This window comes from Arthrobacter sp. CJL-S3 (assembly GCF_056711635.1).
Map to the genome: position 1 here is coordinate 3,365,033 of NZ_CM160046.1, position 902,930 is coordinate 4,267,962.

A 902,930-nucleotide genomic window follows, 5' to 3' on the forward strand; every position below is an offset into this window, starting at 1 on the left:
TCACTCCATCACCTGGGCGCACCTGGATCCCGCATTCGCCAAATACCAACTGTTGGTGCTCCTTCGGGAGTGGTTCCAGCACCCAAACGGGGCGCTCCCGTCCTACGAGTGGAGCTTCGATGATGTCAATCCACCGGTCCATGCGCTGGCTGCCATCCGGGTCTTCGTCATCGACGGCGGCACCGACTTCGACTTCCTGAAACGGGTGTTCCACAAGCTGCTGCTCAATTTCACCTGGTGGCTCAACCGTCAAGACCCCGACGGGAACAACCTGTTCGGTGGCGGCTTTTTGGGTTTGGACAACATCAGCCCTATCGACCGATCCCACCTCCCGCCCGACTTCAGGCTGGACCAGGCCGACGGCACCGCGTGGATGGCGTACTATTCCGTGGCCATGCTCACCCTGGCCAACAAACTCGCCGAACACGACGAAGCCTATGACGACATGGTCGTGAAATTCCTGGAACAGACCGTGCTGATCGTCGACGCGCTGGAGGATTCCGGCTGCTTTGACACCGAGGACGGCTTCTTCTACGACCGACTCACCGACCCCTCCGGGACCAGTGTCCCGATCAAGGTGCAGACCCTCGTCGGCTTGATCCCGGCGCTGCCCGCGGTGGCGCTCCCGACCCAGAACACGGAACGGATCGGCCGGCTGCGGAAGCGGTTCGCCCGCCGGTTGGAACAGACCGGCCGGCACGAGATCCTCGACTGGCAGGTGCGGGGCACCGGGGCCTCCCGGCGGACGCTGCTGTCGGTCGTCCCGATGGACAAACTCGCCAGGCTGTTCGGCACCCTGTTCGACGAGGAGGCCTTCCTGTCGCCCCACGGCCTGCGATCGATCTCCAAGCGGCACACCACCCCGTACACGGTTCCGGGGCTGCCCACCGCGACCATCCAGTACGAACCAGCCGAATCGCGGACAGCGATGTACGGCGGCAATTCCAACTGGCGAGGACCGGTCTGGTTGCCGGTCAACTACCTCGTCATTCGCGCCCTGCTGCAATACGACCAATTCTTCGGTCCCGACTTCACCGTCGAATACCCCACCGGATCCGGTCACCACCTGACCTTGCGAGAGATTGCCGGTGACCTCGCCGACCGGCTGGTGAGCATCTGGCTCCCCGGCGCGGACGGACGCAGGCCCGTCTATGGCGGCGTGGACCTGTTGCAGCACGATCCCGCATGGAAGGACAACCTGCTGTTCTACGAGTACTTCCACGGCGACAACGGGGCCGGACTCGGCGCCATGCACCAGACCGGATGGACTGCTCTGGTCGCGGACCTCCTCATCGACCCACCCCGCCGAAGCCACCGGCTGTTGTTCGGGGACAGCCCGGAGCCCACCACGACGACAGGACCGCCGGAAACGGAACCGGGAACCCATTTCCAACAAGGCTGAGGGCCAGCTGTCCGGGAACCACGATTTGAGAGAGAGCTGTCATGGACGGAATGGTAGTGCCGGACCGACCGCCGGGCCTGACGCCACCGGCGGCCCACCCCTTTATCTACGAGATCAACACCTGGGCCTGGCTCGAATCAATCAGCGTCGAAGAAGACAAACCAATCGACCTGGGCTCCGTCCCGAAACGGCACTGGGACGAGATTGCCGGCCTGGGCTTCGATGCGGTTTGGTTGATGGGGGTTTGGCAACGCAGCCCCGCCGGGATCGCGATCGCACTGGAAAATCCGGCCCTGCGGTCCGGTTTCCAGGCCGCGCTGCCGGATTGGCAGGCCGAGGACGTCGTCGGGTCGCCGTACTGCGTCAGGGACTATGTGGTCGACGACCGCCTGGGCGGCCCTGCCGGACTTTCCGCCGCACGGGAAGCGCTGGCGGTGCGGGGTGTCCGGTTAATCCTTGACTTCGTGCCCAACCATGTCGCACCGGATCATCCGTGGACCACGGGGAAATCCGAGCTCTTCGTCCCGGGAACCGCCGCGGACCGGGACCTGGATCCGGCGTCCTTTGTCGAGGTAGGCGGACGAGTGCTCGCCAACGGGCGTGACCCCTACTTCCCTGCCTGGCCGGATGTCGTTCAGCTCAACGCCTTTGACCCGGCCCTTCGTTCGGCGGCGGTGGAGACGGTGACATCGATCGCCGATCAGTGCGACGGGGTGCGCTGCGACATGGCGATGTTGGTCATGAACGACGTTTTCGCCCGCACCTGGGGCGCCCGGGTCGGTCCTGCACCGAGCACGGAGTATTGGCCAACGGTGATCAACGCCGTCCGTGAAACCCACCCCGGATTCGTGTTCCTCGCCGAAGCCTACTGGGATCTTGAGTGGTCCCTCATGCAGCAAGGCTTCGACTACTGCTACGACAAGCGTCTGTATGACCGCCTTCTCGGTGGTAGTGCCGAGGAGGTGCGGCTACACCTGATGGCAGAGCAGACGTATCAGAATGCTCTCCTTCGGTTCGTGGAGAATCACGACGAGCCACGGGCCGCGTCGGTGTTCGGAACCGGGCGAACACAGGCGGCGGCAGTGGCGGCCCTGACCCAGACAGGGGCACGGCTCATTCACCACGGTCAGCTGTTGGGGTGGCGGGTACACCTTCCGGTGTTCCTCGGTCGCTTTCCCGCCGAGCCGATCGATGGCCAGCTCGCGGCATTCTACGACCGGCTCTTGGCGGCTGTCGCCGATCCGACCTTTCGCGACGGCAACTGGCAACTCTGTGAACGGTCGGGGTGGCCGGGCGATAACAGCTTCGAAAACCTCGTCGCTTGGAGCTGGGACGGTACCACCCGGTGGCTGATCGTGGTGAATTTGAGCGATGAGCCCGCAACAGGTCATGTGAGCGCACCGTGGCCGGACCTGCGTGGTCACCGGTGGCAACTGACCGACCCGACCCGGGACATGAGTTTCGAGCGCGCCGGAGACGATCTCGTCGACGGGCTGTTCGTCGGACTTGACGCATGGCAATGGCATTTGCTCCGCCTCGACAGATCACCAGAGCGCTAGCGCCTCAGTCTTCGTCATCGTCGTCGTCGTCGTCCTCGCTCGAATCGGTCCCCCGGACAGTCACGCTGGCGACGCCGTTCAGGTCCATCAGAGGAAGCACGAGGTTGCGCAGCGGGTGGCGGCCGAAGAACCGCACTTCCATCGAGACCATCGGCTTTTGCTCATCGCCGGTCCTGCGGGTGCGCAGGATCGAGGAACTGAACCCCATGGTGGTGGCGATTTCGAGGATCTGGCGCAACACGCCCTGGCCATCGGCGTAATCGATGTGCATGACGCGGTTTCTGTCCACGGAGGGAATCCTGCGGACCGCCGGGGCAATCACGAACAGCGTGAGGAGGTGGAAGACCGTCAGCACGGCGCCCAGGGAGACCATGCCGGCTCCGCAGGCCATGCCCACTGCGGCGGATACCCAGATGGTCGCGGCCGTCGTGAGGCCGCGGACCACGTCCCGGCCCTTGAAGATGACGCCTGCGCCCAGGAAACCGATGCCGCTGACGATCTGGGCCGCGATGCGGGACGGGTCCAGGACGGCTCCGGGCTCCATCACGAAGGCGAAGCCGTACGCGGACACGAGGGTGAAGGCGCACGAGCCGAGTCCCACCAGCACATGGGTCCGGTAGCCCGCGCTCTTCTGCCGGACCTGCCGCTCAATGCCGATCGCTGAACACAGCACGAACGTCGCGGCCAGCAGACCGGCTTCCATCAGGCTGGTGTCGGTGAAGAATGCGAACATACCGCCCACCTTCCTTGGCCCGTCACTTGGTGGCGGACCGGCCCGGATCACTCACCCTATGGCTGACTCTAGCAAGGCGGCAGTCAGCCGTCGTCGGGCATTTTTTCGGACCCGTCGTCTGATTCGTCGTCTGATTCGTCGTCGGGCTCGTCGTCGGGCTCGTCGTTGGGCCTGTTGTCGGGGGCCTCGACGCTGTAGGGCGCCCGGGGCGCCCGGGAGTACAGCTCATCGAGGCGTTCGTTCAGTGCGTGGGCGAGGATGTCCCGCTGAAGTGCCGGCAGCGCCATGGCGCCGTGGATGTAGGCCTCAATCTCGAACTGCCCGGCGTGGCCGCCCAGGGTGAAGTACCGCAGCCACAGCTCTTCAACGCTGACGTCGGCATGGCGCAGCGAGTCGGCGAATCGCTGCCGCTGTTCGCTCTCCTCGTCGCCCAAGGCCATGCCGTCGTCCTGCGCTTAATTTTCGAAGGTCCTGGCCGCAGCCAGCAGTTCCGCCGCGACGAGCGCCAGGGGTTTCCCAGTCTGCCGCGACAGCATCATCAGATCCCTGAGTGCGTCGTCATCATTGGTGCCGTTCCGGGCCATCAGCAGGCCCTTGGCCATGCTGATCGTGTCCCTCTGCGCCAGGGATTCCTGCAGTCGGTCACTCAGCGTCCGGGCAGCCTCACGGGCGTGGGAGTGGATGACAAAGAGCGTCGCCTGTTCGGCGAAGAGTTCGGCCAGACGGACCGTGCCGTTGCCGGCGAACTGTCCGCCGTCGGAGTAGATCTTCACCGCTCCGAGTGCAAGATCGCCGGACAGCAGTGGGCAGCTTATCGAGGATGAAATGCCCAGGGCCGCCGCGGCGGGAGACCAGCGCTGCCAGCGCCGGTCCGAGGCAAGGTCCTCCACCAGGACCGTTTCCCCGCTCGCCCAGGCCGTGATGCACGGGCCTTCCTCCAGCTCGTACTGCAGTGCATCGGCTTCAGCCACGACGGCGTCGGAGGCGGCAGTCGTCTGCCGCAGGCCCGAATGGTTGATCAGGGAGACTCCGGCGCCTATCGCGCCGGGAATCGCCGCCGTCGCGGCGTCGGTGATCAGCCGGAGGGCGTGGGCAACCGTCTGTTCGGTCAGCAGCAGCTTGGTGGCTCGGGCGAAAACAGCGGTGATCTCGTCAGCCAGCGGCAGTTCTACGCTCATCTTCACCTCAGAAGTCCATACCGGCGCGACGCCAGCCGGCGCGTATCGCCGCAGGAGTCAAGCATACGGCGGCTGGCCGGGGGCGCCTATATTCACCGGCCTCCGCACGGCGTAGTGTCGCTAGTAGCTGTGGCCGTGACAGGTGCAGGTATTCGCTATTTGGGTTGCGGGCGATCAAGAGTCCGCCGCCGCTGAGCCGGCTCGTCACATACGTTCAGGCGTTCGTAGGATTGAGGCCGGCATGGTTTCCGGTACCGGCGCATCTCCCACCCCCGAGCAACTTCAGGATCTCCTGCTGGAAAGTCCGGGGTTCACTGAGTTTCTCCTGGGTTTGACCACCGTCTCCGCAACGCTCCTCGGCGGTCCGGAGCCCATGCTGTGCGCCATCACGGTGGAACGGAACGGTTCCCCGGCCACGGTCGCCAGCAGCGGCGAGGAAGCGAAACGGCTGGACGAGAAGCAGTACACGTTCGACGACGGCCCCTGCCTGACGGCGTTGCGGCGGGGAATCACCGTCCTGGTTCCTGACGTGGCGGCTGACGACCGCTGGGCGCACTACGCCTCGGCGGTCTCCGGCGAGGGCATCCGGTCGGTGCTGGCCGTGCCGATCGCCACGGATCCGGGTGCAGCCGCGGCCCTGAACTGCTATGCCCGTACAAGCGGCGTTTTCAACAGCGAGACGGTCGCGGAGGTGGAGCGCCACGCCGCGTCCATCTCCCGGATATTGCGGCTGGCCCTCAAAGTCCACCCTCCGGAGACTTACCCGGAGCATCTCCGGTCCGCCCTGAAGTCCCGCGCCGTCATTGACGCCGCCGTCGCCCTCATCATGATTCAGAACAGGTGCAGCAGGGAGCAGGCCCTGGAGTTGCTCCATCTGGCCGCCAGGGCAACCGACACGAAGCTCCACACCATTGCCGCGGATATCCTGGAGGGCGCTTCGCTACCCTCAGTTGACCCTCCGCAATAGGATGGGAGAAAGCCGCCGTTTTCTCAGCGCGCGGCTGGGACTTGGGGGCGACAAATGCGTGAGGACCGTGCCGTATCGTCTACGGCGCACAACATCAGAGGCCGGGTCAGCGGCGACGCCAGCACACTGCTGGGCCTGTTGCTGGAGAGCACCCGGGCGGGGTCCGGCGTCGACGATTTCCTGGCCGATCTGGCCAGCCTTGCGGCGGCGGAACTCTCGCACCCGGGCACCGAGGTGTCCTGCGGGATCACCGTCCACCGGCGGAAACAGGCCTCCATAGATGCTGGCAGCACCAGCGAGGAGTCCGCCAGCACGCTTCGGATCCCGCTCGTGCTCGACGGCGACAGCTCCGCCGTCGTCAACTTCTACTCGCCGCGGACCGAGGCATTCTCCAGCGACGATGTCGAGCACGCACATCTGTTTGCCGTCGAAGCCTCCCGGGCCCTCCTGCTCGCCTTGCGGGTCTCGCAGCTCAGCGACTCCCGGGATGACCTTGCCGCGGCCATGCAGTCGAGGACCATCATCGACATAGCGATCGGGGCGATCATGGCCCAGAACCGCTGCGGGCGGGAAGCCGCCTTCAAGATCCTTCGGAATACTTCGAACAACAGGAACATGAAGATCCGTGACGTTGCGGCGGCCGTGGTGGCCTCCATCGCCGGCGATACCGACATGACGGCCCGGTTCGAGGAGTGATGTCACGCGAATCCGGGGAGGACGCCGCGGCGGATCCCTTCGATCTGGAACGGTTCGTTACCGCCCAGGACGCGGGCGGCACGTACCGGCACGCCCTCGAGGAACTCCGGGCGGGATCCAAGCGCACCCACTGGATGTGGTTTGTGTTCCCGCAAATCGCCGGGCTCGGGCAGAGCCCGACGGCCCGAAAGTATGCCGTGACCTCGCTCGATGAGGCGAAGGCTTATCTGGGCCACCCCGTGCTGGGTCCGCGGCTGGCCGAGTGCGCCGGGGCTGTGGCCGGTCTCGAGGGGCGCACCGCGAGGCAGATCTTCGGCGGCACCGACGAGCGGAAGCTGCACTCCTCGATGACCCTCTTCCTGCGGGCGGACCCCCGGAAGGTCGTCTTCCAGCAGGTCCTGGCGAAGTACTTCGACGGTCTGCCCGACGCCGCCACCGACCAGCTCCTCGGCGGGGATTAGGGCGCGCATCCCATGATCAGCATCGGCTCGATCGTCATCCGTGTCGATGATCTCCAGCGCCAACTGGACTTCTGGACTGCCGCCCTGGACTACGTGCCACGGCGGCCTCCCGAAGAGGACTTCGTCGTCCTCGAGCCGCGGAACGGAGGCGGCCCGAACGTCTCCCTGGACCGCGTCCCGTCGACGGTCCAGGTCCCGCCCCGAATCCACCTCGACCTCTATTCGGAACAGCAGGAGCGCGACGTCGACCGGCTCCTGCGGCTCGGCGCGAGCCGTGTGGAATGGAGCAAACGTCCGGCCGACGCAGACTACGTCATTCTGGCCGATCCCGAGGGCAACCGCTTCTGCGTGGTGGATACGGCCGGACGGTAGCAGCCGGTGCTGGACCGAGTCACGACAGCGGAGGTAGCGCGCCGTAGGACTTCGGGATCGCGTAGGGGTTGACCGGCCGGTCCTCGTCCAGGGCAGACGGCTCCCTGGTGGCGTAGGTCCGCGCGGTCTTCAGATCGCGGGAGCGGCGGTACAGTCCGACGCCGAGCAGTCCGAGGCCGCCGGCAAGTAACGCCAGCCCCAGAACAAACAGACCGGTCGCTCCCGCATCGGCACTGCCGCTGGCCACCTGGAAAAGCGGTGCCGGCAGGACAAAAACGGCCGCAGCCAGGGCCAGGCTGCCCGCCACGATCTGCCATGTTCCGTTGGACTTCATGGTTCCCCCTCCATTGTGTGTCGCTGGTTTCAGTAAAGCCGGTCCATCGCCGATCCGGAAGGGCATCCGTATTCCCCGGGATTCCCCCGGTCCGGCAAGAAGGGTATCGACGCGAGGGGGGACGGGGAGGAGGATTAAGGGGCAGTCATGATAAGGAGGTCAGTGATGTGCTACCAGTACAACAAGGAGTTCCGGCGGGACATCAAGAAGGATGAATCAAAGGACACTGAGGTGCTCCCGGAGCCCCGGGTGGAATCGCCTGGTTTCAAGTTCTGGGCTTTCCCCCGCCGCAGCAGGGAATTCACCGTCGAGGAGCCGGCCACGACTGACCGAACCCGCGAGAAGGTCTAGCTGGAAACCAAGGAAGGCTCCTCCCCGAGGGGCCTTCCGCTCCGTCACGCCCCCGCCGTGCGGGCGTTCCGGGGAACGTGCGGGAGACTGGAAGTCCCCAATACGAAGGCAGGACCGCATTGATCAATCTCCAGCAGGACGCCGAAGGCTTCATCCGCATGAAGAGGCACTTCCCCGGCAGCACCGTCATTGCCGTCACTTTCAATGATGGCTCCAGGGAGGAGTTCACCGGCCAGCGTCTCAACACCCTCTACGACGAGGCCCTGGCCGTGTACCGGGCAGAGAACCACCTGGACGCGAAGGGATACACCCGGGCGCCGAAAAGGACCGTCCAGCCCGCCAACGCGATCGAGTTCGTCGCGGTGCACCCCGGGATGGTTAAGTAGCCCACCGGCAACCCGTTGACACAGGTGAATAGGCGGATTATTCTACAACCAAATGGTTGTAGATGAGCTCAGAGACGCTGCCCTTGACCGCCTGTTCCAGGCGTTCGCCGATGCCACCCGCCGGGACATCGTCACCCGCGTGACGGCCGGCGAATATTCGGTATCGCGGCTGGCGGAGCACTACGCCATGAGTTTCGCCGCCGTGCAGAAACACGTGGCGGTGTTGGAGCGCGCCTCCCTCGTGACGAAGGAACGGCGCGGACGGGAGCAGATCGTGCGGGCCCACCACGATGGCCTACAACGCGCCCGACGGCTGCTCGATGAGTACGAAACGATCTGGCGGCAGCGGGCTGACCGGATCGCAGACATTCTCGCAGAGGGATAGGAAGAGAGTTCCGTCATGACCGTTATCAGTTCGCAGAAGAATGCCGAAGCCCTGAGCTTCACCGTCGTCGCCGAGTTCGATGCCGGCGTCGAGCGTGTCTGGCAGGTCTGGGAAGACCCGCGCAAGCTGGAACGCTGGTGGGGCCCGCCCACCTGGCCCGCGACCTTCGCCAGCCACGACTTCGTGCCCGGCGGAAAAGCCAGCTACTACATGACCGGGCCCGACGGCGAGAAGGGCCGGGGATGGTGGCGGTTCACCGCCATCGAGGCTCCGCACCGCCTGGAGTTCGACGACGGTTTCGCCGACGAGAACGGCGATCCGGACCCCTCGATGGGCACCAGCCACGCCGTCATGGAGCTTGAGGCAGTCGACAACCGCACGCGGATGACCATGGTGTCGACCTTTGACTCCGCGGAGGCGCTGGAGAAGGTTCTCGCCATGGGCATGGAAGAGGGCATGATGCAGGCCCTCGCCCAGATCGACGCCATCCTCGCCGAGACCAAAGTCAGCTGACCGGAGCCGGTCCGCGGCAAGAAACCGGATCCGCACGGGAACACCCCCGCAGACGCCTGCCGGGCAGTTGCGGGGGTGTTTTATCGGGTGGAGCGGGCCGGCCGGACTTAGCCGCCGAGGATCTTCGCCTTCTGCACCCCGAACTCCTGCTCCGTGAGAATCCCCTGCTCCTTCAGCGCCGCGAGCTCTTTGAGCTGCTGGATGGCTTCGTTAGAGATTCCGCCTGCGGCGGGCGGAGGCGGGGGCGCAGCCGGCTCCTGGTACGCAGCTTGCTGCTGCCCCATCTGCGCGTCGTAGGCCTCCTGCTGCTTCGCAGCGGTCGCGGCGTCCTTTTCGGCGAACTTCGAAGCCTGCCTGCGCTGGACGCGGCCGCTGACCGCCGATGCCGTCCCGGCAACGACCGCCGTCCGCGCCATACCCCTAAGCAGTCCCATAATCTTTCTCCTCTCGCATCGCGTCTTGGGTGTCAGCCCACGGGCGGCATGTCATCGAGCGCTTCGAGCGCTGCCATGACGTCCGGGGCGGGGATCCTTGTGCTCGCAACGAGCTCGCCCCCGCCGTCGCGGACGGCCGCCACGAAAGGTGCCGCCCAAATGTTTTCGTAGACAATCAGTGCGGCGAGGGTGCCCGGCAGAATCGCGCTTGCTGCCTCGGCGATTTCCTCCTCGCCGAGAATCCCGGAATGCGCGCCCTCGAAGTAGGCGAACGACTCCGCGGGGCCGCCAGGGTCGGTGAGTTCGAGCACCTCGACCGTGCCGTCCTCGTTCTTCATGACGACGAGGAGATCGAAGAGCCGGATCACACCCTGCTCCACGAGCCTTATGAGCTCTTCGCTCGCCCGTCCGGTCAGTCCTGCCATGGGGAACTCGAGGAGCACAAAGTCGACCGGCCCGTGGGCCTCGGTCTCCGGTGTGGTTGTCACTGGCTTTCCTCCGTTCTGATTGCAGCGCCCTGTCCGGCGCGCTCGTCTAAAGTGTGGTCGTCACCTGCCGGGGCGTCACCACCCGCATCGGGTGATCCCGGGGGCGAGGCGGCGGCCGGTCCAGCGCCGGACCGGACTCCGGTGGCTCGCATCCCTTGAAAGCTTCCAGGCTCCTACAGAACCACTACAGCGCCCGGGGCTGGGTGGCCGCATCATCCCTTTCGGGTGAGCCCGAACAAACGGGCTGCACGCCCGCAGCGAGGCAGGAGTGCGGTACGTTTCTCGGACACGACGACGGCGGGAAGAGACGTGGGGGACCAATTGGGGACAACGGACTACAACTCGCAGTACCAGCGGGCCGGCCGTTCAGGCGGGGCTGGGAAGTGGTCGCCGTTGGTGACCACACACCGGCCGGCGTACGCTCATCCGCTTGCCGTCCTCGGCTGGCTCGGGGTTGGCGCGTCCCTTGGGCCCTTGCTGTTGGTCGGGGAGACGAGGGACGGCGTCGAAGCCGCACCGTGGCATTTCCTGGCTTCGTGGCTCATCTACTGCACGCTGTGGCGGCCGTGCGTCCGCACCCTGACGGACGGTTATGAACTGGTCAATCCCCTGCGCAACCACCGGATCCCTTACCCGGCCGTCTACGACGTCCGGGTGCGCTACCCCGTTGCGATCAGGGCAGAAGGCCGACGGTTCGGCAGCTGGAGCACACCGGGGAGAACGGGCCGCGACGCCGTCGTCACCGCCTGGCACGAGGGGCGTGCTGCGGCCCTGCCCGGCCCGGCAACAGGGGTGGTCTCCACCTGGAACCGCCCGGTCCTCATCATCGGGGCCGTCACGGGCCTCTGGGCAGTTGGGACGATCCTGGTCTGAAGCGGGACCGCCCTTTCACCTCGTCATCTGCTGACTGTCGGTGCGGGAAGGACAACGCATCTCTGCACCCTGCGATGGGCTGTAAGCTCATTCGAGGTTGAGCGCCCACCGCGGAATCGGGGTGACCCGTCTAATCTGACGAGTAGGTCCATGGCGGGTGTTTTCCCTCAAAGTTGGAGGACGTATGACAAGCACGGAACACCCATCCCCCAGCAGCCTTCGGGGTCCGAATGCCCCGGAATGGGCGCGGCTGGAGGACCTGTCCAGGACCCGTCTGCTGGACACACCTTCCGAGGAGCGCTTCGACCGGATCACGCGGTTGGCGCAGAGCCTGTTCGGGGTCAGCGCAGCCAGCGTGTCGCTGATCGCCGAGAACCGCCAGTACCTGAAATCGTTTGTAGGTCCGCTGTCCCGCGAATCGGACCGGGGTGATGCGTTCTGCGCCGAGACGCTCAAGTCCTCCGAAACCTTGATCGTGGAGAACGCCCTCACCGACGATCGTTTCCGGGACAACCCGCTCGTGACCGGCGACCCCCACATTCAGTTCTATGCCGGCCACCCCCTCACCGGACCGGGCGGCACCCATGTCGGAACGTTCTGCATCATCGACCAGTCGCCCCGGTCCTTCAATGCGGAACAGCGAAAGATCCTGGAGGATCTGACCCAAATCATCCAGCGTGAGATGAACCTGTCCTGGGACATCGACCAAGGAGCCCGCACCCAAAGGGCGCTCCTGCCGGTCACTCCCCCGGCCCCGGCCGGTTACTCGCTGGGAGTCTGCTTCTATCCCGCCTTCGGGCTCAGCGGGGACTTCTACGACCTCGGCACCACAGGGGCCGGGCACTTCCGCATGACCGTCGGCGATGCCATGGGCAAGGGTGTCGGACCCGGGCTCGTGGCGGGGGCGGCGCGTTCCGCCTTCGCCGACGCCGGTTGGGACGCGGACCCGTCCCGCCTCCTCCGGGACGCAGCGGACCGCCTGGACGGGACCCTGGCCCGCGCCGGGTCCTTCGCCTCGGTCTTCCACGCCGTGATCGACCCGGCAACCGGCACCGGCCTCTATGCTGACGCCGGACAGGGCTTGACCCACATCCTGCGGGCCGACAGCACCGTCGAGCGGCTGCCGCCCACAGGCCCGCCGTTGGGGCTGGTCCCCGGCGCGACCTGGACGCAACGCCCCTTCGCGCTCTCCCCCGGAGACGCGGTCCTGATTCCGACCGACGGCCTCCTCGACCTCCACGGCGGCGACCTCGGCCTGCTCTCCACCGCCATGACGGAAAGCCGGACGCAGGACGACGCGGACACGGCCGTCAAGAAATTGTGCGACCGGCGGGGAAAATCCGTGGTTCTGGACGACATCACGGCCGTCCTCTTCCAGCGCGGCCCGGGCCGCACCTAAGCTCCGACACCGCTCCGGGGCCGCTCCGGGGCGGGCCGGCGTTCCCGCCGGAGCTTTCACCCCAAAAGCGTCGGTAGGATTCATGGGGACAAGAGCTGGGGAAGTCTAGGTATAGGGGAGTCAGTGGCGGCAACGGTAACACGGGAAGCCGTCGTGACGGGTGTGGACGAGCAACCACGGCGGCGGCACCAGATGCCCTCACTGTTGACGGGCGTGGACGAGCTGTCGCCGCTGCATAAACAGCTGCCGTTCGTGCTGTTCTTCATCGTCGCCGCGGCCATGAGCAGTGCGATCCCGACCCTGACGGTCAGCGACTGGACGGCACTGGCAGCCGGTGCAGCGCTGACGGCAGCGGCCACCGCGCTGGCCGCCCTGGCGGCCAAACCGGAGCTGGCACGCTTTGCCGTCATTGTGCCGTGCCTGGATTTCCTGGCGGCCGGAGCCTTGCGGCACGGCACGGGGGAAAGCCACTCCATCTATGCCTCGATTGTCCTCTTGCCGGTCCTCTGGTTCGCCGCCATGCAGGGCCGGCGCCACGTGGCCTACGCTGCCGCGGGCGCGACGATTGCCATCATGGTCCCGTTTGCTCTCGGGTCAAGCATCGACGCGAACCCCAATGAGCTTTTCCGCGGGCTGTTCAGCACGACGATCTTCGTCCTGGGAGCCCTTGTGGTCAACGAATTGGCGCAACGGGCACGACGCCGTCTCCACACCGCCCGCGAGCAAGCGGCCGCGGCCACTGCCGAACTCAGCCGGGCCGCCCAGATCCAGCGCTTCCTGCTGCCGAAGAACGCCGCTCCCCTCCCCGGCTACCAGACAGCCGGGGCCTGCATCCCCTCCACCGCTGTGGGAGGGGACTTCTTTGACTGGTACCTCATCGAGGAGGGGCTCGGTTTCACCCTCGGCGACGTGATGGGCAAGGGAGCCGGCGCCGGCATGATCGCCGCCACGACGCGGGCTGTCATCCGCAGTGCCCGCAACAGCCATGACCCCGCGACCGCCCTGACCCTCACGCAGGACTGCCTCGCCACCGACCTGAGCCAGGCGGGCTCCTTCGCGACACTCTTCCACGCCCGGCTCAGGGCCTCCGACGGGCGGATCCGTTACTCGGACGCCGGCCACGGCCTGACCCTGGTGGTCCGGGCGGCCGGCACCTGGGAGAGGCTCGCCTCCGACAACTTTCCGGTTGGCCTGCTCCCGGACACCCGCTGGGAATCACTGGAAACGCGGCTGGGCCCCGGGGACATGATTGTCAGCTTCAGCGACGGCGTCCTGGACCTCTATGACGGAACACTCGCCGCCGTCGACGAGATCGGCAGGCTCGCCGTCTGTGCGGGGTCCGCGGAAGAGCTCGTGGACGCCGTGCGCCGGCGGGCGCAGGGAAGCTCCAACCCCGACGACGTCACAATCCTGGCCGTCCGGCGCGATAGCCAGAGCCCGACCCCGCACGCCGGGGCAACCCGATGAGGCCCTTCTGGGTCCGGCTCGTCGTCGTCCTGACGGTGCTGACCGGGGTCAACTACATTGCCTGGCGCTGGCTGGCATCGCTGAACTGGGACGCCTGGTGGATTGCCGTGCCCCTTGTCATCGCCGAAACCTACAGCCTGATCGACGTCATGCTTTTCGGGATGACGGTCTGGCGGCTCAAGACCCGCACACCACCGGCCCCGGCCCCCGCGGACGCCACGGTCGACGTCTTCATTACGACGTACAACGAGCCGCTGGACCTGGTGATGACGACCGCGCTGGCCGCCCAGAAGATCCGGCACCCGCACAGCACGTGGATCCTTGACGATGGGGACCGGCCGGAACTCCGGGACCTGGCTGCCGCGCACGGGCTCGGGTACGTGACGCGCAGTGCGGCGTGGAGCGGGATGCCCCGGCACGCCAAAGCCGGGAACCTGAACAACGCGCTGATGATGACCGCCGGTGAGTTCCTGCTCATCCTGGACGCGGACCAGATCCCGGAACCGGACATCCTGGACAACACGCTGGGCTACTTCAACAACCGCAGAGTCGCCCTCGTCCAGACGCCCCAGTACTTCAGCAACGTTCCGGCCAGCGATCCCCTGGGCAGCCAGGCGCCGTTGTTCTACGGCCCGATCCAGCAGGGCAAGGACGGCTGGAATGCTGCCTTCTTCTGCGGCTCCAACGCCGTGCTCCGGCGGGAGGCCCTGATGCAGCTGGGGCTGGTCGGCTACGTCAAGGAAACGGAAAAGAGCATCCGGCGCGCCCTCAGCGCCTCCCAGGCCGCGATCCGCAAGGCCCGCAAGGCGGCCTCCAGCGAATCGCCACTCCTGCAGCAGACCCTCGACGAGGTCGAAGAGGCCACCCAGGAGGCCCGCCGCCGGCTCGACGCCGGCGAGTCGCTCAGCGAGATCACCTACCGGGCGCGGCGGCGGGTGGACCAGGCGGTCCAGTCGCTGGTGATGGCCGACGTGTCCGCCCTGCAGGCCGACCTCGAGGAGATCGCCGCGATGTCCCCGGTGGAAGTCGGCGACGCGGGCGTGCCCGTGGTGACCGACGACGCGGTGCAGCGGATGGCGGCCCGTGACTGGTCCCCCCTCGGTGCCATCGAATCCGTCCAGGCGGTGCTGGACGCGTTGTCGGTGGAACGCACCGACGAGGCCCAGCCGGTCATGCCGCTGGCCACCATCTCCGTGACAGAGGACATGGCCACGGCCATGCGGCTCCACGCCATGGGCTGGCAGAGCGTGTACCACCACGAGGTCCTGGCGTACGGGCTGGCACCGGAGGACATCGGCACCATGCTGACCCAGCGGCTTCGCTGGGCCCAGGGCACCATGCAGGTCTTCCTGCGGGAGAACCCGCTGGTCCAGCGGGGGCTCAAGTTCGGCCAGCGGCTGATGTACTTCGCGACCATGTGGACCTACCTCAGCGGCTTCGCCGCCGTCGTCTATTTCGCGGCACCGATCGTCTATCTGCTCTTCGGCATCCTGCCCGTCACCAGCCTGAGCACGGATTTCTTCGTCAGGTTCATCCCGTTCATGGTGGTGAACCAGCTCCTGTTCGCCATTGCCGGGAAGGGCATCCCCACCTGGCGCGGGCAGCAGTACAGCCTCGCCTTGTTCCCGACCTGGATCAAGGCGTGCACGACGGCGGCCCGGAACGTCTGGCTGGGACGCCCCCTCGGCTTCGCCGTCACCCCCAAGGACCGGCAGTCCGGCGGACCGCGGTGGAGCCTGATCCGGCCCCAGATCGCCGTGTCCGTCCTGCTGGTCATCGCGGCGGTTGTTGGGATTGGGCGGCTTGCCGCCGGAATGTCCGAACCGGTCGGCACCCTCGTCAACGTACTCTGGGTGGTGTTTGACCTCGTCGTCATGAGCATCCTGGTCCGGGCCGTCCTGTACCGCGGGTACCCGGCCGTCGAATCCGACGATGAGACCGACAGCAGCACCGAGTCATCCAAAGAAAGGGCCATCCGTGGACCTGAGCTATGAAGTGAAAGACAGCTACGCCGAGATAACGGCCGCCGGCCGGCTCAACATGGTGTCAGCGCCGAAACTGCGGGAACTGGTGGCGGAAGTCGTCGCGGCGGGTACCTCCCGGATTGTGATCAACCTGCAAGAGACTGCCTTCATGGACTCCTCCGGCCTCGGAGCCCTCATCGGATGCCTCAAGGCCGCACGGCAGGCCGGCGGCGACCTCCGGATCGCGGCAGTCCAGCCCCAGGTCCAGATGGTCCTGGGCCTGACCAGCATGGACAAGGTCCTCACGTCCTACCCCTCCGCGGCCGAAGCATTCGGCGATGACTGACGTCCTCGCCCGGCGGACGCTGCGCCAGGCGGCACTTCCGGAAGCCATCGAGGCCGTGCACACCGAGCTGGACGGGCTGTGGGAGGACGCTTCCTTCGTCCCGGACATGGACCGGATGACCTTCGCCACGGCCGTCATCGAAGCTGCCAGCAACGTGGTGCAGCATGCGGTTCCCGAATCCACGTCTCCGGTGGAACTCGGGGTCGACATCAGCGTCACGCCCCTCAGGCTGGAGGCCAGGGTGAGCGCGTTCGGCGCGGCGTGCCCCGACCCCATCGACACCGACCCCGCCATGCCCGACGGCGAGGCGGAATCCGGGCGCGGCCTCGCCCTTATCCGCGCCCTCGTCACCACCGTGACGTTCAGGCGCCAGGACGGGACGAACACCTGGATCCTGTCCAAGTCCCCGCTGAATGACTGAGCGGAATCCTTGGGCAATCCTCGGGATGTCCTGCGCCTTTTTGGCCCCTTTAGCGGGACGGCCGTAGCGGACACTGGAAGTTACGGCTTCCGGTGGGGGCCGGGTACCGTCACGACGCCCCGCCGCACCCGGCGTCCGGCCGAGGAGTTCGATTGAAGCCGATAAGAAGCCTGGCCTGCGTCCTCGCCCTTGTGGTCCTGAGCCTGTCGCTGGCAGCGGTCCCCGCGCAGGCCGCCACCGCGAACATCAGCCTCAGCCCGGCCCAGGGCCCGGCGGGAACCACGGTCACCGTCACCGGCACCGGGTTCCCGAAAAAAAGCGCCGGAACCCTCAACGCCGGCACCAGCTCCGCCGCCTTCAAGGTGAGCGCCTCCGGATACTTCACGGCCGCCGTCGTCATCCCGCAGACGACCCAACCGGTCCTTGACGTCCAGGCCACCGCCGGGACCGTCAGGGCCTCGGCGGCCTTCACCGTCGTCGCCGCCCCTGCACCGCCGCCGCCGCCGGCCATCAGCAGCTCGCCGCTGCGCTTCGGCGTCGGCACCCCGGGCGGAGCGATGGCCTCGGCGGAACTGGACCAGGCCGCGTCCCTCGCCGGCGAGGTGCCGTCCGTCATTCTGTCCTACAAGGACTTCAACCACGCCCCGCCCGTTCCGGAGCTCGACGCCGCCCGCAGCCGCGGCGCCACGACCCTGCTGACGTGGGAGCCCTGGGCCTGGGGCGGCGGAACCGAGCAGCCCGCCTACGCCCTCGACCGCATCACCGCCGGAGACTTCGACCCCTACCTGCGGCAGTGGGGCGCGGCCCTGGCGTCCTGGGGGCACCCCGTGATGCTGCGCTTCGGCCACGAGATGAACGGAAACTGGTACCCGTGGGCCGAGGGCATCAACGGGAACGGACCCGGTGACTACGCCGCCGCGTGGCGGCACGTGCACGACGTCGTCGCCGGCACCGGCGCCACCAACATCACCTGGGTCTGGAACCCCAACGTCCCCTACTGGGGGTCAACACCGCTCGACGGCCTCTACCCCGGACCCGGATACGTGGACGCAGTGGCCCTCGACGGGTACAACTGGGGCACCTCGGCGGCCTGGAGCAGCTGGATCGCCCCGGCGGAGCTCTTCGGCCCGGGGCTCGCCGAACTGAGAGGGCTCGCGCCGGGCAAGCCGGTGCTCATCGCGGAAACCTCGTCCGCGGAACAGGGCGGATCCAAGGCGGACTGGAACACGGCGCTGATCAGCTACCTCGCCGCGCAGGCCGACGTCACGGCCGTGGTCTGGTTCCACTTCAACAAGGAAACCGACTGGCGGATCAACAGCAGCACCGGCTCCGCCACGGCGCTGGCCGCTGCCCTGGCCGCGCGCCCCCGGTAACCGGAGGCCGCTTCCGGCGGGATGCTCTGCACGTTCCGCTGCGCATTCGGACGCGCGCTACGCGGATCCGGGATGCTCTGCACGTTCCGCTCCGCATCCGGACGCACGCTACGCGGATCCGGCGTGCCGCCGTCCGAATCCGCGTCCCGCGCCCGAAACAGGCGCGGAAACAGAGTCCTGGCGGGCACTCCGGTCTGAGGCAGGCAAAGAAAAAGCCTCCGGAACCTGGTGGTTCCGGAGGCTTTTCCAAGGGTGGCAGATGAGGGATTCGAACCCCCGTAGGCGTTGCCAGCTGATTTACAGTCAGCCCCCTTTGGCCGCTCGGGTAATCTGCCGAACTTCAAAAGAAGATCACTCGCGGCCTCCATCGTCAGAACGCCTGTTTCCAGTCCGTTCCGCTTCCAGTAACCGCGGGCAAGACAACTTTACAGAACTTCTGCCGAAGAATCGAATCGGCGCTTTGAGGCCCGAAAAAGCCCGGAAAATCAGGCATCACCGAGGATGCGGCCGGCGAGCTTGGACTCAAACCTCGCCGCCTGCTCCTCCGTGATCTGGTTCAGCTGGATGGCACGGGCCAGATCAGCATGGACGCCGTCCAGCCGCGACGAGGCATCCGCGGCCGGGCTGAAGATGATCGAGGCAGCCAGCGTCGCGGCCGCCACCGAGGTCGCGGCGGTGGCGATACCACCGGCTGCGGCTGCCGTGGAGCGGACGACGTACCGGACGGCTTTGTTCTGCATGAGCTGTACCCTTCGAGCGACTCTTCCAACTTCTGCAACTCTCCTCCCCGAAACTTCGTTCCCGCCCTGACTTAGCTTTGAGCGGACTGTGAACCGGACTGTGAAGGGGCCGCCGCACCGCCGGACTTCACATCAGGGGCATCCGTACTAGGCTGGATTGCAGATACAACGGCCCCTTACCGGGCACCCCCCAACCACCAGGAGGACAGTCATGGCAGGCGAATCCACATTCGACGTCGTCAGCAAGGTCGACAAGCAGGAAGTCGCCAACGCGCTGCACCAGGCGCAGAAGGAACTGGTCCAGCGCTACGACTTCAAGGGAGTCGGCGCCGAGGTCGATTTCAGCGACGAGAAGATCCTCATGAAGGCCAACTCCGAAGAGCGTGTCCTCGCGGTCCTGGACGTGCTGCAGTCCAAGCTCATCCGCCGCGGCATCTCCTTGAAGTCCCTCGAAACGGGCGAGCCCTACCCGTCCGGCAAGGAGTTCCGGCTCGAGGCCACCATCAAGGAGGGCATCGCGCAGGACCTCGCGAAGAAGATCAACAAGCTCATCCGCGACGAGGCCCCCAAGTCCGTCAAGTCGCAGATCCAGGGCGATGAGCTCCGCGTGACCTCCAAATCCCGCGACGACCTGCAGGAGACCATGAACCTGCTGAAGGGCTTCGACGAGGCCGACCTGCAGTTCGTGAACTTCCGCAGCTAGGGTCTCTCCGCGGCGCAGGTTTCCTCACGCTGCGCATATTTCCTGACGCTGCACTGAAGGGCTGGCGCGCCGGTATACCGGTGTCGACAGCCCTTTAGCGCGTCACGGGGCCACTTGCGCGTCGCAGCCCGGTTTCCGCTCCACCCACGACGCCGCATCCACTCCTGTCCGCGGACCCCTGGGACCCAGATCCAGGGCATCCGCCGCGACCGGGTCCGCGCTCCGGGGGCACATTGGCGCGGATACGCCGTCAGCTGAGGCGCCGCCGTCGAAATCCGGGCTCAAAGTGCCCCCGGACGGCTGCACCCCCGGCCGAACCCGCACGGCTACCCGAGCGGCCGGCGCGGGGATGCACCTCGGTCCAGCCCGCCTGCCAGCCGAGCGGCCCCCGGACGGATGCACCCCGGTCAATCTGCCCAGCTACCCGAGCGGCCGGCCTGCCATCCGCTCCAGCCGGCCGATCCGCTCGCCCATCGGCGGGTGCGTGGAGAACATCTTCGCGACGCCGCCAGCGCGGAACGGGTTCGCGATCATCAGGTGCGAGGCGTTGACCAGCCGCTGGTCCTGCGGCAGCGGCGCGAGCTGCACGCCCTGCTCAATCTTGCGCAGGGCCGAGGCGAGCGCCAGCGGGTCCCCCGTGAGCTTGGAACCGTCCTCGTCGGCGTCGAACTCCCGGGTTCGGGAGATGGCCATCTGGATCAGCGAGGCGGCAAACGGGGCCAGCAGCGCCATCGCGATCGCGGCGATCGGATTGGCGTTGCGCCGGTCCCCTCCGCCGCCGAAAATCAGGAACATCTGCGCCACCGACGTGATCACACCGGCGACGGCGGCGGCCACCGAGGCGGTCAGGATGTCCCGGTTGTAGACGTGCATAAGCTCGTGGCCCAGCACGCCGCGCAGTTCCCGGGCGTCGAGCATCCGGAGAATGCCCTCGGTGCAGCACACCGCGGCGTTTTGCGGGTTCCGTCCGGTGGCGAACGCGTTCGGGGCCATCGTTGGCGAGAGGTAGATCCGCGGCATCGGCTGCTGCGCCTCGGCGGAGAGCTCCCGGACAATCTGGTAGAGCTGGGGCGCCTGTGCCTCCGTCACGGGATAGGCCTGCATGGCCCGGATCGCGAGTTTGTCACTGTTCCAGTAGCCGTAGGCCGTCGTCGCGACGCCTACCAGCGCCATAATCCAGATCGGGGCGGCGCTGCGCATGCTGGAGGCCATCAGCGCGCCAAGCCCCAGCAGCACCGCCCACAGCACACCGAAAAGGGCCGCGGTCTTCAGTCCGTTGTGATGCTGATGCACGATTCCTCCCGAAGTCGTCCCAATATCGACCCGCACAAGAAAAACGTCCCGCTAGGGCACCGGGTTCCGCGCGTCGTACTTCAGGAAGCCCGACTGCCAGTGCGCCACGGCCCAGGCCACCGCGATGCACAGCAGGCCGCCCAAAAGCAGGACCCAGCCTTCACTCAAAATTTTAGTCCCACCACCGGCCAGCATGTCCCCCACCCGGGGTCCGCCGGCCACCACCACAATGAAGACGCCCTGCAGCCGGCCGCGCAGGTGGTCCGGCGTGGAGGCCTGCAGGATGGTCGTGCGGAAGACGGCGCTGACGGAGTCGGCGATGCCGGCAAGCCCGCAGCACAGGGCCGCGGGCAGCAGCCACCACGTCACGCCGCCGGCGCCGGAGTCCCCGGCGAGGACGACGACGAGGCCGAAGCCGGCAACCGAGGCGCCCCAGCCCATCACGGACCAGACGACGGCGGCCCCCTGCCGCCGCACCGCCCCGAGCGGGCCGGAGAAGAGACCGGCCAGGAACGCACCGACCGCGGTGGAGGCCAGCAGGATCCCCACCGTGGCCTCGCCGCCGCCGATCATCACGGCGCCGATCGCGGGCAGCAGCGCCCGGGGCTGCGCGAAGATCATGGCGACGAGGTCGATGATGAAGGTCATCCGCAGGTTGGGGCGGGTGCCCAGGAAACGGAAGCCCTCGACGACGGACCGCAGCCCCGCGGGCCGCGCATGCTCCCCCGGCGGCATGGCCGGCAGCCTGAACAGAGCCCACAAGGCGAAGGCGAAGGTGGCGACGTCGATCGTGTAGGTCCAGGCGAAGCCGACCGTGGCCACCAGCAGCCCGGCCAGCAGCGGCCCGGCGGTCAGGGTGAGGCCGAAACTGATCATGCTCAGCGCGTTGGCGGCCGGCAGGAGCTCCTTGCGCACCAGCAGCGGGATGATGGCGCTGCGGGCCGGCTGGTTGATGGCCTGGGCGCCGCTCTGCACCGCCACCAGGGCGTACAGCACCCAGATGTTCCCCAGCTGCAGCCAGGCCTGCAGGGCCAGGCAGGCGGTGGTCAGCCACAGCACCGAGGAGGCCAGCAGCGCCACCGTGCGGCGGTCGTGGGCGTCCGCGATCGATCCGCCCAGCAGCCCGCCGAAAACCAGCGGGACGAGGGCAAAGATGCTCAGCAGTCCCACGTAGAGGCTGTCCTGGGTGAGCCGGTAGACCTCCAGACTCACGGCCACGAGGGTCAGCTGGCTCCCGAGGGCTGCGACGGTGGATCCCAACCATAGGCGGCGGAACGCCGGACTCTCGCGCAAGGGCGTGATGTCCGCCAGATATTTCCCCACCCGGACACTCTAGTGGCGCCGGAGCGGCAGGCCGGCGCACCCGGTGCCCGACGCGCAGCCTGGCCGCCGCCGCCCCCGGAGCCCCCAGAGCCCCCGGGGCCGCCGGCGACGCCAAAGCCGGAGCGGCGTCATAGGCGCGCCTTATTATGATCGACTCATAATAGGTGCTTGAATGGGGGCATGACGGATTCGGCGGGCACCCACGAGGCATGGGCTGCCGCCCTGCGCGCCCACGGCCGCCGGGTGACCAAACAGCGGCTGGCCGTGCTCACCGCCGTCGAACACCACCCGCACTCCCCGGCCGAGCACATTCTCGCCGCCGCCCGCCAGGACCTCCCCGAGCTGACCGCACAGTCCGTCTACGTGGTCCTGGGCGACCTCACCGACCTGCAGATGCTGCGCCGCTTCGAGCCCCCGCACTCCCCCGCCCTGTACGAGACGCGGGTGGGCGACAACCACCACCACGCCGTCTGCATCAGCTGCGGCCGCGTGGAGGACGTCGAATGCGCCGTCGGGCATGCGCCGTGCCTGACGCCGAGCTGGGACGAAAACGCCAGTCCGATGACCATCCAGATCGCCGATGTGCTGTACCAGGGCATCTGCCAGGACTGCCAGCGGACCCAACAACTTCCCTCCGAACGTAAATAAGTACAACCAAGAAATAGGAGAACGATGACTCAGAACATCTCTGCGCCCGCCGTGTCCACAACACAGACCGGTGCCCCGGTCACATCCGATGCCCACTCGAAATCCGTCGGTGCTGACGGCGCGATCATCCTCACCGATCACTACCTGATCGAGAAGCTCGCGCAGTTCAACCGCGAGCGTGTGCCGGAGCGCGTGGTGCACGCCAAGGGCGGCGGCGCGTTCGGTACCTTCACCACCACCGAGGACGTCTCGAAGTACACCAAGGCCGCACTGTTCCAGCCGGGCACCGAGACCGAGATGCTCATCCGCTTCTCCTCCGTCGCCGGCGAGGCAGGCTCCCCCGACACCTGGCGCGACCCCCGCGGTTTCGCCGTGAAGTTCTACACCACCGAGGGCAACTACGACCTCGTGGGCAACAACACCCCGGTGTTCTTCATCCGCGACGGCATCAAGTTCCCGGACTTCATCCACTCGCAGAAGCGCCTCCCGGGCACCCACCTGCGCGACGCCGACATGCAGTGGGACTTCTGGACCCTCTCCCCCGAGTCCGCGCACCAGGTCACCTGGCTGATGGGCGACCGCGGCCTCCCGGCCTCCTGGCGTGAAATGCAGGGCTACGGCTCGCACACCTACCAGTGGATCAACGCCGAGGGCGAGCGCTTCTGGGTCAAGTACCACTTCCGCTCCAACCAGGGCGTCAACTCCATGACCGGGGACGCGGCCGAGGCCCTGGCCGGCGCCGACGGCGACTTCTACATCCGCGACCTGCAGGAGAACATTGCCGCCGGCAACTTCCCCTCCTGGGACCTGCACGTCCAGGTCATGCCGTACGAGGATGCCAAGACCTACCGGTTCAACCCGTTCGACCTCACCAAGGTGTGGCCGCACGCGGACTACCCGCTGATCAAGGTCGGCACCATGGAGCTGAACCGGAACCCGGAGAACTACTTCGCGCAGATCGAGCAGGCCGCCTTCGCGCCGTCGAACTTCGTGCCGGGCATCGCCGCGTCGCCGGACAAGATGCTGCAGGCCCGCATCTTCTCCTACGCCGATGCGCACCGCTACCGCGTGGGCACCAACCACGCCCAGCTGCCGGTCAACCTGCCCAAGAACCAGGTCAACAACTACAGCCAGGACGGCCAGGGCCGGTACCTCTTCAACGCCCCGTCCGTTCCGGTCTACGCACCGAACTCCCTCGGCGGCCCGGCTGCCGTGGAGCCGCTGAACCCGGCCGGCGGCTGGGAGAACGACGGTGAGCTCACGCACTCCGCGCACTCCCTGCACGCCGAGGACGGCGACTTCGGCCAGGCCGGCACGCTGTACCGCGAAGTGTTCGACGACGGCGCCAAGGCCCGCCTGCTGGACACCGTCACCGGTGCCGTCAGCGGCGTCAAGAACGCCGAGATCAAGGAACGCGCCATCCAGTACTGGACCAACGTCGACGCCGAGTTCGGCGCCAAGCTGCGCGCCAACCTGGGCGCCGGCCAGGTCGAGTCCGACGCCGAGGCCGCCAACAAGGTCTGATCGTCCCGCTCAAGGCACCAAGAAAGCACCCCGCCACGCGGACCTGAACCGGTCCGCGTGGCGGGGTGCTTTTTGTTGGTGACGTTACGGGCGTGACCGTCTAGGCGACATCCGCGCCCGAGGCGGCTGCCGGCGTCGGGCCTGCGGACGGTGTTCCCGCCGCGGCCGGGCGGTCGCCCTTCTTGGCGAGCTGGATCTGCTCGTAGACGTGGTGGCGCAGTTCGGTGAAGCGCGGCAGGGACCGGGTCTCCAGCTGGTCGCGCTCCTCGGGCAGGTCGACGGCGATGTCCTCCTGGATCACCGTCGGGGAGCTGGAGAGGATGATGACCCGCTCGCCGAGGTACACGGATTCGTCGATGTCGTGGGTGACGAACAGGATCGTGATGCCCAGCTTCTTCCACACGGTGCGGATCAGGTCCTCCAGGTCCGCCCGGGTCTGGGCGTCCACGGCCGCAAACGGCTCGTCCATCAGCAGGACCTCGGGCTGGTACGCGATGGCGCGGGCGATCGCCACGCGCTGCTGCATGCCGCCGGAGAGCTGCCACGGGTAGGACCGCGGGACGTGGGACAGGCCCACCGCTTCGAGGGCCTCATCCACGAGCCGGTCACGTTCGGCCCGCGGGACTCCCTGGTTTTTCAGCGGCAGTTCCACGTTGTCCCGGACCCGCATCCACGGGAAGAGCGAGCGTCCGTATTCCTGGAACACCACGGCCATCTTCTTCGGCGGACCGGAAACGCGCTTGCCGTTCAGGAGGACTTCGCCCTCGGTCGGGGCCATCAGCCCGGAGATGCACTTGAGCAGCGTGGTCTTCCCGGACCCGGAGGGCCCCACCAGGCACGCCAGTTCCCCCGCGCGCAGATCGAAGGTGAGGTTCCGCACGGCCTCCACGTCGCCGCCGTCGGTCTGGTACACCTTCTTCAGCCCGCGGACGGAGAGCATCGCTTCCGGGGCCGCTTGCGTTGGGTCAGGCTGCATTTTCTACCTCTTTCTGGCCGTGGTACCAGCGCAGGATGTTCCGCTCGGCCCACTGGAAGATGAATGACATGCCCACACCCAGCAGCCCGAGCACCACAATGCCGGACCACATCTCCGGGATGGAGAAGGATCGCTGGAACTGGACGATGGCGAAGCCCAGTCCCGAGGACGAGGCAAACATTTCGGAAATGACCATCAGGATCAGCCCGAGGGACATCGACTGGCGCACGCCGGCCATGATCTGCGGGCTGGCGGACGGCAGCACCAGGTAGCGGACGCGGGCCCAGCCGTCGATGCCGTAGGTGTGGGCGGAGTCGGAGAGCACCGGGTCGACGGCGCGGACGCCCTCGATGGTGTTCAGCAGCACCGGCCAGATGCAGCCGGAGATGATGACGACGACCTTCATGGTGTCGGTGATGCCCATGAGCAGCATCAGGACCGGCACCAGGACCGGAGGCGGGATGGCGCGGAAGAACTCCAGCGTCGGTTCCAGCAGCGCCCGGAGCCATCTGACCGATCCGATCAGGACGCCGCCGACGACGCCGATGACGATGGCCACGAGGACGCCCACCGCGAGCCGGCCGATGCTGGGCAGCACATCCGTGAAGATACGCTCGCCGAACCAGACCTCGGCGAAGGTTTCGACGAGGCTGGCCGGGGTGGGAACGAAGAAGTTTTCCGTCTCCAGGGTGGCGGCCCACCAGATCAGGATCAGGATCACCGGCAGGCCCAGGAGGTAGCCGAGATTCTTCAGGGTTTTCATACGAACACCTCGGAACGGACCGACGAGTGCCAGGACAGGGTCTTCTTTTCGATGAAGCGCATCAGCATGTTGATCAGCACGCCGATCAGGCCGGTGGCGAGCACCAGGGCGTACATGCCCGAGATCGCTCCGCCGGACTGGGCCAGGGCGATCTCGCGGCCGAGCCCCGGGGAGCCGATCACCAGTTCCGCGGTGATGGCCAGGACCAGCGCCACCGCGGCGGCGAGCCGCACCCCGGTCATCAGGTAGGGCAGGGTGGTGGGAAAGACGACGTAGCGGATCCGGGCCATCCTGCCCAGGCCGTACGTCCTGGCCGTGTTGTTGGCGACCATGTCGACGTCGGCCACGCCGTAGAGCACCTGGATCAGGACCTGCCAGAAGGCGGCGTACACGATCAGCAGCAGCGACGACTCGATCTTCACACCGAACATCAGCACGGCCAGCGGGATCAGCGCGACCGACGGGATCGGGCGCAGGAATTCAATCGTGGAGTTGGTGGCCTTGCGCAGGAAGTTGCTGGAGCCGATGATGAAGCCGAGCACGACGGCGGCTGCCACGGCCATCAGCAGGCCCAGGAACCAGGCCTTCATGGTCTCGCCCACGGCGACCCAGAAGGCCGTGAGCCCAAAATCGACGATCAGCGCGGCAATGACCTCGCTGGCGGGCGGCAAATAGTTGGGGTCGACGAGGCCGAGCCGGGGAATGAGTTCCCAGGTGAGCAGGAATCCGAGGATCCCCGCGAGGCCGAGCAGCTGCTTGGTTGGCATCTTGCGGACCTGCCGGTGCTGCCGCTCCACGCTGGGAGCGGCAGCACCGGAGGCCAGGGTCTTTGAACTCACGGGAGGAGTTCGTCTGCGTTCGGAGCCTTGGTCAGCGTGCCGTACTTGGCGGCGGCGTCGCCGAGGGTCTTGAACGCGTCCTGGTTGAATTCGACCCGGTACCGCGGCAGCACGATCGCGGCCCGGGCGGCCTCGTCGATCTTGGTGTAGGTGCCCACGATGGCGCGGACCTCCTCCGGGTGCTGCTGCGCGTATTCGAGCGACTTGTTCATGGCGCGGGTGAACTTCTGCGTGAGCTCGGCCTTGCCCTGGATGGTCTCCGCCTTGGTGAAGTAGCCGGCGATGTCCAGCTCCGGGTGCATCTCGACGAAGTTCCAGGACACCACCTTGCCGCCCTCAGCCACCGCCTTGGACAGGAAGGGCTCGAGGATCCAGGCGGCCTCCACCTGCTTGTTGGCCAGGGCCGCCGGGGCGTCCGGGAAGGCCACCTCAACGAACTTCACGCTGTTGGGGTCTCCGCCGTCCTTTTCGATGACGGACTTGATTGTGGTGTCGCCGATGTTGGAGAGGTTGTTCACCGAGACGGTCTTGCCGGCGAGGTCCTTCGCGGACTGGATGCTCGATCCGGCCGGGACAACGACGCCGCCGATGTCCTTGCCGATCTCACCGGTGGTGGAGGCACCGTTGGCGACGAACTTCAGGTCAAGGCCCTTGTCCTTGGCGACCATGACCGAGATGAGGTTGGAGAAGGCGAAGTCGAAGCTGCCGCTGACGATGCCGGGGACGATCGCCGCTCCGCCCGTTGCGGTCTGGATGTCCAGCTGGAGTCCCTCCTCCTTGAAGAAGCCCTGCTTGTCGCCGAGGTAGATGGGGGCGCAGTCGACGATCGGAATGACACCGACGCTGACCTTGGTCAGGCTCGAATCTCCGCCGCCGGTGGCGGCGCCGCCTCCCGTGGAACTGGGCGAGCCACTTCCGCAGGCCGACAGTCCCAGAACGGATGCGGCTGCCAAGACGGCAATAAAACGACGTTTCATGTTCACTCCTATGTGCCCATTGGCATGGGAGTGACTAGCCCCCAGCCCCAAATGTTCGCTATTCGAACAGACGTTCAAATTAAGTCTGATCTAAACCTCAGGTGAGGTCAACCACAACCGGCTCATTGTTACAGCTCTGAGACGGGTGCGTCCACGGGATGTGAGGGCGAGACCCTCGGCGCCTCACCTTTACCGCGGCGGGGTGTCCTCGACTTTCCACATATGGCTGGCGCCGCTCGCGGTGAGGCACGCCATTTCCCTAGGATGCAGACATGACCCCATTTTCAGGCATCCCGGACGCCGCCTTCGAGTTCTACGCGGAACTCGAACACAACAACAACCGTGGCTGGTGGCTGGAACACAAATCCACCTACGACTCCGCGGTCAAGGATCCCTTGACCGGGCTGCTGGAAAAGCTGGAGCCGGAGTTCGGCGAAGCCAGGCTGTTCCGGCCCCACCGGGACATCCGGTTTTCCCCGGACAAATCGCCTTACAAAACGGCCCAGGGAGCCCTTGCCGCCGTTGCCGAGGGAACGGGGTACTACATTCAACTCGACGCCGACGGCCTCCTCATTGGCGGTGGATACCACACGCACACACCTGCCCAGCTGGCCCGCTTCCGCAGTGCGGTGGACGCCCCCTCCAGCGGAGGAGTCCTGCAGCAGATCGTCGCGCACGTCGCGGCGCTGGGCTTCACCGTGGAGGGTGAGACCCTGAAGACGGTTCCGCGGGGGTTCGCCAAGGACCATCCCCGCGCGGACCTGCTGAAGCACAAGTCCCTCGCCGCCGGCATGCACGTGGGACGGCCGGACTGGATCTCAACGCCGGGCGCGGCCCGGGAGGTGGCCCGGCGCTGGGAGGACCTGCGGCCGCTGGTGGAGTGGATCGGGCGCTACGCCGCGCCCTGAGCACGTCGGACGGGGCCTGAGCGACGTCGGACGGGGCCGGATGTGCCGGTTCGGATCTGCCGTGTCGGCTGGGCCGGTCAGATGTGTTCGCCGTCGGTGGCGAGCCGCCGGTCCAGGTTGTTGAAGAAAACCAGCAGCATCAGGTCAAAGGCCTGGCTGGCTTCCTCGGGCTGGTTGTTCACGACGAAGTCGAACTGCAGCCCGTAGAACGCGGCGGTGAAGAGCCGGGCGTCGGTGTCGGCGAACTCCTCGCGGATGCCCTGGAGCATCAGCCAGTCCCGTGCTTTCTCGTGCAGCATCCTGAAATGTTCCTGCGCCGTTCCGCGGGGTTGATCCGCCACGATGTCCTGCGCGGTCGCCTCGAATTCCAGCCGGGCCAGGTGCCGGTTGCGCTGCGCCATGGTCCAGCGCCAGGACTCCAGCAGGAACGCCCGCCAGGCGTCCCGGTCGATGTCCCGCACGTCCGTGGCCCGGATGCTGTCCAGCCGGGACTCGATGGTGCGGATGATCTCGTTCACCAGCTCCTCGCGGTGGCCAAAATGGTAGACGAGCACATAGCTGCTGACCCCCAGGCCCTCGGCCAGGCTCCGGAAGGTGAGCTCCGCGAGGGTCTTGTCCATGAGGTAGTCCAGAATGGCGGCCAACAGCTCTGTTTTGCGTTCCGGTCGTGCTGGGCGGGCCATGGTTCCATCATAGGGAGCGGGCCGTTAACGCAGCAGTCGCCGGGAGTGCCCGTTCGCCGGAAGGTTCCGGCGAACGGGCACTGCTCCGGCGACTGCGCTCTATCGGGAGGGGCGACGGCTCCCTATTTTGCGCCGGCCCCGGCCTTGGCCGTGGCTTTGGCGTCGGCGACGGCAGCGCTCTTGTCGGCGGTGCCGTTGACGGAGGCCCTGGCCTCGGCGAACTTCTCGTTCAGCCGGGAGTGGCGCTGGCCGTAGGAGAAATAGATGACGACGCCGATCACGAGCCAGACGGCGAAGAAGATCCAGGTCTCCACGGCCAGGTTGGTCATGAGGTACAGGCACAGGACGGCGGAGACGATCGGGAGCACCTTGCCGAACGGCACCCGGAACGCGGGCTTGAGGTCCGGGCGCTTCTTGCGCAGCACCAGGACACCGATGCTGACGGTCACGAACGCGGAGAGCGTGCCGATGTTGATCATTTCCTCGAGCAGGTCCACGTTGGTCAGTCCGGCGACCACCGCCACGCCGGCGCCGCAGATGATCTGGAGCCGGACCGGCGTCGCACGGATGGTGCTGGTCTTGGACAGCGAGCGCGGCAGCAGTCCGTCGCGGCTCATCGCCAGCACCACGCGGGAGAGGCCCATCAGCAGCACCATGATCACGGTGGTCAGGCCCACGAGCGAGCCGAAGGCGATGACCTTGGCGGCGTCGGTGTTGCCCACCGCCTCGAACGCCGTGGTGAGGGTGGGGTTCTCGGCCTCGGCCAGCTCGGTGTAGGACACCATGCCGGTCAGCGCCAGGGACACCAGGATGTAGAGCACGGTGACGACGGCGAGGCCGCCGAAGATGCCGCGGGGCAGCGTCTTCTGCGGGTTCTTGACCTCCTCCGCGGAGGTGGCGACGACGTCGAACCCGATGAAGGCGAAGAAGACCAGGGCGGCGCCGGCGAAGATGCCCAGCGTGCCGTACTGCGCCGGGGCGGCACCGGTGAGGAAGCCGAAGAAGGACTGCTTCATGACGTCGGCGGCGCCGGTGCCGCCGGTCGGCTCGGAGGCCGGGACGAACGGGGCGTAGTTCTCGAATTTCACGTAACTGAAGCCCACCACGATGACAAAGAGCACGACGCCGATCTTGATCAGCGTGAAGATGTTGCCGACGCGGGCGGACAGCTTCGTCCCCAGCACCAGCAGCACGGTGAACACGGCGACGATCAGGAAGGCGCCCCAGTACAGGTCCACGCCGCCGAGGGAGATCGACGGCGGGATGTCGACGCCCATGAGCGCGAAGACCTTGCTGAGGTAGATGCCCCAGTACTTGGCGATCACCGCACCGGCCGTGAACAGCTCGAGGATGAGGTTCCAGCCGATGATCCAGGCCAGCAACTCACCCATGGTGGCGTAGGTGAAGACATAGGCGAAGCCGGCCACGGGGATGGCCGTGGCGAACTCGGCGTAGCACATGATGGCCAGCGCACAGGTGACGGCGGCAATGGCGAAGGAGAGGGTGACGGCCGGGCCGGCGAAGTTTGCTGCAGCCTTGGCGCCCACCGAGAAGATGCCGGCGCCGACGGCAACGGCGACACCCATGATCATCAGGTCCCAGGAGCTCAGCGAGCGCTTGAGCTGGCGTCCGGGTTCATCGGCGTCCGACATGGACTGCTCGATTGATTTGGTCCGGAAGAGGTTCATAGAAAAGTCCACAATCTCGGTAGCTTGTTTGGAAACAGACCTATTAAGAGTAGTGTCCATCCACTGGACGGCCATTTTAATCCCACATGGTGAGACGCAAAAGCGGGCCGTGCAGGTTTCCCTGCACGGCCCGCCGGCGCGTGGTGCGTACCTCTTTAGACCGGCCAGTCCATCAGTTTCGACCGGATCAGGAACCGTTTGCCCTCGGGCGCCTCGACCGAGAAGCCGCTCCCCCGGCCCGGCACCACATCCACGGTCAGGTGGGTGTGGCTCCAGTAGTTGAACTGCTCCTTCGACATCCAGAACTCAATCGTCTGCGGCTGCACACCGTCGGAAATGTCGAACAGGCCCAGCTGCACATCCGAATCCCCGGTGATGAACTCCCCCGCGGGATAGCACATCGGCGAGGACCCGTCGCAGCAGCCGCCGGACTGGTGGAACATCAGCGGCCCGTGCTGGAGCCACATCTTGCGCAGCAGTTCCACGGCCACAGGGGTGAGCGCCACCCGGGAGAAGTCCTCCCCGGGAAGGGTGACGGCGGCGTCGAGCTTTGTCGGTGGTGGCATCAGAGTCCTTTCCTGATCAGTACTTGATGACCACGCGGCCGTCGATCTTGGCGTGCTTCATCTCGTCGAGGACGGCGTTGACGTCGGAGAGCTCGCGGGTGGAGACCGTGGGGTGGATCTTGCCCTCGGCGTAGAACTCCAGCGCCTCCTGCAGGTCCTGGCGGGTTCCCACAATGGAGCCGCGGACGGTCAGGCCCTTGAGCACAATCTCGAAGATCGGTGCCGGAAAGTCTCCCGGCGGCAGGCCGTTGAACACAATCGTTCCGCCGCGGCGGGCCATCCCGATCGCCTGTCCGAACGCTGACGGGTGCACCGCCGTGACCAGGACTCCATGGCAACCTCCGGTTTCGCGCTGAATGACTTCGGCGGGATCATCGTGCAGGGCATTGACGGTCAGTTCCGCACCGTGTTTCTTGGCCAGGGCGAGCTTGTCATCGGCGATGTCCACCGCGGCAACGCGCAGGCCCATGGCAACCGCGTACTGGACGGCGATGTGGCCGAGGCCGCCGATGCCCGAAATCGTGACCCACTGGCCGGGGCGGGCCTCGGTCATTTTGAGGCCCTTGTAGACGGTCACTCCGGCGCAGAGCACCGGGGCCACCTCGACGGGGTCCGAGCCGGCCGGGATCCGGGCCGCGAAGCGCGTGTCCACCAGCATGTACTCGCCGAAGGAGCCGTCAACGCTGTAGCCGGCGTTCTGCTGCGCCTCGCACAGGGTCTCCCAGCCGGTGCGGCAGTACTGGCAGTCGCCGCAGGCGGACCAGAGCCAGGCGTTGCCGACCATGTCGCCGACGGCCAGGTCGGTGACGCCCTCACCGAGGGCCACCACTTCGCCGACGCCTTCGTGGCCCGGGATGAACGGCGGGCTCGGCTTGACCGGCCAGTCGCCTTCGGCGGCATGGAGGTCGGTGTGGCAGACGCCGGTGGTCAGCACCTTCACGAGCGCCTGGCCGCGGCCCGGCGTCGGCACGGGCACGGTCTGGATCTGCAGGTCCTTGCCGAATTCTGTTACTACTGCGGCTTGCATTGTCGTCGTCGTCGTTGTCGTCGTCATAGCGAAATCCTTGCGTCGTCAAGCGTGGGTGCAGCTAGGGGGCGTGTGCACGGCGTCCTTCCGGGTGGGTGCACACGTGGTGCGGGCGGGGCGGATCTTTCCGATCCGCCCCGCCCGGGATCGTTGCGGCTTAGAAGAAGCCGAGCTTGTTCTCGTTGTAGCTGACCAGGAGGTTCTTGGTCTGCTGGTAGTGGTCCAGCATCATCGAATGGTTCTCGCGGCCGATGCCGGAGGACTTGTAGCCGCCGAAGGCAGCGCCCGCCGGGTAGGCGTGGTAGTTGTTCACCCACACGCGTCCGGCCTGGATCTCGCGGCCGGCGCGGTAGGCGACGTTGCCGTTGCGGGACCAGACGCCGGCGCCGAGGCCGTAGAGGGTGTCGTTGGCGATGCCCATGGCGTCGTTGTAGTCGCTGAAGCGGGTCACGGACACGACCGGGCCGAAGATTTCCTCCTGGAAGATCCGCATCTTGTTGTGGCCTTCGAAGATGGTCGGCTGCACGTAGTAGCCGCTCGCCAGGTCGCCGGGCATCTCGGCCCGGGCGCCGCCGGTGAGGATCTTGGCGCCCTCCTGCTTGCCGATGTCGATGTAGGAGAGGATCTTTTCCAGCTGGTCGTTGGAGGCCTGGGCGCCGAGCTGGGTGTCGGTGTCCAGCGGGTTGCCCTGGATGATCTTCTCGACGCGCTTCACGGCGTCGGCCATGAACGAATCGTAGATGTCTTCCTGGACCAGGGCGCGGGAGGGGCAGGTGCAGACTTCGCCCTGGTTGAAGGCGAAGAGGGTGAAGCCTTCCTGTGCCTTGTCGTAGAACGCGTCGTTCGTGTCGGCCACGTCGTTGAAGAAGATGTTGGGGCTCTTGCCGCCCAGTTCCAGGGTGACCGGGATCAGGTTCTGGCTGGCGTACTGGCTGATCAGGCGGCCGGTGGAGGTCTCGCCCGTGAACGCGATCTTCCGGATCCGGGGGCTGGAGGCCAGCGGCTTGCCGGCCTCGACGCCGAAGCCGTTGACGACGTTGAGGACGCCGGCCGGGAGCAGGTCGCCGATGAGTTCCATCAGGACCAGGATCGAGGACGGGGTCTGCTCGGCCGGCTTCAGGACGACGGCGTTGCCGGCGGCGAGGGCCGGGGCGAGCTTCCAGACGGCCATCAGGATCGGGAAGTTCCAGGGGATGATCTGGCCGACGACGCCGAGCGGCTCGTGGTAGTGGTAGGCCGTGGTGTCGTCGTCGAGCTGGGACAGCCGGCCTTCCTGGGCGCGGACGGCGGAGGCGAAGTAGCGGAAGTGGTCGGCGGCGAGCGGGATGTCCGCGTTGAGGGTCTCGCGGATCGGCTTGCCGTTGTCCCAGGACTCGGCGACGGCGAGCATCTCAAGGTTCTCGTCGATCCGGTCCGCGATCTTGTTCAGGATGGCGGCGCGCTCGGCGACGGAGGTCTTGCCCCAGGAGGGCGCAATCTTGTGGGCGGCGTCCAGCGCCAGTTCAATGTCCTCGGCGGTGCCGCGGGCGACCTCACAGAAGACCTTGCCGGTGACGGGAGTGATGTTTTCGAAGTACTGGCCCTTGACCGGGGCGACCCACTCGCCGCCGATCCAGTTCTCGTAGCGGTCCTTGAAGGTGACCTTCGAGCCCTCGGTGCCGGGCTGTGCGTAAACAGTCATTGCTAGCTCCTTTGCTGTGCAAGATAGTGGCGCCCAGTTGTCGGCGCCACCGTTGTGTTCAGCGTAGGAGCAGGAAGGTTGCAGTCAGGTTGCAACCACGTGACCCGGGTCACTTCGGTGTCGGGCGCGGGCCGCGCGTCTAGCCCCCTTGCGCTATCACTTACGGCTGCTAAACCGGCCGAAACGGCCATTTCAAGGACCATATCTGATAGCTCAACCGGGGGTCAGGCGCTGAGTTCCGCCTCGAGCCGTTCCAGGTCCGCGACGATCGCGGCGCGCTTGGGTGAGCGCGGCGGCAGCAGTTTCAGCGCCGCGAGCCGGACCTCGACGTCGTCCCTCGCCTCGGGCAGCTCGGCGTACCTCAGGAGCGTCTCGGCGCTGCCGTCCGTCAGCACCGCGTCGCGGAGCAGGGAGGAGACCCGGGACCGCAGCTCGGCGATGCCGGGGGCCTCCGAGCGGGGCAGGACCGCGCCGCGGTAGATCTCCAGCGCGATCCGGTGGGCGCCGCGCTGCAGGCAGTTCAGCACCTGGCCGGAGTCCGGCACCAGGTCCAGCGGCAGCCGGTAGGGCCGTGATTCCGGAACGGCGGGCGGGTTGAGCTGCTGGAGGACCTTGCGCAGCCGGACCATCTCGGCCCGCAGGGTCATGGTGGACGCGTCCCCCGGGTACAGCAGGGCACACAGCTCCTCTGCGTTGAGCCCCTCGGGGTGGGTGCTGAGCAGCGCCAGGATTTCGCTGTGCCGGGCGGACAGCGCCACGGTGCGCCCGTCGATGCTGAGCAGCGCCTGGTCCCGGCCGAGGAGCTGGAGGCTGTTGCGGTACAGGCTGCCGGCCGAGCCGCCTGTTCCGGAGGCGCCGCTGTCCCGGCCCGTCCCGGACGTGGCGGCGCCCCGCCGTCGGGCCGGCGAGGACTGTTTGGCGGCCGCGAGCTGGAGCCGCTCGACGCGGAGGTGCGCCTGGGCGGCGGCCACCGTGGCCTCGACCAGAGACAGGGTGTGCGGCGCGACGGCGGACTCGGTGCCGGTGATGTCCACAACGCCCAGCACGGCCCCGGAATCCGGATCGTGGAACGGCACGGCCGTGCAGCTCCAAGGGTGGACGGAGCGTTTGTAGTGTTCGGCCCCGGAGATCTGGATGCCGCGGCCCAGGGCCAGGGCGGTGCCGGGGGCGCTGGTGCCCACGGTCGCCTCGGACCAGTCGGCCCCGGGAACGAACATCATGCCCTCGGCCCGGCGCCGCATTTCGGCGTCGCCTTCGACCCAGAGCAGCCGGCCCACTTCGTCGCCCACGGCCACCAGCATGCCGCTGTCGTGGCTGGGCAGAACCAGGAGTTTGTGGATGACCGGCATGATGGCGGCCAAGGGGTGCTGGCGCCGGTACTCTTCAAGTTCTTCGCTGTCCATCGCCAGCGGGGCCTCGGGGTTGTCCGGGTTGGCGTGCAACTGGGCCGAGCGCCGCCACGACTCCTGGATCAGGCTGCTGAGGCCGGGCAGCTGCAGATCGGCCGGGAATACGAGCCCCTGGGAGTCCAGCTGCTCGTGGCCGGCGCTGGCATACTGCTGGCGCAGCGCTGCGGGAACTCCGCCGGCCGGCGGGAACAGCGCTGCCGGATGGATCGGATTCCTCATTGAACTCCCACCGGACGGGCACGACGGCGTGCCGGAGGCAGCCATGTCCGGTCAAGTGTACGGGGCGCACCCCCAGCCCGCCAGAGCTCCCGCCGGCCGGGCAGGTTGGAGGGTTGGCTGCGCGGGAGCGCGCGTTCCACGCTGCGCCATCAGTTCCACGACGCGCCATCTTTTCCCCGACGCGCCTAAGCGCTGTCGACGCCGGTGCATCGGCGCGCCGGCGTTTTCGCACAGCGCCGGAATGCAGGCGCAGCGTCAGGCCGGCCTGCGGCGCCGGGCGGGAAGCCTAACCGCGGGAGATCCGCACCATGTCCTCGCGGGGAACCACCTTGATGCGTTCCCGCACGATGCCGTCGGCGTCCCCGGAGGCGGACCACTCGGCGCCGAGGGCCAGCTCGTGGGCGTCGAGCCGGTTCCAGCCCTCCCAGGTGGTGTATTCGATCCCGCGCTCCTCGAGGAGGTCGATGATCGCCTGCGGGTTCGGGTTCTGCGCCGGGGGCAGGCTCAGCCGGTCCTCGAGCAGGAAGCCGATGGTCTCCAGCGCGTCGCCCTTGGTGTGGCCGATCAGGCCGACCGGGCCGCGCTTGATCCAGCCCGTCGCGTAGATGCCGGGAACGGGGTTGCCCTCGGCGTCGAGCACCCGGCCGCCCTCGTTGGGGATGACGCCGCGGCGGGCATCGTATGCCAGTTCGTCCAGCGGCGAGCCGTGGTAGCCGATCGCGCGGTACACGGCCTGGACCGGGTAGTCGAGGTACTCCCCCGTGCCCTTGACGTTGCCGGTGCCGTCAAGCTGCATCCGCTCGAACTTGATGCCGGTGACCTTGCCGGGGTGGGCGGCGTCGCCTGCTGTTCCATAGATTTCCACCGGGTTGTGCAGGAAGTGCAGGTGCAGCCGGCGCGAGGACGGCTCCGCGGCCTCGGTGTGCTCCTCGACCAGCCAGTTCGTCAGCGTGTTGACCATGGTGCGGATCTGGTTGTTGCTGCGGATCGCCTCGTCGGAGGCCTCGTCGAACTCGAAGTCCTCCGGGTACAGGACGATGTCGACGTCCCGGGCGTGGGAGAGTTCGCGCAGTTCCAAGGGTGTGAACTTGACCTGGGCCGGTCCGCGGCGGCCGAAGACGTGGACGTCCGTGACCGGGGAGTTCTTGAGCGCTTGGTAGACGTTGTCCGGGATTTCCGTCACGAGCAGGTCGTCGGCGTGCTTGACCAGCATCCGGGCCACGTCCAGGGCCACGTTGCCGTTGCCGATCACCGCGATCTCCTTGGCCTCCAGCGGCCAGTCGCGCGGAACGTCGGGGTGCCCGTCGTACCAGGAGACGAAGTCGGCCCCGCCGAAGGACCCCTCGAGCCCGACGCCGGGAATGTCCAGGTCCGCATCCTTGATGGCGCCGGTGGAGAAGATCACGGCGTCGTAGAAGGCGCGGAAATCGTGCAGGGTCAGGTCGCGGCCGTACGTGACGTTGCCGAGGAAGCGGATGTCGCCTCGGTCCAGGACCTTGTGCAGCGCGTTCACGATCCCCTTGATCCGCGGGTGGTCCGGGGCGACGCCGTAGCGGATCAGGCCGTACGGTGCCGGGTAGGCCTCGAAGAGATCGATGCTGACCTCGAAGTCGCCGCCCTTGACCTCGTTGGACTTGGTCAGAATGTCCGCGGCGTAGACGCCGGCCGGTCCGGCGCCGACAATCGCAACGCGGAGCGGACGTTTGGACGTTCTTTTAGGCGAACTTATAGGCGAAGTTTTGGCCGAGTTGGACACCGGAAGCCCTTCTGAGTCTTAGCGACGGCGCCAGCACATGCAGCGCACAATCCCCCATTCTAAATGTCCGCAGGACAGTATGGGCGCCCCGGTGACCGACATCGCAGGGATCCGCTCCCGGCGCCGGACGCCTCCGGGCCGAAAGGCAGGAATAGGGGTCCCGCAGGTGGTGTTATTGATCTTGTGCTTACCCCCGACCGCTCCCCCTCCCCCGCCACCCTGAGCGCTCCGGGCACCGCCGCCCCCGGCGGACGCCCGTCGAAGCGACCGCCGGCGGCCCTCAAGGCCGTGGACACGGACACGACGGCGGGAATCATCTTCGGGATCGGCGCTTACGGCCTGTGGGGGCTGATGCCCCTCTACTTCTTCCTGCTGCAGCCGGCCGGCGCGGTCGAAATCGTGGCGAACCGCGTGCTCTGGTCGCTGCTGTTCTGCGCCCTGCTGATCACCATCACCCGCTCCTGGCGGGTCCTGGGCGCCGCCTTCCGGAACCGCACGCTGATTTTCCCGCTGATCATCGCCGCGGTCCTGATCGCCGTGAACTGGCTGACCTATGTGTACGGCGTAACCACCGGGCAGGCCGTGGAAGCCTCACTGGGCTATTTCATCAACCCGCTCGTCTCGGTCCTGCTGGGCGTGGTGGTGCTGAAGGAGAAACTGCGGCCGCTGCAGTGGGCCGCCGTCGGGATCGGCTTCATCGCCGTCGGTGTCCTGACGGTTTCCTACGGCAAGCTGCCGTGGATCGCCCTGACCCTGGCGCTGAGCTTCGGCCTCTACGGCTTCGTCAAGAAGCGCGTCGGCCCGCGCGCCGATGCGATCACCAGCCTCACTGTCGAGACGATCGTGCTCGCGCCGGTGGCCGCCGCCGCGATGATCGTGCTGGCACTCACCGGGGCAGCGACGCTGGCCGCCCACGGGCCCGGGCACTTCTGGCTCCTCGCCGCGTCGGGCATCATCACCGCCGTGCCGCTGCTGTTCTTCGGCGCCTCGGCCCGGCGGCTGCCGATGACCACGATCGGCCTGCTGCAGTACTTCGCCCCGGTCCTGCAGTTCATCGTGGCGTTGGCCGTGTTCCACGAGCCCATGACGACGGACCGCTGGATCGGCTTCGGCGTGGTGTGGCTGGCGCTGCTGGTGCTCACCGTGGACATGCTGCTGACCGCGCGGAAGAACTCCGTGAACCGGAAACTGGCGCGCGCCGCCGCCTGAGTCAGACTCAGTCCTGAGTCTGGCCCAGGCGGCCGGCGCGCTCCGGGGCTTGTCAGACCCCGGGGCTGACGTGCATCCGTGAGTAGTCGCGCGGGACCACCACCATGGGGACCGGCAGGGCCAGCAGCACCTTGTGGGCGGTGCTGCCGATGAAGAGCTTGTTTTTCTCCGCCAGGCGGGACGACCCGACGATCATGACCTCGCCCTCGTCCCAGTCGATGTCGTCGATCGCTTCCTCAATCGTGCGGCCATGGGCCACTTCGACGGTGACGTCGTGCCCCTCCGGGAGCCGGTGGGCGGCCGCGGTGAGGACAGTATTGGCATGGATGTGCGCCGCGTTGATGTTTTCGCCGCTGTCCCCTTCGGCGTCGAGCTCCACCAGGGACACCAGCCGCAGCGGGACCCCCCGGCGTTCCGCGGCCGTGATCGCGACGTCGATCGCCGCCTCCGCGCCGGGACGCTGGCCCACCGCGAGGGTCAGCCGGGTGATCGGCTCCGTGCGGTGGTAACCCCGTGGTGCGAGCGCCACCGGAATGGGCGAGGCGTGGAGCAGGGCATTGGCCGCGCTGCCGATGGTGTAGCGCTTGAACAGCCCGGCGCTGGCGGCACCGACGACGATCAGGCCGGCCTCGTAGTCCAGGGCCGCATCAATGAGGCCGGCGGCGTGTGAGTCGGCGTGGCGGACATGGAACTTGGCCTCCACGTCCTTGGGGATGAGTGACAGGCCCTCCCGTTCCGCGGTGAGCATCTCCTGCTCCGCGGCGCTGACACCGCTTCCCTCCGGGTGCAGGGCGACGTAGGGGGTCCGCCGGTCCACAACGTAGACCAGGTCAAGCTGCGCGCCCTGGGCCCGGGCCAGGGCGGAGGCCAGTGCAACGGCGTCGGCGCCGCGGTCACTGGGGGTATAGCCAACTACGTATCGCATGTATGAACCCCTTATGGGTCTGTGGCAGAAGCCAGCTTTGCTCCGGGGGTTCCGGGCGACGTCGGCCGGTCTGCGTTCCTGCAGTGGTAGGAACGACTCTAGCCCAGCGGGGCCCCGAATTGGCCGTGTCAGGCCGTGACTTTCGGCCCTGAGCAGGGCCATCATCCGTCCCTAGGCTGGCAGGGTCGAGGGGAGCCCGCCATGGGAGCGATAGACACCCGGAAGATCCGCGCCGCCACACGGAACACCGGGCTGGCGACGGCGGTCCTGCTGCTGGCCCTCACCGCCTGTACGCCGTCCGCACCGCAATCCGGCGGAACCAGCCCGCCCGCCGCCACGTCCACCGCTTCTCCTTCCGCCCCCGCGACCTCGACGGCGACGGCGACGGCGGCTCCGTCCGCGTCCGCCACCGTCCCGGCCGACACGGACGAAACGGCTCCGCCGCATTCGGGCGCCAGGGTGATCTCCTCCAGGATCGTCCTGGACTGGACGTGGCCCGGCCCGGGCAGCCCGTTCAAGGAGACGCATGAGAACCCGGTGCCGATCGCCCCGCCCCCGGCCGCCCCGCTGCCCGCCCTGTACGCCATCGGAGCCGGGTCGCACCCCGCGGAAACTCCGCCCTACGACCAGATGAGCTTCCGGTTCCTGGGCGGGTTCCCGAGCTACGAGATCGAGTTTGTGCCTGAACTGATCGCCGACGGCAGCGGCCTGCCGGTTGACATGCCCGGCACCGGCGCCATCCTCAAGGTGGTCTTCCGCGGCGCCCAGGCGCACACCGAGGACGGCACAGCCAGCACCATCACGCGCGAACCGGGCCCGGCGCTGGGCTACCCGGCGCTGACCAGCTACGCCGCGGCCGGGGACTTCGAGGGCGTCGTCAGCTACGGGATCGGCGTCGGCCGGCCTGGGGATCCGGTGCCGGAGACCAAGGTGCGGGTCTGGGAGGTCGAGAAAATCGAGCGCGGCCAGGTCGTCTACGTCGTCGCGGTCCAGCTCGACGCCAGTTTCTGGAAATAGCTCCCGGAAAACTACAGGGGCTTAACCCAGCAGAGCCGCGGACGGTTTGTCCGCGGCTCTGCTGGTGTCAGGCATTTGTCAGGCGTTGGCCTTGATAGCCGCGGCCAGGACCTGGAGGCCGTCCAGCAGCAGTTCGTCGCTGATGACCAGCGGCGGCAGCAGCCGGATGACGTTGCCGTAAGTGCCGCAGGTGAGGATGATGACACCCTCCTTGAGGCAGGCCGCGGCGACGGCCTTGGTCAGCTCCGGGTTCGGCTCCTTCGAGCCGGCCTGGACCAGTTCGATCGCGAGCATCGCGCCGCGGCCGCGGACGTCGCCGACCACGGGCTGCTCGGTCGCCAGTTCGTGCAGCTTGCCGAGGGCGAGCTCCTCGATGTGCTTGGCGCGGGCGTTGAGGCCGTACTGTTCCATGGAGCCGATCGACGCGAGGGCCGCGGCGCAGGCCACCGGGTTGCCGCCGTAGGTGCCGCCGAGGCCGCCCGGGTGGACGGCGTCGAGCAGGTCAGCGCGGCCGGTGATGGCCGAGAGCGGCATGCCGCCGGCGATGCCCTTGGCCATCGTGATGATGTCCGGGACGACGCCCTCGTGGTTCACGGCGAACCATTCGCCGGTGCGGCAGAAGCCGGACTGGACCTCGTCGGCGATGAAGACGACGCCCTTGTCCCTGGCCCAGGCCGCCAGCGCGGGCAGGAATCCCTCGGCGGGGACGATGAAGCCGCCCTCGCCCTGAATCGGTTCGATGATGATCGCGGCCACCTGCTCGCCGCCGATCTGCTTCTCGATCATGGTGATGGCGCGCTTGGCGGCCTCGGCACCGGTGATCGCCGGGTTTTCCTCGCGGTAGGGGTAGCTCATCGGCATGCGGTAGACCTCGGGCGCGAACGGTCCGAAGTTGGTCTTGTACGGCATGGCCTTGGCAGTCAGCGCCATGGTCAGGTTGGTGCGGCCGTGATAGGCGTGGTCGAAGGCGACGACGGCGTCCCGGCCGGTGGCCAGGCGGGCGACCTTGACGGCGTTCTCGACCGCTTCGGCGCCGGAGTTGAACAGCACGGTGCGCTTCTCGTGGTCGCCCGGGGTGAGGCGGTTCAGCTGCTCGGCGACGGCGACGTAGCCCTCGTAGGGCGTGACCATAAAGCAGGTGTGGGTGAAGTGCTCCACGGCTTCCTTGACCGCGCCGACGACGGCGGGATCGGAGGCGCCGACGCTGGTCACGGCGATGCCGGAGCCGAGGTCGATGAAGGAGTTGCCGTCGACGTCGTGGATGATGCCGCCGTCGGCGTCGGCGACGAACACCGGAACGGTGGACGCGACGCCGGCGGCGACGACGGCCTTGCGGCGCTCGGTCAGGGCAATGGACTTCGGGCCCGGGAAATCGGCCTGGACGCGGCGCTTCTGCTCAAGACGGTAGGTGATGTCATTCGCGGTGGTGGTCATGGAAAAGCCTTTCTTGCTGAATGGGGCCACGCCGGCAGGGTTCCCTGGCGGAGCGAGGTGAGGGAGCCGGTGGGACTATGCGACGGCGTTATGCATCTAATGCAGACATGACGTGCTTGATGCGGGTGTAGTCCTCCACGCCGTACATGGAGAGGTCCTTGCCGTAGCCGGACTGCTTGAACCCTCCGTGCGGCATTTCGGCGGTGAGGAGGATGTGCGTGTTGATCCAGACGGCGCCGAAGTCCAGGTCGCGGCTCAGGCGCATGGCCGTGCCGTGGTTGGTGGTCCAGACGCTGGAGGCGAGGGCGTAGTCGACGTCGTTCGCCATCTCCACGGCTTCTTCCTCGGTGCTGAACTTCTGCACCGTGATGACCGGGCCGAACGTTTCCTTCTGGACGATGTCATCGCTCTGCTTGGCGCCGGTGACGATGGTCGGCTCGAAGAAGTAGCCCTTCTCCCCCGCCCGGTGCCCGCCGGTCTCGATCTTGCAGTTCGCCGGGAGGTGCTCGACGACGGACGTGACCGCCTTGAAGTGGTTGACGTTGTTCAGCGGGCCGAAGTAGTTGTCCTCGTCGTTCTGCGAGCCCGTGTGCAGGGTCTTCGTGTGCTCGACCATGGCGGCGACGACGTCGTCGTGCACCGAGTCCTGGACCAGGACGCGGGTGATCGCGGTGCAGTCCTGGCCGGCGTTGAAGAAGGAGAACTCGGCGATGGCCGCGGCGCTCTTCTTGATGTCGGCGTCGGCGAACACAATGGCCGGCGCCTTGCCGCCGAGCTCCAGGTGCGCGCGCTTGAGGCCCTTCGCGGCACCGGAGGCGACGGCGATGCCGGCCCGGACGGAGCCTGTGATGGACACCAGTCCCGGGACCTTGTGCTCCACCATCAGGGCGCCGGTCTCGCCGGTGCCCAGGACGACGTTGAACACACCGGCCGGGAAGATCTCGCCGGCGAGGCGGGCCAGCACGAGGGTGGACTCCGGGGTGGTGTCCGAGGGCTTGAGCACCACGGTGTTGCCCGCTGCCAGGGCCGGGCCGATCTTCCAGATGGCCATCAGGAACGGATAGTTCCAGGGCGCGACCTGGGCGACGACGCCGATCGGTTCGCGCCGGACGTAGGAGGTGTGGCCCTCGAAGTATTCCCCGGCGGACTTGCCCTCCATGATGCGGGCGGCGCCGGCGAAGAAGCGCAGCTGGTCCGCGCCGGCGGCAACTTCCTCGGAGGCGATCAGGGACCGGACCTGGCCGGTGTTCCGGTGCTGGGCCTCGACGAGTTCGTCGCTGTTGGCCTCGACGGCGTCGGCGAGCTTGAGCAGCATCAGCTGGCGCTGCCCCGGCGTCGTGTGCTTCCAGCTCTTGAAGGCGTCCTTCGCGGCGGTCATGGCGGCGTCGACGTCGGCCTGACCCGAGACCGGCGACTTCGCCACGACGTCGCCGTTGGTGGGGTTGACGATGTCCAGGACCCCGGTTCCGGCCGGAGTGACAAACTCGCCGTTGATGAAGTTTTGCAAGGTTTGAACCACGGTGTACAACCTCTTTCGCGCTGAAATAGGACCCAATGAGACTGCTCCGAGCCTATGCCAGCCGGTCAACCCCGGGGAATAGTCACCTGCACACCGTTGACGCCATATTTTAGTGCGCTTGCCCAGCCCCCGGTTATCCTGAATCCATGGCCATTTCACTTGCCGCCCTGCTGGGGGTGCCGTCCCTCAAACTCGCCAAAGCCGGCCTCGCGGAGACCACTTGGCACCAGGACATCGTCTGGGTGGCCGTCACCGAACAGGAGGACCCGCAGCGGTTCCTCAACGGTGGCGAACTGGTCCTCACCACAGGCATGCGGCTCAAGAGCGCCCCGGAACAGCGCCGCTTCGTCCGCCAGGTCCAGCGCGCCGGTGCGGTGGGCATCGGTTTCGGGATCGGCCTGACGCACGACGCCGTGCCGCCGGCCCTGATTGCCGAGGCCAACCGCTGGGGGCTGCCCGTAGTGGCGGTGCCGTACGAGACGCCGTTCATCGCGATCGGCAAGCTCGTCGCCGACGCCCAGTCCGCGGACCACTTCACCAAGCTGGAGCGGCTGATCGCCGGGCACCAGATCCTCGCCCGCGCCCTGCTCACCGGCGGCGGCCTCGCCGAGCTCCTCAAGCACCTCGGGTCGATGCTGCGCACCGACATCGTGCTGACCCAGTTCACCGCCCAGCTCTACAACAGCGTGCCCGGCCATCCGGCCCCGAGCGCGGACGGCTGGGCGTCCTTCCCGATTCCCACCGGCCGCCGCGACGCGTGCACGCTGTGGGTGCGGCAGCCCTTCGAGGATTCCGGGATCGTGGGCTACGCGCAGAACCTGATCAGCGTCGAGCTCAACAACATGGTCAAACAGCGCCAGTCCCAGCGGGCCCTCGCCGGGCAGGTCCTCGAGGACGTGATCCACGGGACCCTGGAGCCGAGCGAGGCCACCCGCCGGCTCGCGGGCATCGGGGTCAACAGCACCCGCCGGAACGTCGTCCTGCTGGCGGAATCCGCCGCGCACACCAAACAGCTGGGCACCTCCTCCCTGCCGCAGCCGCTGGAAAAGGCGGTGAGCGCCGTCGTCGGCAAGGATCTGGTGGTGGTGATCCCCGACGACGGCCACGGCGCCAGTGCGCTGGCCCGGAGCCTCAGCGATCATCTGGCCGAGGCCGGGATCCACGCCACGATCGGGATCGGCGGCGCCTACACCAAGCCCAACGGGCTGCGCTGGAGCTACTTCGAGGCCCGCGACGCGGCGAGCCACGGCCTGCCCGTGAACGAACCGGAGCGGCTGAGCCTGACCTCGCTGCTGCTGGCCAGCGAGGATGTGCCGCTGGCGGACATGGCGAACGAGTCCCTCAACCCGCTCCGGAGCTTCGATGCCGCCCATGGCGCGGAGCTGATGGCGACGCTGGAGAGCTACCTGAACAACAACGGCTCGGTGGCGGCCGTGGCCGAGGAGCTCACGCTGCACCGGAACACGGTCCGCTACCGGCTGGCCCAGATCACCGAGCTCACCGGCTACGACCCGGCCCAGACCGCGGACCGCGTGCAGCTGTGGCTCGCGCTGGCCGTGCAGCGGCTGAGTGCCCGCCACCCGCGCTGACGCCAACGCTCTGCAGGACGCCGCTGAATCAGCAATGAAGTCATAGGATCTGCGGGCGGCGGGTCCAGCTACAACACCAGGAGACCGTCCGTGAGCGATGTCCTGAGCCGCTGCACTTCAACCCCCGAAGGCCACGCAGCGAAGCCGCCGTTGTCGAAGAGCAGATTCAGATACGACACAAACGACACGTCGCCCTCGGCGACGAAAACGGCGTCAGCTCCCGCATCCGGGATCCGGAATCCGTAGGGCACTCCGCCGCTCACATTGGCTTTGTGCAACCGATCAGGTGCCACCGGCAGCACGAACCCCCCGACGGCCGAGTCCTGTGCGGCCTCCTCCACCCACGCCCCATACTCGCTGACAAAAAAGTCAGAGATCGACACACCGGGATACCGGGTTCCCTCCAGTTCGATCACCAGCGGGTCCGCCCCGGACGACTCGCTCCAGTCCGGATGCGTGCCCACCAGCCACACATCGCCAACCAGTCGAAGCCAGGACGACAGAACCAGCGGGACCGGACCGAACTCAGCCTCGAGCCACTCCAACAACTGGGGAGCGGCGGCGCCTGGTGGCCGGAACGGAACGACCGGAGTTCGCTCGTCGTCGTTCGAATGGAATGTATAACCCTGCAGCTGAAGGCGCTGCACAACCAGTCGGATATTGAAACGGGCCCGCAGGGCCATTTCGTCGCACACGGCCTGCGCCTCGGGCAACACCTCCGGATCACGCACGGCCGAGCCCAGCCTGTCCATCTCCGACCAGACACGCTCGCGATCGCCTTTCCGGTAGCGCTCAACCCATCCCTCGTACCTCATGAACAACGATTATTGCGCAGGCACCGGTACGAGCACGTGAGCGCCGTCGGCTCCGGCCCGGCTGCTAGGTCCCAGCGAAGTCGTCCCCTACCTCCAATAGGGTCTTAGTGCCGTAGACCCGGGACGAAGCCGCGGTCAACACTGGGATTGGCAGCACGCTGTACGAGAGTGCCCGTGAAGAGTCTGCGCCCTTCCGCCCGTCCCGCGGACGACAGGGCTGGTCCCCTCGGATGTCGGAGTGCGGTTGCCTGATTCGCCCTAGGAAGTACCCGACTAGGAGGCCGATCGTGGGCAAAAAGAAGAAAAACAAAAACGGCACCGAGGACCCGCCCCGGACGAAGATGCCCCGCAAGGAGTACGAGGCGGAGATGGCCAAGCTGCAGGGAGAGCTGGTGGCCCTGCAGGAATGGGTGAGGTCCACCGGAGCCAAGATCTGCATCGTGTTCGAGGGCCGGGACACGGCCGGCAAGGGCGGCACGATCAAGCGCATCGTCGAGCGGGTGAGCCCTCGGGTGTTCCGGGTGGTGGCGCTCCCCACGCCGACGGACCGGGAAAAATCCCAGATGTACCTCCAGCGCTACATGGCCCATTTCCCGGCGGCCGGCGAGGTCGTCATCTTCGACCGCAGCTGGTACAACCGGGCCGGCGTCGAGCCCGTGATGGGATTCTGCACCCCGGAGCAGACGCAGAAGTTCCTCAACATGGCACCGCTGGTGGAGAAAGCGATGGTCGACTCCGGCATCATCCTGCTGAAGTACTGGCTCGAGGTCAGCGCGGACGAGCAGACCCGGCGGCTCCAGAGCCGCATGGACGATCCGCGCAAGACCTGGAAGCTCTCGCCGATGGACCTGAAGTCCTACAGCAAGTGGTACGACTACTCCCGGGCCAGGGACGCCATGTTCGCCGCGACCGACACCGCGTGGGCACCGTGGTTCGTCGCGAACAACGACGTCAAGAAGCGCGGCCGGCTCAACATCATCAGCCACCTGCTGACCCAGGTGCCCTACGAGCCGTACCCGGGGCTCGACGTCGAACTGCCGAAGCGCCAGAAGCCCGGCGACTACCAAGAGCCGACGCTCGCGGTGCGGCGCGTCCCCACCCAGTTCTGAGCCGTGCCGTGATGAGGAGGAAGTCATGAAGGACAATCCCGGAACGGCGGCAGCAGTGGCCCGGGCCGATACGGACGCCCCCTGGTACACGCTCGCCCCCGCCGAGGTGGCGGCCGAGCTGAGGGTGGACCCCGCCCGCGGATTGAGCGCCGCCGAGGCGCAGGAGCGGCTGCAGGAGTACGGCCCCAACGCCCTGGCCGCCGCGAAGCAGGAACCGGTCTGGAAACGGTTCTTCAAGCACTACCGGGACTACATGCAAATCGTGCTCGTGGTCGCCGCGCTGGTCAGCCTGCTGATCGCGGAATACGGGACCGCCATCGGGCTCGCCATCCTGACGCTGTTCAATGCGTGGCTCGGATATCACCAGGAAGGCAAGGCTGAAGAAGCCGCCGCTTCCCTGGGACAGATGATGAAGGCGATGGCCAAGGTGCGCCGCGACGGCGACATGGCCGAAATCCCCGCCGAACAAATCGTCCCCGGCGACATTGTGGTGGTCGACGCCGGTGACCGGGTCCCCGCCGACGGCCGGGTCATCCTGGCGGCGACCCTCCAGATCGAGGAGGGCGCCCTGACCGGCGAGAGCGTTGCGGTCGAGAAGGACACCGCCGTCATTGGCCGGCACGACGTCGGCATCGGGGACCGGCTCAACATGGCGTTCATGAACACCAACGTGACCCGGGGCCACGGCGAGATCCTGGTGACCACCACGGGCATGGGCTCGGAGGTCGGCCACATCGCCCACATGCTGTCGGGGCAGAAAGTGGAGAAGACCCCGCTCACCAAGCAGGTGGACCGGCTCACCATCTTCATCATCATCGCCGCCCTCTTCGCCTTCGTCGCCATCGTGGTGATGGGCCTGGCCCAGGGCGATTCCTTCGCGGTGCTCTTCGGGATCGGCGTGGCGCTGGCGGTCGGTTCCATCCCGGACGCGCTGCCCGCCGTCGTCACCACGATCCTGTCGGTGGGCTCGGTCAACATGGCCAAAAAGAACGCCATCATGAAGGTCCTTCCCGCCGTTGAGACCCTGGGCTCGACGTCGGCGATCAACTCGGACAAGACCGGCACCCTCACCCTGAACCAGATGACCGTGCGCGAGTTCGTGACCGTGCAGCACCACTACACGGTGAGCGGTGAGGGCTACAGCTTCGACGGGCAGGTCAAGCGGACCACCGGCGACGCCGAGCAGAACCTCGACTATGTGATGTTCCCGTGCGCGCTGTGCAACGACTCCGATATCCAGGACGGCGAGGTGATCGGCGACCCCACCGAGGCGGCGCTGTACGTGCTCGCGCAGAAGGGCGGCGTGGACGTCAAGGAGTTCCGCCGGAACAACCCGCGGGTCGCGTCGGTGCCCTTCGACTCCGATTACAAGTTCATGGCCACCTTCCACCGGATGCCGGGGGCCGACGGCAGGCCCGTGATCCGCGCCTACGTGAAGGGCGCGCCGGACGTCGTCCTCAACAGGTCATCGTCCGGGCGGATGCCGGGCGGCCGCGCCGAACTGCTCACCGAGGAGATGCGGGCGAAAGTGCTCGCCGCGAACGAACAGATCGCCAGCCAGGGCCGGCGCGTGCTCGCCCTCGCGCAGCGCGAGTTCGACCCGGCGACGTTCCAGCCCTCCGGCGACCTGATGGCGCTCATGCAGGACCTGGAGATTTGCGCGCTGATCGGCGAAGTGGACCCGCCGCGGGCCGAGGCCGTCGCAGCCATCGCCAAGGCCAAGCACGCCGGCATCCGGGTCCGGATGATCACCGGCGACCACGCCATCACCGCGGCCGCGATCGCCGACGAGCTGGGCATCCGGGGCCGCGCGGTCACCGGTGCCGAGTTCGCGGCGATGAGCGACACGGAGGCCGACAGCCAGGTGGACGGGATCGGGGTGATCGCCCGGGTGGCCCCCGAGCACAAGGTCCGGCTGGTCGAGGTGCTCAAGCGCAAGGGCCACATCGTCGCGATGACCGGCGACGGCGTGAACGACGCGCCCGCCATCGCCGCGGCCGACATCGGGATCGCGATGGGCATCACCGGCACCGACGTCGCCAAGGGCGCGGCCAAGATGATCCTCGCGGACGACAACTTCGCCACCATCGTGACCGCCGTCGAGCAGGGCCGGCTGGTGTACGACAACCTGCAGAAGTTCATCCGGATCCAGGTCGCCAACCTCTTTATGTTCATCCTCGCGTTCATCGGGTCTTCGGCCTTCGCAATCGCCGGCACGGCGCTGCTCAGCCCGGCCCAGGTGCTGTGGATCCACATGGCGATCGTCGCGCCGATCGGCGCGGTCATGGGCCTGGACCTCGCGACGCCGGGCATCATGGACCGCAAACCCCGGCCCTTCAACGAACCGATCATCGTCCGGTCGATGATGGTGCGGCTGTTCGTCGTCGGGCTGTTCATGGCGGCCGCGACGCTGGTCCTCGTGGAGATTGGCAAGACCTCCTACGGCTCCCTCGAGATCGGCCAGAGCATGGCCATCGTGGGCCTGGGCCTGATGAACATCGCCGTCGCCCTCAACCTCCGCTACCCCACCGAGAGCGCCTTCGGGCCCTCCACCCTCTCCAACCCGAAGCTGCTCTGGGCGTTCGCGTGGGCCTTCGTCGGCTCCATGCTCATCACCCAGATGCGGGTGCTGCAGGACCTGTTCGGCACCGTGGCGCTCAACGGCGAGCAGTGGCTGGCCTGCCTGGTTCCGGCGGTGCTGCTGCTGGTCCTGGGCGAGCTGTTCAAGCTCATCCTGCGGGCCCGGCACGCGCACTGACCCTCTGATGGCGCCCCGAGCCCGGGTCTTTGTCACCTGCCGAGATATTCGCCACTAAAGGTGACACCCCAAACGTCAAACGTCTAACCTTTAGAAATGGCTACGAGCACGGCGGCGACCGCCCTTCCCCAGACAGCACCTCCCGCCGTCACAGCACCCCCCGCCGTCGCGCGCGCACCGCGCGGCGTCGTCATCGCCGGCGTCGTTGCGATCGTCCTGATCGGGCTCAACCTGCGCGCCGGGATCACCGGCGCCGCCGCGCTGCTGCATGACCTGCAGGCGGTCCTGGGCTACGGGCCGCTGATCGCCGCCATCATCCCCTCGATTCCCACACTGTCCTTCGCGGTGGCCGGCGCCGCAACCTCGTGGCTGACCCGGGTTCTGGGGCTCGAGAAGGCGATCCTGCTCTCCCTGGTGCTGCTCGCGGCCGGGCTGCTGGTCCGCGGAATCCCCTCCACCGGCATGCTGATGGCCGGCACCGTCGTCGGGATGTCCGGGCTGGCGATCTGCAATGTGGCAATGCCGTCCTTCATCCGGGTCTATTTCGCGCACCGGACATCGCTGATGACGGCGCTGTATACCGTGACCATGACGACCGGCGCCACCGTGGTTGCCGTGCTGATCGTCCCGGTCGCGCAGCAGCTCGGCTCGCCCTCCGCCGGCGTCGGAGCGATCGGGTTCCTGGCGCTCGGCGCCTGCCTCGGCTTCCTGCCGATCGCGCTGCACGCCCACCGCAACGCACCCGCCGTCAAGGCCGGCCGGGTCTCCCCTTGGCCCCTGCTGCGGACCCGCACGGGTATGCTGATCACGCTCGGGTTCACGGTCCAGGCCCTGCTGGCCTACGCCGTGCTGAGCTGGTTCCCCTACATGCTGGTGACCCTAGGCCTGACGGCCTCCGAGGGCGGGCTGATGTTCGGCCTGATGCAGCTCGTCTCCGTCCCGGCGGGCATGGCGCTGGTCGCGATCGGCTCACGCCCCCGGCTGCAGCGCACCGCCTTCTACCTCGCCACGGTCACCATGGCCGTGGGCGTCCTGTCCATGCTCGTCCTGCCGGTCACCTGGGCGCCGCTGACCGCGGTGCTGCTGGGCTTCGGGCTGGGGATCTTCCCGCTGGTGATGGTGATGATCAGCCGCAGCGGCCGCACCACGGCCGAAACCACCGCCCTGTCCACGGTCGCGCAGTCCGCGGGCTACCTGCTGGCGACACTGGGCCCGTTCGGCATGGGGCTGCTGCACAGCGCCACCGAGTCCTGGACGCTGCCGTTGATCCTGCTGCTGGCCGTGGCCCTGGGCCAGATCGCCGTCGGGCACCTGCTGACCGCCAAGCCCAAGGTTCCCCGGCCACCGGAGCCGGCGCCTGCGGAGCTGCAGCCCGCCGGGGCGTCCACCCGGATCTCAGCCGGAAGGGCACAGTCATGACGCTCACTACATCGCACCGGCCGCCGCTGGTGGAGGAGATCACCGCCAAGCTGCGGGAGCTGATCCATTCGGGCGAATGGCCGCTGCAGCAGCGGATCCCGGCCGAACCCGAACTGATGGCCGCCCTCGGCATCTCGCGGGGCACCCTGCGCGAGGCGATCAAGGCCCTCGCGCACAGCGGCATGCTGGAGGTCCGGCGCGGGGACGGCACGTACGTCCGCGCCACGAGTGAGATCTCCGGCGCGGCCCAGCGCATGTACCGGGACCACTCGCAGGTCCATATCCTGGAGGTCCGGGTCGGCCTGGACACCCAGGCCGCCCGGCTCGCCGCCCGCCACGCCACCGCCGACGACGTCAAGGCGATGCGCGGTCTGCTGGAGGCCCGCCGGGTCGCCTGGCTGGCCGAGGACTATGCCGCCTGGGCCCGGGCGGACTGGGACTTCCATGTCCTCGTGGCGCAGGCCTCGGGCAATCCGCTGCTGCACGAGCTCTACGTCAGCTTCGGCGTCGTCTTCCACGCCGACCGGCTCCGGCAGCAGGGCCGCGCCGGCTTCAACGGCCTCCCGCACGAAGGCCATGACGAACTCGTCGATGCCATCGCCGCGCACGACGAAACGGCCGCCGTCGAGAGCGTGCACCGGAACCTGAACTCCTGCGCGGAGTGGATCCAGCAGTAGCTGCCCCGGGCAGCACAAAGGCCCCCGCACCGGAATCCAGTTCCGGCGCGGGGGCCTTGCTGTGCGGCTGACGGCGGCAGCTGGTGCCGCGCCGTGCGCTGCCGCGGCGAGCGGCGAGCGCGAATCTAGCGCGACGCTGCCCCGCTGCCCCGGATTAGCGTGCGAGGCCCGCGAAGACGTTCTTGGGACGCTGCATTTCGCCGTGCTTGGCGCCGAGCACAATCACGGTGCCGGCAAAGACCGGGATGGCCCACTGCAGGACCTTCAGCTGCTGCTGGGCGGAGCGGAGTTCCTCGGAGGCGCCGGGCTTGGGCTCGGTGGCGCCCTTGGCACCTTCGCTGGCGAGCTTGTCCACCTTGGCGCCCTGGAGCCCGGCATACAGGCTCACACCGGCACCGGCGAGGGTCACGATGGACTTGATGACGCTGAGGCGGGCGACGCCGTCCTGCTTGGCCATCCGGCCCTTGTTCTCCCACATGATCGCGAGGCCGGAGAGGAAGTGCGCGCCGAAGGCCGCCGTCTGGACCGGGGCCCATTTCTTCCAGCCCAGGCTCGAGAGCCGGGTGCGTTCGGCCGGATCCTTAGCTTCCGCCGTCGCGCCGTTCAGGCCGATGGCGCCCATCAGCGAACCGCCGAACCAGGCACCCGCCGTCAGGTCGTGGATGGATCGGGCAACAAGATTTCCTGCCATGGTGAGCTTCCTATCGTCTGCATTCGAGTCTGGAACAGTCGGGGCCCAAGAAAGGCCACGTTCCGGCTATGGTAAGCACACTTATGAAAAACTTGGTAGTTCCGGGGAGGCGCCCTGCCCTGACTAGACTCGTCGGCATGGAATCACCGGGGCCACACGGCCAGCCAGCGCCCGGCGGAGCCGTCGGCGAGACGACGGGCGAGGCCGGCGGCGAGACCCTCGGCGGAACCCGGGGCGGAGCCCTGGGCGCGGCCGCCGGCGGCGCTGCCGACGCCGCGGAGTCCGCCTCGGACAGCGCGGCGCTCGACGTCGTCGCCCGCTCCGGCTTCGCCGTGATGGCGCTGCTGCACATCGTGATCGGCGCGATTGCTGTGGCCCTGGTGCTGGGCGCCCCGGGCCAGGCCGAGCCGACCGGGGCGATCGAACAGCTCGCGGCCAACCCGTGGGGCCCGGCGGTCATGTGGGCGGGGTTCGTCGCCTGCGCCGGGCTCGCCCTGTGGCAACTGAGCGAGGCCACGCTGCGCGCCCGGCACCTCCCGCGCCGGCAGCGGCTCGGGAAGCTGGTGTCGTCCGGCTTCCTCAGCATCGCCTACGGCAGCGTGGGGCTCAGCTTCGCGGGCTTCGCGCTGGGCAACCGGGGCGATTCGGGCGACTCGACCCGGGACTTCAGCACCGCCCTGGTCCGCAGCCCCTTCGGAGTGCCGGCGCTGGTCTGCCTGGGCCTGACCATCATCGGGATCGGCGTGTACTTCATCGTCAAGGGCGCACGAAAGAAGTTCAAGGACGAGCTGCATCACTTTGAGGGGATGCGCCGGGGCCGGCTGATCAGCGGCCTGGGCGTCACCGGCCATATCGCCAAGGGTGTGGCGCTGATCCTGACGGGCCTGCTGTTTGTCATCGCCGCCGCCACCAACGATCCCGGCTCGTCCACCGGACTGGACGGCAGCCTCAAGGCCCTGCGGGACCACCCGTTCGGCCCTGTCCTGCTCCTGGCGATCGGCGCGGGCTTCATCGCCTACGGGCTGTTCGCGCTGGTCCGGGCACGCTTCGGACGGATGTAGCCTGTGCGGATGTAACCCGAGGCCGCCGTCGGCCCGCCCGACGCGCGGCGCCGCCGTCGTCCGGCCCGGCAGCTACCCCGCGGCCTTCCGCAGCGGAACGACGTCGCCCTCCTGGTAAAGCAGGGCGCGGACCTCGGATTCGGCGGAGTCCACCCGCTTCGGGTCGATGGTCTCCCCCGCGGAGAAGTGGTCCAGGACGCGCGGATCCACGTAGCTCTTCCGGGCGATCGACGGCGTGTTGCCGAGGACGTCGGACGCGTCCAGCATGGCCCGGCTCACCGCCCTCTTCCGGGCGGAGACCTTAGGCTGCGGACCGCTCTTCGCCAGGCTGGCGGCCGCGGCCACCGTCCCGCGCAGGGTGCGGAAGTCCTTGGCGGTGAAGTCCTGGCCGGTGCGTTCCTTGACGTAGTCGTTGATGTCCGAGCTGGTCACCGGGTGCCAGCGCCGGCCGTCCTTGTAGGCGAGCAGGCGGGCGTTGCCGCCGCGGCGCTTGAGCTGGCGCACGACGGCGGCCAGGTCGGCGTCGTGGATCCGCGATTCCCAGTTCTTGCCGCTCTTGGCGGGGAAGCTGAGCCGGAGCTCGTCCTTGCGCACGCCGACGTGGGCGCAGAGCAGGGTGGCGAGGCCGTGGCTGCCGTTTTCATTCGTGTAGCGCTCGGAGCCGACCCGGAGCGAGCCGCTGTCCAGCATCCTGAAGGCGGCGGCCAGCACGCGCTCCCGGGTGAGGCCCTCGGAGCGCAGGTCCATGGTGACGAGCCGGCGCGCGGCGGGCAGGGTTTCGGCGAGCTGGAGGGCGCGGTCGAACTTGAGCCGGTCCTTCTTTTCGCGCCAGCCCGGGTGGTAGATGTACTGGCGCCGGCCGACGGCGTCGACCCCGGTGGCCTGGATGTGCCCGTTGTCGTAGGGCGCGATCCAGACATCCGTCCACGCCGGCGGGATGCCGATGCTCTCCAGGCGTTCGCGCACCGGCCCGGGCGGGAGCGTGGAGCCGTCCAGGTCCTTGTAGCTGAAGCCGGTCCCGGCCGGGACCCGGCGGTAGCCGCGGCCGGACGCATTGCTGCGCCGGAGCCTCATCGCCGGATTCCTGGTGCGGGGGCGGCTGGTCGGGGCGCGCCGGGGGCGGCTGGTCCGGTGGTTCCGGGGGCTGCTGGCATGTGCTGCTCATCCATGACGGTAAGCCTACTGACTAAACCCGAATTTTCCGCCACCCATGAACAACGCGGGGTCACGTTCGGCCCATAATCCCCTCCGGGACGGGCGCGACGTGACCCCGCGTTGTTTTGCCTGCAGACCTGGGAGGAGGGCCGGATATGCGTCGCCCTCCGAACGTCAGCCGTAACAGCAGGGCATTCAGCGATTCTCCCGGTTCCCGAATTCCTCGTTCAGCTCGTAGCGGCGGAACTCCGTTTCCGGGTTCGGCTCTCCCTCGGCCACGATTTCGTGGTCGAACTGGCGCTGGACCCGGCTGTCAAGTACCTGCAGTTCCTGGTCGGACACCTTCTCCAAGTGCTCTGGAAACGATTCCCCAGGGGTCAAATGCAGATTCTCCGTAGTCATGATTTGCCTCCACCTTTCACATGAGGATCCGGGCCTTACCTGCTCCCAATCAGACAGTATAGGGCGGCCCGCCACGGCCGCCATCTCAGCGGTTCGAACACCACGGCCGGGAAGCTTTATATGCCGGATGCCACCACCAGAGGCACCGCCGGAAGCGGGAAGTTGATCATTCGTCGAAGGTGACCGCGTCCGGCAGCTCTGTCCGGCACGATCGGCGTCACCAGGTTGGCGCTTAGACCTCCGCAGCCACTCCATCGCGGGAGATCTGGACCATGTCCTCGCGAGGGACAACCTTGACGCGTTCGCGGACGACGCCGTCCGTGCCGGCGTCGGCGCTGGCCTTCTCGCCCAGGGAGCGCTCATGCGCGTCCAGGGCCAGCCAGCCTTCCCAGCTGGTGTACTGCACGCCGCGGTTCTCCAGCAGTTCGACGATCGTCTCCGGGGCGGGTGCCGAGGCCAGCGGCAGGTCCGCGCGGTCCTCGAGCAGGTAGGTCACGGTTTCCAGGGCGTCGCCCTTGGTGTGCCCGATCAGGCCGACCGGGCCGCGCTTGATCCAGCCGGTGGCGTAGATGCCCGGCACGTGGGCGCCGGACGAGTCCAGGACGCGTCCGCCGTCGTTCGGCACCACACCCTTGCTGTGGTCGAACTCGACCTCGGGCAGCGACGAGCCGAAGTAGCCGATGGCGCGGTACACGGCCTGCACCGGGTAGTCGACGATCTCGCCGGTGCCGCGGGCGCGGCCCGTGCCGTCCAGCTCGGTGCGCTCGAACTTGATGCCGGCGACGCGGCCGGGCGCACCGGCGTCGCCGGTATTGTCCCCGTACACCTCGACCGGGCTGTGCAGGAAGTGCAGGTGCAGGCGGCGGGAGGCCGTGAGCTCGGAGAGGTCCTCGGGCTGCTCGGCGATCCAGTTGGTGAGCGTGCCGACCATGGTCTTGGTCTGGTTGTTGCTCTGGATCTGCCGGTCCGATTCGGCGTCGAACTCGAAGTCCTCGGCGTACAGGATGATGTCCACGTCCTTGGAGTGGGACAGCTCTCGCAGCTCCAGCGGGGTGAATTTCACCTGGGCGGGGCCGCGGCGGCCGAAGACGTGCACGTCCGTGACCGGCGAGGACTTCAGGCCGGCGTAGACGTTGTCAGGGATTTCGGAGACCAGAAGGTCGTCGGCGTGCTTGGAGAGCATCCGGGCGACGTCGAGGGCGACGTTGCCGTTGCCGATCACGGCGATTTCCTTGGCGTCCAGGGGCCATTCGCGGGAGACGTCCGGGTGCCCGTCGTACCAGGAGACGAAGTCGGCCCCGCCGTAGGAGCCCTCAATTTCGATGCCGGGGATGTTCAGGTCCGCGTCCTTGATGGCGCCGGTCGCGAAGATGACGGCGTCGTAGTGCGTGCGGAGGTCCTCGAGGGACAGGTCCGTGCCGTAGTCGACGTTGCCGAAGAAGCGGATGTCGCCGCGGTCCAGAACCTTGTGCAGGGCGTTGACGATGCCCTTGATCCGCGGGTGGTCCGGGGCAACGCCGTAGCGGATCAGCCCGTAGGGCGCCGGGTAGCGGTCGAACAGGTCGATGCTGACCGTGAGCTCGCCGCTCTTGACGGCCTCGCTCTTGGTCAGGATGTCCGCGGCGTACACACCGGCGGGTCCGGAGCCGACGACGGCGATGCGCAGCGGGCGGGCAGCAGTTCCTACAGGGGTGTTCGTTGACACGGCTGTGTTCCTTTGTTCTTCTGCATCCGTTGCTCCACACCTGCCTTTTGGGGCCTGATAACGGCAGTTGTGGAGCAATCGACGGGGCTTTGGGGGGTCGGTATGCGGTTTAGGGGGTCAGTACGCGGGTCTTGGCGGTGCTGGTGGTCTTGCTGGTGCTGGTGGTCTCGGTCGTGCTGGTGCTGGTGGTGCGCGGGGCGTTCGGGGAGGTGGTGCTGTAGTCCGCGGTCTTGAAGTGCGACGGCGCGAACGGGCTGACGCGGACCACGTCACCGATCACGATCACGGCGGGGTTCGCGACGCCTGCGGCCTCCGCCTGGTCCGCGATGGTCCCGAGCGTTCCGATGGTCACCCGCTGGTTCGGCAAATAACCATTCTCTACGATGCCAACAGGTGTCCCCGCTGGCAAACCGGCGCGTCCCAGCGAGGCCGCGGAATCGCGCAGCTGGCCCACGCCCATGAGCAGGATCACGGTGTGGTCGGCCCGGGCGGGGACTTCGGAGAGCTCCTCGTGGCCGGTGACGACGCTGAAGCCCTTGGCCAGGCCACGGTGCGTGACTGGGATGCCGGCGGCGGCCGGCACGGAGATGGCGGAGGTGACGCCGGAGACGACTTCAACCTCGACGCCGTGCTGCCGGCAGAATTCGGCTTCCTCGCCGCCGCGGCCCAGGACGTACGGGTCGCCGCCCTTGAGCCGGACCACGCGGTGTCCCTGCAGGGCCTCGTCGACCAGGATGCGGTTGATCTCGGCCTGCGGGACGGGGTGGTGGCCGGGGGTCTTGCCGACCTCGATCACGCGGACGTCGGGGGCAAGTTCGCTGAGGAGTTCGCGCGGGCCGAGGCGGTCCGCGACGACGACGTCGGCCTGGCCCAGCAGCCGCCGGCCGCGGACGGTGATGAGCCCGGTGTCGCCCGGTCCGCCGCCGACAAGCGCGACGGATCCGGCGGACGTGGTGGCGCCTGAGCCGGAAACACGGTGCCGGCGCAGCGGCAGGTCCCCGGTTTCCAGGGCGGTGGCGACGGCGTCGCGCAGGGCCATGGCGCGGCGCGGGTCTCCCCCGGCGTTCACGGCGATCTTGATGTCATCGACCACGGCGACGGCGGGCGTCCAGGCGGCGGAGGCCTCGTGGTCGGAGGCGTTGACGCACCAGATCCGCTGCGCCTCGGCGTCGGCCGACACCTGCGCGTCCACAGCGGCATCGCCGGTCGCGGTCTGGACGAACCAGACGCCGTCGACGTCGGCCGTGCGGTAGGTGCGGGGCTCCCAGGCGAGGAGGCCGGCGTCGGCGAGGCCGGTCAGGGCCGGGCAGGCCAGGGGCGCGACGACGGTGACGCGGGCGCCGGCGTCGAGCAGTCCCTTGGCGCGGCGTGCGGCGACCGGGCCGCCGCCGACGACCAGCACGGGGCGGCCGAGGAGGCGCAGCGCCGTGGGGTAAATGTCCTGAATTGCCATGCATCGACGATAGGGCGGTGCCATGGGCCGGAACAACGGTGCGGAAACACCCGTTCACGCGGGGTAACGCCGCGTCACATAGTTGTCGCGGTCCCGGAGGCGGCCCGGGGGGCACTCTGGGCCACCCTGTCGCCGTCGCTCTCTCATTGCGGGTCGCCGTCCCGGGGCACCCCTTCGCCGTCCGGGGGCACTTTGACAGCCGGAACAGCCGTTTCGGGCTCAAGTGGCGGCCTCTCCGTGTCAATGTGCCCCCGTTCGGCAGGCGAGTTGGCAGGCGGCCGGGCGGCCATCCCCTATTTCACGGCGATGAGCTCGATCAGTTTGATGTCGGGGTCCTTGGCCAGCAGCTCGGGCCCGTGCTGGCCGAGGGCGGCGGGGATGGCGCCGTCGAGGTGGGCCTGACGGTCCTCCTCGGTGTCGAAGGTGTCGAAGATGCCGAAAGTGTTCTCGTTGACCCGGAAGGCGTACCAGGTCCGGGTGCCGGGCTCCGTCAGAACGATCTCTCGGCCCCCGTTGAGGAAGTCCCAGACGTCCTGTTCCTTCCCCGGCTTAGCTTCGACCAGTGCCAGTACTCCGTATTTTGGCGCCACGGCTGTCTCCTCAGAATTGGGCTGGATCGGCCGGAACCCGGCCTATAGCCGCGAGTGTAGGCCCGTCCCGGGGTCCGGACAAGGCGTCGCGAGGAGGGCCCCGCGCCCGGCAATAAGGCGTTGCAGATAGCGGCGCAGAACGACCCGCTCGACCAGCCAGCCCACGGGTCCAAAGGGTGCCGAGAACTCAATCCGGTCCGTCATCACCGAGCCGGCGCCGTTGGCCGCGAACTCGTGGACATGGCGGAAGGATTTGAAGGGGCCCTTCACTTGTTCGTCCACGAACGAGGCCGGGTAGTCGACGCGGGTCACCCGGCTGGTCATGGTCAGCGGGACGCCGAAGTGCCGGGCCCGCCAGGTCACTTCCTCGCCGGCGCCGATGAGTCCTGCGGTGACCCCGGCCACGGCCCGCTCCCCCGAGTCCGCCATTGTCTCCACATGCGCGTCGATGCTGCGCGCCCGGTCGAACAGCTGACCCCTCGGCAGAACCGACTCGGTGCGGCCGACGAAGCTCACGGTCATGCCGTCAGTCTGCCAGACACACCAGGCCCCGACGGCGGTAGTCGCCGTCGGGGCCCGTTGTCGGGTGGTGCCGGGGTGCCTAGCGGGTGCTGCCGGCGAGGAGGCCGCGACGGCGGAGCAGGCGCTTTTCGATCGGGGCGAAGAACAGCAGTTCGATCAGGATGCCGACGGCGAGGATCATCAGGATCGCGGCCATCACGATGGTCATGTCGGACAGGTCGCGGCCCTGGTCCAGGAGCGAGCCCAGGCCGAAGCCGATGGTGCCGCCGACGGCGATGATTTCCGCGGCCATCAGCGAGCGCCAGGAGAAGGCCCAGCCCTGCTTCAGTCCGCCCAGGTAACCCGGCAGCGCGGCCGGAAGGATGATCTGCAGCGCCAGCTGGAGCCGGGAGGCGCCCAGGACCTTCCCGACGCTGCGGTACTGCGGCGGGATCTGGTCCACACCGGAGATGAGCCCGTTGATGATCGAGGGGATGGCGCCCATGAACACCACGAAGTACACGGTGGCGTCGGTGAGGCCGAACCAGATGATGGCCGCCGGCACCCACGCCACGGAGGGCAGCACCTGCAGGCCGGAGATGAGCGGGCCGAACGCGCGGCGCAGCGGGGCGACCTGGGCGAGCAGCAGCCCGACGGGGGTCGCGATGGTCACGCTGATCAGGAACCCGACGAGTCCGCGCTGCAGCGAGGTCCACACCGCTTCCTGCAGCTTCCCGTCGGCCCACAGGGTTCCCAGCTGCCCCAGCACATCCAGCGGCCCGGGCACCAGGTCCTGCCGCTTGAAGCCCAGGGACACGTAGAGCTGCCAGATGAGGACGAGCACGGCGAGTGCGGCGACCGGCAGCAGGACCCGGCTCCAGTCGACGCGGGCCTGGCGCACGGCGTCGGACTGCAGCGAGTCCAGCCCGGCCTCGAGCTCGCGGAGGTCGGCCGGGCCGGTGGAGGACCGGGTCAGGGCCGCGGTGATGTGTTGGGTCTCGGCGGGCTCCACCAGGGACGTTGGCTTATTTGGCATGGCGGCGGATCTCCTCGCGTAGCCGGGCGGTGATTTCGCCGGTGAGCTGGCCGGCGAGTCCGGCGTCGGTGCGGTGCTCTTCGCTGACGTGCCATTCCCGCACCACACGGCCGGGCCGGGAGGAGAGCAGCAGCACGCGCTGGCCCAGCCGGACGGCCTCGCGGACGTTGTGGGTGACAAAAACGATGGTGCGGCCGGTTTCCTTCCAGATCCGCTCCAGCTCGTCGTGCAGCAGGTCGCGGGTGATCGCGTCCAGGGCGGCGAACGGCTCGTCCATCAGGAGCAGCTGCCGGTCTTGGGCGAGCGACCGGGCCAGGGCGACGCGCTGGCGCATCCCGCCGGAGAGCTCGTGCGGGCGCTTGTCCCCGGCACCGCCCAGGTGCACAAGGTCCAGCAGCTCCCCCGCCTTGACCCGGCGCTCGGCCTTCCCGACGCCGCGCAGCTTCAGGGCCAGCTCGATGTTCTCCCGCGCGTTCAGCCAGGGGAACAGCGCCGCGTCCTGGAACATAAACGCGGCGCCGTCGCTGGGCACTTCCAGGGCGCCCGACGTCGGGGCCTCCAGTCCCGCCATGATGTTCAGCAGGGTGGACTTGCCGCAGCCGGAGGCACCGAGCAGGGCGACGAACTCGCCCTGCCCGATGGTGGCGTTGACGTCGTCCAGCACCGGGGCGCCGTCGCCGAAGCGCTTGCCCAGGTTTTCCAGTACGACTGGCATGGTCACGTCCTTACTTCTGTTGGCAGGCTGGGGTAAGGACCGGCTAGTCCTTGCCCAGTCCCTGCGCTGAGATCTTCGTGCCCGTGGTGCCCTCGCCGAGGACGCTGTTCAGGGCCGTGAGGTCGAAGATGCCGGTGATGTCGGCCTGTTTGGTGGTGCCGGCGTCGACCCCGTCCTGGAGCAGCTTCGGGTACGTTCCGGCGAGCGGGTCGACGGTGAAGACGATGTTCTTGAGCGAGCGGTCGATCACGTCGGCGGGCAGGGCGGCGCCGGCGGAGTCCTTGAGCGCGGCGTTGAGGACCGTGGACTTCTCCGCCGCGGGTGCGGCGTTGAGCCAGTCCACGGATTCCACGTGGCCCTTCAGCAGCGCCTTGACCGTCTCGGGGTGCGCGGCGGCGAAGTTCTTGTTGACGATCAGGACGGTGGTGATGAACTCGCCCTGCTCCCACAGGTCCTTCTCATCGACCAGGACCTTCGCGCCAGCCTGGAGCACCAGGCGCGAGGCCCAGGGCTCTGGGAGCCACGCGCCGTCGAGCTTTCCGTCCTGGAAGAGTTTCAGGGTCTGGGCGTTTTCGGTGGGGTTGATGGCGACGTCGCCGCTGCCGTCGGTGTTGGTCTGGTAGCCCTGCGCACCGAGCCAGGCGCGGAGGGCCACGTCCTGGGTGCCGCCGAGTTGCGGGGTCGCGAGCTTCTTGCCCGCCAGGTCCGCGGCCGAGTCGATCTCGGGCTTGACGACCAGCTGCGCCCCGCCGGACGCGGCGCCGGCGATGATGCTGATCGATTCGCCCTTGCTCTTGACGTAGGAGTTGATGGCCGGGTTGGGGCCGATGTAGGTGGCGTCGATGGCGCCGGCGTTGAGGGCTTCGATCGCGGCGGGGCCGGCGTTGAAGACCTGGGTGCTGAGCGTGGTGTCGCCGAGGCTCTTCGCGATCAGGCCCTGGCTGGTGCCGATGAGGGCCGGGGCGTGGGTGATGTTGCCGAAGTAGCCGAGTTTGAGTTCGGCGGCCGGGGTGGGCGCGGGCGCCGCGGCGGCGGCGTCACTGGTGCGGTTCAGCGACGCGACGGCGGCGCCGGCGGCGATCAGCAGCACGAGGCCGACCGCCAGGCTGATCTCCAGCGTGCGCCTGCGCTTGGGCTTGGCCGATTCGCCGGCGACGATGCGGGTGGTGCCGGGGGTCTGTCCGGGGGTGTTCGTGGGTGATGACATGCGGGAGGTCCTGTTCCTGGGGGTGTGCGGGAGGCCGGGCGGGTGGTCAGCGCCGGCGACATCGCCCCCGGGGTACCCGGCCGGCGGGGCCAGGGGGAAGCAGTTCCGTGGTTGTCATTGCTTCACCATAGGGACTGCGGGGAACACGGTTCAACGGTCCGGAAACCCGGGGTCACGCGGGTTCATGCGGCGTCATATGCGGGACCGCCATCCGGGGTTTACGGCGGATTTATTGCGGATTAGTCGCCTTTAACGTTGACGAGCTGCCGGAGCTTGTGCCGGATCTTGACAAGGTCCGCGGAGTCGCGCATCACCGTGTCGATGGGTTTGTACGCCGCCGGGATCTCGTCGATGAAGGCCTTGCTGGGACGGAATTCGATGCCCTGCATGGCGGCCTTCAGCTGGGTCAGGGTGAAGGTCTTCTGCGCCGCGTGCCTGGAGTATTCGCGCCCGGCGCCGTGCGGGGAGGAGTTCAGGGACTCTTTGTTCCCCAGCCCGACGACGACGTAGGACGCGGTGCCCATGGAGCCGGGAATCAGCCCGGCGTCGCCCGCCTCGGCCCGGATCGCTCCCTTGCGCGAGACCCAGACGGACTTGCCGTAATGCCATTCCTTGGCGGTGAAGTTGTGGTGGCAGTTGATCCGTTCGGCCTCGCGGACGGAGCCGCCGGTCCAGGATTCGAACTGCCGGACCACCCGGTCCATCATCTCCTCGCGGTTCAGCAGGGCGAAGTGCTGGGCCCAGCGGAGTTCCCGGATGTACCGGTCGAATTCAGGGGTGCCCTCCCGGAGGTAGGCCAGGTCCGGGTGCGGCACGACGATCTGCCCGCTCCGGACCGCGCTGCGGGCCTCGCCGATGTGCCGCTGCGCGAGTTTGTTGCCGACGCCGCGGGAGCCGGAATGCAGGAAGAGCCAGACGGCGTCCGTCTCATCCGCGCACACCTCGATGAAGTGGTTGCCCGAGCCCAGCGACCCCAGCTGCAGCGTCCAGTTGGCGGCGTACTGGCCGGGGTCGAACCGCGCCTTCGCCGCCAGGCGCCGCAGCTGGTCAATCCGGGGTGCGGCGGTGGCGCTGATCCTGTGGTTGAAGTGGCCGGCGGAGAGCGGAACGGCGTGCTCGATGCCCTCCCGCAGCGGTTTGCGGTCCTTGGGCAGGTCCTTGACGGCGTACTGCGTGCGGACGGCGATCATGCCGCAGCCGATGTCCACGCCCACAGCCGCGGGGATGACGGCGTCGAGGGTGGGAATGACCGATCCCACGGTGGCGCCCAGGCCCAGGTGGGCGTCCGGCATGAGCGCCAGATGCGGAAAGATGATGGACAGCTGCGCCGTGGTCAGGGCCTGCTGGCGGGTCGCGTCGTCAAGGATCGAGGCCCAGCTGAACAGCTTGCTGTTGATGACTTCCAACGGAACCCCCGTCCCGGCCCGCACCCCGGAGCACCGGCCTGCGGACCCTCACTGCCAGTTCACCTCGCGAAAAGACTCGCTCATCCGCGGAATGCAGCTCCGTGGTCGCGCGCCCACGTCGCGAAGGAACGCGGCTCGCGGCCAGTCACAGCACGGACTGTGTCCGTCGGCTGCGCTATGAAGCCGCTGCGCAGCAGCGGGAACATCTGCTCGAAGTGCGCGAGGAGCCAGCCCGGGATCCCCATCTGAACGAATGTCTGCCTGGCGGCCTCGTCGGAGATAATGACGAACTCGACGGTGCGGTCCGCCACCCTCGATAGCTCCTCGGCAACCTGCTCGTAGGTGAGCGGCTCCGGCCCGCTGAGGTCGAGGATCTGGCCGTCGTAAGCGTTGGTGACCAGCGCCGCCGCTGCGACCGCTCCGGTGTCACGCGGGTCGATCATCGCGATCCGGGCCCCGCCCAGCGGTGCGAACAGCTTGCCGGTCTGACGCACCGGCTCCGCCGAGGCGAGCAGGTTGGTCATGTAGTAGTACGAGTGCAGGACCACCGACGGGATCGCGGACGCGCGAAGGTTATCCTCGATCCGTCCGTGCCAGTCGAAGGGAGGAAGCGGCGACCCTGCCTCGGCGCCGATCGTGGAGGCCTTGACGATTTGTTGAATCCCGGCCGCGCGCGCAGCTTCGATCACGGCCGTCTCGTGCGCCACCTTTTGTGGGTGGTCGGCCGACGAGAGAAACACTGCGTCCACTCCATCGAGCGCGCGGTCGATCGATGCGGCGTCCTCGAAGTTTCCCCGTGCCAGCTCGACGCTTGCCCCGAGACGCTCCCGCGCGCGCGTCTCGTCACGAACGAAGGCGCGCACCGGAACCCCCTTTGCGGTGAGCTCCGCGACGACCGCCGCGCCGACGTTCCCGGTCGCTCCCGTTACCAGGATCATGATCCCTCCGCCTCCCGCACCTTGGTGACGCGCACCAACCATGGTTCGTCCCAGGTGCCGCCCGGCTGCTTGGGGCCACCGCTGTTACGGACCCGGCAGCTTCATGCTAGGCGCCTCATCTCCGCAGTGCCATGGCCCAAGGTTCGTTCCGCGCAATTCGCAGCGCAGGGACCAAGGACACCGGCCGGTCGTGTCCTGCCGAACTGGGGCAGCGAGGGATGCGACGCCGGGCCGGCCTCAGATCGAGTAGCGCTCGTCCTCGTGGTCGCCGGGGTGGTCCTTGACGAGGCCGGCGGCGAGGGTGTTGCCGTCCTGCGGATCGATCACCAGGAACGCCCCGGTGCGGCGGTGGTGCAGGTAGTTCTCCAGCGGCAGCGGTGCGGCGAGCCGCAGCTGGGCATGTCCAATGTCGTTGAGCTCCAGTGTGCTGGTCGGCTCGAGCTGGAAGTTGGCGAGGTCCAGCTTTCCCGTCACGTTCCGGACCAGGGCCTGGACCGTGCGGGTGCCATGCTTGACCAGGACCTTGGCGCCCTCGCGGAGCGGTTTCGGCGAGAGCCAGCACAGCGCGGCGTACAGGTCGGCCGAGGCTTCCCGGATGGTGCCGGCCGCCGCGATCGTGTCCCCGCGGGCGACGTCGAACTCGTCCGCCAGGCGCAGGGCCACGGACTGCGGCGCCACGGCCTCGGTGAGCCGCCGTCCCGCGAAGTCGATGCCTGTCACCGTGGTGGTGCGCGGCGCCTGGCCCGGGGTGAGGACGCTGACCTGGTCCCCGAGTTTCACCGAGCCCTCGGTGATCTGGCCTGCGTAGGCGCGGTAGTCGCGGTAGCCCTCGACGTCGAGCCCGGCGGCGACGGCGTCGGGAGCCAGCGCCCCCTGCGGCCGGACGACCAGCTGGACCGGGAAGCGGAAGCTCTCCAGGTGGCTTTCGAGTTCGTCCGCGGCCGGCAGCGTCTCAAGGACCTCGAGCAGGGCCGGGCCATCGTACCAGGGCGTGCGGTCCGAGCGGTCCACGACGTTGTCGCCGTCGAGCGCGGACACCGGGATCACCAGCAGATCGGCGATCCCGTCCGCACCCAGGCCGAGTTCGCGGCCGACCTTCTGCACGTCCGCCTCGATCTCGCGGAACACGGACTCGCTGAAGTCCACCAGGTCGATCTTGTTCACGGCGACAATCACGTGCGCCACCCGCAGCAGCTGCAGCACGGACAGGTGCCGGCGGGTCTGCTCAAGGACACCCTTGCGGGCGTCGATGAGCACGACGACGGCGTCCGCGGTGGACGCGCCGGTCACCGTGTTCTTGGTGTACTGCACGTGCCCGGGGCAGTCCGCGAGGATGAAGCTGCGGCGGTCCGTGGCGAAGTAGCGGTAGGCGACGTCGATGGTGATGCCCTGTTCCCGCTCGGCGCGCAGGCCGTCGGTGAGCAGTGCGAGGTCGATCGCCTGAATACCGGCCGCGCCGGCGCCGCCGAAGCCGCGGTCCGCGGAGGTGCGGGCGACGGCGTCGAGCTGGTCGGCGAGGATCGCCTTGGAGTCGTGCAGGAGCCGGCCCACCAGGGTGGACTTGCCGTCGTCGACCGATCCAGCGGTCGCGAAACGGAACAGGGAAGCATGCGCCAGGGGCGCCTCGTCAAGCAGGGCGGCCGCGCGGGCGCTGTTGATTTCGGTGCTCATTAGAAATAGCCATCCTTCTTGCGGTCTTCCATGGCGGCCTCGGAGATGCGGTCATCCGCCCGGGTGGCGCCACGTTCGGTGATGGTGGAGGCGGCAACTTCGATCACGACGTCGCGCACGGTGGCGGCGGCCGATTCCACCGCGCCGGTGCAGGACATGTCGCCGACGGTCCGGTAGCGGACGGTCTTGGTAATGACCTGCTCGGTGTCGCGGGGCTGGGAGACCTCGCCGACCGCGCGCCACATGCCGTCGCGGGCAAAGACCTCACGGTCGTGGGCGTAGTAGAGGCCGGGGAGGTCGATGTTCTCGCGCTCGATGTAGCGCCAGACGTCGAGTTCGGTCCAGTTGCTGATCGGGAACGCGCGGACGTGCTGTCCCACGGTGTGCCGGCCGTTGTAGAGGTTCCACAGCTCGGGCCGCTGGTTGCGCGGGTCCCACTGGCCGAACTCGTCGCGCAGGCTGAGGATGCGTTCCTTCGCGCGGGCCTTGTCCTCGTCGCGGCGGCCGCCGCCGAAGACGGCGTCGAACTTGTTGCGCTGGATCGCGTCCAGTAACGGGACGGTCTGCAGCGGGTTGCGGGTGCCATCGGCACGCTCGGCCAGTTCTCCGGAGTCGATGAACTCCTGAACGGAGCCGACGACGAGCTTGAGCCCCAGCCGCTCGACGGTCCGGTCGCGGAACTCGATGACCTCGGGAAAGTTGTGCCCGGTGTCCACGTGCAGCACCGGGAACGGCACCTTGCCGGGCCAGAACGCCTTGGTGGCCAGGTGCAGCATCACCACGGAATCCTTGCCGCCGGAGAACAGCAACGCCGGCTTCTCGAACTCGGCGACGACCTCGCGGATGATGTGGATGGCCTCGGACTCGAGGGTGTCCAGGCTGGAGAGGCGGGCCGAGCGCGTAGCCGCAGCAGCAGATGCCGCCCCGGGAGTGGCATCGGGCCTGTCGGAGCCGCGCGCATCGTCCGAAGGACGGATGCCGCGCGGCGCAGGGGCGGGGGCGGCATCTGCTGCGGAGGCGGTGATGGGGGCGGCATCGGGGTCGACGGCCACGAAAGTCTCAACATTGCTCATACGTGTAGTCCGCATTCTGTCTTGTCGGTTCCTGCCCAGCGGCCGGCGCGGGGGTCGTCGCCGGGCGCCACCTTGCGGGTGCAGGGCTGGCAGCCAATGGACGGGTAGCCCTGTGAAAGCAGCGGGTTGACGGGGAGGAGATTGTCGTCGGAGTACTGGACCAGCTGGTCGAAGCTCCAGGCCGCCACCGGGTTGACCTTGACCAGGCCGTTGACCTCGTCCCACGTGACCAGCGGTGTGTTGGTGCGGGTGGGGGCCTCGTCGCGGCGGACGCCGGTGAACCAGAGTTCGTAGCCGGCCAGGGTGCGGCGCAGCGGGGCGACCTTGCGCAGCGCGCAGCACTGGGCGGCGTCGCGGGCGAAGAGGTCCTTGCCGAGGAGCCGGTCCTGCTGCTCCACGGTGTTCTCCGGCAGCACGTCGACGACGTTCACGCGCAGGCTCGCCGCGACCTCGTTACGCGTCGCGTAGGTTTCCGGGAAGTGGTAGCCCGTCTCCAGGAAGAGCACGTCGACGCCGGGAAGCTGGTCCGCGACGAGCGCCGGCAGGACGGCGTCGGCCATGGAGCAGGCGACGGCGACCGCGGGCAGCTCGAAATTGCGCGCCACCCAGGCGATCACCTCCCGGGCCGGGGCGTCCCAGCCGAGCTCGGCGGCGCCGGACTCGGCGATGACCTTGAGCTCGTCGTGGGTGCGGAGGGCAACGGGGCCATTGGCAGGCGATGCCGACCCCGCGGATGCCGCCCCCTGGGGAGCTGCGCCAGCTACGGGGTCAACGCCCAGTGCGTGCTTGCTCATTGCAGATCACCCTCATCGGCCGCGAAGGCCCATTCGGCGAAGGTCTGGCCTTCGGTGTGGTCGGCCACGAACTTCCGGACCACGCGCTCGACGTAGTCGGGCAGGTCCTCGGCGGTGACCTTGAGCCCGCGGACGGTGCGTCCAAGGCCCGCCTCCTCGCGGCTGTCGGAAGCCAGCCCGCCGCCGAGGTGGACCTGGAAACCCGGGGTGGGGTCGCCGTCGGGCGTGGGAAGCATCATGCCCTTGAGGCCGATGTCCGCGGTCTGAATCCGGGCGCAGGAGTTGGGGCAGCCGTTGATGTGCAACGACAGCGCCTGCGGGAGCTGCTTGGACTCGACCAGGTCGGCGAGGCGGCGTTCCAGCTCGGCGACGGCGGTGGCGGCCGTGACCTTGGTTTCGACGATGGCGAGCTTGCAGTATTCGATGCCGGTGCAGGCGATCGTGCCGCGGCGGAACACGGACGGCCGGGCGGAGAGGCCCAAGGCGTCGAGTTCGGCGACGAGCGGTTCCACCTGGTCCTTGGGCACGTCGAGGACGACGAGCTTCTGGTGCGGGGTGGTGCGCAGCCGCTGCGAGCCGCGGGCCTCCAGGGTGTCGGCGAGCTTCACGAGCTGGCCGCCGGAGAGGCGCCCGGCGAGCGGTGTGGCGCCGATGAAGAACTTGCCGTCCTTCTGCTCGTGCACGCCGATGTGGTCGCCCGGGGTGGAGGGTTTGGGCGCGGCCGGGCCGTCGTCGAGCTTGTAGCCGAGATATTCGTCCTCGAGGACCTGGCGGAACTTCACCGGTCCCCAGTCGGCCAGCAGGAACTTCAGCCGGGCCTTGGTGCGCATGCGCCTGTAGCCGTAGTCGCGGAAGATGCTGGTGACGCCGAGCCAGACGTCGGCGGCCTGGTCCGGCCGGACGAAGGCGCCGAGGCGCTTGCCCAGCATCGGGTTGGTGGAGAGCGCGCCGCCGACCCAGAGGTCGTAGCCGATGCCCAGTTCCGGGTGGACCAGGCCCACCAGCGCGACGTCGTTGATCTCGTGCACGACGTCCTGGCTGGGGTGGCCGGTGATGGCGGTCTTGAACTTGCGCGGCAGGTTGGCCAGTTCCGGGTCGCCGATGAAGCGCTCGGCCAGCTCGTGGATCAGCGGCGTCGGGTCGATGATCTCGTCCTTGGCGATGCCGGCGACCGGGGAGCCGAGGATGACGCGGGGCACGTCGCCGCAGGCTTCCGTGGTGGACAGGTCCACGGATTCGAGGCGGCGCCAGATTTCCGGGACGTCCTCGACCCGGATCCAGTGCAGCTGGATGTTCTGGCGGTCGGTGAGGTCGGCCGAGTCGCGGGCGAAGTCGACGGAGATCTGGCCGATGACGCGCAGCTGCTCGGTGGTGAGGGCGCCGCCGTCGATCCTGACCCGCAGCATGAAGTACTTGTCCTCGAGCTCGTGCGGCTCGAGCGTGGCGGTCTTGCCGCCGTCGATCCCGGGCTTGCGCTGGGTGTAGAGGCCCCACCAGCGGAAGCGGCCGTGCAGGTCTGTGCCCTCGATCGAGTCGAAGCCGTGCTTGGAGTAGACGGACTCGATACGCTCGCGGACGTTCAGGCCGTTGTCTTCCTGCTTCCAGGTTTCGTTGGCGTTCAGCGGCGCGGTGCCGTCCACTTTCCACTGCCCGTGCGGCTTTGCGGCGGGGCGGGAGGTGGGGCGCTTGGTGCGGCCTGGGGCAGCCTGGTCCGGGGACGCTCCGGCTAGAGCTGTATCAGTCATGGATCGACTGTAGGGCGGGCCGTAATGCCGTCACAAAGGTCCGGAAACGCTAAGTCACCTAGGGCAACAAATCGTCACGAAGCGTCGGCGAGCCTTGAAGTGGCGCGGGCGGTGTGCATGGGGCGGGTGCGTCAGGCGCCGGACCCCGGGCGCACGACGGCGGGCGGGTCGCCTCCGCGTCAGGCGCCGCAGTTGCGCTTGGGCCGGAGGGCGACGGCGGCGGGCCGCCCCGGGTCAGGCGCCGGCCGCGAGCGCGGCGTCGTAGCGTTCCAGTGCGATCTCGGCGAGCACCGGCGACGGCAGCAGCGCCGCCGTGACGAGGTCCGCGCCGGCCTTCTGGAGCTGGTCGTGGAAGAAGCCCGGGGCCAGAAGGTAGGCGGCGATGACCACACGTCCGCCCAGGTCCACGGCCCCGGCCGACTCCCCCGCGCCGGCGCCGCCCGCGGCCTCCTCGCGGAGCATGGCCACGGCCTCGGGCACTGACGGCTTCGCGGACGCACCGTACGCGGCCACGATCCGGTTGGACCGCAGCGCGCGCAACTGCTCCGTGAGCACCTCGACATTCTGCGCGGCGGTGGGGTCCGAGGACCCGGCAGCGGCGAGGATCACGGCGTCGTTATCGGTCACGCCGGCCTCCCGGAGCCGCTGATCCAGCAGCGCCGCGAGCCGCGGATCGGGCCCGAGCGGGGCGGCGGCGCGGGTGTTCGGGCGGCTCTTGACGGCCCGGGCGATGTCCACTTTCACGTGGTACCCGACGCTCAGCAGCAGCGGGACGACGACGGCGGTCTCCCCCGCAGGCAGGCCCGCGACGACGTCCGGCAGCTCGGGGTTCTGGACGTCGACGTAGGCCTCGCGGACGTCGAGTCCGGGCCGCAGCGCGGCGATCCCGTCGCGGAGGGCGTTGACTTCGGCGGCACCCTCGGTGCTCGAGGTGCCGTGGGCGCAGGCGATCAGGATGGGGCTATTCATAGCCGTTAGCGTAACCTTGGACCCGCCCCATCCGCCCCCTTGCTATCCCACCGGGACCCTCCATGACTTTTTCCTTCAGCGTTGTCCTGCTCTGGCTGGACCTGGCCGGGGTCTTCTTCTTCGCGGTCTCCGGGTCCCTGCTCGCGGCACGGAAGCAGTTCGACATCGTCGGCTCGGTGCTGCTGGCCTCGGTGGTGAGCCTGGGCGGCGGCGTCATCCGCGACATCATCATCAACGCCGGCCCGCCCGCGGCCTTCACCAACCCGGCCTACCTGGCGCCGCCGGTGCTGGCCGCGGTGCTTGTGTACTTCCTGTTCTCCAGTGTCCAGCGCTACACCTCCCTGCTCATCCTGTTCGACGCCGGCGGCCTGGCCCTGTTCTGCATCACCGGAACCCTCAAGGCGCTCGACGCCGGGATGAACCCGGTCGCGGCGGTGCTGCTGGGGGTCACGACGGCGGTGGGCGGAGGACTGCTGCGCGACATCACCGCCAATGAGGTGCCGCAGCTGTTCGACCCGAAGGACATCTACGCCCTCCCGGCGTTTGCGGGGGCGGTCCTGACCGTGGCCCTGTCCGTCACCGGCACATTCAACGCCTTCACCGCGGCTGCCGTGGCCGCCGTCGTTTTCGCCTTCCGCGTCACGGCCTGGCGGCGGAAGTGGTACGTTCCGCTGGCGGTCCGCGGCTGGCACCGGCTCGGCCTGAACGCGGCGGATGGCGGGTCCAAGGATTAGCTAGGATAAGAACCATGACTGACATGTTCCTCGAGAAGTTCCGCGCGCTTGTTCCGAAGTATCTCGAAGACGAATGGCAGGAAGAGGATGGCCTCGAGGCCGAGGAGCTGGACGAGGCTCTCGCCGAGCACCAGTTCCAGGTGCCGATGGTGCTGCGGGAGTTCTACCTCGCGGTCGGCGGCTGCGAGGACATCATGGAGGCGTACCACTACTTCTGGGACCCCGAAGAGCTCGAAGTTGATGACGAAGGCTTCCTCATGTTCCTCGAGGACGAGGAAGAGCAGTTCACCTGGGGTTTCCGGGTCGGCGACCTCAGCGTCCCGGACCCGATCGTGTACCGCCGCAACAACGCCCGCGGCCAGTGGAAGAGCGAAGAGGGCACGTTCTCCGAGTTCGTCTTCGACATGTTCGAGTGGGCCTTCAACGACGAGGACGAGGACTAAGCCCCCGCCTGGCCGTCGGATTCTCCCCACCTTTGACTGGCACAGTCCGCGTGTTGCCCCGAACCGCCGGGGATCCCCACCGCCGTGAAGCCAAAGGTGGGGAATCTCAGCGCACCACCCGGCCCCGCAGAACCTGCCACACTTCCCGGACGATCTTTTGCGGGTTGTAGACAACGTCGTGGTACCCGTAACGGAGTACGGCGTACCCGGTGAGTGTGCTGGCATTGTTCCTCAGCCGGTCTTTCTTGACCTGCCGGGCTTCCATGTGCGTGCTTCCATCGATCTCCACGATGAGGAAGCCTTCCAGCAGAAAATCCACGATACCGATTCCTGGCAGGTCCACCTGCGTCTGCGTGTAGATCCCTTCACTCCGGAACAGCAGCCTGGCCACGACTTCTATCGCAGAGTCCGCGGTTCCGTCGACTAGCTCCAGGACTCTGCGTGCGCCTCCGTTTCGATTTCCCGGAAGGCGTTGCCCGAGGTAGCCGAGCGTGGTGCGGCCCTGAACCAAGGCGCTTTCCACCATGACCGCGGCTTCCACAGCTGGCAGGCATCTCACGGCATGCAACAACGAGTCGGTCAGCCCGGCCACCGGGCGGGGAAACTCCGGCGGCACCACACTGCCACGATGAACCACGACGCCGGCAGCCGAGCCATGCCGGCACAGGAGGTGCAGCCGCGCCGGGGCAAAAAGTCTCCAGAGCCCGTGGTGCGGGGCCGCCGAGGCGCAGCACAGCAGACCGTTGGCCAGGACGGCGGCAACGAGGTCCGGCTGCGCACCGTGCAGCGCCACTACTCCGTGCCGCAACCGCACTGCCTGCCCGGAAGCCAGGGTGTTCCTGATGGTTCGCTCGGTGAATCCGGCCTGCAACAGCGTCGCCGTCCGGGCCACCGAGCCGGCGTATCTCAGATACTCGGTGAGGTCCATGCCTCCAGCAGACCGGGCGGTGACCACGTCGTAGAACCGGCAGTTGGACTATGTGGACAAACTCTCCGCCGAATTTCCCCACCTCTCAGACACCCCAACGGCGTGCCGAAGCGAAAGGCCCGGGGTCTGGCGATGGAAACGTTGAAACATGGGGAAAGTCCGTCAGGCGTCCCCAGACAGTCCTGTGACACTGGATTTACAGAAACCCTAGACAGCGTGACACTTCTGTCATATGCTCGTTCATGGGTTCACCAAATGCCTCCGGTGGATCTGATGCGAACGGAGAAATGGCCCCGGTTCGACGCAACGTATGACTCGAAACGTTGCAGGAACCGGGGCCATTCCGTTTAAGCCGGAGCCCGTAGGGTCAGCTGGCGCGGTCCACCACGGCCAGCGCGAAGTTGGTCAGCGAGTCCTTCACGACACCTTCGGGCAGCGGCGCGAGGGCGGCAATGGCTTCCTGGGCCCAGGCCCGGGCCACCACCCAGGATTCCGCCGTCACGGGGTGCTCGCGCAGGCCGGCGACCGCGGCGGCGAGGGCCTCGTCGGAGCTAAGGTCGCCGTCGATGAGCTTCAGGAGTTCGACGGCGGACTGGTCGCCGTTCTCGGCCTTCTTGCGCAGCAGCAGCACGGGCAGCGTCGGCACACCCTCACGCAGGTCGGTGCCCGGGGACTTGCCGGACTTGACCTTGACGCCGGTGACGTCGATGACGTCGTCGGCGAGCTGGAAGGCCACGCCCACCTTTTCTCCGTACTCGACCAGCATCGGCTCGTAGGCCTCATCGGCGCCGGAGAAGATCGCGCCGAGCTGGCCGGAGGCCGCCACGAGCGAGCCGGTCTTGTCCGCGATGACCGAGAGGTAGTGCTCCACCGGGTCCTCGTCCGGGCGCGGGCCGACGGTTTCGTGCAACTGGCCCAGGCAGAGCCGCTCAAAGGTGCGGGCCTGGATGCCGAGCGCGCGGGAACCGAGCTCGGAGACCAGGATGGAGGCGCGGGCAAAAATCAGGTCGCCGGTGAGGACCGCGACGGAGTTGCCCCAGACCTCGTGCGCCGTGGGGGCGCCGCGGCGGAACGGCGCGGAGTCCATGACGTCGTCGTGGTAGAGCGTCGCCAGGTGCGTCAGTTCGACGACGACGGCGGCCTGCACCACCGCGGGCCGGGAGGCGTCGCCCAGGTGCGCGCAGAGCAAAGTCAGCAAGGGACGGATGCGCTTGCCGCCGGCTTCCACGAGGTGGCGCGACGTCGCGTCAGCCAGCGGATCGGAGTTGGCAATGGCTTCGCGCAGCTTCTTCTCCACGCGGGCCAGGTTTGTGGTGATCGCCGGTCCCAGTTCGGGGTCCCCCGCGATCGCGGCAAAGCCGGCCGGCAGCTGCAATCCGGTGGCTATCGCTGTGGTGTTGAGGCTGGGCTCGGAGCTCGGCAGGCCGTGTCCGGCGTGCGTCCAGCTTTGGTCTGCAGAGTTGGTCACGGGTTAACCCTAACTTTTGTTGCGGAAACCGCGGAGTTGGCGCCGGTGTGGGTCGGGGTGTCGCCGTGCGCAGGGGCGTCGCCGGAGGCCGGGCCGGCCTGCGCCGGGCCCGCACTGGCAGCGCCTGCACTGGCAGCGTCCGCCCGGGACAGGCCCTGGTTGGACGTCGCCGGGACCAGCGATTCCAGCACCCGGATGACTCGGTCCTCGAAGCCCTTGGCCGCGGGATCGGTCAGGTTGGCCAGCAGCCGCACCACAAAACGCATCAGCACAGGGATGGGCATGCCCGTCCGGAGGGCCAGTTTCATTACGGCCGGCTTGCCGATCAGGGCCGCGAAAGCCCGGCCCAGGGTGAAGTGCGAACCCCACTGGTCCCGCACGTAGTCCGCGTACCGCGACAGGTGCGCATCGGCGTCGGCCGGTCCCCAGCCCGCGGAGGCCGAGCGGGCGGCGCCGTCGATGATGAACTCGGCCGCGAACCGGGCCGACTCCATGGCGTAGGAGATGCCCTCGCCGTTGAACGGGGAGACCATCCCGCCGGCGTCGCCGAGCAGCAGCAGACCGGGCGAGTAGTGCGGGGTGCGGTTGAAGCCCATTGGCAGCGCGGCGCCGCGGATCTCGCCGACCTGGTTTTCCGGAGTGAATCCCCAGTCGGCGGGCATGCCGGCGGTCCATTCGCGCAGGACCTGCTTGTAGTCCAGCTTGCCGAATTCCTTGGACGAGTTCAGGATGCCGAGGCCCACGTTGGAGGTGCCGTCGCCGACGCCGAACACCCAGCCGTAGCCGGGCAGCAGCTTGCCGTCGCGGCCGGGGAGCTCCAGCCAGCCTTCCATCCAGTCGTCGTCGTGCCGCGGCGAGGTGAAGTAGGTGCGGACGGCGACGCCGAGCGGCCGGTCGTCGCGCTTCCGGATGCCCAGCGACACAGCGGTGCGGGTGGAGTTCCCGTCCGCGGCGAGCACGACGTCGGCGCTGAAGTCGCGGGTCTCCCCGGTCTTGCGGCCGGACTCATCGAGCAGGGCGGCGCGGACGCCGGTGACGCGGCCGCCGTCGGAGCGCAGTGCCTCGGTGACGCTGTGGCGTTCCAGCACGACGGCGCCCGCGGACTGGGCGTGCCGGGCCAATTCCTCGTCGAAGCCGAGGCGGGTGCGGATCAGGCCGTACTGCGGGAAGTCGGAGACCTCGGGCCAGGGCAGTTCGATGCTGCGGCCGCCGGCCAGCAGGCGCAGGCCCTTGTTGCGGCGCCAGCCGTCGGCCTCGGGGTGCGGCAGGCCGAGCTTCTGGATCTCGCGGACGGCGCGGGGGGTGAGCCCGTCGCCGCAGACCTTTTCCCGCGGGAAGCTGGTCTTCTCCAGCACCGTGACGTCGATGCCCGCCTGCGCCAAGTAGTAGGCGGCTGTGGATCCGGCCGGACCTGCTCCGACGATCAGTACTTTCACGGCGGCGACGAACTAACGCGCGGGCCGGGCGATGTTGCGGCGCAGCTTCGCCACCGGTCCGGTGTGGGCGGCCAGCGCCGCGGCGGCCGCGGAGGGGCCGGCCTCGGCGCCGGGCTTGATGCCGCGGTGCACGGCGACGATGCCGCCGCTGAGGTTGCGGTAGGACACCTTGTCCCAGCCGGCTTCCTGCAGCCAGGCCGCCAGGTGGTCCTGGTCCGGCCAGGCGCGGATGGACTCGGCGAGGTAGACGTAGGCGTCCGGGTTGGAGGAGACCTTGACGGCGATCGCGGGCAGCGCGCGCATCAGGTATTCCGTATACATGGTCCGCCACAGCGGCACCACGGGCTGGGAGAACTCGGCGATGACCAGCTTGCCGCCGGGCTTGGTGACCCGGAGCATCTCGGCCAGGGCCTTCTTCGGCTCGTTGACGTTGCGCAGGCCGAAGGAGATGGTGCTGGCATCGAAGGTGTTGTCCGCGAAGGGCAGGCGCGTGGCGTCCCCGGCGATGAAGTCGATGTCGGGGCGGCGGCGCTTGCCGACCTTGAGCATGCCGAGGGAGAAGTCGCAGGCGATCACATCTATGCCGGCGTCGGCATACGGTTCGCTGGAGGTGCCGGTGCCGGCGGCGAGATCGAGCACCCGCTGGCCGGGCTTCACGTCCATGGCTTCGACCACAACCTTGCGCCAACGGCGCGTCTGCCCCATCGACAGGACATCGTTGACGACGTCGTATTTGGGGGCGACGTCGTCAAACATCGTGGCTACTTCGTCCGGACGCTTATCCAAGGATGCTCGGTTCACCCTTACAGTGTCTCAAATGATCAGCACACACCCTAACCACGCCTGAACTGGGGCTGAACCCGGCGCCCGTGGCGCCGTGTTGTGCCTGCGGCCGGGCCTCCGTTGTGCCTGCGGCCGGGCCTGCGCCGAGCCTGCGCCGGGCCTCCGGCGCGTCGGGAGTAGTGTGGTCTCACTATGACGAGCGCGTTCCGAACCTTGACAGTCCCCCTCGATGCAGAATCATTCCCCGGGGGGCTGCCGTCGTTTCTGGTCCGGGACGACCTCCTCTGCTGGACCCGCCGCGAAGCCGGCCTGGTCGGCTTCGGCGAGGTGGCCCGGTTCACCGCCACGGGACCCGAGCGTTTCCTCGAAGCGGACATCTGGTGGCGCCACCTGGTCATTGAGGCCGAGATCGATGACCCCGTCGACTGGCCCGGCACCGGCCCCGTCGCCTTCGGCTCGTTCGCCTTCTCCAAAGCCTCCGCACACGAATCGCGGCTGATCGTGCCGGAAATCGTCGTCGGGCTTCGTGACGGCAAGGCCTGGCTCACGCAGATGACGTTCGACGACGGCGACCTCACCGAAGCGGGCGCCCGCGCCGCCCTGGACCGCTGGCTCAGCGGCGGTGCCGGTGCCAGCGGCAGGGCTGATGCTGCCAGCATTGCGGACGGCACCCTTGTTCACGCCAACTTGGCGCAAAGCAGTCTTGTTGACGGCACCCCTGCGGACGGCACCCTGGTTGACGCCACCCTGGTGACGGGCCCGACGCCGGGAACCGGCTCCGTTATGGACGGCACCGCCGCAATCGGCACAGCCGGGGACGGCACCCCCGGGACCTCCGCCGCGCCGGCGGGCGGCGCCGTCGTGCGCCCCATGCCGCTGGCCGCCGGAGCGACGCTGCACACCGGATCGCTCAGCGAAGAAGACTGGATGGCGGCCGTGGCCGCGGGCGTGGCGGAGATCCGCACCGGGGCGCTGGAGAAGCTGGTGCTCGCCCGCGACATTGTCGCCACCGTCCCGTCCGGGGTGAACGCCGCCGAAATCCTCCGCCAGCTCGCCGTCCGCTACCGCGAATGCTGGACCTACGGCGTGGACGGGCTGGTGGGCGCGACCCCGGAGATGCTGATCCAGGTGGAGGGCCGCACCGCGCAGGCCCGCGTCCTGGCCGGCACCTTGGACCGCCGTGACGCCGACGGCATGGACGGCTCGCCGCTGGAGTTCGCCGAGCGGGTGCTGGCCGGATCCGAAAAGCAGCGGCACGAACACGACATCGCCATCCAGTCCCTGACCACGCAGCTGGCACCGTTCTCGGAGGCGATGAACGCGCACAGCGAACCCTTCATCCTGGAACTGCCCAACGTCTGGCACCTCGCTTCGGATGTAAAAGCGGAGCTCGCCGAGATCGAAGGCCATGTGCCCACCTGCCTCGCGCTGATCAACGCCCTGCATCCCACGGCCGCGGTCTGCGGCACACCCACGCAAGTCGCGGGCGCACTGATCCGCAAGCTGGAGCACCTGGACCGCGGGCCGTACGCCGGACCGGTCGGCTGGCTCGACGCGGCCGGGAACGGGGAATGGGGCATCGCGCTGCGCGGCGCCGTCATTGAGTCCCCCGAGACCGTGCGGCTCTACGCCGGCTGCGGCGTCGTCGAGGGCTCCGTGCCGGAAGCCGAACTCGCTGAAACCTGGGCGAAGTTCCGGCCGATGCTGGAGTCCCTCGGCATCAACAGCTAGAGTCCGGAATAGGAGACACCGCCGCCCCGCGGGGGCTTGCACTAGTGTCATCAATAGTTATCCAATGGTGAAACTAAGTTTCCTGTGATGCACATCTCGTATTCGGCGATACACTATAAGCCGACTAAGTCACGTCTGCTCCTGCAACAAGAGGTAAAAAACCATGCAGCTCAAGTCCCTCGCCTCGGCAAAGGTGGCCGCCAAGGCAGCCGCACTCCTGGCCGCCGGCGCCCTCACGCTCACGGCCTGCGGCGGCGGCTCGACCCCCGCAGCCACCTCCGAAGGCGGCATCCAGCTCATCAACGCCGGCAAGCTCACCGTCTGCTCGGATGTGCCCTACGAGCCGTTCGAATTCCAGAAGGACGGCAAGATCGTCGGCTTCGACATGGACATCGCGGCCGAGGTGGCCAAGGACATGAAGGCCGAACTCAGCGTCGTCGACAGCTCCTTTGAGGCCATCGAGACCGGTACTGCGCTGACCCAGTGCGACGTCTCCATCTCCTCCATCTCCATCACGGACACCCGCAAGTCGGTCATGGACTTCTCCGACCCGTACCTCGACGACGACCTGACCCTCGTGGCCTCTGGCTCTTCAGGCATCACGAACCTCGACGGCGCCAAGGGCAAGAAGGTCGGCGTCCAGCAGGCCACCACCGGCGCCCAGTACGCGAAGGATCAGGGCCTCGACGCGCAGCAGTTTGAGGACACCGGACTCCTGGTCCAGGCACTCAAGGCCGGCACTATCGACGCAGCCCTGGGCAACCAGTCCGTCCTCGGCTACGCCATCAAGGATGACTCCAATTTCAAGCGCGTGGAGAACTACGCCACCGGTGAAAAGCTGGGCATTGCCATCAAGAAGGGCAACACCGCGATGGCCACCCAGGTCAACGGCACGCTCAAGCGACTGACTGACGACGGCACCTTGGCGAAGTTCGAGACCACCTGGTTCGGCGAACCCTCCAAGTAGCACCCCGGCCTGAGACCGACACAGACGAGGCCCCGTACCGCTGTACAACAGTCCGTACGGGGCCTCAACTGCGCGAAACGAATGTGAGAACACCATGGCAATGACCGCACGTCAACGAGCCAAAGTCAGCCTGTACGTCCAGGCCGGAATCTTTGTGGTGGCCGTGATCGCCCTGATCTTGGCCACGGACTGGGAGACCATCAGCAACAGCGTCTTCAACTTCGCCAAGGTCGGCCCGATGTTCCCGGACATCATCCTTGTGGGCCTGAAGAACACCCTGATCTACACCGCCCTGGGCTTCATCGTGGGCCTGTCCGGCGGCCTGCTGCTGGCGCTGATGAAGCTCTCCTCGTTCCCGCTGTACCGCTGGATCGCCACCGGCTACATCGAGTTCTTCCGCGGTGTCCCGGCCCTGCTGGTGTTCATCGCGTTCGGCTACGGCGTGCCGCTGGCCTTCGGCGTTTCCTGGAACGTGACCGTGGTGGCCATGGTCTCGCTCGGCATGGTGGCCGCGGCCTACATCGCCGAAACCCTGCGCGCCGGCCTGCAGGCCGTGCCGAAGGGCCAGATGGAGGCGGCCCGTTCACTCGGCATGCCGCAGTGGCGGGCGATGATCTCCATCGTCATCCCGCAGGCCTTCCGGATCGTCCTGCCGCCGCTGACCAACGAGGTCATCCTGCTGACCAAGGACTCCTCGCTGATCTACGTGCTGGGCCTGACCGCCTCGCAGTACGAGCTCACGAAGTTCGGCCGCGACGGCATCTCCAGCCTCGGCGCGGGTCTGACCCCGCTCCTGATCGCCGGCGCCCTCTACCTGGTGATCACCATCCCGCTGAGCCTCTTGGCCCGGAAGTTCGAAAGCCGCTCCGCGCGGACGAAGCGATAGGCAGGACAGTCATGAACGACGTCGTACAGAACGCCCCCTCCCCCAGCGGAGCCGTCCACGCCGCCGGGGTCTCCATCAAGGACCTGCGGAAGTCCTACGGCGCCAACGAGGTGCTGAAGGGGATCGACCTCGAGGTTGCCCCCGGCGAGGTCGTCTGCCTGATCGGCCCCTCGGGCTCGGGCAAATCGACCCTGCTGCGCTGCGTGAACCTGCTCGAACAGCCGAACCAGGGCACCATCCACGTGGGCGGCTTCGAATCCACCGACCCGGATGTGGACATCGACAAGATGCGCCGCAAGGTGGGCATGGTCTTCCAGCAGTTCAACCTCTTCCCGCACCTCAGCGCGCTGCAGAACTGCACGATCGCGCAGACCAAGGTGCTCAAGCGCAGCCAGGCAGACGCCTCGGCGGCGGCCCTGAAGAACCTGGAGCGCGTCGGCCTGGGGCACCTCGCGGACCGTTTCCCGGATGAGCTCTCCGGCGGGCAACAGCAGCGGGTGGCCATCGCCCGTGCGCTGAGCATGGACCCCGAACTGATGCTCTTCGATGAGCCCACGTCGGCCCTGGACCCGGAAACCGTGGGCGACGTTCTGTCCGTCATGCGGAACCTGGCCCGGGAGGGAATGACCATGCTGGTGGTGACCCACGAGATGGGCTTCGCCCGCGAGGTCGCCGACCGGGTGGTCTTCATGGACGGCGGCGTCGTCGTGGAGGAAGGTGTGGCCGAGAAGGTCATCAGCTCCCCCGCCCACGCCCGCACCAAGGAATTCCTCCGCCGCGTCCTCGACCCGACCCACATCGACATCACGGAGTAAGTCCCCGCGGATTCCGCGCCGATTTCAGACAGCCGCTACGTGGATCCACGTGGCGGCTGTCCGTTTCCGTAGCGGATTCGCGGGACGCCTTTCTCATCGAGGAAGGCCGCGAACCTCTCCAGGCTGGCGAGCTCCCACCAGGTCCATCGGATCACCCGGCGCCCGGTGGCCCGGATCCGGTCCTCACGAGCCTTCTCCTCAACCACGACATCCGAGGGCGTCCGCCCCTTCAGATAGGCCGCTGCCCGGTATTTCACGAGGCCATCGAATTCGCCGGATAGACCATCCTCCGGCCACTCGAAGTCGGTGAAGCCGACGAGTCCCCGGGCATCCCTAATCTCGTGTTGGAGTACGGGCGCCTTGAATCCCAGCCGATGCATCATCGCCCGGCTCACCGATTCCCCCGGAGAACCCGACGCCGGGTCGCCGAACTCCAGGGCGGTGAGGATCCTCCGGGCTGCGGCGGCCGTGTAGATCCCGGTGATGCCAGCTTCGAGCAGCGCAAGGTTCAGCACCGGCGGCCCATTGCGTGTGGGCCGCAGGACATGGTCGACGGCTGCCACGGCCTGTTCAAAGGATGCGAAGGCGGCCAGGTCCAGCACCGTCCGGGCCCGGGCCGTGACCAGCAGGCCCTGGCGTTCCTCGACCTGGAGGGACTGGGGATCAGCGAAATGCCGCCGCACGCCCGCCCTTGAGCGTCCCCCGCCGGCGTCGGACGTGCACGCGTGAACAGGGTGCCTCGTTCCGACCACCGGGATGTCCGAGATGGCGGCGGCCGACTGCCAGCAGAAGACGGTCCGGCTCCGGAGGGTGGCTGCCGCGGCATGGATCAGCAGCGGATACCGTTCCCAGGGCTGCAGTGCATCCCACGCCTCGGCCCGGACATACACACCCTGGCGCAGGCGTCTGAGCTCCCCGGCCTTGGCTTGCCGGGCAAGCGCACGCGAGTCGCGGCCAAGGCGTGCCAGGTCGCTGCTGAGAATCAGGGCGGGCAGGTCCATGCATCGATACTGGCCCCCGCCTCGGAGCCCCAACAACAGCCCGGCGCCCGGATGTGGAAAACGCCGGCGGCGGCTGGCGGCGGCCAGCGGCGTTCTCGCGTCGCTTTCGGACAGCCGCGCCGAGGATCCGCACCGCCGTCGTCCGAAACCGCCGCGGAAACGTGGGAGGGGCTACTGCGCGGCGGGCGCGGCGGGGCTTACAGGTCGTCAGGAGGCGTTAGATGCGCGGTCAGAGCCGGTGGCCAGCCGCGGAGTGCGCCCAGTTCGAGGATCAGGCTAGTACTCAGGACGCCAGACGGTCGGGCCGCTGGTCCGATACGTGTTCGCTTGACCCTTGCGCAGGCGGGTTGATGGCGGACCAAACATCGTCGAGTGAGAGCCCGAGCACGGCCGCGATCGCCGCGATCGTGGAGAACGCGGGAGTGGCCACACGGCCTGTTTCGATCTTCCGCAGCGTTTCTGGCGAGATGTCTGCGGCCACCGCCACCTCGAACATGGAGCGATCTGTCCTCGCTTGGCGCAGAAGTGCGCCCAAACGTTGTCCGCGTTCGACCGCGGCAGGAGTGAGTGGGAGTCTGACCATGCCTCCAACTATAGTACCGGTATAGTCTTACCGGTATATTTATTGGGAAGCGTGAGAGGGACATCTGGTGATCGAAATATTCAGCTCTTCTGAACTACAGCGAGCGAAGGTAAGCGGAAGGTTCATCGCCACAGTGCTGCAGAGCTTGCAGGAGCGGGTTAGGGTCGGCACAAACCTTCTGGAGATCGACCAGTGGGCCGGTGAGATGATTGCTGCGGCAGGTGCCCAGTCTTGTTATCTCGATTACGCGCCCTCGTTCGGCCGCGGACCCTTTGGCCACTTCATCTGCACATCGGTCAACGACGCCGTGCTGCACGGAATGCCTCACGATTATGCCCTCCAGAATGGCGATCTCCTCACCCTTGACCTGGCTGCGTCCCTCGACGGGATCGTCACCGATGCCGCCGTCAGCTTCGTCGTCGGAGTACCGTCCAGCCCCTCGGACTCCATGTTGATCGAGACGACTCAGCGGGCACTGGAAGCCGGAATTGCGGTTGCCAACCCAGGAGCACGGATAGGGGACATCTCCCATGCAATCGGGGCCGTCCTTGCAGCCGCCGGCTACCTCATCAACACCGAGTTCGGAGGGCACGGCGTGGGGTCTACGATGCATCAGGATCCCCACATCCCCAACACGGGCCGTCCGGGCCGGGGATACCGGCTCCGCACCGGCCTGCTGCTCGCAATCGAGCCCTGGGTCATGGCGGACACCGCCGACCTCGTCACCGACCCGGACGGATGGACACTCCGAAGTGCGACAGGAACCCGCACGGCCCACAGCGAGCACACCGTAGCCATCACGGACGACGGACCTGTAATCCTCACGATCTGACCTTCGCGCACCAAACGCCAACCAAACGCAAGCAGCGCATCCGCGGCGTTTTCGGACAGACGCGCCTCGGATCCGCGCCGCCCTCGTCCGAAACCGCCGCGGAATCGCGCGGCAGGGCTACTGCGCGGCGAGGACTCCGGCCACGGCGGCGGTCACGGCGGCCCGGATGCGGACGTGCAGCTCGCGCAGGCCGCGCCTGTCCGTGTGGACCTCGATGATGCTGCGGCCCTTCCACGGTTCCGCCAGCGCCGCTGCGAGCTCCGCCGTGGTGCTGACCCAGCGGTGCGCGACGCCGTACGCCGCCGCGAGTGCCCCCAGGTCCACGCTGTGCGGGGTGCCGAAGAGGCGTTCGACGGCGGTGCCGTAGCGGCCCGCGGCCTCGACCAGGCCGTGCTCCAGCAGCCCGAAGATGGCCCCGCCGGCATCGTTGAGGACCACGATCCGCAGGTCGGGCTCCGTCTCGCCGGCACCGAGCAGCAGCCCGCCGGCGTCGTGCAGGAAGGTAATGTCGCCCAGCAGCACCGTGGTTTCCTGCCGGCCGGCCAGCGCGATCCCGGTGGCCGTAGCGAGTGTCCCGTCAATGCCGGAGAGACCGCGGTTGGCGAAGACGACGGCGGCCGGCTCAGAAGCGGGCGTTCCGGCGAGATCGACGTCGCGGATGCCGTTGGAGGAGCCGAGCACGAGCTGCCCGCGTGTGTGTTCCCAGACCAGGGCGCCGACAGCGGGTCCGGTCGCGGCCGGCCCTGTGGCGGAAGGCATTGCCGCGGCGGCAGGACCAGCCGCGCCAGGCCCGGCTGCCGCAGGACCGGTTGCGCCGGCCCCGGTCCCAGCCCCGGGCCCGGCAGAACCGGTCACCTCAGGTCCGGCCGCGCCAGTCCCGGTCGCGGCGGGCCCGGACGAAGCGGGCCCGGCCGAAGCGGGTCCGGCCCCCGAGCCAGGCCCCGTCGCGGCGGGCGAAGCGGGTCCGCCCGAAGCAGGCCCAGCACTCCCTGCCAGCACCACGTCCACCGCGTGCTGCGCGGCGGCGCCGGCCAGGAGCCAGGCATCGAGCCACGCCGCGGAGCCGCGGCCGGCGAAGTCGGCCAGGTCGCCCAGGTTGTTCAGCGGGAGTTCGGTTCGGCGGCCGGGCTCGTACCAGGCCACCGGCACCGGCTGGTAGAGCGCGGAGGGGACGTCGGCGCGGGCCAGCAGCGCGCTCACCGGCCGGGAAAGCGTGGGCCGGCCGAAGAGCACCACGCGCTCGATCGGCTGCGCGGACTCCGGGCCGAACGCATCCAGGACAATCCGGTAGGGTCCCACCGCGTTGGGCCCGAACCGGGCGTTGGAGGACGGCTCGGCCAGCAGCGGCAGGCCGTGGGCTCGGGCGAAGGCCTCGGCGACCGGGCCGGCGTCGTGCCCGGCCAGCACCACGGTGCGCCGCTCCGGCAGCCCGGGCGAGGCGGGCGGGAAATCGAGGGCCAGCGGGCCGCGCGGCGCTCGGTACACGCGGCGGCCGGACTCGGGCGGCAGCCGGTCCCCGGGCGCGGGAACGAGCGGGTCGCGGAAGGCCAAGTTGAGCTGCACAGGCCCGGGCGGGGTGTCCTCGAACGCCCCGGTCGCGGCGCTAAGCGCGGTCTCGACGGCGCGCCGCGGGTCGCTGCCGGCGGGCACATCGGCGGCGAAACGGACATGCTCCCCGAACAGGTCCAGCTGCGCCGTGGTCTGGTTGGCGCCGGTCCCGCGGAGTTCCTCGGGGCGGTCGGCCGAGATCACCACGAGCGGGACGGCGGCGTGGTTGGCCTCCATCACAGCCGGCAGCAGATTGCCGACGGCGGTCCCGGAGGTAGTCAGCACCGCCGCGGGCGCACCGGTGGCCAGAGCCAAGCCCAGGGCGGTGAAACCGGCGTCGCGCTCGTCGATCCGGACCAGTAGTTCGACCCGGCCGGCGGCGTCGGCCTCGGCCAGGGCGTAGGCCATCGGCGCGGAGCGCGAGCCCGGCGCGACCACCACGTAGCGGACCCCCTCGAGCAGCAGGGCCGCGACGGCGATCCGCGCGGCATCCAGCGCGCTCAGCTCCTCCGCGCCCAGCTCCTCCGAGCTCACATGTTCTCCGGCGTCTCGATGCCGAGCAGATCCAGGCCCTCGGACAGCCGGCGCAGCACCAGGGCGCACAGGGCGAGCCGCGACTCCCGGACCGAATCCTCGGACTTCAGCACCGGGCACTGGTCGTAGAAGGCCGTGAAGAGCTGCGCGAGTTCGAACAGGTACGTGCACAGCCGGTGCGGCTCCAGCGCCTCGCGCACCTTGTGCAGGGTCGCGCCGTACTCGAGTAGGTGCAGGGCCAGGGCGCGTTCGGCGGGTTCGACGACGGCGATCGGCGTCGCGGGAATGCCGCCGTCGCTGTCGGTCCCGGCAGTTTCGGTCCCGGCGGCGATCAGCGTCCCCGGCTGGCCGCCGTCGATCCTGGTCTCGGCGGTTGTGCCCGGCGTGCCGCCGTCGATCCTGGTCCCGGCGGTTGACCCTGGCGTGCCGCCGTCGGTCCCGGCAGCCTGAACGGCGGTGTACCGCTCCAGCACGCCGGCCTTGCGCAGGATCGAGCGGATCCGGGCGGCGGCGTACTGCACGTAGGGCCCGGTGTTGCCGCTGAGGGCCAGCATCCGGTCGAAGTCGAAGACGTACTCGGTGTCGTGCCCCACGGAGAGGTCGGCGTACTTGACAGCGCCGATGCCCACCTGCCGGGCGGTCACGGCGCGCTCCGCCTCGGTGAGCTCGGGCCGGCTGGCGTCGATGACGGCGCGGGCGCGGTCCACGGCCTCCTCCAGCAGGGCCATCAGCTTGACCGGGGCGCCGGAGCGGGACTTCAGGATCTTCCCGTCCTCCCCCAGCACGTTGCCGATCTGCACGTGCACGGCCTCCACCGTGTCCGGCAGCCACCCGGCGTCGCGGGCCGTAGCCATCACCATGCGCAGGTGCATGTTCTGCGGCGCGCCCACGACGTAGAGGACGCGGTTGGCCTCCAGTTCGCGGACCCGGTAGCGGATGGTGGCGAGGTCGGTGGTGCCGTAGCCGTAGCCGCCGTCGGACTTGCGGATGATCAGCGGCATGGGCTCGCCGTCGCGGCCGGTGAAGCCGGCCGGGAATGTGCACAGGGCGCCGTCGCTGATCCGGGCGATGCCGCGTTCCTCGAGTTCCTGGCACAGCTGTGCGAGATGGGCGTCGTAGGAGCTTTCGCCGGCGATGTGGTCGTCGGTGAGGCTGATGCCCAGCATCGCGTAGATGGCGTTGAAGTAGCGTTTGGACTGGGCCACGAGCCGCTGCCAGACGGCGAAGGTCTCCGCGTCGCCGCCCTGCAGCGCGACGACGCGTTGCCGCGCGCGGGTGGCGAAGCCGTCCTCGTCGGTGGCGGAGGCGTCGAACTTGGCGCGGGCCGCCTGGTAGAACGCGCTGGGGTCATCGACCAGCAGCGCCGCCTCCGGGGAGTCCTCGCCGATCTCCAGCCAGTGCTCGATCAGCATGCCGAACGGGGTGCCCCAGTCGCCGATGTGGTTCTGCCGGATCACGGTGTCGCCCAGCGCCTCGAACACCTTCACGAGGCTGTCGCCCACCACCGTGGTGCGCAGGTGCCCGACGTGCATTTCCTTCGCGACGTTCGGGGAGGAGTAGTCGACGACGACGCGCTGGGCTTCCGCCGCCGGCACGGCCGGGGCGCCGGGAGACGCGGCATTGAGCAGCTCCTCGATCCAGGTCCCGTCGAAGGTGAGGTTAATGAAGCCGGGTCCGGAGATCTCGACGGCGGTGCAGATCCCGTCCAGGTCCAGGGCCTCGACGATCCGGGCGGCGGCGTCCCGCGGGGCCATGCCGACCTTCTTGGCCAGTGCCATGGCGGCGTTGATCTGGATGTCCGCGAACTGCGAGGGCCGGACCACGGGATCGGTCTCGCGGTACTCTTCGCCGAACGCGCTGGCAATTGCTGCCTGGACTCTGGGGACAACCATTTCGGCCGGATTATTCACACTGTTCAAATTATCAGTTCCCCCGCACCCCGGAAGCCCCGGCGCTCCCCCGCCCGTGTCCCCCAATCACCAGACGCGGGAGCGTCCCGGGGGCTGGCGTGTCTACTCGATGACGTAGCGCTGCATCATGTCGTTGTCCTCGTGCTCGAGGATGTGGCAGTGCCACACGTACGGACCGGTGAAAGAGGTCTGGAACGCGGTCACGGAGCCGGCCGCGTTCGCGCCGAACGGTACAACGATCCGGGTGACCTCCCCCGGCATGGCTACGACGGTGTCCTTCCACCCCCGTTCGTTGGCGGGCGGTGCCTGCGGGCCGCCTCTCAGGAACGCGGCCACGGCCGGTGGCGGGAAGGAGCCGCCGTCGGGCGCCAACGGCTGCGGCCCGTAATTGGCGGCCAGGTAGCCCGCAGAGTCGAACTTCTGCCTGTTGAGCACCTGGAACTGGGTGAAGTGCAAGTGGATCGGGTGGGCGTCGACGGTGGTGTTGACCAGGTCCCACCGTTCGAGGGTGGCCGCGCCGACGGTTGTGGTCGCCCCCGAGGCCTCAAAGCTCCTGTTGTTCAGCAACGCCATCAGCGGAGAGCCCAAAGTGTTGAGGTTTTCCACCATCGTCATGGTCCGGACGGCGGCAACCGGCCGGGCCGCGGTGGCCAGCGGCGCGATCGGCACTGCGCGCAGGGTTGCCGGCAGCGGCGCTGTCCACCCGGATGCACTGGTCACCGAGAACTGCATGATCTGGGGAAGGGGCGAACCGCCGCGCCTGACTGCGCGCGCACCGTCAGGGAACGGCACACGGGCATTGTTAGTGAGAACCACCTTGGCGCCTGACGCCAGCCCGGCGAAGTCGATCACGACGTCGGCCCGTTCGCCGGGGCCGAGCAACAGGGTCGTGAGGGGAACGGGAGCGTTGAGCAGGCCGCCGTCCGAGCCGATCTGAAAGAATCCGATGGTCTGACCCGCGGACTTGAGCTTGAGATTGTAGAAACGGGCATTCGACCCGTTGTAGACCCGGAACCGGTACTTGCCCTGGGCGACGTTGAGATTTGGCCAGGCCTTGCCGTTGACCGTTGCCACATCGCCAAAGAACTCGGGCGCCCAGGGCCGTCCAGCTGTCCCGGGATTGGCGTTGGGCGGGTAGAGGAAGGTCCCGTCGGGGTTGAACATACGGTCCTGGATGACCAGCGGCACCTCGAAGGGGGCAGGCGGCAGGCCGGTGGAGCCGTCGCCGGGGTCATCGCTGTTGCGGACTAGATAGCCGCCGGCCAGTCCCGCGAACACGTTGAGCCGCGTGATGCCCAAGGCATGATCGTGATACCAGAGACCGGCAGCCTCCTGCGTGTTCCCGTAGTGGTAGGTCTTCGATGCGCCGGTCGCGAAGGTGTCGGTGGGGTCGCCGTCGTCGCCCGGGCTGGTGTTCCCGCCATGCAGGTGGACGGAGGCCCGTGGGCCGGTGGCGTCGGCGGCGACGGTGCCGGCGATGTCGTAGTCGATAGCGGAAGCCAGCGGGTGCGCGCCGAGACGATTCACCATGGTCAGGTCGAACGGGACACCCTGTTTCGCCACGATGACGGGGCCGAGGTAGTCCTGCGAAACGGTACCGCCGCGGTAGGCAAACGTCGGCGTCGCGGTCATCGCACTGTGGAATTTATGAGTTGAATTGACCATCTCGATGGTTGCGCTGCCACCGTCCGTTGCATCGATGACGCCCAGTTGCGCCAGCGTCGGCAGTTGCTCGGTGAAGGGAGTAACCCCCGTCGGAACGGCCGCAGAGGCTGTTGATGTGATGACCGGCGCGAGTAGCAATCCTGCGCCTGCCGCAGCGCCGGCCTCAAACAGAGTTCGTCGTGTGATTTCCATGTCAGACACTCACCCACCTCGTCCGCATACCCCGATGAGTCGAAGGATACGGACAGGACCGTGTCACCGCAGGAGTGGCGTCCACGCGGGTTTGGACAGACCCACACTTGGTCCGTCTTCGGAACCACCTGCGGTCAGTACTCCCCTCGTGCCCCAGAAGCAACGCGGGGTCAGACAGCGCCCATCAAGGTCCCCGGCATGGGCCGGATCTGACCCCGCGTTGCTTTAGAGAGGAAGGGGTCAGGCGTCGGTGCGGAAGACCTGGACCACCGAGGGGCGCGGGGCGCGGGCCTGGCCCCGGGCCGGCGTCGTGCCTGCCGGGACGTAGTCCGGGAAGAAGGACAGCTGCGCGTCGAAGGTGCCGTCCTCGCCCGGGTGCTGCACGGAGACGAACACGGTGCGTTCCTCGTCGCGGATGATCGGTCCGCAGGTTTCGCCGTCGCGCGGGACGGCGAGGAACTGCTCCACCCGGCCGCGCTCGGCGCCGTCGAGCGTGACCTTGAACAGCCCGTCGGCCTTGCCGATGCCGGAGGGTGCGCCGTCGGTGGAGATCCAAAGGTTCCCGACCGAGTCGAACGCGAGGTTGTCCGGGCAGGAGATGGGCGAGACCTGGTCCGCCGGAAAGCCGGAGAAATAGGTCACGTCCCCGGACGCCGGATCGCCGCAGACCATCAGCAGGTTCCAGGTGAACGCCGTGGAGGTCTGGTCACCGGTCTCGGTGATTTCCACGATGTGGCCGTCGCGGTTGGCGTTGCGGGGGTTGACCTCGGTGGCGCCTTCCTTGCCGATCTTGCCGCGGTCCGAGTTGTTGGTGCAGGCGACATAGACCTTGCCGGTGTGCAGGCTCGGCTCGACGTCCTCGCAGCGGTCCATCTTGGTCGGGCCCACCTTGTCCGCGGCCACGCGCGTGTAGACCAGCACCTCCTCGACGGACATCCCGGGCACCTGCGAGACGCCGCCGACGACGAGCGGCAGCCATTCGCCGGTGCCGTCGAAGCCGCCGTCGGACGGGACCGTGCCCGTGCCGGTGATCTCGAAGGCCGGGGAGCTGCCGGTGAAGCGGGCCACGTAGAGGTCGCCCGCGGAGAGCAGGGTCATGTTGTGCTTCCGGTCCCCCTCGACGTACTTGTCTTTCGAGACGAACTTGTAGAGGTAGTCGAAGCGCTCGTCGTCGCCCGAGTACGCCACCACGTGGCCGGAATCGGCCACGATCACGTTGGCGCCCTCGTGCTTGAAACGGCCCAGGGACGAGTGCTTCTTCGGGGTCGACGTCGGGTCGAAGGGATCGACCTCCACGATCCAGCCGAAGCGGTTGGCTTCGTTCTCGTAGCCCGGCGTGCGGGTGTCGAAGCGCGGGTCGTCGAGTTCCCACTGGCGCGCCGTGGGCTTGTTGGTGAGCCCGTAGCGCTTGTCCTCGGCGGAGAGGCCGGGCGCGACGAAGTACCCGTTGAAGTTCTCCTCGCCGGAGAGGATGGTGCCCCAGGGGGTGGTGCCGCCAGCGCAGTTGCCGAGCGTGCCTAGGATGGTGCGGCCGGTCTCGTCGTCCCTCGTGCGGACCAGGGCGGAGCCGGCCACCGGCCCGGTGAGCTCGTACGCGGTGTCGTTCAGGTAGCGGCGGTTCAGGCCGGCGCCCTTGACGTAGGACCACGGCTGGTTCTTGTTCTTCCGCTCCAGCTCGACGACGGTGAGCCCGTGCGCGGCGGCGCCGACCTTCCGGACGTCGGCGGCGGGCATCGAGGCCGGGAACATGATGGTCTCGTTGGTGTATTCGTGGTTGGCGAAGAGCACCGCGCGGCGGCCCTTGCTGCCGGGGATCTCGAGGATGTCCGTGTAGTCGTTGTTGTAGCCGAACTGCCGTGCCTGCGCCGCCGCGGTCTGGTTGCCGAGGTCGAAGTCCGGGGCGTCGTTGAAGATCGGGTCACCCCAGCGGATCACGGGCTGCCAGGTGAAGCCTTCCGGCACCGTGACGGCGTCGACGGCGGCATCCACCGGGGCGATGGCGGTGAACTTGAGCTTGGACGCGCCGTAGCCGTTCTTGGCGGCCGGGGACAGGCCGGGGCCGCCGGCCGCTGCGGCCTCGGGCGAGGCCAGGGCACCGCCGAACGCGACGGCGAGGGCACCGGCGGCGCCGAAGCCCAGGGCGGAGCGGCGGGACATGGTCGCGGAGGCGATGTCGCGGAAGTAGCTGTTGGAGCTGGTGTTGCAGACGTCGCCGCTGCAGGCGTTATCGCATTTCAGCGCGCAGGTGACGGCGCTGCGCTTGCCTTTGGTGTGGCCGAGCATGGGGAGCAGGGAGAACTTGCGTCCTGAGGATACAGACATGGAGAGACCTTCCACGGGTGGATTGGGGTGCCTCCCCACCGTTCCAGCCGCGGACTACGCGGAGCCGACTCTCACATGAAGTTCCGGTGAACTCCCGCAATCTTGAGGCATTCCCGGCGCCTGGAAGTCCTGGAGCGCGGAAGGCGCAGGGCCAGTAGAGTCTCGACCCCAAAGCGGCCGGCTACCGGGATCGCAGGAGCGGACAGGTAGTAAGTTGCCTTATGATTTGAGGTAACAGTGCCACAGTGCACCGGGAGGAACGGATATGGTGGCGGAATCGCCGGGCTCCATCAGAATTGAACTGGTCGGTGCACGTTACCGGCTTGGCGAGGTGATCGGCCGCGGGGGTATGTCGTCCGTCTACCGTGCAAGGGACGAGAATCTGGGCCGGGACGTCGCGTTGAAGCTCTTCGCACCTCAGGCGCCCGACGCGGACGAGCTCAAACGCCAGGAAGCTGAGGTTCAGCTGTTGGCGACGCTGAACCATCCCAACCTCGTGACGCTGTTCGACGCCGGCATCGACACCCGCATCCCGGACGAACCCCGCCCTTTCCTGACGATGGAACTGGTCGGCGGACAGGATCTGCGCAGCCGCATCAGGCACAGCGTTGTTCCCTTGGACGAGCTCGCTGTCATCGGAGCCGGAAGCGCCGACGCGCTGGCCTATGTCCACAACCTGGGCATCATCCACCGGGACATCAAGCCGGGCAACATCCTCTTAGTGCAGACGCGCCCCGGGGAGCCGCTCAGGGCCAAGGTCACAGACTTCGGGATTGCCCGGATCGCCGACTCAACACGCCTGACAGCCACCGGGGCGATGGTGGGAACCGCAGCGTACCTGAGCCCTGAACAAGCCATGGGCTCTCCACTCAGCCCGGCCACGGACGTGTATTCGCTGGGCCTGGTCCTGCTCGAAGGCATCAAGCAGACAATGGAGTACCCCGGCAGCGCTGTGGAATCCGCCGTGGCCAGGCTGTACCGCGCACCGAACATTCCCGAGGATCTCCCGGCGGAGTGGGCGGACCTGATCCGGTCGATGACGGCCATCGAACCGCTGGAACGCCCGAGCGCCGCCGATGTTGAGACAGCGCTGCGGCAGGCACTGGTCTCGCCGGCATCCACTCCTGGCGAACTTCCACTGGGACCCACGCCCGTTCTCCCGCTCAGGCCCGTCAGGGCCCCCTCCACCACGACAAAGTCCGCAGCCCCCAGCCCCTCCCCCGGCCCAGCCAAGGAGGACACCCACGCTCAGGATCGCAGCGGCACGGATACCGCCCCCAACGCCGCCCGGGCCTCGCCGCTCCCCGCTAACGATCAGAGCAGCAACCGCCCGGGAACGCGCCGCGCGGCGCGATCCTCCCGTGCAGGTTACAAGGGACGGCTCCCCGTGGTCGCAGTCCTGACCCTTCTTGCGCTGGGGGGCGGGGCGGTGGCGCTCACGGCGAGCATGGCGCCACCGTCCACACCCATCGTTGTGCCATACCCGACGGTCACCGGCACCCTGGGTGACAACCTCCAGCAACTTCAGAAGAGTGTGGAACCATGACGCGCTTTCAGCCCACGGGCCGGTGCACCGGCTCACGGGGAGTTGGCTTTGCCGCCGCCCTGGTGCTGGCGGCCTCGCTCGCCGGCTGCGGCCCGGCCGATACCACTCTGCCGCGCGACACGGCCCGGCAGCTTCAGGAACTCGTGCTCGGCGTGAGCCAGGCCGCGGCCGCGAACGATCATTCGGCCGCGCTCAGAACCCTTGACAGCCTGGAAGCAGACGTGACAACAGCGGCCGGCAGCGGTCGGGTTTCCGAGGAGCGGCGCCGGAGCATCATGACCAGCATCACCGCCGTCAGGGCCGACCTCACTGCCGTCATTGACGCTGCCGCAGCAGCGAAAGCGGCTGAGGAAGCAGCAGCCGCTGCTGCCGCGGCAGAAGCGGAGAAGGCCACGACCGATGCGGAAGCGGCGGCGAGAGCTGCCCAGGGATACACGGCACCGGTAGTTGCAGCCCCCATACCGGCGCCACCGCCAGAACCGGCACAGAGGAAAGGCAACGAGAGCATTGCCAACGAGGGCAGAGGCAACGAGGGCAGGGGCAAAAACAAGGGCAGCTGACCGGGACAAGGGTCACCAGCGCCCCGTCCAGTCATCCCGCGGTGCCTTGTACTCCTTTGACCTGACATCGACCGGGGACACCTCGTGCGGCGGGCCTCAGTGGTCTGGGGCAATACCCGCGCAAAACGCCCAGGCCAACGAAAACACCTTCCACTACACAAACGCGGCACCGCAGGCCGCAAAGTCCAACCAGGGCCTGAAGCTCTGGCTGGGTTTGGAGTCCTACCTGCGGGACAACGCAGCCGACAACCGCCGACGGCTTCTCGTCTTCACCGACCTCGTCTTCACCTACGATGATCCGTGTACCGGGGTGTGGGGATCCCGTTACGGTTCTTCAAAATCGCCGTTTTCCTCCACAACGCCACGTTGGCAGCAACCGGGTATCATGCCCATCGCAAAAGAACGGCCAACAACCCGCCTGGCCTCCGCCTGGCGGCGCCTCCACTCACCTGCGGACCTCGCCCTGGACTTTCAAAGGCGTGCTGCGTTTTCCTTACCAGCGCGCGGGATCGGCTGTAAAGGAGTCAGGCTTTCCGGCCCGTGCCTTCCGTATCGTCGTCAGCGGGGCCAGGAACTGCAACCTCAGCGTCCAGCGCACCGTCTCCACTGCCACCGGGGCGCCCCGTTTCGCCTTCGCCATAGTCCCCTTCGGCATATCCACCGGTTGCCGGCCCGGCCTGGTCCCCCACTGTCCCGCCTTCGCCATAGACCCCTTCGGCGTATCCTCCGGATTCCGGCCCGGACTGGTCCTCCCCAACTGTTCCGCCTTCGCCGTAATCCCCTCCGGCGTAACCTCCGGCTTCCGGCCCGGCCTGGTCCTGGCTAACCGTTCCGCCTTCGCCATAATCCCCGCCGGAATATTGGCCGACCTCCCTTTCAACGGGGGGTTTCGGGGTGCTGTTATCGTGCTGTTGGGCTGCAGATTCTGGGTTCTCGGACATGGAAAATCCTTCCTTGAAGCATCGCGGCCCGTGCGAATGCAGAGGCATCGCGGCTTCGCGACCGGCGATGGTCCGGCGGGAGAGATCTGGAGGGCAAGGGGACGTCTGCTGCTCTACCGATACCGAAACCGGCCTGCCTTTATTTTACTTCCGGGGCACCGCCGACGACGTCCCGATTGCTTCATCGCCAGGTCGACCGCGGTCGCGTGCACCAACCCCCAGGGTGCTGGCGGGAGCGTTCCATGGTCCCGGGATGCGCGGCGTCAAAGGCAGGTCGTGGCTGGTGGCGCCGACGGCGGTCCGTCGCTGGTGAGTGGCTGCTGTGGTTACCCCTGGTCGGCGGACCGCCCGACGTCCGGGAGGGCGGCCAATCCTTCGGAGCCGTCACGACGTGAACCGTCCGGCCACAGCAGGCGCAGAGTTATTGACATATGAAGGAGTAGCCGAAACCGCAAAGTGGGAGGATGACAAGATCTTACGACCGGGGTGGCTCCATTAGCAGCGGGGCGTCCCGGGAGCATATAGAACGAGCGCTCCTGGACTACAGGGCGACCGATGTTCTCTTCAGTCAACGTGGAGACCGGAGCACCATCGCGTTCAGGGGCGACGTGAGACAATTCCGTCTCGTCGTCTCAGTGCCCGCGGCGCGGACCTCATCCGGGGAAGGTGATTCCGGTGGTACTCAGCCGGGAATTTTCAGGGAATGCACCGCGCTGGAATTATCGACTTCACCAGGGACTCCGACGGACCGTCGCAGCCGGCGTCCCGGGTTACCGGCAGCCGGCGGGGTCCTCTCCGGCCGATCCGAATCGCGGTATGCGCGTCGGCAAGCCGACGGGCCCCCCGTGCCCGCACTTCGTCCGTCGGCGGCACGGTCCCGGACTCGCTGATGCAGTCCACCAGCGCTGCCGTGACCTCCGCGATGAGGTCCGGAAACGGGCTAGAACGATATGAATGGTCCTCCGCAGAATTCAGCGCCCTGGTGATGAAGACGGCGGCCTCTGTTCTGCGCGCCATGCCGAGTTTCCTCAGCACGGTCGAGGTCAAGCTCCTTACGGTCTTTTCTGCCAGGAACATTTCCTGGCTGATCTGGCGGTTGGTCAGCCCTTTCGCCAGTCCGATGGCGGCATTCATTTCCTGTCTCGTTAGGGTCCACAGTCTCTCATCGGGGCTTTGCGTCCCGCGCCGGACCAACGGGGCAACAAGCGCGGGCCGGAACCTGCCGCTGTATGCCGTATGCCCTGTCAGGGCGCGGCGGATGAGCCTGAGAAGCTCGCTGCTGTCATCCTGCTTGGACAGACACCCCCATGCGCCGGCCAGAATGGAATCGGTCAGCACGGGCTCGTCGCAGTCACCGGTCATCAGCACGCACCGGATGGCCGGGTCCGCCGCGGCGATGGCTCGGCACACCTCGGCCCCGGAACCGTCGGTGAGATCCTCATCAAGAATGGCCAGCTCCGGACGAATGGCACGAATCTGCCGGATCGCTTCGCCCGCGGACCCTGACTCCCCGGCGATGCTGAGCCCATCGGACTCCAGCAGCTGGCGCAGGCCTCGCCTGACGACCTCATGGTCGTCCAGCAAATACACGCCCCGGCCGGTCAAAGGGTGCTGCGGGCGGATTTCGGAATCAGGCGTCATCTCCATTACGTTCCTTCGTCCCTGAGACCGAAAACGTTGCTGGAAAAAACCCGACCGGTCCCCCTCCAGCGCACATGTATGCGCGCACTGGCCGACCTGTACGCCCCACGCTAAACCTGAAAAGGCGTCCAGCCAATAAGCAATGCCCGAAACAGTGCCTCCGGAGGTCTTTCTGACGTGTCCATATCCGAAGCGGGGAAACATAGCACCCCGGCGATCTCATGTAAAGAGGAGATGAGTGCTATTCCCGACTTATTCCAAGGTCCATGCTGTAGGCACCGAGCACATTTAGTGACAAGGGGGCAGTGGCATGTTCAAACCGTCAACTACTTGCCCCAGGCGGTGTAGCCCCGCCTGGCCCGTGGCACCGACCACGGGACACCCCGGGATGTGGCTGCCGTGAGCGAACAGGCACTGGTCCGGCCGAAGGTGCCTACGGCCGTGTGGATCTCCTGGATTGCCCTGGCGCTGATGACCACCAGTTCGGTGGCCAGCCTGCGAGCGGCACCTACCATGGCCGTCTACGGCCTGGCTTCCGTCTTCCTCTACCTGGTTCCCGCGATCGTCTTTTTGTTGCCCACCTCGCTTGTCGCCGCTGAATTGGCGTCCGGGTGGAAGGGCGGCATCTACAAATGGGTCGCGGCTGGCATCTCCAAGCCGATGGGCTTTTTGGCGGTGTGGTGCCAGTTCGCGATGACAATCTTCTACTATCCGACCCTGCTGGGGTTCGTCGCTAGCACCCTCGCCTATGTCTTCAACCCGGCGCTGGCCAGCAACGGCGTGTGGACAGCGTTGGTGATCGTGGTGTTCTACTGGGCCGGCGTGTACGTCTCATCCCGGGGCACGAAGGGCGTCGCGGGTTTGGCTAGCGGTGGCCTGATCATCGGAACCCTGATCCCGGGCACACTGCTCGTCGTCCTGGGCATCATGTTCCTCGGGCAGGGCAATGAATCGGCCGCCCCGATGACCGCGGCGAATTTCTTCCCGCAGTGGGCCGGGCTGGCCAGCCTGGTGCTGATCGTGAACAACTTCCTCTCCTATAGCGGCATGGAGATGAACGCGGTGCACGTGTCCTCGTTGAAGGACCCGGCCAAGGAGTTCCCCAAGGCGATGTTCCTGTCCATGGGCCTCGTGTTGCTCATCTTCATTCTGCCGGCGCTGGCAATCAGCTGGATCGTCCCGGCCGAGGAACTGTCCCTCACTGCGGGTGTGATGCAGGCCTTCGACGCGGTCTTGGCATCATTCAACCTGCAAGTGCTGACACCGATCCTCGGAATCATGCTGGTCGCCGCCGCCCTCGGCGGCATGCTGACCTGGCTGGCGGGCCCGTCGAAGGGCCTGCTCTTGATCTCCCGCGAGGAGGGCTACCTCCCGCCGTTCCTGCAAAAACTGAACAAGAACGGCGTACAGCAGAACCTCCTGGTCATCCAGGGACTCGTCACCACCGTGATCGCGCTCGGATATGCGCTGATCCCGGATGTTTCCAGCGCGTACTGGATTTTCTCCGTGATCACCACGCAGGTGTACCTGATCATGTACCTGCTGATGTTCGTGGCCGCAGTCCGGTTGCGCCGCAACGACCCGGACCATCCGCGTGGCTACCGGGCGCCGATGCTGGTCGGGCTGTGCGGCGTCGGATTCGCGGCCTCCCTTGCCGCTCTTCTCGTCGGATTCGTCCCGCCGTCGCAGTTCGGCAACGGCGATCCGATTGTCTATTTCCTGATCGTCGGCGGCGGCGCACTGGGGCTCGGTCTGCTGGTACCGTTCCTCTTTTACAAGCTGCGCAAGCCCTCCTGGAAGCTGCCTGACCAAGAGACGCAGACGGAGGTGCACGAGGCATGAGCACGCATATGGAGTCCTCCACCAAGCGCAGTCGTTCTGTCACCTACATCGTGTCCATGGTCTTGCTCGTGGTGTTCGCTGTTATCGCGCTGCTGATGTTCAAGTCGGCGAGGGACACCCAGCAGGCCCTGGAGAAAGCCGACCAGCTGATTGTGACGATCGAGGCGGCCGGGGGGACGGCCCCCCGGCGCGAACAGATCGCCCGGGTGCTGGGCGACGACGGCGGCGCGGTCTGCGCGAATCCAAACGACGCGCTGAGCCGGGCCACCTTCCTGAGCCAACTGTCGAACGGGGCCACCGGGCCTGGAAGCAGGCCGGTGATTGCGAACGCCCGAATAGCCCAAGGCCAGCTCGCGATTATCACGATCTACTGCCCGGAAGAGCTGGCCGACTTCCAGCAGTTCGTCGACGACCTCAAAACGGTCCAAACGGATGGTGCGTGAGCCGTGGACCTGCACTCCCGCATCGCCGACCTGATGCGGCCGGCACGGGACGAACTCGCCGAATTCGTGGCCATCAGGTCGGTGGCAGACCCCCGGCAGTTCCCCCCGGAGGAATGCACCAAGGCCGCCCAGTGGGTGCTCGACAAATACGCCGCGCTCGGATTTTCGGATGCCCGCCTCGAGCGGACGCCCGACGGGTCCGACGCGGTGGTCGGATCGAGACCGGGACCCGACCCGGGTGCGCCCACTGTGCTCCTCTACGCGCACTACGACGTGCAGCCACCCCTCGATGATTCAGCATGGCGGACCCCGCCCTTTGAACTCACGGAGGTGGACGGACGCTGGTACGGACGGGGCGCCGCCGACTGCAAAGGCAACATCCTCGCGCATCTGCTCGCGCTAAGAGCGCTCGGCAACGAGGTACCGGTGAACCTGAAGCTGGTCGTGGAGGGGTCGGAGGAACAAGGCACCGGCGGACTCGAGGCATTCGTCGCGAGCCACCCCGAGCTGCTCCGCGCCGACACCATCCTGGTGTGCGACACCGGCAACGCCGCCGTCGGACACCCCGCCGCGACCGTGACCCTGCGCGGAATGGTCAATGTCGTGGTGACAGTGGAGGCCATGGCATCCGAGCTCCACTCCGGCATGTTCGGCGGTGCGGCCCCCGACGCGCTCGCGGCACTGATCTCGATGCTGGCCTCGCTGCGGGACACACAAGGCAACACCACGGTCACCGGATTGGACAACACCCAGACCTGGGCCGGCGCACCCTATCCGCCCGAACAGTTCCGCTCCGACGCCGGCGTGCTCGAGGGCGTCAGTCTGCTGGGCGACGGCAGCGTCTCCGACATGCTCTGGGCGCGACCGGCCGTCACGGTCCTCGGCATCGACTGCCCGCCGGTGACGGGTTCGACGGCGGCGATCGTGCCGCGGGCGTCTGCGCGCCTCAACCTGCGTGTCCCACCGGGCATGGCCGCCGCCGACGCCCACACGGCACTGGCTGACCACCTTCGGGACGCCGCGCCATGGGGAGTCCACGTCGCAGTGGACCTGGAAGCCATCGGGTCCCCCTTCCAAGCCGCAGTCGGCGGGCCGGCCTTTGAAGCCATGGGTGCCGCAATGTTGGAGGCCTACGGGCGTCCGATGACCACGCTGGGGCAAGGCGGATCGATCCCGCTGTGCAACGTCTTCGCTGACACCTATCCGGACGCGGAGATCATCCTGCTGGGGGTCGAGGAACCCCAGGCACTCATCCACGCACCGAATGAGAGCGTCGATCCGGGCGAGATCAGCGCCATGGCCACTTCCTTGGCCCTGTTCCTCAAGAACTACGCAACCCGGTCCGGCTAGCCGCGCCCGGCGTGACCGGCGCGGCCCTAGTCCTCTTCCGGGTCCGTGGCGGCGGCCATCAGGCGCTGGCCAATGCCTTCGAGGAACTCGGCGATGTCGACGATGTTCTCCTCGGAGGAGGCCTGGAGCAGGGCCCCGGCGGCCGCGGCGAAGTGGTCGTTGGCCCACTGCATCGCTTCAGTCCCCTCCGGGCTCAGGTGCAGCAGCACGCTGCGCCGGTCCGTGGGGTTGGGCTTGCGGACCATAAAGCCCTTGGCTTCCAGGCGGTCCACCATGGCGGTGACCGAGCCGGTGGTGATGTTCAGCGTCTTGCCCAGGTCCTTGGGGGTGAGGCCATCGACCTCGCCCACAAATGCCATCGCGTTGATGTCGATCGTGCCGATCCCCAGTTTCTCGGCCAGCCGGATGCGGAGCGCGTAGGTCCCGGTATCAACCCGCCGCAGGCCCTGGACAATGCGGAGCAGCCCGGCTTGGTGGGTCGCGTTCGGGCCCTCCGCAGGCGTGGCCTTGGCCAGCTCGTCAACTTGCTGGGGTACCGGGGTGGTCATGACGAATCTTCCGTTCTAAAGCTATTTCCGGCGGCAACATCGCCGCGTCCGCAACCACTTTACCCGCACCCCCGGGCGTCAGCGGTCGGCGGCCAGCACCGCGTGGACGCGGCGCAGGCGTTCCAGCCACCACTCGCGGCGTTCCGGCGCGGCCGCGTGTTCGGCCAGCAGCCCCGGATCGGCGGCGATGTCGCGGACCCGGATGGCGCCGTCGTCGGGCACCAGGGAGTCCCGGGTGACGTCGGCGGCGAGCAGCGACACGGTCCCCAGCCCGCAGGCGTACGGCAGGTCCGGCAGCGCGGCGGCGAGCGCCAGTCCGGCGCGGATCCCCACGGAGGTGTCCAGCGCCGAGCTGACGACGGCGGGGAGCCCGGCCTGCGCCACGATGTCCAGGGCGCGCCGCACTCCCCCGAGCGGTGTCACCTTCACGACGATCAGGTCCGCGGCGCCGGCGCGGGCCACCTTGAGCGGGTCCTCCTCCTTGCGCACGCTTTCGTCCGCGGCGATCAGCACCGGGACCCCGGCGGCGCGCAGCCGACGGCGGACCTCGGCGAGGCCGGCGATGTCCGGCACGGGCTGTTCGGCGTATTCGAGCCCGACGGCGGCCAGCCGGGTCAGTGCCGCGACGGCGGTCGGGACGTCCCAGCCGCCGTTCGCGTCCACGCGGATCGCGGCGTCCGGGAGCGCGGCGCGGACCGCGGCGACCCGGGCGGCGTCGTCGTTCAGGGACTGCCCGGGCTCGGCGACCTTGATTTTGACGGCGTCCACCCGGCCGAAGCGGGCGAGGATCTCCGGGACCCGGTCCGCGGCGATCGCGGGGACCGTGGCGTTGACCGGAATCAGCTCACGGAGCGGCTCCGGGAAGCCCTGCCAGCCGGCCTCGATGGCGGCGGCGAGCCAGCGGGAGGCTTCCGGGTCGCCGTACTCCGGGAAGGGGCAGAATTCGCCCCAGCCCAGCGGCCCGTCCAGCAGCAGGGCCTCGCGCTGGAGGATGCCGCGGAACTTCACCCGCATCGGCAGGCTCACCACGTGCGCGCCGGCAAGGAGTTCCTCCAGGTCGGGGAGCTGCACTTCTCAGCCCACCGTCGCGTCGGTCAGGTTGGTGAGGTCGGCCAGCCAGGGGAAGGCAAACTCGACCAGGAGGAACAGCGCCCCCGCCAGGAGGGCGGCCGAGAGCAGGATCCGCAGCCAGAGCGGTCCGGGAAGGTGCTGAAACAGCCAAAGGTACATGGTCTAGCCTTTCCCCTGCAGAGCGGCGAGCTGTTGGGCGATGGGCGCCGGGGGCCCTGCGCTGAGCGGCTGCCAGGATTCGAAGGCCGAGTAGGCGATGATGCGCTCCTCGGACCCGAAGAGCGGATTGCAGCTGGTCAGGGTCAGGAGCCGCTGCTCCGGCACCGCCCCGGGCTGGGTCGGCACCGGCAGGATCACGTCGGTCCGGTCCGGCAGGACGATCTCCTGGTTGCGGAAGACGTAGGTGTAGAAGCCGTCGGCGGTCTGGACGTAGATTTTGTCCCCGGGCACCAGGGTGTGGATGTTGTCCAGGACCGCGCCGTGGGTCTGGCGGTGGCCTGCCATGACGAAGTTCCCGACGGCGCCGGGCATCGCCGTGCCCGCGTAGCGGCCCAGGCCCAGGGTGTCGATGACGTCGCTGCTGGTGCCCTCGATGATCGGGCGGCTGTAGTCGGCGCCGAAGCGGGGAATGTAGATGACCCCGATGGCCGTTCCGTGGGCCGGCGCCGTGCCCACCGGCGTGGCCGCGGGGTCGGCGGGGACCGCCGGGTTCGCCGGGTCCGCAGCCGACGAATCCGGGATGGGCGCCTGGTGCTCCTGGACGAACTGCTTCACGGCAGCCCCCTGCGCGGCGTCCGCCTCGACGTTGGTCCACCACAGCTGCCAGGCGACAAATAGCACGGCAATCACGCCGAGCGTGATCAGCAGCTCGCCGATCACCTGGACAACCATCAGCGAGCGCCGCGGGCGGTTGCGGCGTTTTTCCTGCGCGACGGCGGCGCGGCGGTTCAGTACGTTCGTCATGCCACTCCTGTTGATTACCGCTGGACGCTGCCGATGAAGCATCGCCCGTTCGGAAGAACCGGCAAGACTGACGTTGCCACAGTCCCGGACCGGAGCTGCGCCATCACACATTCGTTTTCGCCCAAGACCCCGACCTCGACGGCGTCCGCGGCCAGTCCGGTGGGGGTGCGGGAGGCGGACACCTCGACGGCGGCCGGGGCGAATCCCGCCGCGGAGAGGCTCTCGCGGACCTGCGCCGTGCTCGGTTGCGGGGCGGAAGCCAGCAGCGTCTGCAGCGCCGCCTCGACTGCAGCGGAAACGCCGGACGGGGCGGCCGAGGACGCACCCGTCACTCCCGGAGAGGCGGCATACGTTGCCTGTCCGGCCGCTGCCGGGGCGCTGCCGGACGGGCCGGTTGAACCAGCCGGGCTGGAAGTGATGGTGGGTGCGGGGGCCGAACACGCCGCCATCCCGATCACCAACGGCAGAACCAGAGCAACCAGCCCCGCGTGACGGCGGCCGCTGAACCGGCGGCCGCGTGAGCTGCGGAGCGGGGCGGGGGCAGGGGAGGTCACCGGAACATCCTTTCATACCGGGGCCAGCGTTCCTCTGCCGATGACGTGCTCACGCTCCTCCGTTCCCGGAGGTGGCCGCACTCAGCTCCCGGAGGTGGCCACACTCCGCTCCCGGACGCGCCCCGCAGTAGAATACGAGTGGCTATGGTGCGGGTCTGAGCGCCACCGGCCCGGCCCTTAGGACGGGACGCATCATGCTCACGACGCTGCTTTGCAAGGTGAACCTGGGGCATCACTGGTTGGCCCAAGCGGGCCCGGACGGCGCCCTGTTCCGGCACTGCACGAAATGCGGAAAATATGACCGCCGCGGCGCCAGACGGTTTCGACGCCTGGCAAAAAACGACCGACCGGCCGACGGCGGGATTGAGGGTGTGTTCCACACCAATCCGTACGTCTAGAAGACGCCTGTGGAGTTGACCGCTCTTTAGCGCATTTCACGCGCCGCGGGCCTCCACGGTGCGTGTTCAGGGCTTGGACAGGGATTCAGGAAGCAGCCCGAGTTGTCCGAGAAACTCCATCTGGTCAAAGTAGAAGTGGTGGGCTGTGATCAGGCCGTTTTCGACGTGGGCGACGTCGCAGCTCCTGACCCGGATGCTCTTTCCGGTGGGAGGCAGGCTTTCGCCGGACGGCATGATCAGCGGTCCTGTATTGGTTCCGACGACAAAGCCCTCATCGATCGCCACATTTCCGGCCTCGTACCTGTCCGCGTACTCGTAGGTGATGTCCGGGAAAGATTCCCCGAACTGTGACAGGTAGTTGCTGATGGCTTCAGGCCCAACGAGCCTGCCCTCCTCGGGCGTGAAGGCCACCGCATCAGCTGAGTAACACGCTGCCTGTGTCTCTTTGTCCTTCGCCGTCACGGCTGCGGTTAAGCGGTCCATTGCATCGCGTGCTTGTCCCATTTTTAGACCTCCATCTTTGGCGGCCTCACGGAAAGGTCAGGCCGCTCCGTGGCTTGGCCTCTGCTAATGCAGACGCCGATTCCAGTACACGCCGGGCGGGGAGGGGTGTCAACGGCTTCGGTTTTGGCCCCATTTGTGCGGGATTTCCAGCGGGATGAACACGCTCGTGGATGAAGTTATGGCAGGTCCAGGACAGTCGATCCCGTTTTGAGTCACGCTGACCCTTGTCTATGGGGACAGGTCCGCCCGGTCCGGCTGCCGGAGCTCCCAGACGTCCGCCGCGGCGCCGTGCGGCAGCTCGAGCTGCCACTCCTCGCCCGGGCCGGGGTAGGCGCGCAGCGTCGTGGGGACGGTCCCGTGGCGGTAGACCTCCACGATCGAGGCGTCGACGAAGATCCGCAGCTCATCGCCGCCGGCCACGGTGTCGGAGAACACGGTCCGCCGCTGCCCCGCCGAGACGAGGACCAGCCGGAGCGTGCCCTCTCCCCCGGCCACCCGGACCTCCGACTCCGCCGGAACAGCGAACGTGCCCGCGGCGCCGTGGCGCAGCCGGTCGCCGCGGTAGGCAAGCAGTTCGGGGGCGGGCTCGACGGCGAGGACCCCGCCGTGCACGGACAGCTGGCGCGGGAACGTCAGGATCCCGGCCCAGCCGGCGTCGTCGATCTCCGCCTGGCTGCGCCCGGGACGGTCCTCGGAGTCCTCAGCCTCCCCGGACCAGGCCCAGAGCAGCGCCCGGTCCGGCAGCGCGAGGAGCTGCGGGGCGTAGAACTCCCGCCCCAGGTCCGCTTTCCCGCCCGACGCCGGGGTGAACACCGGCAGCCCGCTGCCGTTCGCCGCCAGCGAGCCCAGGAGGTAGCCGACACCGTTGGGGTGGTCGTGCTCGTCCGAGCCGAGCCAGAGCGAGGCCATCAGCACCCAGGTTTCGGCACCGGAGGAGTCCGGGAGCCGGACCAGCTGCGGGCACTCCCAGATCTCCGCGGGCAGGTGCCGGGCCGCGAGCGGGTCCTCCGAGCTGAACCAGATCCCCTCGTACCGCCAGTTGCGGAAGTCCTCCACGCTGTACAGCAGCACCGCGGCGTGGCCGGAGGCGAGCCCGGCGCCCTGCAGGGCGAAGCGGCGTCCCTGGAAGCTGAACAGGAACGGATCGCGCACGGCGGTGACCTGCGGGTCCGGGGGCACCTCGGCCGCGACGTGCCCCTCCTGGGTCCAGCTGCGCAGCGCGGCATCCGCCCGGGCCAGGACCACGCGGGAGTGCCCGCCCACGGTGTCGACGCCGGAATACACGGCGGTGGGGACGCCGCCGTCGTCGGTCACCACACCGGACCAGCAGCCCAGCGCGTCCGGCCCGCCGGGCTGGGGCTTCAGCGCCACCGGTTCCTCGTCCCAGCGGACCAGGTCGGCCGAACTCAGGTGCCCCCAGCAGATGCCCTCGTGCCGGGCCGAGTCCGGGTTGTACTGGAAGAACACGTGGTAGCGGCCGTCCGCGTAGCTCAGGCCGTTGGGGTCGTTGATCCAGCCCTGCGCGGGCCGCGGGTGGAAGCGGGGGAAGGCTGGGTCCGGATGGTGCGCCGCGGTGTCCATGGCCAAAACACTACCCGCGCGCCGGGCGGAGGGCTGCCCGCCGGGCAGATCCGGGCGAATGCGCTCCCGGCATCCGCCCTCATCTGCCCGGCGGTGGGCCCTCAGAAAGTTCGCAGGGTTCTGTGGGAACCTGAGATCGATGATTTCTCGGCAGGAACACCCCACCATGCAGCCGGCTCCGGAGTACCTGCAGCCGCCTTCCCGCGCGCCCGAAGCACGCCAGGGCCGGGGCACCGGGTTCCTGTTCCTGCTTGCCACGCTCGTGAGCATGGCGGCGCTGGCCGGGACCTATATCTTCTTCGTCCGCACCACCACGGGCCAGTTCATCGACGAATCGGCACTCGTGGAGGCGGTCGAAACCCACGGCACCGCCGGCAAGGCCGCCACGAAGCTCCTCGACTCGCTGCCCGCGCTGTCGCTCCTGATCTCCGCGGTGGTGGTCCTAATCGTCACCGTGCTGAAGCGGCGCTGGACGGCCGCCGGGATCGCCGTGGCGGCCTGCGTGGGCGCCAACGTCGCCACCCAGATCCTCAAGGCCATCGTCCCGGACCGGCCCTACCGCGGGATCGAGACCCTGGAGCTGAACTCGCTGCCGTCCGGCCACACCACCCTGGCGGCGTCGGCCGCGGCGGCGGTGTTCCTGATGGTCTCCCCGCGCTGGCGGCCGCTCGCCGGGTTCCTGGGCGGCAGCTTCGCCGTCGCCACCGGGGTGTCCACACTGATCAACCAGTGGCACCGGCCCGCCGACGTCGTGGCGGCCTTCCTCGTCGTGGCCGTGTTTATGCTCCCGGCGGGCTGGCTGATCATCCGCAGTGGCCCGCGCTGGAACGTCTGGGACGGCTACGGCCGGCACTGGGCCTCCTCCCCGCTGTGGCTCGCGCTGCCGCTGCTGGCCGGGCTCGCCGCGGCCGCCGTGGCCGCGTTCTCGCTGCTCAGTGTCGCCGCCGGCGCGGGCCTGGCGGGCAGCACCACGCACTACTTCTGGGCCGGGACCGCGCTGATCGTCATCGCGGGCTACCTCGCCACGGTCGCCGGCGTCTGGCTGTTCGGGCATGCGGCACGACGGCGGAGCGCACCCCGGGCGCTGACCGGCGCCCGCCGCTGACCGGCGCCGCCCCGGACCCTTTTAGTAATCAGCCACCGTCGTCGCCCGCGGCACCAGGACCGGCGGGAGCAGCGTTGAACTCGCCGTCTTGCCGGCGATCCCCTGCAGCAGGGCCTCGACGCTGAGCCGGCCCATGGCCTTCAGGTCCGAACGCACTGACGTGAGCGGAACGGGCAGGTTGTCGGCCAGCAGGAGGTCGTTGTAGCCGATGAGCGCCACGTCTTCGCGCAGCCGTTTTCCGGCGGCCCGGATGGCGCCCATCGCACCCAGGGCGGTCAGGTCGTCCACGGCAAAGATCGCAGTGGGCGGCTCGGGCAGCGCCATCAGCTGCTCCCCGGCCACGCGGCCGGCAGCGGTGCCGAATCCGGTGCTCACCACATAGGGGTCCTCCACCGGATAGCCCGCGGCCTCGAACGCGCGCCGGAAGCCCTGGGACCGTTCCCGTCCGGTGCTCGCCAGCAGATCCCCGGCGATGACGCCGACCCGCTTGTGACCGAGCTCCAAAAGGTGCTGCGCGGCCAGTCGGCCGCCAAGCTCGTCATCGGTCGCCACGGACAGATGCCCCTCCAGCCGGCGCATCACGAGCACATAGGGGACGCCGCGGCTCTGCAGCTCGTACCCGGCCGTGTCGCCGATGTGCGAATCCCCAATGATCACCCCGTCCATCCGCCGGGACAGCATGGCGTCGAGCCGGGCCCGGCGGTGCCCGGGATCGTCGTAGGTGTTCGCCACCACCGTGCTGTAGCCGGCCGCCTCCGCCGTCGCGTCGATGCTCTCGTAGATCGTGGCGAGCGCCAGGTCGGTCAGACGGGGAACCAGCACGCCGATCAGCCGGGAGGTTCCGGTCCGGAGCCCGGCGGCGCCCAGATTGCGGTGGTAGCCGAGCATGGCAGCGAGCTCGCGCACCCGCCGGACGGTCTCGGTGCTGATCCCCGCGGGGTCCTCGCTGAGCGCCCGGGAGGCGGTGGAGACATGCACCTGGGCGTGGCGGGCCACCGTGGCCAGCGTGACGGGCTTGGAGCGACCGGGTGCGGGTGAGTCGGCGATGGCGGTGCCCCCTTCTGGTGTTCCCAGAAGTCTAGATCCATCCGGAGGAAATTCATGCAAAGGTTTGCGTTGTTTCCCGGCGCCGGCCGGGATCATCAAATGTTATTCGCTAAGAAACCTTGACGAAACAACAGGATTCTAGTGTGATGTACGAAACATTCCCCTCCGCATTGTCCTGCAACCGGCACAACGCAATCGATTGCACCAGACCCCGCAGGCTAAGACCGACGCTCGACGAAGGAGCCCGATGCTCGATCTCACCGATCAGAGCCAGGATGCCGCCGAACGACTCGGTGAAGGCATCCTGGAACTGGCCACGTACCGGGATGAGACCCGGCCAGGCTGGACCAGGGAAGTGTTCAGCGAGGCGTACCGGGAATCCCGGCAGTGGGTTTCCGGACGGATGGCCGCCGCAGGGCTGGAGGTCCAGGTGGACACGGCCGGCAATATCGTTGGCCGGCTCGCGGGCACCGATCCCAACGCCCCGGCGCTGGTGACCGGGTCACACACGGACACGGTCGACGGCGGCGGCCGTTTCGACGGCGTCGTCGGGGTACTCGGCGCGCTGGAGGCCGTGCAGCTGCTCCGGGAGTCCGGACAACGGCTCAGCCGCGATCTCCTGGTCGTGGACTTCCTCGGCGAGGAATCCAATGCCTTCGGCCTCAGCTGCCTGGGCAGCAGGGCCATCGCCGGCGAACTGACCCGCGCCGACCTGGACCGGCAGGATTACCGCGGCGTCAGCCTCGGGCAGGCCTACCGGGACTTCGGGCTCGATCCCGGGGCCGTGCTTCAGACACGCTGGGCCCGCTCCGCACCGCTCCATGCCTTCATCGAGCTGCACATCGAACAGGGTCCCACGCTGGAACAGCGCCAGCTGCCGCTGGGCATCGTTACCGCGATCACCGGGATCGAGCGGCTCGTCGCAACCTTCACGGGAAGCCCCGACCATGCCGGCACCCGGCCGATGAATGACCGCAAGGACGCCATGGTCGCCGCGGCCGAAGCGGTGCTCTCGGTCCGCCGCGAAGGCTGCGGAGCCCCCAACCACGGGGTCGCCACCACCACGCGGGTCGAATCCGAGTCACGGTCGCCCAACGTGGTCCCGTCCCTCGTCCGGATGATCAGCGAAGTCCGCAGCGTCGACAACGACTGGCTCAGCGGGGTCCGCGGCCGCCTGGCCGAGGAGATCCTGGCCAACGCCCGGAACCTGGGGGTCGACGTCGAGTTCGACTGGTCCACCGACAACACCGTGGTGCACGCGCACTCCGGGATCCACGACGTCGCCGCGGCGGCCGCCGATGCCATCGGCATCCCATGGATGCCCATCCCCAGCGGTGCCACCCACGACGCCGTTCACATGGCGGCGCTGGCGCCGATGGGCATGATTTTTGTCCCGTCCAGGGCCGGCAAGAGCCACTGCCCGGAGGAATGGACCGACTTCGCGGACATTGCCACCGGCGTCGGCGCCCTGGCGCAGACGCTGCCCCTGCTCGACCGCACCGAGCTGGCTCCGCAGCCCTGACCCGAACCAGCCGGACCTGCCGGCCGGCCCGACCTGAGCTTCCCCGACCCAGCAGCACGCCACTCCTTATCCGCTAGTATCCTCATCCAGCATCGGAGCATCCATGACTACTGCAGAAACTCCCGGGGCCTCCACGGACATCCTCGCGATCGCCAACATCCCCGTCCTGTGGGTGCTGGCCATCGGTGTCTTCGCCGCCATCATTCTCCAAACCGTCATCTACATGCGCGCCGCAAGGAAGGCGGGGCCGGCCGCCGACATTTCCCAGACCGAGCTGCAGCAGTCATTCCGTGCCGGGGCCGTGGCGGCGATCGGCCCGTCCCTCGCCGTCGTGCTGGTCAGCATTGCGCTGATGACACTGTTCGGGACACCCGCGGTGCTGGTCCGGATCGGCCTGGTGGGTTCCGCCGCCACAGAATCCGCGTCGGCGAGCCTCGCCGCCACCACCATGGGGGCAACGCTCGGCGGCGCCGGTTACAACCAGGGCGTCTTTGCGGTGGCGTTCATGGCAATGAGCATGTCCGGCGCCATGTGGATGATTTCCACATTGATCCTCACCCCGATCCTCCGGCGCGGTGATTCGAAACTGCGCAGGGTCAACCCGGCCCTGATGGCGATCGTTCCCGCGGCGGCCCTGATCGGCGCGTTCGCCAGCCTTGGCATCGCGGAGCTCGGCAAGACCCCCGTGCACATCATCACCGTCATCGTGTCCGCCCTGGTCATGGGCATCTGCCTCGCCCTGGCCAAGAAGTTCGACCTCGCGTGGCTCCGGGAATGGGGACTCGGGATCTCGATCCTGGTTGGCCTGTTCGTCGCCTACGCCGCCCACACGTCCGGCATGGCTGCCTAGGCAGCGATTTCCAGCGATATCCCGTCTCGAAAGGATTGATTGTCATGACTGCTCTCGCCACTGATGCCTCCCGCGCCGCGACCCTCCTCGAATTCGACCGCACCACCTCCCGCTGGGGCCAGATCACCATGGGCTCCGCGCTCATCCTCTCGCTCGCCGCCCCGCTCTACCTGGTGCTCTTCGGCGACCTGGGCATCACCTCCGGCCAGGTCTGGACGGCCTTCTTCGCCGTCGCGGCCGCGTTCTTTGTGCTGTGGTTCGTCGAACCCATCACCTACTACCCCGTCCTCGGCCCGGCCGCGATGTACCAGGCCTTTATGATCGGCAACATCGCCAACAAGCTGCTCCCGTCGGCCCTGGTGGCCCAGGCGACCGTCGGCGCCAAGGCCGGCACCAAACGCGGCGAGTTCGCGGCCCTCATGGCCATCTGCGGCGCCGCGATGGTGCACGTGTTCTCGATGCTGCTGTTCGTCGGCGTGCTCGGCACCTGGCTGGTCAGCGTCATCCCGACCGGCATCGTCGACGTCGCCCGGCTCTACATCTTCCCCAGCATCATCGGTGCCGTCCTGGTCCAGCTCGTCGTCACCATGAAGCAGCCCCGCGTGACGGTCATCGCCGTCGTCGTCGCCGTCCTGGTCCTCTTCGTCCTGGTCCCCGCCGTCCCGGCGCTCGCCAAGCCGGCCACCGGAATTGTGGTCCTGCTGACGGCGACCCTGGCGTGGTTCCTGCGGCCCCGCAAGGACGCGCCCGCCGCCGCCACCCTCGTGAACTAGCCGCACCTGCACACCTAAGCCAGGCCCACTGGACCAAGCCCCGTGGGCACCCCTTGAACCAGACACCGAAATCCTCCGGAAGGAACCCCATGACCACCAGCACTGCCTTGTTTGAACTCAGCGACACCCGCCGGGCCGAGATGCACGAGCTTTACCGCCACCTCCACACCCATCCCGAACTCTCCATGCAGGAGACCAACACGGCGGCGTTCATCCAGCAGAAGCTCGACGCGCTGGGCCTGGAGACGTTCATCTGCGGCGGCACCGGCGTCGTGGGGATCCTGCGCAACGGGACGGGACCCGTGGTGGGCTACCGGGCGGACACCGACGGCCTGCCGATGAAGGAGGACACAGGCCTGGCGTTCGCCAGCACCGCCACCGGCACCCTCGCGGACGGCACGCCCGTCCCGGTGATGCACGGCTGCGGCCACGACACCCACATGACCGTCGCCCTGACGGCCGTACAGCTGCTGAGCGAGAACCTGGACGCGTGGGCCGGAACCGTGGTCTTCATCTTCCAGCCCGGCGAGGAAACCGGCGCCGGAGCCAAGGCCATGATCGCGGACGGGCTCTGGGACAAGGCCCCGAAGCCGGAAATCATCTACGGGCAGCATGTCTGGCCGGGCCTGTCCGGGACGGTCAACATCAGCAGCGGTACGGCCATGGCCATGGCGGATTCCTGGAAGGTCACCGTCCACGGCCGCCAGGCGCACGGCTCCCAGCCGGAACAGTCCATCGACCCGATCGTCCTCGGCGCCCACATGGTGGTGCGGCTGCAGACCGTCGTCTCCCGCGAGGTCCACCCGATGAAGTCCGCCGTGGTGACCGTGGGCACCTTCCACGCCGGGCTGAAGGAAAACATCATCCCGGCCACGGCTGAGTTCTCGCTCAACGTCCGGACGTTCGACGTCGACGTCCGCACCCGGGTGCTCGATTCCCTGCGCCGCATCCTGCGCGCCGAAGCGGACGCCTCCGGGGCGCCCGCCCCCGAGATCGAGGAAATCTCCAGCTTCCCGCGGTGCTACAACGACCCCGCCTCCGCCGACGCCCTAATCAGCGAGTTCCAGGCAGCCCTCGGCGAGGACTGCGTGAACCTGGTCCCGCCGGTGATGGGCAGCGAGGACTTCGGGCTCCTCGCCGAGGTGCTGGAGGTGCCGTCCGTGTACTGGATGTTCGGCGCCTACACGCAGGAGAGGCTCGACGCCGAGACTCCCCTTCCCGGGAACCACTCCCCGTACTTCGCACCGGATATCGAGCCGACCCTGGGCACGGGCCTCCGCGCCGCCATGACCTCCCTGCTCTCCCGGGTGGGCCGGTCCGGGGCCGCGCTGTGACCGAACCGGATGTTCGGTCCGGGGCCGGCCCGGCCACACACCAGACGGCCTTTGCGGCGGCCGGCGGCATCAGCGCGCTGTCCGCCACGGAGCTGACCGCGGCCATCCGGCGTCGGGACATCTCCGCACGGGAGGCCCTCGACGCGCACTTCGCCCGGATCGATGCCGTGAACGGGCAGCTCAACGCCGTGGTGACCGAGGACCGCGAGGGTGCTGCGGCGCTGGCCGCGGCCGCCGACGCGCTCACCGCCTCCGGGGCGGAGCTCCCGCCGCTCCATGGCCTGCCCATGACGCACAAGGACACCAACAACACCAAGGGGCTGCGGACCACGCAGGGCTCGGTGATCTTCCGGGACTTCGTGCCGGACTTTGATGACCTCATCATCGCCAGGTTCAAGGCGGCCGGGGTGGTCACCACGGGCAAGACCAATGTGCCGGAGTTCGCGGCGGGCTCGCACACCTTCAACGATGTCTTCGGCACCACCGTCAACCCCTACGACACGGCCAAGAGCGCGGGCGGCAGCAGCGGCGGCGCGGCGGCGGCCATCGCGGCCCGTATCCAGCCGCTCAGCGACGGCAGCGACATGGGCGGCTCGCTGCGGATCCCGGCGTCGTTCTGCAACGTGGTGGGGTTCCGGCCGTCGGTGGGCGTGATCCCGGTGGCGCCGACCCGCAACGCGTGGGCCTGGCTCGCCCGGACCGGCACCATGGCCCGCGATGTGGAAGACATTGCCCTGGCCATGGCGGCCGTGGCCGGGCCGGACCCCGCCGTGCCCTACGCCGCTCCGGTGGCGGCCGGGCGGTTCACCGACCCGCTGCGGCGGGACCTGACCGGCCTGCGGATTGGCTGGTCGCCGGACTTCGGCCTGGGCGTGCCGGTGGAGAAGGAGGTGCTGCGCGTCCTGGAAAGCCAGCTGCGGATCTTCGAGGATCTCGGCGCCACCGTGGAGGAAGCCGCGCCGGACCTGCGGGACGCGGATGAGGTGTTCGGCACCACCCGGGCGTTCGATTTTGCCCTGGGCCTGGGTGAGCTGGTGGCCAAGCACCTGGACGTGGTCAAGCCCGAGGTGCGCTGGAACGTTGACCGGGGCCGGGCCCTCAGCGGGCAGGACCTGGTCTCCGCAGCCCTCGCCCGGACCCGGCTGGACACCAGCGTGCGGCGCTTCTTTGGCCGGTACGACGTGTTCGCCAGCCCCGCCGCGCAGGTGCTGCCCTTTGAGGCGTCCCTGCGGTACCCGACGTCGATCAACGGCGTCGAGTTCGAGACCTACCTGGACTGGATGCGCTCGGCCTGCCTGATCTCCGCGACCGGCATCCCTGCCATCTCGGTCCCGGCCGGGTTCAGCGACGGCGGCCTGCCGGTGGGGCTGCAGCTGGCCATGAACCACGGCCAGGATTTCGAGCTGCTCCAGGTGGCCTACGGCTTCGAACAGGCCACCGGCCACGCGAAGCGGGAGCCGGCGCTGGGGTGACGGGCGGCCGGTGGCCCGGCGGGCAACCGCCGGGCGCCGGATATCTTTACCCCGGTCCCGACAGTTTCTCGTCACCGGTCGGGATCCAGTTTTTGCAGAAACGAGAGCAGCTTACCGGTGACCAAGGCCGGTGTATCCTGGCTCACCAAGTGGCCCGCTCCTGGTATCACGTGTTCTTTCACGCCTTCGGCCGATGCCCACATCGGCATCGCTGTTCTGATGTTGCCGGTGCGGTCAGCGCTGCCACGCAGCAGACACAAAGGCACTGCGGTGCGGTAACCGGCGTCGGGTCGAACCAACGACACGGTCGCCCGCCAGATGTCCAGAAACTCCCGCTTGGGTACCTGCGAAAATGCCCGGGCGGCATCCGCCCGCGCAGTTTCGGTCACCGCCGACACCCGTGCCATAACTGCGGGAAGCTTCTTCGCCGGTACCAGCGCCAGTCCGGGGACGGCCAGGTGAAGGAGTACGCGTTCCAGCCGGCTCAGCGGACCGGTGTTCCACGTCGAATCCATCACCATCAGGCCCGCGTAGGATCCGGGTGAGCGCCGGACCAGTTCCTGGGCAAGATTCCCGCCGAGGGAGTGTCCGACGAGGACCGGCCGGATCAACCCGCGATGCTTGATCAGGCGTTCAATGTCGTCAACGAATTGCTCTGCCGTGAGTGGGGCCGTGTTGGGACGGGAAAAACCGTGCGCACGTAAGTCCAGCATGACCGTTCGACGGCCCACGCCAGCGACTGCGTTTGCCTGCTCAGTGAACATGACATGGTCCGCCCCTGCTCCATGGAGGAAGACGACGGCGGGTTCGGTTCCGTCCCGGTCCTCATAAGCCAGAGTGCAATCCGGCGCCTCGAGTCTCGAGGTTAGGTTCCGCATTGACCAAATGTAGCGGCCACGCCGGCAGTAGACACGCTGTGGCGGGGACGGCAGACTGAAAGCCAGCCACGGGCCCGGCAGCGTGCCGGGGCCATGGGTCCATTCGGTCAAGCCGCCACCTCTCGAGGGACTGTCATGAGCACTGATTCTCCGGTTTCACCTCACGCTTCACCGAACGTTTCACGGCGCGCCGCCACCCTCGCGTCCGTCCCGTCGCAGCAGCGGATCAACACCTTCCTCCGCGACTCCGTCTACGCCAGGCGCCAGCACGTGCCGGGGATCTGCGACCTGGCCCTGGGCAACCCGCACCAGATGCCGCCGGCCGCCTATGTCGAGGCCCTCGCGGACGCGCTGACGCCCCGGAACGAGCGGTGGTTTGCCTACAAGACCAACGAGCCGGAGGCGCAGGCCGCGGCGGCGGCGTCCCTGCAACGGCTGCTCGGGATGCCCTTCGAGCCGGCGGACATCCACCTCACCACGGGCGGCTTCACGGCGATTCCGCTGGCGCTGAAGGCCGTCGCCGACCCGGGCGACGAGGTCATCTTCACCCTGCCGCCGTGGTTCTTCTACGAGCCGCTGGTGCTCGAGGCCGGGCTGGTGCCGGTCAAGATCCGCTGCGACGCCGAGACATTCGACGTCGACCTGGCGGCTTTGGGGGCGGCCATCACGCCGCGGACCCGGGTGGTGATCGTGAACACGCCCAACAACCCGACCGGCCGGATTTACCCGCCGGAGCTGCTGAAGGACCTGGCGGACATGCTGGAGGGGGCCTCGCGCAGCAACGGGCGGCGGGTCTACCTGCTCTCCGACGAGCCGTACAACCGGATCGTCTACGACGGCGCCCGGTTCCACAGCCCCGCCGAATACTATTCGTACACGCTCCTGGCCTACTCGTACGGCAAGACCCATCTGGCGCCCGGGCAGCGGATCGGCTACCTGGCGCTGCCGCCCACCATGCCGGACCGCGGCCCGCTGCGGGAGGCGATCACCGCCCTGCAGATGGCGCTGGGCTGGATCTACCCCAACGCCCTGCTGCAGTATGCGCTGCCGCGGCTGGAGCAGTTCTCGATCGACGTCGGGCAGCTGCAGCACAAACGCGACCTGATGGTGGAGGCGCTGACCGGCATGGGCTACCAGGTCACGCGGCCGGAGGGGGCGTTCTACCTGTTCGTCCGCACCCCGGCCGACGACGACGAGCAGTTCACCGCCGCCCTCGCGGACCAGGACGTGTTCGTGCTGCCGGGCACGCTGTTCGAGACCCCGGGCTATTTCCGGATCTCGCTCACCGCCTCCGAGGACATGATCCAGCGCGCCCTGCCGGTCTTCGCCGCGGCGATCCAGCGCTCGGCTGTGTGATACTCGGCCCATGGGGACTTGGGGACCGGCAATTTTCAGCAACGACACCGCTCCGGACGTCCGCGACGACTTCCGCGACCTTGTGGCCAAGGGGACCACACCGGTTCAGGCCACGGAGCAGATCCTGGCCGAATACGGCGTCGGAATGCCCGGGGACCCCGACAACAACGACTTGTGGCTGGGCCTGGCAGCAACGCAGCACAAGACCGGCCACGTTGTGCCCGAGGTGATTGAGCGAGCCCTGGCCATCACCGAGTCGCCTCAGGAGCTTGAGCGTTGGGAGCCGGGGGACAGAAAAGCTCGACGCCAGGCGCTGACCAAACTGGGCGAGACGCTGCGGACGCCGCCTCCCCCACCCCGCAAGCTTCGACCCCGATCCGTTGCAACCACTGATCTCCTGATCGGCCAGCATCAGCTCTACAGCCACATCGAATCAGGGTCACAGTTTCTCCTGCGCGTTGTCGGCTTCCATGAGGACAAGGGCGGGAAGTCTGCCGTTTACACCGTGATCGATTGGGATGGCAGCGACTACGGCCTGGACCACCCGCAGGACATTCCGCCGCTGCGGCAGAAACCCGGCTCGCCTCACTACCTGCCCCACGTGCACTACTTCGGGCTGCTGCTGTGCTCGCCCAGGCCCCTCAAGGAGCAGCTGCGGGACCTCGGACCAAAGTTTATGGGCGAAGCTTTGCCCGTTCGGGAAAGGGGAATGACCGTCATAACCTGGGCGTCCCTCCCCAAGGTTGTGATCGCCAACGCGAATTCAGTTCCTCCCACCGTTCATACATCGAATCCCTAGCGGTTTCCTCCGCGGCGGGGGTGGTGATCTCCGAGACGCGGCCCCGGCGCACGCCACATGCGGACATCGTGGCCACCGGGGCGAACGCACTCCCCCGCCTGCCGGACGCCGCCGCCGGGCTGGACCCGGCCATCCGCCAGCTGCACAGCTCCCAGTACCGCAGCCCGGCGGACATCCCCGCAGGCGACGTGCTGGTGGTGGGCGCCGGAACCTCGGGCTCGGAGATCGCCTTAGAGCTCTCGGCCAGCCACCGGGTGTTCCTAGCGGGCCGGCCCACCCCGCACATTCCCGATCCCCTGCTGCGCTACGCCGGCGGTGCGTACTGGGGGTTCATCCACTATGTGCTGACGCTGCGCACCCCGGTCGGGCGCAAGGTCGCAGCGGGCTTCCACCAGCGCGGCGCACCCCTGATCCGGATTTCCGCGAAGGACCTGGACCGCGCCGGGGTGGTCCGGGTGGCGCGGTTCAGCGGCACCGCGGACGGCCAGCCCACGTTCGACGGCGGCAGTTACGACGGCGGCCCAGGCGACGGCGGCAGCCCCGCCGGCGTGCGAACGGTCATCTGGGCCACCGGCTACCGCCCGAACCTGGACTGGATCGAGGGTCTGCAGCTGCAGGCGTCGGGGTGGCCGGAAACGCAACGCGGCGCCGTCCTCGGGATCCCGGGCCTGTATTTCGTGGGCATGCCGTTCCAGTACGCGCTCACTTCGGGCCTGATCGGCGGGGTGGACCGGGACGCTGCGTACGTGGTCAGGCAGATCGAACGGCGAGTGCCGGATCCGTCAGTAGTTGCGCCGGCGCTTCAGCCGGGGAATGGTGGTGGCGAAGACAAGGGCGGCAGCGAAGCCCAGCACGCTGGCGGCCATGCCCGCCCCGAGCGAGGCCACGGCGGTCATGCCTGAAATAAGTACCGGGCCGCCGGTGGCCCCGGCGTCAGCTTAAGCCGGTGGCACAGGGCCCCCGGCTTCGGCTTAAGGAAGTCTCACTCCGGGCTGCATCCGGGGCAGCCTTTGCAATCGCCAGCCGCATCCTTCTTTGGAAAGAGGTTCCGCACCACGTTGCTGACTGCGATGGCAGGAAGCAACACAATGCCGGCTGCGACGGACAAGGCGGTCCAGCCCAGATCCTGGGCTGTCCGGACCGGCGGGCTGACGAGTTGGTCGGCGGTGATGGTGGGCATGGTTCCTGTCCTGGCGTCGGAGCCCTCACCGGGGCGCCGGTCAAGGCGCCGGGCTTCGGGCTGTTCTGCCTCTTCGGCAGTATTGACCGAGTGGTCGTCCACAGGATCAGTCACGTTGGTCCCCCCTGGGACTCACAGCGCAGACCGCTGCGGTGCTCGGTCGAATTGGTCTACCAGCAAGTCTAGGCGAACCCGCATAGTCGCGAGGACCAACGAGCGCCTTCCAGCGTGTTAGGTGATGAACAGCATCCGGGGGGGGTGTGAGGTGGAGGACCTAAGCGGAGACGTCGCGGAGCTTCTGGTTCCTGTCGCTGGAGACCTCGGTGAGGATGCCCTTCGCTTCCTCCTGGGAGCAGCGGTCCTGCCCTGATGACGGCGTAGGCCAGGTATGTCGGGGGTGCACTGCTCCATGGCGGATTTCAGGTCCGCACCCCGCCGACCACGACGAGCAGTTAACCGCCACCCTCGCGGACAAGGACGTCTTCGTGCCGACGGGCACCCAGTTCGAGACCCCGGACCATTTCCGTATCTCGATCACCGCCTCCGAGGACATGTTCTGCCGCCCTGCCGGTCTTCGCCGCGGCAATCCAGCGCTCGGGCGGGGTCTGCAAGCACTGAAGTGCGGCTCTAAACGCAGCCACATACGAGTGGAGGCCCTCCGCTTCCGGGATGCTGGGCGGAGGACCTCCTGGCGGAACCCCTGTTACAGGATGGCTGTCATGGGGTTCCAGCCCGGTCCGAGGTCGATGCGCTTGAACCAGTCACCTTGACCGTTGTTGGGGTAGAGCCAGAGTTCCCCGGTGGTGTCGCGGGCGATGACGTCGGGTCTGCCGTCGCCGTTCATGTCTCCGGGGGCGGTGATGGCGTTCATGGTGTTCCAGCCGGCGCCGAGGTCCACACGCTTGAACCATTCGTTCTTCCCGTTGCCCGGGTAGAGCCAGAGCTGGCCGCTGGTGTCGCGGGCGACCAGGTCCACGTTGCCGTCGGCGTTGAAGTCCCCGGGGGCGACGATGGAGCCCATGATGTTCCAACCGGCGCCCAGATCGACGCGTTTGAGCCAGTCGCCGGCGCCGTTGTTCGGATAGAGCCACAGTTCGCCGCTGCTGTCCCTGGCGATCAGGTCCGGCCGGCCGTCCGCGTTGAAGTCGCCCGGGGCGACGATGGAGGTCATGACGTTCCAGCCGCCACCCATGTTCTGGCGCTTGGACCAGCCGCCGCTGCCGGTGCCCGGGTAGAGCCACAGCTCGCCGTTCGTGTCCCGGGCGATCACGTCTGCCTTGCCGTCGCCGTTGAAGTCGCCGGCGCTGACGATCGTGGACATAACGTTCCAGCCTCCGCCGAGGTCGATCCGTTTGAGCCAGTCGCCGGTCCCCGTGCCGGGGTACAGCCACAGCTGCCCCGAGGCATCCCGGGCGATGACGTCGGTCTTGCCGTCACCGGTGAAGTCGTTCAGTCGCTTCGGCGACGCCGGATCCGTCTTGAACGTCGCGGCCCAGGAGGCGGTCGCGCCGGCAGCCAGGATGTAGTCGGTCCTGGCCTTCGCGGTCACCGTGACGGTTCCGGTCCCGGGGTAGGTTCCGGCCGGTTTGGCTGTTCCGCCGACGAGGTAGTCCACACCCGTGGTGGCCGGGACCGTGTACGTGTCAGCGGCGGTGCCGTCCTTGTCCGTGAAGGTCACCGCTGCCGGGGTCACCGCGTAAGGGGTGGCCTTGAACGTCGCGGTCCAGGAGGCTGTCGCGCCGGCAGCCAGGATGTAGTCGGTCCTGGCCTTCGCGGTCACCGTGACCGTTCCGGTCCCGGGGTAGGTTCCGGCGGGTTTGGCTGTTCCGCCGACGAGGTAGTCCACACCCGTGGTGGCCGGGACCGTGTACGTGTCAGCGGCGGTGCCGTCCTTATCCGTGAAGGTCACCGCTGCCGGGGTCACCGCGTAAGGGGTGGCCTTGAACGTCGCGGTCCAGGAGGCTGTCGCGCCCGCGGCCAGGATGTAGTCGGTCCTGGCTTTCGCGGTCACCGTGACCGTTCCGGTCCCGGGGTAGGTCCCGGCCGGCTTGACTGTTCCGCCGACGAGGTAGTCCACACCGTCCGCCACTGGGATTGTGTACGCATCGTTCGCCGATCCGTCCACATCGCTGAAGACCACAGCAGCAGGCGTGGCAACTCGGGGCAGCGTACCAACCCGAAATTCAAGCGCCTTCGTCGCGTCAACCAAACCGGCTCCGCAGCCGCCGGCGCAGTTCCCGGGCAGAGGCCGTGCGGTGTTCCTGATTCGGTCCTCGACGTCCTTAGGCGTAGCACTCACGCCCAGCTCGGCGATTATGAGCGCGGCCAACCCCGCGACGTGGGGGGCCGCGATAGACGTTCCCACGGTATATGCATAACCTTCGGCAACGGGTCCGTTGGTGCCGGTGTTCAGCGTCGAAGCGATACCGCCCTGCGCATTCGCCGATAAGTCGCCACCTGGTGCGGTCACATCCACAACAGCCCCATAATTCGAATACGGAGCGCGATCGCCGGTCCGTCCGGACGCCGCGACGGTAATCACGTTCTGGCAGTTGGCGGGGCTGACGTCGGCGGCCGGTCTGTTGGAGTTGCCTGCGGCAGTAACAACCGCGGCCCCTCGGTTGTAGGCAAAGTCAATGGCGTTCTGGTAGGTAGCCGAGCAGGCAGCAGTGCCGCCCAGGCTCATGTTGATGACACGGGCCGGGTTCTGATTAGCGGATGTTCCCGGAACACTTCCCCCGGCAGCCCAGATGATTGAATCCGCGATATCCGATGAGTAGCCTCCGCACGGGCCCAAGGCACGCACGGGCAGGACTTTCGCTCCGGGAGCAACGCCTGTGATGCCCCGTCCGTTGTTAGCGATTGCGGCAACGGCACCCGCAACACTCGTTCCGTGCCAGGAGGAGGGGCCGCCGCCTATGCCGGCGCTGCACAGGCCATCGGAAGTCCAGTCGCCCTCGTCTCGGGGGTTAGGATCACGCCCGTCCGCATCTCGAGCTTTGGCAGGGCTCGAAATCATGTCGTACCCAGGAAGAATGTTCGCATTCAAGTCGCTGTGCTCTGTGATCCCTGTATCAATCACCGCGACGACGACGCCGTCACCCTTATTAACCGACCAAGCCCCAGGCATGCGCATTCCAGCGGCTTCCTCCCACAGGTCCCATTGCAGCGGGTAGTAGGGGTCGCTGGGGTCCGCGATCATCGGGTACATCAGCGCATCAGGCTCGGCAAACTCGACGTCGGGATCCGCCCGCAGGCTCGCTAGGAAATCCTCGGCTTCAACTGCGTTGAGCGCCCTGTCGGTGCCAACGATCTGGGCGCCGTTTGCCGCGAGGCGCTTACCCTTAGCAGGCACACCAACCTCAGCTTCAGCGCGGGCATAGGACTCCTGCCGTGCAGCGGAACTCATTCCGGCGGTTTCTTTGAACTTGACGATGAATTGGTCCGTCGACGCCGCAGGGGCGGCCATTGCACTCGGCCGCGGCGCGGCGGGCAACGGGCGCTCGCCTTCTGCGGCAGCTGGAATGGCCACCAAGGTCGCGCCCACCAATGCTAGCACTCCGGCTAGTACGACACGGGAATATGGCCGAGAGACATCAATCATTCGGGCGTCCTAAGGGCGGGCGTCGACCGCTAAAGCGCCCGAACGGAGTTTCGAGACCGCGAGCTCCGCGTCCAAGTTGATGCTAACAACGAGTTGATCTGCTTTCGCCAAGGTTTTCCGAAGTTTTTCTGCTTCGGCCGCAGGCCTAGCCGAACGACATTCAGCAGTAACTCCTCTCGGCGCCTCAAGCGCCCCACCCGTACCCGCCCACGACGGCGGCGACGATCCCCCGGTTCGCGTGCCGGGTTTCTGTGCCGGCCCCTCAGTAGTTGCGCCGGTGCTTCATCCGCGGAATCGTGATGGCGAAGACCGTGGCGGCGGCGAAGCCGAGCACGCCGGTGGCGGCCACCCCGGCGCCGAGCGAGGCGACAGCGGTCACGGCAGAGAGCAGCACCGGGCCGCCGGTCGCCCCGGCGTCGGCCATGAACCGCCAGATGCCCAGGAACTGGCCGCGGCCGTTGTCGGGTGAGAAGTCAGCCCCCAGCGTCATGTTCAGTCCCGAGCTGATGCCGTTGCCGAAGCCGATCAGCAGCGCCGCGAGCAGCAGGCCCACGAAGCCGGTGCTGAGCGGGATCAGCAGCATGGCCGTGCCCATGATCAGGGTGGACGGGATGGCCACCCACTGCCGGCCCTTGCGGTCCATCAGGTTCCCGGCCGGGTAGAAGACCAGCATGTCGATGGCGCCGGAGAGCCCGTAGATCAGCGAAGCCTGCGCCGCGTCCATCCCGAGGTGCTCGGCCCAGAGCGGGATCACCACCTGCCGGGACGCGCGCAGCGCACTGAGCAGCAGCACCCCCACGCCCACGGACAGGAACACCCCGGCGTGGGAGACGGCGACGCTGCCCAGCGTCGCCTGCTGCACCGGGACGCCGTCGTCCGGCGCGGGCTTGGCGACGAGGTCCGGGATGGTCACCGACAGGGCCGCAGCGGCCGCCATGGCAACGACGCCCACCCAGTAGGCGCCGGTGATGCCGGCGAACTGCATCACGGCGGCGCCGATGAACGGGCCGATGAAGATGCCGATCCGGTTGACGCCGCCGAGCGTGGACAGCGCCCGGGCCCGGAGGATCACCGGGACCGCCTCGGTCAGGTACTTCTGCCGGGCCAGGCTGAAGACACTCGCGGCCATGCCGACGACGAGCATCGCCGCGGCGAGCAGCCAGAGCCCGTCGGGCAGCAGCGGTGCGAGGGCCGCGGCGGCGAGGGCGACGGCGCTGGCCGCCGCAGCGCCGACGATGGCCCAGCGTTCGCCGAACTTCAGGGTGATGAGCGAGGCTGGCAGGTTGAAGAACCAGGAGCCGAGGCCGATCAGGGTGACCACCAGCGCAGCGACGGCCACCGAGGCGCCGAGGCCGCGGGCGGACAGGGCCACCACGGGCAGGATGGCGCCCTCGCCGATGCTGAACAGCAGGGCCGGGCCGAACGCGGGAACGGCGATGCTGCGGAGGCTGAACGGCGCGGTCTGTGTGGTGCTCATCCCCTTCATCCTAGGACGGCCAGACCGCGGGGCCGCTCAGGCCTCGCGGTGTGCGCGGACGTCCCCGCCAGCCTACGGGCACTCGTGGTCAGCGAAAGCCTCGGCCCATCCCGATCCCTGGCGCTGGAAGATCCGTGCTGCCGGACCTAGAACTGACGGGCTAGAGCGAGGTAAACAACCGTCAGCGTCACCGCAGCGAGGACAGCCAACCCAGAAAGCTGCGCCAACCGCCAGGCCCGTCGCCGCGAGGATCGCAACTCCTCACGCGCATACATGTCGTTGAAAGTGCTCATCTGGTCTCCCCAACTCAGCGTCACAGCCGTCCCAGGCTGCGCGGGCATCTCACCCACGCGACCAAGCCTGCGAGATCGGGAAGGCGCTGCAACAGAGTGAAGAGTACTTGTCTTCGCATCACCGACTACTTGCTTCGTTTGACGACGAGCCCGAGCGGATTTCCTCGCTTCCGCGGCCGACCATTGCGTCGGCTTTTCCGGCGCCAGTCTCGGTCCCTGCATATCCTCACTGCATCACGCCTGCGCCAATGTAGAAGCCATCCTGTTGCGGCGCGTTACGCGCTCAGGCCTCGAAGTGTGTGCGGACGTTCCCGCCGGTGAGGTTCCGGAGGACCTCGGCGGCGACGTCGCGGAGCTTCTGGTTCCGGTTGCTGGAGACCTTGGTGAGGATGCCCATGGCTTCTTCCTGCGTGCAGCGGTTCTGCGCCATGATCACGCCGCAGGCCAGGTCAATCGAGGTGCGGTGCTCCATGGCGGCCTGCAGGTCCTCAGCCCGGGACTGCGCGGTGCCGATCCGGACGGCCAGGCGCAGGGAACGGCCTGCGAGATCGGCGAAGCCGGCGGCCTCGGCGATGATGCCCTCGGTAAAAATCCCGGTGCCGGGGGCGAAGAAGTTCAGGGCGGCGGTCGCGTCCGCGCCGATTTCCAGGGGCACGCCCAGGGTGCTGCGGCAGCCCTGGGCAGCGAGCTGCTGCTGGTAGGCCGGCCAGCGCGGATCGGTGTCGACATCGGCCAGCAGGACCACGGACTTGCTCCGCAGCGCCTCGATGCAGGGGCCCTCGCCGAGGCTTTGCTCGATGCGGTCCAGGATGACAGCCCGAGGGCTGCTTCCCGCCACGGTCATGGTCTTCCGCCGGCGCTGCAACGTCACGCCGCATTCGATCTCGGCGCCGGCGGCGGAGCTGAGCGTGGCCGCCGAGAATTCCGCGAGCTGGCCGAGGAAGTCCTCGACGTTCTCGGTTCCCATCAGGAGGTCCTGCAGGTGCAGAGCGGCTTCGTCCCCGGCGTTGTTGGTCATGCCTAAATCTAAGTCGGTCACCGGCGCGAAACAACTTGCCGGCCGCGAGGTAGCATAAGCCTTGCGAAGGCCCCCGCGTGATGCTGTACGGCCTCTCTAGTGTCGGTGGAGGTCTCATGACGGAACAGGTGTGGCGCGTCAGTGCCGACGTCGCCTGTGTCCAGAGTCCCGACGGCGGCCGCGTCGCCGTCCTGCATCTGGAGCAGGACGTGCCGGTCATCCTGGCGGGAACGGCCGCGTCTGTCTGGAACGGTCTGGACGGAACCCGGACCGAGACCGAGCTCATCGAAGAGCTTGCCCTCGACTACAGTATGGATGCTTCCGACATCTCCGCTGATGTGATGGCGTTGATCCACACTTTGAGCAGCAGCGGACTGATCACTCTGTCCCCCCGTGACGCGGGTGCCAGCTGATGGACGCCGCAGAGCCCCTGCACTTGGACGAGGCCGTCCTCCTGGCCACCGCCCTCGTGGACCAGGTGGCAGCATCAGCCAATCTCGCGGTGTTGTTCATTAAGGGCCCCGCGGCGACCATGATGGGGCTCCGCGAAAATCACGTCTCCGCGGACGTGGATGTCCTGGTCCGCCCGGAACAGCTGAACAAGCTGGTGGAACTACTGGGGCGGCGGGGATGGGTCGAACGGCCGCCCGGCGTGGCAGTTGTTCGGCAGTACTCGCACTCCCGGACCCTGTATCATCGGCAATGGAACTGCGATATTGACGTGCACGACAGATTTCCCGGGATGGAAGCCCCGCCCCACAGTGCCTTCGACACGCTCTGGCGCGACAGGCAATACCTTCTCATAGCCGCCAGACCCGTAGCCGTGCCCTCCATGGTTGCCGCAATAATTCTTCAGGCTTTGCACAGCCTTCGGAACCTGGGTGAGCCACGCAATAAACGCGAGTACTCAGGGCTCCTCCAACGGGTCCACGTGACCATGCATCAGGAAATTGTGGATCTCAGCGTGGAGCTGAAGGCGGCGGCGGCGTTGAAGCCGCTTTTGGACGACCTCGGCATAGCAGATCTGCCGCCCCTGGAGGAAACCGTGAGTGAGGAGTGGCGGTACCGTACTTCTAAACGAGTGCCCGGTATGGATTATCTGGTCGCGCTCATCGAAAGTCCGTGGCACGCTAAGCCGCTGGTGATCGCCCGTGCGGTCTGGCCCTCACGGCAGTCCCTACGGCGTGGCAATCTGTATTTAGACGACTCTGCTATCGGCTTGCTCAGGGTGCACATTTCGCGCTGGAGCCGCGGTCTGGCCCGCATTCCCTCATTGGCACGGATGATTAGGGCTTTACGCCGCCGCTAACCATCCTCTCCTACGCATACCCGTCCACAATGGCGGCGGCGATTTCCTTGTACGCGCGGCGGGTTTCCGGGCGCAGCACATCGAGGGTGACCAGGTCACCGTCGGCCACGCCCCGGTCGTGCGGTACAGCAATAAGCTGGCGACAGATCCCGGACAGGTGGTCCTCGATCGCGTCCTTGTCCACCCGCGAGGACACCTCGTCCTTGTCGGTGATAACCACGATGGCGTTGCGCGCCAGTTCCTCGTAGCCGTGACCGGCCAGCCACTGCAGCGTGCTGCGGGCGCGCTTCGCGCCGCTGACTGCATACCCCGCGGCGATTATGAGGTTGTCCGCGGACTGCAGGATACCGCTCATGGCGTTGTGCGTGACGCCGGTGCCGCAGTCGGTCAGGGCCACCGAGTAGTACCCGGAGATGAGCTTGCGGATCCGCAGGTATTCCTCGGCCGTGAGAGAGTCCGAAACCTCAGGGTCCTGCTCACCGGCAATCAGGTGCAACCGGCCGGCGTGGTGCATGTACCGGGCCAGGGCGGTGAGCGAATCAATGGAGTCGACGTTCTTGAGCAGGTCCGTGATGGTGCGCGGGCTCTGCTGCTGGTAGATGCCCTCGCCGAGGGCACGCTCCACGAGGTCGCCGGAGTCCGGGTTCGCGTCGATCGCACAGGGCGGGTCTCCGCGGTACTCCGCCAGGGTCAGCCCGACGCCGACCGTGGTTGAGGTCTTGCCGATGCCGCCCTTGAGACTCAGCACGGCGGTGTTGTAGCTGCCCTGAAGCTGGCGGGAGATGCGCCGGGCGAGTTCGTCTTCCTCGCGCTGCCGCGCGCTGGGGCCAAGGTTCAGCCCGCCGCCGGTCATCTTGTAGAGGGCACCGCGGAAACCGCCGACTGGGCGGGGCTTCTGCTCGCGGACAAAGAGCCCGGGCGAGCTGATGAAATCCGGGGCCGGGGCGGCGAGGGCTGATGCGCGGCTGCCAGCCCGGCTGGATCGGACCGGCATCGGCGGGACGGAGGGCGCAGTCTCGGGGGCGGCCGGCAGGTCCGTGCGCACAAGACCGGGAGCCGCCGGGACTGAGTTAAAGGGAGGACTGGTATCACCAGGCGCATGCGTCGGGGCCTGCGAACCATCCGCCGCGGCTGCGGCCTCGGCCCAGGAGGTGCTGCGGACAGTCCGCGCAGCGTCGCTGCCGACTTCGTTGGGGGTGATGATGGGCATGGTTCCTGTCCAGGCGTCGGACTCGTCGCCGCCCCGGCGGTCGCGGCGCCGGCGGAGTTCCGGCTGCTCTACGTCTAAGTCATCATTGGCTGTGTTGCTGTCCACCGGTTCGGGCATAGTTGTCCCCCTGGGACTCACAGCGCAGGCCGCTGCGGCGTTCGTTGGAATTGGTCCAACAGCAATTCTAGATGCAGACACCAGAAGTGGCGGACAAGTGGGCTTCCGCATGCGCCGGTAAGATTAGTTCAGCGCGATCAGCAGCATCTTGTTCGTGCCCGGAATGCAGGTCTGCAGGACGGCCCTTGGAAAGCCGCCGAACACGGCGGCGACGTCGTTAGTTGACCCACCTTGGAAAACCTGTCCGCGGGCCGTTGCCTTGTAAGTGCCGTAGCCGGAGAGGACCACTGTTTCGCCGACGCCGATCCCCGAGAACCGCGCCCACCCTCCGCAGAAATCGTGTTCGGTGATGAACAGCGAGTATGCATCCGTGGGGGTGAAGTGGATGGGGCCGATGCACCTGTCCACCATGGCCTGCCCGCCCGAGCCCGCCACGAAAATCGTGCGCGCGGCCTGTGCCGCCGGAGATGGCCTCGCCGGAGAAACCTTCGCAGGAGAGGCTGGAGCCACCGCTGCAGCTGCAACCGGAGGTCCTGAGAGCTTTAGCGTCTGGCCGGGCAAGATCGTGCTGTACACGCCAAGCCCGTTGGCTGCCAGCACCTCGTAGACATTCAGGCCGAAGCGAGCTGCGATGGCGCCGACAGTGTCCCCGGCAACTACCACGTACAGGTTGCTGTTGGCGACGCTGCCGACGGGCTTCTCCAGGGTGGCTGCGGGTGGGGGCTCAGCCCCCGCTGCCTCGGCGGCAGGGGGTCCGGGCGCGGCGGTGGGCGCGGGCACCGGAGCGGTCGCCGGCTCAGTGGGTAATCCGGGCGCAGCCAGGGGTGGATCTACAGCCGCGGGGCTCGCGCTGTCTGCGGGAACGGCTTGGGCGGTGGCTGGCGGCACAGCCGGGTCCGGCGGAGCAGTGGCCGTAACCGTCGAAACCTCCGGGGGCGACACCTCGGCGGCCGAAGACGTCCCGGCGGCCGTAGTCGCCGTCGTAGGGGCAGCGGGTTGTAATGTCAGGAGGGCCGCAACGGCCCAGACGATCAGAAGGACCGCGGCGGCCATCAGCGTGGCAGCGGTTCGTGGGAACAGGCGGTTTTTCGAAAGCTCGTGCTTGGGAGGCATCTGCATCAGCCCGACCTATGAATAGGCGGTTTACCAAGGGCCCAGTTTTGGTCCATGAAAGACCTCAAGGCGGCTGCACACTCCGCGAGAACGCGGTGGCAGAACTCCTGAACGGGCAGAAAACCCTGACAGGTACGCACTAATCCTGAGGTTACCGATCAGGAAGCCACTTCACACGCGTAGTTGTTGCCTGCATTTCTTGTCCCCACCACTCGGACCCTTGCAAGGCCCTAGCAGCGGGCTTCGGTTAGCGGCGTGTCAGCACCAGAACCACGACGTCGGCACTAACCAAGGTGAGGATTATCCGGCCAACGTAAGCCCACCATTTGGTCGCTCGGAGCTGAGTGCTAGCGGGATCGACCCTCGGTTGCGGATCCTCCACGGGGCTACTCGCGGGATGCCTGCGTTGTCAGTAGACGCAGCCCAGCCCACCGCGGCTCAATGGTGCGCGCGCGTCTCCTGCAGGCGCCGGATGAACCAGCGGGACTGTTCCGGCCCATAGGGCAGGATCGGGATGGCTTTGGTGGCGTCATCCGGGGTCTCCCGTGTCGCCTGGGTGGCCTGGCGCACCGCCGTGGTCATGGTGTTGGCCATAGTCTTCACGAACTGATCGCTGCACGGCTCGCCATGCCCGGGAATCAGGAATTCATACCGGTGGCGCAGGGCCGAGACGTGCCGGAGGACATCCGCCCACTCTTCGGGATAAGAATTCTCGAAGGACGGGTATGAGCCCTGTTCCACCAGGTCGCCGGCGAAGAGGGTAGTGGCCGTCCCCACCAGGAGGTCGCCGTCCGTGTGCCCGTGGCCGAGGTAAAAGAGCGTGACGGACTGGCCGCCGAGATCCACCAGCACAGGCTGGTTCTTCACGATCGCGTTCGGGACGACGAGTTCCGTGTTGCTGCCCGCACCGGCGGCCATTTCGGGCTCATCGGCCCCGAGGATGCGGCGCTGCGTGTTGCCGTTCTCGTCGATCTCGGCGGCGCAGTTCTCGTGAGCCCAGAATTCAGTGACGCCAGCATCGCCGAACACCGCGTTGCCGAAGAAATGATCGTAGTGGGCATGCGTGTTGACCACGACCAGCGGCAACTGCGTCTTTTCCCGCACGGCGTTCAGGATCTCCCGCCCCTGCCGCGGTCCGCTCCCGGTGTCGATCACCAGGGCGCGTTCGGAGCCGACCACCAGACCGGTGTTGAGCAGGGAACCTTGGGTCGTCAGGACATAATTGTCCGGGCCAACCTCGAGCCATCGTGACATTAGGAATCTCCGTATTCCGGCATTCGCCGGAGTCGTTGGTGCGATGTTCTGCCCTCGATTGTAACAACGGAGCCTAAGCGATGCTGGTAGTAAACGCCGTTGGAACCACAAGCCGGCCGGAGCCGGAAACGTCAGAGTCTACTCTTGGAACTCGACCGCACGGAGCGCGTAGAGAACGGCCAGCACAGCAGTTCAACCGTAATTGACTCCAGGTTGTCCACGCCCGCAACCAGAAGTGTGGTTTCTAACCGTTTCGACGACTCGTTGCCGTTGCCTCCGCCACCCGTGAGCATATCGGCAGCAGCTAACGGGCCTTCGCCAGTTTGACGGGGTTCCTGCACAGGCGGTCTTGACCCAGTTTTGGTGTCTGTCCGCCTGGGTCTTTGATACTCCGGGGTGGAACCCCAATCACACCCACTCGCGCGAATATGGCCATACCCAGCCACGCTGCCGGGGTCGTCTCCCACATCCCCGATAGAAAAGCTGGCGCGGACACGACGAGGAATGCACCGACGAGCAGAGCCTGATGAGAAGCAGCCCCTTTGCTTCTCCAAGCCAGCGCCGTCCACATGAGAGCTAGGAGGAGACCAGCCCCAACCACTCCGAGGCCTGTGCCGGTCTGAAGAATGAAGTTGTGGGCACCGATACCGAGGCCATTTGTCACAATGAAAGCCCCTGCCCCAATCCCGACCAAGGCATTTTCAGCCCACACCCCCCTGGCTAGCGGCCAAACGACCAACCGTCCTGACCAGTCACCAGTGACCCTGGCGCCAGTCTCAAAGGCGAGGGATGCCTGATCTGTGACTCCAGTGGTGATACAGAATGCAGCAACCAGAATAACGAACACCAGTATCCTGATTGGCGCGCGACGCGTAAACCTGCATAGAACGAGCCAACCGAGCATGGTGATCGCACCAAACTGCGCTCCTCGCGTGTCGCTTGCCATGAGGCCCACAACGGTCAGGGCCGTGGCCGCCCCTAGTACAAGGAGAGATAGCTTTGTTCGGGTCCGAGTAACCCAGAGGACCACCACCACAGCAAGCGCGGAGGCGAGTGCGTAAGCAATGTAGTTGACGTTGGTATTGCCGAGGACCGCCCTCCCGGTGGTGGTCATCGCGCCGACGTCCGCCGGAGGGAAGTAAAGGAACTTAAAAACCGTGAAGGTTGCTCCCGTGACGAAGCCAGCGGCGACGACCCGAAGCTGTGCCTTTGTCTTGATCAGGTCACAGGCGGCGATGAACATGATTAGAATCTGCGCCCAGAGGATTACGGTCGCCTTCGTGAAGTCATGATCCTGTGTCCAGATGAGAGACGTCAACGCCCACAGCACAAACAGGGTCCCAAGGACGGGCGGCGCCGCCACACTAAGTCTCGATGGACGACCCGTGAGGATCACTATGGCAGCGACCGTCGGGCCGTAGGCCAGCGTCAATGCTGGGTCGAAAGTCGAGAGGCCTGCAATCACCGCCATTGCTAGCGCCCGGATGCCCGATTTCCAATTGTCATGCACAATCGTCGCAGCAGGCGGGTCCCCCTTTAATGTCATAAGCCCAATGATAGGGGTCATGCGAGCCCGGGTGAGTGACGTCGCCTGCCTGCGTCCCCTACGAGTGGCCGAATTCCTTCGACCGTGCAAGGCTCACCCTCGCGGGTGATTGCCGTTCGCGGCGAAACGGCTTACCCCGATCCCACGCCCGCTCTCCTCCCGTGTCACCGGTTCGTGCAGCCTGCGGAACGGACGGAAGAACCGTCGGAGAGCAACCTATCCGTCTCAGCGCAGTTTCTTCCGCCGGCAGAACCGCAGAAGGGGAGGGACGGACTGGCTGGCACAAGCAGCTGGATTTTGGTGCGGAATTAGGCACGAAACAAGTTGCCAGTTCCTGCAGTTTGTTGTCTAACCGAGTGTGCTGCAGGTGCGGCCCCAACGTGCCGTGGAGCCTTCAGCAGGAAGCTGCGTCCGATAGTCCGCGGGATGGAGCGCAGCCGGCATTCACAAGTTACGATTCAAGTTGAGTGTCCACAGTCGGCCCACTAGCAAAGCGCCATAGGACAGGATGACCAGCACCTGCATGATTGAGACGAAAAAGGCGGCCTGGCGGCGATGGCGGAGGCGACTTCTCAGAACGGTAGTCTGGTGCGCCTCCACCATCCTCCTTTGGGTGGTCACCGGTCTGTTCCTTTACGTCGCACCAGCAAAAGACGCCCAGGGACACGCTGACGTACTGTTCGTGCTCGCGCCTCAGGGTGACCGTACGAAGTATGCCGAGCAGCTTATGGACCAAGGCTACGCAGGAACACTCGCCATATCCGCACCGCGGGACCAGGACGGCAGCTCCGCACTGTGTGCGGTAAAGCGTGTCTACAGGATCGTCTGTTTCCAACCCGACCCCGAGACGACTCAAGGCGAAGCCCGGGCACTGCAAAGGCTCTCGGTGGAACATGGGTGGAAGAGTGCCGCAGTCCTCACGGCACAGTTTCACGTCGCCAGAGCAAGGGTGCTCCTCAAGCGATGCTACAAAGGCGATCTGGCCATGATTGAGTACCGGCAGGAGCTGCCGTTCTTGGTGGTCCCGAATGTGTCACGGTCGTCGTGGGCTTACCACTATTTGTACGAAACCGCCGCTTTCGTTAAAGTCGCGATCAATCAAGACTGCTGACATCCCCGACCGAAAAAGGTCCTTCAGTGCCGTTCGAGTGGAATTAAGGAAGTTCTCAGTCAGACAATTAACGGTGCGCCTGACCTGGACTTGATCTCGAAGCGTGGCTGCGGTCGAGTCGATGGTCTCCTGCGGGGACGGTTCCGTGCGTACAGGAAATTCTCTTTTGCGGCGGGGCGGCACGGTTCCGAGGCGCCAAGCCTTCATGACTGCAGAGTCTTTTCTTGAAGTTGGCGGAGGCGGCGGCGGCTTCGATCAGTCTGTGGATGAACTGGCGTCTTGGTCACCTGGAGTGGCTCCCTTCCGCAGCACACCGCATCACAAGTCGACCAGCACCGACCCCGGATTCTCGATCGCGTCGGCCACGTAGCGCAGGAAGCCGCCGGCGGTTCCGCCGTCGCAGACGCGGTGGTCGAAGGTGAGTGTCAGCTCGGTGACCTTGCGGACGGCGAGTTCGCCGTTGACCACCCAGGGCTTGTCGATGATGCGCCCGACGCCGAGGATTCCGACCTCGGGGTGGTTAATGATGGCGGCGGAGCCGTCCACCCCGAAGATGCCGTAGTTGTTCAGTGTGAAGGTGCCGCTGCCCAGTTCTGCGGGGCTGGCCTTGCCGTCGCGGACGACGGCGGTGAGCCGGCGGATTTCTGCGTCCAGTTCGCGGGCGCTGAGTTTGTCCGCGTTGCGCACGGACGGAACCATCAGGCCGCGGTCGGTCTGGGCCGCGAATCCGAGGTTGACGCCGTCGAAGGCGACAATCTCCTGGGAGGCTCCGCCGGTGGTGTCCTCGGTGGTGACGATCCGGGTGTTCAGCTCCGGGAACCTCTTGAGCCCGGCGGTGACGAAGCGGGCGATGAACGCCAGCAGACCGGGGGTGTGGTGCGGATCGGTCTTCTTCAGCGCGGCACGCATCTCCACCAGGGCGGTGGCGTCCACGTCCACCCACACGGTGGCTTCCGGGATCTCGGACCGGCTGCGGGTCATGTTTGCCGCGACGGCTTTCCGGACGCCGCGGACGGCGGTCCGCCCGGTAATGCCCAGCCCGGTGCGGGCATCCGTGTCACCGGCGGTCTCGACCGGCGCGGTTTCGGCAGGCGCAAACACCGGACGCTCAACCACAGCGGGCTTGATGACCGCCTCGACGTCGCGGCGCATGATGAGCCCGCTGGCTCCGGAGCCCTGGAGCTCCCCCAGATCAACCCCGTGGTCGCGAGCCATCCGCCGGACCAGCGGGGAAATGACCGCACCGAGCTTTCCGGGCACCCGGGTCCGCAGCAGCAGCAGGTCATCGGCCGCCTTCTCGGCCGCAGGCACCTGGGCCACCGGCACGGCCACGGCTGTTCCGGCCGAAGCTTTCCGGGGCCGGGTCCTGCGGGCAACCCCGTGCCCGCCGGGAGTGCCGTACCCGATCAGGACGTTCCCCGATCCGGCCTTTTCTTCCTCGCGGTAGACCTCGGCTGCGACTTCTGCAGTTTCGGCAGGCTCAGCCGCCGTGGCAGCGGCAGGCGCAACCGGCGCACCGACCGGAGTCACGGAGATCAGCGGCTTCCCGACGTCGAGCGTCTGGCCTGGCTCGCCGTGCAGCACGGCGACGGTGCCGGCATACGGGGAGGGCACCTCGACCATGGACTTGGCGGTCTCGACCTCGGCGATGGGCTGGTCGACGCGGATTTCGTCGCCCACGGCCACGAGCCAGTTCACGAGTTCGGCTTCGGTGAGGCCCTCGCCGAGGTCCGGGAGGAGGAATACTTTCGGTTCGCTCATGGTCAGTCTTCCCACTGGAGGTCGTCAACGGCGTCGAGGATGCGGTCCACGCCGGGCAGGTAGTAGTGCTCGAGTTTCGGCGCCGGGTACGGGACATCGAAGCCCGTGACGCGGCGGATCGGGGCAGCCAGATGGTGGAAACAGCGTTCCTGGACCCGGGCGACGATCTCGGAGGACACCGAGGCGAAGCCGTGCGCCTCGGCGATGACCACGGCACGGCCGGTCTTGCGCACCGAGGCGCAGACCGTCTCGTCGTCGAACGGCACTATCGAGCGGACGTCGATCACTTCCAGCGAGCGTCCCTCCTCGGCGGCCGCGGCGGCGGCGGCGAGTGCCGTCGGGACCGAGGGCCCGTAGGCGATCAGCGTGGCGTCGGTGCCGGGGCGGGCGACGGCGGCGCGGCCTTCGGAGGAGGTCCCCCGTTCGGTGTTCTCTGTGTGCTCGGCGCGAAGGGCGTCCAGGTCCACCTGGTCCTTGGACCAGTAGAGCTTTTTGGGCTCCATGAACATCACGGGGTCGTCGGAGTCGATGGCCTCGCGGAGCATCCGGTAGCCGTCAGCGACGGTGGCCGGGGTGAAGACCTTGAGCCCGGCGGTGTGGGCGTAGTAGGCCTCGGAGGAGTCGCAGTGGTGCTCCACTCCCCCGATCCCCCCGGCGTAGGGCACCCGGATGACCATGGGCAGCTTTACCGTGCCTTTAGTGCGGTTGTGCATCTTGGCAACGTGGCTGACGATCTGTTCGAAGGCCGGGTAGGCGAATGCGTCGAACTGCATCTCGATGACCGGGCGCATGCCGTTCATCGCCATGCCCACGGCCATACCGACTATGCCGGACTCGGCGAGCGGTGTGTCGAAGCAGCGGCTCTTACCGAAGGTCTTGGTCAGCCCGTCGGTGATGCGGAAGACCCCGCCGAGCATGCCGACGTCCTCGCCGAAGACCAGGACCGAGGGGTCCGCGTGCATGGCGTCGGCCATGGCGGAGTTCAAGGCCTTGGCGAGGGTGATGTTCTGCGGGCCAGTCTGCTCGGCCGTGCCTGCCGCTTTGGCGGCAGCGCGTGCGGTGGCGGCGCTGACGTTGCCGTTCGCCTCGGAGGAGGTGGTGACGGTGGGGCTCATTTCGCGGCCTCCGTTTTCGAGGCGGCGTCGCGGGCGAGTTCGTCGGCGAGCATGGCGGACTGTTCCTTCAGCTGGGGTGTGGGGGTGGAGAAGACGTAATTGAAGAGGTCCTGCGGTTCTACCGGGACCTCCTCGCTGAGGCCCTCGCGGAGCTTGCTGGCGACGGCTTCGGCCTTTTCGGCGATACCGGCGGCGCGGTCGTCGTCGAGAAGGCCGCGGTCCGTCAGGTAGGTCTTCATCCGGCTCAGCGGGTCCTTGGCCACCCATTCGGCGACTTCGCTGTCTTGGCGGTAGCGGGTGGCGTCGTCGGCGTTGGTGTGGGCCTGCATGCGGTAGGTGTGGGCCTCCACGAGCAGGGGTCCGGAGCCTTCCCGGGCGAGCCGGACGGCGCGGCCCAGCACGGCGAGGAGGGCGACGATGTCGTTGCCGTCCACTCGTTCGCCGGCCATGCCGTAGCCCACGGCCTTGTGGGCGAGCGACGGCGCGACGGACTGGTGCGCGAGCGGCACGGAGATGGCGTACTGGTTGTTCTGGACGAAGAACACGACCGGCAGGTGGAAGACCGCGGCGAAGTTCAGCGCCTCGTGGAAGTCGCCCTCGCTGGTGGCGCCGTCGCCGCACATGGCCAGGACCACGGTGTCCTCGCCGCGGAGCTTGGCGGCGTGGGCGACGCCGACGCCGTGCAGCAACTGGGTGGTCAGAGGGGTGCACTGGATGCCGACCTTGTGCTTGGCGGGGTCGTAGCCGCCGTGCCAGTCGCCGCGGAAGAGGGTCATGGTCTGGACGGGATCCACGCCGCGGGCCATCACGGCCACGGAGTCGCGATAGGTGGGGAACATCCAGTCGCCCTCGGACAGGCAGAGGGCGGCGGCGACCTGGCAGGCCTCCTGGCCGTGGCTGGACGGGTAGACAGCCATGCGGCCCTGCCGGACGAGTGCGGAGTTCTGGTCGTTGACGCGGCGTCCGACGACCAGCTGCTCGTAGGCGGCCAGCAGTTCCTCGTCGCCGGGGAGGGTGTATTCGTGGCCAGGCTGGGTGCCCTGGTCGGTGTGCGGGGTCAGGGTGCCGTCCGGGCCCACCATCTGGATCTGGTGCCTCGCGGGAAGCATGTAGTCCTCGACAGTGATGCCGAATTTGCGGACCGCCTCGCTGGCGGCCTTTTCCGGCGCATTGCCGGGTGCGGAAGCTCCGGGTGTCTGATCCTCGGGCGCCGGGTGCTGCGCAGTGTGGTCTGCGGAGATCGTCATTGGTCCGTCCTTCTGTAGCCACTATTCGTTCTAAGTATGGCGCGGGGCGATGTTTCGTATCCAGCTCCAGCAAGAATCGTGGAGAAGTCCAGAGAATTGGCCTAGTCTGGAAGACGAATCGTAAGTGTGAGCTGGATTACCGGCAGGGGTTGTGGACGAATGGCAGAGGACGACTCGGACCAGACGGCGGTGCCGCTGGATGATGTGGACCGGAACATCATCGCGGAGCTGACCCGGGACGGCCGGATGTCCGTCACGCAGGTCGCGGAAAACGTCCACATCTCGCGGGCCCACGCGTACACGCGGATTGCTCGGCTGACCGGCGAAGGCGTACTAACCAAGTTCACTGCGCTCGTAGATCCGATCAAGGCCGGCCTGAAGTCCTCGGCCTACGTGACGCTCAAGGTGCGGCAGCATTCCTGGCGGGAACTCCGGGAGCTGCTGCGTGCCATTCCGGAGGTGCACCACATCGCGCTGGTGGGCGGGGACTTCGACGTGATTCTCCTGGTGCGCGCCGTGGATAACATCGATCTACGCCGGGTGATCTTCGATCAGCTGCAGTCCATGCCCGGAGTGCTGGATACGCAGACGTTTTTGGTGTTTGAGGATTTGGATACGCGGTAGATGTAACTCAGGTTCTTCAGGTCACGCCCTCGTACGGCTTATGCGTCTAGTTGCCTAAGAGGCCGGCCGACCCGCGTGGGGCGTGCGCCAAGTCATAACGACCCCGGTCTGGGTCGCCGCTGGCGCGTCGCCATGTGTCGCGCTGATAGACTGCCTCCATACTTGGCCTGCGCCGAATTATTCGGGGGACTACTCCTCAACTTGTAGTCTCCAAATGCTCCCGCTAGAGCATCCTAAACTTGAAGGGAGTTTGTGTCTTGGACCAGAATCAGTTCCTCTCCGTAGCTGCTGAAATATTGGAGGTCGATGTAATCGACATCACGCTCGGCAGTGACCTTGGTGAGATCGATTGGGATTCATTGGCGAACATCTCTTTTATCGCCGAGGTTGATAGCACTCTGGGGAAGTCTGTCAGCCCCGAAAAGCTCAACAAATGCGAAACGCTCGCTGACGTCTATGCCTTGATCTCGGACTAGGCACGCTGTGGGCGAGCCAGGCTTCCTAACCCTTCGGGGCCGGACAATCGTCGTCACCGGCGCTTCGTCCGGTATCGGCCGAGCAACGGCAATAGAGGCAAGCCATCGCGGGGCGACAGTAATTGCCCTGGGTCGAGATGCCAAACGACTTAAGGAAATGCAGTCGGAACTTAGCGGCACCGGCCATGAGACGTACCAGCACGACCTCTCTGACTTGGACAGCATTCCAGGCATGATTAAAGATCTGTCGGTCCGCTTTGGCAGGTTGGATGGCCTAGTACACAGTGCCGGAATTCATTCATCGGAACCACTCCGGGGGATCGATGCAGCATCTATTACCGGGATGCTGAATACTAACGTTGCAACCGGGTTGATGCTGGCGAAAGGCTTTCGTCACAAGCAGGTCCGCGGCCCGCTTCCAAGTATTGTTTTTCTCTCTTCGGCCGCTGCCTTGGTGGGGCAGGCAGGACTCAGCGTCTACTCCGCCTCCAAGGGAGCGGTCGTCTCAGCAACTCGGTCCCTGGCAGTAGAGCTCGCAAGAGAAGGCATTCGCGTCAATTGCGTGTGCCCTGGAGTCGTGATGACCCCCATGACCGACTCTCTCCGCGCCACCGTCGGCGATACAAAGTTCGCAGACATAGAAGCTTCGCATCCACTTGGTCTCGGAACACCCGACGACGTGGCCAAAGCCATAGTATTTCTCTCGTCAGATGCCGCTCGCTGGATAACTGGCACCGCACTGGCTGTAGATGGGGGCTACACGGCTTGGTGAAAAATAGACTTGTAATTGTTGGTTCTGGCGAGTTCGGAAGAGAACTCTTCGTTTGGGTTAGAACCTCCCCAACTTTTGTGGAGACCCGTCAGATCGGCGAAATAGTATTCATTGACGACGACGACGCTCAAGCGCATAATTTACCTGCACCCCTCGTTGGGCGGATTTTGACATATGCGCCTGAAGCAGGCGATATAATGCTGTGCGCCGTAGCAAGTCCGGCAAGTCGGGAAAAGATTTGCAGACACTTAGAGGCACGAGGAGCCACATTTACAACTTTCGTTCACGACAATGCCCTGATAGGTGACGGGGTTACCTTCGGGCAAGGAACGATCGTTTGCCCAGGGGTGATTATGTCTACCGACATCGAAGTGGCTGACCACGTTCACATAAACGTAGGATGCACCGTGGGCCACGACGCTCGTATAGGACCCTTCGCAACGCTTAGTTCAAGCTGCAACCTCACGGGGCATGTGTCGATTGGTTCTGGGGTATTCCTAGGGACTGCCGTCACTATCATTCCCGGCAAAAGTATTGGGAACTTCTCCCGAATCGGAGCAGGGAGCGTTGTGCTTCGAAGCCTTTCAGCCAGCGTTTCGGCCTTCGGCAACCCTTGCCGGCCTATCGGAAAGATCGAATCTTGAACGCACGTATTGCTGGCGTGGAGTATTACTTGCCCGAAGAGAGCACTACGGACGAAGCCCTGGATAAAGAATTTCCCGACTGGAACGTGAAGAAGATTTCGGCAAAGACTGGGATTCGGGCACGACGCGTTGCAAAGCCGACCGAGTTCACGTCGAATCTCTGCGTCGAGGCAGGCAGGAGGCTCTTCGACCGCAGTGGTTTTTCTCCAAGTGACGTCGATTACCTCATCGTTTGCACTCAAACCCCAGATTTTTTCTTGCCGACAACAGCTTGCCTGGTCCAGGACGCACTCGGCATTTCTACTGATTCCGGGGCGCTAGACGTCAGACTCGGATGCTCCGGGTTCGTCTACTCTCTTGGACTGGCAAAGGGGCTCATCGAAACAGGACAGGCACAAAGTGTGCTGGTAATCACCGCGGAAACACATACTAAACTCGCCAATCCCTCTGACAAGTCAACGAGACCAATATTTGGGGACGGCGCCGCGGCCACGCTTGTCGTCTATAGCGAAGCAGACTCCCTTCATAGTTTTGCTTACGGCACGGATGGCAACGGCGGCAAACACCTGGTGGTCCCTAACGGCGGTCTGCGACGCGCGAGCGATGACTACTCCCCTCGTTCGCTCCCACTAGATCGGGGACTGGACTCGAACGGCTTTGACATGTACATGGACGGGGCGGAGATTTTCAATTTTACGCTCCAGGTTGTCCCTGATTGTGTCAACGAAGTATTGGCGAGAGCTAATCTTGAATTCCACGATATTGATTTGTTTGTCTTCCATCAGGCCAATAGGTTCCTAATCGAACACCTTCGCAAGAAACTTGGAATCCCTGTCGAAAAGTTTGTTCATGCCCTAGAGAACTACGGTAATACTGGTTCATCTACTATACCAATTGCTCTGGCAGATGCCGAGTCCACCGGCCAACTAAGGCCAGGCATGCGGGTCCTGATAGTCGGGTTTGGTGTGGGGCTATCTTGGGGCGGTGCCATCCTAGAATGGTAGATCGAGTGAATTTTGCAAGAATAGTGGGGATTGACTATAGCCTTCCCAAAGGAGAGCTCACAAACACTGATTTGGCGACGCAGTTTCCGGAGTGGACTGTTGAAAAGATTGCTAAGAAAACAGGAATTAACTCCCGACGCATCGCGAGTGAAACTGAATTTGCATCCGATCTGGCTATAGCGAGTGCGGAAAAGCTACTTCAGTCTTTGGGAGTAGCCGCCGAAGATATCGACTTTCTGATTCTTTGCACCCAAAGTCCTGATTTCTATATGCCGATCACGGCAGGAATAGTTCACGGTCGTCTCGGCATGTCTACGCGCGCGGGCGCAACTGACATTAATTTGGGATGTTCGGGGTTCGTCTACGGCTTGGGTCTGGCCAAAGGGCTCATTGAATCCGGGCAAGCCGCCAATGTTTTGCTAGTGACGACTGATACTTACAGCAAATTTTTGAATCCAGCTGACAAATCCGTCCGGACGATCTTCGGTGATGGCGCAGCTAGTACTTTGATATCAGGCGGCGGCGCTTCCGAGACACTGGCAGGTTTCACGTATGGAACAGACGGGTCCGGCGGGGGTTATCTAGTTGTTCCCAATGGAGGATTGCGTTCCGGAGAAGACTTGAATCGGGAATCTTCCCCTGCGGTCAGGGGCCTGCAGCCCGGTGAATTTGACCTTTACATGAACGGTTCGGAGATATTTAACTTCACGTTGCGTGTAGTACCTGGTTCTGTAAGAACGATTCTGGATAAAACAGGCATGGGTCTTGAAGAGGTCGATTTATTTGTCTTCCATCAAGCGAACCGTTTTATGCTTGAGCATCTTCGAAACAAGTTGGGCATAGAGCCTAGCAAATTCTTTATAAGCGTCGGCGAATCTGGGAATACCGTCTCGTCGACTATTCCTATTGCCCTGTCTGAAGCTTTAAAATCAGGTGTCTTGAAAGATGGCATGAAGGTGATGCTCCTAGGCTTCGGCGTGGGCCTGTCGTGGGGTGGTCTCATATTGACTTGGAAAGGCGCGCCACTCGGAGCTAACGCGAAATAGGGGTGTCGAACTGCCGTGAGCCGGTCGATGAGGACCTCAAGCAAAGGCTACTGACCTTTGAATCCGCCTGTTGGCCAAGATGGCGTTTTGTATCGTGAGTTCCCCCAATCGAGGTCGGGTAGTCATTTTCGGGCTCCTAGCGGACTATAGGGGCCCTTCGCAGATGAGCGTGGTTAGGGCGGTCTGAGGCCGGCGCCGCGGGGTCGGCCGTTGCCGGTGCGGCGTGGTGCGGCGGGAAAGAGGTCAGGGCCTCTTTGAATTGGTAGCGACCAAGCAACCAATATCCAAAAGAGACCCTGACATGAATAACTTTATGTCTTGTTCCGATGGCCGGTGGTGCACGCGTTCGGACGCGTTGCTCGGTGTCGAAGGCGTCCACGTCAGCTCCGTCACGGCAACCGCGGCCGGTCTGGTTCTTGGCGTTGAGACCGGGGAGGACGTCACCGGTTGCCCGGACTGCGGCGTCGTTGCGGTCGGGCACGGACGCCGGCAGGTCCGGCTCCACGACATTCCCTTTCGGCAGGCCGGTGCGGCTGCTGTGGGCCAAGCGGGTCTGGCGCTGCCCGGATCCGGACTGCCCGAGAACGACGTTCACCGAGGAGCGCCCGCTGGCCGGGCCACGGGCGAAACTAACCGACCGGGCCGTGAACTGGGCAACAGATTCGCTCCAGCATTTCGACACCTCGGTCTCGGCCCTGGCCCACCAGCTCGGCGTCTCCTGGCACACCGTGTGGCGCGGGATCAGGGCAGAAGCCGCGCGGCGGATCGCCGACACAGGCCGGTTGAAGGAAGTGGATGCGCTCGGCGTCGACGAACATGTCTGGGCCCACACCGGCCCGCCCGGCACCGGGATGGTCACCGGGATCGTGGACCACACCCGCGACGCGGACGGCACCGTTCATGCCCGGTTGCTGGACCTCGTTCCGGGACGTTCCGGAAAGGCCTACGCGGACTGGCTCAAAGACCGCGGCGCCGGGTTCACGGCCGGGATCAGGACCGCCGCACTGGATCCGTTCCGCGGCTACGCCAACGCCATCCGCGACGAACTGCCCGAAGCCATCACCGTGCTGGATGCCTTCCACGTCGTGAAACTGGGTTCGGCCATGGTCGATGAAGTGCGCCGACGCGTCCAGCAGGACACCCTGGGACACCGCGGCCGGAAAGGAGATCCGCTCTACGGGATCCGCCGGACCCTGCAGATCGGCGCCGAACACCTCACCGAGAAACAGGCAACCCGGCTCGACGCGAAGCTCACCGCCGGGGACCCGGACCACGAAGTCCCCCTGGCCTGGCAGTGCTATCGGAAGCTGCGCAACATCTACCACGCCCGCCCGGAACACGGCCGGGCACTCGTCACCGAGGTGATTGCGTCGTTCCCGTCCTGCCCCATCCCGGAAGTCGCCCGCCTCGGCCGGACACTCAAATAATAGAAGTCGGCGATCCTGGCGTACTTCGACACTAACGGCGCCTCCAACGGCCCCACCGAGGCGATCAACGGCGTCATAGAAAACCACCCGCAGAATCGCCCGCGGCTTCCGCAACTTCACCAACTACCGGCTCAGATGCCTACTCGCCGCCGGCGGCCACCGCCCCTACCGGGCGAAACACAACAACCATGCCTAAATGCGAAGGGCCCGCAAACGACGACCACCCAACTCTGCAGGGGGTACTTAGGGAATACAAGCCGAAGAAGGGGGCACCGCACAATCTGCCGATGGCGGATCGAGATCGAATTCCTCACGGTAACCGGCCCCACCACCGCCAGGGTGGAAGGAAAAAACGCCAGCATTAAGCAAATCAAACGCGCCGCACGCGCCTACCGGAACCCAGCCAATTACAAATCGGCTATTCAAGAATAGTACTATCCGGACGACGACACTTCGCGAGCATCCAAGAGCGAGTCTCAATTCGCGAGCAATTTACAATCGTCTCGTCGTCACACAGGCAACTAAATGGCCCCGGCTGGACTCACCAGCGTGCGTCTATACCCCTAGCTCGGTAAAGAACGCTGAAATCCGCTTGCCCTGTGCATCTACGGATTTCTCTTGCACAACGTACTCCTGGCCACGGGAGGCTCGCCTTGTTGCGCTCCCGTAATGAGCCCGAACTGTCTCCATAGCTTGGGCTAGTGCATCAACTGAATCATCTCGAGTAACGTTGAGGTACGGAAGATAGTCGGCAGGAAGACCCGCTAATCGCGTTGTGACAACCGGGACGCCGAGTGCCATGTATTCGAGGAGTTTCGAGGGAAATGAGTAGGGAACAAACCCTTGAGCGGCCGGTCTCGGATTGACTAGAATTGATGCTCGTCCCAATCGGGGCATCAGGTCCTCATGCGGGACCAAACCTCCGTGGCTAATCCGCTCATCCACCTCGCACTGTTCCAACACCCATGTGTCTAGCGGACCTTTCCCGTAAAGAGTCAGCCGGGCGCGGGGGTCGGCCATAGACTGGAACGCTCGCACAAGATTCTCGACACCGTACTCGGCAGCGATTCCACCAGCGTACGCAATTTCGAAGCCATCCTTTGCTCTATTTTGTTCGGTTATCAGGAGAGAAAGCTCTGGGTTCGCGAATCCCTCAACAACCAGCCTCGGGACTTTGGGCGCAAAGTCGCATGCTAGAGCGGGCGTAAGACATATTACGCCGTCGAACCCTGACGCGAGGACTCTGAGAAGATGGCGATCGAGATGCTTCAGAATTCGGCCTAGTCTACTATCCCCGGCTCGCACAACTCCGGGCGGATCGGTCATAACCAAACAGATCCGCAAATTTAAAGTGTGCTTCAGAAGTCGAGCGAAGGCGAGGAATGGTGTGTGCACTCCATGAACAACCACAACATCGGGTTGGCGGGTTTTTATAAAGCGCGTTCCAGCCCTCAAGCACGAATTAAAGCGCGTAACGTGCTTGAGTATCAGTACATTGAGAAAACCCAGCGTGATGCCCTCAACCCCATCTTGCTCAACGACCGCTGAGCGTATAACTATTCCCGGAAATTCCGGATAGTTGGGTACAGGCAGCACTGACAGGAGTGACACGGACACGCCGGCCGACTTTAGAGCGCCGACCAGATTCCAGGCGAATCTATGAGTCTGCGTAGGCATTACGGCACTTTGTCCCGCGATTTCGACAAACTTCTGGTCATCGATGGTGAAGCCCAGAAGAACCACCGTCGGAAGGAGATGATTCATGATCGTCAGCTCTCTAGTAGGGTCCGGTAGACGTCCGAGAGACGCTGGGTCATGTGGCTCGTTGTGTAGGCCTTTTCGATGACCGTCCGAGCCTCCTGTCCAAGCATGAGCCGACGATGGCGGTCCACGATCAGTCCCTGCATTGCCGAAGCCAGTGCGGGCGGATCATGAGGTGGGACGAGAACTCCCCCGCCCTGGGACAGGACCTCAGTGTTTCCCCCCACTCTTGTAGCGATTACAGGAATCCCTGCGGCCATGGCCTCCAGAAGGGCATTAGACATGTTTTCGTGCCAGCTCGGGAGCAACGCGATATCTGACGCCCCTAACAGTTCGGAAACATCATGGCGGCGCCCGAGCATGTGAATCTGTACATTGGCCACGGACCGCGCCTGGGCGGCGAGTACCTCGCGATCAGGACCGTCACCCACGACAAGGAGATGAATCACTTCGGATGGGAATTCTAAGTCGAGAGAATTGAGCGCTTCAAGCAGATCGAGGCCACCCTTGTCGACTACTAACCTCGCAACCATGATTAGTACTATGTCGCTGGGACCGATCGAGAGTGTATTCCTCAATTCTGAACTGCGAATTACTGACGTGTCGATTAAGTCGACCCCATTTGGAACAACGCCAAATACTTTCCCGGAAGAGGCCTTGACAATTGGCTTGTCTAGCGCATCGTCACACACTGTGACGACATGAGTCGCCAGTCTCATGGTTAGCGGCTCAATAATCCGGCCTAGGAGCAACCGACGAAGCTTGCCTGACCGAGATTCTAAATCTCGAACGGATCCATGAACAGAAAGGAGGATCCGTGGAACACCGGCCAGTTTCGCTGCAAGGACGCCGTGAAATCCCTCATTACCAAGTCCTCGAATGTGTGCAAGGTCGGGACGGAATCTCCGCATCTCTTTCGCCATGTCTGTCACTAGCTTCAGATTGAGTCCTCCTGCCGGGTAGGGCTGGGCCACGTGTAAGAAGTCGAACGACTCGGAGATATCTGAGGCAAGGACCCGGCCAAGGGCACCAACGGGCCCACCCGAACCTGGCGAACCAAATGAATGTTGCACAATTCTTGGCTTAATCATTAAATAATGCCTCCTCGATGGGACTTAATCTGGACAAAATACGTATTTCTGCCCACCGCATTCCTAGGTACACGTAATATGCAAAGCAGATAACCCTAAGTCCGCCGACTCTGCCCCGTAAGTTCAAGCTATATATTTACCAATAAAAACTCAACAACTCCCGTATTTATTCCCGCTGACCGGATGGGCTGAATGCTCTCATTTCTCTGTTGGCGACAGCGTCTGAGCTTGGATTCGATTCGAATGAATTGCCCGCACCCCGAGTCCTAAGACTGCTCGTTAACTTCAGCACTCCCGCCTTAGTCATAGCGCAAATGACGGAGGGGGTGCCCGTGGCCGCCCTGAAAAATCCGTAAGTATTAATGCGGGACGGCTTTTGATTGCGAATAATGGGGTCACTACGACCGCAGCCTTTTCGAGCTCGCAGGTTGGCTCCCACGGCCCCGCAGTAACGAGCGAAAAGCGCTCGTTCGGCGTCCATATTGGGCGCCGGCCCGTTATGTTTGTCGCTAGAGGTCACCACTGCCATTCTGATAGAGTCCCTAAATCGTCGGCGCAAGCGGACGCTGCCACCACCGCAACCCGGCTGTAGCCAGGAGTGCACCAATGTCCGGCGTCCGAGTCGCCAATCGCGGCCCTACACCGCGGGTTCGCCACGTATGCGGCGCAGGCTGCCGAAGCACAGCCAATTCACGCCGCCACGAGTCTATATCCGAACTTGACCGGGCCCCCAATCGCTGAATGTACGGTCATGGAGGCTGGCTTGCAGTTGGATCGGTGTCCGGCTGTCCACCTCACGCTTTTCACAGATCGATCGTAGCCCTGCGGACTTGTGAGGAGCTCCGGGATAACTCGCGATTTTCGGAACTGCCAGTCACTATTGTGGTCCTTAGCGGCGCGCGCCTTCCGGTTCCGTCGTGATGCTTGCCCGCTAGCACCAGTTGACGATTTCGGTGCCCTCCGGTCGCTTCCACCGTGGCCTGCCCCAACCATCCGAGTTAAGGTTTTGGTCTGTGATGCGCTCAACGTGGAGGGTTAAAGCCAGCCCTCGGCCTTGAGCTAAACTCTAAGGCGTCAGCTTAGCTGCATATCTGAGCTCGTCTCTGTGCGACGGTGAGGTTCCAGGGTTTCCTGCGAAGCCAACCCTTACGAGACCTCGAGTACGGATAACCCGAATTGGCAATTGACGACGATCTCAAATGGGTCGGGACCATGGCGAGATTTGTAAGGGCGGCACCGGATGAACCGATCATATGAAGCCATCAAGCGAGTCTTCGACATCGTTGCTGCGACTACATGTCTAATTCTTGCGAGTCCGATAATGGCAGCAGCTGCTGTCGCCATCTGGACGCGTATGGGTCGGCCCGTCCTGTTCAATCAGGAACGGCCAGGGAAAGACGGAAGAATCTTCAGGTTATGGAAGTTTCGCACCATGCTCCATCCGGATCCGGAGAATGGGATCATCGCCGACGAACATCGGCTAACGAGGGTGGGCAGGCTATTACGATCGACAAGTGTCGATGAACTTCCATCACTAGTTAACGTATTGATCGGCGATATGAGCTTGGTCGGACCTAGACCTCTGCTCGTTGACTACCTCAAGAGGTACTCGTCAGAACAAATGAGGCGGCACGAAGTCCGGCCCGGCATTACTGGCCTCGCACAGTGTAAGGGGCGGAATGCTCTCTCATGGGATGAGAAGTTTGCCTTAGATGTCTCATATGTAGAATCTCGAAGCCTCATCCTGGACGCCAAAATCGTACTCTGGACGATAGGATCCGTGATCCGGCGCGATGGAATCTCGGCGACGCAACACGCCACGATGCCGGAGTTTATGGGGGCGCCGGTTGGATCCTCAGAGGTTGCAAAATGAAGATCGGAATAATTTCTCAGTGGTTTGCTCCCGAGGAAGCTACTCTGCCCAATTCGCTGGCGGAAGAGTCGGTCCGTTGCGGCGATGAAGTTACGGTCCTAACAGCGTTTCCAAGCTACCCTGGTGGCGTCATTTACGACGGGTACTCCCAGCAACTTAAGTTCAGTGAGCGCCTCAGCGGTGCACTGGTCCACCGTGTAACGTCCTTCCTCAGCCATGATTCAAGCGCAGTAAATCGCATCAGAACTTTTATCTCATTCTCTTGTGCCAGTGTTCGGCGAGGCCGTGTACTTGCCCACAATGACGTTAACTACGTCTACGCAACGCCCGCAACGGTCGCATGGGCTGCCTGGTGGGTCCGCGTCCGTTACGGCGTTCCTTATGTGCTTCATGTCCAGGACCTCTGGCCCGAGTCGGCAACAAACTCGGGCATGATGGGTAAGGGAGCAGCCGTCAACGTACTTGACTTTTTCATCTCCTTAATGCTGAAGCCGCTTTACGGTGCGGCGACTAATGTCGTCGCTATAGCCCCTACGATGGCGCAGACGCTAATTAAAAGAGGGGTCCCAGCGGCAAAGGTCAGCACCGTCCTGAATTGGGATGCCGGCCCACAAATTGGCGGCGCGGCCGCCCGTCCAGCCAGAGACTCGTCCCTCAGATTCATTTACGCTGGGAATCTTGGCGTCATGCAGGACGTCGAGACTATAGTGCGAGCGGCGGCTCTCGTCCAGAACTTACCTCAAATAGAGTTTCACATCTATGGCTCGGGGGTTTCTGAGAACTCCGTATCGAAGCTCATTCAAGAGTTGGGGCTCTCGAACGTGACATTTCATGGTCGGGTTTCGAAGTCGGAGATGGTGGATATCTATCGATGGTCGGATTTTCAACTTGTGACGCTCAAAGACCGTCCCCTCTTTCATATGACAATTCCGTCAAAGTTTCAAGCCTCATTGGCCAACGCAGTGCCCGTGATTACCACCGTTCAGGGTGACCTGGCAGAACTATGCCTGAAAGAAGGCGTTGGAATTTCTGCTCGGCCAGAAGACCCGGAGTCATTAGCAAGTGCCATCCGGACAGCGGTTTTCATGCCGGACCAAAAGCGCCAGGAAATGATAGAAAATTGTCGAAGTCTTTACGCGCGAGAGTTGTCCTGTGAGCGTGGCGTTGCGTCGATCAGGGCGATCTTGCAAAATGCAGTCGCTCGATAACGAGCGACTTGAATTTGCCATGGTTGGTATGCTTCGCCCGATCGAGGCGGCGGCTTCCGGCGACGAGGCGGTATCTGAGTTCATGGTTGACAGAGCTGCTGGGAATCCCTTGCGATTCTGCTTGGGGTTCGAGGGTAGTATCTGCTAGGTCCCCCCTATCCGGTGGGGTGGTCGTCCTTCCCTGGCCCTTCGCAGATGAGCGTGGTTAGGGCGGTCTGAGGCCGGCGCCGCGGGGTCGGCCGTTGCCGGTGCGGCGTGGTGCGGCGGGAAAGAGGTCAGGGCCTCTTTGAATTGGTAGCGACCAAGCAACCAATATCCAAAAGAGACCCTGACATGAATAACTTTATGTCTTGTTCCGATGGCCGGTGGTGCACGCGTTCGGACGCGTTGCTCGGTGTCGAAGGCGTCCACGTCAGCTCCGTCACGGCAACCGCGGCCGGTCTGGTTCTTGGCGTTGAGACCGGGGAGGACGTCACCGGTTGCCCGGACTGCGGCGTCGTTGCGGTCGGGCACGGACGCCGGCAGGTCCGGCTCCACGACATTCCTTTTCGGCAGGCCGGTGCGGCTGCTGTGGGCCAAGCGGGTCTGGCGCTGCCCGGATCCGGACTGCCCGAGAACGACGTTCACCGAGGAGCGCCCGCTGGCCGGGCCACGGGCGAAACTAACCGACCGGGCCGTGAACTGGGCAACAGATTCGCTCCAGCATTTCGACACCTCGGTCTCGGCCCTGGCCCACCAGCTCGGCGTCTCCTGGCACACCGTGTGGCACGGGATCAGGGCAGAAGCCGCGCGGCGGATCGCCGACACAGGCCGGTTGAAGGAAGTGGATGCGCTCGGCGTCGACGAACATGTCTGGGCCCACACCGGCCCGCCCGGCACCGGGATGGTCACCGGGATCGTGGACCACACCCGCGACGCGGACGGCACCGTTCATGCCCGGTTGCTGGACCTCGTTCCGGGACGTTCCGGAAAGGCCTACGCGGACTGGCTCAAAGACCGCGGCGCCGGGTTCACGGCCGGGATCAGGACCGCCGCACTGGATCCGTTCCGCGGCTACGCCAACGCCATCCGCGACGAACTGCCCGAAGCCATCACCGTGCTGGATGCCTTCCACGTCGTGAAACTGGGTTCGGCCATGGTCGATGAAGTGCGCCGACGCGTCCAGCAGGACACCCTGGGACACCGCGGCCGGAAAGGAGATCCGCTCTACGGGATCCGCCGGACCCTGCAGATCGGCGCCGAACACCTCACCGAGAAACAGGCAACCCGGCTCGACGCGAAGCTCACCGCCGGGGACCCGGACCACGAAGTCCCCCTGGCCTGGCAGTGCTATCGGAAGCTGCGCAACATCTACCACGCCCGCCCGGAACACGGCCGGGCACTCGTCACCGAGGTGATTGCGTCGTTCCCGTCCTGCCCCATCCCGGAAGTCGCCCGCCTTGAGGTGTGTCAAGGATGTGAGACAGCCGGTTAGTTTCTTCTTGGTCAGGCAGCCGCGGGTAGCGGCTGGTTTTTGGACTTGAAGTTGGCCATGGCTGTGGCCGGCGGCAGCCCATCATTGTTGGTGTGGGGCCGCCAGCGGTTGTAGAACACTTCGATGTAGCGCATGGTCGCCCGGCGGGCGTCCTGCCGGGTGGCGAAGTTGTGGTGGTGGTAGAACTCGTTCTTCAGGGTTGAGAATGCCGACTCGGCGACGGCATTGTCCCAGCACACCCCGGTGGCCCCCATGGACTGGCGGACACCGTTTCCGGTGCACCAGGCGACCATTTCCCGGGAGGTGTATTGGGTTCCGCGGTCGCTATGGAAGATGGCATCCGAGGCCAGGTGTCCTCGGTCCCGGGCCATCGCCAGCGCGCCTGTGACGAGGGAGGCGCGCATGTGATCAGCGATCGCCCATCCAACGATCATGCGGGTGTACAGGTCGATGACGGTGGCCAGATACAACCAGCCCTCGCCGGTACACAGGTAGGTAATATCCCCGACGAGCTTCGTGCCGGGGATCTCTGAGGTGAAGTCCCGGCCGATGAGATCGGCAAAAACCTTGTCCGGGTCAGAGGGGATGGTCGTGCGTTTGAAGGCGCGCATCCGCTTGGCCGCCCAGCCGTTCTCCGCCATGATGGCAGCGACCGTTCCCACGGAAATCTCCACACCCGTGGCGGCGAGTTTGGTGTGGACCATGCGATGGCCGAAGATCCCGTCGGAGGAATAGAACATCGCCTTGACCAGTCCGGTCAGCTCCCGGTGCCTGGCAGCCGTCGGGGCTTCTTCGTGGTCCAGCCAGCGGTAATACGAGGCCCGCGGAATGCCCAGCCGGGCGCACATCCAGGTGACAGGGAATTCGGCGTTCTTCTCCTGAACACCGGTAGAGGTCCTCTACCGTTGTTCTTTGGCGAAGAACGCCGAGACTTTTTTCAGGAAATCATTCTCCCTTTCCAGCTCCCGCAGCCGCGCCTCCATCGCCTTGTATTTCGTGGGATCCACCGGATCATCAGGCTTGCCGCCGGCCGTGGCCTCTCCTTCCCGATGCAGCTGGACCCACCGCTTCAGCGCGGTCACGGAGATCCCCAGCTCGGGGGCAACAGAGGCGGGCGAACGGCCAGAGGAAATGACGAGATTCACGGCGTCGGCCTTGAACTCATCGGAATAACTGGGACGGGAAGACCTGGGCACAATCCTTTCAAACTGTGTCTCACATCAGTAGTACACCTCACCTTGACCGGACACTCAAACAATAGAAGTCGGCGATCCTGGCGTACTTCGACACCAACGGCGCCTCCAACGGCCCCACCGAGGCGATCAACAGCGTCATAGAAAACCACCCGCAGAATGGCCCGCGGCTTCCGCAACTTCACCAACTACCGGCTCAGATGCCTACTCGCCGCCGGCGGCCACCGCCCCTACCGGGCGAAACACAACAACCATGCTTAAATGCTAAGGGCCGGATAACGGCCAACTCCGCCCGGAACAATGCCGCGGAATCGGGCCGACCCACCGGCTCCGAGAGAGTTGCCGCCGGCATCGTCGGCGTCTTCATGAACAGCTCCCGCAACCTGGGAGCAATCGCATTAAAGCTCGACAGGCATGCTGCCCGCTGATCCTTCGGTGCCCAGTTCGGCTCCAGCGCACGCTCGACCATTCCGCGGGGGACCCCCACAATCCTGCCGATCCAACGCTTCGAGTTCTTGCCAGCTGAAAATAGGTGGCGTGTTTCCGCCCAATCACCAAATTGAACACCTTCCGCAATGTGAATATTCGCGCTGTTGGGGTCCATCTGTCGTGTGATTGGGGGCCGGAGGGCAGAGCGCGCAGTAGCGGTCTTGGGTGCCGGTAGTGGCGCGCTTGGGGGCCACCCAGTTTAGGCTCCTTCCGTCGTGTGTATAGGGCGCACGGCGGAAGGAGTAATCATCAATGGTACGGAAGATCAGAGCGAAGCTCGTGCTGCAATTGCGCGCCGAGGGCCTGTCCGGGCGGACGATCGCGGCATCGCAGGGAATGTCCCGAAAGAGCATCACGGCGGTGCTGGAGGCTGCCGATGCGGCCGGTGTGGTTTGGGATGACATCGCCGACAGCACGCACCGCGAGGTGTATGCCCGGTTGTTCCCGGGCCGCGGTGAGCATCAAAGCGTGTTCGCGCAGCCGGACTGGGACCAGGTCCACCGGGAGATGGCCCGGGTCGGGGTGACGCTGAAGCTGCTGCATGGCGAGTACGCCGATTCATGCGCCGCTGCCGGTGAGCCGACGATGGGTTATGACCGGTTCTGCAGGACGTACCAGCGGCATGTGTTGGTAACGGGGGCGGCGTTGCGGGTCGGGCACAAGGCCGGGCAGACGGTGGAGGTCGACTGGTCGGGGCCGACGATGCAGTTGGCCGATCCGGTCACGGGCAAGGCCAGGACCGGTTATCTGTTCGTGGCATGCCTGCCTTTCAGCCGGTATGCGTTCGTCGAACCTGCCCTGGACATGAAGCAGGACACCTGGTTGAGGGCCCACGTGGCGATGTTCGAAGCCTTCACCGGTTCGGTGCCGCGGATCGTGCCGGACAATCTGAAGACCGGTGTCATCAGCCATCCCCGCGAGGGCGAGGTCGTGCTCAATGACGCTTACCGCGAGATGGCGGCGCACTATTCGGCGGCGGTGCTGCCCGGACGTGTCAGAGCACCGAAGGATAAGGCCAGCGTGGAAAACACGGTCGCCCACGTGGCTACCTGGATCATCGCCGGGCTGCGCCAGCGACAGTTCACCTCGTTGCCGGAGCTCAGGGCCGCCATCATCGAGCGGGAGACGGCCTACAATGCGGAGCCGTTCCAGAAGCGGCCCGGGTCCAGGGCCAGCGTGTTCGCAGCCGAGGAGCAGCCGCTGCTGACGGGGTTGCCGGCGACGGCCTACGAGATCAGCAGGTGGGCCTACGGGCGCCGGGTGGGCCGGAACGGGCACGTGGTCTGGGAAAGGAACTACTACTCGGTGCCCTTTGCCAATTTCGGCACCAAGGTGGACCTGCGGATCACCGATCGGGTGATTCAGGCCTACCGGGGCACCGAACGGCTGACCAGCCACCTGCTGCTGCCCGAGGCGCGGCCAACGAGTACCGCACCAACGACGCCGACCTGCCCGCCGGCGAGAAGTACCGGCAGTGGGACCCGGCCCGGGTGCGGGAGTGGGCCGGACGGCTCGGCCCGGCAGCGGTGACCGTGGTCAACCGGATCTTCGAGTCCGTCCCGGTCGACGAGCAGGGCCTGGACGCGGCACTGTCCGTGTTGCGGCTCTCCCGTCGTTATTCGGCTGAACGGGTCGAGGCAGCCTGCCGGCTTGCGTTGGCAGGGCGCGTGAGGTCCTCGCGGTATGCGCATCTGCAGCCGATCCTGGCCACAGAGCAGGACAAAGCCGCCGGGCTCAGGCCACCAGGGGATGAACCGGCCGAACACGGCGGATACGTGCGCGGCGCCGACTACTACGCAGGTGGTGCCAAGTGAGCGGGATCGATATCGAAACCAAGCGCAAGCTCCGTGAGATGGGCGCCGCCCCGATGCTGGAGGCGCTCGAGGCCCAGGACGAGACGCTCGTGCTCGGCATGGCCTTCGAGGAACGGCTGCGGCTGGTCGTGGACGAGGCCCACTCCGGGTTTAACCACGCCAAGGTCGAGGGACTGATCCGGCGGGCCGGGCTACGCTACCCGGGCGCGGATCTGCGCCGGCTCGACCTCGTGGACGAGCGTGGTCTGGACCGGAACGTGATCGCCCAGCTCGGCACGTGTTCGTTCATTGAACGACAGCAGAACGTCGTGTTTCAGGGATTCACCGGATCCGGGAAGTCCTACCTGGGGTGCGCGCTGACCAAGCAGGCCTGCCAGCACCGGATCCGGGCCCACTACGTCCGCATGCCCGACCTTGAGGAAGCCTGGGCAACCAAATTCCTGAACAAGTACGCGTCCTTCACCCTCCTCGTGATCGACGAATGGCTTCTCGACCAGCCCAACGAGGGCATGCGCAGCATGCTCCTTGAACTGCTGGAGCGCCGGTACGACACAGCATCAACCGTGTTCTGCACCCAGTACGCCAAGAAAGACTGGCATCAGCGGCTCGGCTCCGGGGTCCACGCCGATGCGATCATGGACCGCATCGTGCACAACACCATCTGGGTCGATACCGGCAACCACAACATGCGCCAACACGCCACCATGAAGCAGTAACAAAACGCCGGTGGCAGCCGGTGGCCCCCACCGGCAATAACAACGGCCCCGAAAGGCAATATCGAGTGGCGTCCAAACCTTCAAATACTCAGCAATGGTCGATGGCCCTAGTCTCAGTTGGCGTTTCTGGCCGTATTTTCGGCGTGCGTCGGCAAGAGCTTCTGAGCCGTCTCACAGTCGATCCGACATGGCCAGTTTGGAAACACTCTCGCAACGGCTGGCCGCAATACCACCGAGGCTAATAGCGGTCATCGAAGCAACCTTTGGGGCCTAGCGGCACCTTCCGTCGCAATTCAGCGGGACGGCGGTGCTGGGCCGCTGAGCGCACTTCCGTTCACAAGCTGCCGTGGCCGCCGAACCTACCCCCGACGTCGCTGATACCCGCCGCGACCAATACCACGGCCCGGGGGAGGACAGATGTCTGAGAGTTTCAACTAGATCTTCTCGCGTGCGCCGACGATGTTAACGGCATAACGCTCATCCGGGAATCCCGTGTTCCATAAGTCGCCTTGAGCCCTCGAACCACACTAACTACGCCCATCTGCTAAGGGCTGCCAGGGAACTGATGAGCAAGTGCCTCTGTTTGTTAATCGACTATGGATTGGCGAGGAAATCATGAATCGACACAGCGTATCGAAGCGGCGAAAATTCGCTTTGCGCGTTGGCGGCGATCATGCCGCGGTTGAACATATACGGGGCGACAAGGGACCGAGCCACCGTCGACACTAGGGACTCCAGGGTTGCGTCGTCAAGGATCCTCGAATTCGTGCCGTCCACGAGAACCTCGGCAAGGTCGCTGGTTAGATTTGCCATTACAGGCGTCCCGAGAAGCAGACTCTCGGGGACTTTAGATGGATAGCCTGCCTGGGCATACCTTTCGTCTCCCCGCTGAAGCACCGAAAAGTGACTGTCAACTACTATTTGGCGAGCGTGTGCAGAAGCTACGCGGCCATGGAACACGAGACATTCATGTTGGATGGCGGCTGCCGCCCCGGCGCCGAGTAACGCCAACGCTTCGGATTCGCTGACTCCTGCAATGTGAATGCGCAATTCCTCCGGATCACACCCGATTTCAGACGGCACCCGCACGAGGTTGTCGAGGGTACGTTTGTCTTTCTGGCCAGGGGAACCAACATAGCAGAGCGTCAAAGGCCGATTATCGACATTGTCCCGTAGCGCGCTGTCAACAGTAAACATAGGGGGCACCAGCAAGGCTGCTACCCCGCGTCCCTCAAAGTAGTCCTTAAGAAAACGGCTGATGGCAATCACTCCATTCGCCTTGGGCGCAACCGTCCGCATCGCCATACTGTTGGCCATAGCGAAGGGTCCCCATCTTCCACCAGGGAGGTGCGAAGACTCGTACCACTCGGTAGCGTCAATAATGAGGGGAATCCCCAGACGACGCGTGAGAGGGAGTAGTCGTGCCAAGTATCCGAGAGAGGTTCCGTAGACCAAAACAACGTCAGGGGCCGGGTCCATCGTCTGAATCCACTCTCGAGTAGCCGCCCCCCAAGTCAGTCCCCTGGTTATCCTTCTCAACTTCGACCACTGAGAGTCCGGAAGTTCATCGAGCCAAGTCACAACCGCTCTCGAGTCGTCGGACTTAGCAAGTTCCGTCGGCGCATGTCCCCCAGAGCCAACACTCACACGATCACCCGCAGCGATCAAAGCTTGAATTACACCCATCATCCGCTGAGCCGGCGCCGAAGACGACGGAAAGTCGACCGGACCCACATATGCCACGTGAAGTCGTTCAGGCATGCTCAAGTCCTTTCGTTTGGGATCCATCTACACCCTTTAAGGTGACCCGATAGCCAATCAAGGCTGCCGGAGTAAGGAGCGCCAAGTACGCGACGGCTCCGGCCAACGGGATGCCGGGCAGCCCGAGTAGAAAATAAAAGTACATTTTCAATGGAACCGAACAAACTAGATACAGGCTCCAGCCAATAAATTGGTATCGGAGGAGACCAACGCTATTCTGCACACTGAAAAACGGAGACGAAAAGGCCATGAGCATTGACCAGAGGACGAGGTTAAGGGCCAGGCTCCAAGATATTGTGTGACCTTCGCCTATCCAAAGCCCGGCTATCAAGTCCCGTGAAGCAACCAGTGCACATCCTCCAACCCCGACAAGCGAAACAGAAAAAATGACCATCTTGCGGGTTGTTTTTCGCACCCAAAAACTGTCCCCCCTTGCGATCGCTTCACCATTTGCTGGCCACAAGGGAAGGGCGACAAGTGTAATGGCCATCGCAAGCAACGAAAAGAGCTTGGTCGTTATTGCAAACTCACTGACCAAGCCAAGGTCGGCAACTTTTGCCACAAGCAAGTTGTCTACGTTAAGGGACAACGAAGTCAACACAGACAAAAATAGAAATGCCAGTCCCACCCGGAGCAGCGATCCAACGGCGAGAACGGAAGCCGAGCAAAAGCTAGGACGCACTTTCGGATGACGGGCATAGTAGAAGAGGTTATTGAGGAGCATCACAAAAGGACTCGAAAATACTGCGGCCGCAATGACTATGCCATAGCCCGTATCCAAAGCAGCAGCTAGGTAGACAGCGGCGATTGTAAATGCTGCACCGAAAACCTGCCAGACATTACTTTGCCAAGCATCGCCAAATGCATACTGAACGCGTTGCACCAAGGACAAAGGTATAGTCACAGCGAAAGCACCCAGACAGAGCGTAGCCACCGTCACAAAAATGGTGGTATCAAATCCGTCTTTTAGACTAAAAATGGATGCCCAATCAAGAGATGGGACTATCAGTACTATAAGTGCCAACAGGACCAGAGCCACTCCGGCCAGTGAAATGTAGGCTGTGCTGATCAATGCTTTAGCACTCAAATAGTCTCGACTAGCCACAGAAGCAGCCAATCGAGTGAGCAATCCATTCCCAAGTCCCAGATCGGCAAACATGGCCATCGCAGATATCGACACAATCATCATCCAAAACCCGAATACTTCGGGGCCCAGGTAACGCAATGTGACGGGAATAGTCAGGAGCGGTGCAGCGAGAATCAATGCCCGTGAACCGAGACCGGTCAGAATTCCTAGGACGAGCGACTTAGTCCGAGCTTCGGCCGCAGTGATCTCGCCCGATGGTGGCGCCATTTGTTCAGCCATGGGCCAAACCATCATTCCTGCTAAAGAGCCATATACCAGTCATAGACTTCCCTCAGCGCATGGACAAAGTCCGGCTGCTGCACGTCCGGCAACAACGAAGTAAGCAGGGCAGAGGACGCCTGTGAATGTTTGACATCGCCTGCACGCGGATCCTCATACCGCACCTCGATGGGTTTGGGGTGAAATTCCTGCAATATAGACACAACGGCATTGAGCGACGTGCGCGTACCGAAGGCCAGGTTCACCGGCGTCCCACTGGTAATCGTCCGAAGAGCGGACTTCGAGATGGCGTCGGTCACTGCATGGATAGACGTAAAGTCGCGAGACTGCTCTCCATCGCCGTGTATCGTCAGCGGGTCATCATTCTTGAGTGCTGCGAGGAATTTGGGGATTACAGCTGCGTAAACGTGGTCTGCCCTTTGCAGGGGTCCAAAGACGTTGAAGAAACGGAAGGCAATCGTGTTTAGACCGTAGCTGGTTGAGTATGCGTTTGTATACGCTTCAGTGGCCAATTTAGTGACCGCATAGGGGCTCAGAGGCAGAGTCGCCAGCGATTCGACTTTCGGCAGCGTGGGGTTAGCACCGTAAACCGAGGAAGAAGAAGCGACGCTGACGTGTTCCACTCCGTTAGCCCGAGCGGCTTCGAGCACATGGAGCGTCCCGTCAACATTCACAGAGTTAGTTGAGAGGGGATCCTTTATTGAGCGTGGCACCGATGGCAGCGCACCGAGGTGCACAACCGCGTCCACACCTTTGCTGGCACGCAGGACGTCGTCATAATTGCGGAGGTCGCCCTCTATTTCCTGGACGCGGGGTGACGTCACCGTCCGGCGAAGGCCCGTCACGTAGTTGTCCAATGTGCGTACACGTTGAACCTCTGGCTGTTTCAGCAAGTGGTTCACCAAGTTGGTGCCGATGAATCCGCAGCCACCAGTTATTAGAATATCCATGAGTCTCCTAGATCGAATAGCTTGACAGCTGTAGCCGGCGATGCCGCGAGAACGCGATTAAAGTGTGTGCACGTTGGTGCCGGGCAACCTGTTTTTGGTGTCGAGAACGACACCGCTGACCGCGGTAAGGAGTTCATAGGAAATTTCGTCGTGATCAGTCAGCAGTACAACGATGTCGGCTGCGTTCACTACATCTGCCGACAACTCCGACTGGACGACACCACTTGGCCAACGGTGCGACTCAACGTGGCCATCCACAGCAGATATCATCGCACCCATGCCTCGCAAGAGTTCAGCTACGCGAAGCGACGGCGCCTCACGAATATCGCCCGTATTTTTCTTGTAAGCCAGCCCCAGTAGAAGCACGCTTGATCCCTTGACAGCTTTACCCTGTTCGTTGAGCAGTTCCACCATCCGCTGCACGACATAGTTAGGCATATTGTCATTGATATCGTTCGCAAGCTCAACGAATCGGAAATTTTGGCCTAGCTTGCGACGAACCTGCCAGGACAAATAGCTTGGATCTACGGGAAGGCAGTGCCCCCCTACGCCGGGGCCCGGGGTGAACTTCATGAACCCGAACGGCTTGGTGCTTGCCGCTTCGATAGACTCCCACACGTTGACGCCAAGCTGATTCGCAAAGATGGCCAATTCGTTGACCAAAGCAATATTGACGTGCCGAAACGTGTTTTCAAGCAGCTTAGTGAGCTCCGCTTCCTTTGGAGAACTCACAGGCACGGTTTGATTCACCAAGTCATCATAGAACCGCCGCACGTGACCAAGAGAATCCGAATTAATTCCCGACACAACTTTCGGCGTCTCGACGAAACCCCATTTCTTGTTTCCCGGATCGATTCGCTCTGGGCTGTACCCGACATGGAAGTCTATGCCGGCCTTCAGCCCTGATCCGCTCTCGAGAATGGGAACCAAAAGCTCCTCTGTGGTCCCAGGATAGGTCGTGGATTCAAGGACGACTACAGCACCGGCAGTCAGATGCGCAGCCAACGAGCGGCTTGAATCCTCGATGAAAGAGAGATCCGGAAGACTTTCTCGCAGAGGGGTGGGAACCGTAATGATCGCGGTTCCAAACCCCCGAGTTTCGTCATAATCCGTTGTGGCAATATACCGACCCGAGTCTAATGCTGACTGCAGCTGCCCATTTGAAATGTCGTCCACATATGACTCTCCTAAGTTGAGCGAGTCAATGCGATTTTTGTCTAAGTCGACCCCGACCACCGTGTAGCCTACTTCAACGGCTCTCATCGCGACCGGTAGGCCCACGTAGCCCTGCCCAACAATGACTACTATTCGATCCTTGATGGCTGTTTCCTCATATCTTGCGGTTGTAAGCGAGGATTCCAAGAATCGCCCCACCAAATTCTACCAACTCCACGATCGCTTCCCAATTGAGTAGAACCGTAAATCGCGGCTTATATTTCCCCGAGGCGACTGGCATTCTGAGTGTCAAATATTGCCTCAGCTTCAGGGACTCGCACGTGCTATTGCCAGGAACGCTTACCGACGAGCGAACTTTGTCATATCACGGCCGGCCAACGGCCTATTCGGTATTTTCAATCCGCTCGGCGTGGGCCCGAGCACCCTCCGACGCCCAACCTGTCCGGCCCCCTAGGAGGCTCGGATTCCGCTTCGCTGGCGATGACTATGGGCCGTCGATCGGATGAAACTCAAAACTCGTCGAGAAGTGTCTGCCACATCATACTCCATAGGTGACACGGCCGGACCATCGGAATGGAACTCTTCCAATGCGATGCGGACACCATCAGCAATTGATTCAGTTGAAACACCTACGGTAATAATTCCTCCCGTGTCCATCGACTCCGGGCGCTCGATAAAATCACGAAGCGTGACAGCCGGGAAGCCCAAAATGGCAGATTCCTCACTGATGGTTCCGCTATCTGAAAGCACCAATTTTGCCGACTGCTGGAGACTAACGTAGTCATGGAATCCAAACGGTGGGTGAAACCGCAGACCGCTCTTTAGTCCTTCTGGCAGTTCGTCCAGTCTGTTACGGGTTCTCGGATGCGTCGAGACAAGCACGGGCAGCCCATGCGCGGTTGAGAGTCGGCTTAAGGCGTCCAGCACTGACGTCAGGCGCTGTGAACTGTCGACGTTCTCCTCTCGATGCAGGCTTACGAGAAAATAGCCTCCCGCTGTCAGGTTCTGCCGTTCCAGTACGTCACTTGCAGCGATCTTTTCCGCATTGGCATTAAGCACTTCCCGCATGGGCGAGCCAGTAAGCACAATGCGGGATGGGTGAATGCCTTCGGCGAGCAAGTTGCGCCGGGCGTGTTCCGTGTACACGAGATTGTAATCTGCAACATGGTCCACCAGACGACGGTTGACTTCCTCTGGGACGTTTTCGTCGAAACAACGGTTCCCCGCCTCCATGTGATAAACCGGGATCTTCATTCGACGGGCCATCAGAGCGGAGATACAGCTGTTAGTATCGCCCAAAACAAGCATGGCGTCGGGCTTCTCGGCCGTCAGTACCGCCTCAACTTTGGTTAGAATTGTACCCAATACTGACCCTAGGGAGCTCGTATCCGCTTCCAGGAAGTGGTCTGGCCGGCGAAGTCCGAGGTTTTGGAAGAATACTTCATTCAGTTCGTAATCATAGTTTTGGCCTGTATGTACCAGCACATGATCCACGTGCTTATCGAGGCGCTTGATTGTTGCCGCCAGACGGATAATTTCTGGCCTCGTACCAACGACTGTCAGCACCTTTAGTTTCTGGGTCATTATTTACACGGGCTCCGGTATCGTGTCAGGTGTTATTGGGTCAAAGATCTCGTTGGTCCAAAAGGAGGTGTAGAGTGTATCTGCCCCGGTGTTGGTAATCTTATGAGTCCACATCGTCGGCATGTCGACAGCGACGGGCTTTTCCCCTGTCACATGGAACTCGTAGACCTCGTCGGAGAACAGCTTCCGCAGAGAGATAGTAGCTGTCCCTGCAAGCACGGTAAAGCGCTCAATTTTTCTTCGATGGAAATGATCCCCGCGGCTTATACCTGGTTCCGTCGTTGAAAACGAAGACTGACCGGATCCGCCGTTGGTCCGTATTATTTCAAAGAACGAACCCCGGGCGTCTGCATGACGCGTCAGACCTACTGGGGCATTAGTGGGAAACGTGTAGGACCGGTAGGTGTTGAAGAGGTCACGGTCAAACTTACTGCGGATATCAGGTATGTCGCCATTGCGGTAAACAGACGCGATCGCCGTGAGTCGCTGAAGTAATCCCCGCACGGACTCGCGGACTTGTTCCGACTCGTTAGCCGCTGGCTCTACGGCGCCGATCAGGATATCTGCCGCATCCTGGACGTGTAGCAGCGTGAGATCCTTATCCTGTTCCACCATAGGCTGACCACCCTGAGATAGCAGATGACAAAACGTGGCGGTGACGGCGTTGTAGAACGGGCGACCGTGCTCTCCAAAGAGGTTGGGAAGAAGTACGTCCTCAAACCGGACCCCTGCTTTCTCCGTGGCCGCTCGCAGAATCTCCGCCGCCCTTGATTTTGCATCCCCGTAGATACTCCCATTGGTAGCCTGCGTCGAGTTTGCAAAGACGACAACTGGGGGTGGGTTCTCACATTTGACTAGGACCTCTGCGATCTGGGTAGCAAAGCGCACGTTCCCCTCAAGGACGTCTGCTTCGGTCCCCCGATTTACGCCGGCGATGTGGATGAGACGAGGCGCCCCGTCTATTGAGTCGGCGGCTGTATCAAAATCAAAGGCGTTTCCTACGGAAAAAGACCTACTAGCAGAGCTCTCGCGAAGCGCCGCACGGGTATGCCATCCGAGGAAGCCGTTCGCTCCTGTCAATGCGACAGCCGTCACTGGTCCACAAGCCTTTTCTCAGAGGAAAGTCCGGCAGCGGTGAGTTCCTGGCGTACCTCGGGCAGCGTAAGCAGGAGATCCTCCACTTCGGATACGGTCATTCTCCCGACGGTGTGAGAATCGTAATCACAGTAGTCGGCCTGAACGAGGTCGCCTTCTTCAAAGTAGATGCTGTAGTTCAGGTCCCGCTTGTCCGCCTGGATTCTGAAGTAATCCCCCATGTCGCGAGCTCGCGAAAGTTCCTCTCGCGTCGCTAGGGCTTCCGAAAGTTTCTCAGCATGCCGGGTCCCAATCACGTGAACTTTGGAGGGCGAACGAAAGAGATTCACGGTTGCCTGGGCGAGGTCCCCGACCGTGCATGCCTTTGCCTTGCGAATAAACAGGTCACCCTGTTTGGCATTATGGAAGGCGAAATCGACCAAGTCGACAGAGTCGGCAAGCGACATCATAAATCGAGTCATGTCCGGGTTTGTAACCGTCAGATCCTTGCCTGCTTTAAGCTGTTGTATGAAAAGTGGAATGACAGAACCCCGTGAATACATGACATTTCCGTAGCGCACGCAGGAAACTGTCGTGGCTGCATTGGGATTATTGAGGCCATGAGACTGCGCAACCTTTTCCATCATTGCTTTACTCATCCCCATTGCGTTTACCGGATATACCGCCTTGTCGGTACTCAAGCAAACAACAGACTGAACACCCGCGTGGTCGGAGGCCCGGACGACATTCTCACTTCCAAGGATGTTCGTCTTCATCGCTTCCATCGGAAAGAACTCGCAGGAAGGTACTTGCTTTAGAGCAGCGGCGTGAAAAACGAAATCAACATCTCGCACCGCTCGCTCAACACTTTGATAATCACGGATGTCGCCTACGTAAAAACGGAGCCGGGCGTCGCCGATCTCGTGCCGCATATGATCCTGTTTGGCTTCATCACGGCTCAGAATACGGATCTGTTCCGCACCCTGGGCCAGCAGCTTCTTCACGACTGTGTGACCGAATGAGCCGGTTCCACCTGTGACAAGAATGCGCTTACCCTCGTAGCCTCTTGATACTTCCGTCATCGGACGTTCCCTTTCGCTGTGCAAAGCTCCCCAACTAGTTCGGCTAGACGCGGAACATAAGTTAGGTATTTCTCGCAGTTAATTTCCATGTGTTCTCTGAAGATGCCTCCGGCACCTCATCCATTTTCGTTCAAGAACTTCGCCACCGTTGATCCAACTAGTTCCAAGGAAGACACTGTCATGCCTGATCCGCTTGGAAGCGTCAACCCGGTTTCGAATAGTTGCTGGGATGCACCGTTGATTAGACGCCGTGCATGACGGAATACTGGCTGAAGGTGCATAGGCTTCCACAGCGGCCGGCTCTCGATATTTTCGACGGCTAAGGCAGAACTCAAAGCCGCAGCCTCGAAACCCGCCGCCTCCGGATCCACAAGCACTGACGTAAGCCAGAAGTTGTCATCCGTGTCTGATTTTCCACCGAAAACGGATACCCCGGCGACGTCGGCGAAAAGCCGCTTGTAGTACTGGCGATGGTCTCGGCGTCTCGAAATCATCTCATCCAACCGGATGAGTTGTGCACGGCCCAGCGCAGCCAATAAATTACTCAGCCGGTAGTTGTACCCGATATCCGTGTGCTCGTAGTGGACCACCGGCTGCCGCGCCTGTGTTGCCAGATAGCGCACGCGGGACGCTAGAGACTCGTCATCGGTGAGCAACATACCACCGCCCGACGTGGTCATGATTTTGTTCCCGTTGAAGGAGAAAATTGCTGTCTCGCCCCAGGCGCCGGCAGGCTTGCCGTTGTGGAATGCGCCCAATGATTCCGCCGCGTCGGCGATCAGAGGAACTCCATAGGAGGCAGCTACTCCAGCAATAGCGGTGTAGTCGACGGCTTTGCCCAATAGATCTACAGAAACAATGGCGCCAATTCGCTCTCCAGCAACGGTCAGTGTCCTTAATGCAGACTCCAACAAATCGGGATCCATATTCCCCGAATCTGGCAAACAGTCCACGAAGAATGGTTCCGCGCCGGTGTAAATGATGGCATTGGCCGTGGCGGCAAAAGTCATGGTGGATGTTACGACCACATCCTTTGGGCCAATCCCGTGGGCTAGGAGCGCGAGATGCAGTGCAGCGGTGCCCGAGCTCAGTGCCACCGCGTGCCGGCGGCCGATACGATCAGACATTTCCTGTTCAAACTGGTCGACGTCAGGTCCCAGTGGCGCAATCCAACCCGAGCGAAGGGCTTGCAGAACGTACTTTTCCTCTAATTCCCCGACATCTGGTGAGGACATATATATACGATCACTCATAGTGGACCCCCAATGATGAAGCGAGATAGGGCTTAGGCGCATCGTGCGAGCGCCCGCTTGATTCTGCCCAGCGTTCAAGGTCAAGAGAGTCAGGGTCCAACGGGGGAACAGCGGTGTGCGTTACTTTGGGATGGAATGGCCGTTCGTCGTGTTCACTCACTCCAAATAGCTCCTCATGTAGTTTTTCACCGTCGCGAAGGCCAGTGAAAACAATTTCCGTAGGCCTGCCTGAACTGGCAATTACGCGCCTGGCAACGTCGAGAATTTTTATGGGGTGTCCCATGTCAAGAATTAGAGCTTCACCAGGTCGGCCTATGGCGCCGGCCTGGATCACAAGCTGACACGCTTCCGGAATTGTCATGAAGTATCTCGTTACCTCCGGATCGGTGACAGTAACCGGTCCCCCGGCCTCGATCTGGGCAATGAAAGTTGGGAGTACCGAGCCCCGGCTCCCTATGACATTGCCGAAACGAACCGACAGGTATGCTTCGCCCGATTGCATAGCCGCCCAAGCTGTCAATCTCTCGGCAGTCCTCTTGGAGTGGCCGAGGACGCTAATCGGATTCGCCGCCTTGTCGGTTGAAATGTTGACAAAAGTCTGCACTCCCACGCTGCGTGCCGCGGCCAAGACGTTCAGGGTCCCTAGTACGTTGGTTTTCCAAGCCTCCTCGGGATACTGCTCCAACATGGGGAGGTGCTTCAGCGCAGCGGCATGGAATACGACCTCGGGCCTCCGTTGATCGAAGATTTCCTGAAGGGCATCTTTGTCGCGGATGTCGGCCAAAACGACATCATCGCTGTTCAACAAACCATGCCCGGAAATGGAAATTTGAACTCCATGAAGACCGGTTTCGTCGCGATCCAACATAATCAATTCCTGAGGTGCGTATTTCGACAGTTGCCGGCATAGTTCAGCCCCGATGGACCCTCCGGCGCCCGTCACCAGAATGCGTTTTCCGGCTACATAGCCAGCAATCGATTCAACCTCTGTGTCGACTGGTTGTCTGCCGATGACGTCCTCAATCGCCACGTCCCGGAGGTCCGCAAGCCTCATGCCGTCTTCCAATATCTTGGAAAGAAGAGGCATAACCATCATCCGTAGGCCCGCCTTGTCAGCGCGGTCCGACATGTCTCGAATAAGGTCGGCGTCGGCCCAAGCCACGCAAAGAACCAGCGCCGTCGCTCCTGTCTTTAGCGTCAGCGCTTCCAACTCAGCACCGTTTCCCAGAACTGGAACATTGGACAGCCGAAGATGCCGTTTGTCAGGATCATCGTCGATCAACCCGACCGGCAGGTAGGGGGAGGCTGGGTCACTGAGCATTCGCTTGATGAGGTACGATCCAGTCTGGCCAGCCCCATAGATCAGCGCTCTCTCCGCCGAATCCTGAGGCCGGGCCCTGCGTTCTGAAACGAGCCGCTGCAAATGTCGGCTGCCGCCCATTAATACGAACGCAAGAGGCAAAGCCACAATGGCTGTACTCCGAGGCAGACCTACGTTGCTGAGGACGAAGAGGTTAATCCCGAACAGGACGGCTGCAACGGTAACGACCGTCGCCAGCAATGTTTGTGCCTCATGGAAGGCTCCATGCTGGTGACGCCCGCGATAGAGGGCCAGTCCCCAACCGACGACGGCCTGCATAAGGATAGCCAAAGTCGCCAAAATGCCCACGGACAGCCAGTCGACACGGTCCGTGGCGAAATCGAAGCGAAACAGGACTGCGAATGTGATTGCAATGACCCAAGCTTCGGCATCCACCGAGTACTGAAGCACCCGGGGCGCCCAACGGTCTGCGCGCCCGCCATCAACTGGTCTCTTGCGCGGCTGCATTGATACTGCCACTAAAAATATTCCCCCAATTTCCTGGCCCCGAAGCGAGGCCTTGACGGCCGGCCCTAGGTGCCCAAGACCACCTCAGAACCGAGCGCCCTCTAAATTATCGACTCGAAACAGTTCGAAGCCCACACTGAAGTCGCGAGATGCACCCCTATTAAAGCACTTCCTTGTCGTACCCAATCCCGCGTGACGGAGTGCTGGGCCATCTGCCTTGGTTCATCTGCGTTCGGCTCGGCGCAGAGCCAGCATGTTAAGCACTGTCGAGCAACACAGGGCAGCCCTCTGGCCGTGATCGTTGCCAGGCTAATTTATTCACGTATCCCGGGTAGGATGAGGACGACTTTGCCTGAAAACTTCACCCGGAAGGGGCTCTACTTTGGAGCTTAAGGATTACTTGCGCGTTCTGCGACGAAACTGGATAACGGTCGTCGCATGTGCGCTGATCGGCCTCCTGGGTGCCGGTGCGGCGTCCTTGCTCATGAAGCCAAATTACAAGTCGGAAACAAAACTCTTTGTGGCGCTCCAAAGTTCCGGATCGGTCTCGGAACTCACCCAGGGAAACGCCTTCAGCCAAGCGCGAGTGCAGTCCTACGTCGAGACAGTAACCACGCCCACAGTTTTACAGCCGGTAATCGATAGTCTCGGCCTCGAGTCCACACCCCGGTCGCTGGCGCAGAGCGTTGTCGCAACCTCGGACCTCAATACGGTTCTCATAAGCATCTCGGTGCAAAATGAGTCGCCTGTGCAGGCGGCGGCTATAGCCCAAGCTGTAAGCCGAAGTTTGATTGAGGCGGTTGACGAGCTGGAGAAGCCGTCGCAAGGTGGTTCTTCGCCCGTGAAGCTGTCAATCGTCACGCCCGCCACCGCGCCAGTGATGCCTTCCTCACCGAACGTTCAAATGAACTTGATCGTCGGTCTGCTTGTTGGTCTAGCGGCTGGCGTCGCCGTAGCAGTTCTCCGCTCGGTCATAGATAACAGAATCCGAGGCGAAGCCGACTTGCGCCGGGTGACCGATGCTGCACTGTTGGGAGGCGTTGGTTTCGATGCAGACGCCGTAAAGAAGCCTTTGCTGACGCAGACAGCCCCTCAAAATCCTCGCGCAGAATCTTTCCGCCAGCTTCGAACCAACTTGCAATTCGCCCACGTGAGCCATGAGTCCAAGACTGTCCTCGTGACGTCATCCGTTCCAGGTGAGGGCAAGAGTACGACGGCAACGAACCTAGCCATTGCCTTGGCGCAGGCGGGGCAGACGGTCGCATTAGTGGACGCGGACTTGCGAAGGCCCATGATTGCCGAGTATCTGGGATTGGAGCGAGATGCTGGACTGACCACAGCGCTCGTTGGGAGGGCCGACCTTGCCGATCTGCTGCAACAGTGGGGAAGTGACGAGCTATTCGTACTCACATCAGGTCAGATACCTCCCAACCCTAGTGAACTGCTTGGTTCGGAAAGAATGAAACAGCTGATCATCAAACTCGAAAACACATTTGACGCGGTGATAATCGACGCGCCCCCACTCCTCCCCGTCACAGACGCAGCAGTCCTTGCACAACAGGTTGGCGGAGTCGTCGTGGTTGTCGGTACACATAAAGTACGCACCACGGACCTCGAAAGATCTCTGGCCGCCTTGGAAATGGTTCAGGCAGATCTCCTCGGTGTCGTGCTCAACCGACTCCCGTCCAAGGGTCCCGATGCCTACGCTTACAGCTACTACAGCTACGCCAGTAAGCCGACCGATGTTTCAGTAACGAAGGCCACCTCGCGCCCCGGCACCGCGGTGAACGCCGCCGACCAGACCTTCGCCGATGAAATCCTTCGGGGGGCACCCCGCGAAGCGACCCGATTCAATAGCGGAAACGGCAGGGAACGCAGTGCCCGCTAGCGGGCCAACGAATGAACGGGACTTCTTGTTAACCCTTCCAACTGGGGAGAGGGAGGGCCGGCGAGCCAGGAAACGACCCCGCCTCCGACGTCGACGGATAGGTCCCCGGTTTTTCGTGTTTGCCGGTAGTTTCGCTGTGGTGGTTGCGGCCGTCGGTGGCTGGTTGACGCACCAGGCCCTCGAAGTCAAATCTGAATTAACGGCGGCCAGCCTGCTGCTTCCGGAATTCAAGACCCAGCTGATCATGAAGGACGAACGAGGGGCAGAAATCGTCCTTCAGCAACTGGAGAGTCATACCGACGCCGCCCAATCGGCTGCTAATGACCCGCTCTGGAAAGCAGCAACAGTCGTTCCATGGATCGGCCCGAACTTCTCGGCAGTCAGCGAATTAGCGCTCTCCGCGCGGGATGTTGTTCAGGGAACGGCAAAGCCGTTGCTGCTCGTGTTTCGCACCGTTAATTATGAAGACCTGACACCGGTCGCCGGCGAGATTGACGTTGCCCCCTTGGAGGCGGCGTCCCCGACCATTATTGCCGCCGCGAATACTGTGGAGCTCACGCATGCACGTTTGGCTGACCTCGATAGTTCTCGATTGTTTGCCGAAATCTCGGTGCCCCTGAATCGGTCTCTCGAAGCGCTTGATGAGTTGCGGACAACGCTAAACCTGGCGGCAGACTGCTCGAAGGTGCTTCCGAGCATGATGGGATCCAACGAAGCTCGGAACTATCTAATGCTCGTCCAGAACAATGCCGAAATCCGCACAACCGGCGGCTTGCCCGGCGTACTGGCGGTCATACGTGTTGAAAACGGCGCAATCCAACTGACAACTCAGTCCAGCGGGGCCGCGCTCGGAAAGTTTACGCCGCCCGTCGACGTCGATCCTGCCCAGAGTCTTATCTACACCGACCGACTAGGGTCTTTCATAAGCGACGTAAACCTGACGCCGGATTTCCCTACCGCAGCACAGTCCGCCAAGAGAATGTGGGAAGAGCGGTTTGGAACATCCATTGACGGCGTCATCGCCGTAGATCCTGTAGTGCTGGCGCACGTCCTCGAGGCCACAGGGCCCGTTGAGATACCGGTACCGCTAGATTCGACTAAGCCCGGCGTCTTTCCCACAGCCCTGACCGCAGACAACGTAGTCCAGACGTTACTTTCCGACGTATACCGGAGCATTGAAGGTAACAACTCGCAAGACGCTTACTTTGCTTCGGCCTCTGAACAAATATTCAAAGCTTTAGCCTCGGGCAAGGCGCCAGGAGCCAAACTCGTGCCCGCCTTGGCGAAAAGCGCAGCAGAGAACCGCATTTACTTATGGAGCGACCACAAAATAGAGCAGCAGGTCCTGAGAACACTCAGTGTTGGCGGCGCTGTTTCCGGGCCAAACGTTGGAGGATCATCCTTCGGTGTCTATTTCAACGACGGTACCGGAGCCAAGATGGACTACTACGTCAGACGGACGGTCCAGCTGGTTGCGAAATGCGAGCGTGACGGATATAGGGAGGTCAATGTGAGAATCACCAGTACCAACGCCGCCCCCGCAGACTCAGCAATGTCTCTGCCTGCCTCGATAACCGGGGGAGGCGCCTTCGGCGTACCGGCCGGCACGGTCCAGACTAATTTGGTTGCCTACGGTCCGGCGCAGGCCAACGTGGAAACAGCCATGGTGGATGGAGTAAAAACAGACTTCGCCGCCCACCGCCATGCCGATAGGCCAGTTGCGACAGTGACCGTCGCATTGGCCCCCGGGCAGAGCAGCACGGTAGAGCTAACCTTCGGCAGAATCGTCCAGCACACTGAACCGAACGTAGTTGTCACGCCCACCGTCCAGCCTGTCAGAGACGTCGTCCTAGTCACCGAGAATGCGGGATGCAATCAGTGAAAGAAAACGCCGAGTAAACGGTATGTAAAGCAACTTGATTCACTTTGGTCATAAGCGCTATAGGTGCTAGTGTCTGCATGGGCTTATCAATTGAGATTTCAACCTGCGGTCACTCGGGGGATCGGAAATCTCCACATCGCGTGACACTCGTATATATGGTCTCAGGGGGACACATGAAAAAATCACTTGCAGCGATCACACTCGCGGGCTCCATCGCACTCATCGGCGCAGTTCCGGCCATGGCAGATACATACCCGGCACCGAAGCCCAGCGCCACTGTCTCCGATGGAACAGTTGACGTGGGCGAGAATTTCGTTTTCGCTGGTAGTGGATTCGCCCCGGGCGAGACGGTCACGGTTACCGTTCGTCAGGGCCGCGGAAACGGCCCGATCGTGAGCACCTACACCGTTACCGCCGACTCCGACGGCGCATTTAGGTTGTCGCTCAACCTCGGTAAGCCCGGTGAATTCAATCTGACAGCTACCGGTGCCAGCGGCCAGACGGCCTCCGCTACCGTAAGGGCCAATCCAGTGACGGGGAATGCTAAGGGAGTCACGCTGGCCACCACCGGTGGAACCGAACTGGCCAACACGGGCGCGGATCCCAGCCTTCTCATTTGGGGCGCAGCCGGCATAGGCGCACTGGGCCTCGGCGCGGGAGGCATTATTCTCTCTCGACGCGCCCGCAGGTCAGCTACGTCTTAGTCGGAAAGCCTCAACAGCATTCTAAGGGTGGGCGTCTCCGGTATTCCGGAGTCGCCCACCCTTTGCTTTCCCGGGAGAGTTTGAATAGCGGAGGCGCCGAGGCTGACCTGACACCCGGGCAGTGCCAGGCGGGGTGTACTGATCATGAGCATGGGTCACCTGGCGACTGAAATGGAGCAAGAGTTACCGCAGCTGCTCTCTGGCCCGGGCCAGCGAGCAGGTAATCGAGCTCGTCGACGCGAGCGGGATGTCGAATCGGTTGACAAAGAATGCAATGGAGACTGCACTAGAAGCGGAGATGTACGAGCACCTCAGTTGCGGCAAACACGACGTGCAAGGCCGAATTCTGGCGCTCGGTGCTGGCAGAAATCAAGAACCGGGGTGTCGAGGACGACGATCACAAGGTCTGCGATGAACTCCAAGGCCAGCCGGAGACCACAGACACCGTGTGGGAGTTCGCTGTGGTCCACACCTGCAACACCTCCCGATATGCTGCCCGTCAGGACCGGGAAGACTCGCCCCGCTGGCTGCAGCCAGTCTAAATGAAACCGTCCGAGGCCACCGCGAACGAATCCTCCAGGCAATTTCGTGCCGTTCCCGTACTACAGTGTGGAAACCGGGAGGTCATCGGCAGCACCAACGTCTCAAGTCCAGCAATGCCAGGTACCGGCACGGGGTCTACGTGAGGGGTCATCCCCGGCAGACGGCCCTGAGATGTCTCTACGTGGCACTTCCCGGGACGGAAGCTGGGGTTCCCGGCGGTGTTGATGGGGGTCTTGCGGTCGCGGTTTTCTTGGCCAGGGCAAGGACTTCCAGTTCCGAAGTGAGGCCAGAATTTGTCATGAGCGGGCTGCCAGCTGGACCGATAGAGGCGTCGTTCGTCCGGATGATCGGCTGTTGCGGCATTCGCTCGTGCCGGATCGCGAGTTGGTGCGGTGTTGCCGGCACGTCGTGTTGTTGCGTGACTTTCGCACCGTATTTGCCAATGAGTTTATGTTGGGGCAGCAGGTAGCTGGTGAAGGTGCTGTCCAGTTCCCAGATTTCATTGAGCTTCTCCAGCCCGGCGGCTGTGTCGTAGCGGAGGTAGCCCACAAGTTCCCGGACTCGGGCCCAGTTCTTTGGCTCGACGTGGGCAGTGGCATTCTTGTTGCCGGGACCGGGTGACCGTGATCTGGTGGGCGTGGCAGTAGGCGAACAGGTGATCGTTTATGAACTCCGACTCGTTATCCGAAGCGATGCCGATCGGGAACGGGAACCCCGCGGTGACATACTCGAAAGCTTCGAGGACCCATTTGGCGGCCTCGTTTTGCACCGACCGGTTCACCGTCCAGCCTGAGGTGTACTACTGATGTGAGACACAGTTTGAAAGGATTGTGCCCAGGTCTTCCCGTCCCAGTTATTCCGATGAGTTCAAGGCCGACGCCGTGAATCTCGTCATTTCCTCTGGCCGTTCGCCCGCCTCTGTTGCCCCCGAGCTGGGGATCTCGGGACTGCCCCCGGTCTTGTTGACTCCTTGACCTAGCGACCGAGTGCTCGTGGAAGGATGTTGACCATGTCCACGGCTTATGGGCGGAGTTCCGCCAGGATGTTATTGATGTGGCCCGCAAGGGCGAAGCGCCGCTGGCGCAGATTGCCAAGGACTTCGGGCTGTCGGTCACGACCCTGAAACGGTGGATGGCCATCGCCGAACGTAAAGATTCCGGAGCCGGCCCGACATCGGCCGAGTCGGCCGAGATGCGGGAGCTGAAGAAGCGCAACCGCCTGTTGGAGCAGGAAAATGAGATTCTGCGCCGGGCTGCTACTTATCTGGCGAGGGACATCAACCCAAAATGATGTACCCGCTGGTCACGGATCTTGCCGCCGACGGCGTTCCCGTGGCGGTGGCCTGCAGGGTGTTGGGATTCAGCAAGAAAGGCTATTACCGGTCGAGATCCAGCCCGGTGACGGACCGGGACTGGGAGGATGCGCACCTGGTCAACGCCGCACTGGACATCCACGACGACGATCCCGCCTTCGGATACCGTTTCATCGCTGACGAACTCCCCGAGAAGGGCATCATGGCCGGCGAGAACAGGGTCCAGCGCTTGTGCCGGGACCACGGCATCTGGTCCGTGTTCTCCAAGAAGCGTGGCCTGAACCGCAGACCCGGGCCGCCGGTCCACGATGACCTGGTGGAGCGGGACTTCACTGCCGAGGCGCCGAACGAGCTGTGGCTGACCGACATCACCGAGCACCCCACTGCCGAGGGGAAGCTCTACCTCTGCGCGGTGAAGGACGTCTATTCCGGGAGGATCGTCGGGTACTCGATGGACTCGCGGATGAAATCCTCGCCGGCGGTGGCGGCACTGGAGAACGCGGTGCGCTCACGCCGCCCGGCCGGAACTGTGGTGCATTCGGACCGCGGCTCCCAGTTTCGGTCTCGCCGCTTCGTCGAATCGCTCCGGCACCACGGGCTGACCGGCTCGATGGGCAGGGTGGGTGCGTGCGCGGACAACGCCGCGATGGAGATGCTCCTATCAGTGTCAAGAGGGCACGGGAGTGCTTTCCAGTAGTCGGAATAGGTGGCGGGCGTAGTACCTGTTCAGGCAGCGCATGGCTTCTCGCTTGGTCTTGCCGTCCGCGATTCGGCGGGCGAGGTAGCTATGGGTTTCGGGGTGGATTTTCACCCGCGCGAGGATTGCGGTGTGGAGGGCGCGGTTGAGTTGACGGTCGCCACCGCGGGAGAGGCGATGCCGGGTCTGGTTCTGTCCCGAGGTGGCCTCCAAGGGTGCGACTCCGGCGAGACGGGCGAACGCGGCTTCGTCGCGGCAGCGGCCGGCGTGTGACCAGGAGATGATGACCTGCGCGGCGACGAGGGTGCAGACGCCGGGCTCGGCGAGCAGCGCTGGGCAGATCTCACGCACGATTGGGAGCATCGCGTCCTCGAGTTCCCGACACTCGATCGTGAGCTGCTTGACCCGTGACGCGGTGCTGCGAAGAGAGAGCTTCGTGGCGGCATGTTCAGGGTCAACTGCGGTATCCGGACGAAGATGCATGCACCGATCGACGAGCTGGCCGAGGGTGCGGCCGCGGAGTTCTTCGCGGAGATCGACGGGGGCCGTGACGACCAGTGCTTGAGAACGTTGATCGCGGCGACTCGTGCCAATTTCGCGGAATCGCGGGCCACGATGAGCGTGCGGAGACCTTCTCGCAAACCCCGCGACCGAGGCGTCGCCCACGTCTTCCGACCCAGCGTTTCACGTGCTGCCCGGACCGCGTCCAGCGAGTCAGATTTCGCGCCGTCTTTGGATGCGCGTGTTGCCGGGTGATCGAACTCGATGACGATTTCGCCTCTCTCCGCCAGCGTCGCTGCCAGGCCGGCGCCGTAGCTGCCCGTGGATTCAATCGCCCACGCTCGTCGTTCGTCGACCGTGAAGGTTTTCGCCCATCGCAATGCTTGTCCTTATCCCCGTCGTGTTGCGGGGAACGTCTTTGATGCCAGCTCGCCTTGAGTGCCGACGCTGACAACGGCGGCCGTCACGCGATCGCGGTCCGGGTCAACGCCGATCACGTGATCGACGAGTTCTGCCAGAACAACCATCTTTCTCACCTCTTCCTCGTGGTTGATTTCACCGCCAGGGGGAACGAGGCAGGACTGTGATGAGTCACCCGAAGGGACAAGCTCCTAATCAAGCCATCTGTAGTCGGCGGTGCGGTCGGCGGACATATCTCCAAATGAGGACACCGGAAGGGTCGGTCATTCTGTGGGTCACACCAACCGACACCACCTTGCCGCGCAGCATGCTGAAAGTGTCACAATCCTTCTTCTCGCTGCTGCAGAAAAACGTCCTGGACCGTCAGAGATGGCTCACACGCCAGGAGCTCCGCCTTTCGATCACCACCTGGATCGAAAGGACGTACCACCGCCGGCGACGGCAACGACGGCTGGGAAAACTCACGCCGATCGAATATGAAACAATCAACCGGACCGCGCTCTTAGCGGCCTAAGACCCTGAGTCAACAAAAGCCGGGGCAGTCCCCTCCGTGACCGCGCTGAAGCGGTGGGTCCAGCTGCATCGGGAAGGAGAGGCCACGGCCGGCGGCAAGCCTGATGATCCGGTGGATCCCACGAAATACAAGGCGATGGAGGCGCGGCTGCGGGAGCTGGAAAGGGAGAATGATTTCCTGAAAAAAGTCTCGGCGTTCTTCGCCAAAGAACAACGGTAGAGGACCTCTACCGGTGTTCAGGAGAAGAACGCCGAATTCCCTGTCACCTGGATGTGCGCCCGGCTGGGCATTCCGCGGGCCTCGTATTACCGCTGGCTGGACCACGAAGAAGCCCCGACGGCTGCCAGGCACCGGGAGCTGACCGGACTGGTCAAGGCGATGTTCTATTCCTCCGACGGGATCTTCGGCCATCGCATGGTCCACACCAAACTCGCCGCCACGGGTGTGGAGATTTCCGTGGGAACGGTCGCTGCCATCATGGCGGAGAACGGCTGGGCGGCCAAGCGGATGCGCGCCTTCAAACGCACGACCATCCCCTCTGACCCGGACAAGGTTTTTGCCGATCTCATCGGCCGGGACTTCACCTCAGAGATCCCCGGCACGAAGCTCGTCGGGGATATTACCTACCTGTGTACCGGCGAGGGCTGGTTGTATCTGGCCACCGTCATCGACCTGTACACCCGCATGATCGTTGGATGGGCGATCGCTGATCACATGCGCGCCTCCCTCGTCACAGGCGCGCTGGCGATGGCCCGGGACCGAGGACACCTGGCCTCGGATGCCATCTTCCATAGCGACCGCGGAACCCAATACACCTCCCGGGAAATGGTCGCCTGGTGCACCGGAAACGGTGTCCGCCAGTCCATGGGGGCCACCGGGGTGTGCTGGGACAATGCCGTCGCCGAGTCGGCATTCTCAACCCTGAAGAACGAGTTCTACCACCACCACAACTTCGCCACCCGGCAGGACGCCCGCCGGGCGACCATGCGCTACATCGAAGTGTTCTACAACCGCTGGCGGCCCCACACCAACAATGATGGGCTGCCGCCGGCCACAGCCATGGCCCACTTCAAGTCCAAAAACCAGCCGCTACCCGCGGCTGCCTGACCAAGAAGAAACTAACCGGCTGTCTCACATCCTTGACACACCTCAGCCGTGGCAATGTCGGTCACTGTCAGGGTGAAGCAGAACTCGCCCAGGTTGATGCCGCGCTCATGGCCGACCAGGCCGACCTCCACAAACCCCGGGACTGGGGCGTCACACGGGCCTGGCGGACCGGAATCTGGGGCTTCGGCATCGTGCCCGGGTTTGTATGGGACCGTCCCCCCGCAGGACCAGTTGCGCCCGCGCCGGCAAGTTTCCGGTTGACCGTCGCTGCGCCCATGCGGTGTACCGACTGCGCCTCTTCATCGCTGTGCATCAGCTCCCGCTCCCTCCGCAACATCGGCACCAGCATGGGCAACATCGAGGCCAGCATCTTGACTCCCGGCGCATTTAGAACGGTCCTGACCAGGACGGGCAGCGGCTCGCGCGCGCACACCCGTGTTCTGCCCGCCGAGGTCTGGCGATGCCCATTCGCCGTCCCACCACTCCAGATCTTCGGGACCAAGGCATCTCGCAGGGCAGCCCGCGCGTAGGCGCGGTGCTACCCGGTCAGCTCGACAACTTCACGAAAGGATCCAGGCCTTCCCTAACCGGGACTCTCGCTGATAGGCGAAAGCTTTCGTCTTCGTCACAGCCTGGCACTGGGCCATCATTAGCTTCATTAAACGGGCATGGCTGGCAACCGCCGCCTGCACTGTCAACCACGCCGCGACCCGAAGGTTTTCAAGTGAGGGCACGTATCGGGCCACGCAGAGGATTTCTACGACTCAATGCGGATCCGTGACAACGCGGACACCAGACACTGGACGTCTCACGCCGAGCCCGCGGGTCGTGGCGCCTGGGTCAAGAGCGGCCTGCCCGCAGGCGGCCAACACGACACTCAAACGGTGGTCGCTATCATCTGTTTCAGTTGGCGATAACCTCCAGCACCTTGGATGAGTGGAAGCGGAACTGAAACACGTAGTTGACCCCGCGTAAACAAGTATAGGTTTCTCGCGACTAAGGCTGCGGAGCCCTCTAGCCTAAGAAGCAATTGAACTGTTTAATCGGTCGGTGGCGTATTAGGCACCAGGCATCCCACTCTTTTGGTATCAGAAAAAGGTCTCTCGTCTGATCTAGAGGTTGTCTACCCGGACGATCAGGCGCGGTAAGAAATATGTGGATGAAAGGGAGCGAAAAGAAAATGCGACGAGTAAATGCTTCCCTGAGATTTTGGGGCCATTCCATCCGTGGAGAGCCAATGCCTTCTAAATCATCTAATATTGTTTCACCGGTTTCTCGACGCTTCATGCTTTCAGCATTAGGAATTGCCGTCGGGGCTGGAGCAGCAAATGTCACCTCTGCTCCCGCGGCACAGGCTGCTGATGTCATCGCGAGCACCATACCCACCGATGGACCGAAGCTGGACGCCTCTGCATCTCCGCGTGACACGAATCGAGTGAAGCTAGAACGCAAACCGATCCTGCTGGTGGACCGGGTTTCACCAAATAGCACCTGGGGCGATTTGACGCTGCTGTCTGTGGTCAACTCCAGTATGTACGCCGCAGGTGCTGACCGGACACTGCGTGTTTCCTCAGACAAGGGCGCCACTTGGTCCAGGATCGCTCAAGGCGGCGGCGGTACGTACGCCCAGTACGGTATGTTTTTCCGAACATCCACGGCCGGGACAGTCCTGACTACCTGGCAACCGGACGGCGGCAGTTCGCCGACGATCCGGCGCTCAACCAACTACGGGGCAACATTCTCTGAAGTGGTCGCGGCACAGGCCAACGTCGGTTATCTCGGCCCCACGTCCGTCTGCCAGGACTTGGTCACCGGATACCTCTACATTGCCGAGTATGTCTCCGTAGACTCGGCAACCAAGGCGACGTGGAAGATTATCCGCTCAATCGACAATGGCGCTACGTGGACAGTCTTTCACGTCTTCCAGCGCGATGCGGTTGCCTATCCCGCGTCCGCTGTCCGGCACGGACACGGTGTCCAGTGGGACCAGCACAGCAAGAAGGTATATTTCCTTACTGGGGACGCCGAGGACGCTAGTGGCATCTACTGCGTGAACGCCGCAGGAACGGACATCGAGCCGGTCCTGCTGAAAAACTCACAGACAGCCGTTGCGGCCGCTGCCACTGCCGTAGGTGTCATGTTCTTCCCGAACTACATTGCTTGGGGACAGGATCAGTCCGGCGACGCATGGCTACTGCGGATGAACCGAAACCAGATCGGACTTACGAATCCCGTCGTGGAACGGATCATGCACGTCCAGTCTTGCAGCTGGTATACATGCCGGACCAAAACGGACGGCACAGAATGGCTAATGGGCGTTTCGAACCAGCACGCCGCCGACGTTGCACCGCTAGATAACAGCATCCACCTCTACCGGGTCGCGGACGATGGGGCATCCTGCGATGAGGTCGCATCCTTGCCGGCGACGTCTCTGACTGCTACGAACTACTTCTACCCGCTGGGCTCGCCTCTCCAGAGCAACGCAGATGAATACGTGTGGATCGGGTCGAACATCTACAGTACCTACGAGACATTAGTTTCAGCCGACCCCCACGCCGGCCAGCAGCTGAAGGTGTCCCTCGGATGGGGGATGCAGTCGCTGATTCGTCCGGACGCGCAGCGCAAGGCCTATGCGGGAACGCCGCAGACGCAGAACAGCAGCAAGGTCACGCTCCTCGCATCCGGCACGCAGACGTTCGGAGCGACTCGGGTTCCGAACGGTGCCCGGAAACTCTACGTTTTTGATATCGGGGCGTGGAAGATTTCCGGGACGGGCACCGTGAAGACTCGCGTCTGGAACGCGACCTCGGCGTCGGTCGTCACCGATCCATTGGCGGGTTCCATTGAAACAACCAGCCAGTCAGTGCTCTACAACACCTCCAACAACGAGTCCGCACCCAACGTTTTCCTATCCGGGCAACTCACCGCGGGCAGCATGATCTACTTCGATCTTGTTGAGACTGGCGGCATAGCGGGGGCCGACGCAATGGGGTACGTCCAGTTTGCCTGGGGGTACTAGATGAGCACTAAGTTCCCAATGCTGGCTGTTGACCACCAGAGTGGACTTCACTAGCTCTCCGTAACCGAGCTGAGTGTTGGCGCTGGCTATCGTACTAACCTATCGCTTTAGCGAATTTCGTCGCTCCGTCCCTGCCCTGACTGTCCGGCCCGACAGGGCAGATCTCAGGGGCAGCGTCACTGAAGCTGGCTTCAGCTCCGGCCGTACCTTGTCCGAGACCGCCGAATATTCGCGGTGTCTAGGCGGATGGTCAGCGTTGCACCACTTGAGGCCTGCCCTCTCACCATGCCCAAGGTGGGTGAGCTCGGGGCTGCGGATGCGGAGCATGGCTAAGTGAGGGTTCCTGTCTGTGCGAAATTTCCGCGGGCCGCACTACCTGGCGTGGATCGCCCACGCGGCGCCTGGCGGCGATCCTTGATCTGGACACGGTCAGGTACTGAGGATCGTGGACGGCCGGGACCACAGGGCATCCGCGGCTGGCTTTACGACCGGCCGCGGATTGACACCTGAGCCACTGGATGCTGCTCCTGCGGTTCGGCGACATTCTCAGCGGCAAGCTGGCACCCCGACTGGGTGAGGTCTTCGCCGCCGACGACCATGGTGCAAGCCGTGTGGAACGTCAGTGCGCGGCTCAAGATCCCCGGCGCAAACCAACACCGGAACTGCCGAAGCCCTCGACGCCGGCATCCAGGACCTCAACCGCACTGCCCACGGCCGCCGAAAAGGCCCGCATCTACAAATTAGTTATTCTCAAGAGAAATGCTGTCCTGACTGCAGTATGACACTCATCCGAGAATTAAATTCCCCACGAACATAGCCGAGATCAACAGGCGTCATGAAACCGCCCACAAAATCGCCAGAGGATTTCACAGATCCACCAAAAACCCTCAGATGCCTGCTCAGTGCGGACACCGTCCCCACCGGAACAAACAATCCAACTGCGCCAGAAAGCGAAGCTTTCGCTAAGCAAGTGGCTTTTCGCAAAAAAGCGAGTACTTCCTACCCGGGTTGAATCCGTCTCTGCAATCTATTTTGTCTACAGGGAGATTTTCCGTCTGGGATGGACGTGCATTTGTAATGCACTTACAAGAACTCTTCGGAGCGTTCCTACTTCTGAGTGTAGTCAGAACGAACATATTCACGGTGGATGGGGGATGCTCACATGAGAAGACTAGATAGTTTCGACACGGCAAAATTGATTATGACAGGCATGACTGGGCTCCGGACATGACGACCGAGATAAGTGCTAAGGAGTCGTCCGACGATTGGAAACATGACGGAATAGGACGTCGAATGGTTATGCGGTTTGGTGCCCTGACAGCGGTCACAACCGGCACTTCCGCGTTGTCGAGTCTCACAGCCAGCCATGCGTACGCCGAAGTTCAGTCCCCCCCGCTTGGAGTCCTGACAACCCATGCGCCAGTAGCGGCAACGGACCTTTCGGCAGTCTTTGCAGAGCAGGGTGGCGCGTCCAAGACAGACGGCCAGAACGTCAAGAATCTGCGCCGCCCGGTGCTGATGGTGGACAGCATGTTCCCCAACGCCCGCATCGATCATCAGATCGTGTGGGCAGACGAGTCCATCGGACGCGCCTACTCCATCGGGGCGGACAAGGGCCTACGGTTGCAGAAATGGAACCCGGCGGCGGGTTCTGTAGACGTTGGCGCATTCAACACGCTACCTCGAGCCTTCGCTACGCCCACACAAACGTGGGCGTTCCACGGGGTGTTCTATAGGACGGCATCAGGTGCGCTCCTCATGGAGCAGGAGGAGGGCCAGGTTACCACTCTTCAGCGGTCGACCCCGGCCAGTGACGGCATCGCCTGGTCAACGGTTTGGACGGCACGAGGAGATGTAATCCCACTCGGTCCGGGCTCGCTCGTGCAGGACGCCGTTACCGGCTACTTGTACTTTGTGGAGTACAGCAGCGGGACCACACTGACCCACATCGACATCATCCGTTCCACTGACGATGGCGTGACATGGTCAGTGTTTAAGTCTATGCCCAAGACTCCCGGGGGCAATGAGACGATCCGGCACTGGCACGGCGCCCGGTACGACTCGATTTCGGAGCGGGTCTACTTCACTGCGGGGGACCAAAACGACATCGCGGGCGTATACCGTGTCAACGCGGCAGGGACAGACATCGAGCCGGTCATTCTGAACAAGCACATCAGGGCACAATTTGGCCTGGTCGCTCCCGCCCGGTCCATCGATGTGATGTTCTTCGATACACACATCGCATGGGGATGTGACGGCGCAGGAGGGCAGAACCACATCTATCGAATGGCCCGGACGGAGATCGGCAAGCCGAACCCAATTGTGGAACAGGTCGCCGCCATTGACAACACCTCATGGTGGGCGCAGAAAGTACGCAACGACGGGTCAATGTGGGTATGCAGCTCATCGTCGGAAATAGGCGGCGGGCTGCCCGACACCGACCTTTGCACAGCTCACCTGTACGTGGTCAGCAACAACGGCGACACCGTGGACGAAATCGCCGCAGTGTCAATGGAAGGCACCTACGGAGCCGGATCACTGTCTCCGCTGGCCGGACCCAGCGGCGGCGACACGTTCTGGCTCCGCGCCCACGCCTACCAGGAATTCCCGTTCCGCACGAACTCGGCCTTCCAGTTCAGGGCTCGGGTCGGCTTCGGTACAGTCCCATTCGTCAAACCGCGAAACAATAGGGCGGCGGTCTACGTGCCGGAGTCACGCAACACCGTCATGGATCTGAACGCGTCGCAGGCGAGGACGTTCGCTCATACTCGCGCACCGTTTGAACCCCGAACACTAATCATCCTGAACATGGGCGTCAAGGTCCTCACGGGTGCTGCCAACACCGTCAAGCTGCAGGTGTTCAACGTGACCACGGGCAAGGTAGTGCACGAACTCGGAGGTGCATACCAGAACTGGCGCATGTCACACGCTGCCACGCAGGAATATGCCTACAAGTATCCGCTGGCTGGAGGCGACCAGATCGAGTTCCGAGTCGTGGAGGCAGGCGCCACGCCAGCAGCTGCGACGGTGAGTGCATTCATCGAGTTCGGCTTCGGCGTCTGACAACGGGGTGCCCCTGTCTCGATGATTGGACCACCTTTCCAGATGGGCCGGTTAGCGAGGAATTGTTCCGTGTCGTGGTTGAAAGAAGGGCCCGTGGCCCCGCAGAGACGAGTGTTTCTAAACATTCAACCTAGAACCGGACCGCGAGCCTTGAATGATTTGAGCGGTACTGCTGAAATCAGATGGTTTTGAGGTTGCATGCTCATGTCAGCCCGACCAACGTGATCCGCGGAAGTCAAAGTCGATGCCGTGGATCTTGTCATTTCTTCCGGCCGACCACCGCTGCCCTGCCCCGGAGATGGGCTTCTTTTTCCACGTGCTGAAGCGTTTGGTGCAGCTGCGCCGTGATCCTGGCACCGGTGCGACGGCAGACCCGATGAGTCGGCGGATGCCGAAAGATTTTCCCAAAAAGAACTTCCGCGTTCATCGTCCAAGAACAACGGTAGAGGATCTCTACCGTCTTGTTCCAGAGAAGGAGGAGCAGTTCCATCCAGAGGAGGTGCGGCCGACTGGGCATTTCCAAGGCTTCGTATTGCCAGTGGCGTGGCGCCGAGGAGTCCCGACGGCCTCCAGCATCTGGAGCTGACAGGACAGGTGAAGACGACGTTCGATTCTTCGACGGGATTTTCGGGCGCCGGATCGTCCACACGAGGCTGGCCGCCGGCATACAGCTCTCCGTGGGCAGTCGCTGCCATCGTGGCGGCCAACGGGGTGGGCAGGGAAGCGGATTCGGGCGTTCAAACGCACCACGATCCCTTCGGATCCGGACAACGATTTCGCCGATCTCATCGGCCGGGATTCCACCTAGCGGGACCTCACCCAAGAGGTCCTGGGCCCAGCTTGTCGGGGACATACTTATCTGCAAACCGATGGGGGCTGGCTGGATCTGGCCACCGTCATCGACCTGTGCACTCGTGAGCATGGTCGCTGGCCGATGGCTGACCGTGTGCGTGCCTCCACAAGGCCGGTACGCTGAGGATGGCAGGGACCGCGGGTACCTCCAGCCCGACGCGCTCTTCCACATCGACCGCGGAAGGCAGTACATGTCCCAGGAAATGGGCGCCTCGTGCCGGAGAACACGGTCCGTCAATCGACGGGCGTGTGCCGAGACAGTGCGGTGGCGGAATCGCTGCTCTCGCCCGGAGGAACGATTTCTACGATGGCCGGCTTCAAGACCGGCATCAGCCGATCTCCGGCCGATGCGTAAGTCCGAAAGAACCAACCCACTCTCTCATATCCTTCACACACCTCAGTTTCGGCCGGCCGGCCATGGGCACCTTTGATGTGAGGGAAAGGGCCACACCCAAGGTATGGCGCAATATGCTGGGAGGTTTTCTGGCCTTTCTGGCGCTTGTTGGCTTCTGGCCGAGCCCGGTGGATAGGCCGGTGCAGGGACAGATCGCTGTATTCCTATTTTTGATCCACGCCCTCGGAGTGCCGGCGGTGATTGGCTACGGGTTCGTCGATGCCTCCGCCAATGTGGCGCTCTTTGTGCCTCTCGGCGTAGTCGCGGCCCTTACCTTCCCGAGGAAACCCTGGTGGAAGATCAGTGCCTTTGGGCTGCTGGTCTCCAGCTGTATGGAGCTGGGGCAGCTGCTCTTTCTTCACAGCCGCTTCCCCAGCACGCTGGATCTGGCCACCAATACCGCCGGATGCCTCCTGGGGTTCCTCCTGGTGGCGCACTTCCTTCGCCCCCGGAGCGGCGCGAGTCGCGGTGTTAGCTGACGAAGGCCTTCATCCAGGTCTTGAGCTCTTCGCCGAACTCCACCCGTTCCGAGGCGATCGAGATGACGGCCTTCAAATAGCTCAGCTTGTCGCCGGTGTCATAGCGCCTGCCCTTGAACACCACCCCGTACACACCGCTGCCCTCGCAGTCCGAGGTGGCAAGGGTCTGTAGGGCGTCGGTAAGCTGGATTTCGCTGCCGCGGCCGGGCTCGGTTTCCTCCAGGACATCGAAGACCGCCGGGTGGAGCACGTACCGTCCGATGACGGCCAGGTTCGACGGCGCGTCGGCGATCGAGGGTTTTTCCACCAGACGGTTGACGCGCACATGGCCTTCGCCGTCGACCGGCGAAATGTCGGCGCAACCATAGGCGCTGATCTCGGCGGGGTCCACTTCGATCAGGGCGATGACGGAGCCGCCTGTGCGGGCCTGCACCTCGATCATGGTGCTCAGGAGCTCGTCGCGTTCGTCGATCAGGTCATCGCCCAGCAGGACGGCGAAGGGCTCGTCTCCCACGTGCTGGCGGGCACAGAGTACGGCGTGTCCCAAGCCCTTCGGGTCGCCCTGGCGGACATAGTAGAGCGGCCCCAGTGCGGAAGCATGCTGAACGGCTTCGAGTTTATCTAGATCGCCCTTGAGTTCCAGGGTGCGTTCCAAGCTGGGCTCACGGTCAAAGTGATCCTCGAGCGCGCGCTTCTGACGGCCAGTTATCATGAGCAAATCGGTCAGGCCAGCGCGAACTGCTTCCTCGACAACGTACTGGATGGCCGGCTGATCGACCACGGGCAACATTTCCTTGGGCATCGCCTTAGTGGCTGGCAGAAAGCGTGTCCCAAGTCCCGCGGCCGGAATGACAGCTTTAGTTACTGGTTTCCCCGAAGTCATAGACGAACCCTACAAGCGCACCCGAAAAATGAGAATGGCTTCCACGAAAGACAAGTACCGGGACAGCTTTGTCCCGCGTAGTCCGTTTTCCGGCGGTGCTAGCCCTTGAAAACAGGCTTGCGCTTTTCCTGAAACGCGAGGAACCCTTCCGCGTAGTCCTCGGTCTTGGAGAGCCGGGCCTGCTCGGCGTTCTCCTCTTCCATGGACTCCCAGAGGCCCAGCCGCTGGTCGCGGATGTGCGCCACGAGTTCCTTACTGGCGTTGAACGCGCCGGTGGCGCCGGTGGCGGCCTTGGCCACGATGGCGCGGGTGTTCTCCAGCAGCTCCGCCGCGGGCATGGCCCGGCTGAACATCCCCTGAGCCACGGCGTCCGCGCCGCTCATCAGCTCGGCGGTGTAGATCAGGTCGAGGGTCCGGTGCATGCCGAGGCGCTCGGTGAAGTACCAGTGGCCGCCGGAATCGAGCGTTGCCCCCAGGTTCGCGAACGGTGAACCGAACTTGGCGTTCTCCGCCACGTACACCACGTCCGTGGCCAGCAGCAGGCCCAGCCCGACGCCCAGGCAGGCCCCTTGGGCCGCCGCGAAGGTGGGGGCCGGGAACACCGTCATCTTCTTCAGCAGAGGCTGCAGCAGTCCGCCCAGGTACGCCTGGACGTCATCGGTCTCCGGCGTGACGCCGGCGATGTCCCGTCCCGCGCAGAACGCGCGCCCCTCTCCCCGGAGCAGCAGCGCCCGCACCTCGCCGCGGGAGGCGGCGGCAGCGGCGTCGTCGTACGCCTGTGCTAAATCCTTCAGCGCCTGCCCGTCCAGCGAGTTGAGCTTGTGGGGAGCGTCGAGGACGATCTCGGCGATGCCGTCGGCGATGGAGAGGGAAATCATGGGGCTCCTGGGGTCGGGGCGGGAAGCGGGGTCTGACTGCTTAGACGTCGAAGTCGACGGTGACTTCCGGCGTCGTGGGGTGAGACTGGCAGGTAAGGACATAGCCCTTGTCCAGCTCGTCCTGCTCCAGCGCGTAGTTCTCGTCCATGGTGACGGCACCGGAGACCACCTTGGCGCGGCAGGTGCCGCAGACCCCGCCGGCGCACGCGAACGGCACGTCGGGGCGGACCCGCAGGGCCGCGTTCAGGATGGATTCGCGGGCGTGCGTGGGGCTGGCCACCTCGCCCTGGAGTCCGTCCAGCTTGAAGGTGATCTTGTACGTGGCCTGGGACTCGTCCACAATCACCGGGCGGCCGGCGTTGCCCTCGGGGCGGTCCGGTTTGCCGGTGGTGAAGAGTTCGAACCGGACGTGGTCCGGGTTGACGCCGCGCTCGGCCAGGGTGTCCCGGCAGAGCTGGACGAGTTCGAACGGGCCGCAGAGGAACCACTCGTCGACGTCGTCGGCGTGGATGGCGGTCCCCAGCAGCGCCTGCAGCTTCTCCGCGTCGATCCGGCCGCTGAGCAGCGGGGCGATCCGCTGTTCGCGGGAGAGCACATGGTGCAGGGCGAGCCGGGCCGGATACTTGTCCTTCAGGTCGGCGAGCTCCTCGAGGAACATCACGTCCATGGCGGCCTTGTTGGCGTAGACCAGGTCGAAGCGGGTCTCCGGGTGCGCAGCGAGCAGGGTGCGGGCGATCGCGATGACCGGGGTGATGCCGGAGCCGGCGGCGATCGCGACGAAGGAACCGGGCTCCCCCGCCAGTTCGCTGGCCATGGCCTCCGGATGGTTCATCGAGTTCATCAGGTTCTGCTCTTTGCCGTCCCGGCCGTGCTTGGACACGAACGCGCCCATCGGGCTCATCACGTCCAGGATGTCGCCGGCCTTGAGTTCGGCGTTCGCCCAGGTGGAGAACAGCCCGCCCAGGTCCTTCTTGATCGCGACCCGGATCTCGCTGCTGCCGTCCGCGAAGCTCTGCGGTTCGGCGCAGATGGAGTAGCTGCGCCGGATTTCCTTCGGCTCCCCGGACTCATCGGGCAGGGTAGTGCGCAGCGCGACGTACTGGCCCGGGAGGTAATCGAACTGGCCTGCGAGCTCGGCGGGAACGCCGAAGGTCACCTCGATCGCGTCATCGGTGAGCCGGCGGACCTCGTCCACCATCAGCGGGTGGAAGGACGCGCGGCGGCGGCCGGTGGCTGCAGCCGTTTCAGCGGCGGTCTGGCGGACAACAGTCATGGGTGCACCTGTTCCTTACAAAACTTTGAAGTAGTCGAACGGTTCCTTGCAGTCCTGGCAGACGTACAGCGCCTTGCAGGAGGTGGAACCGAAGCGGGTGAGCTCCTTGGTGTTCAACGATGAACACTGCGGGCACTTGACAGCGAGGGACAGGCGGACCGGCCCGGCGTGACGCACGGCGGCCGAGTGGCCGGAGGGCGGCGCTATGCCGTATTCCTGCAGCTTGGCCTTGCCGGCCTCGCTCATCCAGTCCGTGGTCCACGCCGGGGAAAGGACCATTTCCACGTTGACGCTGGGGTAGCCCTCGCAGCGGAAGGCCGCCTTGAGGTCGTCGCGGATGGCGTCCATGGCCGGGCAGCCCGAATACGTCGGGGTGATCGTGACCTGCACAGCGGGGACCATGCCGCCGTCGTCGTAGAGCTGGACGTTGCGCAGGATCCCCAGGTCCTCGATGGTGAGGACCGGGATTTCCGGGTCGCAGACGGTGGCAGCAAGGTCCCAGGCCTTCTGCTCGGGGGTCTGCTGCTCCGCCGGGCGGCCGTCCGCGGCCGTGGGGTGGCTGACGTACATGTCCATGGTGGTTACCAGCTGGCTCCGGGGTACTCGCGGGCGAGCACCTGCATTTCGGCGAGGAGGTAGCCGAGGTGTTCGGAGTGCAGTCCCTTGCGTCCGCCGCCGGGGGCGGGCTGGACCTTGGGGACGTCCAGTTCGGCGGCGGCGAGGACCTCGCCGGTGAGCCGGTCGAAGTCGGCGCGCAGGCTGGACGGCTCGACGGCGGCGCCGCTCGCGCTGAGGCGGTCGGTGAGTTCGTCGTCGCGGAACAACTCGTCGACGTAGGGCCAGATGACCTTGAAGGCGTGGATCATCTTCTCGCGGGACTCGTCCGTGCCCTGGGCCAGGCGCAGCACCCACTGGGCGCTGTGGTCGCGGTGGTAGTCCACTTCCTTGACGGCTTTGGCGGCGATGCCGGCCAGGGTGGCGTCGGTGGACTGGGTCAGCCGGCGGTAGAGCTCGAACTGGTAGTAGCTGACGACGAACTGCCGGGCGATGGTGACGGCGAAGTCGCCGTTCGGGAGTTCGAAGATCTCCACGGAGCGGAACTCGGGCTCGCGGCGGAAGTACGCGAGGTCATCCTCGCTCCGGCCGTCGAGTCCGCCGGCGTAGCTGAGGAAGGACCGGGCGTGGCCCAGCTGGTCCAGGGCGATGTTGCCGAGGGCGATGTCCTCCTCAAGCTCCGGGGCGCGGGAGATCCAGTGGCCCAGGCGCTGGGCGAGGACCAGGGCGTCATCGCCCAGACGCAGGGCGAACTCGGCGACGTCCTCGCTGGGCTTGGCGGTGCCGCGGCTGACGGCGAGGGCGATGTCCTCCGGGCGGAGGGCGTTGCCGGGGGTGATGCGGGTGGCGCTGGCCGTGGCCTCGCCGCTGTTGCCCGATCCCTTGACGCCGACGGAGATGTCGCCATGGCCGCCGGTTGCTGTTTCTGCGGGGACCGCAGCAGCCGCAGTTTCAGGTGAGGTGCTCACAGGTGCTTCACGCCCTCGCTCTTGGTGTAGTACGTGGCGTGCCGGTAGTCCTTGCCCTGGGGCGACTCGAAGAACGAGCCCTTGGCGTCCGGATCGCTGGAGGCGATGGCGTCAGCCGGGACAACCCAGATGGACACGCCCTCGTTGCGGCGGGTGTAGAGGTCACGGGCATTGCGCAGGGCCATGGCGGCGTCCGGCGCGTGCAGGGAGCCGGCGTGGACGTGGGAGAGGCCGCGGCTGGAGCGGACAAAGACTTCCCAGATGGGCCAGACGTTACCTGCGTGCGGTTCGGGGGTGGTCATGCTGCGGATTCCTTCTCTGCTAGCTTGCGGCTCTGTTTTTCCGCGTAGGCGGCGGCGGCTTCGCGGACCCAGGTGCCTTCGTTGTGGGCTTCGCGGCGCCGTTCCAGGCGCTGGGCGTTGCAGGGGCCGCGGCCGGCGAGGACTTCGTGGAATTCATCCCAGTCCAGCGGGCCGTGCTCCCATTTCTTGGTGTCCTCGTTAAAGCGAATGTCCTTGTCCGGGAGGGTGAGCTCCAGGACCTTGACCTGCTCCATCATCATGCCGACGAAGCGGTTGCGCAGTTCGTCGTTGCTGAAGCGCTTGATGTTCCAGGCCATGGACTGCTTGGAGTTGGGCGAGTCGTCATCCGGCGGGCCGAACATCATCAGGGCGGGGGCGTACCAGCGGTTCACCGCCTCCTGGGCCATCTGCTTCTGCTCCGGCGTGCCGTGGGAGAGTTCCAGCAGGATCTCGAAGCCCTGGCGCTGGTGGAAGGATTCTTCCTTGCAGACGCGGACCATGGCGCGGCCGTAGGGGCCGAAGGAGGCGCGGCAGAGCGGCACCTGGTTGGCGATGGCTGCGCCGTCGACCATCCAGCCGATGGCACCCATGTCGGCCCAGGTGCGGGCGGGGTAGTTGAAGATGGAGGAGTACTTGGCTTTGCCGTCCATCAGGTCCTGCATCATCTGATCGCGCGGCTGGCCGAGGGTCTCGGCGGCGGAGTACAGGTACAGTCCGTGGCCGGCCTCGTCCTGGACCTTGGCCATGAGGATGGCCTTGCGTTTGAGGCTGGGGGCGCGGGAGATCCAGTTGGCTTCCGGCTGCATGCCGATGATTTCCGAGTGCGCGTGCTGGGAGATCTGGCGCAGCAGGGTCTTGCGGTATGCCGGAGGCATCCAGTCGCGGGGTTCGATCCGCGAGTCTTCCGCCATGACTTTGTCGAAGTATGCCTGGCCTTCAGCCTCGCGCCGGGCCACATCTTCAAGGCTCTGTTCGTGCCGTGCCGCTGTTGGCTCTCCGGGCACTGACTGCAGGGTCTGCGATGCCATGGTTGCTCCTATGCATTTCCGATAAATAATTACCGACCGTTCGTTCAGGATATGCGGAAGGCGGGAGATGCGTCAAGCACCGGGGCGATCTGCGGCACGCGGGCGCAGATCGCCGGTGGTAGCTTGAACTCGTGAATATCGGCGCCGGCAAGAAGCTCCCCCTCTGGGCCTCCGTGGCCCGGAACATGCTGATCGCCCTGGTGGCCGTCTCCCTGGTCCAGGGGTTCCTGGTGAAGGCGTACCGGATCCCGTCCGGATCGATGGAGCCGACGCTACAGGGATCCGCGGACGGCGGGGACAGGATCCTCGTGAACCGGCTTGCCTATGCGGGCTCCGAACCGCATGTCGGGGACATCGTGGTGTTCACCCGGCCGGACAGCTGGCAGGCGGAATCCGCCGTGCCACGCAGCGGAGGGGTCGCGGGGTTCGCGCGTTCGTTCGGTGATGTGACTGGGATCGGCCCCTCCAACGAGCAGTTCCTGGTGAAGCGGGTGGTTGCGACCGGTGGCCAGACCGTCAGCTGCTGCGGAGACGACGGTCAACTGCGCATCGACGGCCAGCCGCTTGACGAGCCCTACATTTTCAAGGATCTGCCGTTTGAGGCGGGCAGCCTCGACTGCCAGACCAGTCCCCTATCCCTCCGGTGCGTTCCCCCGTTTACCGTCCCCGAAGGCGAACTGGTGGTACTGGGTGACCACCGTTCCAACTCAGTAGATTCAGCCATCGCTTGCCGTAAGCCGGCTGATGTCGCTGGCGACTGCGTCAGGACGATCCCGTCCTCGGCCGTCGTCGGGCATGTGGCGGTCAGGTTCTGGCCGCTGAACCGTGCTGGCGGAGTCGGCTGACCTTATCGACAAACGAAAATCCCCTCGGAACAAGTTGCTCCGAGGGGATTTTTCACTGCTCAATCAAATGATGTCCGGCTTCGCGCCGGCAGCCGCGTCGCCGGCCGCGCAGGCAATTCAGCGCTTTGGTCGTAGACGGGCGCGGGTTCCAGGTGGTCCCGCTGGGATCCGACAGACACGGGCTCCGGCTGGGTTTCATGGGACTGATAGGCGGTGTAGTACCGGTACGAACCTGCACCGGTAGTGGGCACACAGTTGAGGATGGTGCCGAGGACGTTGCCGTTCACCCGGTTGAGGTTGCCGAGAGACTTGCCCAGCTCCTCATCGGTGGTCTTTCCGGCCCTGATGACAACAATCGCCCCGTCGGCGATGCGCGTGAGGACGGCGGCGTCCGTAACAGGTAGCAAGGGCGGAGCGTCGACCAGCACGATGGCGTCCTGGGCGAGGGTCTTGAGCAGGGTCTTCATGGCCTGCGACCCCAAAAGCTCGCTGGGGTTCGGCGGGATCCGGCCGGATCCGAGCACGCGCAGGTTGGGCATCGCGCTCCATTCCTGCAGCACGTCCTCCAGCTCGGCATGGCCGCTGAGGACGTCGGTTACACCGACTCCGGGAACGAGATTGAAGACATCGACCAGGGTGGGGCGGCGAAGATCGCCGTCGACGACAACGACGTTTTCGCCGGCGGCAGCCATGGTGACCGCCAGGTTGGCCGTCACAGTCGACTTGCCCTCGGCCGGGACGGAGCTCGTCACTACGATGATCCGCGGGGGATTATCGACGTCGACGTACTGAAGATTAGTCCGCAGCTCCCGCAACGCTTCAGTGATGGCATGCGAGCCTTCGCCTGCCGCGATCGGACTGAACCCGTCGTCCAGCACTTTACTCTTGCCGTCCAGACGGTGGTCCACGGGGAGCGTCCCCAGCACCGGAATTCCGAACCGGCGTTCGATCGCAGTAGCACTGCTGAGGCGGCGGTCCAAGCGGTGGCGAATCAAGGCATAGGCGAGACCAAACGCCAATCCCGCCAGAGCCCCGATGCCCAGCGACAACTTCACGTTGGGGGAAGTTGGGGCGGTCGGCAGGACGGCTTGACCCAGCGGAACCACCCGGATCACCGGAACCTGCACGACATCTGAACCCTCGACAGCCGGGATGCTCTCGAGCTCTTTGACTTGCTCAGCCAGGCCCCGGACCCAGGCGTCCGCGACACGCTGAGCCATCGCGGGGTCAGTGGACGTAGCAGTGACGGCAAGCTGAGCACTTTCCTTCGGCACGGTCACGGAGACGGATCCCTGCAGGGCGTCCGGCGAAGTATTCAGGCCAAGCTCCGTAACGACGCGCTCGGCCACCAGCCTGGACTTAGCCACGGATTCGTACTTGGTTGCCTTGGTCTGGGCCAAGTTCTCGCTCATGAGCGAAAGGCTGAGGTTGTCCGAACCGCCTGCCACCACAAGCCCGGTGGACTGTGCGGCGTAGATCTTCGGCTGCAAGAGGGTCCAGCAGAAGGCGAGCACGGTCAGTGCCAGCGTGAAAGCGAGGATGCCTTTCCAGCGTGCTCGGGCGATGCGCAGGTAGTCCTCCAGCGCAAGTCCGGCCGCAGTCTTCGCATTGTCTTCGGCCGCTTCAAAACCAGTCACGCTTAGGTCCTCTCCCCCGTGCCTGGCCCCAACGACCCACACGAAAATTTACTGTACGGTACGCCGACCGCGTTGGTGTGCATATTAACCGCGCAGGAGCAGTCCCTGCGTGACTAGTCCGTCCACGGCCGCATCCAGCAGCGCTTCATAGCCTTGGGGCAGCCCATGCACGGCCTCAATCCGCTCCGCCAAAGTCTGCATCGAGACAGGACGTCGGGCGGACTTCCATATGACGGGTCCGATGCCGCTGAGCTTGGTGAGTTCGGCTTCCGTCAGGATCAACAAGTCCTCGCCTATCTCGACAGCGTCAACTGCGTGCGCGGCCTGCAGCCAGCCTGCGGGAATTGAACCTGACGGTCGTGAGCCCGCTCCCCGAGCTGCTGGCCACGGCTCTGGCTCCAACAGCACCGGAGCCCATTCCCTGCTGGTTCCCTGCGGTCTGACGGGAGCCCTTTGAAAGAGCGGCGCGACGCTTTCCGCCAGGTCGGCCGCTTCCGAATAGCGGAGGCGAAACACTCCGCCGACGCTTTCAATGAGTCGGCAGAGTGATTGAAGCGGCTCGACCAGGGCGGCCTGGGATGATGTGTCGGGAATGAGCGCCAGCACTGCCTCGACCAGAGGGACGGGCTCGATGACAGGAAGCTGGTAGTCCGCCCCGGTAACTCTGTCGAGCAGCGCGATGGCTCGGAGTCGGGGTTTTTCCGGGGCGACTTTCAAGCCCAGCTCGTCCGGGCCTACCTGCAATTTGGCGGCGCCCCGCGCTGCCTGCTTAAAGGACAGCGGCTTCGGGTATGGCACAACCGTCCCATCGACCCGAATCGCCAGAGTTTCGTCAGTTATATAGCCAAGTGACCGGGCAAGTTGCGACGAGGCCGTCGTCTTGCCGGTGCCTGACTTTGCGACAAGTGCAATAACAGCGCCGCTGGGATCCGCGACACCGCAGGCGTGGAGCATGGTGAGCTCGCCTGCGCTTTCGAGGATGGCAGCGACTGTAATTTCGGAGGTCACGGCTTCAGCCAAGCCCTCAAAGGTCTCCGAACCGAGGTGCCTGACGCCCCCGCCTGGAACCCGGGAGTCAAAATAGACAGATGCAGTAAACGGCAAACTTGCAGTGCCGGGAACAGCCTCCAGGGCAATGAGGTTCCTGGGCTCACTGAGGCAGCGGCTCCACGCCTTGACCATTGATTGCCGCTGACTAGTTGTGACTCGTGCACCCCAGCTGACGGTGAATGGAGTCTTCAGCACCTCGACATGCAAGTCAATGGAATCCTTCACCGGATTTCACCAATTAGAAACACTGAGCCGTTCCGAATAGGCGATCTGTCACTGCATGGCGGGTCGAAAGGGCTGGACAAGACCTCAGCTATCAAACACCCACGCCGCTGGGCCCATTCCGACATGGTTCCTCCAAAGTGTTCCCAGAAATCTGCTAATGGCTATTAGACCACTCAGGGAACGCTCGGCGGACACTCACCCGGGCGGCGGCGGAGCATTCGCCCCTACGCGTTCAGGTTGAGAGTGGAAGAGGCTTCAAGCTGGTTGCCTGGGATGGAGAAAGTGACCTTGAAGGTGTAGCTGTACGCGGCGTTGTCGTTACCGGCGGCCTCATGGGAGAAGCCGCTGAAGGTAAAGAGCTGGTTAGCACCTCCCGCGATGGAAGCCAATGTTTGAAAGTAAATTGTGTAAGCTCCGGCTGCGTAAGCCCCGGCAGTCGTCACGCTTCCCCCCGACATTGCGGTGAGACTGACTTGCGGCGCACCCGTGATAGTTACCTTAACAATGATTCCTGCGGGAATTGCGGCACCGGGCGTGTTACTGATTGTGAAACCCGTAGAGACCGTTGCGGTGCGGTTTGCTTTTCCTTTGAACGACACACCCTGTGTCCGCGCGGCAAGGGCCATGGTCGCGGTCTTCGGCGACGCCGCAGCGGCCGGAGCCGCAATAGCTGCCGCGATAACGGGCACGCTCCAGGCCGCGCCCTTCACAACGGAACGGCGGTCGAAACTAGCTTTCGGTGCGGTCAGGCTCTTGATCTCCGACATCTTTACCCCAAGTTCTTGTGCTGTGGAGAACCCCCGTCGGGCAAGCTCCTGCCGAGCGTTTCGGCGTTCTTGAACGACTGTACGCAGAAAAGCGTGAATCTTCAATATCAAGATGCTTTATTTTCAAGAACGACAGAAAGCGGCCCTATCTCCCAAAGGCGGGACGGTAGAGCCCGGCGCGGCTAGACTCGAAAGCCACGCCACCGGCACGAGTCTCGCGAATGGAAGTTGGGAAAACCTTGGAAGCCCCCCACCCCGTCCGGATCCTGACGGTCTGCACCGGCAACATCTGCCGTTCGCCGGTTGCCGAGCGCCTGCTGCAGACCGGCTTGGACCAGGTGCAGCCCGGCGCTTTTCTGGTGAGCAGCGCCGGCACGCGCGCCATGGTGGGCGATCCGATCCAGCCGCTCTCGGCCGACATCATCAGGACGTACGGCGGGACCCCGGATGATTTTGCGGCACGGCTGCTGACGCCCAAGATCCTCAGGGAGTCCGACCTGGTGCTGGCGATGACCGCCAAACACCGCGGCGCCGTGATGCAGATGGACGCCTCGCTGCTGAAGCGGACCTTCACCATCCGCGAATTTGCCCGGATGCTGCAGGTCCTCGAACAGCGCGACGCGCCTTCCGCCGTCGTCGACCTTCCCGCGTTCTGGCGGGAACTCCCGGCCCGGGCCGCCTCCGTGCGGCACCTGGCGTTGGCGGCGGAGGCCGCCGACAACGACGTGGTGGACCCCTACCGGCGCGGCCAGGAACTGTACAACCAGATGGAGGACGAGCTGGCCCCGGCCATCCTCGCCATCCTGCGGTTCGCCCGCCAGCACAGCTGATCGATTTTGCCTCTGCGCCGCCGGCATCTTTTGGCGGAGCGCGGTGGTAGTGTCCGGCCATGGGAACGTCGCCGGAACCAGTAGCAGCCGCAGGCTCAGCCGCGGCCCCGGGCGGCACGCACCGCCGCCGCACCCTTGCCATCGTCATCATCGCCGGGCTGCTGGTCCTCGCCGTCGCCGCCGCCGCGTTCCTGCTGAACCGGCCGCGCGCCGAAACCGCGGCCCCGGCGCAGACCTCCGCCCCGGCCCCGGAGACAACCCCGCCCTCTCCCACCCCGGAACCCACGCCCACCCGGACCCCTGATCCGCCGCCCGCTGCGCTCAACATCCTGCTGGTGGGCAGTGACAGCCGGGTCAATGAGCGGGCCGTCGCAGCCTCCGGCGCCACCTCGGACCAGCGCGGGGACGCCCTGGTCCTGCTCCATCTCCCGGCGGACCGGCAGGCCATCTACGGGATCTCGATCATGCGCGACCTGTGGGTGGACGTCCCCGGCTACGGTGCGGCCAAGGTCAACGCCGGGCTGGAACTGGGCGGAGTGCCGCTCATGACGCAGACCGTGGAGGCCCTGCTGGGCCAGCCCATCAACCACACCGTGATGGCGGACTTCCAGGGCTTCGCCGCCATGACCGATGCGCTCGGCGGGGTGGATGTCAACATCACGCAGCCCTTCACCAGCACCGTCGACGACATCTTCTACTTCCCGCCGGGGGTGAACAGGCTCACCGGGGCGCAGGCGCTGGCCTTCGTCCGCGAGCGCCACGCCTTCTCCGACGGCGACTACCAGCGCGTCCGGAACCAGCAGACCTTCCTCAAGGCCATGATGGCCAAAATGGCCGCCGAGGGCGGGCTGACAGACCGGAACACCATCAAGCAGCTGGTGTCAACCGTCCTCCCCCACGTCACGGTCACCCCCGGGCTCACGGTGGAAACGCTGGAACAGCTCGCCTTCAGCCTCCGCGCCACACCGCCGGGCAACGGCCTGTTCTTCACCCTCCCGACGGCCGGCGTGGGGTTCAGCCGAGACGGCCAGTCGATCGTCCGGCAGGACCCGGCCGCGACCGCCGCCGTGGCCGCCGCGCTGGCGTCCGGGACCCTGGGCGAGTACATCGCCGCGAACGGGCTGCAGAACGGGAACTGAGGCGCCGCCGTCGCCGGCGGGAAGACCTGACCTCAGGGTTCCCGCCGGCGTCCCGAACGGTGCGCTACCCCGGTAGCGAACGCCTACGCCAGGGGTGACCGTGGCTCTATATATTGGGTCCATGACCCAGACTCCCGTGCAGCCGTCCCCGCAGCCCCCGGTTGCCAAGAAGATCCCCGCCCTCCGCACGCACCACGGTGATGCCTTCGAGGACAACTACGAGTGGCTGCGGGACAAGGAATCCGCCGAGGTCGTGGAGCTGCTCAAGGCCGAGAACGCCTACCAGGAGGCCGTGACCGCGCACCAGGAGCCGCTGCGCGAGGCCATCTTCCAGGAGATCAAGGGCCGCACCCAGGAGACGGACCTCTCCGTGCCCCACCGCAAGGACGGCTGGTGGTACTACACCCGCTCGGTGGAGGGCAAGGAATACGGCATCCAGTGCCGCGTCCGCGCCCAGGACACCGGGGACCGGGTCGCCGACTGGACGCCCCCCGCCGTCGAGGTCGGCGTCGAGGTTCCGGGCGAGGAAATCCTGCTGGACTGCAACGTCGAGGCCGAGGGCAAGCCGTTCTTCGCCGTCGGCGGCGCCGCCGTGACCATCGACGGGCACCTCTACGCCTACGCCGTGGACAACGCCGGCGACGAGCGGTTCACGCTGCGCTTCAAGGACCTGCGGACCGGGGAACTCCTGCCCGACGTGATCGAGAACATTTTCTACGGCGTCTCCTTCTCCCCCGACGGCACCCGGATCTTCTACACCGTGGTGGACGACTCCTGGCGGCCGTACCAGGTGAAGTCGCACGTGCTGGGCACGCCCGTCGAGGGCGACGAGGTCATCTACCAGGAGGACGACGTCGCCATGTGGCTGGGCTTCGAGCTCTCCGCCGACCGGCGCCACCTGGTGCTGAGCATCGGCTGCTCCGAGTTCAGCGAGACCCGGCTGCTGCGCTTCGACGCGCTTGACGCCGGGCTGACCACCGTGGTCTCCCGGGACGAGCGCATCCTCTACGAGGCCGAACCATTCCTGCTGGCGGACGCGTCGGGGACACAGTCCGAGGCCATCGTCCTGACCCACAACAGGGACGCCATCAACTCCATGGTTTCGCTGCTGGACCCGGCCGAGCTCAACAAGCCGGTCGCGGAGCAGCACTGGACCACCGTCGTCGAGCACTCCGACCAGGTGCGCGTGAACGGCGCCGGCGTCACCTCCACACACCTGGTGGTCTCCGTCCGCAAGGACACGATCGAGCGCGTGCAGGTCCTGCCGCTGGCCGGGCTGGGCACCCCGGAGCAGGGCGCGCCGGTGGAGCCGGCCTTCGAGGAGGAGCTCTACACCGCCGGGGTGGCCGGTTCCGACTATGAGGCCCCCGTGATCCGGATGGGCTACACCTCCTACTTCACCCCGTCCCGGGTCTACGACTTTGTGCTGCCCACCGCGGAACAGCCCGCCGGCGAGCTGCTGCTGCGCAAGGAAAGCCCGGTGCTGGGCGGCTACTCCGCCGCCGACTACGTCGCCACCCGCGAGTGGGCGGAGGCCTCCGACGGGACCCGGATCCCGCTGTCCGTGCTGCGGCACGCCTCGGTGCAGCGGGACTCGACGGCGGCCGGGCTGGTGTACGGGTACGGCTCCTACGAGATGAGCATGGACCCCAGCTTCGGGATCCCGCGGCTGTCCCTGCTGGACCGGGGCATCGTGTTTGTGATCGCGCACATCCGCGGCGGCGGGGAACTGGGCCGGCACTGGTACGACACCGGCAAGAAGCTGCAGAAGAAGAACACCTTCACGGACTTCATCGCGGCCACCGACTGGCTGGCGGAGTCCGGCTGGGTGGACCCAGCCCGGATCGCGGCCATGGGCGGCTCGGCCGGCGGCCTGCTGATGGGCGCCGTCGCGAACCTGGCGCCGGAGAAGTACGCGGCGATCGTGGCCGCCGTCCCGTTCGTGGACGCGCTGACCACCATCCTGGATCCGGAGCTGCCGCTCTCCGCGCTGGAGTGGGAGGAGTGGGGCAACCCGATCACCGACCGCGCCGTGTACGAGTACATGAAGTCCTACACCCCGTACGAGAACGTCCGCGCTGTGGCGTACCCGAAGATCGCGGCGGTCACCTCGTTTAATGACACCCGGGTGCTGTACGTGGAGCCCGCCAAGTGGGTGCAGCGGCTGCGCGAAGTCAACACCGGCAGCGAGCCGATCGTGATGAAGATCGAGATGGAGGGTGGCCATGGCGGCGCCTCGGGCCGCTACGTGCAGTGGAAGGAACGGGCCTGGGACTACGCCTTCGTCGCCGATTCCCTCGGCGCGACGGAGCTGCTGCCGGGCGCCGGGCTGAAGTAGCCCCCCCTCCCCCTCCCCCCATCGAGTGCTCCGCAACGGCCCTTTTGGGACCCCATAAGGGCCGTTGCGGAGCACTGGATGGTCCGGGCTGGCTCGTCCTCGCAGGGCGTTCGCCCATTCGCCACAAATGGCTGCCATGGGCGTGTGGCGTACGAAGCCAGGTCAAGGCCAGCGTGGAGGTTGCGACGGATGCGTGCACTTCATATTCCGAAGCTTGGTGTGTATTCTCGGCCATAGTAAACGGACGTATCCAGTCTGGTGGTCCTCAGAGACCTTATTCCGCGCAGCGACTCGGAGCATTGCTTCGCCAGTCGTAGAAGGCCGCACCGTGGAACCGTTCACGAATTCAAACATTCCCCCTCTGTCCATCGCCCAGGTCGATTGGACCCTGGACGGAGAACACGAGCTTGCGCCATCCACAAGGGCGGCCGCTGGCCTGGTGGCCCTCCAAGAGACGCAGCTGGCTGCCTTGATCACCCGCGTCGGCGAGGTCGAGGCCGCTGAATGGGCCCTTGACCAGGCTAGAGCCGCGTGCGACGTGCAGATTGCTGCTGCCCTGGCCGCTGGCGTGCCGTCTGAAAAGGTCGTCGAGGTGGCAGGCGAACTGGTCCCGACCCTGACTAAGTCGTCGAAGTCAGGGAATCCGCGACTGCCAACGACGGATTCCCCCTTGCTCTAGCGGTTGCTCTTCCAAGCCCGGACTCCTGCAAGGCGGATTCGAGAGAAAGACCGACGCTAGCGCTGGCGCTGCCTACGAACTGCGCTGCGGGCAAATTTCCCGCAACATCCCGATTCCACACGGGCTCGAAGTCAGCCCTGAGCACGACTACCGGGGCGGAAGTATGCAGGGGACGGATTATCGATCCCAGCTCGGCATCGCCTCGGTATTTGACTACCGAGGATCTGACCCCGCCCGGGCACTGGGTTTATCGATGTGGGGCCTGAGAGCCAACAAGTGCTTGGCCAGCGCGACTTCCGGTTGACCAGGATGCGCTTCCACGTATGCCTTAAGTTGTTCCCGTTCACACGCACTCTCCGGATCGGACAGTGCCATCAAGGCCTCGATAGCGGCTATGGCCTGCCGTCGAATGTCCGGCATCTTCTTGCTACGGGGAGCTTCAACTCTGCTGAACGATATTAGGCGAGGACGCGGAGGCGGAGTTCCGCCCAGGCTGCGTTCCGGAAATGAAAACGGGCTGGTCGACATCTGATGTCCCTTATTCCTGTTCCAGTTGAACCTGAAACGGATCCACGGCCATACGCGCTCCCAGGAGCGGGTGCTCGACGCGGAGGACTATAGCATTAGTCTACGCCCGGAGCACAAGGGCTGCTCCTGACGCGTCTGGGCGACGACCGCAACTGAGACCGGGGCACGGATTTCCGGGAGCCGCCTACCGAATAAATGCTCATCATGCTTACTATTGACTCGCATCAGGCACGTCGGTCTGGAAACTGCTCACTGGGGGCAGCAGGAACCGTGCCGGAACTGGAGTTTCTTGTGAGCACCGAACAGGCCATGACCCCGCTGAGCGACGATGAACTGATGGCCGAGGCAGGCACCGCGCTTCCGGACAAGGAAGTGGCCTCCGTCCTGGACCTCAACGCGGACCTGGACCTCGGCCTTAACGCCGCCGCTCCGATCGACCTCGCCGTCGCGGCCAACGCCAACGTCGCCGCCCCGATCGACGCCGCAGCCTCGGCGAACATCCTGTCCTACGGCTCGGACGCCCAGGCGCTCTCCGACCAGGGCGTCATCATCAACCAGGGCATCGCGGCCGACGCCACGGCCGAGTCCACGCAGGACAGCACCATAGAACAGGAAGCCGGCAGCACCGACGGCAGCGACACCGGCGCAACCGAGACCACCGCCGAGGAAGGCGCCCTGCCGACCGACGTCGCCGGCGCCCTGAATTCGAACCTGCTCAACGTGAACGTGGACCTGGACGCGTCCGCCGACATCGCAGCCCCGATCAACGGTGCCGTGGCCGCCAACGCCAGCGTCGCCGCCCCGATCGACGCCGCCGTCGCCGCCAACATCGGCTCGATCGACAGCAACGCCTACGCCGTCTCGCAGCAGGACGCAATCATCAACCAGAACATCGAGGGCGAAGCCACGGCCTCGGCCGACCAGCAGTCCGACCTCCGGCAGTAGTCCCCCGGATGAGTTCACCGCACGGCGGGCCGTCCAGCACGGACGGCCCGCCGGACTTCTCCGCGCCGTCTCCATCCGCGCCGTCGTCAGCGACGCCGGCTCCAACTGCGGCTTCTGCCCCCGCCGCCGGGACCGCCACCCTGCCGGTTCCGGTCCGGGCCGACGGCGTCCAGCTCCTCGGGGAGACCCAGGGCTCCGGCTACCGCGAGGCACCCTCCCTGGTCCGGCGTGCCGACGGCCAGACGCTGCAGCTCACCCGGCTGCTGTACCTGATCCTCGAGGCGATCGACGGTGCCCGCGGTCCCGAGGACATCGCCAGCCACGCCAGCGCCGGATTCGGCCGGCTGGTCAGCGCCGACAACGTCCGGACCTTGATCGACTCCCAGCTCCTGCCCCTGGGCCTGCTGCAGCTGGCCGACGGCTCCCAGCCCGAGGTCCGCAAGGCCGACCCGCTGCTTGGGATGAAGTTCCGTTACACCGTCACCGACCCGGAGCGCACTCGCCGGATCACGGCCCCCTTCGCCGCGCTCTTCAACCCGCTAATCGTCGTTTTGGTGACCGCGGCCTTCCTCGCCGCCTGCTGGTGGGTGTTCATGGTCAAGGGCCTGGCCTCCGCCACGCATGAGGCCTTCGCCAACCCGGGCCTGGTGCTGCTGATCCTCGCCGTGACCATACTGTCCGCCGGGTTCCACGAGTTCGGGCACGCGGCGGCCGCCCGCCGCGGCGGCGCCACCCCCGGGGCCATGGGCACCGGCCTCTACCTGATCTGGCCCGCATTCTTCACCGACGTCACGGATTCCTACCGGCTGGGCCGCGGCGGCCGCCTCCGGACCGACCTCGGCGGGCTGTACTTCAACGCGATCGTCGCCGTCGCCATCATGGGCCTCTGGTGGGCCACCGGCTTCGACGCGCTGCTGCTCGTGGTGGTGACCCAGGTCCTGCAGATGGTCCGGCAGCTGCTGCCGCTGGTCCGCTTCGACGGGTACCACATCCTCGCCGACGCCACCGGGGTCCCGGACCTGTTCCAGCGGATCAAGCCCACCCTGCTGAGCCTGCTGCCCTGGCGCCGGAAGGACCCGGAAGCGCAGCTCCTCAAGCCGTGGGCCCGCGCCGTGGTCACCGCTTGGGTGCTCATCACCGTCCCGCTGCTGCTCTTCAGCCTGGTCCTGATGGTGCTGTCCCTCCCCCGGCTCCTCGGCACCGCCTGGGACAGCGGGCAGAAGCAGTACGCCATGTTCAACAGCGCCCTCGCCGGCGGGGACATCGTCGACGCCGCCGTGCGGATCCTGGCGATCGCCGCCGTCGCGCTTCCCGTCCTGGGGATCCTCTACATCCTGTTCCGGCTGGTCCGGCAGCTCGTCACGGCCCTGTGGCAGAAGACCCGCGGCAGGGCCCTTCAGCGCGGGACGGCCCTCGCCGTGATCGCGGTTGTAACAGCCGGCGTCGCCTGGGCCTGGTGGCCCGGCGGCGAGAGCTACCGGCCGGTCCAGCCCTACGAGCGCGGAACCCTGGCCGACGCCACCACCGCGATCTTCCCGGCCGGCTCCACCACGGGCCTGCGGGAAGGCCGGGCCGGCCGGACCGTGGCGCTCTGGCCCGCCGGCGCGGAGAAGCCCACCCGGGAGGACCCGCAGCTGAGCATGGTCCTGGTCCCGCGCGACGCCGGAACCGCCGGCACGGCGGCGCCCGCCTGGGTGTTCCCGTTCGACCAGCCGGCCGCACCCGAGGAGGACGGCAACCAGTCGCTCGCCGTCAACACCACCGACGGATCCGTGGTCTACGACGTCGCCTTCGCGCTGGTCTGGGCCGACGACGGCGAGGACGTCACCACCCGCAACGAGGCCTACGCCTTCGCCAGCTGCGCGGACTGCGCCGCCGTCGCCGTGGGCTTCCAGGTGGTGCTGATCGTGGGCCAGACCGACGTGATCGTCCCGGAGAACCTCTCCGCCGCCGCGAACTACGACTGCGTACGGTGCCTGACCTACGCCCTGGCCAGCCAGCTGGTCCTGACCCTGGACGGGCCGCTGAGCACCGAGGGCATGACGAAGCTCAACGAGCTCTGGCAGCAGATCGCGGAATACGGCCGGACCCTTGAGGATGTGCCGCTCTCGGAGATCCAGGGGCGCCTGGACGCGTTCAAGGCCCAGATCATGGAGGTCATCCAGTCCGACCCCAGCGCCACGCCGCGGGTTCCGTCCGGCACGGCTCCTGCCACGCCGGGGACTTCGCCGAGCCCTTCGGCCACGTCCTCGGGCACCACGGGGGCAACACCCGGCGCGACTCCCGGTGCGACGGGGACCGCGCCCGCGGCCACGTCCACGGCCACGGCACCCGCGGGTGCGCAGCCCACGCAGCCCGCGGGAACGGCCACCGCACCGGCTACCGTCACGCCGTCGCCCTCTCAATCGGCCACGGCCCCGCCGGCGCCGTAAGCCGGAAGGCCCGGAGCCGGTGGGCCCTCGGCGGCCGGGAGGCCCGGAGACTGGGTGCGCCGGGCTGACGTAGCGCTCCCCCTGCCCATCGATTGCTCCGTAACCGCCCTTTTGGACCCCCATAAGGGCCGTTGGGGAGCAATCGATGGGGGGAGCCGGTGCTCTTCCCCGGCGGCCGGCCCGCTTGTAGGCTGTGGATCGGAGAGCCGGGAAGCCTGGTCGGCCCGCTGGCGGTGCGCCTGCGGAACGCCCTGGCGGCCGCCTCGGTCGTTAGGCCGGACCGAGGGAAGGACCCCGATGACCTCTGCAGCAGATCCCGTCATTGAAGCCACGATGCTCGGAAAGACGTTTGGCCCCACGCGGGCGCTGGACGGCCTGGACCTCAGCGTCGCCGCGGGTGAGGTCCACGGCTTCCTGGGCCCCAACGGTGCCGGCAAATCTACGACCCTCCGCGTCCTCCTGGGACTCATCCGCCCGACGTCGGGCACGGTCCGTGTCTTCGGGCTGGATCCGTGGCGCGACCCGGTCAGTGTCCACCGGGACGTCGCCTACGTCCCGGGCGACGTGAGCCTGTGGCCGAACCTGACCGGCGGCGAGGTCATTGATCTGCTGACGGGCCTGCGCGGCGGCGCCGATGAACGGCTGCGGCGGACGCTGATCGAGGACTTTGACTTTGACCCGAAGCGGAAGGCCCGCGCCTATTCCAAGGGCAACCGGCAGAAGGCGGCACTGATCGCCGCGTTCGCCCGCCCGGCGCGGCTGTATCTGCTGGACGAGCCGAGCGCCGGCCTGGATCCGGTGATGGACACCGTGTTCCGCAGCCAGATCCGGCGGGTCCGCGACGACGGGGCGACCGTGCTGCTCTCCAGCCACATTCTCAGCGAGGTCGAGCAGCTCTGTGACCGGGTGACGATCATCCGCTCCGGCCGGGCCGTCGAAACGGGAACCCTGACCGAGCTCCGGCACCTGAAACGGACCCACTTCAGGATCGAGGGCGGCGCCGACCCGGTCATGCTGGCGGCCATTCCGGGCGTGCAGGGCGTCCGCGCGAACGGTACGGCCGTGGAGTTCGACGCTGACGCCGCGGACCTGGCACCCGTTCTCGCCGCCGTCGCCGCCGGCGGCGTCAGCGGCCTGACCGTGTCCCCGCCGTCGCTGGAGTCGCTGTTCCTCCGGCACTACAGCGACCGGGACGGGCAGGCGCGCTGATGTCCGGCGTCGTGCGGCTGGCACTGGCCCAGGCGCGCCGGGACCGAGTGCTCCTTCCGGTCTGGATCCTGGGCATAGCACTGCTGGGGTTCGTCACGGCCACCGCGGTGGCCACGGAATTCGATGCAGAATCCGAGCGCGCGGCCATCATCGGCGTCGCCGTGGTCAGCCCGGCGTTCCTGTTCCTGCGGGGCCTGCCGGACGGGACGGGCATCGGAGCGGTGGTGTTTTTCCAGGGCTACGCGTTCACGGCCGTGCTCGCGGGACTGATGAGCACCTTCCTGGTCATCCGGCATACCCGGGCCGACGAGGAGCTGGGACGCGAGGAGATCCTCGGGTCGCTTCCGGTCCCCCGCGCCGCGTCCCTGGCGGCGACGCTGCTGCTGGGTGCGGCCGCGAACCTGGTGCTGGCCGGGTGTGTGGCCGCGGGCTTCGCTGCCGCCGGGCTGCCCGGCACCGGCGCGGTCACTGCCGGCGCGGCCGTTGGTGCGGTGGGGGTTTTCTTTGTCGCCGTCGCCGCGGCGGTCGCCCAGGTTATGCCGTCGGGACGCAGCGCGAACGGTGCAGCCGCGGGCATGGTCGGCGCCGCGTATCTGCTCCGCGGCATCGGCGACGCCTTCGGCACCCCGAATGCCGATCTGACCCAGGTCACGAGCGGCTGGGCCTCGCTGTTCTCGCCGATCGGCTGGGGCCAGCGCTCCCGGCCCTTTTCGAACCCCGACCCGGTGCCGCTGCTGGTCCTGACGGCGGCGGCCGCCCTCGTGGCCGTTGTTGTCCTGGTGGTCCGGAGCCGACGGGATCTGGGCGGGAGTCTGCTGCCCGAGCGGGCCGGCCGGGAGCGCGCCGGTGCCGGCGGGACCTCGTTCCTGGGCCTGGCCTGGCGGCTTCAGCTGTCCACGCTGACCGGCTGGTGCGTAGGCGCCGCTGTCCTGGGGGCCCTGGCGGGCGGCCTCGGGCCCGTGGTGACCGATGCGGTGGCCGGGAACGAGTCGCTGAAGGAACTCATCGGCCGGCTCGTGCCGGGCAGCCGTGCCGAGATCATCGATGTGTTCACCGCCGCGCTGCTGGGCATCGCCGGGGTCTTTGCCGCGGCCGCAGGCGTCCAGGCGGTGCTGCGGCTCCGTGCGGAGGAGGTCGAGGGCCGGGCCGAACTCCTGCTGGCCGTCCCGAGGTCCCGGGCGCGCTGGCTCGTCGCCAACCTCGTCCTGGGCGCCGCCTCGGTGACCGTAGTGGCCGCCGTCGCTGGCACCGCGGCCGCCGTCGGGCTGTCCCTCTCCGGCACGGGCAACCCGCCGGGGGCGCTGTTGATCGGTGCCGCGCTGGCGCATGTCCCCGCGGCCGCGGTGTTCCTCTCGGCCACGGCGGTGGTCTTCGCGGCGGCACCCCGTCTGTGCATTCCAGTGGGCTGGGGGCTGCTGGCCGGCGGCCTGGTCCTGGGTCAGTTCGGGGAACTGCTGCGGCTGCCGTCCTGGGTGCAGGATCTGAGCCCGTTCCGCCACTCCGCGGCCATGCCGGTTGAACCGTTCGACCCGGCGGCGGCCCTGGCCCTGACCGCCGTCGCGCTGCTGGGGGCCGGGATTGCTGCCTACCTGATCCGGCGTCGTGATCTTGCCGGCTGACGCTGCGTCAGTGCTCGGCCGGTTACGGGCATTCTCGCGCTTATAGCGGTTATTGCGGTTATGTACATTTCGGCAATGACTGGATAAAATTCAGTTATGAGCGAGATGTCTGTGACTGACGCGCGAAGCCGTCTTTCCGAGGCGGTCGACACTGCCCGGGTGAACCATGAACCGGTGTACCTGCTGCGTCGCGGACGCCGCGTGGCAGCATTGATAGATGCCGAGGACCTTGCGAAACTGATCGAGGCGGCCGAAGATCTAGATGATCTCCGGGCGGCGAACGCAGCGCGGACAGAAATGGCCGACACCGGCGAAGGCCCTGTGCCCTGGGAGCAAGTCAAGGCGGAACTGGGCCTGGCGTGAGCTACGCCGTGCAGGTTGCTCCGGCCGCCGTCCGGCAGTTGCGCAAACTCCCTCCCGACGCCCGCCGACGCATCCAGGCCGCAATCGAACTACTTGCCGAAACACCGCGGCCGCCCGGCGCCAAGAAACTCTCCGGCAGCAGCGGCGACTGGCGTGTCCGCACCGGGGACTACCGGATCATCTACGAGATCCGGGACGCCCAGCTCATCGTCCTGGTCGTCGCCATGGGCCATCGTCGAGAAATTTACCAGCGCTAGGGCCGGGGATCCGCCGCACGGCCCTAAATCTCTGGACAGCCGGGCAGAGCCGGTTAGGGCTCCATTTTCGCCCCAACCTTGCCGGGGACTTCAGTCCGGAAGCCGATCAGCTTGTGGGTGCCGTCGCAGAAGGGCTTGATCGCAGAGGCGCCGCAGCGGCACAGGGCGACGGTTTTGCGCTGCCGGGGCACGGGTTCCCCGGACGGCGTGACGATCTCGAAGTCGCCGCGCACGAGGATCGGTCCGTCGGGGCAGACGACGATGGAGTTCTCGGCGGAGGATTCAGGCGGGTTCTGGTTCATCGGTGCTCACTGTCTGGGGTTTGAAGGGGCCGGGCGTCAGGCCGTGGTTCAGGCCGCGGCGGGGGTGGCCGCGCGAAGCGAGGACTCGCCGTCGTCCCAGGCCCCCATGATGTGCTGCGTGAGGCGGGCGTCGATGGCCATCACCGCCGTCGCGCCGAACAGGACGTCCCGGAAGAGGTCCGGTTCCGACTCCACGAGGCCGCCGGCGAGATCCCGGCCCGCGATCTGTTCATGGACGGCGTCGGCCTCGACGTGCTCGTCGAAGTACGCGGTCACCGCGGCCCCGAATCCGAGGCGCCGGAACCCGTTGCCGTACAGCTGGTTCGGCCGGGACGAGGTCATCTCATAGATCGCCAGGTGACCCGCGACGGCTCCGCGGAGCCGGCGGTTCAGCCCGAAGAGGGACATGACGTTGACCGAGGCGAGGGCGATAGGCGGAACGGCGTCAGCATAGGCGCCGTAGCGGTCGTCCAGCCCCAGCCCGCGCATGGTCCGGGCGAAGAGGGTGCTGTGCATGCGGTCCGGGCGGCCGCCGCCGTACTCGTCCGCCTGGATCTCCACCAGCGCGGCCTTGGCCCGGCCGTGCAGCCGCGGGATCGCCCACGTGTGCGGGTCGGCTTCCTTGAGCTGATAGATCGATTTGTGGATCAGGAACTCGCGGAGCTGCTCCAGGGTCGCCTTCTTGGCCACGTGGCGGGACATCCCCGGTCCGCCCTCCTGGGCCGCGATCGCGAACAGGATGCTTGCCACTGCGTCGCTGTCCAGGCCCGCGGCGGAATCAGGCTGGTCAGGGCCGGCGGGGTCTGCACTTGCGTGGTCTGCACCGGCGTAGGGGCGGGCCGCATCGCGCAGCGCCCGCTCGAAGGGTTCCTCGAGCAGCTGCCTCAGCGCGATCAGACCGGGGTGCCATTCCCAGTGGTCGGTCACGCCGTCGAGGCCTCCGTAATGGAGTTCGTACAGGCAGAAGAGGCTCAGCTGCACGTCGCCGTCGTCGATGATGTCATCAGTGAGCGGAAGCTGTGCCGCGGCGAGATCCTGCAGGGCGGCCATCGCCGCGGGATCGTCTCCAGGGCTGCCGGCGAGGAGCCGGAACAGTCCGTCGCTGATGGGTCCGCGCGCGTGAGGGATGGTCATACGTTGAGAAGTTGCCAAGGCTGGTTCGCTTCCTTGCGGTGCATGTGTGCCGCCGCGTGGCTACAGCAGCTGGGCTTCGAGGCCGTGCACGCGGCGTTGAAGCGGGATCCCGGGTGGCTGCGTCACCGCAGATCCGGGAAAAGCGTAGTCGGGATGGATGTCCGGATTCCGAGGAAGGCCGTCCACGCATTTTGTCTACAATGTAGACTCTAAGCGTAGACTACTTCATAAGCAAACTGTCTTTTGTGCCGTTGTCTTTCGACTCTAACCGCGTCCTGACGGCTGGAGTACGGTGACGTGGATGTGGTCCAGTTCGAAGGGCAGCAGGCCATGAATGTCTCCCGAGATCCCCGCCCGGTCACGGTTCGCCCGCGCGCGGAGGCTGTCGATAGATTCCTCCTGACCGCCGGAATCCTCGCCGTGGCCGTCTACGGCATGGGTGACCTCGTCTCCGGCCTGCTGTACAGCGGGTACAGCGGGTACAGCGGGTACAGCTTCAGGGACCAGGCGATCAGCGAGCTCAGCGCCTTCGGCTCGCCGGTGCGCCCGCTGATGGTCACGGTCATCCTCATTCACGCCCTGCTGATGACGGCCTTCGGCGTGGGGATCTGGCGAACGGCTGATCGCAGGAGTCTGCGCTGGGTTGGCGTATGCCTGGTTGCCACCGGACTCATCGGGTTTCCGAACCATACCGTTTTCGCGATGAGCTCCCGGTGGCTCCCAGGCGGCTTCAACGACGTCATGCATATTGTCTTGACGTCTGTTTTCGGCCTCTTTGTCTTCGCGGCTCTCGTCCTTTCCGCGATCGCCTACCCGGGATGGTTCCGGTGGTTCGCGATCGCGACGCTGCTGGTCATCGTGGGCTTCGGGGCCGCGTCGTCGCTTGCCATGCAGGGCCTCGCCCGGAATGAGACGCCCTGGGTCGGGGGCTTCGAGCGGATCAATGCCTACGCGTACTTCGCCTGGATCGTCGTGCTGGCGGTGGTTACACTGCGACGGGTTTCCGCCGCTCCGCCAGATCCCGGCAGGAGCCTGGCGGCTGACGCTGGCTGAACCCCTTTACTCCGGGTTTTCGAGATCCTGGACGGATCGGGACAACAGGCAGAACTCGTTACCCTCGGGGTCACCCAGGACCACCCAGCTGACGTCCAGGCCCTGGCCCACGTCCACGCGCCGCGCGCCGAGGGCGAGCAGGCGGTCGAGCTCCGCGGCGGTGGACACGCCGTCGGCCCGCAGGTCGAAATGCAGCCGGTTCTTGACGGTCTTGCCCTCGGGCACCGCAATCACATCGATGGTGGGCCAGCTTTGATCCTGCGGCGCGATGCTGATGATGCCGCTGTCTTCTTCGACGATGCGCCAGCCGAGGACGGCGCACCAGAAGTCGGCCACCACCCGCGGCCGGATCGCGTCGATGGCAATGACAGCTAATTTGCTTGACATGGCACCACGATAGCCCTCCCCTTCGTTTTGGTGCCTTACTCGCGAAATCCGCCGCGGTTACGGACTGGTGACGCGCGAACGGACCAGCGCTACGGGTATAACGCGGCGCTGAGCCGTTGGCGCGTCATGGGAAGTTTTCCGCAGCGGAAATGGCCGTGGGAGGACTGAGGCAGGGCGTTTCCGTGGGCAGTCAGTCGCTACGTTCAGCACTGCTTCCCGGGCTGGCTTCGTCGCTGCTTCCCGGGCTGGCGACGCTCCTGCCCAGTTACCCGGAACCGCACCCCGCCTCCGCCCCGCAGATCCGCGGGATTGCGTGGGCGAAAGGGGGTGCGGCCGGAAGTAACTGGGCGGGAGCGTCGCGGCGCCGGCGGGAGGGCTGCACTTCAGCCGCCCGCCGGCCCGAAGCAGCGCTTAGCCTGCGTGGTCCTGGAGCTCGGCGGCGCGCTTGCCGGCCTGCAGCAGCGGTGCGAAGAACGCGCCAAGTTCGGCCGTCGCCGTCAGGGGCAGGACGTTGGCCACGTACTGGTCGGGGCGCACCACCACCACCACGCCGCCGCGGTCGAGGCCGCGCAGCTCGAAGATGTCCGCCGACGGATCGGTGGCGTAGACCTTCTCGTAGTCCGTGAGCTGGAACGGACCCACCGAGGGCTTGAACACGGCCGGCACGGCGCCGATGTCGATGCTCGTGTGCTCCTGCTGGTAGATCACCTTCACATCGAACCACGCGTCGCGGTCGGCCCCCTCAGGGGTTGCGGCGAGCGGCGAGTCCGGCGCGTTCGCGATCCACTCGGCGAAGTCGGCAACGGCCGAGCCCGCACCCGGCTGCCCCGAGACCTGGGCAACGGGCACCGCGGCGTCGGCGAAGACATAAATCCGCCAGCGCCCGTCCGCCGTGGCGTGGTGGCCCAGGTGCATCGGGTTGGTGTCGCCGACCCGGACCACGGGTGCGGACTTGAAGCGCTTGCCGACGGGGAAGCCGGTGGCCAGGTCCTGGTGCGTGGCCTCACCGATAAGCATCGAGGGGGTGTACTGGGTCATAAATCCGGCCGGGAACTCGGCGGTGCTCACGTAGAAGTCCTCGAGCTCGGAGGGGCTGTTGAACTCCTCGGGCTTCTTCGCCATCAGCGTCGACCACTCCTTGTCGAAGTCGATGAGGTTCTTTGCGATGACCTGGCGCTCGGCCGAATACGTGGACAGCAGGCTCTCCGGGCTGCGGCCCTCGAGCACGTGCCCGAGCTTCCAGCCCAGGTTGAAGCCGTCCTGCATGGAGACGTTCATGCCCTGGCCGGCCTTGGCGCTGTGGGTGTGGCACGCGTCGCCGGTGATGAACACACGCGGCGCGCGGGTGCCCTGCTGCTCCGGCAGAACGTCGTCGAACCGGTCCGTGAGGCGGTGCGCGACCTCGTACACGCTGTTCCAGGCGACGTTGCGGACGTCGAGCGTGTAGGGGTGCAGGATCTCGTTGGCCTGGGCGATGATCTGCTCGATGGTGGTGCTGCGCACTGCGCCCTTGTCCTCCTTGTCGACCTCGCCGAGGTCGACGTACATCCGGAAGAGGTGGCCGCCTTCACGCGGGATCAGCAGGATGCTGCCGCCGGTGCCGGACTGGATCGCGCACTTGGTGCGGATGTCCGGGAAGTCGGTGACGGCGAGGACGTCCATGACGCCCCATGCGTGGTTGGCTTGGTCGCCGGCGAGGGTGCAGCCGATCGCGTCCCGGACCTTGCTCCTGGCGCCGTCCGCGCCGACGACGTACTTGGCCCGCACGGTGCGCTCCCGGCCGGCGTCGGGCCGGCGGTGTGCAGGAGGGTGACGGTGACGGGGTACTCCGCGCCGTCGTCGACCTCGAGGCTCCGGAACTCAAAGCCGTAGTCGGGGGCCATGCGGGTGGGCGCGTTCGCCATGAACTCGGCGAAGTAATCCAGGACGCGGGCCTGGTTGACGATGAGGTGGGGGAACTCGCTGATGCCCGTGGTGTCGTCCTTGGCGCGTGCGGAACGGACGATTTTGGACGGGTCCGCCGGGTCCGGCTTCCAGAAGGCCATCTCGGTGATCCGGTACGCCTCGGCGATGATCCGCTCGGCGAAACCGAAGGCCTGGAAGGTCTCGACGCTGCGGGCCTGGATGCCGTCGGCCTGGCCGATGGGCAGGCGCCCGCCGCGGCGCTCCACGATCCGGGTGGTGACGCCCGGGAACTGGGACAGCTGGGCGGCGGCGACGATGCCCGCGGGGCCGGTGCCCACAATGAGCACGTCGACCTCGTCGGGAAGGTCTGTGGGCCGGTTGATGCCGACGCCGGCGGCGGGCTGGATTCGCGGGTCACCGGATACGTAACCGTGGTGGTGGAACTGCACGGGCTTTCCTCACTTCTTTGTGGGCACTGCGCGGGGTGGCACTTCGCCGGGCGGCTTCTGCAGCCGTCGCTCTGTGTTCGATAATAGAACTGGACGTTCAATAATAGAATTTCTTTCTCATCCAAAACTGTACGCAGATATGACGTGGGTTACAAGCGCTCTACGAATCCGCCGGGTCCGGGGGTTGACGATCCGCGGTTCCTGGGCAATAGTCTTCGTATACGATTTCGTACTCGATGAGGAGTCATTCTTGGAACAGGTCACCGACCACACCCTGGCAGCGGCCCGCAAGGTCATCGCGGTGCATATCAACTACCCCAGCCGGGCAGCCCAGCGCGGCCGCACCCCCGAACAGCCCTCGTACTTCCTGAAGCCCTCCTCGTCCCTGGCCCTCAGCGGCTCAACCGTGGAACGTCCGGCCGGCTGCGAACTCCTTGGCTACGAGGGCGAGATCGCGCTGATCATCGGCAAGCCCGCCCGCCGCGTGGCCGTCGAGGATGCCTGGAACCACGTCGAGTGGGTCACGGCGTCCAACGACCTCGGCGTCTACGACCTCCGCTGGGCCGACAAGGGCTCCAACCTCCGCTCCAAGGGCGGCGACGGCTTCACCCCCGTGGGCCCGGGACTGATCGCCGCGGACGCCGTGGACCCCGCCGGCCTGCGCATCCGCACCTGGCACAACGGCGAACTGGTCCAGGACGACACCACCGGTGATCTGCTCTTCCCCTTCGCCCGCCTGGTCGCCGACCTGTCCCAGCTGCTCACGCTCGAGGAGGGCGACATCATCCTCACCGGCACCCCCGCCGGCGCATCGGTGGCCAAACCGGGCGACGTCGTCGAGGTCGAGGTCAGTGCCGCAGGTTTCAGCACCGGCGGCGTCAGCACTGAGGGCACGACGGCGGGTGGCGGCGCTGCCGGCGGCCTCACCACGGGCGGCCTCACCACGGGCCGGCTGGTCACCCTGGTGGCGGAGGGCACGACGCCGTTCGGTGACTTCGGCGCGCAGCCCCGGACCGATGACCTGCAGCGGGAGGAGGCCTTCGGCTCCCGCGCGGCGGCCGGGCTTCCCGCGGCTGAGCATGTCCCCTCGGCGGAGGCGCCGGCAACGGAGGAGCCGGCAGCCGCCGTCGTGCCTGTCCTGACCCCGGAGCTGAAGGCGAAGCTGGAAAGCGTCTGCACGGCCACCCTCTCCTCCCAGCTGCGCAAGCGCGGCCTGAACAATGTCAGCATCGACGGGCTCACCTCCACCCGTCCGGAGAAGCGGATCGTGGGCCTGGCGCGGACCCTGCGCTATGTGCCCAACCGCGAGGACCTCTTCAAGACCCACGGCGGCGGCTTCAACGCCCAGAAGAAGGCCATCGACTCCGTCAACCCGGGCGAGATCCTGGTCATGGAGGCGCGCGGCGAAAAGGGCACCGGCACGATCGGCGACATCCTGGCCCTCCGCGCGCAGGTCCGCGGCGCTGCGGCTATCATCACCGACGGCGGCGTCCGGGACTTCTCCGCCGTCGCCGCGATGGACATGCCCACGTACTACGCCAACCCGCACCCCGCCGTCCTGGGGCGCCGGCACATCCCGTGGGACACCGACATCACGATCGCCTGCGGCGGCACCACCGTGCAGCCCGGGGACATCATCGTCGCCGACGCGGACGGCATCCTGGTGATCCCGCCGGCGCTGGCCGCGGAGCTCGCGGACGATTCCATCGCCCAGGAACGCGAGGAGGCCTTCATCACCGAGATGGTGCAGCAGGGCCACAGCGTGGACGGGCTCTACCCGCTGAACGCCGAGTGGCGCGCCCGGTACGTGAACTGGGAAGCCGGCAAAGCCAATGAATGACACCGCGCCCGCCATGGGCACCCACACTGCCACCCAGGCCGCCCCTCGCGCCGTCTCGCCCGCCCCGGCCACGCACACCGCCAGCAAGTCCGAGCAGGCGTACGCGGCCGTCAAGGCCCGGATCGTGGATGGGAGCTACTCCCCCGGCTACCGGCTGGTGCTGGCCAAGATCGCCGAGGACCTGGGCGTCAGTGTGGTGCCGGTCCGCGAGGCCATCCGCCGGCTCGAGGCCGAGGGCCTGGTGAAGTTCGAGCGGAACGTCGGAGCCACCGTCGCCGGGATCGACCCCACCGAGTACCTCTACACGATGCAGACCCTCAGCATCGTCGAGGGCGCAGCCACGGCCCTGTCCGCTCCCCTGATCGGGCCGGCCGACGTGGCCCGGGCCCGGGCCGTCAACGCCGAGATGCGCGAATGCCTGGAGCACTTCGACCCGGTCCGGTTCACCCGGCTGAACCAGGACTTCCACAGCATCCTGTTCGAGCACTGCCCCAACCCGCACATCCTGGACCTGGTCCACCGGGGTTGGAACCGGCTGGCGTCGCTGCGGTCCTCCACGTTCCGCTTCGTCCCCCGCCGCGCCCACGAATCGGTGGACGAACACGAGGCCCTGCTGCGGCTCATCGAGTCCGCCGCCGACGCCGACGTGATCGAAAAAGCCGCCCGCCTGCACCGCTCCGCCACCCTGGACGCCTACCTCGCCCAAAGCAACGCAGGGTCGGTCAGCGCCCATTAAGGGCCGCCGCACCGGCCGTACGTGACCCCGCGCTGCAGTAATCAGCGCCGCCATATCCGTTCAGAAGTTCAGTAGTTCAGTAAGGAAAACAATGACGTTCACTGCCCCTGAAACCACCACCCACTACGTCCCGCAGGACCTCACCACGCACATCCAGCACTACATCAACGGCGAATTCGTCGACTCGGTCAGCGGCAAGACCTTCGACGTCCTGGACCCGGTCTCCAACACCAACTACGCCACCGCCGCGGCCGGCCAGAAAGAGGACATCGACCTCGCCGTCGCCGCCGCCCGCGAAGCGTTCACCAACGGGCCGTGGCCGAAGATGAAGCCGCGGGAACGCGCCCGCGTCCTGAACAAGATCGCCGACGCCGTCGAAGCCCAGGAGGCCCGGCTCGCCGAACTCGAAACCTTCGACACCGGCCTGCCGATCACCCAGGCCAAGGGCCAGGCCCTCCGCGCGGCGGAGAACTTCCGCTTCTTCGCAGACCTCATCGTGGCCCAGTTCGACGACGCCATGAAGGTCCCCGGCGCCCAGATCAACTACGTCAACCGCAAACCGATCGGCGTCGCGGGCCTCATCACGCCCTGGAACACCCCCTTCATGCTCGAGTCCTGGAAGCTGGCCCCGGCGCTGGCCACCGGAAACACCGTGGTGCTCAAGCCGGCCGAGTTCACGCCGCTCTCCGCGTCCCTGTGGGCGCAGATTTTCAAGGACGCCGGCCTGCCCGATGGCGTGTTCAACCTGGTCAACGGCCTCGGCGAGGAAGCCGGCGACGCCCTGGTCAAGCACCCGGACGTACCGCTGATCTCCTTCACCGGCGAGACCACCACCGGGCAGACCATCTTCCGCAACGCTGCAGAGAACCTCAAGGGCCTGTCGATGGAGCTCGGCGGCAAGTCCCCGTGCGTGGTGTTCGCCGACGCCGACCTGGACGCCGCGATCGACTCGGCCCTGTTCGGGGTCTTCTCGCTCAACGGCGAGCGCTGCACCGCCGGGTCCCGGATCCTGGTGGAGCGCGCCGTGTACGAGGAATTCTGCGACAAGTACGCCGCCCGCGCCAAGAACATCGTGGTCGGTGACCCGCACGATCCGAAGACCGAGGTCGGCGCCCTGGTCCACCCGGAGCACTACGCCAAGGTCGCCTCCTATGTGGAGATCGGCAAGTCCGAGGGCCGGCTGCTGGCCGGCGGCGGGCGGCCGGAGCACCTGCCCGAGGGCAACTACATCGCGCCCACCGTGTTCGCCGACGTCGCCCCGGACGCGCGGATCTTCCAGGAGGAGATCTTCGGTCCGGTCGTCGCGATCACCCCGTTCGACAGCGACGAGGAAGCCCTCGCCCTGGCGAACAACACGAAGTACGGGCTCGCGGCCTACATCTGGACCCAGAACCTGACCCGGGCGCACAACTTCTCGCAGAACGTAGAGGCCGGCATGGTCTGGCTCAACAGCCACAACGTCCGCGACCTGCGCACGCCCTTCGGCGGGGTCAAGTCCTCCGGGCTGGGCCACGAGGGCGGCTACCGCTCCATCGACTTCTACACCGACCAGCAGGCCGTCCACATCACCCTCGGCACCGTCCACACCCCGAAATTCGGCGCCTAGCCCAACTGGCTCGCACTTGCGGCCGTTATGAGGTTCCAAAACGGCACCTACTGCGAGTCAGTTGGGTGGCGACGCAGCCGCCCCAGCCGGCCCGCCGTCGTCGTACCTTAACCACTGCCCCTCCTCGACGAAGAGAGAACACCATGAGCAACATCATCCCCAAGCCCTCGGTCCCCGCCCCGGATATTGTCCGCTGCGCCTACATGGAGATTGTGGTTACCGACCTGGCCAAGTCCCGCGAGTTCTACGTGGACCTGCTCGGCCTGCACGTGACCGAGGAGGACGAGAACAACATCTACCTGCGCTCCCTGGAGGAGTTCATCCACCACAACCTGGTGCTGCGCAAGGGACCCATCGCCGCCGTCGCCGCGTTCGCGTACCGGGTGAAGTCCCCCGCCGAGGTCGACGCCGCCGAGGCCTACTACAAGGAACTCGGCTGCCGCACGGAACGCCGCAAGGGCGGTTTCACCAAGGGCATCGGCGACTCCGTCCGCGTCGAGGACCCGCTGGGATTCCCCTACGAGTTCTTCTATGACGTGGAGCACGTCGAACGCCTCACCCAGCGCTATGACCTGTACTCCGCCGGCGAACTCGTCCGGCTGGACCACTTCAACCAGGTCACCCCGGACGTCCCGCGCGGGCGGAAGTACCTCGAGGACCTCGGCTTCCGGGTCTCGGAGGACATCCAGGATTCCGACGGCGTCACGTACGCGGTCTGGATGCACCGCAAGCAGACCGTGCACGACACCGCCCTGACCGGCGGGAACGGCCCGCGCATGCACCACGTCGCGTTCGCCACCCACGAGAAGCACAACATCATCCAGATCTGCGACAAGATGGGCGCGCTGCGGATCTCGGACCGGATCGAGCGCGGCCCGGGACGCCACGGCGTGTCCAACGCCTTCTACCTTTACATCCTCGACCCGGACGGCCACCGCATCGAGATCTACACCCAGGACTACTACACCGGCGACCCGGACAACCCGGTCATCACCTGGGACGTCCACGACAACCAGCGCCGCGACTGGTGGGGCAACCCCGTCGTACCGTCCTGGTACACCGAGGCCTCCCTGGTCCTGGACCTCGACGGGAACCCGCAGCCCGTCGTCGTGCGTGAGGAAAAGAGCGAGATGGCCGTGACCGTGGGCGCGGACGGGTTCTCCTACACCCGCAAGGACGGCTCCCCCGACGGCGACCGGACCGGGTTCAAGCTCGGGGCGCAGCTGTAGCCATGCTGGATGCCCAGACGATTGAGGCCATCGCCGATGAGCTGCTGGAGGCCGGCCGGACCCGGACTCCGGTCCCGCTGCTGACCGCGCGTTATCCGGGGATGACGGTCGAGGACTCCTACGCCGTCCAGCAGCTGTGGCGGCGCCGGAACGAGGACGCGGGGCGGAAGCTGGTGGGCCGCAAGATCGGCCTCACCTCCAAGGCCATGCAGGCCGCCACCGGCATCACCGAACCCGACTACGGCGCCATCTTCGATGACATGGTGCTGGAGACGGGCTGCTCCGTGGCCTGGGACCAGTACAGCCATCCCCGGGTGGAGGTGGAGCTGGCGTTCGTGCTGAAGAAGGACCTCGCCGGCCCCGGCTGCACGATCTTCGATGTCCTGAACGCCACGGACTACGTCATTCCGGCCCTGGAGATCCTCGATTCCCGGATCGAGATGGAGGGCCGGACCATCGTGGACACCATCTCGGACAACGCCGCGATGGGGGCCATGGTGGTCGGCGGGAACCCGGTCCGGCCGGATGCCGTGGACCTGCGCTGGGTCTCGGCCATCCTCTACAAGAACCAGACCGTGGAGGAAACCGGTGTCGCCGCCGGCGTCCTGGACCACCCCGCCAACGGCGTGCACTGGCTGGCCAACAAGATCGCCGCCCACGGGGACGGCATGAAGGCCGGGGACATCATCCTCGCCGGCTCCTTCACCCGGCCGATGTGGGCCTATAAGGGTGATACCGTCCATGCCGACTACGGACCCCTGGGGGTTGTCACATGCCGCTTCGAGTAGAACCCTTCCTTACCTTCCGGGACGCCCTGGCCGCCCAAACCGGCGCTGCCGGCCGGCCGCTGGCCGGGATGTGGGTCTGTTCCGGCAGCCCCCTGGTGGCTGAGCTCTGCGCCGGCTCCGGCCTGGACTGGCTGCTGGTCGACGCCGAACACAGCCCCAACGGGCTCGAATCCATCCTCGCCCAGCTGCAGGCCGTCAACGGCTACCCGGTCCATGTTTTGGTGCGGCCGCCGGTGAACGACACCGTGGTGATCAAGCAGTACCTGGACCTGGGTGTCCAGAACCTGCTGATCCCGATGGTGAACTCGGCAGCCGAGGCGGAGGCCGCCGTGGCCGCCACCCGGTACCCGCCGCACGGGGTCCGCGGCGTCGGGTCCGCCCTGGCGCGCGCGGCACGCTGGAACCGGGTCCCCGACTACCTCGCCCGCGCCTCCGAGACGATTAGCGTCACCGTGCAGATCGAGTCCACGGCGGCGGTCGCCGTCGTGGAGAACATCCTCGCGGTCGACGGCGTGGACGGCATCTTCCTGGGGCCCTCCGACCTCGCCGCTTCCATGGGGCTGCTGGGCCAGCAGGAACATCCCGAGGTGCGTGCCGCCGTCGAGCACTGCCTGGCCGCCGCCGCAGCGGCCGGCAAACCTGCCGGGGTGAACGCCTTCAACCCCGCCACCGCGCACCACTACCTGGCCTCCGGGGCCTCGTTTGTCCTGGTGGGCGCTGATGTGGCGCTTCTGGCCCGCGGCTCCGAGGCACTCGCCGCCGCGTTTATCCGGCCCGACGGCGGCGACACCCCCGCCAGCTACTGACTTGTTCCTGCAGCAATCTGACGCAAGTGGCCGCTATGGGACCCTTGGGTTCTAGCGGTCGCGGCCATTCGTGTCAGATGGGTGCCTGGGGGCGGCGCTCTTCATCAGTTCGTCACAAGTGGTCGCTATACCCGCCCGTTTAGCGGCCATTCGTGTCAGATAGGTGGCCGGGCGCCTCCGGTAGCGACCATTCGTGTCAGATAGGTGGCCGGGCGCCTCCGGTAGCGACCATTCGTGTCAGATAGGTGGCCGGGCGCCGACAGTAGCGACCATTCGTGTCAGATGGATGGCCGGGCGGGCCGCGGTCTTCATCGATTCGTCACAAGTGGTCGCTATACGCGCCCGTTTAGCGGCCATTCGTGTCAGATAGTTGGCCCAGCGCGGGGCGCAACGGCCATTCGCGTCAACTCGGTGTGCCCGGCAGCGCCCTACGCGGGGTGCCGGGACTTCCATTCGTGGTCGAGGATGGCGTAGACGACTTCGGTGGCCCACTGACCCTTGTAGTGCCACTTGTCGACCTGGGTGGATTCCCGCCGCATGCCGAGGCGTTCGCACAGCGCCGCCGACGCCGTGTTCAGGGCATCGAGCTTCGCGTCGATCCGGTGGAAGTGCAGTACCTCAAAGCCGAGTTTCAGCAGGGCTTCGGCGGCCTCGGTAGCAATGCCCTTCCCACGGGCTTCCGGGGCGAGGCTCCAGCCGATCTCGGCCTGGCCGCAGCCCGGCATCCACTTCAGCACGACCTCGCCGAGCAGGCCCGGCGAATCCGCGGCCTCGATGGCCAGGCAGATCCAGTCACCCTCCTTCTCGAAGATGAAGTTGGCGTACTTGCCCACGGACTCCATGGACTTGGTGTAGCTCTTCGCCTCCCCGGGCAGGAACCGGGCGGTCTCGGGCAGCGAATGGTAGGCGTGGTACGCGTCCAGATCGCCGGCCACGAAGCGGCGCAGCACCAGCCGTTTGGTTCGGATCGGCAGCGGGAGGGGCTTGGGTTCCGTCATGCCCCCAACGCTACCCATCGATTGCTCCACAGGTGCCCTTTTGAGCCCCGAAAAGGGCGGCTACGGAGCAACCGATGAGAGGGCGCCCCATCGACTGCTCCGCAGGTGCCGTTATGAGCCCCGAAAAGGGCGGTTACGGAGCAACGGATGAATGGGCGTCCCATCGATTGCTCCACAGGTGCCGTTATGAGCCGCCAAAGGGCGGTTACGGAGCAACGGATGAGGCGAACCTCCGGAGAATGACAGCGTCGATAACCTCTGCGACGGTGCCCGCGGAGAGGTCCGGGGCAGCCATCTCACCGGGCCATTCTTTGCCGCGGGAGACCCAACCCGTCTTCAGTCCGGCCGCGCGGCCACCGGCGATGTCCGCAGTCGGGTGATCACCAATCATCCAGCCCCCGGCAAACCCGACGCCGAGGCGTTCCGCGGCGTTATGGAATATTGCCGGGTCCGGCTTCTTTATCCGTTCTGCCTCGGAAATGACGACGGCATCCACATGCGGCCCCAGCCCGACGGTTTGGATCTTGAGGGTCTGCTGCGCCGTTGTCCCGTTGGTGACGACACCAATGCGCCAGCCGGAGTTGCGGGCCCTCCGGAGAGCGCCCGTCGTCGCAGGGTCCATGGTCATCAGGCCTACATGGTCGTAGAGGAGTGTCTCAACGAGGGCATTGATGCTCAGGTCAGTGCCGAACCGTTCTTTGATGGCGCGGGCCAGGGATTCCCGCGGTTCGTAACCGTCACGGTCCGCCTCAATAAGCCATCCGGCCTCCGAATCGGATCCTCCAAGCGACCGCACAAAGTCATTGGCCCAGAGATTGAACGCGGACGCCCTGTCGACCAAGGTGTTGTCCAAGTCCACGAGCAGCAGCATTCCCTCACACTACGTGCTCGAGGCAGCGCGTTGCCGTCCTAAACGCTGACCGTAGGCAAGGCTGGACGATCAGCGGTGGCCAGACCCGGCGCAACCTGAAGGATCCGCCGGTCGACCGGATTCCTTTCCATATAGCCCACAAAGAGCGCTCGTCACCGGAAGTCACCAGCTCATCGTGCCGCCTTCTGCACAGTACTCGGGGATGAAAATGCAGAGCGGGGTACTTTTCGTTTGCGGCCGGCTAGGGGTCCGAAGGATTTCCGTCGCGAAATCATTCGAGGGCTAGGCTTCGGACATGCCAAATTCCCTGGAAGAGTCTGTTGAGGCTGCGGAACTGGCTGTATTCGCTCGCAAGAAACTTTCGCTTAATGCGGCGGCAGACGCGAGGTTTCCGGGCAGGTTTGAATCGTTCGGCGACGGCGGCTTGCGGGCAAGCGTGGCAACTGGAGATCAATACGACTTCCTCAACACCATCGAAGGCATAAACGATCATTCGGCCACGGCCCTGCCCGACATCATCAAGAGATTCCCGAATCCATGCCGGATAACCTTCGTCGCAACTCTCCCGTCACAGAACCTCATCGACTGGTTTCGAGGCGAGGGTTAAGAACCGGCACCCGTGCGACCAATCGCCTTCCGGCACTTGAGCGCTGATCTCAGCCGGAACCGAACGGCCGCTGAGCCGTGGCGGATACGTGAAGTCGTGACCCAGGATGAGGTGGCACTCTTCCTGGATCTTCTTGGCGAGGGCTACCCGGCGTCGAGCGAAGTAAGGGCTTTGATCCGGACCGAGCACGCTCACCCGGCCATTCGTGGTTTCATCGCTTCGCGCAACGATCAGCTTCTTCTCGCCGCAGCAGCGATGTCCCTTCACGCCACGGTCGCGGTACTCGGCGGCGCTTCCACGCTTCCGGAAGCCCGAGGCACTGGGGCTCAAACCGCGCTCCTGGCTTACCGGCTCCTACTCGCGACAGACCTGGGCGTCTCCTTGGCCGCGGCCACCGCAGCTCCAGGATCACCCAGCATCAGCAACCTTAGGAAATTAGGATTCACCATCGTTGAGCGGACAGCCTGGCGTCTTCCAACCGGATGAACCGCGCAGTCGGCTGCTCCGTAGGTGCCCTTTTGAGCTCCGAAAAGGGCAGTTACGGAGCAACCGATGAAGGGGGTGTCCATCGACTGCTCCGTAGGTGCCGTTATGAGCCCCGAAAAGGGCGGTTACGGAGCAACCGATGAAGGGGGTCTCCATCGACTGCTCCGTAAGTGCCGTTATGAGCCACCAAAAGGGCGGTTAAGGAGCAACTGATGTGGGGTGGGCGACGACGGCGGCGGTGGCCTCGGCGATCGCCCGCTCCTCGTCGGTGGGGACCACGAGCACCGGGATGGCCGAGGACGGGGTGGAGATCACGCGGGGTTCCTTGGAGCGTTCGCGGTTCAGGCCGTCGTCGAGCAGCACACCCAGGGCGCCCAGCCGCTCCGCCACCAGGGCGCGGAACTGGTGCGAGTTCTCTCCGATCCCGGCCGTGAAGACCAGGGCCTTCGCCCCGCCGACGGCCACGTGGTAGCCGCCGATATACTTAGCGAGCCGGTAGGAGGCGACGGCGAGCGCCATGGCCGCCCGGGCGTCGCCGGCTTCCGAAGCCTCCACCACGGAGCGCATGTCGTTGTTGCCGGCCAGGCCTTTGAGCCCGGACTGGCGGTTGAGCATGGCGTCGAGGTCTTCCGGGGACCAGCCGGCGCGGCCGAGGAAGACGAGGATGGACGGGTCCAGGTCGCCGGAGCGGGTGCCCATCACCAGGCCCTCCAGCGGGGTGAAGCCCATCGAGGTGTCCACGGACTGGCCGCCGCGGATTGCGGTGACCGAGGCGCCGTTGCCGAGGTGGGCGATGACGGCGTCGAACTCCTCCAGCGGGACATCCAGCAGCGCGGCCGCCCGGTGCGCGACGTATTCGTGCGAGGTGCCGTGGAAGCCGTAGCGGCGGATCCCGTGGTTGGCGTAGAGCTCCTCGGGCACCGCGTAGCGCCAGGCATGCTCGGGCAGGGTGCGGTGGAAGGCGGTGTCGAACACGGCGACCTGCGGCATGTCCGGCCACTTCTTGGAGATCGCGCGGATCCCGAGCACGTTCGCCGGGTTGTGCAGCGGCGCCAGCGGGTTGAGCCGCTCGATGGCGCGGGTGATCTCGTTGTTGATCAGGACCGGCTCGGCGAAGCGCTCCCCGCCGTGCACCACCCGGTGCCCGACGGCGTCGAGCTCCCGGTCGCCCAGGGCCGCGTGGATCTCGGCGTCCACCTGTTCCAGCGCCTCGGCGTGGTCGCGGGGGCCCTCGATCTCGCCGTCGCCCTCACCGCCGGTGCCCATGCCGATCTTCTCGACGAGCCCTTCGGCGAGCACACTGCCGGCCTCGACGTCGCGGACCTGGTACTTGAGCGAGGACGAGCCTGAGTTGATAACGAGCACGAGCATGGGGCCTCCTACGCCTTGGCTGCTGCGCTGACCCCTGCGGGCGCGCCGGGACGGGCAACACGGAAGAGCCTGGCGGAGCGCTCCGTGGGACCCACTATAAATTGCCGGACTATCTTTTGCCGGAGCGGCGGGCGCGCCGATTCGTTGCGTAAGCCGCGGCGGGCGCCTAGAGTCGGCGGAGCAACTGGACCACTCACGAAGGGACTTCCATGACCGACGACGCAACGCAGCAAGACAGCACGCAGCCCGAGGGCACCGAGCCGGCCAGCACCAAGCCGGACGGCACGGGGCCGGAGAGCGGTTCCGGCAAGCAGGATCCCACCGGCGTCGAGGGCGCGAACCCCGCCCTGGATGACACCGGGGAGCTCAAGGCCGCCGAGACCGGAGAAGCCCCAGAAGCCCCGAAGAACCTGGAGGACCTGGACCTCACGCCGTCGGGCCTGGCCAATGAGGCCGCCAGCCAAAAAGATCCCGACAGCACGGCGGAGCCGGAAAACACCGACTAGGCATGGGCGGCCGCGGGCGCCGGCTCGGCGGCGGGCTCCGCGGACTGCGCCTGGATAGCGGTGATGGCCACCGTGTTGACGATGTCCTCCACGGTGCAGCCGCGCGAGAGGTCGTTGACCGGCTTGCGCAGGCCCTGCAGCACGGGCCCGACGGCGACCGCCCCGGAGGACTGCTGGACCGCCTTGTACGTGTTGTTGCCGGTGTTGAGGTCCGGGAAGATGAAAACAGTCGCCTGCCCGGCCACGGACGAGCCCGGCATCTTCGATTCGGCGATGGCGGCGTCGACGGCGGCGTCGTACTGGATCGGCCCTTCCACGGCGAGGTCCGGACGGCGTTCGCGCACCAGCTCGGTGGCCTGGCGGACCGCGTCCACGGCCTCCCCGGCGCCCGATCCGCCGGTGGAGTAGGACAGCATGGCCACCCGCGGCTCCACGCCGAACTGGGCCGCGGTTTCCGCCGAGGCCACCGCGATGTCCGCGAGCTGCTGCACGTTGGGCTCCGGGTTCACCGCGCAGTCGCCGTAGACCAGCACCCGGTCCGGCATCAGCATCAGGAACACGGACGAGACGATCTTGACGCCGTCGCGCGTTTTGACGAATTCCAGCGCCGGCCGGATGGTGTGCGCGGTGGTGTGCGCGGCGCCGGAGACCATCCCGTCCACCACCCCGAGCTGGACCATCATGGTGCCGAAGTAGCTCCCGTCCAGCATGACCTCGAGGGCCTTGGCCAGGTCCACGCCCTTGTGCGCGCGCAGCTCCGCGTACTTCTCCGCGAACCCCTGGCGCAGCTCCGAGGTGGCGGGATCGATGATGTGGATGCCGGAGAGGTCAATGCCCTGGGTGGAGGCGAGCTCGCGGACATCGGATTCGCGGCCCAGCACGGTCAGCTCGCAGACGTCGCGGCGGTGCAGGATTTCCGCGGCACGCAGGATGCGGACATCCGTGCCTTCCGGCAGCACGATGTGGCGGCGCTCGGAGCGGGCCCGCTCGATCAGGTCGTGCAGGAAGCGCAGCGGCGTCATCCGCTCCAGCCGCGGCAGGTGCAGGCGCTCCAGCAGCTCCGCCTCGTCGACCCGGCGGGCCCAGAGGCCCAGGGCGGAGGCGACCTTGCGGCGGTGCCCGGACCAGATCTCGCTGCGCACCTCGGAGACGCGCTTCGCGGTCACATAGGTGTCGTCCGGGGCGGCGAAGATCGGGAACGGGGCCTGCGCCAGCAGTGAGTAGATGGTGGGGTCCGGGGCCAGGCCGCCGGTGAGGATCAGGGCCGAGGGCACCGGGAACTCCGGCGAGAACGAGGACGCCAGGCAGGCGACGAGCACGTCGGCGCGGTCACCGGGGACGATCACCAGCGCGCCGTCGTCGAGCACGTGCAGGAAGTTGGCCACGCTCATGGCCGCCACCTTGACCGAGCGGACGTCGCGTTCCAGGTCCGCGAGGCCGGCCACCTGGCCGACCCCCATGGCGGCCGCGACCTCGCCGGTGGTGGGCCGGGCGATCTCCTCCAGCTCGGGCAGGACGTACACGGGACGGCCGGAGGCGCCCGGGCGGACCGCGGCGGCGATGGCCTCCAGGTCCTCCGGATCGGCGCGGTTGACCATGATGGCCAGCAGTGTGCACCGCTCGGCGACGAGCTCCTTGCGGGCCACCTCGACGGCGTCGACCGTCTCCGCGACGGTGCGGCCCTTGGCACCGACGACGGCGACGACCGGGGCGGCGAGGTTGTTCGCCAGCCGGGCGTTGAGGTCGAACTCGACGGCGGCGTCCTGGCCGGTCAGGTCGGTGCCCTCGACGATCACCACGTCGCAGTGCCGGGCCATCTCGGCGAAGATCTCCACGCAACGGGAGTCGATCTCCTCGCGTTTGCCCTCGGCGAGGAGGCTGCGGACCTCGGGGAAGGTGAGCCCGCCGCGGCAGCGTTCGTCGTCGAGGTCGAACCGGGCCTTCATCAGCGCCACCATCGGGTCCGAGGTGACGTCGTGGCCGTTGACCACGGGTTTGAAGAAGCCGATCCGGTCCGCGTGCCGGTGCAGGGTGTCCGCCAGCCCGAGGGCTATGAGCGACTTCCCGGAGCCCGGGGTGGTCGCGCTGACGTAGATGCCTTTGGCCATGGTTCGCCCTTTGCTGTGAAGTGGTGCTGCTTCCCTCCCAGCCTACTTTCTCTGGCCGGGAGCCGGGGGCCGGGTGGCGCTTCGGGCGAGTTCCGCTTGGTTCCCGTTCGGTTTTCGGCCGCTTTCCGGCCCGTTTCCGCACCATTCGCCGTGTCCGCCGAGGGCTTCATATGCCCGCCAGCTCTTGACAGAGGAGGCCATAATGGGATTACCTAATGAACATTCGGTAAATAAAGCTGGAGGCAATGACGCATGGCTGGACTGACGGTTTCCGGTGACACCCACCCCATCCTTAAAGACGACTACGCGTCGGAGTGGATGGGCATCGAAGTAGTGGCGCTGGACGACGGACATGCAACGATCCGCATGCCGCTCCGGCAGGAAATGCTGAACGGCTTTGGCATGGCCCACGGCGGAATGATCTTCGCCTTCGGCGACACCGCCTTTGCGCTGGCCTGCAACCCGGCCAACCCGGACCCTGCGGACGAAGGCAACATCACCGTGGCGTCCGGCGTCGATATCAACTTCCTCAAGCCGGCGTTCCGCGGCCAGGTGCTGACCGCCGTCGCCAACCGCCGCGCCAGCACCGGACGCAGCGGCCTCTACGACATCCAGATCTACGCCGCCGATCCGGTCGCGGGCACCGCAGCGGACACAGCGCCCTCCCCCGCCGCCACGGCGCATGCCGCCACGGTTCCGGGCGAACTCCCCACCGACATCCTCCCGGGCGAACTCGTCGCCGAGTTCCGCGGCCGCAGCCGCACCATCTCCAAGAAATAGAAACAGGGAACCCCAGATGACCCAAGAAACTGTCGCACCCACCAGTGATGCTGTCCTGGACCGCGAAGAAACCATCTCCCGCGACGAGCTCGAGGCCTTGCAGCTGAGCCGCCTGCAGCACACCGTGGCCTACGCCTACGACCGTGTGCCCCTGTACAAGCGCAAGTTCGACGAGGCCGGCGTCCACCCCACGGACCTCCACGAGCTCTCCGACCTGGGCAAGTTCCCCTTCACCACCAAGGAAGACCTCCGCCTGGAGTACCCCTTCGGCATGTTCGCCGTCCCGCAGCACGAGGTGGCCCGCATCCACGCGAGCTCCGGCACCACCGGCCGCGCCACCGTCGTCGGCTACACCAAGAAGGACCTCGCCGACTGGGCCAAGCTCGTCGCACGCTCGCTGCGCGCCTCCGGCGTCCGGCCCGGCATGAAGGTCCACAACGCCTACGGCTACGGCCTGTTCACCGGCGGCATGGGCGCCCACGCCGGCGCCGAGGCCCTCGGCTGCACGGTCATCCCGATCTCGGGCGGCCAGACCGAACGCCAAATCACCCTCATCCAGGACTTCAAGCCCGACGCGATCCTGGCCACCCCGACCTACCTGCTGACCATCGCCGACGCGATGATGAAGCAGGGCATCGACCCGGCCTCCACCTCGCTCAAGTACGCCGTGCTAGGTGCCGAGCCGTGGACCGAGGAAATGCGCCGCGAGCTCGAAGTGACCATGAACATCAAGGCCTGCGACATCTACGGGCTCTCCGAGGTCATGGGCCCGGGCGTTGCCGGCGAGGCCGTGGAAACCCAGGACGGCAGCCACATCTGGGAGGACCACTTCCGCCCCGAAATCATCGACGCCTTCGACCCCTCCGTGGTGCTGGGCGACGGCGAACACGGCGAGCTGGTCTTCACCTCGCTCACCAAGGAAGCGCTGCCGATCATCCGGTACCGCACCAAGGACCTCACCCGCCTGCTGCCCGGCACGGCCCGCCCGGCGCACCGCCGCATGGGCCGCATCACCGGCCGCAGCGACGACATGATCATCCTGCGCGGCGTGAACTTGTTCCCCTCGCAGATCGAGGAGATCGCCCTGCGCGTCCCGGAGCTCAGCGCGCACTTCCAGCTCGTGCTCACCAGGCCTGAGGGCCACCGGATGGACCAGATGACCGTCAAGATTGAACGCCGCGAGTCCGTCACGATCGAGAGCGCCGCGGCCGCCGCCAAGGTCCTGCAGCAGCAGATCAAGATCCACGTCGGCTCCTCCTGCGCCGTCGACGTCGTCGAGCCCGGCTCCCTGGAGCGGTCCAGCGGCAAGCTCCGCCGGATCTACGACATGCGTCCCAAGGCCTGACCACATGAAGTCCAGCCCGCCGGCCGGCCCACCCGGACCGCCCCGGCGGGCTGACTGATCTCCTGATCGTGAGAAACTAGCGACTATGCCCACAACAGCAACCAACACCAAACGCGGCCGCCCCGGTTATGACCAGCAGTCGGTACTGGTGATCGCTGTGGACGTCTTCAACCGCCACGGCTACGACGCCACGTCCATGGGCATCCTCGCTGAAAACCTGGGCATCTCGAAGTCCGCCATCTACCACCACGTGCCGTCCAAGGGCGACCTCCTGAAGCTCGCGCTGGACCACGCCCTGGGTGGTCTCGAAGCCATCCTGGACCAGCCGCAGGCCCAGACCGGCTCCGCCGAGGCCCGGCTGGAGTTCGTCCTGCGCGAGACCATCTCGGTGCTGGTGGAGCGGCTTCCGTTTGTCACCCTGCTGCTGCGCCTGCGCGGCAACACCGAGATCGAACGCGACGCCATGGAACGCCGGCGCACCTTCGACCACAAGGTCGCGGCCCTGATTTCCGCCGCCCGCGACGAGGGATCCCTCCGCCAGGACATCGATCCCCGCACCGTCACCCGGCTGCTCTTCGGCACGATCAACTCCATCGTCGAGTGGTACAAACCCGGCGGCTCCCTCTCCCCCGAGAAGCTGGCCGACGACGTCATCACCATGGCCTTCCACGGCCTCCACGTCCCGCAGTAGTCCAGGGGCTGGCAGAGGGCCCGGCGACACCTCCGCCCAACTCACGGCCACCACACTGGTGAAGTCCGGTCCCCATTGACGGCGTCCGGCGCCGGGGCCACGCTGGGGGAATGGCCACGAGACTATCCACGGTGCTCCTGGGCGCCTTCCCCGAGCTGCGGTACGAACCCACAGGCAAAAGGGTCCGCGCGAGCCTCGACGGGACCGCCGTCGTCGACACCGTGCAGGCCTACCTGATCTGGGAACCGCGGCGGATCACCCCCATCTACGCCGTGCCGGAGCAGGAAATGCTGGCGGAGCTCACGTCACCGGCCCTTCCGGCGGCGTCGGTCGAGGAACACCCCGTCGCCATCCGGAAAGGCGCTGCCCCGACGTCGCTCGACCCCTCCACATCGTTTGGCAAGCACACCACCGCCGGCGGGGAGCTCGACGTCGTGACGGCAACGGCGACGGCTCCCCGGGCCGCCTTCCGCCCCGAGGACCCCGACCTGGCCGGCTACGTCATCCTGGATTTCAAGGCCTTCGACTGGCTCGAGGACGACGAGGAGATCATCGGCCACCCCCGTGATCCGTTCCACCGCGTGGACATCCGCGCGTCGTCCGTGGACGTCCAGGTTGCGCTCGACGGCGTGACGCTGGCCAGCACGAACAGCGCGCAGTTGCTCTACGAGACGCTTCTGCCGGTGCGCTACTACATGCCGCCGGCGGATGTGCGGCTGGACCTGCTGGAGGAGAGTCCAAAGCGGACGGTCTGCCCGTACAAGGGCCAGGCGAGCTACTGGAGCTACCCGGTTTCCGCCGAGGGCAGGAACCTCGCGTGGAGCTACGACCGGAGGTACCTCGACGCCGCCCAGATCCACGGGCTCATCAGCTTCTACAACGAGCGGGTGGACCTGACGGTCGACGGCGTGCTCCAGCCGCGCCCGGTGACGCCGTGGTCCCGCCCCAGCGGTCCGGGGACACCCTGACGGCTGCGGCGCGCGTCCGGCTTGAGCGGTCCGGGGGCGCTTTGACGGCCGCAGCGCGGATTTCGGCCTTTTTCCCGGTGGATCCGGGTCAATGTGCCCCCGGACGGCAGCCCGGAACTCCCCGCAGCACGGAAAAGCGCCCCGGCGCGGGCCGGGGCGCTATTCCTTGGGGCGCTATTCCGCAGAGTGCCTTCCTCAGAATTCAGGGCCGGTTAGAGCTGGTAATCCACCGGTGAGGTGAGGTTCTCGTGGACGCAGAGGATGTTGTGCTCGGTGTCCATGAACCAGGCGCACTTCTCGGAATCTGTTGTACAGATGTGGTTCTCTGTCTTGAGATCCGGCAGGTCATAGTCCTGGAACTGGACGCCCTTGGCTTCCATCTCCTGGACGGTCCGCTCGATCTCGGAGACTTCAAAGCTCAGGGCCGTGTGCTCGGAATGCTTTCCGTCCCTGACGGGCATCAACTGCAGCCCGGGGCCGCCTTCGCTGCCATATAGTTCGCTTCCGTCGTCTGCCTTGCCGCGGAGCGGGAGGCCCAGGGTTTCCGCATAGAAGCGGTGGGCGCGCTCTAGATCATCGACCGGCAGGACTGTTGTGGCTTTGTTCAAAACTAGGGTCATTTCGCCACCTCCTACGTTGAAAATTTTACGCCGGAGCGGGCCCGAAAGAGCCTGCCAATCTACGCGCCGAGGTGAGACTTCGCGCCCATGTCCAAGCGGACAATGGGCGCGTAATCTCACCTCGGCGGGAGCGTCGGCACCGGAACCGCCACACGTGCGGGAGCGTCGGGGGTGGTTATTTCTCCACGAGGGTGAGGACGTCGTAGGTGGCCACGATCTCGTCGTTCTGGTTGGTCAGGACGGCGTCCCAGGCCACCTCGCCGTATTCGTCGGTCTCCCGCGGGGTGATCTTCTTCGCGGTCAGGGTGACCCGGATGGAGTCGCCCGCGGCCACCGGAGTGATGAAGCGCAGGCTCTCCAGGCCGTAGTTGGCCAGCACGGGGCCCGGTGCGGGCTCCACGAACAGCCCGGCGCCCCAGGCCAGCAGCAGGTAGCCGTGCGCGACGATGCCCGGGAAGAACGGGTTCGCCTCGGCGGCCTCCTGGTTGGTGTGGGCGTAGAAGGTGTCGCCGGTGGTGTTGGCGAACTTCGTGATCTCGTCCAAGGTCACTTCGCGCAGCTCGGAGCGGATCGCGTCCCCGATGTGCAGGGTGCTCAGGTGCTTCCGGAACGGGTGCTGGCCCTCGGTCTCGAGCGTGAAGTTGCGGTCGGCGCCAGTGTGCCAGACTCCGGTGACCGCGGTCAGCATGTTCGGTGAGCCCTGGATGGCGGTGCGCTGCATGTGGTGCAGCACGGAGCGGATGCCGCCGAGCTCCTCGCCGCCGCCGGCGCGGCCCGGGCCGCCGTGGACCAGGTGCGGGACCGGCGAGCCGTGGCCGGTGGAGCTGCGGGCGTCCTCGCGGTTGAGCATGTGCACGCGGCCGTGGTGGGCGGCGATGCCGGTGACGAGTTCGCGGGCGACGTCGGGGTCGTTGGTGCAGACCGAGGCGACGAGCGAGCCGCCACCGCGGGCGGCGAGGCGGACGGCGTCGGCCAGGTCCGTGTAGCCGATCACCGAGGAGACCGGGCCGAAGGCTTCGAGCGAGTGGACCTCGTCGGCCTCCGGATCGGCCCAGCTCAGCAGCACCGGGGACATAAACGCGCCGTCGTCGACGACGCCGACCGTGCCGTCCGCGCTGGTGACCTTCGGCGAATCGAGCGTGCCGTACGCGAGTTCGCCGCCGGCGTCGAGCATGGACTGGACGGCTGCACGCACATCGGCGAGCTGCTCCAGGGACGCCAGAGCGCCCATGTTGACGCCCTCGGCGCGCGGGTCACCGAGGACCACGCGCTGCTGGATCCGCTCCCCGACGGCGGTGATGACGTCCTGCACGAGTTCCTGCGGCACGATGGCCCGGCGGATCGAGGTGCACTTCTGGCCGGCCTTGGCGGTCATCTCGGTGACGAGGGACTTGATGAAGGCGTCGAATTCCGGGGTGCCCTTGACGGCGTCCGGGCCCAGGATCGAGGCGTTCAGGGAGTCGGTTTCCGAGGTAAAGCGGACCCCGCCCTTGACCACGTTGACGTGGGACTTGAGCGTGTTGGCGGTCGACGCGGAGCCGGTGAAGGCCACGATGTCGCGGTAGTCGAGGTGGTCCAGCATGGTGCGGACCGAGCCGGAAATCAGCTGCAGGGACCCCTTGGGCAGGATGCCGGATTCGATCATTGCCCGGACCACGGCGGCGGTGACGTAGCCGGTGGGGGTGGCGGGCTTGACGATCGTGGGCACGCCGGCGATGAACGCGGGGGCCAGCTTCTCGAGCATGCCCCAGACCGGGAAGTTGAAGGCGTTGATCTGCACGGCGACGCCGGGGATGCGGGTGTAGATGTGCTCGCCGGCGAAGGAACCGTCCTTGGACAGCACCTCCATGGGCCCGTCCACGATCACCTGGGAGTTGGGCAGTTCGCGCCGGCCCTTGGAGCCGAAGGTGAAGAGCACGCCGATGCCGCCGTCGATGTCGACCATCGAGTCGATCTTGGTGGCGCCGGTCTGGGCGGAGAGCGCGTAGAACTCCTCGCGGCGGCCGTTCAGGTACTGCGCGAGCTCCTTGAGCTTGAGCGCGCGCTGGTGGAAGGTCAGTTTGCCGAGTTCCGCCTGGCCGGTGGTGCGTCCGTAATCCACGACGGCGGCGAGGTCGAGTCCCTCGGTACTCACCTTGGCGAGGAGTTCACCCGTGCTCGCGTCCAGGACGGAGGCGGCGCCGGCCGCGGAGCCGGCGGCGGGGGTCCACCAGGAATCCCTGATGAAGCTGGGAACGATCTCGACAGTGTCTACTGTGGGTTCCGGAGCAGTTGCAGTGGTGGTCATCGTTGACGGGTCCTTCCAACAGGGGCAAGATCAACACGGCCAGCATTACTGACCGTCCGTTCGGTAATATGTCTACAGTACATGAATGAGGCCTGCCGCACACTAGCTGCGGCGGCACTGACCCGCCGGGACCCCTGGATTTCCGGCCACAGAGGAGACGCTATGACGCTCGAGCCCCGCAGTACCGAGCTGTGGAAGATCACCCTCGGCGAGCTCGACGAGAAAATGGGCGTCAAGATCGTTGAGGAATCGGTCGAACGGGTCGTCGCCACCATGCCGGTGGAGGGCAACCGGCAGTCCTTCGGGCTGCTGCATGGCGGCGCCTCGCTGGCGGTCGGGGAGGCGGTGGGCTCCTGGGCCGCGGTCATCCACGCCAGCACCCTGGGCAAGACCGCCGTCGGCGTGGACGTCTCCGCCACCCACCACAAGTCCGCCCGCGAGGGGCTCATCACCATCACCGCGACCCCGATCCACCTCGGCGGCACTCTCACCACCCACGAGGTGCTGATCAGCAACGCCGCGGGCGAACGGCTCTGCACGCTGCGCATCACGAACCTGCTGCTGGACCGCAAGGGCTGACCGGGCGACGGCGGCGGACCGGGCTGAGGGGGCTGGGGCCGGGATGCAAAAGCAAAATCCCGCCGGCTGCATCCAAACAGCGCCCCCGGCCGGTAGTAACGGTGTAAGCAAATCACCGCCCGGATCCGGGCAACTCAACGAGGAGTTTGAAATGCGCAAAACCGTTTATGCCGCCGGGGCCGTGTCCATGGTGGCGGCACTCGCCTTCGCCGCCCCCGCCCAGGCCGGCGGGAAGGACGACGGCGGCAGGCACCACAGCGACGATGCCCTCCTGTCCGTCCTGCACGGCGTCCCTGGCCTGACCGTGGATGTGTGGGTGGACGGCAAGCTCACCCTGGACGACTTCGAGCCCGGCGATCTCGCGGGTCCGCTGGAGCTCAACGGCGGCAGCTACAAGATCGCGATCACGGCCTCCGACGCCACCAGCGCCGACAACCCGGTGATCGGCCCGGTCAAGGTCTACCTCAAGGAGGGCCGGAACTACACCGCCGTCGCGCACCTGGATGCCGACGGGGACCCCACCGCCACCCTGTTCAAGAACAGCACCCGGCCCAGTCCCAAGGGCGAGGGCAAGCTGACCGTCCGGCACGTAGCCGCGGCGCCCGCCGTCGACGTCCTTGCCGGCGACACCGCGGTGATCGAGAACCTGGAGAACCCCGAGCAGGAGGTGCTGACGCTGGAGGCCGGAACGGTGTCCGCGTCGGTTGCGGCCGCCGGCACCACCGAGGCCCTGATCGGCCCGGCGGATGTTCCGGTCGAGGAGGGCAAGAACACGATTGTGTACGCCTGGGGCAGCCTTGAGGACGACACGCTCGGCGTGGCGGTCCAGGTGGTCGACTCGGCCAAAGGGCGCGGCCACGACCGCCGCTGAGCCGCTGATGGCCGTTGATGGCCGTTGATGGCGCCCTTGAGCCGATAATGACCGCCGAGCCGTCGGCCCGGCCCTGACGAGCTGACCAGCAGCGCATCCCGCAGGGGTGCGCTGCTGGTCGTGTCTACACCCATCCCGCCGGTCACTGTAGGGCCGATGGACCCGGAAGGCCCCGGACCCGGACTGTTAGCTTGGAAGGGCTGATTCACCCGACACCGCTGGGTATAACCGGTCGCACCGGAAGGGATCCACCATGCTCTCAGACACCTCACTTCCCGTCATCAAGGCAACGCTGCCCGTCGTCGGCGAGCACATCGAGGAGATCGCCAAGCGCTTCTACAAACACATGTTCGAAGCGCGGCCGGACCTCCTGGACGGGCTCTTCAACCGGGGGAACCAGGCGGACGGCCGCCAGCAGCAGGCCCTCGCCGGGTCCATCGCGGCGTTCGCCGGCCTGCTCGTGGACAACGTGGACCAGATCCCGGACCACCTCCTCTCCCGCGTCGCGCACAAGCACGTCTCGCTGGGGCTGAGCCCGGACCAGTACCAGGTCGTCCACGACCACCTGATGTGGGCCATCGTGGATGTGCTGGGCGACGCCGTAACGCCCGACGTCGCCGCGGCCTGGGACGAGGTCTACTGGCTGATGGCGAACATGCTGATCAACAAGGAACGCGGGCTGTACAACGCGGTCCACCTCACCCCGGACACGATCTGGCGGACCTGGCGGGTGGTCGAGCGGATCCAGGAGACGGACGACGTGGTCCGGTTCGTCGTCGAGCGGGTCGACGAGCGCGAGGTCAAGCCGTCCCTGCCGGGGCAGTACGTCACGATCAAGATGCGCATGCACGACGGCGTCCACCAGCCCAGGCAGTACAGCCTGACGAAGGCCGACGACGGGCAGCACCGCCAGTTCGCGGTGAAGCGGGTCCACGGACTCGGGACCCCCGACGGCGAGATGTCCAACCTGCTGCACAACGAGGTCCAGGTGGGCGACGAGGTGGTCCTCTCGGCACCGTTCGGCGACGTGGTGATGGAGTACACGGACCGGCCCCTGGTGCTGGCCAGCGCGGGGATCGGGATCACCCCGATGGCCGGCATGCTCTCGCACCTCGTCAAGTCCGGCTCCCAGCGCCAGGTGATGCTGCTGCACGCCGATGACAGCGAGAAGTCCTTCCCGCTCCGGGGGCAGGTCCGGGAGGATCTGGCCGCCCTGCCGGACGGGACGCTGAAGACCTGGTTCCTGAACACCACCGTGGGCGGAACGGCGTCCGGATCCGAATTCTCCGGCTTTATGGACGTCGGAGCGGTGGACCTCCCCGACGACGCCGAGTACTACCTCTGCGGTCCCCTGCCGTTCCTGAAGTCCGTCCGCAGCGCGCTGGTGGCCGGCGGCGTTCCGGCCAAGGACATCCAGTACGAGGTGTTCGGCCCGGACCTCTGGCTGGCCGACTTCCAGTAGCGGCCGTCGTTAGCGGGCCGTCCGGCGTCGTGTGGCGGCCAAGAGGACGCCGCCCAGCAGGATCGCACCGCCGGCAAGTCCCGCCGTCGGGAGCAGGGAAGCGGCGCCGGTGTCCGGCAGCTGGCCGGAGGCGGCCGGAAGGACCGGGTTCACGGCCTCCGCAGGATCCGCCGGGGCCGCCGGTGCTGCCGGTGCCGCCGGTGCCGCCGGCGGGACAACGATCCCGGCCGGCACAACTGGCTCGACCGGGACCACAGGTTCTGTCGGCACGAAGGGCTCGACCGGCACAACAGGCTCCACCGGCACAACGGGCTCGACCGGCACAACAGGCTCCACCGGCACGACGGGCTCCACCGGCACAACGACCGGAGCCTCAATGGTGAAGGTCCGGCTGACCGAGGGGCTGTCGACCTTGCCCGGGGAGGTCTGGACGGCGCTGATGCTGAACCGGCCGGGTTCGGTGTCCTCGACGGGGATGGTCCATTGGCCGTCCGCCGCAACGACTGCTGAACCGGTGATGTCGCCGGTGAGCTTCACCGTGAGCCCGGGGGTTCCGGTGCCGTCGATGCGGGTAACGCTCTCCAGCGCCGCGCCCTCGGCCGGCGTGGTGATCTCCGGGGCGTCCAGGTCTGTGATCTCGACCGCCAGGGAAACTTTGCCGGAGCGGCTGAAGCCGTTCACCGTTTCCGCCGCGAATTTCAGCTTGCCGTTGCTCCCCGGTGCGGGGAAGGACCAGTTGCCGGCAGCGTCGACCGGCACGTCCAGCGTTTCTTGGTCAGCTGGCTCATCGAAGGTGATGCGGACCTGCGAGTTGGCGGCAACCGCCGACGCCGGGGCCGCGGGGACCCGGCCCGTGATGGGCTGGCCAGCCAGAACGGTCAGGTCTTCAGGTGCCGCGAGCTCCGGCTTGTTCAGGAACAGCTGGAGCTGCACGGGGGTCGGGAACTTGGTGAGGGCGTCCTCAAGGCTCGTGGCGATGGCGAAGTTCTCCCCGGACGTCTCGCCGGCCGAATGGGTGCCGACGGCGAAGTTGCCGCTGATCCAGGGTCCGCCGGAGTCTCCCCCGCGGGACTGGACGTTCCTGGACAGGAAACCGCGGAAGGCCCGGAGGTCCGCGGATGCGGTGGTTCGTCCGCCCACCACGTAGATGCCGGTTTCCTCCACCTGGCCGCAGGACCAACCCGCGGTCCGTCCGGAGCGGCACACTTCCTGGCCCTCGAACGGGGCCATCATTCCGATGATCTTCACGGCGGTGGCGCCCGGGTTCGCGGCGTCGGCCCAGGTGGTCGCGGCCGGCTGCAGGTTGATGCGGCCGTCGAGATCCTCGATGACGGCGATGTCGGTGCCCACGTTGCCAGGAATGTCTTCGGTGCCGGTGATCCAGGAGTTCAGCGGTCCGCCGAACTGGCTGAAGCCGAAACTGCCGAGCGGGGCGAGCATGCCCGCCCGGGGCGCCGACCCGCCCGCCGTGGCGGAGGTCGGCGGCTCAAGCTCCGCGATCAGTGCCGCGCCGTCCTCGGCGCAGTGCCCCGCCGTCAGCACCACCGGAAGTCCCGTCGCGCTGAACGCGCCAAAACCCGTCGAGCAGATGGTCCGCCGGTCTATGGCGATTCCCTCCCCGCCAAAAACATCCGCTTCGGTGGTGACCGGGGAGCCCAGCTCGAGCTGGACGTTGCCGTAGCGGGCCACGAAGTCAGCCGGGGAAATCTTCCCGGCTACTGCGGAAGTGGCCGCGGGCTCGGACGCCGTGGCAGTTTGCTCGGGTGCGGTTGCCGGGGCGGTCTGCTGGTCCGGGACCTGCGTCGGGCCGGCTTCGGCCGCGTTCGTGCCGCCGGTGCGGATGACGAAGTTGCCCCCGGAGTAGGCCACGGCCTGCAGTCCGGCCGGCCCGACGTCGCGGACATAGGCCTGAAACAGCTGCTCGGTGCTGGACGCGAGCAGCTCCGCAGGCGTTGGAACGGCGGAGGAGGCGGCCGACGGGGCGGCGGAGGAGGCGGCCGACGGGGCGGCGGAGGAGGCGGCCGACGGAACGGTGGAGGAGGCGGCCGGCGGGGCGTCCGAGGCCTCATCCGGGGCGTCCGACGGGACGGCCGAGGGCTCATCCGCCGGAGCAGCCGAGGAGTCAACGGCCGCGGTGGTGGGTGCCTCGACAGCCGGTGCGACGAGGACGAACACTGCCGCGCTTCCGGGCCCGTTCAGTTCATCCACCCGGGCCTGCAGTTCGGCGCCGCTGCCTTCGACGAGAATTTTGCCGTCCCGCAGGCTAATGCCCAGGTAGCCGGGAAGCTCCTGCAGGGACGGAAGGGTGTCGGCGGCGGTCCGGCCCAGCTGGCCCGCGGCGTTGAACTCCTCAAGCGTCATGCCGAGGTCGCGCCGGAGGGCTTCGGCCAGCCCGGCGTCGCTGATGTTCGGGGCCGCTGCCGGCACCGTCGCAGGAACCGGCCCACCCGTCGTCGGCCCATCCGGCGCCGCCACACTGGAGTCCGCCGCCGACGGCGACGCCGTCGAAACGGGTTCCGGTACCCCACCTTCGGCCAGCGCGGGCAGGGCGTGGAACGAGCCGGCGAGCGCGAGGGCGGCAGCCGCCACCGCCCGCACAGTCAGCTGAAACTTCGGTGTCATCACCCGGGTTACTCTAGCGCCCCAATTTGGCCAGAATGGCAGACACCTCCGGGTCCGTTACCCCATTGTGGCGAAGGAACTCCCCGGTCCTCACATGGCGCACAAACCGCAGCAGGCTTTCCCGCCGTGTTTCGAGCAGCGGCGCGAGGACCTCCTCGGGCAGATAGCGCTCGTGCGGATGCGGGACCGCCGACACCCGGTGGTGTTCGTTGATGCCCCGCACGGCCCGCTCGTAGCCCCGGGCAATGGCGTCCTCACCGGCCCCGGCGAGGTCCTGGAGCATCGCCGCGATCATCCCGCTGCGGTCCCGGCCGGCCGAGCAGTGGATCACGACGCCGCCGCGCGCCTGCGCCACGGCTTTGAAGACCCCGGCGAGCTTGTCCGGGAAGATCCGGGCATTGTCCGCGTACGACGCCGGATCGTTCAGGTACGGGACGCAGAGCTCACGGAATTCGCTGTTGCCGGGGTCCTCGGTGGGGGCGTGCACGACGTCGAACGCCGCCAGGGTCCCGGCGCTGACCCGGGGATCCGTCTCGCGTCGGCGGATCTCGTCCGGGTTGCGGAGGTCGATCACCGTCCGGATGCCGCCGTCGTACGCCTGCTGCCACCCGGCGTCGGTGAGCCACTCGCGGCGTCCCATCCGGAACACGCTGCCGGCGACGTGCCAGGCGTTGACCGCCCCGTCCCAGTCCATGGCTCCGGGCCGCGCACTCCCCCGAGCTGGGCCACCGGGCACGGCAGGAATCGTCATGCTGACAGCTAAGCACACGCGCCGGCGCCAATCCACGGGCAGAATTCTCCGAAAGTTCGCCCCGGCGGGGCCCTGGGGCATGGTGCCGGGTTCAGGCGCGCGAGTAAGGTGGCGGTGAACCCGGTAGCCGCCGGGCTCTTTTTTCAGCTCGCCGGCCGCCGGGACTGACTCCTCATCACGGCACGGGGCGCTGAACCAGCGTGCTACTGAGGGGAAACACCATGGGAACTCTGAAACTTCGACGCCGGCGAACGGCTTTGGGAGCCGGTCTCGCCACCCTGGCCATGGCGGCCGGACTGGCGGCGGTCCCGGCGCAGGCCGTGGACAAGACGACGTACGTGGCGCTCGGCGACTCCTACGCCGCCGGACAGGGCGCGGGACCGTACCTGGACAGCTGTTACCGCAGTGATAACACCTATTCCGAGCTCGCGGCCGACACCAAGGCCGTCAAGCTGGTCAAGAACGCGGCCTGCAGCGGCAAAACCACCCAGGAAGTCGTGAGCACCCAGCTGGGTCGGCTGAACAAAAGCACCGAGCTGGTGACCATCACGGCCGGCGGCAACAACCTCGGGTTCGGCGCTATCGTCACGGCCTGCGGCGCGGTCATGGTCAATCCCACCGAAGCGGCGGCCGCAGCGTGCGATAAAGCCAGCGCTGACGCGGCGGTCATGATCGGCAGCGGCCAGCTGGCCGCGGAGGTGGCCTCGATGATCCAGAGCGTGAAGGCCGCCGCGCCCAACGCCGAGATTGTCGTGACCGGCTACCCCTACCTCTACGATCCGGTACCCCTCAACACGGCCGATCCGATGTCCGTGTTCATCTCCCAGGCCACACAGCTCGCTGACGGGCTGAACGCCTCCATCGCCGGCGCCGCCCTGGCCACCGGTGCGGAGTACGTTGACGTCAGGGCCGTTTTCGCCGGCCACGGCATCAACTCGGCGACACTGGACCCGTGGATCAACCTCGACTACGCCAACCTGGGCAGTCCCGACAACTTCCACCCGAACGATGAAGGCTACAAGGCGTACTACGCGTCGATGAGCGCCGCCGGGGCCTACTCGGTTCGCTAAGGCACGCTGGTCCAGGCTGGCCGGGCTATTACCGCCGGGCCAGCCTGGACTCCAGGGCGTTCCGGACCATGGGCCACTCGTGTTCCAGGATGGAAAACACCACGGTGTCCCGCAGCGCGCCGTCACTGCTGCGGGTGTGGCTGCGGAGCACACCGTCCTGTTTGGCGCCCAGCCGCTCGATCGCCTCGCGGGACTGGTGGTTGAGCCAGTGCGTCCGGAACTCGACGGCGGGGCAGCCCAGCGTTTCGAAGGCGTGCCGCAGCAGCAGCAACTTGGAGTCCGGGTTGCTGCCGCTTCCGTGCGTGGACGCCGCATTCCAGGTCGAGCCGATCTCCACCCGGGGCGTGGCGGCGTCGATGTTCATGTAGGTCGTCATGCCGATCACGCGGCCCGGTCCGCCGGTCGCGGGGTCCATCAGGCGCGTCGTGAAGGGCAGCATGGAGCCGCTGTCCTGCAGGGCCAGCCGCCGCTCAATCTCCGCGGCCATCTGCTCCGGGCCGGGCACGGACGTGTACCAGAGGCGCCACAGTTCGCCGTCGCGGGCCGCCTCGACGAGGCCGTCGTGGTGGTCCGGACTCAGCGGCTCAAGGACGACGAATTTGCCGGTCAGGGTGATGGGGGCGATGGCGGGCCGGTCCAAGGAAGTCACCGCACCATCCTAGATGGCAGAGGTTCTGGTTAGGCTGGGGCCATGATCACAGTTACCGGCACCGTCCATACCGCCCTTGAGCCCGCCCGGGCCTTCGACTACCTGTCAGCGTTCGAGCACACCCCGGAGTGGGACCCCGGGACCCCCGTGGTGGACAAGCTCTCCGAGGGGCCGGTCGCCGTCGGGCACCGCTACCACGCGGAGGCAGAGTTCCGCGGCAAGCGCCAGGCGCTGACCTACGAGGTGACCGAGCTGACGGCTAACCGCATCACGCTGCGCGGCGAGAACAAATCAGTCATCTCCGTGGACACCATCGACGTGGCGCCGGCGGGGACGGGCTCCGAGGTGAAGTACACGGCGGAGTTCCAGCTCAAGGGCTTGCTCAAGGTCGCCGAGCCCTTCGTCCGGCCCGCGTTCCGCTCCCTGGCCGGCCCCGCCATGGACGGCATGAAGAAGACCCTCGACTCGCTGGCATCGCAGCAGCTGCGCGGTGGGGAATAGGAGCACACCATGACATCCCAGAATCCGGACCCCGCTGACAACAACCTCACCGGCCTTGAGCCGGGCGGCGGCGTTCCGCCCGGTGAGACACCACCGGGGGAAGGAACCTCGGTGGGACCGCAGGGACCGCGGATCCCCGAGGACCGCGGTTACGCGCAATACCTTTGGATCATCATGATCGCCGTGGTGGTGCTGTTCGTGCTGCTCTTCTTTGTCGGCTACATCGTCGGGATCCTCGACTGACCCCGCCGGACTCAATCGGTCCAGTCGAAGAAGCCCTTGCCGGACTTGCGTCCGAGTTCGCCGCGGGCCACCTTGTCGCGCAGGATCTGCGGCGGGGCGAAGCGCTCGCCCAGGGTGGAGGCGAGGTATTCGGCGATGCCGAGACGGACGTCCAGGCCCACGATGTCCGTGGTCCGCAGGGGTCCGGTGGGGTGCTTGTAGCCCAGGACCATGGCGTTGTCGATGTCCTCGGCGGACGCCACACCCTCCTCCACCATGCGCATCGCCTCGAGCGCAATCGCGACGCCCAGCCGTGAGGACGCGAAGCCGGGGGCATCATTGACGACGACGGCGGTCTTGCCCAGCACCTCGACCCAGCCGCGGGCCGCCTGGGCCAGCGGCTCGGAAGTGTGCTCGCCGAGGACGACCTCGATCAGGGTGGACGCCGGCACCGGGTTGAAAAAGTGCAGGCCCAGGAAGTTCTGCGGGCGCTGCAGCTCACGGGCCAGCGCGTTGACCGAGATGGAGGACGTGTTGGAGGCGAGGTAGGCGTCGTCGTCGAGCCGTTCCTCGATCCCGCGCAGCGAGGCGACCTTCAGGTCCCAGTCCTCCGGGACGGCCTCGATGACCAGCTGGCGGTCCTTGAAGTCGTCGTAGTCGACCGTGACCGCGAGCCGGGAGACCATCTCGTCGAGGTTGGCGTCGGTGGCGCCGCGCTCGATGCTCTTGGCCGCGGCGGATTCCACCCGCTCGCGGGCCGCCTCGGCCGCTTGCTCATCGCGCTCGACGACGAGGACGTTGGCGCCGTTGATCAGGAAGGCGTGCGCGATGCCGGCGCCCATCCGGCCGCCGCCCAGCACTCCAACAAAGTTGGGGAGGCTGCCGGCGGGAAGGTTCGCGGGAAGTACGGAGTTGCTCATCTTCAGTTCTTCTTCCGGTCTGGATCCTGCTCGGACTTCTTGGCTGACTTCTTTTCGGACTTTCGGTCGAGGAAAGCCTGCATGCGGTCGAACTTGGCCTGGGATTCGAAGAGGATCCCCTGGGCCAGCTGGTCGATCAGGGGGTGCGCCTCGGCGGGGGCGTGGAACACCGACTTGGTGATCCGGACCGCGAGGGGATCCTGCGCGGCGATCCGGTCGGCCAGGGCGTGGGCGGCCGCCATCAGCTCGGGGGCCTCGTGGATCTCGGTGATGAGGTTGACGGCGAGGGCCCGCTCGGCGCGCAGCACGGTGCCGGCGAGCAGGATTTCCTTGGCCACCGGCTCCCCCACGAGTTCCTTCAGCCGCCAGCTCGCCCCGGCGGCGGCGAGGATGCCCAGGCCGGTCTCCGGGTTGCCGATCCGCACCGAGGGTGTGCCGATCCGGAAGTCCGCGGCGTACGCCAGCTCGGCGCCGCCGCCCAGGCAGAAGCCGTCCAGGGCCGCGATGACGGGCATCGGCAGCTTCGCGATGCGCACGAAAATGGTGGAGTTGATGCCCTGCAGGGCGTCGTCGCGGCGGCGTTCGCGCAGCTGCCCGATGTCCGCCCCGGAGGCGAAGACGCCCTCCGTGCCGGCGATGATGAGCACCTTCGGGGTCTGCTCCAGCGCGGCGCAGACGGCGTGCAGCTCATCGACCATCTGCTGGTCGATCGCGTTGCGGACCTCGGGCCGGTTGAGGAGCACCACGAGCCGGTCCTCGCGCTCGTCGACCAGCAGGGTGCGGAAATCGTGCGGGTTCAGGCCCGTCGCGGCGGCGGCCACTACACCCGCTCCAGCAGCATCGCGGTGCCCTGGCCGACGCCGATGCACATGGTGGCGAGGCCGATCCGGGCGTCCTCGCGCTCCATCCGGCCCAGCAGGGTGATCGCGAGCCGGGAGCCGGACGACCCCAGCGGGTGCCCCAGGGAGATCGCGCCGCCGTCGCGGTTGACGATCTCGGGGTCCAGGCCGAGCCGGCGCATGGTGGCGAGCGACTGGGTGGCGAAGGCTTCGTTGAGTTCGACGGCGCCGAGGTCGCCGACGCTGAGGCCGGTCCGGGCGAGCACCTTCCGGGTGGCCGGGACGGGGCCGATGCCCATGATTTCGGGTTCGCAGCCGGCAGAGGCGCCGTCGATGATCCGGGCGCGCGGGGTGAGGCCGAGCCGTTCGATCGCGGCCTCGGAGGCGACGATGATGGCGGAGGCGCCGTCGTTGAGGGTCGAGGAGTTGCCGGCCGTGACGACCGAGCCGCCGGCGACGACGGGGCGGAGGGCCGCGAGGACGTCCATGGTGGTGCCGGCGCGCGGGCCCTCGTCGGTGTCGACGATCGTTTCGCCCTTGCGCCCCTTGACCGTGACCGGGACGATCTCGTCGGCGAAGCGGCCGGCGGCGATGGCCGCGAGGGAGCGCTCGTGCGAGCGGACGGCGAAGGCGTCGGCGTCCTCGCGGGTGATGCCGTCCACGCGGGCGACTTCCTCTGCCGTTTCCGGCATGGAGTAGGTCATCTTGCCGCCGCGGGAGAGCTCGCCCTTCCGGAACAGCGGGTTCACGAAGCGCCAGCCGATGGAGGTGTCGAAGATTTCGCCGGGTTTGGCGAAGGCCGTCCGGGGCTTCTCCTGGACCCAGGGGGCGCGGCTCATGGATTCCACACCGCCGGCGATCACGATGTCCGCGGCGCCGGACTTGATCATGTGGCTGGCCATGATGATGGCGCTCAGGCCGGAGGAGCAGAGCCGGTTCACGGTGATGCCGGGGATGTGCAGCGGCAGGCCGGCCAGGATGGTGGCCATCCGGGCGACGTTGCGGTTTTCCTCACCGGCGCCGTTGGCGTTGCCGAGGATGACCTCGTCGATGCTCTCGGGGTCCAGCCCGGCCCGGGCCACGGCCTCGCGGACCACCAGGGCGGCCAGGTCATCGGGGCGGACCGCGGAGAGTGCCCCGCCGTACCGGCCCACCGCAGTGCGGGCGCCGCCTACGAGAAATGCCTGTGGTCCTGCTGCTGCTGATGCCATGGGTACACCCTTCACGCGATAAACGTCTCTGTCATCGAATCTGCCATCGAAAGAACTCCTGGCGGCGGCGTCCGCGTTCGACCCCGGCGCGCCAATTTACTGACCGTTCGTTCTATAAAGATTACACGGCGCGGCAAGGGGGTCAATCAAACCCCCGCCGGATTACGCGGGAACTGACTCGGGAACTTACGCGACGACGACGCCGAGGTGGCTCGCCATGAGCGGGGCGAGCAGGCCGAGCTGGTAGTCGTCGATCACGAGGCCGGCGAGGCTTTCCAGCCCGCTGATGGTGCGGATGTCGGTGCCGCGGATGTCAAAGTCCTTGAGCCGGGCGCCCGCGACGTCGAGGGTGCCGATGGTGCAGTTCTTCAGCGCCACCCGGGTCGCGGCGCAGGAACCGAGGTCCAGTTCGGCGATGATGCAGTCGCTGATCTGCACGTCCGTGAGCTTGGAGCCGCGGAGATTCACGTAGTCGAGTTTGCCGCCGTCGATCCTCACGGACTGCCAGCCGCTTTCGTAGAGCTCCGCGGAACCCCAGCGCGGGTTGCCGATCTCGACGTCGCGCAGCGTGCTCCGGGCCGCCATGAACACGGGGGCGTACAGCTCCGCCAGAATGCAGTCACGGAAGGTGGCGCCGCGCAGCTGGGTCTCATTGAAGGACACGCCCTGGAAGTCGCACTCCGCGAAGTCGGTGCCTGCCAGTTCCAGCCCGTCGGCGGAGGCCCTGCTGTACCGGACGCCGTCGTACCTCTCGCCGGACTGGAACTCCGGGGACGGGTCGTCCCGCAGCTCGGCCAGCCGGACCGGGCTGAGCCGCGGCGCGGTGACCTTCGGCGCCTTGGCCGCGGTGCCCCTGGCCACTAGAGCGACTCGGCCTTCGCCGCGATTTCCGCCAGGTCCTTGGCGAGGGCCTTGCGGGTGATGCGCATGCCCAATTTTCCGAAGACGGCCATTGCCAGCGTGTGCATCCGGGAGGGATTCTGGAGCTCGGCGCCGAACGTCATGGTCAGGTCCGTGCCGCCGTCGCGATCGGCCAGCGTCATGCGCGAGGTGTAGTCCGCCCCGCCCTGCAGCGCTTTCACCGTGGTGCTCCGCGGCGGATCGGCCTGGGACACCCACATCTCCACGGTTTCCGACCGCCCCATCATTTTGCGGGTCTCCTTCCAGCGCGTGCCCTCGCCGTAGGGACCGTCGCTGAGCATCTGGATCGAGTCGATGCCGGAGAGGGTCGCGGCCGAACCGGGAATGTCGGAGATGACCGCCCAGACCTTATCGGCCGGGGCGTTGACGTGCTGGGTCAGGCTGATCTTGTGGTCCATGGCATCGAGCCTAGCCCGGCTCCGGCGCAGATATCATCCCGCGGCGCGGACACCCCCGTGATGCCCCCTTGATTTAGTGCGGCGCGGACACCCCCGCGATCCCCTCTTGATGCCCTCTTGATTTAGTAAGCATGCTTTGTGTTAGTGTGAAGGGACGTTGAATTTCAACCGGAAACGAAAGGTGTTTGCACCATGGGTATCGGAGACAAGATTCAGAACGAAGCAGAGCACCTCGGCGGCAAGGCCAAGGAAGCTACTGGCAATGCCACGAACAACGACCAGTTGCGCGCCGAGGGCCAGAAGGACCAGGTCGTCGCAGACGCCAAGAAGGTCGGCGAGAACACCAAGGACGCCTTCAAGAAGGATTAGTCCTCACAAAAAGCGGCGGCGGTCATTCCTTTGGGGGATGCCCGCCGCCGCTTTTGTATGCCCGGGGGTTGGTGCCGCGTGGGCGGCTGCGCGCCGGGGCACCGATTCGCCACGAACGGCCGCTAAAGCACCCCGAATAGCCGCCATTCCCGTCAGATGGGTGAGGCGTAGGCGCGACCACCGCCCCAGCGGGAAGCCCGACCCCATCGATTTGCCACGAATGGCGGCCACCCACCTGACCCGCGGCGCACCCCCACCCATTCGCCACAAATGGTCGCTAAACCGTCCCGAATAGCGACCATTCTCGTCAGATGGGTGAGGCGTGGGGGGCGACCACCCGCCCAGCAGGACGCCCGACACCGTCGATTTGCCACAAATGGCGGCTATCCCACCCTAGATAGCCGCCATTCCCGTCAGATGGGTGAGGCGTAGGCGCGACCACCGCCCCAGAGGGAAGCCCGATCCCATCGATTTGCCACAAATGGCGGCTAAACCACCCTGACCCGTGGCGCATTCTCACCCATTCGCCACAAATGGCCGCTAAACCGCCCCTAATAGCCGCCATTCTCGTCAGATGGGTGAGGCGTAGGCGCGACCACCGCCCAGCAGGACGCCCGACACCATCGATTTGCCACAAATGGCGGCTAAACCACCCTGACCCGCGGCGCACCCCACGCATTCGCCACGAATGGCGGCTAAACCGCCCCGGATAGCCGCCATTCCCGTCAGATGGGTGATGCGTAGGCGCAGGGCCCTTGCCCGCTACGTGGGCGCGGCCGAGCCCCCGCGGCCTTACGCGAGGCCCCCTGAATCAACAACGGGGGGTTAAGCCAACAACGGCGGGCCCCGCACTGGGGGCCCGCCGTCGTCGTCCGCTTAGATGGTGCCTGTAGCGGTTAGTTGAAGAGTGCGTTCTTCGGTTCGTTGTTCTTGACCTTCTGCCAGCCAAGCCACAGCAGGAGCGAGAAGAACGGGATGGTCGCCAGGGTCCATAGGCCCAGGTGGAAGACCTCGCCGGTCTTGCTGGTCATGGTGTCGAAGCCGATCAGCACCGTGATGAGCAGCAGGGCAATCAGGCCGGCCCAGCTGGCCCAGACTCCGCCGGGTGCGGGCAGGGATGAGACCTTGCCCTTGGTCTTGCGCAGCGCGATCTGGCTGGCGAAGATGGCGCCCCAGGTGAAGATCACGCCGATCGACGCGGAGTTCAGCGCCAGGTCGAAGGCGTGCGAGCCGCCGAGCCAGATGTTGAGGAGGATGCCGACGAGGTAGACGCCGCCGATGGCCAGGATGGCCGCGTACGGCACGTGGCTCTTGGACATCTTGGTCAGCCACTCGGGAGCATGTCCGTTGTTGGCCATGGTGCGGAAGACGCGGCCGATCGAGTACAGGCCCGAGTTGCAGGAGGACAGCGCGGCGGTGATGACGATCATGTTCATAACATCGCCCATCCAGCCGAGGCCCATCTGGCCGAACACGGTGACGAACGGCGAGGTGCCGGCGACGTACTGGTCCGAGGGCAGGAGCATGGCCAGCAGGGTCACGGAGCCGACGTAGAACACGATGATGCGGAAGACAACCGCGCGGATGGCCTTGGGCACTTCCTTGGCCGGATCCTGCATTTCGCCGGCGGTGATGCCGACGAGCTCAATGCCGTTGTAGGCGAAGATGACGGCGTTCAGGACCAGGATCATGACCAGGGCACCCTTGGGGAACATGCCCCCTTCAGCGGCGAAGAGGTTGTTGACCGAGGCGTTGCCGTCGCCGACCTGGGCGTTGGTGATGACCATGAAGGTGCCCACGGCCAGGAAGATGAGGATGGCGCCGACCTTGAGGCAGGAGGCCCAGAACTCGAATTCGCCGAACGCCTTGACGCTCATGAGGTTCACGCCCACGAGCAGCAGCAGTGCCGCGATCGCGGACAGCTCGACCGGCACATTGGGGAAGAAGAACTGGAAGTACAGTCCGATGGCGATGAGCTCGGCGATGCCGGTCATGGCCCAGTTGATGAAGTACATCCAGCCGGACACATAGGCGCCCTTTTTGCCGAACATTTCGCCGGCGTAGCTGACGAAGGAGCCGGAGGTCTGGCGGTACATGATGAGTTCGCCCAGGGCGCGCATCAGCAGGTAGGCGATGACGCCGGCGATGGCGTAGGAGAAGATGAGTGCGGGGCCGGTGGAGGCCAGTCGTCCGCCGGCACCCATGAAGAGGCCGACGCCGATGGCGCCGCCCATGGCGATCATGGTGACCTGGCGGCCGCTCAGGGATTTTGCGTAGCCCTCGGCGCTGAGGGTCGAGTCGACGACGGCGGGTTGCGCCGTGGTGCTCTTAAGTTCTGTGGGCGTAGGTGATGGCACAGCTGTTCCTTGTAGGTCGGGGTAGGGCCGGGAAGTGACCGTGGATTCAAGTACACAGAATTCGGCCCGGAGCCCCTTGTGGGGGCCCAGACATGTACCGAACCTCACAAGGGTCGAAGCTCGCGCGGCTCATCCATCGTACTAGCCTTTGCGGCCTGTTCGTGACGCGGGATACACCCTGCGGGTACTTTGGCCAATTTATGGTGCACCTTGGGCTAAGTTTCCGAATTATGTTCGATTTCAGCATGGCTAGTCCCGACCTACCCGTCAGTTAGGACGTTGCCAGGTTTTCCGCCGCCGAATTAGGCCGCCGTCAGGCCAGGGCGCCGTCCCGCATCGCATAGCGGAGCCAGGTCCCGGTCCCGGCGCCGTGCCCGGCGCGGTTCGCCGTGCGGTTCCCGGCGTTGTTTTCGCGGGCGCACCTATCGAACCATTCCCCCAGCGCGCGATCGTGGCTGACCATGACCAGCGTCCCGGCGAAGTCCGAGAGGGCCGACTCCAGCTGTTCCACCAGGACGGGGGCCAAGTGGTTGGTGGGCTCATCGACGAGCATTGTCCCGTAGCCGCCCAGCAGGAGCCGGGCCAGCGCCAGCCGGCGCTGTTGCCCTGCGGAGAGGCCTCCCACCGGGACGTGGAATTCGCTGGTCCGGAAGAGCCCGAGCCGCAGCAGCGCCTCCGCGTGCTCGTCGATGTTGCCGCCCAGGCCCGCGGCGAAAGCCGGCAGCAGACGCAGCCCCGGGCGCTGCGGGAGCTCCAACTCCTGCTGCAGGTAGCCGATCCGGCCATGCCTCACCACGGTGCCCTGCGCCGGTTCCAGCGTGCCCGCCAGGACGGAGAGCAGCGTGGACTTGCCGGCACCGTTGGGGCCGGTGATGAGGATCTTCTGGCCCGCCACCACCCGGATGTCCGTCGGTTCCAGCCGGCCGGGGACCGTCACGCCCCGGGCTTCCAGCGCCGGCCCCGCAGCAACGTCCGCCCGGAGGTCCGTCTCCAGCTTCAGCGGCACCGGCGGACGGTCGATGGGGTTTTCCTCCAGCCGGCGGAGGCGCTCCTGGGCATTGCGGACCTTGCTGGAGGCCGCCTTCTGCCAGGTGCCGGCCTTGAAGTCGAAGCCCATTTTGTCGTTGTCGCGCTGGCGGGCGTAGCCCATCTTCCCCGCGACCGTGTCCGCCTGGAGCCGTTCGGCCGCCATCGCGTCCAGCCACCCGGTGTACTGCTGCGCCCAGCGCTGGCGTTCGGCGGCCTTCTCGTGCAGGTAGCCTTCGTAGCCGTTGCCGTAGCGGTTGACCGTCCGGCGTTCGGCGTCCACTTCGATCACGGTGGAGGCGACTTTGCGCAGCAGGACGCGGTCGTGGGAGACCACCACGACGGTTCCGCGGTGCGCCGCGAGCCGCGCCTCCAGCCAGGCCGTCCCGCTGGCATCAAGGTGGTTGGTGGGTTCGTCCAGGAGGAGGATGTCCGCGGGGTCGGCCATCACGCAGGCCAGTGCCACGCGTTCCTGTTCTCCGCCGGAGAGCGAGCCCAGTGTCCTCATCCGGTCCAGCCCGCCCAGGCCCAGCCGGTCAAGCGCCGCTTCCACCCGGGATTCCGCGGCGTAGCCTTCCCTGAGCTGGTACTGGGTCTGCAGGTTGCCGTAGCGCTCCAGGTCGTCCGCCTCGGCGTCGGCGAGCCCGTCCTCCAGGCGGTCCAGCTCGGCCTCCAGTTCGCGGAGGGATCCCAGGGCGGCGTCGATCGCGTTGCTCACGGTGAACGCGTCCGGCAGGCCCAGGGTCTGGGCAAGGTAGCCGACGCGGCCCCGGCGGACGGCGGTGCCCTCGTCCGGGGTCTCGAGCCCGGCCAGGATCCGGAGCAGCGTGGATTTGCCCGCGCCGTTCTCGCCGACGATCGCCACATGTTCCCCGGCGGTGATGGCCAGTTCGACGTCGGCAAACAGCTGGCGGTCCCCGTAGCCGTGGGATACGCCCGAAAGGCGGAGATGTTCGCTCAAGGAGTCCTCGCAGGTAGGTGGCGAGCCGGCCCGGCGGCGGCTTGCGTCGTCAAGTATGACACCGCAGGCTGTGACTGACCCGGCTGCCGCCGTCGGGCGCGGGTCTAAGACTGACCCGACTGCCGCCAGGGGGCAGGTCTGAGACTGACCCGGCTGCCGCCGTCGGCAGCCGCTCGCGCGGGCGCTCGCACAGGGCGTGCGGCGGCGCGGCGCCGTCGGGTCAGCTGGGCCCTGTCAGGCGGCGAGCGCGGCCGCTTTCCGGCGCCGGGCCATCGCCAGCCGCGTGCCGATGAGCCCCTGCCGCGGGCTGAACAGGTAGACGGCGGCGAACGCGGCCCCCTGCGTCAGGACCACCATGGCGCCGGAGGCGGTGTCGAGGTAGTAGCTGAAGTAGATGCCGGCGATGGAGCACACCGCCGAAATGACCGGGGCGATCACGAGCATGCGGGAGAACCGGTCCGTCAGCAGGTAGGCCGTGGCCCCGGGAATGATCAGCATGGCCACCACCAGCACCACGCCCACGGTCTGCAGCGCCACCACGGACGTCAGCGCCAGCAGGCCGAGCAGCAGGGCCCCGAGGCGCTTCGGGGACAGCCCGATCGCGTGGGCGTGCGTGGGGTCGAAGGCGTAGAGCGTCAGGTCCCGGCGCTTGAGGACCAGGATCGCGAACGTGACAACACCCAGCACCAGGACCTGGATGAGGTCCGGGACGCTGACGCCGAGCAGGTTGCCGAAGATGATGTGGTTGAGGTCCGTCTGGCTGGGCGTGACCGAGATAAGCACCAGGCCGAGCGCGAACAGGGAGGTGAACACGATCCCGATCGCCGCGTCCTCCTTCACCCGGCTCGTGTTGCGGACCACCCCGATCAGGGTCACCGCGATCAGCGCGAACACCAGTGCGCCCAGCGCGAAGGGGGCCCCGACGATGTAGGCGAGCACCACCCCGGGCAGCACGGCGTGGGAGACCGCGTCGCCCATCAGTGACCAGCCGATCAGCACCAGCCAGCAGCTCAGCACCGCGCAGACGATGGCTGCGAGCGCCGTGGTGACGATGGCACGGACCATGAAGTCATAGCTCAGCGGTTCCAGCAGGAGGTCGAAGAAATCCATGGCTCAGTTCCTGCCCGGCTGGTTGGCGACGTCCGGCTGGTTGGCGACGTCCGGCTGCTCGGGAAGGTCGCGGTTGAGGACGTCGAGGCCGAAGGCCATGGCCAGGTGCTCCGGCTGCAGCACCACCTCGGGCGGGCCGTGCATCAGGACCTTGCGCATCAGCAGCACGGCCTCGTCGCAGAGCTGGGGCAGCGCGTGCAGGTCATGGGTCGAGATGAGGATGGTGCAGCCGTCCGCGGCAAGTTCCTTCAGCAGGCGCGTCATCGTCGCCTCGGAGCGCTTGTCCACCCCGGCGAAGGGCTCGTCCAGGAGCATCATGGTGGCGCCCTGGGCGATCCCGCGGGCCACGAAGGCGCGCTTCTTCTGCCCGCCGGAGAGCTGGCCGATCTGCCGGCCGGCGAACTCGGAGAGTTCCACCCGGTCCAGGGCGAGGTCGACGGCGTCGCGGTCCGCCTTGGACGCACGGCGGGTGAAGCCCTGGTGCCCGTAGCGGCCCATCATCACCACGTCGCGCACGGACAGCGGGAACTGCCAGTCCACGTCCTCGCTCTGCGGGACGTAGCCGATGCCGCCCTTCTTCCGCGCCTTGGCCGGTGATTCGCCGTTGATCAGGACGCGGCCGGCGTCGGGCTTGACCATGCCCATGATCGCCTTGAACAGCGTGGACTTGCCGGAGCCGTTCATGCCCACCAGCCCGCAGATCCGGGCCGCCTCCACGGTGAGCGAGGCGGCGTCGAGCGCCAGGACCTCCCCGTAGTGGACGGTGACGTTTTCCACCAGAATGGCCGGATTGCTCATGATGCCGCTCCCGTCAGGCCTTCGGTGATGAGCTTGGAATCGTGCCGGATCAGGTCCAGGTACGTGGGCACGGGGCCGTCCGCTTCGGATAGCGAGTCCACGTACAGCACCCCGCCGAAAGTGGAGCCGGTCGCCCCGACCACCTGGCGCATCGGGGCGTCCGAGACCGTGGATTCGCAGAAGACCGCCGGGACCTTGTTGGCCTTGACGAATTCGATGGCCTTGGTGATCTGCTGCGGGGTGGCCTGCTGCTCGGCGTTGACGGCCCAGATGTAGACCTCGCGGAGGCCGGCGTCGCGCGCCAGGTACGAGAAGGCGCCCTCGCACGTCACCAGCGCCCGCTGCGCCTCGGGGACGGCGGCGATCTTCTGGACCATTTCATCCTGCACGGACTGCAGCTGGGCCTTGTACGCCGCACCGTTCGCCTCGAAGGCCGCCGCGTTCTCCGGATCCAGCTTCGAGAACGCCTTCACCATGTTGTCCACGTAGATCTGGACGTTGACCGGCGACATCCAGGCGTGCGGGTTCGGTTTGCCCTGGTAGGAGTCCTCACCGATGGAGAGCACCTCCACGCCCTCGCTCACCACGGCGTGCGGAACGTCCAGACCCTCCACAAACTGGGCGAACCAGGCTTCCAGGTTCAGCCCGTTGTCCAGGATCAGGTCGGCCTTGGACGCCTTGCGGATGTCACCGGGCGTGGGCTCGTAGCCGTGGATTTCGGCGCCGGCCTTGGTGATGGATTCGACCTGCAGCTTGTCCCCCGCCACGTTCTGCGCGACGTCGGCCAGCACGGTGAAGGTGGTCAGCACCACGGGCTTCTCGTCCGCGGAGCCCGGCCCCTGCCCCGGGATGGCAGCCCCGCAGGCAGCCAGGGACAGTCCGAGCAGAACGGCGGCGACGGCGGCTCCGGCAGTACGACGGCGACGTGTTCGGCCGACAACTTTGGCGGACCGAAACAAATTATTAGGCATACCGAATATTATACGGGACCCGGCCGTCCGGCCGCGGCGCTAGGCTGGTGACATGGGCACTGTTCTCCGCACACCACCGGCACCGCGGCCGGAACTTTACCGGTTCTCGCGGCTCGATTACATCACCGCGGGCCTGTACGTGGCGGTGGCCGCGTTCTTCGCCGTGGCCGGCGGACTGCTGGTCCCGCTGCTGCTCGAACTGTCCCCGAACCCGGCGGTCGCGACCTACGGCGTCAACCTGGTCTTCTACGGCATCATCGGCATCCTGGCCCTGGCCGCCGCCCGGCACGTCGCCGCCCGGGACCTCAGGGTGCTCGCCACCAGGCCCTGGTTCACCGTGCTGATGGTCCCCGTCGCCGTCGTGGCCATGATGATCCTCACCGCGGTCCTGGTCGCCATCACCGGGCCGCCGGCGACCTCCGCCAACCAGGCCGGCCTGCAGGCGCTGATGCAGCAGGTGCCGGCCTGGCTGATGGTGCCGCTGCTGGTGATTGTGGGGCCCTTCGTGGAGGAGTACATCTTCCGCCACCTGCTGATCGGCAAACTCAGCCGGCGGGTCAACATCTGGCTGTGCTGCTCACTGTCCGTGGTGCTGTTCGCGGCCCTGCACATCGTGGGCCAGGAGGACCTGAGCCTGCCGGTGCTGATGCCGTACCTCGCCATGGGCGCCGTGCTGGTGTTCGTCTACGTCTGGACCGGCAGGAACGTTATGTTCGCCTACTTCGTCCACGCCTCCAAGAACCTGCTGGCGGTCATCTTCATCTACGCCATCCCGCCGGAACTGATGGAGCAGCTCCAGCAGATGCAGGGCTGACCCAGGGGCGGGAAGTTCCGTGGGGACCTTCCGCGGCGCGCGCCGACGTCGTAGTTTCTATCCATGACACTGAACATCCAGATCGCCGTCGACTGCCGGGACCCGCATGCGCTTGCCGACTGGTGGGCCGAAACCCTCGAGTGGGCCGTGGAGCCGCAGGACGAGTCCTTCATCCGTTCGATGATCGCGCAGGGCTTCGCCACGGAGGCAGAAACCACGACGCACCACGGCAGGCTCGTCTGGGGCGCCGGGGCCGCCATCCGCCCGCCCGAGGAACTCGACGCCACGCCGCCCGCCCGCCGCATCCTCTTCCAGACGGTCCCGGAGGAAAAGACCATCAAGAACCGGATCCACTGGGACGTCAACCTGGCCGGCGCGGACAAGGACGCGGCGCGCGCCGCCCTCGAGGCCCGCGGCGCCACGTTCCTCTGGACCGCCAGCCAGGGCCCGCATTCCTGGCACACCATGGCGGACCCGGAAGGCAACGAGTTCTGCATCAGCTGAGGCGATTACTAGACTCGGTCTGTGAGCAACGAAATCCCCGCCAAGGTGTCCGACGTCTTTGACCCCACCCGCTGGCGCACAGTGTCCGGCTTCGACGACTTCCAGGACATGACCTACCACCGGCAGGTGGAGCGTTCCGAGGACGGCAGCGTGGTCAAAGACCTCCCGACCGTCCGCATCGCATTCAACCGGCCCGAGGTGCGCAACGCCTTCCGCCCCGGCACCGTGGACGAGCTGTACCGCGCCATGGACCACGCCCGGATGAGCCCGGACGTGGCCACCGTGCTGCTCACCGGCAACGGCCCCTCCGCCAAGGACGGCGGCCACTCGTTCTGCTCCGGCGGGGACCAGCGGATCCGCGGCCGCGACGGGTACCGGTATGCAGAAGGGGAGACGAAAGAAAGCATCGACCCAGCCCGCGCCGGCCGGCTCCACATCCTGGAAGTCCAGCGGCTGATGCGCACCATGCCCAAGGTGGTTATCGCCGTCGTGAACGGCTGGGCCGCCGGCGGCGGGCACTCGCTGCACGTCGTCTCGGACCTGACCATCGCGTCCCGCCAGCACGGCAAGTTCAAGCAGACCGACGCCACGGTCGGCAGCTTCGACGCCGGCTATGGCTCCGCGCTGCTGGCCCGCCAGATCGGCCAGAAGGCAGCCCGCGAGATCTTCTTCCTGGCCCGCGAATATTCCGCCGAGGACATGGTCCGGATGGGGGCCGTGAACGAGGCCGTGGACCACGCCCGGCTCGAGGACGTGGCGCTGGAATACGCCGCCGACATCGCCCGGCAGTCCCCGCAGGCCCTCCGGATGCTCAAGTTCGCCTTCAACCTCGCCGACGACGGCCTGGCCGGCCAGCAGGTCTTCGCCGGCGAGGCCACCCGGCTGGCATACATGACGGACGAGGCCGTGGAGGGCAAGGAAGCCTTCCTGGAGAAGCGCGATCCGGACTGGTCCAGCTTCCCGTACTACTTCTAAGGCGGCCCTCATGACTTCCGGAGCAGCGACTTCCCAGCCCCCGAACATCGAGCCCGCGCTCAAGGCCCTGGCGGATGCCCTCCACGGTGAGGGCCCCGCCGTCGAACTCTCCGCCGACGAGGACGGGAACGTGGTGGTTACCGCCGTGGACACGCCGGGCTATGAGGACGCCGCCGTGGTGGTCCGGACCTCCGGCTCCACCGGCACGTCCAAGGCGACGGTCCTGACCGTGGATGCGCTGGCGGCGTCCTCGGTGGCGACGGCGTTCGCGCTCAAGGGCGAGGGCCAGTGGCTGCTCGCGCTGCCCGTGCAGTATGTCGCCGGCGTCCAGGTCCTGGTGCGCTCGCTGTTCGCCGGCACCCGGCCGTGGGCGATGGACATGTCCAGCGGATTCACCCCGGAGGCGTTCACCGCCGCGGCCCTGGAGCTCACGGACAAGATCCGCTTCACGTCGCTGGTGCCCACCCAGCTGCAGCGGCTGCTGGACGCGCCGGCGGCCGACACGCTGGCCGTGCTGCGCCGCTTCAACGGCATCCTGCTCGGCGGCGGCCCCGCCTCGCCCGAACTGCTCGCCGCGGCGCGGGACGCCGGCGCCCGCGTGATCACCACCTATGGCTCGGCCGAGACCTGCGGCGGCTGCGTGTACGACGGGTTCCCGCTCGAGGACGTGCTGGCCCGGGTGGAGGGCGACGGCCGGATCCTGCTCGGCGGCGCCACCCTCGCGGCCGGCTACCTCGGCGACCCCGGGCTCACCGCCGGCGCCTTCTTCGAGGAGGATGGCGTCCGCTGGTACCGCACCAGCGACCTCGGCACCATCGACGCCACCGGGAAGCTGACCGTGCTGGGCAGGGCCGACGACGTCGTCATCACCGGCGGCGTGAAGGTCTCCGCCGCGCACGTGCAGGCGGAGCTGGAGAAGCTCGACGGCGTGCGGGCCGCCTTTGTCGCCGGGGTCCCCTCGGCCGAATGGGGCCAGGCCCTCGCCGCCTACGTGGCGCTCGCCGACAGCTCCCCGGACAGCCTCCGGGACTTCACCGCGGGCGCGGCCTGGGCGCCGGCGCTGGGCACGCTGGCCCCGAAGACCGTGCTGGCCGCCGGTGACCTGCTGATGCTGCCGAACGGGAAACCGGACCGCCTGGCGATGACGGTTCGGCTCACCGAGCTGCATCAGGGAAAATAGACAGTCCGGGCACTCCCGGTTTCGCTAAACCAACACGAGGTACTGACCGTGGCAACAGCCGCTCAATGGATCCAAGGCGCCCGACTGCGCACCCTGCCGGCCGCGATCGCGCCTGTCCTGATCGGCACCGCGGCCGCGTACGAGCTGGACGCCTTCCTGCCGCTCCACGCCGTGCTGGCCGCGCTGGTGGCCCTGCTGCTGCAGGTCGGCGTGAACTACGCCAACGACTACTCCGACGGCATCCGCGGCACCGACGAGGACCGGGTGGGCCCGCTCCGGCTGGTGGGCTCCGGCGCCGCGAAGCCCGAGCACGTCAAGTACGCCGCGTTTGCCGCGTTCGGGCTGGCGATGGTGTTCGGCCTGGCCCTGGTCATCCTCTCGCAGACCTGGTGGCTGATCCTGGTGGGCCTGGGCTGCGTCCTCGCGGCCTGGGGCTACACGGGCGGGAAGAACCCCTACGGCTACATGGGCCTGGGCGATTTGTTCGTCTTTGTGTTCTTCGGTCTGGTCGCCACGCTCGGCACCACCTACACGCAGGCCGGCCAGATCAGCCTCCCGGCCGTCATCGGCGCCATCGGCACCGGCCTGATCGCCTGCGCGCTGCTCATGGCCAACAACGTCCGCGACATCCCCACCGACCGGAAGGCCGGGAAGAAGACGCTGGCCGTGCGGCTCGGCGACAAGCATGCCCGGGAAGCCTACGTGCTGATGCTCGCCGTCGCGATCCTGCTGCCGATTGTGCTGGCTCCGACCCGGCCGTGGATGCTGATTGTGCTGCTGCTGATCCCGGCCAGCCTGATGCCGTCCTGGCTGATGATCTCCGGGCGGCGCCGCAAGAGCCTGATTCCGGTGCTCAAGCAGACGGGGCTGATCAACCTCGGCTACGCGGTGCTGTTCTCACTGGGCCTGGTCCTGAGCCACGGGTTCTAGGGGCGCAAATACGCGTTGCCTCCCAGGGGGACCGTGTGACAGCCTCGAAGTGATCCCGTCGCCGGGACGACGACGGGCGGCACAGGAAAGAGCACGGCATGGGACTCATCCATATCGACCTGTTCACCACGCTCGACGGCGTCGCGCAGGCACCCGGCGGGCCGACCGAGGACACTGACGGCGGCTTCGCGTTTGGCGGCTGGCAGGCGCCGCTCCTGGACGAGGTCGTCGGCGGGCAGATCGACTCCGGGATGGCCGGGATGGACGCGCTGCTGTTGGGCCGCCGGACCTACGACATTTTCGCCGGGTACTGGCCGAACGCGCACGGGGACATCGCGCGGCTGTTCAACCGCCTCCCCAAATATGTGGCCTCGCACCAGACGCCGGCCCTCGAGTGGGCCAACTCCACGCTGCTCGGTCCTGATGTCGTGGCCGCCGTGCGGGAACTGCGCGACCGGCACGAGAACATCCACGTCATCGGCAGCCTCAACTTCGTGCAGACCCTGTTCGCCGAGCGGCTCTTCGACCGGCTCAACCTCTGGGTGTACCCGATCCTCCTCGGCGGCGGAAAGAAGGTCTTCGCCGGCGGGGTGGTGCCGACGAACCTCAGGCTCATCGAACCGGTCGTCGCCTCACCGAAGGGTGCGGTGCTGCAGCGCTACGCGCTCGCCGAGGGCACGCCCGGAGTCGGCGACATGTCCGCCGTCGACCAGGGGAGCTAGGGGCAGGGGCCGCAGTTCGGTGGTTGCTACTTGTCCGGCGGTCACGCGTGCGGAGGGGAGCTAGGCGTCCTTCGGGCGGTTGTCCTTGTTGACGGTAATGTCCGGGTGCGCGTCGACCAGGCGGTCCTCGGCGTCGGCGTCGTCCATTTCCCCGGCGCTGCGCAGCGGCTTGGCCTTGCCGGAGAATCGCTGGTGGAGCGAGGCGGCGGCGGCGTTGCGCTGCTCCTGGAAGAAGAGGAAGCTGATCGCGAAGGCCATCATTCCCGCGCAAAGGACGGCCAGGAGCCATCCGAGCTCGAGGTAAACGAACAGTGCGAACAACGGCACGAAGAGCGCCAGCCGGATCAGGGAGTATTTCAGGAAAGCCACGCTCCCAGTTTAGCCGCCGGCGGCACCCCGGCCCACCGGGGCCGTGCTCCGGCGCTTCCGCCGGGGCACGCGCGGCACTGGAGCTTGGGCCGCGACCGGGTTCGTCAGGGTTGCCTTGGAGTTCCCCCAGAGCCATCGATCAGTAGAAGCCGGACACTCCCCCGGAGGCTAGACTAATTACATGCTCCGAGTAGTGGTTGTTGTCGCCGTTCTGGTCGTGTTTGTCTACGGACTCGTCGACGTGATCCGCACTGATCCTCGCCAGACCAAAGGCATCTCGAAGCCGGCCTGGATTGTGGTGCAGATCGTCCTTCCGGTGATCGGCGCCATCCTGTGGTTCCTGATTGGCCGGCCGCGCGGGACCGCACCGGTACGCACCAATTACAGCCACCCCATCGCGCCCGACGACGACCCGGACTTCCTGCGCAACCTCGAACTCCGCCGCCGCAAGCAGGCCGAAGCCGACCGGCTCAAGAAGCTCAAGGACGAGCTGGACGCCAAGGAGCGCAAGGCCGCCGACGACAAGGGCAACCAGGACACCGACGACACCGAGTCCGGCGACGCCCGCGGCAGCGGCGACACGCAGGGCACCGACGAGGTCAAGTAGTACCGGTCCGCCCCTGCGCCACTCCGGGAACTTTTCGGGAAGAGTGGCGATTTATCACGGCCTCCACTGGACGTCGTCGTTCCGCCGGAAGGCTGAACCGCCCCGCGAGCCCGGATCGATATAGTTGCGGCATGCCCGACCTGATCGCACCCACCGAACGGCTGCATAATGCCTGGCTCCAGGCACATGCCGAGTGGGGCGACGGCCTCCATGAGGATGGGTTCGGTCTGTTGCCGACCGATGAGGTCATCTCAGAAGCCGGGTTCGCCGTTTGGCTGGCGCGGGTGGCCGAAGACTCCACACATTGCACCTACCGGTGGATCATCGAAGGCAACCGCGTGCTTGGCGGGATCGCACTGCGGTACGAGTTCAGCGACTTCGTGCAGCGGGCCGGGCACATCGGCTACGGTATCCGTCCCTCCGCGCGCCGACGCGGGCTGGCCACTTGGGCTCTCGGTCGGATGGTGAACGAGGCGCGGGTGCGCGGCATGGACCGGCTGCTCCTTGTCTGCGAGGCAGGCAATGGGGCCTCCGCAAAGACGATCGAGCGGCAAGGCGGCATCCTCGAGGATCATGGCGACGGCGACAACGGCGCCGCGTGGCGCTACTGGATCTGCACCACTGAGCCGGGCAAATAATTCGCTGGCAGCCCCGTGCCTCGCGAACACCTCGACCGCCGCGTTGATCCGGCACCCGACTCTTCTGCTTTGCCTTTAGTGCTTGCGATCTACTACCGCGCGGAATACCGTCTCGACCAGCGGTGCGAACCACAAGCGGGAGGCGTTTCATGCTGAAGCAGGTCGCTGAGGGCGTTCTCGTTCACGAGAGCGAGTTCATCCAGAGCAACTCCATTGTCGTGCAGGGCCGGACCGGTGTGTTGCTCATCGACCCAGGTATAACGAGCGGCGAAATGGCCGACCTCGCGAACGACCTTGGCGAGTTGGGCCAGCCGGTCGTGGCAGGATTCTCGACGCATCCTGACTGGGACCACGTGCTCTGGCACGCGGCCTTCGGCGACGTGCCCCGGTTCGGTACAGCCCGCTGCGCGGCCTCCACCCACGATCTGCTGTCGCACACGGACTGGAAGGCCCGCATAGCCGGGGTGCTCCCGCCGGAGTTCGCCGAGGAGATCCCGATGGATCTGCTCGGTCTCATTACCGAGCTGCCCGACGACGCCGCGCAGATTCCCTGGGATGGCCCGAAAGTCCGGATCATCGAGCATCAGGCCCATGCCCCCGGCCACGCGGCGCTGCTGATCGAGGACCGCGGTGTCCTCGTCGCCGGCGACATGCTCTCCGACATCCTGATGCCGTTCCTCGATCTCGAGGCCGCGAATCCGATCGAGGACTACCTCGCCGCGCTGCTGCTGTTCGACGGCGTGGCCGACGATGTTGTTGCCGTCATCCCCGGCCACGGCTCAGTCGGCGGGGCTGAGCAGCTACGAGCACGGATCAAACAGGATCGCGCGTACGCGGAGGCCCTGCGCGACGGCGGTGTTCCCGACGACGCGCGGGTCGGCCCATCGGCTCCGCTGGATTGGCTGCCCGACGTGCACAGATGGCAAGTACAGCGGCTCGCCCAAAGAGAGCATGAAGAGACGCCGGAATAGCTTCCCCCTTGAGGACACAGCACCCCAAGACCACTTCTCCTCCACACTGTGGATAACCTCCGAGCCGCTGCCTGACGGGAGCAGAATGCTCGTATGCACCTGCCCAGCGAGCTTCCCCCGCAGCTTCGAAACCAGCCTTTCACCGTGGCCGAGGCCCGTGCCGCGGGGCTGAGCCGGAGACGGACCCGGGCTCGCGATCTCGTCAAGCCCTGCCACGGAGTGCGCGCCTCGGCGACCACCGAGAACAGTCTGCTGGAACGTTTGCGCGCCCTGACCGCCGTGACCGGCGCTGTTGTGAGTCACCTGTCCGCGGCAGTGCTGTGGGGCTTCCCCCTGCCGCTTGCACTAGCGAACCTGGATGTGGTCCATCTGACGGGCGTTCCGGGCAGGCGGGCCGTGCGATACAAGAATGTCGTGGGCCACCAGCAGTCACTGGAACCGGACGAGATCGTGGCCGGGGCCTGGGTGAGCTGCACGTCCCCGCTGCGGACGTGGTTCGACCTCGCCGTCTTACTGAGCCTCGATGATTTGGTGATTGCCGGCGACTTTCTGCTGCGCCGGCGGAACCCGCCGACCACCGTCGATGCCCTGGATGCATTCCTTGCCGGGAAACAGGGCAGGACAGGCTACCGGCGTGCCATGCGTGCCCGGGCTTTGCTTCGGGCCAACACGGACTCCCCTAAAGAGACCGAGCTCCGGCTGCTCTTGATTCGCCATGGCCTGCCGGAGCCCGGAATCAACGTCCCGATTTTCGACGAGACCGGCGTGTGGATCCAGGACCCGGATCTGTCCTATGAGCGGGAGAAGATCGCGATCCAGTACGACGGCGCGCATCACGCCAATCCGGCGCAACGTCGCAGCGACATCTTTCGAGATGAGAACGCCAGGGATGGCGGATGGCGCGTTGTCGTGTTGACGCAGACAGACTTGGAACCGCTGGCACCCGGCATGGATCCGACTGCCGTGACCCGCGTGCGGGCGGCGCTCACGGAGCGCGGCTGGACCCCCGGACCGGGCAGGAGTCCAAAGCGGGCCGCCCCCCGCCTGCGATCTGACACGAATGGTCGCTAAGAGTGCTGGTATGGCGACCATTTGTGGCAAATCGATGAAGAGCACTGGCACACCCGTCACCCATCTGACACGAATGGCCGCCACGCAGGGCGCCGGCCCCATCCATCTGACACGAATGGCTGCCACGAGGGTCGGAATAGCAGCCACTTGTGGCGAACCGATGAAGAGCACTGGCACACCCGTCATCCATCTGACGCAAATGGCCGCCACGCATGACGCCAGCCCCACCCATCTGACACGAATGGCCGCTACGAGGGTCGGAATAGCAGCCATTCGTGGCGAACCGATGAAAAGCACCGGCACACCGGCCACCCATCTGACACGAATGGCCGCAAAGCGGGGTGGCTTAGCGGCCATTCGTGACAGGTGGGTGCGCTAAGCGCGGAGGCTCAAGGGCCCCGGGTTACAGCCCCGAGTAGGAGTGCAGGCCGTTGAAGAACTGGTTCACGATGGTGAAGTTGAAGACCACGCAGAGGTAGCCGACGATCGAGAGCCAGGCCGCGCGGGTTCCGGTCCAGCCGCGGGTGGCGCGGGCGTGCAGGTAGCCGGCGTAGACCACCCAGATCACGAAGGTCCACACTTCCTTGGTGTCCCAGCCCCAGAACCGGCCCCAGGCCTTCTCGGCCCAGATGGCGCCGAACATCAGCGTGAAGGTCCAGCCGACGAACGCGATGGCGTTGATCCGGTAGGAGAGGTTCTCCAGGCTCAGCGCGGACGGCACCAGGCGCATGAAGCCCAGCTTGTCGGCGCCCCCGGCCGCGATGGTCTTCTGCCGGTGAGTCTGGACCAGCTGCAGCGCCGACATCGCGAAGGTCAGGGTGAACAGCGCCGAGGACAGCACGGCGATCGAGACGTGGATGATCAGCCAGTAGCTCTGCAGCGCGGGAACGAGGTGCCCCACCGGCGTCCAGTACGCCACGGAGGCAGCCACGAGCATGATGATCGCCAGGCCCACCACGAAGGTGCCGAGGAAGCGCAGGTCGCGCCGGACCAGGACAAGCAGGAAGACGGCCACGGCCACGAACGCGCCGGTGGTGAGGAACTCGTACATGTTGCCCCACGGCACCCGGCCCGCGCCGATGGCCCGGGTGATGACGCCGGCCGCGTGGATGGCGGCACCCAGCACGGTCAGGGCGACGGCGACCCGGGCGGGGGCGCGGCGCTCGGCGGAGTAGCGCATGGCGCCGTCGGCGGTCTGGCCGATGCCGGCGGCGTTCCCGGCGGAACCACCCGACACGGACGACGTCGGACGCTCGGCCCGCCCGACAGGCCCGGCCACGTCCCCGTCGGCGCGGTCAACAGCAGCTGAGGAGGAGGACGAAGAGGAGGCCCCGACGCCGGCGGCCACCGGAACGCGGGCGGCCGCGGCACCGGAGAGCTCGGCGGCCTTGAGGTCCACCGCGCGCAGCGTTTTGCTGCTCTTGGCCAGGTCCCACGCAAAGGCGATGAACGCCACCGTGTAGGTGCCGGCCGCGAGGAGCATAAACAACTCGCTGTACTGGCCCATGGTTTCGTTGATGGGGAGCATTACTGTTCCTTCTTTGACTCGGAAGAGCCTGCTGTTGACTGGATGAAGTCTGCTGCGGGGTGGTCCGGGGAGTCCTGCTCGGCACCGGCCTCGGCACCGGCACCGGCACCGGCACCGGGCTGCACGGTGTCCGCCCGGTCATTATCCGCTCCCCCGCTGGGAGCCGACTGGGAGCCGCCGTCGTCGAGATCCCAGGCCCCGGCGAGCAGCCTGCGGATCGCCACTGCCTCGCCGGCCAGCCGGTGGTCCTCGCCGCGGGCCAGGAGCCCGTATTCGACCATGGTGCGGCCGTCCGCGTGCGTTCCGGTGCGGACCCAGACGCGGCGGCGGTTCACGTACAGCGAGGTGACCAGACCGGCCACCGCCAGCAGCGCGAAGATCAGGGCGTAGAGCTGGCCCGGGTTGTGGTGGATGTCGACGCCGATGTAGCGCTTGACGCCGTCGAAGCTGATGGTGCCCTTGCCGTCGGGGAGGGTGTAAGTAGCGCCCGGGGCGAGGGTGATGCCGCCGGCGTCGAGGTTCCGGGCGTTGAGCGGCGTGAGCTTCTTGACGTCGAGCTCGAAGACGTTCTGCGGGGCCCCGTCGTCCAGGCCGAGGTCGCCGTAGTACGAGTTCAGGGTCAGCTGCGGATTGAACAGCTCCGGATCGCCGCTGAAGGACACGCCTTCCTCGGTGACAAACGCGGTGGGCAGGAAGAAGCCGGCGAAGGCGAGCTGCTCCGGCTTGGCGTCGGGGACCTTGATGACCGCGGAGGAGTAGTAGTTGTCGCCCTGCAGCTTGGCCACAACCGGACCCTGCATGGCGATGTTGCCGTCGCCGTCGCGGATGGTGACGACCGGGGCGTAACCGTTGCCGGTGAGGTACATGCTGGTGCCGCCGAGGGTGAGCGGGTCGTTGACCTTCAGCACCTCTTTCTGGGCCGGCGCGTCCGGGGATTCCCGGGTGGTGACGTCGGCCTGGAAGTCGATGGGCTGGCCGATCTTGCCCTGGGACTCCCGGTCGAACGTGATCTGGAACTTGTCCAGCTGGACGGAGTACGGCTCCAGCTGGCTGCTCTGGAAGTTGGTGCCCGGGGTGAACTGGTCGTAGCCGACGAGCGTATTCACGAAGGTATCGCCCTCGACGAGGATCCGCTGGCCGCTGTAGCCGAACAGCCCGCCGATCGCGACCGAGACGAGCACCCCGATCAGCGACGTGTGGAAGACCAGGTTCCCGACCTCGCGCAGGAAGCCGCGCTCCGCACCGATCGAGGGCCGGGCGCCGTCGCGGTCGCGGACGTCGACGCGGTAGCCGCGCTTCTTCAGCAGCCCGGCGGCGTCGTCGATGGCGCGCGACGCCGGGATCCCGGCTCCGGCGGGAATGACCAGGGTGCCGTATTCGGGCAGCCGGGACAGCCGCGCGGGCGTCCGCGGCGGCTGGGAGCGCATGGCCTTGTAGTGCGCGATGGCGCGCGGGACCACACAGCCGATCAGCGAGATGAACAGCAGGATGTAGATCGCCGAGAACCACGCCGAGGAGTACACGTCGTAGAGCTGGAGGGAGTCAAGGATTTTGCCGTAGTCCGGGTTGTCCTTGATGTACTGCGTGACGATCGAGGGGTTGGCGGGCCGCTGCGGGAACAGCGAACCGGGCACCGCACCGACCGCCAGCATCAGCAGCAGGAACAGCGCGGTGCGCATGCTGGTCAGCTGGGTCCAGGCCCAGCGGAGCATGCCCAGCGGCCCGAGGGTGGGAAGGACAGCTTCAGCCTTGGCGGCGACCACAGGGCTGCCGCCGGACTTGCCGGGGCGCTTCGTGCCGTCGGCTGGGAGATTCTTCTCTTCGTTCACTCGCTCGCTCATCAGATCGGCAGTTTCACATCGGTTTGGAACCAGTACTGCAACTCGGACACCCAGGTTCCCCAGACGCCGCTGGCCATCAGCAGGCCCAGCCCCACCAGGATGCCGCCGCCGATGCGCTGGATGGCGAGCCGGTGCTTGCGGAAGAAGGACATCACGCCGATGCCGCGGCGCACGGCCAGGGCGATCAGCAGGAACGGGATGCCCAGGCCCAGGCTGTAGACGAACGCCAGGAACGCGCCCTTGGCGGCCGAGGACCCGCCGGAGAGGCTCAGCAGCTGGACCGCGGAATAGGTCGGGCCGATGCAGGGTGCCCAGCCGAGGCCGAAGGTGATGCCCAGCAGCGGCGCGCCCCACAGCCCGGCCGGCGGCTTCGACTGGATCTTGGCGTCGCGCTGGAGCCAGCCGAAACCGCCCATGAACACAACGCCCATGACGATCACGAGGAGGCCCAGGACCTGGGTGATCCAGGCGTTCTGCGAGCCGGTGATCAGGGTCCCCAGCTGCCCGAACGCCCCGCCGAGCAGCACAAAGATCACCGAGAACCCGAGGACAAAGAGCCCGATGCCGGCCAGCATGCGGCCGCGCTTCTGCTTCTGGAGGTCGACGCCGGTCAGTCCCGTGACGTAGCCCAGGTAGCCCGGCACGAGGGGCAGTACGCAGGGCGACAGGAAGGAAACGAAGCCGGCGAGCAGTGCCACGGGGATGGCAAGCAGCAGCGATCCGCTCAGGATGGCTTCGGCGAAGGGACTGTTCACGGCGGCTGGCCCGTCCGCTACTCGGCCACGGCGGCGGCGATGAGGGACTTCAGGGTCCCTCGTTGGATCTCGCCGAGGACACGGGAGGCCACGCGTCCCTGCTTGTCGAGCACGAGCGTGGTGGGCACGGCGCCCGGGGGAACCAGCCCGGACACCGCCAGCAGCACGGCGCCGTCCTTGTCGTTGAAGCTCGGGTAGGTCAGGTTGAAGCTCTTGTCGAACGCTTCCGCCGTGGCCTTCTCGTCGCGGAGGTTGACCCCGAAGAACTGCACACCCTGGCTCTTGAACTCCTGGTGCAGGGCCTCCAGCTCGGGCGCCTCCACCCGGCAGGGCGCGCAGGCCGCGAACCAGAAGTTGAGCACGGTCACCTGGCCCTGGAAGGCCTCGGGCGTCACCGCGGTGCCGTCAAACAGCGTCCCCTTGATGGCAATGGCGCTCTTGCGGTCCGCGGCGGCGAATTCCGTCACCGAACCGTCGCCGGCCACGTAGTTCTTGTTGTCGCCGGCCTTGGCCTGCTGCGCCAGCGCGTCCTCCTGGGCGCAGCCGGAGAGGCCCAGCACGACGGCGAGGGCGGCACCGCCCGCCGTCAGGACGCTGCGGCGGGACACGGGGGACGAGTTGCCGTGGTTTCCGGTCATGCTCAGGCTCCGGGGGTGCTGGAGGCACCGGGGAGAAGGGCGGCAGCAGGCTCGCTGTACTCGACGCGCAGGAGGTTCCCGTCGTCGTCGAACACCAGGGAAGTGACCGAGGTGAGGGTGCATTCGCGCTTGCGCGGATCGTGCCACAGCGGCCGGCCCTCGGCGCTGAGCCGGGTGGCCCAGATGGGCAGCTGATGGCTGACGAGGATGGCCTCGGCGCCCTCGCCGCCGAGCTCGATGGCGCGCAGCCGGGCGTCCTGCACCGCGGCGATGACCCGGGCGGCCTGGTCCTTGTAGGGCTCGCCCCAGGACGGCCGGAACGGGTTGCGCAGCATGGGCCAGTGCTTGGGCCGGAAGATCTCGCCCTTGTTGACGTGCAGGCCCTCGAAGTAGTTGGCCGCCTCGATGATCCGGTCCTCGGTGGTGATCCCGAGATTGAGCGCCTCCGCGATGGGCTGCGCCGTTTCCTGCGCGCGGGTCAGCGGCGAGGCGACGAGGTGGACGATGTTGGCCCCCTGCGCGGCCCTCGCACTGAAGTGCTCCGCGAGCATCCGGGCCATCTCCTGGCCGAGCTCGGAGAGATGGAACTCGGGCAGCCTGCCGTACAGGACGCCGTCGGGGTTGTAGACCTCGCCGTGGCGGAGCAAATGAACAGTGGCTTGGGGCATGTGTACCAGTTTCTCAAAGGGCAGGGGCAATGACGAAATCTTCTACATGAAGTAGAACTCAAGAGTTTTGCGAAATGTTCCCCGGAGTTGGAATAAAAGATGCAAATGCATGTTTATACTGGGTGAAGCAGTTAGTTGAGACTTCAACAAATGATGCTTCAACTGACGATCAGACCACCCGCACGACCCACCCGACTCAAGGAGCAACACCATGGCACTTCCCGCTAACGTCACCACCGGCACCTGGACCCTCGACAACTCGCACAGCGAAATCGCCTTCACCGTCCGCCACGCGGGCATCAGCAAGGTCCGCGGCCAGTTCAAGGATGCGGAGGCCACCCTTGACCTCGCCGAGAACGTGGCCGACTCCAAGGTCAGCGCCACGATCCAGACCGCGAGCTTCGACTCCGGCGACGTCAACCGCGACGGCCACGTCCGCGGCGAAGACTTCTTCGACGTCGAGAAGTTCCCGGAAATCTCCTTCGTCTCCCACAGCATCGTCCCCAAGGGTGACAGCTACGAACTCCAGGGCGAGCTGACCATCAAGGGTGTTACCCGCCCGGTGGCCCTCGAGACCGAGTTCAACGGCGTCGCCGTGGACCCGTTCGGCATGACCCGCGCCGGCCTGTCCGCCGAGACCACGATCAGCCGCAAGGACTTCGGCCTGACCTGGAACGCCGTCCTCGAAGCCGGCGGCGTGCTCGTCAGCGACAAGGTTGCCGTCAACCTCGAACTGGCCTTCATCGCTCCCGCAGCCTAGTCACCCAACGCTTGACCGGCCGGTCCCCCAGGGACACGGCCGGACCCGCGGCCTCGAGCCGCCGCCACCCCGCTCCGTCCCCGTGACGGAGCGGGGTGTTGTGCTTAACCCGGGGGTTACCCCGGCGTCTCCGGCGTCCCGGCGCCGGGGCGCCGCCGTCTCCGGAAATGCGCGTCCCGCGGACGGCTGACGGGCCGCGGCCGGCGGTGCCCCGACATGCCCCGCAACATGCCGGAGGTCCCTCGATACCGGCCTGTCCGCGGACTAAAGTGAGATCCATGAGCAACCCCAACGAGGTACCTCAGCCGCAGCAGCCGGGCAACCCGACTCCGGGACAGCCGACACCAGGCAAACAGTCCTCGAACCGGCCTGCGGGCCAAACGCCTCGCGGATTCCGCTTTGAGATGCCGACGGACCGGCCCCGGAACTTCAACGATGTAATGCCCCACGGCGGATTCTCCGGCATGTTCACGGTCACCTGGCTGCCAATCGAGCTCAAAGTCGCCTACTGGATCTGGCTCATCAGCGGACTGCTGGGCCTGCTGGGCGGGGTCGTCGGCCTCTTCGGGGCGTTCGTGCTCCTGGCCGTCGTTCCGGGCCTGGGCTTCCTGGTGCTCCTGCTGGTGCTGGTGGCACTGGCCCTTTCGTGGGCACAGGTCATCCTGTCCATGAAGATGAAGGAAGGCCACGAGTGGGCCCGCTTCGCCCTCACGATCGTCGCCGGCATCTCCCTGCTGCTGGCCATCCTCAACACCAGCGCCGCGGACGGCCGTGGCGCCGGCAGCTGGCCCAGCTTCACCATCAGCCTGGTGGCCGCCGTGCTGATGTGGCTGCCCAACTCCCAGGCCTGGTTCGCTTCCCTGCGCGGCCGGGCCTGACCTGCGCCTGACCCGGACCTGACCTGCGCCTTAGCAGCGTCCGGGCACATCCCGCTACCCGCGGAACCGGCGCCTTGACTGGCGCCCAGGCACCCGGCGAGAATACCTCTCCGGAATGATCCGCGCGGGCGCCGGACCGCGGTACGGTGGACCTAAACCATGCTGGGGGCAGGGCAGGAAGCTGTTTCCGGTATCCGAATCAGACCGCCACGCAAAGGAACGCCCATGAGCATCCCGCCAGTCCCGCCGTCGAACCCGGACTCCCCGGAGCCGGGCGAAAAGCCGGCCCCCCGCTACGGCCAGAACGCACCCCAGCACGGCGAGCAGCCGCCGTCGGCGCCGCAGTACGGCCAGAACGCGCCGCAGTACGGCCAGACCCCGCCGTCCGCGCCCCAGTACGGCCAGACCCCGCCGTCCGCGCCCCAGTACGGTCAGGCCCCGTCCGCGCCGCCGTACGGGCAGCAGCCCCAGTACGGGCAGAACGCCCCGCAGCAGCCGCAGTACGGGCAGAACCCGCCGCAGTACAACCAGCCCCAGTACAACCAGCCCCAGTACAGCCAGCAGCCCCCGCAGTACGGCCAGTCCCCCTACGCCCAGTTCCCCTCCGAGCAGCCGCAGGCCACGGCCGGCCCGGCGGGCATCCCCAAGCTGGTCAACACGGCCTTCTGGCTCATCGTCGCTGCCGGCGTGGTCTGGGTCCTGTCGCTCCTGATGGCGATGGGCATGATCGACTCCCCCGAAATGCGGGCCCAGTTCGAGGAGCAGATGGCCGGGAGCGGCGCTGAGATCAGGTTCGAAGACATCAGGGGATTCCTGGTCGGCAGCATCGTGGCTTTCGCCGTGATCGGCGCCGGGCTCTACGCGCTCGTGGCCTTCAACATCCGCAAAGGCAAGAACTGGGCGCGGATCCTCGGGACGGTCTTCGCAGCCCTGTCCATCCTCAGCATCTTCCCGCTGAGCCTCGCCACGCTGTCAATCCTCCTCGGCATCGCAGGCATTGTGATGCTGTACCTGCCGGCCACGTCGCCGTACTTCGCCAAGCGGCAGCCGTTTGCCAACCCTTACGGGCAGCCGGGCGGACCGTACTAAGCGGACCTTACCAAGAGAACCGCACTAAGCGGCCGTACTAGGCCGCAGGCACCAGCGCAACGGGCGCGGGAGCCGGATGGGGCCGACTGAACCTAGTCGGCATCCTCCGGGTCCTGCGCCCTTTGTGCGTGATAGGCGAGAATCTGGAGTTCGGTGGCCATGTCCACCTTGCGCAGGTTGACCCCGGGCGGCACCTGCAGCATCACCGGGGCGAAGCTGAGGATGCTCCGCACACCGGCGGCAATGACCCGGTCGCAGACGTCCTGCGCCACGGCGGCCGGCAGGGCCAGCACCACCATGTTGGCGCCGGTCCGCTGCAGCACCGGCTCGAGGTCGGCGGCGTCGCTGACACGCAGCCAGCCCACCTCGCTGCCCACCACCATCTGGTCCGCATCGAAGATCGCCACAATTTCGAAGCCCCGGGATTCGAATCCGCCGTACCGGGCCAGCGCCTTGCCCAGGTTGCCGGCACCGACGATGGCGACCTTCCAGTCGCGCGTCAGTCCCAGCGCCGCGGCAATATTCCGGTTGAGGTACTGAACCTCGTAGCCGACGCCGCGGGTCCCGTAGGAGCCGACGTAGGACAGGTCCTTGCGGAGGGTGGAGGAGCTGACCCCGGAGGCCTCGGCAAGGGATTCGGACGAGACCCGGTCAATGCCCTCGGCAAGCAGGGTGGTGAGGGCGCGCAGATAAATGGTCAGCCGGGCAACGGCCGCGGGCGGAATCTGCTTGGCGGCAGTCCCTGCTCCCCCGGGCATCGCGTCAGGGGATGAATCAAGCGAAGTCACTATCAGCTCCATTGAGTCGCGTTGTGAGTTCCACTCTAGAGCCCCCGCAGTTCAGCGAACAAAGCAGCCGTCCCCGGCGCTTCTCCGCGCCTCAGGCCTCTTGTCCCAGCGCCCGGCGCAGCGTGCGCTCCAGCCGGACTTCGTCAATCTTCCAGAAGTCCCGCTGGACGCCGTCCACCAGCACCACGGGGATCTCCTCCGCAAAACGTTCGCGCAGCTCGGCGTCGTCCTCTATGGACTGCTCGCGCCAGCCGATCCCGAGACCCTGGGTGACGCGCTCGACGGCGGCGCGCGCCGCAGAGCACAGATGGCAGTCAGCTTTGGTGATGAGGACGACGTCGGGGCTTGGCATGGCTCCACGGTAGCCCGGCGGCCGCTCCCGCGTCGACGCGCCCGACACGTCCGCCGCCGACACGGGCCGTGCCACGTGTCCGTCGCCGCCGCGGGCCGTGCCGACATGTCCGCGCCGCGGGCTGCGCGGGTGCGGTGCCGCGGGCCGAGCCCGACATGTCCGTCGCCGCCGCGGGCTGCGCGACGGGAACCGGCCCCGGTGTTGACTAGACTCGTGGCATGCCCGAAGAGAAGTACGCCGTTGTGGTCACCGAGCCTGCTGCTGCACAGCCTGTTGCAGCAGCGCAGCACGGCGAAGCCGCGTTCTTCGATGTCGACAACACCCTCATGCGCGGGGCCAGCCTGTTCCACGTGGCCCGCAAGATGCACCAGCGCGGGGCCTTCACGATTCCGCAGGCGCTCGGCATTGCCTGGAAGCAGTTCATGTTCGTGGTGCGCGGCGAGAAGATGGATGACGTCCATGCCGTCCGCGACACCGCCCTGGGCCTGGCCGCCGGCTTCACCGTGGAGGACATTGGGGTCCTCGGCGAAGAGGTTTATGACGAAATGATCGAATCCCGCATCTGGCCCGGGGCCAAGGCACTGGCCGAGCAGCACCTCCGGGTGGGCCGCAGGGTGTGGCTCGTGACCGCGACGCCGATCGAGGTGGCCACGGTGATCTCCACCAGGCTGGGCCTCACCGGCGCGCTCGGCACGGTGGGCGAAATCCGGGACGGTTCCTACACCGGCCGGCTGGTCGGCGACATCCTGCACGGCCCCGCCAAGGCGGTGGCCGTCCAGGCAATGGCCGAGGCCGAGGGGCTGGACCTGGCCCGGTGCTGGGCGTACAGCGATTCGCGCAACGACATCCCGCTGCTGAGCATGGTGGGGCACCCCGTGGCCATCAACCCGGATTCCGGGCTCCGCCGCCACGCCCGCGACAACAACTGGCCCGTCTACGACTTCCGTGCCGGACGCCGCGCGGCCACCCTGGGGCTCAAGGCCGCGACCGTCGGAGGGGCCATCTACGGCCTCTGGCGGGGGTTCTCCCGCTTCCGCGGCCCCACCGTCTAAGCCCCGCGCGATTTCTTCGCTGCGCCTCCCGCTCAGCGCTACGCTTCCGGTTCGGCGCTGCACTTTCCGCTCCGCGCTGCGCTTCCTGCTCCGCGCTACGCGGATCCGCGTAGCGCCCGTCCCAACCCGCGTCGACTGTCCGAAAGCGCGTCCCCCGCTACGCGCCACCACCCGCACTGCCGGCCCAGAAGCGCGTCGACGGTCCGAACCAGGCGCGGAAATGCCAAAGAAAATGCCCGCTGCCGGGAAGGCAACGGGCATTCACATGATGCGAAGTATCTCTACTTCTTATTGCGACGCTGGTGGCGCGTCTTGCGAAGCAGCTTGCGGTGCTTCTTCTTGGCCATACGCTTGCGACGCTTCTTAATAACTGAACCCACGAAAGTTCCTTACCGGCTAGATGCAGTACCTGCCTGTTGGAAAGGGTCCGCGGGCTAAGCAGCAGACTGTACAACGGACAGGTTCTTACAATGACGTAAAACGTTCCTTAACAGGGTACCGCCTATCGGGGGCACACCACGACCGCAGGCCCATAGGGGCCCGCAGATCCTTATTCCGGCCGCAGAAGACGGCGGATGCTCAGCCTGTTTCCGTGTTCCCGTCGACGACAGCACCCTTGAGGTACTGCTCAACAGCGGCTTCCGGCACCCGGTAGGAGCGCCCGAAACGGACAGCCGGCATTTCGCCGGAATGAACAAGCCGGTACACGGTCATTTTCGACACGCGCATCACATCCGCGACTTCGGCCACGGTCAAGAAGCGCGCATTGGAGAAGTTAGCCTCCGAAGACATTTCCTTATTCCTTTGCTCAAGCAAACGGCAGCCCCATCTGAACGACATGGCGGTGTGCCGATGCTGAGCCATCAAACAACCATGTGTTAGATACTCTAGGGGCTGATGGTGCCAATGTGAAAGAGTTGCGCGGATCTCCAGGGCCCCGACGCGCGGAATCTCTGGCGTGGCGGACCGCTGCACTGCCCAGCATCGGTCGGCGGTCGCGGGGGCTCGAGCCGGAGGAGGCGCGGACCGCCCCGCCCAGTCCCCTGCCCGCCCGCGGATCGGCGGTGTAGCGGCCCGCAATACCGCCTATCCCCGGGTCCGGCGGACGCGCGCGGAGGCCGCCAGTTGCGCCAGGACCGAGGCCGTGACTTCCCACTCCATGCAGGCGTCCGTGACGCTCTGGCCGTAGACCAGATCATCGGTTCCGGCGGCGTGCTCGGCGACGTCGAGGTTCTGCGCCCCGCCGACGAGGAAACTCTCCAGCATGACGCCGGCGATGGCACCTGCCGAGGCACCCCCGTTCTCCAGCTGCGCGCCGATTTCGAGGGCGACTTCAGCCTGGCGGTGATGGTTCTTGCCGCTGTTGGCGTGGCTCGCGTCAACGATCAGCCGCGGGTTGAGCTGCTTGGCGGCCAGTTTGGCGGAGGTGGCCTCCACGTCGGGGGCGGAGTAGTTCGGTCCCTTGCGTCCGCCGCGCAGGATGATGTGCGTGTCGGGGTTGCCGGCGGTGGAGACCAGGGCGGCCCGGCCCTCGCCGTCGATGCCGAGGAACGCCTGGGCTGCCCCGGCGGCGCTGCACGCGTCGAGCGCGACCTGCAGGTCGCCGTCGGTCCCGTTCTTGAACCCGATCGGCATGGACAGCCCGGACGCCAGCTGGCGGTGGATCTGGCTTTCGGTGGTCCGGGCACCGATGGCGCCCCAGGAGACGAGGTCCGCCATGTACTGCGGGCTGATCGGTTCGAGGAACTCGGTGCCGGCCGGCAGCCCGAGGGCGGTGACTTGCTGCAGGAAGCGGCGCGCGGCGCGCAGCCCGGCGGCGATGTCGTGGCTGCCGTCGAGCCGGGGGTCGTTGATCAGGCCCTTCCAGCCCACCGTGGTGCGGGGCTTCTCGAAGTAGGCCCGCATCAGGATCAGCAGGTCTTCCTTGTGCTTCTCGGCCTGGCTGACCAGCCGGCGGGCGTATTCGAGGCCGGCCTTGGGATCGTGGATGGAGCAGGGGCCCACGATGACGAGCAGGCGGTCATCGACGCCGTCCATGATCGCGCGGACCTCGTCCCGGCCCCGGGCCACGGTCTCGGCCAGGCGGGTGTCCAGCGGCAGCTCCGCGACGATCTCCTGCGGGGTGGGCAGCGGGGTGAACTCGCTGACGCGCAGGTTGGATGTTGACTGCTGGGATTCGGGGGCTGCTTCGATGCTCATGGGGGTCCTGTTCCGGGGGTGCGGAGCGGGCCCTGATCAGAACCCGCCGGGAAATGGCGAAGGGCAGAGAATGATCTCTGCCCTGTTGGCTCTGAAGGAAGGTTGGATGCGTGTCAGCTAGACGCGGGCCCCTCCAGAGCCAACGAAAAATACGCATACCAACGGTTAGTCATAAGCACACCGTAACCGCACGCTGCCGCCGTCGCAAAATCGCGGCGGTCACAGAGTGTCCTGATCAGGGTGTCCCAGCGGGCCAAGGAGCGCGTGCTGCGGGCTGTTGCTGAGCTGGCTTTGTCCCCAACGACGCCGGCCAGCTCCGGGCGCGCCACAGCAGGACCACAGGACTGATTGTGCTCGACGCCGGTGGTTACCTTTCCTCTTGCCAGTTCGTCCCGACGGTGGGACTCTGCTGGAAGGAGCGAGAGGTCCGTGAGTCCCATGGCACAAGGCACGGAGATCGACGCCGTAGCTGTCGATGAATTACAGACATCCTTTCGGGGCGAACTCGTCCGCCCGGACGATGCTGGATACGAGGAACACCGCAAGGTGTGGAACGGGTCGATTGACCGCCGTCCCGCCCTCATAGCCCGCTGCACCGGCGTCGCAGACGTGCGCGCTGCCATCCGGCTGGCCCGATCGCAGGACCTGCTGGCTGCCGTGCGCGGAGGCGGCCACAGTTTCCCGGGGCTGTCGGTCTGCGACGGCGGCATGCTGATCGATCTGGGCCCGATGAAGGGCGTCCGCGTGGACCCTGAGGCGCGGACGGTCCGTGTCCAGGCAGGCGCGCTGCTTGGCGAACTCGATCGCGAGACACAGGAGTTCGGTCTCGCCGTTCCTTCGGGAATCGTTACCCATACCGGCGTGGCCGGTCTGACGCTGGGCGGGGGTATCGGGTGGGTCATGCGCAAATACGGGCTCACGATAGATCAGCTGCGGTCCGTGGATGTGGTCACCGCCGACGGCGACCTGGTCAGGGCGAGCGAGAACGAGAACGCGGACCTCTTCTGGGGCGTGCGGGGCGGTGGCGGGAACTTCGGCGTCGTCACCGACTTCGAGTTCCGGCTGAATCCCGTGGGCCCGTACGTCACTGCGGGTCCCGTCTTCTGGGCGATGGAAGATGCCCGGGAAGTGCTCCGCTTTTACCGGGACTGGATCGCGGACTGCCCCGACGAGCTCATGACCATCGCCGTGCAACGGCGGGCCCCGGCGTTGCCCATCGTCCCGCCAGACCTGGTGGGCAAGCTCGTCATTGCGGTCACCGCCTGCTACGCGGGACCGGTCGAGGAGGGCGAACGAGTCCTGCGGCCACTCAAGGAATTCGGTTCGCCCGTGCTCGATTTTTGCCGGCCCAAGCCGTTCCTGGAGCACCAGAAGACGTTTGATCCGTCGTTCCCGCACGGCTGGCACTACTACGTCAGGTCCTGTGACGTCGCAGCTCTCAGCGACGAGGTCATCGACACCGTGGTGGAGCACGGCATGCGCATCACCTCGCCTGTAACCAGCGTCGCCCTATGGCAGATGGGCGGAGCGGTGGCAAGGATCGACGACGACGCTACCGCATTCAACGGCCGCCAGGCCGGGTTCACGTTCAACATCAACGGCAACAGCAAGACTGCCGAAGGCTTCGACGCCGAGCGCCAGTGGGCCCGCGACTATTGGTCCGCCCTGGCCCCCCACCACACCAGCGTCTACGTGAACTTCCTCATGGAAGAGGGCGAGGAGCGTGTCAGGCTCGCGTACGGTGCCGCGAAATACGACCGGCTAAAGGCCCTCAAGCGCACGTACGACCCCGCGAACTTCTTCAGGCTCAATCAGAACATCAGGCCTGACTGATGACCCTGTAATTGGAGCGGAGATCACTGCCGCGGAATGCCATCTCGACGGCGGATCACGTCCCGGACCCCAGCCCGGCCTCCGCGTAGTAGCCCTCGATGTGGTCCGCCACCAGCTGCGCCGCACGGCCGCCGTCGTGGTTGGAGATGGCCGCCAGGATGCCCCGGTGTTCAGCCCGGAGCCGTGCAGCCGTGGCATCCCAGTCCGGGAGGTGTCCGGTCAGCCGTCCGGCATAGTCCTGGATGGCTTCGCGGAGGGAGCCCATCATGGCGCTGACGACGGCGTTGCCCGCGGCATCCGCGAGGGCCAGGTGGAAGCGGACATCCAGGGCCAGGAACGCCTCCGTCTCGGCGCAGCTGTCCATCTGCTCCAGCAGCCGGGCCGCCTCGGCCAGCGCGGGCGACTCCGGGCGCGCCCGGGAAGCGGCCCAGGACTCGAGCAGTACGCGCGTCTCCACAATGTCCTTGACCGGCAGGTGCGAAGTGGCGACGTGCAGCCGGAGCGCCGAGCCCAGCGCCGCCGTCGGGTCGGCGATCACGACCGTCCCCGCCTCCGGGCCCGACCCCACGCCGGCCCGGAGCACCCCCATGGCCTCCAGGACGCGGATGGCCTCGCGGACCGAGGTGCGCGAGACCTGAAGCTGCTCGGCGAGGGAACGCTCGGCCGGAAGCCGTCCGCCCAAAGCCAGCTGACCGCTGGAGAGCTGGCCCTCAATCCACTGCAGGACAAGCTGGTGGGTACGCATGGGCCCATCCTACTTGATGTGGTTGGACCACACGCCTAGACTGTGGTTGGACCACACTCCCCCGGTGGCTGGGTTTTAGTTTTTAGTCCGGCGGGGATCCCGACATCCAGGAACACGAGACCTGCCCGGAGGCAGCAATGACGCAGACCATCGAGCCCGGCAACCCCGAGGCGCCCACCCAGCCCGAAGACACCGGCGCGGGCACCCGCCCCGCCGCGGCCACCCCGGTGATCATTCCGGCGGCCCTCAAGCGCCGCGTGCCGAAGTACTCGGACCTCGCCCCGCTGATGCAGTTCAAGAAGCCCGAGTTCAGCCGCGCCGCCCGGCTGCGGCGTGCCAGCACCATCTGGGACCTCCGCGACCAGGCCAAGCGCCGCACCCCGCAGGCCCCGTTCGACTACACCGACGGGGCGGCCGAAGCGGAGATCACCCTGCGCCGCGCCCGCGAGGCGTTCCTGGACATCGAGTTCCGGCCCGGCATCCTCCGTAATGTCTCCAAAATAGACCTGACCACCGACATCCTCGGCAAGTCGTCCCGGCTGCCGGTCGGCATCGCGCCCACCGGCTTCACCCGGATGATGCAGTCCGAGGGCGAGTACGCCGGTTCGCAGGCCGCCGCGGCCGCCGGCATCCCGTACACGCTCTCCACCATGGGCACGGCATCCATCGAGGACGTGGCCGCCGCCGCCCCGGACGGCCGGAACTGGTTCCAGCTCTACCTGTGGACCGACCGCGACCGTTCGCTGGAGCTGATCGAGCGCGCGGCCAAGGCCGGCAACGACACCCTGATGGTCACCGTGGACACCGCCGTTGCCGGGGCCCGGCTGCGCGACGTCCGCAACGGCATGACCATCCCGCCGGCGCTGACGATTAAGACCGTGCTGGACGCCTCCTACCGGCCGGCGTGGTGGTTCAACTTCCTCACCCACGAGCCGCTGACCTTCGCGTCGCTGTCCCGCTACACCGGCACCGTCGCGGACCTGATCAACTCGATGTTCGACCCCACCCTGACGTTCGATGACCTCGACTGGCTGCGCGAAACCTGGAAGGGCAAGCTGGTCGTCAAGGGTATCCAGACCGTCGAGGACGCCCGACGGGTCGTGGACCACGGGGCCGACGGTGTGGTGCTCTCCAACCACGGCGGGCGCCAGCTGGACCGCGCCCCGATCCCGTTCCACCTGCTCCCGGACGTGAAGGCGGCGTTCGAGGCGGACAACAGCGACGCGGCGATCATCCTGGACACCGGCATCATGAGCGGCGCGGACATCATCGCCGCGCTGGCCCTGGGCGCCGACTTCACGATGATCGGCCGTGCCTACCTCTACGGCCTGATGGCCGGCGGAAGGGCCGGCGTTGACCGGGCCATCGAGATTCTGGAGAAGGACATGCTCCGCACCATGGCGCTGCTGGGTGTCAGCCGGATCTCGGAGCTGACCCCGGACCACGTGCGGCTGCTCTCCAAGTAGCCTGCGCGGGCACAACAAAGGCGGCCGTGTTCTGGAGAACGCGGCCCCCTTTGTTGAGTCCGGGGTCCTAGATGAGCCCCTGGGCGAGCATCGCGTCGGCCACCTTCACGAAGCCGCCGATGTTCGCGCCCAGCACGTAGTTCCCCGGATCCCCGTATTCGTCCGCGGTGGCCGCGCAGCGGTCGTGGATCCCGACCATGATCTTGGTGAGCCGGTCCTCGGTGTGCGCGAACGACCAGGAATCGCGGCTGGCGTTCTGCTGCATCTCCAGCGCGGACGTGGCCACGCCGCCCGCGTTGGCGGCCTTGCCCGGGCCGAACAGGATGCCGGCGTCCTGGAACACCGCGACGGCCTCACGGGTCGAGGGCATGTTCGCGCCCTCCGCCACCGCGAGCAGTCCGTTGCGCACCAGCCGGGCCGCGGCGTCGCCGTCGAGCTCGTTCTGCGTGGCGCACGGCAGCGCGACGGTCGCGTCGAGGTCCCAGACGGAGCCGCCGTCCACATAGTCGACGGCGGAGCGCCGGGCCTCGTAGTCCTTCAGCCGTCCGCGCTCGACCTCCTTGATCTGGCGCAGCAGCGCGACGTCGATCCCGGCCTCGTCCACGACGTACCCGGAGGAATCCGAGCACGCCACGACGGTGGCGCCGAGCGACTGGGCCTTGGCGATGGCGTTGATGGCGACGTTGCCGGAGCCGGAGACCACCACGCGCTGCCCGTCGAAGGACTGGCCGCGCGTTTTGAGCATCTCCTCGGCGAAGATCACCGTTCCGTAGCCGGTCGCCTCGGGCCGCACCAGCGAGCCGCCCCAGGAAATGCCCTTGCCGGTGAGGACGCCGGATTCGTAGCGGTTGGTGATCCGCTTGTACTGCCCGAAAAGGTAGCCGATTTCGCGGCCGCCGACGCCGATGTCCCCGGCCGGGACGTCGGTGTACTCACCGATGTGGCGGTAGAGCTCGGTCATAAAGGCCTGGCAGAAGCGCATGATCTCGGCGTCCGAGCGTCCGCGCGGGTCGAAGTCGGAGCCGCCCTTGCCGCCGCCGATGGGCATGCCGGTCAGGGCATTCTTGAAGATCTGCTCGAAGCCGAGGAACTTCACGATGCCCAGGTTCACCGAGGGGTGGAACCGCAGGCCGCCCTTGAAGGGGCCCAGCGCCGAGTTGAACTCCACCCGGAAGCCGCGGTTGATCTGGAAGCGGCCGGCGTCGTCGGCCCAGGGGACGCGGAAGATGATCTGCCGTTCGGGTTCGCAGAGCCGTTCGAGGACGGCGCCTTCGAGGAACTCGGGGTGGCGGTCGTGGACCGGGCCGAGGCTTTCGAAGACCTCGGTGACCGCCTGGTGGAATTCCCCTTCGCCGGGGTTCCGTGCCAGCACCGTGTCCCGGATGGCTTCAAGCCGTGCGTCCATTGCAACTCCCTAACCCTGGCGCCCCTCATCGGGCGCGACCAACAAACCCTTCCATGGTGGCACCGGACGGGCGGGGATCTCCATTCGGGGACCGGAGGGCACCGCGTGTGACTAAAACGGGGTGGCGCGGGACACACGCGGGCGGGGCAGGCAACGGCGCGGCGGGCCGAACCGGCCGCGGCGGGCGGAACCGGGCTGGCTACTTCTTGCGGCCGAACTTCGGCAGGCTGGCCAGGAGGTCGGCGGCACGGGTGGCGGCCCGGCCAACGGTCCGGCCGATCTGCTGCGGCATTTTGTCCTCGCCTGCCGTGCCGACCGGAAGAACGACGGCGGGGCTCAGCGGGCTTCCCGCGGGCCGTCCGGCGAGTGCCGCGGCGGGCTCCGACGCCGGGGCGGCGGGCTGCGACGCCGGGGCGGCGGGCTGCGATGCCGGTGTGGCGGGCGGGGTGGCGGTGACGGCTGCGGCGAGGGAGTCCGGCACGGGGACGGGCTGAAGCCGGGGTTCGGCCGCCCGCGCCGGCGACGGCGACGGCGTGGCGGCAGCGCCGACGTCGAACGTCTCCAGCCAGCTGGCGATCCCGGCCAGCGGCTTGGGATTGAGTGTGTAGTAGCGCTTCTGGCCCTGGGCGCGCATGCTCACCAGGTCCGCTTCGCGGAGGACTTTCAGATGCTTGGAAATGGTGGGCTGGCTGGCCTCGAGCTCCTGGACCAGCTCCCCCACTGCTTTGTCCCCTTTGCGGAGGGACACCAGAATGTCACGCCGGGTTGCCTCAGCAATGACGGCAAATACGTCGTCTGTCACCATGCCCTCAACACTAGCGACATATACGCCGGATGGCATCCACTAATTGCGGCCCCGGGCTGTAGCCGCGGGGCATTGCCCCGTCCCGGGCGCGGTGCTAGAACGGACGCACCGCCTTCCCGGCAGGTGAGGCCGCAGCCTACCGACGCAGAGGAGTGGACCACCATGGGGGATTTCTTCCGGAATCAGCTGTTCAACATCATCGCAGCCGTGTTCCTGGCCCTGTTCGTGATCGTCTGGGGCAACGTGCTCTTCCAGGTCTGGGTGTTCGTCCCGGAGGTTCCGGGCACCCCGCCCCGGCTGAACGGCGCCGTCGTCTGCGCCGCCGGGGCGCTGTCCACCTCGCTGAGTTCACTGACCGCCTCCGCCCTGGGTTTCACCATGGCCGAGGTCCGCCGGGAGGAGCAGAGCGGGAGCGGGAAGGCCGCCAGCCAGGCCCAGGTCGGTGTCTTCGAGGCCGGCGGGATCACCACGAAGCTCTCCGGCCGGGTCATCGCGGCGTTGATGGTGTACCTCGTGGTCGGGCTGCTGGTGCTCGGCGTGTGGCTGGTGAAAGGCACCGCCTCCACCGACCTGATCGGGGCGTTCTCGCTCTCGCTGCTGGGCTGGATCATCGGCGCGGCCGGGGTGGTGTTCCAGACCGAGAAGCCCAGCCCGCAGGCCTCCGAGGCAAGTTAGCCGGAGACCCATCTACCTCACAGCAGGGGCCGTTTTCAGGGCTCATAACGGCCGCAACTGCCAGCTACTTAGTCGAACCAGGGGTCCAGCCCGTAGAGCGGGAAGATTTCCTTGCGGGTGGCCATGACGGTCCGGTCCACCTCGTCGTTCGGGTCGAAGCCGACCTCCCAGGAGCGCCACCAGAGGTCGACGTCGTCGCCCATCATTTCCGGCGCGGCGACTCCGTACTTGTCCCCGTACTTTTCCTTCACGTAACTGCGCCAGTCCTCCGGCACCGGGGTGCGCAGCGGGACGGGCCGCCCGGCCGCGATCGCGATGAGGTGGCTCCAGGCCCGCGGCACCACGGTGATGACGTTGTAGCCCCCGCCGCCGGTGGAGATCCAGCGGTTCTCGCAGTAGCGGGCCGCGAGGTTGCCGATCGCGGTGGCGGCCTCGCGCTGGGCGTCGACGCTGATGTTGAGGTGGGTGAGCGGGTCCAGCCGGTGGGAGTCGCAGCCGTGCTGGCTCACGATGACCTCGGGTTCGAAGGCGCCCACGAGCTGCGGCACGACGGCGTGGAAGGCGCGGAGCCATCCGCCGTCGCCGGTGCCGGCCGGCAGGGCGACGTTCACGGCGCTGCCCTGCGCGTTGGGCCCGCCGATCTCGTTGGCGTAGCCGGTGCCCGGGAACAGGGTCAGCCCCGTCTCGTGCAGGGAGATCGTCAGCACGCGCGGGTCGTCCCAGAAGATGCTCTGGGTTCCGTCGCCGTGGTGGGCGTCGATGTCGATGTACACCACGCGCTGCAGGCCGCCGTCGAGCAGCCGCTGGATGGCGAGGGCCGCGTCGTTGTAAATACAGAACCCGCTCGCGCGCTCGCGGGCCGCGTGGTGCATGCCCCCGCCGAAGTTCACCGCCCGGACGGCGCTGCCGTCCAGGATGGCGGCGGCGGCGAGGAGGGAGCCGCCGGCCAGCCGGGCGCTGGCCTCGTGCATCCCGGCAAAGGCCGGGTCATCCTCGGTGCCGAGGCCGCGTTCCAGGTCCGGGGTGCCGGGGTCCGCGCTGACGCGCCGCACGGCGGCGACGAATTCGGGGCTGTGGACGGTGGCCAGTTCGGCGTCGCTGGCGACGTCCGGTGCCGAGACAGTGACGTGCTCCAAGTCCAGCAGACCGAGGCTTCCGGCCAGCCTGGCCGTGAGCTCCATCCGCTCCGGGGCCATCGGGTGGCTGTGGCCGAAGTTGTAGGCGGTCATGGCGGGATCCCACACCACCGTCGTTGGCAGTGCGGCCTTGGCGAGCCCGGGAAGGTATGTCATCAATCACAGGCTACCCGAGCGCGGGGCCCCGTCCCCCAGTCATTGCGGGGGGTTTAGTGGTTTACTACTGAAGGAAGCAGTTTCAAGCGAGGAAAAGCCACACATGACGCAGAGCCAGTCGAGGTCCAAGAGCCCGGCCAACTGGCAGCCCGGTACTCCGGAGCGGGAAGGCCTGTGGGTCTTCACCCGCCTCCGCGACTTCATCGACAACATTGCCAACACCACCCCCGCCCGCCTCGCGCTGACCGCGTTCGGCATGGTGGTCCTCGTCTTCACTGGCTTGTTGTCCCTTCCGGTTTCCTCCGCCACCGGTGAAATCACCCCGTTGTACCAGGCCATGTTCACCGCCGTGTCCGCCGTCTGCGTGACCGGGTTGACGGTGGTGTCCACGGCGGTGCACTGGTCCTTCTTTGGCCAGCTCGTCATACTGGTCGGCATCTTCGTGGGCGGCCTGGGCACTCTGACGCTTGCCTCGCTGCTGGCCCTTCTGGTGAGCAAGAAGCTGGGTGTCCGCGGCAAGCTGATCGCCCAGGAGGCCATGAACACCGGCCGCCTCGGTGAGGTGGGCACCCTGCTGCGGATCGTCATCGTGACCTCGGTGGTGATCGAGGCCGCCCTGGCGCTGGCGCTGATCCCCCGGTTCCTGATGCTGGGCGAGAGCTTCGGCCAGTCGGTCTGGCACGGGGTGTTCTACGCGATTTCGTCGTTCAACAACGCCGGGTTCACCCCGCACTCGGACGGCATCGTCCCGTACGAGACCGATCTGTGGATCCTCGTCCCGCTGATGCTCGGCGTCTTCCTCGGCAGCCTGGGCTTCCCCGTGGTGATGGTGCTGCAGCAGAACGGCCTGAACTGGAAGAAATGGAACCTGCACACCAAGCTGACCATCCAGGTCTCGCTGATCCTGCTGGGCGCCGGGACCGTGCTGTGGGGGCTGATGGAATGGGAAAACGTGAGGACCATCGGCGGCATGAACGACGCGGACAAGGTCATCCACTCGCTCTTCGCCTCCGTGATGACGCGTTCCGGCGGGTTCAACCTCGTGGACCAGAACCAGATGGATTCCACCACCATGCTGCTCACCGATGCCCTGATGTTCGCCGGCGGCGGTTCGGCGTCGACCGCCGGCGGCATCAAGGTGACCACCATCGCCGTGATGTTCCTGGCGATCATGGCCGAGGCCCGCGGCGACTCCGACGTCAAGGTCTACGGCCGCACCATCCCCGAAGGCACCATGCGGGTGGCCATCTCGGTCATCGTCGCCGGCGCCACCCTCGTCGCCGTGGCCGCCATGCTGCTGCTCCACATCAGCGGCGCATCCCTGGACCGGGTGCTCTTTGAAACCATTTCCGCCTTCGCCACGGTGGGACTCAGCACGAACCTCAGTGCCGAGCTGCCGCCGTCGGGCGTTTACGTCCTCACCGCCCTGATGTTCGCCGGGCGCGTCGGGACCGTTACCCTCGCCGCTGCCCTGGCCCTGCGCCAGCGCAGCCAGCTGTACCACTACCCGGAAGAGAGACCGATCATTGGCTAGTTCCTCAGGCGCCGTCAACCGTCCCGCCCACAACGCCCCGGTGCTGGTGATCGGGCTGGGCCGTTTCGGCGCCTCCACCGCAGAACAGCTGGTCAAGCAGGGCCGCGAGGTGCTGGCCATCGAACGCGACCGGAACCTGGTGCAGAAGTGGTCCAGCACCCTGACCCACGTCGTCGAAGCCGACGCCACGAACATCGATGCGCTCCGCCAGCTCGGCGCGCAGGAGTTCAGCTCCGCCGTCGTGGGGGTGGGCACCTCGATCGAATCCTCGGTGCTGATCACCGTGAACCTCGTGGACCTCGGCATCGAGCACCTCTGGGTCAAGGCGATCACGCCCTCGCACGGCAAGATCCTGACCCGGATCGGCGCCAACCACGTGATCTACCCGGAGGCCGACGCCGGTGTCCGCGCCGCGCACCTGGTCTCCGGCCGCATGCTGGACTTCATCGAGTTCGACGACGACTTCGCGATCGTGAAGATGTACCCGCCGCGCGAAACCGTGGGCTTCACCCTGGACGAATCCAAGGTCCGCTCCAAGTACGGGGTCACGATCGTGGGCGTGAAGTCCCCGGGCGAGGACTTCACCTACGCCCGTCCGGAGACGAAGGTGTCCGCACGGGACATGCTCATTGTTTCCGGGCACGTGGACCTGCTGGAAAGGTTCGCCGCCCGGCCGTAGCGGCGCGGCGCATACCGTCTGGCGAGGCGCCAAAGCGCTGGCGCCGCCGTATTCCGGCAGCGCCAGCGCTTTTGCGCATCATGAGGCGGATTGCGCGTCGCCTGAGCTACCGAACGATCACGACCCGGCGGTCTTGGCAGCCTTCGCGGCGGCCTTGGCCGACTGCTTGCTGGCCCGCACCTTGCTCAGCGACTCCGGGTCCACAATATCAGCCACGGACAGGTAGGCGTTCTCCTGACCGTAGTGGCCGGCGGCCTCGCGCCAGCCTTCCGCCTGGAGGCCACACTGCTTTCCCAGCAGCGCTAGGAAGATCTTTGCTTTCTGCTCGCCGAATCCCGGCAATGCCTTGAGCCGGCGCAGCACCTCCGGCCCGTCGGGGTCACCCTGCGTCCAGATGGCAGTCGCGTCGCCGTTCCAGTCTTTCTGCACCGTCTCGGCAAGGGACTGGACGCGGCCGGCCATTGATCCGGGGAACCGGTGGACGGCCGGCCGTTCCTTGAACATCTCGATGAACTCCTGCGGATCGTAGGCGGCGATCGCGGCCGGATCCATGGAACCGATGCGCGTCCGGATCTTTTCCGGACCGGCAAAGGCCGATTCCATGGTCACCTGTTGGTCAAGCAGCATGCCGGTGAGCAGCGCAAACGCGTCGTCGCTGAGTAGTTGGTCCGCCGCGGGATCCCCTGTGATGTGCAGTTCCATGGGTCCCATCCTGCCACCCGGTGAGGTCCGCGTCATGGGTTGCGCCTGCGTTTGCCGCTAGCCGAGCTGTTTGGTGATCTCCGCGGCGCGTTCGGCGGCGGCGCGGGCGCCGTCAGCGATGATCGAGGGCAGGCCGCGCGCGTCAAAGGTCGCGATGGCGCGCTCGGTGGTGCCGTTGGGGCTCGTGACGGCCTTGCGCAGCGCCGTCGCATCCGCGCCCGCCTCGGCCAGCATAAGGCCCGCCCCGGCGACGGTCTCCCGGGCAATCAGCAGCGACAGCTCACGGTCCAGTCCGAGTTCGACGCCGGCGTCCGCCATCGCTTCGGCCAGATAGAACGCGTACGCCGGGCCGGAGCCGCTGATCGCGGACAGCGCGTCGACCTGGTCTTCGGGGATTTCGACGACGGTGCCCGCGGAAGCCAGCAGGTCCTTGGCGAGCTGGAGCTGCTCCGGGGAGCAGTGCGTGCCCGGCGACACCGAAATGACGCCCCGGCCCAGCTGCGCCGGGGTGTTGGGCATGCTCCGGATCACGGGCTGGCCGGCCGGCAGGGCCGCTTCCAGCTGCTCCAGCGACACCGCGGCGGCGACGGAAATAACGATCGTGTCCGGTGCCAGCGAGTCGCCGATCTCCCGGGCCAGGTCCGCGATGCCCACGGGCTTGACGCCCAGGATCACGACGCCGGAGCCGGTGGCTGCCTGCTTGTTGTTCTCCGGCTCTTCGGCGCCGGCGATCGCTGTGATGCCGTGATGCCGTTTGGCCAGCTGGTCGGCGCGTTCGGCGCGGCGGACCGTGGCGACAATGTCCGCCGGGTCGGTGCCGCCGGCGATCAGGCCGCCCATGATGGCCTCGTTCATTGATCCACAGCCCAGGAATGCGATTCGGTTACTCATGCCCCCATCATTGCAGTCCGGCCCGATTCCCAGCCAGCTCCCATCTTCAGGTCAGGGTCTTCACAAACTCCCGAACTAACGTGGTGGTTACCTCATTGAGGGTGCGAGTGATGCGGCAGGCATGCGGATGTCTGCCCGGCACCGGTGGTCTGCAGCGGGTTTCCCCCCATTTTCCCGCAGCGGACCGCCGGTGCCTTCGCCGTTAACCGGCAGCTCCGCCCCGGCGGACCCGCGGCTCCACCGCGAAGCCCCGAGGCCCCCAACGCTTTCCCGCCTCAGTCCGGGTCCTGCCCCGCTGCGCGCAGCCGGGTGTCATTCAGGCGGCTCTCCAGGAAGGCCCGGTCGGCGGTGTTTCCGGTCAGCTGCAGCGCGGCGTCGTACGCGGCGGCGGCCTCAGCGTTGCGGCCCAGCCGGGCCAGGAAGTCGGCGCGGACGGCGTGGAACGGGGAGTAGCCGTCCAGCCCGAGCGCGTCGACGAGGCGCAGGGCAGGTTCCGGGCCCTCCAGCTCGGCCAGGGCGACCGCCCGGTTGAGGGCCACGACCGGTCCGGGCGCGAGTTCGAGGAGCCGGTCGTAGAGCCGGAGGATCTGGCGCCAGTCCGTGGCGCCGCCGTCGGGCGCGTCGCTGTGGACCGCGCTGACGGCGGCCTGCAGCTGGTACGGTCCGGGCTGGTTCCGCCGCAGGCACTGCCGCACCAGGTCCTGGCCCTCCGCGATCAGGGCACGGTCCCACAAACGTCGATCCTGGTCCGCCAGGAGCACGGGGCCGCTGCCGGCTTCCCGCGCGGCGCGGCGTGACTCGGTCAGCAGCATCAGGGCCAGCAGGCCCTTCACTTCTGCTTCGTCGGGCATCAGCGCGGCCAGCAGCCGGCCCAGCCTGATCGCTTCCGCGCAGAGGTCCGCCCGGATCCGCGGCCCGCCGGAGCTGGCGCTGTAGCCCTCGTTGAAGATGAGGTACACCACCGCAAGGACCGGCGGCAGGCGCGCCGGAAGGTCCGCCCCGCGCGGCACCCGGTACGGAATCCCGGCGTCCCGGATTTTCGCCTTGGCCCGGACCAGGCGCTGGGCCATGGTGGGTTCGGGCACCAGGAAGGCGTGGGCGATTTCCGCCGTCGTGAGTCCTCCCAGCAGCCGCAGCGTCAGAGCCACCTGGGCGTTGGTGGCGAGGGCCGGGTGGCAGCAGGTGAACATCAGCCGCAGCCTGTCATCGTCCACCGTGCCCTCCCTTGAGAGTTCAGTCATCACGAGTTCCTCGGGCGTCGGGGCTGCCGGGGACCGGGCGGCCTGCAGCTGCGCGGCCCGGAGCTGTTTGTCGCCGCGTCCGGCTTCCCGGCGCAGTCGGTCGGTCGCCCGGTTCCTGGCCGTGGTGATGATCCAGCCCGCGGGGCTCGGCGGGAGGCCGGTGGAGGGCCAGTGCCGGACGGCGAGGGCGAAGGCTTCCTGGACGGCGTCCTCGGCGGAGTCGATATCCCCGAGTACTCGGGTCAGGACCGCGACGGCCCGCCCGTATTCCTTCCGGAAGACTCCGGCGATGTCCGCCTCCGCCGCGGGTGCCCCGGCGGACTCGGGCGGCGGCGGGGACCCTGTTTCGCGGACCATTTCCGGGGGCGCCTAGTGCTGGACGGGTCGCACTTCGATGGGAAGGGTGGTGGCGCGGGCCAGCTTTTCGGCCCAGCCGAGGGCGGCGTCGAGGTCCGCGGCCTCGATGACGGTGAACCCGCCGAGGTGCTCCTTGGCTTCGGCGAAGGGACCGTCAGTGATGAGCACCTCGCTGCCCTGCTGCCGCACGACGGTGGCGGCCTCGGCGGGATGCAGCCCGGCCCCGAACACCCACGCGCCGGCTTCCTCCATCTCGCGGTTCAGGGCCTCGACGTCCCGCATGATCGGCTCCAGGAATTCCGGGGCCGGGGTGGGGCCATCGGGCTGGTAGACGCTGAGCAGGTACTGTGCCATGGTGCTGTCCTCCTTGACGATCCGGCCGGTCCTGTACCGGCCTCTCACCTACTAGACGAACGGGCCGCCCCCGGATCGACACATCCCTGCCGGCACTCAGGCCTGAGGGAAACCCGTCACCGGGCGCCGGTCGACTGGGATTTCGAAGCGTCCGGCGCCTCTGAATCGGGTGACTGCGGCCCCGCGGGGTGGTCCGTCTGGGTCACGTGGGGTGCCGGGTCCAGCGGGCCCTCGAACACCAGCTGATCCAGCCGGCGGAGGATCAGGCCTTCGCGGAGCGCCCAGGGGCAGATCTCCATGCTCGGAAACTCGAACATCTCCAGGGCCGCTTCCGCCACCAGGGCCCCGGCCAGGAGCTGCGGGGCGCGGGCTTCGGAGACACCGGGCAGGTTCAGCCGGTCCTCCACCTCCATCGCCGAGATGCGTTGCGCCCACAGGCCCAGGTCCGTGGCGAACAGTTCCCGCTTGACGTAGGGGCCCGCGGCGCTCGGCGCGGCACCGGCGATCCGCGCCAGCGAGCGGAAAGTCTTGGAGGTGCCCGCGACATGGTTTGCCCTGCCGAGCTTCGCGAAGTCGCGCACCACCGGCTTGAGCGTGGTCCGGATATAGCGGCGGAGTTCCTTCACGCTCTTGGCCGAGGGCGGGTCCTCCTGCAGCCAGTCCCGGGTAAGCCGGCTCGCTCCGAGCGGGACGGAGGTCGCGAGTTCGGGGAGTTCATCCTCCCCGTAGGCCATCTCGAAGGAGCCGCCGCCGATGTCAAGGTTCAGGATGGGCCCGGCGCCCCAGCCGTACCAGCGGCGGACCGCGAAGAACGTCATCGAGGCCTCTTCGCTGCCGGTCAGTTCCCGCAGCGTCACGGTGGTCTCATGCTTGACCCGTGCCAGCACCTCCGGGCCGTTGGTGGCCTCGCGGATGGCGGAGGTACAGAACGCCAGCAGGTCTTCGGCCTTGTGCTTGGCCGCGAATTCCCAGGCTTCGAGGACGAATTCGATCAGCTCATGCTGGCCGGCGTCGTTGATGCTGCCGTCGCTCTCGAGAAACTGCACGAGGGAAAGCGGGCGCTTGTGCGAGGCGAAGGGCACAGGACGCGCACCGGGGTGGGCATCCACGAGCAGGAGGTGAACGGTGTTTGATCCAATATCGAGGACGCCAAGACGCATAGTGTCATTATTGCCCCCGGGAACGCGGCCCGCCTAACGGGCCGGCCGCGCCCCGAATGTCGGCTTAGGCCTGATCGTCCGGGCCGGACACGTCTTCGGGCTCGTCGGCGGGCTTGAAGTCCCGGCGGATGTTCGCCACGCCTTCCGGATCGATTTCGAAGCCGAAGGCTGCGCCGGGGTTGATGACCATGCCGAGGTCGTCGCCGAGGTTGCCCAGAATCGCGGCGCCCTGGGTGCCGAGCACGTTGGGGGCGGCGGCCAGGTACTGCTCGGTGACGCGGCTCGGGTGGGAGAACACGGCCAGGACAGGCTTCCCGGCGGAGTTGGCGAGCACCAGCGGCTCAACCTGGGAATCGGCGCCTTCGAGCGCGTCGGAGCTGACGATGTAGACCTCGTTGTTGAGGAAGGCGAGGATGACGTCAACGGGGTTGGCGTCGGGCTCCTCCCCCTTGGCAAGCTGCTCTTCGAGGTCGTTCAGCGGCTGGAGGTCCAGGTGATCGGGCTGTTCAGTCATGTCTCTACTCGACCACGTTGCGCCCGGCTCCGCAAACGCGAAATCGCCGGAAGCGCAGGGAGCCGCCGGAAACTTCCGGCGGATACGCATGCTTCCGGCGACTTCGGCACGGTTTGGGCAGACCCCTACTTCTTGGCGGCAGCCTTGCGGGCCGGGGCCTTGCGCGCCGTCGTCGTGCGCTTGACCGGGCCCTTGGCGCGCTTCTCCGCGAGGAGTTCGACGGCCTGTTCCCGGGTGAGCTCCTCCAGCGAGGTGGAGCGCGGCACGGTGATGTTGGTGACGCCGTCGGTGATGTACGGGCCGAAGCGGCCTTCCTTCACCACGATGTTCTTCTCCGAGACCGGGTCCGGACCGAATTCGGCCAGCGGCGCGACGGCGGCGCGGGCGCCGCGCTGCTTGGGCTGGGAGTAGATCTCCAGGGCCTGCTCCAGCGTGATCGTGAAGATTTCCTCTTCCGAGCCGATGGACCGGGAGTCCGTGCCCTTCTTCAGGTACGGGCCGAAGCGGCCGTTCTGCACGGTGATCGGGTTGCCTTCGGCGTCCTGGCCGAGCACCCGGGGCAGGCTCATGAGCTGCAGGGCCTCGTCCAGGGTGATGGTGTCCACGCTCATCGAGGCGAACAGCGAGCCGGTGCGGGGTTTGGCCTTCACCGGCTTCTTCGGCGGCTTGGGCTTGCCGTTCTTGTAGTACTCGACCGGCTGGTTGGCGAGCTGTTCCTCGGTCATCTCCGGGATGACTTCGGTGACGTAGGCGCCGTAGCGGCCGTTCTTGGCGACGACGGTGTGCCCGGTGTGCGGGTCCGCGCCGAGCACCCGCTCCTCGGGGGCGGCGGTTTCCATCAGCTCGACCGCCTTGGCCGCGGTGAGCTCATCCGGGGCCAGGTCCTCGGGGACGTTGGCGCGGGCGGCCTCAACCACTTCGCCGGTCTTCGGATCGACCGTGGGGACGGAGCTCTCCAGGTACGGGCCGAACTTTCCGACCCGCAGGGTGATGCCCTCGGTGATCGGGATGGAGTTGATTTCGCGGGCGTCGATCTCACCGAGGTTGTTGACGATGCTCAGCAGCCCGGGGTTGGAGTCCTCGCCGAAGTAGAAGTGCTTGAGCCAGGCGGGCCCCTCGGCCTGGCCGTTGGCGATCTTGTCCAGGTCCGCTTCCATGTCTGCCGTGAACTCGTAGTCCACATAGTCGTGGAAGTGCTGTTCGAGCAGCCGGATCACGGAGAACGCGATCCAGCTCGGGACCAGCGCGGAGCCCTGCTTCCGGACGTAGCCGCGGTCCTGGATGGTGGAAATGGTGGAGGCATAGGTCGACGGGCGGCCGATGCCCTTCTTTTCCAGCTCGGCGGTCAGCGACGCTTCGGTGAAGCGCGGCGGCGGGGACGTCTCGTGCCCGATGGCGGCAATCTCCGAGGCGGTGAGCGCGTCGTCCTTGGCCACGTTCGGCAGCCGGCGGGCCTCGTCGGATTCGTCGTCGCCGCGGCTTTCGTCCTTGCCCTCTTCGTAGGCGGCGAGGAAGCCGGGGAAGGTGATGACGGTGCCGGAGGCAGAGAACTCGGCGTCGCGGCCGTCGGCAGCGACGGCGCCGAGGCGGATCGTGGCGGTGGAGCCCTTGGCGTCGGCCATCTGCGAGGCGACGGTGCGCTTCCAGATCAGCTCGTAAAGACGGAACTCGTCGCCGGAGAGCTGCTTGGCCACCTGGGCCGGGGTGCGGAAGGAGTCACCGGCGGGGCGGATGGCCTCGTGGGCCTCCTGCGCGTTCGCGGCCTTGCCGCTGTAGACGCGCGGGGAGGCGGGAACGTATTCCGGGCCGTACAGCTCGGAGGCCTGGCGCCGCGCGGCCGTGACGGCCTCGTTGCTCAGCGCGGAGGAGTCCGTACGCATATAGGTGATGTAGCCGTTTTCGTACAGCCGCTGTGCCACCTGCATGGTGCTCTTGGAGGAGAAGCGCAGCTTGCGGCCGGCCTCCTGCTGCAGCGTCGAGGTGGTGAACGGCGCGGCCGGGCGGCGGGTGTACGGCTTGGTGTCGACGGAGCGGACGCGGAAATCGGCGTCCTGCAGGCCGGCGGCGAGGGAGGTGGCGAGGTCCTGGTTGAGGTGCACGGCGTTGCGGGAGGTGAGCTCGCCGCTGTCGTTGAAGTCGCGGCCGCTGGCGACCTTGGCGCCGTCGACCATTGCCAGCTTCGCTTTGAACGAGCCGGACCCCGCGCCGAACTGGCCGGTGAGGTCCCAGTAGGAAGCCGACTTGAAGGCCATCCGCTCACGCTCGCGGTCCACGACCATGCGGGTCACGACGGACTGCACGCGGCCGGCGGAGAGGCCCCGGGCCACCTTGCGCCACAGCACCGGGGAGATCTCGTAGCCGTAGAGGCGGTCCAGCACGCGCCGGGTTTCCTGCGCGTCCACCAGGTCCTGGTCGACGTCGCGCAGGTTGTCCATGGCGCGGTGGATGGCTTCCTTGGTGATTTCACCGAAGGTCATCCGGTAGACCGGCACCTTGGGCTTGAGCACTTCCAGCAGGTGCCACGCGATGGCCTCGCCCTCGCGGTCCCCATCGGTTGCGAGATAGAGAGCGTCAGCGTCTTTGAGCTGGGCCTTGAGCTCGGCAACCTTTTTCTTCTTGTCCGGGGACACCACGTAGTACGGCTTGAAGTCGTTATCAACGTCGACGGCGAACTTGCCCACCGAGGTTTTCTTCAACTCCGCCGGCAGTTCCGACGGCTGCGGGAGGTCGCGGATGTGACCAATGGAGGCCTCAACGATGAAGCCCTCGCCGAGGTACTTGGCGATGGTCTTGCTCTTGGCGGGAGACTCCACAATCACGAGTTTCTTACCGGTTTTGGCCTTGCTTGGCACGGTGCTCCTACAGAAAAAGGTTGCTCGGGCAGATGCGCCCATACCCGCCTAGTTCACCATATTTTGCGGATTCCCGCGCATCCAGCCCCAAACGGAGGGGCCCCGGGCGCGACTTCCGGACGTAATGAACCCCCGCCAGGCAGGCCTTCGCCGGGCCCGGCCGGGGCGGCCCGACCAGCTGTCAGGCGGGGCTGCCGGAAGGCTTCGCCGGAGGCTTTCCGCGGTCATCCGGGATCATCGACCACAGGGTCGCCATCCGCTCGGCCCCGTCGGGGACCTGGTCCGGATCCTCCAGCTCGTAGTCCCGCAAAAGCTCGAAGAGCCGATTGTTCAGCTCCTCCCGCTGCTCCGGGGTCAGATAGAGCAGGTTGCTGGCCAGCACCACGGAGGAGGGCCCGTCCACGGCCTCGCCGCGCTGGCGCTGCTCGTCGCGGGTCTTGGCGTAGGCGCTGACGCGCCGGCGGTAGGCGTCCAGTTCAAGGTCCAGCACGGCGAATTCGGGGCTCGCCACGCCGCCGCCCGAGTTGATGGTGAAGTCGGTGCCCGCCGCTTTCCAGCGGCGCTCCCGCGCGTCGCCGGCGGTGGCGGCCGGGACCACAATGCCCCACTTCTGCAGCGCGCGCAGGTGGTAGCTCATGGCGCTCGGGGTGAGGCCGGTCTGCGCGGCGAGTTCGGTGGCGGTCCGGCTCACCTGGGTTGAATACAGTTCGGAGATGACTTCCAGCCGGGCGGCGTGGGCCAGCGCCCGGATCGCTTTCGGGTCGGTGATCTCCACTTTCTTCTCCGGGCGCTGCCGGCGTGTGGACGCCGGAGGGACCGGTGACTCCGCCATTGGGGTTTCTGCATTCACAGCACCAGTCTACCGAGCTTCGCCAAACTATGAAAGAAATGCTTGACACCAAAATGTACCGCAGAGTAGCTTGCTATCTATGAAACAGGCATTTCATACGGCGCCGGGTGACGCCCCGCCCGCGCAGCCCCTCTGGCGCAACGGGGACTTCGTCCTGGCCAGCAGTGCCCGCTTCATCGCCACGGCCGGCATGGGGGCCGTCATCATCAGCGTCATGCTACACCTCCAGAACCTCGCCGCCGCCGGCCAGACGGCCATCGCCGGACCCTGGCTCGTGGCGGCCTATCTGCTCTGCTCGGCGCTCCCCCTGGTGCTGCTGGCGCCGTGGGCGGGCCGGCTGGCCGACACCCGGGATTCCAGGACGCTGGCGACGGCGTCCTCCGTGGTCAGTGCCGCCGCGGTCGCCGGGATGGGGCTGGGCATGCAGTATCTGGACAACTATCTACCGGTGCTGTTCGCCATGACGTTCCTCCTCGACACCGCCCAGGCGGTGGCCGGTCCGACCTGGCAGGCCCTGCTGCCCCGGATCGTGGGCGAGGAACGGACCCCGCAGGCGCTGGGCACCATGCAGGCCACCATCATGATCGCCAGCATGGTTGGACCGGCGGCCGGGGGGCTGCTCAGCGGCTGGGGCGGATCCGGCCTGGTGTTTGCGGTGGCCAGCGGCTGCTACCTGGCGATGGGCGCGGCCGCCATGCTGATCCGGACCCGCCGCGGCACGGCCGCCGAACGGGTCGGCAAAGAGCCTCCGGCCCTGCTGGACGGGCTGCGCCTGATCCGGCGTGACGGCCTGGTCTGGGCTCTGGTCCTCGGCGCGCTGTTCTTCATCACCGTCGGCGAGGCGACCAACGTCCTTGAGGTGTTCCTGGCCCGGGACGAACTCGGCGCCACGGAGACGCAGTACGGGCTGCTGGCCGCGTCGTTCGGCCTCGGGATGGCGTCCGGGGCGGGGCTGGCCAGCCGGATCACGACCCACCACACCCGGCTGCGCGCGCTGCTGGTCTCGATGGCCCTGACCTCGGCCTTCCTGGGGATCATTTCCCTGGTGCCGAACATGGAACTGTTGTTCATCGCTTACACCGCCATGGGGGCCAGTTGCGGGATGCTGAATGCGTGCTTCGGGGCGATTGCGATCATGCGGATCCCGGAAAGCGGCCGCGGCCAGGCCATGGCGATCATCGGCGGCATGACCCGTGCGGTCGCCATCGGGGCGCTCGCGCTGGGCGGGCTGCTCGGTGCCCTGCTCCCCATCCGGGTGAGCTTCCTGGTCGCCGGGGTGGGCGGGGTCCTGGCGGCCCTGGCCGTCACCGCGTACGTCCTGCCGCGCTACGGCCGTGAGGGCACGGCAGGCCCCGCGGTTCCCGCCGCCGGGACTGAACCGGCGGCGGCGTCAGGCGGGCAGCAGGAAGCCGTCGCGGACCAGGTTCCCCACCTCGGTGAGGACGCCGGCGCGGAAGGTCCCGGCGTCCCAGTCCTCGCCCCCGCCCAGGAGCGCCTCAAGGGCGCCGATGATCTGCCCGACGGACAGGTCGCCGTCGCACGCTGAGACGAAGCCGGCCAGCTCGGTGCTGAGCAGGTTGGTGCGGCGCAGTCCGGCGCCCTGGCGCAGCAGGATGACGCCGGGGTGTTCGGCTCCGGGGCGCTGGTGCCGCTCCTCGGTGACGTCCTCGGCCACGAGCAGGTGCGCCGCCGCCAGATCATGGGCGGCCAGCCAGTCGGCGCGTTCCACGGCGGCACCCAGGTGCGGGCCGACGGGCTGCTCGATCGGATAGGTGATCTCCTCGAAGCGCCGCAGCGCCGGGGTGGCGCCGTCGGCGGGCCGCCGCAGCCAGATCATCCCGAAGCCGATGGCCTCGACGCTGCGGGAGGCGAAATCGTCCAGGTACGCGGCGTACGAGTCCTGGTAGAGCCGCCTGTCGCGGGCCTCGGAGGCGTCCTGCAGCCAGGTTTCGGCGTACTGTTCCGGGCTGACCTGCTCGCGCTGGATGAACCAGGCGTCCGCGTTCGGGCCGGCCCAGCGTTGGGGCCGCTCGTCCCAGGCCGCGCCCGCCGGGATTTCCCAGTTGCCCAGGAGCTGGGCTGTTCCGCCGGGGGTCAGGACCGAAGGGAGGTCGCGGACCAGCGCGGCGACGATGTCGTCGCCCGGCAGACCGCCGTCGCGGTAGGTGAACTGGTCGCCGGCGGCCTCCCCCAGGCCGCGCGGCGTGATCACGAACGGCGGGTTGGAGACCACCAGCTCAAACTCCTCGCCCGCCACCGGATCGAGCAGGGAGCCACGGCGCAGGCTCACCCGGGCTTCCGGATCGGAGGGGTCCAGGTGCAGCTGGCCGGCGTTGAGGAGCAGGTTGAAGCGGGTGAACGCGAGGGCGCGGTCGGAGATGTCGGTGGCCGTCACGTGCTCGGCGTGGTGGAGCAGGTGGAAGGTCTGGATGCCGCAGCCGGTGCCGAGGTCCAGGGCCCGGGCCACGTGCCGGCGCGCGGTGACCTGCACCAGGGTGGTGGAGGCCTGCCCGATCCCGAGGACGTGGTCGTGGCGCAGCACCCCGGGGCGCTGGTGGGCGGCGAGGTCGCTGGCCACCCAGAGCTCGGCGCCGCCGCTGCTGACAGTGCTTTCCCTCCGGGCGTCTTCCCCCTGAGTGCCTTCCCCCTGGGTGTCTTCCCCCTGAGCGTCTTCCCCGGCGATTCCGTCCCAGCCGTAGGGCCGCAGGTCCACCTTCGCCTGGATCAGGCCGTCGGCGGACGGCTCCACGAGGCCCAGTTCGCGCAGGCCCGTCGTGCGGATGCCGGGCAGGGCGGCGTCGAGGGTGGCCGCGGGCTGCGGTTCGGCCAGCAGCCAGAAGCGGACGACGGCGGCGAGCGCCGCCGTCGTCGGCTCCCCGTGGCGGGCCGTCTCGGTGACGATCAGCGCGGGAACCAGCTGGTCCCGGCCCAGAGCGCTGTGCGCGGCCGCGCCGAGCAGTGCGGCGACGCCGTCAACGGTGTAGCCGATACCGCGCAGGTCCGTGGCCAGGGCCTCGAGCAGGCCGGGGAGGTCGCTGCGCGGGGCGTCGGGGGTGTTGCCGGCCGTGAAATGCGTTGAGGGAGTCACCGGACAAGTTTAGTCCAGGCCCCCGGAGCCGGAACCGGGGGTTGCCGGTCCCGTGGCGCGAGGGCGCGGGGGCTGCGGGTCAGAGGTGCTTCGCGGCGTAGATCCGGAGGGCGTCGCGGACGAACGCGGCCCCGGCTTCCCCGCCGTAGTTCGCGGCAAACCGCGGATCGGCAACGTACATCTCGCCGAGGCCGGTGACGTAGCCCTTCAGGTCGCCCTCACGGCCGGTGGCGGAGGCGGGCGTGCCGGGTATGCCGGTGAGCCATTCGACCTGCCGCCGGGCCAGATCCTGCGCCTCGGCGCTGTCCGCGGCGGCACCGGACTCCGCCGCCGCGATCCAGTCGCTGCCCAGCTGCCGGGAGCGCTGCTTCCAGGCGTCCTTTTCGGCCGGGCCCATCCCCCGCCACCAGGAATCGCCCTGCGCGTACGCGTCCTTGCCCCAGCGCTCCTCGACCTCGTCCTTGTACTGCGTGTGGTCGAAGCCGTCGAACATCTTCTCCGCCATGATCTGTTCTCCTTCTCTCAGTGCTTCAATCGTCTGCCGGACCGAGTCGACCTGCCGTGCCAGCCGGTCCTGTTCCTGCCGGAGCCAGTCCAGGTGCCGGCCCAGGGCCCTGACGGCGTCGGGCTCGTGGCCGAGGACCTCGGCGATGGCCGGGAGGCCCAGCCCCAGGTCCCGCAGGAGCAGGATGCGCTGCAGCCGCACGAGCGAGGCCTGGTCGTAGAACCGGTAGCCGTTGTCGCCGGTCCGGCTGGGTTTGAGCAGCCCGACGTCGTCGTAGTGGCGCAGTGTCCGGCTCGTGGTCCCGGCGATCCTGGCGATCTGCTGCACGGACCATTCCATGTGGCTGCCCCCTTTCGTTCCGGAACCCGCCCCAGCCGGGCCGGTAACCCGATGCTAAAGCTTGACGCTACGTCAAGGTCAAGGCCCTGGCCTGGGCCCGGGATGCCCGCGGGCTGGCGTACCATTGGCGGTATGCACACGCAGCAGCGATTTATCAGCCCTCGGCCGCTTCCCGGCCGCACGGGCTTCTTGTCGCGCGCATAACTGCAGCCGCCGGGGTCCGTCCGGTGCAGCGGCCGAGGGTGAAGTTCCCCTCCCGCACTCCAGACCAAGGACCCCCTCATGAAGACGTATTTGACCCCGGCTGACCTGCAATCAGCCCTCTCGCTCCGCGATTTGTCCGATCCAGCCCAGGGTCCGCACGCGATGTCCCTGCTGCTGGCGGACGTCACCGCGGCGCTGGAAAACCTCTGGGGCATCGGAGTTGAGACGCACCGGCTCAGCCCCCTCGTCGCCACCGCCGACAACTACGACCGCCTGGGCTACTCCCCCGACGACGTCACGCGCGATTCACGCTACTCCCGCCATGTCAGCCCCACGGTGATGCTGCGGAGCCACACCTCGGCCGGCGTTCCGGCCCTGCTGGACTCGCTGCGCCAGGAAATGGGCCACTACGACCGGCTGCATGCGCTGCCCGGCCTGGTGTACCGGCGGGACTCGATCGACCGCACCCACGTGGGCGCCCCGCACCAGATGGATCTGTGGCGGCTCAAAGCGCGCGGCCTGCTGGGTCCGGCCGAGCTGGACCGGATGATGGCGGCCGTCGTGGAGGCCGTGCTGCCGGCCGCCCTGCACCCGGAGGTCCAGTGGCGCGCGACCCCGGCGAACCACCCCTACACGGACACCGGCAGGCAGCTCGACGTGCTCGTCGGCCAGCCGGACGGCAGCCGGGAGTGGCTCGAACTGGCCGAATGCGGCCTCGTCGCCGCGCAGGTTCTCCGCGGCTCCGGACTGGATCCCCGCCGCTGGGCCGGTCTCGCCCTGGGACTGGGGCTGGACCGTGCCCTGATGCTGCGCAAGGGGATCCGGGACATCCGGCTCCTGCGCGCGGAGAATCCCGAGATCCAGGCCCAGCTGCTGGACCTGCACCCCTACCGGCCGGTGTCGGTCATGCCGGAGGTCCGGCGCGATCTGTCCCTGGTGCTCGGCTCCGCGGCGGACGCCGACGTCGAACTGCTGGGTGACCGTGCACGGACGGCCCTCGGGGCGGAATCCGAGATGCTGGCCGCGCTGGAGATCCGGGCCGTCACCCCGGCGTCGGGGCTTCCGCCGGCGGCCGTCGAACGGCTCCGGCTCGCCCCGGGCCAGGTGAACGTGCTGCTGCGGCTGGTGCTGCAGCCGCTGGACCGGACGCTGACGGACGGGGAGGCCAACCTCCTGCGCGACCGCGTGTACCTTGCCCTGCACCGGGGCCAGGTACTCGAGCTGATCGCCGGGTAGGGCCGCGGGGCCACTGTGGGCCGGCAGCCGGGAAATCAGCTGCCGGCCGCAACGGCGGTAAGTTGGAGGCATGCTCTTCCTTTCCCCCGGCCCCCGGCGTGCCCGGACCGTCCGGCGCGCCACCCGGCCCTTCCGTCACCCGGCCCGGCCCGTCGGACGTGCCGTGCGCGGCCTCACGGCGGGCGCCGCCGTCGTCCTGGCCGCAGCAGCGTGCTCCCCGGTCGTTTCCATTGAGTCGGCCGATGTGCCGGCGTGGAAGGCGACGGCGCTTCCCTCCGTCGCGGGGGTCGTGGTCGAGGATGCCGGAAAGATCCTCAACCGGGATCCGATCGTCAAGACCGCACCCGGGATCGCAGCGGGCAGCTATGTCCTGACCATCACCTGCGAGGGCGGCGGCAAAGCCTTCTTCGACGTCTCCCTGGACGGCACCAGGCTGACCGAGGTCGGCGCGGCCTGCAACGGCAGCCGCGAGAGGGCGCGAATCAAAGTCCCCGCCGCGGGCGCCCTCCAGATCAGCGCCTCCAGCGTGGATGCCCCGCTCATTTACGCCTACCACCTGGCGCCTGCGGCCTAGCAGCCTGTATCCGACACGGCAGAGCGCCGGGACTTGTGTTCGATGCCCCCGCCGCTAGGCTCGGTGCATGTCTGCTACTGGGGGTATGCAGCGGCCGGTCCGGGCCGCACTCTTGCTGGCGGTGGCCGCCGCTGCCGCGGGACTGACCGGATGTGAAGTCGCCGACGACGTCGGACTCTCACCGGGCGCGGCCGGGCCGTCCGCCCGCTCGGACCCTGCCAGGGCACCGCTGCCCACCCGGGACCCGGAACTCGTTGCCGCCGAGGTCCGCAACCTGTCGGAGCTCGAGGCAATGCTCGGCATACCGGAGGCACTGGTGTTCGGCGGATCGGGCGGGCTCGGCGGCACCAGCAGCGGAGGACACGCTACGTCGGGCACTATCACCCGGGCCGGCCAGTACAAGGTCACCGCGGCGTGCGTCGGGGCACCGGATGCGCACCTTTCCGTCATCCAGGGCGCGCGCCAGGGCGGCACACTCCTGGAGCGCAACCTCGACTGCGGCAGCGTGGCGGAAGCGCTGGTGGACCTGGTCCCCGGGACTGTGTCGGCTCACCTCATCCGGTACGGCGCCGGTGCCGGGCCCGGCACCGGCGCCGTCGCAGGCGTCCGGATCAGCTTCGACAGCCCGGGGCAGTAGGCACCGGCGCGACGCTTCCGTCGTGCGCCGGTGGACTCTGGCGCCCGGGCAGGGGCGGGGTTAAAGTCGGGATATGCCCACTGTTCCGGTGTCGAGCGTGGCCCGGAATCGCACGGCCACCGCCGTGGGACTCTCCTGGATGCTGGCCATGGCGATGGCACTGGCCGGGTGCGCGTACGAATACGACGACGGTTTTGCCAGCGGGACGGAGTCCCCATCCGCCCCGGCGTTCACCGATGCGGCGCTGCCGCGGGACCCGTCGACGCGGTGGCCCGTCTCCGGGGCAGAGCTGGATGCGTGGCTGGCGCAGGTACTCCCCGCCACTGAAGGCCAGGTGTTCCATATCGGATACGGCACCCTTGAGGCAGACGAGGTACGGGAGGAGTCCACGGCCCCGCTGCCCAGTGGGAGCTACTCGGTGACCCTTGCCTGCCGCAGCCCGCGGCGGGTCTCCTTCACCGTCGCTCACGAGAACAAGGAGCTGGTGGACCTGGAACTGCGTTGCAGAACCTCACGCGTGAACGTGGTGTATCTTCCCGCGGGCTCCGTGCTCACCATCAAGGTCGAAGCCAACGCCGGAGCCAACTTCGCCTTCCGGGTCAGCCGCATCTGAGGCCCCAGGTCGGCAGACCCAGCCGGCAGGGCCTCAGTCCGCGGGGGCTGCAGGGCCGCAGGGCGTTAGGCCGCGCACCCGTCCGGGCAGCGCAACGTCTCCGGGCTGGCGGCACAGTCCGAGCAGTAGAGCGTGAGCGTACGGCAGGACGAGTTGGAGCAGTTCTCGAATTTGCTCGTCGGCGCCGCGCAGCGGACGCATGCGCCGATCGTCTTCGCGTCCTCGCTGAATTCAAGGTGCATGCGCTTGTCGAACACGTAGAGGGAGCCCTCCCAGAGGCCCTGGTCCTTGAAGGTTTCGCCGTAGCGGACGATCCCGCCGTCGAGCTGGTAGACCTCCTTGAAGCCGCGGTTCACCATCAGGCTGGACAGCACCTCGCAGCGGATGCCGCCGGTGCAGTATGTGACGACCGGTTTGTCCTTGAGCGCGTCGTACTTGCCGGAGTCGAGTTCCTTGATGAAGTCGTGGGTGGTGGCCACGTCCGGGACGACCGCGTCCTTGAATTTGCCGATCTGGGCCTCGAAGCCGTTGCGGCCGTCGAAGAACACGACTTCCTCGCCGGCCTCCTTCCGCGCCGCCACGAGCTCGTGCAGTTCCTCGGGCAAAAGGTGCGTGCCGCCGCCGACGACGCCGCCGGCATCGACCCTGAGCTCTCCGGGGGCGCCGAAGGACACGATCTCGTCGCGGACTTTGACGCTCAGCCGGGGGAAGTCCGCGGCGCCGCCGTCGGACCACTTCACGTCGATACCGTGGAAGCCCTTGTATTCGCGGGTGGTCTTCACGTACTGCTTGACCGCGTTCAGCTCACCGCCGACGGTCGCATTGATGCCGTCCTTGGAGATGATGATGCGGCCGGTGAGGCCGAGTTTCTCGCAGAGCGCACGCTGCCAGAGCCGGACGGCGTCCGGGTCCGGGAGGGGGGTAAAGCCGTAAAAGAGCACAATTCTGTTCAAAGCCACGTTTTAAGGGTACCGGGTGGACTGAAAGCCCCGGGCAGCGGGCCGGGGCGCAGGGAAGCCCGTTTTGTGCGGACCCGGGCAGCGGTCCAGGCGCCCGCCCCGCCGGCACCGGGGCCGCGGTCCGGTCACAATTACGTAAGCAAGACCTGTTCCCGGACCCGGCCCCTGTTGCTTGCGGCGGGGCTGGAATACGCTCATCACATGAGTCTTGAGGCCATGGTTGAAGACACCACTCATCTCCTGGAAATCTGGGTCACCGGCTGGGCCGGCTGCCGGGGATATGAGACACGCAGGGAGGGCCGCTTCCCGGCGGCTTTCAGGGCGGACACCACCCACGAGTGGGAATACTTCGCCCATGATCCCTCCGATGCGGAGTTCGCGGCGCTGGCCGCTGCCACCGTGGAGGTCCCCGCCCGGATCCTCACGGTCCTGACGAATGACGTGGCGCGGTACCACTTCCTGGCCCAGCAGCAAGGGCTCAACGTCACGTCCGCCTCGCAGACGATGATGATCGTGGACATGGAGACCCAGGACGCCGAGGATCCCTGGCTTCCGGATGATGATCTCCGGTGGGTTCCGTCCCGGATCGACGGGGTCCACCATGCCGTGGTCTATGCCGGGGAAGAGGTGGCGGCCAGCGGCCGCATGTTCGTGGTGGGCCACACCGCAATCTTCGACAAGATCGTCACCGAGCCCGGGTATCAGCGCCGGGGCCTGGGCAGCTTCGTCATGCGCGCCCTCGCCGCCCAGGCGTTCGAGCACGACGTCGAAACCGGGCTGCTGCTCGCCTCACTCGACGGGCAGAAGCTCTATTCGCACCTCGGCTGGACCACGGTCAGCCACGTGCTGATGCTCTCCGCCTCGGACGAGGGCTCGGACCTGTCCGTGGGCTGAGGCTCTGGGCCGGCGGGTCACGCGCCCCGGACGATTTGAGGCCGGGTGAAAGAATGTACGAGTGAACCCACATGAGTCCCTGATTCCGTTGCTGGGCCGCGGCCCGGACCCGGAACAGCTCCGTCATGTGCGCACCATTCCCGCCCGCCGGGCCGTGCACGCGCCCTGGCCCGCGTGGACCCATCCCGATCTGGTGGACGCTTATGGTTCGCTGGGCATCCACGAGCCCTACCGCCACCAGATCCAGGCCGCCGACCTCGCCCACGCCGGCGAGCACGTGGTGATCGCCACCGGCACCGCCTCCGGCAAGTCGCTGGCCTACCAGCTGCCGGCGCTGGACGCGATCCACCGCTCCGAACTGCGGGTCCTCGCCGATCCCGGCAAAATCCACGACGACGGCGCCGTCACCCTGTATCTCTCTCCCACCAAAGCCCTGGCAGCCGACCAGCTCGCCGCGATCCGGGCGCTGAAGCTCCCCACCGTCCGGGCCGAAACCTACGACGGCGACACCGACCCCGCGTCCCGCCGCTGGATCCGGGACCACGCGAACTTCATCCTGGCCAACCCCGACATGCTGCACTTCGGGATCCTCCCCAACCACGCCTGGTGGGCGCGGTTCTTCCGCCGGCTGCGCTACGTCGTCGTGGACGAGGCCCACAGCTACCGCGGCGTCTTCGGATCCCACGTGGCCAACCTGATGCGCCGGCTGCGCCGCATCTGCGCCTACTACAGCCCCGACGGGTCCGGGCCGGTCTTCATCGCCGCCTCCGCCACGGCGTCCGAGCCCGGCACCTCCTTCGGCCGGCTCATCGGCGCTCCGGTCCGGGCCGTGTCCGAGGACTCCTCGCCCCACGGCTCCACGACCGTGGCGTTCTGGGAGCCTGCCCTGACCGAGCTCCGCGGCGAGAACGGCGCCAAAGAGCGGCGCACGGCCGTCGCGGAAACCGCGGACCTGCTGGCCAATCTGGTCTCCTCGCGGGTGCGGACCATTGCGTTCATCAAGTCCCGGCGCGGGGCCGAAACCATTGCCTCCATCACCAAACGCCTCCTCGACGAGGTCGATCCCAGCCTGCCGCAGCGGGTCGCGGCCTACCGCTCGGGCTACCTGCCGGAGGAGCGCCGGGCCCTGGAGAAGTCGCTGCGCTCCGGCGAGCTGCTGGGCGTCTCCAGCACCTCGGCCCTGGAGCTGGGGATCGACATCTCCGGCCTCGACGCCGTGCTCGTCGCCGGCTGGCCGGGAACCCGGGCGTCGTTGTTCCAGCAGATCGGCCGGGCCGGCCGGGCCGGGCAGGATGCCATTGCCGCCTTCGTCGCCAGCGATGACCCGCTGGACACGTACCTGGTGAACCATCCCGAGGCGATCTTCGACGTCTCGGTGGAGGCCACCGTTTTTGATCCGTCCAATCCCTATGTGCTCGGCCCCCACCTGTGCGCCGCCGCCGCAGAACTGCCGCTGGGTTCTGCGGAGCTGGACCTGTTCGGTGCCACGTCCGAGAAGTTGCTGGACCAGCTGGTGGCCCAGGGCTACCTGCGCCGGCGTCCCGCGGGATGGTTCTGGACCCACCCGCAAAGCGCCGCGGCCATGGTGAACCTGAGGGCCGACGGCGGCGGCCCGGTGAGCATCGTGGACGCCGACACGGGATCCCTGCTCGGGACCATGGATTCCCCGCAGACGCATTACCAGGCCCACACGGGAGCGATCTACGTCCACCAGGGCGAGAGCTACGTGGTGGAGGACCTGAACGAGGACGATCACTGCGTGATGGTGCGCCGGGCGAACCCGGACTATTACACCACCGCCCGGGACGTGACCCAGATCGAGGTGCTCGAAACGCAGCGCACCACCCAGTGGGGCGACGTGGCCGTGCACTTCGGGGACGTGAAAGTCACAACGCAGGTGGTCTCCTTCCAGCGCAAGGCGCTGATTTCCAATGAGATCCTCGGCGAGGAACCGCTGCAGCTGGGCGCCCGGGACCTGTTCACCAAGGCGGTGTGGTTTGTCATGGACAACCGCTCGCTGACCGGGGCGGGGCTGATCGAGGCGCAGTTCCCGGGCGCCCTGCACGCCGCGGAGCACGCGGCCATCGGGCTTCTGCCGCTGGTGGCCTCCAGCGACCGCTGGGACATCGGCGGGGTGTCCACCGCCATTCACGCCGACACCGGGGTGCCGACCATCTTTGTGTACGACGGCCACCCCGGCGGGGCAGGCTTCGCCGAACGCGGCTACGACAAGGCCCGGGTCTGGCTTGCCGCCACCCGCGACGCGATCAAGGCCTGCGAATGCGAGTCCGGCTGCCCGTCCTGCGTGCAGTCGCCCAAGTGCGGCAACAAGAACAATCCCCTCGACAAGGACGCCGCCGTGACCCTCATCGACGTGCTGCTCCAGGACGCGACAGACCAGATGCGCACCGGGCAGCCGGACTCCGCCGCGGCACCGCTGCAGGCGTAGCCGCGGCTGCGTCCACGGCCATGGCCACCCGCTCACGGCGGCGGCCCGGCCCTGGCCACACCGGTGGCCGCACCCACGGGCGTGCGGATAACGAGTTCAGTCCGGACCTGGACCGTGAACCCGGCGCCCATCACGCAGCTCAGCACCCGTGAGCCGTTCCGGTGTGCCACCTCCACGGCGACGGCGCACGGCTCCCCCGGAGCGATTCCGCGGGCGGCATCCGCGGCGGCGAGGGCCGCCAAGTCCGCGGCGGCCGCCGCCCGGGACGCCATCGCGGCCGCCTGGGCCAGCAGTGCGAGCAGAACCGCGGCGAGCACGACCAGCAGCCCCAGTCCCAGCGCCAGCACGGTGCCGGCGCCCCGTTCCCCGGATTCCCCGGTCTGGTGTGTGCTGCGGCGGTGAGGCCGGCTCATGCGGCCAGACCCTGCAGCTGGTGGCGCCAGGCCGGGGGGACGCGGGCCGCGGCCGAAGGCCCGGAGGTTTCGCCCCGGGTCCAGGCGCGGGCCGTGAGGGTCCAGGGAAGGAGCGAGCCAACGGCGCCCGGAACCTTGCCGGACACTGTGACGCTGAGCCATCCGCCGTCGGACGCTACCGCCGACGCCGCTGAGGCACCCGCGAGCCGGCGGACGATCACGTCCACGGCGGCGGCATCCTCGCCCCGGGCCAGGGCACGGGCACCGGCCCTAGCCGCTTCCTCCAGCCGCAGCTGGGTGACTCCTGCCGCTGAGCCGGCCAGCAGCAGCGCGAGCAGGATCAGGACGGCCGGCAACGCCACCGCGAATTCTGCAGTTACGACGCCGCGGCACGTGTCGCAGCCCGCGTCCTGCCGCCACCGGGGGCGCCGTGCGGCTGACGGTGACGGCGCTGCCCCGTTCACTCTCCCGGCCGCCCATCGGCAGCTCATGGCAAGGCGAGCGCCGTACGGATGAGGTTCAACAGGAATCCCCGGACTTCGTCGCTGCGCATGATGAACACGAGGATGCCGGCAAACCCCACGGCGGCGAGCGTGGCAATGGCATATTCGGCCGTCGCCATTCCTGCCTCCGAGCCAAACAGTCTCCTCGGCCATCGGGGCCTTCTCGACGTTCGCACTCTGAGGGCGCCGGCGGCGCTGGCTCCCGGATAGATTTCACGGATCTCAGCCTCCTCCGGCTCTGGATGGCTTTTCAGCGCCTCGCGGGTTCCGGCGGTCGCAGCGGGATGGCGTGACATGGTTTTTCCTTTCCTTGGGTTCCGGCGGGACCGCCGGCTGTTCCTAGACTCTTCCGGCTGGGACCTTGCCGTAAGACGTCCCTCCAGCCAAGTGGAAAACCGACGCCCCACGCGGGCTGTGGAGGAAGGGCGCCGCCGCCATCGACTTGCCCGGCACCGGGCTCAGCCCGGTAGCAGCGCCAGCAGCACCGGCAAGATGCCCAGGCAGATGAACGCCGGCAGCGAACACAAGCCGAGCGGCACCACGAGCCTCACGCCCAGGGCTGCGGCCTGTTTCTCCGCGGTCCGGAACCGCTCGCGCCGCAGGCGGGCGGCCTGGGCGTAAAGGATTGCCGACGAGGGGGCGCCGGTGAGCGCGGCAAACCCCAGCGCATCGCGCACGGCAAGGAGTTCCGGCGTCCGGACGTCGGAGCTGCCCCAGGCGGTGTCCCAATCGGCGCCAACGGCCAGTGCCGCGACGACCGGCCGCAGCGGGCCCCGGATTTCGGGCGCCGCCAGCTCTGCGACGAGCGCCAGGGCACGGCCGAGCCCGGCCCCCGCCTCGAGCATCGCGCCGATCAGTTCCAGCAGCATTGCCGTATCGCCCAGACCGTGTCCGCCGGCTTCCCCGGCCCGCTCACGGGTGCGTGCTGAACCGTTTCCGGCGTCCGGGGCGGTCAGCGTCTGGCGCCGGAGTCTCCGCCTGGCCATGCCGCGGTCCGAAAACGCGGTCACGGCCGCGGCTGCCAGCACCGCCAGCACCGCAAGACCCGCGGCGTCCGCTGTCATGGCCGGGACCCCTCAGCCGTCCGGACGAGCCGTGACGACCAGATCCGGCCTGCCGCGGTGAGGGCGAGGCCCGCCGCGAGCGCCGCCCCGCCCGCCGGGGTTCCCAGCAGGACCGCGACAGGGTCCACGCCCAGCAGCACGCCGAGGCCCACACCCAGGAACGGAAGCCACGTCAGCAGCCGGACGGTCGCGCGGGGCCCGGCCAACGCCGTCTGCCGGGCGGCCTCGGCGTCGTCCTCGGCCTCAAGCTGGGCGGCGAAGCGCGTCAGTACCTCCGCCAGCGGGCAGCCGCTGGCCTCGGCAACGTCAATGCACGCGGCGAGCTGGAACCAGACGCGGCGCGCCCGGACGCGCTCGCCGGCACCGCTTCCCCAGGCCTTCCCGGACTCCGTTCCGCCGGTCATGGCCGCGGCGGACCGGATCGCCGCTCCGACCGGTGACCCGCGCACTGCGGCGGCGCGGGCCGCCGCAAGTATCCGCCCGGATCCCGGGGCGAGCACCAGGCTCCGGCCGGCACCTCCTGTCCCGGCCCCGGCCGCGGGCGCGGACACGCATGCGGACACGGACACGGTTACGGCGGGGTCGCCACCATGCAGGAGCCACAGTTCATCCCACAACCGCGCGGGAGCACGGCCGCCCCTGAGCAAAGCCGCCATCTGCTGCACCAGCAGGGTCATCGAAACCGCCGGGGCGCCCCGTCTGCGCCACCCCGCCACCCCGCCCACACGCGCAGGAGAGCCTGCCGGACTGCCCCGTGCCCCGGCGAGCGCCGCGCGAAGCCGGTGACGGGGGGCTCCCGCTGGGGAGAGCGCCAGGATCATGGCGAGCGCCAGCACTCCGGCAAGCAGGGCGGTCATGCCGGCTTCACCAGGGACGGGTCGACGCCAAGGCGGAGCGCCAGCCGCGGCCACGCCGGCCCGCCGCGGACAGCACCGGCGCCAATATCCAGCGCGGAGCCGACCACCAGGCCCGCCGGGGTGCCTTCGAGCACGCCGATGCAGGCCACGGTCCGCCCCTTGTTGTTCCTCCGCTCCACATGGACCACGGCGTCGAGGGCACTGGCGGCCTGCAGCCGGACGGCGTCCTGCCCCATCCCGGCCAGCGCACCCAGCGCGGTCAGCCGTGCCGGCACATCCGCCGCGGTGTTGGCATGGATGGTCCCGCCGCCCCCGCTGTGTCCGGTGTTCATGGCAGCCAGCAGTTCACGCACCTCGGCACCCCTGCACTCCCCCACGACCAGCCGGTCCGGCCGCATCCGCAGGGACTGCCGCACGAGCTCGCCCAAATCCACCGCGCCGCCGCCTTCGAGGTTGCCGTGCCGCGCCTCCAGCGAGACGACGTGCGGGTGGACCGGGTTCAGTTCCGCGGCGTCCTCTATCAGGACCAGCCGCTCGCGCGACGGACACAAGCCGAGGAGCGTGGCGAGCAGTGTTGTTTTCCCCGACCCGGTGGCGCCGCTGATCAAGAAACTCAGGCGCCGTTCCACCATCCGCTCCAGCACGGTCTGCACCACGGCCCCGAACATTCCGTTCCGCCGCAGCTCGTCCATCGAGAACACCCGTTCGCGCCGGATCCTGATGCTCAGGAGCGTCCCCGCTGTGGAGATCGGCGGAAGGACGGCATGGACCCGAAACCCTCCGTCGAGCCTGACATCAACGCAGGGGGACCCGTCGTCCAGGCGCCGCCCGCCGGCCGACACGAGCCGGGCTGCCAGCGCCCGGACCTGCGGTTCACCGGAGAACGCCACCGGCGCCCTTTCGAGTCCGCCGCCGCGGTCCAGCCAGACGGAGCCCGGTCCGTTGACGAAGATGTCCGTCACGGCCGGGTCCCGGACCAGGACCTGCAGGGGCCCGAGGCCGTTCAGTTCCGCGCTGATCCCCTCAACCGCGGCCAGGGCTCCGGCGGTCCCCAGCAGGCGTCCGCTCGCCTGCACGGCAGCCGCCACCCGGGAAGGGGTCACCGGCCCGGCGTCGGACATCACGGATTCGCGGACGGACTCCAGCAGCCGCGCGTCCACGGAGGCCCGGCCCGGCGGCCGGTAGCGCGGGCCGCCCGTGCCGGCACCGGAGTCCGGGGGACCCGGCGCCGAGTGGGCGCTCATCCGGTGGCTCCGGCGCCGAAGTCAAGAACCGTGCCGGCGAACCGCCGGACATTGCGCTGCCGCCCGGTGTCCAGCAGGCGCCCGAGTTCCGTGGCGGCCGCCGCGCGCCTGACATCCGGCATGATCCCGGCCAGGGGCAGCCCGACGGACTCGGCAATCAGCTCTGCATCCAGCGAGGCCCCGGGTCTGCCGCGCACCACCAGCACCGTCTCCACCGCGGGGAGGTCCTGCAGGAGCCGGGCCGTGGCCACGGCCGCCCGCAGCAGCGCGGGCGCAACGACAATCATCCGGTCGCAGTCCCACGCGAAAGTCTGCAGCGCTTCCGGACCCCGGCCGATGTCCACTAGGACCAGCTCGAAGCCGCGCCGGGCGGCGTCAAGCACCCCGGCCACGACGGCCTGCCCCACGCCGCTGTGGCGCTCCTTGTTCCCGGGCCACGACAGGAAGGGGAATCCCCCGGCCAGGGGCAGCGAGTCGGCGAGCTGGCGGGGATCGATCGTGCCGCTGGCATCCGCCAGATCCGGCCAGCGGAGACCGGGCGTTTCCTCCGCTGCGAGCGCCAGCTCCAGGCCCCCACCCCACGGGTCACCGTCCACCAGCAGGACACGCAGACCCTCCCGGGCGGCCGCATGGGCCAGCCAGACAGCTGCCGTGCTGGCTCCGGCGCCGCCGCAACCGCCGACAATCCCCAGGACGAATCCGCCGGATTCGGGAGCACGGGAGCGGCTGAGGTATTCGGCGAGCCAGGACGCGGCCTCGGGCAGCACGGCGACACGTTCGGCGCCGATGGCGGCGGCCAGGTGCCAGAGGCTGTCGCCATCCCCGGTGAGGCCAACGAGCACAGCCGGTGAACGTCCCCGCGGCGGCAACTCGCGGATGTCGCTGCCGAGCAGCACCGCCGCGGCAGTGTCCCAGAACGGCGCCGCTTCCCTGATGTCCGCCACCGTGCGCAGCTGGCCGCCGGACGCCGCCACGACGCGTTCCACTTCGCCGCGCAGCACCTCAAGCCCCGTCACGAGCAACGTCTCCGCCGACCCGTCCGGCACCCACGGCGCAGCACCGGAAGCAGCACCCGCCGCCGTGCGGAACGCAGTGCCCGGCCCGGCCCCGGTGCCCGGCGGACGGCCTGCCCCGTCACCAGTTCCGGACCCGGGACCGGAGGTTGCCAGCTCGTGCCTGCTCATGCGCCCACTCTTCCCGACCCCGGAACCGGCCATAACCCGTGCCGGCCGCTATGTGGACAAGCCAGGCGACCAGTGCGGGTCACCCGGGGAGGTCCCCAGGGCAGGTGCACGGGGCACTCCGCACCGCAGGGCAGAATTGACCCTATGTACCTGCTGCTCGCCGCCCACGCCGACGGCGCAGCCCTGCAGGAACTCACCGCGGAGGGCGCCCCGCACCCGGCCACACCGGAACCGCGGACCGTGAGCGCCGCCGAGCTGGCCGGCGTCGTGCGTGACCTCGAACAGCGGAGGCCGCGCTGGATCTGGCACCGCACCCAGGACTGGTACCCCGCCCTGCTCGCCGCCGGGGTCGAGCTGGAACGCTGCTACGACCTCACGTTGTGCGGCGCGATCCTGGCCCACTCGGAGTTCACCGCCCACACCGCATATGCGCAGGACGCGGAGAAACTGGTCCAGGACGATGAGCTCCAGCCGCCGCCACGGGCGCTGCAGCCGCCTCCCCCGCCGGCTGACCAGGGTGCCCTGTTCGATGATCCCGGCCTGCGCAGAACACCCCGCCACAGCCCCGAGGACCTCCGCACCGAATACGCCGCCCAGCAGGCGGCGCTCGGTCAGGCGGGCGGGGCCGGCGTCGAACGCCAGAGCGACAACCGCAAGCAGCGCCTCCAGCTGTTGCTCGCCGCCGAGTCCGCCGGCGCCATGATCGCGGCGGAGATGCAGCACACCGGGGTGCCGTGGCGGGAGGAACTGCATGAGCGGATTCTGGCGGACTACCTGGGCCCCCGGCCTCCGGCGGGCCACCGTCCGGCCAAGCTGGAGGCTCTCACCGCCGAGCTGCGGCAGCTGCTGAATTCCCCCTCGCTGAACCCGGACTCCCCGCAGGAGCTGATGCGGGCCCTGCACCGGAACGGCATCGAAGTGAAGACCACCCGGCAGTGGGAACTGAAGGAATCCAGCCACCCGGCGATCGAGCCGCTGCTGGCCTTCAAGAAGCTCTCCCGCCTGCACGCCGCCAACGGCTGGGCCTGGCTGGATGCCTGGGTGAAGGACGGCCGGTTCCAGCCGGAGTACGTGGTCGGCGGCGTCGTTTCCGGGCGCTGGGCCTCCCGCGGCGGCGGGGCGCTGCAGATTCCGCGCCAGATCCGGGGCGCCGTCCACGCCGACCCCGGCCACAAGCTGATCGTCGCCGACGCCTCCCAGCTCGAGCCCCGGGTGCTCGTGGCGCTCGCGCAGGACTCCAAGATGGCCGAGGCCGCGCGGGACAAGGACCTGTACGCCGGCATCGCCGCGCAGGGCTTCGGCGGCGACCGCGCCAAGGCCAAGATAGCGCTGCTCGGCGCGATCTACGGGGCCACCACCGGCGAGTCAGGGCGCCTGATGCCGCAGCTGACCCGCACCTACCCGCGTGCCGTGGGCTTTGTGGAGCACGCGGCCCGCGAGGGCGAGGCCGGCAGGACGGTCACCTCCCGGCTGGGCCGCAGCAGCCCGCCGCCGTCCGGGCGCTGGCTGCAGAGCCAGCAGTCGACCAGCGCCGAGGAACAGCGCCGGGCGGATTCGATCGCCCGTTCGCGGGGCCGGTTCACTCGCAACTTTGTTGTCCAGGGATCCGCGGCGGACTGGGCGGCCTGCTGGCTCGCCGAACTGCGACGCCGGCTCCGCGCCATGCGCGCGGCCGGCGGCCCCGCCGGGGAACTGGTCTTCTTCCTGCACGACGAGGTCATGGTCCACTGCCCCGAGGCCGCGGTCGCCGACTGCATCCGGGCCATCGAGGAAGCCGCGAACGCCGCCAAGGAACTGCTGTTCGGCAGGATCCCGGTGGAATTCCCCGTCAGCGTCGCGGTCGTGGACTCCTACGACAACGCCAAATAATCAGCCGGGGTAGCCCGCCGTAACGTACCCGCCGGTAGCGTTGAGAACAGTGCCTGACGCCAGTTACCCTCGATAGGGCCGGTCATTGATCCGACAATCCCGGCCATGCAACGACGCATAGTTTTTTGGGGAGGCAGCAGATTGGCTGGCATTTTTGAGATCGCCGAAGCCGGCGGGAAGAAGTACTTCTTCAAGCTCACGGCACCCGACGGCACGGTGGTCGCCGTTTCACCACTGTTCAACACGATCAAGGGCGCAGCCGCGGGCATCACCGCCGTGCGGGAGAACGCCGCCACCGGGCTGATCGTCGACAAGTCCCAGGCGCGCAGCAAGTCCGGACCCCCCAAGGTCGCCACGGGGCCCGGCGCCAGACTGGCCTGCAGCTAAATCCCGCCTCAGCCGTCGAGCCTGCTCCACGTGTCGACGTCGAGCAGGCTCGTGCGGTCCCAGGGCACCGCCCACCCCAGCTGGTCGAAGAGCTGGTTGAGGATCATCCCGGTAAAGCCCCAGACCACCACGTCGTTGACCGTAAAGGCGGGGCTCTGGAACGTCTGCCCCACACGGGTCACCGTCGCCATCACGCGGTTGTCAGGATCCAGCAGGTCCCGGACGGGAACGCGGAACACCTGGGCGGATTCGCCGTAGTCCACCACCCGCACGGGCGACTGGGAGGCCCACCAGCCCAGGACCGGGGTCACCAGGAAGTTCCCGCGGGGAAGGGCCAGTTCCGGCATCACGCCGAGGACCTCGACGCCAGCCGGATCCAGCCCGGTTTCCTCTTCCGCTTCGCGCAGGGCGGCGCCGATCACGGATTCACCCGGGTCGATGCCGCCGCCGGGGAACGCAACCTGGCCCGGATGGTCATCCAGGGTCTGGGCGCGCTGCAGCAGCAGGACATCGAGATCGGCCGGGGCGAGCTGCTTGACCGAGGCCGCCGGGACGTCATCGAGGGAGCCGAAGAGCATCAGCACCGCCGCCCGGCGGACCCGCTGGCCGGGCTCGACGACGAGTTCCCGCCAGCGCGGGTCGGCGGACGGCGCGGTGCCGGCCTCCACCGCGGCGACCAGATCGATCAGGTCCTGGCGGGCCGTCACAGCGGCCTCCTCTGGGATTCCATCCGGATTTCCGCGGCACGGTGGGTCTCCGCGAGGAGCTTGGACAGCAGCTCCTCCTGCCCCGGGGCCAGCTCATACTTCAGCAGCTTCTTCGCCTTCTCCGGGTCCGTCTCCCCCATCCCGTAGCTCGGGCACCAGTTCGCCACGGCACAGGCGCCGCAGGCCGGCCTGCGGGAATGGCACACGCGCCGGCCGTGGAACACCACCCGGTGCGAGAGCATGGTCCAGTCCCGGGGCTCGAAGAGTTCCGCGACGTCGGACTCGATCCGCACCGGGTCATCGGACTCGGTCCAGCCGAAACGCCGGGCGAGCCGGCCGAAATGGGTGTCCACGGTGATCCCGGGGACGCCGAACGCGTTGCCGAGCACCACGTTCGCGGTTTTCCGCCCGACGCCGGGAAGCGTCACCAGGTCATCCAGACGGCCCGGCACCTCGCCGTCGTACTCATCCACGAGCCGGTTGCACAGCGCCATCAGGTTCCGGGTCTTCGCGCGGAAGAACCCGGTCGGCTTGATGATGGCCTCCAGCTCGGCGGGGTCCGCCTCCGCCATGCTCCGCGCGTCGGGGTACCGGGCGAACAGCAGCGGCGTGATCTGGTTGACCGTCACATCCGTCGTCTGCGCCGACAGCACCGTGGCCACCACCAGCTCGAACGGGCTGCGGAAGTCGAGTTCGGCATGGGCGTAGGGATACTGTTCCGCGAGCGCCTTGTTGATCCGGCGGGCGCGCCGCTTCAAGCCCAGCAGTGATTCCCCCGCAGCCCGGGCGGCTGCGCTCTTCGGGCGCCGGTCCTTGGGGCCGGCGCCTTCCGTGCCCGCGCCTGTGCCCGCGCCCTTGGTGCCGGGACGTTGCGGTCCCGCGGTGGCGGGGTCTGCCGCGGCGCTGCCGGGGACTGGAAGGCTGGACTCGCTGGCCACGGGGACTGGCTAGCCGCGTTCGATGTTGCTGAGGTCGCGGAGCACGCCCACGCGGCCGTCGGTGTGCTGGACCAGGAATTCGTGGCCCCGGTCCTCCAGGGCGAGCACCCAGCCGCCGGGTTCGATCACGAAGGCTGCGACGCCGCTGTGCTCCTCGACGGCGGTGCGGGGCTGGGCGACGGCGAACCAGAAGGCCTCGTGGACGACGTGGACCTCATGTTCCTCGGGGCGGCTTGCCGGGTCGACGGTGGCGCCGATCGGTTCCTGCTGGCGCACCTGCGGGTTCACCGTGGTGGGGGCACTGTGGCCTGACGTGACGGGAACCTCGGTGGCCCGGGTCTCCTCAGCCGCCGAAGCGGCCCGGACATCCTTGGGCTGTCCGTCGGCAGGGGCCGCGGCGCCGGGGGTCACGACGGCGGCCTGGGTCTGCTCGGCCGCGGACGGCTTCGGTGCGGCCGCGGCGGGCACGATTCCCGCGACCTGGGTTTCCGGGGAACTAACGGCCGGGGCGGGCGCGGAGCCAACGACCGGGGTGGGCGCGGAGGCCCGGGCCGGTGCTTCCTGGGCCGGGGCCGGTGTTGCGGCCGCGGGGCGAACCGCCGATGCGCCGGCTGCCGCGTCTGAAGTTGCGGGGCGCGAAGTTGCCGGGCCGGCTGCTGCGGCTGCTCCCGCAGCGCCGGCAGTAGCTGCGCCTGAGGCCCCTGCGGCGCCGGACTTTCCGCCCGGCGTCATCCGCTTCGCCCAGCCGGCGACGGCGCTGGTGCCGGCGGCCTTCGGTGCGGTCTCGTTCTCGTCCTTGGCCTCTTTCGGCGCCTTGGGGGCGCGCGGCTTGCGGACGGGGACCGCCGACTCGCGGGCCACAATGTGGGCGGGGACTTCTGCTCGGTCCAGGAAGTCCCCGGCGAAGAAGGGAATCAGGCGTCCCAGCACGGTGGCCGCGAGGAGCCCGAGGGCGCCGACGAGGGCCAGCAGCATGCTGGGGACATAGGCGCCGGCGACGGCCAGGAAGAAGAACGCGACAGCGAAGGAGGCGACCACGGAGGCGAACTGGTCCACCGACAGGGAGCCGATGCGGACCTTCGTTCCGGGGCTGACGCGGCGCGCCACGAACAGGGCGGTCACAACCACCGGCAGCAGGATCCCGAGGCCCAGGAAGAACAGGCTGCCCAGGTTCCACAGGTTGTAGCGGACGGCAAACATCGGGATCAGCGAGGCCACGAAGAGAATCAGTGTCGAGCCGAACACCGTGAGGTCACGGATGGTGAACGGGCCGAGGACCGCCTGGTTCTTCTTGCCGGCCGTCTTCCCGCTCGCCTTGTCCACCGTGAAACGGGGTGCTTCCCCGAAGCCGCCGGACCGGTCCGCGCCGCCGTTGCTCTGGCTTTGGGCGGGCGGCTTAAGCTGCCCGTTTGTTTGCTCGTTCATTCGGTTCTCCTTAGCATGGCGGCACTCTGGACAGCGCCGTCTAACGGCAGGCCAAGCCGGGACCGCGAGCGGTCCCGTCGCCTCCATCGGATGTCACAATTCCATCTCAGCCTAGTCAAGTGGCCCGCCGATCACTAGCTGACAAGCCGTGGACGGCGGTACGGAACCGGGCTGCGCCAGCGCCGCCGCAGGCCGCCGAACCGCCATTCGTCGCTTAACAAACACCGCTCACGGTTCACTGTGTGACGCGGCCCACGTTGGGGACGGCTCAGGCGTTAGTGTGTATTTCGGAACAGCTCTTTGCGGTACGCCCGTGACCAGCCGACGCCCGATGACGCGCAAGCGGCGCGGCGCTGCGGCGGAACGGGTGTCCCCGCGCAGCACGGATCGATGAATGATGAGGTTCACCATGTCCCAGCAGACCCCCGGCTCCACGACGACGCAGGCTCCCCAGCGCGATGCCTTCGAAAACCTGTCGCAGGAGAACCGCAAGTTCGCCCCCTCCCCCGAGTTCGCCGCCAACGCGGTGGTCACCGCCGCGGATTATGCCGAGGCCGACGCCGACCGGCCCGCCTTCTGGGCGAAGCAGGCCCGCGAGCTGCTGACCTGGAGCAAAGACTTCAGCCAGGCCCTGGACTGGTCCACGCCGCCGTTCGCCAAATGGTTCGTCGGGGGCGAGATCAACGCCGCCTACAACGCGCTGGACCGCCACGTCGAGGCCGGGAACGGTGACCGCGTCGCCATCTACTTCGAGGGCGAACCAGGCGATACCCGCACCTACACGTACGCGCAGCTCACCGACGAGGTCAAGCGGGCCGCCAACGCCTTCGAGTCCCTCGGCGTCGCCAAGGGCGACCGCGTGGCCGTGTACCTGCCGATGATTCCCGAGGCCGTCATCACACTGCTGGCCTGCGCCCGGATCGGCGCCATCCACTCCGTGGTGTTCGGCGGTTTCTCCGCCGAGGCGCTCCGCTCCCGGATCGACGACGCCGAGGCCAAGCTTGTCGTCACCGCGGACGGCACCTACCGGCGCGGCAAGCCCAGTGCGCTCAAGCCCGCCGTCGACGAGGCCCTCGCCCATGAGGGAGATGGTAGCGGGCACACCGTGCAGAACGTCGTCGTCGTCAAGCGCAACGGCCAGAACGTCGACTGGCGCGAGGGCCGGGACCACTGGTGGGACGACACGGTCGGGACCGCCTCCGCCGAGCACACCGCCGTCGGGCATGACGCGGAGCACCCGCTCTTCATCCTGTACACCTCCGGCACCACCGGCAAGCCCAAGGGCATCCTGCACACCACCGGCGGCTACCTCGCCCAGGGCGCCTACACGCACAAGGCCGTCTTCGACCTGAAGCCGGAAACGGACGTCTACTGGTGCACGGCCGACGTCGGCTGGATCACCGGGCACTCCTACGTCGCCTACGCCCCGCTCATCAACGGCGCCACCCAGGTGATCTACGAGGGCACCCCGGACTCCCCGCACCAGGGCCGCTGGTGGGAGATCGTGGAGAAGTACAAGGTCTCCATCCTCTACACCGCCCCCACCGCCATCCGCACGTTCATGAAGTGGGGCAAGGAGATCCCCGCGAAGTCGGACCTCTCCTCGATCCGCGTCCTGGGCTCCGTCGGGGAACCCATCAACCCCGAGGCGTGGATGTGGTACCGCGAGGTCATCGGCGGCAACGCCGGCAAGAACGGCGAGCGCAAGGAAAACCCGGCCCCGATCGTGGACACCTGGTGGCAGACCGAAACCGGCGCGCAGATGATCGCGCCGCTGCCCGGCGTGACGGCCACCAAGCCCGGCTCCGCCCAGGTCCCGCTGCCCGGCATCGCCGTGGACGTCGTGGACGAACTCGGCGAGTCCGTGCCCAACGGCTCCGGCGGCTACCTCGTGATCCGCGAACCGTGGCCGGCCATGCTGCGCGGCATCTGGGGCGACCCGGAGCGCTTCAAGGAAACCTACTGGTCCCGCTTCGAGACCATGTACTTCGCCGGGGACGGCGCCAAAAAGGACGAGGACGGCGACATCTGGCTGCTCGGCCGGGTCGATGACGTGATGAACATATCCGGCCACCGGCTCTCCACCGCCGAGATCGAATCGGCGCTGGTGTCCCACCCCGCGGTGGCGGAAGCCGCCGTCGTGGGCGCCGCGGACGAGACCACCGGCCAGTCGGTCGTCGCCTTCGTGATCCTGCGCGGGGATGCCGTGGACACCGGCGACGCGATCGTCCAGGAGCTCCGGAACCATGTGGCCAAGGAGATCGGGCCGATCGCCAAGCCCAAGACCATCCTCGTCGTGCCCGAACTGCCCAAGACCCGTTCGGGCAAGATCATGCGCCGGCTGCTCAAGGACGTCGCGGAAGGACGCGAAGTCGGCGACGCCACGACCCTGGCCGACAACACCGTGATGGCCAAGATCGCGCTCTCGCTGCGTAAGTGAGCGGGCACCCGGTCCGGGCCGGCCAAGGCAGGACGTTGCAGCGATGACGGATGCCTGTGACGTGCTGGTGGTCGGCGCCGGCCTGGCCGGGCTGCAGTGCGGCCGGGAGCTGCAGGCCGCCGGGCGCGAGGTGCAGGTGTGGGAGGCCTCCGACGACGTCGGAGGCCGGATCCGGACCGACCGGGTCGACGGCTTCCTGGTGGACCGCGGGTTTCAGGTGCTGAATCCCGCCTACCCCGCGGTCCGCCGCTGGGTCGACGTCGAGGCCCTGGCGCTGCAGTCCTTCGGCGCCGGCCTCCGGGTCCGCCGCCAGGACTCCCTCGCCGTCCTCGCCCACCCCGTGCGCGAGCCCGGCCTGATCCTGCAGACCCTGCGCAGCGGACTGCTGCACCCCCGCTCCGCTGCGGGCCTGCTGCGCTGGGCCGCCCCGGCGTTCGCCGGTCACCGGCGGCACCGCGGCGGCGACGTTGCGCTGCGGCATGCCCTGGACCGGGCCGGATGCACCGGCGACCTCCGCCGGGCCGTGGACCAGTTCCTCGCCGGCGTCCTGCTCGAAGACGAGGGCAGTACCTCCAACGACTTCGCGCTGCAGCTGGTGCGGGTCTTTGCGACCGGGGTACCCGGGCTGCCGCGCGACGGCATGCAGGCCCTCCCCCGGCAGCTGGCGGACACCCTCACCGCCCCCGTCCGCACCTCGACCCGGGTGGACTCGATCACCCCGGACGGGGACGCGTTCCTCGTCACCGCCGCGGATTCCCGGCTCCGGGCCCGCCACGTGGTCCTTGCCGCCGATCCGGTCAGCGCCGCCCGGCTGGCCGGCGGCGCCCTGCCGGCCATGAAGGGGGTACTGACGCACTGGTTCGCTGCCGACACGGCCCCCAGCGCGGTGGACATGCTCCACGTAGATGCCCGCGCGCAGCCGGGCGGGCCGCTGGTCAACGCGGCCGTCATCTCCAACGCGGCGCCGAGCTACGCCCCCGCCGGGCGGCACCTGATCCAGACCTCCGCGCTACTGGGCCCGGGCCGGCCGGTCCCGACCGACGACGACGTCCGCCGCCACGCCGCGGACCTCTTCGGCTCCTCCACGTCCGGCTGGGAGCAGGTGGCGCGGCATGAGGTTCCGCAGGCCCTGCCCCTGCAGACGCCGCCGCTGCGGTCCCGGCAGCCGATGGAGGGCCCGTCCGGGCTGGTCATCTGCGGGGACCACCGGGAGACGGCGTCCATTAACGGTGCGCTCGTCAGCGGCCACCGCGCCGCCCTCGCCATCTTCGGACGGCCGCGGTGACCTTTTCCGTGTCGCGCCGGATCGCCGCGCCCGCGGAGGATGTCTGGGCGCTACTCACCGACACCGGGACGTGGCCGGCCTGGGGGCCTTCGATCACCGCCGTGGAGCCGGCCGGAATCACCGCCGGGCCACCGGGCGGGCCGGCAGCCGGGACTGCCGCCGGGCCCACAGACGGAGGGCCACCAACCGGGCCCGCCGCCTGCCCTGCCGCCGGGCCCGCATCCGGAGGGCTGGCGCCGGGCAGCCGCGGCAGGGTGCGCACCGTCCTGGGCGCGGCGCTGCCGTACACCGTGACAGCGGTCGAGCCCGGACGCTACTGGTCCTGGTCCGTCGCCGGGATCCCGGCCACGGGGCACCGGGTCGTTCCGTACGACGGCGGCTGCCTCGTCACGTTCACGGTCCCGTGGTGGGCACCGGCCTACCTTCCGGTGTGCGCCCTCGCGCTGCGCCGGATCGAGCGGCTCGCGACCCGTTAGGGATTCGGGCCGCCGCCGCTCGGCCCTGGGGCCTCAGCCGCCGGAGCAGGCCGCGACCAGGACCACCTCGAAGCTCGTGGCCGCGGGGGTGGCGAACTTCGCGTTGACCAGGGCGAGAGTGTCGCCGAACAGCGCCGCCGTCGTCGGGACGTCGAAGTCCTTGCTGGTGATGACCTCCTGCACCTCGCCCTTGCCCAGCGACCCGTTCAACTCGATCCGGCTGACCTGATTGCTGAAGTTCTGGACGGCCCAGAGCGTGTCGTCACGGACGAGGATGCCGTCCACGTTCGTCACGGCGACCGGGGCCCCGGAGGAGTCCGTGACCTTGATCAGCTTGTTCGATCCGTCGTCCGGGTCCACGGTGTAAAGGGCGCCGCGGGCGAAGTGGGCGACGATCAGCCGGTCGCCGTCGTCGGCGGCGGCGATGCCGTTGAGGTTGAACCCCTCATCCACGGTCCCGGCGGGCGCCTCGAGCTCCAGGGTCCGGGCGTCGCCCGGCTTCCCGTCGCGGCTGACCGGGATCCGGTAGAGCTCACCGGCCCGGGAGTTAGTGAACCACGCGCCGTCGTCGGTCAGGGCGACGTCGTTGATGAAGCTGGCACCGGCCGGGGCCAGATCGTAGACTTTCACGGTCTTCCTCGTCTCCAGGTCATAGACATAGGCCTGACCGGTGGCTCCCCCTGCGACGAAGAGCAGGTCGTTGTCCCGGTCGACCTTCATGCCAACCGCGGCCCGGCCCTCCGGCGCCGTGATGAACAGTTTTGCGGTGCCTTTTTCGATGTCTCCCCGGAAGATGTTCCCGTTGAGCAGGTCGCCGGCGAAAAACGTGTCGCCGTCGCCCGCGGCGATGCCTTCAGCGCCGGTGGCGCCGGGGAGTCTGATGACCGGAGACCGGTCATCACGGTCCGTGCCGGAAGCCGTGGCCAGAGGCGCCGGCACGAGGAACGCCGCAAGGGCGAGGATGCCCACAGCGGCCCTGCGGATTGATTTTCCTGCATGAATGTTGCGCATGATGTGCTCCGAAATCGGGCTTTCCGCGCGAGCTGACCGGTACGGGAGCTCCGCACGGTTGTCCTTTCAGTTTAAGCAGGCGTGCCGGTGCGGACCAGCGCCGGCCGGGCTGCGGCACCCTCTCCCGGGGCGGTCATCCAGGTGCCGTTTCCGCCGCCGGCGCGGCAGCCCGCGACGCAACGCGATACATTGGCAGGCATGAGCGAAGCCACCCCCGCCGGCGCCGGCCGCGGCACCATCCTGGTCCTCAACGGACCCAACCTGAACCTGCTCGGCACCCGCGAACCCGAGAAATACGGCACCGCCACCCTGGCCGACGTCGAACAGCTCGCCAAGGACACCGGCGCGGCGCACGGACTCGACGTCGAGTGCTTCCAGTCGAACCACGAGGGTGCCCTCGTGGACGCGATCCACGCCGCCCGCGGCAGGGCCGTCGGCATCGTCATCAACGCCGGCGCCTACACGCACACCTCGGTGGCGATCCGGGACGCCATCTCCGCGGTGCAGCTACCCGCCGTCGAGGTCCACATCACGAACGTCCACGCCCGCGAGGCCTTCCGGCACCATTCCTACCTCTCGGACATCAGCAAGGCCGTGATCGCCGGGGCCGGGATCCTGGGCTACCGGTTCGCCGTCGAGTACCTCGCCGGGCTGCAGGCCAGCCGGGACTGAGCATGTCCCCCGTTGATCCCGGCAGTACCGGCTCCCGTTCCGGGGACCCGGCCGCCACGGAAACGCGCGGCGCGGAGTCCGCCACGGCGCAGTGGTACCGGCACTTCGGCACCGTCGACGCGCCCGGCAACTCCGACTGCTACGCCGCCTGGTCGGTGGGCATCGCGGAGGACCCGGAGCTGCTCCGGCGGATCGACGAGTGGCCGTACAACAAGCGCCAGCCGCTGCTGATGCTCGCGGCCGCCCGCTTCCTCGGCGCGCAAATCAGCCCCTACCCGGACTTCCGGGCGTTCCTGGACGCGCACTGGGAGGACGTGTCCCGGACCGTGCTCGCCCGCGCCACCCAGACCAACGAGGCCGGGCGCTGCGCCACGCTGCTGCCGTCCCTGGCGCAGATCGCCGCCGACGGCGGGCGTCCGCTGGCGCTCATCGAGGTCGGGGCCTCGGCCGGGCTGGCGCTGTTCCCGGACCGCTACGGCTACGAGTACGACGCCGGTCCCGGGCTCACGCGGCTGGCCCCGGCCGGCGCCGCCGCCGGCACCTACCCGGTCCTGGGCTGCACCGTCACCGGGCCGGTCCCGCTGCCGGCGGAGCTGCCGCGGGTGGTCTGGCGGGCCGGGATCGACCTCAATCCCCTCGACATCCGGAATCCCGACGACGTCGCGTGGCTGGAGGCGCTGATCTGGCCCGAGCAGGATTTCCGCCGTGAACGGCTGCGCCGGGCGATCGCGATCGCCCAGGCCGATCCGCCCCTCCTCGTGGCCGGGGACCTCAACGACCAGCTCCCCGCCCTGGCGGCGCGGGCGCCGTCGGACGCCACCCTGGTGGTCTTCCACAGCGCGGTCATGGCCTACCTCGACGCGGAGGCGCGGGACCGGTTCCGGACCACCATGGCGCGGCTCGCCGTCGACCGCGGCTGCCACTGGCTGTCCAACGAAGGACACACGGTGATCATCCAGGCGGACGGCTCCAGTGTGGTCCCCGAGATGGACGAGTCCCGGCTCCGCGGCCGCTTCCTGCTGCTGCACAACGGCAGGCCCACTGCGATCACCGGCCCGCACGGCCAGAGCCTGGAATGGCTTTAGCGGGCCGACACCCTGACGCCGGCTGCGGCCGCTGCTGCTTCCGGATGCACTGTCAGTTCTGGATGCACTGGCCCGGGGAGACGGCATCGCCCAGGCCCGCTGCCCGGGCGGCCACCGGTCCCAGATCCGTCATCGTGATGGCGTAGCCGAGCGAGGATTCCCCCGTGGCTTTCGCGAAAATCACTCCCGCCACCTGGCCGTCGGTGGTCAGCAGCGGGCCTCCCGAGTTGCCCGGCTGGACGTCCCCGGCGATCCGGTACACGTCCTCCGGCGCGGGGTTGTTGCCGTAGATGTCCGGGACCAGCACCGTCGCGATGTCCTGCACGGTGGCCGGCCGGGACTGGAAGGGCCCGCCGTGGGGGTACCCGGAGAACGCTGCCGGGCTGCCGGCCGGCAGGTCGGAGCTGAGCGGCAGCGGGGCGGAGCGCAGCCCGTCCACGGCCACCACGGCGAGGTCATGCTGGGCGTCGAAGTACACCACGCGCCCGGGCAGGGCGCCGCCGCCGGGAATCTCCACCACCGGTTCCGGCACGCCGGCGACCACGTGGGCGTTCGTGACGACCCGGCCCGGCGACACCACAAACCCGGTTCCGGTCTGGTTCTGGCCGCACTGGTAGGCGGTTCCCGCGATCTTCAGGACCGACGCCGCGGCCCGGTTCAGGGCGGGCGTGTCGGTGCTGGCGTCCGGGACCGGCACCGGCTGGCCCTGCCCGATGCCCTCGAACAGCGTCGGGATGCCGTTGCCGATCACGGCGGAGCGCAGCTGGGCCATGGAGGTTTTCAGCGGCACGGGGGTCGCGCCGTCGATGAAGCGGATCACCTTAGACTCGGCGAGCGGCTGGGACACGAAGGGCACGCCGAGCGCCCCGATGCTGAAGGCCAGCATCGACATGACCAGGGCGGAGACGACGACGTTGACGCCGCCGCCGGCCAGCCGGTCCATGGACCGGAGCGGGCGGATCCGCACGACGCTGCGGATCCGGCGTCCGATGGCGGTGCCCAGGCCGTGCCCCAGGACCATCAGCAGCACGGCGGCGGCAATGATCGCCGTGAGGCGCCAGCCGCTGTCCTCGACCAGGCCGCTGACGATGGGGACGGACACAAACGCGGCCACGGCCCCCGCGGCGAAGCCGGCGATGCCGCCGACGGTGACCAGGAAGCCGTTGCGCAGGCCGTGGAACAGGTAGGACAGCAGCGTCACGAGCAACACGAGGTCCAAGATGGTCAAGCCGAACACCAATGCTCCTTACAGGCAGGTAAGCCCCAATTCTACCGGCGCCGGCTGACAGTTTCCCGAGCGCGGGCGGCGCCCGGAGCCGGCCCCGTTCTCCCGTTTGATCCCTGCCTGTCACGTCGTTTGGCGCGTTTCGGTGCCAAGTACGTCACAGACGCGCCAAAATTCTGAAACAATGGCTGAAGCGCCCCAGCCGACACAGTTTTAGTCAGGAGATTTCATGGATATCGAGGTATTGCGCCGCGCACCCCTTTTCGCCACGCTCGACGACGAGGCGTTCCGTCTGCTGACGGACGAACTCACCGAGGTGGACCTCTCACGCGGAGCCTCGGTATTCCGGGAAGGCGACCAGGGCGACCAGCTCTATTTCATCGTCTCCGGCAAGGTCAAGCTCGGACGCACGTCCCCGGACGGCCGGGAGTCGCTGCTGGCCATCCTCGGCCCGGGCGAGCTCTTCGGCGAAATGGCACTGTTCGATCCGAGCCCGCGTACCGCCACGGCAACGGCCGTCTCGGAAACCCGCCTGGCCGGGCTGAAGAATGAGAGCCTCAACGCCCTGCTGCGCACCCGCCCGGAAGTTTCGGCGCAGCTGCTGCAGGCCCTGGCCCGCCGCCTGCGCCGCACCAACGATTCCCTGTCCGACCTGGTCTTCTCCGACGTTCCCGGCCGCGTGGCCAAGGCGCTGCTGGACCTGGCGGACCGCTTCGGCCGTCCCGCGACCGACGGCGTCCTGGTGGCCCACGAGCTCACGCAGGAGGAACTGGCCCAGCTGGTCGGAGCCTCCCGCGAAACGGTCAACAAGGCCCTCGCCGAATTCGTGCAGCGCGGCTGGCTGCGCCTGGAGGCCCGCGCCGTCGTCATCCTCGACATGCAGCGCCTCCGCCAGCGCTCCCGCTAAGCCTGTTTGGCAGCACCACGAAGGCCGGCCCGTGAAAACGGCGCCGGCCTTCGGCGTTTAAGCCTGCCGCCCGCCCCGCGGGAGGACATGCCCATTCCCGCGCTCCGGCCCCGCGGGACATGCCCAGTCCTGGCTGCAGCGGGTGGTCACAATGCCATCATGCCCACGGGACCGGCCCAGGAGGGGGCATGCCCAGTCGCGCGCGGATAGAGCGGAGGGCATGCTCATTCCTAATGTCGAGTCACGCGGGACATGTCCAGCGGCCGACGGGTAGAGCGGAGGGCATGCTCATTCCTGGCTGCGAGCCCCGCGGGACATGTTCAGCGGCCGACGGGTAGAGCGGAGGGCATGCTCATTCCTGGCTGCGAGCCCCGCGGGACATGTTCAGCGGCTGACGGGTAGAGCGGAGGGCATGCTCGTTCATAGCTTCGAGCCACGCGGGACATGCCCATTTTGCGCGGCAAAGGCTGGGCACAATGCCAGTATGTCCACGGGTTCGGCTCAGCGGAGAGCATGTCCAGCGGCGGAGCGGGATGGGCTGCGAGAGTGTCAGCGTTCGCGCTGGGGTTCGCCGGCGACGGTCTTGGCCGCCTCGACCTCGAGCATGAGCTGGCCGTCTTCCTCGACGAGTTTCGGCTGGTAGACGTGGGCCTTGCGCTTGTAGCTCAGGTAGGCGATACAGCCGTTCGCGGCGGCCATCTTCTCGAGCATGATCTCCGAGCCGGGCACCAGCAGCTGGCCGAGGGTGCGCCCGACCGTGTTCTCCTGGCCCACCTCATCGCCGAGCGCGGAGGTGTTCCGTTCCTCGATGACCCTGCGGACGCACACCCAGCGGCCCCACACACCCTTGCTGGCCAGCAGCGACGGCTGCTGGTTCATCGGGACCGTGGCCGCGAAATAGCGGGTGTTGAAGCGGCGGTGCGCGAAGTCCGGGCTGAGCCAGTTGACCAGGGGCTTGAGCAGGTCCGTCCGCACCGAGAGGCCGCGTTTGGCGAGCACGTCCGTGAAGGACTTCTCCTGGTCCGCGACCGCCACCCGGGCGCGCATCCACTCGGCGCTCGACGTTGCCTCCACCGTGGTGGACAGGTCCGGTCCGGCCAGCAGGACGCCGGTTTCCTCAAACAGCTCACGGATGGCGCCCACCACGTGGCGGCGGGCCAGGCCGATGTCGGCCGTCCCCATCTGCTCGGCCCAGTGCTGCGGCGAGGGGCCCAGCCAGCCGACGGCGTCGTCGTCGGAGGCCTCCAGCGACCCGCCCGGAAAGGCGAGCACACCCAGCGGCGAGGACCCGGGCCGGTAGCCCAGCCAGGTCTCCAGGCCCGTGGGCGAGTCGCGCAGGAGCACGACCGAGGACGCGAACCGGGCCGCGCGGGGGGTCCGTTCGCCGTGTTCAAGCCAGCTGCGGGCCGCCCCCTCAAGATCCGGGGGAAGGGCAAACAGGCGTCGGGCTAACTGGGGCACGGGAAACTGACCTGGCCTTTAGGCGAATTCGGCGATGAGTTCGACTTCAACCGGGGAGTCGAGGGGAAGTACCGCAACGCCGACGGCGGAGCGTGCGTGCTGGCCGGCGTCGCCGAGGACCCGGCCGAGCAGTTCGGACGCGCCGTTGATGACACCGGGCTGGCCGGTGAAGGACGGATCGGAGGAGACGAAGCCGACCACCTTGACGATCCGGGTGATGCGGTCCAGGTCGCCGATGACGCTCTTGACGGCGGCCAGGGCGTTGACCGCGCAGACGGCGGCGTACTGCCTGGCCGCATCCGGGGAGACCGTGGCCTCGTCCGAGGCGCCTTCGGTGCCGGAGGAGACCTTGCCCGTCGCTTCGAGCTTGCCGTTGATAAACGGCAGCTGGCCGGAGGTGTAGACGTGGTTGCCGGAAATCACAGCGGGGACGTAGGCGGCCACCGGGGCGGCGACCTCCGGCAGGGTCAGGCCGAGCTCGGCCAGGCGCTGCTCGACGGCGGACGGCGCGCCCGCCGCGGCGGTGCCGTCCGCCGGTGTTCCGGGGACGGCGGAGCCGCCCGGGGCGGCCGATGCGGGGGTGCTCATGGCTACTGCTTCTCCCGCTTCAGGTAGGCAACCAGGCCGTTTCCTTCGGGGCCGGGGACAACCTGGACAAGCTCCCAGCCGTCGTCACCCCACTGGTCCAAAATCTGCTTTGTGGCGTGGATAATGAGCGGAATCGTGGCGTACTCCCATTTGGTCATGAGCTAAAGCCTAGTCCTTGCCGGTAAAGTGGAAAACATGGCGACTGGTAAGAACCCTTTATTTGACACGGCCACCACCCTCGGAAAGATCCTTCTTTTCCTGGGCGTGAGCGCCATTTGTGGCGTCCTGGTGGCGGGACTGCTGGTCCCTGCGGCCGCCGTCACCGGCAGCTCGGCCAGCGGATCGATCAAGTTCTTCGAGACGCTGCCGGCCGAACTGCAGGTCGACCCGCCGAGCCAGTCGACGTCGATCCTGGCCTCCGACGGCAGCGTGATCGCCAACCTTTACGCCGAGAACCGCACCCGGGTCTCCCTCGACCAGATGTCGCCGTACGTCAAGGACGCCGTCATCGCGATCGAGGACAGCCGCTTCTACGAGCACGGCGGCGTCGACACCACCGGCATCATGCGCGCCCTCGTCAGCACCGCCCGCGGCAACCGCCAGGGCGCGTCGACCATCACGCAGCAGTATGTGAACAACGTCATCAACTCCTCCCTCGAGGCCGAGGGCAAGAGCGACCAAGTCCTGCTGAACGGTGTGAACAAGGGCGTCGGCGACAAGCTGCGGGAAATGAAGCTCGCCATCGCGCTGGAGAAGAAGTTCACCAAGGAGCAGATACTGGAGGGCTACCTCAACATCGTGTTCTTCAACCGCGACGCCTATGGCATCGAGGCCGCCTCCAAGTTCTTCTTCAGCACCACCGCCAAGGACCTGACCCTGCCGCAGGCCGCGCTGCTCGCTGGCCTGGTCAACAGCCCGTCGTTCTTCGACCCGATCAACAACCCGGAGAACGCCCAGGCCCGCCGCAACCTGGTGCTCGACTCCATGCTGACCCAGGGCAAGATCACGCGGGCCGACTACGACGCCGCCGTGGCCACCCCGGTGGAAACGAAGATCACCCAGCCCCGCCAGGGCTGCGCCTACTCGTCGACCGCGCCGTACTTCTGCGACTACGTGCTGCACCTGATGCTGAACAACCCGGCCTACGGCGCCGACGCCGAGGAGCGCGAGCGGAAGGTCTTCCGCGGCGGCCTGACCATCAAGACGACCCTGGACCCGAACGCCCAGGCCGTGGCGCAGGCCCAGGTTGAGGGCTCCGCCGGGGAGAACCCGGACAAGTGGGGCGCCTCGCTGGTCTCCGTGCAGCCCGGCTCCGGCAAGATCATCTCGATGGCCCAGAACACGCAGTTCCTGGAGGCCGAAGGCAAGTTCAACAACGTCATCAACTTCAACGTGGACATGCGCGACGCCCAGGGCAACGACCTCGGCGGGCTGGGCGGTTTCCAGCCCGGCTCCACGATGAAGCCGTTCACGTTCGCCGCGTGGCTCAACGAGGGCAAGTCCATGAACACGGTCCTCAACGGCGCCGTGCGTCGGTACCCGCTGAACTACCGGTGGAAGAACACCTGCCCCACCCGGGTGGACGGCGCCTACAACACGGCGGAGAAGCGCCTGGGCGCGGCCGATGACCTGCAGAACGCCGAAGAGAACTACTACAAGAACATGAGTGTCGTCGACGGGCTGGCGAACTCGATCAACACGATGACCTTCGCCACCGCGGCGCAGGTCGACCTCTGCGGGATCCAGAAGATCGTCGACGCCGCGGGCATCCACGCCGGCCAGACCAACGAGCCCGTGCCGATGACGCGCCTGTCCAACCTGATCGGCGCCACCCAGACCTCGCCGCTGACCATGGCCAGCGCGTTCGCCACCTTCGCGAACGACGGGAAGTACTGCGAGCCGATCGCCATTGAATCGGTGACGGACGCGACCGGCGCCCAGCTGCCGGCCCAGGCCACCAGCTGCCGCGACGCGATCAAACCCGAGGTTGCCCGCGGCGTGAGCTTCGCGCTGCAGGAAGTCCTCAACCGCGGCTCCGGCTCGCTGATCAAGCCGCGGATCTCCACCCGGACCAGCTTCCCGATCGCCGCCAAGACCGGCACCAACGACCCCAACAACTCCACCTGGGTTGTCGGCTACACCAGCGGCCTGGCGACGGCCTCCTGGTTCGGCGACGCGCTGGGCGGCCAGGACCGGCCGGGACGCAACCTGACCCTCAACGGCAAGTTCTACGACGCCATCGACGGCTACATGATCGCGGGCCCGCAGTTCTCGAACTACATGACCCAGGTGGCACCGGCCTACGGCACCGACCCGTTCACCACCCCGCCGTCGAACCTGGTGACCGGTCCGGCACCGACACCCCGGCCGTCCACCCAGTCGACGCCGGCCCCGTCCAGCTCAGCACCGGCCAGCCCGGCGCCGAACGAGCCCGCTCCGAGTGAGCCCGCGCCGCCGGGCCAGGACAAGAAGGAAGACGAGCCCAACCCGTGACCGGGCTTGACTCGCTGGCAAGCCGCGCCCGGAGCATCGGGCGCGGCTTTGCCGTCACCGCCGCCGCCGGGGCCGTGGCCGGTGCCGCCGCCACCGGGTACGGGCTGTGGGAGAAGAACCAGTTCGTGCTGCGCGAGGAGACCCTGCCGATCCTCCCGCCCGGTTTTGGCCCGATCCGGGTGCTGCACCTGAGCGACATCCACTTCGTGCCCGGCCAGCACCGGAAGGCCGAATGGCTCTCCTCCCTGGCGGAGCTGAAGCCGGACCTGGTGGTGAACACCGGCGACAACCTCAGCCATGTCAAGGCCGTGGAGCCCCTGCTGGAGTCGCTGCGCCCGCTGATGAAGTTCCCCGGCGTCTTCGTTCCCGGCTCCAACGACTACTTCGCGCCGCGGCTGAAGAACCCGGCGTCGTACTTCCTCGGCCCGTCCGCCAAGCCCAAGGACCCGGCCCAGCTCGACTGGCCGCGGCTCCGCTCCGGCTTCGGGATGGGCGGCTGGGTGGACCTGACCAACCGCTGCCAGTCGCTCGTGATCAAGGGCCTGCGCGTGGACTTTTCCGGCGTGGACGATCCGCACCTGGGCCTCGAACGGTACGCCGGCTGGCCCCGGGGCACCAAGGGCCAGGACGCCAGACCGCACCTGCGGGTCGCCGTCATCCATGCCCCGTACCAGCGCGTCCTGGACCGTTTCACCGAGGACGGCGCCGACCTGCTGCTCGCCGGGCACACCCACGGCGGCCAGATCTGCGTCCCGGGATTCGGGGCCCTCGTCGCCAACTGCGACCTCCCGACCTGGCGCGCCAAGGGCCTGCACGACTGGGAAAGCAAGGGACGCACGACGCCGGTGAACGTCTCCGGCGGCATCGGCACCTCACGCTTCGCCCCGGTCCGGATCGCCTGCAAACCCGAGGCTGTACTGCTCACGCTCACCGCGCATTCCTGAGCCTGCCCGGCTCCCCGGCCCCGCGGGACATGCCCTCCCTGGGCTCGAACGGATGGACATAGCGGGCCTATGTCCACTCCCCGCGGCCAAGACCGGACATGTCCCGCCAGCGTGGACCGGGCCCAGAACGGGACATGCCCTCCCCTGAGCTCCACGGCTGAACATAGTGGCCCTATGTCCACTCCCCGCGGCCTGGACTGGGCATGTCCCGCTGCGTGGGCTGGACATGTTCCGCGGCGTGGGCTGGACATGTCCCGCGGGGCACGGCGCGCCGGGGGCCCATTGCGGAATGTAATTACTGGGCGAGATCCTGATGCTGTCCATTTTCATGTGAACCCGGTCACCCGATGGCCTAGGGTAGTTGCTACAGGAAACTACATCCAGTTGCGTTAGATATCCGCACGTGCATTTGAAGAAGCAGGCATGGCCAAGCAGACCTCATTTTTCTCCTCCATCAGCCGTCTCTATCCCCACGTCAAGCCGATCATTCCGCGGCTTGTCCTGGGGCTGCTCTGCGCCCTGCTCGCCAGCGTCGTGGCCCTGACCATCCCCCAGGTGCTGCGGGTGCTGGTCAACGAGTCCCTCCAGCCCGGCGGCAGCGCGGACGCGGTCTGGATCGCCTCCCTGATCATCCTTGGCCTCGGCATCGCCGAAGCCGGACTGGTGGCGCTGCGCCGGCAGTTCGTGATCAACCCTGCCACCACGGTCGAGACACGGATGCGGGTGTCCCTCTATGACCACCTGCAGGACCTGACGGTGTCCTTCCACGACCGCTGGGGCTCCGGGCAGCTGCTCTCCCGCGCCATGACGGACCTGAACTTCCTGCGCCGCTGGATGGCCTTCGGCGCCATCATGCTGGTGGTGACCACCCTGACCGTGGTGATCGGCGTGGTGGTGATGTTCACGATGAGCTGGCAGCTGGCCCTGATCTTCCTCGCCGCCGCCGTGCCGATCATGATCTACGGCTTCCGGTTCCGCACCCGCTTCAGCAAGGTGGCCCGCCGCAGCCAGGACCAGGCCGGCGACCTCGCCACCACGGTCGAGGAATCCGTCCACGGGATCCGCGTGCTCAAGGCCTTCGGCCGCAGCCGCGAGGCGCTGGAGAACTTCAACGAACAGGCCGAGGAGCTCCGCCAGACGGAGATCGTCAAGGCCAAGCACCTCGCGACCTTCAGCCTCGTCGTCACGCTCCTGCCCGAGCTGGCCCTCGGCGCCGGTCTCGTCGTCGGCGTCATGCTGGCCTCCACCGGCGAGCTGAGCATCGGCGCGCTCGTGGCGTTCTTCGCCACCGCCGCCGTGATCGCCACCCCCGTGGAGTTCTCCGGCATGCTGCTGGCCATGGCACTCACCGCCAAGTCCGCCGTCGACCGGCACTTCGAGGTCATGGACGCGGCAAACACCATCACCAGCCCCGAACACCCCCGCCGCCCCGCCGAGCTCAAGGGCGCCCTCAGCTTCAACGGCGCCACGTTCGCCTATGAGGACGCCCCGGACAAGCCGATCCTCAAGGACATCACCCTGGACATTCGGCCCGGGGAAACCATGGCTCTGGTCGGCATCACCGGCAGCGGCAAGAGCGCGCTGCTCCAGCTGGTCCCCCGGCTTTACGACGTCACCGACGGATCCATCACCATCGACGGGGTGGACCTGCGCGAGTTCAGCGTCGAGGAGCTCCGCACGGTGGTCGCCGTCGCGTTCGAGGACACCACCCTGTTCTCCAGCTCGGTCCGCGACAATGTTCTGCTCGGCGCCCCCTCCGGCCTCCCGGCCGAGCGCCGCGAGGCCGCCCTTGAGGAGGCGCTCGACGTCGCCCAGGCCCACTTCGCCTACTCGCTCCCGGACGGCCTGGACACCCTGATCGGCGAGGAGGGGCTCAGCCTCTCCGGCGGGCAGCGGCAGCGCATCGCCCTGGCCCGGGCCATCGCCGCCCGGCCCAGGATCCTGGTCCTGGACGATCCGCTCTCCGCCCTGGACGTCCACACCGAGGAACTTGTCGAGACCAGGCTGCGGGAGGTGCTCACCGACACCACGACCCTGATCGTGGCGCACCGGCCCTCCACCGTGGCGCTGGCGGACCGGGTGGCGCTGCTGGAGGAGGGCCGGATCACCGCGGTCGGCACGCACACCGAACTGCTCGCGGAGAACCGGCACTACCGCTACGTGATCGCCAGTCTCGACCCGGAGCCGCGGGACCTGGACTCCGACCTGCTGGACTCCGAACTGTCAGGGCTCAACGCCGAGGAGGTGTCCCGATGAGCAGTGCAACCTTCGGCACCGCGAACGAGGACAACGCGCACCTGTCCAAAAGCGAAAGCAAGACCGTCCGGCGCCGATCCCTGGCCCTGCTGGGATCGCTCATCCGCCCGGTCCGCCGGCGCTTCTGGCTGACCATTGCCGCCGTCGTGCTGTCCCAGGCTGCGCGGGTCGCCGGGCCCGTGCTGATCGCCTTCGGCATCGACCGGGCCCTGCCCGCCCTGACCGCCGGCGACAGCCTCCCGCTGCTGCTGACCGGCGTCGCCTACCTGGCCGCCGCCGTCGCGACCGCGTGCCTCACCGCCCTGTACGTGACCTCGACGGCGCGGCTGAGCCAGGCAATGCTGCTGGACCTGCGCGTCCGGGTGTTCCGGCACACCCAGCGGCTCAGCCTGGAATTCCACGAAAAGTACACCTCCGGGCGCATCATCGCCCGGCAGACCTCGGACCTGGAGGCGCTGCGCGAACTCCTGGACTCCGGGATCAGCTCGCTGGCCTCGGGGATGCTGTTTATGGTGTTCACGGCCGTGACCGTGTTCGCCCTCGACTGGCGCAGCGGGCTCCTGGTGCTGGCCGCCGGCGTGCCGATGTACTTCCTGGCCCGCTGGTACCAGAAGCACTCCCAGATCGCGTTCCGCGAGTCCCGCGTCGTCTCGGCCCGGCTGATCGTGCACTTCGTCGAAACCATGACCGGCATCCGCGCGGTCAAGGCCTTCCGCAAGGAACCCGAGAACGCCGCACGCTACGCCGACCTCTCCGAGGACTACCGCAAGGTCACGGTCCGCTCCATCAACCTCAACGGCATCTTCCAGCCCGGCCTGGTGCTGATCGGCAACGTCTGCGTCGCCGTCGTCCTGCTCTTCGGCGGCTTCCGGGTGCTCAGCGGCGAGCTCGCCGTCGGTGTGCTGCTGGCCCTGATCCTGTCCACGAAACGTTTCTTCCAGCCGGTGGACCAGATGGCCATGTTCTACAACTCCTTCCAGAGCGCGCAGGCGGCACTGGAGAAGGTCTCCGGGCTGCTCGAGGAGGTCCCCACCGTCCGACCGCCCAAGAACCCGGTGGCCCTGCACGATGCCAAGGGAACCATCGACTTCAAGGGTGTGGAATTCCGTTACGGCGACGGCCCGGTCATCATCCCCACCATGGACCTGCACATCCCGGCCGGCCAGACCGTGGCGCTGGTGGGCCAGACCGGCGCCGGGAAGTCCACGTTCGCGAAGCTGATCGCCCGCTTCTACGACGTCTCCGCCGGCTCCCTCACGCTCGACGGCGTCGACCTCCGGGAGCTGGCGACGGCGGATCTGCGCCGGAACGTCGTGATGGTCACCCAGGAGGCCTTCCTGTTCAGCGGCTCCGTCGCGGACAACATCGGCCTGGGCCGGCCCGGGGCCTCCCGCGAGGAGATCGAGGCCGCCGCGAAGGCCGTGGGCGCCCATGAGTTCATCCAGGAGCTCCCGGAGGGCTATGACACGGACGTCAACAAGCGCGGCGGCCGCGTCTCCGCCGGGCAGCGCCAGCTGATCAGCTTCGCCCGCGCCTTCCTGGCCCGGCCCGCCGTGCTGATCCTGGACGAGGCCACCTCCTCGCTGGACATCCCGTCCGAGCGGCTGGTGCAGGCCGGCCTCGCCAGGCTGCTGCAGGGAATCGGCCCCGACGGCGGCCGGACCGCCCTCATCATCGCGCACCGCCTGTCGACGGTGGAGACCGCCGACCGGGTCCTCGTGGTCCACGACGGGCGGGTCGTCGAGGACGGCACTCCGGAGGAGCTGATCGGCGGCGGCGGCCGCTTCGCGCAGCTGCACGGGGCCTGGAAGGATTCGCTGGTCTGAGGCCTTTTCGGGCTGGGCGGCTTCTGAGGCGGGGGCGCCGGCCGCCCGATTTCGCATCCGGGGCCCTGATCGGATACTCTTGTGAAGTTGCTTTTGAAGTAACGGATCGGGATGTGGCGCAGCTTGGTAGCGCGCGTCGTTCGGGACGACGAGGTCGCAGGTTCAAATCCTGTCATCCCGACCAATCAAGAAGAGGGTCTTCCAGCTGGAAGGCCCTCTTCTTTTGTGCGCCCGGGGTTCGACCGGCCGCCACCAGGGTTCGAAGGGCATAAAAATAGCCCCGGGACAGGGTTTCGCACCTGTCCCGGGGCTATCAAGAAGCGACTGCTTACATCGGGTCGGGCCAGTTGCCTACGTTCTTGGAGAAAGTCATCGGGTCGGGCCAGTTGCCCACCGCCTGGGGCGCATTCATGGGATCGGGCCAGTTGCCGACAGCGGTGAGACCACTCTCGTAAGCGAGGGAACCAGCGGACAGAACGGCCGGGGCCGCAGCGGTGAATGCCAGGGCGCCCGCCAGGACGGCGCCGGCTGCAATCTTCTTCAACATAGAGTTCCTCAATATGAGTCGGGGTCCTTACCAAGTCAGCACTACCCTTGTTGACATACATTGTAAAATGGTTTCCACAGAGCCTGTCAAGCATTTAGTATAAAGAATGTCCGGAATTAGGAGGTATCCGTGGGGAACGGATTCGGGGAGAAACTCCGAGCGGAAAGGCTCGAACGCGGCCTGACGCAAGCGGAATTGGGCCGCGATCTGTACTCGCCAAGCTACATCTCCCTGCTGGAGACCGGCCGCCGTGAACCAACAGCCGATGTGATCGAGGAGCTGGCCCGCCGGCTCGAACTCGCCCCCAAGGCACTGGAAGCGTGGAGCCAGCCCGTGTCGGTCAGCGACGCCGAATACGTGCTCTCGGGGCTGTACGCCCGCCAGGCCTGGGACCTGCGGGATTACCCGCTGGCCGCGACCCACGCCGCCGCGGCAGCCCAGATCGCCCTCGAGGCCAAGAACACCAGCGCCTGGTGGAATATGACCTACATGCAGGCTGAATGCCTGATCAAGCAGGGCCTGTGGCAGGAGTGCAAGGACATCGTCCAGCGCCTCCTGGATCACCCGATGGCCGCCGAATCGGCAGGCCTGGGTGTGCGGGCACGGCAGATGCTGGCCGCAGCCTCACAGGGACAAGGGCAGCTGACATCCGCCGTCGAACACGCGCAGGAGGCCGTGCGGCTCTGCGCCGAACTTCCCAAAGGTTCCACCCTGATCATTGGTGCGCTGCGCGCCCTCATCGGCGCGCTGGCCGAAAGCGGCCGGCTGGATGAGGCCTGGGAGTACTGCCAGGCCATGAACGAGCAGATGGACGAGCATTCCATGACCCAGCTCGCCGGCGAAGTCGCCTGGGTGATCGGAAACGTGGCCTTCATGCGGCATGACTACACGGAGGGCATCAAGTACCACGAACGGGCGGCCCAGCTGCTCTCCCCCGCCAACGACATCGACCTCTGGGCGCGGTTCAACAAAGCCTCGGCCGCCGTCCGCCTGTCCTCCGGGATCGTGGAGCCTGAGACCCTGACGTCCATCGAGCGCGCCGAGCTGGCGCTCTCGATCGTCGGCGGCAACAAAACGGACCAGCTCGAGGTCGCTTTCATCCGGGCCCGCTGGCTCTACCTGACCGGGGACATCGTGGCAGCGGTGCAGAAGCTGCGCGAGATCCACGCCGGCAAGGATGTGCTCGCCAAGCACACCGCCGGCGAGGTCTCCCTGCTGCTCGGCAAGGCGCTCAAGGCCGCCGGGGAATCCGACGAGGCCCTTGTCTATCTCGACGAAGCCCAGAGGGAATTCAGTGCGGCCGGCGCCTCGGACCGGGTCCAGCAGGCGATGGACGCCGTGCTGGAAATCCGGCTCGCGCAGCGCCGCGCGCAGGCCGCGTCAACCGGAACCTAGACGGCCGGCCCCGCGCGGCGGACCGTTCCCTGCGGCGGTCTACTCCCCGCGCTGCGTCCTGTTCCCCGCAGCGTCCTACGCGAACGTCCGGCCGGTGAGCTTCTCGTAGGCCTCGACGTAGCGGCTGCGGGTGCGGGCGACGACGTCGGCCGGCAGCGCCGGCGGCGTCTCGTCCGAGGACTTGTCCCAGCCGGATTCGGCCGAGGTCAGCCAGTCACGGACGTACTGCTTGTCGTAGGACGGCTGGGCCCTTCCCGGCTCGTAGGTGGCTGCGTCCCAGAACCGTGAGGAGTCCGGGGTGAGCACCTCGTCGCCGAGCGTGATGACGCCGGTGGCGGCGTCGAAGCCGAATTCGACCTTGGTGTCGGCGAGGACGATGCCGCGGCCGCGGGCGATCCCCTCGGCCTTCGTGTAGATCGCCAGCGTCAGCTCGCGCAGCCGGGACGCGATGTCCGCGCCCACGATGTCCACGACGGCGTCATAGGTGATGTTCTCGTCGTGCTCGCCCACCTCGGCCTTCGCGGACGGGGTGAAGATGGCCTCGTCCAGCCGGGACCCGTCCACCAGACCCTCCGGCAGGGGGATGCCGCACACGGTGCGGGACTGCTTGTACTCCAGGAGCCCCGAGCCGGTGAGGTAGCCGCGGGCAATGCACTCGACCGGGAACATGTCCAGCTTTTTGCAGATCATCGCCCGGCCCTCCACCGCGGCGGGCACCCCGGCCTCGACCGTGGACGCGAGCACATGGTGCTCCACGCCGAGCTGCTCGAACCACCACAGGCTCAGCTGGGTCAGGATGCGGCCCTTGTCCGGGATCTCGCTGGCGAGGACGTGGTCATAGGCGCTGATCCGGTCGCTCGCGACGACGAGCACGCACTCCTGGCCGATGCGCTCGGTGATGGATTCGTCCGCCGGAACATAGAGGTCACGGACCTTGCCGGAGTAGATGTGCTTCCAGCCCGGCAGGTCCAGCGTCTCGGTGTCCAGGCCGCCCTTGGGCGCGGACGAGGCGGGGCCGGCGGCTTCCGGCACGGAGGGTTCGGGGGTGGTCATGCTCAGGCCTTCGCTTTCGGGACGGCGCCGGGAGTCGTCACTTTGATCTCGCCGCGGGCCGCTTTGCCTCCGATGTCGGTGCGGAACTGGCTGCCCTCCAAATGGACGAGTTCGACGCCGTCGTACGCCCGTTCCCGGGCCTCCACGAGGTCGGTGCCGAGCGCCACCACGGCCAGGACCCGTCCGCCGGCGGACACCACTTTGCCTTCGTCGTCGAGCTTGGTGCCGGCGTGGATCACGTGGACCCCTTCGACGGACTCGGCTTTCTTGAGCCCCCGGATGCGGTCGCCGGTGCGCGGCGTGTCCGGATAATTTTCGGCCGCGACGACGACGGCGACGGCTGTTTCCTTGGACCAGCGCAGCGGCTGGACCTTGTCCAGTTCGCCCTTGGCGGCTGCCATCAGCAGCCCGCCGAGGGGGGTCTTGAGGCGGGCGAGGACGGCCTGGGTTTCCGGGTCGCCGAAGCGGACGTTGAATTCGATCACGCGGGTGCCGCGTGAGGTCAGTGCCAGGCCGACGAACAGGACACCGACGAACGGGGTGCCGCGGTGCGCCATCTGGTTGACCGTGGGCTGGGCGACCCGGTCGATGACTTCCTGGACGAGGCCCTCGGGCGCCCATTCCAGCGGGGTGTAGGCGCCCATGCCGCCGGTGTTGGGGCCTTCGTCGTTGTCGAAGATCCGCTTGAAGTCCTGGGCCGGGGACAGCGCGACGGTGTTGCGGCCGTCGCAGAGGACGAAGACGGAGACCTCGGGGCCGTCGAGGAATTCCTCGATCACGACCGTTCCGCCGGCATCGAAGCAGCTCTGCGCGTGCGCCAGCGCCTCGTCCCGGTTCTTGGTGACGACCACACCCTTGCCTGCGGCGAGCCCGTCGTCCTTGACCACGTAGGGGGCGCCGAAGGTGTCGAGCGCGTCGGCGGCTTCCTCGGCGTTGCTGGCCACCCGGGCCATGGCGGTGGGGACACCGGCCTCGGCCATGACCTCCTTGGCGAAGGCTTTGGAGGCTTCGAGCTGGGCGGCGGCCTTGCTGGGGCCGAACACGGGGATGCCGGCGGCGCGGACGGCGTCGGACACTCCGGCGGCCAGCGGCGCCTCCGGGCCGACCACCACAAGATCAACCGTGAGCTTGGCGGCCAGGGCCGCGACGGCGTCGGGATCGTTCGCGTCGACGGCGTGTGTGGGGACCAGTTTGCTGATGCCGGCGTTGCCCGGGGCCGCATGGACCTCGGACACGTTCGGGTCGGCTAGCAGGGATCGGACAATGGCGTGTTCGCGGCCGCCGGGGCCGATGACAAGTACCTTCACAGTTCCCAAGAGTACTTTGTGGACCGGGCAGGCTCCTAAGCTGTGTCCACCGCTGGACATGCCCAGTCCCCGCCGCTGCCAGGTTCCAGCCCCTCGGGGGACATGCCCAGTCCTGCCCGGGGCCACGGGACATAGTGCCGAGATGTCCGTCCCTGCGCCCGTGCGGAGAGCATGTCCCACATCGCGCGCACCCTCCCCCGCGGGACATGCCCAGTCCTACCCGGGGCCACTGGACCTAATGCCAGCATGCCCATTTCTGCGCCCGAGCGGAGAGCATGTCCCACGGGGGACGCCGGCACGGCCGGCAATCCGCGGCCCGGACTGCTACGAAGACCCAGTATGGACAAGCCCAGCACGCAGACGCCCCGCGCGGAAGAACTCAGGATCGAGAAGCCCGCCCGGAAGCGGCCCGGCCAGCACCCGGCCTCGAAACGGCTGACCGGCCCCACCGTCCTTGCCGCGCTGGCCGGCGTCGCCGCGGCCGCCGTCGTGCTGTCCGTGGCGGAACTGATCGGGGCGTTCTTCACGGCACGGGCGACGCCGGTGATCGCCCTGGGCTCGACCTTCATCGACTTCACGCCGTCGTGGCTGAAGGACTTCGCGATCGCCACCTTCGGCACCAACGACAAGGTCGCCCTGTTCGTGGGCATGGCGGTGACCATCCTGCTGCTTGCCTGCGTGCTGGGCGTCGTGGCGTACCGCAAATGGCCGCTCGGCGTCGCCGGTGTGCTGCTGATGGGCGCAGTGATCGTGACCGCCGTCGTGACGCGCTCCGGGGTGAAGCCGCTGGATGCTATCCCCACGGTGATCGGCACCGTGGCCGGACTCATTGCGCTCCGCTTCCTTGTCACGAGGCTGTGGCGCATGCAGCAGTGGCCGGACCTGGACTCGGATCTGGCCGCCAAGGCTCCGGACCGTCCCGCCACGAGCCGCCGCGCCTTCTTCGCCGCGACCGGAGTCACCGCCGCGGCCTCAGCCATCGCCGCGACCGGCGGGCGCCTGCTCAGCGCGGCCCGCAGCAACGTGGCCCAGGCCCGCGAGTCCCTGCAGCTCCCGACGCCGGCGAAACCGGCCCCCGCAGTCCCCGCAGGAGTGCAGTCCAAGGCGCCCGGGGTGACGCCATGGGTCACGCCCAACAACGATTTCTACCGCATTGACACCGCCCTGAGCGTGCCCGAAATCAATGCCCAGGACTGGGAGCTGCGGGTCCACGGGCTCGTGGACCGGGAAATCCGGCTCAGTTTCCAGGACCTGCTCGACGCGAACCTGATTGAATCCCACGTTTCCCTGACCTGCGTGTCGAACCCGGTCGGCGGGAACCTGGCCGGAAACGCCAAATGGCTGGGCATGCCCATCCGCGACGTGCTCAACATGGCGGGACCCCAGGAAGGCGCGGACATGGTGCTCTCCACGTCCATCGACGGCTTCAGCGCCTCCACTCCGCTCGAGGTCCTCCGGGACGACCGGGACGCCATGCTGGCGTTCGGCATGAATGATGAAGCGCTCCCGCTCGAACACGGGTATCCGGTGCGCATGGTCGTCCCCGGACTGTACGGCTTCGTCTCGGCCACGAAGTGGGTCGTGGACCTGGAAGTCACCCGCTTCGCGGACAGCCAGGCCTACTGGACGCAGCGCGGCTGGTCCGAGCGCGGCCCCATCAAGACCATGGCCCGGGTGGAAGTCCCCAAGTCCTTCGCCAAGGTTCCGGCCGGGCGGGTCGCGATCGGCGGCACTGCCTGGGCCCAGACACGCGGCATCACCAAGGTTGAGGTGCAGATCGACAACGGGCCCTGGACCGAGGCCGTCCTGTCCACCGAGGCGTCCGTCGTGACGTGGCGCCAGTGGTCCTTCGACTGGGAGGCCACGCCGGGCCCGCACTACATCAAGGCCCGCGCCACCGACGGGACCGGCGAGGTCCAGACAGACCAGCGCGCGGATCCGGTGCCCGACGGCGCCTCAGGGTGGCAGTCGCTGATGGTGACCGTGGAATAACGGGGTATCACCGGCGGGCACCATAGACTTGCTGCATGCCCCTGAATTCTCACGCCACCTTCACCGTCGAGTCCGCCGTCGAACTGGCCGTCGTTGAACGCAGCGGCTTTGTGGAGTCCCGGCACATCGGCTCCGCCGTCCTCCTAGCCGGGGACGGCACCGTCGTTACCGAACTGGGCGACATCACCACCCCGATCTACGCCAGGTCCGCGCTCAAGCCCCTGCAGGCCCTCGCGTCCATGCAGTCCGGCGTGCCCCTGCGCGGCGCGCAGGCAGCGATCGCCTGCGGCAGCCATGTCGGCTCACTGGACCACATGGACGTCGTCGAGGGCATGCTCAAGGCCGCCGGCGTTAAGGAAGAGCAACTCCAGTGCCCGACGGCCTGGCCCGATGACGAGACCGCCCGGAACTGGCTGGTCCGCGCCGAGCGGGGCAAGTCCAAGCTCGCTTTCAATTGCTCCGGCAAGCACGCCGCGTTCCTCTGGGCCTGCACCGAAAACGGCTGGGACACGCACAGCTACCTCGAACCCAATCACCCGCTGCAGCAGCGCATCCGCTCCGTCATCGAGGAATACTGCGGCGAAAGCATCGCCCACCTCGGCATCGACGGCTGCGGCGCACCGGTGGCCGCCGTCTCCCTCACCGGACTCGCCCGGGCCTTCTCGAAGCTGGCCAAGGCCCCCGGGGACAAGCATTCGAACGCCCGCGCCGCCACGATCGCCACGTCGATGCTCGACTATCCGTGGGCCGTACAGGGCAAGGGTGAAAGCAACACAATCGTCATGGACGACCTCGGCATCCTCGCCAAGATCGGCGCCGAGGGCGTGCTGGCGATGGCCACCCCCACGGGCGCCTCGGTCGCCATCAAGATCCTCGACGGCAACATCCGGGCCACGACGCTTGTCGGACTGACCCTGCTGGCAGCCGCCGGCGCCGTCGACGTCCCGGAAGTGGCCAGTGTCCTCGACAAGGTGGTCACCCCCGTGCTCGGCGGCGGCCGGCCGGTCGGCAAAATCCGCCTGGGCAACGCCGTCTCGGCGCTGCTCGTCTAACCGACACCGCCCGACCGGACACAGCCCGTCTGACCGACTGGACGCTGCCAGTCTGGACGCTGCCAGTCTGGACGCTGCCAGTCTGGACGCTGCCCTTCCGACTGACTGGACCTGCCCGACCGGACGCTGCCCGGAACCGCCTGACGGCGGTGGTTGTCAGCTCGCGTAGGCCTGGAATTCGGCGAGCCCGACGTTTCGGGTGGTACCACTGACGGTGGTGATGGTCAGCCGGACGCTTGTGGTGGCGGTGTCGGGGAAGCTGATGCTGGTCGCCTGGCCGGCGTTGTCCAGGGCCGGCACCGCGACGGTGCTTCCGTCCGAGAAGGTCAGGATGCCTCCGGTGATCTGGTCCTTGGCGTTCGGCCGGTCATAGAGCACGACCCTGTTCAGGGTGACGGCGGACGGGAAAGCAAGATCGAGGTAGCTCCCGGCCCGGCCGCCCATGGTGACCCATTCCCGGGTCGAGTCGACCGGGTACCCCGCAATGACACCGTCAACGGCCTTCCGGGCAGTCTGTCCCGCGAGCTCGTTCTGGGAACTGGCCGTCACCGACGCCAGGGCCGCAATGTTCGCGGCGGTGATGGCCGGGGCCGTCACGCCGGGGTAGGCCTGAAGTTCGGCGAGCCCGACGTTCCTGGTGGTGCCGCTGACCGTGGTGACAGTCAGCCGCAGGCTCGTGGTGGCCCGGTCGGGGAAGCTGATGCTGGTCGCCTGGCCGGCGTTGTCCAGCGCCGGCACCGGGACGGTGGCTCCGTCGGAGAAGGTCAGGGTGCCGCCGGTGATCTGGTCTCCGGCGTTGGGCCGGTCAAAAAGCACCACCCGGTTCAGGGTGACGGCGGCCGGGAAAGCAAGATTGAGGTAGCTCCCGGCCTTGCCGCCGACGGTCGCCCACTCCCGGGTGGCGTCGACCGGATGACCGGCAACGACACCGTCAACGGCCTTCACCGCGGCCTGGCCCGACGTCGTGTTCTGGGAACTGGCCGTGACCGACGCCGAGCCCGCGACGTTGACGGGTTCCGTGACGGGGGCAGGCTCGGGCGCAACCGGCGCCGGATCCTCAATCACAGGCACAACGGGCGCCGGATCCTCAATCACAGGCACAACCGGAGCCGGATCCTCAATCACCGGCACAACCGGCGCAGGATCCTCAATCACCGGCACAACCGGCGCAGGATCCTCAGTCACGGGCACGGCCGGCGCGGGCGCCTCGGTGCCCGGGTAGGCCTGGAGTTCGGCGAGCCCGACGTTTCGGGTGGTGCCGCTGACGGTGGTGACTGTCAGCCGCACGCTGGTGGTGGCGGTGTCGGGGAAACTGACGCTGGTCGCCTGGCCGGCGTTGTCCAGGGCCGGCACCGGGACGGTGGTCCCGTCGGAGAAGGTCAGGGTGCCGCCGGTGATCTGGTCCTTGGCGTTGGGCCGGTCGTAGAGCACCACCCGGTTCAGGGTGAGGGCGGCGGGGAAGGCAAGGTCGAGGTAGCTTCCGGCGCGGCCGCCCACGGTCGCCCATTCCCGGGTCGAGTCGACCGGGTGGCCGGCAATGACGCCGTCGACGGCTTTGACGGCGGTCTGTCCCGCGGTGTCGTTCTGGGAACTGGCAGTGACCGACGCCAGGGCCGCAACATTGGTGGGGTCGCCTGCGAAGTTGATGGTTTCCGTGCCGGCCGCCGGCGCCACTGCAGGCGGCGTGACGGTGTAGGCCCGGGACAGCCAACTGCCGACCGAGTTCTGGGAACAGGCAAGGGCTGTGGTGCAGGTCTTGGAATCATGCTGGGCGTAGGCCAGGAAGGCGTCGGTCTTGGCCGTCAGATCGGGATCGACCACATTGGACGGGCGCTTTGAGATCGGGTAGCCCTCGTAGCCGGTGATCGTGTGGGGCGTGGTGTAGAGCTGATGCGCGGCGAGCACCAGGTAGGCGACGGCGTGGTGGTCGCTGTGGTCTCCGTCGCCGTACGTGCCGGCGAAGTCCAGCGTGGAGATCTGGTCCGGCTGGTAACTGTTCATCAACGCCAGCAAAGTGGCCCGGAGCTCCGGGAGCGTGTAGGAGGAGGACCGGTTGACGGCAGTGATCGCGCTGATCGCGCCGCTGTAGAGCTTCTGCAGGCTCTGGTAACCGTAGTCGGACCCGCCTCTTCCATCGCGGTATCCGTCCGGCAGCCGCATGAAGGCCAGCGAGAGCTGCGTTGCCCCGTCCAGGGTGGCCACCGGGATCGGGTGTCCGGCGATCCCGGCATCCGAAGTCGTCCAGGAGTCGCCGACCCCGGCGAGATGGGCGTAGGCAGCCTTCACGCCGCTCTCCCGCGAGCTCCAGTAGGCCTCGGAGTCGTTGGCGTCACCGGCCGTGAGGTAGACCGTGCGCACGCACAGCCCCTCGCGGATGGCCGAGAGGAGCCCGGGGCTCTGGAACAGCAGGTCATCATCCTGGTGGGCGACGATGTTAAGTGCCGTGCCCGCAGCGCACCCGGCGTCAGCCGAGGCGTCCGGTGCGGTCGCCATGCTCCCGGTGAGTGCCGCGACTAGCGCTAACGCCAACAGAACCACGGACCCTCTGCGAGGCCGGGAAATCGGCATCTGGCTCATCCTTAATGTCATGACTTTGCCTGGTCGGTCATGACACCAGGCAAGGATTCCGTTGGGGCAACCCACCAAGTAAAACTACATCTATTTTACTTAATATCCAAGCTACATGCTTTTCGACATAGTTAATCGGGGGCCGCAGGACCCGGGATACCGGGGGCGGCCGCGAAAAAGTGTGGAGGGTAGGGTGGATCCAGAGGCGGCCGGACGATCGGCTTGCCGCGAACGCTTTCGATCGGCCGGGAGGCACATAGTGGTGGTGGCCCGACGTCGTATTGCCCTCGACGAGGGGCGCGCGGCCCTCGCCGACTGGCAGGCCGCCAACGCCTCAGGGCCGGACACTGCGGACGCCGCGGACGCCGACAGCCCGGGAGCCGGCACACAGGTCTCCCGCAGCACGCTGGCGACGGCGGTGCGCTACTCCCTGGAGGAGGTCACCGCCCGGGCACCCGGGAACTCAGTGGAGGTGCGCGTCCCGCCGTTCGGCGTCACGCAATGCGTGGAGGGGCCGCGGCATACCCGCGGCACGCCCCCGAACGTCATTGAGTGCGACGCCGCCACTTGGCTGGCGATGGTCAGCGGCCAGTTGAGCTGGGCGGACGCCGTCGGCGCCGGCCGGGTGGCCGCCTCCGGGTTGCGCGCCGACCTGTCCGGCCTGCTGCCGCTCTAAGCGGACTGCACCCTGGCTACCCGCGTCCGATAAACGGCATCCCGGCGGCGGTAATCACGAGGGACCCGACGCTGGCGGAGGGCGGCATCCCGGCCATCAGCAGCACCGCACGCGCGGCGTCGTCGACCGGGAAGGTCGGCTCCACGCGGCTGCTGCCGTCGGCCTGGACGGCCCCGGAGCCGACGCCGATCGTGTCCATCAACTCCGTGGCTGTGTTGCCGATGTCGATCTGGCCGCAGCTGATACCGAAGCCGCGGCCGTCGAGTTCGATGCTCTTGGTCAGCCCGGTCATGGCGTGTTTGGTGACGGTGTAGGCGACCGTCCGGGGCCGGGGCGAGTGGGCGGCGATCGAGCCGTTGTTGATGATCCGCCCGCCCTGGGGCGACTGCGACTTCATGGCCCGGACGGCGGCAGCGGCGCACAGCATGGAGCCGGTCAGGTTCACCGCCACGGTGGCGTCCCAGTCCGCGAGGCTGATCTCGTCCACGGAGGCCGCCGGCCCGAACACTCCGGCGTTGTTGAACAGCACGTCCACGCGTCCCCACAGCCCCAGGGCGGCAGCGAAAAGCCGCTCGACGTCGTGGGGCACGGTGACATCGCAGGCGACGGCGAGCGCCTGGGCATGTCCGGCCCCGGTCTCCAGCAGCTGCGCTTCCCGCCGGCCGGCCAGCACCACCCGGTACCCGTCCGCGAGCATGAGCCGGGCGACTGCCCGGCCGATCCCTGAGCCGGCGCCGGTGACGACGGCCACTCGGCCGGGCAGGTGATGTCGTGTCATCCGGCTAGCGTATGCCGAGATCCCGCACCATGACAGTGTTCCGCGCCAACATTGCGGCGAAGTGCCGCCTGGGACGTACCGGTTCTCCCCGCATCAGCGGGGGTGCCGGCGGAGCGCCGGCCGGCGAGGACGCCGGACCAGAAGGCCAGCGTCAACAGTCCGAGACCGACCAGCACGACGCCCGCCCATTTCTCCGCGTCCATGACCAGCAGTCCCGGGGCGGCAAAGGCCTGCTGGGACAGCGGTGCATAGGCGAACCAGCCGAACTCCTCCTGCCGCACCGGCAGCGACAGGAGGACCGCCCCCGCCGCCAGCAGGACCGCGCCTATCAGCGGCACCGCGAGCCAGATCAGCCGTCTTTGCCGGGACGGCCCGGATTCCTTACCGCTGGACGGATTCATGGACACACTGTATCCGCCAGTCAAGGCGGCGGACGTGGCGTAGGTTCGCGGCCCGCAGCCGGCTCCCGGTTCAGCTAATAGTGCGTACCCGGGCGGCGAGCCGTCCGATCGCGCTGTCCACGAGGTTTTCCAGCAGCGCCCGGGGGCTGGTGTAGATCTCGACGGCACCGGCGTCGCGGAGTTCCGCTTCGCTGGTGCCGCCGCACGTCAGTCCGATGGCCGGGATGTCGAGCTTCCCGGCAGCGTAAATATCCCACACGGCGTCACCCACGTAGACGGCATCCGATGCCTGCACGTCAACGGCGTTGAGGGCGGCGACGAGGATGTCCGGTGCCGGCTTGCTCTCCTTCGCGTCGGCCGAACTCGTGGCCGCGTCAATGAAGGCGTCGGCGCCGATTGCGGCCCGCAGCACCTCAAGATCCCGCTGCCGGGCGGAGGAGGCGAGGGCGACGGCGAGCCCGCCCTCGTGGCACCGCGCCAGCAGGTCGCGGGCGCCATCCAGAGGACGCAGGGCGGGCCAGAAGGTGGCGAACACGGCCGCGTGCGAGGTCATGATGGTGCTGTCCTCGTTCCTGTCCCGGCCGTCCGGCAGCAGCCTGGCGAGGATCCTGTCCCCGCCCATGCCGACCGAGCGGTGAATGCTCGCCATCGGCACGTCATAACCGGCCTGCCGGAATGCCTGCCACCAGGCCAGGGTGTGAAGATAGGCGGAGTCGACCAGGGTGCCGTCGACGTCGAACAACACGGCCGCCCGGCGCGGGCCACGGGGCGGGACAGCGGTCATGCTGACTGCGGGGTCGCGGCGGAGACTGTCAGGACTCGCATCAGTGGTGCGCTCGTGCCCGTTTTCCGGCTGCCAGCGATCCGCCGGACAGGGAGGTTCCGCGGCCGGCGCCTCCGGCTGACCTCCTCGACACCCTGGAGAGTGGGCCCGCCGGCGCGGCCTGCCCGCCGGCGCTGCGGTCCCGGATGAGCCCGGTGCCGGCGATTTCGCGGGCCTGGGCGATACCGGCCACAGCTGCGCGCTTCGTGGGAAACGTGACTGAAATAGCCATCAGGCTTCCGGCTCCGTCAAGCATCCGAATCCGGTAGCCGCCGTCGGGCGCGTCCACGAGCTCGAAATATCCGGCCATCGCACACTCCTTAAATTCTCCACCCCACACTGGGATATTAGTAAGTATACTTATCTAAGGTCTTGAAGAAAACCTCGGCCCCGGGGAACTGAGAGCGGACTTCGGACCGCCGCCGCGCTCAGGATCAGGGCCCCGCGGACGGCGAGCCGCTGCGCCGCACACCGTCCTCGTGCAGCTCCAGGGCGCCCGTCATAAGGGCGAAACGGCTGAACGCCTGCGGCGCCCCGCCCGGGGTATCCAGCAGGGCATTGAAGCAGGCCGGCGAGTCGAAGCGAGGCAGGCGGAGCCATTCAATCGAGCCCTCGGTGCTGATCAGGGCCGCCGTATGCAGATCGCCGACCAGTGCGTAATCCTCAAGGCGAGCCATGGGACTTACAGTGCCACACCGGTTTCCCCCAGGACTAGGATCCATAGATGCTGGAACGGAACTTCGGAATAGGGTCCCCGCATGCCGGCGAACAGGCCGGGGAAGTTTAGGCATGGCCGGCCCGGAGGCCTGCCCGGAAAGGGGATGGCGGGATGGACCACGGCGCCACTCAGCATGGACCTGTGCACATCGGCACCAGCGGCTGGAGCTATGACCACTGGGAGAACGTGCTCTACCCGCCGGGGCTGCCGGCGCGGGAGCGGCTGGCGCACTACGCGGCGCGCTTCACCACGGTGGAGCTCAACGCCAGCTTCTACCGGTGGCCCCGGGACACGTCCTTCGCCAGCTGGCGCCGTCGGCTTCCGCCGGGGTTCCTGCTGTCCGTCAAGGCCCCCCGCGGGTTGACCCACGGCAAAAAGCTCTACTCCCCGGAGGTCTGGATCGAACGGATCGTCCGCTGCTGGCACGAACTCGGCGACAAACGGGCAGTGCTGCTGGTCCAACTGCCGCCGAATTTTGCCCGGGACGACGCGCGGCTGGAGTACTTCCTGGCGGCGCTGCCCGACTGGATCCGGGTCAGCGTGGAATTCCGCCACCCGAGCTGGGACGCGCCGGAGGTCTACACGCTGCTGGAACGCCATGGCGCCGCCTACTGCGTCATGAGCGGCGCCGGACTGCCGTGCATCCTCCGGGCCACCGCGGAGTTCGTCTACGTCCGGCTGCACGGTCCGGACTGGGAGTACCTCTACGGCGGCTCCTATTCGGACGACGAGCTTCGCTGGTGGGCGGACCGGATCCGTGAATGGCAGGCGGCCGGCAAGGAGGTCTTTGTGTATTTCAACAACGACGGCGGCGGGAACGCCGTGCGTAACGCCACGGTGCTGAGGGATCTGCTGGGCGTCGACTGATACGTGGCGTTTCCGGACACGGTCAGCGGCGGGACCGACCCTTGTGGGAGAGTGGAGGCATGGAATTGGCGTCACAGGAATCTTCCCGGCAGCAACCAATCACCGGCAACCGGGCGTTTCGCCTGGCGCATCTGGTCTCGGACACCGTTAACCGCGCCCGCCTGAAAGCGGCCCGGCGCTGGGACTTTGTCCCGACGACCGTTGCCTACCAAGGCTACGGATCCACCACTTGGGTCCGGGTCCTCGGCCGGGTGGTATTGACCAGCAAGCCCCACCCCGGCAGCCGGGTTGAGCAGGCAGCGCAGAACGGCAACCAGAACATCCGCGGCTGGCGGGCGTTCACGTCCGTCCCGATCCAGTACTCCGAGGTGGAGATCGAGATCGGCGGGGTGACCGCCCGGGTGCATGCGGACCGCGGCGGACTCGTGGACACCGTTGTGCAGGTGGAGCTCACCCCGGGATGGCACACAGCGGTACTGCGCGCCGAGGGGACCAAGCCGGCTTCGGCGAAGATCTTCGTCATTTCTCCCGACACCAAGCTCGGGATCGTGTCCGACATCGATGACACGATCATGGTCACGGCGCTCCCGCGGCCGTTCCTCGCGCTCTGGAATACTTTCGTGCTCAACGAGCGCGCCCGGATGGCGACGCCCGGGATGGCCGTGCTGATGGACCGGATCATGGTGGAGTACCCGGAGGCCCCGGTCATTTACCTGTCGACCGGGCCGTGGAACGCCGCCCCCACCCTGGCGCGCTTCATCACCCGCAACATGTATCCCTCCGGCGCCCTGTTGCTCACCGACTGGGGCCTCACCCACGACCGCTGGTTCCGCAGCGGCCAGGAGCACAAGCGCCGCAACCTGGACCTGCTCGCCGAGGAGTTCCCGAACATGCGCTGGTTGCTCTTCGGGGACAACGGCCAGCACGACGAAGCGATCTACTCGCACTTCGCCCAGCAGCATGGAGACCTGGTGGCCGCCATCGGCATCCGGCAGCTCTCGGCCAGCGAAGCCGTCCTGGCCGGCGGGCACTCGGAGACCGGTGACCACACAGGCTCCAACGTTCCGTGGATCTACTCCCCGGACGGCGCAGGCATGGCGAAAAGCCTGCAGGAGCTCAAGATTCTCTAAGCGCCGGCCCACGCCGGCGCGTCAGCCGGTGCCAGCGTTGCCTGCCAACACAGTTCATCATTACTGTCGTAGCCACCCGATAATCTGCGGGTATGGAAAGCACGGTGTGGAGTGCGGAGAGCAGGGCGGCCCTGGCGGCTGTCGCCGCGTCCGTGGCCGCGCTGACCGCAATCAGCGGCGCCGCGGCGGGCCATGCCGATCCGTCCGGCATTGATCCGTCCGGCGCTGATCCGTCCGGCGCCGTTCCGTTCCGGGACGCCGAGTCTGATCCGCTGTGGGCGGATCCGTTGCGGGATCGGGCGGATTCCTGCCTGGACGGTCTCTCAGGGTGGGCCGTTCTGGAAGCTAGTTCGGCCGCGCTGAAGGTGCATCTGACCGCTGATTACGCGGAGGCCACGCGGGCGATGGCGTCCCCGACCGCGTCTCTTCATGACCGCTCCGTCCAGGAGATGGCGATGGTCGCCGAGGTCGCGTGTGTCCTGACGGTGAGCGAAATCGCCGCCGGCGCCCTGCTGGATCAGAGCCAGGCCCTGACAACGCTGCTGCCGCTGACCCTGGAGGCGTTGCAGGACGGGACGATCTCCTGGGCCCACGCCCGGATCATGGTGGACGAAACCGCCGACCTGGGCCCGGAAGGGGCCGCGGCGCTGGAGGCGCACTTCCTGGACCCCGACGCGCCCAGCCCGGCCCGCGGGTGCCCGGCCGGGGAGCTCGTCCCGGGCCGGTTCCGCGCCAAATCCCGCACCTGGCGCGAACGCCACCACCCGGACAGCATCGAACAACGCCATGCCAAGTCCGCGAAGGACCGGCGGGTCGAGTTCGCCCCGGACCGCGACGGGATGGCCTGGTTCTCCGCGTATTTGCCGGCGGTAACGGCCGCGGGGATCTGGGAACGGACCACCGCCGCCGCCCGCACGCTCCAGGGCCCGGAGGAGACCCGGCCCCTGACCCAGCTCCGCGCCGACGTCGCCGCCTTCCTGCTCCTGGGCCCCGGTGGCGGCGCCGACGGCAACGGCGGCGCTGATGGCAACGGTCTAACCGGGGAGGTGCCGGTCCCGCGGGCGCAGGTCCTCATCACCGTCCCGGTCCTGTCCCTGCTCGGCGCCGGGGACGAACCGGCGATGCTGGACGGATACGGGCCGATCCCGCCGTCGATGGCCCGCCGCCTGCTCGCCGACGGCGCGGAGTCCTTCCACCGCGTCCTGACCGACCCCCGCGACGGCGCCCCGCTGGAAATCGGACGGACGAACTACCGCCCCACCAAGGCCATGCGGCTCTGGCTGCACCTCCGCGACGGCCGATGCCCGTTTCCCGGATGCAACAACCAGTCCCTGGACAACGAGGCCGACCACCTCCTGGCCTGGGCCGACGGCGGCACCACCGGAATCACCAACCTCGGCCAGCCATGTCGCAAGCACCACGGCCTCAAACACGGCTCCGGATGGACACCCTCCGGGGCCAGCAAAGACAAACCACCGGGCTGGACCTCGCCCTCCGGCCGGTACTATCCCAGCGAACAGCAGGACTGGGAACCACCCGACTGGCCACCCCACCTCCAGCCCGCCGGCGACGGCTTAGACGAAGTCCAGCCCGCGGACGAAAGACCGGACCAAACCCTGCCCCCGGATCCAGGATCTTATCCGGACCCGGATCCCGAACTGGCCCTGACGGCGTATCCAGGTTGGAATCCCGATCTGGACCTGCCCGCGGACCCGGGCTGGGATCCCGGCTGTGATCCCGACGTGGACGCGCCCCCTGACCCCGGCGGCGATCCCAACCTGGAACTGCCCCCGGACCCCTTCCCGGACTGGTCCCTATTCGCCTACGAGCCTGCAGGCTGGGGGTCGGCGGCATCGGACGCGACCGGCACAGCGTCAGACGGGACCGGCTCTGCGCCGGCACGGGCGCCGGCATCGGGGGTCTCCGGGACGGCGTCCCGGTGCCGGGCCGCGAGGACTTCCTGGAGCCAGTAGTACGAGGCCTTCTTGGTGCGCTCCTGGGTTTTGCGGTCCACGTGCAGCAGACCGAATTGCTGCTTGTAGCCGCCCGACCATTCGAAATTGTCCATCAGTGACCACACGTAGTACCCGCGAAGCTCGACCGACTCTGCAGCGCCCCCGGGTGACGCCGCTTCGATGGCGGTAGCAATATGGTCCGCCAGGTAACGCACGCGGCGTTCGTCCGGGATGATCAGCCCGCCGTCCGGGTCCCGGATCTCGAGGTCTTCGAAGCTCGCCCCACCCTCGGTGATGTAGACCGGCGGAAGGTTCGGGTAACGCTCAGCCATTTCCGCGAGCGCGACGGACATGTATTCCGGTTTGATGGGCCAGCCGTAAGCGGTGGTCTCGGTGTCCGGGAACGAGACAATGTGGAACGGGGAGCCGGGTGCGGTGCCGCTCAGGTCATCGCCCATAGCCTCGGCCATCCCCTTGGGCACGGCGCCGTCACCCGGGCCGGACGCCACACGCGTTGGCATGTAGTAATTGAGCCCGTAGAAGTCCAGCGGCTGCGAGATCAGCTTCATGTCTTCGCTGGACGGGCTGAAGGAGGAGAACAAGGTAGCCGCCCGGATTGCGTCAGGGTACTTGCCGAGCAGGACGGGGTCCGCGTAGAGCCGGTTCTGCGCCATGTCCATAAGACCGGCGCTGAGCTTGTCCAGGGGGTTGATCGAGGCCGGCACCATCGGCGAATAGACATTCGTGATCCCGATGTCGCCCGGCACATTGGCGGCCCGGAGCGCCTGCAACGACAACCCGTGGCCCAGCAGTTGGTGATGGACGCTGGGCAGGGCCTTCAGCATGAGCGCTTCACCCGGCGCGTGCATCCCCAGCATGTAGCCGTTGGTGCTGACCGTGGCGGGTTCATTGACCGTCACCCAGCGGGTCACCCGGTCTCCATATGCGGCCGCCGCGATCGCTGCGAACTCCCCCAGCCGGTAGGCGGTGTCCCGGTTCATCCAGCCGCCGGCCTCATCCAACTCCAGCGGCGTGTCCCAGTGATACAGCGTTGCCATCGGTGCGATTCCGTTAGCCAGCAGCAGGTCGATCAACCGGTCGTAGAAGTCGAGGCCCGCGGGATTGACCGGCCCGCTGCCGCCGGGCTGGATGCGTGACCAGGACAGGGAAAACCGGTAGGAGTCGACCCCGAGTTCTTTCATCAGGGCCACGTCTTCGGGCATCCGGTGGTAATGGTCGCACGCAATTGCTGGGCTGTGGTCCCCCACGATCGCACCTGGCCTGGCGGCGAAGTGGTCCCAGCCCGAGGGACCGCGTCCGTCCTCATCCAGGGCACCTTCGATCTGGAAGGCTGCGGTGGCCACGCCGAGGGTGAAACGCGGCGGCAGCAGGGCGGCCAGGTCCTTGGCTGATGCTTTCATCAGTGGATTTCCCCTATGTAGTTTCGGGCAGTTGACTGATTTTAGGCCGCGGCGCATCCCCGCGCCACGACCGGCGCCCGCGTGCCGATCGCCTCGCCGTCCGGAACAGCTCCCGCGGAACCTTAGTACGCGGCGGCCTCAGGCCCGAACAGGAATTCCTTGGCGTGCGCCACGGCCTTTTTGAACGCGTCGTTCCGCAGCGCCAGAAGCTGTTCCGTTTCGTCCGCGGAAGGCTCCAGATAACTCGTGTACCCCGGCCGCAGCACCCAGATATCCCCGGTCGGCGGCAGGTAAAAGACGCCGAAGGAGCGGTGCTGGCTGTCATCGGCGGTCCAGATCGGGACCACCGCGAGCGCGGCCCCGGTGTCGATGTTGATCCACTGGGCCCGCGGAAGCGGCGCTTCGTGGGCCTCCGGGTCAAGGAAAGGGGCTGTCCCTTTGCCCCAACGCGCCTCGAAACGCTCGTGGAAGACCGGCATCAGATGCGAATCGTAGCGGCGCCATGTGGTCATGGCCGCCCTCCTTCTATAGTGCCTATTGTGCTCCTTGACCGGGTGCCGGCGGCCCGGTCACTTGAGGTTGTTGGCCGGGTGCCGGCGGCCCGGTCACGTGGGGTTCTCGGCTCACTTGGGGTTCTTGGCCGGGTGCCGACGGCCGGATCACAGCGGACCGCGCTCCCACCGCACCGGGGTAACCCGCAGGACCGGGCGCTCCTGTCGGTGGTGGCGCACCGGAATCTCCCGGCCTCCGGGGGTAGTGCCGCCGGTCCCGGCAGACGGTGCCGCTGCCGCTGCCGCTGCCGCTGCCGCTGCCGCTGCCGCCGGATCATACTCCGCCCTGGATTTGGGATCCCGCAGGACCGCAAAGGACTCCAGGATGCGCCGCGCTTCGTCGCCGTCGCCGTCCCCGTCTCCGGATCCAGCGCCGGTTCCGCCACTGGCGCCGGCACGGGTGGCCGCTTCGACGTCGGGGTGGCGGAGGCGCATCAGCGCCCGGAAGGCGTGCTGGATCTCGGCCGTCGTCGCATCCGGCGTCACGTGCAAGGCAGCGTAGTAGCCACGGGGGTCGCGATTCATCAGTTCACCGCCCTCTGGACGGACCGGGCGGGGACCAGACGGTGCCGGCTGCTGCCGGCGCCCTCTGGTCCCCGCGCTAATCGACGGCTCGACGGTGTGCGTCCGCCGCCGCAGCTACTTCCCGATCTCGTGCATCTTGTCCTGTGTGTGCGTGATTTCAATCTTCCGCGGCTTGGCCTGCTCCAGAACCGGAATGCGGAGCGTCAGGACGCCGTCGGCGTAGGACGCCTTGACCTTCTCGGTGTCCAGGGTGTCGCCAAGGATGAGCTGGCGGCTGAAGACGCCGCGTGGGCGCTCCGAGGCAATCAGCTCAACGTTAGGCTGGGTCGGGTCGCGCCGTTCAGCCCGGACGGTCAGGACGTTGCGCTCAATGTCGAGGTCCACCGAGTCAACGTTGACGCCGGGCAGATCGAAGGCGACGACGAATTCGCCGTCTTCCTGCCATGCGTCCATCGGCATGGCAGCGGGCCGTGCCGCCGTTCCGAAAACCTGCTGGGTCAGCCGGTCCAGTTCACGGAACGGGTCCGTACGCATCAACATCATTTCCCACTCCTTCATGCGAGAGTTCTATCCTTTGATGTATCCAGCCAACCGAATTATCTGTGGTGGTGGATATAGATTTTTTATAACACCGGTGCGACACTGATGCAAGAGGAAAAGTTTTGGCACGCCGGAACCGGCGGCTGGAGACTGCAAAGGAGCACCGTGACGGAACGTGGTCAGGAGCTGGGCGTCTACGCGATCTCCGTGGTGGCGCAATTGGTCGGGACCGGGCAGCAGAACATCAGGCTCTATGAGCGGAAGGGTCTGCTGACGCCGGACCGCACCGCCGGAGGAACGCGGCAGTACAGCAACGCGGACCTGGCAGTACTGCGGCGGATCAGCGAACTCCTGGAGGAGGGGCTGAACCTTGCCGGGGTGGCCAAGGTGCTGGAACTGGAGGCGGTCAACGCCCGGCTGCAGGGTGAGCTGAACCGCCTCCGCTCGCGCCGGAGCTAGCGGTCCGGCGACGCTGTCGCGCCCATTACGCCCGGGGCTTCCGGCCCCCGGCAAGGCGGTGGGATTCCTCGAGAAGTTCGCCCAGTTCCCCGGTATCGATCCGGTCGAGACGGACCAGCACGAGCTGCGGTGAACGCTCGTGGTGCGGGGTCCAGAAGAACGTGTCCGGGTCCGTTCCCGCCAGGGCTTCGCGTTCCTCGGTCTTGACCGTGAGCACCCCGTCTTCCCAGATCCGGGCCATCAGCGTGGCCGCGAACCAGGTCGGCTGGCCCCAGCTGGACCGTTCGACCACGCCCGGCAGTGCCAGGGCAGCACGGCGGACATCATCTTCGGTGGCCATGGACCCACTGTGGCACCGGCGCCGGGGCGGGACAAGAGGCGGCCGGGGAGTTAGGGCTGGCTCGTGTCGGCCTTCGAGAGCGTTCCGGTGATCTGCTCACCGCGGATTCGGGCCGTCCGCCAGGTGTCCAGGGCGATCACGCCCCCGAGGATCACGAACGAGATGGACAGCGAGGCGAACGCGTCGGTCAGCCAGTGGTAGCCCAGGTAGAGCCGGCTCACGGCGGCGAAGAAGATCCCCACGCCGGCCAGCAGGAAACCCGCGACGGCGGCCAGCCGGTTGTGGTGGCGGGAGAAGACCAGGAAGGCACTGACCAGCAGGAAGTCGCAGGCGCCCAGGACGTGGCCGGATGGGAAGGAGAAGGTGTAGTCCGCGCCGAAAAGCATCAGATCCACGGGCGGGCGCTGGCGCCCGATGGTGCGCCCGATGATCTGGGCCAGGATCACGCCGGTGAGCATGGCGCCGGCCAGGAGCATCGGCCGCCAGGCGTGCTTGGCCAGCAGGCCCCAGGCAACCGTCACCACAAGGATGATGATCGGCAAGGCAACGGGTCCGAAAACGATCGCGAGGATGATCATGCTCGTCGTCAGCGGTTCGGAGCGGAGGGTCAGGAGCCAGGAACGTACCGGTTCGTCGCCCGCAGCGAGGCCGTTCTGCTGTAGGACACCGGCAAGGATCGAGAAGAACAGCACCGCGCCGAGAATCATGAGGCCGACGGCGATCCGGTACAGGTTCTTCCGGTCCCCCTCACTCATATATCGTTCCTCCACGACGAACTTGTCGTGGAACACCCGCCACCGGCCGGGCGATTTCCCGGTGTTTTCCTCTGCCATTCCCGTCTCCGCTTCTGCGCCGTGTGGTCACTTCCTTCGTGAAGAATATCCCGGTTCCGGTGCCGCAGGGGCTGGCGGTTCCCCGGCCCGCCCCGTGGCGCGCGCCCGGGTAGCCTGAAGCCATGGGCGTTATGAATGAACTCATCAACCCGGGCGTGGTCCGCTCGCTGGAGCGGATCCTCGCCGCGGCCGCACCGGGACACAGCTTGACCCGACTCGCTGCAACGGCCGGAGCGCTCGACGAACTGAGCCTGCGGGAACGCACCGACCTCCTGAGCCGCGCCCTCCTGGCTGACCTGCCGGGAAACTACTCCGGCGCCGCAGCCATCTTCCGGCGGGCGCTGGATGATCCGGACTTCACCGGCTGGATGATCTGGCCCGTGACCGAGACGGCGGCCACCCTCGCCCTGGCCCGCAAGGAAACCGGCGATTTCGAGGACTGCCTGGCGCTCCTCGCCGAGCTGACGCCGCGGCTCACCTCGGAATTCGCAATCCGGCGGCTCCTCGCGGCCGACCTGGACCGGGCACTGGCCGTCATCCAGGGCTGGACCTCCCATCCGGACTGGCAGGTCCGCCGGCTCGCCAGCGAGGGCACCCGGGCCTACCTGCCGTGGGCGATCCGCGTCCCGGAGATCACGGACCGGCCCGCCGCGACCCTGCCGATCCTCGATGCCCTGTACCGGGACCCGGTCGAAGATGTCCGGCGCTCGGTGGCCAACCACCTCAACGATCTGGCCCGCCACGCCCCCGACGAGGTCGTCGCCACGGCGGCCCGATGGCTGGCCGCCCCGGATGCGAACACGCCCAGGGTGGTCCGGCACGGGCTACGGACGCTGCTCAAGAAGGCCCACCCCGGCGCGCTGGAGCTGCTGGGGTTCCCGCCGGCGTCGCTCGCGGTGACGCCGCCCCGGCTGGACCGCACCGTCGTCGAGCTTCCCGGAGAGCTTGCCTTCGACTTCGAGGTGTCCAATATCGGGCCCGCGGAGGCCCGGCTCGCCGTCGACTATGTGGTGCACTATGCGAAGGCGAACGGCAGCCAGGCGGAGAAGGTTTTCAAGCTCGGAACGTCCGTCCTCGGACCGGGCGAGTCGGCGAAATTCTCGAAGCGCCATGCGTTCCGCCAGATGACCACGCGGCGCCATCATCCGGGCGCGCATGTACTGGAACTGCAGGTCAACGGCGTGCGGTACGCGCCGACCGAATTCTTGGTGCGGACCGACACCGGTGAGGGCCGGGACGGTGATTTGACGGGCCGATAAATATGACGTTATTGTCGCTTCAATCATTGGGGCCGACGAGTAAAACCCAAGAAGGACGAAGCCATGACCACAGCAACCGAGTGCATTGAGATCCAGGTCGACAGCCGTCAGGTCCTTGACGAACGGCTCGACGACGCCGTCCGCGGCCTCCAGCAGATCGCCATGGAAACCGGGACGCAGGGCATCCTGCTCACCCGGCACAAGGCCGGCCACTACACGGCGGCGCTGTCCGACCAGGTGCCCTTCGGCATGACCCGGGAACTCATCAACTGAACCCGGCAGAGCCTCAGTGACTGACGTAGGCGACTGACTGCAGCGCAAAAGCCAGGTCCCGGGCGGCGGAGCATCGACTCCCGCCCGGGACCTTTTTTGTGCCAACCGCCTTGGCAGGAACTGTCAGGACGGAACCGTCACCAGTCGTGGACCGTTCCGTCGACGAGGCGGTTGTAGGGCAGGTAGGCCTGCTGGTAGGGGTAGCTGTTGGCGGCTTCCTCGTTGAATTCCACCCCGATGCCGGGCGCCTCGCCCGGGTGGAGGTAGCCGTCGACGAACGTCATGGACTGTTCGAACACCGTGTTCGTCGCGTCCGAGTGCGGCATGTATTCCTGGATCCCGTAGTTGTGGATCGCCAGGCCCACGTGCAGCTGCGCGGCGAACCCGACCGGGGAAATGTCGGTCGGTCCGTGGAAGCCGGACTTGATCTGGTACTGCGCGGCGTAGTCCATCACCTTCTTCAGCGGCGAGATCCCGCCGAAGTGCGTCGACGCGGCCCGGACATAGTCGATCAGCTGTTCCTTGATCAGGCTCTGGAAGTCATAGACGGTGTTGAAGATCTCCCCGATCGCCAGCGGGGTCGTGGTGTGCTGGCGGACCAGGCGCAGCGCCTCCTGGTTCTCCGCCGGGGTGCAGTCCTCGAGCCAGAACAGGTCGTACGGTTCCAGCGCCTTGCCCAGCTTCGCGGCCTGGATCGGGGTCATCCGGTGGTGCCCGTCGTGAAGCAGCGGCAGCTCCGGGCCGAACTCGTTCCGCACCGCCTCGAACACCGAAGGCAGGTGCCGCAGGTACGCCCGGGTGTCCCAGTCCTCCTCCGCCGGGAACGCCCCGCGGCCGGCGGGCTCGTAGTCGTACCGCTCCCCCGAGGCCTGGGCCTGCGCCGCGACCCCGTACACGGCCTTGATCCCGGGCACCGCGGTCTGGATCCGCACCGACTTGTACCCCAGCTCCAGGTGCTCCCGGACCGAATCGAACAACGAGGGAAGGTCCGCGCCCGAGGCGTGGCCGTAGGCCCGCAGCCCGCTCCGCGACGCCCCGCCCAACAGCTGGTACACCGGCATCCCGGCCATCTTGCCCTTGATGTCCCACAACGCCATGTCCACCGCCGCGATCGCGGCCATCGTCACCGGACCCCGCCGCCAGTACGAGGACCGGTACAGGAACTGCCACGTGTCCTCGATCCGGTGCGGATCCTTCCCGATCAGCAGCTGCGCGACGTGTTCCTTCAAATACGCCGCCACCGCAAGCTCACGCCCGTTCAGCGTCGCATCCCCGATCCCGGTCACCCCGTCCTCGGTGGTGATCCGCAGGGTCACGAAGTTACGGGACGGACTGGTCACAAAGACTTCCGCGGCAATGATTTTCACTTTTGGTCCAGGCTTTCCGTGTTGGGGCTAAATTCAGTTAAAGTTCGGTCGGGACGGCCGACGGCGGCCGACGGCTGCCGTGGGCGGCCGGACGGGGCGCTAGCGCTGGGTGGTTCCGCTGGGCGTGGCCCCGAGGAGGGCGAGCTCGGCCCGGCGGGGCAGGCCTTCCCAGTCCCCGGCGGTACTGACGGCGAAGGCTCCCGCGAGGGCGCCGCGCTGCAGGCGGCCGGCGACGTCCTCGCCGTCGAGCAGGGCGGAGAGGTAGCCGGCGGTGAAGGCATCGCCGGCGCCGACGGTGTCGATGCTGGTGACGGGCACGGCGGGGGTTTCCCACCGGCCGGAGGCGGTGTGGACGCCGGCGCCGGCAGCGCCGCGCTTGACCACGACTTCCCGGACCCCCCGGTCCAGGAGTTCGGCGGCCATGGCCGTTTCGGCGTCGCCGGCCGGTCCCGCCCCGGCAGAACCGGCCGCGGAGCCGGCAGCGCCGCCGGCAGCGACCAGGCAGAGTTCGTCGTCGGAGGCGATCAGGATGCTGGCATGCCGCGCCAGCGGGGTGAGGACGGCACGCGCCTCGTCCCGGGACCAGAGCTTGCTGCGGTAGTTGACGTCGAGGGAAACCTCCAGGCCCTCCCCGGCCGCGCGGGCGGCCGCATACTCGACGGCCCGCCGCGCCTCCTGGCTGAGGGCTGCGGTGATCCCGGTGAGGTGCAGGACGCGGGCGCCGTTCCGGAAGGCCCGGTCGACGTCGTCCCGGTCCAGGGTGGATCCGGCGGACCCGGCGCGGTAGTAGAAGGCGCGGGTGACGTCGGCGGTGCGCTGCTCGAGGAACATCACGCCGGTGCCGCGGCCGGCATCCTCACGGTGGTGCACGGCGATACCCTCGCCGCGCAGCTGCCGCAGGATGAACTCGCCGTGCGGGTCGGCACCCACGACGCCGGCCCAGCCCACCCGGTGGCCGAGCCGTGCCACGCCGACGGCCACGTTCGACTCCGCCCCGGCCACATGCATGCCCAGGGAGCCTCCGGCGGACAGCGGCCCGGCGGAGCGCAGCGAGACCATCGATTCCCCGAAGGTCAGGAGCTCAGGAATCCCCGGGTCGGGAAGCACAGGGTCGGGAGTCACTGCCGGCGCTCCGCGGCGAGCCGGCGGTCGAAGTCCGCGGCGAGCGCCACGAACCCGCGGGCGCGCTCCCGCACCGGGTCCAGGTCGCCGCCGGAGCCGGCGTCCCCGAAGAGCGGTCCGCCCAGGCCGACGGCGACGGCCCCCGCCTGCCAGTACCCGGCCGCCTCGTCGAGCCCGACGCCGCCGACGGCGATGAAGGGGATCCCGGGGAACGGGTCGCGCAGCGCCTTGAGGTACCCCGGTCCGCCGATGGACGCGGGGAAGAGCTTGACCGCGGTGGCGCCGCGGGTCATGGCCTCGTAGGCCTCGGTGGGGGTCATCGCCCCGGCCAGGACCGGGATGCCGCGCACCGCGGAGGCCTCGATCGATTCGGCCAGCGCCGGCGTGACCATGAACTGGCCGCCGGCCTCGGCCACGTGCTCGACGTCCTGCGCGGTGAGCACGGTCCCGGCCCCGACGAAACAGCCGGCCGGGGCGGCCGCGCGGACGTCGCGGATCGCCGCGAGGGCATCGGGGGTGGTCAGCGCGATTTCGACGTAGCGGAAGCCCTCCTCCATGGCCGCGAGGGCCGCCTTCGCGGCGGCGCCGCCGTCGGTGCCGCGCACAATGGCGACCAGCCGTGTCTCCCGGATTCCGGCCAGCAGGGCCTCCGGCGTCAGGTCTGTGGTCAGCTCGTCGGTCATGTCATTCACCATTCTGCGAAGGCTCCGTCGGGGTGCCGCCAGACGGGCCCGCGCCAGGCGTGGCCGCGCTTGTCCGCGGCGCGGACCACGGCCTCGTCGATTTCGATGCCGAGACCCGGGCCGGTCAGGCGTTCGATGTGGCCGTCCACGAACTTCAGCGGGGACTTGTCCACCACGTAGTCCAGGACTTCGGCGCCCTGGTTGTAGTGGATGCCGATGCTTTGCTCCTGGATCAGGAAGTTCGGCGTCGCGAAGCCGACCTGCAGGCAGGCGGCCAGGGCCAGCGGTCCCAGCGGGCAGTGCGGGGCGAGCTGGACCTCGTAGATTTCGGCGAGCGAGGCGATCTTGCGGACCTCGGTGATGCCGCCGGCGTGCGAGAGGTCCGGCTGGGCCACGGCGATGCCGGCCTGCAGCGCGGGCAGGAATTCCTGCCGGCTGTAGAGCCGCTCACCGGTGGAGACCGGCGTCGTGGTGGAGGACGTGAATTCGCGCAGCAGGTGGGTGTTTTCCGGGACCACGGGTTCTTCCAGGAAGAGGGGCCGGTACGGTTCCAGCAGCGGCGCCACGCGCCGGGCGTTGGCCAGGCTGAAGCGGCCGTGGAAATCGACCGCGACGTCGCGGTGGTCCCCGAGGACCTCGCGGGCGGCGGCGACGCGGCGGACGACGCCGTCGAGCTCCGCCACGGTGCCGAGGGGGCTCATCCGGCCGCTGGCGTTCATCTTGACGGCGGTGAGCCCGACCTCGAGCTGGGCGCTGATCTGGTCGGCGACCTCGTTGGGCTCGTCTCCGCCCACCCAGCCGTACATCCGGATCCGGTCCCGGACGTGGCCGCCCAGGAGCTGGTGCACGGGGGTGTTGAAGTGCTTGCCGGCGATGTCCCAGAGGGCCTGGTCGAGCCCGGACACGGCGCTGGCCAGGATGGGCCCGCCGCGGTAGAAGGAGCCCTTGGTCATCACCTGCCAGTGGTCCTCGATCCGGAGCGCATCGTTGCCGATGAGCAGCTCGGAGAGCTGGTCGACGGCGGTGCGGACCGTTTCGCTGCGGCCCTCGCAGCTGGCCTCGCCCCAGCCGACGATCCCGCTCTCGGTCTCGACCCGGACGAAGAGCCAGCGCGGGGCGACGAGGAAGGTTTCAATCCTGCTGATCAGTGTCATCGGTGGCCTAGCCCTTGGTCGCGCCGGCGGTCATGCCGGAGACGATGTACTTCTGCGTGAAGAGCGCAATGATCATGATCGGGATGGTGACCACGGTGGCGGCCGCCATCAGTCCGCCCCAGTCGATGCTGGCGTAGGAGACGAAGTCGAAGATCGCGACCGGGAGGGTCTTGGTCTTGGAGCCGGAGAGCACCAGGGCGAACATGAAGTTGTTCCACGAGAAGATGAAGGACAGGATGCCCGCGGTGGCCATGCCGGCCACGGAGAGCGGCAGGGTGATGCGGCGGAAGGCGCCGATCGGGGTGAGCCCGTCCACCTGCGCGGACTCCTCCAGCTCCAGCGGCAGCGAGTCGAAGTAGCTCATCATGATGTAGACGATCAGCGGCAGCGAGACGAACATGTGGCTGAGGATCAGCACCTCGAAACCGCCCACCATCTTCAGGTTGGAGAAGACGTAGTACCAGGGCACCAGCAGGGAGACGCCCGGGATGACGCGCGCCATGAGGACCACGAGGGCCGAGCGGTGCATCGTGAAGCGGCTCATCGCGTAGGCCGCCGGAACGCCGAGGACCAGGGACAGGGCCGTGGAGACGAAGGCGACCCAGAAGCTGTTGAGGATGAAGACGAAGTAGTTGTTGCGCTGCAGCACGTTCGCGTAGTTCTCGCCCGTGGGGGTGAAGAAGAACGATTTGCCGGAGTCGTAGATGTCCACGTTGGTCTTGAAGGATGCCAGCAGCATCCAGAACAGCGGGGCCACCAGGAAGATGACGACGGCGATCAGCGCGGCGACGCGGAACGCCTTGTAGGCGCGGACGCCCAGGGGCTTGCTGCGGCGCGGGGCCGGCGCGGGCCGGCCGGTGGCGGCGGTTTCGGGTGCAGTTTCGGTGTTATTGGACAGTACGGTCATTTGCTTACCGCTTTCTTGCGCATGGTCAGCAGCCACATGGAGCCGATGATGATCATGAAGAACAGGATCAGCACCGCGGAGGACAGCCCGTACTGGTTGTAGTCGAAGCTCAGGCCGTAGGCGTAGACGTTGAGGGTCTCCACCTCGTGGAAGGATCCGCCGCCCTTGCCCTTGGTGGCGTAGAGGATGTCGAAGGTCTTGAGGGCATCGATGCCGCGGAGCAGGATGGCCACGATCACGGTCGGCATCATGAGCGGCAGCGTGATGAGGAAGAAGCGCTGGAAGGCGTTGGCGCCGTCCATCCGGGCGGCCTCGTCGGGCTCCTCGGACAGCGAGGTCAGGCCGGCGAGCAGGATCAGCACCACCATCGGGGTCCACTGCCACACGTCCATGAAGATCGTGGTGCCCAGCGCGGTGTCCTGGCCGGAGAGCCACGGCTGCGGCGGAATGCCGACCATGCCGAGCAGCTGGTTGACGAAGCCGATGTTCGGGTCGAAGATCAGCCGCCACATCATGCCCACGGCCACCGGGGTGGCGACGAGCGGCAGGAGGATGGCCACGCGGACCCACTTCTCGCCGCGGAACGGGCGCCACAGCAGCAGCGCGATGCACATGCCCAGCACGACCTCGCAGACCAGGGCGACGCCGGTGAAGGACAGCGTGCGTCCGACGGCGGGCCAGAAGCGTTCCACGTCGGACAGGACCGTGAGGTAGTTTTCCAGGCCGACGAACTCGGAGGCGGCCCGGACGGAGCCCTGCGAATCGGTCAGGCTCAGGTACAGGGTCCAGGCCAGCGGGAAGATGATGAGCACGCCGACGAAGATCATCGCGGGGGCGGCGAACAGCCACTTGCGGTGCCGGTTGGCCCAGGCGGAGAAGTTCTCACGGGCGCCGGGGGCGCGGCCGGCGTTGCGGCCGGACGGCGGCTCGGACTGCGCGCTGCGGGGAGGGGTCAATACAGACATGGTTCACCTAAGGAGTCGGGGGTGAAGTGAAGAGCTGGCCGGGCGGGGCGACGGCCGGGCCGCCGCCCCACCGGGCGGTTGAGTACTCAGGCGCAGGATGCGCCGGGCGTGCTACTTCTTTTCGCTGTCCAGGAACTTCTGGAAGGCCTCGTGGGCCGTGTCGGCGGCGGAGGAAGCGTCCTCGCCCGTGATGGTGGCAACGATCGGGGCACCCACGATTTCGCGGGCCTTGCCGACCGTGACAACCTCGGGACGGTCGTGGCCGACGCCGTTCTTGGCGCTGGCGGCGATGGCCTCGGCCAGGTCCGCCGGGTAGGTGGAGGTGCCGGCGGGGTCAGACCAGACGGAGGCGCGGGGTCCGGGGACGCCGGCCTTCTGGGCTTCCAGGGTGCGCTCCTTGCTGGTGGCCCACTGGATGAACTTCCAGGCGTTGTCCTGGTTGCCGGAGGCCTCGTTGACGGCCAGGCCCCACGACGGGATGTTGTACGGCTTGGAACCGGCCGGTCCGGCGGGCAGGGCGGCGAAGCCGACGGTGTCGGCGACCTTGGACTTGGCCGGGTCGGTGGCGTTCTTGTAGAGCGAGTCGGCCTCGGTGTAGAAGGCGGCCTTGCCCTGGGTGAAGATTGCCATCGCCTCGGGCCAGCTCATGTCGGTGCTGACGTTCGCCGGGCCGTAGTTCCGGATCAGGCCGCCGTAGTAGGCGTAGGCCTCCTTGGCCGCGTCGGAGTTGACGGCGGACTTGCCGCTGGCATCCGTGAAGTCGCCGCCGAAGCTGTACAGGAAACTGGAGAACTGGGTGACGGCGGCGGACTTGCCGGTGCGGGCCACGAAGCCTGCGGTGTCCGGCGAGGATTCCTTGATGGCCTTGGCTGCCGCTTCGAGCTCTTCCATGGTCTTGGGGACCTCGAGGCCGGCGGCCTTCAGCAGGTCCTTGCGGTAGTAGAGCACCTCGCGTTCGGTGATGATCGGGACGCCGACCACCTTGCCGTCGGCCGTGGTGGCCTTGACCGGGCCCTCCTGGTAGTCCTTCCAGTCCCAGCCGGAGTCCGAGGAGACCTTGGACGTCAGGTCGGCGAGGTAGCCGTTCTTGGCGAAGGCTTTGCCTTCCTGCAGCGGGCGGTACATCATGACGTCGATCTCGTCGCTGCCGGCGTTGAGCTTGACGTTGTACTGGTCCGAGAGCTGGTCTTCGCCGAGCTGGGTCAGTTCGACCTTGAGACCGCTGGACTTCTCGAATTCCGGAATGGCGGCCTTGATGCCTTCGGTCCAGACGTGGTTGGCGAGGGTGACCCGGACGGTGCCGGCGGCTTTGGCGTCGCTGCTGCCGCTGGCGCCGCCGCAGGCGGTAAGGCCCAGCGACAGAACCGCGGCGACCGCCGCGTACTGCATGATCGAACGTCGCTTCATTACGACTCCCTTGGTTTCTTTAAGGGGCTGGGCACACTGTCCAGCCGGCCGCAAATGCATCTTTACATCTGCTCTGGAAGCGATCTTAGATAAATAAAGCAGACTTAAACAACCCCTTGCGCCCCACACGTATGATTTATTTATGAAAACCCCAAAGGCGGAGTCCGCAGTCGACCTGCATTCCGTGCTGGTCGACAACCTGGGACTCGCCATTGCCGAGGGGACCCTGGCACCGGACTCGATCCTGCGCCTGGATGAACTTGAGGCCCGGCACGGGGTGTCCCGCTCGGTGGTCCGCGAAGCCACGCGGGTGCTGTCCTCCAAGGGCATGCTGGAATCACGGCGCCGGCTCGGCACGGTGGTGCAGCCGGCGGAGTCCTGGAACGCCTACGACCCGCAGGTCATCCGCTGGCGGCTCGCCTCCTCCAGGCGGCTCGAGCAGCTGCAGGCGCTCAACGAACTCCGCGGCGCGATCGAACCGCAGGCCGCCCGCCTCGCCGCCGGGCGCGCCTCCTTGGACGCCGGCAGCGATATCGTCTCCCGGGCCGCGCGGCTCTGGGCGGCGGGCCAGCGCGGGGAGCACGACGAATTCCTCCAGCTGGACATCCAGTTCCACGCCGCCGTGCTCAGGGCCTCCGGAAATCCCATGTTTGCCCAGCTGCACAACCTCGTCACCGAGGTCCTGACCGGGCGCACCGAGCACGGCCTGATGCCGCACCTGCCGGACCACGAGGCACTCCAACTGCACGTGGACGTGGCCAGTGCCATCCAGCGCGGCGAGGCGAACGCGGCACACGCCGCGATGAGCCGGATCGTGGAGCAGTCCACCGAGGAAATGGGCGACATCTGGTCCCGCCACCAGCGGCCCGCGCCCGTCCCCGCGCCCGTCCCCGCGCCCGTCCCCGCGCCCGTCCCCGAACCCGCAGCCGCGCCAGCCCCCCGGCCTTCCCTCGGGCCCGTGACACAACGCGGGGTCACATCGCGCTCATCCCCGGCGGTGGGACCGGCGTGAAGTGACCCCGCGTGGTGGAGTTAGCGGCCGCCGGCGATCTTCCGGCTCCGCTGCTCCTGCGCCATCGGCCCGTACGGGTAGGCCCCGACGCGCGGCCGGCTCACCTCGCTCAGCCGCAGCAGCTCCCCCTCGGTCAGCGCGAGGTCCGCTGCCGCGAGGTTGTCGGCGAGCTGGTCCGTGCTGCGCACGCCTAGGATCACCGAGGTCACGGCCGGCTGTGCCGCCAGCCAGGCCAGGGCGACCTGGGCGGCGCTGGCCTCGTGCCGTCCGGCGATCTCGTGCACAGCCTCTACGATTTCCCAGGTCCTCGGGTCCGCGTTCCTGGCCTTCCACGCCTCCATGCCGCGCTCCGGGTTTTCGCCCAGCCGGGTGGCGCCTGCCGGAGCCTGGTCCCGCTTGTACTTTCCGGAGAGCCAGCCCCCGCCCAGCGGCGACCAGGGCAGCAGCCCGATTCCGGCGTCGAGCGACGCCGGAACGATCTCGGACTCGATCTCGCGGACCAGCAGGCTGTACTGCGGCTGCAGTGTCACGAGCCCGTTCCAGCCGTGGGCACGCGCCAGGTGGACGGCTTTCGTCAGCTGCCAGCCCAGGAAGTTCGAGAAGCCGTAGTACGCGATTTTTCCGCTGCAGACGGCGTCGTGCAGGAACCGCAGGGATTCCTCCAGTGGCGTGATCGGATCCCAGGCGTGCAGCTGGTACAGGTCGATCTGTTCCACGCCGAGGCGGCGCAGCGAGTCATCCAGCGCGCGGTTCAGGTGCCGGCGGGAGGTGCCGACGTCGTTCGGGGCCTCGCCGGTCGGGAAGCGGCCCTTGGTGGCGAGCACCACGCGGTCCCGTGCCTCCGGGCGAGCGGCGAGCCAGCGGCCGATGATTTCCTCCGAGACCCCCGCGGCATAGACATCGGCGGTGTCGATGAAGTTGCCGCCCGCGGCGAGGTAGTCATCGAGGACGGCGTGGGACTGTTCCTCGGTGGCTTCGGCGCCGAAGGTCATGGTGCCCAGCGCGTAGCTGGAGACGACGGCGCCGCTGGTGCCCAGGGTGCGGTATTGCATGGGACTCCTCTTCAGTCTTCGGTGGGAGTGGTGCGCAGCGGGTGGTAGTTCCGCCAGCTGTGCTCGGGCGCGTAGCCCAGCAGCCGTTTGGCCTTATCGATCGAGAGCAGTGTTTCGTGCTCGCCGAGCTCCTTGACCACGGGCGCGTTGGGGAACACCTCGGCTGCGAGGCTGGCGCTGGAGCGGCTCATCACCGTGTCCGCGTTGGCGATGATGAACGCCTCGAACCCCGGGGCGCCGTGCTCGAGGGCGCGGGCCACGGCCTGCGCGCCGTCGCGGCCGTCGATGTAGCCCCAGAGGTTCCACTTGCGCAGCATCGCGTCGGCGTCGAAGCCGGGGAACTCCTCATAGTCCTCCGGGTCCATCACGTTGGAGAAGCGCAGGCCGCTGATGCTCAGCTCGGGATCCCAGCGGGTGAGCTGGATCGCCATCTGTTCCTCGAGGTGCTTCACCAGGGAGTAAGTGCTTTCCGGCCGGGCCGGGTATTCCTCGTCCACCGGGATATAGGGAGGGTCGACGTCGAACGGCAGTCCCAGCACCGTCTCGCTGGACGCGTAGACAATCTTCTTGATCCCGGCGCGGCGGGCCGCCTGGAACACGTTGTAGGTGGCCTGCATGTTGTTCTCGAAGGTTGCAGCATCCGGGGCGTGGCCTGGCGCAGGGATCGCGGCCAGGTGCACCACCGCGTCGAATCCCGAGTGCCGGTCCTCGAGGCCCAGGAGCACGTCCACGACCTGGCCGTAGTCGCGCAGGTCCACCTCGGTAAAACCGCGCCCGCGCGTGCCGGTGCGGTCCAGATTCGTGACCTCGTGCCCGTCCTCGCCCAGCCGCCGGACGACGCTCCGGCCCAGCTTTCCGCTTCCTCCGGTAACAGCAACTCTCATCAGTACTCCTCGCATCGTGGGTCGTGTGGGGCTTGTCCCACCCTAGAGGGGGCCGGAGACTGTGCACACCCCCTGGCCGGCCCGGCCGCAAAACCGGGCCCCCAGGGCAGGGTTGCCCGTCGGCGGCGAGTCGAGCTGGGGTCTACGCCGCGCGTGACTTTTGGCCCTAGGCGCGGCCGGGCGGACCGGTCAGGCTGGGGCCATGAACGCTGATCAGCGGATAGTCGTGGGCGTGGACGGTTCGGATTTCTCGACGAAGGCGCTCCGGCTCGCCGGGCGCATGGCGCGCAGCCTGGACGCTCCCCTGGAAGTCATCACCTGTCTGGGCACCTCGGACCTCTTCCTGGCCTCGCACCTGCCCGAAGAGAGCAGCCCCACCACCACCCAGCTGGAGGAGACGGCGAAACGGCTCGTCGACGAATCCCTGGAACGTGCCTTCGGCGGCGACGTCCCGGCAGGCCTGACCCGGACCGTGAAGTTCGGCCCGCCGGCCAAGGTCCTGGTCGAGGCGAGCCGGGATGCCCAGCTCCTGGTGGTCGGCCGGCGCGGCCGCGGCGGCTTCCTCGCCCAGATCATGGGATCGGTGAGCGGGGCCTGCGCGGCCCATGCCCACTGCCCCGTCCTGGTGGTCGGCGACGACGAGGAAAAACGCCAGGCGGCGGAATGAACCGCAGCCGGTGGCCGGTGCGGGTCCTCTGGATCATCACCGGTGTGCTGACCGTCCCCGCGGCGGTGACGGGGCTGCTTTTCCCGGAGATCTACCGGGCCGTCGTGGCAGCCGAGCTCGTGCCCGGCGCGGTGTCCCAGGACCTGATGTCCGCCGTTGCCGGCGTCGCCCTTCCGGTCCTGGCCTTCGCCGACCGGCGGGGGCGCCCAAAGGTCCAGCTCGTGGCGCTGGGAATCCTGGGCTACCTGTTTTACGCCTACGGCATCTACTCCATCGAGCGGACCTACAACGGCTTCTACCTCGTCTACCTTGCCGTTTTTGCCCTGTCCTTCTGGGGCATGGTCTACACGGCCCTGGAGCTCCGGGCTGACGGGCCGAGGCGGGCGCGGCTGCCGAAGGGCATCCGGGTCCTGTCCGCCTCGGGCGCGCTCCTGCAGCCGCTCATCTTTTATCCGCTGTGGATCGCCATGCTGCTGCCGCTGATGCGGACCGGCGATCAGATCGATTCGCTCTACTCCGTCTTCGTCCTTGACCTGTGCTTCATCATGCCGGCGTTCCTCATCCTCGCCGTCCTGACGTTCCGGGGCCGCTGGCCCGGTCTGGTGTTCATGCCCGCGCTGTATCTGCTCGGCTTCACACTGATCTTTTCCCTGGCCCTGGGGGAACTGTTCAAGCCGCTGTTCGATGTCCCTGTGTCCGCGGTGTCCCTGTGGTCATCGGTGCTGCTCTCGGCCTTCTTCCTGGTGCTGGGCGGGCTGCACCTCTGGAAGCTGGACCTGAATCCCGGCGGCGGCGCGGCGCGCCGCACCCGGGCTCCGCTGCCCCAAGCGGCGGATGCCGGCGCCGGACCCGGCCCGGGTCCGGGCTCCGGCGACGGCTCCGGCGCCGGCGCGGCCGCGGGTCCCGGTCCCGGCGCGGGGGCGGGGGCGGGCGCGGAAGGAAGCCGTATCCAGTGAACCGCTCCCCTGCCTCCCTCCGGCTCCGCGGGCCGCTGGCCGCCCTCGGGGCGGCAGCGGTCGCCGCCGGCTACGTCCTCGCCGTCCGGCCCCGGATGCTGCACTGGGGTGCGACCGCCCAGGAGACCGCCGCCCCGCTTCCGGGCGATGAGCTCGTGCGGACTCCCCGGATGCAGAGCACACGGGCCGTCACCATCAACGCGCCGCCCGCGAGCGTCTGGCCCTGGCTTCTCCAGCTGGGGGCCGGACGCGGCGGGATGTACAGCTACGACCTGCTGGAGAACGCCGCAGGCCTCGGGATGCACAGCGCGGACAGGATCCTTCCCGAATACCAGCAGCTCGGCGTCGGCGATGTCGTCCCGCTGGTGCCCGGGAAGGGCCCGGACGTGGGGATTCCGGTCCGGCGCGCGGAGGCAGGCTCGGTGCTGGGTCTGGGCGGCACGCTGGATCCGCGCACCGGGCAGATCAGGCCGTCCGGCGGTGCTCCCGCGGGGCCGCGGGTGGAGCTCGGCTGGACGTTTGTGCTGCAGCCTGTCAACGGGCGCAGCACGCGGCTGCTGTCCCGGACGCGCTACGACTATGCCCCGCTGCAAGTGGGGTTGATTCTCCGGCCGGTGCTGGAACCCCTGCAGTTCATCCTGGAGCGGCGCATGCTCCTCGGCATCAAAGCCCGGGCGGAGGGCCGTGGCCGGTAGCCGGGCGCCAGCCGGTCGGCCCGGGACCTCCGTGACCTTGTGCCCTACGCCGGCTGCCGGCCCGGGCATAGCCTGAGAATTCAGGGACGGCGCGCGTCCGCCCGCCGGGTTCCGGGAGGCAAACGGTGAAATCGGCACATACCAGCATCATCGCCGGCATCGCATTGATGGCGGCCGGAGTCCTGCTGCTGCTGGATCTGCTCGGGATCCTGGACAGCGCGGCCATCGTCTGGCCGCTGATTTTCGCTGCGGCCGGGACCGCCTTCGTGGTCCTGTTCGTCCGCAGCCGCGACAACTGGTGGGCCGCCATCCCCGGCTCCGTGTTCCTGGGCCTCGCGGCGGTCATCCTGATCACCCAGCTCTGGCCCGGGCCGGCGGCGTACGGGGCCGGCGCCTTCCTGTTTCTGTTCATGGCCGGTGGCTTCGGTGCGGTGTATGTGCGCGAACGCTCCAACTGGTGGGCGTTGATCCCCTGCGGGGTGATGCTGACGCTGGCCCTGGTGGTGGCCCTCCCGCCGGCCTGGGAAGGAATGCCCGTGGCTGCCGTGCTGTTCCTGGGCCTGGCTGCCACGTTCGCAGTGCTTTCCCTGGTTCCGGTCCCGCCCGAACACCGCCCCGGCCAGCCTGCCGCCGTCGCGGGCCAGCCCGAACCCCGCCCCGGCCAGCCTGCCGCCGTCGCCGGCGAGCCAGGGGAAGCGGAACCGGCCAGGATGAAGTGGCCCCTGATTCCGGCCGCGGTACTGGCCATGCTGGGGCTGATTTTCGCCGTTCAGGCCACGGCTTTGATCACCGCGAGCGAGTACTTCGTCCCGGTGCTCCTGGTCCTCGCCGGCGTGGCGCTACTGGTCTACGCCTACCGCCACCGCACCGGCGGCCACCACAAGGTGCACGGGGCCTGACGGATCAGCTGTCCCCGCCCAGTTCTGCCATGGCCGCCCGCAGGCGCGTTCCGGCGTCGTCCGCCACTTCGCGGACAGCGGGGTTACCGCTGAGCTGCACCATGGTCTGCGGGTCGATGGCCTGGACCGTCGTCGCGGTGGCGTCGGTTCCGCGGCGCACCACCACGTTGCAGGGCAGGAGCGCCCCCATTTCCGGTTCGGCGGCGAGCGCCCGGCTCGCGAGCATCGGATTGCAGGCACCGAGGATGACGTAGTCCCCCAGTGCTTCCGCGGCGTCATCGCCGAGTTTGGCGGCAAAGGTGGCGCGCACATCGATTTCCGAGAGGATCCCGAAGCCCTGGGTCGCGAGAGCGGCACGCGTCTTTTCGACGGCGTCCTCCCAGCTCAGCGGGACGACGGCCGTGTAGGTGTAGCTCATGCTGTTGCTCCTGGAGTGGTCTTGGCCGGCAGAAGGTAGTCGACAAACCAGTCCCTGGCGAGGATGGCTGCCGCGGCCAGCGTACCCGGTTCCTCGAAGAGATGCGTGGCGCCCTGGACCACGGCCAGCTGGTTGGGGCAGCGCATCATGGACTTCGCCTTGCGGTTGAGCTCCAGCACCTCGTGGTCGTAGCTGCCCACGATGAGGAGGGTGGGCGCGCGGACGGCGCCCAGCCGGGGGCCGGCCAGGTCGGGGCGGCCGCCGCGGGAGACGACGGCGTCGATCCTGGCGGTTGGTTCGGAGGCGGCCCAGAGCGCGGCGCCGGCACCGGTGCTGGCGCCGAAGTAACCGATCGTGCAGGCGGCCGTGTCTTGGCGCGTGGCGAGCCAGTCGGTGGCCGCGGACAGCCGGGCGGGCCAGCAGTTCGATGTCGAAGACGTTGGCGCGGTTCCGCTCCTCCGCCGGGGTCAGCAGGTCCAGCAGCAGGGTGCCCAGACCGGCCTGCTGGAGCACTCCGGCCACGTACCGGTTCCGGGGGCTGTGCCGGCTGCTGCCGCTGCCGTGCGCAAACAGCACCACGCCGCGGGCCGGGACCGGCAGGTGCAGCTGGCCCTGGAGCCGGACTCCGCGCGACGGGATCTCGACCTCCTCATCGAGGTCCGAGGCGTCCGGTGCGCTGGCCGTGGCAGGCTTCCGGGAAGCCGGCTGCGAGTTCTGGAGGCGCTTGGCCGCCGCGTCGAGCAGCTGCACCACCTCGTCGTCTTCGGTGGGCGAGAAATCGCGGTAGTGGTAGCCGACCGCGGAGAACTGGTGCGGGGTGGCGAGGCAGACCACCTCGTCGGGTTCGGTCAGGCTCCTGAGCGTGTCGGCGGGAGCGACCGGGACGGCCAGGATGACCCTGGCGGCACCGAGCTTCCGGGCGATCCGGCAGGCGACCCGGGCGGTGGATCCGGTGGCGATCCCGTCGTCGACAATGACGGCGATGCGCCCGGTGAGGTCCTGCCGGGTCCGGCCCTTCCGGAACCGGACCACGCGGTTTTCCAGGACGGCGCGTTCGTGGTCTTCGACGGCCTGCAGCTCGGCGTCGCTGACCCGGGCATGGGCCAGTACATGTGATTCCAGCACGCGGGCGCCGCCCTCCCCAATCGCTCCCATGGCGAGCTCCGGCTGGTAGGGAAGGCCGAGCTTCCGCACCACGATCACATCCAGCGGCGCGTCCAGGGCGGCGGCGACTTCGAAGGCCACGGGGACTCCGCCGCGGGGCAGCCCCAGGACCACGATGTCCTGACCCCGCAACTCCGCGAGCCGCCTTCCCAGCTGCCGGCCGGCGTCGACCCTGTCTTCGAAAATGGTCATCGGTATGGCTTTCCAATCGGGATGTCGGCCGTGACCTCATCCAGGCGTGCGCTCCGCAGGCTGGGAAATTGACCACTTGGCCGCTCTCTCCCACTATCTGTCAGGAGGCCCTGGGATGTGAGGGCCTTTGTGCCCGGATTGGCCGGCACCCCGCCCGGTGCCCGGCAGCGCCGTCCCCCGAGCCTCCGCGGCGCTCCGCCCGGACCCGGAAATCGGCGCGAGGTCCCGCCGCAACAGGCCCTGCGGTGGCGGTTCCGGGCCGGTGCCCGGTGCGTCGTTGGAGGCGGGAAGATGCTGTATATAATTTCTCCGTACGGTTTTGCAGCGAGCCGTTGGATTGTTCTTCGATCCGGCCGCCCGCCGTCCGCCACTGCCGCCCCGCCGCGGGTGGGCCGCCCGTCCGGATCGTTTTGACCTGAGCGAAACGGCACGACGAGACAGTGGTTAGCGAACCCATCGCAGCTTCCCCAGACGCAACTTCAACCAACCAGCACCTGCATGAACTGGTGCTCAACAGCTCCGACGTTGAGGAGTTCCTGCGCGAACTGGCGCGGGTTTCCGCACGCAGCCTCTCCGAGCCCGGCGACGAGATCCTGTGCGGGATCACGCTTTTTCGGCACCGGAAGGCCGCGACGGTGGCCAGCAGCAGTGCGGCCGCCCAGTCCATGGACGAAATCCAGTACACCTTCGGCGACGGTCCGTGCGTGACAGCGTCCCGGGAACAGGAAACCGTCCACATCCGGGACCTCGGGGACTGCCGGCGCTGGCCGCAGTACGCCGCCACCGTCCGCGGCCTCGGCGTCCGCTCGATCCTGGCCCTGCCGTTCCTGCTCGACGGCGACACCCGTGCCGCCCTGAACCTGTACTCGCACCGGGCCGGCCGGTTTGATGGCAGGGCGATGGACCTGGCCCGGAATTTTGTGAGCCAGGCATCCCTGGCGCTGCGGCTGGCGGTGCGCTTTGCGCACTACAGCGACACGGCCGCGAACCTCCGGGCGACCCTGGAGACCCGGACCGGCATCGACGTCGCGGTCGGCATCATCATGGCGCAGAACCGCTGCAGCCAGACCGAGGCCTTCGAACTCCTCAAGGCCGCTTCCAGCGCCCGCAACATCAAGCTGCACGCCGTGGCGGCCGGCGTCGTGGAGTCTCTCGGCAAGGGGCCGGCCCGGACGCATTTCGACGCCTAGGCCCCACTCCGGATTTCCCGGACCAGCCAATCAACGATCATCCGGCTGGCGCCGGAACTGCTGTCGGCCCGGTGCTGCTGGGCGTGCCAGTGGTGGACGTCCTCCTGTCTCCCGCCGCGGGAGTCCAGGTATCCCGTGAAGGGGCAGTCCTCGACAGCGTGCGGATGCGGGGATCCGAGGCGAAGGAACTTCCAGTGGAAGGCCAGTGCGCCGAGGGCCGTCCGGACCTGGCGGGCGCATACCCGTGATTCGAAATCCGCCGTCCAGCCCGGGACCTCGGCGGCCGGCATCGGACGGGCGAGGTGGTAGCCCTGGCCGTACCGGGCGCCCAGGACGGCCACGGCTTCGGTCATGCCAAGGTCCTCCAGGCCTTCGGCCACGACCGTCAGGTCAAAATCCCGGCCGATCTGCACGAGGGTGGCGATCAGGCTCAGTGTTTCCAGCGGACTGGTGCGGAGACCGGTGAGCATGTCCCGGTCGATCTTCACCGCCGTGAAGGGCAGCATCGACAGCCGTTTGAGGCTGCTGTATCCCGCGCCGAGGTCGTCCATGGCCAGGCCCACCCCCAGCGTGACCAGCCGGTCCAGCGGGGCGCGGAGCAGGTCCCAATCCGCGATCTCGGTTTCCAGCAGTTCCAACACCAGCCGCTGCGGCGCGATCGAGTGCCGCCGGAGGGCCTCTTCAACGAAGGGCAGGCAGCCCGGGTCCGTCAGGGTGGACGGGGCAATGTTGACGGAGACCCTGGCGGAGAGCCCCAGCCCGTCCCAGGCCGCGAGGTACGCCAATGTCTGGTCCAGTCCCGCCCGGAACAGCCTCGCGGTCTCGGCCGTGCTGAGGTGCTGGAGGAACGCTGCCGGCGGCACGAGGCTCCCATCCCCCAGCCGCAGCCGGGCCAGGGACTCGAAGAGGTAGATGCCGCCGGAATCGAAGTCCACCGCCGGCTGCATGTACATCTCCAGCCCGCCGCCAAACAGTCGCTCCTTGCACAAGGCGGCGGAACCGCCGGCGGCATCCGCCTCCGCGGGCGCCAGGCCGGGGGGTTCGAGGGCTACCGGGGGTCCGGCAGCCGCGCTGGCGCCCGCCACCGGCCCGGCCAGCTCCCACCATCCCCGCGTTCGGCCCCCGCGGGCTTTGGCCACCTTGAGTGCGGCGTCGGCGGCACGCAGCAGCGTGCGCATTTCGATGCCGTCGCGGGGCGAGCAGGCCAGCCCCGCGCTCATGGTCAGGGAAATCAATTCCCCGGACACATCGAAGGGCTCATCCATGCTGCGGCCGAGCCGCTGGAGCACAACGCCCAGCGCCGCGGCGTCGCCGCCGGCCGCGCCGGCCACCACGAGCACGAATTCGTCGCCGCCCATCCGGGCGAGGAACTCCGACGGCTGGAGCCGGGCCTGCATCCGGGCGGCCCAGCTTTTCAGGATGACGTCACCGGCCTCGTGGCCGAGGGCGTTGTTCACTTCCTTGAACCGGTCCAGGTCAATCAGTCCGACGACGACGGCGGGCCGGGAGCCGCCGTCGGAATCCAGCACCTTCGCGAGGTGGCCGTCCAGGGCGGCGCGGTTGGGCAGGCCGGTCAGCTGATCGTGGGCGGCCTGGAACCGGAGCTGTTCGTGCAGCGCCACCCGGGCGTTGATGTCCCGCTGCACGCTGACGAAGTGGGTCACCTGACCGTGTTCGTCCCGGAGCGGGGTGATGGTCAGGGCGTTCCAGAACGGCGACCCGTCCTTGCGGTAATTGAGGATTTCGCCGCGGAACTGCTCCCCGCGGGCCAACGCGTCACGGATGGCCCCGGCGGCCTCCGGCCCGGTACCCGCCCCCTGGAGGATCCGGCAGTTGGCGCCCAGGACCTCTGCTTCCGTGTAGCCGGTGATGGCGCTGAAGGATCGGCTGGCGTGCAGGATGTTCTGTGCAGCGTCGGTGATGAGGGAGATTTCGGACGTGGCTTCGAGGGCACGGACAAGGAGCTCCGGGGGAACGCCGTCGGCCACGTGGGGCGACGCCCCGGCCGCGGGTGGTGGCCGGCGAAGAGACATGCTGAACCCTCGAAAGGTCAGTCCGGGAACCGGACATTGATTCGTTCACTGCCAGACTAGCCGTCGCGGGGCCGGAGCGGGCGACTATTGGCGCGGGGGCTCCGCCGCCACGTCCAGGATGGTGCGGATCGTGTCCTCGTGGGCCAGGATCCGGAAGTGGCCGGCGGTCTCGAGCCGGATGTTCCGGGCGCCGGGGAGCATGCTCCCTTCGGGGATGTGCGGGTCAAAGAGCCCGTAGACCGAGGTGATGCGCTCGTTGACGCGCTCTTCACGGGAGAGCTGCATGGTCACGGCACTCCGGGGCGAGAAGGCGCGCAGGCTCGGCAGCAGCATGAACGAGGCATAACGTGAGCCGGAGAACGGTGAGCAGACCGCCACCATGCCGGCGATGCGGCGATCCGGGTCCAGCTGCATCATCACGAATTTGCCGATCAGTCCGCCTTTGCTGTGGGCGACGATCATCGCGTCCGAGAGGTCACGGTCCCGGATGTAGCCGGCAATCAGGTCCGCGGCTTTGGGCACCGCGAGCCGGTTCCGGTGCAGCAGGGTCAGCACGTGCACCGGATGGCCGGCCGCATGAAGCCGTTTAACCAGCGGCAGCATAAAGCGCCAATCCTCGTAAACCCCGGGAATCACCACCACGGGCCGTCCGGTCCCGCCGAGGAAATCCTCCGGCTTGGTCCGGGACACGGCGCTGAGGACCTGCCGGCCGGCGGCATAGAGGTAGTCCTGGGCCCACCAGCGGGCGGCCTGCAGGACCCCGCTCATACCGGGCGCCCCTGGGGAGCCTCTCCGGCCGTCCGGCGGAGTCCGGCGAAGTCCAGGATGGCGCCTGCCACTTCCTCGGAGCGGTTGTGCTGCACCACGTGTCCGGTGCCTTCGATTTCCAGCAGTTGGCCCTGGGCCGCGTGGGCGGCCAGCCGGCGGCACCAGTCAACGGAGGCCACGGGGTCCTCGGCGCCCCGCACCACAAGGACCGGGGCAGACACCCCGGTGATCTTCTGCTCCGTGGGGTAGCCCATCATGACGCGCAGGGTCTTCAGGTACCAGATGGGCCCGCAGCGGAAATAGTCCGTGAAGACGAGGGCGTTCGAGGACGGGCTTTCGAAGAAGATGCTGTCCCGGCCCAGCGCCAGGGCCTGCTGCACCACGGTGCGGCGCTTCTCGTCGACCACCGGTCCCATCAGGACGAGCTGGGAGATCCGGCCAGGCTGCTGCAACGCCGCTTCGATCGCGAACTGGGTGCCCATCGAGTGCCCGACCAGCACGAACTCCAGGACCCCCAACTGTTCCAGGGCGCCGAGGATGTAGGTGGCGTGGTCGGCGATCGTGAGGGTTTGCTCGGGGCGGGGCGTGGCGCCGAAGCCGGGCAGGTCGATTGAGTAGGTGTCAACGGATTCCGCCAGCAGCCCGTGGAGCCGGCTGAGATAGCGGTGCGAGACGCCGATCCCGTGGATCAGCACGACGGCCGGACGCGTCTCCCCGGCGCCGGCTGGTCCGGCGGGCCGTGCGGAGACGAACACATGGCCCAGATGGCCTGCGGCCTCGATCTCGAAGCGTTCGGGCCTGCTCATGGTGGGCTCATTTCTATTCGGCGCTTCTGGTCAGCGCCACTCGTCAGCGTCTAGTAAGCATACTGACAGAACCCGCCGGTCAGTCATTCCGCTTGTCGCGCTCGCTGAACTCCTCATCGAGGTCGTAGTGCCTGAACTCCGTTTCCGGGTTCGGTTCGCCGTCCGCCACGTATTCGTGGTCCAACTGCCGCTGGACCTGGCTGTCCAGGACCTGAAGATCCTTGTCCGCCACCGTGGTGAGGTCCTCCGGGAATTCATCCTCCGGCGTGAGGTGCAACTTCTCGGTCATGTCAATGCCTCTCTGGGCAGGGGAAGTGGACTCGAATTTCTGCGTCCCGGCCGACTTTAGAATAGCCGTGGCCACCGAAGAGTGGAATACGACGGCGGGCTGCGGTGTATCTTGGGCAGTCAGGGCCCGCAGCCGGGCCAGTCAAATCGGACCGGAGTAGCCGGAGCGGGGAGGACCCGATGGGCAGCGAACGCAAGGACCCAGAGGACATCGTCAAGGACGGCGTTGAGGACGGAAACCAGGCGGGTGCAGCGCCGGTGGCCCGCGAGGAGGGGCAGGATGTGAGCCCGGCGGGGTCAGGCTTCACCGAGGCCCAGGCAGCAGCCGGCGCCCGGGACGGCAACAAGGCCACCGGCCCGGCGGAGGACCAGGACGAGCAGTCCGGCGACGACCGCGGGCTCACCACGGATTCCAGCCCGGACTAGGACTTCGTCTGCCCCTAGCCGCCCGGCCCGGCAAATGCCAGGCCCGATCAGCCGGGCGGCCGGGCAGAGGGTGGCCGCAGTGCGAAGCCGGAGCCCTGCCTACGCGGGTCCGACTACTCGGGGCCGACGTTGACCAGCCAGTCGGTCCCGAACCGGTCCGTGCACATGCCGAAGACGTCTCCCCAGGGTGCTTTCTCCATGGGGACGGTCACTTGTCCGCCGTCGGCGAGCTTGTCGAAGTAGCCGCGCAGTTCGGCCTCGTCGGAGCCGCTCAGCGACACCGAAATGCTGCTGCCGGGCTTGTAGTCCATGCCGTTGGGCGTGTCCGCACCCATCAGCACCATTCCCTTGGCCGTGCTCAGCATGGCGTGCATGATCTTGTCCTGCTCGGCAGGATCTTCGCTGGCGTGGTATTCGCCGAAGGTGCTCATGGTCAGTTCTCCGCCGAATACCGACTGGTAGAACGTCATGGCTTCCTTCGCGTTGTCGCGGAAACTCAGGTAGGGGTTGAGCGTGGTCATATCCGGGACTCCTTGCAGCTGGGGTGCCAGCCAGGGCGCCGTGTGGCGGCCGCGGCGGTGCACGTTACAGGGCATATCCTGCCCCAGATCACCCCCGGAGGGTAGGTGCCGCCGGGCGCCCCGCCCCAGGGGCGCGCCGCTTAGGCCGTCTGGCCGGCGTGCTCGCCCTCCTCGATTTCCTCCAGCAGCTTGTTGTTGAAGGCGGGAAGGTCGCGCGGGGTCCGGCTGGTCACGAGGCCCTGGTCGACCACGACCTCCTGGTCGCTCCAGTTGGCCCCGGCGTTCCTCAGGTCGGTCTGGAGCGTGTGGTAGGAGGTGACATTCCGGCCGCTGATGACGCCTGCGTCGATGAGCAGCCAGGGGCCGTGGCAAATCGAGGCCACCGGCTTGTGCTGCTCAAAGAAGGCCCGGGTGAAGGCCTGGGCGCCCTTGTCGGCCCGGAGATGGTCCGCGTTGACGACGCCGCCGGGGATCACCAGCGCATGGAAATCGGAGGCGTTCGCCTCGGCGACCGTGAGGTCGACGTCGAACTTCTGCCCCTTCTCGGTGCCGTCGTAGCCCTGGAGTTTGCCGCCCTTGGGGGCCACCAGTGTGGGCTCGCCGCCGGCCTCCTTCACTGCGTTCCAGGGGCTGGTCAGTTCCACCTGCTCCACACCGTCCGTGAGCAGGAAGGCGACTTTCTTACCGGCAATGTTGTGCTCTGACATGGGTCCTCCTCTGGGGCCGGGGAGGTTCACGCGGCCGGTGGCCGGCCGGAAACTTCCGCACGGAGAGATTGATGCCTTACAGGATCAACTTTAGGAAGCGAAAAACTGATAAGCAAGCTGATTATGTTGCCGTTGTGGTCCTCACCGAAGGCGGGGTGTTTGTCGCCCACGTCTCCCGCGCTTCGTCTGAACTGAGAGCATCCTCCGGTCAATGGTCCTCTGGCCAGTGCATCACGGCCTCGCTAGTCTGGCGGAAGGACTGCTACCCGAGAGAAGGCCGTCATGGACGAACGACACATCCTCGAACGCATTTCAGCGCTGGTCGAAGAAGAACAGGCGCTCCGCGAGAAGGCCCCGTCCTCCTCGCCGGACTACGAGCACAGCCCCGAGCACACCCGGCTGAAGCGCATCGAGGAGGACCTGGACCAGTGCTGGGACCTCCTGCGGCAGCGCCGGGCCAAGCTGCAGTACGGCGAAAATCCTGACGAGGCGGAGCCCCGGCCCGTCAAACAGGTGGAAAACTACGAGTCGTGACCCCGGGCGGGTGTGCGATGTTGATAGGGCTGCTGGGCGACGTCATGCTGGGCAGGCTCGTGAACGAGCGGCTGAGACGCGTCGGCGCCGGTTACCCCTGGGGAGACACGGACTCCGTGCTGCGCCAGGCCGACCTGACGATCGCCAACCTCGAATGCGTCCTGGCAGCCGGCGGGGAGCCGGAGGCCGGGAAGGTCTTCCATTTCCGTTCCGACCCGAAGAACGTGGCGAGCCTCCGTTCCGCCGGGATCGGGATGGTGTCGCTGGCCAACAACCACGTCTTGGACTACGGGGCCGGCGCCTTCGGCGAAATGCTGCCGGCGCTCGACGGGGCCGGGGTCCTGCATGCCGGTGCCGGCTTGGACCGGGACGCCGCCCGCCGGCCTGCGGTGCGCCGCGTGGCGGGGACCGCCGTCGGCCTCATTGCCTTCACCGACAACCAGCCAGACTGGGAAGCCGACGTCGGGCCCGGGGTCTTTTACGTGCCGGTCGTGGGCAGCGACCGCAGGGTTGAGGATCTGCTGGCCCTGGTCCGGCGAACAAAGGCCCGCGTCGAGCTTCTGGTCGTCTCCGCCCACTGGGGGCCGAATTGGGGCTCCCGGGCACCGTCCGAGCACCGCGAGCTGGCCCGGGCACTTATCGAGGCCGGCGCCGACGTCGTCTTCGGGCATTCGCCGCACATCTTCCGTGGCATCGAGGTGTTCCGGAACCGGCCGATCATCTACAGCGCCGGGGACTTTGTGGACGACTACGCTGTGGATCCGCTGGAGAGGAACGACCAGTCGTTCATCTTCCTGCTCGCCACGGACGGCGGCACACCGCTGGGTCTGCGCCTGTACCCGACGCTGATCACCGATTTCCAGGCACGGCTGGCGGGCCGGAGTTCCCGGCAGATCGCGGAACGGATGCAGCGGCTCAGCCGGCACCTCGGGACGGCCAGCAGCTGGGACTCCGCCGGCGGGTTCCTGGAAATTCCCCTGGCCGCCGCGGGCTGAGGCGCCGCCCCAACGAGGTTGCTGGTCCACTGTTACCCGCCGCTTACCCGCAGCACAGCGGAGCGGGTTATGCTTGAGGTGGACCGCCGTTCAAGGCGTCCCGGCTCAGCAGGGGGCATACGCAGGGCGATACTGCCCTCACGCCATAAGGCCCGCAAGTGCACAACCAGCCATTCAATCCGCTCCCCCTCGATGAACTCACCGCTGTCTTCGCGCGCATCAAAGGCCTGCTCCTGACCGAGGACAAGGTGGACCGTGCGCTGCAACTGCTCGTCCAGGCCGTCCGGGATGCCATCCCAGGATCAGCCGGGGCCGGAATCTCACTGTTCGACGAGCAAGGGCGCGGAACCAGCACCGCGGCGACAGCACAACTCGTGGGGCAGGCTGACGCCGCCCAGCACGACCTGGGTCAGGGACCGTGCATCGAGGCCTGGACGGCGGGGATAACAATGCTGGTCCACGACACTGCAGCGGATGACCGGTGGCCGCTCTGGAGCGAGGCTGTCGCCTCGATGCCCATCCGCTCCGTCGTCAGCACGCCGCTGGCCGCCGCCGGCGGGCCCATCGGAACGCTGAAGATCTACGCCGCCCTGCCGGCCGCCTACACAGTCGCCACCGGGCTACTGCTTGAGAAATTCGCGGTGCCCGCGGCGACCCTCCTCGCCCATGTCCAGGGCTCTGAAACACCCCGGCACCTGAGCGGCCCGCTCAAGGGCGCACTCGCCGGCCGGGACAACACCAACCGCGCGTGCGGGATCCTGATGGAACGCCACGGGCTGTCGGCGGAGCAGGCCCTGAGGGAGTTGCTGCGCCGTGCCCGGACTGACGGTGCACCGCTGTCCGTGGTCTGCTCCGGGCTCATCGATGGTTCTCAGTTGCCTGCCGGCAACTAAGAACCCGGCGCCGGGCGCGAGCCCGGCCGGTGTCAGGGCTTTTTTGTCATTTCCCCGCTGACGGTCAACTGCTCCGCGACCTCGCGAAGCTTGATATTCAGCTCTGAGCTAGCCCGCGACAGCAGCAGGAACGCCTGCTGGGCGGTGATCTTGTACCGCTCCATCAGGATTCCCTTGGCCTGACCGATCAGGTCCCGGGTATCCAGGGCCAGGGTGAGCTGGCTGACCTGCTGGCTGCCGGCGACGGCGACGGCAGCGTGGGCAGCCACCAGCGCCCCGATCCGCTCCGATTCGGCGTCGAAGACGCCCACGTCATTCCCGAAGAGATTCAAGGCTCCGAGGTGGTCCCCATTCACAAAGAGCTGGAAGGAGAGCATGCTCCGCGCTCCGAGTTCGAAGGCCTGCCGCGAGAAATCCGGCCAACGCCTATCCGTGCTGAGGTCGGGAACACTCACAACCCGCTTTTCATAGGAGGCGTCAAGGCACGGGCCTTGCCCGGTGTCGCTTTGCAGGGCATCCACCCGGCGCGGCAGATCGCTGGAAGCGGCACGCGATTCAATCGTTCGGCGGCCCGTGACCAGGCTGACTGAGGCCTCGGCAGCGTGTGGCACTAGTTCCAACGCGGCGTGCACGATGCCTGACAGCATGGATTCAGGGTCCTCCTTATGCTGGAGCTCCCGGGCGATGTCGCCGAGTCGAATGGCAAGGGCGTCCGCGCCGATCGGTTCGGTGTCCTGCAGACCCGGCGCCCGCTCACCCGTTTCCGCTGAATTTGGCACCATCACGGCGCCCCCCTTCTTGCGTTGTTGTATCGCTGCTCTCATTCGAAATATACCCCTGCGAACGCCGCCGGAACCGGGCCGGAGACAAAAATCTAACGGGGCGGTCCCCCGGTAACAACGGAGCCGTGTGAGACTGGGGCATCGGACTCAATCGAGACTGGCACCTCCTGCACAGCAGACCCTCCAAGGAGCAGCAGACATGAACAGTCCAGAGCAGAATTCCCCCGGCCCCCGCCAAATCCACGAGGAAAGCCAGGGCCGGCCCGACCTGAGCAGCCTGCACGTCCGGGAGGACGTGGCCATCACCGGACTGTGCGGCAACGTCCACCTGCCCACCGGCCGGACCTGTGATGTCCACGAGCCGCACGAGGGCTCCTGCCGCTTCGTCGGTCCCGAGGACGCGGAAAACCTGGCGGTGCACTAAACGCCGGAGCGGCCGCGCATGCGGGGGGTGGTTGCCGCCAAGCACCGCGCGTACGCTCGCGGTGTGGACATTGTCGATTTCCTGTCCGAGCGGATCACCGAGGACGAGGCCGTGGCGCGGACCCTCCTCGGCGACCGGACCGTCTCGCAATCCGGCGCCTGGTACGAACAGCGCCTGCTACTCGAATGCGAGGCCAAGCGGCGCCTGATCCGCATTGTGGAATCCGCCCGGCAGGCGGCCCTCGCGTCACTGGTCAGCGACACGGGCCAGGACGCCGGCTGGATCCCGCAATCGCTGGTTTGGCTTGAGCAGTCGCTGAACGCCCTGGCCCTGCCCTATTACGACCACCCGGACTTCGATCAGGACTGGCTCCGCACCTAGGGACCTGTCGCTGCCCTTTTCCAAGTAATGCCAAAGGTCCGTGTGCAAGAGACAGTTCCGGGCCTAAGCTATGACCGGGGGGCGTTCAGTAGCGTAGACGCTTAAGGGAGGCCACTATGTTCAGCCACGTCCGCCGTCCAGGATCATCACGGGAACCAGTGCGTGCAGCCGCGGGGGCACACCGGAATGCCGGAACCGCCGCGCCACCGCCGAAAATGACGTCAAGGTTCCGGCGAATCATGGGCGGCCTCGCAGCGCTGAGCCTGGCCGTGGCCGGAGGCCTTGTCGCCGCCGCCCCTTCAGCAAGCGCCGAGAAGGAGCAACGCTACATTGTGGTGCTGAAGGACGGAGCTGTTGACGCCGGCACAGCGGCCGCGGCCCAGCGGGGCAGTTACGGCCTTTCCGTTTCCACCGTCTACCGGGCTGCCGTGAGCGGGTACGCCGCCACGATGACGGCCTCCGTCGCGGCCCGCCTCGCTGCCGACCCGGGCGTTGACTTCGTCACCCTGGCCCGGGAGTTCGAGGAGCCCCAGGCCCCCGAGCCGACGACCCAGGTGGAGCCGCTCTGGTGGCTGAGAATCGGCGGCACCGCCTCCGATGACACAGAGCCCGACGGCGAAAAGGACGCCGCCGGCGTCAACGTGGCCGTGATCGACAGCGGTATCGACGGAAACCATCCGGACCTCAACGTGCGCGGCGGTGTCGACTGCTCCACCGGGTCGCCGGTCGAGGTGGAGCCCACGGATGACGTCGGACACGGGACCTTCGTGGCCGGGGTCATCGGCGCAAGGGACAACAACGAGGGCGTCATCGGGGCGGCACCGGGAACCCCGCTGTGGTCCGTTCGCGTGGTCAATGACGCCGGGGTGATCACGGAGGAAATGCTCATCTGCGCCATCGACTGGGTGACGGCAACGCGCAAGGACGACGACGCGAAGAACGACATCGAGGTGGCCAACATCAGCATCGGCGGCCCCGGCACTGAAACCGCCGACTGCGGCAAGGGCACGGATCCGATGCACTACGCCATCTGTCGCTCGATCAAGGCCGGAGTCGTGTACGCCGTCGCGGCCGGAAACTCCGGCCAGGACATCGCCGGCACCGTTCCTGCCACGTACGACGAGGTCCTGACCGCCACGGCGATGGCGGACTTCGACGGCAAGCCTGATGGCCTGGAGGCCCCGGTTTGCGGGGCCGAGGACTGGTCTGCGGTGGGGCAGTTGGATGACCGTCCGGCGTTCTTCTCCAATTACGCCAGCGAGTCCGAGGACCAGGCCCATACCATCGCGGGCCCGGGGGTCTGCGTGACCTCCACGGCGCCGGGCGGCTATTCCGTGGCCCACGGAACCAGCTTCGCCAGCCCTGCCGTCGCCGGCTCCGTGGCGCTGTGCATCGGCGCCGGGGCATGTGAGGGTTCGGGTAAGGAGGTGATGTCGCAGTTCCTGGACATCACCGCCGCGTACAACGAGGAAAACCGCGAGTTCGGCTTCGAGGGCGACCCGCTCCGCCCGGTGGACGGGCAGTACTACGGTTATCTGACCCAGATTGCGCGGTACGGAACCGAGTAGGGGCCAAGGCCCAGCTTCCCGCTAGGAGCCGGGCCGGATCCGCCGCCACCACCGGCGACGGATCTGGCCCGGTTCCTTCCTTGCTTCCAGTTCAGCGACGACGGCGGCGCGGGCCGCGCGGCGTTCGGCCCAGCGCCGCACCTCGGACTCGATGTCCCGGGTCTTGGTCACGACCGGCGGCCCGCCCTGCAGTTGCCGTCTGGCATCAATCACGCGGGCGTTGAAATCCTCCAGGAGCTGCCGGACCTGCGTTTCGGAGTGCTGCTCATCGATCCGGGCATCGAGCCCGGCGTCCTCGGTGCGGAGCAGGATGGCTTTGGGGCCCATCCCGGTGATGTTTTCGCGCTGGATCAGGCCCTTGACCCACCAGTCGGGGTCGTACTTCTCCCCCAGCCCGGGGATGGGTTTTCCGGCGTATTTGAGGTGGTCGAATTTGCCCTGCGCCATGGCATCGCGGATCAGGTATTCGGCCCTGGCGGCGTCGTCGAATTTGGCGCGCAGCTGCCGTTCCTTCTCTTCGGCAGCGGCCAGCTCTTCCTCTTCCTGGACCGTCATTCCGCTGATCCGGAGGGAGCGGAGTTCCGCTGCGCGCTCCACCCGTCGCCGGAACGATCCGCCTGATCCGCCGCTCATGGCTCCCGCCCTTTCTGGCTGCGCCGCTATGCACCCTCCTTCCAGTATGCGAAGCAACGTCCCGGCGGCCAAGGACGAAGGCCGGGGCGTCATTCGGGAACGCTGACCGGTTGCGGGCTCGGGGGCCCGGCCGGGCCGGAGCAGCGGCCCCGAACAGGGCCATTGGACCCCCGGCCGCCCGGCCGCCCGCTCCAGTACACTCGTGCAATGAGGCTTCTGTACATCACAGAAAGTGTGCCAAACCGGGACCCCGCGTTCGGTGACGGCAGCTCGATGATTCCGCATGAGATCCTGCGGAATCTGCCCGCCGACGTGGATGTGACCCTGCTGACGTTCGCCGGCCCGGTCGGGATTCCGGACGAGGTGCGCAGCCGCTGCGCCGCGGTGCACGTGCTGACGCCGCGGGGCCGCAAGGCGGCGCTTGTGCGGTCCCTCGCGGGCCTGAACGGCGTCGGAAAACACGAGCGTGACACGGCGGAGGCCGTCTCGACGTCAGCCAGCCTTTCGGCCCACAATGATGCCACCCTGATCCACGGGCCCCACGCCCTCTTTCTGGCCCGCCATGTACAGGGACCGGTTGTCCTGCAGACAGTGGACCCCTGGTCGATCAGGGCCGGGATGGATACTGCCATTGCGCCCCGTTTCTTGCGGCCGGCGTACCGGGCGAGGGAGCTGCAGTGGTTGCGGGCCGAGCGCCGCCTGCCCGCGCGGGCACGGCTCCTCACTGTCGGGTCCCGGGACGCCCGTGAATGGGCTGAACGCCTGGGGCGGCCGGTGCGGAGCATCCCGAACGGCGCCGAAGCGGCCGTCCGCCCTGACGCCACACAGACCGTCCCCGTGGTCTGCTTTGTCGGCAGCCTGAACTACGGGCCCAACATTGACAGCGCGACGGTGCTGATAGGGAAGATCGCTCCGCTGGTGTGGGAGCGCGTGCCTGACGCCAGATTCGTCCTTGCGGGCCGCCGCCCCGAGCCGGAGGTCCTCGCCCTGGCCGGTCCCCGGGTGGAGGTCCTCGCCAATGTTCCGTCCGTCCTCGACGTCTTCCAGGCCTCCGATGTGGCGGCCTTTCCCGATGAACATGGCGTCGGCATCCGGAACTCGGTCCGCGAAGCCCTCGCTGCCGGGCTCCCCGTCGTAGCGACGCCGGTCGCCGCCCGCGAACAGGACCCGCATCCCTTGCTCACCGTCGCGCCGGACACCGGGAGCTTTGTTGATCTCATCGTTCAACGGCTGACAGGTCAGCGGCCGCAGGACCTGGCGAGTGACGCCGTCGCCGTCCGGACCTGGCAGGTGGTCACGCAGGAGTACCTGGCGGAGCTGCGCAGCGCGATCCAACCCGGCAGCGCCGATCTGCCGCTGGGAAGCTCACCGGCATGACGTACGCTCCCGGGGAACTGGCCCGGACCGGGGTCCGGGGCGCCATCTGGCAGGGGCTGGCGTTTGCCAGCGGGAGAATCATCGTCCTGGTCACGACCATCGTGCTGGCGCGGCTGCTTTCCCCCGAGGAGTACGGCCTGGTGGCGCTGGCCCTGGTCCTGATGGCCTACGCGGAGACCGTGGCCGACGCCGGTGTGGCCCAGGCGCTGGTCTACCTGCCACGCACCGGGGTTATCGCCCGATCCGCGCTGCTGATCTCCGTGGTGCTCGGCACGCTCCTGGGTCTGGGCGCCTACCTGGCCGCACCCCTGATTGCGGAGCTGTTCAGCCTTCCCGAGGTGGAACCCCTGGTCCAGGTCCTGGGCATCTCAGTGGTGGCCACCTCGCTCGGCGCCGTCCCCGAGGCGCTGCTGCGGCGGGACCTGAAATTCAAGAAGCTCACGGCGGCCCCGGTCATCCGTGCCGCCACGATGGGCACCGTGACTTTGGCCCTTGCCTTCTCCGGCCACGGGGCCTGGTCCCTGGCCGTCGGCACCGCAGCCGGCTCCGTGGCGTACGCAGCGACGTGCTGGTTCCTGCTCGGCAAGGGCGGACCGTGGCAAATCTGGCGGGTGCGCAAAGATGCCCTCAAAGCCAACATCACCTACGGCGCACCGGTCGCCGGCAGCAGCCTCCTGGCGCGGCTGATCTTTGACATCGACTACCTCATCATCGGCCTGTTCCTCGGGGCGCAGGCACTGGGTTATTACACGCTGGCCTTCCGCCTCCCCGAGGTGCTGATCCTCAACGTCTTCTTTGTGCTGTCGACCGTCCTGTTCCCCCTGTACACGCAGGTCCGCAGCGAGCCCGAACGGCTCCGCTCCGGCTACCTGACCAGCGTGCGGATCCAGTCCCTCTACGGCGTCACCACCGGCGTGGGGCTGGCCGTTGTTGCCCCGTTGCTGGTGCCGCTCGTCTTCGGCGAGAAGTGGATGGACGCCGTCGTGCCGCTCGTATTCCTCGCCCTCTACGCCGCGGCCCGCTCCCTGGGTGCCGGCGCCAACGACGTCTACAAGGCCATCGGCCGTCCGGGCCTGTCCATCCGGGTATCCCTGGTGCGGCTCGCCATCCTGCTCCCGGTCCTGCTGTTTGCCACCCAGTGGGGCATCGTGGGCATCGCCTGCGCACAGTTCGTCGTCGCGGTGCTGTTCGCCTGCGGCATGCAGCTCGTGGCCGCCAGAGTCATCCAGCTGCGGGCACGCGAACTGCTCCGTGCGGTCGCGCCCGGACTGGTCTGCGGGGCTGCCGTGGCGGTGGCAGGCCTCGGTGTCCTGGCGGCGCCGGTCCTGGGCGGATTGACCACGCTCCTCCTGGTTGTCCCGACGGCCGTTGCGGTGGTCTACACGATCCTTCGCTTCGGGTTCAGGCCCTTGCACGATGAGCTGGTGCAGCTATTCCGGCGCACCTGAGTCCGGCGTAAGTGAGACCGGCGTAAGTGAGACCGGCCGGCGGCCGGTCACGGTCCCTTCCGGGACGGCCACGTCGAACACCCTCAGCGCCAGGGCAAGCCGGGCCAGGACCGCCTTGGCCAGTCCGAAGCGGATTCCCTTGTGCAGCGACAATGTGTCCTTGACCGCGGTCGCCGACGCCACGGGAACCAGGCGGCCCGGGCTGTCCAGGTTGGTCGCGTGCCAGTAGACGCTGACGTCTTCGAACCCGTACCGCTGGAAGGTCCGCTTCCACCCCGCCAGGGTGCGCGGGCCCGAGCGCCGCAGCGGCGAGCGTTTCACCTGGGCGCATATCCAGCCTCCGGGCTGCACCTCCGCCGCCGCCTGCCGGAAAAGCTGCAGCTCTGGCTCCCTGAGCAGCACAACCTCGAACCCATCGGCCTGGATGCCGCCGCGGCTGGACCGGATGCCGGACCGGATGCGGGTGGCGGCCGGGTCCAGGAGCCGCAGCGCGGCCAGCAGCTCCGGGCCCACGGCACCGCCGTAGCCCACGCTGCGGGGCTGCAACACGGGCACCAGGAAGCGCCAGTCGAGCAGCCGCCACAGGTGCAGGGAGAGGGCAGTTGCATCCTCCGCGGCGGTCCCGGAAGTCCCTGCCGCCGTGGCGGAACTTCCCGGTCCGCCGGGGCTGCCCTGTTCTCCGGGACACACGCTGCGCCAGACCGTCTTCGTGGCCAGCCGCTGGACCGTGTGCCGGGGCTGGGCGGCATCAAGGATCCGGGATCCCGGCAGCCGATCGGCCAGCGTCAGATAGGACTGCCGCCATTTCTCCAGTATGTCCGCCGTGTGTTCACCCTTCCGGGAGAACATCACCTCCCCGGGCACGTCGAGGACCAGCAGGAGGTCAGGAGCCGCGCCCAGCCACACGGCGAGGGCGTTGGACATGCCGACGGGTTTGTTGCCCGAGGAATTGTTGCCCGGGGAATTGTTGCCTGAGGAATTGCTGCCGGCTGCGGAGGGCAGCAGGGCATCGTAGGCAACGCGGTCCATCAGCACCACGCGGCCGCGGGCCCGGTGGTATCTGGCCGCCATCCCTCCCTTGAGGACCCGGTACATTTTCTTTGCGGTTCGTCCCCCGGGGACCCGGTGCAGCCAGCCGTCCCAGGGGCCGGCGCCCCACATTCCCATGTAGACATAGGCCGTGGGGATGGGAAAATCCGCACGCAGGCCGTGGAGGAGCGTGGTCTTGCCGGCGCCGTCGGGGGCCATGACCCCCACGACCAGTCCCCGGCCCGGAAGCCGGGGTTTGAGCTGGCGCAGGGCACGGTTCGTCAGGGCGAGTGACCGGGTGCGCAGGGGCGACCCGTTTGTCCAGACGGACCGCAGCCGCGCGGCCATGGCGGAGGCCTCGCCGAAGCTGCCCGAACGGACCAGGTCCAGCAGTTGCGCGGCGGTGCCGGCCCCGCTGCGCTGGTCCACGTACCCGGCGATGCGGTCCCCGGGGGACGCGACGGCGGCGGCAGCCAGGGCGGTCCCCTCCCGTTGCGGCCGGATCTCCCCCTTGTCCAGGACGAGGTGGAGGAGCTGCAGCCAGGCCTGGTCGGCCGGGGCGGGCATCCACAACCCGCCTGTCCGGACGCGCCGCTCGAGGCAGCCCGGCGCCAGCGGGGTCCGCCACTGCTGGAACGGGCCGAAGGAGATGTCCGAGACGATGTCCAGCTTCAGCCACAGCTCACCGGAGTCCGCATAGCCGAAGTAGAAGCGGTGGCTGCCGTGTCCCGTGGCGCGCACCCGGCACAGTCCGATTCCGTTCATCAGCTCGTCCAGGCCCGGCAGCAGCTCATCTGACACCAGGATGTCCACATCGCCGGCGGGCGCGGCGAGGTCATCCTCGCCGCGGAGCAGCACCCAGGGCAGGCCTGTGTCGTCCAGGGCGCCGAACGCTTTGGCGACCGCCGGGTGCACGGCCGGAAGGCTGGTTTGCGGGTCCGCAGTCATGCGCGCCGCCGTCGTGCGTGTCCTGGCGGCAGCCGCACCGGGACGTCGCTTCGGACCTCGTGGAGCATAAGCGTGAGACCTCCTTGACCGGGTGCGGCTGCCGCGTGAGCCGTTCCGCAGCTTCCCTCACCCGCTTCCGTCGCCGGAAGACACCAGCGACGAGGACGCCGCTGGATTCTTTGATATGAAGCCTACGATCCGCACCCGGGGGTGTCACCAGTAGCGGTTTCGGGCCCCGGCCGCACGGACCTACTTGAGCAGTGCGCCCGTTCCACGTGGGCCTACTCGCTCCGGCGCCCCGGGAAGGTCAGAGCGTCGGCAGCACCTGCTCGCGCACCTGTTTGCGCAGGATCTTGCCGAGCATGGAGCGCGGCAGGTCAGGGACGGCCACGATGCGCTTGGGGACCTTGTAGCCGGCCAGGTGCTCGCGGCAGTGCCGGCGGAGGGCCTCCTCGTCCAGCGTGGCGTCCGGTTCCAGCTCGACGGCGGCCACCACCAGCTCGCCGCCCCGCTCGAGCGGCTTGCCGACGACGGCGGCGTCCCTGACGTCCGGGTGCAGGCGCAGCACCGACTCCACTTCGGTGGGTGAGACGTTGAAACCGCCGGTGATGATGAGCTCCTTGGCCCGGTCAACGATCGTGGTGAAACCGTCCCCGTCCACGGTCACAACGTCGCCGGTCCGCAGCCAGCCGTCGGGGGTGAGGGTCTTCGCGGTTTCCTCCGGGTTGTTCCAGTAGCCCTGGAACACTTGCGGGCCCTTGAGCAGCAACTCCCCCGGCTGCCCCGGCGGCACTTCCACGGCGGGGTCGTCCAGGTCGACGACCTTCATCAGGGTCGAGGGGAACGGCACGCCGATCGTGCCGTTGCGGCGCGTGGGGTGGAAGGGGTTGCCCAGCGCGACCGGGGAGGACTCGGTCATGCCGTAGCCTTCCACCAGCAGCCCGCCGGAGACCGATTCCCACAGTTCCACCACGTGGTCCGGCAGGTTCATGGCCCCGGAGATGCAGTATTTGCAGGACCGGAGCGAGATGCCCCTCTCCTTCGCGGCCATCGCGGTGCGCTCGTAGATCGGCGGAACCGCGCAGTAGACCGTGGCGGGCGACTTCTTCATGGCGTCCAGCACCAGGTCCGGGTCGAACTTGGGGAAAAGCACCAGCAGGCCCTGCTTGCGGATGCCGTAGGTGAGGTAAAGCGTCAGGCCGAAGGCATGGAACATGGGCAGGATCGCGTAGAAGATCTCCTTGCGGTACTCGGCCCCCTGCATCCAGGCCTCACCCTGCAGGGCGTTGGAGTAGAGGTTGAAGTGGGTAAGCATGGCGCCTTTGGGACGGCCGGTCGTGCCCGAGGTGTACTGGATCGCGGCGAGGTCAGACACCGAGGGGCGGGGGTGTTCCGGATCGATGCGCCCGTGGCTGAGGAGGTCCTTCCACGGCGAGGTGCCCGGCGCCGGTGCCGTCAGCGCCTCGCGGGACTCACGCAGTTTTTTCACGGGCAGGCGCAGGGCCAGTCGCTTGACGGCAGGGAACGCCGCCAGGAGGTTGACCGACACGACATGGTCGATCTCGATGTCCGCCGGGAAGTCACGGACGGCTGCCGCGGCCTTGTCCCAGGTGATGACGACCCTGGCCTGGTGGTCCTCGAACTGGTGGCGGAGTTCCCGGGAGGTGTACAGCGGGTTGTGCTCGACGACGACGGCGCCGAGGCGCAGCACCGCGTAGAACGCGACGACGTGCTGCGGGCAGTTCGGCAGGATCAACGCCACCCGGTCGCCGGCGCGGACACCGAGCCGGCGCAGGCCCTCTGCTGCCCGGTCGACCTGTTCGCCGAGTTCGGTGTAGCTGGTGCGGCGGCCGAAGAACTCCAGCGCGGGGGCCGCGCCGGCCTCGGCCACGGACCGCTCCAGCATCGCCACCAGCGACTCCGTCGGCAGTTCGATCTCCGCCGGGACACCCGGCTGGTAGTTCTTCACCCAGGGCTGCTGGTCAGTGTGCTCCATGCTCACATCTTGCCGTGAACCCCTGGCCGGGGCGAATCGCGGTGGGGCCGCCCGGGCTGCGCAGCACCGCCCGTCCCCGGACCCGTCATGTGGGCCGCCGGGGCTGCTCCTGCCTCATTCGCCAGGCAAAGATGAGCAGCCAGACGCTCCAGACCGCGGTCAGGACAATCCCGGACAGCGTCGGTACCGTATTGGCAGCCGAGAACCCTTCCGCCCCGATCACCCAGCCCTGGGCGACATAGGCCAGCCCGGAGAGCCCCATCAGGACACCGATCCCCCGGGGGATCCCCCGGGCCAGCACGATGACAAGGCCGGCCAGGATCAGCGCCGCGCCCAGCACGAAGCTCTGGTAGCTGCGCATTCCCCACTCCAGCCAGCGAATCCCTTCGGCGGTGGCGAAGCGCATGGACTTTTCGGGCCCGGCTGCGACCGCCCATGCGTCAACCGCGTGCTTGAGCGCGACGCCGTCGACGGCCTGGAGCGCAGCGTAGAGGGCAAGGGCAGCAGCCGCCAACACCGCGCCGATGCGGCCCGCCCACGCCGCTGCCCCCTCGTCCACCTTCAGGGCGGACAGCAGCACCAGGAGCCCTGTCACCAGCAACGCCATCCCCACAAACTGGCCCAGGTGGACCACGGTCCAGATGCCGCTGGCGGCGTAGGCGGCGAATGCGGCCGGATGGTCGTTCGCGCTGGCTGAGTCGGCGTGCAGTGACCCGGCCAGGAGGGAAACCACGACGCCGGAGAAGAGAACCGTTGCGGCGAGACGCAGCTGGCTGCGCGGATCCCGGCCCTTCCACCGACGCTGCACCTTAGTTCAGCCCGGAGGCCACGACGTGCCGCCACAGCCAAAAATCCCGGTCCTCCAGCACGGCCGTCCTTAGCTGGGCGGACCCGGGCCCCGGAACATCCTCGGTGGCGAGGCGGTAGGCCAGCGTGGACGCAGAGCGCGCCCAGGTCGCAATGACCAGCAACGGGAGCAGCTCCGGGTCAACGTTCCTCAGCACCAGATGCCCGCGAAGTGGCTCCAGCGCCCACCCCCCGGGTCCGAAGGCCTTGTCGAACGCCGCCAGCTGGGCAACCCGCGTAAACGCCTGGTCGGACGATTCACTGAGATATTGCAGGTAAAAGACGAGGTCGTGGCCGGGCATGCCGTACAGCGACGACCGTTCCCAGTCCATGACCTGGAGCCGGCCGCCGGTCTGCACAAGAAGGTTAGGGTGGCTCAGGTCCGCGTGTTCGAAGACGGCGGGCAGGGCGCTGCCGCGCAGGGGACCCAGCAGCTCGTGGGTGCGGTGGACCAGGGCAGACACCTCGGCGTCCCCGGGCAGCAGCGAGAGAAGCCCCTCCAGCGGGCGCTCGACCGTCCGCTCGTACCAGTCCGTGTTGTCCGGTCCCGGCCGGGTGCAGGGCAGTGCCCCCACGAAGTCCACCCCGACGGCGATCGCGCCGGGCAGATCCCCGGCGACCCGGTAGGGGTCCAGCGGAGCCCCGGTCAAGGCAGTCTCCACCAGCACCGTGTGGTCCCCGACGCCCAGCGTGGCCACAATGTGGGGGATGCCTTCCACCCGCCCGCCGCTGAGGGTGCTGAGCTGACGGAGCATGTCCGCCTCCCGCTGGACTCCTTCGTTGTCGCCCGGGCACCGCGGCACTTTGACGACCAGGCTGGGATGGCGGGCACCTTCCGGGAAGATCAGGCCCACAACGTGCCGGGAGGTGGTGAACTGCGGCGTAACCAGGAGGGTGGTCCACTCCGCGCCCAGCCCGAAGCCCCCCAGATCCCACTCGTTGCAGTGCTCGCGAAGCACCGAGTCGATGAAGTTCACGGCTGGCCTCCGGCGTCGGGCTCCTGCGACTCGGACCGGCCGGGCCGGCCGGGCTGGCCGGGCTGGCCGGGTGCGGCCGGGCCCGGGGTGGAACCCGCCACGTGCCCCCAGACGATCCCGGTGGCAACCCTCTGGAGGAGCGGCTGGGGCTGGGCCGCGTCAACCACCCAGGTGTTCGGGAGCCGCCGCGCCGTCTCCAGCTGGGCCCGTCGCCACTGTTCCAGGACCTCGGGCGGGTGTCCGCCGCTCCCGGCGAACATGACCTCTCCGGGAGCGTCGAGCACCAGCAGCACGTCGGGTTCGGGCGCCAGCGCCACCGTGAGGGCCGCCTCCGACCGGGCGGTCTCCGTCGGACCACCGGCCCTGGTCCCGGCCTCATCCGGCAGCAAGGTGTCGTAGGCCGGCCGGTCCACAAGAACCAGCCGGCCCCGGCGGTAGTGGTATCTGGCCGCCACTGCGCCGTGGAGCTGCCCGATCACATGCCGGCCGGGCCGCCCGCCGGGAATCCGAGTGAACCAGACGTCCCAGCGCCCGGGTCCGGCCTTGCCCAGGGACACGTAGCGGCTGGGAACGGGAAAGTTTTCGCCGAGCCGGCGCAGCAAGGTCGTCTTGACCGCACCCGCCGGGCCCAGCACACCAACGACCAGCCCGCGGCTGAAACGCCCCGGGAAGGTCGGGCTGATCAGCCGGAACACCCTGTTTTTCACTGCGGTCAACCGGGTGCGCAATGGCGCGTTCCGGGTCAGCGCTGATGCCATGCGGCGGGCCGGGCCGCGGAAATCGTCGACGCTGCCGGACCGGACGAGCTTCAGCAGCTGGGCGGCGGTTCCGGGTCCCACTTGCCGGTCGACATAGGCCGCGATGACGTCGTCGGTCGAGGCCAGGGCGCCGGCGACCCGGACGGTTTCCATCCGCCCCTGCCTGACGGCACCGCCTTTGTCCAGCATGATGTGCAGAAGCTGGAGCCAGGCCTGCTCGGTTGTTGCCGGGAGCCAGAGCAGCCCGTTGCGGATGCGCCGCTGGAGGCACCCCGCGGCAAGCAGCGTGTGCCACTGCTGAAACGGGCCAAAGGAGATCTCGGAGACGATGTCCAGCTTGAGCCATAGGTCCTCCGCGGCGTCATAGCTGAAATAGAACCGGTGGCTTCCGTGCCCGGGGGCCACGACCCGGCGGAACCCTGCACCCGCCAGCAGCGCGTCCAGCCGCGGGAGCCGGCCGTGGGCCACGAGAATATCCACATCGCCCTGGGGGCGCACCAGGTCATCTTCGCCGCGCAACAGCACCCAGGGAAGACCCAACCCGTCCAGCGCCCGGAACGCGCTTGCGATCGACGGGTGCATGTCTGGTTGCTCGCCGGTCCACTCGCCCGGGTCGGGCTGGCCGTTCATAGGGGCTTCCATCTGTTCCTCCGCCGTAACCCTGGAGATCATGCCTGACCAATCCTTCCGGTAATACGCGGGCGGTCAGGGCTAGGGCGCATAGGCATACTGCACGACCCAGTCGACTTCCAGATGTCCGGAGGTTTCAGGCTTGGGAGACGACGAATCCGCCCCATCCTTGGTCTCCGCCTGCAGGGTCATCCGCATATTCGTGGTTGGAACACCCTGGGGCATAGTCGTTTCACCGACGAGTTGCCCGTCCCAAAACCACTTGACTTTGCCGGGGGTCCATTCCGTCGTCGCAACATGCCAGTCGGTCGCATCGGTCGGAGAGTAATACCGGGTGGAGGGGTCGAAGCGGGCCGGTCCTTTGAGGGGCGAGTCCTTGATGGCTGAAACGCCGTACATCTTCCCGTCGAGTTCGCCCTCCGGCCAGTCGATCTCGCCCTCGAGCCAATCGTCGCTGGTGGGCCAGAGCAGGAAGGCAATTTTGTAGCCCGGCAGGGAATCCGACCGGAACCGGACGGAGTAGCGGCCATAAGTCTGGCCGGCGTAGCCGAACGGAACGACACTCGCCACCCGCGGCGTCCCGCCCTTCGTGTGCAGATAGTAGTCCAGCTTCCCGTCCTTGACCGAGAGCACAGAATCCGGCGTGTAGATTCCCTCACCGGAGGTGTCCTCAAAATCGTGATACCCGCGCATATCCGGGCCGTAGACCTCGCCCACGCGGCCACGCTTGGCAGGGGTGGTGAAGTCCTGGGCGCCTGTCTGCTTCCAGCCGGGGAGGTCCCCGACCGGCATTTCCGTCGGAGTGGGTTGCCTCAAGAAGAAGACCAGCGCGATCAGCAGCGCGGCTGCCGCAACTAACGCGACGACCTTTGCGAGGATGGCGCCGCCTCCGCCCAATCTAAAGGGTCTTCTTGATTTGGTAAATTCGGACGGCTCCGTTGTCAAATACATGATCGGCCTTATCCCCTCCGGCTATCTCCCTCTCTAGAGCGGGGAGCATGTCGGCATCGAATAGTTGGTCCTTGATCGCCTGCGCAAGCTGTGAGTCCGAGAAGACGACGAAGATGCGCTGAGGTTTCCAGTTGTTGTTCGCGTAGCGCTCCACATCCTCCGTCAGCACGTTTCCGTTCGATTTCTGAAGGAACTTGGTCAGCGACGTGACCCTGCCCCACTCCAGGTAGCTCGGGTAGCTGGGGCCGATCAGGAGCGGGAAAAAGGCGTTGGTTTCAAAGATGACGTCCTTCTCCCCTACCCGGGCGTCCAGCCATTGCGCCGCCACCACATCTTCCTTGGGGACCCGGAACTTCCCTTCGGCCTGGAAGTACACAATCGTAAACAGCATGGCCATGATCGTCAGCGAGGCGGTAGCGCCCATGACAGTGCGGCGGGTGCGGACCGGCCCGGACCAGAACAGCCACGCCGCTCCAACCGCCAGCCACGGGAGGGCGAACATAAAGACGCGGAACTTCGCCTCCCCGCCATAGGACTGGGCCAGGAGCCAGAACAGTGGCGCGACGGCCAGCCAGCCGACGACCAGCGTTTGCCGGACGTTGCCGCGGAGCAGATGGCGGACGAAGCCGGCCACGCCGAGCACCCCGATGAAGACCGACAGGGCATCCGGAGCGCGGGCCATCCAGCGGGATGCGTCATTGATATTGCCCACCTGCGGCGGGGAATAGCTGGCGTTCTTGAGGATGTCGAACCCGCTGAACAGGCCATATTTGTTGTCCACATATTCCAGATTCGGCAGAAAGTATGCGATCGCCATCACCACGAGCGCGGGACCAAGCCATTTGGGCCGGAAATAGCCGAAGACAAAAAGCGGGAACAGCGCCAGGATGGCCATGTACGGCGTCAGTTGATGACTCGCGACAGTCACCGCATGCAGCAGGAGAAATGCCACCGTCGCAGGCATGACCATGGCGCGGCTGGGGTGGACCGCTTCAGCCTCCCGAGCGGCAGGAAGCCCCTTCCTGAACCGCCCCTGCAGCCCTTTCAGCCGGTCCTCCGCAAATGTGGCTATCCTGACCGGCGTGCTGCGGAGGAAGGTCAGGGCGATGAGGCACATCGTCAGGTAGAGGGTGTAGGAGAACGCCTGCGGTGAGTAGTAGTTCTGGTTCACCCAGTTGGTGAGGGCAAAGACCAAGGTCGCACTCCAGTAAATCCTCGGGTTGGCGCTCAGGGTCCGCGCGATGGCGAGGATGATGACGACGTCCAGCAGGGCGAACCCGAACTCTGCCAGCGCCGCGTAGTCCACGGCGTCGCGATAGCCGACGACCTCGCCGAGAAAGGCGCTGACCGCGAAGAACCCCGGCCACCGCTGGTAGATGTCGATCGAAGGGTCCACCTGGCCCGCCGCGCCGATGTAGTTCGTCACGGCGATGTGCTTGTAGGACCAGGGCAAGCGCGGGACGCTAACCACCATGGGGGCTGAGGCGTAGAGCATGGCGACGAGCCCGGTGAAGGAGGCTGCCAGGAAGGCGCTGGACGCCATCCTTCGCGCCGCGACGGCCCAGATGCAGAGCGCCACAACGGCGGCCACGGAGACGTACCAGATCATGGGGAACGTCGTCAGCAGCCCTCTGTCGCCGACAAGTTCTTCCCCCGTCATGGCCAGGGCCACGCCCCACACCACCATCGCGACACCGAGGATGGCCCACGGCGCGTAGGTCGTCAGGCTTCGGCCCCGCAAGGCGCTAGGGCTCCACAGGGCGCGCCAGTCCACCGGGCGCCTGTTGACCGGATGCCCGTAAATCGCGTGCCGGCCGGTCCGGGTCCCGGGCGGAAAGAGTGCGATCAGGGTCGACGCCACCACCAGGATGGCGGCCGTCACAGGACGGGGATGCCACACCTGGGCCCACGCCATAAGGAGAGCCGGAATCGTATAGATGGCGGCACTGATCACGACGGTCCAGACCACCCGTGCCGCCGGATCGCCGTCGGGAATCCGCCGTACCAGGACCCACCCGGGCAGCATCAGGCACCCGAAGATCGTGACCGGCGCGAGCACCGGGCCGCCCAGGTCGAACAGGATGAGGACGGCGAGGATGAGGCCGGCCAGAGCCAGTCCAAAGTCCAAAGGCCTACTTGCCCACAACGCCGCAACCGTTGGCTTCGGCGCTTTGGGGGCCGGTGTTTCGTCTTGGAGTAAGAGACTCATGTCGCTGATACTTCCTTGATCGATGTGCGGGGACTGTGCTCCCGGGAAGTCAACGTCCCCTTGCGAAGCGTTGTCCCAGGGACTGTGTGTGCCGTAGTTCGTGCCGGCGGCCGTAAGGTGTCTAGGTCCTTCCCGACCGGCGTTCCAGAAGGTAGTTCAGTGGTCCTCGCGCCACTGAGATGAGTTCGGTCCGCAGGGCCTTTGCGATGCGCGGGTCCCGCGGCGCCGGGGCCGCGGTCGTAGCCTCGGCCGCTTTTTGCCCCAGCGAATTGTTTCGTGCATTTCTCAGGAAGTGCAGCGCGCCTTGCGGGCTTCGGGCGATCGCCAGACGGGCCGTTTGCGGGTCCAGGAGTATCTTGGTCAGCCACGATCCGAGGCCCTTTCCGTACCCCCGGGCCTGAACGATCAGGTCCTCCAGCTCCGCCCGGTGGCGGTGCCAGACGATCGCGGAGGGCTGGACGACCAGCGAGTGCCCTCCGAGGATCACCCGGGTAAACATGTCGATGTCCTCGCCGCCGCACGTCCGCGTCCCGACACCGAGGGCGGGATCAAAGGCCCCCAGTGCCAGGGCAGTGCGGCGGTCCAGGGCAAAGTTCGCGCCGGTGCCGAAGGCACCCACGCAGAACGGGAATGTCGGCAGATCGGCCGGAGGATCCGCCATGGAAAAGACCTTCGGTGCGACGATCTTGGACCAGCTGACGCGTTCATCGAAGTAGCCCTGGGCGGCCGAGCGCAGTTCACCGGCCGGCACCAGTCCTGTCACGCAGGCAACATCGGGGGCCTGCTCAAAGCCGGCTGCGATCCCCCGCAGCCAGAACTCATCCACGACGACGTCGTCATCCGTGAACGCGACGATGTCGCCGCGCGCACGGCGCAGGCCGGCATTGCGTGCCTTTGACAAGCCCGGCCTGGGCTCGGAGATCAGGGTCAACCGGGGGTCGCTGAACTCATCACGGACCATGTCCCGGGTTTCAGCAGTGCTTGCCCCGTTGTCCACGACGATGACATCGAAGTTCGGATAGTCGAGTCGCAGGATCGCGAGGATGGCCCCACGCAGCAGCGACGCCCGATCCCGTGTGCACACAATCACGGTGATCGACGGCGTCGACGATGCCTGGGTTGCCACGGCCGCGGGCAGTGCCGCCGCTGCGGACTCAAGAACGCCGCAGTCAAGGATGCCCCCTGGAGCGTCGACGTCGATGAACCCGCGGACGGACGGTCCGCTGCGCACCAGCAGGCGCGCACGGTGATAGCCCATCGAGTCCTGGAGCCTCAGGTGCGTGTAACCGGCGAGGGAATCGAGATCGACTGCTCCCACCCACAGCGCTCCGGGCCAGTCGGGCACGACCTCGGTCCCCATCGAAGGTGCAATATCCAGGCCTGCGTCCTCAGGTGCCACCACTAACTCATTTCCAACTTCGATCACGTGGCTTCCCTCCGGGGAAGACTGCGATGGGGGACGGGTGCTGAACCGGTCAGGACTGATCCGGAGCCTTGGGCGAGCCGGCGGCCTCGGACGTATCCTGCTGCTGTAAAGGCCAGAACGGCGACGTAGGCCCCCGCCCGGCGCCAGCCCTCAGGGTCGGCACCCCTGCTCCAGTCCACCAGAGCTGAAAAGAACGCCCGCGGCAGGACGCTGCGCACGTAGCGCCGCTCGGGGCCCAGCGCCCTTTTGTGGCCCACTATGTGGCTGACCTGGGCTTTGGAAATACCCTCCGACCAGGAACGCTCCAGCATGTAGCGGAATGTTCCCCGCTGGACCGGAACGTGGTGCCGCACCAGGGCTGCCGGCTCGTACACGATGCGCGACCCGGGGGATCCAATGGCGGCCCGGATGCAGATTTCGGTTTCTTCGCATCCCAGCGGCTTCGTCCCCTGGCGGCCCAGGGAGAGGTTGAAGCCGCCCACCTGCTGGAGCACTTGTAGCCGGAAGGACATGTTGGCGCCGATGACATTCCGTACTTCGGAGGCCACCTTCGGCAGGCCCCGGTGGCTGCAGCCGACAATCCAGTCCAGCTCCGGGCCGAAGTGACCCGGACGGCCGCCTTGCCACACGGGTTCAACCTTGCCGCCGACTGCCAGGACATCGGAATCGTCGTAGAGGGCCGTGAGCTTTTCCAGCCAATCGGGAGCTGCGACGGCGTCGTCGTCCAGGAACGCCACAATGTCCGCCGTGGAAAGCCCAACACCGGTGTTGCGGGCTCCGGAGAGCCCCTGCAGCCCGGTGCTCTCCACCAGGGTGATGTCCTGAACGGCCGCAACCAGCCGCTTATAGAGGTCCTCGTTGTGGTCAACCACAACGATCACTTGCTTCGGCTGGAGCGTCTGGGCGTGGACCGAGTCAATAACGTCCATCAGCAGATCCCAGCGCTGCTCCGTATAGGAGCAGATGACCACCGAAGCGGAGGGCCGGAAATTGAAGTCGAGCACCTTAGGCTCCTTCCGCCACGGTGAGAACGCTTTGCGGATCCGTGGGTGTGCGGGCAAACCGGACATTCGGATAGGTGTATTTCACCCGCCGCAGGGCTTCAGGTCTTGCCCCCGCGGTTGGTGCTTCCCATGTCGTGCATTCCCGGGCCAGGGTGCGGAGGACCCGCCATCCGTCGCGGAAGGTCTGCAGGTTGGAAACGCCGGAGATGCGGTCGAGTTCGAAACTCGGCACCTCCGCGATGCGGAGACCTGCGCGGGCGGCCCTGACTATCAGTTCGGTCTCAATCTCAAAGCCGTCCGACTCCAGCTCGAGGACCTCGAGGCATTCCCGCCGGAGTGCGATATAGCCGTAGCAGAGGTCGGAATAGTTGCTCCTCAGCACCGTGTTCGCCAACCCTGTCAGCACGCGGTTGCCGGCGTTCCGCAACCAGGTCAGGTCCTCTGACCCGCCTCCGGTGACATAGCGCGAGCCCTTGACGAAGTCGTAATCATGCTGGAGGGGAGAAACGAACCAACCGATTTCCTGCGGATCCATGCTCCCGTCCGCGTCAAGCATGACAATGATGTCGCCCGACGCCGCCGCGAATCCGGCGCGGACAGCGATGCCCTTGCCCTTGCGCGGCTCGGCCACCACCACGACGTCGACCCTGAGCGCCCGTGCGACGTCGATGGTGTGGTCGTGCGAGCGACCGTCCACGATGACAACTTCATCCACATACGAAGGCATTCGCCGCAGTACCCAGGGCAAATTCATTTCTTCATTAAGCGTCGGAATTACAACGCTGACCGACGCCCTGGGTGACGCCGCATTATGCTCGGACGGCGAATCAGGGACTAAATTTGGAATAGACAAATGCCTCACCACTCCACGACATTTCCGGCGCCGGCGGCATAACCATCAGCGAATGAGAACCTAGAGGACGAATTCACTGGAATCCGTCGAAAATTGTGTACAACCCCCATGCCCCAGCTGCCACTGGATGGTGGCCCTACTCAGAGCCTAAAGTTCACCCAAAGTTGTGTCACGAGTGGCTATTACTTGGTTGTTTGTTCCGGCCCCTGCGCTACTCCCGCGCCTCTACTTGGGTCTTCGGAGCGGTCTACTCGGGAACCTCGAGTCATTCCGGAACGGTGTACTCGGTCAGCACCCAAACGGCCATTTTTCGTTGAGTTTCAGGCCTTTTGTCTTGATACTGGAACGGTACGCCGGCGCGGGGGAGAGGTCCAGAGCCAGCGTGCGCAGCAGGCACATCTGAGTTTCCAGATGTGGCTGGGGGGTCGGGGGGAACGGGATTGAGGGTGCGGTTCAACTGCCGCCCGGGGGGATATCGCGTATTCCATGTCAGTTCTTTCTCCGCCAGGAAAGACAGAAGAAAACTCAAAAAAAGAAAAGTACCCCTTTTCACTTCCGGAAAGAGTGGCTAGCATCACCCTCGTCGGGAAGCATCTGCAAAACTCACCATGGAAACGGCGATCAAACGCATGAAAGAATCGGCGATGAAGATGAAACGTACCGCAAGCTGGCTCAGTAAAGTCGTAGTAATAGCATTAGTTGCGGCCGGGGGGCTGCTGGGAATTTCAACCAGCGCTACCGCGGCCACGAACTACGGCTATCCGGGCAACAGCTACACGGGCGTGAGCAATCCGCCAACCTCGGACAAACCGCAGAGCAAGCTCTGGTGGCACGACGGATCCTGGTGGGCCGACATGTGGACCTCCGGCACCGGCTGGCAGATCTACCGGCTGGACGTCGCATCAAAGACCTGGGTCAGCACGGGCCTCACCAACGACACCCGCGCCAACACGCTGGCGGACGCCCTGTGGGACGGCACCCACCTCTACATCGCCTCACACGTCGTTACGGTCTCGGGGGACACAACGCCCAGGGCGTCGGTTTCGGGCCAGCCGGCCAAGCTGTACCGCTACAGCTATTCCGGGGGGACGTTCACCCTGGACAGCGGCTTCCCGACCACGATCATGAACAACAGCAGTGAATCCATGACGATCGACCAGGACAGCACCGGAGCCATCTGGGCCACCTGGACACAGGTGTCCGGCAGTTCGACCAGCGGCTTCACCAACACCGTCTACGTCAACCGCTCCGCACCCGGCGGAACCAGCTGGAACTCCCCGTTCGTCATCCCCGTCACCAACCCCAACCCCGCGCCGGATGACATTTCGGCGGTCGTGGCCTACGGCGGTAACAAAATCGGGGTCATGTGGAGCGACCAGCGCACCGGCGCCGTGCGCTGGGCAACCCGCACCGACGGGACCAGCCCCACGGCGACGTCATCCTGGAGAGTCCAGGACGCAATCAAGGGCAACAATCTCGCCGACGACCACCTCAACGTCAAGACGCTGCAGTCCGACAGCGCCGGCCGGGTGTTCGCCGCGATCAAGACCGGCCTGAACGAGGGCTCGACCAACCAGAGCCTGGCGCAGTTGGTGCTGCTGGTCTTCAAACCCGGAACGGGCTCCTTCTCGCAGTCAACGATCGCCACGGTCGGGGACTGCGTGTCCCGGCCGCAGATCGTCCTGGATACGCAGAACAACACGGTGCATGCCTTCCATACGGCGCCCGGCACCGATGTCAGCGGCTGCGCGTTCTCCGGCACCCCCGGCGCCATCTATGAGAAGACAGCGTCCATGGACAACCCGGTCTTCCCGTCCGGACGCGGCACGCCGATCATCCAGGACGGCGCGTCCGCGAACATGAACGACGTGACCACCAGCAAGCAGAGCGTCAACAGCACCACCGGCCTTGTCGTGCTGGCCAGCAACAACGTGACCAAGCGCTACTGGTTCTCCTACCGGACCCTGGGGGGCACACCTCCTCCGGCAGCGCCGGTGGCCTCGTTCACCGCGTCGCCGACATCCGGCACGGCACCCTTGAACGTGGCCTTCACGGACACGTCCACGGGGTCGCCGACCTCCTGGGCCTGGGCCTTCGGGGACGGCGGGACCTCCACCACCCGGAATCCGTCCTACACCTACTCCACCGCGGGCACCTTCACCGCGACGTTGACCGCCACCAATGCCGGCGGTTCGACGTCGGCCAGCCGGACGATCACAGTCAGCGGCGGCACCACACCGCCGCCGTCGACGTCGGGGATCACCCTCGGCGCGTCCACCACCACCAACAACACCACCGCCACCACGACCGTCACGCTGACCAAACCCGCCGGCACCGCGGCCGGTGACGTCCTGGTCGCCTCATTCACGGCGGACAAGAACCCCACCGCCACCACCCCCTCGGGCTGGACCCCGATTGTGAACACCCTCAATGTCGGCAGCGGTGCGCGGGTGTTCGCGTACTACCGGGTGGTGGGTGCCTCCGACCCGGGAACGTACAGCTGGACCCTCAACACCGCGGTGAAGTGGGGCGGCGGAGTCACCGCCTACAAGGGCGTGAACAACACGACGCCACTGGACAGCAGCGTTGCCACGGCGGCGAACACGAGCTACACGGCCAGCAGCATTGCGGGTCCCAGCGTCACCACGGCCAGCAACAATGCGATGCTGATCGGCGGCGTCGGCTTCGACAGCTCGACTCCGGGCGCCACCGCCCCGACCGGGTGGACCGAACGCTGGGAATCCGCTGACGGCCAGATCGCTGAACAGGCCGACCGGGTCCAGGCGACCGCGGGTGCCAGCGGCACGGCAACCTGGACCTTCAACACCGCCAAGGCCGTCGCCGTCTGGCGGACCGCACTGAAGCCGGGCAGCGGGGGCTCGACCACTCCCCCGCCCTCGCCGACGGCGCCGGTGGCCTCGTTCACCGCGTCGCCGACATCGGGTACGGCCCCGTTGAACGTGGCCTTCACGGACACGTCCACGGGTTCGCCGACCTCCTGGGCCTGGGCCTTCGGGGACGGCGGGACCTCCACCACCCAGAATCCGTCACACACGTACGCCACCGCGGGGACGTTCACCGCGACGCTGACCGCCACCAACGCCGGCGGTTCAACCTCGGCCAACCGGACCATCACGGTCAGCGGCGGCACCACACCGCCGCCGTCGACGTCGGGGATCACCCTCGGCGCCTCCACCACCACCAACAACCCGACGGCCACCACCACCGTCACTCTGACCAAACCCGCCGGCACGGCCGCCGGTGACGTCCTGGTCGCGTCCTTCACGGCGGACAAGAACCCGACGGTTTCCGCTGTTCCGTCGGGCTGGACAGCCATCGTCAACAACCTGTCCGTCGGCAGCGGCGCCCGGGTGTTCGCGTACTACCGGGTGGTGGGTGCCTCCGACCCGGGAACGTACGGCTGGACCCTCAGCACCACGGCCAAGTGGGGCGGCGGAATCACCGCCTACAAGGGCGTGAACAACACCACGCCGCTGGACAGCAGCGTTGTCACGGCCGCGGACACCACCTACCTGGCCAGCAGCATTGCAGCCCCCAGCGTCACCACGGCGAGCAACAATGCGATGCTGATCGGCGGCGTCGGCTTCGACAGCTCAACCCCGGGCGCCTCCGCCCCGACCGGCTGGACCGAACGCTGGGAATCCGCTGACGGGCAGATCGCCCAGCAAGCGGACCGGGTCCAGGCGACCGCCGGAGCCAGCGGCACAGCCACCTGGACCTTCAACGTCGCGAAGGCCGTCGCGGTCTGGCGGACGGCGCTGAAACCGGCCTAGAGGATCCATCGGGCAGCCCGCTGCCGCTCAGCAGGGGCAACGCGGGAGGACGACGGCGGGGAGCTCCCCGCCGCCGTCCTCTTGCGTGTGCCGGACTGGCTCAGACCGCGGACCACCCGCCGTCGGAGGCCAGGATGGCGCCGTTGATGTTCGTTCCGTCGTCGCTGAGCAGGAACGTGATCGAGGCCGCCAGCTGGGCCGCGGTGGCGGGGGCCGGGATGTTCGCCCCCATCAGCGGGCCGAGGCGCTCGGCGGCGAGCTGGGAACCCCACGTGGCCTCGATGTTGGTGATGGTGGCCCCGGGGGCCACGGCGTTGAAGCGAAGGCCCCTGGGTCCGTACATCACCGAGGAGTTCTTGGTGAGGCCGACGACGGCGTGCTTGGACGCGGTGTACGCGGCGCCAGCGGCGGAACCGCGGAGGCCGGCCTCCGAGGCGACGTTGACTACGGAGCCGGAACCCGCCTCGAGCATCAGCGGCACCACGGCGCGGGTCAGGCGCATCAGGGCGGTGACGTTGATCCTGAACACCCTGTCCCAGGTGTCGTCGTCGACCTCGTGGATCGGGGCGAAGTGGTCCATGATGCCGGCGACGTTCGCGAGCGCATCCACCCTGCCGTCCGCGGCGGCGACGACGGCGGCGATCGTGTCTTCGTCGGAGATGTCACCGGCCACGGGAACCACGTCCAGGCCGCTGTTCCCGGCAACCAGCGCGTCCAGCCGCTCGGGGCTGATGTCGGCGGCGATGACCCGGCCGCCTTCCTTGGCAACGCGCAGGGCCGTGGCCAGGCCGATGCCCGAACCGGCACCCGTGACGATAACGGTTTTGCCGGCGAAGCGGCCCGCCGTGATGGATTCCTGCCATGAAGCTTCGTTGCCCATGATGCCCTTCCGAACGTTTCCAGTGCTGACGCCTTCCACCTTATGACACCCTGTGTCATTATGAAAGGGTGAATACTGGTGGGATGCCCCAGCAAGACCCCAGACCCTCCGGCATACGCTCCGCCGGGCGTCCGGTGACCATCGATCCGGACGCCATCGCCAGCCTCGCGCTGCGGCTCTTCGCCGAGCACGGGTACGAACGGACCTCGATGGAGGACATCGCCCGCGGGGCCGGCATCGGGCGCAAGAGCCTGTACCGGTATTTCTCCAGCAAGGCCGACCTCATCTGGGGCGGCATGGAACCGGTGATCGCGGCCTCGGGGCTGGTCCTCGAGGTGGCCCGCGACGCTCGGGAAGACAGCGAGGACCTCCTGGCGGGGCTGCGCGCCGCGGCCGTCGCCGGAGTGGCGGTCATTCCCGATCTTTCGGTGTCGCGGGGGCGGCTGCGGCTGATCGCCGAGCATCCCGAGCTCGCCAGCCGGAGCTACGAGTCCCTGGCACCCCAGCGCGAGCGCGCCCGGCGGCACCTGATCGGCCTGGGCGTTCCCGAGGAAACAGCCGGCTACCTGAGCGCGGCCTATCTGGCCGCGACCTTCGAAGCGTGGATGCGGTGGGCTGCCGGCACGGACCCGGATCCGGTGCCGTATCTGCTGGCAGCCGTCGAGGTGCTGCGGGTGCCGGGGGCGTGAGCGGCTCCGCAGACCGACTCTTCCCGACTTACGGCCGCCGCGGTTTGACGTACGCACCCCCTGTTGTCCACAGTAAGTGCGTGCCTGCCAACGCTGAACGAAGTCTGCCGCGCCCCGTGCTGACGGTCGGTCGCTCCTGGCGGCGGCAGGCCGCGGCACTGACCGGCTTTCTCGCGGCGTCGTGGATCGTGTCGCTGCTGGGCTCTTTGCCGATCCGGCTGAACGCCGCTTGGTACGCCCTGGCCGATAAGGCACCATGGACACCGCCGGGGTGGATCTTCGGCTCCGTATGGCTCGTGCTCTACGCCGCCCTGGCCGTCGCCGCGTGGCTGGTATGGCGGCAGAGGCACCTCCCGCGCAGGGCTGCGTTCACGGTCTACGGCGCGCTCCTGATGCTGAACCTGGCGTGGCCGCTGATGTTCTTCGGCCTGTACCCGATGATGGGGGCCGCCGCCCTGTGGCTGGCGCTGCTCCTTATTGCCGCCCACGCCGTGGTGGCGACGCTGACCGTGCTGTTCTTCGGGCCCATCAGCAGGACTGCCGGGTTGCTGATGCTGCCCTACGTTTCGTGGCTCGTGTTCTCGGCGAGCCTGAACCTGCACGCCGCCGTGAACAACTGACAGGTGCCGGGCGGCGAGTGGGGAATTGTGCCGTGGGGTGGCATCCTGAGAGCATCATGACCGCACACGAAGAGCCACACGATTCCTCCCAGGCCTCCTCCGAGGCGCGGGGCCGCCGCGGGCTTTCGGCCTGGGCACTGGGCGGCGGGACCGAACCGGATGCCCGGTTCACGCTGGCCAACGAGCGCACGTTCCTGGCCTGGATCCGCACCTCCCTGGCGATGGTGGCCGGCGGCATCGCCGTCGAGGCCTTCACCTCGGAGCTCTTCGCCCCCGAATTCCGCAAGACCGTGGCCGTGCTCCTGCTCCTGCTGGGTCTGGTGACCGCGGGCGGCTCGTTCTTCCGCTGGCTCAATGTGGAACGGGCCATGCGGCACCAGGCTCCACTTCCGGTGCCCCTGATCGCGCCGATCCTGGCAGCCGGGGGCGCCATCGTCGCGGCCGTGCTGATCGTCTTCGTGATCGGACGGCCGGCCTAGCCGTGGCAAAGACCAGGGCCGCGGCGGTCCACAACGACCCCGGGCTCCAGCCCGAACGCACGGACCTCGCCTGGCGCCGGACCGCCCTGACGCTGATCACGGCGGCCTGTATCTTCCTGCGCTGGATGCCCCACTACGGCTGGTTTGTCGGCACCTTGGTGGCGGGTTCACTGCTGGTCGCCCTCGGGATCGCCCTCACCCAGCGGCGCCGCTACCACCGCGCCGCCAGCGGCATCGGCGGCGCGGCCATGACCGCGAACATCCGGGCGACGGCGGCCATCGCCGGTAGCGTCGTGGTGCTGGCCGGACTGGGCATCTACACGGTGCTGCTCCTGCCGCTGCAGCGCTAGCGCAGCGGCGGGGCAGGAGCGGAGGTCAGCCCGGAATGACAGGTGGATATCGTCGGTGCGTTGTCCGGCTCCGGCAGCTGACGCGAACCAAGTAATCCGAGGGGCCGCTCCGAGAGCAGGACGCCAAATAGACAAGTGGCCGGTACTGCTGACCTGCCGCAGAAGGGCTTATAACGTGAACCGAGAGACGCGGATCAAGCTGCCTGCCGAATTCGTTATGGAGGGACAACGTGCAACCAGCCCTCGCAGCGTCCGGTGCCACGGGGTGGGCACCGCACGACAGAGGACCACAGCATCGGCAGCATACTGGCCCTGCCCCGGGGCGTCGTTCTCCCACGAGGGGCCACTCAACGCACTGGCTGTGCTGCCTGCTCATCCTGACCGGGTTGTCAGGGAGCGCAACTCAGGTTGCATTCCCCATTGCGCGGCCACCTGCTGACGCTGGAAACACGGCACCAGAATCTGCCGCCGTCGATCCAGCGGCCTCCAGCGCCTTCGGAGCTGACATGCCGGTAGAGCCGCCACCTTCCGATGGCGGGGCCGGCATCCCAACGGAAGCGCCTCCTCCTGACAATGGTGCAGACACCTCCGCCGAAGCAGAAACCGGCAATCCCGCTGGCGCTGATCTGCTGACAGTCGCACCGGTCCTGGACACAACGCATCGGGTTCCGCTCGGCGTTGGCGGCCCGTGGAATCTGGTCTTCGACGACGAGTTCGACACCCTGGACACAACATTCTGGACTCCCTACTGGTTCAATGACTGCAACCCCAAATCGGTGATGAACAACGTCAAGACCTGTTCGAGCAACGTACAGGTTGTCAACGGCGAAGCAGTTCTCCAGCTCACCGACTCCGAGTCCGGCGCACTCCTCTCCACCAATCCCAAAGACGGCGTACCCGGCCACTCGGGCTTCGAGTTCACCAGCGGCTTCGTCGAAGCGCGGATCTACTTCCCTGGAACCTGCAGCAGCAGGATCCCCAACTGGCCGGCGTGGTGGACAGTGGGGCAGCGGTTTCCCCAAACCGGAGAAATCGACATAGCGGAGGCCCTCGCCGGTGATATGTGGAGCGTCTATCACTCGGCGGAGGGTTCGAAAAAGCGGCTGAACTCCGACTGCTTGGCCGGGGCATACCACACGTACGGTTTACACCGGAAGGCCGGAGCCAACGACATCTACTATGACGGCCGGCGCGTTCACTCCTATGCCACGAGCGACGGCAACAGCCCCCACTATCTACTCCTCAATGTGGGCGTTGCGGAGGGTTCGCAGATGTTCGGCAAGCGGGGCAGCATGAGGGTGGACTACGTGCGGGCGTGGCAGTAGCCGGTCCCGGCATAGCGGCGGGGCGTCGGCGGCGGCCCGGTACGTGAGCTCATGAGCGCAGCGACAAACGAGCCAGATAACTCTGTGAGCCCCCCATCGACTGCTCCACAACGGCCGTTTTGGGGGTTCAAAAGGGCCGCTGTGGAGCAGTCGATGGGTGCGATGGGTGGGATGGGTGGGGGCGGGGTCAGGCGGCGGTGACCTTCAGGAGCAGGGCGTGCTCCGGGTTGAGGCCGGGCATCGGCAGGCCCACCTCGGCCAGGAACCGGCCGCTGGCCGTGGCTCCGGATTCCAGCCACGCCGGCGGCTGGACCTGGGTGAACGTGTGGGCGTAGTCGGCGTCGCCCGGGGCGGGGAAGACCGCCTCCACCCGGTAGGCCGCATCGGCGGCGAGGCCCGGGATCGCGATCCGGCCGGGCTGCTCGGCGGCTGAGGTCCGGGTGCTGACCAGGGTGAACAGCGCCGCCGTCGAGCCCGCCACGGCGGGCCCGCCGTCGCCAGCCACCACACCGTGCAGCATCAGGGACGCGTCGGCCAGGTCCGCGCGGACCATCCGGCCGGAGTGGATGAGGCCGCGGTGCTCCTTGTAGAGGCCGATGAAGCGCTTGAGCTCCGCACGCTCCGCCCCCTGGACCTGCCGGACGTCCCATTCCATCCCGAAGTGCCCGAACAGGGCGGTGAGGGCGCGGAACGAGAGGTCGTGCGTGCGGGCCGTGGTGTGCGAGGTGGTGGGGCCGACGTGGCCGCCGACGAGCTCCGGCGGGACCACCAGGCCGGTCCAGCGCTGGATGGTCTGCCGTTCAAGGGCGTCGTTGCAGTCCGAGGCCCAGATCCGGTCGGTCCGCTCCAGGATGCCGAGGTCCACGCGGGCCCCGCCGGAGGAGCAGCTTTCAATCTCGACGCCGGGGTGCGCGGCCTTGAGCGCGTCGAAGAGCCGGTAGGCGGCGAGGGTCTGTTCGTGCACCGAGGCGCGGCCGGCGTGGCCGTGCTCCAGCTGGTCCCGGTTCTGGTCCCACTTGAGATAGCTGATGTTGTTCTCGCGCAGCAGCGCATCCACGCGGTCGTAGATGTACTGCCAGGCGTCCGGGTTGACCAGGTCGATGACGTGCTGGTGGCGCCACTCCAGCGGCAGCCGCCCGCCGTCCTTGTAACTCTGCACCGAGGGGCCGACAATCCACTCCGGGTGGGCCCGGACGACGTCGGAGTCCAGGTTGACCATTTCCGGCTCCACCCACAGCCCGAATTCCATCCCGCGGGAGGTGACGGCGTCGATCAGCGGGGTGAGCCCGGCCGGCCAGAGGGTCTCGTCGACGTACCAGTCGCCGAGCCCGGCGGTGTCGTCTCGGCGGCCACGGAACCAGCCGTCGTCGAGCACGAACCGCTCGACGCCGAGCTCCGCGGCGGAGCCCGCGAGCTCGATCAGGGTGGTGAGGTCGTGGTCGAAGTACACGGCCTCCCAGGTGTTCAGCACCACCGGGCGCGGCTTCCCGGCGCCGGCGCGGTGTCCGGCAGCGGCCGCGGAGGGCAGCACGTGGTGCGGCCGGTTCCGGAACCAGGCGTAGAAGGCCTCGCTGATGCCGTCCAGGCCGCGGTCCGAGTAGGCGGCGAACAGCGCGGGCGTCGTGTAGCTGCCGCCGGGGCCCAGGATGACCTCGGCCGCTCCGAGCAGTTCGGAGCCGCCGATCATGGTCCGCCCGTCCCCGATCGTGTCGGCGAACTGTTCGTGGTTGCCGCTCCAGGCGAGGTGGGTGGCCCAGACCCTGCCGTGGCGGTTGCCGAAGCCGGCGGTTCCGGCGGCGAAGAGTAGCGAGGAATCGTGGCCGGTGCGGCCGTGCCGGCCGGTTCGCACCCAGGTGCCCTGCTCAATGGCGCGGCGCTGCGGGTGGCGTTCCCGGCACCAGCGCCCGGTCAGGTCCAGGAGTTCGACGGCGTCCGGCGCCACCGGGAGGACCGTGGCCAGTTCGTCGAGCTGGTACGGCGAGGTGCCGGTGTTGGTGACGGTGTGGCGCAGTTCCAGCAGGCCGCCGTCGTGCAGGGTGAGGACGGACGCGACGCGGATCCCGGCGTCGGCGTCGGCCTGGATGATGACGACGGCGCCGGCGCCGTCCGGGGTTACCTCCGCCACCCGGAGGCGGGCGGAGAAGTCGTAGCCGGGAACGCCGTCGGCGATCCGGTGCCCGCGCAGGGCGGGGCGGCCGCGCCAGCTGGAGGAGGCCTGCGGGAGGAGCCCGGCGGGGACGGCGGCGTCGACCGCCGAGTTGGAAACGGAGGCACCGAGGACGGCCAGGTCGGGCAGGGAGTCGCCCAGGTCGGCACCCCAGTGGATGACCTCGGCCTCCCCGCTGTCGAAGCTGATCACCAGGCTGGTGCTGGCGGAGCGGAGGTACAGGGGTTCCATGGCGGGTCTCTTTCGGTGGTTCGGGGCGCGTCCGGGACGCGGGGCAAGTGCTGGGGGTTCAAAAGGGGTGGTGCAAAAGGGAAAGACCGGATGCCGCCGCCGCGAGGAGGTGGCGGCGGCATCCGGGGCGGGTGGGCCCTACTTGAAGAGGGCGTTGACCTGGTTGTTGGCTTCCGTGAGGGAGCTGGCCGGCTTCTTGCCGGCGAGGACGGCGTCCATGGCCGGCTTCATGATGCCGTCCACCTTGGCTGCCTTGTCCGCGATCGGGAAGAGGAACGTGGTGCCGTCCTTGATGTGGGTGGTGAAGGCGGAAACGTCGGTGCCCTTGGCGGCGAAGGCCTTGGCGGCGATCTCGGAGGAGCTGGTGATGGCCGGGAAGACCACGGCCTTACCGGCGACGACGTCCTGGCAGGCGGTGGAGCCGAGGTATTCGACCCACTTCACCGCGCCGGCCGGGTTCTTGGTGCCGGCCCAGACGGAGTCGGCCAGGCCGTTGAACATGCTGGCGCGCTTGCCTTCGGGCCCCTTGGGGGTGGGTGCGAATGCGGTTTCCACGCCCTTGTAGCTCTGGTACTGGCCGATCAGCCAGTCGCCGGTGGTGTTGATCGCGGCCTTGCCGGCGCCGAAGTTGTCCGCGAGGCTGGCGCCGACGGTGGTTTCCAGCTTGGGCATGTAGCCCTTCTCGATCAGGCCGGCCCACCAGGCGATGGTCTCCTGGAAGCGGGGGTCGTCGTAGTTGAACTCGGTGCCCCACGGGTTCTTGTCGGTGTGGGTCCAGCCGGTGGTCGCGGTCAGGAAGCTCCACTCGGTCTGGCCCTGGCCGGAGCCGCCGCCGGCGAGGCCGAGGCCGTAGACCGCGACGTTGTTCTTGTCGAAGCCGGCCTCGTCGCCGCGCACGCCGTTCTTGTCCACGGTCAGGTGCGCGATCGCCTTCTCGTAGCTGCCGCCGTCCTGCGGGTTCCAGTCCAGGTTGGCCATCTGCTCGGCGCTGAGGCCGGCGGTGTCGGCCATGGCCTTGTTGTAGAACAGGCCTACGGTGTCCCAGTCCTTGGGCAGGCCGTAGCGTTTGCCGTCCTGGCCGACCCACAGCTCGGGCAGGCCCTTGGTGTAGTTCTCCAGCTTGATGCCGTCCTTCGCGACGGCGTCGTCCAGGGAGAGCAGCTGCTTCTTCGCGGCGTACTCGGGGTACTTGGAGAGGTGGTTCGTGAAGACGTCCGGGGCCGTGCCGGCGACGAAGCCGTTGGTGAGGGTGGTCCAGTAGTCGTCCCAGCCGCGCTGGGTGATCTTGACCGTGATGTCCGGGTTGGCCTTGGTGAAATCGTCCGCGCACTGCTGGTAGGCGGGGAGCTGGTTGGCGTCCCAGAGCCAGTAGTTGATTTCACCCTTGGCCTCGGCCGAGGGTGCGGAACCGCCGCAGGCGGACAGGGAGAGGGCGATGGCTGCGGCGGCAGCGACGGCGCCGAGGGTCTTCTTCATGGTGAACCTTTCAGGGATGTGCACAGTGGTGGGGAGGTGCGTGGGGCAGGGGGTTTTGTGGGTTCGGGGGTGCGGGGGTTACTTGATGCCGGAGAAGCCGATGGAGTTGACCACCCGCTTGCCGAAGGCGATGAAGAGCAGGAGCACCGGCAGCGCGGCGATCAGCGTCGCGGCCATCAGGCCGGACCAGTCGGGGGCGCCCTGCGGGGACTGGGATTTGAAGACGCCCAGGCCCACGGTGAGGACGCGGACGCTTTCGTTCTGGCCCACCAGCAGCGGCCAGAAGTATTCGTTCCACTGGCCGATGAAGGTCAGCAGGGCCAGGGTCGCCAGCGGGGCGGCGGCGTTGGGCAACACGATCTGGAAGAAGATCCGGACGTGCTTGGCGCCGTCGAGCATGGCCGCTTCCTCCACCTCGCGGGACATGGAGAGGAAGAACTGGCGCAGGAAGAAGATGGCGAAGGGGGTCATGAACAGGAACGGCAGGGCCAGGCCGGCGAAGGTGTTGAGCAGGCCGAGGTTCTTGATCATGAGGAAGTTGGGCAGTGCGGTGAAGATCGGCGGGACCATCATGGTGGCGAGGAACAGTCCGAAGACCACGTTGCGGCCGGGCCAGCGGAGCCGGGAGAAGGCGTAGGCGGCCATCGCGCTGAAGAACACCTGCCCGGCGGTGGTGACGGTGGCGAAGATGACGGAGTTCCGCAGGTACAGCCAGAAGTTGATGGCGGCGCCGGAGCCGCCTTCGGCGATGGCCTCCTCCGCGGTCTGCAGGCCGAGGACCCGCTTGAAGGCGCCAAGGCTGAAGTCCGCCGGCAGCAGGTTGCTGGCGTTGGAGGCGAGCGATGCATTGCTGGAAAGCGCGGTGCGGAGCATCCAGAGGAACGGTGCCACCGTCACGACGACGGCGACGGCGACGAGGGTCCAGGCGGCGGCACGGCGCCAGTTGAAGGGCTTCTTGCCGGCGGGCCGGAGGCCGGGCTTGCTGGAGGGCGTCTTGCGGGAGAGTGCTGAGGTTGTCATGGCGTGGTTTCCTTAGTCCAGATCCGATTCGTTGCCCTTGAGGAACTTCATCTGGATGAAGGCCACGAGGGCGAGAATGACGAAGAGAATGACGGACAGGGCCGAGGCGTAGCCGAAATCGGATTCACCGAAGGCCTTCTGGTAGATGTACATCTGGATGACGCGGGAGGCGTTGATGGGGCCGCCGCCGGTGGTGACGGCCACGGTGTCGAAGACCTGGAAGGACCCGATCACGGTAACCACCAGGACCAGCACCAGCACGGGGCGCAGGAGCGGCATGGTGATGCTCCAGAAGGTCCGGGTGGGCGAGGCGCCGTCCAGGGAGGCGACCTCATAGACGTGGTTGGGGATGGACTGCAGCCCGGCGAAGATCAGCAGCGCGGTGTAGCCCATGTGCCGCCAGACGTTGACGCCGGCGATGGTGGGGATGGCCCACTGCTCGCTGCCGAAGAAGGCGATGCGGGGCAGGCCGAACCAGTTGATGATCTCGTTGACGATGCCGATCTGGTAGTCCAGCATCCAGAACCACAGCAGCGCGACGATCACGTTGGCGACCAGGAACGGCAGCAGCAGGGCGCCGCGGATGAGCGTGGATTTCGCCACCCGGTGCATCAGGAGCGCCAGTCCGAGGGCGATGACGGTCTGGAATCCGATGTTCAGGCCGACGTACTGGAGCGTGACGGCCATGGCGTTCCAGAACAGCTCGTCGGCGAAGATCGCGGTGTAGTTCTTCGTGCCGATCCAGGTGGGATCCCCCAGGACGCTGTACTCGGTGAAGCTGAGGTAGACGCCGCGGATCGTGGGGACCAGGTAGAAGGCAACGAAGCCGATCATGGCCGGGAGGATGAACAGCAGCGCGATCCGCAGGTCGCCGAGGCGGCGGCCCCGGCCGGGCCGGGAAGCCTTGCCGCGGTGCGAGGGCTTGGATCCGCCAGCCACGGGATCCGGAAGTTTGGTGATGGTAGTCATCGTTGACTCTTCCTGGTGGTGTGATGTGGGTAACAACTGGAATTGAATCTACACGAGTAGATTTGAGCTGGCAAGCAATATTTACCGTAAATGTTTGGTTTTTCTTGTACCCGCCGGTAACCGTTGACTCGAGTAGATTGGCGTGCGACACTGTCGGAAACGTGCATATCGAGAGGTTCCCCTTGAGCGATCGGCCCTGTGACTAGCATGGAAGCCATGACGACACCGGTAGTGCCCAACCACCGCAGCCCGGTGACCCGCAAGGACGTGGCACGCTATGCCGGCGTCAGCACCGCCGTCGTGAGCTATGTGGTGAACGGCGGACCGAAAAAGGTGGCGCCGGGCACCGAGGCGAAGGTGCAGGATGCCATCCGGATCCTCGGCTACCGGCCCAATGCGGCCGCGCGGGCGCTGAAACTGGGCTCCAGCGAGACCATCGGCCTGGTCATCCCGGACAACACCAACCCGTTCTTCTCGCTGCTGGCCCACGCCGTGGAGGACGCCGCCGCCGAGCTAGGCTACGCGCTGCTGCTGACTAACTCCGACGGCAACCTGACGAAGGAGCGCCGCAACATCCGCAACCTCGCCTCGCGCCAGGTCGACGGTGTGGTGCTCGCCAGCGTGCTCTTCGAACCGGACCTCGAGGCTCTCGAATCGGCCGACATCCCCGCGGTGCTCCTGAACCACGGCCGCCAGGCGCCCGGCTTCAACAGCGTGGGCGTCGATCTCGCCGCCGGCGCCCGGATGGCCGTGGAGCACCTGATCGGGCACGGGCACTCGAACATCGCCCTCGCCATGGGCACCAATACCGCAGGAGACTACGACCTCCGCGAGGAGGGCTGGCTGCAGGCGCTGGCCGCGGCCGGGCTGCCGGAAGGCCCCATCGTCCGCGGTCCGTTCAGCCGGGAGGGCGGCTACGCCGTCGGCCGCAGGCTGCTCGCCGCGGCGAACCGGCCCACCGCCGTCTTCGCCAGCTCCGACATGCAGGCAATCGGCATCCTGCGCGCCATCCACGAAGCCGGGCTCACGGTGCCCGGCGATATCGCCCTGACCTCCTTCGACGGCTCGGCCGAGGCCGAATACAGCTGGCCCGCCCTCACCACCGTGGAACAGCCGGTCCGGGTGATGGCGGAAGCGGCCGTCGAGGCCCTGGTGGGCGCCAGCCGGGGCCAGCCGTCCGGGCACCGCACGTTCCCGACCAAGCTGCGGATCAGGCAGTCCTGCGGCTGCGCCGCGACGGCCTAGCCCCCATCGACTGCTCCGCAACCGCCGTTTTGAGGGGTCAAAAGGGCGGTTGCGGAGCAATGGACGTCATGAGGAGCAATGGACGTCAGGAGAGGCGCTCGGCGCCGGCGGCCGGGGTGACGGTGAAGATGTCCGGTGCCGTGAACCCGGCCTCCGCGAAGGCGCGGACGACGGCGTCGCGCACCCGTTGCTCGTCCCGCACCGGGGTCAGGGCGATGGCCGAGCCGCCGAAGCCGCCGCCGGTCATCCGGGCGCCGATGGCGCCGTGGCCGCGGGCGGTGTCCACGGCCAGGTCCAGCTCGGGGCAGGAAATCTCAAAGTCGTCGCGCATGGAGGCGTGGCTGGCATCGAGCAGGGGCCCGATGCGGGCCGGGCCGTGGGACCGGAGCGTGTCCACCGCCTGCAGCACCCGGTCGTTTTCGGTGATGACATGCCGGACCCGCCGGAAGGTCACCGGGTCGAGCCGCCCGCCGGCCGCCTCGAGGTCCGCGACGGCGACATCCCGCAGCGCCGCGACGCCGAGGACCCCGGCGCCGAGCTCGCAGGATGCGCGGCGGGAGGCATAGCCGCCGTCGGCGTGGGAGTGCGAGACCTTGGTGTCGATGACCAGCAGCACGAGTCCGGCCTCCCGCGCCTGGAACGGCACTAGCTGCGCGGACTGGTCCCGGCAGTCGAGGAAGACGGCGTGCCCGCCGGCCCCGCGCAGCGAGGCCGACTGGTCCATGATGCCGGTCGGTGCGCCGACGAAGGCGTTTTCCGCGTGCTGGGTGAGCGTGACCATCTCCTCGGCGGTCAGTCCGGCGCCGGTGAGCTCGTTGAGGGCTGTCACGACGGCGCATTCGATGGCGTGCGAGGAGGACAGCCCCGCGCCGAGCGGGACGTCGGAGTCGAGGAGGAGATCGAAGCCGGGGACCTTGATGCCGCGCTGCTGCAGCGCCCAGACCACACCCAGCGGGTATTTGGCCCAGCCGGTGACGGCGCCGGGGACCAGCGCGCCGGTGTCGGCCGCCACGATGCCCTCGCCGCCGGCGGTGGAGAGCAGCCGGATGGTGGAGTCCCCGCGGGGCCGGACCGCCGTCGTCGCCCGCTTGTCGATGGCGAAGGGCAGGACGAAGCCCTCGTTGTAGTCGGTGTGCTCGCCGATCAGGTTCACCCGGCCGGGGGCGGCCCAGACGCCGGCCGGGGCCGCGCCGAACGTGGCCTCGAAGCGGCTGGCCAGGTCCACCAGGCCGCCGGCCCCGGCGTCGGTGCGGGTGCCGGGGTTCATGCGGGGGCGCCTTCCGGAGTCAGGGCGGCGCGGGTGCCGGCGCCGGCCGGTGCACTGGCGCGGTCGTTGGCGCCTGCACCGGCCACTTCGCGCAGCCGGGCGGCGACGGATTCGGGGGTGGTGTCGTTGATGAACGCGCCCATGGCCGCCTCGGAGCCGGCCAGGTATTTGAGCTTGTCCGCGGCGCGGCGGGGTGAGGTCAGCTGCAGGTGCAGGTGGCCAGCCCGGCGCAGGGCCGGCTCCAGCGGTGCCTGGTGCCAGGCCGCGATGTAGGGGGTCGGCGTCGGGTACAGGGCGTCGAAGCGCTTCAGCAGTTCCGGGTAGAGCTGCGCCAGTTCGTCGCGCTCGGCCCCGTCCAGGGCGGCGAGGTCCGGGACCTGGCGGTGCGGGACGAGGTGGACTTCCAGCGGCCAGCGGGACGCGAAGGGGACGTAGGCGCTGAAGTGTTCGCCCTCGAGCACCATGCGGCTGCCGTCGCCGCGCTCGGCCCGGAGCAGGGAGGACGTCAGGCTCGCCGTGCCGTCCGAGGTCTCGAAATAGTCGCCGGCCGCGGCGGCCAGGACCGCGGCGCGGGGCGTGACGTACGGGTAGGCGTAGATCTGGCCGTGCGGGTGGTGCAGGGTGACGCCGATGTCCGCGCCCCGGTTTTCGAACGGGAAGACCTGCTGGATGCCGGGCAGCGCGCTGAGCGCCTCCGTGCGGTGGGCCCAGGCGTCGATCACCGTGCGGGTGCGGCGCCAGCCCAGTTCGGCGAAGGATCCGGTGTGCTGCGGGGTGAAGGCGACCACCTCGCAGCGGCCGACGGCGGGCGCGGTGGTTCCCCAGGCCGGCGCCGCGGGGACCGCGTGCGTGTCCGGGCCGAGGGAAGGGAAGCGGTTCTCGAAGACGGCGACGTCGTAGTCCGGCGCCGGGATCTCGGTCTCGTTGGCCGGCGTCGTCGGGCAGATCGGGCACTGGTCCGCCGGCGGCAGATGGGTCCGGGACTGCCGGTGCGCCGCGACAGCCACCCATTCGCGGCTGAGCGCATCGAAGCGCAGCTGGCCCGGTTCCGGGCGGGCGGGCAGCTCGCGGTGGTCCACGAGGGATGCGGCGGGCCGCTCGGCGGAGCCGGCGTCGTCAAAGTAGAGGATCTCGCGGCCGTCGGCCAGCCGGGTCATCGTGGTTCGCGTCATGCTTACATTTGTACACGACAAAACATTTTCAAACAATAGAGAACAAAATGAAGCAGAAAGTGTGGGCTTTTGGCGTGCGTGGAAGTTAGGATGTGGAGGAGGAAGCCTGCGCAGCCGCCGCCGTCCACTTCCCCGTTTTCCCCTGCCTGGCACACCCCGAAGGATGCAGAATGCTAGCCGCAGCCCGCCACTCCGCCATCATCGCGGAGGTCCAGCGCGAGCGGATTGTCCGCGTCGCGGATCTCGCACAGCTGCTGGGTGTGTCCCTCATGACCGTCCGGCGGGATATCGAGGCGCTGGATGCGGCGGGTGCCGTGGAGAAGATCCACGGCGGCGCCAAGCTGCCCGGCGGCGTGAGCACGCACGAGCCCGGCTTTGAGCTGAAGGTGACCCAGCTGCAGGACGAGAAGATGGCGATCGCCCACGAGGCCGCCGCCCAGGTGCGCGAGGGCATGGCGGTGGGACTCAGCGCGGGCACCACCACCTGGGCGCTGGCGCAGCTGCTGTCCGCCGGGCCCCGGATCACCGTGGTGACCAACTCGGTGCGCGTTGCCGACGTCTTCCACCAGAGCTCGTCCCCGTCCACCGTGATCCTGACCGGCGGCGAGCGCACGCCCTCGGATGCCCTGGTGGGTCCGCTGGCCACCGCTGCCCTGAAACAGCTGCACCTGGACGTCCTGTTCCTGGGCGTCCACGGCGTCGATGCCGACGCGGGGTTCACCACCCCCAACGTGCTGGAGGCCGAGACGGACCGCGCCTTCGTGGCCGCCGCCCGCCGGGTGGTGGTGCTGGCCGACCACACGAAGTGGGGCACCTTTGGCATCAGCACCATCGCCGGCCTGGAGGAGGCGGATGAGCTCATCAGCGACGAGGGCCTGCCCGGCGAGGCCCGGCGGATCCTGGGTGAGCGGGTGGGCCGGCTGCGGCTGGCGGGCGGCGGGGCCCGGGGCGATTCAAAGCAGCCGGGCCGTTAGGACTGAACCGGGCCACCGACTAGGCTGGCAGCATGACGTTGGGGGACGCTATGAACAAACCGCTGCCCGAGGCACCTAAGCCCGATCACCAGGCCGCGAAGCCGCCCTCCGGCGCCGGCCGCACAGCAGCAGCGGTACTGAACCCGCTGGTGCTGCACACCCTGATCGAACACGTGGGGAGTACTGCCGCCGCCAGGTTCGCGCGTGATTTCCTCAACCTGCTCGAGCGCCGCCTCACCCAGGTGGACGCAGCGCTGGCACTGGCAGACCCGGTGTCCGCCCTGGACGCCGTCCTGAACCTCAAGGCAAGCTCGGCCATGCTCGGAGCGGAGCAGGTGACCCTCTATTGCGAAGGTCTTGAAGTGGAACTCCGCGGACACCGGATTCCCCGTGCCGGCGCACTCCCCCGGCTCGCAGCCGATTTCACCTCGGCCCTGGCGGGCGCCGTCGCAGCCGCTTTTCCCGATGACGCCAAGAGCCCGGCGCCTGCCCCCTGAGCCGGACTGAGGCGCCGCCCGCAGCTCTGGCCTCTTGCCTGCGGCAGTGCCAGTATGTTGGGCATCAGGCTCAAGGAAGGAGCCCCGCCTCGCCTCCCGGTTGCCCTATCACTCCTGGTTGCTAAAACCCGCGGATGGGCACCAAAAGTGATAGGGCATCAGGCCCAAGGGAGGCGCCCCGGCTCCGGGCCGAAGGAGGCACTGTCATGACCTACATCAACAACCTCGGCGATGTGGGACCAGGCGACGTCGCCCTGGCCGGCGGCAAGGGGGTCGGACTGGGCGGGCTCATCCAGGCCGGGCTGCCGGTCCCGCCAGGGTTCGTGCTGACCACCGCAGCCTACGCGGACTTTGTGGAAGCCAATCACCTCGGGGCCGGCATCCAGGAGCTGGCCGCGCTGTCACCGGACGCGGCACCGCAGGACTACGAGGAGGCCGCGACGCGGATCCGCGCCCTCTTCGCCGGCGGAACCATGCCGGCCGCCATCGCGGCGGAACTCGGCACCGCCTACGGGCTGCTCGGCCACGGGGATCCAGCCGTGGCGGTCCGCTCCTCCGCCACGGCCGAGGACCTCCCCTCGGCCAGCTTCGCCGGGCAACAGGAAACCTACCTCAACGTCGCCGGGATGGAGGCCCTGGCCGCGGCCGTGACAGAGTGCTGGGCCTCGCTGTGGACGGCGCGTGCCATGGCCTACCGGGCCCGTGAAGGCATCGGGCCCGGCACGGTCCGCCTCGCCGTCGTGGTCCAGCGGATGATCGGGGCCGAGGCGGCCGGGGTGATGTTCACCGCCAACCCGGCCAACGGGCGCCGCGACCAGCTCGTGATCAGTGCCGCGTGGGGCCTGGGCGAGTCCGTGGTCAGCGGAACGGTCAGCACGGATGACGTCGTCGTCGAAGCCGGGACGGGGCGGGTGATCTCCCGCCGGACAGCGGACAAGCAGGTCATGACGGTCTACGCGGAGCACGGCACGCGGGAGGAGCCGGTGCCGGCGGAGCGCCGCCCTCAGCCCGTGTTGGACGACGGTGCGGCCGCGGAGCTGGCCGGCTATGGAACCCGGATCATGGAGCATTTCGGGGTGCCGCAGGACATCGAATGGGCCGGGCCGGCGGGGAGTTCTTCATCCTGCAGTCCCGGCCCATCACCGCCCTGCCGGAACCGGCGGCCGACACCCCGGATACGTGGCCGGTGCCCTACCCGAAGGGGCTCTACTTCCGGGCGAGCATCGTGGAACAGCTGCCCGATCCGCTCTCGCCGCTGTTCGCCGACCTGATCGACGGCTCGGTGTCACGGTCCCTGCGGGCGCTGCTGGCCGGGGCCGTCGGCAAGAACATCCTCGGCGCGGAGGACGTTGGGCTGCCCACGATCAACGGCTACGCCTATTACTACTACCGCACCTCGGCGATGTGGCGGGTGACGGCCAAAACGGTGACCGCGGCACGGGCCCTGATCCGCGGCAAGGCGCACATGGGAGTGGCCGGGTGGCGGGAATTCTCGCATCCCCGCTACGAGCGGGTGATCCAGGACTGGTCGGCGACACCCGTCGGGGAGCTCTCCGGCGAGGAACTGCTGGCGGGTGTGCAGGCGCTGCTGGACGCCGGCGCCGTCTACTACACGGCCGTGCAGTCCATCATTCCGGTCGCCGCCACCAGCGAAATGTCCTTCCGGGCGTATTACGACAAGTTGGTGCGGCGCGACGGGGATCCCCCCGCCCAGACATTCCTGCTCGGCTACGACAGCGAACCCATCCGGGCGGAAAAGTCGCTGTACGACCTGGCAGCCTGGGCCCGGGGCGTGCCGGGACTGGCCACGGCAATCCTTGATGCGCCGACGACGGCACTGGCCGAGGCGCAGCGCACCGGGAACGCGCCCGCCGGCGTCGACCCGGCACTCTGGCAGCAGTGGCATCCCCGCTTCCAGGACCACCTCGGGCGGTTCGGCCATGCGGTCTACAACCTGGACTTCGTCACCCCGGTGCCGGCCGACGATCCCGCGCCGCTGCTGGAAACGGTGAAGTTTTACCTCCGGGGACAGGGCAGCGACCCGCATGAGCGTCAGCGCCTGTCGGCCGCCCGCCGGGAGGATCTGACCAGCCGGGCAGTCGAACGGCTCGGGCCGCGCCGCCGGGCTCTGTTCCTCCGGCTGCTGCGCTGGGCACAAAACGCCAACCCGATCCGCGAGGACGCCCTGGCCGACGTCGGCCTGGCCTGGCCGCTGCTGCGGCGGATGCTGTTCGAGCTCGGCCGGCGGCTGGTCGGCTCCGGTGTCATCGCCGAACCTGCCGACGTGTTCTGGCTGCGCCACCGGGAGCTTCGCAGCGCCGTCGAGTTCGGTCTTGCCGGGCCGGGCGCGGTGGCCATTACCGGAGCAGAGCGGCCCGTCCGCGCCGGGGCCGTCGAGGAGCGCAAGATGCTGTGGCGGGGCCAGGCCCGGGCTGCCGCCCCGCAGCTTCTCCCGGAGAGCCGGTGGATGGAGCGGGCCTTCGGGGCCATGATGCCGGCAGGCCCGCAGGACCAGCCCAGTGACATCATCAAGGGCGCCGGCGCCAGTTCAGGCCGGGTCAGTGCCCCCGCCCGCGTCCTGAGCGGCCCCCAGGATTTCGCCCAGATGGTGCCCGGAGACGTCCTGGTCGCCCGCATCACCACGCCCGCCTGGACCTCGCTGTTCGCGATGGCCTCCGCCGTGGTCACCGACGTCGGCGGCCCGCTGAGCCACAGCTCCATCGTGGCCCGCGAGTACGGGATCCCGGCGGTGCTGGGCACCGGGGTGGCCACCCAGCGGCTCACAAGCGGCCAGCGGATCCGCGTCGACGGCGACGCCGGCACGGTCACGATCGAGCGGGGGCCCGGTCCGGCCGCGGGCGGATCCGTTTAGAATCAGCGCATGGCTCGCGTTTTTATCACCGGTTCGACCGACGGGCTCGGCCTCGCCAACGCCCGGACGCTGCTAGAGGAGGGCCACGAGGTCCTGCTGCACGCCCGCACCAGGGAACGTTCGGCCTCGCTCGCTGAACTCGCCCCGCAGGCGGCCGGCATCGTGATTGGTGACCTCAGCAGCGCCGCCGAAACCCGGGACCTCGCCGGGCAGGTCAACGCGCACGGGCGGATGGACGCCGTCATCCATAACGCCGGCGTCTACCTCTCGCCGGGGCGCGTCGCGACCACGGAGGGGCATTCCCGCACCCTGGCCGTCAATGTTCTCGCCCCGTACATCCTCACCGCACTGATCGAGCGGCCCGGCCGGCTGATCTACCTCAGTAGCGGCATGCACCGCGGCGCCGGCGGCAATCTGGACGACATCGATTGGACCGGACGGCGCTGGAACGCCAGCGCGGCCTACTCCGAGAGCAAGCTCCACGTGACCGCGCTCTCCGCAGCCGTCGCCCGACACTGGCCCGACGTGCTCAGCAACTCCGTTGACCCCGGCTGGGTGCCCACCAGGATGGGCGGCGCCGGCGCCCCTGACGACCTCGACCTGGGCGGGGACACCCAGACCTGGCTCGCCGTCAGCAACGACCCCGCAGCCCTGGTCTCCGGCAAGTACTGGCACCACCGCCGGCCGCAGAAGCCGGCCCCGGCGGTCACCGACACCAGCTTTCAGGACAGGCTCACCGACATCCTCGCCGGGCTCACCGGCGCCACGCTGTTCTGAGGGTGCACGGCCGGGGGCGACCGGCGGGAGGCCTCCGGTTACAGCGGGCCTGTTCCGTCCGGCAGGCTGCCGTCGACCGGGAAGGTCATGAACGCCGGCGTCTCGTAAGGATGCGCGGACAGTGCGGCGCCGACGACGGCGTCGCGGCGGGAGCGCGGGTAGATTGCCTCGATCCGGGTTTCCGGCACCTCCGCGGGGGAACTGATGGTGCCTATAGCCGGGTTTGCACCCTCCAACGGGGTGAAGCGTCCGGTCCCTTCGGCGCTGAACGAGCAGTGCGAGTAGTTGCCCAGCCTGCCCGCCCCGGCGTCGCCGATGGCCTGCCGGACGGCGTGCGCCGCTGCGGTGGGAACGTAGATGACCAGACAATCCATGGGCTCCATGGCCGAATTCTGCCACGGACCACCGGTGGATGGCGGGTGCTAACGCCTGAGCGCGGCCGAACCCACCGCGGGTTCCCGCGCGTGCACCGTCAGGGAAGCGGTTCCAGATCAGCGGTGACGATGATGTTGGTTCCCCGGAGGTCAGCGGTGTAGCAGCTGACCAGAATGAGCCGGTTGGGGATCCTGTCCCAGATGCGGCTGTCTTTGAGCGTGTTCTTGTCTTCTGTGGTGATCGTCTTGACGGTGTAGGTTGCCGGTCCGGCCGCAGTCGTGACGGTCAGCCGGTTTCCCGGCTTTGCCCGGCTGCTGAGGTGGTTGAAGGCCGAGTCGCGGCCCTCCCAGCTGTGGCCGATGATGTACGTGGTGTCGGTGGAGCCCGGGCTGCCGTAAGGGGTGAGCCAGTACGCGTCCGCCGTCAGCGGGGGAACGATTGTCGCCTGCGGTCCCAGGTCTTGCGGTGTCAGCGGCAACACGTCCTGGTCCATACCGATGACCGGATACGTGATGTGCAGCGGCGCGGATCCCTGGGGTGCCGGGGTGCTCGCCTCCGCAGTCAGCGGGGCGTCGGCGGGTGCGAGCGGTGCCGTCACCGGGGCGGGTCCCGCCGCGGGCGGGGGCGAAGCCGGCCCGGCCGTGAGGTAGACCGCGGCGGCCAGCGCAGCCGCTGTCAGCGCCCCAGCGAATATCATCCCGGTTCGTGGCCGGCGGCGGACGGAGGCCATGCCCGACGCGCCTTCGGCCGCGGTCTGGTCACCCACCGGCCGCGTCACCCGTCGCCACCGCGGTGGCGCGCGCGTGCTTTCGCTGCGGCGTCACTTGTTCCGTCGGAACAGGCGCCTTCCCTGGGTCAGCACCCACACCCCGATGAGCCCCGCGGCTGCCGCGCCGAAAACCATCCCTGCGTTGGAGGCAGGGGTTTCTGCCGCGGTATCAATATTCACGCCACGGCCCGTTCTTGTACCCGTTCCGGCGTCTGTTCCGGTACCCGGGCCGGCGTTCATCGCCCCAGCGGCGGGAGCGGGCGACGCCGAAGGTGTCGGGGCCGACGCTGCCGTGGCGGCTGCGGAGGGCACCGACGATGCTGCCGGCGTCGCTGAGGCCGAGGGCGAAGCCGTGGCGCAGCCGGGCATGGTGAAGACGTTTGTATCCAGCGCCACTTGCCCGTTCCGGGCCAGTGCCCTGCCCTGGACGGTGGTGCCGGTGGTGGCCGTGATGGAGGTCAGGGCCAGAATGTTGCCGTTGAACGTAGACGCTGTGCCCAGCGTTGCGGAGCTACCGACCTGCCAGTAGATATTGCAGGCCTGGGCACTGTTGGTCAGTACGATGCTGCTTGCCGTGGCGGTCGTCAGGGTTGAGGCGACCTGGAATATGAACACCGAGTTCGGGTTCCCCTGGCCGTTCAGGGTCAGCGCGCCGCTGACGGAGAGCGGGCCGGTGGATTTGTAGACGCCCGGGGTCAGGGTTTTCCCGACCAGGTCACCGGCCACACTGGCGGTCATGGCCCGGCCTGCTGCGTCGTCGTAGGCGGTGGTCAGGTCGGACTGGGCCTGGAGGGCGTGCGCGTCGGCCGCGTGGGTGGCGCCGGCTACGAGGCCCGGCTTAAAGCCCGTGATCGCACTGCCAGGGTTCACCCCGAGGTCTCCCGCCAGGGTCGTGGGTCCGGAGTTGGTGACTGTTGTTCCGCCCAGGACGGAGTACCCGGCTGCCGTCCCCAGTCCGACCGGGGCGTCAGCGGCGTACGCCGGAGACTGCCCCACCAGTGCCAATGCCAGCAGCGCAGATGCACCCATGGCGGCCCCCACCGCGGTCCGGCGTCGCCGGCGGAGTCGCTGCTGGCCGGATCCATCACCGGACTCGATTCGAGCATGGCTGTGGGCAGAAGATTTCGAAAGCAAAGTGGGGTCCCTTGTTGATCGGCGGCCCGGCCGACCGCGAGGGTCCCGTAGCTTTGCGTCGCGGATTCGCACCCGGTTTGCCCTTGTCGATGAGCGGATGCTCGCTCGGTCTTCGGCAACCCTAACAGCCCGTCACCACTGCGGAGGAGTTGACGCGTTGTGCCGACGGATTAGATGTTCAGTCCCGCCGGCCGCGACTCTACATGAGAACAATTCTTATTAGCAAGGCGATGCGGACCTCTTTCGACATGATTGCTATTGATAATCATTTGCATCTAGGCTGACCGGCGGACGACAGTCAGTTGGCGAGGGAAGAGGAACGGCAGATGGTTTGGCGCAGGGTAAGAATGTTGAGCGCGGCGGCAGCCGCCGTCGCGGTGATGGCGGCATGCGCCGGGGAAGGCGCCCCAAGCAGCCACGCAGCACAGCGGCCGCTGAAGGTCGTGGGACAGTTCGAGCTGCACAGCCTGGACCCCTCCACCAGCGGCGGGTTTTTCACCCGCCTGCAGGTCGCCGAAACCTTGGTCGACGCCGACCTCCGCGGCGCACTGCAGCCGGGACTGGCCACCGGTTGGGAGGTGTCCCCCGACGGACTCTCCTGGCGTTTCTCGCTGCGCCCCGAAGCCATGTTCCATGACGGAACGCCGGTGACCGCTGGCTCCGTCGCCGCCGCGCTGGAGACCGCCCGGACAAAGGCCGGAACCCCGCTGGCGACGGTTCCTGTCGCGGCAATAACCGCCGACGGCGGGGATGTGCGGGTAACGCTGTCGCAGCAGTTCGCCCCGCTGGCGGCCGTGCTGGCGCACACCAGCACGCAGATTCTCGCCCCGAGCTCCTACGGCCCGGATCGGGCCGTGACCAAGGTCGTCGGTTCCGGCCCCTACCGGGTCGAGCGGCTGGAGCAGCCGTCCACCATTGAATTGACGGCGTTCGAGCACTGGCAGGGCAGGAAGCCGGCCATCGCCGAGGTGGCTTACCAGGCCGCCGGACGATCGGAAAGCCGGGCGCTGATGGCCGAGAGCGGCCAGGCCGATGTCACTTTCGGCATGGACCCGACCAGCCTGCAGCGCCTCAAACAGGCCGGCAAGCTGACCATCGCCGATGTCACCCTGCCCCGCACGATCCTGCTCAAGGTCAACGCAGGCCACACGATCCTCGGTGACGTGCGGGTCCGGCGCGCCCTGAGCATGGCGCTGGACCGGGAGTCGATGGCGACTGCGCTGCTCCGGGACCCGGAGATGGCCGCCACCCAGCTCTTCCCGCCCTCCCTCCCGGAGTGGCACCGGGATTCCATCACACCCCTGGCCCACGACCCGTCCGGTGCGCGGGAGCTTCTGGCCGGGGCCGGCTGGCAGCCCGGCGGCGACGGCATCCTGGAGCGGAACGGCGAAAAGTTCGCTGTCACGCTGCGCACCTTCCCGGACCGCCCGGAACTGCCGATCATTGCTACCGCCATCCAGGCGAAGCTGAAGGACCTGGGAATTGCCCTCGACGTGAAGGTCGGCAACTCCAGCGAGATCCCGGCCGGGCACCAGGACGGCTCTCTCGAACTGGGACTGTATGCCCGCAACTACGCCCTCGTCCCCGACGCCCTGGTGACTCTGGCCGACGATTTCGGACCCACCGGTGCCGACTACGGCGCCATGGGCTGGGACAACGCCACCCTGACGTCAACGCTGAACGCCATGGCCCGCGGCACCGACCCCGAGGGACTGGAGGACGGGCGGCGGCAGGCGACGGACATCCTGCAGAGCGAACTGCCCATCATCCCGGTGGCCTGGTACCGGCAGAGCGCTGTGGTGAGCCACCGCGTGGAGGGCCTCGCCCTAGACCCGTTCGAGCGGTCCTGGCGGCTCACCGAGCTGACCTGGGCAAAGTAGGCAGGGATGAAACTTATGAACTTCTCACCACCCACACCCCGAGCCCCCGCGGGCCCAGCCCTGCGCGTGATGCGGCAACGCGCCATCCAGGCGGCGACGGTGGTCCTGCTCGTCTCCACGGCCTGCTTCGCCATCATCCAAAGCCTCCCCGGCGACATCGCCTTCCGCATCGCCGCGGGGCGCTACGGCTACGACCAGGCGACCGCTGCCTCGGCGGACACGGTCCGCGCGGAACTGGGGCTGGACCGCCCGGCCTGGCAGCAGCTCCTCGGCTGGCTTGGTGACCTGCTCACCCTGGATCTGGGCACCTCGCTGGTCACCGGCGCCAGCGTCGCCGGCGAACTCGGCCTGTATCTTTCCAGCAGCCTCCAGCTCGCCGCCGCCGCGCTGGCCATCGCGCTGACTGCCGGCGCCACAGCCGGCGCGCTGGCTGCGTCCCGTCCCGGCGGGATCCTGGACCGGCTCACGACCCTGTGGGTCTCCGGCGCGCGGTCGCTGCCGCCCTTTTTGCTCGGGCTGGTCCTGATCCTGGTGTTCTCGGTCCACCTCGGGGTGCTTCCCGCCGCGGGGCACGGCGACGCCGGGAACATCGTGCTCCCGGCGGTGACACTCGCCGTCGGACTCTCCGGGCTGTTTGCCCGCGTGACCCGCGACACCGTCGCCCAGATCCGGCAATCGGACTACGTCCGGTTCGCCGCGACCAAGGGCCTGGGCGGCCGGCTGGTGTTCCTGCGCCACGTGCTCCGGAACGCCAGCGTGACCCTGCTGCCCTATGTCGGGGTGCAGCTGCTGGTCCTCATCGAGGGCGTCGTCGTCGTCGAAAGCCTCTTCGCCTGGCCCGGGCTGGGCCACGCCCTCGTGCACGCGATCTTCTGGCGGGACCTGCCCATGATCCAGGCGACCGCCCTTGCCCTTGCCCTCCTCGTGGTCGCCCTGAACACCGTCGTGGACCTGGGCACTCTCGCCCTGGATCCCCGTCCCCGCCGCAGGGAGCTGGTTCTGTGATCACGCCCGCTCAGCGCGCGGCCGCTGCCCTGCTGGTTCTGCTGGGGCTTTTCGCAGCCGCGGGGCCGCTGGCCTGGCCGGACCACGCAGCGCAGGACCTGTCGCGCTTCCTGGAACCGCCCAGCCTGGCGGATCCGCTCGGCCGCGACCATCTGGGCCGGAGCGTCGTCGCCCGGCTGGCCCACGCCACGCAGCTGTCCCTGCTGATGGCCGTTCTGTGCGTCGCCACCGCCCTCCTGGTCGGATCCCTCGCCGGCATCATCGCGGCCTGGCGCGGCGGCTGGATCGACACCGTCCTGCACGGCCTGTCCGAAGCCTTCATTGCGCTTCCGGCCCTCCTGGTGGTCCTTATCTTCTCGGCCGTCGCGAACGGTGACCTGTGGACGCTCTACGTCGGGCTCGCCCTGGCGCAATGGGTGGAGTATTTCCGCATGGTCCGTTCCCGCAGCGGGCTCGTCCTCGCCGGCCCGGCCGTCGAGGCCGCCGGGATGCTCCGGCTGGGACCCGCCCACCTCATCCGCCGCCACCTCTGGCCCGAGCTGCGGCCGCTGCTGACCACCATGGCAACGTTCGGCATCGGATCCTCCATCCTGGCCTTGTCCACCCTCGGGTTCGTCGGCATCGGGATCCGGCCGCCCACCCCGGAACTGGGGCTGATGGTCACCGAGGCGTTCCCCTACTACCACGAGGCCCCTTGGATGTCCCTGGCCCCGGTCCTGGTTCTCGCCACCATCCTGATCGGGCTGCTGAGCCTGCGAAACAAGGAGGCCCGCCCGTGAGCATGCGCCTGAACGATCTGACAGTCACCCATGCCGGCACGGTCCTGGTCGACGTCGCCGGACTGGACTTCGAACCGGGGATGCCGGTGACGATCGTCGGCGAAAGCGGCTCCGGGAAGTCGCTGCTGGCCCACGCGATCATGGGAACCCTCCCCGCCAACCTCCTGGCGCGGGGCGACCTGTCCGTCGACGGCCGCAGCTACGACCTCGCCGACCGGGCAAACCGGCGCCCCCTCTGGGGACCGGTGATGGCCCTGTTGCCGCAGGAACCCGGGCTCGCCCTCGACCCCACCATGCGCACCCGGGAGCAGGTCGCCGAAGGTGCGGCCACGTTCGCCACGGACAAGCGCAGCGGGCGGCGTGCCGCCGGAACCCTGCTCGCCTCCCTCGGACTCGGACACGCCGCGGCGGCGTTTCCGCACACCCTCTCCGGCGGCATGGCCCAACGGGTCGCGTTCGCCGCCGCCACGATCGGCGGCGCCCCCGTACTGATCGCGGACGAACCCTCCAAGGGCCTGGACCTGCAGTCCCGCACTGAACTGGCGGAACTCCTCAAACGGCACCTTGGCGGGGGCGGCATGCTGCTCACCATCACCCACGATCTGGACCTGGCCCGCGAACTCGGCGGCGAGGTACTGGTGATGAAGGACGCCCACATCCTGGAACACGGCCCGGCCGGGCATGTGCTGGCGGACCCCGCGCACCCCTACACCCGGCGGCTGCTGGCGGCCGAACCTGCTCACTGGAGGCACTCGTGGAAACGTGCCGAGCCGCCCGCAGAGGCACCTGGTCGGCCGCTCATTGCCGGGACAGGGCTGGGCAAGGCCTTCGCCGGACAGCAGCTCTTCGCGGACCTGTCCGTCGCCGTCGGCGCCGGCGAACGGGTCTCGCTCAGCGGTGCCAGCGGGAGCGGTAAGACCACCCTGGGCAATGTATTGCTCCGTCTGCTGCCGCCGGACACCGGCCGCGTGGACCACGGCCCCGCGCTTCGCGGGGGCCGCCTGCAGAAGCTCTACCAGGACCCTGCCGCGGCCTTCGCGTCGCGGGTCCCGCTCCGGGATTCCTTCGGCGACGTCCTCCGCCGCCACGGGCTGACAACGGGCCGCCTCGACGAGCTCATGGCCTCGCTCCGCCTCGCCCCGGCACTGCTGCAGCGCAGGCCCGGGCAGGTTTCCGGAGGGGAGCTGCAGCGCCTGGCGATCATCCGGTCCATGCTGCTGGACCCTGCCCTGGTCTTCGCCGACGAGCCGACCTCGCGCCTTGACCTCATCACCCAGGAGGAAACCATCAGCTGCCTCATGGACCAGGTGGACCGCACCGGCGCCGCACTGCTGCTGGTCACCCACGACGTGGCCCTGGCCGACGCCGTCACACACCGCCGGATACCGCTCGGGCTGAAACAGGGTGCGGCCGCGGGGGTGACAACCTCTTCGTGAAAGGGCCGTGTCACCAGCCATTGACGGTTGCAGCCGCCCTGAGGAGTATTTGTTGCATCGGGCCGGCCAGTCCAACCCGCTTGAATGGTTGGCCGGACCCAAGGACAAGCTAAGGATCTGATGCCATGTCCTGTGGATGGGTGCGCGCGTCCTGGTCCATGTGGGCCGGCGTTATTGCGGCGGTCCTGGCAGCGTCGACGGGATGCACTCCGGCGCCCCAGCCCACCGGTCCACCATCCCCCACCACCCTCAACGTCACGACCTCTCTTGATGAGTTTGCCAACAAGATGCGCGACGCCGGAGCGCCCGCGGTTCTGGTTCAGGCGAAGATGCGCGGCGAAGAATGGTCGAAGGCCTACGGTGTGCGGAGTTTGGAAAGCGAGGAGCCTGCCCGGATTAGCGACCGGGTATGGGTGGGTAGCGTGACCAAGAGCTTCGTGGCCGTCTCGGTCCTCAAGCTGGTTGCGGAGGGACGGCTGGGGCTTGAGGACCACGTCAGCCAGATCCTTCCCGAGGTCGGGAGCCTGTTGCGCCCACCCGAGCAGGTCACCGTGAGGCAGTTGCTGCAGCACCGGTCGGGCATGCCGGACTATGTGATCCCGATGCTGCAGCAAGGCAGCCTGCGCGAGGTGTTTGATACCCCGCTGAGCCACACGGAGCGGCTCGCCCTGGCGGGAACCCAGAAGTGGGAACGGAAACTTGCCCAGGGCTTTGAGTACTCAAATTCAAACTACATCGCCCTGGGAATGATCGTGGAGCGGCTTCGCGCCCGGCCCATCGGCGATGTCCTGCGGACCGACATCGTGGAGCCGCTGAATCTGAAGGGAACTGCCATGACCCAGTCCGGTCCAGCTCCGGGCGACATGGTCCGCGGCTACATCACCGTCTTCGGCGAGCGCAGGGACGTCAGCAGTATCGAGATGCTCGTCGGGTCGCCCGACGGCGGGCTGATCTCCACCGTGGGCGATCTGAACACGTTTTATTCGGCGCTGCTGCGGGGACAGCTGCTGCCGTTGGCCCTGGTGGCCGAAATGCAAAGCCCGCTCTATGCGCGTTATGGTCTGGGCATTGGCCGCTGGAACGACACGTGCACCAACAATTTCTATTACGGCCACGGAGGGGATCTGCCGGGGTACGGAACCTTCTCGGTCTCCAGCGCGGACGGTTCGCGACAGGTTTCCATGTCATTTACGCATCCACCCGGCCCCTTCGGTGTCAGGGACAACGGATTCGTGGACGAGATGGCCGAGACCGTGGTGGAAGCGCTGAATGCCGCCTGCTGACGGCGCCATTGTGGAGCCTTGCGTTCCTCTGCCCGTCACGTGGCGTAGCGTGTCCTTCAATTACTGTTCGGGTCTTGGGGGGACACAGTGAACTGGCCGATTGCAGATGCGCCGCGCTTCAGGCGCCGCCTCGAGCTGACCACCTGGCGGAAGGTCTTCGCGGCCGCGATCTTTGCGGTCAACGTCTACGTGATTGTGCGGATCCTCTGGCGGTACTGGGGCCCGGGAGCAATCCTGCCCAGCCTGCTGGTCGCGGCCGTCATGACCGCCCTGATTGTCTGCGCGCAGTTCCTGGCGCTGCCGGCCCTTCGGAGGCGGCTGACGCCGCTGCCCGTCGCCCAGCTCCTTGGCCAGGGCAGCGCCCCCGCGGCCGGGCTGCCCGCGCCCGGCGGAATCTCCGCGGACGGCCACCGACCAGCGCCCGTTTCGGGGACCACGCTCCCGCGCGGCGACGAGGAACGCCGTCGCCCGCTGCTCGTCACCTTGCAGGCGCGGCTCCGACGCTCAGCACCGTCGGCCCCGGGGGAACCGGGAACCAAGACCGGGGAGCTTGAGGCACTTCTTGATCAGGAACCTCTCGCGGTACTCGAGGCGCTGACGGCGAATCTGCGGCCCGATGATGACTTGGCGTTCTTCCTCCACACGTGGGCCGCCGTCCCCAGCAGCTTCAAGCTCGATTTCCTGACCTTCAGGAACGTCTTCGACGCCGAACGGCTGGACGCGACGAGCGGAACCACGGCCGGGGCGGCCGCAGCGGTGCTGCGCAGTGTCCACGCCGCAATTCGCGTCTGGCCCGGGTCGAGCCTCGCCGTCGAGGGGGTGAGGTACTACTCGGAGGAGGGAATCACTGAGCTGCTCAAGGTGGCCTACGGGTCCTACCTGCGTCTGGCGCGGACGCTCTGGGGCATGATGTCCAATGCCCAGCGGCGTGCCGTCGCCACCCGGGTCGTTTACTCCCAGGCCGCGTCCATGAGCATGACAGGACCGCTGGCAGCTGTCGTCCTCGGCCACACGGGAAAGTCTGCGGCGATCCTGGCGTACATGGAGCGTCGCGACGTCCACCCCTACAAGGTCAACGTGGCCGGTCTTGTGAGCCACCTTGCCAAGCAGGCTGCCTGACCCGGGCTGGCGTCATCCCATCGCCAGGATCAAATAGAGGGCCGCGAGGACGAGCGCGGTGGGCGTCATAACAAAGCGTTCCGGTTTGCTCCGGGATATCCCGTTCATGATCACACCGAGCGCGAAGTACCCCGTCAGCACCCAGATCGAGATCGAAGCGACACTCTCATTGACCAGGGGCAGCACCAGGCCCGCTTTGGCCGCCGCGGCGTAGCCGAACACGGCGTAGAGGACTATTGACAGTGCACTGCCGAACCTCAGCCCGGTCGGCAGGACCTCGTGTTGTCCGCCCCACGCCAGCCGGCCCAGCGGCGCTCCGCCGATCAGGGCGCACTGAAAGACGGCCAGGCAGGCCAGCACCGAGCAGGCGGCCAACGCGGCAAATTCGTCCGGCGTCATCACGATCCCCATCTTTCGTTCCCGTCAGTATCTCCCTTGGCTGGGAACAGGCTACGCCGTGGATTGCTCGCTAGGTTTTCTCCACCCACTGGGCGCGCCAGGCCGGCGCTTCGAAGGCCTCACTCCAGTACGCCGTTTCTTTGGCAATCTTGCCGTCCCGGAACTCGAAGATGAAGACCGTTTCGTACTTCGGGCCGCCATAATCCAAGGACGCCTCGGCGACCACCAGGTTCCCGCCACTGACCAGTCTGCGGGGCGTGATGGTCGGCAACTGCGGGAAGGCGCTGTAGATTCCCCTCCGGCTCTCGGCGCCGCGCACCAGTTCCCCGGACTGCGGCCAGTGCATAACCGCGTCGTCATGAAACAGCTCGTCCATGATTTCAACCCGACGGTCGTTGATGCAGGCGATCAGTCGGTTGACCACTTTTTCGTTTGCCTTGGATTGATCCACAGTCGTTGGCTCCATGCCATGCATTGTGCTCCCGCAGGGTGGTTTCCGCCACAGCCGTCGCCTGGCCGCCTGGCGTTGCCCATGGTGTTGCGGGCGGACTGTATCGGCCATATTGTTGGGCAACAGGCGGACCCAGCGCCTAACCTTCGTTCCGGAACCCACGCTGCCGGCTCACAGAAGGCAAAGGAGGTCAGGCCTCCGGGTAGGATGATCGGTTCCTTTCGACGGTGCCAGCCGGTGCGGAAGTGCGTGGGACTCCCTGCATTGGCTGTGATCGAAAGCGAGCGGCATGGTCCAGAACAAACGCTTCAAAGCCCGGATCCGGGGACGTATGGCCAAGACCGGCGAAAGCTACACGGCTGCCCGCCGTCAGCTGCTCGCCTCATCGGCGCCGGCCCCGGCCCCGGCTGCCGGGCTGCTACCCGGATACCGGCCCCAGGCCACTGCCACCCAGCGTGACGCCGGGTTGTGGTCACGGGTCCTGGCCCACGCCGGAGTCGCCGATCCGCTGACCGGGGAGCCGTTCAGCGAGGCGATGCTGGCCGGGCTGGCCGGCGGTATCGGCTTTATGATGTTCACCTTCGAGTATCAGGAGGTGACGACGGCGACGGTGGTCACCCGGTTCCACCCTGGCCCCTACGTGGGAAATCTGATCGCCCGGTCGGGGGCCGCCATCGAGCAGCAAACCACCGGCAGTCCCGCGGTGGCAAGGACCCGGCTCGAGTCCGCTCTCGACACCGGGGCCGCCGTCGTGGTTCGGCTGACTCCGGGCAGGCTGACCGGGACCATATCCGAATATGAAGAATCGGCGGATGTTGTGGTGGCCGGACGCAGCGAGGGCACGTATCTCATCGACGACGGCGGCGGCCGGGTGGAGGCCCGCGGCCCGGCGGAACTGGCCGCCGCCAGGGCAGGCCGGAAGACCGACAAGCACTGGCAGGCCCACGTGACCGGGAGTGGAACGCAGAATCCTGACGTTCACGAAGCACATGTCCGGTCCGCGATCCGGGACACGGCAGAAGCGCTGCTCAGCACCCACGGCCAGGCCGGGATCCCCGAGCGTTTCAGCAGGAACTTCGGCATCAGCGGAATCCGGACCTGGGCGGACCGCTTGCGCGACACCCGCACAAGGAAAGGGTGGCCAGCCATGTTCGCCGACGACCAGCGGCGGTCCCAGGCGCTCACCCAGGTCCAGGGATTCCTGGCCGGCGATGAATGGTCCGGGCCCGGTGCGCTCCGGCCGCTGTACGCCCGTTTCCTGGAGGAGGCCGCAGGACTTGATGGCCTCGCTGCCCTGCGGGATGTGGCTGCGCAGTACGACGCGCTGGGAACTAGATGGGACGGGCTGGCGGACATGATCGATCCGGGCTGCCCGGCCGGGGACCGCGCGGCGCATTTCGCTGACCTGGCCGCAACCCTGGAATCCCTGGCGCTCGACGAGGAAACGGCGGCCAACGCCCTCCTCGGGGCCGCCACCTGACAGTCGCCGTTCGGGTCCGGTCCGAGCTGCGGCCAAGGGATGCTGGTCGGCCGCCGGACCGGTGCCTAACCCGTCAGCTCGGCGGCGGCGAAGGAAACAGCGAAACGCGCGCACCAGATACTTACCGAGCTGTAGTCGGCCAGGTTCGCTGCAGGCGAGATCTCGTAGTTCTGATCGCCCTTGTTGGCCTTGAGCGCACCCAGATCGAGGTAGGCCCCGTCGTCGAAGACATGCCAGCCCGCCGGTCCCGGGATCACCGGGGCGTCGCTGAGCCACACCCGAAGGTCCGGGCCGTCCGAGGTATCGAGGCCTTCAAGCCGCAGAATCCGGCGCCCGTCGGGAAGTTCGAGGATTTTCACGGTTCCGGAGCTGGCATGTTCGTGGCTGATCAGTCCGCCCGTCACGAGTTCACGCGGCCCGGTCGCGGTGGGCTCAGCCGATGGCGCCGCGGCCTGGCTGGCGGCCTGGCTGGTCGGCGCAACGGCCGGAATGCCCTCGGTCACGGTGGAACTGGTGAAGATCCGCCACGGCTGGAACAGATACAGCCCGACCGCGACCGCGACGGCGGTCAGGAGGACCGCGACGGGCATGGCAAGGCGCCTGTTCATGCCTTTCCAACGGCCGGACCGGCAGCGGGGTTCCGGACGACAGTGCGGGACCGGACCGCCAGTCTGTCGACGGCGCGCGGATGTGCCGGGCGTTGCCAGGGAGGGTAGTTTGAGGGCATGACGGCCAGCTACAGGTACGACGTCGAGATCGTGCACCTCCTCGTGTCCCCGGCACACGCATACTTCGGCCGCGCCCGCGAGGGCGCAGCGGACGTCCCGACCACGGACGCCGAGCGGGTGCAGCTGGTGGCGGGCAAGGGCATCGTCGGCGACCGGTTCTTCGGCAAGGCCGCACACATGGACGCCGCTGTCACGCTGATCGCGGTCGAGGCCCTCGAGGCGATGGCCGCGGAACTCGGAGCCGGACCGTTCGACCCGCTCCTGACCCGCCGCAATGTGGTCATCAGAGGCGCCCAGCTGGCTCCCCTTATCGGCGGAGACTTCGCGCTCGAGTCACGCGGGGAACTGGTGCGGCTCCGGGCCGGCCGTCCGGCCCATCCCTGCGCCTGGATGGACCAGATGCTCGCCCCGGGGGCGCACGCGGCCATGCGCGGGCGGGGCGGGGTGCGCTGCCAGTCGCTCTCGGACGGCCTGCTGTACCGCGGTCCGGCCGTGCTGATCAGCCCCGTACCGCTGGATCCCGAGCAGGCCGGCACGCCAACTCTGCTGCGGCCGTCCCGGCTGCCGTAGAGCCCTCCTTTTGACTTATCCACAGCCCGGATGAGCATAATGCAAGAGGACCGCCGACCTTATTGGATCGTAGGCGGACCGCTCGGAACAGTCGTGCAGGACCATTTTCCTGCCGACAGCAAACACCCGTGGCCCTTTCTCCCGTTGCAGGCACAGGCCGGCAGGGATTGATTATCGAGGCCCGGCGCGCAGCCGCGCCGGCAGTGTCATTGAAGAAGCCGTTATCCGCCGTGCGCCTTTGCGCCGTCTGCGGTGCGGCCGGTGTGCCTCGCAGCCACCGCATGCCTTCCGAGCGTCGAATCTGATGGAGAAGATCCAACGAACAGGAGTAGGCATGTCAATGCGAGTCGGAATTATCGGGGCTGGCCCCAGCGGTATGGCACAGCTACGGGCGTTTGAGTCGGCACGGCAGGCAGGAGCCAGCGTCCCGGACATCATGTGCTTTGAAAAGCAGGGCGACTGGGGCGGGCAGTGGAACAACAGCTGGCGGATCGGCCTGGATGCCTTCAGCGAACCCGTGCACAGCAGCATGTACCGGCATCTGTGGTCCAACGGCCCGAAGGAGTGCCTGGAGTTCGCCGACTACACTTTCGATGAGCATTTCGGCCGGGCAATCTCGTCCTATCCCCCGCGCGAGGTCCTCTTCGATTACATCAAGGGCCGGGTGGAAAAATCCGATGTGCGCAAGTACGTACGTTTCAATACGGTGGCCCGCTGGGTTTCCTATGACGAACAGGCCCAGGAATTTACCGTCACCGTCGAGGACCTGGCCACCGAGACCACCGAGACCCACGTCTTCGACAAGCTCGTGGTCTCCACCGGCCACTTCTCCTTCCCGCATGTCCCCGAGTTCGAGGGCATCGGCGACTTCCCGGGCGAGGTGCTGCATGCCCACGATTTCCGCGGCGCCGAACGGTTCGCCGGCCAGAACATCCTGCTGATCGGCAGCAGCTACTCCGCCGAGGACATCGGCATGCAGACCCATAAAATGGGTGCGAAGTCCGTGACGTTCAGTTACCGCAGCGCCCCGATGGGCTTCGATTGGCCCGAGAACGCGACGGAACGCCCCCTGGTGACACGGTTCGAGGGGAGCACGGCGCACTTCAGCGACGGCACCACCGGTGACTTCGACGCCGTCGTCCTCTGCACCGGTTACCAGCACAAGTACCCGTTCCTGCCCAGCGGACTGTCGCTGAAGTCGCGCAACGTGCTCTACCCGGACCACCTCTACAAAGGCGTGGTCTGGCAGGACAACACCAACCTCTTCTACCTCGGCGCGCAGGACCAGTACTACACCTTCAACATGTTCGACGCGCAGGCGTGGTTCGCCCGCGATGTGATGCTTGGCCGCATCGAGCTGCCGGACGCCGCGGAGCGGGCAGCCGACATCACGGTCTGGCTGGAGCGGCAGGCTGCCCTGGCGAGCCACGATGCCGAGGCGGATTACCAGACGGACTATCTGCGCGACCTCATCGCGCTGACGGACTACCCGGAGTTCGATCTGAACACCGTTTCCGCGCTGTTCAAGCAGTGGATGCACGACAAGGAAGACAACATCCTCGGATACCGGGACAACGTGCACCGTTCGGTGATGACCGGCACGATGGCTGCGCGGCACCACACACGCTGGATCAACGCCATGGATGACAGCCTGGCGCGCTACCTGCAGGGCCCGTCGGAGAATGCGGACACCGGCGCCCTCGCGGCCCTCACCGCGGCGGCCCCCACGGGACAGCACGGGTAGCTTCGGACTCCAGTACGGTGAATTCGGTCAAGGCGTGGTCGGTGGGGATGCGGCGCGGCGCGGTCCCAGCGAAGAAGATCCACACGCCGCCGCCGCCGTCGACGGTCACTTCATCGACGATACCTATGCCCAAGTCCTGGTCGCCGACCCGGACGTGGACCTCCTGCCCGCGCCTCAGCTCACTCCCGTGAACATTCCTCCCGGACTTTCCTTCGAAGCTCATGGCGGCGCCTTCCCGTGATCGGAGATGGGTCCTCTCCAGCGTAGGCGCGCCCGATTAACGGCCGGTTAACGCACCTGCACGGGGAACGTCTGCCCAGCACGGGAAGTCAGCCCGGGGCAACCCCGGCCACCGCCCACGCGCGGCAAAAGTTGCTTGACGCCGAAATCGGCCCTGAATCACAATGAAAAAGTGAGCGACGCCGAGAGGGAACCGACCATCCGCAAGGTTGCGGACCGCCTCGCCCCCCGCTTCCCCGCGACGCCACGGCACCGCATTGAAGGAATCGTCGCGGAGGAATACGACGCGCTGGAAACCGGACGGATCAGAATCTACATCCCGACGCTGATCGAAAACAGCGCCCGCACCCGGCTCCACCGTGAGCTCAATAATTAGGCAGCCGAAAACCCAGTCCGGGTACCCTCGTGGACAACATCGTTCTGGGTAGGTTGCTGATGCCTGGGCTGGCCTAGGCTGGAGCGACGGAAAAGTTTTCTGATTGGGGACCAGATATGAACCGACTTACTTTGGGTACTGCCACAGCCATCATCGCTGTCTCCTTGGTGTCATGTTCCACTTCCGATGTCACGCCACCGCCGGCGGACGGTGGGACATTCGAGACGATTGAAGATTTGAAGGATGCTGTGGAATCCGCTGGCCTGCGATGCCCGGAGTTGGTCTTGAACACACCACCTGCCAAGTACGCCTCCTCCTCGGGAAGCTGTGGCGAGTTCTTATTCCTTGCTACCTACAGCAGCGACATGTACTTGGAGCAGCAGCTTGATTTCGCGAAGTCGGCTGGGCAGAATGCGATCAACGTCGGCAAAAACTGGACCGTAGTAAGCGAAGACCCGAAACTCATCCAGAAGAACCTAGGCGGCACCATCCTCCACACAGGGCCGTAGCTCCCTTTCTACCCTAGGGACTTTGGGCACAGGCCCGGGCAGGACCAACCCGCCTAAAATTGAGCATGGCCAGTTCCGCCACGCCCACAGTGGACCGCGACGGCGACGCACGGAAGTAAGAACTCGTGTCCAATGCGGAGATCGAAGACCTGCGCGCATTGCTTGAAGAAGTCATCAGGCTCCGGCGCAGCATCAAGCACGCCGAAACACGCAGCGGCGGCCGGATCGACGCCGTAAGACCCCGGCACCGCGAGAGTGCCCTCAACCTCGTTCACTACACCGAGCTGCGCCGCCACGACATCCGCGATCTCCAAGTACGGCTCTCCAAGTACGGCCTGTCCTCGCTCGGACGCACTGAATCACACGTGCTTCCCAGCATCGAGACGCTGATCTGGACCCTGACCCGGCTGGTCAACCCTGATGCCGAGCACCCTGCGGCCCCTTCCGGTTTTCCGGATGGCGGCGAGATGCTCGCCCGGAATGCTGTCAACCTCCTCGGACCCAGGCCGGAAGACCGGTCCACGCGCATCATGGTCACTCTGCCGAGCGGGGCGGCGACGGACGCATCGCTGGTGCGCGGCATGGTCGAGCGGGGGATGGATCTGGCCCGCATCAACTGCGCCCACGACGGGCCCCAGGCGTGGCGGCACATGGTCGACCATATCCGGACCGCAGAAAACGGCACCGGGAAGCGGTGCCTTATCGCGATGGACCTCGCGGGCCCCAAACTGCGCACCGGCCCGGTCCGCCCTGGCCCCCGGGTGCTCCGGGTCAAGCCGGTCCGCAGCAAGACGGGCACGGTCCTGGAACCGGGACGCGTGTGGCTCGGCGCCGCACCTGAAACAGCGCCCGGCCCGGAGTTGCCGGTGATTCCGCTGGAGAACAACGCGTGGGCCGGTTCCCGGAGGCGAGGCCAGAAAATCAAACTAGATGATGCCCGCGGAGCCCGCCGCACCCTCGTGGTCGAGCACACGACCCCCACCGGGTGCCTCGTAACGCTGGCCAAGACGGCCTACTTCACACCCGGGACGAAACTCACCGCTGTCCTGGACCCGGCGGCCGGCAAGAAGGGCCGCCACGATTCGGGGCGCCGGTCCGTCAAGGTTGGGGAACTCCCGGCCGTGGAGGAAGGCCTGCTGATCCAGCAGGGTGACAGCCTTGTGCTGAGCAGCAACCTGGACCCTGCAGACAGCACGTCCACGGACAACCACCGCATCGGGTGCACGCTCGCCAGCGCGCTGGCGGATGCCCGCGCGGGGGAACGGATCTGGTTCGACGACGGAAAGATCGGCGGAGTGATCACCGCCGTCGGGCCGGGAGAGCTCACGGTCAGGATCACGTCCGCCGCGCCGCAGGGCAGGCGGCTCCGCGCAGGCAAGGGCATCAACCTCCCGGACTCGCGGCTCACCGTCTCGGCCCTGACCGAGCAGGACGCCGCCGATCTGGAGCACGTCAGGGAACTGGCCGACATCGTCAGCATGTCCTTTGTCCGAAGAGCCACGGACGTGCGGGAACTCCTGGCCCACCTCGACCCGGAGCGGGACCGGAACCTGGACATTTTGCTCAAAATCGAGACCGTCGCGGCTTTCAAAGCACTGCCGGACATCCTGCTTGAACTCATGAAGTGGGCCGATGTCGGCGTCATGATCGCGCGCGGCGACCTCGCCGTGGAAGCCGGCTTCGAACGGCTCGCAGAGGTCCAGGAGGAAATCCTGTGGCTCTGCGAGGCTGCCCACGTCCCGGTCGTCTGGGCCACCCAGGTGCTCGACACCCTCGCCCGGACCGGCATGCCGTCCCGGGCCGAAGTGACGGACGCCGCCATGGCCCAGCGCGCCGAGTGCGTCATGCTCAACAAAGGACCCTTCATCAACGAGGCCATCAGCATGCTCGCGGACATCCTCGGCCGGATGCAGGACCATACGCAGAAAAAAAGCAGCCTCCTCAGACGGCTCCGCGCCTGGGACCAGAACGGCACCGGCGCCCTTGAAGCGGGGCCGGACGCGCGGCCGGATGCAGGGGCGGACGCAGGCCCGGAAGCAGGCCAGGAACCGGACACGGCAGCGGGCGCGGGCGCGGGCGCGGGTCCATCATGGAGCTGACGGCCATAGTCCTGATCACTGCCCTCCTGTTCGCGTGGGCACTGGTTTCGGAGCGGCTGCAGCAGGCGGACCTGACCGCTCCGATTGTGTTCACCGCCGTGGGAGCGGCCTTGGCCTGGTCGGGGCTGGTCGACGGCTCCTCGCCCCCGGAGGGTCTCACCCCGATGCTCGAGCTCACGCTGGTCTGGGTGCTCTTCTCCGACGCCGCCCGCCTGCCCCTCCAGCAGCTGCGCCGGGACGTGGGCCGGTACGTGCGGCTGCTGGGAGTCGGCCTGCCGCTGACAATCGTGTTCGGGTGGGTCCTGGCCATCTGGTTCTTCCCCCAGTTCGGGCTGTGGCTGGCCCTCCTCGTCGGCGCGTCGCTGGCCCCCACCGACGCTGCCCTCGGGGTCCCCGTGGTGACGAATCCGGCGGTGCCGTCGCGGATCCGCCAGCTGATCACGGTCGAAAGCGGCCTCAACGACGGCATCGCCACCCCGGTCGTGATGGTCGCGATCGCCGGCGCCGCCGCCGCGGCAGGCCTGGAGGGCGCCGCCGGCCCCGGCAGCGCCGCCGTCGAACTGCTCATCGGTGCCGGCGTCGGCGCGGCGGTCGGCGCCCTGGGCGGGTGGCTGCTGCAGCTGGCCCGCCAGCGCGGGACCGCCGTCGAGGACTTCGCCGGCATCGGAGTCCTCGCCCTGAGCCTGCTCGCCTACTCCGCTGCCCTCGCCGTGGGCGGCAACGGGTTCGTGGCCGCGTTCTGCGGCGGGCTGGCGTTCGGCACGTGCGCCGGTCAGCGGGGTCCGGCCGAACTGGTCTTCGTCGAGCAGATGAGCGGACTGGTCTCACTGCTCGTGTGGCTGGCTTTCGGAGCCATCGCCGTTCCGACGATGCTGGCGAACTATGTCCCCCTGACGCTCGTGTACGCCGTCCTCAGCCTTACGGTGGTGCGCATGCTGCCGGTGGCACTGGCCACGATAGGCGCCGGCCTCGACCGTTCCACCGTCCTGTTTGTGGGGTGGTTCGGTCCGCGCGGTCTGGCATCGCTTGTGTTCGCGCTGCTGGCGCTGGAAGCCCTCGGGGCCGTGTCCGACGGGGCGGTGGCCGTCATCGCGGCCACCGTCCTGCTCAGCGTCCTGGCCCACGGCCTCAGTGCCGCTCCGCTGGCCGCCCGCTACGGACGGGCCGCTGCCGCAGCGGGGCCGGAGCCCGGCGGCCCGGTGCCGGTCACGCCCGCGCCCGCCCGGGGGCTGAGCCGACAGCACATACCCCTCCCCCGTTTCCGGCCCAAGCGGGCCCGACCGTAGCCCGTCAGGCGGCAGGCACGGAGCCGCGGTCTCCCCGGCCCAGCCGGCCGGGAAGGGACGCGGCGAGTTCGGGGACCGGCGGCTAGGTCAGGGTCAGGTGTCCCGCCGGAGCGTCCAGCACGACAAGCGGGAGCTCGCGGTGGACAAGGTAGTCGCAGGCAGCCGGGCCGGCCATCCTCAGGCCGGGGCACCTGCTTCCATGGTGTTCAGCGCCTATGTTGGCAGCGCGCAGTCCGGCCCTGAACGCCCTGGTGCGAATGGGTGTCAGACCTTCAAGCCCGCACCAGCTCAGGTACAGACCATACAGTTCTTCCATGCTGAGCCCGTCCCCGTCCGGATCTGGGGCGACGCACTCATTGAGGAAATCTTCCAGTGGTGTCTTCGTCATCGTGGCCTCCTGCATCCTGGCGGCAGAGCCGCCCAACTGCCGGCCGCCCGGCGCGTGAGCGCAGGACGGCCGGCCGGGTGCCAGCGGGATCAGGCCTGCTGGACGTTGTCCTTGGCCGTGGCGGTGCGGTCCTTGACGTCGGCAACGGCGCCCTGGCCCTCGGCCTTGACGTGCTCGGTCGCGTCAGCGGCGGTGGCCTTGACGTTCTCCATCGCGGCCTGGGCGGGTTCCTTGAGCCCCTCAGCGACGTGTTTGGCGGCCTCGGTGAGTTCCGTGGTGAGCGGTTCGGCCGCGGTCTTCAGGGCATCGGCGGCTTCGCGTTCCTTCTGGCTGGCCGGGATCAGGGAGGAGACCAGCAGGCCGGCCCCGAAGGCGATCAGGCCTGCCGCGAGCGGGTTGCCCCGGGTCTTGGTCCTGACCTGTGCGGGGGCGTCCCCGATGGCCGCGCCGGCATCTCCCAGGTGCGCCCCGGCGGTCCCGGTGGCGGAGTGGACATTGCCGGCGGTGTGGTCGGCAGCTCCCATGACTTTCTCCTTCACTCCAAAGACGGCGTCCTTGACGTTTTCCTTCACCTTGTCGGTCTGGCGCTGGACGATGTTGGACGGGGTGACCTTGTCCGCGACGGCATCGACATTGGTGCCCAGCCGTGCGCGGGTTGCTTCGATATCTGCTCGGATGACATCCGGGTTTTCACTCATCGTGGTTCCTCGCTGTGTTTAGGTGGTGGGCTTGAGCGTGGGCGGGATTTCCTGCAGCGTCTCGGCGGTCTGGGGCATGCCCTTGATCGCGTTGAGTTCCTTGCGGCCCCTGGCTGCCAGGACCGCGGCGACGACTCCCCAGATGAGGGCCACGACGACACCGGACCAGCCCAGGCCCATGACGGTCCCGAGCGCCCACCAGAGCGCCAGGGACAGGAACAACAGGACAAAGTGACCGGCGACGCCGGCGCCGGCCAGCATCCCGGCGCCCTTGCCGGCACGGGTCGCGGACTGCCTGAGCTCGACCTTCGCCAGCTCCACTTCCTGCCGCATCAGGGTGGACATGTCCCGCGTGACCTCGCCCAGCAGATCACCCAGCGACGTCGTTTCAGCCTTGGCATGCGCCGCGGTCGGAGGTACCTCTGGCATCTCGTGGCTCACAGCTGGCCCCCTTCCCGGCGAGGAAAGGGAACTTCGTCCCGGAGCGTCGTATCGGCTGCCGTACCGGACGGCAAAGTCTGGGTCGAAACGGGACCGGCCGTGCCGGGAAGGTCCGGCCCGTCAAAGAACCGGTCCCCGGATCCAGCGGCAATAACCGTCTCCTGGTGTGCGGGAACCGCCACCCGAGGCGACGGCTGCGCGGGCTTCGAGGGCCGGGCCTGCGTGCCCGGCGCGCCGGCCTGCAGGCTTCGTCCCAGACGGCCGGCGAGCAGCCCGGCGCCGGCTGCGACCATCAGGAATGTTCCCGGGCGCTGGCGGGCAAAGGACTTCACTTCCTCCAACAGGGATCCCGGATCCCGGTTCTCAAGCCAGGTGGCCACGGACCGGGACCGCTCGGCTGCCTGCCGGACAAGGTCAGTTGCGACGCCGGGCTGGTCGGAGGCATCGGCCATGGTGCTCAGCTGCGAGGAAATTGAGCGGATCCCTTCCGCGGCTCGCTGCTGCTGCGTGCCCGCCTGGTCCGTGAGGTCGGTTCTTGCCTGCTGCAGCAGGCCGAGTGCACTCGTTTTTGCCTCGGTCGCGACGTTAGCAACCTCTGCCTTGGCAGTGCCGGCCACGTTTTTCACATCCGCTGCGGCGTGCCCGGCGACGGCCGCCGCTTCGTCTTTCGCCGTTCCTGTCGTGGACGCGGAGCCGGCAGTTCCGGTGGTGGACGCGGAGCCCGCCGCACCGCCGGAGGGCACTGTGCCCGTGGTCGGGTAGGCGTCCGCGGAGCCTACTGGGGTCGTCTGGGGCCACTGGTTCTCTGTCATCGTTGCTCTCTTTCAGGAAGGGCCCGGAGGTGAGTCTTGAACCCGCGGTGCCGGTGAATTAGTAAGCACGGTTACTAATTAAATAGTAAGCACACTTCCTGATTGTTTCGCAAGACTTCCGGTCATATTCAAAAACTGCATAGAGCTCGCGCGTTCCGGCGGCCGGCGTCGCCCGTGGTGAAAAATTGGTAAGTAGGCTTGCCAAGTACTTACTAAGCATGCTTATGGTGGTTATGCAGCAATCCCCACGGATTCGCTGCAGCCCAAGCTGCACGACAGATCCAAGGAGGCATCATGCTCGCCAGGGAACATATTGATGACTTGCTTCAGCGCAACGGGAACGTCCTGACGAATGATGGGGACAAGATCGGATCCATCGGCCAGGTATACGCGGATGATGAGAACGGCCAGCCAACCTGGGTCACGGCCAAGACCGGGCTCTTCGGCATGTCGGAATCCTTCGTCCCGCTGGAAGGAGCCCGCGTCGAGGGGGGCGACATCCTTGTGCCGTACACGAAGGAGCAGGTGAAGGACGCTCCCCGGGTGGACACCGATGGGCGCCTTGAGCCCGACGAGGAGGACCGGCTCTACGCCCACTATGGTCTGAGCGGGGGAGGTCGGACCTACACCGAGGCGACAGCCGGCCTGGACGCAGACCGCCGCGAAGGGGTGCTGCTGCGCAAGTACGTCACCACGGAACCCATGACCGACGACGTACCCGTCGATGAGGAAGTACGCAAGGAACACATCAGAACGGACGGCGACCACAACACGCGCCGATAGCGGCGGGGGCGGGTCAGGGTTCCGGCCAAGGCCGGAGCCCGACCTGCTTTCCCTGTTTGAGCCTTTCCCCAAGTAAGGAAGGCCGTCATCTGTTCCGCTCAAGGAAGGCCGTCACCGATGCCCCTCGATCCGCAGGACCACGTCCGGGACGGCTATCTGCTTCTGACCACGGCTGCCCGCCTTGTCCAGCGCCGCTTTGACGAGGCCCTGGCACCGCTGGGCCTGACCCGGGCAGCAGTCATCGCACTCAAGGCCATGTCACACCGACCCATGAACCAGGAACAACTCGCCGCAGTCGTCCACGTGCAAAGCCAGACCCTGGGCCGGGTCCTGACGCGCCTGGAGGCGGAAGGCATGGTCACGAGGACCCGAGACCCCCATGACCGCCGCCAGTTCCAGGTAGAGATAACCGACGCCGGGGAAACGGCCCTCAGAGCGGCCCGTGACGCTGAGAGCGCCGCCCTCCCCTCAGACTTTGACGGATGGGAAATCCTCCGGGAGCAACTCTCCCGGTTTGTGCATTCCTTCCCGGATCCCCGACAGGCGCGGGATTCAACCCGCAACTGATCCACCGGCATACCGGATTCGCCCTGCCCGCCTGTGATGAGTCTCACGGGCAACAATGCGCAATCAGCTTGAGGCGGCAGCGCCGCGCTGTGCACTATGGAAAGGCAGGCGGGGACGGATAATTCCCGGCCTGGACAGCTTTACCCATCCTGGTGGACGCAATGAGGCCAAACCGGTGAGCTCGCAGAGCCGCCAGCGGTCTCGGAGCGTTCCCGGTTTGGCCCTACGGCGGCTCCGCATCGGTGCGGCGGCCGGACACCCGGATCACGAATGGAAGCACTGAACAATGACGTTTGAAACTGCCACCTCTGTCACCCACAAGCTTTGGGACCGCTCCACAATGCACCACGAACTGGACTCCCTGATCCACGACCTCTCGGTCCGGCACAACACCCCGAAGAGCAACATCGCGGTCCACGCCAGCGGCCCTGGCACATTCACGCTGAGCCTGAACCACGGCGCCGCCACCCTCGAGTCCGTCTCCTCCTAGCACCCCATTCACCACGTAACGCCACGACGACGGCGGGAGTCTCCCGCCGTCGTCGTCCCGGCTTAACCGCGCGTCGTCTCCGATGTCACAACACGCACCCAGCCCGCGGGCGCGGACCCCGGGCGGCTACTCGCTGTGCCCCTGATCGCGGCTCATCTGGTCCTCGGCCGGAGGGGTCTCTCCCGGCGGCACTCCCCCGCCAGGCTCCAACCCGGTGACCTTGCCCTCGAGCGGATCGGGGTTGGCCGAGGCCCCCGCATCGGTGTCACCCGACGCGGCCGGATCCGGGATCGAGTATTCGGGCACGCCCGGATTCTTTCCGCCGTCCGCCCGCGGCGGGTCGGGGTTGGCGGGATCATTTTCGGGATGATACGTACTCATGGTTATGCCTTTCACTGCTCTCGGTTGGACCTGGACAGACAGGCTGCTGCGCGGCCCCGTTCAGGGCTTTAGGATCACCTTGATGCAGCCGTCTTCTTTCTTCTGGAAAATTTCGTAGGCGGCCGCGGCGCCGTCCAGGGAAACCTCGTGGGTCTTGAGGTCCATCACGCCCAGCGGGTCGCTCGGGTCTTCCACGAGGGGGATGAGGTCGTCTGTCCAGTTCCGGACGTTGCACTGGCCCATCCGGAACTGAATCTGCTTGTCGAACATGGTGAGCAGGGGCATCGGGCTTGCCGTGCCTCCGTAGACTCCGCTGAGCGAGATGGTGCCGCCGCGCCGCACAGCGTCCACGGCTGAGTGGAGGACGGTCATGCGGTCCACACCGGCCGTTTCCATGGCCTTTTTTGCCAGCGCGTCGGGCAAGAGCCCCACTGCATGCTGGGCGAACGCGCCGACGGGGGAATTATGCGCTTCCATCCCGACGGCGTCGAGCACCGCATCGGGGCCACGCCCCCCGGTCATCTCGCGCAGCTGGTCGCCGATGTCGTCCGTGAAATCCATGGTTTCCACTCCGTGCCGTTCTGCCATGCGGCGGCGTTCCGGAACCGGTTCTATCGCAATGACCCGCTGGCCGAGGTGGCGGCCGATTCGGCTGGCGAACTGCCCCACCGGACCGAGGCCGAAGACTGCCAACGTGCCGCCCTCGGGGACGTCGGCGTAGGTCACCCCCTGCCAGGCAGTGGGCAGGATATCGGAGAGGTAGAGATAGCGTTCATCAGGCAGCTCATGGCCCACCTTGATCGGCCCGTAGTCTGCATGCGGCACCCTCAGGTATTCCGCCTGGCCGCCCGGGACGGACCCGTAGAGCTCGGAGAATCCGAAGAGGCTCGCACCGCTGTTGTGGTCATGAACCTGCGTGGTCTCACACTGGGATTGCAGCCCCTGCCTGCACATCCAGCAGTGTCCGCAGGAGATGTTGAACGGGATGACCACGCGGTCCCCGGGCACAAGATTCGTAACAGCGGACCCCACTTCCTGGACTATGCCCATGGGTTCGTGTCCCAGAATGTCCCCGGACTTCATATACGGCCCGAGCACCTCGTACAGGTGCAGGTCGGAACCGCAGATCGCCGAGGACGTGATCTTCACAATGGCGTCCGTGGGCTCCTGGATCACTGGATCCGGAACCACCTCGACGCTGACCGACCGCTTTCCCTGCCAGGTAAGTGCTCTCATGCCGTACTCCGTTCAGATAGCAATAATAAGTATGCTGAGCAATTGATTATTGCTCGTCACCGCGTCGATGAAAAGCTCCCTGCGCGCCGAGGACGGTGAGAGCCTCGGCCCGCAGGCGTGAACAGGAGGAGGTTTCGGGGGGAACTCTTCACTTGCGCGTAGACTGAGAAAGCAAAGCATGCTTACTACTTGGCCTGCCCGGCCCCTAACCGGCGAACTCCCTGAAAGGCACCAGCCATGCTTCTCCTCTTCGGCCTCAAGACCGTACTGAACAACCTCCCCGGACGGCCGGCAACCTGCCAGTACTGCGGCCGGTTCGTTCACCACCACCTCCAGGAACGCGCCACCAAGTTCACGCTGTTTTTCATCCCGGTCCTCACCACGTCCCGGACCTACCGGATCTCCTGCACGAACTGCGGCCAGACTTCCGCCATCAATGCCCGGCAGAAGAAGGCGGTGGCCTGGTGAAAGCCTGCGGCGCCCAATCCTGTTTTGCTCAGCAGTAACGCATGGCATGAGAATCTCCTTAAGCGGTGCGGCCGGCCAGACTCTCGCTGCCGCCTTCAAAGCCCTGAAGGCCGTGCGCCCCAATCGACCCATCCACCCCACGGGCGTGGCCCTCACCGGAACCATCGAACGGTGGCCCGGCTGCGGGGAAAGCGGAATCCTGTGGATAGACTCCCCCGGCACTGCTGCGGTGAGCGCCCGGTTATCGCGGTCGATCGGCATGCCCCCGGGCTGGCCTGACGTCCTCGGCCTGGCGCTGCGGATTACCACGGAGTCAGGTCCGGCGGACATTTTATTGGCATCAACGGCCATGTCCTGGCCTGGACGACTTATGCTCACCGCTCACCGCTATGCCAGTAACAGCAAGCTGACGTCACTCATGCCCTACAAGGGATCGACGGGGCCGGTTCTGCTGGCAGCCCGCCCGGAGTCGACCGGAAGGGGCCTTCCGGCCACCCCGGCGTCATTCCGCGAGTCACTGGCCGCCAACACCTGGACTTTGGGCCTCTACCATGCCCGGCCCACCGGGCCCTGGACCCGATTCGGCACTCTCCTGCTGACCCTCGACCCGGAACAGGCAGACCTCAACACGAGGTTCGACCCGCTGAGGCGCCCCCTGCCCGGTGCGGGAACCTACGGATGGGCGGGCCAACTACGGAAGCCGTCCTACGAGGCCGCCCGTCAACCGCGCCCGTAGCCGCAGCGCCAGGGTGCCTCCGGACGTTCGGGGCAGAAGAGAAACACAAGGGGTCAAATCTGGCCTGTCCGGCCATCCTGCTGGCACACTGAGCCGATGAGTGATCCTCTCCAGCGGTCCGCGCGGCCCGGCGTCCGCGCCGCGATGTTCGTTGATTTCGACAACGTCTACACCGGCCTGATGGCCTTGGACCCGGCCGCCGCCAAACGGTTCGCCGAGGATCCCAAGCACTGGACGGAGGCGCTGGCCGACGGCGGTGCCGGCGGGGAATCCCGGCGCTTCCTGATCCGCAACTGCTATCTCAACCCCGTGGTGTACTCGAAGTACCGGACCTATTGGACCCGGGCGGGGTTCCGCGTGATCGACTGCCCGTCGCTGACTCAGCGGGGCAAGAGCAGCACAGACATCAACCTGGTGCTGGAAGCCATGGACGCGCTGTCCGGCAGCGGCGGCATCGACGAGTTCTTCATCGCCTCGGCCGACGCCGACTTCACGTCCCTGATCCAGCGGTTCCGCGCCGCCGACCGGATGACCACCGTCATCGCCGCCGGCGCCGTGGCCTTCGCCTACCGGGAGATGGCGGACCATGTGGTGGAATCCCACGACTTCGTCGCCATCCTCAACGGCACCACGGTGGAGCCGGTTCACGCGGTGGCATCCCCGAAGCAGCAGCACGCCCCGGCCGCGGCGACGCCGAAAACCAAGGCGGCCTCGCCCGCGGTCCGTGACGTCCTGGAGTTCGTCCGCACCGCTCCGGGACCGGTGGTCGGCGCGATGGTGGCCCACCGCGCGCTCACCGCAGACCCGTCCCTGAAGACGGACTGGGGCGGCTTCGGCAAATTCGGGACCTGGGTGGCCCAGATCGGCCAAAGCATCGAATACTCGCCGGCACAGGGCGGGTGGGTGTGGGACGCCAAGCGGTTTTCGAGCGAGGACCTTCCCGCCCCGGCGGACCTGCAGCCCGGCATCGAGGAGCAGGTCACCCGGGTGACGGATGTTCCAGCACTGTCCGAGGCCCAGTTCCGGCAGGTGTTCCTGGCCATGGCGGCGAGGCTTCGTGAGCATCCGCTCAACCGCACCGAATTGTCCCGGCTGGTCCGGGATGACTGCGTCAGCGCGGGCCAGCCGGTCTCCCGGAACGCGGTGAACTTTGTCCTGCAGGGCCTCGCCTACGCCAATTTCCAGCTCAACGACCAGGCGACGGCCGCAGATCTGGCAGCGGCCTGGACCGCGAACGTGGAGGAACTCTGCCGCGTTGCGCTGCTGGAGTTCGACGCCGCCGAGAAGTCCGCGGTGCGCCGCTGGGCCAGCGGCGGTCTGCTGGAGTCCACGGAGACCGGCGACTCCCGTGACTAGCAATGTTTCCGACGCCAAGGCGGCGACGGCCGTTGTGCTAGATTTCGGCCCATGATCCCGCACCTGCCAAGCCACCATGCCGACGCTCCCGCGGCCGCCGCCATCGGGCTCCTGGCGAGGCAGGGCTATGACGCAACCTCTGTTGACGACCTTGCGGACGCCGCCGGCATGAGCCGCAGCACGTTCTTCCGCAAGTTCGGGTCAAAGGAGGACGTCGTCTTCGCTGACCACGAGCGGATCCTCCGGCAGGTCACCGACCGTCTGGCGGAAACGATCCAGGAACCGCTCGCAGCGATCGAGGATGCGGCGCTGCTGGTTTTCAATCACCACCTGCGGAACCAGGAAACGTCCCGCGCGCGTTATGAGCTCATGCAGGCCGTGCCGGCACTCCGGGACCGCGAACTGGTCACGTCCTACCGGTACGAGAGGGCCTTCGTGCAGCACCTGCTGGATAGACTGCCCGACATCGAACATCGTGAATACAAGGCAGTCTCCTTCGCCGCAGCGGCGGTCGCCGTGCACAACGCCTTCCTTCGGGGGTGGCTACGCACTGCAGCCTCCAGCCCGGAAGCAGTGACGGCTGACCGGGACAGGTCTGCCGCACTCGCGAATGAACTTCGGGCCCTCTCGGAGATCTTCCGGCCAGCGCTGCTCGGCCCCGGCACGCCAGCGCAGCCGTCCCCGTCCGTCGTCGTGACCGTCCTTGCCGCGGGCGCCGACAAGGACGCGATAGTGCAGGCGGTCCGCGAAGCGCTGCACTGACGTCGATCCGCCGTGAAACTGAGTTTCTTGACGTGGAACCGCGTTTCAATGCATCCTTAGTCGATGTGGTGTGAGCCACAGCACGCGGGCGACCAGGTCCCGGCGCCGAGACAGAGGACAAACACATGACGACGACGTCGCCCGTAGAATCCGGCTTGAACCAGAACGCCAATATCCCCGTCATCCTCAGCGGCGCCCGAACCCCCTTCGGCCGTTTCCGCGGCGGCCTCACACCCTTCTCCTCCAGCGACCTTGGCGCCCACGCCATCCGCGCCGCCCTTGACCGCGCCGGGGTCGCCCCCGAACAAATCGGAGCAGTCATCGTCGGCCAGGTCATCCAGGCCGGGGCCGGCCAGGGTCCGGCGCGGCAGGCGAGTCTAGCCGCCGGAATCGGCTGGGACGTGCCCACCGTGACGGTCAACAAGCTCTGCCTCTCCGGCCTGACAGCCGTGATTGACGCCGCACGGATGATCCGGGCGGGGGAAGCGGACTTCATCGTTGCAGCCGGCCAGGAATCCATGACGAACGCACCCCACCTCGTGCCCGGGCTCCGCGCCGGCGTCGTCATCGGGGAAGCCCCGATGCTGGATTCGCTGAACAAGGACGGGCTGCAGGATCCGGTCAGCGGCCTGCTGATGGGCACGGCCACGGACGCCGGGAACGCCGAACGCGGTATCACCCGCGCCGAGCAGGACGCCGTCGCAGCGCGGTCGCACCAGCGGGCCGAGGCAGCACGCGCCGCCGGCGTGTACGCCGAGGAAATCGCCCCGATCGACCTTCCCCAACGCAAGGGGCCCGCGGTGACCCTCGAGCACGATGAGGGCATCCGCCCGGAGACCACGGCCGAATCCCTGGCACAGCTCCGTCCCGCGTTCTCGAACGACGAAACGGCGACCATCACCGCAGGATCCTCCTCCCCGCTCTCGGATGGTGCCGCCGCCCTGGTGATCGCCAGCAAGGCCGCAGCCGAAGCGGCCGGGCTCGAGTGGATTGCCGAAATCGGCGCGCACGGCCAGACGGCGGGACCGGACGGATCCCTGCACTCCCAACCTGCCCGCGCCATTGAACTCGCCCTCAAACGGGAGGGCCTCACCGCGCAGGAGCTCGATCTTGTCGAGATCAACGAAGCCTTCGCTTCCGTGCTCATCCAGTCCGCCAGGGACCTGGGCCTCGATCCGGAGGAAATCAACGCAGAGGGAGGCGCCATCGCGCTCGGGCATCCGGTCGGGGCTTCGGGCGCCCGTCTGGTCCTGCACCAGGCGCTGGCGCTGAAGCGCCGAGGCGGAGGCACCGGCGTCGTCGCACTCTGCGGCGGCGGAGGCCAGGGCGACGCCCTGATCCTGAAGGCATGACCATCCCTACGAAGAAGCAGGCCATGAACCCCACCAATCCCGAAGAGGGCTTCGGAACCACCTCCGTCGCAGCCATCCTGGCCGAGTCCGCTCGAAGGACCCCGCACCGCACCGCACTGATCGTCGGTGAGGACGAAACCAGCTACGGCGACCTCTGGAGTGAGACCCGCGCCTACGCCGGGGCACTGCGGGCCCGCGGCATCGGCCCCGGGGACGCCGTCGCCGTGCTGATCCCCAACGTCGCGGACTTCGCCCGGGTGTACTACGCCATCCTGTCGCTCGGCGCCATTGTGGTTCCGGTGCACGCACTGCTCAAGGCACGGGAAATCGAATACGTGCTCCAGGACAGCGGCGCCAGGATGCTGATCTGCGCCGCCCCGCTCCTGAAGGAAGGCGCAGCCGGTGCCGCCAGCACCGGGACCGATCTCCTGACCGTGATGGCGCCCGACGACGGCGGGCTGCCGCGGCTCGAAGCCGAGGCCGCCGCGGCCGAGCCGATCCGCAGTTACGTCCCCTGCAGGCCCTCGGACACCGCCACAATCCTGTACACCTCCGGCACCACCGGCAAACCGAAGGGAGCCCTCGGCACCCACTTCGCCCTGGTGGAACAGACTTCCGTCATACTGACGTCCGTCATGGACTTCAAGCCGGGCGATGTCCTCTTCGGGGGGTTGCCGCTCTTCCACACGTTCGGCCAGACAGTAGTTCTCAACGCGGGGCTGCGGGCGGGCGCCACCATCGTCATGATGCCCCGGTTCAGCGGCGAAGGCGCCATCAAGCTGATGGCCCGGCACAACGTCAACATCTTCCTGGGAGTGCCGACCATGTATGTGGGGCTCCTCGAAGCGGCCAAGGCCACGGATGTCCGCCCGGCTGCCCTCCGCTACGGCATCTCCGGCGGCGCCTCCCTCCCGCTCACCGTCATGGACAAATTCCGCGATGTCTTCGGCGTGGAAATCCACGAAGGCTACGGTCTGACCGAAACATCCCCCGTCGCCGCGTTCAACCATGTCGGGACCCCACCCCGGCCCGGCACCATCGGGGTGGCCATTTGGGGAGTCGACATCGAAATCGCCCGCGCCGAAACGGTCGAAAGCATCGAGCTGCTGCCCGCGGGCGAACTCGGCGAACTCGTCATCCGCGGGCATCTGCTGATGAAGGGCTACCTCAACCGGCCCGATGCCACCGCCGAGGCGATCGTCGACGGCTGGTTCCGCACCGGCGACCTTGGGACGAAGGACGACGACGGCTACCTGACCATCGTCGACCGCAAAAAGGACATGATCATCCGCAACGGCTACAACGTCTACCCCCGCGAGGTGGAGGAAATCCTCCTGACCCACCCGGAGGTCGTCAGCGCCGCGGTCTACGGAATCCCGCACGACGTCCACGGCCAGGAAATTGCAGCCGCGATCGTGCTCGACGCGGGAGCCGCCGCCACCGAAACAGACCTAATGGAATTCGCAAGCGCCCAGCTCGCCGCGTACAAGTATCCGCGCGTCATCAGGCTGCTCACGGAGCTCCCTCTCGGCCCCAGCGGAAAAATCCTCAAGCGAAACCTGGTGACCGGGCCCGTCGGGTCCTAGAAGGCAGTGCGCCCCAGCAGATGGGACCCGGGAAATCCCGGAAACTCAAAACACCCCCGCCTGACAGGCAGCGTCACAAGGTGGCGGCTTCTTCCTGCGCCAGTCTGACCAGCCGAAGTTCGTCCTCCACCGCGCGGGCCGGCCAATAGTCCTTCGCCAGCTCCCCCGCCCGGGTCCGGTCTGCGTCCGGGAAGAGCTTGCCGAACAGCCCGGCGGCGTGAAGCAGGGCGATCAGCGCCGTGATCCTGGGATCGGGCGCCTTGGCAACGGGGGCCTTGGAAACGGGGGCGGCACCGGGCGCCGCGGACTCAGGTGCGGCACCAGGCGCCGCGGCCCCTGGCTCGGCAGCGGGCGCATCGGCAGCGGGCGTGGTCTCGGGCGTCTCGGCATCGGCCGTTGTCTCGGGCGCTTTGGCATCGGCCCTTGCGGGTGCCGGCGGCGCACCGCTGAGTGCCGCCTCTATTCCCTGCAGGAGCGCAGCTTCCGGACCGTGATCCGTTTCCGGGTACCGCGTGGACCTGAACCGACCAAGGCGTTTTTCGCCGGCGGGTTTCAGGATGCCCAGTGACGCCATCGTCTCGTAGACGCGCTGCACTTCGGCCCGGCCCTCCAGCATGGAGACCCAGCTCTTGGGAGTGTGGGGCCGGGATTTGCCCCGGATAAGCTCCAGCTCGTGCTGGAAGTCCGTTTTCGGTACGGCGCCGGTCGCCCTGACGTGCTTGCCCTGCAGCTCGATGGCACCGAGCAGGTCCAGCTCGGCCAGTATTGCCCCGGCCAGGGTGGTCCTGAGTGCAAACACCGGCACTTCAGGTGAGCCGTCCTTGTCGTTCGTTGCCAGCAGCAGGAAGGCCTGGGGAAGGCTCAGTTCCGCCGCCGTGGGTGTTTCAGGTGTTTGAGCGTCCATACGCTCATGGTGGCGCAGTTGCGCCGCCCCCACAATGAGGATTTGTACCCCTCTACGGAGCAGATCAGGCGTGCTGATCGACGCGTGGATGACGCCGTTGGCCTGCAGCCGACGACGGTTGGCTAGGTTACGGCTTCTACCTCCGCCAGTCTGATCATGCGCAGTTCGTCCACCACCGCATGGGAGGGCCAGTGTCCATTCGCCAGCTCCCTCACCCGGCTCTGATCTGCTGCCGGGAAGAGCTTACCGAGCAGCCCGGCCGCGTCAAGCAGGGCGATCAGCGCCGCGGTTCGGGCATCGGGCGCTTTGGGCGAAGGCTTGGCATCGGGGGCTGTGGAACCAGGTTCGCCACCGGGCGCCTCGGCACGGGGCGCCCCGGTTTCAGGCTTGGTTTCGGGCACCGTGGCGTCGGCCTTCACGGGTTCCGGCGGCGCAACGATGAGTGCCGCTTCGATCTGTTGCAGGAGCGCAGCTTCCGGACCGTGGTCCTTTTCCGGGTACCGCATGGACTTGAACAGACCAAGGTGTTTCTCGCCGACCGGTTCCACGATGCCCCGTGAGGCCATCTGCTCGTAGACACGCTGCACCTCGGCGCGGCCCTCCAGCATGGCGACCCACCGCTTGGGAGTGTGGGGCCGGGATTTGCCCCGGATGAGCTCCAGCTCGCGCTGGAAGTCCGTGTGCGGGGCGGTGCCGGTCGCCTTGACGTGCTTGCCCTGCAGCTCGATGGCGCCGAGGAGGTCCAGCTCGGCCAGTATTGCCCCGGCCAACGTGGTCCTGAGTGCGTATACCGGCACGGCAGGTTTGCCGTCGCTGTCGTTGGTTGCCAGCAGGAGGAAAGCCTGGGGAAGACTGAGCTCCCCCGCCTTGGGTGTTTGAGCGTCCATACGATCATGGTGGCTCAGTTGCGCCGCCACCACAACGAGTATTTACAAGCCGGAAACCAAAAAGTCTGTTCGCAAACGAAATTGCAGAGTACATTTGATGCAATCAGGCTTGCAGAGTGATGTGCGTTACAGAAGAGGTCCGGACTTGAAAACCAATGCGGCAGATCTTGAAGCCGGCGCGGCAGGCGTCAACGGTGCCGGGAACGATTTCCATGCCTGGCTCGGTGACGCGCTTCCGCGCGTTCCGCTGTCCAAGGCCCAGACCCGGGTGGTCGATGTCATCGCCCGCAATCCGCAACTCTCCTCCTACGCCGACATCGCCGAGATTGCCCAGCGTGCCGACGTCAACAACTCCACCGTGGTCCGCGCGGCCCAGCATCTGGGCTACCGGGGCTGGCCCGATCTCCAGCGGGAGCTGCGCTCCCGCTACCTCGTGATGATCTCCACCGAGGACACCCTGACCGAGCACGGCGAACACCGCAGTCCGCTCCACGACGCGCTCAACCACGACATCGAGAACCTGCGCCTGACGCTGGAGTCGAATACGGCCGACGACGCCGAGGCCGCCATCGCGGCCATGGCCGCCGCCCGGTCCATCACCGTCGTCGGGCTCGGCTCCTTCGCCGGCCCCGCCAGCGTGATGGCGCACCTGGGCTCCACCATGGGCTACCCCATCACCCTGGAGAACCGCGGCGGCGTCCACCTCGCTTCCAGCACCAACACGCTGGGTGAGGGGGACGTCCTGGTGGTCATCAACATGTGGCGCTCCATCCGGCAGATCATCGTCACCGCCGAAGCCGCCAAGCAGGCAGGCGCCACGGTCATTGCCGTCAGCGACATGCGCCGCGGCCGCCTGGCAGCTGCGGCTGACCATCTTCTCGTGGTGGCCTCGGAAGGCATTTCCTTCTTCCAGTCCGTCACGGCCGCAAACTCGGTGATCTACGGCCTGCTCGCGGGCATGGAGGCGGCGCATCCCGAACGCAGCCGCGCCGCCATCCGCCGCACCCAGCAGCTGTGGAAAGACCTGGACATCTATCTCGACTGACCCCTCCAACCCTGACACGTCCCCGACCCGCACACTTCAGGAGCAGTTCATGAACACCAGCACCGACCGCCGCATCGCCGTCATAGGCCTCGGAGCCATGGGCGGCGCGATGGCCGCCACCCTCCACGAGTCCGGCTGGGATGTCACCGGCTTCGACCCCTCCGAGGCGGCCCGGGCCTCCGCCGCGCATACTGGAATTCCCACCACCTCCACCCTCGGGGATCTCGCCGGGACCCCGTACGCGGTGCTCTCCCTGCCCGCAGCCAGCATCGTGGAAACCACCGTGCCCCAGCTCCTGGCGGCCCCGGGAACCGTCGCGATCATTGATACCACCACCTCCGAACCGGCCACCAGCAAGCTCATGGCCTCCCTCGCCGAAGCACAGGGGGCAGCGTTCGTGGACGCGCCGGTTTCCGGCGGCCGCGACGGGGCAGCAACGGGATCCCTGAGCGCCTTCGTCGGCGCAACCGATGCGGCCCTAGCCGCGGCGGAGCCGGTCCTGCTCGCCCTCACCGGCGGCAAGTACCGCCACATCGGGGGCCCCGGCAGCGGCAACGTCGTCAAGCTCCTCAACAACGTCCTGGCAGCGGCGAACCTGGTCTCCGTGGGCGAGGCCCTCGGCGTCGCCAAGGCCTACGGCATCGATCCTGCCACGGCCGCGGCCAGCATCAGCGAGGCCTCCGGCGGCAGCAAGGTCTCCGCGAACATGTACCCGAACTGGGTGATCAGCGGCAGCCACGACTCAGGCTTCTCCCTGGGCCTCATGGCCCGGGACGCCGCCCTCGCCGTGGAGGTCGCCGCCCAAATCGGCGAACGCCCGGCCCTGCTGGCAGCCGTGGCGGGCCAGTGGCAGGACGCCCTGGCCGTCCTCGGACCGAGGGCCGACTTCACCGAAATCGCCAGGACCGTCGCCCCGGCGATCACGCCCGCCGGCGCACCCGGCACCACCAACGGCACCAACGCCGTCGCCTAAGCCTCCAGCCACGAAGGAACACCACCTTGAGCCCCACCACAGCACCCACCACCTCCTCAGCATCCACGGCCCGCGCAGTCCTGGACGCGGCCTTCCCCACCGGCCTCGGCGCCTTCCTTGACGGCCGGACAGTTCCCGGCAGCGGCGAGAGCATCACGCTCACCGCAGCGGCCACCGGGGAGCCCTTTGCCACCTATGCCGACCCAGGAACCGACGGCGCCAGCGCCATCCTGGAAAGCTCGACGGCGGGCGCAACGGTCTGGGGCGGAATGAACGGATTCGAGCGGGCCGCCATCCTGCGCAGCGTCAGCCGCGTCGTGGAAGCCCACGCGGAGGAACTGGCCATCCTGGAGTCCGCCACCACGGGAAAGCCCATCCGCGACGCCCGCGTCGAAGCCGCCAAAGTAGCCGAAATGTTCGGCTACTACGCCGGGTGGGCCGACAAGCTGACGGGCCTGACCATTCCCGTTCCCGGGCCCTGGCACACCTACACCGAACGTGTCCCGTGGGGCGTCGTCGTCGCCATCACCCCCTGGAACGCCCCGCTGTTCACGGCCGGCTGGAACTCCGCCGCCCCGCTGGCCGCCGGCAACGCCGTCATCATCAAGCCCAGCGAATTCACTCCGGCCTCCTCGGTCCGGCTCGCCCAGCTGGCCCACGAAGCGGGGCTGCCGGCCGGCGTGTTCAACGTCGCAACGGGACTGGGCCAGACCGTCGGCGCCGCCCTCACCACCGACCGTCGCGTCGGCAAAATCAGCTTCATCGGCTCCGTCCCCACCGGACGGCGGGTGGCCGTCGCGGCCGCGCAGGCCGGGATTCCCGCCCTGCTGGAACTCGGCGGCAAAAGCGCCAACATTGTCTTCGCCGACGCCGACCTGGACCGGGCCGCCGACGGCGCCATCTCGGCGATCTTTTCCGGCGCGGGCCAGTCCTGCGTCGCGGGATCACGGCTTCTGGTGGAACGCAGCGTGCACGCACACTTCGTCGAGCTGGTCGCCGACAAGGCCGCGCGGCTGCGCGTCGGCGACCCGCTGGACGCGGCCACCGAGGTGGGCCCGATCATCACGCCCCAGCAGTTCGCGACCGTCACCTCCCTCATCGAGGCAGGACTGAGCGACGGCGGACGCCGGGTCACCGGAGCGGCGCTCCCGGAGGCATTCGCCGGCTCCCCGCTGGCCGGCGGGCGCTGGGTGATGCCGACCCTGCTCGACGGGGTGACGCCCGCGAACCGCCTCGAAACCACGGAGGTTTTCGGCCCCGTGGTCGGCGCGGACGCTTTCGACACGGAAGCGGAGGCAATTGCCCGCGCCAACAACACCAACTTCGGCCTCGCCGGGGCCGTGTGGACCTCCGATGTCTCCCGCGCGCACCACATTGCCCGGGACGTGCGGGCGGGCACATTCTGGATCAACTCCTACAAGACCATCCACGTGGCGGTTCCGTTCGGCGGCTTCGGCGATTCGGGCCACGGCCGCTCCTCCGGTCCCGGCGTCCTGGACGAGTACACGCAGACAAAGGCCATCTGGGTGCCCACGCGCGCAGCCGGCTCCCCCTTCCCGTCGCTGTCCTACTAGAACAGGCAGAAACTCATGGAACTGACAGACACAACCCCCGCCATGGCGACCCTCCGCACCGCCCTGGCCGACGGCGTCGAGGACTGGAGGCCCCGGGTCCAGGCCATGGCGCGGGAAATCCATGCCCACAAGGAGGTCTCCTTCGAGGAGGTCCGCTCGGCCGAAGCGGCAGCGGCACTGCTGGCCGAGGGCGGGTTCGAGGTGGAACGCGGCACCGGCGGCCTGCCCACAGCGTTCACCGCGAGCGCCGGCAGCGGCGAACTGACGGTGGCCCTGTGCGTGGAATACGATGCGCTCCCGAACATCGGACACGCCTGCGGGCACAATCTGATCGCGGGAGCCTCCGTCGCTGCCGCCCTTGCCCTGCGGCCCTATGTGGACGAGCTGGGCATCACGCTGAAGGCGATCGGAACGCCCGCCGAGGAGCACGGCGGCGGCAAGGCCCTCCTGCTGGAACGCGGGGCGTTCGACGGCGTCGGCCTGGCCCTGATGGTCCATCCCGTCCAGGACGGCCTGACCTATAACCCGGCAGGCACGAGCGCCCAGGCCGTGGGCCGGTACAAGGCGACGTTCACCGGAAAGGCCGCCCACGCGGCGGCAGCCCCGCATCTCGGGGTGAACGCCGCGGACGCCGCCGTACTGAGCCAGGTCGCCATCGGTCTGCTGCGCCAGCAGATCCCCGCGGACCACCGCATCGCCTGCTTCGTGGCCGAAGCCGGGCACGTCACGAACATCATTCCGGAACGGGCGGTGGTCCAGTTCGAATGCCGGGCCTTCACCATGACGGAATATGAGGCGCTGCTCGACCGTGTCCGGCGCTGTTTCGAGGGGGCCGCGGTGGCCACCGGAACCACCCTGGCCATCGAGGCGGCAGAGCCCCTCTACGAACCCCTGCTGCAGGACAACGCCCTGGCCGCGCACTGGACCGGGGCGATGGCGGAGTTCGGCAAGGACATCTCCCCCTCCGCCGGCCTCAGCGGCGGTTCCACCGACATGGGCAACATCTCCCAGGTCATCCCGTCGCTGCATCCGTGGCTCAGCATTCCCGGCGCGGACGTCCCGATCCATTCCCACGCGTTCGCCGCACTGGCCGACTCCCCGGAGGCTTACGGCGTGATGTTCGAGGCCGCCACCGCGCTGGCCTGGACCGTCGCCGCCGCGGCCTCAACCCCCGCCGAACGAGCACGCTTCACCCAAGCGGCATACCGCCGTCGTACTTTCACCCAGGAAGGCACCTCATGAGCACCCCCACCAAGGCAGCCCGGATAGATACGGCCGGCCCCAAACTGACCATCCCGATTGCCGCTCTGGCCCTGGTCATCGCTGTTGCGGTCCAGTTCATCGGCCAGGCCAAGATTGACCTTGGAATCGGCGCCATCATCATCTTCCCCATGGTCTGGGGGCTCATTCTGGGCCTTCTGGTCTCCGTCCAGAAGTTCAAGCCGCTGGGCCTGGACCTCCAGCGGGTGGCGGCCGCCCTGGTGGGTGTCGCCGTCCTGCTCCTGGTCGCCCGGCTGGCCTTCAACATCGGCCCCAGCCTTCCCAGCCTGATCAAGGCCGGGCCGGCGCTGCTCCTTCAGGAGGTCGGCCACCTGCTGGGCACGATCATGCTGGCGCTCCCCCTGGCCGTCCTGCTCCGGATGGGCAAGGCAACGGTGGGCGCCACGTTCTCCCTGGACCGGGAACCGTCGTTCGCCATGGTCTCGGAAAAGTACGGACCCGATTCGGACCAGTACCGCGGTGTGCTGGCCATGTACGTCTTCGGAACGCTGTTCGGCGCCGTGTTCATCACCCTCCTCACGTCGCTCGTGGCCAACTGGAAGATCTTCGATCCGCTGGCCCTGGCCATGGGCGCCGGCGTGGGGTCCGGCTCCATGATGGCGGCCTCGGCGGCCAGCATCGTCGCCGCCTACCCGGCCGACCAGGAAGCCATCCTCGGTATGGCAGCCGTGTCCAACCTCATCACCACGGTCCTGGGCGTCTACGTCGGCATCTACATTGCGCTGCCGCTGGCCGACCGCTTTTACAAGGCACTCACCCGCAAACAGGCGACCCGCGAGGCCGTGGCCGTCGCGGCGGACGCCGCCCAGGTCCGCAGCGCCGCCGACATCGACCGGGACGAGGCCCAGGCCGAGGAGAACCGCCGGTTCCGCGAACAGGTCGCCGAATCCTCGGCAGCCATCAAGCTCCCGCTCTGGCTGTCCCTGTCCGTCCTCACGGTCCTGGGCATCGGCACCGCATCGGTGGCGGCCAAGGGATTCAGCCTGTCGATCGTCGCCGGGTACGGAATCATGCTCGCGCTGGTCCTGGTCAGCATCGGGCTGTCGAAGGTCACCCGGAAGATTTCGGCCATCGTCTACATCACCACCATCGGCGCGTACGTTTCCAGCCCCTGGTTCTTCGGTGCCGCAGCGCTCACCGCGGCCATCAAGACGGTCGACTTCCTGTCCATCGCCACCGTCATGCTGACACTCGCCGGCCTGTCGCTGGGCAAGGACATCCCCCTGCTGAAGACCATCGGCTGGAAGATCATTCCCGTGGGCCTGGTCGCGATCACCGCGTCCTTCCTGCTCTCCACCGTGATCGCCGAGTTCGCCCTGGGGCTCTGGCACTAACACGCAGCACCGGACTTCGGAACAGAAAAGAGCGGACGACGGCGGGACTCCCCGCCGTCGTCCGCTCACGTTTCGCGCCGTGCGTGCAGGGCAGTCAGCCTGGCGGGCCCCGCAGATCAGACGTGCTGGTCGACGAGCACCGGGTTGCCGTCCGGGTCCAGGACGACAAAGCTCGACGGCCCCGTTGACCCCTCGTCTGCCTCGGAAACGAACTCCATGCCCTTGGCCTTCAGTTCCCGCTGGAGTTCGCGGACATCGGTGAACGGGTCCACCGCCTCCGCGTTCTGGTTCCAGCCCGGGTTGAAGGTGAGCATGTTCTTCTCAAACATGCCCTGGAAGAGGCCGATGACCGTCTCGCCGTTCTTCAGGATGAGCCAGTTCTGGGTGATGTCGCCCCCGAATCTGCTGAAACCGAGTTTTTCGTAGAACGCGGCCGACGCCGCGATGTCCTTGACGGCGAGGCTGACGGAAAAGGCGCCGAGCTGCATGTGGTGCTCCACTCTCCAGGGGGACGGGTCTTTCCGATGATACGCGCGGCCATCCCGGGCGAAGGCCCGGACCGGCCCGGCCCGCGGGTGGCGTTGGGTGGACGACGGCGGGAGGTTGCGCCGTCGTCCCACCTCAATACCACCCGGGGTATACATGAATACCCATGGGGGTATACAGTGATTATCACCACAGTGGTTAAACGAAGACATCGGGGTCCGGCTGCAGGCAACGAGGCCGCAACTGCCGGCTCCGAAGATCTTCCCGGCCCGATCTATCCCCACATGTCAGGCGTCCGCGCTGAGGCGACGCCGGACTTCCAGAGAGGCGTCTTATCCATGACTATGCACCACGAGATCCTGATCATCGGCGGCGGCAACGCGGGGCTGAGTGTTGCCGCCCGGCTCCGCAATGCAGGGCGCACTGATGTCGGCGTGATCGAGCCGAGCGAGCAGCACTATTACCAGCCGCTGTGGACCCTGGTCGGGGCAGGCGTCGCCAGCCAAAAGGAAACGATCCGTCCCCAGGCGTCCGTGATGCCCCAGGGGGTTGCCTGGATCAAGGACGCCGCGGCGGACATTGACCCTGACCGCCGCACTGTCGCCCTCACCTCCGGAGGTTCTGTCACGTACGAACATCTGGTGGTCTGTCCGGGCATCCAGCTGGACTGGGACAAGACCCCGGGCATGGCCCAAGCCATGGAATCCCCGGCCGCATCCAGCAACTACCGCTACGACCTGGCACCCAAGACCTGGGACATGATCCAGAACCTGAAGTCCGGGACGGCCGTTTTCACCCAGCCCGCAGGCCCGATCAAGTGTGCCGGCGCCCCGCAGAAAATCGCCTACCTGGCAGCCGACTACTGGCGCAAGCAGGGGGTGCTGGACGACATCCGGGTCGTTATGGTTCTGCCGACGCCGGGTATGTTCGGAATCAAGGTGTTCGCCGATGAGCTTGAGCGGGTAGTGGAAAAGTACGGCATCGAAGTCCGCTTCAACAGCGAGATGACCGCGGTGGACCCGGCGGCCGGTGTGGCGGTGATCAGGGACAACGCGGCGGGCTCCGAGGAGTCACTGCACTACGACCTGCTCCATGCTGTGCCGCCGCAGTCGGCCCCGGACTGGCTCAAGCGCACACCGCTAGCGGATCCGGCCAACCCCGCCGGCTACGTGGACGTCGACAAGCACACCATGCGGCACAAGCGCTACCCGGAAATTTTTGCCCTGGGCGACGCCGGGTCCACGCCGAACTCGAAGACCGGAGCGGCGATCCGCAAGCAGGCCCCGGTGCTGGTGGAGAACCTGCTGGCCGCCCTTGAAGGCGGAACCCCGTCGGCCCAGTACGGCGGGTACGCCTCCTGCCCGCTGACCACGGCGCGGGGGAAGATGCTGCTGGCGGAGTTCGATTACACCCTCCAGCCCGCTCCCAGCATCCCCTTCATCGACACCACCAAGGAACGCAGCGACATGTGGCTGCTCAAGCGCTACGGGCTGCCGTTTATGTACTGGAACCTGATCCTCAAGGGCCGCGTCTAAGGCCGCCTCGCAACGCCGGCGCCGCGATTCAGGGGAGAATGGAACGCATGACCCTTACGACGTTCGCCCTTGTCCGCCACGGCCAGACGGACTGGAACGCCCAGCGCCGGCTGCAGGGGTCCACCGACATTCCCCTGAACGACGTCGGCCGCGGCCAGGCGCGCGGCGCCGTCGCCGTCCTGTCCGGCTACGAGTGGGACACGATCGTGTCGTCGCCGCTGAGCCGTGCCGCGGAAACCGCAGACCTCATTGCGGCTGGGCTGGGACTGGGCCCAGCCCGCCGCGTACCGGAGCTCACCGAACGTAGCTTCGGACCCGCCGAGGGCCTGCAGGACGGCCCCGAACTGGACGCGCTGCGCATCCCCGACGGATTCCGCGGCGCGGAAAGCCAGGACGGGGCAGCCCGCCGCGGGCTGGCCGCGCTGGAAACCCTCGCGGAGGAGTTCCGCGGCCGCCGCGTCCTCGTGGTCGCCCACGGCTCCCTGATCCGTGTGAGCCTCAGCCGTGCGATCGGGCGCACCCTGCACAGCATCGAAAACGCCGCGCTCAACCTGGCCCACCACCATCCCGTTGACGGCTGGCAGCTCGAGTACTACAACGGCGAGCGGGTTGTCGCCGGCGTTCCGGCCTGACGCAGCGCCGGAACAGCGCCGGCCGGAATCCGGCTGCCGCGTCGCATCACGCGACGTCGTCGACCGTGACGACAATCTTGCCGCGGGTGTGCCCTTCCATATTGAGCCGGAAGGCGTCGGCGGCCTCCGGCAAGGGAAATGCGCGGGCCACCTCGACGCGCATGTTGTGCCGGTCCACCAGGTCGGCGAGCGCCTGCAGCTCGGCGCCGACGGGGTTGACCCACATCCAGGTGCCGCCGTGCTGCTCGACGTCGCTGTCCGCGATGGAGGCGTGGCGGCCTCCGTCGGCCAGGACAGCCAGGGTGGACTCAAGGTTCCCGCCCACGAAGTCCGCGACGACGTCAACGCCGTCGGGCCGCAGGGCGCGCACCCGGTCCGCGAGTCCTTCGCCGTAGCTGACGGGCTCCGCCCCGAGCGAGCGCAGGAAGTCGTAATTCCTTTCCGAGGCGGTCGCGATGACGCTGGCGCCCAGCGCCGCGGCGATCTGGATACCCAGGGACCCGACACCGCCGGCGCCGCCGTGGATCAGCACGGTCTCGCCCGCCTTGAGGCCCAGACGGGTAAGGACCTGATATGCCGTCAAACCCGCCAGAGGAAGACCGGCGGACTCGTTCCACCCCAGCGATGCCGGCTTGCGGGCGAGGAGCCGTTCCGGCAGGGCTATGTATTCGGCGAAGCTGCCGCCGTGGACGTAGTCCTTGCGGCCGTAGGAAATCACTTCATCGCCGGGCCGGAACTGCGGCGCGTCGATGCCCACTGACTCGACGACGCCAGCCATATCCCACCCGGGAATGGCCGGGAACTGCAGGTCCATGACTGCGTCCAGGTAGCCGGCCATAATCTTCCAGTCGACCGGGTTCACAGCTGCCGCCTTGACTTTGACCAGGACCATCCCGGGCCCGACCTTCGGCATCGGCTGCTCGGTCAGTTCAAGGACGCCGGGGTTTCCGTATTCGCTGTAAGTAATTGCCTTCATGCAAGGCTGAACAGCCGCTCCCGAGGCACTATTCCGCACCCGTGCGGTGAGTGCGGCATCCCTGGTTGATCGATCAATCCAGATTGATATAATTTAAGGGTGAGCTACACCCCATCCGCCACGCTTCACGCGGATCCACCGGGAATCCTACGCCTGGCCGGGCACCCAGTGCGGTGGCAGCTGCTGGCCGAGCTGGCACGCAGCGACCGGCAGGTGCGCGAGCTGACGGCGCTGGTGGGCCAGCGGCAGAGCCTGACGTCCTACCACCTCGCTCAACTGCGCACGGGCGGGCTGGTGACCATGCGGCGCAGCTCGGCTGACGGGCGTGACATCTACTGCAGCCTCAACATGTCGGCGTTTCGCGAACAGCTCACCGAAGCCGGCGGGGCCCTTCACCCGGGCCTGCGGCTCGTCCGAGCCGAGCAATCACCGTCGGCGGGCGGTTCTGGCGAAGCAACCAGTCAGTCGCCCGCGCAGCCACCCGTTCGGGTGCTGTTCCTGTGCACGGGCAACAGCGCCCGGTCCCAGATGGCTGAGGCGATGCTCGCGCACCTGGGTGGCTCCCGGATCGAAACCGCCAGCGCGGGCAGCCACCCCAAGGACCTGCACCCCGACGCCGTGCGCGTGATGCGTGAGCGGGGCATAGACATCAGCGGCGCCCGCCCCAAGCACCTCCGCGAGTTCGCAGAGCAGCGGTTCGACTTTGTGATCAGCCTTTGTGACCGGGTGAGGGAAGTCTGCCCGGAATTCCCGGGCCCACCGGCGATGGTGCACTGGAGCATTCCCGATCCGGCAGCCGAAACAACAGCTAACCAGGACGACCATTCGACGTTCGTCCGCACGGCAGACGACCTGAACACGCGGATCCAGTTCCTGCTGTCCGCCATCGAGTACACCCCAACGAATTAGCAAGGAGCCAGCAATGCCCAGCGACCCAACGGACATGGTCAGCGTCCGGTACATGGTTGACGACGTGGAAGCGGCGACCGACTTCTACACCAAACACCTCGGATTCACCCTCCGCACGAGCGCCGCACCGGCGTTCGCCGACGTCACAAGAGGCCGGCTACGGCTTCTGCTGAGCGGGCCCGGCAGCTCGGCCGGCCGGCCGATGCCGGACGGCACGGTGCCGGCCCCGGGCGGGTGGAACCGCATCCACCTAATAGTGGGCGATATCGCGGCCGAGGTTGAACGGCTGCGTGCCGCGGGTCTCGCCTTCCGCAACGACATTGTCACCGGCCCGGGCGGCCAGCAGATTCTGCTGGAGGACCCGTCCGGCAACGTTGTCGAGTTGTTCCAGCCGGCCGGCGCCTAGCGACATACTGCCCAACCGCCTTGACGGGCTTTGTGACAGGTGTCATAGTCTTTACATGAACCTGTTGGACAGCTGGACAGCTGCACAAGATCGAGTGGTACGCGTTGGCGCGGCTGAGGCGGTGTTCGCATCCCTCCGGGGCGCTATCGAAGGCGGGAAGATCCCTGTCGGCACCCGTCTCGACTCGGAGGCATCGTTGGCCAAGCAGTACGGCGTCAGCCGGACGATGGTCAGGGAGGCGCTGCGTTCATGCACCGCACTGGGACTCACGGCCACCCACACGGGCAAGGGCACCTTCGTCATCGCTGACAAAGTCGCCCAGGACCTCAAACTCGGCAAATATTCGGCCAGCGCCCTCGTCGAAGCCCGGCCCCATGTGGAAGTGCCTGCCGCGGGCCTCGCTGCCCAACGCCGTAGCAGCGAAGACGTGGAGGCCCTCCGGGAAATCCTTCGGGAAATGTCCGAGGAAGACGATATCCAGCAGTGGGTGCTTCTGAACACGGAGTTCCACGTGACGATCGCCCGGTGCAGCGGCAATGGCGTATTCGAATCGTTCCTGTCCGACATCTGCGACGCCATGGCCAACCAATCAAACACGCTTAACCTCGTGGCTGACCGGCGCAAGGAATCCGGTGAAGAGCACGCCCGCATTTTCGCTGCCATCGAGCGCGGGTCGGCCGAGGAAGCATCCCAGGCCATGAGAATGCATCTGCACGGCGTCGAATGCGCCCTCGGCACGATCGTCCCCGGAAGCGGAAATTCCCGGACCACCCATCCCCGCTAGAGCCTAACCCCGAACTTTCACGAACCGCCCTGCCTGCCGCGATTGCCACAAGGCCCTCTCGGTCCCCTTGCTGTGGCATAACCATGTCCGCCCTGCTGGGCTGCACCGTTCAGGCCTGCCCGCTCCCCTTTCCGTCCACGCCCGTCAACGAAGCCCCGTGAGGACCCCTATGACCATCGCCCGCACCACCCAAGACACCCGTTCCGAACACGACCTGCTGGGCGACCGGGAGGTTCCCGCCGACGCCTACTGGGGTGTCCACACCCTCCGGGCCGTGGAGAACTTCCCGATCACGGGCCAGCCGCTCGCCTCCAACATGCACCTGGTCCGCGGGCTGGCCGCCGTCAAACTGGCCGCCGCCCGCACCAACCACGAGCTCGGGCTGCTCGACGCCGGCCGCGCCCGGGCCATCGAGGAAGCCTGCACCGACGTCATGAACGGCAAGCTCAGCGAGCAGTTCGTGGTGGACGTGATCCAGGGCGGCGCCGGGACGTCGTCGAACATGAACGCCAATGAGGTGATCGCCAACCGTGCCCTCGAAATCCTCGGACACCCCAAAGGCGACTACGCGCGGCTGCATCCCAACGACCACGTCAACCTCAGCCAGTCCACCAACGACGTCTACCCCACCGCCGTCAAGCTCGGCACAATCTTCGCCGCCCGGGAGCTGCTCGAAGCCCTCACCGAACTCGAAGAGGCCTTCGCCGCCAAGGCCCGGGAATTCCGCACCGTGGTGAAGATGGGCCGCACGCAGCTGCAGGACGCCGTCCCCATGACGCTCGGCCAGGAGTTTGGCACCTACGCCGTCACCATCGGCGAGGACCGGCTCCGCTTGGCCGAAGCCGATCTGCTGATCCACGAAATCAACCTCGGCGCCACCGCGATCGGCACCGGCCTCAACGCACCGGCCGGGTACGCCGAGGCCGCCTGCCGGCATCTGGCCGACATCACCGGCCTGCCGCTCGTCACGGCGGTGGACCTGATCGAGGCCACCCAGGACGTCGGCGCCTTCGTGCACCTCTCAGGCGTGCTCAAGCGCGTCGCGGTGAAACTGTCCAAAATCTGCAACGACCTGCGGCTGCTTTCCTCCGGCCCGCGCGCCGGCTTCGGCGAAATCAACCTCCCCGCCGTGCAGTCCGGCTCCTCGATCATGCCCGGCAAGATCAACCCCGTCATCCCGGAAGTGGTCAGTCAGGTGGCCTACGAGGTCATCGGCAACGACGTCACCATCACCATGGCCGCGGAGGCCGGCCAGCTCCAGCTCAACGCCTTCGAACCGATCATCGTCCACAGCCTCCACAAGAGCATCTCCCACCTCGAAGCCGCCTGCCGCACCCTCACGGCACGCTGCGTCCGGGGTATCACCGCCAACACCGAACACCTCCGCCTCACGGTGGAACAGTCAATCGGACTGGTCACCGCACTCAACCCGCACCTGGGCTACGCCACGGCCACGGCCATCGCGCAGGAAGCCCTCGCCACCGGTAAGGGCGTCGCGGAACTCGTCCTCGAACACGGGCTACTCACCGCCGAGCAGCTCACCGACCTCCTCAGCCCGCAGCGCCTCGCCAACCTGAGCAGATAGTCAGCAACCGCTCCCTAACCTCGCAAGCCCGGCACGGTGACCCTGCGGTTGTGGGCCCACGCGCACACTTTTGACCCCGCCCCACCAAAGGAGCTGGGGCAAGCCGTCGTGCCCAAATATCCGCCCGGTTTCAGCGAGCCTACCCTCACACCCAATGAAAGGCCTTGGACAATGACCGCCGATTTTGAAGTCGAACGCCCGATGGACATGCACCGCGTTGAGCGGACTGAACGGGCGAGAAGCGCACCGATCAGATCACAAATCATCAACTACCTGGCCAGCCATGGTGCTAGCAAGGTGGCCGACATCAGTAACGGCATCGCATCCTCGCGGGGCTCGGTCAGATACCACCTGGCAGCCCTCGAGAGCGCTGCGATCGTTCGCTCCAACATTTCCCCGGGGGCCCGAGGCCGGTTCACGCCCTTCTACGGTCTCGCCCCGGGAGAATTGGAGTAGAGCGATACCGCACGCAGTCCCGTCAGCTCCAACTCCCCGGAGCAACCGGCGCCGGCTAGGGCTGCGTCCGTTCGGGGAGGAACATTGCCTTCTCCAGCGGGGTGACAGTGAGTGATTTGAGCTGGGCGGTCCCGCCTTCCGCGAAGAGGGCCATCTTGTCGGCCCCGGCATTGGGGAATACCTGGTCGGTGATGGTCCGGAGACCGTCCTGAGCGAATACCTCTACCGATGAGCGGTCGAGGTAGATCCTCATCGTGATGTTCCCCTCCGCGTCGAGGGTGATGGGGGCGTCCTCGATTGAAGCGAAGGCCGGGTGGAAGCCGGTGTTGCCGGAGTTGGTGCGGTCAACGAACATCGTCCCGGCCGTGGCGTCGTAGCCGACGACGGTGGATGAAGTTCCCTCGCCGAGCACGGTGATGCCGGATTTCTTGGCCGTGCCCGGAGCGAAAGTGATGTCGACGCGTTGAACCTGACCGGAGGCGGCCGGTAGCGGCGTAGTTCCCTCCGCTATCGCGGTGCCTTTTTTGGTTGAGTAGCTTGGCTTTATGGCCAGCTTGTCGACCTGCTTTACGGCGCTTTGGGCGAGCCGGGGACCTTCAGGTGTCTGCGTCAGTTTCACTTCACGCGGCAGGGACATGGCGCTGCGCCACGGGTTCGTGGGGATGTCGTTGGCGTAGTCCCAGTTGTTCATCCAGCCCAGCATGACCCTATTGTCTGAGGCCATGTTGGCGAAGGACACGGCAGCGTAGTAGTCACGGCCGTAGTCCAGCCAGTCATAGGACTGCAGTCGGGTTGTCGCTGGTGCGGAGCTTGCCATGAACTCGTCAGCGAGGATGTGTCCCCAGCCGAACCGGTTGTTGTCGACGACTTTGATGTGCGCCTCCTGACCAACGAATTCCTTGACATCCCATGATGCCCAGTCGAGCGTTTCACTTTCGTTTCCCGTGGCCGTGCGCACCACCTCTCCATTGATGACCAGGTTCACGGTTTCTTCATCGGACCTGGGAACAGCGGCGGTGTCGGTGAGCATGACGTGGTCGAGGGTCAGGTGTCCCCACCCGCCGGTGGCTTGGTCAACGACCCGCAACTGTGCGTTCTGTCCCGCGAATTCGGAGACGTCCCAGCCTTTCCAGTTCAGGATTCCGGCATTGTCTCCCGCCAGCGAGCGGACCACGCTGCCGTTGATGAGCAATTGGACGGCAAGGATCTGGCCGGAGTCCGCGGAGCGGTTGCCGCTGCCGACCAGCATGCTCATGAAATTCTTGGTGATGGGGAATGCCGGGGATGTCAGGGTGCCCTGCCGGTCATCGCCCGGTGCCGTCCCGGTGTCGAAGGTGTTGACCCGCTTGGCCCCGATGTAGAAGTCCCCGCCACTGGCGGAGGGCTGGAAATTGGGGGTGAGGTCGCCGGTTCCGGTCCAGTCGGCGTCGGCCAGTGTGGTCCCTGGGGGAACCTCGAAGCCGTTGAACTTGAGCTCGCCCTCGGGTGGGGTGTTGTCCAGCTTGTCCGAGACCCGCGGGTGCTTGCCGCCGCCCACGAGGAAGTTCAAATAGTCATCGGACACCGTAAAGGTTGGTGACTGCATGGACCCCAGCGGCCAGTCGCCGTCGTTGAAGGAATTGATCAGGCCGGTGGCGCCGAATCCGGTCACCGGGCTCTGGCCGGGAAGAGCACCGGCAGCGGGGGCGTCACCGAAAGGGCCGTTCTTCCAGTTGCCCGGCTCATTGTTCACAGTCCAGCCGTTGTAGGTTCCGTCGTTGAACCCGGCCAGGACCGTACCGGGAGGAAGCGCTGCGGCCGGCTTGGTGGTCTCGGAGGTAAAGGTTGTGCCATCGAAGTCTCCGACAAAGTACTGTCCGGCGGATCCGCCGGCGACGCCGCCGGGATTGATGTTGACGACCATGACCCATTTGATGTTGTCCATGTCGCCGTCCACGGCGAGCGGGAACAGGTCCGGGCATTCCCACAGTCCCCCGGTGGCGTTGGCCGGCCCGAATTCGCTCAGCGCCGTCCAGTCCTTGAGGTTGGTCGACTTGTACAGGACAACCTTGTGTTCGGTTGCCTCCACCGCCGTCATCACCCAGTAACCGCCGCCGCCGCCGGGTTGGTCGTACCAGAAGACCTTGGGGTCGCGGAAGTTCGCCGAGTTGCGGTCCAGAACCGGGTTCTGATCGTGCTGCGTCCAGGTCTGCCCGTCGTCCAGGCTGTAGGCCAGCGACTGCGCCTGCAGGCCCCGATGCGGAGAAGCGTCCTTGTACGCGCTGGTAAAGACAGCGATCAGGGGCGGGTTCTCCGTTGTTCCGAAACCGGAGGTGTTGTCTTTGTCCACCACAACGCTTCCCGAGAAGATGTCCTGCTGGGCGTCGGTGGAGATCGCCAGGGGCTGCTCCTCCCAGTGGACCAGGTCCTTGGACGTGGCATGACCCCAGGACATGTTCCCCCACGTGTTTCCGGAAGGATTGTGCTGGTAGTACAGGTGGTAGACGCCCTTGTGGAAGACCATCCCGTTCGGATCGTTCATCCAGTTTTTTTCGGGCGTGAAGTGGAAGGCCGGCCGGTAGGGTTCGTCCCCGAGGGTTGTGGCAGCCGACGCCGGCAGGGAACCTGCCAGTGCCGCGGCCAGTGTCAGTCCCGCGAGCGTCAGTGCAGAGACGGCATGCGTCCTGCGGGTGGTGATTCTCTTCATCTGCTTTTGTCGCCCTTCGTCGCGCGCGTTGCCGGTAGACAACGTTGTCAGTGGGAAGGACGCTAAGTGATGTCCGTCAGACATGTCAACGGCTTTGGCGACTCGAGTCAACGGCTTTGGCGACTCAAGTCAACGGTTTGGCGACTCGGGTCAATGGTTTGGCGAATCGGTCAACGCTGGATGGCGGAGACTCGGCTGAAGACTATTCCAGGGGCAGGAGCCAGGTCAGCGCCGACCCCTCGCCCTCGATGTGGCGAGCCAGTTCCGCATTGAATCGGGCGCCGTAGTCGGCCCCGATGTGTTCCTGAAACGCGGCCTCATCGCGATAGACCTCGAAGACAAAGTAGTCCCTGGGGTTCTGCTGCCCGGTGTGCGGAAGGAAGAGAACGTTGCCCGGTTCCTGGCGGACCTTCTGGGTCAGTTCAAGCATCATTTCGGCCACGCGGACCTCACTGCCGGGCTTGACGGTGAATTCGGCATAGAGGGTCTTGGTCATGGGTATCCCTTTCAAATCGATCGGCTGTTCAGCCAGAGTCGGCCTCATGATGGAGGACGGATTTCGCCGGAGCCTCGTTGAATCAGCTCCGAGGGAACAACATACGTGCGCGCAGGCTGCTTGTCGCCATCAATTCTGGCCAGCAGCCTCTCCGCTGCCAGCCTGCCGATCCGCTCGGGATGCTGGGCGATGACGGTCACGGCGGGCTCCATCATGTCGGCCAGCGTGAAGTCATCGAACCCTATCAAGGCCACGCGTTTGCTTAATCCGAGCTCTTTCAGGGCACGCATGGCCCCGAAAGTGACGAGGTTCTGGCTGGAGAAGATGGCCGTAGGCGGGTCCTCGGCCGTGAGCAGTTCAAGCGCGGCCAGCCGTGCCGACTCCTCATCGTGGAGTCCGTCGCGGACCGGAACCGTGGAGGTGGCAAGGCCCGCCCGGCCTAGTTCCTCGATGAAGCCGCGGCGCCGCTCCCGGGCGGTCTGGATGTCCGTGCGGTCACCCAGGAAGGCAATCTTGGTATGGCCGTGCGCCAGGAAATGGGCGGCTGCCCTGGCGGCCCCGACGGCGTTGTCCGTCACCACGGCGTCCGCGTCGATGCCCACGGGTTCGCGGTCGATGAACACCATGGGCAGATCGCGGGAGTGTTCCGGAATGACGTAGGACTGGCTCCGCGCAATGGGAGTCAGGACCAGGCCATCAACCCGCCGGCCAAGGAAAGCGGCCACCAAAGTCTTTTCCCTTTCGGGGTCGTCATCGAGGCTGGCGGAAAAGACGGCGATGCCGCGGGCCGCCAGAGCATCTTCCAGGGCCCGGTGGATCTCGCTGCTGAACGGGTTGGCCACGCTGGGCAGCAAAAGTCCGATCGAAAGCGTCTGCCGGCCGGTCCGCCGGAGACTTCCCGCCGCCATGTCCAGCTGGTAGTTGAGCTGCTGGGACGCATCCAGCACGCGCTGGCGGGTGGCTTCGGAGACGCCTGGTTCGTCGTTCATCACGCGGGACACCGTCTTGATGCCTACTCCGGCCAGGGCTGCGACGTGACGCATGGTGGGGCGATTCTTCGCGGGGTCCGCTTGGTAACGATTAGACATCGTTGTCACAACATCGTCCTTCATCTTCGAATTTTCATTGACTCTACCTTGTGACGCTGATTACATGAGGCCTGACATCGTTGTCAGGCATCGGAAGTGCCCCGAAAACAGGAGATTCAATGTTGAGTTCCAAAGCCCCGCGCACCATGACCCACCGCCTGCTCGCCATGGGCGCCGTACTGACCCTCGGCACCCTCAGTCTCACCGCCTGCGGCGGAACCTCCACCGCCACCCCCGGAAGCGCGTCCGCCGAAAAGGTCGGAGTGTCCCTGATCGTCAAGACCACCACCAACCCGTTCTTCGTCTCCATGCAGGACGGCGCGAAGAAGGCAGCCGCTGCCGAGGGCGTGGACCTGAAGCTCGCAGCCGGCAAGGCCGACGGGGACGAGGACACCCAGATCCAGGCCATCGAGAACGCCATCTCCAAGGGCGACAAGGGCATCCTGATCACGCCCAACGGCCCCTCCGTTGTGGACGCCCTGAAGAAGGCGAGGGACGCGGGACTGTTCGTCATCGCCCTGGACACGCCGCCCGACCCGGCAGACGCAGCAGACATCACGTTCGCCACCGACAACTTCGCCGCCGGCGAGCTGATCGGAAAGTGGACCGCAGCCCAGCTGGGTGGGGAAAAGGCAACCATTGCCCTCGTCGATCTCTTTGACGACAAGGTCGTCTCGGTTGACTACAACCGGGACCAGGGCTTCCTCACGGGCCTCGGAATCGACACCGTCGACGCCAAGAAGAACGGCGACGAAGCCAAGACCGGCACGTACACCGGCGGCAAAGGAGGCGACTACGAGATCGTCGGCAGCCAGGCCTCGCAGGGCGCCGAGGACGGCGGCCGCACCGCCATGGAAACCCTGCTCGCCAAGAACCCGGACATCAACGTCGTCTACACCATCAACGAACCTGCGGCAGCGGGTGCTTTCGAGGCACTGAAGGCGGCCGGCAAAGAGAAGGACGTCCTCGTGGTCTCGGTGGACGGCGGATGCACCGGCGTCAACAACATCAAGTCCGGCGTCATCGGTGCCACAGCCCAGCAGTACCCGGTCAAGATGGCCGAACTGGGCGTCAAGGCAATCGTTGAACTCGCCAAGACAGGCAAGAAGCCAGCCAACTCCGCAGGATTGGACTTCTACAACACTGGCGTCGAGCTCGTCACGGACAAGCCGGCTGACGGCATCAAGAGCATCACCACCACGGAAGCCTCCGACATCTGCTGGGGAAAGTAGCCCACCCAGTTCATTGCTGGGGAGGCCGGCGCCCGCTGCCGGCCTCCCCGCACTGCACCCATCAAGCTAGGCCCGCCCCAGCAAACCCCACCGAAGATCAGGATCAACCGTGACCCAGCAACAGACCGCCGGCCCGGCTAGCACAGGGCCCGCCGACCTGGCGGAGGAATTCCTTGACCGACAGACGCCGCTCAGCCGGATACGCAATGTCCTCCACCGCTACCCCGCCGTCAGCCCCGCCCTTGTGCTTCTCATCGCAGTGGTCGTGTTCGGCCTCCTCAACGACAGGTTCCTGCGGGTTGAAAACCTCTCCCTGATTACCCAGCAGGTCTCCGTCGTCGGCACCTTGGCCATCGCCCAGACCCTCATCATCCTCACCGCAGGCATCGACCTTTCCGTCGGAGCCGTCATGATCCTTTCATCGATGGTCACGGCCCAGCTCGCCGTCAACAATGGACTGCCCGCACCCGTCGCGCTCCTCGCCGGCCTGATCGTCGGACTCGCAGCCGGAGCCCTCAACGGATTCCTGGTCACCCGGTTCCGGCTCCCGCCGTTCATCGTCACCCTCGGCACGCTGAATATCTTCATCGCCCTGACACTGCTCTACTCGAACGGCGCGACAGTACGCGGCTCGGCCATGCCTGACCTGCTCACCTGGACCGGAACCACATTCCCGGTCGGCCCGGTCAGGATCTCCACCGGAGTCGTCGTCATGCTCCTGCTCTACATCGCCATCGCGTTCATCCTCGGCAAGACCGCGTGGGGCAGGCACGTCTACGCCGTGGGCGATGACAAGGAAGCCGCCCGCCTGGCCGGCATCGCCGTCAACAAAGTCCTCATGAGCGTCTACCTCGCCGCCGGCGCTGTCCTGGCTGTCGGCGCCTGGATACAGATCGGCCGCACCAACGCAGCCAGCCCCAACGCCGGCGTCGACCTGAATCTGGACTCCATCACCGCCGTGGTCATTGGCGGAACCAGCCTCTTCGGCGGACGCGGGTCCGTCTGGGGCACCCTCCTGGGCGCCCTGATCGTGGGCGTCTTCCGCAACGGGCTCTCCCTCGCAGGCCTTGACGTGCTCTACCAGACCCTCGCCGTGGGCGTCCTCATCATCCTCGCTGTGTCCATCGACCAGTGGATCCGAAAGGTGAAATCATGACCGCCACCCACATGGAGCCGGCCGGAACCCAAGTACGCCAGCCCATCCTGCAGGCCCGGAACCTCGTCAAGACCTTCGGCCGCGTCGTCGGCCTGGACGGCGTCAGCCTGGACCTGTACCCGGGTGAAGTCCTGGCCATCATCGGCGACAACGGCGCAGGAAAGTCCACGCTGATCAAGTGCCTCACCGGTGCCGAGATTCCGGATACCGGCGAGCTGATGGTGTCCGGGCAACCGGTCCACTTCAAACGCCCCCAGGACGCGCGCGCCCACGGCATCGAAACGGTGTACCAGAACCTTGCCGTCTCGCCGGCCCTGGACGTCGCCTCCAACCTGTTCCTTGGCCGGGAAGAACGGCGTGCAGGAATCCTCGGCAGCGTGTTCCGGATGCTTGACACCAAAGGCATGCGCACGAAGGCCAAACAGGAGTTGACCCGGCTGGGCATCTCCACCCTCCAGGACGTCACAGTGCCGGTGGAGAACCTCTCCGGCGGCCAGCGCCAGGCTGTCGCCGTGGCCCGCGCCGCGGCGTTCGGGTCAAAGGTGGTCGTGCTGGACGAGCCGACGGCGGCACTCGGCGTCCGGGAATCGAACCAGGTCCTGCAGTTGGTCCGGGACCTCCGGGACCGCGGCCTGCCAGTCATCCTGATCAGTCACAACATGCCCCACGTGTTTGACGTAGCGGACCGGATCCACGTCCAGCGCCTGGGCAAATGCGCTGCCACCATCACTCCGCAATCACACACCATGACCGATGCAGTTGCGATCATGACCGGTGCGGCCAGCGCCTGAACAACGGCTCCCGCCATTTTCAGTCCGCGGACCGGGCCGCTTCAGTCCGCGGACTGAAGCGGCCCGGACGCGCCCCGCCATCAGCTTCCAACGAGAGACAGACCATGGATTACTTCAAGACAGCCCGGCACGACCCTCGCCAGACGCTCGACGTCATGGTGGTAGGCGAAGCGCTGATCGACGTGGTCACAACGTCACAGGATCAGGTGGAACACCCGGGCGGCTCGCCGGCCAATGTCGCCTACGGACTTGGCCGCCTCGGCGTAACGACCGGTCTGCTCACGGCCATCGCCCCCGACGCGCGGGGAAACTCCATCGAAAGCCATCTCCGCAGCGCAGGAGTCATGCTTCTGCCCGGGTCACGGTCCCTGGCCCGGACCGCATCGGCAACGGCCACCCTTGAACCGGACGGCTCCGCCACGTACGACTTCGACATCTCCTGGGACCTTTCCCCGTCAGCCCCTGCCTGTTTCCCAAGAATCCTGCACACCGGATCAATCGCCACGTTCCTTAGTCCCGGTGCCGGCGCCGTGAAATTGCTGCTCGAACAAGCCCACAGACACTGCATGATCACTTACGACCCGAATATCCGGCCAGCCCTGCTCGGCAGCCACTGGGAGGCGAAAGCCATCTTCGAAGAGCTCGTGCCCCTAACCGACGTCGTCAAACTCAGCGACGAGGACGCCCAGTGGCTGTACCCCCAGAAAAGCCTGGACGAAGCCGCAGCCCACATTCTCGGTTTGGGCGCGGAACTCACCGTCGTCACCAGGGGTGCGCAAGGCTCACAATTCACGACCGCCGGCGCTAACGTCAGCATTCCCGCCGTGAAATCCAAGGTTTCCGACACCATAGGCGCCGGGGACTCCTTCATGTCCGCCCTCATCCTGGGCTTTCTCACCCGGGGAACCGAAGGCTTCGCACCAGCCGTCCTGGAACAGCTCGGACACACCGCAGCCGCGGCCGCGGCCATCACCGTACAGCGCCCGGGAGCGAACCCCCCGACCCTGGAAGAACTCAACCTGGCCCTCGGCGCCCGGTCCGCCGCCCAATACGCGGGCTCCTGAAGCACAATCCCCGCCGGGATAACTCCCGTCAGGGCTGGCCGGACAGCCTGGCCACGGCGGCAATATCCTGCGGGGTGGTTCGGCAGCACCCGCCCACGAGCCGGGCACCAAGTTCACGCCAGATGGGCGTTCCCTCCGCAAGGCTTAGGGGCGTTTTTCCGTTTGGGCCCGCAGGGCTGTCCCCGGCAGCCGCGGGCCCCCACCTTTTGGTGACTGCGTCATATGTTTCTCCCGAATTGGGGTAGGCGATCAGTGGCGTTTCGGTGGCGTCGCCCAAGGCCTCCAGGGCCGGGGAGACCAGCTCCACCGGCACGCAGTTGACGCCGATTGCCACCGCGAGCGGCTGCTTCCTGCAGAGCTCTGCCACCTGGGCCAGCGGCGTGCCGTCACTGATGTGGCCGCCATCCCTCAGTGTGAAGGATAGCCAGGCTTCGACGTCGAACTCCTCAAGGAGCGCCAGCAGGGCCTGGGCCTCCGGCAATGACGGCAGCGTCTCACACGCCAGAAAGTCCGCTCCGGCATCCACCAGCGCCGAGATGCGAGGCCGATGGAATTCCCGGAAATCGTCTGGGCTGAGCCGGTAGTCGCCCCTGTATTCCGATCCGTCCGCGAGGTACGCGCCGTAGGGTCCGACCGATCCTGCAACGAGCAGGGGGCCCGCACCCGGGTTCTCGACCAAATACTCGCGGCGCGCCTCGTCGGCCAGGCGCACACTCAGTGCCACCCGGTCCAGGGCCTCTTCCTTGCTGAGGCCGCGCCGGGCAAATCCCAGGGTCGTGGCCTGATAGCTCGCCGTGATGGCCACCGCGGCTCCGGCGCGGAAGTAATCGCGGTGCACGCGCTTGACGAGGTGCGGCTGTTCCAGAAGGACTTTGGCCGACCACAGCGGGTCTTCCAGATCGCAGCCGTGCGCTTCGAGCTCGGTGGCAAGTGCGCCGTCAACGGTCAGGTTCGCTCCGTCGGCGAGCATGCGGGAGAGCTTAGTGTTACTGGGCATCGTTATTGGACTCCAAGCGGTTCGGTCCCTGCCTTCTAGGGAACGTGCGGTGTGGCGTGCCTGGCTGACCCGCTTGATTCGCGCGGTATGAGCGTGGGCATGGATTTCCGGATTCTGGGTTCCTTGCCGGGGTTCACAATGAGGTCGATGGCGTTGCCGGCGATCTGGTCCAGGGGCACCCGCACGGACGAGAGCGGGGTGGACAGGCGAGATGAGAGGGGTATGTCGTTGTAGCCAACCAGGGCCAGGTCTTCTCCGACGGTGACATGGAAACGGTGGGCGGCCGCGATGATCCCCATGGCCAGGTTGTCGTTGGCCGCGAACACGGCACTGGGGCGTTTTCCGCCATTGCCGACCAGCAGGGACTCCCCGGCGGAGAACCCGTTTTCAATGCCGTAGCCGGCGGCCATCAGCCATTCTTCCGGCGTCTCGATGCCCGCTTCGTCCAGGGCCCTGCGGGCGCCGGCAAGCCGGGCTACCCCGGTGGAGGTGAAGGACGGCCCGGTCACAACGGCAATGTCACGGTGCCCGAGATCAACAAGGTGCCGGACCGCCAGGTATCCGCCCACCTCATCGTCGCCGAGTGCTGAGGGACTGACCCCGTCGGTACGCAGCACCAGCGCGTGCGCCACACCCCGTTCGCGCAGGTGCCGGGGCAGTTCGTCGTCGAGCCGGGCAGTGGCGAGGATCAGCCCGTCGACATTGCGGTCGAGCAGGGTTTCCGCGGCGCGGCGTTCATCGTCGGGATCATCGCCGCTGGTGGCCACCATCGCGAAGTAGCCGCGGTCCGACGCCGCCCGCTCGAGTTCTTCGAACATGAGGGCCATCACGGTGTCACTGAGCCGCGGCACGAGCACCCCGAGCGTCCGGGTCTCGCCCCTGCGGAGGTTGGATGCGAAGGAGTTCCGGCGGTAGCCCAGTTCCTCGGCCACCTTCCGGACGTGCGCTGCCGCAGCCGACTTCGACGCGGTCCCCCGCTCATCCAGGGCACGGCTGGCCGTGGAGAGACTGACGCCGCTGGCCGCGGCAACGTCCCTGAGCGTAACGGTCGTCCCTGGGCTGGCCGGTTCCATGTACGTTCTCCTCTTCACTGTGGTCTTGGTAGACACTCTATTTTCCCCCAATTGAAATCCACCCCTTGACAGTGAGGTGCAACACACGTCATGATGAAAACGTTCCCGCAAACGTTCTCACAGCATAGCGGGACTTCGACCAACAAGACAGAGGAAGCTCTCATGACCATCGATCTCCGGGGACTTGTTCCCGCACCTGTAACCCCGTTCAACCGCGACGGCAGCGCCGACGTTGACGCGATCCACCGCCTGGGCGGCTGGCTGGCCAGCGTCGAAGGCGTCAAGGGCCTCGTCGTTCTCGGCCACGCCGGGGAAGGCACGTTCCTGACCCAGGACGAGCAGGCGCTGGTCATCCGCGAATTCAAGAACGCCGTCAAGGGCCAGATCCCGATCATCGCCGGCATCACCGGCGAGGGCAACATGGTCGCTGCCCTGGAGGCCAAGCGCGCGGTCGAGGCCGGCGCCGCTGCCGGCCTCGTCTACCCGTCCCACGGCTGGCTTCGCTTCGGCTACCAGAAGGGCGCACCGCAGACCCGATACAAGGAAATCTACGAAACCTCCGGCCTGCCCCTGATCCTCTTCCAGTACCCGGACGCCACCAAGGCCACCTACGACCTGGAAACCCAGCTCGAGATCGCCGGCATGGAAGGCGTGTTCGCGACCAAGAACGGGGTACGGAACATGAAGCGCTGGGACACCGAGATCCCGGTCCTGCGGGCCACTTACCCGGACCTGCAGATCCTGACCTGCCACGACGAGTACCTGCTGCACACCATGTTCGACGTCGACGGCGCCCTCGTCGGCTACGGCGGACTCGCCCCCGAGCCGCTGGTGGAGCTCATCGCCGCCGGCAAGGCCCAGGACTACGCCGCGGCGCGCGCCATCCACGACCGTCTCCTGCCCGTGACGAAGAACGTCTACCACCGCGGATCGCACATGGAAGGCACCGTCGCCCTCAAGGAAGGCCTCGTCGCCCGCGGCATTCTCGAGCACGCCACGGTCCGCCCGCCGCTGCTCCCCCTGGCCGAAGGCGCCGGCGAGGAAATCGCTCAGGCACTGAAGTCCGCCAACCTGGGCAGCGTCACCGTTCCCGTCTGATCTCCGGATCCCGGCAGGTGGCGGGCCCGACCCGCCACCTGCATCCCATGCCTTATTCTCCAATTGGGTCAACGACGACCACAGCAGCAGTGTCGCTGTAGAAGGAGGACTCGCAATGAGCGAGCCAAAGAACACCATTGCCTCCCCGCACGCTCACCGAGGACACATGGCCACCACACCCGACCACCGCCCGGCCCCGGAAGCCCGGCCCAAACGGCGGACATTCCTGGGCTACCTCGCCCTCATGGGCCCCGCCTTCGTTGTCGGCGCCTGGCAATTCGGACCCGGCAACCTCACCACCGCCGTGCAGGCCGGCAGCCGCTATGACTACACCCTGATCTGGGTCATCGCCGTTTCCACGATCCTCATGATCTTCTTCACCGACATGAGCGTCCGGCTCGGCATCGCCGCACCCGGTTCCCTGATCACCGCCATCAAGCACCATCTCGGCAAGTGGGTCGGCGTACTGGCCGGCTGCGGTGTCTTCGGAATCACCCTCATGTTCTCTGTCGGCAACGCCGTCGGCTCCGGGCTCGGTCTCTCACTGGTCTTCGGCGGTTCCCCCGTCCTCTGGACGGTCGTCTGCACAGCAGCCGTCGGCTTCGTCCTGGCCTTCCGCAACGTCTACGGAATCGTGGAAAAGGCGCTCCTGGTCATCGTCCTGCTCATGGGAATCGCGTTCATCGCCAGCACCATCGTCGCCCAACCGGACTGGTACCGGGCCATGGAAGGCATGACCCCGAGCCTTCCGGCGGGAAGCGAGATCCTCATCGTGGCCCTGGTCGGCACCAACTTCTCCATCAATGCCGCCTTCTACACCTCCTACGGCATCAAGGAAAACGGCCGCACCCGCGCCGACTACCGAGACATCACCCTGGTCGACACCATTCCCGGAATCGTCGCCCCCGGCATCATGACTGCGCTGGTCATCATGGTCTCCGCTGCCGTGCTGGGCAAGACCGGAGCCGAAGCGGGAACCATCAACGCCTTGGCCTCCATCTTCACCCCGCTGGCCGGGCCCGTCGGAGCCACGGTCTTCGCCCTCGGACTCTCCGGGGCCGCTTTTTCCTCCATGATCGCCAACGCCACCGCCGGCGGCACCATGTTCTCCGACGCCCTCGGCCGCGGCGCCAAAGCCGGATCCCCCACGGCCCGCATTTTCACCGGTGTCATTCTGGCCTTCGGACTCGTCATCACACTGTCCTTCCAGTCCTCACCTGTCGGACTGATCGTCATCGCCCAGTCCCTCACCGTGCTCATCGCACCCATGCTCGGCGTCCTCATCGTCATCATGGCCAATAAGAAATCCGTCATCGGGGACCTGCGCAACAAATGGTGGCAGAACCTGTTCGGCGCCATCGGCCTCATCGCCATCGTCGCCTCGTCCCTGCGGCTCATCACCACACTGATCGGCTAAACGGACCGGCACCGAAGCGCAACCCACGAGGAGTGCCCCCCGCCATCGCGGGGGGCACTTCTGTCTGTGGAACGCTATCCGGCGGCCTAGTCCGGCGACCGGTGCAGGACAAAGATGCCGCCGTACGCGGGCTGGTCCGGCCGCTGCCGGTCACTGTCGGTGTATTCGCTCAGCACAGCGTGGATGCGCGTGGTGAGGTCCTCGGCGTCTGCCTCGGAGAGGTGCAGCACGAAGCGGGAGAGGCTGGCGAGCGCATCCGGCCCTGCCTCCGCCAGCTCTTCCCGAAACGCCTCGACCGGTGCCAGCGGACCGTCCGGACCGGCGTCACGCAGTGCGGTGTCCAGGTGCCAGGACCGCCCCGTGGAACGGTACGGCTTCTCCAGCGCGCCGCTCTCCCCCGTGCGGACCTCGGCGGGTTCCAGGAACCCGGTGGAGAGCAACTGCCGCACGTGATAGAGCATCGTCCCCGGATCCTGGCCCAGCCGGTCGGCGAGTTGCTTGTTGGTCAGTTCGTGCAGCCCGCACAGGCGCAGGATCCGCAGGCGCAGCGGATGGGCCAGCGCCTTGATTTCGCGGGCGCTGGCGGCGGGTTTCTGCTCCGCGCCTGCCGGTTCCGCGTCCATGCACCCATCCTACAAACTGATGTACGAAATTCAATCCCCTTGAATTTTCTCAATCAATAGGGAAGGGTGCACCCATGACCAATTACGCCCCGCAGCTGAAAGAACTGGGCCGTGCGCCGCTGGGGGCGTCCTACTGGAAACTGTGGACCTCATCCGGGCTGTCCAACCTCGCGGACGGCGTCTTCAAGATCGCGCTGCCGCTGCTGGCCGTTCAGCTCACCCAGTCACCCACACTGGTTGCCGGGCTGACCGTCGCGGCAACGCTTCCCTGGCTTCTCTTCGCCCTGACGGCCGGAGCACTGGCCGACCGGCTGGACCGGCGCAAGCTCATGCTGTGGGCCAACCTCAGCCGCGCGCTGCTGCCCGCCGTGCTGGCCGCAGTGATCCTGCTGGATCTGGGCTCCATATGGGCGCTGTATGTGGTCGCCTTGATGGTGGGTGTGGCCGAGACGCTCTACGACACCTCCGCGCAGTCGATCCTGCCCCAGGTGGTGCACCGGGACCAGCTGTCGCGCGCCAACGGCCGGCTCTACGCCGTCGAGCTCACCGCCAACCAGTTCGTGGGTCCGCCGCTGGGCGGGCTGCTGGTGGCCGTCGGCGTCGTGGCGGGCCTTGCCGTGCCGGCGGCACTGTGGCTTGCCGCCGTCGGCGGCCTGCTCCTGGTCCCGGGAACTTTCCGCATCGAGCGGGAGCAGAAAACGACCCTGCGGTTCGACATCGGCGAGGGTTTGCGGTTCCTCTGGAACCAGAAGATCCTGCGCACGCTCGCGGTGATGACCGGGGTGTTCAACTTCGCCTCCAGCGCCGCCTTCGCGGTCCTCGTGCTGTTCGCCGTCGGCCCGGCGTCGGAAATGAACCTGTCCGAAGCGGGGTTCGGCCTGCTGTTGACGACCTCCGCCCTGGGCGCCTTCGTTGGCTCCTTCATCGCCGAATGGGCGGAGGCGAAGCTGGGCCGGTCGAAGTCCCTGGCGCTCACGATCCTCGGGAGCGCGCTGCTGGTAGGTGCGCCCGCCGTGACCGACAACCCGTACATTCTTGGCGCACTCCTCTTTGTGGGCGGCATGCTGATCATGCTGTGGAACATCATCACCGTGTCCCTGCGCCAGCGCATTGCTCCGGCCCGCTTGCTGGGCCGGGTCAACAGCGCCTACCGGCTGCTCGCGTGGGGCACCATGCCGCTCGGTGCGGCGGCGGGCGGCCTGCTGGCCCAGTGGCTGGGGCTGCAGGCCATGTTCGGCATCATGGGAGTGCTGACCCTCGCGCTGCTCGGGATGATGCCCATCCTCACGGACAAGGCAATTACCGCGGCCGACGTCGAAGCCTAGGTTGCGCTGGCCCGTTCCCCGTTGGCGCGTGCTGCAGCTCAGGGCACATCCGAGACGCCCGTGTAGGTCGCGTAGGTGGCGAGTCCGGCCCGTTCGTAGACCTGGAGGGTGAGTCCGCCGGGGGTGCTCTGGCTGCTGACGAGGCGCAGCCCCGCGGACGGGCCGCGGTCGGGGAACAGGCGGCGGCCGAGACCGACGATGACGGGGGCGACCACGAGCCGGAACTCATCAATCAGGTCCGCGGCCAGCAGGGACTGGACGAGCCGGGCGCTTCCGTGGACCTGGAGTTCCCGTCCGGGCTGCTGTTTGAGGTCCGCGACCTGGGCCTCGACGTCGGCGGAGAGGACCGTGGTCGGATTCCAGGAGCCGGTGGTCAGGGTGTGCGAGGCGACGTATTTCGGCAGGCTGTTCATGAGCACGGTGAAGGGATCATTCGGATCCGTGATCTGCGGCCAGTCCCGCGCGAAGGCGTCGTAGGTGCGCCGGCCGAGCAGGAGTGCGTCGGCCTGGCCGAGCCATTCCGCGGCCTGGCGGATGAACGCCTGGTCCATGTAGGGGACCAGCCATCCGCCCCGGGTAAACCCGTCGCTCGTGTCTTCCTCTGGCGATCCCGGGCCCTGCGATACGCCGTCGAGGCTCACGAATTCGGTCACTGTCAGTTTCATGGTCTTCTCCCTGCTCGGCACGGTCAGGCTATGCGTCGCAGACGCCAAGGGCAATGGCTGTGCGTTGGGTCAGAATGGCAGCATGAGCTTTTCATCCTTCGGCCGCGTCCACACCCCCGTGCTGGACGTCGGCTACGAGTCCGCGGGTGATCCGGGCGGGACCCCGGTCATCCTCCTGCACGGGTTCCCGTACGACGTCCGGGCCTTCGAGGACGTCGCGCCGGTCCTCGCCGGCCAGGGCGCCTTCGTGCTCGCGCCGTACCTTCGCGGCTTCGGCCCGACGCGCTTCCTCGATCCGACGACGATCCGCTCGGGACAGCAAGCCGCCCTCGCGCAGGATCTCCTCGACTTCATGGACGCCCTCAGCATTGACCAGGCCGTCGTGGCGGGCTACGACTGGGGCGGCCGGGCGGCGTGCATCGTGGCGGCACTGGACCCCGGACGCATCGCCGGCCTGGTCACCGTCGGCGGCTATAACATGCACAACCTCGCGCGTTCCGGCGAACCAGCCACCCCGGAGTGGGAGCTGAGCTACTGGTACCAGTACTACTTCCACTCGGAGCGAGGCCGCCGCGGGCTGGAGCTGAACCGCGACGAACTCTGCGAGCTGCTCTGGCGCACCTGGTCGCCCGCCTGGGCTGGCGCGCGCGAGGCGTTTCCCGCCAGCGCCCCGAGCCTGCACAACCCCGATTTCGTCGACGTCGTCATCCACTCCTACCGCCACCGGTACGGACTGGCCGACGGCGACCCCCGGTACCAGCGGTTCGAGGACCTGATCGCCCGGGAGCCGCGCATCACCGTCCCGACGGTGGTGCTCGAAAGCGGGGACGACGGCGTCGGCGGCCCCGCAGCGACGGCCGGCAGAGACTACTTCACCGGCCCCTACAGCCAACGCGTCCTTCCCGGAATTGGACACAACGTTCCGCAGGAGGACCCGGAGGCGTTCGCGCAGGCCGTGCTGAGCCTGTTCGACTAGGCGCTTCGGCGCGGGCCCCTGGAGAGTCGATGGGTTGGGTCGATGCGCGGTGGACGGCTTCTGAGAGGATGAGTGGGTTGCAGTGACCCCCACCACATGGAGAGAAGTCATGAAGTACAACCCGGCTACCGAACCAAGCCCATTGCCGTACTCGCCCTTCAAAAGCTGCACAATTCCCCGTCCCATCGGCTGGCTCTCCAGTGTCAGCGCCACCGGCGTGGAAAACATCGCCCCTTACAGCCAGTGGCAGAACCTGATGTCCGACCCGCCCATGGTGATGTTTTCAGCCACCCAGTACCCCGACGGGCGCCGGAAAGACACCGTGATCAACGCCGAGGCCACCGGCTGGTTCGTGTGGAACATGGCGACCTATCCACTACGGGAATCCGTTAACAGGAGCGCGATGGCGCTGGGTCCGGAGGAGAGCGAATTCGATCATCTGGGGCTCACACGAAGCTATGCCGATAATTACCCGATCCCCATGGTGCAACAGAGCCCCGTGAAGTTCGAGTGCAAGTACCATTCCACCCACCGGATTCCGGGGGCCACCCCCGCCGGGACGGTCGACGTGATCTTCGCAACCGTTGAAACCATCCACATCGACGATGCGGTCATCACCGTCGACGGCCGTCTGGACATCGAGAAAATCGAACCAATCGCCCGCCTGGGCTACTTTGACTACACCGTGGTGCGTGAGACCTTCGAAATGCGGGTCCCCAGCACGGAACAGGACGCCCTGAAGAGTGGGGAAGGACGAGCAGCATGAGCAGGCCATTGCGCTGTGCCGTCGTCGGCGGCGGCATCATCGGCGTCGCCGTTGCACGGGAGCTGATCAACCAACTGGACGGTGCATCGGTCACGGTCTACGAGAAGGAGGAGAAACTCGCCTATCACCAGACGGGCCACAACTCCGGAGTGGTGCATGCGGGCCTCTACTACGAACCCGGCGGCCTGAAGGCCACGCTATGCCGCCGGGGAGTCGATCTGCTGAAGGAATACTGCGCCGCCAAGAAGCTCCCCTACGATCAGTGCGGAAAGCTGGTCATCGCTCAGACGGCCGAAGAAAGCCGGCGGCTCGACGACATCTTTGTCCGGGCACAGGCCAACCGCGTGCCCGGAGCCGCGATGCTCAGCAGCGACGAGATCAAGGACGTGGAGCCGAATGCTGTCGGGGTCTCGGCACTGCACTCGCCGGAAACGGCCATCGTTGACTACGCCGCTGTCACCCATGCCCTGGCCGACGACGTCCGCCGGGGAGGCGGGCAGATCAGGCTGGGACAGGAAGTCAGCTCTCTGGAGCAGCAGGGGCAGGGCGTTGTGGTGTACACCAAAGACGGCGGTGAACACTACGACCTTGTGGTGGCGTGTACCGGGCTGCAGTCCGACCGGCTGGCGGCGTCGACGGGGGAACCCTCCACCCCCCGCATCGTGCCGTTCTTCGGGCAGTACTTCCTCCTCGGCCCGGAGGCACGCAACCAGGTCAAGGGCCTGATCTATCCGGTCCCTGATCCGCGGCATCCGTTTCTTGGAGTGCACCTCACCAAGCGCATCGACGGCGAAATGATGCTGGGCCCCAACGCCTTCATCTCGTTCGGACGGGAGTCCTACTCCTGGAAGGACGTCAATGTGCGGGATGTCCTGGACTACGCGCTGTTCCCCGGCTTCTGGAACTTCGCCCGCAAAAACCTGCCCTCGGCAGCGCGCGAGTTCCAGACGGTCATCAGCAAGCGCAAGTTCATCAGCGAGGCCGTGCGCTTCGTCCCCTCGCTCGAGGGTGCGTCCATCGTTCCCGGCACGCGGGGCGTACGGGCCCAGGCGATGAACGGGGACGGGTCGCTGGTGGATGACTTTGTGATTGCCCGCCGCCAGGATCTGGTCCTCGTCCGCAACGCACCCTCCCCCGGTGCCACGTCCTCCCTGGCCATCGCCGAGTACATCGTTAACCAGGCGCTCGAAGGGCGTGACGTCCGGCGGGGTCCCCTCAGCGAAAAGCCGGAATCCCGGTGATGTGGTTGCCCAGGATCAGCGTGTGCACCTCGTCCGTCCCCTCGTAGGTGCGCACACTTTCGAGATTGTTGGCGTGGCGCAGCGGGGAATAGTCCAGGGTGATGCCGTTGCCGCCGAGCATGGCGCGGGCATCGCGGCAGATCTTGATCGCTTCGCGGCAGTTGTTCAGCTTGCCCACGGAGATCTGGTGCGGCTGGAGGACTCCGGCGTCCTTCAGCCGGCCCAACTGCAGGGCCAGCAGCGTGCCCTTGTTAATCTCCAGTGCCATGTTGACCAGCTTCTCCTGTGTCAGCTGGTAGCCGGCGAGCGGCTTGCCGAACTGCATGCGCTCCTGCGAGTAATCCCGCGCCGTGAGGAAGCTGTCGCGTGCCGCGCCCATGGCACCCCAGATGATGCCGTACCGGGCTTCGTTGAGGCACTCGAACGGGCCGCGGAGTCCCTTGGCGTTGGGAAGCATGGCACTGGCCGGCAACCGGATGTCCGTCAGCTCAATATCGCACTGAATGGAGGCGCGCATGGAGAGCTTCTGCTCAATGGGGGTGGCCTTGAAGCCGGGAGTCCCGGTGGGGACGACGAAGCCGCGGACGCCGTCGTCGGTCATTGCCCAGATGATGGCCACCTGTGCCACCGAGGCCAGCCCGATCCAGCGCTTGCTGCCGTTGAGGATCCAGTCGTCGCCGTCGCGCTTTGCGAAGGTCAGCATATTTCCGGGGTCGGATCCGGCGGACGGCTCGGTGAGGCCGAAGCAGCCGATGGCAGTTCCGGCGGCCATGCGCGGAAGCCACTCGAGTTTCTGCTCTTCCGATCCGTGTTTGGCGATGGCGCTCATGGCCAGCGAACCCTGGACGCTGACAAACGTCCGCAGACCCGAGTCGCCGGCCTCCAGCTCCAGGGCGGCCAGACCGTACTCCACCGAGCTCCGGCCGGGGCAGCCGTAGCCCTTGATGTGCATGCCGAGCAGGCCCAGTTCCGCCATACGCGGGACAATCTCCAGCGGGAACTCCGCGCGCTCGTACCAGCCGGCGATATTCGGTTTGATGTCGGAGTCCACGAACCCGCGGACTTTCTCCCGCACGGCGAGTTCCTCCGGCGTGAGCAGTGTGTCGATGCCGATGAGGTCTGAAGTGTCAGTCATGGTTCTACTTTCCGGTGGTGGATGTGGGGAGGAGGGCGGCCGGTTTGTTCTGCTCCGCGAAAGTCGCGCCGCTGTGTTCGCCGAGTAGCGGCGGCAGCCGCCGGTAGGAGGCGGGTGTTTCCGAGAGCCGGATGGGGTTGGCCACTTGTCGGGAGGCCCGGGGGCTGGACCCGTCCGCGATCTCCACCACCGGCTCCAGCCCGAGGTCGGCGGCCAGCTGGATCGCTTCGACGATGGAGTTGACCTTGCCGGCGGGTACGCCCGCCTCGCTCAGGAGTCCCGACCATTCCACCGCCGGCTTTTTCCGAAGCTGCTCCTCAAGCAGGGTCTTCAGCTCGACCCGGTGGGCCACCCTGTTCGAGTTCCCGCGGAACCTGCTGTCCTCCGACAGTTCGGGAACGCCCAGCACGCGTGTCAGGGAGGCGAACTGCTTGTCCGTTCCGACGGCCAGGGCGAGGGGCGCGTCTGCGGTTCGCAGCGTCTCGTACGGCGCGATGCTGGGGTGGGCGTTGCCCATGCGCTGCGGGGATTCGCCGGTGGCGAGGGTGCTGGACGCCTGGTTGACGAGCCCGGCGAGCAGCGAGGACAGCAGGTTGACGTCGACCCGCTGGCCCCTGCCGGTCTGGTCGCGGCTTCGCAGCGCGGCCAGGATGCCCACGACTGCGTTCTGGCCGGTCACCACGTCCACCAGTGCCACCCCCACCTTGCTCGGTTCCGATTCCGGGGAACCGGTGACGCTCATGAGTCCCCCCACGGCCTGGACCAGGAGGTCGTATCCGGGCAGGTGCGCCCCGCCCTTGCTTCCAAATCCGGTGATGGAGCAGTAGACCAGGTCCGGGCGCTCCGCCCGGAGGGTCTCATAGTCCAGGCCGAACCGCTGCATAACGCCCGGCCGGAAATTCTCAACAACGACGTCGGCGGCCAGCGCAATGTCCCGCGCCTGCGCGAGCCCTTCCTCGGTGCGCAGGTCGCACACGACCGAGCGCTTGTTCCGGTTGACGCTGGAGAAGTAGGTGCCCGCGCCGTGTTCGTCCACGGGAGGCACCCAGGCCCGGGTGTCGTCGCCGGCCGGGCTCTCGACCTTGATCACGTCGGCGCCGAAATCAGCGAGCATCATGGTGGCGAAGGGTCCGGCAAGGACCCGGGAGAAATCCGCCACCTTGATTCCGGCCAGCGGTGCGGCGGAGGGAGGGCCATCAGGGACAAGTTGTGCGCTGTTCAACGAGCGTCAGCTCCTTCGGTGGTGGTGCTGGGGTCTCCGCTGGAGGCGGTCACGGGATTGCGGAGGGTTCCAAGCCCCGTCACGCGGCATTCGGCGACGTCCCCCGGTTCGATGTGGACTGCTCCGGGCGTTCCTGTGGAGATGATGTCACCGGGGAAGAGCGGCATGACCTTGCTGTGGAAACTGATTAGGTAGGCCGGGTCGTAGCGCATGTGCGACACCGTATTGCTGCGGCGCACCTCCCCGTTGACCACGGTGGATACCGTGACTTCGGCCAGGGAGCCGGCGGCAGCCTCCACCTCGGCGAGGGGCACGATCCGGGGGCCGAAGGAAAAGAATCCCGGAAAGTTCTTGGAGCGGGTGAGGAACCGCGGATTGCGCTGCAGGATGTCCTCCGCCGTCTGGTCCAGTACCGGTACGACGCCGGCCAGATAGGACAGCGCATCCTCCGGCTCGACATTGCGGCAGTACCGGCCGATCACGACGGCGATTTCCGCTTCGGTGGTGGTGCGCTGGCTTTGGTCCGGGATCGGGATGTTCTCGCCCGGGCCGATGACCGTGTGGTCGCCTTTGATGAACGAGGCCGGCTCGTCGGGCACCGCCTCGGTGAGGTCGGAGGCGTGCTCCACATAGTTCAGTCCGATCCCCCACAGCATGCGCGGGTGACGGTACGGGGCACCATAGGTGAGATGTTCCGGATCGCGGAAGACGGCATCGTCAGCCTTGGCTGCGGCTGCTTCGAGATCCCCGAGCAGGTCTCCGGTGAGGACGTCGAGGATGTCGCCGGTAAAGCCCGGGAGCAGGTCGCGGACCAGCGCGGCTCCCCGTTGCGGGTGGACGACGGCGGCCTCCTCGCGGGCCTGCCCGGGGTTGGCGGTGTCGGCGGCGGACCCGTCGCGGATCGCGCAGAGGTGAAGGATGCGGGATGTCATGGCCTTGTTCTTTCGATTAGTAGGAACGGACGAGTCCGCCGTCGCAGCGGATCTGTTCCCCGGTCACGTAGGATGCAGGTCCGCTCGCCAGGAAGGCCACGACGGCGGCGAATTCCTCAGGTCTGCCGTACCGGCCGGCAGGGATCGATGCTTCCGAGGCCGCCCTCGTCTCCTCCGGCGAGCGGCCGGTGCGTTTGGCCGCCGCAGCGTCCAGTGAGCCAACACGGTCGGTGTCGATGCGGCCCGGGAGCACCATGTTGACGGTCACACCGTCCTTGGCCACCTCCGCCGCCAGGGTCTTGAGGTAACCGGCGAGCCCGGCCCGGCCGATGTTGGACAGCGCCAGGTTGGGCAGCGGCTGCTGCACCCCGCTGGAGCCCACTGCCACGACGCGCCCCCACCCGCGCTCCCGCATGCCGGGAAGCACAAGGGAGGTGAGCCGCATGTGCTGCAGCAGGAGCTGGTGCACGGCGGCCAGGGCCTGTTCGTCGGAGACGTCCGCGGCGCCGCCGGGAGGCGGTCCGCCGCTGTTGAGGATGAGCACATCAACGGGGCCAAAGGCGCCCACCGCGGCGTCCACCAGGGCCGACGGCGCGCCGCCGTCGGTGAGGTCGATGCCGATCCCGACGGCGGACTCCAGTCGCGCGGCTTCCGCCCGGGCCAGGTCCCCGCGCCGGGCAGCCAAGACCACGTTGGCGCCTTCGGCAGCCAACGCCCGGGCGATGGCGAGGCCTATCCCCGAACTTGCGCCCGGAACCAGGACGTTCTTTCCCCTCAGACCGGTCTCCATCAGCCGGTCACCACCCGGACAGCTTCGAGGTGGGCATCGATCAGGTCCGCCAGCGCCGGCGGCAGTTTCGGGGCGGGCGGCCGCACGGTGGATTCCGAGATGATGCCGCGGCGGCGCAGGACTTCCTTGCGCAGGGCCAGTCCGACGCCGGGCTGGGCCTCGAAATTCACCAGGGGCAGCCACGGGGCAAATGCCTCGCGGGCGGCTTGGAAGCCGCCGTCGGCCCAGGCTGTCAGCGCGGCCTGGAGACCCTCGGGGTGGGAGAAGCCGGTCATGGCGCCGGCCGCGCCGGCGGCGAGTTCATCCAGCAGTCCCACTCCGCCCAGTCCGCCGTAGACGGGCACGGATGTGCCGCGCGTCAGCGTGGCAATGGCGGAGGCGGTGGGCGGTGCTTCCGACTTGACGGCCACGATGAACGGGCACTGCGCCAGGACTTCAAGGATCTGCGCCGCACTGATGGTGACGCCGGACGCCACGGGGTAGTCCTGCAGCACGATGCCCGCGCCCGTGGCCCGGTGCACGGCGGTCAGGTGGGCCGAAAGCACCTCTGGATCGGAGCTGTTGGCCTGCACCATCAGTGCTGCAAGGTTGCTGCCGGCCGCACTGACCGCGGTATGGGCTTGCTCCAGCGCCACTGCCGTTGAGCGGGCTGAAAGGCCCACCACGAGAGGCGCGTCCTTCCCCGCCTCGGCGACGGTGCGCACCACCAGGGCCTGCTCCCCGGCGTCCAGGGATGCTCCCTCGCCGAAGACGCCCAGCACCACCATTCCGGTGGCCGGTAGTGCGGTGTACAGCTGCACTTCGCGGCGCAGGGACTCGGTGTCCACGGCGAACTGCGGTCCGCTGAAGGGTGTTGCCAGGACTCCCCAGAGCCCTGGGGCGAGGTGCGGGATTGGTGTCGTCATAGTGATGCGTAGTCCTTTCGGCCATGGGCCATCGAAACTGTGGGATCGGCGCTGGCCAGCGCCGGCGCCGCGGCCGGCGTCCGGGCATTCCGGACGCCGGATCAAACGCCTGTGGAGGTCACGTCCGCTCGGGCTTTGCCTCCCGGGACGAGGACACGGCGGCGGCGCCGCCCGGTTCGTCCCGGCGATGCCGGCGCAGCCCGAGGATATGGACCAGGACGCCCACGGCAATGATGGCCGCCCCGATGCCGATGTAGAGGGGCTCCATAACGAGCATGGGCAGTGACCCGACGCCCAGCAGAATCCTTTCGGGCCAGCGGGCCGGGCCGAGGAGCCAGGCTCCGGTTGCCACGGCAAGGGAGGCCACAGCCAGGAGCGAGACGACGAACGCCAGCGCAACCGTCCCCGGACCGCCCTGCAGCAGCAGCCCGACGCCGTCGTCGGACAGCACAAAGATGAACGGGACCAGGAACGCCGACAGCGTGTACCGCCAGGTCAGCCACATCGTCTTGATGGGTTTTCCGCCGGTAATGGCGGACGCCGCGAACGGCGACAGTGCCGTCGGCGGTGACACCTCGCTGAGCACCGAGTAATAGAAGATGAACATCGCGGCCGCGAAGGCCGGCACCCCGACGTCCTGCAGGGCGGGTCCGATGATCACCCACGAAATGATGAAGCTGGCCGTGACCGGCACCGCAAGTCCCAGGAGGGTGACGGAGATCGCGGAGAAGATGGCGGTCAGGAGCAGGCTGCCGCCGGCAAAGTCCACGATGATATTCGCGAGCTTCAGGCCGAGGCCGGTGAGGGTCATGATGCCGACGATCAGGCCGGCGGCCGCCATAACGGGGATCACGGAGAGGGCGCCCATGGCGCCGAGGGCGAGCGCGTCGTAGATGCGCTTGGGCGTTAGCCAGGACTGGCGGTCCAGGAAGCTGAGGATAAATGCGAGACCCGTGGCGTAGACCACGGCCCGGAAGGGTGTCATGCCCATGGACATGAACAGCACGATCGCGATCAGGGAACTGAAGTGGTATCCGAACCGCAGCAGCAGTTTGCCGACCGGCTTGACGTCCAGCTCGACCGCCCGGGTCTTGAACCGCCGGGCGTCCATTTCGATGGCGAGGATGATGCCGAAGTAATAAAGGACCGTGGGAATGGTGGCCCAGATGAGTACCTGGAGGTATGAGACTCCCAGCAGCGCGGCGATGATGAAGGCTGCGGCGCCGAGGGTGGGCGGGGACAAGATGGCGCCGATACCGGCAGCCGCCAGGATGGCGCCGCCGTGTTCCTTCGGGTAGCCGGCTTTGCGCAGCAGCGGCCAGGAGATGCCGCCGAGGGTCACGGTGGTGGCGACGCCGGAACCCGACACGGTGCCGAGCAGGAAGCCGGCCAGGGTCACGGTCCGGCCAGGGCCCGACTTCGACTGCCCGAAAGCGGAGAACGAGAGGTCGATGAAGAATTTGGTGGCGCCCGAGGCGCCCAGAACGGCGCCGTAGATGGTGAAAAGAATGATGTAGGACGCCGCGACGTCGGTGGGAACCCCGAACAGCCCTTGCGTCCCCATGACATTGTGGCCGACGAGGCGGATCCAGTTGAAGGACGCCGTGTTGAACGGTGCAGGGACGAAGGAACCGAGCGCCGCATAGACGAAGAAGCCCATCACGACGAGCGGGACGAGGATGCCCACGGTCCGGCGGGCTGCCTCCAGCGTGACCAGGATCGCGATCACGCCCATGGCCAGGTCCAGGTAGGTCGGGGTGATTGCGCGGCGGAAAAAGCCGTCCCAGTCCGAGATGATGTAGGCGAACGGCACCACGGCAATTACGGCGAGCAGCCAGTCCAGGATGGGCGGGTTGTCGGAACGTCCGGCCTCCTTGGCCGCAGCCGAGCGGCCCCACCCGCGGTAGACCAGGAAGGTCAGGGGCAGCCCGAACATCAGGAACGCGGGCAGGTAGAACTGGGTGGGCATCGGGTTGAAGACCCAATACAGCACAAACAGGGACATTGCCACACAAAGGGTTTTCACCACGATGGCGGGGATCCCGCTCAAGTGGCGTGCGGGTTTCTCCGCCTCAAACTCCGCGATCAGCGCCTCTTCATCAATCGCCCCGTCCCTCGCCAGGTCCATGGGGTTGACGTCGGCGTCCTTGTCCGCGTCCGCCCGCCCGGTGGTTCCCTTCGGCACGGTGCTCCCCGCCCGCTCGGTACTCCCCTTCCGCACGGTACTCCCCGGGGGTTCAGGCGAGGTGCGTGCATCAACGGCTCCGTTGCCGTTGGGTGTCTCGGTCATGGGGTCTCCTTGAGGGATAGCACAACGAACGGGTCGCTGTCTTCGACTAACTTCCATAGTTCAAGCGGCGGGGCACCCGGGACGTGTACGGTGCGCCGGCCCAGGTCCGTTGCTGCGAGCGACAGCCGGCTGAACTCCGCGGGGTGCCCCGGGTCGGGGTCGGTCACCCATTCCCGGCGGTCGGTGTCCCCGGCCGCAGACGGCGCTCCGGGGACGGCGTAATACTCTTCAAGCACCGCCAGCTGGTCGGCGGCCAGCTGCGCCAGGCGGTAGCTTCCGTCCTCCTGCACGGTGTACCGCTCTTCAGCGACGGTGCCGTAGATGGAATTGCGGTAGCTCACCGCGAACGTGTCCCCGGAAAGGGGAATGCTGGCCAGCACGCCGCCGTCGTTGCTGATCACCAGGGCGCGGGAACCGCGGGATTCAGCCGGCGCGCCGGCCACGGCAATCCCACCCGCTCCCAGCATGCCGAGGCAAACGAGGCCGACGACGGCGGCGGCTGGCTTAGGCATGGGGTCCTAGCTTCCGGCCTTGTCGAAGTAGGCCTTCGAACCCGGGCAGGTCTCCACGAAGGCGACCTTCCCCGCGGTGGCCGGATCCATCTCGGCGGCTGCGGGATGGACCTTGACCAGCGCCTCCTTGTTGTCAAAGAGGGCGGTGGTGATGTCCTGCTGAAGCTTCTGGTCCATTTTCTTGCTGGCAACCAGGATGTTCGGCGAAGCGATCGCCGGGACGGCCTCGGTCTGCCCCTCGTAGGTGTTGGCCGGGATGTCCTGCTTCACGTAGTAGGCGCCGTATTTCTGCGCGAGCGGGTCCGCGTACTCCCCGATCGGCACCAGCTTCATGTCGCCGTCGCCGGCCAGGTCAATCAGCGCGCCGGTGGGCAGCCCGCCGGACCAGAATCCGGCGTCGATCGTTCCGTCGCGGAGCGCAGCGACAGTCTCCGCCGCTCCGAGCTGGCGGCGCTGGATGCCCGACGTCGGATCGATTCCGGCGGCCTCGAGGATGCGCAGCGCCCCTACCTCCGTGGCGGAGCTGGGCGCGCCGACCGAGACGACTTTGCCCGCCATGTCCTTTACGTTCTGGATCCCTTTGTCGTTGACAGTGACGGCCTGCATGAAATTGTTGTAGATGTTGCCAAGGGAGCAGACCTCCTGCGGCTTTCCCTTGAATTCGCCCTCGCCTTTGACGGCATCGGAAACCACGTCGCCCACCGAGAAGGCGAGCTGCGCCGACCCATTCTCGATCAGCAGCATGTTGTCCACGGAAGCGTTCGTTTCCTGGACGGTGGCGTTATAGCCCTCGACTTTGTCCCCGATGACGGTGGCGAAGCCACCGCCCAGCGGATAGTAGACGCCGCCGGTGCCGCCCGTAGCGATGGACAAGGTGCCGCCCTGGCCCGACGCACCCCCGGCTCCGCCACCGCCGCTGGGAGCGGGGCTGCCGCACGCGGTCAGGAAAACTGCCGGAACAAGGGCTGCTGCCGCCCACAGACGCTGCATGCGCCTCCGGGCAGGGATGGTCATTGCGGTCATGGTTTTTCTCCCTGGGTAGTGATGGTGTTGATTGAATGAGTGTCAGCCGGTCCTGTGCGCAGTCCTCCGGTAGCGGCCGGCGGAAGGGGAACGTCTCCGGCGGCGAGGATGCCAGCCAGCAGGCGGTAGTACCCCACCAGCACCGAAATCTCCGTAATGCCACCGTGTCCGAAGTGTTCAAGGGCGGCCGCATGTACTTCCGGGCCGACGGTTGTGCCGCGGAGCAGGGCACGCGTCAGGCCCAGCGCCGAGCTTTCGTCCGCGGTCAGCGTGTCCGGGGATTCGCCGTCGTGAAGCTTCTTCAGCTCTGCGCCGCTGACGCCCACGCTCGTGGCGACCTGGCTGTGCGCGTACCACTCGTAGGCGGACTCCAGTTCCGCGGCGACGGCGCAGATGACCAGTTCCCGCGTGCGGTCCGGCAGTGATCCTCCAAAGCGCAGGACGGCACCCAGCGCCTGTACCGCGTCTCCGATGGCGGGCGAGTGCAGCAGCGCGTTAAAGGGGCCGGTGAGGCAACCGGCTTCGTCGGCAAGGGAAAATGGCCCGTTGCCCCTCGGCGGGCCGGCGATGGCGTCATAGAGATCGCGCTGCTGGTCCGAGAGTTCGTGAGGGGCAAGGAGGGGAAAGCGCCCGCCCTGGCGTGGCCCGGAAACGGCGGACACGGCTTCCCCGCGGACCGATTTAGACAAGGGTCCTGCCCCCGTCCACGTACAGGACATGACCGGTGACGAACGCCGCCTGGCGGGAAGCCAGATAAAGAACGGGACCGGTGAGGTCGTTGACCGTACCGAGCCGGCCGGCCGGGACCATCGAGGTGTAGTGCTCGCGCACCCCGGGGCGGTCCAGATGCGCCTTGGTAAGTTCCGTGTCCACGTAGCCGGGGGCGATCGCGTTTACCGTTACTCCGCGGGAGGCCCACTCGCGGGCCATGACCCGGACCAGCTGATTGATGCCGCCTTTGCTGGCTGCGTAGGGACCGTGGTCGGGGTGCGCCAGGATGCTGGAGACCGACGAGCAGTAGATCTGGCGCCCGAAGCCGGCCTCGACCATGACGCGGCCGGCCGCGCGGCCCAGCCGGAAGGCGCTGGTGAGGTTGAGCTCCAGGATGCGGTTCCAGTCCTCATCCGCGGTTTCGAGAATCGGCACCCGGTGGTTGACACCGATGGCGTGCACCAGAACGTCCAGGCCGCCGAGCCGTTCCTGGGCTGCGGCAACGGCATCCTCACAGCCCTGCGTGGTCGTGAGGTCGACCCGCTCGGTGGCCGGGCCCTGACCCAGGGCAGCCAGCCGGGAGTCATCGCGGTCAACCGCGAGCACGCTCGCCCCGGCTGCTATGAATTCCCCGATGCAGGCGCTCCCGATTCCTCCGGCTCCGGCAACCAGTACCCGCGCCCCGCCCAGCCCGAGCCAGTCGTTCACGGACGCCACGACGTTCCGGCGGGCGGCTGCGCCGTGCCTGCATTGGAAGCCGCATCATTGCGGGTTGCTCGAAAGACCATTTGGATAATGTATCCAATTTTGTAATCAGATGTAACCCATGTCACACAATCTTTTTTGTTCCTTGGGTGCTCGGGACTTCCAGAAAGGTGCGGAGGGCATCCACTGCGTGCTCCCGGTGCTCGTCCATCAGCTCGACGAGCAGCTCGGCGTCGCCCTCCGCGTATGCCTGGACGATGCGCGCATGTTCGCGCTCTACTCTGGCCCGGTTGCTTTCCGCCCCGTAGTACACGAACCGGTACGCCTCAGTCGCGTCCCACAGGACCTGAACGATCCGTTCCAGACGCGGCATGCGGGCCGCTGCCAACAGTTCGAAGTGGAACCGCCGGTTCGCCTCGGTCATCTTGAGCAGGTCACCGGCGGCGCTGGCCAGTTCAACGTCCCTGGCGGCCGCCCTCATCGCGGCGAGCACGCTGTCGCTCCGGTTCGCTACGGCAACCCGGGCGGCCTCGGATTCCAGCAGCTGCCTGAGCCGGTAGACCTCCAGGAGGTCCGTGAGCGATAGGCTGGCGACTTTATGGCCGCGGTGAGGCTCGTAGACCACCTGGCCCTCGCTTTCGAGGACCTTGAAAGCTTCGCGGACCGGAACACGGCTGACACCGAATCGCTCGGCGAGAGTGTTCTGACGAAGCGGCTGTCCCGGCAGGAACTCCCCGGCGATGATCGCGCGCCTCAGCTCGGAAAGGACGAAAGCCTGGGCGGTGGGAGGGCGCTTAACCTCTTTGGCGGCGTCCTCGCTCATGCCGCCACCGCCAACACATCTGCTTTCACACCTGAATCCTAGCTGGCGGGTATCCGTGGCCGTTAGTCCCGCCGGACACAACCTGCTCCGGACAACATCGTCTGAGTGCCACGTCAGCACCGGGTCAATGGCCGGGTCCGGTGATGATCTTGTTGCGTTCGGATTCGTGCGCGCCGCCCTTCTTCGCCAGCGTGGAGCACGCCTCTTCGATGTCCCGGGCGAGCGTGTCGACGTGCTCGCGGCTCATCGTCTGCTTGACCAGGGCCCGCATGATCGTCACGTTTTGGGCGTTCGGGGGCAGGGTATATGCCGGCACCATCCAGCCGCGCTCGGCCGAGAGCTGCCAGGCGATGTCGAACTCGTCGTAGCCGGTTTCGGCGGCAAGCCGGAACGCGACGAGGGGAAGTTGCTCCTCGTCGGGGCCGATGATCTCGAATCGGCCCATGGCTTCCAACTTCTCAGCGAGGACGCGGGCGTTGGTCTGCATGTTCTTCATGATGTAGGTGTAGCCGGTGCGGCCATAGCGCACGAGGTTGTAGTACTGGGCGATAACCATCGACGAGCCGGTGGAGAAGTTCAAGGTGAAGGTCGAGTCGGTCTTGCCGAGGTAGTTCTCCTCGAAGACCAGTTCCTTGGCCAGGTCGGCCTTCTCCCGGAAGATCAGCCAGCCGATGCCGGGGTAGACCAGTCCGAACTTGTGCCCGGAGACATTGATCGAACGGACCTGCTCGAGCCGGAAGTCCCACTTGGAGTCCGGGTAGAGGAAGGGCCAGACGAACCCCCCGCTGGCCCCGTCCACGTGCAACGGCACATCAAGGCCCCGCTCGCGCTTGATCCGCAGCAGCAGGTCGTTGATGCCGACTATGTCATCCTTGTGCCCGGTGAACGTCGTACCCAGCACGGCTGCGACGCCGATGGTGTTCTCATCGACATGCGCCTGCACGTCTTCCGGGCCGATCGTGTACTTCCCGGGCTGCAGCGGCACGATCCGCGGCTCGACGTCGAAGTAGCGGCAGAACTTCTCCCACACGACGTGCACGTCGCCGCCGAACACCAGGTTCGGGCTCGACGTCGACTCCCCGGCGGTCTCGCGACGCTTCCGCCAGTTCCACTTCAGGGACAGACCGCCGAGCATGATCGCCTCGGACGATCCCTGGGTTCGGGCGCCCGTCGTCTCGCCCGGCGCGTGGAAGAGGTCGGCGAGCATCCGGATGCAGCGCTGCTCAATCTCGGCCGTGCGGGGATATTCGGCGTGGTCGATAAAATTCCGGTGCAGGTTCGCGGCGATGATCTGCTGGGCCTGCGGCTCCATCCACGTCGTCACGAAGGTCGCCAGGTTCCGGGCCGGATCACCCTCCAGCGCCAGATCCTCCGCCACCAGCCGCAAAGCGTCCTGGGCAGGAATGCCGGTCTCCGGGAACTCCCGGCTCGGAACCTCCTGGGTGACGAATCGGTTGCCAAACAGGGCCACGTCGGCATCCGCCGGCTGGAAATCTCGTGACATCACTTCTCCTTCAGGGACTGTTGAAAAGGGGTTCCGGATGAGGTCCCCGATACGCGGGAACCGAGGCGGCGGTGGACCGGACCCAGCATCAGGATCGCGCCGGCGAGGAAGCACAGGGCTCCCACGAGCGTGCCGAGATTGGACAGCTCGGCATTCAAGACATTGCCGCTCGACGGGATGACAAAGGCCGCGACAGCCGAGATGCCGAACGCAACAGAGCCGGCCAAATTGATCACGCCGATCTTCCACGACCGGGGCTTGGGCCGGCCGGCAATCACGCCGCGACCGGCCTCCCGCAACGCCACACCGCTGGCAATGAGGAACGCGATGGAACCCAGGGCGTCGGGTCGCCATACCCGCTGCTCGGTCAGCGCAGCGCTGAGATTGTCCCGCAGGGCGTTTCCCGTGCTCCAGTTGAACCACAGCGTGCCCGCAAGTTGAACAGCGGCAGCGAGCCACACGAGATTCCGCGGCGCCCACACCCAGAACGAATGGCGACGCGTGGCACCCGCGGCCGGGAGCGCGTCAACGCCCTCCCGGTACTGCAGGAACGCCGCACAGGTGAAGAACAGCGAACCGACGAAGAATGTGGCTGCGCACCAGCGCAATCCCACGGCCTCGACGTAGAACGGCACCGCCCCCAAGGCGAACAGACTCGAGCCAATGATGAACAGCCAGGCGATCCACCGGTCCCGTGCGGTCGACGGGCCCGCGCTCGCGTTCTCAGTTGTCTGGCCGGCCGTCGAGGCACCCCGATGTTGGACGCCGCCGACGCCGTCAGGCGCCCCGGACGCCGTCGGGCCCGGGACCGGGAGCAGATTGGTGATCACGAAGGCCACCGCCACAGCCACCACCACCTGGGGTGTTACCGCCAAACCGTCCACCCCCAGCAGCAGCGTGGCCAGCAGCGTCGAGGTCAACGGCAGCCGCAGCATGGCCGCGCACATCGCTCCCATGCCCATGCCGATCCCGGCCGCGAGATTCATTCCGGGCAACCCACTCGCGGCAATACCGAGCGCCGCACCGATGAACATCGACGGGAACACCGGACCACCACGAAATGCGCTCAGCGATAGCCCGTAGACCAGGGTCTTACAAGCGATCAGCAGGACCAGCACCGCAAGCGAGTAGTCCGCGGCATTTTCGACCAGCTCCGGCAGTGCGTCCTGCCCCGAGAACAACACCTGCGTGAAGCTGCGCCCGGAGATCAACTGGTACGCCATCGCGGTAAGACCGATCAGCAGGCCGAGCGCGGACGTCACCAACACCCGGTTCAGATGCACGACCGTGCGAAGCGACAGCGCGACTGAGCGGATCAGCCATCCCAGCAGCGCGCCGACCGCACCCATAACCACCGCCCAGCCCATCGTCGCCAACGTCGGCGGCACGGCGGGCGGCACCACGGGCAGCGCCAGCGAGAAGCTGCCCAGCCCGGTCCAGCCGTCCAGGCCGACGAACACCAGGGCCCCGACGCCGGAGGCAATCAGGCCGGGCAGAGCCACGAGGCTCAGCGTCATTCCGCCGATCCCGGCGGCCTCCATGATCAGGAAGGCGCCGAGCACGGGAGACCCCAGCAGGGTACTGATCGCTGCGAAGCTGCCGGCCGACGCCATGATCGTCAGGGACATCGGCGGAGCGTCCTTCTTCACCAGGCGCACCGCCAGCGCCCCGAGGCCGCCACCGATCGCGATCAGCGGCCCTTCGGGCCCGAGCACCGCACCCAGGCTGAGCGTGGTCAGTGCCGCGAGAACGATGCCCACGAGCTCCCGGCCGCTGGGCGGACCGCCGCCCGTCTTGAACCCGAAAGCGGGAGAGTGGCCCCCGGTTCCCGGCAGATAGCGGATGGTCAACGCCGTCAACAGCCCACACAGCACCAACCACGGAACCGGCCACCACGCAGGAGCAGAACCCCCGAAGACCTGATTCGGCAGCCCGACGAAGACGAACCGCTGGAGCGCCGCGACAAAGGCGAGAAAACCGTACGCAATGACCGAGATGGGAACGCCCAGGACCGCTGCCAGCACGAGCGCGGCGATGTACGGCCTGGAACGAATCACGGCGACCGGATCGATACCGGGCGGCGGCGCGGCAGGCTGGCTCATTCCCGTCCACCCCGGGAGTCACCGACGATCAACGAGCAGAACATCGCGCGGGGAACAGGTTGGGTGCGCCCGTGGTAACCGTTGAGCATCCCTCTCCTTCCGCTGGCCGTCCGCCAGACGGCGGGAGCCTTCAGTGGGGTTTCACAAGGAGTTGAGACCGGTCAATCACACGTTCGCAAATTTAGCGCTCCAAGCGGGGGCAGTCATCACCCAAAGCGGGTGAAAGGGAACCAAGAGTCTCATGTGATGTGTCTCACAAACGGCTGGTGGCGTCCGGCACTCTCGGTACGCTGAAAGGAGGTCAAGCAAGCGGCCGTCAGTGCTTCGTAGAGGAACTTTCCCTATGACCACCAAGCTCGCCGTCACCGTTGCCGTCGACATGGACGCAACGACCGTCACTCTTAGACCTGCCGGAAGACTCACCCCCGACAACGTCCGCGGCCTCCTCGCAGTAGTGGGGCGCGCCGGCCGAGTCCTGCCCGGATTTGCCGTTCAGTTGGACCTGGACCTCCTGCATACCAACTCCCCGGAGGCGCTTCGGACACTCACGGAGTCCGGAGCTAAAACCCTTCCCACACATCCGTTGGACGCCCGCCACGGACACCGCCGCCCGCACCTTACAGCGAGGCGGGCCGCGTGACCGCGGCAGGGACCGGCTAAAGCAGCTCATCCCCGGAAATGGGGCGAGGGGCGAGGTTGGTGCTGGCAGGACCCTGAATGACCGTGCCGTCGGTGGCAAACCGCGAACCGTGGCAGGGGCAGTCCCAGGTCTTATCGGTGACATTGAACTCGACAGTGCAGCCCAAATGCGTGCAGGTCGCCGAGACCGACCGCACTCTACCGGCCGGATCAGTATAGACAGCGATCTTTTCGCCTCCCCGGTCGATGACTGCGCCTTCCCCCGGGGCAGGAACTACGGGAGCACCCTTGTCTTCCTGATCCGGCGCCACATGCTGTGGCCCGGGCGGGGTCGAAACGCTCGGGAGTGCAGGCGCCGTGGCCTCGGCCCGTGGCGTCCGGGTGCTGTCGAACATCCGCGCCCAAGGATTCGCCCGGCCGCACAGGCTGTCGGCCAGAATCAGGGCCGCCGCGGAGCCGTTCGTCAGGCCCCACTTCCGCAACCCGGTGATCACATGGATGTGGGTGGAGTCCGGGGACATGAGGCCCACATACGGGAGGCCATCTACGGAAATGCTGTCCTGGGTGGACCAGCGGAATGCGGGCTCATGGGTGCCGAGACGGTCACGGCTGAAAGCTGCCAGCCGGCGATACCGCTCTGCGGTGTCGTCGGAGTCTTCGGGCCGGTGGCCTTCGCCGCCGGCGAGCACGTAGCTGGCGCCATCGATCTCGACGCCCAGAATCGATCGCATCGGCTCGTCGACACTGATGTAGGTCCCCTCCAGTTGAGGGGACCCCGCCCGGCTGGCGACGACGTAGGAACGGTGCAGGAAGGACTTCTCGGCAAAACTTCCATGGTCACCGAAGGGCACATTGGTGGCCACGATTACATCCCGCGCGCGGAGCGAACCCCGCTCTGTCCCCACGACAACCGGCGATCCGTCCCGGAGCGAAAGGGCCCTGGACTCCTCAAACGCAAAACTGCCACCGCCGTCGACCGCGCGGGCCAGGCCCTGCACGTATCTCACGGCGTGGATCTGCACCTGATTGTCAAAGCGGACGGCTCCCTTGACGGCGAAAGGCAGGGGCACATCCGCGGTAAAGACGGAAGGAAGGCCGAGCCTGGCGGCCAGCGCCGCCTCATCCCGGACGAGGCTCAGGGCCTCGTCTGTTTCCGCATAAGTGAAGTTAGGTACGCGGCGGAAACCGCAGTCAATGCCCTCGTCCGAGACGACGCGGGCGATGTGCTCGACGGCCGCCTGGTTCGCCTCCCCGTAGCGGCGCGCCGTGTCAGGGCCGTGGCGCCCGGCAAGCTCGGTGTACACCAAGCGATGCAGGGAGGTGACCTTGCCGGTGGTGTGGCCGGTGACGCCTGTACCGACGCGCGCCGCCTCGATGACCGCGACCGATTGACCAGCGCGCTTCAAGGCCAGCGCTGCCGTCAGACCGGCAACGCCACCGCCGATTACCGCGACGTCGACGTCGAGGTCGGTACTGAGCGAGGGATAGCCCGTGCCGGCAGCGGTGGCAAGCCATAGGGAAATGGCTTGCCCTTGCAGCATCCCACTCATAACAGCCCCCTTCTAGGAGCACACCATACTGCTGCGGGCAGCGCGCTGTCCCGCGGTCCCATCGGAGCAGGCGGCATCAGGTGAAGAATGTCGACAAGACCCCGCTGAGCACGGCGTCAGGCACGTCATGCCCGTAGCCAGCCAGAATCCGTGACTCGCCCTTCGGCGCTGCTTCTGCGATGTCGTTCGCTACGTTCACCGCCCAGGGCCCTCGATCACCGGCGATGGCCAGGAGGGGAACCAGGACCTTGGCCAGCTGGTCTTGTGGGATGCGGCCGTCGTTGCACAGCCTGACGTCGATGGGAAGAGTTGCCGCATAGGATTCCATCTGGCGCCAGCCCGGTCCCTGCTTCATGCCCTCGATGGCTTCCGGGGGAATTCCCATCAGCTTCAGGAAACGCTCCACTGCCTCGCTCCGGTCGCCGGACGCGACCAATGCCGCAAGTTGATCCGCGAATTCGAAGCTGGGACCTTGGGTGAACGGCACCTCGTGGGTGGCGATCTTTCGAACTTCGACCCCAGCGGCTGCTGCCGCGATGGCAATGGCGCCCCCTGAGGAGTCACCGAAGACGAATGGCTCCTCCCCTGTCTGCGCGACGACGGCGGCGAAGTCCTCGATCTCGCGTTCGACCGTGACATCACCGACCGGTCCGCTGTCACCTCGGCCTCGGCGGTCGTACTGGAAGACCGTGTACCGGTCCGCGAGAGCTGTGGCCAGCGAATTCTTCGAGTGACGATCGCAGAAGGCCCCCACCACCACAATAAGTGCCGGCCCGGTTCCCGTTCTGTCGACGGCAATGATCGTCCCGTCCGCTGATTTGACGCTGTTCATGTCGTCCTCCAGGTGTAGCCGGTGACGGTAATCAGAGAGTTTGTCGAGTGTAGTCCCGAATCCCGTTCCGGTGCGGCCATGGATCGGCAGGCATAAGCTAATACCAGAACGTCTTTTCCAGCGCCGGGAAGGTCATCATGGACTCTGAAACCGCCGATGTAATCGATCATGATGTCACCACCATCACCTGCGTGTGCGGCAATACCGTCAGCAAGGACGGGCTGATTCAGGCCAACGTCCAAGGTGTTCCCGTCCACATCGGAGACAGCACCCCGGTTCCCGCCGGGCTGGCGGAATGGCCGGCGGATGAGGATCTCTACACCCTGTGTCCCTCCTGCGGCCGTGTCTACCGTGACTCGGTCATCGAAGAGACGGGGACCGCGCCCGTTGCTTTCCGGGTCGACGTCACCGCCGGCCCAATTGCTGAGGCCATCCGAATCCATTGGAACCTCAGCGCGCAGGAATGAACCTGCTGAGCGGGACAAGCTAACAGCCGGCGCAGCTTTCGAACCTTTCATTGGGCGGGGAGGCGCCGCATGATAGGCGCATGAGTGAATTCGCTTCAGCCGGCGATTCCGCTGTTGCCAAGGCTCAACACGAGCTCCAAGAGGCCGGCGTCCGCACCGTGATCGGCACCGTGGTGAACGCTTCGGGCATCACACTGGCCAAGAGCGTCCCGGTAGCGCGGCTCAAGATCTTCCAGCAGTCCGGGATGGGTGCTGCCCCCGTCTGGCATGTGTTCACCATCGACGGCGGGATAGCTTTCACGGACAGCATCACCACCGTCGGCGATATGCGCCTCAAGATCGATATCGCGGGACTCCGTGTCCTGCAGGGTGGCCGGGCCTGGGCGCCGGGCAGCCTGTTCGAACAGGACGGAGCCGCGTCTCCGGCCTGTGCCCGCGGCCTTCTGGCCACTGTGAACGGTAGCCTGGACGAGGCCGGATACCAGGCATCCGTGGGCCACGAACTTGAATTCTTCCTCGTCGCCCCGGACGGTTCAGCGCTGGAAAACACACCCTGGGTTCCGTACGGGGCAACCGGCCTTCTGGACCGGTCGGAATTTCTCGATGACCTGTTGTCATTGCTGAACCATGCCGGCATTCCGATGGAGCAGATCCACGCCGAGTACGGCAGAAACCAGTTCGAGTTTTCCCTTCCCCCTGCTTCGCCGGTTCAGGCCGCGGACAGCGTGGTCCTTTCCAAGATCATCGTTGGCATCGTCGCCCGCGCCCACGGCATGCAGGCCTCATTCTCCCCGCTGCCCTTTGCCGGCACCGTCGGAAACGGCGCCCACCAGCACTTGTCGCTCCACAGGAACGGCCTGCCGCTGCTCTCCGGGGGCAGCGGACCGCACGGCATCTCCGCCGAGGGAGGCGCGGCCATGGCAGGAATCATCGCCGGACTCCCCGAGATCCAGGGATTCCTCACGGGATCAGTCTTATCCGGAAGCCGCCTGGCACCCGGCACGTGGTCGGGCGCCTGGTTGTGCTGGGGCCTGGAAAACCGGGAAGCCTCGGTCCGCTTCTTGAACGAGGGCGAGAGCAATCCGCACGGAGCCAACATCGAGGTGAAAATCATCGACCCGTCGGCCAACGTCTATCTGGCGTCCGCAGCCATCCTTGCGCTCGCCCTTGACGGCATCCGCGGCGGGCGCAGGCTTCCGGCAGAGATCCCGGGTGACCCCGGACGGCTTTCGGAGGACGAGCGGCGTCGGGCCAACGTCCGGCTGCTCTCGGACTCCCCCGCCGCCATCATCGACACGCTGGACAAGTCACGCCTCGCACGCGGGCTTCTGGGAGATGCCATCGTCGATGCCACGGTGGCCGTCCGGCGCTACGAACAGCGGATCTCCGCGGAACTCACGCCGGACGAGCTTTCTGAACGCTTTCGACTGGCCTGGTCGATCTGATGGCGGGCGGTTCCTTCCCGGACTTCGTCGAGCACGTCGGCCTGATTGATCACCACGTGCATGGCGCGTTTCACGCCGACGGTGATGAGGCACGCTTCCAGAACTCGCTCAACGAAGGAAACACCGAACCACTCGCCAACCCCGAGGACACCTACACCACCCAAATCGGGCTCGCCATCCGGCGCTGGTGCAGCGGCATCCTTGATCTGCCCCGGCACGCCTCACCGGAGGACTACTGGAGCCGGCGCTCCGAGCTTGGGGAACTCGAGGTGTGCCGGCGCATGACCCGCGCTGCCGGCGTGAGCGACTGGCTGATCGATACCGGCCTGGATGCCGCTGACTACCTCGGCACGGCCGGCATGGCCGGGGTCTCCGGCGGGCGAACCCACGAGATCGTCCGGCTGGAGCTGGTCGCCGAGTCGCTGATCCGGGAGATTCCGAACCCGGCAGATTACGCCGACGAGTTCGGCCAGCGGCTTCGAGAACTCGCCCTCGGCGCGGTCGGCGTCAAAACAGTTCTCGCCTACCGCGCGGGTTTCGACCGGAATCTCAGCCGGCCTTCGCCGGCCGCAGTCGTCGAAGCAGCCCGCCGCTGGCGGGAGAACCTGTCCCCCGGCACCAACGCGAAGCTCACCGATGTGACACTCATTGCCCACGGGATCCACACGGCGGTGTCGATGAAGCTCCCGCTGCAATTCCATGTGGGATTCGGTGACCGCGACCTGGACCTCCACAGGACCAACCCGCTGTACCTCTTGGATTTTCTGCGGACCCCCGAAGTCCGGGACACACCCATCATGCTGCTGCACTGCTACCCGTTCGAGCGTGAGGCGGGCTATCTGGCCCACGCCTTCGAAAACGTCTACATCGATGTGGGCCTCGCCGTGAACTTCACCGGGTCACGGAGCCGGGACCTGGTGGCCCGCTCGTTCGAGCTGGCTCCCTTCACGAAAGTTCTTTACTCCTCCGACGCCTTCGGCCCGGCCGAACTCCACTACCTCGGAGCGAGGCTGTGGCGCAACGCCATCACCAAGGTTGTCGGCGGCTGGATCGACGACGACGACTGCTCCGAGGCGGACGCCCGCAGGATCGTGCAACTCGTCGCACGCGACAACGCCCGCCGCGTATACGGGCTCCCCTGAGCGCCGACCCGAGGTCCCGGGCAACCAGACCGCCCAAGACTCAACCCGCCCCTCGAGCCCGCCTTACTGCTGCGCCATCAGTCGGGCTATAGCGGCGTCGCTGTCGCCGATCAGCTCGCCCGACACCTCGACGGTGACCGAGTGGATCGTGCCCGTGAACGTGAACGGCGGCTTGTAGCTCCCGGCGGCCGGGGCGCCAAAGTCGTAGCCACAGCTGAGGCCCTCGAGCTCGAATACGTGCGGCGTGGTGTAGGGGAAGTCTGCGTTTCCAACGAGTTTGCCGTCGATGTAGAGCTGGGCGCGTCCGGGCGTTCCTTTGCCGACCTTGAAGTCAGGCTGACCGGTGGGCTCGAATTCGTAGCGGACGGAGTGCCGTCCCGGAAGGAGCGGTTCGGACGAGGAAACCTCGAACTGTTCGCGTCCGACGTAGTTGTACAGGTACCGCAGGCGTCCGTCTTCCACGAAGAAGGTGTAGCCGCCGGCATCTCCACCCTGCGCGATGAGCACGCCACTTGCGCCGTCGGCCGGGATCTCGACGTCGGCCTCGATGGAGTGGGGCCGGTTGTGGATCGGTGGCGCCGCGAAGGCCGGGACCGAGGAGGTGTGCGGGCGATAGATGAACCGGGTGCGGGGCCTCGATGTCTGCGGACGCTCCGTTGCCAGACGTGCCTGTAGCGAGCCGTCCAGCGGCAGAACTTTGTGCTTCTCGGCTTCCTCCCACCAGAGGGCAATCAGCTCGCGCAGCTGCTCGGGGTGCCCGGCGGCGACATTGGATGCCTCCGTGGGATCCTCGTTGATGTCGTAGAGCTCCCATCCGCTCGCGTCGAGCTGCTCGAGGACCTCCGGTGTGATCGGCGCACCCACCCGGCGGCCCATGACTGCGGCCTCCGTGTAATTCGGCCCCGGCCAGGGACACACGGCCCGCCACCCGTTGTGGTAGATGGCCCGGTGACCGAACATCTCGAAGTACTGCGTCGTGTGGCCGGTCGGCGCGTCCGCTGCGTCGAAGGATCCGGCGAAGCTGACCCCTTCGAGCGGTGCCTGGGTGACTCCACGCACAGCGGCCGGCGGCTGAACACCGAGGGCGTCGAGAACGGTCGGCACCAGGTCGATCGCGTGGGCGTACTGTCCGCGGACTTCGCCGCGGGCCGTGATCCTCGCCGGCCAGGCGACGACGAACGGGTCGGTCGCCCCGCCGCGGTACGTCTCGCCCTTCCAGCGGCGGAACGGCGTGTTGCCCGCCCAGGTCCAGCCCCACGGGTAGTGGTTGTACGTCCGCGGACCGCCCAGCTCGTCGATCATGGCAAGATTGTCGTCGAAGTTCACGGGGACCTGATTGAAGAACAGCATCTCGTTGAAGGAGCCCGACACGCCGCCTTCGGCCGAGGCGCCGTTGTCTGAGATGACCATGACCAGGGTGTTCTCGAGCTCGCCGATCTGCTCGAGCGTGTCCAGCACGCGTCCGAGGTGGTGGTCCGCGTGCGAGACGAATCCGGCGTAGACCTCCATCATGCGGGCATACAGCCGGCGCTCGTCGTCGCTCAGCGACTTCCACTCCGGGACATCGGGGTCACGTGGCGATAGTTTGGCGTCGCCCGGGAACAGGCCGATCTTCTTTTGCCGGGCGAACACCGTTTCGCGGTACGAGTCCCAACCTTCATCGAACCTGCCGCGGTAGCGGTCCGCCCAGTCCTTCGGCACGTGGTGCGGGGCGTGCCCCGCCCCGGTGGCGTAGTACAGAAAGAACGGCTTCTCCGGCGCGTTGGCTTCGCTGTCCAGGATCATCTTGATCGCCTGGTCCGCCAGATCTTCGCTCAGGTGGTATCCGTCCTCCGGCAGCCGCGGCTGCCGCACCGATGCGTTGTCCTGGATGAGGTCGGGATACCAGTGGTTGGTCTCTCCGCCAAGGAACCCGTAGTAGCGCTCGAATCCGCGCCCGAGGGGCCGGCGGTGGAACGGACCGGCCGGGGAGTTGTCCTCCGACGGCGACAAATGCCACTTGCCCACGCAGAACGTGTTGTAGCCGTGGTCGATCAACATCTCGGGCAGCAGGCCGTTCTCGAACGGCATCCGCCCGTCGTAACCGGGGAAGCCGGTTGCCAGCTCCATGACGCAGGCGACACCGTTGGAATGATGGTTGCGGCCGGTCAGGATGCACGACCGGCTCGGTGAACATAACGCGGGCGTGTGCATGTTCGCGTACCGCAGGCCCATCGCTGCGACACGGTCGATGTTCGGTGTCTCAACAAGTCCACCGAAGCAGGAGAGCTGTCCGTAGCCCACGTCGTCGAGCACGACAAGCAGCACGTTCGGTGCACCTTCCGGGGCCCGTTGCGGAGCGGGCCAGGCCGGCTCCGACTCCAAGACCGTCCGCCCGGCCACGCCGGGGAACCGGTCACCTGGTGTGTACTCCGTGATTGACATGGGACTCCCCTGGGTTGTTGTTTTGCTGGTTTGCCACCTACTCTGCGCCGCCCCGTCGGCCTCCGCCTCACCCGCCAGGAATGAACCTGTTGGCCGGGACGCGCAGGATAGGCTTCCGCGCCCGCTTCACCATCCCTTTATGCTTCCGACGGCGTCTGGAACCCTGGCGCGATAGCAAGTAGCATCAGCTCAAGCCATGGCGCGCCGGCAGCGTCCGGTCCCCACCGGACGGAGCAGCTGGCGCATGCGGAACGGGAAGGACAACGCCCGGCATGCCTGAAACGCCGACGATGCTGCATATTCCGGCCGGTGAGTTCCTGATGGGATCGGACGCCTTCTACCCCGACGAGGGACCCGCGCACCGCGTCCGCGTACCGGCCTTCGAGCTCGATGAGCGTCCGGTCACCAACGCGGAATTCGCCGTTTTTGTTGCGGCCACGGGTTACCTGACAGTGGCCGAGAGGCCGCTGGACCCGACGGAATTTCCCGACCTGTCACCCCGGGACCTGGCTCCGGGCGGTTTGGTTTTCACGCCTTCACCCGGGCCGGTGGACCTGAGCGACTGGAGACAGTGGTGGCGCTGGGTTCCGGGCGCGTGCTGGCAGCAGCCACTGGGCCCCGGGTCCTCAATCGAAGGCAGGGATGACCACCCCGCCGTGCAGGTGTCCTTCGCGGACGCCGGTGCTTATGCGGCCTGGGCCGGCAAACGGCTGCCGGACGAAGCCGAGTGGGAATTTGCGGCCAGGGGCGGACTATCCGACGCGTTCACCTATGCGTGGGGAGACGAGGCCAGCCCGGACGGTGTGCTGATGGCCAACACGTGGCAGGGGCGTTTCCCGTACGTCCAGACGGGCGCGAACGGGTGGAAGGGAACGTCCCCGGTCGGGACGTTCCCACCAAACGGGTACGGGCTCTCCGACATGATCGGCAACGTTTGGGAATGGACGAGAAGCTACTATTCGGCCCGCCACGACCCCGTCGCAGGGGCAGGGGCTCACGACCGGGTAAGCGGGTGCGCCTGCACCCCGCAGCGGGATGAGGCCGCCGAAAGCGTGGAGCCCGGGTCCGGCATCCCGCGCCGCGTACTCAAGGGAGGCTCACACCTGTGCGCTCCGGAGTACTGCCTGCGTTACCGCCCGGCAGCGCGTTCCCCGCAGGCCGAGGACACGGCAACCTCTCATATCGGCTTCCGGTGCGCGCGATCCCTGGATCCGGATCCGTAGGGGCGGGGTGCCGGAAGAATCGCCACCGCGGCAATATTCCGGCGTGACTATGGGCCGACGTTCACTGGGTTGGCCCGGCCAGCAGCTTTCTGATCTCGGCAAGCTTCGCTTCGGACTCTTCGAGGCTCAGGCGGAGACCTTCAACCGTCGCGGTCCCCGAGCCGGCCTCAGCGACGGGCGGTGCGGAGGACTTCTTCTTGGGAGACAGGAAGAAATTGGCCAGGTAGCCGGTGAACGTACCGAAGATGCCGACACCGACGACGATGATGCCTGTCCCGATCAGGCGGCCCGCATCGGTGACCGGATACTGGTCACCGTATCCAACTGTCGAGATCGTGACGATCGTGTACCAGAGGGCGTCCGAGGCGGTCGTGATGTTGGCCCCCGGGGCGCCCTGCTCGACGCCGAGGATCGTGAGGCTTCCGAATTCCAGCACGAAAATGCCCATGAGCAGCAGCACGTAGAGGGAGCTGCCGGCGCGGTCTTTGACGAGAGCGCGGCCGACCCTGCGGACGCCGACACCGCGGAGCAGGCGGTACACCCTGACCAGCCGGAAGACCCGCAGGATCTTGAACTGCGCCAAAGGCACACTGGCCAACAGGTCGGCCCAGCCGAAGTGCCTGAAGAAATAGGCGCCCGCCGATGGTGCGGTGACAATCCGGTAGAGAAAGTCGAGGACGAAGATCACGCTGAAAAGGGCGTTCATCACCGTCAGCACGGTGTCGAGCGACGCCTCCTGCACAACATTCAAGAGCACGAGATTGACGATCGACAGGATCGAAAGGATACCGATGAAGATCTCGTATCCTATGCTCTTCAGTTCACTGCGTTCGTTGGTCATGTGAGGATTCTGGCACGCAAGCAGCGGCATGGCCGACACCTTTTTTCACCCGGGCCGACGGGACCTTGATTCGCGAACGAAGCGTAATCGGGCGCCGTGCCCATGGCGCCGGCTCCGGCTTACGATGGGGTCAAGGACCCAAAAAATTAAGCGGGGCAGCTTGGCATGACCAGCGAACGCGACGAGGCGCCGGGAAACGTGGCGCTTGTGACCGGGGCGAGCCGAGGGGTGGGCCGGGGCATCGCGCTCGGCCTCCTGGCCGCGGGGTTTCGGGTGTACGGCACGGGCCGTTCGATCGACCAGGCGGATCTGCCGCCGGAGATACGGCGGCTGCGCTGCGACCATCTCAACGACGAAGAGACGGCGCGGGTGTTTGACGTGATCCGGTCCGAGGGCGGCCGCCTCGATCTCCTCGTCAATTGCGCCTGGGGAGGCTACGAGAAGATGGTCGAAGGCGGCGCGTTCACGTGGCCTGCGCCGTTTTGGGAGCAGCCGATGCACCGCTGGACCGGCATGATGGACGCCGGCGTCCGCGCCGCCTTTGTCTGTTCGGCGCACGCGGCGCGCCTGATGACGCCGCGGCGCCGCGGCTTGATCGTCGACATCAGCTTCTGGGCCGCGCAGCGTCACCTCGGCAACACGATCTACGGCATCGCCAAAGCGGCGACGGACAAGATGACGTCCGACATGGCCGTCGAGCTGAAACCGTTCGACATCCCGGTGATCTCGCTCTACCCGGGCCTGGTGCGAACCGAGACGGTGCTGGCGGCGGCGAAGAGCGGCGCGTTCGATGTCTCGACCAGCGAGAGCCCCGAGTTCATCGGCCGCGTGATCAACGCGCTGTTCCACGATCCGGCCCTGATGTCCCGCACCGGCCAGGTGCTCGTCGCCGCCGCGGTCGCGAAGGAGTTCGGCGTGCTGGACATCGACGGAAAGTCCCCGCCGTCCCTGACCCTGGCAGACATCTAGATACAAACTTCCCTAGGCGTCGACCCGAGATCCCGAGCCGGGTGCGGAACAACCAAGGCGCCGGGTCAGAACGTCTCGATGAGTTTGAGAAGCCTGAGGACGGCCGGGTTGGCTGTTTCCTCGTTCCATGCCATCTCCAGATCCACGCGGTTCAGCTCCTGGATGCCACGGCGTCCGTCAATTTCGTGGAATTCCACGCCTGCGGGAGCGAACGCCATGGCCGAAGCAGGGACCAGCGTCACCCCCAAGCCCGCCTGCACGAAGGCCAGGAGAGCCGGGACCTGGCTCGCGTACTGGGTAACGTTCGCGTGCGCACCGGCACTGGCGAAGAGCCGGAGCACTAGATCATGGAAGTATCGCGCCTCCTTGGTGGAGTACATCAACAAGGGCAGCCTGTCGAGGGATCCAAGCGGCAGCGGCCCGCCCCGCGGCGCTGCCATGTTGCCCAGCAGGGAACTGCCCTCGGGCAGCGCCACCACCATACGGTCCTGCATCAGCGGCCGGGACACGATGCCGGGCCGAGCCACGATGGGGCGCAGCAGTCCGATGTCCACGCTGCCCTTCACGAGCCCGTCCATCTGGTCCGTCGAGACCAGTTCCCGAAGCACAAAGGACACTCCCGGCATCCCCTCCGCGGCCCGCCGCAACATTAGCGGCAACGCACTTTGCCCGGCTATGGCCGTGTACCCCACGGTGATGGCGCCTGCCTCGCCGGAGGAGACGCGTCGGACATCCAGGTCCGTCTTGATACACATGTCCAGAATCTGCCGCGCCCTCGGAAGAAGAGTGGCGCCTGCGGCGGTCAGCTCCACTTTTCTGCTGGAGCGGCTGAAGAGTTGCGTTCCCAGCTTCTTTTCCAGCACCTGAATCTGGCGGCTCAGGGGCGGCTGCGTCATGTTGAGCCGCTCAGCGGCGGCTCCGAAGTGGAGCTCTTCCGCGACGGCCACGAAAGCTTCTAACTGGGGCAGGGAAAACATTCATACCTTTACTGGATTGTTGAGTGCGCAGATTAGCTTGGACTTGGATCGATAGCTCCCCTTATGGTCGGTGAACCGAAGAGGTAAAGCAACACCGAGCCAACCCAAGGAGCACAGCGTAGTGGACCAGGCACACGATCGCCCCGAGCATGTCAATCAGGCCAGGATCACAGGCGTCTCCATCACACCGGTCGCCTTCAAGGACCCTCCGCTCCTGAACACAGTTGGCGTTCACGAACCATTTGCGCTGCGGGCCATCGTGGAGGTCCTGACGGACGCGGGAGTATCAGGCTTCGGGGAAACCTACGGCGACGCCGGCCACCTCGCCCGGCTCCGGCTCGCGGCTGCGGCCCTGAACGGTACAGACATATTCAACATCAACGAGCTGCGCAGCCGGATTGCCCGGGCACTGCAGCAGGACACCATCCAGGGCGGCCACGGCATGAGCGGCATGGTGACCGGCTCCAGCACGGTTGACCGCGTCCTGTCCGCATTCGACGTCGCTGCCTTGGATATCCAAGGCAAGCTGCTCGGCCGGCCGGTCAGCGACCTCCTTGGAGGCGCCGTGCGTGAGTCTGTGCAGTTCAGCGGGTACCTTTTCTACAAGTGGGCGGGTCACCCCGGCCAGGAGGACGACGCCTGGGGGGCGGCCCTGGACCCTGCCGGGATAGTGAAACAGGCCCGAACCATGGTGGACCACTACGGCTTCAGCGCACTCAAACTGAAAGCCGGGGTCTTTGCGCCAGAAGAGGAGATCGCGGCCATCCTGGCCCTCCGCAACGAATTTCCCGACCTCCCGCTCCGCATCGACCCCAACGGCGCCTGGACGGTGGAAACCTCCATCCGGGTGGGCAAGGAATTGCAGGGGGTCTTGGAGTACCTCGAGGATCCCACACCCGGCATCGAAGGCATGGCGGCCGTGCGTCGCGAAGTGGACATGCCGCTGGCCACGAACATGTGCGTGGTCAGCTTCGCCGATGTGGCGCCGTCCCTCGCGGCCGGCTCCGTTGATGTCATTCTCTCGGATCACCATTTCTGGGGCGGACTCCGCCGGACCCAGTTCCTGGCCGGCATCACCGAGACCTTCGGACTGGGGCTGTCGATGCACTCGAATTCCCACCTGGGCATCAGCCTCGCCGCCATGGTCCATCTGGCGGCAGCCACCCCCAACCTCGACTACGCCTGCGACACCCACTGGCCGTGGAAAGACCCGTCGGAGGACGTCATCACCGGCGGCGTGTTCACGTTCAAGGACGGCGCCGTGAAGGTCCCGACCGGCCCCGGCCTCGGCGTCGAGGTGGACCGAAACGCCCTGGCCCGCCTGCACCGCCAGTACCTGGACTCCGGGATCAGGAGCCGGGACGACACCGGCTACATGAAGCGGATCCACCCCTCATACGAACTTCAGAGCCCCCGGTGGTGAACGACGCCCCGAGCGTGCCGGGCGTGCCGGAACGCATCGAATCCCTCAGGATCGTGGTCACGGACCCGATCATCAGCCGGTTCGAGGACAAGTTAAGGGCCGACGGCGGAGCTCACCAATGGGACATGGCGGCGGCCTGGACGCCGGACCGCCGGCTGGAAGCGTTGGCCGGCGCCGACGTCGTCGTATGTTCCTCCCTCGGACCGGCGGAAGCGAAGGCCGCAAGCCGGGCGCGGCTGATCCATGTCACCGGTGCGGGCTGCGACAAGATTTCCTTTCCGCATCTGGTGCCGTCAGCTTCGGTGGCCAACACCTTCCACCATGCCCGGCCCATCGCCGAACACGTCCTGATGGTCACCTTGATGCTGGTCCGCAATGTTCAGGCCGCCGACCGTGCGGTCCGGCAGGGGCAATGGCGGACCATTGCCACGGCCGACGACGTTCCCTTCCACCCGGTCCTCGCCGACCTGACTCTGGGGCTGGTGGGGTTGGGGTCCATCGGCGCCGAGGTGGCCCGCATTGGCGGAACACTGGGCATGAAAGTCCGCGCCGTGCGGCGCAACCCGTCGGCCCCTCAGCCGCAGGGAGTCCAGCTGGACTGGGTGGGCGGAAACCACGAGCTCCACGAGCTCTTGGCGACGTCCGACGTCGTGGTTGTGACCGTGCCGCTGGATGCCGGCACACGGGGAATGATCGGGGCGGCGGAACTGTCCGCCATGAAACCGTCAGCTTTCTTAGTTAACGTTGCCCGGGGTCCCGTCGTCGATGAGGCCGCGCTGTATGCGGCTTTGAAGGAGCGGCGCATCGCGGGGGCGGGCCTGGATGTCTGGTGGGGGTCGCCGGTGGACGGTGTCGTGCCGCCTGCGGATCTGCCTTTCGCGTCCCTGAAGAACACCGTCCTGACCCCGCATCATTCCGGTCATGCCCGCAGCACCTTTGAAGAGCGGGCCGCAGATATTGCCGCCAACATCCGCTTACTCGCCCGCGGCCGTGAGCTCGTGAACGTCGTGCCATGGCCCGCTCCGGCCTCCGGTACCCTACCTCTTACCTAGCCGCCAGGACGAGCTGCCCCACCAACATGGCACTTCCCAGCGCCGACGCCCCGAGGGCCAGAGCCCGGAGGCGTGCTGCGTTGAGGAAGCGATTGACGAACCGGGACGCGGCGTAGCCGCCAACAGCGGCCGGGACCATCCAAAGCGCCAGGGTCAGCATCTCCGCGGTGACCGCGCCGGCCGTCCACAGCATCACCATCGAAATCGATGATCCGACCATAAAGAAAGCGCTCATGGTGCCGCGCAGCCGGGGGCCCTGGTGTCCCTGCCAGACCAGTGCCATCGGCGGGCCGCCGATGGAGGTGGCGGTACCCATGATGCCGGAGGCAGCGCCTGCGGCGATCAGGGTGAGCCGGACGGGCCGGGGGGCCCAACCGCGGCCTGCCATCACCAGGCCGGTCAGCACCACGGCCACCACCACCCATGCCAGGCCTTCCCTGGACAGGGCCGTCACCAGCCAGGCGCCGATGAAACTTCCGGGAATCCGGCCCAGCAACGCCCAGCCGGTGCCTCGCAGGTCCAGGCTCTGCCGCTCCCGCACGGTCACCATGATGGTGACCAGCAGCGCCAGGAGGATCAGGGTGGCCGGCAGCAGCGCCGGATCCACGATAGCTATCACCGGCGCCGCGAGCATCCCCATGCCGAAGCCGCTGGATGCCTGCAGGCACGCGGCCAGGAAGATTACGACTGCGATGGCGGCATACTCGGCGCCGGTCACCGGGCTGAGGCAGTGGCGGCCGCGGTGGCAGTTGCCGTCGCGCCGGACAGGCCCTTCAGGGAATCAAGCGGGAAATGGCATTCTGCTATGTGCTTCGTCCCATCGGGAGCCGCGAGGACCAATGGTTCCGGCGACTTGTCGGCGCAGATGTCCTGCGCTTTCCAGCACCGCGTCCGGAAACGGCAGCCCGACGGCGGATCCAGCGGAGAGGGCAGCTCGCCCTGGAGGACAATCCTGTCCCTTTTTGAACCGCTGACGTCCAGCTTGGGGGACGCCGACATCAGGGCGGCCGTGTAGGGGTGCCGGGGATGGTCAAAGACTTCCTCGGTGGTCCCAGTCTCAATGATCCTGCCGAGGTACATCACCGCAACCCTGTCTGCCACGTGGCGGACCACCGTCAGGTCGTGCGAGATGAAGATGTAGGAGACACCAAGTTCTTGCTGGAGCTCATTGAGCAGGTTCAGAACCTGTGCCTGGACGGAGAGGTCCAAGGCAGAGACCGGCTCGTCGAGGATGATGACGTCAGGGTTTAGCGCGAGGGCACGGGCAATGCCGATGCGTTGGCGCTGGCCGCCGGAGAATTCCTGCGGGGCCTTGCGTGCATCGGACGGACGCAGCCCCACCATGTGCAGCAGCTCGCGGATCCTGGCCTCCCGTTCCCGGGACGTCGGGTAGAGGCCGCGGTGGGTGGCCCACGGTTCGGCGATGATGTCGCCCGCGTTCATCCGGGCATTCAGGGAGGCAAACGGGTCCTGGAAGACCATCTGCACGCGGCGCCGCCAGCTCAGCAGTTCCTTGCCGCGAAGCCCGAAGGGGTTGGTTCCCTCAAAGCTCACGGTCCCTTCATCCGGTGTTTCCAACAACATCAGTGTCCGTGCCAAAGTGGACTTGCCGCAGCCGGACTCGCCCACGAGCCCAAGGGTTTCCCCCCGGCCGACGGTCAGGCTGATCCCGTCCAGAGCCTTGAGCTGTGTATTGCCGCTGGCGCTCTTGGCCACGTGGAACGTTTTGGTCAGGCCGGCAATTTCCAGAAGCGGCTCAGACATTGTTGATCTCCTCGCTGAAGTGGCAGGCTGCGGTGCGGCCAGGCCGCGGCTCCTGGCCGGAAGGGCCGGTCACCAGGGCGTCGGTCACGGGGGTGTGGGTGACGTTGTTGCCGGCGGAAGGGTTGCCGGCGATGGGGCGGAGTGCGGGTCGCTCGGCCAAACAGATCTCCTGCACCAGCGGGCAGCGGGACTGGTAGACGCAGCCGGTTGGGATGTCGTGGAGCTCAGGGGGGCTGCCGGCAATGGACTTGAGCTGGGCGCCCCGCTCAAGGTGCACGGGCACTGATTCCAGCAGACCTTTGGTGTACGGATGGCGCGGATCGGAGAACACCTGGGAGACCGGTCCGCTCTCCACCACATTGCCGGCGTACATCACAGCCACGGTGTCCGCTTCCTCGGCCACCACAGCGAGGTCGTGCGTAATGAGGATGACAGCCATTTGGCCCTCCTCACGGAGCTTCCGCAAAAGCTGCATGATCTGTGCCTGGACGGTGACGTCCAGGGCGGTGGTGGGTTCATCAGCGATCAGCAAGCGCGGGTTGAGTGCCACGGCCATGGCAATGAGGATGCGCTGGCGCATGCCCCCGGAGAACTGGTGGGGGTATGAATTGACCCTGGACTCCGGTTCGGGGATCCCGACGCGCTTCATCAGGTCAATTGCCTCGGCGCGCGCTTCCTTGGCATTGAGACCGCGGTGAATGCGGAAGGCCTCGCCTAGTTGCACGCCCACCGTGTAGACGGGATTCAGGGCCGTCAGCGCGTCCTGGAAGACGATGCCCAGCTCAGGTCCGGCAAATTTCAGCCGTTCCTTGGGACTGAGTGAGGCGAGGTCGGTACCGTTGAGGATGATTTGACCGTCAGCAAGGTCGCAAACGGGATCCATGATCCCGGCGAGCGCTTTGGCTGTCATGGACTTTCCGCAGCCTGATTCCCCGAGCAAGGCCAGTGTTTCCCCGGCACGGGCCTCGAAAGCCACGCTGTTGACGGCGCGCACTGTACCGCGGTGAGTGCGGATGTCTACGGCGAGGTCTCGGACCTGCAGGACAACATCATGCGCCTTCGCCTGACGTGTTGCCGTGCCTGCGGCCGCGGCTGTGGAACGCGAGCGTTCGGCGGGCGTTTGTTCAGTAGCTGTCTTCACGGCTGTGCCTCCTTGGCCGGGATACGGGTGATGAGCCGTTTGCGGGGTAGTGCCAGGCGCCAGCGCTGGGCCGGATCGGTGGCGATCCGCAGCCAGGCGGCGAGGACGTTAGCGGCAATCGTAGTGACCACGATTGCAACGCCGGGGAAGATCGACAGCCACCATGCGGTCTGCAGGTACTGCCGGCCCTGGGCCACCATCAGGCCCCAGCTGACGTCCGGTGGCTGGATGCCGATGCCTAGGAAGCTCAGCGAGGACTCAGCCAGCATCACGTAGCAAAACTCGAGGGTGGCCAGCGTCAGGATAGTCGGCAGCACCACGGGTATGACGTGCCGGACGATGATCGCGTTGGGTTTGGCCCCGAACGTGCGCGCCGCGTCCACGAACGTCCGGCTCTGGAGCTCCGCCGCCTCTGCGCGTGCGGTGCGCAGGTAGATAGGAATGCGGGTGAGGGCGAGGATGAGCACGATGTTTCCTGCGCTCGGGCTGAAGACATAGAGCACCACGACGGCGAGCAACAGGGATGGAAAGCTCATGATCACGTCGGCGATGCGCATGGACAGATTCTCACGCCATCCGCGATGGTAGCCGGCCCAAACGCCCCAGAGGGAGCCGAAGACCAGGGCGACAGCCACCGCCGGCAAGGCAACCGAGAAGGTGGTTCTGCTGGCCACCACCAACCGGGCCAGCATGCTGCGGCCCAGGGAATCGCTGCCGAGGAAGTACTCCCAGCCGTGCGCGAAGGTAAAAGGTGCCTTGTTGGCGAACAACAGGTTCTGTTTTGTGGCCAGGTCTCCCATCAGCGCGGGGCCGACGAGGGCCGTGAGCCCGATGAGGACCAGGAGCAGTGCCGAGACGGTGGCGAAACGGTCCTTGAGCAGGAGGCGGAAAAGGCTGAGGCTGCCGTCCTGCTTGCTGTCCCGTTTAACGTTCTTCTGCTGGTGGGCCGCGGGCAGTTGTTCCGGTGCCACAGCCTCAGGGATTGAACTCTTCATGGCTACTCCTAAGCCTTAACTGTGACCGGACGGACCCGCGCGTCCAGCAGGGCATAGCCCATGTCGATGAGGATGTTCAGGGCGAAGATCGCGACTGCGGTAAGCAGCACGGCTGCCTGCAGGACAGCGAAATCCCGCTGCAGGATCGAATCGATCATCAGCTTTCCGATGCCCGGCCAGCCGAAGATGGTCTCCACCACCACTGCGCCGTTGACCAGGCCGACCGTCAGGTCCCCGGCCACTGTCAGCGCGGGGGCTGCCGCGTTGCGTAGCGCGTGATGCGTCACCACCCGGAGTTCTCCTGCTCCACGGCTGCGGGCCAGTTTGATATAGGGCTCCGAAAGCGCGGAGACCATGGAGCCGCGGACTATCTGGACCAGCACCCCGAACGGCCGCAGGAGCAGCGTGGCGATGGGGAGCACCCAGGCGCCGGCTCCCGACACACCTGATGTCGGGAGCCAGCCCAGGGTGATGGCGAAGACCCAGATTCCCACGATTGCCAGCCAGAAATCCGGGATCGAAGCAGCAGCCATTGAGATGAAACTTGAGATGCGGTCCGCGATGCCGTTCGGCTTCAGCGCAGCCCAGCAACCGACCACCAGTGCCAGCACGATCGCCAGCACCATGGTGGTGGCGGCCAACTGCAAGGTGGCGGGAAAAGCTCGCAGGGCCATGGCCGCGGCGTCCTGTCCCGTGCGCAGCGACTGCCCGAAATCGAGCTGGAGCACTCCTCCGAAGTAATCGGCCATCTGCACGAGCAGGGGCTGGTCCAAGCCGTTGCGCTCAGTGAAGGCGTCGCGCATCTGTTGCGTGGCATTCAGCGGCAGGTAAAGGCTGGCCGGGTTGCCGGTCATCCTGGCCAGCGCAAACACACCGACGATCACCACCACCAGCGGCAATGCGCTGGAGACAATCCGCTTTCTCAAGTAAATCAGCATGGCTGTCCTTCCGTCCCGGAGCTTCGGGCTAGCTTGCCGGGGTCATTTCCGAAACACGCAGCTCATCGCCACTGGACGAGTTGGGCGTGTAGGTCACGGATTTGGCCTTGCCGATGATGCCGGTCTGGTGCGAGATGTGGGCGAACTGGACAACTTTGTCGTTCTGGTAGGCGAAGATCTCCTCGAAGTCCTTCTTCCGTTCGTCGCCCGATGCCGCGTCCGCCTTCTTGATCAGGGCGTCGAACTCGGGGGTGCCGAAGTAGCTCTGGGCTCCCGTGGACAGCATGTACTGGTCCACGGTGAAGGCCGCATCGCCAGCCTGGTTTCCGTGCTGGGTCATCAGTGCCACGGCACCTTCGTCTTCGGCGAAGGGACGGACCTGGTAGGTCAGGTGCTGGCTGGTTTCAAGCATCTTGAGTTTTACGTTGAGTCCGGCCTGGCTCAGTTGTTCCTGCAGGACCTGGGCCAGTTCCGTGATCTTGGGGAACTGGGCGTTGCGGACCACCAGCGAGATCTGCGCAGACGTGTCAACGCCGCCGGCCTTGGCTTCAGCAACGAGGGACTTGGCCTTGTCCAGGTCGAACGGCCAGCCCTTCAGGGTGTCGTTGTGCCCCACGATGCCTTCAGGCACCAATTGGGCTGCCACCTGGTGCTTACCCTGGTAGAGCGAGTTGACGATCCCTTCCTTATCGATGGCGTAGTTGATGGCCTGACGGACGCGGATGTCATTCAGTGGTGCTTCGTTGGCGTCGAGCCGCAGGGCCACAGTCTCGTTGTTGGGGTAGTCGACGCCGAGGTCACCGATGTTGTCGTCCGGGCTAAGCCCCATCGCAAGGTCGGCCTCGCCGCTGGTGATCATGGCGGCCCGTACCGAGCTTTCGGAACGCCACTGGTATTCGGCCTTGGCATAGGCGGGCTTATCCCCCCAGTAGCCGTCCCAGCTGGAAAGCGTGATTTTCTGGCCGGCATCCCACTTCTCAATTTTGTAGGGGCCGGTGCCGATCGGCTCACGGACTTTCTCCGTGGCGCTGGTGGACGTCGGGACCACCTCGAGGAACGAAAGGCGAAGCGGCAGGATGGGGTCCGGTTCCGGTGTGGTCACGGTCAGCGTGGTGGCGTCCACGGCCTTCACGGCGAGATCCGCATCGCCGAAGACATAGCCCTCCACGTTGCAGCCGAGCTTGGAATTGACGGCCCTTTCGATGGTGAAGGCGGCAGCTTCGGCATTGAACGGCGTTCCGTCCTGGAAGGTCACACCTTCGCGCAACTTCAGCGTCCATTCCTTATCGGTGGTGGCTTTCCATTCGGTGGCGAGCTTTGGCTCGAGCTCGCCGCTCTGGGGATTGCGTTCGATCAGCGGCTCGGTCACGTTCGAGCGCACCACAACACCCGTCGAGGTCAGGTTTGATTCGCAGGCTTCGAGGGTGGGTGGTTCCTGGCCGAGGACCACGCGCACCGTGCTGGATGGGGCAGCGCCGGCGTCGGAATTGGCGACCGAGCAGCCGCTCAGGCCCAGCACCGCGACGGACAGCAGGGCCGGCCACTTGGGCAGGGCCGCGGCACGGTAGAGCTTTGAAGAAGACGTCATTGGATTCCTCCGGATCGGGATACTTGCGGCAGCGGGGTGCTCTCGTGGCAGTGGACAAGGCCTCAGGAACAGTGCTTTCGGGCCGCGCTGGACTCAAGCTAGTTCAGGCGCAAAAGCCCCCACAAGGCTTTGGCACTCCCCCGGGTCTCCCCGGTAGCGCCTTTTTGCCGCCCTCACGGTCTGTGACGAGCACCACTCCGCCCGATAATCCGCGCAGTTCCGCAGGAGAAGTTTGATCAATACACTTCGGGAATCGATCCATGCCATTTACATGTTGGACGCGTATGGATCGAAATCCTAGTGTTCAGTTATGAAGAACATCGCTGTCCTCCAGGTAGGGCCCCTCATGCCGAGCGTTCAAGAACCCATCACCAGGGACTACAGCGCCGTGCGGCTGCCCGATTCCCCCTCAGAGCGGGACGAGTTCCTGCGGCTGCACGGCACATCTTTCGAAGTGGCCGTGACGTCCGGGAAGCTCGGAGTCGGAACGGAATTGATGCGCTCCCTCCCCAACCTTCGTGCGGTCATAAACTTCGGCGTCGGATATGACACCACGGACATTGCCCAGGCTGTCCAGCGCGGCATCACCGTCAGCAATACGCCCGACGTCCTCAATGACTGCGTGGCGGACACCGCCGTCGCGCTGTATTTGGACGTCCTGCGCCGTGTGAGTGCGGCGGACCGCTTCGTCCGCCGCGGTGACTGGCTGAGCAAAGGCAACTTTCCGCTGGCCACCAAAGCCAGCGGAAAGAGGGTCGGTATTCTCGGGCTGGGCAGGATCGGACGGGTCATCGCCCGCAGGCTGGAAGGTTTCGACTGCGAAATCAGCTACCACAGCCGCAGTCCGGTGGACGGCGTCAGCTACGAGTACAAGGCCTCGCCGCGCGAGCTTGCTGCGGGTTGCGACGTGCTCATCGTCGCTGCCGCCGGCGGTCCCGGTTCGGTAAGACTCGTGGACGCCGATGTTCTCCATGCGATCGGGCCCGACGGTTACCTGATCAACGTCGCGCGGGGATCCGTGGTGGATGAGGAGGCCCTGGTGGCTGCCCTGACGGCCGGGCGGCTGGCCGGGGCCGGGCTGGATGTTTTTGCGGAGGAACCTAAAGTCCCCGAAGACCTCCTCGCCCTCGACAATGTTGTCCTGCTGCCGCATCTGGGTAGTGGGACGCATGAAACGAGGGCGGCGATGGCGGAACTTACGCTCGCGAACCTGCGGCAGTTCGTGGCCACGGGCTCGGTCCTCACGGCGGTGCAGGCATGAGCGTGGCCGTGGGATACGCAGCGAGCCAAGAAGGCCGCTCCGCCTTGAGTGCGGCAATTAGTGAGGCGCTGTTACGAAAGACCGCCCTGCAGATAATGGGTCCTGCTGTAGGCGAAAGTTCAGCCGACTCCGAGTCGGACATCCGCGACGCCATCGCCACCGCCGCGGCGGCGGGCGTAACGGCCACCCTTCGCCTCAACGAAGGGGCTGACGCCGCCGATCACATCATCGATGCCTCTTATGAGGAGGATATTGAACTGATTGTGATCGGCGTCCGGCGGCGCTCCCCGGTGGGGAAGCTGTTCCTCGGCAGTACCGCCCAACGGGTCATCCTCGAAGCCGGCTGCCCTGTGACTGCAGTCAAAGTAGACGTCGGTCCGCGGACCTGAGCGGGCATTCGCCCACCACGGCGGCGCCCGGGTCCCGGTCTCGGGCGCCGAGTCGCGGCCGTCGATGCGGCCGGCCAGCTTCCGCTTTGCGAGGGGCCGAAGTGTCGATTTCCCCGCTACCGCCGCATTCGGGGCCGTGGTACGTTCAGCGTGATCAGGACGTCCGGACGCGGCCCCTTGACCGGCCCGGCTCCTGGCACCACCCCGGAAAGCGGAGGCAACGATGCCAACATTGATGGTCTTCCACGAAGTCGACGACGTTGAGCACTGGCTCCGCTCACCAAAAAGGGAAGAGGTATTCGGGCCGCTGGGCATCACTTTTCGACCGTTTATCGACCCGGCAAAAAGCCACCGGGTTGGTTTGATCGTCCAGGTCCCCGACATGGAAGCGTTCCAGCGGATCATGGAGTCCCCGGAGACAGCCGAAGCGATGAAATTCGACGGTGTCCGCCCGGAAACAATCCTGATCCTCGTTGAGCCGTGAGCGGACGACGGCGGGACCTCCCGCCGTCGTCCGCTTCCGTCGGGTGCCTACTGGCTGAAGGGGACCTTTTCCCAGGCCAGAACGTCCGCACCTGCGGCACTGTTGCCGGCGACGGTGAACCTGACGTAGTTGGTGGCGTTGGCGGACCCTTCCACGGTGATGCGCTGCAGGTCATCGGCGGCGGGCTGGCCGTAGATGTCCAGCCAGGGTGAGCCCTCCGCGAGCGGCTGGTTCTCGGCGAAGACGTGGCTGTCGCCGTTGATGAGGTAAACCGGGGCGTCGAAGCTGTTGGTTTCCTCGATGATGGCCCGCACGATTTCGCGGAAACCGGACATGGTGTCCGGGTTGGCGGTCGCGGCGGCGAGCAGGGACGGGTCGAACATGTCGGCCTGGGTCATCAGGACCACGGCACGGTCGTTGCGGCGTTCGGCGTCGGCGAAGGTGTTGCGGATCTGGGCCAGGACGGCGTCCGTGCGGAACTCGACTTCGTCCAACTGCCCGGGCGTGGCCGTGGTTTCGCCCAGGCCGGTCCACGGCTGCAGCGAGTTGTTGCTGCCCTGGATATTCAGCACGGAAAACGCCACCCGGTTCTGCGTGAAGCGGACGTTTTCCGGCACACCGAGATCCGCCTGGGTCTTGACAGGCATGGTGGCGCCCAGGGTCTTGCCGGGCTCGTCGAAGAAGATATCCCGCAGCTTGTCGAGCCGTTCCAGCGGGTTGTAGGCGCCGTTGTTGGTGCGGTGGCAGTCCACCCATTCGTTGTCGCCCGGGGTGAAGACCAGCGGGTGCTCGAAGGTGTCGAACTGCGTGCGGATGTTCTCGAAGTACCCGTCCGAGCAGACCGAGGAGCCGTTCTTGATGTCGCCCACGTGAGTGACGAACTTGAGCGCGCTGTCGGCGTTGATGTCCTGGATGCGGGCGGAAAACTTTGCGATTTCGGCCTCGCCGTAGGGGATGTCGCCGATCACGCCGAACGTGAACGCCTGGCTGTCGGCGGTGTTGTCGGCGGCGGTCGCGGGCTGGGACGCAAGGAGGCCGAGCGCCAGGACGGCTACCGCCGCCGTCGTCGTTTTGATGGTCTTTGAAGGCATGACGGTGTTCCTCTTCTTTGCGGGGTAGGGGCTTGAGGTGCGCGGCTTAGGCCCCGCGGGCGGTCAGGAACTGCCGCAGGGCGGCGAGGTCGTCGGTGTTGATGTGGTCCACGCCGGCGTCGAAGAGTTCATTCCAGATGGCTTCGCGTGCGGTGCCGGGCGTGTCCGGGGTGGCCCAGAAGCGGACGCGGTAGCCATTGGCGTGCGCCTCGGCAACGTAGGCGCGCAGTTTGGCGCGCTCGGCCTCCGGCATCGGGCCCACGCCCTGCCAGCTGAAGAGCTTGGTCCAGTTGTCGCTGACCAGCGGCATCAGGCCGGCAGGCTTTCCGGAGGTGAGGTCTGCGGAGCGGCCATCGTAGAAGCTGAAGCGCTTCTCCTGTGCCTGCATGGTGGCCAGCGGGCGGTTTCCGCTGATGACCGCGGTGACCGGGCCGGTCTTGGTGGCGCCGTGGCTGTAGCGGCTCATGATGTCGCGGTGCTCGGCCAGTTCCTGCTCGATTGCGGCGTAGGTGGATTCGCCGTCGCTCTTGATGTCGATCAGAAGCTGGAGGCTGCCGTCCCAGTCCGGGTAGACGCTGTGGCCCTGGCCGCGGACCAGGTCCTGGAGCGGATCGAGGTAGAGGCTCTCGAGCGTAACGCCGGGCTGGACTTCCTCCAGGTCGTGGGCCACCAGCAGTTCGCCGTCCACCAGCCACACGTCCGCTTCCACGCTGGTGAAGCCGTGCTCCAGCGCATCGAACAGGGGACGGTCGTGCTCGTAGTCGTTGTGCGCATGCGCCTGGGCGAGCGGCTGGCCGACGACGACGGGAGCCGGCTTGGTCGCCTCTGCCTGGGCAGGGGCTGCTACTGTCCCGGCCAGGGAGGCAAGGACGGCGACGGCGGCGAGGGTGCTTTTCACGAACAAGGAGTACTCCTTAGATTCAGGGGATTCTCCGCCCGGCACACGGGGACGTGCCGGGCAAAAGGGTGCGTGAAAAGACTGCTGGTCGCGGGAGAACGCTGGAGGGCGTGTTGGTTGCTGGCGGGTGAACTGGGAAGGATCATTGGCGTGGTGGGGCTGTATGAGGCCCTGCCGGTGTTTCCCTAGGTCAGCCTGCCAGGACCTGCCTGAACCCGAACTCCCCCACGGCGAACATCCGCGGGTTGTCGTCGGAGTTGCTCAGCAGGGCGGTGGACAGGTTGAGAGCCCAGCCCCGGGCCCTCAACCAGGTGTCCCCATCCACTGCGGGGCCAAAAGCGTCCATAAAGCGGTGGCGGGTGCCGGCGTCGAACATCAGCCATCCCACCGCAAGATCGACGGCCGGGTCCCCTGCCCCGACGTCGCCGAAATCGATGACGCCGGCCAGCGAGCCGTCCTCCGTCAGCAGGACATTGCCCGGGTGAAGGTCCCCGTGGAGCATCACCGGCGGACGGTCCCAGGCTGTAGCGGCACAGGCCTGCTCCCACACGGCTCTCAGCGCTGCTGCCTGCGGGTAGCGTTCGCGGTCCCCGAGCCGTTCCCCGACCGCAGAGTCACGCTCCGGCAGCGGCACGCCGCGGAAAGGATTCACCGGGACGCCGGTTTCGGCGGGCAGGTGCAGGGAGAGGAGGAAATCGGCCAGACCTTCAGCGGCCGGCCCACGGCCGGCGGGGCCGACGTCGTCCGCGCCGGCTCCGGGGACCCACCGCACGATGCTCCACGGGTAGGGAAAGTCCGACGTCGGCCGGCCGGCATGGACGGGGACAGGAACCGCCACCGGGGAGCGGCGGGCTATGCCGGGAAGGTAGCGCTGCTCATGAAGTATCAGCGGCACGGCCTCCGCCCTGCGCGGCAGCCGGACGGCCAGGTCGTCGCCGAGCCGGAAGGTCGCGTTGTCCCAGCCATTCGCGACCCGGACCAGAGGACCATCGGCGAGATCGGGCCGCTGCTGCAGGACGAGGCCCCGGACGACGGCATCACTGACTTCCATCGTGGCTGGTGGCATTCCCGCCATTCAGAGCTCCGCCTTCCGTGTCCGGCAATACAATCCGGCCCTCGAATGGCAACTCTACTGGGCCCAATCGGCGTCGTCGTAGGGGCGGCCGCGGAAGTGGGCGCGGAGGTACTCCCCCACCACGGCGGCACCCAGGTCCCCGGCCTCGGGCGCGACGACGCGGCCGTCGATCCGGCGGGCCATCTTCTGCACGAACCGTTCCAGGCCCGGGTCATCGCCGAGCCGGAAGAACGTCGCCTGCGTCCTGGCCCGCCCGAGCCGGTCCAGCTCGGCCACCGTGACGCGGATGGTCTCCGCGGCCGGCGGATACCCGAACCATGACTCGCCGTCGGCCAGCAGGTGCGCGGTGGGTTCGCCGTCGGTCACCACCAGCAGGACGGGCTGCATCGAGGGGTGCTGGCGGAAAAACCGGCCGGCCAGCAGCAGGCCGTGGTGCAGGTTGGTGCCCTGCTCCCGCAGGGCCGGCAGGGCCGTGAGCTCGCCGATGTCCATGGACTGCGCGTAGCGGCCGAACGTGATCAGCTGCAGCCGGTCGCCGCGGAACCGTGTCGACACGAGGTGGTGCACGGCGAGCGCGGTGCGTTTCATCGGCACCCAGCGCCCCTCGGCGGCCATCGAGAAGGACACATCGACCAGCAGGACGACGGCGGCCTGCGTCCGCGCCTCCGTCTCCGTCACCTCGATGTCCCCCACGTCCAGCCGCAGGCCGCGGCGCGGATCGCCGCCGTCGGCAATCGTCCGGCGGATCGCGTTGGTGATGGTCCGGGTGACGTCCCACGGTTCGGCGTCCCCGAACTCCCACTGGCGGCTGGAGCCGGTCTGCTCCCCCGCCGCCCCGGCCACCCGCGTGTCCCGGCGCCCCTGCCGGCCGGAGAGCTGTTTGGCGGTGTCCCGCAGCAGCGACCTGCCCAGCCTGCGCATGGCCTGCGGTGAGAGCCGGAGATCGCGGTCGGCACCGCGCCGGAGGAAGCCGCCGTCGTGCATGGCCCGCTCGATTTCCGCGAGGGTGCGGGCGGTCACGGCGGCGTCCCGTCCGAGCTGGCGGGCGAGGGCGTCCAGGTCCAGGTCATCGAGGCGTGAGCCGTTGTAGGACTGGGAGAGCTGTTCGGCCAGCTCGTCGAGTTCCGCGAGGTCCTGCAGCACGCCGGTACCGTCGCCGAGCCCGAGCCCCTCCTCCCCCTCGAAGCGTTCCGAGCCGGTCCAGTCCTCGCCGGGGCGCAGGGCGCGCAGGCTGTCGTCGAGCTGGCCGAGCTGGGCCATAAGCTCGGGTGAGCCGAACGCCTGGGCGGAGAGCTGCATCAGCTCCTCGCGCTGCTCCGGGGACATGGAACGCAGGAGCCGCTGGGCGGCGGCGGCGCGCTGGGCCAGCGCGTCGATCAGCTCCTCGACGGACTGCGGGTTCTCCGGGAAGAAGTCGCCGTGCCGGGCCATGAACTCCCGGAAATCCGCGTCGGTGTCCTCGCCGCGCCGGTGCTTGCCGAGGAGCTCGTTGAGGTCCTGCAGCATCTCGCTCACGGCCGCGCGGTCCTCATCCGTGGCGCTCTCGAGGGCCTGCTTCATGCCGGCGAACCGCTGGTCCAGGAGTTCGCGGCCCAGCAGGTCCTTGATCCGCTCGTAGGCTTCCTTGGCGGTGCTGGACTGCCAGTCGTAGGAGGCGAGTTCGTTGACCGCCGCGGCCGTGGATTTGGGCAGGTTCTGCAGCTGCATCTCCCGGAAGGCGCGGTCGGTGTTGTCCATCATCGCGTCCCGGGCTAGTTGCTTGCGCTCCTCCAGCACCGCGGTGTCGAGCAGCTTCTGGACCTCGTTGAGGGTGCCGTCCAGCCGGTGGCGGCCCAGCAGGTCGCTGCGCCGCTGCTGGACGCGGCCGGCGAGGTCGTCGAGCCCTTCCCGGCTGCGGCCGCCGCGGCGCAGGTACTCCTGCAGGGCGTGGCGGGGCGAGTAGCCGGCCATGACGTCCTCGGCGATGGCGTCCAGCGCCTCCGCCAGGTCCACCGGCGGGGCGAGCGGGTCCGGTCCTCCCGTGTACCGGCCGTACCGGGACCGGTGGTGAGCGCTCATGGGCCCTCCTTTAGTTGGCCTGCTTAGCCGTAGACCGTCGTCTCGTCGTCGGACTCCTTGGAGATCCGCCGGGCGAGGTAGAGACCTTCCAGTGCCAGTTCGACGGCGGCGGCGCGCTGCCCGTCGTTCGTCGCGCCCAGCCGCTCGGTGATCTGGTCGTAGAGGCGCGATCCGTTGAGGGGCGGGAGGTTTTCGAGGAACTCCCGCGCGGTGACCAGTTCCCCGGTGGTCACCGAGGTGTGGCCGTCCAGCGCCGCCACGAGGGCGCCCATGTCGATGCCGTGGAAGTGTGCCCGCACGGCTTCCGCGGTGGCCATGCGCAGGAGGTGGTCCAGGATGTCCTGCTCGCGCCCTTCCTCGCCCGATTCGAACTCGATCTTCCCGGCGAGGACTTCCACGGCGGCGTCCAGGTCGATGATCCGGGCCACCGCTTCGTCCTCCCCGCGCACGCTGGCCCGGCGCAGGGCCGCCGCCGCGACGGTTTCGGCGCCGGCGATGGCGAACCGCGCGGACACCCCCGAGGTCTGGTTGACCGCCGGTGACTGCCGCAGCGCGCGGGTGTAGCGGGCCAGGATCTCCAGGATGACGGGCGGGACGCCGGCCACCAGGTGACCCTCCTGGCGGATGACGGCGACCTCGTCGTCGAGCTCGATCGGGTAGTGGGTGCGGATCTCGGCGCCGAAGCGGTCCCGCAGCGGCGTGATGATCCGGCCGCGGTTCGTGTAGTCCTCCGGGTTGGCGGACGCGACGACGAGGACGTCGAGCGGCAGCCGCAGCACGTAGCCGCGGATCTGGATGTCGCGTTCCTCCATCACGTTGAGCATCGAGACCTGGATCCGCTCGGCGAGGTCGGGCAGTTCGTTGATGGCGATGATCCCGCGGTTGGAGCGCGGGACCAGGCCGTAGTGGATGGTCTCCGGGTCGCCCAGGCGGCGGCCCTCGGCCACCCGCATCGGGTCGACGTCGCCGATCAGGTCCGCGACGGAGGTGTCCGGCGTCGCGAGCTTCTCGACGTACCGTTCCGAGCGGTGCCGCCACGCCACCCGCAGCCGGTCCCCCTCGGTGAGGACCAGGGCGCGGGAGTGCTCCGTGATGGGTTCGTACGGGTGTTCATTCAGTTCCGAGTCCTCGATCACCGGCGACCACTCGTCCAGCAGCCCGGCCAGGGTGCGCAGGAGCCGGGTCTTGCCCTGACCGCGTTCGCCGAGCAGGACGACGTCGTGGCCGGCGAGCAGGGCCCGCTCAAGCTGGGGCAGAACGGTCCGGCTGAAACCGAACATACCGGGCCACGGGTCGCGGCCGGCGGAGAGCGCGGCGAGCAGGTTGTCGCGGATTTCGCGGCGCAGGTCCTTGTGCACGTGGCCGGAGGCACGCAGTTCACCAACAGTGAAGATATCGGGGCGATCACTCACCCCTCTAAGGTAGTCCTCGGCTGTGCAGGTAATCGAGGAATTTCTTCAGATTCCTTGCGCATTGGGCTGGCGTGCGGAATACGCTGGATGCTGATGACTGCAGCAACGCCGCCGGCACCGCCGGCACCCGGAACCTCACCTGAGCGGCAGGGCACGCTCCTGCTTCTGGTGCGCCACGGGGAGACGCCGACGACGGGCACGGTGCTGCCGGGGCGGGCGCCGGGACTGCATCTTTCCGACCGCGGCCGGGCCCAGGCCGAACGGGTCGCGGAACGGCTCTCCGGCCTGCCGGTGGATGCCCTCTATTCCTCGCCGCTGGAGCGCGCCTGCGAGACGGCGGAGCCGACGGCGGCCCGCACGGGACTGGCCGTGAAGCACGACGACGGTCTGCTCGAGTGCGAGTTCGGCAAGTGGACCGGCGCCGCGATTGCCGAGCTGGCGGGCCTTCCGGAATGGCAGACCGTGCAGCACAGCCCGTCTGAGTTCCGCTTCCCGAACGGGGAGAGCTTTCCGGAGATGCAGGCACGGATTGTCGGGTCGCTGGAGGCGCTGTGCGCCGCCCACACCGGCGGCGTCATTGTGTGCTTTTCCCACGCCGATCCCATCAAGGCCGCCGTCGCGCATGCCCTGGGCACGCCCCTGGACCTGTTCCAGCGCATCGTCGTCAGCCCGGGCTCGGTGTCTGCCGTTTCGTTTGTGGAAGGCCAGGACCCGGCCGTGCTGATGGTGAATTCGACGTCGGAACCGCTGAGCGGGCTGAGGGCGCCGTGACATGGGGCAGCCGGTGTCAGGCCGCGAACTGACCCTGCTCACCGAGGGTCAGGTTGAACTGCTCGGACGCATCCCCCGCAGCAGCAACGAGACGTTCTTCGTCCAGGTCTCCTGCGGCGACGACTCCGCGTATGCCGTCTACAAGCCGGAGGCCGGGGAACGGCCACTGTCCGATTTCGAGCCCGGCCTCTTCCGGCGGGAACGCGCCGCCTACCTGTTGAGCGAGTCCCTGGGCTGGGGGCTCGTGCCTTTGACAGTCATTCGCGATGATGCCCCTTTGGGGATCGGGTCGCTGCAATGGTTCATCGAGAGCGACTTCCAGGAGCACTACTTCACCCTGTACGAGGACGCGCCCGAGACCCACCGCGAGCTGGCGCGGATGGCACTGTTCGACTACGTCGCCAACAACACCGACCGCAAAAGCGGCCACGTGCTGCGCGGCGATGACGGACGGGTGTGGGGCATCGACCACGGGCTGTGCTTCTCGGCAACTTTCAAGCTGCGCACCGTCATATGGGACTTCGCCGGCGATCCCATCCCCGAGGGCCTGCTCCAGGACATCGCCCCGCTCGCAGAGGCCGTACCTGTCGAGGTGGCCGAGCTGCTCGACGACGACGAAGTCGCCTCCCTGCAGCACCGCGTCCAGCGTCTGCTCGGCGCGAGGGTCCTGCCGGTCGACCGCACGGGTAGGCGTTACCCGTGGCCGCTGGTGTAGGAGACATTTTTTTCTCTCCTGCACCGAGGACCAGCCGACCACGATGTTGGTGAGGGTAGGGCGGCTCAGCCCGACGGGGGCGTGAACTGGCTGGCCGTAAACTCCGCCCCCTGGGGGTCCCGGATCAGTGCCGTGCGCGTCCACTCGGTGTCGTCCTGCCCAAGGACCTGGGCGCCGAGTCTCTTAGCATCAGCCACCGTCCGGTCCCGGTCAGCCACGGTGAACGAGACGTGCCAGCGCGGCGGTTCGCCGGGGGCGTTGGTCGCGATCCAGGCGATCGCATCCTCGAACCCAATTGGGGCGGCCAGCACCGACTGCCGTGCCCGGATGCCCGGATCGACTGTCGCCTCAAGGTGGTCGCCATAACCGGGCCTGCGGACCAACATCGCGAAGCCGAGATCGTCGACCTGCCAACCGAACGCGTCCTCGTAGAACCTAATGGCCGCGCCGGGGTCAGCCGTGTGAAGATCGCTGAAGTTCCACGTCCCTGGCTGATTGGCCACCTGTGCCCCCAGTCGTCGCCTGGCCTGCCAGATGCGGAACTCGACACCCGCCGGATCGGTTAGCGCCGCGCTGCGGCCGCCCTCTCCCGCGTCGGCAGGCGCCGAACGCATCGCAGCGCCAGCAGCGATCAGTCGTTGCACTGCGACATCCGCGTCCTCGACGGCGATATAGGTATTCCACGCCGCCGCACGCTGCGTGCTGGCCATCCCAGCGACGTCCTGACCGTCGAGCTTTGCTATCAAGTAACGGCCCGGTGCTCCCGGCGGCATGGCGTCCTCGAACGTCCAGCCAAAAATTCCGGTGTAGAACTCGGCGGCCGACTCGACGTCAGGCTGTTCGGTATCGATCCAACAAGGGACGCCCTGCGGGTACGTCCGTTGGGTCATTCCTCGCTCCCCGTCCATGGACAAAGCCTAACGAGCCAAGGTCCGGCCGGGTACCCCAACCAGGTGAACGGGCTATAGCTGGCTGTGCGCGGCAACGGCAGGATCGGCGCCGGCGCGGGCGCCTGACTCCAGCGCCGATATTTCCCCTACTTCGGCCGGGGTGAGCGCGAGCGTCGCAGCCCCCAGGTTTTCCCGCATTCGCGCGCCATCGGCAGACTTCGGGATGACGATCGTTCCTTGGGCGAGGTGCCAGGCGAGCACAACCTGGGCGGGTGTTGCGCCGTGCCGGGCTGCCAGGGATTGCACTGCCGCCGCACCGAGGTCGGCGCCCTGTCCCAAGGGACTGTACGCCTCGACGGCAATGCCCAGCGACCGGCTCCTGGCCGCCAGGTCTCGCTGCTGGAAGGTGGGATGGATTTCGATTTGGTTGACCGCCGGGACGATGTCTGAGGCCTGGAGAAGCGTATCCAGATGCTCGGAGAGGAAGTTTGAGACTCCGATGGCGCGGACCTCGTCCCCGGCATAAAGCTCTTCCATGACTTTCCACGCCGCGGTGAAAAGTCCCTGGGACGGCACGGGCCAGTGGATCAGGTACAGATCCACGTAGTCGACGCCGAGGGCCCTGCGGCTGTTCCGGAACGCCTCGAGCGCTGCGCCCTGTTCGCCGTTGCGAAGTTTGGTGGTGATGAAGATGTCCTCACGCGGAATTCCGGACGCGGCAATGGCCGCGCCGACGCCGGACTCATTCCGGTAAGCGGCGGCGGTGTCGATGTGCCGATATCCGGCTTCCAGGGCATCCTCCACGATGCGCTGAGTCTCCTCCGCCGGGACCTGGAAAACGCCGAAGCCGAGTTGAGGGATCTGCACGCCGTTGTTGAGGGTCACGGTGGGGATGGGGGTTTCACGAATGTCGGACATCGTCAGTTCTTCCTTGTGGGGTTTCCTGGAGGGACGGAATGCACAGGCGGATCGTTCTGGGCCCGTTTCTTCAGGCTAGGCCGAAATAGTTTCGGGGGCGCCGCGGCCCGCCGATGGCGGCGGTCAACGGCGGGCTGTCCCACTGGCCGCCGGCGGGGTGCCGCGTTGAAGCGCTGGTCCCTGCACGAAGTTGAAGTTAACTCACCCGGCGAGGACGGCGGGATTCTCAGTCGTCAGCCGGCGCCTTGGCCCTCGCGGGCCACTTCCTCCAGAGTCCTGGCTGTCGGCGATGCGGACACCAACTGCCCTATCACCTCCGGTTTGTCCCACACTTGGCTGCGTAGCCGTTCCAGAAAGACGGTCGCAGCGTCCTTGGTGTCGAAGTCCAGGAGCACGGCCACGCTGTTCTGGTCCTCCGCATCCCGGAATACCCGGACGGACCGGGCGCCCGACGCGGCGCGGCCTGCGGGATCGCTGTCGAAGACCTTCTTCCATGCCCCGTAGTCCCGGACCTGATAGCCAATCTGCAGGGTGAACATCGTCATTCCTTTCCTCGGGCTGTGCCAGGATCACGATAGGCCGTCCAGAGTCATCCCGGTAGGGCAGGAGGGCGGCCTTGCCCGCCACGGCGCGGCCTGCGGCCACCACCCCGGGACGCTCCGGGCGACGGGCGTGGCGTAGGCCGGAGAAAATGCCTGGTTGGCCCAGACACCTTTTCCTCCAACTGAGACAATGTCCCAATGGAAATCGCGCTGGGACTCCTGGTTCTCGTCGCTGTGGTCTGCGCCGGCAGCGCGCTGGGCAGGAAACTCAACATTTCAGTTCCACTGCTGCTGGTGTTGGCCGGCGTGGCGGGGTCCTTCCTCCCCTTCGTTCCGCCCATTGAGCTGAACCCTGAAGTGGTCCTTGTGGGACTGTTGCCGCCACTGCTGTACGCCGCGGCGCTGCGGACGTCGCTCTTCGATTTCAGCTCCAACCGCCGCGCCATTGGACTGCTCTCGGTGGGCTATGTCATCTTCGGAACCTTCGCCGTGGGCTTTGTGGTCTGGTGGTTGTTCCCGGAAATCCCGCTGGCTGCCGCGATCGCTCTCGGGGCGGTCGTGGCGCCCCCGGATGCTGTGGCGGCGACCGCCATCGCGAGGAAGGTGAGGATGCCCCGCAGGATCGTCACCATCCTGGAGGGCGAATCCTTGGTCAACGACGCCACCGCCCTGATCTGCCTTCGCGCTGCCATCGCCGCCATCTCGGGGTCAGTGTCCGTGACGGGGATCGCCGCGGACTTCCTGCTCGCGGCCGGGGGCGGGGTGGTGGTGGGCATGGCAGCCGCCTACGTGCTGACCGAGCTCCGCAAGCGGACCCGGAACGTCGCCATTAACACGTCGACGTCGTTGATAGCCCCGCTCGTCGCATACCTTCCCGCGGAGGCGATCCACGCGTCCGGCGTCCTCGCCGTCGTCGTCACCGGGCTGATAATGGGCACCAAGGCGCCCTCCATGCCCAACGGCGCCGCCCGGCTGAGCCAGCGCAGCAACTGGAACACTGTGCAGTTTCTGCTGGAAAACGCGGTATTCCTGCTGATCGGGCTGCAGGTGCGGACCATCATCGACGGCGTCCAAGACGACTCCCTGGGCGCCGGGCGGATCTGGGCCGGCTGCGCCCTGATCCTGCTGGCGGTGCTGGTGCTCCGGCCGGTGTGGGTTTTCCCGGCCACGTACCTGCCCCGCCTGATTCCGGCCGTGCGGCGGAATGACCCGGCGCCGCCGTGGCAATACGCGGCGATTGTCTCCTGGGCGGGGATGCGAGGAGTGGTCACCCTGGCGGCGGTGCTGGTGCTGCCCACAGACCTGGAGCACCGTTCGGTGCTGATTCTGGCCGCCCTGGTGGTGGTGGGCGGCACGCTGACGCTGCAGGGGTTCACTCTTCCGTGGCTGGTCCGGCGCCTGAAGGTGCAAGGCCCAGACCCGCGCGAAGACGCGCTGAACCAGGCTTCGCTGGTGCAGCTGGCCACGGTTGCGGGCGTGGCACGCCTGCAGGAGCTGCGGACGGAGAACGATCCGCCGGAGGTGGTGGCCATGCTGAAACGGCGCACCCAGGAGCGCGGGCTGGCCGCGTGGGAACGCCTCGGCCGCCCGTTGGCCGAAACGGCGACCCCCAGCGCGCGTTACGCCTGGCTGCGGCTGGCCATGCTGGAAGCGGAACGGGCCAAGGTACTGGAACTGAGGCGAGGCGGCGAGTACGCGCACGAGGTCATCAGCGGTGTGCTGGACCAGCTGGATGTTGAGGAATCCATGCTGGACATGGCTTTGGACGAGGTGGACACGTCCGGCGAGGGCGGCGGGGAAGGGATCGCGCGGCCGGGCGGGGTATGTGCCCACCTCGAGTCGGCCCGGTCTCCGGAGGTGCCCGGGGACCCCTTCTGCGCGAACTGCCGGAGGGAAGGCACGACGACGGTGCACCTGCGGATGTGCCTGGCGTGCGGCAAAGTGGGGTGCTGTGATTCCTCACCCGGAAGCCACGCCTCGAAGCACTTCGAAGCCACCGGGCACCCGGTCATGCGGAGCATCGAGCCGGGCGAAGAATGGCGCTGGTGCTATCAGGACGATCTGCTGGGATGACGGCAGGAGTGCTGGAGTCCGCGCACTGCTTCGGCTCCGAACCCGTGGTCTTCCTCCGTGGCGCACAACTGCCCGTTTCAGAGCTCTCGATAGTAGTACAGCATTGGGTCTGTCTGGTTGGGTTCGGTGTTGGTGAACCCGTGCGCTTCATAGAAACGACGCGCATCGGTGTCCTCCCCGTCAACGTTGATCTCGATGAGCGCACCGCCCCGGTCGCGCACCAGATCCAATGCCGCGTCCAGGAGTGCGCTGCCGAGGCGGCGACCGCGCAGATCTGGACGGACGTATAGCTCATCGAGGATCGCGACCGGCCCTCGGTACCAGACGTTGGGCCGGAAACTCAGCACGGCAACACCGCTCGCCAGCTCACCGATCAGCAGGACCACCACGTCGTCCCCCGCCAGGAGATGCGTCAACCGCGATTGAAGCTCGCGAACGTCCGGGGTCGGCGTCGAGAACTCAGTGTTGAAATCATGAAGCAGCTGGGCAACGACCGCGGCGTCGGCCGTCGTCGCCCGCCGCGGCGTCAGGTCGCCCGCCGCATCATCGGAAGTCATGGTTTCCGCAAATCCGTCCGGATGGAAATGAGCTCGTAGACGACGACCGAGCCCGTGGCCGGACCTCGGCAGGTCAGCTGACCAGGCGGCGTGCGGCTGGACTGCAGTTCGACGTCGATATGCGCAGGGTGAGGCGCGCGGCCGGTGAGGTGGATCCGCCACTGGTCACCGTCACGCCACGTCTCGGCGACCTGATAATCATGCCGGCCAGCGGGGCCGAATAGTTTGAGCGCGGCCGCGACGGCGGTCTGTTGTGGCGGGAAGAGGTCCGTATATCCGCGCAGATAATCTGCGCGGATACGGCCGGCGAGGTGGTCCTCGATCGTTGTGACGGCGGACTGGGCGTCGAGTCCGCCGTAGTACACGCCGTCGGGGGCAACGACGGCGTTGGCTGCGAATCTGTCCCCGCCGACGTGGCTGCACTCCCAGACCAGCTCAGGCCAGTGCTGACTCAGTGCACGTCCCACGGGCCGTCCCCACACGGCGCAGCAAGGGTCGTGCGGACCGTGAGTGCAGACCAGGATGACTGGTGGAAGGCCGGGCTTTCCGGGGGAGATAAGAGCGGTGGCAATTTCCGCGAGGTCCTCATCATGGCTCCATGTTCCCCATTGTTGAAGATAGGCACCGGACTTTTGATGGCTCAGTACGGCCCAGCGGCTGGGGCCCTCGCGCCGGCGGCGGCCGGGCCGCTCCACCAGCAGCACCCGCGCGCGGGCGGTTTGCGCGGCCGAGAGAACCAAGGCTTTGGTCTCAGGGTCAATATCAAGGCCGTCGAAGCCGTTGGGCGGCCACCCTCCCCGGTACTCGATGAGGACCCAAACCAAGCCGTGCGAGGCTGTCCCTGCCATCGAGTCGCCGCGAAGCTGGGCGCGTTCTGCGCAGAAGAAACGTTCCGTGGCGGCCATGGCGGCGAGGTTACTGGTCAACGGGAACGAGAACCCCGGCGCGCATCAGTCTGTCGACGAGTTCGACGCCGAGATCGGTCGCGGTGTGAACAGCTCCGTCGAGCAGGCGCGTTACAGAGGGTAAATCTGTTTCGGGGAAGTCGAGCCAACCCACGCGGGTGATCAGGCGCGAGCCATCGAGCCGCGCGTCCAGTGCACCCCGAAGTTTCACCAGCGACTGGGGTCCGAGGCCATCGACGGCCGCGAGCTGGGCCACCGGCCCCAGCGGTGCCGGGCGTCCCTGTCCCCGCGCGGCGCGGCGGAACACAGACGTGGGGTCACTCTCCGAGACGGCGGCGGCCAGACGCTCGCGGATGGTGGCGATTTCCCCATCCAGCCCGTCTACGCCCAGTGGCAAGGTGCGGCGCATCTCGGGATCGTCGCAGAGCTTTGCCAGCGCGGTCTGCGCGAGGTGTTCGGCCAACGCGTAGCGGGTCCAGTTGTGAATGCCTAACGTGAGGTGGATGGAGACTTTGCCCTGCGCCTCAGCGGCGTGCAACCAGCCACGCGGCAGGTAAAGGGAATCGCCGGGCTCGAGCACAGTGTCGATATAGGCCTTGTCCTTCGCTGCCTCGGCGACGGCGGAGCGACGGTCGGTCCAGGGCTGATTGCGCAACGGGTCCACATGGACGGGTTCGTGGATGATCCAGCGCTTGGTTCCCTCGATCTGCAGCACGAAGACGTCGTGGACATCATAGTGATCATCGAAACCACGGTTCTGCGGCGGGGTGATGTAGGCATTGGCCTGTACCGGATGTCCGAGTTCGGTGCTGAGCCTGGTGCTGAAGTCCGAAATCGGCTCCCAGGTGCGGTGCAGCGCTTGCAGGACCAGCGTGGCCCCGTCAGCGAATTTGCGCCAAAGCTCGGTGTCGTCGAGCTGGTCCGAGATGCCGGCGCCTGCGCCGGCCGGGGAGGTGAAGGAAGAGTCGGGCAAGGTGGCGCCGCCCTTGGCGACGCGCAAGAAAGGTGTGCGCAGTCCGCGGCGCGAGATCAGTTCGTCGACCGCCTCGGCTGAGAACAGGTCCGAGAAGTCGCTAACACGACGCGTGAGCAGCGCGGTGTTCCCCCAGACGTCGCTGGCGAACCTCTCGCGGCCTATGTCGATCAGGCGAGTTTCCAGAACCCCGGTGCCACCCACGGCATCGGGGCACTGAAAGTCGTCGCTAGAAGTGCTCAAACTCAGCTGCCTGGTTGCTCGGCACCGCCGTCGGCACCACCGTCAGCACCACCATCGGCACCGCCATCAGCGCCGCCATCGGCACCACCGTCAGCACCACCATCGGCACCACCGTCAGCGCCGCCATCAGCACCGCCATCGGCGCCGCCGTCGGCACCACCATCGGCACCGCCATCGGCGCCGCCGTCGGCACCACCATCGGCACCACCGTCGTGGGCGCCGGGGATGCCGGCCGCGCCGCCGTCGGCCGGGCCTTCCTGGCTTGGATCCTGCTCTGGATTAGTCGTCATGCTTCCTCCCGAGAATCGAATGGCATGATCAGCCCCCTTATCGGTGCCTGACCCCAACCGGGCGATTTTTTCATGACACCGCCCGAGATCACCCTATCGAGATAGGTCAGCGCTGGGAACGGCCTGCATTGACTGAGGCAGGGGCCCGCCCGGACGCCGCGGCGCGACGGCAGAGATGCACCGTTCGTCAGCGAAGTTCACACCGGGATGCTGGTGGACGTGTCGGTGCGCTCGCTCCGGGTCAGTCGCACGATCCCGCTACTGACATGGTGCCGGCTGGAAGTAATGATCGTTGAGCCACAACGCCACCTCGTTGCCGAGCTCGGCGCCCTGTACGTCGGCAGTGCGGAAGTGGATGCCGCCCCAGACGCGAGCATCAATGATCTCCCGTATCGCCGCTGAGAATCCGTCGAAGTGCCGTGGCTCGCCGGGGAAGCGACCGGAGCTCACGTCGAAGGCGACATCGTCCGTGCCGAAGAACTCCTGCGCCGCGTAGAGAGCAGCGCCGCTGACGCAGCCGTGACCGGACGGATGCTCCGGGAACGGCGGCGTGCCGAGCGGAGGGGCGGTCGCCGTCGATGGATCGAAGAGCGGTTTCCATGTCGGATCGGCTTCCGTCTCCGGATTGTTGTCGGTGTCGGCTTCGCGGATCGCCGCCATCGGACGCCAGAAGTTCCAGTAGGACTTGTCGCTCCAGCAAGCGACCGCGCCATCAGCGGCGGCGAGGTTTGTCATCGCGAAGAGCCGAGCCGAGTCGGCCACGTCAAGTCCGTGTTCTACGGCGAGGCTGCGGAACACTCCGTTCCAGAGTGCCACCGGCGTAGCTTGCCAGAAGATGGCCGCAGTGGTCTGGTCGACGGTTCGAGTGGTGCTCGCGAGCGCCCCGATCTCCTTGACCTCGTTGAAGTCAGCTGCATACTCATCACTCGTCAGCGGATTGGGTCCCTCCGAGCGGAATTGGTCGGGACTCTCGAGGATGAACGGTCGGAGATTGGCCACCCAGGCGTCCGGATCCAGCGCGCCGGGCGTGACGGGCCGCCAGTCACCAGGATCGGGTCCGATGTCGAACTCGAACGGGGCCATGAACCCATCATCGGTGCGCGCGAGGATCATCGCCGCCGCGGCGGCCTCACCGGCGGCGACGCCTTCGTCCTTGTTCGGGCCGTCAGTGACGCCCGCGAGCGTTGCTTCGTATGCATCGTCGAGCCTACCTACTTGGTCCGACTGGACCAGGGTGACGAGTACGTGGTGTGCGGCGGTCGAGATCGCCGCATCGAATGATGCCTCCGGCCCGACGCCGACCGAGTCGACGTCGAGCAGATACGGCTGGTACCCGCGGTCGATGGCGTTCACTGCGTCGTACACCGCGCCTTGAACCATCGCCATACCGCGGAGCTGGCCGTGAGCCGTGGGACGCAGTGGGATGACGTGGTCTTGGGCGATGGTGCTCCACTCGATGAGGACGTCCGTGTTCGTTGGCCCCGCGTTCCGAGCGTTGGAGGCCCCGGCGCTCGACACTCCTGGCACAAATAGTGCGACGGTCAGTGCCGGGATCAAGCAGAGCGCCCACCGGCGCGCACCGTTTCTCGAATTCCGCGATGGTCGCCTGTAATGGTCGTTCGTCATGTCGCCGGTCCTCCAATCGTCACGGAGCCATGTTCAAGCGAACCCGAGGGAGTCGACATCTCATGGGTGCCCGACACCGGGGGCACGCGACCGTTCGAGGTGATGTGCGCCGTCGGCGGTTACTTTAAGGTTGAGCCTCTGCCAGCGCGTTGTCCAGTGCGACTGAACACTTCATCTGTGCCGAAATCGGCGGTTAGGTGGCCGCGGGTGACCTTGTAAACCTGCTAGGAATTCGTACCGGTACCGCAGGGACGACGCCCCTGGATCCAAAGATGGATTGAGGCCGCCGCGGCTGTCGATGAGTGCCGCGACGCCGACCCGTCGTGGCGCAGCATAGATTGGGCCACCGACCCCAGCTGGGCCAACCACACTCCGCGGCCAGTCAGGAACTCGGCCGGCGGGACTGGGTTCTGGCACGACCGATGGTCAGTGCTTCTTGAAAGCGTCCTTGACCTTTTCGCCAGCCTGCTTAAGGTTCGCCTTGACCTGGTCTCCCCTGCCTTCGTTCTTGAGGCGGTTGTCACCCGTTGCCTTGCCTGTGGCTTCTTTAGCCTTGCCGGTCAACTTTGTCGACGCATTCCGAATCTTGTCACCCAGACCCATCGTTTTCCTCCTCGGGATACCACCCGGCGGGCTGCCGGGGGATCACATTTCATGCTATCCGCCGCCCGCCGCGGCGGCCATCCTCACCCCGCAGCGCCCTGACGGCCGGGCATCACTGCCCGGTTCAGAGCTCTCGGTAGTAGTACAGCATTGGGTCTGTCTGGTTGGGTTCGGTGTTGGTGAACCAGTGCGCTTCATAGAAACGGCGCGCATCCGTGTCCTCGCCATCGACGTTGATCTCAATGAGTGCACCGCCCCGTCGCGTACCAAGTCCAGTGCCGCGTCCAGGAGTGTACTGCCGAGGCGGTGACCGCGCAGCTCTGGACGGACGTAGAGCGGTGTCCACCCTGACCTTAAGGGACGCGTGATTCAGGAGCGGATCACGGCGAACCGCTGATCACCCGGTCACGTCCAACCAGCAGACCGGTCACGGCGAGAACCGCCATGAGGCCCGCGGTGACGAGGAGCGGAAGCGTCCAGCCTCCGCTCACGTCGCGAAGCCCGCCGAACATTACCGGCCCCGCCGCGGCCAGACCGTAGCCGACAGATTGCGCCATGCCGGACAAGGACGCTGCCTGCGGGTAATTCACGGTCCGGAGGCTGAACAGCGACAGGGCGATGACAATGAGGCTCCCGCACCCGATTGCCCCAAGAATGACCCACAGCAAGATGAGGTCGGGCGCAAGTGCCAGCCCGAGAAACGTCACGAACGTGAGCCCGCCGCTCGTGAAGGAGACAAGCCGCTGGTCCGAACCGCGGTGCAGGATTCCCCCTGTGGCAAGGCTGGCGAACACGCTGATGAGCAGGAAGACGGACAGATGGACGCCCGCCACAGTGGCGGGAACCCCCTGGCTTTGTTCGATGGTGGGCAGCCATGCCATCAGGACGTAGAAGGCGATCGACTGCAGTCCCATGAAGATCGTCACCTGCCAGCCCAAGGCTGAGGTCCAGGGCGACCGGAAGGAAACCTCCGGCCTGGTGGCATGCGAGCTCCCTGACCTGTGCCGGCGCAGCCACGGCAGGAGCACCGCCATGGCGATGAGGGCCAGTCCCACCCAGATTCCGAGGGCAAGCCGCCATCCCGCCGGGGACGTTTGTGCCACGGGAACGACGACGGCTGCCCCGATCGCGGCGAAGGCGGCCTGTGTGGCGGTGTAGCCTCCGGTGACCTGACTAACCCTCATCGGAAAGTCCCGCTTTACAAGGGAGGGCACTAGGACATTGAGAAACGCGATAGCCAAGCCGATCAGTGCGGTGCCAGCCCAGATAATGCCCGGCAAGGGTAGGGAGCGAAGCACAATGCCCGACGCGAGGATCAGCAGTGACACCCACAGTGCCCGGTCGAGACCCAGACGGGAAGCGAAGCCGGGTGCCAGCGGGGAGAAGACTGCGAAAGCAATGAGTGGAAGACCTGTGAGGAGCCCTGCTGCGGCACTAGATAACTCAAGATCGCTGCTGATGTTCCCGAGTACCGGCCCCACACTGACGAAGGACACACGAAGGTTAACTGCGATGAGCAGAAGGCCGATGAAAGCGACGCCGAACCTGGCAGTGCGGTCCGGCGCGGTCCGGGTGGCAGCGGGCATTGTGCGTTCTTCCATCCTTCGAGAGGTGAGGAGCGGTCTCGCGCCTCCTGCCTACCTTATGCCGGGCCGGTTGCCATCGCTTGCGTCCCGCCTTGGTGGCAGCAGGCTGCCGCCGGGCACGTCACGTGCGCCTCATCGAGCAGTGAGGCGCACCCCATTTCGGTTTATCCAATCGCCGGATTTTATTTGCCGAATCTCTGGACTTGCGGGCGGGTCTCTGCCTAGTGTGGTCGGACTGGCCGTTTTGCTGATCCGGGGGGAGGCGTTTCGCATGGACCAACCACGTCCCATGTGGAGCCGCCTGCGTCCCGTGTTATTCGCGGCCGCGGCAGCGACCTCTTGGATAGCTCTTTCGGCTTCGGCTGCTAGCGCCGACTCAGCTGCTGACTCGGGCTCACTCCTGACGAGCATCAGCTCCTCGGTCGGAGCAGCCTCCGCTTCTGTCACGGATCCAGCCCGGAATGTTCTTTTACCTTCCAAAACAGAAGAGCAGCAGGAAGCGGAAGCGAACAGCGCCTCCTCCTACCTGCCCGACGCGCTGCCAAAACTGCAGCCTAGCGTCCACGTCGTGACGACAGCCGCGGACGGCCTAGTGAGCAGTATCCCCGCCGTAAACGCGCTGGTCACCCCAGAACCTGTAACGACTCTGACGGCCCCCGTCCTCGGGCTGACTGACTCTGTAGTCGGTGCCGCAGCGGAGGCCATGCTTCCCCCGGCCGGTGCCGTTGCTGAGGTCCTCGACCCGATTGCTGAAGCCACTATTGATTCTGAGCTCCCTGTTTCATCACCCGTCCCTGTCGACGTGATCGAGGAGTCAACAGGCGGCAGCCCGGGCCTCCTAGCTGCGACCCCGGCAGATCCTGCCAGCGCCAGTGACCCCATTGCGACACCCACGATGACCCCGGCCGATGCCGCCACCGGCTTGCAGCCGTCCCGGCACCGCTCTACGTCTGGTCTGGGTCAAGCCGACGCGTCCGCGACGTGCAGCCAATTCTTGACACCGGCACTGACTGCGACTCTGGCTCTCCCCGAGGGGCCCGCACAAGCTCCCCTGGACTCACAGGCAGATCCTCTGACCGGCGTCTCCGGTTCGGCCGGAAGTGCTTTTTCTGGCGGTAACTCCCCGTCTCCGGCTTGGCTGTCAGCCCAGCACTTTGAAAGTCTGCGCCTGTCCCCCTTCCCCGCACGAGGCGACCTGATGCGGGCACCCTCACCGACTTCATTCGGCCCGGGGTCTTCTCCTGATTAGTTGAGCCCTCTTCCGCGCCACGGCGCGGACAACGGCCACACGGGCTGCAATTGCGCCCGCCACCAACTTTTCATTCAGGAGATTTATCATGCATCAAAACATCCGACGAGGGCTGCTCGGCACCCTCTTTGCCGGAGGGCTCCTGGCCCTTGGAAGTACCGCTGCCAGTGCAGCCGACACCACCAGCGGTGCCGACGGAGTGCTCTCCGGCACCCAGGTCATCGCACCAGTGACAGCACCGGTGACTCTCGGCGCAACCTCGGTGGGTCTGCTCGGCGATTCAGCCGCCCAAACCGGCGGAACGACCGGCACCACGGGCCACCCCGCCCCGACCACCGGGACCGGCGGGACCACCAGCGGTGCTGACGGAGTGCTCTCCGGCACCCAGGTCATCGCACCAGTGACAGCACCGGTGACTCTCGGCGCAACCTCGGTGGGTCTGCTCGGCGATTCAGCCGCCCAAACCGGCGGAACAACCGGCACCACCGGCCACCCCGCCCCGACCACCGGGACCGGCGGGACCACCAGCGGTGCCGACGGAGTGCTCTCCGGCACCCAGATCATCGCACCAGTGACAGCACCGGTGACTCTCGGCGCAACCTCGGTGGGCGTGCTCGGCGATTCAGCCGCCCAAACCGGCGGAACAACCGGGACCGGCCACCCCGCCCCGACCACCGGGACCGGCGGGACCACCAGCGGTGCCGACGGAGTGCTCTCCGGCACCCAGATCATCGCACCAGTGACAGCACCGGTGACTCTCGGCGCAACCTCGGTGGGCGTGCTCGGCGATTCAGCCGCCCAAACCGGCGGAACGACCGGCACCACGGGCCACCCCGCCCCGACCACCGGGACCGGCGGGACCACCAGCGGTGCTGACGGACTGCTCTCGGGCACCCAGGTCATCGCACCAGTGACAGCACCGGTGAATCTCGGCGCAACCTCGGTGGGCGTGCTCGGCGATTCAGCCGCCCAAACTGGCGGAACGACCGGCACCACCGGCCACCCCGCCCCGACCACCGGGACCACCAGCGGTGCCGACGGAGTCCTCTCCGGCACCCAGATCATCGCACCAGTAACAGCACCGGTGACTCTCGGCGCAACCTCGGTGGGTCTGCTCGGCGATTCAGCCGCCCAGACCGGCGGAACAACCGGGACCACCGTCGTGAACCCTCCCGCAGTCAACCCGTCCGTCGTGAACCCGCCCGCAGTCAACCCGTCCGTCGTGAACCCGTCCGTCGTGAACCCGCCGGTCGTGACCCCGCCCGTGGTGAATCCTCCGGTCGTCAACCGTCCGGTCGTGAACCCGCCGACGGCGGTTCGTGCAGGGGCTGAGTCCGCGGCGGCGGCGCCGGCGACGGCTTGGCTGGGGGCAGCGACCCTCGCCAACACGGGAGCCAACACAGATTTGTTGTGGCTTGCGCTCGTGTTCCTTGGCGTAGGTCTGTTCCTGATGGTTGGCGTTCGCGTAAGGAAGGCCTAGGCCCAACAGGTGCCGGCGGGAGCGGACTTCCCTCCCGCCGGCACCATTGGCGTGTCTCGCAGAGCCCTGTGGGCAAGTTCGGCAAGCCCTGGCGGACTCACTGGTCCTGGTCCCCGCTACGGTCGGCCAGGGCACTCAAAGCTTGAGGCTGTGTGGTCACAGGTCAGCGATCCCGCCGCCAATCAGGGCTGCGGCAATGATCAGCAGAACCACGCTCATGATCACGGCGTTATGACGGACCAGGACGGTTCGTGCGGATTCCAGCGGGCCGGCCATGCGTTCACCGGCCAGCAGGAACGCGACAACCGGAGTCCCCACACTCAAACATGCGATCAAGGTGAAGATGAGGACGGTCACCATGGTGGCCCCAAGCGGGAGCCCGGCGCTACCGACGGCGAACCCCGCGCCGATACCGAGCAGCAACTCTTTCGGGTTCGCGACGGAGAGCAGGAAAGCGAGCCGGAAGCCCCTCGCCGCGGTGCTGTCCTCAATCGAACTCATCCACCCCGGCAATTCCGGCTCCTCTTCCGGTCCCGGCCGACGGCTCCACTTGCGAACAGCCAGGAACGCGAGCGCAGCGCCCACGACGATCCGCGCCGCGGCAACAACCGGCGAGGGACCACCGGAGGATCTTTCGACGACGTCGGACATCGCAGCGAACAGGCCGACAACAAGCGTGACACCCGCAAGCCGGCCCGCCAGAAACGCCGGTCCCGCCCCGCTGTTGGGCGAGACCAGCAGCAGCACGACGGCGAGGATGGGCAACGGACTCAGCGCGATACCCACTGCCAGGGGCAGCGTCTCTCCCAGGACGTCTAGCACGCGCGCACACCGTCGTCGAGGCCAGTACCAGCGTCATGTGATGCCATAGCAGGCACACTATCTGCCGACACCGGCGAAGTCAGTGACCTCACGTCACACAACGCGACGGCCTCCGCATCCGGACAAGCAACGCCCTACCCTTGACACGTGACTTTGACTAAGATCTGCACCGCCGCCGCGAGCACCCTCGCCGCCGCCGGTCTCCTGCTTACCCTCGCAGCCTGTTCCACGCCGGCCGCCACCCAGCCAACCACCTCTGCCCCGGCGTCCACGGCAGCAGCTTCATCCAATGCCGCCTCCGAGCCGTGCGCCGGTGTGAAGGTCATCGTCGATTCGGGCTCCCTGAAGCAGGCCGCGGCTGACTCCTCCGTTTGCGTGACCGTGGACGGGCCAACGCCCGCCTCCAAGGTGCTCGACGAGGCAAAGGTGAAAACCGAGGGCACCGCCGAATACCCCAACGAACTCGTGTGCCGCGTGAACGGTGTGCCCGCCGCGGACCTCGACATCGCCCACAAGGGCGGCACGTACCGGGAAGAATGCAGCAAGATGCCCGCCGCCTTCGCCTACTGGGCGCTCTGGGTTAACCCGGCCTCCGGTGACTGGGCGTACGCGCAGGAAGGCCTGGCCACCCTGCAGGTGAGCCCGGGCGAGAGCCTGGAACTGCTCTACACGGTCGACGGCGAACCGGCCGCCCCCGCGGCATGACCTTTCGACCTGCGCCGTTACGCGCGGCGGCGGTCCTCGCCGTCGTCTTCATCGCGGCGCGGGTCATCTACCGCATCCTCTTCAACGGGGCGGGCATTGGCGAACCGGTGCTGCTCGACCTGCCGGCGATCCGGCTGCCTGCCCCGTACGCCCATGTGGTCCTCCTGGGTCCGGTTACGGCGCCCGGGCTGTGGGCGGCGGTCCTGTCCGCCCTGCCGATTGCCGCGATGTTCCTCGCCTTCGGCCTGCTCAACGCCTGGGTGGATGTGGCCCGCGGCTTCGTGCACCTGGCCCGCGGCGGCCCCATGCAGGGCCTGGCCCGGACGCTCGTGGTGGCGTGGGCGGCGCTTCCGGCGCTTGCCGACGCCGTGGCCTCCGTCCGCCTTGCGTTCCGGTTGCGGGGCGAACGCTTCGGACCCCGCGCGCTGGTGCCGGTGCTCGAGCGCACCCTTGAGCACGCGGGCAGGGTTGCCGCGGCCCTGGAGCTGCGCGGCTTCGGAAGCCGGGCAGCACACCAGCCCGGCCAAGGCACCGAACCACCGGTTCTCGTCCGGGACGCACACTTCCGCATCGGCGACGCGCAGGTCCGCGTCGCCGGATTCACGCCGCCGAACGGGTCCATCACTGTCATTACCGGCCCGACGGGCTCCGGAAAATCCACCATCCTGCGGGGTATCGCCGGCCTCCTGTCCCACGTGGACGGTGGCGAAATTTCCGGCACCGTCCGCGTCGCCGGCACGGACCGTGCCGCCACGCCGCCCCGCGACACCGCCCTCCTCGTCGGCGTCGTCTTGCAGAATCCCCGCGCCGCTTTCGCCACCACCCGGGTCCGGGACGAAATCTCCCTCGCACTTGAGCTGCGCGGCATGGCCTCCGGGACCGCCAAGGTCCGGGTGCTGGAGGTCGCGGAGCGCATCGGGGTGTCGGCGCTGCTGGACCGGAATGTCAGCACCCTCTCGGCGGGTGAGGCAACGCTCGTCGCCATCGCCGCCGCGATGGTGGAGCATCCGGCCCTGCTGCTGGTGGACGAGCCCCTGGCGGACCTCGACACCGCAGCCCGGCGGCACGTCATCGCCGTCCTCAACGATCTCGCCCGCGCTGGCGGTGTCTGCGTCATCGTGGCGGAGCACCGGGCCGCGCAGCTCGTACCCGTTGCCGATTCGTGGTGGACCATCGACGACGGCGCCCTGGTGCCGGGTGCCGCGCCGTCCGCGTTTGCATCCCCTGCTGTTGCCCGTCCGACGCCGGCGGAGCCAGCGAAGCGGGCGCCCGTGCTGACTGCGGCAAATCTCGCGGTGCACCGCAAGGGCAGGCCACTCGTGCGGGAGGCATCCCTGACCCTGCACCGCGGTGAGGTGGTGGCCCTGGTGGGTCCGAACGGCGCCGGGAAGTCGTCCCTCCTGGTGGCGCTTGCCCTTGGTGAAGGAACCATCAACGGCCGCACGGTCGACGGCGGCCGGGTCGCCCTTGTGCCGGACTCCTCGGACGACCTCTTCACGAGGGATACGGTGGCGGGAGAGCTCCGCGCGGCCGAGCGGCGCCAGGCGCGTGCCGGGCGCCGCTCAGACGGGCGCAATGACCAGCTTTCCCCGATGCCTGCGGCGTCACACCTGGCCCGTCTGCGCGGCGAGGTCAGCATTCCCATCGGGCACGAGCATCCCCGGGACCTCTCGGCGGGAGAGCGCAGGATCCTTGCCATCGCGCTGCAGACCCTGGATGACCCCCAGGTACTCCTGATCGATGAGCCCACCCGGGGACTCGATCCTGCGGCGCGCGCAGCAGTTTCGGCGGTGCTGCGGGCGGCGGCGGACTCCGGCGCGGCGGTCCTGATCGCCACGCACGATCTCGACTTTGCCCAGGGCCTCGGCGCCCGGATCCTCCCGATGCGTGACGGCGTCGCGCCTTCCTCCGTGGCGGCCCATACGCCGGAGCCAGAACTCCCGCCTGCCCGGCAGGCAAATGCCGGGCCGAGGCCACGGGTCATTGAACAAACAGACACCCGGCGCCCGTCCAGGCAGCACCGCATCCGGATGCCGCGTGGCGTCGAGCTCGCAGTTCTCGCGGCGGCAAACGTTCTGGCCCTCGCAGCGTTCTGCTGGCCGCTGCTCGCCGCGGCTTTCCCGGAGGATGCCGCCGCGGCCCTCCCCTTCGCGGCGCTGGCCATTGCGCCGCTCGCCGCCATCGCCGTCGTCGTGGCAATGGATGGCTCGGTCCGCTCCGCACACACGGTGGCGTTGCTCGGCGTCCTGGCCGCGGTGGGTTCCGCGGTGCGGGTGGCGAGCACCGGCGTCGGGGGCGTGGAGGCAGTGTTTATCCTGCTGATCCTGTCCGGCCGGGCCTACGGCCCCCGCTTCGGCATGCTTCTCGGCGCCGCAACCATCGCCCTCTCGAGCGCTTTGTGGGGTGGCATCGGGCCGTGGACGCCGTTCCAGATCTTCGCCTGTGCGTGGGTGGGTGGGGGGGCCGGCATGCTCCCCCGCGGGGTGCGGGGCAAAGCCGAGCTGTGGATGCTGGGCGGCTACGGCGTCCTGGCGTCCTACCTGTTCGGCCTGCTGACCAATCTGTGGTTCTGGCCCTTCGCGGTGGGCGCCGGCACCGGCATCTCCTATGTGCCGGGCGCGCCGCTGGGCATGAACCTCAGCAGCTTCCTGCTCTACTCGCTGGTGACGTCGACGGCGGGCTGGGACACGCTGCGTGCCGTCACGACGGTCATCGGCATCGCGGTGGTAGGCCGCGCCATTCTCGCCGCACTCCGGCGGGTGAAGCCGGTCTCCGGCCCTGGCGGAAGCGTGGGCGGGCACGCCGCGCAGGCCCAACCCGTCCAGGACAGGGACCGGCTTCGAATCGGGGTTTGAGGTTACCCGACACCCGGGCCGCACACCGTCCCTGACCCATCGACGGAACCTCTAGGCGCTCCTCGCGAACTTCGATCTCGGGGGGCTGCGACCCACTTTGCCAACTGATGCCGCCGTCGAGCGCTGAAATCCGGCACTGCCTCACGGTTAGTACTTGACGCCTTCGCGGGAAAGGTGGCGGAATGCGGCGGTCACGGCGTCGGCGAGATCGAAGTCCAGGGTGACTAGCCATTGGGCGTGGAGCCCGTCCCAAATTGTGGCTGTCTCGCGGCTGGACCGGTCGGGGTCGACGTCGGGATGGGCTAGGCCGTTTTCCTGGCGGCTGTGCAGCAGCCCGGCTGCGTGGGCCAGGGGCAGGCGGTAGTGAAGGTCATAGTGGGAGGATCCCTAGGATTCTCTATAGAATCTGGGACAGGAAATCACCCTACGCGAGGGTCAGTGAGAATGTGATCGAAGCAGTTGCTGCGGTAATCGGCCGGAACAATGTCACCATACTCGGCCGGGATGATGGGCCTGTGATGATGTTCGCCCACGGTTTTGGCTGCGATCAGGCTATGTGGCGGAAGCTGCTGCCCTATTTCGTTGATGATTACCGGCTGGTGCTTTTTGATCATGTTGGTGCAGGGCACTCCGACATCAGCGCCTATGACTGGGAGAAGTACGGGTCCCTAAATGGGTACGCGTCGGATCTGCTGGAGATTTGCGCCGCCCTTGAACTTCAGGACGTCATCCTGGTGGGCCACAGTGTCAGCACGATGATCGCCGTGATCGCCGCAGTGCAGGACCCCAACCGTTTCTCCCACCTGGTCCTGCTTGCTCCTTCGCCCCGACATACGGATGACCCCTACGACGGCTACGTGGGCGGGTTTTCACGGGAAGACATCGAGGGCCTGCTGGCAGCTCTGGACAGCAACTATTTCGCTTGGGCCGCGGCCGTGGCGCCCATGGTTATGGGCAATCCGCAGGAGCCGGAATTAGCGGAGGACCTGCGTGTCAGCTTCTGCCGGACAAATCCGACCATCGCACGGCACTTCGCCGGGGTGACTTTCTTTTCCGACACCCGCCCTGAACTGAAAAAGTTGCGCACCGGCTGCCTGATTCTGCAGTGCTCCGACGATCGGCTCGCCCCGCCGGAAGTGGGCGCCTACCTGCACAAGAATCTGGAACACAGCACCCTGGTGCAGCTTCAGGCCACCGGGCACTGCCCCCACGTCAGCGCTCCGGAGGAAACGGCCGGGGCGATTCTGGCCTACCTCGACAACCGCTCGTGACAGGCGCCGCCGGCACCGGTGTTCCAAAAGCCCTCGTTACCCGTGAATAACGGCCACGCCGTCGTCGTCGGCGGTGATGAGATCGCCTTGATTGACAACGACTCCCCCGCAGGCGATGGGGCCAGCGACCGCCCTGCCGCGTGTCATTCCGCCCAGGGCGTTTAAACCTGACACGTGGCAGCATTACGTTCGCCCAGAATTTGGGCGTCAAGACATTGGCCGATTCAGACCGCAACTCACACCTTGAAGTACTTCGCCTCCGGGTGGTGGAACACGAACGCGTCGGTGGACTGCTCGGGGTGCAGCATCAGCTCATCGCTCAGGACCACGCCCATCCGCTCGGGCTTCAGCAGTTCCGTCACCTTGCGGCGGTCCTCCATGTCCGGGCACGCCGGGTATCCGAGCGAGAACCGCGCACCGCGGTAGTCGAGCTTGAACAGCCCGGCTTTGTCCTTCGGCTCCTCGGAAGCGAAACCCAACTCTGAGCGGATGCGGGCATGCCAGAACTCCGCCAGCGCCTCGGTGAGCTGCATGACCAGGCCGTTGAGTTCGTAGTAGTCGCGGTAGTGGTTGCCCTTGAACAGCTCGGACGTCACCTCGTCGATCTTCGAGCCAGCGGTGACCAGCTGCACCGGCAGGACGTCGATCTGCCCCGATTCGCGCGAGCGGACGAAGTCGGCGAGGCACAGGTGCCGGTCGCGGCGCTGGCGCGGGAAGTCGAAGCGCAGCCGCTCGGTGCCGATCGGGCCGCCGGAGCCGCCGTCGGGGGCGAGCAGTCCCGCGGTGCCGAGGACGCCGTCGCGGTCCTCCCCGTGGTGCAGCACCACCACCTGCTCCCCCTCGGAGACCACCGGGAAGTAGCCGTAGGCGACGGACGCGTCCAGCATTCCCTCGCCGAGGATGCGGTCCAGCCAGTACCGCAGCCGCGGCCGGCCTTCGCGTTCCACCAGCTCCTCGTAGGAGGCGCCGTCCTCGCCGCGTCCGGGCTTGAGCCCCCACTGCCCCATGAAGGTGGCGCGTTCGTCGAGGAAGGTGGCGTAGTCGTGGAGCGCGACGCCGCGCACGATGCGCGTGCCCCAGAACGGCGGCGACGGCACGTGGTTGTCGGAGGCGACGTCGGACCGGCCGGGCATCGCCTCCGGCTCGGTCACCGTGAACTTCGGTCCGCCTTTATGGATCCGCTTCTTCAGCGGCGGAAGGCCGACGGCGGCCGGGTCGGCGCCGCGGGCCACCTGCACCAGCGGTTCCATCAGGGCCAGGCCCTCAAAGGCGTCCTTGGCGTACCTGACGGTCCCTTCAAACTGCTCCGCCAGGTCCTGCTCCACGTAGGCACGGGTCAGGGCTGCGCCGCCGAGGATGATCGGCCACTTTTTCGCCAGGCCGCGGGACTGCAGTTCGGCGAGGTTCTCCTTCATCACCACGGTGGACTTTACGAGCAGGCCGGACATGCCGATCACGTCCGCGTCGTGCTCCTCGGCTGCGGCCATGATCTCGGCAATCCCCTGCTTGATGCCGATGTTGATCACTTTGTAGCCGTTGTTGGTGAGGATGATGTCCACCAGGTTCTTGCCGATGTCGTGCACGTCGCCGCGCACGGTGGCGATCACCATGGTGCCCTTGCCCGAGGAATCCGACTTCTCCATGTGCGGCTCAAGCAGAGCCACCGCGGTCTTCATCACCTCGGCGGACTGCAGCACGAACGGCAGCTGCATCTCGCCGGCGCCGAAACGCTCGCCCACCACCTTCATGCCCTCGAGCAGCTGGTCGTTGATGATCGCGAGCGGGCTCATGCCCTCGGCGCGGGCCAGGTCGAGGTCCTCTTCCAGGCCCTTGCCCTCGCCGTCGATGATGCGCCGCGCCAGGCGTTCGCCGGTGGGCAGCGCCGCCAGTTCCGCCGCGCGCTGGTCCTTCAGCGCTGCGGTGTCGACGCCGGCGAACAGGTCCAGCATGCTGTTCAGGGGGTCGTACGTAACGTTGCCGTCGGCGTCGTATTCGCGGCGGTCCCAGACGAGGTCCAGGGCCACCTTGCGCTGCTCCTCCGGCAGGGAGGCGAGCGGCACGATCTTGGCCGCGTCGATGATGCCGCTGGACAGGCCCGCCTGCACGGCCTCGTGCAGGAACACCGAGTTCAGGGCCATCCGCGCCGCCGGGTTCAGGCCGAAGGACACGTTGGAGACGCCGAGCGTGGTGTGGATGCCAGGGTACTTCGCTGTGATCTGGCGGATGGCCTCGATCGTTTCGATGCCGTCCCGGCGGGTTTCTTCCTGGCCGGTGGCGATGGGGAAAGTCAGGCAGTCAACGATGATGTCCTCCACGCGCATCCCCCATTCACCCACCAGGGCATCGATCAGGCGCGAGGCGATGGAAACCTTGCCCTCGGTGGTGCGTGCCTGGCCCTGTTCGTCGATGGTCAGGGCGATCACGGCGGTGCCGTGTTCCTTCACGAGCGGCATGATGCGCCCGAAGCGGCTGTCCGGGCCGTCGCCGTCCTCATAGTTGACGGAGTTGATCACGGGGCGCCCGCCGATGTGTTCGAGCCCGGCCTCCAGCACCTGCGGTTCGGTGGAGTCGATGACGAGCGGGAGCGTGGAGGCCGACGCGAACCGCGAGACGATCTCCTTCATGTCCGCGACGCCGTCGCGCCCCACGTAATCAATGCAGACGTCGAGCAGGTGCGCGCCGACGCGGACCTGCCCGCGGGCGATGTCGACGCAGTCGTCCCAGCGCTCCTCCAGCATCGCCTGGCGGAACGCCTTCGAACCGTTCGCGTTGGTGCGCTCGCCAATGGCGAGGTACGCCGACTCCTGGTCGAAATTCACGTGATGGTAGAGGGAAGCGATGCCGGCTTCACGCTCGGTGGGAACGCGGGCACCGTCGGCGCCCCTCCCGCCGCTGGTGACGGCAACGCTGGCGCGCAAGGGCGCAAGACGCTCGACGACGGCGGCCATGTGCGCCGGCGTCGTACCGCAACAGCCGCCCACCAGGCCCAGACCGAATTCGCGCACGAACTGCTCGTGCGCGGTGGCGAGCTGGCTGGGCGAAAGCGGATAGTGCGCGCCGTTGGCACCAAGGACAGGAAGGCCGGCGTTGGGCATGCAGGCGATCGCCACCGAGGACTGCTTGGCCAGGTGGCGCAGGTGCTCGCTCATCTCATCCGGCCCGGTGGCGCAGTTCAGGCCGATGGCGTCGACGCCGAGCGGCTCGAGCGCGGTGAGCGCGGCGCCGATCTCGGAGCCCATCAGCATGGTTCCGGTGGTCTCGACGGTCACCTCGACGAAGATGGGGAGCCGGACGCCGCGGGCCACGATGGCCTGCTTGCAGCCGTTGACCGCGGCTTTGGTCTGCAGGAGATCCTGGCTGGTCTCGATGAGGAAGGCGTCCGCTCCCCCGTCGATGAGGCCCCCGGCCTGCAGGGCGAAGGTCTGCTTGAGGTAGTCGTAGCTGGTGTGCCCGAGGCTGGGTAGCTTGGTGCCCGGCCCCATCGAGCCCAGGACCCAGCGCATCCGTCCGTCTGTTTTTTCTGCCGCTTCGGCTCGCTCGCGGGCGATCTCCGCGCCCTTCCGGGCGAGCTCCTCAATCCGGTCGTCGATGCCGTAGTCGGAGAGGTTTGACCAGTTCGCACCGAAGGTGTTGGTTTCGACAGCATCGACTCCCACCGCGAAGTACGCGTCGTGGATGTCCGCGAGGACATCCGGACGCGTGGCATTGAGGATCTCGTTACAGCCCTCCAGGCCCAGGAAATCGTCCTCGAGGGACAGCTCCCGGTCCTGCAGCATGGTGCCCATCGCCCCGTCGGCAATGACGACCCGATGGTTCACCGCATCCAGCAGTTCCTGCGAACGGACGGGACGGGGGACGGAGTCAATATCAAGCGCAAAACGAGGCATCCGACCAGCCTACGGGCGGGGGCCTTTGCGGTGCGCTGTGTTTCGTCTGTACTACGACGGCGGTGTGCGTCTTCATAAGGCATTCGTCTGGCTCACTCGTGGATTCTGGCCCCTATAACTCATTTCTGGTTCTGGCCTCGGGTACGAGTCTTGTGCCAGACATGTCAAGAACGACTAGTTGCCGGTGACCAGCGGGATCAGCGCGACGGGCTTGCTGGAGGTGATGATGACCATCGTAGGTGAACCGCTTTCCCTTTGCCTGCATGGTGGCCATCGGGCAGGTGCCCATATGGCCGTGCGACGAAGCCTTTTTGTTGCTGGCGATGGTGTAGCGGCCACAATGTCCTGGTGCTCGGCCGGTTCCCGCTCCATGGCGGCGCAGCGGCATCTTTGTCGCCCTTGACGTCCCAAGACAATGCATCCAGCGCTCGGGTTTTGGCTTGCGGGTGAAAGCATCGGTCTGACTCTAGTTGAGATGTCCATATAGACTACTTTCGTCAATGCCCCGGGGGGCGCAACGCGGGCTGTCTCCCCCTACTGACGTTGCGGTCTCATCTATGAAAAAGACGAAAATGGAGTGTGCATGCGTGGGAGCCGGATCACAAGAAGCCTCATCATTGATCTGTTCAGCCTTATTGCATCACGCCAGACATGCGGTCTCCGTTCCTGACAATTACTTAAAGGCATACCTTCCTGCCCACCTCGCGCAATCTAAAGGCTGGGAACAGCTACAGGACAGCGACGACGAACTAATAGACGCCTTAGACCTTGACGCCTTCGTCTCGGAATCCTTCCGGGCTTGGCTACCGGGAGCTATGCAGCCCCCTATCGCCTTGGCAACGACGCTCGCGCACCCATATCCGAAACACAGTGACGTTATCCAGCGTCGACTCTCCCGAGCGATCGCCGCTCACCTCCTAGGAATGGTTCCGCCAGAACTGGGCCACGGCGAGCTCGTTACGGCCCGCCTTCAGCGAAGGGTGCTATCCAGAACCCTCACAGGACACGGCGGCCAAGTTACAGGGGTGTGCGCCTTTCCTGGCCCAGACGGCACTAGCCTGATCGCCACCACCGGGCGGGACAGCACTTTGCGGATCTGGGACCCGGCCACAGGCACCCAAACCCGTGAACCACTCATTGGCCACCGAGGTTGGGTAAACGGGCTGTGTTCCTTCACTACTCGCGAAGGAACCGTCCTAATTGCCACCTCCGGTGAGGACGGCACCGTGCGGATCTGGGATCCACTCACCGGCATGCAGAGCCGGGACCCACTCATGGGCCACACGAGTCGAGTGAACGGCGTCTGTGCCGTCCCTGGCTCCGACGCAACCACCCTGATCGCCGCATCCGGACGTGACGGCACCATCCGAATCTGGGACCCGGTAACCGGCCTCCAAACCATAAGCCCACTTACCGGCCATATTGGGCGGGTAACCGATGTATGCGCCTTCACCGGGCCAGAAGGGACATCACTGCTAGCCAGCACCGGCCAAGACGGCACCATCCGAATCTGGGACCCGATAACCGGCCTCCAAACCAGAGACCCACTAGCCGGCCACACTGGCAGGGTGACAAGCCTGTGTGCTTTCACTACCGCTACGGGGACAGCCCTGCTCGCCAGCACCGGCCAGGACGGCACTATCCGGATTTGGGACCCGCTCACCGGCCTTCAAGCCAGAGAACCGCTCAAGGGTCACGTGGGTCGTGTAAACGACATATGCGCCTTCATCGGGCCAGAAGGGGCCACCCTCCTCGCCAGCGCCGGAGTGGAAGGGACCGTACGGATCTGGGATCCCACCAAGGGTACCGAAACCAGGGACGCGCTCACCGGCCATAACGAAGTTGTAACCGGGGTGTGCCCCTTCACCGGACCGGAAGGGACCGGTCTGCTCGCCACCACAGGCAGGGACGGGACTTTGCGGATCTGGGGACCCGCCACCGGTACCCCAACCCGGGAATCTCACACGGGCCACAACGGTCCGGTGAACGCGGCGTGCGCCTTTAACGGCCTCGAGGGGGCCTCTCTGCTTGCCACCGTGGGAATCGATGGGTCCGTGTTGATCTGGGATGCCAACACCGGTACCCAAACTCGGGAACCCTTCTCCGGCCACACAGGCAGGGTAACAAGCCTGTGCGCTTTCCCAAGCACTTCGGGAACGACCCTGCTCGCCATTGCCGGGGGCGACGGCACTGGGGGTGAGGGTACGGTTCGGATATGGGACCCCAACACCGGCATGCAAACGCGGGAGCCCTTCACCGGCCACGACGGTCGGATAAATGGAATATGCACATTCACTGATCCCGACGGGACCACCCTCCTTGCCACCTCCGGATCGGATGGCACCGTCCGAATTTGGGACCCCACTACTGGCACCCAAACCCAGAAACCCCTCACCGGCCATAACGGCCGTGTAAGTGGAATATGCACATTCGCCGACCCCGACGGGACCACTCTCCTCGCGACCACCGGACGGGACGGCACCCTACGAATTTGGGACCCCACCACGGGCGCCCAAGCTCGCGCACCCCTCACCGGCCACACGAGCCAAACGATATTAATATGCGCCTTATCCGGCCCCGACGGAACCACTTTGCTTGCCACGACTGGAGGCAACCGCACCATACGGATCTGGGACCCGATCGCCGGCACCCGTTCGCAGGACCCCGCCACGGGCCATCAAGGTGATGTCACAGGTCTGTGCGCAATTCAAAGCGCCAACGGAAGCATGCTACTCTCCACCACCGGACGAGACGGGACTGTCAGGATCTGGGACCCCGCTACCTCGAAGTGCCTGGCCGTCCGGGATCTGTCGCCGCTGACGCCAACATCAGTGACCGCACTCGGTGACGTGCTTGTCATCGGCTGTGACCGCGGCTTCCTTTGGCTGCGCATATCGACGATGGCACCTGCCGCTTCACCCGCGGAGGCAACGTTCCATGCTTGATGCGATCATCGTGGTGCCAGGAATCATGGGCTCTGAATTGGAGGACTCCGAAGGACGTTTGGTGTGGGGCGTGAATCCCTCCGTGCTGAGCAACGCGTGGATGAAGGGAACCATGTCGGGGCTACAGGTCACCCCGGACGAACTTGAGCAAGGGTCTCGCCTCACTGCCAGGCGACTCCTCCAGGCGCCCGCGTGGGCGCCGTTTCTGCATGGATTCCTGCCGTACGCGAGACTTGTGAATAAGCTAAGAGGCCTGTGTGGCAATGACGTCCGCGCGGTTCGCTCGTTTCCGTACGACTGGCGCATGGCCATTGATACACATACTGCCGCCCTGCTAGACGCCTGCCACCAGCATCTCAAAGCATGGAGAAATGTGGTTCGCAAGGATGGACTCGGGGACCCCGACGAGGTCCGCTTGGTCATCGTGGCCCATTCCATGGGAGGCCTCCTCGCCCGCCTCGCCTTGGCAGATTCCTCCCTTGCTGCTGAAGTACGCTTATTGATCACCCTAGGCACGCCCTACTTCGGCTCCATCAACGCCCTCGAGATGCTCGCGACCGGCAACGGCGACCTCCCTGTACCTGAAAAAGCGGCCCAAAGGTTGGCCCGATCCTGCCCCGGCGTCTACGACCTGCTCCCCCGCTACAAGTGCGTGGAAACTGCGCCTCTGGAGTACCGGAAGTTGACCACTAGCGACATCTCGGAGATCGGCGACGTCGACCTCGCCCGCGCCGCCCAACAGCGTTGGGAGAGCCTCGAACTCCTCACCAAGGACTTCTCGCCGACTCCTTTCCTGCACGTACCGGTAGCCGGAGCAAACCAGCCTACGGCTGCATCCATCAGCCTAAACGGCGGTGTTGTGGATACCAGCCCCAGCCTTAACGGCTCGGTTGACTACGGGGACTCGACTGTTTGGCGTAAGGCAGCAGCACCTTTGGGGTCGAACGCCCATTTGATCACGCAGAAGCACATGGCTTTGGCAGTCACCGCTCAAGCCCTTGACCTCATCGAGGACAAGGTCTTGAATAGAGACTCCGGGCCGCCGCTGGGCACTCGCCCGGTGGGTGTCCAACTGCCCGACATCGCGACCGCCGGTCATGAGATCTCCCTAACGGTCATAGAGCAACCCGGCAACACTGGTTCACAGCCAGGTAACCCTATTGGAATAACGGCAACAAGCAAGGAACTTACGTACGGAAAGGTAAGTCACTGGGGGCCCGGCCGAGGCCGGGACGGAACTGTTGTCCTCACCCATCCTGGCCTTCCCCCGGGCCTGCATCAAGTCTCCGTCAAGGCCGGAGGCTTTGAACCAGTCACTGAGATCGTCCTAGTCAGGGGCCCCGGGTGAACGCCGATCCGTACCCCGGAGTTCTTGGTGTGGAGCTGGTCATCGTAGGCATCGCCGACTACCCCAATCATCACGATTTAGATGTCCCTGACGCAACTCAATGCTGCACCTTAGTCAGAGAGGCGCTCACGGCCCACGGCGTTAAAACGGAGGACTGGTCCACCGAAGCCACAGTGCAAGAAGCCAAAAGTGCTATCGAAACCAAGCTCGGGCAATGGGCCCAAAAGCGCGGCGTAGGGAGCATCATCTACTGGGTGGGGCACGGCGAGCAGGACGGGAACGCTTATCACGCCCTGCTCGGAAATGCCACGGGGATGGTCCTGCCCAGCCACTACCTAAGCCACTCCGACTTCGCCAGTTATCTGAAGCTCCGGATGGCCAGCAACTACGCCCACCCAGATGACTGGGTGCTTCTCATACTTGACACTTGTGTCTCAGGGATGGGTGCCTGGGAAATCTACAGGATGATCGGAAACCTCGACACGCCTCCTAAGAACGTCGGTATCGTCGGCACATCCAATGGTGCTGCTCCGGTCAGGGCCGGCCACTTCGCTGATCTCTTCCGGAAGAAGATCGAGGGGTTCACCCCCAGTGACGCCCACATCAGCGTCCGCGAGCTCATGCGACGCCTTCAGGACGCTTACGACGTTAACGTCGATGAAAAAAATCGGATCCATTTCGACTTCACCACGGACGCCCGGATACCTCATCCAAAGGGAGGCACCGGCATCCACGCGCCGCAAGCTGACTACGCGGAACTTGAACGTGTTCTAGGCGACGCACCGGAAACCTTCCGCAACCATTTCTATGCCAAAGCCCAAGGCACTGAAGTTGGCCAGTTCGATTGGCATTTCAGTGGCCGATCGCTGGAACGCAAACAAATCGTCGCGTGGCTCAGAGACGTCAGCTCTGGAATGTTTATCCTTACTGGGTCCCCAGGATCAGGGAAGTCAGCCGTCTTGGGCATGGTGCTCGCCGCATCCGATCCGGCTCTCCTCCAAGCCCTGGAACACCTCGGGAATCCGCCCATCCTAGATGCACTCTGCCCCAAGCCCCGAACTTTTACGGCCGTCACGCACTTGAGCGGGCGAACCATCGACGAGACCGTCACGAACCTCGCCGTCCAGCTCGGTCAGATCCCGACCACGAATCCGGAAGACCTCCTGGAGAGCCTCAGCGCCACCACGCCAATCGCCATACTCGCTGACGCCCTCGACGAAGCCCGCGATCCCTACCCCATCGCAAACCTGCTGCGACGCCTCGCGCTATTGCAGAACGTAAAAATTATCGTCGGCACCCGCCAGTCCCTGAATGAGGCCCCGGACCACCACACACCCCCGGGTGGGGCTCTGCTTGACGCCCTCGGTGCCCATGGCAACCCGGGAGCCGCAATCCTCCAACTCGATAGAGATTCCGAGGCCATCAATCTCTACGTCCATAGGCGACTGACGCAGCACCTCCCATCCGCACTGCCCAACAGGAACGCCACCATAAGCCGACTGACGAAAGCCATTACCGACCGAGACCAGCCCTTTCTCTTCGCCCGCCTCGCCGCCTACGAGGTAATCGCCGACTCCACATGGCAGAACCCCGCCGCAAACCTTGACGTGCTTCTGTCCCACGGCCACACCGGCATCTTTGACCGCGCCGTCGCCCGAATCCGCACCGCTAACCCCCGCGTCGAGGCCCTTTTGCACTCCCTCGCTTACGCACAGGGCAACGGATACCCCCGTACAGGCGGAATCTGGGCCATCGCTGCCAATGCGCTCTTGGATGACACGATAAGGGACGACGACATCGACCAGGCCCTTCTAATGGCCGCCCCATACATCATGCTCGACTCCGAATTCGGCCTCAGCACCTACCGCCTTGCACACCGCACATATACCGAGCGCTATATCCAACTTGACCAAGAAGGAACGGGACTGCCCGGGGATTTGCGTGACTTCTGATTTGTGAACTTCCCCGTAGCAAGGAAGTTCAAAGGCCGAAGCCGTTCCGCGCTGAGTTCCGCCGCGATTTTGTCGCGGTTGCACGGAAGCCTTAAGCCCTGATCTCGCAGATCGCCAAGGACCTCCTGATCTCCGAAGCAAAACCTGCACGACTGGCTCAAGAAATCCGACATCGAGAACGGCGCCCGTCCCGGCAATGGCATTCATCGCCCGGAACTGCCCTCAAAAGAATGAAGTTCCCGCTGGTCCTTGACCTCGGCGCGGACGGTATCCCAGTCGCGGTGGCCAGCCGGGTGCTGGGTCTCCAAGCAGGCCTTTTACGCCTGGAAGGCTGCGCCGGTCACAGAGCGCGACTGGTCCGATGCGCACCTGATCAACGCCCCCATCGACGTCCACCGTGCTCCGGCGTTCGGGTACCGTTTCATAGCCGACGAGCTCGAAGATCAGGGCTTCAGTGCCGGAAAGAACCGGGGGCCCGGCTGTGCAGCAGCCAACGGATATGGTCCGTGTTCGCCAAGAAGCGCGGTCTGACTCGCAAGGCGGGCCCGCAAGGACAAGATGACCACGTCAGGGGGACTTCACCGCAACGGCACCTGACCAGCAGTGGCCCGCAGACATCACCGAACACCGGACCGACGAGGGCAAGCTCTACCTGTGCGCAATCAACGATTTCTACTCCAACCGGATCGTGGGCTACTCCATCGATTCCGGGATGAAAGCATCTCTGACCGTCTCGGCACTCCACATTACGAAAGCACTCAGGGATCCCGCAGCACCCGTGATTCACAGCGACCGCGAATCCCAAGTCCGCTCAGACGCCTTCGTCAAGGCGCTTAAGGGCGAAAAGTGTCGATCGCGACGGGTCGACGCGTGTGCCGATAATGACGCCATGGAGCCGTTCTTCTCACTCCTGCAGAAGAACGTTCTGGATCGCCAGCGATGGTCCACCAAGGCGGATCTTCGCCTGGTCGTCGTGACCTGGATCGAGGAGACGTACCACCGAAAATGCCGTCAGCCGCTCCTTGGTCGGCTCACCCCGGTCGGTTTTGGGCCGTCCCGACTTCGTACCGGCAAGGCTCGCCGTCCCTTAGAAATAGACGCAAGTCAAGGGTTAGACCCAAATTCACGTGGATCGGATGTGCAACAATCAGTCAGACAACTCCACCTACGACCCTAAGTCAAGAAACGCTAGCGGTCCCGACCAGAGGGGATAACCATGGCTCGCGTGAAGCCAGGCCTAAGTGTTATTGATTTAGCTGATACAGAGGTAGCGTCTTCGAATCACTTCTGGTCGGGACGAGCTCAAGTGTTCGTTAAGGCGGAACGAACGACCGGGTTGCGGCTCGTAGTCCACGAGTACCTTGCCGCCCGACTGGCTAATTCGGTGGGCATCCCAGTCCCCTTTGGTGAAGTTGCCGGCATTCACGACAGCCGAGAAGCGTGGGTGAGTGCCATCGCCGGCCGGGACGGCAAGTTGTATCCTCCGCCCAAGCTAGAGGACGTACTAGCGAATGAACGCCACATCTTGGCTGGCATCGCCGTGTTCGATGCGTGGATTTTCAACCCCGACAGGGCGGAACAGAACCTCGTTTGGTCTGAAGACATAGGGGTGTGGGCAATCGACCATGAAATGGCATTCTGTGGCAACAACGACGACGGTACCGGGTGGATGGACGCGAACCCATCCTTGTCTTTCAACCCGGGCAAGCTGGCCAAACTGGGCTTAGTCCCATCTGACACAAAGCCGTGGACAGACCTGATAAAAAGCCACGGGCCTCGTATGAGCCGAGCGGCGGTGGACTCGGCGCAACGACGCGGCCTACTTACAGTTGAAGAAGCAGCCCGATACCAGCGATTCCTCCGTCGGCGGGCCACAACGATTCAGGAACTTGTGTTTGACTCATTGAACTTCAAAGAAGCCCCAGGGATCGACCCCGATCTTCGCACAACTACCCAGCCCTTCCTGACATAATCGAATGAACGTTCGAGTACCTCACTTCCGGCGCATCGACACACACAAGAGGAGTGCACCGTGGCTGCCCCTTGGTTTCTAGTTCAGTACACCCATGAGATCCGGCGTCATGAGCCCAGAAATGTTGGCGTTGCCCTCCAAGATCCAACCGGGCAATGGCACCTGCGCTTTTTGGGCGAAACTGCCGGTCAAGGCGTAGACGGAAACAAGCTCCGCTCACTGAAACTGAACAAGGGGCTATTCGAATCTTGGATAGACTTCTACCGCCGGAAGGCTGCAGGCGACGAATGGGACGAAGTTCTGGCTTTTCAGGCTGAGAAACCGACGAATCTCACCGTGCGGAGTGCCGGTGTCCACCTCAAAGACGAACACGACTGGGATGGTTTTACTCAGCAGCTATTTGCTGAGCTGGTCGATGAGCGACACCGCGAGCCTAACGACATGGACGCCAAGATTCGTCGCTTGCTAAAACGTGCAGGAGTGGTTCCCGTTGAGCGGATTCCCTTGAGGGGCAAATGGGATGCAAAAGGAGCCGAACAAGAGATTCTCTTCGACTTCGCCATCCCTAATAGCCCTGATCCTCAGGTGATGGCGCGAGTTTCGTTTCAATCATCGTCTGTCCACGCGTTCAAGGGGCGCGTTGATGCAGTTCATCGCGTGACGCCGCGCGCTCAGTTCGTCGCTTTCACCTCATTTTCCGGCCATAGCGAAGACAAGATGGATGAGCTTCTGATGCCGCTGGAGGCTGGCGCCCACCCGATTGATGTTGATGATGACCAAGCCGCCAATGAATTGCAGAATTTCTTCCATCTCACTGCGACGTAGATTCATTGCTGCCGACGCTGCCCGAAAATATGATCTGTCACGACTTGCCTGAATGAAGATGCGGGATACATGAAGCGAGAAGATGAACCAGCGGAATTCGAAATACCAGAGAAATACTTTGCGGAAATCCGTTCTTGGCTGATATTTCGCGATTCTCACGGCCCTTGGGTTGCCTCAGCGGGGAGCAGGATGGCCACCGATGACGAGCAATCCAGCCCGCACAACGTGTCCCACAACATCGCGAACGCCGTTGTCAGTGCCGTCGACCATTTGCACACCCTCGACAGCGTCATGATCGGAGCTGGCGCCTCCCACGCTCTCGCGCCATTTTCACTGATCCGAGGGGCCGTGGAATCAGCAGCGCAAGCAGCTTGAATAGCCGCGCCGGACGATCGGAGAGAAAGAATCGCCCGTTCGATCGCGCTCTCACTGAAAGTGGCGAAAGACCGCGATTCGGCATACAGAGAATTGAACAGACAGCATCCTCAACCCAATGCCACCCTTCCTAATTTTGAGGAAGATAAGGTCGAATTTCAGGAGATATTAGACAGGTGCAGTAGCGCTTCTAAATTGGCACTTCCGACCAGTACAGAAATCGTCAAAGACGTTCGTGAACTGGTCCCCACCACTTCGGTGCTATCAATATGGCAGCTGTGCTCAGGTTTCGCACATGGCCGGCGTTGGGCGTCCGACGCAGTTCTGAAGCCTGTCCAGAAGCTGTCGCTCCCGGGTGGGGCGACTGTGATTGAGAACCATCCCACTATGAGACTCACAGTTTGGGCAATGACGGCTGCAATGGATCTCACGCGGTATAGCATCAACCGATACTCTGAGCTGTCCAAGTAAGAGACCCAAGGCGTGAAGCAGTCTGCATCAGGTACTCCTCCGCTGGAAGTTCTTATCCGAGTCCATTGCCTCACCCGCTGGGTCGGGCGCCGCGCCGTTAGTGTCTGAGCCGCCAGATCAGCTCCCATCGCCGACACCAGCGCAACCCGCTGGATGAGTGGGGTTACCCAGTGCAGTCGCTCCCCGTCGGATTGTCGACTTGTCGATCACCGTTAGCCGCCCAGCACAGCATGTGAGATTAAACCTCCGCCACCGGGGCCGCGAACTGGGCCTCATACAGCGCGGCGTACACCGCTCCGGCCTCCAGCAGCGAGGCATGCGTCCCCTGCTCCACGATCTGCCCGGCCTCCATCACCAGGATGAGGTCGGCGTCGCGGATGGTGGAGAGCCGGTGCGCGATCACAAAGCTCGTCCGGTCCGATCGCAGCGCGCTCATCGCCTTCTGCACCAGCACCTCGGTCCGGGTATCCACGGAAGAAGTCGCCTCGTCCAGGATCAGCACGGACGGGCGGGCCAGGAACGCCCGGGCGATCGTGAGCAGCTGCTTCTCGCCAGCGGAGACGTTGGAGCCCTCGTCGTCGAGCACGGTGTCGTAGCCCTCCGGCAGCGAGCGGACAAACCGGTCCACATACGTCGCCTTCGCCGCCTCCAGGATCTCCGCCTCGGTGGCACCGGGCCGGCCGTACGCGATGTTGTCCCGGATGGTCCCGCCGAACAGCCAGGTGTCCTGCAGCACCATGCCCATCCGCGAGCGCAGCTCGTGCCGGGTCATCGCGGTGACGTCCACGCCGTCGAGCGTGATCCGGCCGGCGTCGAGCTCGTAGAAGCGCATCATCAGGTTCACCAGCGTGGTCTTGCCGGCCCCGGTGGGGCCCACAATGGCCACGGTCTGCCCCGGCTCGGCCACCAGGCTCAGGTCCGAGATCAGCGGCTTGTCCGGGGAGTAGGCAAAGGACACGTTCTCGAACACCAGCCGCCCCCGCGTCGCCGCGGGCGCCACCCCGGGCGAGGGATCCGGGGACTGCTCCTCGGTGTCCAGCAGCTCGAACACCCGCTCGGCCGAGGCCACCCCGGACTGCAGCAGGTTCGCCATCGACCCCAGCTGGGCCAGCGGCTGGGTGAACTGCCGCGAGTACTGGATGAACGCCTGCACGTCGCCCAGCTGCATCGCCCCGGCCGCCACCTGCAGCCCGCCCACCACCGCGATCCCCACATAGACCAGGTTCCCGATGAACGTCATGGCGGGCATGATCAGCCCGGAGACGAACTGCGCGCCGAAGCTGGCCTCATACAGCTCCGCGTTCTTCTGCCGGAACCGCTCCTCCACCTCCCGCTGCCGGCCGAAGACCTTCACCAGGGCGTGCCCGGTGTAGGTCTCCTCGATCTGCCCGTTCAGCTCCCCGGTGTGCTTCCACTGCGCCACGAACAGCTTCTGCGATCTCTTGGCGATCATCGCCGTCGTCACCAGCGTCAGCGGCACGGTGACCAGCGCAATCAGGGCGAGGGTGGGCGAGAGAATGAACATCATGACCAGCACACCGAGCACGGTCAGCAGCGAGGTGACCGCCTGGCTGATGGACTGCTGCAGGCTCTGCGAAATGTTGTCCACGTCGTTGGTGACCCGGCTGAGCAGCTCCCCGCGCTGGACCGTGTCGAAGTAGCGCAGCGGCAGCCGGTTGATCTTGGCCTCGATCCGCTCGCGCAGCCGGAACATGGTCCGCTGCACCACGCCGTTGAGGATATAGGCCTGCATCCACATGAACCCCGAGGCCAGCACGTACAGCACCAGCGCCCAGAGCAGCACGGTGGCCAGCGCGGCGAAGTCGATCCCCTCACCGGGCGTCAGGGTCATGGCGCTGAGCATGTCCGCCTGCTGGGTTTCGCCCGCGGCGCGCAGCTGGGCGATCAGCTGCTCCTGGCTCACCCCGGCCGGCAGCTGTTTGGACACGACGCCGGCGAAGATCAGGTTGGTGCCCTCCCCCAGCAGCCGGGGCCCGATCACCGAGAACGCCACACTCACCACCGCGAGCATCAGCACCAGCACCAGCCAGAGCCGCTCGGGCCTTAGCTGGCCGAGCAGCCGTTTGGCGGAGGGGCCGAAGTTCATCGCCTTCTCCGCTGGCACGTTCATCCCGGCGAACGGCCCGCCGTGGCCGGGGCCGCCGCGCGGACGGGGGATGCGTTCGACGGCGGGAGCGGCGCCGGGTGCCCCGGCTCCCCCGCCGTGCCCCGGCCCGCCGGTGGACGTCGCCGGCCCGGTGCGGTCCGTGGCGCTCATGCCGCCTCCTCCGCCGCGAGCTGGGAGTTCACGATCTCCTGATAGGTGTCCGAAGTCTCCAGCAGCTCCTCGTGCGTGCCGTGCGCGACAAGCCTGCCGTCGTCGAGCACCAGGATCTGGTCCGCGTCCATGATGCTGGAGACCCGCTGGGCGATGATCACCAGGGTGGCGCCGGCGGTGTGCTGCCGCAGCGCCTGCCGCAGCCGGGCGTCGGTGGCGGTGTCCAGCGAGGAGAACGAGTCGTCAAAAATATAGAGTTCGGGCCGTTTCACCAGCGCCCGGGCGATCGCGATCCGCTGCCGCTGCCCGCCGGAGACGTTGGTGCCGCCCTGCGAGATCGGCGCGTCCAGCCCGCCCTCCATCTCCCGGACGAAGTCCTCCGCCTGCGCGATGGACAGCGCCTGCCAGAGTTCGTCCTCGGTGGCGTCGGGTTTGCCGTAGAGCAGGTTGCTGCGCACGGTGCCGGAGAACAGGTACGGCTTCTGCGGGACCAGGCCGATGTGCCCCCAGAGCAGGTCCGGGTGCAGCTCGCGGACGTCCACGCCGTCGATCCGGACCGAGCCGGCCGTGGCGTCGAAGAGCCGCGGCATCAGGTTCACCAGGGTGGTCTTGCCGGAGCCGGTGGCGCCGATGATCGCCGTCGTCTGCCCCGCTTTGGCGGTGAAGCTGATCCCGGACAGGACCGGCTGCTCGGCACCCGGGTAGGCGAACCCGACGTCGCGCATCTCCAGCTCGCCGCGGCCGATGCGGCCGGAGAAGTCCAGCGGGTGTTCCGGCGGCCGGACGCTGGACTCGGTGCCCAGCACCTGGCCGATCCGGTCCGCGGACACCGCCGCGCGCGGGATCATGATCGCCATGAACGTGGCCATCATGACGGACATCAGGATCTGCATGAGGTAGCTCAGGAACGCGATCATGGTGCCCACCTGCATGGAGCCGTCCTGGATCCGGAACGCGCCGAACCAGATCACGGCCACACTCGAGACGTTCAGCACCAGCATCACGGTGGGGAATGCGAGCGCCATCAGCCGGCCGGCGCGGAGGGCGGTGTCCGTGACGTCCTCGTTGGCCCGGGCGAAGCGGGCGGTCTCCACGTCCTCGCGGACGAAGGCGCGGACCACGCGGATGCCGGTGAGCTGTTCGCGCAGCACCCGGTTCACGGTGTCGATCCGGGTTTGCATGAGACGGAACAGCGGCACCATCCGGGTGATGATCAGCCCCACCGCACCCAGCAGCACCGGCACGCTCACCGCGATCAGCCAGGACAGCTGCACGTCCTGCCGGATCGCCATGATCACCCCGCCGATGCTGAGCATGGGCGCGGCCACCATCAGGGTGGCGGAGACCAGCACCAGCTGCTGGACCTGCTGGACGTCGTTGGTGGAGCGGGTGATCAGGCTCGGCGCGCCGAAGCGGGTGACCTCCTGTTCGGAGAAGGCCGCCACCCGGCCGAAGATCGCCCCGCGCACGTCCCGGCCCATCGCCATCGCCGCCTTCGCCCCGAAGTACACAGCCGCGATGGCGCAGGCGATCTGCAGCAGGGTCACCAGCAGCATCACGCCGCCGACGCGCAGGATGTAGTCGGTATCGCCCTTCGCCACGCCCTGGTCGATGATGTCGGCGTTCAGGGTGGGCAGGTACAGCGAGGCGATGGACTGCGCAAGCTGGAAGACGACGACGGCGAGCAGCAGCCTGCGTTGCGGTGCCAGGTATTCAACGAGCAGTTTCCAGAGCATCCGTACTCCCAGCCGTGCGTTCCGCCGAGTGATCCGAAGGTCAGTTTACGTCCGGAGGCCGGAAGCGGAACGGGTTCCTCTGAGGGCGGAGCGGGCGCGTTTGCCGTCGGGGCTACGGGTGCTGGGAGCGGGCGCCAGCGGCGCCGCAGGTTATTGCCGTCCCGGGCTAGTTACTGCCGCCCGCCTTCCGGGACGCAGGCTTCTGCAGCCCCAGGATGAGAAACGTGATGCCCATGGAGAAGAAGGCGATCCACGCGCTGGTGCCCAGAAAATCATGGCGACCGCAACGGCGAGGAAGACGATCCCGATGGGCACGAAAGCCCCGGCCCCGCTTCCCTTCGACCGGCTGCCTGGCTCTGTCCCGGATTTGCCTGCAGCACTCATGCTGCCGAGGCTACGTCTGTAGACGGATCCCGGCAAACGCGCCACGCAGGGAACCAGCGGCACCTCACTTGAGGTTGGCCGTTCCGTAGGCAGCCCGGGCCAGGTAGTCGTAGACAATAACGCTGCCGATGGCCGGCGTGTCGGCCCACTGCTTGCTGCTGCTTTCATACTGCTGGTTTCCCTGGAAGCTCTTCAGCTCGCCCAGCTCATGCATCACCGTCGAAGTCAGCCCGAGTTCGCCGTTCTCGCCGGGACTCAGAGTTCCGGGACTGAGGTACACCCGAAGATCTTCGCTGTTTTCAGTGGCAAAGTCCTTCAGTTCCAGAACTGCTCCGGAATCCGTCACACGTAGCGTGGTCGTTCCAGCAACCGTTGCCCAATTAGTGAATGGTGATTTACTAATTACGTGAGTAGACCCTTGCGATCATCCAACGCCAAATTGCTGGACCTCATCGACGCGGCGGTCACCGAGCGAAGCTCGTCAGCACCGTGGAGTCTCAAGGATGTCGCGCCGGCGGCAGGGATGAGTCCGGCGGGTCTGGTCAAGCGCTTTGGTTCCAAAGAGGGCCTGCTCCTTGCCCTCACACAGCGGTGGGTCGACCAAGTGCCTACCCGGCCGCTTGGCGCCGTCGAGCCGGTCGTCGAGCTGCGTGGGTACATCGAAGATAACTTCAACGCGACCTCGTCGTCGGCCGCCATTTTTGGTCTCGGCGAGCTCATGCGCGACCTTTCGTCGCCGACCGCTGCCACAATGCTTCGCGGCGGGTGGGGCAAGCAGGCAAACTACTTCGCCGCACTCCTTGCGCGCTTACCGCTGCGAGCCGACATTGACCTTGATACGGCGTCCCTGACGCTCCTCGATGCACTTCACGGGAGCCTCTTCCGGCGAGCCGTGGGTTTGGACCCCACGGCACCAGCAGACACACTCGACAACTTCCTGAAAGGCTGGACATGACTGACGAGCGCAACTGGCAGGGGTGCGTCTTCATCGGCGCAAGCTTGGACGGTTACATTGCCAAACCTGACGGCGACCTCGCCTGGCTCACCGATCCCATCCCGAGGCCGCATGTGACCGGTTCGACGCCGCACCCCGCACTGGTCTGGGAGACGTTCTTTCCCGGCATCGATACGCTCGTCATGGGGCGTTCCACCTACGAAACCGTCTTGGGCTTCGACGCTTGGCCTTTCGACGGCAAGCGCGTTATCGTGCTCAGCACGACGCTGGGCGGCCACGAGCGAGTGGAAGTCGCCCGCTCAGTGGAGCAGGCGACTGCGCTCCTCGGCGAGGGAGGCGCCGGCCGCGCCTATATTGACGGGGGCAGGACAATCCAGGCGTTCCTCACCGCGGGCCTCGTCGACGAAATCACCGTTTCAATCGCGCCGGTTCTTCTCGGCCGAGGAAGCCGGCTCTTCGGTGACCTGGACCGTGACGTCTTGCTGACCCTGCGAGGCCACCACTCAACTCCGGACGACGGACTCGTGCGAGCGACCTATGCCGTGGAGCCCAGATAACGCACTGTTGTCGGGTCGGCGGCTGCCATGAGGGCGAAGTAGCCCGGCACCCGTTGGGGGTGCCCGGCGGGGTTCATGGGGACAACCTCGATGTTGACCGGCCCGTCGGCGACGACGCGCCAGTCCGTTTCGGGGAAGACCCCCTGCCGTTCCCGGGCGCCGAAGCGTCCTGGGCGGGGCAGGTTTTCCAGCGCCCGCTGCAGCTGGCCGGGCACGTGGTCACCGGTCGCACCAAGTTCCGCCAGGTACTCCAGGCTGTTTCCGGGGAAGTTTGTTTCTGCCAGAAACACACGCCCCGTCTTTCCGGCTACTGTCTTGAGGTTTTCCGCCAGCGCTGCCTGTTTGTTTGGCTTCAGGACGTGAAACACCCCTCGGACGAAGACGTTCGCGGGTCCGCACCTTTCCAGGAGGAGGTCCCCGGCGCCCTCCTGCGTGGCGTCCAGTACCGAGAAGGAGCAATTGGCGGTATCGCGGGCTTCCCGTGTGGCCCTCGCAACGGCGCCAGCGGAGACGTCGACGCCGATAACCTTTGGAAACAGCGTGGCAAGCCACCGGGTGTAGGTGCCGTTGCCGCAGCCGATGTCGATGACGGGAAGGGCCGGATCAAAGTGCGCAAGGACCAGGTCTGTGTACTGCTGGCGCTCGGCCGGGGAGTCTGAGTCCCAGAGGACGTCACCGTCGTGACCGGTGGTTTGTATGCCGGTCCAGTATTGTTCCCAGGCCGTATGCGGGTTTCGGGGGGCGCGGGAGGCCAAGCGCACCACCGTGGGGACGAGCAGCATCCGGTCCCAGAGTTTCGACATGAAACCACCTTACATTTGGGGCTCCGAATGGCTGATTCGAGGAAGGATCTCCGCGGCGGGAACGGGGCGTCCGAAGTAGTAGCCCTGCCCGTACAGGCAGCCCATAGCTTGTAGCGAGGCGGCCTGTCCGGGGGTTTCGATGCCTTCGACGATCGCTTCGAGTTCTGCTGCTGATATGAGCTGCAGGATGGCAGCGACGAACTTCTGCTGGCGGTGGTCGGTTTCGAGGTTGTTGATCAGGGAACGGTCGACTTTGACGGTGTCAGCGGGGAGGTCCCGAAGATAGCTGATGGATGAGTAGCCGGTGCCGAAGTCGTCGATCTGCAGTCCGACGCCGACGGCGCGGAGCTTCTCCAGTACCTGTTGTTCCACCGTCCGCCGGGACATCAGGACGCTCTCGGTGATCTCCAGGACCAGGCGGGAGGGCTCAATCTCGTTGTTGGCCAGGGTCTCGGTGACGTCTGCGACCAGGTCGCTGCGAAGAAGCTCGGCAGCAGACAGGTTGATGTGCAGGCGGAAGTCCGTCAACTGGGGGGCCTGCTGTTTCCACCGGCCCAGCTGGGCTATCCCCTCATGCAGGACCCAGCGCCCCAGTTCCAGGATCAAGCCGGTCTCTTCCGCGATGCTGATGAAGTTGTCCGGCATGATGGTTCCGTGGACGGGGTGGTGCCACCGGATGAGGGCTTCGACGCCGGTGACCTTTCCCGAGGCCAGTTCAATCACGGGCTGGTAGAGCAGCGCCAGTTGGCCCCCGTCGGCTGCCGTCCGCAGTTCAGCGGTGATCCGGGATCTTTCCTGAACGGCGTTGAGCATGTCCGGGTGGAAAAGCTGGACCTTGTTCCGGCCCTGGGCTTTGGCCTGGTACATGGCAATGTCGGCATCCCGCATGAGTTCCTCTGCCGAGTATTCACCGTCGCGGAGGCATATTCCGATGCTGGCGGTGGGCCATACTGTTTCCGTTCCGATATCGATGCTCTCCTGCATGGCTTCCCACGCCCGGTGGGCGATGAGCATGACGTCGTCCGCGCTCGCTCCGGTGATAAGCGCTGCGAATTCATCGCCTCCAAGCCGGGCTACCGTGTCCGAGGCCCGGACGACTGAGCGAAGGCGGCGGGAAATCTCGATCAGAACTGCATCGCCGGCACTGTGGCCCAGAGTGTCGTTGATGGCTTTGAAGGAATCAAGGTCCAGGACAAGAACAGCCGGTGCGCCACCGCTGCCAGCGCCGGTCAGGATGGCCTCCTGAATGCGCTCATTGAGCAGGGTCCTGTTGGCCAGGCCGGTGAGAGCGTCGGTCTTCGCCATGTGCTCCAGCTCCACCTGCGTCCGGCGCAGCATGGCCGTCCGGGCGGCCACGCGTTCTTCCAGCTCTGTATAGATATGCCCGAGTTCCTCTGCCAGGAGGTTGACTCCGGTAATGACCGCGTCAATGGCGTCTCCCCGTTCCGAGGGCTCGATGCGCGCGTCCAGCTCTCCGGCGGCAAGCCGGACAATGCCGTCAACCAGGTGCTCCAGGCGGGGGTCTTCAGAGCCTTCTACTGGTTTCATGCGTCCCGCAACGCGGGCTGGCGCGGAAGGGTCCGGCGTATCGCAGCCTGCGGCCCCCCGGACTGATTCTCGCGTCTACCGGACGGCATTGAGCCAGTCCGTTGCCTCGCTGCGGGAGTTGAAGAACCGGGTGGGGCAGGGAGGTATGTGGACACCGAGAAAGAAGTTCGCCAATACCCGGTCTACGGGGGATCGGCCCAGCAGGGCGATGCGGGAGGCATCGCAGGGAATGGACCAGATGCCCCTGGCTTCCCGGCTGACGGAAGCAACAGCTGCCATGTCGACCAGCATCGGGCGTGGCACGCCTTGGCAGACCTCATTGACTTTCGCCATTGCGGCCTTGGCGTCCTCGACCTCAATGCTGATCCCGGACAACCACTGCAAGTGGACGACGCCGTCGTCGCGCAGCTCGACGCTGCCTTTTCCGCCGTCCACGGTCTGCGCTGCTGCGGCCATGTCGCCTCCTGAATGGGCTGCCGACCTATTCGGCAACGTCTCAACGGTACCCCTCCTGCGGGTGGGGTTAGGGTGCGCCCGAGTGTTCGGTGTTGGCCCAGTATCGCCGCTTGCCGTTGCGGGAGTCCTCATAGACGCCGCCATTCTTTTCGATAGTCGCCCGGGAGCCGAGGTTGTCCTCATCGCAGGTGATCAGAACCCGGGAAATACCGAGTTCCTTGGCCAGCGGCAGGGCATCAGCCAGCGCCGTTGACGCGTGTCCGCGGCGCCGGTCCGCCGGCCTCACGCTGTAGCCGATGTGCCCACCCTCGTTGAGGAGGAAGTCGTTCAACTGGTGTCTGATGGCCAGCGAGCCCAGGAACGTGCCGCCGTCCACGATCCACAGGTACGTGCAAGGAACGTGCCCCGGTTTCCGGGGGGTCTCAGGCAACGCATCGTCGAGAAGGAAAGCGACGAAGCGGCGGAATGATTCGAGGTTCCTGAGTTCTTCCAGGGGCCAGCCTTCGCCGCCCCCGCCGCCCCTGTGGGCGCCGTCGAACTCTTCAGATCCCTCCAGCCAGGATGAGTGGTAACTTGCGTCCGGAGCGATAAGGCGAGCCATTCCACGATCGTAGCGCTGACGCTCGCCGTTTCCTCTCCATCTGAAAGGCGTCCCCGCGACTGACCAGTTGTCGCGGTGGCGTTCGTACAACCTGCGGTTGTCAGCTGCCCTGATTCTCAGATGAGCCTCGGTGCACCTCTGGCAGGGACCAGGATTGACCCTGGCCGCATGAGGGCCAGTTCCCCCGCCGAGTGATCCGAAGGTCAGTTTACGTCCGGGGGCTTGGGGTGGGACTGATTCCTCTGACGGCGGATCGGGGTGCCTGCGGGAGGCGACCCCCTATCCTGACCACAACGATTAAGGAACAGTGAACCTATGGCTATTAAACGACCCATCGAAGAGTTGACCATTGCCCAGGTGCACTCGGCGTTCCTCAGCGGTGAATTCACCGCCGAGGACCTTGTCAGCGCCTACTTGGACCGCATCGAGCTAATCGACCGGTCCGGGCCGGAGCTCAATTCACTGATTGCCATCTCACAGACCGCTTTGGAAGAGGCACGCCGGCTCGACCGGGAACTCTCCGAAACAGGCCAGCTGGCGGGCCCGCTTCATGGCGTACCGATTGTCGTTAAGGACCAGATTGAGACCGCCGGCCTGCCCACGACATTCGGCAGCATCGCCTCCGGTGGTTACCAGCCCGAACAGGACGCGACCGCCGTTACTAAACTCCGTGAGGCCGGCGCGATCATCCTCGGCAAGACCACGCTCCCCGACTTCGCAACGTCCTGGTTCTCGACCTCCTCCCGCAGCGGGGTGACCAAAAACCCCTACGACCTTGCTCGAGATCCCGGTGGATCCTCGAGCGGAACCGCCGCAGCCGTAGCCGCGAATCTCTCACTCGTCGGAATCGGAGAGGACACTGGGGGTTCGATCCGCTTGCCCGCGTCCTTCTGCGGCCTCGTCGGGCTTCGTGTTACCCCCGGGCTCATCAGCCGCGCCGGGATGTCCTCGCTCGTAAAGCCCCAGGACACCGCCGGGCCGATGACCCGGACAGTCGAAGACGCCGTCCGGCTTCTCGACGTCATGGTCGGCTACGACGAACGCGACGATTTCACCGCCGCAGCGGTCATCGCAGGCCGCGGCAAGCCCTATGCGGATGCACTTCAGGACGCGACCCTCACCGGCAAGCGCATCGGGATACTCCGCCAAGCCTTCGGCGACGACGCCGACCCGGACGGCGCCCAGGTCAACACAACCATCGAAGCCGCGCTTTCGGCTCTGCGCGACGCCGGCGCCGAGCTCATCGACATCACCATCGACAACCTCGATGATCAGGTCGGCTTCACATCGCTCTACACGACACGCTCGCAGTCGGACATGAACGAATTCGTGGCCGCCCGGCCTGCCGCCGGAATCCCCTCCATGCGGCACCTGATCGACACCAAGCAGTACCACGAAAAACTCGACCTGCTCGAAGCGATTGTGGCCGGCCCGGACCAACCCACCGATGATCCCCACTATGTTGAACGCCTGCTCGCCCAGGCCGCGTTCCAGCGACAGGTCATCGGAATCATCGCGCAGAACCGGCTCGACGCCATCGCCTTCCCGGACGCCAAACTCCCGGCCCCGACGCGCGAAGACATCTTCGCTGACCGCTGGACCTGCCTGACCTACCCGACGAACACCGTCATCGCATCCCAACTCCTCTTCCCCGCGATCACCGTCCCGGCCGGACAAACACCCGACGGGCTGCCCGTCGGCTTGGAGTTCATGGCCGTTCCGTACAGCGAGCGGTCCCTCCTGGCACTCGCAGCCGCATCTGAAGCCACCCTGCAAGGACGAACAGCACCAGCCCTCTAGGACGCCATGACTCCCAACATCACGATCAACTCCGATCTCGGTGAGGACATCGGGATCCACTCGTCACCCGTGGCGACCGGAAGCTGATCGCACACCGGCAGTCGGCCGACCATCAGTGCTCGCCCGAACTTGCCTCTGCCGGCGGGTGCGAGCTAGGAGGCGGGACCGGCGTCGTGCTTCTCCGGCCGATGGCCGTCGACGGCGGCGCGGTCGTCGCCCGCTTCATGCCCGCCCTTTGCGTGGCCGCCCTTCTTCTTGCCGAACGGCAGCACTTTGAGCAGCGGGACCAGGATCGCCATAACGAGGAGGCCCCAGGCGAGACCGAGCACGGCCGAGCACAGGGTGTTCACGAGCCAGGCCAGGAAGCCGCCCGCCACCGCGATCCCGGCGAAAGGAGCCTCCAGGACGTGGACCAGGTCATACGGCAGGTGCCAGCCGAGGTCGTAGGCCCCCTGCAGCATGATGTGACCGCCCACCCACAGCATGGCGACGGTCCCGATAACGGTGATCGTGGTCAGCACTGCGGGCATCCCCTTGACGAGCATCTCGCCGAAGCGCTGGGCGCCCGCGGAGTCCTTGGCTGCCAGGTGCAGGCCGATGTCGTCCATCTTCACAATGAGCGCGACGGCGCCGTACACGGCCACCGTGATCGCGAGCGCCACGACCACCAGGATGGCCGCCCGGGCCCAAATGGACTCGGCGGAGATCTCGTTCATCGCGATGACCATGATTTCGCAGGAAAGGATGAAGTCGGTGGTGATGGCGCCCTTGGTGACCTTGGCCTCCGCCTCCGGGCCCCGGTCCACCGCCGGGGTGTCTTCCTCGGCCTCGTGGTGGCCGAAGAACTTGTGCCAGACCTTCTCGGCACCCTCGTAGCAGAGGTACGTGCCGCCCAGCATGAGGATGAACGGAATGACGCCCGGGATAAAGGCGCTGATGAGCAGCAGCGCCGGCAGGATGATCAGCAGCTTGTTCCGGAGCGAGCCCCAGAAGATCTTCTTGATCATCGGCAGTTCGCGGGACGGGTCCGCCCCTGACACGTACTGCGGGGTGACGGCGGCGTCGTCAATGACGACGCCGGCGGCCTTGGCCCCCGCCTTGGCGGCTCCGGCCGCGACGTCGTCCACCGAGGCGGCCGCTATGCGGGCCAGGGCGGCGATGTCGTCCAGCAGGGCGACGAGACCGCCGCTCACAGCACGCTTCCGTTCGGCTTGAGGGCGGACGGCTGGACGGGGTTGCCTCGGTCAAGGCGCGATATTGGCATTCTCGAATTATATGGTGGCGGGCGGCCCGGTGGCGGGACTGGCCCGGTTTTTAGCCGCCCAGCACCACGTTCACCGGCGGTTCGCCGGCCAGCATGAGTTCGATCTGCCGCTGGACCAGCTTTCCCATCCGCGGGCGCATTGCCGAGCTGGCCCCGCCGACGTGCGGGCTGATGATGACGCCGGGGGTCCGCCACAGCGGGTGGTCCTGCGGCAGCGGCTCGGGGTCGGTGACGTCGAGGGCGGCGCGGATCCGGCCGGAGCCGGTGTGCCGGACCAGGGCGTCGGTGTCCGCGACCGGGCCGCGGGCCACGTTGACGAGTAGGGCGCCGTCGAGCATGGCCGCGAGGAAGGCGTCGTCGATGAGGTGGCGGGTGGCGTCGCTGAGCGGAACGCCCACGATCACGATGTCGTGCTCCGGCAGCAGGGTGTGCAGCTCGTCGATGCCGTGGACGTGGCCGCGCGGGTCCGTCCGTTCCCTGCTGGCCACTTTGGTCACGGTGGTTTCGAAGGGCAGGAGGCGGTCCTCGATCGCCTTGCCCACGCCGCCGTAGCCGACGATCAGGACCCGCCGGTCCGCGAGGCTGGCGGTGGGCCGGGTCTCCCAGCGGCCCTCCTGCTGGTTCTGCAGCAGCCGCGGGAACTCGCGCTGGCTGGCCAGGATCAGGGCCAGGGTCAGTTCTGCGGTGGAGGTCTCGTGGACGCCGGCGGCGTTGGCGAACACCCGCCCCGCGGGCAGCGACTCCGCGACGCCGTCGTACCCGATCGACGTGCTCTGCACGAGCCCGGTCTCCACCGCTTCCAGGCCGCGCAGGACCTCCGCGCTGCCCATATAGGGCTGGACCACGATGTCGAGGCGCGGCCGGGGCGGTTCCCCGGTCAGGTCCCATTCGAGGACGGTGACGTCGGGGTGGGGCTTGAGGTACTCGCGCAGAGTCGGGTCCGGCAGGCTAACGGTTATTTTCCTCGGCATAGCTGCCAGCCTAATGGTGCAGGGGCCCTTGGACGGTGCTTCCGCCGTGGGCCGTGTCACACAGCCGACCCCGTCCCCGGAGGGAGTTTGCCGTCACCTTCGCGCCGCCCCGCGCGGCATTTGGACATGCCCATTCCCCGGGCATACATTGCAGGAAACCCCTCTCCCTAACTGACCTGGAAGGTCCTGCACCATGAACACCTCGGGACCCTCCCGTCCGGCCGCCAAGTCCCTCACTGCCCGGACGAAGCTGCTTCTGGTCTGGGCGGCCACGGCCCTGCTGCTGGTGGGCATGGTGACCCTCGGCGCCGTCCGCACCGGACCGGTTCCCGGGACGGACTTCGTCGCCGGCCCGAGGACCTGTGGCAGGACCAGTGGGAGGAACAGCCCGCGGCCGAGGCCCCGGCGGCGGAAGCCCCGCAGGCCGCCGTCGACCTCGATGCCCTCGACGCCGAGGTGCGGCGGGTCCTGGCCGAAAACCCCGGCTACCGGATCGGCGTCGTCCTCGCGGACACCCACGGCGGGGAGCCGCGCGGCTACGGCGACGGAACCGAGTTTGTGGCCGCCAGCACCGCCAAAATCATCACGGCGGCCGCCTACTACCACCTGGTGGAGACCGGCGAGAAGTCGCTGGACGTGCCGCTGGGCAGCTACGACGCCGCGTTCCAGATCCAGGCGATGGTCAACGCGAGCAGCAACGACGCCTGGCTGCTGCTGATGCAGGACATCGGCTACCCCCGGCTGATCGAGTACGCCGCGTCGATCGGGATCAGCTACGACCCGGAGCAGAACCTGCTGACCCCGGCCGAGATGGCGGACCTGCTCAAACAGCTGTCCACGGGCCAGCTGATCAACGCGGAGCACACGCAGGAACTGCTCGGCTACATGCAGAAGACGAACAACGAACGGCTCATTCCCGCTGCGGTCGGCCCGGGCATCACGGTGCAGCACAAGTACGGCGCGCTGGGGGGCTACCTCCACGACGCGGCCATCCTGAGCTCCGGCGACCGGTCCTACGCGCTGACCATCTACAGCTGGGGCGAGGACGGCGGGAGCGAGAAGCGCCTGGCCATGATCCACGACCTGACGGGCGTGGTGACGAAGGCGCTGCTGGAGTAGGGCGGCGACTGGCGGGCGTCTGCGCGGAGGGCGTTAGCCCGGGCTGTTAACGCGCGGAGCCCCGCCGCACGGTGTGCAACGGGGCCCTGCGATCTGGAGAACCGGTTTTAGCGGCCGAAGAGCTTGGCGAAGAAGCCGGTCTTGGTGCTGACTTCACCCTCGTGACCCTTGCAGCGGTCAGCGCTCTTGACGCCCCGCATGACCGAGTCAACGTGCTGGCCGCAGCCGGCCCAAGTGGTCTTACCGCACTTCTTGCATGCAACCTGTCGGCACATCTGGTTCTCCTTGTTGGTAGGTCTGTTGTCACAACTATACCCCCTGGGGTATTCGACTCAAAACGCGCGTCGCCGGGATCCCGCGGGAACACCCTGCTGCCTGCCGGCGTTGGTTCCGTACAGTGGCACCAGCGCTGCGCCGCTCCTGCACGAACTGACTTCCGAACCGTACCGAGAGGACCGCTGACATGGCTTACATCAAGGTTGGAACCGAGAACAGCACCGACATCGAGCTCTACTACGAAGACCACGGCAGCGGGCAGCCGGTGGTCCTGATCCACGGCTACCCCCTGGACGGATCGTCCTGGGAGAGGCAGACCACGGCCCTGCTGGGCGCCGGCTACCGGGTCCTCACCTACGACCGCCGCGGCTTCGGCCAGTCCAGCAAGCCCACCGACGGCTACGACTACGACACCTTAGCCGCCGACCTCAACACCCTGCTCACCGACCTGGATCTGAACGACGTCGTGCTGGTGGGCTTCTCGATGGGAACCGGCGAAGTGGGCCGGTACCTCGGCACCTACGGTTCGGCCCGGGTGGCGAAGGCCGTGTTCCTCGGCTCGCTGGAGCCCTACCTCCTGCAGGCGGAGGACAACCCGGACGGCGTCCCGCAGTCCGTGTTCGACGGCCTGATGGAGGCTGTCACCACCGACCGCTACGCCTACTTCACCGAGTTCTTCAAGAACTTCTACAACAGCGACACGTTCCTCGGCACGCCCCGGCTCAGCGAGGAGGTCATGCGGGCGGGCTGGAACCTGGCGACGTCGGGCGGGCCCACCGCTTCGGCAGCCGCGCAACCCACCTGGCTCACGGACTTCCGCGCCGACATCCCCAAGATCGACGTGCCCACACTGATCGTCCACGGCACCGCGGACAGGATCCTGCCGATCGACGCCACGGGCCGGATGTTCACCAAGGCCCTGCCGAGCGCCGAGTACGTGGAGATCGAGGGCGCCCCGCACGGCATGCTCTGGACCCACGCCGCCGAGGTCAACGAGCTGCTGCTGGGGTTCCTGGGGAAGCCGCGGGCGTAGCCTGGGCCGGCCCGGGCCATCTCGGCTCACTCCCGAGCCGGTTCGCGCGGGCCCGGGCCCTTCGACGCGAAACGCCGGACCGGCGTCGGCCATTTCGACGCCGGTCCGGCGTGTGATTGGATTGCGCAGCTACCTACCTAGTGACACTATCTAGTTGTGGAGGACATCGACTTTGATCAGGAGCTGACGCGTGCGGCGCTGCCGCAGGCAGTGCTCGCGGTGCTCAGCCACGGTGATAGTCACGGCTATGCCATCGCCGAGGTCCTCCGGGAGCACGGCTTCACCCGCATCAAGGGCGGAACCTTGTACCCCCTCCTGAAGAGACTGGAGGACCAGGGCCTCGTGGAGCACACGTGGGAGCATAGCCAGGCAGGCCCGGGTCGCAAGCAGTTCACACTCACCGAGCAGGGCCGCCATGAGCTGGAGCGCTCGGCAGCGGCCTGGCGCCGGATGGGCCAGGCCCTCACCAATATCCGGGCGACCTAACGGGGACAGCCATGAACTACGAGCGAAAACTGACTTTCAACCTCAGACTGCGTGGGCTGTCCGAACCCGAGATCGCCGACGTCATCGACGAGATGCGGGGGCACCAGGCCTCCGCCGGGACTCCCGCGGAGGCCGAATTCGGTACCGCCGAGGAGTACGCGCAGCAGTTCCCCAAGAAGAAGAGGCGGACACGGGGACACACCATCACGATGATCGGGGCCGCAATGGCGATCGCCTACGCCCTTTTGGCGGTCCTCCTGGCACTCATCTTCAGGGTCGACGTCCGCGAGTACGTCGGCCCCATCACGCTCCTGCCAGGGCTCGTGGTTCTTTTGGCCAGCATCGTGGCCGGGTTCCTGACCGACTACCTCCAGCCAGCGCAGAGCTCCCGCGTCGCCCGCTGAGGTGCCCTTTCAGCGAGCACTCAGATTCACGGGCCCGGCCCAAAGTGCCCCCGGACCGCCGGAGAAGAACCGCTGGTCAGCCCGGAATGCGCCTCTATTGATCAAGGGCCGCGAGCGGCGGAGGATTAAGGCACCGGGCCACTCATCCTACGAGCGGACGCCGGCTCGCCTCCCCGGCCGATCACGGGCGAGCTGATTGAAATTGGAACGGAGGGCCGCCGCCTGATTTGCAGCGCTACCGCGGTGTGATCACGGCGGGCAGACGCCGTCCAAAGCTAAAGATTCGCATCATCAGGCAGAAGAACCAAGACAATGTCCATCACTACCTCACCAAGAAAGTCCCGCTCCCGGGCGGCAAGGATCGCACTGATCCCGGCCGTCGCCCTGGGGCTCATCGGGGGACCTGTTGCCGCGGCCGGGCCGGCCGTTGCATCAACCTCCGAACGCGGCTGCACAGTCGATCCGCTCAAGCCCGTCAAGCACGACAACAAAGACAGAAGCAAAGTCAGAGTGGACTTCCGGATCTACGTGGACTGCAACGGCAACAAGAAAGTGGAGATCCGCCAGCTGCGCTTCGAAGACGACCGCGGCCGGAATGACGATTTCCTGGGGAAGTCCACGTTCTGGAAGTCCTTCGATCGCCGTGACGACGCCGTGACGATTCACAGCTACGACCGCGTGCCGAACCTGGACCGCCGGGGCAGCGAAGAGGTCTACCAACTCGTTTCCTTCCGCGTCCGCAGCGGCAACAGTGACAACTGGTCCGACTGGACCCGCTGGGAAAAGAGCGACGTGGCCAGGCTCCACCGCTGATCGCCCAGCAGCCCACGCGACTGCGCACCGAGAGCCAGGGGACCTGTCCCCTGGCTCACTTTTTGCCCGAAATCCTGGCGGGCCGCCCGGCGCCGGGGTGCCGTCCGGCCCTGTCCCCTGCCGCCGGGTTCGCTCCCTGCCATCCGGGGGCGCTTTGATACGAAGCGCCGTGCCGCCGTCGGCCAGTTCGACGACGGCGGGCCGCAAAGTGCCCCCGGACCGCCGGGCGAAGTAGAACCTTGAGGCCCAGCCACGCGAGCTTTGCCGGTCTATGAACCAGCGTCACCCGACCGGCAGGGCCTGGAGTTTAGGTTTCGTCGTCCCACATGCCGGTGTCCGCGGCGTCCTCCGGTTTGTCCTCCGCCTCCGGGTCACCGGACCCGACGTACGCGGCGGGTACCGTTCCCGCGGCCTGGGTCAGCTGTTCCTCGCGGATGTTGCCGCTCTGGCCGGGTTCGGCATGCGGCCGGCGGACTTCGACGGCTTCTCGGGACTCGACGGCGTCCGGGTCGCCGGGGCCCCGCAGGCCGGCCGGATCGTTGCTCGGTTCGTTCGGATCACTCATGACACTGCCTTTCATCCGCGGATCAACTCCTTCCCACACTAACGTGGGGAGCAGATTCGCGGCCGGAGCACTGCGCTTGGATCTGTGGGGCTCCGGATCCTTTCCGCCGTCAACCGCCGACCCCGAAGTTGACACCGGCAGGCGGGTGCGGTTCACTTTTTGCATATGCTGAAATAAGAGTTCCATGATGCGGAATGACTTGTCCGCATAGCCCTACACCGTGGATGCCAGCATCACAACGCGAGGACCTGCCTCATGCACCTTGAACAGTTCAACGCGGCCAGCCGCACCGAGGCCGCCGATGCCCTGCGGCCCTGCCTGGACATCCAGCGCTGGATCGACGACCTGGCGGACGCGCGGCCCTATTCCAGCCTCGAAGCACTTCTGGAGGCAGGCCGCTCCACGGCCGACCCGTTCACCCCGGCCGAGATCCAAGCAGCCCTCGCCCACCACCCGCGGATCGGCGAGCGGGCCCGGGGAAACAGCACTGAGGCCAGGCTCTCCCAGTCGGAACAGGCCGGACTCGGCGAGGCCGACGCCGCGGTCGCGGAAGCCCTGGCCGAAGGCAACCGGGCCTACGAGGAGAAGTTCGGGCAGGTATTCCTGATCCGCGCAGCCGGCCGCAGCCGCCAAGAGATCCTGGCCGCACTCACCACCAGGCTCGGCCACACCCCCGAAGAAGAACAGGCAATTATTGGCGAGCAGCTGCGGGAAATCGCGGTGCTCCGGCTCAAAGGACTGATGGAAGAATGAGCATGTCCCACGTCACCACCCATGTACTCGACACCGGTTCCGGCAAGCCTGCGGCGGACGTCCCGGTCACCCTCCACATGCTCGACGGCGAACGCTGGGTCCAGATCGCCGAGGGCGCCACGGACGCGGACGGGCGCATCAAGCAACTGGGGCCGGACCGGCTGCCGACGGGGACCTACCGCCTGGCCTTCGACACGGGAAAGTACTTCGCCGCCAGCGGCACCGACACGTTCTTCCCCGAAGTGACCCTGACGTTCGGGGTGGTGGAGTCGGAGGCGCACTACCATGTGCCGCTGCTGCTGAGCCCGTTCGCCTATTCCACCTACCGGGGCAGCTGAACACCCGAAACCTGCACCACGCCTGGAGCGCACCGAACCCGGGCAAAGAAGGCCCGCGGCGTCACCGCGGGCCTTCTTTATGCTCACCGGCCGGCCCCTCGCCCCTCCCCCGACCCACGGCAGGACCAGACGGCGCCGGCGGTCACAATCGGTTATTTGGCCCGGGTGGGCCACAACCGAAACAAATTCCTTGACAGTGGCCCCCGTCACTTCTAATCTAAATTTTGGGATCCCAAATTGGGATCCCAAAAGATCGCGCTACGGATCCCGGGCTTTCAGTCATTGCCCGGCGCTTCCGGATTTGGACCCAGGACGCCCCACCAGTGCCCCTGCCCCGCGAACACCCAAGTCTTTCCCCGTCTGCAATTTTCCTCTCTGTAAAGGAGAAGTTGTGTCTGTTCAAAACACTGAAACCGCAGTACCGCTCCCCGACGACAAAACCGGCAAGGACGGCGTGCAGCGTCGCACCAACGTCCGCTGGAAAATGTTCCTGCTCCTGCTGGTCCTCGTCGCCGTCAACTACATCGACAGGGGCTCCATCTCGGTGGCCCTCCCGATCATCCAGAAGGAATTCAACCTGCCCCCGGAGCTGGTGGGCCTGCTGCTCTCCGCCTTCTTCTGGACCTACGCGCTGATGCAGGTCCCGGTGGGACTGCTGATCGACAAGTTCGGCCCCCGCAAGGTCATGACGGCGTCCTGCGTCGGCTGGGGCGCGGCCACGGCAGCCTCCGGACTGGCCGGCGGCTTCCTCAGCATGTTCATCGCCCGGCTGGGCATCGGCGTCACCGAAGCCGGCGTTATGCCGGCCGGCGGCAAGCTCAACGCGATCTGGATGCACAAGTCAGAGCGCGGCCGCGGCGCCACCATCCTTGATGCCGGCGCACCCCTCGGCGCAGGCCTGGGCGGCATCCTGATCGCCGGCCTGATCGCATCCACCGGGAGCTGGCGCACCGCCTTCATCATCGCCGGCGCCGCCACCGTCCTGATGGGCCTGGCCGTCTGGTGGTACGTCCGCGACCACCCCCGCGAGCACCGCGGAGTCAACGACGCCGAGGCCGAATACATCGAGGCCTCCCACGCGGCCGAGGACGCTGCCGCCGAACTCGACGGCAGCAAGGGCAAACGCGCACTCCTGCCCTACCTGAAATTCCGCTCCTTCTGGGCCATGTGCTTCGGCTGGCTGGGATTCAACGGCGTCTTCTACGGACTGCTGACGTGGGGACCGCTCTACCTGGCCCAGGACAAGGGCTTCGACCTCAAGACCATCGGCTGGTCCACGTTTGTGATCTTCGGCGCCGGCTTCGTCGGCGAGATCCTCGGCGGCGCCATCGCCGACAAGTGGCAGTCCACCGGCGCCTCGGCCAACCGTGTGATGCGCACGCTCCTCGGCACCTCCAGTGTGGTCGTGATCGGCGGCCTGATCGGCGTCACCGTCGTGTCCGACCCCACCACCGCCGTCGTCCTCCTCTCCGTGGTCATGTTCTTCCTCCGCTGGGTGGGCCTGTTCTGGAGCATCCCCTCCATCCTGGGCGGCCGGACCAACGCCGGCGTCCTGGGCGGCGCGATGAACTTCAGCGGCAACATCTCCGGCTTCGTGACCCCGATTGCGGTGGGCCTGATCGTGGGCGCCACCGGCTCCTACACCTGGGCCCTGCTGTACTTCGTGGGATCCGCGATCATCATGGGCGTATCCGTCCTGACCCTGAACTACAACAAGCGGCTACCTGTCTAAGCTAGCCACACGCACCCTGCTCCTGACGCCGGGAACGCAATGCCGGACAAGAACCGAAAGTGGAGAACCATGCATACCGCAGAAGAGACCCAGGACAAGGAACGCCCCCTCCGGGAGGCTGTCCGGGACACCCTCCGCAACAGGATCTTTGAAGGGCATTACGTTCCCGGCACCAGGCTGGTGGAACGCGACCTCGCCGCCGAATTCAACGTGTCCCGCCTCCCCGTCCGCGAGGCCCTCCGCATGCTGCGCCAGGAAGGGCTCGTCAGCGACCGGGGCGCCCGCGGGGCCGAGGTCAGCACCCTGAGCCCCAAGGACGTCGAGGACCTGTTCGACGTCCGGCAGTCCCTCGAAGTCCTGGCCTGCCGTCTGGCCGCCACCCGCGCCACCGCCGAAGACCTCAGCGCCCTCGAGGGCCTGCTGGATGAAGCCGACCGCTGCCTGGCCAAGGGCGCCATCATGGAAGCCCACCGCGCCAACAGCGAATTCCACGATGCAATCACCCGGATCGCGGACAACGGCTTCCTCAAATCGGCACTGGAACCGCTCCAGGGCCGCATGCACTGGCTCTTCCGCCACGTCAGCGACCTGCCGGAACTCATCGAGGAACACCGCACCCTCTACGCCGCCATCGCCAGCGGCGACCCGGACCGGGCAGCCGCCCAGTCGGCGTCGCACATCGGCAAATACCGTGACCAGTTTCCGGAGGATCTCAGCCGGACCGAACCCTCCCTTCATCGGAAGAACCCATGAAACTTCTTGTCATCAACCCCAACATCAGCGACGACGTCACCGCCCTGATCGAAGCGGAGGCCCTGCGCTCCGCCTCCCCCGGAACCGAACTGCTGGTCCGGACCGCCGGGTACGGCGTCGAATACATCGAAACCCGCTTTGAGTCCCTGATCGCGGCGGGAGCCGTCGCCGAAATCATCGCCGAGTACACCCGCGACGGCGCCTGCGTCGACGGCGGCAGCTTCGACGGCGTCGTAGTGGCCGCCTTCGGCGACCCCGGGATGCCGGCGCTGAAGGAACTCGCCGACGTCCCCGTCATCGGCATCACCGAGGCGGCACTCTGCGCCGCCGCCCTGCAGGGGCACCGGTTCTCCATCATCGCCATTTCCGACCGGATCAGGCCCTGGTACCAGGACTGCGTGGAACGCTTCGGGCTCGGCGGCCGGCTGGCGTCGATCCGCTCCATCAACGAAGCCCTCCACGGCATCGCCTCGGTGCAGCAGGACTTCAAGGCAACCCTGCTCGCCCTCAGCCGCCAGGCCGTCACCGAGGACGGGGCCGACGTCGTGATCCTCGCCGGGGCGCCGCTCGCCGGACTGGCCCGCGAACTCCGCGGCCAGATCGGGGTCCCCGTGGTGGACGGCATCTCCGCAGGCATCCGGATGGCGGAGGCCGTCGTCGGCCTCGATTCCGGCCCGCACCGCGCGGGCGCCTTCGCCCCTCCCCCGGCGAAGGCCCGACGCGGCCTCACGGAGAACCTCGACGCCGCCCTCGCCACGGCACAGAACGCGGCAGCGCACGACGCCGTCCGCAGCGCCGCCGCCCGGCCGGCCGCGCCCGCACCGGCCAACTAGCTACTTCTACCTAGGAGGACACCGATGTCCGATACCCCAGAACTCGTCATCGCCCACGGAACCGTGGTCAACAGCTTCGGACGCCAGCACGCCCACGTGGTGGTCCGGGACGGCCGCGTCGACCGGCTCGTGGACGCGGCCGAACCCGTCCCCGCCGCTGTCCGCGTCATCGATGCCGCCAGCCGGCTCGTCATCCCTGGCGGCGTGGACGGGCACTGCCACGTGGCCCAGATAACCGGGCGGTTCCGCACCCTCGATGACTACCGGACGACGTCGACGGCCGCTTTGTGGGGCGGCACCACCACCATCATCGACTTCGGCATCCCCCGGGATTCCCGGGAAACGCCGCTCGCCGCCGTCCTGCACAAGAAGGAACTGGCCCGCGAGTCCCGGTGCGACGTCGCCCTGCACGGCTCCGTGGTCAGCTGGGACGAAACCGTGCCGTGGCAGCTCGAGCAGCTCGCCGCCGAGGGCGTCCGGTCCGTGAAGATGTACACCACCAACCGGGGCACCACGATGGCGGACGGGGACACCATCCTGAAGGTCATGCGCGAAATGGTCCGCCTGGACGGCCTCACCTACATCCATGCCGAGCACGACCCCATCATCGCGGACTGCACCCAGCAGCACGCGGACGACGGCCGGATCGGCATCGACCACCTGCACCGCACCCGCCCGGAACTGGCCGAAGAGGTCTCGGTCAAGGAAACCCTGGCCATGGCCGAATACACCGGCGCCCCCATCTACTTTGTACACCAGTCCACTCCCGGCGCCGTGGACCTGGTCAGCGAGGCCCGCCGCCGCGGGCAGGAGGCATTCTCCGAGACCTGCCCGCACTACCTCACCCTGGACGACAGTGTCTACGGCTCGGTGATGCCGGAGTGGTTCGCCTGCTGCCCGCCCATGCGCAGCCCCCGGACCGTCGCCGCGCTCCGTGAACGCCTGGCCGACGGCGCCATCCACACCGTCGCCTCCGACCACTCCTGCTACGACCTCACGCAAAAGCGGGAGCGCACGGACGACATCCGCGAGATGCCGCACGGCCTCCCGGGCGTCGAAACCCGGATGCCCGTCACCTTCACGGCCCTGATGCAGGCCGCCCGCGACGGCGCAGGGCGGGTGGAGGACTTCGTCGAGGTCTTCGCCGCAGGCCCGGCCCGCATCAATGCCCTGCCCCGCAAGGGCACCATCGCGCCCGGCTTCGACGCCGACCTGGTCATCTTCGACCCGGCAGAGGAACGCGCTGTCGACGGCGGCGCCCTGCACATGGGCACCGATTTCTCCCCGTTCGACGGCCGGACGCTCACAGGCTGGCCCGCCGTCGTCGTCTCGGCCGGACGCGTGGTGCTGGACAGCGACGGGTTCCACGACCCCGGTCCCGTGGGCCGGTTCGTGGCCCGCGACGGCTTCCGCGAGCACCAGTCTTCGCTGTCCGTCACCACTCCCGCCGCTGCGGCCGCCGCCGCGCCGGCCGTCCGGGCCACCCGCTAGGAGCCCGCATGCCTACCGCAACCCGCGCCACCCGCATCGGCATGATCGTGCCGTCCTCCAACACCTGCCTCGAGCCGCAGAGCTACCGGATCCTGGGCGGCCGCGACGACGTCACCATCCACTTCGCCCGGATCCCGGTCACCCGGATTGCCCTGGACAAATCCTCGGACAAACAGTTCGACGCCGCCGTCATGCGGTCGGCCGCCGAGCTCCTCGCCACCGCCGACGTGGACGTCATCGCCTGGAACGGCACCTCCGGCTCCTGGCTGGGCGCCGACCACGACCGCCGGATCGTGGCGGACATCACGGACGCCACGGGCATCCCGGCCACCACGTCCACGCTGGCCTACATGGAGGCGTTCCGGACCTTCGGCACCGGGCGCATCGGGCTGTTCACCCCGTACACCGGGGACGTCAACGAACAGATCGTGGCGTCCTACGAACGGGACGGCATCAAGACCCTGGACCACCGGTTCCTGGGCCTGAGCGACAACGAATCGTTCGCCCGCGTGGCCGACGAGGAGATGCGCCCGGGCTCGCTGGAGCTGGCCGCGGCCCGGCCGGACGCCATCATCTACCTCTGCACCAACCTCTACGGCGCCAACATCACCGCCGAAATCGAGGCCGAAACGGGCGTTCCCGTGCTCGACTCGGTGGCCGTCACGCTCTGGCACTGCCTCAGGATGGCGGGCGCCCCGCTGCTGGACCCTCGCTGGGGCAGGCTCCTGGCGAACTGAGACGCCCCGGGAACCTGATCCAGACCTCAAGAAGGAAATAACCGCATGAAATTTGCACGCCTCGGCGCCGTCGGTGCCGAAACTCCCGCCATCGTCGACGGTGAAACGTTCTATTCCCTGGCCGGACTCACCCCGGACCTTGACGCGGACTTCTGGTCCTCAGGCGGTCCCGCCCGCGCAGCAGCCGCCCTGGCTGCCGGGGAACTGCCGGAAATGGATGCCGCGAACCTCCGCATCGGGGCACCCATCACCCGGCCGTCTTCTGTGTTCGGCATCGGCTTGAACTACGCCGCACACGCCGCCGAATCGGGTTCCGAACCACCCACGGCACCGGTCCTGTTCCAGAAGGCTGCCAACACTGTCGTAGGACCCAACGACGCCGTCGCCATCCCGCGCGGCTCCACCAAAACGGACTGGGAAGTCGAATTGGGCGTAGTCATCGGCACCCGCGCCTCCTACCTCGAGTCGCCGTCGGATGCGTTCAGCCACATCGCCGGCTTCGTCACCGTCAACGACCTGTCCGAGCGGACCTTCCAGCTGGAAGGTCCCGGCGGTCAGTGGTCCAAGGGCAAGAGCTGCGCCGGGTTCTGCCCCACCGGCCCGTACCTGGTCACTCCTGAGGACGTGGACCCGGGCCACCTCCGGCTGCGCAGCTGGGTCAACGGCGAACCGCGCCAGGACTCCACCACGCAGGACCTGATCTTCGATGTGGCCACCATCATCCATAACCTCAGCCAGTACCTCGTCCTCGAACCGGGCGACCTGATCTGCACCGGCACTCCGCAGGGCGTGGCCCTGTCCGGGCGCTTCCCTTATCTAAAAGCCGGGGACGTCGTGGAGATTGAGGTGTCCGGCCTTGGACGCCAACGCCAGGAATTCGTCCAGGCCTGAATTGGGACATGCAGGCACGGTTGGCATGGCCTTCCGCGGCGTCCGGTGCGCAGTCACAATCCGCCCACAGCCTCTCGGCAGGCCGTGCCGGCGACTGGAGGCCGGCCTGTTTTGACTGCCTGCAATCGCCTGCGTATTCTCGAATTGCAAGAAAGTTTTCTCACACAATGAAAACTTGAGCCGACCATTCAATGACGAAAAGAGGTTGGACGTGGCTGCAGGAGAAGAGACCTCCCATATCCTCAGCGGGTTGACTAACCAGCTGCCTGATCGTGATCCGGAAGAGACCGCCGAGTGGCTGGAGTCCCTGGACACGCTGATTCAGGAACAGGGCACCGAGCGTGCCCAGTACATAATGCGCAGCCTGCTCCAGCGGGCCGGCGCGCAGTCCGTGGGTGTTCCGATGGTCACGACCACGGACTACGTCAACACGATCCCGGTGGACCAGGAAGCGGAGTTCCCCGGGGACGAGGAAATCGAGCGGAAATACCGGGCGTGGCTGCGGTGGAACGCCGCGGTCATGGTGCACCGGGCGCAGCGGGCCGATATCGGCGTCGGCGGCCACATCTCGACCTATGCCGGGGCCGCGACCCTCTACGAGGTCGGGTTCAACCACTTCTTCCGCGGCAAGGACCACCCCGGCGGCGGGGACCAGGTCTTCTTCCAGGGCCACGCCTCCCCCGGCATGTACGCCCGGGCCTTCATGGAGGGCCGGCTCTCCGAGGAGGACCTGGACGGGTTCCGGCAGGAGAAGTCCAAGGAAGGCCATGCCCTCTCCTCGTACCCGCACCCGCGGCTGATGCCGGAGTTCTGGGAGTTCCCCACGGTCTCGATGGGCATCGGGCCGATGAACGCGATCTACCAGGCCCAGTCCAACCGGTACCTGCAGAACCGCGGCATCAAGGACACCTCGGACCAGCAGGTCTGGGCGTTCCTGGGCGACGGGGAAATGGACGAGCCCGAGTCCCGCGGCCTGCTCCAGCTCGCCGCGAACGACAAGCTCGACAACCTGAACTTCGTGATCAACTGCAACCTCCAGCGCCTCGACGGTCCCGTGCGCGGCAACGGCAAGATCATGCAGGAACTCGAGGCGTTCTTCCGCGGCGCGGGCTGGAACGTCATCAAGGTCGTCTGGGGCCGGGAATGGGATGACCTGCTGGCCAAGGACGAGGACGGCTCGCTCGTGAAGATCATGAACGAAACCGTCGACGGGGACTACCAGACCTACAAGGCCGAGTCCGGCGCGTTCGTCCGCGAGCACTTCTTCGGGCAGACCCCGCAGACCAAGGAAATGGTCCAGGACCTGACCGATGACCAGATCTGGAACCTCAAGCGCGGCGGCCACGACTACAACAAGGTCTACGCCGCGTACAAGGCCGCGACGGAATTCAAGGGCAAACCCACCGTCATCCTGGCCCACACGGTCAAGGGCTACGGCCTGGGCACCCACTTCGAGGGCCGCAACGCCACGCACCAGATGAAGAAGCTCACCCTCGCGGACCTGAAAGCCTTCCGCGACCACCTGCGCATCCCCATCACCGACGACCAGCTCGAAATGGACCTCTACCGGCCCCCGTACTACCACCCCGGCATGGACTCCCCCGAGATCCAGTACCTCATGGAACGCCGCCGCGCCCTCGGCGGCTTCGTCCCCGAACGCCGGCCGGACCACGCGCCCGTAGCGCTGCCCGACCCGAAAACCTATGAGGTTGCCAAGCGCGGCTCCGGGAAACAGCGTGCCGCCACCACCATGACGTTCGTGCGCCTGCTCAAGGATCTGCTCCGGGACAAGAAGTTCGGGCACCGCATTGTCCCGATCGTTCCGGATGAATCCCGCACCTTCGGCATGGACGCGTTCTTCCCCTCCGCGAAGATCTACAACCCGGACGGCCAGGGCTATCTCTCCGTGGACCGCGACCTGGTCCTCGCCTACAAGGAATCCGCCCAGGGCCAGCTGATCCACCCGGGCATCAACGAGGCCGGCGCCGTGGCGGCGTTCACCGCCGCGGGCACGTCCTACTCCACGCACGGCGAACCGCTGATCCCGATCTACGTCTTCTACTCGATGTTCGGCTTCCAGCGCACCGGAGATTCCTTCTGGGCCGCCGCGGACCAGATGACCCGCGGGTTCATCATCGGCGCCACCGCCGGCCGCACCACCCTGACCGGCGAGGGCCTGCAGCACGCCGACGGGCACTCCCCGATCCTGGCCTCAACCAACCCGGCCGTCCTGACGTACGATCCCGCGTTCGGGTACGAAATGGGCCACATCATCCGGGACGGCCTGGAGCGGATGTACGGCCCGGAGTCCAAGGACCGGAACCTGATGTACTACCTCACGGTCTACAACGAGCCGATCTTCCAGCCCGCCGAACCCGAGAACCTCGATGTTAACGGTGTGCTGAAAGGTATCCACCGGGTGTCGGCGTCGGACCTGGAAGGGCCCAAGAGCCAGATCCTGGCCTCCGGCGTCTCGGTGCCGTGGGCCCTGGAGGCGCAGCGGCTCCTCGCCGAGGACTGGGGTGTTTCCGCCGATGTCTGGTCGGTGACGTCCTGGAATGAACTGCGCCGCGACGGGCTCGCGGCCGAGGAAGAGGCCTTCCTCAACCCCGGCCAGCCGGCCCGCGTCCCGTTCGTCACCGAGCAGCTCGCCGGCGCGACCGGTCCGATCGTGGCCGTCACCGACTACATGAAGGCCGTCCCGGACCAGATCCGCCAGTTCCTGCCGCACCAGTTCGCCTCGCTCGGCGCCGACGGCTTCGGCTTCTCCGACACCCGCGCCGCGGCCCGCCGCTTCTTCAAGAACGACACCCACTCGATTGTGGTGAAGACCCTGCAGCTGCTGGCCGCGCGCGGGGAGGTCGACGGCGGCGTGCCCGCCTACGCGATGGACCGCTACAAGCTCCTGGACGTCAACGCCGGGACCACCGGTGGAACCGGGGGCGAGGCCTGACCCGCGGCGTTAGGGTGGGCAGATGAACGACAGCGGAGCACCGGACCACAGCCGGGCAGCAGGCACGACGGCGGTGCTGCTCGCCGCCGGCGCCGGGACCCGGCTGGGGCTCGGGCCCAAGGCACTGCTGCCGTTCCGCGGGCGCACGCTCGTGGAAGTGCTGGCGGATGTGCTGGTCGCGGGCGGCTGCCGGGAAGTCGTGGCGGTGCTCGGCGCGGACGCGGCAGCCGTCCGTGCCGGCACCGACCTCCGCCGGCACCGGGTCATCGACAACCCGGACTGGGCCGGCGGGATGGGCAGCTCCTTCCGGCTCGGCGTCGCCGCGGCCGCCCCGGACGACCATGTGCTCATCGCGCTGGTGGACCAGCCCGGGCTGACGGCTGCGACCGTCGCCCGGCTGCTGGCATCGCACCGGCCGGGCCGGGTGACGGCGGCCGGCTACCGCTCTGCGGAGGGGAAGCTGCGGCGGGGACATCCGCTGCTTCTGGATGCAGGCCTCCGCGCTGAGGCGGTGGAAACGGCAGCGGGCGACGCCGGCGCACGCTTTTTCCTCCAGGCCCACCCGGAGCTCATCGACCTCGTGGACTGCAGCGACCTCTCCGGCGGCGCGGACCTCGACACCCCCGACCAGCTGCACCTCCTCGACTAGGGCCAACCGAAGCCGGGACCGCGTTAGCGGGCGGGGACGAACAGCTCTTCCAGCCCCCGTTTGAATCCGGACCGGCCGCCGTGGGCGGGATGCCTGATTTTCGGCACGTCCAGGCCGCTCCGCTGCAGGCTGCGGTGCGCCACGTTCCCCACGGCCACGACCGTTTCGATAGGAAAAATCTCGGTCAGCGCCTGCCAGAACGGGGTTCCCCGTGCGGCCTCGGAGGCCGTCGGGGTGCGGTTGGACAGCGGCTTCCCCGGCACGTGGGTATGCCACGGGCAGGCACTCCAGAGCAGGGGCAGGAATTCCAGCTCGGCCAGCACCTGCCACATCACCGTGGCCGTCGGCTCCGCCGCCACAGCCGCAGCTTCCGCCGGAAGCACGTAGCCCTTCCCGGGCCCGAACAGCCCAAACGCGTTGGCGGGACCCTCGAACATGGTGCGGTTGGTGAAGGGGACGCCGGTGATCCTCATGCCCCTGAAGCCGGGCGCTTCCCCGACCAGCAGCACCTTCGGGGAGCGGTCCTGCATTTCCCGCAGGTAGATCGCCAGGTTCCGGCGGCGCTGGGCATTTCCCGGCACGGTGTGGTCGAAGAAGTTGTTGCACCCCGGCCCCGTCGGCACGGCAGCGAGCCGGTCAACGAAGCCGTCGATGGAGGATGAAGTCATTCCGGGCCCGTTCCCTTGGCAGCTTGTCGGGTCATCAGACTATCCCGGCCGCTCCGCCGCCGGCACGGGCTTCCCGGCCGTCCTAGCATGGGGGCATGACGGACATGACCATCTTCACGGTGGGGCACTCCACGCACCCCATCGACGAATTCATCGGCATCCTGAAGGCACACGGCGTCAGGAAGCTGATCGATGTGCGCACCGTCCCGAAGTCGCGGCACAACCCGCAGTTCAACGCGGACGCCCTCGCGGCGAGCGTGCGGGCGTCCGGGATCACCTACCGGCGGATGGATTCCCTCGGCGGCCTGCGGCATCCCCGCAAGGACAGCCCCAACGGCGCCTGGCGGAACGCGTCGTTCCGGGGGTACGCCGACTATATGCAGACCGAGGAATTTTCCACCGCCATCGGCCAGCTGCTGGAACGCGGGCGGACCAACAATGTGGCGATCATGTGTGCTGAAGCGGTCCCGTGGCGCTGCCACCGCTCGCTGATCGGTGACGCGCTCCTGGTCCGCAATGTCGAGGTGCTGGACATCATGTCGGAAAAGTCCGCCAAACCCCACACCCTGACCTCCTTCGCGCGAGTGGACGGAGAACGGGTCTGGTATCCGGCGGACTGACCGGATACGCCGGCGACGGCTGCTACCAGCGCGGGTGGATCGATTCGCGGAAGTACTTGTCGTAGATTTCCCGGACGCCGACGTCGAACGTGGCGTCGATCCCGCTGACCCCGGCCGCTTCGGCGTTGGCGCGGGCCTGGTCCACGTTCCGCGCGCCGGGGATCACGGTGCTGACGCCGTCCTGTGCCGCGATCCAGGCGATGGCCGCCTGGGCGGTGCTGACGCCGTCGGGCACCAGTTCCTCGAACTCGGCCACCGCCTTCAGGCCCTGCCCGAAGTCCACGCCGGAGAAGGTCTCCCCGACGTCGAACGACGAGCCGGTGCGGTTGTAGTTCCGGTGGTCGTCGGCCGCGAAGGACGTGTCCGCGGTGTATTTGCCCGAGAGCAGCCCCGAGGCGAGGGGCACGCGGGCGATGATGCCGACGCCGGCCGCCTCCGCAGCGGGCAGCACCTCGTCCAGCGGCTTGAGCCGGAAGGCGTTGAGGATGATCTGCACGGTGGCCGTGCCCTCGTGCCGGATGGCCTCAAGGGCCTCGTCGGTCCGCTCCACGCTGACGCCGTAGTTCCGGATGGCACCTTCGGCAACCAGGGTGTCCAGCGCGTCATAGACCTCGGCGTTGCTGTACACGGCGGTGGGCGGGCAGTGCAGCTGGACCAGGTCCAGCTGCTCCATGCCCAGGTTGCGCCGGGACCGGTCCGTCCACTCCCGGAAGTTGGCGAGGTTGTAGTTCTCCGGCAGCTGCTCCGCCCGGCGGCCCATCTTTGTGGCCACCGTGATCTCCAGGCCCGGGTTCTCGGCCAGGAACTTGCCGATGGCCTGCTCGCTGCGGCCGTCGCCGTACACGTCCGCGGTGTCGAAGAAAGTGACCCCGGCTTCCGCGGAGGCGGCCAGGATCGCCTGCGCCTGCGCGGGGTCCACGTTCCCCCAGTCCGCACCAAGCTGCCAGGTCCCCAGTCCAACAATGGAGACGTTCCGTCCGGTCTTGCCCAAGATTCGCTTTTCCATCATCCGACTATAGGCCGGAACCGCAGCGCGGGGTCAGCGAGCGGCCTGCGTGGCGGCGGCCGCGAACGGCCAGCCGGTGACGGTCTTGGGCCGCGGGCTGGCGTAGGTCCGGACTTTTGACGTGCTCAGCCGCAGCCGGACCAGGGATTCGGCGATGGTGACGGCTGCCGCCACCCCGTCCACCACGGGAACGCCGGCGCGCTGCCGGATCTCCTCGTCCAGACCTGCCATGCCGCCGCACCCGAGGACAATGACTTCCGCCTTGTCCTCGCGGACAGCCAGCAGCGCCTGCTCGATGATGGCCTCCACGGCGCGCTCCGGATCCTCCTCCAGTTCCAGGACCGCCAGCCCGCTGGCCCGGACCGACGCGCAGCGGGCATCGAGCCCGGCCAGTTTCAGCCGGTCCTCGATCAGCGGAACGGTCCGGTCCAGGGTGGTGACCACGGAGTACTTGTGGCCCAGGAACATCGCAGTGCTCGCGGCCGCTTCTGTGATGTCCACGACCGGGACGTCGAGGAGCTCCTGGAGCCCCTCCCGGCCGTGCTCGCCGTAGCCGGCCTGGATCACGGCGTCGAACGGCTCCGGATAGGACAGCACCCGGTCCATCACGGCGATCGCCGCCAGGTAACTCTCAAAGTTGCCCTCGCAGGAGTCCGCGCCGAAGCGGGGGGTGAGCCCCACGATTTCCGTGTCCGGAAGCGCCACCTGGCGTGCCTGCGCGGCGATGGAGTCGGTCATGGACTGCGTGGTGTTGACGTTGGCGACAAGGATGCGCATGGTGCTGTTCTCCTTCAGGAGGGCTGGTCAGTGGGTGCTGGCGATGGCAATTGGCTCGCCGTCGACGTCGTCGAGCCGCTGGGAGCGGTCCGAGATGACGTAGTAGACCACCGCGGCGATACCGGCCGCGACGAACCACGCGAACGGGGCCGCGGCTTCCAGCGCCGGAACAAACGCGATGAGGAGCGCAAGGCAGGCGGCGGGCACCATGGCGATGATCGCGCGGGGGTTGAAGCCCTTCTTGTAGTAGTAGGCCCCCGCCGGGTCCTCACTGTAGAGCTCGATAACGTTGACCCGGCCGCGGCGCAGCAGCCAGTAATCGGCCATCACGACGCCGAACAGCGGGCCGAGCAGCGCTCCGAGTCCGCCGAGGAAGTACACGATCACGAGCGGGTTGTTGTACAGGTTCCACGGCAGGATGATCAGGCCGATCGTGCCGCTGACCCAGGCCGCCCGGCGGAAGTTCAGGTGCTTCGGGAAGAGGTTGGTGAGGGCGTAGACGGGGGCCACGAAGTTGGCCATCAGATTGACGGCGATGGTCAGGATCAGCAGCGCGAGGCAGGCCAGGACCAGGAACAGCGTGTTGGGGATGGTCTGAACGATGTCCGACGGGCTCTCGATGATGGTGCCGTTGATCTTGAACTGTCCGCCGGCCATGACCACCACGATCGCGCCGAACAGGAGCATGTTGATCGGGATGCCCCAGAAGTTGCCGCGGACCACAGCCTGCTTGGAGACGGCGGACCGGGTGAAGTCACAGAAGTTCAGGACAAAGGTCCCGTAAATGGCCACCCAGAGTGCACCGCCGGCAAAGATGGTGCGCCACATTTCGGCGCCTTCGAGGGCATTGTCCGCGGCCCAGGCGATGGACCCGCCGGCCTCCACAAAGATCCAGACGGCGATGGCAGCCATCGTTACCAGGATGATGGGACCGGCGAAGGCCTCGTACTTGCGGATCATTTCCATGCCGAAACTGACGATGACCAGCTGGACGATCCAGAGGAACACGAACGATGCCCAGCCCAGCGTGGACAGGCCGAGGATGGAGTTGGCGTCCAGCTCCCGCAGCGAGGGCAGCATGGCCACCAGCATGACGCGGAGAACCACGGACGCCAGGTAGGTCTGGATGCCGAACCATGCCACGGCCACGGCCCCGCGCAGGAGGCTGGCGATCTGGGCTCCCCGGATGCCGAAGCTGATCCGGCTCATGACGGGGAACGGGACACCGGTCTTGACGCCCATGAAGCCGGAGAAGCTGAGCAGCGCAAACAGGAGAACGGCTCCGACGCCCAGGGCGAGAAGGATCTGCCAGCCGCCCAGGCCGAGGGCGAAGAGCCCGATGGCAAAGGCGTAGTTTCCAAGGCTGTGGACGTCGTTGGCCCAGAGGGTGAAGATGCTGTAGCTGGTCCAGCGGCGGCCCTCCCGCTTGGTCGGGGCAAGGTCGATGTTGTACAGGGTGGGACTGATCGTCCGGCCGGAGGCTGCGCTGGCGGCATCGCAAAGCGCGTCGACACCCATGGAAGGGTGGGATGCTTTGTTCAGGCCAGCAGCGGTCTCGGGATCCGGCTCGACGCCGGTCAACGGGGTCGTCTGCATCGTGATCTCACTTCTTGAAGATGTCTTCCATCCATTCCGCACCGGGATCTGTGTCGGAAACCACCGGCAGGAGCGTCATTGCTTATATTCCACAATGCGGAAGATGGGTATCGAGTAGTGAAATAACGGTATGACCTGGGTCACGCCGGCGTCAAGGGCCACCGGAATCCGGCCGGTCACAAACGGTTGGCTGGGGACCGGAGGCACCTACCGGGAGGACGTTGCCAGCCCCGCTTCCTTCAGGCCGAGGTAGATTTTGTCCCGGGCGATCGGCAGCTCAGCGAACCGGACCCCGGTGGCGTTCCGGATGGCGTTGGCCAGCGCCGGCGCCACAGGATTGAACGGGCTCTCGCTCATGGATTTTGCGCCCAGCGGGCCCAGCTTGTCGGAGGTGTCGGCGAAGTACACCTCGCTGCGCGGCACGTCGGCGAAGGACGGGATGTGGTACTGCCGGAGGATGTCCGTGGTGACCCGTCCGGCGTCGTCCACCCTGACCTCCTCGTACAGCGCGGCGCCGAGGGCCTGCGCGATGCCGCCCTCGATCTGCCCGCGGCACTGCCGCGGGTTGACCACGACGCCGGCGTCGGCGGCCTGGACGCTCTGCAGGATCCGCAGCTCCCCCGTCCCGGTGTTCACCGCCACCCGGAACCCGTGGACGTTGAACGCCACCGACCGCGGCGTCCCGCCCCAGTGCCCCTCGCCGGAGAGTTCGACGCCGGCCGCAACGGCGGCGTCGAACAACTCCGCCAGCGGCACCCGGGTTCCCTCGCAGAGGACCGCGTCCCCCTCCAGCACGCACCCGGAGGCCTGGACCTGCCGGAGGCCGGCGGCGAAGGCGCGGATCCGCACCGCCAGTTCCTCGGCCGCGGCCAGGGTGGCCTTCCCGGCCACCACCGTCCCGGCCGAGCCGAAGGCGCCGGAATCGTGGTCGACCAGGTCGGTGTCCGACTGCCGGACCGTGATCCGGCCCGCGGTGGTGGACAGGGCGGTGGCGGCGAGCTGGGCGTGCACGGTGGTGGTTCCGTTGCCGAACTCCGCGGTCCCCACGTCCACCTGGTAGCTCCCGTCAGGCAGCAGCCGGATCCGGGAGTGCGCGAAGTGGCCCCGCGGCGGGACAGTGTCGATCATGGACAGCGCCGTGCCCTCCCCGGTGACCCAGTCCGGGCCGAGGTCCTCGAGCCCGGCCTCCCGGTAGCGTTCCCGGCCGCGGGCCAGGGCGTCCTGCACCAGCCGCGTGCACTGGTCGAGCCCGTAGCTGCCGTAGAGGACGTCCTCTTCCGGGTCGGGGTGGGTGGAGAGCATGTCGTCGCCCTCGCGGACCATGTTGCGGCGGCGGAACTCCATCGGGTCCATGCCGATCCCGGCGGCGAGCTCGTCGACCGCGGATTCGATCGCGAAGGCCGTCTGGCTCAGCCCGTAGCCGCGGAACGCGCCGGAGGGCACGGTGTTGGTGTACACCGCCTGCGCGTCGACCTTCTTGTTGGCGCAGTTGTACACGGCCAGGGATTCGCCGCAGCCGTGGAACATCACGCCCACCGAATGGTTGCCGTAGGCGCCGGCGTTGGTCAGCACGTCCAGCTGCAGGGCGGTCAGTCTGCCCCCTGCGCTGGCGGCGGCCTTGAGCCGGATGGTGAACGGGTGGCGGGTGGTGGCTGCCGTGAACTGCTCGGTGCGGGTGAATTCGAGCTGCACCGGGCGCCGCAGTTTCAGCGCTGCGAGCGCCACGATGTCCTCGGTGAGGACCTCCTGCTTGCCGCCGAAGCCGCCGCCGACCCGTCCCGCGACCACCCGGATCCGGTCCTCCGGCAGGCCGAACACCCGGCCCAGGGTGCGCCGGACCAGGAACGGCACCTGGCTGGACGTGCGGACCTGGAGCCGGCCTTCGTCGTCGATCGAGGCGATGGCGGCGTGGGTCTCCAGCGCGGTGTGCTGCACCCGCTGGGTGCGGTAGGTCTGCTCGTGGATGAAGTCCGCGGCGGCAAAGGCCGCCGCGACGTCGCCGAGTTCGGAGTGCAGCTCGGCGACGACGTTGCGTTCCGGCCGCCCGATGCGGGCTGTGGCGGCGTCCTTGTCCCCGTGGATCGCCGGGGCGCCGGGGCGCAGCGCGTCCTGCGGGGTGAACACCGCGTCCAGCACCTGGTACTCCACCTTCAGCGCCCGGACGCCGGCCTCCGCCGCGGCGACGGTCTCGGCGACGACGGCGGCGATCCGCTGCCCGACGAACCGGACCACGTCATCGAGCACCCGGGTGTCGTCCGGATCGTCGGTGTACAGCTCGTGCTGCGCGGTGGAAAACAGCTGGGCGGGCGCGTCCTCGTGGGTGAAGACCGCCTCGACGCCGGGAATTGCCAGCGCGTCCGCGGCGTCGATGGATAGCACGCGGGCGTGGGCGTGCGGCGAGCGCAGGAGCTTCACGTGCAGCAGCCCCGGAAGCTCTGATGCCGGCACATCCAGCGTGTAGCGCGCGGTGCCGGTGACGATCGCCCGGCCGGCGGGGGCCGGGACGTCGTCGCCGAGCTGGCCGGGCTGCGGCTCGGGCTGGCTCTCGCCGGGTATCCCGGAGCCGGGTCCCGCGGGGCCGGGGTGGCTCGATGCGCCGTGCGCGGCCTCACCGCAGACGGCGTCGCCGATGGCCCGGTAGCCGGTGCAGCGGCACAGGTTCCCCTTCAGGTTCCGCGGCAGGTCGGCCTTCTGTTCGTCGTCGAAGGTGGCCGCCGTCATCACCATGCCGGCGGTGCAGAACCCGCACTGGAAGCCCTGCCGTTCCAGGAACTGCTGCTGCATCGGGTGCAGGGCGGTGCCGGGCGCAGTCCCGGTCGCGGCGCCCGCATCGGACGCAGTCCCGGTCGCGGCGCCCGCATCGGACGCAGTCCCGGTCGCGCCGCCGGCGCCGGACGCAGTCCCGGCCGTGTCGGTCCCCTCGGACGGTCCGCAGGTGCGGGCGAGCCCCTCGATGGTGGTGACGGTGCGGCCCTCGGCGCGGACGGCCGGGTAGATGCAGCTGTGCACGGGGGTGCCGTCCACATGGACGGTGCAGGCGCCGCAGTCGCCGCCGTCGCAGCCCTTCTTGACGCCGAAGTTGCCCTGCTCGCGCAGGAACGTCCGCAGGCACTGCCCGGGACGGGGTTCGGCCTGCGCCGGGGTCCCGTTGATCTCGATAGCCATGCTCAGGCCCTTTCCTGCTGCGGCGAAACCGTGTGCCGTGAAGAAACTGTGTGCTGTGAAGGGGGCGCGTCGCCCCTCGGAGGCCAGAAGTCCCCCGAGACGCGGACCGGCGGAACCCCTGCCGGGGCGGCCAGCTCTGCCCGGATCTCCTCGGCCAGCCGGTAGGTCATGTCCTTGCGCCAGGCCGGCAGGCCGTGGATGTCATCGTGGTAGAGCCCGTCCGGGATGGCGTCGAGCGCTTCGGCCAGGGCCGCCGGCGACGTCGGGGCGCCGGGAGCCGCCGCGAGGCGCAGCTGCACGGGGCGCTTGGTGGCGGCGGTGACCGTGAGGACCAGGCTGCCGTCGGCGTCGAGCCTGCCGATCAGCAGCACCCCCGACCGTCCCAGGTTGCTGAGCGACAGCCGGCGGAACGCCACCCGGGAGGCAAGGGCCGACGCCGGCAGCTGGACTTTGCGGAGCAGCTCGCCGGGTGCCAGGCAGTTGCGTGCGTCCCCGGTCACGAATTCCGCCACCGGGACGGTGCGGCTGGACCCGCCCGGGCCGAGCACCGTGGCCACGCCGTCCAGGGCCGCGCAGAGCGAGATCATGGGTCCGGCCGGCAGGGAGGTGCAGAGGTTGCCGCCCACGGTGGACATGTTCCAGACCTTGAAGGACGCCACGAAGGAATCGCAGCACGGCCGGATCAGCTCCAGCGCGGGCCAGATCCCGGCGTGCGTCCGGCCCGCTTCGCCGGCGGGCAGCGCGTAGAGCTCCGCGATGGTGCAGGTGGCCGCGAGTTCGATCCCGGCGTCGGACACCGTGATCGCCGGCCAGCCGGTGGAGCCGAGGTCCAGGAGCCGCCGGAGCGGTTCCTTGCCGAACGCGTAGCTGCCGTAGGAGAACAGCACGGTGCCGCCGGCCAGCCAGGCGTCGCCGGCCTGCCAGTCGGCCGGATCCGCGGTGCGGACCACGGCCTCGATGGTGTTCATGTCCATGGCATCTCCTGGTGTTGCGGGGTGTTGACGAAGTGGTGGATCGGTCCGGTCCCGTGTTTCAGGGACAGCCCGCGGGCGGCCCGGCTCCGGCCGGCGACCAGCTCCGCGGTGATGGAGACGGCCACCTCCGCCGGGGTTACGGCGCCCAGGTCCAGTCCGATCGGGGAATGCAGCCGCTCGGCCTTCTCGGGCGCCACCCCGGCGGCGAGCAGCGATGCCATCCGCTGGGCGTGGCTCCGCCGCGATCCCATGGCCCCGACGTAGGCCAGGTCCAGGCCAAGCGCGGCCTGCAGCAGCGGGATGTCGAACTTGGGATCGTGCGTGAGGACGCAGACCACGGTCCGGGCATCGAGCCGGCCGGCCGCGGCTTCGGCGGCCAGGTACCGGTGCGGCCAGTCCGTGACCACCTGGTCCGCCGCCGCGAACCTGTCCTGCCCCGCGAACGCCGGCCGGGCGTCGCACAGGGTGACGTGGTAGCCGAGCAGCCGGGCGGCCGGCACCAGGGCCGCGCCGAAATCGTTGGCGCCGAACACCAGCATCCGGGCCGGCGGCAGCCTGCTCTCCACGAGCAGGGTGACGGGCTCGGCGGCGGGCCCCGCCGCGGCGTCGCCGTAGCAGCCGGATTCCGCCGCCAGCCGCACCACCCCGGTGGTCCCGTTTCTCAGCAGGGGTTCGAGCTGCGCGGCGGCCGCCTGCAGCAGGGAGCGGTCCCCGCCGTCGACTCCCAGCAGGGCGGCCACGGCGTCGGACTCTGCAACCCGGTAGCTGGCCGGATCCGGGATGACAACCGCCCCGGCGCCTCGCGGATATCCGGCACCGTCCGGGCCGTGCGCATCGATCCGGCGGATGAGCGCCAGGCCCGCTGCGGGATCGTGGGCGTCCAGGGCGGTCAGGCCCTCCGGCCGGAGGCCCCCGAGGGTGTCCGCCAACAGTTCGATGTGGACGTCCAGCTCGCCCCCGCAGGTGAGCCCGACGGCGAATGCGTCCTCGTTGCTGTAGCCGAAGAACTCGCGGCGCGTGCCGCCGTCGGCCATCACTTCCAGGGCCGCCGCGACGACGGCGCCCTCAACGCAGCCGCCGGAGAGGCTGCCGAGGACATCGCCGGACTCGGAGACCAGCATGGAGGTTCCCACCGGGCGCGGCACGGAACCGCCGGTCCCCACCACTGTGGCCACGGCGCAGCGCCGGCCGGACGCAGCAGGCCACCATTCGCCCAGTGACGGCATCAGATCCAACATGGCTGCACTCTCTTTTCCTGTGCGGCGATCGTGTGCATATTCTCGTTCCAATCGGTGTCCGGGGACAGCACCGCCGCGGCGGCGTGGCCCAGAAGCGCTGCGCTTCCGGAATTTCGCGCCGGGGATCCCCGGTGCGGCGGTCCGAAAGCGCAGCGCAAGTCCGGATGTCAGGCGCCCAGCAGCGCGTTGATGGGGCCGCGGGCGAAGTAGACCAGGAATCCGGCCGTCACAACCCACATGAGCGGATGGATCTTCTTGGCCTTCCCGGACGCTGCCCCGATGATGGCCCACGAGATGAAGCCGACGCCGATGCCGTTGGCGATCGAGTAGCTCAGCGGCATCGTGACGATGGTCAGGAACGCCGGGAGAGCCACCGCGAATTTGGTGAACTTGATCTCGCGGATCTGGGCCATCATCATGGCGCCCACCACCACCAGGGCGGCGGCGGCCACCTCCAGCGGAACCACGCTGGTGAGCGGCGTGAGGAACATGGAGCCAAGGAACAGGACACCGGTGACCACGGAGGCCAGCCCGGTCCGGGCGCCTTCGCCGATGCCCGCGGCGGAATCGATGTAGACGGTGTTCGAGGATCCCGAGGTCGCGCCGCCGGCAACGGCACCGATGCCTTCAACGATGAAGGCCGACTTGAGCCGCGGGAACGTGCCGTCCTTGTGGGCGACACCGGCGCTCTTGGCGAGTCCGGTCATGGTGCCCATGGCATCAAAGAAGTTGGTGAAGACCAGCGTGAAGACCAGCATGGTGGCGGCAAGCCCGCCGATCCGGCCGAAGGCACCGAACATATCGAACTGTCCCACGAGGCCCAGGTCGGGCGCCGACACCAGCTGGCCGGAGAGCACCGGGGTGTTCAGGTGCCAGCCGCCGGGGTTTGTGGCGCTGCCGGGGCCGATGCGCAGAACGGCCTCGACGATTGCTGCGAGCACCGTGGTGGCGACGATCCCGATCAGCAGTCCGCCCTGGACCTTGCGGGCCACGAGGATGCCCATGACGAGGAGTCCGACGACGAAGACGAGGGTGGGAACTGAGGTGATGGAGCCGTTGTCGCCCAGCTGCACCGGGGGCCCGGCCGTCGTCGCCCGGACGAAGCCCGAGTCGACGAAGCCGATGAACGCGATGAAGAGGCCGATGCCGACGGTGATGGCTGCCTTCAGTTCCTTGGGGACGGCCCGGAAGATGGCCGTCCGGGCGCCGGTGACGCCGAAGAGGACGATCAGGATGCCGTTGAGGACCACCAGGCCCATGGCCTCGGGCCACGTGACGTCGTTGATCACCGAGACCGCGAGGAAGGAGTTGATGCCCAGTCCCGCGGCCAGGCCGAACGGCAGATTGGCTACGAGCCCGAACAGAATGGTCATCACACCGGCGGTGAGTCCGGTGACGGCGCCGACCTGCGCGGCGGACAGCCAGCCGCCGGCCACGTCGGTGGGTGCATTGCCGGCGCTGAAGCCGCCAAGGATCAGCGGATTCAGGATCACAATGTAGGCCATCGTGAAGAACGTGACCAGGCCGCCGCGGAACTCGCGGGCAAGCGTCGAGCCGCGCTCGGTGATGTGGAAGAAGCGGTCCAGGAAAGCGTTCGACGCCGGCGGCCGGGTGTTGCGGGCCTGCCGCTTGGTCTCGGCTGCGGCTTTGGGGGCCGGCGTTGTTGCCGGCTGCGGGCCTTCGTGGGACTGATCGAGGATTGTCATGTCAGCCGCCGGCCCTAGTAGTCAATCCTGGAGCCGAGCGTGTTCCAGGTGTTGAACGGTTCCAGCACCGCAGGGGCCTGGGGATCACCCAGTTCCAGCTTGGACACCGGCATGAGGGCATCCCGGTTCTCGTTCTCGAAGTACTCGTAGAAGACGGCGTCGTCGAAGCCGACGGAGGCGGCGTCGTGCCGGTCCGCCGCGAAGACCACGCGCTCCACCCGCGCCCACAGCGCGGAGGCCAGGCACATCGGGCAGGGCTCGCAGCTCGTGTAGAGGGTGGCTCCCCGCAGGTCGAACGTGCCCAGTTCGCTGCAGGCCCGCCGGATGGCCGTGACTTCGGCGTGGGCGGTGGGATCGTTGGTGGCGGTGACGCGGTTGACGCCGTCGAACGCTTGACCGCCCGCGGTGACGATGACGGCGCCGAAGGGCCCGCCGCTGTTTAGGACGTTGGCCGTGGCCAGCTGGATGGATCTGGCCAGAAAATGTTCGGCCGTGACGGTGCTGCTCATGATGCGACTCCCTTTGCTGGGAAGCCGGTATACCGAGGTGAGACGGAAGGGCCAGATGCGACGGTTACCAGGCTTCAGCATGTGCTTTGAAGGTTAAGTTGCGCCTGGTAGATAGCTTCCCCGGAGTCCGGGTGCCCGCCTTTGGCAAGATCGAGATTAGCACCGGAACGTGAGCTGCGCCATAGATTTCTGGAAACTTAATTTCGGGATGTGAAATTCATGTTTCCGCGGGCTCACCTCCCCCTGTCACATGCGGCGCCGTTGACGGGCGGCTTACGGCGGCCATACGCTGGTCCCCAGCCGGCGCCTCTCCGCCGGCCACCTGGATCAGCAGACAGGGCATCACTGAGCTGGAATTGCACGCACCGGCAACCACCAGACAAGGATCCCCCATGACCCTCCCCCGCCATTCAGGCACGCCACATCCCGCTCCCGGCACGCGGCTCTGGATCAAGAACCCGCTCGGCGCCTTCACGGCCAACAGCCTCGACGCCTCCGGCGGAATCGTGGTGAGCGGCGGCATCATCGTTGAAGTTCTGGCCGCCGGGCAGCTGCCCGCGGCGCCCTGCCAGGAAACGTTCGACGCCGGCAGCCACGTGCTGCTGCCGGGGCTCATCAACACGCACCACCACTTCTACCAGACCCTCACGCGGGCCTGGGGTCCGGTGGCCAACGCGCCGCTCTTCCCCTGGCTGCAGAACCTGTACCCGGTCTGGGCGCGCCTCACCCCCCGCGACCTGGAACTGGCCACCACGGTGGCCCTCGCCGAACTGCTGCTCTCCGGCTGCACCACGGCGGCGGATCATCACTACCTGTTCCCGGACGGCTTGGAGGACGCCATCGACATCGAGGTCCGGGCCGTGCGCGAACTCGGCATGCGCGCCACGCTCACCCGGGGCTCCATGAGCCTCGGAACGGACGACGGCGGCCTGCCGCCGCAGTCCACGGTGCAGTCACCGGACGTCATCCTGGCCGACAGTGAACGGCTCATCGGCGAGTACCACCAGCGCGGCGACGGCGCGACTGTCCAGATTGCGCTGGCGCCGTGCTCGCCGTTTTCGGTCACCCGGGAGGTCATGGCGGAGAGCGCGGTCCTGGCAGAGCGGCACGATGTCCGGCTGCACACGCACCTTGCCGAGACCCTGGACGAGGAGGACTTCTGCCGGGAGATGTTCGGCCTGCGGACCGTGGACTACCTCGACAGCGTGGGCTGGCTGAGCGACCGGACCTGGCTGGGCCACGGCATCCACTTCACCGACGGCGAGATCGCCGCGCTCGGGGCCGCCGGCACCGCCGTCGCGCACTGCCCCACGTCCAACATGCGGCTGGCCTCCGGCACGGCCAGGGTGCTGGAACTGGAGGACGCGGGCGTCCCGGTGGGACTGGGCGTGGACGGTTCAGCCTCGAACGATGCGTCCAACATGATCCTGGAGGCGCGGCAAGCCCTGTACCTGCAGCGGCTGCGCTACGGCGCGCAGGTCCCGGTGGAACGGGCGCTGGGCTGGGCGACGCGGGGCTCCGCCGCCGTCCTGGGCCGGCCGGACCTGGGCCAGCTGGCCCCCGGGATGCAGGCGGACCTGGCCCTCTTCAAACTCGACGAACTGCGCTTCTCCGGCAGCCATGACCCCGTCGCTGCCCTGTTGCTGTGCGCGGCCGACCGGGCGGACCGCGTCATGGTGGGCGGGCAGTGGCGCGTGGTGGACGGCAACATTCCGGGACTGGACATCGCCGGGCTCACTGCGGAGCACTCGGCTGCGGCGCGGAAGCTGGTGGCCGGCTAGACCTGGCAACGCGCAGTCTGTTGATCCAGCGTGAGACCCGGCCGGGCCGGTGCCCCCGGTCGGCCGGGAAGTGGAAGTCCGGATCGGTGCCGCCGCGGGGGAGGTAGAGCTCGGCGGGCGGTGCCGGGGGCTCCGCGGCCGTGGCGGCTGGTTGGTGCTGCTGCATTTTGTTGCTCCCTGTTCTGGTCTTGTTTTCTCGTGGTCTATTTTCGCTATACGAAACTTAGTTCTTGCTATACGGAAACGATAAGACTGCGGCCCGGAGCGGTCAAGGGCCTGCGACCGCCGTCACGCAGCGCCGTCGGTCACAATCGGAAATTTCAGATTGTGATGTACACCACGGCCGGACTGGGCTAGCCTTGAAGGTAATTCGTGGCGTAGGTCACGTAACCTGGGAGCAGCAGGCAGGGTTGTAATGAGCTGGCGTCAACTGACGTCGGCTCTTTTTTATGGGTCGGCGGAGAAAGAAACGAACGCGAAATGCGTCGGAAATTTCTATGTGGGAGTTTGATTCCACATACCGGAAGTTGGGAACCCCTCCATGAACAACAAAATCGTCCTCGGACAGAACCAGTACGGTAAGGCCGAAGTCCGCGTCGTCAAGATCACCCGCGACACGGAGCGCCACGAGATCGAAGACCTCAACGTCACCTCGCAGCTCCGCGGCGACTTCGCCGCGGCCCACCTGGAAGGCGACAACAGCCACGTGGTGGCCACGGACACGCAGAAGAACACCATCTACGCCTTCGCCCGGGAGGGCATTGGCTCCCCGGAGGCCTTCCTGCTCCGCCTCGGCGACCACTTCACCTCGAGCTTCGACTGGGTGACCGGCGGCCGCTGGGAGGCCGAGTCCTACAGCTGGGACCGCATCCAGGCCCACGGCGCGGCCCACGACCACTCCTTCGTGCGCAACGGCCAGGAAGTCCGGACCGCCGTGCTGGTCCGCGACGGCGCCGACCGGCACCTGATCTCGGGGCTCAAGGACCTGACGGTTCTCAAGTCCACGCAGTCGGGCTTCGTCGGCTACCCGCGGGACAAGTACACCACCCTGCCGGAAACCACTGACCGGATCCTCGCGACGGATGTTTCCGCCCGCTGGCGCTACAACCCCGGCACGGACTTCGGCTCCCTCGACTTCAACAAGAGCTACGAGGACGTCAAGGCCCTCCTGCTGGAGGGTTTCACCGAAAAGTACTCCCACGCCCTGCAGCAGACCCTGTTCGACATGGGCACCAAAGTTCTCGAGGCACACAGCGAGATTGACGAGATCAAGTTCTCGATGCCCAACAAGCACCACTTCCTGGTGGACCTCTCGCCGTTTGGCCTCGACAACCCCAACGAGGTGTTCTTCGCCGCCGACCGGCCGTACGGCCTGATCGAGGCGACGGTCCAGCGCGAGGACGCAGCACCGGCCGATGCCGCGTGGTCCGGCATCGCCGGATTCTGCTAAGGAACTTCGGCCCGCCGGCCCAGAAACCCGGCTTGGCTGCCTGTTCCGGGGCCAGCACCCGTGCCGGCCCCGGAACAGGCAGCCGGAAGAGCAAGCAGCACACCATAAGCCACATCTGTTAGCCAGACACCGTTAGCCAGACAAAGACGTCTGCCATGAACCAAGAAAGTCTGCCATGAACATGAAAAAGAAGCCGTCAGCGGTTAAGTCCCGCGCCGGCCGCACACCGTCCGACCGGCCCGAGGACGAACGGCTTCCGATCGGAAGCACCTTCGCCTACGGCCTCCAGCACGTCCTGACGATGTACGGCGGCATCATCGCGCCGCCGCTGATCATCGGCGCGGCCGCCGGAATGCCGTCGCAGGAAATCGGCCTCCTGATTGCGGCCTGCCTCTTTGTGGGCGGCCTGGCCACCATCCTCCAGACCATCGGCATCCCGTTCTTCGGTTCCCGGCTTCCGCTGGTCCAGGGCGTCTCGTTCGCGGGCGTTTCCACGATGGTGGCGATCGTCGACGAAGGCGGCGGAATCCAGTCCGTGTTCGGCTCGGTGATTGCCGCCTCCCTGATCGGCCTGCTCATCACGCCGCTGTTCTCCAAGATCATCCGCTTCTTCCCGCCGGTGGTCACCGGAACGGTCATCACCGTCATCGGGCTGACCCTGATGCCGGTGGCCGCGAACTGGGCCATGGGCGGCAACAAGGCGGCGCCCAACTACGGCTCCATGGCCAACATCGGGCTGGCGGCGGCCACCATGGCGATCGTGCTGCTGCTGAGCAAGGTCGGCAGCGCCACCATCTCGCGGCTGTCCATCCTCCTGGCCATGGTGCTGGGCACGGTCATCGCCTTCATCGCCGGAATGACCGACTTCTCCAAGGTCGGCCAGGGCGACATGGTCGCGTTCCCCACCCCGTTCGCCTTCGGGCCGCCCACGTTCCACGTGGCGGCGATCATCTCGATGCTGATCGTGATCCTGGTGACACTGACGGAGACGTCCGCGGACATCATCGCCGTCGGCGAGATCGTGGGCACCAAGGTGGACTCCAAGCGCATCGGCGACGGGCTGCGGGCGGACATGCTCTCCAGCGCCATCTCGCCGCTGTTCAACTCCTTCACCCAAAGCGCCTTCGCCCAGAACGTGGGACTGGTCGCCATCACGGGCGTCAAGAGCCGCTTCGTGGTCAGCGCCGGCGGCGCCATCCTGGTGATCCTGGGCCTGCTTCCGGTCCTGGGCCGGGTGGTGGCCGCGGTGCCGACCCCGGTGCTGGGCGGCGCCGGCGTCGTGCTGTTCGGCACGGTGGCGGCCAGCGGCATCCGGACCCTGGCCAAGGTGGAGTACAAGAACAACATGAACCTGATCATCGTGGCCGCCTCGATCGGCTTCGGCATGATCCCGATTGCCGCCCCGGCCTTCTACGACCAGTTCCCGTCCTGGTTCGCCACGATCTTCCACTCCGGCATCAGCTCGGCCGCCGTGATGGCCATCCTGCTGAACCTGCTGTTCAACCACTTCAAGGCGGGCAACTCGGAGAACCAGTCGGTGTTTGTGGCCGGCACCGAACGGATCGTGCGGGAACAGGACCTCAAGTGCCTGGCCGACGGCGACCGCTTCGAAGGCGGCAAGCTGATCGACTGCGACGGCAAGGAAGTGGCCGTCGAGTCGGCGTCGAAAACCGAGCACTGACCGACGGCGACACCACCGAAATGGCAAGTGCGGCCCCGTTCCCGGAAGGGAAAGGGGCCGCACTGTGGCCTCGCCGGCTGCGGCGCCGGCTGCTGTACAGCCGGGGTTCAGCTCTTGTTGAGGTCCTGGGAAATCGCCAGGGCCGCCTCACGCAGCAGCGGGACCGCCCGGTCCGCGAAGGACTTGTCCACCCGCGAAACAGGGCCGGAGACCGAAATCGCCGCGGGAGTCGGCGCGTTGGGGATGGCGATAGCGAAGCAGCGGACACCGATCTCCTGCTCCTCCTCGTCGATGGAGTAGCCGCGGTCCCGGATCAGCTTCAGGTCCGCGAACAGGGCCTCGACGTCGCCGATGCTCTTCGGGGTGGGGGTGGGCATGCCCTTCCGGGCGACGATGCCGCGCACCGTCTCGTCGTCGAGCTGGGCCAGGATCGCTTTGCCCATGCCGGTCGCGTGCATGTAGCCGCGGCGGCCCACCTCGGTGATCATCCGCATGGAGTGCAGGGACGGGACCTGGGCCACGTACATGACCATGTCCGAATCGAGCACCGCCATGTTGGCGGTTTCCCCGAGCCGCTCCACGAGCGACTGGAGCTGCGGCCGGGCGAGCGCGCCGAGCTGCTTGTTCGCCGCCTCGCCCAGGCGGATCAGGCGCGGGCCCAGGGCGTAGCGGCGGTTCGGCAGCTGCCGGATGTATCCCAGGGTGACCAGCGTGCGGAGCAGCCGGTGGATCGTGGGCAGCGGCAGGTCGGTGGAGGACGACAGTTCACTGAGGGTGACGTCCCCGCCGGCATCAGTGATCAGCTCCAGAAGTTCGAAAACGCGCTCAACGGACTGCACGCCTCCGGGGGCTTTTTCCGCCATAACTTGGGTCTCCTGAGGGATCGGCTTGCGACAACTTTTATCCACATCGTGAAAAAAGTGCTTAGTAGACCCAAGATACAGCACGTCCGGCGCGCCGTCGAAGCGGCGTCCACGCCGCGTCGCTGCGGCGGCGACACACCGGAAACGCCACCCCGCGGGGCTTGTGTTTCCACAAAGTAGATAATAATATCCATAATACGAAATAAGTGAGAACAGCGAACGCCCGTCCGCGGGCCGACCAGGAGGAAATTCAATGGCGAATCCGAGCCCCGGAAATTCGATCACCCTGCGCGTGGAGGCACCGTCCAGCTTCACGGCCACCAGCGAACTGGCCGCCGCCGTCGGTGCCGCCGGCGCCGCGATCACCGCCTTGGACGTCACCGAGTCCCACCACGAGACCCTCGTCGTCGACGTCACCTGCAACACCACGGATGACGACCACGCCGCCCGCGTCAAGGACGCGCTGAACGCGCTCGACGGCGTCACCGTCCGCAACGTCTCGGACCGCACCTTCCTGATGCACCTCGGCGGCAAGCTCGAGGTCGTCCCGAAGGTCGCGCTGCGCAACCGCGACGATCTCTCCCGGGCCTACACTCCCGGCGTCGCGCGTGTCTGCATGGCCATCGCGGAGAACCCCGAGGCCGCCCGGAACCTGACCATCAAACGCAACACCATCGCCGTCGTCACCGACGGCTCCGCCGTCCTGGGCCTGGGCAACATCGGCCCGGCCGCCGCGCTGCCGGTGATGGAGGGTAAGGCTGCGCTGTTCAAGCAGTTCGCCAACGTCGACGCCTGGCCGGTGTGCCTGGACACGCAGGACACCGAGGAAATCATCAAAATCGTCAAGGCACTCGCCCCGGTCTACGGCGGCGTCAACCTCGAGGACATCGCCGCGCCGCGCTGCTTCGAGATCGAAACCCGGCTCCGCGAGGAACTCGACATCCCGGTCTTCCATGACGACCAGCACGGCACCGCCATCGTCACCCTCGCGGCCCTGACCAACGCCCTGCGCGTGGTGGGCAAGAAGCTCCCCGACGTCCGGATCGTAGTGTCCGGCGTCGGGGCGGCCGGTTCCGCCATCATCCAGCTGCTCAAGGCCCAGGGGGCGCGGAACATCATCGCCGCCGGCCGCGCGGGCGCGATCCACTTCGGCGAACAGTACAGCGACGAGCACCGCACCTGGATTGCCGAGAACACCAACGAACAGGGATTCTCCGGCACCCTGCACGAAGCCCTCAAGGGAGCCGACGTCTTCATCGGCGTCAGCGCACCGCACGTGATCGGCGAAGAGCAGGTGGCATCCATGGCCAGGGACGCTATTGTGTTCGCCATGGCCAACCCCACGCCGGAAATCGATCCGGTCATCGCGTCGCGGCACGCCGCCGTGGTGGCGACCGGCCGCAGCGATTTCCCCAACCAGATCAACAACGTCCTGGCCTTCCCCGGGTTCTTCCGCGGTCTGCTGGACGCGGGTGCAGCGGACATCACCCCCGAGATGCTCGTGGCCGCCGCAAGGGCGATCGCGAACCGGGTGGCTGACGATGAGCTCAATGCCAGCTACATCATTCCCAGCGTCTTCGACCCCCATGTGGCCGCCGACGTCGCCGCCGCCGTTGCCGCGGCGGCCCATGCGGCGGCCCCCGCCGCCGCGCACGCCCACGCCTGAACCGCATTTGCAGCCCTGATTCACCGAACAGGAAGGACCACAATGGCTCTCACCATTTCAGCCCACCGCCCCGTTGACCGTGCGGAGGAGATCCTCACGCCCGAGGCCCTGGCCTTCATCGAGGAACTGCACCAGCGCTTTGCCGCCACCCGCGGGGATCTGCTCAAGGCCCGCGCCGTCAAACGCGAGGAGGTGGCCCGCACCGGCCGGCTCGACTTCCTGCCGGAGACCCGCGACGTCCGCGAGGGCGACTGGACCGTTGCGCCCGCCCCGGCAGCCCTGCAGGACCGCCGCGTGGAAATGACCGGCCCGGCCGCGCCGGCCAAGATGGCCATCAACGCCCTGAACTCCGGCGCCAAGGTCTGGCTCGCCGACCTTGAGGACGCCAGCACGCCCACCTGGTCCAACGTGATCGAATCGATCCTGAACCTCCGCGACGCGGCGGCGGGCACCCTGGCCTACACCTCCCCGGAAGGGAAGGAGTACAAGCTGCGGACCGACGGTCCGCTGGCCGTCGTCGTGGCGCGCCCGCGCGGCTGGCACATGAGCGAGCGCCACCTGCTGATCGGCGGCGAGCACACCGTGGGCGCCCTGGTGGACTTCGGCCTGCACTTCTTCCACACCGCCAAGCAGCTGCTGGAGAACGGCCAGGGACCCTACTACTACCTGCCCAAAATGGAGAGCCATCTCGAGGCCCGCCTCTGGAACGAGATCTTCGTCTTCGCGCAGGACTACCTCGGGATCCCGCAGGGCACCATCCGCGCCACCGTCCTGATCGAGACCATCCCGGCGGCCTTCGAGATGGACGAGATCCTCTACGAACTCCGCGACCACGCCTCCGGCCTGAACGCCGGGCGCTGGGACTACCTGTTCAGCATCATCAAGTACTTCCGCGACGCCGGCCCGCGCTTTGTGCTCCCGGACCGCGCCACCGTGGCCATGACCGCGCCGTTCATGCGCGCCTACACCGAGCTGCTGGTCAAGACCTGCCACCACCGCGGCGCCTTCGCGATGGGCGGCATGGCGGCCGTGATCCCCAACCGCCGCGAGCCCGACGTGACGGCCCAGGCATTCGAGAAGGTCCGGGCGGACAAGACCCGCGAGGCGAACGACGGCTTTGACGGATCCTGGGTGGCCCACCCGGACCTGGTCCCGGTCTGCCGCGACGTCTTCGACGCCGTCCTCGGCGAACGGCCGAACCAGCTGGACAAGCAGCGCCCGGAAGTTTCCGTCACCGCGGACCAGCTGCTGGACATCGCCTCCGCGGACGGCACGGTCACCGAGGCGGGCCTGCGCCTGAACCTCTACGTCGCCGTCGCCTACACCGCGGTCTGGATCTCGGGCAACGGCGCCGTCGCCATCCACAACCTGATGGAGGACGCCGCGACGGCGGAAATCTCCCGCTCGCAGGTCTGGCAGCAGATCCGCAACCAGGTGGTCCTCGCCGACACCGGCCGGACCGTAACCCGCGAGCTGGTGGCCGGAATCCTGGCCGAGGAGACCGAGAAGCTCCGCGGCGAGGTGGGCGAGGACGCCTTCGCGAAGCACTACCTGCCCGCGAGCAAGCTCATCGGCGACATCTGCCTCTCCGAGGACTACACGGACTTCCTCACCACCCCGGCCTACGAACTGGTGGGCTGAGCCATGGCTGCGACTCCATCCGGGCCTCCCTCCGGGCCGCGCTCTGTGACTCCCTCCGTGACTCCCTCCGGGGCACTCTCCGGCTCCGATCTGGGCCGGATCGATGCCCTGCTGGCGGCGACGGATGAGCTGCTGGAACGGAACTACCCGGGCGACGACGGCACCCGCCAGCCGGTCCACACCGTCTACATCCCGGCCGACCGCTTCACCCCCGGGTTCGCGGCCGGCTGGGGCGCCCAGGCGCTGGCCGCGGCCGAAGCCCACGGCGGGCTGGAACGGCTCGGAACCCTGCTCGGCCAGGACCCCGAACTGGCCGCCGCCGTCGCAGCCCGGGTGGCCGCGAAGCTCGGCAGCGAACCGATCGAGGACCTCCGGCTGGACTTCGAGGACGGCTACGGGGACCGCGGTGACGACGCCGAGGACGCCGACGCCGTCGCTGCCGCCGCCGCCGTGGCCGCCGCGGTGGCGGACGGCACCGCCCCGCCGTTCATCGGGATCCGGTTCAAATGCTTCGAGGCGCCCACCCGCGCCCGCGGGCTGCGCACCCTGGACCTGTTCGTGTCCGGCCTGGCCGCCGCCGGCGAGCTCCCGGACGGGCTCATCCTCACCCTGCCCAAGGTCACCACCGTGGCCCAGGTGCAGGCCATGGACTATGCCGTGTCCCGGCTGGAGGAAGCCCACTCGCTGCCCGCCGGCCGGTTGCGGTTCGAGGTCCAGGTGGAAACGCCGCAGCTGATCCTGGGCCCGGACGGCACCTCCCCCGTGGCGCAGCTGCCGCACGCCGTCCCCGGCCGGATCAGCGCCCTGCACTACGGCACGTACGACTATTCAGCCTCGCTGCAGATCTCCGCGGAATACCAGTCGATGGAACACCCGGTGGCGGACTTCGCCAAAGAGGTCATGCAGCTGGCCGTCGCCGGAACCGGCATCCGGCTCTCCGACGGATCCACCAACGTCATTCCGGTCGGCGACGGGGTGCAGGACGCCTGGCGGCTCCACGGCCGGCTGGTCCGCCGCTCGCTGGAACGCGGCTACTACCAGGGCTGGGACCTCCACCCCGCCCAGCTGCCGAGCCGCTTCGCCGCCACCTACGCGTTCTACCGGCAGGGCCTGCCCGCCGCCGCCGCGCGGCTCCGCAACTATGTGGAGCGCACCGAGGGCGGCGTCATGGACGAACCCGCCACTGCCAGGGCCCTCGCGGCCTTCGTGCTGCGCGGCATCCAGTGCGGTGCCGCCGGCGCCGAGGAAGTCCGCGGGCTGACGGGCCTGGGACTGCCCCAGCTGACCGTCCTGGCCCACCCCCGGCTGGCACAGCCGGCAGCCGCCCCCAACCACTGACCCCCGTCACTGACCCTTACGCAAGGAGTGCACCCATGAGCAACTACTTTTCCCCCGAAGGCGGCCTGCCGCCGCAAACCCAGCTCCTCACCGACCGCGCCGTGGTCAAAGAGGCCTACACGGTCATCCCCAAAGGGGTGCTGCGCGACATCGTCACGTCCAACCTCCCCGGCTGGACCAAGACCCGCGCCTGGATCATCGCCCGGCCCATCGCCGGCTTCGCCACCACGTTCTCGCAGCTGATCGTGGAAGTGGCACCGGGCGGCGGCAGCGACAAGCCCGAGGCGGAAGCCGGCGTCGAAGGCGTCATCTTCCTCACCAAGGGCGAACTGACGCTGACGCTCGACGGCGAGATCCACCACCTGGAGACCGGCGGCTACGCCTATCTCGCCGCGGGTTCGGACTGGAAGGTCTCCAACGACGGCGCCGCGGACGCTGCCAGTTTCCAGTGGATCCGCAAGGCCTATGAGCCGCTGGCCGGCTACACCGCGAAGTCCTTCGTGACCCGCGACCAGGATGTCGAGCCGCGGCCCATGCCGGGCACGAACGGCGCCTGGGCGACCACGCGTTTCGTGGATCCGGACGATCTGGCCCACGACATGCACGTCAACATCGTCACGTTCCAGCCCGGCGGCTCCATCCCGTTCGCCGAAACCCATGTGATGGAACACGGCCTCTTTGTCCTCGAGGGCAAAGCCGTCTACCGGCTCAACGACGACTGGGTGGAGGTCGAGGCCGGCGACTTCATGTGGCTCCGCGCCTTCTGCCCGCAGGCCTGCTACGCCGGCGGGCCGGGCCCGTTCCGCTACCTGCTGTACAAGGACGTCAACCGGCAGATCCGCCTTACCTAGGCCGGCCGCAACACCGGGCCCGCCCCGCCTGACGGGGCGGGCCCGTTCTCTTTGCGCCCCCGGCGCCTCCGTGGCGGCCTGTGGGGCTTGGCGGCGCTTGCTAGCCTGAGCCTGTGAAGTACGAATCCCTGTGGATAGGAATGCTCCTGGGCGCTGCCCTGGGCTTCGCCATCGGCGTGGCCACCGTCGACAAGCCGTTCACGGGCCTGCTGATCGGCGTGGCCGTCGGCGCGCTGGTGGGCCTGGCCTCCCGGAAAGACCCCACGAAGGGGTAGCAAAACCCCCGCCCTGCCCGCCAGGAATCCGCCGGGCCCTGATGCCCGGCCCCCGAGGCACGCCCTCAGGCTGCGCCCGGAAACTGCGCCCGCAGACGACCCGGTCCGCCTGAGGATCCGGCAGCTGGGCCCCTCTTCCCTTTACCCCTTGACGCACCCGCCCCACTTTCCCTACACTTTTCATAAAGCAGAATCTTTATTCCACAAAGTGGAAGTTGAGAGTGGCAAGGAAGCCACTCCTCCAGCTTCCGCCCGCACCGGAAAGAACACACCATGACGTACACCGTGAACTGCTCCATCCTGCTGACCGAACTGCCCCTCCTCGAGCGGCCCGCCGCGGCCAAGGCCGCCGGCTTCGACGCCGTCGAGTTCTGGTGGCCCTTCGCGGCGTCGGTGCCCGCCGATGCCGAGGTCACCCGCTTCGAGCGGGCCATCACCGACGCCGGGGTCCAGCTCACCGGCCTCAACTTCAACGCCGGCGACATGCCGGGCGGCGACCGCGGCCTCGTGTCCTGGGTCGGCCGCAGCTCCGAGTTCAAGGACAACATCGATGTGGTCTCCGGCATCGGCGGACGGCTCGGCTGCACGTCCTTCAACGCCCTCTACGGCAACCGGCAGGACGGGCACACCCCGGAAGCCCAGGACGAACTGGCGGTCGAGAACCTCGCGGCCGCGGCCGCTGGCGTGGCGCGGATCGGCGGCACGGTGCTGCTCGAACCGGTCAGCGGCGCCCCCCGGTACCCGCTCCTCACCGCAGACGACGCCCTCCGGGTCATCGCCCGCGTGGAGCAGGAAACCGGTGCGGGGAACATCAGTCTCCTCGCCGATTTCTACCACCTCTCGGTCAACGGGGACGACGTCGCCGCCGTCATCGAAAAACACGCCAAAGACTTCGGCCACATCCAGATCGCCGACAACCCCGGCCGCGGGGCTCCCGGAACCGGTGAGCTTCCCCTCGGCGAATGGATCGCCCGCAGCCGCCAACTCGGCTACGAGGGCTACATCGGCCTCGAGTACAAGGAACCGGCGGAAACCGCCTTCGCCTGGGCCATCCGCCAGCGCGTCGCCCGGTAGTCCCCACCCGCACCCCGCACCCGCCGCGGCACAACAGCACACCCGCGCTAAAAAGACTTCAGTAAAGGAACCATCATGAGCAACGTTGCAGTCATCGGACTCGGAATCATGGGCCTGCCCATGGCCATCAACCTGGTCAAGGCCGGCCACACCGTCACCGGCTTCAACCGCAGCCAGGACAAGATCGACAAGCTGGCCTCCGAAGGCGGCCGCGGCGCCGCCAGCATCGCCGACGCGGTCAAGGACGCCGACGTCGTTCTCACCATGGTGCCGGACTCCCCCGACGTCGAGGGTGTCGTCAGCGGCCCCGACGGGGTGTTCGCCCACGCCAGGCCGGGCACCCTGTGGATCGATGCCAGCAGCATCCGCCCGGACGTCGCCAAGCGCCTCGCCGACGACGCGAAGGCTGCCGGCCTCCGCGCCCTGGACGCCCCGGTGTCCGGCGGCGAGCAGGGCGCCATCGACGCCGCGCTGTCCATCATGGTGGGCGGCGAAGCGGCGGATTTCGAGGCCGCCCAGGATGTCCTCACCGCGGTGGGCAAAACCATCGTCCACGTCGGCCCGTCCGGCTCCGGCCAGACCGTCAAGGCAGCCAACCAGCTGATCGTCGCCGTCAACATCGAGGTCCTGGCCGAGGCCATCGCCTTCCTCGAGGCCTACGGCGTCGACACGGACGCGGCCCTCAAGGTCCTCGGCGGGGGCCTGGCCGGCTCCAAGGTCCTGGACCAGAAGGGCCAGAAGATGCTCGACCGCAACTTCGACCCCGGCTTCCGCCTGGCCCTGCACCACAAGGACCTGGGCATCGTCACCTCGGCCGCCCGAGAAGCCAACGTCGCCGTCCCCCTGGGCGCCGTCGTCGCGCAGCTCGTCGCGGCCAGCGTCAACCAGGGCGACGGCGGACTGGACCACTCCGGACTCTTCAAGCAGGTCCTGCAGCTCAGCGGCCGCCACTAGCCCGGCCGCAGCCCGGCCGCCCTTCCGGGGGCACTTCGACACGGACACGCCGGCCGCCGTCGTTAATTACGACGCCGACTCCCTGCCCCACAAAAAAAGATGCCCGCGACGGTTCGCCGGGACTTCCTTCAGCACACCCAAAAACAGACTTCCAAGGAGTACACCATGACTAAGATGCGCACCGTAGACGCTGCCGTCGCCATCCTGGAAAAGGAGGGCGCCACCGAGGCGTTCGGCCTGCCGGGCGCGGCCATCAACCCGTTCTACTCCGCCATGCGGAACCACGGCGGGATCCGCCACACCCTGGCCCGCCACGTAGAAGGCGCCAGCCACATGGCCGACGGTTACAGCCGGGCCAAGGACGGCAACATCGGCATCTGCATCGGCACCTCCGGGCCCGCCGGCACGGACATGATCACCGGGCTGTACGCCGCCTGGGCCGATTCCATCCCCATGCTCTGCATCACCGGCCAGGCCCCGGTGGCCAAACTGCACAAGGAGGACTTCCAGGCCGTGGACATCGAGTCCATCGCCAAGCCGGTCACCAAGATGGCCATGACCGTCCGGGAACCGGGCCAGGTGCCGGGTGCATTCCAGAAGGCCTTCCAGCTCATGCGCTCCGGCCGCCCGGGTCCGGTGCTGCTGGACCTGCCCATTGACGTGCAGCTGGCCGAGATCGAATTCGACATCGACGCCTACGAACCCCTGGCCGTTGAGAAGCCGCGGGCCAGCCGCCGGCAGCTGGAAAAGGCACTGGACATGCTCACGGCGGCGCAGCACCCGCTGATCGTGGCTGGCGGCGGCATCATCAACGCCGGCGCGTCCGCGGAACTGGTGGAGCTGGCCGAACTGCTCGGCGTTCCGGTCATCCCCACCCTGATGGGCTGGGGCGCGATCGCCGACGACCACCCGCTGATGGCCGGGATGGTGGGCCTGCAGACCTCGCACCGCTACGGCAACGAGACCATGCTGGCGTCCGACTTCGTCATCGGCATCGGCAACCGCTGGGCCAACCGCCACACCGGCGGACTGGACACCTACACGTCCGGACGGACGTTCGTGCACATCGACATCGAGCCCACCCAGATCGGCCGCGTGTTCTCCCCGGACCTGGGCATCGCCTCCGACGCCGGCGCGGCCATCACGGGCCTGATCGGGCTGGCCCGCGAACGCAAGGCTGCGGGCACCCTGCCGGACTATTCCGGCTGGGCCGCCGAATGCGCGGAGCGCAAGGCCACCCTGCACCGCAAGACGCACTTCGAGAACATCCCCATCAAGCCGCAGCGCGTCTACGAGGAGATGAACAAGGCGTTCGGCAAGGACACCACCTACGTGTCCACGATCGGCCTGTCCCAGATCGCCGGCGCCCAGATGCTGCACGTGTTCGGACCGCGCAGGTGGATCAACGCCGGGCAGGCCGGCCCGCTGGGCTGGACCGCCCCGGCCGCCCTCGGCGTGGTGCGCGCCAAGCCGGAGGAGACCGTCGTCGCCCTGTCCGGTGACTACGATTTTCAGTTCATGATCGAGGAGCTGGCCGTCGGCGCGCAGTTCAACCTCCCCTACATCCACGTGGTGGTCAACAACTCCTACCTGGGCCTGATCCGCCAGTCCCAGCGCGGGTTCAACATGGAGCAGAACGTGTCCCTGGCGTTCGAGAACATCAACTCCACGGATCTCTCGGCGACCGCCAGCGGCTACGGCGTGGACCACGTCAAGGTGGCCGAGGGCCTGGGCTGCAAGGCCATCCGGGTGGAGGACCCCAGCGACCTGGCGTCCGCCTTCGAGAAGGCCCAGGCCCTGATGGGCGAGTTCCGGGTTCCCGTGGTGGTTGAAGTGATCCTGGAGAAGCTCACCAACATCTCCATGGGCACCGAAATCAACGCGGTGAACGAGTTCGAAGCGCTGGCCGAAACCCGCGCGGACGCCCCCACCGCCATCCTGGCCCTGCAGGCGTAAGACATGCGCGTTGTCATAGCTCCGGATAAGTTCAAGGGCTCGCTCTCCGCCCCGGACGTCGCCCGGCACCTGGCGGCGGGACTGCAGGCGGCCACCGGTTCCAACCTGGACATCCTCCTGATTCCGGTGGCCGACGGCGGCGAAGGCACCCTGGACGCCGCCGTCGGCTCCGGTTTCTCCCGCCGCAGCGCCGTCGTGACCGGACCCACCGGGGAACCGCTGACCGCCGACTTCGCGGTCCGCGGCCGGGAGGCGGTCATCGAGATGGCGGCCGCGTCCGGGCTCGCGGTCCTGCCCGGCGGCGGCCCGGACTCGGCCAGCGCCACCGGCGCCACGAGCCTGGGCACCGGAGAGCTGGTCCGCGCGGCCCTGGATGCCGGCTGCCGGCAGATCATCCTCGGCGTGGGCGGCAGCGCTAACACCGACGGCGGCGCCGGCCTCCTGCAGGGCCTCGGCGCCCGCTTCCTCGACGGCGCGGACAGCGAGCTGCCGCCCGGCGGCGCCGCACTCGCCCGGCTGGACCGGATCGACTTCACCGGCTTCGACCCTCGGCTGGACGAGACTCGCTTTGTGCTCGCCAGCGACGTCGACAACCCGCTGCTCGGCGCCGAGGGTGCCGCGGCGGTCTTCGGACCGCAGAAGGGCGCCAGCCCGGCGGACGTGGCCGCACTCGACGCCGCGCTGGCGCATTTCGTGGAGGTGCTGGCGCGGGAGCTCGGGCCGCGGGCGGTCAAGGCCGCGCAGGCCCCGGGCGCCGGGGCGGCCGGCGGGGTGGGCTACGCCGCGATCGCGGCCCTGGCGGCCACGCGCCGGCCGGGCATCGACGTCGTCCTCGAGTTCACTGAGCTGGAGGCGCGCCTGGCCGGTGCCGATCTGGTGATCACCGGCGAAGGCAGCCTGGACGAACAAAGCCTGCTGGGCAAAACCCCGCTGGGGGTTGCGCGGGCGGCGGCGCGCGCCGGCATTCCGGTCATCGCCGTCTGCGGACGCACCACGCTGGGCCCGGAGCAGCTCACGGCTTCCGGGCTCCGCCAGGTCCATGCTTTGACGGAGCTCGAAAGCAATGTAGACACATGTATAACGGAGGCGGCAGCGCTGCTGGAACGCCTCGGACGGAACATCGGCCTGCAGCTGGCGGCGCCGGCCGCCGGCCAAACGGCCACGAGCAAGGAGAGCCTGAATGTCTGAAGAAACCTTCGACCTCGTCATCCGGGGCCAGCGCGTCCTGACGACGGCGGGCATCGCGCCGCGCGAAGTGGGCGTGCGCGGCGGCAAGATCGTGGCGATCGAGCCGCTCGGCAACGGGCTGTCCGGTACGGCCGTCATTGAGCTCGCGGAGGACGAAACCCTGCTGCCGGGCCTCGTGGACACGCACGTCCACGTCAACGAGCCGGGCCGCACCGAGTGGGAGGGCTTTGCCTCCGCCACCCGGGCCGCGGCGGCTGGCGGCGTGACCACCATCATCGACATGCCGCTCAACAGCATCCCGCCCACCACCACGGTGGACGGCCTCAAACTCAAGCGCGAGGTGGCCGAGGACCAGGCGTTCGTCGACGTCGGATTCTGGGGCGGCGCGGTTCCCGGCAACAAAGCGGACCTCCGGCCGCTGCACGACGAGGGCGTCTTCGGCTTCAAGTGCTTCCTGCTGCACTCCGGCGTGGACGAGTTCCCCCACCTGGACGCCGAGGAGCTGGAAGAGGACCTGGCCGAGCTCAAGTCCTTCGACTCCCTCATGATCGTCCATGCCGAGGACTCCCACGCGATCGACCGTGCACCGCACCCGGGCGGCGACCAGTACGCGACGTTCCTCGCGTCCCGGCCCCGCGGCGCGGAGAACAAGGCCATCGCCGAGGTGATTGAACGCGCCCGCTGGACCGGCGCCCGCGCCCACATCCTGCACCTGTCCTCCTCCGATGCCCTCCCGATGATTGCCAGCGCCAAGCGCGACGGCGTCCACCTCACGGTGGAGACCTGCCCGCACTACCTCACCCTGATGGCCGAGGAAATCCCCAACGGGGCCACCGCGTACAAGTGCTGCCCGCCGATCCGCGAGGCCTCGAACCGGGAACTGCTCTGGAAAGGCCTGCAGGACGGCACCATCGACTGCATCGTCTCCGACCACTCCCCCAGCACGCTGGACCTCAAGGACCTGGAAAACGGCGACTTCGCCGTGGCCTGGGGCGGGGTTTCCTCGCTGCAGCTGGGCCTGTCGCTGATCTGGACCGAGGCCCGGCACCGCGGCATCCCGCTGGAACAGGTGGTGTCCTGGATGGCCCGGAAGCCCGCCGAACTGGCGAGGCTGAACACCAAGGGCCAGCTGGCCCTGGGGTACGACGCCGATTTCTCCATCTTCGCGCCCGACGAGGCCTTCGTAGTGGACGTCTCGAAGCTCAAGCACAAGAACCCCATCACCCCGTACGACGGCAAGGCACTGTCCGGAGTGGTCCGCAGGACCTTCCTGCGCGGCCATGAAATCGACGGCCGCACCCCCAGCGGACAGCTGCTGCGCCGCGGCGGAGTCTGACGGTTTCCATGGCAACCGAAGCCCATTCCCCACGAGGCATATATACGCGCCGGGAGCAGGGTCCGGCGTCCGGCCCGCGGCTGCTGGCGCACGGCCTGGCCGTCTGGGTGACACCGGGCGAGGGCCGGGATCTCGATGACGCCGGAATGGCGCGGGCCGCGCAACTGCTGCTGGCGCACGCCCTGAAGATTGCCCCGGGGGCGGACGTCCAGGTCTGGCCCGTCCCCGGGGCTGCTACCACCGCCGACGGCGGGACCCCGGTGCCGGCGCCGTCCGTGCCGTCGCCGTCCGCTGCGGAGGACTCCCCGCAGGAGGACGACGGCGGCGCCGCCCACGTGACGCCGATGCGCGGGCCCGGCAGCCTGGTGTCCGTGGACCTTGCCGCGAGCGAGGTGCGGCTGGACGGGCAGCGGGTGCCGCTGACCGGCGTCGAGTTCAAGCTGCTGCGGTACCTGGTGGAGAACTGCTCGCACACCGTGAGCCGGGAAGAGCTGCGGCTGTTCCTCGAATCGTTCGATTCCCCCGCGGCGGCGTCCCGGTCCATCGATGTGTACGTGGGCCGGGTGCGGCGCAAGCTGCGGGGCGGACGGCACGCGATCGCCACGGTCCGCGGCGGCGGCTACCGGTTTATGCCCGGACCCCACACCAAGGTGCGCGGGCCGGCGGAATACAGCATCTGAACCCGTGGTTGTGCATCGGCAGACCGCTTTTTGTCCGCAGACCTCCGCGGACGAACCCCTCACAGACCCCGAAGGAACCCCCATGAGCCCCCAGCTGACCATCAAACTCCAGCCCGGAACCCCCGCCCCGGACTTCACGCTGCCGGACGCCGCGGGAGAGAAGGTCGCGCTGGCCGACTACCGCGGCAAGAACGTGATCGTGTACTTCTACCCGAAGGCCGCCACCCCGGGCTGCACCACCGAGGCCTGCGATTTCCGCGACAACCTGGCGTCCCTGCAGGGCTCCGGCTATGAAGTGCTGGGCATCTCCCCCGACGCACCCGAGGAACTGGCGCACTTCACCGGCGACTTCGCCCTGACCTTCCCGCTGCTCGCCGACGAGGACCACGCCGTGGCCCTGGCGTACGGCGCCTGGGGCGAGAAGCTGGTCAACGGCGAGGTCACCGAAGGGATCGTCCGCTCCACCGTGGTGCTCGACCCCGAGGGCAACGTGACGCTGGCGCAGTACCAGGTCAAGGCCCAGGGCCACGTCGCGGCACTGAAGGAAGAGCTCGGCATCTAGGATTGCGCGGCGCTTTCGGACGCGCGCACCCCGGATCCGCGCCGCGCCCGTCCAAAAGCGCCGCGGAAACCGGCTAGGGCCGCGTCCCCGCCACGATCGTGGCCGAGGAGCGGAGCCGGATGGCGCCGTCGTGCTCGTAGCGGCCCAGCAGCTGGAAGACGTCAGAGCGGATCAGCTCCCGGGATTCCGCGTCCGACCTGGCCAGGCCCATCGCCACGGTGGTCGCGATGTCGGTCATGAACTCCCAGTAGCGTTCCGGCGATTCGTGCACCAGATCCGTACTGACTTTCCGTTCGCTGACGTCGACTAGGCCGGCCTCGCGGAACATGCGGGACATCAGGCCTGCCGCGGAATACCGGAACAACCCCGGTATCCCAGGCGGCGGCGGCGGGAGTTCCGTGTGACGGGCCAGCGTGCCCAGGATCAAACTGGCCCACGGGTTCTCCGCGGCACGGCCCCACACTGCAGCCGTTATCCGCGCCCCGGGCCTGGCCGTCCGGACCATCTCCCGGAGCGCGGGCGAGATCGAGGGAAAGAACATGAACCCGAAGCGGCACAGCACCGCGTCGAAGGATTCGTCTTCCAGCGGCAGGGCGGCGGCATCGCAGACCTCGAAGCGCACGTTGTGAAGGCCCCTGGCCGTCGCCTTCAGCTCGGCGACCTTGAGCATGCCGGGTGAAATGTCGGTCAAAACCACCTGGCCGTCCGGCACCAGCGCCGCCGCCGTAAGCCCCGGCTCCCCCGTCCCTGACGCAACGTCCAGCACCGAGGCACCCGGATGCAGCCGCGCCTCCTCAATCAGGGCGTCGCCGAACGGGCCGTGCCAGCCGAGAAGTTCGGCGTCCCATTTCTGCCAGCCCGCCGCGAATTGGTCCCAGATGGTGCGCTGCTGGTCACGGATGCTGTCCGCTGTGACTGACATGGTGCGACTCCTTACGCCCGGACCGCACCCTCCCCCACCCCCTAGTGTGCCCCCGCCGCCCCGGCCGGAGCAATGGCTGGCGGGGCAGTAGGCTTAACGGCATGTCTACCCCCGAAAACCCCGGCACCGCAGGCGAGCAGCACCTCCCCGAACGGCGCGAAGTCACCGTCCGCCGGGCGCCGAAGTACGTGCCGTTCCTGGTCCTGGGCGGGCTCCTGGGCTTCGGCGTGGCCGCCTTCCTCGCCTACGGACTCCCGGGCGATGAAGCCTACGACGCCGGCGCCGTCTTCGGATTCTTTATGGTCCTGTGCGGCGCGGGCGGCGTCATCCTCGGCGGCGCCGCGGCGCTCATCCTGGACCGCCTGAGCGTCCGCAGGGCCAAGCGCGCCGTCGTCGAATCCGTCCCCGATTCCGTGCCCGATACCGGGGACCAGCCGGGGGCCTGACCGGCCGGAGGCCAACCCCAGCAGGTCATAAACCGGTCGCCGGGAAAGACCCACCGCACAACGTGAGATAATCGACCAGTGGCACGCGGCGATGGAAAACTTTCTCATGATCTCCTCCCTGGCGAAAAAGGCCCTCAGGACGCATGCGGCGTCTTTGGGGTCTGGGCTCCCGGCGAAGAGGTTGCAAAACTCACCTATTACGGGCTGTATGCACTACAGCACCGCGGTCAGGAGTCGGCTGGCATAGCAACCAGCGACGGCAAGCGGATCAACGTCTACAAGGACATGGGCCTCGTTTCCCAGGTCTTCGACGAGACCACGCTGAACACCCTGACCGGGCACCTGGCCGTCGGCCACTGCCGTTACTCCACCACCGGTGCCAGCCACTGGGCCAATGCGCAGCCCACCCTGGGCGCCACCGCCACGGGCACCGTGGCCCTGGCCCACAACGGCAACCTCACGAACACCGCCGAGCTCAAGGCCCTGATCGAGGGCCGCAACGGCGGCCAGCTCAGCGGCGAAATGAAGCAGGGCAACACCTCGGACACGGCCCTGGTCACCGCGCTCCTGGAGGGCGAAGAGGGCAAGTCGCTCGAACAGACCGCCATGGAGCTGCTGCCCAAGATCAAGGGCGGCTTCTGCTTTGTCTTCATGGACGAAGGCACCCTCTACGCGGCCCGGGACACGTACGGCGTCCGCCCGCTCTGCCTGGGCCGGCTGGAGCGCGGCTGGGTGGTCGCCTCCGAGCAGTCCGCCCTCGCCACCGTCGGCGCCAGCTTCATCCGCGAAATCGAGCCCGGCGAGTTCATCGCGATCGACGAGGACGGCGTCCGCTCGCAGCGCTTCGCCGAGGCGACGCCGGCCGGCTGCGTCTTCGAATACGTCTACCTCGCCCGCCCGGACGCCTCCATCGCAGGCCGGTCGGTGTACGAGTCCCGCGTGGAAATGGGCCGCCAGCTGGCCCGCGAGAACACGCAGGAAGCCGACATCGTCATCCCGGTGCCGGAATCCGGCACGCCCGCCGCCGTCGGCTACGCCGAGGAATCCGGCATCCCGTTCGCGCACGGCTTCGTCAAGAACTCCTACGTCGGCCGCACCTTCATCCAGCCCTCGCAGACGCTGCGCCAGCTGGGCATCCGGCTCAAGCTCAATGCGCTGGAATCCGTGATCCGCGGCAAGCGCGTTGTGGTGGTGGATGACTCGATTGTCCGCGGCAACACGCAGCGCGCGATCGTCCGGATGCTCCGCGAGGCCGGCGCCGCCAGCGTCCACATCAAGATTTCCTCCCCGCCGGTGAAGTGGCCGTGCTTCTACGGCATCGACTTCGCCTCCCGGGCGGAGCTGATCGCCAACGGCGCCACCGTCGAGGAGATCACCCAGGCCATCGGCGCCGACTCCCTGGCCTACATCTCGGAAGACGGCATGATCGGCGCCACGCAGCAGCCGCGCGAACGCCTGTGCACCGCCTGCTTCACCGGCAACTACCCGATCGAACTCCCGGGCGCCGACAAGCTGGGCAAGAACCTGCTCGAACGCACCGACCTCGGCGGCCTCCCCGCTGCTGCCGGAGACGCCGCCCTCGGCGCCGCCGCGTCGGAAACCGCCGCCGAAGCGGCCGCCGGGATCAGCGCCGACGAGGATCCGGCCGAGAAGTCCGGAGCCACCGGCTGCGACCCGGGCCCGGACGCCGAATTCGAAGAACTGCTCACCGATGCCGATCGCATTGATCGAACCATTGCTGCCGACAAGAAAGAGCCCGTATGACTTCCGCCTCCCCGGCCGCTGACATGAACGCCGCCCAGAACGCCGTCGGCATCACCTACGCCTCCGCCGGCGTCGACGTCGAAGCGGGCGACCGCGCCGTCGAACTGATGAAGGGCGCCATCAAGGCGACCCACAACGCCTCGGTGATCGGCGGCGTCGGCGGCTTCGCCGGCCTGTACGACGTTTCCCGGCTGCTGACCTACAAGCGCCCGCTGCTGGCCACCTCCACCGACGGCGTCGGCACCAAGGTCGCCATCGCCCAGGCCATGGACATCCACGACACCATCGGCTTCGACCTCGTCGGCATGGTGGTCGATGACATCGTCGTGGTGGGCGCCGAGCCGCTGTACATGACCGACTACATCGCCTGCGGCAAGGTGGTCCCGGAGCGCATCGCGGACATCGTCCGCGGCATCGCGGCCGCCTGCTCCGTCGCCGGCACCGCCCTGGTGGGCGGCGAAACCGCCGAGCACCCGGGCCTGCTGGGCGAGCACGAGTACGACGTCGCCGGTGCCGCCACCGGTGTGGTCGAAGCCGCCGACCTGCTGGGCCCGGACCGCGTCCGCGCCGGCGACGTCGTGATCGGCATGGCCTCCTCCGGGCTGCACTCCAACGGCTACTCCCTGGTCCGCCGCGTCATCAACCACGCCGGCTGGGCCTTGGACCGCCACGTCTCCGAATTCAGCCGCACCCTCGGCGAGGAACTCCTGGAACCGACCCGCGTCTACGCCGCCGACTGCCTGGACCTGGCCCGCGCCTTCCCGGTGAACGGCTCCGCCGCCGGCCAGGCCGTGCACGGCTTCAGCCACGTCACCGGCGGCGGCCTCGCCGCCAACCTGGCCCGTGTCCTGCCGCAGGGCCTGCTGGCCACCGTGGACCGCGGCACCTGGCAGCTTCCGGCCATATTCCGGCTGGTCGCCGAGCTGGGCAACGTCCCGCTGGCCGACCTGGAGCGCACCCTGAACCTGGGCGTGGGCATGGTGGCGATCGTCTCCCCCGAGGCCGCCGACGCCGCCGTGAACCGGCTCAACGAACGCGGGCTGCCGGCCTGGGTCATGGGCACCGTAGAGGAAAACTCGGACTCGATCGTCAAGACCGGACCGGATTACGTCCAGGGCGCCAAGGGCGTCGACGGCGGCGCCGTCCGGCTGGTCAACACCTACGCCTAACCCCCCAACTAAGCCCCACCTAAACCCCCACCTAAACCCCCATCGAGTGCTCCACAACCGCCGTTTAGCAGGTCCAAAACGGCAGTTGTGGAGCACTCGATCTGGTTTAAGGCGGGTCAGACCTCCAGCACGCTGAACACGCCGCCCTGCGGGTCCTCGAGGGTGGCGATGGTGCCGGCTTCCTCGTCCTCGTCCGGGGCGATCAGGACGGTGCCGCCGGCAGCCTCGGCCGCCGCAACTGCCTCCGCGACGCTGGAGACCCCGAAGTACACCTGCCACCCCGGCTCGAGCGTGCCCTCGGCATCCGCAGGGACCGCGGCGATGCCGGCCACCTCCGCGCCGTTGACCACCAGCGTGCTGTACTTGCCGCCGTCGTCCTGCGGGTACTCCGTCACGTCCTGGCCGAACAGCTGCTGGAAGAAGCCGACGGCGGACTGCGGCTCGGGCGTCAACAGTTCGGCCCAGGCCAGGGCGCCGGGCTCTCCGCTGCGGACGGTGCCGAAGTGGCTGCCAGCCTGCCAGGCGCCGGTGGTGCCGCCGCCGGGCGGGGCGAAGAAAACCATGACGCCGGTGCCGCCCACCTCCTCGGGGCCAAACTCCAGGGTTCCGCCGGCGTGGACCAGACCGTTGGCGAGCTCCCGGGCGTCGGAGGAGGCGAAGTAGACGTTCCACTGGGCGGGCGCCCCGGCGGCCTGCTGCTGTGGATTCTGCGGTGCGATCACGGTGACCAGGTCCTCGCCCAGGAATGCCTGGGCGTAGCTGCGCCCGTCCGGGGTGGGCAGGTCCTCAAAGCGCCAGCCGAAGACCGCGGCGTAAAACGCCTTGGCCGCCGCGACGTCGCTGGTCTGGAGATCCGTCCAGCAGACTTCCCCCTCGGTGAAACCCGTGCGAATGGTCATGGCGGTCCTTTCGGGTAGCAGAAAACCCGCCGTCCGCTCCCATTGCTGGAAGTGGCCGGCGGGCCTGAAATCATGTGGTCGGCAATCCGCTAGCGGAGGTGCATGCCGGAAAGAAGTGTCGACTAACCTATCCGACGGGAATCAACCTCGTCGTCGTCCTCTTCCACATCGTCCGCGTACTTATCCACATAGGCCGAATAATCCGGCTCTACAGGCTCACTCGAGAAACGACTCGGCGCACGGACCTCAGAGCTCTTGAGCTCACGCTGAAGAGCAGTGTAGTCAGTGTTCGGGGAGTAGTACTTGATGTCCCGAGCCTGCTTGGTAGCTTTTGCCTTTTGACGGCCGCGCCCCATGGCGTGACCCCCTTTTGTACTCGGACCGGAGGTGGTCACCATTGGCATTAGTGAGGCCCCGGAATGTTTGGTCAATTTGTCGTACACCTAGATTACATGCTTTCAGCGGTAACTGCTCCCCGGGACGGACGCTCCGGGCGGTATCGGGCGGACCGCTGCTCCCGGCGGCGCCCCGGCGGCATGCGGGGCGCCCGGCATCTTCGGTAGAGTTCCGTAGTGGACTTCCGGAAACGGGTCCCCCGCCCGGCGTCCCGCCGCGGCCCAGATGCACGGAAGTGGTGAATTCTCAGTGACCGAAGAGAACGAAAGGCCCGGCAACGCCGGCACGCCTGGGGTTCCACCGGCCGGCGCACCCGGCGCGCGGTCCGTGCCTGCCGCACCGTCTGCCGTGCCTCCGAAACCGTCCGCGCCGCCCACGTCCGCAACACCCGTTGTGCCGCCAGCGACCCCGCAGTCTGTCCCGCCTGCGACGCCGCCGGCTGCTCCGCCCACGCCGCTTCCCACCCGCCCTTCCGCACCGCCGGTCAACGGGCCCGACGCCGGGCAGCCCCGCCCCCGCCGCGCCGGGCGCGCCCCGGGTACTCCTAACGCCAGCGCTGCGAAAGCGCGGGCCGCCGGGACCGCTGCCGCCACCGCCGCGAAAGCTCGCACCGCAGGCACCGCTGCCGCCGCCTCCAAGGCTTTGGCCGGGGCCGGAAAGGTCGCCTCGGACAAAACGTCACAGCTGGGCGGCTGGGTACGCCGCCAGAGTTCCGCGCGGATCGGCGCCGCCGTGGCCGCAGTCGTCGTCATGGGTCTGCTGATCTGGGGCGTGACCTCGCTGGGCGGCAGCCCGAAGCAGCCCGCGGCGGACGTTGCCCCCGCTGCCGCCGCCGCGACGTCGGCCGCGCCCGCGAGCCGCGGACCGCTGCCGCTGGAAGGGGTCGGTCCGCTGGACTTCCAGCCCGGCGACTGTTTCAAGGATTTCGATCCGGAGGCGCCGCAGTCCACCATTGTGGACTGCGCCACGGGGCACTCGGCCCAGCTGATCGCGGTCCACCACTACCCGGCGTCGGAGGCCTATCCCGGCCTGGACGCGCTGAAGGACAAGGGCCGCGAGACGTGCCGCAGTGCGCAGTTGGCCGCTGCCGCCACCACCTACAACCTGCTGCAGCGCAACGCCTACCCGAGCTCGTCGAGCTGGAACAACGGCGACCGCCGCGTGGACTGCTACGTGACCGCCGATGCCGGGAACGTCATTATGGAATCGCTGGTCCCCTAGAGGTTTTCCGCCGGTCCCTCACCGGGGTCCAGCTGAGAGACCGGCCGGCTTAAGGACCCGCCGGCCGGAGCATGCTCCGGCCGGCGGGTCTTTGCTTAATTCCGCGTTACTCCTTGCGGCGGACGGAGAGCCCGCTGCCGGTGGAGGCGCCGCCGTCGGGCCGGTCCGAGGCCTCGACACCGCCCACGGTCAGCTCCGTGAGGTCTGGCGCGGTGTCCACCAGCACGGTGTCGCCGTCCATGATGTCGCCGGCCAGGATGGCTTTGGCCAGCCGGTCGCCGATTTCGCGCTGCACCAGGCGGCGCAGCGGCCGCGCGCCGTAGGCCGGGTCGAAGCCGGTGACCGCAAGCCAGGCGCGGGCCCCCTCGGTCACTTCCAGGTTGAGCCGGCGGCCCTTGAGGCGTTCGCCCAGTTCCTTGACCTGCAGCTCCACGATCCGGGAGAGCTCCTCGACGCTCAGCGGGTCGAACAGCACCACTTCATCGAGCCGGTTCAGGAACTCGGGCTTGAAGGAGGAGTGCACGGTGGCCATCACGGCCCGGCGCTTGGCGTCTGCGTCTAGGGCCGGGTCGACCAGGAACTGGCTGCCGAGGTTGGACGTGAGCACCAGGATCACGTTGCGGAAGTCCACGGTGCGGCCCTGGCCGTCGGTGAGCCGGCCGTCGTCGAGCACCTGCAGGAGGATGTCGAACACCTCGGGGTGGGCCTTCTCCACCTCGTCCAGCAGCAGCACGGAGTATGGCCGGCGGCGGACGGCCTCGGTGAGCTGGCCGCCTTCCTCGTAGCCCACATAGCCGGGGGGCGCCCCGACGAGCCGGGCCACGGAGTGCTTCTCGGAGTATTCGGACATGTCGATCCGCACCATGGCGCGTTCGTCGTCGAACAGGAAGTCGGCCAGGGCCTTCGCCAGCTCGGTCTTGCCGACGCCCGTGGGGCCGAGGAACAGGAAGGAGCCGGTGGGCCGGTTGGGGTCGCTGATGCCGGCCCGGGCCCGGCGGACGGCGTCCGAGACCGCGGTGACGGCCTTGGTCTGGCCGATGAGCCGCTGGCCGAGCATGTGTTCCATCTCCAGCAGCTTCTGGCTCTCGCCCTGCAGCATGCGGCCGGCGGGGATGCCGGTCCAGGCGGAAATCACCTCGGCGATGTCGTCGGCGGTGACCTCCTCCGCCACCATGAGTTCCTGTTTGGCCCCGCCGCCGGCCACCCGGGCCGACTCCGCCTCGGCGGCTTCGTTGAGTTCCCGCTCCAGGGCGGGGAGTTCGCCGTACAGGATCCGGGAGGCGGCCTCGAGGTCGCCCTCGCGCTGGAATTTCTCCGCGGCGGAGCGCAGTTCGTCGATCCGGGCCTTGAGGTCGCCGACGCGGTTCAGGCCCGCCTTCTCGGCCTCCCAGCGGGCGTTGAGCCCGGCCAGTTCCTCTTTTTTGTCCGCCATGTCCGCCCGGATCGCGGCCAGCCGCTCCACCGACGCCGGGTCGGTCTCGTTGGCCAGGGCCAGTTCCTCCATGGTCAGGCGATCCACGGAACGGCGCAACTGGTCAATCTCCTCCGGGGCGGAATCGATTTCCATCCGCAGCCGGGACGCGGCCTCATCGACGAGGTCGATCGCCTTGTCCGGGAGCTGCCGGCCGGAGATGTAGCGGTTGGAGAGGGTGGCGGCGGCGACGAGGGCGGAGTCCGCGATGGCGACCTTGTGGTGCGCCTCGTAGCGCTCCTTGAGTCCGCGCAGGATGCCGATGGTGTCCTCCACACTCGGCTCGCCGACGAAGACCTGCTGGAAACGGCGTTCCAGCGCGGCGTCCTTCTCGATGTTTTCGCGGTACTCGTCCAGCGTGGTGGCGCCGATGAGGCGCAGCTCGCCGCGGGCCAGCATGGGCTTGAGCATGTTCCCGGCGTCCATGGAGCTGTCCCCGGTGGCGCCGGCCCCCACCACGGTGTGGATCTCGTCGATGAAGGTGACGATCTGGCCCTCGGAGCTCTTGATTTCCTCCAGGACGGCCTTGAGCCGTTCCTCGAATTCGCCGCGGTACTTCGCGCCGGCCACCATGGACGCGAGGTCCAGGGCGATGAGGGTCTTCCCGCGCAGGCTTTCGGGCACGTCGCCGGCGACGATCCGCTGGGCGAGGCCTTCGACGACGGCGGTCTTGCCGACGCCGGGTTCGCCGATGATGACGGGGTTGTTCTTGGTCCGGCGGCTGAGCACCTGGATGATGCGGCGGATCTCGGCGTCGCGGCCGATCACCGGGTCGAGCTTGCCGGAGCGGGCAATCGCGGTGAGGTCGGTGCCGTACTTCTCCAGGGCCTGGAAGGTGTTTTCGGGGTCGGCGGTGTCCACCTTGCGGTCGCCGCGGACACCCGGGAGGGCCGCGAGCAGGGCCTCGTGGGAGGCGCCGGCGTCGCGCATCAGCTTGCCGACGGCGTCACTTCCGGACGCGAGTCCCAGCAGCAGGTGCTCGGTGGAGACGAAGGTGTCCCCGAGCCGCTCGGCCTCGTTCTGGGCGTTCTTGATGGCCTGCAGGGCGGTGCGGGACAGCTGGGGCTGCTGCACCGAGCTGCCGGAGGTGGAGGGAAGGGCCTTGATCGCGGTGCTGGCCTGGACGCTGACGGAATCCGGGTCCGTGCCGGTGGCGCGGAGGAGGGCCACGGCCACACCCTCGCGCTGGTCCATCAGCGCCTTGAGCAGGTGGGCGGGTTCGAGCTGGGGGTTGCCAGCCGTCGAGGCGTTCATGGCGGCTGCCGCAAGAGCCTCCTGGCTCTTGGTGGTGAATTTGGCGTCCAAAGAGAGCTCCTTCCGGGAACATGCTGCTATTAAAGTTGAGTCTACTCCGCTCAACTTTGCGCAGGGTCCGTTTGGCTCCATGTTTGCCGACGGCGAAACTGCTGTCTAGGGCCGGAGTCCCCCGGAGCCGCACATTACTCCCCGGGGGGACATGCCCTCCGGACCCGCGGGCCCTTGGACATAATCCTGATGTGCCCACTCCCCGGGCCCAAGACTGGACATGTCCCCAAGGGCTGAAGCGCAGGGAGGGACATGCCCGCTCATGCGCAAGCGAGGATCCGGTTCCGGGAAGGGACATGCCCTCCACGCAGGCGGGCCCCAGGACATAGTCCTGATATGCCCACTCCCCGGGCCCAAGACTGGACATGTCCCCAAGGACTGGGGCGCAGGGATGGGCATGCACGCTCGTGTGCAGGCGCGGGTCCGGTTCCGGGAAGGGACATGCCCTCCGTGCGGGCGGGCTGCTGGACATAGCCCTAATATGCCCCCTCCCCGGGCCCGGGGCTGGACATGTCCCCCGGCGCCAGGAGATCTAAGCCCCGTTAAACCACTCGACGGTCGGCTCCCCCAAGGAGCCGACCGTCGTTGGATGGGGGCTGGCCCGATGTCGGCGGGCCAGCTCCGTGGGGCGGTCGAGGGAACCGCTCCCCGCAGGGGATTTAGTTGTTCAGGTATCTTGTCACACTTATGACAAATCTGTCACGTCCCTGTTTTGAGTTTTCCGTGGGTAGTCTTTTGACCATGGATGAGAAAGCGGCAGCGCAGCACCACACCACGGGGTCCATCTTTCTGGATAAGGAGCACCCGGCCGCCTGGCGGGCCCTCAACGGGCTGGGCCTGAAAGCCAAGGAGGCCGCGGATGAGGCCGGCCTGGACCGGACGCTGATCGAGCTGCTGAATGTCCGCATCTCGCAGATCAACGGCTGCGCCTACTGCCTGGACCTGCACGTGGGCGACGCCCTGAAAAACGGCGAATCCGCCCAGCGCCTCGCCGTCCTGCCGGCCTGGCGGGACACGGACCTCTTCACCGAGACGGAACGCGCCGCCCTGACCCTGGCCGAGGCGATCACCAACATCTCGGACGCCCGGGCGCGCGAGCACGAGGGCGCCGCCGCCCGGAAACACCTCACCGACGGGCAGTTCTCCGCCATCAGCTGGCTGGTGATCGCCATGAACGCCTTCAACCGGGTCTCGATCGTCAGCCAGCACCCTGTCCGCAAGGACCGCGGGGAGCCCGGCGCCTCCGGCCGCCGTCAGGCCGGGTAGATCGACACCACCGCCGCCTTGACCACGAAATAGACCTCAAGGCCCGGCGCCAGCCCGAGGTCCGCGGACGCGGCCGGGGTCACGTCCGCGGACAGCTCGCCGGCGCGGACCCGGATCTGGTCCCCGTGCGGCTCCAGGTCCGTGACCGTGACGCGGAACGAGTTCCGCGGGCTGCCGTGCGCCTCGCTCAGGAACACCGACACGGCCGACGGCGGGAACGCCGCCACACCGGCCTGCCCGGGAACCAGTGGGGCATCGTGCTGGCCCGCGAACTCCAGGCCCTCGGCGGACCGGATCCCGGCGGGCGTCACGGTTCCGGACACCAGGTTCAGCCCGGCCAGCCCCGCGGCGAAGCGGCTGCGCGGCCGGCGGAGGACCTCACGGGTGGGCCCGTCCTCGGTGATCCGGCCTTCCTCCATGACAATCACCCGGTCCGCGAGCATGTAGGCATCCAGGACATCGTGGGTGACGATGATGGCGCGCCGCCCGGCGAGCACGCGCTTGAGCAGCCGGCGCAGCAGCGGAGCCGCATGGATGTCCAGGGCGGAGAGGGGCTCGTCCAGCAGCAGGATCTCGGGGTTCACGGCCAGGGCGCGGGCCGCCGCCACGCGCTGCGCCTGCCCGCCGGACAGCTCCCCGGCCGGCGGCCGGCGAGGTCGGCGGCGTCGACCTCGGCCAGCCAGTGCCGGGCGGTCTCCCGGGCCTCCCGCCTGGGAATCCCCGCGCTCCGCGGCCCGAAGGCGACGTTTTCGAGGGCGCTCAGGTGCGGAAACAGCAGCGGGTCCTGGGCCAGCAGGGCGGTTCCGCGGCGGTGCGGCGCCGTCCAGGTGTGCACGCCCGGGCCGAGGTCGAACAGCACCCGGCCGTTCACTTCGGCCCGGCCGGTGTCGGGGCGAAGCAGCCCGGCGACGACGGAGAGCAGGGTGGATTTGCCGGCCCCGTTCGGGCCGAGCACGGCCACCGTCTCCCCCGGCGCCAGGCTCAGCGAGACCTCAAAGCGGCGGGCGGCGAGGGCGGCGTCGAGCGTGAACGTCATGCCGCCCGCCCGGGGGTGCCGGGGCGGGCCGTCCGGCTGCCGGAGCCGGCGGGTGCGGGCCCCCGGTAGGAGAGCCCGACGACGACGACCGCCACGATGACCAGCAGCAGGGACAGCGCGACGGCGGCGTCGGCGTCGGTCTCCCGCTGCAGGTAGATTTCCAGCGGCAGCGTGCGGGTGACACCCTGGAGGCTGCCGGCGAAGGTGAGCGTGGCGCCGAATTCGCCCAGGCTCCGGGCAAAGGAGAGCACGGCCCCGGACGCGAGCCCGGGCAGGACCAGCGGCAGGGTGACCCGGCGCAGCACGGTGGTGGGGCGCGCGCCGAGGGTCGCGGCGACGGCCTCGTACCGGCTGCCGGCGGACCGGAGGGCGCCCTCGAGGCTGACAACGAGGAACGGCAGGGCCACGAAGGTCTGGGCGAGCACCACCGCCGTCGTCGTGAATGCGATCTGGATGCCGGCGATTTCGAGGCTCTGCCCCAGCAGGCCCTGGCGTCCGAAGGCGTACAGCAGCGCGATGCCGCCCACCACCGGGGGCAGCACGAGCGGCAGCAGGACGAAGGACCGCAGCAGCCGCTGGCCCGGGAAGTCGCCGCGGGCCAGCACCAGCGCCAGCGGCACCCCGAACAGCACACACAGCACCGTGCTCGCGGCGGCCGTGCGGAGGCTCAGCCCCAGCGCGGTGAGCGAGGATTCCGAGGTGATCAGCGGGATGAACTGCGGCCAGTTGACCCGGCCCAGCATGGCCGCGAGCGGCAGCAGTACAAGCAGCGACCCGACGGCGGCCACGGCCATGACCCAGCGCGGAATCCCGTTGTAGGCGCTGTCCCTCCGGCGTCGCATGCGCACCTAAGGGGTTCCGAAGCCGGCGCCGCGGAGGAGCTGCTGGCCGTCCGTGCCCAGAACGGCGTCAATGAATGCCGCCGCGAGTTCCTTGTGCTTGCCGGTCCGCACCGCCGCGATCGGATAGGTGTTCACCGCCTGCTCCGCTTCGGGGAAGGGGACCTCCTGCGCCTTGTCCCGGGCGGCCATCACGTCCGTGACGTAGACCAGCCCGGCGTCGGCCTCCCCCGAGATGACCTTGCCCAGGACGTCGGTCACGGACGATTCCTCGCTGACCGGTGTCAGCGTGACGCCGGTGTCCTGCTCGACCGCCTTCGCGGCCGCGCCGCACGGGACCTGCGCCGCGCAGATGACCGTCCTGACGCCGGGACGGGCGAGATCGGCGAAGGAGGCGATGGACGCGGGGTTCCCCGGGGGCACGGCGATGGTCAGCACATTGCTCGCGAAGTCCCGGGGCGATCCCTCCACCAGTCCCGCGCCGCTCAGCCTGGCCATGGTGTCGGCGTCGGCGGAGGCGAAGACATCCGCCGGGGCGCCCTGGCTGATCTGGGTGGCGAGGTCGGAGGACCCGGCGAAGCTGAGGGTCACGGTGGTTCCGGGGTGCGCGGCCTCGAACTGCTCGGCGAGCGCCGTGAAGGGGGCCTTGAGGGAGGCCGCGGCGAAAACGGTGACGGTCTTCCCTGCGTCCCCGTTGTCCCCGGCCGGCGCGGCGCAGCCCGCCAGGCCGGCGGCAACCACTCCTGCCGCCACCGCGGCGCCGGCCCTGGCGCCGGCCCTGGGTCTGAGGGCGGGCCTCATATGACGCCCTTGCCTTTGGGCGTTTCGATGATCACCGTGGTGGCCTTGACGACGGCGGTCGCGACCGAGCCGAGCTCCAGGCCGAGTTCCCGCACGGCCTCGCTGCTCATCAGGGAGACCACCCGGAACGGCCCGCACTGCAGTTCCACCTGGGCCATGACGGTGTCGGCGGTGATGGCCGTGACGAGGCCGGTGAAGCGGTTGCGGGCGGAGCTGCCGGCCTTGGCGGGGTCCTCCGGAAGCTGGGCCTGCTCCCGGGCAAGCTGCGCGAGTTCCAGCCCGTCGACGGCGAGCCGTCCGGCGTCGTCCTTGAGCGGGGTCAGGCTTCCGTTCTCGGTCCAGCGCCGGATGGTGTCATCGCTGACACCCAGCAGCCGGGCCGCCTCGGAAACGCGAATATTAGGCATAAGGCCACTCTAACCCGCATTTGCGGACTGGAAACGGTTCCGGGCCCGCAAAATCGGACCACCCGGCCCGCGTCGGCTCCGGCCGGCCCTAAGCGCGGACTCTAGCCCCGGCGCCGTCACCGGACCTAAAATTTCCGCGAGGGGTGGGAGCCGCGGTCGCCGAGGAGCACCGCCGTGAAGTGGATTACACCTGCTGACCCGGGCTACGACGAGTCCCGGACGCTGTTCAATGCCATGATCGACCGCCGCCCGGCGGTGATCGCCCCCTGCAGCACCCCGGCCGACGTCGCCGAGGCGCTGAACTACGCCAGAGACCACAACCTCGCCGTCGCGGTCCGCGCCGGCGGCCATTCCGTGGCCGGCATGTCACTGAACGACGGCGGCCTGGTGATCGACGTGCGGCCGATGAAGTCCGTCAGCGTAGACCCGGACGCCTGCACGGTCACTGCCGGCGCCGGACTGACGTGCGGGGAATTCGACCGGGCCACCCAGCAGCACGGCCTCGCCCTGACCGGCGGCCGGGTCTCCACCACGGGCCTGGCCGGATTCACCCTCGGCGGCGGCTCCGGCTGGCTGGAGCGGGCCTTCGGCTTTGCCTGCGACGACCTCGTCTCCGTGGACCTGGTCACCGCCTCCGGGGAAAAGGTCACCGCGAGCGCGGCGGAGAACCCCGAGCTGTTCTGGGCCCTGCACGGCGGCGGCGGGAACTTCGGCGTCGCCACGTCGTTCACCTTCGGGCTGCACCGGCTCGGCCCGACGGTCCACGCCGGGCTGATGCTGTGGCCCGGCGATGCGGCGGATGACATCAGCCGGGGCTACCGGGAACTGGCCCTCGCGGCACCGAACGAGGAATCCGCGACCATCCTCTATGTCACCGTCCCGGACGAGCCCGGCACGCCTCCGGACCTGGTCGGGAAGATGGCGGTCGCCGTCGTCTACCTCTACGCCGGGAACGCGGCGGAAGGCGCCGAACACGCCAAACCCTACCGGGACCTGAAGCCTGCCGTGGACCTGGTGGTGGACACCGGCTACGCCGACTTCCAGTGCTCGCTGGACGACCCGCCGGGCAAGTACAACTACTGGAGCGCGGACTACCATGAGGAACTTTCCGATGCCGCCCTGGACGTCATTATCGATTCCGCCCGCCACCTGCCGGGACCGAGCTCGCAGCAGATGGTGGCGCACTGGGGCGGCGCCGTGGGAGGCGCCGGAGCGGCTGCCACCCCGCTGCTGAACCGGAACGCCAACTGGGTGACCCACCCCTTCGGCCTGGGCGACACCCCGCAGGGCGGCCAGGAGGCGAAGGCCTGGGTCAAGAGGTTCCGCCAGGACATTGCACCCTATGCAACCGGGGGCGTCTGGCTGAACTTCATCGGCGACGAGGGCCAGGAACGGGTCCGGGCGGCCTTCGGGGACGAGAACTACGCCCGGCTGGCCCGCGTGAAACGGGAGTTCGATCCGGAGAACACCTTCCGCGGCAACCAGAACATCCGGCCCGCCACTTCCACATAAACGGGCCAGTCCCCGCGGGCTGGGGCCTCCGATTGTGAGACGGTTGGTAAGTAACATGACCATCCGATAGTGGGAGACAGAGCAGCATGGGCAGCCCGGACAAGACAACCCCCTGGAACGACAGCCTGGGCCGCGCCAGCATCAGGACCGCGCAGGTCCTCCTGCTGCTGGTTCTGACCGTGGTCGTGGTGTACGCCCTGATCCAGGTGCGGCTCGTGGTGATCCCGGCGCTGCTGGCGCTGATCCTTGCCGCCGCGATCGCCCCCTTCGTCCACTGGCTGCGCCGCCGCGGCTGGCCCAGCACCGCCGCCACCACTCTGTCGTTCGTGGCGCTCCTGCTCGCGTTCGGCGCCGTCATCACCGGGATCGTCTTCGCTGTCATGAGCCAGGCGGACGAGCTGGCCGACAAGGCCACGCAGGGCTTCGACCGTGTCTACGACTTCATTCGCACCGGCCCCATCCCCATTGATGACGAACAGATCCAGCAGGCGCGGGACGCCGCGATCGACTTCGCCACCAGCAGCACCGTCGGCGCGGGCGCCATCTCCGGGCTCAGCGCGGCCGGCAACTTCATCACCGGGGCCGTGCTCATGGCGGTGATCCTGTTCTTCTTCCTGAAGGACGGCGAAAGCATCTGGGCCTTCATGCTGCGGGCGTTCAAGGGCGAGAAGCTGGTCAGGGCACGCCGCGCCGGGGAGCGGAGCCTCAACGTGCTCGGCGGCTATGTGCGCGGAACCTCCATCGTGGCCTTCGTGGACGCGTTCTTCATTGGCCTGGCGCTGGTGATCATGGGGGTGCCGCTCGCGCTGCCGCTCGCCGCACTGACGTTCATCGGAGCCTTCATCCCGCTGATCGGCGCCACCCTGGCCGGCATCCTCGCGGCGCTCGTCGCACTGGTCGCCAACGGCCCGCTCGCGGCGCTGGTCGTCATCATTGTCGTGATCGTCGTCAACCAGCTGGAGGGCAACTTCCTGCAGCCCGTGGTGATGGGCCAGGCGCTCAACGTCCACGCCCTCGTCATCCTGCTGGCCCTCACGGCCGGCACCATCCTCGCCGGCATCATCGGCGCCATCCTGGCCGTCCCCCTCGTGGCGGTGGCCTGGGCCGCGATCAAGGCCTGGAACTCAGGAGGCGACATCACGCCCGCGGAGATCGCCGAAGCCGAGCATGAGACCCAGCTGAATGAAAAGGGCGAAGGCGTGCGCTCCAAGCCGGTCCGTGCGCAGACCCAGGCGGAGCAGTCCTCGGACACCGCCGCCGCCGACGCCAGCCAGGGCTGATCCGCGGCCGGATTAGACTTTCCCCATGGCCATTTACCTGGACCCTCCGCTCTGGCCGGCGCACGGAACACACTTCTCGCACCTGATCTCGGACACCTCGCTGGAGGAACTGCACGCCTTCGCGGGGGCAGCCGGCATCCCTGACAGGGCGTTCGACGGCGACCATTACGACGTCGCCGAGGCCCGGTACGGAGCCCTCGTGGCCGCGGGGGCCGTTCCGGTGGAGGGGCGGGTCCTGGTCCGCAAACTGATCGACAGCGGGCTGCGGATCCCGGCCCGGCGGCGCAGCGGCTCGCTCAAGCTCCCCCTGCTGACGCGCTGGAACACCGTGCTGCCCGGCCACGACGCGCTTTTCCTGGACCTGCTGGACCGCTGGGGCGAGGAGCACCGGAAATACCACGGCCGCACGCACCTGCTGGCGGTCCTGGAGGCCCTGGACCTCCTCACCGAGCCCGCCGATCCGCCCCGCGCCGTGCTGCTCGCCGCCTGGTTCCACGACGCCGTCTACCGCGGCATCGCGGGCCAGGACGAGGAGGAGTCGGCCCGGCTCGCCGAGGACCGGCTGGCCCACGCCGGCCTTCCCGCGGCCGAGGTGGACGAGGTGGCCCGTCTGGTGCGGATGACGGCCGACCACCAGCCGGAGCCCGGCGACGGGGCCGCCGCCCTGCTCAGCGACGCCGACCTCTCCGTGCTCGGCGGGGAGCCGGCAGCCTACGCCCGGTACCTCGCCGCCGTCCGGCAGGACTTTGCGCACATCGGCGACGACGACTTCGCCGCCGGACGCGCCGCCGTCGTCCGCCAGCTCATGGCGCTGGATCCGCTCTTCCACACACCGCGCGGCCGGGCCCTGTGGCTGGACGCCGCCCGGAAGAACCTGCAGGCCGAGCTCGGGTAGGCGCCGGGCGGAGGCCCAGCGAAGAACACACTCCTCCGCGACGGGCCTAGCCATCCTCGTCCTAGATTGCTAGCATCCTAGCTATGGTCGAGAAAACGCAGTTCAACGTGTATCTGCCGGCGCCTCTGGTGAAGCGGGTCAAACATGCCGCCATCGAAGAGGGGCTCTCCCTCTCCGCCTATGTCGAACAAGCTCTGATGCAAGTCCTCAACAGCAAGGAAGGCTCGGAATCATGAGAATCACGCCGATCCGCTACGTGCGGGATATCGAGAAGTCCAACCGGTTCTACGCCATGCTTGGCCTCACGGAGCAGGCCGCGGCCACCAGCGGCACCTGGGCCGAACTGCATGGCGGGGGCGGCGGGCTGGGACTCCATATCGCCGCAACGCCCAGCACCCACCTCGATGCGGGCGCGGTGTCGTTGCAGTTCACCAGTGACGAGAAGCTCGATCCTCTGGCCGAACGCCTGGCAGCGGCAGGCTTCGAGCCGTCCGCCATCATTGATGAAACCTTCGGCCGGTACTTCACTGTCGCGGATCCCGACGGCTACGTGCTCCAGGTCAACGAGGCGGACGAGGAGCTCCGGAACATCAGCTACGAAACCCTCGAATCCGCGGCCCTGAAGCCGTAGGCGGCACGCAACCCGCATTGACCTGGCAGGTCAGGGGCTGCGGCGGAGGTGGTCGGCGAGCCGCTCGAAGGACTCGCGCCAGCCGACGCCCTGGCCGTCGCGGTTGTCGATCGTGTCGAAGGGGCCCTGGAAAAACGTCATCCGCGTGCCGCCGTCGATCTCCTCCAGCTGGAAGGTCACCTCGGTCTCAAAGCCCCGGGTGCCGTCCGGCTTGTCCCAGGCGTGGGTGAAGATGAACAGGTTGGGCGGTTCGATGTCCGTGTGGACCCCGCTCCACCAGTGTTCCTCCCCGGTGCTGTCCTGGACCATGCAGGCCCGGTACAGGCCGCCGATCTCCAGGTCCGCGTCGATGCTCTCGCGGGGTACGTGGAACCCGCGCGGACCCCACCAGGCCGCCGCCTGTTCCGGATCCGTGAGGGCGGACCACACCCGGGCGATGGGGGCCTGGAATTCGCGGGTGATGACCAGCATGAGGTCCTCGGGCGGGGCTGCGGGCCCGTCCTGGCCGGACGCTGCGGGAACGGCGGTGACATGCTCGGACATTGCGGGACTTCTCCTCTACAACGGTTAGCGGTAGGCCTTGCTGTACGTCGTCACAAAGGGCCTGTCGGTCGGGACAATCTGCTTGCCCAGCGGCATGAGCGAGACCGGGATGAGCTTGAGGTTGGCGATGGCCAGCGGGATGCCGATGATGGTGATGGCCATCGCGAACGCGGTGATCACGTGGCCGATCGCGATCCAGATCCCGGCGACGAGCAGCCAGATGACGTTCCCGAGCAGGGAGAACACCCCGGTGCCGCCCGGCCGGTCCACCACGGTGCGCCCGAACGGCCAGAGCGCATAGTTGGCGATCCGGAACGACGCCAGCCCCCAGGGGATGGTGACCACCAGCAGACAGCAGATGATGCCGGCCACGAAGTAGCCGAGCGCGAGCCAGAGCCCGCCAAAGAGCAGCCAGATGATGTTGAGCAGTGTCTTCATGGCTCCATTCTCCCCCGTCGGAGGCCGATCCGGCCTAGGGGTTCACCCTGAACAATTCCTGAAATGTGTCCCGTGACGCGGGCGTCGGGCCGGGCGCTTTGCGAACGCACGAAAGGGCACAATACTGGGAACATGCCTGCACTCCTGAAGATTGCCCTGATCGTTGCCGTCGTCCTGCTGGTCGTCGGGTTTGTTGTGGAGGCCGTGCAGTTCCTGCTTTACGTGGGCCTCCTGGTCCTGGTGGGCGCCGGCATCATGTTCTTCCTGCGCCGCTCGCGCGTCACCCGCTGACGCCGCCCGCCCGGGACGCGCGCAGATGACAAGCCTCGGGGACCTGCTGGGCCCCATCCTCGAAGTCATGACCTGGGTGGGTTTCGTGCTGGGCCTGCCGCTGCTGGTGTGGGGCTGGATTTTGCGCCGGCGCCATTGCCAGTGGGCCGGCACGACCGGCAAAGTCATCAGCGCCGGCGGGTTCACGGGTTACAGCTGGACGGACCACCACGACGCCGACCACCGGTCGCTGCTGCCGGCGGCCGAGTCCCAGGGGCTGGTGGTCGGGTCCGACGTCGACCTCTTCTACGACGTGTGCCACCCGTCCCGCTGGGGGCTCACGCCGCCGAAGCAGGACAACGCCGCCTGGACCATTGGCTGGATCCTCACCGGGGTGGGGATCGTTTCCACGGTCGGCGGCTTCGTCCTGCTGCTGTTCTAAACGTTGACCCGGCTGCCGGCTAGGCCTGCTTCACCATGGCCGCCTCGACACTGATCTTGACCTTGTCGCTGACCAGCAGCCCACCTGCCTCGAGCGCGGCGTTCCAGGTCAGGCCGAATTCCTTGCGGCTGATGTCCGCCTCCGCGCTGAAACCCGCGCGGGTGGCGCCGAACGGGTCCACCGCGACGCCGGTGAACTCGACCTCCAGGTCCACCGGCTTGGTGACGTCGCGGATCGTGAGGTCGCCGGTCAGCACATAGTCCTCGCCGTCGCCCCTGATGCCCGTGGCGCGGAAGGTCATCTCCGGGTACTCCTCGACGTCGAAGAAGTCAGCGCCGCGGACGTGGGCGTCCCGGTTGGCGTCGCCGGAGTCGAAGCTGGCGGTCTTGATGCTGGCATGGAGGCTGGAGTCGGCCAGGGAATCGCCGACCCGGGCCTCCGCCATGGCCTCGTTGAAGCGGCCGCGGACCTTGCTGATGCCGGCGTGGCGGACGCTGAAGCCGACTTCGCTGTGGGACATGTCCAGCGTCCAGACGCCGGGGGTCAAACCTTCGGGCAGGGTCACAACGGTCTCCTTCGCGGGTGGCGGGCCGGGCCCGCCGGGTCATCGGGGTACTCCCCCAAAGAGCCATGCTAGCCACGGCGCCCCGGCCCGGCTAGCCTTCCGCCGGAACCGGAGGGGTCGCTCCTGGGCAGAATCCTTTGAACGGTGCGCCACCTGTCCCAGGCAACAGGAGCCTCCCCCTGCCCGGTTCAGCAGAGTAGGCCAAAAGTCCTTAGTTCGCAGCGTGGGCGCCGTCTAGCCTTGAGGTGTCTTCACCTTGGGATCGCGCGTCCCTTCCCACCCGGCGTCTCTCCGGGGCTTCACGGTATTCATCAGTCACCTGACCGGCACGATTTCGGCGTTCCTCCTTCACTTGGGCCGCGGCGAGCCCACGACCCGTCAGCGGTATCGCGGCCCTGGCCGCCATCTTCCTGGTGACTGCCGCCTTCATTGGCCGGAAGGCGACGCTAAGCAGTACCGCCCACGGGGACGCCACGAACGTTGGCGGGCCGCGAAACAACGTTGCCGCTCAAAGGAGCCCCGATGGCCATCTACGAGTACCTCTGTTCCGACAGCACACGCTTTGAAGCATCCCACCCAATCGGAGACGCCCCGGACACTCTGCCCTGCCCCTCATGCGGGGAACCATCCCGCAGGCTGATCAGCGTGCCGCACCTGTCCAAGACCGGCTCTCCGGCCTTCCGCCTGATCGACTCCACGCAACGCAGTGCCGCTGAGCCCGAAGTTGTAACCTCACAGATTCCCGGCACCCCCAGGCGCGTCCAGCAATATTCATCCAACCCGCTACATCGGAAATTGCCGCGCCCCTAACCGACAAGAAGCGGCGCCATTCATGGCGCCATTCATAAGGAGATGAAATGCCAGCGAAAATATTCACACTGGACTCCAGCAAGAAATTCGAGGATCAGGAAAAAATCGGTCACAACCGATGGCACCCCGACATTCCGCCGGTCGCGACGATCAAACCGGGAGATTCGTTCCGCGTGGACTGCCGGGAATGGTTCGACGGAGCGATCGTCAACGACGACTCCGCCGAAGATATTCTCAACGCCCCGCTGTTGACCGTGCACAAGCTCAGCGGACCCTTCGCCGTCGAAGGCGCCAAGGCCGGCGACCTGCTTGTCGTCGATATCCTGGACGTCGGCCCGATCCCCCAGGAAGATTCCGGCCCGCTCGCCGGGCAGGGCTGGGGATACACCGGCATTTTCGCCACCAGCAACGGCGGAGGCTTCCTCACCGAGCAGTTCCCTGACGCCTACAAGGCCATCTGGGACTTCACAGGGCAAGTCGCAACATCGCGCCATGTGCCGGGCGTTTCATTCACCGGACTTATCCACCCGGGGTTGATGGGGACGGCCCCCTCGGCCCAGCTCCTCGCGAAATGGAACAAACGCGAGGGCGACCTGATCGCCACGAATCCGACCAGGGTGCCGCCGCTGGCTCTACCGCCCGAGGCCGGACATGCAGTCCTCGGACACCTTCCGGCTGCGGACTTTGACAGGGTGGCCGCGGAAGCAGCCAGGACCGCGCCTCCGCGTGAGAACGGCGGAAACCAAGACATCAAGAACATGTCCAAGGGCACCCGCATCTTCTACCCGGTTTTCGTGGACGGGGCCAACCTCTCCATGGGCGATCTCCACTTCTCGCAAGGCGACGGCGAGATCACGTTCTGCGGCGCCATCGAGATGGGCGGTTTCATGGACCTCAGGGTGGAGATTATCAAGGGCGGTATGGAAACCTACGGGGTGAGCGAAAACGCCATCTTCATGCCCGGCAACGTCGAGCCCCAGTTCAGTCAATGGCTGGCATTTTCCGGGACATCCGTGACGTTGGACGGTGAACAGCGCTACCTTGACTCGCACCTTTCCTACCAGCGAGCCTGCCTCCACGCCATCGATTACCTCAGCAAGTTCGGCTACAGCAGGGAGCAGGCCTACATCATCCTGGGTGCAGTCCCCATCGAAGGGCGCCTGTCCGGAGTAGTGGACATCCCGAATTCGTGCTCCACGGTATACATTCCAGCGGCTGTATTCGACTTCGATGTGCGACCATCCGCCGCGGGCCCCCACCAGATTGCTCCAGGCATCGGAGTGCCGAAGGCAAGCAACAGATAGGCCACCCTCTGCCGCAGATTCGTTCCAAAGCCTTCCAAAGACCCACACGGAGGAACGTGATGCAAAGTACGGATACGACGGACATCCCGGCGTCGGTCTCCGACGCCGGACGGTCAACGGCGCGGGGAGCCGTCCTCGGCAAGCTCCTGCGCAAAAGCACACCCCGCAGGAGTCACAGCGAATGGTCCGCTCCCCCGGACCGGGTGAACCCGCTGGACATCCTTCGCGCGCAGGAAGAGACCCGCGTTCCCGAGCTCATTCCGCTCCGACACGAGCGGATGGCCGCGTCCCCATTCGCATTCTTCCGCGGCGGAGCAGCCATTATGGCTGCGGATCTCCGGCACACCCCAAGCACCGGGCTGACCGTCCAGCTCTGCGGAGACGCCCACATCGGCAACTTCGGCGGCTTTGCTTCCCCGGAACGACGCCTCGTATTCGACATCAACGACTTCGACGAGACGCTCCCGGGGCCGTGGGAATGGGACGTCAAGAGGCTAGTGGCGAGCGTTGAGATCTCAGCCCGGGACCGCGGCTTTGACGGGGAGGAACGGCTGGACGCTGTCCTTGAGGCCGCCAAAGCCTACCGCGAAGCCATGAGATCCTTCTCGGAGATGACCCCGCTGGAGATCTGGTATGCGTCGTTCGATGTTCAATCCCTGCTCCCGGCCATCAGGAGTGACCTCGGCGGTCAGGCTCTGAAGGATGCGGAACGCGAAGTCGCCCGGGCACTGGGCAAGGACAGTGCCCGAGCCGCCCGCAAGCTGACGCAGGTGGTCGACGGACGTCCGAGGATCATCAGCGATCCGCCCCTGGTGGTCCCGCTCCGCCAGCTGTTGCCCGGCCTCGAGGCGCAGCAACTTGAGAAGGGGATTCGCGGAGTGCTGGCCGACTACCGGCTCACCCTCCCCCACGATCGGCAATCCCTGCTCGATCACTACGAGTTTGAAGACATCGCCCGCAAGGTCGTGGGCGTCGGCAGTGTCGGCACGCTCAGCTGGATCGTGCTGCTGGTCGGTCGAGAGCACTCCGATCCCCTGGTGCTGCAGCTGAAACAGGCCGAGGCCTCCGCGTTGGAGGCCTATCTCGGCGCCAGCCACTACCCAAACCACGGCGAACGGGTCATCCAAGGTCAGCGCCTGATCCAGGCCTCCAGCGACGTGCTGCTCGGCTGGCTACGGACCAAGGGCCTCGACGGTGTCGAGCGCGACTTCTACGTCCGTCAGCTCTGGGACTGGAAAACCTCCGCCGACCTTGCAACCGTTTCCGCGCCGCGGCTCACAGCCCATGCCCGCCTCTGTGCCTGGACGCTCGCCCGGGCCCACGCCCGCACCGGCAGCCCCATCGCGATCGCCGCCTATCTGGGATCCGGAGGAGCCTTCGACCGCGCCCTCACAGCGTTTGCCGCCGCCTATGCCGACCAGAACGAGACCGACTTCAACGAGTTCACCAAAGCCCGGCGCGACGGCCTCGACAGCCAGGGCCCCTAAAGCATCTTCAGGGTTTCGCGGCCAGGGACTTCGCCGCCGCCACGAAGTCCCGGATTTTGGCCAGGTCCTTCACCCCGCGGGAGGATTCGACGCCGGAGGAGACGTCCACACCCCAGGCGCCGGCCTGCGCGGCGGCGCCAGCGACGTTGGCGGGATCGAGCCCGCCGGCCAGCAGCCAGCTGCGCCCCGCCAGCCCCTTGGCGCGGACCGAGGCGTAGTCCCAGGCCTCCCCGGAGCCGGGGACGGCGGCGTCGATCAGGAGCAGTTCCTCGCCCCAGTCCGCGAACGTCTCGGGCGCGGCGGCCATGGTGACGGCCCGGATGAGCTTGAGTCCGGCGTCGTGCACCGTGCGCACGTCCACCGGGGTGCGGTCGCCGTGCAGCTGGACCCAGTCCAGACCGGCCTCACGGGCGCGTGCGGCGGCGTCCGCCGCGGCCTCGTGCCGGAAGACGCCGACGGCGGGGAGGCCGGCCGGGACGTGGGCCAGGAGTTCCCGTGCCTGCGCCGGCGTCACTTCGCGGGGGCTGCGGGTCAGGACGAAGCCGACGGCGTCCGCCCCGGCCTTCGCCGCGGCCCGGACCGACTCGGGGGTGCTGAGCCCGCATACCTTGACGAACAATTCGGCTCCTTCTTCGGTGTTTACCTTGTCTCTGCCTCCGACGGTAGCAAGGACGGCAGCAAGACGACGCCTCACCGGCCCCCGAGGTGAGATTTGGCGCCCATGTTAGTCCAGAACATGGGCGCCAAATCTCACCTCGGGGCTGGTGGCAGCGGCCCCGGCCCCGGCCCCGGCCCCGCGATGACGTTACCGGCCGGCCGATAGGGTGGAGGGATGCAGATCATCCGCTATGCCGAGCTGAAAGCCCACCCCTGGCGCAACGGCGGCGGGGTGACCCGCGAACTGGCCAGCCACCCCGCGGCCGCCCCCGCACAGGCCGCCCCCGCGCAGGACGGCGGCCCCGCGGCTGCCGACTGGGACTGGCGGGTGAGCATCGCCGAGGTGTCCAAGGCCGGCGACTTCTCGGCGTACCCCGGCATGGACCGCGTCCTCACCGTGGTGGAGGGGGAACTGCTGCTGCTCAGCGTCGACGGCGCCGAGCACCCGCTCGAGAAGTACCGCCCGTTCCGTTTTTCCGGCGACGCCGCCGCGACCGGGGCACTGCCTACGGGCGATATCCGCGACCTGAACGTCATCACCCGCCAGGGCGTCTTTAAGGGCTACACGTCCATCATCGAACTTTCCAAGAAGCGGGCGCATCCGGTGTTCGAGGGCCAGCTCGGGATCCTGCTCCAGGGCCAGGCTGCCGTCACTCCCGGCACCGCCGGCACCGGGCCGGGCGCGCCGTCGGGCGCCGATTCGGCAGCAGGCACGGGCGCCGGGCCGGGCACACCGTCCGGCACCGGATCCGGCACCGGGCCGGACGCGGTCACAACCGCGGGCTCCCCCGGGACGCAGGCGGCCGAGCCGACGACGCTCGACCGCTATGACGCCGTCGTCGGTTCCGACACCGACACCCCCGAGATCCTGGGCCGCGGCTTCCTGGCCGTCGTGTCGATCGACCGGGTCGCGGACTAACCCTCCGTCACCTTCACCCGGGTGGCGCCGATCCCCACTGAGTCCTGGGACAGCCGCTGCGCGAGCCAGATCGGCACGATCGAGACGACGATCAGGACGACGGCCACGACGTTGACCACCGGCGCCTGGTTGGGGCGGAAGAGGTTCTGCAGGATCCAGATCGGCAGGGTGGTGTCCCCGGCGCCGATGGTGAAGGTGGTAACGATGATCTCGTCGAAGCTCAGCGCGAAGGCCAGCAGGCCGCCGGCCAGCAGGGCGGAGCGGAGCTGCGGGAAGGTGACCAGCCGGAACGTGGTGAACACGCCGGCGCCCAGATCCGCGGACGCCTCCTCCAGCCCGCCGCTCATCCGGCGCAGCCGCGCGATGACGTTGTTGAACACGGTCACCATGCAGAAGGTGGCGTGCGCGATCACGACGGTCCACATGCTCAGCGAGACACCCAGGATGGTGGTGAACATGTTGTTCAGGGCGATGCCGGTCACGATGCCGGGCAGCGCGATCGGCAGGATCACGAGCAGGCTGATGACGTCCCGGCCGAAGAACTTGTAGCGCAGCAGGGCCAGCGCCAGGAGCGTCCCCAGCACCAGCGAAATAAGGGTCGAGACCGCCGCCACCCAGAGCGAGGACACCACGGCCTCGCGGACGCCGGGGGAATCGAAGGCCCGCCCCCACCACTCCAGCGTGAACCCCTGCGGCGGCCAGCCGAACGTCCGGTCCGCGTTGAAGGAGTTCACCACCACCAGCAGCAGCGGCAGATAGATGAAAAGGAACACCAGCGCGGTGACGACGCCGAGGATGACTTTGGCGCTTCGGGAAAGTCTCATGGTGCTCCTGCCGGCTGCCCGTCGGTCACAGGCTGTTGAGGGCGCCGGAGCGCCGGACGATGAAGAGGTACAGCGTGATGATCGCGATCGGCACCAGCGAGACGGCGGCGGCGAAGGGCAGGTTGTTCGCGGCCCCGACGTTCGCGTAGACCACGGTGCCGAGCATCTGGGTGGTGCCGCCGACGATCTGGGCCGTGATGTAGTCCCCCAGTGAGAGTGAGAACGTGAAGATTGTCCCGGCGATGATCGAGGGGACCAGCAGCGGGAACATGACCAGGCGCATCGTGGTCAGCGGTTTCGCGCCCAGGTCCCCGGAGGCCTCCAGCAGCGAATCGGGGACCCGGTCGAAACCCGCGTAGATCGGCAGGATCATGAACGGCAGCCAGATGTAGGCCAGCGTCAGGATCACGGCGGTTTCGCCGTACCCCGGGGATTCCAGCCCGATCGGCGTCCCCAGCCACTCCAGCAGCCCGCCGTCGGCGAGCACGTTCCGCCAGGCGTAGGCCTTGACCAGGTAGCTGGCCCACAGCGGCATCAGCACGGCCACCACCAGCAGCTTCTGCCAGCGCGGGCTGGCCACCTTGGCGATGAAAAACGCCATGGGCAGCGCCAGGACCAGGTCGATCAGGGTCACGGCGATGGCGATCCACAGGGTCCGCAGGGTGATCCGCTGGTAGACCGGATCGGTCAGGACCGTCACCACGTTCTCGGTGGTCCATTCCGTGGACACCTTGCCGGTGAAGGTGTCCACGGTCCAGAACGCGGTGATCAGCAGCGCCGCCAGGGCGGCGATGTAGACGAGCACCAGCCAGCCGGCGGGGGCCGTCACCAGCCCCGCGAGCCGCAGGTTCGGCGAGCGGTGGAGCAGCGCCGAGAACCTGTGGGCCTTGGGCCGGGGCACGGCGGCGGCTGCCGGCGGCGCCCCGGGGACCGGGTGATGCGTCTTCAGCGTCATCTCAGCCCTTGATCTCCGTCCAGGCCTTCGTCCACTCCGAGTAATCCGTGCACTTGACGTCCGTGCGGCCGTCCAGGCAGTCGGCCACCGGGGTGGTCCAGTACCAGATCTGCTGTGCGTAGGCCTCGTCACCGGAGTGGAAGGTCTCGCAGTGCGCCTTGTCCTTGGTCAGCTCGCAGGCCTTGGGGTTGGCCGGCGATTCGCCGAAGTACTCCGCCACCGCCGCATTGGCCGCGGGGCTGGCGATGTAGTCGAGCCAAAGGTAGGCGCAGTTCTTGTTCTTGGACTGCGAGCCGATCATCCAGGTGTCCGACCAGCCGGTGGCGCCCTCCTCGGGGAGCAGGGTCTTCACATTGGTCCCGTTCGCGGTGGCGATGTTGGCGCCGACCTGCCAGGTGGTGCCGACCACCGTGCTGCCGCTGGCGAAGGCCTGGACCTCCTTGACGACGTCGCTCCAGTACTCGCCGATGTGCTGGCGCTGCTGCTTCAGCAGGTCCACGGATGCCGCCAGCTGGTCCTTGTCCAGCGCGTAGGGGTTCTTGATCCCGAGTTCCGGCTTGTGGGCCATCAGGTACACGGCGGCGTCGGCGATGTAGATCGGCGAGTCGTAGGCGGTGACCTTGCCGCTGTGCTGGGCGGCGTCGTCGAACACGGCGCGCCAGGAGGTGGGCGCCGGGGTGACGGTGTCCACGGAGTACATCAGCAGGTTGGCCCCCCAGCCGTGGGGCATCCCGTAGTTCTGTCCGTCCACGGTGTTCCAGGCCTTGTCCTTCAGGAACGGGTAGACGTCGGCGTAGTTCTTCAGCAGGTCCATGTTGACCGGCTCCACGTCGTTGCCGGCGACCAGCCGCAGGGAGGCGTCACCGGAGGCCGAGACGACGTCGTACTGGCCGGTGCGCATCAGGGTCACGGCTTCGTCCGAGGTGCCGAAGGGCTTGAAGCTCACCTTGCACCCGGTCTCGGTCTCGAAAGGGGTCACCCAGTCGACGGCGGGGTCGTTGCTGCCGTCCTCGACGTAGCCCGGCCACCCCAGGATGGTGAGCTGCCCTTCGCCCTGGCCGATTTCCGTTTTGACCGGCTGCGGGGTCGGGGTGGCCGATCCCCCGCCGGTGGTGCCGCAGCCCGCCAAGGCGAGCGCTGCCGCCGCGGCCGCCCCAACCACGAGGGAGGCCCGATTCCTTGATGCCATGATCCTTACCTTTCGTTGTGGGGTGAATCAGAAGCAGACTCCGCCGGCGGCTGCCCGGCGGACGTGTCAGGAGCCGCCGGACGGCAGCCAGACGGCGGCGTCGTCGTCCCAGCTCACCGTGACGCGGCGGTCCAGCAGTTCCGCGTCGCCGCCGGGCAGCGTCTCCGGGGCGAGAACGACGACGGCGGGACCGTCGTCGAGCTGCACCCGCACCTGGGTGGCGTGCCCCACGTAGACGAGGGCGGTGACGGTTCCGGGGCGGGAGGTGACTCCGGTGCGCGGTTCCGGCGCCGCCGTCCAGGACAGGCGCAGCCGTTCGGGCCGGATGCAGACCTGCTCCGCGCGGCCGTAGAGTTTCTGGGCCTGGGCGGCGTCGAAGATATTGGAGGTGCCGACGAAATTGGCCACGAACGCACCGCCCGGGCGCTCGTAGATCTCGTGCGCCGTGCCGATCTGTTCCAGGCTCCCGTTGTTGAAGACCCCGATCCGGTCGCTCATGGTCAGGGCCTCCTCCTGGTCATGGGTGACGAAGATGAAGGTGATGCCGAGCGAGCGCTGCAGTTCCTTGAGTTCCACCTGCATCTGCTGCCGGAGCTTGAGGTCCAGGGCGCCGAGCGGCTCATCCAGCAGCAGGACCTTCGGCTGCACCACCAGCGCCCGGGCCAGGGCCACCCGCTGGCGCTGGCCGCCGGAGAGCTGGGCGGGTTTGCGTCCGACGAACTTCCCCAGCTGCACGCGTTCCAGGGCTTCGCGGGCGCGCGCCTGGCGCTCCTTCCGGGACATGCCCCGCACGCGCAGGCCGTACGCGACGTTGTCGACGAGGGACATGTGCGGGAACAGGGCATAGTCCTGGAAGACGGTGTTGAGGTCCCGTTCGAAGGGCGCCATGCCGGTGACGTCCTTGCCCTCGAGCTCGATGCTCCCGGAGGTGGGCAGCTCGAAGCCGGCGATCAGGCGCAGGACGGTGGTTTTGCCGGAGCCCGAGGGTCCGAGCATGGAGAAGAACTCGCCCTGGCGGATATCCAGGTCCAGGTTGTTGACGGCGACGGTGTCCCCGAAGACTTTGGTGAGTTTCCGCATGCGGATCGCCGGAACCGCGTCCGTTTCCGCCTGTCTTCCGGCGGCGAGCGTCTCGGTCATGGGGTGCGCCTAACTCCGTTGCCGGATCGTCTTAGATGCGACACAGCGGGGTGTGATCCAGGCCACAACAGGCTGATGGGCCAAATACTATTACTCCATAGGTTTTGTGTATAGACCCCCACGAAAGCCCGGATTAGGATGGATCAACCGGGCGCCGGAAGCCCCCAGCGCACCGGCTCTTGGTGCCAGGACCAGGCGCCAGGGACACGACGCCAGAAACTGCCAGGGAGGCCCGGATGCTGCTGACACCGCAGAGCGCCTCCCGCAGCCTGGCGGCCGTGTTCACCCCGATCAAGTCCCGGGGCCTGGTGGACGAGGTGTGCGGCCGGATTGAACAGGCGGTGGAAACCGGCTTGCTCACCAGCGGCCAGCGGCTGCCCAACGAGACCGAACTCGCCGCCGCCCTGGGCGTCTCCGCGGTGACCGCGCGCGAGGCCCTGTCCCAGCTGCGGAGCGCGGGCATCATCCGCACGGCCCGGGGACGCAGCGGGGGAAGCTTCATCGCCGACGACGTCCTGCCCTCCCGGGAACGGGCCCTCGACCAGCTGCGGGACCTGACCCGGCTCCAGATCAGCGATCTGGGGCTGCACTACCAGGCGATCGCCGCGGCCTGCGCCAGCGTCGCGGCCCGGCGCTCCGACGCCGCGGACGTCGCGACCCTGCGTGCCTTCATCCCGACGGCGGAGGCGGATCCGCTGCACTGGCGGCTGGCGCTCTCCGAGTTCCTGCTCGAGGTTGCCGCCATCGCCCGCTCGGCCAGGCTGGCCAGAGAACTGATCCGGCTGCAGGCCGACCTGGGCACCCTCACGCTGCTGCCCTGCGCCGACGCCGGCTACCGCTCGACGACCACCGGACTCCTCCGGGAGGTCGCGGCCGCCATCGAGGCCCGCGAGCCGGCCGCCGCGGAAACCGCCGTGAAAGCCCTGGTGTCCGCCACCACGGACTGGCTGCTGGCCGAGCAGTCCAAACGCTACTGAGCACCCCGGTTCCTTCGAGCTAAGGCAGAGACCCGATGTCGGAAACCACCGCCTCCATTGACACCATCACCCTGCTCGCCGGGGAACTGGACGCCGCCATCACCGGGATCGAGGACCGGCTCGCGGCGTGGGCGGCGGACACGGGAACCGCCCTCGCCGCGCTCTCCGGCAGGGTCACCGGCACCGCCGTGGACAAACTCATCCGGCCGGTGGTCGAGGAACTGGTCCGGACTCCCGGCGGATACGCGGCCGGCGCTGGATTCCTTGCCAACGCCGGGCTACTGGGGCCCGAGCGCAGCTACATCGCCTGGTGGCAGGGTGAGGAAATGGAGCACGTGGACGCCCTCGCCAACTTCAGCCCCAACTCCATCAGCCGCTACGTCAAGTCCGAGTGGTTCCGCGTCCCGGTGGAGACCGGGCAGGCCCATGTGACCGGGCCGTACGTGGACTTCCTCTGCACGGACGAATACGTCCTGACCTTCACGCACCCGGTCTTCTGCCGCGCGGACGGTCCGGTGGTGGGCATTGTGGGGATGGACGTCACCGTGCAGCGGCTGGAGCGCGGGGCCATGGCTGCCCTGCGCCGGATCGGGGAACGGGCCGCCCTGGTCAACCCGGACGGCCGCGCCATCGTCTCGGCCGCCCCGGACATCGCCGCCGGGGACCTCGCCGCCGCGGCGGAGGGCTGCAGTGTCCATCCCGTGGGCAGAAAGTTCCGGATCTGGAGCGAAGCCACGGCTCTCTGACCCGGCCCCGTCCCATCGAGTGCTCCGCAACCGCCGTTATGGACCCTCAAAAGGGCGGTCCTGGAGCACTCGACGGTGGGTTGGGCGAGGGAGCCGGGGCGGAGCGCTCGATGGCGGGTCCTGCGCCGCGTTGCCGCGGGTTCGCCTCTCCGCGGGGGTGTTGCTAGGCTGGAATCAAGACCCCGCGTAAGGGGCCTCCGGACGACGGTTCAGTACCCGGCACGCGACAAGACTGGCCACAGGAGCTGTCATGTCGTGGTTAATTCTCATCCTTTCCGGGTCGCTGGAAGCCGTCTGGGCCGCGGCCCTGCACCGGACCGCGCAGGCCACGGGCCGCCGCCGGATCGCACCGGCCGCCGTCTTCCTCGTCTCCGTCCTGGCCAGCACCGGCGGTCTGGCGGTCGCCATGCAGTCCATCCCGACCGGCACCGCCTACGCCGTCTGGGTGGGCGTCGGCGTGGTGCTGACCTCCGCCTACGCCATGATCGCCAAGGTTGAGCCGACGACGGCAGCGCGGATCCTGCTGCTCGGCGGGATCGTCGCGTGCGTGGCCGGCCTGAAGCTGGTGGCGTGATGATGGCCGCGAACCGCACACCGAAGCCGGTCACCAAGGCGCCCGCCGCCACGGCGGCCTGGCTCATCCTGCTCGCCTCCGCCGTGCTGGAGGCGGTCTGGGCCACGGCCCTGGGCCTGTCCGACGGTTTCACCCGCCCGCTGCCGACCCTCGTGTTCGCGATCACCGCGGCGCTGAGCATGGCCGGCCTGGGCCTGGCGGTCAAAAGCATCCCGCTCGGCACGGCCTACGCCGTCTGGGTCGGGATCGGCGCGGCCCTGACGGTCGGCTGGGCGATGGCGACCGGCGTCGAACCGGCCAGCCCGCTGAAACTGCTGTTCATCGCGGGGATTGTGGGCTGCGCGGCCGGGCTGAAGCTCCTGCCGGCGGCGAAATCCGCGGCTAGCCCGGCGCTCCCGCCCAGTTAGCGCGCGGCCGGAGGCGTGATCCGGGGCGACACGCCGTGGCTGCGGCCCGACTCCCGTCAGTAACTGGGCGGGAGCGCAGGAATACTCCGGAGCGGCCCCGGGTTGGGCGTAGAAACAGCAAAAGAGAGGCCCCAATGAAGGCAGCAACAGTCATGCTCGGCGACGGTTTGATGGTCAGTCCCCTGGGATTCGGCGGCATGGCCCTGACCCCGGTGTACGGGGAGGTGGATCCGGCCGAGGCCCTGCGGACCCTGCACCATGCGGTGGATGCCGGGGTCAGCTTCATCGACACGGCGGACATTTACGGCGGCGGCAGCAACGAGGAGCTGATCGCGCGGCTCCTCAAGGAACGCCGCAGCGAGGTGCAGCTGGCCACGAAGTTTGGCCTGGTGGGCACCCCGTCCGCCGGCTACTCCGATATCCGCGGTGACGCCGCGTATGTGCGACAGGCCGTGGACCGCAGCCTGCAACGGCTGGGCACCGACACCATCGACCTGTACTACATGCACCGCCGCGACCTCCGCGTTCCGATAGTGGAAACCGTGGAGGCCATGGCGGGGCTGGTGCAGGCCGGCAAGGTGCGGCATCTGGGCCTGTCCGAGGTGACGGCCGAGGAGCTGCGTGAAGCCAGCAGCGTCCACCGGATCGCCGCGGTCCAGAGCGAGTGGTCCATCTGGAGCCGCGATGTGGAACAAAACGTTGTTCCTGCCGCGGCCGAGCTGGGGGTGGGGTTTGTGCCTTATTCGCCGCTGGGCCGGGGATTCCTCACCGGCACCGTCGACGCATCTACGCTGGGCAGCAACGACTTCCGCCGCAACATCCCGCGCTTCGCCGAGGCGGCGCTGGACGCCAACCAGGGTGTGGTCGCGGCCGTGCAGTCCGTCGCGGCTGAACTTGCCGCCGCCGGGCAGGCTGCAACTCCTGCCCAGGTGGCGCTGGCCTGGCTGCTCGCGCAGGGCCGGAAGCTGGGGCTGCCCGTGGTCCCCATCCCCGGCACCCGCAGGGCCGACCGGATCGACGAAAACCAGGGAGCACTGGCGTTGGCGCTCGACTTCACCCCAGCGCAACTCGAGAAGCTCGACGCCGCCGCGGACGCCGTCGTCGGCTCCCGCTCCGCGGACCCCAACTGGGTGTCCCAGGGCCGTGAATAGCGCCTCCGTAGACTGAAGCCCATGGACTCGCTCATTCACTCGTTACGTGACATCACCATCCGCCGCATTTCGGTCAGCGAGATGGACAACAACGTGTATCTGCTCACCAGCAAGGCGTCGGGCGCGCAGCTCCTGATCGATGCGGCCGATGATCTGGCCGCCATCCAGAGGCTGCTTGCCGACGCCGCCGCGGATACCTCCGCGGCGCCGAAGCTGGCGCTGGTCGCCACCACCCATCAGCACTGGGACCATGTCCGTGCGCTGCCGGGCCTGGTGGCGGCCACCGGGGTGAAGACGGCGGCCGGGACGGATGACGCCCCGGAGCTGCCGGTCCCGGTGGATGTGCTGCTGGATCACGGGGACGTCGGCAACTTCGACGGCTTCGACGTGACGGCAGTGCACCTGCGCGGCCATACCCCAGGGTCGATCGCGCTCGTGTACCAGGACCCGGAGGGCCCGGCGCACATTTTCTCCGGCGACTCGCTGTTCCCGGGAGGTGTGGGCAACACGCAAAACGATCCGGACCGGTTCGCCCAGCTGATCAGCGATGTCAGTGAGCGGCTGTTCGGGGCGTATCCGGATGACACCGTGGTGCATCCGGGCCACGGGAAGCCCACCACCCTGGGTGCGGAACGCCCGCACCTGAAGGAGTGGCGCGCCCGCGGCTGGTAGGCCAAAACCTCATCGAGTGCTCCAGAACTGCCGTTATGAACCCTCTAAACGGCAGTTACGGAGCACTCGATGGTGGTTAAGCTGGGGCCACGACCGCCGCGTTCCCTGACCGAGCTTGCGAGGTTAGGGAGCGGTTGGGGATTAGCGGCTGCGGCGTTCGTTCGACGCCGGGGCGGACGCGCGGCGGGGGCCGCCGCTGCGTGCCGGACGGCCTTCGCCGGAGCGGCCGTTGCCGCCGCCTGCGTAGGATCCGCCCGAGGTGCCGCCGGTGTTGGAGGACCAGACCGCCGAGTTCCCGCCCGCGCTGCTGCCGCCGGTCTTGGCGCCGGAAGCTGCACGCTGGCCCGTTGCCGGACGCCCGCCGCGCTGGCCGCCGGTGGCGCCGCCCGGGCGGGGAGCCCCGCTGCGCGGTGCGCCGCTCCGGGGTGCGCCGGTGCGGGGAGCCGAAGCGCCCCGGGCGTCGCTGCGCCCTTCTGCGGCTCGGCCGTCGGAACCGCGGCCGGCCGAGGCGCGGCCGCCGGCAGCCGGAACATCGTTCCGGTGGGTGCCATAGGAGGTGGAGCGGGCACGGACGCTGCGGCGCTCGGCGCGCTCGGCATCCTGCCGGTCCTCGTTGCGCTCAATCACGCGGTCTGCTGCGTTGCGCGCGGCGGCCTGGCCTTCGTAGGCCACAGCACGGCGCTCGGCGCGGGGCAGATCGGTGCGGGCAGCCTCGGTGCCGACGCGTCCGCGTCCGCCACGTCCACCACGGCCACCCGCGGTGGGAGCGGCCTGGGTGGTGCGGCGGGCGCGCTTGCGCTCGGCGTTGGCGCCGGTGGAGCTGCCGCCGCCCTGGTTGGACTTGGCGGCCAGCAGTGCGGCGCGGGTGCGCGGGTCGATCTTGTCGGCCATTTCGCCGACCAGTTGAGCAACCAGCGGCGAGTTGGCAGTGACGCGCTCGAAGTTAACCTCGACGCCGGCAGCCTTCATCAGCTTCTTGACGTCGGACTGCTGCTCCGGCAGGGTCAGCGTGACGACGGTGCCGTCGGAGCCGGCGCGGGCGGTACGGCCTGAGCGGTGCAGGTAGGCCTTGTGCTCCGTGGGCGGATCCACGTGGATGACCAGCTCGACGTCGTCGACGTGGACACCGCGGGCGGCGACGTCGGTGGCGACCAGGACGCGGACTTCACCGGAGGAGAACTCGGCCAGGTTCCGGTCACGGGCGTTCTGCGAGAGGTTGCCGTGCAGGTCGACGGCGGGGATACCGGCGTCGGTCAGGGTCTTGGCGAGCTTGCGGGCGTGGTGCTTGGTGCGCAGGAAGAGCACCCGGCGGCCGGCGCCCGAGGCGAGCTCGACGATCAGCTGCTTCTTGACGGTCTGGTCGTTGACGACGAGCACGTGGTGCTCCATCGTGGTGACCGCTGCCTGTGATTCATCCACGGCGTGGGTCAGCGGGTTGGACAGGTAGCGCTGGACGATCTTGTCCACGCCGTTGTCCAGCGTGGCGGAGAACAGCATGCGCTGGCCCTGGCTGGGGGTCATGTCCATGAGCTTCTTGACGACGGGGAGGAAGCCGAGGTCGGCCATGTGGTCGGCCTCGTCCAGCACGGTGATCTCGACGCCTTCGAGGGTCAGGACACGCTGGCGGATCAGGTCCTCCAGGCGGCCCGGGCAGGCGATGACGATGTCGACGCCGGCGCGCAGCGCCTTTTCCTGGCGGGCCTGGGAAATGCCGCCATAAATAACGGTCGTGTTCAGGCCCATGGCCTTGGCCATCGGCTCGATGGTCGCGTTCAGCTGGGTGGCCAGCTCGCGGGTCGGCGCGAGGACCAGGCCCATCGGGCGGCCGGGCTTGCGGAAGTGCTTGGCTTCCCGCTCAGCGAGTCGTGCTACAAGCGGGATGGCGAAGGCAATGGTCTTGCCCGAGCCGGTGCGGCCGCGGCCCAGGACGTCGCGTCCGGCCAGGGTGTCCGGCAGGGTCTTGACCTGGATGGGGAACGGCTCAACGATTCCCTGCGCGGTAAGGGTGTCGGCGAGAGCCTTGGGCGTGCCGAGGGCAGCGAAAGTAGTCATATGTTTCAAAGGTCTTTCAGGCGGTATCCGTGCGGATATCGGCCCCCGGTGCCGGTTGGCCCAGGGGTTCGCCGAAGAAAAGTCAGGTGATCAACCGGCCAGCTGCCAGTTAGGGCGGCGGCCGGGACCAAATAGAACGCGTTCATCGACGCAGGATGTGCCTCTCACATGAAAAAGTCCCACTCCCTGAAGGAATCCGAAAGGAATCCGCAGGGGAACCGGTTGATGAACCGGACCGATCATTCAAGACCAAAGTGGGCATCACTGCACATCAAGTTCCCTCAGTCTATCATCCGGCGAGGCCAGGACTGTTTTATCCCCTCAGCCCGCCAGGCTGGGGGCCTGGAACAGCGGCACGTGCGACGCCGGCACGACGGGCGCCGGGGCCTCCGACGCCGGCCGTCCGGACGCCCTGCCCGTGGCCGTCGCACGGTCCGTGGCCGATGAGCGATCCGCGGCCGTCGCCGTCGCCGTCGGACGGTCCGTGGCCGTTGAACCGTACCTGGCTGCCGGGACCGCCACCCGCCGGACCACCAGCACCTCGGCGTCGATCAGCCGCCGGGTTCCGGTCCGCTCGTCGAGGATCCAGAAAAGGTCCGTGGCCGCCACCGTCCGGATTACCTCGCCCCGGTGGAAGAGCTTGCCGTTGTGCCACGCTTCAATCTGGTCCCCCACCGACAGCTCCCCACACGATGTCACCTGCTGCGCAACGTCTACAGTCATGGCCTGTTCCTTCCTCAGATCCGGATGCGCCCCAGCATCGTTCCGTCTTCCGGCTCCAGCCTCCACCACCGAGGTTTCGCGGGCGTTTCCGGGCGGTGATCTTCGTGTGTCGATTTTGGGGTGCGGCCGATTTTCGGGTGTCGCCCGGAGCCTTCCCCTGCCATGATGTGGGAAACGGCCCCACACCCCGACACCCCCAGACCGGCGAGGACAACAATGACGGAACACAAGCACCCCGAGCACTCCGAGCACGACAGCACTGTCAGTGCGGCCCAAGTGTGGGACGAAAAGTACCGCAGCCGGGCCAAAATCTGGAGCGGCGAGCCGAACCCGCAGCTGATCGCCGAGGCCGCGCATCTGCCTCCCGGGACGGCCCTTGACCTGGGCTGCGGCGAGGGCGCGGACGCCATCTGGCTCGCCAGCCGCGGCTGGAAGGTCACCGCCGTCGACGTCTCCGCCGTCGCGCTGGAGCGGGCCAAAGCGCACGCGCAGGAACGCGGCCAGAGCGGGAACATCACCTGGGTACGGCAGGATCTGGCCACGTGGGTACCCGGGGAGCTCTTCGACCTGGTCACGGCCCAGTTCCTGCACTCCACCGTGATGCCCTGGCAGCAGGCCCTGCAGCTGGCCGCGGCGGCGGTGCGGACCGGCGGCACGCTCCTGATCGTGGGGCACCACCCCGACGGTCTGCCGCCGTGGGGGCAGCACCATGATCATGCCGCGGAGCGGTTTTACACGGCGGAGCAGCTGGCCCGCGAGCTGGGCATCGAGGCACCCCAGTGGCGGCTCGACGTCGTGGACACCCGGCACCGCAGCGCCACCGGGCCCGACGGCGAGGCTGCCGCGCTGACGGACGCCGTGCTGCGCGCCACCCGGCTGGTGGCGCACTAGCCCGACGCCGGCTCCGCCCCGCGGCAGCCCCGGCGCCTTGGTTCGGGGTGCTGCCGGGATTGTGACCCAGAACACGGGGCGACAACCGAGGCGAGCTTTCTCGACAAACGTCGACCCGGGGAAAGCTGGAGGAGGCACGTCGCACGCCCCGCCCGGGGCGGCCGTGGTGCCGTCCGGCGGTTGCCGAAAAATTGCCGTTCCCGCAGGAAGGGCCGGGCGGGAAGCCGCGCGGCGGGACCTTCCGCGGTCCGGTGGAAACCGCTCGGGTGCCCAGGGCGGTTCGCTGGCGCCTGCCGGGCAGCGCCGTCGTCCGGGCCGCCGCGCCGGCCCCGCGCGGCCCCTACGCTTAATCCACACGACAAAGTGTTACCTCCATCACACATCAGATGGATCCGTGCGCGCCTCCTGCGGAACGTCCTCCGCCCCGGCGCGCCCGTACTAGGAAGAAGCTCAATGTCTGAACGCACCACAACGGCCGGTCCGAAGCCCGCCCTCAATTCCTCCAGCAGCCACGGGCAGGAACCGCACCTCGCCCGAGCCCTGGGCAACCGCCATATCCAGCTGCTGGCCATCGGCGGCGCTATCGGCACCGGACTGTTTATGGGCTCCGGGAAGACCATTTCGCTGGCCGGCCCGTCGGTCATCTTCGTCTACATGATCATCGGCTTCATGCTGTTCTTCGTCATGCGTGCCATGGGCGAGATCCTGCTCTCAAACCTGAACTACAAGTCCTTCAGCGACTTCGCCGGCGACCTTCTGGGACCCTGGGCCGGCTTCTTCACCGGCTGGTCCTACTGGTTCTTCTGGGTGGTGACCGGCGTGGCCGACATCGTGGCGATCGCGGGGTACGTGGACAAGCTCGCCCCGGGCACCCCGCTTTGGATCCCGGCTCTGATCACCCCGGTGGTGCTAATCGTGCTGAACCTCCCCAGCGTCAAGGCTTTTGGTGAGGCGGAATTCTGGTTCGCCATCATCAAGGTGGTGGCAATCCTTGCCCTCATTGGCACGGGCATCGTCATGATCGCCACCCACTTCACCTCCCCCGACGGGGCTGTGGCGAGCCTGTCCAACCTCTGGAATGACGGCGGCATGTTCCCGCACGGCATGTTCGGCTTTGTCCTGGGGTTCCAGATCGCGATCTTCGCGTTCGCCGGCATCGAACTTGTGGGCACGGCGGCCGCCGAAACGAGGGACCCCGAAAAGAACCTGCCGCGCGCCATCAACTCCATCCCCATCCGGGTCCTGCTCTTCTACGTGGGCGCCCTCGTCGTCATCATGGCCGTCAACCCGTGGCGGAACATCGACGCTGCCAGCAGCCCCTTCATCGGGATGTTCACGCTGGCCGGGCTGGGCATCGCCGCGGTGGTCATCAACCTGGTGGTCCTCACGTCAGCTGCGTCCAGTGCCAACTCCGGGATCTACTCCACCTCCCGCATGGTTTACGGCCTCGCTCAGGACGGCAACGCCCCCAAAGCGTTCGGAAAGCTCAGCCCGCGCAAGGTTCCGCAGAACGCCCTGCTGTTCTCCTGCATCTTCCTGCTGGCCGGGCTGATCCTGCTGTACTCCGGCGACTCGGTCATCGGAGCCTTCACCATCGTCACTTCGGTGGCGTCCGTGCTGACCATGTTCGTCTGGTCAATGATCCTCATCAGCTACATTGTGTTCCGCCGCCGTAGGCCCGCCCTGCACGCCGCTTCCACGTTCAAGATGCCGGGCTCGGGCTTCATGCCGTACGTCGTGCTCGCCTTCTTCGGCTTCATGCTGGTGGCACTGGGCCAGGCTGACGATACCCGGCTCGCACTCTTCGTTACCCCGGTTTGGTTCCTGCTCCTCGGCGCGGCCTGGTACCTCAACCGCCAGACGCCGCTGCAGCAGGCTCGGATCGCCGAGTGGAAAGCTGTCCGCGGGGCCGAGATGGTGACCGCAGGCGCCTAAGCCTGCCCTGCCCGGGAATCCGGCAGCCAGGCCCCACCCGGAAGCCCTCAGGGGAAGCTCCGGCCGGATCCACCGGCCGGAGCTTCCCGTGTTAACGGAGTTCCCCTTGTCAACGGTCCTTGGCGGCTACCCGCGTCATGGCACGCTTCAGCGCCCGGCGACGCGCGCGGCGACGACGACCGCGGCGACGCCGATCACCGCCGTCAGGGCGAAGACGCCGCCGAAGGACGCCGCCGCCGTCGGGAACGCGGCAAAGATGATGCCCGTGGTGGCAAGGGACAGCGCCCCGCCCAGCGAGTCGGAGATGGACATCGCCGAACTATTGAAGCCCTCGTTTTGTTTGCTGGACAGGGCCAGAGTCATCACGCTCAGGCGCGCATACATCAGCCCCATGCCGGCTCCGGCGAACACCCAGGCTGCGATCGCGACGGCGGCCGGCCAGTTCAGGACCGTGGTCACCAGCACCAGGACAACGGCGCCGAGAACGAGGGCCGCGCCGATCCGGACCGCGCGGCGGTGGTCCAGGCGCGACCCGAGCCGGCCCTGGACCGCGGAACCCGCGGCCCAGGAGACGGCCCCGCCGGTGAGCGCCAGCCCGGCGAAGGTGGGCGAGAAATCGTAGCGTTCCACCAGCAGGTACGGCAGGTACACCTCGGCGCCGAAGAACGCGGCAGAGGCCAGTCCGCGGGTGAGGATGACGCTGGGCAGGCCGCGGCGGGCCGTCAGGGTTCCCCGCGGCACCAGCGGGCGGACGGCGATGAGGGCCACGGCGACGGCCGCCACCGCCGCGATCCCGCCGGCCACCGGCAGCCGGGCGGAGAGGTTCAGAGCGAGCACGGCCAGGGCCGCGAGCGCGGCCCAGGCCAGCCGGCCGGAGCCCGAGGACTTCCGCGGGGCCTCAGTGGACATGTCCCCCGGCGCGGCGGGCTTCGGGGTTCCGGCGTCGGGCGTGCCGTGCAGCCCGCGCAGGGCTGGCACGACCATCAGCAGGGCCGGCACCACGAGCCCCACCACGCCGAGGAACACCCAGTGCCAGCTGACCAGCTGCGCCACGAGGCCGGCGGCGAAGGGACCGACCAGCGAGGGAATGACCCAGGCTGCGGAAAAAGCGGCGAAGATCTTCGGGTGCAGCACGGGCGGATAGACCCGGGCGATCACCACATACAGCGCCACGGTCATCGCACCGCCGCCCAGGCCCTGGACCAGGCGGCCGGCCACCAGGGCAGGCATGGTCGCCGCCGTTCCGGCGATCAGCAGGCCCAGCACAAACAGAGCCACGGAGGCATACAGCGGCCCCACCGGACCGCGCCGGTCCGACCAGTTGCCGGCGGCCACCATACCAATAACGCCGGTGGCGAGCGGACCGGCGAACGCCAGGGCGTAAAGGGCAGCCCCGTCCAGCTCCCGGCTGACCAGCGGCATGATCGTGGTCACGGCCAGCGATTCGAACGCGACCAGGAACACGAGGGCGCAGGCGCCCAGCGTCACCAGCACATAGTCGCGGTGGAAGATGCCGGCTGAATCCAGGCTCGGAGCGGGGGCGGTACGGGGCAAGATGGCGGCCTGATCGATAGTTGTGGACGGAACTGGGGAACCTCAGCCGGCGGTGAGGCCCGGGCCTCTGGCCGGTCTGCGGTTCCTGGCGGGGCGGGGAAGTTGGCTCAAGGGGAAGCATGCCACAGCCGGCGGGCGGGGCGCACCATGCCCTGCGGTTCTATACTCCTCACCGACAAGTATCTGCTGGTCCGGCGCCCGTAGGGCTCCGGACTCAGTCGCGCCCTGGTGGTCAGCCGCCGATGAAGCGGTTCCGCCCGGCGCGGTAGCCGAACACGGCGGCCAGCGATCCGACCACCAGGAACAGGACCCCCGCCGCCGCGAACGAGCCCGTGGCCTGGTGCAGCTGGCCGACCATCAGGGTGCCGGTGGAACCCACGCCGTAGCCGACGCCCTGCATCATCCCGGACAGGTGCGCGGCGGTGTGGCCGTCGCGGGTGCGGACCATGATCATGGTCAGTGCGACGGCGGTCAGGCTGCCCTGGCCCAGACCCAGCAGCCCGGTCCAGAGCCAGATCAGCTCCAGCGGGCCGAAGATGCTCAGCGCGAAGCCGCCGCCGGTCATGAGCGCCACCACGGTGTTGATCGCGCGCTGGTCCCGGAACCTGGTGGCGAGCGCCGGGGCGAACAGGGACCCCAGCATCTGCAGCAGGATCGAGACGGAGACGATCACCCCGGCGGTGCCGCCGTCCACTCCGCGTTCGCGCAGGATCGGGGCCAGCCAGGCGAACACGCTGAAGGACATCATCGCCTGCAGCACCATGAACATCGTCACCTGCCAGGCGACCGCCGACCGCCACACGTTCACTCCGCCGTGCGCGGCCTGGTGCCGGCCGTGGCGCTGCCGGATGGCCAGCGGCAGGAAGAGCAGAAGAACGACGCCGGCGGGCAGCGCCCAGAACCGCAGCGCCGCGGTCCAGTCCCCCGTCGCGCTGAAGACCGGGTAGGTGAACCCGGCGCCGAGGGCTGCGGAGGCGCAGATGGCGGTGGTGTAGAGCCCGCCCATGAGGCCGAGCCGGTGCGGGAAGTCACGCTTCACGAGTCCGGGCAGCAGCACGTTGCAGAGCGAGATCGCGGCGCCGCAGGCCGCGGTCCCGGCCAGCAGGGCGGGCAGGTGCCCGGCGTCTCCGGCGTCGAGCGGCCGCAGCAGCAGGCCGGCCGTGAGCACCGCCATCGCGCCCAGCAGCACGCGCTCGGCCCCGAAGCGGCGGGCCAGGACGGGTGCGAGCGGGGCGAACACCCCGAGCAGGGTGACCGGGACCGTGGTGAGGACGACGACCGCCCAGCCCGGCAGCCCGGCGTCGGCCGTCACCTCGGGCAGGACCGCGGAGAAGCTGGAGAAGACGGTGCGGAGGTTCAGCCCGATCAAAACCAGGCAGACGCCCAGGTAGGCAAGGGTGCGGCGGCTGCCGACCCGCGTGGGCTCAGCCGCGGGGACGTCGTCGATTTCGGCGTCCACCAGCAGGCCCAGGCGGTCCACGACCTCGATGCCGCTGGCGGTGGAGTCCTGGGAACTTTTCGGTATGGTCACGGACCCCATTCTGGCAGGCCCCGTGCAGGCGGCGGTGCCACCATCGTCGCTGTCGACGGTTCCGTCAGCTCGGGCTCAGGATCAGGTAGCGTTCGTCGTCGATTTCCTTGCCCCACAGCGCCGGGTCTGCCAGCGCCACGACCTCGGCGTGGTGGCGGTGCCGGAGCACCAGTTCACGGCATTCCGCCGAGGGTATGCCGGCGCCTGTTCCCCACAGCCCTTCCACGAGTAGCAATGTCCCTGGCTCCCGCAACAGCCTCGTCCACTGGCCGAGGGCGGCATCCGGATCGGGGAGTGCCCAGAGGACGTGGCGGGCCAGCACGACATCGCAGCTCGCCGGAAGGTATGGCGGTTCCGAGGCATCACCCTGCAAGAACTCCGCGGCCGCGGGCATCCCGGCGGCGGCGGCCGCGGCAGCCTTGGTCCGGGCCGCTTCCACCATGCGGCCGGACAGGTCCAGACCCCGGACTTGATGGCCCTCCTCCGCCAGCAGTAACGACAGGCTGCCGGTCCCGCAGCCCAGATCAGCGACGTCGCTGCCGGGCAGGGGAATAAGGGGCAGAATCAGCTCCGTCCAGGCTTGGCGGACACCGGGGTCGAGCAGACCATGGTCCGCTTCCCGGTCGAAATCGGCTGCCTGCCCGTCCCAGTATTCGCGTGTTGCGTCATCCATGCGGACAGTCTGCCACGGGCCCCCGACGGGAAAGCTGACGCCTGCCCGCCCGGGCGGACGCCGGGACTCCACTATTCTGGAAGGGATGAGTGAATCCCCAGAATCCCCCGAAACGCCGCAGCCTTCACGCCCAGTGACCCCCGGCACCCAGGCCTCCTTCGGCACCTATGGAGGCCGTCCGGTCAGCTTCGTGCGCCGCGGCACCCGCCTGCACGGCCGCCGGCAGGTGGCCTGGGACGAACACTCTGACCGCTGGGCCGTCGAGGTGCCCCGCCACATCGCCAACACCTCCGTGCACCCGGACTACGTCTTCGACGCCGAAGCCGAATTCGGCCGGAAGGCCCCGCTGATCGTGGAGATCGGTTCCGGGCTCGGCGACGCCGTGTGCCACGCCGCCGAGGAGAACCCGGACACGGACTTCCTCGCCGTTGAGGTCTATACCCCGGGCCTGGCCAACACGCTGATCAAGATCAACAGCCGCGGGCTGAACAACGTCCGTGTGGTGGAGGCGAACGCCCCCGAAGTGCTCGCCACCATGCTGCCGGCCGGTTCCGTCACGGAACTGTGGGTCTTCTTCCCGGACCCGTGGCACAAGTCCCGCCACCACAAACGCCGCCTCATCCAGCCTGCCTTCGCCGACCTTGCCGCCCGGGCCCTGAAACCCGGCGGACTCTGGCGCATCGCGACGGACTGGTCCAACTACGCCGTCCACGTGCGCGAGGTCCTGGCCGACTCCGCCGACTTCGAGAACCTGCACGACGGCGAGCGCAGCGGCGCCGAGAGCCCCCTCACCCAGGTGTGGGAATCCGGCGTCGAGTCCCTCGTGGGCGGGGCCCCCGTCAAGGAGGGCCGCGCACCCGTGAGCACCGAACACACCGGCCCCAACCAGGGCACCGACGAGACGGGCGGCTGGGCGCCGCGGTTTGACGGCCGGATCCTGACGAGTTTCGAGAACAAGGCGCACGAGGCCGGACGGCTCATTTTCGACCTCAGCTACCGCCGCCGCTGAGCGCCCGGCTCGGGTGGGTCGCCGTCGCAGGATCCGGACCGGCGGCAGCGCTGTTCCCGGCGGGTTCGGCGTGGCACGATTACCTCAGAGGCACGAACCGGGCGGAACTGCGGTCCGAAAGAACCACCGAGTCAGTTGAAGGATCCATCATCAAAAGAGAACTGAAGGACGCCGCGGACGCGGCCGAGGACATCACCAACTCGCGGACGCTGGAGGTGGTGGCCCGTGCCGGATTTGCGGTCAGCGGTGTGCTGCACCTGCTGATCGGACTCGTCGCGATCCGGCTCGCCATGGGCGGCGAAGGCGAGGCCGACGTGAGCGGCGCGGTGGAACAGCTCGCCGCGCAGCCGGCCGGTCCGGTGCTGCTGTGGACTTCCTTCGCGGCCTGCGTGGCCCTTGCGATCTGGCAGACCAGCGACGCCATCTTCGATTTCGAGCACCTTCCCGGAAAGAAGAAACTGGCGAAGAAGGCCAAGGCCGCTCTCCAGGCTGTCGTCTATGCCGGGCTCGCCCTCACCCTGTTCTCCTTCGCCAGCGGCGCCGGCAAGGACCACACCAGCTCGACCAGCGACCTCACCGCATCGGTGATGAAAGCCCCCGGCGGCTATCTGCTCCTGCTTGCGGTCGGCGCGGGGATCGCCATCGCGGGCATCGTCTATGCCATCCGCGGCTTCCGGCAATCCTTCGCCAAGCACCTCCGGCTCCCCGCCTCGCCGAAGGCCAGGACCGCGGTGACCGTCCTGGGCGTCGTCGGCTACACCGCCAAGGGCATTGCCCTGCTGCTGGCCGGCCTGCTGATCATCATCGCCACCGTCAAAGTTCACCCCGAGGAATCAACCGGGCTCGACGGCGGGCTGAAGGGCCTGCGCGACCAGCCCTTCGGCATGTACATGCTGGCAGCCGTGGGCATCGGCCTGATCTGTTACGGCATCTTCATGATGGTGCGGGCAAAACTCGCCAAGATGTAGCGGCCCGGCCATGCCCAGCCCGGACCTCCGCGCAGCCGCCCCGGCGTCCTCCTACGTCTTGGCCGGAACACTGATCACGGACGGGCACACCACCGCCGACGCCGTCGTCGCGGTCTCCGACGGCCGGATCGCCTATGCCGGGACCCGGCGAGGGTTCGGCGCCGCGGGCATCCGGGGCGCACGGGAAATCACTCTTCCGCCGGGCAGCTCGATCCTCCCCGGACTCATCGACCTGCACTGCCACGGCGCCGCAGGCGGCAGCTTTCCCACCGGCGACAGCCGCGCGTGCCGCGACGCCGCCGGCTTCCTGCACCGCAGCGGAACAACAACGCTGCTGGCCAGCCTGGTAACGGCCCCGGCGGAGGAACTCCTCCGGGGAATCGGGGTGCTGAGACCGCTGGCGGACGAGGGGCTCATTGCGGGCATCCACGCCGAGGGCCCGTTCCTCGCCCCGGCCCGCTGCGGGGCGCAGGATCCGGAGTGGCTCCGGATCCCGGACCTTGAGCTGCTCGACCGGCTGCTGCACGCGGCCGGCGGCACGCTCAGGACCATGACGTATGCCCCCGAGCTGCCCGGCGCCGGCCGGCTGGTCAGCATGCTCACCGGCAACGGTGTCACGCCGTCGCTGGGCCACACCGACGCCGACGCCCGCACCGCCGCGGACTCCCTGACCGCCGCGGCCGAATCACTGCGGGCCGGCGGTGCCGGAGCGGGCCGGCGTCCCACGGTGACGCACCTGTTCAACGGGATGCCGCCGCTCCACCACCGGAGCCCCGGACCCGCGGCCGCGTGCCTGCGCCTGGCGGCCAACGGCACCGTCGCCGTGGAACTCATTGGCGACGGCGTCCATCTGGACCCCGAGACGGTGCGGATGGTGTTCGAGCTGGTCGGCGCCGACAACGTCATCCTCGTCACCGATTCCATGGCGGCGACCGGTCTGCCCGACGGCGACTACGAGCTGGGCCCCTCCGCCGTGGCCGTCCGGGGCGGCGTGGCCGCGCTGAAGAGCAACGGGGCCCTCGCCGGCGGCACCGCCACGCTGCTCGAGGTGGTCCGGAGGACCATCGGGGCCGGGGTGGCGCCCGCGGAGGCGGTGAAGGCGGCGACCCTGGTTCCGGCGAGGATCCTGGGCCTGGAGGACCAGATCGGCAGCCTGAAGCCAGGCATGCGCGCCGACGTCGTGGCCGTCGATGGTGACTTCGGGCTGGCCGCAGTCCTGCGCGGCGGCCAACCCTTGACCCACCCAGCCTGGGTCAGGGCTTGAAGTCGTCGTGGACCACGACGCGCGACAGCTCAATCGATCCGTCCGGCAGACGCCAGAAGTGCAGCCGCCGGGCCGAGGCCACATTCTGATCGATCGCCGCGCGGAAGCACTTTGACCCGTCCTCGCGCACCCGCTGGGCCGTGTCTGCGCCCGCGTTGGCCCGCAGCGCGTGGACTTCACGCGCCGCGTTCCGCTCCGCCGCCCCGGTCAGGACCTCCACGACGGCCTTCAGTGCCTTGGCCACGACGCCCGGCTCGGTGAACCCGTAGAGGGACGCCGCAAACTCCGGTCCGGCCGTCCAGTCCGCGGGCAGCGGCTGCCGTGCCTTCTCGGACGCAGGAACATTTTTGGCCCACGCGAGGTACACATCGTGCCGCAGGCGCTCTCCGGCCGTCGCGAACAGCGCGTCCGAACCGGCAGCCAGGGCGCGTTTGAGTGCGGGCTGCGTCCGGCGCTTGTAGGCCCTGAGGTCCAGGAGTTCCTCATTCCGCCGGGCCAGCCGGACCTCCGCGTCCTCCAGCGCGGCCCGGGCATCCTCCGCGATCTGTTGTTCCGTCAGCAGTTCCCGCCGCAGGGCGTCCTGCTCCTGCTGGAGGCTGACCAGGCCGGCCCCGGCGTGGCCGGCGGCGGCGACCAGTTCCTGCAGGGCCGAGACCTTCCTCCGTTCGGCTTCGAGCTGGAGCTGCGCGGTCATCAGCGCCGCCGACGGTTTCGGAGCGGGTCCCGCCGCCGCGGAAGCGCCGCCCTGCTCCGCGGCCCCGGCTCCTCCGGGTCCGGGGCCGGCGGCAGCCTCGGCAGGGAACGTCCGGCCCGACGTGGGCTGCTCGGTGAGGTGCCGCCCCGGCCGCAGCCAGGGCGTGCCGCCGGCCAGGAGCGCGGGCGCGGCCACGACGTCGGCGTCATCGTCGACGTCGAGCAGGGACAACACCACCGCCCCGTTCACCCGGAGGAACCTCGCCACCACCACCTCGCCTTCCGTCACGAGGCTGTCGGCGGCATCGAGGGGGTTGGAGGAGATCCTGGCCTGGTCAACGGTCCAGCTGGAGCCAGGGTAGAGGGTGAGCTTCGCGTTTTTGGCGCTGACCTGTTCGGCCAGGGCGAGGACCAGGTTGCCGGGCCGGTAGAGCTCGGCGAGACGGGGCGCGGTTTTCAGCCCGTTGATGTCGAGCGTCCTGTCCTCAGCGTTGAGGTCGCCCTCGACGGGCTGGCCCAGGTCCAGCATCCAGTCGAGGCGGACCGGCGGGACCACGTGCTCGCGCTGGATGGTGCAGCAGCTGCCGTCGCCCAGTTCGACGATGGCCCGGGAGCCCGCGCTGGCGAAGGCCTTGACGGTGCCCCGGACGCGCCGGGGCAGGGTGCGGGCCGGCGCGGACTTCGGCGGGACCACAGTGATCAGGCCCAGCACGTCCTCGATGATGTCCTCGGCCGCGCGGAGAGCCGCTTCGCGGTCCCGGGCCATCCGCAGCGGGCTGCGGTGCACGGCGGTCATCCAGCGACGATCCTCCGCGTAGACCCGTGCCGCGTTGCCGAACACGTGGGCGCCGGACGGGAGACTGTCGCCGAAGGCATAACTCTCCGGACCGTTCTCCAGCCAGAAAACGTCGGCCAGATCACCGATTTCCCGGGCGATATGTTCGACGTCGATGCGGTTATCCCGCTGCTCCGGATGCCAGGAGATCACCGCCGCCGGCTTGGTACGCCCGGCCGCCGTCAGCTGCAGTGCCAGATCTTTCCCGGAGGTGACAACTACAAAAGACTGTTCCATAACGAATCCCCAATCGCCGGTGCGGACGTGCGTGCCGCAGGTGGTGGGGAAGCCATCGGCTCCCCCACCATGAGTAGAGCAGGGAGGTCCGACAGTTTATTGCGGGCCGTAACGTCGACCCCGTTATCCCCGAGGTACGGCGATGACCGCCATGGTCTGTTGCTGCCCGTCCCGCATCTCGACACTGGCGATGTTGGAGAGCTGCAGGGGCGTGGCTCCGGTGATCCTGACCCTGCCACTGGGCGTTGCCGTCCACGCGCAGGCGCGGTCTTCGACGCCGTCGCTGTCCTTCACCCAGAGCGAGAACGTGCCGTCCACCGGAAGGCTCCGGCCGTCGACCGCGAGCTCGGTGCCCCAGGTCTTTTTCACCATGCCCACCGTGATCTGCAGTCCGTCACTGGCCTGGACGGAGTAGCTGGCGTCCGGTTTGGGCGGCGGGTTGAACAGCGGCGCGGCCAGGACCCCGAGGGCGAGGCACGCCGCGGCCGCCGCGGCGAGCGCCGCGGTCCAGCGGCGCCTGGCGTTCCGGCGGCGCTTGGACAGTTCCTCGAGCATCCGCCGCGGCACGGCGGCCGCCGGCAAGGGCTCCAACAGCGCGGGATCCGACGTCGACAATTCCCGCCCGGCAGCGGCAGGAGCCGCTGCGGCGAGAGCCACGGCGTCATGGACCGGGAGCGCGTCCAGCAGCGCGGGGAGGCTGGCCAGTTCGTCCAGCTCCAGCCGGCACTCCGCACAGCTGCCCAGATGCTGTTCAAAGGCCGCGGCCTCGTCAGGCTCCAGACCGCCCAGCAGGTAGGCGCCGAGCAGCTGGTGCAGCTCCGTGCCGCTCACCGTTCCACCCCCATCTCATCGAGGATCGCGCGGAGGGCCCGCACGGCGTAGAACGCCCGGGACTTCACTGTTCCGCTCGGGATCTTCAAGCTGACCGATGCCTCCTGGACGGTGTAGCGGCGGTAATGGAGGGCCACCAGAACGTCCCGGTGCTCGGCGCTGAGCCGCAGCAGCGCCTCTTCCATCAGCACCCGGTTGAGGAGTTCGTTGACGCGTTCCGCGCCGTCGGCCGGGTCGGCCAGCTCCCGGTCCGACGTCTCTCGGGGCCGGCGCTGGGCCTTGCGGTAGTTATCGATCATGATGTTCCTGGCCGTCCGGAACAGGTAGCTGCGCAGGCTCCCGGTGATCCGGGGGGCCTGCTGCCAGACCCGCAGGATGGTCTCCTGCACCACGTCATCGGCCAGTTGCGGATCCCGGCAGGCGCTGAGCACGAAACGCCGGAGCGCCGGCCCGTGGTCGCGATAAATCGCCGCCACCACGTCTTCGTCCAGCGACATGACCGTCCTCCCTGGCCCTGAGGGTTTGCGCTGCTGCCCCTTATGACGCGCGGACCGCCGGAACGGTTCACGCGCGCGGGGTCCGGGCGCCGCCCAATGCCCTGACCGCCCGCTACCTGCTGTGAACCATTCTTCCCCCGGGGCCGTCGTAACGGGTAGCGCCGGCCTGGCCAGTTGGCCGGTTCGAGTCAAGGAGCAGCAGATGAAAAAGCACCTCAGCATCGGCCTGTCCGCTGTCGCCCTCGCCGCGTTGCTCTCCGGCTGTGCCGGCACCAGCGGGACGGGCACGTCGCCGACGTCGGCGGCCACCACAACGCCCGGCAGCGCCGCGGCGACCTCGGCTCCGGCGTCGACCTCGGCACCGGCACCGGCCGCGGCCGCCCCGGACCTCAAGGTCGCGGATTCGTCCGCCGGCAGGATTGTGGTCGACGGCAAGGGCATGAGCGTCTACTACTACACGAAGGACGTCAAGGACTCCGGGACAAGCACCTGCACCGGCGGCTGCCTCGACGCGTGGCCCCCGGTCCTCGCCGCCGCCGACACACCAACCGTCGACGGCGTCACCGGCCCCGTGGGCACCATCGCCACCCCGGACGGCCAGAAGCAGCTCACCATCAACGGGATGCCGGTGTACTACTACGCCAAGGATCTGGCTGCCGGGGACATCCTGGGCCAGGGAGTCGGCGGCGTCTGGTACCTCGTCGCCCCGTCCGGTGAGATGATCACCGGCGCCGCCGGGTACTAGCAAAGGCGGCCCCGGCGGCCCGGCTCAGTCGTCCTCGACCTCGAACTCGACGGCGGCCAGAATCTCCTTCGTGTCCGGGTGGATCATGACCGCTTGCTGGTCGTCGTCGAGCATGAGGAACTCGCCCTGGTCCGTGGTGAAATGCCACGCCAGGGCGGTCTGGCCGTCGTGGTCATAGTTGGGGTCGCCCATGGTGATCTTCAGGAGCGTGTGGCCGGCCACGTCGCAGAGCTCGCGGATGATCATCTCGAATTCCGGGGTGTCCAGCAGGTCATCCTCGGCGGCCTCGGCCTGGCGCTCCGCGAGGTCCGGGATCCGGGACACCCGCTCGGCGATGTGGCGGTCGAGTTCCTCCTCGTCCAGGACGAGGAGGTCCGCCTGGCCCCGCAGCCAGGCGGCGTTGAGCGCGGTGATGTCCTCGGTTTCCAGCAGCGCCTCGAACTCGCCGTCGAGCTCCTCCAGGAGCCGGACCGCATGCGTGACGCCGTCAACGACGTCCGTGCCGCCGTCCAGATCCGCGTCCCCGTCAAGATACGCGTCGGCCTCCTCCTCGGAGAGGGCCTCGAACGCGGCCACGGTGCGGTTGAAGAGGTCCAGGTGCGCGGCGGCCCCCATGTTTTCCAGCCCGGCCCGGACGTAGGCGTCGATGTCCTCGCGTTCGGGCGCGGTGAAGACGTACTGGGCGAACCCGCCGCCCAGCGCCTGCGTCAGGTAGAAGTCGACGTAGTAGCTGCGCAGCGCGTTCGGTGCGATTTCCCCGACGTCGAGCAGCTCCGCATACATGGCGTTGACCACCTCGACGTTCGCGTCGACGACGTCCGCGTCGCTGCCGTTGATGATCTCCCGCGGCAGGACCGTCGCGTAGCCGGAGGCGGAAAGGGTGGTGGAAAGGCTGGTGCTCATGGAAAATCCTCACTGCTGAAGGCGGTGGCGCTCCGAACCCTTTCCACGCTACGTGGCGCCGCCGGCACCGGGGTTGAGCCGCAGCTGAACGTCCGGCGAAGTTTGGGTGTCCCGGTCCCGACACGTAGTCCGGCCGGATATCCACATAGCCGGGCATCCAGTACGGGGAGCCGGGCCAGGCTCGGTAAGATGGATCCGATGACCAACTGCCGAAAGTAAGTGCGCACATGCCCTCCCATCCGGACGATAGTGCGGCACTGGCAATACAGACTCCCGCGATCAACGACCGCTCCCTCGCGGCCGGACTCGCCTACGCCATGGGTAGCCGCGTGTCCGGCATTTCCTTCGACGCCGCCACCGGACTCATGCTCGGCAAGGTGCGGGGCGGCGCCGACGTGCCGTATTCGACGACGGCGAAGCTGGTCCGGAAGGCGGGCGGCTGGAGCTGCACCGTGGGTGTCTGCAGCTGCCCGGTGCGGAAGGACTGCAAGCATGTGGCCGCGCTGTTGTTCGCAGCCGAGGACAACCCCGCGATCCGGGTCCAGCTGCTGGCTCCCGCCGACGTCAGCCGGCTGTCCCGGCAGGCCCCGGCGCTCGAGGTTCCGGACTGGGAACAGGCCCTCAGCCCTCTGATTGCCCAGCCGGGGATCACGCAGTCCACCAGCGGGGTCCCGCTGGCGCTCCAGTTCGAGATTGAAGAACCCGCCCCGCACTTCTCCTACACCGGACGCCGGGATCCGCTGCGCAGCGTGCGCCAGCTGAAGGCCCGTCCCGTGATCATGGGCGCCAAGGGCAAATGGATCCGCGGCGATGTCTCGTGGAACACCCTGAGCTACCTGAGCTACCGGCGCGAATGCAACGAGTCCCACGTCGAGTGGATGCAGGAGTTCCTTGCGTCGCACACCGCCCAGGCGAACCGCCAGCACGCCGGAACCGGGCTGTGGCTGGGCCTGAACACCTATGCCGGGAAGAACCTGTGGAGCCTGCTGGCCCAGGCCGGGAAGATCGGCCTAGCCCTGGTCCACAGCCGCGGCCCGGAGCCGGTGCGGCTCGTTGAGCAGCCGGCCGCCGTCGGGCTCAACCTGACCCGGTTCGGCACCGCGCCGGCCCCCGTCGAGGGGGACGGCGCCGTCGTGCCCGCCGCCGACGGGGACGACGGCGGGCTGTCCCTGGCCCCCAGCATCACCGTGGAGGGGGAGGTGGTTGATCCGGCAAGCGTCGGGACCATCGGGCGCCCGGCGCACGGGATCTTCCTGACCTCCGGGGCGGACGCCCTGCCGGGTGTCGCGCCGACGGACTCCGCCATTACGCTTGCCCCGCTGGAGAGCGGGCTCAGCGAGGAGCTCCTGACCTTCGTCACGGCGGGCACCACGCTGCACATCCCGGCCCGGGACGAGAGCCGCTTCCTCACCGGCTTCTACCCCAAACTCAAGCAGAGCGCGCGGGTCACGGCCTCCGACGAGTCCGTGGTGCTGCCCCAGCTGGCTGTTCCCACCCTGTCGCTGCTGGCGAACTACGGCGCCGATCACCGGGTCCGGCTGCACTGGGAGTGGCACTACAAGTCCGGCACGCTCGTCACGTCGCAGCCGCTGTGGCGCCACCCCGGCGATCACGGCTACCGGGACGACCCTGCCGAGGCCCGCATCCTCGAAGCCCTCGGACAGCCCTGGGACGTGGTGCCGGCGCTGGGCGAGTCGGCCACGGGCGGCTGGGGAACACCGCGGCTGGCAGCCTCGGCCGAGCTCAGCGGCCTCGACACCCTGGCCTTCACCGAGGAGCTGCTCCCTGCGCTCCGCGAGGTCCCCGGCGTCAGCGTGGACACGGCCGGCGAAATCGCCGACTACCGCGAGGCCGAGGAGGCCCCGGTGGTGTCCATTTCCACCAAGGCCACCGAGCAGCGGGACTGGTTCGATCTGGGCATCCAGATTTCCCTGGAGGGCCAGCCGGTGTCCTTCGCGGCCGTTTTCTCCGCCCTCGCGGCCGGCCAGACCAAGATGCTGCTGCCCAGCGGCGCCTACTTCTCCCTGGACCTGCCCGAACTGCACCAGCTGCGGGCGCTGATTGAAGAGGCGCGGGAACTGCAGGACAACAAGGACGCGCCGCTGCAGATCAGCCGGTTCCAGGCCGGGCTCTGGGACGAGCTCGCGCAGTTGGGCGTCGTGGACGAACAGGCCGCGGCCTGGCGTGAGGCTGTCGGCGGGCTGCTGGAAGGCGGCGTGAAGGGCCTGCCGCTGCCCGCAACCCTCAACGCCGAGCTGCGCCCGTACCAGCTGGAGGGCTTCAACTGGCTCAGTTTCCTCTACCGTCACGGGCTCGGCGGGGTGCTGGCCGATGACATGGGACTGGGCAAGACCGTGCAGGCGCTGGCGCTGATCTGCGCCGCCAAGGACCTGGCGTCCGGGACGTCCGCGGCGCCCGACGGCGGTGCTGCCGCCGGCGCCGCGCCGGGCGCCGCACCTTTCCTCGTCGTTGCCCCGACGAGTGTGGTGGGCAACTGGGAGGCCGAGACCGCGCGGTTCGCCCCCGGCCTCACGGTGCGCGCCGTCGGCGAGACCTTTGCCAAGAGCGGTTCGAGCCCCGCGGAGGCCATGGCGGGGGCGGACATCGTCATCACCTCCTACGCCCTGTTCCGGATCGACTACGAGGCCTACGCCTCCAAGGAATGGGCCGGCCTGGTCCTGGACGAGGCCCAGTTCGTCAAGAACCACCAGTCCAAGGCCTACCAGTGCGCCCGGAAACTCCCGGCGGTGTTCAAGCTCGCCATCACGGGCACCCCGCTGGAGAACAATCTGATGGAGTTCTGGGCGCTCACCTCGATCGTCGCGCCGGGGCTCTTCTCCAGCCCGAAGCGGTTTGCCGAGTACTACCAGAAGCCGGTCGAGAAGAACGGCGACAAGGCCCAGCTGGACAAGCTGCGGCGACGGGTCCGTCCTCTCATGATGCGCCGCACCAAGGAGCAGGTCATCCACGACCTGCCGCCGAAGCAGGAGCAGATCCTCGAGGTGGTGCTGAACCCGCGGCACCAGAAGGTCTACCAGACGCACCTGCAGCGGGAGCGGCAGAAGATCCTGGGCCTGATCGACGACGTCAACAAGAACCGCTTCACCATCTTCCAGTCCCTCACCCTGCTGCGGCAGCTCAGCCTGGATCCCTCGCTGATCGACCCCTCGCTCTCCGGGGTGCGGTCCAGCAAGCTCGATGTGCTCTTCGAGCAGCTGGAGGACCTGGTGGCGGAAGGGCACCGGGCCCTGATCTTCAGCCAGTTCACCGGCTTCCTGGGCAAGGTCCGCGAGCGGCTCGTCGAGGAGAACATCGAGTTCTGCTACCTCGACGGCAGCACCCGCAACCGCACCGACGTCGTGAACGAGTTCAAGAACGGCGCCGCGCCGGTGTTCCTGATCAGCCTCAAGGCCGGCGGCTTCGGCCTGAACCTGACCGAGGCGGACTACGTGTTCCTGCTGGACCCGTGGTGGAACCCGGCCTCCGAGGCGCAGGCCGTGGACCGCACGCACCGGATCGGCCAGGCCCGGAACGTCATGGTCTACCGGCTGGTCGCCAAGGACACCATCGAGGAAAAGGTCATGGCGCTCAAGGCCCGGAAGTCCCAGCTGTTCGCGGACGTCATGGAAGGCGACACCCTCTCCGGCGGAGCGCTGACGGCCGAGGACCTGGCTGCGCTGTTCACCGACTGACGGGGAGCAGCACCGGGCGGGTCAGGCCGCGGCCGGCGCAGTGACGGACCGGGAGGCCGTCTGCTTCCGGAACCAGGTGGCCAGTTTCTTGCCCTTGCCCTTCCACCAGCTGTCCTCATCACCGCCGTGCTTCCACCGGTAGGTCACCATGACCATCATGAAAACCCCGCCGGCGACGTCCTGCCATGTCCCGCTCGCGGCATCGATCAGCACGCTGACGGCGCAGATCAGGATCGAGGGCCAGGCCAGGGTGGTGAAGACGGTGTTGGCCACGTAGCGGCGGTGGGACCGCGGCACCGAGAGGGCGCGGACCATGTCGAAGCAGACGCAGATGACGACGATGGTCTGGCCCACGGTCAGCAGGATGGAGCCCGTGATGGATCCTGCGAACATGGCCAGGGCCTGGAGCCCGGAGTTCATGCCCTGCCCGCGATCAGTGCGGGTCCAGGTGCCGGTGTGCCCGGCGAAAGTGAGTTCAACATGCGGCGCCCCCCGGCGGTCCTCGCTGTTCGGCTGGCGGTGATGCCAGCCGTTCGTGCAGGACAATTCAAACGGCCGGGCGGCCCCGAAGTCACGCAAACCCTGTACCCGTCTTTCCGGCCGGGAACTACCCGGGCGCGGACGCGAATACTTGCCCTGGGGCAGCCGACTACTTGGACGGCGCGGGCCGGAGCCTGCCGGCGGGCGGCGTCACTCGCCGTTCCGCGGCCGCCACACCACGATTGCCTGGGACCGGGCCCGGGGGCGCTTGCCGCGGGCCAGGCTGACGACGTCGCCCGCGGCGCCGGCGGCGAAGATCCGGGACTCCAGGCTTCGGGGGCGGCGCTCGAGTTCCTCGCTCAGCTCGGCCACGCGCCGCTGCAGGGCCGCCACCTGGTTCTCCAGCTGGAGGATCCGTTTGATGCCTTCGAGGGAGACGCCCTCCTGCGAGAGCCGCTGCACCTCGCGGAGCATGGTGATGTCGCGCTGCGAATAGCGGCGGGACTTGCCGGGGGCCCGGCTGGGCGAGACGATGCCCAGCCGGTCATACTGCCGCAGCGTCTGGGGGTGCATGTCCGCGAGTTCCGCGGCGACGGAGATGACGAAGATCGGCTGCTCGTAGTCGATGGCCATGGCGGGCATCCGCTTCTAGAGCCGGGCCTTGGCTGCCAGTTCGGCGCGGACGTCCTCGCCGGCGGTGGCCGCGGCGAAGGCCTTGACGGCCTCCTCGGCTTCCTTGTTCAGCTTCCGCGGGACGGCGACGTCGATGGTCACCAGCAGATCCCCGGTGGCCTTGGAGTGCTTGACGCCGCGACCCTTGACGCGGAGAGTGCGTCCCGACGGCGTGCCGGCAGGGACGCGGACCCTGACCTTGTCGCCGTCGATGGTCGGGACCTCGATGTCGGCGCCCAGGGCGGCCTCCGGGAAGGTGACCGGCACGTGGATGCGCAGGTTGTCGCCGTCGCGGACGTAGAAGTCGTGCGGCTTCACCGAGACGGTGACCATGAGGTCCCCGTTTCCGGCCGGACCGTACTGGCCCTTGCCGCGGACCCGGACCTTCTGGCCGTCCTTGATGCCGGCCGGGACACGGACGTCAATGACTTCGCCGTCCGGTTCACGCAGGCCGATGGTGGTGCCGCGGATGGACCCGGCGAAGGAAATGGAGGTCGACGCCGTCCGGTCCGCGCCTTTCTGCGGGGCCCGCTGGAACGACTGCCCGCCGCCGCCGAAGCCGCCGCCCGCTCCGCCGAAGAGATCGGCAAACTCCGGCGGAATGCCGCCGGCTGTGCTGTAGCCGCCGGAGTGGCGTCCGCTGCCGCCGGTGAACAGCCCGCCGAAGAGGTCCTCGAAGCCGGCCCCGCCGCCGGCGCCGCCGCTACCGCCCGGGGCGAACCGGGCTCCGCCGCCCATCGCCCGGATGGCGTCGTACTGCTGGCGCTCGTCGGCGTCGGAGAGCACGGAGTAGGCCTCGGAAATGTCCTTGAACTTCTTCTCCGAAGCGACATTCCCCGCATTGGTGTCCGGATGGTGCTGCCGCGCGAGCTTCCGGTAAGCCTTCTTGATGTCGGCGTCGGAAGCGTCCTTGGCGACTCCAAGGATCTTGTAAAAGTCCTTGTCCACCCAGTCCTGGCTAGCCAATGGCGTTTCCTTTCAAATCTGTGTGCCGAGGTGACAGTTCGCGCCGATGTTTGGTCGAAACACGGGCGCGAACTGTCACTTCGATGGGGTACTGCTACGCCGGAACAGCCACGATGACCTGGGCTGCCCGCAGGACCCGGTCGCCGGACTTGTAGCCGGAGCGCAGGACCTGGCTGACGGTGTCGATTTCGACATCCGGTCCGGGCTGCTGGATGAGGGCCTCGTGGATCGTGGGGTCGAACTCCACGCCGGTCTCATCGATGCGCACCAGGCCGTACGTCTTCAGCGCGTTCTCCAGCTTGGCGGCGATCGCGGCGAACGGTCCGTCCGTGAGGTCACCGTGCTGGCGGGCGGCGTCGACGTCGTCCAGCACCGGGAGCAGGGAGTTCAGGACGCCGATGACGGCCATCTCCCCTGCCACGGCACGGTCGCGTTCGACGCGCTTGCGGTAGTTGACGTACTCGGCCTGCAGGCGGCGCAGGTCATTCCTGAGCTCCTCCGCCTCCGCGCCGTCGGCACCCTGGGCCACGGACTCCGCGGCCGGCACCTCCACACTGTTGAGGATGTCCTCCGCCTGGGACAGTGCGTCCCCGGAGTCCGTTTCCGAGTCTGCCGAGGCGGCGCTGGCGCGCTCCTGGTCGGGGTGGCGGGCCTGGCCGGTCTTCGGATCAACCTTGCGGTTGTCGTGGATGATCGGCTTCTGCGGCTCGTTCTCCCGCTGTTCGGCGTCGCGACGGCTCTCGGAAGAACCGTGCTCTTCTTCGTTACCGTGGTGCGGCATGATTACTTCTTCTCGTCTTCGTCTACGATCTCGGCGTCGACGATGTCCTCGTCGGAGCCTGCGGCCTTCTCACCGGCGGGGGCACCCTGGGCGCCGGTGGCGCCGTCGGGGGAACCTGCCTGCGCGTAGATGGCCTCGCCGAGCTTGCTCTGGGACGCCTGCAGCTTCTCAAACGCGGTCTTCACGGCTGCGTCATCGGTGCCTTCGAGGGCGGCCTTGAGGGCGTCGACGTCGGCCTTGACCTCGGTCTTGACCTCTTCCGGCAGCTTGTCGGCGTTGTCGGCGATCAGCTTGTCCACGGAGTACGCGAGCTGCTCGGCAGTGTTGCGGGTGTCGGCTGCCTCGCGGCGGGCCTTGTCCTCTGCTGCGTGCTCCTCGGCGTCCTTGACCATGCGGTCGATGTCTTCCTTGGAGAGGCTGGAACCGCCCGTGATGGTCATGGACTGTTCCTTGCCGGTGCCCTTGTCCTTCGCGGAGACGTGCACGATGCCGTTGGCGTCGATGTCGAAGGTGACCTCGACCTGCGGGACGCCGCGCGGGGCCGGAGCGATGCCGGTCAGCTCGAAGGTGCCCAGCGGCTTGTTGTCGCGGGTGAACTCGCGCTCGCCCTGGAAGACCTGGATGGCCACGGACGGCTGGTTGTCATCCGCCGTGGTGAAGGTCTCGGAGCGCTTGGTCGGGATGGCCGTGTTGCGCTCGATCAGGTGCGTCATGATGCCGCCCTTGGTTTCGATGCCGAGGGAGAGCGGGGTGACGTCGATCAGGAGGACGTCCTTGCGTTCGCCCTTCAGGACACCGGCCTGCAGGGCGGCGCCGACGGCGACGACCTCATCCGGGTTCACGCCCTTGTTCGGCTCCTTGCCGCCGGCGAGTTCCTTGACCAGGTCGTAGACGGCGGGCATACGGGTGGAACCGCCGACCAGCACGATGTGGTCGATCTGGGAAAGCTGGATGCCGGCTTCCTTGATGACGTCGTGGAAGGGCTTCTTGGTGCGCTCGAGCAGGTCCTTGGTGAGGTCCTGGAACTTAGCGCGGGTCAGCTGCTCGTCCAGGTGCACCGGGCCGTCGGGGGTGACGGAGAGGTACTGGAGGGAGACGTTGGTGCTGGTGGAGGAGGAGAGTTCCTTCTTGGCCTGCTCGGCTGCCTCACGCAGACGCTGCAGGGCGATCTTGTCCTTGGACAGGTCGATGCCCTTGACCTTGAGCTGGTTCAGCAGGTAGTTGACGACGCGCTGGTCCCAGTCGTCGCCGCCGAGGCGGTTGTCACCTGCGGTGGAGCGGACCTGGATGGTGGAGAAGTTGTCTTCGTCCTTGCCCACCTCGAGGAGGGAGACGTCGAAGGTTCCGCCGCCGAGGTCGAAGACGAGGATGAGTTCGTCTTCCTTGCCCTTGTCCAGGCCGTAGGCCAGTGCGGCCGCGGTGGGCTCGTTGACGATGCGCAGGACCTTGAGGCCCGCGATTTCGCCGGCTTCCTTGGTGGCCTGGCGTTCGGCGTCGTTGAAGTACGCCGGAACGGTGATCACGGCGTCCGTGACCTTTTCGCCGAGGTAGGACTCGGCGTCGTTCTTGAGCTTCATGAGGATGCGGGCGGAGATTTCCTGCGCCGTGTACTTCTTGTCGTCAATGGCGACGCTCCAGTCGGTGCCCATGTGGCGCTTGACGGAAGCAATGGTGCGGTCAATGTTGTTGACGGCCTGGCGCTTGGCGATCTCGCCGACCAGCACTTCGCCTGACTTGGAGAATGCAACTACCGACGGCGTGGTCCGGCCACCCTCGGCGTTGGCAATGACGGTGGGCTCGCCACCTTCGAGAACGGAGACGACGGAGTTGGTTGTTCCGAGGTCAATACCTACTGCACGTGACATGTGTTGCTTCCTTCTTTCCGGGGAAACTTGCTGAGCTGGCTGCGGACCGTAGCGGTAGCAACCGCATGGGTCCAGCCGTTATTGAGTGATCTGCACTCAACTTTACTCAGACCGGTTTCAAAGTCAATTCAAAGTTGAGCGCCATACGCTCAACCTGACTTTTAGGAGGTTGCCTGGCGGGTCGCCGGACGGGCCAGTTCCCCGGAATTCCGGCACTCTTCAGAGCGGCGGCCAGGCTGGCCGCCGCTCGTTTCGCTGTGCGCGAAGTGCGCCGCCTAGCGGTCCCGGCGGTCCGCTTCCCCGGCGGAGTCGTCCCGGGTGCGTCCCTTTTCGCCCGCATCGCCGGCGGTTCCGTAGTCGCCTTCGGGGTATTCGCCCTCCACGGCGGTTGGCGGCGTCGTGTCGGCGCCTGCCTCTCCGTAGTCGCCCTCGGGGTAGTCGCCCTCCTCCGCGCCGACGGCGGTGGTGCCGCTGACGCCCGCAGCCCCGTAGTCACCGGTGGGGTATTCGCCTTCCGCGGCCTCAGGCGGGTTCTCCCCGGCGGTGCCGGCCGCACCGTAGTCACCTTCGACGTACTGGCCCTCGGCGGCCTCGTCGCCGGATTCCGCTGCCGTTCGATCAAACTCGTTGTTTTCTGACATGGTTGGATCCTTCCTGGAAGCCTCGGCGCGCCCAGGCAGGCGCACGGGCAGTCTATCGAGCACGGCCGGGAGGCAACAGGGGGTCGGACAGCGGTAGACCGCGCACCGGGACAGGCTGCATTCTGGTGTCCGAGGGCCCGGCTCTCAACATCGAGCAGGGCCGGCGAAGGCAGACCCCGCCCGGCCGCCGGTGAATGACCACAGCGAAAGTGAGCACCCCATGTCCCCGTCTGAATCCCCCGCGGCCCCGACCCCGACCCCGGCCCTGTACGTCGTCACCGGCGCCGGACCGGTCGGCTGGACGGTCGCCGAACAGCTCGCTGCGGCGGGCCACCGGGTGCGGGTGCTCACCCGGTCCGGCAGCGGTCCCGACCACCCGCGCGTCGAGAGGGAGTCCGTGGATGTGTCGGACCCGGCGCAGCTCGGCGGGCTGTTCCGCGGCGCCAAGGCCGTGTTCCACTGCATCCACGGCTCGCGGTACAGCGCCCGGACCTGGGCGGAGGAGCTCCCGCGCGCCGAGGCGGCGGTCCTGGCCGCGGCGGGCGAGGCCGGCGCCGTGGTCGTCTTCCCGGAAAGCCTGTACTCCTACAGCGAGCCGGACCGTCCGATGACGGAGGAGGGCCCGCGCGAGGCCCGCGGCGGCAAGCGCGGCGTCCGGACCGATCTGCTGAAGGCCCGGGCGGCGTCCGCGACGGACACCGTGAGTGTGGTGGCGAGCGATTTCTTCGGTCCCAGGGTCCGCAACTCGCATGCCGGCGAGCGCATGGTGAAGCCGGTCCTGGCGGGCAGACCCCTGATGGTGATCGGCAACGCGCGGTTGCCGCATTCGTTCACGTATGTGCCGGATCTGGCCGCGGCCATGATCCGGGCCGCGCAGGATCCGGGGCTCTGGAACCGGGTGTGGCATGCACCGACCGGCCCTGCGCCAAGCCAGCGGGAGATCGCGGGGGCGTTCGCGGCCGCCGCCGGCGCCCGGACCCCGCGGGTGGCCGGGGTCCCCGGCTGGGTGCTGCGGACGATGGCCGTCGTTTTCCCCGGGGCCCGGGAACTGGCCGAGACCCTGTACCAGTTTGAGCACCCCTTCGTGATGGACTCGCGCGCCAGCGAGGCCGCCCTGGGGCTGCGGCCGACCCCGCTTAAGGCGGCAGCCGCCGCCACGGTGGCCTGGTGGGGGGTCCAGGAGCCGTGACGGCGGCTGCGGTCGGTGGGTCGGGCTAGCGGATTCCCGCCTCGGCGGTCTCCGGCTCCGGTTCCGGGGCTGGCCGCAGGCCGCGCGCGGCGGCATCCGTTTCGGGGCGCCCCAGCTTGCTCGGCCACCAGATCCGCGGGCCGATGTCGTAGGCCAGGGCCGGGACCAGCAGGGACCGGACCAGAACGGTGTCCAGCAGGACGCCGAAGGCCACAATGAAGGCCAGCTGCACTAGGAACATGATGGGGATGACGCCCAGGGCCGCGAAGGTGGCCGCGAGGACCACACCGGCGGAGGTGATGACCCCGCCCGTGACTCCCAGGCCGCGCAGGATGCCGGGCCGGGTGCCGTGCTTCAGGGATTCCTCCCGGACCCGGCTCATCAGGAAGATGTTGTAGTCCACGCCCAGGGCGACCAGGAAGACGAAGCCGAAGAGGGGCACGGTGGCATCGGCGCCCGGGAACCCGAAGATGTTGTTGAACACGAAGGCGGAGACGCCCAGCGCGGCGCCGTAGGACAGGACGACGGAGGCGACCAGCAGCACCGGGGCCAGCACGGAGCGCAGCAGCAGCATCAGGATCACGAGGATGACCGCGAGGACCACCGGGATGATGGTGACGAGGTCACGCTGGGCGGTGGTGTTGGTGTCCAGTGCCGTGGCGGTCACTCCGCCGACCAGGGTGCCGTCGTCGATCTTCTTGAGTTCCTGGCGGAGAACCACCACCACGTTTTCGGCGTCGTTGGAGTCTGCGGCGAAGTTCAGGGTCGCGTTGATCAGGACCTTGCCGTCCCGGACGGCCGGAGCCGTGGGAGCCGGGGGTGCGCCGGGGGCAGCGGGAGCGCCGGGAATGATCGGCATGCCGCCGTCGGCCAGCAGATAGGCGTCCCCGACGCCGTCGGTCGCCTTGGTCTGCGCCAGCACTTCCTGCGCCGCCGCCTCGTTGGCGACGATCACGGCAGGACTGCCGGATCCGGCGTCGAAGTGCCGGGCCAGGGCGTCCTGGCCGTCGACGGCGTTGGAGGCGGTGAGGATGACATCGGTCTGCGGGACGCCGTTGGCCTTGAGCTGCAGGACGCCCGCGGAGGCCACCAGGAGCAGCAGCACGGAGGCGATCCAGACGGTCCGGGGCTTGCGGGAGACGAGGGAGCCGGTGGCGCGCCAGACGCCCTTCTGCCCCTCCAGGCCGGTGACGATTTCAGGCTCGCGCTCGGTCTCCGGGAGCAGCTTGGGGAGGAACGGCCAGAACGCGGCGCGGCCCAGCAGCGCCATCATCGCCGGCAGGAGGGTGAGTGCGGCGAAGAGCGCGCAGAGGATCCCCGCGGCCGCCACCGGGCCGAGGGCCTTGTTGGAGTTCAGATCGGAGAACAGCAGGCAGAGGAGCGCGATGATGACCGTGGCGCCGGACGCGATGATAGGTTCCCACGAGTTTTTCCATGCTGTCAGCGCGGCGGCCGTCCGGTTGGTGGTGTGCGTCAGCGCCTCGCGGAACCGGGACACATAGAGCAGCGCGTAGTCCGTGGCGGCACCGATCACCAGGATGGACAGGATCCCCTGGCTCTGGCCGTTGAGCTGGATCCAGCCGAGCTTGGCCATGCCGAAGACGAGCAGGATGGCGGCGCAGAGGGCGAAGACCGAGGTGAAGAGGACGGCGATCGGCAGCAGCAGGGAGCGGTAGACAATCAGCAGAATCACGAACACCGCGCTGAGAGCCGCGAGCAGCAGGATGCCGTCAATGCCGGCGAAGGCGCTGACGAGGTCCGCCGTCAGCCCGGCCGGACCGGTCACGAAGGTCTGCATGCCCTCCGGGGCGGAGGCCTGCACTTCGTCGCGGAGTTCCTTGACGATTTCCTTCACTTCGCCGGCCGAATCGATCGGGACCACGAACTGCACGGCCCGGGCGTCTTCGGACGGAATGGGGCCGATGACGGTGCTGCCGCCACCCACGGCCTCCAGCCCGCCCTTCAGGGCGGCCACCTCGCCGAGCTGGGCCGGGGTGAAGGCGGATTCGCTCTCGATGACAATGACGGCGGGGATCTCGTTGGTGTCCCGGAACTTGGCCTGCCAGTCCTGGACTGCCGTGGCCTCGGCCCCGGCGGGGAGGAAGGAGGCCTGGTCGTTCGAGGAGACCTCCTCCAGCCGGCCGAAGGTCGGTCCCCCGATCCCGGCGATGGCCAGCCAGGTGATGACGAGCAGGACCGGGACCAGCCAGCGCAGCCAGAAGGGGACGCGGGCACTGGTGCGTGGAGTCTTGTTCATGGTTCCTTCTGGTGCTTGCCTCGGAGGAGTAGAATTGAGTCCATAGTAGACTATCTCCACCATCGAGATAAAGAGCGGGGATAAAAAAGAGGCGCTGCAGTAAACTCCGGAGGGCGCCATCTGCGGAGCAGGCGCCGCAGGCCATGGGAGAGAGGACGGTGCACCGTGACAGTTGATCCCCCGGCGCGCCCCGGAGCCCCCGGCACTCCCGGACCCACTCCCGGATCCCCCGGCACTCCCGGACCGCCGCCGCTGGTCCGGCTGCTGCAGGAGTTCAGCATGGAGGCAAACCGATACGTGGATTCCGCCGGCGGCCGGAACGCCATGCACCGGACGGACCTCAATGCCCTGGCCGTGATCATGCAGCATGCCGCGAGGAACCAGATCGTCACGCCCGGAGTGCTCCGCAGGGAACTCCACCTGAGCTCACCCGCCACCACGGCGCTGATCGACCGGCTGTACAGCTCCGGCCATGTCGTCCGCGAGCGGCAGGGCGCGGACCGCCGCCAGGTCCAGCTCCGGATGACCCCCAAGGCCTACCGCGACGGCGGCGCCATGTTCCAGCCGCTGGCCCGGCACATGGCCGCCGCGATGGCCGAGTTCACCCCGGAGGAACTGGAGATCGCCACCCGGTTCATGACCTCGATGATCGATGCCACGGTCCGGGCGGGGCAGGAGGCGGCGCAGCAGGTACCGTCGCCAGCGGCTCCGCCGCAAGCTGCACCGCCGCCAACTGCCCCGCAGTAGTTGACGTTCCCGGCCGTCCGGCGGACCGCAGCAGCACCCTCCGGCCGGCCGGGCGGCCCGCCCAGACGGCGGCCACGGCCAGCCCCAGCGGGACCGCGAGCGCCCAGCCGCTGAACAGCAGCACCGCCAGCATCACACCGGCGGCCGCAATAACGCCGAACCAGGCTGGCGTCCGGGCGGGCAGCAGCCGGATCCCGGCAAGCAGGCCAAACGCCGTCACGGCGGTGAAGCAGGCCGACGCCGCCGCGATCTGGAACTGCAGGCCGCTCAGCCCGGCCGCGGCCGCCCCGAAGGACAGGAACGTCATCACCGCCAGCAGTCCCAGGCTGGCCGCGGGCACCTGGCCCGCCCCGGAGCCCCGCGCGAGCGTCCGCGGCAGCACGCCGTCGGACGCCAGGCTCGCACCCAGCCGACTGGCGCCGGCGACAAAGGTGTTGATCGGTCCGAAGGTCAGCACCGCGGCGGCGACGGCGGTCAGCGGGGCCGCGAGTCCGCCGAGGCCCTTTTCCAGCAGCTGCGCGATCGGCACCTCGCTGCCCGGGAGGGCCGGGCCCAGCACGGCGACCGAGGCTGCCACCACGCCAAGGTAGACCACACCGACGATGACCAGCGTGAGCCAGGTGGCCCGTTTGAGGTCCCGCTCGGGGTGGCGGAATTCGCCCGCGAGATGCGTGACGGCCTCCCAGCCGGCGAAGCAGAAGAAGAGCAGGCTGGCCACCCCGCCCACGGCCCAGTAGCCATGCGGCGCGAACGGCGCGAAGTTCTCCGCCCTGGCATACGGCGCCGCCAGGGCCACGGCCAGGGCCAGCAGCCCGACCAGCAGCACCATGAGCACGAGCTGGATGCCGCTGGACATCCGGATCCCGGCGGCATTGCCCGCAAAGGCGGCGGCCAGCAGCAGCGCGGCCGCGACCAACGCCGTCCCGCGCCCGCCGCCCAGGGCATGGGCGATGTAGTTCCCGCCGATCACGGCCGTCGCCGGAGCGCCGAAGGGGATGGCGAAATAGAACAGGTAGCCGGCCACGGCCGAGGCGCGCCGCCCGTAGGCACGCGTGACGAAGTGCGCGATCCCGCCGGCGTCGGGCTGCTGGCGGGACATCTCCGCGAAGCTGAAGGCCACGGGGGTGCAGAACACCAGCAGCAGGGCCCAGGCCAGGAGCGACGCCGGTCCCGCTTCCTTGGCGGCAATGGCCGGGAGCACCAGGATTCCCGAGCCGAGGATCGCCCCGACATAGATGCCGGTGGCCCGGAACAGGCCGAGCCCTGCCTGCTTGCTGCTGTTGGTCTTCACTCCTCTAATCATCCGCAGAACCGTCCCGGCCAGAAGCGGCAAAACTGACGGTCACACACGAAATCCTGCCGTCTTGCGGGGCTGCTTTCCCGGCGATTTCGCGGATTTGTCGGCGTGAAGCGGTAGCGTTTCCTTATGAGTGCGCAGCAGCCTGACGATGTGTACACCCACGGCCACCACGAGTCGGTGGTCCGCGCCCACGCCTCCCGGACGGCGGAGAACTCCGCGGCGTTTGTGATCCCGCACCTCGTCCCCGGGGCGTCGGTGCTCGACGTCGGCTGCGGGCCGGGCAGCATCACCTGCGACTTCGCCGGGCTCGTCTCCCCCGGGATGGTCACCGGGCTGGACCGCTCGCCCGAGGTGATCGGCCAGGCGGCTGCCCTCGCGGCCGAGCGCGGCGTGCAAAACGTCGAGTTTGTCGCCGGCAATATTTACGACCTCGACTTCGAGGACGAAACGTTCGACGTCGTGCACGCCCACCAGGTGCTGCAGCACCTCACGGACCCGGTTGCCGCGCTGCGGGAAATGCGCCGCGTCGCCAAGCCCGGCGGCATTGTGGCCGTGCGCGACGCCGATTTCCACGGCATGAGCTGGTACCCGGCCGTCCCCGAACTTGATGAGTGGATGGAGCTCTACCAGCGGATCGCACGCCGCAACGGCGCGGAGCCCGACGCGGGCCGCCGCCTGGTCTCCTGGGCCCAGTCTGCCGGGTTCACCGACGTCGCCCCCTCCAGCAGCAACTGGCTCTACGCCACCGGCCAGCAGCGCCGCTGGCAGGCCCGGGTCTGGGGCGAGCGCGTGCTGCACTCGGCCTTCGCGGACCAGGCGCTCGAGTACGGCTTCGCCAACGCCGCCGACCTGGCCCGGATTTCGGCCGGCTGGCACCGCTGGGGCTCCACCGACGACGGCTGGTTCCTGATCCCCAACGGCGAGGTGATCGCCCGGGCGTGAGGCGGTCCGGGCGGGGCCGCCTAGTCCGGCATCGCGCGAAGCGTCACCCTGGCGGGGGTTCCCATGCCGCCGTTCTGGGTGAACCCCACGACGCCGACCGCCACGTCCTTGACCCGGTGGACGTCCGTCATGGTCGCGGTGCGCGCCTTGCCCTCCACCATGCCGGCCGGAATGCCGTCCACGGTGAGGCCCCAGCGGAAGGGTTCCTCGCCGCCGGGTTCCCACGATATTTGGATGGTGCTGATGCCGTCGGAGTGGGCGGTCACCACCACGCTCACGTTGACCGGCGCGGCCGGGAGTCCGTCCCAAGGGCCCCGGCCGATGTGGACCCCGGTCGATGCCGTCGACGAGCCTCCCGTGAAGTGGGTGATGCCCACCGTCGCGGCGCCCTCGAACACGGCGGGGTAGCTGTGGGTCGTTACGGGGAGCGGCCCCGCCTCATCTATGACACCGTCGCCGTCGAAGTCCCATTCGTACTGCGCGGTGCTGACCCCGCGGGGCAGCGACGCCGTGACAACGAAAGTGATTGTCTGCCCGGGCATGGCGTAGTAGTCGGGATTGGCGAACCGCGCCCCGGGGACAGCGACAGCCGTCTGGCTCGCTGCGCTCCCGGGATTCGCCGCGAACGGCGTGGTGGCGGCCGGCTGGGACGGGACGGCCGTCCGGGGTGCAGCGGACGCGGTGGCGGCTGTCGTAGCGGCTGTGGTCTGCGGGACAGTTCCTGCCGGCGGTCCGGCCCCCGGCAGCGCGCAGGACGAGGCGGCCAGTAGGACGGCCCCGGTTAGCATCGTCCCGACAATCCTGTCCATCGACTCCCCCAAGCCTGGCTGTGTGCACTGAGACCGTGCCGTTGACTGCATCCTAGCCTCCCGCAGCCGGGCTGTCTCCGCTGGCCGGCGCGGTGGAGGGCGGAGCTGGCGGGGTGGTTAGCGGGGGATGATCCGGAACAGGAACTTCGTCTTGACCATCGTCCACACCAGGCCCAGCACCAGCACATAGGCACCGGTGTTCAGCCAGATGTTGCCCAGCTGCAGCGCGGGGATATTGGCCAGGGCCAGGATCAGGAACACGTGGATGATGAAGACATACAGGGTGGCCTGCCCCAGCGGGATCAGGAACCAGCCCAGGGCCCGCTCCAGCAGCTTCCAGTAGGCGGTTAGGAGGGTGTAGGCGGTGATGACGACCAACACAACATTGATCAGCCGTCCCGCGCCCAGATACGTCCGGCCGAAATAGCCGCTGTAGAGCGTCCGATGCAGGGCATCCGGCAGGAGGGCGAGGCGGACATCGTAGGCGTTGGACAGGTAGGGGTTGGACCAGGCGAACAGCGCAAAAAGGACCGTCAGCAGCGCGCAGAAGGCCAGCACGCGCTTGTGGCGCGAAAACCACTCCACGAGGGGCCCGCGGTAGTAGCCGGCGGTCAGGCCAAGGACAAAGAGGATCTGCCAGACCATCAAGGGAAAGGAATCTTCGAACTGGGAGGGGAGGAGACGGATGCGGGACAGTGCCCCCACTGTGTAGAGGGCGGCGCTCACCAGCAGAACCAGCCATGCCAGCTTGCGGGACAGCGCCCACAGGATCAGGGGACTGAGCAGCAGGAGCACGACGTACAGGCCCATGATGTTGAACTGCCACGGGCCGAACTCGAGCAGCAGGATTTTCGGGATCAGCCAGGCCGGGACCGGGAACTGCAGCAGCCCCTCCACCTCCGAATACATGTCATAGCTGCGGCCGGCCGCCGCGGCACCCGCCCCGCCGGTCCCCTGATCGGTGAAGGAGGTCAGGACCGAGCTCTGGATTAGCGGGATGAGACTGATGAGGAAGACCGTCATGACGACGGTCAGGGCCGTCACGTAGAGCTTCCAGGAACGGCCGGTGGTTTTGTCCACCACGTCCCCGGGGTTGTCCCTGACCCTTGGGCCGTAGACCATGCCCAGCACCGCTCCGGAAAGCAGGACAAAGAACTCCGCGCCGGAGACCGCGCCAATTGTTTCCTGGGTCAGCAGCTGAAACAGCGAGGTGAGGCCCACGTGGTTCACGACCACGAAGAGGATCGCCATGCCGCGCAGCATGTCCACGCGCCTGTCCCGGACGTGCTCTTCCTGATAGGCCCAGGACCGTGCTGCCGGCCGGCGGAAGGGGAGCACCCACAACGCGGCGGCCAGCGCCAGGACCGCCGCGGCAGCCAGCCACGCCCAGCCGCCGGCGACTACCCTGCCGCCCGGTGCGTTGCTGGCAGCGTCCGCGCCCGCTACCGCCGTCGGGGCGCCCGTCTGGAAGTCGGCCTGTTTGAGCCCGGCGGCCAGCGTCGAGGCGGTGCCCGGGTCCGCCGTCAGGCGCCAGTCGATGGCGACCTCACCGGAGGCGCGCAGTTCAACGGTTTCGTTCCACAGCACTGCCCGGACGTTGTTGTATCCGGCGGCCGGGGACGCGAGTATCTGGCTCAGCCACGCACTTTTGATGTCTGTTTCGGCGGGTCCACCGCTTGCCGGGCTGTAGAAGGCCGCCGTTTCCAGCAGCAGCGGCTTGGCCCTGGCGAGGGCATAGCTGGCATAGAAGTCCGCGTCCACGGCGGCCCGGACCGGCTGTGCGGGTCCGAGCATGCGGGTCAGGCCATCGGCCGCAGGGAGGGAGTTGACCGGCGGCCCGCCCGCAGAGTCGTCAAGGAACGCGGACAGCCCGACCCAGTCCACCGCATCGTCCCCGGGGTAATACGGCGAGTAGGCCGCATCCTCCAGGTTCCAGACGCCGTCGGAATTCGTGTCCAGGACCTTAAAGCCCGGGCTACCGGGCTGGGCAACGTCCGGAGCCTGAACAAAGGGGTAGTCCCTGCCCTGGAAGGGCGACCAGACCATCACCGGCTCTTCCACTGCTCCACGCATCGCGGCCGTCACGGCACGAAACGCCGCAATATACTCCACCGGTTTCTGTCCCCAGGCCGCCCAGCCCGCGTTCATGTCGGGGGCGAAACGGATGAATAGCCGACCTCCGAACCCCTCAGCCATCACTTTGATGTCCTGCGCCAGCCCGGCCGAGGCCTCCGCATCGATCTGTGCCAGGGGAATCCTCGGATTGACCGTGATCAGGGCATCGGCGCCGGCGGACCCCGCCTGTTCCAGGAACTGCGGGATGAAGATCTTTTCGTCCTCCTGAACCGGCAGCGACAGTTCGTGGGCATAGAGGGCGGCCGGTTGCCCCAGGCGGCGCGCGTACTCTGCGGCCGAATCCTTCGACCAGTCAAGCTGCACTCCCCACAGCGGCCCCGTTACCGGCGCCGGCTGAGGTTCGGGGTCTCCTGGCTGGGCTGCGACGAGAACCGGTCCCGGCACGCTGGCCTGCGCCGATGCAGCGGAACCTACCGTGAACGCCGTGAGCAACAGGAACAACAGGAGGGCTGACGCGCGGCGGAATTTCACAGTCGCAATAGTAGCGACCGAGCGTCGCGCAGCCTCCTTCGGACGCGGGTCAGCCGGGAAGTAGCAACCTGACAGAACCGGCTATACCGCTCACCGTTGCCGGACAGGCGCAGGCTTGGCAGTCCGTTTGTCCACATAGGCGTTGGCGCCCGTAGACCTCCAGGGCCCGGTTTTCTAGCCTCAAACCATGATCATCCAAGCAGGTTTCGACTTCGTCATACTGGCCCGCCCGTTTATCGTCCCGGACGGCAGGCTCAGGCCCAATCTCGTGCTGATTTGTGTGGACGCGGAGATGCAGCTGGACAGCGTTCAAGTCATCACCGAAGACTTTGCGGGCTCCCTGGCCCCTTTCCATGATGCTGTCCTGGCGGCGCTGGACCGCGAATACACCAGGTACTTTGCCATCGCCCACCCTGGCAGTTTCGGTGAATACGGCTGCTCGGACCCGATCATGCGAGAGGCTGATGAATTGGAATCGAAGGCCGCCGAACGGGGAATGCAGCTGATCGGCCACTTCGCCGTCGACGAAACGGGCTACATGTCGGCCCGCGCGCACAAGTACTTTGACCAGTATCCGCAGCACGAGGATCTTCCCAGAACCATGCTGCACTGGTCGCATTCACAGCTGGTCCGGTGCCTATGCTCCCGGAACGACCCCCCATACCAACAGGCCGGCGCGTGACGGCGTTGGGAGGCTGGGGCAGGGAGGCCCGCCCCCGGCCGTACACTGAATCAGTGCAACCCTCCCTGTGGCTGGCCCTGGCGGGCGCCGGCGTCCTGATCAGTTTCACGCCCGGTGCGGGCGCCATCAACACCATGAGCAATTCCCTGAACTCCGGTTTCCGGCGTTCCATCTGGGGCATCCTGGGCCAGCAGGCCGCGCTGGTGGTGCACATCGTCATTGTCGCCCTCGGCGTCGGGGTACTGGTGGCCAGCTCGCCGGTCGCGTTCAACGTGATCCGCTATGCCGGTGCCGCCTACCTCGTCTACCTGGGCATCCAGCAGTTCCGGCACAAACCCGATCTGGACCAGGAGAAGGCTGCCGCGCTGCGCAACGAGCCCGCCTTCTCCATGTTCCGCCGCGGCCTGTGGGTCAACTTGCTGAACCCCAAGGCGATCGTGTTCTTCCTGGCCTTCATGCCGCAGTTCATCCGCCCGGAGGAACCGCTGCTGCCGCAGTACCTGGCCCTGTCCGCGACAGTGATCGTGATCGACATCCTCGTCATGTGGTTCTTCTTCGCCGCCGCGGCCAAGTCCTTCCAGCGCTTCACCCACGACGCCCGCGGGCAGCGGATCCTCAACCGGACGTTCGGCGTGCTGTTCATGGCCGTGGGAGTCCTGCTGGCCCTCATCCACTGAGGGTCGGCTTCAGCCCGTCATGGCTGGACGGAACTCAGCTTCCGAAGGTCGGCCTTCCTGATTTTGCCGCTGGCTGTCCGGGCATCTCATCGACGAACACGAAGGACTTGGGGATCTTGTAGCGTGCCAGGCGTCCATTCAGGTGCCTCCGGAGCTGCTCCTCTGTGAGTCGGGCCCCCTCGCGCAGCAGGACGACGGCCCTAGGCACTTCACCCCACTTCTCATCTGGCACGCCAATCACGGCCACGCTTCCCACCGCTTCGAGCTCCGTGATGGCCTGTTCCACTTCGGCGGGGTAAATGTTCTCGCCGCCGGAAATGATCATGTCCTTGATCCGGTCTGAGACGAAGACGAACCCGTCGTCATCCTTGTATCCCATGTCGCCGGACTTGAACCAGCCGCCCTCCGCATATGCCTCGGCGGTGGCGTCAGCCCGGTTCCAATACCCGGGGATCACGTTCGGGCCCTTGATCTGGATCTCGCCCACGGTTCCCGACGCAGCGGCGCTCCCGTCGAAGTCGGCGATCCGGACGTCGGTGAAGAAGTGCGGAAGCCCGGCCGATCCAGCCTTGTCAATGGACCGGGCCGTCGGCAGGGTGGTGGCGCCCGGCGCAGTCTCGGTCATGCCGTAGCCATTGGAGAACCGCAGGCCGCGCGCCTCGTAGGCCTCCAGCACGCGCATCGGCACCGCTGATCCGCCACAGGTGAGCTTGTTTAAGGAGCTGAGGTCCGCCGTGGCCCACGCCGGGTGCTCGGCGAGCATCTGATAGGTGGTGGGTACCCCGCTGATCGTGGTCGCCCGGTGCCGCTCAATGAGCTCCAGCGTCCTGCCAGGGTCGAATTTTGGCTCCAGCACAACCGTTCCGCCCTTGAGCAGCGTCGGCAGGACCCCCATGTCCAGTGACGCCACGTGGAACATCGGCGAAATCATCAGCGCCACGTCATGCGAGGAGAAGTCGAAATCGACGATCACATTAATGCAGTTCCACGTGACGTTGCCGTGGGTGAGCAGAGCCCCCTTGGGTCGGCCCGTCGTACCGGAGGTGTAGAGGATCATGGCACCGTCGTCCAGCGTTACCGGTTCATCGTGCGGCTCGTCCGAGCCGGAGGCCACCAGGTCCTCAAAGTCCTCCACCGCCGTCGGCGCCCCGGAGGCTCCGCTCGGCACCGCCGGGCTACTGCCGTCGTCGGCATCGTCGGCGGTGACCACGAGGGTCTTCACTGCCGTGCCGGCCGCCCCGCGGGCTGCCAGGTCGCCGAGGCTGCCTGCATAAACCAGAACGCCGGCGCCGCAGTCCTGCAGCTGGAACTGGATTTCCGGGGGTGCCAGCCGCGTGTTGAGCGGGACGAAGATGGCGCCCAAAGTGCCGCAGGCGAAGAGCGTCTCCAAGAAGGACGGGTGGTTCTCACCCAGGTAGGCAATCCTGTCCCCCTTGGCCACGCCGCGGTCCCGCAGGGCGTTGGCGAGCCGGACGGTCCGGTCCGCGAGCTGTTCGTAGCTGACTTCCCGGTCTCCGGTGATCAGGGCGGTTTTGCTGCCGGACTTCGGGCGGCGACGTTGCAGCCACGAGCCGATGCCAGAATTTTCCACGGCGAATCCTTTCTACTGTGAGGTTAGCCCGTTTGACCGGAACCGATAAAGGGTCAGGCCTGGACGGTCTGGAGGTCGTTGTTCTTCGGTTCCCGGGTCAGCACGATGAAGACGATTGAGACCACCGACATGATCGCGAGATACCAGACCACCGATCCCGTGTCCTGGCCCGAGTCCTTAAAGATCTGGGCCACGATGCCCGGGGTGAATCCGGCGCCAAGGAGGGTCGCGAGCTGGTAGCCGAGGGATGCGCCCGTATAGCGGGAGGTCGTACCGAACTGCTCGGACACGAAGGCCGCCAACGGACCGAAAAGGGTCGAATGGATCATCAAGCCGATGGCGAAGGCCACGAAGATCAGCATGATGTTGTTCGAGGACAGAAGCTGGAACATCGGCACCAGGTAAAGGATGAAAAGAACCAGTCCGCCGATCATCACCGGCCGCCTGCCCACCTTGTCGGAGAGCCTGCCGCCCATGATCACAAACACGATGGAGATCAGGGAGGCTGCGGCAAACGCGTACAGCACGCCTTGACGGTCGGCGCCCTTGGAGACGGCGTAGGTCACCGAGAACGTGGCCAGGACCACCTGAAGTGCAAAGCCTGCTGCACCGGCGAGCATGGTAAAAATCAGGGTCTTTGGCCGCCGCAGGACCTGCACGAGGGGTGCGGCCGGCTTTGCCGTGACTCCGGCGCCGCCTCCCTGCGCAGCTTGCTCCCGCTCGGACTTTTCCTGCTCAATAGCGGCTTTGAAGATGGGGCTTTCGGAAACCTTGAGCCGGACGAACATGCCCACGCCCAGCAGTACGAAGGAGAGCAGGAACGGCACCCGCCAGCCCCAGGCGAGGAACTGGTCGTTCGGCAGTGCGGCGAAGGCGCCCATAACCAGGGTGCCCAGTACGGCACCGGTCGGCGCCCCGGCGTTCACGAACGAGGCGGCGAATCCGCGTTTGCCAGATTCGGAGTGCTCCAGCGCCATGAGGGCTGCTCCGCCCCACTCGCCGCCCACGGCGATGCCCTGGAAAACGCGGAGAATCACGAGGAGCACCGCACCCCAGGGCCCGGCCACTGAGGCCCCCGGGACCAGTCCGATCAGGGTGGAAGCCACGCCCATGACCAGCATGGAGATGATGAGCATGTTCTTGCGGCCCATCCTGTCACCGAAGTGGCCGAAGATGATGCCGCCCACCGGGCGGGCCACGTAACCGGCGGCGAAGGTGCCGTAGGCGGCCACGACGCCCACCCAGTCGTCCATGCCGGTGAAGAAAACTTTCGGGAAGACGATTGCTGCGGCGGTGGCGTAGAGGAGGAAGTCGTAGTACTCGATGGTGCTGCCCAGGTAGCTGGAGGCAATGACAGTGCGCGCTTCCTTGCGTCGCTCGGCGGCGCCCATAGCCTGAAGCTGAGTGAGTCCTGACATGGTTGTTCCTTTGAACAGAGGGAGGGGTATTGAAGGGGCTTTTTACTTGTAGAAGCGGGCGAGGAATTCCGCGACGACTGCGGGGCGCTCCTGGCCTTCGATCTCGATGGTGTTGGCCACCTTGATCTGGGCGCCGCCCTTGACCTCGGTGACTTCGGCGATGGTGGCCCGCATGCGGATCCGCGAGCCCACCTTGACCGGTGACGTGAAGCGCACCTTGTCCAGGCCGTAGTTCACCTTGGTGGTGACGCCGTCGACGTCGAACAGCTCGCCCCAGAACGGGATGATGAGCGAGAGGGTGAGAAAGCCGTGGGCGATCGGGGCGCCGAACGGGCCGTCCTTGGCGCGTTCCGGGTCAACATGGATCCACTGGTCATCACCGGTGGCGTCGGCGAACTTGTCGATCTGTTCCTGGGTGATCTCGCGGTACTCGGTGACTCCAAGGTCGGTACCGGCGAGAGTGAGCAGTTTGTCGAAATCGACAACGAGATTGGGCAAGGTGTCCTCCTGGAGGGCTGGGTGGGGTAGGGAACTGTCCGACGTCGGTGCCGGAGCGGGGTGTGATGGTTCAGTTCGGGCGGCTCAGCGGGTGAAGGCGCTTTCGCCGGTCAGGGCCCGGCCGACGATAAGGGCATTGATTTCGTGGGTGCCCTCGTAGGAGTACACGGCCTCGGCGTCGGCATGAAAGCGCGCGACGTCGGTTTCGAGCGTGATGCCGTTGCCGCCGACCACTTCCCGGGCCAGGGCCACGGTCTCGCGCATCAGGAGCGACGTCTGCATCTTGGCCAGGGCGGAATCCTGGTCGCGGTAGATGCCCTTGGCCTGCTGCTCGGTCAGCCGGACCACGAGGGACAGCGACGAGGTGACGTTGCCGAGCATCCGGGCCAGCTTTTCCTGGACCAGCTGGAAAGAGCCCACCGGACGGCCGAACTGCTGCCGCTCGGTGACGTACCGTAGCGCGGCTTCGAAGGCTCCGGCCTGGATGCCGGTGGCGATCCAGGCGACGTCCGAGCGCATGGCCCGCAGCATCGCGGCCACGTCCCGGAAGGAGTTGACGTTGTGCAGTCGCATGGATTCGGGGACCCGTACGCCGTCGAGGGTGATGTTAGCGTTCTGCATCATCCGCAACGCTGTCTTGCCATGGATCTTTTCCAACGTCACGCCGGGAGCTTCCCGCTCGACGAGGAAGGCCTTGACCTGGCCGTCGGCCACATCGCGGGCAAACACGGCCAGGACGTCCGCGGTGGCGGCACCGCCGATCCAGCGCTTGGCACCGTCGAGGATCCAGGTGTCCCCGTCAGGACCAGTCTCACGCCGCGCCGTCGTCGCGAGTCCCCCGGCGATGTCCGAGCCGGACTCCGGTTCGGTCAGCGAGAATACGCCCTTGAGCGAGAAATCGATGACTTTCGGCATCCACTCGGCCTGCTGTTCCGCGGAGGCACCGACCCGGATTGCGGTCCGGAACAGCCCGGCCTGGGCCGTGTAGAAGGTTGCCAGCGAGGCATCCGTGCGGGCGAGCTCAAAGATCCGGAAGCCCTGGTAGATTCCCCTGGCCGGCGTTTGCTCTGCACCCGGGGCGCCGGTCAGCTCGGCAGGTTCCATCAGGTCCAGGCTGATCAACGGCTGTCCCAGCTCGTCCGGGAACTCGCCGCGTTCCCAATACTCCGCCAGCAGCGGCCGGGCTGTCTCGTCGAGGAAGGTCCGGAGTCTGCCCAGCACCCGGCGCTCATCCGTGGTGAGCAGCGACTCGGCGTCGTAGTAGTCGCAGACGCCGTAAAGCCTGGTTTGGTCTACGGCTCTTACGGTCTGGCTCGTATCCACTGACATTTCAGCCTCCCAGTCCGAGCAGCCGGACGGCGTTGTGCTTGAGGATCTTGGGCCGGACCTCGTCCTTGAGTGGAAGGTCCGCGAAGGCACCCAGCCATTTCTGCGGGGTGATGAGCGGGAAATCAGTTCCGAAGAGGACCTTGTCCTGCAGCACGGAGTTGGACATCCTCACCAGAGATTCCGGGAAGTACTTGGGTGACCAGCCGGAAAGATCGATGAACACGTTGGACTTGTGCGTGGCGATGGAGTTGGCCTCGTCCTGCCACGGCACCGACGGGTGGGCCATAATGATCTGCAGTTCCGGGAAGTCCGCCGCGACGGCGTCCAGCAGCAGCGGGTTCGAGTAGCCGAGCTTGATGCCGTAGCCTCCGGGCAATCCGGCGCCCATGCCGTTCTGGCCGGTGTGAAAAATAGCCGGGAGGCCGAGTTCCTGCAGGGCTTCCCAAAGCGGGTAGAACTGTTCATTCGAAGGGTCGAAGCCCTGCAGGGACGGGTGGAACTTGAACCCGCGGGCTCCCAGGTCGATAGCCTGGTGCTTGGCGCCCTGGATGGCCTCGGCACCGGTGCGTGGATCCACGCTGCCGAAGGGAATCAGCACGTCGTTGTTCCGGGCCGCACCAGCGATGAGCTCCTTGATGCTGTTGGGCTCGTGCTTGAGCTGGGTGCGGGCATCCACAGTGAACACGACGGCGGCCATGTTCAGTCCGCGGTAGACGTCTGCGATCCGGTCCAGCGACGGCGTCCGGTCCTCGGACTTGAAGTATTTGGCGGACGCTTCGGTCAAAGCCGGCGGCAGGGATTCATGGCCGTGGCCGTCCACCTCCAGGTGGACGTGCATGTCGATCGCGTCGATTCTTGCTACGTCGACGCCGAGTTCATAGCGCTGGGAGGCCATGTCAGCGGACCGCTGCCGGTTCGGGCTTGAGGTCTTCCGGAAGCGGCGGGAACTCCTCGCCGACACTCTGCAGCTTGTCGCCGAAGAGCTTCCCGAAGTCCTCTACCAGGTCCTGGTAGCCCCAGCCGCCCTCGCGGTACTCGGTGACGGCCCCCTCGGGGTGGGTCCAGAGCTGCAGGCGGTCCCCGCCGGCGCCGATCGCCTGCCCGGTGACGCCGGAAGCCTCGTCGGAGGCGAGGAAGGCAATGAGTCCGGCGACGTCGCCGGCGGTTCCGAAACCCAGCTCCTGCCGGAAAAAGGCCGGCATGGCCTCGCCGCGTTCGTCCGCCTCGACGGCTTTCTGGAAGTACGGGACGGTCTTGGTCATGGCGGTGGCGGCCACCGGGATCACGGCGTTGGCGGTAACGCCGGCCTTCTTCATTTCCAACGCCCAGGTGCGGACCATACCGACAATCCCGGCTTTTGCGGCGGCGTAGTTGGTCTGGCCGAAGTTGCCGCGCTGGCCCGTGGGCGAGCCGATGGTAATAATGCGGCCGGCGATGCCGTTTTCCTTGAAGTAGCGGAATGCTTCGCGGGCGCAGGTGAACGTGCCCTTGAGGTGGACATTCACCACGAGGTCGAAGTCCTCATCCGTCATCTTCAGCAGGCTCTTGTCCCGCAGGATGCCGGCGTTGGTGACCAGAATATCGAGCCGGCCGAACTCCGTGACGGCTGCCTGCACGAGTTGTCGGGCAACTTCGGAGCTGCCCACCGGCGCCACGACGGCGACGGCGCGGCCGCCGTCGGCCTCGATGGTCCGGACCGCTTCGGCCGCCACCCCGGCATCCACGTCGTTGATGACGACGGCGGCGCCTTGGCGGGCGAGTTCCTGGGCGTAGGCCAGGCCGAGGCCCCGGCCGCTTCCGGTGACGATTGCTGCTTTCCCTGACAGGCTCATGCGCTGCTCCTTTGCAATGCGCCTTGCGGCGGCTATCCCGGGGAGCCTGCGGTGTGATGCGCGTCTCCCTTGACTGCTTTCAATTAGAAACTCAATCCTTGAAAATGTCAATCATTTATTTATGCATTCAATGCGTCCGCCTTCGTCACTCCGCCGCTCGCCTTTCGCCGCCGTGGCCCCGCATGGGATCATTGAATAATTCAACGACCGGCTGGCTACCCGCCCGAAAGGCACCATGACACTCCAGGCAAATGACGCCAACGAAAGCTCCGGCGGGGCTTCAGAACGGCTGGCGGAATCAAGCATCAGCACTGACATCGGCTTCCTTCTGGCCAAGTTGCACGCCGCCGGCAGCGTACTCAACAACGCCGCCCTTGCGGAGTTCGGGCTGAAAGAGCGGTCCTACTCCGTTCTGGCCCTGGCATGCGGCACCCTGGGACCCACCCAGCGCGAACTGGCAGAGTTTCTCAGCCTTGACCCCAGCCAGATCGTGGCCCTCATCGATGAGCTTGAACAACGCGGCCTGGTCGAGAGAAGGCCGGGAATCTCGGACCGGCGGCAGAAGCTGGTGGCCGCCACAAATGCGGGCCGCGCTCTTCACACTGCCGCCCAGAGGGCAACTCAGGCCGCGGAATCACGCCAGCTGGAAATGCTGACCGGCGAGGAGGTGGCGTCCTTGCGGTCCATTCTCCGCAAGGCCGTCTGGTCAGGGAATCACACCGATAGTTAGTTCGAATATTGGCCGCAACCACGCCATTAGGCGGTTCACGCAGGAGCCCCTTCAGCCGCCCGCGCGCAGTCCCGGCAGCAGCGTTTTCACCGTGTCCGACGCGATGGCGAAGCTGATCCCGTTCACCGTCGTCTGCGAGGTGGGCGCGGCCACCATGGTGTTGATGCCGATCACGTGGCCGCCGCTGTCAAGGAGGGGTCCGCCGGAGTCCCCGGAGCTAATCGGCGCATCGGTCTGGAGCAGGTTGGTCAGCCTGCAGCTCATGCCGAAACCCGTCTCCGCAATGGACGTCCGGCCGGTGGCGGAGATGATTCCGGTGGTGACGCTGGGGCCACCGTCCAGGCCCAGGGCATAGCCGATGGCGATGACGGCGTCACCGGGCGCCATGGATCCCGAGTCCCCCAGCTCCAGCACGGGCAGGTTCCTCACGCCGTCGACCTTCAGCAGGGCCAGGTCGTGCTCGCAGTCCGAGCCGACGATCCGGGCCGTGTGTTCGCTCGCGTCATCAAACGTCACGGTCACGGCGGACGCTTCGCTGACTACGCCGGTAACCAGATGCGCGTTCGTAATGACCTCCCCCGTGCTGCCAATGACTATTCCGGTCCCTTGGGCCATCACCCGGCCGCCGCCGCTGGGGTCCAGCAAGAGGTTGGACTGCGTCGTTGTGGCTTTCACGGAGACCACGGCGGGGAGCGAGGCAGCGAGCAGCCCCTGAATATCCATGGGGTGATCCGACACCGCACCGTTCGTCGAGATGTACCGGTTCACCACAGTCTCGGTGCCCCAGCCGGTGGCGCGCGCCACGAGCAGCGCCGCCCCCGCCCCCACGAGCGCGGCGGCCACGAGCATCCCGAGCAGCGGGACGAAACCGAACATGTACCGGCGGGTCCTCACGGCGCCCGGCGCATCCGGGCCGCGCTCCGCATGCTGCGCCGCCGCCGTAGCCGCGGACACCGGAGGCGGCACATTCGTTCCCAGCGTCATGGGGACATGCTTCCCCCTCCGGCCCGGGCCCGGGTAGGGGCAAAGGCCCCGCCCGCACCCAGCGTGACAGCATAAAATACAAGTGTGACAAGCTTTGTAATATCCGCGGGCCGGAAACTAGCCAAGAGGACCCGCATGATTCATGCTTGCACTATGACCTCAATGTCGAGCCAGTACCGGATCATCGCGGTCTGCACCGGAAACATCTGCCGGTCACCGATGGCCGAGCTGATGCTGGCGGAGGCCATCGCCGCCGAGGGCCTGGCCGGCGCCGTCGTGGATTCGGCAGGAACCACGGCCTACGAGGTGGGCCGCCCGATTGACCCGCGGGCCGCCCGCAAGCTCACCGCCCACAGCATTGCTTCGGACCGCCATGTGGCGCGCGAATGGCGGGCTGAATGGTTCGAGACCCGCGATCTCATCCTGGCCCTGGACGTGGACCATTTCGGCTGGCTGCAGCAGGCTGCGCCGGACCGCGCAGCGCTGTCCAAAGTCCGGATGCTGCGCAGCTTTGACCCGGCCGTCGCGGGAAAGGATCCCCTCGACCAGGGTATCGAAGACCCCTGGTACGGCGGCCATGCCGACTTCGAGCTGACCTGGAACCTGATCCACGCCGCGCTGCCCGGGATCGTGGCGCACGTCCGGGCCGAGCTCGCCGGGCGTCCACAGCCGGACGGGCGGCACCCCGGCACCGCAGGGCAGCCGGTACGCTCTATTTCATGAGTCCAGCACCCGTCATCATCGCCATCGACGGACGCTCCGGCGCAGGCAAGACCACCCTGGCGATCGAACTGGCGGCGCGGCTCCGCGAACACCACAAGGTTTCCCTCTTCCATCTGGAGGACATCTACCCCGGCTGGAACGGGCTCACAGCCGGCATTGAACGCTACGTCTCGACCGTCCTGGCCCCGCTGCACCGCGGCGATCCGGCCGAGTGGGTCAGCTGGGACTGGAACGCGCACTACGACGGCGCCACGCGCACGACCCAGCCGGCCGAAATCGTCCTGGTCGAAGGGGTAGGCGCCGCCGCGGAGGCCGCCCGCCCCTTCCTCACCGCGGTGGTCTGGGCCGACTCGTCCGAACACGAGCGGCGCAGCAGGGCCCTGGCCCGCGACGGCGACAACTACGAACCCTACTGGGATGAGTGGGCCGCCCAGGAGCAGGCATGGCTGGCCGGGGACAACGTTCCCGCCCACGCCGATATCCGCGTGCTCAACCTCGCCGACGGTGCCGCTCCCGCGGAGGTGCTGCAGGCGCTCCAATACCTGCCTGCGCTTGCCCCGACCCTCCTCCCCGAGCTTGGCGCCCGCCGCGGCCTGCACCTCCGCGCCGAACGGATCGACGCCGCCCCGGACCCGGCCCGGCTCTTCGACTCCCTGTTCGGCCGCTCCGCCAATGCCGTCTGGCTCGACTCCTCCCTCGCGCCGGACGGCAGGGCCGCGGCGGAACGGAGCCGCTTCAGCATCCTGGCGGACGACGGCGGCCCGCTCGGCCAGTCGGTCCGGCACAGTTCGGGCACCACCCGCGTCAGCGTCGGCAACGCCAGAGTCCGGACCGAGGGGCCGTTCTTCCGCTGGCTCGACGGGGTCTGGGGCCGCCCTGACCTCCGCGCCCCGGCGGACTACCCCTGCGAGTTCACCCTGGGCTGGCTAGGCTACCTCGGCTACGAGCTCAAACGCGAGACCGGCGGCAGCGATGTCACGGCCGGATCCCCCGATGCCTGCCTGCTGTTCGCCGGCCGCGCGGTGGTGCTGGACCATGTGGACGGCACGGTCTGGCTGCTGGCCCTGGACACCGCGGACGCCGGCGGCTGGCTGGAGACGGCCCGCGCCGCCACCGAGGCATGTTCAGCGCCGGCGGCGGGAGCGGTCGGCAGCGGCAGCGGCGCCGTCGAACCGTCCGCCCCGGGCCCGGACTTCGCCGCACGGGACTCGGAGGTCTCCTACAAATCCAAAATCACCCAGGCCCAGTACGAGATCGCCGAGGGCAACACCTACGAGGTCTGCCTGACCACCGCGCTGGCAGCGGAACTCCCCGCCGCCCTGGACCCGCGGCAGGCCTATCTGGCGCTGCGCCGGAGGAATCCCGCGCCGTTCGCGAGCTACCTGCGGTTCGGGGACCTCACCGTGGCGAGCACCTCGCCGGAGCGTTTCCTGCGCATCACGGCCGACGGCGGCATGCGGGCCGAGCCGATCAAGGGCACCCGGCACCGGGACGCGGACCCCGCCAGGGACGCGCTGCTGCGGCACGAGCTGGAGTCCTCCCCGAAGGACCGCGCCGAGAACATCATGATTGTGGACCTGCTGCGAAATGATCTCAGCCACTTCGCCGTGCCCGGATCGGTGTCGGTCAGCCGGCTTTGCGCGATCGAAAGCTACGCCACGGTCCACCAGATGGTGAGCACCATCGATGCCCGGCTGCGGCCCGGGATGCCGCGGGCCGAGGCGGTCGCGGCCTGCTTCCCGGCCGGCTCGATGACCGGCGCACCCAAGGTCAGCACCATGGGCATCCTGGACCGGCTCGAGGGCGCCCCGCGGGGTGTGTACTCCGGCGCGATCGGTTATTTTTCGCTCAACGGCGCGACCGACCTGGCGGTCGCGATCCGCACCCTCGTGCTCACGGAGCTGCCCGGAGGCGGCACCGGACTCAGCCTCGGCGTCGGCGGCGCGATCACCGCGGATTCCTCGCCGGAGGAGGAGTACGAGGAGATCCGGACCAAGGCCTTCGGGGTCCTCTCGGCGCTCGGCGCGGAGTTCCCGGCCGGCTGACTCCCCGCTCCGGGCTGCCGCGCGTCGCCGGCTACTGCAGCGTCGCCGTCAGCCGGGCGACGTTGTCCACGTACTTGACCCCCATCGGCCGCTTCATCCAGTCCTCGAGCGTCAGCTCGCGCGAAATGTCCCGGTACGTGTCCTCCACGGCGCTGATCCGCTGCACGATGTCCTCCCCCAGGAGCATCACCGAGACCTCGAGGTTCAGCGAGAAGGAGCGCATGTCCATGTTGCTGGACCCCAGCACGGCCACCTCGTTGTCGATCGTGAAGTGCTTGGCGTGCAGCACGAACGGGGCTTTGTACAGGTAGATCCGCACCCCCGCCTCCAGCAGCGCCTCATAGTAGGACTGCTGGGCGTGGTGGACCAGGAACTGGTCACCCTTTTCCGAGACGAAGAGCTCGACGTCGACGCCGCGCTGCGCCGCCGTCGTCACCGCATACAGCAGCGAATCATCGGGGACGAAGTAGGGGCTGCAGATCGAGATCTTGCGCTGCGCCGAGTAGATCAGCGTGTTGAAGAGCCGCAGGTTGTTTTCGGTGATGAAACCGGGGCCGCTGGGCACCACCTGGGCCGTGACGTGCCCGGCGTGCAGCTCGGGCCGGTGCGCGAGCTGGTCCTCGAGGGATTCGTCGGTTTCGCTGAGCCAGTCCGTGGCGAAGACGACGTTGAGCGTGGTGACGATCGGCCCGCGCAGGGACGCCATCAGCTCGACCCATTCGCGGCCCATCTTGCGGTGCCGCGGGTTGTTGTAGGAGGGCTCGATCAGGTTCTGCGAGCCGGTGAAGGCGATTTCGCCGTCGATCACCATGATCTTGCGGTGGTTGCGCAGGTCCGGACGGCGCCACTGCCCCTGCAGCGGGTTCAGCGGCAGCATGGGCCGCCAGCGGATCTTGCTGGCCTTGAGCCGGGCGATCAGCCTGCTGTAGCCCTTGATCCGCAGGGTCCCCAGGTGGTCGAACAGGAGGCGGACTTCGACGCCGCGTTCGGCGGCGTCCTCCATCGCGGTCAACAGCTCATCCGTGACGTGGTCCGAGCTCAGGATGTAGAACTCGGCGTTGACGAATTCCTTGGCGTCCCGGACGGCGGCGGCCATCGCCTTGATCGAGTCCGGGTAGCCGGGCAGGAGCTCCACGCGGTTGCCGTCCACCATCGGCAGCGAGCCCAGTGTCTTGTTCAGTTCCGCCGCAGAGGACACCCATTCCGGGCCCTCGTAGCCGCTTTCCAGCATCGCCAGATCGGAGGTGCCGGCGCGTACCCGGGTGTTCACGGCGTCCTGCTGCGCCCGGCGCTTGCGGGAGAGCCGGAAGTTGCCGAAGAGCAGGAAGAGGACCAGGCCCACGGCCGGGACGAAGAAGATGATCAGGAGCCAGGCCATGGCCGTGGTGGGGCGCCGGTTTCCGGGAATGATGCCCAGGGCCAGCACCCGGATGGCGAGGTCAACGATGGTGAGGATCAGGATCACCCAGGACGGGAGAGATTCCGCCAGGGAAAAAGGCCACAACACAGACGAACCCCTCAAGTTCCAGACCCGCGGAACAGTTCCGGAACGGGCAACCGTCAAATCCTATCCCGCAGCCTGCCGCACTAAGCTGAAGCCATGACTTCTCCTGCTGCCGCCCCCGCCCCTGTCCCGGTGCTGGTCTTCCTGGATCCGGCGTTCGACGGCGGCCGGCTGGCCGACGCCACGAAGCCGCAGCTGATGGCGACGGACCAGGGCGCCACCCGCGGCGACGGGGTCTTCGAGTCGCTGCTGGCCGTGGGCGGGCAGCCCCGCAAACTCCAGGCGCACCTGAACCGGCTGGCCGGGTCCGCCCGGCTGCTGGAGCTGGACATCCCGGCGGAGGACACCTGGCGCCGGGCCATCGCGACGGCGATCAGCGAATACCGGCGCCAGCACGTGCCGGGCGCCGAAACCGTCGGGGACGACGAACTTGTGGTCAAGCTCCTCGTGACCCGCGGCGTCGAAGGTGCGCCCGGGCCCACCTGCTGGGTCCAGGCTTCCGCCCCCGGCCCCGCCGGGAGGCGCCAGCGCGACACCGGGATCGACGTGATCCTGCTGGACCGCGGCTACGACAGCGACATCGGGGAACGGGCCCCGTGGCTGCTCCTTGGCGCCAAGACCCTGTCCTACGCCGTCAACATGGCCGCGCTGCGCTACGCGCATGCCCAGGGCGCGGACGACGTCATCTTCACCTCCGCGGACGGCCGGGTCCTGGAGGGACCGACGTCGACCGTGCTGCTCGCGCACCTGGAAACCACCGACGACGGCGCCGGCGGGGTCCGCACCGTCCGGCGGCTCATCACGCCCCAGCTCGACAGCGGGATCCTGCCCGGCACCTCGCAGGGCGCCTTGTTCACCGCGGCGAAGGCCGCCGGCTGGGAGCTGGGCTACGGCCCGCTGGAGCCCCGCGACCTGTACGACGCCGACGCCGTGTGGCTGATCTCCAGCATCCGGCTGCTGGCGCCCGTCAACCACATCGACGGCAAGGAAATCGGCACCCCGGAGCTGCGCCGGCAGCTCACCGCGGAGCTCAACGCGCTGTACGCCACGATCGAATGATCCGCCCCGCCCAAAAGGCGCCGCGGGGACACCTGGCGGCGGCCCTGGGCGCCGGAACGGGCCGTCGCTGACTGCGAGGATCCGCGTTGTGTGGAGGACCGTTACTTAACATGACGGCGGCGGCGGTGCGGGCCGGCGCCGCAGGTGTTACGTTTTTTGGTGAGTAATGAGAACCGGCGCCAAGCCCTGACTGGCCGGTCGGCAACCCTCCCTTTCGCGGCGGGGTGCCTCAGGTGAATACTCGGCATATCGACCATTCGAGCTGCAAGCGTGAAAGAAGGAGATCCGTCGTGCCTGACGCGTCCGCCCCCGCTGTCCCCGTAACAGCCCCCGCCCCGACCCGCGCTGTCCCCGGTGCCGCCGAGGAGAGACTGGCGTTCCGCCTGTTCACCGGCCCCGATGACCGCGCCTTCTGCGAGCGCGTCTCGGCCGCCCTCGCCGAGGGCTACGTGCTGCACGGCAGCCCGTCGGCCACGTTCAACGGCAGCACCGTCATCGTGGCGCAGGCCGTCGTGCTGCCGGCGGCGATCGCCAGCGCGGACGCCGCCATCGCCAATGCGGTGGATGACCTCGAGTTCGACGGCGAGGGCCACGCGTGAGTTACGCCGGGGACCTCAGCCCGCACGAGGCCTGGGCCAAGCTGGAGGACGGCGCCATCCTGGTGGACGTCCGCACCGAGGGTGAATGGGCCCACATCGGCATCCCGGACACCAAGCCGGCGGGCAGAACGCGTCATGACCCGCTCTTCATCCAGTGGAACCTGGCCGGCGGCATCCCCAATTCGCGCTTCATAGAAGAGCTGAAGCTGCAGCTGAAACAACAGGCCCCGGACGGCGGCGGCACCGAACTGGTTTTCCTGTGCCGTTCGGGCGCCCGGTCCATCGCCGCGGCGATCGCCGCAACGGAGGCCGGGTTCATCTCCTACAACGTCCTTGAGGGCTTCGAAGGCGAGCCGGACCGCTACGGCGAACGCACAGTCAACGGCTGGAAAAACCGCGGCCTGCCCACCAACCTTGGAAAGCACTAAGTGACCTTCAACCCTGACGCCACCGGCTGGAGCGCCGACACCCAGGCCGTCCGCGGCGGACTCGACCGCACCGGCTTCCAGGAAACGTCCGAACCGATCTTCCTGAACTCCGGCTTCGTCTACGAATCCGCGGCCGCCGCGGAACGCGCCTTCACCGGCGAGGACGAGCGCTTCGTCTATTCCCGCTACGGCAACCCCTCGGTGGCCACCTTCCAGGAACGGCTCCGGCTGCTCGAAGGCACCGAGGCCTGCTTCGCCACCGCCTCGGGCATGTCCGCGGTCTTCACTGCCCTCGGCGCCCTGCTGGCCGCCGGCGACCGGGTCGTCGCGGCCCGCTCGCTGTTCGGGTCCTGCTTCGTGATCCTCAACGAGATCCTGCCCCGCTGGGGCGTCGAGACGGTCTTCGTGGACGGCCCGGACCTGGAGCAGTGGCGGTCCGCGCTGTCCGAACCGACGACGGCGGTCTTCTTCGAGTCGCCGTCGAACCCGATGCAGGAAATCGTGGACATCGTCGCCGTCAGCGACCTGGCCCACGCCGCCGGGGCGACGGTCGTCGTCGACAACGTCTTTGCCACCCCCCTGCTGCAGCGCTGCGGGGAGCTCGGCGCGGACGTGGTCGTGTATTCGGGGACCAAGCACATCGACGGCCAGGGCCGGGTGCTCGGCGGCGCGATCCTGGGCACCAAGGAGTTCATCGAGGGCCCGGTCAAGCAGCTCATGCGCCACACCGGCCCGGCACTCTCCGCGTTCAACGCCTGGGTGCTGACCAAGGGGCTGGAGACCATGGCCCTGCGCGTGAACCACTCCTCCGCCTCCGCGCTGCGGCTGGCCGAATGGCTTGAGGAGCAGCCCGCCATCAGCTGGGTCAGGTACCCGCTCCTGCCGTCCCACCCGCAGTACGAGCTGGCCGCCCGGCAGATGAAGGCCGGCGGCACGGTGCTGACCTTCGAGCTTTCCCCGTCCGCCGGGCGTTCGGCGAAGGAGGCGGCGTTCGCGCTGCTCGATGCGCTGCGGATCATCGATATCTCAAACAACCTGGGCGATTCCAAGTCGCTCATCACCCACCCCTCCACCACAACGCACCGCGCCATGGGGCCCGAGGGCCGGGCGGCGATCGGGCTCAGCGACGGCGTCGTGCGCCTCTCCGTGGGTCTCGAGGACCTCGAGGACCTGACCCGCGACCTCGGCCAGGCGCTCAAGCAGGTGTAGGGCTGTTCCGGTCCGCCGTCAGGGCCGGCGGCGGACCCGGCCCAGGGAGGAGCCCTGGTCCGCAGGGTCCCCGGTGACGGTTCCCCCGGTGGTCACCTCGACGGCCCGGTCGACGACGGCGGCGAGCCCGCCGGCGTGGAACGGCGCCCGCTGCAGCTGCGATCCGGTGCCCTCCGCCAGGATCCGGCCGACGCCCGCCCGCACCAGGTCCAGCTCACCCTGCTCCTCCAGCACGGGGGCCACGAAGTCCACCAGCGCGTGGACCACCTCCGCGGCGGGGGCCGGGGTGAAGGTTCCGAAGTCGAGCAGCTGCCCTCCGAGGCCGCAGTTGCTGGCCTGCCAGGCGGCCATCCGCAGCAGCAGCGTCGGCACCGGGGCGGGATCGACGCCGTCGTTCCATTCCCGGGACGCCGACTCGACGAGCGCCCGCACCAGCACGGCGATCAGCGCCGCGTCCTCGGCGCGCAGGCAGACATCGGCGACCCGGATCTCCACGGTGGGATGCTGCCGGCACAGCCGCGCGTCGAAGTAGATCATCCCTTCGTCCATCAGGACGCCGCTTTCGATCAGCCGGGTCACCACCCGCCGGTAGACCGGCAGGCTGCCGAAGATCATCGTGGGACCGGACCCCGGCCAGCGGTTCCAGGCCTGCGTGCGGTAGCTTTCGAACCCGGTCTCCGCGCCGTTCCAGTAGGGGGAGTTCGCGCTGAGCGCGATCAGCACCGCGAGCTTGTCGCGGATCCGGTCCATCACGGCCACGCCTTCCTCCGGAGACTCCACGAAGGTATGGACGTGCAGCCCGCAGGTCAGCTGGTTCCGGACCGTGAGTCCGAAGCGCTGCTGCATGGTCAGATAGCGCTGATTCGGCGTCAAGTGCGTGGCGGAGCCTTGCGGCGAGGTGGCGAGGGCGGCGACGCGGCCGCCGTGCACCCGGGCGGCGCGGTCCGCGAGGGCCCGGCCCTCATTGAGCTGCCGGAGCAGTTCGGTGTAGTCCAGGCACGGCCGCGTCTGGGTTTCGATCTGTTCGAGTTTGAGTTCGTAACTGAAATCGGTGCCAACCCCGACGTCATGCAGCTTCGTCGGGTCAACGGGGCCCGCGTCCTGCTTCGGCGGGACCAGGCTGGGCAGCATGACATCGGCGAGGGCAAGCAGCATCCCCGTTTCCGGGTCAACTATCAGCAGTTCTTCCTCCACGCCGAAGGTGCGCATGTCTCTATTGTGCGTCAGGATCCGCCGAAACGCGCTACCTCAACGGGGGGTCACTCCGCGCCCATGCGGCGTCTCCCGATGGGCGCGGAGTGACCCGGCGTTGCCCGGATTAGTCCAGCGGATTCAGTCTTGGAAGTACTCGATTTTCGCGCCGATGGTGTTGAGCCGCTCGGCCAGATCCTCGTAGCCGCGCTCGATCACGTAGATGTTGCGCAGTTCCGAGACGCCGCGGGCGGCGAGCATGGCCAGCAGCAGGCAGGCCGCGGGGCGGAGGGCCGGCGGGCAGCCCACCTCGGCAGCGCGCCATTTGGTGGGTCCGTTGACGTAGATCCGGTGCGGGTCGAGCAGCTGCACCTGGGCGCCGAGTTTGTTCAGCTCGGTCAGGTAGATCGCCCGGTTGTCGTAGACCCAGTCGTGGATCATCGTCTGGCCTTGGGCGTTCGCGGCGATGACCGCGAAGAAGGGCAGGTTGTCGATGTTCAGCCCGGGGAAGGGCATGGGGTGGATCTTGTCCTCGGGGGCGCGCAGTTCCGAGGTCCGGGTGGTGACGTCCACCAGCCGGGTGCGCCCGTTCCGGGCCAGGTACTCGCCGGACACCTCCAGCCGCTGGCCCATCTGCTCCAGCGTCGCGAGTTCGATTTCCATGAACTCGATCGGGACGCGCCGGATGGTCACCTCCGAGTTCGTGACGATGCCCGCGGTGATCAGGCTCATCGCCTCGATCGGGTCCTCGGAGGGGAAGTATTCGATGTCGGCGTCAACGGCGGGGCGGCCGGTGATCTTCAGCGTGGTGGTCCCCACGCCCTCGATCCCGACGCCGAGCATCTGCAGGTAGAAGCAGAGATCCTGCACCATGTAGTTGGGGCTGGCATTGCGGATGACGGTGGTGCCGCTGCGGTGGGCGGCGGCCATGATGGCGTTTTCGGTGACGGTGTCGCCGCGTTCGCTGAGCACGAAGGAGCGGTCGAGCCCGTCCGACGGCGGCGCCTGCACGGCGTAGAAGCCGGCCGTGGCCTCGACGCTGAGGCCGAACTGGCGCAGCGCCTGCATATGCGGCTGCACGGTGCGGGTGCCGAGGTCGCAGCCGCCGGCGTAGGGCAGCCGGTACTCGCTGGATTCATCCAGGAGCGGGCCCAGCAGCATGATGACGCTGCGGGTCCGGCGGGCCGCCTCGACGTCCATCGAATCGAGGTCCAGCACGGCGGGGCGGCGGATCTGCAGGTCGTTGGCGTTGAGCCAGGTACATTCGACGCCGATGCTGGTCAGCACCTCGACGATCCGGTTGACCTCCTCGATCCGGGCGAGCCGCCGCAGGGTCGTGGTGCCGCGGTTGATCAGGCTGGCGCAGAGCAGGGCGACGCCGGCGTTCTTGCTGCTGTTCACGTCCACGGAGCCGGACAGGGTGCGGCCGCCCTCGACCCGGAGGTGCGTCATGGCCGGCCGACCCACCTTCACAATGCTCCGGCCGAAAATGGATTCGAGCCGCTGGATCATTTTCAGGCTCAGGTTCTGCTTGCCCTGTTCCATCCGGGCAATCGCGCTCTGGCTGGTTCCCAGCTCGGCGGCGAGCTGGCCCTGGGTCCAGCCCTTCTGGCCACGGGCGTCGCGGAGCAGGGCGCCAACTTCTTCAGCAGTCTCTTGAGTCATATCCGGAAAATATCACGAATGATCTAATAAACTCCTGAATTCCGCCCGGAATGCCGTTAATCTCACAGGAATACCCGCGCCGTGCGATAACCGCAGCTACTGCCGGGCGAGGAAGACCATGTTCCAGGTTCCCGCCGCCAGCGAGGCGGCGACGGCGGCCCCGGCAATCAGCACCCCGCCCAGCAGCACCCAGGCGTCCACGCCGCTGACCGTCGATTTCCGGGCCCAGGTCCGGTGCGCGCCGCCGAAACCCCGGGCCTCCATGGTGACCGCGAGCCGGGAGGCGCGGCGGACGGCCTGCACCAGCAGCCCGAAGCTCTGCCCCAGGGTGGCGCGGAGCCGCTGCAGCGGATTCCCGTGGGAGCCCACGCCGCGGGCCCGGCGGGCCATGCCGATGGTCTGCCATTCTTCGGCCATGAGTCCCACGAGCCGCATCGCGGCCAAAGTTCCGAGGACGAAACGGTGCGGCAGCTTCGCCTTCTGCGCGAGGGCGTCCGCCAGGTCCGTGGGGTCCGTGCAGCTCATCAGCAGCACCGCCGGCAGCGCGATGGCCAGGCCGCGGATCATGAACCCCACCCCGAGCTCGAGGGAGCCTTCGCTGATGGACCAGATCCTGGCGTCGAACAGGATACTCCCGCTGTCGGGGGCCAGGATCGTGGTGCTCCAGCCTCCCACTGCGGCGGCCAGGATCAGCGGCCAGCCGCGCTGCCAGAGCAGGGCGAGGGTCAGTCCGGCCAGCGGCAAAAGCGCCAGCTCGAACGCCAGGGCCACCGAGGCGGACACCCAGTCGATGGAGAGCGCCAGCACCATCGTGATGAGCATGACGGCGGTGAATTTCGCCAGCGGGTTGGCCCGGGTCAGCACGGCCTGGTTGCCGCGCAGCGTCAGTTCCTGCCTCATGGCGCGGCCACCTTCCCCTGTTGCCGGGGTCCCGGGTCCCGGTCCGGTTCCCGGTGTTCCGGGGCCCGGAGGCTCAGCTCGGTGCCGCCGAGGACCGCGCTGAATTCGGCATCGTGCGTCACGGACACGACGGCGGTGCCGTCGTCGAGCAGCTCGGAGAGGAAGGATGCCAGCTCGGCCCAGGTGTTGGCGTCCTGGCCGAAGGTGGGTTCGTCCAGGACGAGCACCCGGGGATGGGCGGCGAGGACGGTGGCCACCGACAGGCGCCGCTTTTCTCCGCCCGAGAGCGTGTAGGGATTGGCGTCCACCAGCTCCGTCAGCCGCAGCCGCTCCAGCAGTTCGTCCACACGCTCCTCGCCGCGGCCCAGGTGCCGGGGTCCGAACATCAGCTCGTCGAACACCCGGCCGGTGACGAACTGGTGCTCGGGTTCCTGGAACACGGTGCCGATCCTCGCGATCAGCTGCTGGGCCTTCCACCGGTACGGATCGATCCCGGCGCCGGCGCTGAGTTCCACGGTGGCGGAGACCCTGCCGGACACCGGCGCGAGCAGCCCGGCGAGCGTGAGGGCGAACGTGGACTTCCCCGAGCCGTTGGGCCCGGTGATGGTCAGGGCCTCCCCGGCCCGGACCTGGGCCGTGATGCCGGACTGGACGGGCTTGGGCGGGATGGGACGGAAGCCGCCGCGGAGGCCGGACCGCCGCGGGCGTTCGCGCGACACGGCCAAGTCCTCCGCGGCCAGCAGCAGCTGCCCCGCGGCGCCGGCGCCCGCCGCTAATGCCCCGGCTGCGCCGGGGTGCCCGGTCTCCCGGGTGCCGCCGCGCGCGCGGGTCGGGGGCACGTAACCCGGCACCCAGACGCCCGCTGCGGTGAGCATGTCCCGTGCCTGCGCCAGGACCTGGTCCGGCGGCCCGTCGATCAGCACAGCGGAGTCCGTGGCCGAGCCGGGCTGCAGAACCACGATCCGGTCCACGAGGTCCTTCCAGACCGAGACCCGGTGCTCCACCACCACCAGGGTGGCGCCGGTTTTGTCCAGGCAGCGGCCGACGGCGTCGCGGACCTCCAGAACCCCGGCGGGATCGAGGTTGGCGGTGGGTTCGTCGAGCAGGATCAGCCCGGGGCGCATCGCCAGGATGCCGGCGAGCGCCAGGCGCTGCTTCTGCCCGCCGGAGAGCGACGACGTCGGGTGGTCCAGCGGCAGCCGGCCCAGCCCGACGTCGTCGAGCGCTTCCGCCACCCGTGACCAGATGTCCGCCGGGGGCACGGAGAGGTTCTCCGCGCCGAAGGCGACGTCGTCACCCAGGCGCGAGAGCACCACCTGGGTTTCCGGGTCCTGCTGCACCAGCCCGGCCCGGCCGCGCCGGGACCGCGGCGGGGCACCGTCGATCAGCAGGCTGCCGGACTCGTCCGCGTCCTCGGCGTCCGCCGCGGCGCCGGATGCCGGGTCTGCGCCGCCCGCGGAGCTGTCGCCGAGCACCCCGGCCAGGGCGTGGAGCAGCGTGGACTTGCCGGCACCCGAGGGTCCCAGCAGGAGCACGCGCTCCCCGGGCCGGATGTCCAGGTCCAGGCCGCTGACCGCGGGCCGGGACCGGCCGGCGTGCCGCCAGCCCCAGCCGCGGGCGGTGACCGCGGCCGGGCGGACCGTATCGGAGGATGTCATGGTCGGTGTTCGGACGTCAGGAGAAGACCGGCTCCGTGGCGGCCCGGCGGGAGGCAAAGGAACTCAGCACACCGGTCCTGGCCAGGCCGCGGGTGGCGAGCCAGGACAGCCCGCCGGCGATCACGGCGCCGGAGATGGCGGTGAAAATGATGTACGCGAGCTTGTCGCCGCTGGCGTAGGCGATGTTCCAGCCCCAGGGCATAAACGCATCATTCAGGCCGCAGAACAGGCCCGCCCCGGCACCGGCCAGCAGGGACACCGGCAGGTTGAACTTCTTGTACATAAAGGCGGCGAAGACCAGCTCGGCGCCAAGGCCCTGCAGCAGGCCGGAGATGAGCACCGTGGTGCCGTACTGCGAGCCCATGATCAGCTCGCCGGTGGCGGCCACGGCTTCGCAGAACAGTGCGGCGCCCGGTTTCCGGATAATGAGCATGCCCAGCACCGCGGGGATCATCCAGCCGCCGGCGTAGAGCCCGGTGAGCGGCGGGTAGAACGCGTTGACGGGGGCGGAAATGAGGTTGGCGCCCTGGGACCAGGCCCAGAAGATCACGCCGCCGGCCACCGCGATCAACGCGGCCACCACAATGTCCACCACACGCCAGTTGTGGCTGCGCTTGGCGGGCGTCGCGGATGGTTCGTGCCTGGATGGTTCGTGCCCGGCTGGTTCTTGCTTGGCTGATGTGTCAGTCATATCGTCCTCCTGAGGAACAGGAGGGGAGAGTGACCCGGGGATCGGCGGCTTCCGCCGCTGTCCCGCGCACTCTGAGAACTCGACTCCCTTGCGCCGGTACTAACCGGATCAGGTTCGAGGGTCTGCGGCTGTCCGCACTCTCAGCGCCCACCTGTGGTTTCCCCGGATTCCTCCGGTGATGCCCGACGGCGGCGCTCCCCTGTCGTATCTAAATATCGCCCTTGTGGGCGTGGACCAGTTTACACCCGTGACGGGTTGTTTTCCGGGGCCCGCCGTCACAATCCGCCGGCGTCGGCGCCGGTGACCCGCACCGGCCGGCTTGGTAGAGTCGCACCAAGCACGGGAACTCCGGACGCCGCGGCCTGCCGGCCACCCGCGGCGGCCATCTAACGGAAGCTGAATCATTTGACCAACTCACCAGTGTCCTCCCCCGACTACGACCCGGACTCCGCGGAACCGCAGCCGCACGGGTCCCTGGGTGCGCTCATCGGCCGCATCCTGGCCGAAATGGAGGAGCTGCAGTTCCGGTCGTTCAGCAAGGATGACGCCCTGGACCTCGGGCTCCTCCTGGTGGAACTGGGCCGGCGGCGTTCGCACCCGATCGCCATCGATATCACCAAGGGTGAGCAGGTGCTGTTCCACGCGGCGCTCGAGGGAGCCACCCCGGACAACGAACGCTGGATCAGGGCCAAGCAGCGCACAGCCGTGCGGTACGAGGTCCCGTCGCTGCTGGTCGGACTCCGCGCCCGGGCCGCAGGGGGAAGGATTGAGGACAACGCCTGGTTCGACCAGCAGGAGTTCGCCGCGCACGGCGGCGCCTTCCCCATCTACCTGCGCGGAACCGGGATGGTCGCGACCGTCACGGTCTCCGGGTTGCCGCAGAAGGCCGACCATGAGCTGGTGGTCGAGGCGCTCTCGGAAATTCTCGGCCGCTCCGGGACATCAGGCTAAGCAGCCGCGGTTGCCGCTCCGGGGCGTCCGCGCCGCCAGCCGGATCAGCGCAAGCCCCACGGCCACGAACCAGACCCACAACAGCACCCCGTAACCCCAGTAGAACTCCGGGACGGCGTGCCGCAGCGCCTCCGCGACGACGCCCAGTCCGCCGGTCGTTATCCCGAGCCACGCGAGGGTCCGCGGAAGCACCCCCTGCAGCATGACAAGGGAGATCAGCAGGATGCCGAGCGCGGACAGGACGCCGACGACGGCGGGGGTGTTGTTCTCCGCGACGACGGCTTCGGCGGCGGTTGCGTAGCGGAGCCGGGCTGCGTCGTCGTCCGCAGCGGTGTACCGGTCACTCAGGTACACGAGCACCAGGGAGCCCCGGCTGGTGACGGGGACGGCGAGGATCAGCGCCCACGACAGTCCGCCGACCACCGTGGCCAGCAGTGCCAGGCTCTTGTCGAGCGGGGCGAGCGCCACGAAAAGTGCCACGAACACCAGCACCGGCAGGATGTTCGGCACGATCCACAGCAGCTGTTCGGCGAGGTAGATCCCCTTGTTGAGTGCGATGAATTCCAGCGTCTCGGCCCCTCCGTGGACCGGAGGCGGGGCGGCGAAGTCCAGGACCAGGGCGAGAATCAGCAGCGCCACGAAGAGCACCGAGGATATGCCGGCCCAGAGATAGAGCCGCCGCCAGGACTGGCCGTCGGCCGATGGCGCGGCGGGCGGCGAGGCGTGGCCCCGCGGTCGGGTGTTGGGCTGGTCCATGCTCGAAGGTAGGACCGGGCCCGCCCGGCCGAACAGGGGCGTTGGTCCCGCGCCGCCAGCCGGAGCAGAGGCGGTCCCGCGTCCCTGGCCGAACCGCCCGGCCGGGAAGGCTAGGCTAGGGGAAGCCCTGTTTCCCCCACAAGGAGTTGCGAAGAATGAACATCTTCATCAAACTGCTCGGCACCGGCATCAGCCTGCTCGCCGGCTACGTCGGCACCAAGCTCGTTGACAACATCTGGGAGAAAGCCACCGGCAACCAGCCGCCCAAGGGCCACGACGACGATGTGCCCACCACGCTGCACTCGGCCCTGACCTTCGCGCTGATCTCAGCGGGCGTCAGCGCCATCATCCAGGTCCTTGCCAACCGCGGCACCCAGCGCGCGATTACCCGCTTCGCCAAGTCGCAAGACGTCGTTTAGGGCGTATTGTCCAGAGCTCACCGCCCCGCGGTGGCCTCGTCGCCGTCGTCGTCGGTGAAACCGCGCTTGCCGGCCGCCTGCTGCACCACAGCCTCCAGTTCGTCCGTGCTGAGCAGCTCCGGGTGCAGGTGCTTCGTCCGGTAACCGGCGCGGCCGACCATGTGCGCCGACACCGGCACGGTGAGCAGCTGGAAGATCCACGCCACCACCAGCACCGGCCAGACCCACCAGGTGCGCATTTGCAGGCCCAGCGCGAAGAGCAGCAGGAACAGCCCCAGCACCTGCGGCTTGGTGGCTGCGTGCATCCGGGTCATGAGGTCCGGGAAGCGGAGCAGGCCCACCGCCGCGGCGAGGGACATCAGGGCGCCGACCACCATAAAGACCGCCGAGACGGCGTCGATTACGGTGTCGCCGGAAAATGTCTCAGGATTCACGGGTCTTCTCCCGACGGTCGGCAACGAAGCGGGCAACCGTGACGGAGCCGATGAACCCGATGAGGGACACCGCCACCAGCAGCATGAGGTTGTTGAGATGCCGGTTCGCCGCCATGTCGATGCACAAGGCGGCGCCGACGATGGCCAGCAGCACGTCCGCGGCCAGCACCCGGTCCAGCAGCGAGGGACCCCGCGCGATGCGGATAATCGCGCCGCCGGCGGCCAGGGAGAGCACCACGGCGGTGACGGTCAGGACCAGCTGCATCATGCCGCCACCTCCTGGTTGAGGGCGGAGAGTTCGGCTTTGGTGCCCATGATCCTGATCAGTCCCGCTTCCGTGTCGCGGACGTCCTTGCGCAGCTGCGCGGCGTCCTCGGCGTTGCGGACGTTGATGCCGTGGATGTAGAGCGTGGACGTGGAGCGGTCCACCTCCACGACCAGCGAGCCGGGGATCAGCGCCGTGATGTGGCCGGTCGCGGTGACCAGCAGGTCGGAGTGGCTCCGGAGCGGGACGGCGACGACGGCGCTGATCACCTTGGGGCACTTCGCCACGGCCAGGTAGAGGACCTGGAAGCTCGCCGCCACCACTTTGGCCAGGAACATCAGGGCGAACGGAACCGCCCGGAGCACGTTGAAGCGCCCGCCGAGTTCCACGGGCGGCAGGTAGAACAGCCGGGCCACCAGGACGGCGATGAGGGCACCGAAGAGCAGGTTCCCGGGGCTGAAGTCCCGCCAGAGGGCGCCCCAGACGATCACGAGCCACACCAGCAGCGGGAGTTCCTGCCGCAGCGAGATCCGTTTCCGGCTCATTTGGACACCACCCGCGGCTCGGGCTGGGCGATCGCGGGGACCGGCGCGTCCTCGCCGAGGACCGCCTGGATGTATGAGGTCCGGTCCAGCATGTCGACGGCGGACTGGTCCGCGACCTTGAACAGCGGACCGGCGAAGATGGTCAGCCCGACGCCGAAGATGACCAGGCCCAGGGTGGAACCCACCATGGTCCTCGGCAGCAGGGTGACGTTGGTCTTGCCGGCCCGGTCGCCCGTGGCCGAATCCTCGGGGGCGGCCAGCAGCACCGGATCGGGGTGTTCGGCGTCCTCGGGCTTGCGCCAGAAGGCGCGGTTCCAGACGCGGGCGATGGCCAGCAGGGTCAGCAGGCTGGTCAGCACCCCGCCGATCACCAGGGCGTAGGCCAGCGGGGTTCCCAGCTGCACCCCGGCCTGCAGCAGCCCCAGCTTGCCCAGGAAGCCGGAGAACGGCGGGATGCCGGCCAGGTTCATGGCCGGGACGAAGAACAGCACCGCCAGCATCGGGGACAGCTTCGCGAGCCCGGCGACGCGGTCCATCGAGGAACTGCCGCCGCGGCGTTCAATCAGGCCGGTGACCAGGAACAGGCTGGTCTGGATGGTGATGTGGTGCGCCACGTAGAAGACGGCGGCGCCCAGCCCGGCCACCGAGGACATCGCGAGACCGAACACCATGTAGCCGATGTGGCTGACCAGGGTGAAGGACAGGAGTCGTTTGATGTCACTCTGGGCCAGGGCGCCCAGAATGCCCACGATCATGGTCAGCAGCGCGGCGACCATCAGCGGGGTATTGAAGGTGTCGCCCGGGAACAGCAGCGTTTCGGTGCGGACGATCGCGTAGACACCCACCTTGGTGAGCAGGCCGGCGAACACCGCCGTCACCGGGGCCGGCGCCGTCGGGTAGGAGTCCGGGAGCCAGAAGGACAGCGGGAAGATGGCCGCCTTGATGCCGAACGCCACGAGGAGCATCACGTGCAGCAGGTTCTGCGTGCCCTGGTCCAGGTCCGCGAGCTTGATGGCGAGGTCGGCCATGTTGATGGTGCCGGTGGCGCCGTAGATCATGGCGATCGCGATCAGGAAGAGCACGGAGGACACCACGGAGACCACCACGTAGGTCACCCCTGCCCGGATCCGCGGCCCCGTCCCGCCGAGGGTCATCAGCACGTAGCTGGCGGTCAGCAGGATCTCGAACCCCACGTACAGGTTGAACAGGTCCCCGGAGAGGAAGGCGTTGGACACCCCGGCGACCAGGATCAGGTAGGTGGGGTGGAAGATCGACACCGGCGCGTCCCGGTCGCCGTCGGCCATGCCCTGCCCGGTGGCATAGATCAGCACGGCGAGGCTCACGGAGGAGGAGACCACCAGCATCAGCGAGGAGAACTGGTCCACCACCATCACGATGCCCCACGGCGGGAGCCAGCCGCCGATGTTGACCGCCGCCGTTCCGCCGTTCCAGACGGAGGCCAGCAGCCAGCACTCCAGCAGCAGCGTCAGGGACAGCAGCGCAATGCTCACGGTCCGCTGGGCGCGCGAGTGCCGGATCAGCAGGAAGGTCAGCGCCGCGCCGAGGATGGGAAGGAGGACGGCGAGCGGGGCGAAGCTGGCAATGTTCACTGTCCGCCTCCTTCCTTGGGTGGGGTGACATTCAGGGATCCGGGCTGTTCCTCCGAGGCGGCTTCCCCGGCGTCCAGCTTGCGGCCGGCGACCTTGACGGTGGCCTCGGCCCCGTCGGGAACATCGGACACCGACTGGCCGTCCGAGCCGAGCATGGTCAGCGGGAACTCGGAGGTTTCCACCGGGATCACGGAGTCGTCCTCAAGGTCGAAGCTGGGCGTCTTCGCGACCCGGCGGTCCTCGGCGTCGTCCTGGATCTCATCCTCGCGGGCCAGTACCCAGGTCCGGTAGATGATGCCGAGCATAAACGCCGTGACGGCGAAGGAGATCACGATCGAGGTGAGGATCAGGGCCTGCGGCAGCGGATCGTTGTACTCCCCGGCGGCGGTGTCCTTGCTGTACATCGGTGCCAGGCCGGCGTAGCCGCCGGTGGTGAGGAGCAGCAGGTTGGTGGCGTTCGCGAGCAGCATCAGGCCCAGCAGGACCCGGGTCAGGCTGCGTTCCAGGATCAGGTAGATGCCGCACGCGTAGAGGGCTCCCATGACCGTCAGCAGGGTCAGGTTGACGCTCATGCTTTCCCCCTGGCGGTGGTTTCTGCCGGCATCCCGCCGGCCTCCTGCTCGTCGTCGGACGGTGCGGGCGGGTGTTCCTCGAAGTGTTCGTCGATTTCGGCGCCGAGGCTGCGCAGCACGTCCAGGGCCAGGCCGACCACGACTATGTACACGCCGATGTCGAAGATCGTGGAGGTGACGAACTTGACGTCGCCGAAGACCGGCAGCCAGAACTCGATGATGGCGCTTTGGAACACCTGGCCGCCCAGCAGCAGCGGCACCAGGCCCGAGGCCGCCGCGGTGGCGAGGCCGATGCCCAGCAGGGTGCCGGCGCTGATCGGGGTCGCCTCGCGCAGCTCGAAGCGGCCGCCGGCGAGGTAGCGGACGGTGAGCGCCAGCCCGGCCATGAGGCCGCCGGCGAAGCCGCCGCCCGGTGAATTGTGGCCCGCCAGCAGCAGATAGATGGAGAAGACGATCATGGAGTGGAAGACCAGCCGCGTGACGACTTCGAAGATGATGGACCGGCGCTCCGGCGCCAGGGTCCGGCCGGCGACCAGCCAGGCGTCCCGGCTGGAGGCCGCGAACCGGCGGCTCATGGCCAGCGTGGCATCCTCACGGGTGCTGCCGCGGCCGGCGCCGGGGCTCCGGCGTCCGACGGTGCCCTCGGCGACGGTGGAGGAGGCCCGGATCCCCTCGCCGCGGCCCCGGACGAAGATCAGGCTGGCCACGCCGGTGGCCGCCAGGGCCAGCACCGAGATCTCCCCGAAGGTATCCCAGGCCCGGATGTCCACCAGGGTCACGTTCACAATGTTCAGCCCGCCGCCGCCCTCGTAGGCCAGCTTCGGGAACTCGAGCGAGACGGGCACGGCCACCCGGGCGCCGAGGGCGAAGATGGCGACGAAGACCATGGTGATGCCGAAGGCGGCGCCGATAATTACCCGCACCACCCGGTATTTCCCGCCGGTCCGGTCGCGCAGTTCGGCCGGGAGGCTGCGCATGGCCAGCACGAAGGCCACCAGGATGATCGATTCCACCAGCATCTGGGTGAGCGCGAGGTCCGGGGCGCCCTGCAGCGCGAACATCAGGGCGATGCCGTAGCCGGTGACGGACACCATCAGCACGGCCAGGAAGCGCTTGTTGGCGCGCACCGCGGCCAGCGCCCCGATCACGATTCCGGCACCCACGACGATCTGGAGCGGGGCGTTGGGGTCGATGAAGTAGAGGTCCTGCGGCAGGGGCTTGTTGGCCAGCACCAGCGCGGTCAGCGGCAGGACGAACGCCACGGTGAGGATCACGGACAGGTAGAAGTACAGCGAACCGCGCTGGGTCCGGCCGGTGATCCAGACCGCGGCGTCGTCGAGCGCGCCGATGGTCAGCTGGTACGTCCGGTCGCCGTCGATCCAGCCGGGGACCAGCCCCTGGAGCCGGGAGACCGTGTTGCGGCCGTAGAACATGGCCAGTCCGCCGGCGAACGTGATGGCGGTCAGTCCCAGGGCCGGGGTCAGCCCGTGCCACAGCGCCAGGTGCCCGGCGGCGGCCGCCGGGTCCTCGCCGTCGGGCACGAACAGCGCGGCGTAGGGCTGGATCCAGCCGTCCACCGGGGCCGGCCACAGTCCGTAGACGATGGTCAGGAGACTCAGGATGGCGGGGGCCGCCAGGAACGCCGGTCTGATCGGTTTGAACGGGGTGGTCTCGACGCCGGGCTTGACGGCGAAGGCGCCCCACATGAACCGTGCACTGTAGGCGAAGGTCAGGATGGAACCCAGGACCAGGCCGATCAGGATCACCGGCCCCCACGGGCCGGCGGCGGGGTCGGTGCTGTAGTGGACGAAGGCTTCGAAGACCGATTCCTTCGCTACGAAGCCGGCCAGCGGCGGGATGCCCGCCATCGACGCGGCGCCGATGGCGGCCACGATGGCGAGGGCGCGGGAGGAACGGTAGACGCCCGAGAGCTTGCGGATATCACGCGTTCCGGCCTGGTGGTCGATGATGCCCACCACGAGGAAGAGGGTGGCCTTGAACAGCCCGTGGGCCAGGAGCAGGGCGAGACCTGCCAGCGCCGCGTCGGGCTTGCCGAGCCCCACGACCATGGTCAGGAAGCCGAGCTGGCTGACCGTGCCGTAGGCCAGGATGAGCTTGATATCCGTCTGCCGCAGCGCCCGGTAGCCGCCGACCAGCATCGTGGCTAGGCCGAGGCCGAGCACCACCGGCAGCCAGAACTCGGTCTCCGCGAATCCCGGCGCCAGCCGTGCGACGAGGTAAATACCGGCCTTCACCATGGCCGCGGCGTGCAGGTAGGCGCTCACCGGCGTGGGGGCTGCCATGGCGCCGGGGAGCCAGAAGTGGAACGGAACGAGCGCCGATTTCGTGATCGCACCGACCAGGATGAGCACGACGGCGGCGTTCACGGCTCCCGCTGCGGGCCCGGTGATCAGCGCGGGAGCCATCTCGAGGATGGCCGAGATCCGGTAGGTCCCGGCATTGAAGCCGAGGATGATCAGGCCGACCAGCATGGCCAGGCCGCCGGCGGTGGTCACGATGAGGGCCTGCAGGGCCGAGCGCCGTGCCGAGAGCCTGGTCCGGGCGTAGCCGATCAGCAGGTAGGACAGGACCGTGGTCAGTTCCCAGAAGATGAACATCAGGAGCAGGTCATCCGCCGTCACAAGGCCGAACATCACCCCGGCGAAGGCCAGCAGCTGGGCGCCGAATCCGCCGAGGTAGTCGTCCTTGTCCTTGAAGTACCGGGCGCAATAGACCAGGACCAGCGCCCCCACGCCGAGGACGAGCAGGGACATGACCCACGCAAGGGCGTCCATCCGGAAGGCAAGCTCAATTTTCAGCTCGGGGATCCAGGGCAGGACCTCGGACACGCCGGTGCTGGCACCGCCCTGAGCTGCCCCGGCGCCGGAATAGACGGCGCCGTGCTGCAGGAGCAGCCACACGAACGAGCCCGCGGGCACCGCCGCGAGGGCGTAAAACGAATTCCGGCCGAACTTCCGGAAGAGAAATGGCGCCACAGCAGCCACCGCAAAGTGCACGGCAAGGACTGTGATCACTGTTATCTCCGCAACGTCAGGAATTCGATTGTCAAAAAGTTGGAGCAGGCGGGGCATTCGTTATGTTCAGTCCGGACAGTTTACCAAGCGTGGACAAATTCTTTTTGCACGGTGCACCGGGCTCCGGGGCACTGCGGATAATATTCACGCTATGAACTCCGCTGCTCCCCCAGAGGCCATGCGTCCCGCCTCGGAACTGGAATCCGGAAGCCCGGTCTCCCACAAGGGCCGCATCCTCGCATGGGCAGCCTGGGACTGGGGCTCGGCGGCCTTCAACGCGGTGATGACCACGTTCGTCTTCACCGTGTACCTCACCTCCAATGCCTTCGGCGGGGAGGACCAGGCCTCCGCCGTCCTGGGCGGCGCACTGGCCGTCGCCGGCGCCGCCATCGCGCTGCTGGCGCCTGTCACGGGGCAGCGCTCGGACACCGGCGGTCGCCGGAAGCTGTGGCTGGGGGTCAACACGGCCGCCGTCGCGCTCCTGACCGCCCTGTGCTTTTTCGTGTTCCCGCGCCCGGAGTTCCTGCTCCTCGGCGTGACGCTGATTGCGCTGGCGAACGTGTTCTTCGAGTTCGCCGGCGTGAACTACAACGCCATGCTCGCCCAGATCTCCACGCCGCAGAACATCGGCAAGGTCAGCGGCTTCGGCTGGGGCATGGGGTATCTCGGCGGGATCGCGGCGCTGCTGATAGTGCTCCAGATCTTCGTCCAGCCCAGCTTCGAGTGGTTCGGCGCCTCGACGGCGGACGGCCTGAACATCCGCCTGGTCGCGGTGTTCTCGGCCCTGTGGTTCTTCATCTTCGCGCTGCCGGTGCTGTTCGCAGTCCCGGAGCTTCCCAGGACCGGACGGGGCGCCGGCCTGGGGTTCCTTGCCTCCTACGGCCTGCTGGTGCGGCGGATCAAGGCGATCTACCGGACCAGCCCGCACACCATCTACTTCCTGCTCGCCAGTGCCGTGTTCCGGGACGGACTGGCCGCGGTGTTCACCTTCGGCGGCATCATCGCCGCCGGCACCTTCGGCTTCGAACTCAAGGACGTTATCTTCTTCGCGATCTTCGGCAACGTCGTGGCCGCCGCGGGCGCCATCCTGGGCGGCTTCCTCGACGACCGGATCGGGCCGAAGGCGGTCATCATCGGATCGCTGGTGGGCCTGCTGATCGCCGGCTCGATGATCCTGGTCCTCGGCAACGGGAACCATTCCTTCTGGGGCATGGAATGGGCCGGCACAACCACATTCTGGATCTTCGGCCTGTTCCTGTGCCTCTTCGTGGGGCCGGCGCAGTCCTCCTCGCGGGCCTACCTGGCCCGGCTCGCACCGCACGGCGAGTCCGGCGAACTGTTCGGCCTGTACGCCACCACCGGCCGGGCCGTCAGCTTCCTCGCCCCCGCCCTCTTTACGCTCTGCATCGCCGTCGCTGCCCCGCTGGTGGAGCCCGGCGAGGCACAGCGCTGGGGCATCCTCGGCATCATGGTGGTGCTCCTGGCCGGGCTGCTGCTCCTGCTGCCGGTCAAGGCACCGGACGAGACCGACATCGCGGTGGTCCCCGCGGCCTGACTCTGCCCGGAAAGGCCTCCGGCCCACTAGGCTGGAGGAATGAACGTGGATGAAACGGACCTGCCGGGACTGGGCCGGCGCAAGGATTTCATGACCGCCTCCGGGCGGCGGATCGGCGTCGTGGAATACCGCGAAGGCCAAACCGAACTGATCGTCTCCACCTGGGACGATCCGGACACCTGCCAGGCGTCCATCCCGCTGACCGCCGATGAAGCCGCCGCGCTGGGGAACCTGCTGGGCGGCCAGCGATTGGCCATGCAGCTTTCCGAAGCCCACCGCGAGGTCCCCGGGATCGTGACCCGGCAGTTCTCCATCGGCCCCGACTCCCCCTACCGCGACCAGCCGATGGGCAAGGCGCGCATCCGGACCAGGAGCGGCGCCTCGATTGTGGCCATCATGCGCGAAGGCGAAGTGGTACCGTCGCCGGGACCCGACGTCGTCCTGCAGCGCGGCGATCTCCTGGTTGCAGTAGGAACGCAAGAAGGCCTCGACACAGCAGCCGGCATCCTGCGCAACGGCTGACGGGATGGATCCGCTCGCACTGACCCTGATCGAACTCGGGGCCGTCGTCTTTTGCCTCGGCCTGCTGGCGAGGCTGGCGGGGCGGATCGGCATGTCACCTATCCCGCTGTACCTCCTCGGCGGGCTGTTCTTCGGTGCCGGCGGAATTGTGAAACTCGAAGGCATGCAGGAATTTGCACATCTCTCGAGTGAAATCGGCGTCATCCTCCTCCTGCTTATGCTCGGATTGGAATATACGGCTGCCGAGCTGGTGACGGGACTGCGCCGCTCCTGGCAGGCCGGCGTCCTGGACCTCGTCCTGAATTTCCTGCCGGGTGCCCTGCTGGCGGTCCTGCTGGGCTGGGGAGTCGTGGGAGCGATGGTGATGGGCGGGGTCACCTACATCTCGTCCTCGGGGATCGCCGCCAAAGTAATCACGGACCTGGGCCGGATCGGTAACCGCGAGACTCCGGTGGTGCTGTCCATCCTCGTCTTCGAGGACCTGGCCATGGCGGTCTACCTGCCGATCCTGACCGCGACCCTGGCCGGCGTCAGCTTCGTTATGGGGCTGCAGACTGTCGGGATCTCACTCGCAGTCGTCACCGTCGTGCTGCTGGTGGCACTGCGGCACGGGCACCACGTGTCCAAGGCCGTGCACAGCGAAAACTCCGAGGTGTTCCTGCTCAACCTGCTGGGGGCCGCGCTGCTGGTGGCCGGGCTGGCCTCGGCCATGCAGGTGTCCGCGGCCGTGGGGGCGTTCATGCTCGGAATCGCCATTTCGGGGGCCACCGCGCACAGCGCCACCAGGATCCTGGAGCCCTTGCGCGACCTTTTCGCCGCCATCTTCTTTGTGGTATTCGGCCTCAACACGGACCCGTCCACCATCCCGCCGGTGCTCGGCTGGGCGCTTCTGCTGGCCATCGTCACGGCCGCCACCAAGATGATCACAGGCTTTTGGGCGGCCAGGCGGGCCGGGATCGGGCGTGCGGGGCGTTTCCGTGCCGGCGCCGCGCTGATCGCCCGCGGAGAATTCTCGATCGTCATCGCCGGCCTGGCCGTCGCCTCCGGGGTGGTGCCCCAGGAGCTCGCGGCCATGGCCACCGCCTACGTGCTCATCATGGCCGTCACGGGCCCGCTGGCCGCCAGGTTCGTGGAGCCCGTGGTGGCGATGCTGCGCCGGCCGGCGAAACCGCCGGCGGTGCGGACGGCGGACGGCGTCTAGATGTCGGTGCGGTGGAAGTTCAGGTGGCTGCGGCTCGCCGTGGGGCCGCGCTGACCCTGGTAGCGGTTGCCGTACTCCCCGGACCCGTAGGGGTACTCGGCGGCGGAGGTGAGCCGGAAGAAGCACAACTGGCCGATTTTCATGCCCGGCCACAGCTTGATCGGTAGCGTCGCCATATTGGACAGTTCGAGCGTCACGTGCCCGGAGAAGCCCGGATCGATGAATCCTGCGGTCGAGTGCGTGAGCAGGCCCAGCCGGCCCAGCGAGGACTTACCCTCAAGCCGGGCGGCGACGTCGTCAGGAAGCGTGACCGTTTCGTAGGTGGAGCCAAGGACGAATTCCCCGGGATGCAGGATGAAGGGTTCGCCGGCCTCGACCTCCACCAGACGGGTCAGCTCGGGCTGGTCCTCGGCCGGATCGATGTGGGCGTACTTATGGTTGTCGAAGAGCCGGAAGAACCTGTCGATCCGGACGTCAACCGACGATGGCTGAACCATGGCGGGGTCGAACGGCTCCAGAACGATCCGTTGGGAGTCAATTTCGGCACGAATGTCGCGGTCGGAGATCAGCACAGTCTCAAAATTACCGTACTTGCCGGGGACAAAAGTGCGCGGGCCGAGTATTACAGCACTGCCGTTACGGCTCTACCCGTTCCTCCAGGACCGACTTGAGCTGCTCCAATTGGCAGACCTCCGCCTTCATCCGGCGGCGGAAGGGCGACTTCAGCCGGGCCATGAGGCCCCGGGGCTCGCGTTCCACGGCAAAGCGGACGCGGGTGCTCCCGCCTTCCGTGCTCAGGTAGAAGCCGCCGCGCGTGAGCTCCGGCCCGCCCAGGACCCTGTACTGGATTTCCGCACCGGGCCGCGCCTCGGTGATCTCGATGTCTCCGCAGACGGCGCGCCCGCCGGGGCCGGCGACGGTCTGCCGGTACACCGCGCCCTTGGTCCCCGCAGCCCCTGATTCCAGTTCGATGCTGCCGACGCCGGCCCGCCAGCTCGGCAGATTGCGGGCGTCCAGCAGGAAGTCATACACGCTCATGGCATCCCGTTGGATGACGACGTCGTATTCTGCGATTGCCACGGAAATCCTTGCTCGGCGGACGGCTGATGGGCGTAGCCCGCTTCCCCGGAACTGCAGCTAACTCCTTCAGGATAGACAGCAAGGCCCGTCCCTCGCGGCTGCGGGGACGGGCCTTTATCGAAGAGTTATGGGACTGTCCGGATTGTGTACTGCTCTGTGACTCCTTTTCGGACCCTACTTTTCGGTCAGTTTCGGCACCGAGAAAACGACAATGGCGCCGACCACGGCGAAGGCCGCGAACATGTAGAAGTTGAGCTGCCAGCCGAAGGCCATTCCGGCGATCAGTCCGCCGATCAGGGGACCACAGATTGCGCCGATGCGTCCAATGCCGAGCGACCAGCTCAGGGCGGTGGCGCTGAGGGACTGCGGGTAATGGGTGGCGCAGTAGCCGCCCACCAGGATCTGGGTTCCCACCGAGCCGAGGCCGGCGAAGGCGACGATGACGAGCAGCATCGCCAGTGGGAGCTGCAGGCTCAGCATGAGGATGGCCACGAACGCCAGGAGGAACGACGCCGTTACGACCTTGCGGATGCCGATCTTGTCCGCCAGGACGGAGGCGCTGATGGACCCGACGATCGCACCGGCGTTGAGGACTAGCAGGAAGGTCAATGCGTCGCCGAGCTGGAACCCGGCCTGCCGCATGATCTGCGGCAGCCACGTGTTCAGGCCGTAAACTAGCAGCAGGCCGCAGAAGTTCGCCATCGCGAACAGGACCGTGGAGCGGACCCACTTGCGGGTGAACAGGGTCTTCATGGCCGATTTCGGCGCGTCTGCGCCGGTCTTGACGTCCTCCGCGGTGACGATGTCCGAGTAGATCAGGCCGTAGCGGGCCGCGGTGGTTTTGGCTTCTTCGATGCGCTGCTTACGGGCGAGGTAGGCGACCGATTCGGGCAGGAGCTTCCAGGCGATCGGAAGGAGGGTGACGAGGGGCAGCGCGCCAATCGCGTACATCCAGCGGAAGTCGATGTGCTGCAGCAGGTTGATGGCCAGAAGGGAGGCGCCGACCCCGCCCACGGAGTAGCCGCTGAACATCACGGCATTGGCGATCTGGCGCCGCTCTTTGCGGGCGTACTCAACCGTCAGGGCGATGCATGTGGGCACGATGCCGCCCAGGCCGAGACCGGTCAGGAAACGCAGGAAGCCGAAGACCTCGGCGGACGGCGAAAACGCCGTGAGCAGCATGCAGGTGGAGAACCAGGCGATGCAGGCCAACATGATGCGTCGGCGGCCCAGCTTGTCAGTCAGGATGCCGACCGAGAGGGTGCCGACGAGCATGCCGACCAGGGCGAGGCTGCCGATCAGCCCGGCCTGCGCGGGGGTGACGCCCCACTCCTGGAACTTGAGGATCGTGGGAACGGTGGACCCGTAGACCACCAGGTCATAGCCATCAAAGACGATGGCCACGAAGCACAGGATGAGGACCGCATGGCCCTTCCAGCGAGGTGTGGCCTCGTTGCGCAACTCAGTCGACATTGACTGCGTCATGGATATACCTCTCGTTGGGATTTGGTTGGGATTTGTGTGACAGCTCACATACTGTGCCCACTGTGTCACGCATTGATTGCGACAGTAAACAAATCAGCATATTTCGTTTCTGTAACGATCGTCAGCAGTGAGCAGGGGCATCAGTGGCCTTTGAAGGCCTCGGCGAGCCACCAGGCCCCGCCGTCGGACGCTATCTTGGCATCGATGACCAACGGCCGGGCAGGACGCTCTTGCAGCCAGGCGCGAACCGCTTCAAGATCCGCCACGCTCCGGACTGTCACAGCGTCCGCGCCGAAACCCCGGGCGATCGCGGCGATGTCCGTGTCCGGGAAGGTGACAGTACTGAGATCGACGGCGGGACCGCCTCCGGATTCGGCTCCCGCGCCGAAGTGGTGGACCTCCGCCCCGTAGCCGGCGTCGTTGTAGATGATGCAGACCAGCGGCAGTTCCAGCCGCACGGCGGTCTCCAGTTCGCTGATGCCCATTAGGAAGCCGCCGTCGCCGGCCCCGAGGACCGGCAGCCGCTCCGGCCGGGCCAGCGCGGCCCCGATCGCGGTGTAAAGACCCAGACCAATCGATTGGAAAGCCTGGGTGAAGCAGAAGCCGAACTCGTCCGGGACCTTCAGGTAAGTGCTGGGATAGCCCATGAAGTTGCCGGAGTCGATCGAGACAATCCGGTCTGCGGGCAGGATGGTGTCCAGTTCGCGGCTCAGCACGCGCGGATCGATCCGCCCGCCGCCGGAGAGATCCGGCGTTGCGACGTCGTTCCAGCGCGAGCTTGCGGCGATGGCCGCCGCGTTCTCCGCGGTTCGGTACTTCTCCGCCGGGACCGGCTGCAGCGTCAGCAATTCCGCGAGGGTATCCGCCGCAGTCAGCGCAGAATCCCCCACCACGCCCAGGTCGATGGGTCGGTTGGCGCCGAGCGCGGCATCCTCGACATCGACCTGGACCACGACGGTCCCGGCCGAGATCAAGTGCCCGTGCCGCATGGTCCACATGTTCAGGGCGCAGCCCCAGCCGATGATCAGGTCAGCGCCCTGAATCAGCTCGGCACTGAGCGGTGAGGAGAATCCGCCGGAGATCCCGAGGGCGAAGTCCTCGTCATGGAACAAGCCGTTCGCCACCGCGGACGTGGCCACGAGCGCCCCGGCATGCGCGGCAAGGTCGAGCAATTCCCCGCGCGCACCCCTGCCCCCGCGCCCTGCCACGAAGACCGGGCGCTCCGCGGCACTGATCAGGTGCGCCAGACGGCGAACGCTGGCGGCGGCAGGACGGACCGGCTGGGGGTCCGCGACAGCGGCAGGGCGGGCCGCCGCAGCCTGTGCGGCGGCCGGGGCCGATTGGACATCGAGAGGCAGGTTGAGCACCACGGTGCGGCGTTCGTTCCGGGCGGTGCGGAAGGCCCGGATGGTGTCCGCGACGGCGGTGGCCGGGGAATGGATCCGCTCGCTCACGGCTCCGACGCTACGGGCGAGGGCGTCCTGGTCGATTTTGAAATTGGACCGGACCGCGGCGGCCTGGGTGTCCGCCGCCAGTATTATCAGCGGCGTGCGGCTTTTGGCCGCTTCCCCGATCCCGGTGACGGCGTTGCTGAGCCCGCATCCCTGGTGGGTGCTCACGACGCCCACGAGGCCGGACATCCGGGAATATGCGTCGGCCATCGTGGCAGCGCCGCCCTCGTGTCGGGCAGCGGTGTAGGGCACCCCGGCCAGGCGCAGGGCGTTGGTCACCTCGAAGTTGCCGCTGCCGACGACGCCGAAGACGTGCCCGACGCCGAGCTCCGCCAGGGTCCGGCCCACGAGCTGCGCGACGGTGGCGGACGCCTGCTGTACCGGGTCACCGGGGGCCTGGCGGGCCGCGTCGATGGGTCCGCGGGCCATTTCCGGGGCGCCCGCGGCGCCGGGGGAAACTTGTGAAGCTACTACCATGGACTTACCTTCCATTGAGTACTGCAGCGGTTGGATATTGCGCTGTTGCTGACTGCTCTTCGAACTTCCAGGCGGCCGCTATGAACCCCCTTCAGTCCCTCCCTGACACCGCCACGACGGCAACCCTGGAACGGACCATTGAATGGGTGGATACGGATGCCGCGGGGCACCAGCACAACTCGGCGGTGCTCCGCTTCGTCGAGGCCTGCGAAGCAAAGTTGTTCCGGGACCTTGATCTGCCGGAGTACTTCCCGTCGGCTCCGCGGGTTCGCCACGAGCTCAACTACCGGGCGAAGTTGTACTTCGGCCAGCAGGTCACCACCACCGTAGTAGTGGAGAAAATCGGCCGCACGTCCATGACGTTCAGCTTTGAGGTGTGGGGCGAGGAATTCCGCGGCGAACCCCGTGCCCTTGCCGCCCACGGGTCCTTTGTGACGGCCCATGTCGCCCAGGGCGCAACGGCCGCCACCCCGTGGCCAGCTGAGCTGGCGGCCAAAGTCACCGCCCGCGGCGTCTCCGGTCTGGACTGACCGGACCGCCCCGGCCGCTGCCCGGCACCGCGCCATCGGGGCACCGGGCAGCGATCCCCGCACCGGCGCTAGACCGCCGCCGGCACTTTCGCCGGCGTCCAGCGCAGGTGCGTCGGCAACCCGGCAATCTCGGGCTCGCGCATCAGCGCCAGCCTGGGCCGGACCGCGTCAGTGCGGGCCGCCGGCGGCTTCCGGCTGCCGGCCCGGAATTGCTGCGGCCACTCGGCGCCGGGCCCGCGGTAGTCCTGCTCGATCGCCGCGTGAAGGGTCCACTGCGGATCAAACAGGTGCGTGCGGCCGAGGGCGCAGAGGTCCGCCCGCCCTGCCAGCAGGATCGAGTTGACGTCGTCGTAGGAGGACACCGCCCCCACCGCGATCACTGCCACGCCTGCCTTGTGTGCCACCTCCTGCCGGATCCGGTCCGCGAACGGCGTCTGGTAGCTCCGGCCGTAGGCTGGCTTCTCCTCCTTAACCACTTGGCCGGAGGAGACGTCCACGCCGTCGGCGCCGTGCTCCACGAATGCCCGGGCAATGGCAACAGCGTCGTGCTCGTCGTTGCCGCCGGGTGACCAATCCGTCGCGGAGAGCCGGACCGTCAGCGGTTTGTCCGCCGGCCAGGCTGCACGGACGGCGTCGAACACTTCCAACGGGTACCGCAGCCGGTTCTCCAGCGATCCGCCGTAGTCGTCGGCGCGGCGGTTGGCCAGCGGCGAGAGGAAGGCGGACAGCAGGTAGCCGTGGGCGCAGTGCAGCTCCAGGAGGTCGAATCCCGCGGCGGCCGCACGGGCAGTGGCCGCGACGAACTCGTCCCGGACCTGGTCCATTTCGGCGCGGCCGATTTCGCGCGGGGCCGGGCTTTCCGGGCCGTAAGGAATCGCCGAGGGGCCAACCGGCTCCCAGCCGCCCGTGTCCAGCGGCTCGTCAATGCCCTCCCACATGAGTTTGGTGGAGCCCTTGCGGCCCGAATGGCCAAGTTGGACACCGATGGCCGCCGTCGAACGGTCGTGCACGAAGTCGACGATCTCGCGCCAGCTCTCCTGCTGGGCCTCGTTGTAGAGACCGCTGCAGCCTGGCGTTATGCGGCCGGTGTCGGAGACACAGACCATCTCGGTCATGACCAAGCCGGCGCCGCCGAGGGCCTTGCTGCCCAGGTGGACCAGGTGGAAGTTGCCCGGCACACCGTCCGTGGCGGAGTACATGTCCATCGGCGAGACGACAATCCGGTTTTTCAGTTCCAGCCCGCCGATCCGGTAGGGCTGGAACATGGCGGGGGCACTGCCCTCGATCCCCTGCGTCCGGGCGAATTCCTCATCGACGCGGGCGGCGAACTCGGGATCCCGAAGCTTGAGGTTGTCGTAGGTGATCCGGCGGCTGCGGGTGAGCAGGTTGAAACAGAACTGGACCGGGTTCTGGTCCTTGTACATGCCGATGTTCTCGAACCATTCCAGCGAGGCCTGGGCGGCGCGCTGGGTGGATTCGACGACGGGACGGCGTTCAGTTTCGTAGGCTTCCAGCGCGGCACCGAGCTCGGAGTGTTCGTGCAGGCAGGCCGCCAGGGCCAGGGAGTCCTCCATGGCGAGCTTGGTGCCGGAGCCGATGGAGAAGTGCGCGGTGTGGGCGGCGTCCCCGAGGAGCACGATGTTACCGTGCCGCCAGGACTCGTTGCGAACCGTGGTGAAGTTGAGCCACTTGGAGTTGTTGACCAGGACCTCGTGGCCCTCAAGCTCCGCTGCGAAGAGGGCGCGAATGGCGTCGACGGCCGCCTCGTCGCTTTCGCCGGGCCGGAAGGTCTGGTTTTTGGTGGCGTCGAAGCCGGCGCGACGCCAGACGTCCTCGTGCATTTCCACGATGAAGGTGCTTCCCTCATCCGAATAGGGGTAGCCGTGGATCTGCATGACGCCGTGCTCGGTGTCCTTGACGAAGAACTTGAACGCCTCGAAGACCAGGTCGGTGCCGAGCCACATGTATTTGGACTTGCGGACGTCGAGGCTGGGCTGGAAAACCTCGGCGAACTGCGACCGGACGGCGGAGTTCAGGCCATCCGCGGCAAGGACAAGGTCGTAGTCCCGGCTCAGGTCCTCGACGTCCGGCGCCAGGGTGCTGAAGCGCAGGTCGACGCCGAGTTCGGCGCAGCGGCGCTGGAGCAGTTCCAGCAGTTCCTTGCGGCTCATGGCGGCGAAACCCTGGCCGCCGACGGTGTGCTGCGCACCCTTGAAGTGGATGTCGATGTCGGTCCAGCGGGCGAAGCGCTCGGACATGTACTCGGCGATCACGGTGTCCGCGTTGCCGATCCCGCCGAGGGTCTCGTCGCTGAAGACTACGCCGAAGCCGAACGTGTCGCTCGCGGCGTTGCGTTCCCAGACGGTTACCTCGTGGTTCGGGTCCAGCTGCTTCATAAGGGCGGCGAAGTACAGCCCGCCGGGACCGCCGCCGATGATTGCGATTTTCATGTGGTGCCTCTCAAGCGTTCTGGTGTTCGGGGGTGGCAGTGTCAGCGGCAAGCCGCTCGCGCAGCCGGAAATGCTGGAGTTTGCCGCTCGGGTTGCGGGGCAATTCGTCGACGAAGTTCACCTGCCGCGGGTACTTGTACGGGGCGATTGTCTGCTTGACGAAGTCCTGGATTTCCTTGCGCTTCGCGTCATCGGCCTCGACGCCCTCGCGCAGCACAATGAACGCGCAGACAACGCTGCCGCGCTCCGGGTCGGGCCGGCCGACGACGGCGTTTTCCATCACGTCCGGGTGCTGGTCAATCGCGGCCTCGACCTCCGGGGCGCCGATGTTGTAGCCGGAGGACACGATCATGTTGTCCGAGCGGGCCTGGTAGTAGAAGTAGCCGTCGTCGTCGCGGCTGAAGGTGTCGCCGGTGACGTTCCAGCCGTTGACGACGTAGTCCAGCTGGCGGGAATCGTTGAGGTAGCGGCAGCCGGTGGGGCCGATGACAGCGAGGCGTCCGACGGCGCCCGGGCCGAGTTCCCGGCCGTCATTGTCCAGGATCGTGGCCCGGTAGCCGGGGACGGCCGTGCCGGTGGCGCCGGCGCGGATGTCATCCCCTGCCGCGGAGATGAAGACGTGCAGCATTTCGGTTGCACCGATGCCGTTGATCAGCTTCAGGCCGGTGCGTTCGTGGACGGCCCGCCAGGTTTCGGCCGGCAGGTGCTCGCCGGCGGAGACCGCGGTGCGCAGCGAGGCGAGGAGTCCTTCGGCGCCTTCCTTGAGGATCGCCTTGTACGCCGTGGGGGCGGTGAACAGGACGGTGGCTTTCGCGGCGTGGACGGCCTGCGCCAGTTCGAGCGGGGTGGCGCGTTCGGTCAGGAGCGCCGAGGCACCGAAGCGCAGCGGGAAGACCACCAGTCCGCCCAGCCCGAAGGTGAAGGCCAGCGGCGGCGACCCGGCAAAAACGTCCTGGGGCTTCGGCTGGAGGATGTGCCTGGCAAAGGTGTCCGCGTTTGCCAGGATGTCGCGGTGGAAGTGCATGGTGATCTTCGGCGTCCCGGTCGTGCCCGAGGTCGGGCCGAGCAGCGCCACGTCATCCGCCGCCGTCGGGACGTCGGTGAACTCGCCGCGCCTGGCGGCACAGCGTGCGGCAAGGTCCTGGCCGGTGCTGCCCCCCATGGCCAGCACCGGCATGTCATCTCCGGCGGCCTCTGCCAGATCGTCCAGGAAGCGGCTGTCGCACAGGGCGGCGGCCGGCCGGGTCAGCTCCAGCAGCGTCCGGATCTCATTGGCACGCAAAGCCGGCATGATCGTGACGACCACGGCGCCGGCCTTGAGCACCCCGAGCCAGGCCGCGACGAGCCACGGGTTGTTCGGCGAGCGCAGCATCACGCGGTTGCCGGGTACGATCCCGAAGTCCTCGACGAGGACTTGCGCCACCTGGTTCGCGCGGCGCTGCAGGTCACCGTAGCTCCACGCGACCCCGTCCGGAGTGAGCAGGGCCGGGCGTTCGGCACCAAAGCTGCGGACGGCGTCGTCAACCAGCACGGTGGCGGCATTGAGCTGCTGCGGATACTGCAGTTCCGGGAGCGTGAACTCCAGAGTGGGCCACTGCTCTGCCGGCGGCAGATTGTCACGCGCAAAGGTGTCCTGGTGCGCCGAGGGCGTCAGTTCCATTGCAGACCTTTCGTATCGTCATTGATAGGAGGTGGAGGGCCATCGATTGCTCCGTAACGGCCGTTTTGGCCGCCCAAAAGGGCAGTTACGGAGCAGCCGACATCCGGATCATGCCTTCCTGGACCACCGTGGCGAGGAGCCTGCCTTGCCGGTCGTAGAAGTGCCCCTGGGCGAGGCCGCGGCTGGCTTGGGCCGAGACTGCTTCCTGCACGTAGAGCAGCCAGTCGTCCACCCGGCCCTCGCGGTGGAACCACATGGCGTGATCCAGGCTGGCTGTGACCAGGCCCGGGTCACCCCAGGCGTAGCCGTGCACCCGGAGCACCGGTTCGAGGATGGTGTAGTCGCAGACGTAGGCCAGCGCCGCCTTCTGCAGGTCCGGGTCGTCCGGCAGCCGGTCGAAGGCCTTCACCCAGACGGCTTGATGCGGCACCTGCTCCCCCTCGACGCTGAGGTACACGGACCCGGGCACGTGCCGCATGTCGAAGCTGCGGCCGCCGGACCAGTAGGCCGCGGCGTCACCATCGACGCCGTCGAGCACGTCGGCGGAGGACGGCAGCGATTCCGGCTCCGGGATCCCGGCCGGCATGGCGCGGGCGAATTCCTCGCCGGTTTCCGCCGCGTGGAACGACGCCATGGCCACGTAGACGGTCTTGCCGCCCTGATAGGCGCGGACCTGACGGGTGGAGTAACCCCGCCCGTCGCGAAGCCGCTCCACCTCGTAGCGGACTTCGGCGCCGATGTCCGCCGGACGCATGAAATAGCTGTGCATGGAGTGCAGCGAGCGGTCCTCCCCCACCGAGCGCATCGCGGCCGCTGCGGCCTGCGCCACCATGTCGCCGCCGTAGGCCTTGGGCCAGGGCACGTACTGCGTCGTGGCGGTGTAGGCCTCGTCGAGGAAGTCCGGCTCGACCGGCGTCAGCTCGAGGGCAGACAGGAGGATTTCAGAGGTGGGGCTCATGCCCGGCGGTACCCTTCGAGGGTGGCGTCGTCGACGTCGTCGAGGTTCACAACGATGTTCTCCGGCGTGCGTGCCGTGAGCCAGACGAGTTCCTCGGTGATGCTCATGTTCGCCTCCACGTGCGGCATGTAGGGCGGGACGAAGACCCAGTCGCCCTCGGTCATGTCGATGAATTCCCTGTAGTCCTCGCCGAAGTAGATCCGGCCGTGGCCGCGCAGCACATAGCCGCCGGTCTCGGCTTCACCATGGTGGTGCGGGAAGGAGCGGTAGCCGGGTTCGTTGCTGACCTGGCCGTACCAGATCTTTGTAGCAGGGGTGTGCTGCGGGCTGACGCCGGAGATCCGGACGGCTCCGCCGGACTGGCCGGTGTCGCGGTGCTCGGCACCCTTGCGGGTGACGACGGGGACAACCTGTTCGGTCACCTGCTGGCTGATCTGTTCTGTCATGGTGGTGCCTCTCTGTATGGAGGGTCGGTATGGCGGTTTGGGAGTTTAGAGGCGGACCGTATTGGTGAGCGTGCCGATCCCCTCGACCTCGGTGGTGACCACGTCGCCGTCGCGCAGGAAGCGCGGCGGGTTGGCGCCCATGCCGACACCTCCGGGGGTGCCGGTGAGGACGACGTCGCCGGGGCTCAGCCTGGTGAACGTGGAGATATAGGACAGCAGGGCGGCCGCGGTGAATACGAGCGTCTTGGTGTTGCCGTTTTGGACCTCTTCGCCATTGACCAGGCACCGGACCCGGACACCGGCCTCGGGATCGCACTCATCCGGGGTCACCAGCACGGGACCGAGCGGGGTGGTGCGGTCGAAGGCCTTGCCCTGGAACCACTGCAGGGTGCGGCTCTGCCAGTCGCGCATGGAAATATCGTTCGCCACCGTGTAGCCGGCGATCGCGGCGGCGGCTTCCGCCGGCGAGGCATTCTTGAGCGGAGCGCCGACGACGACCGCCAGTTCCGCTTCCCAGTCCAGCCTGGCGCCGTGCCCGGCGGCGTCGATGACTTCGCCGTCGCCGATCAGGGTGTCCGCGAACTTGGCGAACAGGGTGGGGTATTCGGGCAACTCCCTGCCCATTTCCGCAATGTGGTCCGCGTAGTTCAGGCCGCAACAAATGACCTTAGACGGGCGCGGCAGCGCGGTGGCGTACCGGGCGGAACCAACGGCGATGGAGTCTTCCGGCTCGCTGCCCGCCGCTTCCGCGGCGGCAACGGCGGCCGCTGCCTGCTCCTGCCAGCCGGCGCTTCCCAGCAGTTCACTAAGGTCCCGCGCGGCCAGGAGCACAAAACGGTCCCCCGACTGCACTGCGGCGCGTGTGGCGGGGCCACCTTGGGCGTCGCTGGCTGCCGTAATGACGGTCGCAAGGCGCATGATTTCTTCACTTCCGGTTCGACGGCGGAGCCGGCCCCTTTGCCGGTTCCGGTGATGAGCAACCGCGGCATCCCCACTTGGGTATGTCGACATTTTTACGGTCGTCACATATGCTCAAGTTAACACGAATTCACCCGTTTGGGTAGACCGGCAAGTGTTCCGATCCGCCTCCGGTCCATCGCGGGCCCCGCCCGCGTGTACCTTCGCATGTACCCATCACCTCCGACTCATTGAGGAGCCACCATGAACCACAAGGTCATCAACCCCGCAGCCCTGGCCAAACCCTCGGGCTTCGCGCACGGCGTCCTGGCCGGCAACACCGTGTTCCTCGGTGGCCAGACGGCCATGGACAGCAGCGGCGCCATCGTTCCCGGCGGCATCGTGGAGCAGTTCCGCCAGTGTTTCTCCAACGTCCTCACCACCCTCGCCGAAGCCGGGGGCATGCCCTCGGACCTGGTCAACGTCACTATCTACCTGACCGACGTCGAGGACTACCAGCGGAACGGCCGCGAAATCGGGCGGATCTGGCGCGAGATGGCGGGCACCGACTACCCCGCGATGGCCGGCGTCGGGGTCACGCGGTTGTGGCAGGCAGAGGCGCTGATCGAGATCCAGGCCATCGCCGTCGTATCAGGCCAGGGCTAGGACCAGGCCCGACTCTCGGCCCGGCACGGCCTACGCAGTACCCGAACTGCCCGTCGATGCCAGCAGCCTCTCGGCGTGCTGGCGGGCCGGGCCGTTCAGGAGGCGGTGCAGTTCTGCGAAGATCCGCTCCGCGGTGAGCCCGTGCCAGCCTGGCGGTAGGAACTCCGCCGGCAGGCCCGGATCCAGATACGGCAGCCGGCGCCACTGGGTGAGGAGCTGGACGTAGTCCGCGAAGGCCGCCCGGTCGGCGTCGGGCCCGGCCGTGCCTGCGGACTCCCACCGCGCCAGCACCGGAGCGAAGCGCTCTATGAATTCCGAGTAGAGCGATTCGAGCGCCGGAAGGTCCCACCACCGGGAGACCTTGTCCTTGACGTCGCCGGCAGTCAGGTGCTCCGCCCTAAAGAACTCCACATATTCGGTCAGCCCAGTCCGCTCGAGCTGGTGGCTGATGTCCTCGTAGGTGTTGCCCGGGGCAATCCAGAGGCCCGGGGTGACAGACCCGAAGCCCATCCGGGTCAGCATGCTGCGCAGTTGGTGGCGAAGGTGGCGCTGCGATTCCGGGACGGAGAAGGCGATGAGTAGCCAGCGGTCGGCCGCCGTCGCCCGCCGGGGCGAGAAGATGCGGCGGTCACCCTCCTGGAAGACATCCTCAAGATTGGGGGCCAGCCGATAGGCGGCCGCTCCGCCCTGTTTGACGCTTTCCAGCACTCCGCGGCGCTTGAGCCGCGACACGGAAGAGCGCACCCCGGAGGACTCGACGCCCAGGTCGTCGAGCATGGAGATCAGCACCGAGACCGGCAGGGCACCCCCGTTGGTGCGCCCGTACAGGCCGTAAATCGTGACGATCAGCTGCTGGTGCCGCGGGGTCGGCCGGGGGACGGCGCTTCCGCCGGCCGGATCGGAGTCCAGTCCGTCTCCCAGCGGCGGCGCCGGAATTTCTACCACCGTCGGTCTTCCCTCAGCAAAACAGTCATGGATCTAGGCTATAGAGGTCTGCGTGCAGCCACGGCCAGGACGCTCCGCGAACTGGCGCCGTCCCGAAGCCGGCGGGAGGACGGCACTGTCATCGAGGGCCTCTACTCGGCGGGCAACAACTCCGCGTCCGTCATGGGGCGGACGTACCCCGGCCCGGGCTCGACCATAGGCCCCGCCGTCGTGTTCGGTCTCCGCGCCGCGCGCCACATGGCACGCCAGGGCGGCTGACCGCGAACGGGCGGCAGGGACGGGCCGCGCCACGCGTCCCGTCCCTCGGTCTTCTCCCCGGCGTCCCCTGCCGTGGACCCTGGACGCGAGCCGAAACCGGCGCGGGTGTTCTGAGAAGGCTTCCGGCTGGGGTAAGGTAAATCTCGTTGTTCCCCGGGACCAGGTCCGGCCTTTCGGACGGTCCCACTGCGGCTGTAGCTCAATGGTAGAGCGCTAGCTTCCCAAGCTTGATACGCGGGTTCGATTCCCGTCAGCCGCTCCAATGACCCGCACGGCCACGGCCGGAACCCGGCCCGGCGGACCTCCCGGACCGTTAGGTCGCTACCTGTATCGTTCGAAGTCAGGAACCTCTCCGGTTCCGCTACAGGAGCGATCATGGCTGACAAATCCCCCCGTCAAGCAGCATCCAAGAAGTCCGGCAAGTCCATCAAGGAAAAGCGGGCCGACAAGCGGACCGCTGCAGCGCCGCCTAGCTCCCTGGACAAGGCCACCAGCTCCAAGCCGGCGAGTCCCAAAAAGAAGTGAGCGGCGCCATGAGCCACCTCACCCTCGGAGTCCTTGCCACCACGCGGAAACCTGACGAGCGGCGCCTCCCGATCCACCCCCTCCACCTGGACCGCATCGCCCCGGAGCTCCGGGAGCAGCTGATCCTGGAAGAGGGCTACGGCGAGCGCTTCGGCGTTTCGGACGAGCACCTGGCACCGCTCGTGGGGCGCATCGTCCCTCGCGCGCAGCTGCTGGCCGAGGCCGACGTCGTCCTCCTGCCCAAGCCGCAGCCCGAGGACCTCGCCGAACTGCGGGACGGGCAGGTCCTCTGGGGCTGGCCGCACTGCGTCCAGGACCGGGCCATCACCCAGCTGGCGATCGACAAGAAGCTCACCCTGATCGCCTTCGAGGCGATGAACCACTGGGCCAGCGACGGCGGCTTCGGCCTGCACGTGTTCCACAAGAACAACGAACTGGCCGGCTACTGCTCCGTGCTGCACGCCCTGGCCCTGACCGGCACCACCGGGGATTACGGCCGGCGGCTGAGCGCCGTCGTCATCGGCTTCGGGGCCACGGCCCGCGGGGCGGTCACGGCCCTCAACGCCCACGGCATCCATGACGTCCAGGTGCTGACCAACCGCGGGGTTGCCGCGGTGGGCTCCCCCATCCATTCGGTGCGGATCGCCCAGTTCGACCACGACGACCAGGCCCCGTTCCTCAGCCAGGTCATCACCGAGCGGGGCCGCGTGCCGCTGGCGCCGTTCCTTGCCGAGAGCGACATCGTGGTCAACTGCACCCTGCAGGACCCGAACGCGCCGCTCACGTACCTGCGCACCGAGGACCTGGACGCCTTCCGCCCGGGAAGCCTGATCGTGGACGTGTCCTGCGACGAGGGCATGGGCTTCAGCTGGGCGAAAACCACCACGTTCGCCGAGCCGATGTTCAAGGTCGGGGACCACATCGACTACTACGCGGTGGACCACAGCCCGTCCTACCTCTGGAATTCCTCCAGCTGGGAAATCAGCGAGGCGCTGCTGCCGTTCCTGGAGACCGTGATCGCCGGCCCGGGGCCTGGGCCGGGAACGAGACCATCCGCCGCGCGATCGAAATCCGCGACGGCGTGGTCCTCAACCCGGACGTCCTGCAGTTCCAGCAGCGGAATGGGGAGTACCCGCACCTGCCGCTGGCGGACTAGCTCCGCCCCCGGCTTCCGCTGCGGAAACGGACAGCCGCTGCGTGGATCCACGCAGCGGCTGTCCGAAAACTGTGCCGAACGCTAGGGCGCGGCGGCTGCGCGGACAATCCTCACGAGCCGCCGCCGGTCCTTCAGGTCCACCTTGAGCATCAGCTGGTCGCGGCGGGCCAGCACGACGGCGACCGTCGCCGCGGCCAGTGCCGGCACCCCGCCGGAGACCAGGATCGCCGTGTGCGGATCCACATGCTCGGCCAGCCAGCCGAGCATCGGCCCGCCGATGGCTTGCCCGCCGATCAGCACCATGATGTACAGGCTCATGACGCGCCCGCGGATGGCCATATTCGAGCTGATCTGGACCAGCTGGTTGGCGGCGGTCAGGAACATCAGGCACCAGAACCCGGCCAGCACCATCGCCGCCCCGAACCACACCATGGACGGCGCCAGCGAGGCGAGGCAGAGCATCAGCCCGTACATTCCCGCCCCCAGGATCACCGAGCGCAGCCTCAGTTCCCGCCTACGCGCGGAGGTGATGGCACCGGCCAGCGCCCCGAGGGCCACCAGCGCGTTCAGCAGGCCGTAGCCTCCGGCGCCGACGTCGTAGACGTTGTCCGCGAAGGCCGCCAGCAGCACCGGCAGGCTCATCGCGAACACGGCGATGAAGCCGGCCATCAGCCACGGCCAGTAAATGGTGGGTTTGCTCAGCGCATAGTTCAGCCCCTCCCGCAGCATGCCCTTGCGCTTGGGTACCGGCGCGCTGATATGCAGCTGGTCCTTCCGCAGCGTGAGCAGCATCGTGACGGTGAAGCAGCAGGCGACGGCGTTCGCGGCGAACGCCCAGCCGGCCCCCACCGCGGTCAGCAGCAACCCGGCGAGCGCCGGCCCGATCAGGCCGCCGAGCTGGAAGGTCGTGGAATTCACGCTGATGGCGTTCCGGAGGTAGGCCGGGCCGACGAGTTCATTGACGAAGACCTGCCGCGCCGGCTGGTCCAGCACGGTGACCAGACCAAGGGCCAGGGCGATCACGTACACGTGCCAGACCTCGATCCGCTGGCTCAGCGCCAGCACCGCGAGGATGGCCGCTAGCACCGCTGCCACCGACTGGCACAGCATCAGGATCTTCCGCTTCGCGAAGCGGTCCGCCATCATGCCCGCCCACGGGCCCAGGAACAGCGAGGGCAGGAACTGCAGGGCCACCGTGATCCCGACGGCGGTGACGGAACCGGAGAGCTGGAGCACCAGCCAGTCCTGGGCAATCCGCTGCATCCAGATGGCGATCACGGCGATGAAGTGGCCGATCGCGAAGATACGGAAATTGCGGACTTTCAGCGAGATGAAGGTGTGGCGCCAGGGCAGCCGCTGGCTGACGACGGCGATGGGCGCGGTGCTGGTGTCCGGGAGTGCAGTTACGTTGGCCTCTAACGGCGGAGGGGGTGCCACAGAAAGTCCTCAAAGGAGCGGGTGAGCGGGAATGCCTTAACGCTAAGCTGGCCGAAAGAGATTGTGGAAGCTTATTCACCGCATAACTCGCATTACGAAACGCAATGCGGCGCGAGAACGCCGCAGTTCAGGAGACCGCATGTTCGAACCCGCCCAGCTGCGGTCCTTCCTGGCCGTGGCTGAAACCCTGAGCTTCACCAAGGCCGCGGAACGCCTGGGCCTGGCGCAGCCGACGGTCAGCCAGCACGTGCGCAAACTCGAGGCTGCCGCGAAGCGGGTCCTGGTGGCGCGGGACACCCGGGACGTGCGCCTGACCGACAACGGCGACGCCATGGCCGGGTTTGCCCGCAGCATCCTGTCCGCGCACGACGCCGCCTCCCGCTACTTCTCCGGCTCGGCCATGCGAGGCCGGCTGCGTTTCGGCACGGCGGACGACCTCGCGATCACCGGCCTGCCGAGGATCCTGCGGGAGTTCCGGCAGGTCTACCCGCAGATCAACCTGGAACTGACGGTGGGCCAAAGCGACCAGCTGTACAAGCGGCTCAACGCCGGCCAGCTGGACCTTGTCTTCGTCAAATGGGTGGCCGGGGCCAAGGACGGCACCGTGGTGCAGCAGGACTCCTTCGCCTGGGTGGGCCTGGAACAGACCGTGCTGGATCCGGCGGAGCCGGTGCCGCTGATCGCCTACCCCGCCCCCAGCCTGAGCCGGAAGCTGGCCATCGACGCGCTCGAAGCCGCCGGCCGGACCTGGCGGATCACGTGCACCACGCGGCAGATCAGCGGGGTGCTGGCCGCGGTCCGCGCCGGGATCGGGGTGGCGGTCATGCCGTCGTCGCTGGTGCCGGATGACCTGAAGATCATCACCCGGCGCTTCGACCTGCCGCCGGTGGGCGACGTCGACTTCACCCTGATCCGCAACCCGCTGGCCAACACCGAGGTGATCGAGGCCCTGACCCAGACCATCGCGGGCCGGACCCTGAAGCGCCCCGCCTGAGCGCCCGGGAGGGCACCTGCGTACTCGCTGATGTACCTACTCGGATTGCGTACTTACGCATACCATTGATCCACTCGACTTCGTGGCTTATCCTGAGTGTGTTGAAGGTCAAGCAGAGGCCAATGACAACGATTCGAAATACGGACGCTGTCCTGTGTGTCTGCCGTGCGGCGACCTCCGGAAGCGTTCGGGATAGGCCGACAATGACGCCAGCCGTTAACCGCCCCCACAGTCCCGCATCAGCCAGAGGCCTCAAGCAGGCGGGCCCTCTTTCTCAGGTAGTGCACCGCGGTTCCGCCGCGCACCACCCCAGCCGCGGACGTCTGGACCCGCACCCGACGACCCTGGTGGAGGCCGAGTACGTCGGCAGCCCTTACTGCGAACGCTGCGGCACCGACGAGTTCATCTACCTGGAGACTTTTGTCCCGGCCACTCACCACCGGGACGGTTCCATCAACAAGCTGGGCGAAGTCACGTACTTCTGCTCCGGTTGCGACGACTTCTCCGCCCACGCCGTCCCTGCCTCGTGGGTTCCCCCGGGCTGGTACTTCGGCTGATTCGGCCGGCAGGCTCCTAGCCGAGCCACATAAATCACGAGCCGGGCGGCCACTATTGGAGGGTGGCCGCCCGGCTCGTTTGTGCTGTCTGCCAGGGGTGTGCGTCCCCGCAGACGCGAACCCTAGATCAGTCCGTCCGAGATGTGGTTCGGGGTGCCGAAGCGGTGGGCCGTGATGCTGACGGCCTGCTCGTGCAGGAACGGCAGCAGTTCAACGCGTCCGGCTTCGGTGACCGGGTGGAAGTAGACCGCCAGGTCGGGACGCCCGCCGGTCGCCTCGGCCAGAGCCTTGGCGTCCCCGCCGATGAGCCGGATCCGCGAGGTCGCGAGCCGGGCCGCGCCGGCGAGCCTGCCGGCGGAGGCCAGCCAGTCGGCGTCGCTCTCCACGGTCACGTCGATGCCCAGGCCCGCGAGCACGGTGCGCAGCCGGGCGGGGAGGTCGACGGCGGTGGATACCGTCAGCGCGGAGCCCGCCAGGACGCCAGCCGCTACGGTCCGGACCAGGTCGGCGAGACGTTCGCCTTCGGAGAGCCGCACCGTGACCGGCAGGGCCCGGTAGCGGAAGATGTTCCGCTCGGCAGTGAGCCCGGAGACGTCCTTGGCGGTGCCGAATTCCTCGGCCCAGGCGAGGGCATCGGAGGCCAGGGCGCGCTGCAGCGGTTCCAGTTCGCCGTCGGCCAGGAAGCCTTGGGCTGCCTGCTCGAGCCTGCGGACGCCGGCGTGAGCGGCCCCCTGGCCCGCCGCGGAACTGGGCTTGCTGACCCATTCGCCGAGCCCGACGAGGTAGTTGGGCCCGCCGGCCTTGGTGCCGGCGCCGACGGCGGACTTCTTCCAGCCGCCGAAGGGCTGGCGCTGCACGATGGCGCCGGTGATGCCGCGGTTGACGTAGAGGTTGCCGGCCTGGACCGTGTCGAGCCAGAGGTCCAGTTCCGCCGGGTCCAGCGAATGCAGGCCGGAGGTGAGGCCGTACTCGATCTGGTTCTGGATGGCGATGGCGTCCTCCAGGGTTGCGGCGGTCATCACGCCCAGGACGGGGCCGAAGAATTCGGTGAGGTGGAAGTAGGAGCCGCGGCGCACGCCGAAGCGGACGCCCGGGCTCCACAGCTTGCCCGTCCCGTCCAGCTGCTTCGGCTCGACGGCCCAGCTTTCGCCTTCGCCGAGCGTGGTGAGGGCGTTGAGCAGCTTGCCGCCGGCGGGTTCGATGATCGGGCCCATCTGGCTGGACGGATCCTCCGGGTAGCCGACCTTCAGGGAGGTGACGGCGTCGATCAGCTGGTTGTGGAACCGCTTGGACTTGGCCACGGACCCCACCAGGATCACCAGCGAGGCGGCGGAGCACTTCTGCCCGGCGTGGCCGAAGGCGGAGTACGCGACGTCCTTGGCAGCGAGATCCAGGTCGGCGCTCGGGGTGACGATGATGGCGTTCTTGCCGCTGGTCTCGGCCAGCAGCGGCAGGTCCTGGCGGAAGGAACGGAACAGTTCGGCGGTCTCGTAGCCGCCGGTGAGGATCACCCGGTCCACCGCGGGGTGGGAGATCAGCTGCCGGCCAAGCTCGCGCTCGCCCAGCTGGACCATGGTCAGGACGTCCCGCGGGACGCCGGCCTCCCACAGGGCCTCGATCATCACGGCACCGCTGCGGCGGGCCTGCTTGGCGGGCTTGATCACGACGGCGGAGCCGGCGGCGAGGGCGGCCAGGGTGGAGCCGGCCGGAATGGCCACCGGGAAGTTCCACGGCGGGGTCACCACGGTGAGCTTGGCCGGGACGAAGGTGGCGCCGTCGACGTCGTCGAGCTTGCGGGCCGCTTCGGCGTAGTAGTGCGCGAAATCGACGGCCTCGCTGACCTCCGGGTCGCCCTGGTCGATGGTCTTGCCGGTTTCGCTGGCCATGACCTCCAGCAGTTCGGCGCGGCGGGCTTCCAGGACATCGCCGGCGCGGTGCAGGACCGCCGCCCGCTCGTCGCCGGAGAGGGCGCCCCAGGCCTTGCCCTTTTCCACGGCGGTGTCGATCACCGTGTTGAGGGTCTGCTCATCGTTGATGGTGGCCGCGGCCACGGCGGCGTCGCCGAGGGTCGAGGACGGGACCCGCTCCAGGATGGCGCGGCCCCAGTCGCGGTTGGCCGGCAGCGAGGGGTCGGTGTCCGCGGTGTTCTCGAAGGAGTCGTGCGGCATCGGCTCGGCCGGAAGGCTGCGGTTCTGCCGGCGGTTGGGCGGCGGGACCTCGTCGTCGAGCCGGGCGAGGGAGGCGAGGAAGCGCTGCTTCTCGCGCTCGAAGAGGGATTCGTTCTCGCTGAGTTCAAAGACCGCGGACATGAAGTTGTCCTGGCTGGCGCCTTCCTCAAGCCGGCGGATCAGGTAGGCGATCGCGACGTCGAACTCGGCCGGGTGGACCACCGGGGTGTAGAGGAGGAGCGATCCGACGTCCTTCCTGACGGCTTCCGCCTGGCCCTGGGCCATACCGAGCAGCATCTCGAACTCAATACTCTGCTGTGCGGTATCCGCGATGCCGCGCTGCTTGGCCAGCAGCCAGGCGAACGCGATGTCGAAGAGGTTGTGGCCGGCGACGCCGATCCGGATGTTGCGGATCCGGTCCGGGTGCAGCGCGTAGTTGATGACGCGCTTGTAGTTGGTGTCCGAGTCCTGCTTGGTGCCCCAGGTGGCGAGCGGCCAGTCGTGCAGCGACGCTTCGACCTGCTCCATCGGCAGGTTGGCGCCCTTCACCACGCGGACCTTGATCGCGGCGCCGCCAGCGGCGCGGCGGGCGGAGGCCCAGTCCTGCAGGCGGATCATGGCGGCGAGCGCGTCCGGGAGGTAGGCCTGCAGCACGATGCCGGCCTCGAGGTCCTTGAACTCCGGCTTGTCCAGGATCCGGGTGAAGACCGCGATGGTCATGTCCAGGTCCTTGTACTCCTCCATGTCCAGGTTGATGAACTTGGCTTTCCCTCCGCCGACGGCAAACGAGGCGGCGCGGGTGAAGAGCGGGGTGAGCTTCTCGACGACGTGCTCCACGGCCTCGTCGAAGGCCCAGGCCGAGTGCGGGGCCACCGTGGAGGAGACCTTGATGGAGACGTAGTCGACGTCGGGGCGGGCGAGCAGCTTGTGCGTTCCCTCGAGGCGGCGTGAGGCCTCGTGCTCGCCGAGCACGGCCTCGCCCAGGAGGTTGACGTTGAGCTTGATGCCGTCCTTGCGGATCTTGGCGATGGCCGGGCCGAGCTTGGCGTCGGTGGCATCGACGATGAGGTGGCCGACCATCTCGCGGAGCACGCGGCGGGCGATCGGGATGACCACCTGCGGCAGCGCCGGAGCCACGGTGCCGCCCAGGCGGACGGCGCCGCGCATGTACCAGGGCAGGAAGGCGGGGACCTTGGGGGCCAGCGCGGCGAGGTTGCGGGCGGCGACCGCCAGGTCCTCGGGGCGGACGACGCCGTCGACGAACCCGACGGTGAAGTCCAGGCCGTTGGGATCCTTCAGGACACCGGCCAACTGCTCGGCGGAGGCGTCCACCGGGACCTTCGCCGCCTCGGTGAGCCAGTGGCGTACCAGCCCGATGGTCTCCTCGGCGAGGGCTGCGGCCTCGAGGACCGGGGAGCCTTCCGAGACGGGTGCGTGCTCGGCGGCGCTGCCGGCAACCACGCCGGACTCCGTTGAAATGTTGGTCATGGCTGGTACTCGTTCTTTCTCAATATGTGGACCCTTCTAGACTCAGTATGCGACCGGATTTTCATAAGATAAAGCGATGTTTTCCGAGCAATACTGGTTAGAAAAGTCGAAGGTTCTCGCGGCGGGCTCAACAGTCCCGCACAGACGGATGCGCTATCACTTTTGGCCCCCAAAAGGCGTGAATGGGAGCCAAAAGTGATAGCGCAACTCGGGTTGTCGGTTAGGCGAGGGGGCGGTGCATCTCCACGAGCTCTTCGTGCCGCGGGCTGTCCGGGTTCATCAGCGAGTGCTTGCGGCCGTAGCCGAAGTAGATGATCAGGCCGATGATCAGCCAGACGCCGAAGCGGGCCCAGGTCTCCCAGTGCAGCTGGAGCATCAGGAACGCCGATGCCAGCACGCCAAACGCCGGAACCAGTGGCATCCACGGCAGCCGGAAAGTGCGCGGGGCGTCGGGCTTCCTGTAGCGGAACACGATGACCGCGGTGCAGACAACGACGAACGCGGCCAGGATGCCGATGTTGGTGAGGTCGGCGACGGCCTTGATCGGGAACACGCCGGCCAGCAGGGCGGAGCCGATCCCTGCGATCCAGGTGACGCGCTGCGGCGTGCCGTGGCTGTCCGTCTTGGCAAACCAGCCGGGGAGCAGCCCGTCGCGGCTCATTGAGAACCATACGCGGGTGACGCCGAGCAGGAAGGTGAGCATCACGGTCAGGATGGACAGCACGGCAAAGACCGAAATGATGGTGGCGATGACCGGCAGCCCCACGCTGTTGAATGCAGAGGCGAAGCCGGCCTTGGGGTCGATCTCCTGGTAGTTCTGCATGCCGGTGAGCACCAGGGTGGCCGCCACATACAAGAGCATCGCGATGATGAGGGACATAATGATGGCCTTCGGCATGTGCTTCTTGCCGTCCTTCGCCTCTTCGGCGGCGGTGCTCATGGCGTCGTAGCCGAACACCGCGAAGAACACCGTGGCGGCTCCCGCCACCACCGGACCGAAGCCGCTGGGCATAAACGGGTTGTAGTTCCCGGTATCGATGTAGAAGATGCCCAGGCCGATGATGAACAGGATCAGGACGACTTTGATCCCGACGGCGATGAGCTCGAACCGTCCGAAGGTCTTGGTGCCGCGGGACAGGATCCAGGTCACGAGGAGGCAGACGGCGATCGCCGGGATGTTGACGATGCCGCCGAGCCCTTCATCCGGCGTGGACGTCATCCAGACGGGCATGTTGATACCGATGCCGGTCAGGAACGCGTCGAAATAGCCGGAAATGCCGATGGCCACCACGGCCACGATCGCGATGTATTCCAGCAGCAGGTCCCAGCCAATGAACCAGCCGATGATTTCGCCGAGCGCGACGTAGCCGTAGGTGTACGCCGAACCGGCCCGCGGGATCATGCCCGCGAATTCGGCGTAGGACAAGGCGGCCGCCGCGGAGGCGAGTCCCGCGATCAGGAAAGAGAACAGAACCGCCGGGCCGACGCCGGGCTCCGTCTCGCTGCCGTGGGCCACGAGGCCCGCCAGGGAGAAGATGCCGACGCCGATGATGCCGCCGACGCCGATGGCCGTCAGTTGCCAGAACCCCAGGCTCTTCATCAATCCGCTGTGGAGGTTTTCTTCCTCGATGTCGTCGATGGGCTTGCGCCGCATGATCGACCTGTCTATGTCTTTTGTAGCCATCAGGGTCTCCTGCTTAGGTGTGGTGCCCATCAATCCACCCTGTGATGGGAATTACTGAACGACAACAGTATGCAACCGGGATTGCATTAGATAAAGTGAATTCTCCTAATCAATAACCGTTAGAATTCAAAAAGGAATAGCGATGCTGGATGTCCGGCGGTTGCGCCTGCTGCGCGAGCTGAAGATCCGGGGCACCCTGGCCGAAGTCGCGGAGGCCCTCCAGTACAGCCCCTCCTCGGTCTCACAGCAGCTGGCCCTCCTGGAGAAGGAGGCCGGCGTCGAGCTGCTCCGCAAGACCGGACGCCGGGTCCAGCTCACCCCGCAGGCCGAGGTCCTGGTGGCCCACACGGCGCAGCTGCTGGAAACGCTGGAACAGGCCGAGGCTGACCTTGCCGCGTCGCTGACCACCGTGACGGGCACGGTCCGCATCGCTGTGTTCCAGTCCGCGGCGCTCGCCCTGATGCCTGACGCCCTCACCCGGATGTCGTCACGCTATCCCGAGGTGCGGATTGAAATGATCCAGCGGGAACCCGAAACGGCGCTTCACGAGACCTGGGCCCGGGACTTCGACCTGGTCATTGCCGAGCAGTACCCCGGACACGCGGCCCCCCGGTATGCCGAACTCGACCGGCTTCGGCTCACCAGCGATGCGATCCGCCTCGCCGTTCCGCCGCGTTCCCCCGACCGTCCGGCGGTCATGACCCTGCAGGACACCGCCGGGCTGGCCTGGGTGATGGAGCCGCGCGGGGCGGCGTCGCGGCACTGGGCCGAGCAGGCCTGCCGCAGCGCGGGGTTCGAACCCGACGTCCGCTACGAGACGGCTGACCTGCAGGCGCAGATCCGGCTGATCGAATCCGGCAACGCCGTGGCCCTCATGCCGGACCTGGTCTGGACCGGCCGGGGGACGACGTCGCAACTGATCACCCTGCCGGGTGATCCGCACCGGACCATCTTCACCTCGGTGCGGCGCTCCAGCGCCAAGCGCCCGGCCATCCTCGCCGCCCGGGAGATCCTCGCCGAGACTGCCGCGTCCATCCCGCCCGCCGGCCCTTAACGTGGCCGGCGGTGTCGGCTGGCTCACAGCGCTTCCGGCGGGCCGGCGCTAGACTGGTGCCGTTATGAATCGCACAATATTCAAGTCCAAAATCCACCGCGCCACGGTCACGCACGCGGACCTCCACTACGTCGGTTCGGTCACCGTGGACCTGGATCTGCTGGAAGCGGCCGACATCCTTCCCGGCGAGCTGGTGTCCATTGTTGACGTCACCAACGGCGCCCGGCTGGAGACCTACACGATTGCCGGCGAGCGCGGTTCCGGCGTCATCGGGATCAACGGTGCTGCCGCGCACCTCATGCACGAGAACGACATCGTCATTCTGATCACCTACGCCCAGATGACCACGGATGAGGCCAAGGCCTACAGCCCCAAGGTGGTCCATGTGGACAAGGACAACAAGATTGTCCAGATCGGCAACGATCCCGCGGAGGGCCACACTCCCGGGATCATGCGCCCGCCGTATGCACTGAACAACGCCGCGCTCAACTGACGCCTGCAAACCGCGGAAATGCTTCCGCCGTAACAGGCGCCCGCCACTAATAAAGCTGATTAGTCTGGGAGGGTGACTGCCAACCCTTTCCCGCCTTCCACGCCGCGGACCGCCGCGTGCTAGGGGTCCTGGCCGGCTTCTTTGTGGTCTGGTGCATCATCCTGGTGGGCATGTTCGTCGGCCGGCGCGGCATCCTGGGCGAGAACGCCCGCTCCGTGCTGAGCGCCCTGACGTTCTTCGTCGCCAGCCCGGCGCTGCTGTTCGAAACACTGAGCAAGGCCAAACTGCAGGACATCTTCGCGGCGCCGCTCCTGGTCACAGCGTTCGGGGCCATCGCGACGGCGGCGCTGTTCTTCATCATCGTCCGCTTCCTGCTCAAACGCTCGGTGCCGGAATCGCTGATGTCCTCGATGGGCGCCTCGCTGGCCAACTCCGCCAACCTGGGCATCCCCATCGCCGTTTATGTCCTCGGGGACGCCAGCTACGTGGCCCCGCTGCTGATCTTCCAGCTGGCCTTCTTCACGCCGCTGTTCCTCATGGCGCTCGACGCCACCACCAGCAGCCACCGGACGACGCCGCTGGGGTTCGGGCTCATGATCCTGCGGAATCCGATGATCGTGGGCTCCGGCCTCGGCCTCCTCGTCGCGGGGACGGGCTGGCGGGTTCCGGAGCTGGTGATGCAGCCCATCCACCTGATCGGCGGCGCCGCGATTCCGGCCATGCTGCTGGCCTTCGGCATGAGCCTCAACGGCTCCCGGCCGCTGCAGGCCTCGGCCGGCCGGCGCCTGGACACCCTGCTCGCCAGCGGCTTCAAGCTCATCGTCCACCCGGCGCTGGCCTATGTCTTCGCCCGCTTCGCCCTCGGCATGGAGGGCCAGGCGCTCTTCGCGGTCGTCGTCACCTCGGCCCTGCCCACGGCGCAGAACGTCTTCGTCGCCGCCAGCCGGTACCAGACCGGCCTCACGGTCGCCAAGGACACCGTGCTCATCACGACCATCGTCGCCGTGCCGGCCATGATCGGCGTCGCGCTGCTGCTTGCCTGACGCTCCCTTATGCCAGCACCAACACCCTCCGGAGGACCCATGACAACCAGCCTGGACACCGTCGTCATCGGAGGCGGGGCCATGGGCTCGGCGGCCGCCTGGGCCCTGGCCAGCCGCGGCCGGGCCGTTACCCTGCTGGAGCAGTTCAGCCCCGGACACCGCAACGGCGCGTCGCACGGCGCCACCCGGAACTTCAATCCCGGCTATGCGGACCCGGACTACGTGGCGATGCTCGCCGAGGCCGTCAGGCTGTGGGACGAGCTCGAGGCTGACGGCGGCGAGCGCCTCCTGGCGCGCACCGGCGTCGTGAACCACGGCACTGATCCGCGCCTGGGCGAGGTGCGGACGGCCCTGCGCGGGGCCGGGCTGCGGGCCGAGTTCCTGAGTGCCGCGGAAGCCGCCGAACGCTGGCGCGGCATCCGGTTCGACCAGCAGGTGCTGCACATGCCCGACGGCGGGCAGCTGAATCCCGATGCGGCCCTGCCGGTCCTGCAGCGTCTCGCCGCGGGCCGCGGGGCGGATATCCGGCACCGGGTCAAGGTGCTGGACCTCGCCGTGGAGGGCGACGGCGTCCGGCTCACGGTCGACGCCGGCGGGCGCACCGAGGTACTGACCGCCCGGCAGGCCGTGGTCACCGCCGGCGCCTGGACCGCGAAACTGCTCGGCACCCAGGCGCCCCTCCCCCGCCTCACCGTGACGCAGGAGCAGCCGGCGCACTTCGCCATTGCGGACGAGGGTGCGCTGTGGCCCGGGTTCAACCACGTCCCGGGCCAGGGGGCGGAGTTCGCCGACTGGTACTCGCCGGTCTACGGCATGCCGACACCCGGCGAGGGGATCAAGGCCGGCTGGCACGGGGTGGGGCCCGTTGTGGACCCGGACCGGCGGTCGTTCACGCCGGAGCCTGCCCAGATGGCGGCGCTGCAGCGCTACGCGCGGCGCTGGCTGCCCGGAGTGGACGCGGACTCCCTCACCGACATCAGCTGCACCTACACCACCACCGTGGACGAGAACTTCATCCTCGACCGCATCGGACCGCTCGTGATCGGCGCGGGCTTCTCCGGCCACGGGTTCAAATTCACCCCCGTGATCGGGCGGATCCTCGCCGACCTCGCCACCGGCGCCGGGCCAGCGCCGGCGATCTTCTCGGCGTCCCGCCCGAGGGTCCGCTGACCCCGCTTCCCCGGCCAGCCCCCAGCGGGGTCAGATCGCGCCCGTTCCGGGCCACGGCATGGGCGCGAGGTGACCCCGCGTTGCGGTGGGCCCCGGTAGGCTGGGACCGGTCTTGGGCTGCTCCGCCGAGACCCGGGGCAACGGCACGAAGTGGGGAAGAATTGCAGAAGGTAAGACCGCGCGGCCGCGCGGGATCCGGCACGGCGGGATCCAGCACCGCCAGGTCCGGCGCGGTCGACTGGATCGCTGCCGGGCTGGCGGGGCTGCTGCTGGTCTCCGCCACGGCCTGCGCCGGCACGGGAACGGCCCCGGCCGCAGCGCCGGCCCCCGCCGCTAGCTCCACCGCCCCCGCCTCGAGCCCCGCGCCCGCCGCGGAGACCGGCACGCCGGACCCCGGCACGAGCGACGGCGCCCCGACGACCCAGCAGCCGGCCGCCGCCGGCAAGGCCCTGGACGTGCTGGCCACGATTCCGGTCAAGGGCCGGGCCCCGAAGACGGGCTACTCGCGCGACCAGTTCGGCCAGGCCTGGGCCGACGCCGACCGCAACGGCTGCGACACCCGCAACGACATGCTCCGCCGGGACCTGACCGACCTCGCCCTCAAGCCCGGCACGCGGGACTGCGTTGTCCTCTCCGGCATCCTCAACGACCCCTACACGGCAACCCTGATCAACTTCCTCCGCGGCACCAGCACCAGCCCCGACGTGCAGATCGACCATGTGGTGGCCCTCAGCGATGCCTGGCAGAAGGGCGCCCAGCAGCTCACGGAGGCCCAGCGGCTCTCCTTCGCCAACGACCCGCTGAACCTGCTCGCGGTGGACGGCCCCACCAACCAGCAAAAGAGCGACGGCGACGCCGCCACCTGGCTGCCGCCGAACAAGTCCTATCGCTGCGACTACGTGGCCCGCCAGATCTCGGTCAAGTCCAGCTACGGGCTGTGGGTCACCCGGGCGGAGCATGACGCGATGGCACGGGTCCTGGCCGACTGCCGGGACACCGCCACCCCCGCAGGCCAGGCAGCACCGGCGCCGGCCGAACCCCAGCCGGAGGCCCCGGCCGCCGTCGCACCCGCACCGGCCGCCCCGCCCGCCGCACCGGCCCCTGGTGCGGTGTACTACGCGAACTGCGCCGCCGCCCGTGCCGCCGGCGCCGCGCCGCTCCGGGCTGGCCAGCCGGGCTACCGCGAGCAGATGGACGGCGACCGCGACGGCGTCGCCTGCGAGTAGCGGGTGGCGGGTAGCGAGCGAACAGCGGAACGCCCGAACGGCGCGACGGCTCATTCAACCCCGGGAAGCGCCTAGTTCTTCGGCAGCGCGTCCAGTAGCCGCGCGCATCGGATGAAGCCCAGGTGCGAGTACGCCTGCGGGTGGTTCCCCAGATGCGTTTCGGTGCCCGGGTCGTATTCCTCCGGCAGCAGCCCGGTCGGCCCGAACAGGTTGACCAGCTGGTCGAACAGGTCCCACGCCTCCTCGATCCGCCCCACCGCCACGTAGGCCTCGATCAGCCACGTGGTGCAGATGTGGAAGCCGCCCTCCAGGCCCGGCAGGCCGTCGTCGTACCGGTAGCGGAACACGGTGGGCCCGACGCGCAGTTCCCGTTCCACCGCCGTGACGGTGTCCAGGAAGCGCTGGTCGGAGACGTCCAGGAGCCCGGACAGCCCGATATGCAGCACCGCGGCGTCCAGGTCCGGGCTGTCGTAGGCCACGGTGTAGGACGCCGCACTCTCATCCCAGCCCTCGCGCAGGACCTCCTCCCGGATGACCGCCGCCGTCGGCTCCCAGTCCGGAAGCGGCGTCCGGCCGTGCCGGGCGGCGGTGCGCAGCGCCCGGTCCAGCGCCACCCAGCACATCACCTTGGTGTAGATATGGTGCCGGGGTGCCCGCCGGGCTTCCCAGATCCCGTGGTCCGCCTCGTGCCAGCGGGCCAGGACGGCCGAGGCCATCTGGACCATCAGCTCCCAGTGCGCATCGTCCAGCGCCCCCTGCCGCGCGCTCAGGGCGTCGATCAGCTCGGCGATCGGCCCGAACACGTCCAGCTGCACCTGGTGGTCCGCGGCGTTGCCGATCCGGACCGGCCGGGAGCCCGCGTATCCGGGGAGGCTCTCGATGATGGCTTCGGTGGACAGCGGCGCCCCGGTGACGGAATACAGCGGGTGCAGCCACTCCGGTCCGGGGGCGTGGGCCAGGATCCGGCCCAGCCAGGCCAGGAACCCTTCCGCCTCCGACGTCGAGCCGAGGTCCACCAGGGCGTTAACCGTCATGGAGCCGTCCCGCAGCCAGCAGTACCGGTAGTCCCAGTTCCGGGTGCCGCCGATCCCCTCCGGCAGCGAGGTGGTCGGCGCCGCGAGCACCGCACCGGTGGGCTCGTGGACCAGGGCGCGGAGCACCAGGGCGGACCGGCGGACCAGGGAGGGTTTCACGGCGGGCAGCTGCAGCGCCTGCACCCAGCGCCGGGAATGATGTGCGACGGCGGCGCGGCGCGAGTTTTCCTCCGGCGGTTCCGCGCGCTGGAGTTCCGTGTCGCCGCAGCGCAGGTTCAGCACCACGGGGCCGTGCCGCAGTTCGACGTCGGCCGTCGCGGTGGCGTGACGGCCGTCCGAGGTGAGGGCGAAGCTGACGCCGGGGGCGAGCAGCATGATGGGGTCCGCGGTCCCCACCACGTGCAGCTCCTCGCCGCGCGCCTCCATGCTGAAGGGCGCGTTCGCGTAGTCCGGGCGAGGCGCAAAGACAATCCGCGCCGTTCCCGTGCCCGAGAGCACACGGACCAGGCTGGTCACGCCCTCCGGCGCCGGTTCCAGGTAGTCCGTGACGGTGACGTCGGCCCAGCGGGTTTCCACGATCATGGTGCTGTCCACGTACCGCTGGCCCAGGACCTGCGAGGCCTTCACCGGTTCCACCGAAAAGTGGCCGGCCGCGTCGCCGCCGAGGAGATGCGCAAAAAGGGACCCCGAGTCCGGCAGCGGGTGGCTCATCCAGCAGATCTTGGCGTCCGGGGTGATGAGCGCCGTGGAGGAGCCGTTGCCGATCATCGAGTGCTTCTCCAGGCCGACGGCGTCCTCCCCGAACAGCCAGGCCCGCCGCAGTTCAAAGAGGATGGCGAGCACCCGGGCGAAGGACTCCGGATCACGCAGCCGGTGCGCGGCCAGGGTGGGGCCCTCCCCCACCCGGAGGGCCATGTCCGGTCCGCGCAGGGTTGCCATCGCCAGCTCATCGCTGGCCGCGTCCCCCGCGTACAGGGCCGCGCTGGCGCCGAGCATGGAGCGCAGATGTTCCAGGGCGGTGGCCTTGGCCGGCTCCACCACGGACAGGTCCAGGACCGAGCCGTCCACGATGAAGGACAGCCCGTGCGCCCGGGCGATCGCCTCCGCCTGTTCGGTGGCCAGCGCCACGACCTCGGGGGCGGCCGGGCGGGTGTGCACGGACACGGCCACGGGCTTCCGCTCGATGGTGATGCCGCGGTAGGCGCCCACCGTTTCGGCGAGCGCCTGGCTGGCCTGCTGGAGCGCCGATTCGGTGGCCAGGGACAGACCGTGGGCGTAGCCCATGTCGAACTCGGCGCCGTGCGAGCCGACCAGATGGACCTCGGCCGGGAGCCGCGAGACGGCGGCCAGGTCGCGCAGGGAACGCCCCGAGATGACGGCCGCGTGGGTGTTCGGGAGGGCGGCCAGCGCCCGGAGGGCAATCGCGGCGCTGCCCAGCGGCAGGGTCTCGGTGGAGATGCCTTCGGCGGCGCACAGGGTCCCGCCGTAGTTGCAGGCCACGAGCAGACCTGGAGTGCGGGCCAGGATTTTGAGTTCGGCCAGCAGTTGCGGCGTCAGCCCGTCGTCGGCGGCGTTGGTCTGCACAAAGGCGCGGAGCAGGCCCAGCGGGAGGGATTTCGTCAGGAGGGCAGAGTCGGCCAGGGACTGGTTAAGAGGAGTGGGCATGTGCGGAGTCCTTCGAGTAGTCCCCAATGCCTGCGTGAGACCGTCCGTGAAGGACGTACTCCCAGTATCCTCCCGCCCCGATTTCCCGCGGGTGTCCCGGCGGTTGCAGCTGTGTAACATCCGCAACCGCCGGGAACCCCGGTGAAGGTGCCGTTTCCCGTCTAGCGGGCCACGAAGCTCACCGCCCCGGCACCGTCGTTGCGGGTCGTGCCGGGCGGGCCTTTGGCCGGCCGCGTCACGCAGGGCGGGTTATTGGCGCGGGAAATGCCGTACTGCCGCGCCGGTCCGCGGCAGGACGGCATCGAGCGGCGCTAAAGCCTGCCGTGCGTGACGGACCCCGCGGCCCGGCGGGACCGGCGGCGCACGGCCCGGAACCCGGGGTGCCGGGACCCGTGGATGCCTAGACCCGGACCAGCCCGGCGGCGTCGGCCAGCAGCTGCACGGAGCGCAGCCGGGCCTCGGTGCCGGTGCTCTGGTGCGCGACGATGAGCTCGTCGGCGTCGGCGTGGGCGGTGAACTCGTCCAGGTATTCCAGCACGGCGTCCGGGGTGCCCACGGCGGAGTACTTCATCATCTGGGCCACGTGCTGGCCCTGCGGCGAGTCCAGGATCATGTCCGCCTCGTCGTCGCTGAACTCGCGGCCGTTGCCGAAGAACAGCGAGACGCGGGCGCGTTTGGTGGCGTGGAACATCTGCTGCGCCTCGGCCGCGGAATCCGCCGCAATGACGTTGACGCCGGCGATCACGTGCGGGGCGTCCAGCTGCGCGGACGGCTGGAAGTCGCGCCGGTAGATCGCGACGGCGTCCTGCAGCGCGTTGGGCGCGAAGTGCGAGGCGAAGGCGTAGGGCAGGCCCAGCTGCGCGGCGAGCCGGGCACCGAAGAGCGAGGACCCCAGGATGTACAGCGGCACGTCGGTGCCCTTGCCGGGGGTGGCCTCCACGCCCTGAATGCGGGTGGGGCCGGTCAGGTAGCCCTGGAGCTCCAGCACGTCCTGCGGGAAGCTGTCCGAGGACATCGGGTCGCGGCGCAGGGCCCGCAGCGTGTTCTGGTCGCTGCCGGGCGCACGGCCCAGTCCCAGGTCGATCCGCCCCGGGTGCAGGGTCTCCAGCGTGCCGAACTGCTCGGCGATGGTCAGCGGCGAGTGGTTCGGCAGCATCACGCCGCCGGCGCCGAGGCGGATGCTCTCGGTCTGCGCGGCGATGTGGGCGATCAGCACACTCGTGGCCGAGGAGGCGATGGCGGACATGTTGTGGTGCTCGGCGTACCAGACCCGCCGGTAACCGAGCTTCTCGGCGAGCTGCGCCATGGCGACGCTTCCCGCGAGGCTCTCTGCCGCCGTCTGGCCCTTGCCGATGGTTGCCAGGTCAAGGATGGAAAGCGGAACAGTCACGGAAAAGCCGGCCTTTCGTAGCGGGGAAGTCTCAGGTGCCGCTCCGGATCCCGGCGCGGGCACACTGTCGACAACGACGCCGGGCCCCGGGATATTTCTGCCTCAGCTGTGGCGCTGCCCATGCAGCAGGCGGCGGCTCAGGGGCAGGAGTAGTTGTAGTCCAGCCCGGCGGAGACGTATTGCGTCAGGGCGACGCGGCTGCCGGGGGTGAGCGCCGGCAGCGAGCAGTTGGATTTGGCGCCGGTGAGCGACCGCGCCCCCGCCAGCCAGCTGGGCAGCCCTGCGAGCGGGCTGCTCGCCGAGACTGTGCCGGCAATCTGGTTCCACTGGTAGCCGGTGGAGTAGAGGCCGACTTCGGCGTGGATGCTGGTGAAGTAGGCGGTCATGCCCTCCAGGTCCGCGACGTTGGCGGCCTTGTCCGGCTGCCAGCTGTTTTCGGTCTCCACATCCAGCCACCACAGGTACTTCTCCGGGTCGTCGATCCCGCGGATTGTGGCGTCGTCGTAGGCCTTCGCGTAGCCGTACATGTAGGAGCAGGCCCGGAAGTCGTCCGCTCCGCTGCCGCCGCCGCGGCAGACACCGTACGGGTTCGCCACGTTAGCGCCGCCGTAGTGGTTGGAACTGGGCCACCACGAACCCTGCAGGCCGGGGTTCGCCGTGTTGACGTACAGTGCCACCCGGGGCTGGGCGGTGCGTGCCGGGGACGGGGCGGTGTTGGCCCAGGTGAGCTGGGTTGCCAGGCACGGGTTGGTGGTGTTGGCGAGGCCGTTGTTCACCCCGACGATGGCGAACGCCGGCTGTTTGGGGAGGGTCTTGCCGCACTGGGGCCAGGAAACGTCGATGCCGACCGGCTCGGTGTTCCGGGGCGGGGCCGCCGAGGCCGGCACTCCGCCCAGCAGGAGCAGGCCAAGCGTGATGGCGGCGGAAAGAACTTTTTTCAATGCCCGGGTAGCCATGCTCCAGCTTACTTCCGGCCCCAGCCGGGGCGGGGAAACCCGCCGCGCGGGTCGGAAGTTGGAATACTCAGCAGGCTGAAGGAGTTGCCGCCCCCATGAGCCATGACAATTCACAGCATCCGGAACTGTCCGCCACGATCGGCCTCAAGGACCTGGGCACCGTCCACCGCCTGGGGTTCGGCGCCATGCGCATTGTCGGGGACGGCGTCTGGGGCGAGCCGGCGGACCGCCAGGCCGCCATCGCCGTCGTCCGCCGCGCCGTTGAACTCGGCGTCGACTTCATTGACACCGCCGATTCCTACGGGCCGAACATCAGCGAGGAGATCCTGGCCGAGGCCCTGCACCCCTACCGGGACGGTCTGCGGATCGCCACCAAGGTCGGGTTCACGCGCACCGGCCCGCACGAATGGGTGCCGCTGGGCCGCGCCGAATACCTCCGGCAGCAGACCGAACTGAGCCTGCGCAAGCTCAAGGTCGACGCGCTCGACCTGCTGCAGCTGCACCGGATCGACCCCAAGGTGGATCCGGAGGAGCAGTTCACCGTGCTTCGCGACCTGCAGAAGGAGGGCAAGGTGAAGGCGCTGGGCCTGTCCCAGGTCAGCGTCGCCGAACTCGAGGAGGCTGGGAAGTACTTCACCGTCTCCACGGTGCAGAACCGCTACAACCTGACCGACCGCAGCTCCGAGGACGTGCTCACCTACGCCGAGGAGAACGGGATCGGCTTCATCCCCTGGGCACCGATCTCCGCCGGGGAACTGGCCCGGCCCGGCGGACCGCTGGATGCGGCCGCCCGGCGGCTCGGCGCCACCACGTCCCAGGTGGCCCTGGCCTGGCTGCTGCGCCGCTCCCCCGTCATGATGCCGATCCCCGGGACCGGCTCGATCCGGCACCTCGAAGAGAACCTGGCCGCTGCCGGCGTCGTGCTGGATGACGCCACGTACGCCGAACTCGAAGCCGCACGCTAACCCCCGCACTTATACCCGCCGGCCGCGTGGCCGGCAGAACAGGAGCCTGACATGGCTAACATTCTGATGGTCGTATCCGCCGCCGACTCCCTCACCATGCGTGACGGCAGCGAACACCCCACCGGCTACTGGGCCGAGGAACTGGTGGTATCGCACCAGACCCTCCGCAACGCCGGACATACCGTTCACATCGCCACACCCGGCGGAGCGAAGCCCACGGTCGACGGGGTGAGCCTGACGGCCGAGTCCGCCGGCGGCCAGGACCGCGCCGACAGCTTCCGCAGCTACCTCGCCGGGATCGACGCCGAGCTGTCCGCGCCGCTGGCGCTGGCCGACGTCGACCCCGCCGGCTACGACGCGGTCGTCCTGCCCGGCGGCCACGGCCCGATGGCGGACCTCTACCGGGACGCCGACCTCGGCAAACTCCTGACCGCGGCGAACACGGCCGGCAAGATCATCGCCCCGTTCTGCCACGGCCCGGCCGGTCTGCTGAGCGCCACGGACGACGCCGGGGCCTTCGCCTTCGCGGGACGCCGCCTCACCGTTTTCACCAACGAGGAGGAACTGGGCGGCGGCACCGGCCCCAACACGCCGTGGTTCGTGGAGGACGTGCTGAAGGACAAGGGCGCGGTCGTCGAGAACGCCGCCGCGTGGAGCTCCCACGTGGTGCGCGACGGCAACCTGATCAGCGGCCAGAACCCGCAGTCCAGCGAGGACGTGGCGCAGGAAGTCCTCAAGGCCCTCGCCGGGTAGCACCGCCGGAACACCACCCGCCGGAGCCGGGTCCGGATTGCCGGACCCGGCTAAGCTGTCCGCATGGCCATCAAATCCACCGCAGACAAAGTCGCCACCCTCCAGAAGGGGTACACCCTCGAGGGCCCCACCATTGAGCTGGGCGCCGCGATCATCGACGGCGAGGTCCACAAGGAAGCCCCCGTCCGGCTGCCGCTGTCCATGATGAACCGCCACGGGCTGGTAGCCGGGGCAACCGGCACGGGCAAGACCGTCACGCTGCACATGATGGCCGAGCAGCTCTCCGCCGCCGGGGTCCCGGTGTTCCTGGCGGATATCAAGGGCGACCTGTCCGGCCTGGCCACTGCCGCCACGGGCAGCGAAAAACTGATGGCCCGCACGGCCGGGATCGGCCAGCCCTGGTCCGGCAAGACGTTCCCGGTGGAGTTCCTGGCCCTGGGCGGCGACGGCAACGGCATCCCGGTCCGCGCCACGATCACGTCCTTCGGCCCCATCCTGCTCTCCCGCATCATGGAGCTCAACGACACGCAGGAATCGAGCCTGCAGCTGGTCTTCCACTTTGCGGACAAGAACAACCTCGAACTGATCGACCTGAAGGACCTGCGCGCCGTCATCCAGTTCCTCACCTCCGCCGAAGGCAAGGACGAGCTCGCGGAACTCGGCGGACTCTCGAAGTCGACCGCCGGAGTGATCCTCCGCGAACTCATCACGCTCGAGGCGCAGGGCATGGAGAAGTTCTTCGGCGAACCCGAGTTCGACACCGCGGAACTGATGCGCACCGCACCGGACGGACGCGGCGTCATCACCTGCCTGGAGCTGCCCACCCTGCAGACCAAGCCCATGCTGTTCTCCACCTTCCTGATGTGGCTGCTGGCCGACCTGTTCGAGGACCTGCCCGAGGCCGGGGACCTGGACAAGCCGAAGCTGGTGTTCTTCCTTGACGAGGCCCACCTGCTGTTCAATGACGCCTCGAAGGCGTTCCTGGACGCCATCACCACCACTGTGCGCCTGATCCGGTCCAAGGGCGTCGGCATTTTCTTCGTCACCCAGACCCCCAAGGATGTCCCCGCCGAGGTCCTGGGGCAGCTCGCCAACCGGGTACAGCACGCCCTCCGCGCCTACACGCCGGAGGATGCCAAGGCGCTCAAAGCCACCGTCTCCACGTTCCCGATGAGCGACTACGACCTCGAGGAAACCCTCACCTCGGCCGGGATCGGCGAGGCGGTCATCACCGTCATGAACGAGAAGGGCGCCCCGACGCCGGTGGCACTCACCCGCCTGCGCGCGCCGGAATCCGTTATGGGGCCCAGCGCCGACGCCCTGATCTCCAGCACGGTGGCCGGCTCGGCGCTGCTGCCCAAGTACGGCACCGCCGTCGACAACGTCTCCGCCTACGAGAGGATCTCCGGCAAGGCCGCGGCCGACGCCGCCGCGGCACCCACTGCCCCGGCCCCCGGCCGTGCCTCCGACGTCGACGCCGAGGCGCGCCGGATCGAGGAGGAAATCCTGGGCCGCCCCAGCAGCCGGCCGGCTGCGGCACCTGACCGTCAGGAGCCGGGCCGGGGGCCCCGGCAGTCACCCAGGCAGGCGCAGCGGCAGCCGGCGGACGACGGCGGCATGGCCGGAGACCTCGCCGGGGCCTTGGGCGGCGCCCTCGGCGGCGGGCTCAAGAGCATGGCCCGCTCGCTCGGGACCCAGCTCGGCCGCGAACTGCTGCGCGGCGTCTTCGGCACCGCCCCTAAGCGCCGCCGCTAGGCGGACCTTGTCACATCGAGCCCGCGTGACAAGGGGATTCCTGTGGGGTGCAGGTAACGTAAGGTGAGTGCAAATGAGTCAGGCGTTGGTCAGGATCGCAGCCGCATGGCTGCTGGTCCTGATGCTTGCCGTGGCCGGAGGCATCGTTGCGATCAACGTTGTGAACAACTCTCTTGCGAGCCCGCAGCAGCCTGTCCGTGAATATCTCGATGCCCTGCAGAAGGGCGAAGGCGAGAAAGCCCTTGGCCTGCTGAGCGCTTCCGTTCCGCAGAGCAACGCCGCCATGCTGGACGGCACGGCGCTGCAGACCGCCACCGCACGGATCAGCGGCATCAGGTACGGCGACGCCGAGGACCGCGGCAACAACCAGGTGATGGTGCCGATCGAGTACACGATTGACGGAAGCGCGCTGAGGACCGAGTTCCTGCTGGAGAGGTCCGGGACGGAGTGGCTGTTCTTCCACAAATGGGCCCTGGTTCCAGCCGCCCTTCCGGTCCTGGACGTGACTGTGGTCAACGCCAGCGAGGCCACCCTCAACGGCGTCCCGGTGAACATGCCCAACGGCCGCAACACCTTCGCCGTCTTCTACCCGGGCGAGTACGAGGCCTCCCTGGCCGGTCAGTACTTCTCCGCCGCGCCCACCAAGGCCACGGTGTCAGGCCGGGACGTCCCCGTGGCACCGCTGAACCTGATGACGGAAGCCACCGACGGGCTGAAGGACGCGGTGGGCGGCAAGGTCAACGAGTTCCTGGACACCTGCGCCGACACCGCCGACAAGCAGCAGCAGCTCCAGCCGGACTGCCCGTTCTACCACACCACCAACAACCGGGTCATTGACGGCACCATCGACTGGAGCATCACCGAGTACCCCGCCATCAGCATCGAACCCTTCGGCGGACGCTGGGTGGTGGCGCCCCTGAACGGCAAAGCACGCATCGAGGCCCAGCAGGTGGACCTGTTCACCGGTGCCGTGACGTACCTCAACACGGTCCACGATTTCAGCTTCACCGCCCGCCTGGACATCGACGCCGACACCGTCAAGGTCACCCCGCTCCTGAGCTACTAGGGCCCCGCGGCGGCGGCGGCGTCACGCCGGACAGCTTCTTGACTCCACCGGCCCCACCGCACCCCGCCGTTCCGCGGAAACCGTTGCTCCCAGCTGCCAAGAACCTGCCTGCCGTGACGCCTACACCGGCCCGGGCGTCCGGCCGAGGACTGCCAGGACCTCGGCCAGCATCAGCGCGGGGTGGTGCACAACGTCGTCGTAGTAGTACCGGAGCGCGGAGTCGCCCTGAACCACGGACACGTTGTTGCGCTGCTGGTCCTTCTTGACCTGGACCCGCTCACCGTGGTGGCGCCCATCCAGCTCGACAATCAGGGTGCCCTCCAGCAGGAGGTCCACGGAGCCGACGCCGTCGATGTGGACCTGAGTTTCCACCCTGATGCCGGCCTGGCGGAAATACGTCCTGGCGAGGGTCTCCAGCAGGGATTCGGCTCCGCGGTCCACCCAGTCAAGGACCTGTCGGGCGCGGCCGTTTCGCTTCCCGGGGAGTCGGTCCTGCAGGAACCCGACTGTCATATCGCCCCGGCCGACGGCGCACTCCACCATGACCAGGGCTTCAGCGAACGGCAGGCATCTCAGCGCGTGGATGAGCACGTCACCGAGCGCAGCAACCGGCCGGTAGGGGTGCGGCTCGAGGAGCAGTCCGTAGTGCCCGACTTGCCCCTCGAAGGCTGAACCGCGGCTGTGATGCACATGGAGCGGACCGGCGGAGTTCACGTGCCAGAGCCCGTAGAAGGGCGCCGCGCTGCTGCAGGTGAGGAGCTGCCGGTGCCGCAGCAGCGCCACCTGGTCCGGAGCCGCCGTCGGGAGCGCGTAGAGACCCCGGACCGGCTGCAGGACGCCGGCCCTCACCGCCCGCCGCAGTGCCGCGTCGTCGATTCCCAAGCGGGTCATCGCAGGCCGCCGGGCCGCTCCCCCGCAGATCGCCAAGGCCCTGAAGACATCCATGGGGCAATCGTTTCCCCCGCCACGCGGTGCCGGGAGTCCGTGGACCCGCTATGTGGACATCTTCGCGTCACGCGGCGCAGCGGTTTGCGGCCGCCAGCACCGTGACGCGCCGGGACTCCGCGGATCCGGGGCCCGGTTAAACCCAAAAGGCTGCTGTCCGTGACGCCGGGTCACGGACAGCAGCCCAAAGCCGGGGCGCTCAGGCGGATGTCAGTCCATGCCGCGCAGGTCCAGCACCAGCTCGGTGTCGCCGTCGGCCTGCAGCAGCACGGGGATGCCCCAGTCCTGCTGGTACAGGTGGCAGGCGGCGTGGTCGGGGATCTCGCCGTCCGCGTCCTCCGGGCCGTCGCAGGCAGCGGCGCGGGCGGTGATGTGCAGCACGCCGTCCGGCACGTCGGCGGAAAGTTCCAGGGTGCGGGACAGCCCCACCGAGGTTCCGCCGCCGGCCAGCAGCAGTTCCGGCGGGGTGGAGGAGATCTTCAGCTGGGTCGGGTCGCCCCAGCGGTCGTCCAGTTTCTGGCCCGTGGGCGCAGTGAAGCGGACCGCCAGCTCCAGCAGCCCGGGGGCCACGGGGGTCTTGGGCCGGTGGGTCTGGGCCGCGCCCTCGTCCACCTGCTGCGCTTCCTTGGGGATCGGCACGTAGACGAGCTGGTGCTTGTTGGCCTCGACCACCACCAGCAGCGGCTCGGCGCCGGCGACCTGGGTGTGGTCCACGATTACGTCGGAGGGCTCGGACAGCCCGCGCGCCAGGGTGGAAACCGTTCCCGAGGCGGGATCGTAGCGGCGGACGGCACCGTTATAGGTGTCCGCGATCGCCACCGAGCCGTCCGGCAGCACGGTGACGCCCAGCGGGTGCTGCAGCCGGGCGTCGGAGGCCTTCCCGTCGCGGAAGCCGAAGTCGAACAGGCCCTTGCCGACGGCGGACTCAACGGTGATGGCGCCGCCGTCGCCGATCACGAGCTTGCGCAGTGCCGAGGTTTCGGAGTCCGCCACCCAGATGTTGCCGTCGGCGTCCTCGGCGAGGCCGGAGGACTGGGCGAACCAGGCTTCCTCGGCCGGGCCGTCCAGGAGGCCCTCGAGGCCGTTGCCGGCGATGATGGACACGGCGCCGGAGCGCGGGTCGAAGCTGAAGATCTGGTGCACGCCGGCCATGGCGACGACGACGGCACGCAGTTTGGTGGACCAGACCACGTCCCAGGGCGAGCTGAGGGAGACCTGCAGTGGATCCGGTTCCAGCCGGGCGCCGTAGGCGGCGCCTTCCTCGTCCACCCGGGCCGGTCCCGTCTCGAGGAGCCGCTGGACGCCGTTGCCGGCCAGGGTGCTGACGGTTCCGTGCGCGAGGGACAGCCCGCGCAGGCGGTGGTTCACGGAGTCGGCAATCACGACGTCGTAGCCGGTCTCGGCGGCGACGTCCTCCGGGAGCAGGACCAGGCCCTGGGGTTCGTTGAAGCGGGCCGTGGCGGCGTTGCCGTCGGCGTGGCCCTTCTCGCCGGAACCGTAGGTGGCGAGCACGGTCTGGAAGTCGGTGGAGAGCTCCACGAGGCGGTGGTGCCCGGTGTCGGTGACCAGCCAGGAACCCGCCGCTGAAGCGCTTCCAACGCCGCGGCCGTCGGGGAGGAACAGGGCCTTTCCGGGGAACCGCAGGGTGCCCGACGTCGGCTCCGGCGCCACATACGGCCCGTCGCCGCGGTGCAGCGTTCCCTTCGCCTCGTGTTCGGCGATCAGCTCCGGGATGAGCACGGCGAGGCCGTCGGCGTGGCCCTCGCCGGAGAGGTGAGCCACGATGTAGCCCTCGGGGTCGATGACCACCAGCGTGGGCCAGGCCCGTGCCGTGTAGGCCTTCCAGGTGTCCAGCTCAGGATCATCCAGGACCGGGTGGCGGATCTCGTAGCGTTCGACGGCGGCGGCCAGGGCCACCGGATCAGCCTCGTGCTCGAACTTCGGCGAGTGCACACCGACCGTCACCAGGACGTCGGAGTACTGCTGCTCGAGCGGGCGGAGTTCGTCCAGCACGTGCAGGCAGTTGATGCAGCAGAACGTCCAGAAGTCGAGCAGCACGATCTTGCCGCGCAGGGATTCCAGGTCCAATGATTTCCCGCCGGTGTTGAGCCAGTTGCGGCCCACCAGCTCGGAGGCCCGGACCCGGAGGTGGGTGCGTACGGTTTCGGTCATGAGCGTCCTTCCAGCTTTGAGTTGCGTTCGGCCAGCCGGGCATCGCGCTCGGCCAGCTTGGCAAACATATCGTTGTAAGCAGTGAGATCGGCGTCGTTATTCCTGTCCGCCGCCCGGTCCGTGCGCTTGGACTCGCGCGCATCGGAACGGGACCACTGGACGGCGACGCCAATCGCCACCAGCAGCGTGGGCACTTCGCCGATGCCCCAGGCCACGGCGCCGCCCATCTGCTGGTCCAGCAGGGCCGACGGGCCCCAGGTCCGGCCGAGGTTGCCGAAGTAGTCCGCGGCCAGCAGCCCGGTGCCGCCCATGATCGCGACCCCGAAGAAGGCGTGGAAGCCCATGGTGGCCAGCAGGAGCATCAGCCGCATGGGGTACGGCGCACGCCGGGGCAGCGGGTCGGTGCCGATCATGGTGAGCACGAAGATGTAGCCGGTGAGGGCGAAGTGCAGGTTCATCAGCTCGTGGCCGATGTGGTCCCGCATCGCGTACCCGAACGCGTCCGAATAGTAGAACAGCACGATGGAACCGGCGAAGTTGGCGGCGGCGAACAGCGGGTGCGTCACCAGCTGGGAGAATTTCGAGTGGATGCCGATCAGCAGCCATTCGCGCGGGCCGCGGGAGCTGTCGCGGCGGGCCGTGAGCGCGCGCAGGGCCAGCGTCACGGGGGCGCCCAGGACCAGGAAAATGGGGGCCACCATGGTCAGTGCCATGTGGTCCACCATGTGCGCCGAGAACAGCACCCGGCCGTAGACCGCCGGAGGGCCGGAGGTCACATACGTGAGTACCCCGAGCCCGATCACCCAGTTGAGGGTCCGGAACCAGGACCAGGAGTCCCCGCGCCGGAGCACCTTCCGCAGGCCGAGGATGTAGGCCACCAGGCCAAAGACCGCGACGGCGACCCAGAGCCAGTCGGGGCGCCATTCGGTCAGCCAGCGTTCCGGGGTGAGTTCCGGCGGCAGTTCGTAGCCCGAGACGATGAAGGCCGGTGAGGCGTTCGGCGCCAGGGCCTCGCCCTGCGGCGGCGCCGAGCGGCCGAGCGCGACGGCGATACCCGACGTCGCCCCCATGATCAGCAGTTCCGCCACGACGAGCTGCCAGAGCACGCGGCGGGCGGACAGCCCCCCGCCCTGGCTGCCCAGCTGGGGGATGACCCAGCTCCGGTGCATCAGGCCGATGCCGCCGAGGACGAGCGTCGCAGCTGCTTTGGCCAGGATCAGCTGCCCGTAGGCCGAGCCGAAGAGGTCGTTCCAGGACGTGAGGCGGATGCTGGAGTTGATCACGCCGGAGGCGAAGACGAGGACGAAGGCGAAGCCGGCCAGGGCGGAGAAGCGCCGGAACGTCGGCTCGGTGATATCGGGGCGGCTGCCGGACTTCGAGCCGGCCGCGGTGCCTGCCAGCGTGCCGGAGAGCAGGGCCAGCGTGATGATGCCGCCGACCCAGGCCGATACCCCGACCAGGTGCAGGCCGAGCGAGTTGATGGCGCCTTCGTGGTCAGCGGAGCTGGCGGAGTGTCCGATCAGCGCTGACGGGACGAGTCCGATGAGGGACAGCACCAGGGTTGCCGCCAGGGCCCCCCGGGAGCGGACCCCAAAGAGGGCCGTGGTGACCACGGCGGCGATGACAACGACGGCCAGCCAAGCCCGGCCGGTCTCGATGTCGGTCATGAAATAGACCAGGGAGCGGGTGAATTCCGGATCCCCGGAAATCCCCTGGCCGGCGATGTCCGAGTAGCTGAGCACCAGCACGGCAATCGCCGACAGCGTCCAGGCGGCCCCGGCGGCGGCGGCGATCGCCAGCGTCCGGGTGAAGGCCGGATGTTCCGGGGCGTCGTCGTCCTTGGACCGGGAGCCGGCATGGGAGCGGGGCAGGATTCCGACGGCGAAGAGCAAACTGCCGATCACGGTGGCCAGCGCCATGTTGTGCACGGCTTTGCTGACCGGCAGGCCCCAGCGGACCAGGGCACCCGGGTCGGAGACCTCGCGGGCGGCCGCGGCGCCGGAGAACACCAGCGCGGCAACTAGTCCCAGGAACAGCGCGGCAAGTCCGCCGACCAGCCAGGCCCGGGAGATTTCGCCGGAACCCGCAACGGCGCCCCGCCCTCCCCCGGACGGGGTGGGAGCGGCGGTGGTGGCACGGGGATTTGCTGCGGAAGGCACAGTTCCATTGTCCGCTACGCCCCGCCTGCCCGCCGAATCGAGAGCTGCCCGCCATCTGCCCGGGCACACCCGCCCGGCTGTCGGTTAACGAAAAAGGAGCGGCGACCCAGGGGGTCGCCGCTCCTTTCAAGCGTTCAGAGAAGACTACTTCTTCTTGGAGACCGCAGCCTTCAGCTTCGAGCCGGCGGTCAGCTTGACGCTGTGGCCCGCGGCGATCTGGATGGTCTCGCCCGTCTGCGGGTTGCGGCCGGTGCGAGCTGCACGGTCGGTGCGCTCAACGGCGAGCCAGCCCGGGATGGTGATCTTTTCGCCGGCGGCGACAGAGGTCTCGAAGACCTCGAACAGTGCATCCAGCACGGAGTTGACGGCTGCCTGGCTGGTGCCGGCCTTGCCTGCTACCTCTGCAACAAGTTCACTACGGTTCTTAGCCATTTATGTCCTCCTGGACTGTCATGATTTCTGGAGCCTGCACACGGCATGCGCACAAGCCACTGTCCGAAAACTTACCAGCTTGCCGCCGCCGAGGTGGCAAATTCCGCGTGTTTTCGGCCTTTTTCGGGGAAAAACCCGGGAATCGACGCCTTTCGGGGCCATATTTCGCCAACAGCGGACGCTCCCTCAGCTGGGGCAGGGCCCGCCCTGATGCTCCCGCAGATCCTGCGTGACCGGGGGCAACGCTCCCGGATCCCCTTGGGAGCCCGACGACGGCGGCCTCCCGCCGCTGCGGGGCCCCGAAGGCGCCCGCTGACCAGGCTGAGCTCTGCGACGCCGGGGAAGACGGGTGCGGAGTCTGCCCGACCTGTTTTGGCTGTTAAATGCGGGAGAGCCCCAACCGTGTGGTTGGGGCTCTCGACCGTTTAATGATGTTCCGGCGGTGACCTACTCTCCCACACCCTCCCGGGTGCAGTACCATCGGCGCTGTGGGTCTTAGCTTCCGGGTTCGGAATGGGACCGGGCGTTTCCCCCACGCTATGACCGCCGTAACCCTTGCTCCCGTTCCCGTCACGGCCCCTGGGGGGTGTGGCGGGTGGGAAATCTGTGGTGTTACAACTGTGGTGTTGTTTATTTGGTTGTGGTTTTGTTCCTCAAGCAACGGGTTTGTTGTTTGGGAACCACATAGTGGACGCAAGCAGTCTTGTTATCTTTGTACTCTCTTCATGGTGTGAACGTCTTTTGAATCCGTTCACGAAGGGAGTGTGTGGTGTAAGTTATCGGCCTATTAGTACCGGTCAGCTTCACGAGTCGTTAGTCCTCGCTTCCACATCCGGCCTATCAACCCAGTGGTCTGGCTGGGGGCCTCTCACACACAAGGTGTATGGAAATCTCATCTCGAAGCGAGCTTCCCGCTTAGATGCTTTCAGCGGTTATCCCATCCGAACGTAGCTAATCAGCGGTGCACTTGGCAGTACAACTGACACACCAGAGGTTCGTCCGTCCCGGTCCTCTCGTACTAAGGACAGCCCTTCTCAAATTTCCTGCGCGCGCAGCGGATAGGGACCGAACTGTCTCACGACGTTCTAAACCCAGCTCGCGTACCGCTTTAATGGGCGAACAGCCCAACCCTTGGGACCTACTCCAGCCCCAGGATGCGACGAGCCGACATCGAGGTGCCAAACCATGCCGTCGATATGGACTCTTGGGCAAGATCAGCCTGTTATCCCCGAGGTACCTTTTATCCGTTGAGCGACGGCCATTCCACAATGTACCGCCGGATCACTAGTCCCGACTTTCGTCCCTGCTCGAGATGTCTCTCTCACAGTCAAGCTCCCTTGTGCACTTACACTCGACACCTGATTGCCAACCAGGCTGAGGGAACCTTTGGGCGCCTCCGTTACTTTTTAGGAGGCAACCGCCCCAGTTAAACTACCCATCAGGCACTGTCCCTGACCCGGATTACGGGCCGAAGTTAGATGTCCAAAGTGACCAGAGTGGTATTTCAACGATGACTCCACCCGAACTGGCGTCCGGGCTTCAACGTCTCCCACCTATCCTACACAAGCCACTCCGAACACCAATACCAAACTATAGTAAAGGTCTCGGGGTCTTTCCGTCCTGCTGCGCGTAACGAGCATCTTTACTCGTACTGCAATTTCGCCGAGTTTATGGTTGAGACAGCGGGGAAGTCGTTACTCCATTCGTGCAGGTCGGAACTTACCCGACAAGGAATTTCGCTACCTTAGGATGGTTATAGTTACCACCGCCGTTTACTGGGGCTTGAATTCTCAGCTTCGCCTTGCGGCTAACCGGTCCTCTTAACCTTCCAGCACCGGGCAGGAGTCAGTCCGTATACATCGTCTTGCGACTTCGCACGGACCTGTGTTTTTAGTAAACAGTCGCTTCCCCCTGGTCTCTGCGGCCCCTGCACGCTCCGGACAGCTAGTGTCCATCACGATGGGGGCCCCCCTTCTCCCGAAGTTACGGGGGCATTTTGCCGAGTTCCTTAACCATAATTCTCTCGATCGCCTTAGTATTCTCTACCTGATCACCTGTGTCGGTTTGGGGTACGGGCGGCTAAAACCTCGCGTCGATGCTTTTCTAGGCAGCATAGGATCACCGAATCCCCCCTTACGGGAGTCCCATCGGGTCTCAGGCATCATGAACGGCGGATTTGCCTACCGTTCGCCCTACATCCTTAGACCGGGACAACCATCGCCCGGCTCGGCTACCTTCCTGCGTCACACCTGTTAATACGCTTGCCTCCCAGGATCAGGTCCCGCGCTCCACCAAAACCCGGGTCGCCACAAGGGCGGCCGGGCAGGTTTCGGGCGGTTAGTATCCCCTGTTCAGCATGGGCGGTTTTTCGCCGGTACGGGAATATCAACCCGTTGTCCATCGACTACGCCTGTCGGCCTCGCCTTAGGTCCCGACTTACCCAGGGCAGATTAGCTTGACCCTGGAACCCTTGATCATTCGGCGGACGGGTTTCTCACCCGTCTTTCGCTACTCATGCCTGCATTCTCACTCGTGTAGGCTCCACCGCTGGTTTACACCGCGACTTCACTGCCCACACGACGCTCCCCTACCACTCCAGACGCCTGAACCAACCCACAAGGGGCGGCTTAGCTAATATCTGAAATCCACAACTTCGGCGGTGTACTTGAGCCCCGCTACATTGTCGGCGCGGAATCACTTGACCAGTGAGCTATTACGCACTCTTTTAAGGATGGCTGCTTCTAAGCCAACCTCCTGGTTGTCTTCGCAACTCCACATCCTTTCCCACTTAGCACACGCTTAGGGGCCTTAGTTGGTGGTCTGGGCTGTTTCCCTCTCGACTATGAAGCTTATCCCCCACAGTCTCACTGCTGCGCTCTCACTTACCGGCATTCGGAGTTTGGCTGACGTCAGTAACCTTGTAGGGCCCATTAGCCATCCAGTAGCTCTACCTCCGGTAAGAAACACGCAACGCTGCACCTAAATGCATTTCGGGGAGAACCAGCTATCACGAAGTTTGATTGGCCTTTCACCCCTACCCACAGCTCATCCCCTCCATTTTCAACTGAAGTGGGTTCGGTCCTCCACGACGTCTTACCGTCGCTTCAACCTGGCCATGGGTAGATCACTTCGCTTCGGGTCTAGATCACGCCACTGCAACGCCCTATTCAGACTCGCTTTCGCTACGGCTTCCCCACACGGGTTAACCTCGCGACGTAACACTAACTCGCAGGCTCATTCTTCAAAAGGCACGCCGTCACCAGAATCAGACTGGCTCCGACGGATTGTAAGCACACGGTTTCAGGTACTGTTTCACTCCCCTCCCGGGGTACTTTTCACCTTTCCCTCACGGTACTGGTCCGCTATCGGTCATTAGGGAGTATTTAGGCTTATCAGGTGGTCCTGACAGATTCACACGGGATTTCTCGGGCCCCGTGCTACTTGGGATACTCCCCGGGCGGTACACAACATTTCGGTTACGGGGCTCACACCCTCTCTGGCCGGCCTTTCAAGACCGTTCACCTATGCCTGTACTACACACCCCACTGTCCCGGCAGAGACAGAATGGGAAGTCCCACAACCCCGACCATGCAACGCCCGCCGGCTATCACACATGGAACGGTTTAGCCTGATCCGCGTTCGCTCGCCACTACTGACGGAATCACTATTGTTTTCTCTTCCTGCGGGTACTGAGATGTTTCACTTCCCCGCGTTCCCTCCACGCACCCTATGTGTTCAGATGCGGGTCACCAGGCAGCTCGCGCCCCTGGCGGGGTTTCCCCATTCGGACACCCTGGGATCACAGTCCGGTTATCGACTCCCCCAGGCTTATCGCAGATTCCTACGTCCTTCTTCGGCTCCTAATGCCAAGGCATCCACCGTGTGCTCTTAAAAACTTGACCACAAAAGATCAATAAAACGCTATTCTTTCGAGAGAACCACAGAAACCATCACCCCACCCCTAAGGATGAGACAACAGATCCAGGTTCATATATCTTGGAAATTGCTTCTTATAAAAGATGCTCGCGTCCACTATGTAGTTCTCAAACAACAACCCCGTACCACACACCCCACACACGCATTCGTGTGTGCTCGGTGCAGCCAGGAAACCAGAAACACAAGTCCCACACCACGCCGCCCCCGCGCCGGACTCCCCCGTAAGGGAACCCGCGCAGAGCTGCGTGCCGTGGTCCTGTTGCCTCAGGACCCAACAGTGTGCCAAACACTAAACCGCCCGTTACCCTCCCAGGCACCGTTCCAGGACCACCACCCCAAAGGGGCGTGTATCCGTACTGGGTGCCGGGGAAAAACCGGCGGCCGCTATTTGCTGATATTCCACCCGTGAGCACCCGCCGCAGAACTAGCGTCTGCGCAACGGGCGTACTCCTGACAACCCCTCCACACCCGCATACACGGGGCAAGATGATTGTAGGTGCTCCTTAGAAAGGAGGTGATCCAGCCGCACCTTCCGGTACGGCTACCTTGTTACGACTTAGTCCCAATCGCCAGTCCCACCTTCGACAGCTCCCTCCCACAAGGGGTTAGGCCACCGGCTTCGGGTGTTACCAACTTTCGTGACTTGACGGGCGGTGTGTACAAGGCCCGGGAACGTATTCACCGCAGCGTTGCTGATCTGCGATTACTAGCGACTCCGACTTCATGGGGTCGAGTTGCAGACCCCAATCCGAACTGAGACCGGCTTTTTGGGATTAGCTCCACCTCACAGTATCGCAACCCTTTGTACCGGCCATTGTAGCATGCGTGAAGCCCAAGACATAAGGGGCATGATGATTTGACGTCGTCCCCACCTTCCTCCGAGTTGACCCCGGCAGTCTCCTATGAGTCCCCGCCATAACGCGCTGGCAACATAGAACGAGGGTTGCGCTCGTTGCGGGACTTAACCCAACATCTCACGACACGAGCTGACGACAACCATGCACCACCTGTAAACCGACCGCAAGCGGGGCACCTGTTTCCAGGTGTTTCCGGTTCATGTCAAGCCTTGGTAAGGTTCTTCGCGTTGCATCGAATTAATCCGCATGCTCCGCCGCTTGTGCGGGCCCCCGTCAATTCCTTTGAGTTTTAGCCTTGCGGCCGTACTCCCCAGGCGGGGCACTTAATGCGTTAGCTACGGCGCGGAAAACGTGGAATGTCCCCCACACCTAGTGCCCAACGTTTACGGCATGGACTACCAGGGTATCTAATCCTGTTCGCTCCCCATGCTTTCGCTCCTCAGCGTCAGTTAATGCCCAGAGACCTGCCTTCGCCATCGGTGTTCCTCCTGATATCTGCGCATTTCACCGCTACACCAGGAATTCCAGTCTCCCCTACATCACTCTAGTCTGCCCGTACCCACCGCAGATCCGGAGTTGAGCCCCGGACTTTCACGGCAGACGCGACAAACCGCCTACGAGCTCTTTACGCCCAATAATTCCGGATAACGCTTGCGCCCTACGTATTACCGCGGCTGCTGGCACGTAGTTAGCCGGCGCTTCTTCTGCAGGTACCGTCACTTTCGCTTCTTCCCTACTGAAAGAGGTTTACAACCCGAAGGCCGTCATCCCTCACGCGGCGTCGCTGCATCAGGCTTTCGCCCATTGTGCAATATTCCCCACTGCTGCCTCCCGTAGGAGTCTGGGCCGTGTCTCAGTCCCAGTGTGGCCGGTCACCCTCTCAGGCCGGCTACCCGTCGTCGCCTTGGTGAGCCATTACCTCACCAACAAGCTGATAGGCCGCGAGTCCATCCAAAACCACAATAAAGCTTTCCACCCCCCACCATGCGATGAGGAGTCATATCCGGTATTAGACCCAGTTTCCCAGGCTTATCCCAGAGTTAAGGGCAGGTTACTCACGTGTTACTCACCCGTTCGCCACTAATCCCCCAGCAAGCTGGGATCATCGTTCGACTTGCATGTGTTAAGCACGCCGCCAGCGTTCATCCTGAGCCAGGATCAAACTCTCCGTTGAAGTAAAACAGACACACCATGCGCCCCCGGGAAAACGGGATGCACACAATGCACAAAATTTGAAACCAGCTGTAAAAACCAGACCACACCACGGGGTGGCAGGCCTGGTCAATTCAACCAATTCAATACAATAAATTGGTATCAACAAACTTGGCACACTATTGAGTTCTCAAACAACAGACACACCCGGCACCACCACAACCTCAGCCGTGGATCGCTCCGGAGCAACTTCCCAAACTTACCCGAACCAGCGGAACTTTGCAAACCAGCGTTTCACCGATCCACAACTCCACCAACCCGGATCCCCACCCATACTCGGCACGCAAAACTGCGAACCATTTCCAGGCTGTTTATCAGGGGGTCGGTCGCAATCTTTCCGCATCAGCGGCGGCGACTCGAACTACTTTACACACCCCACCGACCACACACAAATCCACCCCCACACCACCCCCCACACCCCAAAAACCCCGCCACCACACCGAAACCAACCCCACCCGGACCACCCCGCACCCCCTCAGCCCAAGAAACACTGCCTGTGGGGTGCATCACCTGCATTCGGGGCTCCTTCCCGTTTTACGATCAGGAGGTGATGGCCGAACGCCGGCGCCACAGGCCAGACTTGCTCCATCGGTGTCCGGACCGGCCGCCGCCGGCCTGTCCGGGGGCGAAGTCTCCTCCCGGATGAGGCATGGCTTTGCCAACCGTGTAACGGACGCGACGAACCGCAGCCTCTGGGAGATCGTGCGCACGAATGTGCTGACCCTGTTCAACGCGATAGTGGGCACGAGCTTCGTCGTCCTGCTACTGCTGGGCAGTTGGCAGGACGCCCTGTTTGGGCTGGCAACTGTAGGCAACGCCGTCATTGGCGTTGTGCAGGAGTACCGCGCCAAGCGGTCCCTGGACCGCCTCGCGGTCCTCGAGGCCCCGCGGGCCCGGGTCCTGCGTGACGGGACTCTGCGGGAGATCCCGACCGCCGACGTCGTGCTTGACGATGTCCTGGTGCTCCGGGCCGGCGACCAGGTCACGGCCGATGCCTCGGTCCTGAAGAGCCGCCGCGGGCTGGAGGCCGATGAATCCCTCCTGACCAGGGAATCGGACCCCGTGGATACGGATGCGGGGACCGAAGTCCTCTCCGGCTCGGTCATTGTTGCCGGCCGGGGCACGGCACGGGTGATCCGGGTGGGAGCTGACTCCTTCTCCAGCAGGATCGCCGCGGACGCGAAGCGGTTCTCGCTGGTCAACTCTGAGATCCGGAACAGGCTCAACCGGATCCTCGGCTGCCTTACCTGGGCGCTATGCCGGTTGCCCTCATCGTTGCCAACGGCGAAATGCAGTCCAGGGGCGGCTGGGAGCAGGCCATCGCCAACGGCGCCTGGCCTGCCGCGCTCGTAGGGGTGATTGCGAGCGTCATCGCCCTGATTCCGCTGGGCCTGGTCTTGCTCTCGAGCGTGGCTTTTGCCGTCGGCGCGGTCCGGCCTGCCGGGAACAAGGTCCTCGTCCAGGAGCTGGCAGCGGTCGAGGGCCTGGCCCGCGTCGACGTCCTTTGCCTCGACAAGACCGGAACGCTCACCGAAGGAGGAATCATCTTCGACGGTGTGCACGAACTGTCCGAGCCCGCGGAACCGGGTTGGTCGCACGCCTTAGGCTGGTTCGCTGCGGATCCGGAGGCAACCGCGACCTCGCGCTGCCTTGAAAGGCCTTTTGAGCACGACGGCGGCAGCCTGGCGGTCTCATCCGTTCCGTTCTCTTCCGCCCGGAAGTGGAGTTCCGTGACGTTCGACGGCGGAACGCCGGGCTCAGGAACATGGATCCTCGGCGCCCCGGAAGTCGTGCTGGCGGACCGGTCCGGCAGTGCAGACGCGGCGCTGGCGGCAGACGCCGCCCTCGGCAGGTCCGGCCGGTTCGCCGAATCCGGCCTGCGGACTGTGGTGCTGGCCCATGCCGCCGGCACAACCACCACGGCCGAGTCGGCCACCCTGCCGGCGGTTGTGGAACCCGTCATTGTGCTTACGTTTCGGGAATAGATCCGCCCCGATGCGCGACAGACGCTGGACTACTTCCGCCACGAGGGCGTTGAGCTGAAAGTCATTTCGGGCGACGACCCTAGGACGGCCGGGGCGATTGCCCGCACCGTGGGCCTGGACGTCGGGGAGGGCTACGATGCCCGGACGCTTCCGGCCGATCCCCGGCTGCTGCTGGTGCTGCTGGATGGGATGGTCACTACCAGCCGCTACCGGCCCGGGTTCCTCCGCAGGTCACTGTCCTTCGCCGTCCCGGCAGGGCTCATCGTCACCGCCGCACGCTGGGGTTGAACCTCTACGCGCAGTCGAGCGGAGCTGCCGGGGACACACCGGAGACATTGCAGTCCGCGTCGGTACTGGCCCTCTCGGTGTTGGGGCTGTGGATTCTTGCGGTGGTCTCCCGCCCGTTCGATACCAAGAAGCTGGCGGTGCTGCTCGCATGTGTTCGAATCTACTGATCCTGATGAACCTGCCCCTCGCCCAAGACTTCTTCCCTCTCGCGTGCCCGCCGCCGGATTTGTTGCGGGCAGAGGGTGCGGCTGCGGTGAGCGGCGGGCTCTCTATCGAGCTCCTGGCCTGGATCCGCGGCAGGAAGTTCCCCCGCTGCCCGGAGCCGGCGTTTGGGGTGCTGTTTTGGGGTTAAATGCGGGAGAGCCCCAACCGTGTGGTTGGGGCTCTCGACCGTTTAATGATGTTCCGGCGGTGACCTACTCTCCCACACCCTCCCGGGTGCAGTACCATCGGCGCTGTGGGTCTTAGCTTCCGGGTTCGGAATGGGACCGGGCGTTTCCCCCACGCTATGACCGCCGTAACCCTTGCTCCCGTTCCCGTCACGGCCCCTGGGGGTGTGGCGGGTGGGAAATCTGTGGTGTTACAACTGTGGTGTTGTTTATTTGGTTGTGGTTTTGTTCCCTGGAACAACGTGGCCGCGGTGGCGGGTTTGTTGTTTGGGAACCACATAGTGGACGCAAGCAGTCTTGTTATCTTTGTACTCTCTTCATGGTGTGAACGTCTTTTGAATCCGTTCACGAAGGGAGTGTGTGGTGTAAGTTATCGGCCTATTAGTACCGGTCAGCTTCACGAGTCGTTAGTCCTCGCTTCCACATCCGGCCTATCAACCCAGTGGTCTGGCTGGGGGCCTCTCACACACAAGGTGTATGGAAATCTCATCTCGAAGCGAGCTTCCCGCTTAGATGCTTTCAGCGGTTATCCCATCCGAACGTAGCTAATCAGCGGTGCACTTGGCAGTACAACTGACACACCAGAGGTTCGTCCGTCCCGGTCCTCTCGTACTAAGGACAGCCCTTCTCAAATTTCCTGCGCGCGCAGCGGATAGGGACCGAACTGTCTCACGACGTTCTAAACCCAGCTCGCGTACCGCTTTAATGGGCGAACAGCCCAACCCTTGGGACCTACTCCAGCCCCAGGATGCGACGAGCCGACATCGAGGTGCCAAACCATGCCGTCGATATGGACTCTTGGGCAAGATCAGCCTGTTATCCCCGAGGTACCTTTTATCCGTTGAGCGACGGCCATTCCACAATGTACCGCCGGATCACTAGTCCCGACTTTCGTCCCTGCTCGAGATGTCTCTCTCACAGTCAAGCTCCCTTGTGCACTTACACTCGACACCTGATTGCCAACCAGGCTGAGGGAACCTTTGGGCGCCTCCGTTACTTTTTAGGAGGCAACCGCCCCAGTTAAACTACCCATCAGGCACTGTCCCTGACCCGGATTACGGGCCGAAGTTAGATGTCCAAAGTGACCAGAGTGGTATTTCAACGATGACTCCACCCGAACTGGCGTCCGGGCTTCAACGTCTCCCACCTATCCTACACAAGCCACTCCGAACACCAATACCAAACTATAGTAAAGGTCTCGGGGTCTTTCCGTCCTGCTGCGCGTAACGAGCATCTTTACTCGTACTGCAATTTCGCCGAGTTTATGGTTGAGACAGCGGGGAAGTCGTTACTCCATTCGTGCAGGTCGGAACTTACCCGACAAGGAATTTCGCTACCTTAGGATGGTTATAGTTACCACCGCCGTTTACTGGGGCTTGAATTCTCAGCTTCGCCTTGCGGCTAACCGGTCCTCTTAACCTTCCAGCACCGGGCAGGAGTCAGTCCGTATACATCGTCTTGCGACTTCGCACGGACCTGTGTTTTTAGTAAACAGTCGCTTCCCCCTGGTCTCTGCGGCCCCTGCACGCTCCGGACAGCTTGTGTCCATCACGATGGGGGCCCCCCTTCTCCCGAAGTTACGGGGGCATTTTGCCGAGTTCCTTAACCATAATTCTCTCGATCGCCTTAGTATTCTCTACCTGATCACCTGTGTCGGTTTGGGGTACGGGCGGCTAAAACCTCGCGTCGATGCTTTTCTAGGCAGCATAGGATCACCGAATCCCCCCTTACGGGAGTCCCATCGGGTCTCAGGCATCATGAACGGCGGATTTGCCTACCGTTCGCCCTACATCCTTAGACCGGGACAACCATCGCCCGGCTCGGCTACCTTCCTGCGTCACACCTGTTAATACGCTTGCCTCCCAGGATCAGGTCCCGCGCTCCACCAAAACCCGGGTCGCCACAAGGGCGGCCGGGCAGGTTTCGGGCGGTTAGTATCCCCTGTTCAGCATGGGCGGTTTTTCGCCGGTACGGGAATATCAACCCGTTGTCCATCGACTACGCCTGTCGGCCTCGCCTTAGGTCCCGACTTACCCAGGGCAGATTAGCTTGACCCTGGAACCCTTGATCATTCGGCGGACGGGTTTCTCACCCGTCTTTCGCTACTCATGCCTGCATTCTCACTCGTGTAGGCTCCACCGCTGGTTTACACCGCGACTTCACTGCCCACACGACGCTCCCCTACCACTCCAGACGCCTGAACCAACCCACAAGGGGCGGCTTAGCTAATATCTGAAATCCACAACTTCGGCGGTGTACTTGAGCCCCGCTACATTGTCGGCGCGGAATCACTTGACCAGTGAGCTATTACGCACTCTTTTAAGGATGGCTGCTTCTAAGCCAACCTCCTGGTTGTCTTCGCAACTCCACATCCTTTCCCACTTAGCACACGCTTAGGGGCCTTAGTTGGTGGTCTGGGCTGTTTCCCTCTCGACTATGAAGCTTATCCCCCACAGTCTCACTGCTGCGCTCTCACTTACCGGCATTCGGAGTTTGGCTGACGTCAGTAACCTTGTAGGGCCCATTAGCCATCCAGTAGCTCTACCTCCGGTAAGAAACACGCAACGCTGCACCTAAATGCATTTCGGGGAGAACCAGCTATCACGAAGTTTGATTGGCCTTTCACCCCTACCCACAGCTCATCCCCTCCATTTTCAACTGAAGTGGGTTCGGTCCTCCACGACGTCTTACCGTCGCTTCAACCTGGCCATGGGTAGATCACTTCGCTTCGGGTCTAGATCACGCCACTGCAACGCCCTATTCAGACTCGCTTTCGCTACGGCTTCCCCACACGGGTTAACCTCGCGACGTAACACTAACTCGCAGGCTCATTCTTCAAAAGGCACGCCGTCACCAGAATCAGACTGGCTCCGACGGATTGTAAGCACACGGTTTCAGGTACTGTTTCACTCCCCTCCCGGGGTACTTTTCACCTTTCCCTCACGGTACTGGTCCGCTATCGGTCATTAGGGAGTATTTAGGCTTATCAGGTGGTCCTGACAGATTCACACGGGATTTCTCGGGCCCCGTGCTACTTGGGATACTCCCCGGGCGGTACACAACATTTCGGTTACGGGGCTCACACCCTCTCTGGCCGGCCTTTCAAGACCGTTCACCTATGCCTGTACTACACACCCCACTGTCCCGGCAGAGACAGAATGGGAAGTCCCACAACCCCGACCATGCAACGCCCGCCGGCTATCACACATGGAACGGTTTAGCCTGATCCGCGTTCGCTCGCCACTACTGACGGAATCACTATTGTTTTCTCTTCCTGCGGGTACTGAGATGTTTCACTTCCCCGCGTTCCCTCCACGCACCCTATGTGTTCAGATGCGGGTCACCAGGCAGCTCGCGCCCCTGGCGGGGTTTCCCCATTCGGACACCCTGGGATCACAGTCCGGTTATCGACTCCCCCAGGCTTATCGCAGATTCCTACGTCCTTCTTCGGCTCCTAATGCCAAGGCATCCACCGTGTGCTCTTAAAAACTTGACCACAAAAGATCAATAAAACGCTATTCTTTCGAGAGAACCACAGAAACCATCACCCCACCCCAAAGGGATGAGACAACAGATCCAGGTTCATATATCTTGGAAATTGCTTCTTATAAAAGATGCTCGCGTCCACTATGTAGTTCTCAAACAACAACCCCGTACCACACACCCCACACACGCATTCGTGTGTGCTCGGTGCAGCCAGGAAACCAGAAACACAAGTCCCACACCACGCGCCCCCCGCCCCGGACTCCCCCGTAAGGGAACCCGCGCAGAGCTGCGTGCCGTGGTCCTGTTGCCTCAGGACCCAACAGTGTGCCAAACACTAAACCGCCCGTTACCCTCCCAGGCACCGTTCCAGGACCACCACCCCCAAAGGGGCGTGTATCCGTACTGGGTGCCGGGGAAAAACCGGCGGCCGCTATTTGCTGATATTCCACCCGTGAGCACCCGCCGCAGAACTAGCGTCTGCGCAACGGGCGTACTCCTGACAACCCCTCCACACCCGCATACACGGGGCAAGATGATTGTAGGTGCTCCTTAGAAAGGAGGTGATCCAGCCGCACCTTCCGGTACGGCTACCTTGTTACGACTTAGTCCCAATCGCCAGTCCCACCTTCGACAGCTCCCTCCCACAAGGGGTTAGGCCACCGGCTTCGGGTGTTACCAACTTTCGTGACTTGACGGGCGGTGTGTACAAGGCCCGGGAACGTATTCACCGCAGCGTTGCTGATCTGCGATTACTAGCGACTCCGACTTCATGGGGTCGAGTTGCAGACCCCAATCCGAACTGAGACCGGCTTTTTGGGATTAGCTCCACCTCACAGTATCGCAACCCTTTGTACCGGCCATTGTAGCATGCGTGAAGCCCAAGACATAAGGGGCATGATGATTTGACGTCGTCCCCACCTTCCTCCGAGTTGACCCCGGCAGTCTCCTATGAGTCCCCGCCATAACGCGCTGGCAACATAGAACGAGGGTTGCGCTCGTTGCGGGACTTAACCCAACATCTCACGACACGAGCTGACGACAACCATGCACCACCTGTAAACCGACCGCAAGCGGGGCACCTGTTTCCAGGTGTTTCCGGTTCATGTCAAGCCTTGGTAAGGTTCTTCGCGTTGCATCGAATTAATCCGCATGCTCCGCCGCTTGTGCGGGCCCCCGTCAATTCCTTTGAGTTTTAGCCTTGCGGCCGTACTCCCCAGGCGGGGCACTTAATGCGTTAGCTACGGCGCGGAAAACGTGGAATGTCCCCCACACCTAGTGCCCAACGTTTACGGCATGGACTACCAGGGTATCTAATCCTGTTCGCTCCCCATGCTTTCGCTCCTCAGCGTCAGTTAATGCCCAGAGACCTGCCTTCGCCATCGGTGTTCCTCCTGATATCTGCGCATTTCACCGCTACACCAGGAATTCCAGTCTCCCCTACATCACTCTAGTCTGCCCGTACCCACCGCAGATCCGGAGTTGAGCCCCGGACTTTCACGGCAGACGCGACAAACCGCCTACGAGCTCTTTACGCCCAATAATTCCGGATAACGCTTGCGCCCTACGTATTACCGCGGCTGCTGGCACGTAGTTAGCCGGCGCTTCTTCTGCAGGTACCGTCACTTTCGCTTCTTCCCTACTGAAAGAGGTTTACAACCCGAAGGCCGTCATCCCTCACGCGGCGTCGCTGCATCAGGCTTTCGCCCATTGTGCAATATTCCCCACTGCTGCCTCCCGTAGGAGTCTGGGCCGTGTCTCAGTCCCAGTGTGGCCGGTCACCCTCTCAGGCCGGCTACCCGTCGTCGCCTTGGTGAGCCATTACCTCACCAACAAGCTGATAGGCCGCGAGTCCATCCAAAACCACAATAAAGCTTTCCACCCCCCACCATGCGATGAGGAGTCATATCCGGTATTAGACCCAGTTTCCCAGGCTTATCCCAGAGTTAAGGGCAGGTTACTCACGTGTTACTCACCCGTTCGCCACTAATCCCCCAGCAAGCTGGGATCATCGTTCGACTTGCATGTGTTAAGCACGCCGCCAGCGTTCATCCTGAGCCAGGATCAAACTCTCCGTTGAAGTAAAACAGACACACCATGCGCCCCCGGGAAAACGGGATGCACACAATGCACAAAATTTGAAACCAGCTGTAAAAACCAGACCACACCACGGGGTGGCAGGCCTGGTCAATTCAACCAATTCAATACAATAAATTGGTATCAACAAACTTGGCACACTATTGAGTTCTCAAACAACAGACACACCCGGCACCACCACAACCTCAGCCGTGGATCGCTCCGGAGCAACTTCCCAAACTTACCCGAACCAGCGGAACTTTGCAAACCAGCGTTTCACCGATCCACAACTCCACCAACCCGGATCCCCACCCATACTCGGCACGCAAAACTGCGAACCATTTCCAGGCTGTTTATCAGGGGGTCGGTCGCAATCTTTCCGCATCAGCGGCGGCGACTCGAACTACTTTACACACCCCACCGACCACACACAAATCCACCCCCACACCACCCCCCACACCCCAAAAACCCCGCCACCACACCGAAACCAACCCCACCCGGACCACCACTGCAACCAGGAACCCGGAAGGACGGCCCTATGGAGTGGGTCACACTCCTGCCTCCCCCCGCAGGCGTGACCCGCTCCCCGCCCCCCGGGAGCTGCAGCCCGGCGTCGAGCTTTTAAATGCAAAAGGGCCGGCGCCAAGAGGCGCCGGCCCTTCTTCAAGCCACTGGCTTCAGGGGTGCTGAATTACCAGGAAGACTTCGTGATGCCCGGGAGCTCACCGCGGTGAGCCATGTCGCGGAAGCGAACACGGGAGATGCCGAACTTCTGGAAGGTACCGCGCGGGCGGCCATCGATGATGTCGCGGTTACGCAGACGTACCGGTGAGGCGTTGCGGGGCAGCTTCTGCAGGCCGAGGCGTGCAGCTTCGCGTGCCTCGTCGGTCGACGCGGGGTCAACCAGAGCCTTCTTCAGTTCGAGGCGCTTTGCAGCATAACGCTCGACGATGACTTTACGCTGTTCGTTCTTAGCGATCATTGACTTCTTAGCCATGTGTTTAGCGCTCCTCTCGGAATTCGACGTGCTTGCGGATGCGGGGGTCGTACTTCTTCAGAACCATGCGGTCCGGGTTGTTACGACGGTTCTTCCGCGTCACGTAGGTGTAACCCGTGCCCGCGGTCGACTTGAGCTTGATGATCGGACGTACGTCCTTGTCCTTAGCCATTAGAGCTTCACTCCTCGTGCCAGGATGGCGGCTACGACTACGTCGATGCCACGCACGTCGATGGTCTTGATGCCCTTTGCAGAGAGCTGCAGAGTGACATTACGGCGCAGGGACGGAACCCAGTAGCGCTTCTTCTGGATGTTCGGGTCGAACCGGCGCTTGTTGCGACGGTGCGAGTGCGAAATGCTGTGTCCAAAGCCCGGCTCGGCTCCGGTCACCTGGCAGTGTGCTGCCATGACGACTCTCCTCAAAAATAAATGAAACGATCGGCGGAGTTCCCGCGTAACCGTGCGACAGGCGGCGTCCGCATCCAGCGCCCACAGGGTTCCGGCAGGAGTCAGGCAACGGTGTGAACCGACTGCTTTCCGCACTGCGGCGAAGATTGTGGGCCACGGTTACCGGGCGGCGGAATCCTTTCGGATGGCCACCGCGAAGTACCGGGATGCTGGGCGAATACAGGAGTGCACGCAATTTGAGCCCCTAACTACCGGCCATCAGGACTGCCAATTTTGCAGACAGATCCCTCCAACCGGAGCAATTGCACACGCTCCGCGCCACCTAGCGCCTACCAAGTCTACGAGCTTGACGAATTAAAGACCAATCCGGCAACTGACGGTGTATAAGGGGCGAAGCCCGGTTCCGTGCGAAGTCACATCGACCCCCTAGCAGTTTCACAGCCAATTGATAGGCTGCGGGCGGACCGTGGAGCCATGAACTCCCCACTCCCGATGGCCGTGCCGGCCACGGCACCCCGCACTCCCGTGGAGCAGTTCCGTGGTCAGTCCCGGAGCCGATTGTTCCGGGCGGACCTGCTGACGGTGCTCGCGTGGGCCTCCGTGGCCTTTGCCGTCGCACTGTGGCTCGCCGACGGCGGCGCCGCCGGGTTCTCGACGTTGGCCGGCTCCGTCACGGCTTTGGGAATCGTTGCCGGCCTCGCCGGCATGGATCTGGTGTTGCTGATGTTGCTGCTGGCGGCGCGTATCCCGCTGATCGACGGCGCCGTCGGGCATGACCGGGCGCTGGAATTCCACCGGCAACTCGGCAAACCGTCGCTGTATCTGCTGCTCGCGCACGGAATTCTCATCGCCATCGGATACGGGATGGCCGAAGGGCTCGATCCGGTCAGTGAGCTCGTGGCCCTGTGGGTGCTGGTCCCCGACATGTGGCTCGCCGTCGTGTCGATCGGGTTGTTCATCGCCGTGGTGGCCACCTCGCTCGTGGCCGTGCGGCGGCGGTTTCCTTACGAATTCTGGTACGCCGTCCACCTGCTCACCTATGCCGCGGTGCTGACCGCGATCCCGCATCAGTTCAGCGCCGGCGGGCTGTTCGCCGAGGGCACCTGGCAACGCTGGTACTGGCTGGCCATCTGCATCGGAACCGGCGCCGCCCTGGCTCATTACCGCTTCCTGGAGCCGCTCGTGGCCACCGTCCGGCATCGGCTGACGGTGAGCCGCGTCGTGACGGAGGGTCCCGGCGTCGTCAGCATTGAACTGGCAGGCCGCCACCTCGACGAGCTGGCCGGCAGCGGCGGCAGGTTCTTCATCTGGCGGTTCCTGTCCCCGGGCGCGTGGTGGCATCCGCACCCCTTCAGCCTCTCCGCGGAGCCTGTGCTGTTCGATTCCTCGGGCCGCGGCACGCTGCGGATCACCGTGCGCAACCTCGGCCGGGGCTCGACGCAGCTGGCCCGGCTGAAACCCGGGACGAGGGCGGCCATCGAGGGCCCTTACGGGCTCTTCAGCACCGCGGCCCGCAGCCGGAACCGCGTCGTTCTGATCGGAGCGGGCATTGGAATCACTCCCATCCGCGCCCTGTTGGAGCGCACCCCCTTCGACCCGGGCAACGCCACGGTGATCCTCCGCGGCCACAGCGAGGAGGAGCTGTACCTGGGCGACGAAATCCTGGACCTGTGCCGCCGACGCGGCGCCACGTTGTTCCACCTGACCGGCGCCCGGACCGCCAGCGGACATAGCTGGCTGCCCGAGTCGGCCGTCCGTTCAGGACACCGGCTGGCCAGCTACGCCCCGGACGTCGCCGACGCCGACGTGTACATCTGCGGCCCGTCCGCCTGGGCGCGCGGTGTGATCGGCGAAGCCCGCGCGGCCGGTGTCCGCGAAGAACAAATCCACAATGAAAGGTTCGACTGGTGAGAACACGCACAGCGGTTTCAGCAGCACTGGCCTCCGCCGGGATTCTCCTGGCCGGCTGGCAATCCGGCGCCCACGTCGCCGACACCGGGAGCACGCCGGCGGCCAGCTCGGCAGCCCCGTCGTCCGGTACTTCGTCCGGCGCATCGTCCGGGTCGGCAGCGGGCGCAGGGACCGCGGCGCAGGCCGCCCTCACCTATGCCGGCAGTGTGGTCCAGACCCGTTTTGGCGCCGTCCAGGTGCAGATTACCGTGAAGGCCGGTGCCGTCACGGACGTCACCGCCCTCCAGTTGACCGACGACGACCGCAAGTCGGTGCAAATCAGCAACCGGGCCGCACCGCTGCTCCGGGCCGCGGTCATCAAGGCCCAGTCCGCCCAGGTGCAGACCATCAGCGGCGCCACCGTCACCAGTGACGCGTATTTGACTTCGCTTCAGGCAGCCCTCGATGCAGCGAACCTCTAAGCCTTCGCCCGCCGAGAGCCCGACGCGGAGCGACACCAACCAGGGCGGCCCTGCCCTGAAAAGCAGGACCTTCCAGTGCATGGGGACCGTCATCAGCCTCGCCCTGCCGGCCGCCCGGGACGGCGGGGAAGTGCTGGAAGATGCCACGGCCGCCGTCGAACGCGTGTTCGCCGGCCTGGACGCGACGTTCAGTCTCTACCGGCCTGATTCCGAGGCGAGCCAGCTGGCCCGCGGCGAGGTTACGCTCCGGGACGCCTCGGCGGCCTTCCGTGCCCGCTTTGCGGACGCCACGGGGTGGCGGCTGCTGACCGACGGGTTCTTCACGCCCGAGCGGCCCGACGGCGTGCTGGACCTGACCGGAATCATCAAGGGTTACGCCATCGACCAGGCGGCCTCCGCCCTGGACTGCGCCGGCATCGAGGACTGGTGCCTGAACGCCGGCGGCGACGTGCTGGTGAGCGGTTCACCCGCGCCTGGAACCGGGTCCCTGTGGCTGGCCGGCATCGTGGATCCGCAGGACCGCCGGTCGCTGCTCTCGGGCTTTTCCCTGGGCGGCACCGGCCGCTTCGCCGCGCTGGCCACGTCCGGGACCGCCGAGCGCGGCAATCACATCTGGCGGGCCGGGGGCGGCCGGGCCGGGGCAGACCGGACCGGAGCCGGCCGGACCGGGCTCGGACCCCTCGATTTCCGCCAGGTGTCGGTGGCCGCCGCGGACATTCTCACCGCGGATGTGCTCGCGACGGCGGTCGTCGCCGGCGGGAGGCGGATGCTGAACTGGGCCACCGACAGCTGGGACGTCGAGGTGCTCGCCGTCCTCGGCGGCGGGGAACTGCTCGCGACGCCGGGGTTCCGCGCCTAGAGGTGCGTGAGCCGGGGGTAGCGCGGCGTCAGTCCGTCGCCGGAGGACTTCCCGGTGACGCGGCGGACCACCCACGGCCCGGCGAATTCGCGGACCCAGCGGGCGTTGGCGCGGATGGCCTCGGTCCGGCTGAGTTCCGGCACCGGGGTCATGGGCGGGACATCGATGGAATGGTCGTGCTCCAGGACGCTGAGGACGCGCTTGGCCATGTTCGCGTGGCCCGCGGCGGACATGTGCATCCGGTCGGTCGCCCACATTCCCCAGTCGTAGTATTCGCTGAAGCGCCAGTAGTCCACCAGGAGGGCGCCGTGGTCCCCGGCAATGCCGCGGACCAGTTCGTTGTAGATCGCGGTCCGGCCGCGCGTCGTGCTGAAGATCTTCGAGCCGCGGGAGTCGAAACCGGTGAACATCACCACAGTCGCGCCGGTGGCCGTGAGTTTGCGGATGCCGGCGTCGTAGTCCACCAGCAGATCATCGATGTCCACCTTGGGCCGGAGGATGTCGTTGGCCCCGGCGTAGATGCTCACGAGGGTCGGTTTGAGGGCGACGGCGGCGTCGACCTGTTCGGCCATGATCTGGCGCAGCTTCCGGCCGCGGATGGCGAGATTGGCGTACCCGAAGCCGGGGTCGGCGGCGCCCAGCTGCTCCGCCACCCGGTCCGCCCAGCCCCGGACGCCGTTGGGACGGGCGGGGTCGTCGTCGCCGACGCCTTCCGTGAAGGAGTCGCCAAGGGCTACATAGCGGGAGGTGAAATCCATGGATCCAGTCTGCCAGCAGTTGCTCCAAGCAAACAAAGCGGGCCGCAAACAGGCGGGCCCCGCAGAGCCGCTATTCGCGGATCCGGACCGCCGTTTCGCGCAGGTACTGCTCGACACGGGTGTAGGCGTCGCGGGTCAGTGCCTTCCAGAGGGCGATGGCCAGGCGCGGGTCGGCGGCTTCCAGCTCGGAAATTGCCTCCGCGCTGAGCACCATGACCTCCACCGGGCCCACCGCCCGGACGGTGGTTTCCTGCCGGTTTCCGCTGCCCAGCGCCAGTTCGCCAAAGGTCATGCCGGCGCTGAGCGTATTCAGCTTCACGCGGTCCGCGGTGGGCCCCGGGGACGTGCTGCTGACCCGTCCGGAGGTGATGAAGTAGACCCCGCCGAACCGCAGCCCGACGCGCCGGATGACGTCGCCGTCGTCGTAGGACTTCGGGGTCATCAGCGCTTCCAGCGCCGCGGCGTCTGCCTCCTCCAGCGGCGCGAGCGCCGGTGACGCGGTGACCGGCACGTGGTCCGGGAGCAGCAGGTGGTCCCCGTGGCGCTCCAGCAGGCGGTTTTCACAGTATTCGACGGCGGCGCTCCGGGATTCGAAGGACGGCACCTGGCGCTGCGCTGACAGCCCCAGGGCCTCCGTGACGGCACCGTCCGCCTCAATCAGCACCATTTCCCGGCCGGCGTCGGCCATCCCCTGCCTGGCCTTGGCCAGCATGCGCACGGCAACCTCGCTGACCTGGTCGGTGCGGCGCACGTCCAGGACCACCAGCTCGACGTCGTCCGCCAGGCTGCTGAGCTCCCGCACCATGGACTCGGTTCCGGCGAAGAGGAGGTCGCCGTTGACTTCGATCACCCGCGCCCGGTGGCCGTGGGCACGCAGGACGTCGGCGGCCTCGTCGTTCCGGCGGATGCCCGAGGGCGTCTCGGTCACGTCGTACGCGGCGAGGATGGCCGACCGGCCCGTCCGGGCCGCGCGGACGAAGTGGAGCTCCATGTCCTGGGAGAGGCGCTGTGCCGTTGCCAGGCCGCGGACACTGCTGCCGTGCTCATCCAGCGGCGGCGAGTAGACGGCCAGGCCCACCTGGCCGGGCAGCACGGCGATGATTCCGCCTGCCACCCCGCTCTTTCCCGGCATCCCCACGCTGCTGATCCAGGCCCCGGCGTCGTCGTACATACCGGAAGTCATCATGACGGACAGCACGCGTTCCACCGGGCCGATCTCCAGCACCTGCTTGCCGCTGAGCGGATTCCGGCCGCCATTGGCCAGGGTGGCGGCCATGATCGAGAGGTCGAAGCAGTTCACCAGGACCGAGCACTGGCGGAAATAGTCCTCCAGGACCGGCGTCGGATCGTCCTCAATGATGTTGAAGGACCGCAGCAGGTACGCGAGTGCCGTGTTGCGGTGCCCGTGCTTGAGTTCGGATTCGAAGACCTTCTCACTGACTGAGAGCGGACGGCCGGCGAACGCGGAGTAGGTGCTGAGGATCCGCTTGAACCCGGACTGCCCGCCGGATCCCCGGATCAGCGAGGTGGCGGTGAGGGCGCCGGCGTTGATCATCGCGTTGGCCGGCCGGTCCCTTCGGCCAGGGAGATCTCGTTGAAAGAGTCCCCGGACGGTTCGACGTCCACTTTGGCGTCCACGGCCTCGGCGCCGAGGTCCTCCAGGGCCAGCCCGTAGGTGAAGGGCTTGGAGATGGACTGGATGGTGAATTCCTCGCGGGTGTCACCGATCTCGTACACCTTGCCGTCCACGGTGGCCAGGGCGATGCCGAAGTTGTCCGGGTCCACGTTGGCCATGGCCGGAATGGTGCTGTAGGGCTTGCCGTCCTTGAGCTCGGCGATCTCGGCGTGGATCTGGCGCAGGTAGCTGTCGATCGGCGATTCCATAGTGCCAACACTAGGCGACCGCGGGTCGCGGCAGGCCTCACGGCGGCCCTAGGCCTGCTTGCTCTCCCGCAGGATCCAGTGGTCCTTGTCCAGGCGGCCCACGATCTTCTCGCCGATCCGGGCGAGGTCAGCGACGTCCTTCTCGCTCAGGGCGTCCAGGAACAGCGATCGGACCGCCTCGACGTGGCCTGGGGCGAGCTCCTCGATAGTCGCCATTCCCGCGTCGGTGAGGTGCGCCGTCGTGACCCGGGCATCGCCGGGGTGCGGACGGCGCTCCACCCAGCCGCGGTTCTGCAGTTTGGTGACCACATGGGACAGCCGGGACAGGGACGCGCTGGTGCGCGCGGCCAGTTCGCTCATGGGCAGGAAGCGGCCATCGGCCTCGGAGAGCATTGCGAGGACGTTGTAGTCGAAAAGAGAGAGCTTGCGCGCATGGTGCAGCTGCGTGTCCAGTGCGGCCGGAAGCAGGGTGTTGATGCTCACTTGGGCCAGCCAGGCCCGGCGTTCGTCGGCGTTCAGCCAGCGCGGTTCAGTCATGGGTACAGTCTAGGAGCATTGAAGCTTGACGGTTCAACTTCGCGGGATTCCGTGACCGGGAGAATCCTGCCCGGGCGCCGCGGACAGGCGCTAGGCTGACCCTATGTATGTAGTCTCCCTGACCTATAAGGTCCCCGAAGAGATCGTTGACTTCCATCTACCGGCGCACGTCACGTGGCTGCAGGACGCCTTCGACCAGGGCATCTTTATGGTCGCGGGGCGGAAGATCCCGCGCACGGGAGCCCTGCTGCTCTCCAACGCGGACCGCGACGCCCTGGACGCCTCGCTGGCAAGGGACCCCTTCTACATCAACGGAGTGGCCGAGTTCGACGTCGAGGAGTTCCACGCGAGCCGGGTGGCGCCGGGCTACGAAAACCTGCTGGACAGCTGACGCAGGCGGGCACCGCGTGGAGGAGCCCCCGAAGAGGAGTAGGGGTCAGCCCGCGGGGACCTTGGCGGTGAGTTTCTTCAGTCCCGCCTTCGGCGGAACCCTGACCGGCGCCGGCCAGCGGGGGCTGAGCTCGTCCCCGAGCGTGACGCCCCGGAGCTTGCGCGCAAAGAGCGGCAGCACCCAGTCGCTGACCCAGCGCCGCTGTCCGCGCCCCCGGTCGCGGAGGCCGAGTTTCGCCGCGGGCGCCCATTCCTTGGGCTTGACCTTGTGTACAACCCCGAGCTGGTCCAGGACCTGGCCGGCGAGATACTTGTGGCCGGCTTTGGACATGTGCAGACGGTCCGAGTCCCACATCCGCGGATCGTAGAACGCGTCGAAGCACCAGTAATCCACCAGTACCGCCTCGTACCTCGCCGCCACCTCGCGGACCCGCTGGTTGTAGAGGGCGTTCCGCCTCTTGAGGGGTTCCAGCAGCGCCGAGACCCTGACGTCGAAACCGGTGAACAGCACCACGGTGGCCCCGTTGGCGGCAAGCCTGGCGACGAGGTATTCATAGTCCTTCATCAACGCGCGGATGTCGGTCCCGAGATCCAGGATGTCGTTCCCGCCCGCGTACAGGGTGATCAGGGTCGGTTCCATGGCCAGCGCGGGTTCGAGCTGCTCCGCGATGATCTGCCGCAGCCTCTTGCTGCGGATGGCAAGGTTGGCGTACTCCCATCCCGGGTCGGCCCTGGCCAGCTGCTCCGCCACCCGGTCCGCCCAGCCGCGGACCCCGTTGGGCAGCCGGGAGTTGTAGTCCCCCACCCCTTCGGTGAAGGAATCCCCCAGTGCAACATAAACCCGCCGCCCGTCAGCGCCCGGGGACAGAAGCTTCTCGGCCATACCGCCCACGCTAGCCAACCCGGACGACGTCGGGGTGAACAAGAGGGGCACAGCAGTGCGGCAGCGTCGGAACTATAGGCGCGAAAGCTGCGGGAGCGTCGCCTAGAGCTCGGCCTTCCCCTGCCGCCAGTACCCCATAAACGCTACCTGTTTCCGGTCGATCCCGACATCCCGCACCAGGTACCGGCGCATCTCCTTGACGACTCCCGCTTCTCCGGCAATCCAGGCGTAGAACGGCATGGCCCCCGCGGGCTTGTCCGGATTCCGGCTGGCGCTGATCGCCGCGGCATCCATCCGGGCGGGCGTCTCCCAGAGAATGTCGTGGTCCACGTTGACGTCCTCGGGCTCGGGGCCAGCCGCAGGCTCAACGGAGGGCCGGAGCCCGACCCAGCCCGGGAGGGTCACGGCGGCCCGGACCGCTTCCTGCAACAATTCGCCGTGCGGACGTGACCGGCCGATCGCCGCTCCGCGCGCGAGCCAGGTGATCTCGACGTCGGCGGCTGTCGTGATGCCCTGGAAGTCGCCGGCCTCGGGCACCTCCAGGATGGCATGCCCGCTGAAGTACGGCGGGAGGCTCTCAAGAATGGCGCTGATGGCAGGGACAGCCGTCTCATCTCCGGCCAGCAGGACCCGCTGGGCCATCCCCGGACGCCATTCGATCCCCGAGTAGGTTTCGGCGGTGACGCAGTGCGCGGCCCGGTTGTTGGGTCCGATCAGGGTCAGGGTGTCCCCCGGTTTGGCGTTGCGGGCCCAGTTGGCGGCCGGTCCGCCGTGGCCGGCGTCGTCGAAGTGCATCACGAAGTCGACGTCGAGTTCCGGGTAGACGGCGTCGAGGCGTTCCTGCCGCACGGTGTAGGTGCGCATGGACCCGCGGGTTTCAGGATCCATGGCCAGCCACTCGCGGTACCAGCCGGCCTGCTCCGTCCGGAATTCCGGCAGCGGCAGCGCGTTGCCGTCGGGCGCCAGCGAGGGGATCATGAGTTTGATGCGCAGGTCCAGGGTGCTGCCGTGGACACCGAAGTTCCGCAACGAATAGCCGCCCAGGGTGACCCGCCGGAAGTTCGGTCCTAGCTCCTGGACCGCCGTGACCTGGACGTCGAAGGCCTGGGTCATGGGCTCGGTGGCGGGTGCGGTTTTGAGGGCCGACCGGGTGCGGGCCGGGGTGGGGTTCGTGGCAGTCATGGGACCAGCTCCAGGTTTGTGGTTTGCGGGACGGCGGCATGGTGGCGGCCCACCGGGATGATCAGGGGTGCGCCGGACACCGGGTCCGGGAGCACCCGCGATTCAAGGCCGAACACCTCGCGGACGAGTTCCTCGGTGACCACCGCCCGGGCGGTGCCTTCGGCGACAATCTGTCCGTTCTTCATCGCGATGATGTGGTCGGCGTACCGGGCTGCGAGGTTGAGGTCGTGCAGCACGATTGCCACGGTGGTGCCGCGCTGCCGGTTCAGGTCCGTGATGAGGTCCAGGACCTCCACCTGGTGGGTGAGGTCCAGGTAGGTGGTGGGCTCATCCAGCAGCAGCACCTCGGTTTCCTGCGCCAAGGCCATCGCGATCCACACCCGCTGCCGCTGCCCGCCGGAGAGTTCGTCCACGTTCCGCCCGGCCAGGTCCAGTGTTTCGGTGGCGGCCATCGCCTGCTGCACGGCACGCTCGTCGTCCGGGGAGCCGCCCGCGGACCGGAAGAAACCCTGGTGCGGGTAGCGGCCGCGGCCCACGAGGTCCCGGACGGTGATGCCGTCCGGGGCCGTGGGATGCTGCGGCAGGAGGCCCAGGGTGCGGGCCACCTCGCGGGCGGGGCGGCGGTGGATGTCCCGCCCGTCGAGGGTGACCGTGCCGGCGGCAGGCTTGAGCAGCCGGGCGAGGCCCCGGAGCAGGGTGGACTTTCCGCAGGCGTTGGCGCCGACGATCATGGTCACCTTGCCTTCGGGGATCTCCGCGCTGAGCCCCTCGATCACGGTCCGCTGGTCGTATTTCAGCTTCAACCCGGAGGTCTGAAGGGTTGCCATCTCAGGCGTCCTTTCGGTTGGAGGTGACGAGCAGCCAGAGCAGGAAGGGGGCGCCGAGGGCCCCGGTGACCACCCCGACCGGCAGGACGGTGCCGGCCAGCAGGAGCGGCGCGATGTTGGCGGCAAAGTAATCGGCGCTCAGCACGATCAGCACACCGGCCAGGGCCGACGCCGGCAGGCTCGCCCTGCGGACGAACCGGCGCGCGATCGGCCCGGCGAGGAACGCGACGAACGCCACGGGCCCGGCGGCCGCCGTCGCCGCGGCGGCAAGGCCGACGGCGGTGACCACGATGCCCAGCCGGGCCGCCCCGACCCGGACGCCGAGGCCCGCTGCGGTGTCGTCGCCGAGTTCGAGGATGCGCAGCGGGCCGCCGAGGACCGCGACGGCGGGCACCAGCACGAGCAGGGCGAGGCCGAGGACCCCGGCCCGGTCCCAGTTTGCGGAGTTGAGCGAGCCGTTGAGCCAGATCAGGACCTCGGCGGCGGTCCGGATGTCCGCCCGGGTCATCAGGAAGCTGACCACGGCGTGGAGGGCGGCGGCGATCCCCACTCCGGCCAGGATCAGCCGGCTGCCGGCGGCGTCGCCCCGCTGTCCGCCCGAGCCGAGGGATCCGCTGCGGGAGATGCCGTAGATCAGGGCGGCCACGGCCAGGGCGCCGGCGAAGGCGGCGCCCGACACCACGGCACCGGACGCGCCGAAGACGACAATCGCGGTCACCGCCGCGGCGCTGGCACCGTAGCTGATGCCGATCACGTCCGGACTGGCCAGGGGATTGCGGAGCATGGTCTGGAACAGCGCGCCGGACAGCCCGAACGCGGCCCCGATCAGCGTCCCCACGACGGCGCGTGGCAGCTTGTGCTCCATCACGATGAAGCTCGCGCCCGGGATCTTCTCGCCGCCGGTCAGGTGCGCGGCCAGGATCCTGAAGAAGTCGGGGATGGTGACGGTGTAGCTGCCCAGGAGCACGCTGGCCGCGAAGAGGGCCACGACGGCCAGGGCCAGGATGCCCGTGCGGTTGAGCCCGGCCCCGCGAGGTGCGAGAAAACGCCGATGTTTGGGCGGAACATGGGCGCCAAGTGTCACCTCGGCGGGGGATGCCCGGGCCGGGGGTGTCACGTCAGGGGCGGGCTGGGTCGGCGGGGCGGGCTGGATCTGCGCCGCGGGCTGGGTCGGCGGGGCGGGCTGGGTCTGCGGGGCGGTTGTCATAGCCCGGCCCCCTTGCTGCGCCGTACCAGCCAGACGAACACCGGGGCACCCACCAGGGCGGTCATGATCCCGGCGGGGACCTCACCCGGGAGCAGGATCACGCGGCCGATCACGTCGGCGGTCAACAGCAGGGCCGGGGCCAGGACCAGCGAAAAGGGCAGGATCCAGCGGTAGTCGGGGCCGGTGAGGAAGCGGACGGCGTGCGGAATGATGAGGCCCACGAAGCCGATCGGGCCGGCCAGCGCCGTGGCCGACCCGCAGAGCAGGACGATTCCGAGGGCGGTGATGCCGCGGGCCAGCCCGACGCGCTGGCCCAGGCCCCGGGCGATGTCGTCGCCGAGGGCGAGGTTGTTGAGGATCCGGCCGGTGGCGAGCACTATCACGGCCCCCAGCAGCAGGAACGGCAGGCCCGGGAGGATCACGGACCAGTCTCGGCCGGCGATCCCGCCGACCTGCCAGAACCTGAAGCGGTCCAGGGTGTCCCGGCTGGAGACCAGGATGACGTTCATGAGCGAAAAGAGACCGGCGCTCAGGGCGGCGCCGGCGAGGGCGAGCTTCACCGGCGTCGCGCCGTCCCGGCCGAGTGAGGCGATCAGGTAGACCACGACGGCGGCGGCCGCGGCGCCGACGAACGCGAACCAGATGTACCCGGTCAGCGAGGACACGCCGAAGATGTAGATTCCGGTGACGACGGCCAGCGCGGCCCCGGCGTTGATGCCGATAATGCCCGGGTCGGCGAGGGGATTGCGGGCAACGCCCTGCATGGCGGCGCCCGCGAGCCCGAGGGCGGCCCCGGCCAGCAGGCCCAGGACGGTGCGCGGAATGCGGGCATGGACGACGGCGTGGTCGCCGTCGGCCGGATCGAACCGGGTCAGCGCCTGCCAGACGGTGTCCAGGGCCAGGCCGCGGGCCCCGATGGCGAACGACGCCAGGGTCACGAGCGCCAGGACGACGACGGCGGCCAGCAGCCAGAGCGCGCGCGGGCCCCGGGCGGGGACTGTAACACCCGTGGGCGTCTCCGGGGCGGGCCGGGCGGCTGCGGACACCGCCGTCGTCGTAAGGGAGCTCATGGGAATGTGCCTACTTCACCGCGGCAGTGACTTTGTCCGCTGCGCTGGCCAGCTGCGGCAGGAACGTGTCCAGCGACCACGGCAGGCTCAGCGGCGACGAAGCCGAGATGGACAGCGTCAGGGTGTTGTCCGAGTCGGCAACAAGGGTGCCGTTCTTGATGGCCGGGATCTGGCCGAGCAGCGGGTCTGCCTTGATGGAATCGGTAGTGGCTGCGTCCGGAACCCAAGTGACGAAGATGTCGGATTCGAGTTCGTTGGCCTTCTCGGCGGACCACGGGATGAAGAACTCCTTGGAGCCCTGGGAGTTATCCTCCACCACCGGGGCCAGCTTCATGCCGATCTCGCTGAGGAAGCGGGGGCGGTTGTCGTTGGCGGTGTAGACGTTGACTCCGTCAGCCGAAGCGGGCTCCAGGTTGCCGTAGATGAAGCTCTTGCCGGCGATCTGCGGGTACTCGGAGACCTTTTCCTTGATGGTGGCCTCAGTGTCGGCGACCAGCTTGGTGGCCTCGGCGTCCTTGCCGAGGGCCTTGCCGATGATGGCGGTGGAATCCTGCCAGGAGGTTCCGTAGGCGATCTCCGGGTGGGCCACCACGGGGGCGATTTCGCTGAGCTTCTTGTAGTCCTCCTCCGTGAGGCCGGAGTAGGCACCGAGGATGACGTCCGGGTTGAGCTTGGCGATCTCGGTGAAGTTGACGCCGTCGGCCTCGGAGTACTGGACCGGGGCCTTGTCCGAACCGAAGCTGGCGCCGAGCTTTTCGAGTGTGGCATCTTTCCACGGCGTGGATCCCTGGTCGTTGCCGCCCCATTCGTTCTTCGGGACACCCACGGGAACCACACCCAGGGCAAGCGCCACATCGTCGTTGACCCAGGACACGGTGACGACGCGGGTCGGCTGTTCCTTGATGATGGTCTCGCCAAACACGTGCTTGATGGTCACCGGGAACGCTGAGCTGGCCGACTGGCTGGGGGCGTCCGCCGCCGTCGGGCTGGCCGGGCCGGTGGAGCAGGCCGTCAGGGAGAGCGCAACGGCGGCGAGGGCAGCAGTCGCCTGGCCGGTGGCGCGGAGGAAGCGGCGTCTGGGCACGGTGCGGCCCGGGGTAGGGAGAGGCATGGGATTCCTTAGGTCAATGATGCGAGCCTAAGTAAGGCTAGCCTATCCTTTGGGAAATTACGCAAACCTTTCGTAACCTAATAGGCGGTGGGAGGGTTTCAGCGGTAGGAGATGCTCAAGAGCAGCCTCTTGAGGGATTGCCCTTCCTCGCCCGTAAGCCAGGACTGGGCCGCCGCGTCACTCGCGAAGGGCTTGTCGATGAATTTCACCTCGGCGACCAGGACCCCCTCGCCGACGCGGATGATCCCGTCGAGCGCGGACCCGCCCCCCGGCTGCGGCGCCCCGGCAGTAAGGTGCATCCGGTATGTCGGCTTGTCATCCATCCGGTCCACATAGAAGGAATAGTGGGCGCCAGGAGTGGGCTGCTGCGCCAGGCCCGGTACGGGTTCGGACTCGAACACGGTCCGTGCCACCTGGTATCCCACTCCGTCGGCGAACCTCCCGGAGTAGACAGTGGCCTGCGCTGTGCCGCTGGCGTCGAAGACGGTTGCGGTGCCCGACGTCGCCGGCGTCTGCTCTCCGGTGAAGAGTTCCACCCGCCAATCCGCGGGGTACTCAAAGGACACTCGGCCGTCCGGAAAGGTGTAGGTTTTTGCCGCGGCGTGCGCGGGAGCGGACGACGATGGTTCCACGCCGGCAGCCGTTGCCGGGCCGGATGCCCCCAGGGTCGGGGTGGCGCTCGGCGAACCCGGCGCGGCCGCGTCGGCTGACGGCGGCGAGCCGCCGGAGTCCGATGTCCCGCAACCGCTGAGAGCGAGGACGGCGGCGGCAGTGAGGGCGGCCACGAGGGGTGCACGATGTGCAGGGCGCATGGTTATGCCTTTCATGAGGACGCCCTCAAGCTCGGCAGGGGTGGTGCGGTGTGGTCCGCTGCGGTTCTGGTGTTCCGCAACGGCCCTGGTGGAGCGCGGGGCGAAGGGGTGATGCCGTAAAGATTCGCACTCGCGCACCAATCACTGCCAGAGCCCTCACGATATTTCCACCGATTTGTTATATTTCGGCGGACGTTCAGCCTGTCAGCGGAGGACGATGTCCACCGGATTCGCCTCGGAGCGCCAGGTCCCCTCGGTGCCGGGCCGCGGGCCGATGACGGGAGCGGTGAGCACACCGGAACGGTTGGTGCGCTTGTCCCGCAGGATCTCGGTGACGGAACCAAGGTGCCGGGACAGGTCGATCACGTTCTCGGGTGCGGCCAGGAGCAGCTGGAAACCGAACTCATGGAGGGCCTTGATGCCGGCGCCGGCGAATTCCTCCGAAGCCAGCACGAAGGCCTCGTCCATCATCACGGTGCCGTAGGTGGTGAAGCCCTGCTCGGCGATGCCCAGCTGGTAGCTCAGCGCCGCGGCCATGATGAATGCCGTGAAGCGCTGCCGCTCGCCGCCGGACATCGAGCCGGTGTCCGCGTGCATAAAGACCTCGGTTTTCTTCCGCCCGCCCTTCGCCGCCCGCGAAGCCTGGACCTCGCGGTGCTCCTTGCACTGGATGAAGAGGTGCCCGCGGACGTCCAGCACTTCGGCACGCCAGCGCCGGTCCTCGGGGGTCTGCGAGCCGAGCCGCTTGACGAGCGTTTCGAGCGACTTGTAGCGGTTGCCGAGCTCGACGTCGTCGTCCGCTTCCGCGCCGGAAGCACCGGACGCCGGAGCGGCCGCCTTTCCGGGCCGGGTGTGCCGGACCTTCAGCGCGTTCTGGATCGCATCCTTGAACTGCTTGGCGGTGGCGGGCAGGGTCTGCTTGATGTCGAGTTCCAGGAAGCTGCCCTCGTGGAAGTTCACTTCGGAGAGGATCCCGTTGAGCGGCAGGATGCGGCTGCTGATCGAGCGGCGCTCCTCGTCCAGCAGGTGCAGCAGGGTGCTGAAGGATTCGTGCGTGCGCTGGTTGAAGAACTGCCGGAATTCGGCCTCCTGCGCCGGCAGGCCGTCGCTGACAATGGCGTGGTAGCGGGCTTCGAACTCCCCCGCGGCGCCGATCGAGGTGCCGTGGTCCGCGGAAATCGCCGTTCCCCACTCGCGGACGAAGCCCTCGAAGATGCGCGTGAGCCGCTCCGAGGTTGCCTGCCCGCGGGATTCGGCCGCGTGCAGCTCGGCGAGGAGCCGGGTCCGGACCTGGTTGGCGAGGTTGTCCAGCTCGTGCATTTCCAGAACGTCGCCGAAGTCCGCGAAGTACGGTTCCAGTGCCGTGACGGTGGCGTCCGACGGCGGCGCCTGCGCCAGGCGGTCCCGCGCGGCGTCCAGCAGCGAATCGGCGGAGGACAGCTGCGTGTCAACTGCCTTGTATTCGCTTTGCAGCACGGCCGCGGCCTCGGTGCTGGACTGGTGCTTGTGCCGGGCCGCCTCGATGTTGGCCCGCAGCGGTTCCAGATCCGCCTGCGCGGCGAGGGCGTCCTTGAGGCGCTGCTCGATCCGGGCGAGTTCGTCCGCTGCCACGGCGGCCGAGACCTGTTCCCAGGGCCGGTGGTCGTCGGCAACGCGGCGCAGGGCCTCAAGCTGCCGGCTCATTCCCTGGTGCGACTCTTCCCGGCTCTGTGCGAGCTCGGCGGCCTTGGCGAGTTCCTGCTGCAGGTCCTCGACCTGCGCTGCCACCAGCTCCAGTTTGGCGGCGTTGTCGAAGCCGAGGACGTAGTCCTGCCGTCCGGTGAAGCGGTCATCCTTTTCCACGGTGTGGCGGTTGCGCTTGACCACACCGCCCAGGCTCAGGCCCTTGTCCAGCCGGGCCAGCTCGTCCGGGTCTTCAACGCAGGGGTAGGCGAAGTCGAGGGCAATCCGTTCCCGGATCCACTCGCCCGCATCCGCGGACGGTCCCATGGTGAGGATGTCCAGCTTGGTGAGCAGATCGCCGTCGGCCGCGTCCTGCACGGCCAACGCCCCGCCGGCGAGCGGCTTCGAGACGTCCACCGCGCGCAGCGCTCCGCGGACGGAATGGTCGTTGAGGTAGCGGGTCACGGCGCCGAAGTGCTCGCCGGGGACCAGCAGCGTGGTGGCGAGGCTGCGCAGCGCGCGCTCGGCCGCCGGCCGCCACCGTTCCTGGCCCTCCGCAAGGTCGATCAGCTCGCCGCCGAACGGCATCTGCTCCTCGGGCACGCCGGTGGCCGCCGCGATGGCGCTGCGGTTTTCAATGCTCGACGGCGGCAGCAGGGACTTGCGCGTCCTGAGCGACCCCAGTTCCTGCTGGGCCGCGGCGAGCTCGCGCTTCCTGGTCGCGTGGCCGTCGAACGCCTCGAAGCGCAGCTCCCTGAGCGCCTCCGAATCGTCTTTCAGCTCGGCCGAGCGGGCGGCCGCATGCTCGTGGGCCTGCTCCCAGCCGGCCGCGGACCACTGAAGTTCCAGGCCGGCGTCGGAGAGCGCCTTCCGGGCCGATTCCTCGACCTGCTGGCGGAGCTTGAGCCCCACCCGGGCGTTCTCCAGCGCCTGCTCGATCGCGGAGATCGCGTTGCCGCCCTGGTTGTTGTAGTCCGCCTCGAGCTGCCGCAGTTCCTTGGCCAGGCCGTCCCGGATGCCGCGCTCGGCGCCGAGTTCCTTGGCCTTCGCCTGGGCCAGGTCCTTGAACCGGGCGAGGGTTTTCTCGTGGACCGTGACGGCCAGCTGCTGCCGGTAGGCCTCGAATTCCTCGCCGGCCAGCTCCCGCAGGCGGTTCGCGTCCAGCAGCGACTGGGCATACTCCTTGTTCAGCCCGGGGACCGGGGCCAGCTGGTCGCGCTGCTGCCGGACGTCCTCGAGGCGCTGCCGGATCGACATCAGGTTGCTGAATTCCTCGACGACGTCATCGGCCGCCGTCAGCGTGGCGGGCGCGTCCAGGACCTGGTCCCGGAAGAAGTTGTTGACGCTGCCGCCGAGGCCCTTGCCGGCCTGGATGACCCGCAGCAGCGGCAGGGCCTGGTCCGAATTGATCCCGAGCAGGCGCCGGAAGCGTTCCGCGAAGGCCTTGTGCACGTCGAAGATCTGGGCGTCCGGGAAGAGCACGTCCAGCGCCGACTTGGTGAAGCGCTTCTCCGCGATGCCCTCAATTGCCGCGAGGTCCAGCGGCTTGTTGTCGATCAGGTAGTACCGGCCGACGCTGGACTCCGTGCCGTTCTTGGGCAGGTCGAACAGCGCCGACACGGTCACCCGGGTGCCGGCGGCGTTGTCGAAGGTCAGCGCGACCGCGGACCAGGTGGCGCCGGGACGCTGGAACGCACTCGCCGAGCCTTCGCCGACGGCCTTGTCCCCGACCTTGCCGCGCATGTACGTGAAGGTGGTCCGCTTGTCCTCGACTGCGCCGCCCGCACGCTGGGCCGCGGCCTCGTTGGAGCGCGGCCTGGCGTCGAAGACCCGGAGCATCGCGTCGAACAACGTGGACTTGCCGACGCCCGAATTGCCGGTCAGCAGGGTGCCGTTGCGGTCCACGTGCATTGTGTGGGCGCCGTGGAAGGTGCCCCAGTTGACGACCTGGACTAAGGCGAGGCGCATCTGGCCGGGGTTCGTGAGCTCGCCCATCGGGAGCATGGTGGCGATGCTCATTTGGCAGACCCGTTCGTGTCCGTGGCCGGGTTTGACGACGACGGCGATGCCGCCCCCGCCCCTTCGCCGGACGGCTCCGCTGCAAGCAGCGAGCCGTCCGGCTCCGACAGGCCCGATGCCACTCCCTGGGCGGCATCGCCGTCGTCGTCTTCGCTGTTCAGGTCACCTTGGGCGGCATCGCCGTCGTCGCCTTCGCTGTCATCGTCATCCGAGCTACCGGACTTGTTCCCGTCGAATTCCAGCAGGGGTTCGGTGCCGGACTGGTCGGTGCTGGCGGCTACCAGGGCGTCGATTTGGGCGGGGATGTCGCCGATGTTTTCGAAGGGGAGGGCCAGGGGGAGGGCGTTGGAGATGGTGTAGACGTCGTCGAGGCCGGTGGCGAGGAGGAGCTGGCGGGCCAGGAGCTTGGTGATGGCACGGTTGACGACGTCGGAATCGCGGAGGGCGTCCTGCTGGCCGGACGGCTGGTAGTGGGCCACGAGTTCGGCGATTTCCTCGCGCGTGATCGTGGGGTCGGTCTGTGCCGTGACGTGGCGGTCCAGAAGCAGGCGTAGGCGGAGCAGCACGATGGTTTCAACCCGGCTCAGGGCCCGCTGCTGACGCAGGATGCTGGAGCGGGTGCTGCCGCCGATGGCCTCGGGGTCCACCGGGCGCAGGACGGCCACCTTGCGTTCGTGGTCCAGCTGGAGGGTCAGGAAGAGTTCGGACAGGCGGCTGCGCAGGATCAGCTGGTTGTCCAGGAGCGTGGTCCAGAGCTTTTCGTCCCGGCCGCCGTCGATGTACGGACCCTTAAGGAGCTTCACGAGGGCCTGGCGGACCTTCATCGGGAGCACGCCGGTGTCCCCCGGGAAGAGCGCGGCGCCGTCGACGAACGTATCCCGCGGAGTGACCGTGAAAGGGGCGGCGTGGACATGCTGGGCGGGCTCCGCAGCCGCGGGGGCACCCTCGGCTGCCTCGGCCGTGTCTTCTACTGCCGCGTGGGAAAGTTCAGTCATCTTCAGTCCTTCTTGAGCGTGACGACCGGCAGGTACGCGGTGCGCGTGGAGCCGTCGATCTGTTCGAAGTCGAGGGTGTCCCACGTCTCGCGGTCAAAGCCGGCACCCTCGTGCAGGGCGTGGGAGAGCAGGGCGCGGATCGAGTTGATGTGGCGTTCGCCGGGCGGGAGCTGCTCCCAGGCCTCGGCCAGGGTGGAGGCGCCGGCGAACGCGGCGCGGATCGCCGCGGGGCTGGCCTTGCCGGTCCGCGGCGAGCGCACGCGGTCCGAGTCGCTGAAGGCGATCGGGTCGGCCAGCTTGGGCGGGGCCGCGAACTCGTCCGGATCGAACAGCTTGACCATGGACAGGGACTCGAAGCCGGCGTTGAACAGCACCGGGCCGCGGACCAGTCCGGGGCGTTCGCGCTCGTACGGCAGCGACCGGATGGCCTGCTCGGCCTCCCGGAGGACCTTGCGGAGCCGGACCGACTGGCGGAAGTCGTCGCTCTGGACGTAGGTGTTCAGGCTTTCGCTGAGCTTGCCGTAGATCCGCTGGATCTGGCTGTGCTGGGTCCGCAGTTCCGCGACCAGGTTCTTCAGGGTCTCCCGTTCCTCATGGCTGAGGTCATCGGCGAACTGCCTGCTGAGCACCTCGCCGATCGCGGAACGGAACCGCAGCTGCTGTTGCGGATCCTCCAGGAACGCCGTGAAGGAACGGAACGTCCGGCCCTCGGGGCTCTGCCGGAGCCGCTTGTCCGCCTCCAGCACCTGGGCCATCGTGGCGCCCTTGCTGAGGGACTCCTCGATGATCTGGTTGCGGAGCTCGCCCACCAGTTCCTCGATCCGGTCACGCATCTTCTTGTAGTCCGCGGGCAGGCTCCCGGCGAGGTCCAGGATGTTCCCGGCGGCCTCCACGGCCTCCTCGTCGTCGAGCAGCCCGTCGAAGTCCCCCGAGCTGATGTCCTCGATCAGCTGGCGCCGTTCACCGATCTCTTCCGCCAGGGACTCCAGCCGGGCGCTCTGGTCCGGGTTCGTCTCATTGGCGAGCTTCTCGACGTCGCCCAGCAGCGTCCCGAGCCGCGACCCGTTGAGCGTGGAGCGTTCGCTGGAGAGGCTGTCCAGGAAAGCGATGACACGGGCGGCCGGTTCGGTGACCTCGTACACGATCTGCCCGGACTGGTTCCGGCGGGTCAGGAAGTTCTTGCGGGTCCACTCATCGCCGAACGTTTTCCCGTTCGCGGCGCCCCCCAGGCCCGGGTCCTGGCGGCGGAGCTGTTCAAGGAAGGCGTCGACGTCGGCGTGGAACTGTTCCAGCGGAAGCTGCGGCCGGGTGCGGGTGAAGGACGCCTGCAGCACGGCGATGACCCACGGCGCCGAGCGGGTCAGCGCCCAGGCGGGACCCTTGGTGAGAAGTTCGAGGTCCCTCAGCCGGGCGCTGATGGCGTCGGCGGAGGACAGGGCGGAGCGGGACACGCACCCTCCTTACGGCTGCCGTGGGATCTGGATCGGGCAGCGGATCAGGAAAACTGCCAGCTACAAGGTTAACGCAGGCCCCGGCTGTCCTTCCCGGCCGGGCGGAAGCGGGCCGCCGAAACCTCCCCGTGAGGCTACCGCAACCGCCCCGTGACCTACGCCCCGGTAGCATTTCGATCCCGTATCAAGAGTGACGGCACACGCTGTCGGCTCTGGCTAGCGCACGTCCCGCACCCTACGCTCGGGCTACTGATTTCAGCCGAAGCAATGGTGCAGGGGGAAGAATGCAGTTCGACTTAAGCGCAGTGGAAACGGGAACGCTGGTGTTCATGGGAACGCTCGTGTTTGCCCTGGTGATCACCCTCTTTATGATGACGGCGTCGTTCGCGGCCCTCGTGCTCGTGGGCGTCGGGCGGCTTGCCTGGATCATCGCCTCGACGGTGCTGCTGGGCCTGGTCCATGGCATCAACCACCTCTGGGACCGGCTGGTTCATCACGCCTCCACGGTGGAGCTCCCGGGCGACTTCGCCGGTGACTTCGTGGGGGATATCGCGGCGGAGATTATGGGCCAATCGGCCCCTAGTACCGGCACCTACCCGCGGGTAGTATTGCGGGACAGCTGAAGGGTCCTCCACCCACGGCGGATCCAGGGCTCGAGCCGGTGACCCCCGGTTAGAGGAGATGCCCGATGAGCTCCGCCGTTGAGAATCCAGCAACCGACAATCCCGCCGACAGCCCCGCCTCGGATGTCCCGGTCCCGCCCGAGACGATCGGCCCCGACGCCACCGCGGCCGACGCGCGGGCCATCAGCGAAGCCGCCCGCGAGACCAGCTGGGACCGGCCCAGTTTCGCCAAGGGCCTGTACCTGGGCAGCTTTGACCTCAGCCTCATCCACCCCTGGCCGGAAGCGCCGGCGGACGACGTCGAACGCGGGGAAGCATTCATGGCCCGCCTGACCGCTTTCTGCCGCACGATGTCCGGGCGCACCATCGAGCGCGATGCGCTGATCCCGGACGAGTACCTCAAGGGCCTCGCGGACCTCGGGGTCTTCGGCATGAAGATCCCCCGCGACTACGGCGGGCTGGGCCTTTCGCTGGTGTACTACGGACGGGCGCTGGCGCTGCTGGGCTCCGTGCACCCCAGCCTCGGCGCGCTGATCTCCGCGCACCAGTCCATCGGCGTCCCCGAGCCGGTCAAAGTCTTCGGCACCCCCGCGCAGAAGCAGGAATACCTGCCGCGCTGCGCCGCCGGCGCCATCACCGCGTTCCTGCTGACCGAGCCCGACGTCGGCAGCGACCCCGCCCGGATGGGCAGCACCGCCGTCCCCTCGGACGACGGCGAGTCCTACGTCCTGGACGGCGTGAAGCTCTGGACCACCAACGGGGTGATCGCCGAACTCGTGGTGGTCATGGCGGTGGTCCCCTCCCGCACCGACGCTGACGGCACGGTCCACAAGGGCGGCATCAGCGCCTTCGTCGTCGAGATGGACTCCCCCGGCATCACGGTGGAAAACCGCAACGCCTTCATGGGCCTGCGCGGCATCGAGAACGGCGTCACCCGCTTCCACCAGGTCCGGGTGCCCGCGGCCAACCGGCTGGGCCGCGAGGGACATGGCCTGAAAATCGCCCTCACCACGCTCAACACCGGCCGGCTCGCGCTTCCGGCGCTCTGCGTCGGATCCGGGCGGTGGAGCCTGAAGATCGCCCGGCAGTGGTCCAATGCCCGCACCCAGTGGGGCCGGCCGGTGGGCAAGCATGAAGCCGTGGGCAAGAAAATCGCCTTCATTGCGGCCAGCGCCTTCGCCCTGGACGCCGTCTTCGAGCTGTCCGCCGAAATGGCCGACGCCGGGCAGAAGGATGTCCGGATCGAGGCGGCACTGGCCAAACTGTGGTCCACCGAGATCAGCTGCCGGATCGCCGACGAGCTGGTGCAGATCCGCGGCGGCCGCGGCTTCGAAACGGCGGACTCGCTGGAGGCCCGCGGCGAGCGCGCCGTGCCGGCCGAGCAGCAGCTCCGCGACCTGCGGATCAACCGGATTTTCGAGGGCTCCTCGGAGATCATGAAACTGCTGATCGCCCGGGAGGCCGTGGACGCGCACCTCGCAGCCGCCGGAGACCTCGCCTCCGAGGACGCTAGCCTGTCCAACAAAGCCCGCGCCGCCGTCGGCGCGTCCGGTTTCTACGCGAAGTGGCTGCCCAAGCTCGTCGCCGGTGCGGGCATGGACCCGCGTTCCTACAGCGACTTCGGCCGGCTCGCGAAGCAGCTGCGCTTCGTCGAGCGGTCCTCCCGGCGGCTGGCCCGGCAGACCTTCTACGGGATGGGACGGTGGCAGGCGAAGCTGGAGCACAAACAGGCATTCCTGGGCCGGATCGTGGACATCGGGGCCGAACTGTTCGCGATGGCCGCCGCCTGCTCCCGGGCGGAAATGCTGCTGCGGACCTCCCCGGAGAAAGGCGCCTCCGCCTATGAACTTGCCGAGGCGTTCTGCGAACAGGCCCGGGTGCGGGTCGATGAATACTTCGACCAGCTCTGGAGGAACACCGACGACGGCGACCATGTGCTCTCCCGCAAGGTCCTGGCCGGCGACTACGAGTGGCTGGAGGCCGGAGTCCTGGACCAGTCCGAAGGCACCGGGCCCTGGATTGCCGACGCCGGCCCCCGCGCGTCGGTGAAGGCGAACCTGCACCGGAAGTACCGCTGACCGGGCGCGCCGGGCACTCCCCCGCCACCCCAAAATAGTAAGCATCCTTGCTACCTTTGACTGCCCGTGATTAGGTGGACCCGAGGCCTGCAACACCGGCCTCCGCCCTGCGGTGCCCGGCCCAAACAATGGGCGCGGGTCATTCATTGAAAGTGAGCAGTCCCCCATGAGCAACCCAACAGGCCCCGAAGATCGCACCTCCCGGCGCGCCCGTGACGAGGATGGGGCTGTGAGCCAGGACGCCCGGATCCACGACGCCCGGCAGGACGCCGCCCGCCCCGACACCGCCGGCACCAACGACACCCGCGTCATCCCGACCGGCGCAGCGACCGAGGCCCCCACACGGAGCCATGCCGCGGTCCGCCCGGAACCGACCCGCAGCCAGCCCGTCACCGCCGTGCGCCATGCCGAGCCCGCCCGTGCCACCCCCGCCGGGGACACCGTGGTCGAAGAGGTGCCCACCCGGGAAACCGTGGTGGCCCGCGAAAGGGAGCAGTTCGGCGGCATCCAGGTCGGATCAGCATTCTTCGGCTGGCTCGCCGCCACCGGCATGGCTGTGCTGCTGACCGCCCTCGTCGCCGCCGCCGGCACCGCCGTCGGCCTCGCCACCAACACGGACGTCAACGCCACGGTCGCCTCCGGCAACGAAACCGTGGGACTCGTCGGCATCATTGTGCTGCTGGTGATCCTGTTCGTGTCCTACTTCGCCGGCGGCTACGTCGCCGGCCGGATGGCCCGCTTCAACGGGGCCAAGCAGGGGTTCATGGTGTGGGTCTGGGCCCTCATCGCCGCGGTCGTCGTCGCCATTCTCGGCGTCGTGGCGGGCCAGCAGTACAACATCCTGGCCCAGCTCAACGCCTTCCCGCGCATCCCGGTCAACGAGGGCGAGCTGACCACCACGAGCATCATCGCGGCAGTTGTGGTGGCCGCGGTGGCCCTGGTCGGCGCCGTCCTCGGCGGCACCGCCGGCATGCATTTCCACCGCAAGGTGGACCGGGCCGGGTTCGCCCCGGTCGACACCGTCGAGGAACGCTAGGCCGGCAGGCAGCCGTCCACGACCTGCCGGGTGCCGGGCGAACGTTGCCCGGCGCCCGGCAGGTTTTTTAAGCGTCGGGTGCGCAGCCCGTTTAGCCGAACTCGACGGCGGCTGCGTCTGTGACAACGTCCACGTAATACCAGCGGCGCTCGACCCGCGCGAAGCGGCTCGTCTCATGGTGGACGCCGCGTTCGCCGCCGCGCCGGAAGTGGGCCTTGAACTCAACCGTCCCTTCGGTGTCCAGCGGGCCGCCGCGGGACGTCGACAGGATGTCCAGCCGCCGCCACTGCAGGTCCGGATCCAGGTCAAGTTCGGCAGGCCGGGTCTCCGGGTGCCAGGTCCGCAGGAGGTAGTCGGCGTCCAGCACTACGAAGGCGCTGTACCGGGAGCGCATCAGTTGTTCAGCCGTCGGGGCCTCAGCCAGGCCGTCGTGGAAGCGCCCGCAGCACTCGCCGTACTGTTCCCCGGACAGGCAGGGGCAGTTGCCACGAAACGGGGCGCGGGCAGGCTGGGTATCGGCGCCCGGAGGGCCGGCGGCTGGGGGCGTCACATGTGTCCTTCCCGGAGGCCGGACGACGCCGGCAGGTCTCCTTCCGACTATAGACGCACGGTCCCTCGGGGCAGACGCGGCGGATCGGATAACAGCTTTGACACGACTCCGCGAAGAGGCCGCAGGGCTGCGTGTCCGAGCGAAAAAGTCCGTATGGTTAAGGGGTGTTGCTCCCCGCCGGTTGTGGCGGGAAGCGTCGCGGGAAGGCCAGCCAGGAGAGGTGAAATGGAAGATCCGACAACCATCGCCCTCAATCTGACCTTCCTCGGGACCCTGGCAGTGGCGCTCGTCATGTTCTTCGGCCTTTTCCTTGTCTTTGTGGCCACGCTGGTGATGGCGGGCCTCGGCCGGCTGGCCGCCGTGACCGTCATGGCGGTGGGACGCGGGCTGTTCCGGACCGCGCGCACCGCCGGAACCGCCCAGCGGGACCGCCCGGTCCGGACCCCGGGGGCCACCCAAGAGGCCCGGCCGCCGAAAGCTGTTCAACCGCCGGCAAAGGCTGCCAGGCCGGCAAACGCCCCGAAGCCGGCCAGGCCGGCGAAACCCGCCAAGCCGGAACCCGCCCTGTCCCCGGACTGGGCTGCCGCCGTCGCGCAGGCCGATGCCCGCGCCGCTGCCCGGGCCAAGGCGGAAGCAGCCCCGGAGGTCAAGGTCTCGGTCCGCGAACTGCCCAGCCCCACGGCTCCGGCGCAGGACGTCGCGGCAGTGGCGCCGCTCGTGGAGTCAGCCACGGACCGGAACGGCCAGCTCGGCACCGTCCCGCCGGCCTTCAAAAAGGCCCCGATGCCCGCCGCGAAGTCGGTGCTGGACACCGGCTCACTGGTCTCCCTTCACGGCCGTCCCCCGCTGCCCCGGAAGCCCCTGAACGAACAATCGTCCAAGCCCCACATCAATCAGGCGCCCGAGCCGCAGGCCCAGGAGCGCAAAGCCGGCTGAGGCCTTACCCGCGGCAGTCAAGTCGGCTAGGTTGAAACCCATGGAATTCAGATACCTCGGGAACAGCGGCTTCAAGATTTCGGAAATTACCTTCGGCAACTGGCTCACGCACGGCTCGCAGGTGGAAAACGAGGTCGCCACCCAGTGCGTGCGGGCAGCGCTTGACGCCGGTATCAGCACCTTCGACACCGCCGACGTATACGCCAACACGGCCGCGGAGACCGTGCTGGGCAAGGCCCTCCAGGACGAACGGCGTGAGTCGCTGGAAATCTTCACCAAAGTCTTCGGCCCCACGGGCCCCAAGGGCCACAACGATCTTGGCCTGTCCCGCAAGCACATCCTGGAGGCCATCAACGGCTCCCTCACCCGGCTGCAGACGGACTACGTGGACCTCTACCAGGCCCACCGCTACGACTACGAAACCCCGCTGGAAGAGACCATGCAGGCCTTCGCGGACGTCGTGCGGCAGGGCAAGGCCCTCTACATCGGCGTCAGCGAGTGGACGGCCGACCAGATCCGCGACGGCCATGCCCTGGCCAAGGAGCTCGGTTTCCAGCTGATCTCCAACCAGCCGCAGTACTCCATGCTGTGGCGGGTCATCGAGGCCGAGGTGATTCCGACGTCCGAGGAGCTGGGCCTTTCCCAGATCGTCTGGTCGCCGATGGCACAGGGGGTGCTGAGCGGGAAGTACCATCCCGGCAAGCCGGCCCCGGAGGGCAGCCGCGCCACGGATGACAAGGGCGGCTCGAAGATGATCGAGCGCTGGATGTCCAACGAGGTCCTCAGCGGCGTGCAGCAGCTCAAGCCCATCGCCGAGGAGGCCGGGCTCACCATGGCCCAGCTGAGCATCGCCTGGGTGTTGCAGAATCCGAACGTGGCCTCCGCCATCATGGGCGCATCCCGGCCGGAGCAGATCGAGAAGAACGTGGCGGCCGCGGGCGTGAAACTGGACGCCGGGATCATGGAGAAAATCGACGCCGCGATCGGCTCACTGGCCGAACGCGACCCGGCGCAGACCAAGTCGCCCGCGTCCCGGGAGGGGTAGGCCCGTGACCGCCGGGCCCTCGCTCGCCGTCACCGGTTCCACCGGGCACCTGGGCGGCATGGTGGCCCGGCAGCTGGCCGATGCCGGCAGCCCGCAGCGGCTGCTCGTGCGCGACCTTGGCCGGGCGCCGGAGCTGGAAGACGCCGTCCCCGCCGTCGTCACCTACGCCGATCCGGTCCTCGCCAGGGCAGCCCTCGAGGGGGTGAAGACGCTCTTTATGGTCTCCGCTGCCGAGGCCGAGGACCGGCTGCAGCAGCACTGCACGTTTGTGGACGCGGCGGCCGCTGCCGGCGTGCAGCACATCGTCTACACCTCATTCTTCGGCGCGGCAGCGGATTCCACCTTCACGCTGGGCCGGGACCACTTCGCCACCGAGGAGCGGATCAAGGCCTCGGGGATGGACTACACCTTCCTGCGGGACAACTTCTACCTGGACTTCCTGCCGCTGCTGGCCGGCGAGGACGGCGTTATCCGCGGACCGGCCGGGGACGGCGTCATGGCAGCCGTTGCCCGGGCGGATATCGCCCGTTCCGCCGTGACCGTGCTCCGGGACCCGGCCCTGCACATCGGCAGGACCTACGACCTCACCGGCCCCGAGGATCTCTCCCTGGCCCGTGCCGCGGAACTCCTCACTGCCGGGACCGGCCGGACCATCACGTTCCACAATGAGACGGTCGAGGAGGCCTACGCCTCACGGGCCCCCTATGGCGCGCCGCGCTGGCAGGTGGACGCCTGGGTGAGCACGTACACGGCGGTCGCCGCCGGAGAACTCGCCGGGCCGACGTCGGCCGTGCACGAGCTCACCGGCCGCGAACCGCTGGGCCTGGCGCAGTTCCTGGCCGAGTCGCACACGATCTAACCGCCCGTCGGGCGGCTGCCGGGCCGGGCCAGTATTGACGACTTCCGGGCTGCGGCGTAGACCTGAAGGCAGGTGTCACCGGTCCACAACCGGGCCGGTCCGGAGCAGAATCGCAGTGCCATGCCAAAGCAGATGTCCCGACACTCGTCCATCCTGAAGACCCCGAGGGCCAGCCGGAAACTCGCGCCGCATCCCGGCGAGCCGAGCCACGGCCCGCTGACGGCGGAGGAACTGCAGCTTGCCGCGCGGAACCACTCCATGCCGCTGGAGGCGCTGCGGCAGGACACCACCCCTCCCGGGCTGCATTACCTGCTGAACCATTTCGACATCCCGTTCATCGATGCCGAGCAATGGCACCTGCGGATCAACGGCGCCGTGCAGCGGTCCCTGGAGCTGAACCTCAAGGCGCTCCGCCGGTCGCCCAGGATCAGCATGCCCGTGACCCTGGAGTGCGCCGGCAACGGCCGCTCGCTGCTGCGGCCCCGCCCGCTGAGCCAGCCCTGGCGGCTTGAGGCCGTCGGCACCGCCGTCTGGACCGGGGTTCCGCTCGCCTACCTGCTGGCCCAGGCCGGGGTGGAGGACGATGCCGTGGAGGTGGTGTTCACCGGCGCCGACAGCGGGATCCAGGGTGGCGTCCGGCAGCAGTACGCCCGGAGCCTTCCGATTGCGGAAGCCCTGCGGCCCGACATCGTGCTGGCCTACCGGATGAACGGCAACGACCTGCCGCCGCAGCACGGCTACCCGCTGCGGCTGGTGGTCCCCGGCTGGTACGGCATGGCGAGCGTCAAGTGGCTCTCCTCGATCAAGGTGCTCACCAAGCCCTTCGACGGTTTCCAGCAGGCCGTCGCGTACCGCTACCAGCAGGACGCTGACGACGCCGGCATCCCCGTCACCTGGATCAAGGTCCGCTCGCTGATGGTCCCGCCGGGCGTCCCGGACTTCTTCACCCGGAGCCGGATCGTGCCGGCCGGGCCGGTGCTGCTGACCGGCCGGGCCTGGTCCGGGGAGGGTGCGGTGCAGCGCGTCGAGGTGGGAATCGACGGCAAGTGGGCGACCGCGCAACTGGAACATTCGGCCGCGCCCTTCGCCTGGTGCGCCTGGTCCCTGCCCTGGGTGGCCGACCCCGGCGAACACGAGCTGTCCTGCCGCGCCACCGACGCCAGCGGCGCCACCCAGCCGCTGGAGCAGGTCTGGAACTACCAGGGCATGGGCAACAACGTGGTCCAGCGGGTCAAGGTCACGGTGGAATAGGGGGCGCTCAGCAGCCCTCGAAGTCGGTGGGCGCCTGGATTTTGAACCCTGCTAGTGGATGTGGCTTCCGCCGTTGATGTCGATGGTGGTTCCGGTGAGGTAGGCGGATTCCTCGGAGGACAGGAACGTGATGACGGCCGCGATTTCCTCGGTGCTGGCGTTGCGGCCCACGGGAATGCCCGCGTTGATGGCGGCTTCCTGCTCCTCCGTGCTGCCGACCCGGATATTGGTGTCCACCGCGCCGGGCGTGATGGCGTTGACGGTCACGCCGGTGCTGCCGATTTCACGGGCCAGCGCCTTGGTGAAGCCGAGGATGGCGGCTTTGGCGGCGGAGTAGGGGACTTTCCCGAACACACCGCCGCCGCGCTGGGCCGAGACGGAGGACATGTTGACGATCCGGCCCCAGCCGCTGGCAATCATGTCCGGCAGGAAGGCCTTGGTGACGAGGTAGGTGCCGGTGGAATTCACTGCCATGACCTTGTTCCACAGCTCGAGGGTGGTTTCCAGGAACGGCACCGGCGAGGTGATGCCGGCGATGTTGGCCAGGGCGCCGACCGGGGGAAGGTTGCCGGCACCGATTTCGGCCGCGACGGCCCGGTAGGCGGCGTTGACGGATTCCTCGTTGGCGACGTCGATCTCGTGCCCGAACGCGGGAACGTTGAACTCGTTGCCGATGTCCGCGGCGACCTTGGCGGACTTCTCGCCGTCGAGGTCCAGGATGACGACCGCCCAGCCGTCGTTGGCGTAGCGGCGTGCGGTGGTGATGCCGATGCCGCGGTCCGAGGTGGCTCCGGTCAGGACGGCGGTGCGCTGGATGGTGTTGCTCATGATGCTCCTTGAATGGTGTGTTGTAACTCTTTGCTGGGATCGGTTGCTCCGTAACTGCCCTTTTGAGGGGTCAAAACGGCAGTTACGGAGCAACCGGTGGTCAGATGAGGTCGGTGATGAAGCTGGCGGCCTTGGCGGCCGCGGCCGGGCGTTCCCCGTGGGGGACGTCCCGGGTTTCGAGTTCGAGCGAGAAGTGGCCGGTGTAGCCCTGCGCCGCGAGTCCGCGGAGTCCCGCGGCGAAGTCCGCGTGGCCGTTGCCGATGCTGAGGTTGATGTTCCCCGGGACGGCGTCGCGCAGATGGACGTGCGAGATCCGTCCCCCGTGGCGCCGGAGGTACTCCAGGGGATCCTCGCCGGCGGCCACGATGTGGCTAAAGTCCATGACGATTCCGACGCCGGACCCGGCCAGCCGCCGGGCGAGCAGGTCGGCGCGCTCGAGGTTCCAGCAGAACCGCAGGAAGTGCAGCGATTCGGTCCAGACCTCGACGCCGAACCCTGCCGCGCACTGCCCGGCGTGGATCAGCGCGGCAGCGACAGCGTCCAGGTCCTCCTCAAGGCTCCGGACCGGTTCGTGGCTGAGGGCTCCGCAGGGAAGGACCAGCGCCTTGGCTCCGGTGTCGGCGGTGAGCGTGAGCAGCGCCGTCAGGTGACGTTCTCGGGCCGACTCCCCGTCGGCGTCGAGGACGGCGTTGAGGTCCCCGATGTCCCCGTTGACCGAGCGCACCCGGAGTCCGGAGGCCGCGACCTCGGCGGCCACGAGTGCGACGGCGGGCAGATCCAGTTCGTAGGGGACGTGGTCACAGACGCCCGGGAGGGCGCCCAGGTCGATTTCCTCGAAGCCGAGGTCAGCGATGGTGCGGAGCGCCGTGGACAGGTCCTGGTGCCGGAAGCTGATGGACGAGCAGCCGAGTCGGGAGTTGAACATCGTCGTTGATCCTCTGGTCATGCCCGGGGGCGGTGGTGATGCGGACCACACTACGGACAGTCACTGTCAACAGTCAACCTTTGAAGTTGACTGTTGACATTAGGGTATGGCGGAGGTCACACTGGATTGCATCAGTTGTTAACAGTCGACAGTGATGGCGCCGAGGCGTCAGCCGCTAATCGAAAGGGATCCACCATGAGCAACGAAGCTCTGAAAATGCGCGGCCACGTGCATGGCACCAAGGACGCAAAGCGGGTCGCCGTCGGCTCCGGCGTCGGCGCAGTGATCGAGACCTATGACTTCATCGGTTTCGGCACGGCAGCTGCCCTGTACTTTGGCACGGCGTTCTTCCCCACCGGCGACCCGGTCACCGGGACCCTCGCCGCGTTCGCCACCCTGGGCGTCGGCTTCGCCGCCCGGCCCATCGGCGGCATCATCGGCGGCCACCTCGGCGACAAGGTGGGCCGCAAGCCCGTCCTCGTGGCCTCGCTGATCCTCATGGGTGTGGCCACATTCATGATCGGCCTGCTCCCCACCTACGAGCAGGTGGGCCTGCTGGCCCCGGCCCTGCTCGTGTTCGTCCGCATCGTCCAGGGCCTGGCCTTCGGCGCCGAATGGGGCGGGGCGATCCTGATGAGCTACGAACACGCCCCGTGGAAATCCAAGGGCAAGTACACCGGCATCGTGCAGGCCGGCTTCCCCGTTGGCCTGCTCCTGGCGAACCTGGTCTTCCTGGTCAGCGTGAACCTCGGCGGCGAACTCGCCTGGCGCGTGCCGTTCCTGGCCAGCATCGTCCTGGTCGCCGTCGGCCTGATCATCCGCGCCAAAGTCCCCGAGTCCCCCGTCTTCGACGAGGTCAAGGAAAGCGGCGCCATCGTCAAGTCCCCCATCACCGAGGTCATCAAGACCGACTGGCGCAACATCGTCAAGGGCATCGGCCTGCGCATCGCCGAGACCGCCGGGTACGCCGTGTCCATCACGTACATGATTTCCTACCTCCACACCGAGCAGCTCGCGGACAAGACCCAGACCCTGGTGGCCCTCTGCATCGCCTCTGCCATCGGCATCTTCGCCACCCAGGCCTGGGCCCGGCTCACGGACAGGATCGGCCGCCGCCCCCTGTACATCTGGTCCTGCGCCTTCGCCCTGCTGTTCGGCATCCCGATGTTCCTGCTGGTCAACACCGGTATGTTCATCGCCATCATCGCCACCGTCGCCATCTCCTACGCCGTCTGCCAGAACTCCCTCGCCGGCGCCCAGGGCGCCTGGTTCCCCGAACTGTTCCAGGCCAAGACCCGCTCCTCCGGGGCCTCACTGGCCTATCAGATCTCGGCCATGGTCTCCGGCTTCACCCCCTTCATCACCACGCTGCTGTTCGTCAGCTTCGGCTGGATGGGCCCGGCACTGCTCTTCAGCTTCTACGCCGCGATCGGCCTCTGGGCCGCCCTCGTCACCCGGGAAACCTGGGGCAAGCGTGAGCGCCAGCTCGCGGATGAGGCCAGCAAAAGCACCCCCGAGTCGGTGAACGTCTGATGACCACGACCGAAGAAGCGCACATGACCCGCACGGAGGAAACCATGGCTAACGCCAGCACAGAACGTCTTGCCAGTGTCTCGGCCGCGGCGTACCGGATCCGGCACCACGCCCTGACCATGGGCGAGGTCCAGGGCCAGGGCTACGTGGGCCAGGCCCTGGGCGCGGCGGACATGCTCGCCGCCGTGTACGCGGACCAGCTACGGTTCCGCGCCGACGACCCGGAGTGGGCGGAACGCGACCGGTTCCTGCTCTCCACCGGCCACTACGCCATCGGGCACTACGCGGCCCTGGCCGAGGGCGGGGTCATCCCGGTCGAGGAACTGGACACCTACGGCTCGGACGATTCCCGGCTGCCGATGTCCGGGATGTCCACCTACACCCCCGGGATGGAAATCTCCGGCGGCTCCCTGGGCCACGGGCTCTCCATCGCCGTGGGCATTGCCCTGGGCCTGCGCCACCAGGGGTTCGCGGCGAGGGTCTACAACTTCCTCTCCGACGGCGAACTCGACGAAGGCTCCACCTGGGAGGCCGCGATGGGCGCCCACCACCACCAGCTCGGCCACCTGACCGCGATGGTGGACATCAACGCCCTGCAGGCCGACGGCAAAACCGACACCGTGCTCCGCACCGAACCCGTCACGGAAAAGTGGGAGGCCTTCGGCTGGTACACCCAGCGCATCGACGGCAACGATATGGCAGCCTTGCTGACCGCGTTCGACAACGCCGCCGCCCAGGCGGCCCTCACCGGACGGCCCTCCGTGATCCTGTGCGACACGAAGGTCGGCCGTGGCGTGCCGCTGCTGGAGGACCGGGAAAAGGCGCACTTCATGCGCATCGAGGAACACGAATGGCAGACCTGCCGCGAGCAGCTGACCGCCGGATACGAAGAAAGGACCAGCTCATGAGCACCACCGCCGCACCCAAGCTGAAGACCTCGGCCATGATCGCGTCCTTCGCCGATCCGGGCCAGAAGACCGCCTCGGCACCGTTCGGGCACGCCCTGGTGAAGGCAGCTCAGGAGAACGAGAAAATCGTGGGCCTGACCGCGGACCTGGGCAAGTACACCGACATGCACATCTTCGCCCAGGCCTACCCCGAACGGTTTTTCCAGATGGGCATGGCCGAGCAGCTGCTCTTCGGGGCCGCGGCCGGCCTGGCCGAGACGGGCCTGGTGCCCTTCGCGTCGACGTATTCCGTTTTCGCGGCGCGGCGCGCCTACGACTTCCTCTGCCTGGACGCCGCCGAACCGAACCTGAACGTCAACATCGTCGGAGGCCTCCCCGGCCTGACCACGGGGTACGGCCCCAGCCACCAGGCCACCGAGGACATGGCGATTTTCCGCGGCATGCCCAACCTGACCATCGTGGATCCGTGCGATTCCCTGGACATCGAACAGGCCGTCCCGCAGCTCGCCGCCAGCGCGGGACCCAGCTACCTGAGGCTGCTGCGCGGCAACGTCCCGACCGTCCTCGACCAGTATGACTACAGCTTCGAACTCGGCAAAGCCAAGGTCCTGCGCAGCGGCGCCGACGTCGTCCTCATTTCCAGCGGCCTGATGACCATGCGGGCGCTCCAGGCCGCCGAGGCCCTGGCCGCCCACCACGTCGATGTCGCCGTCGTCCACGCCCCCACCATCAAACCCTTCGACACCGCAACGGTCCTCGCCGAACTCAACACCGACCGCCTCGCGGTGACGCTGGAAAACCACAGCGTGGTCGGCGGGCTTTTCGAAACCGTCGCGTCCGCCGTCGTCACCGCCGGCCTGGGCAAACGCGTCGTACCGATCGCCCTGCCGGACCAGTTCCTCGACGCCGGCGCCCTGCCCACCCTGCACGACCGCTATGGGCTCACCGTCCAGAAAATCGTCGCGAAAGTCCTCGCGGAACTGGGCTAACACGCGGCAGCGGCAGAAGCGCGGCACGGGCACCGGCCTGTGCCGTGCTTCTCCCGTAAGATCAACAGTTAACACACCAACGGTTGACAGTAGGTTGTCAACCGTCACCCCGCAATATTGAGGACAACTGCCATGGCCGGAGCTACAGCACCGCTGCTGGGACTCGAGAAGAAGAGTCTCCGCGAACAAGCCCTGTCCGCGCTGCGCATCGCCATTACCAGCGGCGAACTGGAGCCCGGACGGCACCTCGTGGAGACCGAGTTGTCGGACATGCTGCAGATCAGCCGCGGGACCCTGCGGGAGGCACTGCGGCAGCTGGAGCAGGAGGGCCTGCTCTCGGCCGGGCCGCGGGGCCGGCTGTCGGTGCGCCACCTGGACGCCAAGGAAATCCGCGACATCTTCGCAGTGCGGGCCGCGCTCGAATCGCTCGCGGCGCGAACTTTGTGCGAACTGCCGGACCGCGTCGAGGTCACTGCTTCGCTGCGCATCGCGATCGAAGCCATGGCCGCGGCCGCCGAGGGCAGCCTGGAAGAGCGGATTGAATCCGACCTCGAGTTCCATCGGACGATGTGCCGCCTCACCGGCAACGAAACCCTGCTGCACTCCTGGGAGTCCCTGGAGGGTTCCATCCGCATGTCGATCATGTTCGCGGGTCTGGAGCGGGCTGTCAGCAACATGAGCGTCGACAGGCACTACGACATCGTCACGGCCATCGAGTCCGGCGACGCCTCGCTCGCGCGGCAGACGATCCTTGAGCACATGGACGGCGCCGCGGCGAACCTGGTGTCTTAGCCCCTAATAGTCCACAATCGCGCCGGCGGAGATGTTGACCGTGGCGTCGGTGATGGCGCCGGCCTTGTCCGACGCCACGAAGCAGGCGACGTTTCCGACGTCGGCCAGCGTTGCGGTGCGGTTCAGGTGGGCGGATTTGGAGATCTCCACGATGATCTCCTCGCGGCCCTCCGTCTGCCACGGGATCGTCTCGATGATGCCGCCGGACACCATGGTGACCACCCGGATGCCGTGTTTGCCGAGTTCCAGGGCCCACTGCCGGCGCAGCCCCTCCATGGCATCCAGGGCCACCTTGAAGCCGCCGAGCCCGGGCGCGGTTTGGGGGCCGGAGCCTCCGAACATCAGCACCACACCCGAGCGCTGCTTGATCATGTGCGTCGCCGCGGCCCTCGTGGTGAGGAAATGGGTGCGGGTAGCCAGGCTGATGGGCTGCGTGAAGTCGTTGACGTCAATGTCCATCAGCGGCTGCTGGATGTCGCCGAAGGAAATGACGTTGAAGGAGATGTCGATCCGTTTGTTCTTCTTGGCCACCCGGTCCACGAACGCGTCGACCTGTTCCTCGTCCAGGGCATCGACGACGGACGTTTCCGCCCGCCCGCCGTCCTCCTGGATGTCCCGGGCCACCTTTTCCAGCCGCGACTCGGTGCGGCCGGCGAGGTGGACGAAGGCCCCCTCCGCCGCGAAGGCCCGTGCCACGGCCCCGCCAATGGAACCGCCCGCACCGTAGATCAGCGCGGTCTTGCCCTTCAGCAGTCCGTTTCCCGGCACCTCGTTGTTCAGCATGGTCGCCTGCCTCCCGCGGTGGAGTGGTGAATTCCCTCCACTATGTTCTCGCCCGGGTCCGCTGGCAAGGGGGCGGTCCGGTTCACGAGGCCAAGGTTCCGCGGACAATGCTCACGCTGGAGTGCGCGGGATTGCCGTCGATCGGCTCGTCCGAGACGTCCACAATGGGGTACTCGCCCAGATCCAGGCCCGCCGGAACCGCGAAAGTCCCGGACTCGGAGGTCATGACGCCCAGGCTCACCAGCCGGGACAGATCCGGCGCGATCAGCCAGACCTCCTGGTACCCGCGGGCCTCGTTCTTATCGACCTGGACCTCAAGGGTCCGCTGCCCGTCCTTGGTCTCGACGACCCGGGCCGAGCCGGTAGCGGAATGCTGATCCACAGGCGCCAGTTCGGCCTGGGCCAGCGGGGTCACCGCAGGCTGGTTCTGCTGCACGGACCAGAAGATCCCTGCCGCCAGCAGTGCCGTGGACGCTGCAGCCGCCAGCCAAACCCCGGGACGGCGGATCCAGCCGGAGCCCCCACGTGGTTCCCGCTTCCGCTCGGCCCGGTCCTCGCGGGACGGGAGCGGCGTCGGGGCGCCGGCCGCCGGCTGCGGCGGCTGTATCTCCCCCTGCTGCGGCGGCTGTGTCTGTGCCGCAGCCGGAGACGGCGGGCGGGAGTCCGACGACGCCGGCGATCCCAGCGGGTCGGCTGCGACGGCGGCGGAAAGCCCCAGGGTGCGGTGGATTCCAGCCCACACCTGCGGTCCCGGGGACTCCAGCATGGAGGCGTCGGGTGGCCCGGGCTTCGCCGCCACGACGGCTCGGCGGAAGCCGGCGTAGTCCGCCGCACAGCTGGGGCAGGAACGGAGGTGGTCCGCGGCGTCGTCTCCGAGCTCTTCGCCGAGGGCCAGCAGGCTCAGGGACTCCGGATCAAGATGTTGCACGGTCTACCTCCAATCGGGTTCTGAGCTGGGACAGGCTGCGGCGGATGTGACTTTTGACCGTACCAAGGGGCAGGTCCAGTTTCTGTGAAATCTGCGAATGCGTCAGGTCATCGTAGAAGGCGAGCTTGAGGATGGATCCCTGAGGCTCCCCGAGCCTTTCCAGTTCCCCGTCCAGCAGGAGCCGGTCGGCCAGGACCTCCGCGGCCGCGTGCCCGGCCGCCTGTTCCGGGTCCGGAGAGAGTTCGACGGCGGCAAGCACCTTCCGGGTTTCCCGCATCGAAGCCGCCTGCGCGTCCGTGATCGCGTTCCGGGTGATGCCCACGATCCACGCCGGCAGCCGCGCTTTCGACGGGTCGAACGCAGACCGCGAGCGCCAGACCCGGATGAACACTTCCTGGGTGACATCATCGGCGGCGGAGTTGTCCCGCAGCGAGCGCAGCGCCAGCGTGTGCACCAGGGGCGCGAACTGCCGGTACGCCTCTGCCAGGGCGGTTTCGTCACCGGCGGCGAAGGACTCGTTGAGCCGCGCGTCCCAAGCGGAAGAGGCGTCGAAAGGTGCCAAGCCCGGCTCCTTCCCCCTGCTGGTGGCGACGATGAGCGCGGCATCCTGAGTCATGCCGGCACCGCCGTGACAATCACATTGTCGCCGTAGTCCTGTTGTTCGTCCAGCCATCGGCCGCCGCAGGTCACCAGCTTCAGTTCGGGCGGGCCGTCGCGCCGGAAGATGGATGCGCCGTCGAACGCGTCCTTGGCCATGAGCTCCACCCCGGTCACCCGGAACGTCACGGGCGCTGCCCCGTCGCGCTGCACCGTCACGAGGGTGCCGGGCTCGAGCGATTTAAGCTGGGAAAAGGGCGCCGTATCGGAGGTCGTGTCGACGTGCGCCGCGACCACCGCGGTGCCGGCGGCGGCTCCGGGGGCCGGGCCGAAGCGGTACCAGCCGGCCTCATTGAACGGCTCCGGGATCTCCATCGCCCCGTCCGGGCTGACGCCCACCTCCACGATCGGCATGTTGATGGTGGTTCCCGCCACAGTCAGGAAGCGCGGGGCCGGGTCCTTGGGCGTCTGGGCCTGTGGGGTGGCCGGCCGGACCGGGATGGCCGGCGCGGGGCCGGGGGCGGCAGTGGCCTGCGCCGGGGTCGGGGGCTGCGGGGTGGCTGTCTCCGCCTCGGCACTCTCCGTGCCCGGACTCTCCGTGGACAGGGGCTGCGGCGGCGCGGTTTCCTGGGGTGCGGTGCATCCCGCGATCAGAAGCGCCATCGTGACAGCTGCGGCCGCGATCCGGGCGGCGGAGACTTGTGCGGAGAGCCGCGGACCACGAGCCGGTGGCCGCCGGGTGGCTTCCGCCGTCGTCGTGCGCTTCATGTCCGTCCTCCTGCCCTGTTGAAGCTCGTGTGCCGGCCGCCCGGCGGGTAGCCGGGCGGCCGGCACTAGCGGGTGCGGCCTAGCGGGTGCGGCGGAGCGCCGGCTGCTTGCGGGACACGGCGACCCCGCCGGCAAGCAACAGGAGGACCGCGGCGCCGATGCCTACCGTGGCGGCTGTCTGGCCGGCTGATGCGGTTCCGTCAGCGGCGCCGGAGCGTGCGCCGGGGACACCGGCGGGGGCGGAGTGCAGGCCCTCAATGTTCTGCACGGCCACTGCCAGGTTGTTGTCCGCGAGGCTTCCCCACGCGTACACGACCGTGTGGGTGCCCTCGGCAACCGTCACATCTGCCGGGCCGATGACCGGTGCCGTGGTGCCGGCGGCGGCCACCGCCACGGACAACGTGCCGGGATCCAGCGTGAGGGTCTCCTCATTGGGGTTGGCCAGGCCGGAGATGACGGGCGTGCCGCCAGCGAGGACATCCACGGCCGGCGCCGCTGCCGTGTGGCGGACCGTGAGCTTGCCCTTGCCGGGATCAATCTGCGAAACGTCGTTCGTGAAGAAGTTGGCCGTCGGTGCGCCCGCGGCGTCGAGGTTGGCCACGGCGGTGTAGTTGCCGCTGGCGGCGAGGGTGACCTTCACGGGCCCGATCACGGGGGCGGAGGCGTCCGCGGCATCGGCGGCGGTGATGGCCAGGTCGTAGTCGCCGGCCGGCAGAGCCAGCGGACCGGCCAGGGTCCCGGGGGCGAAATCGTCGAGGGTGCGTTCGCCGTTGACCCAGACGTCAACGGTCAGACCCGGCACGCCGTGAAGAACGGACAGCTGGGCGTCGGACTCGGCCGCCTGGGCGGGGCCGGCAAGGGTAAGAGCTGCCGCGATTGCCACGGCGCCTGCTGTGAAAAGGCTGGTACGCATTTACATCTCCTTCAACGGCCCGCCAGGCGGGCGATTTTTGCTTACACCCCTACTACCGGCGCACGGGCGCGTTTGGATGCACATGCATGTAGATATCTTTTTCAAGAAGTTTGCGGTCGCGGCAGCGGGGCGCAGCGGCGGAGTCTTTGGGAGGCCTGGCGATCGGCAAAATCTACTCGGCGCAGCAAAGCGGCCGGGCGGCTCTGGTGGGCTGCCCGGCCGCTGGGTTTTCCCGGAGGTCCGGGGGTACTTCTCCCGTTGCCTCCGACGCCGGCGTGACTACCGGCCGGGGCTCCACGTCCGAAACTCCGGCATCTGAATGAGCCGCTATTCCTTGACCGCTCCGGCCGTAGCGTTCATGATCTGCTTCTGGAAAATGAAGAAGACGATGGCGACCGGAATGGTCATGATCGCCGCGGCCGCCAGCTTCAGCGGGTACTGAGTTCCGGCGCTGAGTTGGCCGGAGGACAGTTGGGCCACGCCTTTGGTCAGGGTGGTCAGTGCGGGGTCCTGGGTTGAGACGATGAAATGGCTTAGCTCGTTCCAGGACCCCTGGAACGACAGGATGACGATAGTCATGACCGCGGGAACTGACATGGGCAGAACGATAGACCAGAACGTCCGGAAGGTTCCCGCCCCATCCACCTTTGCCTGTTCCTCCACGCTCACGGGGATTGACTCGAAGAAGTTCTTCATGATGAAGACGCCTGCAGCGTCGGCCAGCAGCGGAATGATCATTCCGAAGTAGGAGTCGTAAATTCCCAGCTGATTTATCACGAGGAACTTGGGGATCAGGAGCACTACGCCGGGAACGGCCATAACGGCGATGAGTGCCGCAAAAACTGCGGATCGTCCGCGGAATCGCAGCCGGGCCAGTGCGTAGCCGGCCAGCAGGTCGAAGAACACGCGCCCGAAGGTGACGAGGACAGTGACCACGATTGAGTTCTTGAACCAGACCGGAAAGTCTGAGTTTAGGAACAGCCGCTCATAGGCGGCGGCGGTCCATGTCGCTGGGACAAGAGACAGCGGATCGGCTGCCGCATCAGGTTCCGTCTTGAACGACGTCGCTATGTTGACCAGGAAGGGGAAAATGTAGATTATCGCCAGCAGGATCAGGACAACGTAGACCACCCAGCCCCAGTTTGCCGGTTTCCGCGCCCGGACCTTTGGCGGCGTCCGCCGTGGCGTGGGGGTCCGCGGCGGAGAGGCCTGGTGTTCGGCATCAATGACGGGCGGGCTGACGGGGGACACGGTCATTTGGTTCCTCCCTTGGGCGGCGGCGGGTTGAACCGCTTGCGGCGCGGGACAGTGGTGCGTTCCCGCAGGATCAGCCGCTGGATGATCGCGAAGAAGATGATGATGGCGAACAGCAGGAAACCGATGGCGGCTCCCTGCCCCCATTGCTGGTTGTTGAAGGCGGTGCTGAACGAGAGGTAGGCAGGGGTCAGGGTGGTCTTCGCGGGACCGCCCTGGGTGCCGGTGTAGATCTGGTCGAAGACCTGCCAGGTGCCGATCAGGCCCAGGGTGATGACTGTAAAGAGGGTGGGGCGCAGCATGGGAAGGGTGACGTACCAGAAGCGCTGCCAGCCGCTGGCCCCGTCAAGCATGGCCGCTTCCTCGAGTTCGCCGCGGAGGTTCTGCAGCGCGGCGATGAACAGCAGCATGAATGTTCCCGAGGTCGTGAAGACAGCCATCAGAATGAAGGCGGACATCGCCACCGATGGTCCGGACAGCCATTCCCACCAGCTCACGCCCAGAAACGTGTTGCCGGCCATTGCTGCAGGCGGGGTGGTGATGCCGAGGCTGGCGGCAATCAGGTGCAGCACGCCGTTGGGGTCCTGGAACCAGTTGGGCCCGACAACGCCGAAAAGTGCCAGAAGCTTGTTGACGACGCCGCTGGCGCTGAAAAGGAAGAGCCACAGCACGGTGATGGCCACCGAACTGGTCACCGACGGGAAGTAGAAGGCGGTGCGGAAGAAACCCCTGCCCTTCAGGATGCGCCTGTTCACCAGCACTGCCAGCAGCAACGACAGCGCCGTTTGGAGCGGGACGGTGAGGATGACGTAGTAGAAATTGTTCCGCAGCGCGGTGCCGAAATCCCGCTCGGCCAAGCCGCCTCCGGAGAGGATGGCGGCGTAGTTTTCGGTTCCCACGAAGTTGGTGGTGCCCGAGAAGGGACTGCCCCGGCCGGTCCAGTCGGAGACGCTGACCCAAGCAGCCATGGCTACCGGCAGCGCCAGGAACAGCCCGAGGATGATCACCACGGGTGCGATGAAGAGCCACCCGGTGGCGTTCTGGCGTCCGTGGATGCCTGAACGCCGCCGGGTGAGCAGTTGTGACGCCATGGTCATTTGGCCAGGACCGCGGTCATTTCAGTCTGGACGGCATCCAGAATGGTTTTCGGATCGGAGGTCTTGAGCGTTGCGAGCTTGGCGTTCAGGTCTTTGATGACATCGGCTGCGCCGGGCTGTGAGGGCAGCGTCTGTGCGTATTCGGCGCCAGCAAGGGATGCGGCCTGGGCGGGGAATTCGGACTTGAACTCGGCTGCCGCGGACTGGACGGACGGCATGACGCCGAAGGCTTTGGCGAAACCGATCTGGCTCTGCGTGCTGGTCAGCTGTTCCACCAGTTTCTTCGCGGCCGGCTTGTTCTTGCTGTCTGCGGCGATGCCCCAGCAGTTGGTGAACTGCAGGGTCCCCTTGCCCTTCGGTCCTGCCGGGAGCTCTACGGAGCGGTACTTCACGTCGGGGAAGTCCTTGGACAGCGCGCCGCCGATCCAGTTCCCTTCGATGGTCATGGCGGAGAGTCCCTTGCCGAAGGCCTCGCCGCCCCAGCCCGCGCCGAGGTCGGAGGAGTACTTCGCCGTTCCGTCGTTAAGCAGGGATTTCACGAAGCCCAGGGCCTCGACGTTTTCGGGGCTGTTGATGGTGGCCGTTTTGCCGTCTTCACTAACAAAGGAGCCTCCGGCCTGCGGGAAGAAGGCGCCGATCCTGGCTATTTCGGGGCTGAAGGCGAGCCCGGTCGTCGGACCACTGGTGAGTTTCTTGGCCGCTGAGGCCAGGCCGTCCCAGGTGGTGGGGACGTCTGCGTCGGTGAGCCCGGCGGCCGCCCACTTATCTGTGTTGATCACCAGGGAGAGCGTCGAAAAGTCCTTGGGGGCGCAGTAGAGCTTGCCGTCATAGCTGAACGCCTTGGCCAGCCCCGGGTAGAAATCGCCCTTATTCTCAAGGGAATCCCCGTACGGCTCAAGCGAACCGTTGGCTGCGAAGCCGGAGAACTGGTCAGTGGAAACGTAGAACACGTCAGCCGGCTTGCCCGAGGCGAATCCCTGGCTGAGCTGCTGCACCATGTCGGAGGCCACAGCAACGGAGGCCTCGGTCCCGGATGCCTTGGACCAGTCGGCGACGGCGGACTTGACTGCAGTCGTCTCCGCCTCACCGGAGCTGCCGATCAGGACGCTGATCGGCCCGGAGCCGGCAGTGTCGGCCGAACCACTGGTGGCCGGGCTGCTGAATCCTGAGCCGCAGGCGCTGAGCGCCAGGGCGCTCGCGACGGCCGCGGCGCCGGTAACCATTCGCAGTGTTCGAGTTCTTGCCATGGGTCAATCTCCGTTTCATTTAGGACGCGCCCATCGTTGGACGCGCAGCAAAGCATGGATAGCCGGGAAGTTCTTGGCGTGGTGGGTCAGATGATGAGTCAGGTGGACGGCGGGTTGGCAAGCGGGCCGCCGCCGTCGCGCAGGACCAGCCGGGGCTTGAGCAGGCGATGGGTCACGGGGACCTGTTCGTCCGGTGAGCCGTCGAGGACGTGGCGCATGATGTCCACGATTTCCTTGGCGGCCTGTTCCACCGGCTGGGCGACGCTGCTGAGCCCCATGGCGGCGGCCACGGGTGTGTCGTCGAAGCCGATGACCGCAGGCGGCGTTCCCGGCGCCGCGGCCCGGAACTGTTCTGATGCGCCAAGGGCGAGCGAGTCGCTGGCGCAGACCACGGCGGTCGCGCCCCGTTCGAGCAGCAGCCGGGCCCCCTCGGCCCCCTGCCGGGTACCGTCGGGGACACCCACCGACAAGGCATCCAGGTCTGCGGGGGGCATGGCCCCGTGGAGGGCGGATGCCCACCCGGCCCGACGGTCGTCACCAACGCCTGAGCCTTCCGGCCACCCGAGGAATCCGATCCGTCGGTGGCCCCGGCCCAGCAAGTAGTTTGTGGCCTCCGCAGTGCCGGCGCGGCCGTCGACGTCAACCCAGGAGTGGGCGCAGTCCCTGTCATCGCCGGAGGCGTTCCACGGGCGGCCGAAGGTCACGAAGGGCACGCTTCTGGCCAGGAGCCAGTCACTGCGCGCATCACCATGGTGGGTGCCCGCCAGGACGAATCCGTCGAGATCGGACGTTTCCAGGAGCTCCTCGTAGGATCGGATTTCCGCTTCGTCATCGCGTGCGGCAAACAGCGTCACCCGGTAGCCGTACTCCTGCAGGTTCTCGGTCAGCGAGTGCAGGAACCTGTCCAGAATTGCACCATTGATTCCGTCCTCCGCGGGCATGAGGCGGAAGCCCAGGTTTCGGGACCGACGGGTGCGCAATTGCCTGGCCGCGGCGTTGGGCCGGTAGCCCGTGGTCAGGATCATGTCGGTGACCCGCCGCAGCGTTTCCGGCTTGACGCGTTCGGGGGCGTTGATGGCGTTGGAGACTGTCTGCCGGGACAGACCCAGCTGCTCGGCCAGGCTTGCCAGGGTGGGCCTCGACGCCATTGTTCCTCCGGGTTCTTGAACTGCGATGATGTTTTTGATCGTTCAAATTTGGGCTACAACTGTATTTGAACGATCAAAAGCGATAGCCTCATCATGGATTGTGGCTCAGGTCACTGTCAACTAGCCGCGGCGAAACGCCCGCATTTCTCATCACTTCAGGCCCCCAGGGCCTCCCAGGAGGAACTTCATGACCCAACGCCAGCCGTTTCTGCACGACCTGAACGTTCTGCTTGCCGCCCCGATGCAGGCATGGAGCGGCCACGACGGGCAGCTGCGACCCGGCGGGGCCCAGGGAATCTATTGCGCGGACACCCGAGTTATCGACGAAGCCATCTTGCTAGTCAGTGGAGAGGAACCCGAGATGGTCGGAGGCAAACAGACAGGCGGCGCGGCATCATTCCAGGCCTTGGTCCGTACGGTCGGCGGCGAAGGAAGCGACCCGCTGGTCCGGCTTACGAGAACGCGCACCGTGACGACCGAAGATGTTTCCGAGGACATTCAGCTCGCCTCTGACCTTTCCCTGGACACCGTTGCCGTGGTCGAGATAGTGCTCGGTACTGATTTTTCGCCGATGGAGACAGTTAAGTCCGGAGCGGCATCGCACCCGGTCCGGCCGGTGGAACGCGGTAATGTTTGGCACGCCGCCTCGGGCGGGGTCACGTCGTCGCTGTCTGCGCCCGGCGCTTCCGTTACCTCGGACGGCCACAGGCTCCGGCTGCGTTGGGAGCTCACAGTCCCTGCCCACGGCTCTGCGACTGCCGGCTGGTCTGTCGGCGCCGCGGACAGCGAGGCTCCAGTAATCGCCGCCCGGCGTGCCGCCCCCGCGGGGCTGACCGTCCACGCCGGCGACCGACGGCTGACAGCTCTGGCTGAGCGTGCCATGGCTGATCTCGGCGGCTTGCGCATGGCCACTGCCCAGGCCCCGGACGATACGTTCCTGGCCGCCGGCGCACCCTGGTTTTTCACACTCTTCGGCCGTGATTCCCTCATCGCGGCACGCATGCTGCTGCCCGTTGATCCCGAGCTTGCCGCGGGAACCCTGCGGACCCTCGCCGCCCGGCAGGGAACGCGGAGCGTCGCCGAGACGGCCGAGCAGCCGGGCAAGATCCTCCACGAAATGCGCCGCGGTGAACTCCGCTTTCCCGAAGGCAGCGACCACGCAGGGCTGGCCTTACCTCCGGTGTACTTCGGCACAGTTGACGCGACCCTGCTGTGGGTTTCCCTGCTCCATGACGCCTGGAAGTGGGGCATGCCCGACGCCGAAGTCGAGGCGCTGCTGGATAACCTGGAGCGCGCCCTCGTGTGGCTGAAGGACTGGGCCGACGCTGACGGTGACGGCTTCCTCGAATACATCGACGAGACCGGCCACGGCTTGGCCAACCAGGGCTGGAAGGACTCGGGCGACTCCATCCGCTGGAACGACGGCTCCCTCGCCACCGGACCGATCGCCTTGGCAGAGGTCCAGGGCTACGCCTATGAAGCCGCCGTCAATGCCGCCGACATCCTTGATGCCTTCGAACGGCCGGGCGCAGCTGCGTGGCGGGACTACTCCGAGGACCTTGCCGGCAAATTCCGGGCGTCCTTCTGGTGCGCCGATCACCTCGGCCCCTACCCGGCCATCGCCCTGGACGCGGACAAGCGCGCCGTCGACGGGGTGGCCAGCAACATGGGCCATCTGCTGGGAACGGGCATCCTCAACGCGGAAGAGACCTCGGTGGTGGTGGAACGGCTGATGCACCCGAGCATGTTCTCCGGCTTCGGCATCCGCACCCTGGATACGGGCAATGCAGGCTACTGGCCCCTGCGCTACCACGCCGGGTCTGTCTGGTCGCACGACACCGCCGTGATCCTGCAAGGCATGGCCAAAGCCGGACACGCGGGCGAAGCCGCGCAGCTGGCAGCGGCACTTCTGGACGCTGCGGAAGCCTTCAATTACCGTCTTCCCGAACTGTTCTCCGGCGACACCCCGGAGCAGTGCGGCCCGTTGCCGTACCCGGCGTCGTGCCGTCCTCAGGCCTGGGCGGCGGCCTCAGTCATTCCGATGATGCTCGCCACGCTCGGGCTGGCACCCCAGGGATCAGAGGAGCTGCCCACAAGCTCCCCAACGAGCCCGACACCCTTCGGTGCTCTGCGCATTGACGGTCTCAAGTCGGCTGCTGCCGGGTTCGGTGTGGAAGTAGACTCCCGCGGGCACGTCAGCGTGTTCCGCAGCTAGCTGCGTCTCGCGCGCTCCCCGAGAGGCGTTACCCGTTGAGTTTGGACTTCCTAGGCGCGTGGCGTTTCCGGGCCCGTCGGGGCTTCCGGTTGGTCCGGGCCGGAGGCGCCGGGCCCGCCGATTCCGTAGAAGCCTGTCTGGCCCTCGGCCGGCCCGGCCGTGGCCGCGCCCATCCCGGCGGCGGCGGCGGGGCCGCCAGGGACTGGTGCGTACGCTGGCCCGGCCGGAGGCACCGCCGGCGGAATCGCAGGGGCGTCTCCCGGATCCCGCGGCCCCATATCCAGGCGGAACGGCGGGTATTCGTCACGCATCAGGGAAACGTAGGCAACCACTCGGTAGATCCAGCGGTTCAGTCCCATGAGGAAGTCGAAAAGACCCCGCGAGTACACGCCCGTGAACAGCAGGATGATCCCGGCGATGAAGACGAGCAGCGCGAACAGGGAGAGCCCCGTGCTCACCTGCACCCATTCGCCGTCGCGGTTCACCCAGGTCTGGGCGGTCCCGGTCAGCAGCGAGATGATCAGCAGGTGCGGAATGGCCAGCAGCCAGGACTTCACCAGCACCAGGCCGCGGGACAGCTTCTCCGGATAGTCGACGTCGAAGTCGGCCGGGTAATCGGTGCGCTCCAACGTGAAGGGCGGATAGGTGTCCGTGCCGAGCGCCCCGTACGAGTAGAAGGCCACCCGCCAGCTCCAGCGGATCACCCCGACGTTGAAGTTGAACAGCGACCGCGGGTAGCGCCCGGTGAAGAGGATCGCGAACCAGGCCACGATGGTGACCACGCCGAAGGCAAACCAGAGGAAGAAGAGGACAATGAAGTGCGGGATCGCCAGGAGCCACTTGACCAGCCACTTCCAGCGGGACAGGTTCGGGTCCAGGTAGCCGCTGAGCCGGGCCGGATAGACACCGCCGGCACTCGGCGGGACCCCCGCCACGGCGCCCGCTGGGGAACCCGGCACCGTAGCCGGCACCGCGCCGGCCGCATACGGCTGGGGTGCGGAGGCCGCGGACGAGGGCTGCAGCTCGCCCGGCCGGGGCTGTGGCTGTCCGGCCTGCAGCTGGCCGGGCTGGGGAGGTCCTCCCTTGCCGCGGCCCAGCCCTGCGGCCCCAAGCACGATCAGCGGAACGCCGATGAGCAGGAACAATAGTCCGCCGACCAGCAGCCCGACAAAGACGGGCCACAGCAGGTTGGACCGGGCGCCGGCTTTCATGTCCACAACCACCGGGGCACTGGCGTCGGCGTTCATGATCACCACAGCCCAGCTGCCGGACCGCAGGTCCCATTCGAGCTGCTGCTCCCCCGTGCCGCTGGCGGATGCGGCCCAGAACCCCTGGTCCGCGGGCCTCGCCGGAACCTGGGTGCCGGCTACGTCACGGTAGTCCACCCGGAAGGGGTTGAACCGGACCTCGGTGATCTCTGAGTGGCTGACGCCGTCCAGATAGGCCGCCACGTCGCTGCGCGGCCCGATGCCGATGAAGATTTCCTTGCCGGCGGCGGCCGATCCGCCGATCATGACACTTCCGACCACGCCGACCGGGGCCGTGTCCGGCACGCCCTCGTCGGCCATGATGTCGAGGCGCGGCGACGTCAGGGCATAGGAGTTCGTGGCATAACGTTCCGACGGGGTCGTGAAGTAGCCGTTGTCGCGTTGCAGGTAGTTGGCGAACCCTGCGGCGCCGGCCGCAGCCAGGAGCCCCAGTCCGAGAAGTGCGCTGAGCGTGCCCAGCACCAGCATGACTATCCGGCCTGGTCGCATGGCCGCCGTCCTTTCAGATGACTTAGATCAGCTCACTCAGCTCCTAAGTGAGGTGAGGAGGGTTCGTGCCCAGCCTCCCGCTTTCTCGATTTCGCCGTCGCGCAGAGGCCCTTCGCTTCCCTTCACGTAGAAGGGCATGGGTTCGGCGATGATGTCCGCCCCGCCCGCCTTCAGGGCATGCGTGATCTTCTTGGCGGCATCGCCGTGGATAAACATCCGGACGCGGGTGTCGAACGCCGCGGCTTTCACCCCATTGAGGGAACCGTCTCCCAGGGCGGCGAGCAGCGCGGTGATCTTCGGCGTCGGGCGCCACCCGTTGATGGGGCTGCCGACCACGAGGAGGTCCCCGGCCGCGAGCGTGTCGGGCTTGAAGTCGCCGACCGGGACCGAACTCGCCTGCAGTCCGTCAAGCGAACCGGCGATCGCCTCGGCTACCGATCTGGTGTTGCCGTGCGCCGAATCGTAGACGACCAGGGCTTTCATGCCGTGATCACGACCTTGAGCGCCTTGGTTTCCGCGGCCCGGGCGAACGTGTCGTAGGCCTCCAGGAACTGGTCGAAGCTGAAGTGGTGGGTGGCGAACTTCTCCGCCGGCACCTTCTTCTGGGCCACGAGTTTGAGCAGCATCGGGGTGGTGTTGGCATTCACCAGGCCCATGCTGATGTTGATGTTCTGGATCCAGAGGTTTTCCACATGCAGCTCCACGGACTTGCCGTGCACGCCGACGTTGGCCACATTGCCGCCCGGGCGCACGATGTCCGTGCACATGCTGAAGGTCGCCGGGATGCCGACCGCCTCGATCGCCACGTCCACGCCCTGCCCGTCGGTCAGCGCGAGCACCTGTTCCTTCCAGTCGGCGTCGCCGGAAAGAACGACGTCGGTGGCGCCGAATTCGCGGGACTTGTCCAGCCGGTTCGAGTCAAGGTCGATGGCGATGATGGTGGCGGCTCCGTAGAGTCCGGCGGTAGCGATGGCGGCGAGGCCCACCGGTCCGGCACCGACGACGGCGACCGTGTCGCCGGGCTTGACGCGACCGTACTGCACGCCAATCTCGAAGCCGGTGGGGAGGATGTCGGAGAGCATAACGGCTTGTTCGTCGGTGACGCCCTCGGGGAGCAGGTGGAGCGAGTTTTCGGCGTAGGGAACGCGGACGTACTCGGCCTGCGTGCCGTCGATCATGTGGCCGAAGACCCAGCCGATGCCGGAGGCCCCCTCCTCACCCATGCAGTGGGAGTACAAGCCGGTCTTGCAGTTGGCGCAGTGGCCGCAGGACTTGATGCAGGAGATGATGACGCGGTCCCCCACTTTCAGGCTGGTAACCGAGGAACCGGTTTCCGTGATGGTGCCGACGCCTTCATGGCCCAGGATCCGGCCCTTGGTCACGGCCGGAACATCCCCCTTGAGAATATGGAGGTCCGTGCCGCAGATCGTGGTGGTCTCCACTTTGACGATCACGTCGCTGGGATTCTGGATCTTCGGATCGGGAACGTCCGTCCATGACTTCTCACCGGGACCGCCATAGACGAGGGCTTTCATGCGTTCTCCTTGATTCTGAGAATGTTCGGCGGATCCACGATGCGCAGCCGGCACGGGGTGACCGTGCCGTCGATGCCGGATGACACGACCGAGCGACTGGCATGGTCGTGCAGTTCTTCGATGGCCTCGGCTGTTACGCGGGCGTGGGCGAGGTCCACCACGATTTCGTAACCGGGAAGTTTCGCGGTCACGCGGCGGCAGACGACATAAAGCGCCCTGACATTCGCCGGCGTCACGACGCCGCGCACGTTGACCCGGGCAGACTCCTCAACTGCGTCAATCCGGATGAGCACCCTGATGCGCGGATCCCCGTGCGAGGGGTGTGCGTAGTAGGCACTGGACCGGCTTCCGTGCTGCCTGTGCGTCATGCGGCATCAGAGCTCCCGCGCAGCCCGTGGGCGGACTCAAGAATGTAAGAATCGCTGTGAACAGTCATATTGGCTGCGGTCTCCTGCCCTGTACCCGCGGACACGGGCAGTGCAGAATGCCTTTTCCTTCCCCAAGGTTCGAGCGAGACCGTACAACTGACAAGCAAGCGGTTCATCCCCAATGGCCGTGCAGGAACCGCCCCAAATTCAGCTTGGTGTGTGAGTGTTCCCGGGGCAAGGGGCGAAAGTCCCTTGTCCGGGGGACAACCGGAATCCGGCGGCTGCGGTGGTCCGGATTGGCGCGGCACGCTCCGGCCCATAGCCTGTTTCCTATGCCTGAGACTCCTGCCGCTGCCGTGACCCGCCACCTCGTGCTCGCCTCGGTGCGGATCCCCGGTGACACCGCGCTGTACGACGTGCACGTGGCCAACGGGGTGGTTTCGCGGATCACTCCCGCCGGAATGGTTGCTCGTCCCGATTCCCAGGTGGTCGACATGGACGGCCGCTTCGTTATCCCGGGGCTGTGGGATGAGCATGTCCACATGACGCAGTGGGCCCTCGCCGCCAACCGGATCGACGTCTCCGGGGCCGCCTCGGCGCGCGAGGCAGCCGACGTCGTGCGTTCCGCCCTGTCCGGCCCCGGCCTCGCGGGTGAGCGAGGCGGCGGCCTGACTGTGGTGGGTGTCGGTTTCCGGGACGCCGTCTGGGCGGACGTTCCCAGCCTGGAGCTGCTCGACGGCGCCACCGGCGGCCTGCCGACGGCGCTGCTCAGCCATGACCTGCACTGCGTGTGGCTCAACAGTTCGGCGGCGACCCGCTACGGCGTGCCGGTGGACTCCTCCGGGCTGCTGCGCGAGGAGCCTGCCTTTGAACTGACCCGTGAGCTGGGCAGGCTGCCGGACACGGTGGTGGACGCCTGGGTGCGGGAGTCCGCGCAGGCGGCGGCCGCACGCGGGATCGTGGGGATTGTCGATTTCGAAATGACCTGGAACCGCGACGTGTGGCTGCGCCGCGTGGCTGGCGGGTTCGACTCCTTCCGGGTCGACGCAGGCGTCTATCCGCAGGACTTGGCGCGGGCCGTAGCGGAGGGGATGCGGACCGGCCAGGAGCTCGACGGCGGGACGGGGCTGCTGCGGGTCGGCCCGCTCAAGGTGCTGATCGACGGCTCGCTGAACACGCGCACCGCCTACTGCGTGGACCCGTACCCGCACGGCGGCCGCGGGCTGCTGACCGTGAGCGAGGCGGAACTGCTGGAGCTGCTGGTCCGGGCCCGGGAGTCCGGCTTTGTGCCGGCCGTGCACGCGATCGGCGACGGCGCGAACGAGGTGGCCCTGAATGCCTTCACGGCGGCCGGGATCGCCGGCCGGATTGAGCATGCCCAGTTTGTCCGGGAACAGGACTTTGCGCGCTTCGGTGAGCTGGGGCTGACCGCGAGTGTCCAGCCCGCCCACGCCCTCGATGACCGTGATGCTGCCGATTCCAATTGGGCCGGGCGCACGGAGCGGGCGTTCCCGCTGCGGTCGCTGCTGGCTGCCGGCGCCACCCTGGCGCTGGGCTCCGATGCGCCGGTGGCGCCACTGGAGCCATGGACCGCCATGGCGGCGGCCACCACCCGGGCGCGGCAGGACGGGCGGGCGCCCTGGCACCCGGAGCAGGCGCTCACGCGGCAGGAGGCCCTGGCCGCGTCAACGCGCGGGCGGGGCAGGATCCGGGTCGGGGATCCGGCGGACCTCGTGGTGCTCGACGGCGACCCGCTCGCGGTAGCGGATGCCGTCTTTGCGGCGATGCCCGTGGCCGCGACGATCGTGGCCGGACGGTTCACGTTCCGGGACGGCGTCTGACCGGCTGAATCAGCTCGCCTTGACCCGCGACTGGACCAGGTTGGCGAACGGCAGCCGGCCGTATTCCTCCACGAACGCGGCGTGGTATCCGGCTTCGGCCGCGTTGAGCTGCTCAACGGGCAGCTCCTTCCACGCGACTGTCAGCGACCCGGCCGCGGCGAGCTGCCAGATCAGCCGGCCGTCCCAGTGGCCAGGCGGCTTGCCCTTACCGAAGTCGACGAACTCCTGGATCTGCCGGCGCAGCCCGCGGTTGCCCTTGCTGCCGGGGCCGGCCTTGCCCAGATAGAGGACGTCGGCCCCGTCAACCCATTCCGCGGCGAGTGCGTCCGTCTTCAGGGTGGGGTCCTTCTTCTTGAAGATGCCTGCGGTGCTCCTGGCCAGGAACTGCGCCCGAAAGCCCTCGGGCTGCAGCACCGCGAAGATCCCGGGTTTCTGCGGGATCCGGTTGATATCCAGATCCCCGAGCGGCCGGAAGCCGGTGAACCCGTCCTGCTTCAGTGACTGTCTGTTGATCGGCATGGGTTCCTTGGGTTGGGGGCGCTGCGTTCCTTCAAAGCTTACGGACGCGCGGCTTCCATGGCCGCTCCAAATGTCGGAGGTGCCCGATAGCGTGGTTCCATGGACGGCAATCAGAGGCCCGACCAGCCTCAGCCAGAACAAGCTCAGCCAAGACAGGCTCAGCCAGAACAGGTGACAGTTCTGGATGCGGCCCGTTCGCTGGCCGCTGTCCGGCCGTCCGGGGACGTGCCGGAGCTGGACGGTGCGCGTCTGATCGCCGAAATCCGGGCCCTGGAAGACGAAAAGTCTGCCCTGGCTGCCCGCCAGGCCCGGCTGTCCGTCGCTTTCGATCTGATCCAGCGCCGCGAACAGCGCAACCTTGGGATGGCGGCGGCGGAGCTGGGTTCCGGGGTGGGCGCGCAGATCGCCCTGGCCCGGCGGGAATCCCCGGCCCGCGGCGGCCGGCTCCTGGGCCTGGCGAAGGCCCTCGTCACCGAAATGCCCCACACCCTCGCGGCCCTGGAGACCGGGCAGTTCAACGAATGGCGCGCCACCCTGCTGGTGCGGGAAACCGCGTGCCTGTCCGCGGAGGAACGGGCCGCCGTCGACGAGGAGCTCGCGGCCGACGCCGGGACCTTCGACGGCGCCGGGGACCGGGGAATCATCGCCGCGGCCCGGGCCGCGGCGTACCGGCGGGACCCGCGCTCGGTCACCCAGCGCGCCAGCCACGCCAGCACCGAACGGCACGTCAGCCTCCGCCCGGCCCCGGACACCATGTGCTACCTCACCGCCCTGCTCCCCGTCGCGGCCGGGGTCGCCGTCTACGCCGGCCTCACCCGGCACGCCGACACCCTGCGGGCCGCCGGGGACACCCGCACCCGCGGGCAGCTCATGGCCGACACCCTCATCGAACGCGCCACCGGCACGGCCGGCGGGATCAGCGGGATCGAGATTCAGCTCGTCATGACCGACCGCACCCTCTTCCAGGGCGACAGCGAGCCCGCCCGCCTCCCCGGCTACGGCATCGTCCCCGCCGGCTGGGCCCGGGACCTCCTCCCCAACGCCAGGGACGCCGCCGGAGGCACTGCCGGCGACACCACCGGGGACAAGGCCATGAACGTCTGGCTCCGCCGGCTCTACACCGCCCCCGGCATCGGCGAGCTCACCGCGATGGATTCCCGGGCCCGGCTCTTCCCGCCCGGACTCCGCCGCTTCCTCACCGCCCGCGACGACACATGCCGCACCCCCTTCTGCGACGCCCCGATCCGCCACTTCGACCACATCATCCCCTGGCACCGTGACGGCACCACCACCCAGGACAACGGTGCCGGGCTCTGCGAGGCCTGCAACCACACCAAAGAAACCCCCGGCTGGTCCTCCAGACCACGCCCCGGACCCCGACACACCCTCGACGTCACCACCCCCACCGGCCACACCTACCACTCCACCGCACCGCCCCTACCGGGAACCCCGGCCCGCCACGCCGAACCGAATGCAGACCTGGCCGCGGCCAAGAGCCCGGACCACCGCCGCCAACGTCACCGCCGAGCCAACAACCTTCTTCGCTCCCGAAGACAAAGCCAACCCGCAGCCTGAACGTTGCCGGACCAAGGGGACGGCTACTGGCCAAACCACGACTCGGCCAAAGCCACATCAGCCTCCATGGTGTAGTTGACGGCCGAATGCCCGAGCGCCAGGCGGTAGCTGCCACCCGGGGTGTGCCACTGCCCGCGGTCGGTGTCGTAGGACGCGAGCAGCCGAGGGTCAACGTCCAGCGCGACGGTCCGTGATTCGCCGGGTTCGAGGTCCACGCGCTCGAAGCCGAGCAGCCGCATCCGGGGACCCGCGGGGTCCTCAAGGAGGTAGAGCTGGGGCACGTCGGCCCCGCGGCGTGGCCCGGCATTGGTGACGGTGAACCCGGCCCGTACCCCGTCCCGGTCCTGCACTCTCAGCTCCGCATAGCTGAACCGGGTGTAGCTGAGACCGTGGCCGAAGGGAAAGAGGGGCTCCTGCGCGGTCTTCGCGAACCAGCGGTAGCCGACGTCGGATCCCTCGTTGTAGTTGATCGTCGTCGGGGTCCCCCACGGTGTACCGAGGCCCGGAAGCTCCGGCCGCGGTGTCTGGTCCAGGGCGGCCGGGAAGGTCAGCGGCAGTTTCCCGGAGGGGTTGGTGACGCCGGCGAGGATTTCGGCGATCGCCCGGCCGCCGCACTGCCCGGGATACCAGGCCGCGAGGACGGCCCGGACCTTCGGCAGCCACGGCATCGCCACGGGGTTGCCGGTCTCAAGGACAACGACGGTGTTCGGGTTGGCGTCCGCAACCGCCTCGATCACGGCGTCCTGGCCCCACGGCAGGGACAGGTCCGCGTTGTCGTAGCCCTCGCCCTCCACTCGGATGCCGAAAACGACCGCGACATCACAACGGCGTGCCAGCAGCGCCGCCTCGGCAGGGCTCATTCCGGGGTCGTATTCGATCTCCGCGCCGGGCAGCAGCCTCTGCAGTTCCGCCAGCGGCGAGGAGGGCAGCAGGTACAAGTTCCGCATGCTGCCCATGATGCCCGGGCCGCCGACCGTATGGACCTCGGCGTAGCCGCCGGGCGGGGTGACGGCACTGGAGCCGCAGCCGGTGGGTACGCCGAGCTGGGCATGTCCCCCGATGACCGCGATCGTGAGCGGCGCGGCCGGAGGAGACGGCGAGTTCAGCGGGAGCACGCCGTCGTTCTTGAGCAGGACAATGCCTTGCCGCGCCGTCTCCAGCGCGATGTCGGCATGGGCGGCCAGGTCGACGTCGGGTGTCCCCTCCCAGCGGTCGATGCCGACGTCGAAAATGGCGTACAGGATGCGCCGCACCATCCCGGTCAGGCGTTCCTTAGGGAATTCGCCCGCCTCGTAGGCGGCCCGCAGCGGAGCGGTGAAGGTCTCCTGCCCCCACATCATGACGTCGATCTGCACACCGGATTCCTGGTCCTGGCCTCGCAGCGCGAAGTCCCAGCTCGGCGTCGCGCCCCAGTCGGACATCACCCAGCCGGGGAAGCCCCAGGCGCCCTTCAGGATGCCCTCCAGCAGTGACTCGTTGCCGCCCGCGTAGGTGCCGTTGATCTTGTTGTAGCCGGTCATGACCGAGCCGGGCCCGGCGCGTTCGATGGCGATTTCGAACGCGAGCAGGTCGGATTCCCGGTGGGCGGCCGGTTCGATGACGGCGTCCAGCCAGTGCCGGTTGGTTTCGTTGCAGTTCAGGGAAAAGTGCTTGACCGTAGAGATGACCTGCTCGCCCTGGATGCCCCGGACCGACTCCGCGCCGAGTACCCCGGTGAGCCAAGGGTCCTCGGAGAGGTACTCGAAGTTCCGGCCGTTGCGCGGGTCGCGGTGCAGGTTGAGGCCGCCGGCGAGCTGGACGTTGAGCCCCTTGCTCCGGGCCTCCCTGCCCACCATTTGCCCGGATCGGCGGGCGAGCTCTGGGTTGAAGCTGGCCCCCAGGGCGATCGATGCCGGGAGCGCGGTGGCCGTGTCTCCCTCCCGGTAGCCCGGGTTGGTGACACCCAGGCTCGCGTCGCTCATCAGCAGGGCCGGGATGCCAAGCCGCGGGATCCCGGGAGTGTAGCCGGCGCTCATCGGGACGCCGTCCGGGATGCGCGGATCCTTCTCCGTGAGGACCTCGTTGGTGCCCATGACGCTGATCAGGAGGGAGAACCGCTCCTCATCCGTCAGTTGCGCCTCGACTTCACGGGCCCGTGCCATCGCCTCTGAATTCACGCGTTGCCTGCTTTCGGGGTCGTCCCGGCGGGCGTTGGGCGCCGCCGCGGAGTGGGGACCTGGGATCGGTTCCATCATGCCCGTGGCGGTGAGGCGGGGCCAGAGCTTTGCGTGGCGAAGTGAGGCTGCAGGCCTATATGTGGCGCTGCACTTGCCGCAATTGGGTCCCAACAATTGACGCAGAGTCAATAGACCGCAATGAACTCCGGGAGACCAGCGAGGTGACTATCGAGTGACTGCCACGTCGCCGGTCTCCGATTCAATTTCCTTATCCGTGGTTTCTGCAGGTACCCGCCGCCGCTCCTCGATCCCTTGAGCTACATGCAGAATGGTGTCTTCGACAGTTCTGCCGATGGCTTTTGGAACTGAGGCCACTCCTGCGACAACTGCAGTTGCGGCGCCAGCCATTACCCCGCCAGCCTTTTGACCGAGTCGTATCACCGATTCGTGCCACTGGGTGCGTTTGATGGTTGAGCTATCCGACATGCCAAAGACAGAACTGAAGATTCTCACCAACCGCTGCAGTTCTTCGGCGGCGGTGTAGAGCCTGGCCACCTCCATGGGATTCGTAACGCGGGTGAACGTATCGACCTCTACTGCCTCCGATATAGCGTGGGACAGATTCTGAATTGCGGCCGTAGTGCTTGCCATTCGCCGCTCCCGCGACCTAGCGATGTGTCGGGAATGTGCCACGGAATCCGATCCGTCATTCGTGCTGCGGACAGCCTCCAAGGAGTCCATTCGAACCATGTTTGTGAGAGCCACTGCCGCGATGACCAGCCAGTGCTTCAGTTCGCCTTTGGCGGCCGCCTCGGCGCTGCTCAGCCGCTTGCCCATATTCTTGACGGCGAGCCCGTCCGCAATGGTGTTCAAGTGGTTCAGTGCGACAGCGTGTGCTTGGGCGAGCGCCGCTGCCTGTCCCGACACTTGGTCCCATAGGGCGTCGTTAAGGTGTCCGGTCTCCTCGAAGTACCCAAATGCCTTATCCAGGACGTGGGTTGTGCCCTGTACATTACCGAGTGCCTCGTCACGGATATCCCGGACGATCGTGTCCAGCTTCGCGTCCACAGCCTGAAGAAGGGCCTCGAGGTCTTTGAGGGCCACACGTATCGCCAAAGTTGCGGCCATGAGTTGCACGTTCGCGGCCGCTGCAGGATTGACTGGCGAAGATTTCACCAACTCGATCACGGTATCGATCCTGCCATCGGAATGTCGTAGCACGCCGCTGACAACCCCGAGCTTTTCCTTGGTCGAGCCCGCGAGTTGCAGGTATCTGGCGTAAGACTCTGGCGTCATGTGGAAGGCATTTCCACTGATACCCGCGGAAGCCCAAGCTGCCGCAACGCCAGATACACCGGCGAGAATATCCGCCACGCCCGACCCGATTTTCGATGTGGCCCCGTCCTTAACGTCAAGCTTTTGAAAAAGCTCGGCGATGGCCGATGGGTCTCCAGCTACCAGGGCATCTGGGCCGTCGATGTAGACGGCAAGTTCGCGGTCGTGGTCAGTCATATGCACATCTTTACATAACGGCCACAGCCCCACGGCGGCCACGCGGCCGAACATGACCGGGCAGTGTCACCCATCCCCGAACAACGCAAGGGCAAGTACGTGCGTGATCAATTAAACGCTGCACAGCAATGGGGCGCCGCAATCGGCCATCGAGCGATTGGCCAAAGACAGCGCACCCCACTGCCCGCACTAGGCACGAATACCGCGGAAATAGTCGAACTAATCGCCTAGTTTGTTGTGCTTATCCCCGTCGGTATGCAGTGCCAGTTCGCCAGTTTGACCCGGTTTCCATTGGCACATTCGCACGCAGTGCTAATCTCACTGGACAAACCAAACGAAGTGTGGAGAAATCTGTGGCAGGAAAAGCGGACAAAGTCGCAGCAGCGATGAGGGCTGGCGGCGCGACGGCGAAACAGCTTGCTGCTAAAGCGTATGACCTGGCTACCGATCCTGCTGTGCAGGAGAAGGCCCGGAAGCTCGCTGAGAATGGCGCCAAGGCCTACCGGGGATTCAACAGCCCGGAGGCGAAGCAAGCTTTCCGACGGGCCGCGGATATCTTGAAGAAGACGAGCAGAAAATAGGGGCCCGACCCGCCGCATCTCCGACCGTTCACGCAGGCTCAGAGTCCGGCAACCGGACCAATGCAAACGCAAGGCCTGCAGGTACCTTCGCGATCTCGCTATGAGACGGCTCGGACATTCTCATGTCCAGAACGACCCGGCTTAATCCAGTGGTTACCTGCAGGCGCTTTAAGCGTACGCCCGCCCATTCAGCGTGACTAGGGGTCCGTGGCCTCTTACGGAGTCCGAAAAAACGCGCCAGCGCCCAAAAGCGTAGAGTGGAACCAGACGCCTGATTCTGGACGCCGAGCGCTGAGGGAGAAATCGTGACGATTGACTGGGACGAAAAGAAGACCCTGCTGCAGGAACCGAACATCGCCGCCGTAACGCAGCTTTGCGACGAACTGATGGAAAAGAAGCCGGGGTCGGTCGTCCCCTACATCGATCCCGTCCATGACGAGGACGAGTGCCGGATCGTCAGCCTCCACATCGCCCCGGGCAAGGGCACCGAATCGGGCTTCGTTTCCCATTTCAACGATGACGAGGCCGCCCGCCGCGCCACCTCCATTTACGAGGCCGTGGAGCTTGACCCCCGCTACGTGATGCCGTGGAACGCCTACCCCTGGGTCCGCGATCCGGAGCTCCCCTCCGCGCTGAACGTCCAGGAGAAGACGGACGGGCTCCGGCCGTTCCGCCAGTTCCTCAAGATCAACAGGCGCGTTTCCGCCGTCATCGCCCACGGCGCCGACGCCCACGCCTTCCTGACACTCTTCGAGAAGACCTACCACTCCTCGCTGAAGAATCGCGGGGTCAAGATCTACAAGGCCACCGCCCTGGGCGGCCGCGCCTTCGCCGTCTCGGCCGTCAAGCAGGAAGAGCTCCTGAGCAAGAACGTCGAGGTCTACAAGGACGCCATGCAGCGGGCGGGCATCCAGCACCTCTGAACCGCCGGTACAGGACACGCAAGGCAGCGGTTCCGCGGGCCCCGGGTCCGCGTAGGGTCCAACGGCCCTGCCCAAGCCGGGCGGTGCTTGGTGAGCTTGAGTCGAGCCCGGACGGACGCGTCCCCACGTGCGGCTCGCTCCCGCAAAGGATGCAGCGATGGGACGGTTGGACGGCACGGTGGCCCTCAGTGGCGTCTTCACCGGCGTCAATGCCGCCGGCCCGGCTCTGACGGGCACAGCGCCCGCCTCTACCATCAACGTCTCCTCGATCGCGGGACTCCAGGGTCAGGAGACCCTTCCCGGCTGCACTGACTCGAAGTTCGGGGCGGTCGCGCCGCCCGCCGTCTGACCGGAAAGAAGAATCCCATGTCCCAGAGTCCCGGCTCAAAGCTCGCAATTGTCGGCGCCGGCAGCGTCGGCACGTCCCTCGCCTACGCAGCCCTGATCCGCGGCTCGGCCAGCAGCGTCGCCCTCTTCGACGTCAATGCCACCAAGGCCGAGGCCGAGGTGCTGGACCTGGCCCACGGCACCCAGTTCGCCGCCGCCGCCGCAACCGTCACCGGCGGCGGGGACATCACCGCGGTGGAGGGCGCCGACGTCGTCGTCATCACCGCCGGGGCCAAACAGGCACCGGGCCAGACGCGGCTGGACCTGGCCGGCACGAACGTCCGCATCCTCGAACAGCTCATGCCGCAGCTGCTCACGCACGCCCCGGACGCGGTCTACGTCCTGGTGACCAATCCCTGCGATGTGCTGACCGTCGCGGCGCAAAAGATCTCCGGCCTGCCTTCCTCGCGCATTTTCTCCTCCGGCACTGTGCTGGATACGTCCCGGCTGCGCTGGCTGCTGGCGCGCAAGGCCGGGGTCTCCCTCACCAGCGTGCACGCCAGCATGGTGGGCGAGCACGGCGACACCGAGTTCCCCATCTGGTCCGGCGCCACGATCGGCCCGGTCCCGATCCGCAACTGGACGGTCGACGGCGAACGCGTCTTCACCCCCGACTACCTCGCCGAAACCGCCAGTGAAGTGACGCACGCGGCCTACAAGGTGATCGCGGGCAAGGGCGCCACGAACTACGCGATCGGCCTGTCCGGCGCGCGCATCGTGGAGGCGCTGCTGCGCGCCGAAAACGCGGTCCTGCCGGTGTCGACAGTGCTGGACGGGCAGTACGGGATCACCGGGGTAGCGCTGTCGCTGCCCAGCATTGTGGGGCATGGCGGGGTCCGCGCCGTGCTGGATACCCCCATGGACGACGGCGAACTCGCCTCCCTGCAGCATTCGGCGGAGACACTGCAGCGGAGTCTCGCGACGCTGGGGATTTAGGCGGTCTGCGGCGACCCTGCTGCGGCGAAGTCGGGCACAATCGTCACCGGTCCGACATGCGGGAGGGCGCTGCGGACGCCGCGTTCCAGATTGGCCGTCACCGAGGCGAGCTCCACCAGGTGCGCGTCCGTCGGGATCGGCACCGTGATCTCCACGTGCAGCCGGTGGCCGGACCAGCGCAGCCGGGCTGTACCGCCCGAACGGGAGTGTTCCCCGACGACGGCCTCGACCCTCCGGGTGAGTCCAGGGTCGACACCGTCCATCAGCCGCCGCCCGACGTCGCGCACGGTGCCCCAGAGGAGGACGGCGATGGCGGCGGAAATCAGCAGGCCAACGATCGGATCCGCCAGCGGGAAACCGAGCCAGATGCCGATGACGCCGGCGACGACGGCCAGCGAGGTGAAGCCGTCCGTCCGGGCATGGACGCCATCAGCCACCAGGGCTGCGGAACCGATCCGCCGGCCGACGCGGATCCGATAGATCGCCACGAGTTCGTTGCCGGCGAAGCCCACCAGTCCCGCGGCAAGCACCCAGCCGAGGTTGTGCACGGGCTGGGGTTCGAAGAAGCGTCGGATCGATTCAACGGCGGCCACCACCGCGGAGAGGGCGATCATCGCCACAATGAACAGCCCGGCGAGGTCCTCGGCGCGGCCGAACCCGTAGGTGTATGTCCGCGTGGCCTTCCGGCGGCCCAGCAGGAACGCGATCCACAGCGGGACCGCGGTCAGCGCGTCGGAGAAGTTGTGTACAGTGTCGGCCAGCAGCGCCACGGACCCGCTGACCAGTACGATCACGAGCTGGAAGAGCGCGGTGGCGCCGAGGCCGAGCAGGGAGATCTTGACGGCGCGGATGCCCTGGGAGCTGGATTCGAGCGCCTCATCGATGGAGTCCGCAGCGTCGTGCGAATGCGGGACGAAGACTGACTGAAGCCAGCCCTTCAGGCCGGTGGCGTGCGTGTGGTTGTGACCGGACGCGCCGTGGTCGTGGTGATGCGCGCCGTGGTCATGGTCACGCACGTGGCCGTCCGGGCCGTGGTCATGGGCACCGTGGCCGTCCGGGCCGTCGTCGTGGCCATGCGGGTGGACGTGGACGTGCCCGTCGTCGTGGCTGTGCTCCTGGCCCTCGCCGTGGCTGTGTTCGTCCACGGCATCCGACGGGCGGTTCATGCGCCGTGCCGCGGGGCCGTGCCGAGCGCGTGCTCGGCCTGATGGATGGCATCCATCACCAGTTGTCGGGCATGGTCATTCTGCAACCGATAGAAGACTTTGGTGCCTTCCTGGCGTGTGGCGACCATGCCGCCCAGCCGCATTTTGGCCAGATGCTGGGAGACTGCTGAGGCGGGCTTCCCGACGCACTCTGCCAGGGCGTTGACCGGCAGCTCGCCCTCTCCCAAAGCGAGGATCAACCGGACACGCGTGGCGTCGGCCAGCATGGAGAACACTTCGACGGCCAGCTCCACGTGGGGGCTGTCGACCTCAACCCGCATATCTGCATTCATACGCAGATACTGTCATAGTTGTCCCCTCCGGCCAATTGGCGCGCTGCGCCGCGGGAACACAATTCCGGGGGCAGGCGTTGAAGACAGGTAGCCTGAGTGCTTCTCGACACTGCCCAAAGCCGTAACTGCGAAAGGAGGGTGACGATGTCCGCAGCCGCCGCGGCCCATCCCGTCGCCGTCCTCCGCCGCGCCGCACTGCTGGCCGGTCTGCTCGCCGTGATTGCCGGCTTCCTGGGGATGCACATCATCGCCGGCTCTCATGGCCTGCACGCCCAGGCGTCCCCTCCCGGCGGCGTCCAAACGTCGACGGCGCCGCACGCGACGGCGCCCCACGCCACCGGCCAGGCGGCCGCTGACCTAACAGCCGGCGATCCTGCCGGGCACTCCAGCCACAGCGCCGCCGGCACTTTGTCGCAGGCCGACGACGGCACCGCTGCGGCGGAGACCGTTTCTGCGGTGACACCCGCCGCGGCGACAGTCGGCGGAACCCAGGTCCCGCCGTCGTGCACGTGCCAGGGCGGATGCGCCGAGACGCCAGCGGTTCACGTCGGCTGCACGCCGTCGCTGTCAGGGGCCCCGATGAGCGCCCCTCACCCCGGGCCCGCCCTGCTGGAGGGCCAGCCCTGGACCGCAGAGGAGGCTGACCGCCCGTCCGGCTACGCCTACGTGCCGGGGACGCCCACACCCCGGGACCTGTCCATCAGCCGCACGTAGGACCGGGCATGTGCCGTGACGACGCCGGCGCACCACCACCTGCCCCCAGCGCACGGCCGCCGATTCCAGCAGCCTCCGCGCGGCTCCACCCCGCCGGCGTCCACCGCCGGATGCACGAAGGACACGACCTCCCATGAAGAAGAACCTCCCTATTTCCGCCGCCGCCCTCGCCGCCGTTATGGCACTGGCCGGCTGCTCCACCCCCGGCACTTCCGGCGGAAGCAGCAGCATGCCCGGGATGGACCACAGCACCATGGGCTCAAGCGCCGCACCCGCCGCCGCGGACCACAACGGCTCGGACACAATGTTCGTCCAGGGAATGATCCCGCACCACGCCCAGGCCGTGGAGATGAGCGACATCATCCTGAAGAAGCAGGGCATCGACGCCAGGATCACCGCGCTGGCCACGAAGATCAAGGCCGCCCAGGCGCCCGAGATCGAGAAGATGACCGGCTGGCTCAAGGCCTGGAATGAACCCACCCAGGCACCAGGCGGCCACTCCATGACCGGCATGATGAGCGGCGAGGACCTCACACAGCTCGACGCCGCCGAGGGAACCGAGGCCGCGAAGCTGTTTCTCCGCCAGATGATCGCGCACCACGAGGGCGCCGTCGAGATGGCCAACGCCGAGGTCCGCAGCGGCAACAACGCCGAAGCCATCCAGCTGGCCAAGGACATCGCGGCCTCCCAGACGGATGAGATCCAGGAAATGAAGGAACTGCTCGCGGGCCTGTAGCCCGCCGTCCGCCGTCGAGGTCAGACTTCGCGCCCATGTTCGAACGAAACATGGGCGCGAAAGCTCACCTCGCGGGATGCCCGTCCGTTCGCGGCGGCACCGTAACGCAACGTCCGCGCAACCTCTCCCGGAGGCGGTTCGCATATGCTCGACGGACAGCTTCACTGGCTCAGCGACGAACCACCCGGGAGACACCTCATGACCACCTGGCGAATCAGGGATTTCCATTCCGCCGATCTCGACGGCATCCTGCACCTCTGGGAGTCACTCAAGGCCACGAACGTCGAGCCGGTCTACGCGCTCTCCGAGGTTCTGGCCTCCTGCGAGAAGGACCACGCCGTCGTCGCGGTGCAGGGCGATCAGGTGGTGGGCGCCGCCGTCGGACGGGCCGCCCACGACCAGGGCTGGATCGTCTTCCTGGCCACCCTCCCCGAGTACCGGGGCCGCGGGATCGGCACCTCGCTGCTGGCCGCCGTCGAGAACCGGATGGCGCCGCACGGGCTGAACAAGCTCTCCGCCCTCATGCCGGAATCCGAGACCCGGGTGGAGGCGTTCCTGGGCCGCGGCTTTGTGCTGAAAAAGAATCTGCGCTACTTCGAGCGGAAAATCCCGGTGCAGCGCCAGGAACTCGAACCCCTGAGCCTGCTCGGCGGCCGGATCCTGGCCCGCGACCTCTGGGAAAACGTCGCCGGCATGCGGAACGAGAAGGAGCTGCTTGAACGCCGCTTGGTTCTTCCGCTGGCGGAGGCCGACCTCGCCGACGAATACGGTGTGGTGCCGCCGCGCGCCGTCGTCCTCTTTGGCCCTCCCGGCACCGGCAAGACCACCTTCGCCAAGGCGATTGCCTCCCGCCTCGAGTGGCCGTTCGTGGAGGTTTTCCCCTCCCGCCTCGCCGCCGACCCCAAGGGCCTCGCCGGGGCGCTGCGCGAGACGTTCCTGGAGATCGCCGAACTGGAACACGCCGTGGTGTTCATCGACGAGGTGGAGGAAATCGCCTCCCAGCGCTCGGGCGAGCCGCCGTCGCCGCTGCAGGGCGTCACCAACGAACTCCTCAAGATCATTCCGGCCTTCCGCGAACAGCCCGGCCGGCTGCTGGTCTGCGCCACCAACTTCATCCGGGCCCTGGACACCGCGTTCCTGCGCCACGGACGCTTCGACTACGTCATCCCCATCGGGCTGCCCGACCGGCAGGCCCGGGAGGCCATGTGGCAGCGGTTCATTCCCGCCACGGTGGTGGACGACGTGGACGTGGAGCTGCTCGTGGACCGGACCGAGGGGTTCTCCCCCGCGGACATCGAGTACGCGGCCCGGAGCGCGTCCCAGCGGGCGCTGGAGAAGGCGGTGTACGACGACGGCGGGCTCGCCTCCAGCGGCAGCCCCTCCGTCCGCGACGCGGTCCGGAAGGGCCCCGCGACACAGGATTACCTCGACGCGATCGCCGAGACCCGGACCACGGTCAGCGACGAGGTCCATCAGCAGTTCCTCGAGGACATCGACGCCCTGGGCCGGGTCTAAACCCCTCAGGCAACGCGGGGTCAGCCAGCGTCCGTGGCGGGCGCCGTGGACGGGCCGGAAGGGACCCCGCGTTGCATCGAGTAGAGAGTCAAAGGGGAATCCGTGGTCCTGTTCCTGACGGTGGTGAGCGGCCTCGCCTGGACCGCGGTGTACGTCGAGGCCGTCCGCATCGGGTTCCGGGACAGAAGCTACGCGATCCCGGCCGCGGCGCTCGGACTCAATTTCGCCTGGGAGACCATTTATGCCGCCCGCTCCGTTGCCACCGGCATCTCCACCCAGGGCGTCTTCAACATCGCGTGGGCACTCGCCGACGTCGTGATTGTGTATACGTTCCTCAGGTTCGGCCGCTCCGAGCTGCCAGCGTGGGTGACGCGGAGGCTCTTCATCGGCTGGGCGCTCCTGCTGGGCACCACGTCGTTCGCGGTTCAGCTGCTTTTCGTGGTCGAGTTCGGCTGGGAGGACGCTCCGCGTTACGCGGCGTTCCTGCAGAATCTGCTGATGTCCGGGCTGTTCATCGCCTTGTTTGTTGCCCGCCAGGGACCCCGCGGCCAGTCACTGCTGATCGCAGTGGCGAAGTGGATCGGGACCGTGGCACCCACCATCGTGTTCGGCTGGTACGGCAACTCGCCGCTGATTCTTGGCGTGGGCGTCCTCTGCAGCGTCTTTGACCTGGCCTACATCGGCCTGCTGTGGCGGGCAAGATCCCCGGCCAACGCAACGCGGGGTCAGCTATTGCCCATGGCCGGCCCAGGGATGGGCGCCGGGTGACCCCGCGTTGCTCTCAGAGGCCGACGGCGGACGCGGCTTTGGAACGGAACCGGCCGGCCCCGGCGGGGTGCCGGGGTCAGGCCCGGCGCGGCTCGGACTCGCTGTCGGCGGGGGTCTCGCCAGGCCCGGCCGAGGGTCCGGCTTCGGGCACGGCTTCGGTCACGGCTTCGGTCGACTCCTCTGTGGCGCCTTCGTAGGAGAGGTTCTCGTAGTCGGTGTCGTCCGCCTCGTCGAGCAGATCGTCGAGTTCATCCAGCAGCCACGGGTTGATCCGGGCCAGGATCTTGCGGGTTTCCTCCACCGGAACCGCGGCATAGAGCACCGGGCGGGCCTCGTTGTAGCGGGTGACCGGCGGCTTGTCCGGCCATTTCTCGGCCAGTGCCCTGACGCGCTCCGGCAGGGAGTTGTGGGCGTTGTCCGCGATTTTCACCAGGGTGGCATCGTGGTCCTCGGCGATATAGCGGATGCCGGCCTGGTAGTCGTCCGGGTTCTCGTGCAGGCGCTTGGTGACGCGCTCAATGATGTCCACGGCCCGCTCGGTGACGCCCATGTCCAGCAGCGCCTGCCGGGTCATCGGGGTGTCCTCGGCGATGTCGTGCAGGTAGCCGGCAATCCTGATGTCGTCGTCGAAGTCCGCCAGGGCATCCCCTACCGCGATCACGTGTTCGCGGTAGGGCCGCTTGAGCTTGTCCTTCTGGCGGTTGTGGGCCACTTCCGCGAGGATCTTCGCTGTCTCGACGGTAAAACTCGGCTGCGGGGTGTGCGCTTCCCTGAACTCTGGTTCTGACATGCTTCCAGCCTACGCGTCCGGCCCGGCCATCCCGGGCCAGATCCACGGCTCCCGCGGCAGCGCGGCGGGCTCAAACACGGCGAGTGCCTGCTCCAGCGGACCGGCCGGCAGCCCCATCGATGCCAGCAGGGTGTCCCGCACCTGACTGACCGGAATGCCGGCGGCGGCAAGGTCCGCGAGGGTGACAGCACCGTCGCGCTTGGCCAGCCGGGCGCCCTCGGAGTTTACGATCAGCGGAACATGCGCATATTCCGGAACAGGCATATTCAGCAGGGAGGCGAGGTAGGCCTGCCGTGGCGTGGAGGGCAGCAGGTCGTCGCCGCGGACCACCTGGTCGATGCCCTGGGCTGCGTCGTCCACCACCACGGCGAGGTTGTAGGCGGTCACGCCGTCGTTGCGGCGGAGCACAAAGTCATCCACCACTCCGGTGTAGCTGCCGTGCAGCACGTCCTGCACTGTCGCCGCGGTCACGGCGGACCGGAGCCGGACCGCCGCGGGACGGACGGCGCGCTTGACCGAGCGTTCGGCCTCAGACAGGTTACGGCAGGTGCCCGGATAGGCCCCCTGAGGGGCGTGCGGAGCGGACGGCGCCTCCTGGATCTCGCGGCGGGTGCAGAAGCACTCATAGGTCAGGCCCGCCGCGGTCAGCCCGGCGATCGCCTCGGCGTAGAGGGGCCCGCGGTCGGTCTGGCGGACGATTCCGCCGTCCCAGGTGATGCCGATCGCGGCGAGGTCCCTGAGCTGCTCCGCCTCGGCACCGGCCCGGGCCCGGTCCAGGTCCTCAACCCGCATGAGAAACCGCCTGCCGGTGGACCGGGCGAAGAGCCAGGCGAGGATGGCGGTGCGGAGGTTGCCGACATGCAGTTCGCCGGAGGGGCTGGGGGCGAAACGGCCGGCGGAAGTCATGGCACCAGCCTATGCGCCGCCAGCACAAGAGCCCCTCAGCTACCGATGACTTCGGAAATCCGACGTCGGTGGCTCAGGGGCTCTTGCCGTGCCGGACCCGGGGCGTTGCTCCGGGCCATGGCACTGCGAATGCGGAGATTGGTGCGGAAAGACGATGGTGTGAACAAGAGTCAATCAGCGGGCGGGTTCCTTGCGGGAAGCCTCATCCAAGATCCGGGTGGTGTGCCGGGGTACCTGTAGCCGTTGGGATCCGGCGGTGGCCTTCGTCCCTTTGTTGTCACTATTTCAACAGAAGTCCTACAGTTGGTGCAACGGACAACTCGTGCACTGGTCAATCTGATCAACCGTGGCCCGGACGACGAACAGGAAGTGGTCACTTTGCAGGAACTCGACGCGACCGACCGGCGAATCCTCCTCGCCCTCGACCAGGATCCCCGGCTGCCCATCATGGTGCTGGCCCAGAAACTGGGCCTGGCCCGCGGCACCGTGCAGTCCCGCCTGGAGCGGATGACGACGTCGGGCGCGCTCCGGCCGAACAGCAGCCGGGTGCTGCCCTCGGCGCTGGGCCGCGGCGTGGCGGCGTCGGTCAGCGCCGAGCTGGACCAGAGCCACCTGAATGAGGCGATCGCCGCGCTGCGGAACATCCCGGAGGTGCTGGAATGCCACGCACCGGCCGGCGAGACGGACCTGCTGATCCGGGTCGTGGCGCAAAGCCCGGATGACCTGTACCGGGTCTCGGAGGAAATCCGGCTGTGCCCCGGAATCGTGCGGACCTCCACCAGCATGTTCCTGCGCGAGGTCATCCCCTACCGGACCACGGGCCTGCTGGGCACCTGAACGTCGGCTCCGCCGAACTAGACAGGCGGACCCGTGTTGGACTTCAGGTTCTTCATCACCAGCGTCGACGTCAGCCGCTCGACGCCGGGCAGCGAGGTCAGCTCGCTGTCATAGAAGCGCTGGTAGGCGGGCAGGTCCTCGGCGATCACCTTCAGCAGGTAGTCGGGGGAACCGAACAGCCGCTGCGCCTCGACGATGTTCGGGTTGTCCGCCACGCGGTTCTCGAAGATCTCCATCGTCGCCCGGTCCACCTGGCGCAGCGTGACAAAGACGATCGCCTCGAACCCGAGCCCGAGGGCCGAGGGATCGATATCTGCCCGGTAGCCGCGGATCACGCCGGCGGCCTCCAGGTCACGGAGCCGCCGGTGGCAGGGCGCCACGGTCAATCCCACCTTGGCGGCGAGCGCCGTCGCAGTCATGCGGCCGTCCTCTTTGAGGTAGCGCAAAATACTTCTGTCCAACCGGTCTATCACGCAATAATCTTACCCCCGGACGGCAATTCCCCGCGAAAAAGGGGAACACTTACGGCGGCTTATTTCCTAGACTTTTCCTGTACCCCGGACCACAGGAGACCGCCATGAACCCCCAGCTTTTCCTCGCCTTTCTGCTGGTCGCCGGCGCCCTGGCCTGCACGCCGGGGGTCGACTGGGCGTATTCCATCACCGCCGGGCTGAAGCAGCGCAGTTTCGTGCCCGCAGTTGCGGGACTCTGCGGAGGCTACGTGCTGCACACCGTGCTGCTGGTGGCGGGTCTGGCCGCCCTGCTCACCGGGGTCCCCGGCATCCTGGGCTGGCTGACCGTCGCCGGCGCGGCTTACCTTCTGTGGCTCGGGCTGACGACCATCCGGACCTGGCGCGGGGCGAGTTTCGGCGGCGCGGAGATGCGGGCACCGGCGAACCAGTTCCGGACCTTCCTGCAGGGCATGGGAACAAGCGGCATCAACCCCAAGGGCCTGCTGTTCTATGTGGCCCTGGTGCCGCAGTTTGTCAGCCCCGAGGCGTCCCTGCCTGTGCCCGTGCAGTCCGGCCTCCTCGGCCTGACGTTTGTTCTCCTGGTCGGCGTGGTCTACAGCGCCGTTGCCTTGCTGGCGCGCAGGCTGCTGCACTCCCGGCCGGAGGCGGCGCGGAAAGTGACGCTCGCCAGCGGCATCATCATGGTGGCCCTGGGCACCGTCCTGCTGTCCGAGCAGCTGGTGCCGCTCCTGGGCCAGGCCCTGTCCCGCGGCTGAACTCAGCCGGCCGCCGCGCGCGGCATGTACCACTCGGTGAACGCTGTGGCGCGGCCGTCGCCCGCGAGCTGGATGATCCAGAGGTTGTCGTAGCTCCGGCTGTCGCCGCGGTAGTCGGTGCGGCCCTGCACGAAGGCCCTTCCGCCGTCGACGCCGAGGAGTTCCCACTCGAACGTCCAGTCCCCCGGCTCATCCTGGCTGGCGATCCAGCGCTCCACGATCTGCTCGCGCCCGGTCCACGGCTCGGGATCATCCGGGCGAGTGGAGTAGACGGCATCCTCCGTGAACAGCGCCCGGATATCCTCCGGCTCGTTCGACGTCCAGGCAATGATGTAGTGCTGCATCCAGCGCGCTGCCGCATCTCTCATCCCTCGGTTCTACTCCCTGTTTCCGGGGGCCCGCAAGGGTCATTGATCCGGGCCGGAACACTTCGCCCAGGTTCAGTCGTCGTCGGCCCGGCCGTATTCGCGGTCCCAGAGTTCATGGAGTTCCGCGTCCCTGCGGATGGCCCGGACCGTCTCCAGGTCTGCGGACTGGCGGTGCTGCCGCTCCAGCCGGTTCAGCGCCTTCCGTCCGTTGTCCAGTAGCAGGAGGGCCCGGTCCGTCAGGGCATCGCTGCGGAGCGTAAAGTCGGTCCCGCGCCGGCGCAGGACCTCCTGCAGGGCGGCACGGGCGGCCGTATTGGCACCAAATTTCCGCAGCGAGCGCGCCCGCACCAGGAGCAGCGCCGCCGAAAGGTCGTCCCCGTTGAGCAGCCCTTCCGTGTCTGCCACCACCTCCTCGTGCCGTCCCAGCGAGGCGGCCAGGGTGCAGCGCGCCAAAGCCAGCGGCAATGATGGCGGGAGTCCGTTCAGTGCCGCGAGGGCAGTCTCCGTCTGGCCGGTCTCGCGCAGTGAGTGGGACAGCGCCAGGAAGACCGCCTCCTCGCTGAACAGGACCGGAACCTCGACCCGCTCGGCAACGGCCACGCGGGTGATAACACGGGCCAGATAGGTGGAGGCGTAGCGGTTCGCGTCGTCGTCGTTACTGGTCAGCATCCCGCGCTGGAGCAGTTCGGCGGCGCGCAGGTGGCCACCCTGGGCGTAGCTCTGCAGCCCTGCCATCAGGTAGCACAGCCCGGCCCACCCGGGGTAGGTGTGCGCCAGGGCGATCAGCCGGTTTGGGTCGGAGCTGCCGAAGATCGCGGAATGCACGGCCTTGGCCGCCTTGCCCGGGGTCCTGCCGCCCACCTTCCCGAGCCGGGGCGCGCCGCCCTCCACGGGCAGGGCGCCGCGGGGCCGCCCGGCAAGGACTCCGGAGACCGCGCCGCCCACGCCCTCGGCGAGGCCGCGGACAGGGGTCCTGATGACCGGCGTGCGGAACGGCGCCAGATCGCGCAGGTCGCGGTACAGGGCGGGGCGGGGTGCGGATTGTCCTGGTCCGGCGCTCATACATCCATGCTAGTAGGCGCAGGGAGGACGCGGGCAGACTAGGCCGCGGCCGTGACCCACAGGCCGATCACCCAGGTGCTGCCGGCGAGGCAGGCGAGCCCGAACTCGACGATCATGCCCAGCCCGGTGGCCTTCAGGGCGGCCCAGCTGGAGGCCGCGGCGGTGCCGATGGCCCGCGTGCGGTGCAGCTCGCTGAGCAGCAGGCCGGCGGCGAAACCGACGAACAGGCCCACCACCGGAATGATGAACATCCCCACGACGCCGAGGACCAGCCCGGCCACCACCGAGCGGCTCGGAATGCTGTGCTGTTTGAGTTTCCGGCCGGTCAGCACCGCGCTGGCGGCCATTCCGGCCATGACGAAGACCATGCCGATCCCGAACACCACCCAGCCGGTGGTCCCGGCGCCGCCCCAGATGGCCCAGGCCAGCAGGCTCAGCCCGATCAGGATGCTTCCGGGCAATACGGGAATGACGGTACCGGCCACGCCCACCAGGATGGCGAGGCCACACAGGATCGTCACAACAGTCTCGGGGTTCATCGCCCCAGTCTAAGGCGCGGGGGCCTCTGTTCAGGCGGCCCCGGCCGGCACCAAGACGACGACGGCGCCGCATCCCCCAAGGAAGCGCCGCCGTCGTCGTCTGTGCTGCTGTGGCTACTCGGCTTCAACCGCCGCGGCGACGGCGGCGGACACGGCCGGCGCCACCCTCGGGTCCAGCGGGCTGGGGACGATGTAGTCGGCGGAAAGGTCCTCGTCGGCCAGTGCGGCGATGGCGCGGGCCGCGGCCAGCTTCATCGCCGGCGTGATCCGGCGGGCGCCGGCGTCGAGGGCTCCGCGGAAGATGCCGGGGAACGCGAGGACGTTGTTGATCTGGTTCGGGAAGTCGCTGCGGCCGGTGGCGACGACGGCCGCGTACCGGCGCGCGACCTCGGGCAGGACTTCGGGATCCGGGTTGGACAGGGCGAACACGATCGAGTCCTGGCTCATGAGCTTGAGGTGTTCCTCGGCCAGCTGGGAGGAGGAGACGCCGATGAACACGTCGGCGTCCAGCATGGCATCGGCGGGTCCGCCGGAGACGCCGCGCGGGTTGCCGCTCTTGGCCAGCTGGGCCTTCTTGCTGGCGGGATCGGCGGCGATGTCGGCACGCTCGCTGTTGATGACGCCGCGGGAGTCCAGCAGCACTACATCGCTGATTCCGGCGGTGAGCAGCATCTGCGCGACGGCGATCCCGGCGGCGCCGGCGCCGAGACGACAACACGCAGCTTCTCAAGCCCGCGTCCGGTCACCTTGGCGGCGCCGGTCAGGGCCGCGAGGACGACGACGGCGGTGCCGTGCTGGTCATCGTGCATCACGGGGCAGTCGAGGGCCTCGATAAGCTTTTCCTCCAGCTCGAAGCAGCGCGGCGCGGAGACGTCCTCAAGGTTGACCGCGCCGAAGCTCGGGCGCAGCCGGACGAGGGTCTCGACGATCTCGTCGACGTTGGTGGTGTTGAGCACCAGCGGGATGGAGTCGAGCTCGCCGAAGGCCTTGAACAGGGCGGACTTGCCCTCCATCACCGGCAGCGAGGCGCTGGCGCCGATGTCGCCAAGGCCGAGGACCGCCGTGCCGTCGCTGACGACGACCACGAGGCGCTGGGCCCAGGTGAGGGTCTTGGCGAGTTCCGGGTTGGCAGCGATGGCGCGGCTGACCTGGGCGACGCCGGGCGTGTAGGCGATGGACAGGTCACGCTTGCTGGCGAGCGGCACGGTGCTGGCAATCGAAAGCTTGCCGCCCTGATGGGATGCGAAAATTTCCTCGTCGCTGAGCGCTGCTACGGTCTCGGGGGACGTGGCGTCGGCGGTGTTAATCGTTTCAATGGACACTTCGTTGTCTCCTGGGGCTCACCGTGGGCGTACGGCACATGGAAGCTCAAGCACAGGGATGCTCAAGATGGTCTGGGGAGCCTCGGCAGCGACCCAGGGTTGGTGGGTCTGCGGTGAAGCTCCGGGTAGTGCAGGCGGCTGGGCCGCTCCGGTTCTGCAATGGTAAACAGAACTCGCCGGCAGTGACGTGTCCCGCGACATACTCTGGCGGTTGGTTAAACGTTTATCCTGCACAAATCGTGGCCGCGATCACCGAAAAGCGCCCCTACCGGCCAGTAAATTATCAGATTGGTCTAGACCAGTTACGCCGACCGGCGGGTGCATGTCAGCAGGAAACACGCCTTTTTGAGGTCTCCTCGGCTTCGAAGAGGGACAGCCGCCGGCATCGGACGGACTGGACCAGTCCAGTGACGGTCAGCAGCAGAACCCGGGAAATGGCGGCGTCGCCGCTCACGGCCGAGACGGCTTTCTCGGCAGCGGTGTCGATCTCCCGGAGCAGCCTCGTGGTGTCCGCGTCCTTGGTGTAGACGGCCCTGTTCAGGCACTGCTCCACGGCAGGCTGCATAAGGCGCATGTGGAAAATTTCCATCACGACGCCGACGAGCGCGTGGGCGGGCACGTCGCCTCCGGCGTTCCCTGCGGGCGGCATCGCGGTTCGTCCCGGGGGTTTGGTTGCGGGCGGGGCTTCGTGCAGTTCCGTCAGCTGCTTGCGGTAGAGCGCCAGCACCAGCTGGGTGGCGGAGGGGAAGTACCGGTACAGGGTGCCCAGCGGAACATCGGCCTTGGCCGCTACTTCGGAAAGGACCACGGACTCCAGGCCCTTGCGGGCGAACCCGGCGGCGACGTCAAGAATCCGGGTGTAGCGGAGACGCTGCCGGGGCAGGGTGGGCGGAGGGGCCATCGGTGGAAGTTCTGAGTGAAATTCAGGCATCAGCAGCGATCCGGGGTCGGTTTTCTCGGCAGCCGGCAGGGGTTCCCCACAGCGCTGCCGCGGCAATTCCCGTCCACTATACGTCACGCTCCCGGGCCGGAAGCCCGTTCCGAAAGGTGCCGGCGGCGTCGCCGCTCACGGCTGACACGGCCACCGCCGCGGCGGGTCCTGGCCTAGTCGACGCCCTTGATTTTGACCACAAAGACGGCCCCCAGCAGTCCGATCACGGCCGCCGCCACGTACAGCGAAACGTAGCCGCCCCACAGCGTCACGAAGGGGAAGGCGATGAGCGGAGCGAGCACCTGGGGCAGGGAATTGGCGACGTTGAGGACGCCCAGGTCCTTTCCGCGGCTCAGTGACGTCGGAAGCACCTGGGTGATCAGGGCGAAATCCACCGCCAGGTAGCAGCCGAAGCCGATTCCCAGCACCGAAGCGCCCAGCAGCGCCCCGGTCCAGTTCGGCGCGAACGCCAGGATCAGCGAGGCCGCCGCGATGACGACCGAGGAGATGATCACCAGCGGCTTCCGCTTCCCCATCCGGTCGCTCAGCCGGCCTCCGATCACACTGGTCACCATCACCATCACGGCGTAGAGGCCGGTCAGGATCAGCACACCGAACTCCGGCGCGATGCCCTGCGTCTCCTGAAGATGGACGGCGTCCTTGAGGAAGAAGAGCAGATAGAGGGTGACCATGTGGTTGCCGATGTTCACCAGCAGCCGGGTCAGCCAGGCCCAGGCGAAGTCCGGATAGAGCACCGGGGAAATCCAGAAGCCCTTGGCGAAGCCGGCCAGGCTGAACGGCGGACGTGCCCCCGTGGGGAGCGGGACGTCGTCGTTCTTGAAGAAATACAGCACGACGCCGGCGAGCAGCGCCGCGGCGCAGAACAGGTAACCGACGGCGAAGTTCCCGGTGACCGCTGCGGCGATCACCGCCCCGATGAGGATGCCGACCGTCTGGCCCATGGCGGCCAGGCCCCCCACGGTCCCGCGCTGGACGACGGGGACGCGGTCCGGGATGGCGGCGGTGACGGCGGCATAGGCCCCGTTGCAGCCGGCCTGGACCAGGCACCAGAGCAGCGCCATGATGGCAACGTTCGGCGCCCCGGCGAGCGCGATCAGGGCCGCGGCGCCGAGGATCGCTCCGAAAAGGACCCAGGGCACGCGGCGGCCCAGGCGTGAGGTGGTGCGGTCGCTGAACGCACCGAACAAGGGATTGGCCACGAGGGAGACCGCCGCACCGGCTCCGGTCACGAGGGCGAGGATGGCCTCTTTGTCAGCTTCGCTGAACGCGGCGGCCTGCTGGCCGAGCAGCACCTGAAGCGGGCCGAAGAATGCCGCGTTGATGCCCACGTTGACGAGGACGACGCCGGTGACCCAGACGGGGCGGACTGCCCGTTCGGGTTCGGCGAACGCCACCGCCGCCGGGCTTCCCGCGGTGAAACTGCCGCGGGATGGGTCCGGCGATGCTCCGGACAGATCGGACAGGCTCATGTAAATCGGTTCCCCCCGGAAACGGCTGACGCACGCTGAAGATCAGTGTGGAGCCAGACTATCGTGGGGATCACGATTAGGCGCCACCGGAAAAGTTGATTCCCGGCTCTGCAAAGTATTGTCAATATCATTCGGGCAACTCCACCCTGGAGAAAGCCCACATCACTCATTCCTGGGGGAGTATATTTTGCTGTCAGAAACGTCGGGCACTGCTGCCCGCACCAAGGCCGTGGGACTGGCAATTGCCGCCGTCATGGCGCTCACCGGCTGCAATGCGGGATCGGCCAGCACTGAAAAGAATGCTGCCGGACCGGCATCAAACTCCGCTCGGGACGAGGCGGTAGTAGTCCGTATCGTTGACGGAGACACGTTCGAAGCCTCTATTAACGGCGAACAAAAAACGGTCCGACTGCTCAACGTGGACACCCCTGAGACCAAGGATCCCAAGGCGCCCGTCGAGTGCCTGGGGCCGGAGGCCACGAAAGCTCTCGAGCAGCTCCTGCCAGTCGGCTCCAAGGTCACCCTGGAATTGGACAAGGAACCGCTGGACAAATATGGGCGAACCTTGGCAGGCGTCTTCGACTCAAACGGAAGACTGGTCAACGCTGAGGTAGCGCGGCTGGGCTTGGGAGTTCCTGTCTTGTTCGAGCCCAATAGGAAGTTCTATCCGCCGGTTGTCACGGCGTTCGAGGATGCCCGCACGAGAGGGGTCGGTCTCAACTCGGCTGAAATTCCCTGCCTTCCCGCCCAGCAGATCGAACAGGCAGCCAGGACCGTTGAGACGATCGTGGCCGCACCGCTCGCTGAAGCCACGACTGACCTTGACGAGAGCCATGCAGGGCTGGTCGCCGCGCTGGCCGCGGTTGCCGCGCTCAAGGCCGCCGCGAACGCCAAGAATCACGTCCACTGGGCCGCATACAAGGCTCCTCAGCTGAACGCAATGGTGAACAGGCTGGATTCGGCAGCCAAGGCGGGGGCCGAGCACAAAACGACCATCGGCGCGAGGAAGAAGGACCTTGCAGATGCTGCCGCTGCCGAGTCTGCCCGCCAAGCGGCGGAAGCTGCTGCCGCAGCCGCGGCTGCGGCAGAAGCTGAACGGCTTCGAAACCTGCCGCCCGTTCCGGCACCGTATGTTCCGCCAGCCTATGTCCCTCCGGTCTACGTACCTCCGGCAGCACCGGCCCCCGCACCCAACCCGTACCCGGGATATAACGGTCCTCGTTGCTATGCCCCCGGAGGCCAGACATGGACACCGTGTAGCAAGAGGTAGCTTAGGGACGGAGACTCGAGGATTCCGAGGAATCGCCGCGTCTCGGTGACACCGTTCGCACCAGCAAGAGGAGACCCGATGGCCGCAACCGCCGTTAATACCGCCGATCTCTACGACGAGCGAGGGGAAGAACTCGACTCCGTGGCCCTGCAGTTCCAGTCGCTCGGCGGCAACACGCACTTCAGCGGCCCGGTCCGGACCATCCGCTGCTTCGAGGACAACGCCCTGGTCAAGTCCACCCTCGCAACCCCCGGCGACGGCGCCGTCCTGGTGGTGGACGGCGCCGGCTCGCTACGCACAGCCCTGATGGGGGACCTGATCGCGGCAAGCGCCGTCGCAAACGGCTGGGCCGGCGTCGTCATTAACGGCGCCATCCGCGACCGGACGGCCATTGCCGGGCTGCCGCTCGGCGTGAAGGCACTGGGCAGCAACCCGCGCAAGAGCGCCAAGGCGGGCGCGGGCGAGAGCGACGTGGAACTGGAGATCGACGGCGTCGTCTTCCGGCCCGGCGCGATGATCTGGTGCGACCCGGACGGGATCCTGGTCGAGCGCTAACCCGCGCCGAGGTGACACTTCGCGCCCATGATTCGCACCACCATGGGCGCGAAATCTCACGTCGGTGTCCAGCCGCGGGACATGAGGGTGCGCCGGACCCTGCCGACGACGGCGGGGCGTTCTCCCGTCAGGTCGTCCTTCGAGACCCGCACCTCGCCCCAGCCCAGCCGGTCCGTGGTCCGCGGCACGGTGGATGTCGCGCTGATGCTGACCGGCCTCGCCGTGGTGGACCCCGTCATACTGCAGCGAGACGCCGAATGCCGGGTAGGCCGCGTCCGGCCACAGCTCCGGGATTCCCGCCGGGCCCCAGACCACGCAGTTGAGCTCCGGTTCCGGCAGGCCGCCGCGGACGACAGCGAGGCGCAGGTGCGTCTCCGGCGGGGAATCCGCACCGAGCGCACGAGCCCAAGCGCTTCCCGCGCCCTCCGGATGTTCCGGGCTCCTGGGTGTTGGAACAGCATCCGGTTCAGCGCCCCGAGGCTCGACAGGGCATCCCGGGGTGAGGGGAACTCCGGACCGTGCTCGGAGACCAACGAATCCCCGGCAGCCACGAGGTCATCCAACGGCAGAATCGCAGCCAGGTCCAGGAAGGTGCGCTCGGGCGAGGTCACCCGGACGCCGTCGAGCATCACAACGTCCCCGGGCCGCAGCGCGAGGCGGTGTCCCGCCACGTTCGCCCGTTTCGGGATGCTGCCGCCCTGCGGCCGGGCAAGGTGGATCCGCCAGTCGCGCGCCATATCCGCGCCGCGGTGACGTGGCAGAGCACGGTGCAGTCATCAAGCTGGCAGTAGGCCCTGAGCGCGGCGGCGCCCTGTGCGCTGCTGCCGGGCGGGACCCGGATACCGCGGGACACGGTGATCAGGTCCCGGGCCCGGGTGCGCTTCCGGGGGATCCCGACCGCATCCGCAGCCAGGACGGAGAACGAGCCACTGGCCAGGGCTGGCGGGAGTTCAAGTCGGCGCATTCCCCCATCATGATGAGATCCGGGGAGGCGCGTTTAAGTTATCCCCAGATGGCCTCCACCTGTCCTCCACAGCGTCCGGCCTGCTGCCGCCGAGGTGAGATTTCGCGCCCATGGTCGGACCGGGCATGGGCGCGAAATGTCACCTCGGCGGCGTTCGACGCCGTCGCCCGTCCGCGGTGCCCGCCGAACTGTATGTTTCGTCTCACTTTTTGGCCCTGTGACATGCACCGCTCTGGCGCCGGTGTAAGACTTGGTAGCTGCGGCCGGAGGCCGTGGAACGTGAACGCCGAGGGAGCCAGATGACAACCACCCAAGACCAGACCGTAGCCAAGATCCCCCAGCGGGTCATTTGGCTGGCCGTGGCGGGCGCCGTGGGCGGCTTCCTCTTCGGCTTCGACTCCTCAGTGGTCAACGGCGCCGTCGATGCCATCAAGGACGAGTTCGCGCTGAGCGAGGCCGTGACCGGTTTCGCCGTCGCCGTGGCCCTCCTTGGCTGCGCCGCGGGCGCCTACCTGGCCGGGAAGGTGGCCGACCGCTACGGCCGCATCCCGGCGATGAAGATCGGGGCGCTGTTGTTCCTGGTCAGCGCCATCGGGACCGGCTTCGCCTTCAGCGTGTGGGACCTCATCTTCTGGCGCCTCGTCGGCGGCCTGGGCATCGGCCTGGCCTCCGTGATCGCCCCGGCGTACATCTCCGAGATTTCCCCCCGCCACGTCCGCGGCCGTCTGGCGTCGCTCCAGCAGCTCGCCATCACCACGGGTATCTTCGCGGCCCTGCTCTCGGACGCCCTCTTCGCGAACTTCGCCGGCGGCGCCGGCGAGGCCCTCTGGTTCGGCATTGAGGCCTGGCGCTGGATGTTCCTCGCCGGCGCCGTCCCCGCCGTCGTCTACGGCTGGATCGCCTACACCCTGCCCGAGTCGCCGCGGTTCCTGGTCTTCCAGGGCAAGGACGAGGAAGCCCTGAAAGTCTTCCAGTCCATCGCCCCGGACGAGGACACGGACCGCCACCTGCGCGACATCAAAAAGGCCATCGAGGAAGACAAGGTCGCGGGCCAGAAGGGCTCCCTGCGCGGCAAGGCGTTCGGCCTGCAGCCGGTCGTGTGGATCGGCATCATCTTGTCGGTGCTGCAGCAGTTCGTCGGCATCAATGTGATCTTCTACTACTCCACCACCCTGTGGAAGGCCGTCGGTTTCCAGGAGAAGGATTCGCTGACCATCTCCGTGGCCACCGCCATTACGAACATCCTCGTGACCCTTGTGGCGATCGCCCTCGTGGACCGGATCGGCCGCCGGCCCATCATGCTGGCGGGTTCGATCGGCATGGCCGTCTCGCTGGGCACCATGGCCCTCGCCTTCGGGTCCGCCACCGGAACCGGCGATGCGATTTCGCTGCCCGGCGCGTGGGGCCCCGTCGCCCTGGTGGCCGCCAACGTCTTCGTGATCAGCTTCGGCGCCTCCTGGGGCCCGCTGGTGTGGGTGCTGCTGGGCGAGATTTTCCCGTCCCGGATCCGCGCCCGCGCACTGGGTCTCGCCGCGGCCGCCCAGTGGATTGCCAACTTCGCCATCACCCTGAGCTTCCCGGCCATGGCGGCGGCCTCCCTGCCCCTGACCTACGCCATGTACGCGATGTTCGCGGCGGCGTCGTTCTTCTTCGTGAAGTTCAAGGTCCCGGAGACCAACGGCATGTCCCTCGAGCACGCCGAGACACTGTTCGTCCCGAAGGGCTCCGCGAAGGACTCCGTCAGGGCCTGAGCCGGGCGCGCTCCCGCCGCTCGAGGTGACAGATAATGCCCATGTTTCGGGGAATCATGGGCATTATCTGTCACCTCGGCGTGCGCTGGGGCTACAGAACGAGCTTCATGCCCTCGTGGCTCGCCGCGAAGCCGAGCCGCTCGTAAAACCGGTGGGCGGCCGTGCGGGACTTGTCCGTGGTGAGCTGCAGGAGGGAACAGCCGCGGAGCCGGGACTCGTCGATGGCCCATTCCACCATCGCCGCCCCGACGCCCTGGCCGCGCAGCTCGCTCCCCACCCGCACTGCCTCCAGCTGGGCGCGCCATGAACCCCGGCGGGACAGCCCCGGCAGGAAGCTCAGCTGGAACGTTGCCACCAGCCGGGTACCGGGCCCGTCCGCGGCCGCCAGCTCCCCCACGACCAGCAGGTGCGCCGGATCGGCGTCGATCGCGTCAAACGCCTTCTCATAGGGGGTCAGATCGGACGTGTCCTCGCGGCCTGACCCGAGCTGGTCATCGGCCAGCAGCCGGAGGATCTCGGGCAGATCGGTGCGTTCGGCATGGCGCAGGCGGAAAGTCCCGCCGTCGACGTCGAGAGTCAGCAAGGAGGTCCGGTCATGGGGGTTCGCAGTCACCAGACCAGCTTGCCCTACCGCCGCTCGAGGTGACAGATAATGCCCATGCTTCGTTGAAACATGGGCATTGTCTGTCACCTCGGCGGGTGGGGGGCGCTGCTCACACAGACGCCGACGCCGGGACTCGGGTGAGTTCCGGCGTCGGCGGCTATGCTTTCGCGATTACTGGAAACGGGCTAGGCGGCTTCCTTGGCCTCGTCGACGAGGGCGGAGACGGCCGCGAACAGCGGGTGGTCCGGGGCGAGGCCGGTGATCTTCGCGGTGGCCTCGTCGGCGCTGGAGGACGCCAGGATCTGCCTGAGTTCCACGGCCTCGGCGTCGGCCGGGTCGTTGAAGCGCAGGGCTGCGGCGATCGCACCGAGCAGGGCCTCCGGCACGATTCCGCGTTCGGCGAGCTCCGCCGCCGGACCGATGAAGCGTTCGTGCCGGCTGAGCTTGCGCAACGGCGCCCGGCCCACCCGGTTCACGGTGTCCGGCAGGTGCGGGTTGGAGAAACGGCCCAGGATCTTCTGGACGTAGGCCTCCTGCTCGTCACGGTTGAAGCCGTGCTTGGCCACCAGCAGCTCTTTGGTTTCGTCCAGGACGGCGCGCACATCGGCGGCGACGTCCTGATCGGCCATGGCCTCGGAGATCTTCCCGAGCCCGGCCTCAAAACCGAAATAGGCTGCCGCGGCGTGCCCGGTGTTCACGGTGAACAGTTTCCGCTCGATGTACGGCTCCAGCTCATCGACGAACATGGCCCCCGGAATGACCGGCGCCGCAGCGCCGAAGGGTGTCCGGTCGATGACCCATTCGTAGAAGGTCTCCACTGTGACGTCCAGACCCTGCCCGGCCTCCTGGTTGGGCACGATCCGGTCCACCGCCGTGTTCGCGAACACGGCGGCAGCGTCGAGGGATCCCGCGGCCGGGTCCCACTGCGCCGAGACCTCGGACTTCAGGATGTCCGTGGCGTTGATGGCGTTCTCACACGCCATCACCTGCAGCGGTGCGAGTCCGGGGGCCCGGGCGGCGATCCCCCTGGCGATCACCGGGGCCACGAACTTGAGGATATGCGGCCCCACGGCGGTGGTGACTACGTCCGCCGTCGCGATCTCCGCGATGACCTCCGCTTCCTGGCTGCCGGAGTTGAGCGCGCGGAAGTTCTCCACGGTGCGGACGGTGGGGTGCTCCCCCACCTCGTGGACCTGGTAGCTGTCCGCGGCGGCCAGCTGGGTGATCAGGTCCTCCGCGACATCCGCGAACACCACCTCATACCCCGCCTCGTGCAGCAGCAGCCCCACGAATCCGCGCCCGATGTTTCCGGCTCCGAAATGAACAGCCTTCACTATGAATTGACCTTTCCGAACAGGTCGAGGACTTCCTCGACCGTGGTGGCCGCCTCAAGCTGTGCCACCTGGGCCTTGTTGGTGAAGACCTTGGCGATGGAGGACAGGATGTGCAGGTGCTCGTTGTTGATGCCGGCGACGCCGACCACGAACTTCACTTCCTTGCCGTTCCAGTCGATGCCGTTCGGGTAGCGGATGACGGAGACCGCGGACTTCATGATGTGGTCCTTGGCGGCGTTGGTGCCGTGCGGAATCGCGAGGTAGCTGCCCATGTAGGTGGACACGGATTCCTCGCGTTCGTGCATGGCGTCCAGGTAGCCGGCGTCGACGGCGCCGCGGTCCAGCAGGCAGGCCGGCCTCGTCGATGGCGGCATCCCGGGTGGTGGCCGTGCCGTTCAGGACAACGCTTTCCGCCACCAGGATGCCGGCGGGGCCGGTTTCCTCGGGAGCTTCGGGCGCTCCGGGCGTTGCGGCACCAGCCGCGGCAGGCGCCGCAGCCGCAGTGGCCGCAGAGGCAGCCGCAGGGGTGGCGGCCGGGGCGTCGGCGCCGATCTCCGTGTTGCTCGACCTGACCAGCTCCACGATCTCGTCGTACTTGGGGCTGTTCATGAAGTTATCGACCGAGACGTGCACGGCGCTGGCGGTCACGGGGGTGGCCCGTTCGGTCAGGTCCTGGTGCGTGATGACGACGTCGTAGGTGTCACTGAGGTTGGCGATGGCGGAGTTGGTGACCTTGACGTCCGGGAAGCCGGCAGCCTTGATCTTGTTCCGCAGCACCGAGGCGCCCATCGCGCTGGAGCCCATGCCGGCGTCGCACGCAAAGACGATGTTCTTGACCGGTCCGGCGAGGACTGCGACGCCGCCGGCGGCAGCGCCGGCCGCAGCACCGGACCCCGTGAGCAGGGAGGACACCGAGCTCTTCTTGCCCTTCATTTCCTCCATCCGGGCGGTGGCGGCGCCGAGGGCTTCTTCCTCGGTGGCGCCCACCGGGGTCTTGCTGGCTTTCAGGATCACCGAGGCGATCAGGAAGGACACGGTGGTGGCGAACAGCACGGAGAGGGTCACGCCGACGTAACTGTCGCGGGCGGTGGCGGCGTAGACGGCGATGATGCTGCCCGGGGCAGCCGGCGAGCGGAGTCCTGCGCCGGTGACTACGAGGGTGAAGATGCCGGTCATGCCGCCGCCGATGGCGGCGAGGATCATGATGGGCTTCATCAGCACGTACGGGAAGTAGATCTCATGGATGCCGCCGACGAACTGGATCAGGGCTGCACCAGGCGCGGAGGCCTTGGCCAGTCCGGTGCCGAAGATCGAGTAGGCGAGCAGGATTCCGAAGCCCGGACCGGGGTTGGCTTCGAGCAGGAACAGGATGGACTTGCCTTCCTCGAGCGCCTGCTGTGTGCCCAGCGGCGTGAGGATGCCGTGGTTGATGGCGTTGTTCAGGAACAGGACCTTCGCGGGCTCGATGAAGATGCTGGTGAAAGGCAGCAGGCCGTTGAGGACGAGGAATTCGACGACCTTGCTGGCCCCGTCGCTGAACGCCTTGACCACCGGGCCGACCACGAGCATGCCAACGACGGCCATGCCGGCGGCCAGGATGCCGGCCGAGAAGTTGTCGATCAGCATTTCGAAGCCGGGCTTGACTTTGCCTTCCCAGATTTTGTCCAGCTTCTTCATGAGCCAGGCCGTGAGCGGGCCGAGCATCATGGCGCCGATGAACATGGGGATGTCCGTGCCGACGATGACGCCCGTGGTGGCCACCGCGCCCACGACGCCGCCGCGCACGCCGTAGACCATCCGGCCGCCGGTGTAGCCGATCAGGAGCGGGAGCAGGTAGGTGATCATCGGCCCGACGAGCTTGGCGAGCTCCTCGTTGGGCAGGAAGCCCGCCGGGATGAAGAGCGCCGTGATGAAGCCCCAGGCGATAAACGCGCCGATATTGGGCATGATCATTCCGGACAGGAACGTCCCGAATTTCTGGACGCCTACCCGCACGCTAGTACGGGGTTTCGCAACTGTCTCTGTTGCCATGTGATTTCCTAACCGTCATTCCTGCTGCACCGCAGGATGGTCCGTTAATTTCGCGAAAGCTAGCTGTTGGAGCTGGTGGAGATCCGGTGGAGCCATTCGAGGAAGAGCTTGAGTTCCGAGCTGGAGAGCTGGTCCGAGTGCGATGCCTGCAGTGCCGCGTTCAGGGCGATCGCTGCCACAACCACTGACGATTTCCCGGACGCTTCAGGACCGTTTTCTTTGGCCTGTTCCGAGGACACCGCAAAGATCATGGCGTCGCGGGTCATGGTGGACAGCTCGAGGTTGCGCTCGGGCGCCTTTTCCGTGATCAGCATGAGTGTCACCCCGACGTTGGCGGCCAGGATGCTCCTGGCAGCTTCCCGCGGAGGGACGTTAAGTTGGCCGGCGACTGCGGCCTTGTTCAGCATTTCCTCCATCAGGCCCTCGGCGTCGGCGACGACGGCCGGGCGGCTCTCGGGGCGGATATTGCCGAACATGACCAGGTACAGTTCCGGCTGGTTGAGCCCAAACTGCACGTGGTTGTCCCACATACGCCGGATGTCTTCCAGCGGATGTCCTGACGGCGCGAAGTCGCGTTCGCCCGCCACATACTCCTCGAAACCTGCCGCGACGACCGCGTCGAACAGCCCTTCCTTGTCACCGAAGTGGTGATACAGGGTGGGCGCGGTGACGCCGGCCCGCTGGGTGATCTGGCGGGTGGATACCGCGCCCCCGGCGGAGTTGGCCAGCAACTCAGCCGCCGCACGCAGCAGCCGCGTCTTTGGCGGAAGCTGGCCATCGAAACTCATAACCGCTACCCTAGCACCTATAGCAACGCTATATGAAGTGCATCACATACAATTTTTTCAGGTACCGGGATCCGCCCGCCGACGTAGCTGTCGGCAGGCCTGCCCGGCCGTCCGAACCAGAAAATCCGATCCGGATCGTCCGGTCCGGAGCGGACGGCATCTCCCGCGCTACCTGACCCACCGGCTTACCGGCCCACGGCAGAGAATGAGGACCTTCAGTGCAGAACTTCCCAGGAGTAGGCGTCAGCCCCGGCCGCATCATCGGAACGATCCGCCAGATGCCCAAACCCGTCAGCGAACCGCCCGCCGGGGAGCAGCTGCCCGCCGGCGTCACGGCCGAGGAGGCGACCGCGGCCCTGAAGACCGCGGCGAAGGCCGTCCACGATGAACTGAAGGCCCGGGCCGAGACGGTCAGCGGCGACGGCAAGGCTGTCCTGGAAGCCACGGCCCTGATGGCGACGGACACGATGCTCCTGAAGTCCGCCGCCAAACTGATCGGCCGCGGCACCTCCGGCCAGCGCGCCATCTGGGAGGCCGGCGCCTCCGTCTCGGAGATGCTGCACAACCTGGGCGGCTACATGGCCGAGCGGGCCACCGACGTCCTGGACGTCCGGGCCCGGATCGTGGCAGAACTGCGCGGCGTTCCGGCCCCGGGCATCCCGACCTCCCCCACCCCGTTCATCCTGATCGCCGAAGATCTCGCCCCGGCGGACACCGCCACCCTGGACCCGGAGAAGATCCTGGCGCTGCTCACCGCCGGCGGCGGACCGCAGTCGCACACCGCGATCATTGCCCGCTCGCTGGGCCTCCCCGCGGTCGTGGCCGCGACCGGCGTCGACCAGCTTCCGGACGGCACGGAGGTCTACGTGGACGGCGCCGCCGGCCTGATCACCGTGGACCCGGACGACTCGCAGCGCGCCGCTGCCGAACACTGGGCCGCCACCGCCTCGCTGTTGGCGGACTTTGACGGCACCGGCGCGACGGCGGACGGCCACCTGGTGCCGCTGCTCGCCAACGTCGGCGGGGGCAAGGACGCCGTGGCCGCCGCGAAGCTGAACGCGCAGGGGGTGGGGCTGTTCCGGACCGAGTTCTGTTTCCTGGAGCGGGACACCGAGCCCACCGTGGACGAACAGGCCGCCGCGTACAAGGGCGTCTTCGACGCGTTCCCGGGGAAGAAGGTGGTGCTCCGGACGCTCGACGCCGGCGCGGACAAGCCGCTGCCCTTCCTCACCGACGCCACGGAACCCAACCCCGCCCTCGGGGTCCGCGGGTACCGCACCGATTTCACCACGCCCGGCGTGCTGGAACGCCAGCTGCAGGCCATCGCCCGCGCCGAGCAGGAGTCCGAGGCCGACGTCTGGGTGATGGCGCCGATGATTTCCACCGCGGAGGAAGCTGCCCGCTTCGCCACGCTGTGCGCCGAGGCCGGGATCAAGACCCCCGGGGTCATGGTGGAAGTTCCGTCCGCGGCGCTCACCGCCGAGGCCATCCTCCGGGAGGTGGCCTTCGCGAGCCTGGGCACCAACGACCTCACCCAGTACGCCATGGCCGCCGACCGCCAGCTCGGCCCGCTCGCGGCGCTGAACACCCCGTGGCAGCCCGCCGTGCTCCGACTCGTCGGCCTCACCGTGGAAGGCTCCGTCGCGGAGGGCCACAACAAACCGGTCGGTGTCTGCGGCGAGGCCGCCGCGGACCCGGCCCTCGCCGTCGTCCTCACCGGGCTCGGCGTCTCGACCCTGTCCATGACAGCCCGGTCCCTCGCCGCCGTGGCGGCCGTGCTGAAGACCGTCACGCTGGCCGAGGCGCAGGAACTGGCCAAACTGGCGCTCTCCGCACCGAGCGCCACCGAGGCCCGGGCCTGGGTCCGGGCGAAGCTGCCGGTCCTCGAGGAGCTCGGGCTGTAGCCCCGCAGCAGGCAGAGGTGGTGTGGGCCCGATCCCGGGGCGCTAGGATGCACTCCATGACACTGATTGCTCCCCGGGTGACGGCCGCCCTACCGGCTGAGGACGCGCAGAAACTCCGCTACGCCCTCAACGGCAGCGACGACATCACGGTGTTCGTCGACGGCACCGTCCACCGGCTGCCGCCCCAGGCGCGGGACGCCGTCGTGGACCTGCTGGCGCGCTTCAGCCGGGGCGAGGCGGTGACGGTCAGCAGCGTCGAGGAAATGCTGACCACGTCCCGGGCGGCCGAGCTGGCCGGGATCTCGCACACCTACCTGCGGAACATGACGGACCGAGGCGAAATCCCGGTGGAATACCGGGGCACGCACCGGCGGATCCGGCTCGCCGACGTCATGGCCTGGCTGGAAAAGCAGAAGAAGAACAGTACCGCGGACGGTGCTCCGGGCCACGGGGATGACGGTGCCGCGGATGCTTCGTGACGGCGTGATAAGGATCAAACAACGATCCCGGCCCTGCGCGGAAACGCGGAGAAGGCCGGGGTTACGCTTGGATTGTGGGTAAGTTCAGAGGGTGGCACATCGTGGCTGGCATTGCCGCCATGGTGCTCACGGGCATCCTCGGAAACTCCATGGGGCTGAACAATACGGCTGCCTTTATGTCCAGCTGTGTTGCGTTTGTGGCCGTCTCCATGTGGATGGACAGCCGGATCTCTCTCCGCAGGAGAGAAAAAGCGCGGGAAAGCGCGCGAGAAGGAGCGCGGGAGGCCGACGGCGCCGCGGAGGCCGGCGATGCCGGCTCCGCAACGGACCGGCAACTGGAGTCCGAGCAGCCCAAACGCGAGGGCCGCGGCAGCTAGGCCGCCGGCCCCCTAAATCCTGGGTCGCGCCGCCCAGCGACGCGCCTTCAGCGCCGCGTGGAGTTCCAGCCGCACCATCCCCTTGAGCGGGTCGACGCCGAGCAGCTGGCGGATCCGGCCCAGCCGGTTGTAGATGCTGCTCCGGTGCAGGTGCAGCTTGTCCGCGACTTCTTGGACTGATCCGTCATTGTCGTAGAAGAGCTCCAGCACCGGCAGCAGCTCATGGTTCCGGTCGTGGTCCTCCAGGACGCGGAAGTAGACCGAGCCCGCGTCCGCCCACGCCCCCGCCCCGCCGCCGGCCGAGGCCAGCAGCTGGTAGATCCCGGTGGCGCGGCAGTCCACGAGTTCTCCCAGCTGGGGATCCACCGCAGCAGCCTGCGCGGCCTGCCGGGACTGCCGGTACGCGTCGGCAAGTTCCCGCGGCCGCGCGAAACCCTCGGAGGTTCCCAGGATGATCCGGTGCACCGGCCGGCCGGACCGCTTGGCCAGCTCCAGCTGATAGTGGACCAGCACCTGGGCGTGGTTCGCGCGGCCGGTCGATTCCCTGAACAGGACGACGGCGTGGGTCTCCGTGCCGGCGCTGAACAGTGTGGCGTCCACGCCGATGGTGGCCTGCAGCGCGGCAGCGCGGTGGATCAGCGTGGAAGCGATCGGGTCCGCGGCTTCCGCCCAGCCGTCCGCATCCAGTACCGTCACCAGCTGCCAGGGTCCGCGCCCCTGGACTTCCTTCCAGCCGGCCACGGCCGCGACGGCGTTGGCCTCGCCCCGGCAGGCGGCCAGGAATTCCTGTTCGCGGCGGCGGCGGAACTCGGATTCGGCCGTATTGGACTCCAGCAGCAGGGCCGAGAGCTGCTCCAGCTCGCGGGCCACCTCCGGCAGCTGGGCGAGGACCGTCGTCGCGTTCGGCTCATCGGCGTCGAGCTGGACCCAGAGGTATCCCACCCGGAAGCCCCGCACCAGGAGGGGAACGCAGACCCGGCCCAGCATCCCCAGCTCCTCGTTGGCCGGCACGACCACCGGGCGGACCGCGGTCGCGATCCCGTGCGAGAGCTGCCAGGCGCTGACGTCCACCGGGACGCGCTTGCTGAGCAGGAAGTTCACCCGGACCCGGTCGGCGTGGGACTGGTTGGAGCTGTACGCGAGCAGCTGGCCGTCGAGATCCTCAAGTGAGAGCCCGCGGCCCAGTTGCAGTGCGACCTGCTCCACGAGCTGTTCGACGTCCTGCTGCTGCATGCTGCAACACTACTGCCGATGCCGCCTCCTCTGGAAACGCCGCGGCGGACCCCGCCCCAACGGACAGCAGGCGACACCTGACGCTTGCCGGGTCGACAAATGTCCAGTCCCGTGTTTGGAAAACGCCGGATTTCCGCGGGACCCGGCCGCGGCTGCGAGGCGGCGCCTGTCGCCTGCCTCACAGCCGGATTTATTCTGGAAGTACGACTTCCCCCGAATAACCGGGCCCACGAGGCCCCCAGCATTGGAGCCCACAAATGATTATCGGTGTCCCCAAAGAGATCAAGAACAATGAATTCCGCGTCGCCATCACGGCCGCCGGCGTGCACGAGTTCCGCACCCACGGCCACTCGGTCCTCGTGGAGCGCGGCGCGGGCCTGGGTTCGGGCATCACGGACGAGGAATACGCCATCGCCGGAGCCGAAATCGTCGTCGAAGCCGACGACGTCTGGGCCCGCGCCGACATGGTCATGAAGGTCAAGGAGCCGGTCAAGGCCGAATACCACCGCTTCCGCAAGGGCCTGATCCTCTTCACCTACCTGCACCTGGCCGCCGAGCCGGAACTGACCCAGCAGCTCATCAACTCCGGCGTCACCGCCATCGCCTACGAGACCGTCCAGGAGGGCCGCACCCTGCCGCTGCTCGCCCCGATGTCCGAGGTTGCCGGCCGTCTCTCCGTCCAGGTCGGCGCCACGTCGCTGATGGCTCCGGCCGGCGGCAAGGGTGTGCTGCTCGGCGGCGTCCCGGGTGTCCGCCCGGCCAAGGTTGTTGTCCTCGGCGCCGGTGTTGCCGGCACCAACGCCGCCGCCATGGCCCTCGGCCTCGGCGCCGACGTCACTATCCTGGACATCAACATCAACCGCCTGCGCGAACTGGATGCCCAGTACCAGGGCCGCCTGAAGACCGTCGCGTCCAACGCGTACGAGATCGAGAAGTCGGTCGTGGACGCAGACCTGGTGATCGGCTCCGTGCTGATCCCGGGCGCCAAGGCCCCGAAACTGGTCACCAACGAGCTCGTTGCCCGGATGAAGCCCGGCTCGGTGCTGGTGGACATCGCGGTGGACCAGGGCGGCTGCTTCGAGGACACGCACCCCACCACGCACCAGGAACCGACGTACAAGGTCCACAACACGATCTTCTATTGCGTGGCCAACATGCCGGGCGCCGTGCCGAACACCTCCACCTACGCGCTGACCAACGTCACGCTGCGCTACGCCGTCGCCCTGGCCAACCTGGGCGTCAAGGCCGCGTTTGAACGCGACGCCGCCCTCGCCGCCGGCCTCAACATCGCCGGTGGCAAGGTGGCGCACCGCTCGGTCTCCGAGGCGCACAACCTGCCCCTCGTCGCCGACTGGCACGAACTGGTTTCCGCTTAACCGGTCCGTCCCGCGTAGCACCCGCCAGAAACCGCATCGGCTGCTCCGTAGACGCCCTTTGGAACCCCCAAAACGGCGTTTACGGAGCAGCCGATTGCTGTTTAACCCTGTTTAGCCCAGGGCCCGGGCCTGCTCGATCAGCCGCAGCACTTCCACCGGACCTGCCGGATCGACCGGGACCGGCAGCGCCGAGGCCGCCCCGCCGTCGCGGATCTTCGCGGCCAGGAGCCGGTAGAACTCCGGGTAGGCGCCGCGCTCGGTGGGCAGCCGGTCCAGGTGGCCGTCCCGGCCGAGCAGCCCGGCCCAGTCCCGGTCCTCGATCCCATAGTCCGGGTCCAGCGGACTGCCGCCGGCCACGATGAAGGGCTCCTGCGGGTCCACCCCGTTTTTGGTGAAACCGCCCGCGCTGCCCAGCAGCCGGAACCGCGGCCCCTGCTGGGCGCAGAGCATGTTCATCCACAGATGGCTCGTCACGCCGGATTCGTGGCGCAGGGCCAGGAACACGTCGTCGTCGGTCATCTCGCCGGGCCGCCGTGCGGCGAGCTCCGCGTGCGTGACCGTGGCGGGGCCGAACAGCTGCACCGCCTGGTCCAGCAGGTGGGTGCCGAGGTCGAAAAGCACCCCGCCGCCGTCGTCCGCCGTCGCGGCCGCCTTCCAGGCCTTGGCGACCTCCGGGGACCAGCGTTCGAAGCGGGATTCGAACCGCGTCACGGTGCCGAGGACGCCGCTCTCCAGCAGGCCCTGGACGGTCAGGTAGTCGCCGTCCCAGCGCCGGTTCTGGAAGACCGTGAGCACACGTCCCAGCCGCGCCGCGAGCCGGATGAGCTCCTCGCCCTCGGCGCTGCGCACGGCGAACGGCTTGTCGACGACGACGTCGAGTCCGGCTTCCAGCGCGGCTTTCGCGAGCGGGTAGTGCGTGGCCGGCGGGGTTCCCAGGACCAGCAGGTCCAGTTCGCCGGCGAGGTCAAGGACGTCCGCCGGGGTATTGACCAGGCGGGCTCCGGGATACCGGGCGGCGGCGGCGGCCTGCCTGCCGGCGTCGGAGGTGGAGATCACCTCGACGGAGAATGCGGGGTCGGCGTGGAGCAGCGGGGCGTGGAAGACGCTGCCGGAGAGGCCGAAGCCGGCGACGGCCGTGCGGATGGGCCGGGTGGGGTCGGTTGTCATGGTCCCACGCTACCCCGCAGGCCCATCCGACGCTCCCTCAGATTTCGCAACAATGAGGGCGGCGCCCCCTCGAAACGTGAGGGAGCGCCGCCCGAAAAGCTGCTAAACGTGAGGGAGGGTCGGAAGGGGTGTTACTTCTTTTCCCAGCCGATGGTGGTCCAGTCCGGAACCTGGGACAGGCTCTTGAACAGGGACGGGCCGTAGTTGGCCAGACCGGTGCGCACGAAGGAGATCTGCGGACCGTTCATCACAACACCCATGGAGAAGTACTTCTCCATGTGCTTCTTTTCAACTTCCATGGCTGCCTTGTTCCGCTCATCGTTGTCGGCGATGGTGGAGAGCTTCTTGATCTCGGCGTCCAGTTCGGCGTCGCCCAGTTCGTTCTCGTTCGTCTTGGAATCGTAGAACTGCTTGACGGCGTCGGTCGCGTCGGCGCCCACGGTGTAGCCGGAGACGCTCATGAAGAAGTCGCGGCTGCCCAGGACCTTGCCGAAATCGGCGGAAGCGCGCTGGTCGATGCCAACATCCATGCCGCCGGCCTTGAGCTGGCTCTGCAGGGTCTGGGCGAAGGCCAGGGTGGTGGGATCGTCACCGAAGTTGCTGATCTTGAAGGCGGCGGGGACGCCGTCCTTTTCCATGATGCCGGCGGCGTTGGCCGTGTAGCCGGCGTCGGTCAGGACCTTCTTGGCGGCCTCGGCGCCGGTTTCCTTGACCGGGTAGTTGTCCTGGTAGTGCTTGGAGAACGGCAGCAGCATCATCGATCCGGAGCTGGTTTCTTCCCAGTTCAGGCCGTTGAAGCGGACCTTGCGCAGTGCTTCGCGGTCGACGGCGGTGAAGATCGCCTCGCGGATGGCGACGTCGGTCATCGGCGCCTTCTGGGCGTTGAGGTTCAGGCCGCCGGCGAAGAGGCGCTGGCCGCGGCGGATCTCGGAGTCCTTGGTGCCGTCGAGCTGCTTGTACGGGGTGATGGTGTTGGCGGACACGCCGTCGATCTCACCGTTCTTGAACGCGGCGATGGCGGCGCTGCTCTCCAGCTGGCGGAAGATGACCTTTTCCAGGACCGGCTTGGTGCCCCACCACTTGTCGTTCTGGGCGAGGGTGACCGTCTTGGCGGCGCTGTCGTACTGGTCGAGCTTGAACGGCCCGGCCATCCATTCCGGGTGCATGTCGCCGGTGAAGCCTTCGTTGAAGATCGCCGGGGTGTTCACGGCCGGGTGGATCAGGCCGGTGAACAGGGAGTCCAGCGGGTAGACCGGCTGGGTGGTGGTGACAATAACTTCCTTGTCACTGGACCCGGCCGTGACGGATTCAACGAACTCGTACGCGCCGGAGCTGACGATGTCAATGTCCTTGTTTTCACCCTTAAGCATGTTCCAGGTGTTTTCGAAGGCCTTGACGTCGATCGGGGTGCCGTCGTTGTAGCTGGCCTTCTCATTCACCTTGATGGTGATGGTCTGCTTGCCGTCCTTGACCTCGCTCTGGACGTCCTCGCAGAAGTCCTTGTTCGGCGTGGCGGTGCCGTCGAAGTCGAAGTTCCAGCAGCCCCAGGTGCCGGCCTGGTCGATCGGGCGGTGCAGGGCGGTGTTGTCCGCGCTGTTGCCGTTGTTGGAGAACCCGTTGAAGTCTGGACCGATGTTGCCCAGCGGCAGGGTGACGGTGCCGCCCGGCTGCAGGTCCTTGGCGTCCTTCGCGTTGATGCTGACCAGCTTGGCCAGGTCACTTCCCGCGTCCTGGCCCTTGGCGGTCTCGGGACCCTGTGCAGCGCCGCCGCCGCCGCCACAAGCGGTCAGCGCAAGCGCTGCAACGACGGCGGTAACGCCGCCGATCTTGGTCAGATTCTTCATGTGTTCCCCTTCATTCCTTTTGGTGCGTGTTGTGATGCGTGTGACTGGTAGGTCAGGTGGTTTCGTGGACAACAAGCATGTCCGCGTCCAGTTCGCCGTCGGGATAGAAACAGGCGAATTGCTGGTCTGAGGGGGCCGCGGGGGCGGCCGGGTGGCCGGAGGCTCCGGCGCCGACGGCGGCTAGGGAGTCCGTGACTGCCAGCAGCCCGGGCTCCAGGGTCAGGCATTTCTCCTGCTTTGCCGGCGGCAGTGCCGCGAAGACCGGGCAGCGCGTGGCGAAGTTGCAGCCCGTCGGAGCTTCCAGCGGCGAGGGCAGATCGCCCTGCAGGATGATGCGTTCGCGGGTGCGTTCCAGGACCGGGTCGGGGACCGGAATCGCCGACAGCAGGGCCCGGGTGTAGGGGTGTCGCGGATTGTCGAAGACGCTGTCGACGTCGCCGATCTCCACGATCTTGCCCAGGTACATGACGGCCACCCGGTTGGAGATGTGCCGGACCACGGACAGGTCGTGGGCCACCATCAGGTAGCTCAGCCCGAGTTCGGCGCGGAGCTGGTCCAGCAGGTTGATGACGCCGGCCTGGACGGACACGTCCAGGGCGGACACCGGCTCGTCCAGGACGACGAGTTTGGGGTTCACGGCCAGGGCGCGGGCGATGCCGATGCGCTGGCGCTGGCCGCCGGAGAACTGGTTGGGGAAGCGGTTGACGTGGTCCGGCTGGAGGCCGACGAGCTCCATCAGCTCCATGATCCGCTTCCGGATCTGGGGCTTGGGCATGCCCGCGTTTTCGAGCGGCTCGGACAGCACCTCAAAGACGGTGAAGCGCGGGTCAAGGGCTCCGGTGGGGTCCTGGAAGACCATCTGGAGTTCCTTGCGCATGGCGCTCTTGGTCCTGGCGTCGGAGGCTTCCTGGTTGCTGAGGCCGCCGATGACCACCTCGCCGTCCTGGTCCTTGTGGAACTCCATGATTTCCAGCAGGGTGGTGGTTTTGCCGCAGCCGGACTCGCCGACGATCGAGAAGCACTCGCCCTCGCGGATGTCGAAGCTCAGCCCGTCGACCGCCTTGACGGTGCCGATCCGGCGTTTGAGCAGGGCACCCTTCATCAGCGGGAAGTGCTTCCGGACGTCCCGGAGCTCCAGCACGGTCCGGCGTTCGGCGCGCGGGATCGCGTCAAAGCGTGACACCGGAACCGCCGGGGCCTTGAAGACCTCGCGGACGTCGACTTCCAGGCCGAGGGAGTCGGTCTTGATGCAGGCGGCCCGGTGCTGCAGGCCGCTGTCCGGGCTGGTTCCGGTGACGGGCCACAGCTCCGGCTCGCCCTGCAGGCAGGCGTTGCTGACCAGCGGGCAGCGCGGCGCGAAGGAACAGCCCGTCGGCGGGTGGATGAGGTTCGGCGGGATGCCCTCGATCGGCACCAGCGAGGACTTCTCGGCCACGTCAACGCGCGGGACCGCGCCGAGCAGGCCCATCGTGTAGGGCATCCGGGGGTTGTAGTAGATGTCGTCGACGCTGCCGGTCTCCACCGGTTTGCCGGCGTACATCACCATGATGTCGTCCGCCATGCCGGCGACGACGCCCAGGTCGTGCGTGATCATCACGACGGCGGCGCCGGTTTCCTCCTGCGCGGTGTGCAGCACCTCCAGGACCTGCGCCTGGATGGTGACGTCGAGCGCCGTCGTGGGCTCGTCGGCGATCAGCACGCGCGGGTTGTTCGCGATCGCGATGGCGATCATGACACGCTGGCGCATGCCGCCGGAGAACTCGTGCGGGAAGGCCTTCAGCCGGTCCTTCGGGCTGGGGATGCCCACCATGCCGAGGAGCTCGACGGCGCGCGCCTCCTTGGCCTGCTTGCTCATGCCGGGGTTGTGGACCGTGAGCGCCTCGATGATCTGGTTGCCGACCGTGTAGACCGGGGTGAGGGAGGACAGCGGATCCTGGAAGACCATGGCGATGTCGTTGCCGCGGTACCGGCACATGGCCTTGTCGCTGAGGCCCAGCAGTTCCTGGCCCTGGAGCCGGACCGATCCGGTGACTCGGGCGGTGTCCGGCAGCAGGCCCAGGATGGCCATGGAGGTGACGGACTTTCCGGAACCCGACTCGCCGACGATGCCCAGCGTCTTGCCGGCGCGGAGGTCGAAGTCGATGCCGCGGACGGCGTGGACCTCCCCGTTTTCCGTGTTGAAGCGGACGTTCAGGTCCCGGACGGAGAGCACCGCATCCGCGGCGGCATCACCTGGCGCGTGCAGCCCGGCGACGTGGAGGCGCTCGACAGCGGAGAGGTCGGGGGATTCGGTGCTGGCGGTCATTTCGTGGCTCATGAGGCCTTCTTCTGTGCGGACTTCTGTGCCTTGCCGGACGTACGCTTCCCGGGGCCGTTCTTTTTGGCGCGGCCAACGGAGCTGGAGCTGGGATCGAACGCGTCACGCAGGCCGTCGTTCATCATGGCCAGCGACCCGGTCAGGAGGAACATGACGGTCAGCGGTACCCAGAACATCCACGGGAAGGTGGAGACCTGGGAGGTGGCCTGGCCGATCAGCACGCCCAGGCTCACGTCGGGGACCTTGATGCCGATCCCGATAAAGGAGAACGCCACCTCGGCCAGGATCGCGCCGGTGATGCCGCGGGTGACGTCCAGGACCAGCAGCGAGCCGATGTTCGGAACGAGGTGCCGCCAGACGATGCGCCGCGGCGGAATCCCCATGTACTGCGCCGCCTTGACGAAGTCGCGCGACATGAGGGACATCGAGAGCGAGCGGATGAGCCGGGCCGTGCCCATCCAGCTGAAGACCAGCAGCACGATGATCAGCAGGAGCCAGCTGGGCAGGGACTGCTGCAGGCCGTTGCCGCCGCCGCTGGTGGCCACGGCGACGACCAGCAGGGCCGGCATCATGATCAGGGCTTCGAGGACGAACAGCATGACCTTGTCCACCTTCCCGCCGAAGTAGGCCATGGTGCAGCCGTACACGGCGGCGATCAGGACCGAGACCAGGCCAACGACGAGGCCGATCAGGATCGAGATCCGGGTGCCCTCCACGGTCAGGGCGTAGAGGTCGATCCCGGCCTGGGAGGTACCCAGCAGGTGCTCGGCCGACGGCGGCATGCCGATGTTGAACGGGTCGATCGTCTCCTTGTCCCAGCTGGTGAAGAAGCCGCCGACAAAGGAGAACAGGGTCAGGGCCAGGAAGATGACCAGGCCGACGACGGCTGTCTTGTTGCGCAGGAAGCGGCGGAGGATGATCGAGGACTTCGCGATGACGACGTCGCTGTTCTCGATTTTCGCTTCGCCGGCGACGGCGGCCGGGTCGATGGTGTTGAGGTTTGTCATGGTTACTGCACCCGCACTCTCGGGTCGACCAGCGTGGTGGCGAAGTCCGCGAGGATCGCGCCGATCGCGAAGATCACGGAGCCGTAGGCGAGCGTCGCCGTCGCGGCGTTGACGTCCTGCAGGGCGATCGCGTCGATGCTCCAGGAGCCGACGCCGTGCCAGGCGAAGATCTTCTCGGCGAAGAAGCCGCCGGCAAAAATGGCCGGGATGGTGAAGGCGATGCTTTGCGCGACGGGGATGAAGGACACCCGCAGTGCGTGGCGGCTGATGGCCTGGTTCCGGGTCAGTCCCTTGGCCCGAGCCGTCCGGACAAAGTCGGCGTTGACGTTGTCCAGGAGGTACTGGCGCTGGGCTATCTGGTAGGTGCCCCACCCCACGATCGTGATCGCGAAGGTCGGCACCGCGTAGTGCGCCAGCATGTCCACGAACTGCACCCAGCCGCCTCCCTCCAGCCCTGGCGTGGAGATGCCGGTGACAAAGAAGATGCGTTCCCCGACCGTCTCGTTGATGTTGATGGCACCGAGCTGCACCAGGAAGTACGCGATCGGCGCGGGCACGATGTAGACGAGGTAGCTGTAGGAGGTGATGACCCGGTCCGAGGCCTTGTACTGCCGCGCTGCCGTGTACACACCCAGGGCGACCCCGATGATCAGGGTCAGGATGATGGAGGCCAGGAACAGCCGGGTCGAGATCCAGACGCGGTCGCCGAATTCGGCGTTGATGAACGCGCCGTTGGGGCTGCGCCCCCAGTCCCAGCGGGTGACGATCGCCGTGAGCCACTCAACGTAGCGCTCCCACGCGCTGAGCTCCGGGTCGAGGCCCTTGAGCCGGAACGAGTTGGCCACCTGCTCGGGGGTGGGGCGCGGGATCCGCTCCTGCTCCAGCAGCGCCGGCTGCAGGGTGTTCACGGCCAGGAAGTACCCGGCGGTGGTCGTCAGGAAGATCATGAAGACATACGTGACGGCACGTTTGGCGAGGTATCGGAGCATGGGCGGCTAGTTCTGGATCGCCGTTGTGTGTGCGGTCGCTGCCGCTGCCGGAACGGTGTTTTCTGCCTCGGCGTGCGCAGGATGCCTGACAAGATTCACAACTTGATCCTTCCGTAGTCCCCATCCGGCAGGGGGTCACCGCTGCCGATCCGGGATCTTGGCCAGCGGGTATCTGGCCGCCCCGCATGCCTTTCGGCAAGTCCTGGTGGACTATGTTGCGGGTCACATTCCAGAGGAAACTATCACATGCACCCTGCCGCCGAACGCGCCCGAACCCGGCATTCCGCGAGTCAGGTATCAGATCGTTATGAATAATTCCGGGGAATTGATTTGATCAGCCCCGGCCGGAATCCGGGTCGGTCTAGGCCCCGCGCACGACGCGCGAGACGAGCTCGCGCCAGGACGCGGCGAGGCGCTCCGGGGCAATCTGGTGCACGCGGACGGCGTGCAGGATCCGCTCCGGTTCCAGGACGGCACTCAGTGAGGTGGCCATCAGCCAGGGGTCGGCCGTCAGGCCCGCTTCGCGCAGCAGCATCTCCAGATGACGGTGCCAGAGCACGGCCGCCGGCACGTCGAACCGGTTGTAGGCGGACACGTCCGCGGCCCTGGCCAGCTCGCCGAATTCCAGCACCCAGGCGATTCGCTCCTCGCCAAAGGCGATGAGCCGCTCTAGGGGCGGGGCGCCGGGACCGAGCGGCGGCGGGCCGAACATGAACCGCCCCTGGAACCCGGCCTCCGCGTCGCTCAGCAGCGTCATCATCAGCCCGGCCCGGCTGCCGAACCGCCGGAACACCGTCCCTTTGCCCACGCCGGCCCGCTGCGCCAGGGTGCCCATGGTCAGGCCGTCCGCCCCGCATTCCTCGATGAGCTCGCGGGCAGCGCGGAGCAGCAGTTCGCGGTTGCGGGCCGCATCGCGGCGTTCAGGCTCCAGGCCCGGGCGGATTGGGATGAGGCTCACAACGCACATTCTAGCCCCGGGGAATAGAAGCGGACCGCAGTCCGTTTTGATCTGTGAAGGCCGGCAAAGCCTCCATCATCAGCCTGCCGCAGCATCACGCGGCGCGACACCTAGGAGTTCACATGTCCAAGAACACCGTTCTCACCCTGGTCGGCAGCCTGCGCGCCGATTCCACCAACCAGAAGTTGGCTGAAGCCATCCAACTGAACGCCCCGGAGCAGGTGGAGGTCCTGATCCACGACAGCCTCGGCAACATCCCGTTCTACAACGAGGACATCGACGTCGAGGGCCAGGTTCCCGCCGCCGCAGCCGCCCTGCGTGCCGCCGCGAACGACGCCGACACCCTGCTCCTGGTTACCCCGGAGCATAACGGCACCGTGCCCGCCTCGCTCAAGAACGCCATTGACTGGCTGTCCCGCCCCTTCGGCGCCGGCGCCCTCAGCGGCAAGCCGACCGCCGTCGTCGGCACCGCCTTCGGCCAGTTCGGCGGCGTGTGGGCCCAGGATGAGGCCCGCAAGGCCGTCGGCATCGCCGGGGCCCGCGTGCTCGGGGACGTCAAGCTGGCCGTCCCGGGCTCCATGGTCCGCTTCGCCGAGGTCCACCCGAAGGACGACGCCGAGGTTGTTGAGCAGATCAAGGCGGTCTTCGAGGCGCTGGAAGTGTCCCGCACGGCCTCCGCAGCCTAAGTTCCCCGTTCCACTTCAGACACCCCCGGCCGCCCTCCTGCGGCCGGGGGTGTTCGGCGCCGGCGAACCATCGCAGCAGAGGGAAAACAAACGTTTCCCCTGTGACAACAAGGGTTGTATTCTGGGAGATGTGACCCACGAAACACTTGATGCCGCCGTTGAAGTACTCCCGGCCGAGGCAATTGACGCAATCGAACGTGCGGCTACGTCCGCCCACCGCCACGAGGACCTGTTCTCGGAGCGCGCAGCAAATATCAGGCAATCGGCAGTCCGCGATGTCTTCGACATCTCGATGCGCCCGGGCCTCGTCTCGCTGGCGGGCGGCAGCCCGTACCTCCAGTCCCTGCCGCTTGAACGGCTGGGCCAGACCGCCGCGAAAATCATTGCCGATCAAGGAATGACCGCGCTGCAGTACGGCAGCGGCCAAGGCACCGAGGAACTCCGGACCCAGGTCTGCGAAGTGATGGCTGCGGAGGGAATCCTGGACGCCAAGCCCGAGAACGTCGTCATCACGGCGGGATCGCAGTCCGCCCAGGACGTGGCGACCAAGGTCTTCTGCAATCCCGGCGACGTGGTGCTCGTCGAGGACCCCACCTACGTCGGTGCCCTCAACACCTTTGAGGCGTACCAGGTCCAGGTTGCCACCGTGCCGATGGACGACGACGGCATCATCCCGGACCTCCTCGAGGCCAAGATCGCCGCCCTGCAGACCGCGGGCAAGAACATCAAGTTCCTCTACACGATCCCGAGCTTCAACAACCCCTCCGGGATCACCCTGTCCGCGGAGCGGCGGCAGGAGGTCGTGGACAGATGCCGCAATGCGAATATTCTGGTGCTGGAGGACAACCCCTACGGCCTGCTCCGCTTCGACGGCAAACCGCTCACCCCGCTGCGGGCCGCCAATCCGGACGACGTGATCTACATGGGGTCCTTTTCGAAGATCTTCGCACCCGGGCTGCGGATCGGCTGGGCCCTCGTTCCGGCGCACCTCCAGCGCCGCTATTACCTGGCCTCGGAGGCTGTCACGTTGTGCCCGCCGACCCTCAACCAGATGCTCGTCTCCGCCTACCTCCGCGACTACGACTGGCGCGGCCAGATCGAGACGTACCGGGGTCTGTACAAGGAGCGCTGCGACGCGATGCTGGCCGCCCTCGACGAGTACATGCCCCCGGGCCTGAGCTGGACCCGCCCGGAGGGTGGTTTTTTCGTCTGGGTCACGCTTCCCGAGGGCGTGGACACCTATCCCCTGCTGAAGAAGGCGATCGACGCGGGCGTGGTGTTCATTCCCGGCGCGGCCTTTACGCATTCCGACGACCCGTCCAACAAGATCCGGCTGGCCTTCAGCGCCGTCCCGCCGGAGTCCATCCGCGAAGGGGTGCGCCGGCTGGCGCCGGTCCTGCGGGAAGCCATCGCGGCCCTGTAGCCTGAATCATCGGTGCACGGCCGAAGACTTTTGTTGACCCAAGGAGCACTTCATGACCGGAATTATTGTTGTCGGCGTCGACGGCAGCGAGACTGCCCTGAAGGCCGCGCACACCGCCCGTGACCTGGCGACTTCGCTCGGGGCCACACTTCATGTGGTCAGCGCGTTCGACAGCGACCGGACCGAGGTCTTCGGCAGCGGCAGCGACAAGTGGATTGTCTCCGACGCCGGGGAGGCCGAAAAGGTTGCCCGCGGCGTCGCCGACAGCCTTCGCACGCCCGGGGTTCAGGTGACCTACGCCGCCGCCCGCGGCAAGCCGGCCGAGGCCCTGATCGACGAGGCGGCCCGTTCCGGTGCCCAGCTGATTGTCGTCGGCAACCGTCGGATGAAGGGTCTGGGCCGCGTGCTCGGGAGCGTTGCCAACTCCGTGGCCCACAACGCTCCCTGCGACGTCTACATCGCCAAGACGGACGTGCCCGAATAGTCGGGTGCCCGCCTGGGCGCGCACCGCGACCGCTGGGCGGGAGTTCGCTGGCCCTGTCGGCGGCATCCGGTCACCCCCAATGGTGATCGGCAGCCGCCGGTCCGCGAATTCCGTGTCGGCGGTCGCGGCGGTCGCGTTAGCGAAGCGGCGGGGTAAGGGGTTCCGGGGCGGAGGAACGCGCCGTCTCGTCCGAGATGTGGGCCGCGGCAGCGCATTCGCGCACGGCCTCGACACCGTGCACCGCAGCGGCGATGTCGGGGTAGGCCCGGGAAAGGGCCAGCACGGCCCCGTTCCCGTCGAGCATGCGGATGAGGAACCCGCCCCCGTCGACACGGACGATTTCAAATTTGCCGGGCGCTGAGGGCCGGCGGATGTCAGCGACCTTATGGGGGACGGACCGGGCCGGCGCATGCGGCACAATTCGAATCGCGTGTGCGCGTTGGGCGGCGGAAGGCAGGACGGGGGGAATCTTTTGCACGGTAGCTCCACGATGGGGTTCCAATGGCCGCGTCCTGACCTACTCCCGACTATACGCGCTGGGGCGGGCGCCCGGGATTAGCTGCGTCACATTCGCCGGCCGGCGGACCGATTTGGCGTCCGCCGGCCACCGTTTCCCCGTGTCGGGGCCCGCCGGCGATGCGGCTTATCCGGTAGCTGCGCCTGCCGTCTTGAGCATCCGGCGCAGGATCTTGCCGGAGGACGACTTTGGCACCGCATCAATGAACTCGACCCGGCGGATCTTCTTGAACGGCGCCACCCTGGCCGCCACATAGTCCATCACCGCGGCCTCGTCGAGGCCCTCGCTGTCGTTCCCGGGCTGGCGCACGACAAACGCCATCGGCACCTCCTGGCCGTCGGCGTCGGACGTTCCGATCACCGCGGCGTCGGCGATGCCGGGGTGGGTGAGGAGCAGCGCTTCAAGCTCCGCCGGGGCGATCTGGTAGCCCTTGTACTTGATGAGTTCCTTGAGCCGGTCCACGATCGTGACCACACCGTCTGCGCGGACGGTGGCGATGTCCCCCGTGTGCAGGAAACCGTCGGCGTCGAGGGTGTCCGCCGTTTCCTCGGGCCGGTTGAGGTAGCCGAGCATCACGTTCGGTCCGCGGCACAGCAGGTGTCCGGGCGCGCTGGTCCCCTCGGCCGGAATTTCGATTTCCTCCCCGGTGGCCGGATCCAGCAGCATGCAGTCCATATTGGGGACCGTGTAGCCGACCGAACTGACGGGCAGCTCCGTGGCGTCCACCGGGATCAGGTGGGACACGGGGCTCATCTCGGTCATGCCGTAGCCCTGCAGCACCCGGCAGCCGAGGCGCTCCGCCAGCCTGCCGCCCAGTTCGCCGTCGAGCGGGGCCGCGCCGGACAGGGTCGTGTGGACGGAGCTGAGGTCATAGTCGGCAACCATCGGATGCTTGGACAGGGCCACGGCCACGGGCGGTGCGATGAACAGATAGCTGCACTTCTGGTCCTGGATGATCCGCAGGAATTCGGCCAGCTCAAATTTCGGCATCGTGACCAGGCAGGCACGCTGGCGGAGGGCAAGGTTCAGCAGCACGGTCAGCCCGTAGATGTGGAAGAACGGCAGCAGGGCCAGCAGTCGGTCTTCCGGAGTGACCTTGAGCAGCCCGCGGGACTGCTCCGCATTGGCCACGAGGTTCCGGTGGCTGAGCATGACCCCCTTGGGCCGGCCGGTCGTCCCGGACGAGTACGGCAGCACGGCCACGTGCGTGGCCGGATCGAAGCTGATGTCCGGCGCCGGGGCGCCTGCGGTCAGCAAGTCCCGCAGCGAGGGATGTCCGGCGGCGCCGTCGAGGACGACGAGCCGGTCGGCCGGGATTCCGGCCTCGGTGGCGGCTTCCCTGGCCGCGGGGAGCAGGGCGGAGACGGTAAACAGCCACTGCGCGCCGGCGTCGGCGAGCTGGAGGGCGATCTCGTCTGCCGTGTAGAGGGAGTTGATCGTCGTGACCGTCGCGCCGGCCCGCAGCAGTCCGTGGAAGACCACGGTGAACGCCGGGACGTTGGGGCACAGCATCGCCGCTACGCCGTGGATGCCCAGTCCCTGGGCCGCAACGGCCCCGGCCACGGCATCGATCTGCCCCACGAGGGTCCGGTAGCTGGTCTCGGCGCCGCTCGTGCCGTCGACGACGGCGATCCGATCCAGGTCCGCGTCCTCCAGGCCGCCAAAGAGGTACTCGTACAGGCTGACGTCGGGAATATCCACATCGGGGAACGGGCTCGAAAACACGCAACATCTCCTTTGATCCGCGTCCGCCCCGCTGGCGGCGGCTGGTGCCACTCTAGTGCCGTTAGGCCCGGCTGGACAGGAGCGCGCCGACGCGCGCCACAACGCCCCGTGGGCAGGCTCACGCGGATTCCGTCCCGCCGCAGCCCTGTACCGGCGGTAAAATTGGAAGTGCCCCCACCGGCGTGGACATGCGATTGTTTAGTTCTAGGGGATGAAAATGCCTACTCTTCAGCGGCGCCAGCTCGTTGGCCACGACATTCTCCTGGCGCGGCACGGCAACCACATCACCACCATGCGTGTCGACCGCCAAGCGGACCGGGTGATCGCGTTCCTGGACGACGGCTCCACGGACAGTGCCCCCAACAGAATCTCTCCCGGCCTGCGGATGCCCGGGACGGCGCGGAGCCTGCTCCGGGACGACTGGAAGTCATTTGCCGTGGTGGCCGCGTGTACGACCGGCTTTGCCGGCGTGATGTTCGCCGCGGCGGTCGCCCTGGCCGGGATCAGCGGTGATCCGGCCATGGCCGAACTGCTGTCGAATTACCCGGGCAGCTAGGTCCGCCCCGGGCCTCGCGACGTTCCTGCCCAGTTACTGACCGCGGGCACGCGCATTAACCCCGTGCGCTGCGGAACTACGCGGGCGCCAGATGCGCAGGGCCGAAGTAACTGGGCAGGAACGTCGTGTCCACCGGGCAGCCTTCCGCAGCGCGGGTCGGCGGCTCAGTCCAGCAGCAGGGCGGGTTCTTCCAGGATCGACGCGACGTCGGCCATGAACCGTGCCGAGAGGTCGCCGTCCACCACGCGGTGGTCGAAAGAGCCGCCGAGGGTGGTGATCCAGCGCGGAATCACCTCGCCGTCAAGGACCCAGGGCTTCTGCTTGATGGTGCCGAAGGCCACGATCGCCACCTCGCCGGGATTGATGATCGGCGTGCCCGTATCGATGCCGAGGGCGCCGATGTTGGTGACCGTCAGGGTGCCGCCCTGCATCTGCGCCGGCTGGGTTTTGCCGGCCCGCGCAGTCGTGGCGAGCTCGTTCAGGGCCAGGGCTAGCTCCTTGAGGGACAGATCCTGGGCGTTTTTGATGTTCGGGACCATCAGGCCACGGGGCGTGGCCGCGGCGATTCCGAGGTTCATAAAGTGCTTGACATGGATCTCGGCGGAGTCGCTGCCGTCCGGGGCGTCCACCCAGGTCGCGTTGACGCTCGGGTTGCGGGCCGCGGCCCAGATGACGGCCTTGGCGAGGATGAGCAGGGGCGAGACCCGGATGCCCTCGAAGTCGCGGGAGGCCTTGAGGCGCTTGACGAACTCCATGGTCCGGCTGGCGTCGACGTCGACGAAGATGCTGACGTGCGGTGCCGCGAAGGCGGACTCAACCATGGCCCGCGCCGTGGCCTTGCGGACGCCCTTGACCGGGATCCGTTCGATCCGCTGTTCCTGCGGGCGGCCGGTCTTGCCCCAGAAGGTGTCCGCCTTGTCGACCTCGGCGTCGCGCTGCGCCTGGTAGCTCACCAGGTCCTCGCGGGTCACTTCGCCGCGGGCGCCGGTGGGGACGACGTCAGCCAGGTCGATGCCCAGGTCGCGGGCGATTTTGCGCACGGGAGGCTTGGCCAGGACCCGACTGACCAGGCCGCTGATGGCACCGCCGAGGGTGGGCCGGACGTCGATGCTGTCCGCTGGGGCCGGGCGCTCCGCGTGGGAAACGGCCTCCGGGCTGATCCAGATGTCGTGGGCCTCCACAGGCTCGGCGAGCGGGACCGGCCCGGCGACGGAGCCCGACGCGGCCGCCGGCTGCGCGGCCGGCGCCGCCACCCGCCGGCGGCGCTTGACGGCGTCCGCCTTGGGACCGGAACCCACCAGCGGACCGCCGGCCGGACCCCCGGCCGATTCGCCGGCGTCGGAGGTGTCCGCATCCAGCTTTCCGTACAGCGGAGCGTCGGGTGCCGGCCGGGAGGCCGGAGCCGGGGCGGAGGGTGCCGCGTCGCTCACGCTGATGATCGGTGTCCCGACGTCAACGGTCAGGCCCTCGGGGACGAGCAGCTCGGTGACGGTGCCGGCGAAGGGCGAGGGCAGCTCGACCAGGGATTTTGCGGTCTCGATTTCGCACAGGACATCGTTGATGGCCACCGTGTCGCCGGGCTTGACCTTCCAGGCGACGATCTCGGCTTCGGTCAGCCCTTCGCCCACATCGGGGAGGTTGAACTTGTGGAGTGTCATGTTGTCCTTGTTGGGAGAAGGCGCCTCAGCGGGAAGCGGTCAGTAGGAAAGGGCGCGGTCCAGTGCCTCAAGGATGCGGTCGATGTCCGGGAGGTAGTCCTCCTCCACCTTGGCCACCGGGTAGGGCATGTGGAATCCGCCAACGCGGATGACGGGTGCCTCGAGTGAGTGGAAGGCACGCTCGCTGACCCGGGCTGCTATTTCGCCGCCGATTCCGCCAAACGTCGGGGCCTCGTGGGCCACGATCAGCCGGCCCGTCTTCCTGACGGAGTCCGTGACGGTGTCGAAGTCGATCGGCGAGATGGAACGCAGGTCGATCACTTCGACGCTGCGGCCGTCCTCGGCGGCAGCGTTGGCAGCTGCCAGGGCGACCGGGACCAGGGGTCCGTAGACCACGACGGTGGCGTCCGTTCCCTCACGCAGCACATGTGCCTTGAACGGGTCCGCGGACGTTCCGGGGGATTCCGTGTCGACCGCTCCCTTGAGCCAGTAGCGTCGCTTCGGTTCGAAGACGATGACGGGGTCCTGGCAGTCGACGGCCTGCTGGATCATCCAGTAGGCGTCGTGCGGGTTGGACGGGGTAATGATCCGCAGGCCGGCCGTGTGGGCGAACAGCGCCTCCGGGGATTCCGAATGGTGCTCGATCGAGCCGATGCCGCCGCCGTAGGGGATCCGGATGACAACCGGAACGGTCAGGTTGCCGTTGCTGCGGGAGTGCATTTTTGCCAGCTGGGTGGTGATCTGGTTGAAGCCCGGGAACACGAAGCCGTCGAACTGAATTTCGCAGACGGGCAGGTAGCCGCGCAGGGACAGGCCGATCGCGGTGCCGATGATGCCGGATTCCGCCAGCGGTGTATCCACCACGCGGTCGGCGCCGAACTCCGCGATCAGGCCGTCAGTGACGCGGTACACGCCGCCCAGGGGTCCGATGTCCTCGCCCATGAGCAGGGCGCGGGGGTTGTTGTTCAGCGTCGCGCGGAGGCCTTCATTGATGGCCTTGGCAATGGTCATGGTCGTCATCAGTTGGCCGCACCTTCCGCCCGGGCTGCCTCACGGGGCTTTGACTCGTCGGTGGTCGCTTCGTCGGCGAATCCCGCGCTGTACTCCTCGAACCAGGCCAGCTCCTCGGCCACCAGCGGGTGCGCCTCCACATAGGCATTGGCGAAGGCCGTCCGGATGTCCGGAGTTTCGAGATCGTAGGTGGTCTTGCGGACGTAGGCGGCGAGTTCGTCGCCGTCGGCCCTGACCTGCTCGAAGAAGGCGTCGTCGGCCATTCCCTTGGCGCGGAGGTACTTCTCCAGGCGCTCCAGCGGATCCTTGGCCCGCCACCGGCTCTCCTCGGCGGATTCCCGGTATTTGGTGGGATCATCGGCCGTGGTGTGGGCACCGACGCGGTAGGTGAACGCCTCGATCAGCACCGGGCCCCCGCCCTCGCGGGCACGTTCCAGCGCCCACTCGGTGACGGCATGGACGGCGATCACGTCATTGCCGTCCACCCGGATGCCCGGGAAGCCGTAGCCCTTGGCCCGGTTGGCGAGCGGGATGCGGGTCTGCACGGAGCTGGGAACGGAGATCGCCCAGTGGTTGTTCTGGCAGAAGAACACGACGGGGGCCTTGTAGGAAGCCGCGAAGACCATGGA

General features: G+C 67.2%; 817 protein-coding genes, 3 tRNA genes, 6 rRNA genes, 22 pseudogenes and 4 riboswitches (2 of these 852 running past the window's edge). Of the genes and pseudogenes, 397 read left to right on the top strand and 451 right to left on the bottom strand.

Translation table 11 applies throughout. The features are described from left to right. Together AC06G6_RS15365 and AC06G6_RS15370 are read left to right on the top strand one after the other, a co-directional pair. A protein-coding gene (locus AC06G6_RS15365) for an MGH1-like glycoside hydrolase domain-containing protein (RefSeq protein ID WP_479823401.1) crosses the window boundary here: on the top strand, nt 1-1,402 show its 3' portion. Its footprint begins 1,364 nt before the window's first position; the window shows 1,402 of its 2,766 coding nt (coding positions 1,365-2,766); its start codon lies beyond the left edge, outside the window; it ends in the stop codon at nt 1,400-1,402. A gap of 41 nt (nt 1,403-1,443) precedes the next feature. After that, nucleotides 1,444-2,961, top strand: coding sequence for a hypothetical protein (locus tag AC06G6_RS15370; protein WP_479823403.1), 1,518 nt, complete (start codon nt 1,444-1,446; stop codon nt 2,959-2,961). Nucleotides 2,962-2,965: 4 nt separating this feature from the next. On the opposite strand, the gene AC06G6_RS15375 is transcribed toward AC06G6_RS15370, so the two are convergent. The 3 genes from AC06G6_RS15375 to AC06G6_RS15385 form a co-directional block, all read right to left on the bottom strand. Beyond that, nucleotides 2,966-3,694: an MgtC/SapB family protein gene (locus AC06G6_RS15375; protein WP_479823405.1), complete on the bottom strand. Its 729-nt coding sequence runs from the start codon at nt 3,692-3,694 to the stop codon at nt 2,966-2,968. An 83-nt stretch (nt 3,695-3,777) separates the two neighbouring features. Then, on the bottom strand, nt 3,778-4,134 hold the full coding sequence (locus tag AC06G6_RS15380; RefSeq protein ID WP_479823407.1) for a hypothetical protein: 357 nt from the start codon (nt 4,132-4,134) through the stop codon (nt 3,778-3,780). A gap of 15 nt (nt 4,135-4,149) precedes the next feature. After that, nucleotides 4,150-4,872 (bottom strand): GAF and ANTAR domain-containing protein, encoded by a 723-nt coding sequence (locus AC06G6_RS15385; RefSeq protein ID WP_479823409.1) that lies wholly within the window; start codon nt 4,870-4,872, stop codon nt 4,150-4,152. A 241-nt stretch (nt 4,873-5,113) separates the two neighbouring features. On the opposite strand from AC06G6_RS15385, the gene AC06G6_RS15390 reads away from it, so the two are divergent. The 4 genes from AC06G6_RS15390 to AC06G6_RS15405 are packed head-to-tail and all read left to right on the top strand — an operon-like array spanning nt 5,114 to nt 7,368. Further along, nucleotides 5,114-5,839, top strand: coding sequence for a GAF and ANTAR domain-containing protein (locus AC06G6_RS15390; protein WP_479823411.1), 726 nt, complete (start codon nt 5,114-5,116; stop codon nt 5,837-5,839). A gap of 54 nt (nt 5,840-5,893) precedes the next feature. Next, the gene (locus AC06G6_RS15395; protein WP_479823413.1) at nt 5,894-6,535 is read left to right on the top strand and encodes an ANTAR domain-containing protein; all 642 of its coding nucleotides are present in this window, start codon (nt 5,894-5,896) and stop codon (nt 6,533-6,535) included. After that, entirely contained in the window at nt 6,535-6,996 is a 462-nt protein-coding gene (locus AC06G6_RS15400) for a DUF1810 domain-containing protein (protein WP_479823415.1), read from the top strand. Before AC06G6_RS15395 ends, AC06G6_RS15400 begins: the two co-directional genes overlap by 1 nt. Before the next feature lie 12 nt (nt 6,997-7,008). Beyond that, the gene (locus AC06G6_RS15405; RefSeq protein ID WP_307460763.1) at nt 7,009-7,368 is read left to right on the top strand and encodes a VOC family protein; all 360 of its coding nucleotides are present in this window, start codon (nt 7,009-7,011) and stop codon (nt 7,366-7,368) included. A 19-nt stretch (nt 7,369-7,387) separates the two neighbouring features. Here the strand turns inward: AC06G6_RS15405 and AC06G6_RS15410 are convergent, their stop codons facing one another. Next, entirely contained in the window at nt 7,388-7,702 is a 315-nt protein-coding gene (locus tag AC06G6_RS15410) for a hypothetical protein (protein WP_479823417.1), read from the bottom strand. A gap of 165 nt (nt 7,703-7,867) precedes the next feature. Between AC06G6_RS15410 and AC06G6_RS15415 the strand changes: the two genes are divergently transcribed. The 4 genes from AC06G6_RS15415 (at nt 7,868) to AC06G6_RS15430 (ending at nt 9,337) form a co-directional block, all read left to right on the top strand. Further along, entirely contained in the window at nt 7,868-8,053 is a 186-nt protein-coding gene (locus tag AC06G6_RS15415) for a hypothetical protein (RefSeq protein WP_479823419.1), read from the top strand. Between the two features lie 119 nt (nt 8,054-8,172). Next, on the top strand, nt 8,173-8,439 hold the full coding sequence (locus tag AC06G6_RS15420; RefSeq protein ID WP_479823421.1) for a hypothetical protein: 267 nt from the start codon (nt 8,173-8,175) through the stop codon (nt 8,437-8,439). 52 nt (nt 8,440-8,491) lie between these two features. Further along, the gene (locus AC06G6_RS15425) at nt 8,492-8,824 is read left to right on the top strand and encodes an ArsR/SmtB family transcription factor (protein ID WP_479823423.1); all 333 of its coding nucleotides are present in this window, start codon (nt 8,492-8,494) and stop codon (nt 8,822-8,824) included. Between the two features lie 15 nt (nt 8,825-8,839). Then, nucleotides 8,840-9,337, top strand: coding sequence for an SRPBCC family protein (locus AC06G6_RS15430; RefSeq protein ID WP_479823425.1), 498 nt, complete (start codon nt 8,840-8,842; stop codon nt 9,335-9,337). A 107-nt stretch (nt 9,338-9,444) separates the two neighbouring features. Here the strand turns inward: AC06G6_RS15430 and AC06G6_RS15435 are convergent, their stop codons facing one another. Further along, nucleotides 9,445-9,771 carry an SHOCT domain-containing protein gene (locus AC06G6_RS15435; protein ID WP_479823427.1) on the bottom strand — a complete coding sequence of 109 codons (327 nt, stop codon included), beginning with the start codon at nt 9,769-9,771 and terminating at the stop codon, nt 9,445-9,447. Between the two features lie 32 nt (nt 9,772-9,803). Then, nucleotides 9,804-10,259: a DUF6325 family protein gene (locus AC06G6_RS15440; RefSeq protein ID WP_479823429.1), complete on the bottom strand. Its 456-nt coding sequence runs from the start codon at nt 10,257-10,259 to the stop codon at nt 9,804-9,806. A 396-nt stretch (nt 10,260-10,655) separates the two neighbouring features. On the opposite strand from AC06G6_RS15440, the gene AC06G6_RS15445 reads away from it, so the two are divergent. The 7 genes from AC06G6_RS15445 (at nt 10,656) to AC06G6_RS15475 (ending at nt 18,102) form a co-directional block, all read left to right on the top strand. Beyond that, nucleotides 10,656-11,132 (top strand): hypothetical protein, encoded by a 477-nt coding sequence (locus AC06G6_RS15445; RefSeq protein WP_479823431.1) that lies wholly within the window; start codon nt 10,656-10,658, stop codon nt 11,130-11,132. Between the two features lie 184 nt (nt 11,133-11,316). Then, on the top strand, nt 11,317-12,531 hold the full coding sequence (locus AC06G6_RS15450) for a PP2C family protein-serine/threonine phosphatase (RefSeq protein WP_479823433.1): 1,215 nt from the start codon (nt 11,317-11,319) through the stop codon (nt 12,529-12,531). A 123-nt stretch (nt 12,532-12,654) separates the two neighbouring features. After that, entirely contained in the window at nt 12,655-13,998 is a 1,344-nt protein-coding gene (locus tag AC06G6_RS15455) for a PP2C family protein-serine/threonine phosphatase (RefSeq protein ID WP_479823435.1), read from the top strand. Then, complete coding sequence (locus AC06G6_RS15460; protein ID WP_479823437.1) at nt 13,995-15,992, top strand: glycosyltransferase family 2 protein; 1,998 nt, start codon at nt 13,995-13,997, stop codon at nt 15,990-15,992. The genes AC06G6_RS15455 and AC06G6_RS15460 overlap by 4 nt, the downstream gene beginning before the upstream one ends. After that, complete coding sequence (locus AC06G6_RS15465; RefSeq protein WP_307460785.1) at nt 15,976-16,308, top strand: STAS domain-containing protein; 333 nt, start codon at nt 15,976-15,978, stop codon at nt 16,306-16,308. The genes AC06G6_RS15460 and AC06G6_RS15465 overlap by 17 nt, the downstream gene beginning before the upstream one ends. After that, complete coding sequence (locus AC06G6_RS15470) at nt 16,301-16,729, top strand: ATP-binding protein (protein ID WP_479823439.1); 429 nt, start codon at nt 16,301-16,303, stop codon at nt 16,727-16,729. Before AC06G6_RS15465 ends, AC06G6_RS15470 begins: the two co-directional genes overlap by 8 nt. Nucleotides 16,730-16,881: 152 nt before the next feature. Further along, nucleotides 16,882-18,102 (top strand): glycoside hydrolase family 26 protein, encoded by a 1,221-nt coding sequence (locus AC06G6_RS15475; RefSeq protein WP_479823441.1) that lies wholly within the window; start codon nt 16,882-16,884, stop codon nt 18,100-18,102. Between the two features lie 253 nt (nt 18,103-18,355). Here AC06G6_RS15475 and AC06G6_RS15480 read toward each other — a convergent pair. Both AC06G6_RS15480 and AC06G6_RS15485 read right to left on the bottom strand, forming a co-directional pair. After that, nucleotides 18,356-18,437: transfer RNA gene (locus tag AC06G6_RS15480), tRNA-Tyr, on the bottom strand. Between the two features lie 150 nt (nt 18,438-18,587). Further along, nucleotides 18,588-18,842 carry a hypothetical protein gene (locus AC06G6_RS15485; protein ID WP_479823443.1) on the bottom strand — a complete coding sequence of 85 codons (255 nt, stop codon included), beginning with the start codon at nt 18,840-18,842 and terminating at the stop codon, nt 18,588-18,590. Nucleotides 18,843-19,053: 211 nt separating this feature from the next. Between AC06G6_RS15485 and AC06G6_RS15490 the strand changes: the two genes are divergently transcribed. Next, the gene (locus tag AC06G6_RS15490; RefSeq protein WP_226758422.1) at nt 19,054-19,545 is read left to right on the top strand and encodes a YajQ family cyclic di-GMP-binding protein; all 492 of its coding nucleotides are present in this window, start codon (nt 19,054-19,056) and stop codon (nt 19,543-19,545) included. A 420-nt stretch (nt 19,546-19,965) separates the two neighbouring features. Here AC06G6_RS15490 and htpX read toward each other — a convergent pair whose 3' ends face one another. Further along, on the bottom strand, nt 19,966-20,838 hold the full coding sequence (htpX, locus tag AC06G6_RS15495; protein ID WP_479823445.1) for a zinc metalloprotease HtpX: 873 nt from the start codon (nt 20,836-20,838) through the stop codon (nt 19,966-19,968). A gap of 51 nt (nt 20,839-20,889) precedes the next feature. Further along, complete coding sequence (locus AC06G6_RS15500; protein ID WP_479823447.1) at nt 20,890-22,161, bottom strand: MFS transporter; 1,272 nt, start codon at nt 22,159-22,161, stop codon at nt 20,890-20,892. A 180-nt stretch (nt 22,162-22,341) separates the two neighbouring features. Here AC06G6_RS15500 and AC06G6_RS15505 point away from each other — a divergent pair, with 180 nt between their 5' ends. Together AC06G6_RS15505 and AC06G6_RS15510 are read left to right on the top strand one after the other, a co-directional pair. Then, complete coding sequence (locus AC06G6_RS15505) at nt 22,342-22,809, top strand: Fur family transcriptional regulator (protein ID WP_479823449.1); 468 nt, start codon at nt 22,342-22,344, stop codon at nt 22,807-22,809. Between the two features lie 24 nt (nt 22,810-22,833). Continuing rightward, nucleotides 22,834-24,333, top strand: a complete 1,500-nt coding sequence (locus AC06G6_RS15510; RefSeq protein WP_479823451.1) for a catalase — start codon at nt 22,834-22,836, stop codon at nt 24,331-24,333. Between the two features lie 100 nt (nt 24,334-24,433). Here the strand turns inward: AC06G6_RS15510 and AC06G6_RS15515 are convergent, their stop codons facing one another. The 4 genes from AC06G6_RS15515 to AC06G6_RS15530 are packed head-to-tail and all read right to left on the bottom strand — an operon-like array spanning nt 24,434 to nt 27,888. Continuing rightward, a complete protein-coding gene (locus AC06G6_RS15515) occupies nt 24,434-25,309 on the bottom strand; it encodes an ABC transporter ATP-binding protein (RefSeq protein ID WP_479823453.1) in 876 nt (291 codons plus the stop codon). Next, nucleotides 25,299-26,072 (bottom strand): ABC transporter permease, encoded by a 774-nt coding sequence (locus AC06G6_RS15520; protein WP_479823455.1) that lies wholly within the window; start codon nt 26,070-26,072, stop codon nt 25,299-25,301. Before AC06G6_RS15520 ends, AC06G6_RS15515 begins: the two co-directional genes overlap by 11 nt. Next, entirely contained in the window at nt 26,069-26,911 is an 843-nt protein-coding gene (locus AC06G6_RS15525) for an ABC transporter permease (RefSeq protein WP_479823457.1), read from the bottom strand. Before AC06G6_RS15525 ends, AC06G6_RS15520 begins: the two co-directional genes overlap by 4 nt. Continuing rightward, the gene (locus tag AC06G6_RS15530; RefSeq protein ID WP_479823459.1) at nt 26,908-27,888 is read right to left on the bottom strand and encodes an ABC transporter substrate-binding protein; all 981 of its coding nucleotides are present in this window, start codon (nt 27,886-27,888) and stop codon (nt 26,908-26,910) included. Before AC06G6_RS15530 ends, AC06G6_RS15525 begins: the two co-directional genes overlap by 4 nt. A 272-nt stretch (nt 27,889-28,160) precedes the next feature. Between AC06G6_RS15530 and AC06G6_RS15535 the strand changes: the two genes are divergently transcribed. Further along, on the top strand, nt 28,161-28,796 hold the full coding sequence (locus AC06G6_RS15535; protein WP_479823461.1) for a DUF2461 domain-containing protein: 636 nt from the start codon (nt 28,161-28,163) through the stop codon (nt 28,794-28,796). Between the two features lie 77 nt (nt 28,797-28,873). Here the strand turns inward: AC06G6_RS15535 and AC06G6_RS15540 are convergent, their stop codons facing one another. The 7 genes from AC06G6_RS15540 to AC06G6_RS15570 all read right to left on the bottom strand — a co-directional run bounded on the left by AC06G6_RS15540 (nt 28,874) and on the right by AC06G6_RS15570 (nt 37,825). Next, on the bottom strand, nt 28,874-29,479 hold the full coding sequence (locus AC06G6_RS15540) for a TetR/AcrR family transcriptional regulator (protein ID WP_479823463.1): 606 nt from the start codon (nt 29,477-29,479) through the stop codon (nt 28,874-28,876). A gap of 122 nt (nt 29,480-29,601) precedes the next feature. After that, on the bottom strand, nt 29,602-31,167 hold the full coding sequence (locus AC06G6_RS15545; protein ID WP_479823465.1) for an amino acid permease: 1,566 nt from the start codon (nt 31,165-31,167) through the stop codon (nt 29,602-29,604). Between the two features lie 155 nt (nt 31,168-31,322). Continuing rightward, a complete protein-coding gene (locus tag AC06G6_RS15550; RefSeq protein WP_479823467.1) occupies nt 31,323-31,733 on the bottom strand; it encodes a DUF779 domain-containing protein in 411 nt (136 codons plus the stop codon). Between the two features lie 16 nt (nt 31,734-31,749). Then, nucleotides 31,750-32,760 carry an alcohol dehydrogenase AdhP gene (adhP, locus tag AC06G6_RS15555; RefSeq protein ID WP_479828709.1) on the bottom strand — a complete coding sequence of 337 codons (1,011 nt, stop codon included), beginning with the start codon at nt 32,758-32,760 and terminating at the stop codon, nt 31,750-31,752. Nucleotides 32,761-32,917: 157 nt separating this feature from the next. Beyond that, nucleotides 32,918-34,441 carry an acetaldehyde dehydrogenase ExaC gene (exaC, locus tag AC06G6_RS15560; RefSeq protein WP_479823469.1) on the bottom strand — a complete coding sequence of 508 codons (1,524 nt, stop codon included), beginning with the start codon at nt 34,439-34,441 and terminating at the stop codon, nt 32,918-32,920. A gap of 224 nt (nt 34,442-34,665) precedes the next feature. Next, nucleotides 34,666-36,069 carry a GAF domain-containing protein gene (locus AC06G6_RS15565; RefSeq protein WP_479823471.1) on the bottom strand — a complete coding sequence of 468 codons (1,404 nt, stop codon included), beginning with the start codon at nt 36,067-36,069 and terminating at the stop codon, nt 34,666-34,668. Between the two features lie 286 nt (nt 36,070-36,355). Beyond that, on the bottom strand, nt 36,356-37,825 hold the full coding sequence (locus AC06G6_RS15570; protein ID WP_479823473.1) for an FAD-dependent oxidoreductase: 1,470 nt from the start codon (nt 37,823-37,825) through the stop codon (nt 36,356-36,358). 174 nt (nt 37,826-37,999) lie between these two features. Here AC06G6_RS15570 and rarD point away from each other — a divergent pair, with 174 nt between their 5' ends. After that, nucleotides 38,000-39,034: an EamA family transporter RarD gene (gene rarD, locus AC06G6_RS15575; RefSeq protein WP_479828713.1), complete on the top strand. Its 1,035-nt coding sequence runs from the start codon at nt 38,000-38,002 to the stop codon at nt 39,032-39,034. 52 nt (nt 39,035-39,086) lie between these two features. Here rarD and AC06G6_RS15580 read toward each other — a convergent pair whose 3' ends face one another. Then, the gene (locus AC06G6_RS15580; RefSeq protein ID WP_479823475.1) at nt 39,087-39,959 is read right to left on the bottom strand and encodes a universal stress protein; all 873 of its coding nucleotides are present in this window, start codon (nt 39,957-39,959) and stop codon (nt 39,087-39,089) included. A 201-nt stretch (nt 39,960-40,160) separates the two neighbouring features. On the opposite strand from AC06G6_RS15580, the gene AC06G6_RS15585 reads away from it, so the two are divergent. After that, nucleotides 40,161-40,976, top strand: coding sequence for an AMIN-like domain-containing (lipo)protein (locus AC06G6_RS15585; protein WP_479823477.1), 816 nt, complete (start codon nt 40,161-40,163; stop codon nt 40,974-40,976). A 78-nt stretch (nt 40,977-41,054) separates the two neighbouring features. Here AC06G6_RS15585 and gabT read toward each other — a convergent pair whose 3' ends face one another. Further along, on the bottom strand, nt 41,055-42,410 hold the full coding sequence (gene gabT, locus AC06G6_RS15590) for a 4-aminobutyrate--2-oxoglutarate transaminase (protein ID WP_479823479.1): 1,356 nt from the start codon (nt 42,408-42,410) through the stop codon (nt 41,055-41,057). A gap of 88 nt (nt 42,411-42,498) precedes the next feature. Continuing rightward, nucleotides 42,499-43,929: a gamma-aminobutyraldehyde dehydrogenase gene (locus AC06G6_RS15595; protein WP_479823481.1), complete on the bottom strand. Its 1,431-nt coding sequence runs from the start codon at nt 43,927-43,929 to the stop codon at nt 42,499-42,501. Nucleotides 43,930-44,075: 146 nt separating this feature from the next. Between AC06G6_RS15595 and AC06G6_RS15600 the strand changes: the two genes are divergently transcribed. Beyond that, the gene (locus tag AC06G6_RS15600; protein ID WP_479823484.1) at nt 44,076-45,518 is read left to right on the top strand and encodes a PucR family transcriptional regulator; all 1,443 of its coding nucleotides are present in this window, start codon (nt 44,076-44,078) and stop codon (nt 45,516-45,518) included. Between the two features lie 68 nt (nt 45,519-45,586). Here the strand turns inward: AC06G6_RS15600 and AC06G6_RS15605 are convergent, their stop codons facing one another. After that, on the bottom strand, nt 45,587-46,333 hold the full coding sequence (locus tag AC06G6_RS15605; protein WP_479823486.1) for a hypothetical protein: 747 nt from the start codon (nt 46,331-46,333) through the stop codon (nt 45,587-45,589). Nucleotides 46,334-46,620: 287 nt separating this feature from the next. Between AC06G6_RS15605 and ppk2 the strand changes: the two genes are divergently transcribed. The 4 genes from ppk2 to AC06G6_RS15625 all read left to right on the top strand — a co-directional run bounded on the left by ppk2 (nt 46,621) and on the right by AC06G6_RS15625 (nt 52,296). Then, on the top strand, nt 46,621-47,442 hold the full coding sequence (ppk2, locus tag AC06G6_RS15610; RefSeq protein ID WP_479823488.1) for a polyphosphate kinase 2: 822 nt from the start codon (nt 46,621-46,623) through the stop codon (nt 47,440-47,442). A gap of 25 nt (nt 47,443-47,467) precedes the next feature. Then, nucleotides 47,468-50,200 carry a cation-translocating P-type ATPase gene (locus AC06G6_RS15615; protein WP_479823490.1) on the top strand — a complete coding sequence of 911 codons (2,733 nt, stop codon included), beginning with the start codon at nt 47,468-47,470 and terminating at the stop codon, nt 50,198-50,200. 96 nt (nt 50,201-50,296) lie between these two features. Beyond that, a complete protein-coding gene (locus AC06G6_RS15620) occupies nt 50,297-51,619 on the top strand; it encodes an MFS transporter (protein WP_479823492.1) in 1,323 nt (440 codons plus the stop codon). Next, the gene (locus tag AC06G6_RS15625; protein ID WP_479823494.1) at nt 51,616-52,296 is read left to right on the top strand and encodes a FadR/GntR family transcriptional regulator; all 681 of its coding nucleotides are present in this window, start codon (nt 51,616-51,618) and stop codon (nt 52,294-52,296) included. The genes AC06G6_RS15620 and AC06G6_RS15625 overlap by 4 nt, the downstream gene beginning before the upstream one ends. A 154-nt stretch (nt 52,297-52,450) precedes the next feature. Here AC06G6_RS15625 and AC06G6_RS15630 read toward each other — a convergent pair whose 3' ends face one another. Further along, a complete protein-coding gene (locus tag AC06G6_RS15630) occupies nt 52,451-52,987 on the bottom strand; it encodes a hypothetical protein (RefSeq protein WP_479823496.1) in 537 nt (178 codons plus the stop codon). 137 nt (nt 52,988-53,124) lie between these two features. On the opposite strand from AC06G6_RS15630, the gene AC06G6_RS15635 reads away from it, so the two are divergent. Next, on the top strand, nt 53,125-54,048 hold the full coding sequence (locus AC06G6_RS15635) for a DUF1206 domain-containing protein (protein WP_479823498.1): 924 nt from the start codon (nt 53,125-53,127) through the stop codon (nt 54,046-54,048). Between the two features lie 72 nt (nt 54,049-54,120). On the opposite strand, the gene AC06G6_RS15640 is transcribed toward AC06G6_RS15635, so the two are convergent. From AC06G6_RS15640 to AC06G6_RS15715, 16 genes are all read right to left on the bottom strand, one after another. Further along, a complete protein-coding gene (locus tag AC06G6_RS15640; protein WP_479823500.1) occupies nt 54,121-55,122 on the bottom strand; it encodes a DNA topoisomerase IB in 1,002 nt (333 codons plus the stop codon). A gap of 276 nt (nt 55,123-55,398) precedes the next feature. Beyond that, complete coding sequence (locus tag AC06G6_RS15645; RefSeq protein ID WP_479823502.1) at nt 55,399-55,605, bottom strand: hypothetical protein; 207 nt, start codon at nt 55,603-55,605, stop codon at nt 55,399-55,401. 232 nt (nt 55,606-55,837) lie between these two features. Further along, nucleotides 55,838-57,310, bottom strand: a complete 1,473-nt coding sequence (locus tag AC06G6_RS15650) for an FAD-dependent oxidoreductase (RefSeq protein ID WP_479823504.1) — start codon at nt 57,308-57,310, stop codon at nt 55,838-55,840. A gap of 109 nt (nt 57,311-57,419) precedes the next feature. Beyond that, nucleotides 57,420-58,763 (bottom strand): uroporphyrinogen-III C-methyltransferase, encoded by a 1,344-nt coding sequence (gene cobA, locus AC06G6_RS15655; protein WP_479823506.1) that lies wholly within the window; start codon nt 58,761-58,763, stop codon nt 57,420-57,422. A gap of 293 nt (nt 58,764-59,056) precedes the next feature. Then, entirely contained in the window at nt 59,057-59,353 is a 297-nt protein-coding gene (locus AC06G6_RS15660; RefSeq protein ID WP_479823508.1) for a putative quinol monooxygenase, read from the bottom strand. Nucleotides 59,354-59,395: 42 nt separating this feature from the next. After that, nucleotides 59,396-59,875: an SRPBCC family protein gene (locus AC06G6_RS15665; protein WP_479823510.1), complete on the bottom strand. Its 480-nt coding sequence runs from the start codon at nt 59,873-59,875 to the stop codon at nt 59,396-59,398. 79 nt (nt 59,876-59,954) lie between these two features. Continuing rightward, complete coding sequence (locus AC06G6_RS15670; protein WP_479823512.1) at nt 59,955-60,890, bottom strand: ABC transporter permease; 936 nt, start codon at nt 60,888-60,890, stop codon at nt 59,955-59,957. After that, entirely contained in the window at nt 60,880-61,605 is a 726-nt protein-coding gene (locus tag AC06G6_RS15675) for an ABC transporter ATP-binding protein (RefSeq protein ID WP_479823514.1), read from the bottom strand. The genes AC06G6_RS15670 and AC06G6_RS15675 overlap by 11 nt, the downstream gene beginning before the upstream one ends. 43 nt (nt 61,606-61,648) lie before the next feature. Next, nucleotides 61,649-62,812, bottom strand: coding sequence for an ABC transporter substrate-binding protein (locus AC06G6_RS15680; RefSeq protein WP_479823516.1), 1,164 nt, complete (start codon nt 62,810-62,812; stop codon nt 61,649-61,651). Between the two features lie 239 nt (nt 62,813-63,051). Beyond that, a complete protein-coding gene (locus tag AC06G6_RS15685; RefSeq protein WP_479823518.1) occupies nt 63,052-64,218 on the bottom strand; it encodes an RtcB family protein in 1,167 nt (388 codons plus the stop codon). Nucleotides 64,219-64,298: 80 nt separating this feature from the next. Continuing rightward, a complete protein-coding gene (locus AC06G6_RS15690) occupies nt 64,299-65,156 on the bottom strand; it encodes an SDR family oxidoreductase (protein WP_479823520.1) in 858 nt (285 codons plus the stop codon). Between the two features lie 237 nt (nt 65,157-65,393). Continuing rightward, nucleotides 65,394-66,827 (bottom strand): sulfate adenylyltransferase subunit 1, encoded by a 1,434-nt coding sequence (locus AC06G6_RS15695; RefSeq protein WP_479823522.1) that lies wholly within the window; start codon nt 66,825-66,827, stop codon nt 65,394-65,396. After that, a complete protein-coding gene (cysD, locus tag AC06G6_RS15700; RefSeq protein WP_479823524.1) occupies nt 66,827-67,900 on the bottom strand; it encodes a sulfate adenylyltransferase subunit CysD in 1,074 nt (357 codons plus the stop codon). The genes AC06G6_RS15695 and cysD overlap by 1 nt, the downstream gene beginning before the upstream one ends. Continuing rightward, complete coding sequence (locus tag AC06G6_RS15705; protein WP_479823526.1) at nt 67,897-68,694, bottom strand: phosphoadenylyl-sulfate reductase; 798 nt, start codon at nt 68,692-68,694, stop codon at nt 67,897-67,899. The genes cysD and AC06G6_RS15705 overlap by 4 nt, the downstream gene beginning before the upstream one ends. Next, a complete protein-coding gene (locus AC06G6_RS15710) occupies nt 68,691-70,439 on the bottom strand; it encodes a nitrite/sulfite reductase (protein ID WP_301230819.1) in 1,749 nt (582 codons plus the stop codon). Before AC06G6_RS15710 ends, AC06G6_RS15705 begins: the two co-directional genes overlap by 4 nt. A gap of 234 nt (nt 70,440-70,673) precedes the next feature. Further along, entirely contained in the window at nt 70,674-71,408 is a 735-nt protein-coding gene (locus AC06G6_RS15715) for a sirohydrochlorin chelatase (RefSeq protein WP_479823528.1), read from the bottom strand. A 62-nt stretch (nt 71,409-71,470) separates the two neighbouring features. Here AC06G6_RS15715 and AC06G6_RS15720 point away from each other — a divergent pair, with 62 nt between their 5' ends. Together AC06G6_RS15720 and AC06G6_RS15725 are read left to right on the top strand one after the other, a co-directional pair. Then, nucleotides 71,471-72,142, top strand: coding sequence for a trimeric intracellular cation channel family protein (locus AC06G6_RS15720; protein WP_479823530.1), 672 nt, complete (start codon nt 71,471-71,473; stop codon nt 72,140-72,142). Nucleotides 72,143-72,156: 14 nt separating this feature from the next. Next, nucleotides 72,157-72,585, top strand: coding sequence for a hypothetical protein (locus AC06G6_RS15725; protein WP_479823532.1), 429 nt, complete (start codon nt 72,157-72,159; stop codon nt 72,583-72,585). Nucleotides 72,586-72,691: 106 nt separating this feature from the next. Here AC06G6_RS15725 and AC06G6_RS15730 read toward each other — a convergent pair whose 3' ends face one another. The 4 genes and pseudogenes from AC06G6_RS15730 to AC06G6_RS15745 form a co-directional block, all read right to left on the bottom strand. Continuing rightward, a complete protein-coding gene (locus AC06G6_RS15730) occupies nt 72,692-73,513 on the bottom strand; it encodes an endonuclease domain-containing protein (RefSeq protein WP_479823534.1) in 822 nt (273 codons plus the stop codon). Between the two features lie 367 nt (nt 73,514-73,880). Further along, nucleotides 73,881-74,981, bottom strand: a complete 1,101-nt coding sequence (locus AC06G6_RS15735) for a polyprenyl synthetase family protein (RefSeq protein WP_307460927.1) — start codon at nt 74,979-74,981, stop codon at nt 73,881-73,883. Nucleotides 74,982-75,139: 158 nt separating this feature from the next. Next, nucleotides 75,140-76,417: pseudogene (locus tag AC06G6_RS15740) on the bottom strand (geranylgeranyl reductase family protein); the annotation flags it as partial. A 12-nt stretch (nt 76,418-76,429) separates the two neighbouring features. Beyond that, entirely contained in the window at nt 76,430-77,218 is a 789-nt protein-coding gene (locus AC06G6_RS15745; protein ID WP_479823536.1) for a demethylmenaquinone methyltransferase, read from the bottom strand. A 174-nt stretch (nt 77,219-77,392) separates the two neighbouring features. Here AC06G6_RS15745 and AC06G6_RS15750 point away from each other — a divergent pair, with 174 nt between their 5' ends. The 4 genes from AC06G6_RS15750 (at nt 77,393) to AC06G6_RS15765 (ending at nt 81,599) form a co-directional block, all read left to right on the top strand. Further along, nucleotides 77,393-78,931, top strand: a complete 1,539-nt coding sequence (locus AC06G6_RS15750; RefSeq protein WP_479823538.1) for an isochorismate synthase — start codon at nt 77,393-77,395, stop codon at nt 78,929-78,931. 163 nt (nt 78,932-79,094) lie between these two features. Beyond that, nucleotides 79,095-79,898, top strand: a complete 804-nt coding sequence (locus tag AC06G6_RS15755) for an ABC transporter substrate-binding protein (RefSeq protein WP_479823540.1) — start codon at nt 79,095-79,097, stop codon at nt 79,896-79,898. A 94-nt stretch (nt 79,899-79,992) separates the two neighbouring features. Beyond that, entirely contained in the window at nt 79,993-80,784 is a 792-nt protein-coding gene (locus AC06G6_RS15760; protein ID WP_307460939.1) for an amino acid ABC transporter permease, read from the top strand. A gap of 11 nt (nt 80,785-80,795) precedes the next feature. Continuing rightward, nucleotides 80,796-81,599, top strand: coding sequence for an amino acid ABC transporter ATP-binding protein (locus AC06G6_RS15765; RefSeq protein ID WP_479823542.1), 804 nt, complete (start codon nt 80,796-80,798; stop codon nt 81,597-81,599). A gap of 35 nt (nt 81,600-81,634) precedes the next feature. Here the strand turns inward: AC06G6_RS15765 and AC06G6_RS15770 are convergent, their stop codons facing one another. Both AC06G6_RS15770 and AC06G6_RS15775 read right to left on the bottom strand, forming a co-directional pair. After that, nucleotides 81,635-82,600 (bottom strand): type IV toxin-antitoxin system AbiEi family antitoxin domain-containing protein, encoded by a 966-nt coding sequence (locus AC06G6_RS15770; protein WP_479823544.1) that lies wholly within the window; start codon nt 82,598-82,600, stop codon nt 81,635-81,637. A 283-nt stretch (nt 82,601-82,883) separates the two neighbouring features. After that, nucleotides 82,884-83,183, bottom strand: a complete 300-nt coding sequence (locus AC06G6_RS15775; protein ID WP_479823546.1) for a helix-turn-helix domain-containing protein — start codon at nt 83,181-83,183, stop codon at nt 82,884-82,886. Nucleotides 83,184-83,250: 67 nt separating this feature from the next. Between AC06G6_RS15775 and map the strand changes: the two genes are divergently transcribed. Beyond that, nucleotides 83,251-84,015 carry a type I methionyl aminopeptidase gene (map, locus tag AC06G6_RS15780; protein WP_479823548.1) on the top strand — a complete coding sequence of 255 codons (765 nt, stop codon included), beginning with the start codon at nt 83,251-83,253 and terminating at the stop codon, nt 84,013-84,015. Nucleotides 84,016-84,132: 117 nt separating this feature from the next. Here the strand turns inward: map and menD are convergent, their stop codons facing one another. From menD to AC06G6_RS15800, 4 genes are all read right to left on the bottom strand, one after another. Next, nucleotides 84,133-86,097, bottom strand: a complete 1,965-nt coding sequence (gene menD, locus AC06G6_RS15785) for a 2-succinyl-5-enolpyruvyl-6-hydroxy-3-cyclohexene-1-carboxylic-acid synthase (RefSeq protein WP_479823550.1) — start codon at nt 86,095-86,097, stop codon at nt 84,133-84,135. Further along, a complete protein-coding gene (gene argS, locus AC06G6_RS15790; RefSeq protein WP_479823552.1) occupies nt 86,094-87,989 on the bottom strand; it encodes an arginine--tRNA ligase in 1,896 nt (631 codons plus the stop codon). The genes menD and argS overlap by 4 nt, the downstream gene beginning before the upstream one ends. A gap of 120 nt (nt 87,990-88,109) precedes the next feature. Continuing rightward, nucleotides 88,110-89,864: a multicopper oxidase family protein gene (locus AC06G6_RS15795; protein ID WP_479828714.1), complete on the bottom strand. Its 1,755-nt coding sequence runs from the start codon at nt 89,862-89,864 to the stop codon at nt 88,110-88,112. A 240-nt stretch (nt 89,865-90,104) separates the two neighbouring features. Beyond that, nucleotides 90,105-92,186 (bottom strand): PhoX family protein, encoded by a 2,082-nt coding sequence (locus AC06G6_RS15800; protein ID WP_479823554.1) that lies wholly within the window; start codon nt 92,184-92,186, stop codon nt 90,105-90,107. 265 nt (nt 92,187-92,451) lie between these two features. Here AC06G6_RS15800 and AC06G6_RS15805 point away from each other — a divergent pair, with 265 nt between their 5' ends. The 3 genes and pseudogenes from AC06G6_RS15805 to AC06G6_RS15815 all read left to right on the top strand — a co-directional run. Next, nucleotides 92,452-93,732, top strand: coding sequence for a serine/threonine-protein kinase (locus tag AC06G6_RS15805; protein ID WP_479823556.1), 1,281 nt, complete (start codon nt 92,452-92,454; stop codon nt 93,730-93,732). Continuing rightward, a complete protein-coding gene (locus AC06G6_RS15810; RefSeq protein WP_479823558.1) occupies nt 93,729-94,292 on the top strand; it encodes a hypothetical protein in 564 nt (187 codons plus the stop codon). Before AC06G6_RS15805 ends, AC06G6_RS15810 begins: the two co-directional genes overlap by 4 nt. Nucleotides 94,293-94,338: 46 nt before the next feature. Next, nucleotides 94,339-94,533: pseudogene (locus tag AC06G6_RS15815) on the top strand (DNA/RNA non-specific endonuclease); the annotation flags it as partial. 283 nt (nt 94,534-94,816) lie between these two features. Here the strand turns inward: AC06G6_RS15815 and AC06G6_RS15820 are convergent. After that, nucleotides 94,817-95,233, bottom strand: coding sequence for a hypothetical protein (locus AC06G6_RS15820; protein WP_479828834.1), 417 nt, complete (start codon nt 95,231-95,233; stop codon nt 94,817-94,819). A 696-nt stretch (nt 95,234-95,929) separates the two neighbouring features. Then, entirely contained in the window at nt 95,930-97,078 is a 1,149-nt protein-coding gene (locus AC06G6_RS15825; RefSeq protein ID WP_479823560.1) for a response regulator, read from the bottom strand. 195 nt (nt 97,079-97,273) lie between these two features. Here AC06G6_RS15825 and gadC point away from each other — a divergent pair, with 195 nt between their 5' ends. The 3 genes from gadC to AC06G6_RS15840 are packed head-to-tail and all read left to right on the top strand — an operon-like array spanning nt 97,274 to nt 100,509. Next, a complete protein-coding gene (gene gadC, locus AC06G6_RS15830; RefSeq protein ID WP_479823562.1) occupies nt 97,274-98,716 on the top strand; it encodes a glutamate/gamma-aminobutyrate antiporter GadC in 1,443 nt (480 codons plus the stop codon). Further along, nucleotides 98,713-99,159, top strand: coding sequence for a hypothetical protein (locus tag AC06G6_RS15835; protein ID WP_479823564.1), 447 nt, complete (start codon nt 98,713-98,715; stop codon nt 99,157-99,159). The genes gadC and AC06G6_RS15835 overlap by 4 nt, the downstream gene beginning before the upstream one ends. Before the next feature lie 3 nt (nt 99,160-99,162). Continuing rightward, nucleotides 99,163-100,509, top strand: coding sequence for a M20/M25/M40 family metallo-hydrolase (locus AC06G6_RS15840; protein ID WP_479823566.1), 1,347 nt, complete (start codon nt 99,163-99,165; stop codon nt 100,507-100,509). Nucleotides 100,510-100,535: 26 nt separating this feature from the next. Here AC06G6_RS15840 and AC06G6_RS15845 read toward each other — a convergent pair whose 3' ends face one another. The 5 genes from AC06G6_RS15845 to AC06G6_RS15865 all read right to left on the bottom strand — a co-directional run bounded on the left by AC06G6_RS15845 (nt 100,536) and on the right by AC06G6_RS15865 (nt 103,645). Continuing rightward, nucleotides 100,536-101,057: a MarR family winged helix-turn-helix transcriptional regulator gene (locus tag AC06G6_RS15845; protein WP_479823568.1), complete on the bottom strand. Its 522-nt coding sequence runs from the start codon at nt 101,055-101,057 to the stop codon at nt 100,536-100,538. Nucleotides 101,058-101,135: 78 nt separating this feature from the next. Next, a complete protein-coding gene (locus AC06G6_RS15850; protein ID WP_479828716.1) occupies nt 101,136-102,071 on the bottom strand; it encodes an o-succinylbenzoate synthase in 936 nt (311 codons plus the stop codon). A gap of 60 nt (nt 102,072-102,131) precedes the next feature. Then, entirely contained in the window at nt 102,132-102,287 is a 156-nt protein-coding gene (locus AC06G6_RS15855) for a hypothetical protein (RefSeq protein WP_479823570.1), read from the bottom strand. Between the two features lie 3 nt (nt 102,288-102,290). After that, nucleotides 102,291-103,091: a class E sortase gene (locus tag AC06G6_RS15860; protein WP_479823572.1), complete on the bottom strand. Its 801-nt coding sequence runs from the start codon at nt 103,089-103,091 to the stop codon at nt 102,291-102,293. Nucleotides 103,092-103,105: 14 nt separating this feature from the next. After that, nucleotides 103,106-103,645, bottom strand: a complete 540-nt coding sequence (locus AC06G6_RS15865; RefSeq protein ID WP_479823575.1) for a DUF6993 domain-containing protein — start codon at nt 103,643-103,645, stop codon at nt 103,106-103,108. 194 nt (nt 103,646-103,839) lie between these two features. Here AC06G6_RS15865 and AC06G6_RS15870 point away from each other — a divergent pair, with 194 nt between their 5' ends. After that, nucleotides 103,840-104,043, top strand: coding sequence for a hypothetical protein (locus AC06G6_RS15870; RefSeq protein ID WP_479823577.1), 204 nt, complete (start codon nt 103,840-103,842; stop codon nt 104,041-104,043). Between the two features lie 66 nt (nt 104,044-104,109). Here the strand turns inward: AC06G6_RS15870 and AC06G6_RS15875 are convergent, their stop codons facing one another. Next, entirely contained in the window at nt 104,110-104,526 is a 417-nt protein-coding gene (locus AC06G6_RS15875) for an ester cyclase (RefSeq protein WP_479823579.1), read from the bottom strand. 249 nt (nt 104,527-104,775) lie between these two features. Continuing rightward, on the bottom strand, nt 104,776-106,128 hold the full coding sequence (locus tag AC06G6_RS15880; RefSeq protein ID WP_479823582.1) for a glycoside hydrolase family 32 protein: 1,353 nt from the start codon (nt 106,126-106,128) through the stop codon (nt 104,776-104,778). 166 nt (nt 106,129-106,294) lie between these two features. Here AC06G6_RS15880 and AC06G6_RS15885 point away from each other — a divergent pair, with 166 nt between their 5' ends. After that, nucleotides 106,295-107,233, top strand: coding sequence for a phosphatase PAP2 family protein (locus tag AC06G6_RS15885; protein ID WP_479828718.1), 939 nt, complete (start codon nt 106,295-106,297; stop codon nt 107,231-107,233). 21 nt (nt 107,234-107,254) lie between these two features. On the opposite strand, the gene AC06G6_RS15890 is transcribed toward AC06G6_RS15885, so the two are convergent. After that, nucleotides 107,255-108,229 carry a LacI family DNA-binding transcriptional regulator gene (locus tag AC06G6_RS15890; RefSeq protein WP_479823584.1) on the bottom strand — a complete coding sequence of 325 codons (975 nt, stop codon included), beginning with the start codon at nt 108,227-108,229 and terminating at the stop codon, nt 107,255-107,257. A 298-nt stretch (nt 108,230-108,527) separates the two neighbouring features. Between AC06G6_RS15890 and AC06G6_RS15895 the strand changes: the two genes are divergently transcribed. The 5 genes from AC06G6_RS15895 (at nt 108,528) to AC06G6_RS15915 (ending at nt 114,231) form a co-directional block, all read left to right on the top strand. Further along, entirely contained in the window at nt 108,528-109,802 is a 1,275-nt protein-coding gene (locus tag AC06G6_RS15895) for a M20 family metallo-hydrolase (protein WP_479823586.1), read from the top strand. Nucleotides 109,803-109,905: 103 nt separating this feature from the next. Next, nucleotides 109,906-110,652 (top strand): DUF5058 family protein, encoded by a 747-nt coding sequence (locus tag AC06G6_RS15900; protein WP_479823588.1) that lies wholly within the window; start codon nt 109,906-109,908, stop codon nt 110,650-110,652. Nucleotides 110,653-110,696: 44 nt separating this feature from the next. After that, nucleotides 110,697-111,425 carry a hypothetical protein gene (locus AC06G6_RS15905; RefSeq protein WP_479823590.1) on the top strand — a complete coding sequence of 243 codons (729 nt, stop codon included), beginning with the start codon at nt 110,697-110,699 and terminating at the stop codon, nt 111,423-111,425. Nucleotides 111,426-111,514: 89 nt separating this feature from the next. Beyond that, the gene (locus AC06G6_RS15910) at nt 111,515-112,759 is read left to right on the top strand and encodes an amidohydrolase (protein ID WP_479823592.1); all 1,245 of its coding nucleotides are present in this window, start codon (nt 111,515-111,517) and stop codon (nt 112,757-112,759) included. 68 nt (nt 112,760-112,827) lie between these two features. Beyond that, a complete protein-coding gene (locus AC06G6_RS15915; protein WP_479828721.1) occupies nt 112,828-114,231 on the top strand; it encodes an amidase in 1,404 nt (467 codons plus the stop codon). Nucleotides 114,232-114,302: 71 nt separating this feature from the next. Here the strand turns inward: AC06G6_RS15915 and AC06G6_RS15920 are convergent, their stop codons facing one another. Next, complete coding sequence (locus AC06G6_RS15920; RefSeq protein WP_479823594.1) at nt 114,303-114,995, bottom strand: alpha/beta fold hydrolase; 693 nt, start codon at nt 114,993-114,995, stop codon at nt 114,303-114,305. Nucleotides 114,996-115,244: 249 nt separating this feature from the next. Here AC06G6_RS15920 and AC06G6_RS15925 point away from each other — a divergent pair, with 249 nt between their 5' ends. From AC06G6_RS15925 to AC06G6_RS15935, 3 genes are read left to right on the top strand one after another with little or no spacing between them, the layout of a single operon-like run. Continuing rightward, on the top strand, nt 115,245-116,465 hold the full coding sequence (locus AC06G6_RS15925; RefSeq protein WP_479823596.1) for an aminotransferase class I/II-fold pyridoxal phosphate-dependent enzyme: 1,221 nt from the start codon (nt 115,245-115,247) through the stop codon (nt 116,463-116,465). A 10-nt stretch (nt 116,466-116,475) separates the two neighbouring features. Beyond that, nucleotides 116,476-117,264, top strand: a complete 789-nt coding sequence (locus tag AC06G6_RS15930) for a hypothetical protein (protein WP_479823598.1) — start codon at nt 116,476-116,478, stop codon at nt 117,262-117,264. 23 nt (nt 117,265-117,287) lie between these two features. Then, complete coding sequence (locus tag AC06G6_RS15935) at nt 117,288-118,166, top strand: NAD(P)/FAD-dependent oxidoreductase (RefSeq protein ID WP_479823601.1); 879 nt, start codon at nt 117,288-117,290, stop codon at nt 118,164-118,166. Nucleotides 118,167-118,246: 80 nt separating this feature from the next. On the opposite strand, the gene AC06G6_RS15940 is transcribed toward AC06G6_RS15935, so the two are convergent. From AC06G6_RS15940 to AC06G6_RS15970, 7 genes and pseudogenes are all read right to left on the bottom strand, one after another. Further along, nucleotides 118,247-118,558, bottom strand: coding sequence for a hypothetical protein (locus AC06G6_RS15940; RefSeq protein WP_479823603.1), 312 nt, complete (start codon nt 118,556-118,558; stop codon nt 118,247-118,249). Nucleotides 118,559-118,718: 160 nt separating this feature from the next. Beyond that, on the bottom strand, nt 118,719-118,847 hold the full coding sequence (locus tag AC06G6_RS15945) for a hypothetical protein (RefSeq protein ID WP_479823605.1): 129 nt from the start codon (nt 118,845-118,847) through the stop codon (nt 118,719-118,721). A 300-nt stretch (nt 118,848-119,147) separates the two neighbouring features. Beyond that, complete coding sequence (locus AC06G6_RS15950; RefSeq protein WP_479828723.1) at nt 119,148-120,533, bottom strand: FG-GAP-like repeat-containing protein; 1,386 nt, start codon at nt 120,531-120,533, stop codon at nt 119,148-119,150. Nucleotides 120,534-120,716: 183 nt separating this feature from the next. Beyond that, nucleotides 120,717-122,048: pseudogene (locus AC06G6_RS15955) on the bottom strand (S8 family peptidase); the annotation flags it as partial. 262 nt (nt 122,049-122,310) lie between these two features. After that, nucleotides 122,311-123,525 carry an MFS transporter gene (locus AC06G6_RS15960; RefSeq protein ID WP_479823607.1) on the bottom strand — a complete coding sequence of 405 codons (1,215 nt, stop codon included), beginning with the start codon at nt 123,523-123,525 and terminating at the stop codon, nt 122,311-122,313. A gap of 146 nt (nt 123,526-123,671) precedes the next feature. After that, complete coding sequence (locus AC06G6_RS15965) at nt 123,672-123,818, bottom strand: hypothetical protein (RefSeq protein WP_479823609.1); 147 nt, start codon at nt 123,816-123,818, stop codon at nt 123,672-123,674. Between the two features lie 283 nt (nt 123,819-124,101). Further along, nucleotides 124,102-124,836: a GAF and ANTAR domain-containing protein gene (locus AC06G6_RS15970; RefSeq protein ID WP_479823613.1), complete on the bottom strand. Its 735-nt coding sequence runs from the start codon at nt 124,834-124,836 to the stop codon at nt 124,102-124,104. Nucleotides 124,837-124,952: 116 nt separating this feature from the next. Here AC06G6_RS15970 and AC06G6_RS15975 point away from each other — a divergent pair, with 116 nt between their 5' ends. Next, entirely contained in the window at nt 124,953-125,249 is a 297-nt protein-coding gene (locus AC06G6_RS15975) for a PqqD family protein (RefSeq protein WP_479823615.1), read from the top strand. Continuing rightward, nucleotides 125,249-126,145, top strand: a complete 897-nt coding sequence (locus AC06G6_RS15980; RefSeq protein WP_479823618.1) for a nucleotidyltransferase family protein — start codon at nt 125,249-125,251, stop codon at nt 126,143-126,145. The genes AC06G6_RS15975 and AC06G6_RS15980 overlap by 1 nt, the downstream gene beginning before the upstream one ends. 10 nt (nt 126,146-126,155) lie before the next feature. On the opposite strand, the gene AC06G6_RS15985 is transcribed toward AC06G6_RS15980, so the two are convergent. The 4 genes from AC06G6_RS15985 to AC06G6_RS16000 form a co-directional block, all read right to left on the bottom strand. Next, complete coding sequence (locus AC06G6_RS15985) at nt 126,156-127,472, bottom strand: MinD/ParA family ATP-binding protein (protein ID WP_479823620.1); 1,317 nt, start codon at nt 127,470-127,472, stop codon at nt 126,156-126,158. A 123-nt stretch (nt 127,473-127,595) separates the two neighbouring features. After that, nucleotides 127,596-128,252: a LysM peptidoglycan-binding domain-containing protein gene (locus AC06G6_RS15990; RefSeq protein WP_479823624.1), complete on the bottom strand. Its 657-nt coding sequence runs from the start codon at nt 128,250-128,252 to the stop codon at nt 127,596-127,598. 771 nt (nt 128,253-129,023) lie between these two features. Further along, on the bottom strand, nt 129,024-129,839 hold the full coding sequence (locus tag AC06G6_RS15995; protein ID WP_479823626.1) for an MBL fold metallo-hydrolase: 816 nt from the start codon (nt 129,837-129,839) through the stop codon (nt 129,024-129,026). A gap of 304 nt (nt 129,840-130,143) precedes the next feature. After that, nucleotides 130,144-131,406: an O-antigen ligase family protein gene (locus tag AC06G6_RS16000; protein WP_479823628.1), complete on the bottom strand. Its 1,263-nt coding sequence runs from the start codon at nt 131,404-131,406 to the stop codon at nt 130,144-130,146. Between the two features lie 502 nt (nt 131,407-131,908). On the opposite strand from AC06G6_RS16000, the gene AC06G6_RS16005 reads away from it, so the two are divergent. Further along, nucleotides 131,909-132,496 (top strand): hypothetical protein, encoded by a 588-nt coding sequence (locus AC06G6_RS16005; protein ID WP_479823631.1) that lies wholly within the window; start codon nt 131,909-131,911, stop codon nt 132,494-132,496. Between the two features lie 318 nt (nt 132,497-132,814). On the opposite strand, the gene AC06G6_RS16010 is transcribed toward AC06G6_RS16005, so the two are convergent. Genes AC06G6_RS16010 through pdhA (AC06G6_RS16020) form a run of 3 tightly spaced genes read right to left on the bottom strand, consistent with a single transcriptional unit; the run spans nt 132,815 to nt 136,619 of the window. Further along, nucleotides 132,815-134,257: a dihydrolipoamide acetyltransferase family protein gene (locus AC06G6_RS16010; protein ID WP_479823633.1), complete on the bottom strand. Its 1,443-nt coding sequence runs from the start codon at nt 134,255-134,257 to the stop codon at nt 132,815-132,817. Between the two features lie 2 nt (nt 134,258-134,259). Continuing rightward, a complete protein-coding gene (locus tag AC06G6_RS16015; RefSeq protein ID WP_479823635.1) occupies nt 134,260-135,372 on the bottom strand; it encodes an alpha-ketoacid dehydrogenase subunit beta in 1,113 nt (370 codons plus the stop codon). After that, entirely contained in the window at nt 135,369-136,619 is a 1,251-nt protein-coding gene (pdhA, locus tag AC06G6_RS16020) for a pyruvate dehydrogenase (acetyl-transferring) E1 component subunit alpha (RefSeq protein WP_479823637.1), read from the bottom strand. The genes AC06G6_RS16015 and pdhA (AC06G6_RS16020) overlap by 4 nt, the downstream gene beginning before the upstream one ends. Before the next feature lie 159 nt (nt 136,620-136,778). On the opposite strand from pdhA (AC06G6_RS16020), the gene AC06G6_RS16025 reads away from it, so the two are divergent. The 7 genes and pseudogenes from AC06G6_RS16025 (at nt 136,779) to AC06G6_RS16055 (ending at nt 143,044) form a co-directional block, all read left to right on the top strand. Then, entirely contained in the window at nt 136,779-137,243 is a 465-nt protein-coding gene (locus AC06G6_RS16025) for an Lrp/AsnC family transcriptional regulator (protein ID WP_479823639.1), read from the top strand. A gap of 257 nt (nt 137,244-137,500) precedes the next feature. After that, nucleotides 137,501-137,719 carry an acyl carrier protein gene (locus AC06G6_RS16030; protein ID WP_479823641.1) on the top strand — a complete coding sequence of 73 codons (219 nt, stop codon included), beginning with the start codon at nt 137,501-137,503 and terminating at the stop codon, nt 137,717-137,719. A 7-nt stretch (nt 137,720-137,726) separates the two neighbouring features. Beyond that, nucleotides 137,727-138,491, top strand: coding sequence for an SDR family NAD(P)-dependent oxidoreductase (locus AC06G6_RS16035; RefSeq protein ID WP_479823645.1), 765 nt, complete (start codon nt 137,727-137,729; stop codon nt 138,489-138,491). 640 nt (nt 138,492-139,131) lie between these two features. Continuing rightward, nucleotides 139,132-140,139 carry a 3-oxoacyl-ACP synthase III family protein gene (locus AC06G6_RS16040; protein WP_479823647.1) on the top strand — a complete coding sequence of 336 codons (1,008 nt, stop codon included), beginning with the start codon at nt 139,132-139,134 and terminating at the stop codon, nt 140,137-140,139. A 5-nt stretch (nt 140,140-140,144) separates the two neighbouring features. Next, nucleotides 140,145-141,185: a 3-oxoacyl-ACP synthase III family protein gene (locus tag AC06G6_RS16045; protein WP_479823650.1), complete on the top strand. Its 1,041-nt coding sequence runs from the start codon at nt 140,145-140,147 to the stop codon at nt 141,183-141,185. Nucleotides 141,186-141,486: 301 nt separating this feature from the next. After that, nucleotides 141,487-142,808 (top strand): annotated as a pseudogene (locus tag AC06G6_RS16050) (ISL3 family transposase). Continuing rightward, complete coding sequence (locus AC06G6_RS16055) at nt 142,748-143,044, top strand: transposase (protein WP_479823652.1); 297 nt, start codon at nt 142,748-142,750, stop codon at nt 143,042-143,044. Before AC06G6_RS16050 ends, AC06G6_RS16055 begins: the two are co-directional and overlap by 61 nt. 123 nt (nt 143,045-143,167) lie before the next feature. On the opposite strand, the gene AC06G6_RS16060 is transcribed toward AC06G6_RS16055, so the two are convergent. Then, complete coding sequence (locus tag AC06G6_RS16060; protein ID WP_479823654.1) at nt 143,168-144,376, bottom strand: glycosyltransferase; 1,209 nt, start codon at nt 144,374-144,376, stop codon at nt 143,168-143,170. A 5-nt stretch (nt 144,377-144,381) separates the two neighbouring features. Further along, nucleotides 144,382-145,464 (bottom strand): glycosyltransferase, encoded by a 1,083-nt coding sequence (locus AC06G6_RS16065; protein WP_479823656.1) that lies wholly within the window; start codon nt 145,462-145,464, stop codon nt 144,382-144,384. 1,321 nt (nt 145,465-146,785) lie between these two features. Here AC06G6_RS16065 and AC06G6_RS16070 point away from each other — a divergent pair. From AC06G6_RS16070 to AC06G6_RS16080, 3 genes are all read left to right on the top strand, one after another. Further along, entirely contained in the window at nt 146,786-147,337 is a 552-nt protein-coding gene (locus tag AC06G6_RS16070) for a sugar transferase (protein WP_479828724.1), read from the top strand. After that, nucleotides 147,334-148,545, top strand: coding sequence for a glycosyltransferase family 4 protein (locus AC06G6_RS16075; RefSeq protein WP_479823658.1), 1,212 nt, complete (start codon nt 147,334-147,336; stop codon nt 148,543-148,545). The genes AC06G6_RS16070 and AC06G6_RS16075 overlap by 4 nt, the downstream gene beginning before the upstream one ends. Before the next feature lie 358 nt (nt 148,546-148,903). Further along, nucleotides 148,904-150,019, top strand: coding sequence for an ISL3 family transposase (locus AC06G6_RS16080; RefSeq protein WP_479823660.1), 1,116 nt, complete (start codon nt 148,904-148,906; stop codon nt 150,017-150,019). Between the two features lie 11 nt (nt 150,020-150,030). Here AC06G6_RS16080 and AC06G6_RS16085 read toward each other — a convergent pair whose 3' ends face one another. Then, the gene (locus AC06G6_RS16085; RefSeq protein WP_479823662.1) at nt 150,031-150,867 is read right to left on the bottom strand and encodes an IS3 family transposase; all 837 of its coding nucleotides are present in this window, start codon (nt 150,865-150,867) and stop codon (nt 150,031-150,033) included. 51 nt (nt 150,868-150,918) lie between these two features. Next, nucleotides 150,919-151,164: a transposase gene (locus tag AC06G6_RS16090; protein ID WP_479823664.1), complete on the bottom strand. Its 246-nt coding sequence runs from the start codon at nt 151,162-151,164 to the stop codon at nt 150,919-150,921. A gap of 116 nt (nt 151,165-151,280) precedes the next feature. Here AC06G6_RS16090 and AC06G6_RS16095 point away from each other — a divergent pair. From AC06G6_RS16095 to AC06G6_RS16105, 3 genes and pseudogenes are all read left to right on the top strand, one after another. Continuing rightward, nucleotides 151,281-151,473: pseudogene (locus tag AC06G6_RS16095) on the top strand (transposase); the annotation flags it as partial. 480 nt (nt 151,474-151,953) lie between these two features. Beyond that, nucleotides 151,954-153,515 (top strand): annotated as a pseudogene (istA, locus tag AC06G6_RS16100) (IS21 family transposase). After that, nucleotides 153,512-154,231: an ATP-binding protein gene (locus tag AC06G6_RS16105; protein WP_479823666.1), complete on the top strand. Its 720-nt coding sequence runs from the start codon at nt 153,512-153,514 to the stop codon at nt 154,229-154,231. The pseudogene istA and the gene AC06G6_RS16105 overlap by 4 nt, the downstream one beginning before the upstream one ends. Before the next feature lie 594 nt (nt 154,232-154,825). Here AC06G6_RS16105 and AC06G6_RS16110 read toward each other — a convergent pair. From AC06G6_RS16110 to AC06G6_RS16155, 10 genes and pseudogenes are all read right to left on the bottom strand, one after another. Beyond that, nucleotides 154,826-155,500 (bottom strand): glycosyltransferase, encoded by a 675-nt coding sequence (locus AC06G6_RS16110; RefSeq protein ID WP_479828835.1) that lies wholly within the window; start codon nt 155,498-155,500, stop codon nt 154,826-154,828. 3 nt (nt 155,501-155,503) lie between these two features. Then, a pseudogene (locus AC06G6_RS16115) lies at nt 155,504-156,019 on the bottom strand (hypothetical protein); the annotation flags it as partial. Then, the gene (locus tag AC06G6_RS16120) at nt 155,985-157,358 is read right to left on the bottom strand and encodes a lipopolysaccharide biosynthesis protein (RefSeq protein WP_479823668.1); all 1,374 of its coding nucleotides are present in this window, start codon (nt 157,356-157,358) and stop codon (nt 155,985-155,987) included. The pseudogene AC06G6_RS16115 and the gene AC06G6_RS16120, both read right to left, overlap by 35 nt. Before the next feature lie 20 nt (nt 157,359-157,378). Further along, entirely contained in the window at nt 157,379-158,308 is a 930-nt protein-coding gene (locus tag AC06G6_RS16125) for an NAD-dependent epimerase/dehydratase family protein (RefSeq protein ID WP_479823670.1), read from the bottom strand. Between the two features lie 57 nt (nt 158,309-158,365). After that, nucleotides 158,366-159,670, bottom strand: coding sequence for a nucleotide sugar dehydrogenase (locus AC06G6_RS16130; protein ID WP_479823672.1), 1,305 nt, complete (start codon nt 159,668-159,670; stop codon nt 158,366-158,368). 264 nt (nt 159,671-159,934) lie between these two features. Next, complete coding sequence (gene wecB, locus AC06G6_RS16135) at nt 159,935-161,068, bottom strand: non-hydrolyzing UDP-N-acetylglucosamine 2-epimerase (protein ID WP_479823674.1); 1,134 nt, start codon at nt 161,066-161,068, stop codon at nt 159,935-159,937. A 3-nt stretch (nt 161,069-161,071) separates the two neighbouring features. Next, nucleotides 161,072-162,163 carry a polysaccharide biosynthesis C-terminal domain-containing protein gene (locus tag AC06G6_RS16140; RefSeq protein ID WP_479823676.1) on the bottom strand — a complete coding sequence of 364 codons (1,092 nt, stop codon included), beginning with the start codon at nt 162,161-162,163 and terminating at the stop codon, nt 161,072-161,074. Further along, the gene (locus AC06G6_RS16145; protein WP_479823678.1) at nt 162,160-163,224 is read right to left on the bottom strand and encodes an SDR family NAD(P)-dependent oxidoreductase; all 1,065 of its coding nucleotides are present in this window, start codon (nt 163,222-163,224) and stop codon (nt 162,160-162,162) included. Before AC06G6_RS16145 ends, AC06G6_RS16140 begins: the two co-directional genes overlap by 4 nt. Before the next feature lie 116 nt (nt 163,225-163,340). Beyond that, nucleotides 163,341-164,459: a DegT/DnrJ/EryC1/StrS family aminotransferase gene (locus AC06G6_RS16150; RefSeq protein ID WP_479823680.1), complete on the bottom strand. Its 1,119-nt coding sequence runs from the start codon at nt 164,457-164,459 to the stop codon at nt 163,341-163,343. A gap of 10 nt (nt 164,460-164,469) precedes the next feature. Then, complete coding sequence (locus tag AC06G6_RS16155) at nt 164,470-166,317, bottom strand: polysaccharide biosynthesis protein (RefSeq protein ID WP_479823682.1); 1,848 nt, start codon at nt 166,315-166,317, stop codon at nt 164,470-164,472. A 370-nt stretch (nt 166,318-166,687) separates the two neighbouring features. Between AC06G6_RS16155 and AC06G6_RS16160 the strand changes: the two genes are divergently transcribed. The 4 genes from AC06G6_RS16160 (at nt 166,688) to AC06G6_RS16175 (ending at nt 171,321) form a co-directional block, all read left to right on the top strand. Next, the gene (locus AC06G6_RS16160; protein WP_479823684.1) at nt 166,688-168,193 is read left to right on the top strand and encodes a tyrosine-protein kinase domain-containing protein; all 1,506 of its coding nucleotides are present in this window, start codon (nt 166,688-166,690) and stop codon (nt 168,191-168,193) included. 139 nt (nt 168,194-168,332) lie between these two features. Further along, a complete protein-coding gene (locus AC06G6_RS16165) occupies nt 168,333-170,075 on the top strand; it encodes a DUF4012 domain-containing protein (protein ID WP_479823687.1) in 1,743 nt (580 codons plus the stop codon). Nucleotides 170,076-170,248: 173 nt separating this feature from the next. Beyond that, on the top strand, nt 170,249-170,779 hold the full coding sequence (locus AC06G6_RS16170) for an LPXTG cell wall anchor domain-containing protein (RefSeq protein ID WP_479823690.1): 531 nt from the start codon (nt 170,249-170,251) through the stop codon (nt 170,777-170,779). Nucleotides 170,780-171,135: 356 nt separating this feature from the next. Further along, entirely contained in the window at nt 171,136-171,321 is a 186-nt protein-coding gene (locus AC06G6_RS16175) for a hypothetical protein (RefSeq protein WP_479823692.1), read from the top strand. Between the two features lie 178 nt (nt 171,322-171,499). Here the strand turns inward: AC06G6_RS16175 and AC06G6_RS16180 are convergent, their stop codons facing one another. After that, nucleotides 171,500-171,871, bottom strand: coding sequence for a hypothetical protein (locus AC06G6_RS16180; protein ID WP_479823695.1), 372 nt, complete (start codon nt 171,869-171,871; stop codon nt 171,500-171,502). A 332-nt stretch (nt 171,872-172,203) separates the two neighbouring features. Between AC06G6_RS16180 and AC06G6_RS16185 the strand changes: the two genes are divergently transcribed. Both AC06G6_RS16185 and AC06G6_RS16190 read left to right on the top strand, forming a co-directional pair. Next, nucleotides 172,204-172,296 (top strand): hypothetical protein, encoded by a 93-nt coding sequence (locus AC06G6_RS16185; RefSeq protein WP_479823697.1) that lies wholly within the window; start codon nt 172,204-172,206, stop codon nt 172,294-172,296. Between the two features lie 35 nt (nt 172,297-172,331). Continuing rightward, nucleotides 172,332-173,301 (top strand): annotated as a pseudogene (locus AC06G6_RS16190) (IS3 family transposase); the annotation flags it as partial. Here the strand turns inward: AC06G6_RS16190 and AC06G6_RS16195 are convergent. Continuing rightward, the gene (locus AC06G6_RS16195; RefSeq protein ID WP_479823699.1) at nt 173,302-173,682 is read right to left on the bottom strand and encodes a transposase; all 381 of its coding nucleotides are present in this window, start codon (nt 173,680-173,682) and stop codon (nt 173,302-173,304) included. A gap of 584 nt (nt 173,683-174,266) precedes the next feature. Here AC06G6_RS16195 and AC06G6_RS16200 point away from each other — a divergent pair. From AC06G6_RS16200 to AC06G6_RS16235, 8 genes and pseudogenes are all read left to right on the top strand, one after another. Further along, the gene (locus AC06G6_RS16200; protein WP_479823701.1) at nt 174,267-174,419 is read left to right on the top strand and encodes a hypothetical protein; all 153 of its coding nucleotides are present in this window, start codon (nt 174,267-174,269) and stop codon (nt 174,417-174,419) included. A 155-nt stretch (nt 174,420-174,574) separates the two neighbouring features. Further along, a pseudogene (locus tag AC06G6_RS16205) lies at nt 174,575-174,766 on the top strand (IS3 family transposase); the annotation flags it as partial. A gap of 36 nt (nt 174,767-174,802) precedes the next feature. Further along, nucleotides 174,803-174,985 carry a hypothetical protein gene (locus AC06G6_RS16210; protein WP_479823703.1) on the top strand — a complete coding sequence of 61 codons (183 nt, stop codon included), beginning with the start codon at nt 174,803-174,805 and terminating at the stop codon, nt 174,983-174,985. Nucleotides 174,986-175,036: 51 nt separating this feature from the next. Then, entirely contained in the window at nt 175,037-175,873 is an 837-nt protein-coding gene (locus AC06G6_RS16215; RefSeq protein WP_479823705.1) for an IS3 family transposase, read from the top strand. A 1,237-nt stretch (nt 175,874-177,110) separates the two neighbouring features. Continuing rightward, nucleotides 177,111-178,892 carry a beta propeller repeat protein gene (locus tag AC06G6_RS16220; protein ID WP_479823707.1) on the top strand — a complete coding sequence of 594 codons (1,782 nt, stop codon included), beginning with the start codon at nt 177,111-177,113 and terminating at the stop codon, nt 178,890-178,892. Nucleotides 178,893-180,119: 1,227 nt separating this feature from the next. Continuing rightward, entirely contained in the window at nt 180,120-181,955 is a 1,836-nt protein-coding gene (locus tag AC06G6_RS16225) for a hypothetical protein (RefSeq protein ID WP_479823708.1), read from the top strand. 244 nt (nt 181,956-182,199) lie between these two features. Then, the gene (locus AC06G6_RS16230) at nt 182,200-182,541 is read left to right on the top strand and encodes a hypothetical protein (protein ID WP_479823709.1); all 342 of its coding nucleotides are present in this window, start codon (nt 182,200-182,202) and stop codon (nt 182,539-182,541) included. 683 nt (nt 182,542-183,224) lie between these two features. After that, nucleotides 183,225-183,680 carry a VanZ family protein gene (locus tag AC06G6_RS16235; protein WP_479823711.1) on the top strand — a complete coding sequence of 152 codons (456 nt, stop codon included), beginning with the start codon at nt 183,225-183,227 and terminating at the stop codon, nt 183,678-183,680. Here the strand turns inward: AC06G6_RS16235 and galU are convergent. From galU to paaA, 7 genes are all read right to left on the bottom strand, one after another. Continuing rightward, the gene (gene galU, locus AC06G6_RS16240) at nt 183,673-184,563 is read right to left on the bottom strand and encodes a UTP--glucose-1-phosphate uridylyltransferase GalU (protein ID WP_479823713.1); all 891 of its coding nucleotides are present in this window, start codon (nt 184,561-184,563) and stop codon (nt 183,673-183,675) included. The two genes, AC06G6_RS16235 and galU, sit on opposite strands and share 8 nt — an antisense overlap. 98 nt (nt 184,564-184,661) lie before the next feature. Next, the gene (locus AC06G6_RS16245; protein ID WP_479823716.1) at nt 184,662-185,441 is read right to left on the bottom strand and encodes an enoyl-CoA hydratase/isomerase family protein; all 780 of its coding nucleotides are present in this window, start codon (nt 185,439-185,441) and stop codon (nt 184,662-184,664) included. 40 nt (nt 185,442-185,481) lie between these two features. Continuing rightward, nucleotides 185,482-186,714 (bottom strand): 1,2-phenylacetyl-CoA epoxidase subunit PaaE, encoded by a 1,233-nt coding sequence (gene paaE, locus AC06G6_RS16250; protein WP_479823719.1) that lies wholly within the window; start codon nt 186,712-186,714, stop codon nt 185,482-185,484. 15 nt (nt 186,715-186,729) lie between these two features. Further along, nucleotides 186,730-187,284 carry a 1,2-phenylacetyl-CoA epoxidase subunit PaaD gene (gene paaD / locus AC06G6_RS16255; protein ID WP_479828725.1) on the bottom strand — a complete coding sequence of 185 codons (555 nt, stop codon included), beginning with the start codon at nt 187,282-187,284 and terminating at the stop codon, nt 186,730-186,732. Nucleotides 187,285-187,295: 11 nt separating this feature from the next. Further along, the gene (paaC, locus tag AC06G6_RS16260; RefSeq protein ID WP_479823721.1) at nt 187,296-188,237 is read right to left on the bottom strand and encodes a 1,2-phenylacetyl-CoA epoxidase subunit PaaC; all 942 of its coding nucleotides are present in this window, start codon (nt 188,235-188,237) and stop codon (nt 187,296-187,298) included. Next, nucleotides 188,234-188,539: a 1,2-phenylacetyl-CoA epoxidase subunit PaaB gene (gene paaB, locus AC06G6_RS16265; RefSeq protein WP_024367847.1), complete on the bottom strand. Its 306-nt coding sequence runs from the start codon at nt 188,537-188,539 to the stop codon at nt 188,234-188,236. Before paaB ends, paaC begins: the two co-directional genes overlap by 4 nt. After that, nucleotides 188,536-189,567, bottom strand: coding sequence for a 1,2-phenylacetyl-CoA epoxidase subunit PaaA (gene paaA, locus AC06G6_RS16270; RefSeq protein ID WP_479823723.1), 1,032 nt, complete (start codon nt 189,565-189,567; stop codon nt 188,536-188,538). Before paaA ends, paaB begins: the two co-directional genes overlap by 4 nt. A 131-nt stretch (nt 189,568-189,698) precedes the next feature. Between paaA and lepB the strand changes: the two genes are divergently transcribed. Further along, on the top strand, nt 189,699-190,412 hold the full coding sequence (lepB, locus tag AC06G6_RS16275; protein WP_479823725.1) for a signal peptidase I: 714 nt from the start codon (nt 189,699-189,701) through the stop codon (nt 190,410-190,412). A 59-nt stretch (nt 190,413-190,471) separates the two neighbouring features. On the opposite strand, the gene AC06G6_RS16280 is transcribed toward lepB, so the two are convergent. The 3 genes from AC06G6_RS16280 to AC06G6_RS16290 form a co-directional block, all read right to left on the bottom strand. After that, on the bottom strand, nt 190,472-192,049 hold the full coding sequence (locus AC06G6_RS16280; protein ID WP_479823727.1) for a tyrosine-protein kinase domain-containing protein: 1,578 nt from the start codon (nt 192,047-192,049) through the stop codon (nt 190,472-190,474). 84 nt (nt 192,050-192,133) lie between these two features. After that, nucleotides 192,134-193,324 carry a hypothetical protein gene (locus AC06G6_RS16285; RefSeq protein WP_479823729.1) on the bottom strand — a complete coding sequence of 397 codons (1,191 nt, stop codon included), beginning with the start codon at nt 193,322-193,324 and terminating at the stop codon, nt 192,134-192,136. Between the two features lie 224 nt (nt 193,325-193,548). Continuing rightward, nucleotides 193,549-194,091: a hypothetical protein gene (locus AC06G6_RS16290; protein WP_479823734.1), complete on the bottom strand. Its 543-nt coding sequence runs from the start codon at nt 194,089-194,091 to the stop codon at nt 193,549-193,551. Nucleotides 194,092-194,330: 239 nt separating this feature from the next. Here AC06G6_RS16290 and AC06G6_RS16295 point away from each other — a divergent pair, with 239 nt between their 5' ends. The 10 genes from AC06G6_RS16295 (at nt 194,331) to AC06G6_RS16340 (ending at nt 206,430) form a co-directional block, all read left to right on the top strand. Beyond that, nucleotides 194,331-194,921, top strand: a complete 591-nt coding sequence (locus tag AC06G6_RS16295; protein WP_479823736.1) for an arsenate reductase/protein-tyrosine-phosphatase family protein — start codon at nt 194,331-194,333, stop codon at nt 194,919-194,921. A 59-nt stretch (nt 194,922-194,980) separates the two neighbouring features. Then, nucleotides 194,981-196,060: an LCP family protein gene (locus tag AC06G6_RS16300; RefSeq protein WP_479823738.1), complete on the top strand. Its 1,080-nt coding sequence runs from the start codon at nt 194,981-194,983 to the stop codon at nt 196,058-196,060. A 121-nt stretch (nt 196,061-196,181) separates the two neighbouring features. After that, complete coding sequence (locus AC06G6_RS16305) at nt 196,182-198,398, top strand: S9 family peptidase (protein WP_479823740.1); 2,217 nt, start codon at nt 196,182-196,184, stop codon at nt 198,396-198,398. A gap of 328 nt (nt 198,399-198,726) precedes the next feature. Next, nucleotides 198,727-199,077, top strand: coding sequence for a hypothetical protein (locus AC06G6_RS16310; RefSeq protein WP_479823742.1), 351 nt, complete (start codon nt 198,727-198,729; stop codon nt 199,075-199,077). 837 nt (nt 199,078-199,914) lie between these two features. Next, complete coding sequence (locus tag AC06G6_RS16315; RefSeq protein WP_479828727.1) at nt 199,915-200,550, top strand: peptidoglycan-binding protein; 636 nt, start codon at nt 199,915-199,917, stop codon at nt 200,548-200,550. A gap of 8 nt (nt 200,551-200,558) precedes the next feature. After that, nucleotides 200,559-202,982, top strand: a complete 2,424-nt coding sequence (locus tag AC06G6_RS16320) for a hypothetical protein (protein WP_479823744.1) — start codon at nt 200,559-200,561, stop codon at nt 202,980-202,982. A 297-nt stretch (nt 202,983-203,279) separates the two neighbouring features. After that, nucleotides 203,280-204,191 (top strand): ABC transporter ATP-binding protein, encoded by a 912-nt coding sequence (locus tag AC06G6_RS16325; protein ID WP_479823746.1) that lies wholly within the window; start codon nt 203,280-203,282, stop codon nt 204,189-204,191. Then, complete coding sequence (locus AC06G6_RS16330; RefSeq protein WP_479823749.1) at nt 204,191-205,810, top strand: ABC transporter permease subunit; 1,620 nt, start codon at nt 204,191-204,193, stop codon at nt 205,808-205,810. Before AC06G6_RS16325 ends, AC06G6_RS16330 begins: the two co-directional genes overlap by 1 nt. Before the next feature lie 96 nt (nt 205,811-205,906). Continuing rightward, complete coding sequence (locus AC06G6_RS16335) at nt 205,907-206,173, top strand: type II toxin-antitoxin system Phd/YefM family antitoxin (protein WP_479823751.1); 267 nt, start codon at nt 205,907-205,909, stop codon at nt 206,171-206,173. Further along, a complete protein-coding gene (locus AC06G6_RS16340; protein WP_479823753.1) occupies nt 206,170-206,430 on the top strand; it encodes a type II toxin-antitoxin system RelE family toxin in 261 nt (86 codons plus the stop codon). The genes AC06G6_RS16335 and AC06G6_RS16340 overlap by 4 nt, the downstream gene beginning before the upstream one ends. 53 nt (nt 206,431-206,483) lie before the next feature. Here AC06G6_RS16340 and AC06G6_RS16345 read toward each other — a convergent pair whose 3' ends face one another. Together AC06G6_RS16345 and AC06G6_RS16350 are read right to left on the bottom strand one after the other, a co-directional pair. Beyond that, complete coding sequence (locus AC06G6_RS16345; RefSeq protein WP_479823755.1) at nt 206,484-206,732, bottom strand: CDGSH iron-sulfur domain-containing protein; 249 nt, start codon at nt 206,730-206,732, stop codon at nt 206,484-206,486. A 48-nt stretch (nt 206,733-206,780) separates the two neighbouring features. Continuing rightward, nucleotides 206,781-207,866, bottom strand: coding sequence for an iron-containing redox enzyme family protein (locus tag AC06G6_RS16350; protein ID WP_479823757.1), 1,086 nt, complete (start codon nt 207,864-207,866; stop codon nt 206,781-206,783). A 330-nt stretch (nt 207,867-208,196) separates the two neighbouring features. Here AC06G6_RS16350 and AC06G6_RS16355 point away from each other — a divergent pair, with 330 nt between their 5' ends. Beyond that, the gene (locus AC06G6_RS16355; RefSeq protein WP_479823759.1) at nt 208,197-208,919 is read left to right on the top strand and encodes a DUF998 domain-containing protein; all 723 of its coding nucleotides are present in this window, start codon (nt 208,197-208,199) and stop codon (nt 208,917-208,919) included. A gap of 6 nt (nt 208,920-208,925) precedes the next feature. Here the strand turns inward: AC06G6_RS16355 and AC06G6_RS16360 are convergent, their stop codons facing one another. Both AC06G6_RS16360 and AC06G6_RS16365 read right to left on the bottom strand, forming a co-directional pair. Further along, complete coding sequence (locus AC06G6_RS16360; protein ID WP_479823761.1) at nt 208,926-209,306, bottom strand: VOC family protein; 381 nt, start codon at nt 209,304-209,306, stop codon at nt 208,926-208,928. A 411-nt stretch (nt 209,307-209,717) separates the two neighbouring features. Continuing rightward, nucleotides 209,718-211,660: pseudogene (locus AC06G6_RS16365) on the bottom strand (FAD-binding monooxygenase). 250 nt (nt 211,661-211,910) lie between these two features. Between AC06G6_RS16365 and AC06G6_RS16370 the strand changes: the two are divergent. The 6 genes from AC06G6_RS16370 to AC06G6_RS16395 all read left to right on the top strand — a co-directional run bounded on the left by AC06G6_RS16370 (nt 211,911) and on the right by AC06G6_RS16395 (nt 218,665). After that, nucleotides 211,911-213,500: a fumarylacetoacetate hydrolase family protein gene (locus AC06G6_RS16370; protein ID WP_479823763.1), complete on the top strand. Its 1,590-nt coding sequence runs from the start codon at nt 211,911-211,913 to the stop codon at nt 213,498-213,500. Further along, nucleotides 213,493-214,236 (top strand): GntR family transcriptional regulator, encoded by a 744-nt coding sequence (locus AC06G6_RS16375; RefSeq protein WP_479823765.1) that lies wholly within the window; start codon nt 213,493-213,495, stop codon nt 214,234-214,236. Before AC06G6_RS16370 ends, AC06G6_RS16375 begins: the two co-directional genes overlap by 8 nt. Before the next feature lie 91 nt (nt 214,237-214,327). Next, nucleotides 214,328-215,842: a 5-carboxymethyl-2-hydroxymuconate semialdehyde dehydrogenase gene (gene hpaE, locus AC06G6_RS16380; RefSeq protein ID WP_479823768.1), complete on the top strand. Its 1,515-nt coding sequence runs from the start codon at nt 214,328-214,330 to the stop codon at nt 215,840-215,842. Nucleotides 215,843-215,985: 143 nt separating this feature from the next. Further along, a complete protein-coding gene (hpaD, locus tag AC06G6_RS16385; RefSeq protein WP_307461175.1) occupies nt 215,986-217,071 on the top strand; it encodes a 3,4-dihydroxyphenylacetate 2,3-dioxygenase in 1,086 nt (361 codons plus the stop codon). Between the two features lie 2 nt (nt 217,072-217,073). Further along, entirely contained in the window at nt 217,074-217,859 is a 786-nt protein-coding gene (gene hpaH, locus AC06G6_RS16390; protein ID WP_479823770.1) for a 2-oxo-hept-4-ene-1,7-dioate hydratase, read from the top strand. Next, nucleotides 217,844-218,665, top strand: a complete 822-nt coding sequence (locus AC06G6_RS16395) for an HpcH/HpaI aldolase family protein (protein ID WP_479823772.1) — start codon at nt 217,844-217,846, stop codon at nt 218,663-218,665. The genes hpaH and AC06G6_RS16395 overlap by 16 nt, the downstream gene beginning before the upstream one ends. Nucleotides 218,666-219,093: 428 nt before the next feature. Here the strand turns inward: AC06G6_RS16395 and AC06G6_RS16400 are convergent, their stop codons facing one another. Together AC06G6_RS16400 and AC06G6_RS16405 are read right to left on the bottom strand one after the other, a co-directional pair. Further along, nucleotides 219,094-219,663, bottom strand: a complete 570-nt coding sequence (locus tag AC06G6_RS16400) for a GNAT family N-acetyltransferase (RefSeq protein ID WP_479823774.1) — start codon at nt 219,661-219,663, stop codon at nt 219,094-219,096. A 205-nt stretch (nt 219,664-219,868) separates the two neighbouring features. Further along, the gene (locus tag AC06G6_RS16405) at nt 219,869-220,534 is read right to left on the bottom strand and encodes an HAD family hydrolase (protein WP_479823776.1); all 666 of its coding nucleotides are present in this window, start codon (nt 220,532-220,534) and stop codon (nt 219,869-219,871) included. A gap of 295 nt (nt 220,535-220,829) precedes the next feature. Between AC06G6_RS16405 and AC06G6_RS16410 the strand changes: the two genes are divergently transcribed. After that, entirely contained in the window at nt 220,830-221,141 is a 312-nt protein-coding gene (locus AC06G6_RS16410) for a hypothetical protein (RefSeq protein ID WP_479823778.1), read from the top strand. Here the strand turns inward: AC06G6_RS16410 and AC06G6_RS16415 are convergent. Then, a complete protein-coding gene (locus tag AC06G6_RS16415) occupies nt 221,103-221,471 on the bottom strand; it encodes a hypothetical protein (protein WP_479823780.1) in 369 nt (122 codons plus the stop codon). The two genes, AC06G6_RS16410 and AC06G6_RS16415, sit on opposite strands and share 39 nt — an antisense overlap. A gap of 354 nt (nt 221,472-221,825) precedes the next feature. Then, nucleotides 221,826-222,998, bottom strand: coding sequence for an acetate kinase (locus AC06G6_RS16420; protein ID WP_479823782.1), 1,173 nt, complete (start codon nt 222,996-222,998; stop codon nt 221,826-221,828). Nucleotides 222,999-223,207: 209 nt separating this feature from the next. Between AC06G6_RS16420 and AC06G6_RS16425 the strand changes: the two genes are divergently transcribed. Continuing rightward, nucleotides 223,208-223,504, top strand: coding sequence for a hypothetical protein (locus AC06G6_RS16425; RefSeq protein WP_479823784.1), 297 nt, complete (start codon nt 223,208-223,210; stop codon nt 223,502-223,504). On the opposite strand, the gene pta is transcribed toward AC06G6_RS16425, so the two are convergent. Further along, the gene (gene pta, locus AC06G6_RS16430; protein WP_479823786.1) at nt 223,501-225,612 is read right to left on the bottom strand and encodes a phosphate acetyltransferase; all 2,112 of its coding nucleotides are present in this window, start codon (nt 225,610-225,612) and stop codon (nt 223,501-223,503) included. The two genes, AC06G6_RS16425 and pta, sit on opposite strands and share 4 nt — an antisense overlap. Nucleotides 225,613-225,864: 252 nt before the next feature. Here pta and AC06G6_RS16435 point away from each other — a divergent pair, with 252 nt between their 5' ends. The 4 genes from AC06G6_RS16435 to AC06G6_RS16450 all read left to right on the top strand — a co-directional run bounded on the left by AC06G6_RS16435 (nt 225,865) and on the right by AC06G6_RS16450 (nt 229,396). After that, nucleotides 225,865-226,392: a hotdog fold thioesterase gene (locus tag AC06G6_RS16435; RefSeq protein ID WP_479823788.1), complete on the top strand. Its 528-nt coding sequence runs from the start codon at nt 225,865-225,867 to the stop codon at nt 226,390-226,392. 16 nt (nt 226,393-226,408) lie between these two features. Then, entirely contained in the window at nt 226,409-227,737 is a 1,329-nt protein-coding gene (gene paaK, locus AC06G6_RS16440; protein ID WP_479823790.1) for a phenylacetate--CoA ligase PaaK, read from the top strand. Nucleotides 227,738-227,822: 85 nt separating this feature from the next. Then, on the top strand, nt 227,823-228,428 hold the full coding sequence (locus AC06G6_RS16445; RefSeq protein WP_479823792.1) for a TetR/AcrR family transcriptional regulator: 606 nt from the start codon (nt 227,823-227,825) through the stop codon (nt 228,426-228,428). Nucleotides 228,429-228,538: 110 nt separating this feature from the next. After that, entirely contained in the window at nt 228,539-229,396 is an 858-nt protein-coding gene (locus tag AC06G6_RS16450) for a DUF427 domain-containing protein (RefSeq protein WP_479823794.1), read from the top strand. 212 nt (nt 229,397-229,608) lie between these two features. On the opposite strand, the gene AC06G6_RS16455 is transcribed toward AC06G6_RS16450, so the two are convergent. Continuing rightward, the gene (locus AC06G6_RS16455; protein WP_479823796.1) at nt 229,609-230,016 is read right to left on the bottom strand and encodes a VOC family protein; all 408 of its coding nucleotides are present in this window, start codon (nt 230,014-230,016) and stop codon (nt 229,609-229,611) included. Nucleotides 230,017-230,191: 175 nt separating this feature from the next. Continuing rightward, the gene (gene paaZ / locus AC06G6_RS16460) at nt 230,192-232,303 is read right to left on the bottom strand and encodes a phenylacetic acid degradation bifunctional protein PaaZ (RefSeq protein WP_479823798.1); all 2,112 of its coding nucleotides are present in this window, start codon (nt 232,301-232,303) and stop codon (nt 230,192-230,194) included. 162 nt (nt 232,304-232,465) lie between these two features. On the opposite strand from paaZ, the gene AC06G6_RS16465 reads away from it, so the two are divergent. The 3 genes from AC06G6_RS16465 (at nt 232,466) to AC06G6_RS16475 (ending at nt 235,215) form a co-directional block, all read left to right on the top strand. Further along, the gene (locus tag AC06G6_RS16465) at nt 232,466-232,882 is read left to right on the top strand and encodes a PaaI family thioesterase (RefSeq protein ID WP_479823800.1); all 417 of its coding nucleotides are present in this window, start codon (nt 232,466-232,468) and stop codon (nt 232,880-232,882) included. A gap of 151 nt (nt 232,883-233,033) precedes the next feature. Further along, entirely contained in the window at nt 233,034-233,753 is a 720-nt protein-coding gene (locus tag AC06G6_RS16470) for a DUF4397 domain-containing protein (RefSeq protein ID WP_479823802.1), read from the top strand. A gap of 253 nt (nt 233,754-234,006) precedes the next feature. Further along, a complete protein-coding gene (locus AC06G6_RS16475) occupies nt 234,007-235,215 on the top strand; it encodes a globin domain-containing protein (RefSeq protein ID WP_479823804.1) in 1,209 nt (402 codons plus the stop codon). A gap of 9 nt (nt 235,216-235,224) precedes the next feature. Here AC06G6_RS16475 and AC06G6_RS16480 read toward each other — a convergent pair whose 3' ends face one another. Both AC06G6_RS16480 and AC06G6_RS16485 read right to left on the bottom strand, forming a co-directional pair. Next, nucleotides 235,225-237,837: a hypothetical protein gene (locus AC06G6_RS16480; RefSeq protein WP_479823806.1), complete on the bottom strand. Its 2,613-nt coding sequence runs from the start codon at nt 237,835-237,837 to the stop codon at nt 235,225-235,227. Nucleotides 237,838-237,850: 13 nt separating this feature from the next. Next, entirely contained in the window at nt 237,851-238,531 is a 681-nt protein-coding gene (locus AC06G6_RS16485) for a tyrosine-protein phosphatase (RefSeq protein WP_479823808.1), read from the bottom strand. A gap of 278 nt (nt 238,532-238,809) precedes the next feature. Here AC06G6_RS16485 and AC06G6_RS16490 point away from each other — a divergent pair, with 278 nt between their 5' ends. Continuing rightward, nucleotides 238,810-239,658: an SGNH/GDSL hydrolase family protein gene (locus AC06G6_RS16490; RefSeq protein WP_479823810.1), complete on the top strand. Its 849-nt coding sequence runs from the start codon at nt 238,810-238,812 to the stop codon at nt 239,656-239,658. Nucleotides 239,659-239,686: 28 nt separating this feature from the next. Here AC06G6_RS16490 and AC06G6_RS16495 read toward each other — a convergent pair whose 3' ends face one another. After that, nucleotides 239,687-240,307 (bottom strand): GNAT family N-acetyltransferase, encoded by a 621-nt coding sequence (locus AC06G6_RS16495; RefSeq protein ID WP_479823812.1) that lies wholly within the window; start codon nt 240,305-240,307, stop codon nt 239,687-239,689. A gap of 42 nt (nt 240,308-240,349) precedes the next feature. Here AC06G6_RS16495 and AC06G6_RS16500 point away from each other — a divergent pair, with 42 nt between their 5' ends. Further along, nucleotides 240,350-240,808 (top strand): SRPBCC family protein, encoded by a 459-nt coding sequence (locus AC06G6_RS16500; RefSeq protein WP_479823814.1) that lies wholly within the window; start codon nt 240,350-240,352, stop codon nt 240,806-240,808. Between the two features lie 9 nt (nt 240,809-240,817). Beyond that, on the top strand, nt 240,818-241,051 hold the full coding sequence (locus AC06G6_RS16505; protein WP_479823816.1) for a DUF6480 family protein: 234 nt from the start codon (nt 240,818-240,820) through the stop codon (nt 241,049-241,051). An 11-nt stretch (nt 241,052-241,062) separates the two neighbouring features. Here AC06G6_RS16505 and AC06G6_RS16510 read toward each other — a convergent pair whose 3' ends face one another. The 5 genes from AC06G6_RS16510 to AC06G6_RS16530 all read right to left on the bottom strand — a co-directional run bounded on the left by AC06G6_RS16510 (nt 241,063) and on the right by AC06G6_RS16530 (nt 245,319). Then, complete coding sequence (locus AC06G6_RS16510; RefSeq protein WP_479823818.1) at nt 241,063-241,950, bottom strand: 3-hydroxyacyl-CoA dehydrogenase family protein; 888 nt, start codon at nt 241,948-241,950, stop codon at nt 241,063-241,065. Nucleotides 241,951-241,952: 2 nt separating this feature from the next. Further along, complete coding sequence (locus tag AC06G6_RS16515; protein ID WP_479823820.1) at nt 241,953-242,771, bottom strand: enoyl-CoA hydratase/isomerase family protein; 819 nt, start codon at nt 242,769-242,771, stop codon at nt 241,953-241,955. Continuing rightward, nucleotides 242,771-244,000, bottom strand: a complete 1,230-nt coding sequence (locus AC06G6_RS16520; protein WP_479823821.1) for a thiolase family protein — start codon at nt 243,998-244,000, stop codon at nt 242,771-242,773. The genes AC06G6_RS16515 and AC06G6_RS16520 overlap by 1 nt, the downstream gene beginning before the upstream one ends. 186 nt (nt 244,001-244,186) lie before the next feature. Further along, nucleotides 244,187-244,861: a pentapeptide repeat-containing protein gene (locus tag AC06G6_RS16525; protein ID WP_479823823.1), complete on the bottom strand. Its 675-nt coding sequence runs from the start codon at nt 244,859-244,861 to the stop codon at nt 244,187-244,189. Then, nucleotides 244,861-245,319, bottom strand: a complete 459-nt coding sequence (locus AC06G6_RS16530; RefSeq protein WP_479823825.1) for an SRPBCC family protein — start codon at nt 245,317-245,319, stop codon at nt 244,861-244,863. The genes AC06G6_RS16525 and AC06G6_RS16530 overlap by 1 nt, the downstream gene beginning before the upstream one ends. 192 nt (nt 245,320-245,511) lie before the next feature. Between AC06G6_RS16530 and AC06G6_RS16535 the strand changes: the two genes are divergently transcribed. Then, nucleotides 245,512-245,688 (top strand): CsbD family protein, encoded by a 177-nt coding sequence (locus AC06G6_RS16535; RefSeq protein ID WP_224047463.1) that lies wholly within the window; start codon nt 245,512-245,514, stop codon nt 245,686-245,688. Nucleotides 245,689-246,584: 896 nt separating this feature from the next. On the opposite strand, the gene AC06G6_RS16540 is transcribed toward AC06G6_RS16535, so the two are convergent. The 5 genes from AC06G6_RS16540 to AC06G6_RS16560 form a co-directional block, all read right to left on the bottom strand. After that, a complete protein-coding gene (locus AC06G6_RS16540) occupies nt 246,585-248,045 on the bottom strand; it encodes an amino acid permease (RefSeq protein ID WP_307461285.1) in 1,461 nt (486 codons plus the stop codon). Between the two features lie 313 nt (nt 248,046-248,358). After that, nucleotides 248,359-250,032 carry an ABC-F family ATP-binding cassette domain-containing protein gene (locus AC06G6_RS16545; RefSeq protein ID WP_479823828.1) on the bottom strand — a complete coding sequence of 558 codons (1,674 nt, stop codon included), beginning with the start codon at nt 250,030-250,032 and terminating at the stop codon, nt 248,359-248,361. A 234-nt stretch (nt 250,033-250,266) separates the two neighbouring features. After that, nucleotides 250,267-251,142 carry a metal ABC transporter permease gene (locus AC06G6_RS16550; protein ID WP_479823830.1) on the bottom strand — a complete coding sequence of 292 codons (876 nt, stop codon included), beginning with the start codon at nt 251,140-251,142 and terminating at the stop codon, nt 250,267-250,269. Between the two features lie 3 nt (nt 251,143-251,145). Beyond that, nucleotides 251,146-251,940: a metal ABC transporter ATP-binding protein gene (locus AC06G6_RS16555; protein ID WP_479823832.1), complete on the bottom strand. Its 795-nt coding sequence runs from the start codon at nt 251,938-251,940 to the stop codon at nt 251,146-251,148. Then, on the bottom strand, nt 251,937-252,911 hold the full coding sequence (locus tag AC06G6_RS16560; protein WP_479823833.1) for a metal ABC transporter substrate-binding protein: 975 nt from the start codon (nt 252,909-252,911) through the stop codon (nt 251,937-251,939). The genes AC06G6_RS16555 and AC06G6_RS16560 overlap by 4 nt, the downstream gene beginning before the upstream one ends. Before the next feature lie 52 nt (nt 252,912-252,963). On the opposite strand from AC06G6_RS16560, the gene AC06G6_RS16565 reads away from it, so the two are divergent. The 6 genes from AC06G6_RS16565 (at nt 252,964) to AC06G6_RS16590 (ending at nt 258,036) form a co-directional block, all read left to right on the top strand. Continuing rightward, nucleotides 252,964-253,725 (top strand): CPBP family intramembrane glutamic endopeptidase, encoded by a 762-nt coding sequence (locus tag AC06G6_RS16565; RefSeq protein ID WP_479823834.1) that lies wholly within the window; start codon nt 252,964-252,966, stop codon nt 253,723-253,725. A 63-nt stretch (nt 253,726-253,788) separates the two neighbouring features. Next, nucleotides 253,789-254,229 (top strand): VOC family protein, encoded by a 441-nt coding sequence (locus tag AC06G6_RS16570; protein ID WP_479823836.1) that lies wholly within the window; start codon nt 253,789-253,791, stop codon nt 254,227-254,229. Between the two features lie 21 nt (nt 254,230-254,250). Beyond that, the gene (locus tag AC06G6_RS16575) at nt 254,251-255,204 is read left to right on the top strand and encodes a 1,4-dihydroxy-2-naphthoyl-CoA synthase (RefSeq protein ID WP_479823837.1); all 954 of its coding nucleotides are present in this window, start codon (nt 254,251-254,253) and stop codon (nt 255,202-255,204) included. Between the two features lie 10 nt (nt 255,205-255,214). Continuing rightward, entirely contained in the window at nt 255,215-256,384 is a 1,170-nt protein-coding gene (locus AC06G6_RS16580; RefSeq protein ID WP_479823838.1) for an AMP-binding protein, read from the top strand. Between the two features lie 48 nt (nt 256,385-256,432). After that, nucleotides 256,433-257,314, top strand: a complete 882-nt coding sequence (locus tag AC06G6_RS16585) for a 1,4-dihydroxy-2-naphthoate polyprenyltransferase (protein WP_479823839.1) — start codon at nt 256,433-256,435, stop codon at nt 257,312-257,314. Nucleotides 257,315-257,412: 98 nt separating this feature from the next. Then, a complete protein-coding gene (locus AC06G6_RS16590) occupies nt 257,413-258,036 on the top strand; it encodes a dihydrofolate reductase family protein (protein WP_479823841.1) in 624 nt (207 codons plus the stop codon). Between the two features lie 60 nt (nt 258,037-258,096). Here the strand turns inward: AC06G6_RS16590 and AC06G6_RS16595 are convergent, their stop codons facing one another. Then, the gene (locus tag AC06G6_RS16595; RefSeq protein ID WP_479823843.1) at nt 258,097-258,405 is read right to left on the bottom strand and encodes a DUF4229 domain-containing protein; all 309 of its coding nucleotides are present in this window, start codon (nt 258,403-258,405) and stop codon (nt 258,097-258,099) included. Nucleotides 258,406-258,586: 181 nt separating this feature from the next. On the opposite strand from AC06G6_RS16595, the gene AC06G6_RS16600 reads away from it, so the two are divergent. The 4 genes from AC06G6_RS16600 (at nt 258,587) to AC06G6_RS16615 (ending at nt 261,692) form a co-directional block, all read left to right on the top strand. After that, nucleotides 258,587-259,012, top strand: coding sequence for a PLD nuclease N-terminal domain-containing protein (locus AC06G6_RS16600; protein ID WP_479823845.1), 426 nt, complete (start codon nt 258,587-258,589; stop codon nt 259,010-259,012). 131 nt (nt 259,013-259,143) lie between these two features. Continuing rightward, the gene (locus AC06G6_RS16605) at nt 259,144-259,650 is read left to right on the top strand and encodes a GNAT family N-acetyltransferase (protein WP_479823847.1); all 507 of its coding nucleotides are present in this window, start codon (nt 259,144-259,146) and stop codon (nt 259,648-259,650) included. Nucleotides 259,651-259,799: 149 nt separating this feature from the next. Beyond that, the gene (locus AC06G6_RS16610) at nt 259,800-260,621 is read left to right on the top strand and encodes an MBL fold metallo-hydrolase (RefSeq protein WP_479823849.1); all 822 of its coding nucleotides are present in this window, start codon (nt 259,800-259,802) and stop codon (nt 260,619-260,621) included. Nucleotides 260,622-260,714: 93 nt separating this feature from the next. Continuing rightward, the gene (locus AC06G6_RS16615; RefSeq protein ID WP_479823851.1) at nt 260,715-261,692 is read left to right on the top strand and encodes a hypothetical protein; all 978 of its coding nucleotides are present in this window, start codon (nt 260,715-260,717) and stop codon (nt 261,690-261,692) included. A gap of 403 nt (nt 261,693-262,095) precedes the next feature. Here the strand turns inward: AC06G6_RS16615 and ccsB are convergent, their stop codons facing one another. The 5 genes from ccsB to AC06G6_RS16640 are packed head-to-tail and all read right to left on the bottom strand — an operon-like array spanning nt 262,096 to nt 267,122. Continuing rightward, on the bottom strand, nt 262,096-263,220 hold the full coding sequence (gene ccsB / locus AC06G6_RS16620; protein ID WP_479823854.1) for a c-type cytochrome biogenesis protein CcsB: 1,125 nt from the start codon (nt 263,218-263,220) through the stop codon (nt 262,096-262,098). Further along, nucleotides 263,220-265,061 (bottom strand): cytochrome c biogenesis protein ResB, encoded by a 1,842-nt coding sequence (gene resB, locus AC06G6_RS16625; RefSeq protein WP_479823856.1) that lies wholly within the window; start codon nt 265,059-265,061, stop codon nt 263,220-263,222. Before resB ends, ccsB begins: the two co-directional genes overlap by 1 nt. After that, the gene (locus tag AC06G6_RS16630) at nt 265,061-265,816 is read right to left on the bottom strand and encodes a cytochrome c biogenesis CcdA family protein (RefSeq protein WP_282382820.1); all 756 of its coding nucleotides are present in this window, start codon (nt 265,814-265,816) and stop codon (nt 265,061-265,063) included. Before AC06G6_RS16630 ends, resB begins: the two co-directional genes overlap by 1 nt. 17 nt (nt 265,817-265,833) lie before the next feature. After that, nucleotides 265,834-266,454 (bottom strand): TlpA family protein disulfide reductase, encoded by a 621-nt coding sequence (locus AC06G6_RS16635; protein WP_479823858.1) that lies wholly within the window; start codon nt 266,452-266,454, stop codon nt 265,834-265,836. A gap of 2 nt (nt 266,455-266,456) precedes the next feature. Beyond that, on the bottom strand, nt 266,457-267,122 hold the full coding sequence (locus AC06G6_RS16640; protein WP_479823860.1) for a histidine phosphatase family protein: 666 nt from the start codon (nt 267,120-267,122) through the stop codon (nt 266,457-266,459). A gap of 211 nt (nt 267,123-267,333) precedes the next feature. On the opposite strand from AC06G6_RS16640, the gene AC06G6_RS16645 reads away from it, so the two are divergent. The 3 genes from AC06G6_RS16645 to AC06G6_RS16655 all read left to right on the top strand — a co-directional run bounded on the left by AC06G6_RS16645 (nt 267,334) and on the right by AC06G6_RS16655 (nt 269,849). Next, nucleotides 267,334-267,882, top strand: coding sequence for a YceI family protein (locus AC06G6_RS16645; RefSeq protein ID WP_479823864.1), 549 nt, complete (start codon nt 267,334-267,336; stop codon nt 267,880-267,882). 278 nt (nt 267,883-268,160) lie between these two features. Then, nucleotides 268,161-268,760: a hypothetical protein gene (locus AC06G6_RS16650; RefSeq protein ID WP_479823867.1), complete on the top strand. Its 600-nt coding sequence runs from the start codon at nt 268,161-268,163 to the stop codon at nt 268,758-268,760. Nucleotides 268,761-268,985: 225 nt separating this feature from the next. Further along, entirely contained in the window at nt 268,986-269,849 is an 864-nt protein-coding gene (locus AC06G6_RS16655) for a hypothetical protein (protein ID WP_479823870.1), read from the top strand. 92 nt (nt 269,850-269,941) lie between these two features. Here the strand turns inward: AC06G6_RS16655 and AC06G6_RS16660 are convergent, their stop codons facing one another. Beyond that, complete coding sequence (locus tag AC06G6_RS16660) at nt 269,942-270,637, bottom strand: redox-sensing transcriptional repressor Rex (RefSeq protein ID WP_479823872.1); 696 nt, start codon at nt 270,635-270,637, stop codon at nt 269,942-269,944. A gap of 91 nt (nt 270,638-270,728) precedes the next feature. Next, nucleotides 270,729-270,989, bottom strand: a complete 261-nt coding sequence (locus tag AC06G6_RS16665) for a glutaredoxin family protein (protein WP_479823874.1) — start codon at nt 270,987-270,989, stop codon at nt 270,729-270,731. A gap of 218 nt (nt 270,990-271,207) precedes the next feature. Here AC06G6_RS16665 and AC06G6_RS16670 point away from each other — a divergent pair, with 218 nt between their 5' ends. Continuing rightward, nucleotides 271,208-272,041, top strand: a complete 834-nt coding sequence (locus AC06G6_RS16670; protein WP_479823876.1) for an HAD family hydrolase — start codon at nt 271,208-271,210, stop codon at nt 272,039-272,041. Nucleotides 272,042-272,322: 281 nt separating this feature from the next. Here the strand turns inward: AC06G6_RS16670 and AC06G6_RS16675 are convergent, their stop codons facing one another. The 3 genes from AC06G6_RS16675 to AC06G6_RS16685 all read right to left on the bottom strand — a co-directional run bounded on the left by AC06G6_RS16675 (nt 272,323) and on the right by AC06G6_RS16685 (nt 274,240). Continuing rightward, nucleotides 272,323-272,421, bottom strand: coding sequence for a 30S ribosomal protein bS22 (locus tag AC06G6_RS16675; RefSeq protein WP_003792170.1), 99 nt, complete (start codon nt 272,419-272,421; stop codon nt 272,323-272,325). Nucleotides 272,422-272,620: 199 nt separating this feature from the next. After that, entirely contained in the window at nt 272,621-272,833 is a 213-nt protein-coding gene (locus tag AC06G6_RS16680) for a helix-turn-helix domain-containing protein (protein WP_282382838.1), read from the bottom strand. 294 nt (nt 272,834-273,127) lie between these two features. After that, nucleotides 273,128-274,240: a 3-deoxy-7-phosphoheptulonate synthase gene (locus tag AC06G6_RS16685; RefSeq protein WP_479823880.1), complete on the bottom strand. Its 1,113-nt coding sequence runs from the start codon at nt 274,238-274,240 to the stop codon at nt 273,128-273,130. Nucleotides 274,241-274,678: 438 nt separating this feature from the next. Here AC06G6_RS16685 and AC06G6_RS16690 point away from each other — a divergent pair, with 438 nt between their 5' ends. Next, entirely contained in the window at nt 274,679-276,073 is a 1,395-nt protein-coding gene (locus tag AC06G6_RS16690; RefSeq protein ID WP_479828730.1) for an FAD-binding oxidoreductase, read from the top strand. A gap of 55 nt (nt 276,074-276,128) precedes the next feature. On the opposite strand, the gene AC06G6_RS16695 is transcribed toward AC06G6_RS16690, so the two are convergent. Next, nucleotides 276,129-276,818 (bottom strand): FadR/GntR family transcriptional regulator, encoded by a 690-nt coding sequence (locus tag AC06G6_RS16695; protein ID WP_479823883.1) that lies wholly within the window; start codon nt 276,816-276,818, stop codon nt 276,129-276,131. 137 nt (nt 276,819-276,955) lie between these two features. Here AC06G6_RS16695 and AC06G6_RS16700 point away from each other — a divergent pair, with 137 nt between their 5' ends. Continuing rightward, nucleotides 276,956-278,284, top strand: a complete 1,329-nt coding sequence (locus AC06G6_RS16700) for an alpha-hydroxy acid oxidase (protein WP_479823885.1) — start codon at nt 276,956-276,958, stop codon at nt 278,282-278,284. A gap of 67 nt (nt 278,285-278,351) precedes the next feature. On the opposite strand, the gene gdhA is transcribed toward AC06G6_RS16700, so the two are convergent. Both gdhA and AC06G6_RS16710 read right to left on the bottom strand, forming a co-directional pair. Next, complete coding sequence (gene gdhA / locus AC06G6_RS16705; protein WP_479823887.1) at nt 278,352-279,689, bottom strand: NADP-specific glutamate dehydrogenase; 1,338 nt, start codon at nt 279,687-279,689, stop codon at nt 278,352-278,354. A 199-nt stretch (nt 279,690-279,888) separates the two neighbouring features. Beyond that, on the bottom strand, nt 279,889-280,494 hold the full coding sequence (locus tag AC06G6_RS16710; RefSeq protein ID WP_479823889.1) for an ArsR/SmtB family transcription factor: 606 nt from the start codon (nt 280,492-280,494) through the stop codon (nt 279,889-279,891). Nucleotides 280,495-280,656: 162 nt separating this feature from the next. Here AC06G6_RS16710 and AC06G6_RS16715 point away from each other — a divergent pair, with 162 nt between their 5' ends. Then, entirely contained in the window at nt 280,657-281,169 is a 513-nt protein-coding gene (locus tag AC06G6_RS16715) for a hypothetical protein (RefSeq protein WP_479823892.1), read from the top strand. Between the two features lie 68 nt (nt 281,170-281,237). On the opposite strand, the gene AC06G6_RS16720 is transcribed toward AC06G6_RS16715, so the two are convergent. After that, nucleotides 281,238-282,461, bottom strand: a complete 1,224-nt coding sequence (locus tag AC06G6_RS16720; RefSeq protein ID WP_479823894.1) for an acetoin utilization protein AcuC — start codon at nt 282,459-282,461, stop codon at nt 281,238-281,240. Nucleotides 282,462-282,564: 103 nt separating this feature from the next. On the opposite strand from AC06G6_RS16720, the gene AC06G6_RS16725 reads away from it, so the two are divergent. Both AC06G6_RS16725 and AC06G6_RS16730 read left to right on the top strand, forming a co-directional pair. Next, the gene (locus tag AC06G6_RS16725) at nt 282,565-283,995 is read left to right on the top strand and encodes a TrkH family potassium uptake protein (protein ID WP_479823896.1); all 1,431 of its coding nucleotides are present in this window, start codon (nt 282,565-282,567) and stop codon (nt 283,993-283,995) included. Nucleotides 283,996-284,035: 40 nt separating this feature from the next. Then, nucleotides 284,036-284,674, top strand: a complete 639-nt coding sequence (locus AC06G6_RS16730; protein WP_479828733.1) for a potassium channel family protein — start codon at nt 284,036-284,038, stop codon at nt 284,672-284,674. Nucleotides 284,675-284,791: 117 nt separating this feature from the next. On the opposite strand, the gene AC06G6_RS16735 is transcribed toward AC06G6_RS16730, so the two are convergent. From AC06G6_RS16735 to AC06G6_RS16770, 8 genes are all read right to left on the bottom strand, one after another. Further along, nucleotides 284,792-285,376, bottom strand: coding sequence for an HhH-GPD-type base excision DNA repair protein (locus tag AC06G6_RS16735; protein WP_479823898.1), 585 nt, complete (start codon nt 285,374-285,376; stop codon nt 284,792-284,794). A 57-nt stretch (nt 285,377-285,433) separates the two neighbouring features. Beyond that, the gene (proC, locus tag AC06G6_RS16740; protein WP_479823900.1) at nt 285,434-286,267 is read right to left on the bottom strand and encodes a pyrroline-5-carboxylate reductase; all 834 of its coding nucleotides are present in this window, start codon (nt 286,265-286,267) and stop codon (nt 285,434-285,436) included. Between the two features lie 275 nt (nt 286,268-286,542). Beyond that, nucleotides 286,543-287,865 (bottom strand): RNA polymerase sigma factor, encoded by a 1,323-nt coding sequence (locus tag AC06G6_RS16745; protein ID WP_479823902.1) that lies wholly within the window; start codon nt 287,863-287,865, stop codon nt 286,543-286,545. A gap of 12 nt (nt 287,866-287,877) precedes the next feature. Then, nucleotides 287,878-288,219: a YciI family protein gene (locus tag AC06G6_RS16750; RefSeq protein ID WP_479823904.1), complete on the bottom strand. Its 342-nt coding sequence runs from the start codon at nt 288,217-288,219 to the stop codon at nt 287,878-287,880. A gap of 116 nt (nt 288,220-288,335) precedes the next feature. Then, complete coding sequence (locus AC06G6_RS16755; protein ID WP_479823908.1) at nt 288,336-289,379, bottom strand: Ppx/GppA phosphatase family protein; 1,044 nt, start codon at nt 289,377-289,379, stop codon at nt 288,336-288,338. A 64-nt stretch (nt 289,380-289,443) separates the two neighbouring features. Beyond that, nucleotides 289,444-289,893, bottom strand: coding sequence for an SseB family protein (locus AC06G6_RS16760; RefSeq protein WP_479823910.1), 450 nt, complete (start codon nt 289,891-289,893; stop codon nt 289,444-289,446). A gap of 125 nt (nt 289,894-290,018) precedes the next feature. Beyond that, nucleotides 290,019-292,745 carry a type I DNA topoisomerase gene (gene topA / locus AC06G6_RS16765; RefSeq protein WP_479823912.1) on the bottom strand — a complete coding sequence of 909 codons (2,727 nt, stop codon included), beginning with the start codon at nt 292,743-292,745 and terminating at the stop codon, nt 290,019-290,021. A 181-nt stretch (nt 292,746-292,926) separates the two neighbouring features. Then, complete coding sequence (locus AC06G6_RS16770) at nt 292,927-293,595, bottom strand: ArsR/SmtB family transcription factor (RefSeq protein WP_479823914.1); 669 nt, start codon at nt 293,593-293,595, stop codon at nt 292,927-292,929. Nucleotides 293,596-293,809: 214 nt separating this feature from the next. Here AC06G6_RS16770 and AC06G6_RS16775 point away from each other — a divergent pair. Beyond that, nucleotides 293,810-294,886 (top strand): annotated as a pseudogene (locus tag AC06G6_RS16775) (MFS transporter); the annotation flags it as partial. A gap of 99 nt (nt 294,887-294,985) precedes the next feature. Here AC06G6_RS16775 and AC06G6_RS16780 read toward each other — a convergent pair. Together AC06G6_RS16780 and AC06G6_RS16785 are read right to left on the bottom strand one after the other, a co-directional pair. Beyond that, nucleotides 294,986-296,683, bottom strand: a complete 1,698-nt coding sequence (locus AC06G6_RS16780; protein WP_479823916.1) for a DUF7059 domain-containing protein — start codon at nt 296,681-296,683, stop codon at nt 294,986-294,988. A 79-nt stretch (nt 296,684-296,762) separates the two neighbouring features. Further along, nucleotides 296,763-297,527 carry a MerR family transcriptional regulator gene (locus AC06G6_RS16785; RefSeq protein WP_479823918.1) on the bottom strand — a complete coding sequence of 255 codons (765 nt, stop codon included), beginning with the start codon at nt 297,525-297,527 and terminating at the stop codon, nt 296,763-296,765. Nucleotides 297,528-297,809: 282 nt separating this feature from the next. Here AC06G6_RS16785 and srmL point away from each other — a divergent pair, with 282 nt between their 5' ends. The 4 genes from srmL (at nt 297,810) to AC06G6_RS16805 (ending at nt 300,791) form a co-directional block, all read left to right on the top strand. Beyond that, nucleotides 297,810-298,967, top strand: coding sequence for a PheS-related mystery ligase SrmL (srmL, locus tag AC06G6_RS16790; RefSeq protein WP_479823920.1), 1,158 nt, complete (start codon nt 297,810-297,812; stop codon nt 298,965-298,967). Nucleotides 298,968-299,037: 70 nt separating this feature from the next. Next, nucleotides 299,038-299,541, top strand: a complete 504-nt coding sequence (locus tag AC06G6_RS16795) for a hypothetical protein (RefSeq protein WP_479823922.1) — start codon at nt 299,038-299,040, stop codon at nt 299,539-299,541. A gap of 67 nt (nt 299,542-299,608) precedes the next feature. Beyond that, on the top strand, nt 299,609-300,178 hold the full coding sequence (locus AC06G6_RS16800; protein WP_479823924.1) for a hypothetical protein: 570 nt from the start codon (nt 299,609-299,611) through the stop codon (nt 300,176-300,178). A 73-nt stretch (nt 300,179-300,251) separates the two neighbouring features. Next, complete coding sequence (locus tag AC06G6_RS16805; RefSeq protein WP_479823926.1) at nt 300,252-300,791, top strand: hypothetical protein; 540 nt, start codon at nt 300,252-300,254, stop codon at nt 300,789-300,791. Between the two features lie 65 nt (nt 300,792-300,856). Here the strand turns inward: AC06G6_RS16805 and trhO are convergent, their stop codons facing one another. Beyond that, the gene (gene trhO, locus AC06G6_RS16810; protein WP_479823928.1) at nt 300,857-301,750 is read right to left on the bottom strand and encodes an oxygen-dependent tRNA uridine(34) hydroxylase TrhO; all 894 of its coding nucleotides are present in this window, start codon (nt 301,748-301,750) and stop codon (nt 300,857-300,859) included. A gap of 201 nt (nt 301,751-301,951) precedes the next feature. On the opposite strand from trhO, the gene AC06G6_RS16815 reads away from it, so the two are divergent. Next, on the top strand, nt 301,952-302,644 hold the full coding sequence (locus tag AC06G6_RS16815) for a GNAT family N-acetyltransferase (RefSeq protein ID WP_479823930.1): 693 nt from the start codon (nt 301,952-301,954) through the stop codon (nt 302,642-302,644). Nucleotides 302,645-302,705: 61 nt separating this feature from the next. Further along, nucleotides 302,706-305,093, top strand: coding sequence for a DEAD/DEAH box helicase (locus AC06G6_RS16820; RefSeq protein WP_479823932.1), 2,388 nt, complete (start codon nt 302,706-302,708; stop codon nt 305,091-305,093). A 32-nt stretch (nt 305,094-305,125) separates the two neighbouring features. Here AC06G6_RS16820 and AC06G6_RS16825 read toward each other — a convergent pair whose 3' ends face one another. The 7 genes from AC06G6_RS16825 to ssd form a co-directional block, all read right to left on the bottom strand. Next, entirely contained in the window at nt 305,126-305,506 is a 381-nt protein-coding gene (locus tag AC06G6_RS16825; RefSeq protein WP_479823934.1) for an Rv3654c family TadE-like protein, read from the bottom strand. Further along, nucleotides 305,503-305,868, bottom strand: a complete 366-nt coding sequence (locus AC06G6_RS16830) for a TadE family type IV pilus minor pilin (RefSeq protein ID WP_479823936.1) — start codon at nt 305,866-305,868, stop codon at nt 305,503-305,505. Before AC06G6_RS16830 ends, AC06G6_RS16825 begins: the two co-directional genes overlap by 4 nt. Nucleotides 305,869-305,993: 125 nt before the next feature. After that, nucleotides 305,994-306,305, bottom strand: coding sequence for a DUF4244 domain-containing protein (locus AC06G6_RS16835; RefSeq protein WP_479823938.1), 312 nt, complete (start codon nt 306,303-306,305; stop codon nt 305,994-305,996). A 162-nt stretch (nt 306,306-306,467) separates the two neighbouring features. After that, entirely contained in the window at nt 306,468-307,073 is a 606-nt protein-coding gene (locus AC06G6_RS16840) for a type II secretion system F family protein (protein WP_479823940.1), read from the bottom strand. Next, nucleotides 307,070-307,930 (bottom strand): hypothetical protein, encoded by an 861-nt coding sequence (locus AC06G6_RS16845; RefSeq protein WP_479823942.1) that lies wholly within the window; start codon nt 307,928-307,930, stop codon nt 307,070-307,072. The genes AC06G6_RS16840 and AC06G6_RS16845 overlap by 4 nt, the downstream gene beginning before the upstream one ends. Further along, a complete protein-coding gene (locus AC06G6_RS16850) occupies nt 307,927-309,174 on the bottom strand; it encodes a TadA family conjugal transfer-associated ATPase (RefSeq protein WP_479823944.1) in 1,248 nt (415 codons plus the stop codon). The genes AC06G6_RS16845 and AC06G6_RS16850 overlap by 4 nt, the downstream gene beginning before the upstream one ends. Next, a complete protein-coding gene (ssd, locus tag AC06G6_RS16855) occupies nt 309,171-310,358 on the bottom strand; it encodes a septum site-determining protein Ssd (protein WP_479823946.1) in 1,188 nt (395 codons plus the stop codon). The genes AC06G6_RS16850 and ssd overlap by 4 nt, the downstream gene beginning before the upstream one ends. Nucleotides 310,359-310,502: 144 nt before the next feature. Here ssd and AC06G6_RS16860 point away from each other — a divergent pair, with 144 nt between their 5' ends. Together AC06G6_RS16860 and AC06G6_RS16865 are read left to right on the top strand one after the other, a co-directional pair. Beyond that, nucleotides 310,503-312,227, top strand: a complete 1,725-nt coding sequence (locus AC06G6_RS16860; protein ID WP_479823948.1) for a bifunctional 3'-5' exonuclease/DNA polymerase — start codon at nt 310,503-310,505, stop codon at nt 312,225-312,227. Between the two features lie 141 nt (nt 312,228-312,368). After that, nucleotides 312,369-312,614: a YegP family protein gene (locus AC06G6_RS16865; RefSeq protein WP_479823950.1), complete on the top strand. Its 246-nt coding sequence runs from the start codon at nt 312,369-312,371 to the stop codon at nt 312,612-312,614. Nucleotides 312,615-312,622: 8 nt separating this feature from the next. On the opposite strand, the gene AC06G6_RS16870 is transcribed toward AC06G6_RS16865, so the two are convergent. The 3 genes from AC06G6_RS16870 to AC06G6_RS16880 form a co-directional block, all read right to left on the bottom strand. After that, nucleotides 312,623-313,321 carry an NUDIX hydrolase gene (locus AC06G6_RS16870; RefSeq protein WP_479823952.1) on the bottom strand — a complete coding sequence of 233 codons (699 nt, stop codon included), beginning with the start codon at nt 313,319-313,321 and terminating at the stop codon, nt 312,623-312,625. Further along, on the bottom strand, nt 313,318-314,088 hold the full coding sequence (nth, locus tag AC06G6_RS16875; protein ID WP_479828734.1) for an endonuclease III: 771 nt from the start codon (nt 314,086-314,088) through the stop codon (nt 313,318-313,320). The genes AC06G6_RS16870 and nth overlap by 4 nt, the downstream gene beginning before the upstream one ends. 180 nt (nt 314,089-314,268) lie before the next feature. Then, nucleotides 314,269-315,684, bottom strand: a complete 1,416-nt coding sequence (locus tag AC06G6_RS16880; protein WP_479823954.1) for a hypothetical protein — start codon at nt 315,682-315,684, stop codon at nt 314,269-314,271. A gap of 409 nt (nt 315,685-316,093) precedes the next feature. Between AC06G6_RS16880 and acs the strand changes: the two genes are divergently transcribed. The 3 genes from acs to AC06G6_RS16895 are packed head-to-tail and all read left to right on the top strand — an operon-like array spanning nt 316,094 to nt 319,885. Next, nucleotides 316,094-318,124 carry an acetate--CoA ligase gene (acs, locus tag AC06G6_RS16885; RefSeq protein WP_479828735.1) on the top strand — a complete coding sequence of 677 codons (2,031 nt, stop codon included), beginning with the start codon at nt 316,094-316,096 and terminating at the stop codon, nt 318,122-318,124. A gap of 43 nt (nt 318,125-318,167) precedes the next feature. After that, entirely contained in the window at nt 318,168-319,409 is a 1,242-nt protein-coding gene (locus tag AC06G6_RS16890; RefSeq protein WP_479823956.1) for a protoporphyrinogen/coproporphyrinogen oxidase, read from the top strand. Next, the gene (locus AC06G6_RS16895) at nt 319,406-319,885 is read left to right on the top strand and encodes an SRPBCC family protein (protein ID WP_479823958.1); all 480 of its coding nucleotides are present in this window, start codon (nt 319,406-319,408) and stop codon (nt 319,883-319,885) included. The genes AC06G6_RS16890 and AC06G6_RS16895 overlap by 4 nt, the downstream gene beginning before the upstream one ends. 33 nt (nt 319,886-319,918) lie before the next feature. On the opposite strand, the gene AC06G6_RS16900 is transcribed toward AC06G6_RS16895, so the two are convergent. Beyond that, on the bottom strand, nt 319,919-320,896 hold the full coding sequence (locus AC06G6_RS16900) for an SMP-30/gluconolactonase/LRE family protein (RefSeq protein ID WP_479823960.1): 978 nt from the start codon (nt 320,894-320,896) through the stop codon (nt 319,919-319,921). A gap of 198 nt (nt 320,897-321,094) precedes the next feature. Here AC06G6_RS16900 and aroQ point away from each other — a divergent pair, with 198 nt between their 5' ends. Together aroQ and AC06G6_RS16910 are read left to right on the top strand one after the other, a co-directional pair. After that, complete coding sequence (gene aroQ, locus AC06G6_RS16905; RefSeq protein WP_307461535.1) at nt 321,095-321,568, top strand: type II 3-dehydroquinate dehydratase; 474 nt, start codon at nt 321,095-321,097, stop codon at nt 321,566-321,568. A 2-nt stretch (nt 321,569-321,570) separates the two neighbouring features. Next, the gene (locus tag AC06G6_RS16910) at nt 321,571-322,653 is read left to right on the top strand and encodes a DUF2332 domain-containing protein (protein WP_479823965.1); all 1,083 of its coding nucleotides are present in this window, start codon (nt 321,571-321,573) and stop codon (nt 322,651-322,653) included. 52 nt (nt 322,654-322,705) lie between these two features. On the opposite strand, the gene AC06G6_RS16915 is transcribed toward AC06G6_RS16910, so the two are convergent. Next, nucleotides 322,706-323,890, bottom strand: coding sequence for a MarP family serine protease (locus tag AC06G6_RS16915; RefSeq protein WP_479823967.1), 1,185 nt, complete (start codon nt 323,888-323,890; stop codon nt 322,706-322,708). Between the two features lie 217 nt (nt 323,891-324,107). On the opposite strand from AC06G6_RS16915, the gene AC06G6_RS16920 reads away from it, so the two are divergent. Further along, a complete protein-coding gene (locus tag AC06G6_RS16920; RefSeq protein ID WP_011693220.1) occupies nt 324,108-324,785 on the top strand; it encodes a Crp/Fnr family transcriptional regulator in 678 nt (225 codons plus the stop codon). Between the two features lie 549 nt (nt 324,786-325,334). Here the strand turns inward: AC06G6_RS16920 and AC06G6_RS16925 are convergent. Genes AC06G6_RS16925 through sp36 form a run of 3 tightly spaced genes read right to left on the bottom strand, consistent with a single transcriptional unit; the run spans nt 325,335 to nt 326,992 of the window. Then, nucleotides 325,335-326,246, bottom strand: coding sequence for an NUDIX hydrolase (locus AC06G6_RS16925; RefSeq protein ID WP_479823969.1), 912 nt, complete (start codon nt 326,244-326,246; stop codon nt 325,335-325,337). Between the two features lie 18 nt (nt 326,247-326,264). After that, complete coding sequence (locus tag AC06G6_RS16930) at nt 326,265-326,834, bottom strand: RidA family protein (RefSeq protein ID WP_479823971.1); 570 nt, start codon at nt 326,832-326,834, stop codon at nt 326,265-326,267. Nucleotides 326,835-326,836: 2 nt separating this feature from the next. Further along, nucleotides 326,837-326,992, bottom strand: coding sequence for a Sp36 family protein (gene sp36 / locus AC06G6_RS16935; RefSeq protein WP_144671455.1), 156 nt, complete (start codon nt 326,990-326,992; stop codon nt 326,837-326,839). 37 nt (nt 326,993-327,029) lie between these two features. On the opposite strand from sp36, the gene AC06G6_RS16940 reads away from it, so the two are divergent. The 5 genes from AC06G6_RS16940 (at nt 327,030) to AC06G6_RS16960 (ending at nt 334,537) form a co-directional block, all read left to right on the top strand. After that, the gene (locus tag AC06G6_RS16940; RefSeq protein WP_479823973.1) at nt 327,030-329,327 is read left to right on the top strand and encodes a transglycosylase domain-containing protein; all 2,298 of its coding nucleotides are present in this window, start codon (nt 327,030-327,032) and stop codon (nt 329,325-329,327) included. After that, complete coding sequence (locus AC06G6_RS16945; RefSeq protein ID WP_479823976.1) at nt 329,324-330,271, top strand: metallophosphoesterase; 948 nt, start codon at nt 329,324-329,326, stop codon at nt 330,269-330,271. The genes AC06G6_RS16940 and AC06G6_RS16945 overlap by 4 nt, the downstream gene beginning before the upstream one ends. A 423-nt stretch (nt 330,272-330,694) precedes the next feature. Continuing rightward, the gene (locus AC06G6_RS16950; protein WP_479823978.1) at nt 330,695-332,527 is read left to right on the top strand and encodes an ABC transporter ATP-binding protein; all 1,833 of its coding nucleotides are present in this window, start codon (nt 330,695-330,697) and stop codon (nt 332,525-332,527) included. Further along, complete coding sequence (locus tag AC06G6_RS16955; RefSeq protein ID WP_479823981.1) at nt 332,524-334,353, top strand: ABC transporter ATP-binding protein; 1,830 nt, start codon at nt 332,524-332,526, stop codon at nt 334,351-334,353. The genes AC06G6_RS16950 and AC06G6_RS16955 overlap by 4 nt, the downstream gene beginning before the upstream one ends. Before the next feature lie 107 nt (nt 334,354-334,460). Then, nucleotides 334,461-334,537, top strand: a tRNA-Pro gene (locus AC06G6_RS16960). A gap of 144 nt (nt 334,538-334,681) precedes the next feature. Here AC06G6_RS16960 and AC06G6_RS16965 read toward each other — a convergent pair. Beyond that, nucleotides 334,682-334,900: a hypothetical protein gene (locus AC06G6_RS16965; RefSeq protein WP_479823984.1), complete on the bottom strand. Its 219-nt coding sequence runs from the start codon at nt 334,898-334,900 to the stop codon at nt 334,682-334,684. A 129-nt stretch (nt 334,901-335,029) separates the two neighbouring features. Here AC06G6_RS16965 and AC06G6_RS16970 point away from each other — a divergent pair, with 129 nt between their 5' ends. Beyond that, nucleotides 335,030-336,295 carry a helix-turn-helix domain-containing protein gene (locus AC06G6_RS16970; protein WP_479823986.1) on the top strand — a complete coding sequence of 422 codons (1,266 nt, stop codon included), beginning with the start codon at nt 335,030-335,032 and terminating at the stop codon, nt 336,293-336,295. A 75-nt stretch (nt 336,296-336,370) separates the two neighbouring features. Here the strand turns inward: AC06G6_RS16970 and AC06G6_RS16975 are convergent, their stop codons facing one another. After that, nucleotides 336,371-337,348, bottom strand: a complete 978-nt coding sequence (locus tag AC06G6_RS16975) for a phosphoribosylaminoimidazolesuccinocarboxamide synthase (protein WP_479823988.1) — start codon at nt 337,346-337,348, stop codon at nt 336,371-336,373. 2 nt (nt 337,349-337,350) lie between these two features. Continuing rightward, a complete protein-coding gene (gene purD, locus AC06G6_RS16980; protein ID WP_479823990.1) occupies nt 337,351-338,655 on the bottom strand; it encodes a phosphoribosylamine--glycine ligase in 1,305 nt (434 codons plus the stop codon). Nucleotides 338,656-338,994: 339 nt separating this feature from the next. Here purD and AC06G6_RS16985 point away from each other — a divergent pair, with 339 nt between their 5' ends. Beyond that, entirely contained in the window at nt 338,995-340,647 is a 1,653-nt protein-coding gene (locus AC06G6_RS16985; protein WP_479823994.1) for a molybdopterin-dependent oxidoreductase, read from the top strand. A gap of 35 nt (nt 340,648-340,682) precedes the next feature. Continuing rightward, nucleotides 340,683-341,699: an asparaginase gene (locus AC06G6_RS16990; protein WP_479823996.1), complete on the top strand. Its 1,017-nt coding sequence runs from the start codon at nt 340,683-340,685 to the stop codon at nt 341,697-341,699. Between the two features lie 156 nt (nt 341,700-341,855). Here the strand turns inward: AC06G6_RS16990 and AC06G6_RS16995 are convergent, their stop codons facing one another. After that, entirely contained in the window at nt 341,856-344,192 is a 2,337-nt protein-coding gene (locus AC06G6_RS16995; protein WP_479823998.1) for a PIG-L family deacetylase, read from the bottom strand. Between the two features lie 334 nt (nt 344,193-344,526). On the opposite strand from AC06G6_RS16995, the gene AC06G6_RS17000 reads away from it, so the two are divergent. Further along, nucleotides 344,527-344,943, top strand: a complete 417-nt coding sequence (locus tag AC06G6_RS17000; RefSeq protein ID WP_479824000.1) for a sterol carrier family protein — start codon at nt 344,527-344,529, stop codon at nt 344,941-344,943. A 16-nt stretch (nt 344,944-344,959) separates the two neighbouring features. On the opposite strand, the gene AC06G6_RS17005 is transcribed toward AC06G6_RS17000, so the two are convergent. From AC06G6_RS17005 to AC06G6_RS17025, 5 genes are all read right to left on the bottom strand, one after another. Next, a complete protein-coding gene (locus AC06G6_RS17005; protein ID WP_479824002.1) occupies nt 344,960-345,721 on the bottom strand; it encodes an SDR family oxidoreductase in 762 nt (253 codons plus the stop codon). Then, on the bottom strand, nt 345,718-346,122 hold the full coding sequence (locus AC06G6_RS17010) for a hypothetical protein (protein ID WP_479824004.1): 405 nt from the start codon (nt 346,120-346,122) through the stop codon (nt 345,718-345,720). Before AC06G6_RS17010 ends, AC06G6_RS17005 begins: the two co-directional genes overlap by 4 nt. 70 nt (nt 346,123-346,192) lie before the next feature. Further along, on the bottom strand, nt 346,193-346,906 hold the full coding sequence (locus tag AC06G6_RS17015) for an HAD family hydrolase (protein ID WP_479824006.1): 714 nt from the start codon (nt 346,904-346,906) through the stop codon (nt 346,193-346,195). A 40-nt stretch (nt 346,907-346,946) separates the two neighbouring features. Then, on the bottom strand, nt 346,947-347,255 hold the full coding sequence (locus tag AC06G6_RS17020) for a YegP family protein (protein WP_479824009.1): 309 nt from the start codon (nt 347,253-347,255) through the stop codon (nt 346,947-346,949). A gap of 124 nt (nt 347,256-347,379) precedes the next feature. Continuing rightward, on the bottom strand, nt 347,380-347,622 hold the full coding sequence (locus tag AC06G6_RS17025; protein ID WP_479828837.1) for a hypothetical protein: 243 nt from the start codon (nt 347,620-347,622) through the stop codon (nt 347,380-347,382). A gap of 152 nt (nt 347,623-347,774) precedes the next feature. On the opposite strand from AC06G6_RS17025, the gene AC06G6_RS17030 reads away from it, so the two are divergent. The 3 genes and pseudogenes from AC06G6_RS17030 to AC06G6_RS17040 form a co-directional block, all read left to right on the top strand. Next, nucleotides 347,775-348,530 carry a DUF72 domain-containing protein gene (locus tag AC06G6_RS17030; protein WP_479824011.1) on the top strand — a complete coding sequence of 252 codons (756 nt, stop codon included), beginning with the start codon at nt 347,775-347,777 and terminating at the stop codon, nt 348,528-348,530. Between the two features lie 59 nt (nt 348,531-348,589). Then, entirely contained in the window at nt 348,590-349,660 is a 1,071-nt protein-coding gene (locus AC06G6_RS17035; protein ID WP_479824013.1) for an App1 family protein, read from the top strand. Between the two features lie 455 nt (nt 349,661-350,115). Further along, a pseudogene (locus tag AC06G6_RS17040) lies at nt 350,116-350,895 on the top strand (DUF222 domain-containing protein); the annotation flags it as partial. 587 nt (nt 350,896-351,482) lie between these two features. On the opposite strand, the gene AC06G6_RS17045 reads toward AC06G6_RS17040, so the two are convergent. The 4 genes from AC06G6_RS17045 to AC06G6_RS17060 form a co-directional block, all read right to left on the bottom strand. Beyond that, complete coding sequence (locus tag AC06G6_RS17045; RefSeq protein ID WP_479824016.1) at nt 351,483-353,036, bottom strand: GH1 family beta-glucosidase; 1,554 nt, start codon at nt 353,034-353,036, stop codon at nt 351,483-351,485. 122 nt (nt 353,037-353,158) lie between these two features. Beyond that, entirely contained in the window at nt 353,159-353,548 is a 390-nt protein-coding gene (locus AC06G6_RS17050) for a hypothetical protein (protein WP_479824018.1), read from the bottom strand. Between the two features lie 147 nt (nt 353,549-353,695). Beyond that, nucleotides 353,696-354,112, bottom strand: a complete 417-nt coding sequence (locus AC06G6_RS17055; protein ID WP_479824020.1) for a DnaJ domain-containing protein — start codon at nt 354,110-354,112, stop codon at nt 353,696-353,698. Nucleotides 354,113-354,226: 114 nt separating this feature from the next. Continuing rightward, on the bottom strand, nt 354,227-354,652 hold the full coding sequence (locus AC06G6_RS17060; protein ID WP_479828737.1) for an Hsp20/alpha crystallin family protein: 426 nt from the start codon (nt 354,650-354,652) through the stop codon (nt 354,227-354,229). A gap of 165 nt (nt 354,653-354,817) precedes the next feature. On the opposite strand from AC06G6_RS17060, the gene AC06G6_RS17065 reads away from it, so the two are divergent. Continuing rightward, nucleotides 354,818-355,111, top strand: a complete 294-nt coding sequence (locus AC06G6_RS17065; protein WP_479824022.1) for a MerR family transcriptional regulator — start codon at nt 354,818-354,820, stop codon at nt 355,109-355,111. A gap of 25 nt (nt 355,112-355,136) precedes the next feature. On the opposite strand, the gene AC06G6_RS17070 is transcribed toward AC06G6_RS17065, so the two are convergent. Next, entirely contained in the window at nt 355,137-355,451 is a 315-nt protein-coding gene (locus AC06G6_RS17070) for an MmcQ/YjbR family DNA-binding protein (RefSeq protein WP_479824024.1), read from the bottom strand. Nucleotides 355,452-355,501: 50 nt separating this feature from the next. Beyond that, nucleotides 355,502-356,284 carry a phosphatase PAP2 family protein gene (locus tag AC06G6_RS17075; RefSeq protein ID WP_479824026.1) on the bottom strand — a complete coding sequence of 261 codons (783 nt, stop codon included), beginning with the start codon at nt 356,282-356,284 and terminating at the stop codon, nt 355,502-355,504. A gap of 122 nt (nt 356,285-356,406) precedes the next feature. Here AC06G6_RS17075 and AC06G6_RS17080 point away from each other — a divergent pair, with 122 nt between their 5' ends. Continuing rightward, nucleotides 356,407-357,543 (top strand): DNA alkylation repair protein, encoded by a 1,137-nt coding sequence (locus AC06G6_RS17080; protein ID WP_479824028.1) that lies wholly within the window; start codon nt 356,407-356,409, stop codon nt 357,541-357,543. 63 nt (nt 357,544-357,606) lie between these two features. Continuing rightward, nucleotides 357,607-357,816, top strand: a complete 210-nt coding sequence (locus AC06G6_RS17085) for a hypothetical protein (protein ID WP_307466081.1) — start codon at nt 357,607-357,609, stop codon at nt 357,814-357,816. A 137-nt stretch (nt 357,817-357,953) separates the two neighbouring features. Here the strand turns inward: AC06G6_RS17085 and manD are convergent, their stop codons facing one another. The 7 genes from manD to AC06G6_RS17120 all read right to left on the bottom strand — a co-directional run bounded on the left by manD (nt 357,954) and on the right by AC06G6_RS17120 (nt 365,421). Continuing rightward, a complete protein-coding gene (gene manD / locus AC06G6_RS17090; protein ID WP_479824031.1) occupies nt 357,954-359,183 on the bottom strand; it encodes a D-mannonate dehydratase ManD in 1,230 nt (409 codons plus the stop codon). 99 nt (nt 359,184-359,282) lie between these two features. Then, the gene (locus tag AC06G6_RS17095; protein WP_479824033.1) at nt 359,283-360,305 is read right to left on the bottom strand and encodes a sugar kinase; all 1,023 of its coding nucleotides are present in this window, start codon (nt 360,303-360,305) and stop codon (nt 359,283-359,285) included. Beyond that, on the bottom strand, nt 360,302-360,988 hold the full coding sequence (locus tag AC06G6_RS17100) for a bifunctional 4-hydroxy-2-oxoglutarate aldolase/2-dehydro-3-deoxy-phosphogluconate aldolase (protein WP_479824035.1): 687 nt from the start codon (nt 360,986-360,988) through the stop codon (nt 360,302-360,304). The genes AC06G6_RS17095 and AC06G6_RS17100 overlap by 4 nt, the downstream gene beginning before the upstream one ends. 5 nt (nt 360,989-360,993) lie before the next feature. Then, nucleotides 360,994-362,142, bottom strand: a complete 1,149-nt coding sequence (gene dgoD / locus AC06G6_RS17105) for a galactonate dehydratase (protein ID WP_479824037.1) — start codon at nt 362,140-362,142, stop codon at nt 360,994-360,996. Nucleotides 362,143-362,149: 7 nt separating this feature from the next. After that, nucleotides 362,150-363,049, bottom strand: a complete 900-nt coding sequence (locus AC06G6_RS17110) for a carbohydrate ABC transporter permease (RefSeq protein WP_479824039.1) — start codon at nt 363,047-363,049, stop codon at nt 362,150-362,152. After that, a complete protein-coding gene (locus tag AC06G6_RS17115; RefSeq protein WP_479824042.1) occupies nt 363,046-364,014 on the bottom strand; it encodes a carbohydrate ABC transporter permease in 969 nt (322 codons plus the stop codon). Before AC06G6_RS17115 ends, AC06G6_RS17110 begins: the two co-directional genes overlap by 4 nt. A gap of 111 nt (nt 364,015-364,125) precedes the next feature. Beyond that, nucleotides 364,126-365,421: an ABC transporter substrate-binding protein gene (locus AC06G6_RS17120; protein WP_479824045.1), complete on the bottom strand. Its 1,296-nt coding sequence runs from the start codon at nt 365,419-365,421 to the stop codon at nt 364,126-364,128. A gap of 142 nt (nt 365,422-365,563) precedes the next feature. Here AC06G6_RS17120 and AC06G6_RS17125 point away from each other — a divergent pair, with 142 nt between their 5' ends. Next, nucleotides 365,564-366,433 (top strand): FadR/GntR family transcriptional regulator, encoded by an 870-nt coding sequence (locus tag AC06G6_RS17125; RefSeq protein ID WP_479824047.1) that lies wholly within the window; start codon nt 365,564-365,566, stop codon nt 366,431-366,433. Nucleotides 366,434-366,453: 20 nt separating this feature from the next. Here AC06G6_RS17125 and AC06G6_RS17130 read toward each other — a convergent pair whose 3' ends face one another. Then, on the bottom strand, nt 366,454-367,485 hold the full coding sequence (locus tag AC06G6_RS17130; protein ID WP_479824049.1) for an aldo/keto reductase: 1,032 nt from the start codon (nt 367,483-367,485) through the stop codon (nt 366,454-366,456). Nucleotides 367,486-367,496: 11 nt separating this feature from the next. Then, complete coding sequence (locus AC06G6_RS17135) at nt 367,497-368,369, bottom strand: NAD-dependent epimerase/dehydratase family protein (protein WP_479824053.1); 873 nt, start codon at nt 368,367-368,369, stop codon at nt 367,497-367,499. A 202-nt stretch (nt 368,370-368,571) separates the two neighbouring features. On the opposite strand from AC06G6_RS17135, the gene AC06G6_RS17140 reads away from it, so the two are divergent. The 4 genes from AC06G6_RS17140 (at nt 368,572) to AC06G6_RS17155 (ending at nt 371,586) form a co-directional block, all read left to right on the top strand. Next, nucleotides 368,572-369,036, top strand: a complete 465-nt coding sequence (locus tag AC06G6_RS17140; RefSeq protein WP_479824055.1) for a universal stress protein — start codon at nt 368,572-368,574, stop codon at nt 369,034-369,036. Beyond that, a complete protein-coding gene (locus tag AC06G6_RS17145; RefSeq protein ID WP_479824057.1) occupies nt 369,033-369,992 on the top strand; it encodes a hypothetical protein in 960 nt (319 codons plus the stop codon). The genes AC06G6_RS17140 and AC06G6_RS17145 overlap by 4 nt, the downstream gene beginning before the upstream one ends. Further along, nucleotides 369,989-370,687 carry an SRPBCC family protein gene (locus AC06G6_RS17150; protein WP_479824059.1) on the top strand — a complete coding sequence of 233 codons (699 nt, stop codon included), beginning with the start codon at nt 369,989-369,991 and terminating at the stop codon, nt 370,685-370,687. Before AC06G6_RS17145 ends, AC06G6_RS17150 begins: the two co-directional genes overlap by 4 nt. A gap of 125 nt (nt 370,688-370,812) precedes the next feature. Next, nucleotides 370,813-371,586 (top strand): hypothetical protein, encoded by a 774-nt coding sequence (locus AC06G6_RS17155; RefSeq protein WP_479824061.1) that lies wholly within the window; start codon nt 370,813-370,815, stop codon nt 371,584-371,586. Nucleotides 371,587-371,590: 4 nt separating this feature from the next. Here the strand turns inward: AC06G6_RS17155 and AC06G6_RS17160 are convergent, their stop codons facing one another. Together AC06G6_RS17160 and AC06G6_RS17165 are read right to left on the bottom strand one after the other, a co-directional pair. Continuing rightward, nucleotides 371,591-372,004, bottom strand: coding sequence for a DUF302 domain-containing protein (locus tag AC06G6_RS17160; RefSeq protein WP_479824063.1), 414 nt, complete (start codon nt 372,002-372,004; stop codon nt 371,591-371,593). Next, a pseudogene (locus AC06G6_RS17165) lies at nt 372,001-373,360 on the bottom strand (phosphoribosyltransferase family protein). The gene AC06G6_RS17160 and the pseudogene AC06G6_RS17165 overlap by 4 nt, the downstream one beginning before the upstream one ends. A gap of 440 nt (nt 373,361-373,800) precedes the next feature. On the opposite strand from AC06G6_RS17165, the gene AC06G6_RS17170 reads away from it, so the two are divergent. Next, nucleotides 373,801-374,550, top strand: coding sequence for a GAF and ANTAR domain-containing protein (locus tag AC06G6_RS17170; RefSeq protein WP_479824065.1), 750 nt, complete (start codon nt 373,801-373,803; stop codon nt 374,548-374,550). On the opposite strand, the gene AC06G6_RS17175 is transcribed toward AC06G6_RS17170, so the two are convergent. The 4 genes from AC06G6_RS17175 to AC06G6_RS17190 all read right to left on the bottom strand — a co-directional run bounded on the left by AC06G6_RS17175 (nt 374,547) and on the right by AC06G6_RS17190 (nt 378,446). Further along, the gene (locus AC06G6_RS17175) at nt 374,547-376,583 is read right to left on the bottom strand and encodes a putative bifunctional diguanylate cyclase/phosphodiesterase (RefSeq protein WP_479824067.1); all 2,037 of its coding nucleotides are present in this window, start codon (nt 376,581-376,583) and stop codon (nt 374,547-374,549) included. The genes AC06G6_RS17170 and AC06G6_RS17175 overlap by 4 nt on opposite strands. Before the next feature lie 84 nt (nt 376,584-376,667). Next, on the bottom strand, nt 376,668-377,351 hold the full coding sequence (locus AC06G6_RS17180; protein ID WP_479824068.1) for an esterase/lipase family protein: 684 nt from the start codon (nt 377,349-377,351) through the stop codon (nt 376,668-376,670). Next, a complete protein-coding gene (locus AC06G6_RS17185) occupies nt 377,348-378,157 on the bottom strand; it encodes an alpha/beta fold hydrolase (protein ID WP_479824069.1) in 810 nt (269 codons plus the stop codon). Before AC06G6_RS17185 ends, AC06G6_RS17180 begins: the two co-directional genes overlap by 4 nt. Before the next feature lie 79 nt (nt 378,158-378,236). Next, nucleotides 378,237-378,446 carry a hypothetical protein gene (locus AC06G6_RS17190; protein ID WP_479824070.1) on the bottom strand — a complete coding sequence of 70 codons (210 nt, stop codon included), beginning with the start codon at nt 378,444-378,446 and terminating at the stop codon, nt 378,237-378,239. A 179-nt stretch (nt 378,447-378,625) separates the two neighbouring features. Here AC06G6_RS17190 and AC06G6_RS17195 point away from each other — a divergent pair, with 179 nt between their 5' ends. Continuing rightward, nucleotides 378,626-378,871, top strand: coding sequence for a hypothetical protein (locus AC06G6_RS17195; RefSeq protein WP_479824072.1), 246 nt, complete (start codon nt 378,626-378,628; stop codon nt 378,869-378,871). 113 nt (nt 378,872-378,984) lie between these two features. On the opposite strand, the gene AC06G6_RS17200 is transcribed toward AC06G6_RS17195, so the two are convergent. Then, complete coding sequence (locus tag AC06G6_RS17200) at nt 378,985-379,392, bottom strand: VOC family protein (protein WP_479824074.1); 408 nt, start codon at nt 379,390-379,392, stop codon at nt 378,985-378,987. 140 nt (nt 379,393-379,532) lie between these two features. Further along, the gene (locus AC06G6_RS17205) at nt 379,533-380,099 is read right to left on the bottom strand and encodes a type 1 glutamine amidotransferase domain-containing protein (protein ID WP_479824076.1); all 567 of its coding nucleotides are present in this window, start codon (nt 380,097-380,099) and stop codon (nt 379,533-379,535) included. 282 nt (nt 380,100-380,381) lie between these two features. On the opposite strand from AC06G6_RS17205, the gene AC06G6_RS17210 reads away from it, so the two are divergent. From AC06G6_RS17210 to AC06G6_RS17220, 3 genes are all read left to right on the top strand, one after another. Continuing rightward, nucleotides 380,382-380,633, top strand: a complete 252-nt coding sequence (locus tag AC06G6_RS17210; RefSeq protein ID WP_479824078.1) for a DUF2630 family protein — start codon at nt 380,382-380,384, stop codon at nt 380,631-380,633. Continuing rightward, the gene (locus AC06G6_RS17215; RefSeq protein WP_479824080.1) at nt 380,630-381,628 is read left to right on the top strand and encodes a CapA family protein; all 999 of its coding nucleotides are present in this window, start codon (nt 380,630-380,632) and stop codon (nt 381,626-381,628) included. The genes AC06G6_RS17210 and AC06G6_RS17215 overlap by 4 nt, the downstream gene beginning before the upstream one ends. A gap of 158 nt (nt 381,629-381,786) precedes the next feature. Further along, on the top strand, nt 381,787-382,521 hold the full coding sequence (locus AC06G6_RS17220) for a GAF and ANTAR domain-containing protein (RefSeq protein ID WP_479824084.1): 735 nt from the start codon (nt 381,787-381,789) through the stop codon (nt 382,519-382,521). 32 nt (nt 382,522-382,553) lie between these two features. On the opposite strand, the gene AC06G6_RS17225 is transcribed toward AC06G6_RS17220, so the two are convergent. Next, nucleotides 382,554-383,303, bottom strand: a complete 750-nt coding sequence (locus AC06G6_RS17225) for a GAF and ANTAR domain-containing protein (RefSeq protein WP_479824086.1) — start codon at nt 383,301-383,303, stop codon at nt 382,554-382,556. 199 nt (nt 383,304-383,502) lie between these two features. Here AC06G6_RS17225 and AC06G6_RS17230 point away from each other — a divergent pair, with 199 nt between their 5' ends. The 3 genes from AC06G6_RS17230 to AC06G6_RS17240 all read left to right on the top strand — a co-directional run bounded on the left by AC06G6_RS17230 (nt 383,503) and on the right by AC06G6_RS17240 (nt 385,676). After that, a complete protein-coding gene (locus AC06G6_RS17230) occupies nt 383,503-383,727 on the top strand; it encodes a hypothetical protein (protein ID WP_479824089.1) in 225 nt (74 codons plus the stop codon). A gap of 63 nt (nt 383,728-383,790) precedes the next feature. After that, complete coding sequence (locus tag AC06G6_RS17235; RefSeq protein WP_479824091.1) at nt 383,791-384,108, top strand: DUF6221 family protein; 318 nt, start codon at nt 383,791-383,793, stop codon at nt 384,106-384,108. Between the two features lie 239 nt (nt 384,109-384,347). Next, nucleotides 384,348-385,676: a S8 family peptidase gene (locus AC06G6_RS17240; RefSeq protein ID WP_479824093.1), complete on the top strand. Its 1,329-nt coding sequence runs from the start codon at nt 384,348-384,350 to the stop codon at nt 385,674-385,676. A 21-nt stretch (nt 385,677-385,697) separates the two neighbouring features. Here the strand turns inward: AC06G6_RS17240 and AC06G6_RS17245 are convergent, their stop codons facing one another. Next, nucleotides 385,698-386,309 carry a DnaJ family domain-containing protein gene (locus AC06G6_RS17245; protein ID WP_479824095.1) on the bottom strand — a complete coding sequence of 204 codons (612 nt, stop codon included), beginning with the start codon at nt 386,307-386,309 and terminating at the stop codon, nt 385,698-385,700. 207 nt (nt 386,310-386,516) lie between these two features. On the opposite strand from AC06G6_RS17245, the gene AC06G6_RS17250 reads away from it, so the two are divergent. After that, on the top strand, nt 386,517-387,686 hold the full coding sequence (locus AC06G6_RS17250) for a glycosyltransferase (RefSeq protein ID WP_479824097.1): 1,170 nt from the start codon (nt 386,517-386,519) through the stop codon (nt 387,684-387,686). Next, nucleotides 387,683-389,134, top strand: a complete 1,452-nt coding sequence (locus AC06G6_RS17255) for a lipopolysaccharide biosynthesis protein (protein ID WP_479824099.1) — start codon at nt 387,683-387,685, stop codon at nt 389,132-389,134. The genes AC06G6_RS17250 and AC06G6_RS17255 overlap by 4 nt, the downstream gene beginning before the upstream one ends. Here the strand turns inward: AC06G6_RS17255 and AC06G6_RS17260 are convergent. From AC06G6_RS17260 to AC06G6_RS17305, 10 genes are all read right to left on the bottom strand, one after another. Then, nucleotides 389,117-391,111 carry a hypothetical protein gene (locus AC06G6_RS17260; protein WP_479824101.1) on the bottom strand — a complete coding sequence of 665 codons (1,995 nt, stop codon included), beginning with the start codon at nt 391,109-391,111 and terminating at the stop codon, nt 389,117-389,119. The genes AC06G6_RS17255 and AC06G6_RS17260 overlap by 18 nt on opposite strands. A 307-nt stretch (nt 391,112-391,418) precedes the next feature. After that, nucleotides 391,419-393,107 carry a long-chain-fatty-acid--CoA ligase gene (locus AC06G6_RS17265; protein ID WP_479824103.1) on the bottom strand — a complete coding sequence of 563 codons (1,689 nt, stop codon included), beginning with the start codon at nt 393,105-393,107 and terminating at the stop codon, nt 391,419-391,421. A gap of 85 nt (nt 393,108-393,192) precedes the next feature. Next, nucleotides 393,193-393,915, bottom strand: a complete 723-nt coding sequence (locus AC06G6_RS17270; protein WP_479824105.1) for a hypothetical protein — start codon at nt 393,913-393,915, stop codon at nt 393,193-393,195. A gap of 1 nt (nt 393,916) precedes the next feature. Beyond that, complete coding sequence (locus AC06G6_RS17275; protein ID WP_479824107.1) at nt 393,917-394,930, bottom strand: aminoglycoside phosphotransferase family protein; 1,014 nt, start codon at nt 394,928-394,930, stop codon at nt 393,917-393,919. Then, nucleotides 394,927-396,360: a hypothetical protein gene (locus AC06G6_RS17280; RefSeq protein ID WP_479824109.1), complete on the bottom strand. Its 1,434-nt coding sequence runs from the start codon at nt 396,358-396,360 to the stop codon at nt 394,927-394,929. The genes AC06G6_RS17275 and AC06G6_RS17280 overlap by 4 nt, the downstream gene beginning before the upstream one ends. A gap of 39 nt (nt 396,361-396,399) precedes the next feature. Then, nucleotides 396,400-397,269, bottom strand: coding sequence for a glycoside hydrolase family 16 protein (locus AC06G6_RS17285; RefSeq protein ID WP_479824111.1), 870 nt, complete (start codon nt 397,267-397,269; stop codon nt 396,400-396,402). Then, nucleotides 397,217-399,397, bottom strand: coding sequence for a hypothetical protein (locus AC06G6_RS17290; RefSeq protein ID WP_479824113.1), 2,181 nt, complete (start codon nt 399,395-399,397; stop codon nt 397,217-397,219). The genes AC06G6_RS17285 and AC06G6_RS17290 overlap by 53 nt, the downstream gene beginning before the upstream one ends. Nucleotides 399,398-399,599: 202 nt before the next feature. Further along, the gene (locus AC06G6_RS17295; protein ID WP_479824115.1) at nt 399,600-400,877 is read right to left on the bottom strand and encodes a glycosyltransferase; all 1,278 of its coding nucleotides are present in this window, start codon (nt 400,875-400,877) and stop codon (nt 399,600-399,602) included. Nucleotides 400,878-400,900: 23 nt separating this feature from the next. Next, the gene (locus AC06G6_RS17300) at nt 400,901-401,908 is read right to left on the bottom strand and encodes a glycosyltransferase family 2 protein (protein ID WP_479824117.1); all 1,008 of its coding nucleotides are present in this window, start codon (nt 401,906-401,908) and stop codon (nt 400,901-400,903) included. A 1-nt stretch (nt 401,909) separates the two neighbouring features. Continuing rightward, nucleotides 401,910-402,662, bottom strand: a complete 753-nt coding sequence (locus AC06G6_RS17305; RefSeq protein ID WP_479824119.1) for a glycosyltransferase family 2 protein — start codon at nt 402,660-402,662, stop codon at nt 401,910-401,912. A 743-nt stretch (nt 402,663-403,405) separates the two neighbouring features. On the opposite strand from AC06G6_RS17305, the gene AC06G6_RS17310 reads away from it, so the two are divergent. After that, complete coding sequence (locus AC06G6_RS17310; RefSeq protein ID WP_479824121.1) at nt 403,406-406,555, top strand: PKD domain-containing protein; 3,150 nt, start codon at nt 403,406-403,408, stop codon at nt 406,553-406,555. A gap of 100 nt (nt 406,556-406,655) precedes the next feature. On the opposite strand, the gene AC06G6_RS17315 is transcribed toward AC06G6_RS17310, so the two are convergent. Then, the gene (locus AC06G6_RS17315) at nt 406,656-407,435 is read right to left on the bottom strand and encodes an SDR family NAD(P)-dependent oxidoreductase (RefSeq protein ID WP_479824125.1); all 780 of its coding nucleotides are present in this window, start codon (nt 407,433-407,435) and stop codon (nt 406,656-406,658) included. Nucleotides 407,436-407,518: 83 nt separating this feature from the next. Here AC06G6_RS17315 and AC06G6_RS17320 point away from each other — a divergent pair, with 83 nt between their 5' ends. From AC06G6_RS17320 to AC06G6_RS17340, 5 genes are all read left to right on the top strand, one after another. Next, nucleotides 407,519-408,124 (top strand): TetR/AcrR family transcriptional regulator, encoded by a 606-nt coding sequence (locus tag AC06G6_RS17320; protein ID WP_479824127.1) that lies wholly within the window; start codon nt 407,519-407,521, stop codon nt 408,122-408,124. A gap of 80 nt (nt 408,125-408,204) precedes the next feature. Then, the gene (locus AC06G6_RS17325) at nt 408,205-408,744 is read left to right on the top strand and encodes a TspO/MBR family protein (RefSeq protein WP_479824129.1); all 540 of its coding nucleotides are present in this window, start codon (nt 408,205-408,207) and stop codon (nt 408,742-408,744) included. A 56-nt stretch (nt 408,745-408,800) separates the two neighbouring features. Then, nucleotides 408,801-409,223, top strand: a complete 423-nt coding sequence (locus tag AC06G6_RS17330; RefSeq protein ID WP_479824131.1) for a YidH family protein — start codon at nt 408,801-408,803, stop codon at nt 409,221-409,223. A 2-nt stretch (nt 409,224-409,225) separates the two neighbouring features. Further along, entirely contained in the window at nt 409,226-409,573 is a 348-nt protein-coding gene (locus AC06G6_RS17335; RefSeq protein WP_479824133.1) for a DUF202 domain-containing protein, read from the top strand. Nucleotides 409,574-410,079: 506 nt separating this feature from the next. Next, nucleotides 410,080-410,898, top strand: a complete 819-nt coding sequence (locus AC06G6_RS17340; RefSeq protein WP_479824135.1) for a glycoside hydrolase family 16 protein — start codon at nt 410,080-410,082, stop codon at nt 410,896-410,898. A gap of 187 nt (nt 410,899-411,085) precedes the next feature. Here the strand turns inward: AC06G6_RS17340 and AC06G6_RS17345 are convergent, their stop codons facing one another. The 4 genes from AC06G6_RS17345 to AC06G6_RS17360 form a co-directional block, all read right to left on the bottom strand. Further along, the gene (locus AC06G6_RS17345; protein ID WP_479824137.1) at nt 411,086-413,296 is read right to left on the bottom strand and encodes an alpha-galactosidase; all 2,211 of its coding nucleotides are present in this window, start codon (nt 413,294-413,296) and stop codon (nt 411,086-411,088) included. A gap of 138 nt (nt 413,297-413,434) precedes the next feature. Then, nucleotides 413,435-414,772, bottom strand: coding sequence for an ABC transporter substrate-binding protein (locus AC06G6_RS17350; protein ID WP_479824139.1), 1,338 nt, complete (start codon nt 414,770-414,772; stop codon nt 413,435-413,437). Between the two features lie 78 nt (nt 414,773-414,850). Then, on the bottom strand, nt 414,851-415,792 hold the full coding sequence (locus AC06G6_RS17355) for a carbohydrate ABC transporter permease (protein WP_479824141.1): 942 nt from the start codon (nt 415,790-415,792) through the stop codon (nt 414,851-414,853). A gap of 12 nt (nt 415,793-415,804) precedes the next feature. After that, nucleotides 415,805-416,761 (bottom strand): carbohydrate ABC transporter permease, encoded by a 957-nt coding sequence (locus tag AC06G6_RS17360; protein ID WP_479824143.1) that lies wholly within the window; start codon nt 416,759-416,761, stop codon nt 415,805-415,807. Between the two features lie 207 nt (nt 416,762-416,968). Here AC06G6_RS17360 and AC06G6_RS17365 point away from each other — a divergent pair, with 207 nt between their 5' ends. Further along, on the top strand, nt 416,969-418,006 hold the full coding sequence (locus AC06G6_RS17365) for a LacI family DNA-binding transcriptional regulator (protein ID WP_479828740.1): 1,038 nt from the start codon (nt 416,969-416,971) through the stop codon (nt 418,004-418,006). Nucleotides 418,007-418,091: 85 nt separating this feature from the next. On the opposite strand, the gene galK is transcribed toward AC06G6_RS17365, so the two are convergent. Both galK and galT read right to left on the bottom strand, forming a co-directional pair. Next, on the bottom strand, nt 418,092-419,273 hold the full coding sequence (galK, locus tag AC06G6_RS17370) for a galactokinase (protein WP_479824145.1): 1,182 nt from the start codon (nt 419,271-419,273) through the stop codon (nt 418,092-418,094). Then, the gene (gene galT, locus AC06G6_RS17375) at nt 419,270-420,445 is read right to left on the bottom strand and encodes a galactose-1-phosphate uridylyltransferase (protein ID WP_479824148.1); all 1,176 of its coding nucleotides are present in this window, start codon (nt 420,443-420,445) and stop codon (nt 419,270-419,272) included. Before galT ends, galK begins: the two co-directional genes overlap by 4 nt. 170 nt (nt 420,446-420,615) lie before the next feature. On the opposite strand from galT, the gene AC06G6_RS17380 reads away from it, so the two are divergent. The 5 genes from AC06G6_RS17380 (at nt 420,616) to AC06G6_RS17400 (ending at nt 425,565) form a co-directional block, all read left to right on the top strand. Further along, the gene (locus tag AC06G6_RS17380; protein WP_479824150.1) at nt 420,616-421,419 is read left to right on the top strand and encodes a DeoR/GlpR family DNA-binding transcription regulator; all 804 of its coding nucleotides are present in this window, start codon (nt 420,616-420,618) and stop codon (nt 421,417-421,419) included. A gap of 32 nt (nt 421,420-421,451) precedes the next feature. After that, nucleotides 421,452-421,916 carry an Hpt domain-containing protein gene (locus tag AC06G6_RS17385; RefSeq protein WP_479824152.1) on the top strand — a complete coding sequence of 155 codons (465 nt, stop codon included), beginning with the start codon at nt 421,452-421,454 and terminating at the stop codon, nt 421,914-421,916. Nucleotides 421,917-422,122: 206 nt separating this feature from the next. Beyond that, a complete protein-coding gene (locus AC06G6_RS17390) occupies nt 422,123-423,187 on the top strand; it encodes a PEP/pyruvate-binding domain-containing protein (RefSeq protein ID WP_479824154.1) in 1,065 nt (354 codons plus the stop codon). A 1,397-nt stretch (nt 423,188-424,584) separates the two neighbouring features. Further along, on the top strand, nt 424,585-424,788 hold the full coding sequence (locus tag AC06G6_RS17395; RefSeq protein WP_479828742.1) for a PEP-utilizing enzyme: 204 nt from the start codon (nt 424,585-424,587) through the stop codon (nt 424,786-424,788). A 9-nt stretch (nt 424,789-424,797) separates the two neighbouring features. Beyond that, nucleotides 424,798-425,565: an SDR family NAD(P)-dependent oxidoreductase gene (locus AC06G6_RS17400; protein ID WP_479824156.1), complete on the top strand. Its 768-nt coding sequence runs from the start codon at nt 424,798-424,800 to the stop codon at nt 425,563-425,565. Nucleotides 425,566-425,603: 38 nt separating this feature from the next. Here AC06G6_RS17400 and AC06G6_RS17405 read toward each other — a convergent pair whose 3' ends face one another. The 3 genes from AC06G6_RS17405 to AC06G6_RS17415 all read right to left on the bottom strand — a co-directional run bounded on the left by AC06G6_RS17405 (nt 425,604) and on the right by AC06G6_RS17415 (nt 427,738). Beyond that, nucleotides 425,604-425,948: a hypothetical protein gene (locus AC06G6_RS17405; protein WP_479824158.1), complete on the bottom strand. Its 345-nt coding sequence runs from the start codon at nt 425,946-425,948 to the stop codon at nt 425,604-425,606. A gap of 89 nt (nt 425,949-426,037) precedes the next feature. Further along, nucleotides 426,038-426,706 (bottom strand): class F sortase, encoded by a 669-nt coding sequence (locus AC06G6_RS17410; protein WP_479824160.1) that lies wholly within the window; start codon nt 426,704-426,706, stop codon nt 426,038-426,040. A 54-nt stretch (nt 426,707-426,760) separates the two neighbouring features. Beyond that, nucleotides 426,761-427,738, bottom strand: coding sequence for an ice-binding family protein (locus AC06G6_RS17415; protein WP_479824162.1), 978 nt, complete (start codon nt 427,736-427,738; stop codon nt 426,761-426,763). 122 nt (nt 427,739-427,860) lie between these two features. After that, nucleotides 427,861-427,935, bottom strand: a riboswitch (cyclic di-GMP riboswitch). Between the two features lie 255 nt (nt 427,936-428,190). On the opposite strand from AC06G6_RS17415, the gene AC06G6_RS17420 reads away from it, so the two are divergent. From AC06G6_RS17420 to AC06G6_RS17445, 6 genes are all read left to right on the top strand, one after another. Continuing rightward, nucleotides 428,191-429,723, top strand: coding sequence for an ABC transporter substrate-binding protein (locus tag AC06G6_RS17420; RefSeq protein WP_479824164.1), 1,533 nt, complete (start codon nt 428,191-428,193; stop codon nt 429,721-429,723). A 15-nt stretch (nt 429,724-429,738) separates the two neighbouring features. After that, the gene (locus AC06G6_RS17425; RefSeq protein WP_479824166.1) at nt 429,739-430,728 is read left to right on the top strand and encodes an ABC transporter permease; all 990 of its coding nucleotides are present in this window, start codon (nt 429,739-429,741) and stop codon (nt 430,726-430,728) included. Continuing rightward, nucleotides 430,725-431,507 carry an ABC transporter permease gene (locus AC06G6_RS17430; RefSeq protein WP_479824168.1) on the top strand — a complete coding sequence of 261 codons (783 nt, stop codon included), beginning with the start codon at nt 430,725-430,727 and terminating at the stop codon, nt 431,505-431,507. The genes AC06G6_RS17425 and AC06G6_RS17430 overlap by 4 nt, the downstream gene beginning before the upstream one ends. A 2-nt stretch (nt 431,508-431,509) precedes the next feature. After that, nucleotides 431,510-432,943 carry an ABC transporter ATP-binding protein gene (locus tag AC06G6_RS17435; RefSeq protein WP_479828744.1) on the top strand — a complete coding sequence of 478 codons (1,434 nt, stop codon included), beginning with the start codon at nt 431,510-431,512 and terminating at the stop codon, nt 432,941-432,943. Between the two features lie 140 nt (nt 432,944-433,083). Then, the gene (locus AC06G6_RS17440; protein WP_479824170.1) at nt 433,084-434,226 is read left to right on the top strand and encodes a serine hydrolase domain-containing protein; all 1,143 of its coding nucleotides are present in this window, start codon (nt 433,084-433,086) and stop codon (nt 434,224-434,226) included. 87 nt (nt 434,227-434,313) lie between these two features. Next, on the top strand, nt 434,314-435,345 hold the full coding sequence (locus AC06G6_RS17445; protein ID WP_479824172.1) for a hypothetical protein: 1,032 nt from the start codon (nt 434,314-434,316) through the stop codon (nt 435,343-435,345). A gap of 12 nt (nt 435,346-435,357) precedes the next feature. Here AC06G6_RS17445 and AC06G6_RS17450 read toward each other — a convergent pair whose 3' ends face one another. Further along, nucleotides 435,358-435,744 carry a hypothetical protein gene (locus AC06G6_RS17450; protein ID WP_479824174.1) on the bottom strand — a complete coding sequence of 129 codons (387 nt, stop codon included), beginning with the start codon at nt 435,742-435,744 and terminating at the stop codon, nt 435,358-435,360. 70 nt (nt 435,745-435,814) lie between these two features. Continuing rightward, nucleotides 435,815-436,210 (bottom strand): nuclear transport factor 2 family protein, encoded by a 396-nt coding sequence (locus AC06G6_RS17455; protein WP_479824176.1) that lies wholly within the window; start codon nt 436,208-436,210, stop codon nt 435,815-435,817. 274 nt (nt 436,211-436,484) lie between these two features. Here AC06G6_RS17455 and AC06G6_RS17460 point away from each other — a divergent pair, with 274 nt between their 5' ends. Next, nucleotides 436,485-437,675 carry a DUF4872 domain-containing protein gene (locus tag AC06G6_RS17460; protein WP_479824178.1) on the top strand — a complete coding sequence of 397 codons (1,191 nt, stop codon included), beginning with the start codon at nt 436,485-436,487 and terminating at the stop codon, nt 437,673-437,675. Between the two features lie 65 nt (nt 437,676-437,740). Here the strand turns inward: AC06G6_RS17460 and AC06G6_RS17465 are convergent, their stop codons facing one another. After that, complete coding sequence (locus AC06G6_RS17465) at nt 437,741-438,283, bottom strand: DM13 domain-containing protein (protein ID WP_479824180.1); 543 nt, start codon at nt 438,281-438,283, stop codon at nt 437,741-437,743. Between the two features lie 117 nt (nt 438,284-438,400). On the opposite strand from AC06G6_RS17465, the gene AC06G6_RS17470 reads away from it, so the two are divergent. Together AC06G6_RS17470 and AC06G6_RS17475 are read left to right on the top strand one after the other, a co-directional pair. Then, complete coding sequence (locus tag AC06G6_RS17470; RefSeq protein WP_479824182.1) at nt 438,401-438,973, top strand: MOSC domain-containing protein; 573 nt, start codon at nt 438,401-438,403, stop codon at nt 438,971-438,973. 334 nt (nt 438,974-439,307) lie between these two features. Beyond that, a complete protein-coding gene (locus tag AC06G6_RS17475) occupies nt 439,308-440,717 on the top strand; it encodes an NAD(P)-binding domain-containing protein (RefSeq protein WP_479824184.1) in 1,410 nt (469 codons plus the stop codon). Here the strand turns inward: AC06G6_RS17475 and AC06G6_RS17480 are convergent. Then, nucleotides 440,683-440,940 (bottom strand): hypothetical protein, encoded by a 258-nt coding sequence (locus tag AC06G6_RS17480; protein ID WP_479824186.1) that lies wholly within the window; start codon nt 440,938-440,940, stop codon nt 440,683-440,685. The two genes, AC06G6_RS17475 and AC06G6_RS17480, sit on opposite strands and share 35 nt — an antisense overlap. 189 nt (nt 440,941-441,129) lie before the next feature. Between AC06G6_RS17480 and AC06G6_RS17485 the strand changes: the two genes are divergently transcribed. The 4 genes from AC06G6_RS17485 (at nt 441,130) to AC06G6_RS17500 (ending at nt 445,227) form a co-directional block, all read left to right on the top strand. Beyond that, the gene (locus tag AC06G6_RS17485) at nt 441,130-441,333 is read left to right on the top strand and encodes a three-helix bundle dimerization domain-containing protein (protein WP_479824188.1); all 204 of its coding nucleotides are present in this window, start codon (nt 441,130-441,132) and stop codon (nt 441,331-441,333) included. Between the two features lie 116 nt (nt 441,334-441,449). Beyond that, nucleotides 441,450-441,842 carry a hypothetical protein gene (locus AC06G6_RS17490; protein WP_479824190.1) on the top strand — a complete coding sequence of 131 codons (393 nt, stop codon included), beginning with the start codon at nt 441,450-441,452 and terminating at the stop codon, nt 441,840-441,842. A 125-nt stretch (nt 441,843-441,967) separates the two neighbouring features. Further along, the gene (locus AC06G6_RS17495; protein WP_479824192.1) at nt 441,968-443,941 is read left to right on the top strand and encodes a pyruvate kinase; all 1,974 of its coding nucleotides are present in this window, start codon (nt 441,968-441,970) and stop codon (nt 443,939-443,941) included. After that, nucleotides 443,932-445,227, top strand: a complete 1,296-nt coding sequence (locus AC06G6_RS17500; protein ID WP_479824194.1) for a cation:proton antiporter — start codon at nt 443,932-443,934, stop codon at nt 445,225-445,227. The genes AC06G6_RS17495 and AC06G6_RS17500 overlap by 10 nt, the downstream gene beginning before the upstream one ends. An 82-nt stretch (nt 445,228-445,309) precedes the next feature. Here AC06G6_RS17500 and AC06G6_RS17505 read toward each other — a convergent pair whose 3' ends face one another. From AC06G6_RS17505 to AC06G6_RS17520, 4 genes are all read right to left on the bottom strand, one after another. Beyond that, nucleotides 445,310-445,615 (bottom strand): hypothetical protein, encoded by a 306-nt coding sequence (locus tag AC06G6_RS17505; protein ID WP_479824196.1) that lies wholly within the window; start codon nt 445,613-445,615, stop codon nt 445,310-445,312. Nucleotides 445,616-445,704: 89 nt separating this feature from the next. Continuing rightward, on the bottom strand, nt 445,705-446,313 hold the full coding sequence (locus AC06G6_RS17510; RefSeq protein WP_479824198.1) for a DUF3618 domain-containing protein: 609 nt from the start codon (nt 446,311-446,313) through the stop codon (nt 445,705-445,707). Nucleotides 446,314-446,331: 18 nt separating this feature from the next. Then, entirely contained in the window at nt 446,332-446,742 is a 411-nt protein-coding gene (locus AC06G6_RS17515; protein ID WP_479828746.1) for a phage holin family protein, read from the bottom strand. 8 nt (nt 446,743-446,750) lie between these two features. After that, the gene (locus AC06G6_RS17520) at nt 446,751-447,566 is read right to left on the bottom strand and encodes a hypothetical protein (RefSeq protein ID WP_479824200.1); all 816 of its coding nucleotides are present in this window, start codon (nt 447,564-447,566) and stop codon (nt 446,751-446,753) included. A gap of 294 nt (nt 447,567-447,860) precedes the next feature. Between AC06G6_RS17520 and AC06G6_RS17525 the strand changes: the two genes are divergently transcribed. The 3 genes from AC06G6_RS17525 to AC06G6_RS17535 all read left to right on the top strand — a co-directional run bounded on the left by AC06G6_RS17525 (nt 447,861) and on the right by AC06G6_RS17535 (nt 449,406). Continuing rightward, nucleotides 447,861-448,349 carry a PRC-barrel domain-containing protein gene (locus AC06G6_RS17525; RefSeq protein WP_479824201.1) on the top strand — a complete coding sequence of 163 codons (489 nt, stop codon included), beginning with the start codon at nt 447,861-447,863 and terminating at the stop codon, nt 448,347-448,349. 117 nt (nt 448,350-448,466) lie between these two features. Continuing rightward, a complete protein-coding gene (locus AC06G6_RS17530) occupies nt 448,467-448,916 on the top strand; it encodes a MarR family winged helix-turn-helix transcriptional regulator (RefSeq protein ID WP_479824203.1) in 450 nt (149 codons plus the stop codon). A gap of 286 nt (nt 448,917-449,202) precedes the next feature. Beyond that, on the top strand, nt 449,203-449,406 hold the full coding sequence (locus AC06G6_RS17535; protein ID WP_479824205.1) for a hypothetical protein: 204 nt from the start codon (nt 449,203-449,205) through the stop codon (nt 449,404-449,406). 126 nt (nt 449,407-449,532) lie between these two features. Here the strand turns inward: AC06G6_RS17535 and AC06G6_RS17540 are convergent, their stop codons facing one another. After that, entirely contained in the window at nt 449,533-449,787 is a 255-nt protein-coding gene (locus tag AC06G6_RS17540; protein ID WP_479824207.1) for a DUF6480 family protein, read from the bottom strand. Nucleotides 449,788-449,847: 60 nt separating this feature from the next. After that, nucleotides 449,848-451,023: a zinc-dependent alcohol dehydrogenase gene (locus tag AC06G6_RS17545; RefSeq protein WP_479824209.1), complete on the bottom strand. Its 1,176-nt coding sequence runs from the start codon at nt 451,021-451,023 to the stop codon at nt 449,848-449,850. 237 nt (nt 451,024-451,260) lie between these two features. On the opposite strand from AC06G6_RS17545, the gene AC06G6_RS17550 reads away from it, so the two are divergent. The 6 genes from AC06G6_RS17550 (at nt 451,261) to AC06G6_RS17575 (ending at nt 457,283) form a co-directional block, all read left to right on the top strand. Continuing rightward, entirely contained in the window at nt 451,261-451,491 is a 231-nt protein-coding gene (locus tag AC06G6_RS17550; RefSeq protein WP_479824211.1) for a zinc-ribbon domain-containing protein, read from the top strand. A 370-nt stretch (nt 451,492-451,861) separates the two neighbouring features. Beyond that, the gene (locus tag AC06G6_RS17555; RefSeq protein ID WP_479824214.1) at nt 451,862-452,227 is read left to right on the top strand and encodes a hypothetical protein; all 366 of its coding nucleotides are present in this window, start codon (nt 451,862-451,864) and stop codon (nt 452,225-452,227) included. A gap of 96 nt (nt 452,228-452,323) precedes the next feature. After that, nucleotides 452,324-453,583: an NYN domain-containing protein gene (locus tag AC06G6_RS17560; protein ID WP_479824216.1), complete on the top strand. Its 1,260-nt coding sequence runs from the start codon at nt 452,324-452,326 to the stop codon at nt 453,581-453,583. Nucleotides 453,584-453,634: 51 nt separating this feature from the next. Next, entirely contained in the window at nt 453,635-454,345 is a 711-nt protein-coding gene (locus tag AC06G6_RS17565; RefSeq protein WP_479824218.1) for a TetR/AcrR family transcriptional regulator, read from the top strand. A gap of 125 nt (nt 454,346-454,470) precedes the next feature. Further along, nucleotides 454,471-455,697 carry an acetyl-CoA C-acetyltransferase gene (locus tag AC06G6_RS17570; RefSeq protein WP_479824220.1) on the top strand — a complete coding sequence of 409 codons (1,227 nt, stop codon included), beginning with the start codon at nt 454,471-454,473 and terminating at the stop codon, nt 455,695-455,697. Next, nucleotides 455,694-457,283, top strand: a complete 1,590-nt coding sequence (locus AC06G6_RS17575; protein WP_479824222.1) for a long-chain-fatty-acid--CoA ligase — start codon at nt 455,694-455,696, stop codon at nt 457,281-457,283. The genes AC06G6_RS17570 and AC06G6_RS17575 overlap by 4 nt, the downstream gene beginning before the upstream one ends. 73 nt (nt 457,284-457,356) lie before the next feature. Here the strand turns inward: AC06G6_RS17575 and AC06G6_RS17580 are convergent, their stop codons facing one another. Together AC06G6_RS17580 and AC06G6_RS17585 are read right to left on the bottom strand one after the other, a co-directional pair. Then, nucleotides 457,357-458,187, bottom strand: a complete 831-nt coding sequence (locus tag AC06G6_RS17580) for a GOLPH3/VPS74 family protein (protein WP_479824224.1) — start codon at nt 458,185-458,187, stop codon at nt 457,357-457,359. 122 nt (nt 458,188-458,309) lie between these two features. Further along, on the bottom strand, nt 458,310-459,074 hold the full coding sequence (locus tag AC06G6_RS17585) for a GOLPH3/VPS74 family protein (RefSeq protein WP_479824226.1): 765 nt from the start codon (nt 459,072-459,074) through the stop codon (nt 458,310-458,312). A gap of 145 nt (nt 459,075-459,219) precedes the next feature. Between AC06G6_RS17585 and AC06G6_RS17590 the strand changes: the two genes are divergently transcribed. From AC06G6_RS17590 to AC06G6_RS17610, 5 genes are read left to right on the top strand one after another with little or no spacing between them, the layout of a single operon-like run. Further along, nucleotides 459,220-460,119 carry a MurR/RpiR family transcriptional regulator gene (locus AC06G6_RS17590; protein WP_479824228.1) on the top strand — a complete coding sequence of 300 codons (900 nt, stop codon included), beginning with the start codon at nt 459,220-459,222 and terminating at the stop codon, nt 460,117-460,119. A gap of 49 nt (nt 460,120-460,168) precedes the next feature. Beyond that, nucleotides 460,169-461,092, top strand: a complete 924-nt coding sequence (locus AC06G6_RS17595) for an NAD(P)-dependent oxidoreductase (RefSeq protein ID WP_479824230.1) — start codon at nt 460,169-460,171, stop codon at nt 461,090-461,092. A gap of 26 nt (nt 461,093-461,118) precedes the next feature. Then, entirely contained in the window at nt 461,119-462,666 is a 1,548-nt protein-coding gene (locus AC06G6_RS17600; RefSeq protein WP_479824232.1) for an aldehyde dehydrogenase family protein, read from the top strand. A gap of 15 nt (nt 462,667-462,681) precedes the next feature. After that, nucleotides 462,682-463,908 carry an amidohydrolase gene (locus AC06G6_RS17605; protein ID WP_479824234.1) on the top strand — a complete coding sequence of 409 codons (1,227 nt, stop codon included), beginning with the start codon at nt 462,682-462,684 and terminating at the stop codon, nt 463,906-463,908. Beyond that, nucleotides 463,905-465,281, top strand: coding sequence for a DUF3100 domain-containing protein (locus AC06G6_RS17610; protein ID WP_479824236.1), 1,377 nt, complete (start codon nt 463,905-463,907; stop codon nt 465,279-465,281). The genes AC06G6_RS17605 and AC06G6_RS17610 overlap by 4 nt, the downstream gene beginning before the upstream one ends. A gap of 116 nt (nt 465,282-465,397) precedes the next feature. Here the strand turns inward: AC06G6_RS17610 and AC06G6_RS17615 are convergent, their stop codons facing one another. Then, nucleotides 465,398-465,769 carry a VOC family protein gene (locus tag AC06G6_RS17615; protein WP_479824238.1) on the bottom strand — a complete coding sequence of 124 codons (372 nt, stop codon included), beginning with the start codon at nt 465,767-465,769 and terminating at the stop codon, nt 465,398-465,400. 336 nt (nt 465,770-466,105) lie between these two features. Between AC06G6_RS17615 and AC06G6_RS17620 the strand changes: the two genes are divergently transcribed. Together AC06G6_RS17620 and AC06G6_RS17625 are read left to right on the top strand one after the other, a co-directional pair. Next, nucleotides 466,106-467,302, top strand: a complete 1,197-nt coding sequence (locus AC06G6_RS17620; RefSeq protein ID WP_479824240.1) for an NAD(P)/FAD-dependent oxidoreductase — start codon at nt 466,106-466,108, stop codon at nt 467,300-467,302. 38 nt (nt 467,303-467,340) lie between these two features. After that, nucleotides 467,341-467,934: a histidine phosphatase family protein gene (locus AC06G6_RS17625; protein ID WP_479824242.1), complete on the top strand. Its 594-nt coding sequence runs from the start codon at nt 467,341-467,343 to the stop codon at nt 467,932-467,934. Nucleotides 467,935-467,980: 46 nt separating this feature from the next. On the opposite strand, the gene AC06G6_RS17630 is transcribed toward AC06G6_RS17625, so the two are convergent. Continuing rightward, complete coding sequence (locus tag AC06G6_RS17630) at nt 467,981-468,910, bottom strand: NADP-dependent oxidoreductase (protein ID WP_479824244.1); 930 nt, start codon at nt 468,908-468,910, stop codon at nt 467,981-467,983. 99 nt (nt 468,911-469,009) lie between these two features. Here AC06G6_RS17630 and AC06G6_RS17635 point away from each other — a divergent pair, with 99 nt between their 5' ends. The 5 genes from AC06G6_RS17635 (at nt 469,010) to AC06G6_RS17655 (ending at nt 473,050) form a co-directional block, all read left to right on the top strand. After that, nucleotides 469,010-469,819, top strand: coding sequence for an arsenate reductase/protein-tyrosine-phosphatase family protein (locus tag AC06G6_RS17635; protein WP_479824247.1), 810 nt, complete (start codon nt 469,010-469,012; stop codon nt 469,817-469,819). A 13-nt stretch (nt 469,820-469,832) separates the two neighbouring features. Next, complete coding sequence (locus AC06G6_RS17640) at nt 469,833-470,225, top strand: VOC family protein (RefSeq protein WP_479824249.1); 393 nt, start codon at nt 469,833-469,835, stop codon at nt 470,223-470,225. A gap of 55 nt (nt 470,226-470,280) precedes the next feature. Next, the gene (locus AC06G6_RS17645; protein WP_479824251.1) at nt 470,281-471,009 is read left to right on the top strand and encodes a FadR/GntR family transcriptional regulator; all 729 of its coding nucleotides are present in this window, start codon (nt 470,281-470,283) and stop codon (nt 471,007-471,009) included. 169 nt (nt 471,010-471,178) lie between these two features. After that, a complete protein-coding gene (locus AC06G6_RS17650; protein WP_479824253.1) occupies nt 471,179-472,594 on the top strand; it encodes an aspartate ammonia-lyase in 1,416 nt (471 codons plus the stop codon). 171 nt (nt 472,595-472,765) lie between these two features. Beyond that, nucleotides 472,766-473,050 (top strand): ArsR family transcriptional regulator, encoded by a 285-nt coding sequence (locus AC06G6_RS17655; RefSeq protein ID WP_479824255.1) that lies wholly within the window; start codon nt 472,766-472,768, stop codon nt 473,048-473,050. A 55-nt stretch (nt 473,051-473,105) separates the two neighbouring features. Here AC06G6_RS17655 and AC06G6_RS17660 read toward each other — a convergent pair whose 3' ends face one another. The 3 genes from AC06G6_RS17660 to AC06G6_RS17670 form a co-directional block, all read right to left on the bottom strand. Next, nucleotides 473,106-475,736, bottom strand: coding sequence for a GH32 C-terminal domain-containing protein (locus tag AC06G6_RS17660; protein ID WP_479824257.1), 2,631 nt, complete (start codon nt 475,734-475,736; stop codon nt 473,106-473,108). 202 nt (nt 475,737-475,938) lie between these two features. Then, nucleotides 475,939-476,232 carry a putative quinol monooxygenase gene (locus AC06G6_RS17665; RefSeq protein WP_479824259.1) on the bottom strand — a complete coding sequence of 98 codons (294 nt, stop codon included), beginning with the start codon at nt 476,230-476,232 and terminating at the stop codon, nt 475,939-475,941. 44 nt (nt 476,233-476,276) lie between these two features. Further along, nucleotides 476,277-477,275: a LacI family DNA-binding transcriptional regulator gene (locus AC06G6_RS17670; protein ID WP_479824261.1), complete on the bottom strand. Its 999-nt coding sequence runs from the start codon at nt 477,273-477,275 to the stop codon at nt 476,277-476,279. A gap of 164 nt (nt 477,276-477,439) precedes the next feature. On the opposite strand from AC06G6_RS17670, the gene AC06G6_RS17675 reads away from it, so the two are divergent. The 4 genes from AC06G6_RS17675 (at nt 477,440) to AC06G6_RS17690 (ending at nt 481,563) form a co-directional block, all read left to right on the top strand. Then, nucleotides 477,440-478,552, top strand: coding sequence for a substrate-binding domain-containing protein (locus tag AC06G6_RS17675; protein WP_479824263.1), 1,113 nt, complete (start codon nt 477,440-477,442; stop codon nt 478,550-478,552). A gap of 109 nt (nt 478,553-478,661) precedes the next feature. After that, on the top strand, nt 478,662-479,708 hold the full coding sequence (locus AC06G6_RS17680) for an ABC transporter permease (protein WP_479824265.1): 1,047 nt from the start codon (nt 478,662-478,664) through the stop codon (nt 479,706-479,708). Further along, nucleotides 479,705-480,499, top strand: coding sequence for an ATP-binding cassette domain-containing protein (locus AC06G6_RS17685; RefSeq protein ID WP_479824267.1), 795 nt, complete (start codon nt 479,705-479,707; stop codon nt 480,497-480,499). Before AC06G6_RS17680 ends, AC06G6_RS17685 begins: the two co-directional genes overlap by 4 nt. Nucleotides 480,500-480,603: 104 nt before the next feature. Beyond that, complete coding sequence (locus AC06G6_RS17690) at nt 480,604-481,563, top strand: carbohydrate kinase family protein (protein ID WP_479824269.1); 960 nt, start codon at nt 480,604-480,606, stop codon at nt 481,561-481,563. A gap of 28 nt (nt 481,564-481,591) precedes the next feature. On the opposite strand, the gene mmuM is transcribed toward AC06G6_RS17690, so the two are convergent. Further along, nucleotides 481,592-482,560, bottom strand: coding sequence for a homocysteine S-methyltransferase (mmuM, locus tag AC06G6_RS17695; RefSeq protein WP_479824271.1), 969 nt, complete (start codon nt 482,558-482,560; stop codon nt 481,592-481,594). 35 nt (nt 482,561-482,595) lie between these two features. Then, on the bottom strand, nt 482,596-483,633 hold the full coding sequence (locus AC06G6_RS17700; protein WP_479824273.1) for a LacI family DNA-binding transcriptional regulator: 1,038 nt from the start codon (nt 483,631-483,633) through the stop codon (nt 482,596-482,598). A gap of 162 nt (nt 483,634-483,795) precedes the next feature. Between AC06G6_RS17700 and AC06G6_RS17705 the strand changes: the two genes are divergently transcribed. Beyond that, nucleotides 483,796-484,731, top strand: coding sequence for a dihydrodipicolinate synthase family protein (locus AC06G6_RS17705; RefSeq protein WP_479824275.1), 936 nt, complete (start codon nt 483,796-483,798; stop codon nt 484,729-484,731). A 115-nt stretch (nt 484,732-484,846) separates the two neighbouring features. Then, nucleotides 484,847-486,148, top strand: coding sequence for an Nramp family divalent metal transporter (locus tag AC06G6_RS17710; RefSeq protein WP_479824277.1), 1,302 nt, complete (start codon nt 484,847-484,849; stop codon nt 486,146-486,148). Between the two features lie 86 nt (nt 486,149-486,234). Here the strand turns inward: AC06G6_RS17710 and AC06G6_RS17715 are convergent, their stop codons facing one another. After that, on the bottom strand, nt 486,235-486,771 hold the full coding sequence (locus AC06G6_RS17715; protein WP_479824279.1) for an ArsR/SmtB family transcription factor: 537 nt from the start codon (nt 486,769-486,771) through the stop codon (nt 486,235-486,237). A 74-nt stretch (nt 486,772-486,845) separates the two neighbouring features. On the opposite strand from AC06G6_RS17715, the gene AC06G6_RS17720 reads away from it, so the two are divergent. Continuing rightward, entirely contained in the window at nt 486,846-488,096 is a 1,251-nt protein-coding gene (locus tag AC06G6_RS17720; protein WP_479824281.1) for an MFS transporter, read from the top strand. A gap of 38 nt (nt 488,097-488,134) precedes the next feature. On the opposite strand, the gene AC06G6_RS17725 is transcribed toward AC06G6_RS17720, so the two are convergent. Next, a complete protein-coding gene (locus AC06G6_RS17725) occupies nt 488,135-488,761 on the bottom strand; it encodes a dihydrofolate reductase family protein (RefSeq protein ID WP_479824283.1) in 627 nt (208 codons plus the stop codon). 82 nt (nt 488,762-488,843) lie between these two features. Between AC06G6_RS17725 and AC06G6_RS17730 the strand changes: the two genes are divergently transcribed. From AC06G6_RS17730 to lhgO, 3 genes are all read left to right on the top strand, one after another. Continuing rightward, entirely contained in the window at nt 488,844-489,737 is an 894-nt protein-coding gene (locus tag AC06G6_RS17730; protein WP_479824285.1) for an alpha/beta fold hydrolase, read from the top strand. 109 nt (nt 489,738-489,846) lie between these two features. After that, nucleotides 489,847-490,503, top strand: coding sequence for a flavin reductase family protein (locus AC06G6_RS17735; RefSeq protein ID WP_479824288.1), 657 nt, complete (start codon nt 489,847-489,849; stop codon nt 490,501-490,503). Continuing rightward, nucleotides 490,500-491,744 carry an L-2-hydroxyglutarate oxidase gene (lhgO, locus tag AC06G6_RS17740; RefSeq protein ID WP_479824291.1) on the top strand — a complete coding sequence of 415 codons (1,245 nt, stop codon included), beginning with the start codon at nt 490,500-490,502 and terminating at the stop codon, nt 491,742-491,744. The genes AC06G6_RS17735 and lhgO overlap by 4 nt, the downstream gene beginning before the upstream one ends. Here the strand turns inward: lhgO and AC06G6_RS17745 are convergent. From AC06G6_RS17745 to AC06G6_RS17815, 15 genes are all read right to left on the bottom strand, one after another. Then, nucleotides 491,719-492,879, bottom strand: a complete 1,161-nt coding sequence (locus AC06G6_RS17745; protein WP_479824293.1) for an acyl-CoA dehydrogenase family protein — start codon at nt 492,877-492,879, stop codon at nt 491,719-491,721. The two genes, lhgO and AC06G6_RS17745, sit on opposite strands and share 26 nt — an antisense overlap. A 4-nt stretch (nt 492,880-492,883) precedes the next feature. Next, nucleotides 492,884-494,101 (bottom strand): CaiB/BaiF CoA transferase family protein, encoded by a 1,218-nt coding sequence (locus tag AC06G6_RS17750; RefSeq protein WP_479824295.1) that lies wholly within the window; start codon nt 494,099-494,101, stop codon nt 492,884-492,886. Beyond that, nucleotides 494,098-495,033 carry a fumarylacetoacetate hydrolase family protein gene (locus AC06G6_RS17755; RefSeq protein ID WP_479824297.1) on the bottom strand — a complete coding sequence of 312 codons (936 nt, stop codon included), beginning with the start codon at nt 495,031-495,033 and terminating at the stop codon, nt 494,098-494,100. The genes AC06G6_RS17750 and AC06G6_RS17755 overlap by 4 nt, the downstream gene beginning before the upstream one ends. Nucleotides 495,034-495,049: 16 nt before the next feature. Next, nucleotides 495,050-495,823, bottom strand: a complete 774-nt coding sequence (locus AC06G6_RS17760; RefSeq protein WP_479824299.1) for an SDR family oxidoreductase — start codon at nt 495,821-495,823, stop codon at nt 495,050-495,052. Continuing rightward, complete coding sequence (locus AC06G6_RS17765; RefSeq protein WP_479824301.1) at nt 495,823-496,728, bottom strand: dihydrodipicolinate synthase family protein; 906 nt, start codon at nt 496,726-496,728, stop codon at nt 495,823-495,825. Before AC06G6_RS17765 ends, AC06G6_RS17760 begins: the two co-directional genes overlap by 1 nt. Before the next feature lie 118 nt (nt 496,729-496,846). Beyond that, nucleotides 496,847-499,018 carry a TRAP transporter permease gene (locus AC06G6_RS17770; protein WP_479824303.1) on the bottom strand — a complete coding sequence of 724 codons (2,172 nt, stop codon included), beginning with the start codon at nt 499,016-499,018 and terminating at the stop codon, nt 496,847-496,849. Further along, the gene (locus tag AC06G6_RS17775; RefSeq protein WP_479824305.1) at nt 499,015-499,530 is read right to left on the bottom strand and encodes a hypothetical protein; all 516 of its coding nucleotides are present in this window, start codon (nt 499,528-499,530) and stop codon (nt 499,015-499,017) included. The genes AC06G6_RS17770 and AC06G6_RS17775 overlap by 4 nt, the downstream gene beginning before the upstream one ends. A 6-nt stretch (nt 499,531-499,536) precedes the next feature. Then, on the bottom strand, nt 499,537-500,553 hold the full coding sequence (locus AC06G6_RS17780) for a TAXI family TRAP transporter solute-binding subunit (RefSeq protein WP_479824307.1): 1,017 nt from the start codon (nt 500,551-500,553) through the stop codon (nt 499,537-499,539). Next, a complete protein-coding gene (locus AC06G6_RS17785; protein ID WP_479824309.1) occupies nt 500,550-501,242 on the bottom strand; it encodes a carboxymuconolactone decarboxylase family protein in 693 nt (230 codons plus the stop codon). Before AC06G6_RS17785 ends, AC06G6_RS17780 begins: the two co-directional genes overlap by 4 nt. Next, nucleotides 501,235-501,981, bottom strand: a complete 747-nt coding sequence (locus tag AC06G6_RS17790; RefSeq protein ID WP_479824311.1) for an SDR family NAD(P)-dependent oxidoreductase — start codon at nt 501,979-501,981, stop codon at nt 501,235-501,237. The genes AC06G6_RS17785 and AC06G6_RS17790 overlap by 8 nt, the downstream gene beginning before the upstream one ends. A gap of 112 nt (nt 501,982-502,093) precedes the next feature. Continuing rightward, nucleotides 502,094-502,792 carry a GntR family transcriptional regulator gene (locus AC06G6_RS17795; protein ID WP_479824313.1) on the bottom strand — a complete coding sequence of 233 codons (699 nt, stop codon included), beginning with the start codon at nt 502,790-502,792 and terminating at the stop codon, nt 502,094-502,096. 124 nt (nt 502,793-502,916) lie between these two features. Further along, nucleotides 502,917-504,296 (bottom strand): glutamate decarboxylase, encoded by a 1,380-nt coding sequence (gene gad / locus AC06G6_RS17800; protein WP_479824315.1) that lies wholly within the window; start codon nt 504,294-504,296, stop codon nt 502,917-502,919. Next, nucleotides 504,296-506,398: a chloride channel protein gene (locus AC06G6_RS17805; protein WP_479824317.1), complete on the bottom strand. Its 2,103-nt coding sequence runs from the start codon at nt 506,396-506,398 to the stop codon at nt 504,296-504,298. Before AC06G6_RS17805 ends, gad begins: the two co-directional genes overlap by 1 nt. 656 nt (nt 506,399-507,054) lie before the next feature. Further along, a complete protein-coding gene (locus AC06G6_RS17810; protein WP_479824319.1) occupies nt 507,055-508,587 on the bottom strand; it encodes an FAD-dependent oxidoreductase in 1,533 nt (510 codons plus the stop codon). Between the two features lie 76 nt (nt 508,588-508,663). Further along, on the bottom strand, nt 508,664-509,419 hold the full coding sequence (locus tag AC06G6_RS17815; protein ID WP_479824321.1) for an alpha/beta fold hydrolase: 756 nt from the start codon (nt 509,417-509,419) through the stop codon (nt 508,664-508,666). Nucleotides 509,420-509,556: 137 nt separating this feature from the next. On the opposite strand from AC06G6_RS17815, the gene AC06G6_RS17820 reads away from it, so the two are divergent. From AC06G6_RS17820 to AC06G6_RS17830, 3 genes are all read left to right on the top strand, one after another. Beyond that, nucleotides 509,557-509,886, top strand: a complete 330-nt coding sequence (locus AC06G6_RS17820) for a hypothetical protein (protein WP_479824323.1) — start codon at nt 509,557-509,559, stop codon at nt 509,884-509,886. 80 nt (nt 509,887-509,966) lie between these two features. Next, on the top strand, nt 509,967-511,331 hold the full coding sequence (locus AC06G6_RS17825) for a type I glutamate--ammonia ligase (protein WP_479824325.1): 1,365 nt from the start codon (nt 509,967-509,969) through the stop codon (nt 511,329-511,331). After that, nucleotides 511,331-512,473, top strand: coding sequence for an amidohydrolase family protein (locus AC06G6_RS17830; protein WP_479824327.1), 1,143 nt, complete (start codon nt 511,331-511,333; stop codon nt 512,471-512,473). The genes AC06G6_RS17825 and AC06G6_RS17830 overlap by 1 nt, the downstream gene beginning before the upstream one ends. Nucleotides 512,474-512,536: 63 nt before the next feature. Here AC06G6_RS17830 and AC06G6_RS17835 read toward each other — a convergent pair whose 3' ends face one another. Next, nucleotides 512,537-514,897, bottom strand: coding sequence for an arylsulfatase (locus AC06G6_RS17835; RefSeq protein WP_479824330.1), 2,361 nt, complete (start codon nt 514,895-514,897; stop codon nt 512,537-512,539). Between the two features lie 272 nt (nt 514,898-515,169). Here AC06G6_RS17835 and AC06G6_RS17840 point away from each other — a divergent pair, with 272 nt between their 5' ends. Beyond that, nucleotides 515,170-516,120, top strand: a complete 951-nt coding sequence (locus tag AC06G6_RS17840; protein ID WP_479824333.1) for a formylglycine-generating enzyme family protein — start codon at nt 515,170-515,172, stop codon at nt 516,118-516,120. A 61-nt stretch (nt 516,121-516,181) separates the two neighbouring features. Here AC06G6_RS17840 and AC06G6_RS17845 read toward each other — a convergent pair whose 3' ends face one another. After that, the gene (locus AC06G6_RS17845; RefSeq protein WP_479824335.1) at nt 516,182-516,961 is read right to left on the bottom strand and encodes an ion transporter; all 780 of its coding nucleotides are present in this window, start codon (nt 516,959-516,961) and stop codon (nt 516,182-516,184) included. A gap of 165 nt (nt 516,962-517,126) precedes the next feature. Between AC06G6_RS17845 and AC06G6_RS17850 the strand changes: the two genes are divergently transcribed. Then, nucleotides 517,127-517,930 (top strand): SDR family NAD(P)-dependent oxidoreductase, encoded by an 804-nt coding sequence (locus AC06G6_RS17850; RefSeq protein ID WP_479824336.1) that lies wholly within the window; start codon nt 517,127-517,129, stop codon nt 517,928-517,930. A gap of 65 nt (nt 517,931-517,995) precedes the next feature. Here the strand turns inward: AC06G6_RS17850 and AC06G6_RS17855 are convergent, their stop codons facing one another. Continuing rightward, on the bottom strand, nt 517,996-518,877 hold the full coding sequence (locus tag AC06G6_RS17855) for a LysR family transcriptional regulator (protein WP_479824338.1): 882 nt from the start codon (nt 518,875-518,877) through the stop codon (nt 517,996-517,998). 151 nt (nt 518,878-519,028) lie between these two features. On the opposite strand from AC06G6_RS17855, the gene AC06G6_RS17860 reads away from it, so the two are divergent. Both AC06G6_RS17860 and AC06G6_RS17865 read left to right on the top strand, forming a co-directional pair. Next, nucleotides 519,029-520,330: a glucarate dehydratase family protein gene (locus AC06G6_RS17860; protein WP_479824340.1), complete on the top strand. Its 1,302-nt coding sequence runs from the start codon at nt 519,029-519,031 to the stop codon at nt 520,328-520,330. Beyond that, nucleotides 520,327-521,382 (top strand): 2-hydroxyacid dehydrogenase, encoded by a 1,056-nt coding sequence (locus AC06G6_RS17865; protein ID WP_479824342.1) that lies wholly within the window; start codon nt 520,327-520,329, stop codon nt 521,380-521,382. The genes AC06G6_RS17860 and AC06G6_RS17865 overlap by 4 nt, the downstream gene beginning before the upstream one ends. On the opposite strand, the gene AC06G6_RS17870 is transcribed toward AC06G6_RS17865, so the two are convergent. Genes AC06G6_RS17870 through AC06G6_RS17895 form a run of 6 tightly spaced genes read right to left on the bottom strand, consistent with a single transcriptional unit; the run spans nt 521,375 to nt 527,808 of the window. Further along, complete coding sequence (locus AC06G6_RS17870; RefSeq protein WP_479824344.1) at nt 521,375-522,100, bottom strand: sulfite exporter TauE/SafE family protein; 726 nt, start codon at nt 522,098-522,100, stop codon at nt 521,375-521,377. The two genes, AC06G6_RS17865 and AC06G6_RS17870, sit on opposite strands and share 8 nt — an antisense overlap. Beyond that, entirely contained in the window at nt 522,097-523,146 is a 1,050-nt protein-coding gene (locus AC06G6_RS17875; RefSeq protein ID WP_479824346.1) for an ABC transporter ATP-binding protein, read from the bottom strand. Before AC06G6_RS17875 ends, AC06G6_RS17870 begins: the two co-directional genes overlap by 4 nt. Further along, nucleotides 523,139-524,287, bottom strand: coding sequence for an ABC transporter ATP-binding protein (locus tag AC06G6_RS17880; RefSeq protein ID WP_479824348.1), 1,149 nt, complete (start codon nt 524,285-524,287; stop codon nt 523,139-523,141). Before AC06G6_RS17880 ends, AC06G6_RS17875 begins: the two co-directional genes overlap by 8 nt. Next, the gene (locus AC06G6_RS17885) at nt 524,284-525,282 is read right to left on the bottom strand and encodes an ABC transporter permease (RefSeq protein WP_479824350.1); all 999 of its coding nucleotides are present in this window, start codon (nt 525,280-525,282) and stop codon (nt 524,284-524,286) included. Before AC06G6_RS17885 ends, AC06G6_RS17880 begins: the two co-directional genes overlap by 4 nt. An 8-nt stretch (nt 525,283-525,290) precedes the next feature. Next, a complete protein-coding gene (locus AC06G6_RS17890) occupies nt 525,291-526,220 on the bottom strand; it encodes an ABC transporter permease (protein WP_479824353.1) in 930 nt (309 codons plus the stop codon). Between the two features lie 28 nt (nt 526,221-526,248). Further along, complete coding sequence (locus tag AC06G6_RS17895; protein ID WP_479824355.1) at nt 526,249-527,808, bottom strand: ABC transporter substrate-binding protein; 1,560 nt, start codon at nt 527,806-527,808, stop codon at nt 526,249-526,251. Nucleotides 527,809-528,118: 310 nt separating this feature from the next. Here AC06G6_RS17895 and AC06G6_RS17900 point away from each other — a divergent pair, with 310 nt between their 5' ends. The 3 genes from AC06G6_RS17900 (at nt 528,119) to AC06G6_RS17910 (ending at nt 529,942) form a co-directional block, all read left to right on the top strand. Further along, a complete protein-coding gene (locus AC06G6_RS17900; protein WP_479824357.1) occupies nt 528,119-529,069 on the top strand; it encodes a 2-hydroxyacid dehydrogenase in 951 nt (316 codons plus the stop codon). A 95-nt stretch (nt 529,070-529,164) separates the two neighbouring features. Then, entirely contained in the window at nt 529,165-529,458 is a 294-nt protein-coding gene (locus AC06G6_RS17905) for a universal stress protein (protein WP_479824359.1), read from the top strand. A 223-nt stretch (nt 529,459-529,681) separates the two neighbouring features. Continuing rightward, the gene (locus AC06G6_RS17910) at nt 529,682-529,942 is read left to right on the top strand and encodes a hypothetical protein (protein WP_479824361.1); all 261 of its coding nucleotides are present in this window, start codon (nt 529,682-529,684) and stop codon (nt 529,940-529,942) included. Between the two features lie 47 nt (nt 529,943-529,989). Here the strand turns inward: AC06G6_RS17910 and AC06G6_RS17915 are convergent, their stop codons facing one another. The 5 genes from AC06G6_RS17915 to AC06G6_RS17935 all read right to left on the bottom strand — a co-directional run bounded on the left by AC06G6_RS17915 (nt 529,990) and on the right by AC06G6_RS17935 (nt 536,476). After that, on the bottom strand, nt 529,990-531,033 hold the full coding sequence (locus AC06G6_RS17915; RefSeq protein ID WP_479824363.1) for a hypothetical protein: 1,044 nt from the start codon (nt 531,031-531,033) through the stop codon (nt 529,990-529,992). 46 nt (nt 531,034-531,079) lie between these two features. Further along, nucleotides 531,080-531,937 carry a phosphatidylinositol-specific phospholipase C/glycerophosphodiester phosphodiesterase family protein gene (locus tag AC06G6_RS17920; protein WP_479824365.1) on the bottom strand — a complete coding sequence of 286 codons (858 nt, stop codon included), beginning with the start codon at nt 531,935-531,937 and terminating at the stop codon, nt 531,080-531,082. A 184-nt stretch (nt 531,938-532,121) separates the two neighbouring features. Further along, entirely contained in the window at nt 532,122-532,997 is an 876-nt protein-coding gene (locus tag AC06G6_RS17925; RefSeq protein ID WP_479824367.1) for an aminoglycoside phosphotransferase family protein, read from the bottom strand. A gap of 63 nt (nt 532,998-533,060) precedes the next feature. Then, the gene (locus AC06G6_RS17930; protein ID WP_479824369.1) at nt 533,061-535,064 is read right to left on the bottom strand and encodes a vWA domain-containing protein; all 2,004 of its coding nucleotides are present in this window, start codon (nt 535,062-535,064) and stop codon (nt 533,061-533,063) included. A 23-nt stretch (nt 535,065-535,087) separates the two neighbouring features. Then, on the bottom strand, nt 535,088-536,476 hold the full coding sequence (locus tag AC06G6_RS17935; RefSeq protein ID WP_479824371.1) for a sigma 54-interacting transcriptional regulator: 1,389 nt from the start codon (nt 536,474-536,476) through the stop codon (nt 535,088-535,090). 93 nt (nt 536,477-536,569) lie between these two features. On the opposite strand from AC06G6_RS17935, the gene AC06G6_RS17940 reads away from it, so the two are divergent. Together AC06G6_RS17940 and AC06G6_RS17945 are read left to right on the top strand one after the other, a co-directional pair. Beyond that, nucleotides 536,570-537,247, top strand: a complete 678-nt coding sequence (locus AC06G6_RS17940) for an MSMEG_4193 family putative phosphomutase (RefSeq protein ID WP_479824373.1) — start codon at nt 536,570-536,572, stop codon at nt 537,245-537,247. A gap of 1 nt (nt 537,248) precedes the next feature. Continuing rightward, nucleotides 537,249-537,962: an SCO1664 family protein gene (locus AC06G6_RS17945; RefSeq protein ID WP_479824375.1), complete on the top strand. Its 714-nt coding sequence runs from the start codon at nt 537,249-537,251 to the stop codon at nt 537,960-537,962. Nucleotides 537,963-538,027: 65 nt separating this feature from the next. On the opposite strand, the gene AC06G6_RS17950 is transcribed toward AC06G6_RS17945, so the two are convergent. The 3 genes from AC06G6_RS17950 to AC06G6_RS17960 all read right to left on the bottom strand — a co-directional run bounded on the left by AC06G6_RS17950 (nt 538,028) and on the right by AC06G6_RS17960 (nt 540,315). Continuing rightward, a complete protein-coding gene (locus AC06G6_RS17950; RefSeq protein WP_479824377.1) occupies nt 538,028-538,870 on the bottom strand; it encodes a VOC family protein in 843 nt (280 codons plus the stop codon). A 54-nt stretch (nt 538,871-538,924) separates the two neighbouring features. After that, complete coding sequence (locus tag AC06G6_RS17955; RefSeq protein ID WP_479824379.1) at nt 538,925-539,770, bottom strand: aldo/keto reductase; 846 nt, start codon at nt 539,768-539,770, stop codon at nt 538,925-538,927. 233 nt (nt 539,771-540,003) lie between these two features. Beyond that, nucleotides 540,004-540,315, bottom strand: coding sequence for a hypothetical protein (locus tag AC06G6_RS17960; protein ID WP_479824381.1), 312 nt, complete (start codon nt 540,313-540,315; stop codon nt 540,004-540,006). A gap of 195 nt (nt 540,316-540,510) precedes the next feature. On the opposite strand from AC06G6_RS17960, the gene AC06G6_RS17965 reads away from it, so the two are divergent. Next, nucleotides 540,511-542,385 (top strand): Na+/H+ antiporter, encoded by a 1,875-nt coding sequence (locus AC06G6_RS17965; RefSeq protein WP_479824383.1) that lies wholly within the window; start codon nt 540,511-540,513, stop codon nt 542,383-542,385. Nucleotides 542,386-542,462: 77 nt separating this feature from the next. Here the strand turns inward: AC06G6_RS17965 and AC06G6_RS17970 are convergent, their stop codons facing one another. The 3 genes from AC06G6_RS17970 to AC06G6_RS17980 are packed head-to-tail and all read right to left on the bottom strand — an operon-like array spanning nt 542,463 to nt 545,063. After that, entirely contained in the window at nt 542,463-542,942 is a 480-nt protein-coding gene (locus AC06G6_RS17970) for a GNAT family N-acetyltransferase (RefSeq protein ID WP_479824386.1), read from the bottom strand. Further along, nucleotides 542,939-543,847: a sucrase ferredoxin gene (locus AC06G6_RS17975; RefSeq protein ID WP_479824388.1), complete on the bottom strand. Its 909-nt coding sequence runs from the start codon at nt 543,845-543,847 to the stop codon at nt 542,939-542,941. The genes AC06G6_RS17970 and AC06G6_RS17975 overlap by 4 nt, the downstream gene beginning before the upstream one ends. Before the next feature lie 10 nt (nt 543,848-543,857). Beyond that, the gene (locus AC06G6_RS17980) at nt 543,858-545,063 is read right to left on the bottom strand and encodes a cupin domain-containing protein (protein WP_479824390.1); all 1,206 of its coding nucleotides are present in this window, start codon (nt 545,061-545,063) and stop codon (nt 543,858-543,860) included. 14 nt (nt 545,064-545,077) lie between these two features. Between AC06G6_RS17980 and AC06G6_RS17985 the strand changes: the two genes are divergently transcribed. Next, nucleotides 545,078-545,404 carry a hypothetical protein gene (locus AC06G6_RS17985; RefSeq protein ID WP_479824392.1) on the top strand — a complete coding sequence of 109 codons (327 nt, stop codon included), beginning with the start codon at nt 545,078-545,080 and terminating at the stop codon, nt 545,402-545,404. Between the two features lie 207 nt (nt 545,405-545,611). On the opposite strand, the gene AC06G6_RS17990 is transcribed toward AC06G6_RS17985, so the two are convergent. The 4 genes from AC06G6_RS17990 to AC06G6_RS18005 form a co-directional block, all read right to left on the bottom strand. Next, complete coding sequence (locus tag AC06G6_RS17990; protein ID WP_479824394.1) at nt 545,612-546,979, bottom strand: vanadium-dependent haloperoxidase; 1,368 nt, start codon at nt 546,977-546,979, stop codon at nt 545,612-545,614. A 426-nt stretch (nt 546,980-547,405) separates the two neighbouring features. After that, nucleotides 547,406-547,582, bottom strand: a complete 177-nt coding sequence (locus tag AC06G6_RS17995) for a CsbD family protein (RefSeq protein WP_479824396.1) — start codon at nt 547,580-547,582, stop codon at nt 547,406-547,408. A 54-nt stretch (nt 547,583-547,636) separates the two neighbouring features. Continuing rightward, complete coding sequence (locus tag AC06G6_RS18000) at nt 547,637-547,951, bottom strand: GNAT family N-acetyltransferase (protein WP_479828748.1); 315 nt, start codon at nt 547,949-547,951, stop codon at nt 547,637-547,639. A gap of 11 nt (nt 547,952-547,962) precedes the next feature. Further along, complete coding sequence (locus AC06G6_RS18005; protein WP_479824398.1) at nt 547,963-549,168, bottom strand: MFS transporter; 1,206 nt, start codon at nt 549,166-549,168, stop codon at nt 547,963-547,965. Nucleotides 549,169-550,505: 1,337 nt separating this feature from the next. On the opposite strand from AC06G6_RS18005, the gene AC06G6_RS18010 reads away from it, so the two are divergent. Then, nucleotides 550,506-551,897, top strand: a complete 1,392-nt coding sequence (locus AC06G6_RS18010) for a DUF320 domain-containing protein (protein ID WP_479824400.1) — start codon at nt 550,506-550,508, stop codon at nt 551,895-551,897. Nucleotides 551,898-552,053: 156 nt separating this feature from the next. Here the strand turns inward: AC06G6_RS18010 and AC06G6_RS18015 are convergent, their stop codons facing one another. Next, entirely contained in the window at nt 552,054-552,719 is a 666-nt protein-coding gene (locus AC06G6_RS18015; RefSeq protein WP_479824402.1) for a GAP family protein, read from the bottom strand. Nucleotides 552,720-552,866: 147 nt separating this feature from the next. Between AC06G6_RS18015 and AC06G6_RS18020 the strand changes: the two genes are divergently transcribed. The 3 genes from AC06G6_RS18020 to AC06G6_RS18030 all read left to right on the top strand — a co-directional run bounded on the left by AC06G6_RS18020 (nt 552,867) and on the right by AC06G6_RS18030 (nt 557,550). Beyond that, a complete protein-coding gene (locus AC06G6_RS18020) occupies nt 552,867-553,424 on the top strand; it encodes a hypothetical protein (RefSeq protein ID WP_479824404.1) in 558 nt (185 codons plus the stop codon). Next, a complete protein-coding gene (locus AC06G6_RS18025) occupies nt 553,421-556,279 on the top strand; it encodes an ATP-binding cassette domain-containing protein (protein ID WP_479824406.1) in 2,859 nt (952 codons plus the stop codon). The genes AC06G6_RS18020 and AC06G6_RS18025 overlap by 4 nt, the downstream gene beginning before the upstream one ends. Before the next feature lie 446 nt (nt 556,280-556,725). Further along, nucleotides 556,726-557,550 carry an alpha/beta fold hydrolase gene (locus tag AC06G6_RS18030; protein WP_479824409.1) on the top strand — a complete coding sequence of 275 codons (825 nt, stop codon included), beginning with the start codon at nt 556,726-556,728 and terminating at the stop codon, nt 557,548-557,550. A gap of 36 nt (nt 557,551-557,586) precedes the next feature. On the opposite strand, the gene AC06G6_RS18035 is transcribed toward AC06G6_RS18030, so the two are convergent. Beyond that, nucleotides 557,587-557,697: an RraA family protein gene (locus AC06G6_RS18035; RefSeq protein ID WP_479828749.1), complete on the bottom strand. Its 111-nt coding sequence runs from the start codon at nt 557,695-557,697 to the stop codon at nt 557,587-557,589. Between the two features lie 89 nt (nt 557,698-557,786). After that, nucleotides 557,787-561,437: a methionine synthase gene (metH, locus tag AC06G6_RS18040; RefSeq protein ID WP_479824411.1), complete on the bottom strand. Its 3,651-nt coding sequence runs from the start codon at nt 561,435-561,437 to the stop codon at nt 557,787-557,789. Nucleotides 561,438-562,360: 923 nt separating this feature from the next. Here metH and AC06G6_RS18045 point away from each other — a divergent pair. The 7 genes and pseudogenes from AC06G6_RS18045 (at nt 562,361) to AC06G6_RS18075 (ending at nt 570,854) form a co-directional block, all read left to right on the top strand. Continuing rightward, complete coding sequence (locus tag AC06G6_RS18045) at nt 562,361-564,382, top strand: WD40 repeat domain-containing protein (protein WP_479828751.1); 2,022 nt, start codon at nt 562,361-562,363, stop codon at nt 564,380-564,382. After that, complete coding sequence (locus AC06G6_RS18050) at nt 564,375-565,730, top strand: esterase/lipase family protein (RefSeq protein ID WP_479824413.1); 1,356 nt, start codon at nt 564,375-564,377, stop codon at nt 565,728-565,730. The genes AC06G6_RS18045 and AC06G6_RS18050 overlap by 8 nt, the downstream gene beginning before the upstream one ends. Continuing rightward, nucleotides 565,727-567,682 (top strand): hypothetical protein, encoded by a 1,956-nt coding sequence (locus AC06G6_RS18055; RefSeq protein ID WP_479824415.1) that lies wholly within the window; start codon nt 565,727-565,729, stop codon nt 567,680-567,682. Before AC06G6_RS18050 ends, AC06G6_RS18055 begins: the two co-directional genes overlap by 4 nt. Further along, nucleotides 567,682-568,730, top strand: a pseudogene (locus AC06G6_RS18060) (IS3 family transposase); the annotation flags it as partial. The gene AC06G6_RS18055 and the pseudogene AC06G6_RS18060, both read left to right, overlap by 1 nt. A 168-nt stretch (nt 568,731-568,898) precedes the next feature. Then, entirely contained in the window at nt 568,899-569,654 is a 756-nt protein-coding gene (locus tag AC06G6_RS18065) for a hypothetical protein (protein WP_479824417.1), read from the top strand. A 60-nt stretch (nt 569,655-569,714) separates the two neighbouring features. After that, nucleotides 569,715-570,479 (top strand): hypothetical protein, encoded by a 765-nt coding sequence (locus AC06G6_RS18070; protein ID WP_479824419.1) that lies wholly within the window; start codon nt 569,715-569,717, stop codon nt 570,477-570,479. A 69-nt stretch (nt 570,480-570,548) separates the two neighbouring features. Further along, on the top strand, nt 570,549-570,854 hold the full coding sequence (locus tag AC06G6_RS18075; protein ID WP_479824421.1) for a hypothetical protein: 306 nt from the start codon (nt 570,549-570,551) through the stop codon (nt 570,852-570,854). Between the two features lie 709 nt (nt 570,855-571,563). Here the strand turns inward: AC06G6_RS18075 and AC06G6_RS18080 are convergent. From AC06G6_RS18080 to AC06G6_RS18090, 3 genes are all read right to left on the bottom strand, one after another. Further along, nucleotides 571,564-573,603, bottom strand: a complete 2,040-nt coding sequence (locus AC06G6_RS18080; protein ID WP_479824423.1) for an ABC transporter ATP-binding protein — start codon at nt 573,601-573,603, stop codon at nt 571,564-571,566. Beyond that, nucleotides 573,600-575,339 carry an ABC transporter ATP-binding protein gene (locus tag AC06G6_RS18085; protein WP_479824425.1) on the bottom strand — a complete coding sequence of 580 codons (1,740 nt, stop codon included), beginning with the start codon at nt 575,337-575,339 and terminating at the stop codon, nt 573,600-573,602. The genes AC06G6_RS18080 and AC06G6_RS18085 overlap by 4 nt, the downstream gene beginning before the upstream one ends. Nucleotides 575,340-575,787: 448 nt before the next feature. After that, nucleotides 575,788-576,069: a DM13 domain-containing protein gene (locus AC06G6_RS18090; protein ID WP_479824427.1), complete on the bottom strand. Its 282-nt coding sequence runs from the start codon at nt 576,067-576,069 to the stop codon at nt 575,788-575,790. A 60-nt stretch (nt 576,070-576,129) separates the two neighbouring features. On the opposite strand from AC06G6_RS18090, the gene AC06G6_RS18095 reads away from it, so the two are divergent. Beyond that, nucleotides 576,130-576,678 carry a TetR/AcrR family transcriptional regulator gene (locus tag AC06G6_RS18095; RefSeq protein ID WP_479824429.1) on the top strand — a complete coding sequence of 183 codons (549 nt, stop codon included), beginning with the start codon at nt 576,130-576,132 and terminating at the stop codon, nt 576,676-576,678. Next, entirely contained in the window at nt 576,675-577,235 is a 561-nt protein-coding gene (locus AC06G6_RS18100) for a dihydrofolate reductase family protein (RefSeq protein ID WP_479824431.1), read from the top strand. Before AC06G6_RS18095 ends, AC06G6_RS18100 begins: the two co-directional genes overlap by 4 nt. On the opposite strand, the gene AC06G6_RS18105 is transcribed toward AC06G6_RS18100, so the two are convergent. From AC06G6_RS18105 to AC06G6_RS18120, 4 genes are all read right to left on the bottom strand, one after another. After that, nucleotides 577,214-578,038, bottom strand: coding sequence for a class I SAM-dependent methyltransferase (locus AC06G6_RS18105; RefSeq protein ID WP_479824433.1), 825 nt, complete (start codon nt 578,036-578,038; stop codon nt 577,214-577,216). The two genes, AC06G6_RS18100 and AC06G6_RS18105, sit on opposite strands and share 22 nt — an antisense overlap. A gap of 9 nt (nt 578,039-578,047) precedes the next feature. Then, nucleotides 578,048-579,586: a putative bifunctional diguanylate cyclase/phosphodiesterase gene (locus AC06G6_RS18110; protein WP_479824435.1), complete on the bottom strand. Its 1,539-nt coding sequence runs from the start codon at nt 579,584-579,586 to the stop codon at nt 578,048-578,050. A 75-nt stretch (nt 579,587-579,661) separates the two neighbouring features. After that, nucleotides 579,662-580,042 carry a DUF7793 family protein gene (locus tag AC06G6_RS18115; RefSeq protein ID WP_479824437.1) on the bottom strand — a complete coding sequence of 127 codons (381 nt, stop codon included), beginning with the start codon at nt 580,040-580,042 and terminating at the stop codon, nt 579,662-579,664. Nucleotides 580,043-580,109: 67 nt separating this feature from the next. Further along, nucleotides 580,110-580,643, bottom strand: a complete 534-nt coding sequence (locus AC06G6_RS18120; RefSeq protein ID WP_479824439.1) for a GNAT family N-acetyltransferase — start codon at nt 580,641-580,643, stop codon at nt 580,110-580,112. A gap of 315 nt (nt 580,644-580,958) precedes the next feature. On the opposite strand from AC06G6_RS18120, the gene AC06G6_RS18125 reads away from it, so the two are divergent. Next, nucleotides 580,959-582,443 carry an amidase gene (locus AC06G6_RS18125; protein ID WP_479824441.1) on the top strand — a complete coding sequence of 495 codons (1,485 nt, stop codon included), beginning with the start codon at nt 580,959-580,961 and terminating at the stop codon, nt 582,441-582,443. 152 nt (nt 582,444-582,595) lie between these two features. Here AC06G6_RS18125 and AC06G6_RS18130 read toward each other — a convergent pair whose 3' ends face one another. Further along, nucleotides 582,596-583,636 (bottom strand): DUF808 domain-containing protein, encoded by a 1,041-nt coding sequence (locus AC06G6_RS18130; RefSeq protein ID WP_479824443.1) that lies wholly within the window; start codon nt 583,634-583,636, stop codon nt 582,596-582,598. 121 nt (nt 583,637-583,757) lie between these two features. Then, on the bottom strand, nt 583,758-584,678 hold the full coding sequence (locus AC06G6_RS18135; protein WP_479824445.1) for a 2-hydroxyacid dehydrogenase: 921 nt from the start codon (nt 584,676-584,678) through the stop codon (nt 583,758-583,760). A gap of 456 nt (nt 584,679-585,134) precedes the next feature. Between AC06G6_RS18135 and AC06G6_RS18140 the strand changes: the two genes are divergently transcribed. Then, complete coding sequence (locus AC06G6_RS18140) at nt 585,135-585,797, top strand: serine hydrolase (RefSeq protein ID WP_479824447.1); 663 nt, start codon at nt 585,135-585,137, stop codon at nt 585,795-585,797. Between the two features lie 107 nt (nt 585,798-585,904). Here AC06G6_RS18140 and AC06G6_RS18145 read toward each other — a convergent pair whose 3' ends face one another. Further along, nucleotides 585,905-586,072, bottom strand: coding sequence for a hypothetical protein (locus AC06G6_RS18145; protein WP_307464437.1), 168 nt, complete (start codon nt 586,070-586,072; stop codon nt 585,905-585,907). A gap of 188 nt (nt 586,073-586,260) precedes the next feature. Between AC06G6_RS18145 and AC06G6_RS18150 the strand changes: the two genes are divergently transcribed. From AC06G6_RS18150 to AC06G6_RS18165, 4 genes are all read left to right on the top strand, one after another. Then, nucleotides 586,261-587,106: an alpha/beta fold hydrolase gene (locus tag AC06G6_RS18150; RefSeq protein ID WP_479824449.1), complete on the top strand. Its 846-nt coding sequence runs from the start codon at nt 586,261-586,263 to the stop codon at nt 587,104-587,106. A gap of 156 nt (nt 587,107-587,262) precedes the next feature. After that, a complete protein-coding gene (locus tag AC06G6_RS18155; RefSeq protein WP_479824451.1) occupies nt 587,263-587,592 on the top strand; it encodes a PadR family transcriptional regulator in 330 nt (109 codons plus the stop codon). 11 nt (nt 587,593-587,603) lie between these two features. Then, nucleotides 587,604-587,996 carry a hypothetical protein gene (locus AC06G6_RS18160; RefSeq protein WP_479824453.1) on the top strand — a complete coding sequence of 131 codons (393 nt, stop codon included), beginning with the start codon at nt 587,604-587,606 and terminating at the stop codon, nt 587,994-587,996. A 312-nt stretch (nt 587,997-588,308) separates the two neighbouring features. Then, nucleotides 588,309-588,809: a hypothetical protein gene (locus tag AC06G6_RS18165; protein WP_479824455.1), complete on the top strand. Its 501-nt coding sequence runs from the start codon at nt 588,309-588,311 to the stop codon at nt 588,807-588,809. Between the two features lie 307 nt (nt 588,810-589,116). Here the strand turns inward: AC06G6_RS18165 and AC06G6_RS18170 are convergent, their stop codons facing one another. Beyond that, nucleotides 589,117-589,374, bottom strand: a complete 258-nt coding sequence (locus AC06G6_RS18170; protein WP_479824457.1) for a hypothetical protein — start codon at nt 589,372-589,374, stop codon at nt 589,117-589,119. A gap of 255 nt (nt 589,375-589,629) precedes the next feature. Here AC06G6_RS18170 and uraD point away from each other — a divergent pair, with 255 nt between their 5' ends. The 10 genes from uraD to nboR all read left to right on the top strand — a co-directional run bounded on the left by uraD (nt 589,630) and on the right by nboR (nt 600,504). Then, nucleotides 589,630-590,127, top strand: coding sequence for a 2-oxo-4-hydroxy-4-carboxy-5-ureidoimidazoline decarboxylase (gene uraD, locus AC06G6_RS18175; RefSeq protein WP_479824459.1), 498 nt, complete (start codon nt 589,630-589,632; stop codon nt 590,125-590,127). Then, complete coding sequence (gene uraH, locus AC06G6_RS18180; protein ID WP_479824461.1) at nt 590,124-590,465, top strand: hydroxyisourate hydrolase; 342 nt, start codon at nt 590,124-590,126, stop codon at nt 590,463-590,465. Before uraD ends, uraH begins: the two co-directional genes overlap by 4 nt. Nucleotides 590,466-590,856: 391 nt before the next feature. Beyond that, complete coding sequence (locus AC06G6_RS18185; RefSeq protein ID WP_479824463.1) at nt 590,857-592,197, top strand: MFS transporter; 1,341 nt, start codon at nt 590,857-590,859, stop codon at nt 592,195-592,197. Nucleotides 592,198-592,266: 69 nt separating this feature from the next. After that, entirely contained in the window at nt 592,267-592,950 is a 684-nt protein-coding gene (locus AC06G6_RS18190) for a GntR family transcriptional regulator (RefSeq protein WP_479824464.1), read from the top strand. Then, entirely contained in the window at nt 592,947-593,783 is an 837-nt protein-coding gene (locus AC06G6_RS18195) for an aspartate/glutamate racemase family protein (RefSeq protein WP_479824466.1), read from the top strand. Before AC06G6_RS18190 ends, AC06G6_RS18195 begins: the two co-directional genes overlap by 4 nt. Nucleotides 593,784-593,807: 24 nt before the next feature. Next, nucleotides 593,808-595,274 (top strand): amidohydrolase family protein, encoded by a 1,467-nt coding sequence (locus AC06G6_RS18200; protein WP_479824468.1) that lies wholly within the window; start codon nt 593,808-593,810, stop codon nt 595,272-595,274. 8 nt (nt 595,275-595,282) lie between these two features. Then, complete coding sequence (locus tag AC06G6_RS18205) at nt 595,283-596,011, top strand: maleate cis-trans isomerase family protein (RefSeq protein ID WP_479824470.1); 729 nt, start codon at nt 595,283-595,285, stop codon at nt 596,009-596,011. Between the two features lie 45 nt (nt 596,012-596,056). Continuing rightward, on the top strand, nt 596,057-596,902 hold the full coding sequence (locus tag AC06G6_RS18210) for a fumarylacetoacetate hydrolase family protein (protein ID WP_479824472.1): 846 nt from the start codon (nt 596,057-596,059) through the stop codon (nt 596,900-596,902). A 211-nt stretch (nt 596,903-597,113) separates the two neighbouring features. Further along, nucleotides 597,114-599,855 carry a pyruvate dehydrogenase (acetyl-transferring), homodimeric type gene (aceE, locus tag AC06G6_RS18215; RefSeq protein ID WP_479824474.1) on the top strand — a complete coding sequence of 914 codons (2,742 nt, stop codon included), beginning with the start codon at nt 597,114-597,116 and terminating at the stop codon, nt 599,853-599,855. A gap of 22 nt (nt 599,856-599,877) precedes the next feature. Beyond that, on the top strand, nt 599,878-600,504 hold the full coding sequence (nboR, locus tag AC06G6_RS18220; protein ID WP_479824476.1) for a nicotine blue oxidoreductase: 627 nt from the start codon (nt 599,878-599,880) through the stop codon (nt 600,502-600,504). Nucleotides 600,505-600,527: 23 nt separating this feature from the next. Here nboR and AC06G6_RS18225 read toward each other — a convergent pair whose 3' ends face one another. After that, nucleotides 600,528-601,172 (bottom strand): uracil-DNA glycosylase, encoded by a 645-nt coding sequence (locus AC06G6_RS18225; RefSeq protein WP_479824478.1) that lies wholly within the window; start codon nt 601,170-601,172, stop codon nt 600,528-600,530. A 95-nt stretch (nt 601,173-601,267) separates the two neighbouring features. On the opposite strand from AC06G6_RS18225, the gene AC06G6_RS18230 reads away from it, so the two are divergent. Beyond that, on the top strand, nt 601,268-601,792 hold the full coding sequence (locus AC06G6_RS18230; protein WP_479824480.1) for a DUF488 domain-containing protein: 525 nt from the start codon (nt 601,268-601,270) through the stop codon (nt 601,790-601,792). A gap of 22 nt (nt 601,793-601,814) precedes the next feature. On the opposite strand, the gene AC06G6_RS18235 is transcribed toward AC06G6_RS18230, so the two are convergent. From AC06G6_RS18235 to AC06G6_RS18270, 8 genes are all read right to left on the bottom strand, one after another. Beyond that, nucleotides 601,815-602,798 carry an aldo/keto reductase gene (locus AC06G6_RS18235; protein WP_479824482.1) on the bottom strand — a complete coding sequence of 328 codons (984 nt, stop codon included), beginning with the start codon at nt 602,796-602,798 and terminating at the stop codon, nt 601,815-601,817. A 33-nt stretch (nt 602,799-602,831) separates the two neighbouring features. Further along, the gene (locus tag AC06G6_RS18240) at nt 602,832-603,575 is read right to left on the bottom strand and encodes an aspartate/glutamate racemase family protein (protein ID WP_479824484.1); all 744 of its coding nucleotides are present in this window, start codon (nt 603,573-603,575) and stop codon (nt 602,832-602,834) included. 27 nt (nt 603,576-603,602) lie between these two features. Continuing rightward, nucleotides 603,603-605,171 carry an NCS1 family nucleobase:cation symporter-1 gene (locus tag AC06G6_RS18245; protein ID WP_479824486.1) on the bottom strand — a complete coding sequence of 523 codons (1,569 nt, stop codon included), beginning with the start codon at nt 605,169-605,171 and terminating at the stop codon, nt 603,603-603,605. Between the two features lie 207 nt (nt 605,172-605,378). Continuing rightward, on the bottom strand, nt 605,379-608,336 hold the full coding sequence (locus tag AC06G6_RS18250; protein WP_479824488.1) for a molybdopterin-dependent oxidoreductase: 2,958 nt from the start codon (nt 608,334-608,336) through the stop codon (nt 605,379-605,381). Between the two features lie 2 nt (nt 608,337-608,338). After that, on the bottom strand, nt 608,339-609,310 hold the full coding sequence (locus AC06G6_RS18255; protein WP_479824490.1) for an FAD binding domain-containing protein: 972 nt from the start codon (nt 609,308-609,310) through the stop codon (nt 608,339-608,341). Next, nucleotides 609,301-610,548, bottom strand: a complete 1,248-nt coding sequence (locus AC06G6_RS18260; protein WP_479824492.1) for an XdhC family protein — start codon at nt 610,546-610,548, stop codon at nt 609,301-609,303. Before AC06G6_RS18260 ends, AC06G6_RS18255 begins: the two co-directional genes overlap by 10 nt. Before the next feature lie 167 nt (nt 610,549-610,715). After that, nucleotides 610,716-612,254 carry an NCS2 family permease gene (locus AC06G6_RS18265; RefSeq protein WP_479824494.1) on the bottom strand — a complete coding sequence of 513 codons (1,539 nt, stop codon included), beginning with the start codon at nt 612,252-612,254 and terminating at the stop codon, nt 610,716-610,718. Between the two features lie 14 nt (nt 612,255-612,268). After that, nucleotides 612,269-612,763, bottom strand: coding sequence for a nucleoside deaminase (locus tag AC06G6_RS18270; RefSeq protein WP_479824495.1), 495 nt, complete (start codon nt 612,761-612,763; stop codon nt 612,269-612,271). A gap of 392 nt (nt 612,764-613,155) precedes the next feature. Here AC06G6_RS18270 and AC06G6_RS18275 point away from each other — a divergent pair, with 392 nt between their 5' ends. From AC06G6_RS18275 to AC06G6_RS18285, 3 genes are all read left to right on the top strand, one after another. Next, complete coding sequence (locus AC06G6_RS18275; RefSeq protein WP_479824497.1) at nt 613,156-614,544, top strand: 8-oxoguanine deaminase; 1,389 nt, start codon at nt 613,156-613,158, stop codon at nt 614,542-614,544. Between the two features lie 541 nt (nt 614,545-615,085). Continuing rightward, a complete protein-coding gene (pucL, locus tag AC06G6_RS18280) occupies nt 615,086-615,994 on the top strand; it encodes a factor-independent urate hydroxylase (RefSeq protein WP_307464401.1) in 909 nt (302 codons plus the stop codon). A gap of 175 nt (nt 615,995-616,169) precedes the next feature. Further along, a complete protein-coding gene (locus AC06G6_RS18285; RefSeq protein WP_479824499.1) occupies nt 616,170-617,675 on the top strand; it encodes a nucleobase:cation symporter-2 family protein in 1,506 nt (501 codons plus the stop codon). Nucleotides 617,676-617,782: 107 nt separating this feature from the next. Here AC06G6_RS18285 and AC06G6_RS18290 read toward each other — a convergent pair whose 3' ends face one another. Continuing rightward, complete coding sequence (locus tag AC06G6_RS18290) at nt 617,783-618,538, bottom strand: IclR family transcriptional regulator (RefSeq protein ID WP_479824501.1); 756 nt, start codon at nt 618,536-618,538, stop codon at nt 617,783-617,785. Between the two features lie 253 nt (nt 618,539-618,791). On the opposite strand from AC06G6_RS18290, the gene AC06G6_RS18295 reads away from it, so the two are divergent. From AC06G6_RS18295 to bcp, 12 genes are all read left to right on the top strand, one after another. Further along, the gene (locus AC06G6_RS18295; protein WP_479824503.1) at nt 618,792-620,204 is read left to right on the top strand and encodes an NAD-dependent malic enzyme; all 1,413 of its coding nucleotides are present in this window, start codon (nt 618,792-618,794) and stop codon (nt 620,202-620,204) included. A gap of 42 nt (nt 620,205-620,246) precedes the next feature. Continuing rightward, nucleotides 620,247-621,845, top strand: coding sequence for a malate synthase A (gene aceB, locus AC06G6_RS18300; RefSeq protein WP_479824505.1), 1,599 nt, complete (start codon nt 620,247-620,249; stop codon nt 621,843-621,845). Nucleotides 621,846-621,902: 57 nt separating this feature from the next. Continuing rightward, nucleotides 621,903-623,183, top strand: coding sequence for a DUF6986 family protein (locus AC06G6_RS18305; protein WP_479824507.1), 1,281 nt, complete (start codon nt 621,903-621,905; stop codon nt 623,181-623,183). Between the two features lie 35 nt (nt 623,184-623,218). Beyond that, entirely contained in the window at nt 623,219-624,034 is an 816-nt protein-coding gene (locus AC06G6_RS18310; RefSeq protein ID WP_479824509.1) for a bifunctional allantoicase/(S)-ureidoglycine aminohydrolase, read from the top strand. A gap of 113 nt (nt 624,035-624,147) precedes the next feature. After that, nucleotides 624,148-624,309: a hypothetical protein gene (locus AC06G6_RS18315; RefSeq protein ID WP_479824511.1), complete on the top strand. Its 162-nt coding sequence runs from the start codon at nt 624,148-624,150 to the stop codon at nt 624,307-624,309. 273 nt (nt 624,310-624,582) lie between these two features. After that, complete coding sequence (locus AC06G6_RS18320) at nt 624,583-625,383, top strand: hydroxypyruvate isomerase family protein (protein ID WP_479824513.1); 801 nt, start codon at nt 624,583-624,585, stop codon at nt 625,381-625,383. A gap of 75 nt (nt 625,384-625,458) precedes the next feature. Continuing rightward, nucleotides 625,459-626,337 carry a 2-hydroxy-3-oxopropionate reductase gene (locus AC06G6_RS18325; protein ID WP_479824515.1) on the top strand — a complete coding sequence of 293 codons (879 nt, stop codon included), beginning with the start codon at nt 625,459-625,461 and terminating at the stop codon, nt 626,335-626,337. 165 nt (nt 626,338-626,502) lie between these two features. After that, nucleotides 626,503-628,293 (top strand): glyoxylate carboligase, encoded by a 1,791-nt coding sequence (gene gcl / locus AC06G6_RS18330; protein ID WP_479824517.1) that lies wholly within the window; start codon nt 626,503-626,505, stop codon nt 628,291-628,293. A 3-nt stretch (nt 628,294-628,296) separates the two neighbouring features. Continuing rightward, nucleotides 628,297-629,481 (top strand): glycerate kinase, encoded by a 1,185-nt coding sequence (locus tag AC06G6_RS18335; RefSeq protein WP_479824519.1) that lies wholly within the window; start codon nt 628,297-628,299, stop codon nt 629,479-629,481. Next, nucleotides 629,474-630,817 carry an allantoinase AllB gene (allB, locus tag AC06G6_RS18340; RefSeq protein ID WP_307465254.1) on the top strand — a complete coding sequence of 448 codons (1,344 nt, stop codon included), beginning with the start codon at nt 629,474-629,476 and terminating at the stop codon, nt 630,815-630,817. The genes AC06G6_RS18335 and allB overlap by 8 nt, the downstream gene beginning before the upstream one ends. Nucleotides 630,818-630,825: 8 nt before the next feature. Continuing rightward, complete coding sequence (locus AC06G6_RS18345; RefSeq protein WP_479824521.1) at nt 630,826-631,497, top strand: winged helix-turn-helix domain-containing protein; 672 nt, start codon at nt 630,826-630,828, stop codon at nt 631,495-631,497. A gap of 82 nt (nt 631,498-631,579) precedes the next feature. Further along, on the top strand, nt 631,580-632,059 hold the full coding sequence (gene bcp / locus AC06G6_RS18350; RefSeq protein WP_479824523.1) for a thioredoxin-dependent thiol peroxidase: 480 nt from the start codon (nt 631,580-631,582) through the stop codon (nt 632,057-632,059). A gap of 73 nt (nt 632,060-632,132) precedes the next feature. Here bcp and AC06G6_RS18355 read toward each other — a convergent pair whose 3' ends face one another. Then, nucleotides 632,133-632,981: a class I SAM-dependent methyltransferase gene (locus AC06G6_RS18355; RefSeq protein ID WP_479824525.1), complete on the bottom strand. Its 849-nt coding sequence runs from the start codon at nt 632,979-632,981 to the stop codon at nt 632,133-632,135. A 101-nt stretch (nt 632,982-633,082) separates the two neighbouring features. On the opposite strand from AC06G6_RS18355, the gene AC06G6_RS18360 reads away from it, so the two are divergent. The 3 genes from AC06G6_RS18360 (at nt 633,083) to purM (ending at nt 636,360) form a co-directional block, all read left to right on the top strand. Next, entirely contained in the window at nt 633,083-633,427 is a 345-nt protein-coding gene (locus tag AC06G6_RS18360) for a hypothetical protein (protein WP_479824527.1), read from the top strand. Between the two features lie 78 nt (nt 633,428-633,505). Continuing rightward, nucleotides 633,506-635,191, top strand: a complete 1,686-nt coding sequence (gene purF / locus AC06G6_RS18365; RefSeq protein ID WP_479824529.1) for an amidophosphoribosyltransferase — start codon at nt 633,506-633,508, stop codon at nt 635,189-635,191. Further along, the gene (gene purM, locus AC06G6_RS18370) at nt 635,188-636,360 is read left to right on the top strand and encodes a phosphoribosylformylglycinamidine cyclo-ligase (protein ID WP_479824531.1); all 1,173 of its coding nucleotides are present in this window, start codon (nt 635,188-635,190) and stop codon (nt 636,358-636,360) included. The genes purF and purM overlap by 4 nt, the downstream gene beginning before the upstream one ends. Nucleotides 636,361-636,476: 116 nt before the next feature. Here purM and AC06G6_RS18375 read toward each other — a convergent pair whose 3' ends face one another. Further along, on the bottom strand, nt 636,477-637,259 hold the full coding sequence (locus AC06G6_RS18375; protein WP_479824533.1) for a VOC family protein: 783 nt from the start codon (nt 637,257-637,259) through the stop codon (nt 636,477-636,479). A 122-nt stretch (nt 637,260-637,381) separates the two neighbouring features. Continuing rightward, entirely contained in the window at nt 637,382-637,615 is a 234-nt protein-coding gene (locus tag AC06G6_RS18380) for a DUF3073 domain-containing protein (RefSeq protein ID WP_282381218.1), read from the bottom strand. A gap of 682 nt (nt 637,616-638,297) precedes the next feature. Here AC06G6_RS18380 and AC06G6_RS18385 point away from each other — a divergent pair. Further along, entirely contained in the window at nt 638,298-638,876 is a 579-nt protein-coding gene (locus AC06G6_RS18385) for a septum formation family protein (protein ID WP_479824535.1), read from the top strand. A 106-nt stretch (nt 638,877-638,982) separates the two neighbouring features. On the opposite strand, the gene clpB is transcribed toward AC06G6_RS18385, so the two are convergent. Further along, on the bottom strand, nt 638,983-641,652 hold the full coding sequence (clpB, locus tag AC06G6_RS18390) for an ATP-dependent chaperone ClpB (RefSeq protein ID WP_479824537.1): 2,670 nt from the start codon (nt 641,650-641,652) through the stop codon (nt 638,983-638,985). Nucleotides 641,653-642,393: 741 nt separating this feature from the next. Here clpB and AC06G6_RS18395 point away from each other — a divergent pair. Further along, on the top strand, nt 642,394-642,918 hold the full coding sequence (locus tag AC06G6_RS18395) for a carboxymuconolactone decarboxylase family protein (protein WP_479824538.1): 525 nt from the start codon (nt 642,394-642,396) through the stop codon (nt 642,916-642,918). Here AC06G6_RS18395 and AC06G6_RS18400 read toward each other — a convergent pair. The 4 genes and pseudogenes from AC06G6_RS18400 to AC06G6_RS18415 all read right to left on the bottom strand — a co-directional run bounded on the left by AC06G6_RS18400 (nt 642,906) and on the right by AC06G6_RS18415 (nt 646,001). Beyond that, nucleotides 642,906-643,954, bottom strand: a pseudogene (locus tag AC06G6_RS18400) (sulfate/molybdate ABC transporter ATP-binding protein). The gene AC06G6_RS18395 and the pseudogene AC06G6_RS18400 overlap by 13 nt on opposite strands. Further along, the gene (locus AC06G6_RS18405; protein WP_479824540.1) at nt 643,951-644,796 is read right to left on the bottom strand and encodes an ABC transporter permease; all 846 of its coding nucleotides are present in this window, start codon (nt 644,794-644,796) and stop codon (nt 643,951-643,953) included. Before AC06G6_RS18405 ends, AC06G6_RS18400 begins: the two are co-directional and overlap by 4 nt. Nucleotides 644,797-644,802: 6 nt before the next feature. After that, a complete protein-coding gene (gene modA / locus AC06G6_RS18410) occupies nt 644,803-645,594 on the bottom strand; it encodes a molybdate ABC transporter substrate-binding protein (protein ID WP_479824542.1) in 792 nt (263 codons plus the stop codon). Continuing rightward, a complete protein-coding gene (locus AC06G6_RS18415; protein WP_479824544.1) occupies nt 645,591-646,001 on the bottom strand; it encodes a TOBE domain-containing protein in 411 nt (136 codons plus the stop codon). Before AC06G6_RS18415 ends, modA begins: the two co-directional genes overlap by 4 nt. Nucleotides 646,002-646,175: 174 nt before the next feature. Here AC06G6_RS18415 and AC06G6_RS18420 point away from each other — a divergent pair, with 174 nt between their 5' ends. The 5 genes from AC06G6_RS18420 (at nt 646,176) to AC06G6_RS18440 (ending at nt 650,319) form a co-directional block, all read left to right on the top strand. Beyond that, nucleotides 646,176-647,513: an FAD-binding oxidoreductase gene (locus tag AC06G6_RS18420; protein WP_479824546.1), complete on the top strand. Its 1,338-nt coding sequence runs from the start codon at nt 646,176-646,178 to the stop codon at nt 647,511-647,513. 86 nt (nt 647,514-647,599) lie between these two features. Further along, nucleotides 647,600-648,793 (top strand): AI-2E family transporter, encoded by a 1,194-nt coding sequence (locus AC06G6_RS18425; RefSeq protein WP_479824548.1) that lies wholly within the window; start codon nt 647,600-647,602, stop codon nt 648,791-648,793. A 25-nt stretch (nt 648,794-648,818) separates the two neighbouring features. Next, the gene (locus AC06G6_RS18430) at nt 648,819-649,688 is read left to right on the top strand and encodes a DUF4031 domain-containing protein (protein WP_479824550.1); all 870 of its coding nucleotides are present in this window, start codon (nt 648,819-648,821) and stop codon (nt 649,686-649,688) included. Nucleotides 649,689-649,771: 83 nt separating this feature from the next. Next, nucleotides 649,772-649,924, top strand: coding sequence for a ribbon-helix-helix domain-containing protein (locus AC06G6_RS18435; RefSeq protein ID WP_479824552.1), 153 nt, complete (start codon nt 649,772-649,774; stop codon nt 649,922-649,924). Beyond that, complete coding sequence (locus AC06G6_RS18440) at nt 649,921-650,319, top strand: VOC family protein (protein ID WP_479824554.1); 399 nt, start codon at nt 649,921-649,923, stop codon at nt 650,317-650,319. Before AC06G6_RS18435 ends, AC06G6_RS18440 begins: the two co-directional genes overlap by 4 nt. 30 nt (nt 650,320-650,349) lie before the next feature. Here the strand turns inward: AC06G6_RS18440 and AC06G6_RS18445 are convergent, their stop codons facing one another. Together AC06G6_RS18445 and AC06G6_RS18450 are read right to left on the bottom strand one after the other, a co-directional pair. Beyond that, nucleotides 650,350-650,862, bottom strand: coding sequence for an SRPBCC family protein (locus AC06G6_RS18445; RefSeq protein WP_479824556.1), 513 nt, complete (start codon nt 650,860-650,862; stop codon nt 650,350-650,352). Between the two features lie 24 nt (nt 650,863-650,886). Continuing rightward, complete coding sequence (locus AC06G6_RS18450; RefSeq protein ID WP_479824558.1) at nt 650,887-651,300, bottom strand: YccF domain-containing protein; 414 nt, start codon at nt 651,298-651,300, stop codon at nt 650,887-650,889. Nucleotides 651,301-651,432: 132 nt separating this feature from the next. Between AC06G6_RS18450 and AC06G6_RS18455 the strand changes: the two genes are divergently transcribed. Together AC06G6_RS18455 and AC06G6_RS18460 are read left to right on the top strand one after the other, a co-directional pair. Further along, nucleotides 651,433-651,591: a hypothetical protein gene (locus AC06G6_RS18455; RefSeq protein ID WP_307465212.1), complete on the top strand. Its 159-nt coding sequence runs from the start codon at nt 651,433-651,435 to the stop codon at nt 651,589-651,591. 25 nt (nt 651,592-651,616) lie between these two features. Further along, nucleotides 651,617-652,012, top strand: coding sequence for a hypothetical protein (locus AC06G6_RS18460; protein WP_479824560.1), 396 nt, complete (start codon nt 651,617-651,619; stop codon nt 652,010-652,012). 19 nt (nt 652,013-652,031) lie between these two features. Here AC06G6_RS18460 and AC06G6_RS18465 read toward each other — a convergent pair whose 3' ends face one another. Continuing rightward, the gene (locus AC06G6_RS18465; protein ID WP_479824562.1) at nt 652,032-652,577 is read right to left on the bottom strand and encodes a YceI family protein; all 546 of its coding nucleotides are present in this window, start codon (nt 652,575-652,577) and stop codon (nt 652,032-652,034) included. A gap of 522 nt (nt 652,578-653,099) precedes the next feature. On the opposite strand from AC06G6_RS18465, the gene AC06G6_RS18470 reads away from it, so the two are divergent. From AC06G6_RS18470 to AC06G6_RS18480, 3 genes are read left to right on the top strand one after another with little or no spacing between them, the layout of a single operon-like run. Next, a complete protein-coding gene (locus AC06G6_RS18470; RefSeq protein WP_479824564.1) occupies nt 653,100-653,387 on the top strand; it encodes an FmdB family zinc ribbon protein in 288 nt (95 codons plus the stop codon). A 47-nt stretch (nt 653,388-653,434) separates the two neighbouring features. Beyond that, nucleotides 653,435-654,691: a formamidase gene (fmdA, locus tag AC06G6_RS18475; RefSeq protein ID WP_479824566.1), complete on the top strand. Its 1,257-nt coding sequence runs from the start codon at nt 653,435-653,437 to the stop codon at nt 654,689-654,691. A 59-nt stretch (nt 654,692-654,750) separates the two neighbouring features. Then, nucleotides 654,751-656,178 carry a DUF2252 domain-containing protein gene (locus AC06G6_RS18480; protein WP_479824568.1) on the top strand — a complete coding sequence of 476 codons (1,428 nt, stop codon included), beginning with the start codon at nt 654,751-654,753 and terminating at the stop codon, nt 656,176-656,178. 7 nt (nt 656,179-656,185) lie between these two features. Here the strand turns inward: AC06G6_RS18480 and AC06G6_RS18485 are convergent, their stop codons facing one another. Continuing rightward, nucleotides 656,186-656,797, bottom strand: coding sequence for a phosphoribosylanthranilate isomerase (locus AC06G6_RS18485; protein WP_479824570.1), 612 nt, complete (start codon nt 656,795-656,797; stop codon nt 656,186-656,188). Nucleotides 656,798-657,010: 213 nt separating this feature from the next. Between AC06G6_RS18485 and AC06G6_RS18490 the strand changes: the two genes are divergently transcribed. Further along, a complete protein-coding gene (locus tag AC06G6_RS18490; RefSeq protein ID WP_479824572.1) occupies nt 657,011-657,754 on the top strand; it encodes a HutD/Ves family protein in 744 nt (247 codons plus the stop codon). Here AC06G6_RS18490 and AC06G6_RS18495 read toward each other — a convergent pair. The 4 genes from AC06G6_RS18495 to AC06G6_RS18510 form a co-directional block, all read right to left on the bottom strand. Beyond that, nucleotides 657,751-658,578, bottom strand: a complete 828-nt coding sequence (locus AC06G6_RS18495) for an ABC transporter permease (protein WP_307465206.1) — start codon at nt 658,576-658,578, stop codon at nt 657,751-657,753. The two genes, AC06G6_RS18490 and AC06G6_RS18495, sit on opposite strands and share 4 nt — an antisense overlap. Nucleotides 658,579-658,603: 25 nt before the next feature. Further along, the gene (locus AC06G6_RS18500) at nt 658,604-659,533 is read right to left on the bottom strand and encodes an ABC transporter permease (protein WP_479824574.1); all 930 of its coding nucleotides are present in this window, start codon (nt 659,531-659,533) and stop codon (nt 658,604-658,606) included. A gap of 1 nt (nt 659,534) precedes the next feature. Continuing rightward, the gene (locus AC06G6_RS18505) at nt 659,535-660,722 is read right to left on the bottom strand and encodes an extracellular solute-binding protein (protein ID WP_479824576.1); all 1,188 of its coding nucleotides are present in this window, start codon (nt 660,720-660,722) and stop codon (nt 659,535-659,537) included. 66 nt (nt 660,723-660,788) lie between these two features. Beyond that, complete coding sequence (locus tag AC06G6_RS18510; protein ID WP_479824578.1) at nt 660,789-661,862, bottom strand: ABC transporter ATP-binding protein; 1,074 nt, start codon at nt 661,860-661,862, stop codon at nt 660,789-660,791. A 236-nt stretch (nt 661,863-662,098) separates the two neighbouring features. Here AC06G6_RS18510 and AC06G6_RS18515 point away from each other — a divergent pair, with 236 nt between their 5' ends. From AC06G6_RS18515 to AC06G6_RS18540, 6 genes are all read left to right on the top strand, one after another. Then, the gene (locus AC06G6_RS18515) at nt 662,099-662,839 is read left to right on the top strand and encodes a FadR/GntR family transcriptional regulator (RefSeq protein WP_479824580.1); all 741 of its coding nucleotides are present in this window, start codon (nt 662,099-662,101) and stop codon (nt 662,837-662,839) included. Nucleotides 662,840-662,874: 35 nt separating this feature from the next. Continuing rightward, a complete protein-coding gene (locus tag AC06G6_RS18520) occupies nt 662,875-663,585 on the top strand; it encodes a cache domain-containing protein (protein WP_479824582.1) in 711 nt (236 codons plus the stop codon). A 174-nt stretch (nt 663,586-663,759) separates the two neighbouring features. Next, a riboswitch (guanidine-III (ykkC-III) riboswitch) is annotated at nt 663,760-663,826 on the top strand. Nucleotides 663,827-663,835: 9 nt separating this feature from the next. Further along, nucleotides 663,836-664,159 (top strand): DMT family transporter, encoded by a 324-nt coding sequence (locus tag AC06G6_RS18525; RefSeq protein ID WP_307465194.1) that lies wholly within the window; start codon nt 663,836-663,838, stop codon nt 664,157-664,159. A 2-nt stretch (nt 664,160-664,161) separates the two neighbouring features. Continuing rightward, nucleotides 664,162-664,566, top strand: a complete 405-nt coding sequence (locus tag AC06G6_RS18530; protein ID WP_479828754.1) for a DMT family transporter — start codon at nt 664,162-664,164, stop codon at nt 664,564-664,566. Between the two features lie 134 nt (nt 664,567-664,700). After that, nucleotides 664,701-665,717, top strand: a complete 1,017-nt coding sequence (locus AC06G6_RS18535; RefSeq protein WP_479824584.1) for an aldo/keto reductase — start codon at nt 664,701-664,703, stop codon at nt 665,715-665,717. Nucleotides 665,718-665,738: 21 nt separating this feature from the next. Continuing rightward, nucleotides 665,739-666,389, top strand: a complete 651-nt coding sequence (locus AC06G6_RS18540) for an MBL fold metallo-hydrolase (RefSeq protein ID WP_479824586.1) — start codon at nt 665,739-665,741, stop codon at nt 666,387-666,389. A gap of 141 nt (nt 666,390-666,530) precedes the next feature. Here AC06G6_RS18540 and AC06G6_RS18545 read toward each other — a convergent pair whose 3' ends face one another. Continuing rightward, nucleotides 666,531-668,441 (bottom strand): DEAD/DEAH box helicase, encoded by a 1,911-nt coding sequence (locus tag AC06G6_RS18545; protein ID WP_479824588.1) that lies wholly within the window; start codon nt 668,439-668,441, stop codon nt 666,531-666,533. A gap of 321 nt (nt 668,442-668,762) precedes the next feature. Next, entirely contained in the window at nt 668,763-669,164 is a 402-nt protein-coding gene (locus tag AC06G6_RS18550; protein WP_479824590.1) for a hypothetical protein, read from the bottom strand. Between the two features lie 216 nt (nt 669,165-669,380). On the opposite strand from AC06G6_RS18550, the gene AC06G6_RS18555 reads away from it, so the two are divergent. Further along, nucleotides 669,381-670,055: an SAM-dependent methyltransferase gene (locus tag AC06G6_RS18555; protein ID WP_479824592.1), complete on the top strand. Its 675-nt coding sequence runs from the start codon at nt 669,381-669,383 to the stop codon at nt 670,053-670,055. Between the two features lie 453 nt (nt 670,056-670,508). After that, nucleotides 670,509-671,990, top strand: a complete 1,482-nt coding sequence (locus AC06G6_RS18560; protein WP_479824594.1) for an amino acid permease — start codon at nt 670,509-670,511, stop codon at nt 671,988-671,990. Between the two features lie 147 nt (nt 671,991-672,137). On the opposite strand, the gene AC06G6_RS18565 is transcribed toward AC06G6_RS18560, so the two are convergent. From AC06G6_RS18565 to AC06G6_RS18575, 3 genes are all read right to left on the bottom strand, one after another. Continuing rightward, the gene (locus AC06G6_RS18565; protein WP_479824596.1) at nt 672,138-673,544 is read right to left on the bottom strand and encodes an MFS transporter; all 1,407 of its coding nucleotides are present in this window, start codon (nt 673,542-673,544) and stop codon (nt 672,138-672,140) included. Between the two features lie 232 nt (nt 673,545-673,776). Continuing rightward, nucleotides 673,777-675,084, bottom strand: coding sequence for an MFS transporter (locus tag AC06G6_RS18570; RefSeq protein WP_479824598.1), 1,308 nt, complete (start codon nt 675,082-675,084; stop codon nt 673,777-673,779). A gap of 55 nt (nt 675,085-675,139) precedes the next feature. Further along, nucleotides 675,140-675,748: a class I SAM-dependent methyltransferase gene (locus tag AC06G6_RS18575; protein WP_479824600.1), complete on the bottom strand. Its 609-nt coding sequence runs from the start codon at nt 675,746-675,748 to the stop codon at nt 675,140-675,142. Nucleotides 675,749-675,833: 85 nt separating this feature from the next. Between AC06G6_RS18575 and trmB the strand changes: the two genes are divergently transcribed. The 3 genes from trmB (at nt 675,834) to nagA (ending at nt 678,989) form a co-directional block, all read left to right on the top strand. After that, nucleotides 675,834-676,757 carry a tRNA (guanosine(46)-N7)-methyltransferase TrmB gene (trmB, locus tag AC06G6_RS18580; RefSeq protein WP_479824602.1) on the top strand — a complete coding sequence of 308 codons (924 nt, stop codon included), beginning with the start codon at nt 675,834-675,836 and terminating at the stop codon, nt 676,755-676,757. Between the two features lie 161 nt (nt 676,758-676,918). Next, the gene (locus AC06G6_RS18585) at nt 676,919-677,725 is read left to right on the top strand and encodes a DUF1206 domain-containing protein (RefSeq protein WP_479828758.1); all 807 of its coding nucleotides are present in this window, start codon (nt 676,919-676,921) and stop codon (nt 677,723-677,725) included. Nucleotides 677,726-677,735: 10 nt separating this feature from the next. Beyond that, nucleotides 677,736-678,989: an N-acetylglucosamine-6-phosphate deacetylase gene (nagA, locus tag AC06G6_RS18590; RefSeq protein WP_479824604.1), complete on the top strand. Its 1,254-nt coding sequence runs from the start codon at nt 677,736-677,738 to the stop codon at nt 678,987-678,989. Here nagA and AC06G6_RS18595 read toward each other — a convergent pair. The 3 genes from AC06G6_RS18595 to AC06G6_RS18605 all read right to left on the bottom strand — a co-directional run bounded on the left by AC06G6_RS18595 (nt 678,979) and on the right by AC06G6_RS18605 (nt 682,082). Beyond that, complete coding sequence (locus AC06G6_RS18595; RefSeq protein WP_479824606.1) at nt 678,979-680,754, bottom strand: hypothetical protein; 1,776 nt, start codon at nt 680,752-680,754, stop codon at nt 678,979-678,981. The genes nagA and AC06G6_RS18595 overlap by 11 nt on opposite strands. 123 nt (nt 680,755-680,877) lie before the next feature. Next, nucleotides 680,878-681,585 carry an anti-sigma factor family protein gene (locus AC06G6_RS18600; protein WP_479824608.1) on the bottom strand — a complete coding sequence of 236 codons (708 nt, stop codon included), beginning with the start codon at nt 681,583-681,585 and terminating at the stop codon, nt 680,878-680,880. After that, complete coding sequence (locus AC06G6_RS18605) at nt 681,582-682,082, bottom strand: sigma-70 family RNA polymerase sigma factor (RefSeq protein ID WP_479824609.1); 501 nt, start codon at nt 682,080-682,082, stop codon at nt 681,582-681,584. The genes AC06G6_RS18600 and AC06G6_RS18605 overlap by 4 nt, the downstream gene beginning before the upstream one ends. Before the next feature lie 202 nt (nt 682,083-682,284). Between AC06G6_RS18605 and AC06G6_RS18610 the strand changes: the two genes are divergently transcribed. Then, nucleotides 682,285-682,827, top strand: coding sequence for a COG4315 family predicted lipoprotein (locus AC06G6_RS18610; protein ID WP_479824610.1), 543 nt, complete (start codon nt 682,285-682,287; stop codon nt 682,825-682,827). A gap of 24 nt (nt 682,828-682,851) precedes the next feature. On the opposite strand, the gene AC06G6_RS18615 is transcribed toward AC06G6_RS18610, so the two are convergent. Next, nucleotides 682,852-683,730, bottom strand: a complete 879-nt coding sequence (locus AC06G6_RS18615) for a DMP19 family protein (RefSeq protein ID WP_479824612.1) — start codon at nt 683,728-683,730, stop codon at nt 682,852-682,854. Nucleotides 683,731-683,957: 227 nt separating this feature from the next. Between AC06G6_RS18615 and AC06G6_RS18620 the strand changes: the two genes are divergently transcribed. Then, entirely contained in the window at nt 683,958-687,422 is a 3,465-nt protein-coding gene (locus AC06G6_RS18620) for a DEAD/DEAH box helicase (protein WP_479824614.1), read from the top strand. A gap of 21 nt (nt 687,423-687,443) precedes the next feature. Here the strand turns inward: AC06G6_RS18620 and AC06G6_RS18625 are convergent, their stop codons facing one another. From AC06G6_RS18625 to AC06G6_RS18650, 6 genes are all read right to left on the bottom strand, one after another. Next, nucleotides 687,444-688,001: a hypothetical protein gene (locus tag AC06G6_RS18625; RefSeq protein WP_479824616.1), complete on the bottom strand. Its 558-nt coding sequence runs from the start codon at nt 687,999-688,001 to the stop codon at nt 687,444-687,446. 111 nt (nt 688,002-688,112) lie between these two features. Beyond that, a complete protein-coding gene (locus tag AC06G6_RS18630) occupies nt 688,113-688,535 on the bottom strand; it encodes a heat shock protein transcriptional repressor HspR (RefSeq protein ID WP_479824618.1) in 423 nt (140 codons plus the stop codon). Nucleotides 688,536-688,550: 15 nt separating this feature from the next. Then, entirely contained in the window at nt 688,551-689,540 is a 990-nt protein-coding gene (locus AC06G6_RS18635) for a DnaJ C-terminal domain-containing protein (protein WP_479824620.1), read from the bottom strand. Between the two features lie 94 nt (nt 689,541-689,634). Further along, the gene (locus AC06G6_RS18640; protein WP_479824622.1) at nt 689,635-690,321 is read right to left on the bottom strand and encodes a nucleotide exchange factor GrpE; all 687 of its coding nucleotides are present in this window, start codon (nt 690,319-690,321) and stop codon (nt 689,635-689,637) included. 2 nt (nt 690,322-690,323) lie between these two features. Then, the gene (gene dnaK / locus AC06G6_RS18645) at nt 690,324-692,186 is read right to left on the bottom strand and encodes a molecular chaperone DnaK (protein WP_479824624.1); all 1,863 of its coding nucleotides are present in this window, start codon (nt 692,184-692,186) and stop codon (nt 690,324-690,326) included. 275 nt (nt 692,187-692,461) lie between these two features. Further along, nucleotides 692,462-692,827, bottom strand: a complete 366-nt coding sequence (locus AC06G6_RS18650) for a hypothetical protein (RefSeq protein WP_479824626.1) — start codon at nt 692,825-692,827, stop codon at nt 692,462-692,464. A gap of 220 nt (nt 692,828-693,047) precedes the next feature. Between AC06G6_RS18650 and AC06G6_RS18655 the strand changes: the two genes are divergently transcribed. Further along, nucleotides 693,048-694,016: an NAD-dependent epimerase/dehydratase family protein gene (locus AC06G6_RS18655; RefSeq protein WP_479824628.1), complete on the top strand. Its 969-nt coding sequence runs from the start codon at nt 693,048-693,050 to the stop codon at nt 694,014-694,016. 25 nt (nt 694,017-694,041) lie between these two features. Here the strand turns inward: AC06G6_RS18655 and AC06G6_RS18660 are convergent, their stop codons facing one another. After that, the gene (locus tag AC06G6_RS18660) at nt 694,042-696,273 is read right to left on the bottom strand and encodes an MMPL family transporter (protein WP_479824630.1); all 2,232 of its coding nucleotides are present in this window, start codon (nt 696,271-696,273) and stop codon (nt 694,042-694,044) included. A gap of 165 nt (nt 696,274-696,438) precedes the next feature. Between AC06G6_RS18660 and AC06G6_RS18665 the strand changes: the two genes are divergently transcribed. Then, on the top strand, nt 696,439-697,020 hold the full coding sequence (locus tag AC06G6_RS18665; RefSeq protein WP_479824632.1) for a MarR family winged helix-turn-helix transcriptional regulator: 582 nt from the start codon (nt 696,439-696,441) through the stop codon (nt 697,018-697,020). Here the strand turns inward: AC06G6_RS18665 and AC06G6_RS18670 are convergent. Next, nucleotides 696,908-698,311, bottom strand: a complete 1,404-nt coding sequence (locus tag AC06G6_RS18670; protein ID WP_479824634.1) for an APC family permease — start codon at nt 698,309-698,311, stop codon at nt 696,908-696,910. The two genes, AC06G6_RS18665 and AC06G6_RS18670, sit on opposite strands and share 113 nt — an antisense overlap. Before the next feature lie 135 nt (nt 698,312-698,446). On the opposite strand from AC06G6_RS18670, the gene AC06G6_RS18675 reads away from it, so the two are divergent. Next, nucleotides 698,447-699,262: a methyltransferase domain-containing protein gene (locus AC06G6_RS18675; protein WP_479824636.1), complete on the top strand. Its 816-nt coding sequence runs from the start codon at nt 698,447-698,449 to the stop codon at nt 699,260-699,262. Between the two features lie 20 nt (nt 699,263-699,282). Here the strand turns inward: AC06G6_RS18675 and AC06G6_RS18680 are convergent, their stop codons facing one another. After that, nucleotides 699,283-700,071 (bottom strand): hypothetical protein, encoded by a 789-nt coding sequence (locus AC06G6_RS18680; RefSeq protein ID WP_479824638.1) that lies wholly within the window; start codon nt 700,069-700,071, stop codon nt 699,283-699,285. Nucleotides 700,072-700,188: 117 nt separating this feature from the next. After that, nucleotides 700,189-702,678, bottom strand: coding sequence for an OpgC domain-containing protein (opgC, locus tag AC06G6_RS18685; protein WP_479824640.1), 2,490 nt, complete (start codon nt 702,676-702,678; stop codon nt 700,189-700,191). Nucleotides 702,679-702,865: 187 nt separating this feature from the next. On the opposite strand from opgC, the gene AC06G6_RS18690 reads away from it, so the two are divergent. Both AC06G6_RS18690 and AC06G6_RS18695 read left to right on the top strand, forming a co-directional pair. Then, entirely contained in the window at nt 702,866-703,360 is a 495-nt protein-coding gene (locus tag AC06G6_RS18690) for a hypothetical protein (RefSeq protein WP_479824642.1), read from the top strand. Between the two features lie 53 nt (nt 703,361-703,413). Further along, nucleotides 703,414-704,037, top strand: a complete 624-nt coding sequence (locus AC06G6_RS18695) for a LysE family transporter (protein WP_307465136.1) — start codon at nt 703,414-703,416, stop codon at nt 704,035-704,037. Between the two features lie 17 nt (nt 704,038-704,054). Here AC06G6_RS18695 and AC06G6_RS18700 read toward each other — a convergent pair. The 6 genes and pseudogenes from AC06G6_RS18700 to AC06G6_RS18725 form a co-directional block, all read right to left on the bottom strand. Beyond that, a pseudogene (locus tag AC06G6_RS18700) lies at nt 704,055-705,628 on the bottom strand (acyl-CoA synthetase). Between the two features lie 53 nt (nt 705,629-705,681). Continuing rightward, nucleotides 705,682-707,046 carry an MFS transporter gene (locus AC06G6_RS18705; protein WP_479824644.1) on the bottom strand — a complete coding sequence of 455 codons (1,365 nt, stop codon included), beginning with the start codon at nt 707,044-707,046 and terminating at the stop codon, nt 705,682-705,684. Nucleotides 707,047-707,088: 42 nt separating this feature from the next. Beyond that, nucleotides 707,089-707,544 (bottom strand): MaoC family dehydratase, encoded by a 456-nt coding sequence (locus AC06G6_RS18710; protein WP_479824646.1) that lies wholly within the window; start codon nt 707,542-707,544, stop codon nt 707,089-707,091. 84 nt (nt 707,545-707,628) lie between these two features. Beyond that, nucleotides 707,629-708,873, bottom strand: coding sequence for an acyl-CoA dehydrogenase family protein (locus AC06G6_RS18715; protein WP_479824648.1), 1,245 nt, complete (start codon nt 708,871-708,873; stop codon nt 707,629-707,631). A gap of 1 nt (nt 708,874) precedes the next feature. Further along, complete coding sequence (locus AC06G6_RS18720) at nt 708,875-709,768, bottom strand: amidohydrolase family protein (RefSeq protein WP_479824650.1); 894 nt, start codon at nt 709,766-709,768, stop codon at nt 708,875-708,877. Nucleotide 709,769: 1 nt separating this feature from the next. Next, nucleotides 709,770-710,705 (bottom strand): SDR family NAD(P)-dependent oxidoreductase, encoded by a 936-nt coding sequence (locus tag AC06G6_RS18725; RefSeq protein WP_479824652.1) that lies wholly within the window; start codon nt 710,703-710,705, stop codon nt 709,770-709,772. Between the two features lie 235 nt (nt 710,706-710,940). Here AC06G6_RS18725 and AC06G6_RS18730 point away from each other — a divergent pair, with 235 nt between their 5' ends. Beyond that, nucleotides 710,941-711,435, top strand: a complete 495-nt coding sequence (locus tag AC06G6_RS18730; RefSeq protein ID WP_479824654.1) for a MarR family winged helix-turn-helix transcriptional regulator — start codon at nt 710,941-710,943, stop codon at nt 711,433-711,435. 51 nt (nt 711,436-711,486) lie between these two features. Here AC06G6_RS18730 and AC06G6_RS18735 read toward each other — a convergent pair whose 3' ends face one another. Then, nucleotides 711,487-712,419: a S1C family serine protease gene (locus tag AC06G6_RS18735; protein WP_479824656.1), complete on the bottom strand. Its 933-nt coding sequence runs from the start codon at nt 712,417-712,419 to the stop codon at nt 711,487-711,489. Nucleotides 712,420-712,572: 153 nt separating this feature from the next. Between AC06G6_RS18735 and AC06G6_RS18740 the strand changes: the two genes are divergently transcribed. Next, a complete protein-coding gene (locus AC06G6_RS18740; protein WP_479824658.1) occupies nt 712,573-713,142 on the top strand; it encodes a low molecular weight protein-tyrosine-phosphatase in 570 nt (189 codons plus the stop codon). After that, nucleotides 713,139-715,187 (top strand): aminodeoxychorismate synthase component I, encoded by a 2,049-nt coding sequence (pabB, locus tag AC06G6_RS18745; protein WP_479824660.1) that lies wholly within the window; start codon nt 713,139-713,141, stop codon nt 715,185-715,187. The genes AC06G6_RS18740 and pabB overlap by 4 nt, the downstream gene beginning before the upstream one ends. Before the next feature lie 31 nt (nt 715,188-715,218). On the opposite strand, the gene cls is transcribed toward pabB, so the two are convergent. Further along, entirely contained in the window at nt 715,219-716,694 is a 1,476-nt protein-coding gene (gene cls / locus AC06G6_RS18750; protein ID WP_479824662.1) for a cardiolipin synthase, read from the bottom strand. Nucleotides 716,695-716,787: 93 nt separating this feature from the next. Here cls and AC06G6_RS18755 point away from each other — a divergent pair, with 93 nt between their 5' ends. From AC06G6_RS18755 to AC06G6_RS18770, 4 genes are all read left to right on the top strand, one after another. Next, nucleotides 716,788-717,750: an aminodeoxychorismate lyase gene (locus AC06G6_RS18755; protein WP_479824664.1), complete on the top strand. Its 963-nt coding sequence runs from the start codon at nt 716,788-716,790 to the stop codon at nt 717,748-717,750. 162 nt (nt 717,751-717,912) lie between these two features. Further along, a riboswitch (SAM riboswitch) is annotated at nt 717,913-718,027 on the top strand. A 94-nt stretch (nt 718,028-718,121) separates the two neighbouring features. Continuing rightward, complete coding sequence (locus AC06G6_RS18760) at nt 718,122-718,349, top strand: DUF1737 domain-containing protein (RefSeq protein ID WP_479828761.1); 228 nt, start codon at nt 718,122-718,124, stop codon at nt 718,347-718,349. Continuing rightward, a complete protein-coding gene (locus AC06G6_RS18765; RefSeq protein ID WP_479824666.1) occupies nt 718,346-718,777 on the top strand; it encodes a rhodanese-like domain-containing protein in 432 nt (143 codons plus the stop codon). Before AC06G6_RS18760 ends, AC06G6_RS18765 begins: the two co-directional genes overlap by 4 nt. Then, nucleotides 718,778-719,986 (top strand): O-succinylhomoserine sulfhydrylase, encoded by a 1,209-nt coding sequence (locus AC06G6_RS18770; RefSeq protein WP_479824668.1) that lies wholly within the window; start codon nt 718,778-718,780, stop codon nt 719,984-719,986. A gap of 18 nt (nt 719,987-720,004) precedes the next feature. On the opposite strand, the gene AC06G6_RS18775 is transcribed toward AC06G6_RS18770, so the two are convergent. The 5 genes from AC06G6_RS18775 to AC06G6_RS18795 form a co-directional block, all read right to left on the bottom strand. After that, nucleotides 720,005-721,195: a glutamate--cysteine ligase 2 gene (locus AC06G6_RS18775; RefSeq protein ID WP_479824670.1), complete on the bottom strand. Its 1,191-nt coding sequence runs from the start codon at nt 721,193-721,195 to the stop codon at nt 720,005-720,007. A 123-nt stretch (nt 721,196-721,318) separates the two neighbouring features. Further along, nucleotides 721,319-722,842 (bottom strand): UDP-N-acetylglucosamine 1-carboxyvinyltransferase, encoded by a 1,524-nt coding sequence (locus AC06G6_RS18780; protein ID WP_479824672.1) that lies wholly within the window; start codon nt 722,840-722,842, stop codon nt 721,319-721,321. Nucleotides 722,843-722,938: 96 nt separating this feature from the next. Continuing rightward, nucleotides 722,939-723,742, bottom strand: a complete 804-nt coding sequence (locus AC06G6_RS18785) for an energy-coupling factor transporter transmembrane component T family protein (RefSeq protein ID WP_479824674.1) — start codon at nt 723,740-723,742, stop codon at nt 722,939-722,941. After that, on the bottom strand, nt 723,739-725,400 hold the full coding sequence (locus AC06G6_RS18790; protein WP_479824676.1) for an ABC transporter ATP-binding protein: 1,662 nt from the start codon (nt 725,398-725,400) through the stop codon (nt 723,739-723,741). Before AC06G6_RS18790 ends, AC06G6_RS18785 begins: the two co-directional genes overlap by 4 nt. A 16-nt stretch (nt 725,401-725,416) precedes the next feature. After that, nucleotides 725,417-726,091 carry an ECF transporter S component gene (locus AC06G6_RS18795; protein ID WP_479824678.1) on the bottom strand — a complete coding sequence of 225 codons (675 nt, stop codon included), beginning with the start codon at nt 726,089-726,091 and terminating at the stop codon, nt 725,417-725,419. Between the two features lie 67 nt (nt 726,092-726,158). Then, nucleotides 726,159-726,302: riboswitch (TPP riboswitch) on the bottom strand. Nucleotides 726,303-726,496: 194 nt separating this feature from the next. Between AC06G6_RS18795 and AC06G6_RS18800 the strand changes: the two genes are divergently transcribed. After that, a complete protein-coding gene (locus AC06G6_RS18800; protein WP_479824680.1) occupies nt 726,497-727,042 on the top strand; it encodes a heme-degrading domain-containing protein in 546 nt (181 codons plus the stop codon). On the opposite strand, the gene AC06G6_RS18805 is transcribed toward AC06G6_RS18800, so the two are convergent. Then, nucleotides 727,034-727,798, bottom strand: coding sequence for a DUF4386 family protein (locus tag AC06G6_RS18805; protein ID WP_479824682.1), 765 nt, complete (start codon nt 727,796-727,798; stop codon nt 727,034-727,036). The two genes, AC06G6_RS18800 and AC06G6_RS18805, sit on opposite strands and share 9 nt — an antisense overlap. A gap of 155 nt (nt 727,799-727,953) precedes the next feature. Here AC06G6_RS18805 and AC06G6_RS18810 point away from each other — a divergent pair, with 155 nt between their 5' ends. Next, nucleotides 727,954-728,217, top strand: a complete 264-nt coding sequence (locus AC06G6_RS18810) for a DUF4235 domain-containing protein (RefSeq protein ID WP_479824684.1) — start codon at nt 727,954-727,956, stop codon at nt 728,215-728,217. 17 nt (nt 728,218-728,234) lie between these two features. Here the strand turns inward: AC06G6_RS18810 and mnhG are convergent, their stop codons facing one another. The 6 genes from mnhG to AC06G6_RS18840 are packed head-to-tail and all read right to left on the bottom strand — an operon-like array spanning nt 728,235 to nt 734,678. Continuing rightward, nucleotides 728,235-728,594: a monovalent cation/H(+) antiporter subunit G gene (mnhG, locus tag AC06G6_RS18815; RefSeq protein WP_479828762.1), complete on the bottom strand. Its 360-nt coding sequence runs from the start codon at nt 728,592-728,594 to the stop codon at nt 728,235-728,237. 46 nt (nt 728,595-728,640) lie between these two features. Beyond that, on the bottom strand, nt 728,641-728,919 hold the full coding sequence (locus tag AC06G6_RS18820; RefSeq protein WP_479824686.1) for an MrpF/PhaF family protein: 279 nt from the start codon (nt 728,917-728,919) through the stop codon (nt 728,641-728,643). Then, entirely contained in the window at nt 728,916-729,461 is a 546-nt protein-coding gene (locus AC06G6_RS18825) for a Na+/H+ antiporter subunit E (RefSeq protein WP_479824688.1), read from the bottom strand. Before AC06G6_RS18825 ends, AC06G6_RS18820 begins: the two co-directional genes overlap by 4 nt. Next, nucleotides 729,458-731,071, bottom strand: a complete 1,614-nt coding sequence (locus tag AC06G6_RS18830) for a Na+/H+ antiporter subunit D (protein ID WP_479824690.1) — start codon at nt 731,069-731,071, stop codon at nt 729,458-729,460. Before AC06G6_RS18830 ends, AC06G6_RS18825 begins: the two co-directional genes overlap by 4 nt. Then, nucleotides 731,068-731,643: a Na(+)/H(+) antiporter subunit C gene (locus AC06G6_RS18835; RefSeq protein WP_479824692.1), complete on the bottom strand. Its 576-nt coding sequence runs from the start codon at nt 731,641-731,643 to the stop codon at nt 731,068-731,070. The genes AC06G6_RS18830 and AC06G6_RS18835 overlap by 4 nt, the downstream gene beginning before the upstream one ends. Further along, nucleotides 731,640-734,678: a Na+/H+ antiporter subunit A gene (locus AC06G6_RS18840; protein WP_479824694.1), complete on the bottom strand. Its 3,039-nt coding sequence runs from the start codon at nt 734,676-734,678 to the stop codon at nt 731,640-731,642. Before AC06G6_RS18840 ends, AC06G6_RS18835 begins: the two co-directional genes overlap by 4 nt. Nucleotides 734,679-734,829: 151 nt before the next feature. Between AC06G6_RS18840 and AC06G6_RS18845 the strand changes: the two genes are divergently transcribed. Genes AC06G6_RS18845 through AC06G6_RS18855 form a run of 3 tightly spaced genes read left to right on the top strand, consistent with a single transcriptional unit; the run spans nt 734,830 to nt 737,956 of the window. After that, complete coding sequence (locus tag AC06G6_RS18845; protein WP_479824696.1) at nt 734,830-736,233, top strand: MFS transporter; 1,404 nt, start codon at nt 734,830-734,832, stop codon at nt 736,231-736,233. 39 nt (nt 736,234-736,272) lie between these two features. Then, on the top strand, nt 736,273-736,755 hold the full coding sequence (locus tag AC06G6_RS18850) for a cation:proton antiporter regulatory subunit (RefSeq protein WP_307465097.1): 483 nt from the start codon (nt 736,273-736,275) through the stop codon (nt 736,753-736,755). 4 nt (nt 736,756-736,759) lie between these two features. Further along, a complete protein-coding gene (locus tag AC06G6_RS18855) occupies nt 736,760-737,956 on the top strand; it encodes a cation:proton antiporter (protein ID WP_479824698.1) in 1,197 nt (398 codons plus the stop codon). Here AC06G6_RS18855 and dcd read toward each other — a convergent pair. The 4 genes from dcd to AC06G6_RS18875 all read right to left on the bottom strand — a co-directional run bounded on the left by dcd (nt 737,953) and on the right by AC06G6_RS18875 (nt 742,401). After that, nucleotides 737,953-738,528, bottom strand: coding sequence for a dCTP deaminase (gene dcd, locus AC06G6_RS18860; protein WP_307465092.1), 576 nt, complete (start codon nt 738,526-738,528; stop codon nt 737,953-737,955). The two genes, AC06G6_RS18855 and dcd, sit on opposite strands and share 4 nt — an antisense overlap. Before the next feature lie 64 nt (nt 738,529-738,592). Beyond that, nucleotides 738,593-739,036, bottom strand: coding sequence for an SRPBCC family protein (locus tag AC06G6_RS18865; RefSeq protein WP_479824701.1), 444 nt, complete (start codon nt 739,034-739,036; stop codon nt 738,593-738,595). Between the two features lie 174 nt (nt 739,037-739,210). Then, complete coding sequence (locus tag AC06G6_RS18870) at nt 739,211-740,521, bottom strand: MFS transporter (RefSeq protein WP_307465088.1); 1,311 nt, start codon at nt 740,519-740,521, stop codon at nt 739,211-739,213. Between the two features lie 140 nt (nt 740,522-740,661). After that, nucleotides 740,662-742,401: a thiamine pyrophosphate-binding protein gene (locus AC06G6_RS18875; protein ID WP_479828763.1), complete on the bottom strand. Its 1,740-nt coding sequence runs from the start codon at nt 742,399-742,401 to the stop codon at nt 740,662-740,664. 128 nt (nt 742,402-742,529) lie between these two features. Here AC06G6_RS18875 and AC06G6_RS18880 point away from each other — a divergent pair, with 128 nt between their 5' ends. Further along, nucleotides 742,530-742,979 carry an acyl-CoA thioesterase gene (locus AC06G6_RS18880; protein WP_307465086.1) on the top strand — a complete coding sequence of 150 codons (450 nt, stop codon included), beginning with the start codon at nt 742,530-742,532 and terminating at the stop codon, nt 742,977-742,979. A gap of 68 nt (nt 742,980-743,047) precedes the next feature. Here the strand turns inward: AC06G6_RS18880 and AC06G6_RS18885 are convergent, their stop codons facing one another. From AC06G6_RS18885 to AC06G6_RS18905, 5 genes are all read right to left on the bottom strand, one after another. After that, complete coding sequence (locus AC06G6_RS18885) at nt 743,048-745,429, bottom strand: bifunctional salicylyl-CoA 5-hydroxylase/oxidoreductase (RefSeq protein ID WP_479824704.1); 2,382 nt, start codon at nt 745,427-745,429, stop codon at nt 743,048-743,050. A gap of 10 nt (nt 745,430-745,439) precedes the next feature. Then, nucleotides 745,440-747,089 (bottom strand): AMP-binding protein, encoded by a 1,650-nt coding sequence (locus tag AC06G6_RS18890; protein ID WP_479824706.1) that lies wholly within the window; start codon nt 747,087-747,089, stop codon nt 745,440-745,442. 85 nt (nt 747,090-747,174) lie between these two features. Further along, entirely contained in the window at nt 747,175-748,047 is an 873-nt protein-coding gene (locus tag AC06G6_RS18895; RefSeq protein WP_479824708.1) for an acyl-CoA thioesterase, read from the bottom strand. Then, on the bottom strand, nt 748,044-748,493 hold the full coding sequence (locus AC06G6_RS18900) for a cupin domain-containing protein (RefSeq protein ID WP_479824710.1): 450 nt from the start codon (nt 748,491-748,493) through the stop codon (nt 748,044-748,046). The genes AC06G6_RS18895 and AC06G6_RS18900 overlap by 4 nt, the downstream gene beginning before the upstream one ends. A 45-nt stretch (nt 748,494-748,538) precedes the next feature. Then, nucleotides 748,539-749,411 carry a fumarylacetoacetate hydrolase family protein gene (locus AC06G6_RS18905; RefSeq protein ID WP_479824712.1) on the bottom strand — a complete coding sequence of 291 codons (873 nt, stop codon included), beginning with the start codon at nt 749,409-749,411 and terminating at the stop codon, nt 748,539-748,541. 243 nt (nt 749,412-749,654) lie between these two features. Here AC06G6_RS18905 and AC06G6_RS18910 point away from each other — a divergent pair, with 243 nt between their 5' ends. Then, nucleotides 749,655-750,056 carry a RidA family protein gene (locus AC06G6_RS18910; protein WP_307465073.1) on the top strand — a complete coding sequence of 134 codons (402 nt, stop codon included), beginning with the start codon at nt 749,655-749,657 and terminating at the stop codon, nt 750,054-750,056. A gap of 30 nt (nt 750,057-750,086) precedes the next feature. On the opposite strand, the gene AC06G6_RS18915 is transcribed toward AC06G6_RS18910, so the two are convergent. Then, nucleotides 750,087-751,001 carry a PaaX family transcriptional regulator gene (locus AC06G6_RS18915; protein ID WP_479824714.1) on the bottom strand — a complete coding sequence of 305 codons (915 nt, stop codon included), beginning with the start codon at nt 750,999-751,001 and terminating at the stop codon, nt 750,087-750,089. Between the two features lie 27 nt (nt 751,002-751,028). On the opposite strand from AC06G6_RS18915, the gene AC06G6_RS18920 reads away from it, so the two are divergent. The 4 genes and pseudogenes from AC06G6_RS18920 to AC06G6_RS18935 all read left to right on the top strand — a co-directional run bounded on the left by AC06G6_RS18920 (nt 751,029) and on the right by AC06G6_RS18935 (nt 752,940). Then, entirely contained in the window at nt 751,029-751,259 is a 231-nt protein-coding gene (locus AC06G6_RS18920) for an FAD-binding protein (protein ID WP_479824716.1), read from the top strand. Between the two features lie 188 nt (nt 751,260-751,447). After that, nucleotides 751,448-751,521 (top strand) — tRNA-Gly (locus tag AC06G6_RS18925). Between the two features lie 113 nt (nt 751,522-751,634). After that, nucleotides 751,635-751,784 carry a hypothetical protein gene (locus AC06G6_RS18930; protein WP_192815748.1) on the top strand — a complete coding sequence of 50 codons (150 nt, stop codon included), beginning with the start codon at nt 751,635-751,637 and terminating at the stop codon, nt 751,782-751,784. 8 nt (nt 751,785-751,792) lie between these two features. Next, a pseudogene (locus AC06G6_RS18935) lies at nt 751,793-752,940 on the top strand (N(5)-(carboxyethyl)ornithine synthase). 81 nt (nt 752,941-753,021) lie between these two features. Here AC06G6_RS18935 and AC06G6_RS18940 read toward each other — a convergent pair. Next, a complete protein-coding gene (locus AC06G6_RS18940; protein WP_479824718.1) occupies nt 753,022-754,377 on the bottom strand; it encodes an MFS transporter in 1,356 nt (451 codons plus the stop codon). A 139-nt stretch (nt 754,378-754,516) separates the two neighbouring features. On the opposite strand from AC06G6_RS18940, the gene AC06G6_RS18945 reads away from it, so the two are divergent. Both AC06G6_RS18945 and AC06G6_RS18950 read left to right on the top strand, forming a co-directional pair. Beyond that, nucleotides 754,517-755,371, top strand: a complete 855-nt coding sequence (locus AC06G6_RS18945) for a LysR substrate-binding domain-containing protein (protein ID WP_479824720.1) — start codon at nt 754,517-754,519, stop codon at nt 755,369-755,371. A 281-nt stretch (nt 755,372-755,652) separates the two neighbouring features. Further along, nucleotides 755,653-755,928, top strand: coding sequence for a hypothetical protein (locus AC06G6_RS18950; protein WP_479824722.1), 276 nt, complete (start codon nt 755,653-755,655; stop codon nt 755,926-755,928). A 122-nt stretch (nt 755,929-756,050) separates the two neighbouring features. Here the strand turns inward: AC06G6_RS18950 and AC06G6_RS18955 are convergent, their stop codons facing one another. Next, the gene (locus tag AC06G6_RS18955) at nt 756,051-759,584 is read right to left on the bottom strand and encodes a bifunctional proline dehydrogenase/L-glutamate gamma-semialdehyde dehydrogenase (protein WP_479824724.1); all 3,534 of its coding nucleotides are present in this window, start codon (nt 759,582-759,584) and stop codon (nt 756,051-756,053) included. A 220-nt stretch (nt 759,585-759,804) separates the two neighbouring features. Further along, nucleotides 759,805-761,268, bottom strand: coding sequence for an amino acid permease (locus AC06G6_RS18960; protein ID WP_479824726.1), 1,464 nt, complete (start codon nt 761,266-761,268; stop codon nt 759,805-759,807). Between the two features lie 142 nt (nt 761,269-761,410). Here AC06G6_RS18960 and AC06G6_RS18965 point away from each other — a divergent pair, with 142 nt between their 5' ends. The 5 genes from AC06G6_RS18965 to AC06G6_RS18985 all read left to right on the top strand — a co-directional run bounded on the left by AC06G6_RS18965 (nt 761,411) and on the right by AC06G6_RS18985 (nt 766,254). After that, entirely contained in the window at nt 761,411-762,322 is a 912-nt protein-coding gene (locus tag AC06G6_RS18965; protein WP_479824728.1) for a LysR substrate-binding domain-containing protein, read from the top strand. 64 nt (nt 762,323-762,386) lie between these two features. Next, a complete protein-coding gene (gene panD / locus AC06G6_RS18970; protein WP_307465049.1) occupies nt 762,387-762,815 on the top strand; it encodes an aspartate 1-decarboxylase in 429 nt (142 codons plus the stop codon). A 116-nt stretch (nt 762,816-762,931) separates the two neighbouring features. After that, nucleotides 762,932-763,858 carry an AEC family transporter gene (locus tag AC06G6_RS18975; protein ID WP_479824730.1) on the top strand — a complete coding sequence of 309 codons (927 nt, stop codon included), beginning with the start codon at nt 762,932-762,934 and terminating at the stop codon, nt 763,856-763,858. Between the two features lie 39 nt (nt 763,859-763,897). After that, on the top strand, nt 763,898-765,028 hold the full coding sequence (locus AC06G6_RS18980) for an FAD-dependent oxidoreductase (RefSeq protein ID WP_479824732.1): 1,131 nt from the start codon (nt 763,898-763,900) through the stop codon (nt 765,026-765,028). A 161-nt stretch (nt 765,029-765,189) separates the two neighbouring features. Then, nucleotides 765,190-766,254 carry a GmrSD restriction endonuclease domain-containing protein gene (locus AC06G6_RS18985; protein WP_479824734.1) on the top strand — a complete coding sequence of 355 codons (1,065 nt, stop codon included), beginning with the start codon at nt 765,190-765,192 and terminating at the stop codon, nt 766,252-766,254. Between the two features lie 71 nt (nt 766,255-766,325). Here AC06G6_RS18985 and AC06G6_RS18990 read toward each other — a convergent pair whose 3' ends face one another. The 3 genes from AC06G6_RS18990 to AC06G6_RS19000 form a co-directional block, all read right to left on the bottom strand. After that, nucleotides 766,326-768,953, bottom strand: a complete 2,628-nt coding sequence (locus tag AC06G6_RS18990; protein WP_479824736.1) for a trehalase-like domain-containing protein — start codon at nt 768,951-768,953, stop codon at nt 766,326-766,328. A gap of 400 nt (nt 768,954-769,353) precedes the next feature. Then, nucleotides 769,354-770,343: an LLM class flavin-dependent oxidoreductase gene (locus AC06G6_RS18995; RefSeq protein ID WP_479824738.1), complete on the bottom strand. Its 990-nt coding sequence runs from the start codon at nt 770,341-770,343 to the stop codon at nt 769,354-769,356. 137 nt (nt 770,344-770,480) lie between these two features. After that, nucleotides 770,481-771,299: a glycoside hydrolase family 25 domain-containing protein gene (locus AC06G6_RS19000; protein ID WP_479824740.1), complete on the bottom strand. Its 819-nt coding sequence runs from the start codon at nt 771,297-771,299 to the stop codon at nt 770,481-770,483. 95 nt (nt 771,300-771,394) lie between these two features. Between AC06G6_RS19000 and AC06G6_RS19005 the strand changes: the two genes are divergently transcribed. The 4 genes from AC06G6_RS19005 (at nt 771,395) to AC06G6_RS19020 (ending at nt 775,838) form a co-directional block, all read left to right on the top strand. After that, nucleotides 771,395-772,264, top strand: coding sequence for an aldo/keto reductase (locus tag AC06G6_RS19005; protein WP_479824742.1), 870 nt, complete (start codon nt 771,395-771,397; stop codon nt 772,262-772,264). 51 nt (nt 772,265-772,315) lie between these two features. Continuing rightward, nucleotides 772,316-773,017 carry a type 1 glutamine amidotransferase domain-containing protein gene (locus AC06G6_RS19010; protein WP_479824744.1) on the top strand — a complete coding sequence of 234 codons (702 nt, stop codon included), beginning with the start codon at nt 772,316-772,318 and terminating at the stop codon, nt 773,015-773,017. Nucleotides 773,018-773,080: 63 nt separating this feature from the next. Then, nucleotides 773,081-774,772, top strand: coding sequence for a helicase HerA-like domain-containing protein (locus tag AC06G6_RS19015; protein WP_479824746.1), 1,692 nt, complete (start codon nt 773,081-773,083; stop codon nt 774,770-774,772). A gap of 73 nt (nt 774,773-774,845) precedes the next feature. After that, nucleotides 774,846-775,838, top strand: a complete 993-nt coding sequence (locus AC06G6_RS19020; RefSeq protein ID WP_479824748.1) for a hypothetical protein — start codon at nt 774,846-774,848, stop codon at nt 775,836-775,838. Nucleotides 775,839-775,958: 120 nt separating this feature from the next. Here the strand turns inward: AC06G6_RS19020 and AC06G6_RS19025 are convergent, their stop codons facing one another. The 7 genes from AC06G6_RS19025 to AC06G6_RS19055 form a co-directional block, all read right to left on the bottom strand. Further along, complete coding sequence (locus AC06G6_RS19025) at nt 775,959-776,783, bottom strand: endonuclease domain-containing protein (protein WP_479824750.1); 825 nt, start codon at nt 776,781-776,783, stop codon at nt 775,959-775,961. A gap of 210 nt (nt 776,784-776,993) precedes the next feature. Next, the gene (locus tag AC06G6_RS19030; RefSeq protein ID WP_479824752.1) at nt 776,994-778,955 is read right to left on the bottom strand and encodes an NHL domain-containing thioredoxin family protein; all 1,962 of its coding nucleotides are present in this window, start codon (nt 778,953-778,955) and stop codon (nt 776,994-776,996) included. Beyond that, the gene (locus AC06G6_RS19035; protein WP_479824754.1) at nt 778,952-781,114 is read right to left on the bottom strand and encodes a bifunctional copper resistance protein CopD/cytochrome c oxidase assembly protein; all 2,163 of its coding nucleotides are present in this window, start codon (nt 781,112-781,114) and stop codon (nt 778,952-778,954) included. The genes AC06G6_RS19030 and AC06G6_RS19035 overlap by 4 nt, the downstream gene beginning before the upstream one ends. A 144-nt stretch (nt 781,115-781,258) precedes the next feature. After that, a complete protein-coding gene (locus tag AC06G6_RS19040) occupies nt 781,259-781,546 on the bottom strand; it encodes an HU family DNA-binding protein (RefSeq protein ID WP_024367639.1) in 288 nt (95 codons plus the stop codon). Between the two features lie 434 nt (nt 781,547-781,980). Further along, nucleotides 781,981-782,097, bottom strand: a 5S ribosomal RNA gene (gene rrf, locus AC06G6_RS19045). Nucleotides 782,098-782,312: 215 nt separating this feature from the next. After that, nucleotides 782,313-785,448: ribosomal RNA gene (locus AC06G6_RS19050) — 23S ribosomal RNA — on the bottom strand. A 541-nt stretch (nt 785,449-785,989) separates the two neighbouring features. Beyond that, a 16S ribosomal RNA gene (locus tag AC06G6_RS19055) occupies nt 785,990-787,513 on the bottom strand. The 16S, 23S and 5S rRNA genes sit together here, the layout of an rRNA operon. A gap of 680 nt (nt 787,514-788,193) precedes the next feature. Here AC06G6_RS19055 and AC06G6_RS19060 point away from each other — a divergent pair. From AC06G6_RS19060 to AC06G6_RS19070, 3 genes are all read left to right on the top strand, one after another. Further along, entirely contained in the window at nt 788,194-788,904 is a 711-nt protein-coding gene (locus AC06G6_RS19060) for a P-type ATPase actuator domain-containing protein (protein ID WP_479824757.1), read from the top strand. Further along, on the top strand, nt 788,808-789,536 hold the full coding sequence (locus tag AC06G6_RS19065) for a hypothetical protein (RefSeq protein WP_479824759.1): 729 nt from the start codon (nt 788,808-788,810) through the stop codon (nt 789,534-789,536). Before AC06G6_RS19060 ends, AC06G6_RS19065 begins: the two co-directional genes overlap by 97 nt. A 108-nt stretch (nt 789,537-789,644) precedes the next feature. Then, entirely contained in the window at nt 789,645-789,824 is a 180-nt protein-coding gene (locus tag AC06G6_RS19070) for a hypothetical protein (protein ID WP_479824761.1), read from the top strand. 403 nt (nt 789,825-790,227) lie between these two features. Here AC06G6_RS19070 and rrf (AC06G6_RS19075) read toward each other — a convergent pair. The 6 genes from rrf (AC06G6_RS19075) to rpmB all read right to left on the bottom strand — a co-directional run bounded on the left by rrf (AC06G6_RS19075) (nt 790,228) and on the right by rpmB (nt 797,177). Further along, nucleotides 790,228-790,344 (bottom strand): 5S ribosomal RNA (gene rrf / locus AC06G6_RS19075). Nucleotides 790,345-790,573: 229 nt separating this feature from the next. Next, nucleotides 790,574-793,709: ribosomal RNA gene (locus AC06G6_RS19080) — 23S ribosomal RNA — on the bottom strand. 543 nt (nt 793,710-794,252) lie between these two features. Further along, a 16S ribosomal RNA gene (locus AC06G6_RS19085) occupies nt 794,253-795,776 on the bottom strand. 687 nt (nt 795,777-796,463) lie between these two features. Continuing rightward, nucleotides 796,464-796,769 (bottom strand): 30S ribosomal protein S14, encoded by a 306-nt coding sequence (gene rpsN / locus AC06G6_RS19090; RefSeq protein ID WP_011693742.1) that lies wholly within the window; start codon nt 796,767-796,769, stop codon nt 796,464-796,466. A gap of 4 nt (nt 796,770-796,773) precedes the next feature. Next, entirely contained in the window at nt 796,774-796,941 is a 168-nt protein-coding gene (gene rpmG / locus AC06G6_RS19095) for a 50S ribosomal protein L33 (RefSeq protein ID WP_307456590.1), read from the bottom strand. Next, nucleotides 796,941-797,177 (bottom strand): 50S ribosomal protein L28, encoded by a 237-nt coding sequence (gene rpmB / locus AC06G6_RS19100; protein WP_056342125.1) that lies wholly within the window; start codon nt 797,175-797,177, stop codon nt 796,941-796,943. Before rpmB ends, rpmG begins: the two co-directional genes overlap by 1 nt. A 474-nt stretch (nt 797,178-797,651) precedes the next feature. On the opposite strand from rpmB, the gene AC06G6_RS19105 reads away from it, so the two are divergent. The 3 genes from AC06G6_RS19105 to AC06G6_RS19115 all read left to right on the top strand — a co-directional run bounded on the left by AC06G6_RS19105 (nt 797,652) and on the right by AC06G6_RS19115 (nt 800,408). Next, on the top strand, nt 797,652-799,088 hold the full coding sequence (locus AC06G6_RS19105; protein WP_479824763.1) for a ferredoxin reductase family protein: 1,437 nt from the start codon (nt 797,652-797,654) through the stop codon (nt 799,086-799,088). Beyond that, the gene (locus tag AC06G6_RS19110) at nt 799,085-799,549 is read left to right on the top strand and encodes an FMN-binding protein (protein ID WP_479824765.1); all 465 of its coding nucleotides are present in this window, start codon (nt 799,085-799,087) and stop codon (nt 799,547-799,549) included. The genes AC06G6_RS19105 and AC06G6_RS19110 overlap by 4 nt, the downstream gene beginning before the upstream one ends. Nucleotides 799,550-799,628: 79 nt before the next feature. Then, nucleotides 799,629-800,408 carry an FAD:protein FMN transferase gene (locus tag AC06G6_RS19115; protein ID WP_479824767.1) on the top strand — a complete coding sequence of 260 codons (780 nt, stop codon included), beginning with the start codon at nt 799,629-799,631 and terminating at the stop codon, nt 800,406-800,408. Here AC06G6_RS19115 and AC06G6_RS19120 read toward each other — a convergent pair. The 4 genes and pseudogenes from AC06G6_RS19120 to AC06G6_RS19135 form a co-directional block, all read right to left on the bottom strand. Further along, nucleotides 800,405-801,166 (bottom strand): SGNH/GDSL hydrolase family protein, encoded by a 762-nt coding sequence (locus AC06G6_RS19120; protein ID WP_479824769.1) that lies wholly within the window; start codon nt 801,164-801,166, stop codon nt 800,405-800,407. The two genes, AC06G6_RS19115 and AC06G6_RS19120, sit on opposite strands and share 4 nt — an antisense overlap. Nucleotides 801,167-801,236: 70 nt before the next feature. Beyond that, the gene (locus AC06G6_RS19125; protein ID WP_479828765.1) at nt 801,237-802,157 is read right to left on the bottom strand and encodes a Crp/Fnr family transcriptional regulator; all 921 of its coding nucleotides are present in this window, start codon (nt 802,155-802,157) and stop codon (nt 801,237-801,239) included. A 48-nt stretch (nt 802,158-802,205) separates the two neighbouring features. Beyond that, a pseudogene (gene glsA, locus AC06G6_RS19130) lies at nt 802,206-803,050 on the bottom strand (glutaminase A); the annotation flags it as partial. A 48-nt stretch (nt 803,051-803,098) separates the two neighbouring features. Next, nucleotides 803,099-803,587, bottom strand: coding sequence for a MarR family winged helix-turn-helix transcriptional regulator (locus tag AC06G6_RS19135; RefSeq protein ID WP_479824771.1), 489 nt, complete (start codon nt 803,585-803,587; stop codon nt 803,099-803,101). A gap of 103 nt (nt 803,588-803,690) precedes the next feature. Here AC06G6_RS19135 and AC06G6_RS19140 point away from each other — a divergent pair, with 103 nt between their 5' ends. Continuing rightward, nucleotides 803,691-803,978, top strand: coding sequence for a YciI family protein (locus AC06G6_RS19140; protein WP_307456606.1), 288 nt, complete (start codon nt 803,691-803,693; stop codon nt 803,976-803,978). A gap of 45 nt (nt 803,979-804,023) precedes the next feature. Here AC06G6_RS19140 and AC06G6_RS19145 read toward each other — a convergent pair whose 3' ends face one another. The 10 genes and pseudogenes from AC06G6_RS19145 to AC06G6_RS19190 form a co-directional block, all read right to left on the bottom strand. Beyond that, nucleotides 804,024-804,860 (bottom strand): SGNH/GDSL hydrolase family protein, encoded by an 837-nt coding sequence (locus AC06G6_RS19145; RefSeq protein ID WP_479824773.1) that lies wholly within the window; start codon nt 804,858-804,860, stop codon nt 804,024-804,026. Between the two features lie 102 nt (nt 804,861-804,962). Beyond that, the gene (locus tag AC06G6_RS19150; protein ID WP_479828767.1) at nt 804,963-805,973 is read right to left on the bottom strand and encodes a siderophore-interacting protein; all 1,011 of its coding nucleotides are present in this window, start codon (nt 805,971-805,973) and stop codon (nt 804,963-804,965) included. Between the two features lie 65 nt (nt 805,974-806,038). After that, entirely contained in the window at nt 806,039-806,869 is an 831-nt protein-coding gene (locus AC06G6_RS19155; protein WP_479824775.1) for an ABC transporter ATP-binding protein, read from the bottom strand. A gap of 1 nt (nt 806,870) precedes the next feature. Continuing rightward, nucleotides 806,871-808,076, bottom strand: coding sequence for a FecCD family ABC transporter permease (locus tag AC06G6_RS19160; protein ID WP_479824777.1), 1,206 nt, complete (start codon nt 808,074-808,076; stop codon nt 806,871-806,873). Beyond that, on the bottom strand, nt 808,073-809,146 hold the full coding sequence (locus AC06G6_RS19165) for a FecCD family ABC transporter permease (protein WP_479824779.1): 1,074 nt from the start codon (nt 809,144-809,146) through the stop codon (nt 808,073-808,075). The genes AC06G6_RS19160 and AC06G6_RS19165 overlap by 4 nt, the downstream gene beginning before the upstream one ends. A gap of 10 nt (nt 809,147-809,156) precedes the next feature. Beyond that, nucleotides 809,157-810,257, bottom strand: coding sequence for an iron-siderophore ABC transporter substrate-binding protein (locus AC06G6_RS19170; protein ID WP_479824781.1), 1,101 nt, complete (start codon nt 810,255-810,257; stop codon nt 809,157-809,159). A gap of 98 nt (nt 810,258-810,355) precedes the next feature. After that, complete coding sequence (locus tag AC06G6_RS19175) at nt 810,356-811,069, bottom strand: hypothetical protein (RefSeq protein WP_479824783.1); 714 nt, start codon at nt 811,067-811,069, stop codon at nt 810,356-810,358. 204 nt (nt 811,070-811,273) lie between these two features. Beyond that, nucleotides 811,274-814,750: an ATP-binding protein gene (locus AC06G6_RS19180; protein ID WP_479824785.1), complete on the bottom strand. Its 3,477-nt coding sequence runs from the start codon at nt 814,748-814,750 to the stop codon at nt 811,274-811,276. Between the two features lie 161 nt (nt 814,751-814,911). After that, a pseudogene (locus tag AC06G6_RS19185) lies at nt 814,912-815,745 on the bottom strand (DUF4194 domain-containing protein); the annotation flags it as partial. Between the two features lie 2 nt (nt 815,746-815,747). Beyond that, nucleotides 815,748-817,196, bottom strand: a complete 1,449-nt coding sequence (locus AC06G6_RS19190; RefSeq protein ID WP_479824786.1) for a DUF3375 family protein — start codon at nt 817,194-817,196, stop codon at nt 815,748-815,750. Between the two features lie 284 nt (nt 817,197-817,480). Between AC06G6_RS19190 and AC06G6_RS19195 the strand changes: the two genes are divergently transcribed. The 3 genes from AC06G6_RS19195 (at nt 817,481) to AC06G6_RS19205 (ending at nt 820,933) form a co-directional block, all read left to right on the top strand. After that, nucleotides 817,481-817,819 carry a hypothetical protein gene (locus tag AC06G6_RS19195; RefSeq protein ID WP_307456633.1) on the top strand — a complete coding sequence of 113 codons (339 nt, stop codon included), beginning with the start codon at nt 817,481-817,483 and terminating at the stop codon, nt 817,817-817,819. A gap of 65 nt (nt 817,820-817,884) precedes the next feature. Then, nucleotides 817,885-819,897 carry an acyl-CoA dehydrogenase family protein gene (locus tag AC06G6_RS19200; protein WP_479824788.1) on the top strand — a complete coding sequence of 671 codons (2,013 nt, stop codon included), beginning with the start codon at nt 817,885-817,887 and terminating at the stop codon, nt 819,895-819,897. Between the two features lie 166 nt (nt 819,898-820,063). Further along, complete coding sequence (locus AC06G6_RS19205; RefSeq protein ID WP_479824790.1) at nt 820,064-820,933, top strand: TIGR04086 family membrane protein; 870 nt, start codon at nt 820,064-820,066, stop codon at nt 820,931-820,933. A gap of 91 nt (nt 820,934-821,024) precedes the next feature. Here the strand turns inward: AC06G6_RS19205 and AC06G6_RS19210 are convergent, their stop codons facing one another. Further along, complete coding sequence (locus tag AC06G6_RS19210) at nt 821,025-821,405, bottom strand: YchJ family protein (RefSeq protein ID WP_479828769.1); 381 nt, start codon at nt 821,403-821,405, stop codon at nt 821,025-821,027. Between the two features lie 303 nt (nt 821,406-821,708). Between AC06G6_RS19210 and AC06G6_RS19215 the strand changes: the two genes are divergently transcribed. The 4 genes from AC06G6_RS19215 to AC06G6_RS19230 all read left to right on the top strand — a co-directional run bounded on the left by AC06G6_RS19215 (nt 821,709) and on the right by AC06G6_RS19230 (nt 825,574). Further along, nucleotides 821,709-822,419: a hypothetical protein gene (locus AC06G6_RS19215; protein ID WP_479824792.1), complete on the top strand. Its 711-nt coding sequence runs from the start codon at nt 821,709-821,711 to the stop codon at nt 822,417-822,419. Nucleotides 822,420-822,459: 40 nt separating this feature from the next. Further along, nucleotides 822,460-823,464 (top strand): aldo/keto reductase family protein, encoded by a 1,005-nt coding sequence (locus AC06G6_RS19220; protein ID WP_479824794.1) that lies wholly within the window; start codon nt 822,460-822,462, stop codon nt 823,462-823,464. Nucleotides 823,465-823,522: 58 nt separating this feature from the next. Further along, nucleotides 823,523-824,323, top strand: a complete 801-nt coding sequence (locus AC06G6_RS19225) for an SDR family oxidoreductase (protein WP_479828771.1) — start codon at nt 823,523-823,525, stop codon at nt 824,321-824,323. 132 nt (nt 824,324-824,455) lie between these two features. Then, nucleotides 824,456-825,574, top strand: coding sequence for a sulfite oxidase (locus AC06G6_RS19230; protein WP_479828773.1), 1,119 nt, complete (start codon nt 824,456-824,458; stop codon nt 825,572-825,574). A gap of 51 nt (nt 825,575-825,625) precedes the next feature. Here AC06G6_RS19230 and AC06G6_RS19235 read toward each other — a convergent pair whose 3' ends face one another. Beyond that, complete coding sequence (locus AC06G6_RS19235) at nt 825,626-826,402, bottom strand: SDR family NAD(P)-dependent oxidoreductase (RefSeq protein ID WP_479824796.1); 777 nt, start codon at nt 826,400-826,402, stop codon at nt 825,626-825,628. Nucleotides 826,403-826,502: 100 nt separating this feature from the next. Further along, entirely contained in the window at nt 826,503-827,327 is an 825-nt protein-coding gene (locus AC06G6_RS19240) for a sugar phosphate isomerase/epimerase family protein (protein WP_479824798.1), read from the bottom strand. 195 nt (nt 827,328-827,522) lie between these two features. Here AC06G6_RS19240 and AC06G6_RS19245 point away from each other — a divergent pair, with 195 nt between their 5' ends. The 4 genes from AC06G6_RS19245 to AC06G6_RS19260 all read left to right on the top strand — a co-directional run bounded on the left by AC06G6_RS19245 (nt 827,523) and on the right by AC06G6_RS19260 (nt 831,549). Then, complete coding sequence (locus tag AC06G6_RS19245) at nt 827,523-828,860, top strand: MFS transporter (protein ID WP_479824800.1); 1,338 nt, start codon at nt 827,523-827,525, stop codon at nt 828,858-828,860. 23 nt (nt 828,861-828,883) lie between these two features. Further along, a complete protein-coding gene (locus tag AC06G6_RS19250) occupies nt 828,884-829,768 on the top strand; it encodes a transketolase (protein WP_479824802.1) in 885 nt (294 codons plus the stop codon). Beyond that, nucleotides 829,765-830,757, top strand: a complete 993-nt coding sequence (locus tag AC06G6_RS19255) for a transketolase family protein (protein ID WP_479824804.1) — start codon at nt 829,765-829,767, stop codon at nt 830,755-830,757. The genes AC06G6_RS19250 and AC06G6_RS19255 overlap by 4 nt, the downstream gene beginning before the upstream one ends. Nucleotides 830,758-830,889: 132 nt before the next feature. Further along, nucleotides 830,890-831,549, top strand: coding sequence for a GntR family transcriptional regulator (locus tag AC06G6_RS19260; protein ID WP_479824806.1), 660 nt, complete (start codon nt 830,890-830,892; stop codon nt 831,547-831,549). Between the two features lie 3 nt (nt 831,550-831,552). On the opposite strand, the gene AC06G6_RS19265 is transcribed toward AC06G6_RS19260, so the two are convergent. The 9 genes from AC06G6_RS19265 to AC06G6_RS19305 form a co-directional block, all read right to left on the bottom strand. Next, nucleotides 831,553-832,332 carry an SDR family NAD(P)-dependent oxidoreductase gene (locus tag AC06G6_RS19265; protein WP_479824807.1) on the bottom strand — a complete coding sequence of 260 codons (780 nt, stop codon included), beginning with the start codon at nt 832,330-832,332 and terminating at the stop codon, nt 831,553-831,555. Between the two features lie 82 nt (nt 832,333-832,414). Continuing rightward, complete coding sequence (locus AC06G6_RS19270) at nt 832,415-833,260, bottom strand: anti-sigma factor domain-containing protein (RefSeq protein WP_479824808.1); 846 nt, start codon at nt 833,258-833,260, stop codon at nt 832,415-832,417. Next, nucleotides 833,247-833,876, bottom strand: coding sequence for an RNA polymerase sigma factor (locus tag AC06G6_RS19275; RefSeq protein ID WP_479824810.1), 630 nt, complete (start codon nt 833,874-833,876; stop codon nt 833,247-833,249). The genes AC06G6_RS19270 and AC06G6_RS19275 overlap by 14 nt, the downstream gene beginning before the upstream one ends. Next, complete coding sequence (locus AC06G6_RS19280) at nt 833,873-834,625, bottom strand: class F sortase (RefSeq protein WP_479824812.1); 753 nt, start codon at nt 834,623-834,625, stop codon at nt 833,873-833,875. Before AC06G6_RS19280 ends, AC06G6_RS19275 begins: the two co-directional genes overlap by 4 nt. 79 nt (nt 834,626-834,704) lie before the next feature. Continuing rightward, nucleotides 834,705-835,538 (bottom strand): DUF4397 domain-containing protein, encoded by an 834-nt coding sequence (locus tag AC06G6_RS19285; protein WP_479824814.1) that lies wholly within the window; start codon nt 835,536-835,538, stop codon nt 834,705-834,707. A 327-nt stretch (nt 835,539-835,865) separates the two neighbouring features. Continuing rightward, nucleotides 835,866-836,795 carry a carbohydrate ABC transporter permease gene (locus AC06G6_RS19290; protein WP_479824816.1) on the bottom strand — a complete coding sequence of 310 codons (930 nt, stop codon included), beginning with the start codon at nt 836,793-836,795 and terminating at the stop codon, nt 835,866-835,868. Next, nucleotides 836,792-837,883, bottom strand: coding sequence for a carbohydrate ABC transporter permease (locus AC06G6_RS19295; RefSeq protein WP_479824818.1), 1,092 nt, complete (start codon nt 837,881-837,883; stop codon nt 836,792-836,794). Before AC06G6_RS19295 ends, AC06G6_RS19290 begins: the two co-directional genes overlap by 4 nt. 2 nt (nt 837,884-837,885) lie before the next feature. Further along, on the bottom strand, nt 837,886-839,112 hold the full coding sequence (locus AC06G6_RS19300; protein ID WP_479824820.1) for a sugar ABC transporter substrate-binding protein: 1,227 nt from the start codon (nt 839,110-839,112) through the stop codon (nt 837,886-837,888). A 122-nt stretch (nt 839,113-839,234) separates the two neighbouring features. Then, nucleotides 839,235-840,284: a LacI family DNA-binding transcriptional regulator gene (locus AC06G6_RS19305; RefSeq protein ID WP_479824822.1), complete on the bottom strand. Its 1,050-nt coding sequence runs from the start codon at nt 840,282-840,284 to the stop codon at nt 839,235-839,237. Nucleotides 840,285-840,471: 187 nt separating this feature from the next. On the opposite strand from AC06G6_RS19305, the gene AC06G6_RS19310 reads away from it, so the two are divergent. Beyond that, on the top strand, nt 840,472-842,499 hold the full coding sequence (locus AC06G6_RS19310; RefSeq protein WP_479824824.1) for a glycogen debranching N-terminal domain-containing protein: 2,028 nt from the start codon (nt 840,472-840,474) through the stop codon (nt 842,497-842,499). A 50-nt stretch (nt 842,500-842,549) separates the two neighbouring features. Here the strand turns inward: AC06G6_RS19310 and AC06G6_RS19315 are convergent, their stop codons facing one another. Genes AC06G6_RS19315 through AC06G6_RS19330 form a run of 4 tightly spaced genes read right to left on the bottom strand, consistent with a single transcriptional unit; the run spans nt 842,550 to nt 846,159 of the window. Continuing rightward, entirely contained in the window at nt 842,550-844,256 is a 1,707-nt protein-coding gene (locus AC06G6_RS19315) for a DUF4389 domain-containing protein (protein ID WP_479824826.1), read from the bottom strand. A gap of 36 nt (nt 844,257-844,292) precedes the next feature. Continuing rightward, the gene (locus AC06G6_RS19320) at nt 844,293-844,739 is read right to left on the bottom strand and encodes a flavodoxin family protein (RefSeq protein WP_479824828.1); all 447 of its coding nucleotides are present in this window, start codon (nt 844,737-844,739) and stop codon (nt 844,293-844,295) included. Further along, the gene (locus tag AC06G6_RS19325; RefSeq protein ID WP_479824830.1) at nt 844,736-845,791 is read right to left on the bottom strand and encodes a zinc-dependent alcohol dehydrogenase family protein; all 1,056 of its coding nucleotides are present in this window, start codon (nt 845,789-845,791) and stop codon (nt 844,736-844,738) included. Before AC06G6_RS19325 ends, AC06G6_RS19320 begins: the two co-directional genes overlap by 4 nt. Next, entirely contained in the window at nt 845,788-846,159 is a 372-nt protein-coding gene (locus tag AC06G6_RS19330; RefSeq protein ID WP_479824832.1) for a hypothetical protein, read from the bottom strand. The genes AC06G6_RS19325 and AC06G6_RS19330 overlap by 4 nt, the downstream gene beginning before the upstream one ends. A gap of 332 nt (nt 846,160-846,491) precedes the next feature. On the opposite strand from AC06G6_RS19330, the gene AC06G6_RS19335 reads away from it, so the two are divergent. Then, nucleotides 846,492-848,000, top strand: coding sequence for an amidohydrolase (locus AC06G6_RS19335; RefSeq protein ID WP_479824835.1), 1,509 nt, complete (start codon nt 846,492-846,494; stop codon nt 847,998-848,000). A 9-nt stretch (nt 848,001-848,009) separates the two neighbouring features. On the opposite strand, the gene AC06G6_RS19340 is transcribed toward AC06G6_RS19335, so the two are convergent. Next, nucleotides 848,010-848,519, bottom strand: coding sequence for a hypothetical protein (locus AC06G6_RS19340; protein WP_479824837.1), 510 nt, complete (start codon nt 848,517-848,519; stop codon nt 848,010-848,012). Nucleotides 848,520-848,618: 99 nt separating this feature from the next. Here AC06G6_RS19340 and AC06G6_RS19345 point away from each other — a divergent pair, with 99 nt between their 5' ends. Further along, nucleotides 848,619-850,094 carry an HNH endonuclease gene (locus AC06G6_RS19345; protein WP_479824839.1) on the top strand — a complete coding sequence of 492 codons (1,476 nt, stop codon included), beginning with the start codon at nt 848,619-848,621 and terminating at the stop codon, nt 850,092-850,094. Nucleotides 850,095-850,117: 23 nt separating this feature from the next. Here the strand turns inward: AC06G6_RS19345 and AC06G6_RS19350 are convergent, their stop codons facing one another. Both AC06G6_RS19350 and AC06G6_RS19355 read right to left on the bottom strand, forming a co-directional pair. Beyond that, entirely contained in the window at nt 850,118-852,250 is a 2,133-nt protein-coding gene (locus tag AC06G6_RS19350) for a glycoside hydrolase family 3 C-terminal domain-containing protein (RefSeq protein ID WP_479824841.1), read from the bottom strand. A 225-nt stretch (nt 852,251-852,475) separates the two neighbouring features. Then, on the bottom strand, nt 852,476-853,762 hold the full coding sequence (locus AC06G6_RS19355) for a hypothetical protein (RefSeq protein WP_479824843.1): 1,287 nt from the start codon (nt 853,760-853,762) through the stop codon (nt 852,476-852,478). A 353-nt stretch (nt 853,763-854,115) separates the two neighbouring features. Here AC06G6_RS19355 and AC06G6_RS19360 point away from each other — a divergent pair, with 353 nt between their 5' ends. The 4 genes from AC06G6_RS19360 to AC06G6_RS19375 all read left to right on the top strand — a co-directional run bounded on the left by AC06G6_RS19360 (nt 854,116) and on the right by AC06G6_RS19375 (nt 856,589). Then, nucleotides 854,116-854,343 carry a hypothetical protein gene (locus AC06G6_RS19360; protein ID WP_479824845.1) on the top strand — a complete coding sequence of 76 codons (228 nt, stop codon included), beginning with the start codon at nt 854,116-854,118 and terminating at the stop codon, nt 854,341-854,343. A 305-nt stretch (nt 854,344-854,648) separates the two neighbouring features. Beyond that, nucleotides 854,649-855,266, top strand: coding sequence for a uracil-DNA glycosylase family protein (locus AC06G6_RS19365; RefSeq protein WP_307456698.1), 618 nt, complete (start codon nt 854,649-854,651; stop codon nt 855,264-855,266). Between the two features lie 157 nt (nt 855,267-855,423). Beyond that, on the top strand, nt 855,424-855,615 hold the full coding sequence (locus AC06G6_RS19370) for a hypothetical protein (protein ID WP_479824847.1): 192 nt from the start codon (nt 855,424-855,426) through the stop codon (nt 855,613-855,615). 17 nt (nt 855,616-855,632) lie between these two features. Continuing rightward, entirely contained in the window at nt 855,633-856,589 is a 957-nt protein-coding gene (locus AC06G6_RS19375; RefSeq protein ID WP_479824849.1) for an L-lactate dehydrogenase, read from the top strand. On the opposite strand, the gene AC06G6_RS19380 is transcribed toward AC06G6_RS19375, so the two are convergent. Both AC06G6_RS19380 and AC06G6_RS19385 read right to left on the bottom strand, forming a co-directional pair. After that, nucleotides 856,586-857,755 (bottom strand): cation diffusion facilitator family transporter, encoded by a 1,170-nt coding sequence (locus AC06G6_RS19380; protein ID WP_479824851.1) that lies wholly within the window; start codon nt 857,753-857,755, stop codon nt 856,586-856,588. The two genes, AC06G6_RS19375 and AC06G6_RS19380, sit on opposite strands and share 4 nt — an antisense overlap. Continuing rightward, nucleotides 857,752-858,087, bottom strand: a complete 336-nt coding sequence (locus AC06G6_RS19385; RefSeq protein WP_479824853.1) for an ArsR/SmtB family transcription factor — start codon at nt 858,085-858,087, stop codon at nt 857,752-857,754. The genes AC06G6_RS19380 and AC06G6_RS19385 overlap by 4 nt, the downstream gene beginning before the upstream one ends. Before the next feature lie 144 nt (nt 858,088-858,231). Here AC06G6_RS19385 and AC06G6_RS19390 point away from each other — a divergent pair, with 144 nt between their 5' ends. The 4 genes from AC06G6_RS19390 to AC06G6_RS19405 all read left to right on the top strand — a co-directional run bounded on the left by AC06G6_RS19390 (nt 858,232) and on the right by AC06G6_RS19405 (nt 861,820). After that, entirely contained in the window at nt 858,232-858,801 is a 570-nt protein-coding gene (locus AC06G6_RS19390; RefSeq protein WP_479824855.1) for a hypothetical protein, read from the top strand. Nucleotides 858,802-858,934: 133 nt separating this feature from the next. Next, complete coding sequence (locus AC06G6_RS19395) at nt 858,935-859,537, top strand: DUF305 domain-containing protein (RefSeq protein ID WP_479824857.1); 603 nt, start codon at nt 858,935-858,937, stop codon at nt 859,535-859,537. A 198-nt stretch (nt 859,538-859,735) separates the two neighbouring features. After that, complete coding sequence (locus AC06G6_RS19400; protein ID WP_479824859.1) at nt 859,736-861,052, top strand: ATP-binding protein; 1,317 nt, start codon at nt 859,736-859,738, stop codon at nt 861,050-861,052. Between the two features lie 102 nt (nt 861,053-861,154). Then, on the top strand, nt 861,155-861,820 hold the full coding sequence (locus tag AC06G6_RS19405; protein WP_479824861.1) for a transmembrane-type terpene cyclase: 666 nt from the start codon (nt 861,155-861,157) through the stop codon (nt 861,818-861,820). Nucleotides 861,821-861,896: 76 nt separating this feature from the next. Here AC06G6_RS19405 and AC06G6_RS19410 read toward each other — a convergent pair whose 3' ends face one another. Both AC06G6_RS19410 and gluQRS read right to left on the bottom strand, forming a co-directional pair. Then, complete coding sequence (locus tag AC06G6_RS19410) at nt 861,897-862,610, bottom strand: HD domain-containing protein (RefSeq protein ID WP_479824863.1); 714 nt, start codon at nt 862,608-862,610, stop codon at nt 861,897-861,899. Nucleotides 862,611-862,619: 9 nt separating this feature from the next. Further along, a complete protein-coding gene (gene gluQRS, locus AC06G6_RS19415) occupies nt 862,620-863,516 on the bottom strand; it encodes a tRNA glutamyl-Q(34) synthetase GluQRS (RefSeq protein ID WP_479824865.1) in 897 nt (298 codons plus the stop codon). Between the two features lie 378 nt (nt 863,517-863,894). On the opposite strand from gluQRS, the gene AC06G6_RS19420 reads away from it, so the two are divergent. Beyond that, complete coding sequence (locus AC06G6_RS19420) at nt 863,895-864,353, top strand: Lrp/AsnC family transcriptional regulator (RefSeq protein WP_479828776.1); 459 nt, start codon at nt 863,895-863,897, stop codon at nt 864,351-864,353. Between the two features lie 17 nt (nt 864,354-864,370). Here the strand turns inward: AC06G6_RS19420 and AC06G6_RS19425 are convergent, their stop codons facing one another. Beyond that, entirely contained in the window at nt 864,371-864,826 is a 456-nt protein-coding gene (locus AC06G6_RS19425) for an Lrp/AsnC family transcriptional regulator (protein WP_307456736.1), read from the bottom strand. Nucleotides 864,827-864,930: 104 nt separating this feature from the next. Between AC06G6_RS19425 and AC06G6_RS19430 the strand changes: the two genes are divergently transcribed. After that, nucleotides 864,931-865,581 (top strand): LysE family translocator, encoded by a 651-nt coding sequence (locus AC06G6_RS19430; protein ID WP_479824867.1) that lies wholly within the window; start codon nt 864,931-864,933, stop codon nt 865,579-865,581. 2 nt (nt 865,582-865,583) lie between these two features. On the opposite strand, the gene AC06G6_RS19435 is transcribed toward AC06G6_RS19430, so the two are convergent. The 6 genes and pseudogenes from AC06G6_RS19435 to AC06G6_RS19460 all read right to left on the bottom strand — a co-directional run bounded on the left by AC06G6_RS19435 (nt 865,584) and on the right by AC06G6_RS19460 (nt 871,293). After that, complete coding sequence (locus AC06G6_RS19435; RefSeq protein WP_479824869.1) at nt 865,584-865,949, bottom strand: nuclear transport factor 2 family protein; 366 nt, start codon at nt 865,947-865,949, stop codon at nt 865,584-865,586. 72 nt (nt 865,950-866,021) lie between these two features. After that, nucleotides 866,022-867,011 carry a hypothetical protein gene (locus AC06G6_RS19440; RefSeq protein ID WP_479824871.1) on the bottom strand — a complete coding sequence of 330 codons (990 nt, stop codon included), beginning with the start codon at nt 867,009-867,011 and terminating at the stop codon, nt 866,022-866,024. Nucleotides 867,012-867,049: 38 nt separating this feature from the next. Then, on the bottom strand, nt 867,050-867,550 hold the full coding sequence (locus AC06G6_RS19445) for a DUF456 domain-containing protein (protein ID WP_479824873.1): 501 nt from the start codon (nt 867,548-867,550) through the stop codon (nt 867,050-867,052). 114 nt (nt 867,551-867,664) lie between these two features. Further along, a pseudogene (locus AC06G6_RS19450) lies at nt 867,665-868,872 on the bottom strand (NAD(P)-dependent malic enzyme). 302 nt (nt 868,873-869,174) lie between these two features. Then, nucleotides 869,175-869,803: pseudogene (locus AC06G6_RS19455) on the bottom strand (helix-turn-helix domain-containing protein). 173 nt (nt 869,804-869,976) lie between these two features. Then, nucleotides 869,977-871,293 carry an MFS transporter gene (locus AC06G6_RS19460; RefSeq protein ID WP_479824875.1) on the bottom strand — a complete coding sequence of 439 codons (1,317 nt, stop codon included), beginning with the start codon at nt 871,291-871,293 and terminating at the stop codon, nt 869,977-869,979. Nucleotides 871,294-871,546: 253 nt separating this feature from the next. Between AC06G6_RS19460 and AC06G6_RS19465 the strand changes: the two genes are divergently transcribed. Both AC06G6_RS19465 and rraA read left to right on the top strand, forming a co-directional pair. Then, entirely contained in the window at nt 871,547-872,563 is a 1,017-nt protein-coding gene (locus AC06G6_RS19465) for a thermonuclease family protein (RefSeq protein ID WP_479824877.1), read from the top strand. A 78-nt stretch (nt 872,564-872,641) separates the two neighbouring features. Then, a complete protein-coding gene (rraA, locus tag AC06G6_RS19470) occupies nt 872,642-873,118 on the top strand; it encodes a ribonuclease E activity regulator RraA (RefSeq protein WP_479824879.1) in 477 nt (158 codons plus the stop codon). A gap of 56 nt (nt 873,119-873,174) precedes the next feature. On the opposite strand, the gene AC06G6_RS19475 is transcribed toward rraA, so the two are convergent. Next, a complete protein-coding gene (locus tag AC06G6_RS19475; protein WP_479824881.1) occupies nt 873,175-873,855 on the bottom strand; it encodes a hypothetical protein in 681 nt (226 codons plus the stop codon). 526 nt (nt 873,856-874,381) lie between these two features. Here AC06G6_RS19475 and AC06G6_RS19480 point away from each other — a divergent pair. Next, on the top strand, nt 874,382-875,833 hold the full coding sequence (locus AC06G6_RS19480; protein ID WP_479824883.1) for a sugar porter family MFS transporter: 1,452 nt from the start codon (nt 874,382-874,384) through the stop codon (nt 875,831-875,833). Nucleotides 875,834-875,924: 91 nt separating this feature from the next. Here the strand turns inward: AC06G6_RS19480 and AC06G6_RS19485 are convergent, their stop codons facing one another. The 4 genes and pseudogenes from AC06G6_RS19485 to AC06G6_RS19500 form a co-directional block, all read right to left on the bottom strand. Next, the gene (locus tag AC06G6_RS19485) at nt 875,925-876,446 is read right to left on the bottom strand and encodes an N-acetyltransferase family protein (RefSeq protein ID WP_479824885.1); all 522 of its coding nucleotides are present in this window, start codon (nt 876,444-876,446) and stop codon (nt 875,925-875,927) included. 176 nt (nt 876,447-876,622) lie between these two features. Further along, nucleotides 876,623-877,771 (bottom strand): mannitol-1-phosphate 5-dehydrogenase, encoded by a 1,149-nt coding sequence (locus tag AC06G6_RS19490; protein WP_479824887.1) that lies wholly within the window; start codon nt 877,769-877,771, stop codon nt 876,623-876,625. Continuing rightward, a pseudogene (locus tag AC06G6_RS19495) lies at nt 877,771-879,802 on the bottom strand (PTS mannitol transporter subunit IICBA). Before AC06G6_RS19495 ends, AC06G6_RS19490 begins: the two are co-directional and overlap by 1 nt. 59 nt (nt 879,803-879,861) lie before the next feature. Then, nucleotides 879,862-880,590 (bottom strand): TetR/AcrR family transcriptional regulator, encoded by a 729-nt coding sequence (locus AC06G6_RS19500; protein ID WP_479824889.1) that lies wholly within the window; start codon nt 880,588-880,590, stop codon nt 879,862-879,864. 218 nt (nt 880,591-880,808) lie between these two features. Here AC06G6_RS19500 and ptsP point away from each other — a divergent pair, with 218 nt between their 5' ends. From ptsP to AC06G6_RS19515, 3 genes are all read left to right on the top strand, one after another. Next, nucleotides 880,809-882,494: a phosphoenolpyruvate--protein phosphotransferase gene (ptsP, locus tag AC06G6_RS19505; RefSeq protein WP_479824891.1), complete on the top strand. Its 1,686-nt coding sequence runs from the start codon at nt 880,809-880,811 to the stop codon at nt 882,492-882,494. A gap of 56 nt (nt 882,495-882,550) precedes the next feature. Beyond that, nucleotides 882,551-882,973 carry a helix-turn-helix domain-containing protein gene (locus AC06G6_RS19510; RefSeq protein ID WP_479824893.1) on the top strand — a complete coding sequence of 141 codons (423 nt, stop codon included), beginning with the start codon at nt 882,551-882,553 and terminating at the stop codon, nt 882,971-882,973. A 74-nt stretch (nt 882,974-883,047) separates the two neighbouring features. Next, nucleotides 883,048-883,350, top strand: a complete 303-nt coding sequence (locus AC06G6_RS19515) for a hypothetical protein (RefSeq protein WP_479824895.1) — start codon at nt 883,048-883,050, stop codon at nt 883,348-883,350. A gap of 12 nt (nt 883,351-883,362) precedes the next feature. On the opposite strand, the gene AC06G6_RS19520 is transcribed toward AC06G6_RS19515, so the two are convergent. After that, nucleotides 883,363-884,583, bottom strand: coding sequence for a PucR family transcriptional regulator (locus AC06G6_RS19520; protein ID WP_479824897.1), 1,221 nt, complete (start codon nt 884,581-884,583; stop codon nt 883,363-883,365). Between the two features lie 257 nt (nt 884,584-884,840). On the opposite strand from AC06G6_RS19520, the gene ald reads away from it, so the two are divergent. Continuing rightward, nucleotides 884,841-885,959 (top strand): alanine dehydrogenase, encoded by a 1,119-nt coding sequence (gene ald / locus AC06G6_RS19525; protein ID WP_479824899.1) that lies wholly within the window; start codon nt 884,841-884,843, stop codon nt 885,957-885,959. A 111-nt stretch (nt 885,960-886,070) separates the two neighbouring features. Here ald and AC06G6_RS19530 read toward each other — a convergent pair whose 3' ends face one another. The 6 genes from AC06G6_RS19530 to AC06G6_RS19555 all read right to left on the bottom strand — a co-directional run bounded on the left by AC06G6_RS19530 (nt 886,071) and on the right by AC06G6_RS19555 (nt 894,241). Next, on the bottom strand, nt 886,071-887,126 hold the full coding sequence (locus AC06G6_RS19530; RefSeq protein WP_479824901.1) for a Gfo/Idh/MocA family protein: 1,056 nt from the start codon (nt 887,124-887,126) through the stop codon (nt 886,071-886,073). Nucleotides 887,127-887,257: 131 nt separating this feature from the next. Beyond that, nucleotides 887,258-888,970, bottom strand: a complete 1,713-nt coding sequence (locus tag AC06G6_RS19535) for an ABC transporter family substrate-binding protein (RefSeq protein ID WP_479824903.1) — start codon at nt 888,968-888,970, stop codon at nt 887,258-887,260. Between the two features lie 52 nt (nt 888,971-889,022). Beyond that, the gene (locus tag AC06G6_RS19540) at nt 889,023-891,287 is read right to left on the bottom strand and encodes an ABC transporter ATP-binding protein (RefSeq protein ID WP_479824905.1); all 2,265 of its coding nucleotides are present in this window, start codon (nt 891,285-891,287) and stop codon (nt 889,023-889,025) included. Beyond that, complete coding sequence (locus AC06G6_RS19545; protein ID WP_479824907.1) at nt 891,284-892,294, bottom strand: ABC transporter permease; 1,011 nt, start codon at nt 892,292-892,294, stop codon at nt 891,284-891,286. Before AC06G6_RS19545 ends, AC06G6_RS19540 begins: the two co-directional genes overlap by 4 nt. 2 nt (nt 892,295-892,296) lie before the next feature. Then, entirely contained in the window at nt 892,297-893,283 is a 987-nt protein-coding gene (locus AC06G6_RS19550) for an ABC transporter permease (protein ID WP_463900351.1), read from the bottom strand. A 361-nt stretch (nt 893,284-893,644) separates the two neighbouring features. Then, nucleotides 893,645-894,241: a TetR/AcrR family transcriptional regulator gene (locus tag AC06G6_RS19555; RefSeq protein ID WP_307456806.1), complete on the bottom strand. Its 597-nt coding sequence runs from the start codon at nt 894,239-894,241 to the stop codon at nt 893,645-893,647. Between the two features lie 122 nt (nt 894,242-894,363). On the opposite strand from AC06G6_RS19555, the gene AC06G6_RS19560 reads away from it, so the two are divergent. The 3 genes from AC06G6_RS19560 (at nt 894,364) to AC06G6_RS19570 (ending at nt 896,834) form a co-directional block, all read left to right on the top strand. Then, the gene (locus AC06G6_RS19560; RefSeq protein WP_479824910.1) at nt 894,364-894,927 is read left to right on the top strand and encodes an NAD(P)H-dependent oxidoreductase; all 564 of its coding nucleotides are present in this window, start codon (nt 894,364-894,366) and stop codon (nt 894,925-894,927) included. 130 nt (nt 894,928-895,057) lie between these two features. Next, a complete protein-coding gene (locus AC06G6_RS19565) occupies nt 895,058-896,350 on the top strand; it encodes an aminotransferase-like domain-containing protein (RefSeq protein ID WP_479824912.1) in 1,293 nt (430 codons plus the stop codon). A gap of 52 nt (nt 896,351-896,402) precedes the next feature. Continuing rightward, nucleotides 896,403-896,834 (top strand): universal stress protein, encoded by a 432-nt coding sequence (locus AC06G6_RS19570; protein ID WP_479824914.1) that lies wholly within the window; start codon nt 896,403-896,405, stop codon nt 896,832-896,834. 136 nt (nt 896,835-896,970) lie between these two features. Here AC06G6_RS19570 and AC06G6_RS19575 read toward each other — a convergent pair whose 3' ends face one another. Continuing rightward, nucleotides 896,971-897,312: a YegP family protein gene (locus AC06G6_RS19575; protein WP_479824916.1), complete on the bottom strand. Its 342-nt coding sequence runs from the start codon at nt 897,310-897,312 to the stop codon at nt 896,971-896,973. 165 nt (nt 897,313-897,477) lie between these two features. Beyond that, on the bottom strand, nt 897,478-899,076 hold the full coding sequence (locus tag AC06G6_RS19580; RefSeq protein ID WP_479824918.1) for an AMP-binding protein: 1,599 nt from the start codon (nt 899,074-899,076) through the stop codon (nt 897,478-897,480). A 217-nt stretch (nt 899,077-899,293) separates the two neighbouring features. Here AC06G6_RS19580 and AC06G6_RS19585 point away from each other — a divergent pair, with 217 nt between their 5' ends. Next, complete coding sequence (locus AC06G6_RS19585; protein WP_479824920.1) at nt 899,294-899,632, top strand: hypothetical protein; 339 nt, start codon at nt 899,294-899,296, stop codon at nt 899,630-899,632. Nucleotides 899,633-899,796: 164 nt separating this feature from the next. Here the strand turns inward: AC06G6_RS19585 and AC06G6_RS19590 are convergent, their stop codons facing one another. The 3 genes in view from AC06G6_RS19590 to pdhA (AC06G6_RS19600) are tightly spaced (at most 39 nt apart) and all read right to left on the bottom strand, a layout consistent with a single transcriptional unit that may run on beyond the window. Then, on the bottom strand, nt 899,797-901,290 hold the full coding sequence (locus AC06G6_RS19590) for a dihydrolipoamide acetyltransferase family protein (protein WP_479824922.1): 1,494 nt from the start codon (nt 901,288-901,290) through the stop codon (nt 899,797-899,799). Nucleotides 901,291-901,329: 39 nt separating this feature from the next. Continuing rightward, on the bottom strand, nt 901,330-902,310 hold the full coding sequence (locus tag AC06G6_RS19595) for an alpha-ketoacid dehydrogenase subunit beta (protein ID WP_479824924.1): 981 nt from the start codon (nt 902,308-902,310) through the stop codon (nt 901,330-901,332). Beyond that, on the bottom strand, nt 902,310-902,930 hold the 3' portion of the coding sequence (gene pdhA / locus AC06G6_RS19600) for a pyruvate dehydrogenase (acetyl-transferring) E1 component subunit alpha (protein ID WP_479824926.1). It continues 654 nt past the right edge of the window; only the last 621 of its 1,275 coding nucleotides appear in the window; the start codon falls outside the window, past its right edge; it ends in the stop codon at nt 902,310-902,312. Before pdhA (AC06G6_RS19600) ends, AC06G6_RS19595 begins: the two co-directional genes overlap by 1 nt.

Bases quoted from the DNA above. Each gene is read 5' to 3' on its own strand.
- AC06G6_RS15370 (WP_479823403.1), top strand. From the start codon at position 1,444: ATGGACGGAATGGTAGTGCCGGACCGACCGCCGGGCCTGACGCCACCG.
- AC06G6_RS15375 (WP_479823405.1), bottom strand. From the start codon at position 3,694: ATGTTCGCATTCTTCACCGACACCAGCCTGATGGAAGCCGGTCTGCTG.
- AC06G6_RS15380 (WP_479823407.1), bottom strand. From the start codon at position 4,134: ATGGCCTTGGGCGACGAGGAGAGCGAACAGCGGCAGCGATTCGCCGAC.
- AC06G6_RS15385 (WP_479823409.1), bottom strand. From the start codon at position 4,872: ATGAGCGTAGAACTGCCGCTGGCTGACGAGATCACCGCTGTTTTCGCC.
- AC06G6_RS15390 (WP_479823411.1), top strand. From the start codon at position 5,114: ATGGTTTCCGGTACCGGCGCATCTCCCACCCCCGAGCAACTTCAGGAT.
- AC06G6_RS15395 (WP_479823413.1), top strand. From the start codon at position 5,894: ATGCGTGAGGACCGTGCCGTATCGTCTACGGCGCACAACATCAGAGGC.
- AC06G6_RS15400 (WP_479823415.1), top strand. From the start codon at position 6,535: ATGTCACGCGAATCCGGGGAGGACGCCGCGGCGGATCCCTTCGATCTG.
- AC06G6_RS15405 (WP_307460763.1), top strand. From the start codon at position 7,009: ATGATCAGCATCGGCTCGATCGTCATCCGTGTCGATGATCTCCAGCGC.
- AC06G6_RS15410 (WP_479823417.1), bottom strand. From the start codon at position 7,702: ATGAAGTCCAACGGAACATGGCAGATCGTGGCGGGCAGCCTGGCCCTG.
- AC06G6_RS15415 (WP_479823419.1), top strand. From the start codon at position 7,868: ATGTGCTACCAGTACAACAAGGAGTTCCGGCGGGACATCAAGAAGGAT.
- AC06G6_RS15425 (WP_479823423.1), top strand. From the start codon at position 8,492: ATGGTTGTAGATGAGCTCAGAGACGCTGCCCTTGACCGCCTGTTCCAG.
- AC06G6_RS15430 (WP_479823425.1), top strand. From the start codon at position 8,840: ATGACCGTTATCAGTTCGCAGAAGAATGCCGAAGCCCTGAGCTTCACC.
- AC06G6_RS15435 (WP_479823427.1), bottom strand. From the start codon at position 9,771: ATGGGACTGCTTAGGGGTATGGCGCGGACGGCGGTCGTTGCCGGGACG.
- AC06G6_RS15450 (WP_479823433.1), top strand. From the start codon at position 11,317: ATGACAAGCACGGAACACCCATCCCCCAGCAGCCTTCGGGGTCCGAAT.
- AC06G6_RS15460 (WP_479823437.1), top strand. From the start codon at position 13,995: ATGAGGCCCTTCTGGGTCCGGCTCGTCGTCGTCCTGACGGTGCTGACC.
- AC06G6_RS15470 (WP_479823439.1), top strand. From the start codon at position 16,301: ATGACTGACGTCCTCGCCCGGCGGACGCTGCGCCAGGCGGCACTTCCG.
- AC06G6_RS15485 (WP_479823443.1), bottom strand. From the start codon at position 18,842: ATGCAGAACAAAGCCGTCCGGTACGTCGTCCGCTCCACGGCAGCCGCA.
- AC06G6_RS15490 (WP_226758422.1), top strand. From the start codon at position 19,054: ATGGCAGGCGAATCCACATTCGACGTCGTCAGCAAGGTCGACAAGCAG.
- AC06G6_RS15505 (WP_479823449.1), top strand. From the start codon at position 22,342: ATGACGGATTCGGCGGGCACCCACGAGGCATGGGCTGCCGCCCTGCGC.
- AC06G6_RS15510 (WP_479823451.1), top strand. From the start codon at position 22,834: ATGACTCAGAACATCTCTGCGCCCGCCGTGTCCACAACACAGACCGGT.
- AC06G6_RS15515 (WP_479823453.1), bottom strand. From the start codon at position 25,309: ATGCAGCCTGACCCAACGCAAGCGGCCCCGGAAGCGATGCTCTCCGTC.
- AC06G6_RS15520 (WP_479823455.1), bottom strand. From the start codon at position 26,072: ATGAAAACCCTGAAGAATCTCGGCTACCTCCTGGGCCTGCCGGTGATC.
- AC06G6_RS15530 (WP_479823459.1), bottom strand. From the start codon at position 27,888: ATGAAACGTCGTTTTATTGCCGTCTTGGCAGCCGCATCCGTTCTGGGA.
- AC06G6_RS15535 (WP_479823461.1), top strand. From the start codon at position 28,161: ATGACCCCATTTTCAGGCATCCCGGACGCCGCCTTCGAGTTCTACGCG.
- AC06G6_RS15540 (WP_479823463.1), bottom strand. From the start codon at position 29,479: ATGGCCCGCCCAGCACGACCGGAACGCAAAACAGAGCTGTTGGCCGCC.
- AC06G6_RS15545 (WP_479823465.1), bottom strand. From the start codon at position 31,167: ATGAACCTCTTCCGGACCAAATCAATCGAGCAGTCCATGTCGGACGCC.
- AC06G6_RS15550 (WP_479823467.1), bottom strand. From the start codon at position 31,733: ATGCCACCACCGACAAAGCTCGACGCCGCCGTCACCCTTCCCGGGGAG.
- adhP (WP_479828709.1), bottom strand. From the start codon at position 32,760: ATGCAAGCCGCAGTAGTAACAGAATTCGGCAAGGACCTGCAGATCCAG.
- exaC (WP_479823469.1), bottom strand. From the start codon at position 34,441: ATGACTGTTTACGCACAGCCCGGCACCGAGGGCTCGAAGGTCACCTTC.
- AC06G6_RS15565 (WP_479823471.1), bottom strand. From the start codon at position 36,069: ATGAGGAATCCGATCCATCCGGCAGCGCTGTTCCCGCCGGCCGGCGGA.
- AC06G6_RS15580 (WP_479823475.1), bottom strand. From the start codon at position 39,959: ATGCGATACGTAGTTGGCTATACCCCCAGTGACCGCGGCGCCGACGCC.
- AC06G6_RS15585 (WP_479823477.1), top strand. From the start codon at position 40,161: ATGGGAGCGATAGACACCCGGAAGATCCGCGCCGCCACACGGAACACC.
- gabT (WP_479823479.1), bottom strand. From the start codon at position 42,410: ATGACCACCACCGCGAATGACATCACCTACCGTCTTGAGCAGAAGCGC.
- AC06G6_RS15600 (WP_479823484.1), top strand. From the start codon at position 44,076: ATGGCCATTTCACTTGCCGCCCTGCTGGGGGTGCCGTCCCTCAAACTC.
- AC06G6_RS15605 (WP_479823486.1), bottom strand. From the start codon at position 46,333: ATGAGGTACGAGGGATGGGTTGAGCGCTACCGGAAAGGCGATCGCGAG.
- AC06G6_RS15615 (WP_479823490.1), top strand. From the start codon at position 47,468: ATGAAGGACAATCCCGGAACGGCGGCAGCAGTGGCCCGGGCCGATACG.
- AC06G6_RS15620 (WP_479823492.1), top strand. From the start codon at position 50,297: ATGGCTACGAGCACGGCGGCGACCGCCCTTCCCCAGACAGCACCTCCC.
- AC06G6_RS15625 (WP_479823494.1), top strand. From the start codon at position 51,616: ATGACGCTCACTACATCGCACCGGCCGCCGCTGGTGGAGGAGATCACC.
- AC06G6_RS15630 (WP_479823496.1), bottom strand. From the start codon at position 52,987: ATGGCAGGAAATCTTGTTGCCCGATCCATCCACGACCTGACGGCGGGT.
- AC06G6_RS15635 (WP_479823498.1), top strand. From the start codon at position 53,125: ATGGAATCACCGGGGCCACACGGCCAGCCAGCGCCCGGCGGAGCCGTC.
- AC06G6_RS15640 (WP_479823500.1), bottom strand. From the start codon at position 55,122: ATGAGGCTCCGGCGCAGCAATGCGTCCGGCCGCGGCTACCGCCGGGTC.
- AC06G6_RS15645 (WP_479823502.1), bottom strand. From the start codon at position 55,605: ATGACTACGGAGAATCTGCATTTGACCCCTGGGGAATCGTTTCCAGAG.
- cobA (WP_479823506.1), bottom strand. From the start codon at position 58,763: ATGGCAATTCAGGACATTTACCCCACGGCGCTGCGCCTCCTCGGCCGC.
- AC06G6_RS15665 (WP_479823510.1), bottom strand. From the start codon at position 59,875: ATGACCGTGAGCTTCGTCGGCCGCACCGAGTCGGTTCTGCCGAGGGGT.
- AC06G6_RS15670 (WP_479823512.1), bottom strand. From the start codon at position 60,890: ATGCCAAATAAGCCAACGTCCCTGGTGGAGCCCGCCGAGACCCAACAC.
- AC06G6_RS15675 (WP_479823514.1), bottom strand. From the start codon at position 61,605: ATGCCAGTCGTACTGGAAAACCTGGGCAAGCGCTTCGGCGACGGCGCC.
- AC06G6_RS15680 (WP_479823516.1), bottom strand. From the start codon at position 62,812: ATGTCATCACCCACGAACACCCCCGGACAGACCCCCGGCACCACCCGC.
- AC06G6_RS15690 (WP_479823520.1), bottom strand. From the start codon at position 65,156: ATGATCCTGGTAACGGGAGCGACCGGGAACGTCGGCGCGGCGGTCGTC.
- AC06G6_RS15695 (WP_479823522.1), bottom strand. From the start codon at position 66,827: ATGAGCACCGAAATCAACAGCGCCCGCGCGGCCGCCCTGCTTGACGAG.
- cysD (WP_479823524.1), bottom strand. From the start codon at position 67,900: ATGAGCAATGTTGAGACTTTCGTGGCCGTCGACCCCGATGCCGCCCCC.
- AC06G6_RS15705 (WP_479823526.1), bottom strand. From the start codon at position 68,694: ATGAGCAAGCACGCACTGGGCGTTGACCCCGTAGCTGGCGCAGCTCCC.
- AC06G6_RS15710 (WP_301230819.1), bottom strand. From the start codon at position 70,439: ATGACTGATACAGCTCTAGCCGGAGCGTCCCCGGACCAGGCTGCCCCA.
- AC06G6_RS15715 (WP_479823528.1), bottom strand. From the start codon at position 71,408: ATGAATAGCCCCATCCTGATCGCCTGCGCCCACGGCACCTCGAGCACC.
- AC06G6_RS15720 (WP_479823530.1), top strand. From the start codon at position 71,471: ATGACTTTTTCCTTCAGCGTTGTCCTGCTCTGGCTGGACCTGGCCGGG.
- AC06G6_RS15725 (WP_479823532.1), top strand. From the start codon at position 72,157: ATGACTGACATGTTCCTCGAGAAGTTCCGCGCGCTTGTTCCGAAGTAT.
- AC06G6_RS15730 (WP_479823534.1), bottom strand. From the start codon at position 73,513: ATGGACCTCACCGAGTATCTGAGATACGCCGGCTCGGTGGCCCGGACG.
- AC06G6_RS15750 (WP_479823538.1), top strand. From the start codon at position 77,393: ATGACGAGCGCGTTCCGAACCTTGACAGTCCCCCTCGATGCAGAATCA.
- AC06G6_RS15755 (WP_479823540.1), top strand. From the start codon at position 79,095: ATGCAGCTCAAGTCCCTCGCCTCGGCAAAGGTGGCCGCCAAGGCAGCC.
- AC06G6_RS15760 (WP_307460939.1), top strand. From the start codon at position 79,993: ATGGCAATGACCGCACGTCAACGAGCCAAAGTCAGCCTGTACGTCCAG.
- AC06G6_RS15765 (WP_479823542.1), top strand. From the start codon at position 80,796: ATGAACGACGTCGTACAGAACGCCCCCTCCCCCAGCGGAGCCGTCCAC.
- AC06G6_RS15770 (WP_479823544.1), bottom strand. From the start codon at position 82,600: ATGGACCTGCCCGCCCTGATTCTCAGCAGCGACCTGGCACGCCTTGGC.
- AC06G6_RS15775 (WP_479823546.1), bottom strand. From the start codon at position 83,183: ATGGTCAGACTCCCACTCACTCCTGCCGCGGTCGAACGCGGACAACGT.
- argS (WP_479823552.1), bottom strand. From the start codon at position 87,989: ATGGTTGTCCCCAGAGTCCAGGCAGCAATTGCCAGCGCGTTCGGCGAA.
- AC06G6_RS15795 (WP_479828714.1), bottom strand. From the start codon at position 89,864: ATGGAAATCACACGACGAACTCTGTTTGAGGCCGGCGCTGCGGCAGGC.
- AC06G6_RS15800 (WP_479823554.1), bottom strand. From the start codon at position 92,186: ATGTCTGTATCCTCAGGACGCAAGTTCTCCCTGCTCCCCATGCTCGGC.
- AC06G6_RS15805 (WP_479823556.1), top strand. From the start codon at position 92,452: ATGGTGGCGGAATCGCCGGGCTCCATCAGAATTGAACTGGTCGGTGCA.
- AC06G6_RS15810 (WP_479823558.1), top strand. From the start codon at position 93,729: ATGACGCGCTTTCAGCCCACGGGCCGGTGCACCGGCTCACGGGGAGTT.
- AC06G6_RS15820 (WP_479828834.1), bottom strand. From the start codon at position 95,233: ATGTCCGAGAACCCAGAATCTGCAGCCCAACAGCACGATAACAGCACC.
- AC06G6_RS15825 (WP_479823560.1), bottom strand. From the start codon at position 97,078: ATGTTTCCCCGCTTCGGATATGGACACGTCAGAAAGACCTCCGGAGGC.
- AC06G6_RS15835 (WP_479823564.1), top strand. From the start codon at position 98,713: ATGAGCACGCATATGGAGTCCTCCACCAAGCGCAGTCGTTCTGTCACC.
- AC06G6_RS15845 (WP_479823568.1), bottom strand. From the start codon at position 101,057: ATGACCACCCCGGTACCCCAGCAAGTTGACGAGCTGGCCAAGGCCACG.
- AC06G6_RS15850 (WP_479828716.1), bottom strand. From the start codon at position 102,071: ATGCGGGTGAAGTTCCGCGGCATCCTCCAGCGCGAGGCCCTGCTGCTG.
- AC06G6_RS15855 (WP_479823570.1), bottom strand. From the start codon at position 102,287: ATGTACCTTTGGCTGTTTCAGCACCTTCCCGGACCGCTCTGGCTGCGG.
- AC06G6_RS15860 (WP_479823572.1), bottom strand. From the start codon at position 103,091: ATGACGAACGTACTGAACCGCCGCGCCGCCGTCGCGCAGGAAAAACGC.
- AC06G6_RS15870 (WP_479823577.1), top strand. From the start codon at position 103,840: ATGCTCACGACGCTGCTTTGCAAGGTGAACCTGGGGCATCACTGGTTG.
- AC06G6_RS15875 (WP_479823579.1), bottom strand. From the start codon at position 104,526: ATGGACCGCTTAACCGCAGCCGTGACGGCGAAGGACAAAGAGACACAG.
- AC06G6_RS15880 (WP_479823582.1), bottom strand. From the start codon at position 106,128: ATGGACACCGCGGCGCACCATCCGGACCCAGCCTTCCCCCGCTTCCAC.
- AC06G6_RS15885 (WP_479828718.1), top strand. From the start codon at position 106,295: ATGCAGCCGGCTCCGGAGTACCTGCAGCCGCCTTCCCGCGCGCCCGAA.
- AC06G6_RS15895 (WP_479823586.1), top strand. From the start codon at position 108,528: ATGCTCGATCTCACCGATCAGAGCCAGGATGCCGCCGAACGACTCGGT.
- AC06G6_RS15900 (WP_479823588.1), top strand. From the start codon at position 109,906: ATGACTACTGCAGAAACTCCCGGGGCCTCCACGGACATCCTCGCGATC.
- AC06G6_RS15905 (WP_479823590.1), top strand. From the start codon at position 110,697: ATGACTGCTCTCGCCACTGATGCCTCCCGCGCCGCGACCCTCCTCGAA.
- AC06G6_RS15910 (WP_479823592.1), top strand. From the start codon at position 111,515: ATGACCACCAGCACTGCCTTGTTTGAACTCAGCGACACCCGCCGGGCC.
- AC06G6_RS15920 (WP_479823594.1), bottom strand. From the start codon at position 114,995: ATGTTCACTGAGCAGGCAAACGCAGTCGCTGGCGTGGGCCGTCGAACG.
- AC06G6_RS15925 (WP_479823596.1), top strand. From the start codon at position 115,245: ATGAGCACTGATTCTCCGGTTTCACCTCACGCTTCACCGAACGTTTCA.
- AC06G6_RS15930 (WP_479823598.1), top strand. From the start codon at position 116,476: ATGGGGACTTGGGGACCGGCAATTTTCAGCAACGACACCGCTCCGGAC.
- AC06G6_RS15960 (WP_479823607.1), bottom strand. From the start codon at position 123,525: ATGAGCACCACACAGACCGCGCCGTTCAGCCTCCGCAGCATCGCCGTT.
- AC06G6_RS15965 (WP_479823609.1), bottom strand. From the start codon at position 123,818: ATGAGCACTTTCAACGACATGTATGCGCGTGAGGAGTTGCGATCCTCG.
- AC06G6_RS15970 (WP_479823613.1), bottom strand. From the start codon at position 124,836: ATGACCAACAACGCCGGGGACGAAGCCGCTCTGCACCTGCAGGACCTC.
- AC06G6_RS15975 (WP_479823615.1), top strand. From the start codon at position 124,953: ATGACGGAACAGGTGTGGCGCGTCAGTGCCGACGTCGCCTGTGTCCAG.
- AC06G6_RS15980 (WP_479823618.1), top strand. From the start codon at position 125,249: ATGGACGCCGCAGAGCCCCTGCACTTGGACGAGGCCGTCCTCCTGGCC.
- AC06G6_RS15985 (WP_479823620.1), bottom strand. From the start codon at position 127,472: ATGCCCGAACCGGTGGACAGCAACACAGCCAATGATGACTTAGACGTA.
- AC06G6_RS15995 (WP_479823626.1), bottom strand. From the start codon at position 129,839: ATGTCACGATGGCTCGAGGTTGGCCCGGACAATTATGTCCTGACGACC.
- AC06G6_RS16000 (WP_479823628.1), bottom strand. From the start codon at position 131,406: ATGACCCCTATCATTGGGCTTATGACATTAAAGGGGGACCCGCCTGCT.
- AC06G6_RS16005 (WP_479823631.1), top strand. From the start codon at position 131,909: ATGATTGAGACGAAAAAGGCGGCCTGGCGGCGATGGCGGAGGCGACTT.
- AC06G6_RS16010 (WP_479823633.1), bottom strand. From the start codon at position 134,257: ATGAGCGAACCGAAAGTATTCCTCCTCCCGGACCTCGGCGAGGGCCTC.
- AC06G6_RS16015 (WP_479823635.1), bottom strand. From the start codon at position 135,372: ATGAGCCCCACCGTCACCACCTCCTCCGAGGCGAACGGCAACGTCAGC.
- pdhA (WP_479823637.1), bottom strand. From the start codon at position 136,619: ATGACGATCTCCGCAGACCACACTGCGCAGCACCCGGCGCCCGAGGAT.
- AC06G6_RS16025 (WP_479823639.1), top strand. From the start codon at position 136,779: ATGGCAGAGGACGACTCGGACCAGACGGCGGTGCCGCTGGATGATGTG.
- AC06G6_RS16055 (WP_479823652.1), top strand. From the start codon at position 142,748: ATGCCTACTCGCCGCCGGCGGCCACCGCCCCTACCGGGCGAAACACAA.
- AC06G6_RS16060 (WP_479823654.1), bottom strand. From the start codon at position 144,376: ATGAATCATCTCCTTCCGACGGTGGTTCTTCTGGGCTTCACCATCGAT.
- AC06G6_RS16065 (WP_479823656.1), bottom strand. From the start codon at position 145,464: ATGATTAAGCCAAGAATTGTGCAACATTCATTTGGTTCGCCAGGTTCG.
- AC06G6_RS16070 (WP_479828724.1), top strand. From the start codon at position 146,786: ATGGCAGCAGCTGCTGTCGCCATCTGGACGCGTATGGGTCGGCCCGTC.
- AC06G6_RS16075 (WP_479823658.1), top strand. From the start codon at position 147,334: ATGAAGATCGGAATAATTTCTCAGTGGTTTGCTCCCGAGGAAGCTACT.
- AC06G6_RS16080 (WP_479823660.1), top strand. From the start codon at position 148,904: ATGGCCGGTGGTGCACGCGTTCGGACGCGTTGCTCGGTGTCGAAGGCG.
- AC06G6_RS16085 (WP_479823662.1), bottom strand. From the start codon at position 150,867: ATGTGCGCCCGGCTGGGCATTCCGCGGGCCTCGTATTACCGCTGGCTG.
- AC06G6_RS16120 (WP_479823668.1), bottom strand. From the start codon at position 157,358: ATGGCTGAACAAATGGCGCCACCATCGGGCGAGATCACTGCGGCCGAA.
- AC06G6_RS16125 (WP_479823670.1), bottom strand. From the start codon at position 158,308: ATGGATATTCTAATAACTGGTGGCTGCGGATTCATCGGCACCAACTTG.
- wecB (WP_479823674.1), bottom strand. From the start codon at position 161,068: ATGACCCAGAAACTAAAGGTGCTGACAGTCGTTGGTACGAGGCCAGAA.
- AC06G6_RS16145 (WP_479823678.1), bottom strand. From the start codon at position 163,224: ATGACGGAAGTATCAAGAGGCTACGAGGGTAAGCGCATTCTTGTCACA.
- AC06G6_RS16150 (WP_479823680.1), bottom strand. From the start codon at position 164,459: ATGTCCTCACCAGATGTCGGGGAATTAGAGGAAAAGTACGTTCTGCAA.
- AC06G6_RS16170 (WP_479823690.1), top strand. From the start codon at position 170,249: ATGAAAAAATCACTTGCAGCGATCACACTCGCGGGCTCCATCGCACTC.
- AC06G6_RS16215 (WP_479823705.1), top strand. From the start codon at position 175,037: ATGTGCGCCCGGCTGGGCATTCCGCGGGCCTCGTATTACCGCTGGCTG.
- AC06G6_RS16220 (WP_479823707.1), top strand. From the start codon at position 177,111: ATGCCTTCTAAATCATCTAATATTGTTTCACCGGTTTCTCGACGCTTC.
- AC06G6_RS16225 (WP_479823708.1), top strand. From the start codon at position 180,120: ATGACGACCGAGATAAGTGCTAAGGAGTCGTCCGACGATTGGAAACAT.
- AC06G6_RS16230 (WP_479823709.1), top strand. From the start codon at position 182,200: ATGCCGTGGATCTTGTCATTTCTTCCGGCCGACCACCGCTGCCCTGCC.
- AC06G6_RS16235 (WP_479823711.1), top strand. From the start codon at position 183,225: ATGGGCACCTTTGATGTGAGGGAAAGGGCCACACCCAAGGTATGGCGC.
- galU (WP_479823713.1), bottom strand. From the start codon at position 184,563: ATGACTTCGGGGAAACCAGTAACTAAAGCTGTCATTCCGGCCGCGGGA.
- AC06G6_RS16245 (WP_479823716.1), bottom strand. From the start codon at position 185,441: ATGATTTCCCTCTCCATCGCCGACGGCATCGCCGAGATCGTCCTCGAC.
- paaE (WP_479823719.1), bottom strand. From the start codon at position 186,714: ATGACTGTTGTCCGCCAGACCGCCGCTGAAACGGCTGCAGCCACCGGC.
- paaD (WP_479828725.1), bottom strand. From the start codon at position 187,284: ATGTACGTCAGCCACCCCACGGCCGCGGACGGCCGCCCGGCGGAGCAG.
- paaB (WP_024367847.1), bottom strand. From the start codon at position 188,539: ATGACCACCCCCGAACCGCACGCAGGTAACGTCTGGCCCATCTGGGAA.
- paaA (WP_479823723.1), bottom strand. From the start codon at position 189,567: ATGGCATCGCAGACCCTGCAGTCAGTGCCCGGAGAGCCAACAGCGGCA.
- AC06G6_RS16290 (WP_479823734.1), bottom strand. From the start codon at position 194,091: ATGTCGGAGATCAAGAGCCTGACCGCACCGAAAGCTAGTTTCGACCGC.
- AC06G6_RS16300 (WP_479823738.1), top strand. From the start codon at position 194,981: ATGGGAACGTCGCCGGAACCAGTAGCAGCCGCAGGCTCAGCCGCGGCC.
- AC06G6_RS16305 (WP_479823740.1), top strand. From the start codon at position 196,182: ATGACCCAGACTCCCGTGCAGCCGTCCCCGCAGCCCCCGGTTGCCAAG.
- AC06G6_RS16315 (WP_479828727.1), top strand. From the start codon at position 199,915: ATGACCCCGCTGAGCGACGATGAACTGATGGCCGAGGCAGGCACCGCG.
- AC06G6_RS16320 (WP_479823744.1), top strand. From the start codon at position 200,559: ATGAGTTCACCGCACGGCGGGCCGTCCAGCACGGACGGCCCGCCGGAC.
- AC06G6_RS16325 (WP_479823746.1), top strand. From the start codon at position 203,280: ATGACCTCTGCAGCAGATCCCGTCATTGAAGCCACGATGCTCGGAAAG.
- AC06G6_RS16330 (WP_479823749.1), top strand. From the start codon at position 204,191: ATGTCCGGCGTCGTGCGGCTGGCACTGGCCCAGGCGCGCCGGGACCGA.
- AC06G6_RS16335 (WP_479823751.1), top strand. From the start codon at position 205,907: ATGAGCGAGATGTCTGTGACTGACGCGCGAAGCCGTCTTTCCGAGGCG.
- AC06G6_RS16345 (WP_479823755.1), bottom strand. From the start codon at position 206,732: ATGAACCAGAACCCGCCTGAATCCTCCGCCGAGAACTCCATCGTCGTC.
- AC06G6_RS16350 (WP_479823757.1), bottom strand. From the start codon at position 207,866: ATGACCATCCCTCACGCGCGCGGACCCATCAGCGACGGACTGTTCCGG.
- AC06G6_RS16355 (WP_479823759.1), top strand. From the start codon at position 208,197: ATGAATGTCTCCCGAGATCCCCGCCCGGTCACGGTTCGCCCGCGCGCG.
- AC06G6_RS16360 (WP_479823761.1), bottom strand. From the start codon at position 209,306: ATGTCAAGCAAATTAGCTGTCATTGCCATCGACGCGATCCGGCCGCGG.
- AC06G6_RS16375 (WP_479823765.1), top strand. From the start codon at position 213,493: ATGAATGACACCGCGCCCGCCATGGGCACCCACACTGCCACCCAGGCC.
- hpaE (WP_479823768.1), top strand. From the start codon at position 214,328: ATGACGTTCACTGCCCCTGAAACCACCACCCACTACGTCCCGCAGGAC.
- hpaD (WP_307461175.1), top strand. From the start codon at position 215,986: ATGAGCAACATCATCCCCAAGCCCTCGGTCCCCGCCCCGGATATTGTC.
- hpaH (WP_479823770.1), top strand. From the start codon at position 217,074: ATGCTGGATGCCCAGACGATTGAGGCCATCGCCGATGAGCTGCTGGAG.
- AC06G6_RS16395 (WP_479823772.1), top strand. From the start codon at position 217,844: ATGCCGCTTCGAGTAGAACCCTTCCTTACCTTCCGGGACGCCCTGGCC.
- AC06G6_RS16400 (WP_479823774.1), bottom strand. From the start codon at position 219,663: ATGACGGAACCCAAGCCCCTCCCGCTGCCGATCCGAACCAAACGGCTG.
- AC06G6_RS16405 (WP_479823776.1), bottom strand. From the start codon at position 220,534: ATGCTGCTGCTCGTGGACTTGGACAACACCTTGGTCGACAGGGCGTCC.
- AC06G6_RS16410 (WP_479823778.1), top strand. From the start codon at position 220,830: ATGCCAAATTCCCTGGAAGAGTCTGTTGAGGCTGCGGAACTGGCTGTA.
- AC06G6_RS16420 (WP_479823782.1), bottom strand. From the start codon at position 222,998: ATGCTCGTGCTCGTTATCAACTCAGGCTCGTCCTCGCTCAAGTACCAG.
- AC06G6_RS16425 (WP_479823784.1), top strand. From the start codon at position 223,208: ATGACCGACGACGCAACGCAGCAAGACAGCACGCAGCCCGAGGGCACC.
- pta (WP_479823786.1), bottom strand. From the start codon at position 225,612: ATGGCCAAAGGCATCTACGTCAGCGCGACCACCCCGGGCTCCGGGAAG.
- AC06G6_RS16435 (WP_479823788.1), top strand. From the start codon at position 225,865: ATGGCTGGACTGACGGTTTCCGGTGACACCCACCCCATCCTTAAAGAC.
- paaK (WP_479823790.1), top strand. From the start codon at position 226,409: ATGACCCAAGAAACTGTCGCACCCACCAGTGATGCTGTCCTGGACCGC.
- AC06G6_RS16445 (WP_479823792.1), top strand. From the start codon at position 227,823: ATGCCCACAACAGCAACCAACACCAAACGCGGCCGCCCCGGTTATGAC.
- AC06G6_RS16450 (WP_479823794.1), top strand. From the start codon at position 228,539: ATGGCCACGAGACTATCCACGGTGCTCCTGGGCGCCTTCCCCGAGCTG.
- AC06G6_RS16455 (WP_479823796.1), bottom strand. From the start codon at position 230,016: ATGACCCTAGTTTTGAACAAAGCCACAACAGTCCTGCCGGTCGATGAT.
- paaZ (WP_479823798.1), bottom strand. From the start codon at position 232,303: ATGACCACCACTGCAACTGCTCCGGAACCCACAGTAGACACTGTCGAG.
- AC06G6_RS16465 (WP_479823800.1), top strand. From the start codon at position 232,466: ATGACGCTCGAGCCCCGCAGTACCGAGCTGTGGAAGATCACCCTCGGC.
- AC06G6_RS16470 (WP_479823802.1), top strand. From the start codon at position 233,034: ATGCGCAAAACCGTTTATGCCGCCGGGGCCGTGTCCATGGTGGCGGCA.
- AC06G6_RS16475 (WP_479823804.1), top strand. From the start codon at position 234,007: ATGCTCTCAGACACCTCACTTCCCGTCATCAAGGCAACGCTGCCCGTC.
- AC06G6_RS16480 (WP_479823806.1), bottom strand. From the start codon at position 237,837: ATGACACCGAAGTTTCAGCTGACTGTGCGGGCGGTGGCGGCTGCCGCC.
- AC06G6_RS16485 (WP_479823808.1), bottom strand. From the start codon at position 238,531: ATGGACTGGGACGGGGCGGTCAACGCCTGGCACGTCGCCGGCAGCGTG.
- AC06G6_RS16490 (WP_479823810.1), top strand. From the start codon at position 238,810: ATGGGAACTCTGAAACTTCGACGCCGGCGAACGGCTTTGGGAGCCGGT.
- AC06G6_RS16500 (WP_479823814.1), top strand. From the start codon at position 240,350: ATGATCACAGTTACCGGCACCGTCCATACCGCCCTTGAGCCCGCCCGG.
- AC06G6_RS16505 (WP_479823816.1), top strand. From the start codon at position 240,818: ATGACATCCCAGAATCCGGACCCCGCTGACAACAACCTCACCGGCCTT.
- AC06G6_RS16510 (WP_479823818.1), bottom strand. From the start codon at position 241,950: ATGAGCAACTCCGTACTTCCCGCGAACCTTCCCGCCGGCAGCCTCCCC.
- AC06G6_RS16520 (WP_479823821.1), bottom strand. From the start codon at position 244,000: ATGGCATCAGCAGCAGCAGGACCACAGGCATTTCTCGTAGGCGGCGCC.
- AC06G6_RS16530 (WP_479823825.1), bottom strand. From the start codon at position 245,319: ATGGACCACAAGATCAGCCTGACCCAGCACGTCAACGCCCCGGCCGAT.
- AC06G6_RS16535 (WP_224047463.1), top strand. From the start codon at position 245,512: ATGGGTATCGGAGACAAGATTCAGAACGAAGCAGAGCACCTCGGCGGC.
- AC06G6_RS16550 (WP_479823830.1), bottom strand. From the start codon at position 251,142: ATGGATTTCTTCGACCTCCTGCTGGAACCGCTGAGCTATGACTTCATG.
- AC06G6_RS16555 (WP_479823832.1), bottom strand. From the start codon at position 251,940: ATGAGCAATCCGGCCATTCTGGTGGAAAACGTCACCGTCCACTACGGG.
- AC06G6_RS16560 (WP_479823833.1), bottom strand. From the start codon at position 252,911: ATGCCTAATAATTTGTTTCGGTCCGCCAAAGTTGTCGGCCGAACACGT.
- AC06G6_RS16565 (WP_479823834.1), top strand. From the start codon at position 252,964: ATGGGCACTGTTCTCCGCACACCACCGGCACCGCGGCCGGAACTTTAC.
- AC06G6_RS16570 (WP_479823836.1), top strand. From the start codon at position 253,789: ATGACACTGAACATCCAGATCGCCGTCGACTGCCGGGACCCGCATGCG.
- AC06G6_RS16580 (WP_479823838.1), top strand. From the start codon at position 255,215: ATGACTTCCGGAGCAGCGACTTCCCAGCCCCCGAACATCGAGCCCGCG.
- AC06G6_RS16590 (WP_479823841.1), top strand. From the start codon at position 257,413: ATGGGACTCATCCATATCGACCTGTTCACCACGCTCGACGGCGTCGCG.
- AC06G6_RS16600 (WP_479823845.1), top strand. From the start codon at position 258,587: ATGCTCCGAGTAGTGGTTGTTGTCGCCGTTCTGGTCGTGTTTGTCTAC.
- AC06G6_RS16605 (WP_479823847.1), top strand. From the start codon at position 259,144: ATGCCCGACCTGATCGCACCCACCGAACGGCTGCATAATGCCTGGCTC.
- AC06G6_RS16610 (WP_479823849.1), top strand. From the start codon at position 259,800: ATGCTGAAGCAGGTCGCTGAGGGCGTTCTCGTTCACGAGAGCGAGTTC.
- AC06G6_RS16615 (WP_479823851.1), top strand. From the start codon at position 260,715: ATGCACCTGCCCAGCGAGCTTCCCCCGCAGCTTCGAAACCAGCCTTTC.
- ccsB (WP_479823854.1), bottom strand. From the start codon at position 263,220: ATGCTCCCCATCAACGAAACCATGGGCCAGTACAGCGAGTTGTTTATG.
- resB (WP_479823856.1), bottom strand. From the start codon at position 265,061: ATGAGCGAGCGAGTGAACGAAGAGAAGAATCTCCCAGCCGACGGCACG.
- AC06G6_RS16635 (WP_479823858.1), bottom strand. From the start codon at position 266,454: ATGACCGGAAACCACGGCAACTCGTCCCCCGTGTCCCGCCGCAGCGTC.
- AC06G6_RS16640 (WP_479823860.1), bottom strand. From the start codon at position 267,122: ATGCCCCAAGCCACTGTTCATTTGCTCCGCCACGGCGAGGTCTACAAC.
- AC06G6_RS16645 (WP_479823864.1), top strand. From the start codon at position 267,334: ATGGCACTTCCCGCTAACGTCACCACCGGCACCTGGACCCTCGACAAC.
- AC06G6_RS16650 (WP_479823867.1), top strand. From the start codon at position 268,161: ATGAGCAACCCCAACGAGGTACCTCAGCCGCAGCAGCCGGGCAACCCG.
- AC06G6_RS16655 (WP_479823870.1), top strand. From the start codon at position 268,986: ATGAGCATCCCGCCAGTCCCGCCGTCGAACCCGGACTCCCCGGAGCCG.
- AC06G6_RS16665 (WP_479823874.1), bottom strand. From the start codon at position 270,989: ATGCCAAGCCCCGACGTCGTCCTCATCACCAAAGCTGACTGCCATCTG.
- AC06G6_RS16670 (WP_479823876.1), top strand. From the start codon at position 271,208: ATGCCCGAAGAGAAGTACGCCGTTGTGGTCACCGAGCCTGCTGCTGCA.
- AC06G6_RS16680 (WP_282382838.1), bottom strand. From the start codon at position 272,833: ATGTCTTCGGAGGCTAACTTCTCCAATGCGCGCTTCTTGACCGTGGCC.
- AC06G6_RS16685 (WP_479823880.1), bottom strand. From the start codon at position 274,240: ATGAGCATCGAAGCAGCCCCCGAATCCCAGCAGTCAACATCCAACCTG.
- AC06G6_RS16690 (WP_479828730.1), top strand. From the start codon at position 274,679: ATGGCACAAGGCACGGAGATCGACGCCGTAGCTGTCGATGAATTACAG.
- AC06G6_RS16695 (WP_479823883.1), bottom strand. From the start codon at position 276,818: ATGCGTACCCACCAGCTTGTCCTGCAGTGGATTGAGGGCCAGCTCTCC.
- AC06G6_RS16700 (WP_479823885.1), top strand. From the start codon at position 276,956: ATGACGCAGACCATCGAGCCCGGCAACCCCGAGGCGCCCACCCAGCCC.
- gdhA (WP_479823887.1), bottom strand. From the start codon at position 279,689: ATGGACGCACGGCTTGAAGCCATCCGGGACACGGTGCTGGCACGGAAC.
- AC06G6_RS16710 (WP_479823889.1), bottom strand. From the start codon at position 280,494: ATGGTGACAGACGACGTATTTGCCGTCATTGCTGAGGCAACCCGGCGT.
- AC06G6_RS16715 (WP_479823892.1), top strand. From the start codon at position 280,657: ATGGGGGATTTCTTCCGGAATCAGCTGTTCAACATCATCGCAGCCGTG.
- AC06G6_RS16720 (WP_479823894.1), bottom strand. From the start codon at position 282,461: ATGACATACCTTCCCGGGCTCGCCAAGGCCGCACTGCCAACGACGGTG.
- AC06G6_RS16725 (WP_479823896.1), top strand. From the start codon at position 282,565: ATGACGCAGAGCCAGTCGAGGTCCAAGAGCCCGGCCAACTGGCAGCCC.
- AC06G6_RS16735 (WP_479823898.1), bottom strand. From the start codon at position 285,376: ATGGAACTGCACATCACAGGGGATCCCGCGGCGGACCAACTACTCAGC.
- proC (WP_479823900.1), bottom strand. From the start codon at position 286,267: ATGAGTAACCGAATCGCATTCCTGGGCTGTGGATCAATGAACGAGGCC.
- AC06G6_RS16745 (WP_479823902.1), bottom strand. From the start codon at position 287,865: ATGGTCCGCGAAACAGGGTCCCCGCCGCCGCCCGAGTCCGCCGGGGCA.
- AC06G6_RS16750 (WP_479823904.1), bottom strand. From the start codon at position 288,219: ATGGCACAGTACCTGCTCAGCGTCTACCAGCCCGATGGCCCCACCCCG.
- AC06G6_RS16755 (WP_479823908.1), bottom strand. From the start codon at position 289,379: ATGCGTCTTGGCGTCCTCGATATTGGATCAAACACCGTTCACCTCCTG.
- AC06G6_RS16760 (WP_479823910.1), bottom strand. From the start codon at position 289,893: ATGACTGAACAGCCCGATCACCTGGACCTCCAGCCGCTGAACGACCTC.
- AC06G6_RS16785 (WP_479823918.1), bottom strand. From the start codon at position 297,527: ATGGAATGGTCCGTGCAGCAGATCGCCAGGATCGCCGGGACCACGAGC.
- srmL (WP_479823920.1), top strand. From the start codon at position 297,810: ATGAAGACGTATTTGACCCCGGCTGACCTGCAATCAGCCCTCTCGCTC.
- AC06G6_RS16795 (WP_479823922.1), top strand. From the start codon at position 299,038: ATGCTCTTCCTTTCCCCCGGCCCCCGGCGTGCCCGGACCGTCCGGCGC.
- AC06G6_RS16800 (WP_479823924.1), top strand. From the start codon at position 299,609: ATGTCTGCTACTGGGGGTATGCAGCGGCCGGTCCGGGCCGCACTCTTG.
- AC06G6_RS16805 (WP_479823926.1), top strand. From the start codon at position 300,252: ATGCCCACTGTTCCGGTGTCGAGCGTGGCCCGGAATCGCACGGCCACC.
- AC06G6_RS16815 (WP_479823930.1), top strand. From the start codon at position 301,952: ATGAGTCTTGAGGCCATGGTTGAAGACACCACTCATCTCCTGGAAATC.
- AC06G6_RS16825 (WP_479823934.1), bottom strand. From the start codon at position 305,506: ATGAGCCGGCCTCACCGCCGCAGCACACACCAGACCGGGGAATCCGGG.
- AC06G6_RS16835 (WP_479823938.1), bottom strand. From the start codon at position 306,305: ATGTCACGCCATCCCGCTGCGACCGCCGGAACCCGCGAGGCGCTGAAA.
- AC06G6_RS16840 (WP_479823940.1), bottom strand. From the start codon at position 307,073: ATGACAGCGGACGCCGCGGGTCTTGCGGTGCTGGCGGTGCTGGCAGCC.
- AC06G6_RS16845 (WP_479823942.1), bottom strand. From the start codon at position 307,930: ATGACCGCCCTGCTTGCCGGAGTGCTGGCGCTCGCCATGATCCTGGCG.
- AC06G6_RS16850 (WP_479823944.1), bottom strand. From the start codon at position 309,174: ATGAGCGCCCACTCGGCGCCGGGTCCCCCGGACTCCGGTGCCGGCACG.
- ssd (WP_479823946.1), bottom strand. From the start codon at position 310,358: ATGAGCAGGCACGAGCTGGCAACCTCCGGTCCCGGGTCCGGAACTGGT.
- AC06G6_RS16860 (WP_479823948.1), top strand. From the start codon at position 310,503: ATGTACCTGCTGCTCGCCGCCCACGCCGACGGCGCAGCCCTGCAGGAA.
- AC06G6_RS16880 (WP_479823954.1), bottom strand. From the start codon at position 315,684: ATGAACGAGCAAACAAACGGGCAGCTTAAGCCGCCCGCCCAAAGCCAG.
- acs (WP_479828735.1), top strand. From the start codon at position 316,094: ATGTCCCAGCAGACCCCCGGCTCCACGACGACGCAGGCTCCCCAGCGC.
- AC06G6_RS16890 (WP_479823956.1), top strand. From the start codon at position 318,168: ATGACGGATGCCTGTGACGTGCTGGTGGTCGGCGCCGGCCTGGCCGGG.
- AC06G6_RS16900 (WP_479823960.1), bottom strand. From the start codon at position 320,896: ATGCGCAACATTCATGCAGGAAAATCAATCCGCAGGGCCGCTGTGGGC.
- aroQ (WP_307461535.1), top strand. From the start codon at position 321,095: ATGAGCGAAGCCACCCCCGCCGGCGCCGGCCGCGGCACCATCCTGGTC.
- AC06G6_RS16910 (WP_479823965.1), top strand. From the start codon at position 321,571: ATGTCCCCCGTTGATCCCGGCAGTACCGGCTCCCGTTCCGGGGACCCG.
- AC06G6_RS16920 (WP_011693220.1), top strand. From the start codon at position 324,108: ATGGATATCGAGGTATTGCGCCGCGCACCCCTTTTCGCCACGCTCGAC.
- AC06G6_RS16930 (WP_479823971.1), bottom strand. From the start codon at position 326,834: ATGAGCACCCCCGCATCGGCCGCCCCGGGCGGCTCCGCCGTCCCCGGA.
- sp36 (WP_144671455.1), bottom strand. From the start codon at position 326,992: ATGACCAAATGGGAGTACGCCACGATTCCGCTCATTATCCACGCCACA.
- AC06G6_RS16940 (WP_479823973.1), top strand. From the start codon at position 327,030: ATGGCGACTGGTAAGAACCCTTTATTTGACACGGCCACCACCCTCGGA.
- AC06G6_RS16950 (WP_479823978.1), top strand. From the start codon at position 330,695: ATGGCCAAGCAGACCTCATTTTTCTCCTCCATCAGCCGTCTCTATCCC.
- AC06G6_RS16955 (WP_479823981.1), top strand. From the start codon at position 332,524: ATGAGCAGTGCAACCTTCGGCACCGCGAACGAGGACAACGCGCACCTG.
- AC06G6_RS16965 (WP_479823984.1), bottom strand. From the start codon at position 334,900: ATGTTGAAGAAGATTGCAGCCGGCGCCGTCCTGGCGGGCGCCCTGGCA.
- AC06G6_RS16975 (WP_479823988.1), bottom strand. From the start codon at position 337,348: ATGACCACCCCCGAACCCTCCGTGCCGGAAGCCGCCGGCCCCGCCTCG.
- AC06G6_RS16985 (WP_479823994.1), top strand. From the start codon at position 338,995: ATGGACAAGCCCAGCACGCAGACGCCCCGCGCGGAAGAACTCAGGATC.
- AC06G6_RS16990 (WP_479823996.1), top strand. From the start codon at position 340,683: ATGCCCCTGAATTCTCACGCCACCTTCACCGTCGAGTCCGCCGTCGAA.
- AC06G6_RS16995 (WP_479823998.1), bottom strand. From the start codon at position 344,192: ATGGCGACCGCACCGGACGCCTCGGCTGACGCCGGGTGCGCTGCGGGC.
- AC06G6_RS17005 (WP_479824002.1), bottom strand. From the start codon at position 345,721: ATGACACGACATCACCTGCCCGGCCGAGTGGCCGTCGTCACCGGCGCC.
- AC06G6_RS17010 (WP_479824004.1), bottom strand. From the start codon at position 346,122: ATGAATCCGTCCAGCGGTAAGGAATCCGGGCCGTCCCGGCAAAGACGG.
- AC06G6_RS17015 (WP_479824006.1), bottom strand. From the start codon at position 346,906: ATGACCGCTGTCCCGCCCCGTGGCCCGCGCCGGGCGGCCGTGTTGTTC.
- AC06G6_RS17020 (WP_479824009.1), bottom strand. From the start codon at position 347,255: ATGGCCGGATATTTCGAGCTCGTGGACGCGCCCGACGGCGGCTACCGG.
- AC06G6_RS17025 (WP_479828837.1), bottom strand. From the start codon at position 347,622: ATGGCTCGCCTTGAGGATTACGCACTGGTCGGCGATCTGCATACGGCG.
- AC06G6_RS17030 (WP_479824011.1), top strand. From the start codon at position 347,775: ATGGACCACGGCGCCACTCAGCATGGACCTGTGCACATCGGCACCAGC.
- AC06G6_RS17035 (WP_479824013.1), top strand. From the start codon at position 348,590: ATGGAATTGGCGTCACAGGAATCTTCCCGGCAGCAACCAATCACCGGC.
- AC06G6_RS17045 (WP_479824016.1), bottom strand. From the start codon at position 353,036: ATGAAAGCATCAGCCAAGGACCTGGCCGCCCTGCTGCCGCCGCGTTTC.
- AC06G6_RS17050 (WP_479824018.1), bottom strand. From the start codon at position 353,548: ATGACCACATGGCGCCGCTACGATTCGCATCTGATGCCGGTCTTCCAC.
- AC06G6_RS17055 (WP_479824020.1), bottom strand. From the start codon at position 354,112: ATGAATCGCGACCCCCGTGGCTACTACGCTGCCTTGCACGTGACGCCG.
- AC06G6_RS17060 (WP_479828737.1), bottom strand. From the start codon at position 354,652: ATGTTGATGCGTACGGACCCGTTCCGTGAACTGGACCGGCTGACCCAG.
- AC06G6_RS17070 (WP_479824024.1), bottom strand. From the start codon at position 355,451: ATGGCCACCGAAGATGATGTCCGCCGTGCTGCCCTGGCACTGCCGGGC.
- AC06G6_RS17075 (WP_479824026.1), bottom strand. From the start codon at position 356,284: ATGGCAGAGGAAAACACCGGGAAATCGCCCGGCCGGTGGCGGGTGTTC.
- AC06G6_RS17080 (WP_479824028.1), top strand. From the start codon at position 356,407: ATGGGCGTTATGAATGAACTCATCAACCCGGGCGTGGTCCGCTCGCTG.
- AC06G6_RS17085 (WP_307466081.1), top strand. From the start codon at position 357,607: ATGACCACAGCAACCGAGTGCATTGAGATCCAGGTCGACAGCCGTCAG.
- AC06G6_RS17100 (WP_479824035.1), bottom strand. From the start codon at position 360,988: ATGACCGACGAGCTGACCACAGACCTGACGCCGGAGGCCCTGCTGGCC.
- dgoD (WP_479824037.1), bottom strand. From the start codon at position 362,142: ATGACACTGATCAGCAGGATTGAAACCTTCCTCGTCGCCCCGCGCTGG.
- AC06G6_RS17110 (WP_479824039.1), bottom strand. From the start codon at position 363,049: ATGACCGTACTGTCCAATAACACCGAAACTGCACCCGAAACCGCCGCC.
- AC06G6_RS17115 (WP_479824042.1), bottom strand. From the start codon at position 364,014: ATGTCTGTATTGACCCCTCCCCGCAGCGCGCAGTCCGAGCCGCCGTCC.
- AC06G6_RS17120 (WP_479824045.1), bottom strand. From the start codon at position 365,421: ATGAAGCGACGTTCGATCATGCAGTACGCGGCGGTCGCCGCGGTTCTG.
- AC06G6_RS17125 (WP_479824047.1), top strand. From the start codon at position 365,564: ATGAAAACCCCAAAGGCGGAGTCCGCAGTCGACCTGCATTCCGTGCTG.
- AC06G6_RS17130 (WP_479824049.1), bottom strand. From the start codon at position 367,485: ATGCAATACCGCACCCTGGGCACCAGCGGCGCCGTCGTCTCCAGCTAC.
- AC06G6_RS17135 (WP_479824053.1), bottom strand. From the start codon at position 368,369: ATGAGAGTTGCTGTTACCGGAGGAAGCGGAAAGCTGGGCCGGAGCGTC.
- AC06G6_RS17140 (WP_479824055.1), top strand. From the start codon at position 368,572: ATGAACGCTGATCAGCGGATAGTCGTGGGCGTGGACGGTTCGGATTTC.
- AC06G6_RS17145 (WP_479824057.1), top strand. From the start codon at position 369,033: ATGAACCGCAGCCGGTGGCCGGTGCGGGTCCTCTGGATCATCACCGGT.
- AC06G6_RS17160 (WP_479824063.1), bottom strand. From the start codon at position 372,004: ATGAGCTACACCTACACGGCCGTCGTCCCGCTGAGCTGGGAGGACGCC.
- AC06G6_RS17175 (WP_479824067.1), bottom strand. From the start codon at position 376,583: ATGTCTCTTCGCCGGCCACCACCCGCGGCCGGGGCGTCGCCCCACGTG.
- AC06G6_RS17180 (WP_479824068.1), bottom strand. From the start codon at position 377,351: ATGAGCGGGGTCCTGCAGGCCGCCCGCTGGTGGGCCCAGGACTACCTC.
- AC06G6_RS17185 (WP_479824069.1), bottom strand. From the start codon at position 378,157: ATGAGCAGGCCCGAACGCTTCGAGATCGAGGCCGCAGGCCATCTGGGC.
- AC06G6_RS17190 (WP_479824070.1), bottom strand. From the start codon at position 378,446: ATGACCGAGAAGTTGCACCTCACGCCGGAGGATGAATTCCCGGAGGAC.
- AC06G6_RS17195 (WP_479824072.1), top strand. From the start codon at position 378,626: ATGGGCAGCGAACGCAAGGACCCAGAGGACATCGTCAAGGACGGCGTT.
- AC06G6_RS17200 (WP_479824074.1), bottom strand. From the start codon at position 379,392: ATGACCACGCTCAACCCCTACCTGAGTTTCCGCGACAACGCGAAGGAA.
- AC06G6_RS17205 (WP_479824076.1), bottom strand. From the start codon at position 380,099: ATGTCAGAGCACAACATTGCCGGTAAGAAAGTCGCCTTCCTGCTCACG.
- AC06G6_RS17210 (WP_479824078.1), top strand. From the start codon at position 380,382: ATGGACGAACGACACATCCTCGAACGCATTTCAGCGCTGGTCGAAGAA.
- AC06G6_RS17225 (WP_479824086.1), bottom strand. From the start codon at position 383,303: ATGGTGCCAAATTCAGCGGAAACGGGTGAGCGGGCGCCGGGTCTGCAG.
- AC06G6_RS17230 (WP_479824089.1), top strand. From the start codon at position 383,503: ATGAACAGTCCAGAGCAGAATTCCCCCGGCCCCCGCCAAATCCACGAG.
- AC06G6_RS17240 (WP_479824093.1), top strand. From the start codon at position 384,348: ATGGGCGGCCTCGCAGCGCTGAGCCTGGCCGTGGCCGGAGGCCTTGTC.
- AC06G6_RS17245 (WP_479824095.1), bottom strand. From the start codon at position 386,309: ATGAGCGGCGGATCAGGCGGATCGTTCCGGCGACGGGTGGAGCGCGCA.
- AC06G6_RS17250 (WP_479824097.1), top strand. From the start codon at position 386,517: ATGAGGCTTCTGTACATCACAGAAAGTGTGCCAAACCGGGACCCCGCG.
- AC06G6_RS17255 (WP_479824099.1), top strand. From the start codon at position 387,683: ATGACGTACGCTCCCGGGGAACTGGCCCGGACCGGGGTCCGGGGCGCC.
- AC06G6_RS17260 (WP_479824101.1), bottom strand. From the start codon at position 391,111: ATGACTGCGGACCCGCAAACCAGCCTTCCGGCCGTGCACCCGGCGGTC.
- AC06G6_RS17265 (WP_479824103.1), bottom strand. From the start codon at position 393,107: ATGGAGCACACTGACCAGCAGCCCTGGGTGAAGAACTACCAGCCGGGT.
- AC06G6_RS17280 (WP_479824109.1), bottom strand. From the start codon at position 396,360: ATGATCTCCAGGGTTACGGCGGAGGAACAGATGGAAGCCCCTATGAAC.
- AC06G6_RS17285 (WP_479824111.1), bottom strand. From the start codon at position 397,269: ATGTATTTGACAACGGAGCCGTCCGAATTTACCAAATCAAGAAGACCC.
- AC06G6_RS17305 (WP_479824119.1), bottom strand. From the start codon at position 402,662: ATGAATTTGCCCTGGGTACTGCGGCGAATGCCTTCGTATGTGGATGAA.
- AC06G6_RS17310 (WP_479824121.1), top strand. From the start codon at position 403,406: ATGAAGATGAAACGTACCGCAAGCTGGCTCAGTAAAGTCGTAGTAATA.
- AC06G6_RS17315 (WP_479824125.1), bottom strand. From the start codon at position 407,435: ATGGGCAACGAAGCTTCATGGCAGGAATCCATCACGGCGGGCCGCTTC.
- AC06G6_RS17320 (WP_479824127.1), top strand. From the start codon at position 407,519: ATGCCCCAGCAAGACCCCAGACCCTCCGGCATACGCTCCGCCGGGCGT.
- AC06G6_RS17330 (WP_479824131.1), top strand. From the start codon at position 408,801: ATGACCGCACACGAAGAGCCACACGATTCCTCCCAGGCCTCCTCCGAG.
- AC06G6_RS17340 (WP_479824135.1), top strand. From the start codon at position 410,080: ATGCCGGTAGAGCCGCCACCTTCCGATGGCGGGGCCGGCATCCCAACG.
- AC06G6_RS17345 (WP_479824137.1), bottom strand. From the start codon at position 413,296: ATGGAACCCCTGTACCTCCGCTCCGCCAGCACCAGCCTGGTGATCAGC.
- AC06G6_RS17350 (WP_479824139.1), bottom strand. From the start codon at position 414,772: ATGAAGAAGACCCTCGGCGCCGTCGCTGCCGCCGCAGCCATCGCCCTC.
- AC06G6_RS17355 (WP_479824141.1), bottom strand. From the start codon at position 415,792: ATGACAACCTCAGCACTCTCCCGCAAGACGCCCTCCAGCAAGCCCGGC.
- AC06G6_RS17360 (WP_479824143.1), bottom strand. From the start codon at position 416,761: ATGACTACCATCACCAAACTTCCGGATCCCGTGGCTGGCGGATCCAAG.
- AC06G6_RS17365 (WP_479828740.1), top strand. From the start codon at position 416,969: ATGGAAGCCATGACGACACCGGTAGTGCCCAACCACCGCAGCCCGGTG.
- galK (WP_479824145.1), bottom strand. From the start codon at position 419,273: ATGAACCCCGGCACCCGCACCGACGCCGGGGCCGGCGGCCTGGTGGAC.
- galT (WP_479824148.1), bottom strand. From the start codon at position 420,445: ATGACGCGAACCACGATGACCCGGCTGGCCGACGGCCGCGAGATCCTC.
- AC06G6_RS17380 (WP_479824150.1), top strand. From the start codon at position 420,616: ATGCTAGCCGCAGCCCGCCACTCCGCCATCATCGCGGAGGTCCAGCGC.
- AC06G6_RS17385 (WP_479824152.1), top strand. From the start codon at position 421,452: ATGACGTTGGGGGACGCTATGAACAAACCGCTGCCCGAGGCACCTAAG.
- AC06G6_RS17390 (WP_479824154.1), top strand. From the start codon at position 422,123: ATGACCTACATCAACAACCTCGGCGATGTGGGACCAGGCGACGTCGCC.
- AC06G6_RS17395 (WP_479828742.1), top strand. From the start codon at position 424,585: ATGGCCTCCGCCGTGGTCACCGACGTCGGCGGCCCGCTGAGCCACAGC.
- AC06G6_RS17400 (WP_479824156.1), top strand. From the start codon at position 424,798: ATGGCTCGCGTTTTTATCACCGGTTCGACCGACGGGCTCGGCCTCGCC.
- AC06G6_RS17405 (WP_479824158.1), bottom strand. From the start codon at position 425,948: ATGGAGCCCATGGATTGTCTGGTCATCTACGTTCCCACCGCAGCGGCG.
- AC06G6_RS17415 (WP_479824162.1), bottom strand. From the start codon at position 427,738: ATGGGTGCATCTGCGCTGCTGGCATTGGCACTGGTGGGGCAGTCTCCG.
- AC06G6_RS17420 (WP_479824164.1), top strand. From the start codon at position 428,191: ATGTTGAGCGCGGCGGCAGCCGCCGTCGCGGTGATGGCGGCATGCGCC.
- AC06G6_RS17425 (WP_479824166.1), top strand. From the start codon at position 429,739: ATGAACTTCTCACCACCCACACCCCGAGCCCCCGCGGGCCCAGCCCTG.
- AC06G6_RS17435 (WP_479828744.1), top strand. From the start codon at position 431,510: ATGCGCCTGAACGATCTGACAGTCACCCATGCCGGCACGGTCCTGGTC.
- AC06G6_RS17450 (WP_479824174.1), bottom strand. From the start codon at position 435,744: ATGACGCCGGACGAATTTGCCGCGTTGGCCGCCTGCTCGGTGCTGGCC.
- AC06G6_RS17455 (WP_479824176.1), bottom strand. From the start codon at position 436,210: ATGGAGCCAACGACTGTGGATCAATCCAAGGCAAACGAAAAAGTGGTC.
- AC06G6_RS17460 (WP_479824178.1), top strand. From the start codon at position 436,485: ATGGTCCAGAACAAACGCTTCAAAGCCCGGATCCGGGGACGTATGGCC.
- AC06G6_RS17465 (WP_479824180.1), bottom strand. From the start codon at position 438,283: ATGAACAGGCGCCTTGCCATGCCCGTCGCGGTCCTCCTGACCGCCGTC.
- AC06G6_RS17470 (WP_479824182.1), top strand. From the start codon at position 438,401: ATGACGGCCAGCTACAGGTACGACGTCGAGATCGTGCACCTCCTCGTG.
- AC06G6_RS17475 (WP_479824184.1), top strand. From the start codon at position 439,308: ATGTCAATGCGAGTCGGAATTATCGGGGCTGGCCCCAGCGGTATGGCA.
- AC06G6_RS17480 (WP_479824186.1), bottom strand. From the start codon at position 440,940: ATGAGCTTCGAAGGAAAGTCCGGGAGGAATGTTCACGGGAGTGAGCTG.
- AC06G6_RS17490 (WP_479824190.1), top strand. From the start codon at position 441,450: ATGAACCGACTTACTTTGGGTACTGCCACAGCCATCATCGCTGTCTCC.
- AC06G6_RS17500 (WP_479824194.1), top strand. From the start codon at position 443,932: ATGGAGCTGACGGCCATAGTCCTGATCACTGCCCTCCTGTTCGCGTGG.
- AC06G6_RS17505 (WP_479824196.1), bottom strand. From the start codon at position 445,615: ATGACGAAGACACCACTGGAAGATTTCCTCAATGAGTGCGTCGCCCCA.
- AC06G6_RS17510 (WP_479824198.1), bottom strand. From the start codon at position 446,313: ATGAGTGAAAACCCGGATGTCATCCGAGCAGATATCGAAGCAACCCGC.
- AC06G6_RS17515 (WP_479828746.1), bottom strand. From the start codon at position 446,742: ATGCCAGAGGTACCTCCGACCGCGGCGCATGCCAAGGCTGAAACGACG.
- AC06G6_RS17520 (WP_479824200.1), bottom strand. From the start codon at position 447,566: ATGACAGAGAACCAGTGGCCCCAGACGACCCCAGTAGGCTCCGCGGAC.
- AC06G6_RS17525 (WP_479824201.1), top strand. From the start codon at position 447,861: ATGCTCGCCAGGGAACATATTGATGACTTGCTTCAGCGCAACGGGAAC.
- AC06G6_RS17530 (WP_479824203.1), top strand. From the start codon at position 448,467: ATGCCCCTCGATCCGCAGGACCACGTCCGGGACGGCTATCTGCTTCTG.
- AC06G6_RS17535 (WP_479824205.1), top strand. From the start codon at position 449,203: ATGACGTTTGAAACTGCCACCTCTGTCACCCACAAGCTTTGGGACCGC.
- AC06G6_RS17540 (WP_479824207.1), bottom strand. From the start codon at position 449,787: ATGAGTACGTATCATCCCGAAAATGATCCCGCCAACCCCGACCCGCCG.
- AC06G6_RS17545 (WP_479824209.1), bottom strand. From the start codon at position 451,023: ATGAGAGCACTTACCTGGCAGGGAAAGCGGTCGGTCAGCGTCGAGGTG.
- AC06G6_RS17550 (WP_479824211.1), top strand. From the start codon at position 451,261: ATGCTTCTCCTCTTCGGCCTCAAGACCGTACTGAACAACCTCCCCGGA.
- AC06G6_RS17555 (WP_479824214.1), top strand. From the start codon at position 451,862: ATGCTCACCGCTCACCGCTATGCCAGTAACAGCAAGCTGACGTCACTC.
- AC06G6_RS17560 (WP_479824216.1), top strand. From the start codon at position 452,324: ATGAGTGATCCTCTCCAGCGGTCCGCGCGGCCCGGCGTCCGCGCCGCG.
- AC06G6_RS17565 (WP_479824218.1), top strand. From the start codon at position 453,635: ATGATCCCGCACCTGCCAAGCCACCATGCCGACGCTCCCGCGGCCGCC.
- AC06G6_RS17570 (WP_479824220.1), top strand. From the start codon at position 454,471: ATGACGACGACGTCGCCCGTAGAATCCGGCTTGAACCAGAACGCCAAT.
- AC06G6_RS17575 (WP_479824222.1), top strand. From the start codon at position 455,694: ATGACCATCCCTACGAAGAAGCAGGCCATGAACCCCACCAATCCCGAA.
- AC06G6_RS17580 (WP_479824224.1), bottom strand. From the start codon at position 458,187: ATGGACGCTCAAACACCTGAAACACCCACGGCGGCGGAACTGAGCCTT.
- AC06G6_RS17585 (WP_479824226.1), bottom strand. From the start codon at position 459,074: ATGGACGCTCAAACACCCAAGGCGGGGGAGCTCAGTCTTCCCCAGGCT.
- AC06G6_RS17595 (WP_479824230.1), top strand. From the start codon at position 460,169: ATGAACACCAGCACCGACCGCCGCATCGCCGTCATAGGCCTCGGAGCC.
- AC06G6_RS17605 (WP_479824234.1), top strand. From the start codon at position 462,682: ATGGAACTGACAGACACAACCCCCGCCATGGCGACCCTCCGCACCGCC.
- AC06G6_RS17610 (WP_479824236.1), top strand. From the start codon at position 463,905: ATGAGCACCCCCACCAAGGCAGCCCGGATAGATACGGCCGGCCCCAAA.
- AC06G6_RS17615 (WP_479824238.1), bottom strand. From the start codon at position 465,769: ATGCAGCTCGGCGCCTTTTCCGTCAGCCTCGCCGTCAAGGACATCGCG.
- AC06G6_RS17620 (WP_479824240.1), top strand. From the start codon at position 466,106: ATGACTATGCACCACGAGATCCTGATCATCGGCGGCGGCAACGCGGGG.
- AC06G6_RS17625 (WP_479824242.1), top strand. From the start codon at position 467,341: ATGGAACGCATGACCCTTACGACGTTCGCCCTTGTCCGCCACGGCCAG.
- AC06G6_RS17630 (WP_479824244.1), bottom strand. From the start codon at position 468,910: ATGAAGGCAATTACTTACAGCGAATACGGAAACCCCGGCGTCCTTGAA.
- AC06G6_RS17640 (WP_479824249.1), top strand. From the start codon at position 469,833: ATGCCCAGCGACCCAACGGACATGGTCAGCGTCCGGTACATGGTTGAC.
- AC06G6_RS17645 (WP_479824251.1), top strand. From the start codon at position 470,281: ATGAACCTGTTGGACAGCTGGACAGCTGCACAAGATCGAGTGGTACGC.
- AC06G6_RS17650 (WP_479824253.1), top strand. From the start codon at position 471,179: ATGACCATCGCCCGCACCACCCAAGACACCCGTTCCGAACACGACCTG.
- AC06G6_RS17655 (WP_479824255.1), top strand. From the start codon at position 472,766: ATGACCGCCGATTTTGAAGTCGAACGCCCGATGGACATGCACCGCGTT.
- AC06G6_RS17660 (WP_479824257.1), bottom strand. From the start codon at position 475,736: ATGAAGAGAATCACCACCCGCAGGACGCATGCCGTCTCTGCACTGACG.
- AC06G6_RS17665 (WP_479824259.1), bottom strand. From the start codon at position 476,232: ATGACCAAGACCCTCTATGCCGAATTCACCGTCAAGCCCGGCAGTGAG.
- AC06G6_RS17670 (WP_479824261.1), bottom strand. From the start codon at position 477,275: ATGCGTCACGTCGCAGCCCTGGCCGGAGTAGGCATCAAGACGGTGTCC.
- AC06G6_RS17675 (WP_479824263.1), top strand. From the start codon at position 477,440: ATGTTGAGTTCCAAAGCCCCGCGCACCATGACCCACCGCCTGCTCGCC.
- AC06G6_RS17685 (WP_479824267.1), top strand. From the start codon at position 479,705: ATGACCGCCACCCACATGGAGCCGGCCGGAACCCAAGTACGCCAGCCC.
- AC06G6_RS17690 (WP_479824269.1), top strand. From the start codon at position 480,604: ATGGATTACTTCAAGACAGCCCGGCACGACCCTCGCCAGACGCTCGAC.
- mmuM (WP_479824271.1), bottom strand. From the start codon at position 482,560: ATGCCCAGTAACACTAAGCTCTCCCGCATGCTCGCCGACGGAGCGAAC.
- AC06G6_RS17700 (WP_479824273.1), bottom strand. From the start codon at position 483,633: ATGGAACCGGCCAGCCCAGGGACGACCGTTACGCTCAGGGACGTTGCC.
- AC06G6_RS17705 (WP_479824275.1), top strand. From the start codon at position 483,796: ATGACCATCGATCTCCGGGGACTTGTTCCCGCACCTGTAACCCCGTTC.
- AC06G6_RS17710 (WP_479824277.1), top strand. From the start codon at position 484,847: ATGAGCGAGCCAAAGAACACCATTGCCTCCCCGCACGCTCACCGAGGA.
- AC06G6_RS17715 (WP_479824279.1), bottom strand. From the start codon at position 486,771: ATGGACGCGGAACCGGCAGGCGCGGAGCAGAAACCCGCCGCCAGCGCC.
- AC06G6_RS17720 (WP_479824281.1), top strand. From the start codon at position 486,846: ATGACCAATTACGCCCCGCAGCTGAAAGAACTGGGCCGTGCGCCGCTG.
- AC06G6_RS17725 (WP_479824283.1), bottom strand. From the start codon at position 488,761: ATGAAACTGACAGTGACCGAATTCGTGAGCCTCGACGGCGTATCGCAG.
- AC06G6_RS17730 (WP_479824285.1), top strand. From the start codon at position 488,844: ATGAGCTTTTCATCCTTCGGCCGCGTCCACACCCCCGTGCTGGACGTC.
- AC06G6_RS17735 (WP_479824288.1), top strand. From the start codon at position 489,847: ATGAAGTACAACCCGGCTACCGAACCAAGCCCATTGCCGTACTCGCCC.
- lhgO (WP_479824291.1), top strand. From the start codon at position 490,500: ATGAGCAGGCCATTGCGCTGTGCCGTCGTCGGCGGCGGCATCATCGGC.
- AC06G6_RS17745 (WP_479824293.1), bottom strand. From the start codon at position 492,879: ATGACTGACACTTCAGACCTCATCGGCATCGACACACTGCTCACGCCG.
- AC06G6_RS17755 (WP_479824297.1), bottom strand. From the start codon at position 495,033: ATGACATCCCGCATCCTTCACCTCTGCGCGATCCGCGACGGGTCCGCC.
- AC06G6_RS17760 (WP_479824299.1), bottom strand. From the start codon at position 495,823: ATGGAGACCGGTCTGAGGGGAAAGAACGTCCTGGTTCCGGGCGCAAGT.
- AC06G6_RS17765 (WP_479824301.1), bottom strand. From the start codon at position 496,728: ATGACGACACCAATCCCGCACCTCGCCCCAGGGCTCTGGGGAGTCCTG.
- AC06G6_RS17770 (WP_479824303.1), bottom strand. From the start codon at position 499,018: ATGACCGAGACACCCAACGGCAACGGAGCCGTTGATGCACGCACCTCG.
- AC06G6_RS17775 (WP_479824305.1), bottom strand. From the start codon at position 499,530: ATGCCTAAGCCAGCCGCCGCCGTCGTCGGCCTCGTTTGCCTCGGCATG.
- AC06G6_RS17780 (WP_479824307.1), bottom strand. From the start codon at position 500,553: ATGACCGCAATGACCATCCCTGCCCGGAGGCGCATGCAGCGTCTGTGG.
- AC06G6_RS17795 (WP_479824313.1), bottom strand. From the start codon at position 502,792: ATGAGCGAGGACGCCGCCAAAGAGGTTAAGCGCCCTCCCACCGCCCAG.
- gad (WP_479824315.1), bottom strand. From the start codon at position 504,296: ATGTCACGAGATTTCCAGCCGGCGGATGCCGACGTGGCCCTGTTTGGC.
- AC06G6_RS17805 (WP_479824317.1), bottom strand. From the start codon at position 506,398: ATGAGCCAGCCTGCCGCGCCGCCGCCCGGTATCGATCCGGTCGCCGTG.
- AC06G6_RS17810 (WP_479824319.1), bottom strand. From the start codon at position 508,587: ATGAGTGGGATGCTGCAAGGGCAAGCCATTTCCCTATGGCTTGCCACC.
- AC06G6_RS17815 (WP_479824321.1), bottom strand. From the start codon at position 509,419: ATGAACAGCGTCAAATCAGCGGACGGGACGATCATTGCCGTCGACAGA.
- AC06G6_RS17820 (WP_479824323.1), top strand. From the start codon at position 509,557: ATGGACTCTGAAACCGCCGATGTAATCGATCATGATGTCACCACCATC.
- AC06G6_RS17825 (WP_479824325.1), top strand. From the start codon at position 509,967: ATGAGTGAATTCGCTTCAGCCGGCGATTCCGCTGTTGCCAAGGCTCAA.
- AC06G6_RS17830 (WP_479824327.1), top strand. From the start codon at position 511,331: ATGGCGGGCGGTTCCTTCCCGGACTTCGTCGAGCACGTCGGCCTGATT.
- AC06G6_RS17835 (WP_479824330.1), bottom strand. From the start codon at position 514,897: ATGTCAATCACGGAGTACACACCAGGTGACCGGTTCCCCGGCGTGGCC.
- AC06G6_RS17840 (WP_479824333.1), top strand. From the start codon at position 515,170: ATGCCTGAAACGCCGACGATGCTGCATATTCCGGCCGGTGAGTTCCTG.
- AC06G6_RS17845 (WP_479824335.1), bottom strand. From the start codon at position 516,961: ATGACCAACGAACGCAGTGAACTGAAGAGCATAGGATACGAGATCTTC.
- AC06G6_RS17850 (WP_479824336.1), top strand. From the start codon at position 517,127: ATGACCAGCGAACGCGACGAGGCGCCGGGAAACGTGGCGCTTGTGACC.
- AC06G6_RS17875 (WP_479824346.1), bottom strand. From the start codon at position 523,146: ATGTCTGAGCCGCTTCTGGAAATTGCCGGCCTGACCAAAACGTTCCAC.
- AC06G6_RS17885 (WP_479824350.1), bottom strand. From the start codon at position 525,282: ATGAAGAGTTCAATCCCTGAGGCTGTGGCACCGGAACAACTGCCCGCG.
- AC06G6_RS17890 (WP_479824353.1), bottom strand. From the start codon at position 526,220: ATGCTGATTTACTTGAGAAAGCGGATTGTCTCCAGCGCATTGCCGCTG.
- AC06G6_RS17895 (WP_479824355.1), bottom strand. From the start codon at position 527,808: ATGACGTCTTCTTCAAAGCTCTACCGTGCCGCGGCCCTGCCCAAGTGG.
- AC06G6_RS17900 (WP_479824357.1), top strand. From the start codon at position 528,119: ATGAAGAACATCGCTGTCCTCCAGGTAGGGCCCCTCATGCCGAGCGTT.
- AC06G6_RS17905 (WP_479824359.1), top strand. From the start codon at position 529,165: ATGGGTCCTGCTGTAGGCGAAAGTTCAGCCGACTCCGAGTCGGACATC.
- AC06G6_RS17910 (WP_479824361.1), top strand. From the start codon at position 529,682: ATGCCAACATTGATGGTCTTCCACGAAGTCGACGACGTTGAGCACTGG.
- AC06G6_RS17915 (WP_479824363.1), bottom strand. From the start codon at position 531,033: ATGCCTTCAAAGACCATCAAAACGACGACGGCGGCGGTAGCCGTCCTG.
- AC06G6_RS17925 (WP_479824367.1), bottom strand. From the start codon at position 532,997: ATGCCACCAGCCACGATGGAAGTCAGTGATGCCGTCGTCCGGGGCCTC.
- AC06G6_RS17930 (WP_479824369.1), bottom strand. From the start codon at position 535,064: ATGAGCGCTCACCACCGGTCCCGGTACGGCCGGTACACGGGAGGACCG.
- AC06G6_RS17940 (WP_479824373.1), top strand. From the start codon at position 536,570: ATGACTGCAGCAACGCCGCCGGCACCGCCGGCACCCGGAACCTCACCT.
- AC06G6_RS17945 (WP_479824375.1), top strand. From the start codon at position 537,249: ATGGGGCAGCCGGTGTCAGGCCGCGAACTGACCCTGCTCACCGAGGGT.
- AC06G6_RS17950 (WP_479824377.1), bottom strand. From the start codon at position 538,870: ATGGACGGGGAGCGAGGAATGACCCAACGGACGTACCCGCAGGGCGTC.
- AC06G6_RS17955 (WP_479824379.1), bottom strand. From the start codon at position 539,770: ATGTCCGACATTCGTGAAACCCCCATCCCCACCGTGACCCTCAACAAC.
- AC06G6_RS17960 (WP_479824381.1), bottom strand. From the start codon at position 540,315: ATGACGATGTTCACCCTGCAGATTGGCTATCAGGTCCGGGACTACGGG.
- AC06G6_RS17965 (WP_479824383.1), top strand. From the start codon at position 540,511: ATGGAAATCGCGCTGGGACTCCTGGTTCTCGTCGCTGTGGTCTGCGCC.
- AC06G6_RS17970 (WP_479824386.1), bottom strand. From the start codon at position 542,942: ATGACTTCCGATGATGCGGCGGGCGACCTGACGCCGCGGCGGGCGACG.
- AC06G6_RS17975 (WP_479824388.1), bottom strand. From the start codon at position 543,847: ATGGCCGCCACGGAACGTTTCTTCTGCGCAGAACGCGCCCAGCTTCGC.
- AC06G6_RS17990 (WP_479824394.1), bottom strand. From the start codon at position 546,979: ATGACGAACGACCATTACAGGCGACCATCGCGGAATTCGAGAAACGGT.
- AC06G6_RS17995 (WP_479824396.1), bottom strand. From the start codon at position 547,582: ATGGGTCTGGGTGACAAGATTCGGAATGCGTCGACAAAGTTGACCGGC.
- AC06G6_RS18005 (WP_479824398.1), bottom strand. From the start codon at position 549,168: ATGCCCGCTGCCACCCGGACCGCGCCGGACCGCACTGCCAGGTTCGGC.
- AC06G6_RS18010 (WP_479824400.1), top strand. From the start codon at position 550,506: ATGCATCAAAACATCCGACGAGGGCTGCTCGGCACCCTCTTTGCCGGA.
- AC06G6_RS18025 (WP_479824406.1), top strand. From the start codon at position 553,421: ATGACCTTTCGACCTGCGCCGTTACGCGCGGCGGCGGTCCTCGCCGTC.
- AC06G6_RS18035 (WP_479828749.1), bottom strand. From the start codon at position 557,697: ATGACACGCGGCAGGGCGGTCGCTGGCCCCATCGCCTGCGGGGGAGTC.
- metH (WP_479824411.1), bottom strand. From the start codon at position 561,437: ATGCCTCGTTTTGCGCTTGATATTGACTCCGTCCCCCGTCCCGTCCGT.
- AC06G6_RS18045 (WP_479828751.1), top strand. From the start codon at position 562,361: ATGGTTCCGCCAGAACTGGGCCACGGCGAGCTCGTTACGGCCCGCCTT.
- AC06G6_RS18050 (WP_479824413.1), top strand. From the start codon at position 564,375: ATGCTTGATGCGATCATCGTGGTGCCAGGAATCATGGGCTCTGAATTG.
- AC06G6_RS18065 (WP_479824417.1), top strand. From the start codon at position 568,899: ATGGCTCGCGTGAAGCCAGGCCTAAGTGTTATTGATTTAGCTGATACA.
- AC06G6_RS18075 (WP_479824421.1), top strand. From the start codon at position 570,549: ATGAAGCGAGAAGATGAACCAGCGGAATTCGAAATACCAGAGAAATAC.
- AC06G6_RS18080 (WP_479824423.1), bottom strand. From the start codon at position 573,603: ATGAGCGCCACGGACCGCACCGGGCCGGCGACGTCCACCGGCGGGCCG.
- AC06G6_RS18085 (WP_479824425.1), bottom strand. From the start codon at position 575,339: ATGCTCTGGAAACTGCTCGTTGAATACCTGGCACCGCAACGCAGGCTG.
- AC06G6_RS18100 (WP_479824431.1), top strand. From the start codon at position 576,675: ATGACTGACGAGCGCAACTGGCAGGGGTGCGTCTTCATCGGCGCAAGC.
- AC06G6_RS18105 (WP_479824433.1), bottom strand. From the start codon at position 578,038: ATGTCGAAACTCTGGGACCGGATGCTGCTCGTCCCCACGGTGGTGCGC.
- AC06G6_RS18110 (WP_479824435.1), bottom strand. From the start codon at position 579,586: ATGAAACCAGTAGAAGGCTCTGAAGACCCCCGCCTGGAGCACCTGGTT.
- AC06G6_RS18115 (WP_479824437.1), bottom strand. From the start codon at position 580,042: ATGGCCGCAGCAGCGCAGACCGTGGACGGCGGAAAAGGCAGCGTCGAG.
- AC06G6_RS18120 (WP_479824439.1), bottom strand. From the start codon at position 580,643: ATGGCTCGCCTTATCGCTCCGGACGCAAGTTACCACTCATCCTGGCTG.
- AC06G6_RS18125 (WP_479824441.1), top strand. From the start codon at position 580,959: ATGGCTATTAAACGACCCATCGAAGAGTTGACCATTGCCCAGGTGCAC.
- AC06G6_RS18135 (WP_479824445.1), bottom strand. From the start codon at position 584,678: ATGCCGAGGAAAATAACCGTTAGCCTGCCGGACCCGACTCTGCGCGAG.
- AC06G6_RS18145 (WP_307464437.1), bottom strand. From the start codon at position 586,072: ATGTGCCGACAGGTTGCATGCAAGAAGTGCGGTAAGACCACTTGGGCC.
- AC06G6_RS18150 (WP_479824449.1), top strand. From the start codon at position 586,261: ATGGCTTACATCAAGGTTGGAACCGAGAACAGCACCGACATCGAGCTC.
- AC06G6_RS18160 (WP_479824453.1), top strand. From the start codon at position 587,604: ATGAACTACGAGCGAAAACTGACTTTCAACCTCAGACTGCGTGGGCTG.
- AC06G6_RS18165 (WP_479824455.1), top strand. From the start codon at position 588,309: ATGTCCATCACTACCTCACCAAGAAAGTCCCGCTCCCGGGCGGCAAGG.
- AC06G6_RS18170 (WP_479824457.1), bottom strand. From the start codon at position 589,374: ATGAGTGATCCGAACGAACCGAGCAACGATCCGGCCGGCCTGCGGGGC.
- uraD (WP_479824459.1), top strand. From the start codon at position 589,630: ATGCACCTTGAACAGTTCAACGCGGCCAGCCGCACCGAGGCCGCCGAT.
- uraH (WP_479824461.1), top strand. From the start codon at position 590,124: ATGAGCATGTCCCACGTCACCACCCATGTACTCGACACCGGTTCCGGC.
- AC06G6_RS18190 (WP_479824464.1), top strand. From the start codon at position 592,267: ATGCATACCGCAGAAGAGACCCAGGACAAGGAACGCCCCCTCCGGGAG.
- AC06G6_RS18195 (WP_479824466.1), top strand. From the start codon at position 592,947: ATGAAACTTCTTGTCATCAACCCCAACATCAGCGACGACGTCACCGCC.
- AC06G6_RS18200 (WP_479824468.1), top strand. From the start codon at position 593,808: ATGTCCGATACCCCAGAACTCGTCATCGCCCACGGAACCGTGGTCAAC.
- AC06G6_RS18205 (WP_479824470.1), top strand. From the start codon at position 595,283: ATGCCTACCGCAACCCGCGCCACCCGCATCGGCATGATCGTGCCGTCC.
- AC06G6_RS18210 (WP_479824472.1), top strand. From the start codon at position 596,057: ATGAAATTTGCACGCCTCGGCGCCGTCGGTGCCGAAACTCCCGCCATC.
- nboR (WP_479824476.1), top strand. From the start codon at position 599,878: ATGAACGACAGCGGAGCACCGGACCACAGCCGGGCAGCAGGCACGACG.
- AC06G6_RS18225 (WP_479824478.1), bottom strand. From the start codon at position 601,172: ATGACTTCATCCTCCATCGACGGCTTCGTTGACCGGCTCGCTGCCGTG.
- AC06G6_RS18230 (WP_479824480.1), top strand. From the start codon at position 601,268: ATGACGGACATGACCATCTTCACGGTGGGGCACTCCACGCACCCCATC.
- AC06G6_RS18235 (WP_479824482.1), bottom strand. From the start codon at position 602,798: ATGGAAAAGCGAATCTTGGGCAAGACCGGACGGAACGTCTCCATTGTT.
- AC06G6_RS18240 (WP_479824484.1), bottom strand. From the start codon at position 603,575: ATGCGCATCCTTGTCGCCAACGTCAACACCACGCAGTCCATGACCGAC.
- AC06G6_RS18245 (WP_479824486.1), bottom strand. From the start codon at position 605,171: ATGCAGACGACCCCGTTGACCGGCGTCGAGCCGGATCCCGAGACCGCT.
- AC06G6_RS18250 (WP_479824488.1), bottom strand. From the start codon at position 608,336: ATGGCTATCGAGATCAACGGGACCCCGGCGCAGGCCGAACCCCGTCCC.
- AC06G6_RS18255 (WP_479824490.1), bottom strand. From the start codon at position 609,310: ATGGACATGAACACCATCGAGGCCGTGGTCCGCACCGCGGATCCGGCC.
- AC06G6_RS18260 (WP_479824492.1), bottom strand. From the start codon at position 610,548: ATGTTGGATCTGATGCCGTCACTGGGCGAATGGTGGCCTGCTGCGTCC.
- AC06G6_RS18265 (WP_479824494.1), bottom strand. From the start codon at position 612,254: ATGACAATCCTCGATCAGTCCCACGAAGGCCCGCAGCCGGCAACAACG.
- AC06G6_RS18270 (WP_479824495.1), bottom strand. From the start codon at position 612,763: ATGAGCAGCACCGTCACGGCCGAACATTTTCTGGCCAGATCCATCCAG.
- AC06G6_RS18275 (WP_479824497.1), top strand. From the start codon at position 613,156: ATGACCCTCCCCCGCCATTCAGGCACGCCACATCCCGCTCCCGGCACG.
- pucL (WP_307464401.1), top strand. From the start codon at position 615,086: ATGAACAACAAAATCGTCCTCGGACAGAACCAGTACGGTAAGGCCGAA.
- AC06G6_RS18285 (WP_479824499.1), top strand. From the start codon at position 616,170: ATGAACATGAAAAAGAAGCCGTCAGCGGTTAAGTCCCGCGCCGGCCGC.
- AC06G6_RS18290 (WP_479824501.1), bottom strand. From the start codon at position 618,538: ATGGCGGAAAAAGCCCCCGGAGGCGTGCAGTCCGTTGAGCGCGTTTTC.
- AC06G6_RS18295 (WP_479824503.1), top strand. From the start codon at position 618,792: ATGGCGAATCCGAGCCCCGGAAATTCGATCACCCTGCGCGTGGAGGCA.
- aceB (WP_479824505.1), top strand. From the start codon at position 620,247: ATGGCTCTCACCATTTCAGCCCACCGCCCCGTTGACCGTGCGGAGGAG.
- AC06G6_RS18310 (WP_479824509.1), top strand. From the start codon at position 623,219: ATGAGCAACTACTTTTCCCCCGAAGGCGGCCTGCCGCCGCAAACCCAG.
- AC06G6_RS18320 (WP_479824513.1), top strand. From the start codon at position 624,583: ATGACGTACACCGTGAACTGCTCCATCCTGCTGACCGAACTGCCCCTC.
- AC06G6_RS18325 (WP_479824515.1), top strand. From the start codon at position 625,459: ATGAGCAACGTTGCAGTCATCGGACTCGGAATCATGGGCCTGCCCATG.
- gcl (WP_479824517.1), top strand. From the start codon at position 626,503: ATGACTAAGATGCGCACCGTAGACGCTGCCGTCGCCATCCTGGAAAAG.
- AC06G6_RS18335 (WP_479824519.1), top strand. From the start codon at position 628,297: ATGCGCGTTGTCATAGCTCCGGATAAGTTCAAGGGCTCGCTCTCCGCC.
- allB (WP_307465254.1), top strand. From the start codon at position 629,474: ATGTCTGAAGAAACCTTCGACCTCGTCATCCGGGGCCAGCGCGTCCTG.
- AC06G6_RS18345 (WP_479824521.1), top strand. From the start codon at position 630,826: ATGGCAACCGAAGCCCATTCCCCACGAGGCATATATACGCGCCGGGAG.
- bcp (WP_479824523.1), top strand. From the start codon at position 631,580: ATGAGCCCCCAGCTGACCATCAAACTCCAGCCCGGAACCCCCGCCCCG.
- AC06G6_RS18355 (WP_479824525.1), bottom strand. From the start codon at position 632,981: ATGTCAGTCACAGCGGACAGCATCCGTGACCAGCAGCGCACCATCTGG.
- AC06G6_RS18360 (WP_479824527.1), top strand. From the start codon at position 633,083: ATGTCTACCCCCGAAAACCCCGGCACCGCAGGCGAGCAGCACCTCCCC.
- purM (WP_479824531.1), top strand. From the start codon at position 635,188: ATGACTTCCGCCTCCCCGGCCGCTGACATGAACGCCGCCCAGAACGCC.
- AC06G6_RS18375 (WP_479824533.1), bottom strand. From the start codon at position 637,259: ATGACCATTCGCACGGGTTTCACCGAGGGGGAAGTCTGCTGGACGGAT.
- AC06G6_RS18380 (WP_282381218.1), bottom strand. From the start codon at position 637,615: ATGGGGCGCGGCCGTCAAAAGGCAAAAGCTACCAAGCAGGCTCGGGAC.
- AC06G6_RS18395 (WP_479824538.1), top strand. From the start codon at position 642,394: ATGGATGAGAAAGCGGCAGCGCAGCACCACACCACGGGGTCCATCTTT.
- AC06G6_RS18405 (WP_479824540.1), bottom strand. From the start codon at position 644,796: ATGCGACGCCGGAGGGACAGCGCCTACAACGGGATTCCGCGCTGGGTC.
- modA (WP_479824542.1), bottom strand. From the start codon at position 645,594: ATGAGGCCCGCCCTCAGACCCAGGGCCGGCGCCAGGGCCGGCGCCGCG.
- AC06G6_RS18415 (WP_479824544.1), bottom strand. From the start codon at position 646,001: ATGCCTAATATTCGCGTTTCCGAGGCGGCCCGGCTGCTGGGTGTCAGC.
- AC06G6_RS18425 (WP_479824548.1), top strand. From the start codon at position 647,600: ATGGGCAGCCCGGACAAGACAACCCCCTGGAACGACAGCCTGGGCCGC.
- AC06G6_RS18430 (WP_479824550.1), top strand. From the start codon at position 648,819: ATGGCCATTTACCTGGACCCTCCGCTCTGGCCGGCGCACGGAACACAC.
- AC06G6_RS18435 (WP_479824552.1), top strand. From the start codon at position 649,772: ATGGTCGAGAAAACGCAGTTCAACGTGTATCTGCCGGCGCCTCTGGTG.
- AC06G6_RS18440 (WP_479824554.1), top strand. From the start codon at position 649,921: ATGAGAATCACGCCGATCCGCTACGTGCGGGATATCGAGAAGTCCAAC.
- AC06G6_RS18445 (WP_479824556.1), bottom strand. From the start codon at position 650,862: ATGTCCGAGCATGTCACCGCCGTTCCCGCAGCGTCCGGCCAGGACGGG.
- AC06G6_RS18450 (WP_479824558.1), bottom strand. From the start codon at position 651,300: ATGAAGACACTGCTCAACATCATCTGGCTGCTCTTTGGCGGGCTCTGG.
- AC06G6_RS18455 (WP_307465212.1), top strand. From the start codon at position 651,433: ATGCCTGCACTCCTGAAGATTGCCCTGATCGTTGCCGTCGTCCTGCTG.
- AC06G6_RS18460 (WP_479824560.1), top strand. From the start codon at position 651,617: ATGACAAGCCTCGGGGACCTGCTGGGCCCCATCCTCGAAGTCATGACC.
- AC06G6_RS18470 (WP_479824564.1), top strand. From the start codon at position 653,100: ATGGCCATCTACGAGTACCTCTGTTCCGACAGCACACGCTTTGAAGCA.
- fmdA (WP_479824566.1), top strand. From the start codon at position 653,435: ATGCCAGCGAAAATATTCACACTGGACTCCAGCAAGAAATTCGAGGAT.
- AC06G6_RS18480 (WP_479824568.1), top strand. From the start codon at position 654,751: ATGCAAAGTACGGATACGACGGACATCCCGGCGTCGGTCTCCGACGCC.
- AC06G6_RS18490 (WP_479824572.1), top strand. From the start codon at position 657,011: ATGCAGATCATCCGCTATGCCGAGCTGAAAGCCCACCCCTGGCGCAAC.
- AC06G6_RS18495 (WP_307465206.1), bottom strand. From the start codon at position 658,578: ATGAGACTTTCCCGAAGCGCCAAAGTCATCCTCGGCGTCGTCACCGCG.
- AC06G6_RS18500 (WP_479824574.1), bottom strand. From the start codon at position 659,533: ATGACGCTGAAGACGCATCACCCGGTCCCCGGGGCGCCGCCGGCAGCC.
- AC06G6_RS18505 (WP_479824576.1), bottom strand. From the start codon at position 660,722: ATGGCATCAAGGAATCGGGCCTCCCTCGTGGTTGGGGCGGCCGCGGCG.
- AC06G6_RS18510 (WP_479824578.1), bottom strand. From the start codon at position 661,862: ATGACCGAGACGCTCGCCGCCGGAAGACAGGCGGAAACGGACGCGGTT.
- AC06G6_RS18515 (WP_479824580.1), top strand. From the start codon at position 662,099: ATGCTGCTGACACCGCAGAGCGCCTCCCGCAGCCTGGCGGCCGTGTTC.
- AC06G6_RS18520 (WP_479824582.1), top strand. From the start codon at position 662,875: ATGTCGGAAACCACCGCCTCCATTGACACCATCACCCTGCTCGCCGGG.
- AC06G6_RS18525 (WP_307465194.1), top strand. From the start codon at position 663,836: ATGTCGTGGTTAATTCTCATCCTTTCCGGGTCGCTGGAAGCCGTCTGG.
- AC06G6_RS18530 (WP_479828754.1), top strand. From the start codon at position 664,162: ATGGCCGCGAACCGCACACCGAAGCCGGTCACCAAGGCGCCCGCCGCC.
- AC06G6_RS18535 (WP_479824584.1), top strand. From the start codon at position 664,701: ATGAAGGCAGCAACAGTCATGCTCGGCGACGGTTTGATGGTCAGTCCC.
- AC06G6_RS18540 (WP_479824586.1), top strand. From the start codon at position 665,739: ATGGACTCGCTCATTCACTCGTTACGTGACATCACCATCCGCCGCATT.
- AC06G6_RS18545 (WP_479824588.1), bottom strand. From the start codon at position 668,441: ATGACTACTTTCGCTGCCCTCGGCACGCCCAAGGCTCTCGCCGACACC.
- AC06G6_RS18550 (WP_479824590.1), bottom strand. From the start codon at position 669,164: ATGACTGTAGACGTTGCGCAGCAGGTGACATCGTGTGGGGAGCTGTCG.
- AC06G6_RS18555 (WP_479824592.1), top strand. From the start codon at position 669,381: ATGACGGAACACAAGCACCCCGAGCACTCCGAGCACGACAGCACTGTC.
- AC06G6_RS18560 (WP_479824594.1), top strand. From the start codon at position 670,509: ATGTCTGAACGCACCACAACGGCCGGTCCGAAGCCCGCCCTCAATTCC.
- AC06G6_RS18570 (WP_479824598.1), bottom strand. From the start codon at position 675,084: ATGGGGTCCGTGACCATACCGAAAAGTTCCCAGGACTCCACCGCCAGC.
- AC06G6_RS18575 (WP_479824600.1), bottom strand. From the start codon at position 675,748: ATGGATGACGCAACACGCGAATACTGGGACGGGCAGGCAGCCGATTTC.
- trmB (WP_479824602.1), top strand. From the start codon at position 675,834: ATGAGTGAATCCCCAGAATCCCCCGAAACGCCGCAGCCTTCACGCCCA.
- nagA (WP_479824604.1), top strand. From the start codon at position 677,736: ATGCCCAGCCCGGACCTCCGCGCAGCCGCCCCGGCGTCCTCCTACGTC.
- AC06G6_RS18595 (WP_479824606.1), bottom strand. From the start codon at position 680,754: ATGGAACAGTCTTTTGTAGTTGTCACCTCCGGGAAAGATCTGGCACTG.
- AC06G6_RS18605 (WP_479824609.1), bottom strand. From the start codon at position 682,082: ATGTCGCTGGACGAAGACGTGGTGGCGGCGATTTATCGCGACCACGGG.
- AC06G6_RS18610 (WP_479824610.1), top strand. From the start codon at position 682,285: ATGAAAAAGCACCTCAGCATCGGCCTGTCCGCTGTCGCCCTCGCCGCG.
- AC06G6_RS18615 (WP_479824612.1), bottom strand. From the start codon at position 683,730: ATGAGCACCAGCCTTTCCACCACCCTTTCCGCCTCCGGCTACGCGACG.
- AC06G6_RS18620 (WP_479824614.1), top strand. From the start codon at position 683,958: ATGCCCTCCCATCCGGACGATAGTGCGGCACTGGCAATACAGACTCCC.
- AC06G6_RS18630 (WP_479824618.1), bottom strand. From the start codon at position 688,535: ATGGCCATCGACTACGAGCAGCCGATCTTCGTCATCTCCGTCGCCGCG.
- AC06G6_RS18640 (WP_479824622.1), bottom strand. From the start codon at position 690,321: ATGCCGCACCACGGTAACGAAGAAGAGCACGGTTCTTCCGAGAGCCGT.
- dnaK (WP_479824624.1), bottom strand. From the start codon at position 692,186: ATGTCACGTGCAGTAGGTATTGACCTCGGAACAACCAACTCCGTCGTC.
- AC06G6_RS18650 (WP_479824626.1), bottom strand. From the start codon at position 692,827: ATGTCAGAAAACAACGAGTTTGATCGAACGGCAGCGGAATCCGGCGAC.
- AC06G6_RS18655 (WP_479824628.1), top strand. From the start codon at position 693,048: ATGTCCCCGTCTGAATCCCCCGCGGCCCCGACCCCGACCCCGGCCCTG.
- AC06G6_RS18660 (WP_479824630.1), bottom strand. From the start codon at position 696,273: ATGAACAAGACTCCACGCACCAGTGCCCGCGTCCCCTTCTGGCTGCGC.
- AC06G6_RS18675 (WP_479824636.1), top strand. From the start codon at position 698,447: ATGAGTGCGCAGCAGCCTGACGATGTGTACACCCACGGCCACCACGAG.
- AC06G6_RS18680 (WP_479824638.1), bottom strand. From the start codon at position 700,071: ATGGACAGGATTGTCGGGACGATGCTAACCGGGGCCGTCCTACTGGCC.
- AC06G6_RS18690 (WP_479824642.1), top strand. From the start codon at position 702,866: ATGATCATCCAAGCAGGTTTCGACTTCGTCATACTGGCCCGCCCGTTT.
- AC06G6_RS18705 (WP_479824644.1), bottom strand. From the start codon at position 707,046: ATGTCAGGACTCACTCAGCTTCAGGCTATGGGCGCCGCCGAGCGACGC.
- AC06G6_RS18715 (WP_479824648.1), bottom strand. From the start codon at position 708,873: ATGTCAGTGGATACGAGCCAGACCGTAAGAGCCGTAGACCAAACCAGG.
- AC06G6_RS18720 (WP_479824650.1), bottom strand. From the start codon at position 709,768: ATGGCCTCCCAGCGCTATGAACTCGGCGTCGACGTAGCAAGAATCGAC.
- AC06G6_RS18725 (WP_479824652.1), bottom strand. From the start codon at position 710,705: ATGAGCCTGTCAGGGAAAGCAGCAATCGTCACCGGAAGCGGCCGGGGC.
- AC06G6_RS18730 (WP_479824654.1), top strand. From the start codon at position 710,941: ATGACACTCCAGGCAAATGACGCCAACGAAAGCTCCGGCGGGGCTTCA.
- AC06G6_RS18735 (WP_479824656.1), bottom strand. From the start codon at position 712,419: ATGACGCTGGGAACGAATGTGCCGCCTCCGGTGTCCGCGGCTACGGCG.
- AC06G6_RS18740 (WP_479824658.1), top strand. From the start codon at position 712,573: ATGACCTCAATGTCGAGCCAGTACCGGATCATCGCGGTCTGCACCGGA.
- pabB (WP_479824660.1), top strand. From the start codon at position 713,139: ATGAGTCCAGCACCCGTCATCATCGCCATCGACGGACGCTCCGGCGCA.
- AC06G6_RS18755 (WP_479824664.1), top strand. From the start codon at position 716,788: ATGACTTCTCCTGCTGCCGCCCCCGCCCCTGTCCCGGTGCTGGTCTTC.
- AC06G6_RS18775 (WP_479824670.1), bottom strand. From the start codon at position 721,195: ATGCGCACCTTCGGCGTGGAGGAAGAACTGCTGATAGTTGACCCGGAA.
- AC06G6_RS18780 (WP_479824672.1), bottom strand. From the start codon at position 722,842: ATGACTCAAGAGACTGCTGAAGAAGTTGGCGCCCTGCTCCGCGACGCC.
- AC06G6_RS18785 (WP_479824674.1), bottom strand. From the start codon at position 723,742: ATGAGGCAGGAACTGACGCTGCGCGGCAACCAGGCCGTGCTGACCCGG.
- AC06G6_RS18790 (WP_479824676.1), bottom strand. From the start codon at position 725,400: ATGACATCCTCCGATACGGTCCGCCCGGCCGCGGTCACCGCCCGCGGC.
- AC06G6_RS18795 (WP_479824678.1), bottom strand. From the start codon at position 726,091: ATGACTGACACATCAGCCAAGCAAGAACCAGCCGGGCACGAACCATCC.
- AC06G6_RS18805 (WP_479824682.1), bottom strand. From the start codon at position 727,798: ATGGACCAGCCCAACACCCGACCGCGGGGCCACGCCTCGCCGCCCGCC.
- AC06G6_RS18810 (WP_479824684.1), top strand. From the start codon at position 727,954: ATGAACATCTTCATCAAACTGCTCGGCACCGGCATCAGCCTGCTCGCC.
- mnhG (WP_479828762.1), bottom strand. From the start codon at position 728,594: ATGGTGGTCGGCGCCCTGATGTCCCTCGCCGCGGCGGTGGGCCTGCTC.
- AC06G6_RS18820 (WP_479824686.1), bottom strand. From the start codon at position 728,919: ATGATGCAGCTGGTCCTGACCGTCACCGCCGTGGTGCTCTCCCTGGCC.
- AC06G6_RS18825 (WP_479824688.1), bottom strand. From the start codon at position 729,461: ATGAGCCGGAAACGGATCTCGCTGCGGCAGGAACTCCCGCTGCTGGTG.
- AC06G6_RS18835 (WP_479824692.1), bottom strand. From the start codon at position 731,643: ATGAGCGTCAACCTGACCCTGCTGACGGTCATGGGAGCCCTCTACGCG.
- AC06G6_RS18845 (WP_479824696.1), top strand. From the start codon at position 734,830: ATGAACTCCGCTGCTCCCCCAGAGGCCATGCGTCCCGCCTCGGAACTG.
- AC06G6_RS18850 (WP_307465097.1), top strand. From the start codon at position 736,273: ATGAACGTGGATGAAACGGACCTGCCGGGACTGGGCCGGCGCAAGGAT.
- AC06G6_RS18855 (WP_479824698.1), top strand. From the start codon at position 736,760: ATGGATCCGCTCGCACTGACCCTGATCGAACTCGGGGCCGTCGTCTTT.
- AC06G6_RS18870 (WP_307465088.1), bottom strand. From the start codon at position 740,521: ATGACGCAGTCAATGTCGACTGAGTTGCGCAACGAGGCCACACCTCGC.
- AC06G6_RS18875 (WP_479828763.1), bottom strand. From the start codon at position 742,401: ATGGCCCGCGGACCCATCGACGCGGCCCGCCAGGCCCCCGGTGACCCG.
- AC06G6_RS18880 (WP_307465086.1), top strand. From the start codon at position 742,530: ATGAACCCCCTTCAGTCCCTCCCTGACACCGCCACGACGGCAACCCTG.
- AC06G6_RS18885 (WP_479824704.1), bottom strand. From the start codon at position 745,429: ATGAAAATCGCAATCATCGGCGGCGGTCCCGGCGGGCTGTACTTCGCC.
- AC06G6_RS18890 (WP_479824706.1), bottom strand. From the start codon at position 747,089: ATGGAACTGACGCCCTCGGCGCACCAGGACACCTTTGCGCGTGACAAT.
- AC06G6_RS18895 (WP_479824708.1), bottom strand. From the start codon at position 748,047: ATGAGCCCCACCTCTGAAATCCTCCTGTCTGCCCTCGAGCTGACGCCG.
- AC06G6_RS18900 (WP_479824710.1), bottom strand. From the start codon at position 748,493: ATGACAGAACAGATCAGCCAGCAGGTGACCGAACAGGTTGTCCCCGTC.
- AC06G6_RS18905 (WP_479824712.1), bottom strand. From the start codon at position 749,411: ATGCGCCTTGCGACCGTCATTACGGCAGCCAGCGACGCCCAAGGTGGC.
- AC06G6_RS18910 (WP_307465073.1), top strand. From the start codon at position 749,655: ATGAACCACAAGGTCATCAACCCCGCAGCCCTGGCCAAACCCTCGGGC.
- AC06G6_RS18920 (WP_479824716.1), top strand. From the start codon at position 751,029: ATGGATCTAGGCTATAGAGGTCTGCGTGCAGCCACGGCCAGGACGCTC.
- AC06G6_RS18930 (WP_192815748.1), top strand. From the start codon at position 751,635: ATGGCTGACAAATCCCCCCGTCAAGCAGCATCCAAGAAGTCCGGCAAG.
- AC06G6_RS18945 (WP_479824720.1), top strand. From the start codon at position 754,517: ATGTTCGAACCCGCCCAGCTGCGGTCCTTCCTGGCCGTGGCTGAAACC.
- AC06G6_RS18955 (WP_479824724.1), bottom strand. From the start codon at position 759,584: ATGACCAACATTTCAACGGAGTCCGGCGTGGTTGCCGGCAGCGCCGCC.
- AC06G6_RS18960 (WP_479824726.1), bottom strand. From the start codon at position 761,268: ATGGCTACAAAAGACATAGACAGGTCGATCATGCGGCGCAAGCCCATC.
- AC06G6_RS18965 (WP_479824728.1), top strand. From the start codon at position 761,411: ATGCTGGATGTCCGGCGGTTGCGCCTGCTGCGCGAGCTGAAGATCCGG.
- panD (WP_307465049.1), top strand. From the start codon at position 762,387: ATGAATCGCACAATATTCAAGTCCAAAATCCACCGCGCCACGGTCACG.
- AC06G6_RS18980 (WP_479824732.1), top strand. From the start codon at position 763,898: ATGACAACCAGCCTGGACACCGTCGTCATCGGAGGCGGGGCCATGGGC.
- AC06G6_RS18990 (WP_479824736.1), bottom strand. From the start codon at position 768,953: ATGCCCACTCCTCTTAACCAGTCCCTGGCCGACTCTGCCCTCCTGACG.
- AC06G6_RS19000 (WP_479824740.1), bottom strand. From the start codon at position 771,299: ATGGCTACCCGGGCATTGAAAAAAGTTCTTTCCGCCGCCATCACGCTT.
- AC06G6_RS19005 (WP_479824742.1), top strand. From the start codon at position 771,395: ATGAGCCATGACAATTCACAGCATCCGGAACTGTCCGCCACGATCGGC.
- AC06G6_RS19010 (WP_479824744.1), top strand. From the start codon at position 772,316: ATGGCTAACATTCTGATGGTCGTATCCGCCGCCGACTCCCTCACCATG.
- AC06G6_RS19015 (WP_479824746.1), top strand. From the start codon at position 773,081: ATGGCCATCAAATCCACCGCAGACAAAGTCGCCACCCTCCAGAAGGGG.
- AC06G6_RS19020 (WP_479824748.1), top strand. From the start codon at position 774,846: ATGAGTCAGGCGTTGGTCAGGATCGCAGCCGCATGGCTGCTGGTCCTG.
- AC06G6_RS19025 (WP_479824750.1), bottom strand. From the start codon at position 776,783: ATGGATGTCTTCAGGGCCTTGGCGATCTGCGGGGGAGCGGCCCGGCGG.
- AC06G6_RS19030 (WP_479824752.1), bottom strand. From the start codon at position 778,955: ATGACCGAAACCGTACGCACCCACCTCCGGGTCCGGGCCTCCGAGCTG.
- AC06G6_RS19040 (WP_024367639.1), bottom strand. From the start codon at position 781,546: ATGGCTAAGAACCGTAGTGAACTTGTTGCAGAGGTAGCAGGCAAGGCC.
- AC06G6_RS19060 (WP_479824757.1), top strand. From the start codon at position 788,194: ATGAGGCATGGCTTTGCCAACCGTGTAACGGACGCGACGAACCGCAGC.
- AC06G6_RS19065 (WP_479824759.1), top strand. From the start codon at position 788,808: ATGCCGGTTGCCCTCATCGTTGCCAACGGCGAAATGCAGTCCAGGGGC.
- rpsN (WP_011693742.1), bottom strand. From the start codon at position 796,769: ATGGCTAAGAAGTCAATGATCGCTAAGAACGAACAGCGTAAAGTCATC.
- rpmG (WP_307456590.1), bottom strand. From the start codon at position 796,941: ATGGCTAAGGACAAGGACGTACGTCCGATCATCAAGCTCAAGTCGACC.
- rpmB (WP_056342125.1), bottom strand. From the start codon at position 797,177: ATGGCAGCACACTGCCAGGTGACCGGAGCCGAGCCGGGCTTTGGACAC.
- AC06G6_RS19105 (WP_479824763.1), top strand. From the start codon at position 797,652: ATGAACTCCCCACTCCCGATGGCCGTGCCGGCCACGGCACCCCGCACT.
- AC06G6_RS19115 (WP_479824767.1), top strand. From the start codon at position 799,629: ATGGGGACCGTCATCAGCCTCGCCCTGCCGGCCGCCCGGGACGGCGGG.
- AC06G6_RS19120 (WP_479824769.1), bottom strand. From the start codon at position 801,166: ATGGATTTCACCTCCCGCTATGTAGCCCTTGGCGACTCCTTCACGGAA.
- AC06G6_RS19125 (WP_479828765.1), bottom strand. From the start codon at position 802,157: ATGGAGCTCCACTTCGTCCGCGCGGCCCGGACGGGCCGGTCGGCCATC.
- AC06G6_RS19135 (WP_479824771.1), bottom strand. From the start codon at position 803,587: ATGACTGAACCGCGCTGGCTGAACGCCGACGAACGCCGGGCCTGGCTG.
- AC06G6_RS19140 (WP_307456606.1), top strand. From the start codon at position 803,691: ATGTATGTAGTCTCCCTGACCTATAAGGTCCCCGAAGAGATCGTTGAC.
- AC06G6_RS19145 (WP_479824773.1), bottom strand. From the start codon at position 804,860: ATGGCCGAGAAGCTTCTGTCCCCGGGCGCTGACGGGCGGCGGGTTTAT.
- AC06G6_RS19150 (WP_479828767.1), bottom strand. From the start codon at position 805,973: ATGACCCAGGCCTTCGACGTCCAGGTCACGGCGGTCCAGGAGCTAGGA.
- AC06G6_RS19155 (WP_479824775.1), bottom strand. From the start codon at position 806,869: ATGGCAACCCTTCAGACCTCCGGGTTGAAGCTGAAATACGACCAGCGG.
- AC06G6_RS19160 (WP_479824777.1), bottom strand. From the start codon at position 808,076: ATGACAACCGCCCCGCAGACCCAGCCCGCCCCGCCGACCCAGCCCGCG.
- AC06G6_RS19165 (WP_479824779.1), bottom strand. From the start codon at position 809,146: ATGAGCTCCCTTACGACGACGGCGGTGTCCGCAGCCGCCCGGCCCGCC.
- AC06G6_RS19170 (WP_479824781.1), bottom strand. From the start codon at position 810,257: ATGCCTCTCCCTACCCCGGGCCGCACCGTGCCCAGACGCCGCTTCCTC.
- AC06G6_RS19175 (WP_479824783.1), bottom strand. From the start codon at position 811,069: ATGCGCCCTGCACATCGTGCACCCCTCGTGGCCGCCCTCACTGCCGCC.
- AC06G6_RS19180 (WP_479824785.1), bottom strand. From the start codon at position 814,750: ATGAGCATCGCCACCATGCTCCCGATGGGCGAGCTCACGAACCCCGGC.
- AC06G6_RS19195 (WP_307456633.1), top strand. From the start codon at position 817,481: ATGCAGTTCGACTTAAGCGCAGTGGAAACGGGAACGCTGGTGTTCATG.
- AC06G6_RS19200 (WP_479824788.1), top strand. From the start codon at position 817,885: ATGAGCTCCGCCGTTGAGAATCCAGCAACCGACAATCCCGCCGACAGC.
- AC06G6_RS19205 (WP_479824790.1), top strand. From the start codon at position 820,064: ATGAGCAACCCAACAGGCCCCGAAGATCGCACCTCCCGGCGCGCCCGT.
- AC06G6_RS19215 (WP_479824792.1), top strand. From the start codon at position 821,709: ATGGAAGATCCGACAACCATCGCCCTCAATCTGACCTTCCTCGGGACC.
- AC06G6_RS19220 (WP_479824794.1), top strand. From the start codon at position 822,460: ATGGAATTCAGATACCTCGGGAACAGCGGCTTCAAGATTTCGGAAATT.
- AC06G6_RS19225 (WP_479828771.1), top strand. From the start codon at position 823,523: ATGGTGGCCCGGCAGCTGGCCGATGCCGGCAGCCCGCAGCGGCTGCTC.
- AC06G6_RS19230 (WP_479828773.1), top strand. From the start codon at position 824,456: ATGTCCCGACACTCGTCCATCCTGAAGACCCCGAGGGCCAGCCGGAAA.
- AC06G6_RS19235 (WP_479824796.1), bottom strand. From the start codon at position 826,402: ATGAGCAACACCATCCAGCGCACCGCCGTCCTGACCGGAGCCACCTCG.
- AC06G6_RS19240 (WP_479824798.1), bottom strand. From the start codon at position 827,327: ATGTTCAACTCCCGACTCGGCTGCTCGTCCATCAGCTTCCGGCACCAG.
- AC06G6_RS19245 (WP_479824800.1), top strand. From the start codon at position 827,523: ATGAGCAACGAAGCTCTGAAAATGCGCGGCCACGTGCATGGCACCAAG.
- AC06G6_RS19250 (WP_479824802.1), top strand. From the start codon at position 828,884: ATGACCCGCACGGAGGAAACCATGGCTAACGCCAGCACAGAACGTCTT.
- AC06G6_RS19255 (WP_479824804.1), top strand. From the start codon at position 829,765: ATGAGCACCACCGCCGCACCCAAGCTGAAGACCTCGGCCATGATCGCG.
- AC06G6_RS19260 (WP_479824806.1), top strand. From the start codon at position 830,890: ATGGCCGGAGCTACAGCACCGCTGCTGGGACTCGAGAAGAAGAGTCTC.
- AC06G6_RS19265 (WP_479824807.1), bottom strand. From the start codon at position 832,332: ATGCTGAACAACGAGGTGCCGGGAAACGGACTGCTGAAGGGCAAGACC.
- AC06G6_RS19275 (WP_479824810.1), bottom strand. From the start codon at position 833,876: ATGACTCAGGATGCCGCGCTCATCGTCGCCACCAGCAGGGGGAAGGAG.
- AC06G6_RS19280 (WP_479824812.1), bottom strand. From the start codon at position 834,625: ATGAAGCGCACGACGACGGCGGAAGCCACCCGGCGGCCACCGGCTCGT.
- AC06G6_RS19285 (WP_479824814.1), bottom strand. From the start codon at position 835,538: ATGCGTACCAGCCTTTTCACAGCAGGCGCCGTGGCAATCGCGGCAGCT.
- AC06G6_RS19290 (WP_479824816.1), bottom strand. From the start codon at position 836,795: ATGACCGTGTCCCCCGTCAGCCCGCCCGTCATTGATGCCGAACACCAG.
- AC06G6_RS19295 (WP_479824818.1), bottom strand. From the start codon at position 837,883: ATGGCGTCACAACTGCTCACCCGGCGGCGTTCAGGCATCCACGGACGC.
- AC06G6_RS19300 (WP_479824820.1), bottom strand. From the start codon at position 839,112: ATGGTTACCGGCGCCGCGGCCGTCGCGAGCGCCCTGGCGCTCAGCGCC.
- AC06G6_RS19305 (WP_479824822.1), bottom strand. From the start codon at position 840,284: ATGGCGTCGAGGCCCACCCTGGCAAGCCTGGCCGAGCAGCTGGGTCTG.
- AC06G6_RS19310 (WP_479824824.1), top strand. From the start codon at position 840,472: ATGACCCAACGCCAGCCGTTTCTGCACGACCTGAACGTTCTGCTTGCC.
- AC06G6_RS19315 (WP_479824826.1), bottom strand. From the start codon at position 844,256: ATGCGACCAGGCCGGATAGTCATGCTGGTGCTGGGCACGCTCAGCGCA.
- AC06G6_RS19320 (WP_479824828.1), bottom strand. From the start codon at position 844,739: ATGAAAGCCCTGGTCGTCTACGATTCGGCGCACGGCAACACCAGATCG.
- AC06G6_RS19325 (WP_479824830.1), bottom strand. From the start codon at position 845,791: ATGAAAGCCCTCGTCTATGGCGGTCCCGGTGAGAAGTCATGGACGGAC.
- AC06G6_RS19330 (WP_479824832.1), bottom strand. From the start codon at position 846,159: ATGACGCACAGGCAGCACGGAAGCCGGTCCAGTGCCTACTACGCACAC.
- AC06G6_RS19335 (WP_479824835.1), top strand. From the start codon at position 846,492: ATGCCTGAGACTCCTGCCGCTGCCGTGACCCGCCACCTCGTGCTCGCC.
- AC06G6_RS19340 (WP_479824837.1), bottom strand. From the start codon at position 848,519: ATGCCGATCAACAGACAGTCACTGAAGCAGGACGGGTTCACCGGCTTC.
- AC06G6_RS19345 (WP_479824839.1), top strand. From the start codon at position 848,619: ATGGACGGCAATCAGAGGCCCGACCAGCCTCAGCCAGAACAAGCTCAG.
- AC06G6_RS19355 (WP_479824843.1), bottom strand. From the start codon at position 853,762: ATGACTGACCACGACCGCGAACTTGCCGTCTACATCGACGGCCCAGAT.
- AC06G6_RS19370 (WP_479824847.1), top strand. From the start codon at position 855,424: ATGGGACGGTTGGACGGCACGGTGGCCCTCAGTGGCGTCTTCACCGGC.
- AC06G6_RS19375 (WP_479824849.1), top strand. From the start codon at position 855,633: ATGTCCCAGAGTCCCGGCTCAAAGCTCGCAATTGTCGGCGCCGGCAGC.
- AC06G6_RS19380 (WP_479824851.1), bottom strand. From the start codon at position 857,755: ATGAACCGCCCGTCGGATGCCGTGGACGAACACAGCCACGGCGAGGGC.
- AC06G6_RS19385 (WP_479824853.1), bottom strand. From the start codon at position 858,087: ATGAATGCAGATATGCGGGTTGAGGTCGACAGCCCCCACGTGGAGCTG.
- AC06G6_RS19390 (WP_479824855.1), top strand. From the start codon at position 858,232: ATGTCCGCAGCCGCCGCGGCCCATCCCGTCGCCGTCCTCCGCCGCGCC.
- AC06G6_RS19395 (WP_479824857.1), top strand. From the start codon at position 858,935: ATGAAGAAGAACCTCCCTATTTCCGCCGCCGCCCTCGCCGCCGTTATG.
- AC06G6_RS19400 (WP_479824859.1), top strand. From the start codon at position 859,736: ATGACCACCTGGCGAATCAGGGATTTCCATTCCGCCGATCTCGACGGC.
- AC06G6_RS19410 (WP_479824863.1), bottom strand. From the start codon at position 862,610: ATGTCAGAACCAGAGTTCAGGGAAGCGCACACCCCGCAGCCGAGTTTT.
- gluQRS (WP_479824865.1), bottom strand. From the start codon at position 863,516: ATGACTTCCGCCGGCCGTTTCGCCCCCAGCCCCTCCGGCGAACTGCAT.
- AC06G6_RS19430 (WP_479824867.1), top strand. From the start codon at position 864,931: ATGAACCCCCAGCTTTTCCTCGCCTTTCTGCTGGTCGCCGGCGCCCTG.
- AC06G6_RS19435 (WP_479824869.1), bottom strand. From the start codon at position 865,949: ATGAGAGATGCGGCAGCGCGCTGGATGCAGCACTACATCATTGCCTGG.
- AC06G6_RS19440 (WP_479824871.1), bottom strand. From the start codon at position 867,011: ATGAGCGCCGGACCAGGACAATCCGCACCCCGCCCCGCCCTGTACCGC.
- AC06G6_RS19445 (WP_479824873.1), bottom strand. From the start codon at position 867,550: ATGAACCCCGAGACTGTTGTGACGATCCTGTGTGGCCTCGCCATCCTG.
- AC06G6_RS19460 (WP_479824875.1), bottom strand. From the start codon at position 871,293: ATGAGCCTGTCCGATCTGTCCGGAGCATCGCCGGACCCATCCCGCGGC.
- AC06G6_RS19465 (WP_479824877.1), top strand. From the start codon at position 871,547: ATGGCGCTCACCGGCTGCAATGCGGGATCGGCCAGCACTGAAAAGAAT.
- rraA (WP_479824879.1), top strand. From the start codon at position 872,642: ATGGCCGCAACCGCCGTTAATACCGCCGATCTCTACGACGAGCGAGGG.
- AC06G6_RS19475 (WP_479824881.1), bottom strand. From the start codon at position 873,855: ATGGCGCGCGACTGGCGGATCCACCTTGCCCGGCCGCAGGGCGGCAGC.
- AC06G6_RS19480 (WP_479824883.1), top strand. From the start codon at position 874,382: ATGACAACCACCCAAGACCAGACCGTAGCCAAGATCCCCCAGCGGGTC.
- AC06G6_RS19500 (WP_479824889.1), bottom strand. From the start codon at position 880,590: ATGAGTTTCGATGGCCAGCTTCCGCCAAAGACGCGGCTGCTGCGTGCG.
- AC06G6_RS19510 (WP_479824893.1), top strand. From the start codon at position 882,551: ATGACACTGATTGCTCCCCGGGTGACGGCCGCCCTACCGGCTGAGGAC.
- AC06G6_RS19520 (WP_479824897.1), bottom strand. From the start codon at position 884,583: ATGCAGCAGCAGGACGTCGAACAGCTCGTGGAGCAGGTCGCACTGCAA.
- ald (WP_479824899.1), top strand. From the start codon at position 884,841: ATGATTATCGGTGTCCCCAAAGAGATCAAGAACAATGAATTCCGCGTC.
- AC06G6_RS19530 (WP_479824901.1), bottom strand. From the start codon at position 887,126: ATGACAACCGACCCCACCCGGCCCATCCGCACGGCCGTCGCCGGCTTC.
- AC06G6_RS19535 (WP_479824903.1), bottom strand. From the start codon at position 888,970: ATGAAGAATCTGACCAAGATCGGCGGCGTTACCGCCGTCGTTGCAGCG.
- AC06G6_RS19540 (WP_479824905.1), bottom strand. From the start codon at position 891,287: ATGAGCCACGAAATGACCGCCAGCACCGAATCCCCCGACCTCTCCGCT.
- AC06G6_RS19545 (WP_479824907.1), bottom strand. From the start codon at position 892,294: ATGACAAACCTCAACACCATCGACCCGGCCGCCGTCGCCGGCGAAGCG.
- AC06G6_RS19550 (WP_463900351.1), bottom strand. From the start codon at position 893,283: ATGCTCCGATACCTCGCCAAACGTGCCGTCACGTATGTCTTCATGATC.
- AC06G6_RS19560 (WP_479824910.1), top strand. From the start codon at position 894,364: ATGTCCAAGAACACCGTTCTCACCCTGGTCGGCAGCCTGCGCGCCGAT.
- AC06G6_RS19570 (WP_479824914.1), top strand. From the start codon at position 896,403: ATGACCGGAATTATTGTTGTCGGCGTCGACGGCAGCGAGACTGCCCTG.
- AC06G6_RS19585 (WP_479824920.1), top strand. From the start codon at position 899,294: ATGCCTACTCTTCAGCGGCGCCAGCTCGTTGGCCACGACATTCTCCTG.
- AC06G6_RS19590 (WP_479824922.1), bottom strand. From the start codon at position 901,290: ATGACACTCCACAAGTTCAACCTCCCCGATGTGGGCGAAGGGCTGACC.
- AC06G6_RS19595 (WP_479824924.1), bottom strand. From the start codon at position 902,310: ATGACGACCATGACCATTGCCAAGGCCATCAATGAAGGCCTCCGCGCG.